Raw genomic sequence first — 862,951 nt, forward strand, 5'->3', positions numbered from 1 at the left:
GTGTTGGCTTAGGCCTTCAGCGTCACGCCACACACCTGTATTATCAACGACAAGTGCATTCTCGATACCGTAAGCGGTGTAATCCACTTCTGCTGGCTTGTTTGCGTAGATAACTTGGATGAAGTTACCGTTAACGATGATCGCTTTACGTTCTTGGTCTACAACGATGCTGCCGTTGAATTGGCCATGAACAGAGTCACGACGTAGCAAGCTTGCACGTTTTTCTAAGTCACCATCTTTACCGCCACGAACAACAATTGCACGTAAACGTAGTGGGTAACCTGGGCCACTTTTTTCGATCAATAGACGAGTCAGCAAGCGGCCAATACGACCAAAACCGTATAAGACAACATCGCGAGGTTCTGTCATCGCATCGCCTTCAAGCGATTCTAAAAGTGCAGTTTGTAGGAAATCATCCAACCCGTGTGTGTCTTCGCGATCTTGCCAGAATGTATGAGCAAGGCGACCAACATCGATACGACATGGAGACAAGTCCATAGAGAGAAGGTGTTGAATGATTGGTTGAGTCTGTTCTGCTGTAAGCGGAGAACCTGTGTAACGTTTTGCGATGCGGTGAGCTTTGATGATGTCGATAGTTGTCGCGTTAACCAGTGTTTTACCGAACAGGATAACTTCAACGCCTTTTTGGCGGTACAACTGACCTAAAGTAGGAGCGATTGATTCAGCAATAGTTTGACTAGTTTGCCAGTCTAGGAGGTGCTTTTCGGGACTCATCTTTACTCGGGACCTTTCACGTTAATTTCTGCAATCATAGCGAGTGTAGGGTAGCCATGAGTGCATGGGGGAGTTGAGCTATCTAAGCTTTTGTGGTCTTTAACGCCACTTAAAATGCGCTTGATATGCCTTGTGTAACTTATAATTTTGTGTGACAGGATTGTAAGGTACGACGGGTTATTCTGCTAGGAAAAATAAATGCAGATAAAATATCTGAAACTTGGCTTTATATTAGTCATAAATCAAGCTTTTAGTGTCAATAAAGGCTATTGACTTTAACAATCTGTAGTGCTTAATTTTCGCCAAAAAATACTGAACTCAAAATATGATATGTAATAAAGGTTATAGTGTCATTAAAGATGTGATCAATGAAGCAAGTTACACGTAAATGGTAAACAACAGATAAGCAAATCGACCGTTTTTCTGTTCGACCTTGGCACAAGTTAAGATAGAGTGCGAAAAGTGCGTGACGCAAACAATTAGATCTCACAAATTTCACCTAATTGTCGACTTTATTAATGTCTAGAGTCGTTACTCGCTGCCTTGTAGGACCGATAAGCTTTCTTTTTCACTTGTTATGCGAGTGATAATAACTCGTCAATATTGTTTCACTTCACTTGTTTGTACCTCTCTTGAGTACACCTCACCGACTCAAATACATACCTCCCACACTTAAAGCACCGAAAGTGATGCCAGTTAATATAAATGTCTATTCTGGGCTCAGAGTATTGTCAGTTCATATCCAATTTGATCAATAACCTCTGTTAATGTCCTATCCTTAACGTGGGCTAGGTAAAATTACTTTCAGGAAGGGAGTCATTACAAAAATGATAAACATGCCAATTAGATGGCGTCTTATTTTTCTTTCCTCGGTTTCTGTAATCATTATGTTTGGTTTTGCAGTCAATGAAGTGCTAAAGAACGATAAGAAGATGAACTACCTTGAAACAACACGTATAAAGTTTGAAGCGATTCAATCTTTCAATACTATTTCAAGAAATGCCTATCGATGGTTGGTTCTGTCTAATGACTCTCCTGAAAAAGGTCAGCTGCTTTTAAAGTTGCAATCAGAACTGGATAGGCTCACTCAGTATGAGATAAGACTTCAACAGTTCGATACTAACTGGAGTGTAGAACCACAGTTAGTCGAACTTAAAAAAGTTTTGATGAGCCTTGCTCAAACGACAGAAAGTACCGACAACACACAGCTCACAGAACGTGCCTTCGATTTGTTAAAAGCCGTGTTGATGGAGCTGTCTGAATATCAAATGATCTTAGTGGATGAAGATATCGGCGAAGCTGATGCGATGTTTGTCCATCTTACTAATTACGTGTTCTGGACTCAGAGGGAAGCATGGCTAAGCTACAGCCTGTATCGCTCCCCTGAATTGAAGAATCAGTATCTACTGAGCTATGTTGGTGCTTTGGAAAGGCAGCAACAGTTGTTGGATTCGTTTTTTCGATCGGGCAGTCGCTCTACAGAGATTAGAACACTGCTAAACGCTTTCTCCAAAGATGAACTTCAAGACAGCTTCACATCTCGAATCCTCAAAGGGGACTTCTCGTCACCCGAAATCTATGAATATTTGAAAGGCTTAGAACTAAAAAAACGAGCTATTTCACAAGCGATTGGTGCTTATACCAAGCAATTACAATCTGATCTGACAAAGAACATCGCCTCACAAAAACGCCAAATCTTGATCATAACATTATTGATTCTGGTCGCTTCAGGCGCTCTTTTATGGCTCGGTATCGCTACCTCTCTGCGTTTAAATCGAAACCTATCAACGATCCTAAAAGGGGTGTCTGGATGCGCAGATAGTTATGGCAAGCCCAAGGTGATTCACATTCAAGGGAACGATGAGCTTGCTGAATTCACTGATACTTTAAATAGAGTGATGGAACGTAATTATCATCACAACAAAGAGTTAATAAAAGCCAAAGAAGACGCAATTTCGGCCAATAAAGCCAAAAGTGCCTTTCTAGCGAACATGTCCCATGAAATACGTACTCCGCTCAATGGGATTATCGGTATGGCCGAGGTTTTATCTCAGAGCCAACTGAGTGCTAATCAACAAGAAGTCTTGCGCGATATAGAGTCGTCATCCCATTCCTTGCTGGTTCTGCTGAATGACATTCTCGACCTTTCTAAAATAGAGTCGGGTAATTTGATGCTGTCGCCACATAATGCCGATCTTCGAGAAGCTGTTTATGACTCGGTGAGTGTGATTTTGTCGAAAGCGATGAGCAAAGATATCGAACTCGATATTAATATTGACCCACAAACTCCGCCACAGCTCTTCTTTGATGAATATCGTGTTAGGCAGGTGCTCACCAACTTGTTATCGAATGCGATTAAGTTTACGTCTAAAGGCTCAATCACCACTGATATTGCTTATACGCCTATGTCGCTAGGTCGAGGAAAGCTTGATTGCAGTGTGACTGACACCGGTATCGGTATTGAACCCGAGAAACTAGAATCGATCTTCGAACCTTTCACACAAGAAGATGGCAGTATTACTCGACAGTTTGGAGGTACAGGTTTAGGACTCGCTATCTGTCGCCAGCTTGTTGATTTGATGGGGGGATATATCAGCGCGCAATCGGTGAAAGGCGAGAGCTCCACGTTCTCGTTTTGTTTGTACGTCGACATTATAGAAAGCCATGTTCAAACTTTTGAGAACCTAAGCCATGCAACGATAGTCTCAAATTCTTTCAGCTATTTAGATCAGTTAGTCAAAGAGTGTGAGCGTTTTAGCATTCGAGCGCAGGTGGTTCCATCGTTCTCAGAGTTAGATGCGAGTATCACTGAGAGTGATTTAATACTTTATTGCCACACGTTACATCACTCTATGGATAAAGATCTTGCTGCGCTCAAGGAGCTCTATCCTCTTTCTCGTGTGATCGTATGCCAACATCATCTATTTAAAGCGAACTTGATCACGGAGCCTGTTCATTCCACGCACACTTTCCCCTTCTTAGGTAAACGATTTTTAAATAGCCTATTGTCGCTCGACATTGGTGAAGAAGAGGTTGAGCAACTGGAGTCTGAAACGGAAGAGGTTCGGTCGTTGAATCGACGTATATTGATTGTCGAAGATAACTTGATGAACCAAAAGATAGCGAGCTTCTTTCTTGAGAAAGCGGGTTATGAATATCTGATTGCCAGCAATGGCCAAGAAGCGGTCGATGTGATCACTCAAGGCGCTCAGTTTGATGCGATTCTAATGGACTGTATGATGCCTGTAATGGATGGCATTACCGCCACTAGAGCCATCCGAGATTGGGAAACAGAGCAGGGCGTTACGCCGTTACCGATCATTGCACTGACGGCCAGCGTGTTGGACGAGGACATTAAAGGTTGCTTTGAAGCGGGTATGAATGCTTACTTGCCTAAACCTTATAAATCCGACCAACTGTATGATATTTTCAGTAGCTTAGATATCGTATAAGCCAACTTACACCTCTTTGATGAAGTCGTTGAGCGTGCTTCAATGCTCCGAGGTGCGTGGAATTTGATGTGTACTGTTAGTAGCTGCTGTTCTATTCCTATCTAACTTCTAGTCCAAGATTATATTGAGCAAGACAGCGTCCGACATAGCTTATCTTTAATAAGGCAGCTACCAATATGGTGCTGATGTGTGCAACGATTTGGATTGGCAGTGAAAAATGATCGGCCATAGGATAAGCCACTATGATGCTGAGGAGCATAACCAGAGCGGTTATTGCTAAACTGAAATTTGAAACAGAAAGTAGAGTCTGAAAGCGTTGAGTCATGTTCTTCATGTTGTATTCCTATTAATAATTATGCTGACCAGTTATTAATAGCAATTAGCGTTCCAGTTTTATTTAATGTTATTTGACAATGATTTAATAAGTTTGCCGTAAGTTTTTAGTCAAAAAGACACGGGTATAGTAAGGGTTAAATTGACTCTTTAGTGTCTTAAGGTGCTTACCATTGTCTAAAGCCACATGTGTCGATATGGAATCGCACGCCAGCGTATAAGCCCAATCCTACGTTATGTTGTTGTTCAAACTCGGCATGAACTTTTTTAAGTTTAACGTGCAGGTCTTCTCGATAAATACCGTTGGCAAGAACCAGGTCTAAGGCACAAAATTCTAGGTGCTTACTTCGCAGTGCACCGCCAGCTTGCTGATTGTAGAGCTTTGAACGCTCTCCGGAAACAGGAACAACAACACCGATTTCAGGCTCGATGTACTGCTGAATGTATTCCAAGATGTTGATCATATTAGGCACGTGTTTCTTATTGGGAAGGGTAAACAAGGTCGTGTTGCTCATTGCCCAATCCTCTTACTTTGTATTCTGAGTGATTCAGCAGCAACCAGCCTCGAAATGCCGACTGAGTCGGAACCTTGTAGCCATGAACGTCCACCACGAGGTCGTCGTAGGTAATTTCAGTTTCTTCGGTGTACAGTCTTTCAAATTCTTCTGGATAGGGTTGAGTTATTGATAGCGCTAAAGTAATCAGAATACTTGCGTACATAGGTCACTCCATTGCTTACGTTCACCTAGTTAGTTAGTTAGTTTTACAGTTGCTCAGTTTTACGTTTGCTTAAGTGTAGACGCTAGAATTTGGGCATAAAAAAGCACATGTAACTAAAAGTTAGATTGGAAACTTAGAAAACTCAGTTCTGGTAACGCCTCTAAGCCGATAATCTAACTTTTATCTAAATTATCTAAGTTTTTGCTCATTTTCGCACTGGAATTAAGATGGATAACAACGAAAAGTTAGATGAGAGGGGAGTTAGAAAAAATCTAAGTTTTTAAGCTTAGCATTAAACCGTAGGTGTGCTGCGTGCCAATAATCGATACAAAGCGAATCCATACATCGTAACTCAGAATTGGACAAAAATGCGTTTGAGAAAATCGAACATTAGCAAAGCATGGATAACTTTTTATAAGGCAAACTTGTCAATTAGTCCGCCTTCGTAAAGTGCGCACTTTGTCTGCTTATTTTCAATGGTGCACATCTTATCAATACAGTACAACCTCTTGTATTTAGTGGTTTTATCTGTGAAGTATCGCGAAATGAGTAGGAATTACATTTTTCGAGAATTGGAATGCCAAATGACCAAGGAAGAGGTCGCGAAACTGTGTTTTAAAAGTGTGAGAACAGTCACGGGTTGGGATGAAGGGAAACCAATACCACCAGAGTGTAAAAGACTCATGCGTATGGCTAAGGGGCGGGAACTAAGTATTAGTGAAGATTGGAATCAATTCAAAATGTTGTACGACCGGATGGAGCTGCCTACAGGGCAAGTCGTGAGTCCACAACAGATTTTAGCTGGGATTGACCTGTTAGATATTCAATCTGAGTTAGAGATAAAGGCTTCGACACACCTACTTGGAATAGCTAGTCCTCATTTTTGGTCATATCAAGGAGAAAGAAGCCGAACCTTCATCGAGAAGGCTCGGATTTTTTAATAGTTAGCCAGTTTACTTAAATGTAGGAAAGGAAGGTAAGCCACACCATGATGCGATTTTATTATATTTATCTACCAAATCGGAGGCTATTTCATACCCTTGTTGTACAGAGTCTAAAGCTTTACTAATTGTGCTATTTGAATCTGAAATCTTATCAATAAAGCGTGAAAACTTACTCATGGAAGAAGATGCTTTGACAACTTCTGGATCTTGTTCTGATTGGATGCTTAGAAGTGAACTTGTCAAGTCAGAAATAGGAAGAGCTGTGTCATCGTCTTTTGGCAGTATGTCTCTTAACTCTTCAAGACAACCGATACTAGACGAGATATCAGCATTCACAGTAACGGCCATGTTGTTTTGGATGCAAGGGTTAACTTGGACACTTATATTATGTGTATCTTTTTTAAGTCCTTGTCCAACTAGTTGTAACAAAGTTGATACCTGTTGTTCAGAAGTTTTAAGCTGATCCTTTTGGAAAGCAATAAAGTCTTGTTGTGACTCTATACGGAACTTAGCGGCTCTGATTTCATTTCTAAGATCTAAAATAAGCTTATCGTTTTGGGTAAACTTGGAAGCGTTTTCTTGACCAGACATAATTTGCTGATATTCATGCAATGCCTTTTCAATGATTTCAGAGCTACCATCTTCAGACTGTACAACCATTCTAACGTTTAACCCCTTCTGTTCGATTTTAACAGTAGCATCTTGCTCAGGGTAATTTTCATTCAGGTATGTTGAGAAAAAATTAAGAATTCCTACACCTGCTTGATGATATTCAGCAGGAAATTCAATACTTTGATTTATAACTGTATTTTTTTCTGTGCTGCTGTAGTGTTTGTCTTGAACTAGTTCTTCTACGTGTCTTTCCAACAACGTTTCTTGACGCGAGTAACCTAGAATCAAGAAAGGCACACCTAAACTTAAAGGCGAGAGCATTTCAAGTTGATCTTTATAATACTCAAATGTGGCCATGTGGCTGAAAGTACGCCTTTGCTCATAGTCTTCTTGTGAACCTACCATCGGTACGACTAAAATTGGAATTTTAGTTATACCATTTCTAACGCCGATAGTTGCATGTGTAAAAAGCCACCTTGTTAGAAATTCAGGTGTATTAAAAGTAATTTGAGCAGAAAGTCCACCGTTTAAAGCTCCAAGGTTTCTTATTGGTAATCTTTTACCAGACGGGGAATATGTTACTTGTTGGTTAATGCTCCAGCCTTCATCATAAAATACTTTTTCCCATAGTGCTCTTTGACTATTGCGTGTCCCTTCGTCCTCTTGAATTACTGCATCACCCCTCAAAAATCTTTCAAGCCCTCGCTCTAGAGATTTAAATTCTTCTGAGTAAGAATTTTGAACTTCAGACCAAGCTCCCATGAAACTTAATACGTTTTGAATCAAAACTAGACTTCCTTTTATGATGGTTTAAAAAGAATTCTACTAAAAAACTTTAAGGAATAACAACTACTTATAATGAAACGCGATTGTTAAAAAAAAGAATGAAAATAAATCGGCATATATTAAGAGGTAATGTATATTGCGGAAGTAGTTCAGGAGCAAGCGAGAGCTAATAGTTAGGTCGAATTTACCCCCGTGATACAACACGGGGATTCACAACGAACAGCATTAGAAGAATGGATAACTTTTAGTAGGGCAAAAGCACATTAACAGTATGTGAATGAGTATTTACTCTGGCCGATAATGGGGCAAAGACGAGTTAGCGACCTCTTCAGCCCTTCTGTTCAGCCCTTCTGACCTGTTCAGCCCCTCTTTTTAAACTTAAGCCTTGATGTTCTTCACATTAGTAGACTGCTTTCTTGTTGATGTCTTGTAGCGGTGCAACTCCCACGTTAACTGAGCCACGGACGTTGCCATTACTTTCATTTCATCTCTAAACTGGTCATTCTCGGCTCTTAGGCGTTTATTTGACTCTTCCAAATCATCATATCTTTCCTTATCAACCTGCTTCTTCTTTTTGGATTCCCCTTTCTTAGCCACGACGGGGTTAGGGTGGTAGCGAGCCTTTTCTGCCTGAACCATTTCCAAGATAGTAGGGTGATTCTTGCATGACCCGTTTGCCACGCCTGCCCTTTTTTCGACTGCATAGGGGCTCACCTTCTTGCCTTCCTTTTTCAGTGCTTCGAAGGCATTAATCAGCTTGGTTTTTACGTTTGCCATTACAACGCTCCTAATTCAAATCGTTCAAACTCGATGTTATGATCACGCATCACTTTCTCGGCAGCACGGATGTCTGTTAACTCACGAGCGAGCGTGTTCTGGTTGTAGAACCCCATGTCTTTCATTTGCTGTAATCTTCCTGCAATTCGTCTGTGACGCTCTTGCCAACGCTGCGCCTCTTCCTGATTAATGTTTAAATTTTCACAGTCACGACCAACACAACTTGATGGCTCAAACAAGTGCTCCATTTTGCACTTAAAACCAGCAAAGCATCTGCCATAACCTGTCGATTTATTTGCCCCTTTTGTTTTCTTGGCAAGCTCTTCAAATCGCTCTTCGGTCATTACGTTAGGGTCACCCTCAAACGCTTTCATAAACCCACCTGACTGTTCTTCAGGGTGGTCTATCATGTCCCGCAGATAGGTTTTATGGCTTTCCATTTCTGCGTCTTCAACCGCCTTCTTGATGTTGGCGGGATTCTCGATTCCAAGCAACGTTAAGACCTCAGCATGACTGGCATAAATAGCGGTCATTGATAGGCTAATGTGTTTGAACTGATGCTTCAAAGCCGCCAGCGACACTAAACCATTTCCGACCAGAAAATGGGCAAAGGTACGTCTCAGTGAGTGAGTCGAAAAGTGCCAATAAAACGTGCCATCCTCCCGCTCTTTAATAGGGTTATATTGAGCAGGTACGACAGGGTTTAGCAAGCCATACACCTCATCCATTTCATCGGGGTCATAGGTAATATCAAGGTGCTTTGAGTAGCCAGTAATGCTATGTCCAAGGTTTGTTGTATTTAGCACCACATCGTTTAGCTGACGTTTGATGATATCACTAACCCCATGCTTACCATCGAATCTAAATCGTGGTGAACAGTGAATGTCACCTTTATTGGATCGATAGTCATTATTTAGTACTGTTAAAACCTCTAGCGCCTTTTCACAGATAGGGGCGCACGCCCATGCATCCTCTCTAGGTAATGTCTCTAACTTACGAGTCCAAGAACGCAGTGTGCATAGCTTGATACCGTCAAGGTCAACTTCTTTGTAAGAGGTCGAGTCTATTTGTGTTAACTCACTGATTCGCATGCCCGTAAAGGCAGAAAGCGTCATAAAACAAGCACCTTCTATCGCCCTGAATTCATCACAGGCTTGGCGCTCGGTAATCCCATACTTTTGAGCATAAGCTTTTACATCGGTAAGGTTTTCCAGTTTTTCATGTGCAGCGGTGACATCTTCTATCAAGCGCCCCATCAGTTGCTCATAAATAACAGGAATAACCGTCGGGTAATGCCCTTTACCAGCGCTTGAATACTGCTTGGCGATTTGTTTGAGGCTTTTTCCTTCTTGAATACCGAGTGAAAAGTGACGCTGCTCTGGGAAGTGTTTGTTGAGTTGCCTAAGGACGCTTAGTGCTTCTAATCGAAGTTTTACCGTCTTTTCACTGTGCTTTTTCTGTTCATGAAGCAATTGACAAAAAACCAACTCATTACTGAGTAGAGAGAAGGAGTCAATGGAAGTGTCTTTAAATACTCTCAGGGCATAGTTTGACTTAACCGCTATCTCCCGACACTGACTAAATTTACGAAAAATGCCCCCATCCATGTGAAGCAGGTTACCTTTTGCTCCCCAAATCAAAAAATAGAGTCGCTGCTTGAGTTCAATAAGCAGATTGGGGTTGTGCTTTTTTGGGTGAAAACTAATTTGGTAGTTCGATTTCGTGTCGTTCGTGAGATTAAAAAATGCATTAAAATCCCAAACATCATCACCGAAATAGGAAACTGGGTTGCCTTCTTTATCCACGCTCACTACTGCGTCGTCACTAGGCATGGGAAACGGGTTCGATGCTAGCGGTAGAGCATACTTTTCAAACTTATTGAAATCATGACTGATACTGTACATGGTTTACCCCCTGAATATGTCCATAACGGAGTTTTCATCCCACAGAGGGTGGCACTCTCGCTCTAATTGCTTCATCGCAGCTTTGAGGTGAGCCTTTTTAAACCGTGCTTTGAGCTTATTTAGGTTCGCCTTCACTTCACCAAAGTTCGTGATGAAGTGCTCTACGTTTTGGTGCACCAACATGGCTTCATTCAGTCGCTTCTCAAAGGACAGCAGTCGCCATATGTCATGTGGGTCATCCACGATGCCAAAATTCGAGCAGCCAAAGCATTTCACGACGAAGCCGCAACCTAGCTGGGATTTTTCTTCATCCGAAAGGACACCACTTCTGTCTACGGTTTTCTGGAATTCCTTTTTTTGAGGAGTGTCGGCACCCTTACAAAAACCACCGTTCTGATTCTCAGCCACGCGGTGCTCAGTATCGGCTTCCTTTAAGGCTTCCCATTTCTCATGCGAAATCACCTCACCAATCGCTTCTTTGGCTTGTGCCACCGCGACAACCGTTCCCCCATCGGGATTTTCACCCAAGTTGTGCAAAGCCGTTAGGCCAAGTGCTAATTGGTTTCTGGCTTCGCCTTTAGTGACTTTGCCATACTTGGCGTTGTCATAAGTATCAGATGCATTGCGGGTGTTTTGTGCCGCCTTGCTTCGCCCTAGCTTATGCTCTGCGTACTGCTTAATGGATGATTTCAATAGTTCACAGTTCAAGCGAAAATCAGGGTTCTTTTCTATTAAAGCTTGGATGCGCTTGGAGTGTTTAACCAGATAATCTTGAGCATAGATATTGAGGTTATTTACGGTTGGAACATCACCATTCATCTTTCGGAATAGATAATGCTTATCCAAACCCAGAAAAGTAGAATGCGCCTTAGATAACGCAAGGTGTTCTTCAAAAAAACGCTTACAGGAGGCTCTAGGCGTGAATGAGCGAAGTTCAACCGTGTTTCCGCGAGTCTTAAATCCCTCAATGCTGATGCGACCTGCTCCTGACTTCTGGCACACCCATTCATCTTCTAAAAACATACTTAAGGTTTCTGTTTGCCCTGTTCCGAGATAGTAGATGGTCAGCAACACCGCATTGTAAACCAACCTATCAAACGCTAACTTTCTTTGATACTCAGATAGTGACTCATCCTGATAGCGCTCTAACAGCGCTCTGCGGTCAGCGAGCAAGGCGAAGGCAATAGAGCGCAACTGCTTTGAGTTGTAGTTGTCAGAATCTAAAGACGCTGAATTCGTATCAAGGTTTCTGGCTGCTTTAGGGATTGTTCCGAAGCCAAACTTTTTGCAGATTGAATTTAGGTTTGAACCTAGCCAGCCAAGATATTTCGGTTTGATAGACTTACCATACAACCCCTTACCTGTACTTGCCATTGAAAGGTAAGTCGCATGGATGTACTGAATACATGTTTCAGTAGAAAACTGAACTTTGGTTTTTCGTTTTCCGCTTTGGGCATTGAATGCATGACGAATAATTTGTCGGACATTACGGAATTGCTCCACCTTTGATGCTTCGCGCCACCCTGACTGCTGGAACTTGGAAATCAGCAAGCGAATATGCTCATCCGTGGCATACGCCTTTAGCTCCGCAAAGTCACACGTTGAGTTGTAACCATTACTGTTCTTCCAAGTATATTTCCACTTGGTAATTGCCGTCAGTGTGTTGTCGGTGACCATCTCCGTGGTCGGTGTAGAGCGATAAGCACGAGCGTTTTCTTTGGGTTCGGTATCCATTACATCAGTCACGATAGCGTTTCATCCTCTAGCAAGTTCATGGTTATCTCGGGGATTTGGTTCTTTTCAGGATTGCCCTCGTAATGCTTGAGGTACAGCATGGTGGTTTCTAAATCTTTATGACCCATTTCGTCCTTTAGCATTTTCAGCGCTTGCATCATCGACAACTCTTTAATTTGAGCCAACGACTCAAGCTTATAAGCGCCAAACGTTGCCCTGCAATCATGCTCTTTATGCTTAAAGTGAGGATTACTGTTCTCTTGTATCGCAGCGCGTAACTTAGCCCACAATGAGTTGAGACTCTTAGTGGTGAACGGTTCTCCATCCTTATTGATAAAAGCGGGAGGGTTCATATCACCCGTATTCATGAAGTACAACTGTTGCCGCTTTTTATATCGCTCACTTTCATGGTACTCATTAAGTGACTTCATCAACCAAACAGGCATAGAGACTTGTCGGTTGATATCATATTTGGTTTTGCAGTCGTGGTCAGGCCCAATCCAGATGCCCGTTAGTGTCTTCCCTTTGAAGCCCTTGGGAATAGCAAAGTGTTTAGGCTTAATGTCTGTGACCTCTATAGCGCGAAGCCCTACAGAAAGCGCCACACTAATCATTAAACGAAATTCTTTAGACAGCCCATTGCAACGCCAATTGTCCCTCACATGCTGTAGGTCAAGGTCATTCAATGGCTGTAGATTGGTTTCTCTGGTTGCGCTTCGGATTGAGCAGTCCGTCAAGGTCTGCCCGTACTTGGTAGTGCCCGTCACTTCAAACGGCAATTGAGAAATGTACCCATGGCGGTAACAAAACAGATAGAAGCGCCTCGCAATTGACAGAGCTGAAACGGCAGTGCTTCGACTCAAGTTACCTTTTCTATCTCACCTTCTAAATAAGCTCGATAAAGGAAAATTGGGTAGCGCTGTAATCGCTCTTCGTGGTCGTCCCATTTTAGATTGTTGGCATCCAAGTATCGGTAATACCTCAACAGATGAAAGCACGTTGGCTTAACGTCCTTCGCCCCCTCTACGATACGACGACTTAAGATGTAAGCATTGGGCTCAAACACTGGCTTACCTTCGCTGGTAAACAGCATGAGAACACCTTTGAATGACATTGGCTTATCAACGGTAAACAATTCCTGAGTGTCTTCGTATGACACCGAATTTTCAGCGCCAAAGGAGATGGCAATCTCTTTAGTTACCTCAACGTCACCGATGTTAATGTATTCCGCTGTCTCTATGAGGTGATAGAAGTGCTCCATACCTGACTTTATCTCAATCAATCAAATCTAATTATAAGTATTACTTGCAATCTAATTTTGTCAATGTATATTTATATCTAGTGTTAATCTAATTATAACTATTGGAATTCTAAGTCGAATGAAAAAAAGCCCCGAAATGGTAAGCATGTCGGGGCTTAAATTAAGAATATCGTTTGTTTTATAGCGATGAGATTATTTTATAGAGATTAACTCAACATCAAAAATCAGTGTCGCTGCTGGTGGGATAGGACCTGAACCGCCTTTACCGTAAGCCAATGTGCTTGGGATATAAAGACGAACTTTTTGACCTTCAACCATGTAAGTTAAGCCTTCTTGCCAGCCTTTGATTACTTGCTTAAGAGCAAATGAAATCGGCTCGCCACGTTCAACAGAGCTATCGAATACCGTGCCATCAAGTAAAGTGCCGTGGTAGTGAACCGTCACTTTGCTGTTCTTTGTTGGGTGTTCTGTACCAGTGCCCTCTTCAAGAACTAGGTATTGAAGACCACTTTCAGTCGTTACAACCCCTTCTTTAGTACCGTTCTCGATAAGGAACTGTTGGCCTTGCTCGAAGTTTTCCTCACCAGACTTATGATTCATCCAAGTACGGTAGATCATGAAACCAGCCAAGATGAAGACAATGACCGGGATGATAAATTTAGACATAGTAAAACCTATTTATTGTTGATTCTTTATAAAGAAAAGCCGTTACGGCTGAGTCAAAAGGTAGTTGATTGTTTTCGCGATACCTTGAACATCTTGGTGGCCTGCAGTTAGGACTTGGTACTTACCATTGATGATAAAAGTCGGTACTGAGTTGATTTGGCCTTTTACAGAGATCTCTTCTGCATTTTTAATAAAGTCAAAAAGTGCAACTTGTTGTTCTTTGTTCAGTTTGTATGGGCTAACCAGACCGCGAGAAGTGAACGCTGTTTCTAGAGCTTGTTGACGTTGTTCAGGAGTCGCTTCTGCACCCATTTGAACCGCACCGAATAGATCATCCATGAAAGCGTGGTCAGGCGTTGCGTTAAGCTGTATCACTGCTGTGTAGTAGATCATCGCGCTGATTTGAGCGCTTTCGTTGAAAGTCACATGAACTTTGCCAATCTTTTGGTCAGTCAGTGATTCAATCTCTGGAATTGCACTTTCCATTTGACGGCAGTGGCCACAATTAAGAGAGAAGATTTCAGTGATCGGAGACAAATTAAATTCAGTCAGAGCCGCTGGAAGTGCTTCGTATTGAACACCTTGTTGTGGCTCATCCGTATCACTACAGCCCGCGATAATAAGCACGGCTGCGATTGCTGTAATGAATTTAGTAAATGGTTTAAACATAATGTTTGCTCTAGCGTTGAGAAGTCGTGAGATTCTAACTATTTAGTAAGAATTGGAAAACAATTATAAGGTAAATAAATGCAAACAGTTCGAACTAGCGGGTGATGACAGGCTAGTTGACGGTTAACTGTGATCAAAGACACTTTTTTAGGTTGTACTTTTTTTTCGCCTAAAGTTTTTCTCTCGGTGCCGATATAGACATTAGTGAATGGTTTATCTGTATGAGTGGTTGGTGAAGTAATGAGATATTTAGCAATAATGTTAAGCATAGCTTTGGCTGGGTGTGAAGCCACGTCACCTACTGATTTACTTGGCGGTGACATGCTAGAGACAGCGCCACAAACCGATTACGACCTTATGCACCCAGAATGGGGCGTGGTTCAGACTACACATGTAGCGAGCAATCGTGGCTATTCAATACAGAGCAATACTCGTCAGCAAACAACCATTACCACCAATTACGGTCGTGGCGTTTCAACCAATGATCCGTTAGAAGTTTTCCTAAGACAAAACCGTATCGATTTTGAAGTTTTACCGGGTAACCATGTGATGGTTAAGCTTGAGCAACATGTGAACTTTAAAACAGGATCTGCATCCCCGGAACCAGCTTATAATCAATGGTTAGATACGTTGGGCAGCTATCTTTCTCAGCGCCAAGATATCGATGTTGTGATTGAAGGCCATACCGACAATACAGGTTCTGATCAAATCAATGATCCTCTATCAGAGCAGCGTGCAAAAGAAGTGAAAGCTCGATTAGAGAGTAACTATGTATCTAGACGCTCTATCTATACTCGAGGTTTCGGTGAATACGTTCCGGCTTGTAACAATGCTTCAGCCCAAGGTAAAGCATGTAACCGTCGGGTTGAATTGATGCTGATTGTCGCTAAATAACAGCTAATGTCCATGTTCTCGTTCAAAAGAAAGTAAAAGCAGATAGAGCAAACTGGTATAGATAGCAGACATAAAAAATCCCTCACATAAGAGGGATTTTTTGTATCTGACTTTCGCTGAGCTATATCAGCATCAGTTTATGCGAATTGCTTTTCTAGGTAAGTTACGATGTCTGAAGACTCGTACATCCATTCAGTTTTGCCGTCTTTTTCAATGCGTAGGCAAGGCACTTTCACACGACCGCCGCCCGCTTCAAGCTCTGCACGGTGTTGTTCGTTGTTCTTTGCATCACGAAGTTCAAACTGAACTGATTGACGTTTCATTGCGCGGCGCACTTTTACACAAAATGGGCACGCTTCGAATTGGTACAACGTGTGCGTTTTTGCTTGCTCATTCACTTGGCTTTGTTCTTCTTGAGAACGTTTGACACCACGAGGGCTAAAAACAAAATTCAATAGCAAAATGACGCGACCTAAGAACCAACGGATAAACTTCATAACTCTCTCTACATATTTAAAATTAGCGTTACAATTTGCAGCATTATATACACAAGTCTTGTCAGATGCTCGCAACAAACCGCTAATATCTATTTTGTCCGTTCGATCGTGTGAGACTTCGCCACATTTAACCCTAAACGTTTTGATAGACGGGTTAGGTTTGCACGGTCTGTTTTCAGAATACGTCCTGCTTGTGCCCAGTTAAAATTCGCATTTTCTAACACTTCTGTGATTATCGTACGCTGGAAATCGTCCGTTGCACCACGTAACCCTGCAGTCAGGTCAATGGTAGGGGTTGATAACGGCGTGGTTTTCACTTGTGTCGTTGCGATAGGCTGATCTTGGTCGAGAGGACCACAATCTTCTTTAGTAATCGTCACGAGGTTTTTGTTGGTGCTACGAGCCAGTGCTTTGAGTGCTGAACGGCTGATTACATGTTCAAGCTCACGCACGTTACCTGGCCAGCCATAACGGTTCAGGAATACAAGCACATCAGAACGGAACTTAACTTGGTTGATACCTAGCTTACGGCGAGCCTGTTCAAGGAAGAAACCCGCTAGCAAGCTGATGTCGTCATCACGATCTTTAAGCGCAGGAACCGCGATAGGGTAAACACTGAGTCGGTGATACAAGTCGGCTCTAAATCGACCACCTTCGACTTCTTGTTTTAAATCTCGGTTGGTCGCAGCCAATACACGAACATCAATGGTTTGAATGTTGTCTTGACCTACTGGCTGGATTTCGTTGTTCTGCAGTGCACGTAGCAGCTTGCTTTGCGCCGCTAAAGGCAGTTCACCAATTTCATCTAGGAATAGGGTGCCGCCGTCAGCTAAAGCAAATTTACCAAGGCGATTTTTATCTGCACCAGTAAATGCACCACGAACGTGACCAAATAGTTCACTTTCGACTAAGTTTTCAGGAATCGCCGCGCAGTTAACATACACAAGCGGGTTGCGCTTACGTTGTGATTGATGATGCAGAGTACGAGCCACTAACTCTTTACCTACACCGGTATCACCATGAATCAGAATATTGAACTCTGAAGGCGCGACAATCGCAATGTCATTCTTAAGCGCAACCATAGTATCGCTTTTACCAATCAGTTCGCCGCCATCGCGTTCCCACGCCTCTACGTTTAACTCTTCTAACAGCTGTTTTGATTGTTTTGCTTGATGCTCTAATTGCGAGAACGTCAGTGCCATCTGCATGGTTGAAGCCGCAATGGCTGCCAGTACTTCGAGATTACGGGCAGGGATATTCGCAAAGACATCAGGCTTTAGGCTGTCTAATGTCAGGATCCCCAGTAACTTCTCACCAAATAACAGTGGAAGACCCATACAAGCGTGCATCGGTAGATCGCCGTCGTGGTCAATAAGCAAACCATCGAAAGGATCGGGTAGGGAACTGTCAGCATCAAAACGAACAGGGGAACGAGACGCGCAGATCTCTTCAAAACGTGGGTGTTCTGAAATGATAAAGCGTCGACCGAATGTATCTCGGCTGAGCCCTTGCATTGCGATAGGTACTAGCGTGTCGCCTTGAAGGTTTAAAAGCGCGACACAATCACACGTGATGGTTTTGCGAATAGCATCGATTAAGCGATTGAAACGGTCTTGATCGTTCACACCACTAGCGAGACCGATGGTCATTTCCATAAGGGTGGATGCGGAGATGTCTTGCATAAAAAACTCTAACTGTGTGTGTTTATCTACATAATAGAGTCTTATTGACTTAAAAAAAAGGTCATTTTAACATTTTTATAAGATGGATTTTGAAAAGAAAACCAGTAATGACGGGGATTGATAAAGTTGGCATTGATTGTGCAAAAGAGACAGAGAAGCCCAATTATAGCGCTGATTAAACAGACTATTCTTGATCTCAATCAATCAGGTGGCATTAATCAGGTTTCGCGATTTTTTGAAATAAAAACGAGTCTAAATACCTCAGTTTCTAAAAATAACTAAGGTTTCAGAAAATCGATAAGTCATTCTTAATTTTTAGTAGTCAAAATGACATACAGGTCATAAGGCTCAGTGTTCGGAGTAAATTCATGCTTAACAATGCACATATCGAAATCATCAAATCTACTATCCCTCTACTTGAGAGCGCAGGCCCAGCTTTAACTCAGCACTTTTATCAACGTATGTTCACGCATAACCCTGAGTTAAAAGATATCTTCAATATGACTCACCAAAGAACAGGTCGCCAAGGTGTAGCACTGTTTGAAGCTATCGCGGCTTATGCAAAAAACATCGAGAACCTAGCGGCGCTAACCTCAGCGGTTGAGCGTATCGCACAGAAACACACAAGCTTTAATATCCAACCAGAGCATTACCAAATCGTTGGTCTTCACCTGATTGAAACGCTACGTGAATTAGCGACCGATGCGTTTACGCCAGAAGTAGAAGAAGCATGGACAGCGGCTTATCTGTTCTTAGCGCAAGTATTCATCGACCGTGAAGCAGAACTTTACCTACAGCGCAAGCAAGCTGTTGGTGGCTGGGAAGCGGCACGTACGTTTGTTATCGCAAACAAGATTGAAGAGTCAGCACTGGTTACTAGCTTCATCCTAGAGCCAAAAGATGGCGGTGAAGTTCTGGATTACACTCCAGGTCAATACATCGGTATTGAAGTGAAACCTGAAGGCGCACAATACAGTGAAATTCGTCAATACTCACTGTCAGACAAGCCGAACGGCAAATACTACCGCATCTCTGTGAAACGTGAGGGCCAAGGTCAAGAAACGCAAGGTGTTGTTTCTAACCACATGCACAATGCCGTTGCTATCGGCGATGAAGTTAGCCTATACGCACCGGCAGGTGACTTTATGTACCAAGAACGCAGCAAGCCAGTAACGCTTATCTCTGCGGGTGTAGGTGTAACGCCAATGCAGTCTATGCTGGAGTTCTTGAACAACGAGCAGAAAAACGAACCTGTACTTTACCTTCACGCTTGTGAAAACGTAGGCCAACACTCTTTCACGACTCGTGTAAAAGACATTGTTGCCGACAAAGGTTGGTCAGCGAAAACGTGGTACATGAACAAAGACGAGTCTGCATGTGAGAACACACATGAAGGTCAAATGGATCTAGCGTCTATCTCTGATACTAACGGTTTTGAAGAGAGCGACTTCTACATCTGTGGTCCTGTTGGCTTTATGAAGAACATCGTAGAGCAGTTAGACGCACTTAAAGTAGATCGTTCACGCGTACATTACGAAGTATTTGGCCCACACGCTGACTTCTAAGAATCGTACTCGCCTGATCGATTAACCACCTTGCCTATTCAAAGGTCTCACATTGTGAGGCCTTTTTTCGTTTGGTTTATCCAGCGAGCGATAATTAGATATTAGAGTAGGGAGTAATCAAGGTAAGATCTCCAGGCGTTCGACTTAAGAACGCTTAAACTTTTTGGACATGTAATCAGAATCAAAAAACTCAGGCCAGTACATTTTTACATAGCCGCCAGCGACCCAAATGACCAAGATAGTCGCGATGGTCAACTCGAAGAAGCCAAACTTGTGTAGCCAGTACCATTGTGGGTATTCAGCACCGATGGGAAGGTAACCGCAGCAATTGAAGGTTGGAACTTTAACCGCATCAATCGGATGTAACACAGGTAAATCAGCAGGGTCATAGTGATGGCGATACCCGCTAAAGCACCCGTCAGGATCGGGTCTGGATTATCAAAGTTGACCAAGTAAGCAGCCAAAGACAAGTTAACTGGCGCTGCCATGATAGCCAATGTTGGTCTTGCTCTTCGAGGTAAACTCCCTTCAAAAACCAAACGGCACAGCACTACGGGAAGCATAAAGAAATAGATGCCAATACACGTGGCTGCGAGTGTTTCTGAAAAGACCGTGTGTCCAAACTGTGTGCCTGCTAATGAGCTACTGATTAAGCCTACCGGATAGAGAAACCAGCTCGGAACAATGTTCGACATTTTGAAATTGATGATCTGAAAACCGAAGAACAACACCATCATACTAAAATGCAACAATAACGCGCAGAACCAAATTGGGTAGGCGATTATTGGCGATATCTCAGCGAGATAGTCACACAGAATCAATAACGCCATGCTCATCGGCGCCATTAAGCTTCCGCTTAGTGGATGGCGAATATCATTGATGAAGGTATTAAAGCTGGTGAGATAACGAAGTAAAACGGGCAATAATAACAGCGCACCCAAAGCAGCCAGGTAAGGGCGAATGATCTCACCAACCCCTGGGAGGTATAATGCCCAAGCTTGTCCTAGTCCAATTACACCAAGTGCTAAAGACGCCTGAGAGGGCGGCACATTTTTTACTTGGGTTAATCTTCTCCAGTTCAACGACTTGCTCCAGCTTAGTTATTTATAGCATGTGGATGCTTATAGAATATCAGTGAGTAATAGAATTTTTGCCCTAGTTAGAGCGTGTAGCTATGCCATCAATAGATGTTGAGAGTGTTCAACTAATTTTGAGTGGATGATAGCAAGTTTAACGAGTGCTTTTTTGATTTTGATGTGGAATCGGGACATTAAGCACGTTGAATGTGTGCTTTGTTTTATAAGTCATTTGTAATTAATGCACTTCCTCTTGCTGAGGGAGGTCCTGTTGTCTTAACTTCTCGTTTTTAAGTGTACGGTTCAATAGTTGGCTGTAAATTGGCTGACCACCAAGCATCTGCGCAATGATCACTGCACCCAAGCAAGTGATGATCAACGGTAGGATAAGATAATAGTTATTGGTCATTTCGATAACCAGTAAAATACCTGTAATCGGCGCACGCACGGTTGCAGCGAATAAGGCACCCATACCCGCAATCGCAAACATACCCGGTTCAATATTCAATTCAGGAAAGAATACCGCAGCAATAAGTCCAAACGCGTAACCAAAGAGCGTGCCGAGTGCGAGCATCGGTGCAAAGATACCACCGGGAGCACCAGACCCAAAACAAAGCAGAGTAGTCAGAACGCGCCCTAGGAAGATCAATAACAATACGTTTGTGCTGTAACTGCCATTAGTGATATTGGGGATAATACCAATACCACCGCCAGTCAATTCGGGAATATAAAGAAGTAACAGGCCAAAGCAGCCACCGAGCAAGGTCCCTGTGATTAAGTAGCGTTTACGGTCGTTCTTGTGGATCGCCACAAACATGTCTTGGGAGAGTGTAATCAACTTATTGAAAATCACACCAAAGAGCCCAAATAACACACCTAACAATAGGAACAACCAAAGCGCATCCAGTTCAGGTGGCTGGTATTGCGGCATGGTGATAACAGCAGACTGGCCGTTGATCGAACGAAAAACAATGTTGGCTGATACAGCGGAAATGATGACGGCTTTGATTGAAATTAACGAGTAGCGAAATTGTGGTCTCATTTCTTCAACGACAAACATGATCCCAGCGAGTGGTGCGTTGAATGCAGCCGCTAAGCCACCAGCAGCACCTGAGGCAAGCAATGAGTGTCGAGTATCATCATCTTTTACTCTAAAGATGTCAGTCACCATGCGACCGATACTGCCACCCATTTGAACGGTTGGCCCTTCACGGCCTAACACCATACCTGAGCCTAAAGCCCCCATACCACCAAAGAATTTTACTGGTAACACTCTCCACCATCGAACAGGACGCATGCCGTCCATTGCGCCTTCGATTTCAGGAATCCCTGATCCGGCCGCTTCTGGAGCAAAGCGATGCACGAGAAAGTAACCGATAAAGGCAAATGCAGCACTGATAAGAAAGGCCGCAAGCCAAAGGGGTAAGTGGCTACCGATTTCATCTTTCAGCCAATCGGTACGAGTTTCTGTGATGAAATGAACCGCGACTTCGAAATAGGTGCCAACAACGCCAGCAAGCACACCAACGATGCATGAAAGAAAGAGAACTGAAGCTGGGGTCTTATCTCTTGAGAGAAATTGATTAATAGCATCCCTTGACATTTTGGCTAATAGGGACTGCTTCATTTTCTCTCTTCTGGTCATTGAGATAAGGTTCCTGAATGGGTTGAGATGGGACTTCAGTAAATTATACGCTTCCTCTGCATATCCTATAGCAGCAAAGATGCAAAGTTGAATTTCATTTATGGAATATACGTGTTACATAAATGGAATCTATGGGCAATAGTGGAATCACCGTCACAATTTTGATCGATTCTCAGATGGCACCTTGAATATCCCCAAAAATGAACCATAGTTAAATAGTAAAGCAACATAACAAACCGCAAGGAGACGTGAGGTTTTACACACAATTTGGATGGATTCAGATACAAAGTTTTAGTTTCTCGTTAATTGTTCAGGTCGATATTTAAGGCTTCCTGATTCGCGAACTCACGATTGAGTAACGAGATTGAGGCGTACTTCAAGTACGCCTTTAATTCGTCAGGAGCATTCATTTTTCTTCGTTCTCCTCTTTCTAGTGACACTCATACAACTTCTGACTTAGATCATTCTCCGTATAAACAAGCGATTGGGGTCAATTTCTCCGTGATTGTGTATATACTCGTTGAAAAAGGAGAACTGATATGAACAAAAAAGTTCCTACAAACATAATTACGGGTTTTCTAGGTGTCGGTAAGACAACCGCTATTTTGAACCTTCTAAAAAATAAACCTGAGAATGAAAATTGGGCTGTTCTGGTTAATGAGTTCGGTGAAATCGGCATTGATGGCGCCTTAATGACAGACCAAGGCGCTTTAATTAAAGAAGTTCCGGGTGGCTGCATGTGCTGCACTGCTGGTGTTCCCATGTCAGTAGGTATTAATGCCTTGCTGCGTCAGAAGCCGGATCGCTTATTGATTGAGCCAACAGGTCTTGGTCATCCAAAGCAGGTTATTGCGACGCTGACTTCAGAGCAATACACACCCTATGTGGACTTAAAAGCGACGTTAGGCTTGGTTGATCCAAGAAATCTGTCGATTGAAAAATACACCTCTAATCAGAATTTTAATGATCAGCTAGACAGTGCTGATGTAATCTTGGGTACTAAAGTAGATTTGGTTCATTCTGAAGATATCGACGTATTCAATGATTGGGTGACCGATCAAACACCTGCCAAAGTGTCCCATAAGCTAATTCACGATGGTGAAGTGCCATTGGAAGTGTTGGACATTGAAAGGGTACATGGCAGTGCTTCGTCTCATATTGAATCGCACCATCATGATCACGCTGAACAAGAACCTCAATTCCAACTTCCTCCGGGAGAAGCTTTTATCCGCAAAGAGAACAAAGGTCAGGGCTACTTTAGCTGTGGCTGGTTGTTTGGCGCTGAACACAAGTTTGATTTCGATGCACTGTTCTCAATGTTGTCAGATCTGACGGCTGAGCGTGTAAAAGCAGTGGTAAACACCGATCAAGGTTGCTACGCGTTTAACGTGGCGAATCAAGTGGTGTCAGTGAATGAAATTTCCCTTGATGGCTTCGAATCTCGACTGGAAGTGATCGACTCGCAGTTAATGCCTTGGGGCGATCTCGAGCAGATTCTACTCAAGCTGTGTGGTATTAAATAACCCTGTTTTGGCTATTTGAACCTATGATCTTGGTGTTTACTTCGTTGAAGGCGCGGTAAACACTAGATTAAATGAGAAAGTTTGCGTTATATCACGATAAATGTGAGATAAATCACTCTAATTACTTTATAGTGCTCGGCTAAAATAAGAACATAGGCTGTCTGCTTAAGGAACCCGTAACAATGTCATTTTCCTCTCAAGGTTTGGCTCCTGAATTAGTCAAAGCGTTGACTGAATGTGGTTATGAGAAACTCACACCAATTCAACAAAAAGCGATTCCAATGGCTCGTAAAGGCCATGATATTTTTGCTACTGCCCAAACCGGTACGGGTAAAACAGCGGCATTCTCATTGCCTGTTATCCAACACCTTTTGAACAGCGGTAAAAAGGCGTCTAGAGGAACGGCTCGCGGCCTTATTCTTGCTCCGACTCGTGAGCTCGCTGCGCAGATCGCTCAAAACATCAAAGACTACGTTAAATATACTGAACTAAGCGTTTCAGCGGTTTACGGTGGTAACAAGATGTCTTCACAAGTTCGTCAATTAGAACTGGGTGTAGATATTTTGGTTGCAACACCAGGCCGTTTAGAAGAGCACTTAGAAGCGGGTAACGTGTCTATTGCTAACCTAGAATTCCTAGTATTCGATGAAGCTGACCGTATCCTTGATATGGGCTTCATCAATGCTGTTCGCAAGATCATGTTAGATGTGGAAACCTCTCCACAAATCATGATGTTCTCAGCGACAACATCAACTCAGTTAAACCAACTGTCTGTAGATATTCTGCGTAAACCAAAACGTATTAGTGTTGAGCGTGAAAACTCAACGGCTGCTACGGTAGGCCACGTGGTGTACCCAGTGGATCAAGAGCGTAAAACAGAGCTACTTTCTGAGCTGATCGGTCGTAAAAACTGGCGTCAGGTTCTTGTGTTCGTGAACTACAAAGAAACAGCGAATGATGTAGTTAAAGAGCTTAAATTAGACGGTATTAAAGCGGTACTTTGTCACGGTGATAAAGCACAAAGTGCTCGTCGTCGTGCATTGGATGACTTCAAAGAAGGTAGAGCTCGTGTGATGGTAGCAACTGATGTTGCAGCTCGTGGTCTTGATATCGAAGATTTACCACACGTAATTAACTACGACATGCCTTTCCTTGCGGAAGATTATGTTCACCGCATTGGCCGTACTGGTCGTGCTGGTAAACAAGGTCACGCAATTTCTTTCGTTAACCGCGAAGAAGAGCTGACTGTTGTTCAAGTTGAAAAACTGATTCAACAACGTATTCGTCGTATTGAGCAGCCGGGTTACGAGCCGAAGAAACGTGACGCTTACATCGAGAAGCTAAACACTAAATCGGCTTACAAAAACCGTCAGGGTCGTAAGAACAACGCAAACGAAGAAAAACCAGATCAAGCAAGCGCTGAGCGTCGTTTAACTATGATGAAGCGAATTCAAAACCGTCGTAAGTAATTACGATCGGTGATCGAAAAGAGCCACTGTGATGTGGCTCTTTTTGGTTGTGCTGTTTGTGTTTAGGGTTCAATACTATTTTGTCTCAACATAAACTCGTGGTAATAAGATGAGTCGGTATAAGAATTCGTCACTATAAAGCGTGGTCACTGCATAGCTTGGTTCTTACAAAGCTTAGTTCTTACAAAGTTAAGCTACGATACAGCTTCGCTCAATAACCGCTGTAGAAACAACGCATCAAATAAAAATAAGTCGATAGGGTAATAATATGGATAGCGCGCTGCTTTGGGCTTTTATTCCAACGTTCTTCTTTGTGTCAATCACGCCCGGTATGTGTATGACCTTGGCTTTGACGTTGGGTATGAGTATTGGCTATAAGCGAACATTATGGATGATGGTTGGTGAACTTGCGGGTGTGGCTGTTGTGTCAGTTGCCGCTGTATTGGGCATTGCATCAATCATGCTTAATTACCCGTGGTTGTTTACTGGGTTTAAATTTATTGGCGCCGGTTACTTGTTCTACTTGGGTGTTCAAATGTGGCGTTCAAGAGGAAAGCTAGCGATCAGTACCGATAAACAAGCAACCAAAGTCAGTAATGATTGGGATTTGGTGGTGCAAGGCTTCGTAACGGCAATCGCGAATCCTAAAGGGTGGGCATTTATGGTTTCGTTACTGCCCCCATTCATCAATAGCAATGTCGACTTAGCGCCTCAGTTGTTGATTCTTGTGTCTATCATCCTTGTTTCTGAGTTTGTTTGTATGACTTTGTACGCGACAGGCGGCAAGAGCTTAAAACATATGCTCGGCAAGGCAGACAATGTTAAGTTGATGAACCGTATTGCTGGTACTTTGATGATGGGTGTTGGTGTATGGTTGTTCGTGAGTTAACTGTGATAACGGTATTGCGATCAACGATAACGGTTAGAGATCCCCGCTTCAGTCGTTCCTCCTTCTCGAGAGTGACGAGAGCTTGGGATGACGATCTCTTTTAATGACGATAAGTTTTGAAGGCTCGGATTCTTACTCAAACCGAATATTGAATTGAATATAAAAAGAGCGATAGGGAATTTAACCTTATCGCTCTTTTTCGTTTTAACGTCTTTAGATTGAGCCGCTTTTAATTACTATCGATATCAAAGAGCCCAGCTTTAGAGCTCTGTTTAAACCGCGATTTCACCACCGTCTTCACGACGAATCACAACCGTAGATGATCTTGGGCGAACACTTCCTTGAGTTTGCGTAGTTGCGTCACTTGAAGAAGGCCAGTTTGCAGGGTGTTGAATATTCACAAACAATGATTTGTAATCAGGACTAATGGTAAAACCTGTTACTTCACATCCGTTTGGACCAACAAAGAAACGCTTAAGTTGTGCTTGGTTGTTGGCATCAATCACCGCACTGTTGCCTTTGCCATCTGTTAATTGAGATGGAACCACTGCCAGCATTTGGTCATTGGTGTAGCCAGTGACTTCGTCCGCGCCGTTATCCGTCTGAATCCATAAAATTCCACGAGCATCAAACGCTAATCCATCCGGGCTAGCAAACTGGTTCATGTCTGTTAATCCAGAGCGGTTGATAGAAGTATCTTCTACTGCTGGTGAGCCAAATACAAAGATATCCCAATCGAATTCGCCTGCTGTTTTGCCTTCATCCCAACGGATAACATGGCCAAACTTGTTATTCATGCGAGGGTTAGCTGAGTTTGCTTCTTTACGTTTGTTGTTATTCGTCAGCGTTAGGTAGGCTGTACCTGTCATTGGGTCAACTGAGCACCATTCCGGACGATCCATTGGTGTTGCACCAACAAGGTCGGCTGCGCCAGCCGTATTGATGATAAGTGCTGCTTGAGAATCAAACGAGTCGCCAAGTTTGCCGCCGTTCGTTGTAGAGCTGCTAAGTGTTAGCGGTAACCACGTACCAGAACCGTCATCGTTGAACTTCGCTACATACAGCGTGCCTTTATCCATGTATTTGTCACCGGCACTTAGGCGATTGCTTGGTTGAGCATCACGTGCGTCCCATTTCACTTCAGAAACGAATTTGTATAGGTATTCAAAACGAGAGTCGTGACCAGAATAGAATACGATTGGCTCGCCTTCAGTAAGTTTGCCAAACGTACAACCTTCATGACGGAAACAACCCAGTGCAGAACGTTTCTTCGCGCGAGAGTTTGCGGTGTATGGGTCGATTTCAACGATATAGCCGTGACCGTGTGCTTCGTTACGGTAATCATCCATTGCTGATTCGCCTGCTGGTGTCACATCAAAGCGTACGAACTCGTCTAGTCGTTCTTGTTGGTTGCCAGAAAGCGTGTCCCAACCGTAGCGTGTTTTATCCGTTGCGATGCCAATACGCTCTTGAGCTGGTGTCGTTGTGCCTTTATTGACAAAGTAGCCTGGCCAGTTCTCTTCACAAGTTAGGTAGGTGCCCCAAGGCGTGTAGCCGTTACCACAGTTATTCAGTGTGCCACGTGCTTGGCTGCCATCTTGTGAGAATTTGGTTTTGGTGAACTCACTATGGGCAACAGGTCCAGAAAGATCCATCACGGTAGCGCCCGTATAACGACGGTTTAGTGGATCGTTATCGACCATTACCCATTGATTGTCTTCAAGCTTGATGCGAACCACACTTACACCGTGTGCGTTGATTTCTTTACGCACTTCATCAATGCTAGGGCGAGCGCCTTCATTGTATGTTGGGCCATTGGTGTGCAGTGCTTTTTGGTCGATGTATTCGTGGTTGATAACCAACAAGCCATCATTGCTGTTGCCGTCTAATGGGAAGAAGTGCATGCCATCGTGGTGCATACCAAGCGCGTTGGCTTGGTCTTGTGTGTTGTTTGTTCCGTCTTTTAGCCAGGCATTGCCTTGCTTGTTAAGCGGAGTGCCCCAAGGAACCAGTACTTGTGCCGTGTAGCCTTTCGGTACGACTACGTTGTCTGTTAATGAACCTTTAACTGATTCGAATGCCAACGTAGCAGCGCTTTTTTGTGCTCCGTTTGATGATGCTGTTGCAGCGTGAGCTGTGCTATGACCCGCTAAGCCGAACGCTCCGAACGCCGTCATTGCACTGATACCTAAACCGCCTTTCAAAACGTTTCTTCTGGATAGGTTAGCGTCGAGTACTTCTTCGAATGGTTTGTTTTTACTCTTATTGAAACGAGTGCTATCAAATGTTTCCTTGCTCATCTGTACTGCTTCCTATTGGCTGTAATTATTATGGGTTATTCATGACTAGCTCGGTTATTAATCGATTAGTTAATAAACTGGTTCAATGTGTGCGCTATCCTGAAGTAGTTAAGTGACAGATTTTTATAGATTCGATTAAGGTTTTGTTTCTGTAGCACGATTTTTGCGATTAAGCGTGATGAGCAATACAAAACTCTTGGGAAATGAAGAGGAACTGTGCATAAGTGTTTTATTAAACGTAGAGAGAGACAGTTATGAAATTAGATAGAATCGAAAACAAAAATCGCCGCCTTCGCAAGAAATTATACCTAGGTGAATTCGCGATTCTGGGTTTTGAAGTAAGCTGCAAGACATCGATTACTGATTTTGACCAATACGATGTGTTCATTGATGAGTTCATCGACTTCATCGATAGCATCGGTCTGTGCTTTGGTGGTGGTGGCCTTGAGTTGTTTGAAGGTTTCCTATGCTCTATTGAGCGTTACCGTTCAGTAACAGAAGCAGAGCAACTGCAAGTTGCACAATGGCTTGAAGCTCGCGCTGAAGTAAGTAAAGTTGAAGTTAGCGAACTTATTGACGCAAACTACGCATTCTAAATTGATGTTGTGCTGTTAGCTCAACGTAGAGGCCTGTTACGGCTTTTAAAATGAGCAACAATATGCCAGAACAAAGGCCGAATCGGTATATCGATTCGGCCTTTTTGCGTTTGTTTCGTCCCATTTTTCTTCACACTCTGTTCTTTTATAGCTTCACAGGAAGTTAGTGAAGCTATGGTTATTCGAAGACTTAGCAGAAGGCGGAAGCAACTCTCAGCTGCTCGCTTTTAAACTTGTTAGATAATGCGTTGAGGCACAAACCTAGTGGGGCGATGGTGTCTTTGAGTGTTGGTTTAGAGTCGGATGTAAAACGAGTCAAGGTCGTGATCCATAATGAGATTGAGCAGGAAGCGCCAAATGGGTCATTGGGTATCGGGACCAAAATCGCTCAGTCGATACTAATGTTGCATTAGAGTATGTTAGAGACGAAGGCAGAGAACTCATTTCAGCAAAGCTTCTATGTGCCGTCGATATAGCGTTACTTGTCTTTGTATAGCTTTTGCGTCTTTCAGCTTAGGTTATAGACGAGTTGTTCACTAAGGCGCGAGCAACTCGTTGAGAAGCTTTTAAGTTGAAGAGGCTTTAAGCGTCTTTGTTTCCTTCTTCGTTGTCTTCATTCACTTTCGCGTAAAAATGAAGAAGCTCTATCAGCTCTTTTACCCAACCAAATGCTTCTGTCGGTGCGTTTACCAAAGTCTTCTCTACTTTCTTACAATGAGTCTCAAGGTCGATAGCTTGCTCAAGGTTGAACGACATCGCGTAGAAGTGCCAAAGCAATAGACGTGTCATGCGTTCGATGTTTTGTTGTGAGTTATCTGACTCACTAAATGCTAGGTTCACTTCACTCAGTGCGATTGCAGTCATTCGTAGCATAGCGTCAAACTTCGCTGATTGCATGCGCTCTTCACTGATGACTTCTTCCTGCTCAAAAGTAAACAACTCTGTCATCGCATCTTCAGAGACAAGACGATGGATCATTCTTAAACTAAATTCTTCTAGTTCTTCACGAGGCATGGTGTTTAAGCAAGTTAAAGTGTAATCGCGTTGCATAGCGTTCTCTTGGATGAGCAAAAAGGTCGTACAGTTTAATGGAGAAGTGAGCTCAGAAAAAGCAGATTCTAGTGAGTGCGGATCTAGAAGGGCGATTAACTGACGCTTTCAATCAATTGAGCTTTGTTTGCCTGAGCTCAAGCGGAATGAACTCATAAAGGGTTCATTTCGCTAAGTGAAGCGTGTTAAGCCCTTTTGTGAGTCGGTGGTCGGTACTGCATGGACTGATCGTCTTTCATAAAGATGTTGCTTGCCACCAAACTGCCTATACAAATCGAACCTAGTGCAACCCAAGTTACGGTGTCCGGTATTTCGTTAAACAGTGGAATAGCCAACAATGTCGCGATGGCCGGAGTCGCACTACCGAATGCAGCTGAACGCTCAGCCCCTAAGGTGTTAACCGCATAAAGGTAAGTGAACGCCGCTACTAAACCAGCACCAACGCCTTGTATCGCTGAGTGTATTGAAAGCTCCGCTATTGGCCATTGCGCTATTGGCGTGACCATAAGGTGGCTAGGTAATGTTCCTGTTAAGATCAATAATAGTAATAACAGGGTCGATGATAAGGAAATAAACCCTGCACTGACTAGCGCGTTAAGGTTGGCGACACGAGCCGAAATGGTAAAGGTTGCCCACATTAAACTCGCACACAGGAATAGCAGGTGGCCTTTTGTGTATTCAAAGTTGAAATCACTTAGGCTACTCCCTAAGAACAGTAAGATCCCCAATAGGACTAAGCTGAGCCCGGCAATACGGTGTAGACTGAGCGGTTGTTTGAATAAAAGTACCGCAATACCCGTCACAAAGAGAGGCAACGTGCCCGGTACGAGCGCACTACCATGTGAAACGGGTACAAAGTGCATCGCCGTGCCGGTGACTAATAAATAGGGGAGGCCACTGCCAGCAAACATGCCAGCAAGGTAGCGCTTGGGCACTGAAGAGATAGCATCGCGGGCTTTCCAGAGTAAAGGAAATAGAACTAAGGCAGGAATGAGAAATCGGGTGAGTGCAATATCAGCGGGTGTCAGAGCTGAATTTGCGCCCCCTTTTAGTGAGAGAAAAAAGCTTGCCCAGATGAGCAGAGTAATCACGATAGATAGGTAGCCAAGATTCATAGTAAACAAGGACAATGGATGGTGCTTAATTATGAATTAAGAGTTGTGCCACAAGTTGGCAAGTTTTGACCTTATTTGAGCTTGGCTTGATGATTTTTGCTAATATTTATTGGAATGTTAACTCATTCTACTCAATTTGATTTTCTCATAAACTAAGGTTTCGCGTTTCTATGGACAGAATTGACAGACATCTACTCGAATTGCTGCAAAAAGACGGCAGATTGACGACCGCCGAATTAGCGGACGAAGTGGGTTTATCACCTTCTCCGTGTGCACGACGAATTAAAAGGCTGGAAGAAAAAGGGATCATCGACGGCTATCGCGTCAGTCTATCGCGAGAACAAGTCGGAATTGCCATGAGTGTCTTCGTTGAGGTGAGTCTAAATAATCACCAAGAAGTGTCGATCGATAAATTTGAGGGTGCTATCGTCGAAATGGAAGAAGTGATCAGCTGCCACGTGGTATCTGGCGCTTATGATTATCTGTTAGAAGTGGTCAGCCCAAATCTTATGGCCTATGAAGCGTTTACAAGAAAGCTGCAACGGCTCTCTAACGTAAAGGACATACATACCCATCTCGCGATCAGACAAGTGAAAGGTAATGCACCATTGCCTGTCTATGTTGACTAAGATTGACTGTTCTAAATAAGCTCGATTAAGCTGAAAGGGGGGCGATTACAAATTAAGGTTGATCAGTGAGCTGAAAAAGAAAAGATCTACTGCTGATAAAAGTCACAAAAACTAGACTAGGCTCGACGGCTTAAGATAGCAGACATAAAAAAGGAGCACCTTGTGAAAGGTACTCCGTATGTGTAGGTGCAAAATCAGTGATATTTAAAGTTGGAGATTGAACAATCTCCGGTTTTAACATTAATTCTGAATGAAAAAGCATGTGAATGGTAATCCACACCATCATTCCAAATTGTCTCTCCAAATATCTTACATAGCTCAAGCTCACTTACTGAACCGAACTCTTCCATGTGTTTAGCAACAGATAAAAGTTTACCTCTTATCTCTGCAGTCCCTTCCGTGTTACTCAAGCAGTTGAAAGCCATAGTCTTTTGCATATTACCTAGCCAAAATATTTCTTGTTATTAAGTTATATGAATAATCATGATAACAATTTTCTGGCGTTTGTAAATCTATTTTGTGATGAATATCTCACATATTTGCTTGCATTGGTCGGAAAGTGAACTTTATTGTTGATGGTTAGCACATTAGTTTACAGGCTATTGATAAAGATTTGATTAGCGGTTTTTTCTGGATATTTTTACAGGACAATGGTCCGTTATGACGAGAAATCCGGTCGATGAGCAGAGAAAGTCGAGTGTGGGTTTCAGTTTGAAGCATCGTTTATTGGTGCTTTTGCATGGCGTACTTCATCTATCATATTGGCTTCTTTACGATACTTTGACGACAGCCGACGGAATTTATTTCTGAGTGTATGAAGATCTTTCGAGAGCGATTGTGAACTTGTTACGTGTAACTGTGCGCTTTCAGATTGGCGCGGTAGCTTTGCCTTAGCACAGTGCTGAGCAACAGCTTGCCATGAGCGAGTGAGAAACTGAGCTCCCTGTAGTTCGCTAGAGATGACGTATACCTGTTTTAACAAAACTTTAGAGACATCAAAAGCGGTACTCATATGACTATTGAGCTGCACATTAAACCTTTCTTCATACTTCATACTTCATACTTCGCCCAAAGCCCAAAGCCCAAAGCCCAAAGCCCAAAGCTCAATGATCTGTGTTTCGTTGAAGTGTTTAGATAGCAGTGTTTGTGATTTATAGGTTGAGAGAACTTGGTTGAATCCTTTGGTGTATTGGTTGTAGCGACCTTCAAATACGAGTTGGCGATCCAACAGTGTTTGCCAGTTTTCACGATCGCAATGGCTTGCGACCGCGACATTGGCAATTAAAGGTAGACTCGTAATGATAACCTTTACCCAAAAAACGCATGACTTTCCTCTACTTACCGTGCTCTCTATAGAGAGTATAGATGAGTGGAAGCATGAGTTGATGTACACTTGAAGTAACCCTAAAACGGAAGAGCTGGTGGATTTGATGAAAAAAGCGCTGATCGCTTTACTTGTATTGTTAATATTGGGCGGAGGAGGAGCGGCGTACTACTTCTTTATTATGAAAAAAGACTCACTACCAGCAGAGAAAACCGAAGAGTCCGTTGAAGAAGTTGTTCAGACTGAAGATGATTTAAAACCGATCATGGAGCTTAAACCAGAACCAGAACAGACAGAGTTTTACGTTCAGGATAGAAAGCTTGAAGTGGTAGAACAACCAGAAGTTGATGGCTTAATAACCGATTACCTCTACAAAGGTGAAAAAGTCGAAGTACTTGAAAAGCAAGGTGAGTGGGCTCGTATCTCAGATTACATCGTTCTAAAAGAAGGCGGACCACAGACAGCTGAATGGGTTTCGATGTCTGGCTTATCCAATGATGGAGTGATTATTTCTGAGAAAGAAAGCATAGAGATATTGGATTCATATCTGGTTAAATCCGACGATCTTAAGATCCATAAAGAGAAGTTTCGCAATACGGTTGCCCAGCTGATCTCTGATGGTGAATGTGACCCAAGTGACTTTGAGGAGTTAGGTGGTTGGGTGAAATCGGTTAAGTACAGTGACCGAGATGCCTATTTCATTTATTGCGGCGGGTTATCGATTGAAAATAAAATTTATTTAGATGTAAATACAAATGAAATATTTACTAATTAGGATTTACTTCGCCATTAATATCAGATTTATTAATAGTGATTAGCCTTTCTATTTATTGATTTAGACGGCTTTGTTGCTTAATTCAGAGAGAAGGCATGCCTGCCCCATTGTGCTTAATTCTTAATCGATATACTGTGTTTCAGGCATACCAAGCCCTGTAAGCTTATTCAGGGCTTTAATCATAGCGTAAGTCTCGCCAACTTGAGCGTTGTAGTTCCTCAGGCTTAATTTCCCACCTAGCAGCTGTTTTACTCGGTACATCGCGGTCTCTGATAGAGAGCGCTTATGATAGCCATACCGCTCTTTCCAATACTTATTTGAGCCATATAACTTCTGGCAACCCACGGCGAGATTTCGGGGGTGACCACGCTCCCAGAAGGCAGCCCCTTCTCTTGGTGGGATGAGCGGAACAGCTCGCTTGATCCGTATGGCATCATGGCAATTCCTTGTGTCATAAGCGCCATCACCTGATATCTCAATGATTTTCCGACGTGTCTGATTGAGTAAGTTGGGGAGCACTTCGGCATCGGTTACGTTAGATAAGCTCAGCTCTGCTGCGACTATTTCGTGGGTGCTTGTATCTACTGCGATGTGCAGCTTACGCCAGACTCTTCGCTTCCCATCAGTTCCATGCTTCTTGACCTTCCATTCACCTTCGCCATAAACCTTGAGACCAGTGGCATCAATGGCTAGGTGTTGTATCGCACCTCTGGTTTTAGTTTTAAATGAAACCTCAACATCCTTAGATCGACGACTTATACAGGTGTAGTGTGGGCAAACCAGAGGGATGTTAGCCAGCTTAAAGACGGAGTCTAGAAAACCTTGCAGCGCTCTCAATGGCATAGAGAAAACGCGTTTCACCATCAGAGCGGTAGTAATGGCTAAGTCGCTGAATCGGCGAGGTCTACCACGCTTGCCTTGTTTGTTTTGCTTCCACTCGGCTAACGTCTCCTCATCAATCCAAAAGGTCAGAGAGCCACGGTTGATTAAGGCTTTATTATACTGCTTCCAGTTAGTTGTTTTGTAACGAGGTTTAGGCATGAGACTACGACGATTGATGGGTGTATCCGATCAGATCGTAGCTTCCTGATTTAGTTCCATCGATTTAAGCAACAAGGCCGATTTAGACTGAAAGCCCACTCTCTTGAGAGTGGGCTTTTTTATTTGTGCGCCGAGCATGGCGTTGATCTAGGAGGTGAAAGTCCTCTACGGGCTCAGTCGAGCGAGAACCGTTAGCCTATGCAAGGGTGTTCACCGTGAGGTGAAATCTGAAGGAAGCAAATGGCAAAACTTGGTTGTGACGAACAGAAATCTGATAGTAGGCCATTACAACTTGGGCAACCTAGCCATAGATAGAATAGTCCAATGCCTCGACGGGAAGTGTGTAGTGGTAAATCAGGCACAGCCAAGGGAAAGAACAACGCCTTACCTCGGGAGATCTTATTGTTTGTCTCAATAGAGACTAATACAGCAGTGATGTTGTGTGATGGACAATAAGAAGTCAGCAGAAGGCATAGTACTTTGAGAATGTACAACTCAAAGGAAGGCCTGAACTGAATATATCAAGAAGCAGTCACTAGACACTCAATCATGTGGAGTCATAGCAAGATGAAACTCATCTCTACGTCCCAAAGGGCAATACCGCAAGTAAAGCTCATGGATACGAAGAATGACAAGCATGGTCGGCGTAGACAGGAGGGCGAGTCTTGGTGACCTCAACTTCGTTGATGGAGCAAATTTGCTCTTCAACCAATTTGAATCAAGCTCTTAGACGCGTGAAGAAGAACAAAGGGTGTGCAGGAGTCGACAAGCTCGACATCAACGCCACTATCTCAAGACTTCGACAGGCATCAAACGGGCAAGAGCTTCGCCAGATTCTTCTGGATGGAAGCTATCAACCTCAATCTGTTCTTGGTGTAGAAATCCCCAAAGCTAGTGGTGGCGTAAGGCAATTAGGTATCCCAACAGTCCTTGATAGGGTAGTCCAATAGGCAATCACATCAGTGCTGTCATGTATCTATGAGCCGAAGTTCTCCGACAATAGTTACGGGTTTAGACCCAACCGCAGTGCGCACCATGCATTGGCGGCCGCCAGTCGCTACATCCGAGAGGGTCGAGGTTATGTAGTAGATATAGACCTAGCAAAATACTTCGATACAGTGAATCACGATAGGCTAATGCACAGGCTGTCACAAGATATTGCTGATAAACGCGTGTTAAAGCTAATTAGGTCATACCTACAGGTAGGCATAATGCGACATGGACTAGTTGAGCAGAGACAACGAGGCACACCCCAGGGTGGGCCATTATCTCCGCTACTATCAAATATTGTATTAGATGAACTGGATAAAGAGTTAGAGCGTAGAGGGCATAAGTTCTGTCGATATGCAGATGACTGCCAAATCTACGTGCGTAGTGAGGAAGCCGCTCATCGAGTCAAAGAGTCGATAACGGAGTTCTTGGAGCAGAAACTAAAGCTGACGGTAAACCGTAAGAAAAGTGCAGCAACGAGAGTGACAAAGCGAACTTACCTAAGCCATCGCTTCCAGATAGACGGAACAATCGGGATATCGAAGACGGCACAAGCTCAAATGAAGAAGCGAGTACGTCAGATAACGAAGCGAAATCGAGGACGAGAGTTACAGGTGATAATCACGGAGTTAACTCAATATCTAAGAGGATGGCAACACTACTTCAAGCTTACTGTTCGTAAAAGTGCAATGCAGCGCTTAGATGAATGGATACGGCGTAGGCTAAGGTGCTACCGACTAAAGCAGCGCAAACGCAGACACAGCATAGCGACATGGTTACAGCGACAAGGTGTAACGGAGCGTAATGCGTGGAAGCTAGCGATGTCAGATAAGGGTTGGTGGCATCTAGCTTTAACGCCACAGGTTAATCACGCCATGCCAATAAAATGGTTCGAGGGGTTGGGGCTGTACTCATTAAGAGATGGGTACGAGTCACTGAAAGTATATTCGGAACCGCCGTATGCGACCCACGCTTGTACGGTGGTGTGAGAGGACGGAGGCTGCGAGGCCTCCTCCTACTCGATTCCATTCACTTTCATTCATCTGGTCATAATGTTAGATCCGACATTCCGCACCTCATTTAGGAATAAATTGCTTCATATAGCTTACCTAGCAATTGAAGCAATCTCCTCTGATGGTCTTGAATGCCGGTGATAAACCATTGTTCGCCGAACTCAAGTGTATCGACCCCTTCAAATTTTAAAAACACCCAGCGAGCAGTTGGCTTAGATGTGGTTTTGTTCTTAACCATGCTTGGAAAAAATTCTTCAGTAACAGCCAACTCTTCACGTATCTTATGCTCGAGTCCAGCATAAACTATTAGGCTTAAGGTCATTATCATGAGTAAAGCTTCGATGCGTTGTGGTTTTTTTAAGAAGATAGATGATGTTAAAAACTCAGGGCTTTTAAGGAAGCGAAAACCTCGCTCGACTTTCTGTTGTGACTTGTAGTGTTCCAGTAACGCAGCCATATCGAGATCGGTACTTTCAGTATCATTGGTCGCAAGAATGAACATACCAACTTTAAGCTTCGCGAGTTTTACTTTTTCTAAATCAGTGAACGGATTTGCTTCAATTTTGTAGTGGTATCCAGTTGGAACCTCATCTTTTTTAGGGCGCCCTCGGCCAGCAAACTCGGGCACTTGCCGTATCTCACTTTGCTCGAAACTCAACAGTTGGCATTGACTCTGAAATTCACTCATAGCCTTTTGTGCATCAGTCGCACAGGCAAATTGTTTCTTAGCTAATTGAGCTAGAGATTTAAGCTCTTTGGTCAGATTTTTATCCAAATTTTTATAAAAAGTGGCTTCTTCTCGCTTTGTCGCTTGCTCGCTGTTCACTAACAACCATCGCTGCTTCACGTTGCCATAATCAGATTCAATCCAGTGCCCCGAATAACCATTACCGATAGGCTCTAATTGCGCTGGCGATAATGCCAGTAGAGCTTGTTTGGCCATTTTAATGGTCATTGGGACGCGTGTAATGAACTTCTGCTTTTGTTCATCAAGTGAGCAAATACTGTCTGACGTGTATAAAGCTGCATCAGCAATAAAGTAACGACTATTTTGCGCGGCTTTAAGACAGTGAATATGGCGCTTAGTGACCTCTGCAAATGCTTTTGCATCGTTCGTGTTTCCACTGAGAGCCTGCATATAAACAGGGAGCCCTGCTTGATTTTCACAAATTAATTCAAGGACAACCTGATTCAATTCAGGTCGGTGATCTCGACTATAACCTTTGACGAGTTGAATAGAATTAATGTCATCCTCTGCTGATTGAGCATATTCACCATCAACATGGAAACTCGTTATATCAAGGTGGACAGACTCTGTCTTGAGGCCCAATTTTTCAACGGTATGCTCTGCAATAACTTGATATAAAATAGATACATCAGCTTCAAATAAAGCATCTAATGTGCGCCCAAGAACATCATCAGTTAAGTGGTACGCTTCTATGTTTTTAGCAAGCAGCTTTGATATTGGCTTTGTCTCGAAAAAGTCAGAAAACATATGCAATGTTCGACTATGGAAGCCCAAACCGTTCAAAATCATGGCTAGAACGGCATCACCGTGTGAGACATTATGCTCTGAATACTTAGGAATTATGCGGTCGATAAGCCCGGGTAAATCAATCTCATGACAGAATGCAGCGATTAATCCAAGATGATCTAAGCGTTTTATGACAGGTTGAGGAGCAGACATCGCAAGTTACCGGCAAATAAAAGTAATAGATCAAAACGGGGGATCTGCGTCAAGTCTCAACTGCAATCATTATTGATAAATGATCGTGGGATCACACTAATTAAAATCTAGAATTGGCTGCGGAATGACGGTTAGATAATGTGAATTTAATATTTACTTATATTGAAATTTATATAGAAACACCTCGATAGATTTATTAATAGGAAATAGAAATCTCGATATTATTCCTACGATCAATTGTTTACTTTCCCAATATTGCATTCTCATTGAAACACGTTAAGTAGTGTCATTTTATGTAAAGTAAACAAAGGCTTATCGACTTGGTGATATAATTAATGCTTAATAAAGTCTTTGGATATCAGTAGTTTGTTGGATTTCACATAAGCGTAACATTTCATAGGTTTTGGGATGTAAGTCAGATTTTTAGCCATAACATGCAAATATTTTTTATTTGTAATAATACTTTTTTATTTTAGATGTAATCTTTAATTAAGAAAAACGTAAAGTTTAATTATCGACTAAGACATTATCTTATTAACACCATTGTTATTTAATTGCTTGTAAGGGATGGAACCATTAATGAAAAAGCTTGCTTTAATTACAGGATCAAAAGGCGGTATCGGCTCAGCAATTTCTTCTAAATTAGTCGCGGATGGCTATCGTGTTATCGCGACCTATTTTACTGGAAATTATCAGTGCGCACTGGATTGGTTTAACGAAAAACAATTTACTGAAGAGCAAGTGCGATTGTTTGAATTAGATGTCACCAACACCTCTGAATGTGCGCAGAGCTTGAGCAAGTTGTTAGAAGAAGAAGGCACAGTGGATGTTTTGGTCAACAACGCAGGTATTACACGTGATAGCGTCTTCAAAAAGATGAATGCCGAAGCTTGGAAAGAGGTGATTGAGACTAACCTCAATAGCCTTTTCAATATGACACAGCCTCTTTTTGCACCGATGTGTGAAAAGGGTAACTGCCGAGTCATCAATATTTCGTCAGTGAACGGTCTTAAAGGTCAGTTCGGACAGACCAACTATTCCGCAGCAAAGGCTGGAATGATTGGTTTTTCAAAAGCACTGGCTGCTGAAGGTGCAAGAAGTGGTGTGACAGTAAATGTGGTCGCCCCTGGCTATACTGGCACGCCTATGGTTGAGCAAATGAAGCCTGAAGTCCTTGATTCGATTAAAAACCAAATCCCAATGAAACGTTTAGCGACGCCTGTAGAAATTGCAGACGCAGTAGGCTTTTTAGCAAGTGAATCTGGCGCGTACATTACAGGCGAAACACTGTCTGTGAATGGCGGCTTGTACATGCACTAATAAGTGAAACTTAAGGGGATTGGATGATGGAAAAGGTATTTATTGTTGCTGCAAAGCGCACACCTATTGGTGCATTTACTGGGTCATTAAAAAGCATCACAGCCGGTGAGTTAGCGGGCGTCGCGATTAAAGGGGCGCTGGAGTCTGCAGATGTTCCATTAAACGTGATTGATGAAGTAATTGTTGGGAACGTGATTTCTGCGGGACAAGGAATGGGTGTTGCCCGTCAAGCTTCTCTCTACGCAGGCCTTGCTGAAGAAGTCCCGGCTTATGGCGTCAAGCTTCTCTCTACGCAGGCCTTGCTGAAGAAGTCCCGGCTTATGGCGTCAACATGATCTGCGGCAGCGGTATGAAATCGGTTATGGATGCTGTGGCTCACATCAAAGCAAAAGATGCTGAAGTCGTTATTGCTGCGGGTGTTGAGGTGATGTCTCAGATTCCTTTTATTGTGCCACCGAGTATTCGCAACGGGCACAAGATGGGTGACATCTTAATGAAGGACTTGCTGGTGAGTGATGGGTTAACAGACGCGTTCAATCATTATCACATGGGCATGACGGCTGAAAACATCGCTAACGCTTTGAATATTTCGCGTCTCGCACAAGATAACTACGCGTTAGAAAGCCAGCAGAAAGCGGTAGCCGCAATCGAAGCGGGCAAATTCAAAGGACAAATCGTCCCTGTCGAAATTAAACAGCGCAAACAAACGCTGACATTTGATACGGATGAATACCCTAAGCCTGATGCGACGTTTGATGGCTTGCAAAAGCTCCGTCCGGCATTCAACCGAGAAGGAACTGTTACCGCTGGAAATGCGTCAGGCATCAATGATGGCGCAAGTGCCATTATTTTAGCGTCTGAATCTGCGGTTGTGAAATATGGCTTGACGCCACTGGTAGAGCTAAGTAGCTACGCACAATCTGGTTTAGACCCAAAGGTCATGGGATTAGGTCCAGTAGAAGCGGTATCTAAAGCGTTAGACAAAGCGGATTTAACTTTAGAAGAAGTCGAGTTGTTTGAGTTGAATGAAGCCTTCGCTGCACAGGCGTTAGGCGTAATGTACCAGTTGTCTGAACAACATGATCTTCCGCTTGAAGCGTTCAAATCTAAAATTAATGTCAACGGTGGCGCTATCGCACTTGGTCACCCTCTAGGGGCATCAGGTAACCGAATTATTGTTTCACTCATCCACGAAATGATCGAGCAACATACCAATTATGGTGTTGCTTCACTTTGTGTGGGCGGGGGAATGGGAACTGCTGTTTTGCTTAAAGGTATTGAGGGTTAGAACTCGACATGCCGTAGGCGAGCCAAATTAGTTTTTAAGCTATTTATTTTTTAACTACTTCTTTATTAAGCTATTTCTTCACTAACTATGTATTCACCAGGAGTTACTTATGTACACGGATATTTTCAAAACAATTACTGACCAGACTGAAAAGCAATTTGAACCGTACTTAAAGTTCAACAAGTTGGTTGCAAAGAACGTTCAAACAATGACCGAACTACAAATGAATGCGCTACAGACTTATACCGACATGGGTCTTGCACAAATGAAAGCAGTCAGTGAAATCAAAGATGTAAACAGCCTAACTGCATTCAACAGCCAGCAGCTAGCAGCGCTAACTCAGCTGTCTCAACAGATGATGAGTGACAGCTCAAAAATGCAAGCTGCTGCAAAAGAGTTCAAAGAAGATGTTGAAACACTAACAACTGAAAACTTGAAAACAGTTACACCTGCATAAAACTAGTCGCCATCGAGCTAGTACAGTTTGGCCTGAGCGGCTTGGTGGCGATTTTCCGATTATTGGAGTCATGTTATGTTTCAACACTTCTTTTCGGACTACCTTGTTAAGCTTCAACAAACGAACCAGCAATGGTGGGAAAATTTTGAAAAAAACAAGGAAGCCGTGCAATCTCCCCTTAATCAAGCGATGCAAGAACTGAATTTTGATGACGCATCAAAAATCTTCGAGCAAGCCGCAAACCAACCAGCCGTTCTACTTCAGCTGCAATCCCAATGGTGGGAACAGCAACTGAAAATCTGGCAAAACGCAGCACTGATGGGTAACACTGAAAGCATTATCACTGAAGATCGTGGTGACAAGCGTTTTATCGATGATGCATGGAAGAACGACCCTTTCTATAGCTTCATCAAGCAATCTTACTTGTTGTTTAGTAAAAGCTATATCGATACCATTAACTCGATTGAAGGCATTGACGAGAAAACCAAAGAGCGTGTAGCGTTCTTTTCACGTCAGGCTATCAATGCCATGTCCCCAAGCAATTTTATCGCGACTAACCCGGAGTTGATGAAGCTGACTCTGGAGAGAAATGGTGAGAACCTTCTTGATGGGTTAGAGCAGTTGCAAGCGGACGTGGAAGCGAGCGCTGACATCCTTAAAATCCGCATGACTAGGGCGTGTTGATCTTTGCTGTACATTCCGTGTTCAACAATACATCGGTAGCCACATTAACATGAATGCCAGTGATAACATGTTGGCATAATTCCTTTCTAGCTTGTCATATCTACTTGAAATAGCTCGATAATGCTTAATTCTCCCAAAGGCATTTTCGACCAAGTGACGATACTTGTATAGACACCAATCCATACTGTCTTTGTCTATATCTTGTCCGTAATTGCGTTTAGCAATTACTGTTTCTCCGCCACGTTCCTTAACAAAAGTACGGAAAGGTTCGCTGTCATATCCTTTATCACAAACGATGGTATTAACTTCATCGAGTTGCTCAACTAAGCTTTCGGCATGCACTATATCGTGGCGTTGTCCCTCTGATAAATCAAAGCAAATCGGCAGGCCACCACTATCTACAGCTAAGTGAATTTTGGTTGAGTTGCCCCCGCGACTTTTTCCTATTTGCTCTGAACTTTCAGTAGCTGCACCTGTACTATGCTGATGCGCTCTAACTATAGAGCCATCAAGAAATACCCATTCAAAGTCAGCCATGCTAGATAAGCTTATGAAAAGATTATCTAAAATCCCTTTCTTTGACCAAAGATTAAATCGTCTGTAAACGGTACTCCACTCTCCGAACTCAGAGGGTAGATCTCGCCAAGGAATACCTGTTCTCATTCGATAAAGTATTCCTTCAAATGTCATTCGATGTTCAGTTTTATCGTAAATACGACCTGTACTTTTCATAACTTGGAGTAGCAGTTCCCAGCGAATATCAGTTAGCATTGTTCTTGGCATGGTATTGGTTATGGTTTTACTTTTGGCGAAGCAAATTATAACTCTTTACCATGCTGTTCAAAAAACACTCACGAAAGATCAACACGCCCTAATAACAACGCATTCCGACTGGGTGTGGATGTCGCGAATACAGAAGGTGATGTCGTCTTTCAAAATGATTTGTTTGAACTGATTCAGTACCACCCAAAGACACCACAAGTTAATGCGACACCATTGTTGATCGTTCCGCCGTTTATCAATAAGTACTACATTCTCGACCTCCGTGAAAAAAATTCGATGGTGCGTTGGCTACTTGACCAAGGGCACAGCGTATTTATGATGTCTTGGCGCAATCCGGGTGAGGCGCAGAAAGACCAAGAATTCGGTGACTATGTCACGGAAGGTGTCGTTAAGGCGGTTACCGCTATTGAAGACATTACCGGTAAAGAACAAATCAATGCCGCAGGTTATTGTATTGGCGGTACGGTACTCGCTTCTACGGTGGCTTACTATGCGGCTAAGCGCATGAAAAAACGTATAAAAACGGCGACCTTCTTTACCACGTTATTAGATTTCTCTCAGCCGGGTGAGGTTGGGGCGTACATCAATGAGACGATAATCGACGCGATTGAGAAACAGAACGACGCAAAAGGCTACATGGATGGTCGATCGTTGAGCGTGACGTTCAGTTTACTTCGAGAGAACAGCTTGTACTGGAACTACTACATTGATAACTACCTCAAAGGGAGTAGCCCGATGGAGTTCGACCTATTGTACTGGAACAGTGATAGCACTAACGTGGTGGCTAAATGTCATAACTTCTTGCTGCGCGAGCTCTATCTTGAAAACAAACTGGTTCAAGATAAAGGCGTGAAAATAGGTGGTGTTTGGATTGATTTGAATAAGATCAAAATACCAAGCTACTTTATCTCAGCCAAAGAAGACCATATTGCTTTGTGGCAAGGGACTTACCGTGGTGCATTAAACACAGGTGGCAACAAAACGTTTGTTTTAGGCGAGTCGGGTCATATCGCAGGTATTGTTAACCATCCAGAGAAAAAGAAATACGGCTACTGGTTGAACGACAACCTAGACGACTCTGCTGACGAATGGCTAAATAACGCAAGCCATAATGAAGGGTCATGGTGGACACATTGGGATCAATGGTTACAAGGCTTTGAAGCTGACGAGAAAATCGAACCTTTCAATCAAGGTTCAGAGCTTCACCCTGTGATTGGCAAGGCGCCGGGTAACTATGTAAAACAGGTGCTGCCGATTGTTGATAAAGCAGTTGTCGATAAAGAGATCGTCGATCCAGACGCTTCGAAAAACCAAGCGTAACGTTTTTCCTCTTACTTAACAGTAGAAATACCTTAACAATAGAATTACGAAGCTCCAGGCAATAAGAAAGCCACTGAGTTCAGTGGCTTTCTAGTATCAACTCATCTCAAAAATGATTGGCATAAATTGAAGTGATTTCGACTCTTAATCGATTTCTTTGTCTTTACCCATAGATAAAATCCAAAGAGATACGGCTGCAACACCTACAAAGCCACCAAGAATGATAACTGGCATAGCACTGTAACCTAGGATGTGCCAAATTACGCTTTCTAAAGTACTCATTCAATTGCTCCTTATTGCCAGCCTTCAACACCGTGCATGTCTGGTAGTTTATGTGCGATACCTTTGTGGCAATCTACACATGTTTTTTCACCAGAAGCTAGAGCCGTTGAGTGTTGTTTCGCACTACGAGGGCTCTGCTCTGAGAAGTCCATGTAATCGAACTGGTGACAGTTACGACACTCAAGTGAGTCATTGCCTTTCATCCGTTTCCACTCACGTTCAGCAAGGTGAGCACGACGTGCTTTGAACTTTTCTTCAGTATCGATGGTTTTTGCAATAAAGTGCGCGTACAACTCTTTAGATGCCTGAACCTTACGAACAATTTTATCTGTCCACTCGTGAGGTACGTGACAATCTGAACAGATAGCACGAACGCCTGAGCGGTTAGAATAGTGAATTGTTTCTTGGATTTCAGCAACAATAGGAGCGTGACAACCAGAACAGAACTCTTCCGTGTTGGTTGCTTGCATGCCTGTGTTAAATGCACCCCAGAACAAGAGACCGCCTGCGAATCCCAAGAAAAGTACAACGCCTACCGCTGCTTTACTTGGTGTCGCGAGTCTTTTCCAAAACGCTTTAAGTAATTTTATCATATATAGCCTCTCTTACCGTCTGGCTACGATTAACGCAGTGAATCTACAGGTTTGAACTCGTTCTCAACTAGTGGCTTAGCATTCGCTTGAGGTACGTGACACTGTAGACAGAAATAACGACGAGGTGAAACGTCTGCAAGTACCGCATCTTCACGGTTCATGTAGTGAGTCACGCTCACTTTAGTCGCACCCATTTCTTTTGCGTTTTTCCAGCTGTGACAAGAAAGACATTTGTTCGCGTTAAGAGAAACTTCATAGTTACGAATAGTATGAGGCACTAGAGGTGGTTGGTATACGTAGTCACTCTCGAGTACTTGGTCTCGAGGGAATTTTTTGAAGTCATCTGCTGCGCGAGTTGCTTCAAGTTCACTTGCACCACGTAGAGATTCTACGCCACCAATGCCGCCTGGGTTATCCAGTTCAGCTTGAACTGCACCAGCTAGCAAAAGACCAGCTGATAGTAGGGCAGTAATCAGTTTTTTCATGTTAATTTCTCCGCCTAAAGGCTAATTCTTTGAGAGGACTACTTTTTTCAAACTTTATAGAAAACAGTAGCCCAATATCAAATACATAAGAATTCGTTTCTAAAATACTAATGTGTCAGTAATTCAGACGCTTAAGCTACCTTAGTGATCTTTACTGGACACTTTTTGTAGTCCGTCTGTTTAGACAGAGGATCCGTTGCATCCAAGATCAACTTGTTGATCAGAATTCTTGCATCAAAGAAGGGCACGAATACCAAGCCTTGTGGTGGACGGTTACGGCCGCGAGTTTCAACACGAACACGAACTTCACCACGCTTGTTCTCAATAAGAACTTCGTCACCACGGCGAAGACCGCGAGCTTTAGCATCAGCAGGGTGGATGTAACAAAGTGCATCCGGTACTGCTTTGTAAAGTTCGGGTACACGACGAGTCATAGTCCCTGTGTGCCAGTGCTCAAGAACACGACCTGTACATAGCCACATATCGTATTCATCGTTTGGTACTTCAGGTGGCGCTTCGTACGGAGCATTGATGATCAGTGCCTTACCGTCTGGCTTGCCATAGAAGTCCCAATCAGAACCTTTCTTAGCGTATGGATCTGACCCTTCTTTAAAGCGCCATAGTGTTTCTTTACTGTCAACAACAGGCCAACGTAGACCACGAACTTGGTGGTAGCGATCGTATGGTGCTAAATCGTGACCGTGGCCGCGGCCAAAGCTTGCGTATTCTTCGAAAAGGCCTTTTTGAACGTAGAAGCCTTGAGCTTGTGCATCGTCATTAAGTTCTTGAGCTTCAGATAGCGGAAATGCATCAACGTTACCGTTTTTGTACAGTACATCGTACATCGTTTTACCACGATGCTCCGGTGCTTTAGCTAGAAGCTCTTCGCCCCAAACTTCTTCGACAGTGAAGCGTTTAGAGAACTCCATAATTTGCCATAGGTCAGACTTCGCATTACCTACGGTTTTAACTTGTTGATACCATGCTTGTGTACGACGTTCAGCGTTGCCGTAAGCACCTTCTTTTTCGATCCACATTGCTGTTGGAAGGATAAGGTCAGCTGCTTGAGCTGTTGCTGTTGGGTAAGGGTCAGAACATACAATGAAGTTGTCTGGGTTGCGGTAACCTGGAAGACGTTCAGTGTTGATGTTTGGACCCGCTTGCATGTTGTTGTTACACATTACCCAGTACGCATTGATCTTGCCGTCTTTAAGCATACGGTCTTGAACAACTGCGTGAGCCCCCGGTTTCGCTGGGATAGTGCCTTCTGGAAGTTTCCAGATGTCTTCTGCAATCTTACGGTGTTTAGGGTTAGCAACCACCATATCTGCCGGTAGACGGTGAGAGAACGTACCAACTTCACGAGCTGTACCACACGCAGATGGTTGGCCAGTTAGTGAGAATGGACTGTTACCTGGAGTAGAAATCTTACCTGTAAGAAGGTGAATGTTATACACAAGGCTGTTCATCCATACACCACGAGTATGTTGGTTCATACCCATAGTCCAAAGTGACATTACTTTGATGTTTGGATCTGCGTATTGCTTAGCCAGCTTGATAAGGTCATCTTGAGAGACACCTGACATTTCAGATGCTTTTTCAACCGTGTATTCAGCAACAGAAGCTTTGTAGTTCTCGAAGCTAATATCCGTCATTTTGCCGGAGTTAGGGTTCGCAGCGGCTTGCTGTAGTGGATCGTCGTCACGAAGGCCATAACCGATGTCTGTCGTTGCTTGCTTGAAGTTCGTGTGTTTGTTCACGAAATCCCAGTTAACCGCATCGTTTTGAATGATGTAGTTAGCAATGAAGTTAGCAATCGCTAGATCTGATTGAGGTTCGAAGATGTAACCCGTGTCTGCAAGCTCAAAAGAACGGTGGTAGTAAGTAGACAGTACGTTTACTTTAACGTGTGGGTGGCTTAGACGACGGTCTGTAATACGAGTCCATAGTACTGGGTGCATTTCTGCCATGTTTGAGCCCCACAGAACGAATGCGTCTGCGTGTTCAAAATCATCGTAACAACCCATAGGCTCATCGATACCGAAAGTACGCATGAATGCGCCTACCGCAGAAGCCATACAGTGACGAGCGTTAGGATCGATGTTGTTTGAACGGAAGCCGGCTTTCATCAGTTTAACGGCTGCGTAGCCTTCCATTACAGTCCACTGGCCTGAACCGAACATACCAACGCCTGTTGGACCGTTCTTCTTCAGAGCCGCTTTCCATTTCTCAGCCATTACGTCGAAAGCTTGGTCCCAAGATACTGGTGTAAAATCACCATCTTTGTGGAACTCGCCGTCTTTCATACGAAGAAGAGGCTGTTCAAGACGGTCTCGGCCGTACATAATTTTTGAAAGGAAGTAGCCTTTGATACAGTTAAGGCCTTTGTTTACAGGTGCTTCTGGGTCGCCTTGAGTCGCAACCACTTTACCGTTTTGAGTACCAACTAGTACCGAACAGCCCGTACCACAAAAACGACAAGGCGCTTTATCCCACGTGATTTTTGTTTGATCAGAGCTAGCAATCAGATTGGTTGCTGTTGCTGGCAGAGTTACACCTGCAACGGCTGCCGCTGATGCAGCCGCGTTTGCTTTCACAAACGCACGTCTTGTCATTTTCATACTTCACCCTCAAGTTGAGAATTTTTGCTTCCAGTTTCTAAATCCGTTTCGTCTAGCTCAGTCTCGATTTGGTGATAAACTAAAGCTGTCCCTAAAACGTTCTTAATGTTATTTATTGCTTCGATGGTGTCCGTTACAAAACCTTGGTTTTCGGTTTCTAGGACCACGATGATTTTGCCTTCAGGACTGTCCCCGTAGATCTCTGCATTATCAAATTTTTCGATTTCTGCTTTGATCTCGACCAGATGTTCTGGGCTCACATGCACGACTAAACTTGATATATGCACTTCATTTAGTGCCATAAATTGCTCTCGTTATTTTTGTTTTATGAATTACTCACAAGAATCGCTGAAGTAGGGCAAGCGGCTACGCATGCTCCACAACCGTTACACTCATTTAACTCGATTTTTGGCAAAGCCACACTGCCTGCTCTAAGTTGGAATTGAATGGCCATAGGTTCACACATGTCACCACAGCTTCGGCACTCAACATTTTGTTGCGCTAAACACTTACCCGAAATACGTGCTCTTGCTTGCCAAGGCTCTCCTTGCTTTGGCTTGAAAATGGGTTCAGGGCAAACATCTGCACATTGATAGCAGAACGTACATTCATCGATAGAAAAATCGACGGTAGGAAATCCACCATCGCCTACAATGATTATCTTGGTCTCACAACTCTCGACGCATTTACCGCAGCGCGTGCAGTCATCTGTAAAGCTCTCTAGGTTGTTAATCCAAGGCAAACGAATCTGGCTTGAATCAACTTTACTTCTAGAAAATAGACGGCGTTTTGATAGATCTACCACTAGATACCTCTAGATGTTGCTAATATGTTGTAATTGTGGGGCACTATTCTATTAATATCTTGTCATTAACCCTCACAAATAGTGTAGTTTTAGAAATGATTGTATAAATACCCCCTAAGGGCTAATTAGGGGCATATATTGTCTTAGATCAATAAATCACAAAGCGAGTGATCACATATTGAATGGAGCTATGATTTTCGACGTGTGACAATACGATCTTACGGGTTACTCATTTATCAATAGGAAGACTCTTTTGCTTATAAAACCGATTTCATCTGTCACCAGTACAATAGCAAAGTCGTTGCTGTCTATATTGCTGTTATCGGTTGCTACAACTGGGTTTGCCATCTTTACTTTAGCGTCGAGTTTGAATGATGCAGAAGCAATAAACGTGGCCGGTTCTATGCGTATGCAGAGTTATCGTTTGGCGCATGATATTCAAATAGAATCAGTCGATTATGACGCGCACATTTATGAATTTGAAAAGTCTCTGTATTCGCCCTCTATGACTGAACTCGTCAGTTGGGAAGTTCCGACAGATATTACAGAAGATTACTATCTAATCATTGGCCGTTGGCATGAACTTAAGCGAGTGTTGAATAGCGAGGATCGCCAACATTATTTAGTGTTGGTTGAAAATTTTGTAAATGAAATCGACCACTTCGTTTTCAAACTTCAGGAATTTTCAGAGAATAAGCTGATTAAATTGGCGTGGGCTGGTGGTATTGGTTTAGGTGGCATTCTCGTCATATCTCTTTTTGTTGTTCACTTTGTACGTAAACAAGTTGTTAAACCTCTCCATGCGTTAGTTGGTGCGAGTCAGAGGATAAAAAATAGCGACTTCAAAGTTGAATTAAAGGTTACCAGTAACAATGAGCTGGGTATTTTGACTAAAACCTTCAACTCAATGGCCAAAGATTTGGGTGTGCTTTATCGAAACCTTGAAGATGTCGTTGATGCCAAGACGATTGAATTGCAAAACGCTAACCAATCACTTCAAGCGCTGTACTACTCTTCACAAGAGCTCACGGTAACGCGGATTGCACCTGATAACTTTCGGGCGATTCTACAGCACTTAGTCAGCCTAGAAGGGATAGAGTCACTAAGGTTAGAGGTTGTTGATAACTCCGGTCGTTCATTAATTATGGATGAAGGTTACGACTCGAACTTAGATTATGAAAAGTTTGAGATGAAGTTGGATGATAATGAACTCATTTTGGGTTACCTGTATTGCTCATATCATCATGGACACTCAACAAAAACGTTAATAGAGAGCTTTATTCAACTGTTATCGAGAGCAATCTATTATAATCGCGCGCAAAAGAAAGCTGAGCAGCTTATTATTATGGAAGAGCGTGCGACAATTGCCCGAGAGCTGCATGATTCATTGGCTCAGTCACTTTCGTATCTGAAAATCCAAGTGACTTTATTGAAGCGTGTGATTGGTAAATTACCAGAGCAAAAACATCGCGAACAATCAGAGCAAATTGCTTCAGAGATAGGTAACGGCTTGGCCGATGCTTATACTCAGTTAAGAGAGTTGCTCACTACATTTAGGTTATCCATTAAAGAGGGTAACTTCGGAGATGCATTGAGCACTATGCTCGAGCAACTCAGTGAAAGAACGGATGCCAAGATTAACTTAACCAATAATCTGTCATCGATTGAGATCGATGCACACAGCCAAGTTCACTTGCTTCAATTGATTCGTGAAGCAACAATAAACGCAATAAAACACGCCAGTGCCGACTTGATAGATGTATGCTGTATCGACGAAGATGGTGAAGTATTAGTCGTGATCAAAGATAATGGAGATGGCTTTGACCCTGGTAGTTCGAGAATGAACCACTATGGGATGAGCATTATGCAGGAGCGTGCGGCAAGACTGAATGGCGACTTAACGATTGAAGCGGCTCAAGGCGAAGGCTGTACAGTCATATTGAAATATAAAAGTTTGAAGGAAGTTAAAGTTGACTATTTGTAAAGTAATGCTGGTTGATGATCATCCACTGATGCGCCGAGGTATAAGCCAATTACTGAGCTTTGAAGATGAATTCGAAGTGATTGCCGAAGCGAGTAATGGCACTGAAGCGGTCGCCCTTGCTCACGAAGAAGAACCTGATTTGATCCTTCTAGATCTTAATATGAAAGGGATGTCTGGCTTAGATACCCTAAAAGCACTTCGTACCGATGGTTCAAACGCTAACATTGTTATCTTAACCGTATCGGATAGCCCAGCAGACATCGAAGCTATCGTAAAAGCGGGCGCTGATGGTTACTTGTTGAAAGACACCGAACCCGACGAACTTATTGAATTGCTTAAGCAAGCACACGGCGGCGATAAAGCCTACAGCAGTGTCGTTTCTCGTTACCTAAACGACGCAGACAGTCGTAATGACATTTTTGACCAACTGACGGAACGCGAAACTCAGATCCTTCAAGAAGTTGCGAAAGGGTACAGGAACAAGCAAATTGCTGATCATCTGTTTATCTCTGAATCGACAGTTAAGGTACATATGAAAAGCTTACTGAAGAAACTACAAGTGCCTTCGCGTACGGCGGCAACGGTTCTGTACCTAGAACGCTATGGTGATATGAAGTAGGGCTTGTTCTTTTGAAATAAAACTATTTCAAGCCGTACTGTTAGTTGTAAATGTTAGGGGCAAATACGTGAGCTTTTAACGATAGTTTCTTGTGATAACTTTTAATTTAGCATCTAAATAGCCCCTAATGATTTTGAACATATGACATTAAAAAGGCGCTGAACTTATTAAGTTCAGCGCTTTTTTGTTAGGGCATTTTATATCTCAATTATCATGTCTGCTTTACTGACAATTAAGCCGCCATTGGAACCAATACAAGCGTACCGAAGATAACTGTGATAAGACCACAGATTACAGGGACAGAAGTACGTTTTACTACTTCAAATGGGCTGATTTTACCCATACCAGAAGTCGCTACAATTACACCTGATACTGGCGAGATGGTACGACCTAGGTTCGATGCTTGAAGCATTGGGATGATTAGGAATGCTGGGTTCAAGCCCATTTTCGCTGCCAGTGAAGGAGCGAGTTCTACGAATGCATAGAATGGTGCGTTACCAGAACCTGTCGCGATAGCAGCCGCAACCGTTAAACCCGTCAGGAGAAGCATCAGAGCGATACCGCCTGCGCCTGCCGATTCAGCAAGACCGATTAGGTTATCAATCGCACCGATAGACATTAGACCCTGAGCAAATACGCCCGCCGCAACCAACAGCATTACCACGCCTTTGAATGCTTCTGCCATGCCTTGGTAGCAAGAGTCTAGATCTTCTAGCGTCTTTTCGCCGTCGAACTTCTTCACAACGTAATCGATGATAGCACCAACGAAGATAGAGCCCACTACGATGGTGTAGATATCAAGTGAAAGGCCTGGAATCGTACGGCCGTTAAATAGGAACACACCGATGATAGGTAGGAATGGCAGTGCAGCGTAGAAAGCGGGAGCCGTTGTTTCAATGTCAGAGACATCTACTTTTTCCATTGGTGTGTTTTCTTTTTTATCCAGATACTTGTTCCAGAAGAAAGCGGCTGCAGCCATTACGATGATTGCACAAATAGAAACAGGAAGTACCGTTTGAACGGCAAACACATCAAGAGACATTCCTGATTTTTCAGCTGCAATAACCACGTCACCAGATGTTGGTGAAAGGATGATTGCTGCAGGTGAAGCACAAACCGCGACAGCAGCCGGGCGAGAAATACCCATTGCCGTCATCATCGGGAATAGGGTCGCCATCAATAGAACACCAAGGCCTGTTGCAGAACTTACTGCTAGAGACATTAGACACGCTACGATGTAAGCCGCCACAAGAAGTACATAAGGAGACTTGATCGCTGCAAGTGGTTTAGAAAATTGCTTTACTACTACGTTGTTCGCACCGATGTGAGTCATGTATGAAGCGAAACCACACAGAAGCATGATTTGCATACCTAGGCCGCCCCCGCGGTATTGAAGCATGTACTTAACGAATTCTAGTGAGTCGGTAACCATGTTACCTGTTGAAGCTACCTTAGCCGGTAAAACTGTGTGACCAATCAGGCCAGTAATAAGAAGTAGGGCAAGGCCAGCAGTTAATAATACCCCCGCTGCTTTATAGCCTTTCACAATGAAGTAACCAACAGCGATAGTAATCACTAATCCGATCAAGAGCTCTAACATAGAAATATCCACAAAGTTTAAAAAAATATAAGAAAGTGTTTCAGAGTATGACAATGAATGTACAGAAAACTGCAGTGTGGCACGAGGCATAGTTGAGGTTGATATGATCTAAGACAAACATTTTTTACGATGTTAATTGTGGTTGTAAATCATGCATAACTACTGTTGTTTAGATGTTAATAAACCAATCATATTGTTCGCTAGAATATAGCTTGGGTCACTTTTTGTGCGAGGTGCATATCAAGGGTTTGATTTATAAATTTATGATTTTTCTAGCTTAGTGGAGTAAACCAAATAAAAAGGGCTGTTTCTTACATTCTAGGTGGGTGCTTTACCTTAGAGGAGAGTGTTTTTTGGTTCTGTCGCAAATTTTGATAAAGACGTGGCAGAGCTATTCTCCAGGCGCAATTACCCTGCGAGTGCATAAAATTGCTCGTAGCCAGTTTCTCCAACTACCTCTACCTGACCACGCTTCAACATCATCCATGCGCCACAAACCAGATACCCGCTTCTTTTTGATTCTGGCTTTATGTTCCAGAATCGGTGCAAATTTGATGCCCCAGCGGTTAATGGTAGCGTGATCCACATTTACACCACGCTCTCTCTGGATTTCTTCAATCTCGCGATAACTAATTGTGTAAGCGAGGTAATAGCGAACGGTTTCGAGAATAACTTATGAGGGAAAGTGGCAGCCTTTAAACATTAGAATTTGGGTGTTGAGTCGGAATTGGGCAAACTTTAACCTATAAAACCGAACTTTGCGACAAAACCTTAAAAAACCCTCATAGCAATATGAGGGCTTCTTAGATCTCAATTGATTGGCTTAGTTACTGAAGTCCGCTTTCACCCAGACCATACGGTGATCTGAAGAGACATCCTTTCCGTTACCATAGTCGCCAATGCGAGTGTCGTTGAACAGCTTACGTCCTTCTTCATATGAAGCAGCCCAATACACACCAGAATCAACAATGTTTAATGAAGCTGACGGCAGAGCGTAATCAACAGCAAGCCCAAACGTCGAAGTGATACGGTTTGGTTGTGGGTGAGGTGATGAATTATCTACCCCATGTTCAGCGGCACCATAACTAGTAGGGTATAGACTGCCGCTGGTGACTTCTTGGTTAACTAATGAGTCGTTATGCAAGACTTGCATCACCGAGCTAATTCCATCGCCATCAACTGGATCTAGGTTTTGGTCACCCATTATAACAAAGTGCTTGCCTTGTTCTAGGCCGCCCATTTTTCCAGAGTCATCATAGAAGAACGACTTGTTCTGAATGTATTGGTGCCAGAAGTCGACCTCTGCTGCGTTTTGTTTGATGTTTTTACCTAAATCAAAAGCGGGTGGAGTAGGGTGTGACATGAGTAAGTGTACGGTTTCTTTACCATCTTTAGTAGGAATGAGGATTGGTGCATCAACGTGGTTCTTTGAAGATAAACGAACTTCTGCCCATTCTTCTGCCTTGTACCACTCATCGCCGCAAAACATACCCGTTGGGAACTTACTAGCATCGTCGCAAACAGTGATTGTTGGAATAGTGGCACCTTCAAGATCTTTCCATTTGAACTCTTGGAATGTACGCGTGTTAGCGGTGTCGATTTCGTATTTAGACATTAGAGCAAACGCGTACTGACCATGATAAAAACCGAAGCCCCAAGCGTCACCGGGAAGTGTTCCAAAATCACTGTCCTTGTCTAAATCAAAACCAAATTCGTTCAGCAAACCTGTATTGGTCGAGTAACTTTCAAAAAATGGGTATGAGATTGGATCTAGGTTCGCGTCTCCACCTGCACCTTCAATACTTTGAGCGACAGAAAGATAATTTTTCTGGAAGCCTTCGAGCGCTGATTTATCAGTACCTGTTCCGTCGTTGTTAAACTCAGCCATCATAAGCACATCAGGACGATTCTTTTGAATCACGGCTGCGACGTTGCGGATCTGAATAACTTTCGCTGCTGTTTCTTTGTCAACGGCACTGATTGTATTATCCAGATAATCGGACACCAACGTTGCTTGAGCGCTTGGTTCAATCTGCATTTCCGTTACAAGGTCTTGGAAGGTGGCACGATCAAAAGATAAGTTATAAGTCGCGATCTTTACTTCTTCAGGTTGAACGTAATCTGTGTCACTGCTGCAACCAATCAAGAGTGCAGAAGAGATGGCGAAAGCGATAGATGTTTTTAACAATTTCATAAAATGGATCCGCTAATTGCTGAAAGGAATTTTGGACGCGCATGTTATGAGATGGATAGCATTCTGTAAGTGATATTTGTCACATGTAAGGTTCTAGAGTGACACCTTGTTGCATTGAAAATGTGATATTTGGAACTAGTGTCTGTAATTAGAATAAAGACCTAAAATTCAGAAATTTAATTAGAATTGTGAATTAAAAAAGCCCTCATAGCAATATGAGGGCTTTCGCATAAAAAGCGAGCTGCTTTGTTATTTGGGTGTCAAGTGTATTGCTCTACCTTAAGCGTATTGTTCCACTGTCATTGCCCAATTTTTCTTCTGCTGTTCAAAATTCATTTTGATTTGCTGATAACGAACTTTTAGTACTGAGTGTTCGTACTTCTTCACAACGTCTTCACGTTTACTTTCAAGTTGCTGTTTTTTGACTTCGTAGTATTCGTTCATGTTTGATACTAGAGAATCGAACTCTTGTTGAAGCTTGTCAGCGATTTGCTGCTTGTCGGCACGGTGCTGGATTTTCTGCTGAGTGCGTTTCAGTAGCATTGTCGCTTCGGCTTTTTCAATACGAGCTTGGGGGGGGTTCTTAAGCTTACTTGCTAGGCCCATCAATGAAGCACTCTTAATCAGCCATTTCGTTGGATCGTATTGCCACCAGTAAATGCCATTACGGTAGTCGTTCTCAAAGATGTGGTGGAAGTTGTGGTAGCCTTCTCCAAAAGTGAGTACTGCTAACACACCGTTATCACGCGCTGTGTTTTTGTCAGTGAAAGGTTGGCTACCCCAGATATGCGCAAGAGAATTAATAAAGAAGGTTGTGTGGTGGTTAAGTACCAAACGAACCGCACCTACGATTAACAACATACCGATCACATCGCCGTAAATCACGCCTAATGCGATAGGAACACCAATGTTCATGAGTAGCGCGAGCAGAACGTAGTGCTTGTGCTGCCACATCACAATCTTGTCTTTCTTCAGGTCGCGGCAGTTCTCGTAATCAGCATACATTGCTGCGTTGTAATTACGTATCATCCAACCAATGTGTGAATACCAGAAGCCACGTTTGGCTGAGTATGGGTCTTTGTCGTTGTTGTCGACATGCTTGTGATGCACACGGTGGTCAGAAGACCAGTGCAGCGCGCTGTTCTGGAGGGCAAATGCACCGCCCAAAGCAAACAGAAACCTTAGGCTTGAATGTGCTTCAAACGCTTTATGAGACCATAAGCGGTGATAACCTGTTGTGATAGACAGATTACAAAAAGTAAAACAGATCGCTAGCCATATCCAGTGCTCCATACCATAGCCAAAAAAGTAGCCATATACGGGAGCCGCAACAACAGCAAGCAGCATACTAGAAGAAAATACAAAAATATTGAGCCAGATTAATGGTGGCTTTTTTGTTGATGGTTTGTCAGCACTATTCATTAGCAAATTTCCATTGGGCTTGCATCTGTTCGCTAGAATATCAGCGTACACGTGTAAGTCAATATTGAAAGTGTAAACGTGTATTAGTATGTTTTGCTTAAATATTGTATAAAGGTAGGGTGAAATGTAGTGGCAAGTCATAAATGGAAGTACTAAGGGCTAATAAATGGAAATTAAGGTAGCTGAATATAAAGATTATGAGCGGATTGCCCAATTACACGCGGATAGCTGGAAGCTATATTACCGTGGCATTCTTGCTGATGATTACTTAGAAAATGATGTCTTGGAGGACAGATCTGTTATTTGGCAGACTCGTTTGATTAATCCTCCTTTTAACCAACATGTTTTATTGCTTGAAGAGGGTGGTTTACTGGTTGGTTTTGTCTGCGCGTTTGGTAATCACAACTTTGAACGTGGTACGTTCATTGATGCGTTACACGTAGACAATAATTACCGCGGTCGTGGCGTAGGCAAACGTCTTCTGTCTGAGTTATCGAAGTGGTTACAGCAATATTATTCGGATTCAGGGCTGTACCTAGAGGTGATGTCTGAGAACCACCAAGCCATTGCGTTTTATCAAGCGATTGGTGGCAAAGAAGAACTAGAGCAAGTTTGGAACGCACCATGTGGGAGCCAAGTGAACGAGAAGGTGATTTCTTGGGGTTCTCCAGATGAGCTTGAAAAAAAAACGGCGTGTGTTGTGTATTCTTAACCCGTATTTAAACATGCCTTATTTTTAACGAACTAACGTTAATTTAAGCGCGGTTAGAACGAATAAAGCCCCAGACTGAATAGGTCTGGGGCTTTCTCATTTTTAGGGCGTTATTGGGTTTCTACTCCGACCAAGAAATGCAGTTTCTTCCCTTCTTCTTCGACGAATAGAGAGCTTGATCGGCATCGTTGATGAGTTGTTCAACCGACCCTAAGGCTTGAGTCACATGCTTGACGCCAATAGATACTGTGACTTCAAATCGAAGCTGGGCTGGACAAATCAATAAGTCGTTTGCAAGCTGCTCAATGCTTACCTCACTTTCATTCTGAATAATAATCAAAAACTCTTCACCTCCGTATCTAAAGCAGGTGCTGTGTTCTGGCAACGCGTTTTGGATTGCCTCGGCTAATTCTTTTATGACTGTATCACCGGTCTGATGTCCGAAGGTGTCATTGATTGATTTAAAGTGGTCTACATCGATCATGATAGCGGTCATCGATAGCTGGCGGTCAATGTTCGGTTCAATAACTTGATGCAGATACAGTCGGTTATAGCACCCGGTGAGTGCATCTTGATAAGAGAGAGCTTCAAACAGGTTAGATTGCTTACGTAGCTGGATGGCTTGCTTACGAAGCTGTTCGGATTGATTAAAGCGTTTATGTACTTCGAAATTTCGTCTTAAACAAGAGGCTGCAATAAGAATATAAGCTGAAGCGTATACGGAAATCGTTTCCATTTCGTGACTAGGCTCTGCTGCGTATAGTGATGGTGCTAAGCCGACGAGATAGCATAAGAAAATAATGGTCAGTGCGCTTAAACTATATCGAGCGGACATTCTAGAAAATGTCCCCACATAGATCATCACTAGGATGATGCCACCTTGATAATCCAAGTTCCCAAAATCAATGGCAATACGACCAACATAGATGAGAAATAGGGCACTGATGACGAGAAGGCAAGCTTCGAGCTGTTGTAAGTGGTTAGGTTTATGTTTAATACAGTAAGCTGCAACGAATATCATGATGACGAAAAGTACCATTCTCAACACTACCGGGAAAATGCATTGCGCACCGAAATTGATGTAATCGGAGATAATGAAAGTAAAGAATATGGTTATAGGTACGTAGATGAATTTTACGTACGGTAGATAGATTTCATTGTCGAAATAAGTCTTAAATCGTTGGTTTTGAAATCCGGGGTATGAACGCATTGGAGGTAAATCGCTACTGTGTCACAATAATTTGGAGCAAGTATGTCTACGTCGATACTGGTTGTAAATGCGAGTTTTTATTTATGTGACAATATGTTAGTTCTATCATCATAGGTGTGCAGTTTTTATGCTCACGCTCTAACTTTTCGTGGTTAGAGCGTGAATATCTTATAATTTCAAAGACGTTAGCGCTTGTTTTTCAAGTAACGTTTACGACGCTCTTCTTTCTTCTTAATCTGCTGTTCAGCTTTCAATACCGCCGCTTCTTCAACTTCGACTAGCTCTTTAGTAATCATCTCTGGTAGCTCTAGCGTTATTTTACCTAAAGTACCGTTGCGAAGCTCATGAAGAAGGATTTCAGAACATTTGTGGATGTCTATATGACCGCCTGCACGAAGTGCACCGCGCTTACGGCCAATGGCTTCCATCAATTCGATGTCAGACTCTGGCAGCTCTTCAATTTGGTAGCGTTCTTTCAACAGGTGAGGGTACTGCTTAGCTAAGTACTCGACTGTGTAGAATGCTACTTCGTCGTATTCCATTGCTGTATCTTTCACCGCGCCGGTAGCGGCTAGGCGGAAACCACTGTGTGGGTTTTCTACTTTAGGCCAAAGGATCCCAGGCGTGTCTGAAAGGATCACGCCGTTTTGCAGATTGATACGTTGTTGACGACGAGTTACCGCAGGTTGGTTACCCGTTACCGCAATCGTACGTCCAGCCAAGCAGTTGATGATGGTCGATTTACCCACGTTAGGGATACCCATGATCATCGTTCGAATGTTCTTACCCATCTGTTCACGGTGCGGCGCTAATTTACGTACTAGCTCCATAACGTGGTTAACTTCTTCTTTAGCGCAGGTGGTAATTGCAATCGCTTTAACGCCTTGCTCTTTCTCGAGGTGCTCAATCCAACGCTCAGTGAGCTCAGGATCCGCAAGGTCGCGCTTGTTCAGTACTTTTACACAAGGCTTATCGCCGCGCAGTGAAGAGATCATTGGGTTTTCACTACTGAACGGGATACGAGCGTCCAGTACTTCAATGATCACATCAACCTGTGGGATAACTTCTTCGATTTCTTTGCGGGCTTTATGCATGTGGCCTGGAAACCATTGTATTGTATTATTAACCATTTGAAATTCCTAGTTTTTATTTTGTGATAGCTCGCAGTGGTATACATGGGGGTATACATTGTATACCCTTTCAACTTGAAGATGCAGGTATCAGTACCTGAAAATTATCTGTAATTCTGGATACAAGTGAGCCTGCAACTTCTGGTAACGCCACATCGAAAAACTTTTTGATAGCAGAGGTGAATGCTGTTTTGGAGGGAAAATAGACATTGTTCCTCACATGCTCATTCATTACTTTCCAAAGCCGCTCTATTGGATTTAAGTTTGGGCTGTATGGGGGTAAGTAATGAAGCTCTATATTGAGTACTTTTGCCGCATTCCTAACCATTTCTGACCGATGGTAGGCTGCACCATCAAGCACAATATGCACGGTTTGCTCTAGTGGATAATGCTCTTTCTTGAGTTTCCAAAAGAAGCGAACAATACTCTCGCTATCTATCGTTTCATAAGTATCTGTGATCGTTGCGCTGATGTTTTTCAATGACAGAGCACCGATTAGATTCACTCGAGTGCGGCTACCTGTCGTTTCAATTAGCTTATCCTGTCCCTTACGGATCCAGCCACAGCTAAGTTTTGTTGATTGAGTTGTATGAACGGCGTCCATGAAAAGTACAGGCGCATCCTTGGGCTTAAGTACCTCGTTGTAATACTCGATAAATGCTTGCTGCTCTTCAGGCTTTAGTTTATGTGGTACACCTTTGGGCTTTTTGTATGCAAAACCGTGGTGATGTAACCACTTATTAATCCCAGAAACGGTGTAGCTCACACCGAATTCAGCTTCGACGTAAGTAACGATTTGACGCGTATGAAAATAGGTTTTCTCAGTCAAATGCTCGATGAGCTGCATCGTCTGAGTATCAGAAAGTAGACTCTGGCTCCCGCCATTCTCAGGTTTAAGTTTTTCAGATAGAGCATAATCACTAAGATGACGAGCAACTGTAGATTCATGGATACGAAGGGCTTGAGAGATCATAGGCGGGCTCCAACTTTCGGAAGCTAGCAAGACCGCTTTTATACGGTCGCATACTCGACGATCACGCTCAGTATTGTGCATCTGTTCGAGTTGTTGTTTTTGCTCAGGAGTTAGTACCATTTTCATGGTGAGTAGCATGATCCTGATTTCATTGAAAATCAAGCATCTTCAATGATCACGGGTATAATTACATTGAAAAGTAAGAAGTTTGCGAGTTTCCATTGGAGTACCAAACTGAAAATGATAATGAGCGGAGTATAAACCAATGCGTGAAGTAGAAAAAGAATGAATAAAAATATAACTGTTTGATCACGAGGAGCTATGAGGTGTTGTTGCACTTTATGCATAGTTGTCCACGTAACCTGTTTATTCCATTTTGAGATTGTAAGGTGGCTACACCCAAATCTGAAGCTTCACGAGAAACAATGTGACTATACTAATGGCTGATTTGGGCTATCTATTTTGGAAAATGCCCGTTGTTTGAATCGAAACACTTTGCCTAAGAAAACAGCCTGTATGCTTAGTCTATCGTAAGCGTCTTTAAATCGACTCATTCAATCCTTTTAATAAACGTCGTAACCTTTAACTTTTATCGTTAAAGGTACTCGAAAATGCCTCAGCATAGATCTCAGCAAGATTGGCTTCGCCTTGTTCAGAAGTATTACAATAGTGAGCAGTCTGCCGCTCAGTTTTGTTTAGAGCACAATCTTCATCCAAAAACATTTGATAACAACCGTCGCAAACTACACCACTTAGTCAACCTGCCTAAAAAACGAGAAGATTCACTTTCTGAATTCGTTGTTGTTGAAAAAATAGCCATACTAAATACCAAAACCGAGCAACTGCCTCCCTCTACGTTACCTACGGAATTACGCCTTGAAGCGGGAGCATGCTCTCTTCATGTACCTCGTGATGTAGCACCTCAGTGGCTCGGTCTTCTATTGAAGGAGCTTGCTGTTGTATGAAAATGTTCCCTGATATCTCTGTTATCTATCTCCACAAGGCGCCCGTCGATTTTAGAAAGGGCGTTAACGGCTTGAGCTTTATTGTTGAACAGAATATGAACCTTAATCCCTTCTCCGAAGCGCTATTCGTCTTCTGTAATCGCACGCGGGATAAGCTTAAAGTTCTCTACTGGCAGCGTAATGGCTTTTGCCTCTGGCAAAAGCGACTCGAAAAAGACAAGTTCGCTTGGCCAAGAAAAATGCCAGGGAAAACCCTCTCACTAACGGAAGAGCAGTGGCATTGGTTGCTTGATGGGCTCGATATTGAAAAAATGAAACCCCATCAAACATTGAATTACCAAAGTCTTAATTAAATTAAAAAATATTAGCGGATAAGGAACTTTCGCGGCTCTCTGCGATCTTCCTTATATGCCAAATACAAATAAAGAAGATGAGCTAGCGCTCTTACGTTCAAAAGTGACTGAGCTTGAATCTACGGTACTCACACTTCGCCAATCTCTAAGCGAGAGCGAATTAACCATCCAATCGCTGGTTGAAAAACTCAACCTAGCGCGGCGTAAGCGCTTTGGTAGCAGTAGTGAAACCCTGCCCCCTCAGGACTTAGAGTTCAATGAGGCGGAGACTCATGCCGATACGACAGGTGAAGAGGAAGCACCCGATAATCCGAATGATGACGCTTCGGAAGCGGAAAACACTTCATCCGAGACAAAACGTCGTGGTCGCCCAAAGCTTCCTGAAGACCTGCCACGAGAGCGAGTCGTGGTGGACAGTAAGCGTCTTTAAATCGACTCATTCAATCCTTTTAATAAACGTCGTAACCTTTAACTTTTATCGTTAAAGGTACTCGAAAATGTCTCAGCATAGATCTCAGCAAGAATGGCTACGCCTTGTTCAGAAGTATTATAATAGTGAGCAGTCTGCCGCTCAGTTTTGTTTAGAGCACAATCTTCATCCAAAAACATTTGATAACAACCGTCGCAAACTACACCACTTAGTCAACCTGCCTAAAAAACGAGAAGATTCACTTTCTGAATTCGTTGTTGTTGAAAAAATAGCCATACTAAATACCAAAACCGAGCAACTGCCTCCCTCTACGTTACCTACGGAATTAAGCCTTGAAGCGGGAGCATGCTCTCTTCATGTACCTCGTGATGTAGCACCTCAGTGGCTCGGTCTTCTATTGAAGGAGCTTGCTGTTGTATGAAAATGTTCCCTGATATCTCTGTTATCTATCTCCACAAGGCGCCCGTCGATTTTAGAAAGGGCATTAACGGCTTGAGCTTTATTGTTGAACAGAATATGAACCTTAATCCCTTCTCCGAAGCGCTATTCGTCTTCTGTAATCGCACGCGGGATAAGCTCAAAGTTCTCTACTGGCAGCGTAATGGCTTTTGCCTCTGGCAAAAGCGACTCGAAAAAGACAAGTTCGCTTGGCCAAGAAAAATGCCAGGGAAAACCCTCTCATTAACGGAAGAGCAGTGGCATTGGTTGCTTGATGGGCTCGATATTGAAAAAATGAAACCCCATCAAACATTGAATTACCAAAGTCTTAATTAAATTAAAAAATATTAGCGGATAAGGAACTTTCGCGGCTCTCTGCGATCTTCCTTATATGCCAAATACAAATAAAGAAGATGAGCTAGCGCTCTTACGTTCAAAAGTGACTGAGCTTGAATCTACGGTACTCACACTTCGCCAATCTCTAAGCGAGAGCGAATTAACCATCCAATCGCTGGTTGAAAAACTCAACCTAGCGCGGCGTAAACGCTTTGGTAGCACTAGTGAAACCCTGCCCCCTCAGGACTTAGAGTTCAATGAGGCGGAGACTCATGCCGATACGACAGGTGAAGAGGAAGCACCCGATAATCCGAATGATGACGCTTCGGAAGCGGAAAACACTTCATCCGAGACAAAACGTCGTGGTCGCCCAAAGCTTCCTGAAGACCTGCCACGAGAGCGAGTCGTGGTGGACATACCAGAATCAGAAAAAACCTGCTCGTGTTGTCAGTCGATACTCTGCAGGATGGGGCAAAGCACCAGTGAAAAACTGGTGTATATCCCGGCCAAGTTGTATGTCGAAGTCACTGAAAGACCCAAATACGTCTGTCGTCAATGTGACGCGTTAGGAGAGAAGGGTGTTGTTGCAATGGCTCCACCGCCAGCATCGATTATCCCGAAAAGCATCGCGACTCCCTCTTTGCTTGCGCAAATTATCACGAACAAATACCACTACGCCCTGCCTCTCTATCGTCAAGAATCGCTGTTCAGACAATATGGGCTAGCGCTCAGCCGAAAAACGATGAGTCAATGGATACTGCGTTGCGCCGATAAGGTAGAGCCGTTAATCGCCTTACTGAAAGAAACCCTCCTTGCACAAGATGTTCTGTTCGCGGACGAGACCACGTTGACCGTGCTCGATGACGAAAGAAAGAAAAGTTACATCTGGTTGTATGGGTGTGGTCCAGACCGGGGCGGTAATGCGCAATCTCCCGGTATCGTCTTGTTCGACTACCAGGAAGGGAGTCGGGGGCACCACTGCCCTGAATCGTACCTGTCAAACTACACTGGATACCTTCATGTTGATGGGTATAAAGCGTATGAAAAGACAGAAGCGAAGTTGGTGGGTTGCTGGGCTCATGCAAGACGTAAGTTCATAGAGGCAGAGCAGAGCCAACCAAAAGGCAAGCATGGAAAAGGGGGTAAAATCCAGTGGGCAGTGAGTTGGTTCCAAAAGCTCTATCGTGTTGAACAAGCACTCAAAGATAAGACGAGGGAAGAGCGATATGTTACCCGCCAGTCAAAGACTCAGTCTCTGCTCAATGAATTCAAGGCGTGGTTAGATAAATCGGTCACTCAGGTGCCCCCTAAAAGTAAATTGGGTGAGGCGATTAGCTACAGTCTCAATCAATGGTCGAAGCTAGTAAGAGTTATCGATGATGGCCGGTTAAGCATGGATAATAACCGAGCGGAACGTTCAGTACGTCCGTTCACGGTAGGACGGAACAACTGGTTGTTCTCAAAGACTCATAATGGAGCCCGCGCCAGTGCAGTGTTGTACAGTCTTATCGAAACCGCGAAGGCTAACGACTGTGAGCCGTATGAGTACCTCGAATACGTGTTACGAGAAATCCCGAAACTGAAGAGTGAGGATGACCATGGTCATCTTCTACCTTGGAACATGCCAAAGACGGAATAGTCCGCCCCTACAGAATACCGCTCAGAATGACAGATACCGCCTTAGTTGGCGGTATCTGCGTAGATATTAGAAAGTCAATGAGTCGGTTCGTAGACGCTTACAGTCTATCTGATTTGAGATTTGTTGCACTTATGGATCCTATACTGCTCGAATCGTCAATTTTTTACCAGAAAAGTCATGAATCTGATTGCTTTAGCATGTGTCAAAGAGATTATCCGAGTATGTTCAATTCCGTTCCAAGTCGTCTAAATAGGTAAGGTAAATAATAATATGCTTCCCTCTGGATCTTACCTGGTTACAAATAGAAATAAGTCTAATGTGCACTATAATTACAGGACGGGCTTAGATACTGAGGGCTCCCCACAACTAGCATAGAAGAATCATGTAGATGGCATGAAAAAGTAGGCAGATTCATTTTGATCGGCGATCATAGCATCAACTGAAAAGACATGACCCGACGAGCTCCATGAACCTATCCACCATCCTGAATACTTTTTTCTTAATGTCAGTGTTCTCCGCTATCAAAGATAAGAGACGTATCACAGCCGCTCTTGACTGTATCAATGCACTTAACGAGAAAGACACATTAACCTTGACCGGGCTTGGTCGAGGGATGAAAAATACCAAAACTAAGGTTAAGCACTGTATTAACAGGGTCTATCGCCTGCTAGGTAACCCACATCTACATCGTGAGCGTACCGGTGTTTATGCCTACATAACCGACTTCCTACTCAAAAATGTAAAGCACCCTATCATTATCGTTGATTGGTCACCGGTGAATCACGTGGACAAGCAAATCCTAAGAGCAACGATTCCCATTGGAGGCCGAGCCTTTACACTGTATGAAGAAGTTCACCCAGAGTGCAAACTTGGCTCGTTAGCTGTTCACAAAGCCTTCATTCGACGTTTAGCCACTATGGCTCCCAAAGGGGTTATTCCCATCGTCACCACTGATGCTGGGTTTAAAGTGCCTTGGTTCAAGCCTATTGAACAACAAGGCTGGTATTGGCTAGGTCGCGTACGAGGCAACAGCAAGCCTGGGGTAAATGACCGCTGGTGCAGTGCAGATGAACTCTTTGTTCAAGCGCAATATAAGCCCCAGCATTTGGGAACAGCAGAGTTAACTAAGCAGCATCAATACCCTTGTCAGGTATGTCTCTACAGAAAGAAGTCCAAGGGGCGTAAAGCTAAAAACTGGAGTGGTTCTCCCCAGAGAAATACGGTGAGCTTATCCCATGCCAAAGATGAAAGAGAGCCATGGTTGCTCGTCTCTAATCTGCCGGGAGAAACCTGGTTTGCAGAGCGTGTCGTAGCCCTATATACCCAACGGATGTCGATTGAAGAGGGCTTTCGGGATACTAAAAATGAACGTTATGGGTTGGCTCTTAACTTCAGTGGTAGTAAATGTCACAAGCGTATTGAGATCTTATTGATGATAGGCATGTTGACTCAATTTGCTTTGTTGATAGTAGGTAAAGTCGTTTATATCAAAGGTTACTACAAGGATTTTCAAGCAAATACCATTCGAACACGCCGGGTACTTTCCTAATTTTTTCTCGGTAAAGAGTTGATAGGAAGAGAAGCTTACTCATTTAGCGTGAAGGATCTGGCCTTAGCCGTAGGAGGCCTCAAAGCGATAAGTGCGGCAGAGTTCCGGTGAAAAGATGTGGGGATCCCTCAGGGTTTAATTGCACGTTCAGCACGATTATTATCGATAGATAAATGACCGTCATCGATATAGCGGATAAGTTTCGCCCATTGGCCGAGCGTGTATTTTATCGCCTTGCCCAGCGAGCTAGACGCTAGCACTTGTTGAGTCGTCATCCACTCGTACAGCTCATCCAGTATCGGCTTGGCATGCAGTTGACGTTCTGCTTTTCGTGTTTCGACAGTCGCACCTCTTAAGCGCGATTCTATCCCATAGAGCTTCTGGATTTTGGCTAGCGCTTTATCTGCTTTGCCTGACTTACCTTTACCTTGAAGCTTCTTAGCATCCATGAACTTACGCCGTGCATGTGCCAAGCAACCAACATTGGTTACGTGATGAAGACCATCATAGGCACCATAGCCATCGGTTTGCAGATAACCACTGTAATCCCCCAAGAAGGCAACAGGGCATGCCCTCGCGCGACTGTTTTGATAGTCGTACAAGGCGATATTCTTCACATTCGGCAGTGCAGCGTCGGGCAAGTCTGCGCCCGAGCAGTAGAGCCACATATAACACTGTTTATATTCTTTGAGGGCATTGAGCGGCTTCACATTCCACTTCGTTGAAGAGGTCACCTTGAGATTCATCGTAAGGCTTTAACGCCTCGGAGCGTTTCGCGAACTGACGGTCAAAGGCCAGATTGAGCTGTTCGAGTAAGGATTGACGTTCTTGTTGCGATTGAGACTCCTTCCGCTCCTGAGAGAGCAGAAGGGCTTTCACCATCGCTTGTAGCTTGGCAATATCTCGACTTTCTGGGTTGATATCTGGCGTCTTTTTCATGGCATTTATTATACTAAAATCATGCCATTTACGCTTGGTAGATAAGGCTTTATTATCGATTAAGTCATTGTAAAATCGTTTATTTGAACGGGTTTATGGCCGATAATCGTGAAGCCAGAAAGCAGTCTATCAAGCTCGAATTGAGTCAGGGTAAACACTTCATTTTGCTCTTTTGTAGGCCATTTATACTTGGCTTTTTGAACCGGCGACGGTGTCGCCTGAGCGGCCTGCGGCCTGCGGCCTACGGCCTGCGGCCTACGGCCTACGGCCGAAAACAAAGAGACTCAACCGACTAGGGTGATTTACATGGATCGTTTATCCTATAGGTCATGCATCCGAATAAGCCCATCAAACAACTCTTCAATGCCAACGATACTTGGCTGAACTACCTCAATAAGTACCGAGAAACCCTCCGAACCGTCGTCATTGAAAACGTCACCAAGATGCTCGCTTGCAGTACCGCTGCTTTTGGCTCTAAAGAGTATCGATGCACTCATGCTGACTGCACCCATCACAAATACATTCACCAGACGTGTAAATCTCGCTTTTGCAGCAGTTGTGGCATAAAAGCCACAGAGCGGTGGATACGAAAGCAACAACATGCCTTTCCTGAGTGTGAGTATCAACACGTTACGTTGACGCTTCCTCACACGCTGTGGCCCATCTTTCGGGATAATCGTTTTCTTCTCAATCATCTCTTTAGCTGCGCAGCCAAAATCTTCTTAGGATGGGCAAAGCAACTCGATATCGATATTGGCGTGTTCTGTGCACTTCATACCTACGGCAGAAAGCTGAATTGGAATGTGCACATCCATTTGTCTGTCACCCGTGGGGGTTTATGTAAGAAGACTGGTCTATGGAAGCCGATTTTCTTTAAAGCTAAGACCACTGAGAAGTGTTGGCGCGGTGCCATCACTCAACTTCTCAGCTCCAATTACTCAGAGTTAGACTTGAGTGGAGAGGACTGCCCTTTCATTCGTAATGAGCAAGATTGGTCCCGATTTTTAACCAGCCAATATTGCCGTCGATGGAAGCTGCACTTTGCAAAGAAAACAGCCAACGTGACGCCAACCATGACTTACCTGGGTCGATACCTAAAACGGCCACCGATATCGGCGTCGCGTTTACGACATAACTTCCAGGGAGGCTTGGTGACGTTTGATTACCTCAACCATAGGAATGGTCGAACGGAATCCCTCATTTTGAGTCCAGAAGCTCTGATAGAGCGCATGATTGAGCATATTCCAGATAAGCACTTCAAAATGATTCGATACTTCGGTTTTCTATCAAATCGACGTCGTGGTGAGATGCTCCCTAAGGTCTACGGTGCCTTGGGTGTCGCACCTAAAGACGCACCTGAAATGCCCGGTTACGCAGCTATGCTGAAAGGGTATGTGAAGGTTGATCCGTTTGAGTGCATTCTTTGTGGGCACCGTTTAACGTTTCTTCGCTTTAGGGCTGGGGAGCCGCTGTCAGAGCTGGTCCACCATGCTCTGGTTCAAGCCCAAATCAGGTCAATTTAGGCGTTTCACAGGATGGGTGTATCTGAAATAGCGAAAACAGCATGAAAGTGTTCAACAAACATCCGTGTTTAGATTGTAGAGCAGAAGTTAGGTCTGTCCGGGACTCATTCTGACGTGAGTTATGCCGCGATTGTTCAGGTCAGGAAACATTGAGATTCCTTACCTGAACGGTGTTTATACCAAAGCGCAAAGCCAGTTTTATCCCAGTACAGCACTTTGATTTTGTAGCGCTGTTTATTGGTCAACAGGAACAGTGCGCCGCTTCCCAAGGGTAAAACGGTGTCACTTTCGATAATCACCGCGAGGCCATTGATGGACTTTCTAAAATCGACACTCTCACGATACAGATAAATCTCTGGTGCGCTGAGCATATGTTTCACGACAAGGATCCAATGAGTTCTCCCAGGCAGGCAGCGGGCGTGCCTTGAGGAATGCTCAACTCCACATCATTGATGAGAAGTGCCATGTTAGCGGTGGCTATTTGAGCTTGATATTTCGTTGTCTTTTCGACGACCTCAGCCCGTACAAAGCCTTGAGAGACATCTGATTTTTTGAGTTGCTGGCGCTTAGCATAAAACGTCGAGGGATTAAGTTCATTAAACTTACAAAATGGGTCATGAATCCAACCTGTTGATTAATGGTAGTACTCTCGTTTAATAAAGGTGCCGATAACCTTATCGTGCATCTCTTCCGACTTCGAAAATCCAATCGTTTTTCGAACTAAACGTTTAAGGCGAGATCTTAGTGTGAGGTTGGTTCTTTCTATTCTTTGTGTGTATCGTTTACCAATGATGTGCTTCTCTATCGGTATATTGGCACTGTACACACCATAATCGTCTGTGCAGTAAAATGGGATAGTGAATTTTGATAATAAGCGTTGCAGCTCCTTAAAGGCATCGGTATCCCTTTTCCCAAAAGCATGAGCAATCACACGTTTATATCGAGGTTCCCATGCGTACCAAAGCCAACGTTGATTTCTCTTCTTATCAACAAAAGACCATTGCTCGTCCACTTCGTATATCAGCTCAATATTGGCAAGATCAAAAGGTATCGTTGTGACTTGTTTAGGTGTGAGATTTTTTTAAAGTGCGTAGTACAGTGTTATATCCCACCTTTAATACAAGAGCTGTTTCTCTAACACCAGAGCTATTCATAGCCATATCAACGATTTGTTCTTTAACCTCTGGTTTGTAGGCTTCATAAGCATAGTCGAGTTGAAATGAACGTTTGCAATCAAGGCAACGAAATCGCTGAAAGCCACAAGCCCCGATGCAATGTTTCCGTACAGACTCAGTTTGATTACAAAAACAGCAGTTTACTTGGGATGATAGCCATTGAAATACCTCTAAAAAGTTAAGGAAGATTCTATCATGTAATCAACGGGTTGGAGTCATTACCCCATTTATGAACTGTCGCATGACCAACATTAAGTTTGTTAGCCACTCTTCGCAGGGTGTAGTTGTATGGTGGGAGTAACCAGATAAGGCCTTGTTCTTTGGTTTCTAGGTCAATTGAGGGTTTAGGCATATTTGTCTCCAAAATGAATTAAATTCTAAGGCGAAAACTATGCTGACACAGGGGGGAATGGCTGTTCGGAATGCTCCGAAATACGTAAAAAGTCGAAATCAGGCAGAAAAATTGATTCAGATCACAATTTTCATTGAAAGTATCTTGGATAAAAGCATGTGAGTTGTGTGAAATTATCAATAAAATTAATTACTCCAACAAGGTTAGTGAGCTATAAAGAAAATCCATATGAATTAGTGGAGAGCTATAAAACAAATAAATCAGATAAAGTATATATCTTCTGGAATCTATTTTTATTGGTAGAGACTCCAATCTGATGGTAAGCGCTCCATAAACCCCCGCATTCTAATCGCCTAGCGCGAAGAATAAGATAAAGTCTCCAACCATAAGTCATTAACCTTGGCTCCCTGACCTTTTGGAATGATAAACATGCAATTATCGAGTGGGTACAAGCATACCTAAAAAGCATGCGGAACGGGTGAATCTATTTTTAATCTTAGTTAAGCAACAAAGCTAATATAAAGATGCACCTAAATGCGTATTAGTGCATATTGAAGTCTGGTCTTGTTAATAAAGTTCATAATTTTGTTAATGACCTTAATAGAAAGATTGAAATGTATATTCTAAGAGCTTTTGAGATGTACTGGTCGGAGTTGTAAAATAATTCAGAATAAATGTAAATACGTCTAGTCAAAGGGTTTTAAGAGATCATAATGATTGAATATTTACCAAAAATACTAGTTTTGATATTTCACACTTTGGTTTTGAAAATATTATTGGGTATTAATTTAGTATATTCAGATGAATTAGTTACTAAACAGCTTCTCAAAATAGAAGCGACTATTGTGGCTTCGACTTGCTTTGTTTACATTGAAAGTAACCAAGGGTCAGGGATTATTGATTTCGGTGAATACGATAAATATCACTCAAGCAAAAACATTGTTGAGCGTTTCAAAGTGAAAATTTATGAGCCGGGTGCAAGCTTGCCTGGCTGTAGTGCCTTTAAGGCTGGTACTGACAATGTAACGTTGGGTTTTGGTAATAAAGGACAGTTAGATGAGAACGGTGTAGTAACGAAAGGCGCTGGTGATAAGATAAGAATACAAATAAACTCTGAAGATAACAGCTTTTCAAACAATTCTCACTTTATATCGTCTAAAAATAATAAATATATATATCCAAGAAAGTTCGCTGAGCTAGGGTCTTTCAAATTTAGAGCTAAGTTAGATGGATTAGAGGATTCGACTCTTGGTGAATTTAAAGGAAGCTTGTCACTGATAGTGGTGTATAAATGAAATTTCACTATATTATTGTTCTTTTCTTGATTTTTAATCCAAAAACGTTGGCAGATGAATTCGATTTTAGTTTTTTAAATGGTACTAATCAAGAAAATGCATATTTGATAGAAAACTTGTCAAAAAATATAATACCTGGTTCTTACGTTTTAGACGTTAACCTTAACAATAAATATATAGGTAGACGCAAAATAACTATTGATGAAAATGATAAAGATGACATATGCTTCGAAGATGATTGGTTACAAAGCATAAACTTTGAAATTAATGATGTTTTTTATAGAGGTGTATTAAATATAGATGATTATTGTTTTTATCTAAATAAAGAGTTAAATACAACTGTGGATTTTGATTATACTACGCAATCAATTAACTTTATCATACCACAATTAGGATTTGGAAAAGAAGACAAAGAACAGTCAAGTTGGGATAATGGTGTCGGAGCATTGAGATTAAACTATAACGTGAATGCTTTTGCTAGTGAAACAAGCACAGATATATACAGTATTCTTGATTTGAAAGGTAATATTTCTGACTGGGTATTAAGTGGTTCAGCCTCGTTATCTAATGGAGATTTCTATCCTTCAATTGGTTCTGCTGCGCGACCTATTAAGTCTTTAGAGTCAGACTTAATTGTAGGTAAAATGTTTACTAATAGTGATATATTAAATGGTTTTGGTTTGACTGGATTAGGATTAAGAAAAAATACAGCCCAAAGCGGATTTGATTACGGGTATAAACCTATATTCTCTGGTACTGCTAATTCACAAGCCCTTGTTTCGATAATTCAAAATGGTGTCCTCATCCACTCCGAAGTTGTTTCACCTGGTCCATTTGAAATAAAAAATGTAAGTCTCTTAAGTAGTGGGGACGTTTCACTTGTGGTTAAGGAAAAAGACGGAAAAGAAACAACTAGAAACATACCATTAACAATTTCCGCTACAATGATTAATCCTGGAGATTATGATTTTGATTTGTACTCAGGAGTAAGAGATGAAGGAGATGGTCAAGGATTAGAAGGTGTTTTCCTCAGTGGAAGTTATGGATACGGTTTTGAAGGTCTCACATTAAAAGGAAGTACAATCCTACATAGAAACTATTTCGGTTTAGGGTTCGGTTTTTATAAACAACTAGGACATTTTGGTAATATTGATATAGAATCTTCATACAGTTATTCGAATAATTCCTTAAACAAATCCGAAGAAGGAACAAGCCTTTCACTTACTTACGAGAAAGCTTTTAATGCACATAGGAGGTTTGTTTTTTCATCAGATCATTATTTATCAGATAGGTATATAGATTTCTCTTCTTTTCTTATTTAGAAAATAATACATTGAATAGTTCATTGAATAGGTCTAAGAACCAGTATAGATTTAATTTAAGCGATAAGGTGACTGATAGTGTTTACGCAAGTTTGACCTACAATTATACTGATTACTGGAACAGCTCAGACTATAATAGTAGTTTAGGTGTATCATTAGGTACTTCATATAAAAGTGTCAATATTAATTTTAACGTAAATGCAAATAAATCGATGTTTATTGATGATATAACATCTTCCATTTCATTTTCTTTACCATTAGGTAAAAGTAGCAATGTCTATACTAGTTTTAGTGCAAGTGAAGATGACGATTACTTCAACTATAGTACTGGTTTTTCATCATACATAAATAAAGATCTTAGCTACTCTGCTTCTTTAAGTGGTAAGTCCGATAATAGTGATAATTATGCATCATTAGAAGCTAATTATGATCATGAACTTTTCAATCTGTCAGGTCATATTTCTAGTAATGAAGATAATAATACTGGTTCGGCTTCGATAAGTGGGTCTGCAATATTTGTTCCTTCGAAGGGTGACTTTATATTGTCTAGGCATGTTAATGGAACAATTGCTATTGCTAGTGTGAATGATATTCCTGGTGTCAAATTATCTCGTATTAATGCAATGACTAATTCTGATGGAAAAGCAATAATTCCGATGTCAAGTTATAGATTAAATCGTTTGGATATTGATACTTCCACCCTCCCATTGGATATCGAAGTAATTAATTCTAGTCAGGAAGTTATCCCTAAAGATGATGCTGTCGTCTACATTGAATTTGATTATTTTAAAGTAAGAAGATATATATTCCAAATTTTAAAGGAAGATGGAGATTACGTAAGTTCCGGGTCGTGGGCTGTGTCGAAAGATGAAAAGCCCCTAGGTTTTGTTTCTGCTCATGGTGTTTTATTAATAAATACATCTGAAAAATTAGATGAATTTTTCATAAATGATTGCCATATCACATCTGATATTATTAAACATAGCGAGAAAATACAAAAGGTTGTTTGCAATGAATAAATATTCTTTTTTAATAGCTTCTATTTTAATCATTTTTAGTTTCAGTTCTCATGCTTCTCTAGTTTTAGATTCGACTAGATACATATTTAATCAAGATGAAGAATCAATCTCAGCTTTGATTGTTAATGAATCTACTGATGACTTTGGAGCTCAAATATGGGTTGATAACATATCATCTACTGATTCGAGTCCTTCTTTTATTTCAAGCCCTTCTTTCTTTAAAATTAAAGGTAAATCTCGCCAGGTAGTCAGAATTATTAATATTTCCGATGAAATCAGTGACCAGGAAGAAACCGTGTTTTGGTTAAATTTACAAGAAATACCTAAGAAAAAAAAGGGTTCAGGTATATCTTTAGCAATTAAAACTAAAGTTAAACTAATATATAGACCAAAATCGATAAGAGATGGCAGAGTTAATGCTGAGTCAGAATTGTCAATTCAACATTTACCTGGCTCAAAAATATTAGTTAATGAAACTCCATATGTATTTGCTATTGGTAATTTGTATGATGAAAACGATGAGATTGTAACACTTAATCAAGAATCTACTAAAAAATTAAGTTTATTTTTACCGGGCGATTTTGTAGATATTACGGGTTTAAATATTAAACATTTAAATGCAATTGATGACTTAGGCGGCGTTGAGAAGTATGAATTGGCTGATGGAGAATAGCATGTTGTTTTTAATCCGTTTCATTGGCATGTTTTTTCTGCTCTTTAGTGGGTTTGTTTTTTCTTCTGTGCACTCTGTTAATAATAATATTAATATTGGCCATGTTAATGGTACTTTTAGTAATGGTCATCTACTTATAAAGGCTAATGTTAGTGCATCGTCTATCTTTTATTTTTCAGATGTTAATGGTATTAATAAAATTAATGTTCTGAAAGTAGTTGATTCAAAGTTCTTAGATAAATCTGATGGTACACTAACTATAAGAGGTACACATACCCAAGGTAATGGTGTCAATCTTCAATCTACCGTGAAAATAGAAACCTTTATTAATAATCTTAAAGTTAATTTAGTACATGAATCTTCTGGTAATGATATTTACATTTATTTACCTGATTATTACAAAAGTATTGAGTTGAAAGTTGCTGAACCTATTGAAATCATATTACCCACAAACTATAGAGGAGATTTAAAGGTAAATTTTAATGTTGATGGTTGGAAAATTTAGATTAATTTTATGTACAGGGAATTATAATGAAAAAATATAAATATTTGATTGCTATGAAATTTGTAATATTATGTGGTTTGCCAAGTACAGCTAGCGCTTTTACCGAGGTGTCTAATGGGTCAATTGGCGATTTACTTATTAGTGGCACCTTTGTTAAATCTGATCCAACTTGGCAGTGGCAGATTCCTTCTGGTGCTTCATCTCTTGCTAGTCTTACTGCTAATAGTTTAGATGGTGTTTATAACACTACAACAAATCAAACTACGTATAACTTACTTAGTTCCGATGTTGAATTTCTACAAGGCCACATGATTTCAGCATCACGAACTGGAGGTACTGGGTTAACACCTTCTATAACGTTTGGAGGTATGTCGCTCAATGAAGATAATTCAGAAACATTAACGGCACCAACTCAGACTCCATCTTCTGGGGCTCAAGTTGTAATAGGTTTTAATAAGGATGTAGGTGTTGTAAGGACTATTTCCGGTAATTCCTTCGCAACTGGTAATTCTGCTAGGGCCTATCCCTTATGGCAAGAGTTAATAACTGATACTACTCCTTGGAGTACAATAGGAACAAGTGCAAATACGACTTCTCTTCCTATTTCTGATTTGTTTACTCAATTGGCCGATAGTACGGCTTCTAATGTTCAAGCTTCATATGGGTTAAGTGCAACAAGTGTTCAATTAGTCGCCAATGCTGGCACTGATGTTAGTACTTGGTCAGTACCACTATCCATTGTGATTCAAGTTAACTAGAATCTTTCGCTCTTTCGTCTTTTTAAAAAAGGATTTAAACATGAACAAGTATCTTTTTGGCTTAGCCTCTGCTTCTATCTTGGCAGTATCATCTAGCTCTTATGCTTTCACTCCGACGCCTTCTACAGGTGGTTCGGTTGATATTGGCAACGTAACTTTCGCTGGTACTATTATCAACAATAGTCCAGCATGGGAATGGCGAATCCTCCCAAACACATCCTCTTTACAAGGCATTGTTGTAAATGAGTTGAGTGGAACTTCTGATGGTGCAAATAATACGGTATATACTTTGGTAAATTCGCAACTAGATTTACTCGAAGGAAGAATGAAATCGGCTGCAGCTAATGGTGGGGCTGGTTTGACTCCAAGTTTAACTTTTAATAGCCAAGATATTGATAATGTAAATAATAGTCAAACGTATACTGTAAACACCAATCTTGCCGGTGTTACCCTTGTTATTGACGTTGATAAGCATATGTCTGTCCTTTATGAACAGACTGGTACAGGTCATTTCAAAAGGGGTAATGATGCTAAAGCTATAACTTTTGCTGATTCATTGATTGATGCTACCACTCAAACTTCAACCTGGGGGGGGTGGTCTCAAATTAATTCAAATAGAAATTTGACAGAATTAAATGGCTACATAACAGACTCTTCATTAGCAGATGTTCGAGGAACTTATGGTTTAACTACTTCTAACATTACGTTAGTCGTACCAGACTCCACATCCTTTACTTCATCTAGTACTGCATGGAGTGCTTCAATTCCAATTGCGGTTACAGTGAATTAATAAATTTGGCTTATCAAGTTACTACTACTTTTAGTAGTAGTAACTTAATTTTATTTCCTTTTAAAGAATGCAGTTTACAAAACCACCGCTTGTTTTTTCTATCATTCGGGAATTACATAGCTACTACTCGAGATTGCAGTTATTTTGACTATGCCTTTTTTACTAATCTGTTCTTTTTAAGGTCCCATTAAATGAAAAAATTTTTGTTATGTTTAACTGCTTATTATCTCTTTCAAATAAGCCCAACTTTTAGCTCCACATTCAGTTTGAATAATGATATTGTTTTTAAGGGTTCAGTTGTTAACTCTCGTGCTCAGTGGGATTGGAATGTTAACAGTGAGCTTCGTAGTGTCTTTTCTAATCTTACTGCCGATCATTTGTCTGAAGTAAAAAATGGAAGTAATAAAGTTTTTAGCTACAATAATTCAAGAGTAAACAACATAGAGTTTATTAATGGAGTAACTCCATTTCCTATAACTTTTGGAAGTTCCGGATTGCTACCTGTCTTATCCATTGTGGATATGTATGGTAAATCCATAGTATTAAATAATGATTTAGAATCCGAAAAAATTAAGGTTCCAGTTTTAGGTTTTTCAAGAAGTGGATATGAAATTAACGGCATCTTGTCATTTTCAATTTTGTCAGGAAAAGCCATTGCCTACCAAAGATATAAATCTGATGATTGGTATTTTGAATATAATAATAATTTCCTCGGTTCTACTGCATTATCTATGATTCTTAATCAGTTAAGTAGCGACAACAACTCTACCCCTTCAAATGCCTTCATACATGAAGCAGGTTATAATGTCTTTAATTTCGCTCAAAGCAATAAAAAGGACATAAAATCCTTTATGGGAGCGTATTCATCTTCTATTGTTAATGTTAATACTATTTGGGGAACGACTCCACACACCTGGAGTTCATCTGTCACAATTCAAGTGAATTATAAATGATTTTAATAAAGTGTGGTTTTTTAAAATGAAAATTTATGTAATAATTTTTTCTTTTGTTTTCTCAATAAGAGCTTTATCCCAAGAGCAAAACACTCAAAGTGCTTATTGGTTAGGCGCTGGGCTTGGTTATGGAGGATTAGAATCAAACAGTAGTCACTTTACTGATAGTGCTAACATAGGTTATAAATTGGAGGCTGGATATAAATACAATAATTACTTTTCAGTATACGCGAGTTATGATTATTTTAATTACCCAGAACCCTTAAATATCTTTTCTACTGGCCTTATGGGTTTTGAGAATTTTTCAGATGATATTTCTATTTTCGGTAAAGCAGGCGTTTCATATTTACCTGATACGTCTCATTCTAACGGATTGTCTGGTTTAATTGGTGCGGGGATTAAACTACAATTAAATAGTTCTACATCTGCGGTTATAGGATATGACTTTGTCAATAACATTTCTAAAAATAATCTTGACTTTTCAGATAATGATTTTATCTATTTTGGTTTTAATTATGAGTTTAATAATTCTAAAACTTATGACTATATAGAAGAAAATGATAAAAAATCCATTAGTATTCTAGATGAAAGTCCTTCTAGTCTAGATGAAAGTTCTTCATACACAGAAAAACCTATTTTAAAAGAAGAAAAAAATGATATCGGCATTTACTTTGCCAAGTTCGGTGAAATTTATTTCAACTTTGACTCTACATTGGTTGTTGATACAATTCCACTAATTGAATATTTCTCATCTTTAGATTTTGCAGCAATAAACCATGTATCTATATATGGACACACTGACAAAATTGGCTCAAAAGAATACAACCAAATTTTGTCTGAAAATAGAGCGTTATCAGTTTTAAATATTCTAGTGAAAATAGGTATACCTAAATCAAATATTAGTTATTATGGGTTGGGTTCAAATCTCCCTGCAGAAAAGCATGGTACTACTAGTAATGCTTTAGATCGTCGTGTAGAAATATCAATTGAATTTAATCGTATCGATTAAATTTCTTTGGGCCTTTATACGAGTTTAGATTAGAAGTGTTATATAGACAGAACCTTAAGCATTAAGCTCAGCGTAAATTCCGTCTTACGTAATGTTTTCTTTAGACTTCCTCTGCGCGGACTTTTGAGCGTTCCTTGATATATAACTGGTAGCCCATTCGATTTTATTGCTGATTTCTGACCATGCGCCGTGACTGATGCATCCAAATATTGGTAACAGCCAGACATCGTAAGTGTTCACCAAGCCCTATTGACATAAAAAGTGTGACCTTACGCAATTGATCCCACTTTGGGTCTTGAGTGATCATTCAGGGAAGCCATTATGGTTTCATGACTAGAAAAATAATCACCTAAATACCAAGAAGCACCACCTGAAGTCTCAGATTTGAATGAGGCTAAGGTGCTTATTGATGAGTTGTGGGAACAGTTGCGCCACCTTACCGATAAACAAGCAACTAACTCCAAAAACTCATCGAAACCACCTTCGTCTGACAACCCTAAGGACAAGCATGAGCGAAAAAAGCTGAAAGCTCTGGTAGTCGCAATTCGAGAGGAGCTAAACAAGGCCACACAGGGCATCAACGAAAGCTCTCACCGTTAAAAAAAACGGATGTCATCATTGGCTGTTTCCCTGAAACTTGTCCTTGTTGCGCTCAATCTGACATTGAGGTCCAAGGTGGGCTATACTATCGCCATCAGGTCTTCGATATTCCAAAACCCACTGTCGATATCACCGAATACCGTTTATTTTCAGGTCAATGTCGGCACTGCAAAGAAACAGTGAAAGCTCAAAAACCTGATAATGTCTCACAAGGTATCATCGGTCCTAATCTATTAAGCTACATTGGCGTGCTTGCGGGTCAATATCATCTCAACGTTCGAAAAATCCAATCACTGCTCAAAGAACAGCTTGGCACAACCTTTTCGGTCGGTGCGATTAGCGAAGCGCAAACCAAAGTCGCTTCAATGTTGACTCCATTGCATCAAGCGATAAAACAAGCGTTAAAGAAAGCTCCTTTGGTTCATGCCGACGAAACCTCTCACCGTAAGCGTAAGCGTCTTTAAATCGACTCATTCAATCCTTTTAATAAACGTCGTAACCTTTAACTTTTATCGTTAAAGGTACTCGAAAATGTCTCAGCATAGATCTCAGCAAGAATGGCTACGCCTTGTTCAGAAGTATTATAATAGTGAGCAGTCTGCCGCTCAGTTTTGTTTAGAGCACAATCTTCATCCAAAAACATTTGATAACAACCGTCGCAAACTACACCACTTAGTCAACCTGCCTAAAAAACGAGAAGATTCACTTTCTGAATTCGTTGTTGTTGAAAAAATAGCCATACTAAATACCAAAACCGAGCAACTGCCTCCCTCTACGTTACCTACGGAATTACGCCTTGAAGCGGGAGCATGCTCTCTTCATGTACCTCGTGATGTAGCACCTCAGTGGCTCGGTCTTCTATTGAAGGAGCTTGCTGTTGTATGAAAATGTTCCCTGATATCTCTGTTATCTATCTCCACAAGGCGCCCGTCGATTTTAGAAAGGGCATTAACGGCTTGAGCTTTATTGTTGAACAGAATATGAACCTTAATCCCTTCTCCGAAGCGCTATTCGTCTTCTGTAATCGCACGCGGGATAAGCTCAAAGTTCTCTACTGGCAGCGTAATGGCTTTTGCCTCTGGCAAAAGCGACTCGAAAAAGACAAGTTCGCTTGGCCAAGAAAAATGCCAGGGAAAACCCTCTCATTAACGGAAGAGCAGTGGCATTGGTTGCTTGATGGGCTCGATATTGAAAAAATGAAACCCCATCAAACATTGAATTACCAAAGTCTTAATTAAATTAAAAAATATTAGCGGATAAGGAACTTTCGCGGCTCTCTGCGATCTTCCTTATATGCCAAATACAAATAAAGAAGATGAGCTAGCGCTCTTACGTTCAAAAGTGACTGAGCTTGAATCGTAAGTGTTCACCAAGCCCTATTGACATAAAAAGTGTGACCTTACGCAATTGATCCCACTTTGGTTCTTGAGTAATCATTCAGGGAAGCCATTATGGTTTCATGACTAGAAAAAAATCACCTAAATACCAAGAAGCACCACCTGAAGTCTCAGATTTGAATGAGGCTAAGGTGCTTATTGATGAGTTGTGGGAACAGTTGCGCCACCTTACCGATAAACAAGCAACTAACTCCAAAAACTCATCGAAACCACCTTCGTCTGACAACCCTAAGGACAAGCATGAGCGAAAAAAGCTGAAAGCTCTGGTGGTCGCAATTCGAGAGGAGCTAAACAAGGCCACACAGGGCATCAACGAAAGCTCTCACCGTTAAAAAAAACGGATGTCATCATTGACTGTTTCCCTGAAACTTGTCCTTGTTGCGCTCAATCTGACATTGAGGTCCAAGGTGGGCCATACTATCGCCATCAGGTCTTCGATATTCCAAAACCCACTGTCGATATCACCGAATACCGTTTATTTTCAGGTCAATGTCGGCACTGCAAAGAAACAGTGAAAGCTCAAAAACCTGATAATGTCTCACAAGGTATCATCGGTCCTAATCTATTAAGCTACATTGGCGTGCTTGCGGGTCAATATCATCTCAGCGTTCGAAAAATCCAATCACTGCTCAAAGAACAGCTTGGCACAACCTTTTCGGTCGGTGCGATTAGCGAAGCGCAAACCAAAGTCGCTTCAATGTTGACTCCATTGCATCAAGCGATAAAACAAGCGTTAAAGAAAGCCCCTTTGGTTCATGCCGACGAAACCTCTCACCATAGGAATGATGAGCAAAGCCTTCGTTGGTGTTGGTTAGTGGCCAGTGATGACCTTGTGTATGAACAAATACTCTATTCACGCTCAACCTCCTCAGCGAAAAAGGTCATCGATGAAGACTATGCAGGCATTGTGGTTAGCGACCAGTGCCCAAGCTATAACTGGATAGCCGCAGACCGTCATCAGTTATGTTGGGCACATGTGAAGCGCAATCTTCAGCAAATGGCGGATTATAGTGGCGGTGGCCACACCGCTTATATTAGCAAACATCTTTGTTTGCTGACGAACGCCATTTTCCGTACTCGGCATCGTTATGAGCAAGGTGAATTGGGTTATTCGCTGTACTTGCGGCGAATGCACAGGCTACAAAAATCGTTCGATCATTGGTTGAGCAAAGGGACAGGTGTGATGGTCAAGCGGTATCGAGGGCCATGCAAGTTACTGCTCAAACATAGAGAGAGCTTGTGGGTTTTCCTCAAGAAAACGTCGATCCCCTTAACCAACAATGAAGCTGAGCGATGTATTAGAGGCTTTGTCATCCAAAGGAAAATTAGTTTCGGAACGACCTCAGATGCAGGCGATAAATTCCGTAGTCGTATCCACACACTCATCGAAACTTGCAAAAAGCGCGGCTTATCAGCAATGTCAGTTCTGAGTGAAATCATCACGTCAGTCGTTGAGAAGAAACCGTACCCGAACGTTTTTGATCTATAAACTGCACATGCTTCTTCAGGCATGGTAAGTCAAGATACCTCGGTGAACGTGTATGGACACCCCCTCTTTTGCAAGTAAAAAATCAATAAAAATGAAGGTATAACTGCCCACGTGTATTCGGTTTTTTTATGATGCTTCATTGATACATCTAACCATAATGGTGTTATCCGCACATCAGCTCCCAATCGCTTACACGAGCTATTAACTCTTCGTTCACTAAGGGTTTTTTCCAATGTTGGTCTTACCTATTTTTTCATCATTTTTTACTCAGCAATTATTGGGGTTTTGCTCCTTACGGATTGACTGTTTAACTCTTACTTTTTAGGCCGCTGCTAATGAAACATCATACTTTGCATTTCTTGCAACTAAGGCCCAGGAAATCCTAGCAATCTTGTTTGCTAAGGCAATAATGGCGACATTAGCGTGCTTCGTCTGGCTTAGTTTCTTTATCCATAAACTAAGAGGATCAGCTTTATCATTCACATGTCTAAAAGCTGCTCTCGCACCATGAACTAATAGCTTTCTTAGGTAACCATTTCCTCTTTTACTTGTACCCAATAACCGGTCTCGACCACCAGTGCTATGTTGGCGCGGAACTAAGCCCAATGAAGCTGCAAAGTCACGCCCTTTCTTGAAGGCTAACCCATCTCCGAGGTCAATAAGTAACGCAGTAAAAACTAATGGTCCAACTCCTGTAATTTCCATTAACCGCTGTCCGGCTGGATTATTGTTAAGGCTGATCCTAATCTTATTAGGGCGTGTTGATCTTTGCTGTACATTCCGTGTTCAACAATACATCGGTAGCCACATTAACATGAATGCCAGTGATAACATGCTGGCATAATTCCTTTCTAGCTTGTCATATCTACTTGAAATAGCTCGATAATGCTTAATTCTCCCAAAGGCATTTTCGACCAAGTGACGATACTTGTATAGACACCAATCCATACTGTCTTTGTCTATATCTTGTCCGTAATTGCGTTTAGCAATTACTGTTTCTCCGCCACGTTCCTTAACAAAAGTACGGAAAGGTTCGCTGTCATATCCTTTATCACAAACGATGGTATTAACTTCATCGAGTTGCTCAACTAAGCTTTCGGCATGCACTATATCGTGGCGTTGTCCCTCTGATAAATCAAAGCAAATCGGCAGGCCACCACTATCTACAGCTAAGTGAATTTTGGTTGAGTTGCCCCCGCGACTTTTTCCTATTTGCTCTGAACTTTCAGTAGCTGCACCTGTACTATGCTGATGCGCTCTAACTATAGAGCCATCAAGAAATACCCATTCAAAGTCAGCCATGCTAGATAAGCTTTTGAAAAGATTATCTAAAATCCCTTTCTTTGACCAAAGATTAAATCGTCTGTAAACGGTACTCCACTCTCCGAACTCAGAGGGTAGATCTCGCCAAGGAATACCTGTTCTCATTCGATAAAGTATTCCTTCAAATGTCATTCGATGTTCAGTTTTATCGTAAATACGACCTGTACTTTTCATAACTTGGAGTAGCAGTTCCCAGCGAATATCAGTTAGCATGGTATTGGCATGGTATTGGTTATGGTTTTACTTTTGGCGAAGCAAATTATAACTCTTTACCATGCTGTTCAAAAAACACTCACGAAAGATCAACACGCCCTAGTTATGCTATCAATACTTTCATCTAGTAGGGTCAAGTCGTCATACATCATTTGCAACAACTCCCTGAACAAAGGGGTCAATGAATTTTCTGCATCCTCTAACCATACAGGTATGTACTTTTTAAAGTGATGGATACCGACAGGAGCAAAGATCCCATATTCGGCAGTTAACCCCCTTATTTGATTGGCCTTTGACGTTCTTTGAGAGATTAATTCTTCACGAATTCGATGCATTGCTTGTATACCCGTGATCATTGAAGATGCTTGATTTTCAATGAAATCAGGATCATGCTACTCACCATGAAAATGGTACTAACTCCTGAGCAAAAACAACAACTCGAACAGATGCACAATACTGAGCGTGATCGTCGAGTATGCGACCGTATAAAAGCGGTCTTGCTAGCTTCCGAAGGTTGGAGCCCGCCTATGATCTCTCAAGCCCTTCGTATCCATGAATCTACAGTTGCTCGTCATCTTAGTGATTATGCTCTATCTGAAAAACTTAAACCTGAGAATGGCGGGAGCCAGAGTCTACTTTCTGATACTCAGACGATGCAGCTCATCGAGCATTTGACTGAGAAAACCTATTTTCATACGCGTCAAATCGTTACTTACGTCGAAGCTGAATTCGGTGTGAGCTACACCGTTTCTGGGATTAATAAGTGGTTACATCACCACGGTTTTGCATACAAAAAGCCCAAAGGTGTACCACATAAACTAAAGCCTGAAGAGCAGCAAGCATTTATCGAGTATTACAACGAGGTACTTAAGCCCAAGGATGCGCCTGTACTTTTCATGGACGCCGTTCATCCAACTCAATCAACAAAACTTAGCTGTGGCTGGATCCGTAAGGGACAGGATAAGCTAATTGAAACGACAGGTAGCCGCACTCGAGTGAATCTAATCGGTGCTCTGTCATTGAAAAACATCAGCGCAACGATCACAGATACTTATGAAACGATAGATAGCGAGAGTATTGTTCGCTTCTTTTGGAAACTCAAGAAAGAGCATTATCCACTAGAGCAAACCGTGCATATTGTGCTTGATGGTGCAGCCTACCATCGGTCAGAAATGTTTAGGAATGCGGCAAAAGTACTCAATATAGAGCTTCATTACTTACCCCCATACAGCCCAAACTTAAATCCAATAGAGCGGCTTTGGAAAGTAATGAATGAGCATGTGAGGAACAATGTCTATTTTCCCTCCAAAACAGCATTCACCTCTGCTATCAAAAAGTTTTTCGATGTGACGTTACCAGAAGTTGCAGGCTCACTTGTATCCAGAATTACAGATAATTTTCAGGTACTGATACCTGCATCTTCAAGTTGAAAGGGTATAGATCTTGCTGTTCGACGGTCTTAACCGAGACGAATCTCATATTGGGCCTACTTATCGTCTCACAAATAGCTTCGGCATCCACTTTGTCATTTTTATTAGTTTTAACAAAAGGCTTAACAAATTGAGCTGCAACAAGCTTTACGTCATATCCAAGTTTAATAAGCTCTCTTGCCCAATGATGAGCAGAGCCACAAGCCTCCATACCAATAGTTGCTGCTTGGGGAGTGCGTTTAACAATGGCCTTAATCCAATTGTTTCTATTGTATTTTCCTTGCCAAACCGTCTTTTCATTTTCATCAACAGCATGGATATGAAATACGTTATTTGCTAAGTCGACGCCAACTCTAATAATCTTTGTCATGTGAACCTCTCATCCTAGTTAGCCGCTAAATATTTAAAATGTAGCATTATTGGGGTGAGGGTGTGTCCATACCATTGCTTACCTCTTTACTACCAAGAAGTAGAGAGCCAATCGGCGCGCCTAAGCCTTTTGATAAACAGATCGTCATGGAATCGAAGTGTTGTGCGATCTCTTTAATGTGAACATCTAGTGCTACTGCCGCATTGTATACGCGCGCGCCGTCGAGGTGCAATTTCAGGCCGTGTTGGTTTACGAACTCACGATCTTCTGCCAAGTACGACATTGGCAGTACTTTACCATTAATGGTGTTTTCTAAGCTCAGAAGCTTGGTGCGAGCGAAATGGCTGTCGTCAGGTTTAATTGCAGCAGCAAGCTTTTTAAATTCTAACGAGCCGTCCGGGTTGTTTTCAATTGGCTGAGGTTGAATAGAACCAAGTACAGCCGCGCCGCCAGCTTCGTACTTGTAGTTGTGCGCTTGTTGGCCACAAAGGTATTCGTCGCCACGCTCACAGTGTGCCATTAAACCAAGTAGGTTAGCTTGCGTGCCAGAAGACGTGAACATAGCGGCTTCAAAGCCTGTCTCATTCGCTGCCCATTGCTCTAGTTCGTTTACGGTTGGGTCATCGCCATAAACATCATCACCCACTTCTGCGTTTGCCATTGCATCACGCATAGCTTGTGAGGGTTTAGTAACGGTATCAGAACGAAAGTCCATGTTTATCTCCTAGAGTACTTTAGGTCGTCATATAAGTGGCTATAGATAGCCACATAGTTGGGCTTTACTTAAACAAGCGATAGTTTTGGTATCGGTAATTTGATCGTGTCGTATTTTGTCGTGCAGTTCATCTAAGCTCAGTTCGATCACTTCTATGACTTCATCTTCATCGCATTCAAAGCGGGTAGTGAGGCTAAGCTCTTTTGCGACGAACAGATGCTGAATCTCATCACAGAATCCAGCTAAAGGGGTAACTTGCCCTAAGCTTTGAAAAGAAGTTGCACTGTAACCTGTTTCTTCTTCCAACTCTCGCTGGGCACATTGAAGAGGTGTCTCACCAATTTCCATGGTGCCAGCCGGTAATTCTAAAAGCCATTTTTTAAGAGAAGGTCGAAACTGGTTAATAACGATAATTTTTCCAGACGCAGTAATAGGAAGAATAACGGCCGCGCCAGGGTGGTATATGGTTGTGTGTTTTACTACGACATTCGTAGGGAGTGTCACGCTCTCTTCTACGAGAGAGATACTTTTCCATTGATGGATAACTTTATTCATGCAGTCTGGTCACATTCCTTACCAATTTGTCGTATAACTGAAGACGTGTCCCACCATAACGTCTATGGTGTCGAAAATAAAAGAAAAATTCCGTTTAGTGATAGGTTTCGTTTTACACCGTTCGTGATGCGACTCTCAAATTTGAAATCTATGATTACGCCAAAATTACAGTCGTAACCATCTGATATAAAGGCAACTCAATAATAAAATACACTTGTAACAAAGTGCTAACAAATGTATAAAAACATATCTACACTCTCAACTGTTCATAGATTTTCGGAGTAACGCATGACCCCCTCTATTTCCTCACATGCTGACAAGGCGCTACTCTCTGAAAGAATCAACAAATTAGCGCATGCACTCTCAGATGGCGTTTACGAAAGAGAAGATACCATTAAGCTTTGTTTACTGGCGGCTCTTGCCGGTGAAAGTGTGTTTCTACTAGGCCCTCCAGGTATCGCAAAAAGCCTTATTGCTAAACGCCTCATTCAGGCGTTTGACAACAGCAGCTATTTCGAATACTTGATGACGCGCTTCTCCACTCCAGAAGAAGTGTTCGGTCCGCTAAGTATCCAAGAATTAAAAGATAACGGTCGTTATGTAAGATTAACTGAGGGCTATCTACCAACAGCGCAAGTCGTATTCCTTGACGAGATCTGGAAAGCCGGTCCTGCAATCTTGAATACGCTGCTGACTGTCGTTAATGAAAAGACATTTAAAAATGGCGCGGACATAGAACGTGTTCCTATGCGTCTATTGGTTTCTGCATCTAACGAACTTCCAGACGAAGATAGCGGCTTAGAAGCACTTTATGACCGTATGTTGGTTCGCGTGTTTGTAAACCGTATTCAGAACAAACAAAATTTCAAATCAATGCTGACGACTGGCACATTTCAAGAAGCGGTGATCCCTAAAGGCTTGGCAATCACTGATATCGAATACCATCAATGGCAAAAAGAGCTCGACAAGTTAGAGCTAACGGATAACTCGTTTAACAAATTGTTTGAACTCAAGACCATGCTTGAAGAGACAGTTAAGAATCAGGGCTCATCAGCTGAGTCTGAATTGTATGTATCAGACAGACGCTGGAAGAAAGCGGTCAAGCTATTGAAAGCGAGTGCATTCTTCAGTGGTCGTGATAGCGTGAATCCGTTGGATATTATGCTTCTGCAAGATTGCTTATGGCATAGCCCAGAATCGCGCGATGTAGTTCGTAGTGTCGTCAAAGACTTTGCATTAAACCGAGCGTTTGATCAGCAAGAGTCTAAATCCCAAATCGAAATGTCACGTGAAGAGCTCGCAGAGATTCAAGATGATGTTGAATCGACGCTATCTGTATCGCTCTCTATGGAATCAACCAGTGGCTTGTTGCGCAAAGATGTTTACCAGAATGATATCAAGAACGCGAAAATGTACAGCGTGGGCAGTGCATACAATCTCGTTAAACTGGTTATGTTGCAAAGTAATATGTCGGTTTCTGAATCTGAGAAAGGCGATAGCCGTTGGGTATACGTAGCCAAAGACGATTTTGACCGAGCACTTAAAGAAGGCCACGGTGATATTTACGGTTATGTAAACGAAAACAAAAACCTATGTCGTTTAAAACTGGATTTGGACGCATCGAACCAATTAGTGATTAAAGATATCGCGAATCGCTCTGTATTGGTGAGTGTGGTGACTACGGATGGCTTAGACCAAGAATTGTATAACAAATGGTTGAGTGGTGCTGAGAGAGCCTTAGAGCAGCTGACCGAAGCGGAATTCAAGTTAAAAAGAGTTCGTACTGAATTCCATGATGCGTTGCCTCATAACTATATTGATCCTGATTTACCAAAGGCGATGGAAGCAAGTTTGCAGGCTGTAACGCAAGATCTTGAAACCACGAAAGTGAAAAGCAGCAAGATCGCGCAGCGCATTAAATTCATGAGTCAGTACTTCGAGTAAGGGCAGAGCATATGTTAGGAGCAGACGGCTTAAACCTCGCTTTGATGGTGGCAGATTCCGGAATCATTGATACAGCGATGAATGATCTCATTGCTCGTTCTCAAGTCATGATGGCTGCTGAGAACAAAGGTGTGAAAACGTCGGTTAAAAACCACTTGGTTAAGTGGCGCGGTAAAGTGAAAAAACGTGTTACAAAGGTGTGTGAAACAGACCGATTCCAAGAAGAAATTGCATTGTACCAAGAGGTTATTTACTGGGATGAGGCCCAGTTTTTTGATGAGATTGACAGCGTCATCAAAAAATTGGAGTGGCACTCAGCGTTCTACCTACAAGCAAGACGTTTGATGGAAAATAACAAAGGCGTTTATAACGCGATGTTTCCACACTACTTTTGCGATCAATGGTATCAATCACTATCAGAAGCGATCAAACAAGCTCAAGTAACCGAACTTGAAACAAGTAAAGAAAAAGTCTTAGCTGATCTTTATCAACGCATGGAAACCATGAAAAACATGGATAAAGTGACAGAGTCTGGTGATGAAGGCAGTGTAGGGCGGTTGTGGGACATGGCTTCGGCTAAGTTGAGCAAGACCGACTTAACAGTAATGAAGCGCCATGCTGAATTCCTGAACAAGCACAAAGGCCTCCAAGAGATCGCAGAGAAACTAGGTCGTATGGCTGGCTTAGAAGATGATCCTTCTCTGCACAAAGCCCCTGTAGAAGAACTGCAGATGGTTGAAGAGAAGAGCGATGAAGCAGTCGATGATATTGTCGGGATTCATGAAAGTGATGACCTCAACAAGATGCTGCCGAACGAGACTATGTTCTTAGCGTACCCAGAGCTTGAGGTTATCTTCTACAAACACTTGGCCGATAAGCGCTTACTTAGCTATCGTTCGCAAGGTAAATCTCGAACGCTACGTAAAGTCAAAGCTCAGAAACCAGACAGCAAATCAGTGGACATTGAAAAAGGTCCATTTATCGTTTGTGTTGATGCGTCGGGTTCAATGAGTGGTTTCCCAGAACAGTCGGCAAAAGCGATGGCTTACGCCTTGATGCAAATTGCTCTAGCTGAAGAACGCGACTGTTATGTGATTTTGTTCTCTTCAGAACACATTACTTATGAATTGACTCGTCAAGACGGTCTACGTGAAGCTAGTGACTTCCTAAGTTACTCATTCCACGGCGGGACAGATCTTGAGCCTGTCCTAATGAAGTCAATTGATTTGATGATGGGCGACAAGTACAAGAACGCAGATTTGATCGTGCTTTCTGACTTTATCGCTCCAAAGCAGTCTGATGAAATGATTGCTCAAGTTGAGAAACTTAAAACAAACAAAAACCGTTTCCATGCGGTTAGTCTTTCTAAGTATGGTAACCCTCAACTTATGACCATGTTTGATCACTGTTGGTCGTATCATCCAAGCCTCGTTGGCCGCCTTATGAAAAAGTGGTAGTGCGTAAAGTTCCTAATTGAATTGAGTTTGCTGCATGCTTTTTGAATGAAAAGATCGAACATGCAGCAATTTGATTTAAATGTCAGCAAACAGAATCTAAATTCACATTTTTGTTTGACTATCTTCACTCAATCCGTAAAGTAGGCACCCGAACACCGCGGGGCTAACGTCTAGTCGGTTCTACGTGTTTAAAAATGGCGCCTTGGCAGAGTGGCTATGCAGCGGATTGCAAATCCGTGGACCTCGGTTCGACTCCGGGAGGCGCCTCCATCATTCAGAAGAAACCAGTCCTTGTGGCTGGTTTTTTCGTTTCTGGCTTCTTCATAAGCTTCCTACGTACCCATTTCAATGCTTATCAAAGAAATCTTTGTTACGGATATATTTGCTCATTAAGTGGTAAGAGAAAGGTCTTATCAACCAGCTAAAGATAGAGCGACCAAGGCGGATTAATGTAGGTGTGTTTTCATATATCCTACCATTATAGAGCCAAAGCACTTTCCCTACATGCCAATACAATAGGGGCACGGGTGGCATGAAGGTGACAATATCGATGTCGCAACAGATACGGTAGGTTTTCTTGCTCAAACGGTAGTTCTTTTTAAAACTCCAATCACCAATTGCAGGTTGTCCAAACGTAACGATTCGTTTGATGCAACCTGGATACTTGTGGTCCAGATAATCAGCAAATACACAACCTATAGCGCCTCTAGAAGAGTGCCCGGTGATAGAAATCCTTTTTCCTTGTTCTAACAATGGTATGAGAGTGGCCTCTAAGCGTTCGATAACGGTTTGCCCAAGCTTGTCTTCGTTACGACTTGGTTGGCTTTCTTGGAACATAAGATGATAGAAACCAGCATGAACACGGTAGTTCAGCCCAATCCTTTTACAGCTTCTGGTCCATAGTGCAAAAGTGAGTAGCCAGTCAGAAACGCTGTGTGACCCCTTGATAACCACGACGATTTCATCTTTGTCGCTGCTCCATAAGACTCGAATCATGGTTTTTCCCAACTGATTCTTTATGATGCGCTGTCCATTCGGATCAAAACCGTAACGAGTTTGTTTAAAGACTCTAGGGTAGGCGAGGTTACAGAGCACGGCGTAGCGTTCATATTGGTATCGTTTTAGTGGCTTCACGTTGTCATTTCGTAATAGTCGTTACTTAAAACTCTAGCCTTTGAATGTGAAAAGCACATGAAAACGAGGAAGTGTTTCTCTCATTCAATGGAATCAACGGTATTTAGGGAATCTTGAAATTAGATTTCGGCTTAGAATTTCCTGTTAAAACTCAAAATCTACGTATAAGAACCGTACAAGCTGCACTAAATTCATTCATTTGAGTTCGATAATTAATCACTTGAATTGAAAGATAAAATTTACTGTTGACGAATTTTTTCTATCCGTTAAAGTACACCTCGTTCTCACGGCTTAGGTCGCTGAGAGATGGTGTTTTACTCTTCAGTAATCAGCATCGCATCATTGCGTTGCCCTGGTGGTGGAATTGGTAGACACAAGGGATTTAAAATCCCTCGGCGTTCGCGCTGTGCCGGTTCAAGTCCGGCCCGGGGCACCATCTATCTAGTTTCTACTGTAAGTAGAGTGTGAACAAAGAGTGGTTCTCTTTAAACACTTCAATATATTTATATGTTGATAAAGGCGCCTTGGCAGAGTGGCTATGCAGCGGATTGCAAATCCGTGGACCTCGGTTCGACTCCGGGAGGCGCCTCCATTCTCTTTCTTATTTAATTAATGAGAAATTAAAAGAATGAAATTGCGATACTAGCTCAGTTGGTAGAGCGCAACCTTGCCAAGGTTGAGGTCATCGGTTCGAACCCGATGTATCGCTCCAAATTTTGTAATGTTGATTCATTTTGACATTAAGATGGTGTTTTACTTTTCAGTAATCGGCATCGCAATAAAGAATTGCGTGCCCTGGTGGTGGAATTGGTAGACACAAGGGATTTAAAATCCCTCGGCGTTCGCGCTGTGCCGGTTCAAGTCCGGCCCGGGGCACCATCTATTTAATTGTTATCTTTTGTTTGGTAACGCTCAAAAGAGTTTTTCTCTTTAAACACTATTGATGGCGCCTTGGCAGAGTGGCTATGCAGCGGATTGCAAATCCGTGGACCTCGGTTCGACTCCGGGAGGCGCCTCCATTATTCAACGTTGAAAGGCCAGCAGAAATGCTGGCCTTTTTATTATCTGAAATTCCATACCCTCACGATTCCTCGAAACTACTGACGTTTACTGTCTGCTATCGACATTTTAAGCTCCTAAGCTCCTAATTGGTCTAATTGGTCTAATTGGTCTAATTGGTCTAATTGGTCTAATGGTTTTGTTACTCTCTTAGCTGTTTAAATACTCTGTATGCGTGGATCGGAGTAGGGACTGGTTTTGAGACAAAACCTAAATCAAACCTTTCAATTTAGGAGTCTGCCAAACGTACTGTTAATCGGGTGTGTTGCTTGTGAACAAAATAGACGGTTCGACGAGTATGCCGACTGAGGTTTTAGACATTAAGTTCTTCACATTTATACATAGTTACTCATGATCCTGTAACGCTCTCATGAGTTCTTACACTTCCCATGTCTTTAAATGAAAATGATTGTCATTTACTTACGTTGTTGCTAACCTATTGTGAAAGTTTACAACCTACTTCCTAATGCCTAATGCCTAATGCCTAATACCTAATGCGTTGAAGTGTATATAAAACCCCGCTAAACCCTACCAAAACAGCGCCTATTCGTTTGCTTTGACTGATAATTAAGCAGATCTACCTCTTTTGTTCTACCCCTTTTGGGTAGTTCTATTTCGTAATTGATTTACATCATATTTTCATTTTCTTTCATAATTCATTATTCGTGTAGTTAAGAAATATATAACCTTCAGGAATTCTTATGAGCAAGATGAAGCTAGTCGTAATCGGTAACGGGATGGTAGGCCATCGCTATATCGAAGATTTAGTCGAGAAGACAGATGTTGCTAACATGGACATCACGGTGTTCTGTGAAGAGCCTCGCGTAGCCTATGACCGTGTACACCTTTCTTCTTATTTTTCACACCATACTGCGGACGAACTTTCTTTAGTTAAAGAAGGCTTCTACGAGAAACACGGCATCAACATGCTGATCGGCGAACGTGCAATTAACGTTAACCGTGAGAAAAAGACTGTTTACTCAAGCACAGGTCGTGAAATTCAATACGATAAGCTTGTTCTTGCAACCGGTTCTTTCCCATTCGTTCCGCCAATCAAAGGTCACGAAGGTAAAGACTGTTTCGTTTACCGCACAATCGAAGACTTGAAAGCGATTGAAGCAACCGCTAAGAACTCAAAGTCTGGTGTTGTTGTTGGTGGTGGTCTACTTGGCCTTGAAGCGGCAGGTGCACTGAAAGCACTTGGCGTAACCACACATGTTGTTGAGTTCGCTCCTAAGCTAATGGCTGAGCAACTTGACCAAGCGGGCGGTAACCAACTTCGTCAAAAAATCGAACGTATGGGCGTAAACGTTCATACAAGCAAAAACACGCTAGAAATTGCTCCTGAAGGCACTGAAGCTCGTAACGTGATGCGTTTTGCAGACGGAACAGAGCTCGAAACAGATTTCATCGTATTCTCTGCTGGTATTCGCCCACAAGACAAACTTGCTCGTCAAATGGGCCTAGGTATTGCACCTCGTGGCGGTATCGAGATTAATGATTACTGTCAAACGACAGACAAAGATGTTTACGCAATCGGTGAGTGTGCGTCTTGGAACCAAACTTTCTACGGCCTTGTCGCTCCTGGTTACAAAATGGCGACCGTTGCTGTTGACCACGTTGTTGGTAACGAAAGCACATTTGAAGGTGCGGACATGTCAGCAAAGCTGAAGCTTCTTGGCGTGAAAGTAGGTTCTATCGGTGATGCAAACGGTCGTACACCGGGTTGTAAGAGCTATGTTTATCAAAACGAAGAGTCTGAAGTCTACAAACGCATCATCGTTTCTGAAGATAACAAGAAGTTGCTTGGCGCTGTAATGGTCGGTGACACATCTGATTATGGCGATCTTCTACAGCTAATGCTGAACGAAATCGAGCTACCAGAACACCCAGATGCATTGATTCTTCCTGCTCACGCGGGTGCAGAGAAGCCAACACTTGGCGCGGATTCTTTACCAGAAACTGCCGTTATCTGTTCTTGTTTCGATGTAACGAAAGGCAAGATCGCTCAAGCGGTTGCTGAAGGTCACCACACCATTGGTGATATCAAAGCAGTCACTGGTGCAGGCACAGGTTGTGGTGGTTGTATCCCTCTTGTGACGTCAGTGCTAAACGCTGAACTTGCTAAAGCGGGTGTAGAAGTGAAGAACGACGTTTGTGAGCACTTTGCTTACTCTCGCCAAGAGCTTTTCCACCTAATCCGCATCGAAGAAATCAAAACATTCGATGAGCTACTAGAGAAGTACGGTAAAGGCTACGGCTGTGAAATCTGTAAGCCTCTAGCGGGTTCTATTCTTGCTTCTTGCTGGGGTGAACACATCCTTAAGCCTGAGCTAGTGAAACTGCACGATACTAACGATAACTTCCTTGGCAACATCCAAAAAGACGGTACTTATTCAGTTATCCCTCGTATGGCAGGTGGTGAAGTAACCCCTCAAGCACTTAGCGTTCTTGCGGACGTAGCGGCTGAATACAACCTGTACACGAAGATCACTGGAGCACAACGTATCGGTCTGTTCGGTGCTCAAAAAGATGACTTACCAGCAATCTGGAAGAAGCTAATCGCTGCAGGCTACGAAACTGGCCAAGCTTACGCAAAAGCACTTCGTATGGCTAAGACATGTGTTGGTTCAACTTGGTGTCGTTACGGCGTTCAAGATTCTGTTGGCCTAGGCGTAATGATCGAGAACCGTTACAAAGGCATCCGTACTCCTCATAAGATGAAGTTTGGCGTGTCTGGTTGTACTCGTGAGTGTGCTGAAGCTCAAGGTAAAGATTTAGGTATTATCGCAACTGACGCGGGTTGGAACATGTATGTATGTGGCAACGGTGGTATGAAACCTCGTCACGCAGACCTACTGGCAAGCGACCTAGACCAAGAAACGCTAATCAAATACATCGACCGTTTCATGATGTTCTACATTCGCACGGCAGCTCCACTACAACGTACTTCGGTATGGATGGACAACCTAGAAGGTGGTGTTGATTACCTACGTGAAGTGATTGTTGATAACAAACTTGGCATCAACGACCAGCTTGAAGCTGACGTGGCTGGCCTAGTGGGTAACTTCGCTTGTGAGTGGACTGACACTATCAACGACGAAGCTCAACTTAAGCGCTTCTCACACTTCATCAATGCTGATGACCGTGATGAAAACGTTGTGTTTGTTGATGATGGCCGTGAACAACACCGCCCAGCAATATTTACAGAAAAACACCCAGAAGCGAAAGGCGACATCCTTCACGTTGAACTGGTTTAATTGGGAGACGACATCATGGCATTTACCAAAGTTTGTAAGATCGAAGATATTATTCCAGGTACCGGTGTTTGTGCATTGGTTGGTGGTGAGCAAGTTGCTATTTTCCGCCCAACTAAAGCCGAAGAAGTGTTCGCTATTAGTAATACTGACCCGTTTTTCCAATCAAACGTTTTATCTCGCGGTTTAACGGTTGAGCACAAAGGTGAGCTTTGGGTGGCGAGTCCACTTAAGAAGCAACGCTTTAACCTAGCAACAGGTGTGTGCATGGAAGACGAGAACTTCAGCGTGAAAGCGTATAAAGCTCGTATTACCAAAGGTGCTGTTGAAATCTCAGCATAGTCGAATACGCAACAAGATTTGATAGTTCAAGGGTTCTAGTTCCCGACATTGCCTTAGCTTGGTAACTAGAGCCTTTTCCTATCCGATTTTAACTTTTGATTTTTAATTTTAACTTTTGAAGGACAACCTTATGTCTCCTGATTTTAAACCAGCTGAATTCGTTCAAACGATGATCGATGTGGGTGAAGCGAAAACGAAAACGAGTGCTCGTGATCTTCTGATTCGAAGCACAATGGCAGGCATCATTCTTTCTCTTGCTGTAGTTGTGGCAATCACGACTATCGTGCAAACAGGCATTGGTATTGTTGGCGCTCTTGTGTTTCCAGTGGGCTTCGTCATTCTAAGCGTATTGGGCTATGACCTAGTAACGGGCGTATTTGGCCTTGCTCCTTTAGCGAAATTCGATAACCGCCCTGGTGTGACTTGGGGTCGTGTTCTACGTTGTTGGGGTATTGTTGGCCTTGGTAACCTCATCGGTTCTCTAATCGTTGCGGTACTGGTTGCTATCTCATTAACGGGTAACTTCTCTTTAGATCCAAACGCAGTAGCACAAAAGTTCATTGCGGTTTCTACAGCTCGTAGCTTAGGTTTTGAAAACATGGGTATGGACGGATGGATCACGTGTTTCGTACGCGGTATCTTCTGTAACCTAATGGTATGTTTAGGTGTGATTGGTAACATGACAGCACGCACTGTGTCTGGTCGTGTAGCAATGATGTGGTTCCCAATCTTCATCTTCTTCGCACTAGTATTTGAGCACACAGTAGTAAACATGTTCCTATTCCCACTGGGTATAATTCTAGGCGCTGATTTCGGTATCGCGACATGGTTGAACTTCAACCTTATCCCTACAATCCTAGGTAACATCGTAGGTGGTTTCTTCTTAGCATGTGTTCCTTTGTTCCTAACACACGCTAGAACCGCTCCTTCTCTAGGTGCTAAGTAATCCTGAATACGGTGAAGCGTAATTTAGTATGAGATTAAGAGCCCCAACAACATGTTTGGGGCTTTTTTAGTTCGAACGCCTTAAACATCATCAATGCCTTGATTGGTATCAAATACCTGCAATAGATTGTTTTGTTATAATTACTTCTATCTTCGTTAGTATTTAGACTGAATATTTAATTCAACACCTGATAGTCTAAGGGTTAAGGACTTGGATAAGTCATCATGAATACAGTGACTTATCACATAGATTGAAGCTTGAGATAAAACAAGCAAACCTTCGGAGCACAGCATGTCAGAAGTATCGTCATTGAATGTTAAAGAAGTAACCAAAGGATTGGTTTCATTAGTAGGCGCGGGCCCTGGAGACCCAGACTTACTTACCCTAAAAGCAGCACGTGTTATTCAACAGGCTGATGTGGTCGTTTATGACCGCTTAGTATCTAAAGATATTTTGGCAATGGCTAACTCCGATGCAGAAATGCTGTATGTGGGGAAAAAGCTTGACCATCACTGTGTACCACAAGACCAGATCAACCAACTGCTCGTGGCTAAAGCGCAAGAAAATAAGCATGTTGTTCGTCTTAAAGGCGGTGACTCATTTATCTTTGGCCGTGGTGGCGAAGAGTGTGAAACTCTCGCTGAAAATGGTGTGAAGTTTGAAGTGGTACCCGGCATCACTGCAGCTGCGGGTGCGACGGCTTATGCGGGCATTCCGCTAACACATAGAGATCACGCACAAAGCGTTCAATTTATTACTGGCCATCTTAAGAAAGATGGTGAAGATATTGATTGGTGTTCGCTTGCTCAGCACAACCACACGATTGTGTTCTACATGGGCTTGAAAGAAAGTCCAAACATTCAGAAAAACTTGCTTGATAACGGTATGAGAGCAGACATGCCCGTTGCGATTATCGAAAATGGCACTCGCCAAGAACAGAAAGTGTTTCGTGGGGGAGTGAGTGATTTAGCGAACCTTGCGAGTGTCGCAAAAAGCCCGGCGCTTATTGTGGTCGGTAGCGTTGCTCAGTTACATGAGAAGCTTGCTTGGTTTAACAAGCAAGCTTAATTGACTAATTTACAAGTTAAGTGTGTTAAGCGACCGCTTAGCTGACTAAGAATCAAATACTGCAGCGGCTACTTTGTCGCTGCATTTCTTTTTGGCGCATCGGCATCTCATCAATGATGTTGGTGATAAGGGTCCAATCAGTCTTCCCATTCCACCGGTGCTTTTCTTTTCCGTCTTTACCTATCAAAACAGCAGTATGTGAGCCTTTTGGTATTCCATAGCTGTCGGTTACCGCCTCTAAGTTAAATTCTTCTTCAAGCCAAGTAGGGACTGTGTAGCCGCTTTCCGCGATAACTATGATAACCACGTCTCGTTCATCCAATTGACAGTTATTGATCAACACTTCATTGAGAAACTCTTTGACCGCAGAATCTTCCTTCGGTGCAAAATAGATCACACTGCGGTGAGGTAAGGCCTTGGAGTGAGAGTAGGCTGGGTAAGCGTGTAACGAGTTGATTGATAAAATCATAAACATAACCGCGCTTGTTAATAGAGTTTTCAATGGTTTGGGCATTGCTTTGGTTATCTCTGAATAGAAAAAGGCGAATAGTGAGCCATTAGTGTTGCTCCCAACGTATGATCTGATTATTTGTCGGTACTGCATGTTCCACCTTCCTTGATAAACTCAAACAAGCTCTGAGTTAAGCGAATAACAACTACGTTAAGCTAATAGTAGCGACGTTAAGCCAATAGTAGCGACGTTAAGCCAATAGTAGCGACGTTAAGCCAAAAATAGTTACGTTAAGCATAGCTAATGAGTTCATTTTTATTAAAGAAAGCGGCTCGCATTTTAGAGTTGAATAGAATAGGGTATACGGAAAATCTAAAGGTATGAAATTATGGAAAACATAGCAATTTTGGTCGACGTTCAGAACGTTTACTATACAACGCGTGACAAATACCGTTCTAACTTTGACTATAACCAGTTTTGGTATGTTGCCACGGAAGGGCGTAACGTGGTTGAAGCCAATGCTTACGCGATCTCTAGTCAAGATCCTAAACAACGTCAATTCCACCACATCCTTCGTGGTGTAGGCTTTAACGTGAAGTTAAAACCGTTTATTCAGCGTCGAGATGGAAGCGCAAAAGGGGATTGGGATGTCGGCATCGCGTTAGATGCGATAGAACTTGCTGAGACAGTTGATACCATTGTTTTAGTTTCTGGTGACGGTGATTTCGAAATCCTTGTTGAGCGAATCAAAGAACGATTTCGTAAGCCAGTTGAAGTATATGGTGTGCCGGGTCTTACTGCTCAAAGTCTTATTGATTCTGCGTCAAAATTCGTAGCGATAGAAAAAGATTTCTTATTATAGAATAAATCTGAGATTTTATAATTGAAATTAACAATAACGATAATTAAAATGTAAACCATTCTTATTTGTTGGTTTGTGTGATGTCGCGTGTTTTAGTTGTTGATGATGATATTCAGTTGTGTGAATTGTTGGGCGAAGTTTTAGAAAATGAAGGGTATCACGTAGATACCGTTCATTGTGGTGAGTCAGCGCTTGAGTTCATTCAGTCTAACCCTGTCGATTTAGTATTACTTGATGTAATGCTACCTAACTTAAGCGGTATTCAAGTTGCTAGACGAATTTGTCAGCGCTTTGCTACCCCCATCCTTATGCTAACCGCTCTTAACGACGATGCCTCGATGCTCGACGGATATCAAGCGGGGGCTGATCAATACATCGCCAAACCTTTCAATGTTCCTGAACTGCTGACTCGTATCAAGGTGATCTTGCGCCGAGTTGGCTTCGAACGTCAAAGACAGTCTTTAGCTTCATCTAATCATGGTTTGTGCGAACAGCTTTCTCGTTTACCACTAACCGGCACTGAGAAAGATCTGCTTGATTACTTGGTCAAAAACGACGGGATTGTTGTATCAAAATCTGATCTACAAATCCATGTGCTTAAGAAAGAGCTTTGTCCTTTCGATCGTAATTTAGATATGCATATCAGTAATATAAGACGAAAGCTTGTTCAGGCTGGCTTGTCGAAGCAACATATCAAAACGGTTCGAGGTAAAGGGTACAGTTACCTAGAGTCGGTAGGGGTATGAGTAAACAATTGTTGCGTTACCCTGATTTTATTACCAAGCGTAAGGATGGCTTAACATTCCAACTTTTCTCATATTTGACCATTATCCTTGTCAGTATCTTTATTTTTCAAGCCGTTGCAGAGAAGGCTCTGATGAAGGCTCTATTGAAAGTCCCTGATTCTGTTAAGCAAGAAATGTTAGATCTCGCTTATCAAGCCAACGTGTTAATCGGGGATGGAGACATGGATGAATTGGCTGATTGGGCCAATGCTCAGCATTATTATTTGTTTGTTTTGGACAGTGATAGCCATCCGCTGACACATCGACAAATGCATCCTCACTTTAAGTTCAAGTTACGTTTTTTAAGAACGTTAGATCATCAATTGGATGCCGTTGTGAATCGGCCGATCTTTGGTATACCTCTAGAAAGTGGTAATAGCTTGGTCATTCAATTACCGCATCGGTTCCATCCTGCAAATTCCTTTGGCTTGTATACGTCTTTAATGAAGGTGTTCATTGCATTCGTCATTTTGTCGTTGTTCTCTTTGATTATGGCTCGTAGGCTGCAACAACCTTTGGATCGTTTACGAGAGGCGAGTCGGCGTTTGGCGGAAGGTGACTTTTCAGTGCAAGTCGTCACCGAACTAAAATCAAACACCCGAGAGTTCAATGAACTCGCGGTGGATTTTGATCATATGACACTTGAGATTAAATCACTGGCAGAGAAGCAGCGTCGCTTGATTCGTGATGTGTCCCATGAGCTGCGAACGCCATTGGCAAGGCAAAACCTCGCCTTGCATCTTTTACGCAGCAAAGTCGATGATAAGAGTATTGTCTTGCTTGAGCGAATGGAAAGCGAAACCGAAGAGATGAATAAACTGGTCGGGGAAATCCTTGAATTCAGCCGCCTCGAAACGTCTCGTTATCACTCAAAGCTGAGCTTGATGCACCTTGAGCATTACTGTTCGATGCTCATCGCGCAGATGCAAAACGACTTAAAGCCGAATCAAACCTTAGTGGGCGATTTAGAGACGCCTACATCAATGGTTCATATTGATGAGAGGTTGCTTTTTAGAGTCATTGGTAATTTAGTCAGTAACGCAATTAAATACGCAGGTGAGAATGCTCATGTTGTCATGACTACTTACGAATTGTTAACAGACAAACGTTACAGTGTCATATCTGTAGAGGATGATGGTGATGGCATTCCTGATAACAAGATTGCAGTTATATTCGACCCGTTTACTCGCATAGAGTCAGCGCGCGATAAACAGTCTGGTGGCTACGGGCTAGGTCTTGCGATTGTTAAAGAAGCGATGGGTGTGATGAATGGGCACGTTACTGCTGAGAATAGAGTTGGTGGGGGGCTTAGAGTGAACCTTATGTTCCCAATCGCCGATTAGCTTTCCGTTGTTATCTGTCGTGCGCTATAGTTTACTATAACTTAGAAACATTGCTTAGAAATATAGCTCGATAAAAAACGCCACTGCAGATGCAGTGGCGTTTTTGTTTATACGCTTTTCATTATCAGCTAAGGCATAGCCATTAATTACGCCTTAGCTTGAAGATAAGAGCTAGATTATACCTGTTGGCGTGCTAGCTTAACTTCTTCTTCTTTCTCACCAGCTGCTGGGTCATTGAAGCGAGACTCATCAAGAGAACCTTCAGACTTTGCAACGATAATAGTTACGGCACTATCACCTGTGATGTTTACAGCGGTACGTATCATATCAAGAAGGCGGTCAACACCCATGATTAGAGCAATACCTTCAAGCGGTAGACCAACTTGGTTCAATACCATCGCTAGCATAACAAGACCAACACCAGGAACACCTGCAGTACCAACAGACGCTAATGTCGCTGTTAGGATAACCATTAGATAATCACCCATAGTTAGGTCGATGTTGTAAGCTTGTGCGATAAACGCTGTCGCTACACCTTGCATGATAGCAGTGCCGTCCATGTTCACCGTTGCACCTAGTGGTACTGTGAACGAAGCGACTTTGTTGTCTACACCCATGCGATTTTTAGCCGTTTCCATTGTCACTGGAATCGTTGCATTTGAAGAGGCCGTTGAAAACGCAAACATGATCGCATCTTCCATCTTACGTAGGAACGTAATCGGGCTTAAACCTGTGAAACCTTTAAGCATTGCACTGTAAGTAACCAGACCGTGTAACAGTAGGGTACCCGCAAGTACTAAGAAGTATTCAGCTAGGTTCCAAATTGCACCTAAGCCAAGGCCAGAGAACAGCTTCGCCATTAAGAAGAACACACCGTAAGGCGCAAGGTTCATCAGAAGAGCAACAAGCTTCATGATCACTTCGTTTAGATCAGAGAAAACTGTAGCGATACGTTCACCTGGTTTACCCGCTGCACTGATTGCGATACCAAACAACACTGCAAAAACGATAACTTGTAACGTTTTACCCTCAGCCATCGCCTGGATAGGGTTGGTTGGGAACATGTCGATGATTACTTGGCCCAAAGAAGGGGCATCAGCTGATTTGAAAGAGCTCGCTGCAGTAAGATCCGCACCAGCTCCAGGTTGGAACAGGTTACCGATAGTAAGTGCTAAAGTGATAGCAACGGCTGTAGTACCAATATATAGCGCAAGCGTTTTGCCACCCATACGGCCAAGAGTTGATAAATCTTTAAGAGAGCTTGTACCGCACACTAGTGAAACGAAGACTAGAGGTACAACAAGCATTTTTAAACTGGCGACAAAAATCTGCCCGCCTACTTCAAAGAGTCCATTAACGATGTAGTTGTTAACAAATCCGCTGTCTGAAAAAAGGGATTGAATGGCAAATCCCGTTAATATGCCCACGACCATACCGAGGATAACTCGACCAGTAAGAGACATAGGTTTCTTGGTATTCATTTAGAACACTCCTTATTATTTATAACTTTGATACCTTTTCAAAGTGAGCGGGAGATTAGCAGTCGGTTGTTCAATTCTAAAAACAAAAAATGAGTTTGAAATTATAGATGTGATCAAAATCACTGATGATTGAGTAAATTAAACAAATACAAACAAAACAATTCACCATTTATTTACATTTATCGAGGGGATTATACATAAATTAGTCGTTTCAAAGGTAGTAAATAAGATAAGACAGTTTTCTTATCGATCCTCTCTTCTTAAATTGACCGAACCAATATTGCAGTTTCAAAAAATTTGACTCATATAGCCACTTTTTGACGTAAATACGCGTTCAATGCCTGTATTGAAATGGCTTTAATGAATTTCAAGAAACGACCTGTCGGTAGGCCTTTACAAAACTTTACGAATGCAAAGAATGTAAATTTAATGCAAATGGTAATGGTTATCACTTATATTCTCTCCCGAAATAATTCAGTGGTACCGGAAACGGTTCAACGAGCACATCGAATAAATAACAAAGTGCTCGTCTAAAAGAATAAAAACGGAGTAAAGGACATGTTTTCAAAGAGCCCATTGGCTTTAGTGATCGGCGCAGTATTAGCTTCACCAGCAGTATTGGCAGAAACAGTAAAAACAGACGAGCACATGGTTGTTGAAGGTCGTGACTACGGTTACAAAGCCGACACGAACACAACAGCAATGCGAATGGAGGCAACTCAATTAGAGACTCCGGGACAAGTTTCAGTAATCGATGAGCAAATCATCGATGAACAGCGTGCTAGCACGTTAGGTGAAGTTCTAAAGAACGACGCATCTATCTCTGCTGGTTCTAAATCTACAAACCGTGAGCGTTTTAACCTACGTGGTTTCCCTTTAGACAGTGGCAATGGATATTTGCGTGATGGGGTACAGCATTGGTCTCATTACCGCCAACCAGTTGAAGTATTAGAGCGAGTTGAGGTAGTTAAAGGCCCTGCTGGTCTTCTTTATGGAGAATCAGCACCGGGTGGTTTAGTCAACATGGTGTCGAAAAAACCAACCTATGAAACGCAAGTATCTGTTAGCCAAGATATCGGTTCTGACAATTATACGCGTACTGTTGCATATGTGAGTGGCTCACTAAATGAAGATCAAACATTGCGAGCACGAGCAATCGTATCGCAAGAAAATCAAGACTCTTACCGCACACGCTTTGATGGCACAGATGTAGAAACCGACCGTTTTGTTGGTGGCCTATTCGTTGATTACGATATCAATGAAGATGTGATGCTTTCTATGCACTACGATCGCACTCAAGAACTGGGTGATTTAGATAATGGCTCGAAGATCGATACTGCGACAGGCAAAGCGATCAATCCGGATACGGTCAATGACCAGCGTTTTGCTCAAACAGATAATGACGTTGCGAATTACGGTGCTTCAATTGCTGCAAACCTAAATGAAACATGGTCAGTGAAAACAGGTATTGCTCGTCAATTCTACGAACGCCGTCGTACAGAGTCAGATAACGTTCTAGATAGTGGAGGCTACAAGGTGTCGGATCGTCATGATGAGTGGACATTTGACACCGCGTATGTTGATTTTACGGGGGATTTCGATGCACTAGGTGTGAACCACCGTCTGTTAGTTGGTGCCAACGGTTTACATTATGATTACAAACAATTGTACTACTCAGGCTTGGCTTGCCAATCAGATCCCGTTGCATGTGAAAATGGCTTTGATATGCCATCAGATATTCACTACAACATGGATACTTCAGGTTTATCGCATTCAGAAAGTCAGCACTACGGTTTTTATGTTCAAGACTTAGTGACTTTGACTGAACAATGGCAAGTACTTGCAGGAGCTCGAGTTGCTTACGATAAAACTAAGAGTAGCAAAGGGGTAGAAGCTAGTTATAACAACATTCTTCCTAAAGCAGGTTTGATTTATTCACCAGCGTCTAATGGTTCTATTTACGCAGTTTACTCTGAAAGTTTCGAACCTGTTGGCGAAATCACAAATAAAGATGACGTGAACTTTGGTCAGTCTCAAGATGCTAAGAAGGGCACGCTTTACGAGCTTGGCTCTAAGTGGGAACTGTTCGATGAACGCTTGTTTGTTTCTGGTGCGCTATTCCAAATCACGCAATCAAATATGCAAGTGACGGAAGATCTTGATCCTGCAACTAACAACGGCAAAAAAACACGCACCACTCAGGTTGGTGAGCAAGTTCACACGGGTGTCGAATTGGCTGCGACTGGTTACGTGACAGAGGCATTCTCTTTGAGTGCATCAACCATGTTCTTGGATGCTGAATACCAAAATGACCCTGCACTTGAAGGTAAAACTCCTGCAGACGTTCCTGAGTTTACTGCAAGCATTTGGTCTACTTATGCGTTTAACAACGGTACTGATGTAAACCTAGGTGTTTATCACGTAGGCGAGCGTTACACTGAAAGTGCGAACACGTTTAAGAAAGATGCTTACACTCGTGTAGACATGGGTGTGGCACATACATTCAAGTATGACGAAAACCTAGATTTTGTTGCTCGTATCAATGTAGAAAACCTATTTGATAAAGACTACCTAGAGGGTGGTAGCACGCGTGGTGTCGTAGTTGGCGAAGGCCGCAACTACATGGCAACACTACAGGTAAAATACTAATTTGTTAGCAGGGTACTATTACTAGCATAAATACTAAGGGGAAAGTTCGGCTTTCCCCTTTCGTGATTCTGCTATTTAGTAAAATATCCCTAGTAATGCGAGTGACTTTTAATGATAATGAGACTGCTTATCAATAAAATTCATTTGACCTTCTTCTTATAGTAAATGACTACAATTATGAATCTTTTAAAAACTAGCCTAGCGCTTGCGATCAGTTTGGTTGCAACCTCTTCGATGGCAAACAGCTTGGATCAAGCTCAATCAATTCAAAACAAGACCAATAACGCGTCGGCTTCGAGCCAAAAGGTTATTGATAAAAGCTCACAAACAACTTTGATGCTGCAAGCTGAGATTGAGCGTCTGCAAGAAGAAGTGAAGAATCTAGAAATCTATCACGATCATCTTGCTGCATTAGTTGAGAGCCAAAACCAAGAAGCTCAAAGTATTGAAGGGCAGATCGACGAAATCAAATACACCCGTCAAGGTGTTGTACCTTTGATGTATCAGATGATTGATGGCCTGCAACAGCTGGTAGAAAAAGACGTGCCGATTAAGAAAGAGCAGCGTCTGGAGAGAGTTGAAAAGCTTCAAGCCATGATGACTCGTGCGGATGTAAGTGATGCTGAAAAGTACCGTCGTATCCTAGAAGCATACCAAATCGAAATGGACTATGGCATTAAGCTAGGTGCTTACCAGGGGCGTGTTGCACTGAGCAGCGACAGAACGATTGAAGCTGACGTTTTACATCTAGGTCGCATCTCTTTAGTTGCTCGAAACCTAAACGGTAGCCAATACTGGTCGTGGAATCTAACACAAAACCAATGGCAAGAGCTAGATTCTTCGATGAAATCGGAGCTAGATAAAGCCTACGACATTGCAAGCCAACAAGCAGCACCAAGCCTAATTACTTTACCTGTTTCTCTAACTGTTGCGGAGGTTAAGTAATGAACTTAAAACCATTAGCAGCATTGCTTTGCATTACATCACTTTCATTTTCTGCTTTCTCAGCTTCTGATACGACTGCTCAGTTAGTAGATAAAGCAAAATCACATAATCGTACTCAAGCTTCCCACAATGTTGTCCGTGAAGCGGATTTCAAGAAGACAGAACAAGAACTGAAAGCGATCAAGGCACAGCTTGAAGCGAAGCGTATTTCAATTCAAGGCGCTACAGACGTTCTGACTCAGACTTTCAGTGATAACGAAAACACACTCGCTCGTTTAGAAGAGAAGTTGCGTTTAGAAACAGGTAGCCTTGGTGAGCTATTTGGCGTCGTTCGTCAGAACGCAAAAGAATTGGGAGCAGAGCTTAGCTCAACAGTAAACAGTGTTGATCGTGCTGAGCATACCGCAACTGTTGATCAAATTATCGATGCTAAATCCCTGCCATCAATGCCACAACTTTCTGGTTTGTGGATGAGCATGGTTGAGCAGATTCAAGCGAGCTCTGAGCTTAGCAAATCTCAAATTGAATTCATTAATGGTGAAGGCAATACAAACAAGGTTGACGCTTACCGCCTAGGTTCAATTGGCTTAGTGACAGAGCAAGGTTACGTTAGCTGGAACACTCAGCGTGAAGACGCAATCGCATACCTCAAGCAACCAGAAAATGGTCCAACGCTAGCATCACTTTCTGCACTGGCAAATGGTGAAGTGGCTAATGTCGTTGTCGATCCTTCACGTGGATTCATGTTGGAGCAATTGGCGCTAACACCTAGCCTAACTGATCGTCTTCAAGCGGGTGGTGTGGTTGGTAAAGTGATTCTTGGTCTACTGGCTATTGGCTTAATTATCGCATTGGTTCGTGGCGTGTCTCTAGCGATTACTCGTCAGAAAATTCGCGCACAACTTAAGAACCCAGAACAACCGGGTAATAACCCGCTTGGTCGTGTTCTTGCAGTTTACAACAAAGAGCAAAGTCAAACGGTTGAAGCTTTAGAGCTACGTCTATTAGAAGCGGTTGTTGATGAACAGATTCACTTAGAGAAAGGTTTATCTATGCTAAAACTTCTAGCAGCACTCGCGCCAATGCTTGGTTTGCTGGGCACCGTAACCGGCATGATAGAAACATTCCAAGTGATCACACAATTTGGTAATGGTGACCCTAAAGTCATGGCTGGTGGTATTTCGATGGCGCTTGTAACAACGGTACTTGGCCTAGTTGCTGCAATGCCACTGTTATTAGCACACAACATCCTTAGCACTCAGTCAGAGAACATTCGCAATATTCTTGAGAAGCAGGGTATTGGCCTTGTTGCTGAACAGGCAGAAAAGACAGTTGAATCAAAAGCTGTTGTTCCACCAGTGGGGACTGCTGCGTAATGGATATTTTGTCGGGTTCTCTATTACCAGCGAGTTGGTTAACGAGTGACTGGCTGCTGTCTTTATCAAGCTTTATGGAGCAGGGCGGTTTCGTCCTGTGGTGGCTAGCGGCTGTTGTCCTAGTGTATTGGGTGCTTGTGGTAGAACGCGTGCTTTATCTTGCGTTTTACTTTCCAAAACAACGCCAAGCTTGGGTTACAAAGTGGCATGAAAGAGAAGATCACTCTTCTTGGCATGCCAAAGCCATTCGTGAAGGTTGGTTAGGACAAGCGAGTATCTTACTTAACCAAAACTTGAATTTTATTAAGCTGTTAGTCGCTATTTGTCCGATGTTAGGCTTGCTCGGTACCGTTACCGGTATGATCTCTGTTTTTGATGTCATGGCGACTCAAGGTAGCAGCGACCCTAAATTGATGGCTTCAGGCATATCTCTAGCAACACTGCCAACCATGGCTGGTATGGTTGCTGCTTTAGCGGGTATGTTTGTTCATGCACGCTTAGCGAAAGTGTGTAACCGCTTAGAATTGAAATTAGAAAAATCTTTAAGGAGTCAACGATGAGACTCGGTCGACGTCATTCTAAAAACGAAGAGGCTCAAATAGACCTTACTTCGATGCTTGATATCGTATTTATCATGCTTATTTTCTTTATTGTGACCAGTTCATTTGTTCGTGAATCAGGGGTTGAAGTGAATCGCCCTCAAGCGTCTAATGTTGTTAGCCAAAAAGATGCGGGCATCTTTGTTGCGATTACTTCTGCGAATGACATCTTCATCGATAAACGTGTTGTTGATGTTGAACGTGTTCAAGCGACGTTAGAGCATTTATTGCTAGAACAACCTGATGCTTCTTTGGTCATTCAAGCGGATGAACACGCTTATAACGGAACCGTTGTAAAAGTGATGGACGCCGCGAAAGGTGCGGGTATTAAAAACATTGCGCTTGCTGCTGAAAAGCGATGAACTTGGAGGATCTTCATAAATGATTCGCCTATTTTTTGCTTTACCATTAGCGGGTGCATTGGGTTTAGCGCTGTTTTCTTTTATGGCTTGGATGGTTGATAATGGCCACCAACGTTCACCAGACAACAGTGAGACGTTAAGTTTCAACATGGTGATGGTTGAACAAGAACAACAAGTCCAGAGAAGACAACGTGCAGTTCCTGAACAGCCAGAAATGCCAGAGCCGCCACCAGAAGCGCAAACGTCTCAGTCACAAGCTGAAGTCACGCCTCTGAATTCGATGTCCTCATTGCCTTCATTGGATTTGAATACATCGGTTGATGGCCTCGCGATTAACGCGCCGACATTTTCGGACTTTGGATCAAACCAACAGGCAATGCCTTTGTATCGAGTTGAACCTCGTTATCCAGCAAAAGCGCTTAAGCGTGGTGTTGAAGGGTATGTCATTATGTCTTTTACCATCGATGAAACAGGACGCCCTGTTGATATCCAAGTCACTGACGCGCGCCCACGTCGTATGTTTGAACGTGAAGCGATGAGAGCACTTAAAAAATGGAAATACCAACCGAAAGTCGTCAATGGAAAAGCGATAGCTCAGGTTGGTCAAACCGTGAAACTAGAGTTTAAGTTGGCAAAATAATGAAACAGATATGGATATTAGTGGGCTTGTTGTTAATGCCCCTTACAACACAAGCAAAAGAGCTAACTCAATATACTGCTATTCGTGTTCAAAAGGCGCATAAGCTTGCTCAAGATGAACAAGTTAAACAGGCGATTGACGTACTTGCAGGCTTAGAGCTTTCTAAAGGCTACGACAAAGCGTATGTAGCGCGCATGCTTGGCGTGTTTTACTGGCAAGATGGTAAAACCGACACGGCAATTAAGCAGCTTACTTATGCGGTCGACAGTAATTTATTGGTGGATGAACAGGCTTGGATAACGAAACGCATGCTTGCAGATCTATTATTAAACGATCAGCAGTTTAAAAACGCGCTTCCACATTACTATGAGTTAGTAAAAACAGCACCAGAGGCTGAAAAGAAAGACGTGCTTTGGATGCGAATTGCACAAGCGGAATACCAAATCGAGAACTGGTCAAAAGTACTAGTAGCCATTGGTAATCGTGACAAGTTTAATTCAAAACCAGAGTTGTCTCCTCTATCGCTAAAACTGGGTGCACAACTACAGTTAAAGGAGTGGAAGCAATCTATTCCAACACTGGAAAGCCTTATCGAACTTCAACCAGAAAAAGACAACTGGTGGCGTCAACTTGTGGGTATTCAGTTAAGACTAGAACGTAACCGCGATGCATTGAACACGTTAGCGTTAGCGGATCTACAAGGTGTTGAACTGAAAAACTCAGACCGCAGACTACTGGCTCAGCTGTATGCTAAACGTGGTATTCCAGAGCGTGCAGCACAAGAGATTAGCAAGTTAGATAATGCGAGCAGCGACGTTCAACTTCTTGCGGAGCAAGCAACTTACTGGCAGCTAGCGAAAGAGTGGGACAATGCGATTGAAGTGTGGACGTTAGCGTCTAATAAGGACACTCAATATCATTGGAATGTGGCTCAGTTACTGGTTCAGCAAGGTTACTACGATCGTGCTCTAGTTGTTTTGGACAAAGTGAAAGACAAGAACAAGCAAGCCGACGTTGCTTTAGCGAAAGTACGCTCTTGGTACAAGCTAAAGAATCTTGATAACGCGCTTGCTCAAGCAAAACGTGCAAACAACATTGAACCTTCTTCTGAAGCAAAAGGTTGGATTAAATATCTTACTCAGCTACGAACAGTCAGCGATAACGGAAACGTCTAACGGCTGATAGTCAGAAACAGAAGAAACAAACAAAGCAACAAAGCATAAAAAGGGTGCCATTTGATCGTTCAAATGACACCCTTTTTAATTTTGTTCAGTAATTCAGTCTGTTAGAGTTGGTCTAGTTTTACTCGTCGGATTGATCGATTACGGATCGCACATCGTCCCACTTGGCGTAGCACTTTGAATCACATCGCTGGTGTCAGCGATCCAGTTAATGGTGCAGTCGCGATAAGGGTTCTTAAAGGCATGCAAAGTATAACCATTATCTAATGGTTTCTTCGTTTCAGCGCAGGCATAGTGTCTAGATGCCCAAAAACTAACAGGGCGTGAGCGTTCGGTGAGATAGCGCTCTTGTACATCGGTTATGTCTGAGCCGATATACTTTTGGATATGTTCTTCCGTGCTGGCCATCTGGCTACTGCAGGCTGTTGCTAGCGCAGCAAAAGCCAAAACAACAATAATACGCATGTCAAAATCCCTTTAAGCTTGTTTGCTCTCTTGTCGTCGGTTGTAGAGATTACTTTTTGGTAAACCGTATCCACCGACGAATCCATTGTTTGTTGAGGCTCATCAAAGTGATCCAATCAATGAATAGTCTCAACTTTCATTCCTTAAGGCTATAACTTCTACCTTAAACCAACCTCAATCGAGCATGTTGAGACTGAGAATTTTTGAGGTTTGAACCTGTTATCAACAAGGTCAAATACAACTTATTAATTGCCTCCAGTACAAGTAAGTAAGAATATGCAAGCAGTTTGATTGCTTCCTTTGAAATGCTATGTAAATTTCCATACGCCGCTCGGCAAACGTAAACAATGTAAATTGAATGCCAATACGAATGATTATCAACTAAATTGTCGCTATAAAAATAATAGGTATTGGTTTGTATGTCGTTAAAAAGTAGGGCGGTTCAATCATGGGCTCGTCGGCTTCATGTTTATATTTCAATGGCGCTTCTGTTCGTTGTTCTTTTTTTCTCCGTGACAGGTATCACCCTTAATCGACCAGAGTTATTTGAATCAACTCAACCCAATATCCAACGATCTACGTTTACGCTTCCTACAAGTTTATTTTCAATCCAAGACGGGCGATTAAAAGCCGATGAAATGGCCTTTGAAATGTTTCTTTTTGAAGAAGCCAACCTATCGGGCGTTCCTTCAGGTTTAGACATCTACGCAGAGATTGAAGACGGTGAGTTGCTCATCGGTGAGGTGTCTATGGATTTCAAAGGACCTGGCTACAGCGCCTCTGTGTTCGTCGACGTGACGTCTGAAATAGTGGAAGTCGAAACCACCAATTACGGCGTTATCGCACTATTGAACGACTTACACAAAGGCCGTAACAGCGGTGAAGTTTGGAAGTGGTTCATCGATATCACTGCGCTACTGATGATCTTCTTTGTACTTACTGGCGTGTGCTTACTGTTACCGAAGAAAAAGACGCTGAATACCTCCATCAAATGGACTGTGTTTGGGTCTGCAATCTCACTTATTATCTATTTTTTCGCCGTGCCTTAGCGCTTGATTCGATTGATGAATCGGATTGAAGAACGAACTAAAGGTTAAACGGATTTCAAAGGTTGTTAAACATGAAAAAAATGAACTGGAGCAAGGCGCTTCTTGCTTTATCTCTTTTGCCGAGTCTTGCTATGGCACAAGCGATCCCTGATACGGCAAAACTTGATGTGAACTTTAAACTTCCAAAGATTGATACCTCTATGTACGCGCGTCCTTATGTGGCGGTGTGGGTAGAGAACAGCGAACGAAAGTCGGTGAAAACCATTGAGCTTTGGGTTGGTAAAGATGAATGGCTTAAAGATTTACGTAGCTGGTGGAGAAAGGTTGGACGTTATGATCGTGAATTGGTTGATGCAGTGACGTCTGCAACGCGCCCTGCTGGCCAGTACCGCTTTGTATGGGATGGTAAGAGCGATGATGGCCAGACTCTAGAGCAGGGCGAGTACACGGTTCATATCGAAGTTGTTCGCGAACACGGTGGCCGTAATTACCTTCGTCAAAAAGTATCACTAACGGATACAAATGCTTCATATGAGCTAAAGGCGACGGAAGAGACGGGTGCAATCACTCTGAGCTACATCGCTAAATAGTAAGCACGAATAGCAAAACAAACTGAACAGAATAGACAGTCGTCATCGTAGGCTCAGATTGAGCGACACGGCTAAAAATTATAAATAATGGAATTGAACATGATGAAACAGACAAAAATTAAAGCACTTGCATTAGCGGGTGTTATGGCATTTGGCTTAGCGGCAACGACAACAGCGCAAGCTCACCCGCGTTGGATCCTGCCTTCTCACTTTACCGTGTCTAAAGAAGGTGGTGATTGGCTAACGTTCGACGTGACTGCGTCTCACGGTACGTTCGTTTTCGATAAGCCAGCAGGCAGCGAAAACGCTCATGTCATCATGCCAGACGGTCGCAGCGAGCGTCCTAACTTTGTTATTCGCGGTAAACGTCGTTCAATCTTTGATTTCTATTTCGAAGAAGAAGGTACGCACAAAGTGGCGATCAACAATGAGCCTTCTTACTACACGCAATACAAAGCAGGTCGTCGTGACACAGTGAAATGGGTTAAAGCAAACAAAGCAGAACGTGATTCAGTTCTGCCTGAAAAGTCGCGTGACGTGGTAACACAAATAAGCTTCACTCGTGCAGAAAGCTACATCACAGTGGGTAAACCATCGGATTCAGTCTTCAAAATTGAAGGCAAACTACTTGAAATGAAGCCAGTAACGCACCCTTCAGACATTATTGAAGGCGAACCAGTGACATTCCAGTTTTTCTACAACGGTGAAATCCAGAAAGATGTAAAAGCGGAGATCACTCGTGAAGGTACGCTTTACCGCAACCACCAAGAGCAAATTGATGTTGTGAGTGACGAGAATGGTGAAATTACCTTCACTCCAAACGTAGCGGGTCGTTACGTAATGAAAGCGAACTACAAAGGTGAGTTGATTGACAACCCACTGGCAGATAAAGCAAGCGCGAACGTTCACTTAACGTTCGAAGCACTGCTTCAATAATCTGTTATGTCAGGGTTACAACCCTGATTAAGAACCAAAATCTCAAGGGCTCATTTGAGCCCTTTATCGCTCAGTATACTACTGAGAATTTGCACTGTGGCTAGGGTACGAATCATGACAATAAAAACAAAACTTAACGCTTTAATGACTCCATGCTTGGCTTTAGGATTTGGTTTCGCTGCATTACCTGCGCAAGCACACTTTCCACTGATGAGCTGCTGGTTTGAAGGCAAAACTGTAGCTTGTGAAGCGGGTTACTCTGATGGCAGTAAAGCGATTGATTACGCGGTTGAGATGTACGATTACGACGACAACTTAATTGCAAAAGAGGTGACAGATAAACGTTCTATCGTTGAATTCCCAAATCCTGACACTGAGTTCTATCTTGTATTTGATTCAGGACATGAGTTTCCTGTTGAAGTCGACGTTGTAGAGATCAGCGAGAAATGATGATTCAAGGCGTACGTGCTGACACGGGTGGCAGAGAAGGCAAATGGGTAGGGCTGATCATTGTATTCATCCTGAGCTTTGCCACGGTCACTATCCCATTTCATCAGGCAGAATCCCACATGAAAGCGGTACTTGAACATCAAATTCTGGTGACCGATGTTGAGCAAGAAAACTTGGCAATGTTGTCAGAGCTACGTTTAGCACATGAAGAAATTCGTGACCTGCGTATGGACTCTGACGGCGAATGGCCAAGTGTTGCATCACTTAAAGATGAATGGGTCGCTCCTTTTGTTGAAGACCAGAGCTGGAAGCGTAAAGGTTCTCATGCTTGGGTTTTGGACGAGCGTGGTTATTACTTTTCTGCACCAAGTGAACAAGCTACATCAAGTGAATATGCTGCACAAAGCGAGTATGGCTTTGCTGATTCCTTTATTTTAAACGCGAACAGCGTTTCTCCTGAAATCTGGATTTTCTTCGGTGGTGTAGTGAAACAGCCCGCTACTTTTGACCAGCATACGCTTGAGTCTGCGGGCTGGAAAATGGTCGTGAATGAATCAGAAATTGAACAGCATCATAAAGATGCTCACTAATAATAAGAGAATTACTATGCGAATTATGACTCTGTTCATGTCGTTATTGGCGGTGTTAATGACACCCAATGCACTGGCAAAAGAATACAAGATCGATAGCGATAAGCTAACGATTGGTATCACGCTTCAACCTTACTACAGCTACGTAAAAGCTGTGGTGGGTGACAAAGTGAACATTCTTCCATTGGTTGATGCTGGGTTTAATCCTCATAACTACTTACCGCAACCCAATGATTTAAAAAGATTGAGCCAGATGGATGCGATCGTGGTAAACGGTATTGGTCACGATGACTTCGCGCTTAAAGTGATTTCAGCCGCGCAACGCGATGACTTAGTGGTTATCGAAGCAAACAAAGAAGTACCTCTACTTCCCGCGTTAGGCCAGTCTGTTGGTCAAGGTGCCGTTAACCCGCATACGTTTGTTGGCCTTTCTACAACGATTCAAAAGGTTTACACCATCGCGAGCGAAGTCTCTAAGCTCGACCCAGATAACGCGGCGTTTTATCGTAAGAACGCTCGTAAATACGCCAAGCAATTTCGCTTTATGAAGCGTGATGCGATGTTGTCACTTGGCGAACTCGATACGTCAGGTATGAAGGTCGCGACGACCCATAATGCGTATGGTTACATCCTTCAAGAGTTTGGTGTGGATGTCGCGGCAGTAATCGAGCCGGCACACGGTGTAGAACCAAGTGCTAGCCAACTGCAAGAGACGATCGAAAAGATCCGCGCATCGGGTATTGATGTTCTGTTTTACGAGCTAAACATGCCAAACCGTTTTGTTGACACGATTGAAGCGGAAACAGGCGTTCAGCTTTACCGCTTTTCTCACATGACGCACGGTGAATATGAAGACGATAAAGTCGAAGTTGAGATGAAGAAGAATCTACAAACGTTAATCGAAGCAATGAAATTTGCAGCGACTAACCAAGCTAAAAGCGGGAACGCGTAATGCTAGGTCCCTCAATTTCGATTAATAAACTCGGCCTGCAATACGATAATAACGTGATTCTTGACGATATCTCATTAGAACTTAAAGCAGGTGAGTGCCATGTGATCATGGGGCCAAACGGCGGGGGCAAAACATCTTTGCTGCGCTCTGTACTTGGTTTGACGCCTTTCTCTGGGCAAATCAATATTCATTGGCCAGAAAAGCCAAGTATTGGTTACGTTCCTCAAAAAGCGACATTCGAGTCGAGCTTACCTCTGACGGTAATGGATTTCGTGTTGCTTAACCAAACACGAATTCCGCTATTTTGGCGTCGTAAATCTAAGCAATTGGATCTTGCATTAGCGCAACTGGATCGTGTGGGTATGGCGACTCGTAGCGATCGTCGTATGGGGCAGTTATCGGGCGGTGAGCAACAACGTGTATTGTTTGCTCAAGCCTTATTGGATAACCCCAGCTTACTGGTGTTGGACGAACCGACCACTGGTATGGATGAACAGGGCGTTCGTTATCTTGAATCTCTCATTCGTGAATGTGTTGATGAAGGCCGTACGATTCTTGCCGTTCACCATGATGTAACCGCAGTGCGTCGCCTTGAAGCCAATGTACATGTTGTGAATCGATTCTTGGTGGATAGTGGTCCACATGAACAAGTACTGCATCCGAGTAAAATTGAAAGTTTATTTCAGCATTACAGCAGTGGTGCAGCGATAGCTAAATCGAAGGAGGTTGCGTAATGGAATGGTTACGACAACTTGCCGTAAGTGGCGTTGAAGCGGGTTGGTTATCTGACAGCTTCATGTATGCGTTCATGGTGAATGCACTGGTTGCTGCATTGTTACTGGGCCCGTTACTAGGTGGCCTTGGTACTTTGGTGATTGCAAAGCGTCTGGCTTTCTTCTCTGAGGCAGTTGGCCACGCAGCGTTAACCGGTATCGCTATTGGTGTTCTGCTTGGTGAACCACCAGAAAACCCAATCATCGGGCTGTTTAGTTTCTGTATGATCTTCGCTTTGCTTCTTCACTTTGTAAGAAATAGAACCAATGTGCCATACGATACCTTAGTCGGCGTTTTCCTTGCACTTGCGTTAGCGGTGGGCGCGGCATTGCTGATGTACGTAGCTCGTAAGATCAATATCCATATGCTTGAGAACGTGTTATTTGGATCGATCCTCACGGTAACAGACCAAGACTTAGCGATTCTCGCAGGTAGCTGCGCGATCATCATTTTACTTTTGATACCGACGTTCAACCGCATTCTTTTGACTTGTATCAGCCCTGATATTGCCAAGGTGCGTGGCTATAACACCAGCTTCTACGACTACTTGTTTGTCATGATGATCACCTTGGTGACGATTGCAGCGGTGAAAATCGTGGGTGCGGTTCTGGTTGGCGCGTTATTGCTGATCCCAGGTGCTACGGCTCGATTGCTGACTAAGCGCATGGGCAGCTTTGTTTTACTGTCTGCGTTACTGGCAACCATCGCATGTTTGGTCGGAACGGTATTACCTATGGAGCTAAAACTCCCAGTGCCATCAGGCGCTTCAATCATCATCGTCTCTGCAACGTTTTTCCTAGCGGCAACGCTATACCGAATTTTAAGAAAGGCATAATCATGACTTCTTTAATGAACCGTATTTCAAGTTCACTAAAAGCAACTGCTCAAGTGAGTGTAGTCAGCAGCATGTTGTTTGGCGGCTCAATGGTGCCTCTCAACGTAAATGCAGAGGATATCCTTACCAGTACGCCAGTGACTTACGCACTAGCGACAGAATTGACCAAAGGCACCGACATTACGACTGAATACCTACCACCAAAACGGTACGGTATTGATCGCCTGCCTAACTGGTTTGGTACTAAGGGCGCAAGTAAGGTGCTTAAGTCAGGTGAAAAGGCGACCGTTGCGTTAACGCTGTCATCCATCTGGCTAGCTGATCCTACATTTGTATACGCAAGGCAGGGCAACATCCGTTTGGTTGAAGTTGATGCCGCTCAAGCGATTACTCCACGCGCACAAGGTGTTGCAGCGTTGACGTTATCGAGTGGTGATGTGTCTAAGTACGCGTGGTTAAACCCGACAAACTTAACGCGTATGGCGGCAATTGTGGCTGCCGACTTTAGGTTATTGTGGCCAGAGCAAGCAGAAACGATTGATAGCAACCTACAACGCGTAATGCTTAATGTTCGTGAATTGATTAACAAGCAACAAGCGGTGTTATTAGATAACGACGTAGATTCAGTATTGTTGCTTTCAGAAAGTTTGGAAGATTTCGTATCTGGTAGCCAACTGTTTGTTGAAGGCCGCATGTTCAAAGCAGAACTTGAATGGACAGAACAGGATAAAGCGAAGCTAAAAGCGATGTTTTCAGAAGACGATACATTGTGGTTAGTGACTGCGAAAAAGCCTACGACTTTGATTAAGTCACTGGTACCTAATGAGCGAATTCTTGTTGTTGACTCGGTAGACCGTTGGGGAAGAGCAGGGATTAACGAAAAAGCGCCATTTTCTCGCTGGGAAGTTGAGCCTTTCAAAGGTTAAGTGGCTAAAACAGGTTAGCAAATAAACCACTCGTTGAAAAAATACGATTAAAAAAGCAGCCAATTTAGGCTGCTTTTTTCTTGCCGGTTCGTAATCCGCAAGATGACTAAAGAACAAAACGCTTATTCAGCAGTTTTTTGTTTCTTCAGCTTCTAAAGCTAAGTCTACTGTACCTTCTACTTGTTTTTGAGCGGCTTTCGCTTGCTCTTCAGCTTCCATTTTTGCGCGGTCAGCTTTAGAGATGTAGCGAGGTTTGTTGCTACCATGCAGTTTAGAATTCGCCTGTTTCTGTCTTTTCTTTAGAATTTGATTGATTTTTTTCTTACGGTTCATTGCTGCATAGCCTTGTATTTAGTTTATGCGGTGGAGAATAATCATTTTAGATCTAGAACTCAATATTTACATGGTATTCAGCAAGGAAAATATCACTATGCAGGCAGTCGAGACCGCACGTTTATGATTAAGAATGGGCACACCTCAAGATGCGGCGTTTATCCAGAGATTATATAGCTCAGAAGATTTCCTGCGTTACATCGAAGACAAGGAAATAACAGATACTGACAAGGCTGTTGAATACATCGAAAACAACATTCTCAAAATGCATCAAGAGAAAGGTGTGTGCTTATTGATCGTTAACCCCCGACGTATCAAAGACACATCAAAAAGGGCGCTTTCTTCAGGCGAATAACCTTTAGTGAAGAGGCCCTAAATGACAATGCAACTCGTTGATTCTGTCTCGTTGACTAAGATTCGCTGACTGTGATTGGGCTACTCGCCAGCAATCTGTAGAGGAGAGCGCTTTAGGCTTGCGATTAACATATAAATCGTTGTCGCTAGCAGGGACGCAAACAGGTAAGTAAATAGTCCTGCTTGTGAATCCATAAAGCTATCCGCAACCAATGGACCTGCGACTGAACCCACGCTGTAACACAACAACATAACCTGAGTCACCGACACTAGGTAGTTCGGGTCTAAGTTACGACAACCCAAATTAATCGCAATCGGGTAAAGCGCAAACGTCGCCATGCCTAACACAAACAAGCTCATACCAAGAACGTAAAAATCATGGTTGATAGTGAGAACGCCAATGCTTGCAACCCCTAGTAGGCAGAATAGAGCCATTAATAACACTTGTCCTATGTGGTGAGATAACCATGTCACCATCGGTTGAACAGCCATACCACCCATGATGACTAACGCCATCAAACCACCAATATCTTGGTGTGCAATGTTGCGTTGAGCCAGTTCTACAGGCATCAAGCCATAAATCGAACCAAGAGTTAGCCCTGAAACAATGCAACCAATCAGAGCGCTATGACTTAGCTTGCTGATTTGCTTTAGTGATAGAGACTGCGCATCGTGAATTTTTGGTGCAGTCGCTTGCCCGTACATCAATACAATGATTGCCCCAAACAGCAAGGTGAACATTGCGATGAAAGGCACGCCACCTGTAATTCCAAGGTATCCAATGCCAAGTTGACCAACGGCAGAGCCGCCGTATAGCGAGCACATGTAAACCCCTAGACGTTTCGCACGCTGAGATTCATCGCCGCTCATTAGCCAAGACTCTACAATTACAAAGATCCCAGCAACAGAGACACCTGCCACGAAACGAGCCAACAGCCAAACGTATTGATGTGGTGCCAACGGTAATAAAAGGATCGTAGCGATAAAAATGGTCAGTGCGATAACGAACGCGTCTCTGTGACCAACACGCTTGATTGCACGCTCAATCAATAACGTACCCGCTAAAAGACCTGCATAAAAGGCACTAGCCAACCAACTCGATAGGTTACTGTCTAAGCCATACTCAGACAGCATTAATGGTAATGAACTCATTAAGTAGCCTGAAGCGATCGCGTAAAAAGACAATGCAATAACAGGAACAGTTATGCGAGTTGTTGGTTGGATGTTGTCCAATGCAGGAGCCTCTAAATAGTGAAAGAAACGATGAATTTTCCGCGACTATGGGGGAGAAACTGAATTGGGTAAAACGAATAAAAATGGTCGTGAAGATAAAAGAAATTTATCGCCAATCTAAACTAAAAGACCATTGCGATATTTTTCGATTTGGCAACATTTTATGCGGTTTAAAATCCGTTAAACCCTTGTTCATCGTCTATTTAAATTAGAAAGCGAACGGGTGTTAACTGGCACCACTGGAATTTCATTTGATGTGCTATTTAGTGTTAGACGACTTCTTTACGGTATTGCCTTGGCGAACTGCCACTCCACTTACGAAACGCATGTCGAAAGTTAGCGCTGTCAGAAAAACCGACGCGTTCGGATATCTCTTCAATGCTCATTTGAGTTGAAGAAAGATAGTGTCGAGAAAGGTGAAAACGAACATGATCAAGAATTTTCTGATAACTCGTATCAACCGCTTTGAGGTGCCGGCGCAGTGTTCGAGAAGACATCCCCAATTCTGACGAGATAGATTCTATGGAAGGGTAACATCCAGGTCTTTCGATCAACATCTGAGAGACTTTTTCTTTTAGGCTGGTGGGAGTACTAACCTTCGCCAACATATCATCACACGATTTCAAGCACATCTGCAGCGTGATGGTATTGGCGGTCGGAAGAGGTGAATACAAGCTTGTTGCGTCGAACTGCCATTCAAGACGATCACTGTTGAATTCGACCGGACAACGGAAAATCTCTGTGTAGAGTTCGCCATATTCAGGCTTGGGATAAGGGAAGCGGATCACTTGTGAGGGGAAGGGTTGTTGCAGCACTTCTTCACACAGGCTTTGAATCGCGGTGAACCAGTATTCACAGCAAAAAGGCAGCAGCGAATCTAAATCGATAAGTTGTTCTGCGCGAAAGTGCCCCACGTTGTCTTCAACAGACATGGTTTTTCTTAGTACTGGGCCTGCAAGCTGTAGATATTTAAATCCAATCAACAAGGCATCCAATAGTGTTTCACTGCTGAACACCGCATACCCCAGAACACCGAAATCACTGAAACGTGCTTGTTGACCGACTCTGAGCCCGAGACCTTCTTCGTTGGTATTTTCTAGCGCATTACTAAACACCGCCAACTTTTGCGCCAAGGTAATGTGCGTGTCTGGCGTGTTGAGTTGAAGATCATCGATGTTACTGCCTTCAAGCAGTTCTTTGATGCTGAGAGCGGGCGACATGTAACGATAAAGCAATTGAAGATCAAGAATACCGAATGCTTGCATATCGGGTTCATAGACTGCGGTGTATTCCATAGGATGCCTCTTGTTGAATATTGCCATCTTAACCGAACTCTTAACATTTACGCTTGTCGCCTGCTCTCACTTTCCCAAGGTTGTTTAAACTTTTGTTTTATGTGTGCAAGGTTTTACAAGGCCTGATAGAGCTGTGTCCGAATATCACCGGTTTTTGTCTTTTTAAAACCTGTTCGAAATGCTATCAAAATGTTGTAATTTAACAAGTTGCACATTGGGTCGTACCCGTCACTTTGCGAATTAACTCGCTGCATTGTGTTCGTCAACCTTTGTGTGGTCACCTTATTAAAAGTAAAGGCATCCAAGGTAACTTAGTCGCCATGGATGAATTGGGCGAAGTCTGCATCAAGAATCCAAGTGTCATGAAAGGTTACTATCGTTGTGCTTAATGAACATACACAATGTGATAGCACAATGCTGGTATCTTGGTGTCGTGAGCAATTGGCGGGTTACAAATATCCTCGTAAAGTGTTTATTCGTAAAGCGCTACCAATGACGGCAACAGGCAAGATTTTGAAGAGAGAGTTACACCCACTCGAACTAGCGGAGACAACCCATGGATAGTTATGATTTTATTATTGTTGGCGGTGGTTCTTCAGGTTGTGTCATGGCTTCGCGGCTGTCTGAGGACCCGAATATCACGGTTTGTTTACTAGAGGCGGGTGGTAAAGACAGCAGCCCATTGATTCATACTCCGGTTGGCATAGTGGCAATGATGCCAACCAAACTCAATAATTGGGCTTTTGAAACCGTTGAACAACCGGGTTTGAATGGCCGTAAAGGTTACCAACCGAGAGGTAAGACACTGGGCGGTTCCAGCTCTATTAATGCCATGATGTATGCTCGTGGGCACCGTTACGACTACGACACATGGGAAAGCTTGGGTAACACTGGGTGGAATTATGAAGCGTGTCTGTCTTATTTTAAGAAAGCAGAAAATAACGAGGTTCACCAAGATGAGTATCACGGCCAAGGTGGTCCCTTGAATGTGGCGAACCTTCGATCGCCAAGTCCGATGTTGGAACGTTACTTAACGGCGTGTGAGTCGATAGGGGTTCCTCGTAATGAAGACATCAACGGTGCGGCACAATTCGGGGCGATGCCGACTCAGGTGACTCAAATTAATGGCGAACGATGCAGTGCTGCCAAGGCTTATTTAACGCCAAACCTGTCGCGTTCAAATCTAACCGTGGTGACTAAAGCAACTACGTATAAGGTCTTGTTTGAAGGCAAGAAGGCGATTGGTGTCGAGTATGGTTCTAACGGCAAGCGTTATCAGATCCAATGCAACAAAGAAGTGATTCTATCCGCTGGCGCCTTTGGTTCCCCCCAATTGCTGTTAATGTCGGGTGTGGGCGCTAAAGCTGAACTAGAGAGGCATGACATCGAACAGGTTCATGAATTGCCTGGAGTGGGTAAGAACCTTCAAGACCATATCGACTTAGTCCATTCGTACAAATGCAGTGAAAAGCGTGAAACTTTCGGTATCTCGCTGCAAATGGCCTTGGAAATGACAGAAGCTTTACCGCTATGGCACAAAGAACGCCGCGGCAAGATGAGCAGTAATTTTGCAGAAGGGATAGGCTTTCTTTGTTCAGAAGATCATATCGCGGTGCCGGATCTAGAGTTTGTATTTGTGGTTGCCGTGGTTGATGACCATGCCCGAAAAATACACACTAGTCATGGGTTTACCTCTCATGTCACCTTGCTACGACCGAAAAGTATAGGTACCGTGACACTCAATAGCAGTGATCCCTATGATCCGCCTAAGATCGATCCTGCGTTTTTCAGTCATCCTGAAGACATGGACGTGATGATTAAAGGTTGGAAGAAGCAGTATCAAATGCTAGAAAGCGCGGCGTTTGATGATATCCGTGGCAATGCTTTTTATCCGGTCGATGCCAATGATGACAAGGCTATTGAGCAAGATATTCGAAATCGTGCGGATACTCAGTATCATCCAGTCGGAACCTGCAAAATGGGAACCGTTGATGATTCTCTGGCCGTGGTAGATAACGATCTTAAAGTCTATGGATTGGATAACTTAAGAGTCATTGATGCTTCTGTGATGCCAACATTAGTGGGGGCTAATACCAATGCGCCAACCATTATGATTGCCGAAAAAATCGCAGATCAGATCAAAGAACAGTATGGGTTTAGTAAGCAATAAACCAATGAACATGCAGAAGACGAGATGGTTGTATAATTAAAGAAACAGAGGTAACTGATTGTTTTACTGTAGGTTAGGGAGTCTTATTTTGGTAAGGCTCTCTAACCTATTTTTTGTACGCTTCCTTAAAGCATAAGCTAAATTAAAAGCGATATAAACACGGAGCTATTTGGTCAGAGCTTGATTAAGCCAACGATCAAATTCGCCTTTTGGTAACGCACCGTTAATCGTATCGACACGTTTGCCAGCTTTAAACACCATCACCGTTGGAATACTTCTGATTTGGTACATCGCGGCAAGTTGTTGCTGAGCTTCAGTATCAATCTTAACGAATCGAACATCTCCCGAACGATCTTTTGCGACGTCGCTGAACACTGGCGCAAAGCCAACACACGGGTTGCACCATGTCGCCCAGAAATCGACAACCACAGGCTGTGAACTGTTCAAGATAGATTGGAAATTAAGTGACGTTCCCTCAATAGGAGCGCCATCGAGTAATGCTGTTTTGCATTTGCCGCAGGTTGGGCTTTCTGAAATTCTTTCTGAAGGAACTCGGTTTACGCCATTACAAGAAGGGCAACGTGTGTTGAATGTAGACATAACTTTCTCTTTTTATTGTAACTCCGTGTCTAACGCGATTTACGAATCACGCACGGAGCGCTTATACTGTTTAAAACTAGAATACGATACTTAAATAAAAACAAACAATAAACAGGTAAATGATGACAAAATTTTACGCCGAAATTACTGGCTGGGGAAAGTGTCTGCCACCAGCCGTGCTGTCCAATGATGATCTAAGCACTTTCATTGATACGTCTGACGAGTGGATTCGAACTCGAACTGGTATCGAAAACCGTCGTATCAGTCATGTAAATACCTCTGAACTTTCGACTGTCGCAGCAAAACATGCAATGGCGTGTGCTGGCCTAACTGCTGAAGATATCGATCTTGTTATCATCGCGACGTGCAGCCCAGACTCACTTATCCCAAACACCGCATCTAAGGTTCAACAGAATCTAGGCATTAAGAGTGCAGCGGCTTTCGACCTTAATGCGGCATGTACTGGCTTCATTTACGGTGTTGAAACGGCGACTCGACTGATTCAAGCGGGTAACTACCGCAACGCTATCGTTGTGGGCGCAGAACGCTTGTCATTCTTCATTGATTGGACCAAGCGTGATACCGCGGTTCTTTTCGGTGATGGCGCTGGCGCTGTGGTTCTATCTCGGACCGAAGAACAAGTTGGCTTACAAGAAGCTCAGATCGGTTGTGACGCCGAAGGCCGCGATATTCTAGCGGTACCAAAATTCGGTACATCTATGGACCGCTTTGCTGCTGATAACGGTTATTGGGACTTTGATTTCGTTGGTAAAGAGATCTTTAAACGTGCAGTGAAAGGTATGGGCGCAGCGGCACACACAGTATTGAGCCGTACAGGTATCTCAACCGACAACATTGACGTTGTGATTCCGCATCAAGCGAACATCCGAATCATTCAAACTCTTTGTGATATGGCGGGTATCGATCGCGATAAAGCGTTTGTTAACATCCAAAATTACGGCAACACATCCGCTGCGACTGTACCAATTGCATTGTGTGAATCGCTAGAGCAAGGTTTCGTTAAGCCTAACGACAACATTCTTGTAGCGGCATTTGGTGCGGGTCTAACGTGGGGCGCTGGCCACATTAAATGGGGTAGCCGTGTTGAACCGCTAGGTCAATCAGATGCTAAGCTTCCAGAAGCCGACAAGTCGGCTTTAGAGCTTTTAGAAAGAGCCATTTTACACTGTAAAACACACCCGAATTCAGCGAGCGAATAACGCTGATGGGTGCAGTAGCCAAAGTACGTCTTATGACGAAAGCCGACCTTGATGAGGCGGCTTTAATTCACCAAGCTACGTTTGTTCGACAACAGCACTGTAGAGGCTAGTTACAATGTAACTCAAATGCTGCACCGCGTTTTCTTAACTTTGTTGCGGAGAGTGAAGGTGAGATCGTGGGTTACATCATCTGGGTTCAGAAAAGCGGGTTTAGACCTGAAGCTGTTTTAGAACTAGAGCAACTTGCCGTGTTACCAGGTGCGCGGGGGCAGGATGGGGTAAACGCTGATTCTAGATTCCCTACCGCAGGTAAATCAGCATTTGGCGAGCCAAGGCTCAACACTAAAGCATGTTTTAGTGACCACCAGAGCAGACAACTTTGCACAAAAGCTGTACCAATAGACATTGGGTGCAGAGGTCGAAACTACGATTTCAAACCTGTACTCTGCTGACGAAGTGCTTATTATAGCTCGCAATGTGGGCGAGCGAATCTGATCGCTGAGCTCTTAAAACCAATTATAATCAGCGGTACAAACCGACCATCATCGATAAACGTTTAATTAGGGACTAATCTAGTCCCTTTTGTTATTTCTTAGGAAGTGTTTTGAAGAAAGTTTTAGCAATTGGCTACGTCTGGCCAGAACCGAATTCATCGGCGGCTGGCAGCCATATGATGTCACTTTTACGATTGTTCAAGAGACAAGGTTGGTCAGTTGAATTTGCAACGCCAGCTCAAGAAACCGAGCATATGATCGATCTCTCTGAAGAGGGCATCACGAGCCAATCTATACAGTTAAATTGCGATAGCTTTGACCAGTATATCGAAGAGCTGCAACCCGATGTCGTAATGTTTGACCGTTTCATGATGGAAGAGCAGTTTGGTTGGCGTGTTGAGAAAGTATGCCCGAATGCCTTTAAGTTACTGGATACGGAAGACTTACAGTTCCTACGTAATGCTCGACACGAAGCTGTTAAGAAAGAGACAGAACTGACAAAAGCGCATTTGTACAGTGACTTGGCTAAACGTGAAATTGCCGCGATTCTACGCTGTGATCTTTCGTTGATCATTTCTAGCCATGAGATGGAATTACTTCATTCTGAGTTCAATATTGATCCAAAATTGCTTCATCACTTGCCGTTCATGGTTGATCTCAATACTCTACCTGAAAGCACGAAAAGCTATGAAGAACGTAAGCATTTCATGACAATAGGCAACTTTAGACACGCACCGAACTGGGATGCAGTGCTTCAGTTACAAAAGATTTGGCCGAAGATTCGCAAGCAGTTACCTGACGCTGAACTTCATATTTACGGATCTTACCCGCCGCCGAAAGCAACGGCTTTGCACAACCCTAAAACCGGTTTCCATATTAAAGGTTGGGCGAAAGACGCTCAAGAAGTGATGGAGCAAGCTCGTGTGTGTGTTGCACCTCTACGATTTGGCGCGGGCATTAAAGGTAAATTGCTTGATGCGATGAAGTTACAAACTCCGAACGTCACCAGTGAAATCGGCAGCGAAGGTATGTTGCCGCAAGGTGAACTGCAATGGCCGGGCGCGGTTGCTGATGATATCGACGAATTTGTTGAAGCTGCGGTTGCCCTCTATAAAGACGAAGAGGAGTGGCTTAAGGCACAAAGCCAATGTCATTCAATCCTTGAAGCGCACTACGAGCAGAATAAACTAGGCGACACATTGATTGAGCGATTGATTGCGTTAGAGTCGGCTCTTGAATCTCATCGACTGGATAACTTCTTTGGTTCAATGCTCAGACACCATAGCATGGCGAGCACCAAATATATGTCTCAGTGGATAGCTGAAAAGAACAAGACTAAGTAACAGACATACAGCTCGAATTAAATCATAAGCCCTTAGGTTAACGCCTAAGGGCTTTTTTCATGACGGAAGCTTGTTAATTCCAGATTTACAAAACGACACATACTCGCACCACATTAGCATTAGCTAATTTACATTTATTAGTAAACTTTAATTTATAGGTTGTTATGAGCTTGTGATGTTTGTGGATGGGAGAGGTCTGTGCTTAGTTTGATTCCTTGGGATGCTTTTTTCGGTGGCATGTTGTTAGGCGTGTCGGCCATTGTTTTAATGTTGGGGATTGGTCGAGTAGCTGGCATTAGCGGCATTGTCAGCCGATTATTGCCAATTGGCACGAGCAACAAAGAACGTAAAGATGCGGATACAGCCAACACCGAAAAACACTGGCGCATCGCATTTGCTGTGGGAATGTGGCTAGCGGGTCGTACGAACAAAACCTGTTAGTAGCAAGCTTATAGCTGATTACAATGGCTTTGACGTTATTCGTTCTGAGCTGACCAAATAGAGAGGTTGACTCGCTTTCAGCAAGAAAGCCAGTCAGCCTCTTTCTATATCTATTGTTTCTATTATTTGCCGTTATCTACAATCTGCTGTTGTCTAAAATCTATTATTTAATAGTCGTTGAAACTGGGCAGTGATCACTGAGTTTGTAGTCCAGCACATCTTGCGTTTCAAATACCTTTTGCTTCGCAGCAGAGGCATCCAAGGACTTGCTCACCACAATATGATCAATCACTGAACGAAACTGATGTGTACGGTGATTGTTGCGGTTTGAGCGCACCTTACAATCTGCTCGAGTTTTTCGTGTTGCTAACTGAGCATCGGTATTTTGCGTCATGTCTTTCCACATCCAATCTCTTGAATAGGAGAGGTTATGGTTAAAGTCGCCCAGTATCGCGTAATCTTCACCTTTACGTTCTCTTTGCTGTATCCACTTATTCAATTGTTGAGCTTGGTCTTTGAGCCTTGAACAGTCGCGGTTAGACTTATACGCGCCGCTGCAACCCGCCTTTAAATGCACTGACAACATATGAATTGGTTTTGTATCCGCTTCTACAACCATATAGCTTGCAAACCTAAGCTTGCTGTTAGCACTCGTTTCTAGAGGAAAGTCAGCGTAGTCAGTGAGAGCGATTCCTTTACGAACCGCGAAGCCCGTATATTGGTTCACTTCTTTGAATTGTCGGTGACTGTTTTTGGGCAATGAACGATCAGACATCAAGATCTCATATTGGTCACCAGCGATGCGTTGAATGGCATTTATGTCATCGACTTCTTGAAAAGCAACCACACCCGCATCTAAGGATTGGAAATACTGTTCGAGTTTATCGAAATCCGCTTGATCACGTTGGGCAGAAAACTTATTCACAGCCACATTGGTTGATAACCATTCGATATTCCAACTGGATATGGTCAAAGGTTCAGCAAATGCGTGGCTACTGAGTAAGTAACTTAGCATTACCCACTTTTGAAGTCGTTTCATTCCAAATATCCCTAATTTTGTCGTCCAATATAGTTGAGCCGTTATCCTACAACACTTACCGAAAATTCAACTCTTTTTAGCAGTTTTTTTATTGTTACATTGTTTCTTTTCGACTTGAGAACTCACGTAATAATATTAGATTTATCTTGTTCAGTGTGCGCGTTTTGTTGATCCAAATCAATACTCAAAATTGGTGGTTCTCGTTAAATACGCCACAATATCTAGTGTTAGTTAAACGATAAATCGCTCTATATAGTGTGTTTATGGATAAGTCTGTGAATGCCTCAAGAGTAAGGAGAAGTAGTGAAATCAATCGTAATCAAGCGTGATGGCTCAAGAGCTCCATTCAGTAGAGATCGCATCCAAGCTGCAGTGGAAGCAGCATCAGACAAAGCCGATAAGGAAATGGCTATTTATGCTCTGAATGTGGCATTGGCAGTTGATTTGAAGCTCGAAGACTACGATGAAGTTCATATCTCTGAAATTCAAATCATGGTCGAGAACGAGCTAATGCAGGGACCTTATAAGTCTCTTGCTCGTGCCTACATTGAATATAGTCATGACCGCGACATCGCACGTGAAAAGCAAAGTACTTTAACGCGTGAAATCGAAGGCCTGATCGAAGAAAGCAATGTTGATCTGATCAATGAGAATGCCAACAAAGATGGCAAAGTTATCCCAACTCAGCGTGATTTGCTGGCGGGTATCGTGGCTAAACACTATGCAAAGACTCACATTTTGCCGCGTGACATCGTACAGGCTCACGAGTGTGGTGACATTCACTATCACGATCTAGACTACGCACCGTTCTTCCCGATGTTTAACTGTATGCTTATCGATCTTAAAGGCATGTTAACGCATGGCTTTAAGATGGGTAACGCAGAAATCGACACACCTAAGTCTATTTCTACGGCAACAGCGGTAACGGCGCAGATCATCGCACAAGTGGCGAGCCACATTTACGGCGGTACAACGATTAACCGTATCGATGAGGTTCTAGAACCTTACGTAATGGCGAGCTACGAGAAGCATTTATCATTAGCGAAAGAGTGGGATATTCATAGCCCCGAAGTTTTTGCTATCTCTCGTACAGAGAAAGAGTGTTACGACGCGTTCCAATCTCTGGAGTACGAAGTAAACACGCTGCACACAGCTAATGGTCAAACACCATTCGTGACGTTTGGTTTTGGTCTAGGTGAAAGCTGGGGTTCAAAACTTATCCAGCAATCTATCTTGAAAAACCGGATTGCAGGTTTGGGTAAGAACCGTAAAACAGCCGTGTTCCCTAAACTGGTGTTTGCAATCAAAGATGGTTTGAACCACCAGAAGCAAGATCCGAACTACGACATCAAGCAACTAGCGCTTGAGTGTGCGTCTAAGCGTATGTACCCAGACATTCTTAACTACGACAAAGTAGTAGAAGTGACAGGGTCATTCAAAACGCCTATGGGCTGCCGTAGCTTCTTGAATACATACAAAGAAAATAGTGAGTTGATTCATGAAGGTCGTAACAACTTAGGTGTTGTTAGCCTGAACTTGCCACGTATCGCGATTAACGCGAAGCAAGATATGGCTAAGTTCTACGAACTGCTTGATGAAAAACTCAAGCTTGCTCGTCGTGCTCTAGAGACTCGTATCTCTCGTCTAGAAAACGTGAAAGCGCGTGTTGCTCCAATTCTATACATGGAAGGTGCATGTGGCGTTCGCTTGAAAGCTGACGACTCAATCGCTGACATCTTCAAGAACGGCCGTGCTTCTGTGTCTCTCGGTTACATTGGTATCCACGAAGCGATGACAGCTCTTTACGGTACCGACGTTCACTTGTACGACGATGGCGAAATGCGTACAAAAGCGCTTGAGCTGGTGGAGTACATGAAGCGTGAAGTGGAATTTTGGACGAAAGAGACAGGTTACGCGTTCAGCTTATACGGCACACCAAGTGAAAACCTATGTAGTCGTTTCTGCAGCATCGATACCAAAGAGTTTGGTGTGATTGATGGTGTAACGGACCGCGGTTACTACACCAATAGCTTCCACTTAGATGTAGAGAAGAAAGTGAACCCATACGATAAGATCGATTTCGAGATGCCTTATCCTGAAATCTCTAGCGGTGGCTTTATCTGTTACGGTGAATTCCCGAACATGCAGAAGAACATTGAAGCACTAGAAAACGTATGGGACTACAGCTACACACGCGTACCTTACTACGGCACCAACACGCCAATTGATGAGTGTTACGAGTGTGGTTACAACGGTGAGTTTGATTGTACAAGTAAGGGTTTTACCTGTCCAAAGTGTGGCAACCACGACTCAACGAAAGTATCGGTAACACGCCGTGTTTGTGGTTACCTTGGTAGCCCAGATGCACGACCATTTAACTTCGGTAAGCAAGAAGAAGTTAAACGCCGCGTGAAGCACCTTTAATCTAACAAAGCATCTTAGTTAAGGTTTGCGATCTTTAGCTAGTTCACTTAGAAGAGCTACGTTTCAAGAAATAAGATTGGTATCGGCGTTATGTCGATACCAACTCATTTGTTTCACTTCTCGCTACTTTTCGAGTTAAACCATTAAGCCATCACGAGTTTTCAATATTGCCTTATGAACTATCATCAATATCACCCGATCGACGTTGTAAATGGCCCAGGAACACGCTGTACCTTGTTTGTGTCGGGTTGCGTACACCAGTGTCGCGGGTGTTATAACCAGTCGACGCAAAGGTTGGACACTGGGCATTTGTTTACTCGAGAACTGCAAGACCATATTATCGCTGATCTCAATGATCCGCGAATCAAGCGTCGTGGCTTATCGCTTTCTGGTGGCGACCCAATGCATCCTGCGAACGTGTCTGAAGTCCTTAAGCTCGTTCAGCGTGTAAAAGTAGAATGTGAAGGCAAAGACATCTGGATGTGGACAGGTTACGAACTTGATGAGCTTGATGAAAAGCAGAAGCAAGTGCTTGAATACGTAGATACCTTGATTGACGGTCGCTTTGAGCAAGATAAATCGGATCCAATGTTAGACTGGCGTGGTAGTTCAAACCAAATCATCCATCGATTTACTGACTTATAGATTGAGTAACTTATTAAGCGCTGTCCTGATTCAGGACTCTCGTAAATAGGAACACACTCTCAAACACAAAAAAAGCTTCATTATTAGCATAATGCTACAAACCAGCTCTGAGGTGTGAATCTATCGCCCGTTCATAAATTTCAGTTTAGCGCCTATTTAAATAGGAATCTGTTCATGTTCCTCTATTAGGTTGTTTACGCATTTCTTGGATTGAATTCTTTTATTAGTTAGAACGATTTTGGCCAGTTCTTTCAGCAACACAATAAAGTAGGCGAGGGGAATTCCAATTTTTCACTGACCAAGTAGGTCGATAAATAGTTTGTAGTTGATGTCTTGTGTAACTGGCCATTAACTATTCGAAATTTAAACTATATCTAGGCTTAAAATGACCAATCTCTGATTACTTATGGTAACTAAGCTCTTCTATTAAAAAATGTTTCTGATTTTAGTACGAAAATGTTAACGTGAAATCCATTACTTGAATTTCAAAGGGCTGTGACTTTCATGTTTTCACATCTACCAAAACCAACTTTAGATCCAATTTTATCTCTTTCTGTCGCTTACCGCGGCGATCCTCGTACTGACAAAGTCGATTTAGGCATTGGCGTTTACAAAAACGACCAAGGCGAAACACCTATCATGAAAGCCGTTTCTATGGCTCAAGATATTGTTGTCGATACTCAGAAAACCAAAGCTTACGTTGGCCTAGCTGGCTGTGAAGAGTTTAACCAGAGCATGGTTGATCTGCTGCTTAAAGGGACTTCTGCTATGGGTCGTGTAGCCGCGATTCAAACACCGGGTGCAAGTGGTGCACTTCGTATGTTGGGCGACTTAATGAAAGTTTCTCAACCAGACACTACGGTTTGGATTTCAAACCCAAGCTACGTTAACCATAAACCGGTGATGGAAGCGGCAGGCTTAAAAGTTCGATATTACAATTACTTCAGTCCTGAAACGAAGCAAGTTGATGTTGCAAGAATGATGGAAGACCTATCAACAGCGGGTCCATCAGATGTGGTACTACTTCACGGTTGCTGCCATAACCCGACGGGTGCTGATATCAATTTTGAAGCGTGGCAGGAAATTACTAAGTTATCGCAAAAGAATGGTTTCTTACCGTTCGTTGATATTGCCTACCAAGGCTTTGGCGATGGCCTAAAAGAAGACGCGAAAGGTCTTCAACACATGGCTAACAACGTTGAAGAAATGCTGATCACAACATCTTGCTCGAAGAACTTCGGTTTGTATCGTGAAAGAACGGGTGCAGCGATCGTTATCGGAAAGAACAGCGAACACGTTGGCAACGCAAGAGGTAAGCTTCTTACTCTGGCTCGTTCAACTTATACTATGCCGCCTGATCACGGTGCTGCTTTGGTTAAAACAATTCTTCAGAATCAAGAACTAACAAAGATTTGGAAGCAAGAGTTGAGTGAAATGCAGCAACGTTTGTTAAATCTGCGCCAAAGTTTGTGTGATGAATTGCGAAATACTTATAACACGTCACAATTTGACTTCATTGAAAGCCATAAAGGTATGTTTAGTGTACTAGGCTTTAAAGAAACTCAAATGAATCAACTACGTGAAGAATATGGAGTCTATGGTGTTGGTGATGGACGCATCAATATTGCAGGCCTTTCCGAATCTCATATTCCTTACGTAGCAAAGGCGATAGCCAACGTATCAAAATAAAAGGTGACTGAATGTACAATTGGAAAGCAATTATAACCCTGATGTTAAGTGGTGGCCTGTTTGCTTGTTCGACGACGACTCAAGTTCCTGTCGAACCAGAGCAAAAGCCTTATGTTGTTGATGATTCTTCGAAGGGTGAGACTGAAGCCACGGAAGGCGAGAAAGCAACGGAACCTACAGAAAAGCCTGAAGAAGTAAAACCAGTAGAGCCTGCGGAACCTGAGGTAAAACCTGCACCTGTTGAAAAGCCAGTAGAGAAGGCTAGAAAAACAAGTGATGGTAAATTGATCCTTGGTGAAGAAGAATGGGTGTTTGTTCCTGGTCTTAAAGAAGCATTTAAAGCTCGAGTCGATACCGGTGCGACGACGTCATCAATCAGTGCTGTCGATATTGTCGATTTCGAACGTGACGGCAAAGATTGGGTTAAATTTAAGATTGAACATGATGGCATCACAACGGAAGAGGTGAGCTTACCTGTAGAACGTTGGGTGAAGATCAAACAATCAAGTGCTGAAGGCACACAACGACGCGCAGTTGTTGTCGCTTCAATTCAAATCGGCGATCTAAAAGACAAGGCTGAGTTTACGTTAGCAGACCGAACGCATCTTTCTTTCCCACTTCTTTTGGGTAGGAGCTTCTTTAGAGATGTTGCTGTAGTAGATGTAAGCCAAAAGTACGTTCAAAAGAAAATTACTAAATAGCTGTTCAACTTGTCATCTCCTCTTAAAGGCTTTTAGTCTTGGAGAGAGAAAGCTTTAAAGCGGTCAGCTTAGAACGTTTTTAGTATCGATAAATAGAATCCCTGTCAGTTCAATTGGCGGGGATTTTTCTATTTACACGTTAATAACGTATGAAAAGCATCTAAATGGTCTATGTTTACCATTCGTTTACTGTTTAGCCTCGACAATGTGATCGAGATCTCTATATAATCCGCGCTTCGATTTTTGTTTAATCCATACTTTCGTACTTCTTATTTAGGTTATTGAAATAGTCTAATAATTATCTGTCAGTACACGCTTAGGAATTAATTCTTTGATATCTACCGCGAACATCACAATGCAATTTGGCGCAGAGCCGCTGTTTGAAAACATCTCTGCTAAATTTGGTAATGGCAACCGCTACGGTTTGATCGGCGCTAATGGTTGCGGCAAATCAACGTTTATGAAAATCCTAAGTGGCGCATTAACGCCAAGCTCGGGTAACGTTTCTATCACTCCAGGAGAAAAACTGGGTGTTTTGAGCCAAGATCAGTTCGCATTCGAACAGTACAGTGTTATCGACGTTGTGATCATGGGCGACAGAAAACTCTGGGAAGTAAAACAAGAACGTGACCGTATTTATTCTTTGCCAGAAATGAGCGAAGACGATGGCATGAAAGTCGCTGAGCTTGAAAGCGAATTCGCGGAAATGGATGGCTACACAGCAGAAAGCCGCGCAGGTGACATTCTGATCCAAGCGGGTATCGAAGAAGAGTTTCACTTCGGCCTGATGCAACAAGTTGCTCCGGGTTGGAAACTGCGTGTGCTATTGGCACAGGCACTGTTCGCAAACCCAGATATCCTGCTTCTTGATGAACCAACCAACAACTTGGACATTCACACAATTAACTGGCTTGCTGAAGAGTTAAACCAGCGTAAATGTACAATGATCATCATTTCGCACGATAGACACTTCCTGAACTCTGTGTGTACGCACATGGCGGATATCGACTACGGCGAACTTCGTGTTTACCCAGGTAACTACGAGTACTTCCTAGAAGCGTCAGGTTTGATTCGTGACCAACTTCTAGCGAGCAATGCTAAGAAAGCGGCTGAGATCAGCGAACTGCAAGATTTCGTAAACCGTTTTGGTGCGAACGCATCTAAAGCGAAACAAGCAAGTTCTCGTGCTAAGAAAATGGACAAGATCACGCTTGATGAAGTGAAATCTTCGAGCCGTATGAGCCCATCAATTGATTTTGGTGAAGGCAAGAAACTACACCGTCAAGCACTTGAACTTAAAGAGCTTGGTCACGGCTTCGATGGCGAAACATTGTTTGCCGGTGGCAACTTGCTGCTTGAAGCCGGTACACGTCTTGCTGTTATCGGTGAGAACGGTGTGGGCAAAACTACGCTGCTACGTTGCCTAGTTCAAGAGCTAGAGCAAAACGAAGGCATCGTTAAATGGTCTGAAAACGCATCTGTAGGCTACTGCCCGCAAGACAGCACAACAGACTTCGACAATGATTTGAGCATCTTCGATTGGATCTCACAATGGCGTACGGCGAAGCACGATGACCTAATGGTACGTGGCATTTTGGGCCGTCTATTGTTTACTGCTGATGATGCAAACAAGAAAGCACGTAACTGTTCTGGTGGTGAGAAAAACCGTCTGTTATTCGGCAAGCTAATGATGCAAGACATCAACGTACTTGTTATGGACGAACCAACGAACCACATGGACATGGAAGCGATCCAAGCTCTAAACGATGCGCTGAAGGTTTACACTGGCACGCTTATCTTCGTAAGCCATGACCGTGAGTTTGTTTCTTCACTAGCTAACCACATCATTGATGTGAAAGATCAACAGCTAGTAAGTTTCCAAGGTACTTATGAAGAGTACTTAGACCACCAGAAAAAGATGCTGATGGCTAACTTATAAGTAAGTCGCTGGCTTAGAGCGTGAACGACTTAAAGCCAGCGAAACTAATAACCAAAAAAGCCCCGAACATTTATGTGTTCGGGGTTTTTCTATTTAACTCATGTCACTATTTATTACTCAGTAACCAAACCTAGATTAGAAACCGAATCGAGCCGACATTAAGATTTGGTGGCCGTAAGTGCCGTTGTTTCTCATATCAAGGCCAACAGAAAGTTGATCCGTAGAGTGGAAACGTGCACCAACACCAACAATTGAATGCGTGTCGTCGTTGTCGATTAGCTGTCCAAAGCGGGCGTTAACTTCCACATTTGCCATTAACCAAGCTCCCAAGCCAATATTGACTTCAGTTTTGATGTGGTTGTCGTCATTACGTTCAATGTTGTGCAGTAGCATTTGACCCGTAACGTCAGCAAATTGACTAATTGGACCGTTAAACCCCATACCTACAGCCGCATCCCAATCGCTTTCAAATCCAGAATCGATACGTGCAACGATGTGTGAGTTCTGGGTGAACATTGTCGTGACTTCACCACCGAAAGTACTAGGGCTCGTACCCATGCGCAGCTCGAATGTGTTGTAGTTAAAGTTGTTTGCAGACGCAGAGAATGAACACAGTGCAGCTAACCCCAGAAGGACAGTCTTGTTTGTGCGACCTAGCATGGTGACTCCATATAAATTGTATTTTTCGGCAGTATATACAAAAAAGCTTGCAATATGCAGGCCAGTTTATTGAAGCTCGTTATTTAAAGCGAGATGTTTGAGATTCAAAGCTTACAAAACTTGGATATGGTCTACTTCGATCTCTGGTGTCTTGCCACCTTCGTACTCACCGAAGATAGGTACTTTAGTATCCGCAGTGAGCGGTTGTGCTAAGTGGATGTCGTCATCTAGCTCAATTTGAATTTCGCGCTGTCCGTCTGAGAAGATAAATGTGTCATTTTTAAGCTGACGAACAATCTTGCCGTCTACAATCGCGTCCTGCTCTGAGAACATGCTTGTGTCTGCAAGTAGTGCTGCTACAGAAACGGTTTCAATTGGTCCTGTGTAGGCGATAGGGCTCTCGTACTTGCTGTTGTTGGCGTGATTGGAGTTATTGTTGTTGTGGTCACCAGCCATTGCGAAAGTAGGAGCAAGAATAATAGTGGTTGCGATAGCTAATACAGTTTTTTTCATGATGAATCCCTTAATGTTGTTTTTAGTAGAAACGTTGTTCTTAATTTGAAACGTTTCTTTTCATTGATATGCTTATTTTGTTTGTAAGCTTTGTTTCGATGGGGCTATTAAACAACACTAGGGTTGAATCCAGAGTGAGTAAGGTATTCATTTTCCATTCATTTTATTGAGCATCTACTCGGCAATGACGTTAAGATGGAGGCAGAAAAATATTGCCCACAGCTAAAAATTAAATATTAAGAAATTAGAATATGAAGGATTGAATTACAGATGCGAGCACCATTAAGCGCCCTTATGGTTCAAGGGACAACGTCAGATGCCGGAAAAAGTGTTTTGGTGGCAGGTTTATGCCGTGTATTGACCAGAAAAGGGATCAAAGTGGCACCCTTTAAGCCACAAAACATGGCTTTAAATAGTGCTGTGACAAAAGATGGTGGCGAAATTGGTCGCGCGCAAGCGGTTCAGGCGCAAGCTTGTAATATCGAACCTTCCGTTCACATGAACCCTGTATTGTTGAAACCGAACTCAGACACGGGCGCTCAAGTCATCCTTCAAGGCCGAGCTATTAGTAATATGGAAGCGACTGGCTATCACGATTATAAAAAAGTCGCGATGAATACTGTGATCGATTCATTCGACCGACTTTCTGCTGAATATGGAAGTGTTATGATCGAAGGTGCGGGTAGTCCAGCTGAAATCAACCTACGTGAAAATGACATCGCTAACATGGGATTTGCTGAGAAAGCGGACATCCCTGTGATTATCGTGGCTGATATCGACCGTGGCGGCGTGTTTGCGCACCTCTACGGCACGTTGGCTCTGTTATCTGAATCTGAACAAGCTCGCGTAAAAGGTTTTGTGATTAATCGCTTTAGAGGCGATATCGCGCTGCTTCAATCTGGCCTTGATTGGCTAGAAGAGAAAACCGGCAAGCCAGTGATTGGTGTGTTGCCATACCTGCATGGTTTCAACCTTGAAGCGGAAGATGCCATTACTTCAGCCCAAGAGTCTGACGGAGAAGCTAAACTTAAAGTCGTGGTGCCAGTGCTAACCCGAATCAGCAACCATACGGACTTCGACGCGTTAAGACTTAATCCTTCCATTGATTTACGTTATGTCGGTAAAGGTGAACGTGTAAACAATGCAGATTTGATTATCTTGCCGGGTACAAAATCGGTAAGAGCAGATTTGGATTACCTAAAACAACAAGGCTGGGATAAAGATATTCAGCGTCATTTACGCTTGGGCGGCAAAGTGATGGGTATTTGTGGTGGTTACCAGATGCTAGGAAATATCATCCACGACCCAGATGGCGTTGAAGGTGAGCCAGGAAGCAGCGAAGGGTTAGGATATCTCGATACTGAAACGATGCTAACACAACAGAAAACCTTAACAAACGTGCGCGGCACCATGACACTTGATGGCAAAACAGCACAAGTAAAAGGGTATGAGATCCACGTAGGTAGGACTGATGTCAAAGAAATAGCATTACCGGTTCAGTTAGAATCAGGCAGCCATGATGGTGCTGTGAATCAAGGCAACTCGATTTTTGGTACTTACCTGCATGGAGTATTCGATAACAGTGATGCGTTATCGCTTATTTGCGAATGGGCAGGAGCCAATGATGTAACCGCGATTGACCACGAACAATTGAAAGAGTTGGGTATTAACCGAATCGCCGATGCCATCGAAGAGCACTTAAATCTTGATCTGCTTTGGCCTGAGCTTAACGCCTAGATTTGAACTGGAAATATCGGTTAAGAAATCAAACGAACAACAGATAAGTGAGAACAATGAAAAAGCTAGTCACCCTTGTCACCTTGGCGTTAACGACTTCGTTGAGTTCGACTCATCTTTTGGCGGCAGAAAAGCTACGAGTTTATGCCGCTTCGTCTATGACTAACGCGGTAAATTTGTTGATAGAAGAATTTGAGAATGCACATTCGGTCGATATTGTTCCCGTTTATGCCAGCACATCGTCATTGGTAAGACAGATTGAAAGAGGGGCACCTGCGGACATTTTTATTTCAGCAAATGAAAAGTGGATGACGCATTTAGTCGACCGAAAATACGTATCTAGTGACAATGTCACAAACTTGTGTAAAAACGAACTTGTGTTGATTTCCCCGAAAGAGACGTCGGTATCATTGGATATCTCAAAGGGAGACCAGTGGTCTAAATTACTGACTAATGAAAGACTTGCCGTAGGCAATACGATGTCGGTGCCAGCAGGTATCTACGCTAAGGAAGCGTTAGAATCTCTGGATGTTTGGGATAATGTGAACACTCGATTGGCACCAAGTAATAATGTTCGTATGGCATTGGCCTTGGTGGAACGTAGTGAAGCGAAGCTCGGCATTGTCTACAAAACCGATGCGTTATTATCGAAAGAAGTGGATGTCGTCGCGACGTTTCCTTCAAATCTCCATACACCAATACGTTACCCTGTAGCTAAATTGAACGACAAATCAACCACGAATGACTTCTATACTTTTCTAAACGATAAAAAGGCAAAGGACATTCTAAACAATTTTGGTTTTGAAGCGCATTAAATGATGTTTTTATCTGAGTACGAATACCAAGCCTTAATGCTAAGTTTAAAAGTTGCTGGGTTTGCCATCTTATGGCTTATTCCTATCGGCATTGGCTTAGCTTGGCTTCTGGCTAAGAAACAGTTTGTTGGCAAAAGCATAGTCGAGAGCATTGTGCACCTGCCTTTGGTGCTGCCTCCTGTGGTCATTGGTTATTTGTTGCTGGTGATGATGGGTAGACAAGGCGTTATTGGCTCATGGCTTAATGACGTGTTTGGTGTCGTATTCAGCTTTAGCTGGAAGGGCGCGGCTCTTGCGTGTGTTGTTGTCGCGTTACCATTGATGGTTCGCTCCATCCGCCTGAGCTTAGAAACTGTTGATAGTAAACTTGAAGAAGCCGCTGCCACATTAGGCGCCTCACCGATTCGTGTGTTCTTCACTATTACATTACCTCTTATGATCCCTGGGATCATTACTGGTACCATGCTTTCATTCGCACGAAGCTTGGGTGAGTTTGGCGCGACAATCAGCTTCGTTTCCAATATTCCCGGTGAAACTCAAACCATCCCACTGGCCATGTATACCTTTATTGAATCCCCTGGCGCTGAAATGGAAGCGGCACGTTTGTGTGTCATTTCAATTGTTATAGCGCTGGGTTCATTAATGCTTTCTGAATGGCTTAATAAGAAGTCAGCGCAGCGACTAGGAGGCAATGCATGAGTGCTTTGATCCTCCAATACCAGCAACAGTTGGGTGAAACCTTTTTTGATATCGATTTAGAACTCCCTAGCAGCGGCATTACTGCGATTTTTGGTCGTTCTGGTGCGGGAAAAACATCCCTCATCAATGCGATTAGTGGCCTTAAACAGCCAGACAAAGGCTTGATCAGCGTATCGGGAACCACCTTGTTCGACAGTGATAAGGGCATTAACTTGCCGATTCACAAACGCAATGTCGGCTATGTGTTTCAAGAATCGCGATTGTTTCCGCACATGAAGGTTTCAGGCAATCTTAAATATGGCATCAAAGACTTCGATAAAACGCATTTCGATCAGATTGTCTCCTTATTATCTCTCGGTCTATTGCTAGACCGTTACCCAGCACGTTTGTCGGGTGGTGAGAAGCAACGTGTGGCGATTGGACGTGCTTTATTGTCTAAGCCAAGCATTTTGCTGATGGACGAGCCTTTAGCCTCTCTCGATTTGCCTCGTAAGCGTGAAGTGATGCCGTTTTTGGAGAACTTATCTGAAACCGTTCAGATTCCGATCATTTACGTGACGCACAGCCTTAACGAGATTCTACGCTTGGCCAATCACCTTGTGATCATCGAGCAAGGTAAAGTCATTTCGTCGGATGTTACAGAAGAAGTGTGGGCTTCAAGAGCAATGCAGCCGTGGCAATCATTCTCAGAACAAAGTTCATTGTTTGAGGGAACGTTGGCTGAGCATAATGATGATTACGCGTTATCCCGTCTGAAGCTTGGTAAATCGACATCGTTATGGGTTCAGAAGGTGTCGAGCGACATTGGGGCTGCGGTAAGGTTACAAGTTAGGGCAAGTGATGTCTCTATCACGCTAGAACAGCCGCCAGGCACTTCGATACGTAATATCCTTCCTGTGACCATTAAAAGCGTAGAGACGCGCCAGCAAGGCTCAAATAAGCAGAGTGTTGCGGTAGAACTGGAGCTAGAACCCAGTTGTTACTTGTGGGCGACCATAACCTTGTGGGCGTTGGACGAACTTAATCTAGAAATTGGCCAACGTGTTTATGCGCAGATCAAAGGTGTGAGTGTTGCTCAACGAGACATCGCGGTGACACATTAGATCTGACAAGGTCAGCTTTTCGATATTGTCGTGATGTTGTCGGTTCTAGGCACTGAAAATACGATCTTGATTCTATGAGTGGAGACACCGTCATTTTTATACGGCATAACTGCCAGTTTTGAGCTACATGATATAAATGCAAAGTCATATATGTGTGCAACGACTAAGCGCAACGACATATCGACGATTAAACAGGTAAGTGGCGAATAGAAAAAGCAACAGGCACAGAAAAGCCGCATGTTTGAAGTAACATACGGCTTAATCATTAAGTTTTCGTTAAGTACTCAACCTAAATTTAGGTGAGATGAATGGCTTATCGGATGAAAACTTCTTTAAAATCACGCTTCAAAATAGCATCACGGCGTGCTTTCTTGATTTGCTTAGCCATATCTTTTACACAGTTATGTAAAATTTGGTCAAGCAGCTGAGCTCGGTACTCTTCTTTTTCTTCATCAGACATGCCTTCTGGAAGTTTAAGAGTAGGGAACTCTTCCATCATGTTTACGCCAGCAAAAGCTTGGCTAACAGAGATTAGAGCGTGGAATTGCTCAAAGTTGTCCAAAACATTTTGTGCGCTTGCTGGAAGGCTACTCCAAGTTTCACGCACAGCTTCTTCAGACACCTCATGAATAGAAGTAACCATGTTGTGCATCTCTTTAGGCACTTCATCAAATTCGATAACTTGGCGAAGCTCTGGTGAGATAGTGGTTAAATCGATTTCTTGTACTTCGTTGTTTGTAGCGTCTGACATAGTATTTCTCTTTAAAAAGAAACAATGCTAAAAAGATCTGTAAAAAAGTCAATATAATATAGAGATTAGGGCATGAATTAAGCCCAAAATTGAGCTACTTTCAATATTCAACGCTAGATAAAGGTGATGTGATGATAGAAAAGGGATCTTCGATGCGCATATTGCTGGTTGATGATGTTCAACTAGACAGGATGCAGCTTGCTATTCGACTTAAGCAATTGGGACACATTGTGGAAGCGGTAGGTAGCGGTAAGGAAGCTCTAAACATCTATTCTGATTTTGATCCTGAACTCGTATTACTTGATATCAGCATGCCAGATATGGATGGTTTTGATGTCGCTAACGAGGTTCGTATACAATTCCCCGAATGGGTTCCCATCATATTTCTGAGTGGTCATGAAGAACCTGAAATGATCGCGAAAGCGATTGATGCAGGTGGTGATGATTACCTAATCAAACCGGTTAACAAAGTTGTGCTGAATTCAAAACTGATCGCGATGCAGCGTATTGCTCACATGAGGCGAGAGTTAAAACAGAGCACAGCGAAACTTGAAGAATTGAACATACTCCTGCAACAGCAAGCCAATGAAGATGGCTTAACAAAATTGTATAACCGTCGATATATGGATACTAAGCTTGAAGAGAGCATTGCGTGGCACGGACGACGTAATATACCGATGACAGTGATACTTCTAGATGTAGACTTTTTTAAGCCTTACAACGATAATTACGGACATATTCAAGGGGATAAGTGCCTACAAGGGCTTGCCAGTACCTTGAAACAGTTGTTTGTTCGAGCTGGAGAGTTTGTTGGCCGTTATGGCGGTGAAGAGTTTGTTTTGGTCTTAAGTGACACGGACAGCACCGCGGCTAAGTTACATGCGACTCGAATAAAAGAAGCATTGCATGAGATGAACTATGCCCACGATCACTCAAGCGTATCAGATAGAGTGACAGCGTCACAAGGCGTACTATCATTCGTGCCTGAAGGCGGTGAGTCGATCGCTTCTATTTATGAAAAGGTCGACCAAGCACTTTACCAAGCAAAACAAAGCGGCAGAAATATCTTTATACTGCGCAATATTTTGGAGCTTACAGGCTAGTTGGCGAGCTCTTCTGGATATTTGAATTTATACTTCTATTAGCGTTTGAGCTTGGAAGTACTTTATGTGATAAGAGAAATGCCACATTCAAAGTCATTTTCTATGGCTAATACATGTTGGACACTGATTGTCCCTGTATTCTACTTTGCGGTTCCTACCAATGTTCAAGCGAACCAGTTGTCTGATCTTTTCCGTAAGGATATAGAGCAGAACTTTGCAACCAGTGTACTTCTTAACGACACTGATGTTTTTACATTCGGTATCAATAACTTTGACCCTAATAAAGTGTTTCGTTTAGACAATGAAGACATTGGTTCGAATGATTCGGTGAGCCGTCGACAAAACATAACCTCGCTTAGCCTTCCTTATACATTTGAGCTACCCGCTTATATCGAAGATAACCATCAAGAGGTGACGCTGCGCTTATCAGCATTACGCACTGAGAAAGACGTTCAATACGCATCAGAAACTGTGTCTGATTTTGAGAAAGAGACCGTCATTTCGGGTTATGTTGAGTTTGCGAATGTCTCACAATTGGACGAGTACTGGAGTTTCCATTCGGCGATTGGTAACCATATTTCTTATTATCGCAACGACTTTGAATACCGTGCAGATCTACTAAAGCCTGTAGCTGAACAACTCAATGGTGTTTACCTTAACACTGACGCTTGGGCTTACATCATAGAGCCCAAGATTAAACTCATTTATGAAGATAGGAATGACTGGGGAAAATACAAACTCAGTACCAGTTGGCACTATTTTAATGGCATCGGATGGGGGGAAGCCAACAATGGTAATATTGGTCACCCTGAAGGCTGGTATATCGCCAACGAGGCAAAGATCTTTTACGATCTTGTACGTTGGGATAAGAACATCACGTCTATGTATTCAAGTATCAGACGTATTGATATTGGAGGCGATACTGTTGCTCCTATGGGGGCAACTTCGTATTACGAGGGTAGTGTAGGTTGGCTACTTAACCCGAATCTTTTTAATGATTGGGTCGATAATGTGGGTATCGGGTTTACGATCAATTATGGCAGCAGCTTGAAGGGCGGGAGCTTGGTTATCTTCTTTAACCAAGACTAAGCTTCAATCAAAACAGAGCTTCTACTTGGATATAAGCTTTCTTCTAATGACTTGTTTTTCGCTATAGCGGCTACAGCTTTTACCAAGATATAACGCTTCTTCCAGAGGCTCGTTTGTCGCTACAGCGATTAAGTTCCTAACCACAGCACTTAACACAGCCCTTAAAGCTTCTAGCTATATCCCCTAACTGTTAAGGCACAGTTTATTTCGCCCAGTTTCTTTCGCTTTGTAAAGTGCATTATCGGCAAGCTTCAACACTTCTTCGGGCTGTTTGGTTGTTGTGCTGTCAGATAGGCCAATACTCACCGTGACATTGACTACTTTAGTCGGTTTGCCATTCTTGCCGCGCTTTTGCATGCCTACTTCATGGTCATCAGGGCGGTCGTGAGTATTACGAATGATCATATTGTAATTCTGGATCTCAGAAATTAGAACTTGAAGGTGCTCTTTGGCTTGCTCAGTGTTCTTACCTTTGAAAATGATCGTGAACTCTTCACCACCATAACGATAAGCTTTCGCGCCACCTGTAGTTTCTCTTAATATACGCGCTACTAGCTTTAACACATCGTCGCCAATGTCATGGCCATAGGTATCATTGAATTTTTTGAAGTGATCGATATCAACCATGGCCATCGAATACTTGCGGCCTAGGTGCTTCATATCGACTTCTAACGCATGTCTGCCAGGGATGTTAGTCAGCTGGTCATTAAACGCCATATCGTGGCTAGCGGACATTACATAGACGATAATCAATATGCCTGATAAAGAGAACATGGTGCTTGAGATGTATTGGATATCAAAGAATATGAAGGTACTCGAAGACAATAAAATCGCGCTGTAAACAACGACATCGATAGAGCGGTTATAGACCAAAACCAAAATCGACGTTAGGCCCAGTAAACAAAGGCTATAGAGCACCAGAATAAAAGGCAGTTTAGAAAAATCTCTAACGGTAAAGAGAATGCCTTCACTCCATGATTCAAAACCTCCGGCATGGAAGTGAGAAACAATAAGTTGCGCCCAGATCATGAATAGCACCACTACCAAGGCGTAAAGGAACATGGACTTTGAGTTAACCCCGTTATCAGGGAAGGCATATACCAATAAGCAAGTAACCGGTACTAAAGCGGCCAGCAGAGACAGCTCCAATAATGTAGTTCCAGTGTTTAATGGGGTTTGTAAGCGGATTTGGATGATCAAATAGGCAACGAGCATGATGAGAGACACCATAGCCATACGACCTTGCTTGAATGTGTGGCACAGCAAAACGGCAACGCTCAATAAAATATACGGAAGGTTGCTAGCAAACCCTAAGTTTGAATCCGTCACGAGAATGACGTTGTTCATACCTACGAGTAACATTGCTAATAGAATTAAGGGAAAGCAAAGTCGAAACATGCTCGACGTTACAAAAGAAGATGCCATTTATGTGGTGAGCCTAAGTGTACTGATGATCTTATAATTTAATTTTATACGTAGGATACGGTTAAACAAGCGATTGCCAAGGTTTTTGCGTAAATCAGAGCAAAAACATAGTCATAGGTCGCTATTGGTGCAACCCTTTTATATGTATTTGAGTTGCTATTAACTGTAGAACGGACTACATAGTATATATGAAAAATTAATTAGTCGTTATAGTTAGTTAACGTGCAGTTAGTAAATCTGTAGTAATGAGTAGGGTATAGTAAGGTAACAATATTTAGGTCGTTGCTAATTAGGCTAGAACACTATCTGTCGTGATAGCTACAAATGGAGGTGTAGTATGCAAATCAGTGTGGATGTACACAATTATATGGAAACGCTTGTTGGTCATGTACTGGCTACCGAGGAATATGTGTCGAGTTATACAAGCGAGCAGCTTGCCGATCTCGCTTGCCTTGCGTTGGGCCAGCTGAAACCTATCTATATCCGTTTTGATATTGATTTTCTTTCGGCATTACCGGAAGACAAATTAGTGCTCTATAAAAGAAATAGTGAGATCGCACTCAAAAATGCAGAAAGCATGATTATTGAGGAACGAAGACGTGATCGAACGGACAATGTGCCCGTTATATTTAGTCAACACAATTTTGACGATGACGTAGAATTGCAATGGTATGAAAAGCCATTGTTGAACACTAAACAGTCGTGATAGTTTAGAGTCAGTACGGTCATATAAGGAGTAAAAAAACGTGGGATTCTTTTCTAGATTATTTGGTGGCAAAGAAAAAACCGAACAAAAAGTAGAGATTGAGCCAGTGGAATACAAAGGCTTCAATATCTATCAAGACGCCATTGCAGAATCTGGTCAGTACCGTGTGGCTGGTCGTATCGAGAAAGAAATCGACGGTGAAATTAAAACTCATCGTTTTATTCGTTCTGATGTTGTTTCAAACAAACAAGACGCCGATGAATTGATGCTGAAAAAATCGCAAATGTTCATTGACCAAATGGACGACAATATATTTAGCTAACCAATTAGGGTTAGAGTTGATGTTGGTCATAATTTAGAGAGCTTTCAGTGTATATGCTGAAAGCTCTTTTTAGTTTTAGGGATAAAGAACAGCTAGTAGGTTGTTACTAAAAGGATTACTGGCAGGTGGTTTGACCTCTTTATTCGAGAGGGCCGTCATTTATCTAAATTAAGTGCTCAAAATCCATCCAAATCGTTATAAGTAATAACTTTTCCTGTTCTTTGAACAAAACGCTTGAAGTATTAGTTGTCGTTAGATACAAACGAATAAGTCATTGTGCCAATAGTCAAGGAATCGCTATGCAAATTGGTGTACCAAGAGAAACACTCGCAGGTGAAACGCGAGTCGCTGCATCGCCGAAATCGGTAGAACAGCTTCTAAAATTAGGATTTAAAGTTTGTGTTGAATCACAAGCAGGTGCGTTAGCAAGTTTTGATGATACAGCTTATGAACAAGCTGGAGCAAAAGTTGTAACCGCAGATGAAGCTTGGAAATCCGATATTATCTTTAAAGTTAACGCTCCCATCGTTGACAAGTCTAGAAATGAAATCGAGTTACTTAAAGATGGCGCAACACTGGTCAGCTTTATTTGGCCTGCCCAAAACCCAGAATTAATGGAACAGCTTTCTAGCCGTAATATTTATGTGATGGCAATGGACTCGGTACCACGTATTTCTAGAGCTCAAGCTTTGGATGCACTGAGCTCTATGGCAAACATTGCGGGTTACCGTGCTGTTGTTGAAGCCGCTCATGAGTTTGGTCGTTTCTTTACGGGTCAAATTACTGCTGCAGGTAAGGTTCCACCAGCGAAAGTATTGGTTGCTGGTGCGGGTGTTGCTGGCCTTGCGGCTATCGGCGCTGCGGGTAGCTTAGGTGCGATTGTTCGTTCATTCGATGTTCGTCCTGAAGTAAAAGAGCAAGTCGAGTCAATGGGCGCTGAATTCTTGGAAGTCGATTTCAAAGAAGATACAAGCGCTGGTGATGGCTACGCAAAAGAGATGTCTGACGCGTTTAACAAGAAAGCAGAAGAGCTTTACGCGGCTCAAGCGAAAGACGTTGATATCATCATTACAACGGCACTGATCCCAGGTCGTCCTGCACCTAAGCTAATTACAAAAGAAATGGTTGATAGCATGAGCGCGGGTAGCGTGATTGTTGACCTCGCAGCGGCCAATGGTGGTAACTGTGAATATACCGTTGCTGATAAAGTGATCACGACAGCTAATGGTGTCAAAGTTGTGGGTTACACCGACATGGTAGGTCGCTTGCCGACTCAGTCGTCTCAACTGTACGCCACTAACTTGGTTAACTTGCTGAAACTGCTTTGCAAAGAGAAAGACGGCAATATCGATATCGACTTTGAAGATGTTGTGATTCGTGGTGTTACTGTGGTTAAAGCGGGCGAAGTCACTTGGCCTGCTCCACCAATTCAAGTTTCAGCGCAACCTCAACAAGCGAAACCTCAAGCTGTTAAGCCACAACCAAAAGTTCAAGAGCCTGTTTCCCCGGTTAAGAAAGCGGCGAGTATGGCAGTGGCGGTTGGTGCCTTTGCTTGGATTGCTTCGGTTGCACCTGCTGCGTTCTTATCTCACTTTACCGTTTTTGTTCTCGCTTGTGTGGTGGGTTATTACGTAGTTTGGAATGTGAGTCATTCTCTGCATACGCCTTTGATGTCAGTAACAAACGCAATTTCAGGGATCATTGTTGTGGGCGCGTTGTTGCAAATAGGACAAGGAAGAGGTGTTGTCACGTTCTTATCATTTATTGCCGTATTAATTGCAAGTATCAATATCTTTGGTGGCTTTACAGTGACCAAACGTATGCTTGAAATGTTCCGTAAAGACTAAGGAGTAGTAGATGTCTGAAGGATTAGTACAAGCAGCTTATATCATAGCTGCAGTATTCTTTATTATGAGCTTAGCCGGACTATCGAAACAGGAATCTGCTCGCGCAGGTAACTATTACGGTATCACTGGTATGGCAATCGCATTGATCGCAACGATCTTTGGTCCTCACTCTGCAGGTATTGTATGGATCATCATTGCTATGGTGATCGGTGGTGGTATTGGTATCCACTACGCGAAGAAAGTAGAAATGACAGAAATGCCTGAGCTGGTGGCAATTTTGCACAGCTTCGTAGGTATGGCTGCGGTACTTGTTGGTTACAACAGCTACATTGACGCACCAGAAGCGGCAACGCACGCAGAACACGTTATCCATCTTGTTGAAGTTTTCCTTGGCGTGTTTATTGGTGCGGTTACGTTCACAGGCTCTATTGTTGCGTTTGGTAAGCTTCGTGGCACGATTTCATCGTCTGCATTGAACATCCCTCATAAGCACAAGTGGAACCTAGCGGCTATCGTTGCTTCTACATTGCTAATGGTTATCTTCGTTAAAGCGGATGGCAGCATGTTTGCTCTTATGCTGATGACACTTATCGCATTTGCTTTCGGTTACCACTTGGTGGCATCGATTGGTGGTGCAGATATGCCAGTGGTTGTATCGATGCTGAACTCGTATTCTGGTTGGGCAGCAGCGGCAGCAGGTTTCATGCTTGCAAACGACCTGTTGATCGTAACCGGTGCATTGGTAGGTTCGTCGGGTGCGATTCTGTCTTACATCATGTGTAAGGCAATGAACCGCTCGTTCATTAGCGTTATTGCTGGTGGATTTGGCCAAGAAGTGGTTGTGTCTGATGGTGATGAAGAGCAGGGTGAACACCGCGAAACATCAGCTGAAGATGTAGCTGACATGTTGAAAAACTCTAAGTCAGTCATCATCACTCCAGGGTACGGCATGGCAGTAGCTCAAGCTCAATATCCAGTGCATGAAATCACTGAGAAGCTAAGAGCCCAAGGTATTAACGTTCGATTTGGTATCCACCCAGTTGCAGGTCGGTTACCGGGTCACATGAACGTACTGCTTGCTGAAGCGAAAGTACCTTATGATGTCGTTCTTGAAATGGACGAAATAAATGATGACTTTAATGAGACAGATACTGTATTGGTTATTGGTGCGAACGACACCGTAAACCCTGCAGCATTGGAAGATCCAAACAGCCCAATCGCTGGTATGCCTGTGCTTGAAGTTTGGAACGCTCAAAATGTTATCGTGTTCAAACGTTCTATGAATACAGGTTATGCCGGCGTGCAAAACCCGTTGTTCTTCAAAGACAATACTCAGATGCTGTTCGGTGATGCGAAAAAAAGCTGCTTAAGTATCTTAGAACATTTATAAACAGCAATTATTCTGCAGTAAAACTAAGGAGCTCATATGAGCTCCTTTTTTTGAATCTAACGTATGATGCTGTTTGATTTTTAGAGGTTGATGTGCGCGTAGGTGCGTTTGATACCTTAACTTTTAGAAGCGGGCATTGTACGGAAAAATACCTCAGTGAAGCGACCAGTTAAAGCTAGCAATCGTTACCACTTTAAATACACACCACTTTTCATGCGGTTAAAAATTTATCTTTGGTAACGAATGGTATATATTTGTCTGTCCTATGAGAATTTGCGTTGGTTTGTGATCATCAAAAGAACATTTACTCTTCTTATCGCTACGTTATCTGTGTCTGCAAACGCGCTTGCTGACTCTTTACCTGAGCGTATCGATAATTTCACCAAACTCTTTGATCATGAAACCGCAATCGAATCTTATGATATTCGATTGTTGCAGGCTGACTATCCAACACGTTTGATCATGCCGTCTTCAATGCTGCCACAAACAGCAGAGTACCCATTAAAAGACATTCAACGCCTCTACCAGCTATCTAAGACGTGTAGCGGAAAATTACCACTTAGCCCTTTAATCACTGAGCCTTTAGTGTTTACTCGCGCAATGTGTAAAGGCACTAAGCTTTCTGATCGTTGGTTTAGTCGTAGCGGCCTTATTCACCCGGGTGGTGGTTCTTATGCGGCGCGATACGTAGAGAAGTATCCTGACAAGTTCGACTCTTTGAAACGTTTTATGCATATTCAAGAACGCCCAAACGCCGACCATGATGAACTGTTATCTCGCTTACAGGATATGGACAGTGAAGCGATTACGGCACTGTTGGCTGGTGCGAGCATGTTTGTCGAACGTGACGAAATGTGGGTTAAACGCGGCGACAGATACTATTTATACAAAGAAACGGTTTGGTCTGAAAATGCTACATTAGCGGGTTTATCGCTCAGTTTATCTTCAGAAGGCAACAGTTGTTTCGTTCAACGCGGTAACGTGTGTTGGGAGATAGAAGATCACTCAGAACTTCTGCAAGTCGCGATGTACATACTGGTGTTTGCCAATATCATGCTTGTGGTGGGTTGGGCGATATACCGTTGGAACAGTAAGAAACAAGAGATGAAGAGCCGCATGCTGGTTCTTCAAATCCTAACGCACGAATTAAGAACGCCGATTGCAAGTTTGTCATTGACGGTTGAAGGGTTCAGACGCGAGTTCGAACACTTACCAGAATCGGTATATGATGAGTTTCGTCGGCTGTGTGAAGATACTCGCCGCTTAAGACAGTTAGCAGAAGCAAGTAAAGACTATTTGCAATCAGACAACCAACCGCTCGCAACAGAGTGGGTACCAAGTGTCGAAGAGTGGCTTCAATATAAAGTTGAAGAAGAACTTGCACCGGGTATTGAACTCCGTATAAACAAAGACATTGCTGCAAAAATAAACGTATATTGGTTAGGAACGTGCATCGACAATCTGATCAGAAACGCCGTTAAATACGGTGTCGCACCAGTGATATTAGAACTGAATACTTCTGACAAGAAGCTGACATTCAAAGTTATAGATAATGGAGACTTGTCCTGCAAAGATTGGGGACAATTAAGAAAGCCATTCGTAAGTAAGAGTGGGCTCGGTTTAGGTCTGACGATAGTGGAATCTATGGTCGGAAAAATGGGCGGTTACATGACGCTTATTGGCCCCCCAACAACATTTATTTTGGAGATACCTTGTGAAACAGACATTGCTTCTCGTTGAAGATGATAAAAATTTAGCTGACGGTTTATTAGTTAGCCTTGAGCAAGCTGGATATGAATGTTTGCATGCAGAACTGATCTCTGAAGTTGAAGGCTACTGGGAACAAGCGGACCTAGTGATTCTAGACCGTCAACTTCCTGATGGTGACTCAGTAGATTCACTTCCTGGTTGGAAGAAAAAGAAAGACATCCCAGTTATTTTGTTAACGGCTCTCGTAACAGTAAAAGACAAAGTTGCGGGCCTAGACTCAGGTGCAAACGACTACCTAACTAAGCCTTTCGCAGAAGCTGAATTGTTTGCTCGAATCCGTGCGCAGTTACGTCTGCCAGACGCTGAAGAGCAAGATGCATCAAAAGTGATTGCTCAGAACCTTGTTATTGACAAAGCGACACGTGAAGTGTTTTTCAATGAACTCGAAGTCACGTTGACGCGCACTGAGTTCGACCTACTGCTATTTTTGGCAAGCAATCTTGGCCGTGTTTTCACACGTGATGAGCTGCTTGACCATGTATGGGGTTATAACCATTTCCCAACAACACGCACGGTAGATACGCACGTTCTGCAATTAAGACAGAAACTGGCGGGTCTAGAAATCGAAACACTGCGTGGCGTTGGTTACAAGATGAAAGCGTAATGAAAAAAACCTTACTTCCACTATTACTTTTGTCTTGCGTGGTGAATAACGCGCAAGCAGCAGATTGGTTTAAGAGTAACGATACTCTTACTCAAGTTCATAAACACCTGTTGAATAATGACTTACCTCAGATGTTTGATTCACTAGTGGAAGTTTGGCAAATCAACTCTTCTCAATCACGAGAAGACCACCTCAATGAGCTGTTCGATCAAGCATTGAACAAAGATTGTGGTAAAACCCTCACCAGAAATACCCTCCCAGATTGGATCAGTTCAGTCGTCGTTAAAAGACACATCATTCAAAGCCCTGGCCGAGATACTTTTCGCGTATCGATTGATGTTGAATCCGAAAACAACATTCAAGATATTACCTTCGAGAGGTGGGTCGATAAGATCGTTTCATCGGACAGTGAACTAACCAAAGACAGTGAAGTGGTAAACAACGCATCGGTGAGCCTATACCGCAAGCGTTACAATTTAGCATCTCAACTTGAGTCAGGCCTGTATCGTTTAAGTGTGAAAAGCGATGGCGGTAATTCATGGAGTACTTGGATTATTCTTGGTGACGTTACTTTTCGTCAGCAAGTTCGCTGGGCATCTAAAGACACCTGGAGAATCGACAAAAAAGAGCTTCTTAACCCATATTGTCCGTTACCAAAGTTAGACGTTGGTCTGTTCGATTACATCGATGAACACTACGATCAGGTGTGGGGCAAAAGCTACGAGTCAGATTATCCCACCAGTTTGAGTGCTGAGGAAGTTCCTAATGATCGCTACGTTTTGGCCGTTTCGATGATACATTCGCGCTGGCAAGGTGACATAGCGATAGAACAAGCACAAACTATCAGTAAAACTTATGATATTTCTAGCGATGAAGAGTTAAAGTAATTTAAAATTGTGCCGTTAACTATGTAAGGGATCTAACAAAGATAAACGGCATGAAAAAAACGACTAAACTACTCGCAACGTCAATTGCATTCGCCAGTCTTCCTCTTTCAGCAGCAAACTACGCCATTGAAGCGCGTGGTGATGCGATGGGTGGTGTTGGTGTTGTTTCTGCAAACTTCTTAACCGCTCCATTCTATAACCCAGCATTGGTTGCTATTTATCGTCGTAACGATGATATGGGAATGATCACGCCAAGTTTTGGTGGTAGCTATAACGACCCTAACGACATGAAGTCAAACATCGATGCAGTGCTTGATGCTTCAGGCAGTGATATTACAGATGGATTGAAGAAACTTAATGGTAATCAAGCTAACTTTGACTTAGGTGGTGTCGTAGCTTTTGCACTGCCTAATCAATTTGTCGCAGCGAATATATTTGGCAAAGCGTACACTGAAAGTTTTATAACACCAAATGTGTATACGGCAGGAAGTGACGCGGATAATTTGCAGCGTTCGTCAGTAGAAGCGGTTTCAATTGGGGTCGCTGAAGTTGGTATATCCTTAGCGAAGTATCAAACTTTCATGGGGCAGCACTTATCATTTGGCATCTCACCAAAACTCCAGCGTATCTACACGTACAATTATGTTGCGTCGGTAAACGACTATGATTTATCTGACGTACGTGAAAATGGTGGTGGTGACACGACGTTTAACGTTGATGCTGGCGCACTGTGGTTTTTTGGCCCGTTTAGAGTTGGATTCGCAGCGACTAACTTAATCTCTCGAGACATCGAGACAAAAGACTCTACAAAACAAATCGTTCCCGGACATTCAGTTGGGGGCCAATACGCCTACAAATTGGAGCCTGTTTACACTGTAGGGGCGGGTATCGTTTCTGACTACTTTACATTGAGTGTTGATTATGATTTGAATGAAGCTGAGAAGTTTACTTCGTTTGATGATAACGAACAGATGATTCGTATTGGTACCGAAGTCGATCTTCTACGTCAGCTTAAGTTAAGGGGAGGGTACTACAAGAACCTGGCTTACTCTGATTCAGAAGGAACAGTCACAGCCGGTATTGGTATTTCGCCACTCAACTTGTTCCAGTTAGATCTAAGTGCTAACTACACGAACGAAAATGCAATGGGCGCTTCAATCAATTTCCTTGCTAGTTACTAACAGTCCTTATATAGTTCTGCTCCTAAATAAAGGAGCAGAGCATGCTAAACGACTTACCAACCCTTTCTCACGAAGAACAACAGAAAGCTGTTGAACGAATTCAAGAAATGATGACTCAGGGCATCAGCACAGCACAAGCTATCAAAATCGTTGCTGAGCAAATTCGTGAAGAAATGAGTAATAAAGAAGAGTAGGGCATCAGCCCTTCTTTTTTAACACCTTAGCGCACTATAACTAAATATATTGCCCTCCAGTATATTATTTCGTACATATCCACGCTTTACTTAACCTAAATTCCGACCTAACTAAAACCATTAAATTGCGATTATTCAGTAATTTACAGTGGAGTAATCCACTTTATAGGCTTATCTCGGTTTCCACTTGTAACTAAATTACAGAAAGATCTGAAAGTAAAAAAATTGCCACTTTAGGTGTCAGTATTTATGTCACCTTGTCTAAGTGGTTCAATATATAGCGTTTTTTAAGGATAGTGACGTTGTGACTTCTATTTTTAGCGGATACGAGTGCGTGAATGTTCAGAAGCAGACAAATGAGGATTTCATCTAAAAACAGTAACAGTGCGAGATAAGTGACGACGGTAATGTTCAAAACCGGTATCGCGAGTAACTTACCACCGCATAGAGCAAGCTTTACTCGCCAAATATGTGAACTTAAGAACAAGTGCTTAGGAAGCATAGAGGCGCAGGAAGAGATGTTTATAGAGCGATTCAGAATGATACGTATCAACATGCGCGAATGCCATTGATGACGTTATTACAGGTTGTGTTGTTACTGGTGATGAGAGTGCGCTTAGAGGTGTCCGTGTCTATAAGAACTCTGATAAGACAACAAAGCTTTGCTGATGACATTACCGTTGAAAACAATGCTCGAGATCTTAAGTGAATGATACCTAGCAAGCTTGTTCGCTCCAAGCCAGAGACCAACAGAAACCGCGTTTCTAATGTCTACCGAGCTGCTAGTAATAGGTTGGTTGTCATGTTCAATCCACCAAAAAAGGGACGTTGAAGTATTTTAAATCTTATCTGGTAACGAGAAGTCTAAGCGATTGAACTTGTTCGACATAGCATCGCCTTTCACGCTGTAATTCTTGTCGTAATTACGAATGTAGAAGCGAAACCTTGGGTCTTCCTGGCCTTGGTAATCCATATTAATGGTGACCGAATCGAACGTGGAGAGATCGATCCCTTTACCTTGTGTCGACATAACGAATTTAATTTCACAGAAGGGTAAGCTATAGGTTCGCTAAAGGTCACACTGTAACAAAACCGAAAGGAATATGTTGAGTTTGCGGAATGTTTTGTCGCTCATGATGTTAACCCGTACACGTGACCCGAATTCAATGCGGAATACCTTAGAGTTCGCACAGTCGGAGATTAGAGCACTAGCATTGATAAAATTGCTATACCCAAAATTGATCCAGAATTGACGGTTATATAGGAAATCGAACTATTAGACCAAATTCAAGTGTAAAAATTAAACGCAGCCCTTGATTCTGAATGCTATTTGCTCAATAAGTGCGGTTTTTACGAGGGTAATAATTTAACTGTATATTTATGCAGTTAAATTTGAAGTGGCTCGGTTTGTTGTAATTAACAAACTCGCGTCGTTCAGGCGTGAATAAGGTGGCAGGGTCAAAGTGTATCTTAAATCCATTCCAACGATGATCTAAGGTCAAGTAACCGCGAGCGTGATTGTTTGTGAGTTGCGGTAAAGTGACTTAACCGACTCGAACATGTCTGTTCATGACATAACGTAGTTCTGATGAACACAGAGTAATCGAATAATCTAACCAACAAGTACAAACTTAGAGCGAGCTGTATGTTGGGTTTAAAAACTCAGCATGGAAACTTACAGACTAGCTCGTGTGAGAAACTTAACTGGCTTTGTGGATAATTCAAAACAGAATTCAACGTATGCAGCCAACAAGAAACACGGTTGCGTGTGTGAAATCTGAAAAAGAAACGACAGCAATGCCCACAAGGTTTACATACAGCGCGGTGAATAATGAGTACAAGAAGATGTAAGTCAGACAGAACAAATGTTCTCGTTGATCGGCTTGTGTAAACGAATCATGTAGATGTTGGCCACACGTATAATTATTGAGTTAAAAGAGCGTTTAGAGAAGGCTTGTGAACTCAATATGCTTGAGGCGCCAGTTGTATTAAGGGTTTAAGCGGAAACGATGATAAGAATATCTCTAGAAAATAATAACATTACTACATTAGGCTCACAACAAGACTGCGCATTATGGCTTCTTATGTAAAATTTGTTGCACTAATGTTTAAATAATCAGTACAACCCAAATAGAGCAGTGATAGGTTTCTCACAAATGTAAATATTTATATATATGAAGCTCTTATGTTGATTGCGACTGAACTAGGGCGTGTTGATCTTTCGTGAGTGTTTTTTGAACAGCATGGTAAAGAGTTATAATTTGCTTCGCCAAAAGTAAAACCATAACCAATACCATGCCAAGAACAATGCTAACTGATATTCGCTGGGAACTGCTACTCCAAGTTATGAAAAGTACAGGTCGTATTTACGATAAAACTGAACATCGAATGACATTTGAAGGAATACTTTATCGAATGAGAACAGGTATTCCTTGGCGAGATCTACCCTCTGAGTTCGGAGAGTGGAGTACCGTTTACAGACGATTTAATCTTTGGTCAAAGAAAGGGATTTTAGATAATCTTTTCAAAAGCTTATCTAGCATGGCTGACTTTGAATGGGTATTTCTTGATGGCTCTATAGTTAGAGCGCATCAGCATAGTACAGGTGCAGCTACTGAAAGTTCAGAGCAAATAGGAAAAAGTCGCGGGGGCAACTCAACCAAAATTCACTTAGCTGTAGATAGTGGTGGCCTGCCGATTTGCTTTGATTTATCAGAGGGACAACGCCACGATATAGTGCATGCCGAAAGCTTAGTTGAGCAACTCGATGAAGTTAATACCATCGTTTGTGATAAAGGATATGACAGCGAACCTTTCCGTAATTTTGTTAAGGAACGTGGCGGAGAAACAGTAATTGCTAAACGCAATTACGGACAAGATATAGACAAAGACAGTATGGATTGGTGTCTATACAAGTATCGTCACTTGGTCGAAAATGCCTTTGGGAGAATTAAGCATTATCGAGCTATTTCAAGTAGATATGACAAGCTAGAAAGGAATTATGCCAGCATGTTATCACTGGCATTCATGTTAATGTGGCTACCGATGTATTGTTGAACACGGAATGTACAGCAAAGATCAACACGCCCTAGTAGAAAAATATGATTTTCGTCCATTTATAAAAAATGAGACTTAGATCACATGAAAAAGAAGATAAAAGAAGAGCTATTCAATAACGGGCTGTACATCAATCAGGTTAACGATCTGCTGTTATGGCATTTTGAAGGACGTGACGAAGCAGCTGCCTATTTTGGTGTAACGCCTCAAACCGTTAAAAACTGGCAGAGTCGGGGCAATTGGCCTTTGTCGGTTATTCGACTGCTTTTGATAATGCACCGTGGGTACCTACCGACTACAAAGTCATGGCGAGGGTTTAAAGTTCGTGGTGATATTCTTTACACTCCTGGAGGGCGTGAGTTATCAGCGTATGACCTCATGGAGCTAGATATCAAGATGAGTTTTGAAACGGCATCTAATGTTGTTCAATTTAGACGAAAAAAAAAGAGACGGTTTAAGCTTAAGCAGCAAGAGATTAAACGCACCGTTAAAAATAAAGCTCGTAGAAACGAGCTTTATAATTGATCGATAAACTTGCTTAGGTTTGGGATCTTATTGCCTTTAGGATCTGGTAGCTTACTTGCATCATAGTCTGTGAAGTTTCGTTTACGCTTAGTACTGGCATAGACGCCGAGAGAGCTAAGCAATAGAACCGGTATAACCACTAGATAATAACGTTTCATGATCTGTTTTCTAATCTCGTTACACGCTCGTCCATCTTTTCGAGCATAACTCGTAGCCATTTCACATCAGTTTTTAATGTCATACCTACACCGATTCCAGAGAAAAGCGAACTAAGCGCAAACACTAATATAGTTTGATACTCCATTAGTCCCACTCTTTGCGAAAGGCTTCCCATAGTCCCATGGCTAGCGGTACAACCGTACCAATTAAGCCGCCATATTGAACACCTGCATCTGTAACCGTTGCTGTTAGAAACTCTGGGTTACCTGTGGCTAGGGCAATACCTGCACCGACTAAGGCAATGCCTTTTTTTGTGGATGGTTGGTCAAGGTCGATGCAAAGGTTCTCTTTTAAAAACGTTTTCATAGTAGTTTTTTTCCTTTTAAAAACTTAATGGTGTAGGCGGCGAGAACGCCACCCACAACGGTAATTGCTATTTTCTTGTAGTCTTCTTTGGTCATGCCATGGCAACTCCTTCACGCGCCATGCTTAAACCGTAATAGTTACCGACTTCCTTACGACTCATCGCATGTAAGAGCTTTGCCAGCTGTTCGTTGTTGTTAACATCGACAACCTGATTGCGCCCGATGCCTGTCCACTCACTAACGTGTTTGATATACAGCTCGGTATCGTTCTCAATTGACGGTGCGAAACGGTTGATAATTTCACTCAAGGTTCGAAAACCTTGTCGTGAGTAGCTGCGAAGAACACGCGCCCCCGCTCGAAACCCATAAACAGGGTGCTTGAACTCTTCGAAGCTTTTATCGAGGTCGAGCAGGTGCTCACCGTCCCACTGAGTACGATCACCTTTGGACTCACGAATGTTTAGTGGGTTGTTGTTACGCACACCACGCGGCAGAGTTTTTCTATATGTCATGTAGGCTAGCCCCCCAATTATGCAGACGCTTGCGGCAATGATGGTTTTTGAGGCCATACCACATCCTTAAGCGTTTTATAGGTTTGAGTAATATCGCGTAGTTGTTGGCGATACTGGCGAAATGGTGTGATTTCAACTTCACTGTCCAATGCAAGATTGACCAAGTGATCAGCCTCAACCAATAAAGGAGCTCGATGCTCTCGAATGGCAATTAACTCTTGAGCACTTTCATGCTCGGTTAATATGCTGTCGGCTTCCAACTCTGTTAAACCAAGTTCAATAAGAATTGCTTTATCCGCAGGAACGTTAATTAGGGTTTCTGAATTAACCGTTAATTGTTTAATCATGCTTTCACCTCTGGCTTGTTGTAGCCGATGTAAGTTGTTGAGTGTTTGTTTGCTCGGTCGCCAGTCTCTGCAGAAGCTAATGGCATTGTTTTCGCTACCCACTTAACGTTAGTGTTTGAGGCTCCGCTGCTCGCTATAACATCACCGTCATTCAACAAAGAAAATTGGATTGGCTTGTTTGAGATAATTTGATATTTCAACTTACCTCCACGTAACATAAAGCCGGAGTCAATCTTAGCCACATACCCCAAGCCCGCTTTGTTATAGGCAGTATCGGGACCTGAAGGATCTAACTTTTCGGCTTGGCAATAAGCTTGAAAACCCACAGCCGCTACGCATTGACGATAGCGTTGATAATTCACGACTGTTCGAAGGTAGTTTGCGTTCCCGTCCCATGCATAAGTTTGACCACGTAAAGCAACTAAAACACCCGCTACATGGCTCGTATCAAAGTCACTTTCATCTGATGCGCCTTTGCGGTTCCAAGCGTAATTACGATAAATCTGAATCTCAGTTTCACCGTTTTTGTCCATACGGAAACTAACAGGGTAAAAAGTATCCTTGTCGCCGTTCACCGTAATTTCAGTGACGTAGCGCCCTTGGCCACCTAGCGCTTGAATATCAACACCTTGCTTAACTCGTGCGAGTTCAGCATCAAGTTGTTGCAACTTACCGCGACCAAGTGAATCAACATCCGAAACAACTTTTGCTCCATCAGTCGTAATCACTTGCTTCAACGTATCAAACTGCGTTTGCATCGTTCGAATAGCACCGCCCTTGATGCTATCTAGTAGGTTTCGGGCTTCGTTCACCAATTGCCCGATTGCCGTAAAGTCACTCATTGAGTTCTTTCTCCATTTCTTCCGCTACGTGCTGTAGGCGAGGGAGCGTATTCGCTGCCACACTGTCGGCCAGTTCGTGAACGTCATTATCTGAGTTGAAAGCATGGCGTTGTATCGATACAACGGCCGCACTTAATGCCACCTGATTGCTGTAGATGCCTTGCATCATTAGCAGGGCGTCTACTTGTTCAGGCTGTAAGTTTTTAAGATGTTCCGTGAGTGGATCGCATTTCACGACCACTCGACGGGGCATAAGGTGGCTCATCGATGAACCTCCATCATTGCCAGTTTTAAAGGTGTGTTGCTGTTGTTATACGCCCAAAGCTCACCACCACCTGTAACGGTCATTCCTGCAGGAGCTTTTCTGTCTCCCATAATCGGTAAACCCACAACAGCGGAAACGTTGCTATCACCAAGCATTGCTTCTACTTCCGTATCGCTAATGTTTTGGATAATGGCTTCTAGTCGTGTGACTGAAGCATTGAACAAGCGTTTCTTTTGGTTTGGGTTAATCACCAAGTGATCACGACTAATGAAGCGTTGCGCCGTTTCTGGTCGAGTGGTCACGACTGAACGTATTTCACTGACGGCCAATGATTGGGCGAACTTCACTAGTGCAGGTGGTGTGGTTTTTAGATCGCGCTTTGTTAGCTGATACACCACGCGAATCGATGAAGCGTGAGGGTTGATAATCTCAAGCTCTTTAAAGCTAGCGATATCTAACGTGTCTCCCGCATCGACTCGGATTTTCTCGCCGTTATCACTGCGAACGTAAAGGTACTCTTGTGACTCACGAACAATGAGCCATTTATCAGAGCCGACACCAAAACGTTTTTCTTCGTTTGCCTTAAGGGTTAGCTGTTTCATCTCGCCCCCTTAGCGGCCATAGTGACCAGACCTAATCCAACCACTACCGCGAAAGCAATAGCGACTTTTGACATTTCTCCGGCACTGCCTGTTTGAGAGCGTGAGGCGGTATTTTCTGCCATGGCTAAAGCAGCTCGGGCGTTTTCTCCCGACTGCGTAGCCATCGCTTTAATGGCGGACGTTGTTTCTGCGCTGTTCTGTCGCATGTTGTCCATTGCCTTTTTGCTAACATCGCCATTTTCTTTCATGGAATCACGACCAAAATCTAACGCTTTAGCGAGTGATTCTTGTCCAGAGTTCAATGCCGACTTTAGCGACTCTTGATTCGATTTAAGCGCCTCTTTACTGACACTCTCATTGGATCTAAGCGCTTCTTTGCTCACGCTTTCGTTTGACTTGAGCGCATCGCGCCCAAAATCCAGAGACTTATCAACGGCTCGCTCATTAGCTTTTAGTGCGTCAGAGCCAAGCTTTGATGCTTCTCTCATAGCGGCACTGTTGCTGTTCATGGCATTTTTTGCGATTTCTGATGCGGCTCTTACTGAGCCGTGGTCAGTCATCGAAATATTGCCAACGTTGCCATTGATGCCAGAGAGAACGATCCCAAGGTTATCCCCGCTAATCGCACTGGTGCCGCTTGTATTTGTTGTGTTGGTTGTGTTCGCACTTGAACTTCTACCGCCGCCACCCATTAGCATTTCTCCAATGTCAGCGTAAGGGTAGAGTCATGCTCCGTTTTGCCTGTGACAGCAAACCCAAACGATTTAAGAACACGCGCCATACCTGCACGAACCGTATGATATTTAATGGCTTTATAACCTTGAGATTTCACCGCCTCAATAATGTATGGAGCGGCTTTGATTAATCCCTTACCAGTCATGGCCAATATCAAATACTCGTTGTCGCTGTTCACTAAGCCAACGAAGCGAACAGACACACCATTACCCGTTAAGTGGTAAAAGCTCGCTTGCTTGTTGTTCACGGATTCACAGCAAAATTCGTATTCAGCTTTCGCACAGTGCACACCATTAAACGCAGGTTTAATCAGTGAAAACTGTGCTTTGATGTCTGCGCGGGTTGGTTTCATTAAGATAAATTTCATCGTTTAAACGCCACCCACGCAATCACTGCTGCCAATAGAACCATTGGCAAGTTTTGAGCAAGGTTTTGTCCCGCACTGCCACCAAAATTGATAGAGCCGTTACGAACACCACCAATAGAGTTAGTACCCGTAGCTTCACTTGGTCCCGCAGCACCGCCACCTGCACTGATAGGCATTGAGCCGCCCGCGCTTAAACCGCCGCCGATACCCGGTATCATTTGCCCCCCTTAATGACTCGATAAGCCACATAACAGCCGCCACCTACAGCGGCGACTTTTAATAGTTTCGTAGCACTTGAGCCTGACCAAAATCCCGCGCCAAACCCAAGACCACCCGCAATAAGGGGAAGCACCACAATTAATGGCATACCTTCTCCTTATCTCGTTGCGACAACAACGATCACCGTTAGCAGCAAGGCGACACCGACACCGCCGCCCACATACAACAACGTTTTGTCGTTGTCTTGTGGTCTGTGTGACCCTGTCACTGCGTTGCCGTTGTTATCTTTGATTGGCTGTTGCGGTTGTTGGGTGGTCGCTGCGTTTTTTGAGTGGTCGCTTGTGGTGGCGGTTTTGATAATGCTTCCAAAACCTTCACCCACGTCGTCCAACATGCCGGAACCGAAATTCCCTAAATCTTCTAAAAAAGACAAACGCTTCTCCTTACACTAAGTCAGGGCGAACGACTTCTACCGATTCAACGATGATAGGAATTGAACCGACAGGCTGTTTGGTCTTCACCGTAAATTTCAGCTCTGAGCTATGTGCGGTTGGAAACAGCTCATCGATGTAGAAACCGCGCATGATTGGATCGAAGTGGAAACAGTCAGCTTGCCAGAAACGGCGGTTACGCTTGGCGCGCATTTCTTCAAGAGCTTTTGAAGAATCAAACACCTTCACAAAATCACGGTGAATTTGAAGCGCGTGAATTTCGCCGCTCATAAAGTGCATGCGGCGTACTAACTGCAACGGACCCGAAATCAATTCGAGAAATTCGTTTTCAGTCGATGACGCTTGCATGGTTTGCTTTTTGATTTTTGGCACAAGTACACGAACGGCCTGACGAGCTGACACGGTCGCCCATGCTTGTAACTGGATAGAGGGGGCGTTTTCTTGGCTAGTTGCTGCAACTTCGACTTCGAGTGTTATGTTATCGCCCGATTCAGTCACAAGGCCTGTGTAGCGAACACCGTTTTTAGTTTTTGCACTAATATCAGCAAGCGGAATTGTGAAAAAGCCTTCGGTTTGCGCTAGGCCTTTGTAAGCTTCTAGTGCCTTAATCAGCTCACCATCGAGCACGATAATTTCATCCGCGTTCAATGTGATAGTGATGCGTTTTAGCTGCGCGGCACTGAGATTCGTTTCAAGGAAAATCTCTTCGTAAGTAGGGCCGATAGGTAGGGTAAGCGTTGCTTTCTCACCGTAGCCTGTACCTGTGAATGAGTTAAGTTTGGTTGGAGTCGACATAGTATCTAACTCCCTTAACCAATTGTGTCTTCGACAGCGTCAACGTTGTTTGACGCCCAGACCATACCCGCTGCAACGATTGCCGCGATACCTGCAATGATGCCAATGTTTTTTGCATTCAATTTCATTCTTAGATTTGCTCCAATAAAAAACCGTCCGGTAGTGGACGGTCTTATTGGTACTGCTTTATGTGCCTTCGATGCCTAATGGTTATGTACCTTAGATATGCATTAAGTGTGATTTATTTCACATTTACCAACGGATGCGGCCTTTTTCAACGACCACGCCGTATTGCTTGAAGTAGTCAAATTTGACTAATTTTGACTGTTCATTGGCACATATTCCGGTGAGGTCTTCTAAGTATCGACGGCTCTTGGGCGTCTTCGTTAGCATGATGTAGCCATATTCACAGTTATCGATGATGGTCTTTGGTACTTCTTGGCCACGTTGGAATAGGTTGATGGTGTGAATGTTGTAAGAGCGACCAAGGCGAAGCAGCTTGCCATGGTAACCCGTTGCTTTACCTGAGCTTGTCGAGTTCTCCGCGACTTCTTCACAAATGACCTTGAGCGGCTTCTTGTGCTTCCCATCGCCACAACTCCACACTACACGGCAAAACAGATCGAAGTCTTTAGCACAAGGCTCTGAGGGGCGATAAGCTATCTTAAAGCCTTGCTTGGTTTCTCGTCCGGCCATTAACGCACTGGCGAACGTGCGTAATTTGCCATAAACACGAATCTTTCGGCCTACGATAAGGCCGTCATATTCACGTTTTGGATCGTAAATGGCGACTTGGTCAGTCGATGAGATAAGCAGTTTTTTGGCTAAGGACGATTTACCCGAACCCGACATGCCGACAATGTAGGCATGGTGGTTATCAAGTGCGTTGTTATTGTTGATTGGTTCCATATCTAACCCTAAAAAAAAAGACCGCCCGAAAGTGGGCGGCCTTAGTGTTACTGCTTTATGTGCCTTAGATGCCTAACACCAAGCGGGTTAGATATGTATTAAGTGTGATTTGTATCACTTAAAGGCTTAATGAGCGGTGTGTTGCTCTTTTTCTTTCTGCGCTTCGTTAGCTGCATCGATGGCCGCTTGCTTATCGGCTTTTTTCAGGCTGCGGTGCTGAAGATAGAGCGAAGCGGTGATGCTGAGAGCCACCATACCCAAGGAAATCTCTTCCTTGTATTTCACCGCCCAGGGTGGAGGCGCAACGTTGTATTTTAAAATCACCGGTGCTGCGGCTTTTGCCAATGCGTGGGCGTTGTCTTCACCAATCTCTAGACGTTCATCGAGCATTTCTTTTACAGCGAAGTCAGCCATGCCAACACCGACAAGAACGGTTTCTTGTGTTGCTTCTAGCGCAAGCTGTTGAGCGTTTACCGCTTCGGCTTTTTCATCTGCTTTGTCTAACGCGGCTTGCGGGTCGAACTCATTTTCTAGTTCTTCTAGGAACTCGCTTTTGTCTTGCTCTGTGTGCGTTTCAATTTCTTCAGCATCGATGACAGGTTGATCGAGTTCTGGTGTGTTTTGTTTTTTCATGGGTAGGGTGTCCTTATACAGCTCGTAAAACAGTGACGGCTTTACCAAGGGTTAAGCCAATGAATGCACCGATGCCAGCGCAAAATAAAGTTGATACGCCTTTTGGCTCTGTATCACTCTTAGGGGGTTCGGTTAGGGCTTCCTGCAGAACTTCGAGTTCTTCGGTTTGCTCAACGGGGGCAGGGTTCAATTCCTCTAAAGGCTTGTGCTGCTTTAGATAGTCTTGAGTATTGGCATTGCTGCGCTGCTCCGTACACTTACAAACGTGACAACGTCCCTTTAGGTAGGCCGAACGTTTACCGCTGCACTGGCTGACTTCCATCGCTTCATTGCAATTAGGGGCGGTGCATTTCACATAACCTAGAATCATTGTTCTTCTCCTTGAATCTGCTTGAGCTGTTCGCGTAGTTCATCGATTTGTTGCTGTAGGTTTTCGAGCGCGGCCACTTTGCTGTCGAAGATATCGCGGGCAGCTTCGAAGTTTGTGATCGCGTATTCCTTTACGGTACCGACCAATTTAAGAGGGGATATTTTCGGCCAATCTGGAGACGCGTCCTCGAGAACGCGGCGCGATTCTTTGATGCCGTTTATGATTTGGGTGAACTGTTTTTTGAGGCTCATAGGACAATGGCCTCGCTAACTAAGCCAAGCTTTAGCAGGACATTAGCAGGCACTTGCGCCTGTCCCGTTTCCCAACGCGAAAAGGTAGCTTGAGTGATTTCAAGGTTGTTTTGAGAAATGAAGTCTTTCTGTTGTAGGCCAGAACGTAAACGTGCATCACGTATCAGTTTAGCCGTAATAGGGTACTTATATTTGGATGGTTCCATAGCTCGTTGCCTTAACTGACGTTAAAAGAAACAAGCCGGAGGTTTTACGAACGATTGATATTATACATGGTTCTTATGGGTAGGGTACTTGTTTTATATGTCTTAGTGGTAATGTTAACCCCTCGGTTTTGGGTTATGGCTGATGGTCATTGAGTCATTTTTCTGTGATAATTTAGTTGCTTATAAGGGTGTGGTAACCAACTAGATTGCTAAAAAACGCACCCATCGAATATTAATAACGCTGAGCATAAACTGGGATAGGTGTATACAAAAATGGCTAAAGAATGGGTAGATGTAGTAGATACTGCGGTAAAAATAGGGTTTGGTTCTTTGATTACCGGATGCTTTACGTATCTAGGTATTAAATTTGCACATAAATCGGACAAAAAGAAGTTCATGCTTGAGCATAAAGTTAAACTAATTGAAGAGATATCTGAGCAAGCAGATGCATATTTTATTGCATGGATATCGGTGGTCTCGAAAATTGCAGGTATCACTAAAACGCTGCAGTATGATATTGAAATGGTTGAGCTAACGTCCAGTCAAATTAGATCAATTAAAGCTAAAGATAATATTCTAGTAGAACAATGGTCGTCGAAGGAATCCATCAAATCTAAATTACGTTTGCTTAATGCTAACCCTGCAGGAATAGCGTTTGTAGACTGTTCTAACCTAGAAGGTGAACTTAGGGATATCCTCTTTTTTCAAAAGAAGTATCCAAATTATAATGAAATTTGTGCGTATAAAGAACGAGTATCTTCTGCACAACGTAAATTTCATAAAGCCATAGCGAAAACATACGAAGACCTTTCTGCTTAACAAAGCGATAAGGTTCACAAGTCAATTTTGTAGGTTTTTTTGTTTGTGTTTAATGACAGGTGACGTTCTTGTCGCTATTGGAAAGGAATAGTTAAAATGTTGAATAGAGATAAAGAGTTGTGGTCAGTCTCAGAGATTAAATGTGCCTACGTTCAAGATTTCGCACAAACCATAGAGTTAGTAAACCAAACAAAAGGTGCGAAATTATGGAAGGAGTATTCTGATTTTCTTACTTATGTTGAACTTCTCGAATCTTGTTTAAACGATGTTTTAGAACATATTAAGATATTTGGTGAAGAGACAAAAATAGATGACTTTTGGTACCCGACTTATGATGCCAAACGAAAAGTTAGAGAATTAGAAATACGTAAAGCAATATTTAGTGCCTCTTCTGCAGTGATGGGGGTGGTTGGTAACTTTAGAAAATTATCAACACAATTCCCAGTACCTGATACAAACAAAAAACGTCTTGAAATTATTGGCGAGGATGGTTTACATGAATTTCTTCAAGAACTACGTAATGAGATCAGTCATGTTAAGCTTGCAGAGGCTAGCTGGGTATTAAAAAGAGATTTTGTTAATAAAACACGTAACGTACATTTCTACTTTCATCAAGAAGATATTCAAGGATTTAGCGATTGGAATCTGGCAGCTCGCGAATATTTCAAGAAAAACAATGCTAAAGTTGATGTATATAATACCTACAGTGATTATCTAGGACGTGTTCAAGCTTATTATGCTTGGTTCAAGGAAGCATTTGCTAGTGAGTATGAGCCAATGATTTCCTCACACCATACGAACGTTTCTTCGTTGCAAGGTGTAGAAAACTATTTCCGCTGGAACATGATTGAAGCAAAGACTCATAGCAGAGATGCACTTTTTGAACTGCTTCCGAAATACCTCTCTATCTCTGAACTTGCTGAACTAGATAAATCAAAAGATGACTGTTCTCAACAAGCTGAAATCATACTTAATTCAATAAACACTAATAATTCCTTTACTCCTGAACTGATTGAGAAAATCAAAATGAAGGTAGAAAGTAGTTGTTAAGCTTTTTTGCTTGAGCAAGTTGATACTCTGTTTAAGCTTCTGAGTGATACTAAATACATAAAGGCCACATCTCGTGATGTGGCCTTTATTTTATCCGTTCTAAAATCTAGCCTTTTCCACCTGCTAGAATCATCGCGTAGCGATAGGCTCTTAGAATCACGTCCATCCTATCCCAATCTGTAGAGTTACCATTCTTTCGTTGTGTTTCGTCCACAGGCGCACAAGGCCGCAAGTCGCTTGCGACTAAGAAAGGCCGCTTCATTAACTTATCCCCGAGTTTCGAGGGGGTAAAAGCATTAATACCATTACTATCCTTAATATCATGGTTCTAGTCGAAGACTATGCGGGCTAAGTAAATAGAGTAGGGAATGGTAGTAAGAACTAGGAGTAGTTTAGATCCATATATACGCGACTTTTGCACAAGCCAAACGAGATCGAGAAAATGCCAACCTCAAGCGATTGAAAAACAACCTACTTGTGGATAAGTTAGAGTGAAATAAATGGTGAGAACGGCCATAATGAGCCAATTTAAGATAGGAATTGCGTTGATAGATCGCAAATAACGCCAGTTAAGGCGCATAGAAAAGAGTTTAGGCTATTGTGGTATTGGGATTGGTTTCTTAGCTTCTGCCGCTTCTTTGCGGCGTCTGCGTAGCAGTGTAATTGGGGTTTGAATGTATTTCACTGGACGGCCAATGCGGTTAGCAAAGGTTTTAAGCCAACGTTTAGACGCGGTCTTGGCTTCTTTGTACTGTTCAAAGATACCGATATCGTGAAAATATGCGTCTGTTACTCGTTTAATAGACGCTAGGCCGCGCCATTTTTGCAGGTTGTCTTTGCCTGTGTAGGTTTCTCTAGGTTGTTTGGATGTGATCCAACCTTTGTTAAACGCGAACTTGACGCACTGTTTAACACGCCAGATAGGGAAATCGCAGATATCAGCAATGTAACCCCAAGAACGCAAAGCAAAGCCGTCCTTTGTTGCGACGCCAATCTTATTTGAGCTTAGGCACATTTCGTTTACTAAGGCTTTCATTACGATCGCAATATCACGAGCAAAGCTCTTACGAACGCCACGGCCATTAGCTGTAAGGAAAGCTATAGAACTAGATGGACATTTAACAATCTTATCCAAAACAGAGCGATTGAGAGCCGCCAGTGGGCGGTCTTTACGCTGTTTTTTGGTTAAGTCGTACATACTCATGTGAGTTAGTCCGTACCAAGCATTTTTGTTAGGCGGAAAAGTTCGTTCAAAGCGCCACGGTAATAATTAGCCGATGCTTCTTTGGTATGCGAGGTTAAAGACGGGTTTGCTTGGTATTCGTCACTGTGTTTCTGTAACACTTCCATGCGGTCTTTGATTATATCGACAGGGGTTTTACGTTGATTTGACATGGTGTTGATCCTTTTTTAATAAGTCTGGTCAATACTTAAAGCCTTGGAACATCACTCATTTTTCAGACAGCCCCCATAAAAGCTTCGAATCAATTAGGGGGCTTAAAGGATGTTCGCAAAGTCTCCCGACTTGACGAAGTGTATTAAAGTTCATTTCAACTTTGCTGTACATACTAACGGTACAGTGACGGTATGGATTATCCTTGTCCGAGGAGGTGAAAAAATGATAACAACCTTAGATTTATTAAACCGTTTATGTGAATTAAAACAGGTACATAGCACTAGAGAAGTTGCAAAAGTACTAGGGATTGGACACACAACGGTACAAAATTGGCGAAATGGCACGACAATGAGTGACGATCTAGCATGTGAAATAGCAGAAATGTTGGGATTAGACGTAGACCTTACTTTGTTAGCCATCCTAGCCGAAAGGTCTAAGAATCAACGTACAATTGAAGTAATTGAACGAGTGATTGAAGACAAAAAAACAGCATAATTTGATAGGCAAAAAGTAAGGGTATCTGATTGATTTAATTAAGAAAGATGCCTTTATTTTTTGCCTATCCCACTGCGTATTATGTACGTTATGTTAAATTTGTTTTGGTATTAATAAGGCAGGTGTCTTTGTGTGATGCCCTGCCTTTATTCGGTGTCGATATTGTCTGATTTATACTGTATATTTAACCATAATGACTATTTACCATAAAATACCTAATATACAGTGATAATAATCTTCGATTTTAACCTTGGTATTAGGTAGAAGAGATTAACCGCCTGAGAATTTAACTTTATAGCCTTTCTTTTCAAGGTGCGCTTTTATCTTGTCACGCGCGTCGCCTTGAATCTCGATGTTGCCATCTTTTACTGAGCCGCCGCAGCCGCACACTTTTTTAAGTTCTGCAGCCATTAGTTTTAATGGAGCGTCATCTAGGTCTAAGCCCGTTACGACAGAAACGCCTTTGCCTTTGCGGCCTTTGGTTTCTTTTTGGATTCGAACAATACCATCGCTTTTAGGACGTTGGACTTTCTCTTCTTCAGGTGTGATACGACCTGTCTCTGTTGAATATACTAGGCTCATAATTTACTTCTTTTGTTGCTCTGCTTTTTGTTTTGCGAGTAAGTAAGCTTCTATATGACGCTGGATTGCAATCTTGCCGCCTTTAATTAAGCGACCGTTAAACATGCAATACCAAGCGTTAGGCTCACCGGTGTCATTCTTGATCTGATAGCCATTGAAGTTTTCAGTTAGACCATCAGTTCCTCTCGACTTATTTAATGCAGTGAACTCTTTAGGGTCAATAATAGACGCGGTGTCAATCCACCAATCAATACTCTTCTTCACAGCAGCTAGGTTGCCCTGAATAACATTGTTTTTTAACTTTGCACGCCAAATGGTGTTATTCGCATCCATCGTTTGTAGATGGACGCTACGGTAAATTGAATTAGCCATATCTATTGATCATCTTTTTGTTTTCACAGTATTAATCATAAGTATACTTTTTATGATATCAAGCATAACATGACAAAAAAACCTGTTAAGGTACGGTAATTTGAGAAAAAAAATCCCTATTTTGTCTGACTCTATGACAATTAATTCATTTGTCGAAAAATTAAACAGCAATGCGTCAGTTGAAATTATAGATGAGTTAACAGGATACCAATACTCTCGCAACTCACTGTTGGGAATCTACTGTGATTGGAATCGCTACCACGCGTTCTGTACTAAAAAACGCATTAATACTCTTCCTGCCTCTGTAACGGCAATTCGTCGTTTCTTAGAGACTGAATCCAATAACAGAAAATACGCATCGTTGAAACGTTACACTGCAACACTTAGTTTGTTGCACACTGTGCTTGGTTTCGCTAACCCTATCAAGCATCGGCAAGTTCGCTTTACCCTACTCCACTTACAAGCTCAAATGGCCGGTGATGCTAAGCAAACCAGTGCAATGACATCGAAACACCTGACTGAATTGAACACGCTGCTTTTACATGATAAAGCAAACTTAATAGAGATTCGCGATATCGCTATTTATAATGTGATGTTCGAGTGTGCTTTAAAGCGTTCAGAACTAAAGTTGTTATCGACCAGTGATGTTGAGAGTACCGACAGTGATTATCAGATAACGATTAAAGATTCTGTGTATCAGCTTTCACAAGTCGCGAGTGTTGCACTCGAGCGTTGGCTTGCATTTACTGGAACACAAGATGATTTACCGGTCTTTCGCGCGATAGATAAGCATGAAAACATCGGACTTAAAACTTTGGACGATTCTTCTATCTATCGGATCTTGCGCAGAGCGAGTGATTTACTACAGCTAGCAGAAAATCATCACTTTTCTGGCAATTCCATTCGTGTTGGCGCAGCACAAGAGTTGTCGAAACAAGGTCTTAAGGTAAGAGAGATTCAGGACTTTGGTCGTTGGCTCAGCCCTGCGATGCCAGCTCAATACGTTGGCAATTTTGATAATGCAGAGCGTGAAAAAATGAAGTTTAAGGCGATTCTTCCCTGGCAGTAACTACAAGTTTTAAAAACCTGTTTTAGAAATTAGGCTTTTAATAACGGCTAGATTAAAAACAATAATGCCTTGGCAAAAAGCACAAGGCATTAGTTTGTCAGCGTCTCGTTGTTGGGTTCAGCTTTATAACGAGTGATTAGATGAGCTAAGCAAGGCTTGTTCTAACGCAGTTCTCTAAGAACTGACTAAATTTAGGCCCATCATTTTCGACCATTTTAGGGAACATAGAAATCGGCGTCATACCCGGGAACGTATTCACTTCGTTCAGATAGATCTCATTATCTTGTGTTAAGAAGAAGTCGATACGCGATAAGTGACGAAGCTTCATTTGAGAGAAAACTTTACGCGCGCTGTCTGCAATCAATTCACGTTGTTCGTCAGTTAGGTTACTTGCTTCCACTTCAGTCATTGAGTGGCTATCTGCACTGTATTTCTCTTCATAAGAATAGAATGCGCCATTCGGTGCAATCACCTCGCCCGGCTTACTGATATAAAGCTTACCATCAAGTTCATACGCAGCAACTTCCAGTTCTCTTGGAACGACTGACTTCTCGACAAGTACTTGATCTGAGAAGGTAAACGCTTTATTGATCGCTTCGCTTAGATCTTCTACTTGGTTTACTTGATAACAGCCAACAGAAGAACCTTGACGAGCCGCTTTCACAAATACTTTACCCCAATTTTCAAAGGCTTGAGTTGCTTGTGAGTGAGTTTGATCTGTGTTGTCTGATAGAAACAGGTACGGTGTGTTTGGAATGCCCAGTGCGTCATACCAAAGCTTCGACGTGATCTTGTTGAAGCTGTTGTTACTTGCTTCAGAACCACAACCTAGATACGGAATTTTCGCCAGTTCAAACAGTGACTGGATGTCACCCGTTTCGCCTGGGAAGCCGTGAATACAAGGCACAATGAAATCTACTTTTGAGTCGAGTTCATCGCCACGTAAAGCTTGATTGTTGATATCGAGATAAACCAATTCACCTGAATCAAGACACCAGCCTTCGTTTTTAATCTCAACTCTTACAACGTTAAAATCTGCAACGTTATTGAGTTGTTCAAAAAGGTAATTGGCCGAAACTAAAGACACTTCATGCTCTGAAGATCCACCGCCGCAAAGTAGAAGGATGTTTGTGGTGTTCATGGGTAAATTCGGTCCTTGAAACTAGGAATACTGACTTCAATGATAAACAAAAGTCGAAATAGGTACAGTGTTTTGAACGTTAAATTTGTGTCCGAAAGAACGAGCGATTAACTATTAAACAAAACGGTTCGTCTTAAAAAAAAGAAGGAGCCTTTGCTCCCTCTTTATGAATTAAAACTTAGTTCAACTTGTTAAGCGTTGGGTATTCAGAGTTTTTGATGTCATCAATGCTCTTAACGAACGGCTTCAAGTTTTGAAAAGTGGTCGGCAGAGTTGAAATCGCCTTTTTAGCTTCTAAGCGTGTCGCGTAATCACCGTAAAGGACGGTGAACCACTTAGTGCCGTTAACCATTTTGTAGTTTTCCCAAACTGGTTGAGAAGTCGTTGGTAGCATTTTCACGAAAGAATCGACTTTAGTTTGGCTACCAACAGCAACAACTTGAACTGTGTAACCAAAACGCTGGTTCATGTCTTGCTGTTTCTTGGTTGGGCCTGTTACTACTGCAACGGGTTTAGCCCTAGTCGTTTGAGTCACTTTCTGTTCAACAGGTTGAGTCTTGATAACGTTGACGACATTTTCTTCAACAACGCCTGTTTTCTCAGATTGAGATATAACTGGAGCTTCAACTTTGGCAGTTTTGTACTCTTCTTGATAGCTATCTGAAGTTACATTAGTCACGTAGTCGTCAGATACACATGCAGCCAAGAGCAGTGGCAAAGTCGCAATTGCAAATTTTTTCATGGAAAGCTCTATATCCTTAATAATAATTACTATAAATCATGCCGATACGTCGGTTTAGAATCAAGTTAACTCTGAGATTATACACCAATAGTAGGTGACCTATTTCACAAACTTTATGCAGTGTTTGCTTATTCATCTGAATTCGGTGAATTTGCCATCAACCTGTGAATCGAAAGTAAGTTACGATTAACTTACGTGCATTGCTAGGATATGTCTATGAATCATCTTGATCCTCTCCTTAAACCCCGCTCGATCGCTGTTGTTGGTGCTTCTCAACGAGAAACTCGAGCGGGATATATCGTTATGAACAATTTGTTGCATGGGGATTTTAAAGGTGCAGTGATGCCGGTTACGCCGAAATACGATTCAGTGGCCGGTGTACTTTCTTATAAGAACATTTTGTCGTTACCTATCGTTCCAGATCTTGCGATTTTGTGTACCAACGCGATACGCAATGTTGCCATCATTGAAGAGTTGGCCGAGAAAGGGATTGCGTCAGTGATCGTGCTCTCTTCCGACATGCACCGGCACAGCGATAACGGAGAAACGTTTGATTCAAGATGCCTAGCCATTGCCAAAAAACATAACATCCGAGTGCTTGGCCCAAATAGCTTGGGGATTATCGTCCCTTGGCTTAATTTGAACGCGTCTTTCTCTCCTGTAACGGCACTACCTGGCAAAATCGCGTTTGTTTCTCAGTCTGCGGCTGTTTGTACCACGATCCTTGATTGGGCTAACGACAAAGAGATAGGCTTCTCTGCTTTTATCTCGATAGGTAATGGCAGTGACATCGAGTTTTCAGAGCTATTGGATTATTTGAGTACTGATTCGCACACTGAAGCCATCTTGCTTTATGTCGATAGTATTAGTGATGCGAGGCGTTTTATTTCTGCGGCACGTGCGGCTTCCCGTAACAGACGAATTTTGGTGTTAAAAGGCGGTCGAACGGCCAAAGGCAGAGCTGCAGCCATGGCACACACAGGTGGAGCCGACACACTAGATATTATTTATGACTCAGCAATTCGACGTAGCGGCATGCTCCGAGTTAAGAACTTGCATGAACTGTTTGCCGCGGTAGAAACGCTGACTCATTCGGTGCCACTACGTGGTGAACGTCTCGCTATCGTCACCAATGGCGGTGGCCCTGCAATTATGGCTGTGGATACTCTGTTTGACCGTGGTGGCAAGCTTGCTGAACTATCCGAGCATACTCTAGATAAGCTAAGTGATGTATTGCCGTCGAGTTGGTCGCACAGCAACCCTATCGACATTGTGGATGATGCGGGCGATCAGCGCTACATTGATACCATTAACACGCTGCTTGATGGGGATGAAGCCGATGCCATTCTGATCATGCACAGTCCTTCTGCTATCGCACATTCAGCCCAAACGGCTGAGCGAATTATTGAAGCGATTAAGAAGCACCCTCGCTATAAACGATTCAATATATTAACCAATTGGTCTGGTGAGCTGACTGCAAGGCCAGCAAGAAAGCTATTTACGGAAGCGGGTATTCCAACCTATCGAACACCGGAAAGTTCTGTGGTCGCATTCATGCACTTGGTCGAGTACAGACGTAACCAACGCCAGCTAATGGAAACACCAACGACGGCTGAAAAAGTTCACATTAAAGACTTGGCCGATGCGAAAAATTGGATAGAGCGCCAACTACTGGATAAAGACACAGTTAGTCTTGATACTCATCAAAACAGCCAGTTTTTCAAACACTTCAACTTAGATGTTCTGCCAACTTGGATCGCTTCTGACCCAAGTGAGGCGGTACATATTGCTGAAACGATTGGTTATCCCGTTGCGGTAAAGCTCCGTTCTCCAGACATCGCGCATAAATCAGATGTACAAGGTGTGATGCTCAATCTGAGAAACAGTAGTGAAGTGGCGAATGCAGCTCAAGCGATTCTCGATCGATCTCAGCTGTCGTTCCCTACCGCGCATATTCATGGGCTGTTGATTCAAGGAATGGCTAAGCTTGCAGGCGGACAAGAGTTACGCGTGAAAGTCACAACCGATGAAACCTTTGGTCCTATCATTTTACTTGGCCAAGGGGGTTCTGAGTGGGACGAATCTATTGATGCTGCAGCCGCCTTTCCACCACTGAATATGACTCTAGCTCGTTACTTGATTATTCGAGCGATAAAGAGTGGTAAGATTCGCCTACAAAAATTGCCTAACCCGATCGACATTGAAGGGCTATCTGAGTTGCTGGTTCGTATCTCTCAAATGGTAGTCGATTGCCCTGAAATACACGATTTGGATATCCATCCAGTATTGGCCAATGGTGACAAGTTCACGATATTAGACGCGGATATTATCTTGAAAGCTTATGAGGGAGACCCGCAAGAAAGGCTCGCGATTCGCCCATACCCAGTCGAACTGGAAGAAACGATAGAATTAAAAGATGGGACTGAGGTACTGCTGCGACCTATCCTTCCGGAAGATGAGCCGCTTCACGCTGACTTTATTAACCGAGTCTCTAAGGAGGATCTGTATAAGCGTTTCTTTAGTGATGTCGGTGAATTCAATCATGAGGCATTGGCGAATTTTACTCAGATTGATTTCGATAGAGAGATTGCTTTTGTGGTCGTTCGTAAGGAACAAGGTCTGCCTGCTATCATCGGTGTTTCAAGAGCACTGATTAACCCTGAGAACACGGATGCAGAGTTTGCGATACTGATACGGTCTGATCTGAAAGGTGTTGGCTTAGGTCGCATACTGATGACTAAGGTTATCGATTACTGTCGTGCTAAACAGATCAAGCAGATGTCGGGAATGACGATGCCAACGAATAGAGGGATGCTGACACTAGCTCAAAAGCTTGGTTTTAAGCTAGACATCAGTTTTGAAGATGGTACTGCTGATATGGTTTTACCGTTATTTGAGTGACCATGTCTTTTTAAGATGTTGAATACACCAAGATTTGGCGTCGCCCATTTTGTTGCGTCGCCAAGCCATCACAATATCGATAGGTTGTGGTTCTGTTCCCGAAATCTGCTGTAGAACGCCAATTTCGATCAATGGTTTCGCTATAACACTCGGTAATGTACCAATCCCTAATCCCGTCGTCAGAGCTTCTACTTTTGCTGTGAAGCTCGTGACCGTTAAACGTGGTTGTTTCTCTAGAATATTACGACTTAAAGCGGGTTGATCGCGCGCTGTATCCGCAATTGCGATCACCCTGTAACTTTCTCTCACCTTTTGGTCGAACTCACCCGAACGTTTGTGAACGTAGTGGTTTGATGCCGCAACCCATACCATTTCCATTTTGCCAATTACGTCACTTTTTATGTCGTTCGGTATTGTATCGAGCTTAGGGCATACCAATAAATCGGTACGGTCATCTGTTAGAGATTCCCAACAACCCGCTAAGATTTCTTCTTGTAAACGAACACGTGTTTTGCTGATTTTCCCGAGTTCGTCGACTAACGGGAAGAAATTGGCAATCGGAATGATGCCATCAAAGGCAATGGTTAAATCTAGCTCCCAGCCATTAGCAAGAATACTCGCATCGTTAACGAGTTGTTCAGTGGCACCAAGAATGATTCTACCTTGCTCTAATATTAACTGCCCCGCTTCCGTGAAATTTGCACGGTGGCCTGAGCGATCAAAAATCATGATATCTAAGTCTTGTTCTAACTTCTGGATTTGATAACTCAATGAAGAAGGCGCTCGGTCCAGTTCATTCGCTGCAGCGGCGAAACTCCCACGACGATCAATGGCATCTAGTATATGTAGTGCTTCAAGTGTTATTGGGCTATGCATCAGTATCCAACTCTATAAATGAGATATTTGTCACAAAAATGGAAGCATTCATCAGCTAAATGGAACGTTTAAAGCTTTTAAAATACAACGGGTTATACGGTTAAAACAGGTTTAAACTGACGAAATCGAAAATAAGCTCAAATACAAATAATAGTAATTATCATTTAGATCCAATATTATCTTTCGCAAATCAAGATAAGACTATGGAATTAAGGTAACTATCAGATGTATAAGCAATCCCTACTCTCTGCTTCAATCGTTTTAGCGCTTTCATCAACCTCAGCCTTTGCTGAAGATTATGCCCTATTTGACGAGGTTGTTGTATCGGCCTCCCGTTCTGAACAACAATTAGAAGATGTTGCAGGTTCAGTTTCTGTTGTCACGGCAGAAGATATCGACAAAAATATGACTTCTGATATCAAAAGCGTTTTTGACTATACGCCAGGCGTTTCAGTTGAAAGTGATTCACGACATGGCGCTCAGAGCATAAAAATCCGTGGCTTAGATGGTAACCGCGTAAACATTATTGTAGATGGTGTGGTTCAACCTCAAGCTTACGATTCAGGCAGTAGTTTCGTCCAGGGTACGCGTTTGAAAACTGATCCTGAAATGATTAAGTCTGTTGAAGTCGTTAAAGGGTCTGCATCGAGCCTATACGGTTCTGATGGTATTGCAGGTATTGTCGCATTTGAAACTAAAGACCCTGAAGATTTTCTAGGTGAAGGCGATGATTTTGGCGGCCAAGTAAAGTTAGGTTACTCATCAAAAGATAAACAGTTTTCTGAAAATTTCGTTTTAGCTAATCGCAACGGTGATGTTGAGTCTATGCTCGCTTACACTCGTAGAGACGGAGGTCAACTTGAAAACTTCGGTAGTACAGATGAAGATACCGATTACTCAAATGATAATGTTCTCGGGAAATTGAATATTACTTTAAACGAGAACCACAAAATTGGTTTTACTGGCGAGTACAATAACTCGGTAACAGAGAGCTATTTAGGTGATACTGGCATGCGATTCGGTATGGGCAGAAACGACATTACAGGAATGACTGCTTCTTATCTTGGAACGGTCGCTTGGGATAAAAATGTCAGCGATGATACAGATAAAACCTATCGAGTTGGTTTCAACCACGAATGGCTATTAGATACCTTACTCGTAGATCAAGTAGACTGGTCTGTAAATTTCCTATCAAATGAAGTAACAGCCAAAACTATTCGTAATGGTTCGGTTTCAAGCTGGATGCCAATGGATAGCATTTGTAGGGCTCCTAGAATGTGTACCGAGCCAACTAACCAGGATCAAGTTGATGAGATCAAAGACTACCTTTATAAAGAAGAAACTATTTCATTTGATGCTCAGCTAGATAAGTTTGCGATGCTTGGTGGAGTAGAACACTACTTTATATACGGCGTTTCGTTTAGCTCTAAGGATATAGAGAACACTAATGCGACAATTGATAATATTAGTGGTTCAACAAGTTACACTTTCTATCAACCGAATGCTACAGAAACTAAATTTGGTCTATTTGTTCAAGACACGTTTACTATCGGTGCTTTAACTATAACTCCGGGAATTCGTTACGACTCATTTGAAACTGATCCTGATACCAATACTACAGGTATTCCTGATCTAACATTCGATAAGCATAGTAGCGATGCGTTGACTGGTCGTCTTGGCGCAATATACTCTCTTAACAATGAAATGAATATCTATGGTCAAGTAAGCCAAGGCTTCAGAGCGCCATCATTCAAGGAATTGTTTTATGCTTATGAGGGTGGCTCATATGCAACACTACCAAACCCAGATCTAGAAGCAGAAGAAAGTATCACATACGAGACGGGGATTCGTTATACGAATGACTACTCTAAGAGCTCATTTGGTATCTTCTACAGTGATTACGACAACTTTATTGATAGCCAAACGACTTACAACAATACAGAACTTCCAGACGGTGAAACTAAAAATGTTAACATTGCTAAAGCAACCATTAAAGGTTTTGAAGTTTCAAATACTCTATTGTTAGATGAGTTAATCAGTGCTCCGAAAGGTATGAGTACTAACTTGGTTGCTGCATATACCGAAGGTGAAGATGGTGACGGAAAAGCACTAAATAGTGTTAACCCTTGGAACGCTGTTGTAGCACTCAACTATGATGCACCTAGTGCTAATTGGGGTACCAGCTTAAAAGTTAACTATACTGCTAAGAAATCTTCAAGTGACATCAACTTCGATGAAGTTGCAGATCAAGCAGGATTACCAAGTGCTACTGTTGTTGATTTAACGGTGTACATCGTACCAATGAAAGACCTGACAATTCGTGGCGGTATCTTCAATATTACAAACGAAGAATACTACAGCTGGAATGATGTTCGCGGAAACACAGAGCTTGACCGCGATGAAACGCAAGCTGAGCGTAATTACTCTATTACGGCTAAGTACGAATTCTAATTCGTTACAAGTCTGAACTGCAAAAACTAAAAAGCCAGCTATCAGCTGGCTTTTTCAATTTCACTAAAAGTTGTATAAAAAAGGAATAAAGTGAAATTACGTCTTACTTCTCTGCCATTTCTTTCTTAACCATTACTGCAGAAGCAATGATGAAAGTGATGATTAGGCCTAGTTCCATGATTAACTCCAAAGAAAATTAACATTAAACAGATAATTCGCGAGCATAGTAACACAACGAATACAGAATGATACTTTTTAACCACTAAATTACTTTTTATTCGATTTAGATCAAAAAAGATGCCCTAAAGCATCTTTTTGTACATTAACTATCCATGAAGCGACTAGATCAACCAGGGAAACCATCAGGGTTTATTGACTGCCAGCGCCACGTATCTTCAGTCATATCAGTCAGTGTGCGTGTCGCATTCCAGCCCAACTCTTTCTGCGCTTTAGCCGGATCAGCCCAACATTCTGCTATGTCACCTGCTCGTCGCTCAACAAGTTTATAAGGGATCTCCTTACCACTTGCTTGTTCAAAAGCCTTGACCATATCTAAAACACTAGAGCCGTTACCCGTACCAAGGTTGTAGATGTGAAGACCATCTTTGCGCCCTACTTTCTCAAGTGCTGCAATATGACCGTCAGATAGATCCATTACATGGATGTAATCACGTACCCCAGTGCCGTCTTTTGTTGGGTAATCGCTACCAAATACTGATAAGAATTCACGGCGGCCTACGGCTACTTGAGATACGAATGGCATTAGGTTATTTGGAATACCTTGTGGATCTTCACCTAGTTCACCACTTGGGTGTGAACCTACCGGATTAAAGTAACGCAGCAGTGTAATGCTCCAATCTGGATTCGCTTGTTGAAAATCCGTTAGACACTCTTCAACCATAAGTTTGCTACGACCATAAGGGTTCGTCGCACTCGTTGGGAAATCTTCAGTAATTGGAACACTTGCTGGATCGCCGTATACGGTTGCTGACGAACTAAAAACCAGTGTTTTAACACCAGCTTCGCGCATTGCATCAACAAGAACTAGCGAACCATTTACATTGTTGTCGTAGTATTCAAGAGGTTTAGCAACGGATTCACCAACCGCCTTCAAACCAGCAAAGTGGATAACAGCTTCAATGTTATGTTGCTTCATGGTTTCAATCAGCAGTGCTTTATTACGAATGTCGCCTTCAATAAAATCAGGACGAACGCCAGACACTTTCTCGATACGTTCTAATACGCTCGGTTTGCTGTTATACAAGTTATCAAAAAGAACAGGCGTCATGCTTGCATTGATCATTTGGATACTTGTGTGACTGCCGATGTAGCCCATACCACCTGTAACTAAAACATTCATGTTTAGCAGACCTTTTAATTAAAAATACTCAACCTATCACCTATGATACAACAACTTAACGCGAGCTAAAAGAGATCCGTACTGTTGATTTTATTAATGCCTCGCGGATACGATACCATCTAAGAACTTATAAATATTTGGCACCAAAACTTTGAAATAAATCACAGTTTAATTCTGTCATTTATACGAACGTCAGTAAGAACTTAAACGTAAAGGATTGAAAGCAAGTGACAATGAAGATTTTGCTTAATTGCGACATGGGAGAAAGTTTCGGCAATTGGAAGATGGGCGATGATGAATCGGTCATGGAATGGGTCGACATGGCGAATATTGCCTGTGGGTTTCACGCCTCTGACCCTCATGTGATGTCTAAAACCATTAAGCTTGCCGAGCACTACCATACTCAAATAGGGGCTCATCCTGGCTATCAAGATCTTATTGGCTTTGGGCGACGTTCAATCCCTCACACTATGAACGAGATCAGCGAACTAGTTTGCTATCAAGTGGGCGCACTGCAAGCCCTGTGTCGTTATCACCATACAACGGTTGGGTATGTGAAGCCTCATGGTGCCCTTTATAACGATATGATGGCAAATACCGATGTGTTTAACGCAGTCGCTCAAGCGGTTGCTGAGTTCAACATCCCTTTAATGATCCTCTCTTCCTGTGATAACCAACAGTATTTAGACATCGCTGATGATCATGATTTGCCTCTACTCTTTGAAGCGTTCGCAGACAGAGCTTATTTAAACAGTGGACAGCTAGCGCCGAGAACGTTAAAAGGTTCAGTTTATGTCAATCAAGATGATATCTATAACCAAGTCATGCAGATCGTCAATTACGGATCAGTCACAACGCTCGAAGGTGAACGACTCCCTATTGAAGCCGACACGATTTGTGTCCATGGCGATAATCCACAATCGATCGCATTGATTAAAAAAATTAGACAAGACCTCAACGCTTTTAATTAATACTGCGAAAGCTATAAAGCTATAAAGCTATAAAGCTATAAAGCTATAAAGCTACAAAGCTATAAAGCTATAAGCCTGTAAGTTTCAAAGCGGTTACTTAAAAATAAAGCGATAAGATAAAAGCACAAAACAAGAAAACATGGCCAACCACCAAAGCTCATTATGCTGTGCTTGGCACGAATGGTACTTTAAAGCGTATTTCTTCGTATCAGTATGGAAGCGAAATGAAGATGAACAAGATTGAATTCAATATCGACCCTGTCGCAGAGTGCAGTGTTCTAGTTACATTGAAGCTGGCTTGCTTCTCAAACGTCACGCAAAATGTAGCGCACAGTTCAAGTGCAGATGATTCTCGATACATGGCTCACTTTTCTGAAGCCATTCGAGAAAATTTCGCGTCAGTATTAATGAACGTGACACCGGCTTACCACACAATATTGGTGGATTACCTTCCTTACCGAATATCTGAACAACAATTGGTTAAACAACTTAACACCCTACTCACTCAATCCTTATCGACACTTGCAAAAAAACATTCCCAATCAAATGTTGTTGAACTGCCCGCCTATTATTCTAAAGAGACCGCACTCGATTTAGAACGATACCAAGACAAAGGGCTATCGTTAGATTCTGTTATTGCTTATCACACCTCGCGAACATATCACGTTAGTGCAATTGGCTTTATTCCTGGCTTTGCCTTTATGTCTGATGTGCCTGATGAACTGGTATTGCCACGCCATGCAACTCCGCGTTTAAGTGTGCCTAAAGGCAGTATTGCTATTGCAGGTTCAAAAACGGCTGTTTATCCATCTGACTCACCGGGTGGATGGAATATTATAGGTAACTGCCCTCTATCTCTGTTCGACTATGGCCAATTAACCAGTGCAGACATAGCCTTGCAAGGTCTCTCATTATTGAATGTTGGCGATAGCGTGCAATTTAAAGCCATCACTAAAAAAGAGTTCATTGAACTAGGAGGCGTGCTTAATGGTTAAGCCAACACTTACAGTACTTAAGCCGGGTCCAATGAGTTTGATTCAAGATTTTGGACGATTTGGTGTCGCACACCTCGGTTTAACACAAGGAGGCCCAGTGGATGATTACTCTTACAGTTGGGCTAATCACCTATTACAAAATCCCGTAAACTTAGCCGCGTTAGAAGTTACCCTAGGACAATGCGCTTTCAAGATCGATCACGATTGTGAAATGTCGATATGTGGCGGAGACTTGCAGGCGGCTTTAGATGGCCAGAAGCTTGATAACTGGAGTACTTTTCAAGCTCGAACTGGGCAGGTTTTATCCTTTGGATTACCGAAGAATGGCCTTCGAGCCTACTTAGCGATTAAGGGAGGATTCGATGTTCCCGTGACTCTAAATAGTCGTTCTACGGTTACACGAGAAAAGATTGGCGGTCTTACCCAAAACGGTGAACCTTGCCAACAAGATCAGAAGATAGCATTCTCGACACATCCTCTCACTCAACCTTTCAAGCCCGTGAGTGTCACGTTCAGATACAAGCCGAACTATAACCTGCCTCTGAATTTACGCATTATTGAAGGTTATCAATGCAATCTGTTTTCCGAATCTGCGAAGGAAACGCTCTATCGCTCCTATTATCGTGTTGACCAGAATTCGAACCGTATGGGTTATCGACTCAGTGGCGAGCCTGTCGCTTCTCCTGATGTTTCTTTGTTATCTGAGGGAATTGCACTTGGGGCAATTCAAATCCCACAAGACGGGCAACCTATCGTGCTATTGAACGACCGACAAACCATTGGTGGATATCCGAAGATTGGTTGTATCGCTCGAATTGACTTACCGAGGTTAGCTCAAGCAAAACCGGGGCATGAAATATCGTTTAGTAAAGGCGATCGCTTGGGCTTACAAGACGTTTGGTGTCAATGGGCGCAGTTTTTCGGTTATTGATACTTTTGCTCTCGATGAATAACACTCGATTAATGGCAAAAAATTAGATGTTTAAATTGAAAAATCCAGCTTACTGTTTGCAGCAAGCTGGATTTTGTATTTGGTTATCATGGTTTAAGGTCAAGATATAAGGTTCTAAGAGAATTAGACCCGATTTAGCCGTGATCTTGCCCTGATACCTTCGCAAGCGCATCTGGATAACCGCGCTCTTGAGTTAATCCTATCGCTCTGTTTTCAATATCATTTAGATTAAGTGACATTGTCACTGAGTGCGCATCTTCAATCGATATTGACTCAGTTATATCAAACCATTGTTCAGCAACCTTTTGTGCCGCTTCTAACGTGGAAGACGCTTTGACGACTTCAAGTCGAGCATAGCGCTCACCGCAGAAAGACACGTCTGAAGCTCTCAAGCTTGGGTCCGTTCCCGGAATTTGCTGCGCGCCGAAAAGCGGCTTGCCGCCAACTTCTGCAGAAGTAAAGCTTGGAATGAACTGAGACATATGAGTGATCGCCGCTCGCGTTCTCAATTCAAGTTGCTCTTCGCTCCAACCGGATACGATTTTTTTAAGAAGCTTAGAAGGTAACTGAGGTTGCGATGAATCCGTTGAAGATGAAACCAATCCGCCCTCAAATAGCGTAATCCCCTCTGTCATGCCATGAAGCTGGAACACACCATCAGCATACGGCGTTAATTGCGCCATGCCTTGCGGAGTACCTCTTGGGCCATGAAAGATAACTTCTGGCCACTCTTCCTTGCATTCTTGTGAATATGGCCACTCAGTAACGTAGGCGGCTTTAAACTCAACCAGTCTTTGTTGCTTAGATCCAACAAAGTCATCGACAATGCCGGTCTCGAAACCACTCGCATTAATCAAGTAATCTGCCGTCAGGTTACGGCTTTGATTTTCGCGGTCTGTGTAAGTTAAAGACCAGCCTTCATGAGTCGATTCAACAGACTGTAAGCGGCTATTGGTTAACACAGTGCAATTCGATTGTTTATCAAGGGACAACTGAGCTGTCGCGGACAATCGGAATACACTCCATCCATACTCTTGAACCATCGCAACGGGGTATTTGAGCGTGTCCAAATCAGTGTGTTTAGCAAAAGGAATACACCAATCATCGAGTGATGTAGGCTTCAGAGGCTGCGTTTTTTCAGAAAGCGCTAACAAATCCTCTTTGTTATACAGCTTGTAATACTCTTCCGGATCGCCAAGCACTTGATTGCTTTTATCTTGTTTAACAAGATCCGCATACGCTTGTTTGATGAGCTTGAGGCGAGGAAGTAAATCCGTCGGCTCGCCGCCATCACTATGTGGCACAGCGATGATTGTTGGTCGAATATTGATCGTGTGAGGGAATAGTCGGACAGTATCAATCGACTGCGTGAGCAATTGGAGACACTGCTCTACAGAAATATCTCGATACAAATTGCCGCCAGCGTGCAAGTGGCAAATGGGTGGCCCATTAACCAAACTTGGCCCTTTTTCCAAGATAATGACCTTAAAACCCAGCTCACTAAAATGAATAGCGCTTGTGGTTCCGGCAATACCGCCGCCAACAATGGCAATAGAAGGTTGATTTGTATCCGTTTTGTTGTGGTTCATCGTGTTCTGTAGAATTAGATTAACTGCCTCTATTCTACTTTTGTTCGGCGATGAATTAAATCACATTTTTATCAAGGTCTTAGCATTCTGCTTATTAATGTCAATGTAAAAAACAAAAATAATCTCTTGACTTAATAACTCTAGATTGAGGTTTGAAGGTTATTCTAACAGTCAGATTTGTCCTAAGTGACGCCACATAAAGGCTGTCTCAATACTCGTAAAACCCCGACGTTAACTTATCCCTAAAGTTATCCACCGTTTTTGTGGATAACTGTTGATAACGTTCTTGCTAAGTTGCGCAAACCCTTTATTTACAGGGACTAACCGATGTTCATAAAATCGGCGATATTGGACAATGAGTTTTAATTAATGCTGAGAAAGGTCCATTTTAAGGTGAGATATGTCTTGTGAGTCACACGAGTTGGTTAAATAAAAAGCGACCTATCGCGAGTGACCTAAAGATGTAAATAGGTATTCGCGGCTAGACCGCTTTAAAAAGTGTGGGTGACGTACGTTAGTCACCCAACTTTACTTAACTAATATCGTTTTAGTGACTATCCAAAATCTTTGTTTACTGGCGCCAACAAACGTTTAATCAAACTGCTGACCACCGCTGCTAAGGTCATGAAAGTCAGCACAGGCAAAACAATCCATAACATTGGGTGAAGTGATGGTTCTAATTCGAAGCCAAAGTTCATCACGCCAGCGACACTGAGTTCTGAACCTAAAGCTGCAATCGAGCCCGCCACCAGTGCCATCAATCCATATTCACACCAAATGGTATTGAGAATACGTTTCTTACTCGCCCCTAAGGTTCGATATAAACGAATCTCTTGCTGTCTCTGAGATAAACTCAATCTTAGCAGTGTGAAGATTAACAACAGCCCCGCGACCACGCCAAGTGCCGCAAGCACGGTTATTGACCAAACGATTTGTTTAAGCAGCTCTTGTATCTTGCTGCCCATCTTACGAATGTCCATCAAACTCACAGTCGGGTGATTTCGAGATAGCTCGTTAAGCATTTGGTTGTGCTGCTCTTCTAACCTGAAGCTTACCAACCAAGTAGAAGGAATCGCACTCAATACATCCGGTGTAAAGATGAAGTAGAAGTTTGGCTTCATTTCACGCCACTCTACCTTCCTGATGCTATTCACGTTAGCCACAACGCTCTGACTGTTTATCGTGAAAGTGAGTTCGTCACCAATCTCCAAGCCTAGCTGTTCAGCCACTTCAGATTCGACGGATACACCTTTCTCTTGAGTCCAAGCACCTTTAAGCACTTCGTTATAGACTGGTAGAGCATCTCCCCACGTAAAGTTAATCTCTCGGCTTAGTGCATCTGTCCCTGCTGATGTATCACTGTACTCGTTCGCTTCGACTCCGTTTATTGTGGTTAAGCGGCCACGAATAATTGGGAACGCCTGAGTACGCTCTACATTGTTGGCATCAATGGTCACGAGATATTCGTCTTTCTCATAGCTCGCGATGTTCAATGCAAACGCATTTGGCGCGTTTTCAGGTAAGGTTTGTTGCCAATCCGACAATAAATCGCTTCTCACTAGCCAAATAATCGATAGCAGCATCAAAGACAACGCTAAAGACCCGAACTGAATACCGGTAGCAAAAGGTGTGCGATTGATTCGACTCAACGCCAAACGCATCGAGGTTGATGTCGGTAATTTGCCAAACAAGCGTAAAACCACATTACTCACGACCGCCAATACTAAGAACAGACAAGCGATCCCGGCTAAGACAATCCACACCAACAAGTTGTCGCCGTACATCAACATCATTGGAATAACAGGCACAAGCAACAACAAGTATTTCTTATGGCTTTCACGTAATTGGTGGTTTGATTGAATAACGCTGATAGCTGATGTGTTGACCAAACCTATTAGTGGGATACCTAACGCGGGCACACCAATCAAGATGCTTGATACGATAGCCAGTATTGCAGGCTCAGCGCCATAACTCGGAAGCGGTGTAGGCAATAAGTCTCCAAGTGGAATTCGCAATAAAAACTCTAAGCCAATACCAATGGCAATACCCAGTACAGCACCAATAACGACTAACAGAGATAGCTGTACAGAGAGCCATTTAATGATCCACTGTTTACTCGCACCTAAGCTTTTAAGCATCGCGATGGTTTTTCGACGACTCGCCACATAATGTTGGCAAGTCAGTACTAAAGTGGTCGCGGCCATGATCACTACGATGGCTACCGTTAGTGATAAGTATTGAGTGGTGCTTTCGAACATCTCATTGGTACGACTGGCTGAGTCTTGTGTGCGCCAACGATCACTTGGTGTCAGTTCGATACTGTCTTGTGCGGTTTTGAGTTTCGATTCATCGCCATTTAAAAACAGTCTAAAACTAACGCGGCTGCCTGGTTGGATAGCGCCTGTCGCCTCAACATCGTTATTGTGAATCAGAACAGCAGGCATTTGTTGGAAAGGGTTGAAGCTCAAGCCCGGTTCTTGCGCGATGCGCCCTGTGATTGTTAAATTTGCATTACCTATCGTGACATTGTCACCTATCTCAACTTCTAACTGAGCGAATATACGCTCATCAAGCCAAAGTTCACCCGGTTCAACATGATTGCTTGCCGCATTATCCGCGCCTTCCAGTATCATTTCACCGCGTAAAGGGTAATTGCTTTCTACAGCTTTAACGGTAACCAACTGCATCGAATTATCACTGAATGCCATGGTTGAGAAACGAGTCAGCTGAGAGCTTTCTAACTGTTCAACCTGAGTCAGGTCTAATAAAGGTTGTGGGATTGGGTTTGCCGATACAAATACACTGTCGGCGGTTAACGCATCTTTGCCCTGCTTTACGATCACTTGTTCCATACGCTCAGCCAAAGCTGAAAGCGCGAACACACAAGCAATAATGAGCGTTAGAGCGATGGATACCGGCCATAGCTGACCATGTCGAATCTCTTCGATGCTCCATGAAAACAGTCGTTTGTTCAGTCCGTGTGATGAATTCAATTTACACTTCCTCTATGTGACCGACATGCATTTTCAAGGTTCGTTGGCAACGCTGTGCGAGTTTAGGGTCATGCGTGACGAGAACAAGCGTGGTGCCGTGCGATGAATTGAGTTCAAACAACAACTCGACGATTTTCGCTGCGGTTTGTTGGTCTAGGTTGCCCGTAGGTTCATCGGCAAACAAAATTTTAGGCTTAATCATAAACGCACGAGCCAATGCGACCCTTTGTTGTTCGCCACCTGACAGTTGACATGGCAAGTGATCAAGCCTGTCTTTCAAGCCCACTGATTCAAGCAGAGCCGTCGCGCGTTCGATGTCTTCGTCTTCACCTTTCAACAAACAAGGTAGCGTGACGTTTTGCAGTGCAGAAAGGCTTGGAATTAATAAGAAACTTTGGAAAACAAACCCAACGGATTCACTGCGGATTTTGGCTCTCGCTTCATCATCCAGTTGCGATAGAGGTTGGCCTAACAAACTGATTTCGCCAGAAGTTGGCACATCGAGCCCTGCAAGCAGTGTCATTAAAGTGGATTTACCAGCACCTGAAGTACCGACAATCGCAACCGTTTCACCCTCACGAATATCGATATCAACATGCTCTAAGATTGTTAAATGTTCTTGATTAGTAGACACTGTCTTGGAAACAGCTTCTGCTTTTATGATGGATGTATGCATGACTCGACTAATTTCCTTTCTATTTTTTATTTTATTTTCAACCGCTTCGTTAGCTCAAAGCTCTAATTCAGATCAAGTTTTCAAGTTATTGGTACTTGGCGATAGCTTGAGTGCGGGTTACAACATGGATATCAAGCAAAGCTGGCCAAGTTTGTTGCCAGACGCATTAGAAAAACATGATAAAACCGTGAACGTGGTCAACGGCAGTATTTCTGGTGACACAACGGGCAATGGCTTAGCGCGTTTACCGCAACTGCTTGAAGAACACGCACCAGACACCGTTCTTATTGAACTTGGCGCGAATGATGGACTGCGTGGCTTCCCACCTAAGCTGATGTCTGCGAATCTGGATCAGATCATCGAGCAAGTAAAAGCTGCGGGCGCGAAACCTATTATGATGCAGATTAAAATCCCACCGAACTACGGCAAACGTTACAACGAACAATTCGAGTACGTTTTTATATCGCTGTCTGATCAACAAGATGTGCCACTTTTGCCCTTTTTCCTTGAGCATATCATCCTCAAACCTGAGTGGATGATGAACGATGGACTGCATCCAAAACCAGAAGCTCAACCTTGGATCGCTGAATTCGTCGCCGAAGAATTATATCAGTATCTTTAGGTTTTAATGGTCTAGCTCAATAAATTTTACACAGCTTTACGTTAGCCTGAGTGCATATCACCGCTAACTGTGAGGTTATTTATGCTGATCGAACCTATTATCAAGGGTGTGGTAGCCAAAAGCGCTCACCCTATTGGCTGTAAAGAAGCCGTCAAACAACAGATCAAATTTGTTAAGAGTACGCCGCAAATCAAAGATGGCCCTAAACGAGCCCTGATCATCGGCGCATCCTCCGGCTTCGGCCTTGCCGCTCGTATCGCCCTTACCTTTGGCGGTGCAAAAGCTGACACTATCGGCGTCTCATTCGAGTGCGGTCCTAACGAAAAATCCTTAGGTACTGCTGGTTGGTACAACAACATCTACTTTAGAAAAGAAGCCGAACGAGAGCAGCGCACTGCGATCAACATCGTTGGCGATGCTTTTTCACAAGAAACACGCTCGCAAGTTGTCGAAGCCATCGAAACTTACTTCGAAGGTGAAGTGGATTTGATTATCTACAGCTTAGCCGCTGGTGTAAGACCGAAACCAGATTCCGAAGAATTCTGGCGCTCTGCGATCAAGCCAATCGGTGAAAGCGTCACTGGCGCGACTATATCTCTTGAGCACGATCATTGGGTAACCAACACGCTGGAAGCAGCAACCGAAGAAGAAGCCGAAAGCACACTCAAAGTTATGGGTGGCGAGGGCTGGGAAAACTGGATAGACGAGCTAATCAACGCTGAATCCATTGCCCCAGGCTGTAAAACCATCGCATTTTCTTACGTAGGTCCAGAAGTGACGCATCCTATCTACTTAGATGGCACTTTGGGTCGCGCTAAGATCGACCTTCATCAAACAAGCCATGCGCTAAATCTCGAACTAGCCAACTTTGGTGGTAATGCTTATGCGACCGTGTGTAAGGCACTAGTGACCAAAGCCAGCGTATTCATTCCCGGTTTAAGCCCTTACTTACTCGCTCTTTATAAAGTGATGAAAGAAAAAGAGACTCATGAGGGCTGTATTCAACAAATGCAGCGTTTATTCAGCAGCAAGCTATATGGCCAATCAAAAGTGCCACTTGATGGTGAGCGTTTGATACGAATGGATGATTGGGAGTTAGCCACTGAAACCCAAGCTCATGTGACTGAGTTACTTGAAGCGATGGACGAAAACAACTTCCAATCAATCGGCGACTATCAAGGTTTTAAAGAAGAGTTTTTACAGTTGAACGGGTTTTCTCAACCATCGATAGACTATAAACAGAAACTTAACACTCAAGATTTTATAAAGTTAAAGCCTTAATCGAAACTTATCTCATTACTGAGACTCGGATTCACATTTAAAAACCTCTGCAAAATTTCGGAGGTTTTTTTCTGCAACTTTTCTTATACTCAATTAGGGTAATATTCACAGTCTATTTGGTTTCATCATAATTAACACAGGATGTGTTGATGCATTAAGCATAATTGACACGGAGTCATATGAAGAAAATTAAAACTCTAGATTTAAACATCCCAGACGACATGAAGTCAGGTTGGCAGAGCATTGTCGACTTGCTGGCTCAGATCACTCAGGTTCCAGCCGCGCTTATCATGCGTGTCCATAGTAACTCCATCGAAGTTTTTTCAACCAGCTCTAGCGAAAATAACCCCTATGCCCAAGGCGACTCCGAAATATTAGGCAATGGGTTGTACTGCGAAAGTGTCATGGAATCTCAGCAACATCTCATTGTTCCTAACGCCTTGGCTGATCCCAAATGGGAAGATAATCCTGATATCAAACTTGGTTTGGTTTCTTATTGTGGTATTCCGCTACTTTGGCCGAATGGCGAACTGTTCGGTACGATATGCATCTTAGATTCTAAAGAAAACCACTACACGCCAACCTATATCAAGTTACTCGAAAGTTTTCGTACTTCAATCGAATCTCAACTCAAGACTTTGTTTCAGCACGCGAAACTGACTCAGATGAATAAAGAGTTGAAAAACCGCGTTTACACTCGAACTAAAGATCTCGCGAGCCTAAACTACTCACTCAACCAAGAGATTGATAAACGCAAAGCAGCCGAACAAAAAATTAACTTCCAGAAGAATCACGATCTTGGTACCGGCTTTTTGAATCGTAACGCTTTTGAATCTCGCTTAAACCAAAGGTTGTCTACACAGAATAGACTGACCGATTGTTCATACGCTGTCATTCATATCGGCTTTACCAATGGTCGACGCATCCAAGCACGATATGGTTATAACGCATTAGATCAAGTACTGGTTGAATACCGCCAGCGAATCGAAAGCATCTCCGATGTTGAAGTTTTCACGGCGCGCCCTACTTCTGTTGACCTCGTATTGGCGTTCAGTGTTAAAGATTTACAACATCGCCTAGAAGAACTCTGCAAGAGTTTGGTTAATGTCGGCCATTCTGAGTTCGACATAGATAATGACAAGGTCCATTTGCATGCTTTCATCGGCATCGCGATAACTGACAACGAAGATGATGCAGAAAGCATTCTCCAGAAATCATCAGAAGCCATGCTCGCCTGTAAAGACTCGGGGCAAAAGTATGCTTATTACTCTCAGTCACATACTGAAGAGCAAAGTCACCTGAATAAGATCGAAGGTTATTTATTACACGCAGTTCGAAATGACGACTTGATGCTCTATTTCCAACCGAAAGTCTGCCCGCTCACTCATCGCTGGGTTGGCGCAGAAGCGCTGCTACGGTGGAGGCACCCTGTTCTTGGCGATATCTCTAATGAAACCTTGATTCACATGGCGGAACAGAATGGTTTGATTTTCGAGGTTGGCAGTTTTGCGTTACGTAACGCGATTGAAAAAGCCAAAGAGTGGTCGCAATACGTCGATGACTTCAAAATGGCAGTTAATGTGTCTGCCGTTCAACTCAAGAACGTACATTTTGCCGAGCAGGTTATTCACCTCTTAGAAACTTATCACCTTGAACCGCACTTTTTAGAACTCGAAGTCACTGAAAGCGGCCTGATCGCTGATGAAGTGGTTGCTAAGAACACCTTGGAATCTCTGCATGACATCGGTGTTACATTGTCACTTGACGATTTCGGTACGGGCTATGCCTCATTCAGTTACCTCAAGAAGTTCCCATTTGACGCAATCAAGATAGATAAGAGTTTTATCGACCAAATGTTGAACTCAAGCGAAGACAAAGAGATTGTTCGTTCTATTGTTCAAATTGCTAAAAAACTCGGCTTAAAAGTCACCATCGAAGGTATTGAGTCAGAAGTTCAGGAGCAATTCATCGTCGAAGAAGGCTGCGATATTGGACAAGGCTACCTCTACGGTAAGCCGATGCCCGGGCAAGAATTCGAACACAGCTTAGTCAATCAAAACTATTTGGGGTCAACTCGTTACGCTTAAAGCGAAAAAGAGCAGTTTGTTTTGGATTTAGGTCTACTTTCTCTTTACTCTAAAGGTGGTGATTTTTATAATCGCCGCCTTTCTGTTTTTATCTTCCCTTTATATAGGCATTCCTCGTTATGGATCAGTTGACTGCAAAGCTTAAAAAGCTCGAAAAACAAAACTTCCGCGCATATCAACAAATTAAAGGTCAATACGACTTTGCTGATTTCGAATTACACATCGACCACGTTCAAGGTGACCCGTACGCATCTTCTTCACGTTTTCGCGCAACACGCGCTTGGTCGTTAACAGGGTTAGGTTGGCTGAAAGAAAAGTCTTACGAATACCAAGTAGCAGCTCGTGATTTTATTGCACGTAGCTTCTCTGAATTTGCTAAGCAAGAAGCGACGGTGTCCATCGCACTAACGGGTCAAACTGTTTTGGATAACACATCAGTGGTTTTCACCGAGCACGGTATCGAAATCCGTTTTCGTATCGACCTACCTGCTGATGGCCGCAGTATTCTTGCAAAGAAAGCAATCAACATCATTACGTTCTATTTACCTAAGTTTATTCGTCGCGCAACGCTTGAACGCGAACTTAACATTGAAGCGATGATTAAGCATTGTGAAGCTGTTGAAGACCAAGATGCGTTACGCGCTCAATTGGAAGAAAACAACCTAGCGGCATTCGTAGCAAATGGCAGTGTATTACCTCGTATCGCAGGTAACTGTGATTTACCGATGAAAGGCGCGGTTCCTTTCCTAGCACCAGAGTCTTTGAGTGTTACCTTAAACACACCAAACCAAGGTGATGTAACCGGTTTAGGCATTCCTAAAGGTATTACACTGATCGTTGGTGGTGGTTTCCATGGTAAATCTACACTATTGAACGCCGTTGAACGTTCTATCTACAACCATATTCCAGGTGACGGCCGTGAAGGCATCGTGACCGCAACTGATACGATGAAGATCCGCGCAGAAGATGGTCGATGTGTACATAACTTGAATCTTTCAAACTACATCAACCATTTACCGATGCAGAAAGACACGTCTGATTTCAGCACACAAGATGCATCTGGTTCCACTTCGCAAGCGGCTTGGCTACAAGAATCTATTGAAGCGGGTGTACAAACACTCCTTATCGATGAAGATACGTCAGCGACTAACTTCATGATTCGTGACGAACGTATGCAAGCGCTAGTGTCAAAAGGGGCTGAGCCAATCACTCCGCTTGTTGACCGTATTGGTCAACTTCGTGAAGAGATGGGTATCTCAACTATCGTGGTAATGGGTGGTTCTGGCGATTACTTAGATGTGGCTGACACTGTAATTCAAATGCACGACTACCAGGCAGTAAATGTAACTGAAAAAGCACAAGAAGTGATCGCTCAACACCCTACTCAGCGAACTAACGAATGTGAGACAGCATTAGAAGCGTTTGTTCCTCGCTCGTTAAACCGTGCTGCACTGATGAACATTCTTACTGACGGTAAATTTCGAGTTAACGCGAAAGGCAAAGAGTCACTGCGTTTTGGTAAGGAGTTCGCGGACCTCTCTGCATTAGAGCAGTTAGAGTCAACATCAGAAGTGAACGCGATTGGTTGGGCTTGGTTCCAGTTTGCACAAACTCCAGGTTGGTCAAACAACCCTGCTAAAGAGTTTAGCGCTATCTTAAGCGATGAGTGGCACGTGAACATGCCAAACTACGGTGACTTGGCGAAACCAAGAGTATTGGATGTAATGGCAGCACTAAACCGAATGCGTAAATCTCAGTTCAAATCTTCGAACTCGACTAATATCTCGCGTTAAGTTAACCTTATCTGTATTACGGCTCTCATCTATGAAGGCCGTTTTTTTTGCTTGAAACTACCTCGAGCTTGTTTTCTCGATACACGTTTTCGCATACAAATAAGTCAATGTCCTGATTCTTTATTAAGAGATTAGCAACACGTTGAATGCAGAGCGTGCTTATATTTGCCATACGTTGATTTATCTCTGAAATACCAAGAATCATGACACAGCTTTTACAAAACCCTAGTGATATTCGGATAAAGTCGCGACACTACAAATGTAACTAAATGTAAAAGTCTGAGGTTTTGATGAGCTACAAACGCGTAAAAATGCGTGATCATAAAAGTGAAGTAAACCTGTTTCGAAATCGAGTCATCGTCGCGTTCGTAGGGATCCTGATCTTCACCCTCGTTTTAATTGGAAACCTATACAGACTGCAAGTACAAGATTTCAAAAGTTACCAAACTCGATCTGATGGCAACCGAATTAAAGTACTCCCTATCGCGCCAACGCGTGGGTTGATCTATGACCGCAATGGCGTGTTACTCGCTGAAAACCAACTTATCTTTGATTTAATCATGATCCCTGAGAAAGCGGATGACGTTGATAGCATGCTCAGCAAGCTCAATAAGTTTATCCCTCTCGATGATGAACAAATAGAGCGTTTCAAAAAACGTTATCACAATACACGTCGTTTTAAGCCCGTGACCATTTTGGAAGATCTGAACGAAGAAGAGATCGCTAAGTTTTCTGTTCAACAGTACCAATTCCCAGGTTTATCCATCGATACCAACCTCAAACGTTTTTACCCAAGTGGTGAAATACTTACCCACGTCTTAGGGTATGTGGCTCATATCAACGACAGTGACTTGAGAAAGCTTGATGAACAAGGGAAAGAATCGAATTATCAAGCAACAACGGTTATCGGTAAGCTTGGTGTAGAACGATATTATGAAGACATACTTCATGGCACAAAAGGCTATCAAGAAGTTGAGGTAAACAGTCGCGGTCGTATCGTCAGAACCATTAAATATGTACCGCCTGTTGCAGGTAAAGACATTGTCCTGAACATCGACATTGAGCTGCAAAAATATGTATTTGACCAACTCGGCAACCGAACTGGCAGTGCCGTGATTCTCAACCCTAAAGATAACAGTGTATTAGCAATGGCATCGAGCCCTAGCTATGACCCAAATCTGTTCGTGGACGGTATTTCGAGTAAAAACTATCAGACATTATTGAATGATCCTGCCCACCCATTGGTGAATCGAACAACCTTAGGCGTCTACCCACCCGCTTCGACCGTCAAACCATTTATGGCCGTTGCTGGTTTACAAGAACATGTTATCTCTAAACACACCATTCGTGATGATCATGGTTCATGGCAGATTCCTGGTTCTAAATCCAACTCGAAAGCGTGGCGAGATTGGAAACGTTGGGGGCACGGGCCTGTCGATGTTACACAAGCAATTGAAGAATCAGTGGATTCATTCTTCTATCAAACGGCCTTTGATTTAGGTATCGACCGCATTTCAACGTGGATGAACCGTTTTGGTTTTGGTAAACCGACAGGCATCGATATCTACGAAGAAAGCAACGCCAACATGCCAACTCGTGATTGGAAAATGATGCGCTATCGCACGCCATGGTATCAAGGTGACACCGTGCCGATTGGTATCGGACAAGGCTATTGGACTTCAACTCCATTGCAACTCGCTAAAGCAACGTCTGTATTGGTGAATCACGGTAAGGTAATGCCTCCCCACATTCTAAGAGCGACTTTAGAACATGGGGAAGGTTTCGATACGCAAACGCTCGTTGAGCCCAAACAGATGACATCGATTGAAGAAGTGCCCGATGAGATTTGGGATGTACCAATCAATGCGATGAGACTGGTCAATAACGGGAGCCGAGGCAGTGGTCGAAGAGCCTTCAAAGGCGCAGACTATGTAAGTGGTGGTAAATCTGGTACGGCACAAGTATTCGACTTAGCGAAGGATCAAGTTTACAACTCGAAGAAGTTAGCACGTCACCTACTCGACCACGCGCTTTATACCGCGTTTGCACCTTATGATAATCCTGAATACGTTGCGACAGTGGTTATTGAGCACGGTAATGGTGGTTCAAAAGTTGGTGCTCCTTACATGCGTAAGGTATTGGATTACGCATTTGAGCATAAAAGCGGAGTGAGTAAAGACAACTCATAGCTTATTGCTTATTGCTTATTAGTAACGATAAACACGAAGCCCTACTAATCACATGTGGGGCTTCCTTATTTCTTCTGAGATCTTAGTAAATCAAGTGAGCTAAGCTTGAGAATTGTTATCTACGCAACACATGCCATGCCTCGCACAATGTCTGAAACTTAGCTGTGTTGCCTTCATCCCTATCGGGATGCCAACGTAGCGCAAGGCGTCGCCATCTTTTGCGAATTTCTTGCTGAGTCGCATCTAATGGCAACTCAAACAAACTGAGTGCATGGCTTCTGTCCATGTCCGTTTCACTGCCACCGACAAACTTCTTGTATCGAGTCCAAAACTCATTCAACAGCCTTTTGACTTCGCCCTCATCCGCCTCATAGTTGAGCCAGTTGATGTAGTAGTCACGTAATGGATCTTGGAGGTTGATAGAATGAATACTGCCATGATAACGGCCGCTCATCAATTCAATGTCCATGGCTTGAACCTGCAACCAACTGTCTGGATACAAGGTCTCTTGCAATTGATAGAGCGCGTTCATGATTAAGAAGTTTTTCTTAAATAGCTCTTTTTCAGGTACGGGATCTAACACAGGCACCAAACCCAGATCATTAAGGTGTGCGGCCAAGGTATGCACTTTCCATCCACTTGGCTTTTGCTTGAGCACTTCCATAATTGGCCAAAGTAACGGATTTTCCATGTGTGTTTGGAAGTTAGGGCTAATATCCTGATGACTTGGTGATTCTGAGTTGTCTAACATAATAAAGTGGGCTCGTTACCATATGCATTTGAGTGTCTTATTAATTGAAAGCGATTTACGCCAGTTTGTCGAGTTTCAAATCAAATAAAAATCAATCCGTTGCACCCGATAAACAAAAAGCCAGCATTACGCTGGCCTTCAAGAATATACAGTTAACTGATATAAGCTTTAACTGATTAGATAACGCCAAGCTCTCTTAGACGCTCCATTAGGTATTCATTTGCCGTGTACTTATCAGACAGAACCACTTCTGGTTTCGGGTGCAAGAATAGAGGCAAAGAAATACGTGATTTCTCTTGGCGAGCACCTGATGGATTGATTACGCGGTGAGTCGTTGATGGGAAGTAACCACCAGACGCTTCTTGCAGCATGTCACCGATATTGATGATCATGTTACCGAAGTCACATGGCACATCAATCCACTCGTCATTCTGAGCTTTCACTTGAAGGCCAGGCTCATTAGCCGCAGGCAGAACAGTCAGTAGGTTAATGTCTTCATGAGCTGCAGCACGGATCGCACCTGGTTCTTCATCACCTTGCATTGGTGGGTAGTGAAGAACGCGAAGCAGTGTTTGTTCGCTGCCATTAATCATTTCGGAAAGCGCGATTGAGAACTTATCTTGTACTTCTTTTGGCGCATGCGCTTCAACCCAACCTAATAGCTCTTGAGCAAAAGCATTAGCACGTTGGTAGTAATCTAGAATCTGTTCTTTTAACTGTTCAGGCATCTGACCCCAAGGGTAGACGTGAAAGTACTCTTTGATGTCTTTTACAGTATGACCCTTAGCAACTTCAGACACTGAAGGTGGAAAATATCCATCTTGTGTTTCAACATTGAAGTGGAAGTTCTCTTTCTCTTCAGAAATAAAGAATTGGTACCAGTTCTCGTAAATTGACTCAACAAGCTCTTTCGGGATTGGGTGATTCTTAAGAACACCAAAACCCGTTTCACGTAGAGAGCGAACAAATTGTTCTGCTGCGTCGTCAGCAAGGTAATCGACAGTTTCCAGTTTCATGACTTTTCTTTTTTGTTATGTAGTGATGCAACGATTTTAAGGATCGCTTTGTTGTAAATCAAACTTTTGTGAAACTCTCGCAACCGTTTGTCTAGATACTGGGCGATAACGCCAGTTTTCAACAAATATGGTGATTAGAGCACAATTGAACGCTGTTCATTATTGTGTAACTATACATGAAACTAATACAGGATCTGATGATGACAATTACGCCACTTGCTCAAAATAGACCTCTACTCTCACTAACTGCTGTCTATCTTGTTATCTTTCTCTTTTCAGCCTTTGTTCCGTCTTCAAGAGCCGTTTGGATCGCTGAAATTGTCCCTGCTCTCGGTATTCTTGTCTGGGATATGGTGGTTCTCTACCAAGCTTACCTTTTCTAAGACTGCTTACGTTCTGATGTTTATTTGGTTGGTTCTGCATACGATCGGGGCAAAATACACCTTTGCCGAAGTGCCTTTTGATTGGTTCAATAGTCTGATTAGATCTGAGCGCAATAACTTTGACCGTGTCGCGCATTTCTCTATTGGTCTTTATGCCTACCCACTCGCGGAGTATTTGATTCGTAAGAAACAGGCTCAACCAGTGTTGGCTTGTTTCTTTGCTCTATTTGCCATCATGAGTGTGGCAGCAGGTTATGAGATTATTGAGTGGTGGTACGCGGAGGTTGCAGGTGGTGATGCAGGTATCGCATTCTTGGGCTCACAAGGTGATATTTGGGACGCGCAGAAAGACATGCTTTGCGATACAAGTGGAGCGATAGTCTCCTTGTTACTTCTCAAGCTTCAAGGGCAAGTCAGGGTTCATTGATACTAGCCATTTGGTTTTAACTTCATTGCCAGATTTGAAATGCCACAACACATGCATTATGTGCTGTGGCATTTTTTTCATCATGAACTTTTATTTTATAGCTACCGTTTACTTCATCATCACTTTGCCACCGATGAACTTATACGCTGGTGTACCTCGAACTAAAGTATCTCGTGCGAATTCGATACCACACTCAGGGCATACGCATGGCTCTGTCGTGAAATCTTCGACTATTCGTTCTTTAAAGCACTTTACAAGCGCACCTTTGCCGCCTTTTCGATACTTGAAAAGTTGTGCCTTACATTTAGCGCAGAATATCTGAACCGTTTTGGTCGGTTGTTTCTTGTTAGGTTTAGCCATAATAGTTAATGATTAACTTCGTTTCTCAAGTTTAGGGGCGAAAAGAACCAAGCTTATCCCAAGTAAAATGACAGTCGATGAGATAATAAATTGCATGGTGACAGGTTCAGATAGCAACAAAACGCCGCCAAGTGTCGCGATAACTGGAACAGAAAGCTGTGCAATGGATGCGATGACGGTATTCAGCTTTTTCACGACGTTATACCACAAGCTATAACCAATACCAGAAGCTACTGAGCCCGACAGTACTGCATAAATCAAACCTTGTTCAGTGATGGATATTTGCAATGCCACGCTGGGAATAACCGCTAACAGGCTTAATAACACAAAGAGCGCTAACGAGCTAAATCCAAAGTTGGCAGTCGTAGATTGCAACGCGTTTGTAAATTTTTTACCCGCCAATGTATAAATGCCCCACCCAATTCCAGCCAGAGCCATCAATATGATGGAGGTTATATCTGGCGAACTTGTCGAATCCGTCGGCATGAGTAAGTAAATGAGCCCAGAAACTGACAACAAACAACCACACCACTCTAACAATGACACTCTGTTGCCAGCTAGCAGGTGTGCGGCAATCATAGTGAATTGAACCGCGACAAACAGGACCAAAGCACCAAGCCCTGCCCCTAGCGTTAAATAGGCAAACGAGAAACCGAACATATAAACGAGTAACGCCACTATGGCGGTTAAATCAAACTGAGAACGAACCTTGCTATACATCGGTGTGTTGTTGACCGCTTTATCTTGTTTGCGTTTGGCGTTTGAAGATAAGGTTAATAAAATCAACAGGGTAAGCACACCCGATAAGATACGCACTATCGAGAAACTTAAAGGATCAATCGTTTGATCCATCAAAGCCCAACGACACAATACAGAATTGGCAGCAAATGCCACCAGCGTAATGAATGTGATAATCACGGTTTGCATTGCGTTATCCGAATCAAGTTATCTCTGATTTTAGTCAACGTTAGGTTTAACCCAAACTTGGCTAAAGTCGAACCAACCGAGTGCATTACACTTAGCGTTCTGCAGCGTACCGCATTGGTCTTTGTTTACGCCTAGCCAGCAGTGGAACATCGGGATCAACTGATTGCTTTGCACAAGTTGTTTACCGAGTTGTCTTGCTGGGAATTGCTCAAACTCGCCCGAGCGCCAACGATCAATCATGTGACACCATTGGTCAAAGTCTTCTGCCGGGCTAGATTCATCGAGAAAGCTGTAATCCATTAACCAACCGGCCAGCGCATCATCTCTATTATTGGCTATCCCCATTGGGTTAATCCAAATATCAACATTGTCGGCATGCGGAGGATCGGTTTCGTAACCGAAAAGCTCGACATCAACATTGTATTGCTTCAACACGGTGACGATGGCTTTAGCAAGTGTTGGAAACATTGGATGCTGACATTGATACGCCAATCTCACACTTGGTTTAGCGCTTGCTGGTGGACAAACGGGTGTTTTTAACTTGATGTCATACCAACCGGGTTTGATTCCGTAAGCATGCAGCACACCCAAGTCGATAACCGTTTCTTTTGGAATATGCACGAACAGATCTGAAGCATTCAAAGCATTCGATAGGAACTCTGCCCATGCTGGATCTTGTGCGATGCCCTTCTTTCTATTCAGTAATAAATACGTACAGCCTGGGTCAAGTTCAACTTCATCGCTGTCACCACGGTCTGCCATTATGGGTTTAGAAAGACTTGGATAAACCATTGATGAATAGGCCTCATCGACCACCCAAACTTCAACGCGATCAATCAACGGCCTAAAACCAAAATATCCGTTAAAAGCCCTTAGCACCAGTTGCTTCTCATCATTCTTTTCAATGCGGTAAGGGCCTGTACCAATCGGTCGAATATCGTAGTCTTCACCACGTAAAATCATCGGTAAGGTCACCTTAGCAACCGATTCAGTGAGTGCGAGTGGGAAGTACTTATCTGGACGCGTTAGAAAGACATCAACCACGCAATTAGCCGGTGATGAGACATCTTTAATATGAGAGAACATATTGAGTGGCTCGAGCAAAAGAAGCGTGTCCATAACGTGACTTGTTAACAGTGGTTCTCCGTTATGAAAACGAACGCCCGGCCTCAAGAAAAATCGCCATTGGCAGTCGTTAATCTTTTGCCATGAATGTGCGAGATCAGGCTGAAGCTGATCGTTCTCATCGAGGCGCGTTAGCCCACTGAACACCTGACACGTGATGTGTTGTTCAGAGCGTCGCATCGATTTAGTTGGGTTGAGCATGGAAAGTGGACGGTAGTAAGGCAAACGAATCACTTGTTCACCTTCTTGATACTGTACGCCCAAATAATTTTGAATCACTTGAGTAAGCTTGGCGGCATTGTGGTCAAGTACCGACAGCGCTTGCCCAATTTTACCTTCTTCTAAGTAGCGCCGTGCTAGGTTTTCGCTTACATCACAGCGATTCTGCTTAAAGATAAGCTGAGACAACTTACCTCGCCCCGCTGCAGGTAACCACTCTACCCAGCCCTCTTCTTCGAGTTTGTTAAGCACCATTCTGGCATTACGACGGGTACAACAGAGCACATCTGTTATGTCGTCGAGCTGAACATCAGAATCTTTACCATCGAAGAATTCAAACAGGGTTTCAAATTGAACGCGAAGTCTTGGGCTACTCATAAAGAGGAAAACTTATTCAAAGGATATTGAATTCAGTTTCCCTATTTTACGAGTCAAAATCAATCGAACTTATGTTTTTTTAAGAAGAGACTATAAATATGAGTCGGTTTAGCGGCCTTAACGGGAAGCGAAAGGCTTGAATAAACCCTGTTATAGCGAGTAATTACATCACATCGCAGCCAATTTCAGTGGCGATATCACGGAGCTGTTGTTCATTGTCTAATTTAATCGACCATTTACATTCTGAACCGTTGGCAGAAATAACGTTTGCCCCTTTTCCGATAAGCTGAATCGCATCAACTTGCGCTTGCAATGTAACTCTATGTTCACCGTCCAAACGAACAACCAACTCATGTGCCGTTGCAATGACTTTTCCACTTTTAAACGTTATGACCATGGATTTCTCGCACTAAAATAAACAGTTTGTATAGAGGTTAATAAGCTAAGGGTAGATTGATTCCTGCCCCTAGCCTTTGTTATCGAATCAGCGTTTGTGCTTCTTTACTGCAATGGTTAAACGGCTTGTGCAGACTAAGCGTTGACGCTCATCAGTGATGTTTATCTGCCATACTTGGGTAGACACGCCAAGGTGAATAGGCTCGGCAGTGCCAATAACATGCCCTTCACGCATCGAGCGAACGTGGTTTGCGTTAATATCCAGACCAACGCAATAGTAGCCTTCTGGTACACAGAAATTAGCCGCCAATGAGCCAAGCGTTTCAGCTAAAACTACCGATGCGCCGCCATGAAGCATGCCCAGCGGTTGGTGCGTAAAATGACAAACCGGCATGGTTGCCACCAAGGAATTATCGTTGACCTCAGTGTAAACAATGTTGAGGTGCTCAATTAAGGTATTTTTTGAGGTCGCGTTGAAGGTATCTAGGTCAACGGGCTTTTTCCAAATACTCATGTGGGTTCCTTAATTATTGACTTTGTTAGTGCATGAACAGCTTTAGTAACGCTAATGGTGACCTTTAAGATAACTATGTTCCTAAAAATAGCCATGTTCTTAAAGGTAGCTATGTTCTTAAAAACAATAGTTATCTTACAGCTATTAGTTATTACGCAAGTTGATGTTAACATGCATAAAAACCGAATACACAGAGGATATTGTATGACATCATGGACGAAGTTTACCTCGCTTCTCACACTAGCAGGCCTGACCGCATGTAGCGCTTCCCCGACAGGAAGAAACCAATTACTGCTTTTTTCAGATCAAGATATGTCTCAGCTTGGAGCACAATCTTTTGAGCAAATGAAGAAAGAACAGCCAATCAGTAAAGATGCAAAAACCAACGCTTATGTTCAGTGCGTAGCGAACAGTATTACTCAACACATCCCTAAGCAAGGCTTTAGTGATTGGGAAGTCGTTGTTTTTGATAGCGACCAAGTGAATGCGTTTGCCCTACCTGGTGGAAAAATTGGTGTATATACTGGTTTACTCAATGTTGCAGTTAATCAAGACCAACTCGCAACGGTTATCGGACACGAAGTGGCTCACGTTCTCGCTGACCACAGTAATGAGCGTCTATCTCAGTCTCAAATCGCTAATACTGGCCTATCTATTACTAGCGTCGCGTTAGGCGCATCAGAATACAAACAGTATCAGGGCATGACGATGGCTGCGTTAGGCTTAGGTGTTCAATACGGTGTTGTTCTACCTTATGGTCGAACTCAAGAATCTGAAGCTGATATCATTGGCTTAGAGTACATGGCTAAAGCAGGGTTCGATCCAAACCAAAGTGTTGATTTATGGAAGAATATGTCGAAAGCATCAGGTGGCAATCAACCTCCCGAATTACTTTCTACGCACCCTTCCCACAATACGCGTATTAAAGATCTCCAAGCGAAAATAAAAACGTTACCTCAATCTGGAACATCAAGGCCAAATTGCAAAGCGTAACTTTAATGCTAGATTAAATTTAGAGCCTCAAATACAAAAACGCCCTATCCATATTGGTTAGGGCGTTTTTAGTACATCAAGCTAATAAGTTATTCAGATAGCGTTAACTATTGGGTTATGTACCTAAAATTTGTAACGGTAGGCTGAGTAACTGATCGCCAGTTGATGCAAAGTACCAGATAACGCCGATTAAACTACTCACTAAGCCCACATACCAAAGGAATGATACGACTTGGCCATATTTGTCTAATGGCAATAAATGACTATGGTGACGCCCCTTCCATTCAAATAGGATTTCAACGCTACCCATGATCAATAAGAAACCAAATAAGGTTAAGTTCAACTGATAACTCAGCACGACACCAGCAACCGCTGCTGCCACACAAAGCACAATACCAAGCTCGCTGTTCATTGAAAAACTGATACTTTTCAACACATGCCCGCCATCGAGAGGCAAAATCGGCAGTAGGTTGAACAAGTTTAACAAGGCGTTAAATACCGCAAGCCCGGCAAAAAACATCTCACCAGTTGCCCAGTACAACACCATAAATATCAACGACAATATCAAGCCAAACAATGGCCCCATGATCGAGATCACCACATCTTGCCATCGCGTATTGATCTTTTCGTCGGATAACGCCAAGCCACCTAAGAATGGAATTAAATAGATGCCTTTAGTCTTCATGCCAAAGTATTTCATTGCTCTGATATGGCCATATTCATGAAACATCAGACAAGCGATTAAGGCCAAAGCGAACTGAATTGAAAAGAGCCATGAATAAGCAGCTAAACTCGCAGAGGCAAGTACCACCTTAATTAGCTTGGCACTCTTGAGGGCTTTCATACCCAGCGACACTAACCCAATCAAGCTAAAACGTTTCTCAGGCTTAGGTGCTACAACGGGCGTTTGTTGTTCGATATCTTTGGTATTGCGATTGCCTTCGGTGATGATTTGGCCATTAACAGACGCTTTGTATGTCATCTCAAACGGTTGCCATTGAACCAACGCCTCAACGTGACACTGCAACGTTTCTTCGCCAGATCGGAGCGTAAAAGTATGCGTTCTCGCATCATCTTGATCTGTCGTTGCATCCAACTGAGAGACCAACGTGTTATCCCAAAATAACTGTTGCCACCCTGCCATTGACCCCTCCAAACGAAGCGGTTTACCAAGAAACTCTATCGCGAGTAATTCCAAACTAAAATTCCAATTTAATGACTTTCTAAATGAACCAACATTATGCCGATTTAGCAATTAGCGGTAAACATAAACAAAGTTGTTACATATTGAGCAGTTGAACACTATTTGTGCCAATGAGATTTACAATCATTCTGGTCACACCTCCAACCACCAATAAACCATTGATTGTAGATATATTATTAGTGTTAAAGTCCCGCCCCTTTAATATATAACTTCACAAAATAACAACTCATTCTTTGACTTTATGTGAAATATAAATTTAACATGTCGTTTACATTGAAGCTTAAAAACCAACAATGCTCAGTGTGTTTTCAACAATAAGAATGAGATTTGATGCCCTAGGAGGGTCACGGATGAAAACAATACAACGCTCTCTCGTTTCGCTTTCTGTGCTATTTGCATGTAATTCACTTGCGGCTGGTTTCCAAGTTGCTGAGCATTCTGCCTCAGGTCTTGGTCGCGCATTTTCAGGTGAAGGTGCCGTAGCCGATAACGCGAGTGTACTAGCGAGAAACCCCGCCGCAATGACCCTATTTGATACAGCCCAATTTTCAGGCGCGGTTTCTATCGTTGATCCAGAGGTGAATGTTTATGACAAAACTAATGACCAACAATCAAATGATGTAGCCCCTCTTCAAGTTGTACCTGCTGCTTACTACATTAGTCCAATCAATGATAACTGGGCTTGGGGTATTGGCATGTTTACTAATTACGGCGTTGCAACAGACTACCCTGACGATATTTATGTTGGCGATGTTGCTGGTGATACTTCGCTGCTATCTGTCAATTTAAACCCGAACATTGCTTACCGCCTAAATGATAGCTTGAGCTTTGGTGCTGGAGTAAATGTAGTTTACGCGGAAGCTGAGCTAACTCGACATGAAGGTGGGATTGGCGACATTAGTGGTAACCCATATTCTACCAAGCTGGTCAGCATGACAGGTGAAACCTTTGCATTTGGCTGGAATGTTGGCGCTCTCTATGAATACAACTAAAATAACCGCTTCTCTGTCGCTTATCGTTCCAGCGTAGATTTGGACTTTGATGAAGGTAAATTTAATGATTATGGAAACGGCATAGTCCAAGGTTCTAGCAACACTACAACCGGTCGCCTGAAAATCAGTTTACCTTCAATTTTCGAAATTTCAGCTTTTCATCAAATTAGCGACAACTGGGCAGTCCATTATGGTTGGCAAAGAACTGATTGGAGTACGTTCCAAGAGTTGAAAGCAACTAGTCCCGATTGTAATGACGGCACTCCTGGGCAATGTTTTTATAAATCTGAAAAATATGATGATAACGACCGCTACTCCTTAGGTGCTACTTACCAACTCAACAATGACTGGACACTACGAGCTGGTATTGCATATGACGAGCAGGCTGGCGAAGCAACACTAAGTATTCCTGATAGTGACCGTTTTTGGTATAGCGCAGGCTTGACTTACGCCTTAACCCCAAACCTCACGATGGATGCAGCATTTGCGATAGTTCAAAGCGACTCTGGCTCATTTACCGAAGAAAACAAAGTTCCTGGCGATCCTGAACTTGAGTTTGATGCAGAAGGAATTGCTTATATTTCAGCAATTCAAGTCAATTATACATTCAACTAATTAGGTAATACGCACAATGAATAGATTATTTAAGGTTTCACTTCTGACTGCTGCTATAACTTTAGTTGGCTGTGGTGATAACACTGAAAGCTCAGGCACATTAGGCACATCAAAGTACGAACAGTATATTCAGGACTCTCTAACACAATCAACGAACATTAAGTTTAATTTAAGCGGTTCTAACGCGACAGTTCCTTTACCTAGTTTTGCCTTAATGGACACATCTGATGGTACATTAGGTTTGCCGACGAGTGGCGATGATGCGCTGACCAATCCATTAGCTGCGATGAACACGATGGATGGTTGGTCAACTTCTATGCCGATCATTATGGATTTCGAAGGCGCAGGTTTAGCCGATGGCTACCCGGCAAGTGGTGTTTATCTCCTAAAATTAAGCGGTTCTCTGACGTCAACCACCCCACCAACTATCACTCAAGTACTAACACAAGGAACTGACTTTAACGTTCTTTCTAGTGCATCTACAGATACTTTTACACTTGTATTTGGCGACTCTTTAGACGCTTCAAGTGAATATGTATTAGCGCTATCGAATGAGTTAACAGACGTTAATGGTGATCCGGTTGGCATGTCATCAAGCTATGCTGCACTAAAATCAATGACCACCACCTACACTGAGGGTAGCTTGGCGCAAGCGCAACAAGTCACACGTGGCGTGGAACAAATTTTTGCAGGAGCAAATGAAGCAGGCGCGATTACTCTTGATACCGAAGACATCATTTACTCAACTTGGTTTACGACTCAATCTGTCGGTGACACGCTATTCGCGACTAAAGGCGCTACGGCAACAGGATTGGCAGAGACAAACCTAAATGGTGTATGGAAAGGTAGCGCGAACCCTAACGCTGTCGATCTTACGGCGGCTTACACAATGCAATTCGGGTCTACAGAACTCTTCACTACAGCATTAGCAAACGATACAGACTTTGACAAATATGTTGCAGGCGCCGACACGTCATCTATCGCTACTCTAAAGGGTGCGATTAACGGACTATACGGTGCCACTGACAACGTTGATGTTACTCAGGGTTTTGTTCAGTTACCTTATTACCTAGAAACCAGTACTAGCGAATGGAATTCTCAACCATTCGAATCAGGTATGCCTAGCTTAGCTAAAGTATCAAATGCCTTAAGTGATGCTAACGAGCAAGCTAACATGGCTGCTCAATTAGTTGCTGCTGGTGTCGATACTAGTGTGTTAGCGACTGACCAAACAGAACAGCTAAAACTTGTTGGCCTAAACCTTACTCTAGCAGATGGCTCACCGCTTGATAGCAAAAGAGTTATAACGAAATACTCTCCAGTTCCCCAGGTAAAATCATTAGAATCTGTAGAGTTTTTGTTATTTACACCTAATGGTGCAGATCCTACTGATGTGGTTATTTACCAACACGGTATAACCTCTGCTAAAGAAAATGCTTATGCGTTCGCTTACAACTTGGCAAGAGCTGGCGTTGCTGTTATCGCAATTGACTTACCAATACATGGTACGCGCAGTCTAGATGATATTCGTTCAGCAAACGCAGACGTGTTGGCTTATTTAAATCTCGCTAACCTACCCGTAGCCCGCGATAATGTACGCCAAAGTTCATTGGATGTAATGGGCTTAAGAGCTTCGTTAAGTGCTTCTTTGCAAGCTGGTTTACTTGCTGGTTCGCCCTTGAAAGCATTTGCAGGATCACAGGTTAAGTTCTTGGGGCATTCATTAGGCGGTATTGTTGGAACAACTGCTGTCGCTGCTTCAAATCGCTCGCTGGGAATCACAAGTGCCGACGCTTTATATAGCTTCAGTGCTGCAGCTATTGAAAACTCTGGCGGACAAATATCTAACCTTTTGTTGGGTTCACCGTTCTTTGGCCCACAAGTTAAGCATAACGTAGCCCTCGGTGCTTCTACCGAATACGCAAGTTTCGCTAGTGCTAACTGTACAGGTTTAACAGATCAAGTTTGTTACAACACGTTTGAAAGTAATGCAACTGCGGCACAAAAAGCAACAATGACGGCCGCGTTTCAACAGTTCGCTTATGCGGCACAGACCGTGTTAGACACTATTGATCCATACACTAATGCTGAGTGCAAGGTGACGAAACGGTACCAAACACCGTTGCGGATGCCCCTTTTGCAGGTACAACACCACTTGCTACAAAGCTTGGCTTAACCGTTGTAGATGCAAGCAATACAACACCAAACGGAACCAACGACTTTGTTAAGTTTGGCAAAGAGGCTGATCACAGTACATTTGTGGCTCCGCAAGATGACACTACGCCTCTACCATTGGATTTAAACCATCACGTTAGTATGCAGACGCAAGCTGTAGACTTCTTAATAGATAATGCTTTAACAGCAGCGTCTATTAATGGCTCTGTCTTGGAATAAGACTTACCCTTCTATCCACACCAAATGCCAGCCTAACCGCTGGCATTTTTTTATCTGCTATTTGTAACCAAAGCCTAGTTAACCGTTTGCATAGAACCGTAAAACACAAATGGTTGATCTCAGGTAAAATTAATCAAGACAGAATACCGTACGACCTCTTTCTTTATTGTAAATAAAGTGGATAATAGCCCCGTAATTTAATACCTAATAAATGTGAGTCCATTATGTCTTCTGAAGCTACGATGCTAGAACGCTGCCAATCTAAATGTGAACTATGTGGTTCTGATTCTTCTCTTACTGCATACGCAGTGCCGCCACACAGCCACGTAACAGTGGATCACGGCATCATGGTATGTGACAAATGTCTTGGTGAGATTGACGATCCTAAAGATATCAACCACTGGCGTTGTCTAAGCGACAGCATGTGGAGTCAAGAAGCGCCAGTTCAAGTAACGGCATGGCGTCAACTTACTCGTCTGAACTCTGAAAGCTGGGCTCAAGACGCGCTAGACATAATGTATCTTGAAGAAGAAACGTCAGTTTGGGCACAAATCGGCATGTCTGCTGATGACAAACCGTTTGATGTAAACGGCGTTGAGTTGAAGAAAGGTGACGACGTAACAGTCATTAAAGACCTACCTGTAAAAGGTACTAACCAAGTAATTAAGCAAGGTACTGTTATCCGTGGTATCAGCGTTGGTGACGATCCTAAGCTTGTTTCAGGTAAAACAAACGGCGGTCAATCAATGTACGTAATCGCTGAATTCTGCCGTAAGAAGTAATCTTACTGCAAGAAAGTGATCGAGAACGAAAAGGCGCTGATTAGCGCCTTTTTTAATATCTCAAGTTATTAAAACTTAAAGCTATCAATAAGATGCTTTCGATAGTTCTTGATGACCGACACTAAAGATCCTTTTATCCCACTGATTTGCTTTGAATGTGGACACCACAAAGCAAAACCAAACTTGAAACCTTCTTCCATTTGTTCGGAATAAATAGGTTCTATCAAATATTTTGAAAATTCATAGTCAGTAAAAAAAGCCTTAGGCAGCAACGACCACCCTATCCCCGCTTCAAGCATTTTAATAATCAGTGCAAGCTGATCTATTTCTTCGTAATCAGAACTCACAATAATCTTTTCTGACATACCTTCTTCAATCAAAGACCTCAATACAAACTGCTTAGAATTGCGGAGTGCCACAAGAACTTCATCTTTGCTTAAGGTAGATAGCTCTCCGCCTTTTTGCGCAAATGGGAAGAATTCGAAATGCCCTAGAAAAGTGGCATCTAAACTGTGCATCGCACAGCTATCATGAACATTTACCAGACCAAAATGATAATCGCCAGTCTGCAGACCTACTTTAATTTCATTCTTATTCCTGACGAGGAAATTTACTCGCATCATCGGAAAATCCAGCTTTAACTGCTTACGAATATCCACCAGTACACGTTGTGGAATCACACTAGAGTAAGCAATCGTAATGTTTTCTAATCCACCATAGGACAGACTCAACGCCACTTTGTCAAAAGTTCTAGCTTGTTCAATCGTCTGTTTCGCGTAGTGATACAGAAGGTGCCCGTCGTCAGTCGGCTCGACAGAGCGACCGACTCTTTCAAAAAGATTGACTGCGAGATGATCTTCCAAGTTAGTAATAACTTGTCCAATAGTCGTTCTATGCTTGTTGAGCTTTACTGCTGCTTTACTAAATGACAGTTGCTCATAAACGGTCACAAATGCGAGAAGTTGTTCAATACTAAAATTCATTCGATTGCACTGGCTTTTTAATTATCTCTTTAAGCTATCACGAAATAGGCTATTTTCACTTTTTGAAGACAACAAAAACAAATCAGATCGGCTACATGAGCGTAATTTGTCTAATTTCCAATCATTATTCATCTATACAAACCATATTCGTCCTATTTTTGATGGATTCGATCCTCTATAAGCGATTATCCAAATTGTACCAACTGCTTTATCGTTCTGCCTATCAGAACGAATAGAGAACTACACCATGAACACAATGCCGCATGAACTCGTATGGGGTGAAATCTATTTCCCACCGTTGTTACTGGTTATCGCGCTCGCTTATATGTTGACGATTTTAACTGGTTCATTAGCAACCAAGTTCGGACTGCACAAACATGTCGCCTTTCCTGCATTAGCAGAACTAAGTCTAATTGTGATTTTTACTGGCGTGATCGACCAACTCAGTTCTATCTTATAAGGCCTTATCCTTGATAAAACGTTATCTCATCACATTACTACTATTCGTTACCGCAGGCTCTGTGGTTTATAGCTATTACCAATCTAACACAAGTAACCCTTGGACGAGAGACGGACAAGTCAGTGCCTACATAGTATCTATAACTCCTCGTGTTACCGGGCAAGTCATCAAAATTCATGTGGATGACAACTCTCAAGTGTCTAAAGGCGATCTACTTTTTGAGATCGACCCTAGTATTTATAAAGCGAATTACAACAAAGCATTAGCGACACAAAAACAAGCGCTCGCTCTACTTGCGAAAGCAAAAAATGAAGAGCAACGTGCAGCGAACCTTGAGAAGAGAACCCCTGGTGCCGTTCCCGTTCTAACGTTGAACAACTTAAGCAATGCTGTTGAAACCTCATCAGCGAATGTTCAACTAGCTAAAGCCAATGTTGAAGAAGCACATTTAAGCCTCGAATTCACCAAGGTATATGCGCCTACCAACGGATACATTACTAATTTTAACTTACGTATCGGGTCTCAAGTGGTTGCCAACTCACCTGTGGTTGCCTTGATCGATGAAGATAGCTTTTGGATTGAAGGTTATTTTAAAGAAACCGACCTCGTTGGAGTTAACCCACAGGACAAAGCGTTTGTCACACTCATGATGCACAACATCCTGTTGAAGGGTCACATCAAAAGTATTGGATTTGGTATTGCTAAACAAGATGGCAGCACTGGTAATAACCTCCTACCTAACGTGAACCCAAACTTTCAATGGATTCGTCTTGCTCAGCGTATTCCGATTAAAGTGAAGTTAGATAATGTGCCTGAAGACCTACAACTTCGTGTTGGGATGACAGCTTCGATCAAAATAATCAAATAGTTGGATTGTCTTATGTTCAATGCATCAACCAAAGAAGCGATTAAAGCGGCGCTTTCAATCGTTATCGCGATCTGCCTTGCACTTTGGTTTCAATGGGAAAAACCTTATTGGGCTGCAATAGCGGTTGCCGTAATGGCATTGAACGAGAGTTTTGCTCATTCAATCCATAAAGGCTATAACCGCTTAATGGGTACCCTATTAGGAACGGGTTATGCCTTTTTCTTGATCGCGATGTTTTCACAAGATCGTTTTTTGTTCCTAACTTTTTTTACCTTGTTCCTCGGAACATGCATCTTCATGTCGAGTGATGAAAAGTATGGGTACATCTTTTCGATAGGATTCGCTGTGTGTTCCATCATCGCGTGTATGGGTGGTTTCGATAGTCAGGTGACGTTCTATTTTGCGGTATTACGGATACAAGAAACTCTGCTCGGCGTGATCACTTTCTCTATTGTGTATCGCTTAATTTGGCCCGTAAGCACGGAACAAAACTTTGTCCAACGCTTTGAGGCAAGCAGAGAGGCATTGTTAATCGCAATGCGTAACACCGACCGCTTGGATATAGAAGCCTTAGAATCAAACACCGCGAATATTGATAAGCTCTACCAACTGCTAGATTTACCATTAAACGGCTGTTATCACCTTAAAGAGAATATTCAAGACTGGCGTTTAAGAATCCATGAAATGGTTCATATTCAGACTCGACTGCTTGAACTCGCTTATGATGAGCTTGAACAACCTATTGATTGGGCAATTCTAGTTGAAAACATGGAAAAAATAGAGTTAATCGCACCGCAGCAATCATTGATTGGTAATGTGTTGAATGTGTTCGGTAAGAAGCAAGGAGGTTCTTGGCACCAAGAACATCGCACCTTTGTTCAACATCTTAATGAGGATGGTAGCAAAGTCTTACAAGGTGTCTCGATGTTCATAACGTCGCTATTGGTTTGGATTTATCTACCTGTACCAGGTGGCTTTATCTTTCCAATGCTTGCTGGTGTGTTTTCTTCCATACTGCCGACAATGCCACCAAGTGTTACCAAAGATGCTTTTTTCGGGGTGATTGGCACTGGCACCATTATTTTGCTTCAATACGTCTTTGTTATGCCAATGATGAGTGAGCTGTGGCAACTCGCACTATTTTATTTCATGAATAGCGTGGTTATATGGAAGGTGTTCGCAACACCTAAGCTTATGATTCATAAAATACTTGGTATTAATCTACTCGTCGTGCTTACTTCTGGCGCTCTTAACCTAACGCCGATATATCAGATTGAAACACCATTGCTTATGTTGACCACGCTCCTGATTGTCTTGATGATCGCCAAACTATTTACAGACCTCTTTAGAGTAAAGAGCAGCGCTTAACCTAGGCGCTAACAAGCTCTCTGGAGGCCAAACGACAGACACAAAAAAGGCGCAATTAAGCACCTTTAAAAAGGCTATTTTTACCGATTCAATATCAGTTATTTCCCAACCAAACATCTTGGGTTTTAGGCGCTTTCTTCTTTTTCTTTTTACCCGTGCCAGCCGGTGGCGCAACGGGTTTCAATGCAGCAACAAGTTCAGCGGTTGCTTCTTCATCCACTTCAAAGCCTTCAAGTTGCTCACGCTCAAGACGAATTTTGTTCTTCTTCTCGATGATTGTGAAGTGATGATAATCTTCGTGATCGATCAGAGATAACGCTAAACCAACCTCACCCGCACGGCCACTTCGGCCAATACGGTGCATGTAGTCTGAAGGGCTACGCGGTAAATCAAAGTTGATTACCACTGGAAGCTTTTCGATATCCAGACCACGTGCCGCGATGTCTGTCGCGATCAGAACGTCGATCTCGCCAGATTTGAAATCTTCAAGGATACGAGTACGTGAACCCTGCCCTTTATCACCGTGGAATACTTCCGCAATAATACCGCGCTTGTAAAGCTTGTCTGCCAAGTGCTCACAACTGTTCTTCGCATTAACGAAGATCAAAGCTTGTCGCCATTCATGTTGCTGAATCAGGTGCGCTAACAAAGCTGTCTTGCGTCCTTTCTCAACTTCAAATACACGCTGCACTAATGTGCTTGCATTAGCACTTTGAAGTTGAACTTCAATTGGATCGTTCAGTAGTTCGTGAGTGAGCGTTTTAACTTGCTCAGGGAATGTCGCTGAGAACAACAGAGTTTGCTTCTTGCTCGGCAATAGCTTCAAAATCGCATCGAGCTCTTCGGTAAAGCCAAGGCTCAACATACGGTCTGCTTCATCAAGCACTAGCGTTTTAACTTTATCAAGCTTGATAGCGTTGCTAGAGATCAGATCCAGTAAACGCCCCGGGGTTGCCACCAAAATGTCTGTGCCGCCACGCAGCGCTTGCATCTGAGTATTAACAGACACACCACCAAATACACAAACGGTTTTAATTGCACCATTGAAATGTACTGCGTAAGACTTAACGCTATCGGCCACTTGCTTAGCAAGCTCACGTGTAGGAACCAAGATAAGGCCAGAAACATAGTTACCTTTGCCCGAACGACGGTCTAAAGGTGCACCTTCATGGATCTGCTGTAACAGTGGAAGAGCAAATGCTGCGGTTTTACCTGAACCTGTATTTGCGCCTGCAATTAGGTCGCGTCCTGCTAACACACTTGGAATAACTTGCGCCTGGATAGGCGTTGGCTGTTGGTATTCAAGTTCGGTTAGACGAGCCATCAAAGGAGAAATTAAGCCAAGATCGGAGAAGTTGGTTGGTGCTGTGGTGTTAGTCATTAATTGCAGGAACTCAAAGCTAAAATAATAGCGCGCTATATTAACGTATTTCAGCAGTATTACGTAACTAAATCGCCCTTTATCCCTTGTTTCAGTGGTTAAGACCCACCAAAACAAGCAAGAGATGAACGAATCGGTGTTAGAAGTGTTCTAATCGTCGTCTGAGCTTCATCTCAATGTTGTTTATCTTATTGGATTCTCACTTGTGTAACACTGTTGCTCTTGCAGAACGGTCATCCTGACAATTTAATTCAACCACCCCGCTACCGTTTGTTCCGGCGCATACGAGTTATGCTCGGTTAACCACACGGCTACGGCATCTGGCGTGGCCACTAATGGATCAAAATCGACATTGAATTGCCATTTGGATTTACCACGCTGGTAACCATCATAAACCACCACAAAATCATGTTCGAGCTTCTTACCTCTGTTTTCGCCCGCTTTAACGCTAGTGACTTCATTCATCGCCAATAAGGCAATATGAGCCACATAATCCCCTTTGCCTTCGTAACTGACACTGAACGTATCGCCTTTATGATTCACCGTTAGCTTAGGGTTACTTTGTTGTTGGAGCGAAGGGAGATTTCTATCGAGCCAGTTAAAGTAACCGCGCCACTCTTTTCCATCGACGATAAAGCCTGGAGTGTAAACGCCACTTGTGACTCCATAAGCTTTGTACAAGCGTTGCTTTTGACTGAATGCCTTACTGGCGAACTTGTCTCCCCAACCTAGGTAATCCCAGTATTCAACGTGATAAGCGAGCGGAATGACTTGTGTCCAGAGTTTTGGATGATCTTCAAAAGTGCTGAAGTACTCATCAGCAGGTGGACAACTCGAACAACCTTCAGAGGTGAAAAGTTCGATAACCTGCGCAGGCTGACCTTCATTACTCCAGGTTTGTGCAATCGACGCAGAGGAATAAAAGCCGACCGGTAAAGCAAGTAAACAAAGTCTAATCAATGGTGAGCTGAATTTGGCGTGTGACATACCGTGATCCTTGTACGAAGCGAATTTACTGGCGCTCAAATACAGACCGTAATGTCTAGATTTTTCTTTCAGATACTGGGTTTATTTCAGATGCCGGGGTTATTTCAAATACACAGCTTATTTCAGATACAAAAACGCCAGCTTCAGAAGCTGGCGTTTTTTTAAAATTCTCTCTTTTACATGTTAACGCTAAGATTAACGGTTGATACCGATATCGCGTTGCATGTGACCAGATAGGTCGCTTGCGTAGTAACTACGTGGAGAGTTGTCTACGAAAAGAATATCGAAAATGTGTGCAATCAATCCTTTGAAGTTAACCGAGTAGGTCTTCTTATCCATAGAGTTAGGAACAGCGATAGTATTCATTTGCATTGCTTGAGCCATGATTGCCTCTCTATAAATTTGTTTATGTGGTTCGTTCTGATGACAAGAATAATAGGTGATCTTTTTCAGGTTAAAAAATGACTAAAATTAGACATTCGAATTAGTTTTTCTAATAAAACAAACCATTAACACCCCAAAAGAATATATATGCACAAAGGGTGGGTATAAATTCAAAATGATGCAAATATCATGCATTTAGTACAAATAACCCACAAAATAAAGTGGCCAATGTCACAGAAATTTTACATAAATAAATTTTCCACTTCATCGGCCACGTATTCCTTATCGAGTTTTCGATAAGTTATATTTGTTTCAATTTACTTGTTCAATGTCTAGCTTCTTTGCATAAATCGACGCTATAACCGCAATCGTCATGGTAGAAATCAGCACCGCTAACGACCAATACGTTGGGATAGCCCATTCACTGTCGACCAGTAACATTTTCACACCGATGAAGACCATGATGAACGCTAATGCTGGCTTCAAGTAGATGAACTTATCCATCATGCCTTGCAGCACAAAGTACAGAGAGCGAAGGCCAAGTAGCGCAAATACGTTTGCAGCAAGTACCAAGAACGGTTCTTGTGTCACGGCAAAGATAGCTGGGATAGAATCCAGTGCAAACATCACGTCCATGACGGCAATCGCACCAATCACCAACATCATTGGAGTAAACGTCCATTTAACGCCCTGTTTAACCATTAACGCAGGACCATGGAAGTCCTCGGTGACAGGCATAATTTTACGAAGTAGCTTCTCAGGTAGTGTGTTAACACTCTCTTCTTCACCCTTACCTAACGCCAGTTTGATACCAGTACCAATCAAGAACGCCGCAAACACGTAAAGCACCCAGTGGTATTCAGCCAACAGCTGAGCACCTAATGCGATCATAATTGCACGAAGCACCAATGCACCGATTACCCCCCAAAGAAGCGCACGCGGTCTTAGATGCTCTGGAACTTGGTATTGAGCAAAGATCATCGCGAATACAAACAGGTTGTCTACGCTCAATGATTTTTCTAACAAGTAACCGGTAATGAATGACACCATTGCTTTTTGCGCGGTGTAATCACTATTTGGAGCATAGATGTCCCAAAATAGGCAAATTGAACCTGCAAACAAGAACGCGAGTACGAACCAGAACACGCTCCAAATTGCCGCTTTTTTAATGGTTACGCTGCCACCACGAGTTTGATAGATATCAATAGAGACGAGAATTACTGTCAGCAGGAAAAAGCCCACATAAGTCGTCATGATTGGCGATGAAAAAAAGGATTCACTATTGGTAGATAATAGAGATTGAGTTGAGTTCATTATTCCTCCGGGCGGAAGAATTGTACAAAGACCTTCCGCAAACAAAGCATATCAAGCTCCATTACGGATCTTGACTGTGATTGCGTTGGTCTCGTTGAAGTGAAATATGGGATTTCACCTTTACATACCGGATAGACTCTGGCCTAACGAGATGACGATATGTAAACTTGCGCTAACTACTCCCCAAACGGGGTGAATAATATTCCCCTATTTATGTTTCGTCTAGATAAATTTGTTCTAAAAAAAAAAGGAGCAAAAGCCCCTTTTTCTATTACCGCTGTTTTATCAAAATGATACACATTGATTCTAAGAATACCACTCACGAGTTCACACTAGGTGAATGCTCATTGGTATTTGAAACGAATGATATTCACCTATAAACCAGTCGTGGGTACCAAGTACACTAACGCAGACCAAACAGACACCCAGCCTACGACGGCTAACGCATCTAACCAATCTTTCCTATCCATATTTTGCCTCCACAGGAAGTCACCTGTACAACAAAGCATAAACAGTGCCAATTTTATAAATAAGTCAAAGAGTACAAATGGTACGGACGATTATCGAAAACATCCCATGCAATTCAATGGTTCACTGTATCGGAGTGATTCAGGGTGATCTTGCAAGAACGTAATAAAACAGTCAGCCATTGAGTCAGTTGTAACAACCCCATCACCGATCATATCTAAAACAGCGTTATAACCTTCTTTGCCTTTCATGGTGTAGGCCGATGACGCTCCTCGGTAAATTCGGTCGCGAGACACTGGCTCCCAACCGGATGCTTCAGAGTGTATTTCTAGATGATGAATACGATGCCCTAAGGGCGCGTCTTTGTGGTAACAAAATCTCAAGTTATGGGTATAAGGAAAGCTGCCAGAACCCGTACCTACGACACCATTATCCAATGCGTTATTAATTGCGCCTTCTAACATGCCTGCGATCGTCTCACCTTTTACCTCATACACACCAATAGGTACGGCAAACGGTAGTAATTTTCCGGCAATATCGGCAACCGAAACATCGCCGCTATCAAGTGAGTTTCGCACACCACCAGAATTATGGATGGCAAATTCTACGCCATGTCCCTTCTTGTTCATCAAGTAATGAAACGACTGAGCAACCAAAGGCGCTAGTTGGCTTGGTCCTTTCTCATCAGGAATACGCACATGACGCAGTTTTGTGTCAGCATGGGCAATAACTTGTTGCTGAAGCTTTCGAACTCTCGGCTGATATTTATCCGTCAAAATGCTCTGCAGTTCAGGATCTTTTTTACATACCGCGATGTTCTGATGATTATTCAAAAACTCACACGCCATATTGTGAGTATCATCTTGCCCCACTTCACTCAATTTGGCGTCTATAAACAGTCGGCGCCCTAAGAGCAGTTCATTCTTGCCATTAAAGTGAGTAACTTTGCCTTCAGAGTTGAATTCGATTTCACAGTGTCCGAGGCTCATTGCGTGGAAGCCTGCTTGCACTACATAGGTGTCACCGACTTTTACGCCGTAGTCATCATCTTTTACTAGGCCAATATCAGAGAAATCACCTTGCAAGCGATGACTGTGTCCACCAACAATCACACCAATACCAGATACATTGGCCGCCAGTTCTAAATCAGCCTCGTAACCAAGGTGGCTGAGTAACACAATCTTGTTAATACCAGCTTGATGGATCTGCTCTATCGTGGCTTTTGCCGTTTCTAGCGCATTTTCAAATGGTGTATCAATATCTGGATTCGCAATACCCGCCATCTTATCGATACTTAAGCCAAATATGGCGACTTTCTCACCATCAAACTCTTTCTTTATAAAAGAAGCACTGAGTGTTTCAGTTAAGTAAGGCTTAACAATATCGTTGTCCGCTAGGGTATGAGTTTTATTGATATCCTCATTCGACAAATTCCAGTTACCCGCCAACAGTGGGAATTTGATTCTTTTAGCGAAAATGGCGACCGGCTCATTGCCCATATCTAACTCATGATTGCCAAGGGTCATGGCATCAATATTTAGGGCATTCAACAAATCGGCGTTGGCTTTTCCCTTGAATAGAGAAAAGTACAACGTGCCTTGAAAACAGTCTCCAGCGTGCAGGAACAAGGTTCCGATCTGTTGACGCTTAGCATCTTGTTCTAATTGTTTAAAGCGCGTTGAGATTCGAGCAAAACCACCAGCACTGACATAAGGATCAATGATGTGGTTGTTCATTTTAAGTGATAGCTGTAAAGAGGTTGGTTCAAAGTATGAGTGGGTGTCGTTGATGTGTGCCAACACTATTTTTGTTGGCTTATTCTTTTTAGTCATATTTTCTTCTCTCTTTGTCCCTTCATACTAGGTTGAGAATCATGACAGAATCGTGAATTTTATGAAACTACACTGCAAAAAAATACTCAAGATAGATTAAAAATCTCGTTTTGCTCCGTATAAATAAAGAGTGGGTTTTGTGACAAATGCGCATGCCGGACAACAAATTTTCGATTATGATTAAAGATATCTGTTAGCTTTCAAACAATTAGCAGAGCCTTCCGTTAGGAGTAAGCCTATGCAACTAGAAAGAATCGAGATTTCTGGCTTTCGAGGTATCAAGCGTATGTCACTCGCGTTTGACGAGCTAACCACGCTGATTGGTGAAAATACTTGGGGTAAGTCTTCTTTACTTGATGCTTTGTCCGTCGTTCTCCCCTCAGACGGTGTCCCATATCACTTCGAAATGACTGATTTTCATGTCGATTATTCTGTTTCACATCCACAGTCTCAACATCTTCAAATTGTTCTCGCATTAAAAGCCAACGACAAGAGCGAACTCAACGCAGGTCGTTACCGCAAACTCAAACCTATTTGGGTCCAAGATGAGTTTGGTACCTACCGTATCTATTACAGAATCAGTGCGACGTTAAAGCAATATGAAACGACAACCCACTACGCCTTTCTAGGAATCGATGGCAACCCTTTAAAACTTCATCACTCTGAAAAGCTCGCTCAGGAGTTAATGACGTTACACCCTGTGATTCGTTTGCGAGATGCAAGGCACTTTGATCGTCCTTTCAACAGTAAAACAATCAATCAGAATGCCGTTGTTAATGGTGGTTCTAGTGGAAACGCTAACGTCATCTCCAATGGGAATGGCAACGGTAATCACGCTAGCAATGGCAACGCTGCTAACTCTAGTGGAAACGGTAACGGCAATGGAAATGGGCGTCAGGCAAGAATAGAAAAACGCATTGATAATACCTGTCGTCGTTTAATGGCAATACCAGGACACGTAAACAAAGGCGAGATGCGCAGTAGCCTTGATTCAATGCAAAGCCTGATAGAACACTACTTTTCTTTCAAGAGTAATTCTCGTCGTAACCCAAGAAAACAAAGGGATGGCCTACTTTATTCGGCGGGTGCCAATGATCAGAGCATTCATCAACTTGTTGAAGAGACCAAGAACAAACAAACTCGTCTGTTGTTCATGGGTTTACTTAACGCATACTTGCAAGCCAAAGGGCCGACTGACTTAAGACGATGTGCCCGCCCTCTTTTAATCCTTGAAGATCCAGAAGGTCGTTTACACCCAACGCACCTAGCTAGGGCTTGGAGTTTGATGCAGAAATTACCCATGCAGAAAATTCTCACCACCAACAGTGGCGAGTTACTCGCGGCTGTGCCACTTCAATCCATTCGTCGCTTGGTTCGACAATCAGATAAAACCATCGCTAATCAACTCAACATGAATCACTTCAGCAAGGATGAGCTGAGACGAATCGGATTCCACATTCGATTCCATCGTTCTGGGGCGTTGTTTGCTCGTTGTTGGTTATTGGTAGAAGGTGAAACCGAAGTCTGGTTGTTTAATGAATTAGCCAACCAATGCGGTTATAACCTTGCAGCGGAAGGTGTGCAGATCATTGAGTTCGCTCAATCTGGGCTTAAAGCATTGATAAAAGTTGCACAAGAGTTTGGCATCGATTGGCACGTGGTGACTGACGGAGACGCTGCTGGTAAGAAGTATGCTGCGACAGTGATGTCTAAATTAGGCAAAGATCAAGAGAGGCATCGCCTTACCGAGCTGCCTGATAAAGACATCGAGCATTACTTGTATATGAACGGCTTCGAAAACTTTTTCCGCGACATGGTTAAAATCCCTTACGATCACCCTATTCCAGCGAAAAAAGTTGTGGCTAAGGTTCTTAAGAAACACGCAAAACCCGACCTTGCACTCGCGATCGTTTCTCACTGCGAGAATCAGGGACAAGAATGTATTCCGCTGCTATTAAGATGGACGTTAAAACGTGTCATTACCATGGCAAACGGGAACACCTAAGCGCTTTAATTAATTGATAGCTGCTATTGGTTCTTCTGCAGATAAATGTTCAACCGATTACCTTAACCAAAAACCAAAAAAAGGCACACCAAGTGGTGTGCCTGTATAAATCGATATACAAATTAATTGGGGGTTATCTTGCAAGAGTTCACAGTGACTAAACTAGCGGCAGGTTAACGAATTAAGCCTTCGCTTGCTTAGCGTGTTGTTCAACCGCTTCCGAAGATTGGGTCGATTTTTCGTGAAGCCATAGCCCCGTTGCTTTCATCAAGTATCCGAATACACCACCAAGCAGTAAAGATGGTACGACAAGTTGCCAATCGCCACCTGCCGCAAACGTCGCACAACAGCCAATGAAGGTTCCTGGGATATAACCTAGCCACGCTTGTTTCGCTTGAATACACATGAAGAAAGCCACAATAGCAGTAATCACATAGCCTAGAATCTCTAACCCTGCGAAGGTTGAACTTTCGATAATCACCATTGCCCAGAATACGCCCGTCATGTTGGTCAGTAAGCTGCCTGCTAGACCTTTGACACCAACGGTTGGCGAAGCAAAATAACTGGTGCAACCAAGGAAACCGGCCCATGACAGTAAACCGAAAGAGATAGCTATCCATCCCCATAGACCTGACAAAATACCTGTTGTTAATGAAATCGCGACTAATGTACTCATACTATTTCTAAAGCCTAATTACGCAATTCATCGCAACCGGATTTAGCCTCACTTAAAATCAAGTAAGCATATTATGGGAAGAACGCCTTCTTTTAGGTGATTTTGGTCACATTAATAATGTACGCAAATGTGTATTTATCACTGGATAGTGATGGGAGTCACCCATACAACATAATTAGTTATTATTATTTTATCAAATCTGTCTTACAGAACCGACCGTTTGCCTTTCATCATCCGCTTACCTTCTCGCTTAATACACTCAGCAAGCGGGTTTTCTGCCATATCAGCACGCCAAATAAACGAAAGCGTGCGTTCCATTTCAAGCTCAGGAACATTCAAGGTAACAAGTTGACCTGATTCAACAAACTGTTCGACATCGAGATACGGTAGACACGTTAAATATGGGCCGCTTGCAACCAAACTTCTTAAAACAGGAACGTGTTCATACTCTCGCCAAACATCAAGATCACCAATTAAATGATGAATGGAGCTATCAAAAACTTTGCGCGTACCCGAGCCATGTTCGCGCAACACCCACTTCGCTTGCTCTAACTGAGCCAAACTCACACGTTCACGCTTGGCAAAGGGGTGATGAGCGGATGCAACAACCGTTAAATGGTCTGTACACCACACTTCTTGATGAACCCGACTGTCGTCACAACGACCCTCGATAACGCCTAGGTCATATTTGTAATCTAATACGCCATCAATGACTGCATCGGTACTTTGCACGCCTAGCGAGATTCGCATCTCAGGAAAGTCGTTATCAGTAATACTGATGAGGTCTGGAACCAGGTGTTCTGCTGGGGTTTGGCTAGCGCCGAGCTTGAGCTCTCCACTTAGTAAATGCTGCTCGTAGAAGCCCATCTCAATTTGCTGCGCATCTTGCAGTAAGCGCTTTGCTTTTGGCCTTAACCACATGCCCCAATGCGTGAGGGCCATTTGCTTTCCTTGCCTTTCAAACAAAGGCCTGCCGAGCATTTTTTCCAACTGTGCAAGAGACATACTTGTCGCTGACTGAGTCAACGCCAACTTGTCTGCCGCCTGACTAACACTCCCAGAATCTGCGACTGCATCAAATACCGCGAGTTGCTTTAATGAATAACGCAAAATTCATCCTTAATTATTTTAATAACTTATGTCCTGCTACTCGTTTTTTGTTAAGCCGATGGGTAATTAATTTCATTCTACCCGTAACTAAATCTATATCAATAATTCTTATGTGGTTTCTAAAGATTATCAATTTTACCTCTACCACTCACCCCCCTAATCTGGAATGGCAGGACACAAACGAGCCCTGCAAAACATTACGGATTAACCATTACGGATTAACCAAGTCACTAACACTAAGAATGACACATGACGGATTGTTCAAGGGGGAGATATGGCAACCAGCACTTCTGAAAATCAGCAACTGTTCTCGCCAACAGAAATGATGGCGGAAGCCGAGAAGTTTGCATTAAGCAAAGCAAATAAAACCAGCAGCATGACATTAAGTTTGGCAATCATGGCTGGCGCATTCATCGGACTTGCTTTTCTATTCTACATCACGGTAACCACAGGTAGCGCTGATGCTGGATGGGGGTTGAGTCGCTTAGCCGGTGGCCTAGCATTCAGCATGGGGTTAATCCTGATTGTGATTTGCGGCGGCGAGCTGTTTACCAGTTCAGTGTTATCAAGCATCTCATGGGCTAACAAGCAGATTACCTTCACCAAGATGCTGTCCATCTGGGGCAAGGTTTACGTCGGTAATTTCATCGGTGCCATGTTCCTTTTAGCCTTAGTAAGCGCAGCAGGCTTATATCAATTAGATGGTGGCCAATGGGGGGTAAACGCTCTGAACATTGCTCAACACAAGCTACATCACAGCCTTGTTCAAGCTTTTGCTTTGGGTGTGCTTTGTAACTTATTAGTATGTTTAGCAATTTGGTTAACGTTCAGCTCTGCTAACGCAATGACCAAAGCAATGATGACCGTGTTACCGGTTGCAATGTTCGTTAGCTCAGGCTTTGAACACTGTGTGGCGAATATGTTCATGGTTCCACTAGGCATCACGATTCAAGCATTCGCACCAGAGAGTTTTTGGATGCAAATTGGCGCGACACCAGCCCAGTACGCAGACCTAAACGTCATGAAATTTGTCACCGCAAACTTAATACTAGTGACAATCGGCAACATCGTCGGTGGTTCGGTATTGGTCGGCTTAGCCAATTGGATCATCTACCGTCGCCCACAGCTTAAAGCAGCAAAAATTACTGCAATCACACAAGCAACAGAAATTACGTCAGTTAAGGAAATCACTATGAATACAGCAACGACTATCAAGCAAATCTTAAACACTCAACCAATTACACTTAGAGTAGAAATGCCTACATCAGTGGCAATTGATTCACTTTTAGACTCTCAACTTGTTAGCGCCCCTGTTTGCGATGTTGAAGGTCGTCTTGTTGGTATCTTCTCAGTTCACGACGTAATGGTTGACCTTTGGTGCCAAGACTATATTCCGACTAAAGGCCAGAAAGTGGTAGACCTAATGAGCCGTGACGTAGTCGCTATCTCTGCTAGCGATAAACTGGTTGATGTTGCTGAATTCCTATGTATCGACAAAGAGCAACTTTACCCTACTACAAGCATGGGCTACGCAACTCGCCTGACTTCTCTTTCTCTAGAAGAGCGTGCAAAAGCGATGAAAGTAAGCCAGCCACACATGCTTCCAGTATTAGAAAATGGCGTAATGGTCGGTGTGTTGACTCGTACAGAGGTCATGCAAGCACTGCGCCCTATCTACGGAGATCGCCTAAACGTGGTTCCACAAGCTGAACTGGAAACAGCTTAACTGACTGGTTTTACTAGGAAGTGGTTAGCTAACTAGGACAAGGTTGAACAATTAGGGATTAGTTGTTTGCCTCGAAAATCAGTCATGGCAACGTTGACTGGCTAAAGTAAATGGTGGCTTAAAACACAACTAAAGGTTTGACACAAAACAGATCTAAACGCGTTACCATTTACCATAATGAAAAGGCGCAAAGTGAATACTTTGCGCCTTTCTCTTTTTCTAACTGTTGCTTGCTAGGTATCGATTCAACTTTTGGTGTTACATAAAAGATTGATACCAGCCAGCAATCATCAATAGCTAGATTACTTCTTTACACCTTCAACGTGTAGATCCATGTCTACGTAGCTTGAAGCGCCCATGACTGGAATGTTGAAGTCAGCAAGTTCTAAACGAGTTGTACCAACGAAACCAGCACGCTCACCACCCCATGGGTCTTGACCAGCACCGATGAATTCAGCTTCGATAACGATTGGCTTAATTACACCGTGAAGTTTAAGATCTCCCATAACTTCAAGTTTGCCATCGCCTTTATCAACCACTTTCGTACTGTTGAATGTAGCGTCTGAGAACTTACCAGCGTCAATGAAGTCAGAGCTACGAATGTGCTTATCACGCTCAGCGTGGTTCGAGTCAAGACTCGTCGTATCAACAACAACGTTTACTTTTGATGCCTCAACATTGTTTGCGTCATAAGAGAAGTCACCAGAAAATGTGTTCAAACGACCTTGGATAAAGCTGTAACCTAGGTGGCTAACTTTAAAGTTAACTGATGCGTGTGCACCTTTTGTATCAATCACGTAATCAGCAGCGTTAGCAGCGAAAGGCATTGCCATAACGAATGCTAATCCTGTAGCGATAATTGACTTTTTCATTTTGAAGCTCCTATCATTTTTCGTAGCGTATCGTCTTTGTCGATAACGTGGTGTTTTATCGCCGCTAAGGCGTGCACTGATACCATAATGATCAGTAGCCAGGCAGCATAGTAGTGAACCGTTCCTGCAAGATCAGATTGGTTTGCAAATAGTTCGCCCATACCAGGCACGGTGAACCAATTAAAAACATCGACCCCACGGCCATCTGATGTAGAAATCAAATAACCAGAAATAAATAAAACCGCTAAGTTAAGGTACATAAAGCCATGAGCAATTTTCGCAGCTACAACTTCGTAAGCCTTACCTTCCAATTTCGGTGACGCGGTAACTAACTTCAAAACCAAGCGAACGACAGTAACAACAGCCAAAAGAATACCTACTGATCGGTGGTAGTCTGGTGCTGTTTTGTACCACTCGCTGTAATATGAAAGGTCAACCATCCACAGGCCAACGCCAAATAAACCAAAAATTGTTAGCGCTGAAATCCAATGCATCGCTCTTGCTAAAGGGTTGTAATTTCTAACGTTGTTTTCCATACATCTATTCCGAAAGTTAACAAGTCGTGTAGTTTTCAAAGCGTACCCTACACCAAGTTTCTGTAACATAGTATTTACCAAGCTTTACATTGGTAACATCATTTCAAATTAAACGACTTATTCAAAATTTTTGAATAAGTCTGAGCACAACTTTAGATTTCAACGATTTGTTCAATCTCATACAGTTCATCTGAGATATCCATCATCTTCCGTTCCATGACCTTTTGTGCGTCTTCTATACCCTTGTTGTAGTAAACCGCACCAAACTTTTTGCTGATGAAGTCAACCAAGAATTCAGCGTCGAACTGACCAAGTTCCACATCAAGTTCATCCTGAAGGTACTTCTGAAGCGTATGAGTAAGTTCAGAGTTTTGTTTCGAATCTAATTGAATGGTCATGAAAGCTTCCAAATAAAGAGTAAGTAGATCAATTGTGATTTGCTGACTAGACTATAATCATGGTAACTAGCTAGAATTCCTCATAATTTAGAATACAGACCATTGAAGTGCCAGTGCTATCCATAAAATCACTCAGCAATGGCTAATTTTGATAGAGGGATCAAGAACTCGCACTTTGAAGATAGGTAACGGCACCACAATTACCGTACTATTGCTCTTCAATAAGATAGTAACCGTGTATAAGGGACTTCATTGTTATTAGATCTCGTGATTAAAAGCGTTAATCAGTTCCAAGACGATTGCCTAAAGCTTTGTGAACGCCACTACCCTACGGTACACAATCAAGGAATCAGTGAGCACCATATAGGTAAAGCTTTTGCCCGCCGAATGGAGCACACCTTCATTAGCTTTAATCATGCAAGTATCATCAATCCACTTGAAATGCTCTCCTCTGGTGAAAACCCTCGACAGTTCCGAATCTCCTCTGAAATCGGCACCGTTTGGATGATCAGTCATCATATGGTGAGCGCAGGTAAAACTTGTCGTAAAAAGTTGATGCTAGACATTCATAATTGGCAACAAGAGTATGGGTTTGCCATTCAGCCTACTGACGTTTTGATCATTGTTTCTGACCATTGGATTACCCGAAGTAAAAACAGCGGTGAACTTTTACATTGGTGGATGGGAGATCTCCCGGATGAGATGACCGAATACAGCCAACAAGGCATCACTCTAAGAGAGAGTGATTCTCAATTCGCTACTGATTTAAATAATAATTTTAGTATAAGTCCATGTTTTATTAAATTCGGTCACCCGTTAAAACGGTCAGGGAATCAACAGTTGGTTCGTAAATACCTGCAACTTTATGCGGTACTTCAATGGCAGTAAGAATACGGGTCAATTTTTTCATTCAATATTGAAAGTAAATTATTAGACCTTCATCCCAATATTTATAAAAGACAACTCATCCCCTGTTCATTAATTATTCGAACTTACTGTTTTAATTATTAATAGCCAATCGACTCACTGTCTCGATTTTGAGAAATAGATATCATTTCTATGTAACTCGCTTAGTATCTCCATTTTGTAACTTTGACATTCCCCCACAACCTAAACCTTTAACCCTACTTTCCTCTGGTGTATCGCCGTTCTAGCCTTATATTGGTTGGAGTTAATATGAGAGATGTTACTCAGGCATTAAGTTCAGAGCAACCATCAAACGCAGTCAATGATAAGTAAATTTAATGATTAATGTCATTTATCATGCTGATTTTTCGTTAATTATATTCATTTAAATATTGACCTTACAAATGAATTTTTATTATTTGACAATTTACTTACACCTGTCAATATTGTGACAGCCATGACTTATATTTCGTCATTGAGTAAATATCTTTGTTAGCGACTATGATTTTATCAGACAGAAGTGAATTTATTAGCTGTATATCTGTGGATGCCGATATGCAGTTTATTGCGAAATACCAAGACCTAACACTTAGAAGTGTCTATCAACCTATATTTGACAGTTCAATGACTCAGGTAGGCGTTGAGGCTTTGGTGCGTATTTCGAATAGCAAAGGAGATATTGTTCGTCCTGATCACTTTTTCCATTCTGACGACACGTTGTGTAGCGATAAGATCAATGTAGAGAGGCTGAGTCGCGCTATCCATATCCGTAACTTCGCACAATCGAACATTCGCCATTTACACCTTTTCCTAAACGTTCTTCCAAATGTTGGTGAGTTGTTTGCCGCAGAAAAAGTCAGTGACAGCTTGTTGGCTAAACGCCTTCATGAACTTAACTTATCATGCGAACAAATCGTAATGGAGCTGGTAGAACTGAATGCAGAAAGTGAAGAGCGCTTGAAGGATGCCGCTCACTCTCTTGCAGAAAACGGCTTTCAAATTGCTGTTGATGATTTCGGAACACAAGCATCAACAGAACAGCGAGTGCGTCATATTAATCCTCATATCATCAAGATAGATCGCTCTGTGATGTTGGATTTTGAACAAGGCGACACAAGTGAAATGGTGTTGGTTCTCGATCTTGCTGATCAAATTGGTGCTAAGACCGTAATTGAAGGTATCGAAACCGAACAACAGCTCGCAGCAATGCAAAGCTTAGGCTTCGATATGTATCAAGGCTATCACTTAGCGATGCCAAAGCCGATTGAGTTAGATCTCCGCCTCGCAATCTAAACTTTTCCCTATTCTTCCTGAAGCCGCTGACCTTTGGTTATCAGTTAATAGTTAGCGTGTTTTTTAAAGCCAATCTCATAGACCAAATCATACCCATAAAAAAGCCCAGTCAAAATTGACTGGGCTGGCTTAAAAGAATCTGTTTTATATCATTCCCTAATAACCCGCAGTGGACGGTTTGATTCTATATAGAATAGCGAACATCACTGGTACTACTATTAGCGTTAGTACTGTAGCAAAACCTAAGCCTGCCATGATGGTAATCGCCATCGAGCCGAAAAATGCATCGAATACCAAAGGAATCATACCCAAGATGGTCGTCAATGCTGCCATAGATACCGGTCGTACACGACTAATCGCACTGTCGACAACCGCTAAATATGGGTCTTTACCTGTTGAAAGTTCAGTGTTGATCTGATCAAGCAGCACGATTCCATTCTTCAGAATCATTCCGCTTAGACTTAGCAAGCCCAAGAACGCCGTGAAACTGAATGGCATATTAGTCCCTAGCAGACCAATCGAAACACCAATGATAGAGAGTGGTACCGTAAACCAAATCACAAGTGGCTTACGCAGCGAGTTAAACAGAAGCATAGTGATGATAAACATCAGCAAGTAACCCATTGGCAGTGAACCAAATAGAGATTCTTGTGCATCTTTTGAGCTTTCATATTCGCCGCCCCAACTGATGCTGTAACCTTCAGGCAGATCCAATGCTTCTATCTTTGGTTTAACACGAGCAAATAAGCTCGCTGGCGTTTCATCACCCAATACGTCGTGGTCAGCCAGCACGGTTAACGTACGCTTTCTATCGCGACGTTGAATCAGAGGTTCAGACCATTGAAGCTCTACACCATCAATCACTTGCTCAACTGGAATGTAAGTTTGTAACGATGGGCTCCAAATCTTCACATTGTTCAGTGATTCAAAGTCAAAACGCTCTTCTTCAGGTAAACGCGCAACGATAGGTAACATATGAGTACCATCACGCAGTAAGCCGATGTTGTAGCCGCCAAACGCCATTTGTAACGTCTCAGACAAATCAGTTTTTGATATGCCAAGGCGACGTGCCTTTGATTCGTTAAACAATGGCACTAGTTCTTTAGTACGTTCACGCCAGTCGTGACGAACATTTCGTGAGCCTGGGTCGGCAAGTAAGACGTCTTCGACTTCAACTGCAATACTACGCAATACTTGAGGGTCAGCACCGATAATACGCGCTTCTATCTTTGAAGCTGGTGACGGACCAAATTCAATCAGTTTGAACTGGAACGTTGGTTGCTCAAATTCGTTCGCTAAGTCTTTGTCCAACTCAGCTAGAACCTTAAACATGGTGTCACGGTCAGTGGTTCTTATTTGTAACTGGCTGTACGCTTCGTAGCTTTTCTCTGGTTGGTATGTCAGAGCGAAACGTTGCATGCCCTGCCCAACCGTTGTTGTTACAAAATCTACGTCGTTTTCTTGACGAATGTAGCTCTCAACCTTTTCTGTCTGCTTGATCGTTTCACGTACATCCGTGCCTTCTGGCATCCACATGTCTACGTAAAACATCGGAGTATTTGATGGCGGGAAGAACTGCTGCTTCACCTTACCAAAACCAACCACAGACACCGCTAGCAAAACGATCATGCTGACGACAGTTAACCATCTAAAACGCAATGCAAATTTCAGAGATGCACCGAATACAACGAACAGAATACCTTTGTATGGGTCTTCGTTCTGATCGACTTTGTCTTCTTCTTTAAGCAACATTTCAGCAAGGAATGGCGTTAGTGTTAGCGCCGTTACCCAACTCAAGAATAACGAGAAACACAGTACCCAGAACAATGAACCCATGAACTCGCCCGTTGCATCTTTCGATAATCCGATAGGTGCAAAAGCGGTAATAGCAATAATGGTCGCGCCCAATAGTGGCCATTGCGTTTGTGTCACGATGTCTTTTGCCGCTTGAAGCTTGGTCTTACCTTTCTTCAAGCCAACTAGAATACCTTCAACGACAACAATCGCGTTGTCCACCAGCATACCGAGCGCGATGATCAAAGCACCCAGTGAGATACGGTGCAGTTCTACATCGTTGTAGTCCATCAATATGAAGGTACCAAATACCGTCAATAGAAGAACCAAACCGATAATCAAACCACTGCGTAAGCCCATTGCGAACAGCAATACAATGATAACGATAGCTACCGCTTCAACTAGGCTGATTAAGAAGTCAGCCACTGATTTATCTACTTCTTGCGCCTGGTTGTAAAAGTAGTTCAGCTCTACACCGGCAGGCTTAATGCTTTCTAAACGTTCCAGTTCGGCATCTAACGCGTTACCAATTTCGACGACGTTTACGCCTGAAGAGAACGCAATACCTAGGTTAATTGCTGGCTTGCCATTATAAGTTAATACATTGCCCGGTTTTTCTTGGATACCGCGAGTGATCTCAGCGACATCTTTCAAACGAATCAGGTTGCCAGTGTCACGACCATGAATGATCAGGTTTTCTAGCTCTTCAACTGTGCTCAGCTTACCGTTAGGTTTGATCGTTAGGCTTTGGCCATTCAACATTACCTCGCCTGCCGATACGACACTGTTTTGTTGTGCTAACAGTGACGTTACCATCGACATATCTAGGTTCAGCGCCGCTAAACGCTCAAGTGACATCTCAACAAACAGTTGTTCTTGTTGGTCACCCGCGATACTTACTTTGCCGACACCGTCGACCAATTCTATTTCACGCGTTAGATAATCAGCATACTGCTTTAGCTCGACATAATCGTAGCCATCACCGGTCAGCATGATCATCACACCAAATACGTCCCCAAAATCATCAATGATCTGAACTGAGTTAACACCACTTGGTAGCGTTGGCTGTAGATCATTAATCTTACGGCGCATTTCATCCCAGATTTGTGGTAGCTCGTCTGGACCATAATCCATCTTCATGCTGACCATAATTTGAGACATGCCATTCGACGAGGTCGAAGTGATCTTGTCGATATAAGGGAGCTGTCTTATCTCTTTCTCAAGGGGATAAGTCAGTTCCTCCTCAACTTCCATTGACGTAGCGCCAGGATAAGTTGAAATAATCATTGCATCTTTAATGGTAAAAGCTGGGTCTTCTAAACGGGATAGATTACCAAAAGACGTCACACCGCCAATGGCCAAAATGACTAGAAACAGCCAGCTGATTACTTTGTTTTTTATTGAATATTCTGCGATGTTCATTCTGCTTTTCCTGACAATTGGATTCCGTCACGGAGTTTTCTTAGATTCGAGTTTACGAGTAGCTCACCTTGTTCAACGCCATGAGCGATAAGTGCACCTTGGCCGCTGATCTTATCGACTTCCACTTCGCTTTTGAAAGCTTGGCCGTCTTCCATCTTCCACACGTAAAACTGGTTCGCTTCAGCGCCCGCTTGTAGTGTCGTCATGGGCAACTGGTAACCTTGAAAATCACTCAAACCGGCTTTCGCCATATCCACATTTACCGTAACGCTCGTACCAGGCAGAATTTCGTTTTCTGGTTGCAGCATTTGCATCCAAAACTCGTAAGTGCGAGATTGCGGGTGCAGTTCACTGGTGTGCTCTAAATACGTCAGAGGGTATTTTCCAGAGTGACCGCCAAAGGTTGCGTCAGGTCGATAGCTGTTCGAACGCATGTCTGAGCTGATAGACGCTAAGAGCGAATCTGATACTTGAATTCGCACATACACCTTGTCGTTCTGGTACACACTGAGTAACGTTTCGCCCGAAGTGGTGTTTTCGAAACGTTGCTTATCGACGGTTGAAACCGTGCCAGAAAATGGTGCTAAAAGCTCTGTGTAACTCAGCTTACGCTTTGCCGCAGCCAAATTAGCCGATGCCAGTTTATAGTTAGCGGTCAGTTGATCGTGTTCCGATTGCGACAACATCTTGCTGTCAAACATCTCAGAACCACGCGCCAGTTGCTTACTCGCTAATTTGAATTGAGATTTAGCGTCTGTCAGATCTTGCAGGTATGTCGCGTTGTCTAAGGTCGCCAGTAGCTGGCCTTTTTCTACGTTGTCACCAGCTTCAACCAATACTTGTTGAATCTCACCAGCAAGCTTAAATGCCAATGGTGTTAGTTCCGCTGGCATCACCTGACCATTAAAACTTCGGTTTTGTTCGGTCAGTGGCGCACCTACTTCAAAGGTTGAAACCAAAAGTGAAGGTTGCTCACGGTGGTCGGTTCCATTTTTACAAGCTTGAAGCAATAACGCAGATACAACTACAACTGATAATTTCGAAAGGTTCATTAAATACCGCCCTCACGTAACCAAGCTTTTACTTGTTGCCCATCAGATAACGCATCGACACCCGCTTCTACGATCAGGTCGCCAGAAGACAAGCCATCAATAACCTTGCCTTGTTCATCAAGGGTAACTTGTACTTTAGAAATCAATTGAGACTCTGGGTTGTAGCGCCATAGTTCACCTTGGTCTGCTTCTTTGCTTAACCAAGCTGAATCAACAATGCCAATACCGTAGTACGATCTGTTTTTCTGAACTTCAACTTGTGCCGTCATACCAGAAAGCAGATTAATACCTTTAGGTTTCTCGATAGACACAACCGCTTGATAGCTGTTGGTGTCTTCGTCTGGTTGCGTTGAGATCTCTTTAAAACGCGTTGGGATACGAATACCGCGATGGCTATCCATCACAACCCACATGTTTGAGTTGGTTAGGTCTTGAATAGAACGGTCTTCAAGCTTTGATACCGGAATAGAGAAAGTCACATCCATCTCGCTGTGATTCAAAAGATTAAGAACCGGCTGCTTTTCAGCGATTAACTGATATTGCTTACCAAACACCATAGCTACCACGCCATCGAATGGAGCAACTAATGTGGTGTAACCAAAGTTTGTTTGTGCTTGGTCCAACTCAACTTCAGCGGCAGTAAAGGTGTTTACGGCTTGGTCGTAGTAATCCGTGCTTACAAGCTTCTTTGAGTACAGCTCAGACGCTTGCTTGTATTGGCTGTTCGCCAGGTCAAATTTTGCTTGTGCCGCATCAACCGCAATACGGTAGTCCGTTGCATCTAGCACAGCGAGTACTTGGCCTTTCTTTACCTCTTGTCCCATACGAACAGAGAACGTTTCAATATCTCCGCCCACTTGGAAAGAAAGCGCAGCACGGTCGGTCGCATCCACTTTTGCGATAAAGCTATCAAGCTCGATATCCGTCTGCTGAGGGATCTCAAACAGCTTTACAGGCTTAACAACTTGAACCGTTTCTTCTGACTGAACCTTGTTACATCCGGTCATAGAGCCTGCGAGTAATAGTGCAGCAAACGCCACTCCTATCTGCTTACCCGTCTTAGCTTGAATAGACAAATTGGACTGCATGATGCATCTCCATTTAATTATTATTATTTATTACACAGGTGGGCAGTATATTTAATATTAAGGAATTCTCAAGCTTTACTTTCCACATGTGCAGTATTTTTTATTTTAAGGAAAACAGTGTAGAATGTGGTAATTAGGTAAATGTGTGAAAAGAAGATGACAGAAAAGAAACAAGGTAGAAGAAGCGCAAAAGACGCCGAAGAGACTCGATTTTTGATCATGAGTGTTGCTGCGGATATGTTCTGTGAGCATGGTTATGATAGCGTTTCGCTGCGAAATATCAGCGAAAAAGCAAGCGTCTCGCATAGTCTTATCCGCCATCACTTTGGTAGCAAAGAAAAGATCTGGCATGCCATAAGTGATTGTTTACATAAATATTTTCAGTCTTATATTGCTAAGATAGTGGAAGAGTTACCAAAAGGCATTGCACCAAACATTACTATCTATTTATTTAGTATGCGTCTCTTTAGCAACATGATTCACACACGCAAACCGATGCAACTTATCACCGACTCTGTTCGCCAAAAAGACAACTTGGTCGATTACTTTATCGACAATGTTGGTGATATCGAAGAAGAAATTAATAGGTTGGCAGAAGAATATAACGATGCGAACCCAGATAACTTGATCAACATTTATGAAATTAAATGGCAAATGATCATGTATGCGCATGGAGCGGTATGCCTAACCCCTTTCATGGAAAGCACGTGGAATGAGGGTGACATGCAATCGACGCCTGAAGAAGCATTGTTAAAACATTGGCAATTGTTCAACAAGCAAATGATCAGTACGTTCAATATCAGTGAAGAATGGGTCTTGAATCCAAGCTCGATTGAAGAGCTGATTTACGAAGTCCCTTGCGTGTGGAAGTGCAATAAAGAACACCATTAATCGAATGCTCTTGTCTGACTTGATCGTCAATTAATTTACTTGATATAAAAACGCACCGTTACAGAACTAACTGTAACGGTGCGTTTTTATATGTGTAGATCTTTAATCGAGTGCTTTAGGTCAGCTTATTAGCGACGTGCTTTACCACGGTTTTGATGGATTTTAAGCTTGGCTTTCATCTTACGTTTCTCCGATGAACGACTCTTACTGCGGCCACCGCGATCAGGTGCCACATCTTTTTCAAGGCTTGGTTCAAAACCCTCTAGCCACTCTTGAGGCAAGCGCGTATCCAGCAATCGTTCAATGTCACCCAGTAGGTAAGCTTCGTCCTGACTCATCAAAGAAATGGCTAAACCGCTGTTGCCTGCGCGGCCTGTACGACCAATTCGGTGAACGTAATCTTCGGCTTTGAATGGCATATCGTAATTCACAACTTGTTCTAGTTGCTGAATATCGATACCACGAGCTGCCACGTCAGTCGCAATCAACGCGCGTACCTTACCTGATTTGAAATCATCCAGTGCCTTTTGGCGCGCACCTTGGCTCTTATCACCATTGATTGACGCCGCTTTAATGCCATCAAGCTTAAGCTCTTTAACTAGAGCATCCGTGCCCTGTTTTGTTTTAGTGAATACCAACACTTGTTGCCAGTTCTTTGAACCGATCAGGTAAGCCAGTAGCTCACTCTTACGTGATTTATCGACGGGATAAACCATCTGGGTAACCGTGTCCGCGGTGCTGTTTTTAGGCGTCACTTGAATTTCACTTGGCGACTGCATCATACGATGCGCAAGCGCTTTTATTTTATTATCGAAGGTCGCAGAGAAGAACAGAGTCTGACGTACTTCATTCATGCGTGAAAGAATGCGTTTAATATCAGGCATGAAACCCATGTCCAACATGCGATCCGCTTCATCAAGCACCAACACTTCAGTGTGGCTCAGCATGATGTTCTTAGTGAACATGTGGTCAATAAGACGACCAGGCGTTGCCACTAAGATATCTGCGCCGCCACGTAGGTTATCAGTTTGAACCTTCATGCTAACGCCGCCGTAAGTGACAACCACTTTAATGTCGGTACCTTTTGCGTAGCTGGTTACGTTATCAAACACTTGCTGCGCTAGTTCGCGTGTTGGCACTAATACAAGTGCACGAACGAGCTTCGGGTTTGGAATAACGTTGTCTTTAGTCTCGATTAATCTTTGAATAATCGGCAAACCAAATGCTGCCGTTTTACCCGTACCCGTTTGCGCACCAGCCAATACATCTTTGCCTTCTAGCACCAATGGAATCGCTTGCTCTTGAACACTGGTTGGAGCCGTAAAGTTAAGCTCGGTGAGTGTTGTAAGCAGTTGGTCAGACAATCCAAGTTGGTTAAAAGGTTTAGTAGGTTCAGACATAGTATGATGCTCAAAGATTAAATAGGCGCGGATTGTAGCAAACCTGCATTACGCTGTTTACCTTTCCTTTTGATTTTTCGTCAATTGAAGCGCACTAAACAGGTTTGCTTCTTCTAAAACACTTGGATATAACTCATTAAAGTGACACTGCAACTTATCATAGTGACGTTCTAGGTCGTCATAACAGTTTTTGAGCATACCTAGCTTAGGCCTTCTTATCGCCATTCGTTGTAATACCAACTCAATGTAAGACATGTCTTGATAGCTTTCCAACCACCGCTGTTCTACCATCTTTTGATGAATAGTAATGAAGTTCTCAGGCCAGTGTGACTCTTGATGTTCGAAAATCTGCTGATGACTATCTGAACAAAATTGCTCCAACGATTGTGTCGAGAACTGCCCCCAATGATTGACTAAGCAGTGATCCCAGAATACATCGAGAGCAATAGGAGCAAAACGCTTTGTTTGATCTGAAAAGAGAGATTTTGCATTACGGGATGCATCATGACGATCGGTATAACTATCGACAAATCGATGAAGTCTTATCCCGCTAGAAAGCGAATCTGAATAGTGTTTATTAGGGTCACCATTAATAAAGTCACCTAACAGATTACCGGCTAAGTTACTGTTGCAATGTTGGGCGATGTGTAGGTGTGCGAGAAAGTTCATTGAACCTCATTAAAGTATCGAGAACTAAGTAACATGGTAAACGTACTCGTTTAACTTCGCGAACTTTAATGAGGATAGTTTTGATATGAGGTGTGAGCGAATGAGATTTGCTCAGTTTAAGAATTGCCTAATTTGAGAACGTTGAACTACAGAAACCTTTAGTTCAGATACAACTTAGTTCGAAGACTTAAAAAGTTCTTCTGCTAATTGTTTAACTGTTTGTTCATAGTCAGATAAATCAATGCCAATTTCCATAGCATCTAACAACTCAAGACTTTCGTCATTATAAGATTGGTCACTCATAGTGCCCCCTCTATTCCTTGATGTGGACATAATGTCCTGTTAACTAGTGCACCATCTTGGACTTATATTATGTCACTTTGATGAACGCACTCTACTCTACCCATTCCATATTTATAGCTTGAAGCTACTCGCGATCATTAACGCTTGTTTACGTCAAAGGGGTATACGCGAACGACATATGTACTGCCACCTTACACCAAGTACAACAAATTACTCTACAAATTTTGAAGCCGATCATGGTAAAACGTTTGCTTAGGCATTTTCGATGCATTGAGCACTCGCCAGTGTAACGATTAATTTACAGTGGTTATTTTTAATTACATTAGAGATTGCATTTGGAATAAAACTCAATCAGAATACTTAAAAATCGAGATATTCTTTGGGTTTATGAACTTAATCTAGAAGAATTACAATAAAAACACACCCTTACGTAAAGAATTATATACAATGAATAAATCAAAGGTTTTTGGTAGTACTTTGATCATTGCAGGCACCACTATTGGTGCAGGCATGCTCGCTCTTCCACTTGCGTCTGCAGGTATTGGCTTCACAACTTCGCTTTTCTTAATGTTATGTCTTTGGGCATTGATGACTTTTACCGCTTTATTAATGGTAGAGCTTCATCAATTCGCAGAATCGCACGCTACCCTAAACACTTTAGCTCAAACAATTTTAGGGACCAAAGGAAAGTGGATTGCGAGCTTCGCCGTTATGTTTCTGTTTTACGCTTTATGTGCTGCCTACATTGCGGGCGGCGGTGCTCAATTCAACCAACGTATTTCTGATATTGCTGGTATTGAACTCAACGGCCAAATCACAACCCTTCTATTTACTCTGTTAGTTGCTGGCGTTGTGACGATTGGTACACACAGTGTTGATAAGGTTAACCGTGTTTTGTTTGGCTTAAAGCTAATCGCGATGGTTCTAGTACTTAGCTTTCTGGCACCTAACATTACTTCTCAGTACCTAATGAGCATGCCTTTACAACAAGGCCTGATTGTTGCGGCTATTCCGGTTGTATTCACCTCTTTTGGTTTCCACGGCAGCATCCCTTCGATTGTTCGATACCTTGATGGCGATGTTCGCTCTCTGCGTAAGGTCATGATTATTGGATCCGCACTGCCTTTGGTCATCTATGTTTTCTGGCAGAGCGTGACTTTAGGTGTGATTAGCCAAGAGCAGCTATTATCGGACACAAGCCTGGGCGCACTGTTAATCTCACTGTCACAGACCGTTCATCAATCTAACCTTAGCGTCATCGTTGGTGTGTTTGCCGATCTTGCACTTCTCACCTCATTTATTGGCGTGAGCTTGGGCCTATTCGAATTCATGGGCGATTCATTGAGCAATAAGCTAGGCAGCGCTAAGCGTGTCAAAACGGCATTGATAACTTTCGTTCCACCACTTGGCTTTGCTTTATTCTATCCACAAGGCTTTATCATGGCACTGGGTTACGCAGCAATCGCACTAGCAGTACTTGCAATCTTGTTACCGACAGTGATGGTTTACAAAGTTCGTTACACTGATTTCGCCGTTGATGGCCAAAATACTCAAGAGACTTACCAAGTATTAGGTGGAAGCAAAGCGTTGTTTTTAGCGGGTAGCGTTGGCGTGTTTATCATTGCAATTCAATTCCTTATTTCAGTAGGTTTACTACCTTCTTTAGGCTAGTAAACCTTTATAAGCTAAAAATACTTGATTGAGATCTCATGAACGATATATTGATATCATTAATTTTCATAATTAATTGATCATAATCACATTTTTATTGAAGTCGGTTATTTAGAGTCCACGGTAAAGGATTTACCGTGGAGTTTTTATGAAAGAAGTACAATTTCGAACGATAGACAAACTGTTTATTAAAATGTCTATCAACGACAAGTTTTGGGTCATTTTCTTAATCTTTTTTGCCGCTGTGGCAAGCCTAGCTGGACTTAGCTACGTCAATAAAATGGAACAAATTGACGCGAGTGCAAAACAACAGGTTGAGTATCAACTCAAAGGCATTTTATCTGCATCAGATTCCCCTGCCTCTGTTCGTCTTGTTAGCCAACAAACTCGTCCTCAAGAAACCATCATTTCTAACAATGGCGCGGTTACCGCAACGGCTATTGCACAAGACGGCAACTACTACTCTCTTACCGTTTCAAATAACGATACACATAACCAAAAGCAGCAAGCACTGTACACTTTCTTACTCAGTCTTTTGTGGTGTGTGCCTTTTGGTCTTTTCTGTTACTGGGTTGCGACCTTCCTAGGTGGTGCGTTATGGGTTCTTTACTCAACCACTCAGAAGATTGGTGACGGTGACTTAACCTCACGCCTTGGCTTCCACCCTGGCCGTGATGAGTTTGGTACGATTGGTTGCGCGCTTGACCGTTCAATGGACACGCTAAGTGAGCTAGTGAATAACGTAAACCACAGTGCCGTGACACTCAGTGAAACGTCGGCTTCTTTAGAAACAGAGATGAAGCGCAGCGAAACACAAATCATGAGCCAAAACGCGTCTCTTGACTCTGTTGCAACCGCGATGGACCAAATGACGGCATCAGCTAACGAAGTGTCGAATATCTCTGCACGTTCAACTGAACAAACAGAACAAGATGCACAGCAGGTCAACGATAGCCACTCGAAGGTTCAACAAGCAATTTCAGAGATCAGCACTCTTTCTTCTCTGATAGAGCAAACCTCATCTTCAGTTACCAGCTTAAATGTGAACACCAGCCAAATTAATGAAGTGATCACGACGATCAACGCTATCTCAGAGCAAACCAACCTACTTGCCCTGAATGCTGCGATTGAAGCGGCTCGTGCGGGTGAACAAGGTCGTGGCTTCGCAGTTGTTGCGGATGAAGTACGAACGCTGGCAAGCAGAACACAGTCAGCTACCGTTGAAATCCAAGCGATGATTGAGCGCCTGCAACAAGAAAGCCAAAACATCGCTAAAATCACAGAACAAACAGTTGATCAAGCGCAAACCAGTAGCCAACTGATTTCAAATATCGGTGATGACGTGAACTCTATTGCGGATTCAGCTCAAGCGCTTATGGACATGAGTATCCAGATTGCTACATCGGCCGATGAGCAAAGTAATGTAGCTAACACGATTGCAGCAGAACTTAACGATATCCGTAGCCAATCTGATGTGATTAAAGATGTAGCTCAAAACTCTTCAAATGGCGTCTCTAAGCTAACTGAAGCGTCAGTTTCACTATCTAAAACTTTGGCTAGATACCGAACTTAAGGCTCGAGGCTATAACGTTCAAAGCTATAACGTTCAAAGCCAACGCTAAAGTGGCTTCCAGTTAACGTGAAGAGAAAACAAACTAGAAGGACTCGCAATGAGTCCTTTTTTATTGGTGACCGTTAATAACAACTTCCATTAATAACAACCTCCACTAATTACTACAGTAAATGCATGGTCTTTAAGGATGAGATTATCATTACCATGAAGCAAGTCGCAAAGGAGAGATTATGAAGGGGCAAAACTGTCTAATAATCGAGCTTAGGAGTAATCTAGTTAAACGGGTCTTATTTTCGCTTACCCTCTTGCTGCAGGTGACATAATGAATAATAAAGAAGCACCAAACAACGAAGACATCACATGCCCTCTATGCCAACACGACGAATATCTGCTCTCAGAAAGCGGAGAGAAGTTTACGTGCGCATCTTGCGGTTTCCACACTAAACAATTTAGTAAAATAGTCAGCCTTCAAATAGGCACTACCCCACCAAAACTCCAGAGTTCGGTATACCGTTCGTTGAGCAATGCTTGCCATTAATCCAAACTGAAATTTCTTCCAAACTGTAAATATCCTGAGCCGCTAGCTCTGCTATGTCGGCTTCTGGATCATCATTCAATGAATCTTCAATCGCTGGTCGTAATCTAAAAGATTGAATCCCAGCACGAACTCCAGCTTCAATACCCTTCACCGTGTCGTCAACATAAATACATTCGTTTGGTAAAAACCCCATGTTAATTGCGGTATACATAATCAGGTCAGGCTCCGGCTTCCAACTATTTGCATCAAAAGCCGAAAACACTTTCCCTTTGAAGTCGTCGAACATACCCGTAATCGCTAATGATGATTCGACTCTCGATTTAGGAGCATTTGAAGCGATACAAAACTCGATGTCTTGTCGTTTGAGAAATTCAATCAACTCAATCGCACCATCCATAGGCTTCAAATGACGTTCAAAAAGCGCTTCAAGTTCTGTGCGATAGATAGGTTCAAGCGTATCAACGGATATCGACATTCCAAGGCGTTCTTGAGTATCCATCAAGATATCAGCCAGCTTTCCACCTTGAAAGTGGGCATAGCAGTCATTAACGTTTAGCTCCGCCCCAAAGCCGGTGAATACATTCACCAAGGCTTGGCAACAAAGCTTTTCGCTATCGATGAGTGTTCCATCACAATCGAAAATTACACATTTAGTCTGTTCTAATCGCATAGATCTCTCTCACTCGCATTGAATTCAAGTTTTATCCTATAGTGTTCTTGCAATGTGCGGGATGATTGAGATAACAGTTTACAGATACAGGCTTATTTCTCTTCGCGAAATATGGGCTTAATCACCTTACGGCTCGAAATAAGCAATTTGTTTTATACTAAATTAACCCCAAATCTGCAAAACCAAATACTGCAAGGTTTGCATAAACGACTTAATTTCAGTGGAAAATATACATTGCCACGTCCTAGTCGGTTTAGGGTGAATTGATAAAGAAACCAAGACTTGTAGACCATTCAGATAGAGCGAGAGTTAGCTAACAACCGACTCTTCTACTACCTTAATTTCAATCGAAGGTACAGACGCATATTCTACAGTTCCAGTATCGGGATACGAATCTCGGATAGCGACAAACTCGGGCAGGTGTTTCAGTAGCAGTTTGGTTAGCTGGGGATCAAATCGGTAGCCACACTCTCTCTCGAACTCGATCAATTAGAAAGCTTATGGACTCAAGAAAGTTTGCAGCGTTATCATCAGTAACAATGACACCATCCAGGTCATAACCCGAATACTTAGTTTCACAGTAATTGACTAGAGAGTCGTAATATTCTGAATTGTTGATACGCTTGGTATCTAGATACTCAATAGAAAGTTTAACTTCGACTTGAGATTGACTTAACGCGCTATCTATTCCCTTTTGTAAATCGGTGGTCCATTGATAGGAAGGTCCATAGGAGTGGATAACTAAGATGTGCTGATATCCCAGTTGCTAGCGTAAGTCGCTGTAGAAAAAGCGCTAACACACAATACAGCGATTGGTATCAATAGCGTATACATACAAGACCCTTTTAAAAGAAGGAGTACTGTACGAAGATTAACGCTTTCTCAAAGGCTCTTTAGCTTTCCAGCCATACTTTACAGCTAGAAGCTTGATCTTGTGCCAAAAATTCGTGTAACTGTTTAGCAAACCCAATGCAGTCTTGATCATGCTGGTTTACAACATCTGAGATCAGCAGTGAATCGTCAGTCGCTGTAACAATCGCACTCGCTACCACATCACCGTTCTCGGTACCTACAAATAGCTCGTGCTCATCCGACAGTATTATCTGGCTTAAGAACTCCAAAATATGCGCTCTTTCGGTTTCATCTTGATACGCGCTGGCTTGGTTAAGTGAAAAAAGTACCGTCAGTTTATGGAAATCGACTTTATGCAGTTCATCAATTTGGGAAGGAATTTGATCTTGAGCGAGGAGTTGGTAATTCTTGGATGGGAGTCTGCTTTGATAAAGTTCTCGACCTAGCAAGCTCTCCTTTGCGGGATAAGCGATGTCGAGTTGGCTAAACAACCATTGGTTTTTCTTATGTGCGCTTTCAGGTATTTCGTTATTCATTCTTTTAGTACCTAAGATTAGTAACCCCAAATATCACAGTTATTTGGAAGACATATGGTCGGCGTAGGTGCCGAGCTACATGCAGAAAGGATACAGAGCATGACCAAGGCCAACAAGTACTTTAAATGCTTCATATTTTTCATTCTCCAACAACATCCTTTAAGAACTCGGTGAAAAGCTCTACACTCGTATTCAAGCTTTCAATATTCCTATAGTAAACAGAACTATATAAATAAAAAGGACTTCTTATGAAAAAAGCCTTAATAGCAGTTGGTATCATGACATTGTTGGCTGGCTGCACAGACAACGAGGTTGGTGACGTCTCTCTTGGATTCTTCACAATGAAAGATATCAAGATGTCTTCTTTAGATGACGATAAGATCGCGGGTGTGACTTGCCATATCGCGTCTATCGAAGCAAACCTTAGCTTCTCGGATCCAAGTGATAGCTCTATCTCTTGTCGCCAAACAGGTGAAATAACATCTGAAATGATTGCTCTAATAGATAAGAGTAAATCAGGTGAAGTGGTATTTAAGAAATCGAAAAGTATCTTTTTCAAAACAATGAAAGTTCGCCGCATCTACGACGCAGAGAATCAATCATTGCTCTACTTGTCTTACACCACTAAAGAAACCGAAGGTAGCTTCAAACACAGCCTTTCTACTGTTCCTCTATGGGGTACAAAGGCTTACGTTGATCCTGCTACATTAACTCCTACGGAATAACGAGCTTGAATCACCTGTACAGACATTGTGCAGGTGATTCAAAATGTAATAAAAATGAAAGATAAAGAGACAAAATGTGATATCATGCGACAAAATTTTTTCACTGTATTTTTCATATGAAGTTTCCTGGACAGCGTAAATCTAAGCACTATTTTCCAACTCACGCCCGTGATCCGTTGGTCAACCAAATTCAACAAACGCCAAAGTTGCATCGCGCGACTATTGTCGGCGTAGGTCAAACTATTGTTGATATCGAAGCCCGTGTTGACAACGCGTTCCTTGAAAAATACGAACTAAGTAAAGGTCACTCGCTTGTACTGGAAGAAAGTAAAGCCGATGCCCTGTACGAAGAACTAGTTGAACGTGGTTTGATTACGCATCAATATCCCGGCGATACCATTGGTAACACGCTACACAACTACTCTGTTCTCGCAGACAGCAAATCGGTTCTGCTTGGCGTTATGTCTAAGAAAATCGAAGTGGGTTCGTTTGGTTACCGCTACCTTTGCCGTACCTCTTCTCGAATGAACTTAAACCACCTACAAACAGTTGATGGTCCAATTGGTCGTTGTTACACGCTAATTACCGAAGATGGCGAACGTACGTTTGCGATCAACGAAGGACAGATGAATCAACTGCTTCCTGAAAGTATTCCTGAGCAAATTTTCGAAAAAGCATCTGCATTGGTTGTATCATCATACCTAATGCGCGGCAAACCAGAAGATCCAATGCCAAAAGCGGTACAAAAAGCGATTGAATACGCGAAAGCTCACAATGTGCCTGTTGTACTGACGCTTGGTACTAAATACGTGATCGAAGGTAATGCAGAATGGTGGCAAGAATACCTAAAAGAGAACGTCACCATCGTCGCGATGAACGAAGACGAAGGTGAAGCACTAACCGGTGAAAAAGATCCATTACTCGCTGCAAATAAAGCGCTTGAGTGGGTTGACCTTGTTTTATGTACCGCTGGCCCTATTGGCCTGTACATGGCAGGTTACACGGACGAATTAGCGAAACGTGAAACCACACTGCCGCTGTTACCAGGTAACATTCCTGAGTTTAACAAGTTTGAATTTAGTCGTGCTATGCGTAAGCAAGATTGTGTAAACCCAGTAAAAGTATACTCTCACATTGGCCCTTACCTAGGTGGTCCACTTGAGATTAAGAACACCAATGGCGCAGGCGACGGTGCACTTTCTGCACTACTACACGATATGGCAGCGAACAGCTACCACCACGTGAATGTGCCAAACTCAGAGAAACACGAACACGCTTGTCTAACGTACTCGTCACTGTCTCAAATTTGTAAGTATGCCAACCGTGTAAGCTACGAGGTATTGACCCAACACTCACCTCGCCTTTCTCGTGCCCTACCGGAACGTGAAGATAGCTTAGAAGAAACATACTGGGATCGCTAATCGACCCTATTAGGTTGTCGACTAGTTGAGGTTAGCGCCTAGTTAGATAACCCATTCTCGAAGGGCTGCTATATGCAGCCCTTTTTTGTCTTCGTTGTTTATGCAAACACAATTAGAGGTAATCAAATCGAATATTTTGTTTGTTTAAGGTTTAATCTCGCGCAATGACTCTTTAGATCTGTTATCTTCCAGCATATAATTCGTGTGTTTTGCCTTTACTTGGCAAATTTATGCAGCACTATCGCCACGCAAAAGTTTACGTTCCACCCTTCGGTTCTGATATAAGGATCAAATATGTTATCTGATATTGATATTTGTCGCTCTACTCCCCTTAAAAACATCAGTGGGGTTGCTGAACAAGCAGGCCTGAATCAAGATGAACATCAACCGCTAGGACTCCATAAGTCTAAAGTTTCTTTAAGCTCCCTTGAACGCCTGTCTGGGCAACAAGATGGCAAATTGATCGTTGTGACTGCTATTACACCTACGCCACTCGGTGAAGGTAAAACAGTCACCACAATTGGCCTTGCACAAGGTCTCTCTAAAATTAACCAATCTGCGATGGCGTGTATTCGTCAGCCTTCTATGGGTCCGGTATTTGGTGTCAAAGGCGGCGCTGCTGGCGGTGGTTATTCTCAAGTTGCGCCAATGGAGCAGTTAAATCTCCACCTAACTGGCGACATTCATGCAGTGACAGCGGCTCATAACCTCGCCTCTGCCGCTATTGACGCTCGCTTGTATCATGAGCAACGTGAAGGGTTAGAAGCCTTTGAAGCACGCTCTGGCTTAAAGGCGTTAGATATAGACCCAAGCAGAATCGTTTGGCGACGCGTGCTTGACCATAATGATCGTGCACTGCGCATGATCACTGTCGGTAAGAACGAGGCAGATAAAACAATCAACGGTTTTGAACGCGAAGATTGCTTTGATATCTCGGCCGCCTCAGAACTCATGGCCATTCTTGCGCTGGCTGACGACCTTCAAGACCTGCGCAAGCGTATTGGTCGCGTAGTACTCGCTTATAACCACCAAGGTACGCCATTAACCGCAGATGACTTCAACGTTGCAGGCGCAATGACAGTAACAATGAAGGATTCAATTGAACCAACATTAATGCAAACACTTGAAGGTGTGCCAACTTTGATTCACGCAGGCCCGTTCGCAAACATCGCACATGGTAACTCTTCAATTATTGCCGATAAAATTGCTCTCAAACTGAGTGATTTTGTGGTGACTGAAGGCGGTTTCGGCTCAGATATGGGTTTTGAGAAAGCGTGTAACATCAAGGTTAAAGCATCGAATAAGAAACCCGATTGCGCGGTGATAGTCACAACATTACGCGGCTTAAAAGCCAATTCAGGTTTATACGACTTGAGACCGGGGGCAGCATTACCAGAATCAATCTTCAATGATGACCAAGACGCCCTTATCGCTGGCTTTGAGAATCTGAAATGGCACATCAACAATGTTAAGCAATACCAAGTGCCAGCCGTTATCGCCATCAACCAATTCCCACAAGACTCGATTCAAGAGTTAAACACATTAAAACAACTGATCACCGACTTTGATCCTAATGTGACCGTTGAAATCAGCGAAGCTTTTAGTAAAGGCGGCCAAGGTGCGACATTGTTAGCTCAAGCCGTGGTCAATGCTTGTGAAAGCGAGAGCGACTTTAAGCCACTTTATGAGTCGGAGCAGAGCTTAGAAGAAAAGTTAATGGCAGTCGCTGAGGTCGGTTACGGTGCAGCAAGTATTTCGCTATCACCTTTAGCCAAGAAACAACTCGCTGAATTCAATCAACATGGATACAGCAAACTGTCGGTATGTTTAGCAAAGACACCGCTATCAATCTCGACAGAAGCACAAGTTAAGGGTGCTCCTACCCAGTTTGATGTACCAGTTAGAGAACTGAAGCTTTGTGCCGGAGCGGGTTTCATCTACGCTTTGTGTGGCAATGTAATGGCCATGCCCGGCTTACCGGATAAACCAGCATTCATGTCGTTAGATATTGATAATAATGGCAATATCATCGGCCTAAGCTAGATACCCTTAGCTAGGTAAACTGCAAAAAATCACGATTAAACTGAATCGTATATAGAGCAGCGACCCATGTTGAGCAATGATTTTGTAACGAAGTGATTGCTCAAAAATCAATCTTAAATGCAAAATGTTGCACTAAAATTGTAGTTATATGCAAGCCCAATATCAAGTTCTGGGTAAAGATCACATTAAGAACCCCATAAAATATATAGTATTGCGCTGATTCTTTGAGGACAGTGATGAATACGAGTATAAAAAAACTAGTCAGCCAATTTCTATGTACCATTTTTGCCCTAGGACTAGTCCCTGCTCTCTATATTAACTCTGAATTTGATCGGATAGACGCTCAGCATACGCTAAATATTAAGCAATCAAGTCAAAACCAAATCGAATACAGCTTCCACGAGCTTTCTGTCATCATGGATCAGATATCTAACTCAGTTCCCTCCATAGCAAAGTCACAAACCCTTCTTCGTGCCATTGAAGAACCCTCAACGATTCACAAAGAAACGCTGCAAGACTTATGGGTGATGCTTGCTCGCGGACAAAAATATTACTCACAGCTTCGTTATCTCGATATTCAAGGAAATGAAGTGTTCCGCATCAACTACAAAGACAACCAAGCCACAGTCGTTGCAGACAAGGAACTACAAAACAAATCAGCGCGCAGTTACTTTGACACTCTTCAAAAATTAGAAATTGGACAAGTTAGTTCAAATGGTATCGATCTAGAAGTCAAAAACGGTGAAATAGTTCAACCGTTAATTCCGGCCCTTCGTATCATGACCCCTGTAACATCTAAAAATCACATCATTGGTTACTTTATTGCAAACCTCAATATGCTTGAGATTTACGATCGCCTGCATTATCAAATCGGAACATCTTCTGCGGTACCGGTATTTCTGAATAAAACCGGTCATGTCATCATGGGCCCCGACCCAGAAAAATCATTTGGTCATGTTCTTGAGTCTCGTGCTGACATCACTTACGCCAAGCGCTATCCAGAATTATGGGAAGCAATTAAAGACAACACTTCCTCTAGCTATTTTGATGGCGAAAACTGGTATTTCCACTCGGATATCAGCCCTAAGATAGATCAGTTTGAAGGGCCTATTTATATGGTTCTTCACGTTAAAAACCATCAGTTTAGTAACCAGTCTCAACAAGAACATCACGCTATCATCGTACAGATCATTACCTTAACGATACTGATATCGATGATTTCTGCTGGGTTTGTGCTGTGGAATAGAAACCACAAGAAGAACAGCATCGATAGCCAATTGGCTAAAGCTGCGATGAATGGCATGTCAGCCTTGGTAATTACTGACCGAAATAATCGAATCATCAAGGTAAACCAAGAGTTTACTCGCGTGAGTGGTTACGATTTGGAAGATGTAAAAGGGCGTCAACTTTCGATGTTTGCCTCCGGTCGCTATAATCAAGAATTCTACATAAAGATGTCGAGCATTATTACCAAAACTGGAGTATGGGAAGGCGAAGTAGTAAATCGCCGTAAAGACGGCTCTCTGATCACTGAACTACTGCGAATTCAAACGATTAAAGACTCAAAAGGTGTGATTCAGTTTTATGTCGCATCATTTGTCGATATCAGTAAACACAAGGAGCTTGAGAACAAACTTAGAAACCTAAGCGAGAAAGATGCGCTAGCAGATTGTTGGAACCGGCGTAAATTTGATCTTGAGCTCAAGAATGAATGTTCGCGTATTAATCGCTACCCTACTCGAGAAGACTCATGTTTAGCGATCTTAGATATTGACTATTTCAAACTTATCAACGATAGGTTTGGTCATGATTATGGCGATCGCGTTATTCAAACAGTTTCTAAAGTATTACAGCGTGAGTGTCGTGAAACCGACTTTATAGCTCGTATTGGTGGAGAAGAGTTTGGCTTAATCCTGCCTCACACAACAATCGAAGAAGCCCAAGGCGTGCTAAACAGGCTTCGAGTTAATATAAGCCTTGAACTAGATAGCATCGTCACAGTAAGTGTTGGTATTACTAACCTAACCGGCGACTCTGGTCTTAATTACAAGTGTGCCGATTTAGCGCTATACGAAGCAAAAGCAGCTGGACGTAACAACGTATGTTTACTACCAGATACTGAGATGACTGAACTTGCCGAGACCCAGCCCTTAGACTAAAGAGGACACGAGATTTAAAGGCATGTTCTCTTTTTAGAACACGACTCACTCCTCTAACTCTTGCTTCCAAATCCAAATTCAATCTTGTAGCGCGTCATGTCAGTCAACGTACCGTCCATATCAAAGATTAATCCTTCATACGCCGTTAAATCTATTTTCATCACTACTACCACTCTTTAAGAAAGTTACTGATACCATAACCAATATTCAGTATCATGACTCCATATTACCGTTCAAAATGGAAGTTTATGTTACAAATATCTAACTCTGTTTCGATTCAAGACTGGGAACTTCAGTTAACCGCGATCAGAGCACAAGGAGCCGGAGGCCAAAACGTCAATAAAGTATCGAGCGCGATACATTTACGTTTTGACATCAAACACTCCACCCTACCTGATTTCTATAAAGAAAAACTCCTCGCACACAAAGATAGCCGCATCACTAAAGATGGCGTGATTATCATTAAGGCGCAGCAGTATAGAACTCAAGAACAAAACCGTGATGATGCATTGGTGCGTTTGAAAGAACTGATATTGGAAGCAACAAAGGTTCAAAAAGTAAGACGAGCAACTAAGCCGACACGTGGCTCTCAGAAAAGACGTTTAGAAGGAAAGAAACAAAGAGGTACCACCAAACAACTGCGCGGAAGAGTAGAATAATTGTTTCCGCCCCCCCAGTGAACACGTCACTCATGAAACAACCGTTGTAACTTATTTGTTTTAATAAAAGACGAAACCTATTTGACCCAAACGCTATGGCTGTTTTTTGACTGATAAAATCAGTTTGATCAACAACATTCTCTCTTCACTGGTCAGTAAACGACTGACCGCTGCAACATCTTCCGCCGTGGCTTGCGTTGCACCAACAATATCTAGCACGACATCCAAATCCGTCAATTTTAAGGTTCTTGTGATAGAACGATACTGAGACACTTTGATGTCAGCTTCCCCTCGCTCAATACGTTGATAGGTTTTTAAACTCATTCCGGCACTTGAGGCTAACTTCTCTTGCGACAAATTGGCTTGCTTCCTACGCTCAATCAGCGCCATAACGATGGGCTCCTGTGACATGAGTTTCTCCTAACTAGACAGTTATGACCTAATTTTAGCAAGAAGCAGACCATATTGACTCGTAACGGTTTACATACGCCATCAAAGGCATATTATGCGATTATAAAAAAACGTTACGTTTCATAAACTTTCATACTTTGATCGGTCGTGAACGTGCAGGCTAGTAAACTTGATTACTCAAGTGTTGGGAAATAATAAAAATTGCAAATTGCGAAGAACAAAGACGTCAAATTGGAAATTGCGAATCGTTATACATTGGCATTTCCTTGCATAAAGCACGCTTTAGAATCAGAGAATACCCGCAGTCAAATTATCGCGATACAGCATAGGCTACTCACCTACAAAGAAGTGTTGTTGCACGGGAACATGTTAGAAGATAAGGAATTAAAACGAGCTTTTTCTGCATTGAGCCTATGCGAAAAAGGTGTCACGCAAGGTGGAATCAAAAGCATCAATGATGCAATAAAAGAGATGGATGAGATTCTAGAAAGGTACAGCCGAAAAGCGGTTGTAAAACTAAGCAGCTAAGCAACTAAGCAACTAAGCGGGTAAATGACTAAACAGATAAACCTGCAGAGATAAAAAAGTCGACGCTATCGTTAGATAAAGCGTCGACTTGTTCAAAACATTGCAGTTCTAACGTAACACGGCTTTTCTAAGACCCGCGAACAACATCAGCATACTTAGCAAACCAAATGAAACACTACCACCATTGCTACCAGAGCCAGATGATGTACGTGCATTCACATAAGCTGTTCGCTTAGCATCAGTAGAAACAAACTTAGCGGTTTCAGTTCCAGCAATAACACTGTCTATCCAAGCTTCATAGTCATAAATTTCAGTGAATACTGACGTTACTCTTGAGTTACCACCACACGTTTCAGGACCAAAGCTGGTGATCCCTACTTGTCTGTAAATAGAACCATCCTTCCAGTAAACCGGACCGCCAGAGTCACCTTGACAAGTGCCCCCGTATAAGCCAAAAGCTTCTACACCTCCAACAAAACAAATTTGATTCTCTGTTAACTCATCACCAGCAGCGAATACCGTTTTACAAGTCGCATTATCTACATAATTGAGGCTTGCTTTTTGTAGTAAAGTGGTTCCGTCAAAACCAGTGCGTGTATCACCATGACCCACAGCGGTAAATACCTCTGAAAAACGACGATAACCATCCGAACTCGGGCGTTTTACAATATCGTTAATTGAATCGATATTCACTGCGCTTTCTAGCTTAAGAATGGCAACATCGTTACGGAGTAGATCACTCAACGTATTTGAATAGTCACTGCGATAATAAACTTCTGAAACTCGCGCTTTTTGAATGTTACCGTTAGGGAATTGAGACGTATCTTCGAGCTGTGGAACTACAGTAGTAAACAACTGCCCTTCTTCATTGCCGTAAATACAGTGCGCTGCCGTCAGAATATGAGTCGGGTTTAAAATGGTCGCGCCACAATATGGCCCGGTTGAATAGACGCCATCGTAATCAATACGGTCGATGAACAAGCTCGCCATTGAAGGAAATTCAGTCACTGAAGCGTCACTACCGTTCACGATATAAGGTGTTACGCTCGCGTCAGAAATACTTACGACCGAGTTTTCTGTCGCCATAACAGTTGATGTATAGATTAATGGCGCTAAAAGCCCAAGAACGGTCTTACGAACCGGATTCATTATATGGTTCTCATTCATAGATAACGCCTTGTAACCCCTACTACTTATTTAAAAAATGGATGAATCGCCACCATAACACGTACTAATCATCATTAAGTAAGTATTTGTAACGATATGGCCACATCTCTCATTTTATAAACGAATTTATAAACAACTTACCTTGGCTCATCATCCCAAGTTTTATACGTTTGCGAAAAACAAAAAAGCCTACCGTTAAACCTCTCGATACAGAGAAGCAAACAAGAGGCTTTTGGTTAAGCTTGGTGGTTTCTCTTAAAACAGATTAGCCACGGTAGTAACGTTGAGGTACGAATGGCATTTTTTCTACTGTCATTGGTAGCTTCTTGCCACGAACGTCAGCGAAAACTTCCGTGCCAATTGCTGCTAGGTCTGTACGAACGTACGCCATAGAAACAGGCTTGCCAGCGTTAGGGCCCGCTGTACCACTTGTTACTACACCAATCTTGTTGTCTTCAGCATCGAACAGCTCAGCGCCTTCACGTACTGGCGCTTTAGTTTGGCCCACTAGACCAACACGCTTACGTTGAACATCTTTCGTTGCGATTTGCTCAAGGATGATATCAGCGCCAGGGAAGCCGCCAGCACGTTCACCGTCAGTACGACGAACTTTTTGAATACCCCATAGAAGGCTAGCTTCTACTGGAGTAGTTGTTGTATCTAGATCGTGACCGTATAGACATAGACCACACTCAAGACGAAGTGAGTCACGAGCACCAAGGCCGATCCACTCTACTTCTGCTTCTGATGTTAGCTTACGAGCAAGCGCTTCAGCGTGATCGTTCGGTACTGAAATTTCATAGCCATCTTCACCCGTGTAACCACTGCGGCTCACGATGCATTCAACGCCGTCGATATCAGCTTTTTGAACGTCCATGAACAGCATGTCAGCAACGCTTGGTTGGAAACGAGCTAAAACTTCAGACGCTTTAGGGCCTTGAAGTGCTAATAGAGCGCGATCATCAATCACTTCCATTTCTACGTCTGCAGGAAGATGCGCAGTTAGATGGTCGATATCTTGTGTCTTACATGCTGCGTTCACAACAACAAATAAGTGATCGCCTAGGTTAGCAACCATCAGGTCATCCATAATGCCGCCCTGCTCGTTAGTAAAGAACGCATAGCGCTGCTTACCAGAAGGAAGGTCAATAATATCTACAGGAACCAAAGATTCTAGGACAGCAGCCGCGTTCGCACCATGAAGACGAAGTTGCCCCATGTGAGAAACATCAAAAAGACCGGCAGCATCACGAGTATGTAAGTGCTCTTTTTTAACACCTAGTGGATACTGAACTGGCATATCGTAGCCAGCGAAAGGAACCATTTTTGCACCCTCTTCAACGTGAAGTGCATGCAGTGGTGTTGTTAGTAGGTCTTGATTAGCGTGTTCTTGAGTCATTTTCTTCTCCATGAAGCGTTGCAGGCTTTCCAAATCGAGTCTGCCGCTTATATCTCTATTTAGAGTCGCTTCTAACGATAAGTCTCACCATTAGTCACTTCAGCGTATTCGCGTTAGTCACCTTGACGTCTTAACTTTAGAAACAGTAGATAGTAAAAAGTGTTGTCTTTATATAGGCTTATATAGTTAGCTTAATAAACTAGGTTAGCTGTACAAAAGCTCTACAAGTCACTTTCTAAGAATTCACTTCAGTAAACTTCAATCAACATGAGTAAACCGTGTTCACTATAATAAACAAGCCTGCGTCAGTTTTACACCCTTAACAATAGTCAAACAGCTCAAAATGTGACATTTAACAATTTAAAAACAATTATTCCGTACATACAAAAACGCGACATTGATGATTATCACATCAATATCGCGTCTATTATCTGAAGTTCGAAACAAATGCAAACGTTTGCATTCACTATAAGAAATTCTAGTATTGTTAATTTATTTTGCAGTCACCCACAAAATGAGCGCGTCTTCTGCGCTGGTCGAGATAAGCATATGCCCCATATTGGCATCATAATACATGCTATCACCTTCGCTCATCGGTACGGGTTCGTAAAATTCTGAGTAGAACATCACATCACCAGAAATGATCATTAAGAACTCTTCACCATCATGGCGAACCCAATCATTATACTCTTCAAAAGTACGAGCTCGCACGCGGCTCTTAAACGGCATCATCTTCTTATTAGATAGCTCTGTGGCAAGCAGTTCATGCTCGTAAGTCGGTGTCGGGTGTGGCTTTCCTTGCCCCGCCTTGGTTAAGTCACGACGTCCTGTTGCAACTTTTTTCCTTGGTGGTTCAAAGAGTTGAGGCATATCAATTTGCAAACCCATCGCTAATTTTTGCATAGCCTGAAAGGTTGGCGAGATTTGTTCGTTCTCAATTTTGCTGAGCGTAGAACGCGCCAAGCCTGTTCTTTGGCTTGCTTCTTCTAGCGTAATCCCAAGCTTGCCGCGGATATCTTTAATGCGCTGGCCAAGCCTAAGTGGTTCAATATTCTGGTCTAACGTTTCCTTTGCCAACGTTAAAGATGGGTACTCATCATAAATGTCTTCTGACATAGGTCCCTCATGAATTTCTTGCTTCCTGTCTATTACTTTCATTGTTGCATGAAGCGCTTTGTTGATTAAAGAGCAGACAGAGAAATAAAGCGTGCTCCCCGTAGCAAAACAAGAAAAGTTGTTTCCTATTGGAAATTTTTGTTGAAAATTGATTTTATCGGAGCTATGTTAACGACTTGTTAGATGAAGAGATGCTACTTCAGCTTGTAACAAATGATAAATTTAACATTTGCAAGAGCTGTTTTTTACCCGAACTTTTGGGAAACAATTCGTGCTGCATTGACCCTACAACGATCGCTTAGACGCTGTAAGAGTATATTTATAACGCAATTCACGCTTATCTATACCTATATAACGCAAACGACACCGATGCAGAAATCAACGTAAGACCTAATGGACTATAAAAACAATCACCATTAGCTTAATGAAAGGTCTCGACAATGAACGCTTACCAAAACCATAGCTTAGACAGTTTTTTCACTACGAACCTATCTGGAACAGACGATGCAGTATTTGCTGGCATCCAAGCAGAGAACACTCGTCAAAATGAACAAATCGAACTTATTGCTTCTGAGAACATCGTTTCTAAAGCAGTGATGCAAGCTCAAGGCACTTGCCTAACAAACAAATACGCTGAAGGCTACCCAGGCCGCCGTTACTACGGTGGTTGTGAACATGTAGATATAGTTGAAGCGATTGCGATTGAACGTGCGAAGCAACTGTTCAAATGCGAATACGTAAACGTACAGCCTCACTCAGGCGCTCAAGCAAATGGCGCAGTTAAACTTGCCCTACTTCAACCTGGCGATACTATCCTAGGCATGTCTCTAGATGCAGGTGGCCACCTTACACACGGCGCACGTCCTGCAATGTCTGGTAAGTGGTTCAACGCTGTTCAATATGGAGTAGACCGCGAAACTCTAGAAATCGATTACGAAGCGGTTCGCGCTTTAGCGATCGAAAGCCAACCTAAAATGATTATTGCTGGTGGTAGTGCTATCCCACGCGTTATTGATTTCGCTAAATTCCGTGAAATCGCTGACGAAGTTGGCGCTATCCTAATGGTAGATATGGCACACATCGCGGGTCTTATCGCGACAGGTGCCCACCCTAGCCCACTACCACACGCACACGTTGTGACAACAACAACGCACAAAACACTTCGTGGCCCACGCGGCGGTATGATTCTTACGAACCATGAAGACATCAACAAAAAGATCAATTCTGCAGTGTTCCCTGGCCTTCAAGGCGGCCCACTAATGCATGTTATCGCGGCCAAAGCAGTGGCGTTTGGCGAAGCACTTGGCCCAGAATTTAATACTTATATTGATTCGGTGATCGACAACGCAAAAGTTCTTGCTGAAGTGTTGCAAACTCGCGGTTGTGACATTGTGACTGGCGGAACAGACACGCACCTAATGTTGGTTGACCTTCGTCCTAAGGGTTTGAAAGGTAACGTAACTGAAGAAGCATTAGAGCGTGCAGGGATCACATGTAACAAAAATGGCATACCATTCGACACAGAGAAGCCTATGATTACTTCGGGTATTCGTTTAGGTACGCCAGCTGGAACCAGTCGTGGTTTTGGCACTGAAGAATTCAAACTTATCGGTGAATGGATCGGCGATGTACTTGATGGCTTAGTTGAAAGCCCTGAAGGAAACGCTGAAGTTGAGCAACGTGTTCGCAAGCAAGTTAAAGAGCTTTGCAAACGCTTCCCTCTTTATCGTTAAACCGTTTTTAAGATTTAAATTAAAACCTCATAAATTTTTGGAGAATAAGCAATGGACAATACACTAAAGTTTGCAGACAGCCACGAGTGGATAAAAGACAACGGTGACGGTACTGTGACTATCGGTATTTCTGAGCACGCTCAAGAGATGCTAGGTGACGTTGTGTTTGTTGACCTGCCTGACACTGACGACGAAATTGAAGCTGGCGAAAGCTTCTCTCTAGTCGAGTCGGTGAAAGCTGCTTCTGATATCTACGCACCAATCTCTGGCGAAATCGTAGAAATCAACGAAGAATTAGAAGATAGCCCAGAGCTAATCAACGAAGAACCTTATGAAGGTGGCTGGATTGTTAAAGTGAAGATGTCTGATGCGTCTGAACTAAACAATCTTAAAGATGCGGAAGAATACCTAAGCTCTATCGAAGAAGACTAATAGGTTCCTCATTACGATAAAGCTGCTCTTTAGAGCAGCTTAATTTTAGGGGCTAGCTCACGGCTCCAAAGAGAAAGTAGAACATATCATGACTGAATTACTTCAAAGCCAATTACTAAAAGACTTGGGTACTCAAAACGAGTTTGTTGCTCGTCATAACGGCCCAAATAAAGCAGACCAGCAGAAAATGCTCGATGCGATCAACGCGACTAGCTTAGACGCACTGATCGACGAAACGGTTCCTGCACAAATCCGTCTTGAAAAACCAATGACACTTGCTGCGCCGCTGAGCGAAATTGACATGCTGACCTCTCTTAAAGAGATCGCTAACCTAAACCAAGTGAAACGTACTTTCATTGGCCAAGGCTACTACAACACATTCACTCCAAACGTTATCCTACGTAACGTTTTAGAGAACCCAGGCTGGTACACAGCTTACACACCATACCAACCAGAGATTTCTCAAGGTCGTCTTGAATCTCTACTAAATTACCAACAAATGGTAATGGACCTAACCGGTATGGAAATCGCGAACGCATCCCTTCTTGATGAAGCGACAGCGGCTGGCGAAGCTATGACACTATGTAAGCGTGCTGGCAAAAGCAAGAGCAAAGTATTCTTCGTTGCTGACGATGTTCACCCTCAAACACTAGAAGTTGTTAAAACTCGTGCTGAGTACATCGGTTTTGAAGTAATGGTTGGTGCTCTTGAAACACTTCTAGAACAAGACGTATTTGGTGCGCTTCTTCAATACCCGAGTACAACGGGTGAAGTTCGCGACTTAACAGACATCATTGCGAAAGCTCAAGCAAACAAAACACTGGTTACAGTTGCTACTGACCTACTTGCTTCTGCTCTACTTAAGCCTGCGGGCGAAATGGGCGCAGACGTAGTAATCGGTTCAGCACAACGTTTCGGCGTTCCTATGGGTTACGGTGGCCCACACGCTGCATTTATGGGTACTCGTGAAAAACATAAACGTACAATGCCAGGTCGTGTAATCGGTGTATCTATCGATACTCACGGTAACCAAGCGCTACGTATGGCAATGCAAACTCGTGAGCAACACATCCGCCGCGAGAAAGCGACATCGAACATCTGTACAGCTCAAGCACTTCTAGCAAACATGGCGTCTTTCTACGCGGTTTACCACGGTGCAGAAGGACTACGTACTATTGCTCGTCGTACACACCACATGACAGCTATCCTAGCGGCTGGCCTGACTAAATCGGGTTACGAGCTAACAAACAATAGCTTCTTTGATACCATCACGATCAACTCTGAAGAAAAGACAGATGCACTGTACGCGAAAGCGCAAGCAGCAGACATCAACCTTCGTTTACTTCAAGGCAAAGAGGTTAAAGGTAAGATCGGTATCAGCTTAGATGAAACTACAACGATCGACGACGTGAACGCACTTTTCGCAATCTTCGACGTGAAAGAAGACGTTCAAGCACTATCTTCTGACATTGCATCAAATGAGTTTGCAGCAATTCCAGAAAACTGCCGTCGTGAATCAGAGTTCCTAACTCACCCAGTATTCAATACGCACCACAGCGAAACGCAAATGATGCGTTACCTAAAACAGCTAGAGAACAAAGACTTCTCACTAACGCACGGCATGATCCCACTGGGCAGCTGTACGATGAAGCTGAACGCTGCTGCTGAGATGATCCCAGTAACATGGCCTGAGTTTGGTTCAATTCACCCATTCGCACCTCTTGATCAAGCAGCGGGTTACACAGCGCTAGCGAAAGATCTTAAAGAGAAGCTATGTGAAATCACCGGTTACGACGATTTCTCACTACAGCCTAACTCTGGTGCATCTGGCGAATATGCGGGTCTAATCGCGATTCAACGTTACCACGCAAGCCGCGGTGAAGCTCACCGTAACGTTTGTCTGATTCCAAGCTCTGCGCACGGTACTAACCCTGCAACAGCATCAATGGTTTCAATGAAGGTAGTGGTTGTTAAGTGTGATGAAGATGGCAACATCGACATGACAGACCTAGCAGCGAAAATCGAGAAGCACAAAGAAAACCTATCAAGCATCATGATCACTTACCCTTCTACGCACGGCGTATACGAAGAGCAAGTGAAAGAAGTGTGTGAACAAGTTCACGCAGCGGGCGGTCAGGTTTACCTAGACGGCGCGAACATGAACGCTCAAGTAGGCCTAACTTCACCTGGCTTCATCGGTTCAGACGTATCTCACTTGAACCTACACAAAACATTCTGTATCCCACACGGTGGTGGCGGTCCGGGTATGGGTCCTATCGGTGTTAAATCGCACCTAGCACCTTTCCTACCAGGTCACATCGAAAATGGTGTACAAGGTTCTGACTACGCGGTATCAGCAGCAGACTTAGGCAGTGCTTCAATCCTGCCTATCTCTTGGGCTTACATCGCAATGATGGGCGAACCTGGCCTAACAGACGCGACTAAAGTTGCGATTCTGAACGCAAACTATGTGATGGAAAAACTACGTCCTCACTACCCTGTTCTTTACCGTGGCACTAACGGCCGCGTAGCTCACGAATGTATTATCGATGTTCGTCCGCTTAAAGAAGACACAGGCATCAGCGAAGAGGATATTGCTAAGCGTTTAATGGACTTCGGTTTCCACGCGCCTACGATGTCTTTCCCAGTAGCAGGCACACTAATGGTAGAGCCAACTGAATCAGAAGATTTAGAAGAGCTAGACCGTTTCTGTGAAGCGATGATCGCAATCCGTCACGAAATTGCAGCAGTGAAAGCGGGTGAATGGCCACTAGACAATAACCCTCTAGTGAACGCTCCGCACACACAAGTTGACCTAGCTGGCGCAGAATGGGATCGCCCTTACTCTCGTGAACTTGGTTGTTTCCCATCAAAAGCAACGAAGAACTCGAAGTACTGGCCTACTGTTAACCGTGTAGACAACGTGTACGGCGACCGTAACCTAATCTGTTCTTGCCCAAGCATCGATAACTACGAAGATTAATTCGTAGCGGCGCTAAGTAGCAAAACATAACAAAAGGCGAACCAAACGGTTCGCCTTTTGTTTTCTGAAATTCAAGGTCAACAAATGCATTGACCTTACCTTAAGGGAAAGGTTTAAGATGAAATGAATCCAACGATGAATTAGGAAACGATGATGGTATGTTGTAACAAAGCACCAAAGGGTGGCGCACCTCTTGGCCTACTTCTAAAAGTCACGCTTGGGATTGGTCTTTTTGTGGCTCTGCTGGCGTTGTGGCAGTAGGAGTTATTTGGAACCAGCCCTAGACAATAACTGATCCGCACCAGAAATTTTAGACACTGAATTAGGTGAGTACAATCACTAACGAGGTGAACAATAACAACGAAGAAAACACGGATCAAACATACTCCTGAATTCAAAGCTGAAACGCCAGAGCTTAGTCGCGAAAGCCGCCCGTAAAGTTCAAATGTACGACAGACAGTAAACATAGACTTCCTGTTGCCCCGAACTTGCTTGAGCAAGACTTTAATGCGACAGCACCGAACCAAAAATGGGCTGGAGATATTACCTATCTAGCGACAAGCAAAGGTTGGATGTATTTAGCGGTTGTTATCGACTTGTACTCATGGCAAGTCGTTGGCTGGTCAATGAGCACCAGAATGACCACGACTCTGGTCTGTGATGCGCTATCAATGGCATTGTTCCGTAGAGGCATGACCGAAGGGGTGATTATCCATAGTGATAGAAGCAGTCAATATTGTTCAAAAGACTACAAAGACTTAATCTCAGCCCATAACCTAAAACAAAATATGAGTAGGAAGGGAAATTACTGGGATAATGCCTGTGTTGAAAGCTTTTTCCACTCAATGAAAGTAGAAGCCATCCAATACGAGCCGATAATGACGCGAGAAGAGATGCGCCAAGCGCTTTTTTATTGAATTTCTATAAATCAGTTGATGTGTTCGGTTTAACACTCATCGTTAACTACTTGAACTGTACATACACAACCATCAGCTGGGCATGTATCTCCACTTGTTCTACCACCAAAAGAATCATAGAGAACGTAACAACCGGATGGAAGGTCGTCTATTATCGCGCCGCCAAGATCTCCAGTGGTAAACGGGTATTCATAACCAACCACTGTATACCTATTAGCAAAGTCAGACGTTAAGCTGTCATCATCTGAGAAGGTAAGGAAATCGAGCATATTCAATTTATCCCCTGATTCCCCTCGGCTTTCAGGGCAAAGCGTTCCCCAGTCGACCTCAACTCGGCCGATACCAAAATCGATCACATAGTTGCTCTGATCACCTGGGTTTGTTGCGTCTGGGTTAAGCCCAACAATAATGGCTTTAGAAGTCACCTGTGTGATCACGCCTTCCATCGCACCAGCAACACCTTCAAGTACCGCTTTTCTTGCCGACTCTTGAATATTGAGGAACCTCGGGGCTGCTGTAACGGCCAATACTCCGAGTATCACGATCACAATGATTAATTCCATTAAAGTAAATCCGTTTTTCTTCATAACACCCACATCAACTGACAACTACAGATACAACTACTGAATGAATTATCAATAACTATACATCGTGATGAGATGCGGAACATCTTATGTGTCGCGTCAGAGCTGCTGTTTAGTCGATTTTTAGACCTTACGCATGCGCTATTAAAAGTAAGCGCCTTGCTGCGATTGTCTTCTTTGACTAAATGGTTCTACATGGCCAGATTGTCACGATATTACACTGCAGGTGCATATTTCTTTACTGTTGTTCACCATTGGAGTATCTGCGTCGGGATATCGCAAAAAAAATAGCGCTCATGTATGACATAAGCGCTATTAAATAACTGGATATTCGACATACCTCTTAATGAGGTGTGCTGAGAAGTCTAGATTTTAAATGAACCGACATAACGATCGAGTACTTGTGATAACTCCGCCAATTGCTTGCTTGATTGCTCTAACTTCTCACTTGCGGTCAAACCATTTTTGACTGAGCTATTGACCGTATCCATATTCATATTGATCTCATTCGCTACCGCTGACTGCTGTTCCGTTGCCGTCGCGACTTGAGTGTTAATATCAAGAATAGCCAAAACTTGTGTAGATATTTTTTCCAAAGCTTGGCGAGCTATTTGAGTTTCTGCCGTGCCCTCTTCAATTAAACTCTTACTATTACTCATCGAGCTAACAGCATTCTTAGCTTCGGTTTGAAGTTGATTAATCATAGTGTCAATTTCATCGGTTGATTGTGCTGTTTTTGTCGCAAGGTTACGAACTTCATCAGCAACGACAGCAAAGCCTCGGCCAGCCTCACCAGCACGCGCAGCTTCAATTGCAGCATTAAGCGCCAGTAAATTCGTTTGCTCAGAGATACCTCTAATAACATCAAGAATAGTACCGATCGACTGGGTATTATCAGCAAGGCTAACAATGATGTCAGAAGCACTATTCATCTCGGCTTCAAGGTTCGAGATTGAGGTCGTGGTCTTCTCAATCGTCTTATGACCTTCTTGAGTTTCACTCGCCGCCATGTTTGCCGCGCTTGCAGCACCAGCCGCGCTAGATGCAATTTCATTAACCGTGGCAATCATTTCATTCATAGACGTAACGACCAACATGGTTTGTTCGTTCTGTTCTTGCCCTCTTTGCAATGCTTGCTGCGACTGTTCACGAAGCCCAATGGCTGTGCTATTTAATTCGACACCAGTCTTCACTGTTTGCATAATTATCTCGTGCACCTTGCCAACGAACACATTGAAAGCCGATGAGATTTGAGCGACTTCGTCATTCCCTTTAATTGGCAAACGTACTGATAGATCACCATCGCCTTCAGAAATATCATGCAATGTATTTTTCAATACCAATAGAGGTTGCATCAGTTTGCTAAGAAGAAGTGATAGAACAACGAGACAAACAACAAAAATGAAAACCATTGAAGCGAGCTGGTAGCTAATAATGCCATTCGTTGCTTGGCTAACCTCTGTGATAGGAATACCGATATCAAAAGTACCGTACAGCTCACCATTGACATAGATAGGTGCCATGATGTCAAACACCCACACTTGTTGAACATCAGCGTACCATTTTGAATACTGTTGGACGCCTTGGGTTGCGCCTTTAACGGTATAGCTATCTTCATAAACTTTATTCAGTTTATTTTTGTCGCTGTGAGCAATAGCACTTACGTTACTATCAATAACAATGGCATAAGTGACATCAGATCGCTGTTTCAGCTCACCCACCAGCTTTTGTAAATCTTGAACTGGATTGTCCGAATTCTCTAAGATATACCCCGCATTTCCAGCCAAGAATTCAGCTTGAACTTGCGATTTGTTCAATATTATCTCATCAATTTTTTGGCTTGAAATGAAATAAGTTGACGCCATACTCGCAGCGACGGCAATGCCAAACATAATAAAAACGGCAAATAGGATTGTTTTCTTCATTTAGGTTGTCTCGACGCAAGTTTGTTAAAAGTTCTCTAAAGGTTTCAAAAACTGAAACCAAAGCTCACACGTTTTATCTCGTGTTAGAGCTCGCCTCTATTTCTTTATCTGTCAAAGTCTCGATAACTTTAGCTAAATCATACAAGAGACGCATGTGAATCACGATTTCTTAACCTATAGACGAATTCAACACAGAACCTACACTTGGAAATCTGATTAATAAGTAAAGTCGTGGCTTAATCATTACATTTGAATAAAGAGTCGATTTCGCGTATTGAACCAGAGAACTGGCATATTGTGGAATGTTAAGGCTTGGCGTAAACCGTTTACCTAGGAGTGCTTAATATTCTCGCTTCTAGTTGGTGCAATAACACAAAAAAGGCGAACCATTCGGTTCGCCTTTCTGCATGAAGAATCGTGCTTATCGATTTATCGCCAAATATGAGCCAGCCGCAATCATTATTCCACCAGCACTTTGATTTAATCTTTTATGTGCGCGTGGCGTTTTCAGTAAATTTGCCATTCTGCCCGCGCCCATTGCAATGAGCATTAAACCAGACATCAGAGCAACAGCCGCTAAGACAGAAACCAATAGGATATCTTGCGACTGCAAAACCGTCAGGTCAATGAACGTCGGCAAAAATGAAATATAGAACAGAATCACTTTCGGATTTGATGCTGAAATCAAAAATCCTTGCGCGAAACTGGCGAGTTCTGATTTCTGACTTTGTTTGGCTGCGAGCTCCGCTGAACCTTGCACTTCAGGTAGAGTCTTAAACATCTTGTAGCCCAAGTAAATCAGATAAGCGGCACCAACGTAGCGAATCACCTCAAAAGCAAACGACCAGTTCTCAGCAATCGTCGCGAGGCCAAAACAGGCAAGCGCAAGATAAATAAGATCACTGCATATCATTCCTAACGAAAGAGTAATGCACTTTCGCCAACCGTTAACCATGCCACGAGCTAAAATGGCAAATACGCCAGGCCCCGGAGTAATACCAAATATAAACATGGCAATAAAGAATGTAACTGCGCCTTCTAGTGACATCTACCGTCCCTCAAATATCATTCAACATTATAAATTTCGAACGTATCATGGACCCCCGATTCGCGTAAAGAACGTTTTTGTCTAAGAGCATTTTTAACTAAGAACGATTCACACGACTCATGTTTTGAATAAGTGTCGCACATAACTTCCTCACTAAGCATGCCCGCAAAGCTAAAAGCTAAACCCAACGTGTTTTTCGTTAAGACATAACAAGGCAAACCTAGTGGCTCGCCTTTACAAAATATTGACTACAAATCAACGCAACGAGATTAGTTCGCTATTGGTGACAACAACTCTGGGTTTACAACTATGTTTCTCACACCATGTGCGTGATCTTCATTGAAGTCATTGCCTTCACACCAATTGCCAAGCGTTGCGATGTTTACTTTCGCTACTTGTGGACGAACACTCCATGTTACTTGGAAAGGCGAACCTTGCTCATTGTAACCTGGGCCCGTTGTAGAGCCTGCGTATTGAATCGCTGAGCCAGTATCTTGTGGAATGTTTGGTGCTTGATGCAAACCGTTGACTTTAGAATGCTTAGCCAAGGCTTCGAAGTCTAGAGCCTTGTCATCATTCACTAACACATAAACTTGGGTTTCAACACGCAGTTGCGGATTGGTAATCGCATCGTTGAAACAAGCACCAAGGGTTTCACCCGGTTCAACTTGAGCGGTTGAGTACACGTAATGCACCTCAATGGTGTCGCCCGAATGCAAAAAACCATGATCGCTCGGACAAACCTCACCCTCAAATGGTTTGAGCTCAGCAGAACTCAGCTTGCCTGTGTATTTAAAGCCACTCTGGAAACCTTTACCATCACCGTTACCAACGTATTGAGTAAACTCACCACCTTTGTGCTCTGCGTTCTTATGGAAGTGAATATTACACAAGTTCATGGCGGTTGAATCTGGCGCATCGGAAAACAGACGAGCGTTAGTTCCCACTAAAGAACCCAAATCACGAGGAGCTTGCGGGCCGAAACCTTTGCCTTGTGTGTTTTCAGACAGGTTCGCTCTTTGTTCGGCGATAACACTGTCAGCTACAAACTCGTGGCTCGCATCAGATGCGCTCGCTTGAGCCGCCAACATGGCCATCGCGACGCTTAAAAATACACTCTTATTCTTCATATCTCTTCCCTAGAATATTATAACAAAACCTAAATACCGGATTTCACGGCAAACATACTACTATGCTCACAAGTGAATATAAGGCATTGTCTTTGTAAGATTAGATTTCACTGCTTACTTTGGGAAGAGTATTAAAAACTTTGATGCATATAACAAGTCAAACACGGCGAGTCCATTCCAGAACGAACAAATGCCTACTTTGCTGACTGTCTCTTGACTCAAACCGACAAACTAGCGAACAACAGTTATAACCAGAACTATACCCAGAACTAATAGTAAGTTTCAGATATAAAAAAGACGAATCACTTGGCTCGCCTTGTTTAATGATTCGATGTTCTTAGTTCAAGCTATTCGTTCAACCATTGCCTGTGGCAAATATACCAAAGGTCAGAATGTTCAAGGCATCTGTTACTCCCTCGAGCGATTTGATGACTTTCTTAGTCGGCTCGTTGTTGAGCAATAGGTAACTTCCAAGTCCTTTCTCATTGTCGGTCTCAACTTCATCTTCGGTCACTTTTCTGGCGGTTACTTGAGATGAGTGCACTTCAGACTCTTCGGAAGCTTCTGAAACAGTTTCTGATTCTGCTTTAACGTTGGCACTAGTCTCTTTAACTAAATCAGCACTTGTCTCATCAGTTGAGTCAGCAATAACGTTTAGGTTCGCATCATCTTCGATAGTGTTTGACAGAGCGTCTTCGTTGCTCAGTGTCTTCTCGTCGATTTGCTCATTACTCGTTGTTGAGCAAGCGGTTAAGAAAAACAGACTAATGATTAATGTGACTAGGTTTCGCACCATGACGATAAGACTCGACTTAATAAAACACCGTTCGATTTTAATTTATTTGTCTTGCTACATCCAGTCCCAAGTGGCTTAAGATCGAGATTGATTGAATCTAAAGATAAAGTGGAAATGAAGTTTGACGCTAGAGCCTAGCAGTTAGAAACCTCTATCAGATTACCATCAGGATCTCGAACATAAACAGAGGCAATTTTACCCGTAGCACCGGTTCGCTGTACTGGTCCCTCTTCTATCTCTATTCCGTTCGTTTTGATATGTTCGATTACCTCAATTATTGGTGTATTGGTAATAAAGCAAAGGTCAGCACTCCCCGCTTGCACACGTTCAGCCTTTGGTTCGAACTCATTCCCTTGCTGGTGAAGGTTTATCTTTTGATTACCAAATGACAACGCCAAGCGACCTTCTCCGAACTGGATGGGCTTCATGCCTAACACGCGCTGATAAAAATCCATCGTCACGGTTAAGTCTTTAACGGTTAACACTAAGTGATCCAAATGACTGATTTCCAATTTAATCATCCTTGTTTCGTCTTTACTGAATATTGCATGCTTAATGCTTAATGCTTAATAAGACTAGGCCACATACTCTAATGTTGGACGTGCTAACACAAGATCAGCATACATCTTTAGCTCTCACTTTGAACGAATAAGGGAGCGCAAACTGCACTCCCTTCTCATCGGTTTTAGCTAACTTAAATCACTTTAAGTCGCTCTAGCTAGTAACAAGCACCTTCAAATACCCAGTACCAATAATTGTTGAACGGGTCAGCTCCCCAGTTATCCGCAGACGCTGAGAATCGGTTGCCATAATATTGAATTGCTGTGCCTGCTGGATAATAGTAATTTTGATTCCACTCTTGAAGGTTATCGCAAAAGCCTTGTGGCTCAGGTTCTGGTTTAGGTTTAGGTTTAGGCTCAGGTTCTGGTTTAGGCTCAGGCTGAGGTAATTCAAACTCTGCGCTAACAGCAACGTAAGCATCCGTTGAATTTTGAGCACCGTCCACCAGCACGAAGATATCCTCACCTTGCAGGCCACCAAAACCGCAATACTCATTGTTATCTGAGTTGGTAGAAGAGCAATCGTAGTCGCTTAGTGACGCAGGTCGGCCGATAGCAACATACAAGTCAACGTTACCGTAACCATGGTAAGACTGAATCCAAGCATCACTTCCAGGTACATTCTTTAGAACGAACTCTTGCTGGTCATCACCACCACTCACAATTGGCGTTGGCACGTTTATCTCTAGCTCCACAACTCCAGGTGTTGGAGTTGGTGGATGAGGGTTCGGATTTGGCTGACCAGAACCACAGTTCTGTACATCAATACCTACTTCGTTAAACGCAGATTTCACTGCAGAAGTCTCATAGCCTAGCTTTTCAGCGGCTTTGCACACCCCATTGGCACCTTGTTGAAAATCTGAGTTTGGTGTCCAGTAAAGTTGGTTCGCGGTAGCGTAAGCCTTAAACGCTTTTTTAATACCCCAACTGTTGCTCGTGGCCAGATGGTAGAACGCTTTATTAAAGATCCCCGAACTATGGTGAACATCAATGCCATTGTAATACTGGTTGATGTGACCGATAGACATTCCATCTTGACTCGGGTTAATGAAGTAACGCATCGCATCACTATGCTTCATCACATGCTCGCCCATCTTCCAATTAAAAGTGCCATGCACATATTCACTTAACGCTGCGGCAGCTACATCAGAGAAAGATTCATTCATTCCGCCCGACATACCACGATACTCAAGGTTTGAGTTTTGCTCAGTAAAGCCATGACTGACCTCATGAGCAATCACGTCCCACGTCGCCAATGGATACATGGATTGGTTACCATCACCAAACGTCATTTGGCGACCATCCCAGAATGCATTGCCATAGTTCGAACCGTAGTGAACACGCATAGTAAGCTTTTGCTGAATAGGACGTGTGTTCAACCAATCTTGATACATGTCGAACACACGTTGGCCAAAGTAGTGTGCGTCGTTCATTGGCGCATACGCACCGTTAACTGCGCGATAATTATTGACGTTCTTACCGTAATTTCCGTTGCAGCTAAATTGATGGATTTTCCCTGAACCTTGTTGGTTGTTCATGTTCATGGTAACTACGTTTTGGCTGTCCATCTGGCAATACGAATTGACTTGGAATCCGCCAAACTGCGTGTTCGAGCCAAAGTAATAACGGCCACTTTTCTGGTTTCCGCCCGGTCCTTCTGCCTCAATGAAAGCAATCCCTTCCCATCGGTCCAGTAACTCACCCGATTTAGCATCAACAAGCGTAATCGGCCTTGAGGGTGCCATTCCTAGAGTCTGCAAGAAATCGACCTGATAAATCAGGCGGGCTTGTTGCTGTTCATCAAGCCAAATAAATAGCTCAGTGTTAGGGTCACGAATAGTCGCTGCGGCAACCCCTTTGTGCTGTGACTTCGCAATATCAATAGCTTGCTTTGCACTAATCATCGGCAGTGTCGAACCAATATCTAACTCAATACCCGTTAATACTTGGCCATCAACCGCTTTCGAAATGCCCTTCTGGGAAAGATCAACCACTACCGATTGACCGTAAACCGGGATCCCGTAGTGAAGTTGTGTTTTACGTAGGAGTGTTGTTGTACCTGTGTTCACTCGACTTGCATCTTGGTAGGCAAGTGGTTGGCTTACAGCGGTAAAACCCTGTGTTGTTTGATTAAGTACTGTAGATAAATCGACTTGCGAGTAGTCGACAACATTGGCAGCTTGAGAAGTAAACGCTATCGGACATAGCATTAGTAAATGTGCACCACGCATACATCACCTTTCTAATTATGTTTTATTAATTCACCAACAAGATGAATTAGTATCTTAACGATAGATATTACACATAAAAAAGCTAACTCAGTTGCATATGTGAGATTAATTCAAAACATAATTAATGATGTCTTTCGAACTGAGATATATCGCAAAAATTTATTTAAAATCTTATGGTTAGCTAAATTCTGAAGTGTTATTTCTATAAATAGGAAGTGATACGTCGCACAGTAACAAGCATTGAAACCAATCCAAAGAAGTCATTTGAACAATAGCCTCTTTAGTGGTTTCAACACTGGTCAGATAATCGATAGCGAGATTAGATCACTATCGGGTACTCGTCTGATGAATAAGTGAATGATGGAAGGTGAATAGATGAAGAAACTTACAAGATATTCAGGCCAAATAGTTCTTTAACATCAAACAACACGGTTTCTGTTCTTTCTCTCGATAGCTGCGTGCCTTGGCGCAAGATATCGATGAGTTGCGCTTTGTCGTCCAACAATTCGGCTCTGCGTGCTCTTATCGGGCGAATCATCTCTTGTAGACACTCTTCCAATACCTTCTTAGTTTGGCCATCCCCTAACCCTCCTCTGCGGTAGTGATCTTTTAGTTTATTGACGTAGTGAGCGTCAGTATGGAAAGCATCAAGATAGGTAAATACGATGTTCCCTTCTACTTGGCCCGGATCTTCGATTCGTAGATGATTTGGGTCGGTATACATGGATTTGACTGCGGTACGAATCTCTTTCTCTGTCGCACCAAGGTTAATCGCGCTCCCCATCGATTTAGACATCTTGCTTTTTCCATCGGTGCTAGGAAGACGAGAGGCATTGCTCAGTAGAGGTTTACACTCATTTAAAATTGGCTTACCCGCGAGTGAGTTAACTTTTCTCACTATCTCGTTGGTCTGCTCTAGCATTGGCAATTGGTCGTCACCCACTGGAATCAAAGTCGCGTTAAAGGCTGTGATATCAGCGGCTTGTGAAATGGGATAAGTTAGAAAACCAGCTGGAATTGAGCGACCAAACTCCTTGTTTTGAATCTCACTTTTAACGGTTGGATTGCGTTCCAAACGAGCAATAGAAACAAGGTTGCCGTAGAACATGGTGAGTTCAGCGAGTGCTGGTAATTGTGATTGAAGGCAGATTGTGGTTTTTGTTGGGTCGATACCTACCGCTAGATAATCAGCCACCACGTTGAGAATGTTAGACGAAACCTTGCCAGGGTTATGGGCATTGTCGGTAAGGCCCTGCATGTCGGCAACCAATATCGTTTGGTCGTGAATATGCTGCAACGAAGTACGCTGCTGAAGTGAGCCAACATAGTGACCCAGATGTAAAGGGCCCGTAGCTCGATCGCCAGTCAGAATGATTTCTGGTTTGTTCGCGTTTTGAGGTGTTTTCATGGGATATCTCCAAGTAATAAAAACTACTGGAGATAAAAAGAGACGACATTCTTAACTACCTTCCAGCAGCTAAAGAATATGAGTATTCCGTGCTGCTCTATTGAGAGCACCACCAAAAGAAAATTGAAGTTGAAACAGAATTAAATTTCATGGTTAGAACCTATCAACAATACAGACGAGCGACAACTGTTATTTACGCACATTAACAAAATAGGTTTTAAGATTAACAGGTTATAGGTTTAATCTTTAACGGAAAACAGTTCAATGATTCGGTCACACATAGCTTGGTTGACTGTGAAGTGGGTGTTGAGGAACGATAGTTGGGAAAGTGCCGATTCAGCCGTGCGCTCGTAACCTAGGGTAAAGGTTGGTAGTAATTGAGCAAACTTAGGAAAGCGCACTTCTAGCCTTATATCCGACATAAACTCATCGACAAATTCAGGCTCAGAATGTTCAATTTGATCCACAAGATCGATCAAACGATCAAACAATCAAGCGCGTAAGATTGAACGAACCAGCTCCCAGATAGCCTTTCGCCTCGGTTATAGCGAGACATACCCACGTAAAGGTTGGTGAGCGCCCTCTCCTACGATCCACTCTTGAGAATTAGGTTGGTTGCAGCTTTTGCTGGTGGCACATAACACTGAGTATCAAAGTCGGCTTCCTGCTAAACAATTCGCCCTTTAGAAAACGGAATATGTACTAATTCATGTGGTTCAAATACCGCAAAGTCGCCGAACACGCCGTCAGCATAGAGCACCTTATAGCCGTCGACCGTATTTCTTACCGCGTAGTCGATTGGGTGGATATCAGATAACCAATGCAAACTGTCTAAGAAGTACTGCTTGTGTCCCACCTGCACTATCACGAAAAAATCGACATCTGAATACTGATCCAGTCGTTCCGTTGCAATACCGACTGAACCTAACCCCAATAAAGCATGAGCTTTACCGGACGATTTTAAAGACTCGCCAATAGCATCTAAATGTTGTAAGAGTTTTTGTGGTGTATTTGGCTGTAGCGTTTCTTTTTTATTCAGTTGAAACGTTTTATCGGCTTGCATCGTTATATCCCTATCAAGTTGAATGCCACTCAACCTAACTGATAGTTAGAACACCTATGACGCCCAATTTATAAAATATGTGTTTTAAGTAACGATCTGCGTAACTTATTGCTTAATTTAAACTCATAAATCACCAACCAGTGCCTGTCTTTCTATCCGATTTACACCGATGACTTGGCCAAGTACGCTGCCATTTCATGTTCTGGAACCATGCCACCGCCAGTCGCCCAAACAAGATGTGTTGCATTGGCTAACGTTGAATCATCGATGTCTAACCTTGCCAAATACTCACTGTTGTGTTCAACATGAATAGCACCCGGCATACCCGCCAGCGCAGAAGGCTCTAACTGAATACCTTCGGCTTGATTCAATTCACTTAGCAACTGATACATGCGTTCATCGGTTAACGTGTAATAGCCATCTAATATGCGTTCCATCGCGCGACCAACAAAACCGGAAGCGCGACCAACGGCTAGGCCATCTGCGGCAGTTAAATTATCAATACCCAGATCTTGCACTGCAACTTCATCATGCAAACCAGTGTGAACACCCAACAACATACAAGGCGAATGGGTCGGCTCAGCAAAAATACAGTGTACATGATCGCCAAAGGCCATCTTTAAACCAAATGCCACACCACCAGGGCCGCCGCCTACACCACAAGGCAAGTACACGAACAATGGGTGTTCTTGGTCGACTATAATCTGCTGTTGCTCAAATTGTTGTTTAAGTCTCTCTCCCGCCACAGAATAACCGAGGAACAAGGTTTGAGAGTTCTCATCATCAATGAAGAAACAACGCGGGTCTTGCTCAGCTTCTTTACGACCTTGTTCTACAGCTACACCATAATCTTGCTCATACTCAACCACATTGACACCATGCTCACGCAGTTTGTTCTTCTTCCACGCTCTCGCATCAGCAGACATGTGAACCGACACTGTAAAGCCTAACTTGGCGCTCATGATGCCGATGGACATACCTAGGTTACCTGTAGAACCTACGGCAATACTGTATTGTTTGAAGAAGTCACGAAACTCGGGCTCTAGCAGTTTGCTGTAATCATCGCTCTCACTCAGTAATCCAGCTTCAAACGCTAATTTCTCGGCGTGGGTTAACACTTCATAAATGCCGCCACGTGCTTTAATTGAACCAGAAATCGGCAAATGGCTATCTTTTTTCATCATCAAGCGTCCTTTTATCGACGACTGATAATGAAGCTCCAGTGCTGATTTCATCGCTGGGATATCAATAAGCTCAGACTCAATAATGCCATTAGTGACTTGGGTTTCAGAAAATGCCTTCGCCAGATAAGGCGCAAACCTTTGTAATCGCTGGCTTGCATCGTGAATGTCTTTTTCGCCCAAACCCACATAAGGTAAACCCTGCTCTAGCATTGTGATATTTGGGTTAAACCAACTCACCTCTTCCAGCGCTACAAGTTGTTTCAGCAGCGGAAAGTTGCTGGTGAGCTTATCTATATTTAATTCACTTTTTGAGCTCAATTCAGTCATGGATTACCTTCTCTGGTATAAAGCAATATTCGCTGATATACAGCAATTTGCGCTCGTTCAATCACTCGGTGTTGTGCCTATTAAAGCGGTATTTGTGTAATCATTCAATGACCTGTAGGCTAGCGCTCCTTCAAATAAGCACGCAGTGGCATAATAATTAAGACTTTGCGACTCTATCACTCGAAACTGTCTTGATGTATTCACTCGGCGACAAACCAAACTTGCCCTTGAAACGTTGGCTAAAACGCCCCTCTGATTGATAACCACAAGACTGAGCCAGCATTGCAACGTTCTGTTGGCCATTCTGCATCAGAAAAAGTGCGTGACTTAAGCGCACTTCCGCCAGCACCTCGCGGTATTGCATGCCTTCAAGTTTTAACTTACGGATAAGCGTGGCGCGGCTCATAGCAAAACGTTCGGCTACCGATTCCAACGAATGCTTATCGTCCGGTGAATGCGAAAGGTAGTGACTAAGCTTTTGGCTAAACGAAACGTTTGAGCTTATAAATAGTCGATGCAGCACGCCCTTCTCCGCTAATTGCTGATACAAACCCTGTAACCAAAACTGTTGGGTTTGCTCACTTATGCTCTGACGATCAAACGTAAACAACGCATTGAGCGAATCTTGCAAACAACGGTCAGCTTCAACGGTGGGTAAGACCAGTTCATTTGCTCGCTCTTCACTTAAATCGAGCATGGCTTGCGTAGGTTGGAAATGAAAACTGAATACGCGCGAAAGGAAACGTCCTTTGTGAGGCATGTTCTCGAAACTCAATGATGCCGATGCTTCACACAACAGCAGCTCAGAGTGAGAAAGCTCTGCTGCTGACTCTTTCCAAAACAGGCGCTTACTGCCTGTGATTATTTGAATAATACTAGGGGATAGAATCCTCACATTGCGCAGCTTCTGTAACTGCTCGGCACGAAAGACTGTCACTTGATATTGATGATTCATCTCATCCCCCTATCTGTTTTTTGTATTTCTTGTACTTATTGTTCGTCTGATACTGATTGCTTGATTAGCAAACTAACGAGTGTAAGTCGTTGTCAGCTTCGCTTTGTCTAGCGCCATGCTATTCAAGGTGAAACCCACAACAGCAGATGGTGTATTTTCGTCTAAGTTAAGCTTATCGGTTGGTAATGCCCAAACGGTGAACTGATAGCGGTGCATGCCATCATTTTCTGGAGGACAGGCGCCACCAAAACCGACTGTTCCGTAATCGATGCGCCCTTCTTTACCGCCTAGCTTTGTAATATCAGCCGCACGAGGAAGTTCATTTACACTTGCTGGGATATCAAACGCCACCCAATGCCAAAAGCCGCTTTCAGTTGGTGCATCTGGGTCGTAAGCCGTAATTGCAAAGCTCTTGGTGCCTTTTGGCGCGTCTTTCCACATCAACTGAGGTGACAAGTTATCGCCATCACAGCCCCAGCTTGAATATTCAAACTTCTTCGCCATTGGGTGACCTTCTTGAATATCATTACTGGTTAATTCGAATGCCTGAGCCGAGCCCGCTGTTAAGATGCTAATTGCCAATACTGATTTAATGAGTGCTTTCATGATTGTTCCTCTGATTAAGTTTGAACTCAGTATAGTGAGTTGCTCAGGCTTAAAAGTGACAATAAGTACACAATTGTCTAATTAAACTCAAATAAATGATACTTACTGAAATTCATCGTCCTTATGCAAGTACATAGTTCTAGCTGTCTGTATTATTTATCTTGCATGCTAATCACAGTTTTAAACAAAAGTGCACTTGTTGACATTCAGGTTACAAAACTTGACCAAAACACTTTAGACTCACCCAACCAACTTTTAACGAGAATGACTGGATGCGCAGGCTGACATTAGCTCTTTGTTTGACCCTTTGGCTCCCTACGCTAGCCAATGCCCAAAGTTTGCAAGACAAGTGGCAAACCCTGTATCAACTCAGTTGGCAATCATCTCCTATCTCAGTTTCTCAGCAAGAGTTAACCCAATACCCGAAAGCGCTTCTTCAAGAAAGCAGTCGTTACCCGGACTTCAACAAGTTCAGTTGGGACGACATCTCAGAGTTAGCCTCGGTAAAAGACAACTGCCAAGCGATTGAAAGCACCAACCCTTCTTTGAACGATGCCATCGAATTCGAACTCGCTTTGTGTCAGGAACAACCGTTGGATTCAATCTGGTTTGCGGGACACTCAAAACGACACCCTGCTGGTGGCAGTTTTGCTGATCGTTATGTTGCTCATTACCCAGAGAACAGTGACCAAGTCCATTCGTTTTTGAGTATCAGTAATCCTCTGCACCCGTTGTTTACCAAGCTCGAAAGCTTAACCGCAGACGGAAAAGAGGCATTGCTCAATGGATACCGAGCTTGGCAACAAGGTGATGTACTTTGGTTAAGTGGCGAGCAAGGCTGGAAAGCGATTCCATCAGAAGTTTGGCAGCCTATTGCCGAGCAACAACAAGTGACCTTGTCGGGTGAAAACTGTTCTTTTCGTTACAGTAACCTATGTCTGAGCGAGTCGAGCAACGACAGGCTTGTCATGAAACTTGTGACTCTCACATTACTTTTAACGCTCTTTTCCGTGCTAAGTAGAGCCTTATATCTGCGAAGAAAAGAACGTAAAGAGAAACAGTTTGTGTTGCAGCTTCTCACACATGAACTGCGCACACCGATCACTAGCCTTGGCTTAACCGTCGAAATGTTCAGAAATCGCTACGATGAATTTCCCGATGATACCCAAGGCGCAGTTTGGCGCTTAATCTCAGACTATCAAAGGCTCTCTCAGCTTACTCAAAACAGTAAAGTGTATCTAAGTGCCGATCAGTCCGAGCCTTTATTGAAGCAGAACGCATCATTAGAAGAGTGGCTCGACCATGTTTGCGAAAAGCACAATATTGCTTATCAATGTGAAGCAAGAGATGTTGAACTTAACCTGCCTTATTACTGGCTAACCATTTGCCTTGATAATTTGATCAAGAATGCCAAGCAGCACGGGCAAGGTAAGGTTTTAGTCAAGGTCACCCTTGCCGATAAGCTGAGTATAGAGGTACAAGATGAGGGTCACTTCCCCTCTTTGATACAACGACTTATTTCAAGAACAACACCGTGCGCCAATCACAAACAAGATAACATGGGCATTGGCCTAACTATTGTCGAGCACTTGATGAAACAAGCGAATGGCCGTCTCATCATTCACCGTAATCCAACCCGATGTATTTTGGAAATCGCTTATGAACACCCTACTGCTGATTGAAGACGACCAACTGCTAGGACAAGGGCTTGTCAGTTTCTTTGAGTCCAATGGTTATCAATGCCTTTGGGTGCAAGACGCTCAGAGTGTCAGTAAGTTGTGGTTACGCGCCGATCTCGTGGTACTTGATCGACAACTTGAAGACGGCGACAGCTTACGAAATTTGCCAAATTGGTTACTGCTCAAAGCCCTGCCTGTGATTGTGTTAACCGCAAAAGTGGAAGTTCAACAACGCGTAGAAGGGCTAATGGCTGGCGCTAAAGATTACGTAACTAAGCCTTTCTCGAACGAGGAATTGCTGGCTCGAGTGATCACACAACTTCGCCCGTTAGGTGTTAGCCACTTGCATTACGCCAATATTCAAATCAACTTGTCCGAGAGAATCGCTTATTTGGATGACAACCCTATCGCGCTCAAGCCGAAAGAGTTTCAGCTATTGGTTTTGTTTGTTCAAAACCAAGGGCGCGTGTTCCACCGAGATGAGTTATTAAATAAAATCTGGGGATATCAAGCATTCCCAAGTACACGAACCGTTGATAACCACATACTGCGTTTACGTCAAAAGCTACCAACGCTGAATCTAGAAACGCATCGTGGAGTTGGTTATCGTTTGGCTGGGGAATCACAATGAAAGTAAGTTCATTAACAGCACTGCTCTGCACATTGCCCTTTGCGTGTCATGCAGCTTGGTTCACCAATACGCCATTGCAACACACCTATCAATCACTGCTCGATGATCAACCGCAAGTGGCATGGCAAGAACTGCAAATCGCGCTTGATCAGGCGGAGCTAGATAGTCAACTTTGGTTACCCGTAAAACAAGAAATCCTGAGTCGAACTCAATGCGGAAACACTCTTGAACAAAGTGCTACGCCCAACAACCACATCCAAGTCAGCTTTATCAAACGCCACGGTCTATCGTCACAAGGCTATCAGATCAAAGTGTCTGCGGAGCAACTCAGCGAAGCGTCAGAAGATCAAACGCAACGTATCTCTCTGGTTTCGCCTAATGGAAAAGTGGTTATCGAAGGACAGCTCAATGTCGATGTCCAATATCAAAAGATCGAAACCAGCGAGATGTTCCTCAAGCCTGAATCGGGTGTTTATCAGTTAATAATAGGATCAAACAACTACCCTATTGTTGTCGCTTTGGACGATAACAAGCGGTGGCTAGCACTCGAAAGTAAACTCAACGACCCGCATATTGTGGTAACACCGCCCGAGATAATCGACAACTGCCCAGACACCAATGTCAGTTGGCAGTGGTTTGATGAAAACTACGATATGTTAGGTTTCAAGGTGCCAATCAAAACAACGCAAGTATCTGTTCCTACAGAAAGCCCGGCCGGAACGAAAGCTAAACACTTAAGTGCATCGGTTGAAATGTTTGAATACCAAGGCGCAATTGAAGTCCAATACGTGCAACGTGTCTCGGTGCCTTTTTAAGTTAATCTTGCATAAGAAAGCATTAAACACCCAATGAAAAGAATAGAGACATATAGGTGACAAAGCACTAACACGACTTAGGTGTAATAACCGTACTTACTCTTTACGGAATCTAGATATGCTCAATGTTCGTCATCAACTTAATTTTACGTCTTTCGCCATCGCTGCTCTCTTCAGCACTTGTGCGTTCTCGGCAAACGCACAAAACAGCCAGATAACTCTAACGAATACCAACAACAGCGACACAGTATCGATTTCAACACAAACATTAGCGATAGATTGGAATGACTTAAGCGTTAATAGCGCTGCTCTGACCGTTGATCGTCAGCCTCAAAAAGTCACTCACCTAATCACAGACTCTAAAACCAAGGCTTCTTGGACGCTAGTGCCAAGTGGAGTCCATGTTGAAGCTGAACTTAAGCAAGGTGATCTTCTTGTCCAATTCACCTTACCTTCAAACACACACGTAAAGCGAAACCAACCCATTGAACTTGCTTGGTTTGACCTTGCAGAACAACAAACTCAAACCCTATTCCTGCCTTTTAGCGAAGGCATGCGTGTACCTACCAACAATAAGCCATGGGCCAATTACCTAGTCGACAATCATTCAGGAAGTAACACCACTCAAGACTTAAAGATGCCGTTTTGGACTGTACAACAAAATGATCAATTCATCAGTTATCAGATGATTAACCCAACCAACAACCAATTGCTTTTTTCTGATGCGTTCTCCGATAAAAAGACCAAGATTGATATGAGCGCTTCACATCAATTTACCACGCTGAATCAATCACAGCCTTTTACGGTTCGTATAACAATTGGAGACTCTTGGTTAGACGGCGCCAAACAATACCGCGATTGGCGTATTGATCATGGTCTCTCTGAATCGCTTGTCGAAAAGCAAAAGCGTAATTCAAATGTGAGTAAACTAATTGGCGCAAGCCAGGTTTATCTGTTTGGTAAAGACCCGTTGAGCATCGAAGATGTGAGCGACTGGTGGGGATTAAAAGCTTGGTACCTAGAAGACTCTCAACTAAACATTTCAAGTGAAGCGAAGCGAGAGTTATCAACTCTATCCAAGGGTAAAGATTGGCTTAGCCAATATCACAAACAGCTGTTGTTGGACTCTATCAACCGATCATTACAAGGCTTGTACCCTGTTGCAACGCCAACACTTGCTGATAACTCAATTAAAGCTCAACACACTGCAGCTCAACATAAGAAGAACTGGTTGATTAAACACGCCTCTTCTTATCTCAATACACCTGAGACTTGGGGGCAAGCCTTATCATCAGATATGGTCAACAATCTGAACAAAGCAGGATTAAATAAGCTTTGGTTGGGCTTCGATAACTGGATGCCAGCATTCTATCAACCCAATGCCGTCGAACTGGCTAAAAAGTCCGGTTATCTGGTCGGCACCTACGATTCCTACAACACTGCAATACCCGCCAGTTTGAACGACAACTGGTTAACAGCTCAACTGCCGAAGCCCATTCGCGAGACTTGCTCGATTGAGTTAGCCGATGGCAGCATGAAAAAAGGATTCCGAGGAAACGGTTTTTACTTGAATCCGAATTGCCATTTAGATTACGTAAAGCAGCGCACTCTCGACATCATGCGCTTTGGTCACTTCAATAGCCTGTTCCTAGATGTTGATGCGACAGCAATGGCCCGTGAAGATTATCGGGACAACACCAGTGAGACGCATATGCTTTCTGCCTTCAATAACCGCATGCAGTGGTTAAGCGAGCAACCAGATTTGGTGCTTGGTTCTGAAGATGGGAATAGCTTGACAACAAAAGGCATCGCCTTTGCACATGGCTTAGAAACGGTTGGTTTTGGTTGGACAGACAAAGACATGAAAGAAAACCGTAAGTCGCCTTATTACTTGGGCCGTTGGTATCCTGATCATAAGCCTGATTTCTTCTTTAAGCCTGCAGAGGTTAAAGAGCCCTACAAGTCATTGCTGTTTTCACCTCAATACCGAATTCCGCTATACCAAGCCGTATTCCATGACGAAGTGATTAACACCCACCACTGGCATTCAGACAGCTTAAAATTCACCAATGTAAAAGCCAATCGCGATTTAACGGCCATGCTTTACAACACGCCAGCGATGGTTCATTTAACAAGAGATGAAGCGTTATCGAACTCAAGCCCAAGGCTTAAGGCATTGAAGCATTATCAAGATGGATTTGAGCCAATACACGAACAACTATGGGACAAAACGCTGGTTGACTTCATATGGCTGGATAAGAGCGGCAAGGTTCAACAAACCGTATTCAATGACGGTAGCAAGATCATCGCAAACTTCTCTGACCAAACGTTTCACCAAAACGGTGTCGATGTTGCGGCAACGTCTATCACAGCCGTATTAAGTAATGGACAAGTTGTAGAGTGGGAACCAGAGCTCAATTGATCGAACTCTTATTGTTTCGCTAGTGAGTTCTTCAGTTCTTCAGTTCTTCAGTTCTTTAACTTTCTATTTCGGACTAAAGAACTGAATACTTGTGTCGCGACTTGAGAGTAGTTAGACAAAAAGCTACTCATGTTTGCGGCTTTGAAATGCCGTGAGTAGATAATCAATGAATACCTTTTTGCGCTTGGGCATCAGTTGTCTGTCTGCATACACCAAGCTTACCGTGACTTGTGGCATGTCGTATTCAGGCAGTAAGTGCACCAATCGGCCAGTTCTGAAATGATCTCTACAGATAAATTCAGGCAGTACAGCAAGCCCTAGCCCGTCAACACACGCAGTAAGGCATGCCGTAATGGTATTCACCTTGAGTTGGCTTGGAAGCTCTATCAGCTCAGATTCACCATCATCAAGCTGTAACTTCCATTTAGGCAAACGCGCCGCTTTATTCGAGACCTCGATCATTCGAAATGGGGGTTTGAGGTCCTTCGGTGTTTTGATTTCACCAAATTGTTCTAAATACTCTGGGCTCGCGGCCAATACACGCCCAGAGGTCGTTAAATAACGAGAGACCAAGCTAGAATCGACCAACTCACCAATCTGCGCGTAAAGGTCGATGCCTTCACCAATAATGTCGACTTCACGGTTAGTCAGTTCCAAGTTCATCGTTACGTTCGGATGTTCAAGCAGAAAGCTGTGAATATACTTCGCCAGTACTTGGTGCCCCAACTCAACAGGAAGCACAACGTTTAGAGGGCCTCGAATCAGGTCTTGGTTAGCTGAAACTTCTAATTCAGCTTGGTTCATGATCTCGTGCATTTGCATGCTCGATTGATAAAAGCGCTCACCTTCCGGTGTTAACACCAAACTTCGTGTCGAACGAGTGATCAACCTCACACCTAAGTGCTGTTCTAGCTCAGCAAGTTTTCGGCTTACGGTCGACTTGGTCATATTCAACGCTTCAGCGGCATGTGTGAAACTGCCACAATCAACGACTTGTGTAAAAATAGTGACTGCATTTAAGTCCATCCGACCTCTCCAAAACTCTCATTAGTAAGATTTTTGCAACAGTGTTTCTCTTTTTTCCTATCTTATCAATCAATGAGATTCATTTACAATTCGTTACATCTAAATGAAATCAAAATGAGAAAAAGAAATGACAGATATCAATAAAGCTTCGCAACCAGTAAGCACAAAAAAACGTAAAAAAGCACCGCTTATTGCTACTGCGATCATGCTGTCATTGGGGTTAGCTGGCGCTGGATATTGGTATGGCTATGGCCAGTACTTCGAATCGACCGATAATGCCTACCTACAAGGCGACATCACCAATATTAGTCCAAAAGTGTCTGGCTACATTGTTAAGTCTTACGTCAGTGATAACCAGTCGGTTAAAGAAGGCGATTTATTGGTTCAAATTGATGATCGTGATTACCAGTCCGCACTTGCACAAGCTCACGCCCATTTAACAGTAGTCGAATCAAGCGTACGCAACCTTGTCGCACAACAAACGTTACAACGTAGCCAAATTAACCAAGCCGAAAGCCGTGTCGATTCAGCACAAGCCGAATACGAGCGTGCTATTCAGCAAGTCATTCGCTCTCGTAGCCTATTGAAACGTAACTATGCTTCGCAAGATGAAGTCGACAGCATGGTCGCACAACAAAAAGTCACCCAAGCAGAACTCGAAGAAGCAAAAGCAAACCTCGTCGCAAGTAACGATCAATTGATCGTAATTGCCAGCGAAATCGAACAAGCAAAGGCCTCAGTGACCGAAGCTCAGGCGCAAGAACAACAAGCGCAGCTTAATCTGGATTACACCAAAGTATACGCGCCAACAGACGGCGTGATTGGCAAGCGAAGTGTCCGTGAAGGTTTACTGATTCAAGCAGGCGCCCCACTAATGAGCTTGGTGCCAAACAACCAAGTGTGGATTGAAGCCAACTTCAAAGAGACACAACTAAGCGGCATTCACAAAGGTCAGACTGTTGAAGTGGAATTGGACGCTTTCCCAGGCCAACCACTTGAAGGCGTGGTAGACAGCTTCTCTCCTGCGACTGGCGCCAAGTTTGCTCTGCTACCGCCAGAAAACGCGACAGGTAACTTCACTAAAATCGTTCAACGTGTGCCTGTGAAAATTACTATCTCAGACCAGCAAGAGTTGAAAGGTCGATTGCTTCCTGGTTTATCTGTGGTAGCGACCATCGATAAACGAGGCTAGACCATGAGTAACGCTGGTGTTGTCACCCACACTAATGATGATGGCGAGGTTTCAAGACGTCATTGCATCGCCCTATTTGGCGGTTTGATTGGCGCGTTTATGGCGATTTTGGATATTCAGATCACCAACTCGTCTCTCAAAGATATTCAAGGCGCACTATCTGCAACCTTAGATGAAAGCTCGTGGATCTCTACGTCATACCTGGTCGCAGAGATGATTGCTATCCCACTCAGCGGTTGGCTTTCTAAAGCGCTCGGTAAACGCCGTTATATAACTTGGACGACGGCCATTTTCACCATTTCCTCTCTGTTATGTTCGTTCTCGTGGAATATGACCTCGATGATCATATTCCGCGCCATGCAAGGCTTTAGTGGTGGTGCATTAATCCCACTCGCCTTCTCGCTGGTTATACAACTGTTACCCATAAATAAACGAGCAGTCGGCATGGCACTGTTTGGTGTAACCGCGACCTTTGCTCCATCTATCGGCCCTACCTTTGGTGGTTGGCTGACGGAGAACTTCTCGTGGCACTATATTTTCTACATCAATATCCCGCCCGCTCTGCTCGTGATCACCATGATCCGGTATGGCTTGGACGATGAAAAACTCGACCTTGGTACGCTGAAAAAAGCCGACTGGTTCGGCATCGCAACTATGGCGCTCGGATTAGGTTGTTTGGAAGTGGTGTTAGAAGAAGGTAACCGCGAAGAGTGGTTCAGCTCGAGCTTTATAGTGGGCCTGAGTATTGTGTCTGCAGTGAGTTTGGTTTACTTCGTGATAAACGAGCTACAACATAAAAAGCCACTGGTGAATTTGCGGCTATTGCGGGATGCGCAGTTTGCGATGTCTTGTATCGCCTATCTGATCTTGGGGATGGCGTTGCTCGGCTCTATCTATGTATTACCTCTGTATTTAACGCAAATCCAGCAATACAACGCGATGGAGATTGGCGAAGTCCTGATGTGGATGGGTTTCCCACAATTGCTGATATTCCCAATCGTGCCCAAGCTGACGCAAATCATTAAGCCTAAATACTTGGTGACCTTTGGTTTCGCGATGTTCGGGTTAAGTTGTTACGTAAACACCCACATGACCATTGATTTTGGTGGCCAGCAGTTGATTTTGTCTATGGTTCTGCGTGCTATTGGTAGCCCATTTATTATGGTTCCGCTGTCTTTGGTTGCTATGAAGAACATCAGCAAAATGGATACCCCTGACGCTTCGACCTTAACCAACGTAATGCGTAACTTAGGCGGCGCGTTCAGTATTGCGATTATCGCTACGCTACTGGATAACAAAACCCGTGAGCATCTAGCACACATCAAAGAGTCACTGCCTTCTGTCAGTCATTTAGGTTGGCAAACCCTCAAAGATCAGCAAGCTTTCTTTATCCAATCTGGCAGTGATGCCGCGACTGCGATGCAACAAGCGCAAACAAGCCTACTTGGTACCATGCAACGTGACGCTACTATTATGGCTTACAACGATGTGTTCTTAATGATGACGGCATTCTTAGCGTTAGCCGCTGTATTAATTCTGAATATGCGCGATTAGAGCTAGAGACTGCTGCTAGGCGTTACTATCGAGAGTAACGCACAGAGTTCATAGCAGAATATCGAAGAAAACTTGAATAACAAAAACAGAGGCAAGCTTAACGGCTTGCCTCTTTTTGATTGATATAACCTGCATATACCCTTTCAACTTGAAGATGCAGGTATCAGTACCTGAAAATTATCTGTAATTCTGGATACAAGTGAGCCTGCAACTTCTGGTAACGTCACATCGAAAAACTTTTTGATAGCAGAGGTGAATGCTGTTTTGGAGGGAAAATAGACATTGTTCCTCACATGCTCATTCATTACTTTCCAAAGCCGCTCTATTGGATTTAAGTTTGGGCTGTATGAGGGTAAGTAATGAAGCTCTATATTGAGTACTTTTGCCGCATTCCTAACCATTTCTGACCGATGGTAGGCTGCACCATCAAGCACAATATGCACGGTTTGCTCTAGTGGATAATGCTCTTTCTTGAGTTTCCAAAAGAAGCGAACAATACTCTCGCTATCTATCGTTTCATAAGTATCTGTGATCGTTGCGCTGATGTTTTTCAATGACAGAGCACCGATTAGATTCACTCGAGTGCGGCTACCTGTCGTTTCAATTAGCTTATCCTGTCCCTTACGGATCCAGCCACAGCTAAGTTTTGTTGATTGAGTTGGATGAACGGCGTCCATGAAAAGTACAGGCGCATCCTTGGGCTTAAGTACCTCGTTGTAATACTCGATAAATGCTTGCTGCTCTTCAGGCTTTAGTTTATGTGGTACACCTTTGGGCTTTTTGTATGCAAAACCGTGGTGATGTAACCACTTATTAATCCCAGAAACGGTGTAGCTCACACCGAATTCAGCTTCGACGTAAGTAACGATTTGACGCGTATGAAAATAGGTTTTCTCAGTCAAATGCTCGATGAGCTGCATCGTCTGAGTATCAGAAAGTAGACTCTGGCTCCCGCCATTCTCAGGTTTAAGTTTTTCAGATAGAGCATAATCACTAAGATGACGAGCAACTGTAGATTCATGGATACGAAGGGCTTGAGAGATCATAGGCGGGCTCCAACTTTCGGAAGCTAGCAAGACAGCTTTTATACGGTCGCATACTCGACGATCACGCTCAGTATTGTGCATCTGTTCGAGTTGTTGTTTTTGCTCAGGAGTTAGTACCATTTTCATGGTGAGTAGCATGATCCTGATTTCATTGAAAATCAAGCATTTTCAATGATCACGGGTATAACCACATAAGATTTAGGAGAAAATAGAAAATGTAAACTAGGTTTAATAAATGTTGTCGAATACTCTTTAATTACCAATAGTTTATTGATTATTTACGGCTTTGTTGCTTAATTCAGAGAGAAGGCATGCCTGCCCCATTGTGCTTAATTCTTAATCGATATACTGTGTTTCAGGCATACCAAGCCCTGTAAGCTTATTCAGGGCTTTAATCATAGCGTAAGTCTCGCCAACTTGAGCGTTGTAGTTCCTCAGGCTTAATTTCCCACCTAGCAGCTGTTTTACTCGGTACATCGCGGTCTCTGATAGAGAGCGCTTATGATAGCCATACCGCTCTTTCCAATACTTATTTGAGCCATATAACTTCTGGCAACCCACGGCGAGATTTCGGGGGTGACCACGCTCCCAGAAGGCAGCCCCTTCTCTTGGTGGGATGAGCGGAACAGCTCGCTTGATCCGTATGGCATCATGGCAATTCCTTGTGTCATAAGCGCCATCACCTGATATCTCAATGATTTTCCGACGTGTCTGATTAAGTAAGTTGGGGAGCACTTCGGCATCGGTTACGTTAGATAAGCTCAGCTCTGCTGCGACTATTTCGTGGGTGCTTGTATCTACTGCGATGTGCAGCTTACGCCAGACTCTTCGCTTCCCATCAGTTCCATGCTTCTTGACCTTCCATTCACCTTCGCCATAAACCTTGAGACCAGTGGCATCAATGGCTAGGTGTTGTATCGCACCTCTGGTTTTAGTTTTAAATGAAACCTCAACATCCTTAGATCGACGACTTATACAGGTGTAGTGTGGGCAAACCAGAGGGATGTTAGCCAGCTTAAAGACGGAGTCTAGAAAACCTTGCAGCGCTCTCAATGGCATAGAGAAAACGCGTTTCACCATCAGAGCGGTAGTAATGGCTAAGTCGCTGAATCGGCGAGGTCTACCACGCTTGCCTTGTTTGTTTTGCTTCCACTCGGCTAACGTCTCCTCATCAATCCAAAAAGTCAGAGAGCCACGGTTGATTAAGGCTTTATTATACTGCTTCCAGTTAGTTGTTTTGTAACGAGGTTTAGGCATGAGACTACGACGATTGATGGGTGTATCCGATCAGATCGTAGCTTCCTGATTTAGTTCCATCGATTTAAGCAACAAGGCCATTATTTACATGTGAGCTAGGCACCTTGACAATGTCAACCTAGCACCTAAATTAAAAATAACATTTGGTATTGATGAAAATGGATTTGACCTTACCACCAGACCTACGGGTTTTGATTGTCGACGACTCTAAAAGTGCAACGATACTCATCAAGCAACAATTGGCGAGCCTAGGCATTGCGCATGACTGCATTTTTATTGCAACGGATTATCGACAAGCCATTAAAGCGGTCGAGACGCACTCTTTTCATGTACTCCTCATCGATTACCACTTAGAGCAATCCTTTACGGGGTTTGAACTTTTAGGGATCCTATATCGAAATAGACTTATCGATCATACGGTAGCGACGATTTTGCTCTCTGGAGACATGCGTCAAGAAACCGTATTAACCGCCCTCTCTGGCGAGGCGCACCATTTCATTTCTAAGCCGATTCACACTCAGTCGTTAGGTAAGAAAATCCAAAACGCGGTGTTCGAGTCGCAGCAAATTGACCAACTAAACCGTCTGTACCCGATTAACACTCCTGAGTTGCTTAAACAGGCGTTAGACATCCCGAATAACCAAGTGAATGTTCAGTTCGAGGCAACACTCATTGAGCATTTAATTGCGGGTCAAAAATGGAACTTGCTGTCGAATGTTATCACTAACTCGAAAACAAAAATGCACCCAACCAAGTTAGTAGCTGAGGCATTGATTTTAGATAGCTTAGGTAAACCGAATCTGGCGATAGAGAAACTTCACAATTACTTGATTGTTCAGCCATTGTCATTGAACGTGATTGATTGTTTAAGCTGCATCTATGAAAAACATAAGATGCTGCTGCCTGCGCTTAAGCTTGCGATCAGAGCATTTGAAATGACACCAAGCATCAGCCATCGCGCGATAAGAGCGATCGACTTAGCGGAGAATGTCGACAATACGCACATGCTGATTAAGCTTGGGGAAATGTACGCGACCCACATTTCATCCGCCGACATTGATTTGATTCATTCCATTGGTACGCACTATGACTCTCTAAAAGCGACCTACCAACGCGAAACTCAAACACAGAACAAACGTATGTTGCTTGAGCACGCCAATCAATTTACTGAGTTGGTTAATTTAAAGCTGCCTGCGAAACTGCAACAACAAGTGCTAGCAAGCCTTGCTCTGTTTCAATGCAGTATATTACTGATAGAAAACAGCCCATCGGTTGCCCATAAAAAAGTGATACGAGCAACCAAGCTTTTATCGAATCATTTTTTCAACCAACCCACTTCGCTGCTCGCTCAATTGCTGCCTTTGCTCAATCATTTTGGTGAATACTCTTTATATCACCTTGTGGCTGAATGCCTAAAATCTCGTGGTGAGAAAGTACAAGATCAACTGACGTCAAACACGGCCGATCCTTCGACTTGCATCAATATCGGGAATTCGGGATCGATTCAAGAATTGAAAGATTATATTCACAGCTATCCTTATTCAGTCGCCGCTAAACTTGACTATCTATATGCCGTCAATAACGCTCACACAGAAACAAACCTTGGCGACGAATACATAGAAGAACTGACTCAACTAGAACTTCCACCAAGATGGAACCAATGGATCAGTGACTCATCACGCAACGGTTTTTCTACTAAGCCGCCCAATCCATTTTCAACATGCAGCCGACAGGAGTCCACATGCTAGATTTTGATGCTTTAAACGCTTACTTAGATAACGACAGAGACGTAATTTTCGCTGTGTTATCAACCTACCAAGAAGATCACGGAAATTCGTTACAAGAAATAGAAGAACTAGTACAACAGCAAGACTGGGACAAGCTTCATTTTACTGTGCATACTTTGAAAGGAATATTGGCTAGCTTTGGCGAAGAGACAGCAACGGTCGCTCTAGAGAATGTAGAACGAACCACATTCAATAAACTAGCGCCTCAGGCTGACGATCTCTCCGTCATATACAGCGAAATGAAAATCATCAATCAACAAATCGATGAATTACTCAGCACTTATTAGTGCTGACCCGTCTTGATATGAGTTAACACTAAATGTAAAAAACCAGTCAATCATTACTACGACGAATACCCAACTTGGGTATCTCGTTGGAACGAAAAAGCCATTGCAACTCAATACTCTAAGCAGAGATGGGAACTGTCGTTACCGCGTGACCAGTGCACCCTGCAAGAACACAACATGGACCACAAGGTTAAGCTCGGTGATTTCCAGCGCACCATCCCTCACCTTTATGGCCCTGAAAGCCTAGAAACAGAAGACTACTTGATTCGACTTGATTCGACAATGGCTAAGCTTCTTAAAACCGTCGATAATCAAGTCGGGCTAGAAACACATTAATTATGCTGTCTGCCGACCACGGTGTCCCTGAATCTTCACCTGCTGTAATGCACTTGGCTTCAATCAAACTCAGTACTTCAACAAAGACACACTACTATCGAGTGGCGTAGAGAAAAGACTGAAGGACGATTTTGGTTTAACCAAAGACGCAATTCGGCTGTATGCCCAACCCTAAATCTACCTGAACCACGATTTGATTGCAGAGAAGAGACAGATTAAACAAGCCTAGTTCTGACCCGAGTAACGAAATGCTTCTTTAGTTAACTGATTCAACTCTTCATCATTCATCTTGTTGTGCACAACAGTAATTCGCCCCAAATAGATAAGTGGTACTTCGGCTTCCCTCTCTTCTATATGAAATTTAATGGCTTCCGCCGTCGCAACCCCAAGGTCATCACTCATTCTCATTGGAGTCGCATCCAACTCGTCTGAACGAATCTTTTCGATCTCTTTCGCCGTTCCGCCCCAACCCGTCACATATATTTCAGAAAGCATATCGGCTTTACCTAACGCATCAACAGCCCCCATCGTCATCGCTGTGTTTGCATTGTGAATCATCGTCACTTCAGGGAAATTACCGAGAACCAATCGAACCCCATCAGCCCCACCAATTTTTTGATATTGCCCAAAGTGCTCATAGACGGTTAACCAATCGCCTTTCTCTTCTACACAATTGATGAAACCTTGTGAGCGCTGCGTGTCGGTGATTCCTGGGATCCCGCGATTCGCAGAGAATTCGACCTCATTACCTAACTCTTCTAACACATGTTGGCATAGCACTTTCGCACCCATCGCACTAGAGAAATCGAACCAACTGTCTGGTTGATGTACCCATTGCTCGTTCGGTGTATGAAACGCCCAAATAAAGGTTTTGAATTCTGTCGAAGCCGATAACTTTTGAATGTTCTCAGCTTGTATTCCGAGTTCAGAAGGACCAAAAATCACGAAGTCATACGGTGCCTCAGAGCTCAAGACTTGATCCGTATATTGTGTTTGTAAAGAGTGTTCAATCTGTCTCGATGTGAACTCTTGGATCTCAAATGGAAGTTCGAGGGCAATGAGTCGCTCCTTCAATGCCGTGTAATTTCTTATCCAAAAGTCAGAAATATCTGCACTTGGATAAATTAGAGCAATTCTCACCGTTTTTTCAAATGGCGCAGTAGCCAAAGAGATCGGCTCTCCACTTACAGTCTCTTGAAATTTATCCAGTTTTATAGAGTCAGCGTCAGACCTTATGCCATCAGCGTTCACGAACCAAGGAACAGCAAAACAGGCGGTTAGTAGGGTTGGAAAAACATTTTTATAAATTTGACCCATCATAACTGTTACCAAATGTTTGAATGTTTATTAACATTATTATAAATATATAACGATGATGATTAAAAGCACTTTATACAATCCATGAATAAGACGATAAAATTTGCGAGTTTGTTGCTCGCTACCACCTGCTACTCAACCAGTTTTGCGGGCAATCCAGAAGACGATTTCTTCCAATACGCTGAAGAAAAAGTCATGCAAGCGATTTCCAGTCAACGAACTTGGGGAGGACCAACCGATGGTCCGGCTGTGCTTCACGAGAAGAGCATTATTTTTGTCGCCTCAGACTTACGTAACGGCGGTGTTTATGGTGTTGGGAAAGGCATATCTGAAGCCATTTCTAAGATCAATTGGCACCTTCGTTTTATCGACGGTTTAGGTTCTGAAGTCCGCCAAGGTGCGGCGATCAGAAAAGCGCTCGGCTTTGAGCCTGACGCCATTGTTCTCGGCGGGATCGATGCTATCCGACACAAAGACATTTTAAAACAAGCCGAAGAGCTCGGGGTTGTGGTCATTGGTTGGCATGCGACTGAATTGGTGAGTGGAAACCCTGAGATTGGCTTATACACGAACATAACAACCGATCCTTTGGCTGTAGCCGAAGTTGCTGCACTGCTCGCGATTGTAAACTCTAATGGTCGAGCCAAAACCGTCGTATTCACCGACCCTAATTATGAAATAGCGATGATCAAAGCACACGCGATGGTCAACACGATTAAACGTTGCAAAACGTGCGATGTCCTTGAACTGAACTACCTACCGTTAGATAAAATAGCGGAGCAAATGCCCGCGACATTAAAAATACTCGAGAAGAAGTACGACGAAAAAATCACGCACATTTTAGCCATCAACGACTTGTACATTGATTATGCGATCCCGTCTTTGGAAGCCAACCTCGATGAGTATCGACTAATACCACAAAATATCTCAGCGGGTGACGGTAGCAAAGCCGCATACAAACGAATTAATAGTGGCCAATTCCAACTTGCTACTGTACCAGAGCCTCTTTATTTACAAGGTTGGCAAATTGTCGACGAACTCAATAGAGCCTTCAACAAAATGCCGCCTAGCGGTTACTCTGCTCCTGTTCACCTAGTCACGCCAGGCAATGTTGAAGAGCTTATAAGTCATGAAGACAAAGGCATCTACGATCCTAAAAACGGCTATCGCGAAGCGTATCTGAGAATTTGGAAGCCACAATGAAATTAAATCAGATAAACATCACTCAACGACTCATTATTTCGAATCTTCTATCGTTATTCATTGTGAGTCTCGCTGTTATCATGGTGATTCGATCGCTCTATTACGTAGAATCTACACTTAAAACTAAAACGTCCACGCACGTTTCAGAGTTGATAGTGAACTCCGAAATCAGCCGTCGAGTTTTCACTTTAACGTCAAGAGTGAAATTACTCGAACAGACCTTCTTATTCAGTGAAACCACACTGTCGGAAGAAGCATTTAACGTTGATTTCCAACTTCAAAGGTTAAGGGATTTGTCGACCAATGAAGGTTTTTCGCAAAAAATTGATGCCTTTATTAACAATTTCCACCGATTTTTAGGCAGCTCACTGGCACTGAATAGGATCTTTAAACAAACCAATAAGATTGATGCAACCTTGGCCGAACAACTCGACCAGCTCGAATTCGCTATCGCCGACAGCAAACTTAGACACCTAGATAAACCTGACTTCATCCGTTACAACAACGAGTTAGATCTCATCAACATGTTACGTGAATCTTTTCTTACTTCAGGAAAAATGGTCGGTGACATTCACAGTCGCATCACTCCAGAAACAGAAAAAGTGCTGCTTATTGAGGTCGAGAAAGAACTCGATATATTCTTACTTCATCTAGAGAACGTTGATATCGAAACCCCTGCCGTTATCGCAGAGAAAAAGCGCATCAGCAGAACGGTAATGCGATACAACGCCGCATTAAAACGAATTAGAGCCAATTTAGAACAGCGTTGGTTGGTAATGGCCTCTCTTTTAGAAGCACAGAGTGACTTGTTAGAAATGGTGAAAAACACAGAGTCCCGAGTCCAAAACCAAGCTTTAGAATTAACCGACCAGCTAGAAAAAGAAATTGGTCTATCAAGATTCAACGCCATCCTTATTAGCCTCTCCGCATTTGTGTTATCGATGTTATTGGTAAGCCACGTGGTCAGATATCATATTAGACAACCGCTTAATGCGCTAAAACATGGCTTTGACCGCCTAGAGTCTGGGAGCCTCAAAGAACCAATCAACTTGGGCAGAAGCGATGAATGGTCTCACTTAGAAAAGGCCTATAATGACATGGCCTCACGACTTTCAGAGGCGTATTTAGAACTCACCGAAGAGAAGAAAAATTTCGATTTCTTAGCTCACCATGATCCACTTACCAGTTTGGCCAATCGCCTTTTGGCGACGAAAAAATTGGACGAAGAGATCAGAAGATCGAGCCAAAACCATGAGTCTTTCTTATTGCTTTACCTCGACATTGATGAATTTAAGACCATTAACGACTCGCTGGGGCACGCGCCGGGTGACAACCTTTTGGTCAATGTATCTGACATCCTAAGAAACCTAGTTGGAGACAAAGGCTTTGTCGCTCGAATGGGAGGCGACGAGTTCATGGTTGTATTTTCAAACATTGGGTTAGAAGAAGGCGAACCGATCGCAGATCGTTTAAATCAAGCACTGCGGAAGCCCTACTACATCGGTGACAATTCTATCTTCGTATCAGCCAGTATTGGCGTGTGTGAATACCCTACTCATGGTGTGGACGGCGAAACCTTGATTAGAAACTCAGATACCGCCATGTATCACGCCAAACGCAATGGTAGAGACCAGTACCGTATCTATGCTGACAAAATGACACATGAGGTTAATGACTTAATTGAAACCAACATGGGGCTTCATCAAGCTATTGCAAATGACGAACTGGAAGTATTCTTCCAACCCAAAGTCGACTTAGGTTCTCAAGAAATCATCGGAGCCGAGGCTCTTATTCGTTGGCGTCACCCAAAACTCGGATTGCTTCCACCTATCGATTTTCTTGAAGTCGCAGAGAAAAGCGACCTTATTATCGACATCGATAAATGGGTGTTTAAAAAAGTGGCGAACTTGATCACTGAATGGCAACACTCAGGTATCGACCTACAGGGTGTGATTTTCTCTATCAACTTCTCAGCACGAATGTTCTATATGACTGACCTCGCGGAACAGTTGCAAGTGATACTCGATGAAACAGATTGTCAGCCCCATCAACTGCTTCTTGAAATCACAGAAAGAGACATGATGCGAGATTTCCAAACCTGCTCAAGAACCATTGAGGTACTGCACTCGAAGGGCTATAAGATTGCGATTGATGACTTTGGTACCGGCTATTCTTCGCTGTCGGTTTTGAAGAACCTTTCTGCTGATTGCGTCAAACTAGACCGTAGTTTTATTGAAGACATCAACTCATCTAAAGTCGATTACGAAATTACCTGTGCAGTGTTAAAACTCGCACAAATACTTGATTTTTCAGTAATAGCAGAAGGCCTGGAAACCCAAAATCATGTTGAGACATTACGTCAGATAGGTTGTAAATACGCTCAAGGCTATTTCTTTTCGCGACCTTTACCGATTGATGATTGGGTGTCTTACTTCTTGATCCACTCAGAACAGAGGCCAAAAGAGGCATAAAGGAGCTTAGTTGCATAAATGACTACATTGGGTAAGTAACCTTACCGCAAAGATTGCTTGCCTTACTCCTGAGGTATTTGCTTTCTTTATACGTAGAATCGCGCGAATACTGCCAATAGCTGTGTCCTCCCGGGCTAACTTGTAATTACACGCCGAATACACAAACTCCACCAGCAACCTAAGATAACAAGAAATAAGGCATCGAAATAACTAGGCTAGCGATAACGCATACAACCTTATAGCTTGCGTGAATAAGCACCAATTACGCTTTCAAGATCTGCCCTTGCGTTAAGTTTCGGTGAATTTTACCAAATCGAGACAAGGCAACTTGAAATACTTCGTTCTGCATGAGATTGTAAAAATATCTCTCTAAAATAACTGTATGATTATGAAAACATTACAATCCATTGCGCTGCTTTCCACAATTATCGTAGCACCACACGTGTTAGCTGACGTGACAATTGAAGTTCCATCTAGCGTAGATGTCTTAGCGGTTAATGAAGCTAAGCCAGATCTTGACGGTAGTCTTTTCTCTTCTCACAAAACGCTAACCGTTCCAGACGGTCAAAACCAAATCGTATTCCAATATCAGCTGGCTTTTGATAAAGGTAACGAGCGTGAGTTTGTTGATAGCGACGTTATTATTGCAACGTTTAACGCTACTGACACCGCATTGACGTTTGATATGCCTAAATACCGCAATACCGCAGAAGCGAAGAAAAGTTTCGAAAACCTAGATTGGAACTTGGTTGATGAAGACCAAAATGCAATCAGTGTTAAACAAGACAAGCTAGTGAAAGATGGGATGCAGATTGGTCGCAAGTTCCCTCAAGAAGCGAAAGAGTACAACAAGAAAGGCGGCATTGCAGCGCTGGCTATGGGTACAGCAGCGGCCGTTGTTCAACCAGTAACGTTACCAGCAAAGATCGACGCAAACGCGGCGAATACTGCTGGAGAAATGCTTTATTTTTGGTACGACAAAGCTGACGCTGAGACCAAACAAAAATTCAAAGATTACGTGAACAAGTAGATCGATTTATCGCTCGTTAAAACTAAAAAATCTGGCACATCGGGGCCAGATTTTTTGTGTCTAATTTTATGGATAAGCTTCTGTAAATCAGTTTTTATGAATAACATTATCCGCTTTGCTACGATACAGAGCTCAATCGGAATTTCACTAACCCTTTACTCAGTAACATAGTAAAGACCGATTTAGCTCGATATCAAAGGTAGTCAGGTCTAATTCTCGACATCAGCAACATATCAATGTACTTCCCACTTTTGAACGTGCTCAGCCTTTTGGTGCCTTCTAGTTCAAAACCCACACCTTTATATAAAGCAATCGCACCGTAATTATCGGCATGAACCTCTAACTCAAGGCGAACAAGGTTTAGCCAGTTATCGGCTTGATTAATCGCTTCTTGCATTAATGCCTTACCGACCCCTTTACCATGCATATCCGGATTAATCGCTATCGCAAGTCCCGCACAATGTCTGTCTCTTACCTTAGTGGTCATGAATAAAGTAATGTGGCCCACGACTTTTCCAGACACTTCAGCGACTAAAGTGAAATGGTCTGAATGTCCAAACAATCGCTCCACTTGATCAGAACTAAGGAAAGGCTTTTGTGAAGTATTCTTTAATACTGACGAGTGTCGATAAATATCAAAAATATCTTGGTTGTCGGTGGATTCAAGATACCTAATTTGTATTTCCAAAGCGCTTCCTTATTATCTACGTAAACTCTTTTTCATAATACGGATAGCAACGAACACCTACAACCTTAAAGCTTATAAGCGCTCGAAAAAATTAAACAGATAATAAAGCTCTGCCAAATCTGGGGGGTTAAATAACGCTTCGTGATGTTTAAATCTTAGAATTTATAGTCAACACCAACGCTCGCCAATACTTGCTCTGAGTTATAGAAATCGATATTGGAATCAATCGTTCTTAAACCCAGTAAGGTGATAAACGACCAATCTTTATAGCCCATCAAACCGCCAAACTCGTAGGCTAAGAAGACACCGTATTCATTCTCTTCACGAGTTTTTCCGTAAATCGGATTCGCTTCATCGTACTGACGATCATTAGCATCTAGCGTGGCAACGAAGCCATGGCGACCGATTTTCTTAGCGTAATTTAATTCTAGTCCGTAGCTATCAAAGCTGAGAGCTCCTCCGTCTGCGTCTGAATTGAAATACACCATAGATGGAACGAACACGCCAGCTTGGTTAGGTAAGATAAAGGGGTACCCTACTTTGGCGTACACATAGGTTCTTTCACGATCTAACATCGCGACCTCTTCGTCAGTCAAACCTAATAAACTTTGGTTTCCTGACAGTTCGTCATCAACGTCAGATTGACCAATCGCGAAATCCGTTCGAAAACCCGTTCCAACAATGTTAGTGAGTTGCAATCGCCCAACATTACCTTTCACATCGGTTTCGTTTCGATTAACACCAACGGCATAAGGATCAGACCAAGCTTTACCAGAAATAAGTGTCGGTAACACAGAGAAGTCTAAAATTGTGCCACCAGTAAATTGATATTTGTACCCTATCTCAAAAGCAATGGTACCTGTCGCAATATCCTCTCGAGTGGTACCAGCATAAACTTGGTGGGTCAGGGATTCACCAAAAGTGTATTGAACGGTTCCGAGAAAGCCAAGCAGCCCTTGCTTCTCAATGCTCCCTTCTTCCATATTGCTCGCTTGATTCGAATCTTGTTCGGTACTCAAATTACTACTATCCGAGTAAAAACCGGCCAAAACACTGAAGTTGCCGCTGAAGCCTTCACTTGGAGCAAGACCGCTATAAGACGGCATTGAAGCAAATGCCGAAAGTATAACTGGTAAGACTAACCTCATATTCACATCCACTATTTGAATAATTACCCGTTAAATATAAGTACAAAGGTGGAATCATAACAAGTATTTAACCATGAAAATTCATTCGCCCAGTAACTTTGACTATTGAAGTAAGCGACTTGAGACTACGATAAGTTGATCTATCGCTTTTGAGCTTTCGTAACATATCCCGGAAATAACAGACAAACTCAAAGGACTACAATATGTTTAATCATTTAGGTAAGACTCTGTCAGTACTAGTTGTAACACTGCTTTTCACGGCTTTTTCTCATGCCAATCATCACGGTATGAAGAAAGATATAGTTGATGTAGCCGTTGAAAACGGCTCTTTCACAACCTTCGTCGCAGCGGTAAAAGCGGCAGGCTAAGTGGATACTCTGAAAGGCGAAGGTCCTTTCACCGTATTTGCGCCGACTGATGAGGCTTTCGCTGCCTTGCCAGAGGGAACGATAGACATGCTGTTGAAGCCAGAGAATAAAGACAAGTTAGTCGCAATACTGACTTATCATGTGGTACCAGGAAAAATCATGGCTGCAGAGGTTATGAAGTTGAGTAGCGCAGTAACGGTGCAAGGAGAGGCTGTGATGATGAGAGTAGATGGCGGCAACGTAATGATTAATAAAGCGAAGGTAGTGATACCAAATGTGGAAGCGAGAAACGGTGTAATCCACGTCATTGATGCGGTTTTATTGCCGAAACAATAGGGTTATTAGAAAGATATTCTCACAAAATCGAAAATTCGTTAAGGGTGTAACATGTTCACACCCTTTTCATTTTTATACCCAGTAAATATCGGTATCAAATACACAATGTTTGCTAATTGGTTCTAGTTAAACTCTGTTTGTAGTTAGACAAGCAAGCGTCCATTACAAACGCCAAAGCTTCAATTCCAACTTGGAATCCTCAAAAAGGATGATTAATACTTCTTTGTTTATCACTTATTCCGTAACTTTCTCCATCACGTAATTCGTCAGCTCCACACCACGTATTTCAACTTCCTGTTCATTGACGACCGTGAAGCCAAGGTGCTCATAGAAAGGTCTAGCGGTAATGCTCACCTCTGAAAAATATCGAGAGACACCACGAATTCGACCAATCTCGAATACATGTTCCATCAAAGCTCTTCCGATGCCTTTACCTTGATATTCATGATGGCAGAAGAAATGATCAATCAAACCACTCGGTTGAAGATCTGTATAACCAACAACGCGACCGTCTAACTCAGCCACAAAAGGTTGTATCCGATGCATACATTTTTGCCAAAGCTCAGAGTCAAAATCACTTGGCGCCCAAGCCTCAACTTGTTCTTGGGAATAGTCACGAACGTTAATGTTACGAACGGTATAAAAGTAGATCTCCCATAGCGCTTTACTATCACTAGTTTGGTAATTTCGGATTCTAACCACGACACACCCCTTTCATGTCTTGTTGATTGTCCATCTTACTGTTTACTAAAGATGTTAACGATAAAACACAGCTAGCCAAATAATCACGGCGTCTTTGTCCTTACCAAGCTCGAGATAAGAACACCTGCAAAAAACAAGCATGTTACGATTTTCTTCCTTTCCTTAAATTGGAATGACAACAAATCGAAACAAATAGCGATAGCGACGAGTACTTGAGACAGATAAAAGGCAGACACCATTATTCCTTAACTTGTGACCTAGCAGATTTAAATTATGACGTTGCTGTTCTAAATAACGACATTGCTGTTTTAAGAATGGCATAGAAGTTTAGACTATTAAGGTACCACTAATTACCGTGGTTGCAGACCCTGTCAGTTTTATACGGCCGTTTGGCAATAACTCTGTCGATACATACCCACCGCGACTCGACGCTTGGTAAGCATTGAAATGCGCTTTGTTCAGTTTCTCCGACCAATACTGTGTGAGAGCGCAATGCGCTGAACCCGTAACGGGATCTTCGTTAACACCCACCCACGGCGCAAAATAACGCGAAACAAAATCAAGCTCAGAGTTCGACGACAATGCCGTCACAACGACACCTCGACCTTTAATACCCTTCAAGGCATCAAAATTTGGCGCTAGATCCAGTAGAACCTGCTCGCTGGCCACTTCAATAAACTGCTTGGTATCGAACTCATTGAATGACACCACTTGGTTTTCATGCAGCCCTAAATATTCCAGCAACTCTTTATTGGCATCCAACCCAAGATCAAGCACTGTACTTGGGAAATCGAGCTCGATTGTCGAGTCACAGACTGTGGCAGATAGCTCACCCGAAAGTGTATCAAACGTCACTACCTCATCCACATTAACTAACCCTTTTTCCTTCATCACATGTGCTGTTGCCAACGTACCGTGACCACATAATTTGACTTCAACTTCTGGTGTGAACCATTTCAACGTCATCGTATTGAGGTCTAAGAATGCAGTTTCTGATACTGCCATCTCTTCAGCGATTGAAAGCATTAATGACTCATCCAACAGCTCTTTGGAGATACAGACTCCCGCAGGGTTTCCTTTAAACGCTTGTGTTGTAAACGAGTCCACTTGATATATATCTAAAACCACAACGGTTCCTAATTCTGAAACAGATAATCTTGGCTGCCACAATTCGGGCAAATGCTCAGTACTACAAGAAGTTAGACGTAACTTAGCCGAAATCTTACATAACGATCAGAAAAAAGGGAAATACAGATAATAAGAACAATAGGTTTCTAGGATTTAGAATTCCCGATAGAAAACCAGTCATGAATTCTTTTACGAAAGTAGTTTGACTTGAAATATCTAAATCTGACACATAAATGCGGCTTTGTTGCGTAATTCAGGCGAGAAACCAAACCGCCTAAAGTTGAGTGACTTTTATACAACACACTGAGTTTCAGGCATACCAAGCACTGTAAGTTTATTCAGCGCTTTGATCATAGCGTAAGTCTCGCCAAGCTGAGCATTGTAATTTCTTAGGCTCAGTTGCCCTCCTAGCAATTGTTTAACTCAATACATCGCTGTTTCTGAGAGTGAACGTTTGTGATATCCATACCGCTCTTTCCAATACTTATTAGAGCCGTATAACTTCTGACAACCCACGGCGAGATTTCGAGGGTGACCACGCTCCCAGAAGGCTGCCCCCTCTCTTGGGGGAATAAGCGCATCGGCTCGTTTAATCTTAATAGCAGCGTAGCACGCTCTCGTGTCGTAAGCGCCATCACCAGACACCTCAAGGATGCTCGTTTGGCTTTAGTTAAAGTAACTCGATTTTTTACAACATTGTTAATGCATGAAACTGCACCACTTCACATTTTAAGCTCACCAAACTAAAGTGGTTCTTTTACACTGATTAGTAATCCCCACTCCGTTTAAATACGTAATGACCATCAAAAAGTTGAAAAGAAAGGTGGACATTTACTAGCGACATTCGATGACACAGCATAATCTTTATACAAACGTGAACTACTTTTCAGCGGCTGTTGCTCTTACCTTAGGTGACGCAAACACAGACATTCAGCACTGAGTAAATCTCTAAATAAAGCCACCCACGTCAAAACAAAGGGAATCGATGATGAGTAAATTAAACCCAATGTTAGCGCTATATCCCGTTTTAACCGCATTAATTCTTTTTCCTGTGTCTGCTGAAATTAGTCTAGAACAGTTTGAATTAGGAAAACAAAAAGCCAAGGTGTGCATGACTTGTCATGGCGCTGACGGAATCTCAACACAAGAACCCTACCCCAACCTCCGAGGTCAAAAAATGGGATACCTAATCTCGTCTTTAAAAGATTATCAAACGAGAGAAAGAACCAGCGGGTTGGCCGTGCTCATGCAACAACAAGCGGACACGCTTTCGGACCAAGACATTCAAGACATCTCTTATTTCTATTCTCAGTTAGGCAGCGACTCTCAATTAAGTCACGAATCAAAAACAAGTAACGACTAAAAACAAACAGCAATTCAAAACTGCAGGCAAGGAGCCTCGTTATGGAACAAGTGACAACGCAGCACAGCATTAAGGTCGTGAGATACTTTATTATCGCCTCTTTAATTTGGGCTATTGTAGGTATGATCATCGGCGTGATCCTCGCCGCTCAGTTGTATTGGCCTGTACTCAATTTCGATTCTCAATATTTCCAATTTGGACGTCTTCGTCCACTGCACACCTCAGGCGTTATTTACGGGTTTGTAGTCAATATTTTAATGGGGACGTCACTCTACATTGCCCAACGAACGGGTCATTGTGGATTGTTCAATAAAAGTTTGTCATGGATGGTCTTTTGGGGATGGCAACTTATTCTGTTACTTGCGGTCGTCTCCTTACCCGCGGGTTACACCAGCTCAAAAGAGTATGCGGAACTTGAATGGCCAATCGACTTAATGATTGTGTTGGTTTGGGTGCTCTATGCTGTCTTGTTCTTCGGCACCCTTGCCAAGCGAAAAGTGAGCCATATCTTCGTGGCCAACTGGTTCTTTGCAGCGTTCATTATCGTTGTTGCCATGATTTTCATTGTGAACAATCTCGCGATGCCAGTCTCTGCAATGAAGTCTTACTCTGTATTCGCAGGCGCTCAAGATGCGATTGTTCAATGGTGGTGGGGACATAATGCCGTCGGCTTCTTACTGACCGCTGGTGTGATTGGTATGAACTACTATTTCATACCCAAAGCGGCAGATCGACCTATCTATTCTTACCGTTTGTCTGTCATCCACTTTTGGGGCTTGGTCGGCTTTTACACATGGGCTGGAACGCACCACTTAGTTTATTCTTCCGTTCCAATCTGGATTCAAAACATCGGAATCGTGATGTCGTTGATATTGTGGCTCCCTTCCTGGGCCGGTGCTTTCAATAGCGCAATGACCCTGCTTCAAAACAAAGAAAAGCTGAAGTCCGACTACATTCTTTTATTCTTTTTCTCAGCGATTCTTTACTACTGCTTGGCGACATTCGAAGGCCCGCTACTCGCTATTCGCTGGTTCAACATGGTGGCGCACAATACCGAATGGATAATCGGTCACGTACATTCCGCAGCACTAGGATGGGTTGGGATGTCAGGGATTGCGGTTTTTTACTACTTCATTCCGCGCTTGTGGGGCCAAACCGAACTCTGGTCAAGACGGCTCATCAAATGGCACTTCTGGCTTGCTCATGCTGGCGTGGCGATTTATGCGATTGCACTTTGGGTCGCTGGTATCGGTGAAGGTTATATGTGGCTCGCTCAAAATGAAAATGGCGAACTGATTTACAGCTTTGTCGAAGCGATGGACTTCAAAGCACCTTGGTTGTTCTTACGATTCTTTGGCGGTGCGTTGTTTGTTCTAGGTTTATTCTTTATGGCATTCAATTTGTTTAAAACCGTTCGAATGCCAGCAACACTTGATACTAAACGCGCTCATACCGAAGGAGGCTTAAATGATGAGTAAAGACTTTACACATTCAATCGTCATTTTAATTGTGACCACCGTTGTCGTCGCCTCCTTCTCTTTGTTGGTTTGGGTAGTGCCAACCATTGTCCGTGGGGATGATATCGCCAAAGGCAGCTTAGCGATGCCGCTCACACCTCTTGAGTTAGCAGGACGAGACATCTACATCAGTGAAGGCTGTCATGTGTGTCATACACAAATGGTTCGCCCTCTAGAACCGGAAGTAAAACGTAACGGTCGTCCGAACAAAGAAGCAGATGACATCTATGAGTTTCCCAACTTGTGGGGATCTAAACGTACGGGGCCGGACCTAACTAACTTAGGAAGAAAGTATTCTGACCAGTGGCATGCTATTCATCTAATTGATCCTCGAAAAGTCGTACCCACATCGATCATGCCCGCCTACCCTTGGTTATTTGAACAGACAATATCAGGCGACGATATAAGTGACAAGATGGAAACCCTCCGCATACTCGGCGTGCCTTACACTGACCAAGAAATTGGTGACGCTCGATTACAAGTAAGAGGTAAAACCAAAGGTGAAGCTCTGATCCGTTATCTACAAAGCCTTGGTAAAGATACGTCACAGGAGGTATCACAATGAGTACATTTTGGAATCTATGGGCGGTAGTTTTAACCTTAATTTTCTTCGTTCTTATGGTGTCCGTTGTCGTTAAATACTGGCGTAGCAATCACCGAGCCGATCAAGACCACACCCTTGGCACTTTTGATGGGATTGAAGAAAAAGATGCGCCACCGCCGAAACTACTCTTTGTCAGCTATGCCATTGCCTTCTTGATGTCTGCAGGCTATTTAGTGCTCTACCCTGGACTAGGGGAATGGGAAGGATTAGTCGATTGGCAGCAAAGCGATGATAAACTCAGTTCACCCAGCACAACGTTAAACGAGCAATTCTCACAAACAACCGAGACCACCCTCGAAGGACTGTCTGGCATACCTGAAATAGTGAATAGCGGACAGATCTTGTTCCAAACTCACTGTGCAGCTTGTCATCGTGACAACGCTCAAGGTCAAAAACACTTCCCTAACCTTATTGACCAAGAATGGCTATATGGCGGCAGTGATGAAGCGATCATTCACTCGATCGCCAAAGGGCGAAACGGTGCAATGCCAGGTTGGAGTGAGATAATGCGCCCAGACGAAGTGGCGAAGGTTTCTTACTACTTAGCCTCACTTAATCAACGTCATACCGATGTGCCAGAGGTAAAAGTTAAAGTCGGCAAAGAGCTGTTTGTAAAATACTGTTCATCTTGTCATGCCGATGGTTCTATCGCTAATCCCGCGTTTGGCGTCCCTGATCTTTCAGATGATATCTGGCTGCACGGAGGGAGTATCGAAGAGATACAACACACCATCAACAAAGGCTTGAACAACCTCATGCCTGCGTTTGATAAACAGCTTACGGAGAACGAGATACTCGCACTGGGTGCTTACATTCGACATGCGGGTTCAGAGCAGCAGCAAAGACTCGCGAACCTAGAAGCTCAGTCCGTTGAACGTGGTGAATACCTCGCTTATGCCGGTGACTGCGTTGCGTGTCATAGTGCCGAAGGTGGCGAACCTTTTGCTGGCGGGCTGCCTTTTGTAACCCCTTTTGGTACCGTCTATTCAACTAATATTACGCCACACACAACGGAAGGTATTGGTACCTACGACTTTGAAGACTTCCGAGCCGCGTTGGTTGCCGGCAAGGGTAAGAGCGGCTATCTATACCCAGCAATGCCCTACACCTCATATCAATACCTAACCGATCAAGACATGGTGGATTTATGGGAATACATGCAGTCGATTACCGCTGTACCTCGTCGCAATGACGACAACAGCATGATGTTCCCATCGAACATCCGATTAGGTCTGCTTGGTTGGAACATCGTCTTTATGGATACCGACCCGATCGACTACCAAGTGCCTGAAGAGCTTAAAACGGAAGTCGAAAACGTCGATAAATGGCAGCAAGGGAAATACTGGGTGGCTGGCCTTGGCCACTGTTCTGAGTGCCACACGCCACGAAACATTGCCCAAGCGCTGATACCCGAACGTATTTTCCAAGGCAACTTAATTGATGGTTGGAACGCGCCCGATATCACGGCCAATGAACTGTATGTCGATGGTTGGGATGAAGCGACACTCACCGACTTCTTACACACAGGTCACTCAGACAAAGGGACTGCTTTTGCGGGCATGGTAGACGTAGTGAAAAACAGTCTAAGTTTGATGACTCGTGAAGATATCGAGTCGATGTCCTACTACCTACTCAGTGGTGATATCAACAACACCATCAGCAGTGACGCCGTTCCATTGCAGCCTAAAGGGTTTGATGAAGACTCTTACGCGACTGACATTTATGCCACTTACCGCCAAACGTGTGGAGCCTGTCATGGTGACGATGGTAAGGGGCGAGACCCAATCGCACCGACATTGTTGAACAACGGCATCATCATGCACAGCGACCCATTCAACACCATCGCGGTAACCGTGCGCGGCCTACAACCCACCTATCTCGATAAAGACAGAAACTTCATGCCAATGGCAAGTTTTGAAGATGTCCTATCGGATCAAAGATTGGCTGAGTTGATCACCTTCGTGCGATTGCATCTTGGAGATAGAGAAGAGCCCGTAACGGCAGAGCACGTACGAGAGGTAAGAGAAACGCTTGAAGCTGCAGGTTACGCAGGTGGGTTACACACCACACCTGAAATGTACGAAAGTCGAGATAAAAACATTAACATTCGTTAGTCGACAAACCGACCATGCAGGAGGCCAAATTCAGGCCTCCTGCTTGCTTTTTAATAGAGCGGTTTTTAATAGAACGCTCTCCAATACAACTCTGTTTGAGTACATCCGAGTTTGATACAACGGTGTTTTTGATATTCTGATTACACCCAATCCCGACACGTTACTAACCAAACGTTTTAACTAACTGATTACATAATAAAGTCAATTCACACATAATGAGATCGATATCCCAGAACAAAGATGTGTCTAAGTGCATAATCTTCATTATTTTATAAAAATGTACTAAGTGACCGTCTATGGATACAACAACTCTCATCTACGATACATTGGAAGGGTTATCGAGCGCAGAGCCCCAACAGCACGCTCAAATTCGCCAAAATCTATACAACCAATTAGATTTATCATTTGAGAAGCAGTTAGCCTTGTATTCAAATGTCCTAGGGCCAGCCAGTGCAGGCCGTTTAACAGACCTTGAAAGTGCAGTCGTTTCTGCATGTAAGATTGTTGGTTTGAAAAAATAACCCGCCTTGGTACTGGGTATTTCTTTCTAGGAACCAAAAATTAAAACGCTGCGAATTCGCGGCGTTTTTTGTTTTTCTACAACAAGGGCTTTCCCACAACAAAAATTTTCATACAACAAAGACTTTCATACATAAACTCAACTCTTAACTCCTACCCTAGCTTCTAGCAGGCAAACCGTATTGATAACGGTTCGCGATAAGTCCAATTCTCTCTGTTTTTCAAGTTACACGCATTCTCATTTGGTTAATCTTATGTTCCATTTTTAACAGGTGTGCAACCTCAACAATGGCGCTAATGTTAGTAGCACGTTAACCACACATCGGATGGAAGAATCATGAGAGTACTTATTGAATATACACAAACAGGCAAATACCGTGATCATGCGTGGGAAGCACTAACTATTCGTTCGAAAGGCGAAATTCAAGCTGTGACTCCCTCTTACGCGGCTCAACTTATCGAACAGAACCGCGCCAGCTTATCTACTACTGAGAATCAAGATATCGTCATCCAACCTTAATGAATTTAGGAACTATCCCTCCCGGTTCTTAAACTCTCTGCTTTACTCGCAAGCTATCAATACGATACTGAGTAAAATAGAGTTTGATGAATCGAGTAGGAGGAGGCCTCGCAGCCTCCGTCCTCTCACACCACCGTACAAGCGTGGGTCGCATACGGCGGTTCCGAATATACTTTCAGTGACTCGTACCCATCTCTTAATGAGTACAGCCCCAACCCCTCGAACCATTTTATTGGCATGGCGTGATTAACCTGTGGCGTTAAAGCTAGATGCCACCAACCCTTATCTGACATCGCTAGCTTCCACGCATTACGCTCCGTTACACCTTGTCGCTGTAACCATGTCGCTATGCTGTGTCTGCGTTTGCGCTGCTTTAGTCGGTAGCACCTTAGTCTACGCCGTATCCATTCATCTAAGCGCTGCATTGCACTTTTACGAACAGTAAGCTTGAAGTAGTGTTGCCATCCTCTTAGATATTGAGTTAACTCCGTGATTATCACCTGTAACTCTCGTCCTCGATTTCGCTTCGTTATCTGACGTACTCGCTTCTTCATTTGAGCTTGTGCCGTCTTCGATATCCCGATTGTTCCGTCTATCTGGAAGCGATGGCTTAGGTAAGTTCGCTTTGTCACTCTCGTTGCTGCACTTTTCTTACGGTTTACCGTCAGCTTTAGTTTCTGCTCCAAGAACTCCGTTATCGACTCTTTGACTCGATGAGCGGCTTCCTCACTACGCACGTAGATTTGGCAGTCATCTGCATATCGACAGAACTTATGCCCTCTACGCTCTAACTCTTTATCCAGTTCATCTAATACAATATTTGATAGTAGCGGAGATAATGGCCCACCCTGGGGTGTGCCTCGTTGTCTCTGCTCAACTAGTCCATGTCGCATTATGCCTACCTGTAGGTATGACCTAATTAGCTTTAACACGCGTTTATCAGCAATATCTTGTGACAGCCTGTGCATTAGCCTATCGTGATTCACTGTATCGAAGTATTTTGCTAGGTCTATATCTACTACATAACCTCGACCCTCTCGGATGTAGCGACTGGCGGCCGCCAATGCATGGTGCGCACTGCGGTTGGGTCTAAACCCGTAACTATTGTCGGAGAACTTCGGCTCATAGATACATGACAGCACTGATGTGATTGCCTGTTGGACTACCCTATCAAGGACTGTTGGGATACCTAATTGCCTTACGCCACCACTAGCTTTGGGGATTTCTACACCAAGAACAGATTGAGGTTGATAGCTTCCATCCAGAAGAATCTGGCGAAGCTCTTGCCCGTTTGATGCCTGTCGAAGTCTTGAGATAGTGGCGTTGATGTCGAGCTTGTCGACTCCTGCACACCCTTTGTTCTTCTTCACGCGTCTAAGAGCTTGATTCAAATTGGTTGAAGAGCAAATTTGCTCCATCAACGAAGTTGAGGTCACCAAGACTCGCCCTCCTGTCTACGCCGACCATGCTTGTCATTCTTCGTATCCATGAGCTTTACTTGCGGTATTGCCCTTTGGGACGTAGAGATGAGTTTCATCTTGCTATGACTCCACATGATTGAGTGTCTAGTGACTGCTTCTTGATATATTCAGTTCAGGCCTTCCTTTGAGTTGTACATTCTCAAAGTACTATGCCTTCTGCTGACTTCTTATTGTCCATCACACAACATCACTGCTGTATTAGTCTCTATTGAGACAAACAATAAGATCTCCCGAGGTAAGGCGTTGTTCTTTCCCTTGGCTGTGCCTGATTTACCACTACACACTTCCCGTCGAGGCATTGGACTATTCTATCTATGGCTAGGTTGCCCAAGTTGTAATGGCCTACTATCAGATTTCTGTTCGTCACAACCAAGTTTTGCCATTTGCTTCCTTCAGATTTCACCTCACGGTGAACACCCTTGCATAGGCTAACGGTTCTCGCTCGACTGAGCCCGTAGAGGACTTTCACCTCCTAGATCAACGCCATGCTCGGCGCACCATAAAAAAAACGCTGCACGGATGCAGCGTTTTCTTGTTTCTAGCGTATCTGATTTCTAACGTAGATAGCTTTTAACGTAGACTTAGATAGCCTCTAACGTACATAACTCTTAACGTAGAAGCTTCTAATGTGGACAGCTCTTAACGTAAACAGCTTCTAAAGTAAACCGTCTAATTATTTTGGCAGGTTTTCTAACGCTTCAACCATCGTGATTAATTTATCGACAATTCTTTCGCCATCAACTCGCAAGCCATTGTGTTCATACTCGTTGGTGATCCACGCTTTTGAATTTGGAATATTCGCCAGTGTTTCACGGCTGTAATCCAGTTCTACGTACATGTCGTCAGCGTAAACTGCACATGCCATTGGAACGGTATTCTTGCTTAGCTGTTCTGCATTATACAACTTGCCCCAATCCGATTTTTCAGCCAACAAATTCGCCGCTTCACGCAATGGCTTCAGCGTTTCTAGTTGATCGAACATCCACGGGTACACCATTTCTCCAGTAAACCAGAACTCGCTACCTGATTGGTAGTTAAAGTGTGGGTATTGTTCACGAACTCTGTGAGCCGACCATTTTGACGCAGTGCCTTGGCAGTAAATCGATTCATGCAAAATCGCGTAAATTGGGTTGGTTAAGTAGCCCTGCTCTTGTTGCATTTGATTAAGGAAGCTGTAGCTCAACTGCTTGTTACCGTTCACTTCAACAAACGCATTTTCTAGCGTGAAGTACATAGGAAGGTTTGCTTCGCCGCCACCAAGATTAATGCCTATGAGCTGGAACTGCTCAACTGTGAACACCTGACCATTTGGCAGTCTCACATCGTTGTTGAGCAGGTAATCAGAGATCTCACGACACATAGATTGTGCTTGCGGGAACTGAGCAAAGAAAGCTCTGTTTTTGTCTTCTACATGCTTGTAAGTCGCACGATAAACATCATCAGCTGCACGCTCAATAGACGGAATACCACCCGTTACATAACAGCGCTGTAGACTTTGTGGGAACAATGACAAATAGCTCAAGGTGCAGAAGCCACCAAAGCTTTGGCCAATCGTCGACCATTGCTTAACACCGAATTGCTCACGAATCGCTTCGGCGTCTCGAACAATGTTATCTGCTCTGAAATGCGTTAAATATTCGACTTGTTGCTCTGGCGATAAGTGCGCCAAAGTTCCATGGCTAATAACCGTGCTGTTGCCTGTACCACGTTGGTCAAGAAGCAGAACACGATAGTTTTGTAATGCACGCTTTAGCCAACCTGATTGACCGCTAACACGTGGAGAAGGAAAACCTGGGCCGCCCTGAAAGTAGATCAGCCATGGCAATTCTTGCTCATCTTTTGCGAGATCCACTAGTTCACGTGCGAAGACTTGGATCTGTTGTCCATCTTTGGCTTGGTAATCGAGTGGCAACTCAAAAGAGTGCTGACGATACAGGGTGGTTCCATCAATAAAGATAGCTTGCACGCTTCATTCCTTTTTATCTGATTCTAAAGTTATCGTACGAATAAAAATGGCGCCATTTGGCACCTTAGTTAGCAAGATACGCATAGTAGATTGTAAATGAAACCGTTTGTTTAACATGAATGTGAGCGTGCTTGGTTTAATTAACCCTCAACGGGTAACAACATGTTTCAAAACAGTCAGTTAGAAAGGGGTTATCCCGCTAAAAATCAAAAGAATGAGGTGAAGCAAACCACAGAAGGGAGGCAAATAAAAAGAGCTTAACGAGGTGAGGGTACGTTAAGCTCTTTGGTTTTATCTGTGTTGATAAACTAACTGGCTTATTTGCCGCTAATCTATCGAACCTATGCGTTCTATCAAATTTAGCGAATCTAGTGATTACGAAGGTGTTAATTCACCTGCACCTTGAGTCGAACGTTGGCTACTTTCGACCAGGATAGCCGTCGCGGTCTCTTTCAACGCGCCCCACTCTCCATCATCAACTTCAATGCCATCATTCCACGCTTTCTCTTGAGTTTTAAAAAGCGCTTCCGATTCAATATGTGTTTGGTAGCCATCTGACAAACGTTCGATATCGAAATCCTGGACGGAAAGTTCGATGGTCATATTGTGGATATGTTCGTCCGATGCCAGTGGCAAATCTGATAAAAACAGTTCTGGAGCAACGCAACCACGGTTAAGAACATACAAAGTGCTCTTAGGGTTAGAACCATTGTCCCAACGTGCGGTACACGCGATGCCTTTCGCAGCCAGTTTCACAAGCTCGCTATACGCTAACCAACGGTTGTGGCAGTTGTTTAGCTCAATTTTCAGCGTCTTCTTACCAACCATTTTTTCAATCGAATAGTCCATAATCACAGGAAGATGACAGGCTAAGCTCGCCTTGTGCAGGTCAACTTCAACCGTATTGTCGCTGCTCACTTGAATGTCTACAGGGCAATCGTCTTCAAGACCCATAAAGTTGCTCGCATTGTTAAAATGACGAACTCCATCCAAACCGACCATTTGTAAATCTACCACCATGTTCGCTATTACATCGGCTTCACCACATGTACGACGCATCCCCAGAAAGGCTTTATTGACGGCCGCTACCAGTTCATTGTGAGAAACGATCATAACGATTTACCTCCATGTTGAGCGTTGATATGTGTAGTCGCTTTTTGTGAGTCAGCAAGCTCCGCTTCACTTGGTAATATTGGGAATACCCATTCGTCCTGATGAATCTCATCAAGCAATGGCGCACCTTGGAAAAACGTCACTCGTACCCAGCGATCTGAGCGAGGATCAAACTTAGTCGCACCAAACATCGCTAGCTTACAACGCAGCAAGTGCATTGGTGGCGAATCTTGATGCAGCACATTCATTTGAATGTCGCCCATCGCTTTGTTACCCAGCGTCCACACACGTCGCGCGATTGCACGATGCTGCGGTTGTTTAACAAGGAATTCAGCCAATGATAGTTCTGGCGCGAATTGCAATAAAGCATGGTACAAACGGTAAGCTTGACGGCCGATATCCAACGGCAATTCACGATCTTCACCCTGCTCTTCGCCTCGAACTCCGAGCCTTGGTTCTTCTTTGTCTTGAGAGCGATACCAGAACCAGTAGTTGTTTTCTGCTTTAGTAAAGTCGGTCGTGATCGCCCAACGGTACTTTTCTTCGAGTACAACCAACAGATCTTGAATCTTTTTGCCGCTAGGAAGCGACAATGTTTGGCTGCAATTCATTTGCTCTTGATGGGCGTCCACTAATTCTGGGTACAATTCCATCAAGCATGAGATAAGGATTTCTTGGGCTTCCATACTCATTTGCTTAGACTGATCGACTAACTGCGACCATGTATCACAATGGCTGACAGACGTTTCTAGTGATTGCTCTGTTGCTTTCAAATCATCAACAGCGGCTTTGTTCAGCTCTTGCTGTGTTTCATTGATGGTAACGACTTGTTCTAAATGACAAATCGCTTTTTTAACTAATGTACGTAGTGGCTCGATCAACGCCGTATCAGACTGACTCGCTAACACTTCAGCCAATGCATGTTCACGGGTTGTCATCCACTGATCGACAATACTTGGGTGGTTAATAAGGTATGGCGCCATGCCTAAACCTGTCGCGTTACCAACGCCTAGGTAGCGTTGTAATCCACGGTGCAAAGCAATCGCTTGTTCGCCGCCTTGTTGTTCTGCTAGGTAATGAACCCAATCTAAACTGAACTCACGCAGCATATAAACTGCACACATTTGTGCACTGAACGACTGATTAAAGTCTTCATTTTTTTCTAAAATTTTGAAGTCAGCAATGCCAAATTTGCCATTACCATAAACTGCAGTGGTTCTTAGGATGTAACCCACTTCAGCCAATTCTTTAGGCGTTGGTTGAACACCTTTAGCCAAGTGACTAACGATATGTTCAAACACACGTACACTTTTATTGGCACGCGCTAAAACAAGCACATTGTTAGGGTTACGGCCTGCTTCTTGAAGCGGTACATTCGCACGAAGTCTTTCAAGTAGGGTGACATCAACATCACCAAGAACAAGCGCAAACGTTACGTCCCACTTTTCAGCAATTACACGGTCATTTCGTTCGTCGTCTGCAATTTCATCGCAAAAAACAACCAAATGATAAACATGGTTTGGCGTCGCTAGCTTATAGATAACATGACCAAAACCCTGAGCGCATAATTGCCACTCATGCTTCGTCACTTTCCATTCTTGCTGCGCCATTTTACGAATCAGAGTTCTTACGAAGCTGATGCGTGTTTGGTGCATAGCACCTAGCCTTTCCGGTGCCATGACGACTGTTGCGTCACGTAATGCTGATTCAGTGTAGGTAGAACGATGTGCATCCATTTTGCTCACCACCTTATAGTTATAGGATTTTGCTAGCCATTCAGAACCGATCGTTGCCATCATTTGAAGCATTCGTTGTTAAAGTATGCTGGTTAGCTTTCACGTTGTGCGGGGCAAGCGAGCTCGCCCCTTATTATTTGTCCTGACCAGATCGATCGACCTAAGTACTTTGCCGTCCGGTGTATCTTCACCAGTACGGGTTTACTGTCCCTTTCGGAATTTTTGCATCAGCCTTCTTTCAAAGACTGATTTGTTGTTATTTAATCAATTTCTTACAGTCTCTTGTTTTACAGAGATCTTGTCTTACAGAGCCCTTTTCTTTAAAAAATCTGTTCTTTAAAAACCCTGCTCTTTCGCCATCTTGATTGCGATTTGAGGCGCATTCCAGAGCGATGGTAGTAAGATTAAGGACACTGGTACCGCTGTAATAACAATGAACGATTGCAGCGCAGAAATACCGCCTGAACCTAGGGAAATCAGAATTAACGCTGTTACCCCCATCATCACACCCCAGAAAGTACGAATAATTGCATTAGGTTCTGTCTCACCACTGATAACCACACTGATGGTGTAAGTCATCGAGTCACCCGTCGTTACGATGAAGATCGTGGTTAAGATCAAGAACAAAATAGAAATTAGCATTGGCATAGGTAGCTGCTGAGTTACCGCCAGTAACGCACCTGGTAAATTGAAGCCTTCGAACGCTTTACTTACGCTACCTGGTTCTGCGATTTCGAACGCAAGACCTGAACCACCAACAATCGTGAACCAGAAGCAAGTTACAAACGGTGCGATAAGGCTAATGGTTGATACCAATTGGCGAATACTACGGCCGCGTGAAATACGAGCGATGAAGATTGCCATCATTGGGCCGTAACCTAGGAACCAACCCCAGAAGAACACTGTCCACCAGCTTAACCAACCTTCGTCGCCACGGTATGTTGCCATTGGGATAAAGTTGTCAATCATGCTGCCTACACCTTGGATGTAGCCATTGAAGATGAAGTTCGTTGGACCAAAGATAAGGATATAAACCATCAATACCATTGCTAAAATTACGTTGTAACGGCTTAGCATTTGCATTCCGCGGTTAAGACCACTTAATGCTGACAACGTGTAAAGCACGATAGCGAACAAGATGATGATTAGCTGTGTTGTGAAGCCATCTGGAATACCAAACAGTTCATTCAGAGCGTAGCTGACTTGCAGGCCTAAGAAACCAATCGGGCCGATAGTACCCGCGGCTACAGCGACAATACAACATGCATCAATCAGTGCGCCTGTATGGCCTTTGAGTGCTCTTTCGCCCAAAACTGGGTAAAGCAAAATACGAGGTTTAAGAGGCAAGCCTTTGTCGTAGTGAAGGTGCATAACCACGATAGACGTTAAGCTGCCCACAATTGCCCATGCTAGGAAACCCCAGTGCATGAATGATTGTGATAACGCATTCACCGCACCTTGTTGTGCCTTTTCTTGTGCGCCATACAAGGGTGGTGGGTTAACGTAGTGTGCAATAGGCTCTGCTGCCGCCCAAAATACACCGCCGCCCGCAAGTAGCGTACAGAAGATGATAGCCATCCAACGGAAGCCATCCATTTCAGGTTTCGCAATGCCGCCTAGGATAACCTTGCCTGTTCGCCCTGCCGCCAGGCCAAGACTAATAAGAAAAGTCAGAAGAAGAAGCATTTGCCAATAAGGGCCGAACACTTTTACAGACCATGCAAAGCCCATGTTTACTAGGGTAGAGAGTAGCTCCCCATCAAACAACGCAAGCGTTACGAACAGAGCGATAAAACCGCCGCTGTACCAAAGTGCTGGGTTGGTTAGTCCTAACTTGTCTGAAGTAGATTCAGACTGAGGTTTTTTGTTTGCTGTGTTTGCTTGACCCGCATTTACGTTTGAAGATTTCACGCTATTGGTTAAATCAGACATACTCTGACTCCAGAGGTTTCTTTGCAGCCGTCATTTTCATGATGACTACAAGAGGTGTATTTAACACCTGCCCTATTGTTTTTTGTGTTGGCAGGCTAATCCATGTTTGGGTTACCGCGTTGCGAAATAGACCGTTGTTCCTTTTGAATAGTGAAATTGGTTAAAACAGCACTTCTAAATGAACGTTAATTAGAAGGCTGCTAATTCGATGATTACTAGTGAGAAAGCGATCAAACCTTGCTTTGAGGCTCTAGGCCATCTTTCAAGAAGTTAAACCAGTTTTCTCCCAAGACTTGCCCAGCTTCAGACTCACTGAAACCATGACGCATCAATCCGTTATAAATATTTTCCATACCCGCACTACCACAGAACCAAGGTAACGCATCTGGCCAACCTGAGTTGTTCGCAGAGCCTTCACCGTAGTCCATTGCTTTAGACCAACGACCATTTCTCATCCATTCAAGAACGGCTTGAGGTTGGTTTAAGCATAGATCACTACCAATACCTAGGTGTTCTACGCCAACCATGTCAGCGGTAGTCGCAACCATTTGGCAGAAATCTTCCAACGTACATTGGCTGCCATTTGGTAGATGGAATGGGTATAAGCTGAATCCGATTAAGCCACCGCGTGCGGTTAGGGCTTTAATCACATCGTTTGATTTGTTTCTTAGTGCATCATGAGCGAACGTCGGGTTCGCATGGCTAATACAAATAGGACGAGAAGACAGGTCAATCGCCTCAAGCGTTGAATGCTCGGCACTGTGAGACATATCAATGATCATGCCCACTCGATTCATCTCTTCGATCGCTTGCTTACCAAAGCGAGTAATACCGGTGTCGTTCTTTTCGTAGCAACCTGTCGCTAATAAGCTTTGGTTGTTGTACGTCAGTTGCATGATCAAAAGACCTTGCTGACGCATCACTTCAATAAGACCAATCTCATCATCGATTGGAGAACAGTTTTGAGCACCTAGAAAAATGCCGACTTTGCCTGTCGCTTTTGCAGTTTCAACATCATCCATTGAATGAATCGGCATGATAATGTCTGCATTCTGCTCGAATCTTAAGTTCCACTCTGCAAAGCGAGATAAGGTTTCACGAGCTGTCTCGTGGTAAACCGCGGTAGCGTGAACTGCTGTAATGCCGCTTGCCTTTAGTGTTTGGAAATATTCTCTGTTCCAATTGCAGTATTGCAATCCATCTATAACAATCCGTTGCTGGTACATAACCACTCCTATTGAAAGCTCAGTGTTCTAGCTCGGTTTTGAAAACACGCTCAAATAACATGTTTTCAAAAATGGGTTAAATCACTTATCTCAGTTCATTTGTTGCTTTGGTTTAGATGTTGACCTGACTCTATGAATCAGGCCAATTCGATAGCTGGATAGTTGAAGTCTGTTTAGCTAATGACTCCAACTATCTCGTTCTAATTAATAGACATCTAAATAACAGAAATCTGATTAGTAAGGGCGCTGGTAAGCTGTCTTCACGACTGTGTAGAACTCTTTCGCGTATTGACCTTGCTCACGAGGACCGAAGCTAGACTCTTTACGACCACCAAACGGTACGTGGTAATCTGTACCTGCTGTTGGTAGGTTCACCATCACACAACCTGTTTGCGCTTGTTGCTTGAACATTGCGCTAGTACGTAGGCTCTGAGTAATGATGCCGCCCGTTAGACCAAAGCGAGTATCGTTGGTTGTCGCGATAGCTTCTTCTAGGTCAGCGACTCTAATCACGCTTGCCATTGGTGCAAACACTTCTTCTTGGTTCACTTCCCAATCGTTCTTAGTGTTCAAGAACAGCGTTGGAGACATGTAGAAACCTTCGTGTTTCATGCTTAGGCGTTCGCCACCAAATGCTAATTCACCGCCGCTTTGACGTGCTTTCTCAACCCAACCTAGGTTTGCTTCAAGTTGGTTGCCGTCAACAACAGGACCCATGAACACGCCGTCTTCTAGCGCGTGACCCACTTTCAGTTCGCTCATGCGTTTGATTAGCGCTTCAACGTATTGGTCGTGAATGCCATCCATAACCACTAGACGAGAAGATGCTGTACATTTTTGACCCGCACCAGAGAACGAACCTGCGATAGTCGCGTCAACAGCTGTTTGGATATCAGCATCATCAGCAACAACAAGTGCGTTCTTACTGCCCATTTCTAATTGACAACGAACGAAGTTTGGCGCTGTAGCAGCCGCAACCTTACGACCCGTATCAACAGAACCAGTAAAGCTCACACCGTTCACTTCTTTAGAGTTGATCAGTGCATCACCTACTTTCGAACCGCTACCTAGAACAAGGTTGAACGTGCCTGCTGGCATGCCTTGGCGGTGGATAATCTCAGTTAGCGCAACCGCACTTGCTGGTGTTAGGTTTGCTGGTTTCCAGATAACGCTGTTACCGAAAGCCAAAGCTGGAGCGATTTTCCAAGCTGCTGTTGCAGTCGGGAAGTTCCAAGGAGAAATGATGCCGATAACACCGACCGCTTCACGAGTCACTTCTACAGAAACGCCAGGGCGTACTGATTCTGCGTTGTCGCCAATTTGACGAAGCACTTCAGCCGCAAAGTACTGGAAGAACTGACCTGCACGGTAAATCTCCCCGCGACCCTCAGCAAAAGGCTTACCTTCTTCACGAGAAAGCAACGAACCCAGCTCATCACAACGTGCAATCAGCTCATCACCAATTGCTTGAAGTATTGCTTGCTTACGTTCAATCGGCGTTTTTTCCCACTCTGGTTGAGCGTGCTTTGCCGCTGAAATCGCCTGTTGAACTTGGTCAGAACTTGCTTGTGCGAAGTTACCGATGTTTTCAGAAATATCTGATGGGTTAATGTTCGCAACGGTACTTACACCCGCTTGCCATTCGCCCCCAATGTAAAGTGCGTTTTCTGCTTGAACATTCTGTAATTGAGTCATCATTCTGTCCTTGTAACGGTTAGGTTGCGGTTGAGTCTGGCAACCATCTGGTTAATTAATAAACTGTTAATATTCAGGTGATTAATAGCTAAAATAAGATGTTTATTTTGTTTCTAAAGTGAACCAAGTCGCTTGTATCAATAAACCACTTCAATTTAAAAGAGTTTTGATCCGCAAATAGCTTTAGTTCACAGTCTGATTATTCAGGTTGAGACGCCGATGCATAAACCACGAACTCGACCAGCATCTCTTCTCTTGCTAACCCTGTAACAACGACCGCAGCACGGTTTGGATAAGGTGCATTAAAGTATTCCCCGTATACGCTATTTACCGTTTTTAGATATTCACGGTCTGTCACGTAAATCAGAACTTGCAGCACTGAATCCATAGATTCGCCTGCACACTCCAATGTATGAACAAGGTTGTTAAAAGTCTGACGCGTTTGCGCTTCAATACCGCCCTCTACTACTGCGCCAGTTTCATCAATTGGAATCTGCGCTGTGTATAGAGTGCCGTTATTAACGATTGCCCACTCTAGTGGTGCTTTTGAAGCAAAAAGCTCGGTTTTTACTGGGTGTTTTTTAGTTTGTGCGTTCACGATTCCATCCAACTTTGTAACAACTATGTTTCAATATGGTTAAATACTGAACCTTGACGGCTGATAAATCTAACGGTAAATTTTGTGCATTTGATAAATAAAACCTATCACCTTTAAAAAAGTAAGGTATAGCAAGGGCTAAAGAAGGATCAGTGCCATGAGTATTAAGCTACAACAGTTAAAACATTTTGTTTTAGTGGTCGAAGAAGGCGGATTTCGAGCAGCATCTCACCGCGCAAATCGCTCGCAAGCGGCACTTTCTACGTCGATAAAAGAGCTAGAAAAAATACTTGGTCAGCCACTGTTTGAAACAGGCAACAAATCAACCCTGACACCTTTCGGGGAAATATGCCTTCCAAAAATCATTCAATTCCTGAATGTTTACAAAACATTAGACAATGACCTACGCGCAGCCGCGGCAGGACAACAAGGAAGAGTTCGAATAGCAAGCGTGCCATCAGTAGCGGCAAAATTAATCCCTAGTGTTTTAGGGGCCTTTTGTGAACAGTACCCGAATGTTGAGGTAAGCTTGATTGATGATAACGCGGCGGGTGTAGAAGCGAGATTATTGTCTGGAGAGGTGGACGTTGCCCTCGGAAATAGCTCTCATTTAGAAGAAGAGAGTATCGATTTCACGCCTTTACTCTCCGATCCTATCGGAGTGGTCTGCCTCAAAGACAACCCTATCGCCTCTCAAAAAGAGGGAATCGAATGGCAAACTTTGTTAAAACAACCCTTCATTCGCAACGGTACTTGTACCCTACTTGACCCAACACCCGCACGAATGCTCAGCGACCAAGCTTTGTATTCAGTAGAAAACATTACTTCGTTGTTTTCGGTGCTAGAGCTCGGGATAGGCGTGACCACTCTACCTAAACTGGCTTTCCCAACCAATAAAACCCGCTTGGTGTGGATTCCATTGATTGATCCGCCTTTACAACGCCAAATCGGTATTTTCAGGTTAGCTGACCGTACGATTTCGCCACAAGCACAAGCTTTCTATGACTTATGTATTCAATATCTGAGCTATGAAGAGTAATAAAACAATCTAGCTTGAGTAAATGGCAGCACTTTACTGCCATTTAAACCACCAAAGCTCAGCATCTATTCTCCGTACTATGCTTTACCACACGCCCCATTTTTTACACACTATCGTGACCTTAGCCCCTAGAACATCAACGGGAAGGGGCTAAATTTTTACTCAAATGTTCCTCTGAGATACATCGTTTGCCGTTAAAACTCGCACTTGGGTACGTAAATAGTGACAAATCGGCAGCGATGTAAAAAAATAATCGCTTGATGATAAGGAGTGAAGTACGGTTAATCCACTAGAAAAACGAGACCTTCCATTATTACCTAAAACAAGCTTAACCTCTCAGAAAATCACACTTCATAATTCCGCTTGTAAGTGAGCCTAAGTCTTTGAATAGTGGCAATTGATAAGATAGTAATTTGATAATTTTTCTCGCTGAATCTTTCTAAAAACCCCCTTCTTTTACTAAGGATAAAGCATCTTAAATATTCATGAATAAAGTAATAAAACTATTACTTTCATAAATGAAAAACACTCATTTCAAAAATGGAATTATTGATGTCGATATTTGTCGTTTTGATCACATAATTTTAGGCGTAGTTTATATTTTGTCGAAACGATAGCGAATTAGTTTATATCGTTTAATTTCGTCAGGAGATATAAAGCCAGAAAGATTATTTCTTTGTTAACAAGTAAAGGTTTATTAACAAGTTAAATTGCTATTAACAAGTAAGTACTAGTAACAAAACATATTCAAACTGTGTTTTATATTAACTTACACTGTTAAATATAGGGTTTTATTATGAGGCTTAATGGGATAAGTAGTGACATCCTTGTTGCTGCTAAAAGAGTTGTTCTCTGCCAAATAGTATTAGCCGTCGGTGTAGTTTTATATGAAGTGTTTTTTGGTAATAAAGTAGATATGGAGTCTTCAGCTTTGGGTGTCGTAATCGCGATGTTACCACCGCTATTTGGTTTTATATATGCAAGCCTTAAGGTGCACAAGAATCCTAATTATAGTTTACGTGACTTAATGCAAATGAGTCGTGTCGTGAAAATAACCTATACGTTCTTAATGTTTATCTTAGCATTCCAATTTTTAAAATTGGATAACCCGGTAATATTATACGCGTACATTTTCACAATGATTGGGTACTTCTTAACACCATTTATTACTGCCTCTACAAGATCGGAGTACGTGTAGTATGGATCAAGTCACTACCGCTCACGAATACATAGAGCATCACTTAACCTTCTTAACTACAGGTGATGGTTTCTGGGCATTCAACATTGACTCAATGTTGGTATCTTGGATTACGGGCTTACTGTTCATTGGAGCTTTTCGATATGTAGTGACCAAGGGCACCAGCGGTGTTCCAGGTCGTTTCCAATGTTTTATCGAGCTTATCTTTGATTTCGTTAACAACCTAGTCAAAGAGATTTTTCAAGCGGAGGATAAATTAATAGGACCACTGGCATTAACCACTTTTGTTTGGGTGTTGTTAATGAATGCAGTCGACCTATTACCAATTGATTTAATACCAGGGTTAACTCGTGCAATAGGTTTAAACCACTTTAGAGATCTACCGACGGCGGATGTAAATGTTCCAATGTCAATGGCACTCGGTGTGTTTATTCTACTGTTAGCGTATACGTTTAAGAATAAAGGTTTGAAAGGCTTTATCAAAGAGCTTACTACTCAGCCATTTGATAAGGGCGGGATCGAACTTTAGTTATTGAAAATAAATAACTTTATTTTCAATTGGAACTTTTCCTGATAGTCACGATCAGATCATGAAATAAAAAATATGAGAAACTCGCATGATTATCATTGAACAGCTAAAAAAAGTGAAAGATACCCGTTCGCACATCAACCAAGTCTACCCTGTTATAGAAGTCGCTTTTGTTGTCATAACAGCCATGCTTTGTGGTCAAAACAAGTGGACGGATATCAAGGATTTTGGTGAAGGAAATATCGACTGGTTACGTGAGTATTTCCCCTACGAAAATGGCCTTCCTACTCGTCATAATATTGCAGCAATTATGAGGACTATTGTTCCTGAAACACTCTTAGAAGCTATGGTGGGCTGGGTTAATTTGCATAGAGAGAGGCATGCTCAACCTATCATCAGTGTTGACGGGAAGGTACTAAAAGGTGCTAAAGCAAACAAACAAGATAACCCCCTTTATATGGTCTCGGCATTCGATGTTGATGAAGGTTTGACCCTCACACATCAACCCTGTAAAGGCAAAGGGACGGAGCTAACAGCGATAAGAAACCTGTTAGATACTTTAGATATAAAAGGATGTCTATTAACGGCTGATGCCCTGCATTGTCAGGTTGAAACTCTGAATAAAGTGGTTGATAAAGGTGGCGATTTCTTAGTGCAAGTCAAACTGAATCAGCCCAGTTTGCTTGCAGAAGTGGATGCACAATTCCAAGACTATTGGTCTTTGCCTGAAGATAAACAAGAGTCATACATCACCGAAGATAAAGGGCATGGCAGAAAAGAGGTTCGTGAGGTTTACGTTCTCCCAGCAGCCTTCAGTGAAGCACTCAGAGAAAAGTGGTCTGTCGTTAAAAGTGTTGTTGCAGTGGTGAGAGATAGAAGTGTCAAAGGGAAAGGAAGTTATGAAACATCGTATTATATTTGCACAGATCACTTGTCGTTAGAGTTAGCCTTACAAGCGACCAGAAAACACTGGCACATCGAGAACCAGCAGCACTGGGCGTTGGACGTTATTTTCAAAGAAGATGAACAATGTATTTATGCTGGAGATTCAGCACTAAATATGGCTTGTTGCAGACGTTTTGTTCAGAACTTGTTTAGAAAATCCGAAGGGAACTTGTCAGTACCCAGGAAGATGAATAAAGCGGTATGGGACAAAGATTACAGAGCTTCGGTTTTGTTTACATCAAATTAACAAAGTACATTCGTGCCCTTGCCATTTGATAACCCTCTTTTATATCCTGTTAACTTAGTTCTTGAATTAATAACATTAATTTCAAAGCCAATATCACTAGGCTTACGATTATTCGGAAATATGTATGCAGGCGAGATGATATTCATCCTTATTGCATTAATGCCATGGTGGATGCAATGGGCACTGAGTGTTCCATGGGCCTTATTCCACATATTAATCGTATTCTTACAAGCATTTATATTTATGGTACTGACCGTTGTTTATTTAGCAATGGCAACAGAAGAACACCACTAATTAATAACTAAAAAATTAACTAACACATTATTTATCGGAGATACAAATGGATATCGTAAGCGCAGTTTTATATGTAGCAGGTGCATTACTGATCGGTTTAGGTGCAGCGGGTGCAGCATCTGGTATTGGTAACTTAGCAGGTAAATACCTTGAAGGTGTTGCTCGTCAACCAGACCTTACTCCAATGCTTCGTACTCAATTCTTCATCATGATGGGTCTTGTGGATGCTGTACCGATGATCGGTGTTGGTATCGGTCTATACATCATCTTTGCCGTGGCTTAATTAAAAGCTTTGAAAAGATCGATTTGTAAATATTCAAGATTTAGTGAGGAAGGTATGAATTTAAATGCCAGCATGTTTGGTCAAGCAATCTCATTCGTGATTTTTGTTTGGCTATGCATGAAATATGTATGGCCCCCTCTCACCGCGATGTTAGACGAGCGCCAAAAAGAAATCGCTGATGGTTTACGCCACTCAGAGAATGCAGTGAAAGAGCTAGAACTAGCAAAATCAAATGGCACACAACTCGTCGCAGATGCGAAAAAAAATGTGACCGAACTGATTGAGCAAGGCAAAAAACGCCGCAACGAAATCATCACCTTAGCTCACCAAGAAGGCGAGCAAGAAAAGGCACGCATCTTAGAGCAAGGTAGAGCTGAACTAGAAGGCGAACGTCAAAAGTTACGCCGTGAACTTCAGGCAGATATGGCAGACGCTGTTATTCAAAGTGCACAGAAATTGATCAGAAAGAACCTAGATTCTGAAACGAACCGAGCGTTAGTTGATCAAATGATAAGCGAACTCTAAACGGAGGCAATATGTCAGATTACACCAATATTGCTCATCCCTACGCTAAAGCATCGTTCGACTTTGCTTTAGGTGAAAACAAGTTACAAGAGTGGCACTCAATGCTGTCCATTCTTGTGACGGTAGCGGAAGAAGAAACGATCGCTAAACAGATTTCATCAGCAGAAGGTGTTCACACACAGCAATCTGAAGAACTGGTCAATCTCATCATTCACGTTTGCCAAGGACTTGTTGATGACCACGTCATTAATCTCATCAAAGTCTTGGCTGAGAATGGCCGTCTTGCAGTGATCAGAGACTTGTTTAACTTGTTCAGCGACTTAAAGGACGAACATGAACGTGTAATCCCTGTCACTGTCACCAGTTCAGAATTGCTTACACAAGATCAAGTTACATCACTCACTGCTGCACTTGAGAAGAAATTAGAGCGTCAGGTTGAAATGGAACAGGTTATTGATGACTCGCTGGTTGGCGGGATTGTAATCAAGGCGGGTGAAACCGTCATCGATGGTTCTTTGGACACATCAATTAACCGATTAGCCCATCAACTTCACGCGAGATAGGTAACAATTATGCAATTAAATTCAAATGAAATCAGCGACCTGATTAAAGATCGCATATCGAAATTTAATGTGAGCACCGAAGCTCGCAACGAAGGCACCATAGTCTCGGTTCGTGACGGCATCATTACCATTAACGGCCTTGCGGATGTCATGCAGGGTGAGATGATCGAGCTTCCAGGTGGCAAATACGCTCTTGCTCTTAACCTTGACACGCACTCAGTCGGTGCCGTGGTTATGGGCCCTACACTGACCTATCTGAAGGTATGAAAGTGAAAGGGACAGGTCGTATCTTGGAAGTTCCTGTCGGTAACGGACTTCTTGGCCGTGTCGTGAACACACTAGGCGAACCTATTGATGGCAAAGGCCCAGTGAGTTGTGACCGACTCGACCCTGTAGAAGTGATTGCACCCGGCGTAATCGAGCGTAAGTCCGTCGATCAACCAATTCAAACCGGTTATAAAGCCGTTGATACCATGGTGCCTATCGGTCGTGGTCAACGTGAACTGATCATCGGTGACCGTCAGACGGGTAAAACCGCGTTAGCTATCGATGCGATCATCAATCAAAAAGATTCTGGCATCAAATGTGTGTACGTGGCGATTGGCCAAAAAGCCTCCACTATCGCAAACGTTGTTCGTAAACTGGAAGACCACGATGCGCTTAAAAATACCATCGTTGTCGTAGCATCAGCATCAGAATCAGCCGCGCTTCAATACCTTGCTCCTTATGCGGGTTGCACCATGGGTGAATACTTCCGTGACCGCGGTGAAGATGCACTGTTCATCTATGATGACCTATCAAAACAAGCCGTCGCTTACCGTCAAATCTCATTGCTACTTAAGCGCCCACCGGGTCGTGAAGCCTTCCCTGGCGACGTATTCTACCTCCACTCACGTCTACTAGAACGTGCAGCAAGAGTAAATGCGGAATACGTAGAGAAGTTCACCAACGGTGAAGTGAAAGGCCAAATTGGTTCATTAACCGCGCTTCCTATCATTGAAACTCAAGCGGGTGACGTATCGGCGTTTGTACCAACCAACGTAATCTCCATCACCGACGGTCAGGTTTTCCTACAAACCCAACTATTCAACTCAGGTCTACGCCCTGCTGTTGACCCAGGTATCTCGGTATCTCGTGTGGGTGGTGCAGCACAATGCAAGATCATCAAGAAACTGTCTGGTGGTATCCGTACATCGTTAGCTCAATACCGAGAGTTAGCCGCATTTGCTCAGTTCTCTTCTGACTTAGACGACATGACGCGTAAGCAGCTTGACCATGGTGAGCGTGTAACCGAACTGATGAAGCAAAAGCAATACTCGCCAATGTCTGTCGCTGAGCAAGCAACGGTTATCTACGCAGCAGAAAAAGGCTATTTGGCTGACGTAGAGTTGAACAAAATTGCGCGTTTTGAAGAAGAATTGATTGCTTACGCGAAAGGTCAAAACCCAGAGTTGTTCGACACCATCAACGCTAATGGTGACTACAACGATGAAATTGATGGCGCTCTTGCAAAGCTTCTCGGTGACTTTGTAGCGTTAAAAGCTTGGTAAACGCTCCGGTTTGTTGGCTGGAAATAAAAACAAATTAGGAGCAGATAATGGCAAACACTAAAGAAATTCGCACCAAGATAGGCAGTGTTAGTAACACTCAGAAAATCACCAGTGCAATGGAGATGGTTGCGGCAAGTAAGATGCGTAAGGTTCAAGACAATATGACGCTAACACGTCCATATGCCGAGAACATGCGCAAAGTTATCTCTCATGTCGCATCAGGGTCGCTAGAATACCAGCACCCCTACCTTCAACAGCGTGAACCAAAACGCGTTGCTTACATCATTATTTCGTCCGATCGAGGCTTATGTGGTGGCTTGAACTCGAACTTGTTCAAGAAAGTGTTAGAAGAAATGGAGATGTGGCGTACCAAAGGCGTTGAGGTAGAAACGACTTTAATTGGTTCAAAAGCTATCTCATTTTTCCAACGCAGCGGCAATGTTATCGCGCAAACGTCAGGCCTTGGTGACGCGCCTAAATTAGAAGACATCTTAGGTACGGTTAACGCGATGCTAGGGCATTACGACGACGAAAAAATCGACAGTTTGTATCTCGTGTATAACCAGTTCATCAACACCATGGTTCAAGAACCAACGACCTTGCAGTTGCTTCCCCACCCTTCAGATTCTGAGGCCGATGGAGACGCGAAAAAAGCACGCCGTTGGGACTACATCTATGAACAAGCACCAAGAGACATCCTCTCTGAGCTGTTACATCGATACATTGAATCGCAAGTGTATCAAGGCATCGTAGAGAGCATTGCCTGTGAGCAAGCAGCTCGAATGGTGGCCATGAAAGCGGCGACCGATAACGCAGGCCAACTCATCGATGATTTGCAGTTGGTATACAACAAAGCGCGACAGGCTGCCATTACCCAAGAACTGAGTGAAATAGTCTCAGGTGCTCAAGCTGTCTAAGGGCAGAAAAGAGTGGGTTCAGAATAGAATTTGAGGATTTAGAGATGAGTGTTGGAAAAATAGTTAAAGTTATCGGCGCGGTGGTAGACGTCGAGTTCAGCGGCGGCAACAGCCCACGCGTTTATGATGCATTGAAAGTGACTAGCGAGGAAACAAGCGCTCTCGTATTGGAAGTTCAGCAACAACTGGGTGGCAGCATCGTTCGTTGTATTGCAATGGGTACGTCAGATGGCTTGCGCCGCGGCCTAACTGTTGAAAACACAGGTTCTCCAATCACGGTTCCTGTGGGCGAAGAAACCTTAGGCCGTATCATGAACGTTCTTGGTCAGCCTATCGATGAATGTGGTGAAATCGGTCAAAAAGAAAGCTACGAAATTCACCGTGAAGCCCCCTCTTATGAAGAACAAGCAAACAGCACTGAACTTCTTGAGACCGGCGTTAAAGTTATCGACCTTATTTGTCCGTTCGCAAAGGGCGGTAAAATCGGTCTGTTCGGTGGTGCTGGCGTAGGTAAAACCGTCAACATGATGGAGCTTATCAACAACATCGCAAAAGCCCACTCAGGTCTCTCTGTATTTACCGGTGTTGGTGAGCGTACTCGTGAAGGTAACGACTTCTACTACGAGATGAAAGAAGCGGGTGTACTAGACAAAGTAGCCATGGTTTACGGCCAAATGAACGAGCCACCGGGAAACCGTCTACGTGTAGCATTGACTGGCCTGACTATGGCTGAACGCTTCCGTGATGAAGGTCGTGACGTACTGCTGTTCATTGATAACATCTACCGTTACACACTTGCGGGAACAGAAGTATCAGCACTGCTGGGCCGTATGCCTTCAGCAGTAGGTTACCAACCAACACTCGCTGAAGAGATGGGTGTGCTTCAAGAGCGTATCACTTCGACTAGACAAGGCTCTATCACGTCTATCCAAGCGGTATACGTACCTGCGGATGACTTGACCGATCCATCACCAGCAACAACCTTTGCTCACTTAGATGCGACCGTTGTACTGTCTCGTAATATCGCGGCATTAGGCCTCTACCCTGCAATCGACCCATTGGATTCAACATCTCGCCAATTGGACCCGCTTGTGGTTGGTCAAGAGCACTACGACATTGCACAAAAAGTCCAAACAACGCTGCAACGCTACAAAGAGCTAAAAGACATCATCGCGATTCTTGGTATGGATGAGCTATCGACTGAAGACAAACAGACGGTATCTCGCGCTCGTAAGATTGAACGTTTCTTAACTCAGCCTTACCACGTAGCCGAAGTGTTTACCGGTCAGAAAGGTGTATTTGTACCGCTAAGCGAAACACTAAGAGGCTTTAAAGGCCTGTTAGGCGGCGAATATGACGATATCCCAGAGCAAGCATTCTTGTACTGTGGTTCTATCGACGAAGTGCTTAACAAAGCAAAATCACTCTAAGAGGCAGGTGCACCATGGCTATCGGAATTACAGATAATACATTTCAACTTAATATTGTAAGTGCGGAAGGTACGCTGTTTTCAGGTCCAGCGTATGCCCTAGCCGTTTCTGGCGCTGATGGTGAGCTGGGGATTCGCCCCGGTCACTCCCCGCTTCTCAGTAAGATCAAGCCGGGCGTAACAGTGTTTGTCACAGACCCTAAATCAGAAGGGCAAGTGCTTTATGTCTCTGGTGGGATGCTGGAAGTTCAGCCGGATGTGGTAACGGTGTTAGCCGATACTGCCTTGCACGGCCAAGATATTGACCGCGCTCGCGCAGAAGAAGCGAAATATGCAGCTCTAGAAAATATCAATAAGGGCAATGTAGACATTAACTTTGCACAAGCTCAGCTAGAATTAGCGAAAGCCGTTGCTCAGCTTCGAGCATCAGAACTGACGTCTTCTCGCACTCGCCACTGAGAATAGAACTTAGATTTTTGTTGATTCTAAATGCAGAAAGGCTCACTAAATAGTGAGCCTTTTGATATCTGCTTAACGCAAACCGAGTTCTAACGTTGATTAACGTCTTAAAAGAATAATGTTAGAAGAATTCAATCGAATTACGGCCGCTTTTATCGTCACGTGTTGGCTTAGGCGTATCCGCTTTCTTTTTCAGTTTGTTTTCGTTCTTCTTCTCTTTTTTCTCTTTCTTTGGTTCAGCCGTTGCGCTTAGCATTTCTGCTTTGCTTTTCTTAGATTCTTTCTTCTTAGAATCCTTTTTAGACTGACCTTTCTTCGCCTTGTTATCTTTTTTAGGCGCATCTTTCTTTTTCGGCTTTTCTGATTCTTCTTGTACTGGCTGATCACACACCACTACATAGTACTCTTGGTTGAATTCAAAGAAGTCGCCATCGTACATTTTACGACGTTTACGAGTTTCCAGCTCACCATTTACCGCTACGTAGCCTTCAGAGATAATGTGTTTAGCTTCACCGCCACCACTCACTAGGTTAGCGATTTTAAACACTTTATAGAGCTCAATTGGCTGTGATGAAACATCGATACCAATTGCTTCAATCTCAATCTCTTCACCTTCTTCGCCCAGCTCTTGGCCTTCGTAATCAGCGTCTGCGTAATGTTCTTGGTCCATGGTGACCTCTACCTAAATATGTACTTCTGGAATATTGGGCGCAGTGTAATCGTAAAACAACTAAATGACCATGTTGAATTTAGAGCTCAAGTCTTGGAAAGGACAGTGCAAAACACGCACCATCCAAATAACTTTCACCCACTGTCACCTGTGCGTGGTGTCGGTCACAGACTTGTTTGACAATTGCTAGCCCTAAACCATGCCCAGTTTTTCCCTTGTTTCTCGCTGCATTAGCACTATAAAAAGGATCAAATAAATATGGCCAATGCTCAGTTTCAACCCCTTTGCCGTCATCATGAACTTCAATAACAAATTCGTTGTCGGTGTACCACAGCTCAATCACTATCTTGGTATCAGCAAACTTAAACGCATTCCTTACGATGTTATCCACTGCCCTATTGAATAATTTTAGATCAACATTGGATGAAGCCGGGACTTTTAATGGCACCTTAATGAGGTCAAGTTTTGTCTCTTTTTCCCAAATACTACAACGTTCACTTAACCACTGATTGGCATCAATAGGTTGCCTTAATAACTCAAAGCCCCCTCTTTCCAATCGAGCATAATACAATAGCTCATCAACCATGTCTTCCATTTCATCCGTATCAGCAAGAATACGGGCTATCGCTTTAGATTGTTGCGGAGTTGGTGCTAAGTCGCTCAACAACTCAGCCTGCCACTGAATTCGGAATATAGGCGTCCTTAGCTCGTGAGCAACAGCATTAGTCAAAGACTTATTACTATTGATTAAGTCTCTTATCTTGTCTGCCATGACATTAAAGCTGCGGTTCAACGTACCCAATTTTATACTGTTTTTCTCAGATGCTCGCTCTAATAGATCACCATTAGAAAAAGCCACTGTCGCCATTTCAAGGTTGTTTAATCGTCGCTTTATTCTCCAAACCAAAAACAAGCCGCTCAACGCAAAACCAGTGATAGCAAAAACCCAAATAAGCCGGTTTTCAAATTTGATTTGCTTCCTCAGATAAGAATTTTTGTTCTTAGATAACTCATATAAATCATCACTTCCAACTAACCTTAACCACAGGAAGTATTCGTCATGGTAGTAAACATTTCGGCCTTGCTGCTGAAACGCTTTTCTCACTAGTTCTGGAGCGTTATCAAAAGGTATGATTCGCAGGTTCTGCCGAGTCTTATCCGCATAACTTTTTAATAGATTCTGCGTTTCAAGCAAACCTTTTTCACGGAAAACCACATCAATTAATTCTTGATAAGCTTCTGCTTCATGGTCTCGTAATATGTATTCGTAGTCAGTGCTTAACTTGTAAACAATAAAAGCATAGGAATATATACTCACTAAGAAGATGACTGTCAGCCCCGCTAGGTATTCAAAATAGATACGTCGCATATTATTTATTCAGCTACCGTTACCAACGTTCTGGTACGAACAAGTAGCCTTTACCTCTTACAGTGATGATCTTTTTAGGTGGGACAGTTATGTCATTAAGCTTTTTACGTAAGATTACGATTTTATTGTCGATAAAGCGGTCAATGCCATCGTAATCAATACCTCTCAACTGTTGAGTCAGAAAATTTCGTGATAAAACTTGCTCCGGAGAAGAAGCTAACAACCAAAGTAATTCAAATTCACTATCCGCTATCGATATCTCTTGTCCAATATGCGTACAAGCTTTAGTAGCACGATTTAAACTTAATTTACCAAAAACCAACTCATTCTTACTCACATCAGCACTTACAGAACTTTCAGAGCTACGACGTAAAAGCATCCTAACTCTCGCCAGTAACACTCTTTGACGAATGGGTTTACTAATAAAGTCATCGGCACCGGTTTCTAAAGCGGCTACATGATCGAAATCATCATCGCTCGCGGTAAGAATCAATATCTTCCCATTAAACTGACTTCGCACTTGTCGACATATAGTCAGTCCATCAACTTCCGGCAACATGAGATCAAGTAGAACAATGTCGGGCTGAATAGTTAAAATTCTCTCACACGCTAATGCCCCATCAGAAATAGTGACTACTTCAAAAGATTGGCTTTCAAAGTACTCCTGTAACATCTCTCTTAAGATAGGATCGTCTTCTACGATCACGAGTTTCGGGTTGGTCATAAATCCTTCTCACCATTCCTTTGCTACCTTGCGAACCGCCTCTTTATTTCGAAATTCAGCACATTCTTATTACATAGCTTCTATTTATAAAAATAATAAAAATAACAAAAATATCTATATAACATATAAATATAAGGTAATGCAGCTAAAAATAGACCAAAAGCTCTTAATTTTAGACTCAAAAAAACCGGTCACCTTAGTAAGGTAACCGGTTCAATTTATGGATTTAATTAAACATTTGTTGTCTAGTCATCATAAACAGGGAACTGTTCAAATGCGCGACGATAATTCACGTACTCATTAGAGCTCCATAACCTCAATTCTTCTGGGTCATAGTTGTACACTTCTTTATGAGCCGCATTTGTGGAACTGGTGTTGTTATCCGCAATCTGATTACCAAAGATTTGTGCTAAATCGAATATACGTTCGTGCTCTTCATCTTCGAAGTTACCAATCGAGCTATTTTTTACCTTATCTAAGTTGGATTGAGGGTTACACTTACGTTTCATGTGATCTTCAGTGGACTCTCCATCTACTTTAAATCGTAAACATGTCTTACCATCTACTTCATATTTTTCAAACTGATTATTGAATATAAACCAACTTGTAGTATCTCGAAGAGCAACAAGCGCCTCTTTATCACCGACCGCAATAATACGAGCTTCATTGTGATCACGTGCATTCTTAAACACAGACAGCGCGTTACGGACTCGGTAAGGCAAACCGTTTAATTTTTCTACGCGAGCTTGCTGCTCTTCTGTATATAAGGCGCGTGAAGCTAAAGCATTTGCAAGTGTATTGCGTGAACTCAACGAGTAATTTGTCCCTTTCCAAGTAAAGTTAATCCCATCTTCGTCAGCAAAACTACTATTCGCATAGTTGATGTGGATAGAGTCGCTAAACCCAGATACAGAGTCACTCAATCCATACTCATTTGCTCGATTGTATTTGTTTAAGTTCTTCAGAAGCGTACCGAAATACGGCACCTTAGTATCTTGTCTAGCTCCATCAGTCCAATACACAAATGCTTCATTACCGCCCATTGAGAAATAGCGCTTCATTGGCCATAGGTATGACGGCACAGCTTCGATTGTTTTCGTCAGGCTTGGTTGATAACGTAAAACCGTTTCAACGTAGTCTCCGTTACCATCGACGAAGATCGCTTGACGCGCTTCTGGTCGTCCCGCTAAATCAGACAAGTGCGTATATAGTTTTGTGATCTTATCTGATAGGTCCACCAGAGCCAAACTAGAGTTCTCTGTAGAGATGTATGGTGAATCACGACGAACCAGCATTTGTGCAGCAAGCAATTTGTCAGGCCATACGCCAAGCAAATCCATAGAGTTAGACGCGGTTTGATATGGGTTATTCGCCTTCAAACTTGCCCAAATATGACCATCACGAGTCTCTGAACGCATGACAACTTCGTTACTTTGATTTTTCAACGTTTGAACAAGTTCTTCGTCAAAACAACTTGTTGGAACATCACGGTTTGGCGACATACCCGTTTGGTAGGTTAGCCATAAGTCTGACAAGGTTGCAAAACGATAGCGGTTAGGAACCCCATCGATACCACTCAATTCCTCCAACTCACAGACTTTATCCGGAGCTGTTAGCACATCTAAGAAGAAGTCAGCAGCGAGGTTGGCAGCATTATAAGTATCACAGATAGGGCGAAGTCCTGGCGACATGTTGTCCAGTGGTACTGGATTTCCACGCCAATTTAAACAGTTATTCTCAGCAATTTCTTCAAATACCTGTCCTTTGTTATTGGTTGTGTCTGCACCGATGTAACGTGCAAATACAAAATCAATTTCACCGACGTTTTCAACAATGTCACGGATCTTCTGAAACTCATTCATACGCATCCAGAAGTACTCATACTGATTGTATTGAGTAAACCAATCTCGACCGTTTCTGCGGTTGGCCGTTTCGTAGCTATCGTAGTAACGTTGGATACGGAACTCTGTAATTTCAGTGAGTGACGTACCTTCATCAAAGCGATCACAGTTTAAGCTAGTGTAGGTGTGTTCGTCGGTACAGAAACGGTAACTCGCCAGCTCTGGAATATCGTCAGTACCCGCATTCGCACGCAAGTGTGCAATTACGCCAGTAGGATACGCATTGTAATCCTCTGTCATCTCACGATCGTACTCAGCTAGAGAGTAAGTTTTACGAAGTTGTGCACCCGTTTTGTCATGAACAGAATCACCAATAAATTCATTGGTTTCAATTTCACGAGCATAAGCAAACTTTAGCGCAGCTTTATCATATTTACCGAACACAAGTAGTTCATCGAAAATGGAAGCACCGTAGTCCATAATAGAGCTGTACGCGGCTGGTTTTGCTTGGTGGCCTAATGTACTGCGCGCTAACTCTTCTTCTGTGTAAAAATGAGCTTTGTCTGTCGAACCCATGAAGTTATGGCGTAAACCTAAGTTGTGGCCTAATTCATGAATCAAAGTCGACTTAAACATATGCTCAGATATCGCTTCGCTTGCAAGTTTCTGCTGGTCAAGGTTGAGGTCATTCCACGTTTTCATGGTGTTCTGCTCGTCGTCAGCAAAGAATCCACCATTGGTATAGTCAATTCCTGTGATCAAACCTTTCGCTTTAGTACTCAGCCACATTGCATCTTCGCTGTAAACATTCTGTTCAGAAAAACGCTTAAGCATATCTTGGCGCTTGTAGAAAGTTTGAAGTGCCAAGTCCTTATTGTTCACATCAAACCTATGACCAAAGTCAGCCTTTGGGGTTTGATTGACAAATTTACCTTGTCCTACAAACGCCATTTCGTCTTCTGTTACAGCAGGAACAAATTGATCTGGCCCACGATCGCTTGCGACCATGTCTGTAAAGGCATCAATGTCAGTTCGTGGCTCAGCAACTGGTGCTTCGTCACCACCTCCAGCATCAACATTCTGTGTTTCTTCAGCAACAGGTTCTAGCTTCTCAATTTCCTGACGGTTATAACGCAACGCTAAATCATTCCAATAGCGACGAGTCGTGGTACGAATCACACCAAGGTATTGATTAACGTGTGCGTGAATAATCTCCCCCGTGAGTGGGTTAGTTGCGGAAGGCCCGTAGCCCAACAAACCATTGTCTACAGGGTCTGCAATAAGATTAAACACGTTGTAACGAAGGTCACCCGGTTGAATACCTGCTCTCGCATCAGTATTAACAATTTTAATTGGAGGCACACCAGTACCTTCAAGTGACTCATTCACCTCTTTCATTGTATCGATCGTCAGCTTGCGATACGCCTCATTACCTTCGTCAAAGTAACTATCACTTAAATAGTAATCAATCGACTCTAGGTTCGGGTTGAAACGATTGATGTAAGCAAAGCGTGAACCTTGTACATCGCTCTCACCAGTGTGTGTTTTTACGGCTTTGCTGTCGTTAAAGAAGCCATAGTAAGCACTGTCTTGGCCCTGATAATAAACTGGCTCGTAGTTTGAGCTCGCTAGTTTGTCTAATCTGACTAGCGAGTAGAAAAAACGTGTCTTAAATGACAAGTTTTCTAGACCACCAAACTCATATTGGTCATCCGGATCGGCTGTATATGTACGCTCAATTTCAACGTTAAATACGCCTTCTTCCGGATTGTACTCATATGAGATAACACGTGGGTCAGCACTCTCAGTTACGTTACTCGCTGTATACCAAGTGCTGAGCGTATCTTCCGATAACGATTTAATATTTTCGTATTCAGGAACAAAGTGTGTCGCTGTTGTCCAGTCGACATTCTCATCCTGATTTATCTCTTCTTTATTGGTACATTCGCCGTAACCGTTTTCAGCGCAGCGATACTGTCTGAATTCACCTGGAATTTTCAGTACCGGTACGCGATTGATTTCATGCTCCCAACGACTAGGCTCCAGAGAATCTACTTTATCGCGATCCAATGCTTCAACATAGATACCGTTAGTTTTGTCAAAGCGTAGTTTGACAAGCTTTGGATCGCCTTGGAAAAAGCCACGCTGAGTCATTGCGTAACGTGGAGCTTCACCGGTAGACGGCATGTACATCCAAAGTGATTCCGTATCTAAAGATTGAACAGAAATCTCTTCGGTTGGTTTATCATAGGTGTCATAGGCACGATCTTCGGCCCCACACCCGCTGAGGATTGTGGCAATACTTGCTGCGATAATTGCGTGTTTAAACATAATTTACCTATATTTATAATTATATTACATTTTTATTTCTAACTATCTAAATTCAATGCGAACGGAGCAATATTAGAATTGATAGTTAACCACTGCGTAATAAGTTGTTTTCTTTAAATCAACTAAATCATTAAGAGGGTTTGAACCTCTTTCTGGATTGTAATAACTAATGCCATTAGTTAAACCAGCAGAAATAGAAATACACTTAGTTATTTGATAGCCCACTTCTTCACCATGTAATAGAGTTGGATCAAACGTGTTCCCGCTATAATCCCATGACTGTCTAGGCATTAAGAAAATGTTGAAATAAAAGTCTTCTGCAAAAACATAATCAAGAGAAAATTGGCTACTTAATTGGTATTCAATAAGCTGATTACCACCGGCGATTTTATATTCGTGAAAATTTTTTCTAAGTAATAACGTATTACTCAATGAAAGCCCTTCCATCAAATTATCGAATGGAGCACTCCACCTGACCTTCAACCTGGTTCCTAACGTTAAATCGTTCCTCCTTGACCATTTAGACGTCGGTAATATGACTCTCACCTCACCGCTCAATGATGAACCATCAGTTGGTTTGAATAGTCCATTGCGCCCCCATGAGATGGATGTATCATTCCAAAACTGTCCCCTAACCCCATATTCATCACCGTCGGACAAGTGGTAACCTGACGCCACTACTTGAAGTCGAGATTTGTCAGAAAAGGAATATCGGACAACTCCCGTTGCGGAAGCCGAACGATTTGCTAAGGACGCACTGTCTTCATATCCGTTTCGAGAATAGTCAAGACTAATGTATCCAGACCAAGGGTTTTCGTCGTTTTTGGACTCCCACTCATCTTGTAAATTATTTGCTAGGGCGAGCGAAGGCGTCACCAGCATTAAGGGCGGGATCGAACTTTAGTTATTGAAAATAAATAACTTTATTTTCAATTGGAACTTTTCCTGATAGTCACGATCAGATCATGAAATAAAAAATATGAGAAACTCGCATGATTATCATTGAACAGCTAAAAAAAGTGAAAGATACCCGTTCGCACATCAACCAAGTCTACCCTGTTATAGAAGTCGCTTTTGTTGTCATAACAGCCATGCTTTGTGGTCAAAACAAGTGGACGGATATCAAGGATTTTGGTGAAGGAAATATCGACTGGTTACGTGAGTATTTCCCCTACGAAAATGGCCTTCCTACTCGTCATAATATTGCAGCAATTATGAGGACTATTGTTCCTGAAACACTCTTAGAAGCTATGGTGGGCTGGGTTAATTTGCATAGAGAGAGGCATGCTCAACCTATCATCAGTGTTGACGGGAAGGTACTAAAAGGTGCTAAAGCAAACAAACAAGATAACCCCCTTTATATGGTCTCGGCATTCGATGTTGATGAAGGTTTGACCCTCACACATCAACCCTGTAAAGGCAAAGGGACGGAGCTAACAGCGATAAGAAACCTGTTAGATACTTTAGATATAAAAGGATGTCTATTAACGGCTGATGCCCTGCATTGTCAGGTTGAAACTCTGAATAAAGTGGTTGATAAAGGTGGCGATTTCTTAGTGCAAGTCAAACTGAATCAGCCCAGTTTGCTTGCAGAAGTGGATGCACAATTCCAAGACTATTGGTCTTTGCCTGAAGATAAACAAGAGTCATACATCACCGAAGATAAAGGGCATGGCAGAAAAGAGGTTCGTGAGGTTTACGTTCTCCCAGCAGCCTTCAGTGAAGCACTCAGAGAAAAGTGGTCTGTCGTTAAAAGTGTTGTTGCAGTGGTGAGAGATAGAAGTGTCAAAGGGAAAGGAAGTTATGAAACATCGTATTATATTTGCACAGATCACTTGTCGTTAGAGTTAGCCTTACAAGCGACCAGAAAACACTGGCACATCGAGAACCAGCAGCACTGGGCGTTGGACGTTATTTTCAAAGAAGATGAACAATGTATTTATGCTGGAGATTCAGCACTAAATATGGCTTGTTGCAGACGTTTTGTTCAGAACTTGTTTAGAAAATCCGAAGGGAACTTGTCAGTACCCAGGAAGATGAATAAAGCGGTATGGGACAAAGATTACAGAGCTTCGGTTTTGTTTACATCAAATTAACAAAGTACATTCGTGCCCTTACCAGCATTAACGCCGGCAATATAATTAGTTTATTCATATTTTCCTTCTTGTATTACACTTCCGTATTATATACATCTTCTTTTTCCAGTTTTAAGCCGGTTTAGCTAACTTCGTTGTTTTTATTTTATTCCTTTGAGATGGATGCGTGATTGGAATCGACGCCAATAAAGTTTTTGTATAATCTTCTTTTGGATTTTTATAAACATCTTCCACACTTCCAGACTCAATTATTTTACCCTTTTTCATTACAACCACATTATCTGAAATGTGCTTAACGACAGAGAGATCATGTGAAATGAAAATAATGGAAAGGTTCATCTCTTTTTGTATTTTCAACAATAGATTTAGTATCTGAGCTTGTACCGAAACATCTAATGCCGATACTGACTCATCGCAAACTAATAACTTTGGCTTTAATGCTATTGCTCTTGCTATGCCTATACGCTGCCTTTGCCCTCCTGAAAACTCATGCGGATAGCGGGTTACAGCAGAGTGAGGTAATCCGATCTTATCGAGCAGTTCTAAAACCCACTTCTTTCGTTCTTTCTTCGAACCAATGCCATGAATAATAAAAGATTCTTCGAGTATTCCACCTACTGTATGCCTCTGATTCAACGACTCTAAAGGATCCTGAAATACAATCTGCATCTCTCTACGAAGTGGACGCATTCTTTTTGTACTGTAATGGGTGATGTCTTCCCCTTCAAAAAAGATCTTTCCAGCTGATGGTTCATACAATTTGAGTAATGTTCTACCAAGCGTACTTTTCCCACAACCAGACTCTCCAACCAGACCTAACGTCTCGCCTTGCTTTAATGAAAATGAAACACCGTCAACAGCTTTGATTACATAACCTTTCTTAAATAGGTTTTTACCAGATAGAAAGTGCTGCTCAAGCCCTTCAATCCTAATCACTTCTGACATCCTCAAATCCCCTTGTATTCAGGGAATTCATTCAAATCAATTGGGTTGATTTGAATGGTTTGTTTCGGCTCGACATTGAGATCTGGAATTAAGCTTAGGAGTCTTTTTGTGTACGGATGTTTTGGGTGGTCAAAGAGCTCGAATATCTCTGCATGCTCAACAATACGTCCGTCATACATCACAGCAACTTCATCGCAAATTTCCGCGACAACACCTAGATCATGCGTGATAAAGATCACTGCCATCCCAGTCTCTTCTTGAAGCTCTCTGATTAATTCCAAAATGGATGCTTGGACCGTCACATCTAATGCGGTCGTCGGCTCATCACATATCAATATGTCAGGCTTACATGCAAGCGCTATCGCTATCATTACCCTTTGTCGCATCCCGCCAGACAGGCTATGAGGGTACTCTTTGAAACGTAGTATCGGCATTGGAATTTCAACTTTCTCAAGTAAACCAATTGCGTACTCTCTCTTTTCAGACTTGGACATCTGGCTGTGGTGCAAATCCAGAACCTCGACAATCTGCTTGCCAATTGTCTGAACAGGATTCAAGGCAGTCATAGGGTCTTGGAAAATAATTGAAATACGATTGCCACGCATCTTGTGCATCTCGTGTTCAGGCACCTCTGTAAGGTCAGTATCACGATAAATTATTTTTCCAGCCGTGACCTTTCCATAAGGCTTAGGAAGCAGTCCCATAATAGACATAGAGGTTACGCTCTTCCCACTGCCTGACTCCCCAACCAAACCCAGTGTTTGGCCAGATTTCACGTCAAAGGACACACCTTTCAGTATCTTGACGATGCCTTCATCAGTACTGAACTCTGCTTCTAAGTCGCGAACTTTTAATACAATATCTTGGTTCATTCTACGTTCACCCTTAAAGCTTATATCTGTCATCAATGATAGTGATAGGTGGATACGCCTTACCTTCTTTAGAAGCCAACTGAGTTTCTTCTTTTAGGTCTGTATCAATCCAGAAATTACTGGTATCTAAAATATTAAACATGGCGCCAGTCTTTTTCGTCATTGGGTTCTTTGGGAACTTAATCCAACGCCAGTAGGCATCTCGCGTATAGGGCACCATATAGCCAGGCACAATCACATACGCATCCTTTATTTTTCTTTGGATGTTCTGAGATAGCTGCTGTTTTCTTTCCATATCAAACTCAGAAATAAACGCCTCAATTTTTTGATCTAGCTCTGGTGAACTGAAATTTGTATGGTTATTAGTTTGAGGACGGTTGGCATTTGTCGAGTGAAAATACTCTTTGTAAGCTGGTATCTCTCCTCCGCCCATATTAAGAAATGCAAGCTGGTGCTTTTTCTCAAGAATAAATTTGAATGCAGCAGAACCATCGACAAGGTTTAAGTCGAGCTCTAAACCAGCTAACTTCGCTTGCTCTTTTAGATAGGCAATTCTTGGTGTCCAAATGTTGTAGCCATACGTAATCTTGAAACTCAAACGAACCCCATTAGCATTCATTCGGATACCATCAGAGCCGATACTATCGAATCCTGCAGATTCAAAATAACCAATGGCAAGCTCGGGTCTAAACGGTGGCGGCTCTACACCTTCCAAATCATATTTACCGTGTCCAAACCCCATAGCATGAGGTTTTCTAGAATAATCGCCTCGTAACACGTTTTTGATCATGCCGTCGAAATCAGTCGCGTACGTGATGCCTTTCCGAACATTAATGTCGTTCAGCAGTGGCATGGATGTATTGATCCATAAACCGCCAGCGCCTTGTGGCCTTTGATTAAAGCCCCAGAATTTCTGTATAAAGCCATGACTAAAAGGTTCTGAGTTGGTTTTCTCATGCCACAGTTGAGGCTGTACCATCGCAAACGTGTCTAACTTTCCTTTTTCAAAGTGCTTACGTGCAATATCACTATCACGAATCACCTTGATACGAAGCTTCTCGACGTTAAAACGATTCTTATAATATTTATTCCCGTAGCCCCACCAATTCGCGCCAACATGAGAAAACGTGATACTGCGGCCCTTGTTCACTTTCGAGATGTAATAAGGTGACGTTGTTGGCTCTGACTTAAAATTGTATTTGCGTACAAAGTTGTCATCCATTCCGTCGTTGTTCTCATCATTGATGCCAACAAAATGATGTTGTGGTCTCGGCTGCACACCATGGCTTGGCATATTGATAAGCGCCATCAACTCATCATTACTTTTTGGCTCTGCCATTGTGATACTGATGGTGTAATCATCGAACTTTTTCACTGTCTCGATGCTGTTACGGAAAAAATCGTTATACCAAGGGTCGATAATGTCTCTCGAGCGATAATAAGTAAGCATAAACAAATAATCATCAGCAGTTACCGGCAATCCGTCCGACCACTTAGCATCAGGATTCAATTTGAAATAGACCGTCTTGTGATCGTCTCCAAATGCCCATTCATTCGCCAATTGCGGAATCCAATTATCAGTATTTGGATGTCGCTGTGCCAATTTAGGCGTGCCATCCATTAAATAGAAACGAATACCAGAATTCGCATCAGGTCCGACTGAACGTAACGTTTGTGGGAAACTAGCCATAAAGCTACGCAAAGTACCACCACGCTTAGCCTCTTCAGAAGCAAAAACGGGATCATCCCAATTACTTTGCCATTCCAAGTTATTTGGTGTTTGCTGTGCTTGAGCTAGAAAACTCAACAACAAAGCGAATAGTCCGTATCTGTACATCATCACTTCCTGGTGCCTATCTATAAACTGTATATTTTTTTGGATCAAAGGCCGTTCTTATGGCTTCACCAATGAATGTAACCATGACCAAAACACTCACAATTGCCGTCACAACAGAGCCAACAATCCATGGTGAATCGAGATTCGACTTGCCTTGTTGAAGAAGCTCTCCCCAACTAGGGGTCGGCGGAATAAGACCTAAACCTAAGTAGTCCAGTGCCGTTAATGCGGTGATGTTAGCTGCAATAGTAAAAGGCGCCAGAGTGACGATCATAACCATCGTGTTGGGTAAAATATGATTGAAGAGGATTCTTGCTGTTGATGCTCCTAGCGCCTTTGCAGCTAGCACATACTCTCGAGCAGATTCTCTGTAGGTCATCGTTCGCATGTACCAAGTAATGCCCATCCAACCAAAGGTCACATTGATCAATACAAACAACATGAATGTTGGTTGTGCTATCGAAACCAAAATCATAATCACGTAGAGGAATGGAACCATCGACCAAGTCTCAATCACTCTCTGAACAATTAGGTCAAACTTGCCACCAAAGAAACCCATCGCACAGCCAATAGTGACGCCAATACTGTATGCAATGACCATAGTTATCAGGGCAAATCCCATTGCGGTTCTAAACCCATAAACCAGTCGAGCTAAAATGTCCCTACCAATTACGTCGGTACCTAAATAGTGCTTTGAGTAAGCACTTGGAGCGTGCGGTGGGTATTCGCCGGAAAAGTCTTGTTCATACGGATTCCAAGGCACCAAAGGCAGAATCGCAAAGTCACCATTGTTTTTATCTTTAAGCGCTAATTGAAGCAGTCGATAGTTTGCTTCTCCCGAAGATTCCAAACCAAATGTCTTACCTGAGTAAACATCAGATACAATTGGAAAGTAATATTCCCCCTGATAACGCACTACCAAAGCCTTACTATTGATCAATGCTTCAGCGAAAAGAGACAGTAATAACATTACAGATAGAATAATCAGCGACCAGTATCCACGCTTTATCTGTTTGAATCGCTTGACCTGCTTTAGAGTCAACGGATTTAGTTTAATCATCATCAAGCTCCAAACTTCACTCTAGGATCAACCAATGCAACGCAGACATCAGACAAGATATTGCCAAGTAGCAATATGCAGGCGTTGATTGCGACGATACCCATAACCACTGGGTAATCTCTTTCTACAATTGATTCATAACCAAGCAGGCCTATGCCATTAATATCGAAAATGACCTCAATTAAGAAAGAGCCCGTCATGAAGAAAAGAAGAGAGTTGCCAAAGTGGCTAGCGATTGGAATTAAACTATTGCGTAGTGCGTGTTTACGAATCGCCTCTCTGAAAGGCAAACCTTTAGCGATAGCGGTACGAATGTAATCTGACGATAAGTTTTCCATCAAATTATTCTTCATGGTCATGGTTAAGGTCGCAAAGTCACCTATTAAGTAACAAAGCAAAGGTAAGACCGCATGCCACAAAATATCAGTAATTTGTTCTGAGAAAGTATTGAAGTCGTCGAAGTCATCATCAACAAAGCCCCCCATTGGGAACCACTCTAGGTGATAACTGAAAAACGTAATAAGAAGCACGCCGACCACATACCCCGGTAAGGCATAACCGACAAAAATCATGATTGATGAGGCAGAATCAAAAACGCTGCCGTGCTTCATGGCCTTAAAGTAGCCAAGCGGGATTGAGATGAAATAGCTAATAAAAAAGGTCACACCGCCGTACATAACGGAGACAGGTAGGCGCTCAAAAATCATGTCACTGACAGGTTCGTAGTAGCGAGTCGATTCCCCTAGGTCAAAATGAACCAAACGAATTAGCCACTCAATATAGGCTTCAGTAACTGGCTTATCTAACCCATAGAATTTATTAAGATCGGCTAGCTGATCTTCAGACAGAGCTGAATTTTGGCCAACGAGACTAGACGTGCCACCACCATCCCCTTGAGGCTGCATATTAGCCAGCATCCTCTCAACAGGGCCTCCAGGGACAAAACGCGTAATCGCGAATATCAAAATCGTAATACCAAGAAACGTAGGTACAACTAAAACAAAACGTTTCAATAAATATGCAATCATTCTAACTAGCCAAATTCCATTTAAAGCAATATTTCATCAATTTAATCAATAAAATAAAGTAGTCAAATGGTTACATTTACCTACATTAGCTTACAGTTTCATTGAATTTGGACTCGTTTACTCTGCACCTTTTAATATTAATAATCAGTATCTTAAATTGGCTATCAGAAAGAAATTTAGAATTAAAAAATGTGGGTAGTCTATATTTGTAACTTAGAAAATGAACCGCTTAGACAATTCAAACATGTTTGTAAGCTGCATTGATGCAGCGTCAAATCGAAATCAAATACAAAAAATCGCCACTGTGAAACAGAAGCGATTTATTATTCAAATGAGAGAGGAGCTAATCGGTGAATAATGTACTTAGCTACACACCACCGACATTAGAAAGGCTAACAAGTTGCTTAGTGTATTCATGTTGCGGGTTACCAAACAAAGTCTCTGTATTGCCCTTCTCTATCACCTCACCCGCTTTCATTACTATGGTGTAGTGACACAAGGATTTCACGACATTCAAATCATGGCTGATGAATAGATAGGTCAGACCGTACTTCTCTTGAAGTGATTTCAGTAAGTCTAAAACTTGTGCTTGAACAGTTCTATCTAACGAAGACGTAGGCTCATCGAGCAAGATAAACTCTGGCTTAAGAATCAAAGCACGCGCAATCGCAATACGCTGTCTTTGACCGCCAGAAAACTCATTCGGGTAACGGTGACGAGTTTCAGGGGCTAGGTCTACCTCTTTCATTACGTCACAGATGCGTTGATCGAGTTCAGTGTCAACCAATGGTTGATGAACCAATAAGCCCTCACCAATCACTTGAGCGACTGACATTCTTGGGTTTAACGCAGAAAATGGGTCTTGAAAGACCACTTGCATACGGCTTCGAAACGGCAACATCTGTTGTCGGTTTAAGCCTTGAATTTGTTCGTCTGCGTAGGTAATTGAACCCTCACTCTCCACCAGCTTCAATATAGCCATACCAGTTGTAGACTTGCCCGAACCACTCTCTCCTACCAAACCAATTGAGTGCCCCTTTTTCAAGCTGAATTCCATATCGGTGACAGCTTTAACATGAGAAATCGTACGCTTGAACAAACCGCCCGTAATGGGGAACCAAACACGCAACTGGTCAACCTTAAGCAGAGGTTTACTTTCCGGTGATACGGGGACAGGCAAGCCTTTCGGATCTGAGTTAACAAGCTTTTGAGTGTAAGGATGAGACGGTGCATTAAAGAGTGTTTGGCAGTCGTTACTTTCCACTAGGCGTCCGTCTTTCATTACCGCCACTCTGTCTGCAATTTTACGAACAATACTCAAATCATGAGTGATGAAAAGCATCGCCATACCCAGCTCTTGTTGCAGGTCTTTCAGCAGGTCGAGGATCTGCGCCTGTACCGACACATCCAATGCGGTTGTGGGTTCATCCGCAATAAGCAGCTCAGGTTCATTGATCAGTGCCATCGCTATCATCACACGCTGACGTTCGCCACCAGATAGCTCATGTGGATACGCTGAAATCTTTTGTTCGGGGTAGCGAATACCCACCTTTGAAAGCCACTCAATCGCCAAGGCTTGAGCTTTATTGGTTCGCATACCTCGATGAATAGAAAGAGTTTCAACCAGCTGCTTACCGACTCGATGGAGTGGGTTCAAAGAAACCATAGGCTCTTGGAAGATCATGCCGATACGACCGCCACGAATCCCACGCAGTTGTCTTTCAGAACAACTCAGAATATCGGTGCCAGAGAAATTGATCTTACCGTTTAAGTAATGAGATGAGCCTTTTGGTAACAGCTTTAAAATCGAGTTAGCCGTAACCGATTTACCGGAGCCACTCTCACCTACCAGCGCGAGTGTTTCACCTTTGTATATTTCTAAAGAGACATCTTGCGTCACTTGTTCTATCGAATCTTTTCGCCCGAAACCGACAGACAATTTATCTATGGTCAGAACTAGAGGTGCATTAGAAGCCTCAGCTGTTGACCCTGAAGTAGGAGCTGTATTTGAAGTCATAACCTATCCTTACTTCTGTTGATGTGGGTCGAAGGCATCACGCACAGCTTCACCAACGAAGACCAGTAACGTAAGCATTAGTGAAAGTACGACGAAAGCAGAAATGCCAAGCCAAGGCGCTTGCAAGTTCGCTTTACCTTGCGCCAACAGTTCACCTAACGAAGGCGAGCCCGCAGGCAAACCAAAGCCTAGGAAATCTAATGAGGTTAACGTGGTGACCGATCCAGAAAGAATGAACGGCATCATGGTTAATGAAGCAACCATCGCGTTGGGTAGCATATGGCGAAGCATAATACGTTTATCATCAACACCCATGGCTTGCGCGGCTCTTACATAATCAAAGTTTCGACAGCGTAAGAATTCTGCTCGCACGATGCCAACTAAACTCATCCAACTGAACAGCACCATAATCCCAAGCAACCACCAGAAGTTAGGTTCGATAAAACTGGAAAGGATAATCAGCAAGAACAGAGTCGGCATGCCAGACCAGACTTCAATGAATCGTTGCCCAAACAAGTCCACCCAACCACCGTAATAACCTTGCGTCGCCCCGACTACGACGCCGACCACGCTCGATACAATCGTCAGAATAAAACCAAATAGAACCGAAATACGAAACCCATAAATGATGCGAGCTAGCACATCGCGCCCTTTATCATCGGTTCCTAGCCAGTTGACTGAATCTGGCTTCGATGGCACCGCACCTGAAATATCGAAGTTTATCGTGTCGTAGCTAAACGGAATGATTGGCCACACGATGTAACCGCTGTCTTCGATGAGCTCAATAACATACGGATCTTTGTAGTCGGCTTCAGTTTCAAACTCGCCACCAAATTCTGTCTCAGCGTACTCATTGATAACAGGTACAAACCACTGATTATCATAAGAAACCAAGAGTGGTTTATCGTTGGCAATGATCTCAGCGAACAGGCTCAAGCCAAACAAGATGGTAAATATCCAAAGGGAGATAAAACCACGCTTGTTTGCTTTAAAACGTAACCAACGAGCTTCAGCTAAAGGGTTGTTAAACATTTATTATCAATACCTTGTTATTCGTTCGCCATTAACGCGCTTCAAAATCAATTCGAGGATCAACCCAGGTATACGTCAGGTCGGAGATAATGCTCAGCACCAAGCCAAGCAAGGTCATGATATAGAGAGAGCTGAACACCACTGGGTAATCTCGCTGAATGGTCGATTCAAAACCAAGTAGACCGATGCCTTCGAGTGAAAACATCACTTCAATCAGCATAGAACCCGTGAAGAAAATACTAATAAATGCGCTTGGGAAACCGGCAATAATGATCAACATGGCGTTACGGAAAACGTGCTTGTAGAGAATACTGCTCTCGTCCAAGCCTTTCGCTCGCGCGGTCACCACATATTGCTTATTGATTTCATCAAGGAAGGAGTTTTTGGTCAGCATGCTGAGCGTTGCAAAACCGCCGATGACCATCGCGAAAATAGGCAACGCTATGTGCCAGAAGTAGTCGCCAATTTGCTGATACCAGTTAAGCTGATCGAAGTTACTCGACACTAGTCCGCGCAATGGGAACCAACTGAAGTAGTTACCGCTCGCGAACAAAATAATCAGGATAATCGCAAACAAGAAGCCCGGAACGGCATAGCCGACAATCACCACCGCACTCGACCAAATATCAAAGCGAGAGCCGTGATGTATCGCCTTCATAATGCCTAAAGGTATCGAAATCACATAGATGATTAACGTACTCCACAACCCTAAGGAAATGGAGACAGGTAAACGCTCGATAATTAAATCAATAACGTTACCTCCCTTGAACAGGCTTTCGCCAAAGTTAAAGGTTGCGTAGTTTTTCAACATATCGAAGTAGCGAACGTGAATCGGCTTATCAAAACCGAACTGCTTTTTGATCTCTTCAACCACTTCAGGATCAAGTCCGCGCGAGCCTTTATAGCCACTGGCAGAAGCTTGGTCACTTTCGCTTAAATCAACTTCTTGTCCACCACCAGAAAAGCGCTCCATGATTCCAGAGTTATGCCCTTCTAACTGAGCAACGGCTTGTTCCACCGGGCCACCAGGGGCGATCTGAATGATGAAAAAGTTGATGGTAATGATCGCCCACAACGTGGGGATCACCAACAGTAAACGCCGAAATATATACGCGGCCATGCTAACTAACTCCTAGCGACGTTTTTCAGGAAGCAATGCCGCCTTCTCTTCTGAAATCCACCATGTATCGATACCTAAATCGTATTTAGGCAATACATCTGGACGCTCAAACTTGTCCCACATCGCGACGCGGTACTCGCCAACGTGCCATTGCGGGATGTTGTAGAAATTCCACTGCAATACACGGTCAAGTGAACGACCTAGTGTAAGAAGCTTTTCAGGATGCTGTTGGTTACGCGCAATTTCTTCTGTTAACGCGTCAACCACCGGATCCATTACACCTGCAGTATTGTAAGTAGAATCAATGTAGTTAGAGTTCCAAACGATCATTAAGTTCGGGCTAGGATAAGGGTTTGCCGAAAACGATGAAGACACCATGTCGAAATCGCGGTCACGAAGACGCTTGATGTACTGAGTGGTATCGATGGTACGGATCTTCATTTCGATACCCATACGCTTGAGGTTCTTTTGAACAGGCGTTGCGATACGTTCCGTTGTTGGGCTGTAAATCAACAACTCAAACGACATCGGCTTGCCAGTCTTTTTGTTGGTCATCACTTTGTCTTTCAGTACCCAACCTGCTTCTTTTAAAAGCTTGAAAGCAGTACGCATCTGGCTACGAATACGGCCACTGCCATCGGTCACTGATGGCTGGAATTCTTCAGTAAAAACTCTAGGAGGGATTTGGTCTTTGTACTGAGACAGCAATTCAACTTCGTCTACGCTTGGTAAGCCTTTCGCTTCATAATCTGTGTTTTGGAAATAACTACGAGTGCGCTTGTACTGACCATAAAACATGTTCTTGTTCATCCACTCAAAGTCCATCGCGTAGGTTAACGCTTCACGAACTTTAGGATCAGAGAACACAGGAGATTGAATATTGAAGACAAAACCTTGAGTCGTCTCTGGCTTCTCATGGTTGATCTCTTCTTTAATGATGTAGCCTTTGTCGAAGTTTGCGCCCGTGTAAGAGTTGGCCCAGAACTTAGCCGAGTTCTCAGTTCGAAGATCGAACTCCCCTGCTTTAAAGGCTTCCAGCATTACGGTGTCATCACGATAGTAATCGTATTGTACTTGCTTGAAGTTGTTGCGACCCACGTTAACTGGCAGATCCACAGCCCAGTAATTTTCATCTAAACCGTAGGTCACGCTTTGACCCGATTTATAACTGATGATCTTATAAGGGCCACTGCCCACAGGCGGTTCACTAAGCGGCTCAGACAGTTTTCTATCTTTCCAGAAATGTTTTGGTAATACACGAGTACTTTGGGCAAAGCTAAACAGCTTCTCGCGGTTTGGCTTGTTCATCTCAATGCGAACAACCGAATCAGAAACAGCCGTTACTGATTCAATTTCTTTGTAATACACGCGATATTGAGGCACACCTTCTTTTGAAAACTTATCAAAGGTGAAGGCCACATCATGCGCGGTGATTGGTTTGCCATCTTGGAATTTAGCATCAGGGTTGATATCGATTTCCATCCAAGAGAAGTCACTTGCGTAACGAATTTTGGAAGCGATCAATGGATAGTACGCATCAATCTCGTCACTCGGAGAAAACATCAAGGTATCGTAAATCTCACCCGTGTAACTTGCAGCAACGCCGCGGGAACCGAATCGATTAAAGCTATCGTAAGTACCTATGCTGCTATAAGTCACTTTGCCTATTTTTGGCGCATCAGGATTAACGTAATCGAAATGAGTGAAATCGACAGGATATTTTGCTTCACCAAAACCGACCAGTTGCGTGGTTTCAATAACGGTGACAGCGGGAGTTGATTCGGTATCAGAGGCGTGTGTAACAGAGGGATATAGAGCAATAAGCGGCAGCATAACTGCACATGACTTCAAATTAGACCTGAAAAATTGAGCGCGCTGCGAGGCTTTGCTTCGGAAATCTGTTCCCATTTGACTCTCCCTTCAAATGTTATGAATTCGATATTCAAGTTGATTAATCGGCTTTGAATGCATGCCGTTAAAACAAGTATAGGTTCAAATCTAACATCATGTAATAACTAATAAAACCATCAGCACTCCATCTCTGACGGTTTATTTACAAATTACTCGGTTCGGTCTAAAGAAATAGAACGCGCTAGTACCGAAGCAGGGGCAATGACTAGCGCGAAGTATAGTGAAGTGGGTATTAACTATTGAACACGGTAATCATCAAAGATAAGTTCACCAATCTCATTTATCACAGTGTCACGCTCTGGAATGGTTAACTCGGTTTCCGTGAGAGAGATACTGATGATCAACGGAGCGCGAGTTTCACTCCACACGATAGCCGTGATAGCGCGTGAGCCATAAGCGCCAGCCCCTGATCTGTCAGCAATATTCCAACCATCAGGCAGGATCGAACGAATCATCCCATCAGAGACTTTGTTATCCTTCATCCAAGTCTTAAGCTGAGCTTTAGAAGCTTCTGATAGCACGTTGCCATACACCAAGTCATTCAACGTTTTCACCATAGTGTTTGGTGTTGTGGTGTCACGAACATCACCCGGACGAGCATGGTTCAAATCGGGTTCGATATGATTAAGGCGTGTTTTGTTGTCTCCCGTGGAACGCAAAAACTCTGTTAACCCGTTAGGCCCATCAATACCAGCTAACACTATATTAGCGGCCGTGTTATCGCTCATTTCCATGGTTGCGGTACATGCGTCTTTCAGCGAGATATCTTTGCCTACAAATTCTTTAGTAATCGGAGACCAAGCAATAAGCTTATTGGACTCAACCCTAGCCTTTGACTCTAAATCTAACCCTTCATTTTCAGAATCATAGAGAAGATTCGCGCAAGCTAAGGTTTTGAAAGTGCTCATCATTGGAAAGCGTTCGTCTCCCTTATAACTCCACATTTCGTTAGTCGCGGTATCATAAACTGCAACACCAATACGAGCAGATACACGGGATTCGACTTTCTCAATAGATTGAGAGTCCAGAGTATGGCTAAGTGCCAATGTAGAAACGAATGAGCTCATCAATATAAGCGAGAACGAGGTGTACTTTTTCATTTTTAAACCATTGATGGCCAATAATTTGGCATAGATAAAAGATTAAGCGCGACACAGAAAGTGCAACGAGTAAGATTGCTTAGACAGAAAGACAAGAGCCCAAGCTAAAGCAAGTAAAAATAACTGATTAAACCCGCACAATGTATCCATAATTTAGATATCCTTAAAGAAGTGATTTCAATAGGATTCAACCTTGAACAAACCAAACCAAATAACATTCTCAACGTTCAACCTTTTGAACTACCTCGAACCACCGAATGCTTATTATGATTTTGAGAACATCTACAGCTTCGAGGAATGGCAGAAGAAACAACATTGGATGGCTGAAGCGATTGGGTCATTAGATTGTGATGTGATTGGCTTCCAAGAGATATTTAGCCCGCAGTCTTTAGAGCAGTTAATGAATGATCTGGGTTATCCGTACTTTGCGGTAGTAGACTGCCCGCATATTGAAGATGATTACTTGTATACCTCGCCTGTTGTGGGTATCGCCTCTCGCTACCCGATTGAAAAAGTGCAGCCGGTTAAACCACATTCTGAGTTGCTTTCCGCTTTCAAACTTAGCGAAAAGTTTTCATTCAACCGAACACCTGTACACGCCACGATTACGTTACCCCACTTAGGTTCAACCGATTGTTATGTTATACACTTCAAATCTCAGCGAGCAACCGAGCCCAAAGGTCCCACTCTAGATAACGCTGATAGATCTAAAGTCTCTCAAACTTCAGATAGCCAAAAGCCGAAAAGTGACACCTTGGTTAAGCTTCATCAGGAGCAACTTGGGTCTTGGTTATCTAGCGTTCAACGCGGTCTAGAAGCTCAGATGCTGCATCAATACATTACCCATCAACGTCACCAGACTGATCAGCCCGTCGTGTTAATGGGTGACTTCAACAAACCCCTGTTTCATGATGAGTTCAAAGGGCTTCTCAGCTATTCATTGAATCGTGATGAAGCGAGCAAACATTGGCTATCGCATTTTCGACTAAAAGACAGTTGGGATCTGTACCACCAGCTTCACGAAGAAGATTTGCTTGAACAACGCAAACCAACCCACTATTACGGTGCTTCTGGCTCGGTCTTGGATTACATCTTGATGTCGAGCGAGTTTGATTGTCAGAACTCATCAAGCTTGATGGAGATCTCTCGCTACACAGTGTTAGACCATCACCTCATCAATCCAAGCTTTGAACACGACCAATTCAGTACTGACCATGCTATCATTTCTGTCACCGCTCATATCCGTGAAGCCTAGCGATTCGATGACATTAGAATCTCGAGATTCACTAAAGATGAACATTAAAAAAGCCGCAGTTCAAAACTGCGCCTTTCCACTTTAGCTAACCAACGCCCCATGAAGAAACCGATTTACCGTTTAGCAAAGAGTGAAACTTAAAAGTTATACATTGCGCCTAGGTGGAACGAATCGATCACGAGATCTTTATCATTTTCAAAAGCTGAATCGCTGTCAATTACAAATGCATCCGCTTCATAACCTAACCTAAAGCTGACGTTTTTAGCCTGTTTAGGTGTGTACTCCACTCCGAAACCATAGCGAATACCCTCACCACTATCGTCATCAAGCACTGGCAACGACTGGTCTAAATCACTTGTCGACAAACCGAGATGCCAAAAGGGCGAATTCCATTATCAAACGTGTAACCTAGATTAGCACTTTTCGAAAATGCAGTTGGACCAAGTGTACCACCATTCCAAATAAGACAACCACAACGTAATGAACCAGACCATAGACCTCAACGGCTTAATCATTGATATCGATTCTCGAACTATTACTAATCCACAGGGTAACAAAATCACTTTACGCCCTCACCTTTTGGCAGTGCTCTGTTTATTGTTAGAAAATACAGGAAAACCCATTTCGAAAGGACACATTGTTGATACCTGCTGGGACGGACAACTCTCATCTCCTCACGTTCTCGCCGACGTCGTCTATACCCTACGTAACGTCTTTGCTCGTTTGAGAGCCCCAAACATACAGATAATTACCATCAACAAGTTTGGCTACGCGTTATCGGTTGAATCCACTTAAGTGGCTAGAAACTGGGGATTAGGGGCTGCCATTGTCAGGCTAAACGGTGTGAATAACGCATCGTAAACATCCCCTCTTTACATCCAGCTCGATACCCCCTAAAACATCTTATATTCGCCAGTTTCATTCGTGTTTATGCAACTAATTGAGTTGACTAAGATCACCAAAAAACACACCATCGAAACGTTTCGATGGCTTTTTCTTGAGTTGTTCTCAATCCATTAAACGTTATTTTTCAATAGGTCGTGATATGAAAAAAAGTACTCTAATTAATTCTGAACTCTCTTACTTAGTGGCGACTCTTGGCCACACAGATGAAATCACGATTTGTGACGCGGGCTTACCGATTCCAGACCACGTAACTCGTATTGATCTTGCTTTGACTCATGGTGTTCCAAGCTTTCAGCAAACGGTAAAAACCATGTTGGATGAATCTCAAATTGAAGGTGTTGTGATTGCAGAAGAGTTTGCGAAAGTAAGCCCAGACCACCACGCTGCGCTGATTGATTTGATCAAGACAGAAGAAGCGCGTTGCGGCAAATCGCTTTCGATTACTTACATCACTCATGAAGAATTCAAAGAGCGCACACATGAAAGCCGCGCGGTTATCCGTACTGGTGAATGCACACCTTACGCGAATGTTATTTTCCAAGCTGGCGTAACGTTTTAGCTCAAGCGAAACGCAACGACAGTCCAGTGTCATCACTGAACCAAAAACAATACATATACAGAACAATCAAATACAACTGGCCCCGAGTAAAGGAACCGACATGACTCAAGCCATTTTAGAACTTAGCTCAATTGAGAAAGCCTTCCCTGGTGTGAAAGCACTGGATAAGGCGAGCCTCAACGTTTACCCAGGACGCGTAATGGCGTTAATGGGCGAAAACGGTGCAGGTAAATCAACGCTCATGAAAGTGCTTACCGGCATTTACCACTTGGATGGCGGCACTATCGCCTACCAAGGTAAGCCAGCAGCATTTAAAGGGCCTCGTGATTCACAACAAGCCGGCATTAGTATCATTCACCAAGAATTGAATCTAATTCCAGAGCTAACCATCGCCGAGAATATCTTCTTAGGTCGTGAAATCACAGGGACTATGGGTCGTATTCTTTGGAACGAAATGTACCAAGAAGCGGACAAGCTACTTAAACGTCTTAATGTAAAACACAGTTCGAAAACACTTTTAGGTCAGTTAAGCCTTGGTGAGCAACAAATGGTAGAGATCGCGAAAGCCCTATCGTTTGAATCTAAGGTCATCATCATGGATGAACCAACGGACGCACTAACCGATACCGAAACTGAGTCGCTATTTAAGGTGATTAACGAGCTGCGTTCTGAAGGCTGCGGCATTGTTTACATCTCTCACCGCTTGAAAGAGATCTTCGAGATTTGTGATGACATCACCGTACTTCGTGACGGTAAATTCATTGGCCAGTGTGAAGTAAAAGACACCGATGAAGATGGCCTAATCGAAATGATGGTTGGCCGTAAGCTGAACGAGCAATATCCACGTATAGGCCAAAGCCACGGTGAAACCTGCCTTGAAGTGATTGGTCTGACGGGTTCTGGCATTCACGATGTGAGCTTTACTCTAAAACGCGGCGAAATCCTGGGTGTATCGGGCTTGATGGGTGCAGGTCGTACCGAACTGATGAAAGTGATTTACGGCGCCCTTCCGAGTGAGCGTGGCGTCATCAACTTAGAAAACAAAACCATTAACCCTGTTAGTCCAAAAGATGGCCTTGCCAATGGCATTGCATACATCTCTGAAGACCGTAAAGGCGATGGCCTGGTTCTAGGGCTTTCAGTAAAAGAAAACATGTCTTTATGTTCACTGGATCTACTGACTAAGAAAGGTCAAATCCAACATAAAGATGAAGTGATGGCGGTTGATGACTTCATCAAACTGTTCAACATCAAGACCCCGACTCGCGAGCAAATTATTGGCAACCTTTCTGGCGGTAACCAACAGAAAGTGGCTATCGCTAAAGGCTTGATGACCAAACCAAAAGTACTGATTCTCGACGAGCCCACTCGTGGTGTCGATGTTGGTGCTAAGAAAGAGATTTACCAACTCATAAATAAATTTAAAGCTGACGGCATGAGCATTATTTTAGTCTCATCTGAAATGCCAGAAGTGTTAGGAATGAGTGACCGCATCATGGTGATGCATGAAGGCCGTGTAAGCGGTGAATTTGATGCTAAAGAAGCAAACCAAGAATTATTACTGGCGTGTGCGGTCGGTAAAAAGATTAACGAGGACGCAGCATGAGTACTAAAACCATGAGCAAAACAACTGAAGCTCCAAAGAAAAAACCGTTAATCAGCAAAGAGTGGCTGATTGATCAAAAGTCATTGATTGCTTTGATCTTCCTGATTGTTGTCGTTTCTTTCTTAAACCCGAACTTCTTTACTGTCGACAACATCCTGAACATTCTGCGCCAAACCTCGGTTAACGCAATCGTCGCTGTGGGTATGACGCTGGTTATCTTAACCGCAGGTATCGACTTGAGTGTCGGTTCTGTACTTGCACTTTGTGGCGCGTTCGCTGCCAGCATGATTGGTCTAGAGATCCCTGTGATGATCGCAGTGCCAACCGCTCTAGTAGCAGGTGCAGCATTGGGTGCTATCAGTGGTGTGATTATCGCCAAGGGTAAGGTTCAAGCCTTCATCGCAACGCTTGTAACCATGACTCTATTACGCGGCGTAACCATGGTTTACACGGATGGTCGTCCTATCTCAACCGGCTTCACTGACACAGCAGACGCATTCGCTTGGTTCGGTACAGGCTACGCAATGGGTATCCCAGTTCCTGTATGGATCATGGTCGTGGTGTTCGCGGCGGTATGGTACCTACTTAACCACACTCGCTTTGGTCGCTACGTTTATGCTCTTGGTGGCAACGAATCAGCAACTCGCCTATCAGGCATTGATGTAGACAAAGTAAAAATCGGCGTTTATGCAATCTGTGGTCTGCTAGCAGCGGTTGCAGGCATCATCGTGGCATCTCGCTTATCATCAGCTCAACCTACCGCAGGTATGGGTTATGAATTAGACGCCATCGCAGCCGTAGTTCTTGGTGGCACAAGCTTAGCCGGCGGTCGTGGCCGCATCATGGGCACATTGATTGGTGCTCTGATTATCGGCTTCCTAAACAACGCCCTAAACCTATTAGACGTATCTTCTTACTACCAGATGATTGCAAAAGCAGTGGTTATTCTTCTGGCGGTATTGGTCGACAACAAAAACAAATAAAACCTATTCACACTCTAGGTTAATACAAGCAACACACTAGCTTAATAAAAGTAACAGTTTGTTTTACCTTAAAATATTAGAATCTATAAATAATGTAACTACGAGTTAGGACTCACCTCCTAGCTCACCCTACACAAAGGACTTACACCATGAAAAAATTAGCGACTCTTATTTCTTCTGCTCTTCTTTCTACTACTGTATCTGTGTCTGCACAGGCGCAAGATACAATGGCAATCGTTCTGTCTACATTGAACAACCCATTCTTCGTGACCATGAAAGATGGCGCAGAAGCGAAAGCGGAAGAGCTAGGCTACAAGCTTATCGTTCTTGATTCTCAAAACGACCCAAGCAAAGAGCTTTCGAACATTGAAGATCTAACCATTCGTGGTGTTAAAGCAATCCTGATTAACCCAACGGATTCAGACGCTGTGTCTAACGCTATTCGTATTGCTAACCGCTCAGACATTCCAGTATTAACGCTAGACCGTGGTGCAAGCCGTGGTGACGTAGTGAGCCACATTGCTTCTAATAACGTAATCGGCGGTGAAATGGCGGGTCACTACATCATGGAAAAAGTGGGCGAGAAAGCGAAAGTAATCCATCTTGAAGGTATCGCTGGTACTTCAGCAGCTCGTGAACGTGGTGAAGGCTTCATGAACGCAGTAAACGGCAGCGACCTTGAGCTTCTTGCAAGCCAACCTGCTGATTTCGACCGTACTAAAGGTCTGAACGTAATGGAAAACTTGCTTGCTGCAAACCCAGACGTACAAGCGGTATTCGCTCAGAACGATGAAATGGCACTAGGTGCACTTCGCGCAGTTCAAGCTTCAGGTAAAGACGTAATGATCGTTGGCTTTGACGGTACTGAGGACGGCATCGCAGCGGTTAACCGTGGCCTACTTGGCGCAACGGTTGCACAACAACCTGACCTAATCGGTTCTCTAGGTGTTGAAATGGCAGACAAAGTACTGAAAGGCGAAACAGTAGACGAGTACGTACCAGTACCTCTAAAAATCATCGCTAAGTAATCATTATTCTTAACTAGGAATAACCATTATTTAACTAAGAATAGTACTTGGGTGGGGTCCGCTATACCCCACCTTTCTTAACGCATTATCTCATTAGCTCGCTGGCTCAAGACAAAAAGCAAAAACGACAGTGCATCGCTGTTTCTCATACCGCCGTCTAGCGAGGCGAGCAATTTACGTAATGAGAAAGACCCATGCATTTTCAAATACGATATATCATAAGGCTCGTATCATGACTCAACTGATTGTTTTAGGTAGCGTTAACGCTGACCACGTACTGCAAGTTCCTTCGTTCCCTCGTCCGGGTGAAACCTTGATTGGCGGTAACTATCAGGTCATCCCTGGCGGCAAAGGCGCAAACCAAGCAGTTGCGGCTGCGCGATTAAACGCAGATATCGGCTTTATCGCCTGTGTCGGTGACGACCCATTTGGCATCAACATTCGTCAAGATTTCGCCAAAGATGGCATCAACATCGACGGCGTGATCGTTGCAGACAACACGCCGACAGGCATTGCGATGATCCAAGTATCCGCAACGGGCGAAAACAGCATTTGTCTTTCTGCTGAAGCCAACAACAAGCTGACTTGCGACCAAATCGAACCGCACCTAGAGAAGATTCGCGGTGCTAAATACCTGCTGACTCAGCTTGAAACACCGATTGAAGGCATTGAATACGCAGCAAAAATAGCAAAAGAGAGTGGCACTCAAGTGATTCTTAACCCAGCTCCGGCTCGTTCTTTGTCAGATTCACTGCTTGCTTGTGTTGATATGATTACACCTAACGAAACCGAAGCTGAAGTACTGACAGGCATTACCGTGACTGACAGCGCATCCGCTCATCAGGCAGCTTTGGCTCTGCACACGAAAGGCATCGAGACTGTGATGATCACACTTGGCGCTAAAGGCGTTTGGGTAAGTAAAAACAATAAAGGCGAGCTAATCGCAGGTTTCCGAGTTGAAGCGACAGACACAACCGCAGCGGGTGATACCTTCAACGGTGCATTGGTGACAGGCTTACTTGAAGACATGCCACTTGAGCGCGCGATTAAGTTTACTCATGCCGCGGCAGCTATTTCAGTGACTCGCTTTGGCGCACAAACCTCCATTCCAAGCCGTGCTGAAACCGATGCGTTTTTATCAGAGCAATTATCGGCTTAGCTTGATACCTATTTAAAGGCTTAACTCCTGAGCTAAGCCGTAGTTAACGGATGTAAGCCTTCTAAATAACAAGCATAAGCCCCTGTTTTCGGGCAAAATATCGCGCAACGTGGCATGTTACTCCCACAAGGATTTTTTATGGCAACAATGAAAGACGTCGCTCGGCTAGCAAAGGTTTCAACTTCAACCGTTAGCCATGTGATCAACAAGTCACGTTTTGTCAGTGAAGAGATAGCTGAGCGTGTTAACAGTGCAGCTAAAGAACTCAACTACGCACCGTCTGCATTGGCGCGTAGCTTAAAAATGAAGCAAACCAAAACCTTAGGCATGCTAGTTACTACCTCAACTAACCCATTCTTTGGTGAGGTTGTAAAAGGTGTTGAACGTCGTTGCTACGAAAAAGGTTATAACCTTATCTTGTGTAACACCGAAGGCGACAGCGAGCGCATGAAGTCATCTATCGATACTTTGCTACAAAAGCGTGTCGATGGCCTAATGCTGATGTGTTCAACCCTTGAAGGCGAGCACATTGACGTATTTGAACGCTACCCAGAACTACCTATCGTTGTGATGGACTGGGGCCCAATGTTGTTCGCCAGCGACAAGATCCAAGATAACTCTCATCAAGGCGGCTACATGGCAACCAAGCACTTGATCGATAACGGTCATGTTCAAATTGGTTGTATCACGGGCCCACTTCACCGCAATCAAGCCTCTTCTCGTTATCAAGGCTTCAAGCAAGCAATAGAAGAAGCGAATCTAGAGATCAACCCTAAGTGGATTGTTGAATCAAACTTCGAATGCGATGGCGGTTTTGACTCTTACCAAACTTTAAAAGCGCGTGGTGAAATGCCATCAGCACTGTTTATTAGCAATGACATGATGGCAATGGGTGTGATTCACGCTGCGGCTCAAGATGGCACATCGATTCCAAACGATCTTTCGATAATTGGCTACGATGACATCCACTTATCGAAGTACATGACCCCAGCTTTGAGCACTATCCACCAGCCAAAGCACCGTTTAGGTAAAGCAGCCGTTGATACACTTTTGAGTCGACTACAAACGCCAGACGCCTACCCACAGGTCGTCGAGTTAGAGCCGACCTTAATAGAGCGAAGCAGCGTAAAAGCAGTTTAACCCACAGATCCCCTACTCCAGAACAAAGAGCTAGCTTATCCAGTTGGCTTTTTTCTTTAGCTTTTAGCCTTTAGCGTTAAGTTTTAAATTTTAGCTCGTTAGCCATTAATAAGTGTCGTCCATCAAACTGTACCCTCCGTCCTTCTAACAGGCAAAACCTACCCATTTTTATTCCATCACCTGAGGCTCTAGCAACACAGGTGGTGTGCTGTCCATGTAAGTTAAGAAGTTTTCCCACACTTCATGTGTGCGTTGCTTGGTTAACTTAGTCTTACAAGAGAGCGCCATCAGCCCACGAATAGAGCCGTCACGCCATTGGGTGTACACAGAGTCACAATGCGCTGTCATATAGGCTTGCCAACTCTCCTGCGCGCCCTTGATGGCATCGACTAATTCCACATCCTTGACATTGTGTTCAAAGCTGGCAGCTAAATACTTATCAAGTTCTAGCTGTGATGATTCCAGCTCAAGCGCGGCGCAGTGATTTATCTCTAGCGTGTTCATCGCATTGTCGCAATCGACCACATCGTCAGATGCAGATGCAGATGCAGATGCAGATGCAGATGCAAACCAAGGTATACACACTATTAATGCAAACGATAAAACCTTTTTCATTATTGTTCTCCCTAATTCAAAAGTACGCGTATGCGCCCTATTAATGCCAAACCTTACGAATCTTAACAACATTAGACGCCAATTGTTGATAACTACGTTTAGGGTTATGTCCAAAGCAGACGAGGCGTTGCTGTATTAGACAAGAATAAGAGCGCATATGTAGGAGCGATCATCAAATAGGCAATGAACACACGCACCAACATCCAAGTTATATTTTTTATCATTACACTCAAACCCACCCAATTGTGTTATTTCAAAAACTGTAGGTCTCAATTTGATACGAAAATCCCGAAAAGATTCCGGCTCATCAAAACCTCAAAAGTACTGAAACAACAAACGACGCACTTAACCTTGAAAGTATTTGTAACACTATGAATTTTATAGTAAAACTATAAAAAATGTGATTTCGGTTCACAACACATGCTTACATTCACAATAATTATTATTTCTCTTGATAACTAATCGTTAAGTTTATAAATTAAATCGACTGCTCATACACTCGGTAACGCTTCTCCAATTATGGATATCAAGTACCAACATTTTGCCAAGACCACATTCTACTTTGCCATCTCTTTCGTTTTGTCGATGGCATTGCTCATCCCCTTTACACCATCTCATTATCAAGCGTTAACCGAAGAGTCTTCACTGTTAGTTGAAACCAGACTTCAAGAGCTCCAAGCTCGATTTGGCAGCTTTCTCTCAAAGATCACGCCCGACCTTTCTTGTGATGCCATCGTAACTGAGCTTCGTCAAAATGTATTCCATGCCGATTGGGTAAAAGAAGCTGCTGTATTCAATAAACACAATCGCTTTTACTGCTCCACCACTAAGGGAGAGGTGTCGTTTCGCCTGTATAGCACCATCCGACAAAGGCTGAATAACGATCCTAACTTTGCCACCCTATCTTACTCGAGTGCAGCAATCACTAAAGTACAATCCATCATGCTGATTTTCTCGGACAAAGAGCAAGCAGGGGTAAGCCTAATGATCCCCCCCACTTCATCTATGACCTTGTTGAATCGAAACTAAGCCGTCACGGAATAAGCTCTAAAGTTGAAGTAATTAAAAGAGACATCCACCCTACCGACCCCGGTTCTTATCTTTCAGAAGTGCGGATACTGTCAGAGACTTACCCCCTCGCCATTACTTCCTACATCGGGCACCAGTACTACATACACTTCCTCATGAACTTCTCGTGGTTTGGGTTTCTTATGGCGGGGATCACCACCATTTTTGTTCTCTCCGCGAAGCATAAAAAACAGAGCCAACGTAGTTTAGAATATTCCCTCTCTAGCGCACTGAAGAATAAGCACCTACAGGTTCACATGCAGCCTATTGTCGACCAAAAGAGCACCCAGATTGTAGGCTGTGAATCGCTCCTGAGGTGGAATGATCCAGTTGAAGGCAATGTGTCGCCCGCCATCTTTATTCCACTAGCAGAAAGCTTAGGTTTGATAGAAGAGCTGACGTACTTTGTGCTACGCAAAGTATTGAAAACCATCAAAATCAATCAAGACCTTTTCGAAGACAAATACATCAGCGTCAACATCAGCCGAAACGTCGTGTCCAATAGTAACTTCGCCCACAAAGTATCAGGTATCTTTAAAAGAAACCCAGAGATTCTAAAACAGGTGGTGTTTGAAGTAACCGAAGATGGCGAGTGCTCAGACGCGGATATGACCAAGATAAAAGAGAACCTAACCAAGCTGGCGAACATGGGCGTTAAAGTTGCGATTGATGACTTTGGTACTGGCTACTCAGGGTTAGATTTCGTAAGAAAATTTCCGTTCAGTATTCTCAAAATTGATCGTGTCTTCGTACAAAACATTTCAGACGAGTCCAGCTTTGGTGTCCCTTTGCTAGAGTCCATGCTGCAACTGTCCCGCACTTTAGGCATGCAGGTTATCGTTGAAGGCGTAGAATATGAATCGCAAGTGAAAGTCTTGTCTAAATTAGGCGTCGACTATATCCAAGGCTTCTATTTCTATAAGCCGATGCCAATCAAGCTCATCATCAGCCTTCTAAGGCAGCAACAGCACATAGCAGCGACTCATGAGTATCATATATCGCCAACCTAACAGATGAATGTAAACCGATTCGGGGGCGCCGTTACTGGCGCCCTATAAAATGACATTCATAAAACCAACACTTGGCACTGGTGTTGAGTATGAATTGTTGGAGCGCCAAGTGTTAAGCATCAGGTCCATTTTGGTGATTTTCCGTGCGTTCAGCGAGCACTTCTTTGATTGCGAACATCCCATCCAACGCAGCAGGAAAACCAGCGTAAACAGACATCTGAGTGATCACCTCTTTGAGATCTTCCTCACTGCAACCCACATTAAGCGCCGCATTCAAATGCACTTTAAGTTGTGGGGCGCAGTTGCCTAGTGCGGTTAACGCTGCCACCGTCGCAATCTCGCGAGATTTCAAATCCAAGCCTTTGCGCGCATAGATATCACCAAAAGGATACTCGATGGTGTATTTGGCTAAATCGGGGCTAATATCTTGCAAGGTTTCGATAACATTTTGCCCTACCACTCGATTCCCCGTTGCACTGTCAGCAAGCCATTACCTTAATTCACAGACTCGAGAGTCGCGGTGAATTGACTTTACACCAAATACGCCTAAAAACTGTTTTTTGAAGTGTGCTGCGAACCACTGTGAGCCTTCGATACCACTGCTCAACCGATCTCCGATATAAACTCGCACACTTTCAAGATCGACTACACTCTTCTCCCAGGGCATATGTTTTACTACTGAAAAATATATGGACTTTATATCAACCTACCAAAGTACATTCTACTATGTTGAAAATACTAATTATATATCCGTCATTCCGCAGCCAATTCTAGATTTTAATCCGACATTCCGCACCTCATTTAGGAATAAATTGCTTCATATAGCTTACCTAGCAATTGAAGCAATCTCCTCTGATGGTCTTGAATGCCGGTGATAAACCATTGTTCGCCGAACTCAAGTGTATCGACCCCTTCAAATTTTAAAAACACCCAGCGAGCAGTTGGCTTAGATGTGGTTTTGTTCTTAACCATGCTTGGAAAAAATTCTTCAGTAACAGCCAACTCTTCACGTATCTTATGCTCGAGTCCAGCATAAACCATTAGGCTTAAGGTCATTATCATGAGTAAAGCTTCGATGCGTTGTGGTTTTTTTAAGAAGATAGATGATGTTAAAAACTCAGGGCTTTTAAGGAAGCGAAAACCTCGCTCGACTTTCTGTTGTGACTTGTAGTGTTCCAGTAACGCAGCCATATCGAGATCGGTACTTTCAGTATCATTGGTCGCAAGAATGAACATACCAACTTTAAGCTTCGCGAGTTTTACTTTTTCTAAATCAGTGAACGGATTTGCTTCAATTTTGTAGTGGTATCCAGTTGGAACCTCATCTTTTTTAGGGCGCCCTCGGCCAGCAAACTCGGGCACTTGCCGTATCTCACTTTGCTCGAAACTCAACAGTTGGCATTGACTCTGAAATTCATTCATAGCCTTTTGTGCATCAGTCGCACAGGCAAATTGTTTCTTAGCTAATTGAGCTAGAGATTTAAGCTCTTTGGTCAGATTTTTATCCAAATTTTTATAAAAAGTGGCTTCTTCTCGCTTTGTCGCTTGCTCGCTGTTCACTAACAACCATCGCTGCTTCACGTTGCCATAATCAGATTCAATCCAGTGCCCCGAATAACCATTACCGATAGGCTCTAATTGCGCTGGCGATAATGCCAGTAGAGCTTGTTTGGCCATTTTAATGGTCATTGGGACGCGTGTAATGAACTTCTGCTTTTGTTCATCAAGTGAGCAAATACTGTCTGACGTGTATAAAGCTGCATCAGCAATAAAGTAACGACTATTTTGCGCGGCTTTAAGACAGTGAATATGGCGCTTAGTGACCTCTGCAAATGCTTTTGCATCGTTCGTGTTTCCACTGAGAGCCTGCATATAAACAGGGAGCCCTGCTTGATTTTCACAAATTAATTCAAGGACAACCTGATTCAATTTAGGTCGGTGATCTCGACTATAACCTTTGACGAGTTGAATAGAATTAATGTCATCCTCTGCTGATTGAGCATATTCACCATCAACATGGAAACTCGTTATATCAAGGTGGACAGACTCTGTCTTGAGGCCCAATTTTTCAACGGTATGCTCTGCAATAACTTGATATAAAATAGATACATCAGCTTCAAATAAAGCATCTAATGTGCGCCCAAGAACATCATCAGTTAAGTGGTGCGCTTCTATGTTTTTAGCAAGCAGCTTTGATATTGGCTTTGTCTCGAAAAAGTCAGAAAACATATGCAATGTTCGACTATGGAAGCCCAAACCGTTCAAAATCATGGCTAGAACGGCATCACCGTGTGAGACATTATGCTCTGAATACTTAGGAATTATGCGGTCGATGAGCCCGGGTAAATCAATCTCATGACAGAATGCAGCGATTAATCCAAGATGATCTAAGCGTTTTATGACAGGTTGAGGAGCAGACATCGCAAGTTACCGGCAAATAAAAGTAATAGATCAAAACGGGGGATCTGCGTCAAGTCTCAACTGCAATCATTATTGATAAATGATCGTGGGATCACACTAATTAAAATCTAGAATTGGCTGCGGAATGACGGATATATTTCACTTTAAAGAATATTTATTTGTAAATTAATTTTATTAACTTAATAATCAGTTAGTTTAATAATCAAAACTATCAGTAAGTAAAAATATTCTTTAATTTACATCAGGCACCAAGCTAAATAATTTTTATATGCTAATTTTATAATATAAAAATTAAGATATTCTGGTTCTAATTTTATATAAAAGCTTTGTTGTGCGTTGGTAAATTTTTGGTTAGGGGATAAATCCATGATAATTAAAGAAATGAAAAACGTATCGATTGCTATTAGAGTTTGGTCGATTCTCGCTTTTTTTTCAATCGCTTTACTCGCAAATACCATTTTAAATATAGACAGCTCACGCCAACATGTACGTGAGAGCTACCAAAAAGGGGTAAAAACTCTAGTTCAAAGCGCCGTTAGCGTTATTAGGCATTATGAGAGTCAGAGTGCAATAGGAAAATTAAGTGAAGAGGAAGCACGGACGCGCGCATTAGAAACCATCTCAAATATGCGATTTGATGGTGGAAATTATATCTTTGTAGGTGATCGAGAAGGAAAGCAAATAGCAACAGGTGTCCCCTCTCTTTTAGGGAAAAATATTATGGACCTACAAGATAGTAAGGGAAAATATTTTGTCAGAGAGATGTATAGCATTGCGAAAAGTGGTGGTGGATTCATTGATTATCATTGGAAAAACCCAAACAAACAGACGCTAGAGCCAAAAACAAGTTATGCAATAATGTTGGAGCCTTGGGGATGGATGGTTGGTTCAGGTGTAAATATGGTGGCCTTGCAAGCGACGACTCACCAAGCCGAGATGACATCGATAGGTTATGCAATAGGTATTTTAGCTGTTCTCTCACTGATCGTTAGTTACTTCATCAAAACCATCACTCTCCCATTAAATCGTACTTTGTCTGCGATGAAAGCACTATCAAAAGGCGAAGGCGATCTAACGCAACGTATACCCGAAGAAGGGAGCAAAGAACTGATTTTCTTGGCTCGTTATTTCAATCAATTTGTAGAATCTATTCAATCAATGATGCTCGGGATTCAGGGTATTGGAACTCAAGTATCAGCGTCGGCAACTCAACTAACTGGTTCGGTACACCAAATAGATAATAGCCTTAACCAGCAAAGAAACGACGTGGATATGCTTGCAACAGCCATGACAGAAATGCTTGCTACCGTTGAGGAAGTTGCTGGGCGAACAGTTGAAGCAAACGAAGCAAGTCGATTTGCAGCGCTGGAGACACAGAAGAGCTCATCAATTATTCAAAATAATGTGATAGAAGCAAACGAAATGGCTGAAGTCATTACCTCTGCAGGACAAGCTGTCCAGAATTTGGCGCTTGATGCCAAAAATGTTGATACGGTTCTAGAAGTTATTCGAGGAGTCGCAGAGCAGACAAACCTCTTAGCACTTAACGCTGCAATTGAGGCTGCTAGGGCCGGTGATCATGGCCGGGGCTTTGCTGTGGTAGCAGATGAAGTAAGAACCCTGTCTCAACGTACCGAGGAGTCCACACTTGAGATTCAAAATATTATAGAAAAGTTGCAAGTTGGCGCTGAAAATGTCGTTACAGTGATGCATCAAGGGGTTGATAAAGCGAATAAAGCCTCAAAGCTATCCGCGCAAGCAGGATACAAGATTGATGAGAGTAACAAGCAAGTTAATAAGATCGAAGGCATGGCGCAACACATTGCAACTGCAGCTGAAGAGCAAACACTCACCGTGAACGAAATTAACCGTAACGTAACTAGCTTAAGTGATATGGCGACTTTAGTATCTAGTGAGTCTACCGAAATGGCCAATTCGAGCCGTGAACTTAGAGGTATCTCGGAAAACCTCATGTGTACGATTAACCGATTCAAACTTGCATGATGCAAGAATCTGGTTTAAAAAGCGGAAACTTCCTCCATGTAAAAATGAATAGCAGTAGCGCACGCAGCTACTGCTAGAACTGATTTATTCCATTGGTTACAAAGAGAGCCGCAACAGGAAAATCAGTCTAAACACGAACATAAACCCCTTTTTTCAAACACCGCATTCCTTTAAGTTCTAGAGCATGGGAGTTATCACAGATAAAAACATGCCCTCCAGGTATGAGGATGTCATGAGCATACTTACGGACAATATCTTGATACTCATTGGTTAGTGATGCGATAACAATCGCATCTAATCTACTATTGTACTGATCAAAATTAACGTGGTCGTAGTTATTAAATGTGATTTTGTTTTCTATTTTTCGATTGATTGAAAAGTGGCTATTCTTCATTTTCACTTTGTTAGACTCTAGATACTCAGCTAATCCCCCCGGGTGTTACTAAATAACCTTTCTTTGAAGCTCCCTTTACAGTTAATTTTTCTAAAAAATTGTTGTCAACTAAAGACACCTGGTTTCAGATAACAAGTGCGACAAAAACCAGATACGATCATCTCTGGCTTTTGTTCGTAATAAGAATGTAACATTGCCAATGAAAAACTATCATAGTATTGACCTGTATCTAAACAACAAATAAGTAAATCACTCCCTCTTATCTGCCTTTCGATCACAAGCTCACTGTAGTCTCTATATAATTCAGAGTTATAGAAAAAGTTGTCAGTTACCATATTAAAACCTTGAGGTTGTGTTTTAGTCGATTTAAAACAGAGGCGAGTTAGCTAATGGGATAAATTTTCTCCACAAGCGATAAATTCATACAAAAAAACAAGGTTATGCCCGATTTCAGATAATAAGTGCGACATTCATGGAAAGGTGTAGAAGAGGAAGCCAACTGCTGAAAGTGGTACGCTCTTCTCGCCAAAGAAACAAGCAGTACTACCATGAATTATCAGCAGTTGACCGAGGGCAGAAGATACCAGATTTCTGCTCTTTTGGAACGGGGGATTTCGGTTTCTGAAATAGCTAAAACTGTTCAGTGCCATCGCTCTACGGTATATCGTGAGCTTAAACGCGGCAGTAGAAGCAGTCATTATTGCCCAAGCGAAGCTCAGGTATTCTCAATCAAAAAACGCACATCAGCTCGTAAATACAGAATACCTCAGGAGCGTGTTGATTTTATCCGTCTCCTTTTGGAATCGGATTGGAGTCCAGAGCAGATTTCCAGTGTATTAACGAGAGTCGGTGCCGCTGTCAGCCATGAGTGGATCTACCGATTTGTTGCGCAGGATAAACGCTTGGGAGGCAAGTTATATCGCCACTTGAGGCAAGGTCACAAGCGGTATCGTCGCGGTAGAAAAGAGAAAGCGCCAGCGATCAAGAATGCTGTTTCTATCGATGATAGGCCAAGCATCGTTGACAGTAAGGAGCGATTGGGTGATTGGGAAATCGACACCGTATTAGGCAAACATGGCACTGGTGCTATGGTGACAATTTTAGAGCGTAAAACACGATTTTACGTGGTCAAGAAAGTGCCATCGAAGTCAGCAGATGATGTCACCAAAGCCACCATCGAGCTACTCATGCCTTATAAGGAACATGTCCATACCATCACGGCAGATAACGGGAGAGAGTTTGCAGGCCACGAAACCATCGCAAAGGCGTTGGAGGCTGATGTGTACTTTGCCCACCCTTATAGTTCTTGGGAGCGTGGAGCCAATGAGAATGCTAACGGGCTTTTAAGGCAATATGTGAAGAAAGGAACCGACTTAACAACGGTAACAGACAGCGATATTGAATTCGCTGTATCACGGATAAATTATCGACCGAAAAAGTGTTTAGACTTCAAGCAACCAGCGATTGTCTTTAAAGAAATGGTATTGGCTGCTTGATATTGGAGAGTGTCGCACTTCGGAGTTGAATTCGGGTGTAGTAAGTCTGAATATGCGACTCCAACTTCACCAGTCACAAAGTTAACGGACTTTGCTATATCTTATTGAAAGTGTTCAAGTAATAATTGCAATAAGCAATCTTTAAATAACACATCAATCAATAAACCCTTAGAGTTAGAACTGAAATTATTATATAAGTATAGAACCTACTAATGATCAAATCTGAATATAGAACATTCATATTAAATGCGATGTAAGGCCATGGTTTTCATCTATATTAATTTATTTTTTAAATTTGTCCACGCTCTTTACTTTTTCCTGCAATGAGTTCAAGTAATGGAAAGCATGTATCCAAATCAAGGGGGCAAGTTGTGCTAACGTGATGTATGGAATCCACTCCCTCCTTTGCCAAGCTAGACTTAGGAGAATGAGATAAATACGAGGGTTCCAATATGTTGAGCAATAATATTATCGCTATCGACCTAGCTAAAAATGTTCTACAAGTCTGTCATATCAGTGTTCATGGTGAGATGCTGTCCAATAAACCTTTAAGTCGACAGAAAATGAAAGAGTTTCTTGCCAAGGCTAAGCCTTCCATTGTCGCGATGGAAGGGTGTTGCGGATGTCATTATTGGGGTCAGTTAGCTGAAAAGTTTGGACACGAAGTGCGGATTATCAATCCGAAGAAAGTGAAAGGCTACCTAGAAGGACATAAAACTGATCATAATGATGCCCTTGCTATCGCTAATGCTGCTATCCAAATTGGTATCAAGTACAGCCGTCCAAAGTCATTGGAACAACAAGCTATGCATTCTTTAGAAACTAGTCGTAGATTCTTATCTCGTAGTGTTGCTTCCCTAGCTCTTCACATTAGAGGGACAATTTTGGGCTACGGGATAGCAAACCCTAGAGGTGAAAAAGGCTTAAAAGCGTCGGTTCAAACCGTGCTTGATGGAGATACACCAATACCTTCTAATGTCGTATCCGTTCTGTCGATGCTGTGGGAGCAATATCAAGAACTTAAAGCAAAACTTATCGCATTCGAAAAAGAGAAAAATGCTTTAACCCGTCAGATAGAACCGTGCCAACGATTAATGGGCATTGAAGGTGTTGGTGAAACAACTGCTGCGATGCTCTATACAACTCTTGGTGATGGAAAGCAGTTCAAGAATGGAAGACAAGCTTCAGCATTTGTTGGTCTTACACCTAAACAGCACAGTTCAGGTGGCAAAGTTTTTATGATTGGGATCGATAAATGCGGTGGTGTGAAGGAGCTACGCTCGCTTCTTTATCTTGGCGCAATGTCTTACGTTGGACGACTACCCGAAAAACCGAAGACTCGGAAGGATGCTTGGTTGAGGAGCATCATAGATCGTATCGGCTTCAAGAAGGCCTGTATTGCACTGGCTAACAAAGTGGTACGTACTGCGTGGGCAATGCTTCGGTATGAGACTGAATATAAACCAGTATTACTCACTAATTAATCATTAACAAATTTTTAAATTTTACAAAATGATGATGCATAAAAGGTAAGACCAACCTACTGAGAACCTGGCCATTCTGTCATGCTGTAAAAAGCTGCTAACGCGATAAGGACAGTAGGTGCGCAAAACATCAAAGGCTAGAGGGTAGCTCCTTCAATAAGAAGCCGAATATACGACCGCATCTTAACTTTTATTGCCAAAATCACTTTGTAAATACGTGGATTCCATATATACTTTGGGCATGTGATTTGAGGTTTTATGGATCGCTATTCACCGCTTTTGGCTGAACCACTTTTATCACAAGATGAACCTAGGGCTCTGAATGATTGGGGAGCAAACAACGGAAGGCATAAGCGCCTTCCGTTGTTCAAGTAAAGTACAAGATAAGATGGGTACTACTTGCTTACGCCGATCATGTCGTTAAAGTAGTCCACTTGCTCTGCCATGCTCAAACTTTGGCTGTTTGAACCCAACGTCCACATAAAGAAGCCACCGTAACCGTTATCTCTCTGCCATTTAGCACGGTCTAGGTTGTTCTGGCGTGTTTCAACAAAGTTACCACCGGGTGCCCACTGACTGTTGATCGTATTACCTAAAACAATCTTCGACTTGTCTCCAATGTACTCAGCATAGTTTGCCATCGCGACTTCGTATAAAAAGTTTCGACCCGCGTCGTATGTCATCACGTTAAAGAAATCAAAGTCGTTCTTGGTCGCTTTCAACAGATCAACCACTTCACCGTGGTGAGATGAACGGCCAGACTCTTCAATGTAAGAGCAGTTTTCAAACACGCTCGCATCCATACATTCAACTGGATCCGCGCCTACGTGGTAAGTCGTCAGAGACAGAGCCTTCGTATTACCCACTTTCTCACGGATAAGTTTGATCAAAGCCGTCAAGTCTTGGTTCTCTTTGTCTGTGATTCGTGCCGCTTTCTCAAAGTCAAAGTCCAGGCCATCAATGTGCACGTAACCCGCTAATTGGTACTTGCTGTAATCACAGCTACCGTCTGAATTTGTTGCAAGACACTCACCTTCCACCTCTTCAGGTTTTAGGTTCTTTTTGTACACAGGGAATGGCGTATGCACCAAATCAACTAACCCGTTCGCAACCGATTCACGGCTTTCAGGCGTACTGATCGCCGACCAAATGCTTTCGTAAGTTTGACCACCAAACGCAACCATCATGGTGGCATTTTCATTGTCATGCTTGAGCGTTGACCATGCTAGGTACTGTGTTGGCATCCAGTCCGGGTTGTAATTCGGTGGTGTTAGCATGCCATCAGAGATCGTGATGTTACCACTTGCGTCCCACTTACCAAATGACAATAGGTAGCCATCACCTTCTGAGTTGAACAACTCTTGGTAGTCATTTAAACCCCAAGACGTTAGGTAACTGATAGAGCGGTCAGGTTTATCGACTAAGCCGCCACCGCCTGTGCTCTCTTTGACCGTAATGTTAGATGTTGCAGAGGTTTGCTCTTGGTTGGACGTATTCACCGCTTTTGCCGTGACAGCATATATACCCTGCTGAGCACCTAGCCATTCATATTCATAAGGTGCTTCCGTGTCTTTAAACAGCTCGTTACCATTTGCGATGAAACTAACCGATGAAATATCGCCTTCGTAGCTCTTCGCGTCTGCTTTGATCGAAATCGCACGACCTTCGAAGTAGCTTGAACCGTCGACAGGAGATGCTAGAGAAACAACCAAGTCTTTATCAGTAATCGCTAAAGAAATTGGCGCCGCCTCCGCACTCGCACCTTGGTCATCGTAGGCAACAACCGTCAATGTGTATTGGCCTTCAACTTGGGCAGGTACCGTGATGGTGTAGGTATCTCCTTGTGAAGGCGTGTTTGATGTCGCAACCACTTGACCATTCAATTGAACATCAACGCGGGCAACTTCAGTATCATCCGATGCATCGACAACCACGTCGAATGCTTGATTAGGCGCGATCTTCTGTCCATCTTGCGGTGATTGAACGTCCACCACTGGCACAGGGTTCGGATCACACTCACCAACGTCATTCCATGCATCTTTCCACGCATCTGGATAACTTGGATGACCTGTTCCTGGAGTCCATACTGGATTACCACACCAACCCGCTACCGTACATGAGTAGATATTGCCAATGTTAGTAACTTCATCACCGACTTTATAGGCCACACCATCTTCGTACTGAGGTATGCCACCACAACTTGTGCTTGTATCTGTCACCGTGATGATTAAGTTCTTACTAGAGACATGTTGCTCGTCATCTTTTGCTTCCGCACGAAGCGCAGTAGAGCCTGCCGTTTGCGTTGTCCAGTCACAAGAGAAATCTTGCGTCGTTTTCGCATCAAGAGAACACACTTCTGTATCGTCAGCGAAGAACTTAACCGTCGCTAAGTCGTCATCTACATCCGTCACATGCGCTGAAATTGTGATGCTGTCACCTTTTTGGTGAGAAGAGCCTGCGTCTGGCGAGATAAACTCAATTACAGGTGGATTTGGCGACGTCGATTCTGACTCTACCATTACTTGAACTGCTTTCTCTATCAGTTTGTCACCATTGTAGGTGAACGCCATTACAGTGATCGACGCTGTACCAACTTCTGTTGGAAGCCAAGCTTGCTGGTATTCTGTTGTGCCTTCTACAACGTTTTGCTCGCCCAATTTGGTACTGTTTGCCCAGAATTCGAGTTTGCTTGCCCCCTCACCTTCGACACCCGTAATGATGTCAACATTCGTACCAGTGTAAACCACTGAGTTTTGAGCAGGCGCTAAAATATCCAGTGAAAATTCTGGTGGAGGAACAACTTCGCCATCCACTTTCACCACAACAGAATTCTCAAACGCATTCAGATCATTCAGTTCGCCACCGAAAGAGAGAGTCAATGCCGCAGATTCACCTGAGGCCAGTTCACTATCAAGCCAAGAGCCTTCTGGGAACGACAATGTCACTGCGTTCAATACTCCATCAGCTTGCGTCGTATGAGAGATCTCCCATGATGGGTAAGAAAGATGGTTCGACGCCCAGCTGATTTCTTTAATCGCAACTGGCAATAAAAATTCGATCACGGCTTCACGCATTTCTGCGCTATCTGAGCCCGTGTTTGTGATATCTAGCTTATAGGTGCTCCAGTATTCACTTTCTGACTGAGCTACCGCATCAGTACTGAACTCACTAGCCATGGCTTGTGAAATTGGATTCAACAATAAGCCAGAGCAAAGCATTGTTAGCCCTAACGCGCGATATCCAATAGAGTGAATCTGTTTAGCACTGCCCTTTCTTAGATACATACTTGATTCCTTAGTTTTATATTAATTATTTTAATTCTGTAATAAACCTGCAATTGGAAGTTCATCCACTCCCTTGCAAGCCCAATTAATTTACACAAAAAATTAACCAAGGGTAAAATTAACTTTTACTTATTTAATAAATATCAAAATTTATTTAATTATGAGATAAAACCCTAAATTTCGGAAAATATATTTATGTAAGGATCCATTAAATCTCACTTAAAGGATAGGCTAAATTAGGTTGAGCTAATTAACAAATAGGAAATGATTAAATAAATCTGGATAAGAAAATGCCTTAGCGCCTAGTTGGAAAATAAAGAAGAAAAAATAAAAGTCACTACTTAACAGCAACTTAAAATAAATCAGCTCATCTCAAAACATCTCTAAAAAGAATAACTCTCATGCTTACCATGAAACCTATTCCGCTAAAAAAGTCCATAGGTCATTAACTCCCATCTCAATACCAGCTTTAACATGAAGTTAAAATTTTAAAAACAGTAACATTCCCAAGTTAGATTTTATTTTTATTTTGAATTAAAGTCACAATTTATTCACGAGATAGATTAATGCTAAAAATATAAAATTTAGAGTATTAAATCTATTAATAAATAAATCATTAAAAACCGAACGTCACGTCTGTGTATTTTATTTTTGTTCTGTATTTATTTTATCCAACTATTAAAAAGGCAAGCCGAAACCCGCCTCTTAAAGCGTACTGCACTCTTCGTATTGCGCGACCACGACACTTATAAGGGCACGAATGTACTTTGTTAATTTGATGTAAACAAAACCGAAGCTCTGTAATCTTTGTCCCATACCGCTTTATTCATCTTCCTGGGTACTGACAAGTTCCCTTCGGATTTTCTAAACAAGTTCTGAACAAAACGTCTGCAACAAGCCATATTTAGTGCTGAATCTCCAGCATAAATACATTGTTCATCTTCTTTGAAAATAACGTCCAACGCCCAGTGCTGCTGGTTCTCGATGTGCCAGTGTTTTCTGGTCGCTTGTAAGGCTAACTCTAACGACAAGTGATCTGTGCAAATATAATACGATGTTTCATAACTTCCTTTCCCTTTGACACTTCTATCTCTCACCACTGCAACAACACTTTTAACGACAGACCACTTTTCTCTGAGTGCTTCACTGAAGGCTGCTGGGAGAACGTAAACCTCACGAACCTCTTTTCTGCCATGCCCTTTATCTTCGGTGATGTATGACTCTTGTTTATCTTCAGGCAAAGACCAATAGTCTTGGAATTGTGCATCCACTTCTGCAAGCAAACTGGGCTGATTCAGTTTGACTTGCACTAAGAAATCGCCACCTTTATCAACCACTTTATTCAGAGTTTCAACCTGACAATGCAGGGCATCAGCCGTTAATAGACATCCTTTTATATCTAAAGTATCTAACAGGTTTCTTATCGCTGTTAGCTCCGTCCCTTTGCCTTTACAGGGTTGATGTGTGAGGGTCAAACCTTCATCAACATCGAATGCCGAGACCATATAAAGGGGGTTATCTTGTTTGTTTGCTTTAGCACCTTTTAGTACCTTCCCGTCAACACTGATGATAGGTTGAGCATGCCTCTCTCTATGCAAATTAACCCAGCCCACCATAGCTTCTAAGAGTGTTTCAGGAACAATAGTCCTCATAATTGCTGCAATATTATGACGAGTAGGAAGGCCATTTTCGTAGGGGAAATACTCACGTAACCAGTCGATATTTCCTTCACCAAAATCCTTGATATCCGTCCACTTGTTTTGACCACAAAGCATGGCTGTTATGACAACAAAAGCGACTTCTATAACAGGGTAGACTTGGTTGATGTGCGAACGGGTATCTTTCACTTTTTTTAGCTGTTCAATGATAATCATGCGAGTTTCTCATATTTTTTATTTCATGATCTGATCGTGACTATCAGGAAAAGTTCCAATTGAAAATAAAGTTATTTATTTTCAATAACTAAAGTTCGATCCCGCCCTTGGGGATTGGTTAATCGTTAGTAAAACGTTTACAACTATTAATAAGTAGTCTGGTTTTGTTCTTAATTTATATTGGAATGATTTATGCTGAATAAAAAAATAAAAATAAATAAGACACTAGCTGTATTGATTGCAGCTATAAGCTTTCATTCATTTGGTTCTGATACATTAAAAGAACCATTGGTATACTCGCATAACAGTAAAGAGCTCACTTGGGTTAATTGTCCCGACTTTTTACCTTGTCAGATAGCGTCCCTAAATGGTGAGTTGGGAGGTAACAATAACGATGTCTTTATTAAATTCCCGAGCTTAGCCGAAGTTCCTTTCCATACACATACTTCCACTGAACATATGACTCTGCTCGAGGGCGAGTTCCACACTACTTATAAAGGGTTCGAAAGAGTGGTGCTGAAAAAAGGTGATTACGCGTTTGGACCTGCAGATCTTGCTCATGATGGCTACTGTGCAAGCAAAGAAGACTGCGTCATGTTTGTTGCATATGAGACACCTATTGATACTATCCCAATACCTAACAAATAGGTGGCGTTTATGTTTACAGTGATGATGCCAAACAACCAAAGCCCTCTCATCTCTGCTGAGGAAGCGGCAAAGAAATTGAACGATCAAAGTACAAAGATCTTTGATGTTAGAGGACGCTGGGGGGAAGATGTTCAGTGTTCTCGTCAAGCTTTTTTAAGTGAACATATTACGGGTGCTCGTTTTCTGGATTGGACGAAAACCTTTGTAAATACTGATTTACCAATAGCCTTAGCTCCAGTGGCCGAGATTGAGCAAGCGCAAGCTGATTTTGCAGCACTAGGTATTAACCAAGACGATCTTGTCATTCTCTATGACGATTACTTTCATATGTTCGCTGGTCGAATATGGTGGGCGATGCGGTATTGGGGGTTTCGCAACGTTAGGGTGCTTGATGGCGGTTTGAAGCGTTGGAAATCTCTTGCTTTACCGACCTCAAACAATCTCAATAGTGCAAGGGTGGGCAATTACGTCGTAAAAAAGGAACAGAGTTGGATAGCTCTTTTCGATGATGTTCTTAATCGAAGTGATAATACTGTTTTGTTGGATGCTCGACGAAGTGAGAACTTCTCCACTTCGGGTGTGAGCCATATTCCAGGTGCAATTAACGTCCCATTCGCAACGTTGCTGGATAGTGATACTGGTATGTTTAAGGCTCCAGAGGAAATAAAGCAGGTTATTGATGTTGCAATAAATGGCCAAGATATTGACCACGTTATATCTTCGTGCGGATCAGGCTATGCTGGCACTATTTTATTGATTGCTCTGCAATTGATAGGAATAAATTCAACACTCTATGATGGATCATACGCTGAATGGCAAGCATTATAGTTTCCAAGTAATAGGTGAGATAGTCCTACATATCTATTTGTCCTGAGCCTTACAGAAAGAGCTGCACTGTGACATTGGTTTACTCTTCTCAGTGCTCCCCTCAAAGAGCTAAGTGAGGGGACACTCTTAGGCGACAGTAATAACTGTCGCCTTTCTAATATCTTGTTACTCAGTTAAAGATTATTCCCAATCTAGGATTACTTTGCCTGACATACCAGAGCGCATCATGTCGAAGCCTTTTTGGAAGTCGTCCACTTTGTAGTGGTGAGTAATGATTGGTGTTAGATCTAGGCCAGACTGGATTAATGAAGCCATCTTGTACCAAGTTTCGAACATCTCACGACCGTAGATACCTTTGATAACCAAGCCTTTAAAGATTACTTGGTTCCAGTCTACTGCCATGTCTGATGGTGGAATACCTAGCAGAGAGATCTTACCGCCGTGGTTCATGTTAGTCAGCATGCTGTTGAACGCAGATGGGTTACCAGACATTTCTAGACCTACATCGAAGCCCTCAGTCATGCCAAGATCAGCCATTACGTCTTCAAGCTTCTCTTCCATTACGTTTACTGCGCGAGTGACACCCATTTGACGAGCAAGATCTAGGCGGTATTCGTTTACATCTGTGATTACAACGTGACGAGCACCAACGTGCTTAGCAACAGCAGCAGCCATGATACCGATTGGACCAGCACCAGTGATTAGCACGTCTTCGCCTACTAGGTCGAAAGAAAGCGCTGTGTGTACTGCGTTACCAAACGGGTCAAAGATTGATGCTAGATCGTCAGAGATTTCTGCAGGGATCTTAAATGCGTTGAACGCAGGAATCACAAGGAACTCAGAGAACGCACCAGTGCGGTTAACGCCAACACCTGTTGTGTTACGACAAAGGTGAGTACGGCCGCCACGACAGTTACGACAGTGACCACATGTGATGTGACCTTCGCCAGATACACGGTCGCCGATTTCAAAACCACGAACTTCTTGGCCGATGCCAACAACTTCACCCACGTATTCGTGACCTACTACCATAGGTACTGGGATTGTGTTTTGTGACCACTCATCCCAGTTGTAGATATGTACGTCTGTACCACAAATTGCAGTTTTCTTAATACGGATAAGAAGATCATTATGACCCATTTCAGGTTTTTCAACCTCGGTCATCCAGATGCCTTCTTCAGGCTTAAGCTTAGAAAGTGCTTTAATTTTCATAATGTTATCCAGTTCATCTCGCCTAACTGTAAGACGAGAATCAAAAATCTATATGTTCTATTGAGTGTTGTTCTATCTAATCAAAGGATGCATAAAGTACCCTCTTTAAAATTAGATGATAGCCATGTCTTTACCAACTTGGATGAACGCATCGATTGCGCGATCCAGTTGCTCACGAGAGTGTGCAGCAGACATTTGCGTACGGATACGAGCTTGGCCTTTTGGTACGACCGGGAAAGAGAAACCTACCACGTAGATGCCTTTCTCTAGTGCACGCTCTGCGAATTCAGCCGCTACTTTTGCATCACCAAGCATGATTGGGATGATAGCGTGATCAGCACCACCCATAGTGAAACCAGCTTCTTCCATGCGAGTACGGAAGTGAGCAGAGTTTTCCCATAGTTGAGTACGTAGGTCGCCAGATTCCGCTAGAAGATCGAGAACACGGATAGATGCAGATACGATTGCAGGCGCAACAGAGTTAGAGAATAGGTATGGACGAGAACGCTGACGTAACCAGTCGATCACTTCTTTCTTACCAGAAGTGTAACCGCCTGAAGCGCCACCCATTGCTTTACCAAGCGTACCTGTGATGATGTCAATACGGTCAACAACGTTATGGAACTCGTGAGTACCCGCGCCGTTTTCACCCATGAAGCCAACTGCGTGAGAGTCATCGACCATCACTAGTGCACCGTACTTATCAGCAAGGTCACAGATAGCAGGAAGGTTAGCGACTACGCCGTCCATTGAGAATACACCGTCAGTTACGATAAGCGTGTGACGAGCGCCCGCTTCTTTAGCTGCGATAAGTTGTTGCTCTAGCTCTTCCATGTTGTTGTTCGAGTAACGAAAGCGCATTGCTTTACATAGACGAACACCATCAATGATAGATGCATGGTTTAGAGCATCAGAAATGATTGCGTCTTCTTTGCCTAGGATCGTTTCGAATAGTCCCGCGTTTGCATCAAAACAAGATGTGTATAGGATTGTGTCTTCTTTACCAAGGAACGTAGATAGCTTTTGCTCTAGTTCTTTATGGGAGTCTTGAGTACCACAGATGAAACGCACTGAAGCCATACCAAAACCGTGTTGATCCATACCGCCTTTAGCAGCTTCGATAAGATCAGGGTGGTTAGCAAGACCTAAGTAATTGTTTGCACAGAAGTTTAGTACTTCTTCACCAGTCGAGATAGAAACCGCTGCTTTTTGAGCAGAAGTGATAATGCGCTCAGACTTGTAAAGACCTTCTTCTTTAACTTCTTCGATTTGAGTTTGAATCTGTTGGTAAAATGCAGAAGACATTGTCTATTCCTTCCTAATTATTATTCAGCAGCGTCGCGCGCTGCATTATGTAGGGGATGTAAACGATTTCAATTCGATCATTTACACTGTAAAACTTATACCCCATTCTAGTTGAACATCTCCTTCTCGATTATCCCTTTAGTTGGAAAAACATTAATGAATCACAGGCACTAATAATAATTCATCCCAGCGACAAAGTGCACATGAACGCCCCTCTCTTGTTCTTTTTAACGTCAAATTCCGTTCCTGTCTAATTAAGAAAGTTCTTTGGAATACCTCATTCAAAAGAAGGCCGTTAACGTTAGAACTCAGTGAAGCCGACCTGTGGGATGAGGAGCCCCGCGAACAGAATTAACGCTATAAAGCGCTTAGCATTAAAATATCGATAAACGATTTTGGTGTGGGCTACTCATGCATGAATAAGGTGGTGAAGACACCGTCACACATCAATTCGTGCTGGTATGATGTTAAAATGTTAAACTGGCATGATAAAATTCTGTGCATCGAATTTGTGTAGACGGCGCTATATCCTCTTTTACCGACAGATAAAACGGTGATAATTATTACGTCACCCTCAATTTTCTATACTAGTTGGATCCAGACTGTCGTAGCTTAATTTTGTATAATTTATTGGCTCATTTTTGTTAATACAGTAACTGCTTCGCCATAATCACTTGAAGCTACTCTCATTGGTTTAACTTTAAACTCGGTAATACTTGCTGCAACATCGGCTAAAATTCTAGTAGTCATGACGGTCTTTAAATAGGTTGATTATAGCGGTTCAACAAAGCAATCAACACAATTTATTACATTCACCATTGTAGGTTTATCTTTGATTTGGATGTTTAAGGCAGTAAAATTCAGCCAAGTCGCCGTAGTAATAAACATGTTATTGCGGCTTTATACTACTGGGAGAAATTTATGATTGTAGTCGCAAGGTTTTCTTTTCCTCATGAAGCACATATTGCAAAAGCAAATCTAGAAAGTGCTGGTATCGAAAGTTTTATTGCAGATGAGCATACAGTAAATACGCAATGGCTATACTCAAATGCTATTGGAGGTGTCCGCTTAATGGTTTTAGAAGAAAATTTAGAGGAAGCGACCGAAATTCTCACTAGTGATTTTTCTGAAAGCCTTAAAAGCCACTCTCAAGAAGTAAGAGGGAAGCCAGACATTTGCCCTAACTGCGGAAGTGATAACTTAATTGCCCATACAAAAGGTAAACGGCCAGCGTTTCTAGTTTTCATATTATTAAGCTTCCCCTTGTTTTTCTACAAACAGGGTTATAAGTGCAATCAGTGTGGCGAGTTCAGCGAAAAACTTTGAGTCATGGCATAGCCAACATTCAACCCCGAATGTTGAGCAAGCCCTATATTTATCAGTTGCTAAGTTAGGGAATTCGCTGACACACTTTCGTCCAAAGCCTTTACCGACTGAATTTTTACCCATGGCACTTTCCAAATCGAAAGAACCATTTCCCCAGGCTCACTGTATCAAATTTGAGTAATAGGCTCTCTTTCGACGGTATCTTCTGTGTGCTCTGCTAGCCAGTATAACCAAATCATCACTATGCATAAGAAAAAACAGAGAGCGAACAACCAATTGGCGCTAATCATCTCGATAACAACACCACCAACTAAAGGAGCGATTGCAAAGCCGAGCGAATAGAGTGCGGCGACACCAAAGTAAGAGCCTCGAAGATTCCGCGGCGCCATTCTGTCGATTTGGACATTTAAGGTTGGAAAAGCAATAACTTCTCCTACACTCAATACAAAACAGGCGACGACCCAACCTAATGGCCAATCACTTGGACTAAACAAAAAGCCAATTTGTGCAACCGCCATCAATAGCATGCCGATGCGAGTTCTTACGAATAACGGCACATGCTCTAACCATTTCAGCATTGGAAACTGGAATACGATGATGGTTAGCGTATTGACCAGAACCAGACCAGCAATCAACTGAGCAGAATCGTCTATAGAAGATTTCACGATCACTTGTGGAATAGAGGACTCTACCTGCGCATAGACAAACATCATGATGAAGTTCGCTACCATTAGTTTTACAAAGATATTATCTTTACGGATGACATTAAGCGCCGATCTAAAATTAGGTAACAATGAAGGATCTGGCTTGTTAAACGTTCCCTTTCTTTCGATACCTAGTAATAACCAAAAACCATAAACAAGATAAGTAGCACCCGCGACAAAAAATAGATTTTGTGGGTGGCTAAGTGCCAGAGTAATACCGACGAGAGGGCCTAGCGCACCACCTAGATTAAGTAGAAAGTAACGGATATTTAGAGCCAATTCTCGGTCTTTCAAATCATCAAGGTTATCTCCTATCACCGCCTTTGCTGGTGCTTCTATCATAGGGCGCATTAAGCCAGTCATCATGATCAATACATAAAACTGCCAAACCTCGCTTGCTAAGGCGATGCCCGTGTAAGAGACCGCGGCAATCCAACTACCGAACACCATCACCCATTTACGGCCTAACTTGTCAGAAAGGTAGCCTGAGTAAAGTCCCGTTCCTGCACCAATGGTCGCAGAGGCCGCTAGCATTGTACCGACTTCAATGGCAGATGCTCCAAAGTCCTCATAGAGAAATACGATCAGAAAAGGCCATGCCATAAAGTAGCTTGTCCGAGCGAGTAACGTTCCAGTAAGCACTGTCCATACCGAGAAATTGGAACGTTTTACACGCTGCTTTTGAAACAAGCTTTCTGAACTATCCATAGACAAACCCTATTTAAATAACTGATTTAAATCATATTATTCAGCCACTATATAAAGTAAGTAGAATAGATACAAGGTATTCAACAAAGCTTTGTAAATTATGGCACCTCCATACCTATTTTATATTCGCATATGCTCACAGCCTGCATACCATCAATGGAGTACAGTCTAGAACATGTAGATGATTAAGGTAATAAAGCAGCCTCTAGTCAAAGATAAGCGCTAAGCCGAGTAATGTTGCCCTTTACGATCAGACAATACCTTCCCGTCTTTGATAGTCACAATTCGCTTAGTTCGTTCAGCAAGCGAATTATCGTGCGTAACGATAATCAATGTTCTGCCCTCAGCATGAAGCTGATTAAACAAAGCCTCTATCTCAGCGCCAGACTTGGAATCCAGCGCCCCTGTTGGCTCGTCAGCTAATATAATCTGAGGGTCATTAACCAAGGCTCTAGCAATAGCGACTCGCTGTTTCTGACCACCAGACAGCTGATTCGGTTTATGGTCAAGTCTATCGCCTAACCCTACTTGTTCAAGTAAGGCCGCCGCACGCTTACGACGTTCTTTAGCTTTGATCCCAGAATACACGAGAGGTAGAGCAACATTGTCCAATGCAGAAGCATACTCAAGTAAATTAAAACTCTGGAATACAAAACCAATTTTTTGATTCCGAATACCAGCAAGATCATTAGCACTCAACGCAGCAACATTTTTCCCATCCAGTTGATACTCACCTTCCGTCGGCTTATCAAGGCAACCAAGCATATTCATCAGCGTTGATTTACCGGATCCTGACGGGCCTAAAATAGACAAAAACTCTCCCTTCTCAATCGAGAGATCGACACCGTCTAGTGCACGTATTTCAGTATCACCGCTTGAGTAGTGTTTACCGATATTTGAGAGTTCCACTAAGAATTTGTTAGACATGGTTTCTCCGCTGTCTTTGATCTCATCATTCACTTTGTAGTGCCTCCATCGGAGTCACTTTCGCCGCACGATTAGCCGGAAGCCAAGCCGAAGCGACACCAATAACCACCAACGTTAAAATAACAATGGTGACAACCAAGCATGAAAGCTCAGGAACAGGTTTACCAAGACGCTCATAAAACATATTTCCTTCAAGCTCCAACGAGCGAATAACAGCAATCAGTGTATAAGTGATTACTAAGCCCAATAAACCGCCCATCATCATGGTCATCAATGACTGAACCAGATAATGCATGCGAATCATCCTTGGAGTAGCACCAACCGCCATTCTCACGCCAATATCTCTTGTGGAACGTTTCACCGTTGCATACATCACGTTAGCAATACCTATGCCCGCTACTGCCAAAGTGATAAAACCAATCACACCAAGGAACCCCTGAAGACCAATTAAGAATTGCTGCATCGTTTTTTGTTTGAGAAACATATCCTCAACCTGAACGACCTGCTCATCACTGACACTAGCACCATGTTTGCGCGCAATAACCTGACGAATCGTATCTGCAAGTTTGACTCTGTCGACACCATGATGAGGTTGAACGTTGATGCCACTGATATCACCGTTGATGTTAAAACGCTGCCATGTAGAGAAAGGGACAAAGCTCGAATAATTGATGCTATCTCCCTGTTCGATCTTGGCACTGTTCTTCTCTAGTACACCAATCACCGTAAACTCTTGGCTACCAATTTTTACTGTTTTCCCCACGGGATTGACCTCTAATTTGACAGTAGCAAACCAGCTAAAGCTTTCATTAGGGTTAAACAAATCGGCAGCTAAAAGGTAACCCAACACGATGACTTTGCGTTGTTGCTTTTGATCTAGAGGATTAAACCAACGCCCTCCAGGACGTGTCTTGAGATTCGTCACCGACTGAAATTCAGTCGTTACGGCTAACGCTTTTTTCCAAGACCCCCGTTCTCCGACAGTAAGTGATTCATCCCACAAGGCTGTCGGCACCGCAGCTTTGATGTTAGGCAGAGCCTCTACAACTTTCGTATCTCCTACTGTTAGAGTCAGCGACTTGCCCTGATGAAAAGATCCATAATCAACCGTAGCCATCCCCCCAGATAGATAAATTAAATTACCATTGCCATTTTGTGCCGTTTTAAGCACGCCTTGCCTAATGCCTTCTCCCACTGATAGCATCGCTGAAATACACAAGGTTGCCCACGCAACAGCCAGAATCGTGAGCCCAAGTCGTAGCTTTTCTGCAGACATTTCCTGAAAGATTTGTCTCATCGGTAATAGCATGATTAAGCCCTCGCACTGAGTGCATCAACAGGAGTTAGACGAGACGCCCGTTTTGCAGGAAAGTAAGAGGCTAAGAACGCCAGAATCAGTGTCACCGTTAACGCCATTACAATCGAGCTGAACGTGATAACAGGTGATCCAATCCATTCTGGTAACGCCATCGAGCCAAGCAAATAAACCGTACCAAAGGACGCCATTAATCCCATGATGGCTCCTAAGGTAACTAAAATAAGCCCCTCAATAATAAACTGAGACATGATGGAACCCTGTGTTGCACCAATCGCTAGCCGAACGCCAATTTCCCGAGTTCTTTCCGTAACAGAGAGAAACATGATATTAGCCACACCCAAAGCGCCAACCGCCATAGTCATAGCGCCACTGGTCGTCAGGAATATTTGAATACCACGAAAGATACCAGTAATCACGTCTCCACCCTCACTAAAGTCGGGCAGATAGACCGCATCTTTATCAGTAGGATCAAAATGCATCTGTTTAGCAAAAAAATTGACAATGTTACGTCTGAACGATCCGGAATCCATGGCTTCGACAGGTTTTAATAGCAGTTGCCATGGCTTATCTTTCCAGAGGTCAAAGTAAGTAGTTGTGGGCACAAATACTCGTCGACTCTCACCGAAAGAGATCCCTCCTTCATTATCAACCATCACACCTATTACGTAGAATGGAATACCGTTGATCTTAATATGATCGCCAATGTCGACTCCGCCCATTTGGGCAATTCGATCACCCAATACAACCACCCGAGTGTGGTTTTCCATATCCTTCACCGAAATATTTCGTGAGCCAGGCTGCAACTTATTTTGTGAGATAGGAAAATAAGAGGGAGCAACACCACTCACCATACTGCCAATATTATGCCCTTGAGTGTTCGTCACGCTGGTATCCCATTTAAGGTAAACAGCAGACGCCTCTTTAACAAAGCCAGCCTGCTGGATCAGCTCAATTTTATCTTGTTCAAGGTTTATTTCGCGCCTTGAGGGCAAGCCCTGCCAAGGTTTACTCGTACTAGAGGGAAACACAACCTGAGTGTCATTGACCAAAAATGAGAAAGACTTCGTTTGATAACGATAGAAGCCTTCCCCTAACGCCATTAAAACAACAACAGACAGTACGCCCCATGAAATTGCAATAATAGCCAAAGCACTTTTCATCCGATGCGCCAACAACGTTTGCCAAGTCTGAAGAAAAAGATTAACCATGGTGTAGCGCCTGAGATATCAGCGCCATCGCTTCATCATCTAATTTACCGGTTGTCTGTAGTAGGCCTATTCTCTGACGCCAATAATCATATAAGTTGGTCTGTAGAAGGAACCTTGAATCAAATAAGCTGTTATGTGCATTAATAACATCCGAGGCTTCCAGGAAACCCGCGTCGTATAACTTTTCTTTGCTACTCAACACCTCTGTGCGAGACGCTACAACATCATGCGCCATTAACACTCGTTCCCAGTTGAGTTTCACTTGAGTAAAGTTCTGATCAATTCGCTTCTTGATGTCTATTTCAACCTTTCGTAAATCCTGCTTAGCCGTCAACAAGTTAAGCGAAGTTTGGTCCACTTTGGCGCGTGTTGAACCATTTAAATCAATAGGAACACTAAGAGTTAAACCCGCGTTGAATTCACCGTTGTCCAACCGATCACTGTCGTTATAGCCCACTTGCCCTTTAACTGTCGGGTAATAACCCCCTTGGGCAGACTTTTTGTCTAGTTCACGCACTTCAACGTCTTTTATGGCAACAAGTAATTCAGGGCTATTATTTCTCGCTAGCTCAAGCCACTGCTGCTGAGAAGCCACCAGCATAGGAGGCTCAACCAAGTTCTCAGTACGAATTTGATCTACCGAATCAGGAGCTTGGTTTATCAGCGCTTCCAGCTCTGACTTTTTACTTTCTAACTCTGCCTTTGCTCGCAGAATATTGGCTTTATCAGACAATTGATTAGCACGCATCTCTTCCACATCAATCGATTTCACTTTGCCTGCTAGATAGCGTTTTTCGAAGATTTTCAGCAGCTTGCTACCTTCCTCTAACTTACTGTTAGTGAGCTGTAAGTTACCTTGAGCGCTGCCTATATCGAGATAAACCAAAAGTAACTTAGCCGCCAAATCATTATGTGCTTGAGCCAATTCCAGCTGAGATTTCAGATAATCTGATTGTGCTTTATCTAATTCAGACCAAAGACTACTGTCCCAAATAACCTGAGATAGCTCTGCACCATAACGATTTGAACTACTGCGGTCTTCGCTCCAGTCTGCTGAAGCGCTCGCGCTTAAAGCGGGTAATAAAGAACTGCGACTTAAATCCACCGAACTCTCACCGCGTTGAACACCAATTCGGGCTTTCTCGTAATCAGGATCCGTCTGTTTGGCTTGCTGCCATGCTTGTTCAATAGAAATGGCATATGAAGGGCAACTAAGCACAGTTGCTAATAGCAAACTGCCTACACTCAGCAGGGGCGATTTACGAGGTGACAGAGGTTTGTCTAATCGCTGTGAACAACTAAACAGCGCTGGCTTAACCATGTGATGCCCCCATCATACTGTTATCGATGACGGTTTCGTCTAATTCCACACCTTCGATGACTTCAACATTGATGCCATCTGATAGGCCCAGTTTTACCGCTTGTTTGTGGAAGCCTTGTTCTGAGCTGTCTAGAATTAATACGTTAGGGCTTTCGTCTTCAAATTGCAGTGCGCGCTCTGGTAGAGTGAGTACATTTTCTGATTTGACTAGAATTATCCGAGCAGATGATGAGAACCCTGAACGTAACCGGACGTCTTGAGGTATTTTGAGCTCGCCAACTTCGACTTCAAAACCGTTATCGAAACTTTTGCCCGAACTACTATCAGCTGTCGAGTTAAGACTTTCAGACTGAATCGCAATCTTAGACAGTACTCCTTCGATTTCGATACTTGGATAAGGTGCAACGGTCAGTGTTACTGGCATCCCAGGAGTAAGTTGCGCAGCATCATGCTCACTAACACTGCCCTTAAAAATCAGGCTGTTCATATCGGCCAATGACATCATTTCTGTTGCCGCTTGACTCGATTCAGTAGAAATAATCGGTTCTCCTACCTCGACTTTTTGATTCAACACCGTACCGTCTATCGGAGCGTAAATGGTTGAGGTTAGGCGAGAGTTCCCAATTGTCGACTCTCCGCTTTGAATCAATTCGAGGTTCTGACGTTTTTGCATAACGTCAGCCTGTGCTGATTTAACATTGGAACGTGCAGTCACATATTCGTCGTAGTTATTAGGAATGATTTCTTGTTCGACCAAACTCTGCAGATTAGTGAGTTGTTGTTTTGCTGACTCAATGGCCGCCTCACTTCGCATCAATTCGGTCGAGGCATCGGTCAGCGCTTTCGGGGTAGGGTTAGGGCGAACCTTAATAAGCGGCTGACCTTGCGTTACGTACTCACCAACACCGGCATAGATTTCCCCAACGATCCCGTCGATTTGAGATTTGATAGACACCGAGTGAGCGGGAACGATATACCCCACCGCAACTGCCTGCTTTTCGATCGTTCCCGTAGCAACCGTCAGGGTTGGAAAGGCTTCAGGAGGCGTTGAAGTTTGAAAATAGAAAGACGCACCTCCACCTAGCAGCGTAGCACATGCTACAGACACTAACCCACGTTTAGTCATAATTGATTCCAGCTCATTATTTTATATTTGTGAGCCCTATGACTACCGTGGATATGCGAAGTTCATAAATAGTATAAAATTTTATAATGCATAGCGTTAAAGGAAAATTAAACGACAGACTTTCTACGCCTCCTTTTAGCCTTATCATGACCATTTAAGTAGAAAGTTGTCTCCGTTTAACGCACTTTAAATCTCGTAGGCCCAGCACTCTTGTTGTATGTCGAGTAGCTCCGACTTACCGCTCTCTAGCTGATAGAGGTGGAATTGGCTTAAAGGGGGCGAATACACGTGCAACGTAATGAGCGGCTCATCGCCAGCTTGTAGATTCGATATCTGATGGATATCATTATCTTTACTGACGGTCACACTACCCTCTTGGAAATGGGTCGACCGAGACGCAAAAATATGACCATTAGCCGCCGTTTCAAACAAGGTTTCCGTTGCTTGCCCGTGTAAAACTTTTACGCCACAAGACGTATTCAAATGATCGTGTATTTTACTTCTTTGCCCATTTAGCCAACTCAAAATTAAAACTTCGCAGTGGTCATTCTTGAAAAGTCTTTGTCGGCAGTATGTTTCTTTATCAAAACTAGCCAGCGACTTGATCTCTTCTTTACTCAGCTCGATGTTATCCAATATGAACCGAATAGAGGCCAGAGACATAGGTTTATTCGCCAGCTGTATTTGGTCCATAAACTCTTGGAAATTAAGCTCATAATCGTTATTAATTAACGCGGCTAACGCGGGAGATTGCGTTGGGGTGATATCAGTACGTTGCAAAATACTTACCTCTGACTATGTTTTGCTCTTCCGAACTCGAAGTTAAAAGTTCTCTTGGAACGATGAAATATAGCTGATTCAATTCAGCACAAGTTGGGAAGATACTAACACCGTTTAAATTAAATTTAACAAGTAACCACAAGTATTTACGTTAATATAACAAAAGCATCTAACAACCAATTTGAAGCAACGGAATAGCCATATTGACTTGAGATCTTAATAACTGAGTAATATAAAATAGGAACAACAGAAGAACGGCTTCCATCACGGTTACTATTACGCGTATCAATTAATGAAATTGATTCACAAATCAGAAGAGATCAATCACAATCAAGGTTATGGCCACTGTTGAAATTAGTCTAACTGGATACTTATGATTAACCCAAAACTCATCGCCCTACTTCCCGATCTCGCCTCGTTTATCTTAGTTGTGAATGAAGGTAGCTTTACCGCCGCAGCAAAGCAGCTAAGCGTTACACCTTCAGCGTTGAGTAAATTGATCACACGTCTAGAAAAAGCACTCTCAGTAAAGCTGTTTGAACGTACCACTCGTACATTGATCATCACGCAAGCAGGCCAGTTGGTATACGACCAAAGCGTGGTCATGATTAATGCGGCGCAACAAGCGGTTGAGCTTTCTACCTCTGACCATACTGAACCTGCAGGCTCTATAACGGTAGCGGCGCCAGAAGCCTTCTTGAACTCGGTTCTACAGCCTTTCGTTGTACCATTCTTAAACCTGTACCCTGAGATCCAACTTAAGTTAAGAGCAGCAGATGGCGACATCGACATATTGCGCCAAGGCATCGACATTGCGTTTCGCCTTACCGACAAGCCCGATGAAAGTTTGGTGTTAAAAGAGCTAGGCAAGACGAATCTTGTACTTTGTGCAAGCCCTGGCTATTTAGAAGCCAAAGGAATTCCTCACCACCCTACCGAGCTTTCTGAGCACGACTGCTTATACCTTGCAGAAACAGATAAAGACCACATTTGGGACTTCCTTAAAGATGATGAGTTTTACACAGTACCCGTCAGCGGACGTTACGCTGTGAACCACTCACAGATGCGATTGAAAGGCGTTAAAGAAGGGCTTGGCGTAGGTATTTTCCATGATTTCGTAATTCAAGATGCATTGGCTGAAGGTTCTGTAGTTCAAGTATTGGAAGATTGGACCATCAAGAGTAATTACCATGGCGCTATCGCGATGCAGTTTGCTCAAACCAAGTACATGCCCGCTCGATTGCGTGTATTCATTGATTACGCGATGAAACACTTGGGTGACAAACTGGCAGGAGAAATAAACTGATGCTGAAAGGAATCGCCCATCTGATTAATGAAACGGACTTTCTCAAGTCGAGAAAGTCCATTTGCATGTCAATTAACTCAATGCCGTCTTGAATTTCTGAACGCGTGAAAACAGTAACCAATCCAATAGCATTGCAGTCACAATCGTTGCACCCGCGAGTGGAAACAATATCGAAATAACAACCACCGTCACTAAGCCTGCTTTCCATAAGCCTGCATCACCAAACTTCGGTGGCGTTCCCAATTTTCTTTGGCCTGAAGGTCTGCGCATCCACCACATTACTCCACCAGTTACCGACACCACAATGAATGCCAGACAAAACAACGCATTTAGAAGCTTGTTGATGATGCTGATGTCACCTTGGTGCAGAGAAATACCAACGGCTAAGGTTTTGGCGAATAAATTGTAATCTTGCCACGTCACCTCTCCAAGAATGAGCCCTGAATATTGGTCGAGGTGAGTTGTGCGATCTTGGGTTGGGTCGATAATGTCACCGCCCATAGTATTCGCGGCCACAGTGTAAACGCCCGTTTCTGAGCGCGGGAAATTGATTTTATATTGCGTAAAACCAAGAGATTGAGCTTTTGCTATCACATCATCAATAGAGAAATTACTCGCAGATAATACATGCTGAGAATGATCCTCCCCCATCTTAGAATGATCATGAGCTTCAGACGCTTCTTCTACTTGGTGGACGTGTTCTGCTGGCTTATCTTGAGACAAAGGCAGTGGAGTTTGCTCTAGGTTCCAAGGCATTTCCTCTTCAGACCCGTGATTTAAAGAAGCATGCGTTTCGTTAGACAGAGGAATGTCATCCCACATTTGAGCAGGAAAAGTACTCCATGCTTGTACTAGCTTACCTCCCCAAAAACCTGTCCATGATAATCCCGATAGAATAAATAACAGAAGAATAAATGATAGTGTTCCACCGATGTTCGCATGCAGATCACGCGTTAAAACACGCGTTCCTGAACCAAATCGAAGCTTAAGAAAACCAGCGCGGCTCGCGTTATCTCTCGGTAACCATAAGTAAATACCACTTATGAGTAACAGAATAGACAAGCTTATTGCGACTTCAATTAGGTAATCCCCCCAATCACCAATCAACAAAGTGCCGTGAATGTCATTCGCCAGTTGATACAGGCTATCGCTGCGGGGGATTTCTCCTACCACTTCGCCAGTGTACTGATTCACCGTGGCAAAAACGGAAGTGCCATCCTCAAGTGATACAGAAAATCGGTTCACAAAATCAGGGACTTTGCTAGGTACAAACTGTGTCACCGTACTTTGTGGGTATTGATTTTGTACGGCAGCTAATTGTTGCGACACCTTGATCGGTTCGCCTGATGCAACAATCTCAATCGCATCGTGATGGAAAACGAGTTCGATTTCATCATCAAACAGCATCACCAAGCCTGTAATGCTTAGTACTAACATAAACGGAATAACGAATAGCCCAGCATAGAAGTGCCAGCGCCAAGTTAGGAAGTAGAGGGTTTTATTGCGGTCTTTGCTTTTTATATTGGTTTTCGAACCGGTTGTTGCACTGCTTGTAGATTGCGAATTAGCTTGTGATTTCGCAGTATCTTGAGATTCATTTCTCAACATTATTATTTCCTTTGACACACGCAAACACACCTTCTGAAAAACCAGAAAGTCATCTGAGCATGGTTAACTTTACTTAATACTTTATTTTTTAATTATTTTAGTGGGTTAGATTAAGCAAGATCAAAGGGGGGGGGGGCCACGTGGAGCTTGCCTCGTGTAGCGTTCGCTTAGAGCCAAAAAAGCGTAGCTGTCTGAGGCAATAGAACTCAGTCGAGTTGTCAGTAGTGTAGTTGGAAGTTCGTCTTGGTGAAACGTGGAAAAATGGCTAAAGGGACACGGCTTTCCTTTTTGAGTATTGGGCTCGCCTTCTTCAATTTGAACCAGCTCAAAGCCGTTGACCGTACATAACGACGCCCATACTCCGCACTATTACCATGAGCATTGATAACAGGCATTAATGTCACTAGCACCCAGCTTAATGCAGTAGCAAGTAACATGGAGAAATTGAACGAAGTTCGGCGCATATTCCTAATCTTTATAAATTCCCCTTATTATGGGGCACTTGTTATATAGGTAAACGTAAAGATTAACATCAGGTTAAAAAATTGAAGCTAACGCACACTCTTTTTAGTTAAAAACTGGTGACAACCAAAGAGCCAAAAGAATGTTACGCATCTATTAGCAGTAAAATGTCTAGAAATAGCAGTAAACTGTTTAGAAAAAAGACAATAAAAAACGCCGCCTCACATCTTCCTCTAAAGAGGGTAATGTAAGACAGCGTTTTACAAATCGAATCTTGAGGCTTTGCTCTTTGTTACGTATCTAGCAAACTCAATTGATTAGCAAATTAACCGAAGATCTTGCTCCAAATGCTTGGATTACGCTTCTCGTGATACTCTTCACGAAGGCCATCGATAGTACGAAGCTCTTGCTGTGCAGATTCAAATTCACCTTGGTCTAGCTTCTCCTCAATGCTATCAATCGATGCACTGATCTTTTTGAAACCTTCCATGAAGTGTTCTTCTTTCTCAATCGGGTAAACACCCGTTTTGAGCTCAGCAACTAGCGTGTCGATACGTACGATAGGCTTTTGCATCTCTTCAATGTTTTGAGCTTCTGCCGCTTGTTTGAACGCAAGCTTCATTTCTTGCATGTTTTTCTTAAGATCAACATTAGCAAAAGCGTTGCCAGACAATAGCGAAGCAGCGATTAAGCCAGATAAAAGGATTGAACGAGTTTTCATTGTTTCTCCAGGTAAAGCGATGTCTTTGAAGATAGCGCCATCGTTATTGTGGCACTTCGACTTTATTATCTTCGGTTAGTGTATAGAAAAATCCGCCGGGCACAAAAATTGATTGTGTCGAAATGCAAACTGGCTAACTAATCAATTGCTAGAAAGTAAAAATACCGGGCAGTTCATTACTCAAATACCGAAAACTCGGTGATAGGTTGGCGACCACGCAATGCCAAAAAGGCCAAGAATTGCTTTGGCGAATGGGTAACAACTTTGCTCGAATCTACGCCCACCTCATCAAGTAATGAAGACAAAATGAGGGATTCCGTCTGACCATTCCTATGATTAAGATAATCAAATGTCACTAATCCTCCTTGGAAATCATGTCGTAACCTAGACGCCGATATCGGTGGCCGCTTTAGGTATCGACCCATGTAGGTCATGGTGGGGGTCACATTGGCTGTTTTCTTTGCAAAGTGCAGCTTCCATCGACGGCAATATTGGCTGGTTAAAAATCGGGACCAATCTTGCTCATTGCGAATAAAAGGGCAGTTTTCTCCACTTAAGTCTAACTCTGCGTAATGGGAACTGAGAAGTTGAGTGATGGCACCTCGCCAACACTTCTCAGTGGTCTTAGCTTTAAGACAGCGAAGGCTTGGTGAGTTAAAGAAAAGTTACGTTGGGTAAGAGAAGCGAAAACGACTCAAGCCGCTCGTTGGCGCCTGACTAATTTCATCAAGTTTACACTTGACGAAATAGGAAGTTCAGAAGCTTTAGATCCCGTAAGAAAAGCTCTAGCCACCTTAGAAAAGCACTCGGAGAGAATACTTCAACGCTGGACTTCGACCTATACTAATGCGCGAATGGAAGGTCTGAACAGTTTATTTCAAGCCGCGAGGTCGAGGGCTCGAGGCTATAGAAATACAGCCACTTTCATCACCATGATCTACATGATAGCGAGCCCTGCCGCTGAAATATTGAAATCCACTTGAAACGTCGAAGAGCCAAAAATAGTGAGTAAGTCGCTTTTAACCAAAAAAAACCAGTTGCATATAAGTTCGTACTAAATGTCATTATGGTAAATCAGCACTTCATCTTCAATCCATCGATGCAGCATTTGACCAAACTTAAGCGACACATCCACATCTGGAAATTTCGTCTGCAACGGTGCGCCGAGGTCATTGATGTTAACGCCTGCTTGAATCATCGAGATTGCTGCAGATTCCAATGGCGAAATGCTTCGGAAATGGGGAGAGTGCCCTTTTCGCCAGATCAGTACATCAACAGCTTGAGGTAATAGCGCAACTGTTGGCGGTGTTTCTTCTTTGTCGATGGCATGCCAGATATCAAGGGTATTACATGTATGTGTGGTTAAGGATAGGGTCGGCACTGCACACAATTGGATGTTTTCCGGATCTGCAGCAGCCTTTACCTGAAGTGTTTCCATTGTCAGTACTTCACCGTCTTCACCGTCAAACGCTCTTCTGAGCGTCCAATCCAGTTCCACCAACTCTGCGACTTCAAGACCATCGGGAAGCTGCTTTGCAATAAACTCTGCAAATAAGTGTCCGTAGTAGCCAATATTGGTGTAAGTCGATGGATGAACTTGCACGTAGTCAACAGCCAATTGGTTAAACCAATCATCGCCCAAGTAAACCGCGGTATGTTCAAAATTGTCACGCAAAACATCGATAAGTCGGATGCGATAGGCGTTATAGTAAATGGCCAAGCGATCTTTTGATGGAAGGCTGCCTTTCCTCTCTTTTACCCAGTCAGCATCACTATACTGCTGGCTTAGCACGATGGTTTGAAAGCTGTCCTGAAGGGCTTGAAGACTCATGTTGCACCCTCCGTGTTCAAAACATCTCCAGCGATTTTTCGGGCAATATCCAGCTCATCCAGCAGTTCAGCCAAAGGCGGGACATTATCGTCTCGTTCAATCATGGTCGGCACATTGCCATGGCGGGTTAGTGCGTATTCATACAAATCCCACACATCTGCACAAACCGGGTGATCATGGGTATCAATCAGGTGGTCTCCGTTGTTTTGGTGTCCGGCGAGGTGGTACTGGCAGACGTGATTTTTGGTTACACCATCAATAAACTCAAACGCGGAAAACCCATGGTTGAAGGCACTGACATAAATGTTGTTGATATCCAATAGAAGCTGGCAGCCCGTCGCATTACAAATTTCTGTTAGAAATTCCCATTCAGTCATTTCCGAATCTTTAAATTCGACATAACTGGAGACATTTTCCACCACCAATGGACGCTTCAGAACATCTTGGGCGTGATGAATATTTCTTGCCACCACATCCAGCGCTTCTTGTGTAAACGGCAAGGGCATTAAATCGTGAAGTTTGCGTCCGTGGACACCACTCCAACAGAGGTGATCAGACACCCACATAGGTTCGATTCGTAGTTCGAGCGCTTTGAGGCGTTTGAGATAGTCTTCATCCAGACCATTAACCGAACCAATCGACATAGAAACACCATGCATGGTCATTGGATAGTCAGCACGGATAAGGTCTAGTATGGCCAATGGCTTACCACCATTGACCATAAAATTGTCAGAAATGACTTCCAGCCAATCGACAGGTTGTCGTGCATTCAGAAAATCGTTGTAATGCTGAGTACGTAAGCCCAGTCCAAAGCTAGAAGTCATTTCATTCACTCCAAGTAATCAATTAAATATCAGAGATCACACCACCTTGATCAAGGCAATCTTTCGCTTTCATCCCTTTAAAGCCATGACCGCCACATGCGTTTTGACCTTTGCACTGGTGCTCAGCGGTTTTGCAGTCTGACTGACCTTTACAAGAGTGGATGCCGTAGCAGTGCACTTTATCGCCAGCACCAATTGCAGCGCCTTTGCTGCCTGCTGGTGATTCTGCAGCAAACGCGCTCGCGCTCATTGCTACTGCCAGTGCTACTGATGCGAAAGTAGCGCTCTTTTTAATATTATTCATTGTTTTGTTCTCCGGTATTTGTAGGTTGGGTAACCGACAAATTGTCCATTCATGGGTGTTCGGTTACCTTGAGGTTAAGACGCATGTCTAACTCCCTCAAACAGACCCGTGCATTTTCATAAATATTTCGTAGATGAAAAATATCCGCGCTTAACTAAAGGCTAACCTCATGTTTTATAATTATTAAAAAGTTTGAAAAAAATTAAATATGAACGTCAATTTACGGGCGTATGGGGTAACTGGTCAACTCCGCATGGAGTTGTAACAGTAAGTACCCCGTGCATGCACGTGGGTATCTCCAAGCTCATTAGATAACTCTTCAGTGTATTGCTTCCAATTGGTTGTTTTGCAAACTAGTTTAGGCATGGGGTTACGAGAGATAGTTGAACCGGCGACGGTGTCGCCTGAGCGGCCTACGGCCGAAAACAAAGAGACTCAACCTACTAGGGTGCTTTACATGGATCGTTTATCCTATAGGTCATGCATCCGAATAAGCCCATCAAACAACTCTTCAATGCCAACGATACTTGGCTGAACTACCTCAATAAGTACCGAGAAACCCTCCGAACCGTCGTCATTGAAAACGTCACCAAGATGCTCGCTTGCAGTACCGCTGCTTTTGGCTCTAAAGAGTATCGATGCACTCATGCTGACTGCACCCATCACAAATACATTCACCAGACGTGTAAATCTCGCTTTTGCAGCAGTTGTGGCATAAAAGCCACAGAGCGGTGGATACGAAAGCAACAACATGTCTTTCCTGAGTGTGAGTATCAACACGTTACGTTGACGCTACCACACACGTTGTGGCCCATCTTTCGGGATAATCGTTTTCTTCTCAATCATCTCTTTAGCTGTGCAGCCAAAATCTTCTTAGGATGGGCAAAGCAACTCGATATCGATATTGGCGTGTTCTGTGCACTTCATACCTACGGCAGAAAGCTGAATTGGAATGTGCACATCCATTTGTCTGTCACCCGTGGGGGTTTATGTAAGAAGACTGGTCTATGGAAGCCGATTTTCTTTAAAGCTAAGACCACTGAGAAGTGTTGGCGAGGTGCCATCACTCAACTTCTCAGTTCCCATTACGCAGAGTTAGACTTAAGTGGAGAAAACTGCCCTTTTATTCGCAATGAGCAAGATTGGTCCCGATTTTTAACCAGCCAATATTGCCGTCGATGGAAGCTGCACTTTGCAAAGAAAACAGCCAACGTGACCCCCACCATGACTTACCTGGGTCGATACCTAAAACGGCCACCGATATCGGCGTCGCGTTTACGACATAACTTCCAGGGAGGCTTGGTGACGTTTGATTACCTCAACCATAGGAATGGTCGAACGGAATCCCTCATTTTGAGTCCAGAAGCTCTGATAGAGCGCATGATTGAGCATATTCCAGATAAGCACTTCAAAATGATTCGATACTTCGGTTTTCTATCAAACCGACGTCGTGGTGAGATGCTCCCTAAGGTCTACGGTGCCTTGGGTGTCGCTCCTAAAGACGCACCTGAAATGCCCGGTTACGCAGCTATGCTGAAAGGGTATGTGAAGGTTGATCCGTTTGAGTGCATTCTTTGTGGGCACCGTTTAACGTTTCTTCGCTTTAGGGCTGGGGAGCCGCTGTCAGAGCTGGTCCACCATGCTCTGGTTCAAGCCCAAATCAGGTCAATTTAGGCGTTTCACAGGATGGGTGTATCTGAAATAGCGAAAACAGCATGAAAGTGTTCAACAAACATCCGTGTTTAGATTGTAGAGCAGAAGTTAGATCAATCAGCGACTCATTCTGACGTGAGTTATGCCGCGATCGTTCAGGTCAGGAAACATTGAGATTCCTTACCTTGAACTCTGAGCTAAACTCAAACTGCGACCAATCCCCTGCCATCATAACGACACCAACAAAGGTAATCGCTAAACAAGCGATAGTCGTTGTATGAATCTTAGTTCCAAACATTAACTTTTCTAACAATGGAATAAACAGTGGACCCGTGCTGAATAACACCACACCTTCAACCAACGTTAAGGTTTGTAGTGAAGTAAGAAAACACCACTGACATACCACCATAAAAATCGCACGCATCACCAAAGGCTTCCACATATCAAGTGAAGGTTTCGTGATCTTGTGAAACATCAAGAATAGGAATAAAAACAGATTGGGTAAGAAAAAACGAACAAAACTCAATAACGAAATGGGCATCGTTTCAGATAAACACTTGGCCATCAAACCACTTAAAGACAAACTGAACGTCGACAACAACATGAAAGTCGTTGCCTTGGTAATATCAGACATAATTATCACCTCCTATGACACCTATTTTAGAAGCGTGACTTGATGAAAAATAGCGAGTAATATTAACCATAACTGTAAGGAAAACTTACCAATGAAGAAACTCGTCCCGCTTAAATCCGTTTACGCTTTCATTGCTGTTGCTGAAACCGGCAGCATGACCGACGCAGCTCGAGTATTGTATGTCAGTCATTCTGCAGTAAGCCAAGCCATCAAATCACTAGAGCAACTGGTTAATAAACCGCTATTCCAACGTGTAGGCCGTCGTGTTGTGCTCAATGCCGCAGGTAAGCGATATTATCGTAAAGTCGCGCCAGCATTAGAACAAGTGATAGAAGCCACCGAAGAACTGGCTAGAACGCCTAACGATCATCGAATTACTCTCAACATGGTCAACTCACTCGCGATGCACTGGTGGATCCCTCGAGTGCCCGACTTCCAAGCCTTTGCTCCTTCTCTTGATATCCGTATTTCCACGTTAACCGGCCCTTTTGATATCGAGCAGGAAGGTGTCGATATTGCCCTTGTCCATGGCAAACCGAACGAGTGGGACAAATATTACAGCGAAAAGCTCGGTGACGATGATCTGGTCTTGGTGTGCAGCCCTGCACTATTAAAAAAACAAATGGGGTTAAGCGTTGAACAACTTGTGAAACAAAACCCAACCATTGGAGCCTTTAACCCAAGACGACAACATGACTGGCAAGTGTGGTGCGATCACTACCAAATACCAATGCCGACGTTCCACAGTAACTTGACGTTCGATGTCTCCATTCAGGCTGTGCAAGCTGCCATTCGTTCGCTTGGTGTATTAGTCACTCACCGCTTGTTTGTAAAAGATGACATAAGCCATGGCATGTTGGTCGAAATTAGTGAACCAGTGGCTAACCCCCATCAAGATTTCTACTTCGTTTGTCCAAAAAACAAATTAAAACAAGAAAGTGTGCTAAAACTGAGAATATGGTTGAGGCATGAATTCACACGCTCAGAGACAAAGCTCAGCGAGTAACCAATCATTTAGTAACAACTCATCTAGCAACCAATCATCTAACTTACTGAGGCCACTATGATTATTACCACCACACAATCTGTCGAAGGTAAACGCATTGTCGACTACAAAGGGGTTATTGCCGGAGAAGCCATTCTAGGGGTTAACGTTTTCAAAGATATGTTCTCAGGTATTCGAGATTTCGTCGGTGGACGTTCTGGCACCTATGAAAAGGAACTGGAGAAAGCACGTAACTACGCATTCAAAGAGCTTGAACAGAAAGCCATTGAAGCAGGTGCAAACGCGGTGGTTGGCGTCGATATTGATTACGAAGTATTAGGAACGGGTAATGGCATGTTGATGGTTTCAGCCAGTGGCACAGCAGTTGTCGTCGCTTAATCCAATTTGCAATTATCTATAAACACTTATTCCAACCTTCGGCCTTTCATCACTGAAGGGTTGGAATTAATATAAGCTGAGACTGAATTTGATTTAACTCGTTGTGCCATGTTGCTCAGAGATAATATCATCAAAAGACGCAATTCGAGCAAGGAACGCCCGCTTGTCTTTCGGCAATATAGAACTTGCCAAAGGTAGGTCAGCCTTCATCGAGTCAACCGCTTTTCCACGTACTAAAACTTCAAAATGTAGGTGAGGCCCCGTTATACGGCCGGTTGCACCAGATAGCGCTATCTTCTGACCTCGCTTAACCTGTTGCCCTTTCTTGACCAAGAAGCGGCTCAGATGCAAATAACGAGTTGTATAAACACTGTTATGTTCAATCACCAGATACTTTCCTGCGTAAGGGTGGTCACGAAGCGCCACAACTCTTCCGTCTCCGGTTGAATAAATCGGCGAACCCACGGGTGTCGCGAAATCAGTGCCATTATGTGGTGATATACGTCCAGTCACTGGGTGCTTGCGAAACGGATTGAATGGCGAAGTAATTCTGCGGAATTGTTTATCTATCGGGTATCGATTGAAAGCTTGCTCAAGGCTATTGCTTCTCGGTCATAGAAACGTCCATCCGGAGCAAGAAAAGCCGCCACTTCCCTATTTCGTAACTTGACGGAGACCCCTTGTACTTCAGTCTTACCCGTTAAGTGATTTTCCGTGTATTGCTCTTTAACCAACACATTAAAGCTGTCACCAGCTCTGAACTCTTTGGAGAAGTTGATTTTATCTTTCAGCGTCCGAGTGATATTCGCTATCTGTGCAGTAGTCAGACCCGCTCGATGAGCCGACATCGAAAAACTTCCTGTCACCGCACCTGCGTACAGTTTTTCTTTCCATTCCCCAAGGGTTTCTATGAATTGATAACTGAACGTGCCGTGATCGTTTTTTGTATAAACAGCCTGTTCAACCAAGCTTTCGTGGAAGATCAATTCGACTAACTGCTTCGTTTCACTGTCCAAAAGCAGTTCTAGGTGATCACCTGGTTTGATGGTATCTAATTTTAAGGACTCAAGATACGCTTCCAACACCTTTTGAACGGTCCCATAAGGCAGTTGCCATGATGAAAATACGTTACTAAGCGTATCGCCAACCTTTACGAAGTAATGGATTTTAATCAGTGAACTTGGCTTAACGTGTGGTTCAACGCTTTCCTCATCAGAGATCTGAGAGTTTTGATAAGATGTTATTTGAATTGAAATATCTTTTGCAGGCTCAGGTTGAAAAAAGAGCAAAGCGGCAAGTAAAAATGCGCTGATCGCAGTAATGATCAGGCCAGTGCGAAGGAACTTCATAAAAATACTTAACAGTTATAACAATGAATCTTTCAGATGTTATAACATAACAAAAAGTTCAATAGAATAAGCAAAATGTAAGAAACCGTTCCGTAAAAATGATGAAAAGTATGGTGAGCGCGCGAAGCTCACCATGTCATCAAACAACTATTCTACACACAGAGCTTCAAAGCGATCTAAACCTCTCAGCATCTCAAAGTCAGTCTCTTCTGCCAAAAGTTCTCTCATTGAGCCACTGGCTTCAATAGAGCGCTCTAAGTCATCTATGGCCTGACCTTCTGCACCTAATCTTGCGTAGGCACAAGCACGTTGGTACAAAGCGTGTGCATTCTGGTCATCCACTTCTAATACACGATTACATAAGCTCATTGCCCAATGGTATTCTTGCATGTCCATTGCCGCATCGGCTTTATAAGTTAGCGCTTCCAAATCACCGGGACGGACTTTTAAGATTTCATCGTAAATCTCAATTTTCTGCTCAGCGGTCTGCGCGTTTTGTGCTCTTAGCCATAAGTTGTGAATCTCATTGATGATCTCAATCTCTCGGTTATTTTCCGAGATGATTCGAGTTTTCCTTTTAAGATCCCTTTCAAGTACATTAAATTTCTTTTCGTACTCTTGCGCGATAGAGTTCAATCGCTGGTCAGCCATCTCTTTGGTTGTATGCTTAAGTTCTTTTAATGATTGCCACCCGACCAATGCAATAAGTGAAGCGACGCCCGCAATGATGTAGAAGAAATAAGTCACCGTAACATTGGCGTAATTCAACGACTTATCTGCGACGGTGAGTTCACGATCGGTCATTTGAATCGTTAAACGTCTTTCGAGATCTTGTTGCTCCATGCGCAACTGCTTCAACTCATCCAAGATATAACGTTCCATCAATGGTCTATCCAAATACTCTTGATCTGAGTACTTAACCTCTTCGTTTGCAAAACTCATGGTCGTGAACATTGAAATAGCTGCAATCAATAAGATTCGAAGCATTATACATTCCTTATATATTTAGCTTTAAACTAACTGTATCTCGTTATAGGCATACAAGCTAGGAAGTCGGCAAGTTTGCCTTGTCTGTATTGGAATTAACACTCTAAAACACCATTGATAATTATAAAACACCTGAAGCAACATCATTAATTTATAATTAAGGAGAATACGGCGCATTACTGTTCGATATAATTAATTCGCGATGAAAATATACTAAAAGCTAGTTTTGGCATCTATTTGAAAAATATTGTTATAACGATCAGAACGAGGTTAATTTGAATAATCCACGATACGATTTACTAAGCCGTGTGCTGCACTGGGTGATGGCTTCTGTGATCATCTATGCAACTATCGCAGGGTATGTGATGCACTTTGTCACCGGAAATCCAGAGCTATTTTCTTTCCTGTCAGTGCTTAACATATCGCTGGCTACTCTCACTACTCCTTTGTTGGCGATACGATATGTATGGAGTCATTTTAGAACCTCGCCGTCCATGCCTTCATCTGTGGCCGCTGGTCAAATATGCATTGCCAAGCTCGCTCATTCATTCATGTATCTCGTTATGTTCATGGTTTTCAGCACCGGTTATTTAATGCTTAAAGAGCCCTATTCATTATTTTGGCTGACAACCGTCGACAACCTAATAACCGACCCCGCAATCAACAGCTTCTTTTTCTATTTACATCGTGCCAGTTGTATTGCCCTTGTTTTTTTGATCTTCTTGCATATTAGTGCCGCGCTCAAACATCACTTCGTTTCTAAGAATTACGTGTTAAAGATGATGATCTAGATCTACATAATTTAAAATTTTGAGCACAAAAAAAAAGCCACAGCGTGTAAGCTATGGCTTTATTCAATCTATTTAAGTGCTCAGTTCTTTTGAGTATCGAGCATCACTTGCCAATATTCACATTTGGCTAAGAACTCTTTTAAATAGAGCTCTGGATTTTCTAGTTTTTCGCCGCCTTTTACATCAGCGCCAGTCACTCGCCAAAAGCTACGGGTAACGAGATTACGATGATAAATAAAATTGCTGATTTCATTTTTTTGCAAAGGAAGTTGTTCACCAAACCTTTGCACGTACAAACTCAACGTTGAGTCTTGCTCACTTGGCTTCTCTCTTAGAAAGGTATCCAAGTCCAAACCTAGTTGATGTTGCACTTCCTTTGGTAGTGCTTTAGCTAACTTAGAGATAACACTGAACAGAGCCAACTCAACTTTTTGAGACGCTAATAACGATGCACCTAAAAGCGCATGTTCATTGGAAATATGTTGCTCTGTTGATGAAACGGTCGCTGTTGTCGCTGTTGTCACTGTGTTAACCTCAAATAATCATAACGGGCGTTACTGAACTCGGTTCTTTTCGCTGAACTTAGAGTATGACGAGAAAGAGCTCGGTATGGCTTAGACGCTTTTACTGGGCTGAATAGAGTCTTGCAACCAGCAGAGTTTTGCAGCTAAGCAGAATCTTTTAGCAGAACGCGCTCAGCATCAATAATGGTGAAGCCCGATGCGTCTTCATTCTTCTCGACTTGCACTAAACCTTTAAAACCAGTTTGCGACAACTTCTTCGCAAGCTGATCCGGTGCTGTTTCAAACACAACGTTCATAAAAGGCAAAGATTCAGTATCAACAAAACCATGCTCGTTAAACAGCTCCATTGCTTGAGATAAATGGTCTGAGTCGGTTAATTCAATAATTTCTACCACTTCTTCCAACAACATCTTCGATTCCATATTCGCCAGAAAGTGACTGACACAAGCAGGTTCGTCTTACTCGTATACATCCCGATGTCCTAAGACACCCTTTTAGTAGTAAGGAGATCATAACATATTAATATTCGTAAAATATATTTTATTTTCCCTAAGCCACTGGAAATACAAGAAAAGCATAGAAGCTGATTAAGCATAAACCGTATCCATTCGACTTGTCGAAGCGGTAGCCCTGACTTGAGTAGGTCAGGCTACCGTCACTTGGGAATCACTCTTTTCGACAATCGATTCTTGTAACAAACCGGCATAAATACCATGGTGTGCGACCAATTGTTGATGGTTACCTTGTTCGACAATTTCACCCTTTTCCAACACCAAAATCGTGTCTGAGTGGCGAACAGTACTCAGACGGTGCGCAATCGCAATCACGGTTTTATCCTTGAAAAGGCGTTGCATCGCTTTTTGAATGAGATCTTCTGTGATTGAATCTACCGAGCTAGTTGCTTCATCAAGCATCATCAGTTGCCCGCCTTGTGCGACCGCTCTAGCAAACGAAATGAGCTGCGTTTGCCCCACAGACAGGTTGGAGCCGTTCTTTTCTAAATGGAAGTCATAGCTTTGTGGCAGTTGTTCAATGAACTTATCGGCGTAAACATAGCGTGCTGCTTGTTCAACCTCTGCTCTTGTAAGATGTTCCTTACCCAAAGCAATATTGAACTGAATCGTCTCTTCAAATAAGTGCACATCTTGCATCATCATTGAGAACAAATGAGCAGAGTCTTCGCTTGAGATCTGAGACAGCTCTACTCCATTCAACAAAATGCTGCCTTCGTAATCTTGATAGGTTTTAGAGATCAGACGAAGAATCGTCGACTTACCTGACCCCGTTGAACCGACAAGTGCGATTTGATGCCCTTTTCCCAGCATAAAAGAGACATTCTTTAGAACATATGGAGAATCGTCTTTGTAGCGGAAACTCACATTTTTGAACTCAAGACTGACAAACTTTTCGAGCTGGTTTTTGACTTGATGAGATAGCAATAAGTTGCGCCCTTCTTCTTCCGTAGGCTCAACAAACAACTCTTCAATATGATCAAAGGCTGCAAATGAACTTTGAATAGAGGCAATCTGAGAAGTAAAGTCACGAATTGGCACAAACACCTTTTCGAGCGTGTTGATGAATGCGATCAGCACACCCAATGTCAACGCGCCTTCGATGACTTGCTCCGAACCGTACCAAATCATAATCGCGATGGTGATTGAAGTGATACCCGAGATAAACGAGAACAAAATCGCATCGTATTTATTAATCTTCTTTTGCGCTCGCAAAAACTCATCTGTGTAGCCTTGGTATCGTTGCTCGACTTGTTCCTCGGCGCGATACATCTGAACGGTTTTCATGCCAAATAAGACTTCTTGTAGGAAGCCAATACCACGAGCCAGTGTTGAGCGAGTAATCTTGTACATCACACGTAGACGATTACGCACATAGACCGTCAAGTACATCACGGGAGGCATGATAATCAGCACAATTAAAGTCAACTGCCAGTCAATAAAGAGCATCATGATAAGCAGAGCAATGGTGTTGATGCTGTCTTTAACCAATCCAACGACAGATTGAATAAACGTCTCGCCGATGGTTTCTAGATCGCTGGTCAGGCGTGAAAGAATCACACCAATCGGTGTATTATCGAAATAGCTACGAGGCAGTTTAAGCACACGCTCAAACAACACCGATCGCATGTCTGTGATGGTGTATTGGCCTGTTTTTCGCAGATTATACGAATAAGTGGTGTCGACCACATAACTGACAATCAAGACCAGAACTAAGTAGAATACATACTCAAGTAACCCGTCCATATCCCCTTGGCTCAAATGCACGTCGATCACTTGAATGATCAGCCAAGGAAACAGCAAGCTTGTAACAACCGATAGCGGAAGCATGGCAATGCCCAAAATTGCCGAGCGTTTGTATTTCTTAGCAAACTTAAAAAAGTGCTTTAGATACTTAACATCAACACCTTTTAACATGCTGCTGCCTCCGTTTCATTCTGTTGTAGTTGCCAAGTATCGTAGTAGTAAGCACAGGTTTTTAATAAGGTGTCATGGTCACCTTTCGCGATCACTTTCCCTTCATTTAGAACAATGATTTCGTCCATGTATTCAAGGGCATTAACACGATGCGATACCACCAGTACTGATTGATTTTTCAAACGATTAAATAGACCTTCTAAGATCTTTCTTTCCGTTTCATAGTCGACCGCTGACAGAACGTTATCCATGATGATTAAATCTGTAGGCTCCAATAAAGCACGCGCAATACTTAGGCGTTGCTTCTGGCCACCCGATAACATGATCCCTTTTTCACCGACTAAGGTTTGATCACCGTTTTCAAAATGAGTAACGTCATTAGCAAGTTGGCTCAACTCAAGAACTTCATCAACCTGACTCTTTGCGAGATCGGTATCTAAGCTACCAAAACGAATGTTGTCTTCAACCGTTGCTGAAAACAGATAAGGGTCTTGAGTGACCGTTTTAACATAACGACGTAGATCACTGCGGGAGAAACTTGTTACGTCTGTTTCACCGAGAAAAACTGTTCCTTCTGGTACGTCCAAGTGATGGTTTAAGCAGTTCACTAATGTCGTTTTACCTGAGCCAATTCCTCCTAATACACCAATTTTCTTACCTGCTGGAATATCAAAACTGATGTTATCGAGAATGAGTCGCTCCTCGCCTTCGTATTGGAAACTCAGGTTACGCACGGAAAACGCCTTTCCCTTGAGGGGTTCAACGTCTAATTCAGACAACTTCGCTTCATCCAGTTCTGGAACTTGCGCATTGAGAATTGTTTGTGCACTTTGAATGCCTACCATGCCGCGCTGATAAATAGTCGCGATTCTGCCTAGCTGCATTAATGGCATTGCGAGCAAAACGGAGTACGTCAGGAAAGCGGTTATTTCGCCTAAAGTAAGCTCTTGCCTCATTAGCATAAAGCCACCAAGTCCCAGAATGATGATTTTCATTAAGTCGTTGGCATAATCGAGAACAGGCATGAAGAACACCTGAATGCGTGTGATTTTAAGGCGACATTCAAGCAGTAGCTGATTGAGCTTTTCGGTTTCGGCCTTCACCCAAGGTGACATCTGCTGACTCTTAATCAAATCAATCCCTGATAGGTAACTCATCAACTGAGCAGACAGGTTCTGTAAACGCTTCATATGTTCTAAATGCAGCGTCTTCATCCGTTTAAAACCAACACGGAAAATCACAAATGCGATTGAGATAGGAATAATCGAATACATCGTAAGCTCTGGCGATATCCGCCACATATAGAGCGGTGTTAATGACAGTGCTAACAATGAATTAAAGAACTGCAGAAAGCCCACACCAAACAGCAAACGAATGCCACTGAGGTCATTATTGATGATGGAGATCAGTCTGCCTGACGCAAACCTTTGGTGAAAGCTGTTAGGTAAACGGTTTAACTTTTGGAGAAGTGTCGTCTTAAGAGCCGCCTCTGTAATCCGTCCAGGATTAAGCGCATAGATACGAGACAATATACGCACCACAACCATGGCGACCGACATACCAACCACAATCCAAACATAGGTTTGAAGCTGCTGATGGCCACTTGAGGAGGCATCATCAATCAGATCTATCGCCAATTGGATATAGCGTGGTATTTCAACTTGAAGCCAATTTACGAGAAAAATGAAAACTATCGCCAACAAATAAGAAGTGCGATTCATACGTAAATAGTGGGCAATAAACTGTCTTTTATTCATGGAATTCTTTCTTTGAGGACGGGTTCGCGGCTGTACCATGGATTCATCAGGAAGTTTGGTACATTCTCAGGTTTAAAGGTACACCAAAAAGATATAGTTGACAATATCAACCACATTCAATTTTTCGTCAATACTATTCATATTTTGCATTGCAGAAACAACTTTGCCGCCATATTGGCGGCAAAGATATTATCGGTTCGAGTATAAAGCGTTAGCTAACACCCATACTACGGTTACAGAATGACGTCCAATCGATCGTTTACTATGCTATATGAGCTTCTCACCTCATTACCTAATGCTGATGGGTACCATACTTCGATCCAGACTTTATCAACATGGTTTGGCAACAATAGCGTTGTTGAAAAGTCAGTATCTTCATTGATAGGCATTCTTAACACTTGCGATGTGTAATCGACAACGTCGCCATCAAACTCAGTGTACAAACTCATAAAGCCCCTCGAACTTTGTGAACTCGCGATATCGACCGTCACAGCCACTTCCCTCTCTGTCGAGAAATCAAAGCCTTCCGGTATGGTCAGCTCGACCGAACTCAACACTTGTGCCGCAGGTGCGACGCTAGACGTCACTGTATTATTGCCACCACCGCCGCCGCCACAAGCAGCAAGGAAGACAAGAGTGACACTACTTAGCGTTAGTTTAGTTAATTTCATAAATCCTCCTTAATTAATCTTCAGTAGACCAAGTTTTGTCTGAGTTAGGGTTTAAGTACCATGTCGATTTAGAAGAACCGCCAGTGGTAGCCCACTCTGCAAAATCTGGGAACGCTTCACTGATGTCTATATACTCTGATGGGTGATTCCAAGGAGATGAAATTAAGATACCCCAAGGCATATTCTGCGTAGTTCGGTAGTATTTTCCACTATCAGGATCTGAATCATCTTGTGCCACACCGTAAAAGTCACTGACTAAAGTACCACGTGAAGTTGGTGGCAGATCCGCAGTGTGAATTTCAAGATCTTTACCTGGTGAGCCTGTAAAGCTAGAGCCATGGTAATACCCTTCACCCGGACCAAAGATGAATGGGTCGAAACCATTCAACGGAAGAAGCGAACTGACTGTTGGCTGATCGTCATCATTAAACGGTAGCGAAATACTGAACGTCATTTGATCAGACTCAAGCGATGGGTTGCAAGATGGATTGGTACGGTGGAACATACACTCATCGTTAATTGGGATGTCATTTTTCAAGTTCAATGAAGCGACAACAACAAGATCACCACCTGGAGATGCAACGTCTTTATCTTGACCCGTAAACGGTGAGATATTTACGCGAGTTGTGCCGTTTTTCTGCACTCGCGCGGTCTGCAAGTCAACATCCGCCTCGTCGAATCCACTCAGTTTCCAGCCTAAGCCATTACCATAAGAGGCACCGTAAGCCATTATGCTACCGCTGATATCCATACGCAGCACAGCGTCGTCTTTACTTAGAATTGTGGTTCGGTAATAAACAACGACATCGTTTAAATCGAAGTCACCAGCTTCAGGCCAGTTATCTTCGAATGCCGCTGTATAGTAGTTAGAGTATTGAATGGTAGTACCAGGATCAGTTACGTTAAACAAGTAATCCTCGACTTCCCCGTCACCAACGTAACCATCACTTGGAATGTTAGGGCTGCTTGCTAAACGGAATCGTGTTTGCACGTTACCAACACTGGCATCATCAGCTACTCGAATTGGAACGACTTGTCCCCCTTCAACGACAGAATGGTTCTTCAAGATTTGTTCATCATCATCGAAAGTACCACTCAAGTCCCAGTCAGCCCAAGCTTGTAGGTAACCATTACCCACTACATTTACGTTGATTAAACTATCCAACCCAATTTCTAGGTTAGTAAGTAGCGTAATACCGTCATCATCATTTCCGTCAACATCCAAGTCATCGCCATTTGATAAGGCTCCTGGTTGTCCATCAGAGTCAGCATCGATACTAGCCCCTAAATAGAGTGTTGAAGAAACAGCATGCTCAGCACCATTACTGGCTTGTAATGTGCCATAACTATCTGGCGCATCACCGAAATCAGAATCATCAGAGCTCTCGATCGGATTGTCAAAACCACTTAAATCCCAGTTGCCATCAAACGCAGAAAAGATTGGGTTAGGGAAACTACCCCCAGTAGTCACTGTTTCAAACTGGAGCGTGACAATAGAAGTATTTTTATAGGTGAATTTAACCGCACCTGAAGTATCGGTTTCAGAGTAGTTAGTACCTGGGCCTGTAAATAGAACAGAATCGCCATCGGCACTCTCTTCAGCAGTCAAACTCGCGCTCGCACTACCTAACTGATAACTATAAAAACCCTCACTTTTAAATACACGAACTTGCTCTGACTGAACGGGCTCACCATCGATGTCATAGCCAATCATTTCAAATTCAGGGATAGTATAAGGCACCGAGAACGTACCTGAGAGGCCGTCCGTACCATCAAAAAATTCGAAAGTATATATTAGCCCAGCAGAACCTGCTGAATTGGTTTGATAAAGAAAACCGATATCACCGGAAGGTTGTGTTGCGCCAACTTTATAGTTCGGGGCATGAAACATAAACGTCGCATCACCAAACACACTGCTCGATACCTTGGCATCGATTATTTTCCCATTCTGTGTGCCAACATTGAGAAAGTGCATGGTGGAGCCGTTATAGGTTGGTCCCGCCCAGCTGCTACTGCCGTTCGTTGATTCTATATGGTTTGAAAAATCCAAATCCACTATGGTTGCGTGGACTGGGAGACTGACTATTGCGCCAATGAGATAAATAATTTGCTTGTATTTCATAGTTAACCTCGACTTCTTCTTCGCTTAGGCGATTTCCTTGAAAAGTACGTAAACCCTGAACGGCAAAGCTAAATAAACGTCTACCTAAAATCTGATGCGACGAGACAAAAGATGTCTACTTCTATTATTTTGGTGCCGATAAAGCGAGCTGCGTAATCAATGTAGCAAGAGGGAGGCCAAGTTTCCGTTGAAGCAAAAAATGAACTAAGGTAATGAGACTAAAGGTAAATTTAGCAATTTTGATTTTAAAGCTAGAGTTCGCGATCGACATATTCAAAACAAGAATCAAATTGCACAAATATTCCGTCAATTTAAAAACCACCGACTTTTAACCAAGATTTATACCGATATAGGGGAATCAAAAGGCGAGCGCTACACTCACTTTCAAACAAAGCGATTGGTGCCAGATACAAAAATCGCCTAAAAGCACAGGACTCTTAGACGGTTAATAATTAGCAAGTTTAAATAATAGAAGCTTGATAAGGAGAACGTTATTGCTGCTTACAGCATCTCTTTGACAATCAAGTGTAGAAGGTGGGTTTCACGTTCAATGCTCATGCCCTTTTTAGCACTCTCAGCCAAGGTTTTTTCGTTATGAGCGATCGCTTCATGGATATTCACCCAAACCGGTTTCATCCCATTTTTCACTTCATAATCTTCGTAATCCGTTTCACCAAGCTCACGGTCGATTTTGCAGGAGTAGCAGTAAGAGATCATGTGCATCATATCCGCATCATCCTTATACCAAGGACGGAACTCTTCAAAAATTCCGAATGGCTTGATGCTGTGAATGTTCTTTGCGCCAGTCTCTTCTTCCAGCTCACGAACCATACCGGCAATAACATCTTCACCTTCGTCCAAGCCACCACCAGGAATGGTGTAGTCGTGATAACGCTCTGTATAAAGCATCAAAATGTCTTCGCCATCTAACACAATCGCACGTGCAGCATTGCGCTTATATACCGTCTTATTGTCTAGGTGATCGATATCAGGGTGAATAGTGGTTTTTAAGTGTCTCATGATTCTGACTGCTCAACTGAAATTTGGCGGCATCATATCATAATCATCAATAGATTCGATGTGCACAATCGCTGACAAGAAAGGTTACCCGCTCATTTTCATTGTTGCTCACTCATCATTATCGAATGGTGATCGAACCACAATAACCATCAAACCAACACGCCTCAGACAAGAATACACCTGTCATAGCAACAAGTAGCGTAGCTTGATCCAACACTCAAAAAGCAGCTAAACATAGAGAAATATCAACCTATTTCAATATCTTGACCAAATTAACACACCCTTTTCAGAAATCTAAAATATACTCATTTCATAGAGCTTCTAATTGGGTTCTTTAGAACTTAACGCATTTATTTGTAGAGTTATAACCTAGGAGATACACATGAAGAAAATTGGTTTGATGGCTGTATTTGCCGTTGTATTAGGCGGTTGTGCGAACGACTATGCAGAATATAGTGAAGGCCAACGAGTTTCAGTTGCTAACCCAGCCGCGGTTTACTGTGTTCAACAAGAAGGCGAATTAGACACTGTGACTGAAAACAATCAACGCACAACTTACTGTGTATTCGATGACGGTGAGCGCATTGAACAGTGGGAGTACTACCGCAATAACCACGAGCAAGAAACTGAAAAGTAATCACTTCAACTGCGAGTTTCCAACCTCGCCGCGGTAAAACCTCACCCCAAAAATTCTATTAAATTACGTAAACTGTCTGCCTTAAGGCAGCGGTTTACCGTATACACACCAATTGAACACCGTTTTATTTATGACATTACTCTGACATTAGTGAGCTTCTGCCCGATAGAATGCCAGCCTGTTACAAAATATTACAAGCTGAATTGAAATGAAAAGCCAATCTAAAACGAAAGAACAAACTCACATGTCACTTGAACTCCCAGAGTTCACACTCTCACAATCAACCTCTGAAGTTATCTTTAAGCGCTGCCAGACTGCATTGGTCGTTTTAGCGATCAGCATTGTCGCAAACCTTGCACTTCGAATTGATTTTGTATTGTTGAATGGCAATGTTGGTGAGATCTCAGTGACCGAGATGCTGCAACAACTATTGCTTATCGTGACATCTGCATCTTTCGCTTATTTAGCAAAAGAGAAAAGTGAAGTTAAGCATGCAGCTCTTCTCATCAGTGCATTTTTCGCAGTTTTGTTCATTCGTGAAATGGATTTTTGGTTCGACAAAATCGTACATGGAGCATGGGTTGTCCCTGCTCTATTGGTTGCAGGTAGTGCCATTTTCTACGCAATAAAGAATGGTAAGCGCACCATTGACCAGCTTGCGCTGATCCTTGCGTCTCCGCACATGAACCTTCTGGTTACTGGCGTAGTGTTGCTATTGGTGTTCTCTCGCCTGTTTGGCATGGGAAGTTTTTGGCACAATGTTATGGGTGATGATTACGTTCGCGTGGTTAAAAATATCGCCGAAGAAGGCATCGAGCTACTCGCTTATTGTTTGATTGCTTTTGCCAGTTTAAAGACGGTTCATGGCATCACGAAAAAGAAATAACCGTTTATCGCCACCAGCGCTGAGTCTTATCCTGCTCTGGGTCTAAATATCGGTTCAATAAAGTTAGGTTTGTGTCTAGCAGTGCTAGATACTCCCTGACTTTTTTAATATCTGTACCTGCAGGAGTTTGTTGAATACAGCTTGCTAAAACAGGTTGCAAGGTAGCTATGATGCCAAACTGAGATGACTTTTTTAGAAGGCACTCCACTTTTGCCAAAACATCCAATGCTAGCCTTTCGGGTTCTCGCCTTACGGACTCTAAATCACATTTAAACGAACCAGCTACAACTCCTTCAAGATAGATGCGATAGGTCGTCAGTACATCCATCAACAGAAACAATTGCCCTTGCGTACTTTGATGAGGGTATGGCACCGAAACATGAGCCTCTAGCTGACGATCTATTTGCAACTCCACCCCAAGAGCAGAACACTTCTCGATTAGAACCTTAAGCAAACCTTGCTCGTCCATCAACATCTGAATCTCAAAAATACGTTGCAAGTGATAGTCATTCGAAACGAAAGTCACTTTGACACTCTGCCCGCGAGCAAACAGCCCGCTTTTTATCATTTCTGAAGCCAAATTCTGAATATTCTCGATCGTATTTGTCGAATGCTGCTCTAGTAAGATCGCGCCTAACACAAACGGTGCTTCACGTTGGCTTTCCAGCTTTCGAAAATACTGGTGCATTGCATCTGCTTCAGAGAGAGCTTGGCCTTTTGTCACCCCACCACAAAATGCAACCGCAGTTTGCTGATTCGACTCATCTACCAAAAGCTTCGCCAGATACTCAACTAAAGCATCAACTCGACTGCTCCCTTCATCAGTCAATTTATTCCCATTAAGTCGCTTACCCAGCACAATAAAGAGGTGATTAATGCTCATTTTATGTTCAAGTCTCGTTTTAGTGATGAGATAGAGTGAATTATGTATACAATATCCAGTAACAAAAGTATTTTTAAATTCTCATAGGTTGCTCGCAATAATGCTCACTATTGATAGCAACACCGTATGTCATGCAGGAATAGACGTGACGCTTAAAAGCGAACATAACACGCTCTTGTATTTCATTGCTCTACGCTTGTTAACACAAGTTTCAATAAAAGAGACGTTTCAAGCAAAGAACAAGCTCGACTAAAAATGTTTCATGAAAATTGAAACGAACAAAATACAAATTTTACACAGAGTTCGTACATCGAACCGCCTTCACAGGAAGTTACTATGCTGTCTATTTTTGACATTTACAAAATCGGGGTCGGGCCTTCCAGCTCCCACACCAATGGACCAATGATCGCTGGGTTTAATTTTACCCAAAAGATTGAATCGGTACTTAATCAAGTTACCCGTATTCAAATCGATTTATACGGTTCACTGTCACTAACAGGTATCGGTCACCACACCGACCGTGCAACCCTATTAGGCCTGCTTGGCAATCGCCCTGATACGATAAAAATAGCCAGCGCTAATTTGGCAATGCGTAAAGCAATTGAAGATAAATCTTTAATGGTTAGTGGCAAACACGACATTCATTTCGATGTAGAAAGCGACCTACTCTTCCACAAAACCAATCTTCCACTTCATGAAAACGGCATGACTATTTCTGCGTTTGACGCAAGCGGTAGCCTTTTGGATATGGAAACTTACTACTCCATTGGTGGTGGCTTTATCGCGACAGCTGATGAAATGCAAAACGGCAAGTCAGAGTCAGAAACACAAGTTGAATTCCCTTTTACTTCTGCTGATCAATTGCTTGAGTTGTCTGAACAACAAGGACTTAGCCTTGGAGGCTTAATTCTGCGCAACGAAGTCTCATTCCAAGGTATGGATGTGATTGACCAGAAAGCCGACCAAATCTGGAAGGTGATGTCTCTTTGTATGCAACGTGGCTTCGATACCGAAGGTATCCTTGATGGCGGATTAGAAGTGACACGTCGAGCGCCTGCTCTGCTGAAAAAGCTTGAGGCGAATGCCTCGATTGAAAACGATCCAATGGAGATCATGGATTGGATTAACCTGTTTGCCTTTGCTGTAAGTGAAGAGAATGCAGCAGGTGGCCAGGTTGTAACATCTCCAACTAACGGTGCTGCTGGCGTTATTCCTGCGGTATTAATGTACTACCATCGTTTCATCAAAGAGTTAGACACTAAGCAGTTGAAAGACTTCTTGGCAGTTTCTGGCGCAATCGGCATCCTTTACAAAACCAATGCTTCGATTTCGGGTGCTGAAGTAGGTTGTCAGGGTGAAGTTGGCGTATCTTCTTCAATGGCAGCGGCAGGCTTAACAGCCCTTCGAGGCGGTAGTAATGAGCAAATCTGTATTGCTGCTGAAATCGCAATGGAACACTCACTAGGCATGACATGCGATCCAATCGGCGGACTTGTTCAGGTACCGTGTATTGAACGTAACGCTATGGGTGCAATGAAAGCCATCAACGCATCACGTATGGCGCTGAAACGCACCAGTAAGTGTCTTATCTCGTTAGACAAGGTTATCGCAACCATGTACCAAACAGGTAAAGACATGAACAAGAAATACCGCGAAACGTCTTTAGGTGGTCTAGCGGTGATTCACATGGCACCACCTTGTGAGTAGTTGAGATGCGATGAAGTGAGTAGTGAAATGCTACAAATAGTTGAAGTGCAATAAAGCGAAGCTATTCGACTAAAAGAAGCCCTCACTCAGACCGCATTATTGTAAACTTAGTTTTCAATATCAAAACAAAGCCAGCTGCCAAGCTGGCTTTTTTAATGGCCAAAACCCAACGGCCAATTGAAAGTGATACTCACTTGAAAAAATTTACAAGATGACCCTCGCTAACTTTCCCTTTATTTGTTCATTACTTAGCCAAAAATGAAAATGGTTGAATTTCACACAGACATGCATCCACTAGCAAAATCTAACATTGCAAAATTCATTCATGAGAGATATCAATGGACTCATAAGAAAAGGTATATCGAGCAAAGTCAGGTTTGGGATACATGTTTCATTTTATGTATTGCTATTAATGATATTATAATTGGGTAATTACACTACATATCAATACAAATGTGAGAATAAAATAATGTGGAATAGATTAAACAAATCAATGATGTTCTGCCAAATGATGTTCGGACTTTCGTTCTATGGCGTCATGGTGATCTTGACTCGTTTCTTCCTTGAAGATCTGAACTACAATGAAGCCGACACCATGATGGTTGTTGGTGCTTTCTCTGCAATCGGACCGCTATTTGCTATCGCAGGTGGCTTTATCGCCGACAAATTTTTAGGCGCATACCGATCTTTGACCATTGCCTTTTTAGGCTTCGCAAGTGGTTATGTTTTACTGGTACTCGGTGCAGCAGCAACCAATGTACCGATGGCATTATGTGGTATCGCTTTAGCAAGTTATGCACGTGGTTTGATGTCCCCTTCTTACCCAAGTCTTTACAAACGCACGTTTAAAACTCAAGAAGATTTTGAAAACTGCTACCCTATCAACTACTCAGTAAACAACATTGGTGCGTTACTAGGCCAATATTTGTTCCCAATGCTAGTGCTTGTTGTTGGTTTCCACGGTGGTTTCCTTCTTTCAGCGGTTCTAGCAGGTGCTGCACTTCTAATGATGATCTTTGTTCGCAAAGGCCTTGTCGAAGCAAGTGCTGAAATCGACCAACAACCAGTGAGCACGAAAAACTGGGCGGCGTTCCTTGGTCTTTCTGCAGCAATGATTGGTTTGGTATTCTTCATGTTCTCTAACATGGATATTGGCCAAAACATCGTTTACGCAATTGGTGGTGCAGCGATCGTCTACTTTGTCTCTTTGATGCTGAAATCGAAGAAGCCAGACATGCTGAAAATGGGCACTATCTTAATCATCACATTCTTAACCACATGTTTCTTCGTGTACTACGGTCAGATGATGACATCGATGACAATGGTAGCGATCAACACAATGCGTGGTGACCTATTTGGCTTCATCCCTGTTGCTCCAGAAGCTTCAATGGCAATGAACCCACTATGGTGCATGGTCGCTGGCCCAATCATCGCGGCTATCTTCTCTAATCTAGAAAAGAAAAACATCAACTTCTCTACTGCTACCAAAGTGGGTTTCTCGTTCATTCTAACGGCTATCGCTTTCGGTATCCTTACGATGGCAGTAACCACAGTTGGTGATGACGTTCTGATTCGTCCAGAAGTGTTCCTAGCTATCCACTTCTTCCTAGCGTTTGGTGAGGTGATTGTTGGTTCTATGGTTGTGGCGTTCATTCTGTCTGTGGCACCTAAGCACATCGAGAACTTCTCAGTAAGCTTATTCTATATTGCAATCGCACTATCAGGTATTGTTGGCGCGGTATTCTCAACGTCTATTGCACTAGAGAAAGGTCAACAAATCACGCAAGAGATCGTACAAACGGTTTACGGCGATTACTTCCAAATGCTTACCGTTTTAGCAGTAGTAATGGTGGGTATCGCAATGGCTGCATCGTTCATTATTCGTAAGATGCTAGAAGCAGCGAAAGCGGCTGAAGAAACGATTGAACTAGAGTAAGCAAACAGCTAATTCTGCTCACGTTAACCCGCTCTAATACATCAAGCTCTTTAGTTTTCTAAAGGGCTTTTTTATTGAGGTTGTTGCCAATATAGATCAGAGCATTCAAGTTACGTTGCGCCTGTGTAAATAAAAGTAAATGATAACTATTAGTATTGAGTGTTTTCTAGTTCAGGATTATGATGTGGAAATCAAAATCTAAGAGAGCCCTATATGAGCAAGCCTAGCCCTATCACATTAACCGTTACTCAAACCTCAACCATTACTCCAAACATGCAACGTCTAAGGCTTAGCGGTGAGGGATTAAGTAAGTACCCAACAGAATGTGCTGGCGGCTACATCAAGCTTTTATTTTCGCCACTAGGCACAACCGATTTAAGCCAACTGAACGAAGGTGAGCGTCCAACCATGCGCACCTACACCATTCGACAATACAACCCTGTAGAAAAGTGGATTGAGGTAGATTTCGTTCGTCACATCACCACAGACTTACAATGTGGCTTTACCGCACGCTGGGCAATGAACGCAGAAATAGGTGACACGATTTCCGTTGCTGGTCCAGGTTTGATTCAAGGGCTAAATCTTGAGTCTGACTGGTTCTTCTTAGTTGCAGACATGACGTCACTGCCTGCGCTTTCTGCAAAAGTGAAAACACTTCCAGAGCACGCGACAGGTCACGCTGTTATTCAGATTAATTCAGCAGCAGATAAGCAAATACTTGAAGTACCTCAAGGGATCAAGGTCAATTGGTTAATTGAAGATGAAACCTCAGAAATACTTTCACAAACGGTTCGCAATTTAGAATGGTTAGACGGTCAGGTTTCGATTTGGACAGCCTGTGAATTTGAAAGCATGCGCGAGCTAAGACAATACTTCCGCAACGAGAAAGAGGTCGCGAAAGAGAATATCTACATCAGCAGCTACTGGAAACGTGGCGTCACTGAAGATGGTCACAAAGTGTTGAAACAACAGGATGCTCAGGCCTTAGCTAGCTAAAGATCGTTGCTACAAAAGCCTCGATGCTAATTGTTAGACAAGCCTTGATGCTAAAAGTATAGAAAGACAAATTGAAAATGCCCTTAACGAAGTTCATCTCGTTAAGGGCGTTTTTATTGAATTCAATCAAAGAAGCGTCATACCGAGTTAAATACTCTCACCTACTTCAATCTCGTAGCCAAGATCGAGCTTCGCCACCCATTCTTTGTTGCCTTTTAAACGCGCCACAATTTGCTCTGCCGCGACTTTACCTATTTGCTCCCTAGGTGTTAGCACAGTTGCTAAACGAGGCGTCATCGCCACTGTAATGTCGTGTCCGTGGAAACCTGCTATCGCCATCTGTTCTGGAACTTGAATACCACGACGTACACATTCGTAGAAGGCACCAATCGCCAAGTCATCATTAGTGCAGAAAATGCCATTCACTTGTGGGTGTTTCTCAAGTAGCTCACCAATCAGTTTTGCACCGAGAGTAAACGAGGAAGCGTCTTCCGTTTGCAGTGTTACTGGCGTTTTGTTGGCTTCTTGCATCGCATGTTCATAGCCTGCCATTTTCAAGCGAGTACGCTCATCCATACGAGCCGCTAAGTAAGCAATATCGGTTCGTCCTCTGTCGAGCATGGTTTTGGTCATCGCTCTAGCCGCTTCGAAGTTATCAAAGCCGACGGCTTGTTCAATTCTTGGCGATACAGAGTCCATAATCTCAATCACGGGGATTGAAGCGGTCTGCAGCATTTTTCGAGATCTATCTGTATGGACATTCTCAGACAGAATAATCGCATCAACATTGTACGAGAGCAGCGAAGCAATGCTTTGTTCTTCCAGTTCAGCGCTATAACCATAGTGAGCAATCATGGTTTGATAACCCGCAGGTGCGGTGACTTGCTCGATACCACGGATAACCTCAGCAAAAACTTGGTTGGTTAACGACGGAACCAGTACGCCAATAGCATTACTCTTGGCATTGGAAAGGATGTCTGGTGCACGGTTAGGGATATACCCCAGTTCATCGACTGCAGCGTTGATCTTGTCTCGTACTGCTTCTGATACTTGAGAAGAATCTCTCAGACAGCGACTGACGGTCATTTTAGTGACACCAACTAGGTTGGCAACATCTTGTAATGTGGGACGTTTTTTCTTATTCGACATAATTAATAGTTATTATTTTTGGTTATGTTACTGGTAACAGTGTATCCAACTGACTTGGAATTTGAAGCCTTATCTAACAAAAGGTTGATACCGCGACAAGAACATAAAAACAGATATATTTAATGCTTCTTACTGTTCAAACAATAACGCCCTCATTGCGAGGGCGTTATACATCATTTAAGCGTTAACTTTTACTTCAGTTCTTGGAGACTGACTCCAAGTTACATGGAATTTTTCAGCCTCATCTCTATCGACTCGCGAATAAGTATGAGAGCCAAAATAGTCACGTTGCGCTTGCAATAGATTCGCTGGTAACACTTCACAACGCAGAGAATCAAAGTAGCTTAATGCTGAACTGATTCCCGGCATCGGCACACCATACAAAGCCGAGTTAGCAACTGCGATACGCCAAGCAAGCTCACGCTCTTCCACTTGTTTGATGAAAGCCTCATCAAACAACAGGTTCGCTAACTCACTATTTTGTTGGTAAGCCGACGTGATACTTTGCAAGAAAGCAGCACGGATAATACAACCCGCGCGCCAGATCTTAGCAATTTGTGTGAAATCGAGATTCCAGCCTTTTTTGTCGGACGCCGTTTTTAGTAAATCAAAACCTTGCGCGTAAACAGACAACTTGGCGCAATATAGAGCATCGTGAAGCTCAGAAATAACCTCTGTTTTATCCAACTGGCTGGCATCGGCAACATTGCCTTTAAGAAGCTTGCTGCCTTGAGCGCGTTGAGATTTTTGACCGCTCATCGCACGTGCATAAACCGCCTGTGCAATGGTTGGGGTTGGACACCCTTCTTGCAGGCTGTTAACTGCTGTCCACAATCCCGTGCCTTTTTGTCCCGCTTTATCAAGCACAACATCAACAAATGGCTTGCCCGTCACCACATCTTCTTGCTGAAGAATGTCGGCACTGATTTCCATCAAGTAGCTATTGAGAACACCGTTATTCCACTGTTCAAAGACTTGACCAATCTCTTGAGCTGGCATTTCCAGAACATCACGCATGAAATGATACACTTCGCAGATGAGCTGCATATCGGCATACTCAATACCATTGTGAACCATCTTAACGTAATGCCCTGTACCCGAAGGTCCAACATAAGCAGCACATGCTTCACCCGCTTCAAACTGGGCAACAGGTAAACCGTTCGCATCCACTTTTGCAGCAATCGCTTCCCACATCGGCTTCACATACTGCCAAGCTGATTGGTCGCCACTGGCCATGAGCGCAGGGCCAACACGGGCACCCTCTTCACCACCAGAAACCGCAGTACTGAAAAAACGAAGCTTACCTTTGTAGCTCACTTCACGCGCCTCGGTATCTGTCCATAAGCTGTTACCTGTATCGATAACAATGTCGTCGCTCTCCAAACCTGCATCAAGCAAACTATTCACGACGATATCGACAGGTTTTCCTGCAGGAACCGACAAAGCGATGACACGCGGTTTCGCTAATCCTTGCAACACATGTTCAAGGCTAGTGCCTTTAGTGAACTGACCTTTACCAGTAAACGATTCATTAAGCTGCTTCGCTTCTGAACTGGCGCGATCAATGTTGTCTGTATTCAAATCAAAGCCAGCAACGTTAAAGCCGTTATCAAGTAGGTTGAGCACTAAGCTTTTGCCCATCACTCCTAAACCAATCATCGCGATGTCATTTTTTATCTGAGTCATGGTTTAGCCTATCTGCTTAATTTGTTTGAGTGCGCTTGCAACCACGAGCTCAACATCTTGTGAGATATCAACAAACAGCGCCTCACTCTCATTGGGTTCAACCAAGGTCGCGAATTGGCTTTTCAACATTTCTTGACCATTAAAGTAATGGTTTTCGCGTGCTTTGTGGCGATTCCAAATCGTATCGAAACTACCCTGAAGGTACACAATCACCAAGTCTTCATTGTTCTCACGCAGAATGTCGCGATATTGAGTTTTCAATGCAGAGCAGGCGATCACAGCACTTGGTTGTTCGATATATTGCTTATTCAGTGTTTCCAGCCATCCTTGACGATCATCGTCTGTCAGTGGAATACCTTGACGCATCTTCTCTACATTGCTTTGGGGATGGAAGTCATCCCCATCAAAAAACTGAAGCGTTAATGCTTCTGCGACACGGCTACCAATTAGGCTCTTTCCGCATCCAGATACGCCCATCACGAGTATTTTTTTGCTTTTCATAAGGCAAGCCTTCCCTAAGCCCCAACCAAAACTGGGGCTGACAATCGAATCTAATAGTTAAACTTGTGTTGCTGCTGATCGGCTCCTAAACGCTAAAACCGCTCAGGAACCTTCGCTGTTATTGCCACCAAAGCGCAAGCTGAGGGAAGATAATAACCAGTGCCAGAACCAGTACTTGAAGTGCAATGAACGGCACTAATGAAGAGAATATCTCACCCAAACTGATGTCTTTTGGTGCTACCGATTTTAGGTAGAAAGCCGCAGGACCAAACGGTGGCGATAAGAACGACACCTGCATGTTTAGACAGAACACAACACCGAACCAAACGGGGTCGAAGCCAAGGCCAGTGATGATTGGTACGAAGATTGGCATTGTTAGAAGTGCTACACCGACCCAGTCAAGGAACATGCCTAGAACCAGTAAGATAGCCATCATGATTAGTAGCGTTACTGTCGCGTTACCGCCACTGAGCGCAAGGATGGTTTCTTCAACAAAATCAATACCGCCCATTAGATTATAGATACCAACCAATGCACTTGCACCGATACCAATCCACATGATCATGCCGCAGGTACGCATGGTTGCGATGGCACTCTCTTTCAACATGCTGAAGTTCAGCTCACCACGGATCAGCGCACTGATCATGATGCCGACCACACCTAAAGCAGAAGCTTCTGTTACTGAAGCGATACCGGTGTAGATACTGCCCAACACCGTTGCTACAGAGAGCAGTGGGAAGAACAGAGCCTTGAAGTAACTAGGCTGATTTGCAATGTCTTCTTCTGTCTCATCATCACTTGGAATTGGCGCAAGAGAAGGGTTCAGCTTACAGCGAATCAATACGTAGCCGATGTAACAGCCCGCAAGGATAAACGCAGGCAAGAAAGACGCTTTGAACAGGTCGCCAATCGATACGCTGGCTGTCATGCCGTAAATGATAAGTACGATACTTGGTGGAAGCATGGTTCCAAGTGCGCCACCCGCACAAGTTGTACCGATAGCAAGCTTACGGTCATAACCCAAGCGAAGCATTTGTGGCAGTGCAAGAATACCTAGTAGTACCGTTTCACCACCGATAACGCCCGACATAGAAGCCAATAACACGGCTACCAATAACGTCTGTACTGCAACGCCACCACGAACCTTGCGGCCAACGGATTTCATTGCATCAAAAAGGTCACGCGCGATACCCGAACGGTCTAATAAAGCCGCCATCAATACGAACATGGGAACGGCGAGGAATACATAACCAGAAGCAAAGCTGTAAGTTCGGCTTGCAATCAAAGGCAATGCATCTGGACCAAACCAACACAGGGTGAAGAAAATCGCAACGAAGCCTGTTACGAAGGCCAGCTGCATACCAGTGAGTAGCAAGCCAATCATCATAACCAGCATGAGCAAACTGCCCCATGCGATACCAATAGAAGATAAATCAAACATCGTCATTCTTCCTTAGACCCATCAACTCTTGGATTAGGTGCAATACAAACTGGACAACAAGAACACACAAAACGACAAAGATCAGGCCTTTCAACAACGCAGGATAAGGCGCGTTTAACACTGAGCCAGATGTCTCAAGACGGAATTCACCCCAAGGTGCAAACCACGCTTCTTCCGCAGTAAAGTAAGCCGCGTAAGCCAGCATGCCTGCAAAGGCCAAACCAACAATGTGGTGAACAAGATTAAGATACTTACGTGTTTGGTTGGACACCGAATCGTAGATAAGAACAACACGTACATGTTTATCAGCTGCGAAAGCGTAGATGCCGCCAATAATGAAAAGGGAACCACCAATAAATGAAGCTGTCTCGTGTACCCACGTGGTTGGGGCATCAAATGCATAACGCATCACAACTTCATAAAATGAAATCAATACAGTGAAGATGAACAGCCAGCTAACAAAATTACTGATTTTTATAATGAAACGATCAAGCGCATTTTTGGGCTTTTCGTCGTTTTCAGCTGGAGCGTGAGAGGTTTTATCTGTCATGACCAAAATTTCCTGGGAGAGTAAGGGAGAGCAATACCCTCCCCCGTCAGTAAACTAAGTTTGAATTACAGTAAACCGTTTTCTTCTAGGAACACAGTCACTGAAGTGTAAACTTTTCCTGCATTATCAGAACGCTCTGCAAATACTTTCCATTGACCCTTCGCGATTTCACGGAACTTCTTACGCTCTTCTTGAGACCAGTCATGGATAGTGATTTCCGGGTTCGCTTGAGCTTCTTTAAGCGCAGCTTGATCAGCCATTTTCAGCTGAGTTGTCATGTCATAAGAGAAATCACGAACCGACGTTTGTAGAATCGTTTGTAGGTCAGCAGGCATCTTGTCCCACTTCTTCTGAGATACAGAGATATCGATAAGAGGCAGTGAGTGGAAGCCCGGTTGAACTGGGTGAGTAGCGATATCGTTCATGCCCGCTTTTTGGTTTGTTGAAAATACCGTGTAGTCCGCAGCATCGATTACGCCTTTGCTTAAACCAGTAAACACTTCAGAACCCGGCAGGTTTACTGGAGTAGCACCCGCGGCTGCAAATACTTGTTGTACTAGGCCTTCAGGTGCACGCAGTTTAAGACCTTTAAGATCCGCTACACCGTCGATTGGCTTTTTAGAAATGAATGATTCAACGCCGGTTGTTGAAGCACCAACGAAATGAACACCGTAAGGCTTGTACAGCTCAGTCATTAGCTCATTACCACCGCCGTAGTTCATGTACTGAAGCAGTTGTGTTGTGTCTGACCATGCACCAACCATGTTACCGATAAGGCCGAATGCTGGATCTTTACCAGAGAAGTAACCCGTTGCTGTGATGTGACCATCTAGGATACCCATTTTGATCGCGCCTAGCGTTTCAGTGTGCTTTACCACAGCGCCAACAGGAAGAAGATCGATATCGATACGTCCGTTAGACATCGTCTCTACGCGCTCAGCCCACTTCTGCTGAACTTTGAAGTTCAAATCACCAGATGGGTCTGAAGATTGAATCTTAAGTTTAAAGTCTGCAGCCATTGCTGAAGTAGCAAATAGACCAGTGAGGGAAGCAGCAATCAGCGTTTTAGTCAGAGCTTTCATTTGGGTATCCTTATGAGTTTCACAGAGTCCGGTTTGTTGTTATATGTTACCGGTAACGTTAAGGTGGATGTTACCGGTAACTTTACAACCTTGTCTATGAGAAGGATCACATCTTTAACATTAGTAAAACGTTTGCTATCAATAAGAAAAATGTGACTGAAAAGTCACATTATAGGTTGGAGGTGTGTTTAAATTTCCTTTAAGTCAGTGAGATAACTAAACCAGCAATAATAAAAACGACGCCTACACAGCGAGTCATGTGCCACTTTTCCTTTAAAAAGTAGATCCCCATCACTACACCGAAGATGATGCTTACTTGCCTAAGTGCCACAACCAAGCTGACGTTTTCTGTCATGGTCATTGCAAACAACACTAGGCCATAGGTCGATGCCATCATGATGCCTGCAACAGTGGATTTCTTACGTAGTATCCATGCGTTGGTAAACTCGATTCTTTGGTTGGTCACCAATAACCAAATACTCAGCGGAATCACGATCGCCCAGAACTGAATACCTAAATAGAAAACTGCTGTGTGCTTATTGGTAATGGTGGGTGTGCTTAGAGGCTCCAATAACAGAAGCGCTTCTTTATCAATAATGGAGTAACCCGTGGTACCAATAGCGGCGATTAATGCCCACAACACGCCAAGGTTCAGGTAAGCCTTGAGCCTCAGTTCAGAGAACTGTTTAAGCGGCACAAACAAACAACCCAATGTGATCAGTGCAAAACCCATCCACTGATTCGGCGACAGTTCATAGCCAATCAATACGGTACCTAAGCCAACCATTAACACCGGCAGTGCTCGTGCCATTGGGTAAATCACACCGATATCAGCTTGTTTATAGGCAGCACCCAACCCAATCAAATAAACGATTTGGCAAATCCCACTCAAGAGAACCAATTGCCAAAATGGAAGTGAGATATTTGATAACCCTACACTGTGAACATACCAAATCAAATATGGCGTCAATATCGCTGCGGCCGCAACCCCAGAGGCTAAGAAGAAAGACGAGCCCGATCCTTGATTAGATTTACCTAGAACATTCCAACCCGCATGCAGCAGAGCTGAAATGATTACGATGATGATGGCAGAGAATTCCATTTCATTCCTAAATTATTGATGAATTAGCACAACGGCTGACAACAGGTGATAAAAAAGGCCTCCGAATAAGAGACCTTTGAGCGTTTCAATTGGGCAACCCTGCATAATTGCAGGTAAGCCAACGTTATAACGTATGACTAACGCTCTAGCTGCGCGATTGACTCAATACTGATCGCGTCGTGACGCCAATATTCAATATCGCAGTCAATCAAATCACCGTTTTGATTGTAGTTAACACGCTCGACAACCATCGCCGGCGAGCCAGAAGTCGCACGCAGGGCTTGCGCCGTTTCGCCCAGTAAAGACGTTGTGCTTACTCGGTAACGGATCTTCTGATAAACCACACCAAAGTGCTCGCGGTAGATGTCAGTCAATGATTTAGACAAATCATAATCAAGCAAGTTAGGAAACAGCTCAGGTCGAATGTAGTTCGTCACATACACGACTGGCCTGTCTTCAAGGTAACGAACTCTGTCTACTCGATAAACATCCGAAAAAGGTTGAAGCTCAAGAAGCCTAGTTGCTTCCTTGGTTGCTAACATACCTTTTGCCGCGACCAACTCTGTTTTCGGCTTACGATTCTGTGACAAAGCCATGTTGGTGAAGTTTAGCGTTTGCGTCGGATCATAACGAAGCGGATCCGGTGAGATAAACCAACCACGTCGATCTTCTCGATAAATGCGCCCTTCAGCTTCAAGTGAAGACAAAGCTTCGCGCAACGTAACTCGTGTCGTATCAAACGATTCAGCCAGCTTACGTTCTGCAGGCAGCTTCTGTCGTGGCGTTAACATCCCCGACTCTATCTGCTCTACGATGACGTCTTTAATTTTTACGTACTGCACTTAATTTCCTTTCATTCTTGTTCTTGTCGTCGGCCATTCCTTGGCCAACTGCAATATAAATTGGTTCGCTAGCGTTTACGCCAAGCTTGGGTGCGTTTCTCGAATAACTTATTGATTAACATATGAATCAACTTCGCACTCGCCGCAGATATCATGATCATCACCGCCATGGCGGCCGCTGCACCGGTCTGCCCCGCATCGTCCATGTTCAATACTGAAACTGACGCAGGTATCGTATCGGTAGAATACAAGAATACTACCGCAGATGTCGTGGTAAGTGCATTAATAAACAGGTATGTCGCAATATCTAAAATCGCAGGCAGACAAACGGGCACCGTCACCTTAAAGAACAACTTGTACTGCGGTAGGTTAACTGAGGCCGCGGTTGCTTCAATTTCGTCAGGTAACTGTTTCAGCGCAGTTAACGCCGTCATATGGCCTACTGTGTAGTAATGAACCACGGTATTGATAACCAGAAACGCCATCGTGCCATACAAGAAGTTAAGTGGGTTACTCAAGTCATTAAAGTAGAAGATATACCCCAAACCCAACACCATACCCGGAACCGCCATCGGCACAACACTGAGCATCTGCATTGCCTGACGAACACGACCAAATGCTCTGCCTTTCTCAATGCAGTACGCACCTAAGAAAATCAATACGGTACCGATAATGGCAGTCCAAGCACCGAGCGTTAGAGAGTTGAAGAACGGTGTCCAACCGTAGGTACTCATCTCCGCGAAATTGTAGTTATTTAACGTGAGCACTTTGTTCCATGGCCAGAAGGTAACCATTGAACCGTATATCGCCATGCCCAACACGATAGCGACAGCAGCCGAGATGATGGTGCAATAAAGGAAACACAATCCATCACGCATCGTATTGGGCTCTGGTTGGTACGCGACAGATCGAGTGTCAAACAAGCTCTTCTGTTTCTTTTGGACCCAGCGGTCCACGGTAAACGCGAGTAATGCAGGCAATAGCAGCAAAATACTGGTCACTGCACCCATCGAGAAATTCTGTTGCCCTACCACTTGTTTAAAGGTGTCAGTCGATAGAACGTTGTAGCTGCCACCAATCACCTTTGGTACACCAAAGTCACAAACCACCAGCGTAAACACCACGATCAGAGTGCTGATCAAGCCATACTTTGCTGCAGGTAACGTCACCATGAAAAAGGTTTTGAACGATGAAGTATTGAGTGCGCGTGCCGCCTCATAAAGACGCGCATCGGACGTTATGAGTGAAGTAGTTAGAATCATCAAGGCATGTGGAAAGGTCCAGAATATCAAGCCGAGTGAGATACCAATCAAGCCGTATACCGAGTTGCCACCTAACACTTCTTTGGCGATACCTTGGTTACCAAATAAGAAGATCAGACTGATCGCAGGAAGCAACGACGGAGCTAGAATCGGCGCTGAGCCCAACACCTGAAAAAGCCCCTTGAAAGGCATGCATGAACGAGTCAACGCATAGGCATAACCAAACGCTAATGCGCCAACGACAACCGTTACCAACAGACCCAAAGTAAAGGTGTTACCTACTGATTGCCAAAGGCTTTGAGAAGAAAAGTAGGTGGCGAAGTTTTGTAAGCCTACAAAATCGCCATCTGCATTCTGAACGCTTTTCTTCAACATTGCCCAAAGTGGCATCAAGATGAATAGCGTCATGACTACGGACAAAAATGCCAAAAGCCCAAATAGAATTACGTTGTCTTTACTTAAGCGAGCAACGAAAGGTTGCATTCGTCGTTGAAAAAGCAGCTTAGATTGCATCATTTGAGTCGATTCCATGATTGTTACGCAGCCTCGTCTTTCATCGCTTGTAAGCTTTCAGAGGGATAAGCTCTCAGGCCTTCTTCATCAAACGCTACGTAACGAATATCGCTGCGACGCAGTTTCAATCGATTGAACTCTTTGACTGACACATCAACGATGATCTCTTTCGCCGTTGAATCATGTTGTAATTCGCACTCAACTCGATAGAAAGCCCCTAGGAACTCACTCGATACAATTCTGACTGGCAAAGACTCGTTAAAACGATCAACAAACTGAATTTGTTCTGGACGCACCGCGATATCAAAACGATCGCCATGCTTTGGGGTCATGTTATCTAGAACTGACAACGGTAACATCGACTCTGCAATGCGCATTTTGCCTTTCGCAGCAACAGAAGCTTGAATGAAGTTCATGCTACCAACGAATTCAGCCACAAAGCGGCTGACTGGGTTTTGGTAGATTTCTTGCGGAGCACCCACTTGTTCGATAACACCATGATTCATGACCACAATGCGGTCAGCCATGGTTAAGGCTTCATCTTGATCGTGCGTCACCATGATGGTGGTGATGCCCAACTTACGCTGCAATTGACAGATCTCATCACGCAGATGTGTTCTTACCTTCGCATCAAGAGCAGAGAGCGGCTCATCGAGGAGTAGCAAACCTGGAGACAAAGCCAGGGCAAGAGCGAGAGCCACACGTTGTTGTTGCCCACCAGACAGTTGATTCGGATATTTCTGGCCAGATGTTGGTAAGCCAATGGTTTCTAACCAAGACTCTACCGCTTCCAGAGCTTCTTTGGTCGACATCCCTTGGTTCTTCAAACCAATCGCGATGTTCTCTTCTACCGTCAGATTAGGAAACAGAGCATAAGATTGGAATACGATGCCAAAATCGCGCTTCTCAGGAGGTAGGAACGTCGTATCCGTTCCATTTTGCTCAATCGAGCCTGAGGTCGGCAAATCCAGTCCTGCAATCGCACGTAGTAGTGTCGTTTTGCCACAGCCAGATGGGCCAAGGAAACAGACGAACTCACCTTTATCGATCGATAGAGAGATGTCTTTTAACGCTGTAAATTGGCCAAATTGCTTTACAACGTTTTCAATATTCAAATAAGTTTGGTTGCTCATACTACAGCACTCTTTAAATGGTATATACCAAACTTAAACTTTGAATATTGCAGTTGAGTGACAAATTTATAGAAGCTAAGTGACAGTTATATTGCAGAAATAAAATTCATTCTAGCGGAGGATAACGCGAGTTAAACATGTTCGAATATTCAATAAGTTACAGTAAAGGGGTTGCCGTTCGAGAAATATTTAACAATAAAGGGTATTCGACGATGAAAGCCAAGTACTTTTCACCGCCTAATATCAATGGTTGTTTGTGGTTATACCTATTACTTCTACCAATACTGAAATCAGTACACCGCACACCATGGAACAGAATCCGAACGAGTGCTTAAGCATTCATGTGGATTAACTAAGTGAGGGCGGCCAGCCAATTCATAGTGTGGTAAGTCGTTGATTGAGTCGCAACCTTGCTGTTGACTAAATGCGCTATGGTAATCCTTAGCCCACTCTTTTAAGCCAACGTACTTCCCATATGGATGGTTAGGCAGACCTAAAATCTTAGTTGTATATTGACCAGACTCTTCCGTTAATTCAATACCGACAGCATTTAGAATATTGAGCCTTTTCGCCACGCATGCAGGAACGAATGAAACAACGGCAGATAAGATGACCATCGGCTGATCTTGTGTTTTTGACGACCAACTCTCACGCATAACTTGAGGGAAGATCTTGCTCAGAACTTTACGATCAATGCACTCTTCTAATAAAGCACACACCTCTTGGTGTGTTTTATTGTTGAGTGGGCGAGTAACAAATGTAAGATAAGCCTCTTCATTAAGAATCCCTTGAACATATAACGTCATTAAGCGACGTTCTTCGTTCAAAAAACTAGGATCATTAACCAAGCCTTTCTCAACCAAAAATTCGTTCCAAATCATGGCACTGTTACCATCCATGAGTGCTTCTTCTAGATCCAATACATACAGAGGGGTCGTCACATCAATTCTCACTTCAAATCAAATTTCACTTCGAGCTCAGCTTTTTCTTAAAAACCAACCTTGTTTCAAACCTATTCTGACTTCCAAAATTACCGTTACTTCCAAACTACTGTTACTTCCAAAACGACTTAGACTTAACTGGCAATGAGCAATCTAAACCAAATATTTACTTCACCTTGTCGGCTTTACCTGCCGCACCCGCGAGCTTTGCCAATTGTTTATCCAGCCACAATGGCGTGTTACCAGAATCTTCCGCGTTCTCTTTTCTGCGTACCGCATCGCGAACCATCATGGCGCCCACCCAACGGAATGGCTCTGACGGGAAATGACCAAGCGGTCCTTTGGTTAGTTCGCAGCAGCTCCAAGCGTTGTCAGTTCCAAGTACCATAGACGATAAAACCTTCCCGCCCATACGAGTTTGTGCAACACCATTGCCTGAGTAACCGAGCCCATAATAGATATTGTTCTGGCCTTTTAGATTACCGAAAAATGGTAATCCTGTTACTGAACGATCCGATCCCCCCGACCAGTTGTAATCAAATTCATTCTGCTCAAGCTTTGGGAAGAGTTTTTGGAAGGATTGATTCAGAATCGGCAGATAGTTTGTCTTTTGGTTAAACATGCTTTCAACTTGATTAGCAAACGAGAATTTATTGCCACCTTTACCCAGCATCAATCGTCCATCTTGGGTGTCTCGGTAGTAGTGGACAAAGATACGTGAATCCACCACTGCCGCTCCTTTCTCAGGACCAAATTGCTGGAGCTTTTCAGGGATGGGCTTAGTGACGACCATGTCTGATGAAACAACCACAATACTACGTTTAAACTCTTTAAAGTGATCGAGCATCCATGCGTTGAGCGCCAAAATCACTTTATCGGTAAATACAGATCCACCCTTGGTTTGGATTCGAGCTGGGGCTCCATAATCAAGCGAAGTCATCTCTGTGTTCTCGTGAATCTCAACACCTAATTCAATGGCAACTCGACGTAAACCTCTCGCCAATAATGCTGGCTGCACACTACCTGCGGCTTCTGAGTAATAACCTTCAATATGACGCTCTGATCCCGCTTTATCAGACAAAGACTCGTCGCACTTCTTCCAACTATTAATGCCCTGCTTAACCAACTCATTCACAACAGGTTGCATACCACCTTTTTGTGCTTCATTGGTTGCCGTGTAATACGTCCCGCTGCGGTACAAATGTGCGTCTATGTTGTGCTCATTACAGAAAGCTTCGATCTCGTAAATGACCTTTTCCGATTCTTTAACTAGCCATTTTGCTTGATCTTTTCCGTAGAGCTTTTTCAACGTTGGATACTTAGTCGACCACGTCAGCATACAACCACCGTTCGCACCAGAAGCACCACTGCCACACAAGCCTTTTTCAATCACCACAACATGTTTTTGAGGTTGCTGTTGTTTAATTAAAATTGCCGTCCATAACCCTGTGTAACCACCGCCGACAATCGCAATGTCGCAGTTGATGTCTTTTTGAAGTGGGTTGGCTGATTCTAACCCTGCGTTGATGCTGCCAAATTCTTTTTCTAGTGCTTGCTTGAACCAATATGAGTAGTGTTTTGTCATTTGTTGTACCTTACCTAAGACTTAAAGGCGTAAAACTAAAAAAGGAAGACCGAAGCCTTCCTTTACTGATTACTAACTTCTAACGAACTAAATTGTTAATTGAATGAGTAGTTCGATAGATTAAGATTTTGGCTCTGATTTAGCGTCGAACTTCTCAGACCATGTTTTCAATACGTCTGCACGCTCGCTGCCCATGCGTGCAAAGTCCATTTTTGCCATGTTCTTTTCAACATTAGGGAAGTTATCAATTATTGCCGTCACCTCTTGGTGGCCAACAACTGGGTACATTTCGATGTAGAGTTCATTTGCTGCTTTAGAGATAGACCAGTCAACAACGCGCTGCGCAGCATCCGAAGGCTTAACAAGACCAACCGCTTCAGATTCCCAACCAATACCCTCAGGTGTAATCACAGATAGCGGTGCACCTTGAGTTTTAAGCTTAGCGCCGCGGCTTGCCATCGAGATACCGATAGCAACTTCACCCATGCCCGCTTGAACACACGGCTTAGAACCAGAGTGCGTGTAGTGAGCGATGTTTTGGTCTAGCTTCTGCATGTAGTTCCAACCTTGGTCTTCACCCATGTTTTGTAACCAAGCCGAAACCTGCATGTAACCCGTACCAGAAGACGCTGGGTTTGGCATCGCAATGTAGCCTTTGTAAATCGGCTTAGTGAGATCTTCCCAAGATTTAGGTGCTGGTAGGTTAAGTTGTTTTGCTACCGCTTCGTTGAAACAAACCGCATTGAAAAATGCATCATTGCCATACCAAGCTTGTGTCGATTGCGGGTCGTTGAGGTTTGCACGCAGCGCCTCCACACCTTGAGTAGTGTAAGGCTTAAGAATGCCCTCTTCTTTGAGCAAAGCCATTGAAGAACCCGCAAGGCCCCACACCACTTCTGCACGAGGGTTGTTTTTCTCAGCCAACAATTTTGCCGTCATGATTCCTGTTGAATCACGAACCCATTTGATGTTGATGTCTGGGTTTTCGCTTTCAAAAGCATTTTTGTATTTCGCTAAGATGTCGGTTTCAAAAGCGGTGTAAACCGTCACTTCCTGTGCCGCATAAGCGTTACCAGCTAATAGAGTGACTAATGCTGCAAGTGATCCTTTCATAAAACGGTTTTTCATCATTTTCTCCAGTCAGGCCCGATGCCAAAGTTAGAAATTTGAAGTCCCATCAAGAGATGGCTATATCCATAAATTCATTTATGTTGTTGGCACAAATCCGAATTGGTATGTACCAGATTTCAATTGTTAAGTTAACTAGCTTTTATGACGGTTAAATGAACAAAAAATGGCAGTTTAAAGATCGGTTAATTTCTCAGGGCAAGGGATTAATTTTTATATGAAGCTTTTGTGAAAATGGTATTTGGGCTATTTACGACGGTTTAAATTGGTTGTTAAAGTAATTACACAAATTGGTATAGTCCAATAAAAATCGCGAGAAATTGAACATGAGAAACGATTACTTATTACTGACACCGGGCCCACTATCGACTTCTGAAACCGTTCGCCAAGCGATGCTTAAAGATTGGTGTACTTGGGATGATGAATACAACAAAGACATTGTTGAAGTGATTCGTAGCAAGCTTGTGAATTTAGCGACTAAACAAGCGGGATACACGAGCGTATTAATGCAAGGTAGCGGCACTGCTTCAGTTGAAGCAACAATCGGTAGCGTTATCTCTAGGGCGTGTTGATCTTTGCTGTACATTCCGTGTTCAACAATACATCGGTAGCCACATTAACATGAATGCCAGTGATAACATGCTGGCATAATTCCTTTCTAGCTTGTCATATCTACTTGAAATAGCTCGATAATGCTTAATTCTCCCAAAGGCATTTTCGACCAAGTGACGATACTTGTATAGACACCAATCCATACTGTCTTTGTCTATATCTTGTCCGTAATTGCGTTTAGCAATTACTGTTTCTCCGCCACGTTCCTTAACAAAAGTACCGAAAAGTTCGCTGTCATATCCTTTATCACAAACGATGGTATTAACTTCATCGAGTTGCTCAACTAAGCTTTCGGCATGCACTATATCGTGGCGTTGTCCCTCTGATAAATCAAAGCAAATCGGCAGGCCACCACTATCTACAGCTAAGTGAATTTTGGTTGAGTTGCCCCCGCGACTTTTTCCTATTTGCTCTGAACTTTCAGTAGCTGCACCTGTACTATGCTGATGCGCTCTAACTATAGAGCCATCAAGAAATACCCATTCAAAGTCAGCCATGCTAGATAAGCTTTTGAAAAGATTATCTAAAATCCCTTTCTTTGACCAAAGATTAAATCGTCTGTAAACGGTACTCCACTCTCCGAACTTAGAGGGTAGATCTCGCCAAGGAATACCTGTTCTCATTCGATAAAGTATTCCTTCAAATGTCATTCGATGTTCAGTTTTATCGTAAATACGACCTGTACTTTTCATAACTTGGAGTAGCAGTTCCCAGCGAATATCAGTTAGCATTGTTCTTGGCATTGTTCTTGGCATGGTATTGGTTATGGTTTTACTTTTGGCGAAGCAAATTATAACTCTTTACCATGCTGTTCAAAAAACACTCACGAAAGATCAACACGCCCTAACAGCGGTAAGCTTCTTGTTGTCGATAACGGTGCGTACGGCGCTCGTATTGCTCAAATCGCAAAATATTTAAACATTCCATACCATGTCGTTTCTCCTGGTGAAACATCACAGCCTGACTTGAACGAAATGGAAACGACATTGGCCATGGATTCAGACATCACTCATGTTGCGATTGTGCATTGTGAGACCACCACTGGCATGCTGAATCCAATTGATGCCATTGCTAAATTGGCAAAACTTCACAACAAGACTGTCATTCTTGATGCAATGTCGAGCTTTGGTGGCATCCCTATGGATATTGCAGACTTAGGTATCGATTACATGATCAGCTCAGCTAACAAGTGCATCCAAGGTGTGCCTGGCTTCGGCTTTGTCATTGCTAAGCAATCGGAACTGGAAAAGTGTCAAGGCCAAGCTCGCTCACTAAGCCTCGACCTGTTTGACCAATGGCACTGCATGGAAATTAATCATGGTAAATGGCGCTTCACCTCCCCGACTCACACGGTGCGTGCTTTCTACCAAGCTCTGCTTGAGCTTGAACAAGAAGGCGGCATTGAAGCTCGTCATGATCGTTATCAAACCAACCAAACCACGTTAGTTGCTGGCATGCGCTCTCTAGGGTTTGAGCCTCAGTTAAATGATGACCTTCATTCACCTATCATCACCTCTTTCTACTCTCCAACACACAGCGATTACCAATTTAAAGAGTTCTATGGTCGCTTGAAAGAACAAGGTTTTGTGATTTACCCGGGCAAAGTTTCAAACGCAGACTGCTTCCGAATCGGTAACATTGGCGAAGTGTATCCGTCAGACATTGAAGCCCTCATTGGCGCAGTAAAAAACGCTATGTACTGGGACATCAAATAATGACGACGACCAATCAAGAGCCAATTCTAAAGGCCACACACTTTCGAAGCGAAGGCGATGTGAACACCACGCCAGCACGCGAAAAATGGAACGAATCGCTAAACGATGATGCGACTCAAGCAATGTTAAAGCGTGACTCTGACGTGTTTCTTCATCAAGCCATGTCAACACCTTGCCTAGACACACTTGAAGCCGCAGAAGGCATTTACATTCAGGATGCGACGGGCAAAAAATATATGGACTTTCATGGTAATAATGCCCATCAACTAGGTTATGGCCACCCGCACATCATCAATAAAGTGACTCAGCAAATGGCCTCATTGCCGTTTTCACCACGTCGCTTTACCAATGACACAGCCGTGCAATGCGCTGAAAAGCTAACACAGATCTGCGGTGGTGATTTAAATCGCGTGCTGTTTGCACCGGGTGGCACCTCTGTGATTGGTATGGCACTCAAGTTAGCTCGACATGTCACCAACAACTTCAAAGTTGTTTCATTGTGGGATTCATTCCATGGCGCGTCATTGGATGCTATCTCTGTCGGCGGCGAAGCTTGTTTCCGCGAAGGCATGGGCCCGTTAATGGCTGGCGTAGAACGTATCCCACCGGCAGTCTCGTATCGTGGTGCTTTCCCCCTTAATGACTCTTTATCGCGTCGCGGGCAAAACTCAGGCGGTGAAAGTGAGACCTCATATGATGTTCACTATGCCGATTACCTTGAGTACGTGATTGAAAAAGAGGGTGGTATTGGAGCCTTCATTGCAGAAGCTGTGCGTAACACCGATGTTCAAGTACCAAGCAAAGCTTACTGGAAGCGAATCCGGGAGATCTGTGATAAGCACAATGTCATGCTAATCATTGATGATATTCCAAATGGTATCGGTCGTAGCGGCGAGTGGTTTACTCACCAAGCATTTGATGTCGAACCTGACATCCTATGTATTGGTAAAGGTTTTGGCGGTGGCTTGGTGCCAATTGCCGCCATGGTCACCAAAAATAAATACAATACGGCAGCAAAAGTATCGCTTGGGCATTACACCCATGAGAAAAGCCCAATTGGCTGCGCAGCTGCACTGGCAACCATGGAAGTGATTGAGCAAGAGAATTTGCTTGAAAGAGTACAAGCGGACAGTGCATTCATGCGTGAGCAACTACTTAAAATGAAAAAGAAATACCCAGTCATTGGCGACGTTCGCGGTATCGGGCTGCTTTGGGGCGTTGAGTTGGTCACCGACCATATCACCAAAACCCGAGCGTTCGACGAAGCGGAAGCCGTACTTTATCAGTGTCTGAACGATGGCCTGAGCTTTAAGGTGTCGCAAGGAAATGTGATTCAGTTAAGCCCACCATTGATCATCAGCCGTAGCGAGCTAGAAGCCGCTTTGGCTGTCTTCGAAAATGCGATAGCAGAAGTCTGTAAAGACTTTGAATACCTTTAAAACAACATTAAATCAATAACCTAAAATATCATTCGTCCCTCCCGTGCTTTTAAATGGGAGTGGCAAGAAAGGACACCACTATGAACACAACATCACCTATCCAAGCGGTTATCTTTGACTGGGCCGGCACTATCGTTGATTTTGGATCGTTTGCTCCAACCAGCATCTTCGTTGAAGCATTCAAACAAGGTTTCGACTTTGACATTGACTTAGCAGAAGCTCGTGAACCTATGGGCATCGGCAAATGGGATCACATCCAAGCAGTGGGTCGAATCCCTGCAGTTGATGCGCGTTGGAATGCTCAATTTGGGCGTTCGATGACGAGTGAAGACGTTGATGCAATCTACGCGGCATTCATGCCTCTTCAGAAAGCCAAAGTTGCCGACCACGCCGCGCCAATTTTAAACGCGATTGAAGTAGTAAATAACCTAAAAGAGAAAAGCGTAAAGATCGGTTCTTGTTCCGGTTACCCACGTGAAGTAATGGATGTTCTGATTCCTGCAGCAGCAGATTACGGCTATCGTCCAGACAATATCGTTGCAACCGATGATTTACCTCAAGGTGGTCGCCCTGCACCATTCATGGCACTTAAAAACGTGATTGATCTGGGCGTAACAAACGTTGCAGCCTGTGTAAAAGTGGATGACGCAGCCCCGGGCATTGATGAGGGTCACAACGCAGGCATGTGGACGGTAGGCCTTGTTTTATCAGGCAACGAAGCAGGATTAACTTACCAAGAATACTTAAACGCAGATAAAGCTACGCTTACAGCAGCTCGTGAAAAAGCGAGCGTTAAGCTAAACAAATCAAACCCACACTATCTAATCGACACCATCGCCGACTTGCCTGAAGTCATTGCTGATATCGAAAAGCGCTTATTGGCTGGTGAGCGTCCATAAAGACACTCACCTGTCTACTCATACAAGCCTCAGTACAAAACGAAAGCCTCGCATTACCTTTACATAAAGTGATGCGAGGTTTCTTCATTTCCAATATTTGAGACGGCATTTAATTGACAAGAACGCCTGTAAATAGCACTTTGAATATATAAATCTTAACAACTTTATTGACTCCCACAAGCAATCATACTAACAATATATTAACAGTTCCAATATATATTCGAACTGAATCAACGCCTTGATTTATTTAAATTTGCAGTGTACTTATCAGTAAGAAATTGTTTTAAAGGGCTGATTCAGATAACAATAAGAGTTAATCCAAGGATAAGATTGTGAAAAAACTCTCAAAGATTATGTGCGCCGTCATTGCAGCTTCAGGCTTTGCTGCTGCCCCGTCAATCTCTGCAACCACTTATGTTGGTGCGAAAGTCGGGATGGGGTGGCTAGACAGCGCGTGCGTTAGCGGTGAAAAGTGTAATGATGATGCTATCGGTGCAGGCATCTATTCTGGATACAGACTTAATGAGAGACTTGGTATCGAACTTAGTTCCGACTTCTTGGGTGACTACAAGACGAGCTTTTCAAAAAATGGAACAACAGCTACATTCAGTGACCCCTTGATCGCGATATCACTAACACCAATGTACCGTCTACCTATACAACAAAAGTTTGATGTCTTTTTCAAAGCAGGTCCTGCATACATTTCACACGGCGGTGAAGATGATTTTGTATTATCCGCTGGTATTGGTCTAGAAAAGCAATTATCCCCTGATTGGGCGCTTCGTCTTGAATACCAATATTTTGATGATTTCGACGACAAATTTGTACAAAACCTAAACTCAAACCTCCTATCTATAGGCATAAGTTACAGTTTTGGCACAGGTACTGCCACAGCGGCGGCAGCAGTAACTCAAGCCCCGTCTGAACCAATCACAGAGCCAGAAACTGTGGTTGTTGAAGAGGAAGCTGAGGTAGTAGTTATCAAAGCACAAACTGAGAGCTTCTCTCAAGGCACATTTGCGACTAACAGCACAGTGCTTTCTGAAGAAGGTAAAGCAGCAATACTACCAATTGTGGAGGTCTTGCAAACATACCCTCAGTCTACCGTTAATATTGTTGGTCACACCGATTCAACAGGTGCTGCTGAGTACAACATGATGATCTCTAAAAAACGTGCGGCAGCAGTAGCAGCATACATCGAAGGGCGAGGCATTAATTCAAGCCGTATTACCGCTTCTGGTGAAGGGGAAGAGAACCCTATAGCATCAAACGATACGGTTGAAGGTCGTGCGCAAAACCGTCGTGTTGAAGCAACAATTTCAAGCTTTGAGTACCAGGAAAAAGTCCAAGTTGAAGAAACTGTCGTAGAAACGGCTGAATAATAGCCCTCTACATTAGCCGAAATAAACAAGGGCGAAGTACTCGAGGTGCTCGCCCTTTTCTTTAACTGTCGCTTACTCTGAGCCGTAAGTAGAAAAGTAACGCCCTACCACCAAGCTCAAGCTCTACAATCAGAAGACTAGATAATTTCCCAGCTGTGCGTCATTTCAACACCAGTACCTAGCATTAGGCACACTGAACAGTATTTCTCTAATGAATCAGCGCATACTTTTGCAATCAACTCAGGATCAAGGTTGTCACCTGAAACTTCAAAGTGAATGTTAATCGCAGTGAAGATTTTTGGTGCGGTTTCACGACGTGTAGTTTCAAGCTTTGCGTTACAACCTGTAATGTTTTGACCAGCAGATTTCAATCCATCTACCACATCAACAGAGCTACAACCACCAGCGGCCATAAGGACCATTTCCATCGGGCTTGGTGCCGTTGCACCACCGCTGCCATCCATAACAATAGAGTGGCCTGATTGAGATTGCCCCAAGAATTTAAAACCTTCGACCCATTTAACTTCTGCTTGCATGCTGTTCCTTAGATGACAGATAACCGCCATCACTGTCTGTTATTTACTGTTAGTACCGACACCCTACTACTGGCAGCATTCATGAGCAACATTTTCTCTAACACATATTTTTTCATGAATGGTGCAATTTTTTCCATCTAAAACCTGTCTCTATTCGTACATTCAAAATCGAATGAAAAAGAACGTCAAGATGAGGTATCTATGAATAAATTATCTAAAATATTGGTATCACTCGTGGTTGCACTACCACTGATTTCGTTGTTTGTCAGCCAAACTGGTACTGCCAATACAATGGATAAAACGGCTAATTCAGGGAAAAGTGAAATCGCAACACTCGCGGGCGGTTGTTTTTGGTGTACGGAGTCTGATCTAGAGAAACTAAAAGGCGTAACAGACGTCGTCTCTGGCTATTCTGGTGGCAAGCTAGAAAACCCAACCTACAAACAAGTTTCTTCAGGCAAGTCTGGTCACATCGAAGTGATCAACGTGACCTATAACCCTGATGTTGTCAGCTATGAACAAGTTCTTGACCAATTCTTCCGACATATAGATCCAACCGATGACAAAGGGTCATTCGTAGACCGTGGTCCGCAATATAGACCTGCCATTTTCTATCATAACCAAGAGCAAAAAGACGTTGCTCAGAACTTTATAATGGAGATCGACAAGGCTCAAATCTTTGGTTCACCACTAAAAACAGAACTGATCAAATTTGAGAAGTTCTGGCCAGCAGAAGATTACCATCAAGATTATTACAAAAAGACTAAGGTTCGTTATAACTACTACCGCTACGCTTCTGGTCGTGATCAGTACCTAGATAAAGTCTTCGGTGATGATAGAAAAGAAAATCCGAAAACGATCCGTCAGATCATCGATGGTAAGCATGCAACAGCGAATGCTAAAACCTACGTTAAGCCTTCTGATGCTGAAATCAAAGCGAAGCTTACAGCACTTCAATACGATGTAACGCAAGAAGACGCGACTGAGCGCCCGTTTGACAACAAATACTGGGATAACAAGCAAGAAGGTATTTACGTTGATATCGTAACGGGTGAGCCTTTATTCTCTTCAAAAGACAAATACAAATCAGGTACAGGTTGGCCGAGCTTTACACAGCCAATTAGCGAGGCTTACGTCGTAACAACTACTGACTACAAGCTGCTTTATCCAAGAACAGAGGTTCGCAGTAAATTTGGTGACTCTCACCTCGGGCATGTCTTTAAAGATGGTCCAAAACCAACAGGTTTACGCTACTGCATGAACTCAGCCGCTATGCGATTTATCCCAGCAGATAAATTGGCTGAAGAAGGCTACGAAGAATATATAGAAATGTTCGAAGGCTAACAGCTAAGAAATTAGAGCTACACCTATAACAACAAAGCCAGCATATCGCTGGCTTTGTTATTACTGACAAAATATTATTCATTAACCAGTTAACGTTATTTAACCCGTTAACACAGTATCTTCGGGGTATTTCAACAAGGAAGGTTCTGGACGAGCTAACATGTACGCCAAAGTCAAAGGACCAATACGCCCTATTACCATCACTACAATCATGATGTATTTACCCGGTTCAGTTAAGTTTGCTGTTAACCCAGCCGTAAGTCCTACCGTTGCAAAAGCGGAAATGACCTCGAACATAACTCGTTCAAACGCGGCTTTTTCGGTAAGCATTAACAAAAACATCGCCGTCGTTAATAACGCCCCACTGACCACGATAATGGCCAATGACTTGGTGACCGCCTGCCATGTAACAGTACGTTTAAACATCACAACATGCTTTTTCTGACGTAGGAATGTCCAAGTGGCGACAAAAGCAACTGCAAAGGTCGATACCTTAATCCCCCCCCAGTTGAGGTAGAGCCAGCACCAATCAGCATCAACACAATCATCACCAATAAAGCAGGCTGCGTGTATTGAGATAAATCCACGCTATTAAAGCCAGCGGTACGAGCACTTGCTGATTGGAAAAACGCCGCGAGCCATTGACCTTGAGTTGATAACCCTTCCATAGTCGCAGAGTTGTTCCTTTCCAACAGCCAAAATAACACTGTTCCCACCAACAATAGAGTCGGGGTTGCGGTTAGCATGATCTTGGTATGTAAATGCAGATGCTGGAAGCCTTTGCGCCAATTACTCGATAAGTCACCGACCACCGTAAAGCCTAAACCACCAAAAATGAACAGAGCCGCTAAGGTAAAGATAACCAATGGGTCGTCAACAAAGCTCATCATACTATCTGAGAACAGAGCGAAACCCGCGTTGTTGAATGCTGATATCGCATGAAACAGTGCGTAAAAGCTGCCTGTTGTCCAGCCCATTTCAGGAACCCATCGGAAAGAGAGCAATACAAAGCCGATAAATTCAGCCACTAGCGCAAAGATGATGATCTTCTTTACTAGCTTACGCAGGTTAATCTTACGATCTTGCCCCAATGCTTCTTTAGCCAATGCCTGTTGCTTCAAGCTTAATCTAACCCCAAACATGTACAGAAGAACCGCAGATAAGGTCATCTGTCCTAACCCGCCCACTTGCATCAAGAACACCAGCAAGATTTTTCCGGCCAAAGTAAAGTGTTCGCCCGTATCAACGACCCCTAACCCTGTTACGCTGATTGCAGAAGTCGCAGTAAACAATGCATCTGTGAAACTGAGCCCTGTGACAGAAAAAACCGGCATAGTGAGTAAGATGGCCGAGGGAATAAGAACCGCCAAAAAGCTGGTCAGGATTATCTTAGGTTCAGAGCCTTTACGCGGCTTTTCATCTCTTGTAAGTGTGTAGAAAGTACCCTTTCGCTGAAACGAATTCATACTGTTACCCTATTACAAGTTCCCATTACCAATTACGTAGCTTTCTAGATAGGGTCTCTTTAGGCCCAGCGATGATCACCACATCTCCGATTTCTAAACTAATATCCAGCTCCGGTGCTTTAGTGAGATTAGGACCGCGCTTAAACCCAAGAACTTCGACACCAACCTCTTTGCAAAGCTTCAAATCACGAAGTTGCTTACCTAAGAGCTTTGAACCAATAACAATTTCAGTCATCGCTAGATCACTGCCAAGATCAAGAAATTCAAGAACGCGCCTATCTAGCATCTTACGTGCGACCCGAATTCCCATGTCTCGCTCCGGCATAATGATATGGTCAGCCCCAATTTTAGAAAGGATCTTGCCGTGGAACTTATCGTTCGCCTTAACCCAAACCGTTTTAGCCCCCGACTCTTTTACGACGAGAGTAGTCAATATGCTCGAGTTCACATCAGAACCAATCGAAACCATTACCATATCGTACTCGTCGAGCCTGAGCTCTTTAACCGTCTCTTCACTCGTACAGTTAGCAACAATCGCTTGTGAAACAAAAGCAGCCGCTTCTTTCACTCGCTCTTCATCAATATCGACGGCTAATACCTGCGCCCCTGATCTCTGTAGCTCTTTGCAGACAGATAGACCAAAACGCCCCAAGCCGATAACTGCATATTGTTTATCGCTCATTTGAAATCCTGTTTAGAAATTTTAATTACACGGGATAGCCAAAGCTACATTAGTTTCTATCTCAAAAAAGTTAGTTTTTCGATAATAAGGTTATACTAGTGTCATAATCGCTTGATTTATAAAGGTAGAGAACAACTCCAGTTTCTGCTAATTTCCAATTCATAATTTCTGCGGCAGCACACACAATGAATGAATTTATCACCCAAGTACAAACCTACATCAACCAGAACCATAGTGATTGGGGCAACAGCGTCCTATTCATCACTATTGCGAGCTTTTTCGCTTGGGTAGCTTGGCGAATTATCCATAATCGCCTAGAAATCTTAGTTAAAAGAACCCCATTTCATTGGGATGACCTATTATTAGAAGCCTTAAAAACGCCAGTGAGTACGCTGCTTTGGTCTTGGCCTGGTACTGTGTCTCTCGGCTTGATTCTTCAAGACCAATTTGGCAGTGAAATCAATTGGCTACGAACACTTAAGCACATTCTGATCATATGTACCTTCGTTTGGTTCACTCTGAGAATGATCACGAACTCAGAAGCTTATGTTTTAAAACAAAAGACCAGAGACGAAACCACCGTTCAGGCTATCGCGAAAGTCGCTCGCTTGTTCTTCATGGTGATGGGTGGCCTGACAATCATGCAGGCATTCGGCCTCAGCCTTTCGGGCTTGCTGACATTCGGTGGCGTGGGTGGCTTAATCGTCGGTTTGGCGGCTAAAGACTTACTGTCGAACTTCTTTGGTGGGATGATGATTTACTTCGATCGCCCTTTTAAAGTCGGAGATTGGATTCGCTCACCTGATCGTCAAATTGAAGGAACTGTTGAACGTATTGGCTGGCGCATGACCATCATTCGTACCTTTGATAAGCGCCCTTTGTACGTGCCAAATTCCGTGTTCAGTAACATTGTGGTAGAAAACCCATCAAGAATGCTGAACCGCAGAATCAATGAAACTTTTGGGCTTCGCTATCAAGATGCAAACAAACTGGCTCTGATTGTGAATGACGTAAAAGCCATGCTCGAAACGCACCCTGACATTGATGCTAAGCAGACGTTGATCGTTAACTTTGATAAGTTTGGCCCATCAACACTCAACTTCTTTATCTACACCTTCACAAAAACGGTCAATTGGGTGAGGTACCACGAAGTTAAGCAAGACGTTCTATTACAAGTGTTAGCGATTATTCATAAGCACAATGCGGATATCGCCTTCCCGACACAAACACTTAAGATCGATCCTCAAGGCTTAAACGAAGCTCAAGCTACCGTTACTTCTAATCCAGAAACTCACTAATAACCACACCGATATTGCTTATCGTTAAGTAAATTTCTTGTCCATAAGTAAATTGGTTAAAGATAAGTAAACTGGTTATCGATAAGCAAACAAGGTGAAGCGTGGTAACATGGTGCCAGTATTTTAATGCACCCAATTACCACTCTATGATTTTACCTGTCATTCTAGCTGGCGGCTCTGGTAGCCGCCTCTGGCCACTGTCTCGAGAGCTCTACCCTAAGCAGTTCCTCAACATTGCTGGCGAACAGTCAATGCTTCAACAAACCCTTCAACGCCTGCTGGGCCTTGAAGAGTACCTAAGTGATAGAAAGTGCGCTGATCCCTTAATCATTTGCAATGAAGAACATCGCTTTATTGCCGCTGAACAAGCTCGATCAGCTAACATCCAACACAGTGGTATTTTACTAGAGCCTGTCGGTCGAAACACGGCTCCCGCCATTACATTAGCGGCATTACAAGCTTTAGGTAAATCAACTCATAATGAGCAAAATAAATCAGACCCGATCTTATTAGTACTGGCTGCTGATCATCACATCGCTAACACCTCTGAATTCCAACAAGTGATCAGTCGTGGTGTTGATTACGCGAAGCAAGGCAAACTAGTAACATTCGGCATAACACCCAACGCTCCGGAAACGGGTTATGGCTATATCAAACAGGGGCAACCTCTTTCCCCTCTCATTCAAACTGATACCAATGCTAAAGAGCAGTCAGCGCATCATGCTTACGCTATTGAATGCTTCGTTGAAAAACCCGATCAAGCGACAGCAGAAGACTACATTCGCTCAGAGCAGTATTTATGGAACAGCGGTATGTTCATGTTTAGAGCATCACACTACCTTGAAGAACTTGCTGAACATAGTCCAGAGATCTTAGCAGCCTGTAAACTCGCTCTCGCAACGCAAAACACCGATCTCGACTTTATCCGTATTGACGCTGACGCGTTTAAAAACAGCCCAAGCGATTCTATTGATTATGCCGTGATGGAAAAGACCTCACACGCCGCAGTGATCCCGATGAATGTTGGCTGGAGTGATATTGGCTCATGGTCTGCTATCTGGGATGTCAGTGATAAAGATGAGCATAACAACGTCATTGAAGGTGATGTGTTAACTGTCGACTCTCAACACAACTACATTCATGCGGAAAATAAGCTGGTCGCGACGATAGGCGTCGAAAACCTCATTATTGTCGAAACTAAAGATGCAATACTGGTTGCGAGTAAAGATAAAGTTCAGGGCGTGAAGTCGATTGTTAGCCAACTGAATCAAGCAGGTCGAACTGAACACATTTACCACCGAGAAGTCTTTAGGCCTTGGGGTAAATACGATGTGATCGATCTAGGCAAGCGCGACAAAGTGAAGCGCATTACAGTCAACGCTGGCCATAGGCTTTCGCTGCAAATGCATCACCATAGAGCTGAACATTGGGTGGTAGTAGCAGGGACTGCGAAGGTAACCAACGACGACAAAACGTATCTAATCGAAGAAGATCAATCCACTTACATTCCGCTAGGTCATATTCACAGCCTAGAGAATCCAGGAGAAGTACCTCTCGAGATGATCGAAGTACAAACCGGTAGCCATTTAAGTGAAGATGATATCATTCGATATCAAGACAGCTATGGGCGAGACGTTCGAAACCAACAAGCTGATTCACCTCAAAACAACAAATCGAAATAAAGCGGCGGCAATCAAGTGAAACCAACATTAGACCTTAGCTGCTTTAAGAACAACGATATTCGCGGCATCATTGGTAAGCAAATCAATGGCCACTTTGCCTACCTGCTCGGCAAAGCATTTGGCGAATACGTTCTACCCACGACAACTGAAGCTACATTCGATGGCTTGGCTCAAGTGGTGATAGGTCGTGATAACCGAGAAACGTCCCTTTCATTACAAGAAGCCATGACCAAAGGCTTAATCGAGTCTGGGATAACCGTCATAGACCTAGGTATAACTGGTACTGAAGAGGTCTACTTTGCGACTCGCCACCTTAACGCCATTGGCGGAATCCAAATTACGGCAAGCCATAACCCAATCAATTACAACGGAATGAAATTAGTTGGTTTGGACGCTAGCCCGATAAGTAAAAACAGTGATTTAGATAAAATCAAACAACGTATTGCAGTTCTAGATCAAGAGCTGAACAACGACTTACCTATCAGTCATGTACAACTAAATAACTCGAGTAGATCGACCAGCATTCTCGCCCCTTACGTAGATCACCTACTCTCGTATATAAACTCGTCAAAGTTATCACCGATGAAGATTGTAGTTAACTCTGGCAACGGCGTTGCAGGGCATGTTATCGATATTTTAGAGAGTCGTTTCAACGAACTCAATGCTCCTATCACTCTAATCAAGGTTCATCATGATCCTGACGGAAAGTTCCCTAATGGCATTCCCAATCCGTTGATTAAAGAAAACCAAACAGCGACTCGAAATGCAATCTTAGAGTATTCTGCCGATCTAGGCATTGCCTGGGATGGTGATTTTGACCGCTGTTTTTTCTTTGACGAAAAAGGCAATTACATTGAGGGTTATTATATTGTCGGGTTGCTTGCTGAAGCGTTCTTACTAAAAGAACCAAATGCAACCGTATTACACGATATGCGTATGACATGGAACACGATTGAAGTCGCTAACAAACTTGGTGGGAAGGCTATTGCTGTCAAAGCCGGACATGCCCTCATTAAAGAGAAGATGAGAGAATTAAACGCGGTGTACGGTGGGGAAATGAGTGCGCACCATTATTTCCGTGATTTTGGGTATTGCGATTCAGGAATGATTCCTTGGCTCTTAGTGATTGAACTAATCTGTGAGACTCAACAATCTCTTCATCAATTGACCAGATCGAGTATGGATAGATTCCCCTCTTCAGGAGAGATAAACCGTAGAGTTTCAGACCCAGAACAAGTCATGACTTGTGTGTTGTCGCACTATCAAGATAACTCCGTTGAGATCGATCACACAGACGGGCTCAGCATGAATATGGGCTACTGGCGCTTCAACTTAAGAAAGTCCAATACAGAGCCGCTGATACGTCTCAACGTGGAAACCAAGCAAGATAGAGATTTGCTTTCACTTAAAGTCAACGAGTTACTGTATTTTCTAGTTTAAGAGTACAAGGCACTTTCCGTTTACAACTAAGAACCAAAAAAAAACCCTTACTCACAACTGCTAATAAGGGCTTTGAATTTTCAGTCGCTTAGTCGCTGACTGTAATTAGTCTATTTGTTGCGGCGAGCTTCAACAGCGTCTGCCAACTGGCGAAGTACTGTTTCAGTATCTTCCCAACCAATACATGCATCAGTAACAGATTGGCCGTAAGTTGCAGCTTTGCCATCAACAAGGTCTTGACGACCTTCAACAAGGTGAGATTCAATCATCACACCAAAGATAGCGTTGTCGCCGCCAGAGATTTGAGCACTAACGTCATCAGATACGTTCATTTGACGCTTAAACTGCTTAGAGCTGTTTGCGTGGCTGAAATCAATCATTACCTTTTGTGGAAGGCCTGACGCTGCTAGTTCTTCTTTAATTTTACCTACATGCTCAGCACTGTAGTTTGGCTCTTTACCGCCACGTAAAATGATATGACAGTCAGGGTTACCCATTGTTTCAATAATTGCTGAGTGTCCGTACTTAGTTACAGATAAGAAGTGGTGCGAAGCACTTGCCGAACGAATCGCGTCTGTTGCGATCTTGATGTTGCCATCAGTACCGTTCTTAAAGCCAACTGGGCAAGATAAGCCAGAAGCCAATTCACGGTGAACTTGAGATTCTGTAGTACGTGCGCCGATTGCACCCCAGCTGATTAGGTCAGCAACATATTGAGGCGTAATCATATCAAGGAATTCACTTGCCGTAGGCATTCCCATGTCAGTTAGGTCAAGCAATAGCTTACGTCCAAGACGAAGACCATCATTTAGCTTGAACGTATCGTTCATGTACGGGTCGTTGATTAGGCCTTTCCAACCAACAGTTGTACGTGGCTTTTCAAAGTAAACACGCATTACGATTTCCAGGTTATCGCCTAGTTCGTCGCGTAGTACTTTCAAACGTTTACCATACTCAAGCGCAGCTTCTGTGTCATGAATAGAACATGGGCCAACGATAACAAGTAAGCGGTCGTCGCTTTCTTCTAGAATATTGTGGATCGCTTTGCGGCTTTCAAAGGTTGTAGAAGAAGCAACTTCTGTCGCTGGAAACTTTTCTAAAACAGCAACAGGTGGTAATAACTCTTTTACTTTGTTAATTCTTACATCATCAGTCTGGAACATTGCTTACTTCTTCCTTTTTTCTATCCTTGAGCTGAATGTACGTTGTCTCACGTAACTTTCTATCAGCACTAATCTTCTTGTTCCCTGTAACTTAACTAGTAAAAACTCTAGTTTCAATCACTAATTGAAAATAAACGCAATTTTTTTTGTGTTTTATATTAAAAACACCCTGTACAAAATTATTTACGCGCTATCGATTGCGTAATTTACGACAGGTTAAGAACGGTTATACTTCAAGCTTCACCATACATGTAAATTTGCAGAACTTGAAAATAAAAAAGCTCACGTGATTAACATGATCTTTTAACTAATTACATTCTTTTCAATGGCTTGACAACGCTATCAAGACCTTCAATTTTTAATGCCAAACATAGCTTAAGTAAGTCACCTAACTCGCCAGGGGGAAAGCCTTTCTTATCAAACCACAGTAAGTATTCCTCCGGCAGATCGATCAATATACGACCAGCGTATTTACCAAATGGCATTTGCATTCTAGCAAGTTTAATCAGGTTCTCTTTCTCTAGCATTACAGGCTCTTTCTAAGCGTCATCGATATGACGTAGAGTATCACCTAGACGTTCAAACCAATAGTTGATCGCATCTTTGGCATCATCAAGCGAGTCAATCATGGCTGAAAATCTTCATAACTGGTGAATTTAGTTGCGGTTTTAATTGGGCCGCCTGCACAACCAAACAAGAAGATGCTGGTTGCAACAAGCAAGAGAAGTTTTAAAGGTGTCATAGCGCACTTCGGTTAAATTGATGAATCTAACCAGGTATGGCATACCCTATGTGAAAAGGTTGTAGAAAAAGGGGTTAAAACTCAGAGCTATCTCTAAAATTAGTCATGTTGCACAGTGTGGGCATACTCGACAATCACTTGATTACCTTCAATGTAAGCATTTTGAATCTCACCATCTACACTCATTCGGCTTTTCAAATACACCACTTTAGGCCCATTCTCTCGACCTTCTTTCAACGACGGGAAGACATTCCTTGGTTCTAAATGAAGCAAACGATAAAAGTGGCTAATGAAAGACATCGTTAATGGCGTCTCACCTCTCAACACTCTAGAGAAATCAAGCTGGTTCATTCCAAGCTTTTTTGAAAACTCCATCTGCGTAATTCGCATTCGTGATTTTTGTGACATCCAAGTTTGATACAGCGCGTCTCTATCTTGTTCTGTGAATTCCATACTGCTTCCTTTATATAACTTATACCAATCAATTGTCCGGCTTTTCATACATGGCGTGTCAGGGTTTGGTTAGTGGAAATCAAAGATTTGGTTTTGATATGCGCGCAATTGTCGTACAGAACACAACACAACAGATCAAATCATTCACAAAAACGATTAGAGCAAATACTTTCTTCATTTATATCAATAATTTATACGTTAATGAACTAAACATATAGCAAGTTAATTTGTATTAAGAATTAAAAGTTCGAGATTAGCATTCCACATTTCAATCGATTGATTCGCATTTATAAAACTGGTTGGCTACATTCCGCTTGCTTAAACGCACTTTTGGCAAACTATTTGAAAGAATAGGACGCAAAGCCACCGGTCTGTCGACAAATATTCTGTCTATGATAGCGGGGCCGCCACTTAATAGTATTTAAGTGTCAATGCATGCCCGAGTGTTCTCTTTTTTTGTCGGCCAAATACAGTAAGGACGAATAATGAAACAACTCCCTAAAAAATCACTTATCGCGCTATCACTACTTAGTGTAAGCGGTGCAAGCTTCGGTCACGGTTATGTTTCGGCATACGATAATGGCGCAGCAGAAAGCCGTGTCGCGCTATGTAAATTCCCAGCGAATGATACACAAGAGAAAAACACCAACTGTGGCGGTATCCAATACGAACCACAAAGTGTAGAAGGCCCTGAAGGCTTCCCTGAAGTCGGCCCTGCCGATGGAAAGATCGCCAGCGCGCAATCATCTTTAGCGGCAGCGCTTGACGAGCAGACGGCAGATCGCTGGGTTAAACGCCCAATCAAATCTGGTTCTCAATACTTTGAGTGGACTTTCACGGCTAACCACAAGACTCGCGACTGGAAATATTACATTACTCAACCAGACTGGAACCCAAACCAACCTTTGGCGCGCAGCTCTTTTGACTTAACGCCATTTTGCGTTGTTGAAGGCAATATGGAACAACCACCTATGCAAGTAAGCCACTTGTGTAATGTGCCAGAACGCGAAGGTTATCAAGTGATCCTTGCTGTATGGGATGTGGGTGACACTGCTGCGGCTTTCTACAACGTTATCGACGTGAAATTTGATGGCGACGGCCCTATCATTCCTGATTGGGAACAAGGTGGTCAAATCAACCCAACTCAAGACCTCAACATTGGTGACGCGGTTTACACTCGTGTCTTCGATCAATCGGGTGAGAACGCTTCATACAGCACTGAGCTCGTAATTGAGAGCAACGAGCAAGGTAAAGCGAATAACTGGTCTTACGCGCTTGCCTCTAAGATCAACAAAGAACAAACACAAATCAAAGCAGGTCAGCTGAACGACCAAGGCGATTTCGCACCCATTTACGGCACGAACCCTGTGTATCTAAAAGCAGGTTCAGGCTTTAATAGCGTTGAGATCGGTTACAAGATTGATACGCCAGAACCGGATCATGAGCTAGCAGTGACAGGCCTAGAGTCTGAATACATTATCGATGAAAGCCAGCCTACACAGCTTGATCTGACATTAGCGGCAACTGGCGATATTCAAGCAGAACTAACGGTGTACAATCATCACCGCGAAGCGCTTGCCTCTCAGAAATCTGAATTAGCAGACGGACAAGTGGAAGATGTTCAACTGACTTTATCTAAATCAGAAGCTGGTCACCACATGCTTGTGGTTGTGACGAAAGATCACCAAGGTAACTTAGTGGATCAGAACACGCTTGATTTCCACCTAATGGACGGGCAAACACCTCCACCCGCTGGCGATTACGACTTCGTATTCCCTGAGAGCATTGAGTCTTACACTGCAGGTACTAAGGTACTGAGCAGCGACGGCGGCGTTTATCAATGTAAAGAGTTCCCATACTCTGGTTACTGTGTTCAATGGGCACCAACAGCCACTCAGTACGAACCAGGTGTAGGTTCACACTGGCAAGATGCTTGGAACAAGGTGGACTAATTACTAGGCTATTACTTACTTTCTAGTAGGTAGGTTCTAGGGCGTGTTGATCTTTCGTGAGTGTTTTTTGAACAGCATGGTAAAGAGTTATAATTTGCTTCGCCAAAAGTAAAACCATAACCAATACCATGCCAAGAACAATGCTAACTGATATTCGCTGGGAACTGCTACTCCAAGTTATGAAAAGTACAGGTCGTATTTACGATAAAACTGAACATCGAATGACATTTGAAGGAATACTTTATCGAATGAGAACAGGTATTCCTTGGCGAGATCTACCCTCTGAGTTCGGAGAGTGGAGTACCGTTTACAGACGATTTAATCTTTGGTCAAAGAAAGGGATTTTAGATAATCTTTTCAAAAGCTTATCTAGCATGGCTGACTTTGAATGGGTATTTCTTGATGGCTCTATAGTTAGAGCGCATCAGCATAGTACAGGTGCAGCTACTGAAAGTTCAGAGCAAATAGGAAAAAGTCGCGGGGGCAACTCAACCAAAATTCACTTAGCTGTAGATAGTGGTGGCCTGCCGATTTGCTTTGATTTATCAGAGGGACAACGCCACGATATAGTGCATGCCGAAAGCTTAGTTGAGCAACTCGATGAAGTTAATACCATCGTTTGTGATAAAGGATATGACAGTGAACCTTTCCGAACTTTTGTTAAGGAACGTGGCGGAGAAACAGTAATTGCTAAACGCAATTACGGACAAGATATAGACAAAGACAGTATGGATTGGTGTCTATACAAGTATCGTCACTTGGTCGAAAATGCCTTTGGGAGAATTAAGAATTATCGAGCTATTTCAAGTAGATATGACAAGCTAGAAAGGAATTATGCCAGCATGTTATCACTGGCATTCATGTTAATGTGGCTACCGATGTATTGTTGAACACGGAATGTACAGCAAAGATCAACACGCCCTAGTAATCAGCAAAACAAAAACGGATGCCTAGAGCATCCGTTTTCTTATTCTGTAACAGCAGAGCATCAGTTATCAAAGTAGGTAATGATCCGCCAACAAAGCGACAAATAAAATCATAAGATGATAAATGGAGAACTTGAAGGTCTTCATCGCCATATTAGGCTCGTCACGATATTTAAGTACCCAAGCGTGATAAACAAAACCACCGTTTAGCACCAAAGAAGCACTCAAATATATCCAGCTACTCATACCGACCAACACAGGCAATATACATACGATGCTTAGCAGCAAGGTATAGAGCAGAATCGATGTTTTGGTGTAGGCAATACCATGAGTCACAGGTAACATCGGAATGTTCACCTTGGCGTATTCATCACGACGATGAATCGCTAATGCCCAGAAGTGCGGAGGCGTCCAGATAAAGATGATCATCACCAATAACCAAGCGTTTGAATGCAGTTCATTGGTGACCGCCGTCCAGCCCAATAACGGAGGCATGGCACCTGCGATCCCTGCAATTACGATGTTTTGCGGCGTAGCCCGCTTCAAGTACATGGTATAAATCACCGCATACCCTAATAAGCTCGCAAAGGTTAACCAAGCGGTCAGTTGATTAACCCACACCACTAATGTGACAAAGCCAAGTAAACCAATGCCAGCAGCAAAGCTGAATACACGCACGCTGCTCAGTTCTCCTGATGGCAATGGACGTCGGATTGTTCGAGTCATTTGTCCATCGATCTTTTTATCGATCAAATGGTTAAACGCAGCCGCTGAGCCCGCCATAAACCCTATTCCGATCATTCCAAGCAGAGTTTGCTGGAAAGGTAATCCTTTAGGCACTGCTAAACACATACCAACCAGTGCAGTCAGCAACATCAATGCCACTACCTTGGGTTTAGTCAGCGTTAAATAGACCTTCCAAGTGGCTTTGCTTGTCGAAGCCAACTCATTTTTTAGATCACTTTCACCGTTGACTGCTGTCTCTTGACTGGCAGCAATCTGTTGACTTAAAGCTGCACCTTGAAGCATCACTCCATGTTGTGTTGATATTCTAGTGACCATGATTACCTCCTTGTAATACATCGTTCTTCATCAAGCACTCACTCGTTTGACGTTGCCAAACAACAAAGTTTGTAACAACCATGGTGACAAGTAACAGAGCGGCCACCAAATTATGTAAAACGGCTACCGAGATCGGTAGGTGGAACCATACATTGCAGATCCCCAAACTAACCTGTGAAAACAACACTATCGCCAAAGTGAGAGCCAGCTTTTTTTGCGGTCCTTTTTCAAGCTTCCAAAGCTGATAAACAATCATCAATACCGTAAGTGTTGCGGCGATAGCCCCGAACCTGTGCATAACATGTATGGTTAATCTCGCGGGATATTCCAACACACCAAATTCATAGTTATCATGGCCGTGTTGAGCAAAATCGAAGGCATTCTTGAAATCTAAATAGCTTGTCCAGTTCCCTTCGCAAATAGGTAATTGTGTACACACCAAAGCGGCATAATTAGACGATGTCCATCCACCAAGTAATATCTGGCCAACCACAACGATTAATCCAAACAATGCCCAAGCTTTAAGAGATGAATGAGAAATAGACTCACTAAAGTGATGTTGGACATTGGACAGGCGACAATAGAGTAAACAGATCAGTGACAGTAGCGTGAACCCGCCCATAAGGTGTGCCATTACCACAACAGGCATCAGCTTTAAAGTAACCGTCCACATACCTAACAGGGCCTGAAAAATCACAGTGGCAGAAATAAGCAGAGGAAGTCCAACAGAGGTGATGTTCTTTTTGAGACACCAAGCAACAACAACGAAGATAAGTAACCCGAGCGAGCCAGCAAAGTAGCGATGTATCATCTCTATCCATGCTTTGTCTGCTTCGAGAGCTCGTTCTGGGAATTGGAGCTTAGCTTCACTGATTGCTGTGGCATTGGATGGTACGGCCAGATTGCCATAACATCCTGGCCAATCAGGGCAGCCAAGACCAGCATCCGACAAACGAGTATAAGCGCCAAGCACAATAACGGTGAGTGTCAGTAAAACAGTCAGCCTCATGATTACCATGAGTAATTTGGGCGCTCCATTTTGCATCGCTTATCTCCCTATCTCGAATTACTGACAACGAATCATCGCATCTTCGCTAATCCCAATATCTGTTTATTTATTTAGTCAGCATTACCACTGATTAACCCACACGCGATAATTTAAGTAATTTCCTTAAGTCGTGGATCATCCCTTGGGATTGGCTAACTAGCTGAGATTGCTGAGAAACACTCTTATACTCCATAACAAGCTGACCCAGTGGGTCGATAATCACAATCGATGCAGGAGCAAATTTACCTATCAATTTGTCTCCACCAGCGAGAAACTCTAAATCAGGCTTGTTAATGGTTCCCCTCAGAGAAACTCCCTCAGCCACAAAAACCACCGCAGTGACTCGCTCTTTGTTCTTGCCCAAAGCCAAGTAACTCTGATTAAGGTAATGTAGTTGTTGTTCACATAAGCTTTCACACTCTGTCGGAGCGATATATCCGACCAACCAACCTTCTTCAGCCACAGGCAACGTGATACCAAAATCTTGCAAGGTCACCCTTGGTTCAACGAGTTCTCCAGAATTGGTAACACCTGCTGTGTACCAATGCTGATCCAGCACGGTTTTAGCAATAATGGCGGGCAAAGCAAAAATCAGAATCAGCCCTATCAACATCAGACGACCATTCGAACGACGCTTCTGCAATAAAAGCGCCTCTTCTTCTGTTTTGCTTAAAGCTTGAGGTTTTTCCATTTTAGTCCCCTACCTTGGATGTCCCTTTAATATATCGATAACCAATTAACACCATCAAAAGCAGCAGTACCCCTGCCATTACGAACCATTGAACTGAGTAACCAAAATGCTTTTCAGATTTCATTGCCGTTGGCCGCCATAGAAACTCATAAGGCCATGAATCTAAGTTCTGCGGTTGAAAAACAAAGGGCATAACTTCTTGATTACTGTATTGAGATAGCTCTTCGATATTAAGGTTCTGAATGCGCTTAGGTATCGTTTCCTCTAGACCTAATGTTTGACTCAGAGGGTTAATCGATCGCGTGTACAAACGCCCAGATATCTTGCTTGGTAACACAATGTCACCTAATTCCGGTAACTCTCTTCTGTCATTACTTGCTGCAACAAATCCAAGATCGATCAAAATCCGTTTATCTACACCTTGCGACTGAACATTGCCCAGCATGTAAATCACATAACCAACGACACCTTGATTGATCTGATTATCTAACAAGAAGACTAAACCGCTTTGCCCTGTCAGAGTGACGTTGACCTTTCGCCCGTTCCAAATCTGACGGGTTAAGTCGACTTGAGTTTGTGTATTGCCCCGTTGCCAGTCGCTGATCACTAACTCTAAATCCTTAGGGGATTGCTGAGATCTTTCTAACAATTGCTGTTCATATTGCAGTTTCTCGTTACCTCGATCTAACTGCCAAAAACCCAACTTGATTAAAAGGCCGACTGAAACCACAGTTAACATAGCCGCAACCCAAAACCCTGTACTGCGGAATTTTTTTTCATCATGAATCAAGCGGTTTGGAGTTAGCACTATGATGTCATCAACCTTTGTCTTGTTATTTAAAGTGGTTCTCGTTGCCCTGTTGCTGGTTATTGTTTTCAATCTAATGAAAGCGCTAATACAAATCGCGTCAGGTAAGCACAATGGAAAGCGACTGAGTCACTTCTTAGGTCGCCGAGTCATGCTATCAGCCATTGTCGTGTTGTTGCTTCTGCTTGCTTTGGCTTCTGGGGTCATCACTCCTAACCCTCGCCCTTATTAATTCGACTTATACTCAAGTAATGCCTAGTTCATGTTCTCACTAGAGCACATACACAAATACGAACAACCCTAACCAAACCACATCAACAAAGTGCCAATACCAACTCCCTGCCTGAAACGCAAAATGGTCTTTAGGAGAAAAGTGGTCTTTAGCGACCCTCGCCAACAGCACAATCAAAAAAATGCTACCCAAACACACATGTAGACCGTGGAATCCCGTCAATAAGAAGAAGGTATTGCCATAAATCCCAGACTGGAGTGTTAGCCCCATCTCTTGATAAGCATGAACATACTCCTCTACTTGGAAGAATAGGAAGAATCCAGCCAGCACAATGGTGATTTCCAGCCAAACGATCAATGCCATGCGTTTATTTTGTTCGAGACTTAAATGCGCTAAATGAAGCGTCACTGAAGAGATCAACAGGATGATGGTGTTTTTAAGGGGGATACCTTGCCACGACATCGCCTCTGTTTTACCGCCATCAGGTGCCGTTGTTAAAGGCCAAATAGATTGGAACATCGGCCACAAAACTTCATGAGTCATCTCATTATTTCCTGCCCCACCAATCCATGGCACAGAAATCATCCGAGCGTAGAAAAGCGCGCCAAAGAAAGCGCCGAAGAACATGATTTCAGAGAAAATAAACCAACTCATGCCCTGTCTAAAGGAACGAGATATTTGCTCAGAATAGAGACCACTTAACGATTCTGTGATGACGTTGCTAAACCAACCAGCAAGCATATACAGCAGCACACCAAAGCCAATGAATAACACTACTTTCCCAAACACACCACCAGCAGAGTCGGTCTCCATGTGTTGCACCGTTAAGCCCGCGCCAACCGCAACAAGAAACAGAGCAATAGCCCCGACCAGAGGCCAGTGACTTTGATGTGGAACGAAATAAACTTCCTTTTTAGAACTCATCGCTCAACTCCTTATGTTGATACTGGTTCTGTAAATCCCTAGTTACTTGCGAGTGTCTCAACTTGAGCCTGACTCTTGTTCAAGCCAACATCACTCGTGATATTAAACAAGGTGTAAGAGAGAGTGAGCGTATGAATCGATTCTGGGATCTCAGGCTCAATGTAGAAGATCAGCCCCATCTCCGCGCTCTTGTGTCCATCCAGAGGCTGCTGATTAAAGCAGAAGCACTCCATTTTATTAAAATATGTCGCTCCATTTCCGGGAGACACCGATGGCACCGCTTGCCCAACTAACGAAAGACCCGATAAGTTTTTCGCTAAATAGTTCGTTTGAACCACGTCTCCAGGGTGAACCTCTAACACTCGAGTTTCAGGTATAAACTGCCATGGCATATCTGGCTTAATGTGCGACATGAACTCCACTCGAACCGTACGAGAATAATCAGGTTGCATTCCTTTAGGCTGAACCGCTGAAACCGTGTTGGTTTTACCGTTGATCCCCAAGGCTTCACACATCACGTCATACAAAGGAACCAGAGCGAAACCAAAGCCAAACATGCCAATCACGCTCAGCACCAGGTAGCCCGTCAACGTCTTTGTCGAACGTTTCGGTGATGGCTGGTTGTCGCTGTCTTGTTGGTGGTTTTTGTTATCGCTCATACTCGTTCCCCTTAATCAATTTTAGGTGGATGAGTAAAAGTGTGATGAGGCGCTGGACTTGGCACTGTCCACTCAAGGCCTTCCGCTCTGTCCCATGGTTTGCTTGGTGCAGGCTCTCCGCCTCTGACACATTTGATAGCCAACCATAGGAAAATCAATTGCGACAAGCCAAAGGCGAAACCACCAATCGATACCACTTGGTTAACGTCAGCAAACTGAATCGCGTAGTCGGGGATTCGGCGAGGCATTCCTGCTAAACCCAAAAAGTGCATAGGGAAAAAAAGTACATTGACCGATATGACTGATGTCCAGAAATGCCACAAGCTGAGTTTGTGGTCGTACATATGCCCCGTCCATTTCGGCAGCCAATAATAAGCCGCAGCCATGATAGAGAACACTGCACCCGTCACCAGCACATAGTGGAAGTGAGCCACCACAAAATAAGTGTCGTGGTATTGGAAATCAGCAGGCACTATCGCCAACATCAGCCCGGATAAACCGCCAATCGTAAACAGAACAATAAACGCGATAGCAAACAACATTGGAGTTTCGAACGTCAAAGCCCCCCGCCACATCGTCGCCACCCAGTTGAAGACTTTCACCCCAGTGGGCACCGCGATCAACATGGTGCAATACATGAAAAATAACTCTGCAAATACAGGCATTCCGGTGGTAAACATGTGGTGTGCCCACACTAAAAATGACAACAGCGCGATACTGCAAGTGGCATAAACCATCGAGTGATAACCAAACAGACGCTTACCACTGAATGCAGGAATGATCGCAGAGATAATGCCGAACGAGGGTAAAATCATGATGTACACTTCGGGGTGCCCAAAGAACCAAAATATGTGCTGGAACATCACAGGATCCCCACCACCCGCAGCATCAAAGAAACTTGTCCCAAAGTACTTGTCGGTTAATACCATAGTGACCGCGCCCGCCAAAACGGGCATGACGGCGATGAGCAAGAAAGCCGTAATCAACCAAGTCCACACGAACATAGGAAGCTTGAACCAAGTCATTCCCGGCGCGCGCATATTCACAATGGTGACGATCACGTTAATCGCCCCCATGATCGAACTGATCCCCATAATATGAATAGAGAAAACAAAAAGAGCCGTACTATCCGGACCGTAAGTTGTGGAAAGCGGCGCGTAGAATGTCCAACCAAAGTTCGGCCCACCACCTTCTGTAAACAAAGAACCAATCAAAATCAAAAACGCAAAAGGCAGGATCCAAAAACTCAGGTTATTCATACGAGGCAACGCCATATCTGGCGCGCCAATCATCATCGGGATCATCCAGTTAGCCAAACCCGTAAATGCAGGCATCACGGCACCAAATACCATAATCAAACCATGTACCGTGGTCATTTGATTAAAAAAGTCTGGCTCAACAAGCTGCAATCCTGGTTGGAATAGCTCAGCTCGGATCACCATTGCCATAGCGCCACCCGTTAAGAACATCGCAAAGCTAAACCAAAGATAAAGCGTGCCTATATCTTTATGGTTGGTTGAGTACAACCAGCGCGCCCAGCCTTTCGGTGCCGCGTGAGAGTCATGATCATCAGTGATGATATCAGTGTCACCTAAAACGCCTTCGCTTACATGACTCAACGCTTGCTCGTCAGCGGGAGCCGATTTCACAGATTTATCGATTGGTGAACTCATAACTGCTCCTTAGCATCACTTTGTGCTTCATCCGTTGAGCTTTCTGATCCGCCTGACTGTTTAACCTTGTAAGCGTTAATATCTGAAGCCTGAACAACATCACCAGTATCATTACCCCAAGCGTTTCTTTGGTACGTCACAACCGCCGCAATCTCTTTCTCTGTTAACTGGTTATCGAATGCTTGCATCGCCGTGCCTCCACGACCATAGACGATGGTATCGATATGAACACCAACATCACCAAGCGCAACTGGGCTTCCTTTGATGGCAGGAAATGCGCCAGGGATACCCTCACCGTTCACTTGGTGACAAACCGCACATCGAGTTTTATAAACATCTTCACCTAATACATTCAACTCGTCCAAAGAGAGTGACGCGTCTAATGCATCTTTCGCCGCTTGCTGTGCAGTTAATTGCAATTCTTTCTGCTCAGCTAACCATGAATCAAATTCTTGCTCTTCCATTGCATGTACCACTATCGGCATAAACCCGTGCGCCCGACCACACAACTCCGCACATTGACCCCTGTATACACCCGGTTCATCTATTTTGGTCCACGCCTCATTAATGAATCCGGGAACTCGTATCTTTCTTAACCGCAAACGCTGGCACCCACCACGAGTGGATTACATCGTCTGATGTCATCAAGAAACGAACTTTGCGATTAATCGGCAATACCAATGGCTTATCCACTTCAAGCAGGTAATGAGCGCCTTTGGTCTCTATCCCTTCAATCTCTTTATCGCTGGTTGCGAGCAAGCTAAAGAACTCAACATCCTCACCAAAATAGCTGTAATGCCATTTCCATTGTGAGCCAGTAATTTTAATTGTTAGGTCTGATTGAGAGGTGTCTTCCATCGCGATCAAGGTTTTCGTTGCCGGAATGGCCATTGCGATAAGAATAATTATGGGGATAACGGTCCAAAGGATTTCTACTTTCGTACTTTCGTGAAAATGGGCAGCAACCGCGCCCTTAGACTTTCGATGCCTAAGAATGGAATAGAACATAACGCCAAAAACAATGAACGCTATCGCGCAACAGATGTAGAAGATCAACATATGAAGTTCATACACCTGGCCGCTGATATCTGTTACCCCACGCGTCATGTTGTATTCGCTACTTGCGCTAACTACAGGGGAAAAAAAAGCCATAACAAAACTATTCAACAGCCACGCTAGCCTGACCAGTAATCTTTTCAAAAGATCTCTCCTTATCCATCCTAATTGGATACTTGCGACCTATATATCGTTGTTTATCTAACGACACTAATTGTTAATCCGACTACACATGAAAGGTTGAATCCGAAGCTACACATCACGTAGCGTTTAACCTCAACTCGCCAGTTCGTATCAAAAATCATACGAACTTATACGGTTCAAAAACGTTCAAGGTTTTAACCAAAGATTCAAATACGACGAAATTGTTGGTTTTTGTTATATTTATGTAAAAGGCTAGTTAGTGATATCCAATTGTTCAAGGTAAGTTTACTTACTAAACAGTCAATTATTTGAAGTCGCTTGACCTATAAGCCCTTCTTCTTACCTTGCCGTTGGAATTTATTTTAAATTGAGTTTTACGATTGCCTTAATAGAAATAATAATCAATATCACTTAAGTTAAGTCAACAGTAAGTCATCCCGACATTAAAAGGTTTAGTGATTATGCAAGATGCTATGAACTGGTTAGCGAGAGACCCAGATCCAAGAACTCGTGAAGAGCTTCAACATCTGATCGATAAGAAAATGCACGCCGAGCTCGAAGATCGTTTTACACAACGATTAGAATTCGGCACTGCAGGCCTGCGCGGCAAAGTAGGATGCGGCCCAAATAGAATGAACCGTTTGGTAATACAAGAAACGGCGACGGGGCTTGGTCATTACTTAATTCAACATGTCGCCAATGCAGCTATTCGTGGTGTAGTGGTAGGTTATGACGGACGTCTAGATTCTAAACAATTCGCCATCGATACCGCTTCGGTACTGACGGCCTTAGGTATTAAGGTTTATTTGACCGAAAACGTCGCAGCGACACCCATTGTTGCCTTTGGTATTGAACACTTCAACGCAGCTGCCGCTGTCGTTGTTACAGCCAGCCACAACCCACCTGAATATAATGGGTTTAAGGTCTATTGGGAGAATGGAGCTCAAATCATTCCACCACACGATGCGGGCATCGCCGATGAGATTGACGTCGCGTCAACCAAACCAATCCCACTAATCAGCCTCAGTGACGCGGAAAAGCAAGGGAACTTAGTTTGGTTAACCGAGGGTTACTACCAAACTTATCGCGCTGCAATTAATCAAAGCCCTTATGTACGTAACGACATCGATTCAGCACATACTACCGTGACCTACACGGCAATGCATGGTGTCGGTGCACAAATGGCAGAAGATCTTCTGCACGACGGTGGATTCCATAAAGTATTCAGCGTGGCGGAACAAAGAGAGCCCGATGGCCACTTCCCGACGGTCAACTTCCCCAACCCAGAAGAAAAAGGCGCGATGGATCTCGTCGTCAATCTGGCGAAAAGTGTCGATGCCGACATCGCTTGCGCCAACGATCCGGATGCAGACCGATTCGCCGTTGCCGTTAAAGCCGATGATACAGTTAGAACCGATGATGCTTCCTATAAGATGCTGACCGGTGATCAAGTCGGTGTGTTATTTGCTCATTACTTGCTTTCGAAGCCTCATATCAAAAACCAATTAGTTGGCAACAGTATTGTCTCTTCGACCTTGCTCGAAAAAGTCGCTAACTCTCATGGTGCTACCTATTTTCAAACACTGACTGGCTTCAAATGGTTAGCGAATATCGGGATGCAGCTGGAAGATGAACAGAATGAGTTCTTGTTTGCCTACGAAGAAGCACTGGGCTACACGATTGGTACTCAAGTTCGCGATAAAGACGGGCTTTCTGCACTGGTAGTATTTGCTCAACTGGTTGAAGAGTTGAAATCTCAAGGTCGGACCGTTTGGGATCTTCTTGCTCAAATTTCTTTGGAACACGGTGTCCATACCAATGCTCAACGCAGTATCGCCCTTGATCCGGATTCACCGTCGATAGGTTCAAAACTGAGATCGGCACAACCTAAAACCATTGGTGGCGTAACTGTCTCGGTAATTGAAGATCTGCAATCTTCTTTACGATACATCGTTGGTGGCGATACTGAAACCATTAACTTACCAACGAGTGACGTATTGATTTATCACTTGGAGGATGGTTCTCGAATTATCGTTCGACCGTCTGGCACAGAACCAAAAGTAAAAGTTTATTATGAGACAGTGACAAAGTTTGAGGGTTCAGAAACGTACGATGAAGCTCGTCAACGTGGAGAAGAGTATACAAATAACTTGATTGAACAACACCAGCAAGAGCTCAGTGCTTAAGGTTACAACTCAATGTGAAGCTTATAACTACTGGATAAAGTAGTCGGTTAAACATACAAACCATCAAAACAAAAACGGACGCTCATTCGCGTCCATTTTTCGTCTTATTTACAATGCAACTAACCGATGAAGGAAGATAGCATCCAAATCGCAAGCACAATGAATACAGCGCCCATCACCTTCTGTTGATAAGTTCGAAACTTTGCGTTTTCAACAAGAGACTTACCAACCGTACCCACTAAAGCAACCAACAAGAAGTTGAATGTTAAACCTAGAACATTTAGTAATAAACCGAGCATCAACATCTGCTCACCCGATGTAGCTTCAATATTGGTAGACACAAACTGAGGTAAGAACATAACGAAGAAAATCAGAGCCTTCGGATTAAGCAAGTTGCTAATCAATGCTCTTTGGTAATAGGTTTTCGCGGCAGAATTATCGCTGAGTTCTGGCGCATTGCCCTGCTCAGTTCGCAGGCAATCCCAACCCATCTTCAATAGATAAGCGCCACCCAATAAATTCAGGGCTTTTAAGGCAATAGGACTCATGGCGATCAGCGCCGATACACCCATGGCTGCCAATACCGTCAGAATAATCCCAGAGGTTGCATTTCCTAGACTTGCAAACACACCGACTTTTCGGCCATAACTCATACTAGAGCTGGCAATCAATAGCATATCTGGGCCAGGTAAAAGAAGAAGTGCGACAACGGCAGTAAGGTAGACAGGTAATATAGCTAAATCGATCATGAGTTTCAGTATTGATAAAAACGGAAGCGGATTTTATATCAATTACCAACCCCCTTCTAGATGTAATCAGTTGTCATGAGCGAATTATTTCGAATTAAATACCACTATTTATCAATGAAGCCAATTTATTAACTGCAAAAATCAGACTAACTAGCTCGCGACCCATTCGATTTCAATCAATGTAGCTTCACCGCACTTTAGACGACCAAGGAATATGTCACCTCGATGAACTTCACCAACACCCTTTGGAGTGCCCGTCATCACCACATCACCGTCTAGCAGAGTGGTATAAGACGAGAGTTCTTCCAAGACAGCCGAAGGCGAGTACAGCATTTGCTCAACATGTCCTTTCTGAACACGAACACAGTTAATAAACAACTCTAGATTCAAGTCTGCAAGGTCTAAGTTATCAGTTGGAACAAAGCGACTAAAAACGGCTGATCCATCAAACGCCTTAGCGCGCTCCCAAGGTAAGCCTTTCGATTTTAAATGGCTTTGTAGCTCTCGTTTAGTGAGATCTAACCCTAGCCCTACTGCAGAATATTGACCGTTTTCAACAATGAAGCAGATTTCAGCTTCGTAATGCAGTGCTTCTTGGTGGAATGAAGATAGAGAGGAGGTAACGCTGGTACTCGGTTTGTTGAAAACAACCATAGCGTCAGGGATAGCATTGTTGAGTTCTTCAATATGGTCCACGTAATTGCGCCCAACACATAATACTTTTGTTGGTACTGCAGTTCGCTTGGAATTCATCAACTGTTCTTGATCTACAACGCTGCTCATAGTTTATCCCTGAACTATTTTTAGGAGTTCAGAGTTTAACGCATCATAAAGATAGAATCTTTGACAAGATGGTGGCGAAGTTCAAATTTCTGATCTTGAGCTCAATTTGTTGATTTGGCTAATTTTAGACGGTTATCGATGCAAATGAGCCTTTAACACTTGAGGTGAAAAATCACTAATTTCGAACAACTCGATAAATTGAGAGCTCTAATCACAGGATTGTATTGATTGTATTTTACGTAGCACAAAACGAAAAATACCCTCTCCAATCAAAAGATCGGAGAGGGCTTAGCATGGTGTCTAGGACTGTATCCTAAAAGGTAAGTTTAAGGAGTAAACACTATGCTAAATCAGTCTGCGACTTATAGGTAGTAACGAGCACCCATTAGCCATTGGTCGTCAGCTTTTCTTTGTAAACGCCAGAACCTTGTAGATCGAATTGGTAACCAGCAAAGCCTACGAACTGAGAAGTAAAGTTGTATTCAGCTTGTAGAGCAGTTGTGCTGAATACTGTTTCGCTCTTCTTGTCGTCTTCTATCACTTCGTAGTTAACGCTTAGGTTAAGGCTGTTTGAAAGTGCGTAAGATGCTAGCAATTCAATAGCAACTGAGTCTTCAAGAATCTGGTTATTACCAGAGTTCATGTAGTTGTTCATTGCGTATACACCAGCAAGGTAAAAACCTTCAGCGCCGTCAAGTATGTTTAGAGCCCATTCACCTTTAGCGTCAGCAGTGAAACCGTTATCAAGTTCATGAGTTGCACTGAAGTTGATACGTGGAGAAACAGACTCAACACCAATATCATCACTACCTAGACGGTCATCGCTGTTTAGATCACCAACTGCAACTGAGAATGTTGTGCCGTCTTCGTTGTAAAGCTCAACTGCAACTGCCTGTGTACCAAATACTGCACCAGAAATTTCTAGCGCTAAAAGTTTCTTATTCATTATGTAACTGGGTGAGTTATTCACCAACAACCTCGTACTTACGGAGAAGTTGTTACCTGAATTTAACAAGTAGGAAAACACTAATCTATGAATATCGAAAAAGTTGCATTAAAAATAAACTCATCAGACTATCAAATAACCCACAGTGGCAAATAAACATCCTGTAACATTTAGAACCCGCTGGAAATATTTAAAGGCGTAAAATAATCCCCGTACTTCGAATTCAAAGTAGATCTTTAAGTACCCATACAAACACTGGATACAAAAAAGGGTAATCAGCCCAAGACTCATTACCCTTATAAATTACTTAACGTATTGTTTTATGGAACGGATTTATTTAAAGCACACCTCAGCCCAACGTGCCAAACCTGCCGTTACCGAACCGAAATAGTTTCCACTTACGATTGAAACATTCGGCACAGCTTGCTCTACAGCTTTACGCAGTATTGGAGAACGAGCAGAGCCTCCAGTCATATAGATAACGTCTGGCTTTTTCTGGCCTTGTAGGATTGCTTCTTTCACCAACTCAATCATTTTAGATTTCGGAGTTTCGATCGCATCCACCATCTGCTCAACTGAGATGTCGACCTCTACTAGCTCAGAAGCAACATTAATCGCAGCTCGATATTGAGCGCACTCTGCCAACGCAATTTTAGCTTCTTCCGCTCTGCGCACAATACTGTAGCCTAACGTGTCGTGATAAACCTTCATCAAGCGATCCAACTTTTGTGGCTCTGCCGCTTCTTTACGAAGTAGCTTCAAAGCTGCAAGGTTTTCTCGAGAATAAAAATTCTTCTGAGCTTCAACGTTATTGATTGCGATCGGATTCCAGAACTGGGTCAACGGCATATCGATACCAGAAATCCCTTTACTGCCGATGCCAAAAGGCGACATCAATTGTCTGAAAGCAAGATAGATGTCGAGGTCATTACCCCCGACTCGCTGGCCACTGTGTGCCAATAGGCTCTGAGTTCGATCCGCTTTACCCGACCAGGTCGGTCCCATTTCAAGTAATGAGCAATCCGTCGTACCACCACCAATATCGACAACTAAGACAGTTTGATTTTGAGTCAGTGTGCTTTCATAATCAAGTCCCGCAGCAACGGGTTCAAACTGAAACGCGATATCTTGAAAGCCAGCACGCTTCGCTGCGCGAGACAAAATATGTTCAGCTTGTCTGTTTGCTTCTTCCCCACCACGTCCATGGAAGTTGATAGGTCGACCGATAACAGCTTGTTTGATTTGCTCTTGGGTCGTAAGCTCGGCTTGATTTTTAATATTCGCCATCATGGCGCACACTAAATCTTCGAAGAAGCTCACCTGAACATCATGTAAGCCTTTAGCACCAAGGAAAGACTTCGGGGACTTAACATAATAAACGTCACGTGGGTCTTCTAAATAGAGGTTCAACGCTGCTTGACCAAATGCCATGTCTTCCGGCGCAAGATCAATACTCTCTTCACGGTTCAATGCAATCGCGCGTCGCAACACCTGCTCACCGATTGTATCACTGGGCTTGATGTTTAAGTGACGGAATAAATGCTCAGAAACACTTTCTCGAGTCGGTGCAAACACGGTTGAGGGAATATAATGACTCTTACCTTCTAACGGCAACAAGCTTGGCTCTCCATCAACCATAGCTGCAACGGAACAGTTAGCTGTTCCATAATCAAATCCAATAAACACAATATCCCCCACTCAACAAAAGGGGCGAGATGCTACATGAAAAGGCTAAAAATTACGAGGTCCTTTCTCAATTTAACTGAGTAATTTCTTAGTTTAACGGCTCTTCAAGAAGAAACAAATGTGCTACATTTCAGCACAAATGAATGACGGGTCAGATAGATGAAAACACCTTGCTTAGCGGCTTGTAAAAATAATGGTGGCATATGCAGCGGCTGCCACAGAACGATGGATGAGATTATCGGTTGGAAAGGCTTGTCTGAAATTGAAAGAGGTTCGGTGATGGATAGCCTCAGCGGTGCGACTTCAACTCATCAGTGCCCACAGTGTAATGCCCCTGCTCAGTGTGATATCAGCGCAGGAAAAGAAACCTGTTGGTGCTTTGAGCTAGAAAAACGCGATACTAGCAGTATCCCTAAAGGTGGTGTTTGTATGTGTCGCAAGTGCTTAACTGCATTGCCTATTCAATAGAGAGTAGACCTGTCTCAACATCGAGAACATAAAAGAAGCGAGATACTATTTTCTCGCTTCAGAATACGAATGTTAGCCTAGTACGTGTTTACTTTGTTTTCGCAATCAATGCCGGCTGGGAAAACTGCACACCACTCCAACCATGAACCATAAAGTTACGAATGTTTTGATGGTCGGTACTCTCAGGAAAACCTAATACATCATTGCGATAAAACTGCCCAAAACAAGCCAGTGTTTGCTCGGGAGAAAGATCTTGAGCTAAACCAAATGCAAAAATCTTACACGAGCCATTGTTCTGTCCCACAACATTTACTACATCACCATTACGAAACTCACTCTCAGAAAAGTCATAGTTCGCCTCAATCACCTGCATTGTATCTTCAAATTGAATGCTTTCTGGGGCTTGAGTCAGCGCATTGAGTAAAGTTTCCAGTTCCATTTAATATTTCTCCATCAGTACATGATTAACGACAACAGTGTATCGTGTTTTGAGGTAAGAGTAAGCGAGTTTTCGTTTTGGAAAGCCATTCACTTTTTGACTCAACTCTTACAATTACTTAAATGAAACTAATGACATACATTTATCAGGCCGTTATATTATTTGAACAGATGATTAACGTTGTTCATTGAAAAATATGCATAAAGATTAAAACTTAGAACTGTTCAGATACCTAAAACCCGGTACAAGAACAGCAGGTGTGTTGGAATTTGGCCTAGATGACTCAATTCAGATAAGCACGCTTTACATCGGACACAGACAAGATCAGTACTTGATTCCGGAGCTTTCACAAAAGCAACGGAAGCATTAACGCTAAGAAAGCTTAATAATGTCTATATCATTGTTCATGCTATTACCGATACCGAGCTTGGTCACATTGTCGCATTTAAGACTAATGTACTGGCTCATATCACCTCGCCTGCACACCTTACCTTCCCTCTTCCACCCTCAAGCTTTGCAACCAAACCCATTCGCTAGCACGAAAGATAGAAGGTACGACTGGAATGTGAAGTCACCTTTGATACCTTGTCATTGGATGCATTTTAGTGGATTTTTCTGCATCAGGCTGCGGCATCTATCTTACCCAGCAATCGGATATCGATATCGGCTGGAAGATTAAGGCCAGCTTGATCTTGAGTGAGTACTTAGATGGCGAACTTGTCTACAAGGTAGTGAGTAAAAAACGACAAGGCCAAGGTTGGTTTTTGGGAATACAGTTCCCTGAACATATAGAGATGAACGATGAATTGAGAACGTTACTGTTAGAGCAAGCTTTTACTGCAGGTTCTTTATAAAGACAAGAACACGCTATTCGACCTTGTCTTTATCACAATCTCACTTTCATCGTAATGAGAAACTCGGCTTTGCTTAGTTGGTTGATTAGTTAGCTTTATTGATTAGCTCGGTTGATCCATGTCACCTGAGTAAACGTTTTTGAAATGCACAAAAGCTTGGTGCAACGATTCCTCTTTGATCGGCTTAACAATTACATAGTTGGCTCCAGCCGCCATAAAGCTTTCTCGTGTCGATTGTTGTGCGTCAGCTGTACAGGCATAAATCGGTGTTGAGATTCCAATTTCACTTCTTAATTGCTGAGTTGTTTCTACGCCACCTAAGTTCGGCAGTTGGTTATCCATTAAGATGAGATCAAACACCTCTGCTTTCCCCAACTCTATCGCTTCTAAACCATCTTTAGCCCAAGTCACGGCCATCCCATACTTCTTACAGAAAGCTTGTGCAATAAACGCGTTCGTGTGGTTGTCTTCCACCAGCAATACTTTAAAGGAGTGGCTAAATAGCGCATGAGGATCAATGTGAGGTTGCTGCGGAGAACCTAATGATGGCTGTGAAGATAGCTCTACAGGGATCTCGATGACAAACTCAGATCCTTCACCTTTAGCGCTTCGCACTTGAATATCACCTTCTAGCATATCGACAAGGTTCTTAACGATGGTAAGTCCTAAACCGGTGCCGCCATACTCACGGGTTGTGGTCTCATCTTCCTGAACAAAAGGTTCAAAAACAGCATCAATTTTACTGCCATCAATACCAATACCGGTATCTTTAACCCGAACAATCAAGCTCGCTTGGTCTGAATTAAAAATGCTTTCAAGTTCGAAACTCACCGAAATACGTCCTTGATGAGTAAACTTAAGAGCATTGCTCAACAAGTTAAACATGATCTGATTAAGGCGCACTTGGTCGGTGCTTATTTCAATATCATTCGCCAAATGGTTATCGATACAAAAAACGACCGACTTATCTTCACACAACGGACGATAGATGCTGTCTAGCGTGTTAACGAGCTCAGCTAAGCGGAAGTTTTTCTTTTGAATATTAAACTGTCCCTGCTCTATTTTAGAAAAATCCAAAATATCGTTAAGCACCGCAAGTAGGTGTTCCGCACTATTACAAAGTACATCGACCTGGTCTCGATTGTCTTCACTCTGTACTGAGCGTTTCATTAGCTGAGAGACGCCGAGAATACCGTTTAACGGAGTTCGAATCTCGTGGCTCATCTTGGCTAAGAAATCGGCACGCACATTCGCAAGGTATTCAGCCTCTTCACGAGCACGATCGGCTTGTCGCTCTGCTTCTATTAGCTTGGTGATATCTTGCCCTTGAACCACTACACCCGTAATGCCGTGCTCTACTCGAATTGCCGACATATTCCAGCGAAACACCTTATCTCCGATTGGGACGTTAATACCCGTCAGCTTTGATCCTTGGACCACCATCTGAATATTAGGCAGCATCCGTTGCTCAAACTCCTGAGCAATCACACCATAGCTATTATCTTCATCAAACAGGGCCATTCGAGCAGCCGGATTCATCTGAATCAAATCGCCTTTGTCAGACCAAACCAATATCGGTGAATGAGCAAAGTTAAACAGGTCTTGGAATTTTTGGTTTTGTTCAGACAGCCGTTCAAAAGTATCTTCTAACGTGCAACCAATATGGTGGAATTCGAAGATGTTTGAGCCATCAAATTTGTTGTAGTCTTCGCTGCCACTTGCTGAGCGAGTAAAGTCCATTAACTTATCGAGTTCAGCCGCGACCTTTCTCTGAATCCAAGCTTTAGCGAAGAAGGATACGAGTATGATCACTACAACGACGACAATGATTGCACGCTCGTAGTTTTCTTCTAACGCAATAAAGTTAGTGTTCTTTTGCACGGCGCGGATAATGAGTGGCGTATCGACCGCATTGATCTTAATCGTCGCGATGCTCACAAAGTGACTAGGGAGTTGATCATGCTGTTTGTAATTGAGGATATCCGTGAGCGTATAACTTTCATCCCCACTGAATGTAGAGGTAACAGGCGTACCGTGCGCCTCGATAACAATGTTTTCGCAATTGCTTCCCTGTTGAATCGATTCTGCGAGGGAGAAGTTATTATCCAACACAATCGCGATATACAATTGTCCCAGAACCTCACCCGTTTCGTTATCAACGACTGGCGTGCGTCGAGCCAACAGGTGGCGATCTCCTATCTCCGTCGTCAACTTTAAAAAATGCCAATTACTGCTGAATGCGACCTCATCAGAAATATTTTCCAGATTGGTGTGATCCAAACCGTAAAACCGACCGTTACCATCGTCCCAAACGACACCATCGTGAGTCGCGACAAAGCGTAAATCTGGGGCATGATTCGGTTCACGCTGGTCAACACCAAAGAAAAAATAACTCAGCGCTTCTTCATCATTACTATCAAAGTATTGTCTCAACACCGCACTGTGCGAACTACTGTCTTGATTAATCTGTAATACCGACAAACGGTAATCAAACATGTTCTGTATCAAGCTAGAAGTCTGCTGAACCGTCCGGTTCGTTTCTTGCTTTACAATACTACTGCTGGTCTCATAATTATGAATAAGCACGCCAAGCGCCATAACCCCTATCACTAAAATAACAATACGGGTAATTAATTTGGCTAGAGTGTTTCTCGGTGTACTGGCGTAGCTTTTCTTCATTATTGACCTGAGTATCTAAATGCCCGCTGTTTGAGTTCAGAAATACGTTCGGGAGAATCTTCTTTGGTGACCAATTCAAAATCACCTGAATATACGGTAGGCACTTCTAAACCAGCCAGATCCCATTTAATGGCTTCTGCCATCGCAATGCCAGTGTCATCATTCATCCGCATCACAGTCACGTCTAGATCACCTCTTTCGATAGCTTCAAGTTCGGCAGAACCGCCTCCCCAACCATTAAGAAGAATATCTCGGCCTGATTCACGAATCGCATCTGCAGCACCTAATGCCACATCAGTTGCACATGCATAAATAAAGTCTAGGTCTTTATCTTTCTCTATGCTGATTTTCGCCGCTTGATAGCCGCTTTCTTTGTCTGACTTAGTGTAAAAGGAGGACTTGAGTGCGAAATTTGTATCGGTGTTCACTTCATGAATAAAAGTATCACCGCGAGCATCACTGATATAGCCTTCTGAGCGGTACAAAACCGAATATTGGCTGTCTGATTTACTGTTATTCTTAAAGTACTCCGCCAGCTTTAAGCCACCTGTTGCATGGTCGAACCCCACGTACATGAATGGCTGTCTGTCAGCCCACGCTCGAACTGGTGTAGTGATATTTTGCAGAATCAACTTGGTATCCGTTGACGTCAAAACATGTTCAATAAATTTACGATGACGAGTGGTATCGAGAGTAAAAATCAAGTAGTCGGTTTTGTTTTCGATAGCTTCTTGTAATGAAATACTTTGCTGGGTGATATCCGCATTAACTCGTGTAAAGACCTGATTGATCTGATAATTAATTCTCAGCCTATCGAGCCTTTTTTCGAAAGCTTCGATATTGCGAACCCAATAATCTGAGATCTGTTGTCCCGGATACACCACAGAGATTGTGATGGGTTCAACTTGGATTTTTCTTAACGGAACGGGGTAGTCTTGCACTGCCTCAACCATTTTATCGGTCAGTGCTTTTTGCTCTGGAAATTTAGAAAGGTAATCTTGGTATTCCCAGTAACCATTGAGGACATGGGTACCATGGGAGAGAGCGGACGCAGAAAATACGGCAAGTCCCAACAACATCAGTAAACGTTTCATATTTTTCTCGTTTTTATATGAGCTACTTTGGCTCATTTTTTAACCTAGCATGACACCATATCTTTGTATGGCTGAGAGATATTATGTAGGACAACGATGATAAATGATAGCGCCTAACTATAATTAGAACAGCATTCTAAATGTGCAATATGTCAATTTGGAAGAAAGATTGTAATCAGTGAGTTCTACGATGCGTTTAGGTCAATCCGAAACTAAAAAATTACACCTTACATTCAATAACTTAATCGGATTCATAAGGAAAATACAATATTGAGATTTAATCAATAACGAACATTTTAGCTATGAATTATGAGACTTCGATATATTGAATTTGATCTTCTTGCCACTCAATGATTAGTTTGAGTGATACCAGTTTTTCTTTGAGAGGCTTAGGTAATTGTTTGATCGCGTATTCGGTTTTCAATGCCTCACTTTTTGACCTAACATCAAAACTCCAAACTAGCTCAAGTGGGCCTTTGCCTTTAAGGGCTTTTGCACCTTTACCGGTTTGATGTTGTTCAAATCGGCGTTCTAAATTATTCGTTACACCGCAATAAAGTGCGTTATGACGATTGCGGATCAAGTACACCACCCAACCCGCATTTTTATCTAAGCTAGACATCTAAAGTAGTGATTCAACCATTTCTTTAAGCTCAGCAACTTCCGCTTTCAGGTTCGCGACTTCGTTTTCCAACTCTTCAAGTCTTCCGCTATTCGCGGTTGGTTGAGAAGCTCCTACAGACGCCGTTGCAAATGACTCAACATCCACTTCACCACTCAGTAAATGTTGGTAACGAGATTCACGTTTACCCGCTTCACGTGGCAGTTTAACCACTAAAGCACCCGCTTCTCTTACGGCTAATTTATCTAGCGTTGCTTCCACTTCCTTAACATCGCTGAAATTTGCAAGACGACCAGTTCTGGTGCGCAGTTCGCCAGGCGTTTGTGCGCCGCGAAGAAGCATACAACAGATGATCGCGCGCTCTTGCTCAGAAAATTGCAGATCACCAAATTCAGTATTGCAGAAGCGGTGCTGATACTTATTCACACGACTATTAAAGCTGCTTTCGTCACTCACTAAACGACGCGCTATTAATCCATCAACGGCATCTAATACTTCAGATTCAGAAAGAGAGAGTACAGGCTCACGGTTACTTTTTTGATTACATGCCGTCGTTAAGCTGTTTAATGTTAATGGATAATGATCAGGCGTGGTGACTTCTTTCTCGATCAAACAACCGATAATTCTCGCTTCAATTAGGGAAAGTACTGTGTTCATCATTATTCCTTTTTATTATTTTGATTAATCCGTCTCAACACTGAAGAATGCAGCCAATGATGACTAGTGCTCAGACAAAATAGGTACTCTTTTCTTTCGGCCTTGTTCATCAATCATTATGATTTTAGAACGATTTAGCTCTATTTCCACGACTTCAAGGTAAGTACGCTCTTTCACATACGCCTCTCGAAGCTTGCTTTGTTCTGCTAAAGATTCGGTAACACTCTCTACCAGATCATCGGTTTCTAATTGTTGTTGATTCATTTCACATTTCGTATCAATGAAGTATCTATACTGAATACTAACTTGAACTCTTAGATAAAAACAATCGCACTTAAGCGAGAATGCCGAATAATTATACAACCTTACTTTTGCTTTGATCTAAAGACTGTTACAACACCAACTGATGTGCTTTAATCAGAACCAGACAACGTATTTGACGATTAGGAAAAGGAATCTATGAGCAGCGTATTTGAAATTGTTAACCAAGCACGACGCAAGAACAAACTTAAGCGTGAACTTTTAGACAACGAAAAGAAAGTTCGTGACAACCGTAAGCGTGTCGACCTTCTTGATAACCTACTTGACTACGTCAAGCCAGAAATGACTCATGACGAAATCTTAGGCATTATCAAAAATATGAAAGCTGACTACGAAGACCGTGTTGATGACCACATCATCAAGAGCGCAGAGATATCTAAAGCTCGCCGTGACATCAGCCGTCGCATTCGTGAACTGACAGAAGAAGACAAGCAAATCCAAGGTAAGAAATAATCTAACCTCTCTAATTTACTTGTAACAATGTTAGGGCGTGTTGATCTTTGCTGTACATTCCGTGTTCAACAATACATCGGTAGCCACATTAACATGAATGCCAGTGATAACATGCTGGCATAATTCCTTTCTAGCTTGTCATATCTACTTGAAATAGCTCGATAATGCTTAATTCTCCCAAAGGCATTTTCGACCAAGTGACGATACTTGTATAGACACCAATCCATACTGTCTTTGTCTATATCTTGTCCGTAATTGCGTTTAGCAATTACTGTTTCTCCGCCACGTTCCTTAACAAAAGTACGGAAAGGTTCGCTGTCATATCCTTTATCACAAACGATGGTATTAACTTCATCGAGTTGCTCAACTAAGCTTTCGGCATGCACTATATCGTGGCGTTGTCCCTCTGATAAATCAAAGCAAATCGGCAGGCCACCACTATCTACAGCTAAGTGAATTTTGGTTGAGTTGCCCCCGCGACTTTTTCCTATTTGCTCTGAACTTTCAGTAGCTGCACCTGTACTATGCTGATGCGCTCTAACTATAGAGCCATCAAGAAATACCCATTCAAAGTCAGCCATGCTAGATAAGCTTTTGAAAAGATTATCTAAAATCCCTTTCTTTGACCAAAGATTAAATCGTCTGTAAACGGTACTCCACTCTCCGAACTCAGAGGGTAGATCTCGCCAAGGAATACCTGTTCTCATTCGATAAAGTATTCCTTCAAATGTCATTCGATGTTCAGTTTTATCGTAAATACGACCTGTACTTTTCATAACTTGGAGTAGCAGTTCCCAGCGAATATCAGTTAGCATTGTTCTTGGCATGGTATTGGTTATGGTTTTACTTTTGGCGAAGCAAATTATAACTCTTTACCATGCTGTTCAAAAAACACTCACGAAAGATCAACACGCCCTAGTAACCCACTCTTAGTAGTGGGTTTTTTTTCATTCGACTTAGAATTCCAATAGTTATAATTAGATTAACACTAGATATAAATATACATTGACAAAATTAGATTGCAAGTAATACTTATAATTAGATTTGATTGATTGAGATAAAGTCAGGTATGGAGCACTTCTATCACCTCATAGAGACAGCGGAATACATTAACATCGGTGACGTTGAGGTAACTAAAGAGATTGCCATCTCCTTTGGCGCTGAAAATTCGGTGTCATACGAAGACACTCAGGAATTGTTTACCGTTGATAAGCCAATGTCATTCAAAGGTGTTCTCATGCTGTTTACCAGCGAAGGTAAGCCAGTGTTTGAGCCCAATGCTTACATCTTAAGTCGTCGTATCGTAGAGGGGGCGAAGGACGTTAAGCCAACGTGCTTTCATCTGTTGAGGTATTACCGATACTTGGATGCCAACAATCTAAAATGGGACGACCACGAAGAGCGATTACAGCGCTACCCAATTTTCCTTTATCGAGCTTATTTAGAAGGTGAGATAGAAAAAGGTAACTTGAGTCGAAGCACTGCCGTTTCAGCTCTGTCAATTGCGAGGCGCTTCTATCTGTTTTGTTACCGCCATGGGTACATTTCTCAATTGCCGTTTGAAGTGACGGGCACTACCAAGTACGGGCAGACCTTGACGGACTGCTCAATCCGAAGCGCAACCAGAGAAACCAATCTACAGCCATTGAATGACCTTGACCTACAGCATGTGAGGGACAATTGGCGTTGCAATGGGCTGTCTAAAGAATTTCGTTTAATGATTAGTGTGGCGCTTTCTGTAGGGCTTCGCGCTATAGAGGTCACAGACATTAAGCCTAAACACTTTGCTATTCCCAAGGGCTTCAAAGGGAAGACACTAACGGGCATCTGGATTGGGCCTGACCACGACTGCAAAACCAAATATGATATCAACCGACAAGTCTCTATGCCTGTTTGGTTGATGAAGTCACTTAATGAGTACCATGAAAGTGAGCGATATAAAAAGCGGCAACAGTTGTACTTCATGAATACGGGTGATATGAACCCTCCCGCTTTTATCAATAAGGATGGAGAACCGTTCACCACTAAGAGTCTCAACTCATTGTGGGCTAAGTTACGCGCTGCGATACAAGAGAACAGTAATCCTCACTTTAAGCATAAAGAGCATGATTGCAGGGCAACGTTTGGCGCTTATAAGCTTGAGTCGTTGGCTCAAATTAAAGAGTTGTCGATGATGCAAGCGCTGAAAATGCTAAAGGACGAAATGGGTCATAAAGATTTAGAAACCACCATGCTGTACCTCAAGCATTACGAGGGCAATCCTGAAAAGAACCAAATCCCCGAGATAACCATGAACTTGCTAGAGGATGAAACGCTATCGTGACTGATGTAATGGATACCGAACCCAAAGAAAACGCTCGTGCTTATCGCTCTACACCGACCACGGAGATGGTCACCGACAACACACTGACGGCAATTACCAAGTGGAAATATACTTGGAAGAACAGTAATGGTTACAACTCAACGTGTGACTTTGCGGAGCTAAAGGCGTATGCCACGGATGAGCATATTCGCTTGCTGATTTCCAAGTTCCAGCAGTCAGGGTGGCGCGAAGCATCAAAGGTGGAGCAATTCCGTAATGTCCGACAAATTATTCGTCATGCATTCAATGCCCAAAGCGGAAAACGAAAAACCAAAGTTCAGTTTTCTACTGAAACATGTATTCAGTACATCCATGCGACTTACCTTTCAATGGCAAGTACAGGTAAGGGGTTGTATGGTAAGTCTATCAAACCGAAATATCTTGGCTGGCTAGGTTCAAACCTAAATTCAATCTGCAAAAAGTTTGGCTTCGGAACAATCCCTAAAGCAGCCAGAAACCTTGATACGAATTCAGCGTCTTTAGATTCTGACAACTACAACTCAAAGCAGTTGCGCTCTATTGCCTTCGCCTTGCTCGCTGACCGCAGAGCGCTGTTAGAGCGCTATCAGGATGAGTCACTATCTGAGTATCAAAGAAAGTTAGCGTTTGATAGGTTGGTTTACAATGCGGTGTTGCTGACCATCTACTATCTCGGAACAGGGCAAACAGAAACCTTAAGTATGTTTTTAGAAGATGAATGGGTGTGCCAGAAGTCAGGAGCAGGTCGCATCAGCATTGAGGGATTTAAGACTCGCGGAAACACGGTTGAACTTCGCTCATTCACGCCTAGAGCCTCCTGTAAGCGTTTTTTTGAAGAACACCTTGCGTTATCTAAGGCGCATTCTACTTTTCTGGGTTTGGATAAGCATTATCTATTCCGAAAGATGAATGGTGATGTTCCAACCGTAAATAACCTCAATATCTATGCTCAAGATTATCTGGTTAAACACTCCAAGCGCATCCAAGCTTTAATAGAAAAGAACCCTGATTTTCGCTTGAACTGTGAACTATTGAAATCATCCATTAAGCAGTACGCAGAGCATAAGCTAGGGCGAAGCAAGGCGGCACAAAACACCCGCAATGCATCTGATACTTATGACAACGCCAAGTATGGCAAAGTCACTAAAGGCGAAGCCAGAAACCAATTAGCACTTGGCCTAACGGCTTTGCACAACTTGGGTGAAAATCCCGATGGGGGAACGGTTGTCGCGGTGGCACAAGCCAAAGAAGCGATTGGTGAGGTGATTTCGCATGAGAAATGGGAAGCCTTAAAGGAAGCCGATACTGAGCACCGCGTGGCTGAGAATCAGAACGGTGGTTTTTGTAAGGGTGCCGACACTCCTCAAAAAAAGGAATTCCAGAAAACCGTAGACAGAAGTGGTGTCCTTTCGGATGAAGAAAAATCCCAGCTAGGTTGCGGCTTCGTCGTGAAATGCTTTGGCTGCTCGAATTTTGGCATCGTGGATGACCCACATGACATATGGCGACTGCTGTCCTTTGAGAAGCGACTGAATGAAGCCATGTTGGTGCACCAAAACGTAGAGCACTTCATCACGAACTTTGGTGAAGTGAAGGCGAACCTAAATAAGCTCAAAGCACGGTTTAAAAAGGCTCACCTCAAAGCTGCGATGAAGCAATTAGAGCGAGAGTGCCACCCTCTGTGGGATGAAAACTCCGTTATGGACATATTCAGGGGGTAAACCATGTACAGTATCAGTCATGATTTCAATAAGTTTGAAAAGTATGCTCTACCGCTAGCATCGAACCCGTTTCCCATGCCTAGTGACGACGCAGTAGTGAGCGTGGATAAAGAAGGCAACCCAGTTTCCTATTTCGGTGATGATGTTTGGGATTTTAATGCATTTTTTAATCTCACGAACGACACGAAATCGAACTACCAAATTAGTTTTCACCCAAAAAAGCACAACCCCAATCTGCTTATTGAACTCAAGCAGCGACTCTATTTTTTGATTTGGGGAGCAAAAGGTAACCTGCTTCACATGGATGGGGGCATTTTTCGTAAATTTAGTCAGTGTCGGGAGATAGCGGTTAAGTCAAACTATGCCCTGAGAGTATTTAAAGACACTTCCATTGACTCCTTCTCTCTACTCAGTAATGAGTTGGTTTTTTGTCAATTGCTTCATGAACAGAAAAAGCACAGTGAAAAGACGGTAAAACTTCGATTAGAAGCACTAAGCGTCCTTAGGCAACTCAACAAACACTTCCCAGAGCAGCGTCACTTTTCACTCGGTATTCAAGAAGGAAAAAGCCTCAAACAAATCGCCAAGCAGTATTCAAGCGCTGGTAAAGGGCATTACCCGACGGTTATTCCTGTTATTTATGAGCAACTGATGGGGCGCTTGATAGAAGATGTCACCGCTGCACATGAAAAACTGGAAAACCTTACCGATGTAAAAGCTTATGCTCAAAAGTATGGGATTACCGAGCGCCAAGCCTGTGATGAATTCAGGGCGATAGAAGGTGCTTGTTTTATGACGCTTTCTGCCTTTACGGGCATGCGAATCAGTGAGTTAACACAAATAGACTCGACCTCTTACAAAGAAGTTGACCTTGACGGTATCAAGCTATGCACACTGCGTTCTTGGACTCGTAAGTTAGAGACATTACCTAGAGAGGATGCATGGGCGTGCGCCCCTATCTGTGAAAAGGCGCTAGAGGTTTTAACAGTACTAAATAATGACTATCGATCCAATAAAGGTGACATTCACTGTTCACCACGATTTAGATTCGATGGTAAGCATGGGGTTAGTGATATCATCAAACGTCAGCTAAACGATGTGGTGCTAAATACAACAAACCTTGGACATAGCATTACTGGCTACTCAAAGCACCTTGATATTACCTATGACCCCGATGAAATGGATGAGGTGTATGGCTTGCTAAACCCTGTCGTACCTGCTCAATATAACCCTATTAAAGAGCGGGAGGATGGCACGTTTTATTGGCACTTTTCGACTCACTCACTGAGACGTACCTTTGCCCATTTTCTGGTCGGAAATGGTTTAGTGTCGCTGGCGGCTTTGAAGCATCAGTTCAAACACATTAGCCTATCAATGACCGCTATTTATGCCAGTCATGCTGAGGTCTTAACGTTGCTTGGAATCGAGAATCCCGCCAACATCAAGAAGGCGGTTGAAGACGCAGAAATGGAAAGCCATAAAACCTATCTGCGGGACATGATAGACCACCCTGAAGAACAGTCAGGTGGGTTTATGAAAGCGTTTGAGGGTGACCCTAACGTAATGACCGAAGAGCGATTTGAAGAGCTTGCCAAGAAAACAAAAGGGGCAAATAAATCGACAGGTTATGGCAGATGCTTTGCTGGTTTTAAGTGCAAAATGGAGCACTTGTTTGAGCCATCAAGTTGTGTTGGTCGTGACTGTGAAAATTTAAACATTAATCAGGAAGAGGCGCAGCGTTGGCAAGAGCGTCACAGACGAATTGCAGGAAGATTACAGCAAATGAAAGACATGGGGTTCTACAACCAGAACACGCTCGCTCGTGAGTTAACAGACATCCGTGCTGCCGAGAAAGTGATGCGTGATCATAACATCGAGTTTGAACGATTTGAATTAGGAGCGTTGTAATGGCAAACGTAAAAACCAAGCTGATTAATGCCTTCGAAGCACTGAAAAAGGAAGGCAAGAAGGTGAGCCCCTATGCAGTCGAAAAAAGGGCAGGCGTGGCAAACGGGTCATGCAAGAATCACCCTACTATCTTGGAAATGGTTCAGGCAGAAAAGGCTCGCTACCACCCTAACCCCGTCGTGGCTAAGAAAGGGGAATCCAAAAAGAAGAAGCAGGTTGATAAGGAAAGATATGATGATTTGGAAGAGTCAAATAAACGCCTAAGAGCCGAGAATGACCAGTTTAGAGATGAAATGAAAGTAATGGCAACGTCCGTGGCTCAGTTAACGTGGGAGTTGCACCGCTACAAGACATCAACAAGAAAGCAGTCTACTAATGTGAAGAACATCAAGGCTTAAGTTTAAAAAGAGGGGCTGAACAGGTCAGAAGGGCTGAACAGAAGGGCTGAACAGAAGGGCTGAAGAGGTCGCTAACTCGTCTTTGCCCGTGCGACCTGAAGTCGTATGAAGCGTTGTTCACCACGACAAGAGTGAACCATCTGTATCACCAGATGACCCTAGGTTCCTGAATAAAGCAGCGGAACCGACAATGTAACGAAACTCAGTCGTTAGCTGAGTGGGAACGGAATCGTGAGAAGATGTTCCTCCTGAGAACCACAGCTCGGGTGAGTGCTAGGGAGTCAATATGATGAATGTAATGTGAATCCATGTAAGGTGCGTTATACGATGAAGCAGCGGAAGTGGTTAATACGCTGTAGCCAAAACGGCAACGAGAGTCGGAAAGGAGTTGGGCATTGGCCTTTCGTGATCAAAGTACTCTCCGCACTAGAGTGGGCATCTAAGTTGACATTTTACGTAACATACGGAACAGGGTAAGCCTGTATCGTTCCCTATGGGAAAGCCCTTGTGGCCGATAGCGATGCGGGTAAAGGAGGTCGGAGAAAGCGAAGGCTGCATTGTAACGATGCAGATACAGACCCGTGTCTGGTCACGAAAGTGAGCCCACTTCCGACTGGTCTTTCGTTGCGAGAAAGTTTGAAGAACTTTATTTAAGGAGAAACGCAAATGATGATTTCTAAAGAGATTAGTGCCTCTCCTGACAGTGCTCAATGGCAGTCTATCGACTGGAAACCTATTGAATCGCATGTATTAAAGCTTCAGATGCGTATCGCAAAGGCAACTAGAGAAGGTAAACACGGTAAAGCGAAAGCCTTGCAGTGGATACTAACTCATTCTCGCTCAGCCAAGCTTCTTGCGGTAAGGCGAGTATCTCAAAATAAAGGTAGTAAAACGCCTGGAATAGATGGTGTCATCTGGAACACAGATGCACGCCGCATAAAAGCAGTTAATCAATTGAGTCGAAAGGCGTACAAAGCCCAACCGCTCAAGCGTATCTACATCCCTAAAAAGAACGGCAAGCTCAGACCATTAGGCATTCCATGCATGATAGACAGAGCGCAACAAGCCCTCCATCTTCTTGCATTAGAGCCTATATCGGAAACGTTTGCTGACCCTAACAGTTATGGATTTAGGCCAAATCGCAGTACTGCCGATGCAGTTGGGCAGTGTTTCAAATGTTTGGCATTAAAGAAATCAGCTAAATGGGTACTTGAAGGGGATATTAAAGCTTGTTTCGACAAGATCGGCCATCAATGGCTTCTTGATAACATCGCTATTGATAAGAGAATGTTGGAACAATGGCTAAAATCTGGCTTTATGGACAAAGGTCTGTTTTATCGCACCGATGAGGGAACACCACAAGGTGGGATAATATCACCAACCTTGATGCTAATGACTCTTGCTGGACTTGAGCAGCATATTAAGTCTACGGCCCTCAAAAAGGGTAGTAGAGCCAATTTCATTGGATACGCCGACGATTTCGTCGTCACCTGCACTTCAAAGGAAGTGTTGGAGAACGATATTAAACCGTTGATCGCTGACTTTTTAGCGGAAAGAGGATTAACATTATCCGAAGAGAAAACGCACATTACACACATCGATAACGGCTTTAACTTTCTAGGATTCAACCATAGGAAGTACAAAGGGAAATTGCTCATTAAACCGAGTAAATCTAACACATTGCTGTTCTTGAGTAATCTGCGCGAACTCATCAAAAAGCATGCAACAACCTCTGTAAACGATCTTATCAAACTGATAAATCCGAAATTAAGGGGTTGGGCTAATTATTATCGCCATTGCGTGGCTAAACAGGTATTCGGATATGTTGGTCATAAGCTATTTCTAGCATTATGGCACTGGGCAGTGAGGCGTCATCCGACAAAATCCAAAACTTGGGTGGCCCTTAAATACTTCGTCAATCGAAAAGGCCAATGGCATTTTCATGGTTGGCAGAAGGTCATGGATATGGATTGCCAGTTCAATCTCTTCCAAATAGCCAAAGTACCGATCGAGAGGCATGTAAAAATCCGAAGTGCAGCGACACCATATGACCCTCAACACCAAGAATACTTGGCTAAGAGAAAGTCAAAAAGGCAAGCTCGCAACTCTTGGAAGGAGCCTATTCTCACTGCTTTATAAGTTGCTGGGTATCAAACGATGCCTTCGTGAGGGCTTGAGCCTAGTGCAGTGAAAGTTGCACGCTGGGTTCTTAGGGGGACGGCACTTGGTAACAAGTGTCGTCTACCCGACCAAACCTTGTTAGAACAAATAATCTACTCATTTTGGGGGCGAGCGTTTTCCCTATTAAATCTAATCCGATAAATTAGGATAAGACCATGCTCAATTTGGGAGCGTATAGGTTGGAAATCGTATTGATTCGAAGCCGCCGGAGTTATACTACGGAAACTTTCGGCAACTTCTGATGTTCGCATCCTAGTCGCTAGGCAATACGGGCTTGAAATTGAACGGGAATATAATTAGCGTTACCATTGGTAGCATATAATTGCGGAAAAAATCCGTCGATAAAGCGTTATGTGTCTATGTGAGCTAGGAGTACAAATGAATATCAACTTTGATGAATTGGAGCTTGCGGTAGAGTTTGCCTCCGGCGATCCTAGTTTTGGCGCAGAGGCATATTTTGATACTGTTTCAGGAAAAATTTATTACGTGGGTGATGGTGTAGAGGAAGACCTGCCAGAAGACCTCTATTCAAACGAACAGTACTGTTGTCTGCCTAGTAAACAAGAACTTGGTTTAGGCCGATCTACAGCACTAGACTTTATTTCTACTAGATACCCTGAAGAATATGAGATCGTATCTCAGCACTTTAGTCGCAAAGGAGCATTCTCAAGGTTTCGAACGCACATTGAGCAAATCGGTGCGCTGGATCAATGGTATGAGTTCCAAAGTCTAGCAGTGCGTCAGGCTCTTAAAGATTGGTGTGACGATAACAATATCAAGTATTAGGGCTAGTACATAACAAATAAGGATTAAGCGTTGCGTAGCTAACGTTAAACCCCAAGTGTTGGACAAGCCCGAGCCTCTATATAAGTAAATTGTGCCCCATTTAGTGTTGGCGAAAGTAAAACCACTCACTCCCACATCGAGAGCTTTCCATAGATTTCCTTATGCTAAACGTGAGGTGTGTAGAAAATCCCCCCCTTTTTCGTATTTTCTCGTTCGTCATTTTGGTGGAGAAAGATGATATCCTATTAAAAACAGATGATTAAAATAGATTTTGGTGTTGCTTAGATGCGAAATAACAGCCCTAAAGGGGGAAGAAGTTGACTTCACCTCCTTTAAACACAGTTTACGCAATGAAAGATCCGTACGAAAACGATCGTACAATAATTGACTGTACGATCGTTTTCGTACATAATATTACGGACAAATATGGGATTTAATAAAGTAAAGAAAAGGGTCATTGAGTGTATTGAAAATGGTGATTACGATCATGAGGTTAGACACAATATTGATGTGAAGAATCTCTTTCAATGCGGTCAACTGACTGATGAGTTTGTTGTGGGGTTGATTAAAGCTACAAGAGGTAATGAGTATGATGTTAGTCCTCATCACCAAGCCCATACAGTGGATGTACATGTATTCAAACCATTTAAAGATGGTAAGCAATGGTATGTGAAATTCTATTTCGTTGAACCAGATGTAATGTTTATAAGCGTTCATGAAAGTGGGGTCTGAGATGAAAATTGTAAAAGAGGGTGATAAACGACAAGTAGTTTGCCCTAAATGTGGTTTGTCACATGCGACTTACGCTCTGCGTGATATAGATTTTAGCGATAACTCGGGTACAGTGAAAAATGTGCTTGCTGGCGTATGCGATAGTTGTAATGAAGTGGTTAGTATTCCTAAACAGTCAACCGCTAAAGTGAAGGCCGAATACAATAAGGTGAAAATTCCTGTTGATGTAAGAGTTCCCGCACATTACTTAGATATCCTTACCGTGGCATCTCAAATAATTGAACCAAGCTTGACAGAAAATTTTAACAAGCCACTTGTTTTGTATTATTTACACGCATTGAGTAGCGGACGTTATTCTGCTGAAAGTTTAGGCAGCTTACTTAGCGCGGATATTGCGAAAGCAAAGGCATCAAAAAGACTATCTTTAAAACTTAACCAGAACAGTTTAGATGAAATTGATAGTCTTATGAAAACACAAGGCTTGAAGAATAATACTGAAGTATTTAAATCTCTAATTCTAAAAATTAATGAGGATATTGTACAACCTAAAATTCCTCGCCACCTCAGTGAGTTAAAAAATTTGGCGGCTGCATTTTCGTAGAATGACATAACAGGCATGAACTTTTCTTTCTACTATACGGTTATACCTCTGATTTGGCTGCGTTAGCAGCCAATACCTCGAACATCAAAGCCGTCGACCTCGTTTTCCCCAATCTAAATTTATCCGAAGTAGATGCTTTAGAGCATAAGGTCTAACTGATTCCTGTCCAATTCTGAGTTACGATGTATGGATTCGCTTTGTATCGATTATTGGCACGCAGCACACCTACGGTTTAATGCTAAGCTTAAAAACTTAGATTTTTTCTAACTCCCCTCTCATCTAACTTTTCGTTGTTATCCATCTTAATTCCAGTGCGAAAATGAGCAAAAACTTAGATAATTTAGATAAAAGTTAGATTATCGGCTTAGAGGCGTTACCAGAACTGAGTTTTCTAAGTTTCCAATCTAACTTTTAGTTACATGTGCTTTTTTATGCGTAACTGTTTGTTTTAGTATTGTTTAAGTTTTGATGTTTCTAAGCAACTGGTCGTAAATGATTCAAAAACTAGGCTCAAACAAGCCAAAAACCAATCACTAGACGACTGGTCTAATTTAAATTATAGTATTACCTATGAGCGAAAAAACGAATGACACACGCCTACATGTTTTAGATGTTGGCTACCAATTAATAGTGAAAAACGGCTTTACAGGCGTTGGTTTATCGAAATTGCTTAAAGAAGCGGACGTGCCGAAAGGGTCGTTTTACCACTACTTTAAATCGAAAGAGCAATTTGGCGAGGCTCTCATCCAGCATTATTTTGAGAATTACATCAACCGTGTTGAAACCCTTTTAGTTCATGGTGAAGGCAACCATTACCAAAGAATCATCGGTTATTTCTTTCGATGGGCACAGTTTGAAAACGGCACGTGTAACGCTCATAAATGCTTAGTTGTTAAGCTCAGCGCTGAAGTCTCTGATCTTTCTGATCCTATGCGCCAAGCCTTACTTAAAGGGGCTGGAAAAGTAACCTCGACAATACAACACTGTATTGCTGGTGGTATTGAAGATGGTTCCATCAAGGTTAAAGACAGCCAACAAGCCGCTCAGAATCTATATTCAATGTGGTTGGGTGCGAGTTTGTTGAGCAAGCTAAGCCAAAGTTCACGTAGCTTAGAATCAGCGCTATCTCTTACCGAACAAGTTTTAAAGGGTAAAAGCCACTAACACGCACTGCGCCTTATTCGCTTTTACTTGCTTTAACTTAAAAGAAGTCACCCGCCCTCTTATCAATTTAATGACGGCGGGATTTTTAGACAACAAGACTAGACGACTGGTCTCATTTTAAATGAACATAAAGTAAAATTAAGGATATCCAATGACTCACGGTTGTCTCAAGGCAAGATGCATTACCGTGAGCACTTGATTGAAGGCCTAGACCAAGCACCACAAGCTTTCATAGGTCTATTAGAAGGTCAGAACTTCGGCAAGCTTGTTATCAAAACTAACGAAGCAAAATAGCTCAATTAGCTGAAACATAAAATAGGCAGAATCATGATTACTTTGCATCACCTAAACAAATCGCGTTCAAAACGTATTATCTGGCTACTGGAAGAGCTTGGTGTTGATTACCAAATCAAACCGTATCAACGAGACAGTGTAACGTTTTTGGCACCACCAGAATTGAAGTCCGTTCACCCTCTTGGCAAATCTCCGGTAATTGAGGACGATGGCGTTGTGATCAGCGAGTCTGGTGCTATCACCGAGTACCTAATTGATAAATACGGTCAAGGTAAGTTCGCACCAGTGCGCGGCACAGCTGATTATGTAGAATATTCACAGTGGCTTCACTTCGCTGAAAGCTCTGGTATTTTGCCAATGCTGCTTAAAATCTTTGTGATGAAAGACGGTTGCGAGACTAATTTCCTTGGCGGCTACGCTGACGATGAAAACCAAAAGGTCCTAACCTTTGTCAACGAAGCGCTTGAAGGTAAAACTTACCTCGTTGGCGATACTCTAACGGGTGCCGATTTCATGATGTCGTTCATCGTGGAAATCGTGGGTAACTTCGGTGCTACTGCGCTCTACCCTAACATTGCTAAATACGGTAGTCTTTTAATGAGTCACCCTGCTTACCAAAAAGCAGAGCAACTAGAGCTAGAATACTCGAACTGATCGAGTTTCAATCAAGCTCGTACGTCCTTAGGATAAGTACGAGCAACTAAATGAAGCCAAAGCCGATTTATCTTTCGCTTTGGCTTCTCATTTGCCTTCATTTCAACAACAATACCGAACTCTAACTGAACAGCCATAGAGTTTGATCTTCATGTCAGCAAACCTTGCTCAATACACACCACTGCAACTAAAAAACGACAATACGAATGTAGACTTACCTCTACCGACTCGTTTTACGTTTCCGTATTACTATACTCCGCACCCAACATGTGAGTTAGCAATGCAGCAGCTTCAACAGTCATTACTCGACTGTGGTGTGAACAAAACATCACAAGGCAACCTCTATGCCGTACTTCTTGTTCAGAATTCAACAACTCAAGAGCTAGGGTACCTTTCTGCATTTTCAGGTTTGCGGTTAGATTCTTCACTCGCCTCTCAGGTAGCAAACGTCGACTTTGTTCCTTCTGCTTTTGATGGACAACAGTTTCAGGTCCAAAATACGCAAAGCTTAATCAAGCAAGCAGCCTTGGTTGATGACATTACGAACCTAGAACAAACTCATAACCTAGATGAATTGACATCAAGCCTAAATGAACTCAAAAACGATGCGAGTAAAGCCGTTGAAGCATTTCAGATCGCAATGGCTGCCAACAAGGCTGAACGTACGCTTCTAAGAGAAAAAGCCAATCAAGAGAACGCGTTGGGGAATCTTGATTCAGCCGCTGACCTGCTTAAACAGTTAGGCAACCAAAGCAGCCAAGAGAAGCGCGACCTAAAAGCGCTCCGTGTCGAGTGGAAACAAAAGATCGCAGAACGACAGTCGCAAGTTGATGCCATCGAAAATGAACTCAAGAGCCGCAAGCAAGAATACCAAGCGATCTCAACCGAATTGGAAGCGCAACGTTTGTCTCATTATCGCTTTATCAACCAAGATCTTGAATCAAAGAGCCTGTTTGAATTGTTAGATGGCAAAGAAGCACTTGATGGCTCTGGCGACTGTTGCCTACCTAAATTACTTAATTGTGCTTTTGAACACGGGTTTAAGCCATTAGCTTTATCTGAGTTTTGGTGGGGATTGCCTCCAATAGCTGTCATCCGCCAGCACGGAAACCTTTATCCAGTTTGCCAAAGCAAAAGCTTCGAGATCCTCGACCACCAGCTGAGTGGCATCGAATTAGAAGATAACCCGCTTATAGTGAACCCTGCGGTTGGTAAATCCTTTGATATTGTCTATGAAGATGATGAGATAGTGGTAGTGAATAAACCCGAGGAGTTCTTGTCGGTTCCTGGTAAATTTATCGAAGACTCTGTTTATACGCGAATTAAAGCGCGCTACCCCGATGCAACAGGCCCTTTGATTATCCATAGGTTAGATATGTCGACGTCTGGATTGTTGATTTTGGCACTAACCGCAGAGTCCAATAAACATATCCAGAAGCAATTCATCGATAGAACCGTAGAGAAGCGCTACACCGCCCTGCTTGATGGTGAAATACACGGTGGTTCTGGCGATATTAGCTTGCCCTTGCGCGGCGACATAACAGACAGGCCAAGACAATTGGTTTGCGATGAACATGGACGTAACGCAGAAACTCATTGGGAAGCGGTCGGCAATAACAATGGCAAAACCAAGGTTCACTTATACCCTAAGACAGGCCGCACCCATCAGCTACGCGTACATTGCGCTCACCCGTCAGGCCTTGGTGTACCAATCCGCGGTGATGACCTTTATGGCTACAAACGTGAACGTCTGCATCTTCATGCAGGCTACCTTAAACTCATTCACCCAACAACAGGCAAGTGGATCGAGTTTGAAGTGCCGTCAGAGTTTTAGGTTACCCTTATCGCTCAATAGTTTTGTCTCGCTAAAACAATTCAGGGTTCTACATCTGCTTAAGATATAGAACCCTGAATTTAATCTTATGGTGTATTTATCACAGATCGATAGAGTACTTTTAGTTATTGTTTTTGATACAGCCTACGCTTAGCCCATCACATCTGTACGTTGCTCGACGCATTCGAAAGAGCCCATTTCAAACTCACGACAGATCCAAGGTCGGTTATCGTAGATCGTACACATCAGTGTTTCTCTATCAACGGCTGAACACCAGCCGTCGTCTAATCTCAGCATGGTCTCGCCGCCCCATTCGTCATAAGCAATATGCTCTTCAGGAACGCCGGTATCTGTGATGATCATAACCTCTAAACGACAACAGCATGCCTGACAATTGGCACATGTTACTTCGGGTTCGGTTACGTTCTTTATCTCTATGGTCATAAGTGACTAAACTGCTAAATTTTGCGTATAGTAATCGAAACCACTCGCTACGGCTAATAAAGAAAGCGAGAGGCACCATTTTCATACAGGCAAAAATAACAATGGACGTTGTGATTTGCTCACAACGCCCATTAAGTTTTCTCGTTTTAGCGAAATAACGACCCTATTTAAAATAGGCTCGCGAAGAACAATTTAATGTAGTCCATCAGACGTTTGAAGATGCCACCTTGCTCAACAGCCTCTAGCGCAATCAATGGTTGAGTTTGAACATCTTCGCCATCGACAGTGTAATGAACAACACCTAGAGTTTGGCCTTCTGCAATCGGCGCCTTTAACTCAGAATCCAGTTCAATCGATGCTGTTAGCTTTTTACTGTCTGACTTAGGCAGAGTGGTAAACGTGTCTTCTGCAACACCCAGCTTCAATGTATCTTTGGCACCAAACCATACCTTCTCTTCAGCCACTTGGTCGCCGCCTTGATGTGGGTTCAGTGTATCGAAGAAGCGAAAGCCATAGCTTAATAGCTGTTTACTGTCTGACTCACGGCTCTTAACGCTCGATGCGCCCATAACGACCGCGATAAGTCTCATTTCACCCTGTGTTGCCGAACTCGCCAAACTGTAGCCTGCGCCAGAGGTATAGCCCGTTTTCATGCCATCAACCGTCAAACTTCTATCACGCAGTAAGCCATTACGGTTGTGTTGTGTGATGCCGTTGTAACTGAACGAACGTTCGCTGTATAAGCCATAAACATCCGGTAAGTCACGAATAATCGCACGACCTAATAATGCAATATCGTAAGGAGTCGAATAAAGATCGTCAGCGTCTAAACCATGCGCGTTCGCAAAATGAGTGTTTTCTAGTTTCAGAGACGTAGCCCAAGAGTTCATCAAATCAACAAAGGCGTCTTGCGAACCTGCTACGTGTTCCGCAATCGCTACACTCGCATCGTTACCTGATTGAATAATCAAACCGCGGTAAAGATCCATCATCGCTACATCGGTGTTCACTTCAATGAACATCTTCGATGAGTCTGGGAATTTTTTCGCCCACGCGTTCTCACTGATTCGTACCTGATCGTCAGCAGAGATGTTGCCTCGCTTCATCTCTTGCCCAGCCACATAGCTGGTCATCAGTTTGGTCAAACTCGCTGGGTTTAACTTAGTGTGTGCGTTTTTTTCTACCAGCACATCACCAGAATTAAAATCAATTAACACATACCCTTTTGCGCCTAGGCTAGGTGGGCTTGGTACTATAGAAGGTGCTGCGATAGCTGCATTACTTACCATCGCTGCGTTACTTACAATGAATATACTTAATAGAGGGAGAGAGTATTTGGAAAACAGTTTCATTGAATCAAACCTAAGTTAACGTTTTGAGCAGTATAGACAAATGCTAGCAAAAGAAGCGCGAACTTTACGTTGCTTTACGTATTTGTACCATTCGTTACAAATAAAAAAGTATAATCTGCGATCTGACCATATTTTCAACAACTAATATTGACTCAACGAATGCATTCAACGCCCAATTCTATCGCTCAGAAATGTGTCTAAATAACATTTCAACAAAGCCAGTAATGCGCTGTTTACTCTCGCTTGGCTCTAAATCAGGTTGAATGCCAGACTGTGCTAATGCTTGCCATTGTACGACCTGAGAGTTAGGTACGAAAAAAGCAATGTACAGCGATCCTTTCTCGGCGATCTTTCCGTCACCATCATAAAATGGCACCCCCGTTGAAAGTTGAACCGCATCAAAAATCGAATTATCATTGAGCTCTGATTCTTCAGCTAGGCCGAAGCCAACCACCACATCGCTGATACCGCTTCCCTGCTCTGAGCTATATCCTCTCGCAGACAGCTGATCTTCAATCGCATTACGCACCATATCGGTCCCTGCAGTTTCATCGTATTTTTGCGAAAGGTATACCTGTTCCGATCGCGGGTGCAACGAGTATGTCTTCACCCCATCTTTCATAAACTCGAAGTCACCACTGGTCACCACACCATAGTCATGTACTGTTGGCTGCTCTTATGTTGTACCAGCGGTCAGTCCAACTGCCATTAACACCAATAGAGCGGCTTTTTTTATGCTTTTTATTGCACAAATGGAACGTTTTATCATTCGTGGCGTCCTTTCCTATATAAGAATAACTATCAATGCAACCTCCAACATAATTAGGGCGTGTTGATCTTTCGTGAGTGTTTTTTGAACAGCATGGTAAAGAGTTATAATTTGCTTCGCCAAAAGTAAAACCATAACCAATACCATGCCAAGAACAATGCTAACTGATATTCGCTGGGAACTGCTACTCCAAGTTATGAAAAGTACAGGTCGTATTTACGATAAAACTGAACATCGAATGACATTTGAAGGAATACTTTATCGAATGAGAACAGGTATTCCTTGGCGAGATCTACCCTCTGAGTTCGGAGAGTGGAGTACCGTTTACAGACGATTTAATCTTTGGTCAAAGAAAGGGATTTTAGATAATCTTTTCAAAAGCTTATCTAGCATGGCTGACTTTGAATGGGTATTTCTTGATGGCTCTATAGTTAGAGCGCATCAGCATAGTACAGGTGCAGCTACTGAAAGTTCAGAGCAAATAGGAAAAAGTCGCGGGGGCAACTCAACCAAAATTCACTTAGCTGTAGATAGTGGTGGCCTGCCGATTTGCTTTGATTTATCAGAGGGACAACGCCACGATATAGTGCATGCCGAAAGCTTAGTTGAGCAACTCGATGAAGTTAATACCATCGTTTGTGATAAAGGATATGACAGCGAACTTTTCGGTACTTTTGTTAAGGAACGTGGCGGAGAAACAGTAATTGCTAAACGCAATTACGGACAAGATATAGACAAAGACAGTATGGATTGGTGTCTATACAAGTATCGTCACTTGGTCGAAAATGCCTTTGGGAGAATTAAGCATTATCGAGCTATTTCAAGTAGATATGACAAGCTAGAAAGGAATTATGCCAGCATGTTATCACTGGCATTCATGTTAATGTGGCTACCGATGTATTGTTGAACACGGAATGTACAGCAAAGATCAACACGCCCTAGTAATTATGTTAATAGAAATATCATTAAACGTTTGCGTAATCGCTAACCTTCACTCCTGCCAGTTTTGGGGGTTTAATCATAAAAACAGAGTTGGTATAGTTTAACCAGTTAAACAAAACCAGACCATTCGGGGCACGGAGCTTCCTCAGTCATCTCATGAAGAGAAGAATTGGTACCGACAAAGTATCGGCAAATTTAAGAGGGTCACACAATGGAATTCAATATGGTTGAAATTTTAGGTTACGCTGCGTCTATTATGGTCGCAATTTCATTAACAATGAAAGATATCGTTCGTCTGCGTCTCCTTAACTTTATTGGCTGTGCTCTCTTCACAGCATACGGCATCATGATTGATGCGTGGCCAGTTGCAGCCACCAACGGCTTTATCGCTTGTGTAAACATCTACTTCCTTGCAAAAATGCAAAAGGAAAAAAAAGCGGAAGCGATGAAAGCAGCGAAAGCGTAAATTAGCGACTCGCGTTTCAAATAATTCTGAAAAAGCCCAAATAGAGCGAGCTATTTGGGCTTTTTTATATCTGTTGTTCCTATAAACACATACTACCTTCGACTTTTCAGCTTTCGGATATAACCGCTGAAAAGCACAGTAAAACCATGAATAAAAAACGCCGAACTGGATTGAGTTCGGCGTTTGAATCTACGTTAAGTGGTTTGTTTAAGGAGGTGGAACTAGAAAGCTCTCACCTCTATCAACAAATCAATACTATGAACACACTTTGGTCCAGCTACCATCACTACCCGGTTCAGAACTTGTCCACTAGTTTGCTTGGTAAATACTGCCGTTGTGAACCACTTGGTCACCTGTGTTTGCATGGCTTGGGTTACCCGCCCAATCTTTCTGAGGTAAGTCTGGGTAAACCGCTAAACCAGCTGTATCACATGTACCAGGGTTTGTGCCACCATCGCCAGGGTTACCGCCACCTGAACTGATATCACCTAATGGTAGGTCTGGTTGCTCAAAGCTAAATGCATAATCGACACAATTCACGCTTACTGCATAGTTAGCAGGGCCTGAGATTGGCAAGTAATACACCATATCTAGCTCATACACACCACCAGCTGGAAGCTCTTCCCATGTAGGCAAAGTAAACGCCACTCGGTGCATGGTTCCATCTAATCCACCGATGTTATCCGCACGAGTATGACCCGAAGCAATCACAGTTAAACCACCGCCCGATTGATCTTTCGCGTTATCAGGTGCTGACACTGGGATATCGAACTGGAACTCGGTACCGCCCGGAAGTGCTTGACCAGTGTTGTTTGTAAACGTGATCTTAGGATTAATTGGGTAGTTTTGGTCACCGACTTTGAAGCCACCAACTGAAACCGTAATATCCAACGCTTCTGTCGGGATAGCGCCAGTCGCCACTTTGTTTCCATACGGAGTCGCAGACTTAAACTTATCGTAGATAGCTTTCGTCATTGTATTACCCATATGAAACTCACCGTTACCACTATTACACGCTTGTTCGGTCGTATCGATAGACGTTCGGTTGCCGTTCGCATCGAGTACATAACAGTTATAATCCCCTGCGAGTTCCCAGAACATGATGCCGCCGATCTCTTTGTCGATAACATAGTCTGCTTTCACATCAATAGACTGTTTATCTTCCGTTGAAAGGAATACGCCCTTCTCTGCATTCCACAACCAAGGAGCAACCGCCACGCTGTCATAGTTACGCATGTAAGTGCCTGTTAAAACATCAGATGGATCGTTCACAGGATCAAGCTTGTAAGCCTCAGCATATGAGCCCCAAATACCTTTCTCTAGGTTCTTAGCGTGCCACATTGGGTTAGAACCCGCGCCCATTTCGTTGCCCTTCGGATCGGTATCGTGCCACATGTTATCGATACCAATTGCACCATGACCACAATTGTTCTTCTCTCCTTCACCCGTACCTGCTGAACATTCAGCTTGGTTTGGAAGTGCAGCTCGGCCCCAAAGACCATTTTCGCCACCGGTCACGCCTTGCCAACCACGAGTGTAATAAGGCACACCGATGTTAATACGACCTGCTGGCATAGAACCACGGAAGTAATGGTAAGCCCAATCCGTGTTCAGATAACCGATGCCACCGTAAGCCGCAGTGCCGTAAACGTTCCACTGCGCTAACTCTGAATCTTTACCTGTGTCAAACAATGCAGCGTTATGACCAACGTGATCGTTCCACGCACCGTGAAGGTCATAAGACATGATGTTTACGTAATCGAGATATTTGGTTACGTCGAATGTTTCCATACCGCGCAGCAGGTAACCAGAAGAAGGAGCCGCGATAGTTAACATGTAGTGATTGCCATCTTGCGCAGACGCCGCATCAAGCTTCTCACGCAACACTTTCATCAACACTTGGTACGAAGCCCACAAGTATTGACGACGTGGTTCCATAAAGTCTTTATCATATGGATTACCTGCGCCCGCCATTGAAGTTGGGTATTCATAATCGATATCTAGACCATCGAACTGGTATTTGCGAAGCATTTCAACCGCTGAAGTTGCGAAAGTTTCGATGCCTTGATGGTTGATAGAGCCATCAGCATTTGTCGTCATAGTGTAGAAACCACCATCAGCCACTCGGCTGCCGTCTGTCGCGAAATGACCACCGGTTTCAGCCCAACCACCAATAGAGATTAGCGTTTTAACACCGTATTTTTTCTTCGCTGTCGCTAACGCACCAAAGTGACCTTTGAAGCCTAATGTAGGATCAACTTCAACGCCCGGCCATTCTTTACCCACCGCTGCGTTTTCAGGATCGCTTACATCACCCACATTTACTTTGCCATCTGAGCCGATGCTTACGAAAGCGTAGTTAATGTGTGTAAGTTGCTCCCAAGGGCACGAATGTACTTTGTTAATTTGATGTAAACAAAACCGAAGCTCTGTAATCTTTGTCCCATACCGCTTTATTCATCTTCCTGGGTACTGACAAGTTCCCTTCGGATTTTCTAAACAAGTTCTGAACAAAACGTCTGCAACAAGCCATATTTAGTGCTGAATCTCCAGCATAAATACATTGTTCATCTTCTTTGAAAATAACGTCCAACGCCCAGTGCTGCTGGTTCTCGATGTGCCAGTGTTTTCTGGTCGCTTGTAAGGCTAACTCTAACGACAAGTGATCTGTGCAAATATAATACGATGTTTCATAACTTCCTTTCCCTTTGACACTTCTATCTCTCACCACTGCAACAACACTTTTAACGACAGACCACTTTTCTCTGAGTGCTTCACTGAAGGCTGCTGGGAGAACGTAAACCTCACGAACCTCTTTTCTGCCATGCCCTTTATCTTCGGTGATGTATGACTCTTGTTTATCTTCAGGCAAAGACCAATAGTCTTGGAATTGTGCATCCACTTCTGCAAGCAAACTGGGCTGATTCAGTTTGACTTGCACTAAGAAATCGCCACCTTTATCAACCACTTTATTCAGAGTTTCAACCTGACAATGCAGGGCATCAGCCGTTAATAGACATCCTTTTATATCTAAAGTATCTAACAGGTTTCTTATCGCTGTTAGCTCCGTCCCTTTGCCTTTACAGGGTTGATGTGTGAGGGTCAAACCTTCATCAACATCGAATGCCGAGACCATATAAAGGGGGTTATCTTGTTTGTTTGCTTTAGCACCTTTTAGTACCTTCCCGTCAACACTGATGATAGGTTGAGCATGCCTCTCTCTATGCAAATTAACCCAGCCCACCATAGCTTCTAAGAGTGTTTCAGGAACAATAGTCCTCATAATTGCTGCAATATTATGACGAGTAGGAAGGCCATTTTCGTAGGGGAAATACTCACGTAACCAGTCGATATTTCCTTCACCAAAATCCTTGATATCCGTCCACTTGTTTTGACCACAAAGCATGGCTGTTATGACAACAAAAGCGACTTCTATAACAGGGTAGACTTGGTTGATGTGCGAACGGGTATCTTTCACTTTTTTTAGCTGTTCAATGATAATCATGCGAGTTTCTCATATTTTTTATTTCATGATCTGATCGTGACTATCAGGAAAAGTTCCAATTGAAAATAAAGTTATTTATTTTCAATAACTAAAGTTCGATCCCGCCCTTCGACACTTATAGCGTTGCTAACTAACACAAAGGGCGCCGTTACTGGTGCCCTTTTCCATCGTTATACAGGTCCAGGCTGGTTAATTCGCCCCCTCTAGATATGAAGTTATGACGTATAAACACTTGCCTGATTGAGGTAACCACACCGCGACAAATTTTCATAAGACACTAAATTACCACTTAGTTCAGTGATTTATACAAGCGTTCCAACTTATCTAAAAAGCCATGTAGTTTTTCGTTCATCTCATCATAGTCATGACTCAGTAATACTTCAGGGTTCTCAACAAAACGAAAGTCCTCTGCCTTGCTAAGATCAGTATTTTCGATGAGCAGCGCTACGACTTCTTTAGTCAATTCCATATGACACTGTGTCAGTGTCTTTTCTAATTTAGAAGAATACGGATAACGTCAGGTATTGCAGCGAGTCTTATTTGCTGCGGTCACTTCTCATTTGTGACATCCTTTTTTTGAGTTCTTTCTTTAAGTTATTCAGAGCATAAGGTTTTAGTGTTTTCCATTTCTGACATTCATCACGAGTTCTGGCACAACCTACACACCAACCTTTAGGATTGGAGAAGTCACACAGATCGACACAAGGACTCTTTTGTTTTTTCATTGCTCCCACCTCAAATTTGTGCGGTTCAGGTAACCTTAGTGGCATATGAAATAGCCCCTACGAAACTCATCTCCATAGAGGCTAGACTTAGCTTAATTACAGAACACGCTTCATCTCTGCGTAAGCACCTTTCGTTCTGAGAATAACCATAACAACGTTGTCATTTCGGTTGCGAAAAAACCAACCATGGTTTCCTGCAAAAGCCGCTACCAACTCCCCTTCATCATTGGGCACTCCACGACCTTTTTCATAGCTAATAGATTTTCCATTACCATCGCCATGAGTGTCGTAGTTGACGGGGGCACCTTTCGAGGTCCATTCAAATTGGGCAACTTGACCTTTTTCCATGACCAATTTCACTTCCGCACCTTGACCAGGTTTCAGTGAAAGCATAATTTTGTCTTTCCAAACTGGCTCCACTGCAACAGCAACTTGAAGTTTTGTAGAAGCCATCTCAAGTTGTTGAGGTACTACTTCAGGTTCCACTTTAACAGGCATGCTTTGAACCGTTTTAGTGCCAGCAACGACTGCACTATTAACTTGGTCTTCTTCTGCTTCTTGGGCGAGTTGAGCCTTAATTTCACCCATTTCGGTTAATCCCAGTGCTCTGCCCATTCCTGTTGGGTCAATAGCGTACTCAGCAGGCAGAATGACTGTGATGAGCAGAACAATAGCGGTTGCTAGAGCAATAAAGGTTGAGCGAACAAGCTGCTTGATTGTCGGTAGCTCAGCACGATTTGGCATATCTGTGTTGTACATGATTGATTCCTTTTCTATTTACTGAGCGACAACGTAGCCCGTTAATTGATAACCGATAAGCATGAAACCCAAGCTCATTATAACGACATTGACTGAGTAGGCTTGACGATAAAAACTGGTATGCCGCCTCCAAAAGCCCATCACAATCAAAATGGTGCCTAGAGCAATCAATTGCCCTATTTCCACACCTATGTTGAACGCTAGTAAATTAGGAATTAATCCATCAGGAGAAATATCATATTCGATGATCTTAGACGACAACCCAAAGCCATGGCAGAACCCGAACAACAAGGTTGCGAGTTTTGTATTGGGTTGTACGCCAAACCAACTCTGAAACGCGCCTAAGTTATCCATTGCCTTGTAGACCACAGACAACCCGATGATGGCATCGATAATGTAACTGTTAATGCCGATATTGAAGTACACACCAAGCAGCATGGTAGACGAATGTCCGAGCGCAAAAAGGCTCACATACAACGCGATGTGTTTCATTTTGTAGAGAAAGAAAATCACGCCAAATAGAAACAAGATATGATCATATCCTGTTACCATGTGCTTCGCACCTAGATAAATAAACGCAATGATATTGGTGCCTGTGATTTCTTGGATATAACCTTTGTCACCCTGTGCCACGGCATGAGCAAAAACGTCAGTGCTCATCCCCATGAGTAACGCGAGAATGAGATAAAGCATCCCCTTACGAAGCGACGTCGCCATAATGATAGGCAACGTACTTACTTCGCGTAAAGAGAGTAAGTTCATAGTAACTCCATTATTTGTTGAATCTTCTTTAGCCGCTGATTGCGGCAGTTATCAAGTAAACACAACGCTCTTGGAGGACGTTCTATTTGGAAGGGTTTATGGATAGGCGTTCCGCTGACCTGCCTGCCATAGGTTGACACCATCACTCTGATAAAGACGGAATGACTCAGCGCTTTTAATATCGCACTGTCATACGTGTGATTATGATTACTCGCATCATGGTGAAAAGAATACTCATCATCGACATCATGAGAATGACTGGAGGAATGGGAGTGTGTATGGTCACTATCGAAAGTCGATATCGCCGACAAGCTATGAGAACGAAATTCACCTATCGCAGACGTCGTCGTACCTAATGCGACGATAAGTAGCATCAGCAAACTAATAGATTGTGTGAGTGCTTTAGAAACCATACACCATCGCCGACATTGAGATAGTTAATTGAGAATAAAAAAACTTGAAGTGTTATATTATAACAAGACCAAGAGTTCAACCGTCATTTGTTAAGTTATGTAAGCTGTATACCAAACTCTTTCACAATAATTGCTACGATGAAAAAGCACACGATTGAAAGCTTGTTCAACACTTGTGATTTAACGTTGGCTACGCAACATTTTATCCTTATTTGTTAGAAGTTTGCTCACCTAGTACTCCGACTTTCCCTTTTCGAGTCATGTGGAAAACAGTTTGTGTACGCACGATTAACATGACTTTTGCCATTGTCATCTATGACCACACAAACTTTAAAGTCATCCTCGACTCCCAAATGAACGAAGCCATTGCATTTATTCTACCTCATCGAAAAATTTCGACCTCAGAACTCCCTCTATTTATAACAACGGTTGATGACGTAGAGGAGGCAACAAACTTAAATTTTTTCAATACTATACCTGATCCTATCGAAGAGGTTATGGAAGAGCAGTACTGGGGAATATGGTAAAGCTAGAGCCTCATATGTTTTGAAAACATTGACCAAACAATATCTGTGACTGTATATTTATACAGTTATGGTTAGTTTGGATTTTGATAATGAATATCCTCCCTTTATCTCCAACCAGTATGTCTTGTTCACTCACATCCTGGGAGTCACCTGCAGCAGAATACGTTGAGCTCGGTGTATCGCTCGACTCAATTTTAGTGAATAACCCAAATGCAACTTACCTGGCTTATGCGAATGGTGACTCAATGGAGAATGTTGGGATCTACAGTGGGGATCTATTAGTTATTGATAGAAAACCACAGGCTCAACACCTTGATACTGTCATCGTTTCTTTAAATGGTGCATTCATGTGTAAAATTATTGACGTTCGTCAGCGCTTATTACTCTCCGCGAACTCAAACTGTGCTCCAATTCCGATTCATCCAGAAGACGCGTTTTCCATAGAGGGGGTGGTTATTCGCTCTATAAGACTTCATAAGCCCCTTCCCGAGTTCATGTAGTGTTTGCCTTAATTGACTGTAATGCAATGTATGTTGCTTGTGAGCAGGTCTTTCGTCCTGATTTACGTCAACAACCTTGCATCGTTTTATCCAACAATGACGGTGCGGTTGTGGCGGCAAATCGTTTGGCCAAAGATGCTGGTATCAAGAAGTTTGAACCTTACTTCAAACAGAAAGGTTTAATAGAACAACAGTCGATTCACGTGTTTTCCTCGAACTATGCTTTGTATGCGGACTTGTCGGCTAAGATGATGGCCACAATCACAGCTTTTGCACCAAACAGTCACATCTATTCTATCGATGAGTGCTTCCTCGACATGCGCCACTGTGACCATGTAGAAACCGATTTACGGGCTTTTGGCCAAAGAGTTAGGCAAACTGTCTGGAAAGAGTGTCGATTACCGGTATGTTTTGGTGCTGGCCATACTTTGACGTTAGCCAAAATGGCGAACCGAAGTGCCAAAGTGGATAAAAGATTACAAGGAGTCTGTATTATCGATTCTGAGCAGAAGAGGCAGCATTACTTGGCCATGCAGCCGGTGTCAGGAGTTTGGGGGATTGGCAGAAAGTTGACTAAAAGGTTGCAATGGATGGGGATACATTCGGCACTCGATTTGGCTAACTTGCCCCCAGAGCAAGCCAGACGCTCGTTTAATGTAGAAGTAGAAAGGACGTTACGAGAGCTCAACGGAGAGCCATGCAAGGTTTGGGATGAGTGCCGCGCTGATAAACAGCAAATCTTTAGCACTCGAAGCGTGGGACAGCGGATCACAACACTTGAAGAGTTAAAACAAGCATTAGCGTTCCACGTCGCGACAGTGGGCAAGAAAGCCCGCAACCAGAAAAGTGCGTGCTCGATGCTCATGGTGTTTGCTAACACGTCTCCTTATGATGCTGTACCTCAAAGCTTCAAGGAAACTTTTAAGTTTGAATATCCGACAAATGACACGACCAGGTTAACGGCGGCAGTATCGTCAATAGCTGAGCGGTTATATCGAGATGGTGTGCAATATTACAAAATCGGTGTAGGGGCCATTGGTTTGGTGTCGGATAAGCAAAGACAAATAGACTTGTTCTCTTCACCTGAGAGTCCCGCTTTAATGAAAACGCTTGATGCGCTCAATATCAAGTTCGGACGTGATGCGGTTTTTATAGCAGCCCAAGGTACAACGCAAAATTGGCAAATGAGTCGAAACTTTTTATCACCTCAATATACGACAAGGCTCAAAGATCTGCCTCAGATAATGTGTTGAGCTACCCATACCTGATTTGCGTATAGTAAGGGCAACTAACAATGTGTTACCACACCTATCATCAATTCTAAATATCTGCGGTGCTAAAACGTCTTTGGACATCTATTTGTCAGCGCTTTTGCTAAATTAGCAAACTACGAATAATCACAGGTATGGTAAATTATGTTTTCAGCAGTGAGCCTGAAGCAAGGATCGCACTGATAGGAAGCTAGGGTAAAGTGCAGAACAAGAGGATTTACGTTAAACTCGGTTTACTCACCAATCAATGCTAATCTTGCCAGTGCCTAATCTAACAAATATGAATGACCATCTATCTCCTATCAATAAGAACCAAATCCAAAAGCTTATCCGAGAAGAATTAGCGCCGACGTGGTTTGATAGTAAATCAGCGACACCTGATATGTCTTGGGTAACACCAACGGTACTTAATGTATTATTGTTCGAGTTAATAACGCACACACGCGGTAACCAATCAAAGGCGGCAAGAATTTTGGGTGTCAATAGAGGTAACTTCAGTAAAAAATTAAACCAGATTATAAGCCGAGAATTTGATAGTCATGAGGCACAGTAAGTATCACGCCTATTGGTACTCTGCGGATGGTGCAGAGCTTGCGACAACTCCTAATTTTCTCTCTATAGACTGTGGCCCACACTTACTGTTTCTCAATGATCGAATGAAATTATTCAAAAAATACGTTTAGTGAGGGTTACTTCGCCATTTTCTTCTGAGTAACTCAAATCGAACGGAGCCCTCTTAAATACATATATGCATTTATTTCCTAATCCAGCTCCTACAGGAGCTGGATCATCGTAGTCTTCAGCAGTGAACCCAGAATCTGGCAATAAATTTTCTAAAATTACTTTACAGCCTTGTAATGATTTAATGATTCTAGGATAACCAAATTTATTATAGTGGAGATTATAGATAGTGTATCCCCAGTCACCCTCACGATTTTTAGAAATGTCTGGATTTGGTTCGCCGTCAACTAACCACTTAGCATGAAATAGCGAGACGGCTGATTGAAATGCCCCTTTAAGGTTTGAATATGTTGCACTTCTGGCATCGTCTTGCACATTCATGAATCGAGGTGCTAGGCTTATCGCTAAAACCCCCATGAGGACAGTTACAATAACCAATTCAAACAGCGTAAAGCCACCCATACGTTTCATTATTGACCTTTCATAACGCTAAAAGCGATGTCTACCAATGTACAACCTGTAACATACCAAAAAGTTAGAGGAACGAGAACAAGAGTATATGTATTGCCTTAATACTTAATCCAAAATTGTTAAGCGTCATGGTTCTTCTCCGCTTACAAATCTCTTGGGATAAGACTGATCAGGATTACCCTTAGCAAGGAAAGGACATTTTCGAACTAGAAAGTGCCACGAGTAAAAAATCAACCTGAAAAGTTTTTGGACAGAACTTTGTTAGAGTATTCACGTAAATTAGAAAAATGCGGATAACTTTTAGTATCAGAAAGTCGTTTCGTGAAATGTTCAGTCTAGCTAGGGCAGATCAAGAATAGTAGGGACAAACTAATGGGACAACTGCCAATCTAAAAACAGAGTCGATGAAGTCTTGTAGCGCCCTTAAAGGTAAGGAAAATACGCGCTTGACCATGAGAGCAATTGTGATAGCTAGGTCACTAAACAATCGTGGTCTACCACATCTATTCTATTTAGGTTATTTCCACTCAGTTATTACCTCTAAGTCAATCCAAAACGTGAGTGAACCTCGGTTGCTCAAGGAGTTATTATACTTATGCCAGTTAGTGTTTTTATTCTGTGAATATAGAAAACACGGGGTTACCCGTGGGATCTTCAGCAAGGCTTCGGCATGAAATCAAAATCAGTGAATGAATGTCCCTCATCTGATCGTTAGATTCTGATTTAGTTCATTCAAAGTACGAAACAAAACTGGATGCTTGATCCCACTTTTTATAAAATCCCTTCTAATGACAAAAGCGTCACTTAATTTGATATTTTTTGGCATGTTAGTTTTTTATGACGATCTACCGTGCATCTAATCAACTTTATACTGAGTAATGTATTTATGGTGGTTATTTAATCTAATTAAACTTAAGTTACTATTAATAAATAACTTTCAGTTATACGTGCATGTTGTTTTTATATTGACCAAGGCGCATTCATGTAATAAAAGTGTAACAAATTACTAATAAATGTTACTTTTTATGTTGGAAGCAAAAGTTATTACAGGTTCACAATCTTGGTTCTCAATTGGCCGTGAAGGATGGCTCCTAGTGTTAGGTTCAGGCTTCAATAGGTTTGGGCAGTTTATGTCGTTACCGTTTCTGGCTTTATACTTATCTTCTACTTCTGAATTGTCAAATACCTATATTGGATTGATCATTGCCTGTGGCCCTCTTGCTGGCGTAATTTCTGGTTTTTATGGCGGTACTTTGTCCGACCATTTACCAAGAAAACTCGTACTCACGTTGTCAGCGTCACTTGTAACATTTGCCTATGCGTTGTTTTTCTATCTAGATTCCCCCATCTACCTCGCTTTAACAAACTTAGTATTTGGTATGGCGACGGCTGTATTTGAACCTGTTCTTATGGCGGCATGTAGAGATGAGGGAGAGAAAAAAAAGATTCAAAGAGCAATGATTCTTCGTTATACCTCAATCAATGTTTCTGCGGCTATTGCACCTCTTGTTGGTGGATATTTTGCTTCCAGTGACAATCCAAGTATGGTGTTTTTAATCGCAGGTATCATTAGTTTCGGTTTACTTTTTGCCGTCTTGCTTCTTGACATTGCCCCTCACAAATCACTCCACCAAAACGCTCCGAGTATTGTCGAAACCTTAAAGGTTGTCCTTGCCGATAAGAAGTTCACCTTTTATGTCGTGGCATTTACATTGGTGTTGTTTTCATATGCCTTCACGAGCTCTGTATTATCCTTACAACTTCTCGAGCAATTCGGCTCTTCTGAAAGTGCCAAAGGTTTACTGGAAATGTGGAAGGGTTACTGGGGCAACAACCTAAGTGGAGCTCAATTATTCACGTTGTTATTAGTAGTAAACGCTGTCAGCGTTCTTCTTTTTCAAGCCCCAATGACCTACCTACTGCGAAATGAAACGACACTTAACAAGTTGTTGAAAAGCGGTCTTTTGATGTCTGTTGGTTACGCGGCACTTATCGTACCGACAGACAGTTATCATCTATTCGTTTTTGCAATCGTCATCATATGTGCCGGTGAATCCGTTATGTTCCCTATGACAACAATTTTAACTGATGATACTGCCCCTGAGTCCAAACGAGGTAGTTACTACGGAGCCGCTGGCTTTAAGAAATTAGGCTTCGTACTCGCCCCACCTATAGGTGGATGGTTACTAGACCAATACTCTCCATCAATTCTTTGGGCAAGTGCTTGTTTTTCATCCTTGTTGGCATTAGCGATCTGTTTGTATGCCAGCAAGTTTCCAAAACCACAAAAATAACAGAAAAGGTATAAAACATTGGACACTACAACGTTAAGTATTGAGCAACACCCTAATATCTATCAGTCTCAGTTTCTGTTGAGAGATCATTATTTAAGCTTGCTGCAAACACCGGAGCATTGTTACAACGCAATGGATACGGTTGCAGATATTCAATGGCGTTACGATCTTGAAGATCAATGGATGACTACACTTGAAACTCAAATCCAAAAAGAAATTCCTTTACCTTCACAACCGAGTGAGTTTATTGAATGGCAAGCAAACCTTCAGCGTCAACATGAAGAAGCAACCAAACATTTCTATGATTTTTTGGCGGAGGATGCAACCGATGAAGAGATTGCTCAATACATCTTGCATGAGCGCTTTGTCGATGGTGTTTTCGATGATCTCTTAGCACTAGCTCAGTTGGGCGTCCAAGGTAAGCCTAAAATGGCAATCGCACATAACTATTGGGATGAGATGGGTGAAGGTAACGCAGCGTTAGTACATACGACCCTATTTGATAAAACAGTCGCATGGGCCAAAGAAGTACTGCAGGACGATGATTTGAAAGATAACGTCGAAATCCTTCAAAACAGCAACTCATTTTTCTGTATGGGCTTTCGTCGTCGTTATGCGCCACGCATCATCGGTGCTCTGTCGTTTATCGAAACGATCGCTCCTGTCCACTTCGAAAAGGTGGTAGCGGGTTGTAAGCGACTATCTGTACCGAGTGAAGTCATCTTCTATCAAGAAGCTCACATTGAGTATGATGCGGCTCACGCTCAAGAGTGGGTAGATGATGCAATTATCCCTTTGATTAATACAAGTGAAATTCTATTCAAAGAAATCTGTATTGGCGTAGCAATCCGTTATTTGATGGCGACCCAGTACGCGCACGGCTTGTACAAAGCAATTAAACAAGAACAGTAAACTCGACAAGTGGCAACAGTCATATTGCCACTTACTCATCAGAGCCCATTGACATGTCACATAAAAAAGAACTAAATCAACTACTTAAATATTCAAGTATTTCTTTGGACTTATCCAAAACGCCTTTTACGTTGCTATTCGTTTATCCAGGTATTGGAGTTGGAAAAGTATTTGAAGATCTAGCAGGGTGTACTAAACAGCTTTGCCTACTGGCAACCACACAAAAACGAGCACAAACACTTGGAATCCAGATCGCTGCGTTGTCATCGATCGATGAAATGACAGAATCATTGGACTCGGTCTACTTCCCGGTTGGCACAATTTCTCCAGACCTTATACCCGAAGACTTGCTTGTAACCAAAGGGGAACAGCACTTCTTTACACGTACTGCGTATCTAGTACACCCAGATGGACAAGTAGAGCGCTGGATAGACCCTGATGGTGCACTAATGGTTGATGATGGATTTAAAAAGGTCGAACAATCATATCTACATTTTGTTCATACCGTAACCCAAGACAGTATGGATGCACAGAACCTTAATCAGTGTAATGTTGTTGCCTTACCAACAGGTGCTGATTCCCTGAGTGTTCTGTCCTTTGATATGGCCAATAACTATATCTTAAAAAGAATGTCAGCCGTGGGTACCGATATTGAAACAGATTATATGTTTCAGTCGATTGAAAATAACAATTCGATTTTTCCTGTCATGTACGCACAAAGAGTTTTCGGTTCAGAACGTTGGATCGTGATGGAAAAGCTATCCGAATTACCGAAACGCAACGCTGGTGAACTCATAGAGCGATTAGCCAGCTTCTACCAAGCAAATCGGACAGATACCAATATCGAACTCGATTACCATCTTCACCATCGCTTCTTTCAAATACTGAACTCTGAAGGTTTTGCAAATACATTGAAGTCACTTTCGATCTCCGAGGGGCATGTCCTTGAGAAGACAGTATTAGTGAGTAACCGAAAAACGTTAACTATTGAAAATATGCTCAACGTCCTCAGTGATGCGTTACCAACATTCCAGAGCCCAATAGTGAGTCGTATACATGGTGATGTTCACTGGCCAAATGTCCTTTGCAATAAAGAAGGCGAAATCAAACTTATTGATCCAAGGCTTAACTGGGACGGATGCTTTACGATTGATGGGTACTTCGACCCAACGTATGACCTAGCAACTCTCCTCCACAGTTCAGTTTTAGAGAAATTACACCATACGGAAATTTCAAAAAATATCGATGGAACTCTTGTCGCCAGTACTTATTTGGTTGATATCATCGAAGAGTTGGAATCGGACCTATTAAATTCAACAAGCATTTTGTTACCGACACTCATTGACGACTTAACGTTTGTTCAGAAACTACGAGTGTTTTGTGCCAATGCAACCTTTGGATGGCTCAAATACAATCAAGTTGTCTCATCCAATGAAAAATGGAGCTTCTACTTTGGGCTCACGCTGTATTGGCTAGACAGAGCATTTAAAAAATAGAGGGCTTTATGAAAGAAACTGTACTGATTTTTAGTCGCAATGGGTATTCATCTCTTTTGGACGAAAACAAAGAGCTTTTTTGTGAGCTGCGCGACAAGGAGATCATCTTTGCCTTGTCTGTCCGTACGACGTCGATACCACCACCAAACGCATATAAAGAATTGTATATCATCGAAATGGTCGATAATGATGAAGTTATCGAGCAGTGGTTAGAGGAATTGAGCCTAAAGCATAGTATTAGTGCTGTGATCGCTATGGATGAACAATGTATCTACCCTGCCGCGTTGGCGCGAGCTCACTTCAAATTACAGGGTCTGCAGCCGGACGCTGCCGAGATGGTGCGGAATAAAAACACAATGAAAGAGTGGGCTCGTAAAAGCTCTGTTCGATGCCCGGATTACCTAACTTCCGAGAACCCTGAATGGATTCGAGATTTCTTCAGTAAATATACAAGTGTTGTTTGCAAACCTCTTGATGGTATGGGTTCTAAGGAAACCGCTATCATCAGTTCAATGGAAGACCTCGACAAAATCATAAATCAGTTGGTCAGCGAGAAGCGCCTGAACAAGTTCATCTTTGAAGAGTTCATACCGGCAGACATCTATCACCTAGATGGTTTGTATTCCAACAATGAGCTCGTGTTCTCGAGCCTGGGTAGTTATGTCGAGCCACCAGTATACTTTGCGGACAGTATTGGCCAAACTACACATCTTATTCATAAAGGGGAGATTTTCGATAAAGCTAACGTCGCTTTATGCGACATAATGAAGGCTTTCGAACTAGAAAGTGGGGTTTTCCACTTTGAGTTTTTTTACTACCAAGACACCGTTGTTTTCTGCGAAATTGGTTTGAGACCTGCGGGGGGCGGTATTGTTGAAGCCATAAAATATCAACTTGGCATAGATCTCAATCGTGAAATGGCTCGAATCAGCTTAGGACTGACTCCCTCTCAACCAACGAGTACGTTTGAGTATGCAAAAGTAGTTTCTTTGTTTGCGCATGACAAAGGTGAGATTGTATCGATATCATCTATTGATGATTTTGACCCGAGTGTTTATCCATTTGTGAAAATTAATCGTTGTCTCGGTGAGAAAAACAATCCACCGAGACACAACACTGACTTTGTAGCGACTTTTGCCATGGTTGATAATGAACCGAACAATCTCGAAATTAAGGCTGCACAAATCTACGATTTATTCGATTGTCAGATAGCCAGTGATTGCGGAATTGAAAATAAAGAGCTGAACCTTTCAGAGCATTAACTCTCCTAAAATTCCTGATTTATATGTATTTTGGAGGTCATTGACTGACCTCTACTTTTATGGTGCGCCGAGCATGGCGTTGATCTAGGAGGTGAAAGTCCTCTACGGGCTCAGTCGAGCGAGAACCGTTAGCCTATGCAAGGGTGTTCACCGTGAGGTGAAATCTGAAGGAAGCAAATGGCAAAACTTGGTTGTGACGAACAGAAATCTGATAGTAGGCCATTACAACTTGGGCAACCTAGCCATAGATAGAATAGTCCAATGCCTCGACGGGAAGTGTGTAGTGGTAAATCAGGCACAGCCAAGGGAAAGAACAACGCCTTACCTCGGGAGATCTTATTGTTTGTCTCAATAGAGACTAATACAGCAGTGATGTTGTGTGATGGACAATAAGAAGTCAGCAGAAGGCATAGTACTTTGAGAATGTACAACTCAAAGGAAGGCCTGAACTGAATATATCAAGAAGCAGTCACTAGACACTCAATCATGTGGAGTCATAGCAAGATGAAACTCATCTCTACGTCCCAAAGGGCAATACCGCAAGTAAAGCTCATGGATACGAAGAATGACAAGCATGGTCGGCGTAGACAGGAGGGCGAGTCTTGGTGACCTCAACTTCGTTGATGGAGCAAATTTGCTCTTCAACCAATTTGAATCAAGCTCTTAGACGCGTGAAGAAGAACAAAGGGTGTGCAGGAGTCGACAAGCTCGACATCAACGCCACTATCTCAAGACTTCGACAGGCATCAAACGGGCAAGAGCTTCGCCAGATTCTTCTGGATGGAAGCTATCAACCTCAATCTGTTCTTGGTGTAGAAATCCCCAAAGCTAGTGGTGGCGTAAGGCAATTAGGTATCCCAACAGTCCTTGATAGGGTAGTCCAACAGGCAATCACATCAGTGCTGTCATGTATCTATGAGCCGAAGTTCTCCGACAATAGTTACGGGTTTAGACCCAACCGCAGTGCGCACCATGCATTGGCGGCCGCCAGTCGCTACATCCGAGAGGGTCGAGGTTATGTAGTAGATATAGACCTAGCAAAATACTTCGATACAGTGAATCACGATAGGCTAATGCACAGGCTGTCACAAGATATTGCTGATAAACGCGTGTTAAAGCTAATTAGGTCATACCTACAGGTAGGCATAATGCGACATGGACTAGTTGAGCAGAGACAACGAGGCACACCCCAGGGTGGGCCATTATCTCCGCTACTATCAAATATTGTATTAGATGAACTGGATAAAGAGTTAGAGCGTAGAGGGCATAAGTTCTGTCGATATGCAGATGACTGCCAAATCTACGTGCGTAGTGAGGAAGCCGCTCATCGAGTCAAAGAGTCGATAACGGAGTTCTTGGAGCAGAAACTAAAGCTGACGGTAAACCGTAAGAAAAGTGCAGCAACGAGAGTGACAAAGCGAACTTACCTAAGCCATCGCTTCCAGATAGACGGAACAATCGGGATATCGAAGACGGCACAAGCTCAAATGAAGAAGCGAGTACGTCAGATAACGAAGCGAAATCGAGGACGAGAGTTACAGGTGATAATCACGGAGTTAACTCAATATCTAAGAGGATGGCAACACTACTTCAAGCTTACTGTTCGTAAAAGTGCAATGCAGCGCTTAGATGAATGGATACGGCGTAGGCTAAGGTGCTACCGACTAAAGCAGCGCAAACGCAGACACAGCATAGCGACATGGTTACAGCGACAAGGTGTAACGGAGCGTAATGCGTGGAAGCTAGCGATGTCAGATAAGGGTTGGTGGCATCTAGCTTTAACGCCACAGGTTAATCACGCCATGCCAATAAAATGGTTCGAGGGGTTGGGGCTGTACTCATTAAGAGATGGGTACGAGTCACTGAAAGTATATTCGGAACCGCCGTATGCGACCCACGCTTGTACGGTGGTGTGAGAGGACGGAGGCTGCGAGGCCTCCTCCTACTCGATTTTTGGTTTATGCCATATAAGGACGCAATCACTTGTTGCCATCATTATTCTGAGAATTCTAGCTGTGACGGTCGCCTCTACTCTTTGATATGGAATAGAGTCGAAATTGAGTGCCCATTCCACTTTTCCTGAGCTGTATGACCCTTTGCCGTTGTAGAGCAGTATTTCCATACTTTCTCCTCCTACCAATTAAAGATGGTAGGTATGGTATCTCATACTTGGTGCATTAGATAAATTTGATCAAAAAGAATTCGTGGAATTGTTCAAAATGCCAACTCTAGCAAGATTTGGGGTAGCTCTGAGTTAGTCACGATGGCTAGCTCGTGTGATCACCAAGCGATTCTGTCGTACCGTAATTATCAACCGATAAATGTCTAATGGCCTAGCCAATAGTGGTTGGCTGCGGAGAGACCACAATAAGAGACCTTCTATATGTGTTTGTCGGAAGCAATGTTTAATGACCGAAATGACAAAGCGAAGCAGATAACTTTGTTGTTCGAAAAGCATTGGCTACTCACGCAGCCAACAGGATGTAATTACCTATATTGATAGGCGGAAGTTAAGAGTGCGCTTTAACGTACTTTTTAACCTTTTTCATAGCCATTTGACGCTTAATTGGTGAAAGATAGTCAATAAACAAGTTACCCGCCAAATGATCTATTTCGTGCTGCATTACGATAGCTAGAAACTCATCACTTTCGATGGTCATTGGTTTACCTTCGCGATCTAAAGCAGACACAACAACTGAAGTAAAACGCTCTACGTCGGCATAATAGTCAGGAACTGATAAACAACCTTCTTGACCCAATGTTTTATCCGAGCCGCTAACCACTTCAGGGTTAACCAAAACTAATGGTTCATCTCGACTTTCGGAAAGGTCAATAATAACAACGGCCTCTTTACGACCAACTTGAGTTGAAGCCAAACCAATACCATTGTCAGTCGCATATAACGTTTCCAACATGTCGTCTATTAATGTTTGTACCGTGGAGAGATCTTGCACCTTTTCCGCTTTGACCTTAAGCCTTGGATCTGGTGCAGTCAGAATTTCTAAAACTGCCATATTTTCCTTCTATTCTTGGAAGCTCATAACGCTTTCTATACGTCGACTGTCCGTATTTTATGGGCCAATAATGCCTTCTTTCTTTTTAACCTTCAACAACACCAACAGATATGACGGGCGTTGTTGATCAAATCAGCTTGAGGTTTAACGACGCCATATTTGACTAATCGTTAGCTTCTAACAGGCATACCTAGACCTATAACTTTGTTTATAGCTTTGACATTCGCCATGATTTCTCCCACTTGAGCGTTGTAACATCTCAAGCTCAATTTACCGCTGGTTAAGCCTTTATATCGAGACATTGCGGTCTCAGATATTGAGCGATAGTGGTAACCAGACTCAGATTTCCACTCCGTTATTGTTCCGTTTTTAAGAGCCTCTACAGCTTCATTTCTGGGATGCCCATCTTCCCAAAGAGCCGCATTCTTTCGAGGTGGTATCAACGGAGTACAGTCCTTATTTTTCAGAGTCTCATGGCAACTTTTTGTGTCATATGCTCCATCAGCAGATACTGTATGGATCTTTCTACGTAAAGGGTTGAGTAATGTTGGCAGCACTTCGTTATCGCCAACACTTACAAGACTGACTTCTGCACTAATGGCCTCATGAGTTTCTACATAAACAGCTAAGTGCAGTTTACGCCAAGTTCTGCGTTTTTCGGCGCCGTGCTTGTTCACTTTCCATTCACCCTCGCCAAAAACTTTAAGACCAGTCGAGTCAATGGCTATATGGCGAATAGTTCCTTTGGATTTATTGCGACATTTGACCTGAACTGTCTTCGAGCGTTTGCTGATACAGGTGTAGTCAGGGGACGTCAGTGGAACATCCAATAGCTCAAAGATAGAATCAATAAAGCCTTGAAGAGCACGTAATGGCAGAGAGAAGATCCCCTTAATCATCAAGGCAGTTTCAATCGTGGTATCAGAATACTGGAAACCTCTACCACGCTTACCATGATGGGTTGTACATCGCCATGCATCTATGGCTGAATCATCTATCCAGAACGTAACCGAGCCACGCTTGCACAGAGCCTTATTGTATTTCGCCCAGTTAGTTATCTTCTTTTCCGCTTTACCCATGTCACCACCGTTCTAACCACCATAAAGGATCAGATCACAGGACTTGGAAAAGGTTCAACTGATTTAAGCAACAGCGCCGATATGACGGGGTAAATAGCCTTTGCATATAACTTTGACAACACATTGCTTCAGATAACCTTTCGTAGGGGAAAAGCTCATGAACAGGTTGTGAATGAGTAAAAGGTCTAGATTACAATGGTCGGGTAGACGACACTTGTTACCAAGTGCCGTCCCCCTAAGAACCCAGCGTGCAACTTTCACTGCACTAGGCTCAAGCCTTCACGAAGGCATCGTTTGATACCCAGCAACTTATAAAGCAGTGAGAATAGGCTCCTTCCAAGAGTTGCGAGCTTGCCTTTTTGACTTTCTCTTAGCCAAGTATTCTTGATGTTGAGGGTCATATGGTGTCGCTGCACTTCGGATTTTTACATGCCTCTCGATCGGTACTTTGGCTATTTGGAAGAGATTGAACTGGCAATCCATATCCATGACCTTCTGCCAACCATGAAAATGCCATTGGCCTTTTCGGTTGACGAAGTATTTAAGGGCCACCCAAGTTTTGGATTTTGTCGGATGACGCCTCACTGCCCAGTGCCCAGTGCCCAGTGCCATAATGCAAGAAATAGCTTATGACCAACATATCCGAATACCTGTTTAGCCACGCAATGGCGATAATAATTAGCCCAACCCCTTAATTTCGGATTTATCAGTTTGATAAGATCGTTTACAGAGGTTGTTGCATGCTTTTTGATGAGTTCGCGCAGATTACTCAAGAACAGCAATGTGTTAGATTTACTCGGTTTAATGAGCAATTTCCCTTTGTACTTCCTATGGTTGAATCCTAGAAAGTTAAAGCCGTTATCGATGTGTGTAATGTGCGTTTTCTCTTCGGATAATGTTAATCCTCTTTCCGCTAAAAAGTCAGCGATCAACGGTTTAATATCGTTCTCCAACACTTCCTTTGAAGCGCAGGTGACGACGAAATCGTCGGCGTATCCGATGAAATTGGCTCTACTACCCTTTTTGAGGGCCGTAGACTTAATATGCTGCTCAAGTCCAGCAAGAGTCATTAGCATCAAGGTTGGTGATATTATCCCACCTTGTGGTGTTCCCTCATCGGTGCGATAAAACAGACCTTTGTCCATAAAGCCAGATTTTAGCCATTGTTCCAACATTCTCTTATCAATAGCGATGTTATCAAGAAGCCATTGATGGCCGATCTTGTCGAAACAAGCTTTAATATCCCCTTCAAGTACCCATTTAGCTGATTTCTTTAATGCCAAACATTTGAAACACTGCCCAACTGCATCGGCAGTACTGCGATTTGGCCTAAATCCATAACTGTTAGGGTCAGCAAGCGTTTCCGATATAGGCTCTAATGCAAGAAGATGGAGGGCTTGTTGCGCTCTGTCTATCATGCATGGAATGCCTAATGGTCTGAGCTTGCCGTTCTTTTTAGGGATGTAGATACGCTTGAGCGGTTGGGCTTTGTACGCCTTTCGACTCAATTGATTAACTGCTTTTATGCGGCGTGCATCTGTGTTCCAGATGACACCATCTATTCCAGGCGTTTTACTACCTTTATTTTGAGATACTCGCCTTACCGCAAGAAGCTTGGCTGAGCGAGAATGAGTTAGTATCCACTGCAAGGCTTTCGCTTTACCGTGTTTACCTTCTCTAGTTGCCTTTGCGATACGCATCTGAAGCTTTAATACATGCGATTCAATAGGTTTCCAGTCGATAGACTGCCATTGAGCACTGTCAGGAGAGGCACTAATCTCTTTAGAAATCATCATTTGCGTTTCTCCTTAAATAAAGTTCTTCAAACTTTCTCGCAACGAAAGACCAGTCGGAAGTGGGCTCACTTTCGTGACCAGACACGGGTCTGTATCTGCATCGTTACAATGCAGCCTTCGCTTTCTCCGACCTCCTTTACCCGCATCGCTATAAGCCACAAGGGCTTTCCCATAGGGAACGATACAGGCTTACCCTGTTCCGTATGTTACGTAAAATGTCAACTTAGATGCCCACTCTAGTGCGGAGAGTACTTTGATCACGAAAGGCCAATGCCCAACTCCTTTCCGACTCTCGTTGCCGTTTTGGCTACAGCGTATTAACCACTTCCGCTGCTTCATCGTATGACGCACCTTACATGGATTCACATTACATTCATCATATTGACTCCCTAGCACTCACCCGAGCTGTGGTTCTCAGGAGGAACATCTTCTCACGATTCCGTTCCCACTCAGCTAACGACTGAGTTTCGTTACATTGTCGGTTCCGCTGCTTTATTCAGGAACCTAGGGTCATCTGGTGATACAGATGGTTCACTCTTGTCGTGGTGAACAACGCTTCATACGACTTAAGGTCGCACGGGCATTTTCGAGCTAGAAAGTGCCACAGGTAAAAATTCAACCTGTGAAGGTTTTGGACAAAAACGAGTTAAACTCAAAACTCTAATTCACTTAACTGATATTAGAAAAAGTATCTTGAAACCTTAAAGCTGAGAGGTTGCTACGGCGACGTTGAACAATGAGTCTTAGATCTCTAATCAGTCACGTTAGTATGGGTGAAGCCTGAAAGTGATAGACTTAGAAAGCGTATTAATAATAACCAACAAAAGTCTGGTGAGTGTGTTACCTTGGTTGTTATCCCTACCGGCTTAGTGGGGACTTCTTTTCTTTTCCGAACTCGCATCTCGGCACTCCTTAGTTGCCCTCCTAAGCCTCACCGCAGGCTTTAATTATGTCCATTTCAACTCAAAAGTTAAGAAACATCTTCAAACTCACTAGAATTGAAAATGTAGAAATCAACAACGACGTACCCCATTTTGCACCTTGGTTACCACTTGCTCAGAAAGTAAAACCTGTCATCCCTTCTGCGATTATATATTGCGAAGGTAATTTTGGTAAAATTGATGGTAAAACCGCTAATGGATTAGTGAGACATTCGTTAAGCTATCGTATTCTATCGGTTATTGATAGTGAGTCTGCTGGCTTAGATGCTGGTGAAGTTCTTGATAACAAAGCCAATGGAATACCTATCCTTGCTAATGCTGAAGAAGCTATCATTCACGCAGAAAGCATTCCTGATTACTTCATTTTTGGCATTGCGCCATCAAGCGGCTTTTTATCTGACTTAGATAAAAGCATCATTTTAAATGCCATGTCACTAGGAATGAACATCGTAAATGGCTTACATGAATTCCTAACCGATGATCCTCTATTTTTAGAAGCCAGTTTAAAGAATAACGTTCGAATATTCGATACTCGCAAACCCAAAAGTAAAGGCGATCTGAAAACGTTTAGCGGGAAAATACACAACGTTAAATGTCCGAGAATTGCTGTAATGGGGACGGATTGCGCGCTAGGAAAACGAACAACAGCAACAATATTGGCGAATGAACTGACTAAAAAAGGCCTTAACGTCGTTCTGATTGCCACTGGTCAAACAGGTATTATGCAAGGCGCACAATACTGCGTTGCACTCGATGCTGTCCCTTCACAATTTTGTGCCGGTGAGTTGGAATCTGTCATTGTACAGGCCTATGAAAAAGAAAATCCGGATCTGATAATTATTGAAGGGCAAGGAGCCTTGAGTCACCCTGCGTTTTCAACCAGCGCTTTTATCTTACGTGGCAGTTGTCCAACGGGTGTGATACTGCAACATGCCCCTAAACGTTTATATCGTAGTGATTTTCCTGATTGCCCAATGCCTTCGATTGCCTCAGAAATCAATCTTATCGAAACGTTTTCTAATACCAATGTTATTGGACTAACACTGAATCATGAAGATATGTCGTTGGATGAAACACGTTGTGCGATAGACACTTACACTACCGAATTTGGTTTACCGGTTACTGATGTCTTGTCACAGCCTGTTGAACATCTACTGCACATCGTAACGTCAGCCTTTCCTATAATAGCAAGTAAACTGGCTGAAAAAGGGTGAACTACCCTAGGTTAGACATCGATTGTGGGAAAGTTCATCATAACGCTCAGTTCCTGATTTCTCAGCTCTCACTGAAAAATATATCCGTTACGCCTGTAACAAAAGCCTTCCTCGGCCACCCTATCATCGCACAAGTTCTTATTGATGCTGGCGCAACAATGTTAGCCGATTCAAGAATCGAAAATCTTCAAAAGATGACTGAATCTGGCATTGCTATCCCTAAAATGCTGATACGTACACCCATGCTCAGTCAAGTGGCGAGCGTAATAAAATACAGTGATATGAGTTTAAACTCTGAAGTTGAAGTGATTCAGAGGCTTTCACATGCAGCGGAACAACAAAATTGCTGTCACGGTATCATTATTATGGTTGAGCTTGGCGATCTCAGAGAAGGTGTGATGCCAAATCGCGTGATTGATTTTATCCGAGAGATTATTTCTTTACCAAACATCACGATAAAAGGAATTGGTACGAATTTAGCCTGTCGGTATGGTGTCGCTCCAGATGACCAAAATATGAGTATTCTTTCTGAGCTTGCCGATGGAATTGAAGCTACATTTGGGGTCAGTCTAGAAATTATTTCAGGGGGTAATTCTGCTTCAGTTAACTGGGCTCTTCAGAGAACAGGCTTAACTCGAGTCAATAACCTTCGTATAGGAGAAGCAATTTTTTTAGGCTGTGAGCCTTTAGAGCACGAAAATATCAAAGGCTTACATACGGATGCGGTTTCTTTGACCGCTGAAGTGATTGAATCCAAGACTAAACCGACTTTGCCTTGGGGGAGTCGGGGGTTAAATGCTTTTGGTGAAAAAGAAAACCTTCAAGATAGAGGGGAGGTCTCACAAGCTATTCTAGCATTAGGCCGCCAAGATGTTTGTGTCAGCGGGCTTAAGGCTCCGAATGGGATTAAGATCATGTCTTCAACCAGTGATCATCTTGTCCTTGAATCCTCACAGAAACCACTATTTGTAGGGGAAAGAACCGGCGACGGTGTCGCCTGAGCGGCCTACGGCCGAAAACAAAGAGACTCAACCTACTAGGGTGCTTTACATGGATCGTTTATCCTATAGGTCATGCATCCGAATAAGCCCATCAAACAACTCTTCAATGCCAACGATACTTGGCTGAACTACCTCAATAAGTACCGAGAAACCCTCCGAACCGTCGTCATTGAAAACGTCACCAAGATGCTCGCTTGCAGTACCGCTGCTTTTGGCTCTAAAGAGTATCGATGCACTCATGCTGACTGCACCCATCACAAATACATTCACCAGACGTGTAAATCTCGCTTTTGCAGCAGTTGTGGCATAAAAGCCACAGAGCGGTGGATACGAAAGCAACAACATGTCTTTCCTGAGTGTGAGTATCAACACGTTACGTTGACGCTACCACACACGTTGTGGCCCATCTTTCGGGATAATCGTTTTCTTCTCAATCATCTCTTTAGCTGCGCAGCCAAAATCTTCTTAGGATGGGCAAAGCAACTCGATATCGATATTGGCGTGTTCTGTGCACTTCATACCTACGGCAGAAAGCTGAATTGGAATGTGCACATCCATTTGTCTGTCACCCGTGGGGGTTTATGTAAGAAGACTGGTCTATGGAAGCCGATTTTCTTTAAAGCTAAGACCACTGAGAAGTGTTGGCGCGGTGCCATCACTCAACTTCTCAGCTCCAATTACTCAGAGTTAGACTTGAGTGGAGAGGACTGCCCTTTCATTCGTAATGAGCAAGATTGGTCCCGATTTTTAACCAGCCAATATTGCCGTCGATGGAAGCTGCACTTTGCAAAGAAAACAGCCAACGTGACGCCAACCATGACTTACCTCGGCCGATACCTAAAACGGCCACCGATATCGGCGTCGCGTTTACGACATAACTTCCAGGGAGGCTTGGTGACGTTTGATTACCTCAACCATAGAAATGGTCGAACGGAATCCCTCATTTTGAGTCCAGAAGCTCTGATAGAACGCATGATTGAGCATATTCCAGATAAGCACTTCAAAATGATTCGATACTTCGGTTTTCTATCAAACCGACGTCGTGGTGAGATGCTCCCTAAGGTCTACGGTGCCTTGGGTGTCGCACCTAAAGACGCACCTGAAATGCCCGGTTACGCAGCTATGCTGAAAGGGTATGTGAAGGTTGACCCGTTTGAGTGCATTCTTTGTGGGCACCGTTTAACGTTTCTTCGCTTTAGGGCTGGGGAGCCGCTGTCAGAGCTGGTCCACCATGCTCTGGTTCAAGCCCAAATCAGGTCAATTTAGGCGTTTCACAGGATGGGTGTATCTGAAATAGCGAAAACAGCATGAAAGTGTTCAACAAACATCCGTGTTTAGATTGTAGAGCAGAAGTTAGGTCTGTCCGGGACTCATTCTGACGTGAGTTATGCCGCGATTGTTCAGGTCAGGAAACATTGAGATTCCTTACCTTGAACAGTAAAGTAAAACCACTACCCGATCTTGCCCAAGGCACTTCGATGAGCTTTACCCCGTGAGTTTTGCAGTGAACTCTAGGTATCTTCGCTGTGATATAGCAATGGTGCTGAAAAAAGTTGAGATGACGCCATGTTTTCTCTTTGAAGTCATGTGCAGAGCAAGCGACGCCACATTCTGGACACGAGTAAAGCACTCCACGTTCAGCCCCCACTTGTAGGTGAAGCTCATAAGGAGAATGTTCTGTATTAAGGGATTGGTCGATAAGTTTCCAGGGTGCTTGCAGCCCCAACCCGAGCATAAAAATATCAGAAGAATTCAATGTGACTGGACCTTGTATTGGAGCCTATTTAGGAGGTGCATATTTTAACCCAAATCCACACAAAACGTCGAAGAGCCTACATTCATATCCAATTGCGTTTTATTGATAGCCTTTTCAACCTTAGCTAATTCAGGATAAATGCTATTTGAAACCCCCTCGTAATCGGGGATCGCTTCCAATAAAAGAGAGTTCAGCTTGTACGCCTGCATTGCCTTTCTAACAGTCTCACGCCCTATCCCAATAAGTTTGGCCAGTTCATCAATTGTTAAGCTCTCAGCCTCACCATCTAGCTCCAATGCTTCTTTAATATAAGATGCCCCTTTTTCTCTGAGAGAATGAGGCTTCTTACTATCTGCATCGCTAATCAAACGACGAATGTCGTTGTTGCTAGCACTACCAGCTGGAAGAACCCAAATTGGGTAATCATTATTGGTTTCGATAGCACAAAAACGACGAACACTACCTTCAATGACCAAAATTTCTTTATTATCGTCTGACCATATACCAATACAATCAGTATCAATACCGTTGGCCTTGATCGACGCTAGTGTTTCCGCTACTGATGTAACATTCAAGGCTCTTTGGTTGCGAGGGTTTAAAGGATGAATATCGGTCTTAAATTGTACGTCTGTCGCGTCAATAATTCGGTGTGATGCTGAAACAACCCCACCCTCAAAGTTATAGTTTTTTGTCTTGTTTACGTTTTGTGTCGATAACTTATTGCCTTGCGAAACATGACCTAAACTAGACTTACCCAATAATTGTTTTTTGCTGACCTTTCGATCCCAGTTGTTAGTCATACTATTTCTCTTGTACTGAGATTGAGGTTATTTCGCGAATGAATTGTTTATAAACAGAGTTAATAGATGTCATTGCTTCATCATGTTTTTTAGGCGCTACGCGTTTCTCTGATTTAGCCACATCTAAGGCGGTTCGGTTAAGCTCTGCTGCAGTAGCAATTAGCTCAGAATGCACAATATAGGTCGATAGTAAACGGTCCTGAACTGTACGACTTAATTTGTCGATTACGTCTAACTCGGACGGACTTTTTTCATCATGGTTAACGATAAGCACGCGTGTCCAAAGTAGGTTCTCACCTTTAGAAGGTAATCCTTCGAAACGAGCATGCGTGGTTATTAAATAGTTGGTTGTCGCTGCAAAGTCGTATTCGCGCGGGGAAATAGGTACCAACAAACAATCTAACGCTTCATTAACCATCCAGATTAATGGTGATTCTTGCGGTGGTGTATCAATAAAAATTAAATCGTACTTCTCTTTGAGTACCGGAATAATTTCATGCGCAAAACGGCTGATAAGCTTAGTTTTATCTTCGTTACTTTGAGCTTGCCAGAATAGATCATGGAAGCGTTCATCTGTATTAAATGCTGGCATAACATCGAGGTTTGGTAGATGTGTGCTGAAGGGTACATTCAAAATGATTTCGCGATCTGTGTAACCTGCTTCAACTAGGCTTGCGTAGTCGCCAGTCCGTTCCATTTTTCCCAACGCAATATCAACCGCTGTCAGATAGATAGCTTCGTTTTCTACATTAGTAGAAATCATGCTTTGTCCTAGCGTTCAAGGTAAGGAATCTCAATGTTTCCTGACCTGAACGATCGCGGCATAACTCACGTCAGAATGAGTCGCTGATTGATCTAACTTCTGCTCTACAATCTAAACACGGATGTTTGTTGAACACTTTCATGCTGTTTTCGCTATTTCAGATACACCCATCCTGTGAAACGCCTAAATTGACCTGATTTGGGCTTGAACCAGAGCATGGTGGACCAGCTCTGACAGCGGCTCCCCAGCCCTAAAGCGAAGAAACGTTAAACGGTGCCCACAAAGAATGCACTCAAACGGATCAACCTTCACATACCCTTTCAGCATAGCTGCGTAACCGGGCATTTCAGGTGCGTCTTTAGGAGCGACACCCAAGGCACCGTAGACCTTAGGGAGCATCTCACCACGACGTCGGTTTGATAGAAAACCGAAGTATCGAATCATTTTGAAGTGCTTATCTGGAATATGCTCAATCATGCGCTCTATCAGAGCTTCTGGACTCAAAATGAGGGATTCCGTTCGACCATTCCTATGGTTGAGGTAATCAAACGTCACCAAGCCTCCCTGGAAGTTATGTCGTAAACGCGACGCCGATATCGGTGGCCGTTTTAGGTATCGACCCAGGTAAGTCATGGTGGGGGTCACGTTGGCTGTTTTCTTTACAAAGTGCAGCTTCCATCGACGGCAATATTGGCTGGTTAAAAATCGGGACCAATCTTGCTCATTGCGAATAAAAGGGCAGTTTTCTCCACTTAAGTCTAACTCTGCGTAATGGGAACTGAGAAGTTGAGTGATGGCACCTCGCCAACACTTCTCAGTGGTCTTAGCTTTAAAGAAAATCGGCTTCCATAGACCAGTCTTCTTACATAAACCCCCACGGGTGACAGACAAATGGATGTGCACATTCCAATTCAGCTTTCTGCCGTAGGTATGAAGTGCACAGAACACGCCAATATCGATATCGAGTTGCTTTGCCCATCCTAAGAAGATTTTGGCTGCACAGCTAAAGAGATGATTGAGAAGAAAACGATTATCCCGAAAGATGGGCCACAACGTGTGTGGTAGCGTCAACGTAACGTGTTGATACTCACACTCAGGAAAGACATGTTGTTGCTTTCGTATCCACCGCTCTGTGGCTTTTATGCCACAACTGCTGCAAAAGCGAGATTTACACGTCTGGTGAATGTATTTGTGATGGGTGCAGTCAGCATGAGTGCATCGATACTCTTTAGAGCCAAAAGCAGCGGTACTGCAAGCGAGCATCTTGGTGACGTTTTCAATGACGACGGTTCGGAGGGTTTCTCGGTACTTATTGAGGTAGTTCAGCCAAGTATCGTTGGCATTGAAGAGTTGTTTGATGGGCTTATTCGGATGCATGACCTATAGGATAAACGATCCATGTAAAGCACCCTAGTAGGTTGAGTCTCTTTGTTTTCGGCCGTAGGCCGCTCAGGCGACACCGTCGCCGGTTCAACTATCTCTCGTAACCCCATGCCTAAACTAGTTTGCAAAACAACCAATTGGAAGCAATACACTGAAGAGTTATCTAATGAGCTTGGAGATACCCACGTGCATGCACGGGGTACTTACTGTTACAACTCCATGCGGAGTTGACCAGTTACCCCATACGCCCGTAAATTGACGTTCATATTTAATTTTTTTCAAACTTTTTAATAATTATAAAACATGAGGTTAGCCTTTAGTTAAGCGCGGATATTTTTCATCTACGAAATATTTATGAAAATGCACGGGTCTGTTTGAGGGAGTTAGACATGCGTCTTAACCTCAAGGTAACCGAACACCCATGAATGGACAATTTGTCGGTTACCCAACCTACAAATACCGGAGAACAAAACAATGAATAATATTAAAAAGAGCGCTACTTTCGCATCAGTAGCACTGGCAGTAGCAATGAGCGCGAGCGCGTTTGCTGCAGAATCACCAGCAGGCAGCAAAGGCGCTGCAATTGGTGCTGGCGATAAAGTGCACTGCTACGGCATCCACTCTTGTAAAGGTCAGTCAGACTGCAAAACCGCTGAGCACCAGTGCAAAGGTCAAAACGCATGTGGCGGTCATGGCTTTAAAGGGATGAAAGCGAAAGATTGCCTTGATCAAGGTGGTGTGATCTCTGATATTTAATTGATTACTTGGAGTGAATGAAATGACTTCTAGCTTTGGACTGGGCTTACGTACTCAGCATTACAACGATTTTCTGAATGCACGACAACCTGTCGATTGGCTGGAAGTCATTTCTGACAATTTTATGGTCAATGGTGGTAAGCCATTGGCCATACTAGACCTTATCCGTGCTGACTATCCAATGACCATGCATGGTGTTTCTATGTCGATTGGTTCGGTTAATGGTCTGGATGAAGACTATCTCAAACGCCTCAAAGCGCTCGAACTACGAATCGAACCTATGTGGGTGTCTGATCACCTCTGTTGGAGTGGTGTCCACGGACGCAAACTTCACGATTTAATGCCCTTGCCGTTTACACAAGAAGCGCTGGATGTGGTGGCAAGAAATATTCATCACGCCCAAGATGTTCTGAAGCGTCCATTGGTGGTGGAAAATGTCTCCAGTTATGTCGAATTTAAAGATTCGGAAATGACTGAATGGGAATTTCTAACAGAAATTTGTAATGCGACGGGCTGCCAGCTTCTATTGGATATCAACAACATTTATGTCAGTGCCTTCAACCATGGGTTTTCCGCGTTTGAGTTTATTGATGGTGTAACCAAAAATCACGTCTGCCAGTACCACCTCGCCGGACACCAAAACAACGGAGACCACCTGATTGATACCCATGATCACCCGGTTTGTGCAGATGTGTGGGATTTGTATGAATACGCACTAACCCGCCATGGCAATGTGCCGACCATGATTGAACGAGACGATAATGTCCCGCCTTTGGCTGAACTGCTGGATGAGCTGGATATTGCCCGAAAAATCGCTGGAGATGTTTTGAACACGGAGGGTGCAACATGAGTCTTCAAGCCCTTCAGGACAGCTTTCAAACCATCGTGCTAAGCCAGCAGTATAGTGATGCTGACTGGGTAAAAGAGAGGAAAGGCAGCCTTCCATCAAAAGATCGCTTGGCCATTTACTATAACGCCTATCGCATCCGACTTATCGATGTTTTGCGTGACAATTTTGAACATACCGCGGTTTACTTGGGCGATGATTGGTTTAACCAATTGGCTGTTGACTACGTGCAAGTTCATCCATCGACTTACACCAATATTGGCTACTACGGACACTTATTTGCAGAGTTTATTGCAAAGCAGCTTCCCGATGGTCTTGAAGTCGCAGAGTTGGTGGAACTGGATTGGACGCTCAGAAGAGCGTTTGACGGTGAAGACGGTGAAGTACTGACAATGGAAACACTTCAGGTAAAGGCTGCTGCAGATCCGGAAAACATCCAATTGTGTGCAGTGCCGACCCTATCCTTAACCACACATACATGTAATACCCTTGATATCTGGCATGCCATCGACAAAGAAGAAACACCGCCAACAGTTGCGCTATTACCTCAAGCTGTTGATGTACTGATCTGGCGAAAAGGGCACTCTCCCCATTTCCGAAGCATTTCGCCATTGGAATCTGCAGCAATCTCGATGATTCAAGCAGGCGTTAACATCAATGACCTCGGCGCACCGTTGCAGACGAAATTTCCAGATGTGGATGTGTCGCTTAAGTTTGGTCAAATGCTGCATCGATGGATTGAAGATGAAGTGCTGATTTACCATAATGACATTTAGTACGAACTTATATGCAACTGGTTTTTTTGGTTAAAAGCGACTTACTCACTATTTTTGGCTCTTCGACGTTTCAAGTGGATTTCAATATTTCAGCGGCAGGGCTCGCTATCATGTAGATCATGGTGATGAAAGTGGCTGTATTTCTATAGCCTCGAGCCCTCGACCTCGCGGCTTGAAATAAACTGTTCAGACCTTCCATTCGCGCATTAGTATAGGTCGAAGTCCAGCGTTGAAGTATTCTCTCCGAGTGCTTTTCTAAGGTGGCTAGAGCTTTTCTTACGGGATCTAAAGCTTCTGAACTTCCTATTTCGTCAAGTGTAAACTTGATGAAATTAGTCAGGCGCCAACGAGCGGCTTGAGTCGTTTTCGCTTCTCTTACCCAACGTAACTTTTCTTTAACTCACCAAGCCTTCGCTGTCTTAAAGCTAAGACCACTGAGAAGTGTTGGCGAGGTGCCATCACTCAACTTCTCAGTTCCCATTACGCAGAGTTAGACTTAAGTGGAGAAAACTGCCCTTTTATTCGCAATGAGCAAGATTGGTCCCGATTTTTAACCAGCCAATATTGCCGTCGATGGAAGCTGCACTTTGCAAAGAAAACAGCCAATGTGACCCCCACCATGACCTACATGGGTCGATACCTAAAGCGGCCACCGATATCGGCGTCTAGGTTACGACATGATTTCCAAGGAGGATTAGTGACATTTGATTATCTTAATCATAGGAATGGTCAGACGGAATCCCTCATTTTGAGTCCAGAAGCTCTGATAGAGCGCATGATTGAGCATATTCCAGATAAGCACTTCAAAATGATTCGATACTTCGGTTTTCTATCAAACCGACGTCGTGGTGAGATGCTCCCTAAGGTCTACGGTGCCTTGGGTGTCGCACCTAAAGACGCACCTGAAATGCCCGGTTACGCAGCTATGCTGAAAGGGTATGTGAAGGTTGATCCGTTTGAGTGCATTCTTTGTGGGCACCGTTTAACGTTTCTTCGCTTTAGGGCTGGGGAGCCGCTGTCAGAGCTGGTCCACCATGCTCTGGTTCAAGCCCAAATCAGGTCAATTTAGGCGTTTCACAGGATGGGTGTATCTGAAATAGCGAAAACAGCATGAAAGTGTTCAACAAACATCCGTGTTTAGATTGTAGAGCAGAAGTTAGGTCTGTCCGGGACTCATTCTGACGTGAGTTATGCCGCGATCATTAAGGTAAGGAATCATTCAGATTCCTTACCTTAAATCACATTCAGTTTAGATTACAGTGCGCTCTTATCTTCTATGTCTTCACGTTATATCCATAAATATTTTAAGCCACCTAAATGGAGAAGAAAGGAAGAAGGAGCGCATAATGCTACGAACAACTGTAATTCTCTTCGTCAGTGTCATGCTTAACGGTTGTCAGATAAGCCCAATAAAATCTAATGGACTTGCCGATTATAGAGCGACAGTTATTTCAAGCCAACTTCCACAAGAGTTAGGCTCAATCACACTCGTAAATGCACAGTCAGAAGGCGATAGTGTCACTCTTGTTTTCGTAAAAAAGAAAACTTTGAATATGGACCGCTTAGTAGAAAAAGTCGCCGTTAGTTTTTGTGACAGCATCGAAATAAGACCACTATTAGAGAGTGGGATATCTTATCGAATCATTACCTTAGGAAAAAATGAGAAAGTAGAAAGCCTTAACGTCATTTCTCTAGCTAAGTGCTCTAATTGAATGCTTAGCAGTCGAATGGATAAAAGCCAATACGAGTTGTTCAATGTACTCAATGACACTATTTTATTGAGGTTTGACCGCCTTACGCCTTGGGAAAAAAACTTTATCACAGAGTTACACCATAAGGTCGTAACTAGACAACTCATTTCAATTAAACAAAAACAGCTTGCTTTAAAAATTTCAATGAAAGCCTATAAATCAAAGAAGAAAAACGCGCGTTCCAACGTTTAATTTAAGCTTGTGTATACCTAATCTGTTCAAGGTCCTCTAAACCTTGGACAGATTAGTAGTATTTGCACTTAACGTATTGAAAATAATCAAGTGTAGCGGTGAATGGGTAACAACTTTCAGCGTAATAGCAATTGAAACACCTAAGTATTTAGGTTCCTTTTCGATTAACACTCAGTACCTTCTGAAAGCAACAATGCATCTTCTAATTCAACCCCAAGATAGCGGATTGTATTATCTACCTTGGTATGACCAAGTAGTAGCTGCACCGCTCGGATATTTTTCGTTTTTGCGTAGACTAACGTCGCTTTTGTTCGCCTCATCGAGTGAGTGCCATACAAGTTAGGATCCAACCCCAGATTAGAAGCCCATCTCCTCACTAAGTATCGATAGTACGAATAGCTAATCGGTTGTTGCTTTCGCCTTTGGCTTGGGAAAATAAAATTGCTGTCATGTAGCGAAGCCATCAAAATCCATTTCATTAGACTCTGTTGAGTTCTTGTCGTTATCTCAAATTGAACTTCAATATCTGTTTTGCGCTGGATATGCTTAACGCGGTTAAATATCCTATCTTGCGAAGATACATCGCAAACTCTGAGAACGAGCAAATCACTTGCTCTAAGTTTGCTATCAATAGCTAAGTTGAGCAACGCAAGCTGCATCAAATTATTTTCAATTTCTAATCTGGTTCTGATCCGCCAAATTTCCTCAAGCCGAAAAGGCTTTTTGACGCCACTTCGTTTCGTTTTGTTGAAAACTACCATGATGACCTCCTTTTTAATTTGGTCATCACAATTGTAGTTGGAAGGAAATGGACACAAAAGAGCTAGCATTGTCTCTGGACTAAGTGTTTAGGAGGAAAACTACAAACGTCTTAACAAGTCGTAAACATCACACTTCCATACTAGCACAGTAACAACCCTAGATTTACATTGAACAAAAGATTACATTGGCCACATTTATTACTTGATTAGGAGTGCGAAACTAATGCTAATGAAAATGCTGAGGTTACTAAAGCAATCTATTGTTCTATTTTGGGTTATGTTGATACTAAGTTTTGTAGTTGACCATTCAGGTATTCAAAACGAAATGGCATTTACAATTTTAGGCGTATCTATTTTCATTTCAGCTGTCACAGCTTGGTTTCTACCGCTCATAATCGTACTAGTTAACAAAGAAGTTCAGAGTAAAGGAATGATACTATTCCTCTCATTAGGCCTCCCAGTATTCGGTGGAGTAATTAGTTATATGATTTTAACTAAACAAATAAGAATGATGACAACGTAAAGTCGAATTTTAAGGCGATACTAAACAAACGTGCCACTTTTCATACTTAATAAACGATTTAGTTATATGGAAAAGTAAGTGTAGTGGGCAGCTAAATCAGCCAACATTTGACATTAGATTTTGTTGGGGAAACACGCGTCCTTTAAGTTTGAACATGTTTTTTCTAAATCATATTTGGGCAGATCTGAGCTAGCTGGCACTTTTTAGAAAATGTGATCACCAAGCGATTCCGCAATTGTGCAGCAGCCTGCTGCACAAATAGGTGTTAGACAATCTGGCAACAAGCTGTTGCCCAAAAATAAATCTCATGATGGTTTCATCCGTTCTAAACACGCAATGGCACGAATGTGTTTGAGGTAAGCCTCTACAATGGCGGTTTACCTCAAACCTTATTGCGTCTTTTTAATTCGAAGCATAGCTGCCGCCAGTAAGTTCCACTTGAGCGTTCTGCGTGATACCGTCAATTGGCGGTGGCTATTGCAAACTAATCTGGCATTTAATCTAAATTAAAAATATTTTCCCATACTGAAGATACTTAATTAACTAATAACCATTTGTTAATATATTCCAGTAGTGGCTTGAAAGCTGGATTTGACCAGTCATTGTTAGCACTCGTACCTTTTCCAATATCTCCGGTATTTGAGAAACCATCTTCTAATTCTCCTGGAACTTGGTTTTTTGTAGGATCGATAATGTATTCATACAAAGAGCCAACTAAAGCCCCTGGATTTAAATCTTTCCCAAGGTGTATTGGATCGATAGTTCCCTTTGTACCTTCGCCATCATCTGGACAAGTTCCCTCCATCAAGTATCCATTACCATAATTACATTGATTATATCTAATAGATGAAGAGTCACTCAAATTCAAAAAAACCTCATATGCCTCTTTTAATTCACTTCCAGCACTTTGATTATTGTCTCCGTCTATATAGTAATCAAAGAGTTGGCCTAATTTTTGGTAAGTTATTGTTGTGGTTGTTTCATCAGCTCCACCGATATCTGTATACACTAACTCGATACCATCAATAGTGTTCGTACCACCATCTTGAACGTCAAATGCAGCCGATAATGCAAACATATCGTCGTTAGTATCAGAATCTTCACCTTCTGGAGTGTCTTCGATAATACCTATAATCAAAGTTTTTTGTTTGTATAGCTCTTTTACCTCATCAGTCACGTTGCCCAGAAAGTCTTTGACTTGTGCTTCAACTCGGCTCAACTGATCATTAGATGTATTGTTTAGGGCTAAAACATATATACCAGCTTCAAAAGCACAGTTGTGAATGTCATCATGAGTACAATTTGGTCGAGCGGTGTAAACATTTACTTCACCCGACTTAGGACTAGGACTCATAGTCATACTCATAACACTTGAAGACTTCGAGCTTTCCCCTCCACACCCTACAAGAACAATCAAACCAATAACTAAACCAAAAAATCTGAACATTTAACTTTTCCTAAAATATTAAATCACAGAAAATACATCAATTTAGTGAATATTTAAACCAATTGTATTTTTGTAATTAATACCAAACTCTACCTGTGAGTTGTATCACGCTTTTTACGAGATTATTATTGTAACGAGCGTTATCGAGCAAGTTAGCTTGAAGATCAATGATGTAAAATATGACTAGCTGTTAGCTTCCAGACAGAAACGGATAAAGTTCAACAGGTTTAGACAACAACACTCCAATGACACAAGACGGGATTCACAACTAGCACCATAAGATTGAATGTATAAATTTTAGCAGGGCAAAAGCGTATGAAAAGGATGTGAGTGAGTAAAAGATCTACGACATAATGGGGGCTTTGTTGCGTAATTAAATTTAGGGATAGAGCAACCCCGTTTCGCATATTTCTTAGCCAATACGACAAGTTTCAGGCATACCTAACCCAGTAAGCTTGTTCAACGCTTTTATCATCGCGTAAGTTTCACCTACCTGTGCATTGTAATTTCTTAAGCTCAGTTGCCCTCCTAGCAATTGTTTAACTCGATACATCGCTGTTTCTGAGAGTGAACGTTTGTGATATCCATACCGCTCTTTCCAATACTTATTAGAGCCGTATAACTTCTGACAACCCACGGCGAGATTTCGAGGGTGACCGCGCTCCCAGAAGGCCGCCCCCTCTCTTGGGGGAATAAGCGTAACGGCTCGTTTAATCTTAATAGCAGCATAGCACGCTCTCGTGTCGTAAGCGCCATCACCAGACACCTCAAGGATACTTCTGCGTGTTTTTTTCAGTAAATTCGGAAGTACTTCTCCATCTGTAACCGTTGATAAACTTAGCTCGGCGGCAATGATCTCATGAGTGCTTGTATCGACGGCAATATGCAGCTTTCGCCAGACTCTACGCTTGCCATCCGTCCCATGTTTTTTGACTTTCCATTCACCTTCGCCATAAACCTTAAGGCCAGTTGCATCAATGGCTAGGTGTTGTATCGCACCTCTCGTTTTAGTCTTAAATGAGACCTTAACTTGCTTGGCTCTACGACTGATGCAAGTGTAATGTGGGCAGCTTAATGGAATATGGGCAAGTCTAAAGATCGAGTCGATAAACCCTTGCAGCGCTCTCAGCGGCATAGAAAAACTCGCTTCACCATCATCGCTGTCGTGATAGCTAAATCACTGAACCGACGTGCCCTCCCACACTTATTTTGTTTGCTTTGCTCCCACCCGCTTATCGCCTCTTCATCAATCCAAAAGGTCAAAGAGCCACGGTTAATAAGTGATTGGTTGTATTGCTTCCAGTTGGTTGTTTTGTAACGTGGTTTAGGCATGAGGGCTACGAGAGATAGTGGACGTAGCAGATCAGATCGTAGGCTCTGGATTTAGTTCCATTGAATTACGCAACAAAGCCAAGGATAGCGACAAAACCCAACGCTGATGTGCTGAAATTCACTCGTTGGGTTTGAAGAGATAATGGTTTATAAGCCGGATTAAGCGTGCGCATTTAGGTACTTTTTAACTTTTTTCATGGCTATTTGACGCTTTAGTGGCGACAGGTAATCAATAAATAGGTTACCCGATAAATGGTCAATTTCATGCTGCATTACGATAGCGAGAAAGTCATCGCTTTCAATGGTGATCGGCTTCCCTTCTCGGTCGAGTGCAGAAACAGCCACAGACGTAAAACGCTCAACATCCGCATAATAGTCAGGCACTGATAAGCAGCCTTCTTGGCCCAAAGCTTTGTTGGAACCACTTGCGACTACCGGATTCACTAAGATTAACGGCTGGTATCGGCTCTCTGAAATATCGATAACCACCACGGCCTCTTTACGAGCGACCTGAGTGGATGCCAAACCGATGCCATTATCAGTGGCATAGAGTGTTTCTAACATATCGTCGATGAGTGTTTGTATCGTCGATACATCTTGCACCTCTTCTGCTTTCACTTTAAGCCTTGGATCTGGTGCGGTAAGAATGTCTAAAACTGCCATGCTTTCCTTTAAGTTTTCAATTTAATCATTACGTTATAACTAGAATGAACAAAATAACCCAATGTGGTTTCAGCACCGAGTATGGGCGTTCTGGCTAGTCAAAATTCTTGAAGTTTACCGGTTCCTTCAACAAGTTCACCAAAGGTAAGAACAGAGGTTCTGGCAGTTCATCTAATTCGAACCATTGCCACTGCTTACACTGATGAGGTTCCATGACTTGAGGCTCACCACGAGAACTGGTCGCGACAACATACAAGGTGATGTAGTGCTTGCCTTCTTTTTCGAATATGTCGTTGGTAAAGCCGAGTTTCTTAAACGAGCCGACCTCTAATCCTGTCTCTTCAAGCGTTTCTCGCTGCGCGCACTCTTCAATGCTTTCACCCAGTTCAAGGTTCCCGCCAGGCGTCGCCCACGTATTCGCACCATGTGAGCCAATGCGCTCGCCAAGTAGAATGCGCCCTTCTCGGAAAATGACCGCAGCCACACCTACACGTACTTGATTATTCACTCTTTACTCCTTTGAGACACATTACTCACTACTTGGTGAGGTATACCCTGTGGTTGTCGCTATCACTTCAAAACCACGTTTGGATACAATGGGTTTACTCATATCAGAAGCATCGATGGTGAGGTATTTAACCCCTCTCGAGTTGGCTTCCTCGATACGTTTGTTCAGTAGCAAACTGTAATAGCCATTACCTCGAAATGCTTCGATGGTGCTACCGCCCCAAATACCTGCAAACGGGCTGCTTCCATTAAATATGATCCACGCCGAGGTCACAGGCTGGTTGTCGACATACACGACATAGATAGACAACGAATCTGGCGCGTGCTGTTTAAGGCTAACTAAGTGGTTGTAATGCCATTCGAAATCGCCACCCCAAACTTGCTCTTGAACTTTGATCGCATCGCGAATGCCTTTGCTATCCATCACCTCGGTGATTTTGCCTTCATCAAAGGGCTCGTAGGTGGCCTTAGACAAATCCAACACCATGAATGACTCGTGCTCATCCTGCTCAAAACCATTCTTGAGCAATACTGCACTGATGTTCGTCTGTGTGTCGGTGCTGTACGTCTTCCATTCAAAACATAGGTTACGCTGCTTAAAGTACGAGAGTTGCTCTTTGACGATAGAATCTGTGAGGCTTTCATCAAAGTCGAAAAAGGAGATATAGCTACCATGACGATCGTTGGATACGAACTTAATCAGGCTGTTCTCTGTTACCTTAATACCATTGAATGAGTTAAAACGTTTTCGCTCGAATTCGTTGTACTCTTGCATTACATCCGTTGTATTCATAATTTTCTCTTGGTAGATAGCCCTATATCTCGTCTTTGCACCATACACTTCGTACGCCAACAGAGCGAAAACCGATCGATTTGCAATTTTTGCTACTGGTGCTGTTTGGCATTACGTCAGTTAAAAGTACCTTTGCCCCTAAAGCGATGGCATCTTCGATTCGAGATCTTAATAGAGCCGTTTGGCACCCCTTTGAACGATAGCTCTCTTGTGTATACGCATTGGCAAGTATTGCGTGTTCGTTGTTGATGAAACTCGTCGCCCAAGCGCACGGTTTACCCTCTATTTTCGCAACGTAACAACGGAAAATATCCGTGCAATAGAGCGCGCGTTTCTGCTGCCAAATTTGCTCTGAGCACTCTAAGCCGGATGTTTTGAGCAAAGCCAAAAACTCATCGGCATTATCTTGTGTCCATCGCTCAACCGTGACTTTGCCTACATCGCTCAATGGTTCTGCGCTTGTTTTTTTAGAACTCGGATTTTGTACATAGCCTTCTGCGGGTAACTCAAGAAACTCATGCTCAAAAGCGGGCACAAACTGATGTTTCGATAACCATGATTTCAGCTCAGTCGTTAAAGCGTTAGGCGCAATAGAAATCTCAGGTGAGATACCATCTCCAAATAGCTTAAGGTCCGCCTCTAAGCTCGCGGAGTTGCAAACGCCATCAATGAGGATCTGGTTGTCGTACTTACGTGTTTTATCGATAAAAACAGTGAAGCCATCATCTTCAATTGAAATCAGTTCACTGGCTAAATCGGTTGAAAGGGTTCGCTCGTTATTAAAATAGAAGTATGCGTCATACACATCTTTAACTGCATTAACTTGCATTGTTTTCCTTAACTTGATGGAAACGAAAGGCTCTGTAGAGCCAAAACAACACACGATTAAGTGCTGCGTGTTTTGAATGGCACAGAGCCGATACGAATACTGAGATTGTTACAGGTTTACTTTTAGCGCACCTGATGAATCCGCGACTAACTTTATTGTTCTAATCACTGCTTGCTTAGAAAGTGGACTGTATAAATGTGGGTAAAGTACCCCATCATCTTCAACCCCTACTGGCGGCTCATCTCTTAAATCTTCAGCAATCGCGCTTTTGTCGATTTCTAGAAGAAATGCTTGCGTCACTCCCACAAAGAAACAATCTACAATTTTTTGCAGTTGCTCTTCATAAGCGAGGTGGATAAAGCCTTCGTCCTTCAAGGATGCAGGTTCATAGGTTTCTGTGCTTTGGTATTCTTTGTAATCACTTTCGGTCAGTAAGTGGCATAGCATTTTTATTTATTACTTTCTTAGACTTTGAGTCTCCTTAAGCCGTTTAGTCGCCTGATTACATGGTTTATTATTAATCTCTTACATCGCCCATATGCTTAACAATACGCGCATACAGTAAGATGTTTAAACTCATCGATATTGCTACATCAACGCCTGTGGTAGCAATATCGCCATCATCAGATATCACTGAAAAGTAATAGAAAAATAACAGAATATAGAGAGGCAACATAAAAATGAGAAACCTCAAACCCACAACAAAGCTGATACCAAAGTAGCGACCTAAGAAGTCTCGCCCATTTTCTGCACCATTGGCTCTATAAGCAAAATAGGTCCCTAGAAGTACGATTGCGCTGAAACTGATTGATTCGATAACCTCCCAAATATTTGAAAAGCCATTCGCGTACCCATACATCGCGAGCGTACCTAACGCGATATATATAAATACATACCGAAAACGATCTTTCTCCGATAACTTATCGGCTTTGATGTCTGCCTTTAAGTCTCTGATGTTCAAAAAATACATACCTAGCCCTTTTACTGATAACGGTTCCGATACCGAACATTGACGCTGTTTATAACTCAACTAATTGCTACCAATAGCTCAGAAATTGACAATTAAGTTACTTAATAACAATACCTTAGAAAGCACTGGCATCATACATGACGAAAATTAGAAGTATTCCTAATAGCTCAAATTAAATGTAGGAATCGTATGAATATGTGTATTACTTATCATTTTATCCATACACACCCTGTACCTGACGGGATAGTTGATTTTAGGTTTATGTCCGCTGCGATGATGGATAAACGACGTGAGGTTCGATAGATAAAAGCTAGCGTTGCCGTGACGAATAGAAAAACGCCAACAGAGCTGTCGGCGTTTGATGATCGAGCTGGCTAGTCTTGAAAACAATGAATGAATTCACACCAAGCTCTTCGGTTTTTCTCCGAGGTGTTGAGTGAACCTTAACAGATAACCATCCGGATCTTGGAAAAGAAGCTCACGCTCCCCAGACAACTTTTCACCAATGTCATACCAAGTTTCTTTCATCTCACGAAACAGAGGCACTTTGTGAGTTTTGAGCCGTTTGACTAGAGGTTCTAAGTCACTTAATTCAATCTGAAAGTTCACACCTCGCCCCAAGGGAGCCTCAAGCTCACCAGTAATCCATCCTTCATCACTGATTTGCTCTAACATCATCTGCACATGCTCTTGTTCTAGATACACAAAATCAGGGTTTTCACGCCTTATGCGAATAGAAAAACCAAGTACATCAACATAAAAGGCAAGCGAGCGCTCAAAGTTGCTAACGGATAGTTCAGGAACCATTGGATTCCAATAATTTTCCATTCTTACTTCCTTGTATTAAGGCTCTGTTGACTGAGTTTTTTCAGAAAGCCTTGCTTAACTTCCGGCCACTCCGAGTCAATAATTGAATACACTACCGTATCTCTTACCGAGCCATCCTTTAAGATCTGATGATTACGCAAGATACCGTCGAGGTTTGCTCCAAGGCCTTCAATCGCTTTTCGAGAGACGGTATTCCCAATATGAGTGCGAAACTCGACAGCAATAGCTTCATAGTGCTCAAACAATTGCCTTAGCAAAAGGTATTTACATTCTTTATTTATCAATGTTCCCCTAGCCGAATTTGAATACCAGGTATAACCAATTAACGCTCGTCTGTTTGGCCTATCAACGCCATAGTAACGGGTAGTCCCTACGACTTGATTGGTGGTTTTCACTCGCACCGCATAAGCCATATTACCTAGTTGCATTTGAGCGATAGCATCAACAACGTATTGCTCCATTTTTTCTGGACTCGGTACATTCGCGAACCATAGCTTCCAATGCTCTCCGTCTTTCACGGCCTCGATTAGTTCAGATACATGCCCTAGATTCAACGGCTCAAGAACAACATTTTCTCCTTCAATCCGGCTTTGCTCTATCCACATAACGCTCAATTCTCCTTTAATCGTTAACACTTTGTGAGAGGTGGTTTATCGCTTTTTTTTTTGCTTTGTCCCACAGCTTAGGGAACGACAAGAGTACTTAATTTAAAACCTAGCCAGAGGCTGATTGATAGACGTTGTTTTCGATCAACGATCCGGAAAACTCAAAAGTAAGAGAGCCTATTCGACTAAAACCTAAATGCTCATAAAAGCCATTGGATTCATTTTTAACCCACGTGTACAACCAATATTGGCGACCAAACTGGTCCTCCATGCTTTTTAACAGCTTTCTGCCTACACCTTTGCCTTTAAAAAGGCCATCGACATAGAGCTTTTCAACTTCAAAACCACTGTCAGGCGTTTGATAATTCGATTCGAGATTAACCATTACATAAGGGCACGAATGTACTTTGTTAATTTGATGTAAACAAAACCGAAGCTCTGTAATCTTTGTCCCATACCGCTTTATTCATCTTCCTGGGTACTGACAAGTTCCCTTCGGATTTTCTAAACAAGTTCTGAACAAAACGTCTGCAACAAGCCATATTTAGTGCTGAATCTCCAGCATAAATACATTGTTCATCTTCTTTGAAAATAACGTCCAACGCCCAGTGCTGCTGGTTCTCGATGTGCCAGTGTTTTCTGGTCGCTTGTAAGGCTAACTCTAACGACAAGTGATCTGTGCAAATATAATACGATGTTTCATAACTTCCTTTCCCTTTGACACTTCTATCTCTCACCACTGCAACAACACTTTTAACGACAGACCACTTTTCTCTGAGTGCTTCACTGAAGGCTGCTGGGAGAACGTAAACCTCACGAACCTCTTTTCTGCCATGCCCTTTATCTTCGGTGATGTATGACTCTTGTTTATCTTCAGGCAAAGACCAATAGTCTTGGAATTGTGCATCCACTTCTGCAAGCAAACTGGGCTGATTCAGTTTGACTTGCACTAAGAAATCGCCACCTTTATCAACCACTTTATTCAGAGTTTCAACCTGACAATGCAGGGCATCAGCCGTTAATAGACATCCTTTTATATCTAAAGTATCTAACAGGTTTCTTATCGCTGTTAGCTCCGTCCCTTTGCCTTTACAGGGTTGATGTGTGAGGGTCAAACCTTCATCAACATCGAATGCCGAGACCATATAAAGGGGGTTATCTTGTTTGTTTGCTTTAGCACCTTTTAGTACCTTCCCGTCAACACTGATGATAGGTTGAGCATGCCTCTCTCTATGCAAATTAACCCAGCCCACCATAGCTTCTAAGAGTGTTTCAGGAACAATAGTCCTCATAATTGCTGCAATATTATGACGAGTAGGAAGGCCATTTTCGTAGGGGAAATACTCACGTAACCAGTCGATATTTCCTTCACCAAAATCCTTGATATCCGTCCACTTGTTTTGACCACAAAGCATGGCTGTTATGACAACAAAAGCGACTTCTATAACAGGGTAGACTTGGTTGATGTGCGAACGGGTATCTTTCACTTTTTTTAGCTGTTCAATGATAATCATGCGAGTTTCTCATATTTTTTATTTCATGATCTGATCGTGACTATCAGGAAAAGTTCCAATTGAAAATAAAGTTATTTATTTTCAATAACTAAAGTTCGATCCCGCCCTTACCATTACATAACCATGTAGAACCTCATTCTCTTCACTAACCAAAACGCGGTATTTGGTGTTATTCAGTATTTCAAGAAAATAGTCTGCCGTGAACGTAGACAGGACATAGTCTGCATATTCGGTTTTTATCCCTTCTTGAGCGTATGTATCTAGCCAGACTCTAATAGACAGTAGCGCTAATTTTGCACAGTCGTCTTTTGTCGCTTCCCTAACCATGTCCCCTCCATGACTCACGATTGGATAAAGAGTCGTTATGGGGATTTTCCCTAACACGCCCTACTAAAGGCTCCAACTGATGCTTAGCTAAGCCACTCTTTAATATAATAATTTAACCAAAAGTAAACATCATACAGGATAAAAATCAGGAGCGTTTCTGATTACTCCAAACCAAACTACTAAATAATATGAATGTGTGTGTCGCTTATCAATTTTCCACCCACTTCCTTATCTCTGTACCAATAGCTAGTTCTAAGTTTCATGAGCGTAAAAGCAGGTGAACGACGTGAGGCTCTATAGATAAAACTAGCGTTGCCGTGGCTAATGGAAAAACGCCGACAGAGCTGCCGGCGTTTGCTATGGATCTATGTTGATAAGTATCTATTTCGCCAATGTACTCAAAAACTCGGCTTCAAACTCTTCATCAGCTTCTCGAGTGAGGCATCCCACTAGCCAATCGATACTTTCATGACCAAGCTTAGTGTTCACTACAAATGCTTGCTTTACACCAAACTGATCCAGCTTGGCTGAGCCGTAGTTTTTGAATGATTTATTACCGTGGTAATGGAGTGATTTGATGGCATCAGCGTTTTGCTCTGGTAAGGCATCTAGGGTATTAGCCAACTGAATCACCAACTCCATTGGGTTCTTTGATGAAGAAATACGATACAGAAAACCGCCCTCCACTCTTTGGCGAACCCAATAATCAAATCCGCTACAATCCATTACCTTGTCACTGATCAAGGCGGCTTCACTGCGATAGCCACACGGCTCTACTACGACAGGTGTGTGTTTGAATTCTGGTTGGCCTGATGCGGCATCGGTATGAGGCAAGATCAAATCACACGGCTTGCTGTCTTTGGCGGTCGGTGCGTTCCAATGAATCGGCATGAAGACTTGCTCGCGGCGCATCTCTTTGGTCACTACTAAGCGGGCTTGGCACTCCCCTTGTGCGCTGCGCACTTTCACAACTGGATTAATAGTCGTATGGTTAAAAACATCTAACCCAAACTCGTCTAAGCCAAGCTCTGCAACCGTATCTGGATGCATTGCAACAAACGGTTCTGGGGTGTGTTCACCTAAACCTGCCGCCAAGCCTGTGCGGCTCATAGTGTGCCATTGGTCTCGGATTCGGCCTGTATTCATGATAAGTGGGAATTCAAGGCTGGTATCGGCAATGGGTTTGTCGTGCTCAACTGCTATAAACTGCGCTTTGCCAGATTCGGTAAAGAACTCGCCATTGGTGAACATGCGCTGCTCAATGATTTCTGGTTGATATTCGAGTACTGGCCATTGCTGCGGAGTGAGTTCGCCATAGCCTTTCTCATCCAGTAGCGTGAGTCCAATCAAGCACAAATCGCGTGCTTTGCCCATTTCATTGCCGAGCGCTGTCATCTCGCAATACTCTTTGAAGATCTCACCTTCATGACGGTAATCAAACTGGTCTTTGAATCCCATTTTTTGCGCAACTTCTTTTAAGATCCACCAATCGGGTTTGGCTTCGCCAGGGCTTGGTAATACGCGGCGTTGGCGTGAGATTCGACGCTCAGAGTTGGTTACGGTGCCCGACTTTTCACTCCACCCTTGCGCAGGTAATACAAAATCGGCCAAACAAGTGGTTTCAGTGTCCGCAATGCAATCTGACACGACAACAAATGGGCATTTCTCTAATGCAGTTTTGATTTTTTCGCTATCAGGCAGGCTCACAACTGGGTTAGTCGCCATAATCCACACCGCTTTTATCTTGCCTTCATTCATAGCATCAAACAGGTCGATGGCTTTTAGACCCGCATAGGTTGCTAAGTTATCCGTCTGCCAAAATTCGCTCACGGTTTGGTGTGATCGTGGATCACCAAATTCAAAGTGTGCTGCTAAGGTATTGGCTAAGCCCCCAACCTCGCGACCGCCCATAGCGTTCGGTTGCCCTGTCACCGAGAAAGGTCCCATGCCGACTTTACCAATCTTTCCGGTCGCCAAATGGCAATTGATGATGGCATTCACTTTATCGCAGCCTTGGCTAGATTGATTCACCCCCTGCGAATAGATGGTGATGACTTTCTTGTTGGATGCGAACGCACGGTAAAAGCGGTCAACCTCTTGTTCCCTTAAGCCTGTCAGTTGGCTGACGTCTTGCTCAGAATTGATGTTTGAATCAGAGTGGTAAACATACTTCTTTGCTGACTCGATCGCTTGTTCAAAGCCTTGTGTATGCTTGCTTATGTATTCTTCATCAAGTGCATCATTGTTGGCGAGATAAGAAAGCAGTCCATTAAACAAGGCAACATCAGATCCCGATTCAATGGCTAGGTGTTGGTCGGCAATTTCACAAGTGTCGGTATAACGAGGGTCGATCACCACAACCGTTAAGTTCGGGTTACTTTGCTTGGCAGCGCGTAATCGTTGAAACAACACAGGGTGACACCAAGCCAAGTTAGAGCCAGTGATCACCACTAGATCGGTATCTTCTAGATCTTCATAACAGATAGGAACCGTGTCGCTGCCAAATGCACGCTTATGCCCAACAACACTTGAGGCCATACACAGCCTGGAGTTACTGTCGATGTTGCCGCTGCCGATAAAACCTTTCATCAGTTTGTTGGCAACGTAGTAGTCTTCCGTTAACAGTTGTCCGGAGACATAAAACGCCACGGAGTCAGGGCCAAACTCTTCTATGGTTTGATTGAATCTATCTGCAACCAACTGAGTGGCTTCGTTCCAGCCAAGTGCTTGCTGTTGTTGGTTTTGAATGTGCATAGGCTGTTTAAGTCGCCCCAAAGGTGTAACGGTATCACCCAGTGCTATCCCTTTGGTGCACAGCTTTCCATAATTTGATGGGTGTTCTTTATCACCGCGTACTTCAAGTTTACCTAATGAAGTCGGCCTCGCTTCTATTCCGCAGCCAACACCACAATAAGCACATGTCGATTTTATCCAGCCACTGTTTGAATCGGTCATCCGTTTCTCACTCAATTATCCATAATTGCATTTATTCAAATAAAGCAAATAGCACGCCACTTAATACCAGCCAACAAAAGTGATAGATTTTTACTTTAAAAACAATAATTTAACAAAAAATAAAATATCAACACTGAATAGATTTCAACTTAACCAAGATAGAAACTTAATTTTTGCACCATCTTGCGGAAAGTTGCACCACAAACGCTCATTTATATGAATTCCGCAAAAAACCCGCATACCACTTTAGGGGTAATTACGTGCCACCACTAACTTTTAAGCCACTAAAAAATATGGATTAAATTTTATTTAAATGAACAAAACGCAATCTGGCATCCTCCTTGCTCCACTAGAAACCAAGACTAAGAAAAAACATTTTTGTTTTTCTTGATGATTATGAATTGAGTGGAATCTCAACCCGGTATTCATCTGCTAGCGACTAGAAATTAGAAGCTAGCAATGGCGACGCCGAGAATAAGGAATGGATTATGAGCAAGAAGAAAATCGTCGTTGTTGGTAACGGTATGGTTGGACACAAATTTATCGACAACATCCTACAATCAGGCAGCGATGAGTTTGATGTGATTACTTTCAGTGAAGAACCAAGGTTAGCCTACGACCGAGTTCAGCTTACGGCTTACTTCAAGCGCGGAAATGCTGATGACTTGGCATTAACCAGCGAAGAGTATTACCAAAGCAATGGCGTCAATTACCTTCTTAACGCAAGAGTCGCTCAATTAGATACTGAAAATAAGTGCGTTGTGACTGAGTCGGGACATACCGAGAGTTATGACACTTTGATTCTGGCGACTGGTTCATTCCCTTTTGTTCCCCCTATTCCCGGTAACGACCAAGAACACTGCCACGTTTATCGCACCATCGAAGATTTAGATGCCATTGAGCTCTCAAGTAAAGGCAGCAAATCTGGCGTGGTGATTGGTGGTGGCCTGCTTGGCTTAGAAGCCGCAAACGCAGTCAAAAACCTTGGCTTAGAAACCCATGTCGTGGAATTCGCACCTCGCCTGATGGCCGTACAGCTAGATGACGGTGGCGGTGCGCTTTTATGCAGAAAGATTGAAGACCTTGGTGTGCAAGTTCACACCGAGAAAGCGACCTCTGAAATTGTGGCGGGTGAAACGTCTCGCTACCGTATGAACTTCGCCGATGGCACACATCTAGAAACCGATATGATTGTGTTCTCTGCGGGTATTCGCCCTCAAGATGCCCTAGCTCGCAGCTCTGATATCGCCATTGGTGAACGTGGCGGCATCGTGATTGACGATCACTGCCAAACCAACATCGACAATGTGTATGCGATTGGTGAATGTGCGCTTTGGGACAACAAGATCTTCGGCTTAGTGGCACCCGGTTATTCCATGGCGAAAGTCGCGGCTTCGCATATTGTTTCCGGCGGTACTGAGAATGCTAAATTTACTGGCGCTGACATGAGTACCAAGCTCAAATTACTGGGTGTTGATGTAGCGAGTATTGGCGAAGTACACGGCCAAACCGAAGGCGCTCAATCGTATACCTATAACGATGAAATCGAACAGGTTTACAAGCGCCTGATCATATCGGCTGATGGCAAAAAGATTGTCGGTGCTGTATTGGTGGGTGAAGCAGAAGCGTATGGTTCGCTACTGCAAATCAAACAAAATGACATGCCTCTTCCTGAAAACCCATCAGTACTGATTTTACCTAACGTTGCCGATGATTCTGGATCAGCAATGGGTGTTGAAGCTCTGTCCGATAGCGCTGTGATCTGTTCATGTTTCGATGTGACCAAAGGCGATATTAAAGACGCCGTTTCAGCAGGCTGCACCACGATGGCTGCATTAAAAGAAACGACCAACGCTTCGACAGGTTGTGGCGGTTGTTCTGCCCTTGCTAAACAGGTTCTCGATAGCGAACTGATTCACTCGGGTGTCGAGGTTTCTAACGATATCTGTGAGCACTTTTCCTATTCTCGCCAAGAGCTGACTGACATCATTCGAGTCAACAAGATTAAGACCTTCGATGAGTTGTTGAATTCTCACGGAAACGGGTTGGGCTGTACCGTGTGTAAGCCAGCAGTCGGTTCAATTTTGGCTTCTTACTGGAACGATTACATCCTCGAAGATCAACACATCGAACTGCAAGACACCAATGACATCTACCTCGGCAACATGCAAAAAGACGGCACCTACTCTGTGGTTCCGCGTATTGCTGGCGGAGAAATCACACCCGACAAGTTGATCGTTTTAGGCGAAGTCGCAAAAGAGTTCGATCTATACACCAAGATCACCGGTGGTCAGCGTGTCGATTTATTTGGCGCGCAACTTAACGAACTGCCAATCATCTGGAAAAAGCTGATTGATGTTGGTTTTGAAACTGGCCATGCCTACGGTAAGTCAGTTCGTACTGTTAAGTCGTGTGTGGGTAGCACATGGTGTCGATACGGTGTCGACGACAGTGTTGGCTTAGCGATTCGACTCGAGAACCGCTACAAAGGCTTACGTTCACCCCACAAGATCAAGTTTGCGGTTTCTGGCTGTACTCGTGAATGTGCAGAAGCCCAGTCAAAAGACTTCGGCATTATCGCCACCGACAAAGGTTGGAACCTCTACATCTGTGGTAATGGCGGTATGCGCCCTCGCCATGGTGACCTTTTCGCTACCGACCTTGATGAAAGCACCCTGTTGCAATACATCGACCGCATTCTGATGTTCTACACACGTACCGCAGATCGCCTACAGCGTACATCGGTATGGATGGAAAACCTTGAAGGCGGTATTGAATACCTCAAACAAGTCGTGATTGAAGACAAGCTCAATGTTGCTGAAGAACTTGAAGCCGATATCGCCCTCAACATCGAAAAATACCAGTGTGAATGGAAAACGACCATCGAAAACCCTGAAAAGATGAAACGCTTCCAGCACTACATCAACAGCGAAGAAATGGACACTAGCCTGTCATTCATCAAAGAACGAGAGCAACGCTTTCCAAAGCCAAGTTTGAGCTCTTCTGTTGATTCACAACGCGATGAAAAGCTAGCCAACGCAGACCAAATCGAAGTCACAGAAGTTTCGTAAGCCTCATTGACGTGTGAGTGAATCAGTAACAACTAAACCCAATATCGATAGTCGACAGTGGCGCAGCCCAAGAAAACTGCTGTCGGCTATCACCCTAATTAAATTGATTATTAGTTTTATATTTTGACTAGGAGAAAGTCATGGAAAATTGGACAACCGTATGTAGCACCCGGGACTTAACCCCAAATGGTGGAATTTGCGCCAAAGTAGACGATAACCAAGTGGCTATTTTTTACTGCAAGCGCAGCGACACGCTTTATGGACTCTCTAATTACGACCCTATCGGCAAGGCGAATGTTATGTCACGTGGTATCATTGGTTCATTAAGCGGTGAGCCTTACGTAGCCTCCCCCTTATACAAGCAGCATTACCACTTAGAAACTGGCGCGTGCCTTGAACAACCCGATCTCAAGCTTGTGAAATTTAAAGTTCGCAAGCAAGGAGAGCAAGTACAGGTTCTCGCACCACTTGCTATCGCCAGTTAACTAAACGCCGACATCATCATGTAAACGCTTTATAGGCGTGAGCAATTTCGGCACAGGGCTTAGCCACATTAATGCGTTCGAATGTCGGAAGTAACGTACGAGCTAAAACCGGGTAATTTTCCAGATTTAAAGGATTTAAACCATGGATAACACAAAATTTTCGCTGCTTTCATTTACGGGTAAGATGAAAACCTTACACCTAAGTTGGATGGCCTTTTTTATCACCTTTGTTGTGTGGTTCAACTTTGCCCCACTACTGCAAATGGTAAAAACCTCGCTTGGTCTTTCTACTGAAGAGATCAAAACACTCCTGATTCTCAATGTTGCCTTAACCATTCCAGCGCGTGTCGCTATTGGTATGTTAACCGACAGATACGGCCCAAGACTGGTCTACTCTTCGCTACTCGCTGTCTGTTCAATCCCTTGTTTTATGTTTGCGTTGGCAGACTCTTTCATTCAAGCGGCAATCGCACGTTTCCTATTAGGCTTCATCGGTGCAGGCTTTGTTGTCGGTATTCGTCTTGTGTCTGAGTGGTTCCCACACAATGAACTGGGTACGGCCGAAGGTATTTATGGCGGCTGGGGTAACTTCGGTTCAGCAGCGGCAGCATTCACGCTTCCAACTCTCGCTCTAGCATTTGGTGGCGAAGATGGTTGGCGTTATGCGGTCGGTATTACTGGCCTTATGAGCTTAGCGTTCTCGTTTATCTTCTACAAAAACGTATCGGATACACCAAAAGGTTCGACTTACTTCAAGCCTGCTCAAGTAACGGCAATGGAAGTGACATCAAAGGGTGACTTTTTCTTCCTACTCATTATGAAGATCCCGATGTATGCCGCTTTAGCGCTACTGACTTGGAAGCTATCACCAACCAACATCAACATGTTGTCTGACATGGCGGTGTATTCAGTGTATGCAGGTTTAGCCGTACTTTACGTGTACGAAGTGTCGCAAGTTTGGAAGGTAAATAAGAACGTATTCAAAGAAGAAGTACCAGAAATTCACAGATACAAATTCAAGCAAGTTACTGTGTTGAACGTGTTGTATTTCGCCACATTTGGTTCTGAACTGGCTGTTGTTTCTATGCTGCCGTTGTTCTTCTCTGAAACCTTTGAATTAACGCCGGTTCTTGCGGGTATGGTTGCATCGGCTTATGCGTTTATGAACCTGATGTCTCGCCCAGGTGGCGGTTGGATTTCAGACAAATTCGGTCGTAAACCAACACTGCTTATTCTTACGATTGGTCTTGCTGTGGGTTACTTTGCAATGGGTCAAGTCGACAGCACATGGCCAGTATGGTTAGCGGTTGTGGCTGCGATGGCGTGTTCTTTCTTCGTGCAAGCAGGTGAAGGTGCGGTGTTTGCAACAGTACCTCTAATTAAACGTCGCATGACAGGTCAAATTGCCGGTATGACTGGTGCTTACGGTAACGTGGGTGCGGTGGTTTACCTAACGGTACTTTCGTTCGTAAGTTACCAAACCTTCTTCTTAGTGATTGCAGGAACAGCGGTACTTGGCTTCGTTACTCTGATGTTCATGGAAGAGCCTAACGGCCAAATTGCTGAAGTGAATGACGATGGTAGCGTGACCTTGATCAACGTCTCGAGCTAACCACTCATTGAATCGGGAGAAGCACCAAGGTTGGTATCACCGCTTTGGTGCTTCGTTCAGAGGCTCTACGTTCACTAGAGCTTTTGTTCTTCCTAGGATGTTCTCTCAAGGAAGTTAGAAGAAGACAGTTAAGAAGCAGACCAGTTATGACGATTTCATTCAGCCAAGGACAAGTCATCACGCCTGAATCCAATAATCAACTTACGCTTAAGTTTGGTGGTTATTCGAATAAAGGCGTACGTGATGAAAACCAAGACGCCATCATTGTAAAACACCCAAAGACTCGCGCTGAGCAAGAGCTAAAAGGCAGTGTTGCTTGCATTGCAGACGGCGCAAGTTGCAGTGAGCACGGCCAAAAAGCCAGCCACACCAGCGTGATGCAGTTTATTGATGACTATTACGCCACGCCACAAAGTTGGAGCATTCAACGTTCAGCTCAAAAGGTCTTAACCTCGCTCAATTCTTGGCTATTCAACACGTCTGTTTCTAATATTCATCCCGCACAACAAGTTAACCACAATGCGCTCGTTTCCACCTTTAGTAGCGTGATATTGAAATCGAACACCGCGCATATATTCCATGTGGGTGACAGTCGAATTTACCTATTAAGAGATTGTGAACTACGCCAACTGACTCGCGACCATACTCGTAAAACCATGGGGCAGAAACATTACCTGACGCGAGCCTTAGGCATGGATAGTCAGCTCAACGTTGACTATCAGACCTTGCCTATCAAGAAGAATGATTGCTTCATCCTCACATCGGATGGTGTGCATGAGTTTGTTGATGCTTCCGATCTAATAAAAGCGGCCTCGAACCAGCTTGACTTTGAGCATGCCACGCAAACCGTTTGTAATAAAGCATTGGCAAAAAACAGCAGAGACAATGTCAGTTGTTTAATGCTTGAAGTGGCTCAGATCCCTAAACCTTCCCTTATTGAGTTTCATGAAAAGCTTGCGACCCGCGTTATCCCTCCTGTACTCAAACTTGGACAGATGATCGATCAATTTCAGGTTTTCGAAGTACTCTATTCAGGAACGCGTAGTCATGTGTATCGAGTCATGCAAACTCAAACACAAACCGAGTTCGTAATTAAAGTGCCTTCTCTGCAATATCGCGATGATCCCGCAGAGCTCAAGGCCTTCTATAACGAACAATGGGCTGGGATGTTACTGAACAACAAGCGCATCATGAAGGTGTACCCGTCCGATGAGCAGTCGCGGCTTCTCTACCAAGTGTGTGAAATGGTTGAAGGCGTAACCTTGAGGCAGTGGATGTACGACAACCCTAAGCCGAATCTACCTGAAGTCCGCGCTATTCTTGAGAAGATCGTTCAAGGTATTCGTGTACTGCAACGTGCGGATATGGTGCACCGCGATCTCAAACCTGAAAACATCATGTTACTCCCAAACGGTGATATCAAACTCATCGACTTAGGAGCGGTACTCATTCGCGGAATTGAAGAGGGATTACCTTTTGAAGAGGATGCCGTGCCACTCGGAGCGGTCAACTACATTGCACCAGAGAGCATTAAACAGAATGTTGCTAACACGTGCTCGGATCTGTTCTCTGTTGGTGTCATCGGCTATGAAATGCTGTCAGGGCAACTGCCTTATCCAGAAATGACACCACGCTCTCTCCTGCAATCGCGCCATCACCAATGGCAATATCGCCCGATAACTCAACACCGTTCCGATATTCCTGCCTGGTTTGATTTGGTACTAAAGAAAGCCTGCGCTGAACACACGACCGAACGATACGATGTGCTTGGCGATTTTATCTCAGATCTATACACACCGAATTCAAAATTAGTAGCACGTAAAACCAAACAGCCACTGCTCGACCGTCACCCAATCCAGTTTTGGAAGGTACTTGCCCTACTCTTAGGCTTAGTGGCGCTTGTTGAGTTTGGAATATTGATTCAGTAACAATATCCATTACCAATTGATAAAAAAGAGCGACAAATTAAAAGTTAAATATTTCAATCACTTATTAAGGTAAAAAAGCTAAAGGCTTATCAAGACAAGAACCGGCGACGGTGTCGCCTGAGCGGCCTACGGCCGAAAACAAAGAGACTCAACCTACTAGGGTGCTTTACATGGATCGTTTATCCTATAGGTCATGCATCCGAATAAGCCCATCAAACAACTCTTCAATGCCAACGATACTTGGCTGAACTACCTCAATAAGTACCGAGAAACCCTCCGAACCGTCGTCATTGAAAACGTCACCAAGATGCTCGCTTGCAGTACCGCTGCTTTTGGCTCTAAAGAGTATCGATGCACTCATGCTGACTGCACCCATCACAAATACATTCACCAGACGTGTAAATCTCGCTTTTGCAGCAGTTGTGGCATAAAAGCCACAGAGCGGTGGATACGAAAGCAACAACATGTCTTTCCTGAGTGTGAGTATCAACACGTTACGTTGACGCTACCACACACGTTGTGGCCCATCTTTCGGGATAATCGTTTTCTTCTCAATCATCTCTTTAGCTGCGCAGCCAAAATCTTCTTAGGATGGGCAAAGCAACTCGATATCGATATTGGCGTGTTCTGTGCACTTCATACCTACGGCAGAAAGCTGAATTGGAATGTGCACATCCATTTGTCTGTCACCCGTGGGGGTTTATGTAAGAAGACTGGTCTATGGAAGCCGATTTTCTTTAAAGCTAAGACCACTGAGAAGTGTTGGCGCGGTGCCATCACTCAACTTCTCAGCTCCAATTACTCAGAGTTAGACTTGAGTGGAGAGGACTGCCCTTTCATTCGTAATGAGCAAGATTGGTCCCGATTTTTAACCAGCCAATATTGCCGTCGATGGAAGCTGCACTTTGCAAAGAAAACAGCCAACGTGACGCCAACCATGACTTACCTCGGCCGATACCTAAAACGGCCACCGATATCGGCGTCGCGTTTACGACATAACTTCCAGGGAGGCTTGGTGACGTTTGATTACCTCAACCATAGAAATGGTCGAACGGAATCCCTCATTTTGAGTCCAGAAGCTCTGATAGAACGCATGATTGAGCATATTCCAGATAAGCACTTCAAAATGATTCGATACTTCGGTTTTCTATCAAACCGACGTCGTGGTGAGATGCTCCCTAAGGTCTACGGTGCCTTGGGTGTCGCTCCTAAAGACGCACCTGAAATGCCCGGTTACGCAGCTATGCTGAAAGGGTATGTGAAGGTTGATCCGTTTGAGTGCATTCTTTGTGGGCACCGTTTAACGTTTCTTCGCTTTAGGGCTGGGGAGCCGCTGTCAGAGCTGGTCCACCATGCTCTGGTTCAAGCCCAAATCAGGTCAATTTAGGCGTTTCACAGGATGGGTGTATCTGAAATGGCGAAAACAGCATGAAAGTGTTCAACAAACATCCGTGTTTAGATTGTAGAGCAGAAGTTAGATGAGTCAGCGACTCATTCCGACGAGAGTTATGCCGCGATCGTTCAGGTCAGGAAACATTGAGATTCCTTACCTTGTACTTTAGCTTTTTTCTGTCCTATTCCGCACAATTCGCTTCTCCTTTCCTACCCTAGCCTCTAACTTGAAAATCAATTCACCACTACGTGAAAAACAATAACAACAAAGTTCACTCTCAGCCTTTTTAATAGGAACCAATGATGCTTAATAAAACAACACCACTTTTTGCTTTTGCCATTCTAACCACAGCGACAACGTTCAACGCTAACGCCGCTGCGAACTACGAACCGTTTATCGGTATTGATGTTGGTATACGTTTAAGTGGACAACTTGAATCAGAGTCCACTTATGACGGGACTAAAAGTGAGGAAGACCTTACTTCATCAATGGTATTAGGCGTCGAAGGTGGTATGACAATCAATCAAACTCACCAAATTAGTATTGGTTATGATTTACGTGGTGTCAGTATCGAAAATGTTGAAAATTACGAAAACAGCGATGTTCTTCACGTAGGCACACTATTTACTAAATACAACTACATCGTGCCTATTACACAAGAACTCGCTTGGACAGTGGGTGGCAAACTTGGTTATGAGATGTTCGACGCAGACTATGATGCAGATGACCTAAATGGAATCGTCCTTGGTGCTCAAACAGGACTCGACTACCGTTTTCATAGTTGGAGCATAGGTACAGAAGTAAACTACGTTTACCACACCAATGAACTAGAAGCTAAATGGACAGAAGACGGTAAGACCTACAAAGATACCAGAAAGGTGGGTGACGAGTGGTTATTAATGGCAAACGTGAAATACCACTTCTAACACAGATAGAATTTATTCCATTATCTCCCGGTCAGCCGGGAGGTACCGTTGGTTTTAGCTTTGCCTTTAATGAAGTAAATCTATAGCGTGCTATTGCCGAACTCGGCTTAGCATCAAATAATTCCGCTCTCTCGAAATAACATCGACTCCTTGACTATGATAAATCAATTCGTTTTTCGAGGTGCCCGACAGGAACATTGTGGTATAACTCGCGGCTTGGTAACCATCTAATACCTCAGTGGTTTGAATGGCTTCAGTATTGTAAGAAAAATCAAATTCGCCATCGAAAGATTTGATTATCTTGCCTTCCACTGAGAACAGTGCTGCGCCCTCTAAACCATCCCCTTCTATCGATATCATTGACTCTATATGGCTTCGGTACAAATCAACTTCAATTCTTTCTCTCCAAACATGCATATCATCAGAATATTGTTGTACCTCTGTAATGTACCTTCCATTTAGAAAAAGCTTTTTACTGAGCACGTAAAGTGATGCGCCATAAAAAGCAACAGAAGCGATCAGCAGAGCGATCCAAGGCTTTAAACTAGATTTTAAGCTAAGTTTTATCAAACTGGGTTCCTCAGGCTATTCATCATTGAACACCCCCTCCGTTATTTCTTGCAGAGCCTCAATTTCGAAAAAGTAGTTTTCGCTATGATGACGTTTTTTGTCATAAATAGAGAGATTGTATAGTCCCGCTTTTTTACCAATAAAATAAAAACAATCACATTCGAAGCGTTGAATCACCGCCTCTATGTCAGGCGAAATAATCATGCCTTTGCGTTTCAACAGTTCATGAGAACCAACATCCACCACCTCATAATCTTCATGTAAATAAGGCATTAAGTGAGTGTTCGTCATCCGCAAGAAATTCAAGCAAGATAAGACAATGAACACAACAGAAACTGACGCCAACAGTACCTTTGCTAGTTTAGCCGCATTGAAACGTCGAGCACCTGATGGTTTTACTTCGAGAGAGGCTTGATCGCAATACAGCATGTAACCGACACCTGCAACCGTACGTAACTCAACCGATTCAGACATAGCGATGGCAAGTCTCAGCTTTTGCACTGACTTTTGGAGAGAGGAATCCGTGACGATGGTTTCAGGCCATCCCGCTTGCTTTAGCGTCTCTTTACTCAGGACTTGGTTTGAACTGTCTAAGAATACTTTAAACAAAAGACATTCATTGTAATTCAATGCCCGTTCTACACGATCTTTTGTTATGGTCATCTTTTCGATATCGAAAACCAAATCACCACAAGAGTACTGCTTATCCACTTTGAGTTTTCCCACCAAGATATTGTCTAAATGACAGTTTATTATAGTTGAAAAGTGACGAATATACATTAGGTTAAGTGCACTGATCAGACCAAGACACATGCATTCCCCAAACTGATCCATACCACATACAACCGATAACTATCACCCATAAATGCCGATAAAAATGAGCAAGGATGAAGCAAAAACAAACAGGTAACAGGATTCAGTAGAAATAATCGAGTAGGAGGAGGCCTCGCAGCCTCCGTCCTCTCACACCACCGTACAAGCGTGGGTCGCATACGGCGGTTCCGAATATACTTTCAGTGACTCGTACCCATCTCTTAATGAGTACAGCCCCAACCCCTCGAACCATTTTATTGGCATGGCGTGATTAACCTGTGGCGTTAAAGCTAGATGCCACCAACCCTTATCTGACATCGCTAGCTTCCACGCATTACGCTCCGTTACACCTTGTCGCTGTAACCATGTCGCTATGCTGTGTCTGCGTTTGCGCTGCTTTAGTCGGTAGCACCTTAGCCTACGCCGTATCCATTCATCTAAGCGCTGCATTGCACTTTTACGAACAGGAAGCTTGAAGTAGTGTTGCCATCCTCTTAGATATTGAGTTAACTCCGTGATTATCACCTGTAACTCTCGTCCTCGATTTCGCTTCGTTATCTGACGTACTCGCTTCTTCATTTGAGCTTGTGCCGTCTTCGATATCCCGATTGTTCCGTCTATCTGGAAGCGATGGCTTAGGTAAGTTCGCTTTGTCACTCTCGTTGCTGCACTTTTCTTACGGTTTACCGTCAGCTTTAGTTTCTGCTCCAAGAACTCCGTTATCGACTCTTTGACTCGATGAGCGGCTTCCTCACTACGCACGTAGATTTGGCAGTCATCTGCATATCGACAGAACTTATGCCCTCTACGCTCTAACTCTTTATCCAGTTCATCTAATACAATATTTGATAGTAGCGGAGATAATGGCCCACCCTGGGGTGTGCCTCGTTGTCTCTGCTCAACTAGTCCATGTCGCATTATGCCTACCTGTAGGTATGACCTAATTAGCTTTAACACGCGTTTATCAGCAATATCTTGTGACAGCCTGTGCATTAGCCTATCGTGATTCACTGTATCGAAGTATTTTGCTAGGTCTATATCTACTACATAACCTCGACCCTCTCGGATGTAGCGACTGGCGGCCGCCAATGCATGGTGCGCACTGCGGTTGGGTCTAAACCCGTAACTATTGTCGGAGAACTTCGGCTCATAGATACATGACAGCACTGATGTGATTGCCTGTTGGACTACCCTATCAAGGACTGTTGGGATACCTAATTGCCTTACGCCACCACTAGCTTTGGGGATTTCTACACCAAGAACAGATTGAGGTTGATAGCTTCCATCCAGAAGAATCTGGCGAAGCTCTTGCCCGTTTGATGCCTGTCGAAGTCTTGAGATAGTGGCGTTGATGTCGAGCTTGTCGACTCCTGCACACCCTTTGTTCTTCTTCACGCGTCTAAGAGCTTGATTCAAATTGGTTGAAGAGCAAATTTGCTCCATCAACGAAGTTGAGGTCACCAAGACTCGCCCTCCTGTCTACGCCGACCATGCTTGTCATTCTTCGTATCCATGAGCTTTACTTGCGGTATTGCCCTTTGGGACGTAGAGATGAGTTTCATCTTGCTATGACTCCACATGATTGAGTGTCTAGTGACTGCTTCTTGATATATTCAGTTCAGGCCTTCCTTTGAGTTGTACATTCTCAAAGTACTATGCCTTCTGCTGACTTCTTATTGTCCATCACACAACATCACTGCTGTATTAGTCTCTATTGAGACAAACAATAAGATCTCCCGAGGTAAGGCGTTGTTCTTTCCCTTGGCTGTGCCTGATTTACCACTACACACTTCCCGTCGAGGCATTGGACTATTCTATCTATGGCTAGGTTGCCCAAGTTGTAATGGCCTACTATCAGATTTCTGTTCGTCACAACCAAGTTTTGCCATTTGCTTCCTTCAGATTTCACCTCACGGTGAACACCCTTGCATAGGCTAACGGTTCTCGCTCGACTGAGCCCGTAGAGGACTTTCACCTCCTAGATCAACGCCATGCTCGGCGCACCAAAAAAGCCTCAGTACCTTAAAAGTCACTGAGGCTCCCTTAAACTTGAATCGTCGGCGCGTTAAGTACGTCTCACTAAGCTTCTCGGCACCAATTCAATGCCCGACTGGTGACGTTTTGCTGAAGCGTTCAATGCCAAAGCAAACGCACTGTCTGCGATGACCTCAAATTGCTGCGGCAATGAGTGAACCTTAAAGGGTAAGAAATCCAATAATCGGTTATCACCGAAGGTCGCCAACTTTACTTGATTGATCAGCTCTGGCTTTTCGACCATCACATCAAGTACACCTTCTAATAAGGTATAAGACATAGTAACAATCGCATCAGGGACTGTGCCTTTAGCTATCCACTTTTCAAACACTTCTCGACCGGATTCACGATCAAAGTGCTCACCGTAGCCTACAACGGTTGGCTTATTTTCATCGAGCCCAGTTTGCTGTGTATGAGCCTTATTCGCTGCTTCAAAACCCAACTGACGCTCGCGTGAAATGTTCAGATCAGGCAGTGCACCGATTAAACCAACACTGTGAATGTTGTCATCGAGAATTGAATGCGTCAGTTCAAAGGCGGCTTCGAAGTCTTCACTGATCACGCAGGCAAAATGTTCATCGTCTAACGGACGGTCAATCGCAATCACTGGCGTCCCCGAGTTTTGCAGCTTCAAGTAAAACTCGTTAGCGTCAGGCATAGAGCTCGCCACCAGCAAAGCATCAATACGACGGCTCACCAACGCTTCCGCTACTTTACGTTCGGTTTCGGCGTCATCATCAGAACAACCAATCAGGATTTGATAGCCCACTTTACGTGAGTTCTGCTCTATCAGTTTTGCCAAGCGCGCGTAACTGCTGTTTTCAAGATCAGGAATAATCAAACCAAATGAACGGCTATTACCAGCTCGTAGCGACGAAGCAGCATGGTCTGGTCGGTAGTTATACTCTTCCACCACCGCCATGACTTTCTGCTGCGTCTTTTCGCTGATTCTGTATTTCTGCGCCTTGCCGTTGATGACATAACTGGCTGTGGTTTTCGATACACCAGCCAATTTAGCAATTTCATCAAGTGTCATATGGGTGACCTGTATTTTGTGCGTAGGATCATATAACCAATGATCTGATCCTCGGATTAGTTGAATTATATGCTGAATCGATTCAGTATAAAAGCTGAAAGGATTCAGCAAAATCTGAAAAGTGACTTCAATCATCCTTTTGAATGAATTGAGAGCCATTTGTCGTTACTAGCGAAAAGAAACAAACTAACGACACGCAGCAAAACTATTTGAAAACTAAAATCGGCTTTGCTGAATTTTTTTACACTGAATGCTGAACCGATTCAGCAAGTATAAAGCAACGAGTTGAGCTCCATGAATCTTGCTCTAGACTGAATCGTAGCGATACACAAATTCTCAAGCGATACGCTAAAGAGGCACCATGCTTAAATTATCAAAATCTGACATCACTCTTGGTCAAACGGCCGATGACAAATTCAAAGCTATCCAGAACATTGCTGGCGACCTAACCGCGAAAGGCTTAGTTGACTCGGGCTACGTTGAAGGAATGCTGAACCGTGAAAACCAGAACTCTACGTTCCTAGGTAACGGTATCGCGATTCCTCACGGCACCACGGACACTCGTGGCCTAGTAAAAGAGACAGGCGTTGCGGTACACCACTTCCCTGAAGGTATTGATTGGGCAGACGGTAACCGTGTTTACGTAGCCATTGGTATTGCAGCGAAATCTGACGAGCACTTAGGCATTCTTAAGCAACTAACGAAGGTTCTAGCGGCAGACGGTGTTGAAGAGAAATTAAAGCAAGCAAAATCAGAAGACGAAATCATCGCTCTACTGAATGGCGAAGTTCAGCTAGAGGCAGACCTAGACGCTACTTTAGTTCAGCTACTGTTCCCTGCGAGCGACATGGTTCAAATGTCTGCAGTTGCGGGCGGCCTACTTAAGAACACAGGTTGTACAGACAACGCATTCGTTGCTGACCTAGTAACAAAAACACCGACGCACCTAGGCCAAGGCCTGTGGTTGTTGGGTAGCGACAAAGGCGTAACTCGCACTGGCGTATCGTTCGTTTCAACGGCAAACCATTGTGAGTACGAAGGCACACCGGTTAAAGCATTGGTCTCATTCGCTGCTTGTAACAGCGCGCACCAATCTATTCTGGCAAACCTAATCAAAATGGTTTTCGAAGGTAAACAGCAGCAACTGTTGACTGCGGATGTAGCACAAGTGATTGGCCTTCTAAAAGGTGAAGCGGTTTCTACAGCTTCTCAAGACGACGACAACTGCGCAGTCTTCAAAATCAAAAACGCACACGGCCTACACGCTCGCCCGGGGGCAATGCTAGTCGCTGAAGCGAAGAAATTCGAATCAACTATCCGCGTTTCAAACCTAGATGGCGACGGAAAAGAAGTAAACGCGAAGAGCTTGATGAAAGTGATCGCACTTGGTGTTAAACACGGTCACCAGCTTCAGTTTGTTGCTGAAGGTGAAGATGCAGCACAAGCTCTTGAATCGATTGGTAAAGCTATCGCTTCAGGTCTTGGCGAAGGTTAAGGAATCGATATGTCTGATAAACAAATCAAAGCCGTTACCGTTACGCTTAACCCAGCACTAGACCTGACAGGTGCTATCGACGCACTAAATGTAGGTTCAGTTAGCCTAGTAAACAAAGGTTCTCTGCATGCGGCAGGCAAAGGCGTAAACGTAGCAAAAGTGCTTTCAGAGCTTGGCGCTAAAGTGACCGTAACAGGTTTCCTTGGCCGCAAGAATGAAGAAGCCTTCTGCCAACTGTTCGAACAGATGGGCGCGACTGACCGCTTCATCCGTGTTGATGGTGCGACTCGCATCAACGTGAAATTGGTAGAGAACTCAGGCCAAGTTAGCGACATCAACTTCCCAGGTGTACCTGTTGATACTGACGCTGTTAAAGCGTTTGAAGAAACCTTGCTAGAACTGGCTGAAGACCACGAATACTTCGTGATTGCAGGCAGCTTGCCACAAGGCGTATCGCCAGAGCTTTGCGCTTCTTGGGTACAACGCTTACGTGACCTAGGTAAAAAGGTGTTGTTCGACAGCAGCCGTGACGCACTAAAAGCTGGTATCAATGCACAGCCTTGGTTAATCAAACCAAACGATGAAGAGCTGTCTCAGCTGTTCAACGCCGAACTAACCACACGTGACCAATGCCAACACGCAGGCCAAGCCCTAAGTGAAAAAGGCATCGATAACATCGTGGTATCACTTGGTGCAGAAGGCGTAATGTGGCTTAACCAAGGTGAATGGTTACATGCTAAACCACCACGCATGCAAGTGGTAAGCACGGTAGGCGCAGGTGACACCTTAGTTGCTGGCCTATGTTGGGGTCACATGCAACAGATGCCAAAACCAGAACTTATTAAATTCGCAACCGCCCTATCTGCTTTAGCAGTTTCACAGGTAGGCGTGGGCATCACCAGCCAACAAGAGCTGGATTCAGTACTACAACATATCCAATTACAGTCGCTTAGTGCTCCGACTAGCCAGTTAGACACAAGCAAATAGGACAAAAGGTTTATTATGAATATTACCATTATCACAGCTTGCCCTAGTGGCGTAGCAAACAGCATCATCGCCGCAGGCTTGTTAGAGCAAGCGACAAAAGCACTGGGTTGGAACGCCGCTATTGAATGTCAATCAAGCGTGCTACCTGACTCAACCGTATCCCAAGACACTATCGACAGCAGCGACGTTGTGGTTATCGCAGCTAACACCAACGTTGATAAAGCGCGCTTTGTCGGCAAGAAAGTGTACCAAGCGGCTATCTCTGAATGCACAGCTGATGCAAAAGCATTTCTTGAGAAAGCGGTAGCAGAAGCAACAGTATTAGACGCTTCTCAAATTGAAGAATCTATCCAAGTTACTGGCACCTCTCCAAACTCTTCTACAACAGCAAGCACAGGCAGCAAAAAGATCGTAGCGATTACCGCTTGCCCGACTGGCGTTGCACATACCTTTATGGCAGCTGAAGCGCTTGAAGCAGAAGGCAAACGCCTAGGTCACCAAATCAAAGTGGAAACTCGCGGTTCTGTAGGTGCGAAGAACCAACTGACAGACCAAGAAATCGCAGACGCTGATCTGGTTATCATCGCAGCCGACATTGATGTTCCTCTGGATCGTTTTAACGGCAAAGCGCTATACAAAACAACAACAAGTCCGGCTTTGAAGAAAACAAAGCAAGAGATGGAAAAAGCATTTGCAGAAGCTAAACCATACCAACACACAGCTTCTTCAAATTCAGCGCCTTCTGACGAGAAGAAAGGCGTGTACAAGCACCTAATGACAGGTGTATCGCACATGCTTCCTGTGGTTGTTGCGGGTGGTTTGATCATCGCTCTTTCTTTCGTATTCGGTATCGAAGCGTTTAAAGAAGAAGGCACATTAGCAGCAGCATTGATGACTATTGGTGGTGGTTCTGCATTCGCATTGATGATTCCTGTTCTTGCTGGTTTCATTGCATTCTCAATTGCTGACCGTCCGGGTCTGGCTCCAGGTCTAATCGGCGGTATGCTGGCTAGCTCAACAGGCGCAGGTTTCCTAGGTGGTATTGCAGCAGGTTTCATTGCCGGTTACGCAGCGAAATTCATTGCCCATAAGGTTCAACTTCCACAATCCATGGAAGCCCTCAAGCCAATCCTGATCATTCCGTTTATCGCGAGTTTGTTCACTGGTCTTGTGATGGTTTACATCGTGGGTGGCCCGGTATCTGGCGTGATGAGCGCAATGACAACTTTCCTAAACAACATGGGAACGTCTAACGCGATTCTTCTGGGTGTGATTCTAGGCGCAATGATGTGTTTCGACCTTGGTGGCCCTGTAAACAAAGCCGCTTACACCTTTGGTGTTGGTCTACTGGCTTCGCAAACTTATGCACCAATGGCAGCAATCATGGCAGCAGGTATGGTTCCAGCTCTAGGTATGGGTCTTGCGACTTTCCTAGTGAAAGACAAGTTTGAAGCAGGCGAGCGTGAAGCAGGTAAAGCATCATTCGTTCTTGGCCTATGCTTCATCTCTGAAGGCGCAATCCCATTCGCTGCGAAAGATCCAATGCGTGTTATCCCAGCTTGTATGGCAGGTGGTGCACTAACTGGCGCACTATCAATGATGTTTGGCGCACAGCTAATGGCTCCACACGGCGGCTTGTTCGTATTACTGATTCCTGGTGCTATCTCTCCAGTACTGATGTACCTAGTGGCGATTGCAGCAGGTACGGCAGTAACAGGTTTTGGTTACGCAGCTCTGAAAAAGATGAGTAGCGATAAAGTGACAGCAGAGGCTTAACCCCCCCTACTCTGTTTAACGGCTAATCCCGTCTAACAGAGGCTCTGATAAACTGTCCCTTGGTAAAACGGCTCCTTGAAATAAAACAAAGGCTCCTCATTTGAGGAGCCTTTTTATTGGAATTAGCTAGCAAACTGAAACGCTCGGTTTGGTGTTACTTTTCTAATGTCGCTAAAACGGGTAACTGAAAAGAGAACGTTACGCCTTCGACATCATCCGTGTCGATCTGACGAATCATCTCTACCAAATAACCTTGCACATCTAACTTCAAACCTTGTTGCTCAACCGCCTTAAACAGAGCTTCTAAGGCTGTGCTGTACGCCACATCCGAAACCAGATAAACGTCGCTGCATAAGTAGTACCCTTCAGGAATGGTCATATCGTAGCGGCCTTTCGCGAATTTCCGATTTCAGCGTCGATGTCGTCCCACTTATTATTCATTTGCTTGATCGGCGTGGTGCCCATCAAATTCGTCGATTTCTGACCATAGATTTCAAACACGGTGTCCCAATCAGGATCTTCCAACTTAAGTTTTTGCATGCCGCGCTCTGGATACCAAACCAACTCTATCGGCATAGACTTAACCAGCTCTTTTTCCATCGAAGACTGCACACCTGGATGTGCCAGTTTCTGAATGAAATCCGCCGTCTCCTTAGGAGTCGCGTTATAACCCATTTCTCGAATATGTTTTGCCGTGACGCCGAGTTCACGCTTAAGCGCCTTGCCTAAAGACTGTGAAGATGAAAACCCGCAATACTGAGCTATTTCAATCACGCTCCACGGCTCATCATTGATCAACAAACCGACTGCGATTTGTAATCGAACACGACTCAGATACTGACCCGGAGTTTCGTTAAACAGCTCAGTAAACTGACGATGAAAGTGGTATGGCGAAATCGCGCTCTCGGTTGCTATCTCTTCCCAAGTACGACGCTCCCCCCACTCTTCATGCATTAAGTTAAGTGCATGACTAAAGCGTTTTTGAAGGTGCTCTGGCAAAGGTTCCACTAGCGCAATCTCAGGTACCAGCTTAAAGCCAGGCACTGAGTCATAGTCAGGCTTGCTCTGTTGCGTCATACGGTCTTTGTTCTCAGGCATAGAAGCTCTTGTCTCTGTCGACTTGATCGAATTCGATCGCTTAGCTTCACTATCGTCTTTGTCCTTTATAAAATCAATCACGAGCGCTCCAAAGTGAGTTCTTCTAATGAACCTTTTGCGCGTAACTCTTGTTCGACTAAATCTTTTTCACCTAGGTCTTTTTCATCTAATTCTATTTCAACTGGCGGCGGCTTGCGACAAAACAGACCAAGCAGCACGGGAATAAAAATCAGAGTTACCGCAGTGGCAAACAATTCACCAAACACCAAAGATACTGCCGCTGGTTTCAAGTATTGCGCCTGTTCTGCAGTTTCGCTTAGCAATGGTAACAGCCCACACACAGTGGTTATCGTGGTTAAGAAAATCGCTCTCAAACGGCTGGTGCCCGCAATGACTAACGCTTTCTGTAACGGTACGCCTTGGCGATATTCACTATTAAAGCGCGTGATCAACACTAATGAGTCGTTAATCACGATGCCTGTCATGGCCATCATGCCGAACATCGAAAGAATGCTGATGGGTAAGTCCATCAAGTAGTGACCAAAAATCGCGCCTGCAAAACCAAACGGTATCACGGCCATGATGATCATCGGTTGCCAATAGGACTTCAAAGGCACCGCCAACAAAATGTAGATCATGATGAGCGTTAGTATCATCGCTGATTTGAAGCCGTTCGACACCTCACCTATCTCTTCAAATTCGCTGCCCGCTTTTATCGTCACACTTGGAAACTGTAAGTGCAGAGATTCAATCGTATCTTCGAGTTGCTCACGTGTTTTCTCTGATGATTGCAGGTCTCGATTCTGCTTCCAATACAGGTTAATCACTTGCTCTCGGTCACGGCGGTAAACCACTTGCGGCTCTTGCTCATGACGAAACTCGGCAATATCACCCATCATCACACTTCCGCCATTAGGTAACATGATAATTGCCTGTTGTAGCTGAGCTAAGGTTCTGCGCTCCTCTCTCGGGTATTGCAGAAGCACCTTGGTCTCTTGCCCGTTTTCTAATAGGCGATGGACTTCCCTTTCACCAAACGCTTCACCTGCTAACTGAGCCAGTTTCGCTTGAGTTAACCCTAGCTGCTGACCATATTGATTCAATACTAAGCGCACTTGCGGTAAACCGTCCTGACCATCGTCGTAGACATCCGATACGCCTTTCAACGAAGCCAAGGTATCCGCAAGCTCCTCGCTAACTAGAGAAGCAAGCTCACGATCATTGGAAGAGATCGTCAAGAATGTTCCACCAGCAGGTTCCTCTGCCGCGCTGAACTTAACCGAATAAGCGCCTTCGATTTGGCCTGTATTTTCTCTCCATCGCTTCAACAATAAATTACCCGGCAGTGAGCTTAAGGACTCGTTGGTGAGCTCAGCTGTGACTTCGATTTCGCCATAGCCATCAGACCAAGCAAGCAGGTTCACAACAGGCTTTTCTTGTAATGGGTAATCTTCCATTAAACCCTTTTCTACTTGCGTTATCGCTTGCTCAACTTGCAACAAGGCTTGGCGCTGTAAAGGCAGTGGTGCGCCATCTTCCAGTTCAATAACCGCGGTGATGTAACGTCCCGGAATTTCAGGGAACAATGCACTGCGAATCGCACCGTTAGACCACATGCCATAAGCCAGTGAAATAACTGCCACAAACCCAAGCAGGGACGCGACTTTGTAGCCAAGTGCAAACTCCAATACTGGCTTGTAGATATTGAGATTAAACCACTGTAACCCGCCCTGAGCAGCATTCTGAACCTTGGCAAAGATACCTTTTGATGGCTTTTTCACAGAAAGCTGAGCCAAGTGTGACGGCAAAATAAACTTGCTTTCGATAAGCGAGAATATCAGCGCAAAGATCATCACGGCTGAAAATCCAGCCAGTACTTTGGCTAGCTCGTTATTAATCCATAACATTGGAGAAAACGCTGCGATGGTCGTGAGCACACCAAACACGGTTGCTACTGATACTGAGTTAACGCCCTGCCAAGCGGCTGTCTTTCCGTTTAGATTTGAGGATCCGTTTATATTTGATAAACCATTGATATTAGGATAATAGCCGACGTTCCCCGTCCGTTTTTCATGTATCGCTTCACCTACAACAACCGCATCATCCACCAGCACACCGAGTACCAAGATAAAGCCAAACAGAGTGATGTCGTTGATGCTGTAGTTGAACAACTGCATTGCTGCCAACGTCCCAGTCAGCGCAATTGGAATGCCCATCGCGACCCAAAAGGCGAGCCTAATCTCAAGAAAGATCCCAAGTAGAACTACGACGATCAATAAGCCTTGCCATGCGTTTTCACTTAAACGAAATAGCTGGTCTTCAATATAAGGCGCCATGTCGGCTATGGTATTTAGCCCAATATCCGACGGCAAAATCGCACGTTGTGCATCAAGCGTTTCACTGATCGCTTCACTGACTTTAAGCAGGTTGTCGGTTTGGCTAGTGCTGACCAATAAGGCGATGGCGTTAGAGCCGTTGTTACGCACGATAGAACCACTGTATTGGTAACCACGACTTAACTTGGCGATATCACCCAGCAGTATTTTTCCGTTGCTTCCTGAAATAACAACAAGCTGGTTCAACTTCTGTAGGTCATCGGCGTAACCGTCACCACGAATTACCATTCGACCTTTGTCACTGATCAGTTCACCGCTACGAGTCTCAAGCGATCGCTGCTCAACAAGCTCTGCGAGGTCTTCTAAGCTCAACCCTAACGCTTTCAGTTGGTCAGGATCGGGCTCGATAACCAGTTGAGATGTGCGAGTTCCCCAATTTGATACCTTCGAGATTCGAGGATTCTTCTTTAGCGCCTGTTCAAGTTGCTTGGCGATGGGTTGCAGTTCGTCATCGGTTCTTGGCCCAGACACCACCACAAACGCCGCTAGATTGGTAAATTCGTTTCGCACAACTTGTGGCCTGTCCGCTTGCACGGGAAAACCATTGATGGCGTTAACTTGATTGCGAATGTCATCCAGAAGATTGTCTAAATCTGTGCTGCTGGTTTTACGAACCACAACCTGAGCAATCCCAGCACTCGACTGACTAGTGATCTGCTTGATGCCCGCAATACCGCTGATTGACTCTTCGATTCTCTGCGTAACACTCTCATCGATCTGTTGTGCCGTACCGCCAGGGTAAGTAACACTGATACTGATGGAAGAGGGAGCGATTTGTGGGAACGACTCGACACGCAATTGTCCGAACGCAAGCACACCACTGAGAACAATCGCCATCATCAACAAATTGGAAGCCACAGGATTGTTAATAAACCATTTGGTCATCCAACTCATTGGTTTGACCCCTTAATCTGTGCTGCGTCAGATTTGCCAGCGAGCATGGCCTCAGAATGAACTTCATTGAATCTAGGCGCGACTTGTTTACCGATAAGCATTGAAGAAAGCGGATATTGCACCACTCGACGAGCCTTATCACTTCGATCATTGAACCGAATATCAAGCTCTTGATTGCCTTGCCCAATAAGCGTTACCGACTGTTTTCGTAGACGATCTTCTGTATCTAACGTCCACACATACCCGTCTCGCGTCATCGCGCTCAGAGGAACACTGACTACGTCACCTTGAAGACCAAGGTTAACCACAGCCTGAACCTGCTGATTAGGGAAAAGCCTTGGCTTGTGTTGGTAAGGATTTTCAACCGATAGCACTACTTGTCTTTGACGAGTCACCGAATCGACTTCCGGAGACACATAGCGCACTTTCGCGGGCCATTGGTTCCCAGAACGACTCACGACACGAATACTCGGCTTAACCAAGGCAGCTTGCACTTGTTGCCAGTGCATTTCAGAGATTGGAAGCTCGATATCAATCGAATCATTGGCAGCTAATTCAAAGGTCACTTGCCCAGTCTCCACCCACTCTCTTGGGCTAATGTGGCGCTTCATGATCACCGCATCAAAAGGCGCGGTAATCACCGAGTCTTCCAACAACTTCTGTGCACTTAGGTAAGCCTGTTTCGCTTGTTTCAGGTTGGCTTTCGCTGCAAGTAATTGAGGCTCTCTACGAGCAAAAGACGAACTCGTTTTCGGGTTCAGCATTTTTAACGCGACCGTTTGCTCATGCTTAGCTTGCTTCAATTCCAATTCTGCTTGTTTCAATGAGCTCAACGCCTGAGCCAAGTTCGCATCAACCGCACTAGTATCTAACCTTGCTAACACATCGCCTTTGTTAACCAAGTTCCCCGGCTCAACGCTTTCATCTAGCCATTTCAACTGTGCGCTACTAGATGCTTTCAACTGCACAGGCCAACGAGCAGCGGTTACACCTAATACCGTTAACGTCGATTGATACTGTGATGGTGTCACCTCTAACACTGAAACCGGGGCAAGGACGACTTCTTTCTTCACTGGCTGGGTAGCTTCAGGTTCCAATTCATCAACGACAACCAACGCGATAAAGATGGCTGCGCAACCGACTAATACAGAAAATGGCTTTTTAAATTTCATGAGGTATCTCCTTGGTAACCTGTTGAATGGAGTTGTGATTAAGGCGCTGACTGATTTCAGTGAGACGAGAAAGGGTTTGTAGCGTTATTGGTAGCATCACTGCGGTTTCAACAAACTCAAGTGAATAGGTAACGATAGAGAACACTTGCCCCGCAGTCGGCTCGATAAGCTGACTCACCATCCATAAATTGCCGATGACCGCGCCAAACAACACGATAAAAATCAGCCCATAGACAACAGCTTCGGTATCAGACAGCTTGATTTCACACTGTTTTAGGCGTTCAAAGTGCCAACGAAGTGCAGATAAACGAACACCGCTCAGCAATTTCACTTGCAGCTCTGCTTGATCGTTAAATTGGCCGTTAAGCCGAGTAAAGGTTCGGTGGAATACGCCGTAGATAACCAGCATCGACAGCCCTGCAAACAACATGCAAAGCGCCAACGAGAAGTGAAACGTTGAAAGGATAACGACCGTCGCAACTAGCTGAACTACCGCCGTCATCAAAGTAGGCAAATCATCTTCTAGAAAATCAACCAGCTCACGAGACATGGTTAGACGAGCGTCTTTGGTCGAAATAGATAAACCGCGCAGGTTACGCTCAACAAGGTTTGCTAGTTTTACGCGAATAGCACCATACACACGGGTATCGTAAAAACGACGCACGACACTGATGATCACCAGTACAAAAAGAATCAGTGCCAGCATCATCAAAGGCTGAAAGCTTTGGTTTAACGCGCCGTCTATGGCGTAACCAATAAACAGCGGCAGCAGAATAAGCATCACGTTTTCAGCCAATACCATTAACCAAGTCGCAGCGACCTTTGATGGATTAAGCCGAATAATCGTCAGCAGTGAGATGGGGTATTTGAATAACATTATTGAGCCCATAATGAATATGGCGCCAGTATTACCAATCCGACATGGAAAAAAGTGTCCCAAATTGCTGTATTAGAAATAACACGCAGCCCAAAGGGAAATGGCTACAGTAAATGGAGTGTTTGATGTATTAGCTAACTGAGGAATCGCAGAGCATAATTGAGGATCAGCAGGAAAGATTTATAATTGAAGGAGGATATTTTATTTGGAGAAGAATCTGAGAGCTACGCCCGACAGCAGTTACTTTTATTAGATACGTACTATCGGGCGAAAATTAAATTAGCTAGTCAGCGTATCTTCAAACACACCTAGCTCACGACCAAGCCAAGTCGCACGGACTGTGTGGTCTAGCGTTTCTTCACCATTGGTTACTGGGTGAATAAGCACCGACATATCGCCGCGCTCTTGCTCAAGCCACTCAACAATACCCGACTCTTTGTTTGCAAAGTGAATCTCAAACATAGGCATCTTATGTGGGCCAACCAAACGCTGTATTAGTGGGAAAGTCTCTAGCACATCTTTACGCTCTGATAGAATTTTCTGACGCAGTGTTTCTGCCTGCTCTGCAAAGCGCAGAGGGAAATAGATATGACCGTGGTACATGGCACCATCCTTTAGAATTATGATGTCGCAAGTTTATACCTAAACCGCCTTTAATAGCTAAATCTAAATATAATTGCACATAGTGAGGATCTTGCTTCGCAGTAGTGGCCGAGTAGATCTTAGCGTCAAGAGCGTGGCTATGTATCAGTGCCTTCCACTCAGGCTCACAGACGAAGATGTTCAACGCCATTGCAGGCGAGATACCATTATAGATGAGGATACAACGGCAACACCTGTTGCCATTGTCAGGTGTGAATTCCTAGAAAGCATGAGCACCATGTGCTCCAAAGGTCATTACGTATAGTAAAGTAAAACAACCAGACGGGAAAAACAGGTTAAGAACTAATTAATCAATAACTTAAGATAATTTAAATCAGAGATGTTGGTTAGAAATTGAGAACGGTTGGAGAGGATATTTGTAGAAAAACGGATTAGAGAATGGATAAAAGGAAATACAAAAACGAGCAGACTGAAAACTAGAGTTTGTCACCCGAACGAATCGAAAACAAACTCTAGTGATATGTTGTCTAGTAATGCTTTAAGTCACCAAAGGCTTAACTTTAGGTTACTAAGGGCGTAGCTTTAAAACTCGGTCAATGTCTTCCGAGGAATGGCGCTCTGGTACTTGCTCCCACTCTTCGCCAAATGATCGGTTAACTACTCGGCCTCGTTGGAAACCTTCACGTGCTTCTAATAGCTTCGCCCAGCGCACAACGTTGGTATAAGACTCAACCTGGAGGAACTCGGCTGCATCGTAAATTTTGCCAAGCACTAAGTTGCCGTACCAAGGCCAAATCGCGATATCTGCAATAGTCAGCTCTTCACCCGCAACAAAAGTGTTATTCGCTAACTGTTTGTCTAACACGTCTAGCTGGCGCTTCGCTTCCATCGCAAAGCGGTTAATTGGGTATTCTTGCTTTTCATCAGCGTAAGCGTAGAAGTGACCAAAACCGCCACCAAGGAAAGGTGCCGAACCTTGCGCCCAGAACAACCAATTAATGGTTTGTGTTCTCGCTGCCCCTTCTTTTGGTAAGAAGTGACCAAATTTTTCAGCTAAGTGCATCAAGATAGATGCCGATTCGAAAACATTCACGTCTTCAGCACCAGACTTATCAACGAGTGCTGGTATTTTGGAGTTTGGATTCACTCCAACAAAACCAGAAGAGAACTGTTCAGCTTCACCAATGTTAATCAAATACGCATCAAATTCAGCTTCTTTAACACCTGTCGCTAACAACTCTTCCAGCAAGATAGTGACTTTTTGACCGTTAGGTGTACCAAGAGAATACAATTGAAAAGCATGGTCACCAACAGGAAGCTCTTTATCAAAGCGAGCGCCAGATTTAGGACTATTGATATTTGCCCACTTGTTACCACCATCAGTATCGTTAACCCAAACTTTTGGCGGTGTGTATTGTTCTGACATGATATTTCCTTATTAATATAGGGTAGCTTTAACTGATATTAGGTCACAATCCCTTGGTTAAAACCCCTAAATACAATTTCTTTTCAAACTGTTAAGCATGGCTTATTCCAGAGAGACATAACCTGCTTTATGAGATAGCACACGTAAAAGATAAGTGCCCAATCGAACCTAAGCCACATAACGGTTAGTGCGAAACATGATTTAGTCACGACATGCCTACAGGTTAAAGAAAGCTGTGATAAAATCGGGAGATTACAATTGATAAGGATTTGGCAATGTCTTCTGATTACACTGGCTCGAGTGCAGCGTACGCTCGCCAAGAGAAAGGCTACCGTGAAAAAGCACTAGAACTGTACCCATGGGTTTGTGGTAAGTGCGCGCGTGAATTTGTTTACTCAAACCTAAGAGAGCTGACCGTTCACCACGTCGATCACGACCATACAAACAACCCTGAAGACGGAAGTAACTGGGAACTATTGTGCCTGTACTGTCACGATCATGAACACTCAAAATACACAGATCATGAACGTTACGGTGTTGATGCCAAGGCTCGTTTAGACGACCACCAATCAGCGACGCACAACCCTTTCGCCGATCTAGCGAAGTTGATGAAGAAATAAACGCTTCCTTCTTTATAAACGCGAGTCGTTCGAATAACAAGAAACCCCAGTATGTCGCCATACTGGGGTTTCTTTTATCTACCGTCATAACCAAAAATAGAAATCAGGTAGGCAGGATCAAAAAGAGCCTTCCGAAGAAAGCGCTTTTTAGAATTCTGTATTAGTACTGCAATTAAGCTGCTGCTTCCTTGCGAGACTCTTCTACCTGCTTAGCGCGCTTTTTTAGAATCAACTTATCGCGGTATGTAAACCAAACGTAAGACACAACCACTAAGAAGAACAGGTATGACAATGAGAAAATGAACGGAGATTGAATAATATCGTTCGAGATACCCCAAGAAACGCCGACAACCGTCACTGCAATTTTCGCGAAAAAGCCACACATCAATAGCATTAAAGCCAACTGTGGGAAACGCGTACTGCGGAAAGCTAACCAATAGCAACTACCTACTGCCAATGCAGCAATATAGAAGCCAAACAAGAAAGAGTGGATATGGTCAGCTGCCGCTAAACCACCAGAAATTGACATCAATAGAATTAAAAACAGTTTCATAATACTCGCCTCGCCATAAGTTGGAAACGCATCCTTTCAAATTTGGAATCTCAGTTTGCATACTATTTTCCCACTTTTCATCAACAACACAAGCCCTCTAATAGAACAAAATGTAAGCAAAGGTACTACCAAAAATCAACTTTAACAACTGGTTAACATTTTGTTTTTAATAAAACTCCGTTACTCCTTGTCTCATATGGATAAAGCGTTATTTTGGTTTATTTTGTTACACAAAATTAACCTTAGAAAATATTTAAAATAATTCGTAACTCTGTGATATCCGCACGGAATACGTGACCATGAAGAAATACTTATCGAAGAATCCCTTAAAAAATTAGCCCGACATGCTAAAAAGAACAAAATTGAAAGGTATTAAACACAATTGCAAAACCAATAAAAAACAACCCATTAACAAGTTTGAGTTTATTTACCAAAAATGGAAAAAGAGATTCCAATCACATTTTTATTGGTTATAATCCGCGCTCTTTTGCGCTACCTGTTGATAAACGCAAACTAATTTTGAAGAAATAATCACAATAACCCGTCTTTAGTTAAGTGGCTCACCACTGACCAACGACAAAACTGAGAATAAAAATGAGCAAGATTGATAAAGCATCACGTATCCTGCTAGCAGGCTTCTGTATCAACCTTTGTCTTGGCATCCTGTATGCTTGGAGTGTATTTAACAAGGCGCTAGTGACTGAAGCTGGTTGGAGTGCTGCTGAAGCATCTTCACCTTACGCTATTGCAACTATCACATTCTCTGTTTGTCTTCTTGTTGCAGGCATCCTTCAAGACCGTATGGGCCCACGTAAGATCCTTATTCTTGGTACAGCGCTTACTGGCCTAGGTATGATTGCTTCTGGTTTCGCTACGACTCCTATGATGCTAAACTTAACGTTTGGCGTGATGACAGGTGCTGGTATCGGCTTCGGTTACGCATGTCTTTCTCCATCAGCAATGAAATGGTTCCATTCTTCTAAGAAAGGTATGGTTAACGGTCTAATCGCTGCAGGCTTTGGTCTTGCTGCTATTTACCTAGCCCCCCTAACTTCTGCGTTAATCGATAGCATGGGTATCCAAACAAGCTTTATGATTCTTGGTGTTGGTGTACTTGCAATCGCAGTACCTCTAGCGGCAACGATCAACAACCCACCAGCGGATTACACGCCAGCTGAGCCTAAAATAAAAGAAGGCCAAGCTCCTAAAGCGGTTAAGAAAACTGAAGACCTAACGTGGAAAGTAATGCTGAAGACTCCTCAGTTCTACTCTCTATGGATCATGTATGCATTTGCTGCTTCTGTTGGTCTTATGATCATCGGTAACATCACTACGATTGCTAGCGTTCAAGCGAACCTACCAAACGCGGTTTACCTAGCGTCTATCCTTGCTGTATTCAACTCAGGCGGCCGTGTTGCTGCGGGTATGCTTGCAGATAAAATCGGCGGCGTGCGTACTCTACTTCTAGCGTTCATCCTTCAAGGCGCGAACATGACTCTATTCGCTACGTTCAACTCTGAATTCACGCTAATCATTGGTACGGCTATCGCTGCTGTTGGTTACGGTACGCTTCTAGCAGTATTCCCAACACTAACTGCTGAATTCTACGGCCTGAAAAACTACGGTACTAACTACGGCGTGCTTTACACGGCATGGGGCATCGGTGGTGCTATCGGCGCAGCGGTTGTTGGTTACTCAATGACGAATGGCGAAGGTTACAGCCTGGCTTACACAATCTCTGCAGCTATGATGGCAGTATGTATTGTTCTAGCAATCATCACGAAGCCTATCTCAGAAGCTAAAGTTTCTGAACTAAAAGCATCTCAAGCTTAATCGTCAGAAAAGATTGAATTTGTTACTGAAGAGCTTAATCTTAGGGTTGGGCTCTTTTTGTATCAAGCGACGAACCCATTGACGATAGAAACCACTCCTCAGCTCTCCCCTACTTATTATCTCGACAACTTCAATCGACTGATTGAACACGCTCAAACACTCTATCCCGATCTTCTGAGTGACGATGAATATCGGTGGCTGTCGGAATACAAACGTCTTTCGGTTGCAAGCCAGTGCCTAATCGTTCGTTTACTTTCTCGCAAAGGCTGCTGGTTTCGAAGTGATAAGCTCGACTATACTGAGGTTCCAGATCTGAAAAGCGCCCTGCAAGAGCTAAACGCATCGAACTTCATTACGTTAAGTCACCCAACTGAACAACATAACCTCGTAATCAGTCAGCTCGAATTAGGATTGCATCTACTGACTAAACCAGAGCTGTTCAGCGCATTCCCATCTCTTAAGAACAATAAGACAGCGAAGAAAGACGAACTCTTGGCTTTGCTCGATCACCAGCCTTTTGATCAGTTTCAAAACTTGTCGTTCGATTGTATCTACGTTGTCGAATCTGCCGTTATTGATGTCTTACTACTGCTCTTCTTTGGCAATACTTATCAAGACCTAAGCCAATTCGTTCTGAGCGACCTTGGACTCAACACCTTCGAAAACTACCCATTAAGCAAACAGCGTCGTTTCTTCATCTATAGAGAACAGATCAATCAACTGCTCCAGATACGTGATATTCAACGTCAATATTATGAGGGGAATCGTAAAGACCCTGAATATCTTGAACATCTTTTACAATCGATACCTGCAGAATCAGAACACAAGAGCATAGCTAGAAAACGATCTCGTTTGATCAACGACATCGCTCGCGATCTAGAAAGGCTCAACCAAAACGATCAAGCTGTCTTTTGGTTCAAACAATCCGTACTTAATCCGAGCAGAGAACGACTTGCACGCATCTATGACAAGCAAGACGAGCTAAACTTAATGTGTGACATCGTCACGAAAATGAAAGCAAATCCATCAGATGTATCAGAGTTTGAGGTCGCGGTTAAGCTTGAGCAAAGGTTATTACGCAGGCAGGGCCACAAAGTGCCACGCGCTTCAAAACCAAATTGTGAGCAGATAAAGTTGGAGTTTGACCTAAGCCAAACGCGAGTCGAGCTTGCGGTAAAGCAGCATTTTGAGGACCAAGGCTGGGATGTTTACTTCTCTGAGAACAGTTTTTTATGTGGGTTGTTTGGCTTAGCCTTATGGGAAGCAATTTTCGCAAACGTTGAGGGCGCATTTATCAATCGCTACCAACATCGCCCCCTGGATCTGTACCATTCAGATTTCTTAGACAAGCGAGTTGAACAAATCCAGTCTGTGTTTCAAACCCTATCCGAGCAAGGGCTAAACCAATTGCTTGATATCTACGACCAAAAACACGGTATTGCTAACCCTTTTGTTCATTGGAATCATTTTCCCAAAACGCTCATAGAACACAGCATCGATTCCATTCCCAATGCCTTAATCGTCGAGCTATTCAAAGTGATATTGAGTGATATAAAGCTATTTAGAACTGGGATGCCGGATTTGATTGCCTTCAAGGACGATGAATTTCATTGGATTGAGGTCAAAGGGCCCGGCGACAAATTGCAAGATAACCAGTGGCGATGGCTCAAAGAGTTTGAGCGATTGTCTGTTCCATTCTCGGTTTGCTACGTTAATCAGTAACGCTTGACTCGCCAGTATGACAAGTGCTTCGAAAGGTTACGTTATTCAATCCCATTAATATGTTGTCTATAAAAACGTTAGAACATGAGCATTTTCAATCATTTTCGATATAATTAGAGAAAATGCCTAATCTTTAAATACGTATGAATCTGAAAAAACTCTTCATTTTAGCTTTTGTTAGCATCTTCTCAGGTTGTGCCGTTTACGCTGGTCTTAATTTCGATGAGCTATTCGGTAAACAAGAAGTTCGTGATCGTCAGGCTCCTATTCTCTCAGCCCAAGCACAGCATTTCATCGACGAAGTAAAGCCCATTATTGATAACCGCTGCGTAGTTTGTCACGCTTGTTACGACGCGCCCTGCCAGTTAAAAATGTCTTCCGTGGAAGGTATAGACCGAGGTGCAAGCAAAGCACTCGTCTACCAAGGCACACGTTTGACGGCCTCAGCCCCTACTCGTCTATTTGAAGATGCGATAACCACACAAGAGTGGCGTGAAGCTGATTTTCATCCGGTACTCAACGAGCGAATTCAAACCCCTACCGCTAACCTCGATGCGGGTCTTGTATCTCGAATGCTAATTCAGAAAGAGAATTACCCTCTTCCCGATCAAACTCAGCTCGAAGGTTTCGATTTTTCAACCGACCGTGACCAACAATGCCCGACCATCGAAGAATATGCTCAGTATGAAAGAGACTACCCGACTTGGGGAATGCCTTATGGGATGCCTAACTTAGACAAAACTGAATACGCAACGTTGATGAGTTGGCTGGAAAATGGCTCGCTCATGAATGCCCACATCCCCCTCAATGAAAGTGAACAAGAGCTGGTCACTATTTATGAAGATCTTCTCAATAAAAGTGATCTTAAAAGTCAACTTTCAGCTCGTTACATCTATGAGCACCTGTTTTTATCGCATGTTTACTTCTCAGATCTAGAGCAACCGATACGTTTCTTTTCAATCGTTCGCTCTGCAACCCCTCCAGGCCAAGCCGTAGAACGTATCAGCACCCGTCGCCCTTACGGTGACCCAAAGGTTGACCGCGTTTACTACCGACTCATCCCCGAACAAGGCACGATTGTCGATAAAACACACATGCCATTTTCTCTCAACAAAGATCGATTGCAGAAGTGGAAGACGTGGTTTTTTGATGCAGATTATGAAGTAAAACAGCTACCTAGCTACAAGATTGATGTCGCCGCGAATCCAATGACCTCGTTTGAAGCCATACCAGTGAATTCTCGCTTTAACTTCATGTTGGATAACGCGCAGAACACCATCATGGCCTATATCAAAGGACCGGTGTGTCGTGGTCAACTTGCCTTGAACGTGATTAACGATCGTTTTTGGGTTTTCTTCATCGACCCAGATAAAGCCGATGTTCCAGAAATTAACGCCTTCTACGCAAGCCAAAAGAAAAACTTAAAGTTACCTAGTGAGCTTAAAAGTAACACAGTACCTGTGACTCACTGGGTGAGATACGCAAAGCAGCAAGCGCGATACTTAAACGCGAAATCAGACTTCACCAACCAATGGTTTGAGAGTGGAGTAAACCTAGACACGGGCATCATTTGGGATGGAGATGGCATCAACCAGAACGCTGCTCTCACCGTCTTTAGGCACTTCGATAGCGCATCTGTTGTACAAGGGTTAGTTGGCACGCAACCTAAGACTGCATGGATTCTTGATTATGCTCTTCTAGAACGTATTCATTACCTTCTCGTTGCAGGCTTCGATGTTTACGGTAACTTTGGCCACCAGCTGATGACTCGTATGTTTATGGATTTCTTGCGTCTTGAAGGTGAAAGTAACTTCTTAACCCTTCTTCCTAAAGACGTTCGTCACATCGAACACTCAAGTTGGTACCAAAACCAAAGCGCACAACTGAGCGACTACTTACAGCGAAACATTGCACCTTTTGATCAGCCTACCAGCGTGGTTTACAAAACGGCCGATCCTAAGCGTGAATTGTTGAATATGATCAAAGATAAACTCGAGCCTATTCTCGATAACCGCTTTGATATTGTCGAAACAGGTTTTGGTAGAAAGAATGAAGCACTGCTGAATCAAGTGAGTTTGATTAAAGGAGAAGGCCTACGTCATGTTCCTCAATTAGTAATGATCATGATTGAAGGGGAAAATGGCGAAGAGCAACTGTTCACCATGATTCACAATAACGCTCACAGCAACATTTCGAGCTTGTTTAATGAAGAAGGTAACCGTCATTACTCCAACGACGACTTAACGCTCGTTCGTGGCGTTGTGGGCAGCTACCCTGTGGCTTACCTGTCATTAACCGAGAGTGAGATTCCGACTCTGGTTAAAATGCTACAGAAGTTGAACACGGAAGAAGACTACCTGGCGTTACTTGATAAGTTTGCAGTACGACGCAGCTCTCCGGAATTTTGGCCGTTCAGTGACCGAGTTCATAGCTGGTATCGACAAAACCAACCGATTGAGTTCGGCCTGTTAGATTACAATCGCTTTGAGAATAGATAGTAGGCCCTAAACAGCACAATAGTGATGAACATGTCGTCACTTACTAAAATAAAACATTCGTCAGAGGCGTTTTATTCGAAGCTAGATAGTACTCACCGACGCTTTTCAAACCTGTTACTACTGACTTGTAACTTATGGTTTATGGCTTATGGCTTATGGCTTATGCGAAACATCCTTCAAACATGCTGCTTGAGTGCAATTAATGAATCTTTCGCGAGTTCAACTAAAGCCTCTGCATCTTCTCTATACTGCTGCAATGGTTCTTGGCTTGTCTCTATCACTTGGCAAGCATTGTAAAGTTGCAACAAACCTAAACTCCCCGCGGAACCTTTAAGTTTATGAGCGAGAGACTTCACTTCACGTCCATTGTCCGAATCACTCGCTTCGACCATTTCGCTTAAAGTGACGCGGCTACTCTCTTCAAACAATCCCACAATCTGCTTCATCTTGTCTAAGCCAAGAATGGACAAATCACCTTTGATGACATTGGAATCAATCAATTTCACAGGAGTCTCTCCTTCGTCTTCAGTTTGCGAAGCCTTGATGGCCAGATCAGAGACGACACTCGCCATCTGAGATGAATACAACTCGTTACCTTTATTGCGTTGAGGCTTGTTATTTTGACTGCATATAGAATCGTTAGGATCGGGCTGTTGCAGTAGTAAAGTATTGCCATCCAGCTGAGTCACAATGAGTTGAGCAAGTGCCTCTTTTTCTAACGGCTTAGGTAAAAAACCATCGAACCCAGATGCTAAATAGTTCTCAACTTCCTCATTGAACACATGAGCCGATACCGCAACCATAGGCGGCGCGTACCGCTCTGGAACATCTGATGAAACCACAACAATGTCTTTCAGTTGCTGGATTAACTCCACGCCATCGCAGTCAGGAAGGTTAATATCAACCAACGCAATGTCGAAGGCTTGCTCGCTAAAAATAGTCCGAGCTTCTTGGCCCGTTGTTGCGATAACAACCTCATGCCCTAAGTTATGTAAGAACCCTTCCGCAATAATGCAGTTAACCAGATTATCTTCAATAAGCAATACCTTGGCGCGAATACAGGTTTCAACAGCCACAACTTTGGCTTCAATTTTATCACCCACTTGCAGCGGTAAAGAGAACCAGAACTGACTGCCGTCGCCCTCTTCTGAGTAAACACCAATATCACCATTCATTGCCAACATGATGCTTTTACTGATCGCTAGGCCTAGCCCTGTGCCGCCCGTTTTATTGCGGCCACTATCGGTTTGGCTAAACGCATCGAACAGACACTTCTGTTCAGCTTCATTAATACCAACTCCGGTATCGGACACCTGAAACATGACACGATTTTCATCTTCAACATCCAAGCTTATGAAGATATCGACGGCGCCACTGTCGGTAAATTTGATGGCATTACCGACAAGATTATTCAAGATCTGGCTAATTCGAGTCACATCGCCACGCCAATAACGGTGAACATCACTTTCGATATGGAAATTAAAGTCTAGCTTCTTCTCGGCAGCTCGGCCTTCCATTAATTGATAGGTATCTTGAACCATCTGATGCAAGTCGAAGGAAGCAACACGAATCTCAAGATGCCCTGCCTCAATTTTTGAATAATCGAGTACATCATTCAGGATCGCCAGCAAGTTCTTACCACTGCGGTTAATGATATCCGCATAACCCGATTGCAAAGGATCTAACCCTGTGTCTTTGAGCAATCGTGCGGTACCTAGCACACCGTTCATTGGCGTTCTAATTTCATGGCTCATGGTTGCCAAGAAAGCAGATTTCGCACGGCTTGCTTGCTCGGCGGCACTGCGGGCTTTAGCGTGGTTCCCTACCTCAACATTCAACTTCTCATTGATGTCTTGCAACTGGTAAGTTCGCTCAGTGATCAGCTCTTCAAGGTGTTCTTTATGCTCTTCAAGTTCTCGTTTTGCTTTGGCTTCACCGATCGCGACCACTTGCAGAGCTTGCGCGGTGTTTCTCGCCGTAATAATCGCTTCACCCATGTGTGCGAGTTCATCATTACCCTTAACGGAAATATCGATATTAAGTCGCCCTTGTGCAATCGACATCAGGGCAATCGAATACTCACCTAAGCGTTTAACCACGGAGATGTAAACCACTCGCCACACAATAAACGCCACGATAATCAGGCCCACAATGGAGATAACCGATAACGACCATTGAGCCAAGTTCAAGGTTGATGTTAGATCATCAACCGCCTTTTTTGTGCTCAAGTTCGAGTCATCAACAAGCTGATTGACCGTGGTGTTGAGTTCGGAGAATAGCTGCAAAGTATTCTGCATTAAGAACTCCGACTTTTGCGTGTTTTCATACTGCTCTAGAGAGATATCAAACACGACCTTACGTCGATGTAATTCTTCAAGAAGTTGAGACATTTGAGCGGAACGAGTCGGATCTTCTACGGCTTTAACACGACGCGCCATGATTCTGAGATTCGCCTCGAATTCCGTTTGAATTTGGTGAATACGCTCAACGTTAGTTACAGTCTGAGTTTCTTCGATTTGATTGAGCATTGTAAAGGCTAACAGATGCAATTCATGCAAGCGTTCTGACAGATCAAGATCGACCTCAACCAACGCATCTAGCGCTTGATAAGCCTTGTCTGTTTCTGTGGTTTCTAACAGGTCATATATATGTGTGACATTAGCAACCGCAATGGTGGCAGTGTTCAAAACTTGTGTACGGGTTAACTGTTCGAGCTCTTCAGCAAGCAAACGCATCTCTTCTACGCGTGACGAAAGTTCTTTGGTCAGCCATAGCTTGTGCGCTCGACGGCAACCCCTAGCTCAGCCAGCGTATTGATAACGCTTTGGACATTGTTTTCAAGTTTATGCAGCAGTTGAGAGTCGAAGCTATCGGCACCTAAATCTTTGATGTGTTGAAGAAGCGACTCCAGTTGGTCAAACAGTATTATGCCTGCTTCCTTTCTTTCGGCTTCGTTTCTCGCGCTAGAGAGTGTTTGCACAGACGATATAATACGATTACTCAACTCAGAAACCTGACGAGCTTCAATCATCGCGGGTAACGCTGAGTCAACAACGTTTCTCTCTGTTTTTGCTACGAAACTGAATCCAGAAACACCAATCAATGCAGACAAAAGGACCAGTAATGCCATCACTAAAAATGAGGCCAGTAGCTTGCGTCCAATACTTGCTGTGGCTAACAACATAAACCCTTAACCTTAAAAACGTTCTTCTTTACCCATGCAGAATACGCTATATTTTGCAGTGTTTCTTATCTAAAACCAATAAAACGGCAATTCATGCTATCTAAATCCTTTACTTCTACATGTCTTCTTTCGTTACTGGCTATCATGGCTTCATCGACGTATGCCAGTGAGCCAATGAACTCAGAACAGCCTTCCGACTCTAAACCTAAGAAAGAGAAGATCTGCGCCATTTATCCACACCTTAAAGACTCATATTGGCTATCAGTCAATTACGGCATGGTCTCTGAGGCCGAAAAACAGCAGGTTGAATTAAGGGTATTAGAAGCAGGCGGATACCCAAATATTGGTAAGCAAGCCTCTCAACTTGTACTTTGTACTCAATGGGGCGCTGACGCCATTATATTAGGTACCGTATCCCCTGATGCGTATCGCGATAATCTCTCAGATTGGGTTGGGAACACACCCGTTTTCGCCACCGTAAACGAACTCGCTATAAGTAAAGAACAACAAAAAGTTCTAAAAGGGACAGTCGGTGTCGATTGGCATCAGATGGGATTTCTAGTGGGTGAATTTCTAGCTAAGCGACATCCAAAAGGTTCTGGTAAAACACTTATTGCCCTGCTACTTGGCCCTCAGTCTAGCGGAGGCACAAAACCTGTCGCTGTGGGCTTCTATGATGCAATCAAATCAAGTGATGTAGAGATTGAAATCAGCTATTGGGCCGATAACGATAAAGAGCTACAAAGAAACCTTGTACAGCAAGTGATTGAGCAGCCAGATATTCAATATATTGTTGGTAGTGCAGTCGCAATCGAAGCGGCGATTAGTGAATTAAGAGCCGCCGGAAAAACCAAAGAAATAGGTTTGATCTCAAGTTATTTGAGTCACGGAACTTATCGAGGGCTGCTGCGTAACAAGGTGTTATTTGCGCCAACAGACAAAATGGTTGAACAAGGCCGATTATCCGTTAAACAAGCCGTCAGTTATTTGCGTGATCAGCCATATGAGAAACACAGTGCACCCACTATCGAAGCGCTAACACCTGCAACGCTCAAAGATCAGATTATCGCCGACTCTTTGTCACCTTCTGAGTTTCGTCCGGTATTCAGTGTGAACCCTTAGTGCTATATTGGCTGAAGAACTCAAAACAATAAAAACGAAATAATCATTTAGGGAACATTCATGCAAAAAACAACGCGTACTATGCCAACGCATAAGAATATCGCTTTGGTCGCTCATGACCATTTCAAACCTGAGCTACTAAGATGGGTCAAAGAGAACAAAGAAAAACTACAAAAGCACTTCCTTTATGCAACGGGCACGACGGGTTCTCTACTAAGTAAAGAAACAGGCTTAGCGATTAAGAGCATGATCAGTGGCCCTATGGGCGGTGACCAACAACTGGGTGCGCTTATCTCTGAAGGCAAGATCGATATGATGATTTTCTTCTGGGATCCATTGAATGCCGTACCACACGACCCAGATGTAAAAGCACTGCTTCGTATCGCAAGTGTTTGGAACATCCCAGTGGCAACCAACCGCGCTACCGCTAACTTCTTATTTAACTCTTCACTGCTTGAAGAAGAAGTGGTCATCGAGATCCCAGACTACGAAGCGTACCTAGCTGAGCGCACTTAAGTCTTAGTTTCACCAACAGATCTGTTTGCTTTCTTAGCGGATAGGAAATCAAGCACAAAAAAGCCTGCTTAGTGAACTGACCCCCAATAGTTGGACACCAATTATTGGGGGTCTTTTTATGTCCAAAATTTTTACGCTTCACTCCACACAGCCATCTCATTGCTACTTGGTTCAAGGAAATGGAAACGTCGTCCACCGGGAAAACTAAATATTTCACGGTTAACCTGGCCACCAGCATCAATAACATCAATAACATCACGCTCAGTTTGCTCAAGATCTTGACTGTAAAACACCATCAGTGCAGCACCATTATCCGCGCTGGAGGCTAAGTCCGCCAAATAGAAACCGCCCATTAAACCTTGACCTTCGAAAGCAGAATACTCAGGCCCGTAGTCTTCAAAACGCCAAGCAAACGCTTGAATAAAAACGTTTTAGTTGCCTCAATATCGCGAGCAGGAAATTCTATGTAATTAATAGAGCCGTGCTCCATGTCAGCACCCTCTGGTTAGCTGTTTTTCAAGTTTGGTGTTCTCAAGCTTGATATTCTGAAACCTTTTTCTGGCTTATTTTTTACGAACGACCGGATAATCTGAACCGTGAAGTTCTTGTACGAAGCCTGAGCCGTCACCACTATGGGTAATCCAAACTTTCTCTTTTGCACGTGTCATTGCCACGTAGAACAAACGTCGCTCTTCAGCATAAGGGAAGACATCTGACGATTCCGTCAAAGCACCATCAATATGAAGTTGCTTCTTCTTCGCCGGGAATTGGCCTTCGTCTACACAAAGTATAATCACAAAATCCGCTTCTTTACCCTTACTGGCGTGGCAAGTCATAAATTTCAAATCGATCGAGCTGAAGATCTTTTTCCAATCCTCCAATAGTTCCGGTTTATGGTAATGATTACGACCTAACAACATAACCGACTTGTTTTGCTTTCCTTTAGCCTGCCTGTTCAACTGATCGAGGATCTTCTCAATGTCTTTGCTTGATGTACTGTAAACCGCCTTCTGTTTCTGTTGCTTAAAGCTGTTCAGTTCTTTTGATAATTGAATCGGGTTTTCTTGCACAAAGCGATTGGCAACCGCACCTAACTGATTGTTAAATCGATAAGTAGTATCGAGGTGGTGGATCGTCGAGCTTTCGAATCTGTCTTTAAAGCCGGTCGTTAAATCAACATCGGCACCCGCAAATTGATAAATAGACTGCCAGTCATCACCCACGGCAAAAATAGAAGCTTGACGCTCGGCTTTAGATTGATTACACAAGGCTTCAACCAATGCTAAACGGTCTGGTGAGATATCTTGATATTCATCGATCATGATGAACTTCCAAGGAGAGACAAACTTGCCCTTCTCAACATATTGAGTAGCACGACTGATCATGGTAGAGAAGTCGATATGATTCTCTTCTTTTAATGCTTTCTGCCACGCAGCCACACAAGGCCAACACAGTGATAATTCACTATTAAGACGCGTATAGTCTCTATTATCGATAAGCTGCTGTTGTACTTCTTTCTTTGATAGACCCGATGCATTCAACTGCTCAAGCTGTTTCTCTAGCCAACCAATCAATTTCAGATTAGAAACGTGGCTTCCGAGTTCATCATCACCAGTCAGATAAGCGATTGGCCATTTAGATAAGTGCTTTTGCCAACGTTTGAAGTTGGATGGCGTCATCCAATGTTTTTTAAGCCAATCAATGCACCACGCTTGGCGTTGATTGTCATCTAAGGCTAATGGAGAAATAACAACACGTTCGATTTCAACCTGATTTAAGATCTTCAAACCTAACTGGTGAAAAGTATTGACTTGCACCTTCTCTGCTGAAAAACCAATTTTACTGTCGAGGCGCTGTTTCATCTCTTGTGCCGCTTCACGACCGAAGGCAAGCAACAGTAACTCTTCAGCTTGTGCTTGATGGCTTTGCAACAAGTACGCGACACGAGCCGTCAAAACACTGGTTTTCCCCGAGCCAGCGCCCGCAAGAATCAAGTTATGGTCATCGTTCATCAAAACCGCATATTGCTGCGACAAATTCAACGGAGATGACTCACATTGAGCAAACAGCACTTCCCAGTTCTTTCTTTCAGTCTCTAGCCATTGTTGGTTTCTGTCAGCTTGCTTAATCTCGGTTTCAGATAACCATGGCTGCATTCTCGCGACACGTTTAGGCATACGCTGCGCGGCTTCTTCCAAAGTCATGTTCATGTTTTCTAAGCCGGAGTTGACCATGTCGACCCAGATGTTCACTTTAGAATGAGGTAGGAAAGCAGGAAGTTGTTCAAGACGCGTGAGTTCAGCCTCCCATTGAGGGACATGCTCTGCAAGCTGCTCACATTGAATGTCGTGCCAACGTTGATAAGCAGCAACCGACGCACGAGCAAATTGACGACATTGATCCCAAGGTAAACCTTGTACTAACCAACTACGCTGTTGACCATCTTGTTGATTAGCAAAGAACTGTAACGATCCCCAGAACAATCCGCGCTTTATCGCGATCTTGCCACTCCAAATAGTAAACGGAATACGTTCTTCACTGCCTACTGAAGACAACAATAGGCGTGGACCATCAAGTTCAACCTGATGATATTCATTTTGAATAAAAAACTGTGCAGTCTTGTTAGCGCTTAGCTGCATTGGAGCGTGCTCTTTAATTGGGAATATTGAATTTATATCATGATGCAATGAGAATTAATAATGTCTCTCATCTTATCGACGCTTTCATGACCACCTAAGGCCAATGATGGATAAGTATCAGATTCTTGTGCTTGATTTCTGTTAGGATTATGGTTTTAGTGTGTCAAGTGAGGGACTGTGGAATTTTCAGCCAAATTACGCCTTTATTGGGCGAATAAAACCATAAATTACAGCGTGTTAATTCTCATCACCCTTCTCGGTGTTGTGATTCCATCTTGGTATTATGAACAAAACACACTGATCACCCCATTAATTTTAGGTGTCATCGCGGGTGCACTGGCTGAAAGTGACGACAGCTTTACGGGCCGCCTAAAAGCACTCACCCTGACCTTTCTCTGTTTTGCGATCGCCGCCTTTTCTATTGAGCTACTTTTCAACACACCTTGGCTGTTCGCATTAGGACTTTTCGCATCGACTTTTTCATTCATTATGCTTGGCGCGATTGGGCCTAAATACGCGAGCATCGCATTTGGCTCTCTACTGGTCGCGATTTACACCATGCTCGGTGCACACGAGAGCATCAACTTATGGTTTCAACCACTACTGCTATTAACAGGCGCGGCTTGGTACTACTTCATGTCAATGATTTGGCAAATTGTATGGCCAATGCAACCTGTGCAGCAAAACCTTGCGACCGTGTTTGATCAAATCGGCACCTATATGAACTCTAAGGCTGTGTTGTTTTATCCGGTGTCTGACCTTATGCCGCAGCCACACCGTATTATCGAAGCTAAATTGAATGCGAGCACAGTGAATGCACTCAACATGTGTAAAGCGACTCTACTTAACCGTTCTAAACGCGGGCACATCGATGGTCCAAGCGACCGATTCTTGAATACCTATTTCATCGCACAAGACATCCATGAACGCGTGAGTTCAACCCACTACCGTTATCAAGAGCTAGCCAAACACTTCGAACGTTCTGATGTATTGTTCCGCTTTAAGTATCTTCTAGAGGCTCAGGCAACCGCGTGTAAAGAAGTCGCAAGTTCGCTTAAGGTTGGCGCAGAGTACCAACATGGCGATAAATCTGTACTAGCGCTTGATGAGTTGATGTCTTCACTTAACCATCTTCAGGAGCAGAACAAACCTGAATGGAAACCACTGCTAAGCCAATTGAATTATCTATTCAACAACCTAGCAACCGTTGAAAAGCAGCTATCGAATATCAGTAACCCTGACGCTGAGAAACTAGAAGAAGGTGTGTTAGACGATACTAACCCACATACCTTGACGGCAATGTGGCAAAAGATAAGAGCCAACCTGCACACCGACTCAATGCTGTTTCGCCACGCAATACGTATGGCCGTCACGCTGACGCTCGGTTACGGCATCATTCAAGGTTTTGATATCGAACGTGGTTATTGGATATTACTAACGACACTGTTCGTATGTCAGCCCAACTACAGTGCCACACGCCAAAAGCTGACAGCCCGTGTGATTGGCACTGTGGCTGGTTTGTTGATTGGGGTTCCACTACTGACCTTCTTTCCCTCTCAAGAGAGCCAGTTAGTCTTTATTGTGATCAGTGGCGTGATGTTCTTTGCATTCCGTATCAACAACTACGGCTTCGCAACCGGCTTTATTACCTTGCTGGTGTTGTTCTGTTTCAATCAGCTCGGCGAAGGCTATGCCGTGGTATTGCCAAGGCTAGCGGATACTTTCATTGGCTGTGCGCTTGCCGTTTTGGCTGTGATTTACATTTTACCGGACTGGCAATCGAAACGACTGCACAAGGTGATGGCAGATGCCCTTGATTCAAATAAGAATTATCTGGCTCAGATCATTGGCCAATACCGTGTAGGCAAAAAAGACACACTCAATTACCGCATTTCTCGCCGTAGTGCGCACAATAACGATGCCAACCTAACCGTCGCTATCAGTAGCATGCTGGTAGAGCCCGGTAAGTACAGAATCTCTGAAGACGAGAGCTTCCGCTTTCTTACCTTAAACCACGCTTTACTGAGCTATATCTCAGCGCTGGGGGCCCATAGAACGCGTATCGATGATGAAACGACACACAAGCTTGTGTTAGATGCGCACAGAGTAATACACGAACACCTCGATGCTCTGAACGACCAGCTTTATTCTCGTTGTGAGCACTGCGAAGTCAAAAATGCTTATGATCCTGAGCTTGATAAACGTTTAAGTGAGTGGAGAGAAGAGGACGAAAGCTCTGTAAGGATGGTCCTACAGCAGTTACATTTGATCTATCGAATGCTTCCAGAACTACACACTTTGGCCACCAAGTTTGCCGTTAAAGTGAACATCGAAAAGCCTCTCGAAAAGGCGAATTCAGATCTAGAAGATAAAATACTGTAAAAACAGAAAGATACATAATTTGAATGCATAATGATCAATAGGTGTATGTCTGTTTATTATACCAATACCTATAAGTAGGTATAATAAACTAACTGCACGCCCCGCGGGGAAAGGGTTCAGGGCATTTTTACTTTGTAGGGATTTTCTGACTTTGATTAACCAAGCGTTAACTTTGCCTGACAATCCTCGGACAAAAAACAACCAGAGAAATTTATAGTTGTCTTAGTTTCAAGAACCTTCAAACATCTTTTAATATTGATTTAATGTTGGTTGATTTCTTGCACCAGGTAGAATATGCTCAATAGAGCGTATGGATTTGAACTAAGGTCACATTATGAATACACAACAATTTGAAGCATTTAAGCAACAGATACAGCTTCTTAGCCCTCAGCAATTGAAAGCATTACAGGGTGAAATCGATGGTAATGTCGAGACAGAACAGCCTTCTCTGCTTACTGACGAAGAGTTGAACGATCTAAACGACCTGTTTAATTAGTAAACAGAAGATCACTATTTTAGTCTAAGTTCATCTTTGCACCGTAAATTACACCACTTAACCATTGCGCTCAAAATATCATCAACCTAAACTCATTTCATACGTCAATTGAAGGTTCTGACATGCCGATTTCGGGGATTCAATCAGGTTATGCCATTATTCAGCAGTCAACCAATATGGCTGAAGAAGCGGCAATTGAACTGAACCAAGCCGCTCAGCACACTCCCGAATCAAATGACTTATCCCAATCTAGCGATCTTAGCTTTAACCAAATTGAACCTGAAAAATCTCTTTCTATAAAAGACAAAGAACCCGAGCCCATTTCATCCTCAACTGATTCACTAATAAAACTGACCCAAAGTGCTAGTTACAATCGAGTTGGCGCGAGTGTAGCGGATCGTCAAAACGAAGCCATTGGTAGTATTCTCGACATCCATATCTGATCAATAGTCACACTTTGTGCTTGTTTCCTATGTCCTGAATCGGTTTGATTCAACGACTTTTGATGCTTTTTGACTCTATAAGCACACAAACTGTAACTCATTATATCTGACGCTTGTTTCTGGTTTATTACTCGGTAGAATCAGCGCAAACTATTCTTGCAGCACAAACTTTACTTCGTACTACTTATGCCAAAACTAAATCTGCATCGCCGTGACTATGTTTCTATTTTAGGAGGCGACATCTCCGCAGACGAATTAGAAAAGAAGCTCGAACCTCATTTTGAGAAACCAGTGAATAAGCTGACTCCGAGTCCTTATCTGACAGAAAAAAACCTTACACGTCGTTGGACTGCTCTCGATAATGCAGACTCGCAGCAAGAACTGCTCGACCCTCATACTCAAAGCCAGATTCAGGCTTATGAGAAAAACATAGAGCACTTTATTGGCACGGTAAAAGTCCCTGTTGGTATATCTGGCCCTTTAAGAGTCAATGGCCTGTTTGCTAAAGGCGACTACCTAGTCCCACTTGCAACCACTGAAGCGGCGCTTGTCGCGTCGTATAACCGTGGTTCAAAGCTGATCACAGCTTGTGGTGGAGCAAGTGCAATGTTGCTCAATGAAGGCGTAACACGGACGCCAGGTTTCGCATTCCAAGGGTTAGTTGAAGCAGGACAGTTTGTGGCATGGGCAGTGACCCAGTATGACCAATTTAAAACCTTAGCTGAATCAACAACGTCGCACGGCAAACTAACTGACATCAATATCAACATCGAAGGCAACCATGTTTACTTGGTGTTTGAGTTCCTGACTGGCGACGCTTCTGGTCAGAATATGGTGACTATCGCGACCAACGCGGTGTTTGAGTACATCATTGAACATACACCAGTGAAACCCGATCACGCCTTCCTAGATGGCAACTTATCGGGCGACAAAAAAGCCAATACCCAAACCTTACGCAGCGTTCGTGGTAAGAAAGTCACAGCCGAGGTCAACATCTCTGCTGAGCTTGTCGCTAAGTACCTCCACACCACACCAGAGAAGATGGTGCAGTTCGGACAAATGACCACAGTCGGTGGTGCTCTAAGTGGCACGATTGGTATTAATGCTCACTATGCGAATGCACTTGCTGCGCTCTACATTGCTTGCGGCCAGGACGCGGCATGTGTTGCTGAGTCTGCGATTGGTATGACTCGCATGGAGCTCAACAAAGAAGGCGGTTTATACACGAGCGTAACGCTGCCTAACTTGATGTTGGGGACAGTTGGTGGAGGTACAGGCCTGCCAAGTCAAAAAGCGTGTCTCGATTTATTAGGGCTACACGGCAACGGTAAATCACAAGCCTTAGCCGAAGTATGTGCAGCATTGTGTTTAGCGGGTGAGCTGTCGATTGTAGGCGCATTCTGTGCAGGTCACTTTTCGCGAGCCCATCACAAGTTAGCGCGCTAATTTCTGTTATAAAACTTTAAATCGACCGTTGTCACGCATTGAGTGAGTTGTGTATGGATTACTTACATTTATCGCGAGTGAGCCTTAAACACCTCACTGCGCTTCATATTATGCTGAACACCTACAGCGTCACACAAACCTCAGAGCAACTCTTTGTCAGCCCTTCGAGTGTGAGTAAAACATTATCGCAGCTGCGTGACATCCTTAACGACGAGCTTTTCTATCGGGACGGCATCAAGCTGATCCCGACTCCCTTTGCCCTAAAAATAGCCCCCACCGTCCACGCGATTCTTTCCAGCATGAATGGGCTACTTCACCAAAAGAGTTTTACTCCTCAAGAGTACCAAGGCAGCTTTTCACTTTCGATGCGTGAAAGTACCTTTGAGGTGTTCGCCTCGAAGATCAGCAAAATCACCACTGAACTTGCACCAAAAGCCAAGCTTAATATCTATTCGAAACAGGAGCTTGGGTTCGATGCTTTGCTCAGTGGTAAAGTCAACTTGATCTTGTTGCCCCACGATATCTCTCAGCCACCAACGGATAATAAAGAACTGGTGTGGGAAGCGATTCTTCCTGATGAAATGGTTTGTTTGATGGGCGCGCACCACCCTCTCGCTCAGCAAGAGCTAACGGTTGAAGGTTATTTAGATTACAAACACATTGGAATCTTAGATAACGAACTATCGAAGCCGTACTTTGAGCAAAACTTAGTGCAATGTCATAAGCCAAGAGATATAGCGATATCGGTAGCAGATTTTGGTGCGGCGGCAGTGCTGTGTCACCATACCCACTTCTTGTTCACTTGCTCAAAACAATGGATTGAGCATGCCAAACAAGCACAAGGTTTGGTAAGTAAACCACTTCCTTTTGATTACGGTAAAGTGGCGTATAGTTTGGTGTGGAACAAGCCAAACATGAATGACCAAGCGATCAAATGGTTGTGTGACTTGTTCTTAGAAGCTTAATAATTTTAAAGATTTAACGTTCTTAGAAGCTTGTCTGAGCGTCTAAACAATTTAGAAGCTAGGTATAAACCTCTGGCGTTTGCATTGGTCTTTGAACTATCGCGTAGAGCTTGTCGTGAAAGCTCTTCATTTGTTGCTCTGTACATTTAGGCCACTCTAGAGCTTCGCCGATCACGCCATGATGTTGAAAGGCATTAAGTCGAATCAGGACATCACTTGGCAACCCTTTCAAGTAATAGCCAACTTGCTCTATCTCGTCCTCAAGGTCACTTTTGTTCGGAATATGTAGCAATCGAACTTCATGCAACTTACCTTGTTCAGCCAAGTAATTGGTGGTTTCAAACACACGATGGTTTCCTCTGCCGACCAACCATTGGTGTGTTTCTGATTGCCATGATTTTAGGTCGATCATTGCACCATCAAGGTAAGGTAACACTTTGTCCCAACCCTGCTTTAACAACGAACCGTTACTATCAATAAAGCACGTTAAGTGTGCCAATTGCGGATCGCTTTTGATCGCTTGAAATAGCTCGATGATAAACGGCAATTGCATGGTCGCCTCACCACCTGAAACTGTGATACCACTCAGGAAGAACTGATTATGCCTCACCAGTTCAATTACATCTGATACCGTCATCGTCGTGATTTTGGGGCTCGACTTATGATCACAAATATCGATGCACTGATCGCAGTTGGTACACGCTACCGGATCCCACTTCACTTTGCCTTCAACAAGACTCAGAGCACTGCTCGGGCAGCCACTTACGCACTCTCCACAATGGTTGCAGTGGTTGATGGTATGTGGATTATGACAAGTGATGCAATCGAAATTGCACCCCTGTAGGAACAGCACCAAGCGGTTTCCTGGGCCGTCAAATCGAGTAGGAGGAGGCCTCGCAGCCTCCGTCCTCTCACACCACCGTACAAGCGTGGGTCGCATACGGCGGTTCCGAATATACTTTCAGTGACTCGTACCCATCTCTTAATGAGTACAGCCCCAACCCCTCGAACCATTTTATTGGCATGGCGTGATTAACCTGTGGCGTTAAAGCTAGATGCCACCAACCCTTATCTGACATCGCTAGCTTCCACGCATTACGCTCCGTTACACCTTGTCGCTGTAACCATGTCGCTATGCTGTGTCTGCGTTTGCGCTGCTTTAGTCGGTAGCACCTTAGTCTACGCCGTATCCATTCATCTAAGCGCTGCATTGCACTTTTACGAACAGTAAGCTTGAAGTAGTGTTGCCATCCTCTTAGATATTGAGTTAACTCCGTGATTATCACCTGTAACTCTCGTCCTCGATTTCGCTTCGTTATCTGACGTACTCGCTTCTTCATTTGAGCTTGTGCCGTCTTCGATATCCCGATTGTTCCGTCTATCTGGAAGCGATGGCTTAGGTAAGTTCGCTTTGTCACTCTCGTTGCTGCACTTTTCTTACGGTTTACCGTCAGCTTTAGTTTCTGCTCCAAGAACTCCGTTATCGACTCTTTGACTCGATGAGCGGCTTCCTCACTACGCACGTAGATTTGACAGTCATCTGCATATCGACAGAACTTATGCCCTCTACGCTCTAACTCTTTATCCAGTTCATCTAATACAATATTTGATAGTAGCGGAGATAATGGCCCACCCTGGGGTGTGCCTCGTTGTCTCTGCTCAACTAGTCCATGTCGCATTATGCCTACCTGTAGGTATGACCTAATTAGCTTTAACACGCGTTTATCAGCAATATCTTGTGACAGCCTGTGCATTAGCCTATCGTGATTCACTGTATCGAAGTATTTTGCTAGGTCTATATCTACTACATAACCTCGACCCTCTCGGATGTAGCGACTGGCGGCCGCCAATGCATGGTGCGCACTGCGGTTGGGTCTAAACCCGTAACTATTGTCGGAGAACTTCGGCTCATAGATACATGACAGCACTGATGTGATTGCCTGTTGGACTACCCTATCAAGGACTGTTGGGATACCTAATTGCCTTACGCCACCACTAGCTTTGGGGATTTCTACACCAAGAACAGATTGAGGTTGATAGCTTCCATCCAGAAGAATCTGGCGAAGCTCTTGCCCGTTTGATGCCTGTCGAAGTCTTGAGATAGTGGCGTTGATGTCGAGCTTGTCGACTCCTGCACACCCTTTGTTCTTCTTCACGCGTCTAAGAGCTTGATTCAAATTGGTTGAAGAGCAAATTTGCTCCATCAACGAAGTTGAGGTCACCAAGACTCGCCCTCCTGTCTATGCCGACCATGCTTGTCATTCTTCGTATCCATGAGCTTTACTTGCGGTATTGCCCTTTGGGACGTAGAGATGAGTTTCATCTTGCTATGACTCCACATGATTGAGTGTCTAGTGACTGCTTCTTGATATATTCAGTTCAGGCCTTCCTTTGAGTTGTACATTCTCAAAGTACTATGCCTTCTGCTGACTTCTTATTGTCCATCACACAACATCACTGCTGTATTAGTCTCTATTGAGACAAACAATAAGATCTCCCGAGGTAAGGCGTTGTTCTTTCCCTTGGCTGTGCCTGATTTACCACTACACACTTCCCGTCGAGGCATTGGACTATTCTATCTATGGCTAGGTTGCCCAAGTTGTAATGGCCTACTATCAGATTTCTGTTCGTCACAACCAAGTTTTGCCATTTGCTTCCTTCAGATTTCACCTCACGGTGAACACCCTTGCATAGGCTAACGGTTCTCGCTCGACTGAGCCCGTAGAGGACTTTCACCTCCTAGATCAACGCCATGCTCGGCGCACCACAAGAAAAGGTCAGCACACGGCTGACCTTCGCTTGTTTTTCTGTCTTATTATTATTAACCCTAGCCATTTGAGTTGTTAGATCAGAAACTTGCATAATTCACATTGTTCGTATTTGAAACACATAACGCACGCACGTTAAAGCTATTCGTATGTCGGCGACATCTCTAAGCTTACCACGCGTGGCTTACGCTCTAGAATGCCCGTATTTTTTGCAGCTTCAGCACCTAGGAAGGTAGTATTGGTGCGTGAACCTTGCTCGTCGTATTTAGCAATATCAGACAGCTTAATCATGTAACCCGTCACACGAAGCAAATCGTTCGATGCTACGTTAGCGGTGAACTCACGGTAACCCGCTTGAATAGCGCCCTTACACAGATTAAACATCGCTTCTGGATTTGATTTAACCGTTTCGTCGATAGTCAGAATGTCACTGATGCCCGATGTATAGAACTTATGATGACCTGCGGTAGCACGAACATAAGAGACGGGATCCGGTTCTGTTCCATAAGGGATGCGTACACCTGGCGTCACATCTTCATCTAAACTGATACCACCTTGAGCGTGTAACAGAGCCTTACCTTCCAGCCCATATTTCACTTCCGAGCTTTCAACAATCTCAGCCAGCTTCTCTGAAATACGATGTCCTAACTGATTTGCCGACTCATCGTGACCATAGCGCCCTGCTTTTCCTTCTTTTTCCATTAAAATGTTAACCGCCTCAGCCATGCCATAAATACCAAACATTGGCGCGAAGCGATCTTCTTCAACAAGGCCTTCTTTGGTTAAGAAACCTTCGAAGAAGTTAGACTCTTCATGTAAGAAACTGCTGCGTGCGTTCATCAATTCGATCATGATGCTGCTGTAGTTAGGTAGTACTTGCTGTAAGAAATCTACGCTGTCTTCAGATTTCACAGCCACTTGCTTCAGGTTCATACGTACTAGCGTGTTTGAACCACCCGCTAGAGGCAGAGAGTTGTAGCAACTTACGATGCCAAAACGCTTATCACCGTACGCAGCGGCATGTGCAGGATAATTAGCAATGTGCGGTTTACTGCATTCACAGATGTTGTTAGCAGCATGACGAAGCAGGTCATCAGGCGTGACTACAGGGTCATACATAAAGGTTAAGTTAGGTGCAATCTGCTTCAATTCAGCATCAACACGTAAAATGGTGCGGCATACAATGTTGTCGGTCGGGCCGATATTCACATGCATAAAGGCATCTGGCAGTGTGCGGTCCAACATAATCCAGAACAGCTTCAGCTTTTGGTATACCTGCTCATCCGTTGAATCGCCAACAAAAGGCATCAAAACATCGTCCAACTGACCTAAGTAAACCGGAATTGAAGTCACAGACGGAACGTGATGATAAAGGATGGTGAGCATGTTCAATGCTTCGTCGAAATTAGTTGCCGCGCTAAGCTCTAAATACTTGGAGCCTTGATGTAAGTATTTAGAATAATCAGGAAGCACATAGCGCGGCTTAAATGGAGCGTGACCTTCAAACATGTCACACAGCACACCTTGTTGTAAGGCTTGCTCTACTTCATTGCTTACCGGCATATACGGCAGGCTGGCTTCAGCTTCTAAGGCAAGATAGCTCGACTTCTGTTTTGGGGACAGATTGGCATCTGAAATGATATTGCTAAAGCGTTGTTGTTGCTCTGAAAGTGGTGAAGAAGTAGATGACGCAGATTGGTGGCTCATAACTAAACCCTTAGTATCTATATGGGCTTATTTTATATCTCACACTTTCATTTCCACTAGTGAAATTTGTGCAAGAGTAAATTTCCAAAATGGAAATAACCACAGAGAAACTGCCAGCTGTCGGTTTATCAATTATGGGGTTGAGGCGTAGCAAGATAGAACAAAGAATCAGACATGATTAGGGCGTGTTGATCTTTGCTGTACATTCCGTGTTCAACAATACATCGGTAGCCACATTAACATGAATGCCAGTGATAACATGCTGGCATAATTCCTTTCTAGCTTGTCATATCTACTTGAAATAGCTCGATAATGCTTAATTCTCCCAAAGGCATTTTCGACCAAGTGACGATACTTGTATAGACACCAATCCATACTGTCTTTGTCTATATCTTGTCCGTAATTGCGTTTAGCAATTACTGTTTCTCCGCCACGTTCCTTAACAAAAGTACCGAAAAGTTCGCTGTCATATCCTTTATCACAAACGATGGTATTAACTTCATCGAGTTGCTCAACTAAGCTTTCGGCATGCACTATATCGTGGCGTTGTCCCTCTGATAAATCAAAGCAAATCGGCAGGCCACCACTATCTACAGCTAAGTGAATTTTGGTTGAGTTGCCCCCGCGACTTTTTCCTATTTGCTCTGAACTTTCAGTAGCTGCACCTGTACTATGCTGATGCGCTCTAACTATAGAGCCATCAAGAAATACCCATTCAAAGTCAGCCATGCTAGATAAGCTTTTGAAAAGATTATCTAAAATCCCTTTCTTTGACCAAAGATTAAATCGTCTGTAAACGGTACTCCACTCTCCGAACTCAGAGGGTAGATCTCGCCAAGGAATACCTGTTCTCATTCGATAAAGTATTCCTTCAAATGTCATTCGATGTTCAGTTTTATCGTAAATACGACCTGTACTTTTCATAACTTGGAGTAGCAGTTCCCAGCGAATATCAGTTAGCATTGTTCTTGGCATGGTATTGGTTATGGTTTTACTTTTGGCGAAGCAAATTATAACTCTTTACCATGCTGTTCAAAAAACACTCACGAAAGATCAACACGCCCTAGAAAGTAGCTATTTAGTTATCTATTTCGTTATGAGCTATTGAGCTATTGAGCTATTAGTTTAAAACGCAAACGCGTAAAAATAGAAAACCCACATAACGGATCCAAGGTCGTTGATGTGGGTTTGGTCAATTAAGCGTGAGTACCGTTATCTGAACAACTATCTATACGCCAACTACAGGTACTTCAACTGCAGACAAATGAACTATAAATGAGGAACCACTTGTTTACGGCCTACACCCATCAGTACCTTCAAAGTACCTTGCGGGGTGTCAATTGAGAACGGTGTTGAGACTTCAACAATCGAAAAACCTGCTGCGCTCAATACATTCTGGGAGCGCTGTTCGCTGACCCCAAAATCTTCGCTGTTGTTTTCTAAGTACCAATCCCAGTGTACAAAAACCCCATCGTTTTCTAACAGGGTATAAATAAGGCTGACCGTGTCTTGTAGGTTCGGAATAAAGCCACATACCGAAGAGGTTACCACTAAGTCAAACTGATTTCTGAATGCTGGATGTTGAGCTGCAAGTCCGCGCGATAAAATATCAACGACAGGCTCTACATTAGACAGCTCTTTTTTATCTAACTCTTCAATCATCCCTTCTGAGATATCGAGAGCGATGATCTCTTTTGCAAAAGGAGATATTTTCTGGCTGAGTAATCCTGTACCACAACCAAAATCAAGGACACGGGTTCCGTTCAAATCAACGAGCTGTGTTAACTGGTCAAATGCGGACTGTGCGAATACAGCAGTAGCGGGATCGTTATCCCAATCAGGTGCGTACTCGTCCCATTGTTTCGCCATCATGGCCTCCATCTTTACTTCTTGTAGGTTCGGAACGCCCCCAGAATAAACCAAATTAGTCAATTCGTCATAGAGTTATCATGCAAAGATGGACTATTTCTAAGATAGTCAGCACAATATTAAGATAATATGCACCGCCACCCGCTCAATATGGAAATGAAATGAACCTTTCTCAAGTCCAAGCCTTTTGTTCAGTTGCTGATTTAGGGTCAGTCTCTGAAGCTGCGCGACAGCTAGAATGCAACCGAACCAAACTGAGCATGTCGATCAAAGCCTTGGAAAAAGAGTTAGATGTCGAATTGTTCGTACGAAGCGGCAACCACGTTGAACTTTCTGAAGCGGGCAAAGCGATTTACAAAGATTGCGAAGGAATGCTGGTGACGGCAGCGCGTATTAAACAAACCTGCTTACATGTTTCGGGTGAATTCAACGCCGAGATTTGGATCGCACGCGATGACTCCCTACCCGATGAAATGTGGCAAAGTTTATCTCACGCCCTAAACAACAAATACCCTTCCACTTCTTTCAACTTCGTTCTGGCTTCTAGCGGCGACTTAGCTAATCTTGTCGAAACTCAGCAAGTTGATTTTGCGTTTGGTGTTGATTACGAACGTGTCGATGATCCAAGAATTATCTACAACCCACTCGGCAAGATCCGAATGATGTCGGTATGTAAGAAAGGACATGATTTAAGTGCGATGCGAAGAGTGTCGGATGAAGTACTAAGAAATTCGATGCAAGCGACCATGGTTTATCTCAATGAAAAAGATAACCCTGAGCTTGAGCCCTTCTCTCGCCGATACATTGGTTTTTCTAGCTTCGACTTTATGTTGGATACCATTCTACGAGAAGATGCATGGGGCGTAATGCCTGAGCCATTGATACGCCATTTATTGCGTGAACAGGAACTGGCGGTGATCAAGCACACTTATGGCCTGACTCAAGAAGACTACTGTATGTTTACCGCAGCAGGTATGGCGGAACACCCAGGTATGAATTGGTTAGCGGATCAGATCAGCGATTACTTGTTTGATTTCTAAAGTGTCAGATAATGTTCTATCTCGACACCTAAAATCATCTAACAAATAGAAAGCACTCTATTTAGAAGACCATCACGTGATCCACTAAATAACGTCCGTCTTCTTCAACTAACACCATTTCTGCCACAAACTCGCCTTTCGCAATGGTATAGGCTTGCTTCCAAACAAAGGCGATGGAATCGGAGCGTCTGAATAGCGCCACTGGTTCACGTTCCGCAAAAAATCCGTTGCTGTGCTGATAATGATGACACACCTTTTCCAGATACTCAGGCGTCACAATACCCTTCATGCGCTGCGTAAAGTCTCGGCAATGCTGAGCATGGTCAACCTTGGTTGAGCCGTCCATCAAGTTGTCCATGATCGGATTAGCTATCGCCCACAACTCGCTGTCGTTGAGATCATCAAATTTCATCTTCATCCATTCCTTTTCAAGTTCAACTCAGCTCTATACTCAGGTTCAACACCAAGTTTAAGGTATAAGGTTTCAGATCGATTTCTGTAATCTTAACAGCCTGACCCTTTACACAGCTAACCTATGAGACCTTCACAACCTATGTGTTTTACTAATCATAAACCATTTGACGCCAGTTTCACATTTCCTAAAAAACAGTCATCGTCAACTTTACTGACACCTAAAGTTACCGTTAAGCAATTGAATAGTAACAACTTGAATATAAAACGGGTTACCGACATATAAACGTCATCAGATAAAGTTTGTAAAGCTAGCTCAATATTAGAACAATGAAGTTATCAAAAACATCTGGGAAATATTATGTGTGACAGGAAAAGCCAAAACGAAAACCGAGTACTATTGTTCTCAGCCCTTTTAGCATCAGGCTTCGCAATTGGCGGCTTGGTGTTGGGTCTTCTCGTTGGCTCTCTAGTCATAGTATTTGACGGTGTCTATTCTCTTATCAGCTTACTGTTAACTTTATTGTCACTAGTTGCTTCGAAATACATTAATCGCCCATCAGATAGGGAGTTCCCGTTCGGTCGAGCAATCATTGAGCCAATCGTAATCGCGATTAAAGCGATTGTGATTCTACTTGTGGTAGGTTATTCGATTTACTCTGCGATTGGTGCTCTGATGACAGGTGGTCGTGAAGTCGATGCTTCTATCGCAACTCTATTTGGTATTTTCAACGTATTGGGTTGTGGTTACGCTTGGTGGTACATCGCCAACAAGAGCAAACGTATTTCTTCAGGTTTGATCCAAGCTGAATCTAAACAGTGGCAAATGGATACACTTTTGAGTGTCGCGGTAACGGCAGGTTTCGTTGTTGCTTGGTTGGTGGCTTACTCTCCGTTTGCTGAATACGCGGTATATGCCGATCCAATGATGATGTTACTGATGTCTTTCTACTTCATCAAAGTGCCGTTCGACATGTTACATGAAGCAATGCGTGAACTGCTAATGATGTCGGCAACCAAAGATATTTGTGACGCGGTAGATAAGAATGTTGTCGCTGTGGACAAAGATGCGGATCAAGATTTGGAGTTAATGGGCGTGACCAAGGTTGGCCCAGAGCTAAGAATCAATGTTGATATTCATACCAACGACCAACAAGCGATTGCGGTCGATGATATTGAACGTACGCGCCGCCAACTTAAGCGACGCCTATCTAAGATGCCTTATGAGCTTCAATTGAACCTCAATATCGCGAGCTAAGAGCATTCTCTCTTAAGCTCAATACTCAAGACTGAACCTCTTCAGAAGCCGACGCCTTAACCGTCGGCTTTTTGTCTCTGGTTACCCACCAGCAAGCCAGTGAACCGATCGTCACCATACAAACGCCCTGCCAAAAACTCATGTTCAATGACAAACCTAGAATCATAGAAGACAGTAAGGTCGCGAAGATTGGCGTGAAATACGACATAGTGGCGAGGAAGACCATATTGCCACCCAATATCGCGGTGTTCCAAAGCGCGTAACCAGCCCCCATACAAGCCCCAGCAAGTACTAAATCAATCGCAGCGCTTGAAGTCATCACCATGCCGGTTTCGTCACTCAATGCGTATTTGATCCACAGAGTGACCGCAGTAGAGATAAAGAAAAGCACAATCGCATTCTGACCTTTGGCAACACGTTGGGTGTAATTACAATACACCGCCCAAATAATCGCGCCGAAGAATGCCATCGAATAGGTTTTTGGATTCGTCGCGATATTAGCCGCGATTTGATCGACAGAAAGCCCCTGATCGCCGCTGATACTCCAAGCCACACCAAAGAACGCCAAGACGATACTTGGATAAACCAACAAGTTGATCTTTTTATCGCTCAACAGCACCGCAAACAACACCGTTAGTGCAGGCCATAGATAGTTGATAACGGCCATTTCTAAAGCTTGATGTCGACTATTTGCCATTCCTAAAGCCAGAGCTAAGAAGATTTCGTAGCAAACGAATAAGGCACCACCGATCATCAAATACGATTTAGAGAAGCGCGACAGTTTAGGTAGACCCATAACACAAACTAACAACAGCGAGCTCACTGTATAAAGACTGGCTGCGCCACCAATTGGGCCCAGTTGTTCTGACACACTACGAGACAATGCAATTAAGCAGCTCCATAGTAAAATGGCAGCAATGCCGTAGCAGCTATGACGATGAGATTTCAGCACGCCTCTTCCTTATTTTTATTGTAATGGGGTAATCAAAGCGAGCTTAAAGCAAAGGTAGGCTTAAACACCACTATCGATAAATTGCAGTAAGTAAAAATAAGTAGCCGAGCACATAACTTTACTCGGCTATCAATCATTCACTCAAAAATCTAATAGCAATTATGCTAGTAAAAGAGCTTGCAGGTCAGTAAGAGACTTAACCTGATAATGAGGGTTAATTCCGGCTGGCGTCGCTTTCTCTTGGCTGTTCAACCAACAGGTCTCAATACCAAAATCCAAGCCACCTAAAATATCAGAATGTGGGTTATCCCCGACCATCAATACGCGCTGCTTCGATGGCAATCCAATCAGCTTATGTGCATGTTCAAAAATTTCGGCGTCTGGTTTAGCAACACCCACTTCCTCAGAAATAATCACGTGCTCAAAGTAGTCCGCCATTCCTGTTCGTTCTAAACGGATTGACTGCAGCTCTGTGAAACCATTGGTGATGATGCCCATGTTCACTTTGCCTTTTAACGACTCCATCAACTCTTTTGCACCAGGAAGCAGAGAACAGATGTCAGCCATTGCGGCTAAAAAGGCACTGTTTAGTGCTGCCGTTGTGGTCTCTAATTTTGCTGCCCAGCTTTCAAAACGCGCGTGCTTCAGTTGTGCCGCCGTAATACGGCCATCTTGGTAATCGACCCATAATGGCAAATTAACCTCTTGATAAACTAGATAATCCTGTTCGCTAAAGTCCACGCCAAAACGGGAGAACATCAGCTTCATTCCTTGAAAAGCATCAAAGTGGAACAAAGTTTCATCTGCATCAAAGAATATCCAATCGTACTTCATTTTATTTCCTATTATTCGCGCGGTTGAGCAGTGCTTGTATTTATTTTCTCGTTGCCTCAAAGGCCAGATGCGCATTCTACTATCAATTTTGTGAGCCTGAATATAGTTCTAAGAATTTATAGAAAACAAGCAACAAGTCATGATGTATCGCAAATTTTGCCACATATTAAACCAATACCATACAAGAAATACACTTAAGTACCATGAAGTACTTCTTACCGCCATCCGTCATGCTCACCCCATGCCTTGTAAAGTATAATGATGAAGAACCGGCGACGGTGTCGCCTGAGCGGCCTACGGCCGAAAACAAAGAGACTCAACCTACTAGGGTGCTTTACATGGATCGTTTATCCTATAGGTCATGCATCCGAATAAGCCCATCAAACAACTCTTCAATGCCAACGATACTTGGCTGAACTACCTCAATAAGTACCGAGAAACCCTCCGAACCGTCGTCATTGAAAACGTCACCAAGATGCTCGCTTGCAGTACCGCTGCTTTTGGCTCTAAAGAGTATCGATGCACTCATGCTGACTGCACCCATCACAAATACATTCACCAGACGTGTAAATCTCGCTTTTGCAGCAGTTGTGGCATAAAAGCCACAGAGCGGTGGATACGAAAGCAACAACATGTCTTTCCTGAGTGTGAGTATCAACACGTTACGTTGACGCTACCACACACGTTGTGGCCCATCTTTCGGGATAATCGTTTTCTTCTCAATCATCTCTTTAGCTGCGCAGCCAAAATCTTCTTAGGATGGGCAAAGCAACTCGATATCGATATTGGCGTGTTCTGTGCACTTCATACCTACGGCAGAAAGCTGAATTGGAATGTGCACATCCATTTGTCTGTCACCCGTGGGGGTTTATGTAAGAAGACTGGTCTATGGAAGCCGATTTTCTTTAAAGCTAAGACCACTGAGAAGTGTTGGCGCGGTGCCATCACTCAACTTCTCAGCTCCAATTACTCAGAGTTAGACTTGAGTGGAGAGGACTGCCCTTTCATTCGTAATGAGCAAGATTGGTCCCGATTTTTAACCAGCCAATATTGCCGTCGATGGAAGCTGCACTTTGCAAAGAAAACAGCCAACGTGACGCCAACCATGACTTACCTCGGCCGATACCTAAAACGGCCACCGATATCGGCGTCGCGTTTACGACATAACTTCCAGGGAGGCTTGGTGACGTTTGATTACCTCAACCATAGAAATGGTCGAACGGAATCCCTCATTTTGAGTCCAGAAGCTCTGATAGAACGCATGATTGAGCATATTCCAGATAAGCACTTCAAAATGATTCGATACTTCGGTTTTCTATCAAACCGACGTCGTGGTGAGATGCTCCCTAAGGTCTACGGTGCCTTGGGTGTCGCACCTAAAGACGCACCTGAAATGCCCGGTTACGCAGCTATGCTGAAAGGGTATGTGAAGGTTGACCCGTTTGAGTGCATTCTTTGTGGGCACCGTTTAACGTTTCTTCGCTTTAGGGCTGGGGAGCCGCTGTCAGAGCTGGTCCACCATGCTCTGGTTCAAGCCCAAATCAGGTCAATTTAGGCGTTTCACAGGATGGGTGTATCTGAAATAGCGAAAACAGCATGAAAGTGTTCAACAAACATCCGTGTTTAGATTGTAGAGCAGAAGTTAGGTCTGTCCGGGACTCATTCTGACGTGAGTTATGCCGCGATTGTTCAGGTCAGGAAACATTGAGATTCCTTACCTTGAACCAGAAGAGACCTCTGACGCCTTAGATACCGATGAGCCTCAAATTGAAGCTAACGATGACTCAAGTAAACCTTCGACACAAACTGAACTTGAACCGACGTTGAGTGAATAGCCTTTAGTGTTCATGGTCTTGGTCATGGTCATGGAGCGCCGTACTGTTCTTAAATTAATCAATCGTTCGCTTTCCATTACTGACAATAACCACATAAGAAAACCATAAAAACGATTGCTATATGAGCCCTATCACAACGCATAATCACAAAGTGGTAGTTCGGAATCAAAGTTGTTCCAGATCAATGGTCGACCAGTTGATTGCCGACAACATATAGGAAATTAAAAAACATAATTAACGGAGTTTTCTAATGTCTACTGCATTTTATATCCCTACAATCAACTTCATGGGTACTGGCTGTTTGAAAGATGCTGCTGATAGCATTCAGTCTCAAGGCTTCAAAAAAGGTCTGATCGTTACGGATAAGGTACTTAACCAAATTGGTGTGGTTAAACAGGTACAAGACCTACTTAGCCAACGTGGCGTAGACGCAGTTGTATTCGACGGCACTCAACCCAACCCAACCATCACGAACGTTAATGATGGTCTTGAATTACTAACTGACAACGATTGTGATTTCGTTGTTTCTCTAGGTGGAGGTTCTCCACACGATTGTGCAAAAGGTATTGCCCTAGTTGCTTCTAACGGTGGCAAGATTGCAGATTACGAAGGCGTTGATCAGTCAGAAAAACCAATGATGCCTCTAATTGCTATCAACACAACAGCAGGTACAGCTTCTGAAATGACGCGTTTCTGCATCATTACTGACGAAGCTCGTCACATTAAGATGGCTATCGTTGATAAACACACAACACCACTTATCTCAGTAAACGATCCTGAGTTGATGCTTGCTAAACCTGCATCACTAACGGCAGCAACAGGCATGGATGCCTTAACACACGCAATCGAGGCTTACGTTTCTATCGCAGCAACGCCAATCACAGACGCAGTAGCAATTAAAGCAATTGAACTTGTGCAAGCACACCTAAGAACAGCCGTAGCGCACGGCGAAGACATTGAAGCTCGTGAGCAAATGGCTTACGCACAGTTCATGGCTGGCATGGCATTCAACAACGCTTCATTGGGTTACGTTCATGCAATGGCGCATCAACTGGGTGGTTTCTACGACCTTCCACACGGTGTATGTAACGCTATCTTGCTACCACACGTTCAACGCTACAACGCACAAGTTTGCCCAGAGCGTCTACGTGACGTTGCAAAAGCGATGGGTGTGAATGTTGAAGGAATGACAGCAGAGCAAGGCGCAGAAGCGGCTATCAACGCGATTGTTCAACTCGCAAACGATGTTAATATCCCAACGGGTATCGCACAGCTTGGGGCTAAGCTAGAAGACATCCCGACTCTTTCTGACAACGCACTAAAAGACGCTTGTGGTTTCACTAATCCTAAACAAGCGACTCACGAAGAAATCTCAGCGATCTTCGAAGCAGCAATGTAATCTAGCGACAAGTAATTCGAGCTAGAAACACGCGGCTCTTGCTAAAAACAAATAGCTAACACAAACGGGCTCACCCTCCGAGCCCGTTTTTTTATCTGTCCGATACCTTTCAGATCTTTACCCTCATCACTAATCAGTAGCGACTAATCACTAGTGAGTATTTGTGAGATTTGGGCATCGTTAGATAGAAAACGAGGCACAAAAAAGCACATCATGTGATGTGCTTTTTCAGTTCAATCTAAGGCTTAAGCTGTAGCCTTAACCTTTGTCGTTTCTTACTCTTGCCGCTTCTGCTTCACGCTTGTCGACAACCGTTTTTCCGATTGGCGCCAATGAGATAACCGCTAGCTTAAGATGTTGAATCGCAAACGGAATACCAATGATAGTAATGAAACACGCTACTGCTGACGTGATGTGACCAATCGCCAACCAGATTCCAGCAAATAAGAACCAAATGATGTTACCAATCATACCAAGCGGGCTGGTACCGATGTCAGTTTCATTGGTCAATTCATCACGTGAAATCGCTTCTTGACCAAATGGGAAGAATGAGAAGTTACCCATTACAAAACACGCTCTACCCCATGGAATACCAACGATGGTGAGGAATGCGAGCAGTCCGAAGAACCACCATGCCAATCCCATAAATACGCCACCAAACAGAAACCAAATGATGTTTCCTACTGTTCTCATGTTGTCTTCTCCAAATCTTTGAACGCTGTTTATTTCATATTCCGGGTAAGGCAATACTTGTTCTAATAGGTTCATTATTATTGAGTCTTTATGAACCGCCTATGAATCGCCTACATTTTATGTGATTGATACACACCACGAAACGCCAAATCCGCATAGGGATCATCGATTTTATTTGATACCATGTTCGTAGATTTTTAGTATCACAAAGCTAAACAGCTACAACAACTCATTTAAGGCCGAACTTATGAACAACCCTGAGCAACCTAAAAAGAAAATGAAAAATTGGGTGCCAATCGTCTTCTTCGGACTTCTCAGCACGGTGCCTGTATTCATGTTTTTAGTCGACGTGTACATCAACCAATACATATGACAAGCCCCCGCCATCCTATCGGCGTAAAAATGAATACAGGAAACATGTCCTGTATTCATCTCAGTTAACTCACTTCAGCTGTAATCAATTCAACTCTTCTGCGATCAAACCAACTCTTCGTTAATAAAATCTAGAATGTCGATCAGCTCATGATCTGGCAAATTTAGTAAGTTATCCCCTACGTACCATTCAATCTTACATTGGTTTGGCAGTTCGCTGATCGCTGGGTTTCCTATCCAAACCTTATACTTCTTAGCTATATTGTCGCGCAGGATAATGCCATCCTCAAAACTCACGGGTAAATAGAGGTGAAACATGTTTACTTGGGGTTGCTGCGGGTTCACTTTGAACTGCGGGTAATCTTTTAGGATTTGATAGATTTGCTTAGTACGCTCATACAATGCTGGCATCAACTCAATCCGTTGATCAAACTGCATTGCTGCCGAAACCACGTAAGGCGTGCGATGATAAACATTTCCGCCCTGACGCTTCATCCATGCCGATGCTTTTGCTACGAAAGCCTTGTCACCTAATAGGAGTTAGCCCCCAAGTCCGTTTAATCCTTTGTACAGCGAAACATAAGCCGTATCGAACCCCTTAGCAATCTCGCTATATGGCTTTTGATAATACGCGCCGCACTCCCACAAACGAGCCCCATCCATATGCAGATGAATCGATTGTTCTTTGCAGTACTGCTTTATCGCTTCAAGTTCTTCCCACTCAGGCAGCTGACCACCAATCTCTCGCATCGGTAGTTCATACAATGCCGCGGCAATCTCATCAGGCCAAGCCTTTAAGTCGTCGACATCCCAAGTGCGGAATACATTACCAACCGGAAGTACATTGAAACGGTTCTGGAGCTGATACCCTTGGCGTTCATGGCGCATAATATGGCTGGATTCGTGCATCGCTATTAAAGGATTTCTTTTTTCTTGGCAAGCAATCTCTAACGCTGTCGGTTGATTCATGGTGCCAGTAATCACAAACACGGCGGCCTCATAGCCGAGCAAATCAGCCACTTTGTTTTCAAAACTATCAATAAAATCGCCATCACCATAGGTGTCGTGCGCCACATCATGTGTTTCGCACCATTCAGCCATTTGCGCGAAGGTTTGGGCTGGTGTTGGATCGAAGTAAGGGCGGGATCGAACTTTAGTTATTGAAAATAAATAACTTTATTTTCAATTGGAACTTTTCCTGATAGTCACGATCAGATCATGAAATAAAAAATATGAGAAACTCGCATGATTATCATTGAACAGCTAAAAAAAGTGAAAGATACCCGTTCGCACATCAACCAAGTCTACCCTGTTATAGAAGTCGCTTTTGTTGTCATAACAGCCATGCTTTGTGGTCAAAACAAGTGGACGGATATCAAGGATTTTGGTGAAGGAAATATCGACTGGTTACGTGAGTATTTCCCCTACGAAAATGGCCTTCCTACTCGTCATAATATTGCAGCAATTATGAGGACTATTGTTCCTGAAACACTCTTAGAAGCTATGGTGGGCTGGGTTAATTTGCATAGAGAGAGGCATGCTCAACCTATCATCAGTGTTGACGGGAAGGTACTAAAAGGTGCTAAAGCAAACAAACAAGATAACCCCCTTTATATGGTCTCGGCATTCGATGTTGATGAAGGTTTGACCCTCACACATCAACCCTGTAAAGGCAAAGGGACGGAGCTAACAGCGATAAGAAACCTGTTAGATACTTTAGATATAAAAGGATGTCTATTAACGGCTGATGCCCTGCATTGTCAGGTTGAAACTCTGAATAAAGTGGTTGATAAAGGTGGCGATTTCTTAGTGCAAGTCAAACTGAATCAGCCCAGTTTGCTTGCAGAAGTGGATGCACAATTCCAAGACTATTGGTCTTTGCCTGAAGATAAACAAGAGTCATACATCACCGAAGATAAAGGGCATGGCAGAAAAGAGGTTCGTGAGGTTTACGTTCTCCCAGCAGCCTTCAGTGAAGCACTCAGAGAAAAGTGGTCTGTCGTTAAAAGTGTTGTTGCAGTGGTGAGAGATAGAAGTGTCAAAGGGAAAGGAAGTTATGAAACATCGTATTATATTTGCACAGATCACTTGTCGTTAGAGTTAGCCTTACAAGCGACCAGAAAACACTGGCACATCGAGAACCAGCAGCACTGGGCGTTGGACGTTATTTTCAAAGAAGATGAACAATGTATTTATGCTGGAGATTCAGCACTAAATATGGCTTGTTGCAGACGTTTTGTTCAGAACTTGTTTAGAAAATCCGAAGGGAACTTGTCAGTACCCAGGAAGATGAATAAAGCGGTATGGGACAAAGATTACAGAGCTTCGGTTTTGTTTACATCAAATTAACAAAGTACATTCGTGCCCTTGGATCGAAGTGACCAGAAAGCAGCAAATTACATTGTTGACGCAAGTCCGTGCTCATACCTTTTCCTTTATTCATTGTCGTACTATGTAGGGTGATTAAATTATTTACGTTAGCCTTCAACGGTGACATAAAGTGCACCTCTTAGCTTTTATTATTAGCGAATAATTAGTTTTACGCAGTCGTCGGCTGTGTGTGCCGGAAATATTCAAATTGACGGATGTTTTATATAATTAAGTCCCTAAAAACACGCGCACCTAACTAGATAAGTATGGGCTAATTCGTTGTTGTTCAACCATTCTTCTATTATTGTATATCTATAACTCCAATAAATATTATTCGTTAATGGACAAAGAGAGCTATATATCGAAAATCGAGTCTTGGTGCTATTCGCCCACCCTTCTCAGCATCGCTCTGAAGCTAACAAACCCTTATTTGAGCAAGCCAAGCGTATTGAAGGCGTCACCTGTGTCGACCTTTATGCTGAATCCCCAACCTTCAAGATCAATATCGATCGTGAGCAGAAACGCCTGTTGGACCATGACATCATCATTTTTCAGTTCCCACTATATTGGTACTCAACACCGGCGATTCTTAAAGAGTGGCAAGACCTCGTCCTAGAATACGGATTTGCTTACGGCATCGACGGTAATGAACTGCAAGGTAAGAGCTTGTTATGCAGTATCACCGCTGGCGGGAAAAAAGATGCTTATCAGACTGACGGTTATAACCACTTCACCATACGTGAACTGCTTCACCCGATCGAACAAACGGCGTCTTTGTGCGGCATGAACTACTTGGCTCCATTAGCTTTATTTGGTTCACGTACTGCGTTAGAAGAAGGCCGAATTCAAGATCACGTAAATAGTTACAAATCGCTTTTAGAGGCTTTTGTTGCGGCCAAAGTCGACCTCAAAAAGGCAAGCAAGGTTGAAAAGCTAAACCATTACGTCGATGAAATGATGAGTAGAGGTTAGATCATGACAGGGTATTTTCTACAAGCATTTATCTATTTGCTCGCGGCAGTCATCGCCGTCCCTATCGCCAAGAGGTTTGGCCTAGGTTCTGTGCTTGGCTACCTGATTGCCGGTGTTGTGATTGGTCCAATTATTGGATTAGTTGGCGAAGAGACCACGACCATTCAACACTTTGCCGAATTCGGTGTGGTCATTATGTTGTTCTTAGTCGGGCTGGAACTTGAGCCGAAGATGCTTTGGGCAATGAGAAACCGCCTTATGGGACTGGGTGGCTTGCAAGTTGGAGGCACTACCGCGATTGTAATGGGGATTGCTCTGTTCTTTGGGCAACCTTTAACGATCGCGTTGACTATCGGTTTGATCTTTGCACTGTCATCTACCGCGATTGTTCTTCAAACGTTTAATGAGAAAGGGCTATCAAAGACAGAAGGCGGTAAGAATGCTTTTTCAGTCTTACTATTCCAAGATATCGCCGTCATTCCGATGTTGGCATTTATTCCCTTATTGGCTCTTCCTGAAATGGTTGCTTTGGCAGAAAGCGCAGCACAAACCGCAGCACATCACGATGAGTTAAGTTTGGTTGCAGGCTTACCAAGCTGGGCATATGGCCTTGTTATTACCGCTTCCATCGCCATCGTGGTTGTGGGAGGACGTTATCTAAGTCGCCCACTGTTCCGCTTCGTTGCAAGCTCAGGCCTACGTGAAATCTTCACCGCAACGGCGCTGATGTTGGTTATTGGTATTGCCGCGCTGATGAGCCTGGTTGGTTTGTCTCCAGCACTTGGTACATTCTTAGCGGGCGTTGTACTTGCCAACAGTGAATTCAGACACGAACTGGAATCTAACATTGACCCATTCAAAGGGCTGTTGCTTGGCCTGTTCTTCATTACGGTAGGTGCAGGTATCGATTTTGGTGTTCTGTTTAACGACTTTGGACTCATCATTGGTTTAACGCTAGGCGTAATGGCACTCAAAGCATTGGTGCTGTGCACTCTGGCGCTGATCTTTAAAATCAAAAACAGCGACCGATGGTTGTTTACGTTGAGCTTGGCGCAAGCCGGTGAATTCGGTTTTGTACTACTGAGCTTCTCAGCCCAAAACCATGTGCTGCCCTCTGATATTGTTCAAACATTATCGCTGGTTGTCGCCCTTTCAATGTTCTTAACACCTGGCCTGTTCATTTTGTTTGATAAAGTGATTCTGCCTCGCTACGAACAAAAATCTAACGACCGTGAAGAAGATACCATCGAAGAGAAAGGCACAGTCATCATTGCTGGTATTGGCCGATTCGGTCAGATCGTTAACCGCTTATTGGTATCGAATGATGTCAATACTGTGGTTCTGGATCACCAAGCCAACCAAGTAGATTTGTTACGCTCCATCAATATCAAATCTTATTTTGGTGATGCGACTCGTCATGACCTATTACACACTGCGGGAATCGAAGAAGCCGCGATGTTGGTTGTGGCTATCGACAACCAAGACTCAAGCGTTGAATTGGTGAAATACGTTAAACACACCTACCCTAAAGTGAAAATCTTAGCGCGAGCATTCGACCGTGGTCACAGCTATCGCCTAAGAGAAGCCGGTGCAGATTTTGTGGAATCAGAAACGTATCACTCGGCGCTGGAAATGGGTGCAGAAGCGTTGCGTTCTTTGGGTCATCATCCATTCTTCGTTGAACAGCAAAAATCAACGTATCAGCGTGTTGAAAGTCGTAAGTCTGAAAAGCTCTACCAAGCTTGGTCTGAAGCAGAAGAGAACCCGCGCTACGACAATAACTACCGACAAATCTTCATTCACCTTGAAGAAGCAATGAAAGAAGATATGAAAAAAGACCGTTCAGACAAGCACTCTCGATCTGAACGAGGTTGGACACCGCCACCGAAAGGCTATGCAGATGGCTTTGAGGAAGAAGAAAGCTAAGCGGGAATTCTAATAAACACTCTAAGTAACCATTCAAAAAGCGGCTCTCGGGCCGATTTTTCATTGTCTAGACACGAACAGCGTGATCGATGAAGCCAAAACACCGGACCTAAATCAGATGAACCACGAGATTTATGTGATCCAGTTATAATTTTCAATCTCAAGCTACCCGTCAAAAATGAATTCAGTTTTTACAATTATGAAACATTAGCTCATTGCATAAACCACACCTTAAACATGGCTATATATGCACTCATTTTAGCGACTCACTTGCCAACTAAAATAGAAATGACCAGTTTCAGGGGTTTGAATAACATTGCATATATCAAAACCAGCCTGTATCGCCCAATAGAACCATTCACAAAACCAATAACTTGAGCGCTTAATTCACAAATAAAAACCATTTGAATTAACATAAATGTTTCAAAAGGTATCTTTAGTTACAATTTGTAACGAATTGAAGTTATCGGTATAGTCCTGCCATCAAAAAAGTGAGACCTATGCGCTCACCTTAAAGGAGATATAATAATGATCACTAATGATGCCGTAATTATGGGCATGTTAGCTGTTATTCTTGGCGGTGTATTTATCACGGAAAGTAGCCAAAACAGCGCACTGAAAAAATTCTATTCATTCATCCCAGGCCTATTGCTCTGCTACTTTGTTCCTTCATTGTTGAACAGCTTCGGCATCATCGATGCGTCAAACTCAAAGCTATACTTCGTAGCAAGCCGCTACCTACTTCCAAGTGCATTAGTTCTTCTGATCATCTCAGCTGACCTACGCAAGATTTTTGGACTAGGTTCAAAAGCCGTCATCATGTTCCTTACCGGTACTGTCGGCATTATCATTGGTGGTCCACTGGCTATCTTGATCATTGAGCAAATCAACCCTGACCTTGTATCTGGTGACGTATGGCGTGGCCTAACAACCGTTGCAGGTTCTTGGATTGGCGGCGGTGCAAACCAAGCCGCAATGAAAGAAGTGTTCGAGGTTGATGATCAACTCTTCTCTGCAATGATTACAGTAGACGTTATCTGTGCAAACATTTGGATGGCTGTATTGCTTATCATGGCTGGCCGTCAGAAGAAGATTGATGCATGGTTAAAAGCGGATACTTCATCTATTGAAGAGCTAAAAGAGACCGTATCTAAATACCAAGAAGAGAACGCTCGCCCAACTACCACAACCGATCTAATGAAGATCACGGGGATTGCATTCGGTCTTACCGGCCTAGCTCACCTATTCAGTGACCTAATCGCACCTTGGATCTCGACTAACGCACCAGAACTCGCAAAATACAGCCTTACATCAGGTTTCTTCTGGTTAATCGTAATGGTAACAACGTTCGCGCTCATCGCTTCATGCTTCAAATCGACACGCAGCCTTGAACACAGCGGCGCGTCAAAAGTGGGCTCGGCATTCATCTACATCCTAGTTGCAACTATTGGTATGCAAATGGATGTGACAGCTATCTTAGACAACCCAGGTTACTTCTTCATTGGTATTACATGGCTAACTATCCATGCCATTCTAATGATTGTGATGGCGAAGCTTATCCGTGCACCACTGTTCTTCATGGCAGTTGGTAGCCAAGCTAACGTAGGCGGCGCAGCATCGGCTCCTATCGTAGCAGCGGCATTCCACCCTGCATTAGCTCCAGTCGGTATCCTAATGGCGGTACTTGGTTACGCACTAGGTACGTACGGTGCTTACATCTGTGGCCTAATCATGCAGGCTGCTGCGGGTTAATTGAGTTAACGTCACTCAAACTAACCATTAAACATCAAAGTCCGATATTGGTACGCCAATATCGGACTTTTTTACGCCTACAAGTATTGAAGAGTTTCATTTTTGGACTTCTCAATCTTCTTGTTCACATACGATTGAGAGACGGGATCGATTTCGTTAATTGAATCTTTGAATGCTTTGGCTAGTAACACCGCCCTCTTCTCGGAACGCCCGCGTTAATCAGTGTGTTAGATAATTTTCTAACGTCTACTCGTACCATTTGAAACACCGATAATTAAATTAAGTGCTTGAAATCTATCATAGAGAATAGATCGTATCTCACTTCAAAATGAATCGTGTTTTTTAAGTTTATTCTTAGTTTCAAACCACTTTTTATTTTGTTTTCATTAGCTTTTCTGTAGAGGAATTTTGGCTGAACTCTACCCTATTGATAATTAAAAAAGCCATCGTTCAGAGTAAGTTTGTGAATCACAATGCTTTTCAATGACACCTTTGATAGCAGCTTGCGTTGTTCCATCCTGAGGAAGGTAATATTGATGACACCATAGCTTTGTTTGATAGCTAAATCTACCCTGCTGAGTCTTCGATATACCTTGATATTCAAATGTGGCTTTGTTGTTGGCTAGTTTGGAGTTCATAGAAGCTGCTCTTGGACAGCGTTGGCATCGGTTGAATGCCGAGCACTAGCAATTTCTACTGATGGCCCATTTACATTTACAACAAAGGGATCAAGCGGCATTTATGTTGAACACTCCTATGAATTTTACTGATGCTTCTATGTGTTTGAGAACTTAGAGACCAGATACTCAATGGCCGAGCGACTTTTAAGCGGCAGAAATTTTCTGTCAGAATAAACTATCCAAGTGGAGCCTCTATTCTTCCAATAGGAAGTCAATATAGGCTCTAACTGTTTGTTTTTTAGCTCTTCAGAAAGAACAGACTTTGGAAGGTACAGCACACCGAACCCTTTCTTGCACGCATTTACCAGTGTATTAACATTATTAGCTCTTACCTGCCCTTTGACAAAAATATTGATATCTTCGCCCTCATCCTGGAAGGTCCAGCGGTTATAAGTTGTAGTAATACACCTGTGTCTTGCTAGATCACGTGGTGAGGTCGGCCTACCGAACTTATTTAAATAATCAGGGCTAGCGACCGCTGCGTATAAATGGTCAGACAGTTTTCTTGCTATTAAATTAGAGTCAGGGAGTGACCCAAACCTTATTGCGAAATCATAACCATCATCGATAAAGTCGATCACCTTTGAATTAAAGTCGATATCTAGCTCTAAATCTGGATGTTCAGAAACAAAGTCCATCAGCGCTGGTATGACGTGATTTTCTGCAAAATCGCCCCCTGCTGATATTCTGAGTGTTCCTGATAAACGGGCTTTACCTTCTGTCACGACTTCATTAGCTGTGTCTATTTGCTCTATTATTTTTTTGCAATATTCATAGTACGAGTGACCAGCGTCAGTTAGCCTTACTTTTCTTGTTGTTCGCGCCACTAGAGCGACACCAAGTCTCTCTTCAAGCTCTGAAACACGTCGACTGATTTGTGAAGTGGCTATGCCAAGGTGTCTGCCAGCAGAGCTAAAGCCTTGGGTTTCAGCTACTGCAACAATTCTGTAATACCCAAAAAAATTGACAAAATATGCTTCCTGAAAATGTCTCTAATAACGTCAGACTATCATTAATGTGACGCTGTAAAGAAATGATTTTATTGTCAGCAGTAAAAAAGTACGGTTCGTCTGATTAGGGTAATTTATTGCTTTTGCCCGTTTATAGCAGATTGTTATCAAGTGTTTTTTTCGTTTCTCAAAAGCTCTAATGCCTACTATCTCTATCTAGTTATCAGTTCCTAGCTCCGACTGTTGCACAGTAGCAAAAGTGATTTCTGAAATTTACTAATTATCAAATTCAACATTAGATAATATAGTTTAATTCAAGGTTGATTTAGTTGTTAATCATACAGTAACCGACATCTAAATCTCATTTTCTTATTAAATAACATGAGGTAATTATGGATATTAAAAATCAAGATCAAGCAGTTAAGGGTAAAGTGGGCTTTGTTGCTTAATTCAGAGAGAAGGCATGCCTGCCCCATTGTGCTTAATTCTTAATCGATATACTGTGTTTCAGGCATACCAAGCCCTGTAAGCTTATTCAGGGCTTTAATCATAGCGTAAGTCTCGCCAACTTGAGCGTTGTAGTTCCTCAGGCTTAATTTCCCACCTAGCAGCTGTTTTACTCGGTACATCGCGGTCTCTGATAGAGAGCGCTTATGATAGCCATACCGCTCTTTCCAATACTTATTTGAGCCATATAACTTCTGGCAACCCACGGCGAGATTTCGGGGGTGACCACGCTCCCAGAAGGCAGCCCCTTCTCTTGGTGGGATGAGCGGAACAGCTCGCTTGATCCGTATGGCATCATGGCAATCCCTTGTGTCATAAGCGCCATCACCTGATATCTCAATGATTTTCCGACGTGTCTGATTGAGTAAGTTGGGGAGCACTTCGGCATCGGTTACGTTAGATAAGCTCAGCTCTGCTGCGACTATTTCGTGGGTGCTTGTATCTACTGCGATGTGCAGCTTACGCCAGACTCTTCGCTTCCCATCAGTTCCATGCTTCTTGACCTTCCATTCACCTTCGCCATAAACCTTGAGACCAGTGGCATCAATGGCTAGGTGTTGTATCGCACCTCTGGTTTTAGTTTTAAATGAAACCTCAACATCCTTAGATCGACGACTTATACAGGTGTAGTGTGGGCAAACCAGAGGGATGTTAGCCAGCTTAAAGACGGAGTCTAGAAAACCTTGCAGCGCTCTCAATGGCATAGAGAAAACGCGTTTCACCATCAGAGCGGTAGTAATGGCTAAGTCGCTGAATCGGCGAGGTCTACCAAGCTTGCCTTGTTTGTTTTGCTTCCACTCGGCTAACGTCTCCTCATCAATCCAAAAGGTCAGAGAGCCACGGTTGATTAAGGCTTTATTATACTGCTTCCAGTTAGTTGTTTTGTAACGAGGTTTAGGCATGAGACTACGACGATTGATGGGTGTATCCGATCAGATCGTAGCTTCCTGATTTAGTTCCATCGATTTAAGCAACAAGGCCGGTAAAGTGAACCTCTATATTTCCGCATTGGAAAACTCAGAGTTTGCTAAAGATAATATAGAAAGATCTTTTTATTCTAGTACTAATCTACATTCTTTGGGCGAGGATGGCTCGATTCACTTTATACCTCGAGATGCTCTAGTCGAGTATGCTGTTACGAATAATGCAGAGGTGGTGGTTTCTATCCTCGGTGTTGAAGTCGTAAACGATATGGCTTTTGCAAAAGTAAAGTTAGAGCTCAGTGACTTCTACTGGGTTGACTATCTGACGCTTTTGAAAATAAAGGGGGATTGGTAAGGGCACGAATGTACTTTGTTAATTTGATGTAAACAAAACCGAAGCTCTGTAATCTTTGTCCCATACCGCTTTATTCATCTTCCTGGGTACTGACAAGTTCCCTTCGGATTTTCTAAACAAGTTCTGAACAAAACGTCTGCAACAAGCCATATTTAGTGCTGAATCTCCAGCATAAATACATTGTTCATCTTCTTTGAAAATAACGTCCAACGCCCAGTGCTGCTGGTTCTCGATGTGCCAGTGTTTTCTGGTCGCTTGTAAGGCTAACTCTAACGACAAGTGATCTGTGCAAATATAATACGATGTTTCATAACTTCCTTTCCCTTTGACACTTCTATCTCTCACCACTGCAACAACACTTTTAACGACAGACCACTTTTCTCTGAGTGCTTCACTGAAGGCTGCTGGGAGAACGTAAACCTCACGAACCTCTTTTCTGCCATGCCCTTTATCTTCGGTGATGTATGACTCTTGTTTATCTTCAGGCAAAGACCAATAGTCTTGGAATTGTGCATCCACTTCTGCAAGCAAACTGGGCTGATTCAGTTTGACTTGCACTAAGAAATCGCCACCTTTATCAACCACTTTATTCAGAGTTTCAACCTGACAATGCAGGGCATCAGCCGTTAATAGACATCCTTTTATATCTAAAGTATCTAACAGGTTTCTTATCGCTGTTAGCTCCGTCCCTTTGCCTTTACAGGGTTGATGTGTGAGGGTCAAACCTTCATCAACATCGAATGCCGAGACCATATAAAGGGGGTTATCTTGTTTGTTTGCTTTAGCACCTTTTAGTACCTTCCCGTCAACACTGATGATAGGTTGAGCATGCCTCTCTCTATGCAAATTAACCCAGCCCACCATAGCTTCTAAGAGTGTTTCAGGAACAATAGTCCTCATAATTGCTGCAATATTATGACGAGTAGGAAGGCCATTTTCGTAGGGGAAATACTCACGTAACCAGTCGATATTTCCTTCACCAAAATCCTTGATATCCGTCCACTTGTTTTGACCACAAAGCATGGCTGTTATGACAACAAAAGCGACTTCTATAACAGGGTAGACTTGGTTGATGTGCGAACGGGTATCTTTCACTTTTTTTAGCTGTTCAATGATAATCATGCGAGTTTCTCATATTTTTTATTTCATGATCTGATCGTGACTATCAGGAAAAGTTCCAATTGAAAATAAAGTTATTTATTTTCAATAACTAAAGTTCGATCCCGCCCTTAGTTGCTCCCAAGGAATATCATTTACTAAGTAAGCGGCTTGTGGATCGTCCCCTGCACGCCAGCTTGTGAAGTAACCAATCACACGACGTGGGTGATCCGTGCCCATCTTCTCACGGCCTTCATCATCGTAAATCGTACAGTAAGGTACATCGATACCTTGAGTTTGATACAAGCCATCAGGACGACAAGTACTCACTGTCGCAGCGCCATTGACTATCAAAGAAGCTAACGCTGAATCAGCCGTAGCGCCTTGGTTGTCGGTAGCTTTCGCGTAAACCGCTAAAGAGCCTGCTTGAGTGGTTATGTAATCTAACGTGTAAGGGCTTGTCGCTGCTGTACCTACAAGGGCACCAGCCACATAGAAATCAACCTTATCAACTGTGCCATCACTGTCTGCTGCTCTTGCGGTAAGCGTTACCACACCACCAACATCGACCGCAGCTGCTGAAAGCGCAACTGAAACTGTCGGTGCTTCATTTCCTGGTGTAACGGAATCGACAGAGATAGAAGCCGCACTTGTAACACTTACTGCGCCTTCATTGTCCGTTGCAACAACTGAAATCTGATGGTTACCAGACGTGGCAGCCCAAGCCGCTTCAAATGGTGCCGCTGTCACAACCGCAACCGAAGTACTATCAACAAAGAATTCTACTGAAGCAACACTGCCATCAGCGTCCAGTGCTGTTGCGCTTAATACGACGTTGTCACCCTCAACAATCACATCTGATGCCGTTGGCGCTGTTAACGAAGCCGTTGGTGCTTCATTTGGTGTCCCACCTCCTCCATTGCCGCTACACACATCTAGCTTTTTCCACTGTGCATAGTCACCTTCAAATTGTCTCGGGTTGTTGTTTTGATTCCAGTAATTTGCTGAGTACGCGCTGCCGTCATGTGTAACCTGATCACCACCGGTGTACACCGTGGCAGAATCCCACGTTTCTAACGTTGAACAATCAACAGCCGCATAACTGTTGAACGCCATCAAGCATGACGCGGTGAGAGTACTGAGTGTAAAAACCTTCTTGGCCACTCTTCCTTGGTTTAGGTGCATGTTAGCTATCCCTTAAGTTGTTGTTTCAAGATGTTTAATTTAAATGGCACTTTCTTTACCACTTAAATCTCTTCGCAAAACAACTGTAGGTAACAGCGCCAATTAAACACCTAAAATATTCAGTTTTTATAAAATGACTCGCATTAATTTGTTTATAGCATGCAATGAGTCGTCACTTATTTTGCACCAACAACTAATATTAATTTATTTCGAAAAGCTAAAAAATTTTGTCCCAAAAATCAGAAATGTGATACAGCGTTGAGAAAAAATCCGTATTAAAACTAACCAAAAAGTAGAGATTTATAGATGATTTGGGTTTCTTTTGGAAATTTGCCCACTTTTTGGTAACAAATGTGTTAGTATCTGCGGCTTTTTTGACGAACCTCACATTTCTATGCAAGTGTGGGAGAAATACATAGGCTTGAAAGAGCCAAATATAGCGAAGAAATAATGTCCAACTTGACGCAAGTCGCCAACGAAAACATCAACGCAGAATCTACTTCTATCGATTTCAACAAAGCTCAATCTTTGGGTGAAAAACTGGAACTCGGAAACCCAGTCTTTTGGCTTAGTGGCAGTTTTTTAACCCTCTTTGTCATCCTCGCTTTCACCAACACCTCCGTGTTGTCCGAACTTGTTAACATCGGCTTTAGTTACTCAACTAAGTGGTTCGGTGCTTTCTGGCAAGTCCTACTATTACTTAACTTCATTATCGGCTTAGTGCTTGCACTAGGGCGCACAGGCCAGGTTCGTTTAGGAACGCTTGCCTTCCCTGAAATGACCACCTTTAAATGGATGTCTATCGTCCTATGTACGCTGCTAGCCGGCGGTGGTGTGTTCTGGGCAGCGGCAGAGCCTATTGCTCACTTTGTTTCCGCTCCGCCTCTTTATGGCAACGCAGATCCTCAAGCGATGGCGTTCAACGCCCTATCACAATCTTTCATGCACTGGGGTTTCCTTGCATGGGCAATCTTAGGTGGTTTGTCTTCTATCGTGTTAATGCACCTGCATTACGACAAAGGCCTTCCTCTTAAGCCTCGTACTCTGCTTTACCCAGTACTTGGCGACAAAGCAATTAATAGCTGGATTGGTAACGTAGTCGACGCGTGCAGCATTGTGGCAGTAGCTGCAGGTACTATCGGTCCTATTGGTTTCCTTGGCCTACAAATTAGCTACGCTCTGAGCGAACTGTTTGGCATTTCAGACAGCTTTGCGACTCAAAGTGTTGTTATCGTATTTGCTATCGCAATGTACACGCTGTCTGCATTAAGTGGCGTAAACAAGGGCATCCAACTGGTTAGCCGTTACAACATCATCTTGTCTGTGTGCCTAATAGTCTACATCCTGCTAGTAGGCCCAACGAGCTTCATCATTGATGGCTACCTGCAGGGTATGGGCGAAATGGTCGATAACTTCATCCCTATGGCGCTTTACCGCCAAGATACAGCGTGGCTAGGTGGCTGGACTGTATTCTTCTGGGGTTGGTTCTTGGGCTATGGTCCTATGATGGCGATCTTCATTGCTCGTATCTCACGTGGCCGTACCATTCGCCAGATGATCGTTTCTATTAGCATCGTTGCACCGCTTGTAACTTGTTTCTGGTTCAGCATCGTTGGTGGTAGTGGTTTAGCGTTTGAATTAGAGAACCCAGGCGTGATTTCTAGTGCGTTCGAAGGCTTTAACCTTCCCGCGGTTCTTCTAGCAATTACAGCGCAACTGCCGTTCCCAACTCTGCTAGCGATTCTGTTCCTTATCCTGACAACCACGTTCATCGTGACGACAGGTGACTCAATGACCTACACAATCAGTGTGGTAATGACCGGCACAACAGAACCGAACGCTGCGGTACGTACCTTCTGGGGTATCATTATGGGTGCGGTAGCCATTGCTCTTATCTCAATGGGCTCTGGTGGTATCTCTGCCCTACAGTCGTTCATTGTGATTACCGCTGTTCCTGTATCGTTCATCTTGTTGCCGTGTTTATGGCACGCTCCGAAGATCGCGAAGCAGATGGCAAGAGATCAAGGCATCGCTTAATACCTAATCCGATTTAGTTTCGGGTAGCGTGTAAACAATAAAGCCACTCAAGTGATTCACCTGAGTGGCTTTGTTTTATCTGTTCGCTGTCTTATTGATTAGCTGATTAGCTGATTAGCGTTGATATCGAATAGTGCTAATTTCTAAAGATATTTCGGCTTATTGAAACTTCCCACCGGCGGCAACCATAAACGACATCTCAACCAACAGCTCTTGGTTTGCCAACTCAGCTTTTACACATGCACGGCTTGGCGCACTGCCTTCAGGGAACCACGATTCCCACACTTCATTTAGTGCATCAAAGTTAGCAAAATCTGTTAAGTAAATCGTTACTGACAATACGCGAGATTTGTCACTGTCTACCAAACTCATCATTTCTTCAGCTTGATCAAAAATTTGCTGAACCTGACTCTTAATTCCTGCCGTTGTATCTGTCTCTGGTACTTCAACAAAACTTGCGATGCCATTAAATACAGTTACATCAGACCAACGTTTGGTCGGGTTAATTCTATGAATTTTCACCGGTTATACTCTTCTTATAATTAGGGTGAACATCAGCGTAATCTAATCCAAATCGTGAATATTGAAAACAAAAATTGGAAAGCTCTACCTCTCCAGTGAGATCACCATTCTTTTATGGACGACGTACAACTCGTGCCGACACCACAATTGAAGAGTCTGTCTTTCTCTCAACTTCAAAACAACCGCCAGAACTTGAAAGCTGACGAACTGAAAGTTTATCTTTCCCTAACTTATCAAACCAATATGGAGCCAGTGAACATTGTGCCGAACCTGTTGCTAAATCCTCCGAAATACCGATTTTCGGGGCAAAATAGCGCAGAACATAACTGTCATCTGAGCTTTTGGCTGTCACCATCACTGCATGCAGATCTTTAATTTTTTTATACAGTTCAAAATCAGGAGTAAAATTCCTGACCGCTTCCTCTGAATCCAACACTAACACCAAGTCTCTTGTCGAGAATGCATCGACAACTGTCTGATTCAAAGCCAATAGATCCATTGGAGCATCGCTCAACTGAACGTAAGGTTTGCCATTCCAACTTGGCAGTTCCAATCGAGATAAGCCGTCTTTACTAGAAATCACGACCTGTCCATAGTCACTGTTTAGCGTAACCTCTTCAAACTTATACCGCTCGCTCAAATCAGTGCCAGCAGCCAAACTACCATGACCACAAAGGTTTATCTCACCATCTAAGGCAAACCAACGAATATCGAAAGCATTCCCTGATTTCACGACGAAAGCTGTGATTGGCAGTGCGAGTTGATGCGTTACTTCTAGTCACGTCGTAGAGTAAATGTAACCTATAACAAAAACTCGAACTCTTGAGACGCCTTGGTCGGCAACATCTCGATGACTTCATACTTAGCGATATTCTCTCGATGAAAGGGATCCTCGGTCAAAATAATGTCTAACTGTTCCCTGTTACTAAGTGTGGACAAAATAACACCACCAGTTCTAGGGTTCTTACGACCCGACAACTGAAAGTGCCCGAGTTCATACTGCTTGTTTAAAAACTCAACATGCTCTGGAATGAAGCGCTCTACTTTCTTCAAAGACACTTGGTATTCGAGAGAAACAATAAACATAATATTGCCTTATTTTAAGAGAGGTTAGTATTGAGAGTATCCACTTACACGGATATTGCCTTGCGGTAATAGTTGGCATTCTGTTGTTGTCCTTTGAATACTGCGTAATTTTGGACATGCTCAACTAGCTCGAAACCCGTATTTGTTAGTACTTTATTTGAACCGACATTACCTACTAATGCATAAGCATCAATATATTTTAGGGATGAGAGCTTAGACAAGTAGGTTAGCAGCTCTCTGACCGCATTAGAGGCGACACCTTTAGAACCAAAAGCTCGACCAACCCGATAGCCGAGCTCCCCGCTTTCACCATTTTTTCCGATATCACGAACGTTGATTCTTCCACAAATAACGCCGTTAGCGTCCTTAATTAGCATTGGGATCAACTCACCATTTTGGTATTCCTTAAGGAAGAGCGTAACTTGGTCGGCAACCCCTGAATCAGAATAGAAACTGTCATCCCTAGCAGGAACAAATTGATTAAACCACTCTCTATTTTCGACTTCAAATTCGAAAAGAGGACCAACATCACTTGGTTGAAGTAAGTGTATAGATATATCCATAAGTAACTCTACAAGGCTCCCTTAAAGTACTGCTTTTTTTTAAAATTTCGAACTCTCTGCGTTTCTATCTAGGTTGATGGGAGTTAACCATCGCTCAAAGTGATGGCGTGACCAAAAGCAATCCCATTACCGTCATAGAAAACAAGGCACCACTGAAAAAACTCAGTGCATGAAATGGGCGAACTTTTGATTTAACAGCCTCCCTTTCAATCGCTTCTTGGTAAGTTTTAACAGAGAGTTCCTTAACATAATTATTTTGCATAATAAGCTCCTTCTGAGTAAGTAAGAGAAGCTTAAGACTTGAAGTTAGGTTGAGGTAAAGCGAAATTTTAGATAATTGAACTATTTATTTCGCCGGACCATTTAATTTTTGTAAATGTAGGAATGGATACGATATCTAAGAGAACTAAAGTAAAGAGTGATACAGGTATAGTTCACGATCTCTACCATGAACTTTACGCATCTGCTTCTCAACAAACTTTACACCGAGCTTTCGTATAACTGACTCTGAGCGTTTGTTTTCAGACAAGTGCATCACTTTCAACTCTGTGAGCCCAAAATGAGCTTTGCTGTATTCCACTAACGCCAGTGAGGCTTCATAGGCGATACCCTGCCCCCAAAACGGAACACCAAGCCAATAACCAAGAATACCAACACCATCTTGCAAACTAGGAAAGCTAACTGCACCAACGACCTCGTCGTTAGCTTTAAGAGTTATCGCATACACCACACCTTTCCCTTCGTTGAAGAAAGATTCGTGTGTGTTAATCCAATCAGTCGCCATACTTACTTCATACGGGTGAGGAATATTAGCCGTCATATCAGCTATCACTTTCTCACCCGCAAGTTCAGCAACGCGCTGGCTATCAGTCAATCGAAATGGCCTTAAGATTAATCGTTCTGTGGTAATGTTCTGCTGCATAAACTCTCCCTCGACTAATAACTGATAACTGATAACTGATAACTGATAATACTACTCCAAAACCACCCTAAAAATATCGTTGTTCACACCACCCACATCCACTAACTCCCCAGTTTTCATATGAAGTGACGTGTTTAATTGTCGAGTTGAGCGTGGCTTTTTCGTTTCACGAATCACCAGCATATCGACCAAGTAGCCAGAGTCTTGCTTTCGTATTGAGCCCGAAAAAGTGACACTCTCAGCCCTATCGGCGAGTACTGAATTAAATGTTTTGTCTTCTAATACGCCTGCGGAGATCGATGTCTCGCCATAAAACAACGTGATACTTGTTGGGTCAGGTTGTAAAGCTTCATTGGACGCGCAGCCCGTCAGAGCTAGGCATAGCATTAAAATAATTCTAAATGGCATAAACTTATTTTTCGTTCTCTCGTTAAACGCTTTTTGTTGAAATAGCATGGCAATTATTCAAACCACTGCGTCTTTCAGCTCAGCTTTTAGTGACCTATCGTGCAAGTTATCAGCCTCTGCAGACTGGATGGTTTCAGAGATAAGTTCTTCGAAGAGATCTAATTGCCCTGCGGGGATAAGTTGATTTTGAATCGCTCTACGTTTGTTAGAATCAAATAATCGCTCAGCCACCCAGCCGATTAAGTAGACCAGAGCAAGGCACCCACCAGCTGTAGCAATGTTCCCTTCGATGACTAAAGGCAGATCTTGAACGTCTCCACCCATCGCTTCTAATGTTGGTTTTGCATGCGGATTTGTTGTTAGCCTCTTGCCTTTAAGTAAACCGAGTTCATACAACACAAAAGATCCCGCGCAAATCGAACCGATTAGCTGCTCACTCGGATCCAACTGTAATGAGCTCATGAACTCTGGCTCTTTCAACGCAGCCGGAATACCACGATAACCACTTGTGATCAGCACAACGTCTTGCTGCCCGACCTCAATAATATGACCATCGGTTTTCACGGTCATACCTAAATGTGAACGATGCTCAGGCTTGGTTCCAAGAACCTTAACCTCCCAAGAGTCCGTCGTTCTCCCTAATAAGTCATACATCAAGAAGAAGTCTACATCTGTGAAGTCATCAAATAATACGATTCCGACTTTGTACATAATACATACCCTTGTTGATTACTCTCGAAAGATGAGAAGCGTTAATAGTGAGGTGATTCATAGAAAGGTAATATTGACCACCACTCACTTGAGGTCAAACTCAATCCTCAATTATTTGTAAACCCTAGGTAACAGCAACGAAGTTAGACCATTTTCTTTCTACTTCAGGAGTCAACGCCAGTGTAAACTCGTAACCTAAGTGATTCTCACGTGTTATTTCAAACCCTAATCGCTTATGAAACTGCACCGACAGTTCATTTAGGCGTAAAACATTGCTTACTAATACCCTTGAATCGCGCGCTTTCAGTATATTTACAATGCCACGAAATAGAGCAAGAAAAGCGGCTTTACTTCTATAGTCTGGGTGTACCACAAACACAGGGACAAACCACTTGCCATCCCCTAAATCACTTAACGTCGTGTAACCAATTAGCTTATTATGTCGCCGATATTCGACAAGCAGTCCTTGTTCCATTGATTGGTTATGAGATGCTAAATACACATCTCTATCTATTGGAAAGCCTGCTTCTTTTGAAATTGACTCCAATGTCATCAAGTCCAGTTCTAAATACTCTTCCATTACTGCCACCTACCCGTACTTAAAAGGATTGCAGAACAAAGCACGCAATAAACGCCGGTAAGCCAGCAATGAATAACACCAAACCTGTTTGATAATTCATTCGGTAGTGTACTTGTTGGTCTTTAGCAAAATCGTGCCCGTCGACCATTTTGTAGACTTTGTCTGTAATAGGATCATCTAAGCGCGTTGTTTTGCTATGAACGCCTCCTTCCCACAGAAGTTTTGCCAAAATCCAAATGACGATAACGACAAAAAACAAGAAGTCGACGATTCTTGTAGTGGCAAAAAAAGGAAAAAACTGCGACAGCACAAAAACGACCATTGCAGCTATCAAATTGATTAGCAACACTTTCTTTAACAAATCGAGCAAATGAACCTCCTACAGAATCTCAGTACTTCAATAATAGGTATTTATAAAATTTAGATTTCTCGGTCAATCAAAAAGTATGCGCAAGATCGCACTATATGAAGTGCCGCATGTTTAACAACCTTTATTGCTGATAGGAAACATTACACCGCTCGTGGTGTTGTATTAAAGTGACGCTTAAATTCGCGGCTGAATTGGGATGGGCTGGAGTAGCCGACTCGACGTGCAGCGTCGTTGATTCGCAGGCCTTCTGACTGAATCAGCTCTTTGGCTTTGTTGAGCCTTACCTTCTTCAAGTACTGAAGGGGTGATTCGAAGGTGACGTTACGAAAAGCATTGTGGAAAGCAGACACACTCATATTCGCTTCGTCAGCGAGCGATTGAACAGTAATGGTTTGGTCATACTCTCCATGCACTTTAGATAATGCTTTAGCAACACGTGCGTAATGACCGTCATGATGAGCCAAATCAAACAGCACTCGCCCTTCTGAACCGGTTAAGGCACGGTAGACAATTTCGCTGACCATGGCATCACCCAATATGTTGGCTTCGATGTCGCAATGCAGCATTTTCACCAATCGAGTAAAACTTTCTAGCATTTGCTCTTCCATCGGCGTAGATTCTAAGCCGCTAGAATTCTGTCTGTGCTTATTGCAGTAGCCCTCAAGAAAGCCTTGGTCTTCTAACTTTTTTACCAAGCTGTGCAAACGTTGAGAGTCAATGTTGATAGATAAACCAAGCAATGGTTCACCATTAACAGGCAAAGCCTCACACTCCAACGGCATTGGCACACCTACTACTAGGTAATCACCAGCTGCGTAAGTCACTGGGCGTTCGCCAAGATAGATGTTCTTTTTACCTTGCCCCATCATTATGATGCCAGATTGGTAAGTAAAAGGCTGACGCGGATTGCCGCCGCTGCTTCTATATAACCACACGCCGTCAATTTCTGTTTCTCTGATCCCTTCAAGATCATCCCAACCTTTGTGTTCAACGTAAGACTGTAATAACTGCGCGAGTTCTTTCATAAGTGGCGACTTTCCATTCCAAGTGCTAAGAGTATGTAAGCTAAAGCAGAGGAAGAGTATCAACTTTGTAGAAATAGGCAATTTATTTGGAGAAACAGCCCTTCATTACCCCGAATGACTGTACTAATATGCAAATATAGAAATTGAGCAATAAACCAAAATAACAAATTTAGCTTTACACAAGGAATCTCCTATGCAATTTACTTACGTTAACCCTACTGTCATCCATTTCGGCCAAGGTCAAATCAACGCTATTAGCCAAGCAGTTGATACTTCTAAGAAAGTGCTAGTCCTCTACGGTGGCGGTTCAATCAAAAGCAACGGTGTTTACGACCAAGTTGTCGAATCTCTAAAGGATCACGCTTGGATTGAGTTCGCGGGTGTCGAAGCTAACCCAACGAAAGAGACGCTAGATAAAGCAGTCGCTCTTGTTAAAGAAGAAAACGTAGAATTCATTATCGCTGTTGGCGGTGGTTCGGTAATCGACGGTTCTAAATACGTTGCTGCAGCGGCTAAATACGACGGCGACGGTTGGGATATCCTCGCGGGCAAACACCAAGTTACTGAAGCCACTCCTATTGGTGCAGTACTGACACTTCCTGCGACAGGTTCTGAATCTAACATGGGTGCTGTAATCACTCGTAAAGAGACTCAAGAGAAACTGGCGTTCATGAACCCTGCGGTACAACCTAAGTTCGCGGTTATGGATCCAGACGTAATGAAGTCTCTTCCAGAGCGCCAATTGATCAACGGTCTAGTTGACGCATGGGTTCACGTCTGTGAGCAATACATCACAATGCCAACAGACGCGATGGTTCAAGATGGTTACGCTGAAACACTGCTGAAGAACCTACTTGTACTGGGTAAGCAATACGACGAACGTGACAACGACGCATGGCGTGCAAACCTAATGTGGACGGCAAACCAAGCGCTCAACGGCCTGATTGGTACTGGCGTTCCTCAAGATTGGGCAACACACATGATTGGCCACGAGTTCACAGCACTATGGCACGTAGACCACGCACGTTCTCTTGCGATTGTTCAACCTTCACTACTTCGTAATCAAATCGAAGCGAAGCGTGGCAAGCTAGAGCAAATGGGTCGTAACGTATTTGGCCTAGAAGCGGGTGCCGATTTAGCAGAGCGCACTATTGCTGCAATCGAAGATTTCTACCACAGCCTTGACGTTCCAACGATGTTCGACGGTTACGAAATAAACAAAGCAACTGCGATTGATAGTGTTGTCGCGCAACTTGAATCACACGGTTACCTAGAGCTTGGCGAGAACAAAGCAATCACGCCTCAGAAAACACGCGAGATTCTAGAGTCTGCGATTCAATAGCGGTCAAAATTAGAGCAAGGAAAACAAGGTTCTAAAGAAAATCACTATAATCTAAGAATTTATTCCGTGAAACTGAACCAAATTCTTTGCCCTTGCGTATATCCCCAAGCAGCGCCCAAATCAGGCGCTGCTTTTTAATTTGCCCTACAAGATGCTATTAAATTCTCATAAGTCCTTAATTTTATGTGCATTTGGATTTCTATATTGGTAAGGTAAACCTGTCTCTTTACTAGGTATGAACAACGATTTGAACAATCTCAAGGAAATGGTTAAGTTTAAGTCACTTAACAAGTGGTATGGTGATTTTCATGCCCTAAAGGATATCGATTTAAATATTGAACAGGGAGAAATAGTAGTGATTTGCGGGCCATCAGGTTCGGGTAAATCAACTTTAATCCGCTGTATCAATCAGCTAGAACCCTTCGAAAGTGGCGAGCTTTGTGTGTTAGAGCAAGTACTTCCGACCAGGTTCAGCACTCCAGGTCAAGTCGGAATGGTGTTTCAGCACTTTCATTTATTCCCCCATCTTACTGTGCTTGAGAACCTAACTCTGTCGCCGATTCGTACGCTTATAAAAAGCAAACAAGAAGCCGAGAAGATTGCAATGCACTATCTCGAACGCGTACACATTGCAGAACAAGCCAACAAATACCCTGTACAACTTTCTGGTGGCCAACAACAACGAGTGGCTATCGCACGTTCACTGTGCATGAAGCCTGAATTACTGCTTTTTGATGAACCAACTTCAGCGCTTGATCCGGAGATGATCAACGAAGTGCTCGACGTGATGGTTGAACTGGCGAGCGAAGGTATTACCATGATGTGTGTGACTCACGAAATGGGCTTTGCGAAACAAGTGGCCGACCGCGTTATCTTCATGGATGAAGGGCAAATTGTGGAATCCAATACGCCTCAAGCGCTTTTTGAAAACCCACAACATGAACGTACTCAAGCGTTCCTAAATCAGATCCTGACTTATTGATGTTGATTCGAATTATTAAGCCCGTCCTATCCGCTTTGGTACAAATTACTGTGCTCGTGGCTGCGGTTGTCTGGATCCTCGATTCTGGCGCACAAACCATGGGATACACCTGGCAATGGGAGCGCGTACCGGACTATATTACTTTCTATGAAGATGGTGAATGGTGGCCAGCAGAGCTGATTGAAGGACTACTGGTTACCATCAATATCTCTTTGATTTCTTTGGCCGCTACATTGTTCATTGGTTTAACAACAGCGCTATTGAGAAACTCAAACTCTGTAGTTGGACGCACCTTAGCAACCAGCTATGTTGAGTTGATTCGTAACACGCCGTTATTGGTACAGATTTATTTGCTCTATTTTGTATTTGGCCCCGTATTAGGGCTGGATCGCTTTAGCACTGCCGTTTTAGCCTTGGCACTTTTCCAAGGAGCTTACACCGCCGAGATATTCCGTGCCGGTTTAAATGGTATTGCGAGAGGACAATTTGAAGCGGCTCAATCCTTGGGCTTATCAAAGACCTATACTTACTGGGATGTGATTCTTCCTCAGGTGGTGCAACGCACCTTACCACCTTTGACCAATGAAGTGATCTCTCTAATTAAAAACTCTTCGATTGTGAGTGTCATGGCTATTTTCGACCTGACAACCGAAGCCAGAAACATCGTTTCTGAAACCGCGATGCCATTTGAGATCTGGTTCTCTGTGGCGATCATTTATCTTGCACTTACACTTTCACTTTCTGCCGTTGCTGCTTGGCTTGAGCATAAGCTCGGATCTAACTGGCGAACACAATAAGGATTTATCAGCATGAAGCTATTTAAAACCGCGATTACAGCCCTACTTGCGCTTGCCGTAAGTTTGCCTGCACTTGCTTCTGAAACGCCTAACCTCGATAAAATCAACGAACGTGGCTCACTGCGCGTTGGTATGTCGACATTTGTTCCTTGGGCGATGCGTAACAAACAAGGCGATCTCGTTGGCTTCGAAATCGACGTGGCGAAACGCCTTGCCGAAGATTCAGGTTGGAAAGTCGAATTTGTACCTACGGCATGGGACGGCATTATCCCTTCTCTATTATCGAAGAAGTTTGATGTGATCATCGGCGGTATGTCTATTACTGAAGCGCGAGCTAAAAGCGTGCTGTTCACTGAACCATACTCTCACTCTGGTGTTCAACTGGCTGCTAATAAAGAGCTAGCGGAAGGTTTTACTCAAATCTCTGATTTTGATTCTCGCCGTGTGAAAATTGCTGCTCGTCGTGGTGCGTTCACAGTTCAAGTGGCTCGTGAAACCTTCCCTAAAGCGAAAGTTCTACAGTTCGATGACGATGCTCAAGCATTCCAAGAAGTGTTAAACGGCAACGCGCACGCAGTTATCGCGTCTAGCCCGAAACCAGAACACGAAGCGATTAAAAACGCAGACACGCTATTTATTCCATTTGAAGAGCGTCTATCCAAAGGTAACGAAGCATTTGCAGTTCGCCTAGGTGAAACTGACAAGGCAGAATTCTTCAACGAATGGATCAAAGCACGTACTAAAGACGGTTGGTTGAAAGAGCGTTACGAGTACTGGTTCTCTACTTTAGATTGGCAAGACCAGATTGCTCAAGGTCAGTAATCTGAAGTTGAGCTCAGCTTTTAATATGAGCTAATCTGTCGAATCTAAATCAAGGCAGTGCACTGTTTGCACTGCCTTCTCATCGACGATTTAAGTAGCCTTTGTAAGTCGCTTTATTTGATTCGTTTTAGATCCAAGCAACAACCCAATAATAATTAATGTTTAAACAGGAATGACGTGAGTAGTACTAGCGCATTAACAACACCTAAGCCCAACGTTCATATAAAGCCCTGGTATCAACGCCTTACTCTCTTAGATGGTGTTTTGTTTGCCATCATTTGTGCGTTCGCAGGTTGGCTTTATTATCGTTCTTCTGTCGGTATTAACTATCAGTGGCGATGGGAAGACGCGTTCACATTAATTTTTATTCCACCTTCTCAAGGCAGTATTCCTTACTTCTTCCAAGGCTTGGTCGCAACATTGCGTTTAAGCTTATGGAGCATGGTGTTAGCGCTCTCTTTCGGCACACTTTTAGGGATAGCAAGACACTCAAAGATCGCTTTCTTCAAAACACCGGCACTGATTTTTATCCAGTTGGTTCGAAATATTCCACCATTGGTATTTGTGTTCATCTTTTACTTCTTTGTCTCTAACCAACTGATCCCTCTACTTGGCTTAGAAAGCATTTTACGTGAACACAATGGCGAAATTAACGCAGTTCAAGATTTCCTATTCGGGCCCTCAAACCTTTGGGAAAACTTAGCCTCTGGTGTTATCTGTATTGGCCTGCTCTCTTCAGCTTATATTGCTGAAGTAATTCGAGCGGGTTTAGAAAGCATTCCTAAAGGGCAATGGGAAGCAGCTGATTCACTTGGGTTGTCGGCATTCTCTAAATATCGATTTGTGGTTGGCCCTCAGGTATTAACGGCGATTACGCCACCTTTGGCAGGTCAGGCAATCTCCTTGGTTAAAGACACGTCGATTGTGTCTCTGATTTCCATCCAAGAGATGACGTTTGTTGGTACTGAGATGGCAAACTCCTCGGGGTTGATCTTCGAGATCTGGTTGATTGTAGGCTTCGTTTATTTTGCTTTGTGCTTTGCACTTTCGCGTCTGTTCAAAGTGATTGAGCAACGTTCTAGCGCCTACCTTAACCATCAGTAACACCATTAAACAAAAGTATCGGCTCGCCCGACCATTCATTGCCCTTATTAATTCGACCTGATTGGTTTAAGTTATTGACCAATCAGGACTTATCTCTTCATATTTCTTCTTAGAAACACAGCAAAATACTCGCCTAATCACTATACTTAAAAAAGTATCGAACTACGTTGATTCTTCTCAAGGACATCACTCAACATGGACAATCATAAAGAAAGAGCTTTTTACGCAGTGGTTGGCGACGGTTATATTCGCCACCGACGCCTTAATATCGCGCGCCAGCACTTAGAGCGTGGCTTAGTATCAATAACCGAAGCCGCTTATGAAGCGGGTTATCAACACCCTTCTAACTTCACTAATGCATTTAAGAAAGCGTTTGGTGTACCGCCTCATGCACTTGCTAAGCACTCAACATCAAGAACGAGTTAGCTTCTAAAGTAACAAGGATATCGGTTGTTATTTTTTAAGTTATTAAAAACCTGGAACACACTGCGACAACTCGCTCTTCAACCAAGCTACGAATGAATTAGCTGACTCATCCTGATTGCTATCTTGTGTGAGCAATATGTATTGGTAACCAGAAGGTACAAAGCCAAACGGCGCGATCAAGTTACCTCGTTTAAGATCATCGGCGATTAAAGGATAAGACCCAAGCGCCGCCCCTAAACCATCAACAGCTGCCTGAAAACAAAAGTAGAAGTGTGCAAATGTCTGGTTGGAAACTGTTTGCGACAATACCCTACTTTCAAGTGCAGTGTCTTTGGTGATAGATGTCCAATGGCTCCACGCATCTGGCCGCGTACTGCTGTGAAGCAGTTTTACATCACCTAAGTTATCTTTTACCTGTTGCCAGTAATCAGGCGAGAATACAGGGCCAACCCACTCTTCCACTAACGGCGTCTGTTTGTAATGTTCGGTTAAGTTAAAATCATCTCGGCGAATCGCCAAATCAAGACCAGTCGCGCTTAAGTTCACAGGTCCGCCCGCTGTAGACAAGCGTACATCAATGCCCGACTCGGCGTAGAACTCACCTAAACGTGGCATTAACCAACGCATGGTTAACGTTGGCTCACACGACACCTCGAGTGCATGGTTATTAAGCTGGTTGAGCTTTTGGACGCCCGTATCCAATGCCTGAAACGCTTGCTCTGTGTAACCTTTGAGTAACTCACCCTCTTTGGTCAAACACACATTTCGACCCTGCTTATAAAACAGAGCGTGAGACAGATGGTTTTCCAGAACCTTGATCTGTTTGCTCACAGCACCATGAGTAATATTGAGTTTTTCTGCCGCTTCGCTGTAGCTCGTAGAATGAGCTGCGACATGGAAAACGTGAAATGCTTTAAGATGCCTCATATGTGATTATTTCTCACAGATTAATAGAATTCATTTCGATTATAGGCAGCAAACAAAAACCATACAATGACGGCACATCAAATAAGAGAATTGGAGTATTTATGGAGTGGTTGAGCTTAGCTGTGTTGGGACTATTAATTGTTATAAGCCCCGGCGCGGATTTCGTTTTGGTTTTGAAGAACAGTGTTAATCAAGGAAGACAAGCAGGCATTTGGACAGCGTTAGGGGTCAGCCTTGCGATTTGCGTTCACATCAGTTATTCAATGCTGGGGATTAGTTACTTAATCTCACAGAATGAGCAGCTTTTCAACATCATTCGATACGCTGGTGCCGCTTACCTTATTTACCTCGGCATAAAAGGAATCCTAAGCGCAGACAGCAAAATCACACCGATGGAAGGAACGACGCTGAGCATCAGTGTTTGGCGCTACTTGGCGCAAGGCTTTTTGTGTAACGTACTCAACCCTAAAACCATGTTGTTCTTCTTGAGTATCTTCAGCCAAGTGATCTCACCCGATGCAGCGAACCAGCATGTCGCACTTGGCTATGGGCTTTACATGATTGTTCTTCACGGCTTGTGGTTCGGAATTGTCGCTATGCTTTTCACTTCAGAGACTTTGCAAAAACACTTGTTGAAAGCCAAGATGCGACTCAATCAAGCATGCGGATTTGGATTGGTGACATTCGGGACATTGCTGGCGATCAAGTCGTAAGTCGAAAACTAAAAACCTCAATGGCAGATTGTGTCGTTGAGGTTATACCTAACGCTTGGAATTACCGACGCCACATGTAAACAAACTGGTCGTTTTGCGAGGTGATTTCAAAACCAAACCTTCGATACAACTCCCCAACTCGATTACCTTGCAGGTAACACAACTCAACTGGCTTACTGATCTTATCTGCGTGTGCTAAGCAATCGGTGAGGATTTGGCTACCAATGCCTTTACCATGATATTCGGGCAGCAAAAAGAATCGGCAAAAGTAGAAGTGAGCACCTTTGTCTTGCAGCAACACACTGCCAATCACTTTGCCCTGATATTCAATGATTTCAGGCCTTTCTTCTGCCCACTCTTCGGCGTGTATGTCTCGTTGAACTTGCTCATCCCAGCCAAAAACAGCTTTGATTGGCTCAAATTCAGCCGCCTTTTTTAGCTCGAACAGAAATTCATAATCTGATGACTGAACAGGTCTTGTCGAATACTTCAAAATATCTCCATATAAATTCTATTCCCATCAACTAATCGTCTGACTAAGCACAACGCTAGGCTAAGTGCATAGTGTACTCTTGGTGCCCTGTGTACTCGTCCGCTTGTTCACTTACGATGCTAAAGCCTTGAGAAAGATAGAACTCAATGGTCGCATGATTCTCTTTATACACATTCAAAGACAAGTTCGGGCATTCAAGCTTGGCATGTTTCATGAGCTGTTTCCCAATTCCACTCCCTTGATGCTCAGGGCAGACAAAGATAGCTGCCAATATCCCTTCATAGAGTGAATAAAACCCGCGAACTTTACCATCAACTTGAAACACGTAGGTTCGTGATGCAGGAAGATATATGTCGCGCATATTACCCACTTGCGACTCCCAAAAATCAGGCGCCATAAAATTGTGTGCCTTAATGGAAGCCGTGAGCCAGATATCTAGAACCGTTTCGGTGTCGGCTGCGCTGTATTCTCTGATCATTTTGATTCTCTAACGTTTGAGTTTGACTGTATTTACCAGTCAGTATGCTCAGAAACGACCTAATAATATTGAAGATTTACGACAATAGTTCGAAATAATGGTTACTGCTTTTTCACGTATTTAGCTGTCACCAGCATTTCACCGCCAGCATCAAGCTTACAATCTAGCTGGTGATCTTTGCCTTCATTGATGCGTCGAATCACGGCTTTGGTACCAATTTTCAGCACGCTAGAGCTGCCTTTCACTTTTAAATCTTTAATGAAGGTGACTTTATCACCGGTATCTAACACTGTGCCGTTAACATCCTTTACACGCGCAGCTTCTCTTTCTAAACGCTCTTCCTCTGGGTTCCATTCATAAGCACACTCGGGGCAGATTAGGTTATTTTGGTCTGGGTAGACATATTCAGATTGGCATTGCGGACAAGGAGGTAAAGACATACGTTAATACTTCATTTAAATAGAATTTGCGTCCATCTTAATGACTCTTACTAGGCTTAGCGAGCACAAATCTACCAGATTGTCTGAAGATAAATTTAAAGTAGGAAAAGAGCAGCTCTAAAACGAACAAACACAACCATTAAGCTGTGTTTGTTGAAGAAACGAAGTTGCCTAAGCGGCCGTTGTAATCTGGTTAGATTAACGCTCTACTTTTGGCGAGTAAATCGAATATGCCGTGATTTGTCCTGCCACAATCGCGGAGAACATAAACAGCGCCGATAAACCAATGCTTGGGATCGGCAAGATAGATTGTTCAAACACCGATTGGCTGGCACTCACCAGCACACGGCTACCTGGTACCAAAATGATAATGCCTTGTACTATGTAAATAGACCCCGTGAGCTCCATTTTTTTAGCAATCCAAGTACCGTATAAAGTGATAAGAACTGTGGTTACCCAAGTGCCCACAACCCAACCACTATCAAAACCAAGATAGAACGGGCCCCACATACCCAGAACTGCCACTGGCAAGCCGAGTAAGATGTCTTTAGGGCGCGCATTGAACATCACACCGATAGACACAGAGATCAACACCAAGCCTGATATGTGCATCCACGTCGGTACCGCATTGGTATAATCGATGGAGACCGCTTGTCCCCATACCGCTTCACCAATATTGAGACCCATGATAATCCCAACAAACAACTTAATCAGCGTTAAGGCACTCTGCCCTAGTAAACTGGTACCCGAGACGAGATCGTTGAAGGCCAAACATTCTAATGCGTTAGCTATCGATAATCCGGGGACAAACAAGACGATTGACGCAATACACAACGCCCATACAGGGATTGGCAAACCGGTGCTTGCCAAAAACGCCACAAAGATACCCGTCAATAATGCTGAGATAAATTCAACCGCAATTGCGCGACGTGAATGCAGGACTTGCTGACATACCCAAACCATCAAGCCCAATAACGCAGAAAAGCCAACCGCTTCCAACGTACTGCCGACTAGCATCAAGTACGCAGGCGGAATACCCATATTAGCTAGGGCAGTAACAAATTTAGAGTAGCCGACAGGTTCTGGCACTGGCTCACTGCTCGGTTGGTTAATACGAATGATGGTATTTGCCAACAAACTCAGGTTAATTGAAGCAGGCTTTAGGCGCTTGAGAATAACGGCGTCGTTATCGTCTGGAAATTGATAGTTAATCGCCGTTGGCGTTGCTTGGATCATCACATCCACACCATGCTTTTTCGCATAGAATTGTGTGTACTTTTCAAGCTTATAGGGAGCACAGCCGCTGCGGTGAAGAGTATCACCAATTTCAACAATTTTGTTAATTCTGAACTGAGAAGGCATGGATATATTAGGCGAAACAAAATGTGCGGCAAATGTAGCAAACGACAGACGGAATGACGAGACTTTTGCGTGAATTATCAACTAAATTCGTTACTTTTTTCTGCGAACGCACAGAGACGTGTATCACTCTACTCATTTGGGATTACTTTAATGAATAATACGAATCGTTCGTAAGTTAAACCGATGCATCCACATTGTTATAAACACACTTATAAATTTGACTAAAAGCTCGATTGTGTTGACACGCTCAACCATAGAGTTTACCTAAGTAGATGAGGAAATAACATTCAATATCAGTTTATAAATCCACCCCAAAACCCCTATCAAAAAATAATAAACTAACTGCAACGTTAAACCTTGAGCTTAACGAGAGTTTAGTCACATTTTATTTACTCTTGAAACGTCAAATATGATTGAAAAACTAGCGTAGTGGTGGTTATGCGAGCACTTAGAATAAAAATGAAAGAAAAAGGTTTCGTTTTCAGTTAGATGTGGCATTATCAAACTCGTTAAGACGATGTGCGTACATCGTATAATGGCTATTACCTCAGCCTTCCAAGCTGATGATGCGGGTTCGATTCCCGCTGTACGCTCCAGTCTTATTGATTCCTCAGTCTTACTCATAAGACAGTGTGCGTGCATCGTATAATGGCTATTACCTCAGCCTTCCAAGCTGATGATGCGGGTTCGATTCCCGCTGCACGCTCCAATACTATTTAGGCTCTATTCAGCCGAAACTATCACAAAGATCAAACACTTCAACATCAATTTTATTGCCTCTATATAAACCCGTTAATTCTCTCTGTTAATTCTCTCTATTGCTTCGTATTTTTTAGCTAATGCCACAGTTCTACTTTTAGTCGTTTTCGAAATTGTTTCAATTTAATAATCTCGGTCAATATCCGAAAAAGCAGTTGTGTTAATGTGCGAGCATTAGCAACAACCCATAAATAATAAGAATGTTTAAAAGCAATGAGTAAGCGTCTTTAAATCGACTCATTCAATCCTTTTAATAAACGTCGTAACCTTTAACTTTTATCGTTAAAGGTACTCGAAAATGTCTCAGCATAGATCTCAGCAAGAATGGCTACGCCTTGTTCAGAAGTATTATAATAGTGAGCAGTCTGCCGCTCAGTTTTGTTTAGAGCACAATCTTCATCCAAAAACATTTGATAACAACCGTCGCAAACTACACCACTTAGTCAACCTGCCTAAAAAACGAGAAGATTCACTTTCTGAATTCGTTGTTGTTGAAAAAATAGCCATACTAAATACCAAAACCGAGCAACTGCCTCCCTCTACGTTACCTACGGAATTACGCCTTGAAGCGGGAGCATGCTCTCTTCATGTACCTCGTGATGTAGCACCTCAGTGGCTCGGTCTTCTATTGAAGGAGCTTGCTGTTGTATGAAAATGTTCCCTGATATCTCTGTTATCTATCTCCACAAGGCGCCCGTCGATTTTAGAAAGGGCATTAACGGCTTGAGCTTTATTGTTGAACAGAATATGAACCTTAATCCCTTCTCCGAAGCGCTATTCGTCTTCTGTAATCGCACGCGGGATAAGCTCAAAGTTCTCTACTGGCAGCGTAATGGCTTTTGCCTCTGGCAAAAGCGACTCGAAAAAGACAAGTTCGCTTGGCCAAGAAAAATGCCAGGGAAAACCCTCTCATTAACGGAAGAGCAGTGGCATTGGTTGCTTGATGGGCTCGATATTGAAAAAATGAAACCCCATCAAACATTGAATTACCAAAGTCTTAATTAAATTAAAAAATATTAGCGGATAAGGAACTTTCGCGGCTCTCTGCGATCTTCCTTATATGCCAAATACAAATAAAGAAGATGAGCTAGCGCTCTTACGTTCAAAAGTGACTGAGCTTGAATCTACGGTACTCACACTTCGCCAATCTCTAAGCGAGAGCGAATTAACCATCCAATCGCTGGTTGAAAAACTCAACCTAGCGCGGCGTAAACGCTTTGGTAGCACTAGTGAAACCCTGCCCCCTCAGGACTTAGAGTTCAATGAGGCGGAGACTCATGCCGATACGACAGGTGAAGAGGAAGCACCCGATAATCCGAATGATGACGCTTCGGAAGCGGAAAACACTTCATCCGAGACAAAACGTCGTGGTCGCCCAAAGCTTCCTGAAGACCTGCCACGAGAGCGAGTCGTGGTGGACATACCAGAATCAGAAAAAACCTGCTCGTGTTGTCAGTCGATACTCTGCAGGATGGGGCAAAGCACCAGTGAAAAACTGGTGTATATCCCGGCCAAGTTGTATGTCGAAGTCACTGAAAGACCCAAATACGTCTGTCGTCAATGTGACGCGTTAGGAGAGAAGGGTGTTGTTGCAATGGCTCCACCGCCAGCATCGATTATCCCGAAAAGCATCGCGACTCCCTCTTTGCTTGCGCAAATTATCACGAACAAATACCACTACGCCCTGCCTCTCTATCGTCAAGAATCGCTGTTCAGACAATATGGGCTAGCGCTCAGCCGAAAAACGATGAGTCAATGGATACTGCGTTGCGCCGATAAGGTAGAGCCGTTAATCGCCTTACTGAAAGAAACCCTCCTTGCACAAGATGTTCTGTTCTCGGACGAGACCACGTTGACCGTGCTCGATGACGAAAGAAAGAAAAGTTACATCTGGTTGTATGGGTGTGGTCCAGACCGGGGCGGTAATGCGCAATCTCCCGGTATCGTCTTGTTCGACTACCAGGAAGGGAGTCGGGGGCACCACTGCCCTGAATCGTACCTGTCAAACTACACTGGATACCTTCATGTTGATGGGTATAAAGCGTATGAAAAGACAGAAGCGAAGTTGGTGGGTTGCTGGGCTCATGCAAGACGTAAGTTCATAGAGGCAGAGCAGAGCCAACCAAAAGGCAAGCAAGGAAAAGGGGGTAAAATCCAGTGGGCAGTGAGTTGGTTCCAAAAGCTCTATCGTGTTGAACAAGCACTCAAAGATAAGACGAGGGAAGAGCGATATGTTACCCGCCAGTCAAAGACTCAGTCTCTGCTCAATGAATTCAAGGCGTGGTTAGATAAATCGGTCACTCAGGTGCCCCCTAAAAGTAAATTGGGTGAGGCGATTAGCTACAGTCTCAATCAATGGTCGAAGCTAGTAAGAGTTATCGATGATGGCCGGTTAAGCATGGATAATAACCGAGCGGAACGTTCAGTACGTCCGTTCACGGTAGGACGGAACAACTGGTTGTTCTCAAAGACTCATAATGGAGCCCGCGCCAGTGCAGTGTTGTACAGTCTTATCGAAACCGCGAAGGCTAACGACTGTGAGCCGTATGAGTACCTCGAATACGTGTTACGAGAAATCCCGAAACTGAAGAGTGAGGATGACCATGGTCATCTTCTACCTTGGAACATGCCAAAGACGGAATAGTCCGCCCCTACAGAATACCGCTCAGAATGACAGATACCGCCTTAGTTGGCGGTATCTGCGTAGATATTAGAAAGTCAATGAGTCGGTTCGTAGACGCTTACAGCAATGAGTTAAAAATCAACATCGAAGCAATCAATGTCGCACTGTCAAAAGTCGAAAATGCGAACAAAATTCAGCTTAATACGTTGAAGGGTTATGTGAGCAGCGAACCCAAACAGGCCGTGCTTGCGTTTCGTTCTTTGAATGAAGTGGACTCGATCGACGACAAACTTAAGAAGATCATGTCAGAGCTACCACATCTCAGTGGTGAAGCTCAGCATCTACTAGAAACATCGATCCTATTACAGTAGTGGCCAAGAAAGATAAGTCTCAACTAGTACATATGCGTGAGTTAAGACTTATCTTTAATCTTTCGGCTTTGTCGCCCTTAATTATTTAGTACCTGCCTATTTAGGTATCTAGATATCAATTCATGCCTAAAGCGTTATCGACTTCGCCATGCCCGCTTCCGCATGTCCTGGTATATTGCAGGCAAATTCTACGTTACTATCACCATGAAATTGCCAAAGTATCTGCTTCGCTTCGCCCGGCTTAACCGTGACTGTACTACCCGAGTCATGAGCGTGATTACCCATGTTTTTCATCATTTCACGGTGCTCTAACTGCTCTGTTGCAGAACCAATTGAGAATTCGTGGTCAATCTTGCCAGTGTTCATCACGACGAACTGCACCACGTCATTTGGCTCAATATCAACCTTGTTCTTAAACGTACTTCTCATGTCGTCACTCTGTAGAACATGAACGACTTTATCGGGTTTAGCGCCTTGAGCTGGCATTCCAACCTCAGTCATACCTTCCATGTCCATCATTCCATCCATATTCATCATCTTCGAATGGTCAATCTTCCCACCCTTCATCATCGAGTGGTGCACTCACTTACGCGTTCATTGGGGAAAGTAAGGTGTCTTTTTGGGATTTAGCTGCTCCAACTTGGTACTGAGCCGCAGACAAGTTCTTGTCTTGTCGGTTGCCCGTAAACAGAGGGGGGTCGACCGTTAGATAAGCGCTGACAAGATTAGAGGCAGGCTCGCCCGCCATATTGTTCGCTTGTCGATGGGCATACATCACTTCCACACCAAACTGAGGCGTGTAAGCTTACTCAGCTAGCTCTACTTGAGTTTGATTAGATGAAATAGTCGCATCTGTGATCTTAACGAGCGGATGATCCATCAACAGTCGATAGTGCTTGGTTGAATCGCGGTCAGTCGCTAATTTATTTTCTAATAACGACCAATCAATTTGGTTGGTCGCATAAAGCCTCCCCTGAGGATCAAGAGCTTGAGGCATAGCTAGACCTCAACATCGCGATGATGCTGAAAACAGTAATCCAAGTTGTTCGGAGTGTGTTTGTCATAGCTAACCTTTAAATTTATAAGGTGACTATAAAGGTTACCCTTAGGGTAAGGTCAACGATGAAGGACAAATATTTGCTGAAATTGATAATAACTGCTGCATAGATAAAGAAAAGGAACATTCAATAAGCGAGAGATGTGATTTATAAGGTTACAAATATCGGTTAATGAAAGGCTAGAAAAAACATGAGCCTGCGGCATTACACAGGCTCAGACTTGGATCTGGACTCAGCAACTACATGCGAGCCAGTTGTACTTTTCTGTCTTTGTTTACCACACAGAAGTTGCCGCGCTTGGTGCGACACTTAGAACATCTCTCACATTCTACGGGGCTGCGAATACCCTCTTTCCAGCGTTTCACTAGGTGCGGTTCAGAAAGCAGTGGACGTGAAAGCGCGAAGTATTCAATACCCGTGTTGTTTGCAATCGCTTCAATGGCATAAAAGTCGGTTAAGCCGCCTACAGTAATAACTGGGATATCGACATCTTGGCTTATCACGTGACCATATTCGTGGAAGTAGCCTTCAGCTTGAATGGTAAAGCCATCGTGTGACTCGCCAATCATGGTGTCGGCTTTACCATGAATGTTGCCAGAAACCACTATGCCATCAACGCCCACTTGTTCTAGTTTTTTACACACCAAACGAGTTTCGTCGAAAGTCACACCGCCCTCGAAAAATTCAGAGGCAGTTAACTTAACCAAGATAGGGAAATCGTCGCCGACTAGCTTGCGAGTCGCCGTGTAGATCTCAAGTAAGAATCTCATACGATTTTCTAAGCTACCACCGTATTCATCTTCACGCTGGTTGTAATAAGGGCTTAAGAACTGGTTGATCAAGTACGTATGTGCCGCATGAATTTCCACTCCATCAAAGCCTGATTTTTGTGCTCTCAATGACGCTTGAGCAAAGGCATCAACAATGTAGCCAATTTCATCTTTGGTCATCGCTTTGCCTAGTGTTTGAGTCCCTTTTTCAGGAACCTGACTCGGTGCAAAAATCACTCGTTCGCCAAGGTCATGCGTAGTTTTGGTGCCACCGTAAGCCAATTGCATCACGATTTTAGAGTCGTTGTCATGAACCAGTTGAGTCAGCTTTTTGTACTCCTCGATAAACGAGTCGTTATACATGCCCATCATGCCTGCGTTAGGCTTCTCTTCTTCAACGATATTCGCATAACCCGTGACGATCAAGCCGACCTCACCTTGAGCCAACTCTTCATAGATAGCGTAAAGTTTATCTGTCATATGGCCATCTTCTGTCGCCATATTTTCCCACGTCGCACTTCTCATGAAGCGGTTTCTCAATGTCATTGTCCCGATGCGGGTTTCTGTAAACAAAGTACTCAAGTCTAATCCTCATTAAAATCGTTTTGCGAGTTACCCATTGCTGATGGGTACTTATTCAAGCGGATAGTACAGAGAGTATGGCAGGCAAAACTTAATCTAGATTAAGAGAGCAGCACTCTCACATAAGAAAGCGACAAGAAATGGATTCAAAAGATAGGAAATAACAAAAGATATAGGGAGCAAACAAAAAGCCGTTCAGTCTCACTAAACGGCTTTACAAGTATCTAGCTAGGTAGAAATTCCTCTAACCAACGCTTTAAAAGCATTAGCCATATTTAACCGTCGGATCGATACATTGATAGACCTGGCCGATGATAGTTTTTCGAACGAGTCGCTTTAAGCGAGTTCTCAGGGTGAGGTTGATTCGTTCTATCCTTTGCGTATACCGCTTACCGATGATGTGTTTACATCTAGAGTCCCAAGCATATCAAAGCCAACGTTGATAGCCCGTAGCCCATTTAGCATGCTTTCGAACGGCAGTGCTCTGACTACAAAATCGACAATTAACCTGAATAGTTGCCATGGTTTATATTGCCAAAAGCGTAAATTCTAACATGAAAACAACAGATTGGAGTCATGATCGCAATGAGCTTAGCGCTTAACTTACTAACCGTTAACTCACCCTCTTTGAGATTTGAGTAACAAGAAAATAAAGTAACTACCACCAATTATGGAAACTAGCGTGCCTGCCGCAAGCTGCGCTGGGAACACCACCACTTGCCCTAACCAATCGGCAAACAACATAAGTGCAGCACCAATTAAAAACGACAATATGATCTGCTCTCGAACCAAGCGAGCGCCAACCATGGCCGCAATATGCGGCGCGAGTAAGCCGACAAAAGCGACAGGCCCCATGGTGGTTGTCACGACCGAACATAAAACCGCCACGATACACAGCAGAGCCACGTAAGCGATGTTGATATTCAGCCCTCTAGCACTTGCGAACTGTCGCCCAGTTGCAATTAACGTCACCCAACGACTCAACAGCAAAGCAACACTAATAGAAAGCGTTATCACAATGGCCATGATGCTTGCTGACTCGGGTTCAACACGATAGGTAGACCCTGCTAACCAGGCTAATAAGGTGTATTTCCCCTCACCTACTCGCGTTAAAGAAAATTGTACCAAGGCTTCCAATACTGCGGTAAGAGAGATGCCTGTCAGGATTAAAATCGCCGGTGCAAACTGATGCTTCTTGCCAAGGAATAGCAATAAACACAGTGCAATCGCACTGCCTAAGAAAGCAATCCAAGGGCTCAATGAGTGAATCGAATAGCCCATAAACAAGCTGCTGAAAATCAAAGCTAGAACCGCACCTGCCGACACACCAAGAATGTCTGGGCTTGCGAGCGGGTTGTAGACCAGTCTTTGTAAAATCACACCAGCCACCGCTAAACCGCCACCAGCGAATATCGCGGTTAACATTCTCGGCCAACGAATAGACCATTCAAATGCGTCTGGAATAACAAAGTAGCCCATATCAGAAGAAGGCTGTGAGAGCGTGCTTAATGCCAACAACCCGACGATCATCGTGCCCAATAAGAAGTAAGCCAAAGATGAAATAGACTTTGGTCCTTTAGGCATTGAGAAAAACAACTGATCTTGAGCAGACATTTGCTTTCTCGCAATAATGATCAACGCAGGAGCACCAATCACTGCGGTTGCCGTCCCTGTTGGAATCATGTCCAAAGACCATTGTGCCAAGAAGATCGCCAAGCTGTCGTTGACACAGAGTAATAGCGCACCTAATACACAGCTTGCGACGAGTTCAGATTTGGCCTTTAGAAAACCTAGATGCCTAGCAATGTTCGGGGCTATCAAGCCGATAAAGCTGATTACGCCCACCGAAGTAATAGACACTGAGACCAACCAAACGCCAATTGCCATTAGTACAAAGAAGGTAGTGCCGATATTAAGGCCACGCGCCGCGGCCCCTTCAGTACCGATTGAAAGTAAAGTCAAAACTCGTGGCGCCAATAAGAATATGGCAAAAATCGGCAGTAGCTTAGGCATTAACCAAAGCACTTGTTCCCAACCATTTTGTCCTAGGTCACCCGCTCCCCACACAAACAGATTTTGTGCATACTGATCGTTGAGCAGAATAATCGCCGTCGCAAATGCCCCTAGCAACAAGTTGACAGCCATGCCCGCCAATACAATTGGCAAGCCGCTCATGTTTTTGATTCCGACAATCGAAACAATCAGCCCTATCGCAAGCAGCGCACCGACCAAAGCAAACCAAACTGAATACTGAGCGACCAACATCGGCGCAACCACATTCAGAATAACCAGACCAAGCCATGCACCTGACGATGTACCTAAGGTTAGCGGCGACATCATGCGATTCTGCGTCAGTTGTTGAAACAAGCTACCGATGGTGCCAAGTGTTCCGCCAACCAAAATCGCCATCACCAAGCGAGGCAAATTGACATAGGCTAACGCCATCAACTCGAATGAATCATCGACCATTCTATTGAATGTAGCGATATCACTGATCTGTGAGACTTGTTGAAGCAACTCTCGAATAGGGCCAAATTCAGACTGCCCTAACCATAAATGAACAAGGGCAGCACAAAACAACGCAACCCCCATCATAAAACTACTGGATTTCATTACTACTCCGCTAGCGTCAGCAGCGATTGCGCCATGGCTTCAGCGTTATACAAAATCGACATGGCACCGCCGTAACTCCAACTTGCCGCTACTGGGCTAAATTGACCATTACGAACAAAAGGCATGCTCTTCCAAACCGGAGAACGGTCTAACTTGTCTTGATACGGGAAAGGTTCAAAGTAAAGCGCAATGCCACCCTTGACGTTCTTAAGCTCGGTCATACGCTTTTGACTGATGCCCCACTGGCTTGCAGGAAGATCCATCGCATTTTCAAAACCAAGCTTTTCGAGTGCGTATTGTGGAATCGAATTATCGCCGTAGATAAATACCGATGTGGTACTCGCAAAACGGAAAGAAGTCACTTTTGGCTTGTCGCCCAGGTACGCTTTGTCTAACTCAGCTTTTAGAACCGCGATACGTTCATCCATCGCAGCCAGTTTGCTATTCGCTTGCTCTTCTTTACCAAGCAATTGACCTATCTTCTTGAAGTTATCGATAGCGGCCGCCGCATTGCTGTGCTGGTCACTGTACGTTTGGTAGTAAAGCACGGGCGCAATTTCAGACAGACGCTCCTGAAGATCTTTCTGAGGAGAAGCAATAAGAATCACATCAGGGTTTAGCTTTTTCAAAGCAGAAAAATTGGGCTCAGTTCGAGTGCCAATATCCGCCACGCCTTCAGGAATCGCAGGCTGAACAACCCAATCGGTATAACCTGCAATATCGGGCACTGCGACTGGCGTAACGCCGAGTTCAATCACTTGTTCAGCAATGTCCCAGTTCAGCGCCGCGACTCTAACCGGTTGGGCTTCAAGGGTTTTAACGCCCTCACTATCTTCGACTTGATAATCCGCCATTACATTAAACGATAACGTACTCGCTAAGATGGATAACGCGAGTTTTGTATTCAAGTTCTTTGCTTTAGAAAAATGGGAAGCTACTGGTTTTAAGCTCATATCTTTGCCTACTCAATCTAAATTCTATATTTCTTCAAACGACAAAAGCAGCCCAGTAAAGGCTGCTTTCAAATTGATCACCCTAACCTAGTTAGAATTCATAGTTGACGTTGAATTCCACGGTTTGTTCTTGTCCGTACCAGCAATAGCTCTCATTCCAACACGTGTAATATTCTTCGTTCAAAATGTTATTCGCAACGAGGTTCGCTGTCGCATTCTTTAAAGAACTGCTCATTTGACCTAAATCGTAACCAAGTGATAGATCAACTAAAGTGTATGATGGAACAGTGCCTTTGTTTTTATCTGATGCATCGTTAAGTACGGTTTCACCCACATAACGTACGCCACCGCCGACTCTAAGACCATTCATGACACCGTCACGTACAAAATAGTTAGCCCAAACATTTGCAGTATGATCTGGTACGAATACAGGTGTTTGCCCAACGTTCGAAGCATCTTTATCTTCAGTAATTTCCATGTCGGTATACGTATAGTTAGCCAACAGGTCAAGATTATCAGTTACTTGCGCACGGCCTTCTAACTCAATACCTTGCGAGCGAATCTCGCCAACAGCTGTCCATGGAGTAGCTCCGTCAGGGCGAACACCTACATTTTTCTTATTAACTTGGAAGAGAGCCAACGACCCTGACAACATATTTTCGTATGAGTCATACTTAAGGCCAAACTCTACTTGCTCGCCAGTTTCAGGATCTAGGTTATTACCACTAGCATCTAGTTTTACATTAGGCTCGAAGCTGGTTGCAAAATTAGCGAATGGAGATAAGCCATTATCAAATGTGTACAAAGCACCTAAGCGGTATGAGAAATTAGTATCATCAGTATCCGTTTTACTTGGTGTACCACCAAATACTGATACTTTTGTCGTTGTTTCAACTTTGTCAAAACGACCACCAGCAATGAACACCCAATTATCAATCAGCATCTGGTCTTGGAAATAGAAACCAAGCTGACTCACTTCAATGTCGTTACTTTGATAATACGTTTTTGTAAAATCATTCGGGTTCAGCTTATCGTTATTTGGATTGTAAAGGTTGATGCTATCAACACCTGCGAAAGCGTCGTAGGCTACATCCCCCTCTGTGTTTCGATAATCCACACCAAAAAGTAAATAGTGATCTAATGAGCCAGTCGACACTAAGCCCGATAATTGGTTATCAACACTTATACCCTTAGAGTTTTCATCAGTGCTATATGCTGAGCGCTCCAACTCTCCCGTTGTCGCATCAAAATTGCCACTGGCGGTACTTTCTTGATATAAATCAGCCTGCATATATCGGAAGTTTTGTAAGAAAGCCCAGTTAGAGTTGAAGTCGTGATTAAATTTGTAACCAGTAATCAAGAAATCTCTTTCGATGGTGTTGTAGTTAACGTCACCAGCAAATGTCGACGGTGAGATTTTACCTGATTCAATCGCGGCTAATGGGAGAGTCACGTTCTGACCTAGTGCAGGATCATTCTGATAATAGAGATTGAAGTTAATAAAAGTTTTATCAGACACATACCAATCAATTGAAGGCGCAATCACGTAGCGCTCTTCCTTTACACCGTCAACTTGCGTATCTTTTTTACGACCTAGAGCGACCAAACGATAAGCTACGTTGTCATTTAATGAACCAGTTGTATCAATTGATGCTTCAACTAGGTTATCTAACCCCGTAGCTAAACCAACTTTCGTAGATTCTTCGAACTTAGGAGCTTTAGCAATGATATTAACCATACCTCCTGGTGGCATACTTCCGTAAAGAACGGACGTTGGCCCTTTAAAAATTTCTAAGCGTTCCATCGCGATTGGATCAATTTGAGGTTTTACATTCCATCCAGGAAGGATTGGTAACATCATTCCGTCATAATAATTATTTGAAGACTCAAAGCCGCGAATTTTAACCCAATCACTAAGAACCACTGCACCGCCTTTGTTCTCAGTTGAGACACCCGGAGCGTAGCGAAGAGCTTGCATCACAGACTTAACACCACGTTGTTCCATCTGTTCAATTTCGATCACGTTAAGAGTCTGCGGCGTTTCTTCTGGATCTAAAACAGTTTTCGTTGCTGTATTACGATAGGCTTTACCCATAATAGTGACAGTCTCGATATTCGAATCTGCCGCTTTAACGGTTTCTTCCGCCAATGCTTGCGCTGAAAACGCAGTGAGCAACGCTACTGCCAATGCTGAATACTTAAAACGAGTGTGAGTGGTCATGATTCCCTCGGTACCAATGCTTAATATAAATAATAATGAATCTCATTTGCATTGTATGTATCTAGAGATGGGATAATTAACAATTTGGTGCAAATTAAAAAATATCCTGGCCTAATTTTAACGAAAAACGGTCAATTTATGATTAAAAACACAATTGACCTTATTTAGAAGAAGAGATTTTGTGAGGATATGATTACGATTTAATAATAGGAACCCAGTACTCCATTTCAGCATCTAATGCATGGGCTTGATAGCCAAATGGGTACACTTCGAGCTCATAACCATCGACACCACGATAACCAGAACTCGGCAGCCAGTTAAGCACAAACCAGCTCAACGTATGTCGCAAATTTTCAATCGGCCCACAATGCTTAACCACCGCATAAGTTTGCTTAGGGATAGTCAACACCTTCAATTTATCAGAGATAATGCTTGGTAATTGCGGGATGGAAATTCCGTCGTGAAGCTCAACACCAGCCCAATAGTGGATGTTAGTGCCATCGAAACAAGACTGAGTAAGATCAACGACGCCAATAAACTGAAGTACATTATCGTTTGGAATCGTCACTTCCTGTTCCAAACGAGACCAAAGCTGAGGGACTTTCTCTGCAAAATCTTGTGTTAGTGAAAACAAACCACTGATTTCTGATGTCATACCTTTAACAAGGAAAGACTCTCTTTCATCAATTCGAACTTCCACAAAACTGAGTAACCCTTTTTCAGCGGCACTTGCGGTGTCAGACACTTGTATTGGTTTTCTCAGCCCTACCCTTTTGCCCGCTTTTCGATATTGGCTTGGGCTCGCTCCAAACATCTGCTTAAACGAACGGCTAAAGCTAATTTCGGAGTTGAACCCGAGGCCAAGCGCAATGTCGATCACACGCTCTTTACCATCTAACAAGTACTCTGCTGCTTGGCTTAACTTAAGCTCTCTCACATAGTTTGCTACAGTCAGCCCAGTTTCAGCTTGAAACACTCTTTGCAATTGCCAGCGAGACCAACAGCTTTGTTTCGCGATATCTTCTAGCGATAGTGTCGAGCTTAGGTTCGCATGAATATAAGCCAAGACACGGCTGATACGATCAAATGCTGGTGTGTTCATATTCAATCTTTCACATTCTCTATAATTGGTAGCGATACATTAGGTTCACCAATACTTTTATCATTTTAAAAGACTTTTATCACTTGAAAAAGTACAGCTTACCGACACTTTATAAATATCTAAAAACTCAAAAGCACCGAGCAGATGCTCCATTTTGTATGGTTATCCTCGACTATGTCCGTTATGATAACGCAACTGATTCTCATTTATTGATTTAAGATGCTTCCCCAACTGCACAATATTATCACTCGTCGAAAAGCCCCGTCTCTACATCAGAAAATCTTCGCTTACTCAAAAGAAGTCACCCCTTATTTGAGCGGAAGCTTTGGTGCACTTAATAGCAAGAGCATTGCGGTAACGAATGATAATAGCCATAAAGAGCTCAAACGAGTTTACGATGGCCTTGAGCAGAGCCACCCTGAAGCAGGCAAAGCGTATTGGTTAACGCGAACGTGGGATCTCGTGTGCTGGCAGCCTATCTATGTGACTTTCATTTCTATCTATGGACTTCATTCACTGCCTGATATCAAAAACATTGGTCAGTTTAGATACAAAGAGTTCATTACTGGCTATCGCTTTTCTAATGGTGATCATCAACATGGTTCACCTGAAGAGCTTATCCCACATGCTGGTGAAGCCATTCTTGCATTGACTGCATTTTATCGCAGCCAGATCAGTGAATGGACACGCATTCGCCCAGGGTTTACCAACCACTTACTGGCTGATCTACTATTAAGTAGTTTGATCAAGCTGCAACAACACGAGCCAAGCCTGACCAATGATTATATCACTGGACAAGCTAAGCTTTGGTTAGAAGCATGCCAATTACCTGAAAGTCATTTAGACAGCCTTAAGATCGATGCCCATTCAGGAATGCTAAAACTGATCAGAGTCAGCTGTTGCCTCGTTTATAAGTGTGATTCAGGAAAGTACTGTAACGATTGTCCTAGGCACCCTGACAACAAGAAAAGCGCTAAATGACACCCACTATTATAAAGACCAGTGCGACAACTTGCTTTTATTAAGCATCGCTATTGGTCTCGAGACAGGACCGACATGTTCCAGCTTTCAAACATCAACATCATTCGTGACAACCGAACCATCCTTTCTATTGAAGAGCTTGCTATTCCGTCCGATGAACTGACCGTAGTTCTTGGTCACAATGGTTCTGGTAAATCCACACTGGTAAATTTGCTATCAGGACAAATGTCTCCAGATCACGGCACCGTCGAGTTCAAAGGCACTTCCCTTTCTTCATTCAAAAGCAAAGACTTAGCCAAAAAAATTGCGTATTTGCCGCAAAAGCTTCCTGCTTCAGCAGGCTTAACCGTAGAAGAGCTGGTCCGTTTAGGGCGTTTCCCGTGGAGAGGCGCATTAGGCCGTTGGAATTCTGAAGATAAGTCGATCATCCAACAAGCAATGGAGAGAACTGGTATCGCGGAGTTTTCAAAGGTATTAGCGGATGATTTGTCTGGCGGAGAACGTCAACGAGCGTGGGTCTCTATGTTGCTAGCTCAGCAGTCACCTGTATTGATCCTCGACGAACCAACATCGGCATTAGATATCCATCACCAGTTTCAACTGATGGGGTTGCTTTCTGAACTCAACAAAAAGGAAAACGTTGGGGTGATCGTCATCTTACATGATTTGAACCTTGCTCTGCGTTACGCGACACACATTGTCGCCCTGAAAAAGGGACAGATCGCATTTGAAGGTAGTGCTGATAAGTTGCTCAATGAACAAGCTTTGTCTGTACTGTATGAATCCCCTATCCGACTGATCGATCATCCAGTTCCCGCTAACACAGCCGCGAGTGAAAAAGTTGCGGTGGTCTGCGAATAGCTCAGGCGTTTAAGCACTCCAAACCAAGTCCAAAGACCCAATACCCAATACCCAATACCCAACAATAAAAAAGGCCATTAAATCGTAAAAATTCAATGGCCTTTTTCTCAGGTTTTCGAGCTAGTTAAGCTGAGACTCTCTTGCTTCTTGGCTACTAAAACCACGTAAAATATTAAACAGAGTAATCAACGTGAACACCGTAATCACGATCGATAGATGCCATGCTTCTCCTAGCCCCAACTGAACCAGTCCCATACTCACCATGGAAGACACCACCATTTGGCCACCGCCAGACATCGCCGCCGCCGCACCCGCGTTCTTTTTATATGGCAACATCACCAAAGCCTGTGCACAAGGTAGTGCAATACCATTACCCAGTATCATCAAGAATTGACCAATCATTAGGTACAGAGGTTCAAGTGGGCAGAAGAAAAGCCACAATGCAGCCGAAATATGTAACACAGGCGTACACAGTAGTGTTTTCTTATTGCCAAATATCGGACGAATACGGTTACACAGACTGGTACCGCCAAGCATCCCTAATGCGGGAATCACTGACCACATCGCGTATTCGTCTGACGTCATACCAATCTGGTTCTGCATGATAAACGGCATCACCGACACCGTGGTGATCATCAGGCTAAAGTTAAGCCAACCAATACTCGCAAAACTCATAAAATAGCGAGAGGTTAATAATTCTTTGTATTGCGATATCATTTTCTTCGGCGAAGGAATAGCGGAGGTCTGAGTGACGGTTTCCTTAAACTTGAACGCCAATACCACCCAAGCTAATGACACATATCCAAGTAGCGATATGAACACCATGCTCCAGCCAAAATGGAAGTTAATAAAGCCTCCGATTACCGGAGCAATCAAAGGTGTAATCGACGCTACCATCGCGATGTAGGACATCGCCAAAGGCAAATCGGCTCCGCTGAATCGATCTCGTGTGGAAGCACGAGCAAGTACAGCGCAACAGCCAGTCCCTAAGCCTTGAAGAAAACGTCCCATAACCATGCTAGTAAATGAATGGCTAAAGAAGATGATCATCAACAAGCCCAGCATGGCAATCAACAAACCGGTTAACAATACCTTTTTACGCCCTAGCGCATCTGAAACGGGACCATAAATAAACTGAGAAGGACCAAAGCCTAGCAAATAGACACTCACCAAGAGCTGAGCTTGCTCTAAAGAGACATCGAAATCTTTCGCGATCCAAGGTAAAGAAGGAAACACCAAACCCATACTGAGTTGGCCAATACTGATGACCAAACACGCAAGTAGGATCGATTTAAAGTCAAATCGACGGCTCATGATGTAAAGTATCCAATAGAACAGCGGTTTTGAGATCGAGTGGTTTGAGAATGGATCGCTTGAATATCTACCTGACAACGTAAAGACAGAGAAAATAACGAAAAGGTTGGAGGGTTAGTATTCATCGAGCTCCGAAACAATCGAATAGAGGATGGCAGGGTAAACATACGTGAGCTTGTATAATCATACAATACTCGCTCGACTAAATATGTGAATAGTGACTTTTCACTGACCCTAATTATCTACTTGCCGACCGCAAGCTAAACTAACACAACGTCATGACAATCAAGGGACTTCAATGAACACTCATCATCGTATTCTTTCCTGTGCTTTGGCACTCATCGTATCAGGTCCAATTGCTTCAACCCCAGTTTTTGCATGGCAGGCAGAAAAAATCACAGACGGGCTCGAGATTCCATGGGGTCTCGCTTATGTCGATGACGATTCTATGCTTCTCACAGAAAAAGCAGGCGTCATTAAACATATTGATTTAAAGAATGGTGAACAAAGCACACTGTTCAGGCTTCCTAACGTTTGGGCGAAAGGCCAAGGTGGTTTGTTGGATATCGCGCTTTCCCCTTTTGAAGAAGATAAGTTCTATGCTACCTACAGTAAAGATGTCGACGGCGAAGGCGTAACCACACTCGCTTCTGCTTCGTACAAAGGCGATGAGGTGTCTGACTGGCAAAATGTGTTTGTGTCTAAATCAAGAACGGATACAGGTCGTCACTTTGGTAGTCGCATTACCTTTGACGAGAGTCACCTTTACTTTTCCATTGGCGACCGTGGTGACCGAGACAACGGTCAAAACACGCTCACTCATGCAGGCTCGATATTGAGATTGAATGCCGATGGAAGCCCACCTAGCGACAACCCATTCACCGATAACGACCAGGTTCTCAATGAGATTTGGAGCTTTGGTCATCGCAATCCACAAGGGCTATTTTACGACTTCCCCAGCAAAAGGCTTTGGTCTATTGAACACGGGCCACGCGGTGGTGATGAAATTAATCTAATAAAAGCTGGCGCTAACTACGGCTGGCCAGTGACCTCTCATGGTAAAGAGTATTGGGGCCCTATCAGCGTGGGAGAATCTGAAACCAAAGACGGTATTGAAGCACCTAAAAAAGCCTACGTTCCTTCAATCGCTCCGGGCAGTTTGATCGTCTACCAAGGTGACAAATACCCTGAGTTACAAGGCAAGCTGTTGGCAGGCGCACTTAAACTTACTCACATCAATATTGTGACGGTCAACGAACAAGGTGAGGCGATAAAAGAAGAGCGTATTCTTGAGGACTTAGGTGAAAGAATAAGAGACATTGAAACCTCTCCCGGCGGCGACATTTTCTTCAGCACTGACAATGGCAATCTATATCGCCTGAAGAAGTAACACGATGCGCAATCACACCGTGATATAAGGTCTGATTGCGTCAGTTTTCCCGCTATTTATCTATTTATACCTACTATTTAACGACGTTTCTACCAAACTCGCGGTTTAGAAATCTAACGTTAGAGATGGTTGTTTTAAGGGCATTGATTTGGTGATTACACGTATAAAACCAGTGCAATTACTCCAAATTTGTCATCAATTTCACCCACGTTTTTCACAAAAACGACAACAAATCACCATACTACTGTAACTCCATGATATTTAAGGAATGCAAAGTTTGACTGCCCCCAAGTTTCTGCAACCTTTCGTTATGGATTCGATTGACTATCCCTTGATTTGATTTAGACTTCACCTCGGCTAGAAAGAAAGTTCTTTGTATATAAACATTTCGTTGGATTACTAGTAACCCCGTTGTGTTGTACGCAATAGCAATAAACTTTTCCGCGCTATCAGTGCCACAATTGGCTCAAAATAAAAATTTAATTTTAGGATATCATCATGTCTAACACAGTTACTGGTACAGTAAAATGGTTCAACGAAACTAAAGGCTTCGGCTTCATTCAACAAGAAAACGGTCCAGACGTATTCGCACACTTCTCTGCAATCACAGGCGACGGTTTCAAAACTCTTGCTGAAGGCCAAAAAGTTGAGTTCGTAGTATCTCAAGGTCAAAAAGGCCCACAAGCTGATAGCATCAAAGTACTTTAATTTAGTATTTTAAAGCTTTCTAAAAATAGCCAGCCTCTGCTGGCTATTTTTTTACCCGCTATTCAGAGATTTAAGGTAATATTCCCCCTCACTATTTCTACCTAAGACATCCCCTCAATGGCTCTCAAACCGACAATCTATAAGTTTCGTATCTCTCTAACCGATATGAATCGCGACTATTACGACTCTTTTAATCTAACGGTTGCACAACACCCTTCTGAAACAGAACAGCGCATGATGGCTCGAATTATGGCTTTCTGTATCAATGCATCACCTGAACTTGAGTTCACTAAAGGGTTGTCTAGCATTGAAGAACCCGATTTATGGCAGAAGTCGTTAGATGACCAGATCCTAGACTGGATTGATGTCGGCGAACCGGATCCAGAGCGCGTGAAAAAAGCGACTCGCTTATCTAAGTCTGTACGCGTGTTCAGTTTCAACACAAAGTCGAACGTGTGGTGGGAACAAAACAAAGGCAAGTTCGGTTATCTGAAGGCTCAAATTGTCCGTCTGGATAATGCTGGTATCGAACAACTCTCTGAAATGACACAGCGCACGATGGACCTTTCTGTAATGCTATCGGGTAACTCTGCTTTCATTAATAGCGACACGCAATCTGCAGAAGTCACTTGGGAAGAGCTACAGAGTAATGACTGAGATCCAAACTCAGACTGAATCTCAGCACCAAACTAAGCTCGAAGCTTGTTTGCAGCTCGCTGGTCTCGATTCAGTGAAAGCGCTTACGACAGGCTATGAAAAAGAGTTAAAGTCATTTACTGACGAAAACCACGCCCTCTTTAAGCATGCGAGTGAGAATAAGTCTGACAACTCAGAGCGACAAACCTTACTCGGGCTTTTAACAAAAGTGCATATCGATGTGAGCTATCGCTTTGAAAGCAATAAAGAAGCCAGCGAGGCGATGCAAGGCGTTTTCGATAGCACGGTAGGCAGTGAACACGGCGACAAATTTCAAAACTCCAACGCTCAGCAATTGAAGTTAGTGACGCATTTGTGGTTGTTCATTCAAGGACGACTAGGAATGGATTACAGCCTAGCCAATGATCATGCCGCTGCGACCGCGACGTTGTTGTCTCGCCTTTCGAGAAGTACTGATGACGAGATTCGAGTCGAGTTCATGGGTAGCTTTTATGATGGCTTGAACCTCTATCAAGCCGAGAACAAACCATCAGGCTTTGTTCATCGCTTTAAGCGTTTGTTTAATCTTACTTAGACACTCTGCCAGCTGCTGTACCCAAATTTGCGCTTTATAGATCCTATAGAGCGCATCTAATTTCCGTTCTAATCAAACAACCCTTCTCGAAAAAGCAGATTCCCTACTCGCTCATTCTTCACTCTAGGGAATGACAGCATTCACAGCCATTGCAGTTAACTTCACTACAAGTACAAAAAGCCCCGCACAAAGCGAGGCTTAGAATATTTTCAACGAACTTCAATTGACAGAGGCTAAATTGCGTTCATCCAATAATTCAGCGAATTAACGCAAGCCGTGTAAGAATTCATGGCGCGTTGCTGGGTTTGATCTAAAAATACCACCCAGTGCTGTTGTCGTCGTTTCACTGGTTGCGTCCATCACACCACGCGATTTTACACAGTAGTGAACCGCATCCATGGTTACAGCAACATCATCCGTTTCTAGTAGCGTTTGTAATGCAACAAGAATTTGCTGCGTCATGCGCTCTTGAACTTGTGGACGTTGAGCAAAGAAACGAACGATTCGGTTGATCTTCGAAAGACCAATGATCTTACCTTGCGGAATGTAAGCCACTGCAGTTTTACCATCAATGGTTACTAAGTGATGCTCACATGTGCTGGTTACGGTAATGTCTTTTACTCGTACCATCTCACGAACACCCATCTTGTTTTCGATCACGGTGATTTTAGGGAAATTGGCGTAATCCAAACCAGAGAAGATCTCATCCACATACATTTTCGCAATACGTTGTGGCGTTTCTTCCAGACTGTCATCTGCAAGATCAAGTTCAAGGAGAGTTAGAATCTCACGCATATGGTGTTCGATTCTTTCCTTTTTCTCTTCTCGGCTAACCTGATTAGGACGCATTGGTGTCTCTAATCCACGGCTTGCTAGCGCATCTTTAACCAACTTCGCTGATTCGCTAAAACCTGACATTGAACTTCCTCTTTTATTGCCCCTTCTGGATGGCAGACAAGGATACTCGGAATTTTGAATAAATACACCCATATTTTAAGGGAGGTCATTATTTACGGGGGTTAAACTATGCTAAAGTGACAGCAATTTCGTTGGCAAATAGTGTTAATTTGATCATTATTGAATCACTACTACCAACCACCAAATCAAAAATAATAACGACCAAAGGATTTCAATTATGGGCTGTTGCGACGCTCCGGGCTTAATGCCAATTGAAGAAGCACTAGATAAGCTGCTATCACCAATCAAACCAATCCAAACGACTTTGCCTCTGTCTCTTGCTGAAGCATTAGGTTACGTCCTTGCTGAAGATATTCTTTCCCCTATTTTCGTACCTCCTTTTAATAACTCAGCAATGGATGGCTATGCACTGCGCTTAGCAGACCTAGAGAACGGTAAAGTACTGCCATTGGTAGGCAAATCTTTTGCAGGCCAACCGTTCGAAGGTGAATGGCCAAGCAATACTTGTATTCGCATTATGACTGGCGCAAAAATACCTGAAGGTTGTGACGCTGTCATCATGCAAGAAAATACGGTCGAAACTGACGCTGGTATTGAGATTAAACAAGACGACATCAAGCTGAACAACAATATTCGCCCTACTGGTGATGACATCAAACAAGGTGATATCATTATTAGCCATGGTGAACGTTTAACACCTCGTGATATTCCAATGATTGCTTCATTGGGTGTGAGCCACGTGACAGTGTTACACAAGCCTAAAGTCGCGTTTTTCTCTACTGGCGATGAACTAAAACCACTAGGTCAACCGCTTGAAGATGGTCAAATCTACGATAGCAACCGTTACGGCATTAAGCCGTTAATTGAAGCTTTTGGTTGTGAAGCTATTGATTTAGGCATCATCCCTGATTGCCCTGCAACGCTTAAAGAAACCTTCGAGAAAGCACAGCAAATAGCAGACGTGGTTGTGACTTCTGGCGGCGTAAGTGTTGGCGAAGCTGATTACACCAAAGACATTCTTGAAGAACTGGGGCAAATCGGTTTTTGGAAACTGGCAATCAAACCGGGTAAACCATTCGCATTCGGTGAACTCGATAACGCATGGTTCTGCGGTCTACCGGGCAACCCTGTATCGGCGATGATGACCATGTACGTGTTGGTTCAACCTATGTTGGCTAAATTGGCGGGTCACACCGCGTGGACAGCTCCGAAGTCTATTCCAGCTATCACTAAGTCTGCATTCAAAAAAGGCCCAGGTCGTACTGATTACCAGCGTGGTATCTACTCGATTGAAAACGGTCAATTTGTTGTAGAAACAACTGGTAACCAAAGCTCAGGTGCTTTCCGCTCGATGAGTTTGGCAAACTGCTTTGTGGTGCTAGAACGTGAACGTGGTCGCGTAGAAGTGGGCGAAACGGTTCAGATCCAACTCTTTAACTCGACGCTTTACTAACGAGGCTTGCTGATGGAAATACTGTCTGACGCAGAAATGCTTCGTTATAACCGCCAAATCATCCTGAAACAATTTGATTTTGAAGGCCAAGAAGCGCTGAAACAGAGCTCAATTTTGGTTTTGGGTGCTGGCGGCCTTGGCTGTGCTTCTGCCCAATACCTTGCGACTGCGGGTATTGGTAAGCTCACGCTCATCGATGATGATATTGTCGAGCTTTCTAATTTGCAGCGCCAAGTACTTCATACCGATGCGGATATTGGTAAAAAGAAGGTGGTATCTGCAGCTGAGTCGCTACAGCTATTAAACCCTCACCTGACAGTTGAAACTATCGATTATCGACTTGATGACGAGGATCTTACGAAGTTGATTGAAGCGCACTCACTTGTTCTTGATGCCAGTGACAACGTGGAAACGCGCAATCAACTCAATCGCTTGTGCTACGCATCGAAAACACCACTTGTTTCTGGTGCTGCAATTCGTATGGAAGGTCAGATTAGTGTGTTCACTTATCAAGATAAAAATGCACCGTGTTATCAATGCTTAAGCGCTCTATTCGGCGATGCAGCCCTAAGTTGTGTTGAAGCAGGTGTAATGGCGCCAGTTGTTGGCATGGTGGGTGCAGCTCAAGCTTTAGAAGCGATTAAGGTGATTGCAAAATTCGGGCAACCACAACAAGGCAAGCTTTTAATTCTCGATGCCATGTCGCACAGCTGGCATGAGATGAACTTAATGAAGATGCCTAATTGTTCAGTGTGTGGATAGACTAAATCATAGCCCCCTCTAATCGACAACCGAAGCCTCGACTAAAAGTCAGGGCTTCTAGTGCTTAACATCCGTTTCTCAAATCGCTTTATCAATTTGAAATACTCTATGAGAGATTAGTTTTATTTGAGTTCTCATTTTGAGAAAACAATAAAAACCTGAACCAATTAAAATAAAAACACTAAAAATCAAAAACTTAAAAATGGCACGCGACTTGATAAGTATCTAGACCTTCCGTGACAAGGATGTAGATATGAGAATTACAACGTTAAGTTTGCTAATAAGTGCGCCATTGGTCGCCAACGCAGCGCCATTCGATACCTGCCCGAGTAAGGCATACCTTTTTCAATCAACCCCAGTGCAAGTTTGCGGAGTAAATCTAGTCACAGGTTCAACTACCCTATTAGAAGATGACACGGGAATGGACGCTAACATTAACGGTGTCGGTTTTGATTTCCAAGATCGTTATATTTATGGCTATGACACAACTAATAAACGCTTAGTTCGACTAGGTCAAGATTTCCAAGCGGAAGTGGTCAACACAAGCGGATTGCCAACTGACCACACTTTCTATGTAGGCGACGTCTACAATCATGTTTACTACCTGTATCGCACAGGAGAAGGGTTATTCACTGTTGACCTTTCTCCTTTAGATTCCGATCCAAATGCGACCGTGACGGTGAACAAAATTGCAGGTAGCCCAGCAACTGTAAAATTAACTGATTTTGCCTTCCATCCAAGTGATGGCTCTCTTTATGGTATCGACAATAACTCTGGCGGATTGTACCAATCCAACCCAACCACAGGAGCTGAAACCTACATCGGCGATACCGGTGAGTTAGGTACGTTCGGTGCTGGCTATTTTGATGTCAATGGCTACTACTACGTATCTCGAAACCAAGACGGTAAAATTTACCGAATCAACCTATCTCCCGACAACGCTGCTAATATCGCAGCAGGTATTGTTCCAGCCGATGAATTTGTACCGAATGGCCCAATTTCTGGTCAAAATGATGGTGCTCGTTGTGCTAATGCACCTGTTATTGATGAAGACTCAAACATCGACTTCGGTGATGCTCCAGACAGCTACATAACGTTACTGGCGAGCAATGGTCCTCGACATGAGCTTGATGGCATTACCTGGCTAGGTACTGACGCGCCAGATGCTGATCTAGATGGTTACGTTACCCCACAATCAGATGAGAACGTGGGTATTGATGACGAATGGGTTAACGGTGGTATCGGCTTTGTTACGGGACTAGAAGCCGGATTAGACTCAAAAGTGGTGATTGAAGCTTCAACAACTGGTTACCTTTCGGCTTGGATCGACTGGAACCAAGACGGCAGCTTCGATGGTGCTAACGAACAAGTATTTACCGACTACCAACTGGATGCGGGTGAAAACGATCTGTTCCTTAATGTCGATATCAACGCCCTTACGGGGACGACTTGGGCTCGCTTTAGATTCAGTCAACAAACCAAGCTGAGCTATTTTGGTGGTTCGACATCTGGTGAGGTGGTCGATATTCAAGTCGATGTTCTTAATGACGGTGCCACAGCCCGTTACTTCCCAAGTGCTTCTGGTTACGCAACTTTAGCCTATGAAGATAACTGGCCTTATAAAGCTGATTACGACATGAATGATGCTGTGATTATGTATCGCATCACAGAAATCCTAAAAGACGGAAAAGTGGTTAAATCCACCATCGACGGTCGCCTAGCTGCTGTTGGCGCAACCTATAGAAACGGTTTTGCTGTTCGACTTCCGAACCTAGACCCAAGTTTAGTGAGTAGTGGTAACTCTTACATGAAACACAACGGGGTATTCACAGACCTAGATCTTGAAGAAGGGCGTAGCGAAGCAATATTTGTCATTGCAAACGACTTAACCGAGAAAACCACTACCGCTTGTAACTTCTATCGTACCAGCAATGGCTGTAAAGAAGACGAACAGTTCTCCTTCCAGGTTGGTATTACCTTAGCGGGGGATGGTGTGAGTACTGCAAGTTGGACTGATATGCCTTACGACCCGTTCATCTTCGCGACTCCAGGGTACTATCACGGTGAAAACCTTCCGATGCATCCGGGACGTAGCTGGGAGGTACACCTACCAGACCAAGCACCGACCGAGGCCTTCGACACCGTAAACCTGTTTGACTCTGGAATCGGTGTTGATGATAGCGACCCAGCAACAGGTAAATATTTCAAGACAGCAGAAAACCACCCTTGGGCTCTCATTATCAATTCAACAGAAGAGTGGAAATGGCCGCAAGAGTACGTGGATATTGTAACTGCTTACCCAGAGTTTAAGCAGTATGCAGAATCAGGAGGTGAAAATAATCAAACTTGGTATACATCACCAGCAGACAACCAATGCTACGAGCCATAAGGAGAGACGTCATGAGTATCAAAGATATACATAATCGCGAACATCATAGCGTTGAGTTGAGAAGCAACCTCTCTAAGGAAGATAATATGTCTGCACAAAGCTCTTGGAACATGAAAAGAACAATGACCGTAGTTTTAGCTACAGCTTCACTCCTACTCGCAGGTTGTGGTGGGGGCGGAGGGGGCGGAGGTGGCGGTGGCACTGCTTCTCCTTCACCATCATCACCATCTCCAGTAGCCAGCGCTGTAGCTACGCCAACCTATACGATGAATGACTTGGTGGTACCTGATGGGTTTGACTACAGCTGTGTGGAGCAGTTTGATCTCTACATCGACATCAGCAGCATTTCGACAGACCGTTCTTTTGTGACCATTTATAGCCGCTTTAGCACAAGAGCCGACTCAACCTTGAAGCCGGACTACTCCAGTAAAGTAATTGCAGGCCCATTAGACAATGGAGTATTCGCGTCTAACTTTACAGCACCAGTAAATCACGACTCACTCTTGATAGAGATCTGGTTTTACGATGGTCAACCACCACTGCAACAAGTGGTATCAAGCAGTGATTCTCAGATCGTTTGGTAATCGACGGAGACAGTTTGGTAGTCAACAGATGCAAAACGGATTCTGTATCCATCCAAAGTGAACAGCAATGCTCACTTTTTGATCGCGCAAGAATTAGCCACTCAGACTTTCTGATTGATGACATTCACTTTACTGCCAATCTGACTTATCTTTTCAAGATAACCTTCAAAGACTTACTCTCATGAAACAGATAAAAATAGGTCTATTTATCTTAATGTGTGGTGTCGGTGTACTGTTGGCTCTCACCTACTTCCCTCTGACCTCAGAGACAAGGCAACGTATTCAAGCCAAAGTGATTTCTAATACTCTCACTCAATCCCTAGACGGGCATAGGCGCTACCTCACGGTTGAAACCCAAAACAACCAAATATTTCGCGTTTCCATTCCACCAACAACAGACTGCCCTCTTGATTCTGTGGTCGCGCTTGATACATTAAACAATCAAATAACCGGACAAAGCAGTTATCAGTTCATCCACTGCCGGACTGCACCTTAGTCGTCAATACAACGAGATAAATCGATATAACAACAAGAATGGACATAATAAGAATGACTCAGCCACTCATTTCACCGCAACAACTTCAACAACGTTTGCTAGAGGAAGACAACATTGTAATCCTAGACGCCAGTATCGAATTTCAGATTCCAAGTGAGTCAGAAAAGATCAAAGGACAAATGATTCCTGGTACGATTCGTTTTGATTACGACAAAGACTTTTGTAATAAGCACACCTTGCTTCCTCATATGTTCCCGACCGAAAAACACTTCAACACACGTGCACAAGAAATTGGCATCAACCAAGACAGCACCATTGTGGTTTACGATAATTCAGGAACCTTCGCTTCCCCTCGTGCGTGGTGGATGTTCATGGCAATGGGCCACAACAACGTTTACATCTTAGATGGTGGTTTACCTGCATGGATAGAAGCCGGCTACCCTACAGATACCGACTACAAAACAGCTGTGCAACTAGGTGACTTTGAAGGCAATATTCAAGACAACTACTTTATAAATGCTCAGCAAATCCAAAGCTACTCCGATGACAACAGTGCAAACATTCTGGATGCACGTTCACAAGCTCGTTTCGATTCAGAAGTACCTGAACCACGTGAAGGCTTGCGCAGCGGCCATATTCCGAACTCCATTTGCCTACCATTTGCACAAGTCCTAAATGCAGGTAAATTGAAGCCTCAAGAAGAGTTAGTCGACATTTTCTCGACCCTAAACTTAACCCTCTCACAACCGATGTTCTTTAGCTGTGGTTCTGGTGTGACGGCTTGTATCATCTTATTGGCCGCTAAGCTGGCTGGGTATTCAGGTGAAATGGGCATTTATGATGGTTCATGGACTGAATGGGGTGCTAACGAGCAATTACCTATCGCAGTGACCAAAAAATAATTCAACTTAGCTTAATGCTACTGTTAGAATTAACTACGCATGCATAAAGAACTTACTCGTAGTGATGACTTAACGTCTCACACAGTAAGCTTTTTGTTTTGCGGTATAGCGATTTACTGACCATAAACCGTGATTAATCTTGGGCAAATCGTTATCAATGTGGTGAATACTCAAGAATCTCTGCTCGTAGTCGTTACACTTTTTAATCACTGATACTTTCATCATTGATGTTTGTATCTTTCGTTGCATGAATCACGCTGACGACCTAATAGTTTGTCGCTTGCACTCTGTTAAAAGTAGTCACCAACAAAAGGCATCTCATGGCTCTATTTAAGAAATAGTATCTGATCTCTGTACGCTTTGATCGTGCTACTGACCGTGATACTTTTCGCCGTGTTAGGCGTAACCAAGTGGCAAGCCAACAGAGATGACTTCACCCAACAACAACATATCCGTACGTCAGTTTTCACATAAGTCGTTCTCAGAACACTTATTCGCAACGCTTGAGAAATATCAGTTCTCTCCAAGCTGCTTAACGCTAGAGATCACTGAAAGCTTGTTCATTGAAGAGGTGGCTATAGTGAAGCCACTGTTCGAAGCCCTCAAAGAAAACGATATTAAGATCTCTTTGGATGATTTCGGTACTGGTTATTCATCATTGAGTATGTTGAAGGCACTGCCTATCGACGAGCTAAAGATTGATAAGAGCTTCATTGAGAGTATTGCAGTCGATCAGCAATCGCTAACCATGGTTCAAAACATTATTGCTATCGGTAAGAACTTCGGAATGGTGGTGTTGGCAGAAGGTGTCGAATCAAATGAGCACTTCTCGATTCTGAAGACATGTGGATGTGATCTGATGCAAGGCTATTACTTCTCTCGCCCTATTCCATACGATGAGCTATGTGAATATCTGACACCGACTCCGATTGAGACAGAAGAGCTGCCCGAACCAAAGGTGTAGGTAGTTGGTTATTTTATCTAGTTATCAAATAACGCGATGAATCAAAAAAAGGGAGCCCAAACTGGCTCCCTTTGTTTATACACCGCTTAACATCGCGGCCCAAACAATAAAAATACAGACAACGACAACCAAGCCCATTAGGACTTAACAGTGATCACAACTCGTCGGTTACAACCTGTTTCCTTGTTGTCTTCAACCTTACAAATTGGCGCACTTTCACCATATGCATATTCAACAATGCGACTTCCTTGATGAAGATCTTTCTTCAAGTAGCTCGCTACTTGCCCTGCTCGGCGAGATGACAGGGCTTTGTTGTAGCCTTTACTGCCTAAACTATCTGCGTGACCCTCTATATAAATCTTAGACTTATCACTCACTAAGCTAAGGTACTGACCTAATACTTGCTTATGGCTTTCATCCAATTGATACACATTAATTGGATAATTAAGTACCAAGGATTGCGTCGCTTTATCATAGAAACACACATCATCTTGAGCTCCGACTTGAATCACTTCACTTTCTCTATTGATCACCTCATTTTGAGGTTTCTCATCAAGCTCAATCAGCTTTCCAGTCACTTGTGTCGTCACAGTATGAGAAGACACCAACGTTTTCGACGTGACGTACTCGCCGACATTGCCCAAGCAGTTCGCATAGCCCAATGGAGACATTAGCATCGTAGATAAAATCACTAGGTATCTCATGTTAATCCTTTAGTTTTCCGGTTTCTTCATTAATCAAATTCAAAATGTGCTTGTATACATCTTCACCATCTTTGGCGTGATAGATATTTTTCTTACCAAAGCAATCACCAAAGCCATCGGTTTCTAACACTCTATAATTAATACCAATGACGCCCATCGTGACTTTCGTTTTCTCAGGTTCAGTTGGCGCATTACTTTGGAAACGATTTCGTTTCGCTGAAATGGTTGAGCGCAGCTTTCTACATAACCCTTGGTCCACTAGTTTTTGTAAATAGCTCTTGACGCCATCCTGACCATCGGATAACACAATAAACACTTGTTCAGGGTTAAGGTTGGTCGCGTTATTGGCTTCTTGTGCCGCAGCAATGATTCCGTTCCAAGAAGAGGTTCCTCCACCAGCTTTCAACTGAGCACTCATTAACTGGGCTCGAAAATTATCATAATCCTCAGTCAGTGGAATATCGTAAAACTTGTAGTAATCATCAAAACCATTGTTTCGCTTATAAAGTCGCTCTACTTCGTATCGACTCATTCCATACGATGGTTCGATGATCTCCTTATACAAAGTTGGTTTATCAAACATTCGTCTAACCGTTGTCGCAGGAGAGTTCCGTGCGTAGTCATAAGTGTATCTCTTTCGCCATGAAGCACGATAACCATAAGCATTCAGTCTTACTATCTCATCAGATTGTTTAACATGGTGTCGGTTGTACCCGAGCAAAGCAACTCGACTCTTTTCTTCCGTATTAAACTCTTCAATGTCATCGACGACTCGTTTAATGGTCTCTTTCACGACATCGAGCTTCATTTTTCCGTTCTTCCATGGGTTAGTCATAGAACCACTAAAGTCACCGATAAAGTAGACATCAACAGGCTGAGGGAGATACTTGCGCGTAACGGCTCGCCCACTCACCGAAAACTCAGGCTTTAAGTTCATCTCTTCATACGCGATCCAAGACGTATATTTGGCAGTCGCACTTACCACAAAGTCACTAAACGGAGCAAGTTCACCGCTGGCTTGGACGCAGCCGTCTTTGTACTCACACTTACTAGTATATACAGCAACATCAACATCATCCGTGTTGTCAATAACGTATCTATCGACTAAATAGCGTGCATACTTTACGTTCTTTTCTTCGTCCTCTTTAGGGCTCGCGATAAGTGCTAAACTGGCGACCTCTGCGGCTTCTAATAACCTTGTATGCGCTAGCATCTGTTGAGACATCTGCATCGAAAATGCCATGAAAATAACCATCATAGGCAATAGACCAACAAACAAAATACCTGCGACACCTTGGTTTTTCTTTATCGACTTCACCTTAAACCCTCGCAAATGAATAAGATGTACTTACAAGCCGAAAAACCTCTCCGTTGGCGATCCCAATCAAATTAGTTGGGATTTCATAACAAAGAGACACCTGATACATGGGTAATCGGCGGCCTCGCGATGTGATAGGAAGTATTTCTATCGCTTTTTCTTTGGTGATATCGCCCATGTCTGGAAAGTCACATCCGTGTATGCTCCCTTTGGTCAGAGTCTTTTGAACCCTTCGATAATTCACTTTCCCTCCGGATAAAGCCGTTTCTTCAAGCCTTATCTCGTCGATACGCATCCCAAATTTGGTTTTGTCAAAGTTTGGAATCATTCGTTTCATCGAAGCAGAAGCAATCACAAATGCGTTGTGTTCTGTTTTTCGACAATCACCAGCACAAATATCCATATTGGCGTTAAATAACTGCTTCCGCTCTGCGAAAATCGTGGTCATTGAATATGTAGCTCTGTCCAATTGGCCTTTCTTGTTAATCGCTAGCATGTGGTTCACTAAAACTAAGAAAATGCCAGAAGCAAAGACAAGCACCATCGCCAGTTCAACCGCAAACGATCCTTTTTGTTTAACTTGCACAACCTGCCCCTTGACCAATTTTGAAAGAGCATCTTTCATACTCTTGGATCGTAATAACTTCGCGCTTTATCGGCATATTTGGGAACCAAATAGACACAATAGGATCGTAAGTGTATTCCAAAGCGTAAACTGCAAGTGCCATGTCTTCTGGTGCATCTTTCTTATCCGGACACTTATCTGCAGAGGCATAGGTGTCCGTGCATTTAAGAAAACCTTCGAAGTCTCGGAAATAGTTCACATGAATGATGACGCTACCTTCTTTAACGACGTTACTCCATAACGCTCCACCGGCTTTATTCAACTCGTCTTTAATCATTTGCCCATAGTTAATGGATTGACGACTACTCGAGTCACCCGCTTTTTTAGTTCGCATCACCGCCGTCGTTAATGCGTGATCAGTCATACTCATGGAGAAAGTCAGAATACAGATCTCAACCCACCCAAAAACAATAGCCAGAAAAATCGGAATCCCCATCGCGACTTCAACCGTCAATGACCCCTTTTGCTTGCGTTTAAACGACCTCATAGACGGACATACCTTTTCTTGGTGTAATCAACGACAAATGCTCCCTTGATATCAATGCTATTCAGAAACGCCTTGGCTTCATCCAGATCATTGAAATCACCTATGCAGTAACGCTTCCACAAACCATGTGTATACGAATAGACAGAGCCGTAGTTTGTTTTTAGATAGTTCAGAAAGTCCGAAGGAATCGCTGTGTAAGTCGCTAACACTTGCACTCGATAAATAGGTTTTGCATTGGGTTTCAGTCTTCTAGGGTCGAGTACAGAACCATCCACACTGTGTTTAGATGTTTGAAACCCTGCAGTCGAATCCAATTTGCTGACTCGCGATGTCGGTGCTACAAAACTCCCAGAGTGAACTTGGGTACCTATAAGCTGTTGTTCCATCTTTATCGTTGACTGTGTCATGGTCTTCTTCCCTTTACTTTTAGATATTGACCTCATTAATGCAGATAGCTGTTTGTGAGCTTGCTCATCACTATTCGAATGTTTCAGAACTTCCAATGCGATATCCGGTCTCTGGGACTTAACCGAAGAGAGAATTAAGTTAGAACTCACTCTCTGGTCATTCGGATTTGAAAGATAAAGGTCATATAAAATGTCCGTCGCACCCAAATAATCAGACTGCATTATTTTAACAACAGCGATATTGTTACTAGCCTCTCTGTCTGAAGCACCTTGTTTGCGACTTTCCTCGAAATGCTCAATTGCTTCAGAAAATCGTTTTTGCTGAGCTAGTATTTTTCCGGTTAGAAGTTGGTACTCATACTCAGCTCCGCCTTCATCTCTATACTTGTCTAACTCATCTAATGCGCGCTCAAAGTTCTTTTTCTGATAGTAAATTCGAGCACTGGTTAAAATATATTCTTGATCATCAAGGTCACTGTCACTGTAGGTATTCCTATATAGCTCAGCCGATTTAATATCTTTAAGGTCTAAATACAAGTTAACAAGTTTGACTTTATATACAGGGTCGGATTGTATATTTGCCTTATAAAACTCAATGAGCTTATGCGAATCCCCCGATCCAATAAGCAATTGCTCTTTAGTATCAAGTTGGTTATTAACCGTTGTACAACCAGAAACTAGAACCATAGTAATAACGACTAATACAAATTTTCTTATCACATCAACATCCTTAAAATACCTGGGGCCGCAATGAGGACAACAATCGGAACCATAATAAAAGCGATCAATGGAATAGACATTTTTGCCCCCATCTTTCCAATCCGTTCCTCCAAGTCCATCATATTAAGCTCTCGAATATCCGTCGCTAACGTAGCCAGTACAGGGCCAACAGATGACCCAAATTGAAGACTTTGCACCATGGTCATCACAAAACTTTGAGATTCGCTGGTAGGCACAAGGTCGTAAAACTCCTCTAATGCCTTTTCCAAACCAACAAGGCGTGAGCGTTCCACTGTGACTCTGACAACATGGGCAAGGTTACTGTCTACCGCGTGAAGTTCCTTGGCCAGGTACTCCAAACTGGACTCAATTGTCATGCCGGTGTGAACACACACATTCATTAAGTCGAGTAAAAAAGGTAACCTTGAACCGATGTGCTTAATATTGGCTTTCCCCCGAGCCGACACATAGGAATCTGGCGCGATGACAAATGCCAACAAAGCCCCCAGAAGATATAACAGAGCGAATATCACCTCTGTTTCTCCTTTATAAAAGTCGAAGCCGATTAATATTAAGCAAATACTAAAAGGGATTATTTTTAATAAATAGTAAGCATCAGCAAGGAATTCATTGTAAAAACCAGCTGCGACTAACTTCCGTTTAGTTTCATGCTTATTGAAACTAAGCCGAGACAAAAAAGCCTTAAATAAATCTGTTCGTTTCTTTTCTTCGCGTGTTGAACCAATTATTTTTCGAGTTTCTATATTTGCTCTCGTGTTATCCCAAAAACGCAAGCAATACGTTGCTAGAACCATAGAGATAATAAATATGACACTCCAAACAATAGCCGTTTCAAAATCCATCAATTTACACCTCGCAAAATCAGCCAGATGCAAAAGAAACCTAATAATTCACTCACTAAAACGTAATAAAAAATAGGTTGTCCCGCTTCCTCAAACATAACAAAGCTGTAGTTCTCAGGGCTTGTAAACTTCAAGATGATAAGAAAAATCACGGGTAAACAAGCAATAATTTTTGCCGAAGCACGCGCTTCAGAGGTTAATGCATTTTTCTTTTTCTCAACAGCTCGAGAATCAAACATAAGCCGGTTAATCTTATTGATGACATCTTTGAGCTGACCACCTCGAGCCAAGTTGATTCGTATCGTTGAGGCAAAGAAAAAGTACTCTAAGTAAGGAAACGTATTGCTACTGCGTTCAAGCACGTCATCAGGGTCTTCACCAATAAGCAAACGCTCAGCCATGAACTTGAACTCGTTGCCTACTTCATTATCAAGCTGCTTACCTACATACTCGAACGCATGAATGATACTTTGGCCTGAAGAAATGGCTCCGCTCAAGATATTCAAAGCATCCGGAAAGTTGGTTTTAAAGCGATCCATCTGCCGTTGCTTTAGCTTGTTGTAAAAAACGAAGAACAAAATAGGCTCAACAATAATCAAGCAAACAACGTAATCCTGACGTAAGAAAAACTCGTTAATGGCATAAACCGCTGATGCCGACACACTAATAAATAGAATCAGCTTCAAAGACATGTTGGGCTGGAAGACCTTTATTATCTTCTTGTAACTTTTCCTAAGCCTGGCCTTATAACTCTCTTCAAACTGCTGCGAATCGATAACCGAACGAACGCCTTTTACCCCTTCGAATTCAGCCTCCATTTCAATCAAACTACGTAGTTTTTTATTTTGGCGAAAGCGATGGATAAGGAAGTAAACTAACAAAGCACTCCATGACGCGATCAGGATTAAGGTCATGTAAAGATCTCCCTTACCGCTTGTTCTAAACCAAAGAATTTTGCGCGTTCATAAATGACAGAACGAGTGGATAAGCCGGGCGTTCGGAACTCTCCTTCCATCTTGCCATCTTTAAAATCAGAGCTCGCCTCGTAACGGAAAATATCTTCCATCACCACGCTATCTCCTTCCATGCCAATGATTTCCGAAATGTACATCACCTTACGGCTGCCATCATGAAGGCGCTTTACCTGGACAATCAAGTCTACTGCACTCACGATGGTTCTACGTATTGCAGATAACGGCAGGCTAGCGGTTGCCATCATCACCATACTTTCAGTACGAGCAATCGCGTCGCGTGGCGTATTAGCGTGTAATGTCGACATAGACCCATCATGGCCGGTATTCATCGCTTGAAGCATCTCGAACGCCTCTCCTCCACGACACTCCCCCACAATAATTCTGTCAGGACGCATACGAAGAGCGTTGATCACAAGGTCACGCGCGGTGATCTCTCCCGTTCCTTCAACGCTGGCTTGTCGAGTTTCAAGCCTAACGATGTGAGGCTTTTGAAGCTGTAGCTCAGCAGCATCTTCAATGGTAACAATACGTTCCGTTTCACCAATGAACCCAGACAACGCATTCAACAATGTCGTTTTGCCTGAACCCGTACCACCAGAGATCAATATATTGCATTTACAATGGCTCGCAATGGACAAAAGCTTAGCCATCTCAACTGACATAGCACCAAACTCTGCGAGGTTCTCAAGCTTAATTTTATGCTCTTTGAACTTACGAATAGAGATAGAAGTTCCATCGATTGCAAGTGGAGGTATCACGATGTTGACACGGCTGCCATCCATCAAACGTGCATCACAAAGCGGCTTAGATTCATCGATACGACGCCCCACATTTGAAGCGATTCGCTTAGCAATAGTGTTGAGCTGTTTCTCGTTCACAAATTGAATCGGAGACTGTTCAACTTTGCCATTGATTTCAATAAATATATCCGATGGTCCGTTGATCATAATATCCGATATATCATCGTTATCGACTAAGGCCTGAAGTGGCCCTAAGCCTTTCAACTCATCGAGTAATGCTTTGACTAAGTCGACACGTTTCAATGAGCTCACTTGCAACTGCTTCTTATCAATAAGAATATTGACCGAGTCTTTAAGCTGCTCTTCTAGCTCTTGATTACTGATTTCAACAAGTGTCGCTGCGTCCAACGCATCGAAGATTTCATCCCGAAGTTGGATGTAGATTTCTTTTAATTGATTCATTTTCTAAACAAACTGAAGCGTGATTTGGTTTTAATTTTCTTGCCTGTTAACGTGGCAACCATGCTCAAAACGGCGGTCGATGACTTAGACTTAAGCAACTCATTAATCCCCTGCTGAACCACTGTCTTTTCTAATGACGGCTCATACATAAAATCAATGCTATCTTTGGCTCTGATCCGCTCTTTCGCACTTGCAAGTGTCACCATGAAATCCTTCGCGGGCCTATTCAGGTTGAAAATAACCTGGTGTTCAGATTTGCCGATCTTCTTTTTCAACGAGTTATATGAACGCAATGAAGAGACCGAAGGTTCGCAAACAATAAAGATACGGTGATACTTATCTGATAACTCCTGATCGTGCATCTCCTCGTAGCAAGATAGTGGCGCTGAATCGATAATAAAGTTATATTGATCAATCAGTTGATTGGAAAGGTTGTACAACGTAGATGCATGATCAGAAAGACAAGCGACATTCTTCTCGAGAACCAAATAATCTAGCTTCTCTTTAACACCATGCACATAGGTTCTTGCTATCGCACTGTCGATATCGATCTGATTTAAATCAATGCTGTTGTGCTTGGCTTTCAAGCCTTTTACACCAATATAAATATCGCTGTTTAGCGCTCCGGAATCATGATCCACTAGCAGTGTCTTTAGCTTCGCTTGCTCTGCTAAGGAGTGCGCTAAAACGGAACTGATGCAAGACACACCGATTCCACCTTTGGTTCCTAAAACCAATATACGTTTGGCAACGCGCGTTTTTTTTACAGCACTTTCTCCCTCTTGCGTCGTTTTAATTGCCGCAAGTAGCGCATCAAGTTCTGGGTCCCATAACACATAAGTCGCACCTAAAGCATGCACTTGATTACGCAGCTTTATAGAGTCGACGTCGCATAGGACGAGAAAAGATATATTCACGTCTAAACGAACCGAAATCTCGGAGACTTGTTCAATAACATTAGAAGCACTTCGAAGATCGAGCACAACATGGTTAAGCTTGATGTTTGATTGATTCCAAATACCATCTAAATCAATATCAGTGACTTCAAACGGTTTTGGGAATCCTTCAATCGCATATAAATCATTGATCGATTCAGTTAAAGCGCTATCGTCTGAAACGATCAGATCGGTAGCCTCAACTGTCGACTTCATTTTCGAAGATGAATTACGAAACAAGATATCCAAGTCCATAGTTATTTCGCCTTCTTAATTGGGTTAACCAAGCTGATGTTTCGGTTATGCTCAACACTACAACCAAATTGATAATCTTCGCGTTGCGAGAACACCATCACTCCACAATCACTGCTTTTAATTCGGACATATAGGCCTATAATCAAGATATTTTTCTCTTGGTCATTATCAGCAAGCTCCACTTTATATCTGTCTTTCGCAATAGACTCTGATTTGAACCTGTCTCGCAGCTTAGCGACAAACTCACTCGCATCAGGCTTATACTTAACGTAGAAAGTTGCTTTCGGCTCTCTCGTATTTAGTTCTCGGATAAAGGCCACAGAGCGAGACATTGAATCCTCACCATTCACCATATCAAATTCAAAACGCTCTTCTAATTGCTCAATCACACTAGAGTTGGATGTATCAACGTGGGTGCAAGCAGAAGCAATCAAAGCGATTAAAGTAATAACGATCCATCTCATTAATTGAACCCTCCTTGGTTTATCGTATTTTCAAGCTCCGGCTCATCGAGATCTGAGAGGTCTATTCTTAGCAAACGTTCAAGATCACTTGTGCGTCTAAAACTTGGCAACTTGACTTGCTCTTGCTCAACGGGATCAACCAGATTGACGGTAGCAACTATGATCAATTCAGTTTTAGAGCGGTTTGTGGAAGTGTGACTAAATAGCGCACCTAAGATTGGGATATCACCCAAAATTGGAATCTTAGTTAACGATTCGCGCTCTTCTGATGTGAGTAGCCCTGCGAGCACAAAACTTTGACCGTCTTTCAAGTGAACCGTTGTTTGAGCTCGTCGAGTTCGCAAAGAAGGGACTGAGATTAGACCCGTCGTCGTTTTGTTCGACTCATCAATAGAGCTGACTTCAGGGATCAAGGTTAAGCGGATGTTTTCTGTGTCAGTAACCTTGGCTACCATGGCTAACTTAACGCCGTATTCTTTGTAGGAAATAGTAATGCCGTCTTCGTCTCGTACCGCAATTGGAATCTCACCACCAGCAAGGAAACTGGCTTGTTCACCCGAAATAACAGAAAGGTTGGGTTCTGCCAATACGCGACCGATTTTGTCATCACCACTTGCAGAGATAACAGAAACAATGTCTTGAGCCGTAAAATCAAGGAGCTTATTAACAAAAGTACTTGGCTCACCGCTGTCACTGTATGTCACACCCAGTTCGGTTAGAAAAGAACTCGAAACTTCTGCAACCGTCAGCTTTACATTTATCTGTTCAGTGGTGAGAACTTTTAAATTATTAATGACTTGGTCGTAGTTGTACTGCGCCGTGTACTCCAGCTCATCTAAAGCCTCACCGTCAGCATCCCTTAGTTCATAAGCAGCGCGGCGACGATCTTTCTTCAGCATTTCTCCGACGAGTCGATTAATCTTTTGCTTGATCGCTTCACTACCGACAATACCATCCAACACAACTTGGTCTCCAACATTGGAAACCACTACGTTTTCATCAGGAAATCGCGCGATTAGCGTCTGCTTTAGTAGCCTTAAGCTTTGATTCACCACCAATTCAGCATTGTAAATTTCGTTTCCACCTCGATCATAAACAATCACTGAAGTCGTGCCCTGGCCAACGCCATAAACCACAACCTTGTTTTCATCGATAATTTTGTAGTCAGCTATTTCTTGATTCGCAACAAATACCGTTGATATCTGTCGTTTCAAATTAATCGTTTTCGCCGCGCCTTGATCCAAGTTCATTAATTCTGATGCGAGTAATGGGCATGAAAGAATACCGCACAATAGCAAGGCTATATTTTTGTTCTTTAAAGTCATGCTATTCCTTACCACGTAATTCTCTAACACCGAACTGAGTTTCTAAAAGATCACTGCTGCGAATAGATAAATAGAGATTCTCGTTTTCAGATGGAATGATATTCACATCACCGATTTTTTGAGCCATGTCGAGTTTCAATACACTGCGCATATTTAATGCAATAACTAAACTGTATTTTTTGTCTTCGGCATCTTCTGAATCAGTATCTTCGCTGCCTTTTATTACCTGCAGCACGCGAGCTCCACTAATAATCACTCGGCTAACGAGATCACCGATATCACCATACCCGTTCTCAACTAGATTCGATTTTGAAGAAGTTGTGGAAACAAAGCTCACTTTGTCACCAGGAGTAAGCGTTGCGGTTTGTACCACTCCGATACCGGTAACTTCATAAAAATAAGGTAATTCACCGTCATTTAATGACAAATACATATAATCTCGGTCTCCAGGGTTGGAGATCATATCTTGTGTCAAGTATGTGCCTTCGGAGATGTCTTCTTTAAATAGAGCGCCAGGTTCAACAATAAGATCGTCTTCTAACGTGTAGTAGGAGCCATCTAAGTCAGATATATGGACAAATTTCTTGTCATAGAAATTAGGTGTTAACGGTTGGGAACGTTTAATCGCTTTCTGAGTAACTAAAATACTGACCTTTGGTTCTTCTTTTTGCTGTACTTCCTGTGGTTCTTCATCAGCTGAAATATAGTTAACATTGATATATATCAATGTAGAAAAGATAGAAAAAGCAACAAGAAGGAGAATGATAATTCTGTTCATATTAAGCCTAAAATAGGGGCCTAAGCCCCTTAATATATGATTCTTAGTGGCTAATTATTTGCCTGTAGTAGCTGTGGTCAAGTTGGTCGTCACCTTAGTCAACGCACCAGTGATAGCATCTTTAAGTGCATCAGTTTGAAACGCGGCAAGTACTAGAGCTGACATTACAACAGCAATAATTGCATATTCCACCGCAGTAACACCGCGAATATCATCTTCGAACTTCATTTTTAGTTCAGCTAGTTTTGCTAAAGTTTGGTAGTACATAGTAATCCTCTAAAAGTATATCGACCATTGGTCTTAATGTAATTGCGAGATGAAATTTACCGGATTAAAAAAATACATCCAATTAAGAGTTGTTATGATCGCATAAAATAAACTTATTACAGATCGCATAAATTTTTATTATGTTCCTATCAAAATTTAGAATGTGGTTTGTATTGATACAGATATATATCACCTATATCATATATTTATGAATATAGATTTATCAATTTATACCACTTTAATTTTTGTAAACTTTTTGATTCTAGTATCCGTGTGTTTTTTCGATGGAAAGTATAGAAAGATACCGAACAATCTCAGTAAGACTGCTTTAATATTTAGCATTTTAGTCGCGTTGTATAATGGTTATTTACTGACTTCGATTTCCATTGCTATTTTAAGCTTCTTTGTGTTTTTTATTCTTTGGTATGTAAAGGTTATAGGCGCTGGAGATGTGAAGTTAATCGGTGCGTTAATCATTGGAATACAACCCGACTTTGTAATAATAACACTGATTTTTATAGGTTTTTTTGGTGGTGTGTTAGTTTCTATTATGTACATAATAGGAAAAACAGTAGGTTTTTATGGTTACAAAAAAGGCATTCCTTACGGAATACCTATTGCTTTGAGTTGCTTTATTTTTAGCACAATATCAATATTATCAAACTGATTACATAACATTATAATTCAATGCCGGCGTTGAAATACTACTAATTTGAAATAGCTGTTGAATCTTATCTTTAATGCCTAATATCTCCAACTCTTGCGAAATCTCATCGCTACACCAGACATACATATTCACTTTTTGACGTAATGGTATTTTTTTACAATTGTGATGGCATATCGACCATTCAGGAAATATTAGAATCGTACCGTTGGTTTCTAGTTCATTTTTTAATAACTGACATGAACTTATTTTGATCCAACTGGTCGCATGTGAGGAATCAATATTATAGTCGTTAAGAAACTCCTGAACAGAAGACTTAAGCAAAGAACTGCAGTAAACAACTCTCTGTGGGTAACATTCGTGTGGATCAAGTGAATTAGAATGTGCTATCACATAATTTACGGTTTTTAACTGATACGATTTTCCATTCTCTTGTGAAATTCTATCCATCGTGAATATTAAGTCGTAGCGAGACGAGTCCAATAGAGAAGACTTAGTAAAACTGTTTATAGACAAGTCTATATTGTTCAACATTCTAAATTCATTGATTACCCGTTCAACCATATCGAAGCAAAAAGATTCAGCAATCGCTATATTGAATTGCTCTCGTAACTCCACTTTTTCTAGATCTTCAAACAATCTTTCGCACATAGACATTGTTTGATCTGCGTAATCGAGTAATACTTTTCCGTGTTTAGTCAGTAAAAACCCTTCTTTTCGATCAAAAATACTCGCCCCAATCGTATTCTCTATCTTTTTAATATGTTGAGAAACCGCAGGCTGTGTCATAAATAGAGACTGAGCTGCAGCTGTAAAACTTTTATGTTTGGCGACGTGTGAAAATGTTCTTAAATATTTGACGTCGATAGACCTGTTGACGTTTTTCATGGTGCAAACTACCCCGATGTTGCGTTATTTTATTAATTGTTCTTATTAAAAATCAGCGTAAAAGTAACAATAGTGTCATTCAGATACAAAAAACCATTATTTATATAGTCATAAATAATGCTTATATCCATCAAAATAAAAAATAACACCACGCCCCCCTCCCCCCGCAGCAGCAACTGATTCACAAATCCTTATGTTATTTAAAAAAAACATATTTCACTTGTCATTCGTGTTCTAAAGTCCTTACACAGCACATCATCCGAGCGAATGACAATTAGCGCAATTATAACCAAAAATTATACAAACTCCACCTTAACGGTAGGTAAAATCTTCGAAATTTATGTAAAACATCGATACTTACAAGGATAAAGTTCAAAAGCGACTCAAACCGAGCACTACTCGATTTTGAGAAAAACATCACACAAATTTGAAAAAAAACACCTTTGAGTATGGCTGCTGCTGTAGGAATGCAACAGATAACTTCATTTTTGTAATTAAATTTAGAAAGAGGTAAAAAAAAGAGCTAATCAATATATAGCTCTCTTTTATCATTTTATTCTATCGCTTTACTCTTAATCGAAAGAGTAAACCGAGTATAATAATAAATGGCAATGAAAAGCTTCCTCCTGATGAATCGCTCTGAGTTATTGGCACAGAGGATTCGTTTGAAACATTTGGTAACACTTCTATTTCAAACGAACCAACCCATTCACCACCATCGGCCAATAAAACCTTATATTTAATATTGTCATATAAAGCCTGCCTGCGCTCTGTTGGCGCATTATAAACAATCTGAGCATCGATTATATTAGCTACCCCATTACGCGGGGCTTCAAGAATATTTAACGCTTTCACCTCACCGTTAATATTTGGAAACAAATTGACTTCATCACCGTATTTGACTTGTAGCGATTTCGTTTCCAACAACGATACTTTCTTTTTATGCACATCAATAGTGACCGATTGTTCGGTATATCCCCCTACGGGATCCTGCACCTTAACGCTCAATCGATACTTTTCGCCATCCAACGCATCGTTGGGTACACGTATAGTCAATGCTTTCGACTGTGTACCACTTAGTGCTAATCTAGCGCCTTCGGTCTGAGTCCAAGTAACCTGATGCTCAGCTGAATCGACATCCGTAATCGTCGTTACTTCAAATATCACTTTCTGACCAGCTATAGCACCGACCTTAATCTTATTGAGCTTAAATTGCGGAGCATCGTTCACCGGTCTGATTTCAACGTCAACAGTCGCATACTCACTTTTGTATCCAACACCATCAACAAGTCGATAGGTAAAATTATCTCGCCCAAACTGGTTAGTAGAGGGAAAATATGTACCACCTCTGATAACACCTTTAACTGGCTTACGACCTATCTCAATTGAATATGGGTGAGATCTAGGCAAGTTAAGATCATTGGCCAATAAATTGAGCATAAACGGACTGTCTTCTTCCGTATCGACAGAGTCATCTACCGCAATAGGCTTAGCTTGCGCTGGTTGTTCAAACAGTATCGCAAAAGGAAAGTTTTGGCTGAAGGCACGACTCAAGCCTCGAGTTTTATAATCAGATATGGCCCCTGAGAATTGCCTTTTCCTCTGTCCGTCACCCAAGTAAGCATCTAAAAATTGTGTTGAATATTCAGGTGTCCCGTTTTCAATTTCTAAAACCAGTAACTTGGAGCCAAGCCCAAGCTTTACAGGCTCATCGAAAACAATCTGCCCTCCACCTTGTTGTGCAACACCTCGATGCAATAAACGACCAAAGCCTTCATTAATCACAGCATTACCAAACATTGATTGAAACGGGTACTCAACCAATCGATAGAACATCGGCATAGCGACACTCGTCGCTTTAGCGTAAAAGTGTAACCCTGCGATATCCTCACGACCCTCAACAACGTCAATGGCGAACCCAAGTACGTTTGTATTTGTACTATAACGCGGATAAGTTCGGCCAAATGACGTGACCCAAGATGACTTAGTGGCCGCATTGGGGCTCACTAGCGAAAATGTTGCTTTATCAGCATCACTACTAATATTTGAGATGGTTACATCGGTACTTCTTCCCGCGGTAATGTCAGTCAAAGATGGTTTAGAATCATCAGAGAGATTCGTCACTGTCTCTCTGCCGGGAAAAACATCGCCCGAGTCACCGGATGAAAATCCACTCTCGAGTAGCCCATCGCCATCAGCCTGAAATACCTGAACCTGCATCGGACCATCACTATTGAACTGGTTATCTATATTTACCGCCGTAATGAGCAAGCCTTCGCCAAGAAGTGCTTGGTCATAATCGGTCTTGCGTCGGTTCTCAATATAAGCTCGAGGCCCAAACTGCTTTAAGTATGGGTCAAGGTGAATCACACTTTCCCCCTTAATAGTGTCAATTTGTACCTGGCCATTCTCTGAAAGAACGGTCGGCTTAAGAAAACCTGACGCCTCTTTACTCCAGGCCAGCATGTTTACTGGAGTTTGACCTGCGTACTCATCACTGGGCTTTCTTGCCCAGCTTCCGCCTCCCATCAAGCCCCAATGCCCAATTGAGCCATCATGTTTATAAGAGTAAAGATCCGGCAAACCCAACATTAAATGCCCAAGTTCGTGCGCAATTACCCCCATGGTGGACTGATGGTCGTCTTGATAATCAGCAAACAAGCAATAAGCGCTGATTCGCTTTCCGTCAATCTCAACGGTAGTGTGAGCGTACTTATGAGGCCAAATCGTTGGGGTCTTTCGTGTACCGCTAGATTTATCATTACCCGCAAAGACGAACATAACAGAGAGTTCTTGAGGCGAGATGCTATCGTCATTGTTCGAGTCATATTGAGCAAGATTAAAATCCACGTCTAGGGCTTCATACGCTTTTTCAAACACATTATTGAGTTTAGTTTGGCAATTACGCTCTGATTTGGAGTGGCAGTTTGGATGTTCAATATCTAAAGTGACATTAATGACACCGTCATTCTTTGTTCCTTCACTCTCTTTCGCCGGAACAACTTTGTAATTACCGTAGCTATTTTTTAGAAAGTAGTCTTGAACGCTCTGTTGATCGGTTCCAAAAATCGTCGACTGAAAATCATGGTCCACTTTTTCGTTTGAAAAGCTAACCTGCACCACTAATAATGGCTGCTCTATAATTTTATTTTTTAGAGCACGACTTTCATACAAACTTTGGTTCCTGACATAATTAAACCTCTTTTGGTTAGCCGCAGGTGATTCAATTAGTTCTTCAAAATATTTTGGCTCGATTTTTATATGCTTAACATTAGATTCAAAAGGTACATCTGCCTCACTTGAAGCTATCACCCCGGTGGACACTATTCTGCCGTGCTCGTCTTCATTCTTTTCATATCTTGCAAAATACCATTGACTGTCAGGGTCTTGTATATAGAGGCTGCCTGTTTGGTCTTGATACCAAAACATATGCTGAGAGCCCATTAACCGCAGTTCTTTAGAACTGCCGTCAACAAAAGTTATTATATGCCAAATTGGTGCAGGTAAAGTGGTTGCTTGTACCGTACAAACAGCTAATAACGCTGTTATGAAGGTACAAATTAGTTTTGTCCTCATTAGGATAATCCCATTAATAATTCTTTCTCAATAAGAGATAATTGATGCGTTAAATGCAACGCGATTTTATCAATGGGGATTTATGTAAACCAATTAAGTTTCTAACTAAACCTATAAATAATATTTATACCTAATCTTATATAAACTTAATTTATGACAGTATAAATAAATGGGAAGGCTGAATAACCCACCCATTTTTAATAAGAATAAAAGCGTATTAAAAAGGAAGACAACAACAAATAGTTTATTTATTAATTAATGTCATCTGCTCATCTAAGTTCAGTACCGTTAAAGCATTACTTACACTAGTCGCAATCACGTCAACCACACCTGTTCTTAGTGCACCTAACAAAGCAAGAGGCTTACTGTTCTCAGCAGCGATGGCGATTACTTCAGCGATAGGACGGAACTCTTCCAAACCTAAGCCGATGACTCGGTCACTCATTACTGTGTTTGCCGCTTTGCCGTGCACATCGAAAAAGTCATAACCCGCAAAGTCACCGACTACCCCTTGTAGTAAACGAGATTGAACGACCTCTCCCGCCGTAAACCAACCTAGGTCGACCATATAGCTATTTTCACTCATATCACCGATACCCACTAAAGCGACATCCGCCTTACGAGCTAGATCCAGTGTTTGCTTAACAGTGCTGTTCTCCATAAAAGCGGTTTTTTGTGCTTTGTTCTCTGCATAAGCAGGCGCATATAAAGTTTCTGATGAACCACCGTACTTCTTAGCTAGCTGTCTACATATATGGTCAGCATTAAACATACCGCCTCTTGGGTGAATACCGCCGATGCCGCATACAAACTTACAGTCTCGCGGTGTGATCACTCCAGTATGGTGAGCAACCGACGATACGTTTCGACCTTGGCCGACCGTCACTACCATTCCGTTTTTTAAGGTGCTCGTTAGATAGTTCGACACCAAGCCCGCAACCTGTAAACGCTGCTTATCTTCATTTGGCTGATCAAGAGCGACTAATGCACGCTTCACACCAAACCTTTCGATGAGACGCTGTTCAATTTTGGCACTGAACACAGGGTGGTATTTCACGGTGATCTCAACAATCCCTTCATCGCGGGCTTGTTTGAGCATTCGACCAACCTTTGCACGAGAGATAGAGAACTTTTTTGAGATCTCTTCTTGAGTCGCGCCATCCTGATAATAAGCAACTGCCACTTCAGTGAGGAGATCAGTGTTTTCTTCGGAAACATCTTGGATATTGTTACTCATATATCACTCAACCAATATTTAACAATTATTTTACCTACTATGCTCCTAATATAGGAGAGCTCAGTAAGTGATACATAAGCTTACACCCTGAACATATGTAACAACAAGGAACATTTACTCACTATGATAACCTTGATTTAGCTGTTGATTAATTAGACTCAATTGAGCCGCTAAACGTTTGCTTGTATACCCCATGATTACTAGAGCGAAATATATTTGACTGAAGTCACCATACAGCACTATTTACCGTTGACTTTAGGGCTAGATCGGATAAATATGGCTACATCATTTACTCATCGATCGATCAAATGTTCTGTGCAAATGTTCGTTCGGAGAAAAATTTAAATTGATGTAAGTTTGACTCACTGGTACAACCATGAGGAACTTCATTAGTTCGCTTGCAAATGCCCACACCTCTCCCATTAAAGGGGTGTTCTGCGATACATAGGATGATCAAAATGAGCAATAAATTAGAGCAACTTCGTAAACTAACAACTGTTGTAGCTGACACTGGCGATATCGAAGCTATAAGCAAGTACACTCCTGAAGATGCAACAACTAACCCATCTCTAATTCTTAAAGCTGCTCAAATTGCTGAGTACGCACCTCTAATCGATGCTTCTATCGAATACGCTAAAGCGCAAAGTGGCGACAAAGCTCAACAAGTTCAAGACACTTGTGACATGCTTAACGTCAACATCGGTAAAGAAATCCTTAATGTTGTACCTGGCCGCATCTCTACTGAAGTAGATGCTCGTCTTTCTTACGACATGGAAGGCAGCGTTGCTAAAGCTCGTCAACTTATCAAAATGTACAACGACGCTGGTATCACTAACGACCGCATCCTTATCAAACTGGCTTCTACTTGGGAAGGTATCCGTGCTGCTGAAATCCTAGAAAAAGAAGGCATCAACTGTAACCTAACGCTTCTATTCTCTTTCGCTCAAGCACGTGCTTGTGCTGAAGCTGGCGTATTCCTTATCTCTCCTTTCGTTGGTCGCATCATGGACTGGTACAAAGCGAAAGAAGGTCGCGATTTCGAAGCTTCAGAAGATCCAGGCGTAATTTCTGTTTCAGACATCTACAACTACTACAAAGAGCACGGTTACAAAACTGTTGTTATGGGCGCAAGCTTCCGTAACATCGGCGAGATCCTTGAACTTGCTGGCTGTGACCGTCTAACTATCGCTCCTCAACTTCTAGCAGACCTAGAAGCAGCTGAAGGCGACGTAGTAGAAAAGCTAATCGACTCTAACGGTACTAAAGTGCGTCCTGCTGCAATGACTCACGCTGAGTTCCTATGGGATCACAACCAAGACCCAATGGCTGTAGAGAAGCTAGCTGAAGGCATCCGCAACTTCGCAGTTGACCAAGGCAAACTAGAAGACATGATCGCAGCTAAGCTGTAATCACTCTTACCAATTTCAAATAGGGGAACGTTCAGTTCCCCTACTTTTATCAATTTGTTTATCTTAATTTTTATTCGGAAGTTTCTATGAACCGCAAACATCTAGCTAACGCTATCCGTGCTCTAAGCATGGACGGCGTACAACAAGCAAACTCTGGTCACCCGGGCGCTCCTATGGGCATGGCTGACATCGCTGAAGTACTTTGGCGCTCTCACCTAAACCACAACCCGTCAAACCCAGAGTGGGCTGACCGCGACCGTTTTATCCTGTCTAACGGCCACGGCTCAATGCTGATTTACTCTCTGCTTCACCTAGCAGGTTACGAGCTTTCAATTGAAGACCTTAAGAACTTCCGTCAACTTCACTCTAAGACTCCAGGTCATCCAGAGTACGGCTACGCACCTGGCATCGAGACGACGACGGGTCCTCTAGGTCAAGGCATCACCAACGCTGTTGGTATGGCGATGGCTGAGAAAGCTCTAGCAGCACAGTTCAACAAAGAAGGCCACGACATCGTAGACCACTACACTTATGCATTCATGGGTGATGGCTGTCTGATGGAAGGTATTTCTCACGAAGCATGTTCTCTAGCGGGTACGCTAGGTCTTGGTAAGCTGGTTGCTTTCTGGGATGACAACGGCATCTCTATCGATGGTGAAGTTGAAGGTTGGTTCTCTGACGATACGCCTAAGCGTTTTGAAGCTTACGGCTGGCACGTAATCCCAGCAGTTGATGGTCACGATGCTGACGCTATCAACACGGCTATCGAAGCAGCTAAAGCGGATCCTCGTCCGACTCTAATCTGTACTAAAACATTAATCGGCTTTGGTTCTCCAAACAAAGCAGGTACGCACGACTGTCACGGTGCACCATTAGGCGCTGACGAAATCGCAGCAACTCGTAAGCAACTAGGTTGGGAGCACGGTCCTTTTGAAATTCCGTCGGAAGTTTACTCAGAGTGGGATGCGAAAGAAGCAGGCGCAGCAAAGGAAGCAGCGTGGAACGAGAAACTTGCAGCTTATGAAGCAGCATACCCTGAGCTGGCAGCTGAATTCAAACGCCGCGTAAACGGTGATCTTCCTGCTGAATGGGAAGAGAAAGCATCGGCAATCATCGCTGATCTTCAAGCTAACCCAGCCAACATCGCATCACGTAAAGCATCTCAAAATGCACTAGAAGCATTCGGTACTATGCTACCTGAATTCATGGGCGGCTCTGCTGACCTTGCGCCTTCTAACCTGACTATGTGGTCTGGTTCCAAGTCTCTTGAAGCAAATGACTTCTCTGGTAACTACATCCACTACGGTGTACGTGAATTCGGTATGACGGCTATCATGAACGGTATCGCTCTGCACGGTGGTTTCGTACCATACGGCGCAACGTTCCTAATGTTCATGGAATACGCTCGTAACGCTATGCGTATGGCTGCTCTGATGAAAACTCAGAATATCCAAGTTTACACACACGATTCTATTGGTCTTGGCGAAGATGGTCCTACTCACCAACCGGTTGAGCAGATCGCTTCTCTACGTCTGACTCCAAACATGAGCACATGGCGTCCATGTGACCAGGTTGAATCTGCTGTTGCTTGGAAACTGGCAATCGAACGCAAAGATGGTCCTTCTGCGCTTATCTTCTCTCGTCAAAACCTTGCACAACAAGATCGTGACGCTGAGCAAGTAGCAAACATCGCTAAGGGTGGCTACATTCTGAAAGATTGTGAAGGCAAACCAGAGCTTATCCTTATCGCAACAGGTTCTGAAGTTGAGCTAGCGGTTAGTGCTGCTGCTGAACTAACAGCTGAAGGCAAGAAAGTACGCGTAGTATCTATGCCAGCAACTGACGCATTCGACAAGCAAGACGCTGAATACCGTGAGTCTGTACTTCCATCTGACGTTACAGCACGTATCGCAGTAGAAGCGGGCATCGCTGACTTCTGGTACAAGTACGTTGGTTTTGGTGGCAAGATCATCGGTATGACAACGTTCGGCGAATCTGCGCCAGCAGGCGAGCTATTCAAGATGTTCGGTTTCACTACTGAAAATGTAGTAAACACAGCAAAAGAACTTCTAGCTTAATCTGCTAATCAGTTAGCTGATTTCTAAGCACATAATAGAAAGCCCTGCTCTTTTGAGTAGGGCTTTTTTATACCTGTAAACTTTTACCGTTATAGAGATAATTAGAGCCTTTTGACGCTAAGCATGAGAAGCTCGTTAAGCTCAAAACAATGGCGGTAACAATAAGGGGACGCATGTTGATAACTCTATTATTAACGTGAAATATGGGAAGTGTAACTTAATCACAATTGAACGATGTTTTATTTTTGTTTCAAAGCTTTCCTAACCATCACTTTCACCTATGAAAAAGCCCTGCGCAATACGCAAGGCTTTCTATTAAATCTGAGTCAGATTAGCTGCGGTAGCTATTTTTCTTCGAAACGCTTCGCCAATTGATAGAATTCATTCACTTGCTCTTTGAGCTCCTTCGAATGATCTTTGACTGAATGTGTCGCCACTAGGTTTTGCTCGGCGGTCGACGCGATAGACTGCATATGAAGGTTTACGTCACTCGATAGCTGACGCTGTTTATGCGCAGAACTTTCAACCGATTGCATTAACTCGTTCATCGATTGCATTAAGGTTTCAACCTCAGACAAGCGTTCAGCACTCACTTTTGCCACATCACCACATGCGTCAGTCTGCTCTTTGTTCGCTAGAATATCTTTTTGCCAGCCTTCAATCGTTGTCAGCATGGTATCAATGCTCTCTTTGATCTGAACCGTCGCCTTAGATGTGCGACCGGATAACGCACGTACTTCATCAGCAACTACCGCAAAGCCACGTCCTTGCTCACCTGCTCTCGCCGCTTCTATCGCAGCGTTCAATGCCAACAAGTTGGTTTGTTCAGCAATGCCACCGATCTCTTCCATTATCTTGCTGACACTTTGCGCTTGGTCGCTCAGTTGATACGTCGTGTGCGTTGCTTTCTCGGCCTGCGAAGCCAAGCTTTCAAGGTTGCGGTGTGTTTGGTTAATACTCTCTTTCGCACCCGCACAAGTTTGCAGGGTAACATCGACAATCTGATGCGCTTCTTCGGTACGAGAAGAGACCTCATTCGCCGTGACTTCAACCTCTTCCGTTGCTTCACGCACTTGAAGTATGTCTTTAGTCTGTTGATCTAAGGCATCTGAAACTTGGTAAGAAGTCGCATTAAGATTGTCGGCTAAATCTTGTAACGGCTTTGCTGAATCCGTCATACGGCCTAACACCGTTCTGATTCGCGCAGACAACAGCTTCAAATGGAAATCGGCGATAGAGAACTTACTATTTCCGGAGTAGACAAGGCGACTCACACTATCGAATTTCGACTGCAATTTTTTAAGCTGCAAAGGCGTATCAATAAGCTCTTGCCTGAATAGGAGTGCCAATGCAGAAACTGGAAGCAAGCTTAGAAGCCATTGCGACACTTGCCCTACTTCGACAAGGTTTGAAATCAGTGGTGCAGCTAGCGAGCCCAATAGCACAGCATAACGAACACTGTCATTGATCTGCAGCGACCATTGACGACCAGATTTCTCAGCCTTTAATAGACCTTGGTATGCTTTATCGGCAACTTGTACCCATTCGTTTTTAGGCTTCACACGAACAGACTGGTAACCACTCACCTTGCCATTATCGTAAATTGGTGTGACATAAGCGTCGACCCAATAAAAGCCACCGGACTTCGTTTTGTTCTTTACGATTCCACGCCACGCTTTACCTTGCTTGAGGTTAACCCACATATCCGCAAACGCGGCTTTGGGCATATCAGAATGCCTCACAATATTGTGGTGTTGCCCAAGCAACTCTTGCTGACTGTATTCTGCAATACGGCAAAAAGCATCATTACTGTAAGTAATCACGCCTTTGAGATCGGTGGTTGATACAAGCTGTTCGCTTTCGTTTAAAAGAGTTTCACGTGTTAGAGAAGCTGAGCTGACGTTCATTTTTATTAACTTTTGTATTTATACGTTATAGCAGTCAAATATATACAATAAATTAAATTATGACAAAATATGAACGTCACAATTTTTGTAAATGACTGCTTTTTATACAGATATGAGCGGGTACGTCACAGAGATAACAAAACACTAGGATAATTCCAAGTTAACGGCAGTGCTGAACTTTACTGTTCGCATCGAAATTGAAGTGTGGAACTTGCGAATGTTTAAGTCTTTGCGAAGCAAACGCTCAACAAAGTTTTCATACGCTGGGATATCTTTAACCGTAACAATCAGCATGAAGTCATAACTGCCTGAGATTTGATAGCACTGAGTCACCTCTACGCTTTTCCGAATCATGATACCAATCATCATCGTGATCAAAGTTATCGAAGAGCTCGGTGGTATCCTTATTCTTAGCGAATGGTTGAGCCCGATAATGGAAAGTGTCGGGTTACTGAAAGAGCCCAAACACGGGCTCTTTTTGCCATTCTAGAACCCCACTTCATCGAACTATTGTGAAATCTGTTTTCTTGAAGCACTTTAAAATCGCGCTTATTAGCCTAATTATCGATATTTCGAGTGAAAATAATCTGAGACTGGATACTTACTAAACACTCAATTATTACATGCATTTTTTTAGTACCGACAATAAAACATTTGTTTGATTAATTATAACTCCACACCTTACATAAAGAGCTCTGAAGCATAATAACCATTTACCTAACACTGATATAAAATATTAAAACTATCAACTATTAATTCACTCAAACCCACTAAATAACTGACAATAAAGTAAATACAAAGCCTTATTTGATATTAACTCTTAATGTTGAAACCGTAACGCATAATGATTTGTAATGATTATTCGTTTGATTGGTTAATTTTATAAATATATTTTGTTACGTAATGAAAAATGATGGCTTGATATGAAAATGTCACATAAAACAATGGCTTTAATGGCTTTATCTTTTTCCTCACTGTCACAGGCTTCCACTATTGAAAATGATGAACTACTGCTCAAGTCATTGATTGAAAAAGGCGTTATCTGTCCTGGCTTAACCTACAAGGACAATCAAGAAGCTTTGCGTCTCTATCTCAACGCCAAACGAGTAAAGAGCATTCCGTTTGATTCAAAAAACACACAAGAAACGGAAAATACAAATGAGATAGCGGATACAAACAAATCTACTAACAAACGTCAGATACCTAAAACACCAAAAGAGTGTATTAAGCCGAACTCGGACAACCGTTCCGAATAAGGTAAGTTGATTCTGATATCGACATGGAAATACAAAAAAGGAAATGTAATGAAGATAATGAAGAAAACATTGTTGGCCTCAGCAATGCTTACTCTATTTAGCGCCAGTAGTTATGCTAAAACACCGATTGATTTAGGTGTTGTTAATGAAGATAAACTCATTGAAATGCTAGTAAGACAAGGCTTAGTCGATCAAGATGCAACCGATGTTGCAAAACACGATGCTCTTGACCGTTACTTGAAAAATAAGATCAATTCCGGTTTTAAAGGCGATGCGCAATTTGGCAAAAAGGCCATGGAGCTTCGCGCCAAAATTCTCAAAGCTATCGAGAAAGAGTCTGGTGTCAAAAAAGCGAGCGTATTCGCTCTAGAAGTGGGCAACAAGCGCACAGACAAAGTACTCGCGCTACTCGTCGACTTCCCTGATTTAAACTGGGATAACAACAAGCTGACCGAAGAGCACACCCAAATGCTCTACAATAGCTACAACCCAGAACATTATCAAGAGTTGCTGTTTTCAAACTCTGGCTACACAGGGCCAAACGGCGAAAACTTAATCTCGATGCGTCAATATTATCAAAGTGAGTCAGGCGACAGTTACAGTGTGGCAGGTCAGACAGCAGGTTGGTATCGCGCTTCTAAGCCAGCAGCTTTCTACGGTGGCAACTCCCCTACTACCGATAACGACCTAAATGCTCAAGAGCTCGTTCGTGAAGCACTCAATCAGCTAGCTCAAGACCCTAGCATCAACCTCGCTGATTACGATATTGAAGATCGCTACGATTACGACGGTGACGGAGACTTCCGTGAACCGGATGGTGTGATTGATCACCTAATGGTGTTCCACGCATCTGTTGGCGAAGAAGCCGGTGGTGGCGTATTAGGCCCAGATGCTATCTGGTCTCATCGATTCAACCTTGGTCGTACACATGTGCTTGAAGGTACCTCTAGCTCTCTTCCTGATCGTTTTGGTGGCCAATACGCAGCGTTCGATTACACCATTCAACCGATTGACGCCGCAGCGGGTGTATGTGCTCACGAGTATGGCCATGATTTAGGTCTGCCAGACGAATACGACACGCAATACACAGGCAAAGGTGAACCAGTATCTTACTGGTCAATCATGTCTTCGGGCAGCTGGGCTGGTCAAATTGGTGGTACACAACCAACAGCATTCAGCTCTTGGGCAAAACACTTCTTACAAAAATCGATTGGCGGTCGTTGGATTAACGATGATCAAATCTCGATTGATGACCTAGAAGACAACCCACAGGTTTATACGCTGTTCCAGACTACGGATAACAGCCGTCCGAACATGATTAAAGTAGATCTTCCAGAAAAGCAGATCGAAGGTTTAAAACCGTTTGCCGGTGAGTATTCGTTCCACTCCCAAAAAGGTGATGACCTCAAAAATAGCATGACACGCAAGTTGATGATTCCAGCCGGTGATTCAGCGCTGCTTTCGTTCAAAACTTGGTATGAGATTGAGAAAGACTACGACTTTGCCCGCGTACTCGTGAATGGACAAGCCATCGCAGGCAACATCACCTCAATGGATGACCCATACAATACAGGTCTAGTCCCTGCTATTGGTGGCGAATCTGGCGGTTGGATTGACGCTGAGTTTGACGTTTCACAATGGGTAGGCCAAGAAATAGAGCTTACGTTTGAGTACATCACCGATGGTGGCTTGGCGATGGAAGGCTTCTATCTGGATAACCTCAGTGTGATCGTTGATGGTGAAGTCACCTCAATAGACGATGGTGAAAGCAACTCCACCTTCGCCCTCAATGGCTACAAGCTGAGTAATGGATTCCACCAAGCGCAGCACTACTACCTGCTGCAATGGCGTAGCCACATGGACGTTGATGAAGGTCTAGCCAACATCAAACGCATGGGTCAACTGATCTCATTCGATCCAGGTTTGATCATTTGGTACGTAGACGAGTCACTGACTGATAACTGGGTAGGTAAACACCCAGGTGAAGGTTGGTTAGGTGTGGTCGATGCTGACCAAAATGCCATGACTTGGGAAAAATCCGGTGAAGTTGCTCAAACTCGTTACCAGGTACGTGATGCTGCGTTCTCACTCAAAGATCATACCCCAATGCGTCTTGTGAACAGCGACAATGATGTACTTGAAGATACCAGTTTGATTGGCAACGCTAGCTTCTCTGACGACCAAGATTACACGTCTCCTCAAGCACCTGATTCAGGACGTATCCTGACGGAGTTTGGCTTAGCCGTTGATATTTTGAATCAAAGTAACGACAACGAATACGGTGTGGTGCGCTTATCTAAAGTAAGCCAACATAACGTCGCCCCTACTGCGAACTTCGAGCTCAATGTTACTGGTCTGAACGTTTCTTCACGCAACTTCAGTTCCGATCAAGATGGTGAGATCACCAGTTATCTATGGGACTTTGGTAACAGCACAACAAGCAACGAAATGGCACCAACTTGGTCTTACGAGCAAGCCGGTGATTACACGGTGAGCTTGACTGTTGTCGATGACAAAGGTGCCACTGATTCGTTCAGCTCAGTGGTGAGTGTTGAATCTCCAAACGCTCTTCCAGAAGCAAGTGCGAAGCACATTCACTTGGGTCGTTGGGTAACTATGTGGTCAACAAGTTCAGACAGTGATGGTCGTATTGTTGATACCGAGTGGACACTTCCAAACGGAAAGGTGAAACGTGGTCGTACATTCACTTCTATCTTTCCTTCATACGGAGAGCACGAGGTGACACTAAAGATAATCGATGACCAAGGCGGGATTACGACTAAGACAATTTTAGTCGACCTATAAATAATCTTAGGTCTTAAACGATAGACCATCAAAATAAGTACGCGGCTCTATCACGCGTACTTACAAGCAAGCTTAAGCACTGCTGTCATCGGACATCAATCCACGACAGCAGTTTTAAGAAAACGTTATTATTTAAGCCGTAAGCAAAAGCCCTACCGATTTGGTAGGGCTTTTTATTGGTCGCAGTTCAAGATGCTTACGTTTTAATCACAATAACGGATTTGCTGAACCACCATTCTATGAACCATTACACTGGTTGCTTTTGAATGCGTGATTTACGCGCACTGAATGCAAACAATAAGATCACCGCCAAAACAAACGGTAGAACATAAATATTGAGATTTTGCCAACCCACCGTTGACTCCAACCAGCCAGACAATAACGCCGTGACGGTCACACACCCAAATACAACAAATTCATTAAACGCTTGTGCCTTGGCTTTATTTTGCGATTGATAAGACTGGCTAAACAAGCCTGTCGCAGCGATGAACATAAAGTTCCAACCCACACCAAGCACAACCAAAGCCGCCCTAAAGTGCCAAATTGATACGCCATGGATATTGATGGCAATACTCACCACAAATAACACACCGCCCGCAAGGATCATCATTCTTGATCCGAACTTCTCGATGAGAGAACCCGTAAAGAATGCAGGCACAAACATACCCAACACGTGCCACTCTATGACACCAGCGGCCTTAGTAAAATCGAATCCGCAACCAATCATCGCCAATGGCGTTGCAGTCATCAAAATGTTCATCACGGCGTAAGCAACCATGGCCGCAAACACAGCACCAATAAAGTTTGGCGCCTTAACGATCAGACTTAAAGGATCGGTTTTGGGAGCCTGACTATTAAAAGAGACCTTAGGAAACTGAATGGTTTGTAATAAGGCTAAAGCTAAGATGTTCAAGCCGATCAGCGAAGCAAAAGCACCGATGTACAAGCCATCTGCTGACCATTGTTGAGACATGATCGCTAAGTTAGGCCCGAGTACCGCCGCCAATACTCCACCAGCCATTGATATTGAAATCGCACGGTGTCTCGCATTTTCGTCACACACTTCGATAGCAGCAAAGCGATAAAGCGTACCAAAACCGATACCTATCCCGAGCAAAAATGTGGCGAAGCAAAACAGATAGAAATGTTGCTGAGATAACGCGTAAGTCGCGAGGCTTGCTCCGGTAATACCCACCACATTACCGATACTAAATCCTCGTTTTCGTCCTAACTTACCTGAAATTAAAGACGCAGGAATGGTGGCTGTCATTAAGCCCAAAAACTGTAAGGCAACGGGTAAAGTAATCATACTGACACTGGGAGCAATCTGCTTGCCTATCAAACCAATCACCGAGATCAGTAATATGTTACCCGTCATCAATAAGGCCTGACACAGTGAGAGCAGCCAAACATTTCTATTCATCTTCGTTCCTAAATATGAGTAAAGTTGGTCACTAGACCAAAAATCCAACAAAGTCGCAACACTTTGTTAAGTCTGATGAATTCAAGTAAATGACCATTCGCTTAATACTTCGAACGATATTCCACCAAAGGTGCTTTGATCTTCGTCGCTTTACGATCTGGATTTGAAATTATCATTACTTAAGATAATAATAATTTTTTGTTATTCCTAAGCTTTGTTGTTTATAGTCTTTGTTATTCATAGGCTCTGTTACTTATAAGCCTTTTATCCATGGGCGTTAGCATTTAAAGGTAAGTATGATTAATCCACTTTGGCTCAATACATTTAAGACTCTGGTTGAAGTTGGTCATTTCACCCAAACCGCAGAAAAGCTGTATATGACGCAACCAGGCGTTAGCCAACACATCAAAAAGCTTGAGCAAGCTTGTAACTGTGATTTGTTATCGAGAGAAAACAAGAGTTTCGAACTGACCGAACAAGGTCGGATTATGTATCGCTATGCGCTCAAGCTAGAAAAAGACCAAGAATACCTTTTTGAGTCACTAAGCTTTGACAACCCGTATTCAGGGCAATGTAATCTATCATGCTCAGGTTCGCTCTCTTTGCGTCTTTATCCAAAGTGTCTTGAGTTACAGCAGCAACACCGAGAGTTGAACATTCACCTCGAAGCTGCGCCGAACAAGAAGATATTGAATGACTTACTTGAAGGCACTACCGATATTGGCATTGTGAGGCACTCGCCGAACGACAGTTATTACCATAGCCAAGTCATAGGCAAAGAAGCCTTGTGTCTTATCGTCCACCACAGTCTTGCTGATTTGGAGATAACGCCACAAGTTCTGCACGAGATTGGCCTAATTGCCCATCCAGACTCCGCTCACTACCTGTCTTTGTATTTCGATTTATGCGGAGATAAACATCTGGCCAACATCAACGTGAATGAAATACCAAAATCTGGCTACATTAATCAGCTTCACCAGATATTGCTGCCAGTATCGAAAGGGCTTGGATTTACGGTTTTACCTGCTGGCGCTGTGGAGCATTTTCCAGAACGCGATAAGTTGTATGTTGTCCCGCCAAAAGTGGAAGTTGAAGAAACACTGTATTTGGTTCAGAAGCGAAACCGAAAGCTGCCACACAGATACAACACGGTAATCGAGCTAATTAAACAAAACGTCAGCAATTAGTTCGGTATAGATAGACTTAAAGCTTTTAACTAGTTCGTTATTTCACTGTAAGAACTAAAGGCTTTAATGTTGATGTGATATTTATAAAAGACAGCTACTCAGAAGCGCTAAGCCTCTCTTTGGCTCGTTCAAAGTCGTAATTATCTAACGCACTTCGAACACCTTTGAGAACAGCAGAATGTGGATACTGTGCCAGCAACTCAGTCGCGTATTGAGTTGCCTCGTTATCATAAGCAGCCAACAATGAAAGTAACTGAATGCGCTGTTCTGACGTGATACTCGGTGAGCCAGCAGTATCAGCAATACTCGCATTAGCTTGTTCAGTCCCTGTCGTATTGGCTCCTTCAGCACCAGACACATCAAAGCTGCTCTCAACCGCTTTAATCAGTTCGATTAACCCGATCTCACCTTGTTTAAGACCGTGCTCATCACACGCCTTATTGTGAGCTTTGCTTTCTAAATCACTGAGTAACTCAGCTAATCGTAATCCACCAATTGAAGCCACCATACTTTTTAAGGTATGCAAATTCCGTTCTAACGTCACCCACTCACCCTGAGTTAGGTTATCGACTATTTGCGACATAATGTCAGGGGCACTTTGGCAGAATCTATCAAGCATCTTGGCCTGCAGTTTCACGTCATGATAAGTCAATTGTTCGAACCGAGACGGCGAGAACACAGGTAGAACCATTGGATCATCGGAGCTTAGTTTCGAACGGCTAGAACTGCTGTCTTGTATCGTGTTTGAAGGTGACTCTGGTGTGACTTGGCCTTCAACCAATACCTCTGGCACGATGTATGTGGAGATCAACGACGTCACTTTATCGATAATGATCGGCTTATCCAAGAAGTCCGTTACACCCGCTTCCCTTGCTCGTTGTTTCGCATCGGCAAACACATTGGCAGACATGGCAATAATTGGCACGTCTTTATCAAACTCACGAATCAAATGTGTGGCTTCGAAACCATCCATGATCGGCATTTGCAGATCCATAAAGATCATTTCGTAATCATTACTTTGAGCTAACTCTACCGCCTCTTTACCATTCTCAGCTAAGTCAACATTCAGTTTAGAGCGAGTAAAGAATGCCAAAGCTAAGTCTTGATTCAACTCATTATCTTCAACGAGCAATACCCTTTGCCCTTTGAACTCTATCTGGTAATCCAATTGCAGCTCTTGGGCTTTAAAGTCTGCTAATTCTTCAGCGCTTGCTCTGGGTAATGTCAGTACAAAAGAGAACTCACTACCTTGGCCTAAAACACTCTCTACGCTAATTTGGCCACCCATCGCATGAACCAATTTCTGGCTAATATTGAGTCCTAATCCTGTGCCACCGAACCTACGTGTAGTTGTGCTATCTGCTTGGCTGAATGCTTCAAACAGCTTGTGTCGATTCTCATCAGAAACTCCTATGCCAGTATCGGCCACCATCACCTTCATGGTCAGGCTGTCGTCGTCTGATTCAACAAGAGCTACGGTTAACGAGACACTGCCTGTTTCCGTAAACTTAATCGCATTACCAACAAGGTTGAGTATCACTTGGAACAGTCGTAGTGGATCGCCACGCAGAGGAGTGTCTAACTTCGGATCAATCGACATCGACAGGTTGAGTTGCTTTTCAGCCGCTTTTGACTCCATAAGGTCAATCACATCTTGGAAGGTCGCTAGCGCATTGAATGGGATACTGTCGATCAACAGTTGTCCTGCTTCTATCTTAGAAAAATCGAGGATATCGTTAATAATGCTTAACAATGAATGCCCTGAACGATGCACTTTCTCGACGTAGTTTTTCGCAACCGGATTCGCTATCTCTCCAATCGCAAGATAAGACAGACCAATAATCGCGTTCATTGGCGTTCTAATTTCGTGGCTCATGTTCGCTAAAAACTCAGACTTGGCTTGGCTTGCAAGATCCGCTCTCTGTTTCTCTTCTTCAAGTTGTTCGTTAAGACGCTTCATTTCAGAGATGTCGAACGCCCAAAATAGCGTCGCTATCTCGCCATCTAGCTCAAACAAATAGTAACTGACGAGAGCGACGAAACGGGTTCCATCAGACTTTTTAAGCACCAACTCCTTATTTTCCACCTTGGCATTGAGTTTAAGCTCCTTATGTACCTCATCCCGAACGGATAAGGAGTCATGAATAGCAGCCACATCGATAGAATCAAGATCCAGACCTTCAACTCCAAACAAGCGTTTCGCAGTGTCGTTGGCATAACGAACCTTCTCTTCTAACACAACACTCGCAGCGATTGGAGAGCTATTGAGCATATTGTAGAGCTGCTCCTGAGCCTTCTTAAGCGCCTCTGTTGCATCATTGGCAATACTTATCTGCTTCGAGAGTTTTCGATTCCAGAAAACGATAAGTAACACGATCAACAAAGCAAAACCTGAAATGGTATAAACCAATTCGTAATCGATTCTTTCTATCGCTTTTGGTGCTGCCCACTTCGCCGATATCTTTCGATGTTCTTCAGCAGAAATGCTCTCAATCGCCTTATTTATAATCGAATAAAGCAAAGGTTCAGACTTGATGACATGTAAGGTGGGTGAAAGGAAAAAATCGAGTCGTCCGATAATCCCGATCTCACGGTGACCAAATGAGTCAATGAGGTAGTTGAGGACGTCGACAGTATCGATCATGCCATCTAAGGTTTTATCATCCAATCGGTTAAGTCCATCTGCCGTAGATTCTACCTCCACCCACTCAACGTTAGGGTATTTCTCAACAATCGCGTCAGTGTTTGCCGCGTTCTTCAAGATACCAATTTTCCAACCATCAGCTTCTTCAAGTACCAAGCTACTAACGTCTCTTCTCGATGCAATGGCCAAACGACTTGAAAACAAGCTTTTAGCTGCTTTGACGTTATCCCCTAACGAGCGATTTTCTTGAGCAGCAGAGACCAGATCCACCTCATGATGATCAACTAAGCTTCGAGTCTCAGACCAACTTGCCACGTCTACATGATTGATGCCTAGCCCTGTTTTTTGCTCAATAAGCGTTAAATAATCGTCAATCATCCCGATATACTCTCCGGTATTTGATACCGCCTCATAAGGGAGAGAGTCTGGATCGATACCTATCCTCACGCCTGGGTTATCTTTGATCCATTGTCTTTCTTTTGGACTTAAATTTAAAATCTCACCAATTAAATTGTTTGCTTGATACACATCTGCGATATAGCGTTCGGCCGATTCACCAAACGAATCAAACTGCTCGACCGCAGGAAAATAAACGTGGTTTCGTTCTAGCGATTTAGTATCAAAATAGAAAGTCATCGAGCCAGAATTAATCGTTCCTCCCTTGGTTCGATAATTCGCCATCTTGGTAACTGATGAAAAGTGAGAGGTGTTTTTCTTCTCTCCGTATTCATCAACTAGGTTGCCGATGTACCAAGATTTGATCGGGCGATTATTGTTATCCGCTTGTGCGGTGATCACCTGAAAAGAACTGTCCGTGTCAAAAATTTCAAACACTTCCGTCAACTCTTCAAAGCGGTCATTGACGATAAAATACGCGGATATTTGCGCGATAGTATTCGCTTTTTTAAGGACTAGGCCTAAATCACTTTGAACCTGCCTCTCGATGATTTGGTTTAAGCCATCATCTGCCTGTTTAAGCCTTTTAATCGCGGCATTAAAGCTATCTCTGATTTCTTCGCTCTTAAAATCAACATAGATCGGATACTCAGCCTTATACTCGTCATGTAACGTGAGCTCTGCCATTTCGATAAAACGAGTATTGGTGATAAACCATTCCAGTACTCTTCGTTCAACCATTAACAGGTCAACATTTTGAGCCCTAAGCTGTGAGAATGCCGATTCAAGACCTTCGTAGTCTTCGACACGATCGATGTCTAACTTGCCCTTTAGTACTTCAACAGAGTTTTTAATTGGCGAGGTTTCGTCGAACAGTAACGCCCCTAGTGACAAGTCTTTCTGGGACTGGAGTTTAAGTTTGCGGCGAGTCAGTGAAACCGGAACAAACTCAACATTAAGAACGTTATCACTTAAAAAGTGCGCATTAGGATCATCAAACTGAACACCAGAAACAAAAGCGATGGAATTGTTGTTGTCAATGGCCTTTCTAGCGGCACTAGGAGGCAGAGTGACAACGTCACCCAGCTTGTATCCCATATCATTGAGAGCGCGTTGAAGAACATCGTGCTCTAGCCCTACTGCGGTACTGTCTGGGTACATATATGGAGGGTTACCAAAGCCAAATACACCATTTAATGGCACTCGATAAGGAGAGCTGTCTAACCACTTTGAGAGAATCTGGTTCTTATTGCCCATATCGAAGGTTTCAATCTGTTTGTTGATGAGCGTCAGCAGCTCTGATTCATCGGTCCGAACCACCATCGATGCTTCTAACCTTTTCCAATGCTCCAGAAAATAATTGACCGCGAGATCATGAACACCAATCTTTTTTGCCAGATCCATGGTGGTGATGGGCTCACCGACTATGCCTTCAACATCGCCAGCCCCTAACGCACGTACTGCATCAATAACGTTATCAAAATCCACTCGTTCAATAGAGCTCAATTGGACACCAGCTCGGTCCAAGTCGATATTTTCATTAACCATCGCGATGCGGCGCTTTTGAGTTTGGTCGATATTCGTATCTATTTTGTTGTCGATGGGAACAATCACTGCGACCTGATAAGGAAGATAAGGATCACTCGCGAGAAAACGGCCACCTTCACTGGGGTCAAACCGTTGGAAAGGAAATACATCCCCTCGCCCTTCTAACAAGGCATCTTTGGCCTTAATACGTGAATTCACGCTTATAAATCGCGTATGAACACCAAATCGATTTTCAAGATCGAGTGCCCAGTCTTTGATGATCCCAGAAACCTTTCCGTCATCATCGATAAATGAGTAAGGGTAATGATCAGAAAGCGCAATAAAGGTGATGGTAGGTTTTGCTTCAAGCCACTGATTTAACTCGGTATCGGTCACTTCATCCGCATTGGCACTGCGAAGGACCAATGGCCACAACAGTAAGCCAATGACAAGGGAGACAACAAAACGATTAAGCGACAACATTAAGCGATCACTCATCTTTAAATTGCTCTTTAATCTCTAGAATATGAGGTAAGTTTTCGAACAAGAGCTCCACAATTTTAGGGTCAAAGTGTTTGCCTTTTTGCTCTTCGAACAAACTCAATGCTTCATCGACACTCCACGCTTTTTTGTAGGGTCTTTCTGCTGTTAGGGCATCAAACACATCAGCAACCGCGGCGATACGTCCCACCAAAGGAATGTCTTCTCCCGCGATCTGATTTGGGTAACCGCTGCCATCCCATTTTTCGTGATGATATTGAGCCACCTGAATCGCCATGCGCATCAGTTTGGAATCGCTCTGCCTGCCAAGTATCTCAACACCATACTCGACATGCTTCTGCATAATGGTCCACTCGTCAGCGTCCAATTTACCCGGCTTGAGTAATACGCTATCGGGAATACCAATCTTGCCAATATCGTGCATCGGAGCTGCATCACGCAAGGTTTCGGCATCTTCGTCTGTCATGCCCAAGGCTTTGGCTAATATTTCGCAATAATGGCTCATACGCATTACATGCATGCCGGTTTCATTATCTTTAAATTCTGCCGCTCGGCCTAAGATGTTCAATGTCTCTAGCTTGCCGAGATTGATCTCTTGGGTTTTCTCTTTTACCTGACTAAACAACGCGCGTTGCTGGTCATAAAGTGCGATATGGGTTTTTACACGTTGTAGAGCTATTTCAGGTGTAATTGGCTTCGTTAAATAATCAACAGCCCCCAAGGACAAGCCTTTTACTTCAGCTTCAGGGCCAATCTTCGCGGTAACGAATATAATGGGGATATGCTCAGTATTTGGCTGAGATTTTAATTGACGACACACTTCGTAGCCGTCGATGTCAGGCATCATGATATCAAGGAGAATAAGGTCTGGCTGCGGTACCATCTTGGCAACTTTAATACCAATGGTGCCATTAATCGCGACCTTTACTTGATAGGTATCTTTGAGTATTGCAGTCAACACATCCAAATTGCTTGGGGTGTCATCCACGACTAACACTGTGGGTTTACGACTCATTGATACCTCGTATAAAAATCAAACAGTTATAATCATAGTGTAGATGGCTTTTCACACCACTCAACATAAAAATGACAAATGATTATTAAAAATAAAGGATAGATCTTCGAGTGACATCAAACTAACGTTGAGCTCATATGCATTCAAGAAACTCGGCGTACAATATTTGAACAATTCACCGTTATATTCAATTTTTCACCCTTTGTGCAACTAACTTTATTTTGGTTAATCAAGCTTTCGAGCATTAAGAGGCGTTAGCAACAGATTCGGCAACCAGAAACCAAAAGAACTCCTTATACGGGAGCTCTTTTCATTTTGGCAACTAGGGGTTTAAACAGGCTAGAGACCCCGTAATCTAGCGACCAGAATAGTACATACGGATTCAAACACTATCGAACTCACGAATCTCAAATGGGATCTCATAAATCGATTCCATCACTGACTTTTCAACCACTTCCGAAATCTTACCCGACTTAACCACTTGGCCTTTTTTCATCGCGACAATGTTATCTGAGTAGCATGAAGCAAAGTTGATGTCGTGAATTACTGCTAACAAGCTGCTAGCGATGATAAGAGTACGGTGCTGATAAGAGCTGAATATCTGGCAAGCCAAGCTCACGGTGATTAAATCGAAGAAATAATCAAAAATGTTTTTAAATTTAATTAAAAATAGGCTTGTAATTTAAAAAACTAGGCGTATAGTTCTGCTACTAGCTCTACTCTATAGAGCTGTTAATGCTAAATTAAGTCCAAGTTCCACAAAGACAGTTCTCGATTCCTCGTTACACCATCTCTGCGTCAGCTTTCACCCAGATAGTCATTCAATAGCTTTTAAATTAGATCCCACTACCGTTCTATTCGTCATTTGCTTTCTTTTTAGCGAATTCAAAATAGATCGACTTATTAAATATAAATGTAATAAACACAAGGCACAGTTATGTCACGCAGAACAACAAGACAAACCCATTGGTACCAACTATCACGCGAAAAAACAGTCAATAAACTAAAAGGTAATAAATGCTCAAGATTAAAATAGACTTACACAAAGAAGAGATTTCATGGGTCACCGAAATTCGACAGCTCAATAGCGATATACTCCACCGCCACATATTGCCCAAGCTACAACATCACAGTTATCTCATCGACTTTGAATTTAATGAACGAGAAAGCATCGGAACTATCGTTTCAGGCAACGGAAACACCCTAGGACATTTCACACTCCTATAGCATTTCCCAAAGGCGACAAAAAGAAACATCACCTAGTTCCAAAGATATAAAAGATGTCACCCTCAATTCGCTCTAGCAGAACAAAATAGAGTAGAAGTAAAACTGATCAGAAACCTAGCCCTTTTTGCATTTCACACGCGGCTAACGCTAGCTAGGTTATAGTGCTTCTATTGAAACCAACTTATATCGAACTCTGAATCACCAATGACTCATTATCAGTGCATTCATGGACTAATAAGTTAACGGCATCGACCTTAACTTCTGATCCAGCGTATATAAGTGTTCTGCAGCTTGCATGTGTTGAGGGTAATCACTGAATTTCTCACGATTCTCCTCATTCATCTTACATGTCTCATCCACCAGCATTAACTTCCAATACAGCTTTGTTGTATGCAGCATCGCCAGTAAAGGTTTGAACACCTCTTTCTCATAAGCTTGAATCAACTCTTCAATCAATTCGTCACGCTCGTCTTCACTTGCGATTGAACCATTGGTTGCCGACAACACTTTTTGATACTTTAAGTTTTGTTGCAGCTTATCCATCACCGTTTGGTTTTCTTCCGCTAACTCAACAAGCTTCGACTTAATGATATTTACCCAATTCGCTTGGCTCAGTACTGTGTCATCAACACTGTTAAAGTCTTCTCGTATCTGTCGTTCAACATCTTTTTGAGCTTTCTTTAAAACCGCACGCACCTTTTGGAAAGGCAGCTGATATTCCTTACTTAGCTCGATAATCAGTTTATGAAAACCACCATTTGGAAGGTGTAAGTTTTCCTTAAACGTAGCCATTGCAGCTTCTTGCTGATCGGTAAGGTTGCTCATTCTGTTTCCTATTCTTAATAACTCACGGTGCTGAGCCCGCGATCATACCACTATTAACCATGATTTCTCGGTAACTTCATGAGTTACACCTAGCTATGTACTCAAATTATCTCAAGGCCTTCTCTTTCGACTAACTTTTAATCCATATGGCATTAAATGGTAAGTCTCTCTAGACGAATATTCGTACATTAGTCGCACAAGGTATACCGCCAGACAGGAGTCATGACTTACATATAAAAGATAACCGTGAGAATTGAAAGAACAACATGACCTATTTAGAATACCAAGAATCCAATTTACATAAGTGCGTGAGCATTGCAGCAGCAATGGTTTCAATCGCCAGTTTGCCTTTAAAGCCACAACCTTTTTATTTCGATTTTTCCGCTGGCTTGCAGTGAAGACTTATACCTATGTTATGAATTAGTCGTTATTAGCACGACTCTCCCTGAACTAGAAAAGATTCAGGCACTGAAGCTTAAGATTCTTAGCTTACCTCAAAGCGACGTTTGACTTTGAACAGCGTAAAATAGAAGAAGCTCAGCAATTGCTGGGCTTCTTTGTATGTGCTCTATTATTTGTAAATGCTCTATTGAGATTGAGCAAGCCGAATACTCACCAAGCTCGCTACCATGATGGCTAAATAGAAGCTGCCGATGATAGATTCCATAAACACAAAGAACTGAGCAATAGGCAACGTCGGTGAAATGTCTCCATAGCCAACCGTGGTCAAAGTGATGAAACTGAAGTACATCGCATTAAACAAGTTCGTTAACCAGAATTGCTCTTCTAAACCACTAAATGCATTCGGGAAGATTTCCAAAATCAACAAGTAGATAGTCGACCAAGCAAATCCCAGCAACAAGTAAATACAGATCGAACCGATAATATGATTGGGGGTCACCGTTGTCGCTTTCATCACCTGCTTTAACGCCGAGTAAATGTTTGAAAACAAAAACATAGCTAAGGCAGACAGTGTCATAATCGACAGGTTATAGCCTTCCAAAAACGAAAACACACCGGACACCGTCGCCGTTATCAGCAATATTCCATACCAAGAGCGATACAAGGCTCGCTCTTTATGAATACCAACAATTGAACTCGCCAGTGTAATTATGATGAGGAATAGTATCGTTTTCTGCCCTTGCGGATAAAACTGCTGCATCACCGCACAACCAAAAAACAACACCAACAGTGCATAAAATAAGAAGTAAAAGTTGTCGTCTTTCGAGACTGGCTTCATCTATTTCTCCTCTATCTCTGCTTAGTCTTTCTGAATTTCTTCTTGGTTTTGATCTTCTAGCCCTAGCCACGCCATCATCAACTCATAGGTCAAACTCAGAATCACAGCACCAACAAACAGACCGACAATGCCTGACATCGCCATTCCGCCCAGCGTACCCAGTAAAATAACCAACATTGGAATATGAGAACCACGGCTTAGTCGTACTGGTTTCAAGATAGCGTCACTACCACTCACCAAAATACACCATACCAAGAACAAGCTCGCCGTCAACGTCGATTCAACGCTGAACATGTAAATGATTGCAGGCAATAAAGCAAGAATCGGTGGACGTTGGATGATTGCAATGAGCAACACTGCCAGCGCCCAAAATGCAGCAGCAGGAACACCAGCGATAACCAAACCAATTGCCGACATCATGGATTGAATCACAGCCACACCAATGACACCTTGCACAACACTGCGCACGGTCGATTTAGAAAGCTGTACTAACTCTTCACCTTTGCCGTCTGTTAAACGCGCCACTAAGTGAGTCATACCTGTTTGGCATTTATCGGCATTACTCATGAACGCGCCAGCAATGGTGGTCGAGATAATAAATTGAATGAAACCACCACCCAATGAACCTAAAATAGATGCGGCTTTGCTCGCGAATATCTTGAGATCTTCCGCATACTTAATGAACACGCTTTCTATATTGGACGAAGCATGAACCAGGGCCGCATAAACTTTCTTGCCGACTAACGAGATGTCTTGCAAAGATTCTTTCGGCTTTAGCCTTTCTATGAACCTGTTGTTTAACTAGAAAACAAATGGTTAACCTCATTTGTTTTCTAGCAGCCCCCTTCACTCTGCCATTAGAGACAAAAGATCCCGCGTCGCTTGTTTGGGATCTTCAGCGTGACATATCGCAGATACCAGTGCTAACCCATGAATACCGCTCTCAACTAACTGCGGGATGTTCGATTCGTTAATTCCACCAATACCGACAATCGGTAACTTCGTTGTCTGCAACGCCATTTTAATACCGTCATAACCCCAATGTTTCTTAAGATTCGCCTTGGTCGGTGTGGCAAAAAGCGCACTGAGGCCTATGTAATCAATAGGCAGACTATCGGCTTCTTGAAGCTGTTGCTCAGTTTCAATTGATAACCCAAGAATCTTATCCGGGCCAATCAACTGACGGGCTAACTCAGCAGGCATATCTGATTGACCTAAATGCAAGCCGTCAGCATCCACAGCCAACGCAACGTCCACTCGGTCATTAATAATCAACGGCACATTAGAACCTGCCAAAATCGACTTAAGAGCTTGTGCTCGTTCAATGAAAGCTCTCACATCCCCATGTTTCTCTCTTACTTGAACCATAGTGACACCACCAGCGACCGCTTGTTCAACCACGGACTTAAGCGTTTCTAAATCTTGTTGGTCATCCGTTACTAAATAGAGCTTATAAGGGTTCATATCGAGCCTTTGGAGTCGGAGTCTAAATTAAGTTGCTACCATTTTACCGACAATTCGCATCATGTGCATGGAAGTTAATACTAAATTAGCTCAATTAAGCGCGCACCATTGAATATACAACTCATTGAAAGCATACCGAAAATCCTGAAATTTTTAACGAAAGCGTTACTTATTACACAAACTATTCACTTAAGCCTGCCCAGAATGCTGTTTTATGAAATACTTCGCTATGAAGGAATCAGGTAAATATAGGGATAGTATAGTTATGCGCCACCTTTCTATAGCGTTTAAGATCAAGCTGGGTTATGCCATCTGCTTACTCTTTTTCGTCATTTCAGGCCTTGTGAGTTACAAAGGTATCCAAACTTTGTCGAACGGCTTTAGCCAGTACAGTGAGCTCAGCCACAAGGCGACACTCTCAGGCAACATTCAAGTGCACTTTCTTCAGATGCGTTTAGCTTCTGAACGTTACTTAGAGTCATTGGATGAGCAATACGAAACGAATTATCAATCAAGCAAACTCGCGATTGATGAACTACTCAACAACTTAATCCAAACCACCACCAAAACCGATAGCTTAGCTAGCCTGCAATTAGTGCAAGACAGCGTGGCGGCGTTTGATGTGGCTTATGGGTCAATGAAACAGAGCCAGCTGCTCATAGACCAATTGGTGAATGTCGAGATGGTCAAACGAGAAACCAACGCCCTCAAAGCCGCTCAGAGCTTGTTGTATGAGTCGTACAACAACAACGATCCGAACGCGAGCTTATACGCGGGTATGTTGATGGAGAATTTCCTCGCAGCCAAGATCACTGTACTGAGTTACTCAAACAACAACGCCCTAAAAACCTATGAAGCGGGTAAAGATATCTTTGAATACGCGTTGCCAGGTATTGAAGGCGACATTGAGTCTCTTAAATCATCCCCTTATCAAAGTGAGTTGATTGAAGACTTCTCAAACCAACGTGAAGCATATGCAAAAGGCTTTGAGCAAGTTCATCAGCAGATGATTGAAAACACTCAAAGAACTGCAACGCTTGCCTCGATTGGTGACAGCTTAGCTATCGCAGTAGCCGATGCTCAAAGTATTCTAGAGCAACAGAAACAAGCATTAACGCCAGAACTTCAAGCCAGTGAAAAACGTTCGATTCAAATCATCTTCTTGCTAACGGGTGTGGCTTTGGTGATTGGCATGACGAGCGCCGTGTTGGTGACTCGTTCTATTACCAAAGGCATCGCACAGGTTAAACAGATCACCAATGAGCTTTCTCAAGGCAACTTAAATGTTGAAGTGAACATCGAGAGCAAGAACGAGATCGGGGAACTGCTCACCAACATGGAGATCACCATTGAATCTCTGCGCGATATTGTCGGCCAAGTGAACCGCTCTAGTGTGCGTATTGGTGAGATGTCGGAGTCGCTTAATCAAGTGACTAACACCAGCTCAACCAACGCGACCCAGTTGAACAGCGAGATGATCAATATCTCGTCAGCCGCCGATCAGTTGGCTTCTAGCACATCAGAAATTGCTGCAAGTGCTAACCACGCATCTCAAGTTGCAAACCAAGCCACCGAGAATGTGGCGATGGGACTCAAAGAAGTAGACAAAACACTGCACGAAATTGGCAGTGCCGATGAAAGCATGCAGGTTAGCAGCCAAAAAGTGACTGACCTACACAAAGAGTCGATGAACATTGGTGCCATTCTTGAAGTCATCAAAGGCGTTTCTGAGCAAACTAACCTGTTGGCACTGAATGCGGCTATTGAAGCTGCTCGTGCGGGTGAACAAGGTCGCGGATTTGCTGTCGTAGCCGATGAAGTAAGAACGCTCGCTAAGCGCACCCAAGATTCTGCAAGCCAGATTGATGAACTCATCACCTCACTGCAACGTGGCGCTAAAGATGCGTTAGAGTCGATCAAAGAGAGCCACAGCACGGTTTCAGATGCTTCAACTCAGGCACAGCAAGCTTCTCAGAACTTACATGTGATCAACCAACACATTCAAGATCTGAACCAAGCAAATAGCCAGATCGCAGTATCTGTCGACGAGCAAGATTGCTTAACCAAGTCGTTGGGTGAAAACGCGCAAGGTGCCAATACCATCGCGCAGAGCAACCAAGAGTCTGTAAGCAGCATTTCTGGCGCAGCGAGCGACTTAACCGAAGTTGCTCATCACTTAGAAAACCAAGTGAATCGATTTAGAACCTAGCTAACTTTAAGTCTCTGTTATTTAGAGCCTCGCTTATTGAAAACATAGCAAACACGGTTTATATAATAAGAAAGCCCCCAGCACATTCGTGTTGGGGGCTTTTTAGTGAACTAAATGCTTATAGCCAGATTGAATCTACTGAATCTTCAAACGTTGAATAAGTGTCTCTTCATCCAATTGATACAGCTCATCAAGTAAGTTCATTTGCAAGCTACCTGGGCCGCGTGAGTTCTCAGCCGCGATTTCACCAACCACACCCAATACCGCCGCAGCAGCCAAACCACTTTCATCACCAACAGCAGCAAATGCGCCCATCAATGCCGTTAAGGTACAACCCATGCCGGTTACATACGGCATCATTGGATGGCCATTGTTTAACGTAACAACGCTGTCTTTGGTGACAACGTAATCTGTCTCACCAGAAATCACCACATTAGCACCGTATTCAGCGACTAAGCATTGCGCTGCGCCTAATGCGGCATCACTGCTATCTAGCGCATCAACGCCTTTGCTCTGTGCTTGCTCGCCCGCTAACGCGATAATCTCAGACGCGTTACCACGAATGATCAACTTATCCGCTAAACGTGCAATTTCACGAGAAGTCTCGGTACGCAGCGTACTTGCGCCACAACCCACAGGGTCAAGAACCACAACCTTGTTGTTCGCGTTCGCTTGCTCAACAGCAAAACACATTCTTGGCGTCCAAACACTGTCGAGCGTGCCGATGTTGATCACCAAAGCGCCAGAGAAAGACATCATCTCTGCCAACTCTTGTTGTGAGTGCGCCATGATAGGAGAAGCGCCAATCGCCAATAATGCATTGGCCGTATTGTTCATCACGACGTAGTTGGTGATGTTCACAACCAATGGTTTTTGCTCTCGTACTGCACGCAACGATTGGATAATTTGTTCAGTTAGCATGGATAAATCCTTATTCGTGAAAGTCGCTTTTAAGCTGCGGTTGAGTCATTAAGTGCATTCAGACCTTGCTGCCAAAAAGCCACTTCCATACGCGTTGCGGTTTTAAAGATATGAACGATGTTTTGACCGCGCTCACTGTTGATATCAATTTCAGCCAGTAGCTGATTGAAATATTCCGCACCCGTAGCAACGCCAGACTGGAACTCTTCACCGCCGTAAAGCTGTAGCCAACTTGCGTATGGGTTGCCTTCTAATACGGTATCACTGCTTTCTAACAGCGCTTTTCCAATCACGGCATAACCAATTGAACACGGAGCCAATGCCGCATATAAGTCGACAAGATCACCCGTCATGCCCGCATCTAGAACGTAGCGTGTGTAAGCGACTGTGCCGAAATCTTCAGGCTCGTTTTCCAAGTCAGATTCGGTTAAACCCCACAGACCACAGTAAGTCACGTGGTGTGAAATTTCAGAATCTAATAGAGCATGAACACTTGGCAGTGCACGACGCATATCAGCCAAGGTTTTAGCTTTGTAAATCGCCAAAGCATAAGCACGAGCATACTGCTTCAAAAACAGAAAATCTTGCTTTAGGTAATGCAGAAAACACGGCTGAGCGAGAGTGCCGTTTGCCAGCATTTTAACAAAATCATGCTCAGTGTAGTCTTGCCAATCTTGCTGACAAGCTTGGATTAAGTCTTGGTATTTCATGAGATTCCTTAGTCAAAAGTCGGTACGTAATCTGCGGCTTTTGGTAGTGATTTGATGATGCCTTTGTCGAACATGAACTGCGCGTAATCGTCGTAACGCTTCATATCTACAGCTGAAGGGCGAAGTGCAAAACGAGTCAGTGTGTCGTTCCATGCACGTTGGTTAAGCTCGTTGTTCAACGTATCTGGTGAATACGCCACAAACTCACTCCACGAATCTTGCGGGTGGTTCACAATGTAAGTGGTTGCTTGCTCAAGTGCTTTGTTGAATGCTTTGATGGCTTCGTCGTCGTGTTTCTTTGCGTTCGCCACAAAGATCAACTCGTCGTAAGCTGGCACACCGTGCTCTTCTGGGAAGAACGCTTTTGCTTTAAAGCCTTCAAGCGCTAACTGGTTAGTTTCGAAGTTACGTAAGCCACCCCAGATTGCGTCTACCTTGCCCGATGCCAGTGAAGACGACAGTGCCCAACCGACATTGATGGTTTGCACATCAGTGAACTCAACGTTTTCTTGAGCCAGCATGGTGCCGATCGTCGCTTCTTCGTTACCCGCAATCGCGATACCGATCTTCTTACCTTTCAGATCCGCTAGCGAATCGTTCTTGCCGTTATCCAGCACCATTAGTGTGTTCAGTGGTGTCGCGATAAGGGTTGATGCACGAACGAGAGGCAAACCTGCTGCCACATCCATGGTTAAACTTGGTTGGTAAGTGACTGCGAGATCAACTTTACCTGCTGCAACCAATTTTGCAGGTGTGCTTGGGTCAGCTGGCTCTTGGATTTCAACCTCTAGGCCTTGGTCAGCAAAGTAGCCACGCTCTTGAGCAATCACAATTGGGCCGTGGTTCGGGTTCACAAACCAATCCAACATCAATGTCAGTTTCTTTTGTTCAGAATCCGCCAATGCATGACCTGAAACTAGCGAAGCAAGCAGTGCCACTGCACCTATCAATTTTGTATTTTTCACAGTTAACCTTTCCTTTTGAATATTATTCTTATGTGTATCTAACTTATGTTTATAAGAATCGTATTGAGCGAAGCTTTATTAAACAAAGTGTTATTGAGCGAGCCATCATTGGTTTTCCCAAGGGATGGCCTTTTTGAGTAATTTATCGGTGATGAAGTAGAGCGAGATTGACAGCACCGCCAAGATGAATAAGGCCGCAAACATCTCATCAATGATCATGCGCGCGTTGGCCTGCAGCATTAGGTAACCTAGCCCTTCACTCGAACCCACCCACTCGCCGACAACCGCGCCAATTGGAGCAATCACCACAGCAACACGAATGCCAGACGCCAGTGTTGGCAGCGCAGCAGGCAGTTGGATATAACGCAACAATTGCCATTTCGATGCACCCATGGTCTTAGCAAGATCAAGATAACCAGTCGGTGTATTTCGCAGGCCGTCGTAACAACAAGTGGTCACGGGGAAGAAGATAATGATCGCCGCCATCACCACTTTTGACGCGATGCCATAACCCAGCCACAGCATCAACACTGGCGCAATCGCAAACACAGGGATCGCTTGGCTAGCAATTAAGATAGGCAACAACCAACGTTTCAGCGGTTCGAACATCAACATCTGCAGGGCAAAAAACAGCCCCATCGACAAACCGAGCAATAGACCAAGTAAGATCTCCTGCGCAGTCACCCAAGTGTGTTTGAGTAGCACATCGTAGCGTTCAATCAGCTTTAAAAAGACTTCTGTAGGCGCTGGCAGAATGAAACTCGGCATCTCGAAGACAACCACAACTAGCTGCCATAAACCGAGAATCACAGCACTGCTGATCAGCAAACGCATAACGGGATTCATCTGACGAGGGCGTGTAGTGGTAGTCTGTACGTTAGCTGAACGCGCCACAGCTTCGCTTTGCGTTAGATCATTCATAATCACGCTCCAACTGATCTAAGATCGCTTGTTGTAACTCAGCACATTCACCGTCTAACACTCTTGGTGTCGCTGTATTAGGCACAGACAGTGACTGTGCACTCGCCGGAGTGCCTTGCAACACATACAAATTATCCGCCAAACGCACCGCTTCTTGTGGATCATGGGTAATCAACACAACGGTTTTATCTCTTAACAATTCACACGCTAAGACCTGTAACTTGTGTCTTGTTACCGCATCCAGCGCAGAGAAAGGTTCGTCCATCAGCACAACAGGTTTGTCTTGCATTAAGGTTCGAGCCAAAGCAACACGCTGGCGCATACCGCCAGACAATTGATCCGGCATAGCATCCGCGTAATCGGCCAGACCAACCGAAGTCAGTAACTCTACTGCTTGATTGGTTTGAGCTTGTTTATGAGATGCTTGGCTTTGATGCTTATCAGCGAAATTTTGGAAGCGGTGACTCAGGCACACATTGTCGATAACCGACAACCATGGTAGTAACAAATCTTGCTGCGCCATGTAAGCGATACGATCCGTTAAAGGCAGTTCATCAGACGTTGCCAATGTGCCCTGCCACTCCACCTTGTCGTCCAGCAAGCCTGCCAGATAACGCAATACTGTGGTTTTTCCGCAACCACTTCGACCCAGTAACACCGTCCACTTACCTGCGTTTAAGCTAAGCGACAACCCCGATAAGGTTGCGTGCTCGCTATCGCGGTAACGTAAGGTCGCGTTGCTGAGTTGAACGCCAACCGTATTAACGAACATTACCGTGTCCAGCGAAGAAGTGGTTTACTGGGCCATGGCCTTGACCGACTTGAAGCTCATCAGCATGAGCAATGGCGTGAGAAATGTATTGTTTACCAAGGTCGACAGCTTGCCTAAGCGTTTTGCCTTGAGCCAAGAAAGAAGCAATGGCTGAAGAGAGCGTACAACCTGTGCCATGGGTGTTTTTGGTAGGAAAACGCTTCGCGCTAATCAGAGCAGACGTGGTTGGCAGAATCAGTAGGTCGTTACTGTTTTCGTACTTCTCTAAATGACCGCCTTTTAGAAGCACCGCTTTCGCACCTAAGGCCCGTAGATCTTCAATCATGCCCTGCATTTCAGCTTCGCTTTCAGGTAAGGGCTTACCTGTAAGTGCTGCGCCTTCCGGCAAATTAGGTGTAATGATATCTGCCAGAGGAATCAGTTCTTGCTTTAGCGTAACAATGGCAGCGTTTTCTAAAAGAAGGTCACCACTGGTTGCGACCATTACAGGGTCAATCACAAGATGCTTAGGTTGGTACTGCTTAATTTTGTCAGCAACGACTTTGATGATTTGCGCATCTGCCAACATGCCGACTTTTACTGCCACGATATTGAGGTCAGTAAAAACTGCATCTAATTGGCTAGCGACATGATCAAGTGGGATGGGAAAAATGGCTGAAACGCCTTGAGTGTTCTGCGAAGTGATCGCGGTAATCACCGAACAAGCAAAACTACCGGTTGCAGACATCGCTTTAATATCAGCTTGAATGCCCGCACCACCGCCACTGTCAGAACCTGCAATGGTTAAAACAATCGGAGTATTCGTGCGAATCAAACTATCAGTAGAATGCTTTAAAACTGCGGATTTTTGAGTTAAATCTTTTGAAATAGAACTGTGTGTCATTGTCGCTCCTACTATCTTACAAGACGTAGGAGAACGAGCACCGATCGAAGGAGAAGTCGCAATAGTGTCATGAAAGGCTTTCATGAGAACAGACGTAGATCGAGTGCTTATAGTTCCCTACGCCAGTGTTAACTGAATCAGGTTCAACGGGTCTCGATTAACGATCTCAGCAAACACCAAATAAGGTATATGCCCCCCGACTATTGATAGCGATAGTAACAGCACTATCACAACTGAGATACTGATTTTGTTCAATTATAAGAATTACACATGAATAAAATTCAATTAGGCCCAACAAAACAAATACTTATAACGTTCCTTTAGATGACTTCGACTGAATAAACAAACACATCACTATCAAGAACATACCTAACCACCCAGCCAATGGAATCAACTCTCCCACAATACAGACGGCAAGTACCGCGGCGACGACAGGCTCAAGCAAGGTAATCAAGTTGGCACTGCTCGCGGTGACATGTCGCAGGCCAAAACTGAACGCGATATAGCCCATGCATTGAGGAATTAACGCCAAGTAACTCACGACCAATATATTGGAATTCGACGCGAACAAGTTACCCCCTGTAAACCACAGCGTTGGCAGTAATAGCATTGCACCTAAACCAAATATGCTGCCCATCGCTGCTTGCGATTCAATGCCTTCGTCTATCAGAGCCTTAGTCGCCCATGAATAAATGGCGTAGCACAGGCCTGCAACCAAACCTAAAGCAATGCCCAAAAGCTTCAGTTCGTTACCAGATTCACTCACCGATGACGACTCTGAAAACACCAATAACCCAATACCCACCACACCAATTGCAAAGCTCGTTAACCAGCGTTTGTTGATATTATTCTTTTTGCTGATAAGACACTCTAAGAGAGCAGAAAAGAACGGCGCAGTTGCAATAGACACGACCGTACCAATCGCGACACCAGATAACTTCATAGATGAATAGAAAGCCAATGGATAAACCGCCAAAGCCAATGCGCTCAACGCTAGCAATTTCTTGTTCAGCGAAAGCTTGTCGAGCGCGGATAGGATCTTTCGATACGCTAAGCCTGCTTGCATTAAGCCACCAACACCCATTGAAAGCGCACCAATCGCTAATGGGCTGAGATCAGGCGCAAAACTTGCGGCGGTGCCTGTCGTGCCCCATAAAATGGAAGCAAACAAGATGGCTAAAGTGCCCGTTTGGAATTCGTTAACACGATTGATGACAAGATTCATTTCTATTACCCAATTTTCAGTTCTGAAATAGATAATAGTGAAGATTGACAAAAGTTAGTTTGCCGAAAGGACGCTATTGTTGTTTCTAAAGACTGTCTTTCATTGAGCCTAGAAACGCCCTTGGAGACATCCCAAAGTGCTGAGAGAAGCGTCGACTAAATGCAGATAGGTCACTATAACCCACATTTTCTGCGACCAATTGAACGGGTAAATCGGTATGGCTTAGCAAGGCTTGCGCTTTCTCCATACGATAGCAAGTGATGTACTTAAGCGCACTGATTCCAATACAGTCTTTGAAGCGTTTCTTAAATTGAGTGGGGCTCAAACATGCTGTTTCGGCAAGCTGAGAAATAGAGAGAGGTTGGGCGTAATTATCCGCGATGAGCCTTTGTACCGCGCGAATACGAGGGTCGATACTTTTACTCACTTGTTGTTGCTCTAACAGCAGTGAAAACACATCTAAGATGGATGATTCAATGCCACTGTCCACTTGATATTCCAACTGCTTTTCAACGAACAGCAAGAAGCTCATTAAAGGTGGCGTAATAGTAAACACAGAGAGCTCATGCTCTAACAAGTGCTGCGGTAGCTCCACCATATCCGCAACAATAAACCTTGCAGCTTCATCAGCTTTAAACGCATGCGCTGTGGTGACCGGAATCACCACACATTCACCGACAGAAACTTTGCCAACATACCCAACCATTTCAATACTAATACTCCCTTGAATGGGCAGCACCAGTTGATGGTAACCATCATGGGCATGAGTATTAAATTGCTTGGTGTAAGATCGAATGCTTAAACTAGATTTCATGGGCAACGCTGACGTTAACTGGTGAGTGGAAGTAATATAGACTACGTTACATTATCAACTTCCAATAGTCACACCTTTAGCCAATCAACAGCGTACAACGAGATTATTCGATTACACGAATTTCTATAGCAAATATGCCATGAATTGGAATCATCTCTTTGTATTCGTGAAAACTATAAAGAAGCTCAACGCCCTCTTCGATTGAGTTACTCAATCTTGATAAGACATCCATCCCTTCAGCCATTAACAGAGCTTGAGGATCGGGGTAATTTCTTACATCCAGCACCTCAACAGTTAACGCATTAGGCTGAATGACATCTAACCCTACAAAAGGTGGGCCCGAAATAACTTGGAACGAAATGTGATCGCCTTTATTCAATTGATCATATTGGATAGCTTCATAACTATTATTCGTTCTGATCTCAACGCGCTTTACACCACTCTTGATTGAATCTAGCGGTCGTTGGTAAATTTCTAGGTTGTATCGATTCATAAGCCCTCTTTTTCTAATTGTTTTATTTAAACTTGTTCAATCATGACAATCACTAAGGTTAAGGTAGTGATGTGCACGCCCCTTCATTTAGCTTAGCTCACAAATTTTGATTAGCGGCCAAGATAAAAAAGGCCGTTAAGACAGCCTATTGCTGAACTTAAACGACCTTTTCATTGAATGTGAATAAACTAAGACAATATCAGCTCATTCAAACTCACTTATTTTTGAAGTTGCTCTTTAGCAGCTTCAACCTTAGAAAAATCTAGGCCAAGCTCTTCAACGGCTTCTTTGATTAGCGCAGGGTTTTGCATTACCTGACCCATCAGCATTTGAAGCTTATCTTGTGGTAAACCAAGTTGGCTGATTGTCGCCATTGCTGCAAGAGGGTTCTCGGTCAGCGTCTTGAATATCTCGCTGATCTGCTCGTCGCTGATATTGTTCTCTTTCAACATTGCTAAAATCGGATTCATTTTTTGCCTTTGAAACACTAAATTAAATAGGAGCACAGCATACCATCTAGCTGCGCTCGATTGTACTAGCAAGTGAAGCTTTGGTTTAACACGAACTGTGCTTTTCCCAAACGCAAATAATGCTTGGGCTTAGCGAGACTCTAATGGGTAAGAGCGGTAGCTCCACATACCATATGTTCTCAGTGCGTCACGATAGATGCCTAGAAGCTCACCACTGCTCGCTTTCTTAAGATCTTCTAGCGGCTTATCTGGGTAAGAAACCGTATCGAAGGTAATACCCTGTGGGCCCGTTTGCCAGCTAGCGATCTCAAACAGAGTTTGACCACGACGAACATGGCTTGCCGAGCTGATAATGGTCGCATGTTTAATATCATGACGAGCAAGCGCATAGCTACTGAACAAGGCGTTGCCTACCGTGCTGGTCGCATAGTTCTCTTCAATGATACGGTCTTTGCTTACCCCTTTTGAGATAAGCCAATCCGCCATTAACTTGCCTTCAGTCTTATGGTTCTTAGGCACGCCGCCGGTTAAGACGATCATCGCGTCAGGGTTCGCTTTCGACATTGCTAATGTTGTTTCAAGACGTTCAATCAAGATTTCATGCATAGAGCCATCAGGGTTAAGCGCGTAGCCCAAAGTAACGATGGCACCGTGGTCGCTCAACAGTCCCTTATCTGCAGATTCTTTGAGAGGTGTTTCTAACACGCGGTCAACCGTTGCAAAAATACGTTTGATGTCTTCTGCTTTACCTTCATTCAGACTTTCCAGCTTCTCCATGTGCTTATTCGATTCACTTTCATTGCCTTCAAATCTTTGCCAAACCGCAAGATATGCGCGCAAGTCGACATCGTCTGGCGCAACCGTCAATGCTTGTTCAAACAACTCAATAGCGCGCTCTGCATTCTTGTTGTAGATCTGAGCGTTCGCTGCCGAGATCAACAAGTCAGTACGATAAGGTTCTAGCTGGTACGCTTCTAACAATCGGTTAGTCACAATTTCCATGTTGCTTGGCATTTTAGCCGTGAAGCCCGCGTGAGAAATTCTTGCCGGAGATTTAAACGCCTGCAACGCATCAAGAAGTAATTGGTCGACAACTTGTCGCTTAGTCACCAACTGCGCGTAATCCGCAGAAGCCTGTACTGCGCCATCGTTAGCAGCAAAAGAATAAGGTGTTGCGCCAAAAGCGAGCATGCCACCAAGAGCGAGGACGATAATGTTCTTTTTCATGGAAAGATCCTGTGTCGTTAAGTGTTCACATCAGATTTGCTCACCAATGTAAGTCCCTAAGATTAAAAAACCGTGAACCACACCAGAATCTCCGAGGTTAATATTCATTTGTTGCATAAGGTGTGGCAACAGATCACGATTTTGAACTTACCAGTAAGCCTGCGCATCGAGATAATTTTGGTTTAAAGGAGAATTCACCGATCATTTTGGAATATCTAACTGAGGATTCCATACGCCCTATTCCACCAAAAACCACCCATCACTAATCCGAACTCCGCAAAAAACAACACGCCTAAACAGAAACTTGAAGTGATGAAAATTAAATTAACGATGTCGATAGCACTCACTTATTCTATTTTTTCATTTATATATTAATATTTTTTAGAGAAACTCTCACGAACTTCAAACTAAAAGCATTTACATACCAATAAGTGCTTTTATGTCACCAGACATATTAAGCATCCAATATTCACCATCCCTTTTAAGTGTAATAATTTCATATTGAGTAATGATTCGGTCGCCGAACTGCTCTTTTTTCTCAACCGTAATATACTTTTGACCTTGGTAATCAAAGTCATTAATTACACTGAACGAAGATAATTGAACAATATTGGATCCTTGAGCAATCTTCCGAATATTCAGGAAAGTATTCATAAAGACTTTATCATCCATAACCGCGATGTCTTCTCTAGTGCCTCCGGAACCAAAGGCAATATTCACGATATCAAGAACGTTCTGATTTCCGTTTTGAAGACCTTCCATAATGATGGATTTGAGGTCTCTAATGACATCCGTATGATAGAAACTTGCAGACTGGTTAAAACCGACCTTAGTGATGAAATCAAAATACTGCTCAACAAACTCGACAGGATCTTGAGACAAAGATAGCTCCCCTTCAACCACGACATCGACGTTTTCAATCAACGCGAACACTGAACTGTAAGGCGTAAAGTTGATACGTTTGTCAGCCAACCAATTCTTGTAAACCCATGATGATTCGTCCAGGCAATGCTGTGAAACTTCTGCCAACGGCACTCTGTCACCAATAGTGGTGTTGTGCGTTTTTTCACCTTGAGTGTTTATCGCATACGTGTAAACCAAAACACCAGATTGCGGATAGCGCGCCTCTCCATCTATCTCACTAAACGTAGTGTTGATACACACTCTATCTATGCTATTTAGCGCTATTGGCAATAAGGCACTGGCTTCAGCCCTCTGTGTCAAATACCCCTCACTAAAATCGAAATAATCAAAGCTAGGAGCTTGATACAGATTGGGTTCTTCAGTCAGTGTAGGGAGACCATGTTTTAAATTTGGACTAACCGTGTAGGTTTCACTCGCAGCGTTCGCTGATAATAATAACATTGTTAATGGTGCGATATTTTTCATTATTTACTTCCTTTATTTTTGGCGAGAATATCTTTTATCCTGATAAAAATTCAACCGTATAAACAGTAAAACAAGCAATAAAAAACCCATCTGTGATTACAATCAACTATATAAGCATAATAAAATACAATTAAAACAATAAATAAACAAAACACTATAAGTTATAATTAACTATTGATAGCAGTCACTAAAGTTACAACTGTAGATAAAAATATCTATTTATCTCTTTCGCATTCTAATTAATTTAAATTACAAAAAGGATCATCAAATAAAGTATTGATAAAAATAAAAAAAAACGATTACATTCACTTCCTGTAGTAAATAAGTAATTACACAATATTATTATTAACATCACTTTAAAATACCTTATATCTCCAAGTTATTAGTAGCTAACTGAAAATTTCACACCATAAGTGAAAGATAAAATCTATAACCTACGTGATTTCAACCTATCTTAAAGAGCCACTCCCAATGAAAAGCAAACTCGGATTATTAGCACTACTCTCGTTGAACACAGCTTCAGCCAACGACTTATTCTTATTTGAACAAGTCACCGCTTTCAAGTTAGGCGGTGAGCAACATAGCCTTACTGGAATAGAAAAGCACACGCAACAGAGAATTCGTATTGAGTGGCAACAAAGCCCTTACGAGAAGCCAGAACGTTTAGATAGGTGTATTGGAGCTTTCCAACAGGCAATGAACCAACCAGAACGTTATTACTTGCATGTTGAGCTCGCACAATCGACGTTCATAGGCTGTGAGATCGGAGTGAAGGAAAGCTTGTTAGCGAATTGAACTCAAGAAGATTAAGATCACATGGCTGGTTGTGAATTTATCGTCGGAAATGAGTACACCATTGTCGATGTATCCGCATGGGGTTGGATTGATAAAGCACCGTTCGTTTAGAACCTTACCCGTACTTGAGTAAAGAAGATGAAGACGACCTAAAGCAGAAGATGGCTTCAAGCCGTGGCGTGGGTAACTTCCGTTCTATGTTGATCAATATTCCAAACGGCAATGAGAAAGGAATTCAACTCATGCCCGTTGGCGACATTGCGACCAAAGGTGAGTACAAGAAAATTAAGAACGTCACCGCACAAGAGGTGATTCTGGCCTGCGAGATGTTCATGGACGCCGTCAATGGGGATCTCGAAGTGCCGAAAAACCTGCATTTAACCTTTAACCTCGACAACGTTGCCACGTAAACACAGTGACATTTTTTGCAATTTTGTTTTTCACTGCCATTTACGCTCAGCCCTTTACCCATAAGGGCTGAAGCACTACCAAAATGATCGTCAAAAAACACAAACGATCATTAAAAAACTGACCTAAAATACAGAAACACAAACATTTCAAGCACTTAACAAACACCAACAGATCAATACTGATCGTCATAATTTCAATTTATTGCACTCTTCGCAATTTTATTAGGTTCGCTGTGAGCGATTTTCAGCCCCTAAACTATCCCCCATTCCCCTTTATTCCTAAAGGGCTAGCGGCTTGTTAGCTTTCTATTACGGCTGCAGAATTACACTGAAATAGAATTGCGAAAAAATCAGATCGAAAACGCTGCAGGTGGGGAGGAGGAGTGCGTTTTCCGTGGGTTGGCCGTGCTTTCGGTGGGGCTGTGAGAAAGGCGCAAAAAAGCCACCATGATCGGTGGCTATCTGAGATAGTTGCATTTCAAACTTGTACTAATTTACAATTATCTCTGAGTTGAAATTGCCAAAGCTGCACCGGCACTGATAAATGTAGTTCCAAACACCTTTCCGATAATGCTCCCTGATACAAAGCTTTTAGCCCCAGATTTTAACTTTTGACTCAAAAAAGAATATGAGAGTAAACACAAAAATGAACACATCATAAGGGTAGTAACTAGTATTGAAAATTGAATAAACAAAGACTCTGAGGTATTAATGAACTGTGGAAAAAGTGCAGATGTAAATATAATAGCTTTAGGGTTTGTTAGTGAAATAAGAAGCCCTTGAGAATAAAGGCTCCAAGCACTAAATGTTTTTTGGTATGTGCTGTCGGCTGTTTTTAGTTTTACGCCATTACGCCATAATTTTACTCCCATATACAAAAGATATAACGCTCCAATTACTTTTATGATCGTAAAAGCTATTGAAGAAACAATCACTAGCGCGCTTAATCCCAATATAGAGAAAGTAGACATAATAAATAGTCCAGTCACATTACCCACCGCGGTAATAAGAGCACGTAGAGCCCCAAACTGTAGACTATGCGTTGATACTAGCAATATCGCAGGACCAGGGATTGCTGCTGCAATAACTGCAATTGAGCAAAAAGCTAACCAATTTTCATAACTCATGATATTTCCTATTAAGGGAAAGCAACGCGACACCGATGCTACCGCATACCGCCTTAACCACTAAAACCAACGCATAGTAAAAATGCCACGCGTGCCGAATCACTCTTGAACAATTTGTTATGTGCGTTGCTCCATTTCTGCTTTATAGAGTTCTGAACCTACAGCTATCTCCCATAAATATCCATCTGGATCAGAGAAATAACCTGAGAACCCGCCCCAAAACACAGGCTGCCCTTGCTTTACGATTTTCCCACCATTTGCCTCTGCCTTGTTCAGAAGACTAAGCACTTCACGAGAAGAGTCGACATTTCTAGCCAGTGTAATACCGGCAAAACCTGAACCATCTGGTTCAACACCAACATCTTTAGCTAATTCGGATTTGGGAAACAGAGCTAATTCCGGACCATCAATATCCATGAATACAATTTCGTCAGATTGATAACCTGTGCGCTCTAATCCAAGTACGGCTTCATAGAACTTTGCGGAAGACTCAATATTTGATACACCCAATGTAATGATTGATAGTTTTCTCATTTTATCTCCAAGCACATAACGCCCGCTTAAGTAGTGAACAACGCCTCAACCCAAACCTAAAGCATTGTGCTGTAAACACTAAAGTTGAAGCAGAAGCAAAAGTCCCAAGCGTTGTGAATCACTCTTAAACTGCTTGTTATATTGTTACGATAAAATTAGATGAATCGAGAGCAACAATGTCGGAAATGCTAGGGTTTTGGTCATGCAAATACTGAACTACTAAATTGTATCCTACCCAATACCCAGAATAACGCGGATATTCATCAGGTTTTGTACCCAAGAACATTTGTTCAAACGGAAAACTCGTACTTTCTAAGTGCGGTTTCATTTTTTTATACAGTGAGCGCCAATCTTCATGCTGTATATCTACAAACATTGATGATAACTCCCCACCGTTTAGAACCCCTTCAAAATGACAAGCTAACCCCTCCATTACCAAACTGTCCAGAAGCGTCACATTTTTATGTCCGTGGCTTTTTCTTAAAGCATGATTAATTTCATGTCCAAGTACAGCGGTTAGTTCTTTTTTAATAACAACTTCAATGTCATCGCGGCGAACATCCAAAAACAATTCAACTCTATGAGCACTAAGCGCAAAACCACCAATTCCAAACGGAGATACTTTTTCTTTAGAAAACGGACTAACCGTAATGTCTAAATCATGAAGCTCAATGTGGGTACCTATAGTTTCTAAAGCCATATTTATTTGTGATATCAGGAAATCCTCATACTGTGCAAGCTTCCCTGTAGCATCCAAAATGCTAGTATTAACCGTCATAAGTCTCCTTTCTATATAACGAATGATATGGATTCCCCCTACCGAGCATCTGCCACACTTATGTGGTACTTAATTGCACCGGAGGCACCATGTCTAATTATTCTTATTTCTGCGGTATCGACCTAGCCAAAAACCACTTTAGTTTTCATGCCGTAGACCAAAACGGTAAGGTCATACTTCATAAGTCAGTAACTCGCTCTAAACTGCTGACTACAATAGCAAATATGCCACTCATGCGTATAGGCGTTGAAGCGTGTGGTGGTGCACATTATTGGGCAAGAACACTCAATAAACTGGGTCACGACGCCCGTATTATGGCCGTTAAATACGTAGTTCCTTATCGAACTAAGGGAAAGAACGACTTTAATGATGCTGTTGCCATATGCGAAGCTGTTCAGCGGCCATCAACTCGCTTTGTACCCGTAAAATCCCCCGAGCAACAAGCCATCCTATCGGTACATAGAATGAGAGAGCATTGGGTTCGTGAACGCACCGCGCTTATGAATCGCATGCGTGCCCTGCTTTCTGAGTTCGGGTTGATCATTCCCGTTGGCCGATCTTCATTGATGAAACAGGTTCCCTTAATGCTCGAAGATGCAGAAAATGAACTGCCACACCTCGCAAGAACAGTCATTGTCGATGCTTATCACCACCTTGGTGAATTGAATCAACGTATCGCCGATACAGAGCAAGTCTTTGCCTCTTTTGCTAAGGTCAGCACTAATGTTCAACGAGTGATGAAAGTTCGAGGTATTGGGCCGCAAACCGCTACTGCGATACTTGCTTCGATAGGCAATGGTTCTCAATTTGATAAAAGCCGTGATTTTTCTGCATGGCTAGGCTTAGTACCAAAGCAATATTCCACAGGAGGAAAGCCTCGTTTAGGCCGGATAACCAAACACGGCGACAAATATTTGCGAACACTATTAGTTCACGGGGCAAGGACCGTGATTGCCAACCTTGGCGACAAGCAAGATAAGTTAAGTCAGTGGTGTCGAGGCGTTCTAGAGCGGAGAGGAATGAACCGAGTGATAGTGGCACTTGCCGCGAAGAACGCACGAATTATATGTTCGCTTTTACACAATCAAACAGAATATGAAAACTATGCTGCCTAAGTAAAACTTAAGCAGCATAAAGAGTTAAACCCACCGGGTCATTGCAGACGCTAATGATGGAGATAGGTTAAGACCACTTGCGGAGAGCCTGTTAATGCGGCGGACACACTAGATGTCATCTAACGAATAAGGCACCGCAGTCGCGCAAGTCATCAGGGCCACGACGTATGCGAATCGTCGATAAGTAGGCCGAATGTAGAGCGGCAGTCCAAACCCATCAACATAAGTTTAGCGGATGTTTGACAACCGGGGGAATCCATGTAGCCGCATTAAGGTGTGAGCAACGCTGCCACATAACTCAACCATACCACCATAAACACAAAACCCAACGATGGAATAATTAGTGCCAAGCGTTGAGAATCACTCTTAAATGCTTTGTTATGGGATTCTATTTGCGCCCCATGATTCTAAGTATTCTCAAGAACAGGTTAATAATATCCATGTATAGCGCTGCTGCGCTATCTACTGCGTTGTCTAATGTTTTGGGAATTTGATTTGCTCGTCCCCAGTCATAACCGATATAACCACAGAAAAGGATAACAACAGCCCAGTCTATCCATTCTTGGTGGATCCCAAGTACAAATATTTGAAAGAGCTCGACCACAAGTACAACTACTAACGCAATCGTTAATACACCAGCGATTCTTTGGAAAAATGCAGGGAAAATTGTTCCCAGTAGCATCATCATTCCAGTCACTAAACCTGTAACCTTAATCGCACTTAAAACCAAGGATGGGTCATAGCGTGATACAACCAAGTTGATGATTAATCCAAAAGGAACAACTACAAAGTTATAGCCGACAAAACTAACCAATGGGTTCGAAGATTTACTGAACAAGTAAACTCCAAAGAAGCAACTCGCAAAATAGCCAATGAAAAAGACCCAAGGATTAATAGCTGCAATTGACTCAACCGGGATATTCCCAACCATTAACCAATTTATCCAAAAGCCCCAACACAGTACCGCTCCAATCGTAAAATTATACAGCCGAGAGCTTACTTCATGCTCTCCGTTATTAGTGCGTTCAAAAACATTCGATTCCATCATTCTTCGTTTTCCTTTCCCTATTCACATAACAGCTTTATTAGACAGAAAAATTCTGCGTTTAAATACAGAATTGTTCTATCTAGTAGTATTATGTAAGACAGGATACACATTGATATGCCACATATTCAATAACTTATCTGTCGCGTATGATTCATCACTTCACAAAATACAGAATTTTTCTGCATAGCCAGGCAGCTGTGGCTCATCTAGGTAAGCACGCCCACGAGAAAAACAAAAAGACATCCTCAAACCCTGAGAGCTGTATAAATCATCACCATAATTTAGTAGTATTGGACTATCATTTCGATAGGTTCATGGTGTCATATGAGAGTAATTTGCCCAGAATGTGGCGAGAAAGCCCGCATACATAAATCAAACCGTATTTCAGCGGGTTATAGCGATTTATATTGTAGTTGTAGTGCCCCAGAATGTGGCCATTCCTTCGTAATGAACCTAGCCTTCAGCCATACTCTTAGCCCATCGGCCGAAACGACTTCTCAGTTAGCTTTTGAAATGATTAAAGCTCTTGCACCCGATCAGCGCCAAGAGCTAGTGAGATAGGCTCACTTCGCACCCACCCAACATGCTGTCCACACTATCAAAAACTTTCTTCCACCACTTTGTCGCGAATTAACGATTTCAGACAAAAAGAGCCGCTTAACAGAAATGTCCAACTTTACGGGGTCACTTCAAAAAAGCGGCTCTTGATTATCAAACTATTCGAATTCGTTCAGATTACTCTTTACCGAATACGTTGTTCTCTTGCTCTTGTACACGGATGAAAGTCGTACGCTTCGTTAGCTCTTTAAGCTTTGCTGCGCCTACGTATGTACAAGTTGAACGTACACCACCAAGGATGTCTGAAATTGTGTTGTGAACAGAACCACGGTATGGAAGTAAAACAGTTTTACCTTCGGCAGCACGGTACTTAGCAACACCACCAGAGTGCTTGTCCATCGCCGACTGTGAAGACATGCCGTAGAACTTAATAGAAACAAGTAATATTACAATAAAATCAAAAGCTTACCCTAATTTTATGTATATAAAAACAGTAACAAGTGGCGATTTATACCCATAAATAACGCTGTTTTACAATGAACGCCGCCATTTTTGCCGCCACTTTTTGAGAATGACTCAACCAACAAAAAAGCCAGCGTTGAATCCATCAACACTGGCCTTTGTTTAGTTAAACCGATGAGAGGGTTAGTCTACAAAATACGGCAGTTGTTCTTCAGTCAGAGCACTGTCTTTCGCAAAGTTATTGTGGTCTGTTACCTTGCTTACATTCCAGCTGGTTAAATCACGGCTCATGTTAGCAGCACCAGCGAACATGTACGCCATATCAGTCACATTTGATGTATCCCAATAACCTATATCTTGGTTAAAGGCTTCTGCGTCGATAAACATGTCGCCCATACGAGTCACATTTGATGTATCCCAATGACCTATATCTTGGTTAAAGGCTTTTGCGCCGGCAAACATGCTTCGTATATCAGTCACATTTGATGTATCCCATTGACCTATTTCTTGGTTAAAGGCTTTTGCGCCGGAAAACATGCTTCGCATATCAGTCACATTTGATGTATCCCATTGACCTATATCTTGGTTAAAGGCTTCTACTATGTAAAACATGTACGCCATATTAGTCACATTTGATGTATCCCATTGACCTATATCTTGGTTAAAGGCTTTTGCTCTGGTAAACATGTACGCCATATCAGTCACATTTGATGTATCCCAATAACCTATATCTTGGTTAAAGGCTTCTGCGTCGATAAACATGCCGCCCATACGAGTCACATTTGATGTATCCCAATGACCTATATCTTGGTTAAAGGCTTTTGTGCCTTGAAACATGTACGCCATATTAGTCACATTTGATGTATCCCAATAACCTATATCTTGGTTAAAGGCTTTTCCGTTTAAAAACATCTGCACCATACTAGTCACATTTGATGTATCCCAATGACCTATATCTTGGTTAAAGGCTTCTGCTATGTAAAACATGCTGCCCATATCAATCACATTTGATGTATCCCAATGACCTATATCTTGGTTAAAGGCTGCTGCACGGTTAAACATGTTCGCCATATCAATCACATTTGATGTATCCCAATGACCTATATTTTGGTTAAAGGCTTCTGCTTCGTAAAACATGCGTCGCATACTAGTCACATTTGATGTATCCCAATCGCTAATATCAGCATTAAACCTGTTACGATTTTTAAATACATATGACATGTTTGTTACTTGGGTCGTGCAAAATTCTATGTGGCCTTGCTCTAATTTATCGAGCAACGTCTCGTTTTTTATTAGGGTGTTATCCACCACAACATAGACTTGCCCGTTTTCAATCACCACTGAATTAACAGCTTGGTCAGGGCACTTTACCGAGATATCTGCAGCAAATGCGGTTTGGCTAGCGAGCGCGGCTGCGCCTACTAGAAGTGAGGTTATGGTTCTTTTCATTGTATTTTCCTAGGGTTGAATAGACGTTATTGCGTAAAAGTTGGAAGGCTATCTTCAGACAGGCCACTGCCTTTTGCGAAGTCGATATGGCGTGAGACGCGCTTGACGTCCCAGTGGGTTAAGTCTTGGTCAAAGCGCTTAGCGCCGGAGAACATACGGTCCATGTTGGTTACACGAGAGGTGTCCCAACGGCTGATGTCCTGATTGAAGTATGTGTTTTTAGCAAACAAATCACTCATGTCTGTTACGTGAGTGGTGCAGAGCTGAATGTTGCCATCCAGAAAGTTTTGCCAGTAGTCTGAATTGCGAATGAGTGCGTCATTGACGACCACAAACAATTCATCTTCTTGAACCATGACGGTTCCTGGTTTATTTGATTCGCAAGTCACCGTTTCAGGCTCACTAGCAAAGGTATGGCTACAAATCAGCAGCGCACAGGCGGAAATAATCGAACGTAAATTCATGATTAAGGTATCCGTGTCTTATAAAAAAAACCTTGATCATATAAAAAGCGACGTTTTCAATTTCACTAATGTAGGCTTTATATTAACTAAAGAAGTAGAAATGCATTCTTCTTCTCAATAATTACCCATTAGTAATGATAGTAAACATTATAAAAAAGCCGTGTTATGGGATATATCTTTACCAGCACTCAAATACTGGGGTGATTTTGGTATAAAAAAGCGCCCGTAGTGGGCGCTAGGTAGGAATATGGTACTTGTTCATCTTAGGCAACCTTGTAGCTCCCCGCCGAGCTGCCACCGGTAACTTCAACTTGAGCGTTCTGCGTGATCTCATCGACTACCGCATTCGCAATCGCTTCAGCCATCATGCCTGCCATGGCGAACTCACCATCGAGCACGAAGCCTTTGGCTTTCAGTTCCGTTTCTATCTTTTGCTTTAATGATGCTTTGCTTATTGCCATTATTACTTACCTGCATAAACGGTTTTGGATACATCGACATGCGGTTTACCCATGAAGGGGCAAATACTCGCGCCAGTGCACACCCCTTTTCCGCCATTAAACTTGATGGTGTCGGCGTCTTCGGTGATGTTTTTAGCTTTGATGGTTCTAGCGCCTTTGACGGTTTCGGTGTGATTACCATCAATTTCAGCGATTCGATTTTCTAGTACTTTGATTTGTTGAGTGAGGCATTCAAGCTTGTCGGCTTGGTCGGTCTTACGCTCGAAGTTGCCTTTATGGTCTACCAATTGATACACACCTTTTCGCTGTTGGTATCGGCTTTCACCTTCTTTGATGCCTGGTAGCTTGAATCCCAGTGGCAGCACGCAACGAACAAAGGGCTTATCCGGCTGGCCAAACATAAAACCGATCTCAACAATACTGCCGATAGCCGGTGGCTCTAGACGGCCAGCATAGTCGCCCAGACCAGGAACGGGAAGTGGTACCGCCTGCAGTGGTGATTTATCTTCATACTCCATGCCCTTTTCATCGAGCAGCTGCACATCCACCGCGTAGTGAGGGTAAAAACGATCGGATAAATCGCCCTCTTCAGGCAGTTCTGGGAGTGCCACGACCTTTCCCCAACGTGGCAAGTGCCATCGTCCTGTAAATTCAGGGAACAATCTAAAGATGATGCGTTTAATGGTGTTCACATCCATGTCAGCTTTGCCTCCGCTGCTTCAAATTCAACACCAACCAGTCGAAGGCCGTTTACCACAACACCTGGCTTGAGCTTTGGGATAGCCGGTATCTTTACCGATTTGTTGGCCGTGTGGTTGGTCATGAGTGCATTGGGTAAAGTAATTGGCTTATCTGCCCAGAATGAATCAGCCCAACTGCCGACATAAACTTGGCCATTGCCTTGCTGCTGCCAGAACAAATCATCGATGCTAAATGCCTGGGCTAGCTCATCGATGACTCGATACCCATTACCATCACTGTAGAAACAAGGAATGGCCGTTTTGCTGTACGCCTTTTCTGGTACCACAAATTGAAGCCCCGTTTTATTGGTGACCTCTCTCAGTAGCTGCATCAGTGTGGGATGGCGCAAAATGACATTGAGCGGCTTATAAAGAATGGCCGAAAGCTCACGACAAAACACTTTCGACCACCCTTTTTCTGTCGGTTGTACGCGCTCGATGTAACCCAAGAAGACTCGCGTGATGTTGTCACCCCACCCCAAATCGATAGCGATGAGTGTATTGGTCTCTGGATCACCTTCAATCAAAAGTTCTGCGCGACCAGGTGTGTTTTGACTAAAGACGATGCGATGGCTTTTTACTTTGGTTTTCTCTTTGCCCAGGTAGGCGCGGCAAAGAAACTTGTTGTTGATGGTCATGATTAACCCTCGTTTAAGCCAGTGCGTTATCCACGCTTTTCAGTACCTTCATCACACCCGTTAATTCCACTTGCGTGTCTGGCGGTACATCGTCGGTTTGTCCGGTTTCAACCGGTGTATTCACACCCTGCACTTTTTGCTGCGCTGCAGGTTTGTCCGGTTGGCGCTGTTCGACTCGCTCTGGCACCGATAGGTGTTCGACCAACTCAAACGAGACACTCCATTGACGATGAGACTCTTGCTCATCGGCGCGCACGACGCCTTGGAATTTCACCTGGCGAATTTTCAACGCCTCGGCTGTTTTGTTACTGATACGGTAGATTTGGCGCGCGTCGTTTTCTTGTGCTTCGGCCATACTGAACAAGTTAGTCAGCAACTGATTTTTGGTAAAAGGGATCACCCCTTTTACCGTCAGTATTTTACCCTTGCTGCCGGTTTCCGCTTGGTCGGTGGCCGAGGTTTGACCGGACATGTCCTGTCCGGCCAATTGCTGACGAACGCTAATCCGTAGGTTCTTTAGTGGGAGCTGAGCGCCGTTAAGAATGAGCATTTAGCTCTCACCATTAGTGTTAATCTCAACAGATAGAACGAATGATGATTGAACCTTCGAGCGAGCGACGTCCCTATTACTCACTACGTTTTCAGGTATCGCTTTTCCTGTTTCCTGTAAACGCAATACGTACCAATCCGTCTCTTGAAGATATTTTCGATAGTCATTATCAATATCAAACGGGGAGCGCTCACCACCTAACTCATCGGTTTCTTGTATAAATCCTGACATTTCATTACCTCTTGTGCTCAAATATTGGTTTATTGATAAAACCCCATTTCCCTTTAGGCAGCTTACCCACGATAACGGCGGGAAGCGCGACAAGACAACTCCCTCCGGGCTCAATGTAGATATGTGGTCCATGCGCATAAGTGGCCCCCCCGTTGCTCATATCATAACTTCGAGTTATCTCATGCCACTTTCCGTCATTAGGTACTTGATCTGAATCTTTAGAAGAAATAAACCTGACATCTCCATGCTCAACTTTAATCCAAGCTCCGTAGGTGACAGGTGTACCTCTCGGGATAGGGCCTTGATAGATTGAATAAAATTTATTGATGCTATTTGGCTCGGCATCTGGAGATGTCGATAATCTGATCACACCGAAATTTGGGGAATTATACTTTGGGATATGCCCTTTGATATCTCGCCACATAGCTTGGATTATGGGATTTTTCTCTTCTGGCTCAACGCCCGATTCTGTATTAGCCACCATTCGACATTTATGAATGGAGCTGGCTCTATTTATCCAACCATCAGGGGTTCCCTCTGAGCCTTCAACTAAGCTGTCGCCAATCTTCAATTCTTGGTTTTTAGTCAGACGATAGAATGGAAAGTCGGAATGAATATCCGCTATCAATTGCTCATATTCTTTCTCTGCTTTATCCACTCGTTTGTCGATACTAGGCTTGATTTGAGCAACATCATCAGCCAACTTTTTACTGGCTTGTGTTTGTTCAATGGAAGCATCAATCACTTTTTTTAATTGCTGCGTATATTCAGACATCTCGTTCCTCCAAACTTCTTACTTTATCAATGAGTTCCAAATTACTTCGCATCTGCGATATTCGTTCACCACTTCCTGACAAACTCGCAGAAACCAGCAACGCAATCAGTGGGTCATTTTGCTCCAAACCTCCAATCCTACGTACCAAATCCACACAGTCAGTCATCAAGTGTTTGTTCCCTTGTTCGTTCACTGCAACTCTCTCGCTCAACAAGGATAGTTGCTGAGAAGACACCATTTCTTTATGAGCCATTTCAACAATGTGAACCTGGCTCGAGACCATCCCTGAAACTAAAGCAAGCTCTAACTCTTCCATCTCATCAAGCTTGGCTTCGTAATTAAACTGCCACGTCTCTGGCGTCACGGTAATATTGGAGATGGCTTGAGCGCCGGAGAATTTCAGCAAGAAGTTACGCGTGAGGTTATTGCCCTCTTCACCGGTACGCTCTTGGCTCTTACGTTTGGATTGCACCACCATGTGATTGGCTGATATCAACACCCCTTCTTCGCTGACCAGGCCGAGCCAGTTGAATTGAAAGTTGCCCACCGTGTTATCTAAAATCAGCGAATAGACGACCTCATTGCCATTCACACAAGCGCTACGCGTCGGTGCACTGCGAAACACAATCTGACGACTCGTAGGAAGCGATTGGTCGCGTCGTGGCGGCGTCTTCGGGTCGAGGTTAGGCACATGCGCCAGCACAAACTCACGGATCACCAAGGGTTGTTTTGCTTGTTGTTTTCGAGCAATAAGTTGCTCGCCTGCAAGGGTAATGACTGCCATAACCTATCCTATTGATGCGCTGTACGTTTCATGGGTGTGACTGAACTCGGTAACCGAAACATGAGGATACGCCGCCGTTGTTACATCAAAGCTGTATCGACGGCAGGTTCTGCCATATTGGCGAACCAAGGCGTCCATTAAGCCAGGGACTTCATTCAAATCACTGTCCCGCACTTTCACGCTCACCACATCCCAAGGGTAATAGTTCAAACGCTCATCGATTTCGATATGGGGATAACCCAGCTGATCGAACATGGTTTCCCAGCCCACCTCAGAGCCGCCACCGGTTGCAAAGGCGTAAGCAAAATTCACTCGAATGCGGTAGATATGCTCGGGCTCTTTAGGCAGGCGTTCGATGTCACGTTGCCAAGCCATCAAATCAACAAATTCGATAGGGGCGACCATCGGGTCTAACTGTCTAAGCGGCCACTCCAATACGTCTTGAACTCGCGACCAATACCCAAGCAAAGCCTGTCCCAGTTTGTAGATCTCGCCCTTACCCATCCAATGCTTGAGCGTAAAGTTAGGCCGTTTCAATACTGACCTCCAAATGGCCCATTCTTGGCACTTCCATGCCATTGGTTAGGTCTGCATTATCAAATTTAATCGATTCTAATACGGAGAATTCGCCGTGCAGCTCTTGGGCTAATCTCGAAAAACTAAAGCGCGAAGAAGGCTTGGTTTTCGTGACGTTATAATCGGTGTTCTGCCTAAAGGCCGAACCAATAAAAAGCGCAATATTAGTTTCAAGCTGCGCGCTCTCTTCCATCGACAGTATTCGCCCTATCCACACTCGACATTTCACTGTGATGGTATTGCCTGGCATGGCATACACTCTTAAATCATCACCATGGCCGTGATTCCCTTCGTGATTAATGTGCGTGTTTAGATCCGCCAGCATTTGAGGCGATGGCTCCCCAGAATCCAATAGAATAAACGCATTCGCCGAACCTGGACCTCGAGGCGCGTTGTGTTTGAAGTAGACATTTTCACTGTTGATACCGGCGCGCAACATCAGCAATGAACGGTAAGCCGCATCAATGTGCCATTTCGCCACCCCACTAAATTGATTACGAATGCGCACCCTCAATTGGTCGTCACTCTCTTCATCGGCGCCCGCTTTGATTAACCAATCGGCGGTATTCACCGCACGGCTAATACCTGGAACCGCCGTGGTTAGGACATGGAAATACCCTTCGCCTAGATTAAAGGCCGCGCCTTCATGCTCGGCCTCTACCTTGCCAATCGTTGACGATTCATGCTCTTGCACTGTCGTGTCTTGGCTTAATATCACTCGGTAAACGGTGCCGTTAATGGGGTCGGTTTGTATCACCGTGCCTTTGGGTACGACAATGGCCGGCCCTTGCTTCGCGGCTCGGTGTATCACCACTTGCCCCGCCGCTTTGGTCGAGGGCTTTCGCTTCACGTTGAATTGCCACGCCCACAAGTCGAGCCATTTGTCTTTTGCCGTCGCAACGAACATATTGGGCAGCACGTACCCAACCAGAAATCGGTTCACCAGCCACACTGTTGGACCAATCACCATGGTTTCAATTAAGCGCCAGAATGGAGAATACTGAGAATCGTTGGCGATGGTGCTGCCTTGCTTTCGAGCTTCCTCTTTGAGTGTCGCTTTCCACTCTGACGCTTCGAGCGGTAACCCCGCCTTTTCAGCGAGCTCGGTAAAGTTCGGTTTCGGGATATCAGTCAAAGTTCACCTCTGTGCTTACGCTGCCAAAACGCACTGTTTCTGCAAAAATATAAATTTGCCCATCGTTCACTTCTTCGATGCGAACCGTACCAGGCACCAGGCGAACGTCTTCTTCGACCAACAGTTCGAGTTGCGTACGCGCGTCGGCTTTTTTCGCGGGACTACGTTCAGCTATCAAATGGATCGCGACATTACTTTCAATAATCGCGTGTTTAATGTCTTGTGCTATCACCGCACGATCATGAATCAACACTGGGTTACGGCCGGCATCGAGTACCACGTCACCGTTTTCAATGAGAATGTCTTGATAAAAGAACTCCGCCATTAGCCCGCTGCCATTTCTAGTTCGCTCGCCATGTCTTGTGGGCTACTCATGTAAGTGGGATAAATTGCAACACCACCGTAATTGGTTGAACTCGTTTGGTAGCTAGCAATACTCTTGGCCGCTCCACCTGGCTGGACTTGAGCTTGAGGCGCTGCGCTTTGCACTGACTTAGATTTCACTTCTAACTCATCACTTTCACTGCCAAAGCCTGGTAACCAATCAACAAGCCCTTTTAGGTTTTCCCAAATCCCCGCCAACTTATCCGTAAACCAACTAAAGACACTGCCAAAGACATTTCGCATCGAGTCGGCCATTTGTCCAATGAAGGCAAAGCCACTGGTATCAGTAAAACCACTCATTACCCATTGCCAACCTGCAGACAGAAATTGAAACAGCGTTTGAAATGGCAGCGTCAGCAGCTCTAACGCCCCTGAAATCACGGAAAACCACCCAGTATCTGCCATTTCTACTTTCAGCATTTGCCAACCAAAGACCAAGCTTTTAAATCCGTTGCTTAACGAATCCACCACCTGACCAATAAACGTAAAACCACTGGTATCAGTAAAACCACTCATCACCCATTGCCAACCTGCAGACAGGAATTGAAACAGCGTTTGAAATGGTAACGTCAGCAGCTCTAACGCCCCTGAAATCACGGTAAACCACCCAGTATCTGTCATTTCTATTTTCAGCATCTGCCAACCGAACACCAAGCTTTTAAATCCGTTGCTTAACGAATCCACCATCTGACCAACAAACGTAAAACCACTGGTATCGGTAAAGCCACTCATCACCCATTGCCAACCTGCTTTGATAAACTCAAACAGGGTTCTAAATGGCAGCGTAATTAACGCGATTGCGCCTTCTAACACTTGAAACCAGGTCGTATCACCAAACGACGTTTTCAGATCGGCCCAGTAATAAATCAGAGCCCCAACCGCTGCAATGGCGGCCACAACACCGGCAGCAATTAAGAAAATAGGGTTAGCCAGTAACGCCACCGATAGTTTCAAGAATGCCCACGTAGCGCCCATCACCCCTTTGGATAATCCCCACATCGCCACCGTGACGGTTTTGGTCACGCCTACACCTAAAGTCATCGTTGCCCAAGCCACTTTCAAAGCGCCAGATATCATGGTCAACAGGCCACCTGCAGCCACCAAGCCCAAAAGAGCTACGCCAGCAAAGCCAATGTATTTGGTGAGATTTGGGAACATCTGTGTCCATTCGATGATTTCCATCGCGCCATCAGACAAACTTGAAACCACAGGTAAAAGCGCGGGCAACAATGCTGCGCCAAAGGCCGTTCGCACCGCAAACACGCCTTGCTCTAGCCGTTCCCATTGGTCGGTCATGGCGCCAGCCATTTGTTCGGCGACATCCAAACCCTTAACTTGGCCAAGCTCAGAAATAGAGTTGGCAAGACCATCCGTGTTTTGCATCAACAGCTGGATCATGGCCGACGCTTCTTTGGTACCAAACGCTTTGCTCAGTTCAGCCGCTTCTGCCACCGAAATCGTGTCACCGTAACGGCCTTTAATTTGGTTAAGAATGTCTACAATAGGCAGCATCTGCCCTTGAGCATTAGTGAACTGCATGTTCAATGCTTCTTGGGCTTTTGCGGTACCTGCTAGGAACGAACGGTATTTTGTGCCCGCTTCGCTGCCACTCATTGTGGCTTGCAACGTACCGAGAATGGCCATTTGCTCGGTCATGCCGACACCAACAGAGGTCGCCGCGGCTCCAACCGAAGTAAACGCAGAAGACATACCAGATCCGGTTGTTTTGAACATCTGCACAGCTCTGGCCGTTTGACCACCTAGCGTGTTCACCCAATCCGCTTTGCCCATTTCATTGGCCGAGTTTTGAAAAATGCCATACATGGTCCCAACGTAATTGGTGATGGTTCCAGTATCCGCTTTCGTTACAGCCGCGAGCACACCCGACGCTCTCGTAAACTCAGACAGCTCATTACCTCCTAATCCAGCAATCGCGGATTGGATATCATAAGAAGCGGCCACAAACTCCGTGGCTGACTTGCCATAATCCACAGAGAATTTCATTGCCGTTTGAGCAAGGGTTTTGAGTTGATCATCAGCAACGCCAAGTGATTTGACTTCACCGAGCTTTCTATCCATTTCAATGGCTGGCATTAACGCTTGTTGCAGGGCAAAACCTGCGCCTACCATGCCAGCAGCACCCGAAACCATCGTTTGAGTACCTTGCTTGTAGGTATTCGTGACATCGGATATTTGGCGCTGAATGTTGCCCAGAGGTTTTGATATCTGGTCAATCAATCCAACTTGAAATCTGAGCGCTTCAGGTAACATCAACCACTCTCTTTATGCTGATTAGAATTAGGCGCCAAAGGCTTTGGCCACCCCACTTGCAGTAACGGCTTGCATGTTTTCCCAATGGTTCTTCTCTAACCAAATCGCATAGGCAAGATTTTGGTCAGTATCAGGGGCATCGGGTAACCACTTACGCCGCCACGCATACATCTTTTGCCTGTCACTGCCATCAATGGCCGCGACAAGCGCATCTATTTTTTTACGGAGATAACAAGCTTCGGCGTGTACTCTTTAAGAACCGCACCATAAATTTGCATTGCTGCACCTGCGTTCTCATTCGTCATCTCACGCAGTGCGTCTTTTGAACCTTCACTCACACAGCTCATCAAAAAGTTGTGTGCTGCCGCGCTTGCATCACCCGAAAGGATGGTATTTTGCGCTTCGTCGTATTCTGCCGGTGTTGGGTTGAATTCAAGGTCGGTTGTGCCAACGGTTAAAACAATGGATTTTGTCATGCTGCTTCTCGCTTTAGTGATTCATAAATTCGGGTGAGTCCGGTTTCAAGTTGACGCTCAAGGCGCTCAAAACCATCCTTCACTTCTTCTTTGGTGGCGTAGCTCTCCGCCACATGGGTTTTATAATCAGCAAGCTCTTTCGAAAGAGAAAACAGCTTGCTAATCAATGCACCGATCAACATCACCAACAAGGTGGCAAGGGCGACCAGCGCAGATAACCAAGTCGGGTCCATCTAGCCCCCTAGCGGTTTTAACTGTTTGCTTTTATCAGAACTCCCTTTGCTGCTACCCAACCAAAAAGCAACACCAGTACCAAAAGCACCCAGAACAGTACCCGCGATCATAATGAGCACTTGGGCGTAGCTTTCAGATGGTTCACCAAAAAACAAAGCGGTGAACATTCCAGAAACCATCAAGGCTAAAATCAGCACCAAAGCGCTAGGCATCCAATGGTCCTTATGCTCTTCCCGAGCGTGTTGGGTATCAACCAATTCAGCGCGTTTTTCTTCAAGAGCTAATCGCCCCTCTTCAATCGCTAGCCGTTTAAATTCTTGCGCGTTTTCAAGTTCTAACTTTTTGATTTCCAATAACGCATCTGGGTTATTGATGAGTGCCTGTTCAATGGCTTCTGGACTGCTGTCCACTCCAAGTGCACTAGCGACCATTCCTGCAACCGCGCTCCCTGCTGGGCCACCGATAACAGTGCCAATAAGTGGCGCTGCGCTACCAAGTAGTGATTTAATTTTGTCCCACATGATTTAATCCTTAACGATAGTGAGTTTGGCTGGTTTGCCGTTCAGCTCTGCCATCAACATTTTGAAAGCGTGACTAGAATTGACAACGGCCCATTCATTTCCGACGAAACCAAAATCGACACCGGGTGCTAAACACCCCTGCAGATCACTCGGTTTATTGGCCTTATGGATCAGCACATGAGTTCGAAGGCTTGGCCCGCTGCGAGTGACGCCTAACATTGGCTCTTCTATTGCGTAACAGTGGCCAAAGCGTGGCGATTGATGCGGCAAAAGGTCGTAAGTGCCTTCAACAATGCAAGATTCACTTGGCTTGTTGTTGAGCATTGGTCGTTCAACCACGCAACAGACTTTTGAACCATCAGGGCGATAGAGGTACGAATAGGTGCCATGCTCAAAGTAACGGCGTTTCATCAAATAGTGTTTCATCGTTTCATTCGCTCCAATTCGCTTTGGCATTGAGTGCAGTATTGGCACCCTGATATGTGTTGGCGGCGAGCTTCTGGTATTGGGTCGCCGCACTCATCGCATTCCTGTGCGCTTTCCCTCTGGTTAACGTGCTTAGCCCTTGCCAACTGGTTGGTAAGCGCCACTTCCGTGAATTGGGTTTCAAAGCCACTGGCTTGGTCAATAACATCAGACATTTCAATCCCTACTTACTGAGTAAACGTTACTGAACCAAGTCTTCGGTTTCATCAGGGCGCAAATATGGAACGCCATTGATTTTCACAAAGTCTGGACTGGTCACTTCGAACGGCAACTTATGAACTAATGCACTGCCACCATTGGAATCCGCATCGAGTAAGTCTGAGATTTTCAGACGACAACCAAAGGCTTCAATCTTCAATTCGTCTTTATCAATTTTGCCGTAGAACAAGGCATCAAAGTCCGGCATACCGCGCCAAGAGCCGGCACTTTTGGCGGCTTTGCCTAATCGGTTAAATTGCTGCGTGGTCAGTTCCATTTCACCACTGGCGGCCACATCACCATCGACATAGCCGTCAGGCACACCATTGGTTTTGTTGACGGCAGAATTGTCTTCAATCGACAGCGTGACCTTTTGCGCGGTGAGCTTGTAGTCACCCATTGAAAAGTGCATGTTCTTGCCAGAAATACGCATGCTCATGGTTAAGCCTCCGCGTCTGCAGGGTTAGAGAGATCAAGCCCAATGTTCACCACAATGTGTTTCGGGCAGTTGTGTGGCGTGACCATCAAACCAATCACGACTTTTGTTTTGCTTTGCCACGTGATGGTGACGTCTTGATCGCTTGGTGGCATGATTTCACCAGGGAACGGAATGCCACCAATCTCCGTGGTCTTCGACATATCGCGCATGTCTTTGCTGAAGTAGGTGCGATTAAGTTCGATACTCGGTGGCGTTGAATTCAGAATGCGGTCAGCAATGCGACGGATCGCTTTGATGCGAACGCGGCGATTCAGTTTGTGAACCGGACGAACGTATTCGAGATATTGATAGTCCCCGCCCTTCGCTTCCAACGTGGTCGCGTCTGTCCAATACACCCCTTCCATGTCGGCATACCATTGCGGCAATGAATAACGAGCATCGGCTAACACTGCGATGGTGCTCATTTCCAGTGGTTTACCGGCGCTATCAATAGGCATTTCACCAAGCCCCAACACGCTGCCCGTAGCTACTCGCATTGGACTGTCGGCGACGGTCACCGCTCGATCGCACAAGCGCCCACCCAATACACCGATGTTATTGCCATTGAGCATCGGCACAGGCGTCACCATATTGGCCGACACATCTTTCACTAACGCCAATAGACTGGTTTCGTATTTCGCCCAAGTTTGCTTGCTCTTATCGATGCCAGGACATGCCGCTAAGAAGAACACCCAACGGCCAAGCTTGCTGGTGAGCTCCGTCGCTTTACTTTGCATCGCTTGAAAGTCTGCTTTGTTGGTCACGATGTCCACTACACAAACCCCTTCAAACGAGTCCGTGCGATTGGCAATATCAACCGCTTCCTGCCACGTTTTACCCTCAGCGAGACCAAACACGGCGCCCGTCCAGTTCTGTTTGCCATTGAGCTGCGCCGCTTTGAGGTTAGCGCCCAGAGCGTCATCGGCTACGACATCATCAAGGTTGGTCATGTTATTCACACGCGTAACTTTGCCTTGCAGTTCAGCTTTATCGGTGCGCCCGATATAAAGCAGGTGGCGTTCAATTTCTGGGATCCCGCCTTGCCCTAAATTGAGGTTGTTTACCTCTACCTTTCCGGTTGCCATTGGTTATTTCCTCGCTTATTTTCGCTTTCTGGCCTGCTCAAAAATGGTGATGAGTTGGCGGGTGACTTCGCGTTCCTTACTGCCTAATATCTGGCGCTCTTTTAAGGGGATATCCCAAGCCGACACACTCGGTTGATTGCTCAACTCACGAATGATTTGTCCTGCTTGCCCGTGGGTTACGGTGGCCATCAACAACTTGAGTGTGGGTTTCTTCCTTCCCTTGCCACTCTTACGCGGGACCGTGTAACCCAGCTCCCTCAATTTTCTCGCTTGCCCCTTAGAGCAAGGCGCTGAATAGTTTGGTTTTCCCCACCGCTTTTGCATTTGGCGCTTGGTCATTTTTTGCTTTTGACCAAGGTGATGCATGGCGGCAATTTTTGCGGTAAGCGGGTTGCTCCAAGTTAGGTCGAGCGTGTTGGCGTTTCTCACATAGGGCGTTAACCCCTTTGCCATTCGGCGCATTACCTTGCCGCGCTTGTTACCTTTCTTCGGTGCTAAGGCTTGGCCGTGAATGTCTTTTTGTTGCTGAATGCGCTTTCGAGTCTTGGCTTTTTCCCAGCGCCCTAGGGTTTTCAATATCCAAACACGCTTTCTGGGTGGAAGCGCTAACATGGCAAGCTTTTCTTGCAAGTTGAGCACATCCCTTTGATTGACATTAACTGTCGGCTTCATTCACCAACTCCGCTTCTTCGGCGGTATAAATCTCAACGGCTTGAACTCGGTATCGAGTCCCGCGCCAAGTGATCATTCCTGCTTCATCAGGTACCAGTTCTATCGGTTCCATCAGTTCAAGTTCAATACTCACATCGGCCGCTTCGCTGCTGATCACATCCACTGATAAAGTCGGGTCTTCAAGCTCTTGCTCGTTACGCTCTTCTTCATGGTCACTGAGCCAGCAAGCAATCAGAGCCAACAAACAGCGTGGGTCTAGTAATTGGTGAGGGAATTCCTCAACCGAAATCACCGCGTTGTATTTCCAGAAACAAGCGATATACCCACCGTTCCCACGGTCTTCACCACTTGGCACTATTGAGCCGTTTTCTTGCCACGCATCAATCTTGTTATCGAGCACATTGCTATTGAGGTGACTCACGATGTAATCCGTTAAATGCTCAAGCTTGGTTTTGTTGTAAACCGTGTCGCTCATATCGAATCGATGCCATTGGCACTGCGCCCGAGCAATTGAGATACGTCTTTATTACTTTGAGCTAGGAAACGTGCCGCCTGTTGTGGCTCATCTATCGCCGCGTTATCCCCTTCTTTACGCCTGTCTTGCGTCGCAAACTCGGGTAACAATTCAGAGTGAGCTCGGCCATACACCGCACGTTTGTACAATGTGGTTTTGGCGATGCTCATTGATGGCGGAATACCATCAACCAACAAGCGATCTAACTTCTCTTGAATATTCAGCGCGGCAATCGTGATGGCCGCAGCAATAGAGCCGTTATCAAACGTATGCGGAATACGGCGTAATTGGCGAAACTCATCGGTCGATAAGCTTGGCCAACCTTCACCAGGTATGGCTTGGTCACTCGTTTTATCCACTTTCCCGCCAAAACTCATGATTCAACCTTTTTGCTACTGCAGTTAATTAGGGCGCCTCTAGCCACTGAGTCGACAGAATAAGCAGGGTGATGAATCACTTGCTCTTCCTCGTCAGTCGAGGCGCGGTGGCATAGGAGCTGTTTTAAGCTAGAGGTTGTCGCCACTCTCTAACGCTCGGATACGTTGGTCGATGTTATCGATCATGGTGCTGACACCAATCGCACTGTATTGCTCATGCGCGTTTTGAAGATGAGTTCGCGCTTTCTGTAACGTCATCACATCTCCGACAGAGGCCGCATGAGGCTTACCTTCATCGTTACGCAGTAGATACAGGCCCGCGAACTTCAACCATTTAGCCGTGGGCTTTTCGTTGATGCTCCAGTCGTCTGTGACCTTCTCAAATACAAGGGAGAAGTAAGGCTCAATCGATTGTCCTTTGTCTGCCATACGCTCTGACCAGGCCAAGACTTCATCCGCACAGAAGGTGGCAAAATCACGCTTGAATCGTTCTGGTGTATCTAGCCCGCGTTCAATAGCGATATCACACCACTTGATGGCGGTTTCTAGATCTTCGATATCAAAGAGCCAAACCACCATCTGAGTAAATAACGGGTTATCGAACTGCTCGTCACCAGCTAGGTAAGCTTCAATTGCTTCACGATATTTAGGGACCAAAACTTCACGTTTGTGGTTAACCTTTTCATCCTTACGATTGAAGGTTTTTAGTACCTTCAAATCACTTTCGAGTTCAGCTAAAAGCAGGTGAAGGCTGTTAGGATTAGCAACAAACTGTTTCTCAGGTGTCGATTGCTTTTGCTGTTTTGCCAAGGCTTCTTGGCGCAACTTCGCTAATGGACTGGCCATGTCTTCCCCTTAACCTGCGGCTGGCGCAATGACAGTGACTTCTTCAATCGCTGCAAACTTGTGGTAATTGCCCACCGCATAACCTTCCATACGTAGGTATGACGTTTCGAAGCGCTTACGGTCTTCTTCATTGCGAGACTTACGCCACTGCGTTCCTTTTTGAGTCAGGATTTGCAGGTTGCTTAAGTTCGTTACCCAAATCATGTCCGGCGGGAAAAATGGCGGTGTATACACCGTTTTACCTGCAACGGTCTTAGCCAAGCTCTGCGCGGCCTTATGCTCGGTGGGTACTTCTGCCGATTCCAATAAGCGATGCTGCTCTGCGGCTACTAAGTTACGGCCAATCAAAACCACTAAATCAGGATCGCCTTGATGCACTTCATGGATAGTGGTGTTAATCAGATCGTTAACCAGTGAATCGAGGTTTCGATATGAACCCTCGGTTGCCCCTGTCGAATCCAATTTCACCGCAGGTAAGACTTGAGCCGGTGCTTTCTCTTTTGCGAGTTGAAGCCAGCCTTTATTAACGTCTTCACCCATTGGGTTTGCTTTAGGGTCGGTATTCTCACCCGCAATGGAGATGCCGTGGAAACCAATACGCAGCTTATCTAAAGCGAAATTACGCGTGATGGCGTTGTTCATCAGCTTCATCCACTGACCTTTACCACCCGAGTTCGCCCAGATTGTCATCGTGATCCAGTTGATATGAGCGCCTGAGTCCGTTTCGGTTAGCTCGTAGGTATTGCCGCTTTGGTCAAGAGAGCCCATGAAACGACCGTCTTTCACTCGACCGGTCAGCAAACCACTGTCACCCACATCGATCACTTGACCTTTAATTTGGTCAACCGAGATATTCGAAACACGGTTTAAGAAAGAGTCGGATTCAACAATGGCTTGGCGAAGCTTGGTCTCCATCACCGGCGTGATGTTGAATTGCTTAGACGCATCTACAACGCCGCCCGCTTTTGCTACGGCTTGGCAATATTCATCTAAAAATTGAGTCGATACTGCATTGAGCATTTACACGACCTCCACAGTTGATTCGCCGCCGTTGCCCTCTTCACCTGGCTTTTGACCAGGTACTTCTTGCTTAAGCTTCGCGAACTGGGTTTCAAGGTTTTGTACTTGCTCGGCTACAGGAGCAAGCTGCTTCTCTAATTCACTAGAGAACTGCTCCAAAGAGAACGTTTGAACTTCACCTTCGGGTTTGTTTTCGGGTTCGTTAGGTGTTTGCGTTTGCAGGTTAAACTCTTGTTTGAGTTCATCCTTTAGCTCACCTTTCATAATGCCGAACTGCTCTTTCAGTGCAGCTTTGAGTTGTTCTTCGGTCACTTCTTCTTCCTCTGGTTCAGGATCAGGTTGTGGCTCTGGTTGTTCATCACCAGAATTGAAAAAGGCATTACACAAGGCAAAGAATCGGTCTGTTTTTGAGTAACACTCATCAAGGCTGATTTCTTCCAGTTGGCTGCAACTCAGCTCTGTGGTTTGACCTTCTTGTCGCGAAAACTGAAGTAATGAAACACCAGACGACGCCGGGGAATCGGTCACGGCTAATCCCATCAGGTAGCACTTTCCTTGCCCTTTATAGTCTGGGTTGGGTTCTATGGAGGTAAACAGCTTCTGCCCAAGCTTATTGGCTTCAAGTAAATATTGATTAGGTTCAAGTTTGGCAAACAAGCGCATTTTCCCATCCACTTCTTCAGCTTTTACGGCAAGCACTTTGCCCCAGTTACTTCCGTAACCTGCAAAGCGTTTGTGTTCAGGCCAAATCAAAGCGGTGTATTCACTCAAGGCGTAATTTTCTGCAATCTGCATGAGCCATTCTCGGGTGATCTTACGACCATCAACCGTCGGCCCTTCTGTTGCTACAATTTTCCAATCACTGGTTTTTGCCATTTGAGTTTTTTACCTAGTATTAATTTGTCAGTTAGGTGTTTCTGGCATTCACAATACGCCTTTGATTTACCCGTTTCAGCCACTTCAATTCCGACCAATTCGGATACAGGGCGTATCCGAACCCATCCGAATTTTGCTATGCAATTTAGGTTGTTACCTCGGCGTATGATTGGTCCATGGCATATTCTCCTGAAACACGACACGCGGCCCGTTCCCTTTATTTAAAGGCTTGGACGCCCAATGAAATCGCTTCCGAACTAGGTTTGAACAGCACCAGAATCATTTATCACTGGGCTGACAAATTTGGATGGCGTGATATGTTGCGCGAGCAAACGATTGATGAATCGATAGCGCGTAGAATTGAAACCCTGCTTGAGCTGGAAAACCCTACCAAAGGCCAGCTCGATATGCTTGATAGACTCATCAAGCACCACGTACAACTTAAAAAATTCCACGCTCAAACTCAGACAGTTGATGAAAAACACTCATCTAACACAACTGAACCTGTAGCTAAAACTAACGGTAAAAGCTCGCGTTCAAATAAGTCTGACGACAAGCAGAAAAAGAAGAAAAGTAAAAAGAAGAACAACATTGCAGAGCTGACCAAAGATAACTTCGCGACCTGGCATGAATCACTCTTTGAATATCAGCATACGATGCGTAACAACCTGCACCAGCGTACTCGTAATATTCTTAAATCTCGTCAGATTGGCGCTACCTACTACTTCAGTGGTGAAGCGTTAGAAGATGCGATTTTGACCGGCGATAATCAGCTATTCTTATCCGCGTCTCGCGCCCAAGCGGAAGTGTTCAGAAGCTACATCATTGCGATTGGTGAAGAATTCTTAGGCGTTGAGTTAACCGGTAACCCGATCATTCTCTCTAACGGCGCTGAGCTGCGCTTTCTCTCGACCAACTCCAAAACTGCGCAAAGTTATCATGGCCATGTTTATGTGGATGAGTATTTCTGGATCCCGAAATTCGATGAGTTGAACAAGCTCGCGTCAGCTATGGGCACTCATAAGAACTGGCGTAAAACCTACTTTTCGACCCCTTCCGCTAAAACGCACCAGGCTTACACATTTTGGACTGGTGACCAATGGCGCAGAGGCCGTAATACTCGCACCAACATTGAGTTCCCTACCTTTGACGAATACCGAGATGGCGGCCGACTCTGCCCAGACAAGCAATGGCGTTACGTGGTCACGATTGAGGATGCCGCAGCGGGAGGCTGTGAGCTATTTGATATTGATGAGCTACGCGACGAATACAGCAAAGACGATTTCGATAATCTGTTTATGTGTATCTTCGTCGATGGTGCCAGCTCCGTCTTCAAGTTCTCAGCCCTTGAAAAAGCCATGGTAGACATTAGTCGGTGGCAAGACTTCAAGCCCAATGACAAAGACCCGTTCGATCGCCGTGAAGTTTGGCTAGGGTACGACCCAAGCCGAACTCGAGACAATGCTTGTTTAGTTGTCGTAGCACCGCCCATTGTTGCCGTTGAAAAATTCAGAGTACTTGAAAAGCACTACTGGCGAGGGTTGAACTTTCAGTATCAGGCGCAGCAAGTCTCAAAGGTATTTGAACGTTATAACGTGAGCTATTTGGGTATCGATACCACAGGCATTGGCGCGGGCGTCTATGACTTGCTCAGTAAAAAACACCCACGAGAAACCGTGGCCATTCAATACAGCAACGAAAGTAAGAACCGATTGGTGATGAAGATGATAGATGTGGTCGAAGCCAACCGCATTCAGTTTGATGCTGAACACAAAGACATCGCCATGGCATTCATGGCCATCAAGCGAGCGACAACCAATAGCGGCAACAGCATGACCTTCAAAGCAGAGCGCAGCGAGTTAACCGGACATGCCGATGCATTTTGGGCGATTTCCCATGCCTGCATTAATGAACCGCTCGATCACTCTGAAAAACGTAAATCAACTTGGCAGATGTAAATCAATGACTGAACAGACAACAGAAATAATCACGAAAGAATCCGCTAATGATGAAAGCTTGATGTTTAGCTTTGGTGAGCCAGAAATCATGGACCGTGATTTCACCAACTACGAATACAACGAGCTTTACTACAACGAAGACGGGAACTACTGGGAACCGCCACTCGATAGAGCTGGCTTGAATAAACTGACTCGGGCTAACGCTTATCACGGTTCTATCTTAATGGCTCGCCGTAACATGATTGCGGGCCGTTACACCCAAGGTGGAATGCAGAAGCAACAAATGCAATCGGCCGTTCATGACTTCTTAGAATTTGGTGACACTGCCCTGCTTAAGCTTCGTAACTACTTTGGCAAAGTCATTGGGCTATGGCCTATCCCTACGATGTATTTACGTAAACGTAAGAACGGTGACTTCGCATTCCTAGAGCGGGATGACAAACAAAAGAGTTACAAGAAAGAAGACGTCATATTCATCAAACAATACGACCCAGTTCAGCAAGTCTACGGTGGACCGGATTACCTTGGTTGTGTCCAGTCTGCTTTGCTTAGCCAGGACTCCACCACGTTCCGTCGCCGTTACTATAAGAACGGTTTGCACATGGGTTTTATCTTCTATGCGACTGACCCAAACTTGAGTAAAGACGATGAGGAAGACCTAAAGCAGAAGATGGCTTCAAGTCGTGGTGTGGGGAACTTCCGGTCGATGTTTATCAACATTCCAAACGGCAACGAAAAAGGGATTCAACTCATACCTGTTGGCGACATTGCGACCAAAGATGAGTACGAGAAAATTAAGAACGTCACCGCCCAAGAGGTGATCACCGGCCATCGCTTCCCTGTTGAACTGGCTGCTATCATTCCAAACGGTGGTACGCGTGGTGACCCGATTAAATTTGATTACGTTTACTGTAAAAACGAAGTGATACCCGCTTGCGAAATGTTCATGGATGCCGTGAACAGCGACCCAGAAGTACCCAAACATCTCCATTTAACCTTCAATTTGGACAATGTCGCGGCCTAAGTAGCATGATGTTTTTTGCAATTACGTTTTTGACTGCAATTTACGCTCAGCCCGTTCTTCATAAGGGCTGAGAAACAACTCAAACGATCGTCACAAAACACAAACGATCATTAAAAAATCGACCTAAAACACAAAAATACATATATTTCAGATAGTTAGAAAAACCAACCAGATCAACACTGATCGTCAGAATTTCAATTCCTTTCAATTTTTTGCACTCTTCGCAATTTTATTAGGCACTCTTTAAGCCATTCTGAGCACGACTAACTTAATGCAAACCCCGTTATTCCTAAAGGGCTAGCGGCTTGTTAGCCTTCCATAGCGGCGGCAGAATTTCACTGAAATAGAATTGCGAAAAAATGAGATCGAAAACGCTTCAGGTGGGGGGGAGGAGGAGTGCGTTTTCCGTGGGTTAGGCATACTTTCGGTCGAGCTTACTGACAGGTGTAAAAAAGCCACCTTGAGCGGTGGCTATGGGAAGTTCTGAAGTTCAAGCTTGATGCTAAGTGCCTTTTTCGCAAGGCGCTAGGATTTCGAGTTCTTGGCTAGGTAAATATTTAATTTCCAAACAAGTTAACTGCCAAGTACTTTCAGTCAATTCAGCTTTGAATTCGAATAGGCCTTCACCTTGTGGACCTTCAATCTCGTACTGCATATCAGCAGAGCCGGAAACTTCATACCCTCGAATGATTCCTTGGATTAAGTCAATGTCGTAAGGCGTACCAATATTTGCGTGAAACTTATCCGAATCCTCTAGAGTACGAAGTGCTAGCTTAGTTGAACCAGACTCTTCAAATGAGCTATTCATGCTGATAGTAAAGATGACTGCAAAGAGAACACCACAAGTCAACATTATCGCAGCTGCAACGGACCACTTTCTTTGAGAGTTTTTAAACTCTTCAACACTACTCCACTGGTTATGCTTCCAAGCCCACTCATTGCCTTTGAAGCCAAGAATAAATGGCATCACAATGTTGACGAATGGTACAAAAACTAACAAAGCGCGATAGGTACGAAAGCGAATACCCCATATCCAATTGAACGCAAACGCGCCCCAATTCCAACCTTTAATCTGTTCAGGGATTTCTTTACTATTTTCCATATATTCCACTAATTCTATTCGGGCACATAACGCCAAATTAAGTAGTGAGCAACACTGCCACCTAACCTCAACCATTGTGCCGTAAACACTGAAGCTAATTCAAATCAAAAGTGCCAAGCATTGCGAATCTGCTTAAATTTATTTGTTAGGCCTCGCTTTTCAATGATGCTTCTTGCTCCGTGCGATCTTCTGTATACAACCTAAAGTAAACAACGGACATCAATATCATTAAGCTAGTCGAAATAAGCCCATACAAAATTTCGGATGCTATGTATAGTAACGTCGAAGAATCACCAACAAGACCAAATGCGAAACCTAAGAATATTTGAGAGCCGCCAATCAATGCAGTAACCATCATTAACCTACCAGCTATACCTTTCGTATCTTTCCAACTTTCGTCCAATGCCGAAAATGCAGGTTTATTGTTTAAAATCGCCTCAAAGTCTGCAAACCCATATTTAGCTGCAAAATATAAACCCGGTACGATAAGCGCTATAAACCCAACTAAAACAGCTACACCATAGAAAAAGTGTACAACTAACAACCGCCACCACTCATTCAAAGAAACCGTTTGCTCTTTAGGGTAACCGGAAGCAACAAAAGCCATAAACTTGATGAAACGAACCATTAAATAAGTGTGAATAAAACTTATTACCACAAGGTAAAAAAGGTTTCCCCAACCATAAAACAACTCTACAAAAGGGCTAAGCAGTGACGTGACAATCACATAAGGCCCGAAAAGTTTGAAAATAGATCTAACATTAGATTTGGAGAAATAAAAGCACTCCGTTAATAGTTTATTCATAGTGTTCATTCATTTATATACAATAGCCGGTAGCATATCAAATATTTATCATTTCCCAAATTGGAGAGGCTCGGGCTTGTCCAACACTTGGGATTTAACGTTGGCTACGCAACGCTTAATCCTTATTTGTTATGCATATTCCCACTTATTACCTAGAAAATCGCCCTTGGCATTCCACGCAAGGAAATTGCTTTGTAATTTAGAGAACTCCTTAAACAAACCGCCTAGCCGATTAAGATCTCTAGGTTCAAGTTGTATACAAAACTCTGATATGTGTTTGTAGGGTAAAGGAGAATTATTACAGAACCTAATTTGAAGAGCACATTGTCCTCGTGGGCTAACCATAAATGCCCTCAGACGAAAATAATGCGCAAAGTTATCCTCTTCCCTTTCCGAACCTATTTCATACAGAAAAACGTCTTTTGGATGACGAGGGAAAACCTCTAGACCTTTAGCGATTTTCAGTAGGTCAGAGGCATTATTATAGAGTTCAAATCTTGTACTCTGCATACCATTTGAAACGTCCCACAAGAGTTGCAGATGATATGGCTCTTCATAAGGAATTCTTTCTATTTTTACGTAGTATTCCATTTTTACCCTTATATGCATAACAGCTTTATTAGACACAAAAATTCGGCATTTAAATACAGAATTTATCTATCTAGTCATCTTATGTAAGACAGGGTATACATCTAACCTCAGTATGTTCAACAATTTATCTTCAGATGATGATTCATCACTTCACAAAATAAAGAATTTTTCTGCATAGCCCGACAGCTGTGGCTCATCTAGGTAAGTACGCCCACGAGAAAAACAAAAAGACATCCTCAAAACCCTGAGAACTGTATAAATCATCACCATAGTTTAGTACCATGGGACTATCATTTCGATAGGTTCATGGTGTCATATGAGAGTAATTTGCCCAGAATGTGGCGAGAAAGCCCGCATACAAAAATCAAACCGTATTTCAGCGGGTTATAGCGATTTATATTGTAGTTGTAGTGACCCAGAATGTGGCCATTCCTTCGTAATGAACCTAGCCTTTAGCCATACTCTTAGCCCATCGGCCAAAACGACTTCTCAGTTAGCTTTTGAAATGGTTAAAGCTCTTGCACCCGATCAGCGCCAAGAGCTAAAACAACAACTCTCATTCCTCTAAAGATTAAACGCTGGACTATCTTCCTTATCGACCATCTCTATTAGCTGCTTAATTGTGGCTAACTTTTCTGGCTTAAGTTCTTCTCTTTGGTCTGCAACCAATAAACTCATCAAATAAATACCTATATCAGCTCTGCTTTCACCTTCAGTGCTGAGTGCTACAGCATCTATAATGAACCCCATCGCTTGTAGGAATATGTCCTGTTGTTTTAATGACATAGCTCTACTCCAAACCAAAAGACTGTACAAATATACAGTACTTTAGTGAATATTCATACAGCGTTTTTATGAAGCGAGATTCATCCCTCATTCTGATAACGAATTTGAGCTTTATATCAACGGCCACTCATCGATTTCAGGAAAGAATGACAAATTAGGCTGTTCATATTCATAGTCGTCATCTTCTCCAGCTAAAGGTCCGGGCTGTTTTGCCTTGAAATCATCTAACCAGCTTAAATCTGGCTTGGGTTGATACTCTTCAACAAGCTGGGCTGGGCGAACCGTACCGCATGGTAGGTGCTCCGCAGGGCGGATTCTTATACTGGTTTCATCATCTATTCGAATTGAACTGCCTTGTTGCAGCGCGATTAGAGCGGAACTATCAAAGTTTGGCGGTAAACCACCACCTACTGAGTAAGGTTCCAATAATCGCTTAAGCTGATCGCTGACCTGTACTTTCTGCGGTAGCGTACAGTTATTGACAGAACTCCGAGAGGAATCAGAGATTCCAGAAAGAGCAAGATCAAAAGCCCCCGCTTCAGCGTCATCGCTATTTTCAGTTTTTGTTACTATCTGCCAGGTCTTAAGACGAGTCTTAACCAACTCACCTGCAGCAACAAAACCTTCTATTTTACGAACGTCTTCGCCATGCGCAGAAGCAAACGGCAACACTTCATAAGAGTTCGTGATCAGCAAATCCTCACGCTTAACGAACGGGCCACCCTGCCCCATGATATAGCCTTGCCAGTTACCGTGATCAGCCGCTTTCATTGTTCCTGCGACATTCACTTGGTTAGTATCAGCCCTCGCCTCATAGTTCTCAGCAATCACATCCACTAGCTCTGCATTCGTCATGACATGAACTGGTTTAAACGGACCAACTAAACGGTACATAGACATGAGGTAAATAGAAGCCAACTCTTCACGTTCTTGCTTAAAAACATATTCCATAAAGGCTTTCTTGTTTTGGCTAGCTAGTCGGCGCAGTTCACGGTAAGTGGTAACCGGTGCCCCACCAAAGAATTGAAATTGACGAATACCCCAACGGCTCTTCCATGCGTTGACGTTTTTGGCCATAGCTTGCACAGATTGCCCGGTCTCTTTCGAAACCTCTTCACCCATGGCATAGCCATCAATATTTTTAGAAATGTACTTAGCGATGTAGCCTGTTGCTGTGCCTTTTTCTGGATCGATGTACCCAAAGTCACAACGAGGCTGATAATTGAATGGGCCTTGAATAGATTGCTTCTTGGCTGCACGTTTTTCGTTACGATCGAAGAACGGGTAAAGCTCTTCTTTGTCTTCATCAACCGCATAGCGAATAAATACGTCACGTACCTTGGCCACATGCTCAGACTTAACCCAAATCAGCAAATGCCAGTGCGGAGTACCATCATGATGTGGCTCAGCAACTCGAATACCAAACCAACGAATTTCATCACGACCTAACTTGGCACGAATGCGCTGCCAAACCTTATTCAAATAGGTTTGTGCTTCACGTGGGCTCGCGCCGTTCCAGTGTGGAATGAAGCCACCTTTCTTATAGCTATTATGATATTTCGATGGTGTTGTCAGCGTTAAGAACAAACCTTGTAGGCCAAGTTCATTGCCGATATCTTCACAACCACGGCAACGAACCATTAATTCATGACGACGAATGGCAGGGTTTGACATGCTTTTCAACACCATGTCTTCCATTTCAACTTCTTCACCAGTGGCCTCTTCTCTAAGTAGCTGGCCTTGAATGAAATCCCAGTTCTTCTTTTGCTGAACTTTATGTTCTTGAATGCAATCCCATGAAGCATAAGGTGACGCCTTCGCCGACACCTGCCCCATAGCAATAGCTAAGTGCTCGCGCATAATTTTACGAATGCGCTTTAAGCGTCTAAACCACCATTTTTCACAACTCAGTTTAGAGATAGACGACATGATATTTTCAGGCGTAATCTTCTTGTCATCGCTTGGTGTTTTTACCCCAAAGCTACGTACCAAAGAAACACACTGTTTGTAGACCATAAGCGCCGCGATGTTCTCACCGTTCTCAGTTTCACATTCTATGGTCTGAGTCAGTGCCGTTTGATAGCGAATCAAGATAGACACAATTTTGAATGCCATTTCTCGAAGTTCATCTTCAACTAGCTCGGCAATGATTTTGCTTCTAACAGGTTTACGCTTTTTCTCGGCTTGGTCGAAGTCGAAACAGGCTTGCTGGCTCGCTTGTTCAAAGTTGTTTTGCTTAGGCTTGCTATCATCGTCGACAGCATCACTCAGCAAAGCAACCTTAGAAGTAGTAGGAAGTTGTTTGTATTGCTCTAGCACCAACAAAACACGCCTATGCGCGGGCACCATTTTTTCACGAATGAAAGTGTTTGCGGCAAAGCGGCCTTGCTTCTTAAAAATAGAAACATAGCGATTTACGAAATACTTAGTTAGGTAGTGTGGAAGCCCAGAAAAGTGTTCAGATAGCCATTCTCGATCTGCGGGGTTAACTTCATATAACTTGCGCTCAACAACAGAAAGGTTTTCAGGTTCACGCTCGAGCATGGATCGTGAAGACAAAACGATGTCATTAGGGATTGGAGCAACAGTCTGATCACCACCAACCCATTCAAGGAAAGCTTCATGTGATCGCTCTTGTTGCTGTTCATTAAATTCAATACTGCTGATATCAACATCTTGATACCACGAAATAAGGCGCTCACCAGAAGTTTGAACCTTCTGCAGTGAGCGCCTGTTTTTCTTGGATGCGTAAGTTGATACACTCATGCTGGGCGCAGGCCAGCTTCTTTTAATGAGGCCTGTATTCTCATGCAGCTACCTCGACAAATATCACTTCTGGTTTCTTCTTCTTTTCTTCTAACGTAGCCAGAATCTCTTTTACTTTGTCGTCATAAACACTCAAATATAGGTTTGCCCCAGCAAGGCTCCAAGCCGTTTGAACTCGGTGCTTCTTCCCAAAACCACAGAAGAAGCGATCACCAATTTTTATCGCTACTGCTTGTTTTTTCTCTTGCTTGTAAAAACTCATAAGCTGCTAAACTCCTGTGTATCCATGATCATGTGACCACCTGTATGGTTACCTTTGATAATCACTCCGCTCGAAACGTGCTGGCAGTTGAACAGCTCGCAAGCCGTATCAATCGCTGGCTCTCGTGATTCAAACTCACCCAGCAACACGTTCTTCACTTCATTGGTTTCATCATGGCGAACAACGCCGCCACCACTATTCAGGGCAACTGCTACATAACTCAGCATCAGCAAGCCTCCACAGTTGAGTAGCCGTGAATAGGCTCACATTCACGCCACCACATTTTCATAGTTGCGTTTTGGCTAGTGCTTTTGGTACAGGCAGAAACGAAGAAGAGTGCACGGATTGCGCCTAAAGCTTGAAGCTCGGCAGATAAGTCATTGGCTGTGTTGTAAACCACAACCCAGAAAACCCACCATGCCGTGATGAAGTCTTCAAGGCATAGCCCTTGTTCAGTGCCGTTCACGTTCACCAACATGGCACGAGTAGAATCCAGTTGAAGCATTTCGCCTTGGCTTGAATCAACGCTATTAAATACACGAACGAACTGCTCAATTTTGCGAGAGGTAAAGCCTTCACCACGAAGGCCGTGCTCTAAGTCTTTGCGGAAGACGGTAATGATGCTCATGCTGCCTCCTCCCCTAACTTTTTAAGTAGAGTCGATGCCTCTGTAGCAAAATAACGCGAATCTTGAATCTGTCTTTCTAGATCAGCGGTTGTGAGCCCAGCCTCTCGAACCACATCAATGCCCGCTTCCATGCAGTCGGCAGCTTCAATCAAACGGTCTCGTAAATGGCCCATCAAAATCACACTGTTTAAGTGAGATGAATTTGAAAGAGAAAGAACGCATACCTCTTTACTTAAACCAAACTTACCGCCCTGTAGTACGTGCGTAATTTCATGAACCAGGGACGCCCCCGTTTTATGACCTTCACTGTCTACTTCATGCTGTATCAAGACATCGTTGGCTTGATAGTTACGATCATTGACTCGAATTTCAGCCGTTTTACGACCTAAACGAACTTCGTTAAAAAACTCTGATTGGGTTTTTACTTCATGTAATTTCATGCTCACGCCCCCACTGCCGATAAACAAAACTGCTCGAATTGATATAACGCTTCATCGTCAAAGTGGCCTAAGTCACGGAGGCCAAGCATTTCAAGAAACAGATGGCGGTTACTCATATCTAAGTTCGCCCAATGGTGAAGCTGTGAAACTTGTTCAATCGAACCGTTGCGGTACCAGCTAGGGAATGAATGACCAAAGAACACACGAGCACGATCACCTGTCATTGCTTTTTTGATATCGGCCAAAACATCTTCTTGCGATCGGTGGGTTGCGATAGGATCTTGCTTCTTTGCGATAGCATCGAACTGAATCAGAATTTCTTGTTGCTGCTCTTGGTTAGCACTTTCAAAGCGATCAACGATTTGTTCAAACGATAGGTTAAACATATGGTTGTGGGCATTTTGATAGCTCATGCGTTCCCCTCCGCTTCTAAGACAGCTTGCGTATCAGCGGCATAGCACGTCACCATATAAAACTTGCCCCAAATTTCAGAAACGTATTGAGCTTGGAACTTCGCATCATCTAAGGCTGAATGATGAACACCTTCACGAACTAACGTTTCCTTGGGGTTGATACCTAAAATGTCACGACCCATTCTCACAATGGTTCGCACATCAAGGTCATTCCAATGAATGAAATTAGGACGAATGCGAGTCGCTTTGAAAGAGTTCATTAGGATCACATTGTCAAAGCCTGCGCCATTGCCCCATAAACAGATGTCTTTGGATTCACCTAAATCAGCTAACCACTGGTTAAACTCAAGCAAGGCATCTTTAAGTGAAGACTTTGGCGTTTCTTTTAGGAAGATTGCACGAGCTTCATCACTTTGTGATAGCCACCAAGTTACAGTCGGTGCATCAATATCACTGTAATAGGCAGCGCTATTAAGGTTTATTACCTCTTCAAACTCAGCACCTAGCTGACCATTGCTAGGGTTAAAAACGACGGCACCAATAGAAACAATCGCAGCATTGCTACCATTTCCCATTGTTTCTAGATTGAGCATTACGTGTGTTTTCATCTTCATTTCCTCAAATTTTGGATATAAAAAAACCTCCCTCTTTAAATCGAAGAGGGATAAAGGGTGTAGGCATAACGCCTAGAGGCTAGGTTTGCTTGGGTGTAACGGGGTTATGACCAGCGTGAAAGTACATCCTGCGCGTTGGCATCAATCCGGTTAATTTCACGTGAAATACGCATTTGTTCAGCGCGGCAATCACTCTTGGAAAACTGAGCTTGTAACTCTTCACGCTTTGAGCGAAGTGGCTTTAGTTGGCGCTCTCCAAGCTCTCTTCGCGTGCGCTGTAATGCTGAAAGGCCACGTTCTTTTTGCTCACGGTTCAAAGACCAACAAGGCAAATCAGGGCATGGATTTTCTAGCGGTGGTACATCTAGGTTTGAATGTTCGACTGTTGCAACTGACATACTATTTTCCTCTAACTTAAGCCGGGAATAGCTGAACCATTGGCGACCAAATCCACACTCATAGCTAAGAATGGGGAAACGCCTTTTGTGCGGCTTTCTATATCGTTGATAAGAAGCACAAGGTTACTAATGCCAGCTTGTGCTTTTTGGATAATGATGTGTTTGTTCGTGCGGCTAAGGCGATCCTTTCCCGCATGCTCTAAAGCCATACGAGACAAGTCACCAGAGTGCATTGCGTTTTCTAATGCGCGTTTAATGAAAGTTTCTTCACTCGCATCATTGGGGATTTGTGCGGTCACCACACCGAGGCCAAGCAAAAGGCTATTAAGGATGGTGAAGTTGCCACTCGCCTTGGTGATCATCACAAGTTCTACACTGGTAAGGATGTGCGGCTGCTCTGGGTTGAGCTTGTTACGCAGCATTGTGGCATTCATATCCACGGCCTTTGCTAACTTGGTCATGTTCTCCGAGTTCGCAAATGCACAACACGCTTCGTTAAATGCCTTTTGTTTAGAGCCACGGAATTCGCACATTGAGTCAATTTCGTTCATAACCAATACTCAATTGAAGACAAACGGGACGAAAACGAAGCCCCAACCAAGAACATTGAGCCATAAGGGGCAATACTCTTGGTTGGAATTAGGGAAGATAAACGCATGACGGCCTACCCCAACTTTTCCATAGCTTCACGAGTCGCCATTTCTACTAAGGCGATCATATTGATGAGAGGAGTTTCTTTACCTTTTGCTTTAGTTTTAATAGGTAAGCGGCCATCTGCTACCCAATCCATGATGGTGCGCTTAGGCATTCCAGAGAACTGAGAGTATTGGTCATACGTCATGAAAGGCGTATTTAGGACTACTTGATATGAGAGCATAGTGATATCCTGTTATGTTATTGAGTGTTTCATTTCGGACAATAGGGTCGCACCCCGCACTGTCCAGTCATCATTTGAGTGAAAATATAGTCTTCTTATGAGTGAATTACAAGAGCAAATACCACCTTTTGAATACATTGGCGGTCGAGAAGTTACAGAAAGGATGAAGGAAGTCACGAAAACGAGAGACTTCAAGTCCCTTGGAGACGCACTTGGCATTTCAAAAGGAACGATATCTACGTGGCACCAGCGAGAGTTAACTCCCTTCGAAGTGATTTTGAGACTTCATTTGAAGACTGGCGCATCAATCAAATATCTAGCTTTAGGAGAAGGCGAAGCTTTCCCTGATCAAGTAGTCCAAGAGCATACGTCTAAAAAAAATGAAGCTAAGACACTTTTTGATGTCGATTACTTCACTCTGGTTAATGGAAAGCTTGTGGGAAATGAAACGCTAGCTTTTGATAAGAGCTACTTAGACAAACTTGGAGTTCTGAATGTAATGGGCATCGAGCACGATGGGACTACATTCATTGTCGATAAAGAAGTTCACCAAGCAGTAAGCGGCACTTACCTCGTGGATATGGACGGCCTACTGTCCTTAAACGACATTCAGCGTTTACCAGGTAAGAAACTAGCCATCAGCTTTAACGGCTCGACTCTAACAGTTGAAGAAGATGAAGTGAGAGTTGTGGGTAGAGTTGCGTTGGTGATGGAGAAGAAGTGATGGCCGACAAGCATGATTTACGTTTATGGGTGTGCAATGCAATTAAACATCATGGCGGTGAAGCTCGACTAATCGAAGTCGCTCAGTACATTTGGCATACTCATGAAAAAGAACTCCGTAAGTCGGGGGATCTCTTCTATACGTGGCAATATTACATGCGTTGGGCTGCTACTCAGCTTAGGAAAAACAACATAATGAAGTCAGTTGAAGATTCACCTAGTGGCGTTTGGATTCTCAAGGACAGTTCAATACATGTCGTAAAGTATGAAGACAAGATACTAGGTAAATAGTTCTAGTCTCCTCAAACCATTGGAAACAGTTCAATATGGAAGAAAAAATAGCTAGATTTAAAGCTGATTTAAATTTAGATACGACTCATTTAGTCCAAAAATATATTACCGTTGCCGAAAGTGAAATCCTAACCAATGAGGCTCACTTTGAACTTAAGAGTGAAATAGCAACGCATTTTGGAATACACCCAAATGAAGTGATATTAGTGGGTTCAGCTAAAGTGGGTTTTAGCTTAGCTCCGGATAAAAGGTATAAAATTTTTGGCGATTCTTCTGATTTAGACATCGCTATCATCTCACCCGTATTATTTGATAAAGTCTGGCACTCTGTAGTGGATTATAAAAACACCCGAAAATATTGGCCTAAACAAAATGATTTCAAGCATCACTTTTTTGACGGCTGGATAAGGCCAGATAAACTACCTCCTTCAAATAAATTTAAGTTTTCAAATGATTGGTGGGAATACTTCACTGAACTATCTAACTCTCAGCGATTTGGAGTTCAAAGCATTAACGCTGGTTTATATCGAGAAATGAGTTTTTTAGATAAATATCAATCACTTTGTATCAACAAGTGTAAGCAAGCGGAGGCGTTTTAATGGAATCGTACACGCAAACAAGAACTATTCAGCAGCTAATGCAGGAAATTAGAGATGACATTATTTCACCACGTCCAGAATTCCAAAGAAAATTAGTCTGGTCTAACCAACATAAAAGTGCTTTTATTGATTCCGTTTTAAACAAGTATCCTTTGCCTGAAATCTTCTTAACAGAAGTTCAACTTGATACATATACAGGTGAAAGGGCTGAAATGTTAGTTGATGGACAGCAGAGACTCACTACTTTATTTGAATATGTAACGAACAATAGTGACTTAAAGCTATCAAAAGAAACTCCCGCTTTTTCTGAGCTTTCAATGGATGATAAGAAAGATTTTTTAAATCACCAAATAGTCGTCAGAATGCTTAAAACGAGCGATTTTAATACTATTAGAGAAATTTTCACTAGGATTAATTCCACTAAATACGCATTAAACGCAATGGAAATAAACCACGCTCGTTATGATGGCGTGCTAAAAAGGTTTGCTCAAAAAATCGCTGAAAACACATTTTTTGAAAAGCATCATATTTTTAGCTCTTCCGACATAAGAAGAATGAATGACTTGAGATACACCTTAGAGTTGTTGATTACTGTCATGGGAGGCTATTTCAATAGAGATGAAAAAATAGAAGAATTCCTAATCATTTATAATGATGAGTTTGGTAGAGAGCACGAATTAGAACAAAGAATTAATACAGTTTTTGATTTCATAGAAAAATGTGAATTTTCTAATGAATCTAGGGTATGGAAAAAAGCCGATTTCTTCACTGTTTTTATAGAAATAGACAGAGCTATCAATATTTCCAACTTAACCATTGACCCATATTCTGTTTCAAAAAAACTTAAGGAATTTTATTCTTACGTTGATTCAGAGCCGAGAGAGGGTTTTGTTAAAGATTATTATTTAGCAAGCTTGCAAGGAACAACAAGTCGGACAAATAGAAACACCAGAGCACAGATATTGAGACGGGTATTAGAGATAAGCAGTGTCTAGTAATGCGTTTAAAACCTATAAGTCTGCTAGTTAGAATCCGAAACTAGATCTGAGCTTCATTGAAGTTGAAAATCTATGCGTAAATAACCTTCAATCAAGGCGAGTATCTCCCACTCACTGTCAATTTGGCCCTTTGAACCATGGCAAAAATATTCTGCCAATGCTATAGTCCTTGAGCCAAATTAAAGAAGAGCAACTTAGGTTGCTCAATAAAAAAGCCACTAACGTGGCTTTTTTTGTGTCTAGTCAACCCTACTTCGTCGATACGTTATTCGCCATCGTCTTAGTGATTTCTTCAGCTAATGCTTCAATAACAGTCATACAAACAGAGTTGCCAAACTGTTTATAGATTTGCCCATGTGATACAGCATCAACAATAAAACCCTTAGGGAAGCCTTGTAAATTTGCACATTCTCTTGGTGTTAACTTCCTAGGGTTTTCACCCTCACCTTGATCAATCAAAATTTCAGAGCCATCTTTATAATATCTAGCACTAATGGTGTTAGTGTAAGCATCTTCGGCCTTAAACAGAGAGTAACCAAAACCATTACCTTTAGTTTTATGGCCTTCCTTACGCTTTTTATGACCAGCCCAAAGCTTGTCTGAAATGGTGTACTTATCTTCAAGAGCTGTAAACTCTTCTGGCTTCAAAAGAATATCACCTACTCTAGTTTTTTCCTTGCTGCCTACTGGCCAATTGAAGATATCTTCAAGTTTAACCGATTGCTCTAAACCATAGTGATCTCTATCGAAACCAATAATGAATACACGTTCACGGTTTTGAGGAATACCAAAGTCACCTGCTCGAAGTACTTTAACATCAACACAATAATTCAGATTTTGAGACAATGCATTACGAGCATCTTCACTCATAGGGACATCTTCAGGGATCTCTTGCTCGAATTCTCCTCGGAGGATTGAAAGGATCGTTTTTAACGTTTCGCCTTTATTATGCCCTTGAAGCTGCTTAACGTTTTCAAGTAGAAAAGCTTTTGGTCGTTTTTCAGCTAAAATACGCTGAATCTCGAAAAACATTGTACCGCGAGTATCACTGAAACCCTGCCTCAAGCCAGCTTGAGAGAATGCTTGGCAAGGAAAGCCACCAAGTAACACATCATGGGGCGGGATATTTTTCGAAGGAATCTGAGTTATGTCCCCATTAGGCATTTCACCGTAATTGGCAAGATATGTCTTTTGGGCAAACTTATCCCACTCAGAAGTAAATACACACTTACCACCAAGGTTTTGAAAAGGTAGACGAATGCCACCGATACCCGCAAATAAATCTATAAACTCAAATTTAGTTGGAATGTTTTCATCATGGCGAAACGGCGCATTCTCATAACTCTCACGTAATGTCTCTTCCAATTGTGAAATAGATTTTAGTTTTAGTGGAGACGGATGATGTTCGCCTTCTTCCCAACCTCTGATGGTTCTTTCGCCTGTAGAGTTCATTCCTAGCAAATTTGCGAACTCTGTTCGCCCTAAGCCAAGGTTTTCACGCGTTTTTTTGATATATTCAGCTTTCGATTCAGTCACAACAGTCATTAAATACACAACTTATCCGGTTTTAGTCCGGGCAATAATAACACTGTGTATATGGACAGGCAAATTAAAAGCAGGCTTAAAATGAGAATAAATGAATTTGTAGAGCAATGTTCGTCGCTAGAGAGCTCTATGAGCCTTTCCTATGAAGAAGTAGCGCCGTCGTTTAAGTTTTCTAATACAGGTGCGAGAGGCACAAAGTATTTTTCGATCACTCTAAAACAAGCAATTCAAGCTTTGAAAGATATTCGAGATAACCTTACTTCTTTTGAACCGTATACGCACTATGTTGAGCGTGATTGGCGTGACCTATTTCCTAGTTACTTAACCGATGACGTTTCAATCGCTATGTCGACAGTTCAGACCCTTCCATTATTTACTGTGCTAAGCAAAATCATCACAGTGGCGAATAACTTAGAAGAGTCCTACATTGAAAAAGTAATTCCTCTTAGCCAGCATAACTTAGAAACGTCTATCTCATATCTAGAGTCTCAACTGCCTGATAATAATGCGTATTTAGCAGCAATGGGAACAAACACCCTAGAGGAAAGCGACCGTGTTAAAACTGGCGTCAACAAGATTTATTATGGTGCTCCTGGAACAGGAAAAAGCTATCGAATAGACAATGAAACAAATGACGCTCATACTATTAGAACCGTTTTTCACCCCGACACACAGTACAGTGACTTTATTGGTAGTTTAAAGCCTGCGATGATTAATGGTGACATTAGCTATGACTTCAGACCAGGTAGTTTTACTAATGCTATTATCCATGCGGTAAAAAACCCTAGTGAAGAATGCACTCTTATCATTGAAGAAATTAACCGAGCAGCGGCAGCGGCAGCATTCGGAGAAATTTTTCAACTACTCGACCGTACGGTTACCAAAGAAAGTAAATACCCAATCGACATTTCAGATCCTGATTGGTTTAACTATTTAAATAATCAAACAGATAACTTTTTCTCAAATGGTAAGCTCTACATTCCTTCGAACCTGACGCTTCTGGCTACAATGAACAGCAGTGACCAAGCAGTAATGCCATTAGATACAGCTTTTAAGCGCAGATGGTTATTTGAATACCTCCCACTAGATTACGATAATGCTGCTAACGGCACTTTGCCTCTACCACTTGAGACTCCAACAGGTGACGTAGTAATCAAACTCGTCAAATGGAGAGATTTTGCTAAAACCATTAATGAAGCTTTAGCAGAAGACCATATTCCTGAAGACAAGTTATTAGGCCACCGCTTCCTCGATGATTCGGAACTGAATGAGAACGGCGCCAATGCTCTCAAAGGAAAACTATTTATGTATCTGTGGGATGACGTTCTACGTCACGGCCAGCGCGGAGCTGTCTTTGCTGAATATATCGCTGATGATCAAGGCGAAGTTGAGCTCACGACATATGGTCAGCTAATCAAAGCTTATGATGCTGAGAACAACGTTCTTAGAGACAGTATTTCCGATAAGTTGTATAGACTTACCATAGCAAACGAAGAACAAGCATAAAGGCGACCTATGAAGTTATGCTTAGCTCTACATAACGATAGAGATCCGCTTAGAACTCTCAGCAAAGAATTGCAAATTGAGTTAAAAGAAAGAGGATTGGTTACTGTAGGTGGAAAGAATGTTTCTTTCTGTGGATTAATCTATTCAGATGGAAAGCTATACGCTTTTTTACCCAGAGCAACTTCCATTGCTTTAGCCGACCGAGAAGAAAAGATTTTGCTCGCATCAGAAATGATGGCTGCTGTTCACCGATATTCAACAACGAAGAATAACCAAGTTAACGCCAATGATGAAGGCAGCGACTTCTCTGGTCTAAATCGGCTTAGCGCTGTCATATGGCTATTAAACGACTTTCGAATTAACGGGCTATTTTGTAAACGTAAACAAAGAAAGGTTGTGAATAGTGGTAAAGCTGACTGGAAAAAAACCATCAGCCGACGAACAGCATTCTTGAGTAGTAATGGTCCCATATACTTAGACATAGATAGTGAATTGAGTTACAGATTTATTGGTGATGAAATATCTAGAATACACGCTGATGTCATCGGAAAGCTCGACGACCAGTTCAGTTGGCTTATTTCCCAAAAAAAATCACATATCTCAAGTTCACTTCAATCAGTTCCTAAGCCATCAGGAAAAACACAGGCTCAAATTGCACATTTGAAAGCTCAACGTCATTCACATTACGCCACACGAGATATAGAGCTTATTAACCATTTAATCGTGTTGCTTGAAGAGATTAGAGGAAAAGATAACAACAACTTTGTTATGGGGATGAAGCATTTTCATGGCATGTGGGAGGCAATGCTCAATGAGACTTTGAGCTGGACAGTCAAAGTTAACAGTGAACTACCAATTCCAGCTTATAAGTTAAATGACGGAAGCATAGTTGAAGCACCATCGAAAGGACAAAGAACTGACATAGTACTACGAAGACCAAATACAGACCAATTCGCGGTTGCGGATGCAAAGTACTACGAAACAAGAAAAAGTACCAAGAGTGCACCTGGTTGGCCCGATCTAGTGAAACAGTTTTTTTATGCTAAAGCATTAGGTGTTTATAGCGATTCAGCGCAAGTAAGTAATGCTTTTATTTTCCCTGGTGAAAGTGGAGTAATAACGAGCGCACATATGAAAAATAGACAAACTGGCGATCTTGAAGACACTGAATACCCAGCTATCAAATGCTTATATGTTTGCCCAAGACAAGTAATTCAGCACTACATCAAAGGCAAAAAGCTCACTCAACTCAGTGAAAATTTGTTTTAAAAATCATCAAACTACCCATATAAAGCCTAGTAATAAACTAGGCTTTATTCTTATGAGACGACACTCAAAGCTACAGTTCAAAACAACCCAAACACATTATTTTTCCCATCTTCTTCAATGCCTTTGATCTGATGGTGCTTTGGCTGTCCGCCAAACAATAAAATATACAACTTCCGATCTTGATACGTCCCCACTACATAGTGGTCTTTTTGTATCACGTATTCGACAGTTTCGGCTTCCTCATCGGTGCACAGATACTTAATATCGACCAGTTTCACCCACTTCAAACCCACTACGTTCTCTGCTTCTATAAACCCGCCAAATGGCGCCGTAAAGCGATTACCTAGTTTCAAAAGCGCATCAATCCCCCCTTGGTTCTTCTTACTTACCCCAATTGGACCATCACTGTTGATTTTGAAATGACTGTAACCAGCAGTCACATGAATTGAATGATACATAGCAAAAACCTATTAACTTTCTTAGCACTTTGAGAAAGGTGTCTAACCTGTGCTTTTTGTCCGATATAAAACATTGTTCTACGTTTTAGCTCGAATTATACTGTTTTTATATACAGTTATTTTAGGCTTAATTATGTCAGTACGCAATTTGAAAGATGGCTCGACCAAACCTTGGATCTGCGAATGCTACCCAAATGGGCGAGCAGGAAAACGCGTTCGTAAGAAGTTTGCTACAAAAGGCGAAGCTAAAGCCTTTGAGCTTCACACGATGAAGGAGATTGACGATAAACCCTGGATGGGAGACAAGCCGGATAATCGCAGGCTTTCTCAACTTATTAAACTTTGGTACTCCCACTATGGTGCAACCCTTACTAAAGGCAGTGTCATTCATAGTAAGTTTCTAAGAATGGCTAACGCGATGGGCAACCCTGTAGCGACCGCTTTCGTTGCAAAAACATACTCTGAATTTAGAAGTAACCGAATGAGTGGGCAAATTAGCTTTGTTGATGCTCGCTGGCAAAAAGGGGCACCTAGTATCGCAACGCTAAATTCAGAACTCGCTCGATTTAAAGCAATGTTCAGCAAGTTAAAAGAACTTGGGGAGTGGAAAGGACCGAACCCATTGGAAGAAGTGAAGCCATTTAAAGATCACGAACGTACCATGTCTTTTCTTCATAAAGAGCACATTATTTTCTTGCTTGAACACGTGTCTAAACACAACCGAACAGATATGCAGAAAATAGTGAAGCTATGTCTCGCCACAGGGGCTCGCTGGAATGAAGCAGCTCAGATGAAAGGCTCTCAGTTAAGCAAATATAAAGTTACCTTCACCAATACCAAGACTAAGAAGAATCGCTCTGTACCCATCTCTGAAGAGCTTTATAACGAGATATACAAACCAACCTCAGGGAAGCTATTTGAAGAGTGCTATACACCTTTCTGCTACATATTGAAGAATAAACTTGGCATCACCCTGCCCTCAGGGCAAGCCTCCCATGTTTTGCGTCATTCGTTCGCAAGTCATTTCATGATGAATGGCGGCAATATTTTAGTGCTAAGGGATATTCTAGGCCACGCCGATATCAGCATGACAATGCGCTATGCCCACTTCGCACCTGATCATCTATCTGAAGCAATTATCCATAACCCTCTTTCTAACCTTTAACCTGTCGCCACAAAATTTTTTGCTCGGCTGTCGCCACTTTGTCGCCACTTGCCAAATTTCAGGTAAAAAAAGAGCCACTTTAAAGTGGCTCAATTCTTAAAATCTTAAACAAGTGTTTTAAACATTACTCTTTACCGAATACGTTGTTCTCTTGTTCTTGTACACGGATGAAAGTCGTACGCTTAGTTAGCTCTTTAAGCTTTGCTGCGCCTACGTATGTACAAGTTGAACGTACACCACCAAGGATGTCAGAAATTGTGTTGTGAACTGAACCACGGTATGGAAGTAAAACAGTTTTACCTTCCGCAGCACGGTACTTAGCAACACCACCTGAGTGCTTGTCCATAGCCGACTGTGAAGACATGCCGTAAAATTTCATGTATTGCTTACCGTCTTGTTCTACTACTTCACCGCCTGACTCAGAGTGACCTGCTAGCATGCCGCCTAGCATTACGAAGTCAGCACCGCCGCCGAACGCTTTAGATACGTCACCCGCACATGAACAACCACCGTCACCGATGATCATGCCGCCAAGGCCGTGTGCTGCGTCGCCACACTCGATGATTGCAGAAAGTTGAGGGTAACCTACGCCTGTTTTAACACGTGTAGTACAAACAGAACCAGGGCCGATACCAACCTTAACGATGTCTGCGCCAGCTAGGATTAGCTCTTCAACCATGTCACCTGTTACAACGTTACCTGCAGAGATAACTTTAGTCGGGAATTCAGCACGTACTTTCTGTACGAACTCAACAAGGTGCTCTGAGTAGCCGTTAGCGATATCGATACAGATGAATACGAACTCTTCGCTAAGCGCCATGATCTTCTTAACTTTCTCGAACTCAGCTTCAGAAGTACCCGTTGATACAAAAACGTTGTTCAGAGTTTTCTTGTCTGCTGTTTTAGCAAACTCAGCCCACCGCTCTACTGTGTAGTGCTTGTGTACTGCAGTCATAACACCGTGCTCAGCTAGAGCGGCTGCCATTTCAAAGCTTGCTACCGAATCCATGTTCGCTGCAATTACTGGAGTACCAGACCATTGACGACCGCTATGCTTGAATGTAAAATCGCGGGTTAATTCAACTTGAGAACGGCTTTTAAGGGTAGAACGCTTCGGACGGAAGAGTACATCTTTGAAACCTAACTTAAGTTCTTGTTCGATACGCATGGTGTTTTCCTTGATTCATAAAATTATGTGTCTCTCGCGAAATGCGTAGTAAAACCGTTGGCAGACGAGTTTACTTTTCTTCGGACACAAAAAAACCGGAGCGTTGGCAGACGCTCCGGTTTTCAGCATTATAGGTTGTGATTTACTAACAGCAAGTCTGATATTTCACTTTTTTTTATGCTATCCTCTCAAAGATTCCATATCTGCTACAGCCCCCTCAGCTTTACTTTCCTACTAAATTCTTACTAATTAATAACTTAGCGAACTATTCACGCAAACGCTGTCGGTTTGTTGCGCAATCGTTTTCCTCCATATTTCGCTCAATATCCCCCTCATTAAGCAATAATGTGAAGAAAGTGACTCTAAATCACATAAAAATCACACTTTTCTCCAACAAAAAAATGTCTTTTTTCTTAAATAAATTCGATTTTTTCCCAAATTTTCTTTGTTTTCGACCAAACCCGGCAATCTCATCACCTTGTCAGTTCGCCTCGATTTGAAAAAGCGCTGTGCCATGGGGTTAATTTAGAGGTCGAGATTCGCTTAGTTTCGATAATCCAAAGCTCACACTCCATCAAATCCCCTACTCAAGACTCAACTTTATAAACTGATCGCATTCAAAACACGCTGCTTTATATCTGAGTTGTTCATTCAATCGGGGTTATTCAGTAAAAAGGCTCGAACATAGTGGATTGGCTGACTTGAAAAACGGCGTGAATATGAGACATAAAAAGTGAGTAGGCTAAAAAACCTAAGAATAGAAAGCAGGCTCAAAGTCTGAAAAATAGAGCTGAAGAATAGAAAGCAAAAAAATGGCTAAGGTGATTCACCTTAGCCATTTCTATTTGATGTTTGGACTGTTGTTTCTAAGCTAGTGCTATGGAGTCATCGAATAAAGACAGGTTCTAGCCCTTATTCGACATTAACGCTTCTGCAGTCGCATCTTGAATAGACAAAAACAGCGAGGTCACTTGGCCTGTTGGTGAACGCATCGGGTTCAGCGTCACGTTCTGGTACATGAAATCAGCTTGTTGAGTTACAGGGCGAACATTGCGGCACTTAAACAGATAAGGCCTTTGTTGCCACGTAATGAAGCTGCGACAGCCTAGATCGTAGACTGGCTTAGTTTTCAGCCTAAACCACTCTTCAGGGATTTCAGGGAACAGTTCAAAGATAGACTTACCGATAGCATCATGCGATTGCTTACCGCTATGGTGCGTCATGAAGCCATTCCAAACTTGTACTTGAAAGTCACGGTTAATGACCACCAGCCCCATATCGACGTTTTGAACCATGTCCACCATCCAGTGGAACTGTTCAAATTCAGCAGGAAGATTCAACATATTAAAACTCCTCCATTAGGTAGGCCAATTTGTTATCTAGAAGAGGGAGAGACTCATCAACGAACATAAATAGAAGATCACAACGGATGGAAGTGCCATCAATGTTGTAGCTAACTTCGAACGTCATGGTCTTTTTGAACGAGCCACTGGTGTTTTCAATGACAGAATCAATCGAGATGTGTTGCCCAAGCAGAACAGGGGAGCTTTGGAAGAAACGAACTTCTGATTGTTCCCCTAACCCATTCAAGAACGAGCCAACAAGGATATTCGATACATCCATCAGCAGTTCTAACTCTTCGAGCTGTTCGCTTTCGGTTGGCACTTTCATGAGCTTTTTAAGATCGCTCACGCTGGAATCACTCAGCAAGACTAACGCCTCACCCGCAATGCCTTCTCCGCTAAAGCCTTGGCAAACACCCGACACTTGGTCGTTGTCTGCTAGGTCACGAAGTGCCATATGTAATTCACTGACTTCGAAGATGTTAACGTTCGGAAGTGGTAAGTGGACAAATACATTAAAATGACGAGCCAGTGCATCAGCTGCACGGCCTATCGCTACATTCGCCACTTCCATGTAGATATCGCGTCTGCGCAGAACCGGCAGCTCTAATGGACTAGGAATAACGAGTTGAGGCTGTTTTGGTGGCTCGACATGCTCACGTAAAATCGTTTTTAGCGCTTCTTTATCAATCGGCTTTTGCAGAAAGGCTTTCGCCCCAAGCTCCATGACTTTCTGTTGAGCTTTTGGCTGGATATCACCAGAAACGACAACCACAGGCGTTGGGTCGCCCAGTCGCTTCATCTCTTCCAAAGTGCCATAACCATCTAACTCAGGCATAGTGAGGTCGAGGAACATCAATTGGAACTTCTGTTGTGCTAGCTTTTCAAGCGCATCTAGCCCATGGACAGCAAAGGTTATATCCGCATTAAGAGAAGCAGGCAGTGAGCGCGCCATCTGCTTCCTTGCTAACGCAGAATCATCACATATAAGAACTGGGAACGACATAAATGCACCACCGACAAATTAAAGCTAATTCGGACGAGTGTAACAGAACATTATGGTATCAGGTACGGGGTGAATGGATTTATATGTAGATTATTAGTAAGAATGATGGAACAAGCAGGTAAACTATTATCTCGCATTATTCTTTATGAAAAACAATATGCTACAAAGATATACCCTTTCAACTTGAAGATGCAGGTATCAGTACCTGAAAATTATCTGTAATTCTGGATACAAGTGAGCCTGCAACTTCTGGTAACGTCACATCGAAAAACTTTTTGATAGCAGAGGTGAATGCTGTTTTGGAGGGAAAATAGACATTGTTCCTCACATGCTCATTCATTACTTTCCAAAGCCGCTCTATTGGATTTAAGTTTGGGCTGTATGAGGGTAAGTAATGAAGCTCTATATTGAGTACTTTTGCCGCATTCCTAACCATTTCTGACCGATGGTAGGCTGCACCATCAAGCACAATATGCACGGTTTGCTCTAGTGGATAATGCTCTTTCTTGAGTTTCCAAAAGAAGCGAACAATACTCTCGCTATCTATCGTTTCATAAGTATCTGTGATCGTTGCGCTGATGTTTTTCAATGACAGAGCACCGATTAGATTCACTCGAGTGCGGCTACCTGTCGTTTCAATTAGCTTATCCTGTCCCTTACGGATCCAGCCACAGCTAAGTTTTGTTGATTGAGTTGGATGAACGGCGTCCATGAAAAGTACAGGCGCATCCTTGGGCTTAAGTACCTCGTTGTAATACTCGATAAATGCTTGCTGCTCTTCAGGCTTTAGTTTATGTGGTACACCTTTGGGCTTTTTGTATGCAAAACCGTGGTGATGTAACCACTTATTAATCCCAGAAACGGTGTAGCTCACACCGAATTCAGCTTCGACGTAAGTAACGATTTGACGCGTATGAAAATAGGTTTTCTCAGTCAAATGCTCGATGAGCTGCATCGTCTGAGTATCAGAAAGTAGACTCTGGCTCCCGCCATTCTCAGGTTTAAGTTTTTCAGATAGAGCATAATCACTAAGATGACGAGCAACTGTAGATTCATGGATACGAAGGGCTTGAGAGATCATAGGCGGGCTCCAACCTTCGGAAGCTAGCAAGACAGCTTTTATACGGTCGCATACTCGACGATCACGCTCAGTATTGTGCATCTGTTCGAGTTGTTGTTTTTGCTCAGGAGTTAGTACCATTTTCATGGTGAGTAGCATGATCCTGATTTCATTGAAAATCAAGCATTTTCAATGATCACGGGTATAACAGCAACTCAATATTGTGGAGTATTAATACTATTTTATTAAATCAAAGCCCTAATAAGTCGGTTTACTAAGGCTCGGTTTAACCATGCATTTATCGCTTCTATATATCCAATGCAAGAGAGCGAATACAAGATGTCTTATACATCAGAGCAAATACAAACAAGCTAGAACTGGTATGACGGCCATAGGATCAGTAATGCGAAACGTATCACCACAGCAAACACCAATAAAGCGATGCCTAAACGGTACCATTTGTATTCGGCAATATTCATTGGGATGCGCTTGTAAAACATAGTAATCACGTCCTTCCAATCACTACTGCGTCTTCCGTATTGCATCATGCTCGTCAAAACAAACAGTGCGCCAAGCACAAGCATTCCTTTTTCAGCCCAGAACAATCCAACTTCCATTTAGGTATTCCTTGATAAAACAGTGAGCAACTCAAATCATTCTAGTCACCTTTGCGTTCGGTTTCTGTAAGACCAAGGTCTAAATGACGAAGTACGCAAATTCAGGGCTTATACCTCATTGTTGGTAATTGGTAGATCTCTGTCAGCAGTGCAACGTTTATCGTTCAAGGTTTCATGGTAAAGGCGAACATCACAATCAAATCACGTATAAGCATGATTCGACAAATCTGGTGATTGGTTGTTCTTTTGAATGACACGCATCAATTGGATGAGCAGCAGAATACCTGTCACACCTAAACCAACACCGATCCCGCCCCAGATCCCTGCTAATTCAAATTTTGGCATCAAATACCAAGCGGCAGGCAGGCCGAACGCCCAGTAGCCAATGGCTGTAATCACGGTTGGCATTGAGACAATTTTCATCCCTCTTAGCAAGTTAATCGCCAGTAGTTGCCAAGCATCAACAATAAAGCAAAGAGCAACGACCCAAATTACAGAAGCCAACAGCGACGTCATTGCGCCAGTGCCGTCGTCTAACTTGAAGATAGAAGCGATCATATCAGGCCATATGATGAACAAGGCAGACAATCCGACACTCAACACCGACACCAAGATAAAGCTTAGAGTCGAGGTTCTTTTGATTCCTTCATAGTCACCCGCGCCAAAATCGCGACCAACCAAAATAGCGGCAGCTTGCGAGAAACCGAAGTTGAAGTTCCAAGTAAAGCTTAAACATTGCAACAGTATTTGGTGCAGAGCTAACGAAGCTATACTGATCGTACCCGCCATTAAGGTGCCGCCGTATATCAAGCCATGCTCAAGTAACGCCGCCAAGCCGATAGGTAAACCCATCATTAGCAAAGGGCTCATCAACTTGATTGAATACTCTTCGGTATTTAACCAAGGGGCGAAATGTTTGAACTCGTCACGCTTGAATACCCAAACCGTGTATCCAACCATCACGATAAATGCCGCGATAGCCGTACCTAAACCCAAGCCTGTTAAGCCCATATCGAGTTGGAACGTGAGGAAGTAGCTCACAGGCACGTTCAGAATTACGGTGATCACAGACATCACCAGAATTGAGCGAACATTACCAAACGCACTGGTTAAGCCACGAAGCACCAACAAGATAAGCGAAGGCAACATCACCCATTTCAAGGCGTGTACATATTCCATGGCTAAGGTGATCACTTCTGGCGGCTGTTTTGCTGCTTCCAATACCCACGGAGCAAACCAGAAGCTGGCCATTAGGGTCACGCTGAGCACGAATGCCAGCATAGTTGCGCCTTTCACCGCCAATCTGATTTGTGTATTACCAAACTCTGGTCGTGCGACACGCTGACCATAAGCAATAGCGATCAGATTCGCGACACACCCTACCGTGCTGCTCGCAATAATGAAGATGAAGAAGTAAATAGAGGCACCTAAGCCACCAGCCGCAAGCGCTGACACGCTGATTCGCGACATCATCCAAACATCAGTAAGGACTAAAGCCATGGATATCAGCTGTGAAATGATCAAAGGGAATGCAAGAGTGAGTATTTTTTTCATGAGCGCCTCAGTTAATTTCGCCCAAAATACGATCGATGGGGCTAGCGTTCAATTGATAAATTTGCGACTCTAACATTCTAAAAACTCATGCGAACGAATTATGACCCCATATCCTAGCTTGCCATCCTCACATAATGGCTTAAAAGCCTTCGAAGCGGCAGCAAGGCTGATGAGCTTTACGTTGGCTGCCGATGAGCTCAACGTGACACAGAGTGCAATCAGCCGTCAGATCAAACAGCTTGAAGATGAGCTGAACGCATCGCTGATCATTCGTAAGCATCGAGCCATAGAATTAACGGTACAAGGTCATGATCTGTATGTGGCTTTGCGTGAAAGCTACGGCAATATCGAATCTGTGATCGCCTCTTGGAGTGAGCCAAAACAGAAACGTATTGTGATTAAAGCGACCTTGAGTTTTGCTACGCGAGTGTTGATCTCCAAGGTTCGAGAGTTGAACGAGCGTTACTCTGATTACGAGATCGTTATCGTTCCTGTGATTGAAGAGGATGAAGCGATAAACAGCAGCGAGTACGACTTGTTGATCTTCCATACTCGATTCAAAAAACGATACGACAACACGCCTGACATCACTTTCTTGCGTGAAGAGTTTATGGCGCCAGTCTGCTCCACGAGCTTAACGAATGCTGTTGGTTTGACTAAGAAAGATACCGACCTCGATTCGATCTTAACCATGCCAAGGCTTCACCCGACCTTAGATCACCATGACTGGAAAGTATGGCTGGCCGATGTCGAGTTCCCACCGAAAAAACCCGTCAGAAATACCAGTTTCTTGTCTTTGGATATGGCACTCAGTGCTTGTTTGTCGGGCGAAGGCGTCACAGTGACGGATTTACTGTTGGTTTTACAGGATCTACAACGTGGCTTCTTGTATTGTCCTAAAAACGCAAAGATCCAGAACAGTGCGTGGACTTATTTCATCCACCAACGCACTTACTCGCCTGTGATCAACGATCTCATTGATTGGCTTAAAGGAGAGACTGTAAAAGAGATCGAATTACTGAAAGCCCTATCCCATCAAAATCATTGGTCTGGTGTCATCCAAGATCATTAAGGGATCTGTGCCTAAGATCTAAAAGTCGTGATTATCGGCGCAGGACTGAACGGTTTAGCAATCGCATTATCGAATAGTCGTTCGCCTTTCTAAACATTAGGCTAGTAAAACGCGCCGTTCTCTAGACTACTCGTTTACAAAACAATAAGCCGCAGCACATGCTGCGGCTTATGCTATCTACCCGCCATTTTTCACTTTGTTGAGCAAACACTAAAGCTTAAACATACGCGCACTGCGTGGTGGTAAGTTGAAGGTATGATAGCGAGAAGTCACGGTTTCTGTCGCGCTGCTCAATGCGTCTTTGTATTGAACATTCCAGTTAAACTCATGTTGGTAAGTATCGACTGTCACGCCACGCGTTTCGCCACACTTGTTAATACCAACAACGCCTTCTTTGTCACGCTTGAACAGCAAAGTACATTGGTCGCTCGAAATCATCGTCATTGATTTGCCTTGCATCGCGTTGTGGAAGCTCAACATGTTCTTCATTGTCGAACGATTCCAAACATTGCCCCAGCGACCGTTATCCTTATCTTCAGAATCAGGAAGATCATCGCTGTAGATCAACGGCGTGCCACCGTCTTTACCAAGGATATAAGCGTAAGCGAGCTGCTCATCTTGTGGATCCATGATTTGATAACGGAAGCCGTCATTGGTTGAAATATCATGCGTGATCGCGAAGGTGATCGAGCGATTGTCATCCAATGCCTGACCGTACGCTTTTGGATCATGCAGCGGCTTCATACCGCCGCTCATTGAGAACGCAGAGCGAATCGATGCAAACAACGGGAAATCGTACGCAGAGTGATTGGTGTTGTTTAAGTATGGCGCTAAGAACGACTCATAGCCGCTGTTCCCCGCTCCACCACTGGTGACCACCTCACCAAACACATGCATGTTCGCTGTAATCTCTGACGTAAACACTTGGTCGATTTGATACTGACTCATGTGTTTCACTGCATCAATGCGGAAACCTTTGATGCCCATGTCCTTTAACGCTTCGAGGTATAAACGCTGTTGTGACACTACCCAGTTGTTTGGAGCTAGATCTGGAAGCCCCACATCACCAGCGACACCACACAAACGCCAATATTGAACATGGCCAGGATCGTTCCAATCTGAAATACAGCCTGCGGCATGGAAATCGTTAGCCGAGACAAAACCTTGCGCTAAGTTGCCAAACAGAGTTTGGTCAGCATAGTAGCTTGAACGGCTGGCATAATCGTTTAACACTTCAGTGCCTGGGTAATCCAAATCACTTCGCTTCCAGCTTTCATTCGCCATATGGTTCAGCACCACATCGGCGTAAACATCGACGCCCACAGCTTTGAGTGCAGTGATCATTGCGGCCAAATCTTGTTTATTGCCCAAAGGAGAATCAATGGTACGCAGATCTTGAGGTTGGTAACGCGCCCACCATTGGCTGCCACTGGATTTCATTGCCGGAGCAACCAGCACTTTCTTATAGCCCGCTTGAGCAATTTGATTGGCGTTGGTCGTCACATCTGAATACTTCCAATTGAAAGCATGCAGAATGGTGTCGGCATAAGTGGCTGAACTAAAAGAGCAAAGTGCGAGCGTGGATATGAGTAGGGTATTTATTGGTTTCATAGAACATATATCTCATTATAAATTCACAAGAATGATATGAGCGAGAAAGACAATTAAAACGACGGATAAATCAGAGTTGAATTAGCGTCACCTTCTGTTGATATTGATTTTATAAATTTGAGCTGTAGACGATCTTATGTGAGGAAAATAGGATGCTCGTTTAAGGGCATTTGCAACGAATGAAATGCTCAAACAAGATGTCACGTACTCACAACAGAGTGCTAAATTAAGCTTTAATCTATTGTGCGCCAAAAGAGAAATGAGAAATGAGAAATGAGAAATGAGAATTAATTGAATCAAGTTGACCAGAACAGGACAAAGACTTTGGTCGGCCCTTCTAAACTACGTTATGATTCCTTTTCCCCTCAACCAATTGATATTTTTATGCCTTCTTTCTCTTTTTCACTGATCCCTGTAGGGGTTCGGTTCATGATCCTTTCCGCTTTTGGATTCGCACTGATGTCAGCTTGTGTGAAATACATCAGCAATTACGGCATACCTGTATTTGAAATTGTTGCAGCAAGGGCTTTAGTGTCTTTGATCATCAGCTACATCGACGTTAAACGAAAAGGTATTTCTATCTGGGGCAATAACAAACCTCTGTTGTTTGTTCGTGGCGCAGTCGGTACCGCAGCGCTGATGTGTGTGTACTACGCCGTAACCACGTTACCGTTAGCTGAAGCGACCATTCTACAATACGTACACCCCGTATTTACTGCCTTGCTTGGCGTGTTATTCCTCAAAGAGCAAGTCCAGAAATCGACCATGATCTGCATTGCCTTTTGTCTTGCGGGCTTATTGGTGATGGTACAACCAAGTATGAACAGCAACGTAAGCAGAGATTTGCCGTTATTCAGTATTCTGGTGGCATTACTTGGAGCGTTTGGTAGCTCAATTGCTTATGTGATTGTCCGAAAGCTGAGCCAGACGGAAGACAGTTCTGTCATCATCTTCTACTTCCCACTGGTTGCGCTACCGATCTCCACAGCCCTTATTTGGAACGACTTTGTATGGCCAAGTCTATTCCTTACCGTGATGCTCGTGTTAGTCGGTATTTTCACTCAGATAGGCCAATACGGTTTGACCAAAGCGATGCAAACTCAAGCGGCGGGCAAAGCTTCGGCTTACTCTTATGTTCAGATTGTTTTCTCGGCACTGTTAGGCGTGTGGATCTTTGATGAGATACCATCAGTTTGGACTTATCTAGGCGGTGGCCTGATTGTCACTGGTGCACTCATTAACGTGTTTGGTAAACAACTATTAATGCCGTTCAAGACTAAGTAGATAACCGAACGAAAAAGCAGTTAGCCAGCAGACATTAAATAAATCTAAAAAGGGCATTGCGGAATATTCCACAATGCCCTTTTTGGTACTGTTTACCAGAAGACTCAATTAGCTTGTAGCATTACGCAGTTTGGGATCATCGCTCAGGTATTCAACGAACTCGATTTCAAAGCCTGCCGGATCCACAAAGTAGACGTTTTTTCGGTAAGGTTCTTCAGCGCCAGGTTTAGCAATAGGAAAACCCGCATCAATAAGGCGTTGAGTGACGCTCTCAATGTTATTGGTCACATAAGCGAAGTGCGCAAGGCCAACAGAGTGCCCAGCCAAATCTCTATTTTCACCCTCACCGTGATCGCTCAGTGCGATGTATTGGTATTCATCACCAAAATGCAGCCAGTTACGTGGCTTGCCTGACCATTCGCCTTTCCCCTCATCACGGACATACCAATGAGGGAACGCTGCTGTGTAGAAAGTCAGCATTTCAGGGATGTCTTTAACGACTAAATTCACATGTTCAAGTTGGATCATTCTTCTCTCCTTAAAGTATTCTCGTAAGCAACGTTGCACATACTAGTAGCTCAAGTTAAGTTGAGGTAAAGCATTAATTTGCATTTATTTCGAGAACGTTTTTAGAGCCTAATTTGTCGTATTTTCTGCGATACAAATCCTAAGTTTAGACGACCTAATTCAATGTGACGCCTTTGGAATACATCCTTTCCACATAGCCATGTTAAAGTCGCATGAATTGCTGTTTTGTCGGAAGCATCACTCCTAGGAACAGTTGTGAATAGAGTCCTGAAAATACCTTTTGTGATCGGAACATAGAATTAAGTCGTAAGTAATTGAATATAAGTACTTAGCGGTTTTTATCTACTAGATTGTGGGAGCAACACATGGACAACAGAATCACCATTATTGAGTTTCTCAGAGTGTTTGAGTGCATTCGCAGCACTGGCGAACAACTGGACAATAAATATCAAGTGGGCGAAATGACGGCTTGGCATGATTACGATGGTTACACCTGTTGGCTAAGCTACAAAGATGTAACCGTGACGCTGATGTTTCATGGCTCACTGAAAATTGAGTACGATAACGCTTCAAACTATTCTGAATTCATCGAACACTGTCTGGGTATGATCGCGACTGAACCTTCTCCACAAAACGCGAACAGGCTAACGGCTAACGGCTAACGGCTAACGGCTAACGGAGAAAATCATGAACAGAACGGCTTTGAAAACGCATTCATTGCTTAAGCATAGACAACCCTTCTGGGTAATATTCAGCTTGTCTTTTTTATGGTCTCAGGGAGCGGTAGCAGGAATAGATATGATTGATTTCACACAAGCGAACGAACATAAGAACTGGACAGCGACCAACGACAACGTGATGGGTGGAATCTCGAGCGGTGGGCTTGTTTATGATGGTGGTATGAATCAGTTTAAGGGCGAGCTATCGTTAGAGAATAACGGTGGCTTCAGTTCAATCAACCGCGCTATAGAGTCCCTAGGCTCTGAAATGGACAGCGTAGAACTGACGTTTGTAGGTGACGGTCGCACTTACCAATTGAGGTTCACCACTTGGACAGGCGGCCATCGAACCAACTACAAGCACAGCTTTGAGACAATCAAAGACGAGCAACTCAGGAAAGTCTTCCAACTAAAGGACTTTCAAGCAGTGTTCAGAGGTCGATCGCTCAGTGGTGCGCCAAGACTTGAAGCTCAAGACATTAAACAGATCGGCTTTTTGATTGCAGATAAACAACCTTTGCCCTTTGAGCTAAACCTCATTCAGATTCAATTCAAAGCCCCCCCTCCCCCAAAAAAATCCGAGTAAGGCTCTGAGTAAATCACAGACGAACAAAAGCCTCTGATACCTTTCTTATTCACTAGAGATATCAGGGGCTTTCTCTTCAAGCGTTCAAGCTGTTCAAAAGATCAACGCTTCAAACCGCCAGAGATCTAAATCATTAACTATTAATATTTGATGGCTGTTTTACCAATCGATGCGCTGCTTTCAATACGTTGGTGCGCCTCTTTCAGCGTATCTGAACTCAAACCAATCAGTGTTGTGGTTAGCGTAGATTTGATACGCCCCGCATCAATCAAGTTCGCCGTTTGGAACAAGATATCTTGCTGCTTCTGAATATCGTCTGTGTTGAACAGCGAACGAGTAAACATCAACTCCCAAATGAAGCCTACTGACTTACCTTGTAGCGCCGACAGGTCAATCTCGCTATCAAACTCAACAATCGAACTGATCATGCCTTGCGGTGCAATCAACTCCACCATAGATTCCCAGTGCCCTTTTGTATCAGCAACATTGAAAATGTAGTCGACATGCTGGATGCCTTGTTCGCGCACAGATTCAACCAAGTTACGGTGATTCACCACATGGTCAGCTCCCATGTCTCTTACCCACTGTTCGGTTGCAGGTCTTGACGCTGTCGCAATAACATTAAGGTTGGTTAATTGCGACGCCAATTGAATTGTGATTGAACCTACACCACCAGCGCCACCAATGATCAGAATCGATTTTTTCTCTTCAGGACGAACACGTAGGCGATCAAATAACGCTTCCCAAGCTGTGAGCGTTGCTAGCGGCATAACAGCAGCAGCTTCATCAGAAAGGCTCATTGGTGCTTTAGCCGTAATACGGTAGTCAACGGCTTGGTATTCTGCGTTAGCGCCCATGCGTGTTACGTCACCGGCATAGTAAACACGGTCGCCTAGTTCAAAATCTTCAACGTTTATACCTTTTCCGACCACTTCACCAACCGCGTCATAACCAAGTATTTTTGGTTGCTCAAGTGTTTTATCTTGAGCACTGCGAATACGAATTTTTGCGTCTGCAGGGTTGATAGACGTCGCACTCACTTTTACCAGTAAGTCATTCTCTTTTAATTCCGGCAGGCTCGTTTCAAATTCAAACAGGCTTTCTGGTTCCGTAATCGCTAGTGACTGATTAAATCCGATGGCTTTCATTGTTGATGGTAGTGACATGGTGTTTTTCCCTTAAATTAGATTGAGTTAATTTTAGAGAATTCTCGCTTTAGATAAACAGCCTACTTTTTGAATTATTATCAAATTATTTTTGATAATAAGGTGTATACACGTAAGCAAAATACTAAGATTAACCATTAGAAAATGGCTAAATTTACGGTTAACAGAACAGCCGATTCAAGGCTCAGCACAGGGGAATGAAATGCTTCTTGAAGACCTACAGGTAATTTTAAAGGTGGCGGAGTTTCGCAGTATCACCGCAGCAGCCACCAACCTAGACATGCGCACCGCTACCGCGAGCGCAGCCATCAAACGTGTTGAAGCCGCACTGGGTGCTGAACTGTTTGTAAGAACCACTCGCCATCTAAGGCTCTCTTCAGCAGGCGAGCGCTATTTACCTGAGTGCGAACAAGCCTTGAAAATATTGGAGCAAGCCAAGCTCAACATGCGCGAAGAGCTTGGTATTTTGGATGGAGAAATCCGCATCGCGCTTTCGTCTGATTTAGGGCGAAACCTCGTCATACCTTGGCTTGATGAGTTTCTACTTGAATATCCCAAGGCGACACTTCGCACTAGCATTAGCGACAGCAATATTGATTTTTATCGTGATTCTGTTGATATGGCGCTGCGTTACGGCTCCCCGACAGACGCCAGTATGTATGGTTTTAAGATTTGTGACGTGCCAAGAATATTGTGTGCTAGCCCTGGTTATTTAGCCGAAAATGACACTCCAAATCAACCTAGTGACTTATCTCAACATAACGGTTTATTTTATCAATTGCATGACATATTGCTAGATGAATGGGTGTTTAACGATGGCACTCAAGAGCATAAAGTGAAGCTAAAAGGAAATCGTGCATCGAACGATGCTGACCTAGTAAGACGCTGGTGTATTGATGGGAAAGGGATAGCGATAAAGTCTTGTTTGGATATGTCGAGCCATTTGCTTTCTGGCGAAGTGGTTAAAGTCATGCCAGAATTTAAGCCAACCCCAACCGAACTGTGGTTAGTGTGTCCAAGTCGTCAATCCATCACACCAACTGTTCGCTTGCTAAGAGATTTATTCAGAGAGAAAACCGCAGAGATCCTTTCTCAACTGAGTGAGCAAAGCATTATAGAAACTCAAAAATCTTAACGATCTAGAGATAAAAAAGGCGTTAGTGAGCTTTGAGCTACTAACGCCTTTAATCATTTGAACACCACACCCTATTGATGGACGTCTCGTCTAATACGAGTGCTTAGTTTAACTCTTCTTCAACATCACAGTCAGCACAGCACTGAAGAGCGATTTCATGTTCGAAAGTAATTGTGTCTTTACCTTCTTCCAGTAGCTCTGCGATTTCATCCGCCACTTCTTTCTCATCATCCGCTTCTATGTCGCTTGCTAGCTCTTCTTCTGAATAACCGAAGAAGTTCAGCAGTAAGTATTCACGAGCTTCATCTTTAGTACAAACCACGTTTGCTGAAAGATCTGGCGTAACCTCACCTTGTGCAAGAGTCGCTGTCAGTTGAGCAATAGCATCCTCTTTCATCGCAGGCGTTAACCAACCAAGATCAGTACTTACCGTCGTTTTTTTACAGTCGAAGCAAGGCAGTTGATGAAAGTAGTATTGAAAGCTAGTCATAGGTAATTTCTTCTTTAAATGTTGTATAGCGAGATTATGCGCGTTTTGTAGCAAAATACTATCTCAATCACAACAGGACGCTGAATAGACGCTGATTATTTGTACTGTTCTTTGCATAAGATGATGAGATTGTGCAACACAATACATGCTTGTTCGACGTAAGCGATAGCTTCAGATAAACGAACACCCCACTAAGGTTTACGTCTCGCCAATTTAGAAATAATAGCTGTAAGTAAACTTCAGTTCAGTCCCCTGCCTTTTGTGACCAAAGCTTTGTTCTGCATCATCGAAGAATTCAGTGTAGGTAGCTTTACCCCAGAGCTTACGATTATCAGCAAGCGGTCCTTGGAAAGCGAGATCAAGTTGTAGGTGGTTTATCGTCCCCACACTGCCACCGAAATCAAGCGAGCTATATTGAGGGTTTATTTGCACATGAGTGCTTGTATCGAAGGCAATATGCAGCTTTCGCCAGACTCTGCGCCAGCTATCCGTCCCGTGTTTTTTGACTTTCCATTCACCTTCGCCATAAACCTTTATGACCTGCCGGATCAGTGGCTGAGGCATCAGTGCCATTTACCCACTTTCAATACGTTGGTTTTTCAGAATCGATATTGCATTCCTAAAGTAACCAAATATTCATCATGGTCATAGAAATCAATGTTAGCGTCAGTGATGTCCCACCCACCTCTCGCAATGAAAAGTGTATTCTTCCAATCAAATGGCATCGCATATATGTATGTCGCTGACACACCGAGCTTCGTATCTTCTCGATTTTGCTCCCAAAGAGGGTTTGTGTCGTCAAATTTTTGAAGTCCAACACTGCCCGCTAGCATTGTAATGTGTCGCCCGTTTCTTAGTTGAAACTCAACTTCGGTACTAATACGCTGGCTCTTTAATGCCGAACCTGATGCATCAACATCTAGGTAATTGATCAACCACTCGATTCCCCACGACTCATTTAAGTCAGTCATGTAATTTAGTTCGACATAGCTAAGGTTCGAATTTCTATCGAGCGCTGCTAGGCTGTCTTCTTGGTCTAGCGAATACTTCCCGCGAGCAAATTCAAGAGACCAATCTGAACCCAAAACTCGGTCATAATTCAAAACAAGACCTTGCACAGCAGCGTTTGTCGTCGTTCTATCTGATTGCAATTGATAAGGGTTTTTCCAGACTTCTTTCTCCAACAATCCCGGTACCACACCAATCGCAATATTTGAGCCGTCAGTCAAATAATAACGATATCCAGCTTGCGTGTAAAAGTCGCTAGCCATTCCAACAATATCGGTTTTAAAATACACTTCATTTGACTCATCAAAACGATAGTTAAGATCCCAAAAAGGAATAACAACCGCTTCATTCTTCCTTTCTTGAGAACCCGAATAGTCAGTAATTTTAGCTTGGGACTCGGTATCCATCACCGAATTAGTACCATCTATCCCCGTAAAAAGACTGACACTACCATGAAAGCCAGCTGTTTTTTGTTCTTCTGCATAGACTGTAGAACTAACCAACACGCATCCAACCGCCAACAGCTTAAGATAACCTTTTAGTGAGAATGACTTGGTCGCCTTGTTTCTCTGTTTAGAACTCAACGAAGGCGTAAATAAAACTGGGTGAAGTAACAAGTTTGAGTGAATCATCGTGTACTATCCTTATGTGCTTAGATAGCCAGATTCTACTTAGGCTTGTGTCACAACAAAGTCACAACTCACTGATTAACTTATTTAGAAATAAATCACAGCCTTCGCTTTGTGAGATGTCACCGACAAATGATAGCGCCAGTTGGCACTCTTGCAGACAGCTGAAATGATTTCATCTCCATGACCAAAGCCTTGCCCATCGTGTTCCCTAACATCATTTCCAATCACAAGTCGCCGTCCTTTTAACTGGATGAATATATAGCTATCGGTGTAACTCATCGCATTACGGATAAGATTCGCGATAATGACCTTTGCAAAATAACTTTCTATTTCAACATCCGACAGCAAAACTTGGTCTAGTTGGATACTTCGACCAGAAAGCAAAAAGTGATGCTGCTCGATCGTTTCATTAATGATTGCCTGTAGTGACTTTTTAGGCTGAATCCCCTTTTCTTCCCGACCGAGTAACAAAAAAGTATTGATTAAGTTATCCATCTCTTTATTTGCGACTTGAACACGGCTAATTATTTGCCGTTTTTTATCATTCACTTCTGCGATTTTTAGCAAATCGGTCGCCCCTAGAATCACATTAACCGGCGTTCGTAATTCATGGCTGGCAAAGCGAGTAAACTGTTGCTCTCGCTTCAAAAAGGATTGAATCCTAGAATAGGATTGGTGGTAAGTCCGAAACAGTGCCCCAATTTCATCTTTACGCGACGAAATGGCACTATCATTAACGTTGTCAGACGGGTGTTGAATTTGATGGACCAAAAGGTCAATTGGACCGCTGAAGTAACCTGAAAGCAAGTGAGCAGCAACCAGTCCCAAAACAAACACAACGACCATCATGTACCCAACATAAGCTATCACTCCTTCGCCATAATCGACCATGTGGGGATCCAATTCAGGGAAATAGACAAAGTGAAGCCACTTTTGTTGGAACGGTGACATAAAAGTCACCGTATGAGCATCACTGAGCTCAAATTCTTCTATCCCTACGTTTGTTATACCTTCAAGAAAACTCGGTTTGTTATCGTCTTCAAATTGGTATACAGCAAGGAAATTATCTTCCGGGCTAGTCCAGTTTCCGGAGACTAACGATGTTTGTATCCATTGCTGTTGTAGCAACTTTACGCGTTGGTTAATAAAACTGTCGGCGGCAATTTCGGTAGCCGCCCACGCAATCACTCCGATCGCAATTACCACCAGTAACATCAAAGCCAACATCACAGTAAAGACTTGATGCCTAAGGTGACCAAAGTACCATTGTCTCAATGAGTTTTTCACATTAAACAACATTAAGTCGATATCCTTTGCCACGTTCTGTAACCAGTATCCCTTCTGGCAATACCTTCCTCAGACGGTATATTTGAGTGCGTAATGCACTCGTTTCTTCGGGCTCATCGCCTTTCCAGATTTCATACGCAATGTCTTGATTGCCGACAAGTTTGGGGGCTTTTTTTATGAGTAAACAAACGATACGTTTTTGAGTCGGGTCTAAAGCAAGTTTTTCATCATTAGCCGTGACAGTATCGGTACCGACATCATAAACCAAAGCGCCATATCGAAACTCTGGGCTTAAGCGGCGTTGATTTCTCGCCTCGAGTGCTTCAACTCTAGCGTGCAGCTCTTGTAACTCAAACGGCTTCACCAAGTAGTCATCCGCGCCGGCTTTGAAACCAGCTAATTTATCCTCTAGCGTATCTCTCGCGGTCAAAAAGATAATGGGTATATCAGCGTGACGACCCGCACGAATAGCACTGCAAGCCGTTAAGCCGTTCATTACTGGCATCATAATATCCAATATTATCAGATCAAATCGCGACTCATCTAACAATTGAATAGCGGCCTGCCCATTATACGCAAAGTCAATATCGTGACCAAAGAGCTCTAAATAATCACCTAAATTAGCTGCGGTTGCGTGGTTGTCTTCCGCGACAAGTATTCTCATGTAATTTCCTTTTCAATGACTACTGTATTAGCGCGAAGATTGGTGACGTAATTGTGACATTGGCAAGCGTACTGTCATCACATCAACCAAACGGAGAGTTAAAATGAAAGTATCACCAAAACTAATCAGTTTCACAGCACTATTCGCTTTTTCGTCAATCAATTATGCTCATTCGACGGACATCGCGCCCTCTGACGTTGCCCTTACACTCGCACAAGCACTCAATCCATCAGGCCAAACCCATACGTATTTAGTCACTGAATCTACGGGAAAAAGTGTAAAAGCGATCAATCTAAGTGAACATTTTGACTATTACCCGAGCGAAGCACTAAGCTTTATCGACCGATACGGCTATAGCACTTTGTCTGACGTACATTACGACCTCCCAGTCACATCCCTAGACTACAAACAACTACTCGCAGCAGGCGGGCAAGGATCTGAGCATATCGCAGCAGGCACTAACTACTTAGAGCATGGAGAAGAAGCAGATATTGACGAAGTCTTCCTATTTCCTAAGTTTTCCAAGCCAACACCAAACCACACTAAGATCCGCTACCAAAAGAATGTACTTCTGGATTACGAGGTAGAGCTGTGTATGAGGTGGGTTAAACCTATAAATAGCCCTAAACAAAGCGATGGTTATGCAGGGCTATTTGTATGTGGTGACTTTACTGACAGAGCGGAGCTGTTGCGGAAGATTGATGTCGACAACGTTACATCAGGTCATGGATTTAGTGATGCGAAAAGTGGACAATCACGCTTCCCAACCGGACCTTACATTGTGGTTCCCAAAGATTGGAACTCCTTCTTAAAGAGCGTGTCGCTAGCCACCTATGTCAATGGTGAGCAGCGCCAACAAACCGCTGCCTCTGAAATGATTCGTGAACCCAAATCTCTGATTGAAATGATTCTAGAAAAGGGTGAGCAGCCTATCTGGCGATATCAAGGTCAAGACGTCACGTTATTCGGTCAACAAGGGATTAACCCAAACCAAAATCTCGTGACAGGTACCCCAGCGGGTGTCGTTTACAACACTCCAGGATGGGGTTACAGAATATTCAAATCCATCAAGTGGTTCGTAACCTTTTCATTCTTAGATTCAGGTCCGGTAGACTATATTTTGGAGCAATACATCGAGGAAAGCTTTGATAACAAAAGTTACTTGCAAGCTGGCGATAAGGTGCAGCTCACCGGCACCTATTTGGGAAGCATAGACGTCGATATTATCAACTAGACACCCAAACTAACGACACTTTAATCTTAGTTTGCTCATTGTTTTCTGAACTCCATAAGTATACGTGCCTGATTAATTGGGCGCGTGTATCAATAAAACTTCTGGTGAAAAAATTAACACGAATACAGATAGTATTAGCAAATCTGAGGACGTGGTAGTTCACGAGCTGCCAGCGATTTAGATCGCTCTGCGCCTAATAACTTTGACCATTGTTGACATCAGAAAATTTTTTGTTGGGTATAAACCCATAAACAAGATATGAATATGCAAAAGGTATAACACATTTCTAGGCAGAAGTAAGTCACGATCAGCTAGCTGTCTAGAGGAGTCTGAAAGTGATTCCCAGACAAAAAAGCGAGCCACTTAGGCTCGCTTTTCAATTGTTTCTTATCACTTAAGCTGTTGCTTGGATTACAGAAGTTCTACCGACTGTTGAGCAATAACGAATTCTTCATTGGTTGGAATAACCATTGCTACCGCGCCAAGCATTTCTGATTTAGCGATGATGCCTTCAGCACCAAAACGAGCGGTTTCATTGTCTGCTACATCTTCAACAAAACCAAGAATCTTAAGATTGTTTAGGATCTCACGACGAATTGGTAGAGAATTCTCACCGATACCGCCTGTGAAGATGATGCCGTCTAAAGAATCTAGCGTTGCAAGGTAAGAAGCTACGTATTTCGCTACGCGGTACGTAAATACTTCAAATGCAAGCTTAGCGCCTTCATGGCCCTCTTCCATTGCTTCTAAGATGCCACGAGCGTCGCTCGTAAGACCAGACACGCCTAGGAAGCCAGACTCCTTGTTAAGAGAGTTGAAGACTTGCTCTTGTGACCAACCTTTCTTAAGTAGGTACTCGATAATACCTGGGTCTAAGTCACCACAACGTGTGCCCATCATTAGGCCAGAAAGCGGAGTGAAGCCCATTGAAGTATCAACACTGTTACCGTCTTTGATAGCACATACAGAAGCGCCGTTACCTAGGTGAACAGAGATGAAGCTAGATTCTTCAACTGGCTTGTTGACCATTTTGCTGCTTCACGGCTAACGAAGTAGTGGCTAGTACCGTGGAAGCCGTAACGACGAACACCGAAGTCTGTGTATAGCTCTTTTGCGATGGCACCGGTAAATGCACGTTGTGGCATTGTTTGGTGGAAAGCGGTATCAAACACAGCGAACTGAGGTAGAGAAGGGAAAGCTTCAATCGCAGCACGAATACCGATAGCACCTGCTGGGTTATGAAGTGGAGCTAAGTCAGATAGGCTTTCAATCTCACTTGTTACTTCTTCAGTAATACGAACAGTTTGAGTGAACTTCTCACCACCGTGAACGATACGGTGACCGATAGCCACGATATCAACCGTGAAGCCTAAGTCTTCCATCAGGCCAACCAATTTGCTAATGGCAATTTTGTGGTGGTTACCCTCACCTTGAATAGCAATTTCTGTTTTCTGACCTTGATGCTTCCAGCTCATGCGAGCATCCTCAAGACCAAAACACTCCCCTAAGCCACTTAATACTGCGTCACCAGAAACAGAATCGATGACAGCAAATTTAAGGGAAGAACTACCCGAGTTAATAACCAGAACAAACGAATTAGACATTGGATATGGATCCTGTTTCAATACGAATTTAGTGAAGTTTGCGCTTCAATTTTAGTTAAGTCTATTATTCAATAATTTTTGAATCTTTCAACTTTTGTTTTACAAAAACCATCAAATGAACACAATTAAGTTGATCTTAGTCATCAATTTATTTCTTTTGAGAGCAAAAATTAAAAAATAGTTGAATTAGATGAAGCAAATGTACTTATGAAGCTGATAGGTTTAACTAAACCACATGAAGGACAAAATCTCAGGTATTGAAAACTGATCCAAAAGCCTAGTTCATCAATTAAGCCCATAAATCCAAAAACAAGCTATCGTTCTACACTACGAGTTCAAAAAATACAGCGCGACACTTAAATATGGATCTCGTTGGTCACCAATGTCCGTTGATAGATTTTAAGAAGTTTTATCATGCCCCAGAGCTTGAAGATCTGACTTACACGGATTGAACGGTTGATCAGCTATTACTTCAAAATCTATTTTCATTTTTCATTATAGCTACGCACCTCTTTTGTTAGATAGCGATCAACCTCCATACCCCCTGACCAAAGAGCCTAAGCAACGCTTTAAGCACATGTGACTGTGGTTGCCTTGTCATACGAGGCATTATCTAATCTTAGGCTTAGGACGTGCGACAGACACGAAAAATAAAATAACAGGCACAAAAAAGCCGAGCATAATGCTCGGCTTTTAAATTCAGTGTTTAAGCTATTCGTCTATAAGCACTTGGCTTGTAAGCTTCAGCTTAAACTAAAGGCTGATTAACCTTCGCTGCGCTCTGGACGACGACCGCGGTTGCCGCCATTGCCTGCTGCTGCGCTGCCATGGCCACGTTCGCCACGGTGGTTACCACGGTGATCGCCACCACGGTTACGGTCAAAGCGACGTTCACCATCACGACCACCAGCAGAGTTACCATCACGTGCGCCGTCACGGTTGCCACGGTAGCCACCACGACCGCCATTGCCACCTTCACGGTTACCACCTTCACGGTTACCGCCTTCACGGTTACCACGGTAGCCGCCGCCATCACGACCGCCACGACCGCCGCCACGATTGCCATCACGACCGCCGCCACCACGACGAGGCTCACGGAAGTCGTTGAAATCAACAACTACAGCGCCAGCTTCTTTTTGACGAATGCGAAGTTTGCTTAGCTTACCAGCAGTTTCAGAGTTCATTGCTTTTGGCAATTGAACGTAAGTAGAACCTTGGTCTAGCTTGATAGCACCGATAGAACCTTTAGTTAGGCCTAGTTCGTTTGCTAGTGCGCCAACGATGTCTTTAACCTGAACGCCTTGCTCACGGCCAACTTGTAGTTGATACGTATCCCAATCTTGAGTATTGAAGTTACGACCACCACCGTCACGGCCATTGTCACGATCTTCACGACGCTCTTTGCGACGGTTCTTATCACGCTCAATAGCAGCGATCATTGGGTCTTCGCCAACGTAGAATAATGGGCTCTTACCTTGCTGACGCTTAAGAAGCATTGCGGCTAGTGTAGCAGCATCAACTTCTAGAGATTCTTGAAGTGTAGAGATTAAACCTGCGAAGTTTTCTAGAGCTTTGCTCTCTTTCTCAGTTTCAAGCTCAGCACCAAGTTTAGCAACACGTGCAGCAGCAACTTCGTCACGTTGTGGAAGTTGGATTTCTTCCATTTGAGACTTAGTTACACGCTCGATTGTGCGAAGCATACGGATTTGATTAGTGCGAACTAGTAGGATCGCTTTACCTTTACGTCCAGCACGGCCAGTACGGCCAATACGGTGGATGTAAGATTCAACATCGAATGGGATGTCGTAGTTAAATACGTGAGTGATACGTGGAACATCAAGACCACGTGCTACAACGTCAGTTGCAACTAGGATATCGATAACACCTTGTTTGATGTGATCAACAGTGCGCTCACGTAGAGACTGAGGAATATCACCGTGCAATGCAGCAGCTTTGAAACCACGTGCAGATAGCCAATCAGCTAGACGCTCAGTGTCTTGACGAGTACGTACGAATACGATTGACGCGTCAGTTTCTTCAGTTTCTAGAAGACGAGACATTGCTTCGTCTTTTTCTACGCCTTTAACAACCCAGTAATTCTGCGCTACTTTATCAACCGTGTGGTTAGTACCAGCAACGTCAACTCGTGCCGGGTTACGTAGGTAACGGTCAACAATAGTCTTAACCATTGGAGGCATAGTTGCAGAGAAAAGCACACGTTGTGCAGATTCTGGAGCTTGCTCAAGGATCCAAGTAACGTCATCTACAAAGCCCATTTTCAGCATTTCATCTGCTTCATCAAGAACAAATGTATGAGCTTCATCTAGGTGTAGACGGTCACGAGTTAGTAAGTCTTTAACACGACCTGGAGTACCAACAACAATGTGAGCACCGCGGCTTAGAGCACGCATTTGGTCAACAATTGAAGCACCACCGTAGATTTCAAGAACTTTAAGACCGTTGATGTCACGACCTAAGTTTTTGATTTCCGCAGCAACTTGAATAGCTAGCTCACGAGTAGGAGCCATGATGATTGCTTGTGGTTTGTGTTGGTTAAGGTTGATTTTGTTAAGTAAAGGCAGAGAGAATGCTGCTGTTTTACCAGTACCAGTCTGTGCTTTACCTAGTGCGTCACGGCCTTCAAGAAGAAGAGGAATAGCTGCTGCTTGGATTGGAGTCGGAGAAACGAAACCCATGCTATCAAGAGCTGAAAGAATGTTATCGTTAAGGGCTAATTCATTAAATTGAATTACAGATTCGGACATTGGGATCCCACTATATATAAGTAAACAAAAGGTCCCGGGAGCTCTATCAATTCCAATACTGATCCAATCAGATACTGATTCCATTCAGAGTTACGAAGCAGTAATAAAACACTTCAAGCCATTAGGGACGTCTAAGGGAGGCGGATTATTCCCTAAATGCATAAAAAAAGCCAGAAAAAATTGAAATACATCACATATTTTTCGGTTTCACATCAATACTGGCTATCATATCGTCAAAACTTGATGAATATCTCGTCACAGCACCAAACTTCGAGCAAATTGACCTAGTTAAATAAGAGGGCAATTAATTTACGCTCACTTCGCCTTTCAGTAGTAATCAAGCCTCGCAATGATTATAGTGTGCTCAATTGTCCTCGATAGATAAAAGTCAAATGTTTCAAGATAATCCTCTACTCGCTCAACTCAAACAGCAAATCCAAGAAACCCTCCCTAAAAAGGAAGGTACAATCAAAGCCACTGAAAAAGGGTTTGGTTTTCTCGAAGTCGATAACAAGACCAGTTTCTTTATCCCACCTCCATACATGAAGAAATGTGTGCACGGTGACAAAGTTATTGCCATCATTCGCACCGAGAAAGATCGCGAAGTAGCAGAGCCTGAGGAATTGATTGAACAGGGTCTTACTCGTTTTATCGCTCGAGTGAAGTTGTTTAAAGGTCGTTTGAACGTAGTTCCTGATCACCCGCAACTGAAAAAGCTGCAACTTAAAGCGAAAGCAAAGAAGGGTCTAAACCCTGAAACGCTAAAGGAAGGCGACTGGGTTGTTGCTCATATCGTTCAACACCCGTTAAAAGGTGACAACGGATTCTTGGCTCAAATCTCTGAGAAAATCACAGACGCTGACGACAAGATTGCACCTTGGTGGGTAACGCTGGCACAAAACGACTTACCAAATAGCGAACCTGAAGGTATCGATGATTGGAAGATCAATGACGACGCCGATCTTGAACGTATCGACATGACACACGTCCCTTTTGTGACCATTGATGGTGAAAGCACGAAAGATATGGATGATGCGCTTTACGCGAAGAAGAAAGAGAACGGTGATTTTGAACTGACTATCGCGATTGCAGATCCTACCGCTTACATCTCTCCAGATGATTCGATGGATAAAGTGGCTCGTGAGCGTGGTTTCACGATTTACCTGCCTGGCCGTAACATTCCAATGCTGCCTCGTGATCTGGCTGACAACTTATGTTCACTGATCGAGAACGAAGTTCGCCCTGCACTTTGCTGCACAGTAACGGTATCTAAAGATGGCGTTATCGGTGATGACATTAACTTCTTCGCTGCCAATATCAAATCTCACGCTCGTCTTGCTTACGACAATGTATCTGATTGGCTAGAAACTGGCATCTCTGAGAAGTGGCAACCGTCAGAAGAGATCGCTGCGATTGTTTCTGACCTTCATCAATTTGCTCAAGCACGTTCAGCGTGGCGTTCAGCAAATGCGGTTGTGTTCCCAGACCGCCCTGACTACCGCTTTGAGCTTAGCGAAGATAATGATGTAGTCGCTATCCACGCAGACATGCGTCGTAGTGCGAACAAGTTGGTTGAAGAGTCTATGATCAGCGCGAACATTTGTGCAGGCCGAGTATTAAAAGAAAGCTTTAACCAAGGCGTCTTTAACTGTCACTCTGGTTTTAAAGCTGAGAAATTAACAGACGTTCTAGAGCTGGTTAACCCAGAAGCAGAAACACCGTTTACAGAAGAGCAGATCGTTTCTCTGGAAGGTTTTGCTACTCTGCGTCGTTGGTTAGGTTCTTTAGACAACAGCTACTACGACAACCGTATTCGTAAATTCCAAGCGTACAGCGAGATCAGCAATGAACCTGCGCCGCACTACGCGATGGGATTAGACATTTATGCGACGTGGACATCTCCAATTCGTAAATACGGTGACATGATTAACCATCGTATGCTTAAGGCTCACATCCTTGGTAAAGCGCCAATTCAAACACCAGACGAAACAATTGGTGATGAACTTGCCCTGCACCGCCGTCACCACGGTATGGCTGAACGTAACGTTGGCGATTGGTTGTATGCTCGCACTCTAGCGAATGCTCCCGTTGAAGAAACTCGCTTCCAAGCAGAGATCTTCGACATTAACCGTGCTGGTATGCGCGTACGTTTACTTGATAACGGTGCAGCAGCGTTTATTCCGGGCTCTCTCATTCTTAATAATAAAGAAAGAATAGAGTGCAACGGTGATATGGGTACTGTATCTATCGATAAAGAAATGGTATACAAACTGGGAGACGTTTTAGAAGTAGTTCTCTCAGAAGTTAATCTGGAAAACCGTAACTTGGTAGCAAAACCTACACAAGTATTTGCGGACTTGCTTAGCGAGCCTGAAACGACAAACGAAACCGAAGCTTAAGAGCTTTAAAGGTTAAAGCTTTAAAGGTTAGAGCTTTCAAGGTCAAAAGCTTCAAAGGTTCACTTCTAAAGGCGCTAATTATTAGCGCCTTTTTTGTAAATATCTCTTGTTTAAACAATACTTAAAAAAATAATCAATAAGCAATCAGTTTACAACATCAAAGAAGCGCACTATGTCATCAATCACAGTTACTCAATTCAGAAATTTCATTCCCAGGAAACGGGAACGTTACCCCGCCTCCAAAAACGGTATTTTCATCGTTTCTAGAGGCAGTATTTCTTTCGTGCTACCTGATGGGACTGAAGCCTCATTGCAAGCCGGAGATTTTACTCTTTACAATTCAGGTCAGATTAAAGACATCACCGTTGACACTGAGAGTGGCGAATTCAGCGCAACCTGTGTAGATTTTGATTTAGCTATTTTTCAGAAATTCATTAATCAGTTTAGCGACCTAGAACCCACTCGAGTCCCAGATAAATACATTAAGTTTAATCAAACTGATACCGAAATCTGCCAATTGAAAAAGCTCATCATGTCGCTCGTTCATTCATCGACTCAGAATGACTACGCACTCACTCAATTAGGTTTAGGTTTGCTCTCTCTAATGGTGGAGCAGCACCCTGCTCTGCTAGTTATTATTGCCCGAGCGTCAAGGTTAACCGTGACGCAAAAGGTCATTCATTACATTGAACAGAACATTGAGAATAATATCTCACTCGATACCCTAGCCAACTATATGGGGATGTCACCAGCCACACTTAAACGCCGTTTATCGGCTGAAGACCTCTCCTTTTCAAATCTATTAAAGATAAAGCGAATCGCCCACGCAGCGACACAGCTCAGAACATCGAATAAATCTATTACTCAAATCGCTTATGAATCTGGATTTAAAAGCGCGGCACACTTCAGTACAGTTTTTAAAACCTATCATGGCAAGACTCCAAAAAACTTCCGCTCTTTGGCTACTCAGTCTTAGAAAGTAAAGGGGCAGGTAAAAGTATAAATCTGAAATGTGTTGATTGGAATTTACGAAAGTCGTCCGCTTTTGGTATCAAACCACCAGCGAACGCCTAAGTAAAATGGTCACGACCAGAAGTAAGATTTAGGGTCTTTTTCTATTTCAGCCAAAATAGCATCAAGATCCTTGGATTGAGGAAGGTAAGGGTAAGGTCCCCAATTGACAGAGTCGGTTTTCGCATTATCTTCAAGCGGCACCACCACCAACCAGCAAGATAACGACTCATCAAAGGTAACGCAGGCGATCTCGCTGGTATAATCACTATGAGATGAGTCGAGTAGATAATGGGCCTGAGAAAACAGCACACCACCCTCACACTCTTCAAATAGGGATTTGCCTAGCTCGACAGGTAAACTGCGATTTCGAGAAGTACAGAGCCTTTCAGCCCCAATTAAAAGCCGGTTAAGTTCTATATGAATTACGGACATAACACCCCTTCTAACTTCATAGAAATTCAATAAGTCGCTAATTTCTTTCATTAGCTTAGGACTCAACCAACATTTTAGCGAACAAGAGCAAACAAAATACCAACCTTACTCTCATATCCTCTCTTATCTGGTAAAGCAGTCCTACGTTCATGAACCAGCTCGGGTCTAATAAAGCATGAGTATAGAATTTCACAAAAGTGTCATATAACCGACCTATGATATGCGACAAATGTTATTAATTAGGAGTTGTTTATGTTACGAGTCGCGCTTGCCTCTCTTTTATCCTTAGCCCTGTCTTCTCATGCTGCTTTTGCACAAGAAACCAATATTTCGGGCTCCACTTCTGTTGCGCGAGTGATGGATGTATTAGCAGAGGAGTACAACAAGACTCATCCTGATAATTACATCGCGGTTCAGGGCATAGGCTCGACAGCTGGCATCACCATGGTGAATAAAGGTGTGGCGGATGTTGGTATGAGCTCACGCTACTTAACCGATCGTGAACAGAACGAGAAGTTGAAGGTATTCCCAATTGCCTTTGACGGCCTGGCCGTTGTCACCAACCGTTCAAACGGTGTGAATAACATCACTCGTGAACAGCTGTTCGATATCTACAAAGGTAAGGTAACCAATTGGAAACAAGTGGGTGGCGCAGATCAGCCTATCGCCGTTGTAACTCGCGAAGCGTCTTCTGGTTCACGCTATAGCTTCGAAAGCTTACTGGGTTTAACGAAAATCATTAACGACCGTCTAGTGTCTGACATCAACCCAAATAACTTAGTTGTAAGCAGCAACAGCATGGTTAAAACGATTGTTAACCACAACCCACACGCGATTGGTTTTATCTCTGTAGGTTCGATCGACCGTTCGATTAAGGCAATCACATTTGAAGGCGTAGAGCCAACCTCTAAGAATATTGCTAACCACAGCTATGAATTGGCTCGCCCATTCTTGTTGCTACACAAAACTGAATCAGTTTCTGACGAGAGCAAAGATTTCATCAAGTTCGTGAAGTCAAAGCAAGGGCAAGATCTGATCGAAGAATACGGCTACACACGTATTAAGTAGGATATGGGCTTTTGGTTATGTTAATAATGCTGTGATTTCGATTGATATGATACAAAAAAAAGAGAGAGCATTAAGCTCTCTCTTTTTGTTTGGGAATCTATAATCTTCGTTTAAGAATTATTTATCTTAAAACAAAGTATTAGAAGTGAAGTTGAATCACCGACACAATCACTGCGCCAGGGCGACGAACCCCTTCTATTTCTACGCGGATTTCGCGTTCAATCTCTAGGCCTTTCTTAATTGGCGTTACTTTTGTTAGCGTACTTTTAGCACGAACGTTACTGCCCGATTTTACAGGATATGGGAAACGTACTTGGTTAAGACCAATGTTTACAACCATCTTCGCCGTTGGGAATTGAGACTTATCAGGATCAACACTGTCAGTCAGTCTAGGAAGCAGAGACAAAGTCAAAAATCCATGTGCGATGGTTGTTTTAAACGGAGAATCTGTTTCAGCCTTAGAAGGTTCAGTATGGATCCACTGCATATCTTCAGTAACAAGGCCGAACTGGTTGATACGATCTTGACTAACATTGATCCAGTCGCCAGTATGAATAACTTCACCGATCTGCTGATTGAGCTCATCAAACACAAGCTGTGCTTCTCGCGTTAATACAAGCGGCTGTTCTATTGGCATCTCTGGTGCATCTTCATTTACAGCAGGTTTGTGGTGATCACGAACCCAAGCAAAGAAATGGCTATTTTGCGTACGATTCAGAAAGTCACCCCAGTAATCTCTAAGAGCTGGAGACATCCATTGCATAAACTCTGAGTGTTGCGAAGACACGCTATCGCCTCGGTGTTTAAATATATCAATGACTTTCATAAGAACCTCAATGCACAAAAAATTTCAATATAATTCGGTAATTTTGAAACACTTCACACTATTGTGCAAATGTTTTCGAGCATACACTCGTTAGCTGAACACTGTTATTTTTATATTAAACAAACACTTAATAATAAAACATCATTTTATTACAAAACCTAAATTAGAGTGTTAACTCCATCACATAATAAATATCTGATTATATAAACTACTTTTTTATTCACGTTCGGAATAAGAAAAAGGCTTAGCATCACACTAAGCTTTATTTTTCGTAAGGAAATGGTTTTTATAAAGAAACGATTTTTACAATAAAATCGTCCCTATGAGTAAAAAGTTTCGTTACTCATCATCGAGTGGAATCAGCTTAGTGTTACCATCGTGTGCTTTTTCACGCTTACGCTGCACAAATGCATAGAAGCCTGGAATCAAGAAGGTACCTGCCAGTAACACACATAGCAGACCGCCGACCAGGGAGATAACTAACGAGTTCTGACTCACGTGACCTGCGCCCGCTGCGAATATAAGCGGGAAGATACCTAAGATGTACGACCAAGGTGTCATGTTCACAGCACGGAAACGCAGCGTACCGACCTTCACTGCCGCATCTTCAATTGATGCGTCTTTCTCTTCACGCTCCACTTTTGCGAACTCTACAATCAAGATTGCGTTCTTCGCGGCCAAGGCTATCAAGAGAACCAAACCTATCTGCGCATAAAGGTTAAGCGACGTTCCAGTCAGGTTCAGCGCTAAGAAGGAACCTAAAGTCGCGACAGGTACCACTAAGATAATCGCTATAGGGATCGTCCAACTCTCGTACTGAGCCACCATGAACAAGTAAATTACAAATTTATCCCAAACAGCCTCTTCGCACACTTAGTAACTAGGTGTTTTGACTAACATCATGTATCTTCACACATAAGCATTCATATTTAATGACTAGGGTAATTCACATGATCTCAAAATGGGCTAAACGTTTTTATCAAATGGCTGAGCTTGTTGGTTCTTGGAGCAAAGACCCATCAACTCAAGTTGGCGCGGTGATCACCAAGCACAACCGTATCGTCTCAGTAGGTTTCAACGGCTACCCTCATGGCGTCTCTGACAGTGCTGACACTGACGACCGTGAAATGAAATACCTCAAGACACTGCATGCGGAAGAAAATGCGATCTTGTTTGCTAAACGTGATTTAGACAGCTGTGAAATTTGGGTAACCCATTTCCCTTGTCCAAACTGTGCAGCAAAAATTATCCAAACGGGTATTTCTGCGGTTCACTGCCCAGAGCAAAGTGAAGACTTCCTTTCTCGTTGGGGAGATAAGATCAAAGTTAGCCAAGACATGTTCGAACAAGCTGGCGTAAAAGTTGATTGGTTACCACTCGCTGAGCTGGATTAATCATTCACAAATAGCTAGCTCCCAAAATACAAAAAGCCGAGAGTCGATATATTCGATCTCGGCTTTCTTTTTATTCAGACTGGCTAGCTTCTAGCACAATATTCGTCACTTGGGGGAAATGCCAATGCGTAAGCTTCCATGAAGTCTTTACGAATGTCTTGCTCTAGATGAACCGCCTTTTCAGTCGGGCAGAAAATCATGAAATGCACTTCTTGCTCACCGGTAGAGCTGCTCGTGATATGAATATGAGGCTCAGAACCAGGAAGATCGACTCCGGCATGTTTCTCGATCACACCATTATAACGACGGGCAACATCGATAAACTCTTCACAATGCTCTTCAATTTTCATGATAAGATCCGGCACCATTGGGTATAGATTTACAAAGTCTTTTACCGTCACAAAAAAGTTGTGATAAACATAACGCTTCATGAAGTTGAGGTTCTTTACCGGATAAGTGAAGAACATGCTATTAGGTAGCGTGGCTGTCTTGCCTGTGAAGTGGTATTGCCCGTGATACAAATCGATCTCTTGAATCACAGTCGCCATCAAGTTGTGCTCAATCACCTCACCACTGATCTTCCCAACCTCGATCCAATCGCCAATTCGGAATGAACGAGAACTGGCACGCTGAATAGAGCCAGTGAAACAGAGAATGATCTCTTTTGAAGCCACTACTATCGCAACCGCAATAGCCGTAACAGACAGCGCAAATTCGCTGATTTCAGATTTCCACAGCACAAACAAAGTGACCATAATAATGGCAAACGTACCGTTCTTGGTGCGTGACATCCAATTACGTTGGTCTTCACTTAGAAAAGCGACATCACCACGGATTCGAGACAAAGTGATTCGTCGGATTATTAAAATAATGCAGATGATCAGTGCACTAAAAATAAACTTATGAGCGAGTAGGAAATCTATTACTTGCCACATCTTTTCCATTACTTATTCCTTATGCATTACAACAATTAAGCTTTATAACGACGAGCATTAAAACCATTAGATATGCAACGAAAAGCTGTACAATGATGAGCTATACAACAATGAGTTTTACAACGACTGACGCAGCCAAGAAACGCATGATAAAAAAGCGCTCAAAAATAGAGCGCTTTCTTTCATGCCTAAATCAGCTTAGATAAGGCTATCATTTTATCTTGGCAGAAGTAATAAATTGGCCAAAAGTTTCACACCAAATCACAACCGTATTAAATCGATTAAGATCAGTGCCTTCGGGAAGTTCAACCATAAACCGGTCAAATGTTTTCACATCTCCGACTCGAAGTAACACACTCTTGCTGTCATTGAAAGCTTGTTCGGTTTCAATGAACTTAGGCGAAAGGTAAACCTTATAATCAGGCCCAGGAGCCAGTTCACCTTCAAACGCAATCGCATTTTCAGAAACCGAGACGATGCCCTCTCCCCAATGTAAGAAATCACTGTCTTGTCGGTCTTTACTGAACTCACCCGTGTAAATAGCCTGTTGACTGATCGCTTCAACAGAACTTGAGGAAGGAAGATCAGGCTCAATCAAGATAGGCAGCGCATAAACACCCAGCCCAAAACCAACAGCACCCACGGCTAAGTGGGTGCAAAATAAAACTAACTTTTTCATCGCGTACTCCCTTATGCTTAAGAGAGTATTATTGAATACTCTCAAAAATACAAAGAGATATCGCGTTGGAAGTCGCTATTTTTGGTAGTGAGTTGCCGTACGTTGAGCCAACTCAACAATCACTTTTACCGCCTGCTCCATACCTTGAATAGTAATGAACTCATGAATACCGTGGAAGTTGTAGCCACCAGTAAAGATATTCGGACACGGTAACCCCATGAAAGATAAGCGAGCGCCGTCAGTTCCGCCTCGAATAGGTTTGATCATTGGCTCAACATCGCACTCAATCATCGCTTGCTTAGCCAACTCGATAATATGTTGATGTGGTTCAACCATCTCTTTCATGTTGAAGTAGCTGTCAGTCAACACCAACTCAACATGACCTTTATCTAAGCGTTTGTTCAGTTCATCGACTTTCTGTTGCATGAATACCTTACGCGCCTCTACGCCTTCACGCTCAAAGTCACGGATGATGTAACCCAATTCAGATCGCGCAACGCCCATTTCAGCTGATTTCAGGTGGTAAAAACCTTCATAGGCTTCTGTGCATTCAGGTGTTTCTTGCGCAGGCATCATCAACTGGAACTGTGCTGCAATGTTCATCGAGTTCACCATCTTACTTTTTGCGGTACCCGGGTGAACGTTTACGCCGTGGCAAATAACATCAGCACTTGTGGCATTAAAGTTCTCAAACTCCAACTCGCCGACTGGACCACCATCAATGGTGTACGCCCACTCAGCACCGAACTTATCAACATCAAACAGGTTCGCACCACGGCCAATTTCTTCGTCTGGCGTGAAACCAATACAAATGTCGCCGTGTTTGATGTCTGAATTCGCTTTGAGGTGGGCAATTGCACTGATGATTTCAGCGATGCCCGCTTTGTTGTCGGCCCCAAGCAGAGTCGTGCCATCGGTTATGATCAGGTCATGACCATGCAAGGCATCAAGATCTGGGTATTGGCTTGGGTTCAGGCATTCACCGCTTGCACCTAATTCTATCGTTCCACCTCGATAATCTTTAATCACCTGTGGTTTCACGTTTGCTCCTGAAGCATCATGTGCGGTATCCATATGCGCGACAAAACCAATAGCTGGCACCGGATAATCAACATTCGACGGCAGTTTCGCCATCAAATACCCATTTTCATTTAATGAAACATCAACTAGCTCTAATGCGATCAATTCTGATTTTAAGGCTTCAGCAAACGTGATTTGCCCCGGTGAACTTGGGCACTGCTGATTAGAAGGATCGGATTTAGTATCAAAAGTAACGTAATTCAGAAAACGTTCTACAAGCTTTTCCATAATTCATCTCACCATGGATTAAGTAATTGATTTACTGACCTAATTATTATGTCGATTAGCGATACATCGTTAAATTAAGACGAACACAGAGTCAGTAGCGAGGTTTTTCATCTTACGCCCCTGACCACCTATGTAATTGCTCTACATCATTATTGTGCGCAATTAGACGAGCTTCCTATACTTGAAATCAGAGGGTTTCGTCAGTTCAACATTGCATACGGATGATAAGAGATCGCTTTGTACGCATTCTACGCCCTCCATTCTCAGCCTATAAAAAGTACAAAGTGGATGATGATCACCCTTTATCCTTGGTGCAGAATCTGTCATACGTTACACGGAGACACAGTTATGACGATTAATAAATATTTCATTTTATCTCCTCAAGCCTCTGAGGAAACGCTTCAGCCAGCATTAACTGAGAAAGAAGTTCAAAGGCAGGAAGCTCTAAGACAGGCGCAATCTCAAGGTGGGTTTGACACCAACGCGACCTCGTAACTTAATCAATACTCAGAACGTATTTATAAACCCCCTAAAAAAGAGCTTTAATTCACTTCGATGTAGAGCTCTTTTTTTTCTGACCCTTTCCCCCTTCCCATACCGTTCCATTAAAGTACAAAACCATTAACACCTTGTTATCTATTACATCTTTTGTTTGTTGCTTACCAATAATCAAGCTAACTCATTCGTTGCATTGAGAAATAACTCATTAAACTTGCCCAATCCATACCTAGTCGTGTCATTTTGTGCTAATAATTCATATTCGTTTTCATTCCTCACTCGCCCTCTTTTCAAAAACTTTAATGCGAGTACCAGAGAACTTAACCACAGGAATCCCGAATTCAATGGAATATTCAAAACTAGGAAGTAGTCAAATTCCCGTTTCCCGCATCTGTCTTGGCAGCATGACTTGGGGACTGCAAAATACGCAACAACAAGCTGACCAACAGATCGAATACGCACTAAGCCAAGGTATTAACTTCATCGATACTGCAGAAATGTACGCAGTACCGCCGTCTCCAGACACCTACGGCAAAACAGAAGCGATCATTGGTAACTGGCTATCGCGCCACCCGCAACGCCGCCAAGAACTGATCATAGCGAGTAAAATTGCAGGCCCAGGCCTTCCTTGGGTTCGAGATGGAGGCTCGATAACGGGTGAAGCCGTGATCGCAGCAGTTAATGCATCATTAAAACGACTACAAACTGACTATATCGACCTATATCAACTGCATTGGCCAAATCGAACGACGCCTCACTTTGGCAAACAATTCCCAAATCAAATTCGCTTCAGTGATATCGACCGAAAGCAGCATGAAGCGGATATGTTGGAAATCCTTCAAGCGCTAGCGAGCTGCGTTAAAGCAGGAAAAATCCGTCATGTTGGTTTGTCTGATGACACTACTTGGGGTATCAACACCTATCTCAAGCTGAGCGAAAAACACGATTTGCCGCGTATTGTCTCTATTCAGAATGAATTCAGCCTACTGCACGGGAAAGACTGGCCATATTTAATTGAAAACTGCGTGCATGAAGATGTCGCTTACTTGCCTTGGTCGCCGTTAGCCGGGGGAATGCTCAGTGGAAAATACGTTGATGGAGCAAGACCGGAAGGCAGCCGCTGGACCTACATGCAGCGTAAAGGCATTTTCCGCGACACTGAATCTGCCAATGAAGCAGTAAAAGGGTATGTTGAAGTCGCAAACACTCATCGATTTACACCAAGCCAGCTTGCATTGGCATGGTGTAACCAAGTTGATGGTGTTACCTCTACCATTATTGGCGCAACCACCATGGAGCAGTTGAAAGAGAACGTGGCGGCTTTCAGTAAGCCACTCTCAGAAGAGATCCTTGCTGATATCAACACCGTGTTTAAGCGCTACCCTGTTCCATATTAAACGGTCAGTTCACATAGCCTTCTCGGTTCAGCGAGACTAAGGTAAGTAAATCTCACAAGAGCGCGCTATTTAGTGCGCTTTTCTTTTTTAAGTGGGTCGCTTTTGCTTTTTATCTGGATCACATTAAGCTATCACGCTTTTGGTTCTCCAACCTTTGCTCTATAATGCGCGGGCTTATATCTAGGATAAAAACATGATTTCAAAAAACCAATTAAAACTCCTTCGAGCTTTGGGCCAAAAGAAACAACGTAAAGCCCACGGCCTGTTTCTAGTTCAAGGTGAAAAAAACGTACTTGAGCTGTTCAATAGTGACTTAGTCGTAAAGAACGTCTTTGCTACGGCTGATTTCTTATCTGAAAATCACGCGTCACTGTTTGAGTTTGATTGTGTTGAAGCTTCACTGGATGACCTGACCAAAGCGAGTACTTTGGTGAGTAACAATGCGGCAATTGCTGTTGTTGAGATCCCAACATTTGAACTACCAAAAGCTACTGGGTTAATGATTGCACTAGATGGTGTATCTGATCCGGGCAACCTAGGTACGATTATTCGCGTGGCAGACTGGTATGGCATTAAGCATATCGTTGCGAGCAGCGATTGTGCTGACCCATACAACCCTAAAACGATCAGTGCGACCATGGGCAGCTTTGGCCGAGTACACGTAAGCCAAACAGACTTACCTGAATACTTAGAGCAAGCGAACCTGCCTGTTTACGGCGCGTTCTTAGAGGGCGAAAGTGTTCATAAGACGGAGTTTACAGCCAACGGCATTTTGCTAATGGGCAGCGAGTCTCACGGCATTCGTGAACACGCCGCTAAATACGTGACTGATAAGATTACGATTCCAGCATTCGGTGGTGCAGAGTCTCTGAATGTAGCAATGGCGACAGGTATTATTCTCGACAACATGTGTCGTCAGCATAGCTAAATCTCATAAGCTAACGAACCAGTCGACAGTGTTCAGATATTAAAAAGGCGTATTGATTAAATCAGTACGCCTTTTTATTTGAGTTCTTTTCAACAATTACTTTTCTAGCATTGCCAACTTATCAGCGACACCATTCCACTTTTCAGCTTCATCCATCGGTGCTTTGACTTCAGTTTGCACTGGCCAGATCTCGGCAAGCTCGGCATTCACTTCAATAAAGATTTTTTGATCTTCTGGCAGTTCATCTTCTTGGAAGATCGCTTGAGCGTCGCATTCAGGAACACACAAACCACAATCAATGCATTCGATTGGGTTAATTACCATGAAATTAGGGCCTTCATGGAACGCATCTGCGGGGCATACCGCCACACAGTCTGTGTATTTACATTGAATACAGTTATCGCCTACGACAAATGCCATGATGCTCTGCTCTATAAGTTAGTCAAAATTGAAGAATGGAGGATAATACTCATCCCAAGGCAAAATTCAACATCATACGACTCTAATATCGTGTCTATTTGCTCCATGTTTCCAAATTAGTATGACAGATAAATCAATTTCTCGTAAAATGCGCGCCATTGTGAGCTTACTGCTTATTTGAAACCTCGGCTTTTACACTCAGCTTTACAGGTTTAATAACCGGTCTAGCTAAGACACCTATAAAGACGAGACATCGAAATGATACGTTTAACCGAAATTAAACTCCCTCTAGACCACGAAGAATCAGCCATTCAAGACGCTATTGAAGCGAAACTTGGTATTAACTCTGATCAGGTACTTTCTTTTAATATCTTTAAACGTGGCTACGATGCTCGTAAGAAATCAAAAATCTTACTTATCTACACGCTTGATGTTCTCGTTGAAAACGAAGCTGAGTTGTTAGAGCAATTCATTAGCGACCCGCACGTAAAAGTGACTCCTGACATGGAGTACAAATTCGTGGCTAAAGCGATTGAGAACCAAACTGAGCGCCCTGTCGTTATCGGTTTTGGCCCTTGTGGTTTGTTCGCTGGCCTAGTGCTTGCTCAAATGGGCTTCAATCCAATCATCGTTGAGCGTGGCAAAGAAGTTCGTGAACGTACGAAAGATACCTTTGGTTTCTGGCGTAAGCGTACTCTGAACACTGAATCAAACGTACAGTTTGGTGAAGGTGGCGCAGGTACATTCTCTGACGGTAAGCTATACAGCCAAGTTAAAGATCCACAGCACTACGGCCGTAAGGTAATCGAAGAATTCGTAGCTGCTGGCGCACCAGAAGAAATTCTATACGTAAGTAAGCCACACATCGGTACCTTTAAACTGGTTACCATGATCGAGAAGATGCGTGCTTCTATCATTGAGCTAGGTGGCGAAATCCGTTTCAGCACTCGTGTAGACGACGTTCATATGGAAAACGATCAAATCACTGGCTTAACGCTTTCTAACGGTGAAGAGATCAAATCTCGTCACGTAGTACTGGCTGTTGGCCACAGTGCTCGTGATACGTTTGAAATGCTGTACGGACGTGGCGTTTACATGGAAGCTAAGCCTTTTTCTGTTGGTTTCCGTATCGAACATAAGCAAGCGATGATCGATGAAGCTCGCTTCGGTAAAAACGCAGGTAATCCTATCTTAGGTGCAGCGGACTACAAACTCGTTCACCACTGTAAGAATGGCCGTACTGTATACAGCTTCTGTATGTGCCCGGGTGGCACTGTGGTTGCCGCGACTTCTGAAGAAGGCCGCGTGGTAACTAACGGCATGAGCCAATACTCTCGTGCAGAACGTAACGCAAACAGTGCCATCGTTGTGGGTATAGACCCTGAACGCGATTACCCAGGTGACGCACTAGCAGGTATCCGCTTACAACGTGAATTAGAAAGTGCCGCTTATGTTCTAGGTGGCGAGAACTACGACGCCCCTGCACAGAAAATCGGTGACTTCTTGAAAGGTCGAGATCCAAGTGAAATCGGTGAAGTAAAACCATCGTTCACGCCAGGTATCCACCTAACTGATATTTCAAAAGCACTGCCTGATTTTGCTATCGAAGCGATTCGTGAAGCAATCCCAGCGTACGAGAAGAAGATCAAAGGTTTCTCTACGCCAGACGGTCTACTAACAGGTGTTGAGACTCGTACGTCTTCTCCTGTCTGCATCAAACGTGGCAAAGACTACCAAAGCATCAACCTAAGGGGCTTCTACCCTGCTGGTGAAGGCGCAGGTTACGCAGGTGGTATCCTGTCTGCTGGTATCGACGGTATTAAGGTTGCAGAAGCACTTGCACTGTCTATGGTAGAACAGAAGCAAGCTGAGAAGATAGAGCTTATTAAATAACTCTCCCGATGAAAGTGTAACTATAAGGCTTATGCCTAAATACGTTATTGTAAGTATCAAGATACATTGTTTGCTTACAGAGCTTATTTGGAGTGTCAAACCGTACACATCATGGTAAATGGTATGTGCGGTTTTATGTCTCTTTACTGGTCCCCCTTACTCAAGGGAACTGCACCGCAAATTACGTTTTTACACGAGTGTTTGTCAGAAAAAGCAGTTCTCTCCCATGTTAATTGCTTGAATTATCAATGTGAAAGCCACGTCTCCCAAAAGTACAGTTGTTATTTCGTTGTCATATCTATACGAAAGTGATCTTGTTTTTTACAAATCCTGCCCATTATTAATAAGTTCGATAAGTTTAAACTACATTCTTGATTTTTCGAGGTATTCCCATACACATCTAGCAGCATAAGAATAAAAACCACCACTTATTTTAGCCAAACAAATTTGCCTAGGATATTCAGGCGATATTGGAACAACACAAACATCAGGGTGACTTTCAGGGACAGCAAGCTCTGCTACAATGGAAATGCCTAACCCTGCCTTCTTTTAGTGCTGATAAGGCTTCATCATCATTAAACTCTAGAATGTCCACTCTGAAATCGATAAACACCCGATAGATGGCACGAGTGTACCTAAGCAGGATATGCTTGGATTCTGACGCACCAAATGAAGTAATTCTCACTAATAGTTGCAGCCATTATGCTTTCGATAAGTAGCTATGAAGCGATTTAAGATGAGGTAACGAATAGCTGCATTCTGAATACCTTAGCCATAATCTAGACTTAATCCCTAATACCGTTATAAAGCATCACTGAAGGCACAAAAGCAAAAAAAATTAAGCTGTCAATAACAATACCGACCTCTCACGGTCGGTATTTATACGTTGTCAGTGCTGGGTAGACACTACAGGTGGTTCGATACCTCTACCAAAGACTCTATCTCTGTAACCTGAGACCATATATCCATGAGAATCATTTGCTCAAATGGACGCCAACGAATTTCAGGTAATGCTAGTACATGACTAAGCTGTTCATTAATCTCTTTCCAATATTGATCTCCAAGATAGACATTCTCGGGCACCGATTGGGTTAGATAATAATGATGCGATTGTCCCTGATATAATGTCCAATTTGGAATACTATTCCCCCCATAAGAGTATGGTAATGCTTGAGTCCAGGGCTGACGAGAATAATACATGTACGATTTATCTAAAAAAGCACTAAACAAGACACCATGAGGTTGAGAAGGCCAAATGGCTTGCTTCCACGCCAAAGGTAAGAAGTTAAGTGATTGATGCTGACGTAGTTCGTATTGAAATCGAAATATAAAATCACCCAGTTTAGTCCAAGCAGTTTGGATATCTTCTTTAAACATCCCGTTTCTAATTAATTGAAACAAGTATGGCTTCGCTTGTTGTGCTGATAAGTGACTTGGGATCTTCTCGAAAATCTCAAACAACTCGGGCATGTCTTTTTTAATCACTTCCAATGAAGGGTTACCTTTATAAGGCAAAGCTGAAAGACTTACATCTTCTCTACTTTGCCACTGTTCCCAAAGATTTATATAAGGCTCATCAAGCTCAACGTTTGTCCATCCGCGCCTAACACGCTCATTGATGTAGCTGCTCAGATCGATGTTGTCCAAGGGCTCAGACAGCTTTTGTAAAAGTGGATCGGAGTCTTCATCAAAAAAGACTTCTCTGCCTTGATAAACCTGGCAAGAGTACACTCCGCAGATAAGCTCACCAGCTCCAATCAGAAAGCGTCCTGTGCGTTGCTCCTCTTCGGTGGCTCGCCTTTGTAAGATGGACAAAGAAAAGTTATCAATCGCAATTCGGCGCGCACGTTGATACAAATACAGTCGATAGCTTCGAATACTTCCGCTGTTTAAAGTGTCACGCACGAGAGTATCAATACTATTGTGCTGAATCTCGAATAGCTTTTCGCGCCATTCAACAATATGGCTCACTGCATTCTCTACAATATTTTGTTTATAAGCGAGGACCTCGCTACGGACTTTATCGATATGCGGGTATTTTCCGATACCATAGAGTTGTCCGACATTTCCCATCAACATTCGATAGCTACATGCCCTCAAATTGTTAATAGCTACGCTAGATGCAGCACCCAAATTATTAAGCTCCTCCTGAACCTCCAGCTTTTGGTTGATACAAGCTTGCTCTCCAAATTTCTGAATCACGTGCTGTGGACGGTTATACAGATCCAACATTGTGTTGGCATATTCGATATCGATTGCGGAAAACATTTTATTGATGACCTCCTGCAACTCTAATACTTTTGCACTATACGTCGCGTCGTAGTGAAGTAATTGAATAGAGGCAAGCCTCTTAGTCAATTCAATAATATGCTGTTTTAATTGTTCATGTTGATGCTCAATGGCTTCTCCAGACGCGGTGTTTAACCTTTGAAGCACGCTCTCTTGTCCATAGCTATAGTGCCCATTTTTCAGCCATTGATTAAGACGCTTTTCTGGGTTGTCTAATGTAGAAAGGTAATCATAGTATCCAATAGCAAAACCGACAAAAGGGATAGGTTCAGAGGTAACACTCAGTCGGTGTAGGTCGCTTGCAGAGTCATCCCACATTGTTCTCGTTAAATCTTCAACCCAAGGAGCGAAAAAAACAATATCTAACACGCTTGAAAAAGCCCTACCTCCATTTTTAGCTAGCTGCCAAAGAGCTTGACGCTCAGAAACACGCTCCAATTGGGTAATTCTTTTTGCACTGTTGGGCTGACTATTTTTACTATCTATGACCGCAGTAACTCCAGCCCAATGTTCAGCAAGCATGCCTTCGTCGCTTATAGGAAGCATTAGACTTGGAATTTTATCCAATGCTGCAATTTCTTTAACATCAGTCAGTTCACTCTCAAATTCATAGTCCAACCGAGCCAGCCACTCGTGCTCTTCTTCAAGTGTTTCAGAACCAAGATTACAAGTTTCCAATGCATTGGTATTCAAGCTTACGCAAAGACCAATGAACAATATTAAATTTTTGATCTTCATTATAGGCTCCAACACTTCTTTGACTTAGGTAATATAGAGTTTGCCACCAGAGTTACATTTTCTCTCTCTGCGAGCTTAGACCAGCGCAAACGGTTCGCGTATATCACACTCGGATTGGGTTGATCTGATCTCACAATCCGATTGACTAGGGCGTGTTGATCTTTGCTGTACATTCCGTGTTCAACAATACATCGGTAGCCACATTAACATGAATGCCAGTGATAACATGCTGGCATAATTCCTTTCTAGCTTGTCATATCTACTTGAAATAGCTCGATAATGCTTAATTCTCCCAAAGGCATTTTCGACCAAGTGACGATACTTGTATAGACACCAATCCATACTGTCTTTGTCTATATCTTGTCCGTAATTGCGTTTAGCAATTACTGTTTCTCCGCCACGTTCCTTAACAAAAGTACGGAAAGGTTCGCTGTCATATCCTTTATCACAAACGATGGTATTAACTTCATCGAGTTGCTCAACTAAGCTTTCGGCATGCACTATATCGTGGCGTTGTCCCTCTGATAAATCAAAGCAAATCGGCAGGCCACCACTATCTACAGCTAAGTGAATTTTGGTTGAGTTGCCCCCGCGACTTTTTCCTATTTGCTCTGAACTTTCAGTAGCTGCACCTGTACTATGCTGATGCGCTCTAACTATAGAGCCATCAAGAAATACCCATTCAAAGTCAGCCATGCTAGATAAGCTTTTGAAAAGATTATCTAAAATCCCTTTCTTTGACCAAAGATTAAATCGTCTGTAAACGGTACTCCACTCTCCGAACTCAGAGGGTAGATCTCGCCAAGGAATACCTGTTCTCATTCGATAAAGTATTCCTTCAAATGTCATTCGATGTTCAGTTTTATCGTAAATACGACCTGTACTTTTCATAACTTGGAGTAGCAGTTCCCAGCGAATATCAGTTAGCATGGTATTGGCATGGTATTGGTTATGGTTTTACTTTTGGCGAAGCAAATTATAACTCTTTACCATGCTGTTCAAAAAACACTCACGAAAGATCAACACGCCCTAATCTCATCTGCTTTTATTTGAATGACAGAGGATGGGGTATTGCCTTTTTTAATACTATCCGCGGCCTTTTGAATCGTTGCTGCTGTTAGGCGCTTTTCAACCTCTGTTAACGATGAAAAATTATCACCTTCGAGAAGAATAACTTTGCGATCCGCCTTGATGGCTAATTCAAGATCGGTACGCAATACCTTATCGAGTTTTGGGAAGCCATTTTTTCGTTCAATTAAGCTTGTGCTTATTAGTAAAAGAGATTGAGGGCTACTATGGAGTGCCTCACTTACTTTTGTCGTACTAAGTGCTGTCGAGCTCAATACTCCGGAGGTAGTTTGTTTTACGCTTTTTAACGTTATATCAGTCGGAGTTGATGAGTAATCAATCATAGAGCCCGGCCAATACATGTCACGAGCTTGATTTCCAAACTCTTTAGATAAATGGTATTCGGATACTGGCACTTCAGATTTCAAACGTTGAATATTAGTTTTAACGCGAGCGTAATCAGACTTAGATACCGATTTATTCTTTAATGCTTCTTCCCAAACATTCATCACGCTTTCTCTTATTTCGATAGACGATTGGCGTGAAGTGGTGAGTGTTTTTAACTTTGTACTCCCTTTTTGGTAGGAGAGTCCTGTCGCCTCTATCTCACGTTTCATTAAGCTAAATTCAACCACCTCTCCCTCTGTAAACTCTTCTCCATTATGAGTTGTACCAGCGACAGGAGCACGATGACGAATTCGTTGCGAACCCGTTGGTAAGCCGCCAGTTAAATAGTCACGAGCATGTATAAGCTCATGCCCGAGTGCTATAGAAGGTTCAATAATGGTTGAGTCACCTGGGATTAAAACTGCATTATCGATGTCAAAATAGATCACTGCAGGAACACCAAGCCCATTCGATTGATAATTCACAAATTCAGGGGAGGCGATTAGAGGTTCTGTGACAAACTGCTTTCCACCCCTAGGGGGCCTTATTACAACGTGAATCTTTTCTATAGTACCATCAACTAGACCTTCGGTATGGAACGCTAAAGCACGCTCTTTATTTGGCAGCGCAATCGGGGCATAGTGAGAGGCTTGATTGATAATGGCTCTCCCAGTGCGAGTCTGCTTTAAGTTTTCAAATAGAGTAGCAATTCCGAGAACGAACTCCTCCGAATGCGCTTGTACATAGATTGATCCGCACCAGAAGTTTTGGACACTGAGTTAAGTGAGTACAATTACTAACGAGGTGGACAATGACAACTAAGAAAATACGAATCAAACATGCTCCTGAATTTAAAGCCGAAGCGCTTAAGTTAGCAGAGAAAGTCGGTGTCGCTGCTGCCGCACGACAACTATCGTTACATGAATCTCAAATCTATGGATGGCGTAAAGCCGTCAAAAAAGACGCGAAAATTAGCGATAGAGAAAGAGAGCTCGCCACTGAAAATGCCAAGCTCAAACGATTATTAGCAGAGCAAGCTGAAGAGCTAGATATCGTAAAAAAGGCCGCCACCTACTTCGCGAAAAATCTAAAGTAGATTGCTATGAGTTTATGCTCGAACACCTGATGCAATATAGGATTGTCCGTATGGCTAAGGTGTTCGGGGTTTCTCGAAGTGGGTTTTATTATTGGATTGATAATCGTCATAAAGTCACTCAACGAAACGAACACCGCAAGCAGCTTGATAGCAAAGTTCGAGAAGTCTTTGATGATAAAAAGGAACGCGACGGTGCAAGGCGCATTCAAAAAGAACTTGAGGCAAATGGTAATAAGCACGATGTAAAAACAATTGCCGCGAGCATGAAACGCCAGAGCTTAGTCGCGAAGGCCGCCCGTAAGTTCAAATGTACGACAGACAGTAAGCATAGGCTTCCTGTTGCCCCGAACTTGCTTGAGCAAGACTTTAATGCGACAGCACCGAACCAAAAATGGGCTGGAGACATCACCTATCTAGCGACAAGCGAAGGCTGGATGTATTTAGCCGTTATTATCGACCTGTTCTCACGGCAAGTTGTTGGTTGGTCAATGAGCACCAGAATGACCGCAACTCTGGTCTGTGATGCACTATCAATGGCATTGTTCCGCAGAGGCATGCCAGAAGACGTGATTATCCATAGTGATAGAGGTAGCCAATATTGCTCAAAAGACTACCGAGATTTAATCGCAGCTCATAATCTAAAACAAAGCATGAGTAGGAAGGGGAATTGTTGGGATAACGCCTGTGTTGAAAGCTTTTTTCACTCAATGAAAGTAGAAGCTGTCCAATACGAGCCGATAATGACCCGAGAAGAGATGCGCCAAGCGCTTTTTGAATACATTGAAGTTGATTACAATCGAACAAGAAGGCACAGTGCTCTTGGGTATCTAAGCCCAGTTAACTTTGAAAAACAACATGTCGCTTAATGCGGTGTCCAGTCTAACTGGAGCAGATCATTATCTGAGGGGCCATACCTTTAGGCTCTAAAGTAGATCTAATGAAATCAAACAAAGGCACCACAACAGATCTCGCCTGCTCATTTCGCGAACAGTACCCCTTAACATGTTGTAAGTGTCCGCTATAAGCTTGGACTCCGGCATAGCTAACGCCATCCGCAATTTGAATCGCTTGGATAAGCTCCACTAAATCATCACCAACTTGAACACCACAGCGCTGCTGACCGCATTCCACCTCTATCATCAGCTCAACACAAATATTTGCCGCTGATGCGGCTTTGGCGATTTCTACAACATGATAATGATCGTCAATCACCTGAATAAAACGGGCGTCAGGATGAACTTGATGCAGAGTGATTAAACGCTGAATTTTCTTTTGTCCCGCAATAGGCGTGGTTATGAGAATATCCTTAATGCCACCTTGTGCCATCACGTCCGCTTCACCTAATTTGGCTACACAAATACCCTGCGCTCCCGCGTCTATTTGCATTTGTGCAACAGCAGGAATTTTGTGTGCTTTGGTATGAGGACGAAGAGCTAATCCTAAATCGTTAATTCGTCCCTGCATCAACTGAATATTAACACTCATTGCGTTAAGATCCACGATCAAGGAAGGGGTATCTAAATGACTGATATCCATAAAAGTATCCTAGCTAAAATAATAATTTCTTATGACTGTAATATGCTCGGATTATAAGGTATGAGTCACTTTGAGCAAGGTTATTTCTAGACAAATAAGTAACATAGCTCTTACTTCCGAGCTACCAATGGGCTTTAGTTTAACGCAATATGATCAGTCAGGATAATGTAAAGTAACCGTGAAAATTCCACTTTTGATTAGCTACCATGTACTTAATACCGATAAAACTAAAAAACGTATGATACTAGCGATACACAAGCAACATGGTAGAATGCCGCTATTAATCTTATCCTTGTATAAGATTGTTGAACCTTTCCATCGCTATTTAGCCAAATCATACCGAGAAACTTATGCCATTTTCCAAGCTTGGATTAAGCTCACCTATTGTAAAAGCCGTTGCAAAACAAGGCTACGAAAAGCCAACCTCTATTCAAGAAAAAGCAATTCCGATTGTACTTTCTGGTAAGAACCTTATTGCGGCAGCACAAACAGGTACAGGTAAAACTGCGAGCTTTGTTCTCCCTATCTTAGAGATGCTGAGTAAAGGTGAAACGCAACGTAAGAAACGCATCCGCACAGTGATCCTTACACCAACGCGCGAGCTGGCGGTTCAGGTTGAACAAAACATCAAGAAGTACGCGAAGTTTTTAAACCTAACGTCTTTAGCAATGTACGGTGGTGTCTCTTACCAACATCAAAAAGATCGATTGATTGAAGGTGTTGATATTCTAGTGGCAACACCAGGACGTTTGATTGACATGTATGGTCAACGCGCGGTTCACTTTGATGAAGTTGAAGTGTTAGTTCTGGATGAAGCAGACCGCATGCTAGACATGGGCTTCATCGAAGACATCAACAAGATCATAGCTCGCTTACCGCAAGGTGTGCAAAACCTGCTGTTCTCAGCAACGCTTTCTACCCCGGTTCGTGCACTAGCGAAGAGCGCGATCAGTGATGCTGAAGAGATTTCAATTGCTAAGACAGACGCATCGAAAGCGAACATTGAACAATGGTTGGTAACGGTAGATAAAGATCGTAAGTCTGCACTACTGAGCCACATGATTACTGAGGGTAACTGGGATCAAGCGCTTATCTTCATCGAAACCAAGCATGGGGCGGCTAAGCTCGTATCTCAACTTGAAAAGCGCGGCATCCAGGCTGAAGCGTTCCACAGTGGACGTAGCCAAGCGATTCGTGAAAAGATCTTAGCGGACTTTAAGAAAGGCCACCTTAAGTTCCTGGTCGCAACGGGCGTTGCTGCACGTGGTATCGATATCGATAACCTACCACGCGTTGTTAACTACGATATGCCTTTCCCAGCAGACGACTACGTTCACCGTATTGGTCGTACTGGCCGTGCTGATGCAACAGGTGAAGCGATCTCTTTCTTATCAAAAGACAACTTTAAAAACCTATGCATTATTGAAAAGCGCCTTGGTCACTTAATTGAACGCCGCCTGGTTGAAGGTTTTGAACCACGTAAAGAAGTGCCTATTTCAGTGCTGAACTTTGTTCCTAAGAAGAAAAGAGAACAGCAAGAAAAAGAAGGTAAGTAATTAGCCGAGCTTAATTTCAAGCCAAAGCGTATTGCCAGATGATGACAAAACGAAGCCAACTAAGGCTTCGTTTTGTTCTTTAAACCAGTGAGAGTTAGAGGGAAGCCAATGATCACCCCAATTGCAACACGATTAACCCGAGGTCAAGACTTAAAGCTTGAACTACAAAAGCTAGTGACCAAACATAACGTCATTTCGGGCTCTATTGCATCTTGTGTGGGGTGCGTTTCCCAACTCAATATTCGCTTGGCAAATGCAAACCACACAAAGTTTATTCAAGCGCAGTTCGAAATCGTGTCTGTCATGGCAACGTTAACGCCCAACCACCAACACGTTCATATATCTGTTGCTGATGAGAATGGCGATGTGATTGGTGGTCATTTGCTTGAAGGAACCATCATCGCTACCACCGCTGAATTGATTCTTCATCGCTACGATACCTTGACCTTCAGCAGAGAGCATGACGATTCGACAGGCTACACTGAGCTCACTATCAGTGATAACTCACAATAAGCTGGATACACCGACGGCAATACCAACGCTTATATAAAGCGATACAGATAAACAGTTATTAGGAACACCATGGCTCCACACTCCGCAGACTCCGTTATCGTTCTCGATTTCGAAACCACTGGCTTATCCCCGAATATGGGCGATCGAGCGATAGAAATTGGTGCCGTGAAACTCGTTAACGGCGAAGTGGTCGAAACCTTTCAACAACTGATGAACCCAGGATTTCGCGTGAGTGGGTTCATTGAAGGCTATACCGGAATCACTAATCGCATGTTGAGCACTGCTGCTAGCTGCGGAGAAGTGATGGATGAATTTGCAGACTTCATCCAAGACAGCCAATTAGTCGCTCATAATGCCTCATTTGATAAGCGCTTTCTTGATGCAGAGTTAGATACTATTAGTCGTGAGTACAATGGACAATTTGCATGCTCAATGCTGATTGCTCGCCGGCTAATCCAAAACGCACCAACTCATAAGCTAGGCGACCTTGTGCGTTTCAAGAATATCGACAACGACGGCACTTTCCACAGAGCGTTAGCCGATTCAGAAATGACAGCACGCTTATGGTTATTAATGATTGATGAGCTTCAAAGTGACCACGGCATTAAACAGCCGAGCTTTCAACTGATGCAGAAAATATCTAAGACCGCTAAAGGCTCTATTCCAAAGTTGCTGATGAGCAATCGCAATTAAATCCCTAAAGCTCAAAACATAGAAAGAAACAAAGGCTGATTCGTTTCACGAGGTCAGCCTTACCATATACCGATGTTATTTAGAGCCGTACTACTCCTGCAATGCTACCAACGTTGACTCAAGGCTCTCTAATTCATTCATGAAATACGACCATTGCTTGTCGTTACTTACCGCTGCGATGTCCACTAAGAACTTGGCGGATGTCTGCATATTCTTGTTGAGTTGAGATTCCAAGCCGTCTGGGTAATAAGCCTCATTGTTCAAAAGCAACTTCATAATAATCGGCTGTGAGATATGCAAGTCACTCTTCTTTTCCATAAGTAGAGTGAGATCTTGATAAGTATTATTTTGATACTCTCGCCAGCTATCATTGGTATTTGTCCATTCTTGAGACCAAGTTACAATAATCTGTCTTTGTTCTTTTGATACAGACCCTAACCATCGCTCTAAACGCTCTTCTATTCGCTTACGATATCGCTCTCTAGAATCATCATCATTCAAAGACAATCTCTCTTGGTAAAACTCTTGCTGCTTTTTTCTAAAGTTCGTTAAGAATTCGCTATCCTGCTTAGGGTTAAGTTGCATACTTAACGCATAAATGTCAGGAGAAAATTTATTAACGATAGTTCGAATGTGATTCTTTATTTGCTCACTTTGCTCAACAATAAAAGCAGAGTTCAACTCTGAACGACTCATACTTTGCAGCACTTGTAGCTGTTCAATATAAAGCGGCAGCTGAGTTTCTTTGTGCCATGCTTGAAGAGAGTCTAAACGTGCTTCTAGCTCGGGTTCTTGGCTATTAGATAGAGACAAAAAGTCTTCTATGTAACTCACCGCAAACCAACTGATGTTGTTATAAGCGAATTTAGTTCCACACCCAACAAATAGGAAACAGACCAATAGAAGTAACCAACGGCATTTTCTCATTACACCCTCTCACAGCCTATTACTAATCAGTAAACCCAAACGACAAGATAGATTTACTCTTGATCTTATAACATTAGCTATAAAAGCAAGTTCTCATAAAAATTTCAAATAAATTGAGACTTAGCCTTGCCAAATAAGCCATTTCGGCAAATGATTAAAATAAAATCTATTGTTAGCAGTGATGTTATTCGGCTTTTTTACTTATTTGAAATGCAAATTGTAAATAGTTGCATGGTTTAAATGAGTATCGAATGATCAGTATTTGGGAGGGAAGCTATGGCCGCTATTCCTGAAAATACCAGCGCGTTAGAATACGAGCTTTGCTATTTTGACGATGGGAAAGTAACTACCATGACAATAATAGCGAGCAACCGACAGGAAGCGATGACCTGGTATCTTAACGAAGGAAAACATCTGAACGACCTTTATTCGATAAGGCCCGATGAATAGAGAGCAGATTAATCGTTTATATAGAATGGGTAAATAGACCAACCCATTGAGAAATACCCTTTACTGCACCATGCTTAACATGACAGTAAAGGGCTAGAATCTCGAATTACTTCAGAATTCGGGCTCGGAATTGACGACCCTTCATTTTACCTGATTCGATCTTATTCAATGCTTTCTTAGCAACAGAACGTTCTACCGCTACATAAGCACGCATCGCGAACAAGTTGATCTTACCTACGGACTTACCATCAATACCGCCTTGGCCAGTCAACGCACCAAGAATATCGCCAGCGCGAAGTTTAGCCTTCTTGCCGCCATCAATCTGGATAGTAACCATGTTCGAGTAATATGGTTTAGCAATTGGTTTTGCTGGCATCTGAGACGGTTCGATTGGCATATCCATGTACTCATCAATTTGAGCAACACGGTGCATCTCTTTTTCGCTAAAGAAGCTGATAGCTACGCCTTTGCTTCCTGCACGTCCAGTACGACCGATGCGGTGTACGTGAACTTCAGGATCGCGAGACAACTCAAAGTTGAACACTGCATCTAGGTTATCAACATCAAGACCACGAGCAGCTACATCTGTTGCAACCAAGATAGAGATGGTTTTGTTTGAGAACTGAACCAAAGCTTGGTCACGTTCACGCTGCTCCATGTCGCCATGAAGCTCGATAACGCTGAAGCCACGGTGGCTGAGTTCGTCGTTTACGTTCTGTACTTCTTTCTTAGTGTTACAGAACACAACCGCAGATTCTGGTTGATGATGAAGAAGCAGTAGTTCCAATGCATCATCACGAGCTTCAGTCCCTTCAACTTTGTAGAAATGTTGTTGGATGCTTGAGTGGTCGTGCGTTGATTCAACCTTCACCATTTCTGGGTTACGCATGATGCGGTCTGCAACAGATTTAATTTGTTTAGGGAAAGTCGCACTAAACAATAATGTTTGGCGATCTTTCGGAGCCGCTTCAATGACAGCATCCAAAGCGTCTTGGAAGCCCATTTCTAGCATGCGATCGGCTTCATCTAACACAAGTGTGTTCAACTCAGACAGATCAATACGACCTTTCTCTAGGTGGTCAAGGATACGACCAGGAGTGCCCACAAGAATGTGTGCGCCATGCTCTAGTGAACCAATCTGTGGTCCCATTGGCATACCGCCACAAAGTGTCAGCACTTTAATATTGTGAATACCACGAGCAAGAGTACGGATCTCTTTTGCTACTTGGTCTGCAAGCTCACGAGTCGGACATAACACTAAAGACTGAACACGGAAACGCTTAACGCGTAGGTTCTGCAGCACGCCTAAACCAAAAGCAGCTGTTTTACCTGAACCCGTTTTACCCTGACCGATAACATCCTTGCCATCCAGAATAGTAGGAAGACTTAACGCTTGAATAGGCGTCATTTCAGTATAATCAAGAGAATCTAACGTATTTAGAAGCTCTGGTTTAAGGGCGATTGAAGAGAATTTTGAAGTGCTCAATGGAAATATCCAACTGGTGAAAAACAGAGTGCATTATGAGTGTTTTTAAAAAATATTCCACTTTAATCACAGTTTTGAAGAAACAGGTTAGGCGAACACAAAAAAGCCAGCTTTGTTGGCTGGCTTTTGCTTCCATACGAGTAGCTTCCTGTGGCACACCGTGGCCTTTAGATGCAACCCATACGCGATACCATTGCTCGCGAGTCAGTTCGATTTTCAGTGCATCAACGGCTGTCTTCACACGTTCAATCTTGCCTGATCCAATAATTGCAATTGGATTAGACGGTAAACGACGAACCCAAGCATAAATCACTTGGTCAATGCTGTCTGCACCCACTTCTTGGCGAATCGTTTCTAGCTCATCACGAACGCGAATTGATTGTGCGGAATCACCACTGAAAATGCTACCGCCACCAAGACAAGACCACGCCATTGGACGAATGCGGTTCATCTGCAGTTGATCCAGCGTGCCATCATGGGCAACTTCGAAGTTCAATGGGTTGATTTCAACTTGGTTAGTCACTAGAGGCTTACCTAGTCGAGATTGCAACAAGTCGAACTGACGTGGTGAAAAGTTAGAAACACCAAAGTGCTTAACTTTACCGACCTTATGCAGTTCAGCGAACGCTTCTGCTACTTCATCTGCATCCATCAGTACATCTGGGCGGTGAATCAGTAATACATCCAGTTCGGTTACACCCAAACGCTCTAGAGAATTATTTACCGATTGGTAAATATGGTGTGCGCTGGTGTCATAGTGATTGATCTTGCGATCTGGAGTGTGGTCACCACACAAGTTGATATCGCACTTAGTGACGATTTGGATATCATCACGAAGGCTTGGCTCAAGCGCTAATGCTTCACCAAACAACTTTTCACATTGGTAGTTACCGTAAATATCCGCGTGATCAACAGTTGTGATGCCAAGATCAATATGCTGCTTAAGGAAAGTCAGGCGTTGTTGCGGGGTCATACCCCATTCTGCTGTACGCCAGTATCCTTGCACCAACTCAGAAAGTTCTGGACCTTGTGGCGCTGTCGTTACTCTTGCAACCATGGGTTGTCTCCTTTATCAATACTGAACGTATCCTAAGCTCGTTTTACCGAAGGCTCAACGTATAACAAATAGCAAAGGTAAACGCTTACTAAAAATGTGAGAACCACAGAAAAACGAACACTTAAATCAATAATAGCTTGCTGTCTGCCCGTCAGCCGTTCTCCCAAAAGGCTTGTTGACTCTAATGAATTACGAAACCATCTATAAATTTGAGCAATTGAAAACGATTTAGTTCAACCGTTAAATTGTCACCATCACTCTGTAGCTGAATCCAAGGAACTAAAGAACGAGAAGAAGATGAAGAAGAACTAGGCACATTCCATAAACTCATTTGCTCATAGGAATGGTGTGGTGAGTTGATGAATTCGACGAGTTGTTTATCTACCTTGTCGTAACCAACGCCCTCATGTTTCGCTTGTTCAAGTTGAGCGACGACGTCGAACTCATCCTCTCCAATCCGAATTGAGCTAAGAGCAAAGCCATCTTGGCGAAGATATGCCTGAAGCTTTGTGTAACTTAAGTTCGAATATGGCAAGTTAAAGCGAACCACCGCTACGCTTGAGTCACCCAACTCCAGTTCAACATAAACATCCAAATCGTAATATTGAGTGAGGTCACTGCACAACAGAGTGCCTTCAACTTCGCCACAATCCATGAGCTCGATATCGTTAATATAGTTTTGAGAACTCGGTTGAATTGGGCTGCTATTGAATACCGTTCGCAACCACCAGCTTTCACTCGCTTGCGCAGAAAATGAAAGGCTATTCAGAGCCAATAACAAAGCTAAGATTAAGACAGAAAGAGTTCTCATTAATTGTGCTTATTTCACGCGACATGGAGCACCTATTATACGTGACCAATCAACAAACAACCGCTTAAGCCACACATTTTAGGCGAAAAAAAACGGGCATACATGCCCGCTAGATAAATTCTAACGCCGAATAACTTAATCCGTCACGATTACGTCACAATATTCCAATCACTTATACCCACCTTCAATAGCTGGTTCTTCAAAGGATAGCCTTACTTTATTTCGTTGAATAGCTTCTGGCAGTAAGCTAATAAAACCGTATTGGTTCAACACGGCTTGATAGCCATGTAATTTACATTCCGTGCTATGCAACATCACAAAATACATTCAATGAATATGTCATAATGTTGAAATTAAAGGTTAAATTTCAAGGAATGTCATGACTGCTACGAACTATCTCAACGAATTAAATCAAAAGTATCTTGCGACTCATAAAGCAAAAGAAGACTTCTTTTGGGATACTTACATGGGGATAAGTGACAACCATAATGGGTCAACACAAGCGCAAACTCAGTGGACCGAATTTCTTAGTGCGGCTGAACAGATAACCACTATCGAAAAGCACATTTCTGCCATTGACGAAATTCAAGACGCGGAGGAAAAAGAGAGCACATTGACTGGACTAAATGGCTGGTTAGCGACCTTTAAATCTCACGCTATTGAATCTGAGCAGTCGCAGAAGCTTAAAGCCGAACTCATAAAGTTTGAGGCTGAACTGTTTGAGAAAAAACAAAATCATGTGATGACTTACGTAAATGAAACGGGTGATGAAACAGAAGGATCACTGCCAGTTTTAGGCTCAGCCGTCAGAAGTAGTGGTAATGAAAAAGTCAGACTTTCTGCACACCAAGCACTATTAAATTTAGAACAGTGGCTGTTGACTAACGGCTTCATTGAACTTATCAAAAAGCGTAACCAATTTGCTCAATCAGTGGGCTTTAAAACCTTCTTTGATTACTCGGTGGTTAAAACCGAACAAATGACGACAGAGCAACTGTTTACGATTCTTGACGACTTCGAAAACACGTACACGCAACAGCCATCAGCAAAGTCTAGCCCATTTGGCAAAGCAGAAAGGCGAGAATGCACTTCAAGCCCATAACTTTACCTACTCTTTTGCAGGTGACGTTATGAATGATCTTGATCCTTATGTTCCATTCTCAAAGTCACTTCGACGCTGGATTGAATCTTTTGGTCGCCTAAACATCGAATACTCTCAAGCAACATTAAAATTGGACCTGCTTGATCGCAAAGGTAAGTACCCTAATGGCTTCTGCCATGGCCCTATCCCATCTTTCTACGATCAAGACAAATGGGTAGCTGCTCAAGTTAACTTCACGAGCAACGCAAAGCCCGATCAAGTTGGAAGCGGTTATGATGGCATCAATACGCTATTTCACGAGGGCGGCCACGCAGCGCATTTCGCCAACGTTAAGATGAACGCGCCTTGTTTCTCTCAGGAATTTGCACCAACTTCGATGGCTTATGCGGAAACTCAATCCATGTTCTGTGACAGCTTATTGAATGACGCCGATTGGCTTAAACAATACGCGCTTAATGCAGATGGCCAAGCTGTACCTGATGAGTTAATCAAAGCAATCATCGATAACAAACAACCTTTCAGAGCTTATCAAGAACGCAGCATTTTAGTGGTTCCATATTTCGAGCGAGCACTTTACGAATTGTCGGATGAAGATCTGACACCTGAAAAGATCACCGCTCTTGCTCGTAGCTGTGAGAAAACGATTCTTGGATTAGCTTGTAGCCCTCGCCCATTAATGGCGATCCCGCATCTGTTGTCGGATGAAGCGTCTTGCGCGTATCAAGGTTACCTGCTGGCTCATATGGCGGTGTATCAAACTCGTGCATATTTCACCGATAAGTTTGGCTACTTAACGGATAACCCAGAAATAGGCCCTTTGTTAGCTAAGCACTATTGGCACCAAGGTAATAGCGTGAATCATAATGGGACAATCGAAAGCCTGACTGGGGAAGGTTTTAATGCCAAATACCTCGCTGACGAGTGCAACTTATCGCCAGAAGAAGCTTGGGCTATTGAGGAGCAAAAAATCAAACAGCTGCCGACAAGAGAACGATCACCAGTCGCTGATTTGAATGCGAAGATATCGATCGTTGATGGGGCCACCGAGTTGGCAAATAATGATAAATCAAACCATCAGATGTGTGATGAGTTTGAACACTTTATCGTTGGGCAATACGGTCGATAGATTGTGTTTGAGCCACTGTAACAAAGATTGAGTTCAAAACTAAAACGAAAAAAGGACGATAAGTTATCGTCCTTTTTAATTTCGGCTTGCCTTTGAAGACTTTCCACTGGCCAAAATTCCACTGGCCAAAATTGTGACAAGCTTTTGCCCCTTTATTAGCTTTATCGAACAAATCAGCGCATTAAATCGTTCGAAATTTACCCAAATAAAGCTAATGTGGTGATATTGGTGGTTATGCGATAGAGATGCATTTATATGTCGGAGATGTAAGGCGCTTTGGGACATTTATCAGTCAGAGTAATCATTCTAATAATTGTGATCACTCTAATAATTGTGACATGAAGATTACCCGGGCATGCCCGGGGTACTTACCGTGACAACGCTAAAGCGTTGACCAAAATTACAAACAGCTTACGCTGTAATTTTGGAATTGGCATTCATCCACGGGTAAACCCGTGGTTTTCTGTATTCACAGAATAAAAATACTTCATAACTATGCTTTACGGTTTTATTACACTCGAATCAGCAGCATCTTGATGATCTTTTAGTAAGCACTCATCTGTCCATAGTTGCCTTAGATAACACGCAGATCATCTTTGAATAATCAATTACCCAATTTACTTTTTGCCTCTTCTACTCACACGCTCGGCGCAATCCCGTAGCTGGCGTAGCCAGTCGAAGGGTGAGCAAGCGGAATATCACAAATGCTTTTCTATGGCACTGTCACTGTAGATCTGCCTTTCTTATAGATCGATCAAGTTAAACATAGGTACTGAACTGACGCGCTACGCTTGTCGGATTTGGGTGATGGATAACTATTCGCTCGTACCTCACGAAAGTTACCCACACACAAATCTGGTGCGATCACCATCCCTATCTGGCAGGGTAGTTGTCACTGTTAAAATTTAACCAGTTTGGGCGATACAGAGTAATTGTGTCTCGTATCTCAGTAGAAAGAAGCTATATTGAAGAAGCTGTTGCCTCCCTATTCGATGTCAGTGAAAGAAGTATCGGAAGAGGAAGGAATTAGCACTGCGACCTTGTATCATTGGCGTCAGCAACTCAGACGTTCAGGAGCCGCCGTGCCAAATAGCCATACTTCATCAGAGCAGTGGTCTGCTCAAACTAAACTTGCCATTGTCGCTGAAACCTACTCAATGACAGAAAGTGAACTCAGCCAATATTGTCGTGAAAAAGGTCTTTTCCCAGAACAAATCCAAAGCTGGCGCAGCGAATGTATGCAAGGGTTTAAGTCGAGTAAAGAGCAGGAAGCTGAAGCAAAGAAGCAGACTAAAGCTGACAAACTTGAAATCAAAGAGTTGAAGAAAGATTTACGACTCAAAGAAAAAGCACTCGCTGAAACGGCCGCCCTCTTGGTGCTAAGAAAAAAGCTGAGAGCCTTTTACGGGGAAGAGCCAGAGGACGACTAACCTCAACCGATGAAAGGCAGACCATAGTGACTCTTATCCTTGAAGCGAAGCAATGCGGATGTCGTTTAGAGCCAGCTTGCCATGAAGTTCAAATCGACTTGAGAACGTATCGCCGCTGGTACCAACAAGGTGAAGTGCAAGCTGACAAAAGGACAATATGTCTCAGGCCTGAGCCTGCTAACAAGCTATCTCAACAAGAGCGTGATGCGATTATTGAGGTGTGTAACCGCTCTGAGTTCGCAAGCTTACCTCCGACTCAAATAGTCCCGACACTGCTTGATAGAGGTGAGTATATCGCCTCTGAGTCAAGTTACTATCGGATACTGAGTGCACAGGGGCAACTAAACAAACGAGGTCGTCATAGAAGTAGGCAGAAGCGTGCGAAACCAACAAGTTATACAGCTACAGACTCGAACCAAGTCTATACATGGGATATCACTTACTTACCTTCAAAAGTTCAAGGCCAACACTATTACCTGTATGTCATCGAGGATATCTACAGTCGAAAAATCGTGGGTTATGAGGTGTATGAGCATGAATGCGGTGAGCTGGCGTCACAGCTTCTGCAACGAACGATGATGCGAGAGCAGTGCTTCAATCAAGCGCTGGTTCTTCACTCAGATAATGGTGCGCCGATGAAGTCGTTGACGTTCAAAGCCAAAATGGAAGAGTTAGGTATTACCTCATCGTATAGCCGCCCAAGAGTCAGTGATGATAACCCGTATGTCGAGTCATTGTTCCGTACAGTAAAGTACATGCCTAACTGGCCAACAAAGGGCTTTGAAACTCTCGATAGTAGCCGAAGTTGGGTTGAAGCCTTCGTACGCTGGTACAACACCGAGCACAAGCACAGTAAGCTAAATTACGTTACGCCTTCAGAGCGTCACAATGGAAAAGATAAAGAGATCTTGAAGCTCCGAGCAGAGGTACTACTCGCTGCAAAAGAGCTAAATCCTGAACGCTGGCCAGGTGATATCAGAAACTGTGCGCCTGTTGGTGACGTTCACCTAAATCCAGAAAGAGAAGTTGCTTAATAAGTAAGCAAATGATGACAACTACCTTGAAAAACACCGCCATTGTTAATTAATTCTTATGTCTATTAATTCTTTTGTTTTAGTTACCTTGATATCTTGAGGGTTCCCTTTAAATAATTCTTTAGGAATCCATAACTTAAAATCTTTAGGGGGGGAGTGAAAGGTAAGTTTCTTATTGTTTTGATAGAAAATTCAGAAGGATTTTTGCTCTGCTAAGATGGCGTTTAACACTGTTTTGAGAAGAAGATCACACTGGTATTTGTCTAGGTGTGGTGGAGACTACCGAGTTAACGGCATGAATGAAGCTTAATGGAGTTATTCAGGAGGTGTATAATCTTCCCATTCGGGTTGATAAGAATCTTGTGATGTCGCTTTATGTGTTTCATTAAGCGTACGATCTACATGTGCGACTCTAGAGTTGGCAGCAGCTTGTCGAACTTGTTTTTCTTTTTTCTTTTTTCTCAAGTTACGGTTGAGTATGGCTTTGGCTTTGCTGTAGAACAGCCCAAATTTCTCAAGGACAAATTCGTACTTGTTAGCAATTTGTCGTGGTGCAGCTTCGCCCTCTACTTGAATGAACTGAGCGGTTGATATTAGACGACCTGACTTTTTGGCCTTGCTAATTAAATCTGTAACGTAATTAACGCAACGACCCATTCTTGCAGCGATCTGTTTTCGGTTTGGGAATGCACATTGATTTGAAAGGTTGTAAAAGGTAGATATAGCAATGAGTAAAGCTTTCTCATCGGCCGGAATGCTCTCGTCGCAAGCAATTACATCAGTCAACTGGTTGTGATGTTCTAGAGGCGTTAAGGTTCGATTAGGTGTTGTCATGACACATACCTTCTACACCAGACCATAAAAGTGCTTTAACACTGGTTGAGTGTGAATGATAGATGTATCTATTTTTTATAAGTTGCGGAGAGCAACTATTGGCTAATTTTTTCATGTTTGATTCCGTAAGGTTTGGGGTGTTCCGGGTGCGCATCCGAAACATGTATAAGAGTAAGGTTCAGGGCTGTGTCCTTTTTCTTCCGAGCCTTGCTTTTCTCCTTCGTCGTATCGAACTTGAAACAAAATGTTCACGATCACATCCTGAACGCTTTATTATTGAAATAAATGAAATCAACCATTATTTTTAATTGTTGTAAAAATGTTAAGGATGAGAAATGAAAATAAAACCGTGGATTCTAGTAATTATATCGTCACTATTATCAATAACCTTTAACTCTTATGCAGATTACCCTAAATTACCAACTGACATACCAAACAACAAAGGTAATAGTAGTTTTTATTATAAGCCGATTACAAATTGGTATATAAAAAATTACAATCTATCTAAATACTCTAACTACAAGGAATTATATAAAAAATATAATGGCCATTTACCATCTGGTAATGGATTAAGTATATTACAAGCTGAAGGCTCACAAACGCCATCAAACAAGGACGACATCTTATATCTGTTTAATAAACATAGCTCTAATAGCCATAGCAACACAGTTTACAGTATATTAACGGAGCTGAGCACGTACCCGATTCTTTACACGAAATACAGTACACTTTCTCCAAACCTGGATAGTTTCCACACATCAACAACTGCAGATTTACGAGAGTTTTTACATAATAATTTTTCTAGTTTTAGTAGTTATCCGGAAAAAGATGTGGATGGTAATAGCATTACACCTCCTAAACTACTAAATATTAGCAACACCAACGGAGGAAGTAGTATAGACTTATTGAATCGTTTCGATAAATTTGTTGAAGAAAATGATATGGTATCTTGTACTGCTGCTAGCAGTGGAAGTTACGGCAATGCAACCACGAGCGGAATGTCATACAATAGCATTGTTGTTGAGCAAGAGTACGTGAATCCTAATAATTATTCTGGTGCGCAATATAATGCTCATGGTTTTCCAAGGTATAAGCCAGACTTAATCGCACATCATCTAGGTGCCTCTAGCTATAGCACGCCATTTGTTTGTTCTGCTGCTGCCATTTTATTAGAAAAGGCAAAAAATGAAGAAAGATTAAAAAACGCTTATAATAGTATTGTTATTAAATCGATACTCATGGCAGGTGCTACAAGATTCAACTATAAAGCTAGTACCAATTGGACAGAGGATATAAGCGGGATTAGTCAGCCTCTATTTTATGACGGACCATGGGAGAGAGTATCTGATACGCAGCCTATTAGTAAAAAGTATGGTGCTGGCGCTCTAAATATATTGTCTTCTTATGAGATACTAAATTCCGGAGAGTATCCGTTAAACATAACTCAAAGCTCCAGAGGTTGGGCTTATGAGTCCAGTTTAAATAAAAAAACGCCTAAAAAATATCATTTTAGCCTTGATAGAAAATCGATGTTTTCATCTTTATTAACTTTCCATAGAAAAATTGATGATAATATGGAAAGTTCTTTGCCTGACTATAAAGTGTCAGTTTTTGATTCTAATGATAATTTAATGGCCATAAGTGATAACACTACATCCAATGTTGAATTGGTCGAAAAAGTTTTAGAACCAGGTGATTATTATATTGAGGTAATTTTAAAAGATGCCGATCATACCAATAAACTTTCTTATGCAATCGCATGGACCAGTAAAGAAATTTTACCACGCGTACAAGAAATAAAAACAGAAATCACTCCGAATGGTTTAAAGATCTCATGGGAAAATGATTTAGATATCGATGCAAAATATAGGTTAATAACGAGCAGTTCTCATGACTTTTCAATTAACAGACAAGATATATATTTCAACAATAACAGTACAAAAGAGTTTATCTTAGATTCACAGATTGATAAATATTACATCCAGTTAATAAGGTATCCGAGTGATGAGAATGTGGCTTTTCAATACCCTTCAGAGTCAGAAATAACCTCCACTACACAATCAAAACCAATTGTGATGTATTCAACCCCCAAAACATACCCAACATTTGGTTTTTTTGATGGGGCACAGACCACGAGAGAAGGAGCTAATAACTATTGTGAAAATTATCTTCCTGAAGAATACAATGGGTTTAATACATTGGCTTTTCTATCTCTAAACTCTTCTGATACGATAAAAAATTTCAAAAATATCTACAAATTTGACTCATCTAGGAAAGTAATTAGTTCATCGGAAACCGTCATTAAGGATTCATGGGATAGTTTAATGGATAATGGGCCAGATATAAGTTTAAAAGAAGCTTTGAAAACCTCCGGGAATAAGTTTTGGTCTCAAACGCTAGCAGACGGCTCTACTTCAAGATATTTATCAGAACCATCAAAGTCATGCAATCAGTACACAACAACAGATAGTGTAGCTAGTATTGGAACAGGAGATTTACGAAAAACGAGTTACTCACATCTTTTCGATACAAGTTGGATTGGTGGAAATTCCTATCCTAAATGTAGTACAAAGCAACATGTAATTTGTGTTGCTTATTGAGGGCGGTTTTGTTGACACGCTCAAAGCATCATTTTTGATTTGAGCGTGCATTCCGGCACGGCGTTGTTGATCAAATCAAGCAAGCAAGCAATTTATTTTAGGGATAAGGCTTGAATAAATGATATAACCGTCATTCCGCAGCCAATTCTAGATTTTAATTAGTGTGATCCCACGATCATTTATCAATAATGATTGCAGTTGAGACTTGACGCAGATCCCCCGTTTTGATCTATTACTTTTATTTGCCGGTAACTTGCGATGTCTGCTCCTCAACCTGTCATAAAACGCTTAGATCATCTTGGATTAATCGCTGCATTCTGTCATGAGATTGATTTACCCGGGCTCATCGACCGCATAATTCCTAAGTATTCAGAGCATAATGTCTCACACGGTGATGCCGTTCTAGCCATGATTTTGAACGGTTTGGGCTTCCATAGTCGAACATTGCATATGTTTTCTGACTTTTTCGAGACAAAGCCAATATCAAAGCTGCTTGCTAAAAACATAGAAGCGCACCACTTAACTGATGATGTTCTTGGGCGCACATTAGATGCTTTATTTGAAGCTGATGTATCTATTTTATATCAAGTTATTGCAGAGCATACCGTTGAAAAATTGGGCCTCAAGACAGAATCTGTCCACCTTGATATAACGAGTTTCCATGTTGATGGTGAATATGCTCAATCAGCAGAGGATGACATTAATTCTATTCAACTCGTCAAAGGTTATAGTCGAGATCACCGACCTGAATTGAATCAGGTTGTCCTTGAATTAATTTGTGAAAATCAAGCAGGGCTCCCTGTTTATATGCAGGCTCTCAGTGGAAACACGAACGATGCAAAAGCATTTGCAGAGGTCACTAAGCGCCATATTCACTGTCTTAAAGCCGCGCAAAATAGTCATTACTTTATTGCTGATGCAGCTTTATACACGTCAGACAGTATTTGCTCACTTGATGAACAAAAGCAGAAGTTCATTACACGCGTCCCAATGACCATTAAAATGGCCAAACAAGCTCTACTGGCATTATCGCCAGCGCAATTAGAGCCTATCGGTAATGGTTATTCGGGGCACTGGATTGAATCTGATTATGGCAACGTGAAGCAGCGATGGTTGTTAGTGAACAGCGAGCAAGCGACAAAGCGAGAAGAAGCCACTTTTTATAAAAATTTGGATAAAAATCTGACCAAAGAGCTTAAATCTCTAGCTCAATTAGCTAAGAAACAATTTGCCTGTGCGACTGATGCACAAAAGGCTATGAGTGAATTTCAGAGTCAATGCCAACTGTTGAGTTTCGAGCAAAGTGAGATACGGCAAGTGCCCGAGTTTGCTGGCCGAGGGCGCCCTAAAAAAGATGAGGTTCCAACTGGATACCACTACAAAATTGAAGCAAATCCGTTCACTGATTTAGAAAAAGTAAAACTCGCGAAGCTTAAAGTTGGTATGTTCATTCTTGCGACCAATGATACTGAAAGTACCGATCTCGATATGGCTGCGTTACTGGAACACTACAAGTCACAACAGAAAGTCGAGCGAGGTTTTCGCTTCCTTAAAAGCCCTGAGTTTTTAACATCATCTATCTTCTTAAAAAAACCACAACGCATCGAAGCTTTACTCATGATAATGACCTTAAGCCTAATGGTTTATGCTGGACTCGAGCATAAGATACGTGAAGAGTTGGCTGTTACTGAAGAATTTTTTCCAAGCATGGTTAAGAACAAAACCACATCTAAGCCAACTGCTCGCAGGGTGTTTTTAAAATTTGAAGGGGTCGATACACTTGAGTTCGGCGAACAATGGTTTATCACCGGCATTCAAGACCATCAGAGGAGATTGCTTCAATTGCTAGGTAAGCTATATGAAGCAATTTATTCCTAAATGAGGTGCGGAATGTCGGCTCAAGTCTAACTCTGAGTAATTGGAGCTGAGAAGTTGAGTGATGGCACCGCGCCAACACTTCTCAGTGGTCTTAGCTTTAAAGAAAATCGGCTTCCATAGACCAGTCTTCTTACATAAACCCCCACGGGTGACAGACAAATGGATGTGCACATTCCAATTCAGCTTTCTGCCGTAGGTATGAAGTGCACAGAACACGCCAATATCGATATCGAGTTGCTTTGCCCATCCTAAGAAGATTTTGGCTGCGCAGCTAAAGAGATGATTGAGAAGAAAACGATTATCCCGAAAGATGGGCCACAACGTGTGTGGTAGCGTCAACGTAACGTGTTGATACTCACACTCAGGAAAGACATGTTGTTGCTTTCGTATCCACCGCTCTGTGGCTTTTATGCCACAACTGCTGCAAAAGCGAGATTTACACGTCTGGTGAATGTATTTGTGATGGGTGCAGTCAGCATGAGTGCATCGATACTCTTTAGAGCCAAAAGCAGCGGTACTGCAAGCGAGCATCTTGGTGACGTTTTCAATGACGACGGTTCGGAGGGTTTCTCGGTACTTATTGAGGTAGTTCAGCCAAGTATCGTTGGCATTGAAGAGTTGTTTGATGGGCTTATTCGGATGCATGACCTATAGGATAAACGATCCATGTAAAGCACCCTAGTCGGTTGAGTCTCTTTGTTTTCGGCCGTAGGCCGCTCAGGCGACACCGTCGCCGGTTCATTAATTTGTGCGGTTTGGGCTTTGATTAATCCCGAACGGGCACGGTGAAGAGAGAGTAAAGCTTGTTGGTCGGGGGATTTTATTTCAACAAAACGCATGTTTGGTCGGGTAACGGCTTCACAAATAGCTTCGGCATCCGCGGCATCATTTTTATTGGTTTTTACGTAAGGCTTAACAAACTGAGGTGCCATTAACTTCACGTGGTGCCCTTGATTCGCCAATACTCTCGCCCAAAAGTGAGCCCCACTGCACGCTTCCATTCCGATAAGACAGGGCTCTTTATTGGCAAAGAATGTAAAAAGCTGGTCACGTTTAAGTTTCTTTTTCAGGATGGTTTTTCCATGTTGGTCAACGCCATGGATTTGGAATATATTTTTAGCTAAATCGATACCTACCGTTGTTACAGTCATGCTCTTTCTCCTATCTCATCGTTACCTTCATAGTAGAAGGCTGAGGGAGGGGCGACCATTCCATTATAATAGGAATAATGAACACCTGAAATGAAATTGCCTATTGCTGATATTTCTAAGGGGTTCTGTTTTGTGTGTGGGAAGTTGATCTGATTGCGTTCGTTGTTTTGGGAAGTTGCTGGCTGGGGTATCTCAATGCACCAAATAAAAATAAAGGTATGCTGCGTATTCATTATTTCGCAATCTCACCCAGCGACAGCAGGCGTCATGATGCAAAAAATGACGCCTGCTGTCACTTTTTTTCGTTAACCAGACGGGTAATTGAACATAATAGGAATAATGAACACCTCTTTTGACAAGACTCTTTAGTCTTTGAAAAAAAATGGGGGCTTCCTTTAGGTAGCTACCTTAGAGCTTTTTCGGCCGCGCTAGTCTGTGTGTTTCCCTTTATCTTCTACTTTCTCTTCTACTTTCTTTTCTGTTTGTTTTAGTTGTTGAAATGTAGCTTCAACAACTTGTTTACCAAAATCACCAAAGTGGTGATACATTGAATTCATAAAAGCTAAAGTGTTGTCTGCTGCTCCTACAAATACCCATTGGCAATCAATAAATTCACTGAAGGGTGAGCAAGCGGAATGTCACGGTGTTAAGCTAGAATGCGGTCACTGTAGCCTTACTGTGATAAGGTTTAGCCTCATTCAGTGTTAAGATTATGACATGAAAAAGACAACCCCAACCCCACACGATGCGCTCTTTAAGCAGTTTATGACTCACCCAGAAACCGCTAAAGATTTACTGGATATTCATCTACCCGTTGAGCTGCGCGAAATCTGTGATTTAACGACACTCAAGCTCGAGTCTGGCAGTTTTATCGAAGAAAACTTACGTCCTTACTATTCGGATGTGCTCTATTCTCTCAAAACCTCTCAGGGGAAAGGGTACGTATTCGCGTTAATCGAACACCAAAGCCGACCAGATAAAAATATGGCCTTTCGCTTGATGAGATATGCTATCGCCGCTATGCAGCAGCATATCGATGCTGGCCACGAACATTTACCTTTGGTTGCGTATTTCGGCTGATGTGACCCCTAGTTTCGTTTTTAATCGACCACCTTTTTAAGCCTCTCTTTTCTCTTCCTTAGTTTTACTCCAAGTGGTCGATTTAAGCCAGTTTTCTCATTGATTCCCCTCGTAACTCGATTCTATGACTTTGATGAACCAACCTATCTAAGATCGCATCAGCGATCGTCGAGTTGTCGATCATCTCGTGCCATTCTTTTACAGGTAGTTGGCTGATAATGATCGTACTGCACTCTTGGTATCTATCTTCTAGCACTTCGAGAAGATTACTTGCATGCTCTTGGCTGAGTTTTTCCATTCCCCAGTCATCGATAACCAACAGTTTTTTCTTAGACAAGCTCAGTAGTAGCTTTTGATAGCTGCCATCAAGGCGGCTACTACTCAGGTCATCAAGTAAACGATTTAGGCGATAATAACGACTTGGGCAGTGTTGCTCACACGCCTGCTCGGCGAGCGCACAAGCAACATAGGTTTTACCTGCACCTGTTGCACCTGTAATCAGGACATTCTGTCGCTTTTGTAAATAAGTGCCTGATAATAACTCTCCCATCATTGCTCTTTTTAAGCCTCGTTCTGGGCGGTAGTCCAGTTGATTACCGCTAGCGCTTAGGCGCAGCTTGGCTTGCCGTTTAAGTCGTTGGATTTTGGTTTGATCTCGGTTCACTATCTCATGATCAAGGATGAGTCCTAACCTTTCTTCAAAGCCAAGTTCAGCATAGGTCGCGGGGTGTATTCTTTGCTGTTCCAGTGCATCAGAAGCATGACTTAGGCGTAGTGATTTTAACTGTTGGATTATTGCGTCCATATTGTTTCTCCTAGTGGTAGTAGTTGGAACCACGAACATTAGTGTGTTTAAGGTTTGGTGTATCAGTGGAAGGCTGAGAGAGAGTGCCTTCACGATGGTTCTTCAATAAGTTTTTGACGAAGCCAAGGTATGGCTTCTCTGTCACTAAGGCATCTCGGCAAGCTTGTTCTAACCGTGCGTCTGAGTGCTTTTTGGCAAGACTTAGTAACCCAAAGCAACTTCTAAAGGCCAATGCTTCATGCTCTGGGCGTTTGAGCAACATCTGAGTCAGTTCACCTGTGGCTGGCCCAATAGATTTTCCCCAACGGATAAAACGCTCGGGTGTCCATGATTGGTATTGATGGTTGCTTGGCATATGCTCGTAAACGGTAGAGAGACCATATTCTTTTTGGCTTGTGCAGTGGTGAGCAACAATGCTCCCTTTGTGGTAGATACGTATTATTTGATGCGTTGCTTCAAGCTCAACTTGTTGCCCAACAAGTTGGTGCGGCACAGAGTAGAAGTGCTTTTTATATTGAATGTGATAATCAGGGGAGACGGTTGCTCGTTTAGTTTCGATATACACATATGGTTGCGATGGCAGTGGTTTTAACGCTGGACGGTCAACTTTGTTGAACAAGTCATGTCGATTGACACCAAGCTGCTTCATCTCTCGTTGGTTTAAGTCATGCATCAGCTTTCGGATAGCCAGGTTCAGCTCAGCCATTGTATAGAACACTTGGTGGCGAAGGCGCATCATTATCCAGCGCTCTACGATGAGAACTGCGTTCTCAGCTTTGGCTTTATCTTTAGGCTTGTAGGGCCTGGCTGGCATCACAGCAACGCCGTAATGTTGTGCCAGTTTTCGGTAGCTCTCATTGAGGATAGGGCTATGACGGTCTGCTTTCGTTATAGCAGATTTCAGATTATCAGGTACAAGTAGATTCGGAGCACCACCAAAGTGATTAAAGGTATTCACATGAGCCATGAGGAAGTGTTCAAGCCCTTGGCTCTCACTCGCCTCGACATAGGTGTAATTTGACGCCCCTAAAGTGGCGACAAATACCTGAGCATGTCTGCATTCTCCTGTATCTGGATTCACAACAGGGATCGTTGGGCCACAGTAGTCAATGAAGAGCTTGTCACCAGCATGGTGAAGTTGGCGCATACTGCGTTTTTGTGTCTTTAGCCAACGTCTATACAGTTCGCAGAACTGTGTATAGCCATAGGCTTTGTCTTGATGCTGATGACAATACTCTTCCCAAAGCAAAGCTTTAGTCATCCCTTTACGCTTCAATTCTAAGTAGCAGAGAGTGAAATCAGGCATCACTTTATGCTGAGAAGATGAGCGACCATCAAACAAAGCTTGGGTGACTTGATTTTCATGATGAGTCTCTTCCAGTGGCCACGTGAGGCCACTGGATTTAAATCGGGATAGATGCTGGGATACAGTGGAATGAGCAATATTGAGGCAAGCGGCGATCTGTCGATTAGAAAGATTGCACTCGTATCGGAGGCGTAATATTTCCTTAATTTTATTCATTGGCATTCTCTTTTTCGGCATGATTTATCCTTAGTGCTCTCAACATGAAAGACTCAGGTTAAACCTATTGATTTAAAAGAGAAAAGAGGTTTATTTCGGTAAATCGACCATCGATTTCGGAAACACACCGAAAAGTGGATGATTAAAACCGAAATGAGTGGTCGGTTAAAAACGGATTTGGTGGTCGATTAAAACCGAAATAGGCGGTCGGATAGCTCCGAAATATGCATTTGGTAATACCACTGCAGTTTTACCATGGCAAAGTCTCACCTTATCCCTATGAAATGAATTGGTTGAAAGGTTTTACTAACCCTGACCAGGCTAAAGCACTTTATACTCAGGATTTTCCTTTGGTCGATGTTACCGTTATGCCTGACGATGAGATAATGCAGCATCGTCGTATTGCCTTGCTTGAGCTCGTACAAAAGCACGCTCGGCATCGAGATATCATGGATTTCATTCAGCCTCTGGTCACATTGCTATTAACCGATTACACTACAGAGAAGCAAGTACAGTCATTGATGAGTTATCTACTTCAAGTAGGTGAAACAGACGATATAGAGGCGTTAATCACGTCACTGGCCTCATCAGTACCGAAACACGAGGACACACTTATGACGATTGCAGAGCAATTACGCCAACAGGGCGAATAAAGAGGCATTCAACGTGGACGCCAAGAAGGACGTCAAGAAGGCATCCAATTAGGCGAAAAAAAAGGACGTCAAGAAGCCCTAAAAGAGATGGCTCGAAAAATGGTGCTCAATGGAATGGATCAACAATCCGTTGCAGAAGTCACAGGACTGAGTAAAGACGAAATAGCACAACTTTCTCACTAGACTGCCGAATAAACAAAGCAGCCTTGCCAGCTCGACGGCGAGGCTAACTTTCGCTTCGCTCTGCCCTCATTCTTTTAACTACACGAACAACCGTTCGTGGTGACACTCCCACAAACTTAGCTGTCTCATGAATACTCATTTCTTTCAACACCCTAAGTTTATAAATTTGTTCGTGTAACTCTAAATTGGGCCTTCTACCTAGATACTTGCCCATCTCCTTAGCTTTCTCAATACCTTCCTTTTGACGTCGACGTCTATCTTCATAATCTTTGCGAGAAATCGCCGCTAGCATATCCATCATCATGTTATTGATGGCCTTAATCATCGAGCTCGTAAACTCATCCGATATTTCTGGGGCTAGTGCGATGTGACTGGTCGGAAGATCTAAACTAATGACTTTCAATTCTTTCTCGTACAGCATTTCTTTCAATTGAGACCAACTTACTTCATTTAAACGAGAAAGCCTATCTATCTGCTCAATAAGGATCACATCGCCTTTTCTTGCATCACTGAGTAATTGCAGTAATTTAGGTCTTTGCAATGATGCACCTGATTGCTGCTCAACGTACCACGTAGCAACTCGAAGCCCTCTTTGCCCTACAAAGTTTGATAAGGTTTTTTTTGCTCTTTCTGCATCCTGTTCGACAGTTGATGCTCTTAGGTAGCCAAATATGTACATAATGATGATTTAAGACTTTTAGGTTATGATCTAAGTAGGTGTGACATTAATATTATGTCATTACTAAGTTGATAGCAATTTAATGCCTATACTTTTCACCTATACCCTAATGCCTTAGCCTTAGCCTTAGCCTTAGCCTTAGCCTTAGCCTTAGCCTTAGCCTTAGCCTTAGCCTTAGCCTTAGCCTTTAGGGTACACTCGCACTCTTTTCATAAGTCAAACCATTCCGGTGAACACTTACGGCTAGATGACTAAAAAATGGGGTTATAATGTTTTTCTGTCATTAAAACAAAGATAAGGTCTCATATGGGTAATCCTGAGAAGCGAAAAAAAAGAGCTAAGTTAAAAGCAAAAGCGACAAAAGTTCAAAAAAACAAAAATACATTCCACTCCCAGTCTGGACATGCACACTTTCACGAAGAACCAATGGAAATTGATGATGACCTAATTTCTTTTTTCAAGGCGCTTCCATTGGCTAATCAAGACTATAAAGCTGTTCCCGCTTTGAAGCGCTTTGTTGAACAACAAGGAGACACACCAATTGATGGGGTTTCAGACCATGTTAGAGAATTATTTGCGTTATTTATCCACTGGTGCGAAAACACTCCAATGTATCCATTCAGTGTGATGACATTGGCTATGGATCTAGAACGTGACCCCGACTTTCATGCTGCTTTCGTTAGTCAGTAATTAGCGATCAAACATCCAAAGGTCTGTAATATTTTATGTCACTTCCATTATATATGAGGGTCTATGGCGGTCTTTAATATCCGTTACTTGGATAAAGAAAAAAACACACTCAAGTCCGAAACGGTGTATATGCGCTCTTTAGCCACAGCAAAAGCCAGTGCCACTACACACGCGACGGAAAATACGTTTAAAATAGAAATTAGTGACGTTGTCGATAAGCCTCTCGCCTTTCGCTATGCGACTGGCAAGTGGGATGAAGAAGAAAAACCAACTTTAGAGCAAGGAAAAGAGATGAACCGTAAAGAATTAGTGGATCATATTGCAGAGAAAGCCGATCTCAACAAAAAAGAGGCTGATGCCGCACTCAAAGCCATCATCGATGGCATTACCACAACACTAGCCGACGGCGACGACGTGACTTTGGTCGGCTTTGGAACATTTAAGATCACCCACCGCGCTGCTCGTGAAGGGCGCAATCCAAAGACCGGTGAAGTCATTCAAATTTCAGCATCAAAAAGTCCAACGTTTAAAGCTGGGAAAGAATTGAAAGCTCACGTGAACCCTTAAGCTTTTTTTGCTCCACAGCCATAGTCATCATGACTGTGGGGCATAACGTCCGAAACCATTGGAATTACCGCACAAAACCTAATCTGACTGATATCTTGGAAATGATTAGCCAGTGCTTTTACTAAAGTACAAGCTACAAATAATCACAGAGTGGGCACCTTAGTTTTAATTAGATAGCCTGGTCCGTAAAATCGTACTAGCAAAAAGGTTCGGGTAATGTGCAGCTCTAGTGGATATACGTTAAACTCCACCTGACCATTAATTGATAACTACCTTATGACTACCGGAAGAATCCAACCAATATGAATGACCTCCTGCCTCCTATCAACAAAATTCAATTGAAAATGCTTATCCGGGAAGAGTTAGAACCGACTTGGTTTGATAACAAATCAGCAACTCCGGACCTGTCTTGGATAACGCCAATGGTGCTTGAAGTCTTATTTACTGAATTGATAACCCATACTCGCGGTAACCAAACAAAGGCCGCTGCAATTTTAGGTATCAATAGAGGTAACTTCAGTAAAAAATTAAACGAGATCACAAATCGCGAGTTTGATATTCATACCCCTCTGTAAGTATCAAGCCAGCAGATGGTGCCGAAATATATCAACGTCCACATCCCCTGAAGCGCTCCATGGCGGCCTCCTTAGTTCTCGTGTCGAGAATCAGTGGGGGTATAATATACTCCACTTACAAAGTAGCCATCACTGGGCCCTTTTTGAAGTCAACGCACACACCCGACTATTAACTATTAACGGCGCGATAATTTTATACCTGATGCTTCTTACCTCCAGTTGAAAACAATTAACCGCACTTTGGGGGTAATTTCATTTAATACGTACCATAAATAAAAATTAACCTGCGAAGGCTTTGGACAGGTTGCGCCCAATTGTTGTGGATAACTGATTTAATGTATTATAACAGCAGAATGTTACGCGGGAATTAGACGATTAATACAAAAGGCTAAGTCAATATGGCAAATAAAATTCACTATGATATTCAGCATGTTAAAGTTAGTAGCAATAAAGAAAGCTCTCGACTGACCAACCAGTGGGAGCAGGTTCTAGAAATCTGTCGTGAGAAGTCACTAGGGGAAGTTGCGAGAGCAAGATTAGCGTTTAACCTTGTTGATTACATCACAAGTGAAGACCTGCCTTTTCGTTTACTGATCACTCGCGCACCACAAGCCATGGCCACCATAGGTGAAGAAACCCGAGTGTATAAAGAGCATCGCGTCATTAATGGCAAACAAAGCGGGATGATTTACGCCAAAAGCGAACAAATGTTGCCAAGAGAGATCAGCTATACGAATGAGTTTGTGGCAACCCGCTACGTTGATGGGATAAAAACACCACTGTCTGCAACGTCTCTCGTTGATTGTCTCAAGGCTGGAGAGGTCATAACACCACTCGATGGGATTTTGTTTCTAGGCTGTAAGCGTATCGCCAGTGACATAGCACGCCTTAAAAAAGTCGAACCAAACATGAACATCGAAATGAAGCGCATTGAAGTATCAGACAGCTTCACAGGCACGACAAGGAAGATGGCTAGTTACGTATGAATATCGAGGGGCCTGTTATTGCCTTATTGGTCGTGTTTCGTGAGTCTCAAAAATAGTTTTATTGCACCCTGCAGGTAGACATACACCAAACATAATATTGTTATAGGCGGCTTCTCACATCCTTGTAGCTGTACTCAAGGCTCTCACTTTAACCCACAGCCCGAAAAGCCGCACAAGTCATAGTGCAAAATCCAATGAACACTTCGCAAGCACCAATAACATTGAAATCACAACATTGCTGAGACGCTCACAAAAACCGCACAACTGACTGATAATTCAAAGATTAACGGTCGATAATTTCAACTCTGACACTTTGCCGTAAGATCAGAAGAATATCGGGTAAGCGGTGCCCAAGATTTTGCAAGCGCATGATCATCTTAGACTTATGACGCTCATCTTTCGCCATATCATGGCCAAAATGCACGATTTTACAAAGCCGGGCTTGTTCTGTGTGATTAAAGTTTAACGTCAACTTAAGTAACGCCTGCTCTATCTGTCGATAATTATAGGGTTTTGTTGACAGGATTCTCGCTATGACACTAAACCCTAAATGCATAGCCATCATTCTATCAAGCTCACGCTGTATATCAGAACTATCATCGATGCGGTCCTGATCATAGTAAGGGATTAAGTGAATATAAAAGTGAGCAGGTTTGAGATCGACTATCAAACGCTGGCGAACCGCCAACGACGAGGCGTTAGGATGGCGCTCTAGAATACGCTCAATACGGCGCTTTAACTGGACATCATTGTGTTGACTCATCACGCCTAAAATTAGGAAGTTACAATAAAACAATCTTGCCACACCCCATCTTGAGCTTGACCATATTTTTCGTGATATGCGTCCTATAAATGACAATCAAAAGTAACAAAAGCCTACTGACAACAAATATTTCACAAAATAAAAAATCATTATTCCTTATGCGTGACATGCCAGCTTTCGCAATAAGTTCAGGATGGGAAAGCAAGGAAGCATAACCACTGCATGACTTGGTGGCCGTAATATCTAGAGTATTTAGTCTAAGTGTTTTTTGGACATTTATCTGCCAGCGCTTTTGCTAAATTAGCAAACTACGAATAACCACAAGTATGGCAAAGTATGTTTCCAGCAGTAAGTCTGAAACAAAGATCACACTGAAAGGAAGCTAGGGTAAAGTGCAGACCAAGAAGATTTACGTTAAACTCGGTTTACTCAACAACCAATGCTAATCTTGCCAGTGCCTAATCTAACAAATATGAATGACCACCTATCTCCTATCAATAAGAACCAAATCCAAAAGCTTATCCGAGAAGAATTAGCACCGACGTGGTTTGATAGTAAATCAGCGACACCAGATATGTCTTGGGTAACACCAACGGTACTTGATGTATTATTTTCTGAGTTGATAACGCACACACGCGGTAACCAATCAAAGGCGGCAAGAATTTTGGGTGTCAACAGAGGCAACTTCAGTAAAAAATTAAACCAGATTATAAGCCGAGAATTTGATAGTCATGAGGCAAAGTAAATATCACGCCTATTGGTACTCTGCGGATGGTGCCGAGCTTGAGAAGCCGCCACTTGCCTTGAAGAGGTCCATGACGGCCTCCTTAGTTCTCGCTTCGAGAATCACTGGCGGTAATATAATTAAATTGCAGAGGAGTCACCATTGGGCTCTTTTAGAAGTCAACGAATATACCCGACTATTAGTCGCTCGATAGGTTTTAATACTGATGCCTTTCGCTTCTGCATCTGCTTAGATTTGTACGAGGCCTTGTTGCTTAAATCGATGGAACTAAATCAGGAAGCTACGATCTGATCGGATACACCCATCAATCGTCGTAGTCTCATGCCTAAACCTCGTTACAAAACAACTAACTGGAAGCAGTATAATAAAGCCTTAATCAACCGTGGCTCTCTGACTTTTTGGATTGATGAGGAGACGTTAGCCGAGTGGAAGCAAAACAAACAAGGCAAGCGTGGTAGACCTCGCCGATTCAGCGACTTAGCCATTACTACCGCTCTGATGGTGAAACGCGTTTTCTCTATGCCATTGAGAGCGCTGCAAGGTTTTCTAGACTCCGTCTTTAAGCTGGCTAACATCCCTCTGGTTTGCCCACACTACACCTGTATAAGTCGTCGATCTAAGGATGTTGAGGTTTCATTTAAAACTAAAACCAGAGGTGCGATACAACACCTAGCCATTGATGCCACTGGTCTCAAGGTTTATGGCGAAGGTGAATGGAAGGTCAAGAAGCATGGAACTGATGGGAAGCGAAGAGTCTGGCGTAAGCTGCACATCGCAGTAGATACAAGCACCCACGAAATAGTCGCAGCAGAGCTGAGCTTATCTAACGTAACCGATGCCGAAGTGCTCCCCAACTTACTTAATCAGACACGTCGGAAAATCATTGAGATATCAGGTGATGGCGCTTATGACACAAGGAATTGCCATGATGCCATACGGATCAAGCGAGCTGTTCCGCTCATCCCACCAAGAGAAGGGGCTGCCTTCTGGGAGCGTGGTCACCCCCGAAATCTCGCCGTGGGTTGCCAGAAGTTATATGGCTCAAATAAGTATTGGAAAGAGCGGTATGGCTATCATAAGCGCTCTCTATCAGAGACCGCGATGTACCGAGTAAAACAGCTGCTAGGTGGGAAATTAAGCCTGAGGAACTACAACGCTCAAGTTGGCGAGACTTACGCTATGATTAAAGCCCTGAATAAGCTTACAGGGCTTGGTATGCCTGAAACACAGTATATCGATTAAGAATTAAGCACAATGGGGCAGGCATGCCTTCTCTCTGAATTAAGCAACAAAGCCTTTGTACGACAGAATCGCTCGATCATCACAGTGCCAGAACTGGTTGGCCTGACACGATCTTGGACATTTATTTGCCAGCGCTTTTGCTAAATTAGCAAACTACGAATAATCACAAGTATGGCAAAGTATGTTTTCAGCAGTGAGTCTGAAGCAAAGTTCTCACTGATAGAAAGCTAGGGGAAAGTGCATGCCAAGAAAATTTGCGTTAAACTTGGTTTACTCAACAAACAATGCCAATCTTGCCAGTGCCTAATCTAACAAATATGAATGACCATCTATCTCCTATCAATAAGAACCAAATCCAAAAGCTTCTCCGAGAAGAATTAGCGCCGACGTGGTTTGATAGTAAATCAGAGACACCTGATATGTCTTGGGTAACACCAACGGTACTTGATGTATTATTTTCCGAGTTGATAACGCACACACGCGGTAACCAATCAAAGGCGGCAAGAATTTTGGGTGTCAACAGAGGTAACTTTAGTAAAAAATTAAACCAGATTATAAGCCGAGAATTTGATAGTCATGAGGCACAGTAAGTATCACGCCTATTGGTACTCTGCGGATGGTGCAGAGCTTGAGCAATCGCCACTTCCCTTGAAGCGCTCCATGGCGGCCTCCTTAGTTCTCGCTTCCAGAATCACTGGCGGTAATATAATTCAATTGCAGAGGAGCCACCATTGGGCTCTTTTAGAAGTCAACGAACATACTCGACTATTAGTTGCGAGATAAGCTTTACGAATGATGCCTTTAGCTTCTTCATCTGCTCAGATTTGAAACTGATTTTTGGACAGAAATCATTTTCGGAAAATCGAACATTAGCAAGCCATGAATAACAAGAGGTATGGTAAAGTTGTCGCGAAATGCTAGTGCGATGAGTGAAATCGCACTAGCAAAAAGGTGAGATTTGTACGTCTATGTAGCTCTTAAAACCGTCTTTTAGTATATTCCACTATGCCATAGCATATTGACAAAACCCTCTATGTACATATGCACCTTAGTAAAATTTTCAGTTTGCAACGAGCCCAATTGAAGGGTCTATGTTGTCTTTATATTTTTGTATATAAAATCATAAAGAACATGTTGCTGTACCTGTTGATGTATTCACATTCAATACTTGAAGTTGAGTATCTTGTATAAAGTCAAATGTAAACACACTGCCATCGGTAGCTAAGCAGGTTGTAGATAGTCCCCAATAGTAAACATCAACACTTAAATCCGCCCTACCACTAATGTCTCTAGTTGATACAAATGAAGATTCTGAGTAATCATGATCACTGTTAGGAGGAAGGTAATCAGAGACAAATGAGTCAATTTTTATTTGGACACCTACACTTGGTGACTCATTAGTAATCGACAAGCCCCAGACCGAATCAGGAATTTCATCAATAAAATCAAACTCTCTTGCTAATACAGATAGGTATTCAGAGTCAGAACTATCTTGGTACTCAGTTTTAGCACCAAGAGCCCAATAAAAGACACCTTTCATCCCTTTTCTTTTCACATAATTCGCAAACCAGGCTATATCATCAACAGATGCGATATTTTGTGGTTGTTTGTTGTTTATCATCGGGCTTACACCAAACTTAAGCTTCGATAGTGGAGCTCCTGCATTCGTATAAGATGAAATATAAGTATCAATCAGATGAGCATTCGTATAAAAACCAACCGTAAAATCGGTATACGTCATAATGAAAATATCATCGATATCTTCCATCGCTTGATTATTCCCAAAAAATTCCCCCATCCATGAATGCGCCGTCCATACTAATGATGCTGAAATCTTCAATTCAGGCTTACCACGAACATCAAAATTATCCCTTAAATAAATAACCATCTCGGATAAATTTGAAGAAAATTTCGCTTTATCTTGATTAGAATAAGCCCACCAATACTCAATATCAAGGTCAACACCATCCAAATTATTTTGGATTACCTTTTCTATTATTGCGTCATATAAATCAATTCGGTCTTGATAGCTTCCTTTGTACATAACCTTTGCAATATTTTCATCACTGCCACCACCAACAGATAATATAGATAGACCTCCGTCTTGGTGATACTTATTATTCCACCCATCCCAGTAACCATGATTCCAAGATCCTTCATCAAGAAACTCATCATTTGAAAATGAATACGGTGGTATAGAAGAATCCAACGTAGAAAATGAAAGTAGGTTTCCAGAATAAATAAAGTCAGGAGGAGTGACGCCACTCCAACTCGCCCAATAGGCCGTTACGTTATATTCACTGGAGTAATGATCCCTATAACATTGAGACTGGCTATCTATTGAACTAAGTGAGTCACACTGTTCGTGTGAAACTGCAGATGCTGAGAGCAACAAAGTCGACAATAATAATTTGTTTTTCATTAAATTAACCACTTATTTTATAAAATGGAAATACTAACTCAATTGCAATGCAACTTTGTGATTTTTATATTAAATATGTGAGTACGGTCATTAATCTGTTTAATTAATCCCGAATTAAAGTCCGAAGTACGCACGACACTTCGCCATTTAATCTGCTATGCAATTTTTTTGATATATTACAGATGGATATTTATCCTTTTCGGAAAAACGAATATTAGCAAAGCATGAATAACTACATATATGAAAAATTAATAAAACCTCTTCCCAAGAGTCGGGAAGGTGGTTGCATACAAAATAATTATATAAAAGCGAGGATCCCATAATTAAAGTAATGCAACTATTCTTATCGAGAAGCTGTCGTTAAATTACAATCGAACAAAATCTAGACTAAATGATTTTTGGACAAAAATGTTTTAGAGTGATTGCACCAAATGACGTCTTTAGCATAACTAAAATTAATACAAATTTAGGTGGCACTAACTTAACGAGTCTTTGAATGTAGAAAAAACTCTAAAACAGGGCCGCTGCGCAAATTTTATTTAGAGATGATCAGTTGACTCTCTCGACCCAACTAATGATGAACTAATATGATTAGTTCATCATTAGCAGTTTCATTTTCAAATCAACGTCAAACCTTGGCTTGTGCATATTTTTAGCGAAGAGTTGAACTCTGAGTTAATTAGATTGACAAGTAGATTAATACAGCGACGAGCCATTTCGGTCTCCACAACTAAAGTGGACCCGTGCACCATTTTATTTCTTTCTTTACGACAATCTGAAGCTTCCCTATAAGTTTCGAAATCAATTTCCTCTAATAACTCCAGCATCTCGATAATAGTACTTACTTCCATCTCATTACCATATTTTTTGCGTCTATCGGCATTAAAACGTTGTCCACCACTCCTAACTTCATAGTTGTTTTCAGGTGATGCTATGTAACCTTTCAGCCTTTTTTTAAGTAATGACTCAACCTCAAACCAAGCAATAGCTAAAGCTAAGTTATTGTTTCCTGTTTTATAATGGACAAGTGCACGACCCATGTTTGCTACGTGAGTAATGGAACCGTTCAAAAGCACTTTACAAAAAATATCGATACACAAATCAAAATGCTCTCTGAATAAACATTGACTAGAAGTTAGTGGATGAAGGGGAGCATCACGATATATTCTGGTAGCGGCTGTATTACTTGGAGAGCACGAGCCTTGAAAATCCATTTGGGCATTTAAAGTCAATACATCATCTCTAGTTATGTCATGAATACCAGCTAGGTCACTCTTAAAACAAACATTCAGGCTTGCAGTCATGAGGGCAACTTGAAAAGCGTTAATGCTATCCACATATCGGCGCCACTTTTCTCTGGATTTATCACCGTCAAAGTCTTTTGCTTCATTAGGTTGAGGGAACTCCATTTCTACTTCTTTCAGTCGAAGTCCGAATAAACCGTCTCTAGTTAGCTTAATTTCAAACTGTTCAGAGTTATAATGGAAGATGGTTTTTTTCAAATCTTTTAATTCCTGCTTACAAACAAATACACCATCCTCTAAAATACCAACTTCATCTTTATCAATTGCTACAATCTCTTCTTGTGTATAAAACCCTTTGTACATTTTAAATCTCTTATTATATCCAATTATCTACTTTAGTTGTGTTTTTATCTTAACATCAAAAACTTATAGCTGTATTGATATGAATATATAGTCAAATGAATATGCTCGAGATTGATGATTGCCACAGTCAATAACACCCGTTAGCAAATGTATGGCGAATCAACATGAACAAGATACGAATGATTAACAACGCCAAGACTGAAAGGGGCACTTTTGAGTTAGAAGGTGCCACGGGTAAAAATTCAGCCTGTGAAGGTTTTGGACAAAACCTTGCCAGCTCTTTCGCTAAATTAAAAACTATCAATAAATACAGGTATGGTAAATTTACTTGTGAAGATCTAGTGCGATGAGTAACATCGCACTAGCAAAGAAACAGAAGTTATTGGATAGAGAATAATACGGAACGTTATGAACTTAAATCCCCTAGCCACAAGTGCTCTCGTGCTCGTATCTACAACAGCAAGTGCGGTGAGTTTTATAGACCAAATCGATGGTCAATTGGACATGGGTGAATACCTAGCTGAAAATGCCTATGGCTTTTTACCCGTCCCAATTCTAATTACAGAGCCAGCGGTTGGCTACGGTGGTGGTTTTACCGGTGTCTTCCTTCATGAATCAGAAGAACAGAAAAACACACGCAAAGCACTGGCGGAGAAATCTCTTGATGGAGGCGCACAACTCTTAACACCAGCAATCACCGCAGTCGGTGGCTTTGCGACAGAAAATGGCACTTGGATGGCATTTATTGGTCATATGCGCAGCTGGAAAGAGGATTCGATACGCTACCTTGGCGGTGTGGGTTATGGCGATATCAATATGACTTTCTACCGACAGAGTTCTCCCAACTCCCTTTCACCACTCGATCCAAATGAAGGTATCGAACTTGGTTTAAAAGGCATGGGAGGGATACAAAAGCTCCAATTTAGAATCCAAGACTCACCATGGTTAGTTGGCTTATCTCAACAGTTTTTTGCCCCTAAATTGTCACTCAATAACCACCCCAAAACGCAAGAGATCCTAAACAATATTGGGAATACTTCACCGACTTCATCAGGCTTGGGTTTAATCGCTGAATACGATAGTAAAAACAGTTTTCTAAATCCAACTCAAGGCTATAACTATGTCGCTGAGTATCTATGGTTTGGTGATGGACTTGGCAGTGATTACAACTACCAAACGTTCAATCTAGAAGGGTTGAATTATTGGGAACTCAACAAGGAATGGAATCTCGCGTTGCGCGGACAATACAAATCCTTGTCGACTGATGAACGCTTTCTATCGCCTCAATACTACCCAGATATTCAGTTGAGGGGTATTGCGAGAAACCGCTATCAAGGAGAGCATACTTTTGCGGCAGAGGTGCAAGTAAGCAAACAATGGACGCCACGTTGGTCTACCGGTGTGTTTACTGGAATTGGCTATGCCGGCGACAGTGACAGCGATATGTTCGACCAAAGCTCACACTTAGCGTATGGCGTTGGTTTCCGATACCTTATCGCGAGACGTTATGGCCTTATTTCAGGGATTGATATTGCGTTTAGCGAAGAAGATACCGCACTCTACTTTCAAGTTGGAGCCGGTATCTAGCTAAATCACGATTCTATTTGGGGCTTTGCGCTCATTTCAGAAGAAAGTCCAGATTTAGCTCTCAGACCATGCCCTGCAAGGTCTAGCGAACTTATTAATACCATTATCTTTATTGCAACATTAAACGGGCGCTTTGTCCCAAAGCGCCTTACCTCTCAGCAATATAAATGCACCTTTATCGCATAGCCACCAATATCACCACATTAATTTCATTTGGGCGAATTTCAAACGATGTGATGGGTTAACATGATGGCACCTCTAAATGCACTGCGACATTGCTAATTTTAGCGTAGGAGTGGGGCGTACCATCTAATTAGCGTGTTAGCGTAGTTCCCACGAACAGATATGCAAAGTCCTTTGATGGGCTCGCATTGCTCAATTCGTCAAAAAGAAATACCAGCAAATATTGGTTCGTGGTTAGAGATTTAGTGATCTAATGGGCTTAACGCCATCTTTTATAATCGAGATTTTAGGGTGAAGTTGCAACCACAAAATGCTCTAACTTCATAATCTCAGATTGAGGGACCTCTCTACCTTTCGGCATGAAATATATAGTATTAAGATCGTCCAGCGAGGTATGTTGTTTGAGCTGAAAGTCGCTTTCGTTGAGCAGTGTTTCAATCTCTTGAGCTGAGTACAAAGACTGCCAAGGTTCTCCAAACTTAGCCGACAGTTTCATGATGTTATCTGCCCGTTTAGCTGCGTTTGGGTAACCAACCCCAAAACATTCAGACGGATTGTCCAGCAATTGCTCATCAACATAGGAAAAACAGAACACGGTACGACTATCGCCAGTTAAAATCTTAAGTTCATTTAAAGTAGCAGAAAGAGCTGGTTTAGAAATATATTGAGACACGCCTTCTAAAGTAAACAAGGTAGGCTTATTTGGTTCAAAACCAGCATTTAATAAGCGCTCACTCAACAATTGGCTGTCAAAATCGACACTCACATATTTGACATAATTAGCACTTTGAAGATGTTTAGGTAGCTTAGCTCTCTTTTGTAATTGGACGTCCGCTTGGTCAACTTCGAACACTTTTATTTTTGAAGGCAAACCCAAACGATAGGCACGTGAGTCATAACCAGCTCCAAGAATCACATATTGCTCAATATTTTCAGCCGCACTTTGATTTACAACGTCATCAATAAACCGAGTTCGCGCTATAAGGTGTTCATGAAAGCCTCTGGCAAATTTTCGAGTAAGCCACACACTGAGCTTATGACCCAGTAGTTTGATCAGCCCTGAGCCAAAAACAAAGTGTTCAGCATAAGGATCGTAAATTACGCGTCGATCGGGCTCGGCTAATGATTCAATGTATCTTTGCTTTGCCACACCCTGAGCCGTAGCGTCTTTTTTAAATATCGTATTACCCATAATAAGCTTTTACCTAAAAACACATCCTCACCACACTACCCCTATCTGAAACATCAAAATCAGACGTGGGTCAAATAACGGAATGTAAGCCAACTAATTGCTGTGTTGCTTACTCGTAGGTAAAATCGAAAGCGCCTAGTATACAGGAAAGTCAATATAAATCAGGGTGCGCATTAACCACGTTTAGAAACGAAAATCCCATCAAAAATTCGTCTAAGACAAACGTTCAACCGGCGTGTAAGCCCCCAGAAAAGTCAGATAAGTTTTCCTAAGGAAAAAGCATATTAATAGCATGTGAATGAGTAAAAGTACTAAGTGGAAACGGGGCATTTCTTAGTTACAGATTGCCGCGATGAATGTTTATACTAAGGTGCCATGAGTTACCCAGCAACTTTAAAGCTGACAAAATACAAACTAGATTCCGTTGGGTATATCTTTCGTAATAGCCATTTGAGCATAAAAACAAATGGTAAATTCTCCGCTTTGGCATGTTTTCTACAGAGCTTTTCAAACTCAACATTCTCAACATCAACTATTTCTAGTCTGCAGATTTTCCGCTCATCTTCGTGAGTAAATGCTTCAACAACCTGTCCAGGGTAATAATGGCTTTCAGATTTATCTCTAATCGTTGCAGTTTTTTTACCAGAAAGAATCTGGCGTTCTAACCTAGTGAAAAATGTCATTCTATCCAATTATTTACACCAACTCTCTCCCATATCCTCCAAGTTTACACCAGCATTAAATGAATCGGCAATAAGCTCTTTCTTTTTTAAGCTTCAATCTAACCCAATTGACTAGTGAGGGAAATAATTGGGGATATTTTCTGTGTCGCATAACTTTTAGTATGGAAAAAGTCCGTGAACAGGATATGAATGAGTGAAAGGTCTACCATGATGTATGGAATCCACTCCCTCCTTTGCCAAGCTAGACTTAGGAGAATGAGATAAATACGAGGGTTCCAATATGTTGAGCAATAATATTATCGCTATCGACCTAGCTAAAAATGTTCTACAAGTCTGTCATATCAGTGTTCATGGTGAGATGCTGTCCAATAAACCTTTAAGTCGACAGAAAATGAAAGAGTTTCTTGCCAAGGCTAAGCCTTCCATTGTCGCGATGGAAGGGTGTTGCGGATGTCATTATTGGGGTCAGTTAGCTGAAAAGTTTGGACACGAAGTGCGGATTATCAATCCGAAGAAAGTGAAAGGCTACCTAGAAGGACATAAAACTGATCATAATGATGCCCTTGCTATCGCTAATGCTGCTATCCAAATTGGTATCAAGTACAGCCGTCCAAAGTCATTGGAACAACAAGCTATGCATTCTTTAGAAACTAGTCGTAGATTCTTATCTCGTAGTGTTGTTTCCCTAGCTCTTCACATTAGAGGGACAATTTTGGGCTACGGGATAGCAAACCCTAGAGGTGAAAAAGGCTTAAAAGCGTCGGTTCAAACCGTGCTTGATGGAGATACACCAATACCTTCTAATGTCGTATCCGTTCTGTCGATGCTGTGGGAGCAATATCAAGAACTTAAAGCAAAACTTATCGCATTCGAAAAAGAGAAAAATGCTTTAACCCGTCAGATAGAACCGTGCCAACGATTAATGGGCATTGAAGGTGTTGGTGAAACAACTGCTGCGATGCTCTATACAACTCTTGGTGATGGAAAGCACTTCAAGAATGGAAGACAAGCTTCAGCATTTGTTGGTCTTACACCTAAACAGCACAGTTCAGGTGGCAAAGTTTTTATGATTGGGATCGATAAATGCGGTGGTGTGAAGGAGCTACGCTCGCTTCTTTATCTTGGCGCAATGTCTTACGTTGGACGACTACCCGAAAAACCGAAGACTCGGAAGGATGCTTGGTTGAGGAGCATCATAGATCGTATCGGCTTCAAGAAGGCCTGTATTGCACTGGCTAACAAAGTGGTACGTACTGCGTGGGCAATGCTTCGGTATGAGACTGAATATAAACCAGTATTACTCACTAATTAATCATTAACAAATTTTTAAATTTTACAAAATGATGATGCATAAAAGGTAAGACCAACCTACTGAGAACCTGGCCATTCTGTCATGCTGTAAAAAGCTGCTAACGCGATAAGGACAGTAGGTGCGCAAAACATCAAAGGCTAGAGGGTAGCTCCTTCAATAAGAAGCCGAATATACGACCGCATCTTAACTTTTATTGCCAAAATCACTTTGTAAATACGTGGATTCCATATAAATAATGGGGCAAAAATCATTTAGAGCAAAAAATCTAACTCGCTTTTGGACATTTATTTTCCAGCGCTTTCGCTAAATTAGCAAACCATGAATAACTAGAAGTATGGCAAAGCTAGTTGTGAGGAGCTAGTTCGATGAATAAGATCGCACTAGCAAAATATTGGCTTTAGGTGGGCACCAAGTGCCGTTACGTCAAATTCAAACAAAACTACACATATCTAAAGCCTGTTCTATACTCATAAGGCATCTCAATATGAGCTTTCATATGTTATCCTTGCAAAAACACCTTCGTTCTGGAGGTGTTTTTTTATCTGAATCTCGATGCGCCCTAAGTGCCGTTACGTTAAATTCAAGCAAAACTACACATACCTAAAACCTGTTCTATGCCCAGAGAGCAGCTAAAGGTGAGTTTTCATGCCTAGTCCTTACAATACCTTTAATTTCTAGAAAGCTGTGTTCTTTCTCTTGTTAAGCTGTAATCACTGCCCGCCATTCGACCAATACTATCAAGCTTATCTGAGTCGATTCGATAATTTGAAATCGCATCATCAGCGACATGAATCGCGCATACTTCTCCAACCACTAAATGCCCCGACAATGCACCTTCTCCCAAGTCAATAATACGATTGAGTTTACATTCATAAGCAACGACTGCATTTTTAATACGAGGAGGAGTGACATGAGAGCTGCCTACTTTTTCAATCTCTGCGTATTCAAATTCATCCACATCAGCACCCACATTGTGGCAAGTTTTATTCATTGCCTCTAAATCATCATAGCTAACACTGTGGATCACAAATTCTTTTTGTTCTCGAATATTTCGCAATGTGTCTTTTGGAAGTTTATCTTCATTAAACATAGGGTTAAAGCAAAGCATTGGTGGATTTGCCGACGCTACTGTGAAAAAAGAAAATGGAGCAAGATTTACTTTCCCTTCCAACGACACAGAAGAAACCCATGCAATTGGTCTGGGTGTAATCCCTCCGATTAATAACTTATACGTTTCTGTAGGGGTTAAATCGTTTGGTGAGAGTTCCATGATGGCCTTCCTTCATATTTGATAAAAATAATGTAGTGCCCAACTATAACCCCAACCTACAGATGAAACGCAACACTTGAGCAGTCAATACCTAAAAAACAGGGGGCATTTCGTGACTCCGTAACGCAGAACGCCCCCTCGATTAGGAGCCGTGCTTGTGTCTAAATCTGAGTTCGCACTAAGTGCCATTACGTTAATTCAAGGTAAGGCACACACATCTAAAGCATGAACTATACTTACAGTGCAGCAATGATTAACTTGCATAAAATTATCTAATAAAATGCCTCCGAAATCGGAGGCATTTTTGCATATACAACTAGACTTTCATCAAGTGACGCTATGGTGAAATTACTTTTTTTCTCCGCCAACCTGAACGTAATCAATACCAATAATCCGATTTATAATACCAAGTAATGATGTCGTATCTGAGTTAGTAGAATGAATTGTCTCAAGCGTAGCCCCTTCTGGAACAAGGTCTAATGCTCTTTGCTGTGTATCTCCAGGAATTTGAGCCCCTAAAATATTAAAACTTTCTGCATGTGCTACATAAGCGGTATCTGTATGTGAAATACCAGAACAGCCTGCAAGCGTCGCTATACTCAATATCAGTAGTGAATTTTTCATGTCATATCCTTACGTAGAGCCTATGAAGTATTCATTTAAACAATTAATTAATGGCAAGGTAAAGTACAAATAATGAACACCACTCAAAAATCTGGTGTTCATTATTCCTGTTATGGTAAATGTGTGAGTTTGCTATCAGAAACAGCCCTCAGACCGCCTCAAACGCTCTTAGCGAAGATTTTACACATTTGAACAAAGCGGTATGTTTCTATAACGCTTTGTAAGTTTGTGACGTTTTAAAAGCGGTTTGTAGAGCAAAAGTCATCGAGTTTCTTTGAACTAAGAACTGCACTCCGATAACAATTTTTCGTACTTTATGAGCTTTGGGTTTCAGATTAGTTATGTTTGGCCAAAACCCATCCGACCGAGAACGTGGCTTTTTTGGCGAAACTAATAATGGGGCAAAAGCGCCTTAGAGAGCTTAACTTGCAGCACTTCTAGATTAAGAGGTGCTAAACAAAAGTTTATTGAACCACTTCAGGGTTTGGCTTAGCCCTAGCTAAAAAAAGAGGCGTATAGTTGGCGGCATTGATTCCACCGTCATGCACAGTTCCTAAATCTTTGGGATCTACATCCAGCGTGGGCCATATCTTGTTATGACCAATGAAACGATCAAGGTTGAGTTTATCTAGTTCTAGGAATAGGTAGTCATCTTTTTCCCCTCGATATACGCCTGCCGCCCAATAAGCAAATCCGCTAGCTAAAATATCAGCGATTTGAATTTGGGGGTGCGCTTTTGAATCAACAAATTTCAGAGATTTTCCTTTGAGTGGAAGTTCATACTTGCGCCTATCGTAGCCGACCTCGACATTTTCTTGAGTCCAATCCATGAACAGCGCGAACATGCCTGCCTGTTTTTCGAGTGTCTGAGAGTCATCATGCATTAAGTGAAAACCTTTCGGAAAATCTTTACCCCATTGAACACATTGAGCAAATAATGCCGGAATTGATGGGTCTAACGTCGTTTTATCTACACCATGGAGAGCATCCTCAATGATCTCTTTCGTATCTAATATTTGTTGGATATCCGTTCTAAATGGAGCATGGGTTGAAGAACATTGAACTTGCTCTACGGATGAATAGAATGCTTCGATAGATTTACAGTCCTTGTTTTTAAGCATAATGATAAACGCGGACATCATTTTATCTACTTTGTCATCATCACAAAGCACGGTTAAGCAGCAGTACAACATGTTAGATAGAGCTATGTTTTGGCCATTTATGTAAAGGTCTTCACCTCTTAGATACAGCATGTGTTCAATCAACGTATCAACAATCTTAGATACGATCATAAAACGTTTGTGAAACAAGTTAATTTTTACAGTGTTTGGATTTATCAATTTAGAGCCGATTAAACGAACAATGCCATCCTGCCCCGCTTTATTTCTCTTCAACCTTTTGAAATGAAGTTCGTGTTAGCATTTGAGCCAACGAGTTCAATCAACTTCTTAGCATCATCATCGCTCAGTTGGCAGCTAGCTAGGGTAAATACAGGTTGATTATCGTCTAATAAATTTGAGCCTGTATTACCAGACTCATCTAAGTATATGTCCGGAATTGTGTTCATCTTTTGGCGTTGCTTTTCTTTTTTAACGCTTTCAAGTTTAGTGATCTTTTGTTTTTTTCTTAAACGATTTACTTTACTGTTTTACCCAAAATTTATTACTCGCTGATTAATCACGTCTCACAACTCTCTGAAATCCTTAGTGCATCCTCAATCTCGACACCAAGGTATTCAATCGTGCTTTCTAACTTAGCATGACCTAGAAGTAATTGAATAGCCCTAAGATTCTTGGTCTTAGCGTAGATCAAAGAAGCCTTGGTTCTGCGCAGTGAATGCGTGCCATATTGCGTTTTATCGAGTCCTATATCAGTAACCCAACGATTAACCATTGTGGTGTAGTAATGGTACGAGATGGGCTGCCCTTCACGTCGTGGGCTTGGAAACAGATAGTCTGTTGGTGACAACGAGTTTTGAATGATCCACTGCGACAAAGTTTGTTGAGTCTTGGGTGTGATCTCGAAATGTACTTCCTGCTGGGTCTTCTGCTGTTTGACGATTGTTCTCGACATCACACAACCACTGCGACTGACATCTTGGACTTTCAAGTTACGTAAATCACAGGATCTCAACTTGCAGTCGATGGCAAGATTAAACAATGCCAACTCAAACAAGCGCTCTTCCAATTCAAGTCGAATACGGATACGCCAAATGTCCTCTAGTTTGAAGGCTTTCTTCTGACCTACACGCTTTCCTTTATTCCAAGCTTCCATAATGTGCACCTTACTTCATAAAAATGCTCTTTAAGTAAGGCAGAAATCAAAGACAATGCTGCATCCAGTGGTATGATTGACGGAATATTTCTATAACAAGAAAACTTCCAATGAATCAAACAGAACAGCAATTTCTCAAAGATCTTGAAGGCAAGCTTTGGAACGCAGCAGACAAGCTACGCTCAACGCTAGACGCAGCGCAGTACAAACACGCAGTGTTAGGTCTAATCTTCGTTAAATACGTCTCTGATGCGTTTAAGCTGCGTCAGGATGAGATTAAAGCTGACATTGCTAACCCAGAACACGAATACTACTTGGATCCTGCTGATTACTCTGAAGAAGAGTTATCGGCAGAGATTGCTATTGAATTGGAACAGCGTGATTTCTACACAGAGAAAAACGTGTTCTGGCTACCTACGGAATCTCGTTGGCAGTTCCTGCAAGACAATGCGCCTTTAGTTATTGGTGGTGCAGAGCTTGAAATTGACGGAAAAACTAAGAAAATCACTTCTGTTGGACACCTAATTGACAATGCCTTAGAGGGCATCGAGCGTGATAACCCAAAACTGAAAGGCGTGCTTAACAAGTCATACTCTTCATTGAAGATTGACCAAGCTAAGCTGAATGAGCTTATCAACCTGATTGCGACAATTCCGTTTGTTCATGCGGATCTAAACAGTAAAGACATCCTAGGTCATGTATACGAATACATGCTTGGTCAGTTCGCACTGGCGGAAGGTAAAAAAGGTGGTCAGTTCTATACGCCAGCATCCATAGTAACGCTGATCGTAGAGATGATTGAACCGTTTGAAGGTCGTGTGTATGACCCTGCAATGGGTTCTGGCGGTTTCTTCGTTCAATCAGAGAAGTTCATTGAGCGTCATGCGAATGAGAAGAAAGTCGACGCACTAACGCAGAAACAGAAAATCTCAATCTACGGTCAAGAATATAACCATACAACGTGGCAACTAGCAGCGATGAACATGGCGATCCGTGGTCTTGATTACGACTTCGGTAAAGAGCCTGCCAGTACCTACACTAACGTGCAGCATCCAGATCTTCGTGCTGACTTCATCATGGCTAACCCTCCATTCAACATGAAAGAATGGAACACTGGTGTTGATGATAACGATCTTCGCTTCAAATAAGGCCAACCACCATCAGGTAATGCGAACTTCGCGTGGATGCAGCACATGCTTCATCACCTTGCTCCTGAAGGCTCTCAGGCGCTTCTGTTGGCAAATGGTTCTATGAGTTCAACGACCAACAACGAGGGCACTATTCGTCAGGCGTTAATCGAGAACGACTTGATTGAATGTATGGTAGCGCTTCCCGGTCAACTGTTTACCAATACACAGATCCCTGCCTGTATTTGGTTCTTAACGAAGAACAAGAACCCTCGTGTTGATAAAGCAGGACGTAAACTGCGTGGCCGTAAAGGTGAAGTGTTATTCATTGATGCGCGCAATCTTGGATTCATGAAAGATCGCGTTCTACGTGATTTTAGTTTTGATGACATTAAGAAAGTAGCAGACCTATTCCACGCTTGGAAAACGGGTGAAGAAGTTCATGGGGAGGCTTATGAAGACAAAGCAGGTTTCTGTAAATCAGCAACGCTTGAAGAAATCACCAAACATGACTTTGTATTAACTCCCGGTCGCTACGTCGGTGCGACAGAAGAAGAGGACGATGGAGTTCCTTTTGCTGAGAAGATGGCAACCTTAACCGTTAAGTTGAGCGAGCAGTTTACGGAGTCTGCAACATTAGAAGCTGAAATTAAGAAGAACCTAGCGGGGTTGGGTTATGAGCTTTGATAACCTACCTCGCGGTTGGCAGTTAATTCCTCTCGAAGATGCTATGGATGCGATTATTGACTATCGAGGGAAAACACCAAAGAAAACAGAATCAGGTATACCTCTTATCACAGCTAAAATTGTGAAGGGTGGGTATGTCCTTGAGCCTTTTGAGTTTATTGCAGAAGACAACTATGACTCATGGATGGTTCGAGGGTTACCACAAGTTGGTGATGTGGTTTTGACAACGGAAGCTCCTTTAGGGGAAACAGCACAATTAACAAGTGCTAATGTAGCACTAGCTCAGCGTATTGTGACTCTTAGAGGTAAAAAGGGCTTATTGGATAGTGACTTCCTTCTGTGTGCTCTACAGAGTGATTTCGTTCAACACCAATTAGAGTCTCGCGCATCAGGCTCTACTGTTAAAGGCATTAAACAAAGTGAGCTTAGAAAGGTTATCTTACCTATACCTCCATTGCTTGAGCAGCACAAAATATCTCAAGTTTTAAAGTCTTTAAGCAACAAGTTAGTTTGTAATACTAAAACCAACCAAACTCTCGAAGAAATGGCGCAGGCAATCTTCAAGTCATGGTTTGTTGATTTTGAGCCTGTGAAAGCCAAGATGAACGGCGAACAACCAGAAGGTATGGATGCTGCCACTGCCTCGCTATTCCCAGAAAAGCTCGTTGAGTCTGAGTTAGGTTTGATTCCTGATGGGTGGGAGCCAAAGCAACTCAAGGATATAGTTGAGCTAGCTTACGGTAAGGCTCTGAAGAAGACTGACCGTGTTGCTGGCGATGTTCCTGTGTATGGTTCGGGTGGTCTGACTGGATACCATAATCAAAGCCTCGTGGAAGGCCCCGGAATCATTGTCGGTCGTAAAGGTACAGTTGGCTCTGTGTACTGGGAACCAAAAGCATTTTACCCAATTGATACAGTATTTTACGTGAAACCCAAAGCAGGTTATTCACTGAAATATTGCCACTTAGTATTGCAAAATCTTGGGTTGAAAGACATGAACACAGATGCTGCCGTACCGGGATTAAATCGGAACAATGCATATCGTCTCGATGTGATTACGCCTAGTGAGAGTGTGCTCAAAAAGTTTGAAGAAATGATGCAGTCTTTCCAGTCAAAGGTTGATGCCAACAATGCACAAAATGCCAGCTTGGAGTCTTTGCGCGACACGCTACTTCCTAAATTGCTTTCCGGCGATAATGTGATGCCGTTTGAAAAACTGCCAAGTTCTGACATGTTTGATACACAGGTCAACTTTAATGGAAAGTACCCAGATATGCTCTGGGGCTCGGATAGGGATAATTGGAGTGTGATTTTTGAGCACAAAGTATGGTCAGAACTTGATGAAAACCAGTTATCAAATTATCGCAGCTATGCACAGAATAACTTAAAGAAACCATTCATCTTAGTGCTAATCACTGCACACACTAGTCAGCACAAGCAGAATCCTGATATCGCTTTGTGTTGGCATGAAGTAGCTGAAAAAATTTCGGCTATTGAGTCTAGGGCGTGTTGATCTTTGCTGTACATTCCGTGTTCAACAATACATCGGTAGCCACATTAACATGAATGCCAGTGATAACATGCTGGCATAATTCCTTTCTAGCTTGTCATATCTACTTGAAATAGCTCGATAATGCTTAATTCTCCCAAAGGCATTTTCGACCAAGTGACGATACTTGTATAGACACCAATCCATACTGTCTTTGTCTATATCTTGTCCGTAATTGCGTTTAGCAATTACTGTTTCTCCGCCACGTTCCTTAACAAAAGTACGGAAAGGTTCGCTGTCATATCCTTTATCACAAACGATGGTATTAACTTCATCGAGTTGCTCAACTAAGCTTTCGGCATGCACTATATCGTGGCGTTGTCCCTCTGATAAATCAAAGCAAATCGGCAGGCCACCACTATCTACAGCTAAGTGAATTTTGGTTGAGTTGCCCCCGCGACTTTTTCCTATTTGCTCTGAACTTTCAGTAGCTGCACCTGTACTATGCTGCTGCGCTCTAACTATAGAGCCATCAAGAAATACCCATTCAAAGTCAGCCATGCTAGATAAGCTTATGAAAAGATTATCTAAAATCCCTTTCTTTGACCAAAGATTAAATCGTCTGTAAACGGTACTCCACTCTCCGAACTCAGAGGGTAGATCTCGCCAAGGAATACCTGTTCTCATTCGATAAAGTATTCCTTCAAATGTCATTCGATGTTCAGTTTTATCGTAAATACGACCTGTACTTTTCATAACTTGGAGTAGCAGTTCCCAGCGAATATCAGTTAGCATTGTTCTTGGCATGGTATTGGTTATGGTTTTACTTTTGGCGAAGCAAATTATAACTCTTTACCATGCTGTTCAAAAAACACTCACGAAAGATCAACACGCCCTAGTGAACCGAAGCAAAAGTGGATAAGGGATGAGTTTATTGAGCTATTGAAAAGTAACGGCTTAATAGCTGTATCACCAGTTAATCCACTTTCAGTCAGTTATTATTTCGAAGTCAAACAATTAGAAAAACAATTGTATGATATAGCCAATCAAAACATAAATCGTGACTGGCCAATTCAAACGCTAAATAGTGGGGCTTTGTACAATCGCGCTCCATTTCAACGTAATACTCGTGGTAAGTTTGATGCTTGGGGGAGAATCGGTTTAGAGTTCAACAATGTTAGCAAAGAGTATAATGACGGCGGTTGGAATCCAGGGATATTTTGCGGTTTTCTTATTGATGGCGAAGATCATTGCTTGGGATTCTTGCTAGAAGAGCACAATGAACCTTTGGCGGTTTTGCTCATGGATATTGATGAACATCTTCATTCAAAACTGCAATCAGAGGGTTTGTTTAAACAATTTGTAGATGAGATTCGCTTGCCAAAAGGTTGGTGTTTAATCGACCGGACGTTATCGAATGAAACAATAAACAGTTGGCATCCCTTAATTATCTATCGCAAGCTTTCTGATTTTATTGGAAGTGCTTCTACAGTTGATCAACAAAGTGAGACGTTTTTTCATCAAATGGCACAACTACAACAAATTCTCTTAGATAGTTACTCGTTCAGAGCTTTCTGTAAAGAGATGCACAGACTGTACGAAGAGCAATTATGATCACTGAAGACCAACTAGAACAGCTCAGCATCGATTGGTTTACTGGCCAAGGCTACCTATACAAAAATGGCTACGATATCGCCCCCGACGGCGATTCCCCTGAGCGTGATGATTACCACGAAGTCGTGCTCAAACAGCGCTTGCTTGAGCGTTTAGAGGTATTAAACCCTGAACTGCCACAAGAAAGCTTGGACATGGTGGTGAATACAGTCAGTACACCAGACACCCCTGTGCTGATTAAAAGCAACCGAACTTTCCACAAATACCTGATTGAAGGTGTACCTGTTGAGTACACTGTGTATGAAGACGGGGAAACCAAGACTAAGCACACCCATGCACGCTTAATGGATTTTATCAATCCAGATAACAATGAGTTTCTGGTAGTGAATCAGTTCACCATTACAGGTAAAAAAGGTAACCGTCGCCCAGATGTGGTTGTGTTCATCAATGGTTTGCCCATTGCTGTTATCGAGTTGAAAAACCCTGCCGATGAACATGCGGACATTTGGCATGCTTACAACCAGCTTCAAACCTACAAAGAAGAAATTTCTGACCTATTTGTATTTAATGAAGCCTTGGTAATTAGTGACGGTGTTAACGCTAAGGTTGGCTCTTTAACAGCGAATAAAGAACGATTTTTACCGTGGAAAACGCTTTCGGGTGAAGATGATAGACCACTATTTGAATTTCATTTAGAGACAATGGTTCGTGGCTTTTTCAAGCAAGAGCTACTGCTCGATTACATTCGTTACTTTGTCTTGTTCGAAGCAGATAACGACACTGTTATCAAAAAGATAGCTGGTTATCACCAGTTCCATGCGGTGCGAGCGGCAGTCGAAGCCACAGTGCGAGCGAAACAGGCTGATGATGAGCTTCCTTTAGTTGCAGAAAACATAGGCCAGTACCAAGTTCAAGCGACAAAAGGCTTAGATAAAATTAAGCCCGGCAGTGGTAAAGCGGGAGTGGTATGGCATACGCAGGGCAGTGGTAAAAGTATTTCAATGGTTTGCTACGCCAGTAAACTGTTGCAACAGCCTGCGATGAACAACCCAACAATTGTAGTTGTGACAGATCGAAATGATCTAGATGGTCAGCTTTTTAATACCTTTGGTATGGCGCATGAAACACTTAAGCAAGTACCATCGCAAGCGGATGGTCGCGATAAGTTGCGTGAGCTGCTGCTCTCTCGTCAATCTGGCGGCATCATCTTTACCACCATTCAAAAGTTTGCCCTACTTGCAGAAGAAACAGAGCACCCAGTGCTATCAACGCGTGCCAACATCGTCGTGGTATCGGATGAAGCGCACCGCAGTCAGTACGGCAACAAATCAAAGTTAGTAGACGTTAAAGACGCTAACGGTAATGTCATCTCACAAAAGTTTGTTTATGGTTACTCCAAGTACATGCGTGATGCGTTGCCAAATGCGTCGTTCATTGGTTTTACTGGAACACCTATTGCTATGGATGACAAAGACACCCGTGGCGTATTTGGTGAGTACGTTTCTATCTACGATATCCAAGATGCAGTCGATGATGGTGCCACAGTACCAATCTACTATGAGTCTCGCTTAGCCAAGTTAGATATCAACCAAGCTGAAATTGAGCAGCTTAATGACCAAGTCGAAGATGAGATCGGTGAGTATGAAGAGACTTCAAGCCGCGAAAAAATCAAATCTCAATGGGCAACACTTGAAAAGCTTGTTGGTGCTGAACCTCGCATTCAGCAAGTTGCTCAGGATTTGGTGAATCACTTTACCACGCGTACAAAGACGTTTCCCGGCAAAGCCATGATTGTGGCGATGAGCAGAGAAATCTGTGTCGATCTCTATAATGCGATTGTTTCGATTAAACCAGAATGGCACCACGATGATCCCGCGAAAGGCGCAATCAAAATTGTGATGACAGGCAGCGCATCTGATAAAGCTAAGATGCAGCCACACATCCATGATAAGAAAACCAAGAAACTCTTTGAGGCACGATACAAAGATACTAGCGACGAGTTAAAGCTGGTGATTGTTCGTGATATGTGGCTAACAGGCTTTGATGCGCCGTGTTGTCATACCATGTATGTCGATAAGCCGATGAAAGGTCACAACTTGATGCAGGCTATTGCACGCGTAAACCGCGTTTTTAAAGATAAACCGGGCGGTCTGGTAGTTGACTATATCGGCATCGCCAATGAGCTGAAAAACGCGCTTAAAACCTACACTAATAGCCAAGGTAAAGGGCAACCAACGGTTGATACTGCGGAAGCCTTTTCTGTGCTGATGGAAAAGGTTGATATCGTTCGTGGTATGTTTGCGACCCCAGTTGACGGTAAGGTGTTTAACTATCGCCCTGACTTCGAAACCGAAGCTTTACGTTTATTACCTAAAGCGGCAAGCCACTTGTCAGGGTTGTCACATACTGATAGCAAAGGTAAAGAAGTTCGTGATGGAAAACGTCGTTTCCTTGATGTGATGGCTGCGCTAGGTAAAGCGTATTCGCTGTGCAACACCATGGATGAGACGCATGGTTACAAGAACGAAATCGCTTTCTACTCAGCAATCAAAGCAGCTTTTATAAAGCATACCAATGTTGGTAAGAAAATCGATCAAGAACAACGTAATACTGCCTTGAAGCAGATTCTTGATAATGCCGTGATTGCCGATGGTGTCGATGGTGTCGATGATATTTTCTCCATGGTTGGTTTAGATAAACCGAATATTGGTTTGCTCTCTGAAGAGTTCTTAGAAGATGTAAAGAACATGAAAGAGAAGAATCTTGCTGTCGAGTTACTTGAGAAGCTTCTGCGGGATGAAGTCAAAGCTCGAATGAAAAACGATGTCGTGCAAGAGAAAAAATACTCCGACCGTATTTTGTCAACATTGAACAAGTACCACAATCGAAGCATCGAAACAGCTCAGGTCATTGAGGAACTGATCCAATGGGCTAAGGAAATGCAAGAGGATTCCGAGCTCCTGGATAAGTTAAAGCTTTCCGTTGATGAAATCGCTTTCTACCGTGCTCTAGTAGAAAACGAGTCTTCTGTCCGTGAGCTCGGTGACGATGCTCTACGTAATTTGGCCATTGAACTAACCAAACAACTTCGTAAGTCGGCCACTGTTGACTGGCAGAAGCGGGAAAGTGTGCGCGCTCGTATGCGTAACCTAGTACGCCGACTGCTTCGTCGATGGAAATATCCACCTGATGCCGCAGAGGAAGCCATCAAGCTTGTGTTAGAGCAAGCAGAGGTTCTAGCTGACGGCTGGTATAAGTAATAACAAGGGCAAGGTGTAAACCTTGCCTTTTAAATATCTATGCATTTTTCCTTAGATTGAAAATCAGCCAGTCCCATTTTGGGGGTAAAAATAGTAATCAAAATGGAATGAAATAGAGTCATTGCACTAAGTGGTTTTTGTCCAAAGATCATTTTCAAATCTGAGCAGATGCAGAAGCTAAAGGCATCATTCGTAAAGCTTATCGCGCAACTAATAGTCGAGTATGTTCGTTGACTTCTAAAAGAGCCCAATGGTGACTCCTCTGCAATTGAATTATATTACCGCCAGTGATTCTCGAAGCGAGAACTAAGGAGGCCGCCATGGACCTCTTCAAGGCAAGTGGCGGTTTCTCAAGCTCGGCACCATCCGCAGAGTACCAATAGGCGTGATACTTACTGTGCCTCATGACTATCAAATTCTCGGCTTATAATCTGGTTTAATTTTTCTCTCGTTGAGTTTTTAACCGTTAGCAGTAGAAAGATTATCATTGATTGATGATTAGATAGGGTTTAACGTAAATCCAATGTAACAATATTGGCTTTTCAGAACTAAGATTGTCATACCTGTAATTATTTATTGCATGCTAAATTAGCAAAGTCGAACTTTGTTATGTGCAAGGTTGTAATTGACTTAACTTGAAAATTTCACTCTGAAAACTAGTGTCATTTTAGGCGTGGGGCTCTGAGCCTCTACGATGTTCAATTTAATGATAACTTTAATAGAGAGGTTTTAATGTGTCGTTGGCTAGCTTACCAGGGAGTTCCTATTTATTTGGATGAAGTTATTTATGAACCTACTAACTCACTCATCATTCAGAGTCTAGAGGCTCGAAAAGGGGCCACTCGAGTTAACGCCGATGGATTCGGTGTGGGGTGGTACACACAACGTGATACTCCCGGTCAATATCGAGAAGTGTTACCTGCATGGGGGGATGATAACCTTCGTTCTTTAACACATCATATATCTTCTCATCGATTTATGGCTCATGTCCGCTCCTCAACGGGTTCAGTTGTATCGCGTTCAAACTGTCATCCTTTTGTCTTAGACAATTGGATGTTTATGCATAATGGGCAGATCGCTGAATTCGAGAAGTTACGATTCCATCTTGAACGCTTGTTACCTGAGTCCCTTTTTAATTACCGACAGGGTACTACTGATAGTGAACTAATTTTTCTCCTTATGGTAAAGAATGGTTTGTTTAGCGATGCAGATGTAGCGATTATCGCAACTATTAAAGAAATCGAAATGGTGAAAAAGAGCAAATCTATTCTGTCACCATTTAAGGCATCTACTTGTTTGTCAGATGGTAAGCAATTTTGGGTAGTACGCTACTCTAGTGACAATGAGCCACCGACGATCTACATTAAAGCTGAAGGCTTAAACGTAAGCATTGCATCTGAACCCCTCGAAAAAAATACTGAGTGGAAACTCCTAAAACCACAAACGATCACTTGTGTCCATGGTACCAACTTGACCACAGCTCAAATACAACTAGATATCTAACCTTAATTATCAATGGTGAGCACTTCGTATGCTAATTCTCCATATCTCTAGTTATTTGTATTTGCTAATGTTCGATTTTGCGAAAATGATTTCTGTCCAAAAACGTGTTTCAGCAGGAGGAGTGCTTATCCCTAAAAGTTTCAATCTTTAATGTTAAAGTTGCGAACTTTATTGTCTGAGTTTCGATCTTAGTTGTCCGCCGACAATTCGGCGCCTGCGGTTTCAATTTTTGGTTTTTACGGTGCAGCGTTTGAGTTAGCTGGCAGCATTGCGCAACTTAATTATGCTTTAAATTCATGAGGTTATAATGACGAGATTCGAGTTTTTTCATACGATAAAAAATAAAAGGTTAGAGCAACTTTCATTGGAGGAACTTGCTTATGCTCACTTATCTGATAGTGATTTTACTGAGACGAATCATGGTTTACTAGCATCTTCATTGTCTACCGTTTTACAAGAAATCAGACATGTTAAGCGGCAAACATATGGAAGTTCTTTTTTACCATTGTCTGCCGCATTTACGGTTCTAGATCAGCTTGGATATTGTTATCAAAATGCGGAATTGCCAGAGTTTAGTAATCAGAAAGCAAGCTCAATCAAAAAGTCGCTCTACTATTTTTGTGGTTTCGGTAAAAATGATACTGACACTCAGACCTTGGTTGCTTTGCGAAATTCTTTCCTTCATACGGCTAGCGGTTTATCTAAAGCGCAATACACTAATCAACCAAATCATTTGTTTGTGTTTAACCCAGAGGCTGATGAGTTAATTACTTACCCTACTGAACTTTGGGATGGTAACTTCGCAACATTGAATAATGCACACAGCACTTTCGTTAACCAGAAAAAATTGATCGCAATGGTAGAAGAGGCTGTAGAAAATGCTCAAAGCCTACTTTACGCACGAAAGTTAGTCGTTAACTTACCAGAAGGATGTCCAGAACTCTATTGGAGGTTCCTCAAACATATCGAACAATAAATTTAACAGATAAGGATTTAGCTTTGCGTAGCCAATGCTGGCATGAGCACCTGTTACTCATCGCACTAGTTCTTCACAACAACTTTTCCATACCTGCAGTTATTCGTAATTTACTAATTTAGCAAAAGCACTGGCAAATAA

General features: G+C 43.2%; 741 protein-coding genes, 8 tRNA genes, 91 pseudogenes and 2 riboswitches (1 of these 842 cut by a window edge). Of the genes and pseudogenes, 371 read left to right on the forward strand and 469 right to left on the reverse strand.

The genetic code is table 11. The annotated features are described in order from the left end of the window. Positions 1-735 carry the 5' portion of a glyceraldehyde-3-phosphate dehydrogenase gene (locus tag ACMAZD_RS21455; RefSeq protein WP_102300378.1) on the reverse strand. 702 nt of this gene lie to the left of the window's left edge, so only the first 735 of its 1,437 coding nucleotides appear in the window; it begins with the start codon at positions 733-735; its stop codon lies beyond the left edge, outside the window. An 887-nt stretch (positions 736-1,622) separates the two neighbouring features. On the opposite strand from ACMAZD_RS21455, the gene ACMAZD_RS21460 reads away from it, so the two are divergent. After that, a complete protein-coding gene (locus ACMAZD_RS21460; RefSeq protein WP_435250528.1) occupies positions 1,623-4,187 on the forward strand; it encodes an ATP-binding protein in 2,565 nt (854 codons plus the stop codon). A 97-nt stretch (positions 4,188-4,284) separates the two neighbouring features. On the opposite strand, the gene ACMAZD_RS21465 is transcribed toward ACMAZD_RS21460, so the two are convergent. Together ACMAZD_RS21465 and ACMAZD_RS21470 are read right to left on the reverse strand one after the other, a co-directional pair. Beyond that, positions 4,285-4,521, reverse strand: coding sequence for a hypothetical protein (locus ACMAZD_RS21465; RefSeq protein ID WP_102434211.1), 237 nt, complete (start codon positions 4,519-4,521; stop codon positions 4,285-4,287). Positions 4,522-4,687: 166 nt separating this feature from the next. Beyond that, positions 4,688-5,240, reverse strand: a pseudogene (locus ACMAZD_RS21470) (D-Ala-D-Ala carboxypeptidase family metallohydrolase). 530 nt (positions 5,241-5,770) lie between these two features. Between ACMAZD_RS21470 and ACMAZD_RS21475 the strand changes: the two are divergent. Continuing rightward, positions 5,771-6,181: a regulator gene (locus ACMAZD_RS21475; RefSeq protein ID WP_435249406.1), complete on the forward strand. Its 411-nt coding sequence runs from the start codon at positions 5,771-5,773 to the stop codon at positions 6,179-6,181. 12 nt (positions 6,182-6,193) lie between these two features. Here ACMAZD_RS21475 and ACMAZD_RS21480 read toward each other — a convergent pair whose 3' ends face one another. The 8 genes from ACMAZD_RS21480 to ACMAZD_RS21515 all read right to left on the reverse strand — a co-directional run bounded on the left by ACMAZD_RS21480 (position 6,194) and on the right by ACMAZD_RS21515 (position 14,593). Then, positions 6,194-7,582, reverse strand: a complete 1,389-nt coding sequence (locus ACMAZD_RS21480) for a hypothetical protein (RefSeq protein ID WP_435249407.1) — start codon at positions 7,580-7,582, stop codon at positions 6,194-6,196. 378 nt (positions 7,583-7,960) lie between these two features. Beyond that, a complete protein-coding gene (locus tag ACMAZD_RS21485; protein ID WP_435249408.1) occupies positions 7,961-8,359 on the reverse strand; it encodes a hypothetical protein in 399 nt (132 codons plus the stop codon). Next, complete coding sequence (locus ACMAZD_RS21490; RefSeq protein WP_435249409.1) at positions 8,359-10,263, reverse strand: site-specific integrase; 1,905 nt, start codon at positions 10,261-10,263, stop codon at positions 8,359-8,361. Before ACMAZD_RS21490 ends, ACMAZD_RS21485 begins: the two co-directional genes overlap by 1 nt. 3 nt (positions 10,264-10,266) lie before the next feature. Further along, complete coding sequence (locus ACMAZD_RS21495; protein ID WP_435249410.1) at positions 10,267-12,009, reverse strand: hypothetical protein; 1,743 nt, start codon at positions 12,007-12,009, stop codon at positions 10,267-10,269. Further along, entirely contained in the window at positions 12,006-12,860 is an 855-nt protein-coding gene (locus ACMAZD_RS21500; RefSeq protein ID WP_435249411.1) for a tyrosine-type recombinase/integrase, read from the reverse strand. The genes ACMAZD_RS21495 and ACMAZD_RS21500 overlap by 4 nt, the downstream gene beginning before the upstream one ends. Next, on the reverse strand, positions 12,857-13,279 hold the full coding sequence (locus ACMAZD_RS21505) for a hypothetical protein (RefSeq protein WP_435249412.1): 423 nt from the start codon (positions 13,277-13,279) through the stop codon (positions 12,857-12,859). The genes ACMAZD_RS21500 and ACMAZD_RS21505 overlap by 4 nt, the downstream gene beginning before the upstream one ends. A gap of 171 nt (positions 13,280-13,450) precedes the next feature. Further along, a complete protein-coding gene (locus ACMAZD_RS21510; RefSeq protein ID WP_435249413.1) occupies positions 13,451-13,924 on the reverse strand; it encodes an FKBP-type peptidyl-prolyl cis-trans isomerase in 474 nt (157 codons plus the stop codon). A gap of 42 nt (positions 13,925-13,966) precedes the next feature. Next, positions 13,967-14,593 carry a thioredoxin domain-containing protein gene (locus ACMAZD_RS21515; protein ID WP_435249414.1) on the reverse strand — a complete coding sequence of 209 codons (627 nt, stop codon included), beginning with the start codon at positions 14,591-14,593 and terminating at the stop codon, positions 13,967-13,969. A 258-nt stretch (positions 14,594-14,851) separates the two neighbouring features. Here ACMAZD_RS21515 and ACMAZD_RS21520 point away from each other — a divergent pair, with 258 nt between their 5' ends. Continuing rightward, the gene (locus tag ACMAZD_RS21520) at positions 14,852-15,487 is read left to right on the forward strand and encodes an OmpA family protein (RefSeq protein WP_435249415.1); all 636 of its coding nucleotides are present in this window, start codon (positions 14,852-14,854) and stop codon (positions 15,485-15,487) included. A 137-nt stretch (positions 15,488-15,624) separates the two neighbouring features. Here the strand turns inward: ACMAZD_RS21520 and ACMAZD_RS21525 are convergent, their stop codons facing one another. Then, positions 15,625-15,984, reverse strand: coding sequence for a glutaredoxin family protein (locus ACMAZD_RS21525; RefSeq protein WP_029223355.1), 360 nt, complete (start codon positions 15,982-15,984; stop codon positions 15,625-15,627). Positions 15,985-16,073: 89 nt separating this feature from the next. Beyond that, on the reverse strand, positions 16,074-17,666 hold the full coding sequence (gene norR / locus ACMAZD_RS21530) for a nitric oxide reductase transcriptional regulator NorR (RefSeq protein ID WP_435249416.1): 1,593 nt from the start codon (positions 17,664-17,666) through the stop codon (positions 16,074-16,076). A gap of 368 nt (positions 17,667-18,034) precedes the next feature. Between norR and hmpA the strand changes: the two genes are divergently transcribed. After that, positions 18,035-19,231 carry an NO-inducible flavohemoprotein gene (hmpA, locus tag ACMAZD_RS21535; RefSeq protein ID WP_435249417.1) on the forward strand — a complete coding sequence of 399 codons (1,197 nt, stop codon included), beginning with the start codon at positions 18,035-18,037 and terminating at the stop codon, positions 19,229-19,231. Between the two features lie 144 nt (positions 19,232-19,375). Here the strand turns inward: hmpA and ACMAZD_RS21540 are convergent. Next, positions 19,376-20,280: pseudogene (locus ACMAZD_RS21540) on the reverse strand (TDT family transporter). A 265-nt stretch (positions 20,281-20,545) separates the two neighbouring features. Continuing rightward, complete coding sequence (clcA, locus tag ACMAZD_RS21545) at positions 20,546-21,952, reverse strand: H(+)/Cl(-) exchange transporter ClcA (protein WP_435249418.1); 1,407 nt, start codon at positions 21,950-21,952, stop codon at positions 20,546-20,548. A gap of 539 nt (positions 21,953-22,491) precedes the next feature. Here clcA and ACMAZD_RS21550 point away from each other — a divergent pair. From ACMAZD_RS21550 to ACMAZD_RS21560, 3 genes are all read left to right on the forward strand, one after another. Further along, a complete protein-coding gene (locus ACMAZD_RS21550) occupies positions 22,492-23,475 on the forward strand; it encodes a CobW family GTP-binding protein (protein WP_435249419.1) in 984 nt (327 codons plus the stop codon). A gap of 182 nt (positions 23,476-23,657) precedes the next feature. After that, a complete protein-coding gene (locus tag ACMAZD_RS21555) occupies positions 23,658-24,944 on the forward strand; it encodes a DEAD/DEAH box helicase (protein WP_435249420.1) in 1,287 nt (428 codons plus the stop codon). Positions 24,945-25,212: 268 nt separating this feature from the next. Continuing rightward, a complete protein-coding gene (locus tag ACMAZD_RS21560; protein WP_435249421.1) occupies positions 25,213-25,833 on the forward strand; it encodes a LysE family translocator in 621 nt (206 codons plus the stop codon). A gap of 272 nt (positions 25,834-26,105) precedes the next feature. Here ACMAZD_RS21560 and ACMAZD_RS21565 read toward each other — a convergent pair whose 3' ends face one another. Next, positions 26,106-28,133, reverse strand: a complete 2,028-nt coding sequence (locus ACMAZD_RS21565) for a PhoX family protein (RefSeq protein WP_435249422.1) — start codon at positions 28,131-28,133, stop codon at positions 26,106-26,108. 254 nt (positions 28,134-28,387) lie between these two features. Here ACMAZD_RS21565 and ACMAZD_RS21570 point away from each other — a divergent pair, with 254 nt between their 5' ends. Beyond that, positions 28,388-28,729 carry a YggL family protein gene (locus ACMAZD_RS21570; protein ID WP_435249423.1) on the forward strand — a complete coding sequence of 114 codons (342 nt, stop codon included), beginning with the start codon at positions 28,388-28,390 and terminating at the stop codon, positions 28,727-28,729. 224 nt (positions 28,730-28,953) lie between these two features. Then, positions 28,954-29,205 (forward strand): annotated as a pseudogene (locus ACMAZD_RS21575) (sensor histidine kinase); the annotation flags it as partial. A 106-nt stretch (positions 29,206-29,311) separates the two neighbouring features. On the opposite strand, the gene ACMAZD_RS21580 reads toward ACMAZD_RS21575, so the two are convergent. Next, positions 29,312-29,779: an exoribonuclease R gene (locus tag ACMAZD_RS21580; protein WP_435249424.1), complete on the reverse strand. Its 468-nt coding sequence runs from the start codon at positions 29,777-29,779 to the stop codon at positions 29,312-29,314. A 185-nt stretch (positions 29,780-29,964) separates the two neighbouring features. Next, complete coding sequence (locus ACMAZD_RS21585) at positions 29,965-30,894, reverse strand: DMT family transporter (RefSeq protein ID WP_435250529.1); 930 nt, start codon at positions 30,892-30,894, stop codon at positions 29,965-29,967. A gap of 170 nt (positions 30,895-31,064) precedes the next feature. On the opposite strand from ACMAZD_RS21585, the gene ACMAZD_RS21590 reads away from it, so the two are divergent. Then, positions 31,065-31,523 (forward strand): Lrp/AsnC family transcriptional regulator, encoded by a 459-nt coding sequence (locus ACMAZD_RS21590; protein WP_017105870.1) that lies wholly within the window; start codon positions 31,065-31,067, stop codon positions 31,521-31,523. 194 nt (positions 31,524-31,717) lie between these two features. On the opposite strand, the gene ACMAZD_RS21595 is transcribed toward ACMAZD_RS21590, so the two are convergent. Further along, positions 31,718-31,960, reverse strand: coding sequence for a hypothetical protein (locus tag ACMAZD_RS21595; protein WP_102435739.1), 243 nt, complete (start codon positions 31,958-31,960; stop codon positions 31,718-31,720). 269 nt (positions 31,961-32,229) lie between these two features. After that, positions 32,230-32,877 (reverse strand): annotated as a pseudogene (locus tag ACMAZD_RS21600) (hypothetical protein). A gap of 67 nt (positions 32,878-32,944) precedes the next feature. Here ACMAZD_RS21600 and ACMAZD_RS21605 point away from each other — a divergent pair. Continuing rightward, positions 32,945-33,622 (forward strand): hypothetical protein, encoded by a 678-nt coding sequence (locus ACMAZD_RS21605; protein WP_435249425.1) that lies wholly within the window; start codon positions 32,945-32,947, stop codon positions 33,620-33,622. A 120-nt stretch (positions 33,623-33,742) separates the two neighbouring features. On the opposite strand, the gene ACMAZD_RS21610 is transcribed toward ACMAZD_RS21605, so the two are convergent. Then, positions 33,743-34,663 (reverse strand): IS5 family transposase, encoded by a 921-nt coding sequence (locus ACMAZD_RS21610; RefSeq protein WP_435246996.1) that lies wholly within the window; start codon positions 34,661-34,663, stop codon positions 33,743-33,745. 686 nt (positions 34,664-35,349) lie between these two features. On the opposite strand from ACMAZD_RS21610, the pseudogene ltrA (ACMAZD_RS21615) reads away from it, so the two are divergent. Beyond that, a pseudogene (ltrA, locus tag ACMAZD_RS21615) lies at positions 35,350-36,642 on the forward strand (group II intron reverse transcriptase/maturase). Positions 36,643-36,733: 91 nt separating this feature from the next. Here the strand turns inward: ltrA (ACMAZD_RS21615) and ACMAZD_RS21620 are convergent. Beyond that, on the reverse strand, positions 36,734-38,353 hold the full coding sequence (locus tag ACMAZD_RS21620; RefSeq protein ID WP_435249426.1) for an IS1634 family transposase: 1,620 nt from the start codon (positions 38,351-38,353) through the stop codon (positions 36,734-36,736). A 579-nt stretch (positions 38,354-38,932) separates the two neighbouring features. Between ACMAZD_RS21620 and ACMAZD_RS21625 the strand changes: the two genes are divergently transcribed. The 4 genes and pseudogenes from ACMAZD_RS21625 to ACMAZD_RS21640 form a co-directional block, all read left to right on the forward strand. Further along, positions 38,933-39,673, forward strand: a complete 741-nt coding sequence (locus ACMAZD_RS21625; RefSeq protein WP_435249427.1) for an SDR family oxidoreductase — start codon at positions 38,933-38,935, stop codon at positions 39,671-39,673. 26 nt (positions 39,674-39,699) lie between these two features. Next, a pseudogene (locus ACMAZD_RS21630) lies at positions 39,700-40,961 on the forward strand (acetyl-CoA C-acetyltransferase). 109 nt (positions 40,962-41,070) lie between these two features. After that, positions 41,071-41,418, forward strand: coding sequence for a phasin family protein (locus tag ACMAZD_RS21635; protein ID WP_435249428.1), 348 nt, complete (start codon positions 41,071-41,073; stop codon positions 41,416-41,418). Between the two features lie 75 nt (positions 41,419-41,493). Continuing rightward, positions 41,494-42,090, forward strand: a pseudogene (locus tag ACMAZD_RS21640) (class I poly(R)-hydroxyalkanoic acid synthase); the annotation flags it as partial. A gap of 33 nt (positions 42,091-42,123) precedes the next feature. Here the strand turns inward: ACMAZD_RS21640 and ACMAZD_RS21645 are convergent. Further along, the gene (locus ACMAZD_RS21645; protein ID WP_435249429.1) at positions 42,124-42,885 is read right to left on the reverse strand and encodes an IS5 family transposase; all 762 of its coding nucleotides are present in this window, start codon (positions 42,883-42,885) and stop codon (positions 42,124-42,126) included. Positions 42,886-42,975: 90 nt separating this feature from the next. On the opposite strand from ACMAZD_RS21645, the pseudogene phaC reads away from it, so the two are divergent. Then, positions 42,976-44,205, forward strand: a pseudogene (phaC, locus tag ACMAZD_RS21650) (class I poly(R)-hydroxyalkanoic acid synthase); the annotation flags it as partial. Between the two features lie 144 nt (positions 44,206-44,349). Here the strand turns inward: phaC and ACMAZD_RS21655 are convergent. The 6 genes from ACMAZD_RS21655 to napF form a co-directional block, all read right to left on the reverse strand. Further along, positions 44,350-44,487 (reverse strand): TIGR02808 family protein, encoded by a 138-nt coding sequence (locus ACMAZD_RS21655; RefSeq protein ID WP_008219295.1) that lies wholly within the window; start codon positions 44,485-44,487, stop codon positions 44,350-44,352. 11 nt (positions 44,488-44,498) lie between these two features. Then, positions 44,499-45,080, reverse strand: a complete 582-nt coding sequence (locus tag ACMAZD_RS21660) for a NapC/NirT family cytochrome c (RefSeq protein ID WP_017105877.1) — start codon at positions 45,078-45,080, stop codon at positions 44,499-44,501. Positions 45,081-45,109: 29 nt separating this feature from the next. Beyond that, positions 45,110-45,565 (reverse strand): nitrate reductase cytochrome c-type subunit, encoded by a 456-nt coding sequence (locus ACMAZD_RS21665; protein WP_435249430.1) that lies wholly within the window; start codon positions 45,563-45,565, stop codon positions 45,110-45,112. 131 nt (positions 45,566-45,696) lie between these two features. Next, a complete protein-coding gene (napA, locus tag ACMAZD_RS21670; protein ID WP_435249431.1) occupies positions 45,697-48,186 on the reverse strand; it encodes a periplasmic nitrate reductase subunit alpha in 2,490 nt (829 codons plus the stop codon). Then, the gene (locus ACMAZD_RS21675) at positions 48,183-48,488 is read right to left on the reverse strand and encodes a chaperone NapD (RefSeq protein ID WP_435249432.1); all 306 of its coding nucleotides are present in this window, start codon (positions 48,486-48,488) and stop codon (positions 48,183-48,185) included. Before ACMAZD_RS21675 ends, napA begins: the two co-directional genes overlap by 4 nt. Positions 48,489-48,511: 23 nt before the next feature. Beyond that, entirely contained in the window at positions 48,512-48,991 is a 480-nt protein-coding gene (napF, locus tag ACMAZD_RS21680; RefSeq protein WP_435249433.1) for a ferredoxin-type protein NapF, read from the reverse strand. Between the two features lie 253 nt (positions 48,992-49,244). On the opposite strand from napF, the gene narQ reads away from it, so the two are divergent. After that, positions 49,245-50,975, forward strand: a complete 1,731-nt coding sequence (gene narQ / locus ACMAZD_RS21685) for a nitrate/nitrite two-component system sensor histidine kinase NarQ (protein ID WP_435249434.1) — start codon at positions 49,245-49,247, stop codon at positions 50,973-50,975. After that, positions 50,962-51,594, forward strand: a complete 633-nt coding sequence (locus tag ACMAZD_RS21690; RefSeq protein WP_435249435.1) for a response regulator — start codon at positions 50,962-50,964, stop codon at positions 51,592-51,594. The genes narQ and ACMAZD_RS21690 overlap by 14 nt, the downstream gene beginning before the upstream one ends. Before the next feature lie 232 nt (positions 51,595-51,826). Here ACMAZD_RS21690 and dcuC read toward each other — a convergent pair whose 3' ends face one another. From dcuC to ACMAZD_RS21705, 3 genes are all read right to left on the reverse strand, one after another. Further along, positions 51,827-53,194 carry an anaerobic C4-dicarboxylate transporter DcuC gene (gene dcuC, locus ACMAZD_RS21695; protein ID WP_435249436.1) on the reverse strand — a complete coding sequence of 456 codons (1,368 nt, stop codon included), beginning with the start codon at positions 53,192-53,194 and terminating at the stop codon, positions 51,827-51,829. Between the two features lie 823 nt (positions 53,195-54,017). Continuing rightward, on the reverse strand, positions 54,018-55,388 hold the full coding sequence (locus ACMAZD_RS21700; protein WP_435249437.1) for an endonuclease/exonuclease/phosphatase family protein: 1,371 nt from the start codon (positions 55,386-55,388) through the stop codon (positions 54,018-54,020). A 279-nt stretch (positions 55,389-55,667) separates the two neighbouring features. Beyond that, the gene (locus tag ACMAZD_RS21705) at positions 55,668-56,810 is read right to left on the reverse strand and encodes a fatty acid desaturase (RefSeq protein ID WP_435249438.1); all 1,143 of its coding nucleotides are present in this window, start codon (positions 56,808-56,810) and stop codon (positions 55,668-55,670) included. 166 nt (positions 56,811-56,976) lie between these two features. Here ACMAZD_RS21705 and ACMAZD_RS21710 point away from each other — a divergent pair, with 166 nt between their 5' ends. Then, positions 56,977-57,522, forward strand: coding sequence for a GNAT family N-acetyltransferase (locus ACMAZD_RS21710; RefSeq protein ID WP_435249439.1), 546 nt, complete (start codon positions 56,977-56,979; stop codon positions 57,520-57,522). A 121-nt stretch (positions 57,523-57,643) separates the two neighbouring features. Here the strand turns inward: ACMAZD_RS21710 and ACMAZD_RS21715 are convergent, their stop codons facing one another. The 3 genes from ACMAZD_RS21715 to ACMAZD_RS21725 form a co-directional block, all read right to left on the reverse strand. Beyond that, complete coding sequence (locus ACMAZD_RS21715; protein WP_435249440.1) at positions 57,644-58,732, reverse strand: GGDEF domain-containing protein; 1,089 nt, start codon at positions 58,730-58,732, stop codon at positions 57,644-57,646. Between the two features lie 185 nt (positions 58,733-58,917). Then, entirely contained in the window at positions 58,918-59,862 is a 945-nt protein-coding gene (ylqF, locus tag ACMAZD_RS21720) for a ribosome biogenesis GTPase YlqF (RefSeq protein WP_435249441.1), read from the reverse strand. Positions 59,863-59,932: 70 nt separating this feature from the next. Next, entirely contained in the window at positions 59,933-60,961 is a 1,029-nt protein-coding gene (locus tag ACMAZD_RS21725) for an IS630 family transposase (protein ID WP_435249442.1), read from the reverse strand. 485 nt (positions 60,962-61,446) lie between these two features. Between ACMAZD_RS21725 and tnpA (ACMAZD_RS21730) the strand changes: the two genes are divergently transcribed. The 7 genes and pseudogenes from tnpA (ACMAZD_RS21730) to ACMAZD_RS21760 all read left to right on the forward strand — a co-directional run bounded on the left by tnpA (ACMAZD_RS21730) (position 61,447) and on the right by ACMAZD_RS21760 (position 66,545). After that, positions 61,447-61,800 (forward strand): IS66 family insertion sequence element accessory protein TnpA, encoded by a 354-nt coding sequence (gene tnpA, locus ACMAZD_RS21730; protein ID WP_435249443.1) that lies wholly within the window; start codon positions 61,447-61,449, stop codon positions 61,798-61,800. Then, on the forward strand, positions 61,797-62,153 hold the full coding sequence (gene tnpB, locus ACMAZD_RS21735) for an IS66 family insertion sequence element accessory protein TnpB (protein WP_435249444.1): 357 nt from the start codon (positions 61,797-61,799) through the stop codon (positions 62,151-62,153). The genes tnpA (ACMAZD_RS21730) and tnpB (ACMAZD_RS21735) overlap by 4 nt, the downstream gene beginning before the upstream one ends. A 55-nt stretch (positions 62,154-62,208) precedes the next feature. Then, a pseudogene (locus ACMAZD_RS21740) lies at positions 62,209-62,568 on the forward strand (transposase domain-containing protein); the annotation flags it as partial. A gap of 82 nt (positions 62,569-62,650) precedes the next feature. Further along, positions 62,651-63,004, forward strand: coding sequence for an IS66 family insertion sequence element accessory protein TnpA (gene tnpA, locus ACMAZD_RS21745; RefSeq protein WP_435249445.1), 354 nt, complete (start codon positions 62,651-62,653; stop codon positions 63,002-63,004). Beyond that, positions 63,001-63,357: an IS66 family insertion sequence element accessory protein TnpB gene (gene tnpB / locus ACMAZD_RS21750; RefSeq protein WP_102481560.1), complete on the forward strand. Its 357-nt coding sequence runs from the start codon at positions 63,001-63,003 to the stop codon at positions 63,355-63,357. Before tnpA (ACMAZD_RS21745) ends, tnpB (ACMAZD_RS21750) begins: the two co-directional genes overlap by 4 nt. Before the next feature lie 55 nt (positions 63,358-63,412). Continuing rightward, on the forward strand, positions 63,413-64,996 hold the full coding sequence (tnpC, locus tag ACMAZD_RS21755) for an IS66 family transposase (protein ID WP_435248587.1): 1,584 nt from the start codon (positions 63,413-63,415) through the stop codon (positions 64,994-64,996). A 466-nt stretch (positions 64,997-65,462) separates the two neighbouring features. Then, entirely contained in the window at positions 65,463-66,545 is a 1,083-nt protein-coding gene (locus ACMAZD_RS21760) for an IS4 family transposase (RefSeq protein ID WP_435249446.1), read from the forward strand. Positions 66,546-66,676: 131 nt separating this feature from the next. Here the strand turns inward: ACMAZD_RS21760 and tnpC (ACMAZD_RS21765) are convergent. Beyond that, positions 66,677-67,484 (reverse strand): annotated as a pseudogene (gene tnpC / locus ACMAZD_RS21765) (IS66 family transposase); the annotation flags it as partial. Positions 67,485-67,813: 329 nt separating this feature from the next. On the opposite strand from tnpC (ACMAZD_RS21765), the gene ACMAZD_RS21770 reads away from it, so the two are divergent. Continuing rightward, on the forward strand, positions 67,814-69,007 hold the full coding sequence (locus ACMAZD_RS21770; protein WP_435249447.1) for an IS91 family transposase: 1,194 nt from the start codon (positions 67,814-67,816) through the stop codon (positions 69,005-69,007). A 134-nt stretch (positions 69,008-69,141) separates the two neighbouring features. Here the strand turns inward: ACMAZD_RS21770 and tnpB (ACMAZD_RS21775) are convergent, their stop codons facing one another. From tnpB (ACMAZD_RS21775) to ACMAZD_RS21790, 4 genes and pseudogenes are all read right to left on the reverse strand, one after another. Continuing rightward, complete coding sequence (gene tnpB / locus ACMAZD_RS21775) at positions 69,142-69,378, reverse strand: IS66 family insertion sequence element accessory protein TnpB (protein ID WP_435250530.1); 237 nt, start codon at positions 69,376-69,378, stop codon at positions 69,142-69,144. A 5-nt stretch (positions 69,379-69,383) separates the two neighbouring features. After that, a pseudogene (locus tag ACMAZD_RS21780) lies at positions 69,384-69,617 on the reverse strand (IS66 family insertion sequence element accessory protein TnpA); the annotation flags it as partial. Positions 69,618-69,641: 24 nt separating this feature from the next. After that, positions 69,642-70,371 (reverse strand): IS1 family transposase gene (locus tag ACMAZD_RS21785; protein WP_435250531.1). Its coding sequence is split into 2 segments (ribosomal slippage): positions 69,642-70,082 and positions 70,084-70,371, totalling 729 coding nucleotides; the frame shifts between segments, so codons are not numbered across the junction. A gap of 4 nt (positions 70,372-70,375) precedes the next feature. Continuing rightward, entirely contained in the window at positions 70,376-70,534 is a 159-nt protein-coding gene (locus ACMAZD_RS21790; protein WP_435249448.1) for a hypothetical protein, read from the reverse strand. Positions 70,535-71,247: 713 nt separating this feature from the next. Here ACMAZD_RS21790 and ACMAZD_RS21795 point away from each other — a divergent pair. The 9 genes from ACMAZD_RS21795 (at position 71,248) to ACMAZD_RS21835 (ending at position 78,858) form a co-directional block, all read left to right on the forward strand. Continuing rightward, the gene (locus ACMAZD_RS21795) at positions 71,248-71,829 is read left to right on the forward strand and encodes a fimbrial protein (protein WP_435249449.1); all 582 of its coding nucleotides are present in this window, start codon (positions 71,248-71,250) and stop codon (positions 71,827-71,829) included. Beyond that, positions 71,826-73,151 (forward strand): fimbria/pilus outer membrane usher protein, encoded by a 1,326-nt coding sequence (locus ACMAZD_RS21800; protein ID WP_435249450.1) that lies wholly within the window; start codon positions 71,826-71,828, stop codon positions 73,149-73,151. The genes ACMAZD_RS21795 and ACMAZD_RS21800 overlap by 4 nt, the downstream gene beginning before the upstream one ends. Positions 73,152-73,162: 11 nt before the next feature. Further along, positions 73,163-74,170, forward strand: coding sequence for a fimbria/pilus outer membrane usher protein (locus ACMAZD_RS21805; protein WP_435249451.1), 1,008 nt, complete (start codon positions 73,163-73,165; stop codon positions 74,168-74,170). Next, on the forward strand, positions 74,163-74,843 hold the full coding sequence (locus ACMAZD_RS21810) for a fimbria/pilus periplasmic chaperone (RefSeq protein ID WP_435249452.1): 681 nt from the start codon (positions 74,163-74,165) through the stop codon (positions 74,841-74,843). Before ACMAZD_RS21805 ends, ACMAZD_RS21810 begins: the two co-directional genes overlap by 8 nt. 1 nt (position 74,844) lies before the next feature. Beyond that, positions 74,845-75,348 carry a DUF5462 family protein gene (locus tag ACMAZD_RS21815; protein ID WP_435249453.1) on the forward strand — a complete coding sequence of 168 codons (504 nt, stop codon included), beginning with the start codon at positions 74,845-74,847 and terminating at the stop codon, positions 75,346-75,348. Between the two features lie 26 nt (positions 75,349-75,374). After that, positions 75,375-76,106: a hypothetical protein gene (locus ACMAZD_RS21820; RefSeq protein WP_435249454.1), complete on the forward strand. Its 732-nt coding sequence runs from the start codon at positions 75,375-75,377 to the stop codon at positions 76,104-76,106. Between the two features lie 40 nt (positions 76,107-76,146). Then, a complete protein-coding gene (locus ACMAZD_RS21825) occupies positions 76,147-76,896 on the forward strand; it encodes a hypothetical protein (protein WP_435249455.1) in 750 nt (249 codons plus the stop codon). Positions 76,897-77,087: 191 nt separating this feature from the next. Beyond that, positions 77,088-77,849 (forward strand): hypothetical protein, encoded by a 762-nt coding sequence (locus ACMAZD_RS21830; RefSeq protein ID WP_435249456.1) that lies wholly within the window; start codon positions 77,088-77,090, stop codon positions 77,847-77,849. A gap of 25 nt (positions 77,850-77,874) precedes the next feature. After that, positions 77,875-78,858, forward strand: a complete 984-nt coding sequence (locus tag ACMAZD_RS21835; RefSeq protein WP_435249457.1) for an OmpA family protein — start codon at positions 77,875-77,877, stop codon at positions 78,856-78,858. Positions 78,859-78,942: 84 nt separating this feature from the next. Here ACMAZD_RS21835 and ACMAZD_RS21840 read toward each other — a convergent pair. Further along, a pseudogene (locus tag ACMAZD_RS21840) lies at positions 78,943-79,086 on the reverse strand (IS4 family transposase); the annotation flags it as partial. 156 nt (positions 79,087-79,242) lie between these two features. On the opposite strand from ACMAZD_RS21840, the gene ACMAZD_RS21845 reads away from it, so the two are divergent. From ACMAZD_RS21845 to tnpC (ACMAZD_RS21865), 5 genes are all read left to right on the forward strand, one after another. After that, a complete protein-coding gene (locus ACMAZD_RS21845) occupies positions 79,243-79,458 on the forward strand; it encodes a DUF6444 domain-containing protein (protein ID WP_435249458.1) in 216 nt (71 codons plus the stop codon). 179 nt (positions 79,459-79,637) lie between these two features. After that, on the forward strand, positions 79,638-79,922 hold the full coding sequence (locus tag ACMAZD_RS21850) for an IS66 family transposase (protein ID WP_435249459.1): 285 nt from the start codon (positions 79,638-79,640) through the stop codon (positions 79,920-79,922). A 67-nt stretch (positions 79,923-79,989) separates the two neighbouring features. Beyond that, positions 79,990-80,343, forward strand: a complete 354-nt coding sequence (gene tnpA, locus ACMAZD_RS21855) for an IS66 family insertion sequence element accessory protein TnpA (RefSeq protein ID WP_435248589.1) — start codon at positions 79,990-79,992, stop codon at positions 80,341-80,343. Next, on the forward strand, positions 80,340-80,696 hold the full coding sequence (gene tnpB / locus ACMAZD_RS21860; RefSeq protein ID WP_102481560.1) for an IS66 family insertion sequence element accessory protein TnpB: 357 nt from the start codon (positions 80,340-80,342) through the stop codon (positions 80,694-80,696). Before tnpA (ACMAZD_RS21855) ends, tnpB (ACMAZD_RS21860) begins: the two co-directional genes overlap by 4 nt. A 221-nt stretch (positions 80,697-80,917) precedes the next feature. Further along, positions 80,918-82,344 (forward strand): IS66 family transposase gene (gene tnpC, locus ACMAZD_RS21865; RefSeq protein ID WP_435249460.1). Its coding sequence is split into 2 segments (ribosomal slippage): positions 80,918-81,110 and positions 81,110-82,344, totalling 1,428 coding nucleotides; the frame shifts between segments, so codons are not numbered across the junction. Between the two features lie 321 nt (positions 82,345-82,665). Here tnpC (ACMAZD_RS21865) and ACMAZD_RS21870 read toward each other — a convergent pair. Together ACMAZD_RS21870 and ACMAZD_RS21875 are read right to left on the reverse strand one after the other, a co-directional pair. Then, a complete protein-coding gene (locus ACMAZD_RS21870) occupies positions 82,666-83,049 on the reverse strand; it encodes a transposase (protein WP_435249461.1) in 384 nt (127 codons plus the stop codon). A gap of 81 nt (positions 83,050-83,130) precedes the next feature. Next, complete coding sequence (locus ACMAZD_RS21875) at positions 83,131-83,880, reverse strand: IS5 family transposase (protein ID WP_435249462.1); 750 nt, start codon at positions 83,878-83,880, stop codon at positions 83,131-83,133. Positions 83,881-84,281: 401 nt separating this feature from the next. On the opposite strand from ACMAZD_RS21875, the gene ACMAZD_RS21880 reads away from it, so the two are divergent. Beyond that, a complete protein-coding gene (locus tag ACMAZD_RS21880) occupies positions 84,282-85,310 on the forward strand; it encodes an IS630 family transposase (RefSeq protein WP_435249463.1) in 1,029 nt (342 codons plus the stop codon). A 13-nt stretch (positions 85,311-85,323) separates the two neighbouring features. Here ACMAZD_RS21880 and ACMAZD_RS21885 read toward each other — a convergent pair. The 3 genes and pseudogenes from ACMAZD_RS21885 to ACMAZD_RS21895 all read right to left on the reverse strand — a co-directional run. Then, positions 85,324-85,680 (reverse strand): annotated as a pseudogene (locus ACMAZD_RS21885) (IS110 family transposase); the annotation flags it as partial. An 82-nt stretch (positions 85,681-85,762) separates the two neighbouring features. Continuing rightward, positions 85,763-86,395, reverse strand: a pseudogene (ltaE, locus tag ACMAZD_RS21890) (low-specificity L-threonine aldolase); the annotation flags it as partial. 39 nt (positions 86,396-86,434) lie between these two features. Then, positions 86,435-86,950 carry an NUDIX hydrolase gene (locus ACMAZD_RS21895; protein ID WP_435249464.1) on the reverse strand — a complete coding sequence of 172 codons (516 nt, stop codon included), beginning with the start codon at positions 86,948-86,950 and terminating at the stop codon, positions 86,435-86,437. A 288-nt stretch (positions 86,951-87,238) separates the two neighbouring features. Between ACMAZD_RS21895 and ACMAZD_RS21900 the strand changes: the two genes are divergently transcribed. The 3 genes from ACMAZD_RS21900 to ACMAZD_RS21910 all read left to right on the forward strand — a co-directional run bounded on the left by ACMAZD_RS21900 (position 87,239) and on the right by ACMAZD_RS21910 (position 90,621). Beyond that, positions 87,239-88,894: an ATPase RavA domain-containing protein gene (locus ACMAZD_RS21900; RefSeq protein ID WP_435249465.1), complete on the forward strand. Its 1,656-nt coding sequence runs from the start codon at positions 87,239-87,241 to the stop codon at positions 88,892-88,894. Positions 88,895-88,905: 11 nt separating this feature from the next. Beyond that, complete coding sequence (viaA, locus tag ACMAZD_RS21905; RefSeq protein WP_435249466.1) at positions 88,906-90,351, forward strand: ATPase RavA stimulator ViaA; 1,446 nt, start codon at positions 88,906-88,908, stop codon at positions 90,349-90,351. A gap of 196 nt (positions 90,352-90,547) precedes the next feature. Further along, positions 90,548-90,621 (forward strand) — tRNA-Cys (locus tag ACMAZD_RS21910). A 75-nt stretch (positions 90,622-90,696) separates the two neighbouring features. On the opposite strand, the gene ACMAZD_RS21915 is transcribed toward ACMAZD_RS21910, so the two are convergent. Next, positions 90,697-91,485 (reverse strand): lipase family protein, encoded by a 789-nt coding sequence (locus tag ACMAZD_RS21915; RefSeq protein WP_435249467.1) that lies wholly within the window; start codon positions 91,483-91,485, stop codon positions 90,697-90,699. Between the two features lie 349 nt (positions 91,486-91,834). Here ACMAZD_RS21915 and ACMAZD_RS21920 point away from each other — a divergent pair. The 9 genes from ACMAZD_RS21920 (at position 91,835) to cobA (ending at position 98,157) form a co-directional block, all read left to right on the forward strand. Further along, a tRNA-Leu gene (locus tag ACMAZD_RS21920) sits at positions 91,835-91,921 on the forward strand. Positions 91,922-92,003: 82 nt separating this feature from the next. Further along, positions 92,004-92,077 (forward strand) — tRNA-Cys (locus tag ACMAZD_RS21925). A gap of 44 nt (positions 92,078-92,121) precedes the next feature. Beyond that, positions 92,122-92,197: transfer RNA gene (locus ACMAZD_RS21930), tRNA-Gly, on the forward strand. An 80-nt stretch (positions 92,198-92,277) separates the two neighbouring features. Beyond that, positions 92,278-92,364: transfer RNA gene (locus tag ACMAZD_RS21935), tRNA-Leu, on the forward strand. Positions 92,365-92,430: 66 nt separating this feature from the next. Next, positions 92,431-92,504 (forward strand) — tRNA-Cys (locus ACMAZD_RS21940). Between the two features lie 741 nt (positions 92,505-93,245). After that, positions 93,246-95,804 carry a nitrite reductase large subunit NirB gene (gene nirB, locus ACMAZD_RS21945; RefSeq protein ID WP_435249468.1) on the forward strand — a complete coding sequence of 853 codons (2,559 nt, stop codon included), beginning with the start codon at positions 93,246-93,248 and terminating at the stop codon, positions 95,802-95,804. Between the two features lie 15 nt (positions 95,805-95,819). Continuing rightward, positions 95,820-96,143 carry a nitrite reductase small subunit NirD gene (gene nirD, locus ACMAZD_RS21950; protein WP_004731122.1) on the forward strand — a complete coding sequence of 108 codons (324 nt, stop codon included), beginning with the start codon at positions 95,820-95,822 and terminating at the stop codon, positions 96,141-96,143. A 130-nt stretch (positions 96,144-96,273) separates the two neighbouring features. Continuing rightward, positions 96,274-97,089 (forward strand): formate/nitrite transporter family protein, encoded by an 816-nt coding sequence (locus ACMAZD_RS21955; protein ID WP_435249469.1) that lies wholly within the window; start codon positions 96,274-96,276, stop codon positions 97,087-97,089. 291 nt (positions 97,090-97,380) lie between these two features. Beyond that, positions 97,381-98,157: a uroporphyrinogen-III C-methyltransferase gene (gene cobA, locus ACMAZD_RS21960; RefSeq protein ID WP_435249470.1), complete on the forward strand. Its 777-nt coding sequence runs from the start codon at positions 97,381-97,383 to the stop codon at positions 98,155-98,157. Between the two features lie 52 nt (positions 98,158-98,209). Here the strand turns inward: cobA and ACMAZD_RS21965 are convergent, their stop codons facing one another. Then, positions 98,210-98,761: a DUF4174 domain-containing protein gene (locus tag ACMAZD_RS21965; RefSeq protein ID WP_435249471.1), complete on the reverse strand. Its 552-nt coding sequence runs from the start codon at positions 98,759-98,761 to the stop codon at positions 98,210-98,212. Between the two features lie 235 nt (positions 98,762-98,996). On the opposite strand from ACMAZD_RS21965, the gene ACMAZD_RS21970 reads away from it, so the two are divergent. The 3 genes from ACMAZD_RS21970 (at position 98,997) to ACMAZD_RS21980 (ending at position 101,598) form a co-directional block, all read left to right on the forward strand. Beyond that, the gene (locus ACMAZD_RS21970) at positions 98,997-99,470 is read left to right on the forward strand and encodes an NYN domain-containing protein (RefSeq protein ID WP_435249472.1); all 474 of its coding nucleotides are present in this window, start codon (positions 98,997-98,999) and stop codon (positions 99,468-99,470) included. A gap of 80 nt (positions 99,471-99,550) precedes the next feature. After that, positions 99,551-100,216, forward strand: coding sequence for a response regulator transcription factor (locus ACMAZD_RS21975; RefSeq protein ID WP_017079290.1), 666 nt, complete (start codon positions 99,551-99,553; stop codon positions 100,214-100,216). Then, the gene (locus tag ACMAZD_RS21980; RefSeq protein ID WP_435249473.1) at positions 100,213-101,598 is read left to right on the forward strand and encodes a histidine kinase sensor domain-containing protein; all 1,386 of its coding nucleotides are present in this window, start codon (positions 100,213-100,215) and stop codon (positions 101,596-101,598) included. Before ACMAZD_RS21975 ends, ACMAZD_RS21980 begins: the two co-directional genes overlap by 4 nt. A gap of 176 nt (positions 101,599-101,774) precedes the next feature. Here the strand turns inward: ACMAZD_RS21980 and ACMAZD_RS21985 are convergent, their stop codons facing one another. After that, positions 101,775-103,079, reverse strand: coding sequence for a dicarboxylate/amino acid:cation symporter (locus ACMAZD_RS21985; protein WP_435249474.1), 1,305 nt, complete (start codon positions 103,077-103,079; stop codon positions 101,775-101,777). A gap of 558 nt (positions 103,080-103,637) precedes the next feature. On the opposite strand from ACMAZD_RS21985, the gene ACMAZD_RS21990 reads away from it, so the two are divergent. The 7 genes from ACMAZD_RS21990 to ACMAZD_RS22020 all read left to right on the forward strand — a co-directional run bounded on the left by ACMAZD_RS21990 (position 103,638) and on the right by ACMAZD_RS22020 (position 110,825). Beyond that, a complete protein-coding gene (locus ACMAZD_RS21990) occupies positions 103,638-105,728 on the forward strand; it encodes a TonB-dependent siderophore receptor (RefSeq protein WP_435249475.1) in 2,091 nt (696 codons plus the stop codon). Positions 105,729-105,905: 177 nt separating this feature from the next. Next, positions 105,906-106,673: a DUF3450 domain-containing protein gene (locus ACMAZD_RS21995; protein WP_435249476.1), complete on the forward strand. Its 768-nt coding sequence runs from the start codon at positions 105,906-105,908 to the stop codon at positions 106,671-106,673. Further along, positions 106,673-108,049, forward strand: a complete 1,377-nt coding sequence (locus tag ACMAZD_RS22000) for a MotA/TolQ/ExbB proton channel family protein (RefSeq protein WP_435249477.1) — start codon at positions 106,673-106,675, stop codon at positions 108,047-108,049. The genes ACMAZD_RS21995 and ACMAZD_RS22000 overlap by 1 nt, the downstream gene beginning before the upstream one ends. Next, a complete protein-coding gene (locus tag ACMAZD_RS22005) occupies positions 108,049-108,609 on the forward strand; it encodes a MotA/TolQ/ExbB proton channel family protein (protein WP_017076001.1) in 561 nt (186 codons plus the stop codon). The genes ACMAZD_RS22000 and ACMAZD_RS22005 overlap by 1 nt, the downstream gene beginning before the upstream one ends. Next, positions 108,606-109,010 carry an ExbD/TolR family protein gene (locus tag ACMAZD_RS22010; RefSeq protein ID WP_017090379.1) on the forward strand — a complete coding sequence of 135 codons (405 nt, stop codon included), beginning with the start codon at positions 108,606-108,608 and terminating at the stop codon, positions 109,008-109,010. Before ACMAZD_RS22005 ends, ACMAZD_RS22010 begins: the two co-directional genes overlap by 4 nt. A 19-nt stretch (positions 109,011-109,029) precedes the next feature. After that, positions 109,030-109,650 carry an energy transducer TonB gene (locus ACMAZD_RS22015; RefSeq protein ID WP_435249478.1) on the forward strand — a complete coding sequence of 207 codons (621 nt, stop codon included), beginning with the start codon at positions 109,030-109,032 and terminating at the stop codon, positions 109,648-109,650. Next, positions 109,650-110,825: a tetratricopeptide repeat protein gene (locus tag ACMAZD_RS22020; RefSeq protein WP_435249479.1), complete on the forward strand. Its 1,176-nt coding sequence runs from the start codon at positions 109,650-109,652 to the stop codon at positions 110,823-110,825. Before ACMAZD_RS22015 ends, ACMAZD_RS22020 begins: the two co-directional genes overlap by 1 nt. Before the next feature lie 147 nt (positions 110,826-110,972). Here the strand turns inward: ACMAZD_RS22020 and ACMAZD_RS22025 are convergent, their stop codons facing one another. Next, on the reverse strand, positions 110,973-111,296 hold the full coding sequence (locus tag ACMAZD_RS22025; RefSeq protein ID WP_435249480.1) for a hypothetical protein: 324 nt from the start codon (positions 111,294-111,296) through the stop codon (positions 110,973-110,975). 419 nt (positions 111,297-111,715) lie between these two features. On the opposite strand from ACMAZD_RS22025, the gene ACMAZD_RS22030 reads away from it, so the two are divergent. The 9 genes from ACMAZD_RS22030 (at position 111,716) to ACMAZD_RS22070 (ending at position 118,398) form a co-directional block, all read left to right on the forward strand. Beyond that, complete coding sequence (locus ACMAZD_RS22030) at positions 111,716-112,345, forward strand: PepSY-associated TM helix domain-containing protein (protein ID WP_435249481.1); 630 nt, start codon at positions 111,716-111,718, stop codon at positions 112,343-112,345. Positions 112,346-112,416: 71 nt separating this feature from the next. Next, complete coding sequence (locus ACMAZD_RS22035; protein ID WP_435249482.1) at positions 112,417-112,935, forward strand: DUF2271 domain-containing protein; 519 nt, start codon at positions 112,417-112,419, stop codon at positions 112,933-112,935. 99 nt (positions 112,936-113,034) lie between these two features. After that, on the forward strand, positions 113,035-113,871 hold the full coding sequence (locus ACMAZD_RS22040; RefSeq protein WP_435249483.1) for a DUF4198 domain-containing protein: 837 nt from the start codon (positions 113,035-113,037) through the stop codon (positions 113,869-113,871). A 114-nt stretch (positions 113,872-113,985) separates the two neighbouring features. After that, positions 113,986-114,321: a hypothetical protein gene (locus ACMAZD_RS22045; RefSeq protein ID WP_435249484.1), complete on the forward strand. Its 336-nt coding sequence runs from the start codon at positions 113,986-113,988 to the stop codon at positions 114,319-114,321. Further along, positions 114,318-114,911 (forward strand): DUF6162 family protein, encoded by a 594-nt coding sequence (locus tag ACMAZD_RS22050; protein ID WP_435249485.1) that lies wholly within the window; start codon positions 114,318-114,320, stop codon positions 114,909-114,911. The genes ACMAZD_RS22045 and ACMAZD_RS22050 overlap by 4 nt, the downstream gene beginning before the upstream one ends. A gap of 16 nt (positions 114,912-114,927) precedes the next feature. After that, positions 114,928-115,863: a metal ABC transporter solute-binding protein, Zn/Mn family gene (locus ACMAZD_RS22055; protein ID WP_435249486.1), complete on the forward strand. Its 936-nt coding sequence runs from the start codon at positions 114,928-114,930 to the stop codon at positions 115,861-115,863. Continuing rightward, the gene (locus ACMAZD_RS22060) at positions 115,863-116,597 is read left to right on the forward strand and encodes a metal ABC transporter ATP-binding protein (RefSeq protein ID WP_435249487.1); all 735 of its coding nucleotides are present in this window, start codon (positions 115,863-115,865) and stop codon (positions 116,595-116,597) included. The genes ACMAZD_RS22055 and ACMAZD_RS22060 overlap by 1 nt, the downstream gene beginning before the upstream one ends. Further along, positions 116,597-117,472: a metal ABC transporter permease gene (locus tag ACMAZD_RS22065; protein ID WP_435249488.1), complete on the forward strand. Its 876-nt coding sequence runs from the start codon at positions 116,597-116,599 to the stop codon at positions 117,470-117,472. Before ACMAZD_RS22060 ends, ACMAZD_RS22065 begins: the two co-directional genes overlap by 1 nt. Before the next feature lie 2 nt (positions 117,473-117,474). Further along, the gene (locus tag ACMAZD_RS22070; protein ID WP_435249489.1) at positions 117,475-118,398 is read left to right on the forward strand and encodes an ABC transporter substrate-binding protein; all 924 of its coding nucleotides are present in this window, start codon (positions 117,475-117,477) and stop codon (positions 118,396-118,398) included. A gap of 126 nt (positions 118,399-118,524) precedes the next feature. On the opposite strand, the gene ACMAZD_RS22075 is transcribed toward ACMAZD_RS22070, so the two are convergent. Further along, a complete protein-coding gene (locus ACMAZD_RS22075; protein WP_435249490.1) occupies positions 118,525-118,731 on the reverse strand; it encodes a DUF2986 domain-containing protein in 207 nt (68 codons plus the stop codon). Positions 118,732-118,864: 133 nt separating this feature from the next. On the opposite strand from ACMAZD_RS22075, the pseudogene ACMAZD_RS22080 reads away from it, so the two are divergent. Beyond that, positions 118,865-119,059: pseudogene (locus ACMAZD_RS22080) on the forward strand (GNAT family N-acetyltransferase); the annotation flags it as partial. A 107-nt stretch (positions 119,060-119,166) separates the two neighbouring features. Here the strand turns inward: ACMAZD_RS22080 and ACMAZD_RS22085 are convergent. Both ACMAZD_RS22085 and ACMAZD_RS22090 read right to left on the reverse strand, forming a co-directional pair. Then, positions 119,167-120,318, reverse strand: a complete 1,152-nt coding sequence (locus ACMAZD_RS22085; RefSeq protein ID WP_435249491.1) for an MFS transporter — start codon at positions 120,316-120,318, stop codon at positions 119,167-119,169. Between the two features lie 269 nt (positions 120,319-120,587). Next, positions 120,588-121,613, reverse strand: coding sequence for an AraC family transcriptional regulator (locus tag ACMAZD_RS22090; RefSeq protein ID WP_435249492.1), 1,026 nt, complete (start codon positions 121,611-121,613; stop codon positions 120,588-120,590). A 257-nt stretch (positions 121,614-121,870) separates the two neighbouring features. On the opposite strand from ACMAZD_RS22090, the pseudogene ACMAZD_RS22095 reads away from it, so the two are divergent. Together ACMAZD_RS22095 and ACMAZD_RS22100 are read left to right on the forward strand one after the other, a co-directional pair. After that, positions 121,871-122,177 (forward strand): annotated as a pseudogene (locus ACMAZD_RS22095) (AMP-binding enzyme); the annotation flags it as partial. Continuing rightward, entirely contained in the window at positions 122,170-123,783 is a 1,614-nt protein-coding gene (locus tag ACMAZD_RS22100; protein WP_435249493.1) for a GMC family oxidoreductase, read from the forward strand. The pseudogene ACMAZD_RS22095 and the gene ACMAZD_RS22100, both read left to right, overlap by 8 nt. 165 nt (positions 123,784-123,948) lie before the next feature. Here the strand turns inward: ACMAZD_RS22100 and trxC are convergent, their stop codons facing one another. Beyond that, positions 123,949-124,383 carry a thioredoxin TrxC gene (gene trxC / locus ACMAZD_RS22105; protein ID WP_435249494.1) on the reverse strand — a complete coding sequence of 145 codons (435 nt, stop codon included), beginning with the start codon at positions 124,381-124,383 and terminating at the stop codon, positions 123,949-123,951. Positions 124,384-124,505: 122 nt separating this feature from the next. Here trxC and ACMAZD_RS22110 point away from each other — a divergent pair, with 122 nt between their 5' ends. The 4 genes and pseudogenes from ACMAZD_RS22110 to ACMAZD_RS22125 all read left to right on the forward strand — a co-directional run. Beyond that, positions 124,506-125,603: a ketoacyl-ACP synthase III gene (locus ACMAZD_RS22110; protein ID WP_435250532.1), complete on the forward strand. Its 1,098-nt coding sequence runs from the start codon at positions 124,506-124,508 to the stop codon at positions 125,601-125,603. 32 nt (positions 125,604-125,635) lie between these two features. Further along, positions 125,636-126,098, forward strand: a pseudogene (locus tag ACMAZD_RS22115) (GNAT family N-acetyltransferase). A gap of 109 nt (positions 126,099-126,207) precedes the next feature. After that, on the forward strand, positions 126,208-127,440 hold the full coding sequence (locus tag ACMAZD_RS22120) for a glycosyltransferase (RefSeq protein ID WP_435249495.1): 1,233 nt from the start codon (positions 126,208-126,210) through the stop codon (positions 127,438-127,440). 198 nt (positions 127,441-127,638) lie between these two features. Next, a pseudogene (locus ACMAZD_RS22125) lies at positions 127,639-127,860 on the forward strand (YeeE/YedE family protein); the annotation flags it as partial. 184 nt (positions 127,861-128,044) lie between these two features. On the opposite strand, the gene ACMAZD_RS22130 reads toward ACMAZD_RS22125, so the two are convergent. After that, positions 128,045-128,920: an endonuclease/exonuclease/phosphatase family protein gene (locus ACMAZD_RS22130; protein ID WP_435249496.1), complete on the reverse strand. Its 876-nt coding sequence runs from the start codon at positions 128,918-128,920 to the stop codon at positions 128,045-128,047. A gap of 303 nt (positions 128,921-129,223) precedes the next feature. Between ACMAZD_RS22130 and nrdD the strand changes: the two genes are divergently transcribed. Together nrdD and nrdG are read left to right on the forward strand one after the other, a co-directional pair. Beyond that, on the forward strand, positions 129,224-131,344 hold the full coding sequence (nrdD, locus tag ACMAZD_RS22135; RefSeq protein ID WP_435249497.1) for an anaerobic ribonucleoside-triphosphate reductase: 2,121 nt from the start codon (positions 129,224-129,226) through the stop codon (positions 131,342-131,344). A 174-nt stretch (positions 131,345-131,518) separates the two neighbouring features. Then, positions 131,519-131,989: an anaerobic ribonucleoside-triphosphate reductase-activating protein gene (gene nrdG / locus ACMAZD_RS22140; protein ID WP_435249498.1), complete on the forward strand. Its 471-nt coding sequence runs from the start codon at positions 131,519-131,521 to the stop codon at positions 131,987-131,989. 156 nt (positions 131,990-132,145) lie between these two features. Here the strand turns inward: nrdG and ACMAZD_RS22145 are convergent. Further along, positions 132,146-132,322, reverse strand: a pseudogene (locus ACMAZD_RS22145) (MATE family efflux transporter); the annotation flags it as partial. A 171-nt stretch (positions 132,323-132,493) separates the two neighbouring features. Between ACMAZD_RS22145 and ACMAZD_RS22150 the strand changes: the two are divergent. The 3 genes from ACMAZD_RS22150 (at position 132,494) to ACMAZD_RS22160 (ending at position 136,318) form a co-directional block, all read left to right on the forward strand. After that, positions 132,494-133,678: an amino acid aminotransferase gene (locus ACMAZD_RS22150; RefSeq protein WP_435249499.1), complete on the forward strand. Its 1,185-nt coding sequence runs from the start codon at positions 132,494-132,496 to the stop codon at positions 133,676-133,678. A gap of 11 nt (positions 133,679-133,689) precedes the next feature. Next, on the forward strand, positions 133,690-134,379 hold the full coding sequence (locus ACMAZD_RS22155) for an ATP-dependent zinc protease family protein (protein ID WP_435249500.1): 690 nt from the start codon (positions 133,690-133,692) through the stop codon (positions 134,377-134,379). 331 nt (positions 134,380-134,710) lie between these two features. Beyond that, on the forward strand, positions 134,711-136,318 hold the full coding sequence (locus tag ACMAZD_RS22160) for an ABC-F family ATPase (RefSeq protein ID WP_435249501.1): 1,608 nt from the start codon (positions 134,711-134,713) through the stop codon (positions 136,316-136,318). A 135-nt stretch (positions 136,319-136,453) separates the two neighbouring features. Here ACMAZD_RS22160 and ACMAZD_RS22165 read toward each other — a convergent pair whose 3' ends face one another. Both ACMAZD_RS22165 and ACMAZD_RS22170 read right to left on the reverse strand, forming a co-directional pair. Continuing rightward, a complete protein-coding gene (locus tag ACMAZD_RS22165) occupies positions 136,454-136,978 on the reverse strand; it encodes a hypothetical protein (RefSeq protein WP_435249502.1) in 525 nt (174 codons plus the stop codon). Between the two features lie 111 nt (positions 136,979-137,089). Beyond that, positions 137,090-137,491 (reverse strand): YgiW/YdeI family stress tolerance OB fold protein, encoded by a 402-nt coding sequence (locus ACMAZD_RS22170; RefSeq protein ID WP_435249503.1) that lies wholly within the window; start codon positions 137,489-137,491, stop codon positions 137,090-137,092. Positions 137,492-137,761: 270 nt separating this feature from the next. Here ACMAZD_RS22170 and ACMAZD_RS22175 point away from each other — a divergent pair, with 270 nt between their 5' ends. Genes ACMAZD_RS22175 through modC form a run of 4 tightly spaced genes read left to right on the forward strand, consistent with a single transcriptional unit; the run spans position 137,762 to position 141,845 of the window. Continuing rightward, the gene (locus ACMAZD_RS22175) at positions 137,762-139,228 is read left to right on the forward strand and encodes a cobyric acid synthase (RefSeq protein ID WP_435249504.1); all 1,467 of its coding nucleotides are present in this window, start codon (positions 137,762-137,764) and stop codon (positions 139,226-139,228) included. A gap of 56 nt (positions 139,229-139,284) precedes the next feature. Further along, a complete protein-coding gene (gene modA / locus ACMAZD_RS22180) occupies positions 139,285-140,043 on the forward strand; it encodes a molybdate ABC transporter substrate-binding protein (protein WP_435249505.1) in 759 nt (252 codons plus the stop codon). Next, positions 140,044-140,742 carry a molybdate ABC transporter permease subunit gene (gene modB, locus ACMAZD_RS22185; protein ID WP_435249506.1) on the forward strand — a complete coding sequence of 233 codons (699 nt, stop codon included), beginning with the start codon at positions 140,044-140,046 and terminating at the stop codon, positions 140,740-140,742. After that, positions 140,739-141,845: a molybdenum ABC transporter ATP-binding protein ModC gene (gene modC, locus ACMAZD_RS22190; protein WP_435249507.1), complete on the forward strand. Its 1,107-nt coding sequence runs from the start codon at positions 140,739-140,741 to the stop codon at positions 141,843-141,845. Before modB ends, modC begins: the two co-directional genes overlap by 4 nt. Before the next feature lie 313 nt (positions 141,846-142,158). Here modC and ACMAZD_RS22195 read toward each other — a convergent pair whose 3' ends face one another. After that, the gene (locus tag ACMAZD_RS22195) at positions 142,159-142,596 is read right to left on the reverse strand and encodes a DUF3069 domain-containing protein (RefSeq protein WP_004731036.1); all 438 of its coding nucleotides are present in this window, start codon (positions 142,594-142,596) and stop codon (positions 142,159-142,161) included. A 131-nt stretch (positions 142,597-142,727) separates the two neighbouring features. On the opposite strand from ACMAZD_RS22195, the gene ACMAZD_RS22200 reads away from it, so the two are divergent. Continuing rightward, positions 142,728-143,699 (forward strand): GGDEF domain-containing response regulator, encoded by a 972-nt coding sequence (locus ACMAZD_RS22200; RefSeq protein WP_435249508.1) that lies wholly within the window; start codon positions 142,728-142,730, stop codon positions 143,697-143,699. Between the two features lie 78 nt (positions 143,700-143,777). Continuing rightward, on the forward strand, positions 143,778-144,788 hold the full coding sequence (locus tag ACMAZD_RS22205; RefSeq protein ID WP_435249509.1) for a Solitary outer membrane autotransporter beta-barrel domain: 1,011 nt from the start codon (positions 143,778-143,780) through the stop codon (positions 144,786-144,788). A gap of 183 nt (positions 144,789-144,971) precedes the next feature. On the opposite strand, the gene ACMAZD_RS22210 is transcribed toward ACMAZD_RS22205, so the two are convergent. After that, the gene (locus ACMAZD_RS22210) at positions 144,972-146,213 is read right to left on the reverse strand and encodes a GGDEF domain-containing protein (protein WP_435249510.1); all 1,242 of its coding nucleotides are present in this window, start codon (positions 146,211-146,213) and stop codon (positions 144,972-144,974) included. 337 nt (positions 146,214-146,550) lie between these two features. On the opposite strand from ACMAZD_RS22210, the gene ACMAZD_RS22215 reads away from it, so the two are divergent. From ACMAZD_RS22215 to ACMAZD_RS22255, 9 genes are all read left to right on the forward strand, one after another. Continuing rightward, positions 146,551-146,919 (forward strand): late competence development ComFB family protein, encoded by a 369-nt coding sequence (locus tag ACMAZD_RS22215; protein ID WP_435249511.1) that lies wholly within the window; start codon positions 146,551-146,553, stop codon positions 146,917-146,919. Between the two features lie 40 nt (positions 146,920-146,959). Next, positions 146,960-147,241, forward strand: coding sequence for an HlyU family transcriptional regulator (locus tag ACMAZD_RS22220; protein ID WP_435249512.1), 282 nt, complete (start codon positions 146,960-146,962; stop codon positions 147,239-147,241). A 299-nt stretch (positions 147,242-147,540) separates the two neighbouring features. Continuing rightward, positions 147,541-149,088, forward strand: a complete 1,548-nt coding sequence (gene pntA / locus ACMAZD_RS22225) for a Re/Si-specific NAD(P)(+) transhydrogenase subunit alpha (protein ID WP_435249513.1) — start codon at positions 147,541-147,543, stop codon at positions 149,086-149,088. A gap of 10 nt (positions 149,089-149,098) precedes the next feature. Next, positions 149,099-150,478, forward strand: a complete 1,380-nt coding sequence (pntB, locus tag ACMAZD_RS22230) for a Re/Si-specific NAD(P)(+) transhydrogenase subunit beta (RefSeq protein ID WP_435249514.1) — start codon at positions 149,099-149,101, stop codon at positions 150,476-150,478. 243 nt (positions 150,479-150,721) lie between these two features. Then, complete coding sequence (gene vxrA / locus ACMAZD_RS22235; RefSeq protein ID WP_435249515.1) at positions 150,722-152,218, forward strand: sensor histidine kinase VxrA; 1,497 nt, start codon at positions 150,722-150,724, stop codon at positions 152,216-152,218. Next, positions 152,193-152,852: a response regulator transcription factor VxrB gene (vxrB, locus tag ACMAZD_RS22240; RefSeq protein ID WP_435249516.1), complete on the forward strand. Its 660-nt coding sequence runs from the start codon at positions 152,193-152,195 to the stop codon at positions 152,850-152,852. The genes vxrA and vxrB overlap by 26 nt, the downstream gene beginning before the upstream one ends. Further along, a complete protein-coding gene (locus ACMAZD_RS22245) occupies positions 152,852-153,739 on the forward strand; it encodes a DUF2861 family protein (RefSeq protein ID WP_435249517.1) in 888 nt (295 codons plus the stop codon). Before vxrB ends, ACMAZD_RS22245 begins: the two co-directional genes overlap by 1 nt. A gap of 50 nt (positions 153,740-153,789) precedes the next feature. Next, positions 153,790-154,920: a conjugal transfer protein TraF gene (locus ACMAZD_RS22250; RefSeq protein ID WP_435249518.1), complete on the forward strand. Its 1,131-nt coding sequence runs from the start codon at positions 153,790-153,792 to the stop codon at positions 154,918-154,920. A 41-nt stretch (positions 154,921-154,961) separates the two neighbouring features. Further along, on the forward strand, positions 154,962-155,114 hold the full coding sequence (locus ACMAZD_RS22255; protein ID WP_004731009.1) for a YoaH family protein: 153 nt from the start codon (positions 154,962-154,964) through the stop codon (positions 155,112-155,114). Positions 155,115-155,361: 247 nt separating this feature from the next. Here ACMAZD_RS22255 and ACMAZD_RS22260 read toward each other — a convergent pair whose 3' ends face one another. Then, positions 155,362-155,670, reverse strand: coding sequence for a hypothetical protein (locus tag ACMAZD_RS22260; RefSeq protein ID WP_435249519.1), 309 nt, complete (start codon positions 155,668-155,670; stop codon positions 155,362-155,364). A gap of 96 nt (positions 155,671-155,766) precedes the next feature. After that, a pseudogene (locus ACMAZD_RS22265) lies at positions 155,767-156,249 on the reverse strand (GGDEF domain-containing protein); the annotation flags it as partial. A 1,160-nt stretch (positions 156,250-157,409) separates the two neighbouring features. Here ACMAZD_RS22265 and ACMAZD_RS22270 point away from each other — a divergent pair. Together ACMAZD_RS22270 and ACMAZD_RS22275 are read left to right on the forward strand one after the other, a co-directional pair. Then, on the forward strand, positions 157,410-158,171 hold the full coding sequence (locus ACMAZD_RS22270; RefSeq protein ID WP_435247248.1) for an IS5 family transposase: 762 nt from the start codon (positions 157,410-157,412) through the stop codon (positions 158,169-158,171). An 84-nt stretch (positions 158,172-158,255) separates the two neighbouring features. Next, positions 158,256-158,696, forward strand: a complete 441-nt coding sequence (locus tag ACMAZD_RS22275; protein WP_275245580.1) for a DUF3653 domain-containing protein — start codon at positions 158,256-158,258, stop codon at positions 158,694-158,696. Here ACMAZD_RS22275 and ACMAZD_RS22280 read toward each other — a convergent pair. From ACMAZD_RS22280 to ACMAZD_RS22365, 18 genes are all read right to left on the reverse strand, one after another. Continuing rightward, the gene (locus ACMAZD_RS22280; RefSeq protein ID WP_435249520.1) at positions 158,687-158,854 is read right to left on the reverse strand and encodes a hypothetical protein; all 168 of its coding nucleotides are present in this window, start codon (positions 158,852-158,854) and stop codon (positions 158,687-158,689) included. The genes ACMAZD_RS22275 and ACMAZD_RS22280 overlap by 10 nt on opposite strands. Positions 158,855-158,999: 145 nt before the next feature. Next, on the reverse strand, positions 159,000-159,221 hold the full coding sequence (locus ACMAZD_RS22285; protein ID WP_017105004.1) for a hypothetical protein: 222 nt from the start codon (positions 159,219-159,221) through the stop codon (positions 159,000-159,002). 91 nt (positions 159,222-159,312) lie between these two features. Next, positions 159,313-159,732 carry a virion protein gene (locus tag ACMAZD_RS22290; protein ID WP_065605204.1) on the reverse strand — a complete coding sequence of 140 codons (420 nt, stop codon included), beginning with the start codon at positions 159,730-159,732 and terminating at the stop codon, positions 159,313-159,315. Positions 159,733-159,749: 17 nt separating this feature from the next. Then, on the reverse strand, positions 159,750-159,977 hold the full coding sequence (locus ACMAZD_RS22295) for a phage tail assembly chaperone (protein WP_372198236.1): 228 nt from the start codon (positions 159,975-159,977) through the stop codon (positions 159,750-159,752). 98 nt (positions 159,978-160,075) lie between these two features. Next, positions 160,076-160,921, reverse strand: coding sequence for a hypothetical protein (locus ACMAZD_RS22300; protein ID WP_435249521.1), 846 nt, complete (start codon positions 160,919-160,921; stop codon positions 160,076-160,078). After that, entirely contained in the window at positions 160,914-161,186 is a 273-nt protein-coding gene (locus tag ACMAZD_RS22305; protein WP_076670468.1) for a hypothetical protein, read from the reverse strand. Before ACMAZD_RS22305 ends, ACMAZD_RS22300 begins: the two co-directional genes overlap by 8 nt. Next, positions 161,183-161,788, reverse strand: coding sequence for a hypothetical protein (locus ACMAZD_RS22310; RefSeq protein WP_050622388.1), 606 nt, complete (start codon positions 161,786-161,788; stop codon positions 161,183-161,185). Before ACMAZD_RS22310 ends, ACMAZD_RS22305 begins: the two co-directional genes overlap by 4 nt. Continuing rightward, positions 161,785-162,480, reverse strand: a complete 696-nt coding sequence (locus tag ACMAZD_RS22315; protein WP_210499775.1) for a hypothetical protein — start codon at positions 162,478-162,480, stop codon at positions 161,785-161,787. The genes ACMAZD_RS22310 and ACMAZD_RS22315 overlap by 4 nt, the downstream gene beginning before the upstream one ends. Next, positions 162,480-162,890 (reverse strand): hypothetical protein, encoded by a 411-nt coding sequence (locus ACMAZD_RS22320; protein ID WP_435249522.1) that lies wholly within the window; start codon positions 162,888-162,890, stop codon positions 162,480-162,482. Before ACMAZD_RS22320 ends, ACMAZD_RS22315 begins: the two co-directional genes overlap by 1 nt. Beyond that, entirely contained in the window at positions 162,887-163,108 is a 222-nt protein-coding gene (locus ACMAZD_RS22325; protein ID WP_017106688.1) for a hypothetical protein, read from the reverse strand. The genes ACMAZD_RS22320 and ACMAZD_RS22325 overlap by 4 nt, the downstream gene beginning before the upstream one ends. Beyond that, positions 163,105-163,257 carry a hypothetical protein gene (locus tag ACMAZD_RS22330; protein WP_435249523.1) on the reverse strand — a complete coding sequence of 51 codons (153 nt, stop codon included), beginning with the start codon at positions 163,255-163,257 and terminating at the stop codon, positions 163,105-163,107. The genes ACMAZD_RS22325 and ACMAZD_RS22330 overlap by 4 nt, the downstream gene beginning before the upstream one ends. A gap of 9 nt (positions 163,258-163,266) precedes the next feature. After that, positions 163,267-163,542, reverse strand: coding sequence for a hypothetical protein (locus ACMAZD_RS22335; RefSeq protein WP_050622392.1), 276 nt, complete (start codon positions 163,540-163,542; stop codon positions 163,267-163,269). Between the two features lie 10 nt (positions 163,543-163,552). Beyond that, positions 163,553-164,356, reverse strand: coding sequence for a major capsid protein P2 (locus tag ACMAZD_RS22340; protein WP_050622393.1), 804 nt, complete (start codon positions 164,354-164,356; stop codon positions 163,553-163,555). Positions 164,357-164,608: 252 nt separating this feature from the next. Next, positions 164,609-165,265, reverse strand: a complete 657-nt coding sequence (locus ACMAZD_RS22345) for an ATP-binding protein (RefSeq protein ID WP_435249524.1) — start codon at positions 165,263-165,265, stop codon at positions 164,609-164,611. Positions 165,266-165,391: 126 nt separating this feature from the next. Next, positions 165,392-165,898, reverse strand: a complete 507-nt coding sequence (locus tag ACMAZD_RS22350; RefSeq protein ID WP_435249525.1) for a hypothetical protein — start codon at positions 165,896-165,898, stop codon at positions 165,392-165,394. 13 nt (positions 165,899-165,911) lie between these two features. Continuing rightward, positions 165,912-166,268, reverse strand: coding sequence for a hypothetical protein (locus ACMAZD_RS22355; RefSeq protein ID WP_102535740.1), 357 nt, complete (start codon positions 166,266-166,268; stop codon positions 165,912-165,914). Continuing rightward, entirely contained in the window at positions 166,265-166,519 is a 255-nt protein-coding gene (locus tag ACMAZD_RS22360; RefSeq protein ID WP_065607194.1) for a hypothetical protein, read from the reverse strand. The genes ACMAZD_RS22355 and ACMAZD_RS22360 overlap by 4 nt, the downstream gene beginning before the upstream one ends. Next, complete coding sequence (locus ACMAZD_RS22365; protein ID WP_004737993.1) at positions 166,516-166,725, reverse strand: transcriptional regulator; 210 nt, start codon at positions 166,723-166,725, stop codon at positions 166,516-166,518. The genes ACMAZD_RS22360 and ACMAZD_RS22365 overlap by 4 nt, the downstream gene beginning before the upstream one ends. Positions 166,726-166,998: 273 nt before the next feature. On the opposite strand from ACMAZD_RS22365, the gene ACMAZD_RS22370 reads away from it, so the two are divergent. After that, positions 166,999-167,544: a hypothetical protein gene (locus tag ACMAZD_RS22370; protein WP_372227842.1), complete on the forward strand. Its 546-nt coding sequence runs from the start codon at positions 166,999-167,001 to the stop codon at positions 167,542-167,544. A 96-nt stretch (positions 167,545-167,640) separates the two neighbouring features. Next, positions 167,641-168,594: a hypothetical protein gene (locus tag ACMAZD_RS22375; protein ID WP_435249526.1), complete on the forward strand. Its 954-nt coding sequence runs from the start codon at positions 167,641-167,643 to the stop codon at positions 168,592-168,594. Between the two features lie 595 nt (positions 168,595-169,189). Here ACMAZD_RS22375 and ACMAZD_RS22380 read toward each other — a convergent pair. Together ACMAZD_RS22380 and ACMAZD_RS22385 are read right to left on the reverse strand one after the other, a co-directional pair. Then, a complete protein-coding gene (locus ACMAZD_RS22380) occupies positions 169,190-169,798 on the reverse strand; it encodes a hypothetical protein (RefSeq protein ID WP_435249527.1) in 609 nt (202 codons plus the stop codon). Positions 169,799-169,803: 5 nt separating this feature from the next. Next, positions 169,804-169,989 (reverse strand): hypothetical protein, encoded by a 186-nt coding sequence (locus ACMAZD_RS22385; protein ID WP_108167705.1) that lies wholly within the window; start codon positions 169,987-169,989, stop codon positions 169,804-169,806. A gap of 223 nt (positions 169,990-170,212) precedes the next feature. On the opposite strand from ACMAZD_RS22385, the gene ACMAZD_RS22390 reads away from it, so the two are divergent. Further along, entirely contained in the window at positions 170,213-170,485 is a 273-nt protein-coding gene (locus tag ACMAZD_RS22390; protein ID WP_076647672.1) for a helix-turn-helix domain-containing protein, read from the forward strand. Between the two features lie 270 nt (positions 170,486-170,755). Here ACMAZD_RS22390 and yciH read toward each other — a convergent pair whose 3' ends face one another. Both yciH and ACMAZD_RS22400 read right to left on the reverse strand, forming a co-directional pair. Continuing rightward, a complete protein-coding gene (yciH, locus tag ACMAZD_RS22395) occupies positions 170,756-171,067 on the reverse strand; it encodes a stress response translation initiation inhibitor YciH (protein WP_435249528.1) in 312 nt (103 codons plus the stop codon). Between the two features lie 3 nt (positions 171,068-171,070). Further along, positions 171,071-171,439: a DUF3319 domain-containing protein gene (locus ACMAZD_RS22400; RefSeq protein WP_435249529.1), complete on the reverse strand. Its 369-nt coding sequence runs from the start codon at positions 171,437-171,439 to the stop codon at positions 171,071-171,073. Positions 171,440-171,539: 100 nt separating this feature from the next. On the opposite strand from ACMAZD_RS22400, the gene ACMAZD_RS22405 reads away from it, so the two are divergent. Continuing rightward, positions 171,540-172,508: a tyrosine-type recombinase/integrase gene (locus ACMAZD_RS22405; RefSeq protein WP_435249530.1), complete on the forward strand. Its 969-nt coding sequence runs from the start codon at positions 171,540-171,542 to the stop codon at positions 172,506-172,508. Positions 172,509-172,653: 145 nt separating this feature from the next. Here the strand turns inward: ACMAZD_RS22405 and ACMAZD_RS22410 are convergent, their stop codons facing one another. Together ACMAZD_RS22410 and ACMAZD_RS22415 are read right to left on the reverse strand one after the other, a co-directional pair. Then, positions 172,654-173,649: a D-alanine--D-alanine ligase gene (locus tag ACMAZD_RS22410; protein ID WP_435249531.1), complete on the reverse strand. Its 996-nt coding sequence runs from the start codon at positions 173,647-173,649 to the stop codon at positions 172,654-172,656. Positions 173,650-173,827: 178 nt separating this feature from the next. After that, positions 173,828-174,391 (reverse strand): SPOR domain-containing protein, encoded by a 564-nt coding sequence (locus tag ACMAZD_RS22415; RefSeq protein ID WP_435249532.1) that lies wholly within the window; start codon positions 174,389-174,391, stop codon positions 173,828-173,830. Between the two features lie 216 nt (positions 174,392-174,607). Between ACMAZD_RS22415 and ACMAZD_RS22420 the strand changes: the two genes are divergently transcribed. Next, positions 174,608-177,292, forward strand: coding sequence for a bifunctional acetate--CoA ligase family protein/GNAT family N-acetyltransferase (locus tag ACMAZD_RS22420; RefSeq protein WP_435249533.1), 2,685 nt, complete (start codon positions 174,608-174,610; stop codon positions 177,290-177,292). On the opposite strand, the gene ACMAZD_RS22425 is transcribed toward ACMAZD_RS22420, so the two are convergent. Then, positions 177,281-178,168 (reverse strand): LysR family transcriptional regulator, encoded by an 888-nt coding sequence (locus tag ACMAZD_RS22425; RefSeq protein WP_435249534.1) that lies wholly within the window; start codon positions 178,166-178,168, stop codon positions 177,281-177,283. The two genes, ACMAZD_RS22420 and ACMAZD_RS22425, sit on opposite strands and share 12 nt — an antisense overlap. A 225-nt stretch (positions 178,169-178,393) precedes the next feature. Here ACMAZD_RS22425 and ACMAZD_RS22430 point away from each other — a divergent pair, with 225 nt between their 5' ends. Next, a complete protein-coding gene (locus ACMAZD_RS22430; protein ID WP_435249535.1) occupies positions 178,394-180,619 on the forward strand; it encodes a TonB-dependent hemoglobin/transferrin/lactoferrin family receptor in 2,226 nt (741 codons plus the stop codon). Between the two features lie 346 nt (positions 180,620-180,965). On the opposite strand, the gene galE is transcribed toward ACMAZD_RS22430, so the two are convergent. Next, on the reverse strand, positions 180,966-181,979 hold the full coding sequence (galE, locus tag ACMAZD_RS22435; RefSeq protein ID WP_435249536.1) for a UDP-glucose 4-epimerase GalE: 1,014 nt from the start codon (positions 181,977-181,979) through the stop codon (positions 180,966-180,968). Positions 181,980-182,206: 227 nt separating this feature from the next. Between galE and ACMAZD_RS22440 the strand changes: the two genes are divergently transcribed. The 3 genes from ACMAZD_RS22440 to ACMAZD_RS22450 all read left to right on the forward strand — a co-directional run bounded on the left by ACMAZD_RS22440 (position 182,207) and on the right by ACMAZD_RS22450 (position 184,876). Beyond that, the gene (locus ACMAZD_RS22440) at positions 182,207-182,950 is read left to right on the forward strand and encodes a 5-oxoprolinase subunit PxpA (protein ID WP_435249537.1); all 744 of its coding nucleotides are present in this window, start codon (positions 182,207-182,209) and stop codon (positions 182,948-182,950) included. Positions 182,951-183,174: 224 nt separating this feature from the next. Further along, entirely contained in the window at positions 183,175-183,945 is a 771-nt protein-coding gene (locus ACMAZD_RS22445; protein ID WP_435249538.1) for a 5-oxoprolinase subunit B family protein, read from the forward strand. After that, positions 183,938-184,876 carry a biotin-dependent carboxyltransferase family protein gene (locus tag ACMAZD_RS22450; RefSeq protein WP_435249539.1) on the forward strand — a complete coding sequence of 313 codons (939 nt, stop codon included), beginning with the start codon at positions 183,938-183,940 and terminating at the stop codon, positions 184,874-184,876. Before ACMAZD_RS22445 ends, ACMAZD_RS22450 begins: the two co-directional genes overlap by 8 nt. Positions 184,877-185,031: 155 nt before the next feature. Here the strand turns inward: ACMAZD_RS22450 and ACMAZD_RS22455 are convergent, their stop codons facing one another. From ACMAZD_RS22455 to ACMAZD_RS22465, 3 genes are all read right to left on the reverse strand, one after another. Beyond that, positions 185,032-186,486 carry an FAD-dependent oxidoreductase gene (locus ACMAZD_RS22455; RefSeq protein WP_102269275.1) on the reverse strand — a complete coding sequence of 485 codons (1,455 nt, stop codon included), beginning with the start codon at positions 186,484-186,486 and terminating at the stop codon, positions 185,032-185,034. A gap of 554 nt (positions 186,487-187,040) precedes the next feature. Continuing rightward, on the reverse strand, positions 187,041-189,479 hold the full coding sequence (locus ACMAZD_RS22460; protein ID WP_435249540.1) for an ABC transporter permease: 2,439 nt from the start codon (positions 189,477-189,479) through the stop codon (positions 187,041-187,043). A gap of 1 nt (position 189,480) precedes the next feature. Beyond that, the gene (locus ACMAZD_RS22465) at positions 189,481-190,155 is read right to left on the reverse strand and encodes an ABC transporter ATP-binding protein (protein ID WP_435249541.1); all 675 of its coding nucleotides are present in this window, start codon (positions 190,153-190,155) and stop codon (positions 189,481-189,483) included. Here ACMAZD_RS22465 and ACMAZD_RS22470 point away from each other — a divergent pair. From ACMAZD_RS22470 to mrdA, 5 genes are all read left to right on the forward strand, one after another. Continuing rightward, on the forward strand, positions 190,154-190,777 hold the full coding sequence (locus ACMAZD_RS22470; RefSeq protein ID WP_435249542.1) for an arylesterase: 624 nt from the start codon (positions 190,154-190,156) through the stop codon (positions 190,775-190,777). The genes ACMAZD_RS22465 and ACMAZD_RS22470 overlap by 2 nt on opposite strands. Positions 190,778-190,858: 81 nt before the next feature. Continuing rightward, complete coding sequence (fabV, locus tag ACMAZD_RS22475) at positions 190,859-192,058, forward strand: enoyl-ACP reductase FabV (protein ID WP_435249543.1); 1,200 nt, start codon at positions 190,859-190,861, stop codon at positions 192,056-192,058. A gap of 179 nt (positions 192,059-192,237) precedes the next feature. After that, entirely contained in the window at positions 192,238-194,145 is a 1,908-nt protein-coding gene (locus ACMAZD_RS22480; protein ID WP_435249544.1) for a sensor domain-containing phosphodiesterase, read from the forward strand. Positions 194,146-194,264: 119 nt separating this feature from the next. After that, on the forward strand, positions 194,265-195,938 hold the full coding sequence (locus ACMAZD_RS22485; RefSeq protein ID WP_435249545.1) for a P-loop domain-containing protein: 1,674 nt from the start codon (positions 194,265-194,267) through the stop codon (positions 195,936-195,938). A gap of 290 nt (positions 195,939-196,228) precedes the next feature. Next, positions 196,229-198,127: a penicillin-binding protein 2 gene (mrdA, locus tag ACMAZD_RS22490; protein ID WP_435249546.1), complete on the forward strand. Its 1,899-nt coding sequence runs from the start codon at positions 196,229-196,231 to the stop codon at positions 198,125-198,127. 115 nt (positions 198,128-198,242) lie between these two features. Here mrdA and ACMAZD_RS22495 read toward each other — a convergent pair whose 3' ends face one another. Both ACMAZD_RS22495 and ACMAZD_RS22500 read right to left on the reverse strand, forming a co-directional pair. Then, positions 198,243-198,878: a DNA-J related domain-containing protein gene (locus ACMAZD_RS22495; RefSeq protein WP_435249547.1), complete on the reverse strand. Its 636-nt coding sequence runs from the start codon at positions 198,876-198,878 to the stop codon at positions 198,243-198,245. A 176-nt stretch (positions 198,879-199,054) separates the two neighbouring features. Then, positions 199,055-199,894, reverse strand: a complete 840-nt coding sequence (locus ACMAZD_RS22500) for an isopenicillin N synthase family dioxygenase (protein WP_435249548.1) — start codon at positions 199,892-199,894, stop codon at positions 199,055-199,057. Between the two features lie 200 nt (positions 199,895-200,094). Between ACMAZD_RS22500 and ACMAZD_RS22505 the strand changes: the two are divergent. Then, a pseudogene (locus ACMAZD_RS22505) lies at positions 200,095-200,704 on the forward strand (DUF2238 domain-containing protein). A gap of 108 nt (positions 200,705-200,812) precedes the next feature. Here ACMAZD_RS22505 and ACMAZD_RS22510 read toward each other — a convergent pair. The 5 genes from ACMAZD_RS22510 to ACMAZD_RS22530 all read right to left on the reverse strand — a co-directional run bounded on the left by ACMAZD_RS22510 (position 200,813) and on the right by ACMAZD_RS22530 (position 204,623). Further along, the gene (locus ACMAZD_RS22510) at positions 200,813-201,064 is read right to left on the reverse strand and encodes a hypothetical protein (protein ID WP_435249549.1); all 252 of its coding nucleotides are present in this window, start codon (positions 201,062-201,064) and stop codon (positions 200,813-200,815) included. Between the two features lie 12 nt (positions 201,065-201,076). After that, entirely contained in the window at positions 201,077-201,991 is a 915-nt protein-coding gene (locus ACMAZD_RS22515; RefSeq protein WP_435249550.1) for a DMT family transporter, read from the reverse strand. A 30-nt stretch (positions 201,992-202,021) separates the two neighbouring features. After that, positions 202,022-203,713 carry an SgrR family transcriptional regulator gene (locus ACMAZD_RS22520; RefSeq protein WP_435249551.1) on the reverse strand — a complete coding sequence of 564 codons (1,692 nt, stop codon included), beginning with the start codon at positions 203,711-203,713 and terminating at the stop codon, positions 202,022-202,024. A gap of 163 nt (positions 203,714-203,876) precedes the next feature. Then, positions 203,877-204,110: a DUF3389 domain-containing protein gene (locus ACMAZD_RS22525; protein ID WP_076678655.1), complete on the reverse strand. Its 234-nt coding sequence runs from the start codon at positions 204,108-204,110 to the stop codon at positions 203,877-203,879. 87 nt (positions 204,111-204,197) lie between these two features. Continuing rightward, on the reverse strand, positions 204,198-204,623 hold the full coding sequence (locus ACMAZD_RS22530; RefSeq protein WP_004730936.1) for a hotdog fold thioesterase: 426 nt from the start codon (positions 204,621-204,623) through the stop codon (positions 204,198-204,200). Between the two features lie 204 nt (positions 204,624-204,827). Here ACMAZD_RS22530 and ACMAZD_RS22535 point away from each other — a divergent pair, with 204 nt between their 5' ends. After that, positions 204,828-205,616, forward strand: a complete 789-nt coding sequence (locus tag ACMAZD_RS22535) for a M48 family metallopeptidase (RefSeq protein WP_435249552.1) — start codon at positions 204,828-204,830, stop codon at positions 205,614-205,616. Positions 205,617-205,731: 115 nt separating this feature from the next. Here ACMAZD_RS22535 and ACMAZD_RS22540 read toward each other — a convergent pair whose 3' ends face one another. After that, a complete protein-coding gene (locus ACMAZD_RS22540) occupies positions 205,732-206,814 on the reverse strand; it encodes a site-2 protease family protein (RefSeq protein WP_435249553.1) in 1,083 nt (360 codons plus the stop codon). Positions 206,815-207,170: 356 nt separating this feature from the next. Between ACMAZD_RS22540 and ACMAZD_RS22545 the strand changes: the two are divergent. The 3 genes and pseudogenes from ACMAZD_RS22545 to ACMAZD_RS22555 all read left to right on the forward strand — a co-directional run bounded on the left by ACMAZD_RS22545 (position 207,171) and on the right by ACMAZD_RS22555 (position 211,603). Further along, positions 207,171-208,427 (forward strand): annotated as a pseudogene (locus tag ACMAZD_RS22545) (outer membrane protein transport protein). 16 nt (positions 208,428-208,443) lie between these two features. Next, positions 208,444-210,821 (forward strand): annotated as a pseudogene (locus ACMAZD_RS22550) (VolA/Pla-1 family phospholipase). A gap of 224 nt (positions 210,822-211,045) precedes the next feature. Continuing rightward, the gene (locus ACMAZD_RS22555) at positions 211,046-211,603 is read left to right on the forward strand and encodes a PhnA domain-containing protein (RefSeq protein WP_435249554.1); all 558 of its coding nucleotides are present in this window, start codon (positions 211,046-211,048) and stop codon (positions 211,601-211,603) included. A gap of 68 nt (positions 211,604-211,671) precedes the next feature. Here ACMAZD_RS22555 and ACMAZD_RS22560 read toward each other — a convergent pair whose 3' ends face one another. Further along, complete coding sequence (locus ACMAZD_RS22560) at positions 211,672-212,586, reverse strand: LysR family transcriptional regulator (protein WP_435249555.1); 915 nt, start codon at positions 212,584-212,586, stop codon at positions 211,672-211,674. A 247-nt stretch (positions 212,587-212,833) separates the two neighbouring features. Here ACMAZD_RS22560 and ACMAZD_RS22565 point away from each other — a divergent pair, with 247 nt between their 5' ends. Genes ACMAZD_RS22565 through ACMAZD_RS22575 form a run of 3 tightly spaced genes read left to right on the forward strand, consistent with a single transcriptional unit; the run spans position 212,834 to position 215,282 of the window. Continuing rightward, a complete protein-coding gene (locus tag ACMAZD_RS22565; protein WP_435249556.1) occupies positions 212,834-213,046 on the forward strand; it encodes a DUF1656 domain-containing protein in 213 nt (70 codons plus the stop codon). Positions 213,047-213,056: 10 nt separating this feature from the next. Next, complete coding sequence (locus ACMAZD_RS22570; protein WP_435249557.1) at positions 213,057-213,914, forward strand: HlyD family secretion protein; 858 nt, start codon at positions 213,057-213,059, stop codon at positions 213,912-213,914. Positions 213,915-213,926: 12 nt separating this feature from the next. After that, positions 213,927-215,282 carry an FUSC family protein gene (locus ACMAZD_RS22575; RefSeq protein WP_435249558.1) on the forward strand — a complete coding sequence of 452 codons (1,356 nt, stop codon included), beginning with the start codon at positions 213,927-213,929 and terminating at the stop codon, positions 215,280-215,282. 94 nt (positions 215,283-215,376) lie between these two features. On the opposite strand, the gene ACMAZD_RS22580 is transcribed toward ACMAZD_RS22575, so the two are convergent. The 5 genes from ACMAZD_RS22580 to ACMAZD_RS22600 form a co-directional block, all read right to left on the reverse strand. Continuing rightward, positions 215,377-216,663, reverse strand: a complete 1,287-nt coding sequence (locus ACMAZD_RS22580) for a DEAD/DEAH box helicase (RefSeq protein WP_435249559.1) — start codon at positions 216,661-216,663, stop codon at positions 215,377-215,379. A 246-nt stretch (positions 216,664-216,909) separates the two neighbouring features. Beyond that, positions 216,910-217,650, reverse strand: coding sequence for a DUF1223 domain-containing protein (locus ACMAZD_RS22585; protein ID WP_435249560.1), 741 nt, complete (start codon positions 217,648-217,650; stop codon positions 216,910-216,912). Positions 217,651-217,845: 195 nt separating this feature from the next. Further along, entirely contained in the window at positions 217,846-218,034 is a 189-nt protein-coding gene (locus ACMAZD_RS22590) for a hypothetical protein (protein ID WP_010429554.1), read from the reverse strand. Positions 218,035-218,346: 312 nt separating this feature from the next. Next, complete coding sequence (locus ACMAZD_RS22595) at positions 218,347-219,348, reverse strand: TerC/Alx family metal homeostasis membrane protein (RefSeq protein ID WP_435249561.1); 1,002 nt, start codon at positions 219,346-219,348, stop codon at positions 218,347-218,349. 560 nt (positions 219,349-219,908) lie between these two features. Further along, positions 219,909-221,648, reverse strand: a complete 1,740-nt coding sequence (locus ACMAZD_RS22600; RefSeq protein WP_435249562.1) for a bifunctional metallophosphatase/5'-nucleotidase — start codon at positions 221,646-221,648, stop codon at positions 219,909-219,911. 238 nt (positions 221,649-221,886) lie between these two features. Between ACMAZD_RS22600 and ACMAZD_RS22605 the strand changes: the two genes are divergently transcribed. Continuing rightward, on the forward strand, positions 221,887-223,653 hold the full coding sequence (locus ACMAZD_RS22605; protein ID WP_435249563.1) for a DUF2813 domain-containing protein: 1,767 nt from the start codon (positions 221,887-221,889) through the stop codon (positions 223,651-223,653). Between the two features lie 181 nt (positions 223,654-223,834). On the opposite strand, the gene ACMAZD_RS22610 is transcribed toward ACMAZD_RS22605, so the two are convergent. Together ACMAZD_RS22610 and ACMAZD_RS22615 are read right to left on the reverse strand one after the other, a co-directional pair. Continuing rightward, entirely contained in the window at positions 223,835-224,329 is a 495-nt protein-coding gene (locus tag ACMAZD_RS22610; RefSeq protein WP_435249564.1) for a DUF1097 domain-containing protein, read from the reverse strand. Positions 224,330-224,533: 204 nt separating this feature from the next. Beyond that, complete coding sequence (locus tag ACMAZD_RS22615; protein WP_435249565.1) at positions 224,534-225,439, reverse strand: LysR substrate-binding domain-containing protein; 906 nt, start codon at positions 225,437-225,439, stop codon at positions 224,534-224,536. Between the two features lie 274 nt (positions 225,440-225,713). On the opposite strand from ACMAZD_RS22615, the gene focA reads away from it, so the two are divergent. Further along, on the forward strand, positions 225,714-227,165 hold the full coding sequence (focA, locus tag ACMAZD_RS22620) for a formate transporter FocA (RefSeq protein WP_435249566.1): 1,452 nt from the start codon (positions 225,714-225,716) through the stop codon (positions 227,163-227,165). A 302-nt stretch (positions 227,166-227,467) separates the two neighbouring features. Here focA and ACMAZD_RS22625 read toward each other — a convergent pair whose 3' ends face one another. The 3 genes from ACMAZD_RS22625 to ACMAZD_RS22635 form a co-directional block, all read right to left on the reverse strand. Then, positions 227,468-228,037: a YceI family protein gene (locus ACMAZD_RS22625; RefSeq protein WP_435249567.1), complete on the reverse strand. Its 570-nt coding sequence runs from the start codon at positions 228,035-228,037 to the stop codon at positions 227,468-227,470. Beyond that, positions 228,034-228,573 (reverse strand): cytochrome b, encoded by a 540-nt coding sequence (locus ACMAZD_RS22630; RefSeq protein WP_435249568.1) that lies wholly within the window; start codon positions 228,571-228,573, stop codon positions 228,034-228,036. Before ACMAZD_RS22630 ends, ACMAZD_RS22625 begins: the two co-directional genes overlap by 4 nt. A gap of 152 nt (positions 228,574-228,725) precedes the next feature. Next, a complete protein-coding gene (locus tag ACMAZD_RS22635) occupies positions 228,726-228,971 on the reverse strand; it encodes a DUF2164 domain-containing protein (RefSeq protein ID WP_435249569.1) in 246 nt (81 codons plus the stop codon). Positions 228,972-229,223: 252 nt separating this feature from the next. Between ACMAZD_RS22635 and ACMAZD_RS22640 the strand changes: the two genes are divergently transcribed. Both ACMAZD_RS22640 and ACMAZD_RS22645 read left to right on the forward strand, forming a co-directional pair. After that, positions 229,224-229,859 carry a hypothetical protein gene (locus ACMAZD_RS22640; RefSeq protein WP_435249570.1) on the forward strand — a complete coding sequence of 212 codons (636 nt, stop codon included), beginning with the start codon at positions 229,224-229,226 and terminating at the stop codon, positions 229,857-229,859. 573 nt (positions 229,860-230,432) lie between these two features. Next, on the forward strand, positions 230,433-231,170 hold the full coding sequence (locus tag ACMAZD_RS22645; RefSeq protein ID WP_435249571.1) for an EAL domain-containing protein: 738 nt from the start codon (positions 230,433-230,435) through the stop codon (positions 231,168-231,170). 156 nt (positions 231,171-231,326) lie between these two features. Here the strand turns inward: ACMAZD_RS22645 and ACMAZD_RS22650 are convergent, their stop codons facing one another. The 3 genes from ACMAZD_RS22650 to ACMAZD_RS22660 are packed head-to-tail and all read right to left on the reverse strand — an operon-like array spanning position 231,327 to position 236,526. Then, positions 231,327-234,386 (reverse strand): efflux RND transporter permease subunit, encoded by a 3,060-nt coding sequence (locus tag ACMAZD_RS22650; protein WP_435249572.1) that lies wholly within the window; start codon positions 234,384-234,386, stop codon positions 231,327-231,329. Beyond that, positions 234,383-235,438 (reverse strand): efflux RND transporter periplasmic adaptor subunit, encoded by a 1,056-nt coding sequence (locus ACMAZD_RS22655; RefSeq protein ID WP_435249573.1) that lies wholly within the window; start codon positions 235,436-235,438, stop codon positions 234,383-234,385. The genes ACMAZD_RS22650 and ACMAZD_RS22655 overlap by 4 nt, the downstream gene beginning before the upstream one ends. Next, positions 235,438-236,526, reverse strand: a complete 1,089-nt coding sequence (locus tag ACMAZD_RS22660) for an efflux RND transporter periplasmic adaptor subunit (protein WP_435249574.1) — start codon at positions 236,524-236,526, stop codon at positions 235,438-235,440. Before ACMAZD_RS22660 ends, ACMAZD_RS22655 begins: the two co-directional genes overlap by 1 nt. Positions 236,527-236,682: 156 nt before the next feature. Between ACMAZD_RS22660 and ACMAZD_RS22665 the strand changes: the two genes are divergently transcribed. Then, complete coding sequence (locus ACMAZD_RS22665; RefSeq protein WP_435249575.1) at positions 236,683-237,417, forward strand: TetR/AcrR family transcriptional regulator; 735 nt, start codon at positions 236,683-236,685, stop codon at positions 237,415-237,417. 128 nt (positions 237,418-237,545) lie between these two features. Here ACMAZD_RS22665 and ACMAZD_RS22670 read toward each other — a convergent pair whose 3' ends face one another. The 3 genes from ACMAZD_RS22670 to ACMAZD_RS22680 all read right to left on the reverse strand — a co-directional run bounded on the left by ACMAZD_RS22670 (position 237,546) and on the right by ACMAZD_RS22680 (position 239,789). Continuing rightward, the gene (locus ACMAZD_RS22670) at positions 237,546-238,817 is read right to left on the reverse strand and encodes a DEAD/DEAH box helicase (RefSeq protein WP_435249576.1); all 1,272 of its coding nucleotides are present in this window, start codon (positions 238,815-238,817) and stop codon (positions 237,546-237,548) included. Positions 238,818-238,874: 57 nt separating this feature from the next. Next, a complete protein-coding gene (locus tag ACMAZD_RS22675; RefSeq protein WP_435249577.1) occupies positions 238,875-239,486 on the reverse strand; it encodes an ACP phosphodiesterase in 612 nt (203 codons plus the stop codon). A gap of 174 nt (positions 239,487-239,660) precedes the next feature. Continuing rightward, positions 239,661-239,789: a hypothetical protein gene (locus ACMAZD_RS22680; RefSeq protein WP_017059831.1), complete on the reverse strand. Its 129-nt coding sequence runs from the start codon at positions 239,787-239,789 to the stop codon at positions 239,661-239,663. 447 nt (positions 239,790-240,236) lie between these two features. Between ACMAZD_RS22680 and ACMAZD_RS22685 the strand changes: the two genes are divergently transcribed. The 3 genes from ACMAZD_RS22685 to ACMAZD_RS22695 all read left to right on the forward strand — a co-directional run bounded on the left by ACMAZD_RS22685 (position 240,237) and on the right by ACMAZD_RS22695 (position 243,571). Continuing rightward, positions 240,237-241,460, forward strand: a complete 1,224-nt coding sequence (locus ACMAZD_RS22685; RefSeq protein WP_435249578.1) for an aromatic amino acid transport family protein — start codon at positions 240,237-240,239, stop codon at positions 241,458-241,460. A 148-nt stretch (positions 241,461-241,608) separates the two neighbouring features. After that, positions 241,609-243,033 carry a methyl-accepting chemotaxis protein gene (locus ACMAZD_RS22690; RefSeq protein ID WP_435249579.1) on the forward strand — a complete coding sequence of 475 codons (1,425 nt, stop codon included), beginning with the start codon at positions 241,609-241,611 and terminating at the stop codon, positions 243,031-243,033. 322 nt (positions 243,034-243,355) lie between these two features. Next, on the forward strand, positions 243,356-243,571 hold the full coding sequence (locus ACMAZD_RS22695) for a hypothetical protein (RefSeq protein ID WP_435249580.1): 216 nt from the start codon (positions 243,356-243,358) through the stop codon (positions 243,569-243,571). Here ACMAZD_RS22695 and ACMAZD_RS22700 read toward each other — a convergent pair. The 3 genes and pseudogenes from ACMAZD_RS22700 to ACMAZD_RS22710 all read right to left on the reverse strand — a co-directional run bounded on the left by ACMAZD_RS22700 (position 243,513) and on the right by ACMAZD_RS22710 (position 245,629). Continuing rightward, positions 243,513-244,241, reverse strand: a complete 729-nt coding sequence (locus tag ACMAZD_RS22700) for an HAD-IA family hydrolase (RefSeq protein WP_435249581.1) — start codon at positions 244,239-244,241, stop codon at positions 243,513-243,515. The two genes, ACMAZD_RS22695 and ACMAZD_RS22700, sit on opposite strands and share 59 nt — an antisense overlap. Positions 244,242-244,722: 481 nt before the next feature. Next, positions 244,723-245,075 (reverse strand): annotated as a pseudogene (locus ACMAZD_RS22705) (HD domain-containing phosphohydrolase); the annotation flags it as partial. Between the two features lie 59 nt (positions 245,076-245,134). Beyond that, a complete protein-coding gene (locus ACMAZD_RS22710) occupies positions 245,135-245,629 on the reverse strand; it encodes a hypothetical protein (RefSeq protein WP_435249582.1) in 495 nt (164 codons plus the stop codon). A 248-nt stretch (positions 245,630-245,877) separates the two neighbouring features. Between ACMAZD_RS22710 and ACMAZD_RS22715 the strand changes: the two genes are divergently transcribed. The 4 genes from ACMAZD_RS22715 (at position 245,878) to ACMAZD_RS22730 (ending at position 251,977) form a co-directional block, all read left to right on the forward strand. Continuing rightward, complete coding sequence (locus tag ACMAZD_RS22715; RefSeq protein ID WP_435249583.1) at positions 245,878-246,354, forward strand: CreA family protein; 477 nt, start codon at positions 245,878-245,880, stop codon at positions 246,352-246,354. A 116-nt stretch (positions 246,355-246,470) separates the two neighbouring features. Next, entirely contained in the window at positions 246,471-247,775 is a 1,305-nt protein-coding gene (locus ACMAZD_RS22720; protein ID WP_435249584.1) for an inosine/guanosine kinase, read from the forward strand. 294 nt (positions 247,776-248,069) lie between these two features. Beyond that, on the forward strand, positions 248,070-249,818 hold the full coding sequence (locus ACMAZD_RS22725) for a formate--tetrahydrofolate ligase (protein WP_435249585.1): 1,749 nt from the start codon (positions 248,070-248,072) through the stop codon (positions 249,816-249,818). A gap of 236 nt (positions 249,819-250,054) precedes the next feature. After that, positions 250,055-251,977 (forward strand): diguanylate cyclase, encoded by a 1,923-nt coding sequence (locus ACMAZD_RS22730; protein WP_435249586.1) that lies wholly within the window; start codon positions 250,055-250,057, stop codon positions 251,975-251,977. A 98-nt stretch (positions 251,978-252,075) separates the two neighbouring features. Here the strand turns inward: ACMAZD_RS22730 and ACMAZD_RS22735 are convergent. Next, positions 252,076-252,150, reverse strand: a pseudogene (locus ACMAZD_RS22735) (carotenoid dehydrogenase); the annotation flags it as partial. Between the two features lie 75 nt (positions 252,151-252,225). Here ACMAZD_RS22735 and arfB point away from each other — a divergent pair. Beyond that, positions 252,226-252,636: an alternative ribosome rescue aminoacyl-tRNA hydrolase ArfB gene (arfB, locus tag ACMAZD_RS22740; RefSeq protein ID WP_435249587.1), complete on the forward strand. Its 411-nt coding sequence runs from the start codon at positions 252,226-252,228 to the stop codon at positions 252,634-252,636. 93 nt (positions 252,637-252,729) lie between these two features. Here arfB and ACMAZD_RS22745 read toward each other — a convergent pair whose 3' ends face one another. Further along, complete coding sequence (locus tag ACMAZD_RS22745; RefSeq protein ID WP_435249588.1) at positions 252,730-253,047, reverse strand: helix-turn-helix transcriptional regulator; 318 nt, start codon at positions 253,045-253,047, stop codon at positions 252,730-252,732. Positions 253,048-253,248: 201 nt separating this feature from the next. Between ACMAZD_RS22745 and ACMAZD_RS22750 the strand changes: the two genes are divergently transcribed. Then, positions 253,249-253,575, forward strand: a complete 327-nt coding sequence (locus ACMAZD_RS22750; RefSeq protein ID WP_435249589.1) for a hypothetical protein — start codon at positions 253,249-253,251, stop codon at positions 253,573-253,575. Positions 253,576-253,683: 108 nt separating this feature from the next. Here the strand turns inward: ACMAZD_RS22750 and ACMAZD_RS22755 are convergent, their stop codons facing one another. The 3 genes from ACMAZD_RS22755 to ACMAZD_RS22765 form a co-directional block, all read right to left on the reverse strand. Further along, a complete protein-coding gene (locus ACMAZD_RS22755; protein WP_435249590.1) occupies positions 253,684-254,742 on the reverse strand; it encodes a S1 family peptidase in 1,059 nt (352 codons plus the stop codon). 265 nt (positions 254,743-255,007) lie between these two features. Continuing rightward, positions 255,008-256,141: a glycine cleavage system aminomethyltransferase GcvT gene (gene gcvT, locus ACMAZD_RS22760; RefSeq protein WP_435249591.1), complete on the reverse strand. Its 1,134-nt coding sequence runs from the start codon at positions 256,139-256,141 to the stop codon at positions 255,008-255,010. A 492-nt stretch (positions 256,142-256,633) separates the two neighbouring features. Beyond that, complete coding sequence (locus ACMAZD_RS22765; RefSeq protein WP_017105927.1) at positions 256,634-257,257, reverse strand: helix-turn-helix domain-containing protein; 624 nt, start codon at positions 257,255-257,257, stop codon at positions 256,634-256,636. 440 nt (positions 257,258-257,697) lie between these two features. Here ACMAZD_RS22765 and ACMAZD_RS22770 point away from each other — a divergent pair, with 440 nt between their 5' ends. The 4 genes and pseudogenes from ACMAZD_RS22770 to ACMAZD_RS22785 form a co-directional block, all read left to right on the forward strand. Next, on the forward strand, positions 257,698-258,990 hold the full coding sequence (locus ACMAZD_RS22770) for a serine hydroxymethyltransferase (protein ID WP_435249592.1): 1,293 nt from the start codon (positions 257,698-257,700) through the stop codon (positions 258,988-258,990). A gap of 51 nt (positions 258,991-259,041) precedes the next feature. Continuing rightward, a complete protein-coding gene (gcvH, locus tag ACMAZD_RS22775) occupies positions 259,042-259,422 on the forward strand; it encodes a glycine cleavage system protein GcvH (RefSeq protein ID WP_435249593.1) in 381 nt (126 codons plus the stop codon). 88 nt (positions 259,423-259,510) lie between these two features. After that, positions 259,511-262,405, forward strand: a complete 2,895-nt coding sequence (gene gcvP, locus ACMAZD_RS22780) for an aminomethyl-transferring glycine dehydrogenase (RefSeq protein WP_435249594.1) — start codon at positions 259,511-259,513, stop codon at positions 262,403-262,405. Between the two features lie 394 nt (positions 262,406-262,799). Beyond that, a pseudogene (locus ACMAZD_RS22785) lies at positions 262,800-263,316 on the forward strand (IS3 family transposase); the annotation flags it as partial. Positions 263,317-263,351: 35 nt separating this feature from the next. Here ACMAZD_RS22785 and ACMAZD_RS22790 read toward each other — a convergent pair. The 12 genes and pseudogenes from ACMAZD_RS22790 to ACMAZD_RS22845 all read right to left on the reverse strand — a co-directional run bounded on the left by ACMAZD_RS22790 (position 263,352) and on the right by ACMAZD_RS22845 (position 277,139). Beyond that, positions 263,352-263,909 carry a type II secretion system protein gene (locus ACMAZD_RS22790; protein WP_435249595.1) on the reverse strand — a complete coding sequence of 186 codons (558 nt, stop codon included), beginning with the start codon at positions 263,907-263,909 and terminating at the stop codon, positions 263,352-263,354. Positions 263,910-264,271: 362 nt separating this feature from the next. Continuing rightward, positions 264,272-265,798 (reverse strand): methyl-accepting chemotaxis protein, encoded by a 1,527-nt coding sequence (locus ACMAZD_RS22795; RefSeq protein WP_435250533.1) that lies wholly within the window; start codon positions 265,796-265,798, stop codon positions 264,272-264,274. A 454-nt stretch (positions 265,799-266,252) separates the two neighbouring features. Beyond that, entirely contained in the window at positions 266,253-266,879 is a 627-nt protein-coding gene (locus tag ACMAZD_RS22800) for a LysE family translocator (protein ID WP_435249596.1), read from the reverse strand. Positions 266,880-267,148: 269 nt separating this feature from the next. Next, positions 267,149-268,009 (reverse strand): delta-class carbonic anhydrase, encoded by an 861-nt coding sequence (locus ACMAZD_RS22805; RefSeq protein WP_435249597.1) that lies wholly within the window; start codon positions 268,007-268,009, stop codon positions 267,149-267,151. 355 nt (positions 268,010-268,364) lie between these two features. Next, on the reverse strand, positions 268,365-268,805 hold the full coding sequence (locus tag ACMAZD_RS22810; protein WP_435249598.1) for a hypothetical protein: 441 nt from the start codon (positions 268,803-268,805) through the stop codon (positions 268,365-268,367). A 134-nt stretch (positions 268,806-268,939) separates the two neighbouring features. After that, on the reverse strand, positions 268,940-269,317 hold the full coding sequence (locus ACMAZD_RS22815; protein WP_435249599.1) for a VOC family protein: 378 nt from the start codon (positions 269,315-269,317) through the stop codon (positions 268,940-268,942). 206 nt (positions 269,318-269,523) lie between these two features. Next, positions 269,524-271,596, reverse strand: coding sequence for a M4 family metallopeptidase (locus ACMAZD_RS22820; protein ID WP_435249600.1), 2,073 nt, complete (start codon positions 271,594-271,596; stop codon positions 269,524-269,526). A gap of 385 nt (positions 271,597-271,981) precedes the next feature. Then, on the reverse strand, positions 271,982-273,004 hold the full coding sequence (gene trpS, locus ACMAZD_RS22825; protein ID WP_435249601.1) for a tryptophan--tRNA ligase: 1,023 nt from the start codon (positions 273,002-273,004) through the stop codon (positions 271,982-271,984). A 239-nt stretch (positions 273,005-273,243) separates the two neighbouring features. Next, a pseudogene (locus ACMAZD_RS22830) lies at positions 273,244-274,067 on the reverse strand (hypothetical protein). A gap of 161 nt (positions 274,068-274,228) precedes the next feature. Continuing rightward, positions 274,229-275,578 (reverse strand): D-serine ammonia-lyase, encoded by a 1,350-nt coding sequence (locus ACMAZD_RS22835; protein ID WP_435249602.1) that lies wholly within the window; start codon positions 275,576-275,578, stop codon positions 274,229-274,231. Positions 275,579-275,735: 157 nt separating this feature from the next. After that, on the reverse strand, positions 275,736-276,533 hold the full coding sequence (locus ACMAZD_RS22840; protein WP_435249603.1) for a helix-turn-helix transcriptional regulator: 798 nt from the start codon (positions 276,531-276,533) through the stop codon (positions 275,736-275,738). Between the two features lie 72 nt (positions 276,534-276,605). Next, a complete protein-coding gene (locus ACMAZD_RS22845) occupies positions 276,606-277,139 on the reverse strand; it encodes a YbhB/YbcL family Raf kinase inhibitor-like protein (RefSeq protein ID WP_435249604.1) in 534 nt (177 codons plus the stop codon). A gap of 272 nt (positions 277,140-277,411) precedes the next feature. Between ACMAZD_RS22845 and ACMAZD_RS22850 the strand changes: the two genes are divergently transcribed. From ACMAZD_RS22850 to ACMAZD_RS22865, 4 genes are all read left to right on the forward strand, one after another. Continuing rightward, a complete protein-coding gene (locus tag ACMAZD_RS22850) occupies positions 277,412-278,821 on the forward strand; it encodes a DUF3404 domain-containing protein (protein WP_435249605.1) in 1,410 nt (469 codons plus the stop codon). Then, positions 278,799-279,449, forward strand: coding sequence for a response regulator transcription factor (locus ACMAZD_RS22855; RefSeq protein ID WP_435249606.1), 651 nt, complete (start codon positions 278,799-278,801; stop codon positions 279,447-279,449). Before ACMAZD_RS22850 ends, ACMAZD_RS22855 begins: the two co-directional genes overlap by 23 nt. After that, the gene (locus ACMAZD_RS22860) at positions 279,446-280,264 is read left to right on the forward strand and encodes a DUF2861 family protein (RefSeq protein WP_435249607.1); all 819 of its coding nucleotides are present in this window, start codon (positions 279,446-279,448) and stop codon (positions 280,262-280,264) included. Before ACMAZD_RS22855 ends, ACMAZD_RS22860 begins: the two co-directional genes overlap by 4 nt. A gap of 118 nt (positions 280,265-280,382) precedes the next feature. Continuing rightward, a complete protein-coding gene (locus ACMAZD_RS22865) occupies positions 280,383-282,686 on the forward strand; it encodes a glycoside hydrolase (protein WP_435249608.1) in 2,304 nt (767 codons plus the stop codon). A gap of 123 nt (positions 282,687-282,809) precedes the next feature. Here the strand turns inward: ACMAZD_RS22865 and ACMAZD_RS22870 are convergent, their stop codons facing one another. Beyond that, positions 282,810-283,712 carry a LysR family transcriptional regulator gene (locus ACMAZD_RS22870; RefSeq protein WP_435249609.1) on the reverse strand — a complete coding sequence of 301 codons (903 nt, stop codon included), beginning with the start codon at positions 283,710-283,712 and terminating at the stop codon, positions 282,810-282,812. 127 nt (positions 283,713-283,839) lie between these two features. Here ACMAZD_RS22870 and ACMAZD_RS22875 point away from each other — a divergent pair, with 127 nt between their 5' ends. Both ACMAZD_RS22875 and ACMAZD_RS22880 read left to right on the forward strand, forming a co-directional pair. Continuing rightward, positions 283,840-284,904, forward strand: coding sequence for an HlyD family secretion protein (locus ACMAZD_RS22875; RefSeq protein WP_435249610.1), 1,065 nt, complete (start codon positions 283,840-283,842; stop codon positions 284,902-284,904). 3 nt (positions 284,905-284,907) lie between these two features. Next, positions 284,908-286,458 (forward strand): DHA2 family efflux MFS transporter permease subunit, encoded by a 1,551-nt coding sequence (locus tag ACMAZD_RS22880; RefSeq protein WP_435249611.1) that lies wholly within the window; start codon positions 284,908-284,910, stop codon positions 286,456-286,458. 143 nt (positions 286,459-286,601) lie between these two features. Here ACMAZD_RS22880 and ACMAZD_RS22885 read toward each other — a convergent pair whose 3' ends face one another. Both ACMAZD_RS22885 and ACMAZD_RS22890 read right to left on the reverse strand, forming a co-directional pair. Further along, complete coding sequence (locus tag ACMAZD_RS22885) at positions 286,602-287,630, reverse strand: IS630 family transposase (RefSeq protein ID WP_435249612.1); 1,029 nt, start codon at positions 287,628-287,630, stop codon at positions 286,602-286,604. Between the two features lie 210 nt (positions 287,631-287,840). After that, a complete protein-coding gene (locus tag ACMAZD_RS22890) occupies positions 287,841-288,761 on the reverse strand; it encodes an IS5 family transposase (RefSeq protein WP_435246996.1) in 921 nt (306 codons plus the stop codon). Between the two features lie 158 nt (positions 288,762-288,919). Here ACMAZD_RS22890 and ACMAZD_RS22895 point away from each other — a divergent pair, with 158 nt between their 5' ends. The 3 genes and pseudogenes from ACMAZD_RS22895 to ACMAZD_RS22905 form a co-directional block, all read left to right on the forward strand. After that, positions 288,920-290,509 (forward strand): response regulator, encoded by a 1,590-nt coding sequence (locus ACMAZD_RS22895; protein WP_435249613.1) that lies wholly within the window; start codon positions 288,920-288,922, stop codon positions 290,507-290,509. Next, positions 290,503-290,835 carry an Hpt domain-containing protein gene (locus ACMAZD_RS22900; RefSeq protein WP_435249614.1) on the forward strand — a complete coding sequence of 111 codons (333 nt, stop codon included), beginning with the start codon at positions 290,503-290,505 and terminating at the stop codon, positions 290,833-290,835. Before ACMAZD_RS22895 ends, ACMAZD_RS22900 begins: the two co-directional genes overlap by 7 nt. A 48-nt stretch (positions 290,836-290,883) precedes the next feature. After that, a pseudogene (locus tag ACMAZD_RS22905) lies at positions 290,884-291,343 on the forward strand (alkaline phosphatase family protein); the annotation flags it as partial. A gap of 53 nt (positions 291,344-291,396) precedes the next feature. On the opposite strand, the gene ACMAZD_RS22910 reads toward ACMAZD_RS22905, so the two are convergent. After that, positions 291,397-292,491, reverse strand: a complete 1,095-nt coding sequence (locus ACMAZD_RS22910; protein WP_435249615.1) for a substrate-binding domain-containing protein — start codon at positions 292,489-292,491, stop codon at positions 291,397-291,399. An 81-nt stretch (positions 292,492-292,572) separates the two neighbouring features. Between ACMAZD_RS22910 and ACMAZD_RS22915 the strand changes: the two genes are divergently transcribed. The 3 genes from ACMAZD_RS22915 (at position 292,573) to ACMAZD_RS22925 (ending at position 297,192) form a co-directional block, all read left to right on the forward strand. Beyond that, positions 292,573-293,691, forward strand: coding sequence for a substrate-binding domain-containing protein (locus ACMAZD_RS22915; protein WP_435249616.1), 1,119 nt, complete (start codon positions 292,573-292,575; stop codon positions 293,689-293,691). After that, positions 293,688-296,162 (forward strand): putative bifunctional diguanylate cyclase/phosphodiesterase, encoded by a 2,475-nt coding sequence (locus ACMAZD_RS22920; protein WP_435249617.1) that lies wholly within the window; start codon positions 293,688-293,690, stop codon positions 296,160-296,162. The genes ACMAZD_RS22915 and ACMAZD_RS22920 overlap by 4 nt, the downstream gene beginning before the upstream one ends. Before the next feature lie 388 nt (positions 296,163-296,550). Then, a complete protein-coding gene (locus tag ACMAZD_RS22925) occupies positions 296,551-297,192 on the forward strand; it encodes a DUF2057 family protein (RefSeq protein ID WP_435249618.1) in 642 nt (213 codons plus the stop codon). Positions 297,193-297,385: 193 nt separating this feature from the next. On the opposite strand, the gene ACMAZD_RS22930 is transcribed toward ACMAZD_RS22925, so the two are convergent. Both ACMAZD_RS22930 and ACMAZD_RS22935 read right to left on the reverse strand, forming a co-directional pair. Further along, entirely contained in the window at positions 297,386-297,880 is a 495-nt protein-coding gene (locus ACMAZD_RS22930) for a GNAT family N-acetyltransferase (protein ID WP_435249619.1), read from the reverse strand. 155 nt (positions 297,881-298,035) lie between these two features. Next, positions 298,036-299,028 (reverse strand): DUF2860 family protein, encoded by a 993-nt coding sequence (locus ACMAZD_RS22935; protein WP_435249620.1) that lies wholly within the window; start codon positions 299,026-299,028, stop codon positions 298,036-298,038. A gap of 203 nt (positions 299,029-299,231) precedes the next feature. Here ACMAZD_RS22935 and ACMAZD_RS22940 point away from each other — a divergent pair. Next, a pseudogene (locus tag ACMAZD_RS22940) lies at positions 299,232-299,732 on the forward strand (fasciclin domain-containing protein). 234 nt (positions 299,733-299,966) lie between these two features. Here ACMAZD_RS22940 and ACMAZD_RS22945 read toward each other — a convergent pair. The 4 genes and pseudogenes from ACMAZD_RS22945 to ACMAZD_RS22960 form a co-directional block, all read right to left on the reverse strand. Further along, positions 299,967-300,434: a GNAT family N-acetyltransferase gene (locus tag ACMAZD_RS22945; RefSeq protein WP_435249621.1), complete on the reverse strand. Its 468-nt coding sequence runs from the start codon at positions 300,432-300,434 to the stop codon at positions 299,967-299,969. 107 nt (positions 300,435-300,541) lie between these two features. Continuing rightward, positions 300,542-300,670, reverse strand: a pseudogene (locus ACMAZD_RS22950) (YgjV family protein); the annotation flags it as partial. A 91-nt stretch (positions 300,671-300,761) separates the two neighbouring features. Further along, positions 300,762-301,562: a PhzF family phenazine biosynthesis protein gene (locus tag ACMAZD_RS22955; RefSeq protein ID WP_435249622.1), complete on the reverse strand. Its 801-nt coding sequence runs from the start codon at positions 301,560-301,562 to the stop codon at positions 300,762-300,764. A gap of 291 nt (positions 301,563-301,853) precedes the next feature. Then, positions 301,854-302,216, reverse strand: a pseudogene (locus tag ACMAZD_RS22960) (transposase); the annotation flags it as partial. 331 nt (positions 302,217-302,547) lie between these two features. On the opposite strand from ACMAZD_RS22960, the gene ACMAZD_RS22965 reads away from it, so the two are divergent. The 6 genes from ACMAZD_RS22965 (at position 302,548) to ACMAZD_RS22990 (ending at position 308,199) form a co-directional block, all read left to right on the forward strand. Beyond that, positions 302,548-302,925, forward strand: coding sequence for a c-type cytochrome (locus ACMAZD_RS22965; protein WP_435249623.1), 378 nt, complete (start codon positions 302,548-302,550; stop codon positions 302,923-302,925). Positions 302,926-302,966: 41 nt separating this feature from the next. Then, the gene (gene ccoN / locus ACMAZD_RS22970) at positions 302,967-304,403 is read left to right on the forward strand and encodes a cytochrome-c oxidase, cbb3-type subunit I (protein ID WP_435249624.1); all 1,437 of its coding nucleotides are present in this window, start codon (positions 302,967-302,969) and stop codon (positions 304,401-304,403) included. Next, on the forward strand, positions 304,393-305,007 hold the full coding sequence (locus tag ACMAZD_RS22975) for a cbb3-type cytochrome c oxidase subunit II (RefSeq protein ID WP_435249625.1): 615 nt from the start codon (positions 304,393-304,395) through the stop codon (positions 305,005-305,007). The genes ccoN and ACMAZD_RS22975 overlap by 11 nt, the downstream gene beginning before the upstream one ends. Next, on the forward strand, positions 305,004-307,160 hold the full coding sequence (locus tag ACMAZD_RS22980; RefSeq protein ID WP_435249626.1) for a c-type cytochrome: 2,157 nt from the start codon (positions 305,004-305,006) through the stop codon (positions 307,158-307,160). Before ACMAZD_RS22975 ends, ACMAZD_RS22980 begins: the two co-directional genes overlap by 4 nt. 296 nt (positions 307,161-307,456) lie before the next feature. Further along, the gene (locus ACMAZD_RS22985) at positions 307,457-307,681 is read left to right on the forward strand and encodes a PAS factor family protein (RefSeq protein WP_076670032.1); all 225 of its coding nucleotides are present in this window, start codon (positions 307,457-307,459) and stop codon (positions 307,679-307,681) included. Positions 307,682-308,016: 335 nt separating this feature from the next. After that, complete coding sequence (locus ACMAZD_RS22990) at positions 308,017-308,199, forward strand: hypothetical protein (protein WP_004730424.1); 183 nt, start codon at positions 308,017-308,019, stop codon at positions 308,197-308,199. Positions 308,200-308,324: 125 nt separating this feature from the next. Here ACMAZD_RS22990 and ltrA (ACMAZD_RS22995) read toward each other — a convergent pair whose 3' ends face one another. The 8 genes from ltrA (ACMAZD_RS22995) to ACMAZD_RS23030 all read right to left on the reverse strand — a co-directional run bounded on the left by ltrA (ACMAZD_RS22995) (position 308,325) and on the right by ACMAZD_RS23030 (position 319,946). Then, complete coding sequence (ltrA, locus tag ACMAZD_RS22995) at positions 308,325-309,617, reverse strand: group II intron reverse transcriptase/maturase (RefSeq protein ID WP_435249317.1); 1,293 nt, start codon at positions 309,615-309,617, stop codon at positions 308,325-308,327. Between the two features lie 736 nt (positions 309,618-310,353). Next, positions 310,354-311,646, reverse strand: coding sequence for an alpha/beta fold hydrolase (locus ACMAZD_RS23000; protein ID WP_435249627.1), 1,293 nt, complete (start codon positions 311,644-311,646; stop codon positions 310,354-310,356). A gap of 375 nt (positions 311,647-312,021) precedes the next feature. Then, a complete protein-coding gene (locus ACMAZD_RS23005; RefSeq protein ID WP_435249628.1) occupies positions 312,022-312,759 on the reverse strand; it encodes a DUF3726 domain-containing protein in 738 nt (245 codons plus the stop codon). Next, positions 312,756-314,558, reverse strand: coding sequence for a hypothetical protein (locus ACMAZD_RS23010; RefSeq protein ID WP_435249629.1), 1,803 nt, complete (start codon positions 314,556-314,558; stop codon positions 312,756-312,758). Before ACMAZD_RS23010 ends, ACMAZD_RS23005 begins: the two co-directional genes overlap by 4 nt. Positions 314,559-314,831: 273 nt before the next feature. Beyond that, on the reverse strand, positions 314,832-316,427 hold the full coding sequence (locus tag ACMAZD_RS23015) for a BCCT family transporter (RefSeq protein ID WP_435249630.1): 1,596 nt from the start codon (positions 316,425-316,427) through the stop codon (positions 314,832-314,834). Between the two features lie 230 nt (positions 316,428-316,657). Then, the gene (locus tag ACMAZD_RS23020) at positions 316,658-317,653 is read right to left on the reverse strand and encodes a membrane dipeptidase (RefSeq protein WP_435249631.1); all 996 of its coding nucleotides are present in this window, start codon (positions 317,651-317,653) and stop codon (positions 316,658-316,660) included. 234 nt (positions 317,654-317,887) lie between these two features. Next, positions 317,888-319,348 (reverse strand): aldehyde dehydrogenase family protein, encoded by a 1,461-nt coding sequence (locus ACMAZD_RS23025; protein WP_435250534.1) that lies wholly within the window; start codon positions 319,346-319,348, stop codon positions 317,888-317,890. Between the two features lie 199 nt (positions 319,349-319,547). Further along, entirely contained in the window at positions 319,548-319,946 is a 399-nt protein-coding gene (locus ACMAZD_RS23030) for a Rid family hydrolase (RefSeq protein ID WP_372198273.1), read from the reverse strand. Between the two features lie 157 nt (positions 319,947-320,103). Here ACMAZD_RS23030 and ACMAZD_RS23035 point away from each other — a divergent pair, with 157 nt between their 5' ends. From ACMAZD_RS23035 to ACMAZD_RS23090, 12 genes and pseudogenes are all read left to right on the forward strand, one after another. Then, positions 320,104-320,985 (forward strand): LysR substrate-binding domain-containing protein, encoded by an 882-nt coding sequence (locus ACMAZD_RS23035; RefSeq protein ID WP_435249632.1) that lies wholly within the window; start codon positions 320,104-320,106, stop codon positions 320,983-320,985. A 796-nt stretch (positions 320,986-321,781) separates the two neighbouring features. Next, entirely contained in the window at positions 321,782-322,183 is a 402-nt protein-coding gene (locus ACMAZD_RS23040) for an ATP synthase subunit I (protein WP_435249633.1), read from the forward strand. 1 nt (position 322,184) lies between these two features. Further along, positions 322,185-322,691: pseudogene (locus ACMAZD_RS23045) on the forward strand (FoF1 ATP synthase subunit A); the annotation flags it as partial. Positions 322,692-322,800: 109 nt separating this feature from the next. Further along, entirely contained in the window at positions 322,801-323,904 is a 1,104-nt protein-coding gene (locus ACMAZD_RS23050) for an ISAs1 family transposase (protein WP_435247125.1), read from the forward strand. A gap of 21 nt (positions 323,905-323,925) precedes the next feature. After that, positions 323,926-324,198, forward strand: a pseudogene (locus ACMAZD_RS23055) (F0F1 ATP synthase subunit A); the annotation flags it as partial. Positions 324,199-324,244: 46 nt separating this feature from the next. Further along, positions 324,245-324,481, forward strand: a complete 237-nt coding sequence (gene atpE / locus ACMAZD_RS23060) for a F0F1 ATP synthase subunit C (RefSeq protein ID WP_004730405.1) — start codon at positions 324,245-324,247, stop codon at positions 324,479-324,481. 54 nt (positions 324,482-324,535) lie between these two features. Further along, positions 324,536-325,006 carry a F0F1 ATP synthase subunit B gene (locus ACMAZD_RS23065; protein ID WP_435249634.1) on the forward strand — a complete coding sequence of 157 codons (471 nt, stop codon included), beginning with the start codon at positions 324,536-324,538 and terminating at the stop codon, positions 325,004-325,006. Positions 325,007-325,017: 11 nt separating this feature from the next. Further along, the gene (locus ACMAZD_RS23070; RefSeq protein WP_435249635.1) at positions 325,018-325,569 is read left to right on the forward strand and encodes a F0F1 ATP synthase subunit delta; all 552 of its coding nucleotides are present in this window, start codon (positions 325,018-325,020) and stop codon (positions 325,567-325,569) included. A 9-nt stretch (positions 325,570-325,578) separates the two neighbouring features. After that, positions 325,579-327,119, forward strand: a pseudogene (gene atpA / locus ACMAZD_RS23075) (F0F1 ATP synthase subunit alpha). A gap of 47 nt (positions 327,120-327,166) precedes the next feature. After that, positions 327,167-328,036, forward strand: a complete 870-nt coding sequence (gene atpG, locus ACMAZD_RS23080) for a F0F1 ATP synthase subunit gamma (RefSeq protein ID WP_435249636.1) — start codon at positions 327,167-327,169, stop codon at positions 328,034-328,036. 44 nt (positions 328,037-328,080) lie between these two features. Further along, a complete protein-coding gene (gene atpD, locus ACMAZD_RS23085) occupies positions 328,081-329,466 on the forward strand; it encodes a F0F1 ATP synthase subunit beta (protein WP_435249637.1) in 1,386 nt (461 codons plus the stop codon). A gap of 14 nt (positions 329,467-329,480) precedes the next feature. Then, positions 329,481-329,924, forward strand: a complete 444-nt coding sequence (locus ACMAZD_RS23090) for a F0F1 ATP synthase subunit epsilon (RefSeq protein ID WP_004730391.1) — start codon at positions 329,481-329,483, stop codon at positions 329,922-329,924. 121 nt (positions 329,925-330,045) lie between these two features. Here the strand turns inward: ACMAZD_RS23090 and ACMAZD_RS23095 are convergent, their stop codons facing one another. The 5 genes from ACMAZD_RS23095 to ACMAZD_RS23115 all read right to left on the reverse strand — a co-directional run bounded on the left by ACMAZD_RS23095 (position 330,046) and on the right by ACMAZD_RS23115 (position 337,741). Further along, entirely contained in the window at positions 330,046-330,594 is a 549-nt protein-coding gene (locus ACMAZD_RS23095) for an RNA-binding S4 domain-containing protein (protein ID WP_435249638.1), read from the reverse strand. Between the two features lie 79 nt (positions 330,595-330,673). Further along, the gene (locus tag ACMAZD_RS23100; RefSeq protein ID WP_435249639.1) at positions 330,674-331,963 is read right to left on the reverse strand and encodes an ATP-binding protein; all 1,290 of its coding nucleotides are present in this window, start codon (positions 331,961-331,963) and stop codon (positions 330,674-330,676) included. 19 nt (positions 331,964-331,982) lie between these two features. Next, the gene (locus tag ACMAZD_RS23105; RefSeq protein WP_435249640.1) at positions 331,983-332,687 is read right to left on the reverse strand and encodes a response regulator; all 705 of its coding nucleotides are present in this window, start codon (positions 332,685-332,687) and stop codon (positions 331,983-331,985) included. A gap of 245 nt (positions 332,688-332,932) precedes the next feature. Beyond that, positions 332,933-336,859, reverse strand: coding sequence for a zinc-dependent metalloprotease (locus tag ACMAZD_RS23110; RefSeq protein ID WP_435249641.1), 3,927 nt, complete (start codon positions 336,857-336,859; stop codon positions 332,933-332,935). Positions 336,860-336,931: 72 nt separating this feature from the next. Then, a complete protein-coding gene (locus ACMAZD_RS23115; protein ID WP_435249642.1) occupies positions 336,932-337,741 on the reverse strand; it encodes a hypothetical protein in 810 nt (269 codons plus the stop codon). A gap of 110 nt (positions 337,742-337,851) precedes the next feature. On the opposite strand from ACMAZD_RS23115, the gene ACMAZD_RS23120 reads away from it, so the two are divergent. Next, complete coding sequence (locus ACMAZD_RS23120) at positions 337,852-338,955, forward strand: ISAs1 family transposase (RefSeq protein ID WP_435247125.1); 1,104 nt, start codon at positions 337,852-337,854, stop codon at positions 338,953-338,955. A 111-nt stretch (positions 338,956-339,066) separates the two neighbouring features. Here the strand turns inward: ACMAZD_RS23120 and ACMAZD_RS23125 are convergent, their stop codons facing one another. The 10 genes from ACMAZD_RS23125 to bla all read right to left on the reverse strand — a co-directional run bounded on the left by ACMAZD_RS23125 (position 339,067) and on the right by bla (position 351,877). Then, positions 339,067-339,900, reverse strand: a complete 834-nt coding sequence (locus ACMAZD_RS23125) for an ABC transporter ATP-binding protein (RefSeq protein WP_435249643.1) — start codon at positions 339,898-339,900, stop codon at positions 339,067-339,069. Between the two features lie 2 nt (positions 339,901-339,902). Next, complete coding sequence (locus ACMAZD_RS23130; RefSeq protein ID WP_435249644.1) at positions 339,903-340,772, reverse strand: ABC transporter ATP-binding protein; 870 nt, start codon at positions 340,770-340,772, stop codon at positions 339,903-339,905. Between the two features lie 13 nt (positions 340,773-340,785). Continuing rightward, a complete protein-coding gene (locus ACMAZD_RS23135; RefSeq protein WP_435249645.1) occupies positions 340,786-342,609 on the reverse strand; it encodes an extracellular solute-binding protein in 1,824 nt (607 codons plus the stop codon). A 16-nt stretch (positions 342,610-342,625) separates the two neighbouring features. Then, positions 342,626-343,669, reverse strand: coding sequence for an ABC transporter permease (locus ACMAZD_RS23140; protein WP_399694627.1), 1,044 nt, complete (start codon positions 343,667-343,669; stop codon positions 342,626-342,628). Positions 343,670-343,671: 2 nt separating this feature from the next. Next, on the reverse strand, positions 343,672-344,697 hold the full coding sequence (locus tag ACMAZD_RS23145) for an ABC transporter permease subunit (protein WP_239718929.1): 1,026 nt from the start codon (positions 344,695-344,697) through the stop codon (positions 343,672-343,674). Between the two features lie 367 nt (positions 344,698-345,064). Further along, the gene (locus ACMAZD_RS23150; protein ID WP_435249646.1) at positions 345,065-346,714 is read right to left on the reverse strand and encodes an ABC transporter ATP-binding protein; all 1,650 of its coding nucleotides are present in this window, start codon (positions 346,712-346,714) and stop codon (positions 345,065-345,067) included. Between the two features lie 9 nt (positions 346,715-346,723). After that, positions 346,724-347,746 (reverse strand): ABC transporter permease, encoded by a 1,023-nt coding sequence (locus ACMAZD_RS23155; RefSeq protein ID WP_435249647.1) that lies wholly within the window; start codon positions 347,744-347,746, stop codon positions 346,724-346,726. A gap of 31 nt (positions 347,747-347,777) precedes the next feature. After that, the gene (locus ACMAZD_RS23160; RefSeq protein ID WP_435249648.1) at positions 347,778-348,866 is read right to left on the reverse strand and encodes a microcin C ABC transporter permease YejB; all 1,089 of its coding nucleotides are present in this window, start codon (positions 348,864-348,866) and stop codon (positions 347,778-347,780) included. Between the two features lie 12 nt (positions 348,867-348,878). Further along, positions 348,879-350,774, reverse strand: coding sequence for an extracellular solute-binding protein (locus ACMAZD_RS23165; protein WP_435249649.1), 1,896 nt, complete (start codon positions 350,772-350,774; stop codon positions 348,879-348,881). A 239-nt stretch (positions 350,775-351,013) separates the two neighbouring features. Further along, positions 351,014-351,877, reverse strand: a complete 864-nt coding sequence (gene bla, locus ACMAZD_RS23170; RefSeq protein ID WP_435249650.1) for a class A beta-lactamase — start codon at positions 351,875-351,877, stop codon at positions 351,014-351,016. Positions 351,878-352,070: 193 nt separating this feature from the next. On the opposite strand from bla, the gene ACMAZD_RS23175 reads away from it, so the two are divergent. Beyond that, the gene (locus ACMAZD_RS23175; protein ID WP_435249651.1) at positions 352,071-353,132 is read left to right on the forward strand and encodes an endonuclease/exonuclease/phosphatase family protein; all 1,062 of its coding nucleotides are present in this window, start codon (positions 352,071-352,073) and stop codon (positions 353,130-353,132) included. 137 nt (positions 353,133-353,269) lie between these two features. Here ACMAZD_RS23175 and ACMAZD_RS23180 read toward each other — a convergent pair whose 3' ends face one another. Continuing rightward, on the reverse strand, positions 353,270-353,497 hold the full coding sequence (locus ACMAZD_RS23180) for a hypothetical protein (RefSeq protein ID WP_435249652.1): 228 nt from the start codon (positions 353,495-353,497) through the stop codon (positions 353,270-353,272). A gap of 115 nt (positions 353,498-353,612) precedes the next feature. On the opposite strand from ACMAZD_RS23180, the gene ACMAZD_RS23185 reads away from it, so the two are divergent. From ACMAZD_RS23185 to ACMAZD_RS23215, 7 genes are all read left to right on the forward strand, one after another. Further along, complete coding sequence (locus ACMAZD_RS23185; RefSeq protein WP_435249653.1) at positions 353,613-353,927, forward strand: winged helix-turn-helix domain-containing protein; 315 nt, start codon at positions 353,613-353,615, stop codon at positions 353,925-353,927. A 250-nt stretch (positions 353,928-354,177) separates the two neighbouring features. Next, positions 354,178-354,597 (forward strand): D-ribose pyranase, encoded by a 420-nt coding sequence (gene rbsD, locus ACMAZD_RS23190; RefSeq protein WP_435249654.1) that lies wholly within the window; start codon positions 354,178-354,180, stop codon positions 354,595-354,597. A gap of 100 nt (positions 354,598-354,697) precedes the next feature. Next, positions 354,698-356,203, forward strand: a complete 1,506-nt coding sequence (gene rbsA, locus ACMAZD_RS23195; RefSeq protein WP_435249655.1) for a ribose ABC transporter ATP-binding protein RbsA — start codon at positions 354,698-354,700, stop codon at positions 356,201-356,203. After that, complete coding sequence (rbsC, locus tag ACMAZD_RS23200) at positions 356,200-357,186, forward strand: ribose ABC transporter permease (RefSeq protein WP_435249656.1); 987 nt, start codon at positions 356,200-356,202, stop codon at positions 357,184-357,186. Before rbsA ends, rbsC begins: the two co-directional genes overlap by 4 nt. Before the next feature lie 149 nt (positions 357,187-357,335). Continuing rightward, positions 357,336-358,214 (forward strand): ribose ABC transporter substrate-binding protein RbsB, encoded by an 879-nt coding sequence (rbsB, locus tag ACMAZD_RS23205; protein WP_435249657.1) that lies wholly within the window; start codon positions 357,336-357,338, stop codon positions 358,212-358,214. 232 nt (positions 358,215-358,446) lie between these two features. Continuing rightward, positions 358,447-359,373 (forward strand): ribokinase, encoded by a 927-nt coding sequence (gene rbsK, locus ACMAZD_RS23210; RefSeq protein ID WP_435249658.1) that lies wholly within the window; start codon positions 358,447-358,449, stop codon positions 359,371-359,373. A gap of 138 nt (positions 359,374-359,511) precedes the next feature. Continuing rightward, positions 359,512-360,513 carry a substrate-binding domain-containing protein gene (locus tag ACMAZD_RS23215; protein ID WP_435249659.1) on the forward strand — a complete coding sequence of 334 codons (1,002 nt, stop codon included), beginning with the start codon at positions 359,512-359,514 and terminating at the stop codon, positions 360,511-360,513. Positions 360,514-360,681: 168 nt separating this feature from the next. Here ACMAZD_RS23215 and ACMAZD_RS23220 read toward each other — a convergent pair whose 3' ends face one another. Further along, entirely contained in the window at positions 360,682-361,128 is a 447-nt protein-coding gene (locus tag ACMAZD_RS23220; protein ID WP_435249660.1) for a lysozyme inhibitor LprI family protein, read from the reverse strand. Positions 361,129-361,647: 519 nt separating this feature from the next. Between ACMAZD_RS23220 and ACMAZD_RS23225 the strand changes: the two are divergent. Continuing rightward, a pseudogene (locus ACMAZD_RS23225) lies at positions 361,648-363,206 on the forward strand (EAL domain-containing protein). 112 nt (positions 363,207-363,318) lie between these two features. Here the strand turns inward: ACMAZD_RS23225 and ACMAZD_RS23230 are convergent. After that, on the reverse strand, positions 363,319-363,666 hold the full coding sequence (locus ACMAZD_RS23230) for a carboxymuconolactone decarboxylase family protein (RefSeq protein WP_435249661.1): 348 nt from the start codon (positions 363,664-363,666) through the stop codon (positions 363,319-363,321). A gap of 341 nt (positions 363,667-364,007) precedes the next feature. After that, positions 364,008-365,627: an IS1634 family transposase gene (locus ACMAZD_RS23235; RefSeq protein WP_435249662.1), complete on the reverse strand. Its 1,620-nt coding sequence runs from the start codon at positions 365,625-365,627 to the stop codon at positions 364,008-364,010. 366 nt (positions 365,628-365,993) lie between these two features. Between ACMAZD_RS23235 and ACMAZD_RS23240 the strand changes: the two genes are divergently transcribed. The 3 genes from ACMAZD_RS23240 to ACMAZD_RS23250 all read left to right on the forward strand — a co-directional run bounded on the left by ACMAZD_RS23240 (position 365,994) and on the right by ACMAZD_RS23250 (position 371,005). Further along, the gene (locus ACMAZD_RS23240) at positions 365,994-367,631 is read left to right on the forward strand and encodes a methyl-accepting chemotaxis protein (RefSeq protein WP_435249663.1); all 1,638 of its coding nucleotides are present in this window, start codon (positions 365,994-365,996) and stop codon (positions 367,629-367,631) included. A 942-nt stretch (positions 367,632-368,573) separates the two neighbouring features. Beyond that, positions 368,574-369,521 carry an IS30 family transposase gene (locus ACMAZD_RS23245; RefSeq protein WP_435247159.1) on the forward strand — a complete coding sequence of 316 codons (948 nt, stop codon included), beginning with the start codon at positions 368,574-368,576 and terminating at the stop codon, positions 369,519-369,521. 452 nt (positions 369,522-369,973) lie between these two features. Continuing rightward, positions 369,974-371,005, forward strand: coding sequence for an IS110 family transposase (locus tag ACMAZD_RS23250; protein ID WP_435249664.1), 1,032 nt, complete (start codon positions 369,974-369,976; stop codon positions 371,003-371,005). Between the two features lie 395 nt (positions 371,006-371,400). Here the strand turns inward: ACMAZD_RS23250 and ACMAZD_RS23255 are convergent, their stop codons facing one another. Together ACMAZD_RS23255 and ACMAZD_RS23260 are read right to left on the reverse strand one after the other, a co-directional pair. Further along, positions 371,401-374,289 (reverse strand): Ig-like domain-containing protein, encoded by a 2,889-nt coding sequence (locus ACMAZD_RS23255; RefSeq protein ID WP_435249665.1) that lies wholly within the window; start codon positions 374,287-374,289, stop codon positions 371,401-371,403. A gap of 770 nt (positions 374,290-375,059) precedes the next feature. Beyond that, positions 375,060-376,163 (reverse strand): ISAs1 family transposase, encoded by a 1,104-nt coding sequence (locus ACMAZD_RS23260; RefSeq protein WP_435247125.1) that lies wholly within the window; start codon positions 376,161-376,163, stop codon positions 375,060-375,062. A gap of 192 nt (positions 376,164-376,355) precedes the next feature. On the opposite strand from ACMAZD_RS23260, the gene ACMAZD_RS23265 reads away from it, so the two are divergent. Both ACMAZD_RS23265 and ACMAZD_RS23270 read left to right on the forward strand, forming a co-directional pair. Then, on the forward strand, positions 376,356-376,811 hold the full coding sequence (locus ACMAZD_RS23265; protein ID WP_435249666.1) for a cupin domain-containing protein: 456 nt from the start codon (positions 376,356-376,358) through the stop codon (positions 376,809-376,811). A gap of 9 nt (positions 376,812-376,820) precedes the next feature. Further along, positions 376,821-377,639, forward strand: a complete 819-nt coding sequence (locus tag ACMAZD_RS23270; protein ID WP_435249667.1) for a sulfurtransferase — start codon at positions 376,821-376,823, stop codon at positions 377,637-377,639. A 180-nt stretch (positions 377,640-377,819) separates the two neighbouring features. On the opposite strand, the gene tdh is transcribed toward ACMAZD_RS23270, so the two are convergent. The 3 genes and pseudogenes from tdh to ACMAZD_RS23285 all read right to left on the reverse strand — a co-directional run. Next, entirely contained in the window at positions 377,820-378,851 is a 1,032-nt protein-coding gene (gene tdh / locus ACMAZD_RS23275; protein ID WP_004730216.1) for an L-threonine 3-dehydrogenase, read from the reverse strand. Positions 378,852-378,962: 111 nt separating this feature from the next. After that, entirely contained in the window at positions 378,963-380,156 is a 1,194-nt protein-coding gene (locus ACMAZD_RS23280) for a glycine C-acetyltransferase (RefSeq protein ID WP_435249668.1), read from the reverse strand. A gap of 639 nt (positions 380,157-380,795) precedes the next feature. Beyond that, positions 380,796-380,906, reverse strand: a pseudogene (locus ACMAZD_RS23285) (type II toxin-antitoxin system Phd/YefM family antitoxin); the annotation flags it as partial. Between the two features lie 171 nt (positions 380,907-381,077). Between ACMAZD_RS23285 and ACMAZD_RS23290 the strand changes: the two are divergent. Then, positions 381,078-381,482 carry a DUF2007 domain-containing protein gene (locus ACMAZD_RS23290; protein WP_435249669.1) on the forward strand — a complete coding sequence of 135 codons (405 nt, stop codon included), beginning with the start codon at positions 381,078-381,080 and terminating at the stop codon, positions 381,480-381,482. Positions 381,483-381,649: 167 nt separating this feature from the next. On the opposite strand, the gene ACMAZD_RS23295 is transcribed toward ACMAZD_RS23290, so the two are convergent. From ACMAZD_RS23295 to ACMAZD_RS23325, 7 genes are all read right to left on the reverse strand, one after another. Beyond that, the gene (locus ACMAZD_RS23295) at positions 381,650-382,894 is read right to left on the reverse strand and encodes an MDR family MFS transporter (protein ID WP_435249670.1); all 1,245 of its coding nucleotides are present in this window, start codon (positions 382,892-382,894) and stop codon (positions 381,650-381,652) included. Positions 382,895-383,116: 222 nt separating this feature from the next. Further along, positions 383,117-383,821: an ABC transporter ATP-binding protein gene (locus tag ACMAZD_RS23300; RefSeq protein ID WP_435249671.1), complete on the reverse strand. Its 705-nt coding sequence runs from the start codon at positions 383,819-383,821 to the stop codon at positions 383,117-383,119. Positions 383,822-383,846: 25 nt separating this feature from the next. After that, positions 383,847-385,130 carry an ABC transporter permease gene (locus ACMAZD_RS23305; RefSeq protein WP_435249672.1) on the reverse strand — a complete coding sequence of 428 codons (1,284 nt, stop codon included), beginning with the start codon at positions 385,128-385,130 and terminating at the stop codon, positions 383,847-383,849. Positions 385,131-385,132: 2 nt separating this feature from the next. Continuing rightward, on the reverse strand, positions 385,133-386,347 hold the full coding sequence (locus ACMAZD_RS23310; RefSeq protein WP_435249673.1) for an ABC transporter permease: 1,215 nt from the start codon (positions 386,345-386,347) through the stop codon (positions 385,133-385,135). Continuing rightward, the gene (locus ACMAZD_RS23315; RefSeq protein ID WP_435249674.1) at positions 386,340-387,668 is read right to left on the reverse strand and encodes a TolC family protein; all 1,329 of its coding nucleotides are present in this window, start codon (positions 387,666-387,668) and stop codon (positions 386,340-386,342) included. Before ACMAZD_RS23315 ends, ACMAZD_RS23310 begins: the two co-directional genes overlap by 8 nt. After that, complete coding sequence (locus ACMAZD_RS23320) at positions 387,661-388,794, reverse strand: efflux RND transporter periplasmic adaptor subunit (RefSeq protein ID WP_435249675.1); 1,134 nt, start codon at positions 388,792-388,794, stop codon at positions 387,661-387,663. Before ACMAZD_RS23320 ends, ACMAZD_RS23315 begins: the two co-directional genes overlap by 8 nt. 186 nt (positions 388,795-388,980) lie before the next feature. Then, the gene (locus ACMAZD_RS23325; protein WP_372302561.1) at positions 388,981-389,574 is read right to left on the reverse strand and encodes a cysteine dioxygenase family protein; all 594 of its coding nucleotides are present in this window, start codon (positions 389,572-389,574) and stop codon (positions 388,981-388,983) included. Between the two features lie 373 nt (positions 389,575-389,947). On the opposite strand from ACMAZD_RS23325, the gene ACMAZD_RS23330 reads away from it, so the two are divergent. Continuing rightward, complete coding sequence (locus tag ACMAZD_RS23330; protein ID WP_435249676.1) at positions 389,948-390,880, forward strand: LysR substrate-binding domain-containing protein; 933 nt, start codon at positions 389,948-389,950, stop codon at positions 390,878-390,880. Positions 390,881-390,952: 72 nt separating this feature from the next. On the opposite strand, the gene ACMAZD_RS23335 is transcribed toward ACMAZD_RS23330, so the two are convergent. The 4 genes and pseudogenes from ACMAZD_RS23335 to ACMAZD_RS23350 all read right to left on the reverse strand — a co-directional run. Further along, positions 390,953-392,488 carry a PepSY-associated TM helix domain-containing protein gene (locus ACMAZD_RS23335; RefSeq protein ID WP_435249677.1) on the reverse strand — a complete coding sequence of 512 codons (1,536 nt, stop codon included), beginning with the start codon at positions 392,486-392,488 and terminating at the stop codon, positions 390,953-390,955. 120 nt (positions 392,489-392,608) lie between these two features. Then, positions 392,609-392,952: pseudogene (locus ACMAZD_RS23340) on the reverse strand (hypothetical protein). 323 nt (positions 392,953-393,275) lie between these two features. Beyond that, on the reverse strand, positions 393,276-393,671 hold the full coding sequence (locus tag ACMAZD_RS23345; RefSeq protein ID WP_435249678.1) for a cytochrome b562: 396 nt from the start codon (positions 393,669-393,671) through the stop codon (positions 393,276-393,278). A 209-nt stretch (positions 393,672-393,880) separates the two neighbouring features. Next, positions 393,881-394,297, reverse strand: a pseudogene (locus ACMAZD_RS23350) (transposase); the annotation flags it as partial. A gap of 27 nt (positions 394,298-394,324) precedes the next feature. On the opposite strand from ACMAZD_RS23350, the pseudogene ACMAZD_RS23355 reads away from it, so the two are divergent. Beyond that, a pseudogene (locus tag ACMAZD_RS23355) lies at positions 394,325-394,654 on the forward strand (transposase); the annotation flags it as partial. A gap of 71 nt (positions 394,655-394,725) precedes the next feature. On the opposite strand, the gene ACMAZD_RS23360 reads toward ACMAZD_RS23355, so the two are convergent. The 3 genes from ACMAZD_RS23360 to bufA2 (ACMAZD_RS23370) are packed head-to-tail and all read right to left on the reverse strand — an operon-like array spanning position 394,726 to position 396,630. After that, complete coding sequence (locus ACMAZD_RS23360; RefSeq protein WP_435249679.1) at positions 394,726-395,502, reverse strand: HvfC/BufC family peptide modification chaperone; 777 nt, start codon at positions 395,500-395,502, stop codon at positions 394,726-394,728. Then, positions 395,499-396,326 carry an MNIO family bufferin maturase gene (gene bufB / locus ACMAZD_RS23365; RefSeq protein WP_435249680.1) on the reverse strand — a complete coding sequence of 276 codons (828 nt, stop codon included), beginning with the start codon at positions 396,324-396,326 and terminating at the stop codon, positions 395,499-395,501. Before bufB (ACMAZD_RS23365) ends, ACMAZD_RS23360 begins: the two co-directional genes overlap by 4 nt. Positions 396,327-396,348: 22 nt before the next feature. Beyond that, entirely contained in the window at positions 396,349-396,630 is a 282-nt protein-coding gene (gene bufA2, locus ACMAZD_RS23370) for a BufA2 family periplasmic bufferin-type metallophore (RefSeq protein WP_435249681.1), read from the reverse strand. Positions 396,631-397,110: 480 nt separating this feature from the next. On the opposite strand from bufA2 (ACMAZD_RS23370), the gene ACMAZD_RS23375 reads away from it, so the two are divergent. Further along, positions 397,111-398,304: an IS91 family transposase gene (locus ACMAZD_RS23375; protein WP_435247758.1), complete on the forward strand. Its 1,194-nt coding sequence runs from the start codon at positions 397,111-397,113 to the stop codon at positions 398,302-398,304. Positions 398,305-398,470: 166 nt separating this feature from the next. On the opposite strand, the pseudogene ACMAZD_RS23380 reads toward ACMAZD_RS23375, so the two are convergent. Then, positions 398,471-398,917: pseudogene (locus ACMAZD_RS23380) on the reverse strand (EamA family transporter); the annotation flags it as partial. Positions 398,918-399,008: 91 nt separating this feature from the next. Here ACMAZD_RS23380 and ACMAZD_RS23385 point away from each other — a divergent pair. Continuing rightward, positions 399,009-399,923 (forward strand): LysR substrate-binding domain-containing protein, encoded by a 915-nt coding sequence (locus ACMAZD_RS23385; protein ID WP_435249682.1) that lies wholly within the window; start codon positions 399,009-399,011, stop codon positions 399,921-399,923. 57 nt (positions 399,924-399,980) lie between these two features. Then, positions 399,981-400,301, forward strand: coding sequence for a heavy metal-binding domain-containing protein (locus ACMAZD_RS23390; protein WP_004730185.1), 321 nt, complete (start codon positions 399,981-399,983; stop codon positions 400,299-400,301). 93 nt (positions 400,302-400,394) lie between these two features. On the opposite strand, the pseudogene ACMAZD_RS23395 reads toward ACMAZD_RS23390, so the two are convergent. Both ACMAZD_RS23395 and ACMAZD_RS23400 read right to left on the reverse strand, forming a co-directional pair. Further along, a pseudogene (locus ACMAZD_RS23395) lies at positions 400,395-401,650 on the reverse strand (peptidoglycan DD-metalloendopeptidase family protein). A 147-nt stretch (positions 401,651-401,797) separates the two neighbouring features. Then, a complete protein-coding gene (locus tag ACMAZD_RS23400) occupies positions 401,798-402,637 on the reverse strand; it encodes a tetratricopeptide repeat protein (protein ID WP_435249683.1) in 840 nt (279 codons plus the stop codon). Between the two features lie 275 nt (positions 402,638-402,912). On the opposite strand from ACMAZD_RS23400, the gene ACMAZD_RS23405 reads away from it, so the two are divergent. Further along, on the forward strand, positions 402,913-403,428 hold the full coding sequence (locus ACMAZD_RS23405; protein ID WP_435249684.1) for a cytochrome b: 516 nt from the start codon (positions 402,913-402,915) through the stop codon (positions 403,426-403,428). An 80-nt stretch (positions 403,429-403,508) separates the two neighbouring features. Here ACMAZD_RS23405 and ACMAZD_RS23410 read toward each other — a convergent pair whose 3' ends face one another. The 7 genes from ACMAZD_RS23410 to ACMAZD_RS23440 form a co-directional block, all read right to left on the reverse strand. Next, the gene (locus ACMAZD_RS23410) at positions 403,509-403,952 is read right to left on the reverse strand and encodes a hypothetical protein (RefSeq protein ID WP_435249685.1); all 444 of its coding nucleotides are present in this window, start codon (positions 403,950-403,952) and stop codon (positions 403,509-403,511) included. 143 nt (positions 403,953-404,095) lie between these two features. Further along, the gene (locus tag ACMAZD_RS23415; RefSeq protein WP_435249686.1) at positions 404,096-404,362 is read right to left on the reverse strand and encodes a hypothetical protein; all 267 of its coding nucleotides are present in this window, start codon (positions 404,360-404,362) and stop codon (positions 404,096-404,098) included. Between the two features lie 234 nt (positions 404,363-404,596). Further along, positions 404,597-406,381 carry an ABC transporter ATP-binding protein gene (locus ACMAZD_RS23420; protein WP_435249687.1) on the reverse strand — a complete coding sequence of 595 codons (1,785 nt, stop codon included), beginning with the start codon at positions 406,379-406,381 and terminating at the stop codon, positions 404,597-404,599. Beyond that, entirely contained in the window at positions 406,375-408,138 is a 1,764-nt protein-coding gene (locus ACMAZD_RS23425) for an ABC transporter ATP-binding protein (protein WP_435249688.1), read from the reverse strand. Before ACMAZD_RS23425 ends, ACMAZD_RS23420 begins: the two co-directional genes overlap by 7 nt. A 233-nt stretch (positions 408,139-408,371) precedes the next feature. Beyond that, positions 408,372-408,809, reverse strand: coding sequence for a hypothetical protein (locus ACMAZD_RS23430; protein WP_435249689.1), 438 nt, complete (start codon positions 408,807-408,809; stop codon positions 408,372-408,374). Between the two features lie 13 nt (positions 408,810-408,822). After that, positions 408,823-410,931 (reverse strand): LruC domain-containing protein, encoded by a 2,109-nt coding sequence (locus ACMAZD_RS23435; RefSeq protein ID WP_435249690.1) that lies wholly within the window; start codon positions 410,929-410,931, stop codon positions 408,823-408,825. Positions 410,932-411,432: 501 nt separating this feature from the next. Then, positions 411,433-411,951, reverse strand: coding sequence for an NUDIX hydrolase (locus ACMAZD_RS23440; RefSeq protein ID WP_435249691.1), 519 nt, complete (start codon positions 411,949-411,951; stop codon positions 411,433-411,435). Positions 411,952-412,333: 382 nt separating this feature from the next. On the opposite strand from ACMAZD_RS23440, the gene ACMAZD_RS23445 reads away from it, so the two are divergent. Together ACMAZD_RS23445 and ACMAZD_RS23450 are read left to right on the forward strand one after the other, a co-directional pair. Further along, positions 412,334-412,588 (forward strand): putative hemolysin, encoded by a 255-nt coding sequence (locus ACMAZD_RS23445; protein WP_435249692.1) that lies wholly within the window; start codon positions 412,334-412,336, stop codon positions 412,586-412,588. Positions 412,589-412,796: 208 nt separating this feature from the next. Continuing rightward, positions 412,797-413,474, forward strand: a complete 678-nt coding sequence (locus ACMAZD_RS23450; protein ID WP_435249693.1) for a hypothetical protein — start codon at positions 412,797-412,799, stop codon at positions 413,472-413,474. Positions 413,475-413,478: 4 nt separating this feature from the next. Here the strand turns inward: ACMAZD_RS23450 and ACMAZD_RS23455 are convergent, their stop codons facing one another. Continuing rightward, a complete protein-coding gene (locus ACMAZD_RS23455; protein ID WP_435249694.1) occupies positions 413,479-414,357 on the reverse strand; it encodes a YdcF family protein in 879 nt (292 codons plus the stop codon). 336 nt (positions 414,358-414,693) lie between these two features. On the opposite strand from ACMAZD_RS23455, the gene ACMAZD_RS23460 reads away from it, so the two are divergent. From ACMAZD_RS23460 to ACMAZD_RS23470, 3 genes are all read left to right on the forward strand, one after another. Beyond that, positions 414,694-416,064, forward strand: a complete 1,371-nt coding sequence (locus ACMAZD_RS23460) for an L-serine ammonia-lyase (protein ID WP_435249695.1) — start codon at positions 414,694-414,696, stop codon at positions 416,062-416,064. A gap of 469 nt (positions 416,065-416,533) precedes the next feature. Then, complete coding sequence (locus ACMAZD_RS23465) at positions 416,534-418,000, forward strand: peptide MFS transporter (RefSeq protein WP_435249696.1); 1,467 nt, start codon at positions 416,534-416,536, stop codon at positions 417,998-418,000. A 213-nt stretch (positions 418,001-418,213) separates the two neighbouring features. After that, on the forward strand, positions 418,214-418,996 hold the full coding sequence (locus ACMAZD_RS23470) for a siderophore-interacting protein (protein WP_435249697.1): 783 nt from the start codon (positions 418,214-418,216) through the stop codon (positions 418,994-418,996). A 147-nt stretch (positions 418,997-419,143) separates the two neighbouring features. Here the strand turns inward: ACMAZD_RS23470 and gntR are convergent, their stop codons facing one another. From gntR to ACMAZD_RS23535, 13 genes are all read right to left on the reverse strand, one after another. Further along, positions 419,144-420,145 carry a gluconate operon transcriptional repressor GntR gene (gene gntR, locus ACMAZD_RS23475; protein WP_435249698.1) on the reverse strand — a complete coding sequence of 334 codons (1,002 nt, stop codon included), beginning with the start codon at positions 420,143-420,145 and terminating at the stop codon, positions 419,144-419,146. Positions 420,146-420,322: 177 nt separating this feature from the next. Beyond that, positions 420,323-421,831 (reverse strand): NADP-dependent phosphogluconate dehydrogenase, encoded by a 1,509-nt coding sequence (gene gndA, locus ACMAZD_RS23480; protein WP_435249699.1) that lies wholly within the window; start codon positions 421,829-421,831, stop codon positions 420,323-420,325. A 3-nt stretch (positions 421,832-421,834) separates the two neighbouring features. Then, positions 421,835-422,332 (reverse strand): gluconokinase, encoded by a 498-nt coding sequence (locus tag ACMAZD_RS23485; RefSeq protein ID WP_435249700.1) that lies wholly within the window; start codon positions 422,330-422,332, stop codon positions 421,835-421,837. A gap of 118 nt (positions 422,333-422,450) precedes the next feature. Then, a complete protein-coding gene (locus ACMAZD_RS23490; RefSeq protein WP_435249701.1) occupies positions 422,451-423,773 on the reverse strand; it encodes a TRAP transporter large permease in 1,323 nt (440 codons plus the stop codon). After that, positions 423,766-424,323 carry a TRAP transporter small permease subunit gene (locus tag ACMAZD_RS23495; protein ID WP_435249702.1) on the reverse strand — a complete coding sequence of 186 codons (558 nt, stop codon included), beginning with the start codon at positions 424,321-424,323 and terminating at the stop codon, positions 423,766-423,768. Before ACMAZD_RS23495 ends, ACMAZD_RS23490 begins: the two co-directional genes overlap by 8 nt. A 65-nt stretch (positions 424,324-424,388) precedes the next feature. Next, positions 424,389-425,405, reverse strand: coding sequence for a TRAP transporter substrate-binding protein (locus tag ACMAZD_RS23500; RefSeq protein ID WP_435249703.1), 1,017 nt, complete (start codon positions 425,403-425,405; stop codon positions 424,389-424,391). A gap of 199 nt (positions 425,406-425,604) precedes the next feature. Continuing rightward, on the reverse strand, positions 425,605-426,507 hold the full coding sequence (locus tag ACMAZD_RS23505; protein ID WP_435249704.1) for a multidrug transporter: 903 nt from the start codon (positions 426,505-426,507) through the stop codon (positions 425,605-425,607). 137 nt (positions 426,508-426,644) lie between these two features. Then, entirely contained in the window at positions 426,645-427,349 is a 705-nt protein-coding gene (gene phnR, locus ACMAZD_RS23510; RefSeq protein WP_102433816.1) for a phosphonate utilization transcriptional regulator PhnR, read from the reverse strand. Positions 427,350-427,417: 68 nt separating this feature from the next. Further along, entirely contained in the window at positions 427,418-429,127 is a 1,710-nt protein-coding gene (locus tag ACMAZD_RS23515) for a putative 2-aminoethylphosphonate ABC transporter permease subunit (RefSeq protein WP_435249705.1), read from the reverse strand. A gap of 20 nt (positions 429,128-429,147) precedes the next feature. Continuing rightward, positions 429,148-430,257 carry a putative 2-aminoethylphosphonate ABC transporter ATP-binding protein gene (locus tag ACMAZD_RS23520; protein WP_435249706.1) on the reverse strand — a complete coding sequence of 370 codons (1,110 nt, stop codon included), beginning with the start codon at positions 430,255-430,257 and terminating at the stop codon, positions 429,148-429,150. Positions 430,258-430,547: 290 nt separating this feature from the next. Then, positions 430,548-431,198 (reverse strand): haloacid dehalogenase-like hydrolase, encoded by a 651-nt coding sequence (locus ACMAZD_RS23525; protein ID WP_435249707.1) that lies wholly within the window; start codon positions 431,196-431,198, stop codon positions 430,548-430,550. Between the two features lie 166 nt (positions 431,199-431,364). Next, complete coding sequence (locus tag ACMAZD_RS23530) at positions 431,365-432,783, reverse strand: FAD-dependent oxidoreductase (RefSeq protein WP_435249708.1); 1,419 nt, start codon at positions 432,781-432,783, stop codon at positions 431,365-431,367. 120 nt (positions 432,784-432,903) lie between these two features. Next, positions 432,904-433,914, reverse strand: a complete 1,011-nt coding sequence (locus tag ACMAZD_RS23535) for a putative 2-aminoethylphosphonate ABC transporter substrate-binding protein (protein ID WP_435249709.1) — start codon at positions 433,912-433,914, stop codon at positions 432,904-432,906. Between the two features lie 323 nt (positions 433,915-434,237). Here ACMAZD_RS23535 and ACMAZD_RS23540 point away from each other — a divergent pair. Continuing rightward, positions 434,238-434,474, forward strand: a pseudogene (locus ACMAZD_RS23540) (2-aminoethylphosphonate--pyruvate transaminase); the annotation flags it as partial. A gap of 30 nt (positions 434,475-434,504) precedes the next feature. On the opposite strand, the gene ACMAZD_RS23545 reads toward ACMAZD_RS23540, so the two are convergent. Next, positions 434,505-435,266: an IS5 family transposase gene (locus ACMAZD_RS23545; protein ID WP_435250535.1), complete on the reverse strand. Its 762-nt coding sequence runs from the start codon at positions 435,264-435,266 to the stop codon at positions 434,505-434,507. Positions 435,267-435,371: 105 nt separating this feature from the next. Here ACMAZD_RS23545 and phnW point away from each other — a divergent pair. The 4 genes and pseudogenes from phnW to ACMAZD_RS23565 form a co-directional block, all read left to right on the forward strand. After that, positions 435,372-436,238 (forward strand): annotated as a pseudogene (gene phnW, locus ACMAZD_RS23550) (2-aminoethylphosphonate--pyruvate transaminase); the annotation flags it as partial. Continuing rightward, entirely contained in the window at positions 436,238-437,677 is a 1,440-nt protein-coding gene (locus ACMAZD_RS23555) for an aspartate aminotransferase family protein (RefSeq protein WP_435249710.1), read from the forward strand. The pseudogene phnW and the gene ACMAZD_RS23555, both read left to right, overlap by 1 nt. An 80-nt stretch (positions 437,678-437,757) precedes the next feature. Further along, on the forward strand, positions 437,758-438,576 hold the full coding sequence (gene phnX / locus ACMAZD_RS23560; RefSeq protein ID WP_435249711.1) for a phosphonoacetaldehyde hydrolase: 819 nt from the start codon (positions 437,758-437,760) through the stop codon (positions 438,574-438,576). A 332-nt stretch (positions 438,577-438,908) separates the two neighbouring features. Continuing rightward, positions 438,909-439,958, forward strand: a complete 1,050-nt coding sequence (locus tag ACMAZD_RS23565; protein WP_435249712.1) for an OmpA family protein — start codon at positions 438,909-438,911, stop codon at positions 439,956-439,958. A 137-nt stretch (positions 439,959-440,095) separates the two neighbouring features. Here the strand turns inward: ACMAZD_RS23565 and ACMAZD_RS23570 are convergent, their stop codons facing one another. Next, positions 440,096-440,494 carry an OsmC family protein gene (locus ACMAZD_RS23570; protein ID WP_435249713.1) on the reverse strand — a complete coding sequence of 133 codons (399 nt, stop codon included), beginning with the start codon at positions 440,492-440,494 and terminating at the stop codon, positions 440,096-440,098. Positions 440,495-440,695: 201 nt separating this feature from the next. On the opposite strand from ACMAZD_RS23570, the gene msrB reads away from it, so the two are divergent. Next, complete coding sequence (gene msrB, locus ACMAZD_RS23575; protein ID WP_435249714.1) at positions 440,696-441,838, forward strand: peptide-methionine (R)-S-oxide reductase MsrB; 1,143 nt, start codon at positions 440,696-440,698, stop codon at positions 441,836-441,838. A gap of 99 nt (positions 441,839-441,937) precedes the next feature. Here the strand turns inward: msrB and ACMAZD_RS23580 are convergent. Then, a pseudogene (locus ACMAZD_RS23580) lies at positions 441,938-443,304 on the reverse strand (TrkH family potassium uptake protein). 25 nt (positions 443,305-443,329) lie between these two features. After that, positions 443,330-443,986, reverse strand: coding sequence for a potassium channel family protein (locus tag ACMAZD_RS23585; RefSeq protein WP_435249715.1), 657 nt, complete (start codon positions 443,984-443,986; stop codon positions 443,330-443,332). A gap of 185 nt (positions 443,987-444,171) precedes the next feature. Between ACMAZD_RS23585 and ACMAZD_RS23590 the strand changes: the two genes are divergently transcribed. From ACMAZD_RS23590 to ACMAZD_RS23600, 3 genes are all read left to right on the forward strand, one after another. Continuing rightward, on the forward strand, positions 444,172-445,284 hold the full coding sequence (locus ACMAZD_RS23590; RefSeq protein ID WP_435249716.1) for a mechanosensitive ion channel family protein: 1,113 nt from the start codon (positions 444,172-444,174) through the stop codon (positions 445,282-445,284). A gap of 146 nt (positions 445,285-445,430) precedes the next feature. Further along, positions 445,431-446,966: a mannose-1-phosphate guanylyltransferase/mannose-6-phosphate isomerase gene (locus tag ACMAZD_RS23595; RefSeq protein ID WP_435250536.1), complete on the forward strand. Its 1,536-nt coding sequence runs from the start codon at positions 445,431-445,433 to the stop codon at positions 446,964-446,966. A 15-nt stretch (positions 446,967-446,981) separates the two neighbouring features. Then, positions 446,982-448,406, forward strand: coding sequence for a phosphomannomutase CpsG (locus ACMAZD_RS23600; RefSeq protein ID WP_435249717.1), 1,425 nt, complete (start codon positions 446,982-446,984; stop codon positions 448,404-448,406). Positions 448,407-448,516: 110 nt separating this feature from the next. On the opposite strand, the gene aroG is transcribed toward ACMAZD_RS23600, so the two are convergent. From aroG to ACMAZD_RS23620, 4 genes and pseudogenes are all read right to left on the reverse strand, one after another. Continuing rightward, positions 448,517-449,569: a 3-deoxy-7-phosphoheptulonate synthase AroG gene (aroG, locus tag ACMAZD_RS23605; RefSeq protein WP_435249718.1), complete on the reverse strand. Its 1,053-nt coding sequence runs from the start codon at positions 449,567-449,569 to the stop codon at positions 448,517-448,519. A gap of 311 nt (positions 449,570-449,880) precedes the next feature. Continuing rightward, positions 449,881-450,096, reverse strand: coding sequence for a DUF3820 family protein (locus tag ACMAZD_RS23610; protein WP_435249719.1), 216 nt, complete (start codon positions 450,094-450,096; stop codon positions 449,881-449,883). Positions 450,097-450,200: 104 nt separating this feature from the next. Next, positions 450,201-450,311 (reverse strand): annotated as a pseudogene (locus ACMAZD_RS23615) (DUF3313 domain-containing protein); the annotation flags it as partial. Between the two features lie 99 nt (positions 450,312-450,410). Next, positions 450,411-450,764 carry an XRE family transcriptional regulator gene (locus ACMAZD_RS23620; RefSeq protein ID WP_435249720.1) on the reverse strand — a complete coding sequence of 118 codons (354 nt, stop codon included), beginning with the start codon at positions 450,762-450,764 and terminating at the stop codon, positions 450,411-450,413. A 322-nt stretch (positions 450,765-451,086) separates the two neighbouring features. After that, a riboswitch (cyclic di-GMP riboswitch) is annotated at positions 451,087-451,176 on the forward strand. A gap of 73 nt (positions 451,177-451,249) precedes the next feature. Between ACMAZD_RS23620 and gbpA the strand changes: the two genes are divergently transcribed. Both gbpA and ACMAZD_RS23630 read left to right on the forward strand, forming a co-directional pair. Then, positions 451,250-452,716: an N-acetylglucosamine-binding protein GbpA gene (gbpA, locus tag ACMAZD_RS23625; RefSeq protein WP_435249721.1), complete on the forward strand. Its 1,467-nt coding sequence runs from the start codon at positions 451,250-451,252 to the stop codon at positions 452,714-452,716. A 128-nt stretch (positions 452,717-452,844) separates the two neighbouring features. After that, a complete protein-coding gene (locus tag ACMAZD_RS23630; protein ID WP_435247152.1) occupies positions 452,845-453,606 on the forward strand; it encodes an IS5 family transposase in 762 nt (253 codons plus the stop codon). Positions 453,607-453,711: 105 nt separating this feature from the next. Here the strand turns inward: ACMAZD_RS23630 and cyoE are convergent, their stop codons facing one another. The 4 genes from cyoE to ACMAZD_RS23650 form a co-directional block, all read right to left on the reverse strand. After that, positions 453,712-454,704, reverse strand: a complete 993-nt coding sequence (gene cyoE, locus ACMAZD_RS23635) for a heme o synthase (RefSeq protein WP_435249722.1) — start codon at positions 454,702-454,704, stop codon at positions 453,712-453,714. Continuing rightward, on the reverse strand, positions 454,694-455,749 hold the full coding sequence (locus tag ACMAZD_RS23640) for a COX15/CtaA family protein (RefSeq protein ID WP_435249723.1): 1,056 nt from the start codon (positions 455,747-455,749) through the stop codon (positions 454,694-454,696). The genes cyoE and ACMAZD_RS23640 overlap by 11 nt, the downstream gene beginning before the upstream one ends. Positions 455,750-455,843: 94 nt before the next feature. After that, positions 455,844-456,443, reverse strand: coding sequence for a hypothetical protein (locus tag ACMAZD_RS23645; protein WP_435249724.1), 600 nt, complete (start codon positions 456,441-456,443; stop codon positions 455,844-455,846). Position 456,444: 1 nt separating this feature from the next. Beyond that, a complete protein-coding gene (locus ACMAZD_RS23650) occupies positions 456,445-457,365 on the reverse strand; it encodes an SURF1 family protein (protein WP_435249725.1) in 921 nt (306 codons plus the stop codon). Between ACMAZD_RS23650 and ACMAZD_RS23655 the strand changes: the two genes are divergently transcribed. Next, positions 457,253-457,483: a DUF2909 family protein gene (locus ACMAZD_RS23655; protein ID WP_435249726.1), complete on the forward strand. Its 231-nt coding sequence runs from the start codon at positions 457,253-457,255 to the stop codon at positions 457,481-457,483. The genes ACMAZD_RS23650 and ACMAZD_RS23655 overlap by 113 nt on opposite strands. A gap of 39 nt (positions 457,484-457,522) precedes the next feature. On the opposite strand, the gene ACMAZD_RS23660 is transcribed toward ACMAZD_RS23655, so the two are convergent. The 4 genes and pseudogenes from ACMAZD_RS23660 to coxB form a co-directional block, all read right to left on the reverse strand. Beyond that, on the reverse strand, positions 457,523-458,407 hold the full coding sequence (locus tag ACMAZD_RS23660) for a cytochrome c oxidase subunit 3 (protein ID WP_435249727.1): 885 nt from the start codon (positions 458,405-458,407) through the stop codon (positions 457,523-457,525). A gap of 38 nt (positions 458,408-458,445) precedes the next feature. Next, on the reverse strand, positions 458,446-459,066 hold the full coding sequence (locus ACMAZD_RS23665) for a cytochrome c oxidase assembly protein (protein WP_435249728.1): 621 nt from the start codon (positions 459,064-459,066) through the stop codon (positions 458,446-458,448). Between the two features lie 11 nt (positions 459,067-459,077). Beyond that, entirely contained in the window at positions 459,078-460,739 is a 1,662-nt protein-coding gene (ctaD, locus tag ACMAZD_RS23670; protein WP_435249729.1) for a cytochrome c oxidase subunit I, read from the reverse strand. Next, positions 460,736-461,939 (reverse strand): annotated as a pseudogene (gene coxB / locus ACMAZD_RS23675) (cytochrome c oxidase subunit II). Before coxB ends, ctaD begins: the two are co-directional and overlap by 4 nt. Before the next feature lie 461 nt (positions 461,940-462,400). On the opposite strand from coxB, the gene ACMAZD_RS23680 reads away from it, so the two are divergent. After that, the gene (locus tag ACMAZD_RS23680) at positions 462,401-464,125 is read left to right on the forward strand and encodes a phospho-sugar mutase (protein WP_435249730.1); all 1,725 of its coding nucleotides are present in this window, start codon (positions 462,401-462,403) and stop codon (positions 464,123-464,125) included. A 119-nt stretch (positions 464,126-464,244) separates the two neighbouring features. Here ACMAZD_RS23680 and ACMAZD_RS23685 read toward each other — a convergent pair whose 3' ends face one another. The 4 genes and pseudogenes from ACMAZD_RS23685 to yegD all read right to left on the reverse strand — a co-directional run bounded on the left by ACMAZD_RS23685 (position 464,245) and on the right by yegD (position 468,289). Beyond that, a complete protein-coding gene (locus ACMAZD_RS23685; protein ID WP_017105314.1) occupies positions 464,245-464,874 on the reverse strand; it encodes a LysE family translocator in 630 nt (209 codons plus the stop codon). A 150-nt stretch (positions 464,875-465,024) separates the two neighbouring features. After that, positions 465,025-465,657, reverse strand: coding sequence for a fumarylacetoacetate hydrolase family protein (locus ACMAZD_RS23690; RefSeq protein WP_435249731.1), 633 nt, complete (start codon positions 465,655-465,657; stop codon positions 465,025-465,027). 362 nt (positions 465,658-466,019) lie between these two features. Beyond that, a pseudogene (locus ACMAZD_RS23695) lies at positions 466,020-466,603 on the reverse strand (hypothetical protein). Between the two features lie 333 nt (positions 466,604-466,936). Further along, positions 466,937-468,289 carry a molecular chaperone gene (yegD, locus tag ACMAZD_RS23700; protein WP_435249732.1) on the reverse strand — a complete coding sequence of 451 codons (1,353 nt, stop codon included), beginning with the start codon at positions 468,287-468,289 and terminating at the stop codon, positions 466,937-466,939. Positions 468,290-468,448: 159 nt separating this feature from the next. Here yegD and ACMAZD_RS23705 point away from each other — a divergent pair, with 159 nt between their 5' ends. Next, the gene (locus tag ACMAZD_RS23705; protein WP_435249733.1) at positions 468,449-468,757 is read left to right on the forward strand and encodes a DUF1289 domain-containing protein; all 309 of its coding nucleotides are present in this window, start codon (positions 468,449-468,451) and stop codon (positions 468,755-468,757) included. A gap of 88 nt (positions 468,758-468,845) precedes the next feature. On the opposite strand, the gene ACMAZD_RS23710 is transcribed toward ACMAZD_RS23705, so the two are convergent. Further along, positions 468,846-469,196, reverse strand: coding sequence for a HopJ type III effector protein (locus tag ACMAZD_RS23710; RefSeq protein WP_017105319.1), 351 nt, complete (start codon positions 469,194-469,196; stop codon positions 468,846-468,848). Between the two features lie 220 nt (positions 469,197-469,416). On the opposite strand from ACMAZD_RS23710, the pseudogene ACMAZD_RS23715 reads away from it, so the two are divergent. Further along, a pseudogene (locus ACMAZD_RS23715) lies at positions 469,417-470,050 on the forward strand (PilZ domain-containing protein). A 102-nt stretch (positions 470,051-470,152) separates the two neighbouring features. On the opposite strand, the gene luxQ reads toward ACMAZD_RS23715, so the two are convergent. The 5 genes from luxQ to ACMAZD_RS23740 all read right to left on the reverse strand — a co-directional run bounded on the left by luxQ (position 470,153) and on the right by ACMAZD_RS23740 (position 475,366). Next, a complete protein-coding gene (gene luxQ / locus ACMAZD_RS23720; protein WP_435249734.1) occupies positions 470,153-472,729 on the reverse strand; it encodes a quorum-sensing autoinducer 2 sensor kinase/phosphatase LuxQ in 2,577 nt (858 codons plus the stop codon). Next, positions 472,729-473,823: a substrate-binding domain-containing protein gene (locus ACMAZD_RS23725; protein WP_435249735.1), complete on the reverse strand. Its 1,095-nt coding sequence runs from the start codon at positions 473,821-473,823 to the stop codon at positions 472,729-472,731. Before ACMAZD_RS23725 ends, luxQ begins: the two co-directional genes overlap by 1 nt. A 307-nt stretch (positions 473,824-474,130) precedes the next feature. Then, on the reverse strand, positions 474,131-474,445 hold the full coding sequence (locus tag ACMAZD_RS23730) for a GIY-YIG nuclease family protein (RefSeq protein WP_435249736.1): 315 nt from the start codon (positions 474,443-474,445) through the stop codon (positions 474,131-474,133). Then, a complete protein-coding gene (locus ACMAZD_RS23735; RefSeq protein ID WP_435249737.1) occupies positions 474,446-475,102 on the reverse strand; it encodes a YceH family protein in 657 nt (218 codons plus the stop codon). Positions 475,103-475,165: 63 nt separating this feature from the next. Next, positions 475,166-475,366 (reverse strand): hypothetical protein, encoded by a 201-nt coding sequence (locus ACMAZD_RS23740; protein ID WP_017105325.1) that lies wholly within the window; start codon positions 475,364-475,366, stop codon positions 475,166-475,168. Positions 475,367-475,561: 195 nt separating this feature from the next. On the opposite strand from ACMAZD_RS23740, the gene ACMAZD_RS23745 reads away from it, so the two are divergent. Next, positions 475,562-475,876, forward strand: a complete 315-nt coding sequence (locus ACMAZD_RS23745; RefSeq protein WP_017105326.1) for a DUF496 family protein — start codon at positions 475,562-475,564, stop codon at positions 475,874-475,876. Positions 475,877-475,941: 65 nt separating this feature from the next. Here the strand turns inward: ACMAZD_RS23745 and ACMAZD_RS23750 are convergent, their stop codons facing one another. Next, the gene (locus ACMAZD_RS23750; protein WP_102276546.1) at positions 475,942-476,703 is read right to left on the reverse strand and encodes an IS5 family transposase; all 762 of its coding nucleotides are present in this window, start codon (positions 476,701-476,703) and stop codon (positions 475,942-475,944) included. A gap of 221 nt (positions 476,704-476,924) precedes the next feature. Between ACMAZD_RS23750 and ACMAZD_RS23755 the strand changes: the two genes are divergently transcribed. From ACMAZD_RS23755 to ACMAZD_RS23810, 12 genes and pseudogenes are all read left to right on the forward strand, one after another. Beyond that, entirely contained in the window at positions 476,925-478,199 is a 1,275-nt protein-coding gene (locus ACMAZD_RS23755; protein ID WP_435249738.1) for a tyrosine-type recombinase/integrase, read from the forward strand. Then, entirely contained in the window at positions 478,196-479,938 is a 1,743-nt protein-coding gene (locus tag ACMAZD_RS23760; protein WP_435249410.1) for a hypothetical protein, read from the forward strand. The genes ACMAZD_RS23755 and ACMAZD_RS23760 overlap by 4 nt, the downstream gene beginning before the upstream one ends. A gap of 3 nt (positions 479,939-479,941) precedes the next feature. Further along, entirely contained in the window at positions 479,942-481,846 is a 1,905-nt protein-coding gene (locus tag ACMAZD_RS23765) for a site-specific integrase (protein WP_435249409.1), read from the forward strand. Next, on the forward strand, positions 481,846-482,244 hold the full coding sequence (locus ACMAZD_RS23770) for a hypothetical protein (RefSeq protein ID WP_435249408.1): 399 nt from the start codon (positions 481,846-481,848) through the stop codon (positions 482,242-482,244). Before ACMAZD_RS23765 ends, ACMAZD_RS23770 begins: the two co-directional genes overlap by 1 nt. Before the next feature lie 666 nt (positions 482,245-482,910). Further along, entirely contained in the window at positions 482,911-484,383 is a 1,473-nt protein-coding gene (gene ltrA / locus ACMAZD_RS23775) for a group II intron reverse transcriptase/maturase (protein WP_435247824.1), read from the forward strand. Positions 484,384-484,803: 420 nt separating this feature from the next. After that, a complete protein-coding gene (locus ACMAZD_RS23780; RefSeq protein ID WP_435249739.1) occupies positions 484,804-485,211 on the forward strand; it encodes a UPF0158 family protein in 408 nt (135 codons plus the stop codon). Positions 485,212-485,637: 426 nt separating this feature from the next. Continuing rightward, positions 485,638-485,943, forward strand: coding sequence for a hypothetical protein (locus ACMAZD_RS23785; protein ID WP_435249065.1), 306 nt, complete (start codon positions 485,638-485,640; stop codon positions 485,941-485,943). 1 nt (position 485,944) lies between these two features. Then, complete coding sequence (locus tag ACMAZD_RS23790) at positions 485,945-486,544, forward strand: hypothetical protein (protein ID WP_435249064.1); 600 nt, start codon at positions 485,945-485,947, stop codon at positions 486,542-486,544. Between the two features lie 570 nt (positions 486,545-487,114). Next, positions 487,115-487,708, forward strand: coding sequence for a TetR/AcrR family transcriptional regulator (locus ACMAZD_RS23795; RefSeq protein ID WP_435249740.1), 594 nt, complete (start codon positions 487,115-487,117; stop codon positions 487,706-487,708). 162 nt (positions 487,709-487,870) lie between these two features. After that, positions 487,871-488,002, forward strand: a pseudogene (locus ACMAZD_RS23800) (NADP-dependent oxidoreductase); the annotation flags it as partial. Positions 488,003-488,035: 33 nt separating this feature from the next. Next, the gene (locus ACMAZD_RS23805) at positions 488,036-488,656 is read left to right on the forward strand and encodes a glutathione S-transferase family protein (protein ID WP_435249741.1); all 621 of its coding nucleotides are present in this window, start codon (positions 488,036-488,038) and stop codon (positions 488,654-488,656) included. Positions 488,657-488,807: 151 nt separating this feature from the next. After that, positions 488,808-490,490, forward strand: a complete 1,683-nt coding sequence (locus ACMAZD_RS23810; RefSeq protein ID WP_435249742.1) for a pseudouridine synthase — start codon at positions 488,808-488,810, stop codon at positions 490,488-490,490. Positions 490,491-490,640: 150 nt separating this feature from the next. On the opposite strand, the gene ACMAZD_RS23815 is transcribed toward ACMAZD_RS23810, so the two are convergent. The 3 genes and pseudogenes from ACMAZD_RS23815 to ACMAZD_RS23825 all read right to left on the reverse strand — a co-directional run bounded on the left by ACMAZD_RS23815 (position 490,641) and on the right by ACMAZD_RS23825 (position 493,055). Then, entirely contained in the window at positions 490,641-490,934 is a 294-nt protein-coding gene (locus ACMAZD_RS23815; RefSeq protein WP_435249743.1) for a YkgJ family cysteine cluster protein, read from the reverse strand. Between the two features lie 167 nt (positions 490,935-491,101). Beyond that, the gene (locus ACMAZD_RS23820; protein WP_435249744.1) at positions 491,102-492,286 is read right to left on the reverse strand and encodes a serine hydrolase; all 1,185 of its coding nucleotides are present in this window, start codon (positions 492,284-492,286) and stop codon (positions 491,102-491,104) included. 178 nt (positions 492,287-492,464) lie between these two features. Beyond that, a pseudogene (locus ACMAZD_RS23825) lies at positions 492,465-493,055 on the reverse strand (DUF4136 domain-containing protein). A gap of 145 nt (positions 493,056-493,200) precedes the next feature. On the opposite strand from ACMAZD_RS23825, the gene ACMAZD_RS23830 reads away from it, so the two are divergent. Together ACMAZD_RS23830 and ACMAZD_RS23835 are read left to right on the forward strand one after the other, a co-directional pair. Then, a complete protein-coding gene (locus ACMAZD_RS23830) occupies positions 493,201-493,962 on the forward strand; it encodes an IS5 family transposase (protein ID WP_435249060.1) in 762 nt (253 codons plus the stop codon). Between the two features lie 246 nt (positions 493,963-494,208). Continuing rightward, positions 494,209-494,463, forward strand: coding sequence for a YgjV family protein (locus ACMAZD_RS23835; protein WP_435249745.1), 255 nt, complete (start codon positions 494,209-494,211; stop codon positions 494,461-494,463). 309 nt (positions 494,464-494,772) lie between these two features. Here the strand turns inward: ACMAZD_RS23835 and ACMAZD_RS23840 are convergent. From ACMAZD_RS23840 to ACMAZD_RS23865, 6 genes and pseudogenes are all read right to left on the reverse strand, one after another. Next, positions 494,773-496,860, reverse strand: a pseudogene (locus ACMAZD_RS23840) (chitinase C-terminal domain-containing protein); the annotation flags it as partial. 4 nt (positions 496,861-496,864) lie between these two features. Next, on the reverse strand, positions 496,865-497,968 hold the full coding sequence (locus ACMAZD_RS23845; RefSeq protein WP_435247125.1) for an ISAs1 family transposase: 1,104 nt from the start codon (positions 497,966-497,968) through the stop codon (positions 496,865-496,867). 289 nt (positions 497,969-498,257) lie between these two features. Next, positions 498,258-498,446, reverse strand: a pseudogene (locus ACMAZD_RS23850) (glutamine amidotransferase); the annotation flags it as partial. A gap of 58 nt (positions 498,447-498,504) precedes the next feature. Beyond that, on the reverse strand, positions 498,505-498,693 hold the full coding sequence (locus ACMAZD_RS23855; protein ID WP_435249746.1) for a DUF1289 domain-containing protein: 189 nt from the start codon (positions 498,691-498,693) through the stop codon (positions 498,505-498,507). Between the two features lie 96 nt (positions 498,694-498,789). Beyond that, positions 498,790-499,452 carry a transmembrane anchor protein gene (locus ACMAZD_RS23860; protein WP_435249747.1) on the reverse strand — a complete coding sequence of 221 codons (663 nt, stop codon included), beginning with the start codon at positions 499,450-499,452 and terminating at the stop codon, positions 498,790-498,792. Between the two features lie 18 nt (positions 499,453-499,470). Next, positions 499,471-500,214, reverse strand: coding sequence for a HupE/UreJ family protein (locus ACMAZD_RS23865; protein ID WP_435249748.1), 744 nt, complete (start codon positions 500,212-500,214; stop codon positions 499,471-499,473). A gap of 203 nt (positions 500,215-500,417) precedes the next feature. Between ACMAZD_RS23865 and ACMAZD_RS23870 the strand changes: the two genes are divergently transcribed. From ACMAZD_RS23870 to ACMAZD_RS23890, 5 genes are all read left to right on the forward strand, one after another. After that, a complete protein-coding gene (locus tag ACMAZD_RS23870; protein ID WP_435249749.1) occupies positions 500,418-500,570 on the forward strand; it encodes a hypothetical protein in 153 nt (50 codons plus the stop codon). Positions 500,571-500,920: 350 nt separating this feature from the next. Continuing rightward, the gene (locus ACMAZD_RS23875) at positions 500,921-501,154 is read left to right on the forward strand and encodes a hypothetical protein (RefSeq protein ID WP_435250571.1); all 234 of its coding nucleotides are present in this window, start codon (positions 500,921-500,923) and stop codon (positions 501,152-501,154) included. 89 nt (positions 501,155-501,243) lie between these two features. Further along, positions 501,244-501,654: a LexA family protein gene (locus ACMAZD_RS23880; RefSeq protein WP_435249750.1), complete on the forward strand. Its 411-nt coding sequence runs from the start codon at positions 501,244-501,246 to the stop codon at positions 501,652-501,654. Next, a complete protein-coding gene (locus ACMAZD_RS23885; protein WP_435249751.1) occupies positions 501,654-502,907 on the forward strand; it encodes a Y-family DNA polymerase in 1,254 nt (417 codons plus the stop codon). The genes ACMAZD_RS23880 and ACMAZD_RS23885 overlap by 1 nt, the downstream gene beginning before the upstream one ends. A gap of 298 nt (positions 502,908-503,205) precedes the next feature. Continuing rightward, entirely contained in the window at positions 503,206-503,478 is a 273-nt protein-coding gene (locus ACMAZD_RS23890) for a helix-turn-helix domain-containing protein (protein WP_435247449.1), read from the forward strand. A gap of 113 nt (positions 503,479-503,591) precedes the next feature. Here the strand turns inward: ACMAZD_RS23890 and ACMAZD_RS23895 are convergent, their stop codons facing one another. Next, on the reverse strand, positions 503,592-504,077 hold the full coding sequence (locus tag ACMAZD_RS23895; protein WP_435247822.1) for a type II secretion system protein: 486 nt from the start codon (positions 504,075-504,077) through the stop codon (positions 503,592-503,594). A gap of 352 nt (positions 504,078-504,429) precedes the next feature. Next, positions 504,430-504,729, reverse strand: a pseudogene (locus ACMAZD_RS23900) (transposase); the annotation flags it as partial. 373 nt (positions 504,730-505,102) lie between these two features. Here ACMAZD_RS23900 and ACMAZD_RS23905 point away from each other — a divergent pair. The 5 genes from ACMAZD_RS23905 (at position 505,103) to ltrA (ACMAZD_RS23925) (ending at position 511,957) form a co-directional block, all read left to right on the forward strand. Continuing rightward, on the forward strand, positions 505,103-506,371 hold the full coding sequence (locus tag ACMAZD_RS23905; RefSeq protein ID WP_435249752.1) for an MFS transporter: 1,269 nt from the start codon (positions 505,103-505,105) through the stop codon (positions 506,369-506,371). 18 nt (positions 506,372-506,389) lie between these two features. Continuing rightward, positions 506,390-507,283 carry an iron-containing redox enzyme family protein gene (locus tag ACMAZD_RS23910; RefSeq protein ID WP_102281987.1) on the forward strand — a complete coding sequence of 298 codons (894 nt, stop codon included), beginning with the start codon at positions 506,390-506,392 and terminating at the stop codon, positions 507,281-507,283. 53 nt (positions 507,284-507,336) lie between these two features. Next, positions 507,337-508,779: a phosphotransferase family protein gene (locus ACMAZD_RS23915; RefSeq protein ID WP_435249753.1), complete on the forward strand. Its 1,443-nt coding sequence runs from the start codon at positions 507,337-507,339 to the stop codon at positions 508,777-508,779. 8 nt (positions 508,780-508,787) lie between these two features. Continuing rightward, the gene (locus ACMAZD_RS23920) at positions 508,788-510,041 is read left to right on the forward strand and encodes an ATP-grasp domain-containing protein (RefSeq protein ID WP_435249754.1); all 1,254 of its coding nucleotides are present in this window, start codon (positions 508,788-508,790) and stop codon (positions 510,039-510,041) included. Positions 510,042-510,664: 623 nt separating this feature from the next. Further along, entirely contained in the window at positions 510,665-511,957 is a 1,293-nt protein-coding gene (gene ltrA / locus ACMAZD_RS23925) for a group II intron reverse transcriptase/maturase (RefSeq protein ID WP_435249317.1), read from the forward strand. A gap of 594 nt (positions 511,958-512,551) precedes the next feature. Here ltrA (ACMAZD_RS23925) and def (ACMAZD_RS23930) read toward each other — a convergent pair. The 3 genes and pseudogenes from def (ACMAZD_RS23930) to ltrA (ACMAZD_RS23940) form a co-directional block, all read right to left on the reverse strand. Beyond that, entirely contained in the window at positions 512,552-513,055 is a 504-nt protein-coding gene (gene def / locus ACMAZD_RS23930; protein ID WP_435249755.1) for a peptide deformylase, read from the reverse strand. A 170-nt stretch (positions 513,056-513,225) separates the two neighbouring features. Continuing rightward, a complete protein-coding gene (locus ACMAZD_RS23935) occupies positions 513,226-514,134 on the reverse strand; it encodes an IS5 family transposase (protein ID WP_435249756.1) in 909 nt (302 codons plus the stop codon). Positions 514,135-514,443: 309 nt separating this feature from the next. Next, a pseudogene (gene ltrA / locus ACMAZD_RS23940) lies at positions 514,444-515,930 on the reverse strand (group II intron reverse transcriptase/maturase). A gap of 949 nt (positions 515,931-516,879) precedes the next feature. Between ltrA (ACMAZD_RS23940) and ACMAZD_RS23945 the strand changes: the two are divergent. The 3 genes and pseudogenes from ACMAZD_RS23945 (at position 516,880) to ACMAZD_RS23955 (ending at position 520,352) form a co-directional block, all read left to right on the forward strand. Further along, complete coding sequence (locus tag ACMAZD_RS23945) at positions 516,880-518,085, forward strand: DUF1611 domain-containing protein (protein WP_004735673.1); 1,206 nt, start codon at positions 516,880-516,882, stop codon at positions 518,083-518,085. Further along, positions 518,082-519,065 (forward strand): annotated as a pseudogene (locus tag ACMAZD_RS23950) (alanine/ornithine racemase family PLP-dependent enzyme); the annotation flags it as partial. The gene ACMAZD_RS23945 and the pseudogene ACMAZD_RS23950, both read left to right, overlap by 4 nt. 93 nt (positions 519,066-519,158) lie before the next feature. Next, entirely contained in the window at positions 519,159-520,352 is a 1,194-nt protein-coding gene (locus tag ACMAZD_RS23955) for an IS91 family transposase (protein WP_435247018.1), read from the forward strand. 163 nt (positions 520,353-520,515) lie between these two features. On the opposite strand, the pseudogene ACMAZD_RS23960 reads toward ACMAZD_RS23955, so the two are convergent. The 4 genes and pseudogenes from ACMAZD_RS23960 to ACMAZD_RS23975 all read right to left on the reverse strand — a co-directional run. Beyond that, positions 520,516-520,821 (reverse strand): annotated as a pseudogene (locus tag ACMAZD_RS23960) (transposase family protein); the annotation flags it as partial. Between the two features lie 65 nt (positions 520,822-520,886). Next, positions 520,887-521,642 (reverse strand): hypothetical protein, encoded by a 756-nt coding sequence (locus ACMAZD_RS23965; RefSeq protein WP_435249757.1) that lies wholly within the window; start codon positions 521,640-521,642, stop codon positions 520,887-520,889. 1 nt (position 521,643) lies between these two features. Then, positions 521,644-522,405, reverse strand: coding sequence for a ParA family protein (locus ACMAZD_RS23970; RefSeq protein ID WP_435249758.1), 762 nt, complete (start codon positions 522,403-522,405; stop codon positions 521,644-521,646). Positions 522,406-522,588: 183 nt separating this feature from the next. Further along, complete coding sequence (locus ACMAZD_RS23975) at positions 522,589-523,782, reverse strand: IS91 family transposase (RefSeq protein ID WP_435249759.1); 1,194 nt, start codon at positions 523,780-523,782, stop codon at positions 522,589-522,591. A gap of 480 nt (positions 523,783-524,262) precedes the next feature. On the opposite strand from ACMAZD_RS23975, the gene bufA2 (ACMAZD_RS23980) reads away from it, so the two are divergent. Genes bufA2 (ACMAZD_RS23980) through ACMAZD_RS23990 form a run of 3 tightly spaced genes read left to right on the forward strand, consistent with a single transcriptional unit; the run spans position 524,263 to position 526,167 of the window. Further along, positions 524,263-524,544 (forward strand): BufA2 family periplasmic bufferin-type metallophore, encoded by a 282-nt coding sequence (gene bufA2 / locus ACMAZD_RS23980; RefSeq protein WP_435249681.1) that lies wholly within the window; start codon positions 524,263-524,265, stop codon positions 524,542-524,544. Positions 524,545-524,566: 22 nt separating this feature from the next. After that, positions 524,567-525,394 carry an MNIO family bufferin maturase gene (gene bufB / locus ACMAZD_RS23985; RefSeq protein ID WP_435249680.1) on the forward strand — a complete coding sequence of 276 codons (828 nt, stop codon included), beginning with the start codon at positions 524,567-524,569 and terminating at the stop codon, positions 525,392-525,394. Continuing rightward, positions 525,391-526,167, forward strand: a complete 777-nt coding sequence (locus ACMAZD_RS23990) for an HvfC/BufC family peptide modification chaperone (RefSeq protein ID WP_435249679.1) — start codon at positions 525,391-525,393, stop codon at positions 526,165-526,167. The genes bufB (ACMAZD_RS23985) and ACMAZD_RS23990 overlap by 4 nt, the downstream gene beginning before the upstream one ends. Positions 526,168-526,237: 70 nt before the next feature. Here ACMAZD_RS23990 and ACMAZD_RS23995 read toward each other — a convergent pair. Further along, a pseudogene (locus tag ACMAZD_RS23995) lies at positions 526,238-526,567 on the reverse strand (transposase); the annotation flags it as partial. 27 nt (positions 526,568-526,594) lie between these two features. Here ACMAZD_RS23995 and ACMAZD_RS24000 point away from each other — a divergent pair. The 4 genes and pseudogenes from ACMAZD_RS24000 to ACMAZD_RS24015 all read left to right on the forward strand — a co-directional run. Continuing rightward, positions 526,595-527,236: pseudogene (locus ACMAZD_RS24000) on the forward strand (IS91 family transposase); the annotation flags it as partial. 168 nt (positions 527,237-527,404) lie between these two features. After that, positions 527,405-527,557 (forward strand): annotated as a pseudogene (locus ACMAZD_RS24005) (alanine/ornithine racemase family PLP-dependent enzyme); the annotation flags it as partial. Next, entirely contained in the window at positions 527,514-527,879 is a 366-nt protein-coding gene (gene gspS2 / locus ACMAZD_RS24010) for a type II secretion system pilot lipoprotein GspS-beta (protein ID WP_016792304.1), read from the forward strand. The pseudogene ACMAZD_RS24005 and the gene gspS2, both read left to right, overlap by 44 nt. Next, entirely contained in the window at positions 527,880-528,110 is a 231-nt protein-coding gene (locus tag ACMAZD_RS24015; RefSeq protein WP_004735670.1) for a hypothetical protein, read from the forward strand. A 164-nt stretch (positions 528,111-528,274) separates the two neighbouring features. On the opposite strand, the gene ACMAZD_RS24020 is transcribed toward ACMAZD_RS24015, so the two are convergent. The 15 genes and pseudogenes from ACMAZD_RS24020 to ACMAZD_RS24090 form a co-directional block, all read right to left on the reverse strand. After that, on the reverse strand, positions 528,275-528,871 hold the full coding sequence (locus ACMAZD_RS24020) for a tyrosine-type recombinase/integrase (RefSeq protein WP_016792302.1): 597 nt from the start codon (positions 528,869-528,871) through the stop codon (positions 528,275-528,277). Between the two features lie 1,058 nt (positions 528,872-529,929). After that, positions 529,930-530,841, reverse strand: a complete 912-nt coding sequence (locus ACMAZD_RS24025) for a histidine ammonia-lyase (protein ID WP_435249760.1) — start codon at positions 530,839-530,841, stop codon at positions 529,930-529,932. 412 nt (positions 530,842-531,253) lie between these two features. Beyond that, positions 531,254-532,173 (reverse strand): annotated as a pseudogene (locus ACMAZD_RS24030) (IS5 family transposase). Positions 532,174-532,332: 159 nt separating this feature from the next. Next, positions 532,333-532,836 carry a peptide deformylase gene (gene def, locus ACMAZD_RS24035; protein ID WP_435249761.1) on the reverse strand — a complete coding sequence of 168 codons (504 nt, stop codon included), beginning with the start codon at positions 532,834-532,836 and terminating at the stop codon, positions 532,333-532,335. Between the two features lie 94 nt (positions 532,837-532,930). Next, positions 532,931-533,344 (reverse strand): NUDIX hydrolase, encoded by a 414-nt coding sequence (locus ACMAZD_RS24040; RefSeq protein WP_372142555.1) that lies wholly within the window; start codon positions 533,342-533,344, stop codon positions 532,931-532,933. A 21-nt stretch (positions 533,345-533,365) separates the two neighbouring features. Beyond that, on the reverse strand, positions 533,366-534,136 hold the full coding sequence (locus ACMAZD_RS24045) for a GNAT family N-acetyltransferase (RefSeq protein WP_435249762.1): 771 nt from the start codon (positions 534,134-534,136) through the stop codon (positions 533,366-533,368). A gap of 22 nt (positions 534,137-534,158) precedes the next feature. Beyond that, a complete protein-coding gene (locus ACMAZD_RS24050; RefSeq protein ID WP_435249763.1) occupies positions 534,159-534,965 on the reverse strand; it encodes a GNAT family N-acetyltransferase in 807 nt (268 codons plus the stop codon). Between the two features lie 108 nt (positions 534,966-535,073). Further along, the gene (locus ACMAZD_RS24055) at positions 535,074-535,412 is read right to left on the reverse strand and encodes a DUF952 domain-containing protein (RefSeq protein ID WP_435249764.1); all 339 of its coding nucleotides are present in this window, start codon (positions 535,410-535,412) and stop codon (positions 535,074-535,076) included. A 70-nt stretch (positions 535,413-535,482) separates the two neighbouring features. After that, the gene (locus ACMAZD_RS24060; RefSeq protein ID WP_435249765.1) at positions 535,483-535,995 is read right to left on the reverse strand and encodes a hypothetical protein; all 513 of its coding nucleotides are present in this window, start codon (positions 535,993-535,995) and stop codon (positions 535,483-535,485) included. Positions 535,996-536,334: 339 nt separating this feature from the next. Then, positions 536,335-536,763: a bleomycin resistance protein gene (locus ACMAZD_RS24065; protein ID WP_435249766.1), complete on the reverse strand. Its 429-nt coding sequence runs from the start codon at positions 536,761-536,763 to the stop codon at positions 536,335-536,337. Between the two features lie 2 nt (positions 536,764-536,765). Next, positions 536,766-537,368 carry a GNAT family N-acetyltransferase gene (locus ACMAZD_RS24070; protein WP_435249767.1) on the reverse strand — a complete coding sequence of 201 codons (603 nt, stop codon included), beginning with the start codon at positions 537,366-537,368 and terminating at the stop codon, positions 536,766-536,768. A gap of 109 nt (positions 537,369-537,477) precedes the next feature. Further along, the gene (locus tag ACMAZD_RS24075; protein WP_435249768.1) at positions 537,478-537,753 is read right to left on the reverse strand and encodes a GNAT family N-acetyltransferase; all 276 of its coding nucleotides are present in this window, start codon (positions 537,751-537,753) and stop codon (positions 537,478-537,480) included. Positions 537,754-537,778: 25 nt separating this feature from the next. Further along, entirely contained in the window at positions 537,779-538,882 is a 1,104-nt protein-coding gene (locus tag ACMAZD_RS24080; protein ID WP_435247125.1) for an ISAs1 family transposase, read from the reverse strand. Between the two features lie 81 nt (positions 538,883-538,963). Then, entirely contained in the window at positions 538,964-539,209 is a 246-nt protein-coding gene (locus ACMAZD_RS24085) for a hypothetical protein (RefSeq protein ID WP_435249769.1), read from the reverse strand. A gap of 381 nt (positions 539,210-539,590) precedes the next feature. Further along, positions 539,591-542,179: a molybdopterin oxidoreductase family protein gene (locus tag ACMAZD_RS24090; RefSeq protein WP_435249770.1), complete on the reverse strand. Its 2,589-nt coding sequence runs from the start codon at positions 542,177-542,179 to the stop codon at positions 539,591-539,593. Between the two features lie 473 nt (positions 542,180-542,652). Here ACMAZD_RS24090 and nirB (ACMAZD_RS24095) point away from each other — a divergent pair, with 473 nt between their 5' ends. The 6 genes from nirB (ACMAZD_RS24095) (at position 542,653) to ACMAZD_RS24120 (ending at position 551,579) form a co-directional block, all read left to right on the forward strand. Further along, positions 542,653-545,235 (forward strand): nitrite reductase large subunit NirB, encoded by a 2,583-nt coding sequence (nirB, locus tag ACMAZD_RS24095; protein WP_435249771.1) that lies wholly within the window; start codon positions 542,653-542,655, stop codon positions 545,233-545,235. Positions 545,236-545,375: 140 nt separating this feature from the next. Then, positions 545,376-545,720 (forward strand): nitrite reductase small subunit NirD, encoded by a 345-nt coding sequence (nirD, locus tag ACMAZD_RS24100; RefSeq protein ID WP_435249772.1) that lies wholly within the window; start codon positions 545,376-545,378, stop codon positions 545,718-545,720. A 142-nt stretch (positions 545,721-545,862) separates the two neighbouring features. Next, a complete protein-coding gene (locus tag ACMAZD_RS24105) occupies positions 545,863-547,332 on the forward strand; it encodes a NarK family nitrate/nitrite MFS transporter (protein WP_435249773.1) in 1,470 nt (489 codons plus the stop codon). A gap of 146 nt (positions 547,333-547,478) precedes the next feature. Continuing rightward, positions 547,479-549,260, forward strand: a complete 1,782-nt coding sequence (locus ACMAZD_RS24110) for a protein kinase domain-containing protein (RefSeq protein ID WP_435249774.1) — start codon at positions 547,479-547,481, stop codon at positions 549,258-549,260. A gap of 193 nt (positions 549,261-549,453) precedes the next feature. Continuing rightward, entirely contained in the window at positions 549,454-550,647 is a 1,194-nt protein-coding gene (locus tag ACMAZD_RS24115) for an IS91 family transposase (protein ID WP_435247018.1), read from the forward strand. 308 nt (positions 550,648-550,955) lie between these two features. After that, positions 550,956-551,579, forward strand: coding sequence for a transcriptional regulator (locus tag ACMAZD_RS24120; protein ID WP_435249775.1), 624 nt, complete (start codon positions 550,956-550,958; stop codon positions 551,577-551,579). A 90-nt stretch (positions 551,580-551,669) separates the two neighbouring features. Here ACMAZD_RS24120 and ACMAZD_RS24125 read toward each other — a convergent pair whose 3' ends face one another. The 4 genes from ACMAZD_RS24125 to cra all read right to left on the reverse strand — a co-directional run bounded on the left by ACMAZD_RS24125 (position 551,670) and on the right by cra (position 556,032). Next, positions 551,670-552,149, reverse strand: a complete 480-nt coding sequence (locus tag ACMAZD_RS24125; protein ID WP_435249776.1) for a hypothetical protein — start codon at positions 552,147-552,149, stop codon at positions 551,670-551,672. Positions 552,150-552,164: 15 nt separating this feature from the next. Then, positions 552,165-552,983, reverse strand: coding sequence for a winged helix-turn-helix domain-containing protein (locus tag ACMAZD_RS24130; protein ID WP_435249777.1), 819 nt, complete (start codon positions 552,981-552,983; stop codon positions 552,165-552,167). Positions 552,984-553,112: 129 nt separating this feature from the next. Next, positions 553,113-554,405 (reverse strand): group II intron reverse transcriptase/maturase, encoded by a 1,293-nt coding sequence (gene ltrA / locus ACMAZD_RS24135; RefSeq protein WP_435249364.1) that lies wholly within the window; start codon positions 554,403-554,405, stop codon positions 553,113-553,115. Positions 554,406-555,027: 622 nt separating this feature from the next. Next, a complete protein-coding gene (gene cra / locus ACMAZD_RS24140) occupies positions 555,028-556,032 on the reverse strand; it encodes a catabolite repressor/activator (protein ID WP_435249778.1) in 1,005 nt (334 codons plus the stop codon). Positions 556,033-556,393: 361 nt separating this feature from the next. Here cra and fruB point away from each other — a divergent pair, with 361 nt between their 5' ends. Genes fruB through fruA form a run of 3 tightly spaced genes read left to right on the forward strand, consistent with a single transcriptional unit; the run spans position 556,394 to position 560,290 of the window. Then, positions 556,394-557,527, forward strand: coding sequence for a fused PTS fructose transporter subunit IIA/HPr protein (fruB, locus tag ACMAZD_RS24145; protein ID WP_435249779.1), 1,134 nt, complete (start codon positions 556,394-556,396; stop codon positions 557,525-557,527). A gap of 9 nt (positions 557,528-557,536) precedes the next feature. Then, positions 557,537-558,514, forward strand: a complete 978-nt coding sequence (pfkB, locus tag ACMAZD_RS24150; protein ID WP_435249780.1) for a 1-phosphofructokinase — start codon at positions 557,537-557,539, stop codon at positions 558,512-558,514. Between the two features lie 15 nt (positions 558,515-558,529). Next, positions 558,530-560,290 carry a PTS fructose transporter subunit IIBC gene (gene fruA / locus ACMAZD_RS24155; protein WP_435249781.1) on the forward strand — a complete coding sequence of 587 codons (1,761 nt, stop codon included), beginning with the start codon at positions 558,530-558,532 and terminating at the stop codon, positions 560,288-560,290. A gap of 154 nt (positions 560,291-560,444) precedes the next feature. On the opposite strand, the pseudogene ACMAZD_RS24160 reads toward fruA, so the two are convergent. The 7 genes and pseudogenes from ACMAZD_RS24160 to yghU form a co-directional block, all read right to left on the reverse strand. After that, a pseudogene (locus tag ACMAZD_RS24160) lies at positions 560,445-561,469 on the reverse strand (helix-turn-helix transcriptional regulator). Next, positions 561,466-564,678: an efflux RND transporter permease subunit gene (locus ACMAZD_RS24165; RefSeq protein ID WP_435249782.1), complete on the reverse strand. Its 3,213-nt coding sequence runs from the start codon at positions 564,676-564,678 to the stop codon at positions 561,466-561,468. Before ACMAZD_RS24165 ends, ACMAZD_RS24160 begins: the two are co-directional and overlap by 4 nt. Continuing rightward, complete coding sequence (locus ACMAZD_RS24170; protein WP_435249783.1) at positions 564,675-565,850, reverse strand: efflux RND transporter periplasmic adaptor subunit; 1,176 nt, start codon at positions 565,848-565,850, stop codon at positions 564,675-564,677. Before ACMAZD_RS24170 ends, ACMAZD_RS24165 begins: the two co-directional genes overlap by 4 nt. Next, positions 565,840-566,727 (reverse strand): ABC transporter six-transmembrane domain-containing protein, encoded by an 888-nt coding sequence (locus ACMAZD_RS24175; protein WP_435249784.1) that lies wholly within the window; start codon positions 566,725-566,727, stop codon positions 565,840-565,842. Before ACMAZD_RS24175 ends, ACMAZD_RS24170 begins: the two co-directional genes overlap by 11 nt. Before the next feature lie 279 nt (positions 566,728-567,006). Next, a complete protein-coding gene (locus tag ACMAZD_RS24180; protein ID WP_435249785.1) occupies positions 567,007-567,330 on the reverse strand; it encodes a DOPA 4,5-dioxygenase family protein in 324 nt (107 codons plus the stop codon). Positions 567,331-567,379: 49 nt separating this feature from the next. Then, positions 567,380-567,573, reverse strand: a pseudogene (locus ACMAZD_RS24185) (zinc ABC transporter substrate-binding protein); the annotation flags it as partial. A gap of 325 nt (positions 567,574-567,898) precedes the next feature. After that, on the reverse strand, positions 567,899-568,756 hold the full coding sequence (gene yghU / locus ACMAZD_RS24190; protein ID WP_435249786.1) for a glutathione-dependent disulfide-bond oxidoreductase: 858 nt from the start codon (positions 568,754-568,756) through the stop codon (positions 567,899-567,901). A gap of 275 nt (positions 568,757-569,031) precedes the next feature. On the opposite strand from yghU, the gene ACMAZD_RS24195 reads away from it, so the two are divergent. Beyond that, positions 569,032-569,376, forward strand: a complete 345-nt coding sequence (locus ACMAZD_RS24195) for a YajD family HNH nuclease (protein WP_435249787.1) — start codon at positions 569,032-569,034, stop codon at positions 569,374-569,376. 172 nt (positions 569,377-569,548) lie between these two features. On the opposite strand, the gene ACMAZD_RS24200 is transcribed toward ACMAZD_RS24195, so the two are convergent. Further along, on the reverse strand, positions 569,549-569,929 hold the full coding sequence (locus ACMAZD_RS24200) for a hypothetical protein (RefSeq protein ID WP_017105054.1): 381 nt from the start codon (positions 569,927-569,929) through the stop codon (positions 569,549-569,551). 594 nt (positions 569,930-570,523) lie between these two features. On the opposite strand from ACMAZD_RS24200, the gene ACMAZD_RS24205 reads away from it, so the two are divergent. The 3 genes from ACMAZD_RS24205 to ACMAZD_RS24215 all read left to right on the forward strand — a co-directional run bounded on the left by ACMAZD_RS24205 (position 570,524) and on the right by ACMAZD_RS24215 (position 575,982). After that, a complete protein-coding gene (locus ACMAZD_RS24205) occupies positions 570,524-571,762 on the forward strand; it encodes an L-lactate MFS transporter (RefSeq protein ID WP_435249788.1) in 1,239 nt (412 codons plus the stop codon). Positions 571,763-571,819: 57 nt separating this feature from the next. Continuing rightward, complete coding sequence (locus ACMAZD_RS24210; RefSeq protein ID WP_435249789.1) at positions 571,820-573,484, forward strand: VRR-NUC domain-containing protein; 1,665 nt, start codon at positions 571,820-571,822, stop codon at positions 573,482-573,484. A gap of 143 nt (positions 573,485-573,627) precedes the next feature. Then, positions 573,628-575,982: a fatty acid cis/trans isomerase gene (locus ACMAZD_RS24215; RefSeq protein ID WP_435249790.1), complete on the forward strand. Its 2,355-nt coding sequence runs from the start codon at positions 573,628-573,630 to the stop codon at positions 575,980-575,982. A gap of 176 nt (positions 575,983-576,158) precedes the next feature. On the opposite strand, the pseudogene torS reads toward ACMAZD_RS24215, so the two are convergent. Then, positions 576,159-579,166 (reverse strand): annotated as a pseudogene (gene torS / locus ACMAZD_RS24220) (TMAO reductase system sensor histidine kinase/response regulator TorS). A 93-nt stretch (positions 579,167-579,259) separates the two neighbouring features. Between torS and torT the strand changes: the two are divergent. Then, complete coding sequence (gene torT / locus ACMAZD_RS24225) at positions 579,260-580,288, forward strand: TMAO reductase system periplasmic protein TorT (protein WP_435249791.1); 1,029 nt, start codon at positions 579,260-579,262, stop codon at positions 580,286-580,288. A gap of 60 nt (positions 580,289-580,348) precedes the next feature. Continuing rightward, positions 580,349-580,804, forward strand: coding sequence for a methylglyoxal synthase (locus ACMAZD_RS24230; RefSeq protein ID WP_017105060.1), 456 nt, complete (start codon positions 580,349-580,351; stop codon positions 580,802-580,804). A 131-nt stretch (positions 580,805-580,935) separates the two neighbouring features. Here ACMAZD_RS24230 and ACMAZD_RS24235 read toward each other — a convergent pair. Together ACMAZD_RS24235 and helD are read right to left on the reverse strand one after the other, a co-directional pair. Then, positions 580,936-581,294: pseudogene (locus tag ACMAZD_RS24235) on the reverse strand (VOC family protein). A 73-nt stretch (positions 581,295-581,367) separates the two neighbouring features. Further along, complete coding sequence (gene helD / locus ACMAZD_RS24240; protein WP_435249792.1) at positions 581,368-583,443, reverse strand: DNA helicase IV; 2,076 nt, start codon at positions 583,441-583,443, stop codon at positions 581,368-581,370. 177 nt (positions 583,444-583,620) lie between these two features. On the opposite strand from helD, the gene yccS reads away from it, so the two are divergent. From yccS to ACMAZD_RS24265, 5 genes are all read left to right on the forward strand, one after another. Continuing rightward, positions 583,621-585,825: a YccS family putative transporter gene (gene yccS, locus ACMAZD_RS24245; protein WP_435249793.1), complete on the forward strand. Its 2,205-nt coding sequence runs from the start codon at positions 583,621-583,623 to the stop codon at positions 585,823-585,825. 334 nt (positions 585,826-586,159) lie between these two features. After that, positions 586,160-586,321 (forward strand): hypothetical protein, encoded by a 162-nt coding sequence (locus ACMAZD_RS24250; protein WP_435249794.1) that lies wholly within the window; start codon positions 586,160-586,162, stop codon positions 586,319-586,321. A gap of 122 nt (positions 586,322-586,443) precedes the next feature. After that, positions 586,444-586,764, forward strand: coding sequence for a hypothetical protein (locus ACMAZD_RS24255; protein WP_435249795.1), 321 nt, complete (start codon positions 586,444-586,446; stop codon positions 586,762-586,764). 186 nt (positions 586,765-586,950) lie between these two features. Continuing rightward, positions 586,951-588,210 (forward strand): hydroxymethylglutaryl-CoA reductase, encoded by a 1,260-nt coding sequence (locus tag ACMAZD_RS24260; RefSeq protein ID WP_435249796.1) that lies wholly within the window; start codon positions 586,951-586,953, stop codon positions 588,208-588,210. Between the two features lie 53 nt (positions 588,211-588,263). After that, the gene (locus tag ACMAZD_RS24265; RefSeq protein ID WP_435249797.1) at positions 588,264-589,175 is read left to right on the forward strand and encodes a LysR family transcriptional regulator; all 912 of its coding nucleotides are present in this window, start codon (positions 588,264-588,266) and stop codon (positions 589,173-589,175) included. A gap of 58 nt (positions 589,176-589,233) precedes the next feature. Here the strand turns inward: ACMAZD_RS24265 and ACMAZD_RS24270 are convergent. From ACMAZD_RS24270 to ACMAZD_RS24295, 6 genes and pseudogenes are all read right to left on the reverse strand, one after another. After that, positions 589,234-590,049: pseudogene (locus tag ACMAZD_RS24270) on the reverse strand (YjjW family glycine radical enzyme activase); the annotation flags it as partial. A 37-nt stretch (positions 590,050-590,086) separates the two neighbouring features. Next, positions 590,087-591,379 carry a group II intron reverse transcriptase/maturase gene (gene ltrA / locus ACMAZD_RS24275; protein WP_435249317.1) on the reverse strand — a complete coding sequence of 431 codons (1,293 nt, stop codon included), beginning with the start codon at positions 591,377-591,379 and terminating at the stop codon, positions 590,087-590,089. Between the two features lie 562 nt (positions 591,380-591,941). Next, positions 591,942-592,037, reverse strand: a pseudogene (locus ACMAZD_RS24280) (YjjW family glycine radical enzyme activase); the annotation flags it as partial. Positions 592,038-592,084: 47 nt separating this feature from the next. Continuing rightward, a complete protein-coding gene (locus tag ACMAZD_RS24285) occupies positions 592,085-593,650 on the reverse strand; it encodes a YjjI family glycine radical enzyme (RefSeq protein ID WP_435249798.1) in 1,566 nt (521 codons plus the stop codon). 213 nt (positions 593,651-593,863) lie between these two features. Continuing rightward, positions 593,864-594,625 (reverse strand): IS5 family transposase, encoded by a 762-nt coding sequence (locus tag ACMAZD_RS24290; protein ID WP_435249060.1) that lies wholly within the window; start codon positions 594,623-594,625, stop codon positions 593,864-593,866. Between the two features lie 294 nt (positions 594,626-594,919). After that, positions 594,920-595,519, reverse strand: coding sequence for a class I SAM-dependent DNA methyltransferase (locus ACMAZD_RS24295; RefSeq protein ID WP_435250537.1), 600 nt, complete (start codon positions 595,517-595,519; stop codon positions 594,920-594,922). Between the two features lie 161 nt (positions 595,520-595,680). Here ACMAZD_RS24295 and ACMAZD_RS24300 point away from each other — a divergent pair, with 161 nt between their 5' ends. After that, the gene (locus tag ACMAZD_RS24300; protein WP_009845583.1) at positions 595,681-596,559 is read left to right on the forward strand and encodes a LysR family transcriptional regulator; all 879 of its coding nucleotides are present in this window, start codon (positions 595,681-595,683) and stop codon (positions 596,557-596,559) included. A gap of 61 nt (positions 596,560-596,620) precedes the next feature. Here the strand turns inward: ACMAZD_RS24300 and ACMAZD_RS24305 are convergent, their stop codons facing one another. Beyond that, positions 596,621-596,971, reverse strand: coding sequence for a hypothetical protein (locus ACMAZD_RS24305; RefSeq protein ID WP_435250538.1), 351 nt, complete (start codon positions 596,969-596,971; stop codon positions 596,621-596,623). Positions 596,972-597,331: 360 nt separating this feature from the next. Here ACMAZD_RS24305 and ACMAZD_RS24310 point away from each other — a divergent pair, with 360 nt between their 5' ends. Beyond that, positions 597,332-598,228 (forward strand): cation diffusion facilitator family transporter, encoded by an 897-nt coding sequence (locus ACMAZD_RS24310; protein WP_435249799.1) that lies wholly within the window; start codon positions 597,332-597,334, stop codon positions 598,226-598,228. 25 nt (positions 598,229-598,253) lie between these two features. On the opposite strand, the gene yddG is transcribed toward ACMAZD_RS24310, so the two are convergent. Further along, the gene (yddG, locus tag ACMAZD_RS24315; protein ID WP_435249800.1) at positions 598,254-599,180 is read right to left on the reverse strand and encodes an aromatic amino acid DMT transporter YddG; all 927 of its coding nucleotides are present in this window, start codon (positions 599,178-599,180) and stop codon (positions 598,254-598,256) included. A 159-nt stretch (positions 599,181-599,339) separates the two neighbouring features. Continuing rightward, complete coding sequence (gene yjjG, locus ACMAZD_RS24320) at positions 599,340-600,014, reverse strand: pyrimidine 5'-nucleotidase (protein ID WP_435249801.1); 675 nt, start codon at positions 600,012-600,014, stop codon at positions 599,340-599,342. Positions 600,015-600,375: 361 nt separating this feature from the next. Between yjjG and ACMAZD_RS24325 the strand changes: the two genes are divergently transcribed. The 3 genes from ACMAZD_RS24325 (at position 600,376) to yiaY (ending at position 603,248) form a co-directional block, all read left to right on the forward strand. Beyond that, positions 600,376-601,569, forward strand: coding sequence for an IS91 family transposase (locus ACMAZD_RS24325; protein WP_435247018.1), 1,194 nt, complete (start codon positions 600,376-600,378; stop codon positions 601,567-601,569). A 121-nt stretch (positions 601,570-601,690) separates the two neighbouring features. Next, the gene (locus ACMAZD_RS24330) at positions 601,691-601,849 is read left to right on the forward strand and encodes a hypothetical protein (RefSeq protein ID WP_435249802.1); all 159 of its coding nucleotides are present in this window, start codon (positions 601,691-601,693) and stop codon (positions 601,847-601,849) included. 250 nt (positions 601,850-602,099) lie between these two features. Further along, entirely contained in the window at positions 602,100-603,248 is a 1,149-nt protein-coding gene (gene yiaY, locus ACMAZD_RS24335) for an L-threonine dehydrogenase (protein WP_435249803.1), read from the forward strand. A 258-nt stretch (positions 603,249-603,506) separates the two neighbouring features. Here yiaY and ACMAZD_RS24340 read toward each other — a convergent pair whose 3' ends face one another. Further along, on the reverse strand, positions 603,507-603,941 hold the full coding sequence (locus ACMAZD_RS24340) for a YccF domain-containing protein (protein ID WP_435250539.1): 435 nt from the start codon (positions 603,939-603,941) through the stop codon (positions 603,507-603,509). 477 nt (positions 603,942-604,418) lie between these two features. Next, positions 604,419-605,474, reverse strand: a pseudogene (locus tag ACMAZD_RS24345) (threonine aldolase family protein). A gap of 84 nt (positions 605,475-605,558) precedes the next feature. Here ACMAZD_RS24345 and ACMAZD_RS24350 point away from each other — a divergent pair. The 4 genes from ACMAZD_RS24350 to ACMAZD_RS24365 all read left to right on the forward strand — a co-directional run bounded on the left by ACMAZD_RS24350 (position 605,559) and on the right by ACMAZD_RS24365 (position 611,333). Then, the gene (locus tag ACMAZD_RS24350) at positions 605,559-606,662 is read left to right on the forward strand and encodes an ISAs1 family transposase (protein ID WP_435247125.1); all 1,104 of its coding nucleotides are present in this window, start codon (positions 605,559-605,561) and stop codon (positions 606,660-606,662) included. A gap of 381 nt (positions 606,663-607,043) precedes the next feature. Then, positions 607,044-607,655: an NAD(P)H-dependent oxidoreductase gene (locus ACMAZD_RS24355; protein ID WP_435250540.1), complete on the forward strand. Its 612-nt coding sequence runs from the start codon at positions 607,044-607,046 to the stop codon at positions 607,653-607,655. Between the two features lie 3 nt (positions 607,656-607,658). Beyond that, positions 607,659-609,581, forward strand: coding sequence for a monovalent cation:proton antiporter-2 (CPA2) family protein (locus tag ACMAZD_RS24360; protein ID WP_435249804.1), 1,923 nt, complete (start codon positions 607,659-607,661; stop codon positions 609,579-609,581). A 528-nt stretch (positions 609,582-610,109) separates the two neighbouring features. Next, positions 610,110-611,333: a DUF819 domain-containing protein gene (locus ACMAZD_RS24365; protein ID WP_435249805.1), complete on the forward strand. Its 1,224-nt coding sequence runs from the start codon at positions 610,110-610,112 to the stop codon at positions 611,331-611,333. A gap of 434 nt (positions 611,334-611,767) precedes the next feature. On the opposite strand, the gene ACMAZD_RS24370 is transcribed toward ACMAZD_RS24365, so the two are convergent. The 3 genes from ACMAZD_RS24370 to ACMAZD_RS24380 all read right to left on the reverse strand — a co-directional run bounded on the left by ACMAZD_RS24370 (position 611,768) and on the right by ACMAZD_RS24380 (position 614,372). Beyond that, complete coding sequence (locus ACMAZD_RS24370) at positions 611,768-611,971, reverse strand: hypothetical protein (RefSeq protein WP_435249806.1); 204 nt, start codon at positions 611,969-611,971, stop codon at positions 611,768-611,770. Positions 611,972-612,108: 137 nt separating this feature from the next. Beyond that, on the reverse strand, positions 612,109-612,957 hold the full coding sequence (locus ACMAZD_RS24375) for a LysR family transcriptional regulator (protein WP_435250541.1): 849 nt from the start codon (positions 612,955-612,957) through the stop codon (positions 612,109-612,111). A gap of 494 nt (positions 612,958-613,451) precedes the next feature. After that, on the reverse strand, positions 613,452-614,372 hold the full coding sequence (locus tag ACMAZD_RS24380; RefSeq protein WP_435249807.1) for an IS5 family transposase: 921 nt from the start codon (positions 614,370-614,372) through the stop codon (positions 613,452-613,454). A gap of 85 nt (positions 614,373-614,457) precedes the next feature. On the opposite strand from ACMAZD_RS24380, the gene ACMAZD_RS24385 reads away from it, so the two are divergent. After that, entirely contained in the window at positions 614,458-614,748 is a 291-nt protein-coding gene (locus tag ACMAZD_RS24385) for a nuclear transport factor 2 family protein (RefSeq protein ID WP_435249808.1), read from the forward strand. An 18-nt stretch (positions 614,749-614,766) separates the two neighbouring features. On the opposite strand, the gene ACMAZD_RS24390 is transcribed toward ACMAZD_RS24385, so the two are convergent. Continuing rightward, positions 614,767-615,870, reverse strand: coding sequence for an ISAs1 family transposase (locus ACMAZD_RS24390; protein WP_435247125.1), 1,104 nt, complete (start codon positions 615,868-615,870; stop codon positions 614,767-614,769). 108 nt (positions 615,871-615,978) lie between these two features. Beyond that, positions 615,979-617,031, reverse strand: a pseudogene (locus ACMAZD_RS24395) (Ig-like domain-containing protein); the annotation flags it as partial. 450 nt (positions 617,032-617,481) lie between these two features. Here ACMAZD_RS24395 and ACMAZD_RS24400 point away from each other — a divergent pair. After that, the gene (locus tag ACMAZD_RS24400) at positions 617,482-619,068 is read left to right on the forward strand and encodes a BCCT family transporter (RefSeq protein ID WP_435249809.1); all 1,587 of its coding nucleotides are present in this window, start codon (positions 617,482-617,484) and stop codon (positions 619,066-619,068) included. A gap of 159 nt (positions 619,069-619,227) precedes the next feature. On the opposite strand, the gene ACMAZD_RS24405 is transcribed toward ACMAZD_RS24400, so the two are convergent. The 11 genes from ACMAZD_RS24405 to ACMAZD_RS24455 all read right to left on the reverse strand — a co-directional run bounded on the left by ACMAZD_RS24405 (position 619,228) and on the right by ACMAZD_RS24455 (position 625,255). Beyond that, positions 619,228-619,590 (reverse strand): RidA family protein, encoded by a 363-nt coding sequence (locus tag ACMAZD_RS24405; RefSeq protein ID WP_435249810.1) that lies wholly within the window; start codon positions 619,588-619,590, stop codon positions 619,228-619,230. 112 nt (positions 619,591-619,702) lie between these two features. Further along, positions 619,703-620,344 (reverse strand): PhzF family phenazine biosynthesis protein, encoded by a 642-nt coding sequence (locus ACMAZD_RS24410; RefSeq protein ID WP_435250542.1) that lies wholly within the window; start codon positions 620,342-620,344, stop codon positions 619,703-619,705. A gap of 47 nt (positions 620,345-620,391) precedes the next feature. Beyond that, positions 620,392-620,676, reverse strand: coding sequence for a YciI family protein (locus tag ACMAZD_RS24415; RefSeq protein WP_435249811.1), 285 nt, complete (start codon positions 620,674-620,676; stop codon positions 620,392-620,394). Positions 620,677-620,720: 44 nt separating this feature from the next. After that, complete coding sequence (locus ACMAZD_RS24420) at positions 620,721-621,239, reverse strand: GNAT family N-acetyltransferase (protein ID WP_435249812.1); 519 nt, start codon at positions 621,237-621,239, stop codon at positions 620,721-620,723. Positions 621,240-621,333: 94 nt separating this feature from the next. After that, positions 621,334-621,501, reverse strand: a complete 168-nt coding sequence (locus tag ACMAZD_RS24425; RefSeq protein WP_435249813.1) for a hypothetical protein — start codon at positions 621,499-621,501, stop codon at positions 621,334-621,336. A 144-nt stretch (positions 621,502-621,645) separates the two neighbouring features. Further along, positions 621,646-622,161, reverse strand: coding sequence for a GNAT family N-acetyltransferase (locus ACMAZD_RS24430; RefSeq protein ID WP_435249814.1), 516 nt, complete (start codon positions 622,159-622,161; stop codon positions 621,646-621,648). Between the two features lie 51 nt (positions 622,162-622,212). After that, positions 622,213-622,569 (reverse strand): hypothetical protein, encoded by a 357-nt coding sequence (locus tag ACMAZD_RS24435; RefSeq protein ID WP_435249815.1) that lies wholly within the window; start codon positions 622,567-622,569, stop codon positions 622,213-622,215. Between the two features lie 57 nt (positions 622,570-622,626). Next, positions 622,627-623,280, reverse strand: coding sequence for a DJ-1/PfpI family protein (locus ACMAZD_RS24440; protein ID WP_435249816.1), 654 nt, complete (start codon positions 623,278-623,280; stop codon positions 622,627-622,629). A 124-nt stretch (positions 623,281-623,404) separates the two neighbouring features. Next, on the reverse strand, positions 623,405-623,860 hold the full coding sequence (locus ACMAZD_RS24445) for a GNAT family N-acetyltransferase (protein WP_435249817.1): 456 nt from the start codon (positions 623,858-623,860) through the stop codon (positions 623,405-623,407). 19 nt (positions 623,861-623,879) lie between these two features. Further along, entirely contained in the window at positions 623,880-624,230 is a 351-nt protein-coding gene (locus ACMAZD_RS24450; protein WP_435249818.1) for a hypothetical protein, read from the reverse strand. Between the two features lie 140 nt (positions 624,231-624,370). Further along, entirely contained in the window at positions 624,371-625,255 is an 885-nt protein-coding gene (locus ACMAZD_RS24455) for an AraC family transcriptional regulator (RefSeq protein ID WP_435249819.1), read from the reverse strand. Positions 625,256-625,448: 193 nt separating this feature from the next. Here ACMAZD_RS24455 and ACMAZD_RS24460 point away from each other — a divergent pair, with 193 nt between their 5' ends. The 6 genes and pseudogenes from ACMAZD_RS24460 to ACMAZD_RS24485 form a co-directional block, all read left to right on the forward strand. Beyond that, complete coding sequence (locus ACMAZD_RS24460; RefSeq protein WP_435249820.1) at positions 625,449-626,597, forward strand: iron-containing alcohol dehydrogenase; 1,149 nt, start codon at positions 625,449-625,451, stop codon at positions 626,595-626,597. Positions 626,598-626,832: 235 nt separating this feature from the next. After that, the gene (locus tag ACMAZD_RS24465) at positions 626,833-627,579 is read left to right on the forward strand and encodes an amino acid ABC transporter ATP-binding protein (protein WP_435249821.1); all 747 of its coding nucleotides are present in this window, start codon (positions 626,833-626,835) and stop codon (positions 627,577-627,579) included. After that, positions 627,579-628,376 (forward strand): amino acid ABC transporter permease, encoded by a 798-nt coding sequence (locus tag ACMAZD_RS24470; protein WP_435249822.1) that lies wholly within the window; start codon positions 627,579-627,581, stop codon positions 628,374-628,376. The genes ACMAZD_RS24465 and ACMAZD_RS24470 overlap by 1 nt, the downstream gene beginning before the upstream one ends. A 12-nt stretch (positions 628,377-628,388) precedes the next feature. Next, a complete protein-coding gene (locus tag ACMAZD_RS24475; protein WP_435249823.1) occupies positions 628,389-629,198 on the forward strand; it encodes a transporter substrate-binding domain-containing protein in 810 nt (269 codons plus the stop codon). Positions 629,199-629,375: 177 nt separating this feature from the next. Further along, on the forward strand, positions 629,376-630,302 hold the full coding sequence (locus ACMAZD_RS24480) for an amino acid ABC transporter permease (protein ID WP_435249824.1): 927 nt from the start codon (positions 629,376-629,378) through the stop codon (positions 630,300-630,302). 237 nt (positions 630,303-630,539) lie between these two features. Next, positions 630,540-630,728, forward strand: a pseudogene (locus tag ACMAZD_RS24485) (helix-turn-helix domain-containing protein); the annotation flags it as partial. A gap of 42 nt (positions 630,729-630,770) precedes the next feature. Here ACMAZD_RS24485 and ACMAZD_RS24490 read toward each other — a convergent pair. Next, positions 630,771-631,655, reverse strand: coding sequence for a LysR family transcriptional regulator (locus ACMAZD_RS24490; protein ID WP_435249825.1), 885 nt, complete (start codon positions 631,653-631,655; stop codon positions 630,771-630,773). Positions 631,656-631,756: 101 nt separating this feature from the next. Here ACMAZD_RS24490 and ACMAZD_RS24495 point away from each other — a divergent pair, with 101 nt between their 5' ends. After that, positions 631,757-632,368: a LysE family translocator gene (locus tag ACMAZD_RS24495; RefSeq protein ID WP_435249826.1), complete on the forward strand. Its 612-nt coding sequence runs from the start codon at positions 631,757-631,759 to the stop codon at positions 632,366-632,368. A gap of 61 nt (positions 632,369-632,429) precedes the next feature. Here ACMAZD_RS24495 and ACMAZD_RS24500 read toward each other — a convergent pair whose 3' ends face one another. From ACMAZD_RS24500 to ACMAZD_RS24515, 4 genes are all read right to left on the reverse strand, one after another. After that, a complete protein-coding gene (locus ACMAZD_RS24500) occupies positions 632,430-632,861 on the reverse strand; it encodes a GNAT family N-acetyltransferase (RefSeq protein WP_435249827.1) in 432 nt (143 codons plus the stop codon). Between the two features lie 55 nt (positions 632,862-632,916). Beyond that, complete coding sequence (locus tag ACMAZD_RS24505; RefSeq protein WP_435249828.1) at positions 632,917-633,339, reverse strand: N-acetyltransferase; 423 nt, start codon at positions 633,337-633,339, stop codon at positions 632,917-632,919. A gap of 101 nt (positions 633,340-633,440) precedes the next feature. Continuing rightward, positions 633,441-633,779, reverse strand: a complete 339-nt coding sequence (locus ACMAZD_RS24510; RefSeq protein WP_102276858.1) for a zinc ribbon domain-containing protein YjdM — start codon at positions 633,777-633,779, stop codon at positions 633,441-633,443. A gap of 198 nt (positions 633,780-633,977) precedes the next feature. Beyond that, complete coding sequence (locus ACMAZD_RS24515; protein ID WP_435250543.1) at positions 633,978-635,141, reverse strand: threonine/serine exporter family protein; 1,164 nt, start codon at positions 635,139-635,141, stop codon at positions 633,978-633,980. Positions 635,142-635,662: 521 nt separating this feature from the next. Here ACMAZD_RS24515 and ACMAZD_RS24520 point away from each other — a divergent pair. The 6 genes from ACMAZD_RS24520 (at position 635,663) to ACMAZD_RS24545 (ending at position 638,894) form a co-directional block, all read left to right on the forward strand. Beyond that, positions 635,663-635,737, forward strand: a tRNA-Gly gene (locus ACMAZD_RS24520). A gap of 38 nt (positions 635,738-635,775) precedes the next feature. Next, positions 635,776-635,850: transfer RNA gene (locus ACMAZD_RS24525), tRNA-Gly, on the forward strand. Positions 635,851-636,198: 348 nt separating this feature from the next. Further along, positions 636,199-636,552 (forward strand): IS66 family insertion sequence element accessory protein TnpA, encoded by a 354-nt coding sequence (gene tnpA / locus ACMAZD_RS24530; RefSeq protein WP_435248589.1) that lies wholly within the window; start codon positions 636,199-636,201, stop codon positions 636,550-636,552. Beyond that, the gene (gene tnpB, locus ACMAZD_RS24535) at positions 636,549-636,905 is read left to right on the forward strand and encodes an IS66 family insertion sequence element accessory protein TnpB (RefSeq protein WP_102481560.1); all 357 of its coding nucleotides are present in this window, start codon (positions 636,549-636,551) and stop codon (positions 636,903-636,905) included. The genes tnpA (ACMAZD_RS24530) and tnpB (ACMAZD_RS24535) overlap by 4 nt, the downstream gene beginning before the upstream one ends. A 55-nt stretch (positions 636,906-636,960) precedes the next feature. After that, positions 636,961-638,544, forward strand: a complete 1,584-nt coding sequence (tnpC, locus tag ACMAZD_RS24540) for an IS66 family transposase (protein WP_435249829.1) — start codon at positions 636,961-636,963, stop codon at positions 638,542-638,544. Positions 638,545-638,621: 77 nt separating this feature from the next. Then, on the forward strand, positions 638,622-638,894 hold the full coding sequence (locus tag ACMAZD_RS24545; RefSeq protein WP_435250544.1) for a hypothetical protein: 273 nt from the start codon (positions 638,622-638,624) through the stop codon (positions 638,892-638,894). Positions 638,895-639,020: 126 nt separating this feature from the next. Here the strand turns inward: ACMAZD_RS24545 and copI are convergent. From copI to ACMAZD_RS24585, 8 genes and pseudogenes are all read right to left on the reverse strand, one after another. Beyond that, a pseudogene (gene copI, locus ACMAZD_RS24550) lies at positions 639,021-639,470 on the reverse strand (copper-resistant cuproprotein CopI); the annotation flags it as partial. A 13-nt stretch (positions 639,471-639,483) separates the two neighbouring features. Continuing rightward, a pseudogene (locus tag ACMAZD_RS24555) lies at positions 639,484-639,885 on the reverse strand (TolC family protein); the annotation flags it as partial. A 306-nt stretch (positions 639,886-640,191) separates the two neighbouring features. Next, entirely contained in the window at positions 640,192-641,304 is a 1,113-nt protein-coding gene (locus ACMAZD_RS24560) for an NADH:flavin oxidoreductase (protein ID WP_435249830.1), read from the reverse strand. Between the two features lie 313 nt (positions 641,305-641,617). Beyond that, a pseudogene (locus ACMAZD_RS24565) lies at positions 641,618-641,713 on the reverse strand (IS1 family transposase); the annotation flags it as partial. Positions 641,714-641,922: 209 nt separating this feature from the next. Next, on the reverse strand, positions 641,923-643,917 hold the full coding sequence (gene fhuB, locus ACMAZD_RS24570) for a Fe(3+)-hydroxamate ABC transporter permease FhuB (RefSeq protein ID WP_435249831.1): 1,995 nt from the start codon (positions 643,915-643,917) through the stop codon (positions 641,923-641,925). A gap of 2 nt (positions 643,918-643,919) precedes the next feature. Next, entirely contained in the window at positions 643,920-644,870 is a 951-nt protein-coding gene (locus tag ACMAZD_RS24575; protein ID WP_435249832.1) for an iron-siderophore ABC transporter substrate-binding protein, read from the reverse strand. Between the two features lie 91 nt (positions 644,871-644,961). Continuing rightward, positions 644,962-647,091: a TonB-dependent siderophore receptor gene (locus ACMAZD_RS24580; RefSeq protein WP_435249833.1), complete on the reverse strand. Its 2,130-nt coding sequence runs from the start codon at positions 647,089-647,091 to the stop codon at positions 644,962-644,964. A 193-nt stretch (positions 647,092-647,284) separates the two neighbouring features. After that, complete coding sequence (locus ACMAZD_RS24585) at positions 647,285-648,193, reverse strand: AraC family transcriptional regulator (RefSeq protein WP_435249834.1); 909 nt, start codon at positions 648,191-648,193, stop codon at positions 647,285-647,287. Between the two features lie 219 nt (positions 648,194-648,412). On the opposite strand from ACMAZD_RS24585, the gene ACMAZD_RS24590 reads away from it, so the two are divergent. Both ACMAZD_RS24590 and ACMAZD_RS24595 read left to right on the forward strand, forming a co-directional pair. Next, positions 648,413-649,174, forward strand: coding sequence for a siderophore ferric iron reductase (locus ACMAZD_RS24590; RefSeq protein WP_435249835.1), 762 nt, complete (start codon positions 648,413-648,415; stop codon positions 649,172-649,174). A 75-nt stretch (positions 649,175-649,249) separates the two neighbouring features. Next, positions 649,250-650,035: an ABC transporter ATP-binding protein gene (locus tag ACMAZD_RS24595; protein ID WP_435249836.1), complete on the forward strand. Its 786-nt coding sequence runs from the start codon at positions 649,250-649,252 to the stop codon at positions 650,033-650,035. Between the two features lie 120 nt (positions 650,036-650,155). Here ACMAZD_RS24595 and ACMAZD_RS24600 read toward each other — a convergent pair whose 3' ends face one another. Then, positions 650,156-651,349: a multidrug effflux MFS transporter gene (locus ACMAZD_RS24600; RefSeq protein WP_435249837.1), complete on the reverse strand. Its 1,194-nt coding sequence runs from the start codon at positions 651,347-651,349 to the stop codon at positions 650,156-650,158. 298 nt (positions 651,350-651,647) lie between these two features. On the opposite strand from ACMAZD_RS24600, the gene ACMAZD_RS24605 reads away from it, so the two are divergent. The 4 genes from ACMAZD_RS24605 (at position 651,648) to ACMAZD_RS24620 (ending at position 654,678) form a co-directional block, all read left to right on the forward strand. Then, positions 651,648-652,739, forward strand: a complete 1,092-nt coding sequence (locus ACMAZD_RS24605) for a PQQ-dependent sugar dehydrogenase (RefSeq protein WP_435249838.1) — start codon at positions 651,648-651,650, stop codon at positions 652,737-652,739. 498 nt (positions 652,740-653,237) lie between these two features. Next, positions 653,238-653,447, forward strand: a complete 210-nt coding sequence (locus ACMAZD_RS24610; protein WP_010430417.1) for a cold-shock protein — start codon at positions 653,238-653,240, stop codon at positions 653,445-653,447. A 117-nt stretch (positions 653,448-653,564) separates the two neighbouring features. Beyond that, a complete protein-coding gene (locus ACMAZD_RS24615; RefSeq protein WP_435249839.1) occupies positions 653,565-654,104 on the forward strand; it encodes a YaeQ family protein in 540 nt (179 codons plus the stop codon). Next, on the forward strand, positions 654,097-654,678 hold the full coding sequence (locus tag ACMAZD_RS24620; RefSeq protein ID WP_435249840.1) for a hypothetical protein: 582 nt from the start codon (positions 654,097-654,099) through the stop codon (positions 654,676-654,678). The genes ACMAZD_RS24615 and ACMAZD_RS24620 overlap by 8 nt, the downstream gene beginning before the upstream one ends. 264 nt (positions 654,679-654,942) lie before the next feature. Here ACMAZD_RS24620 and folE read toward each other — a convergent pair whose 3' ends face one another. Further along, the gene (gene folE, locus ACMAZD_RS24625) at positions 654,943-655,596 is read right to left on the reverse strand and encodes a GTP cyclohydrolase I FolE (protein ID WP_435249841.1); all 654 of its coding nucleotides are present in this window, start codon (positions 655,594-655,596) and stop codon (positions 654,943-654,945) included. 217 nt (positions 655,597-655,813) lie between these two features. On the opposite strand from folE, the gene moeA reads away from it, so the two are divergent. The 7 genes and pseudogenes from moeA to ACMAZD_RS24660 form a co-directional block, all read left to right on the forward strand. Next, on the forward strand, positions 655,814-657,049 hold the full coding sequence (gene moeA / locus ACMAZD_RS24630) for a molybdopterin molybdotransferase MoeA (RefSeq protein WP_435249842.1): 1,236 nt from the start codon (positions 655,814-655,816) through the stop codon (positions 657,047-657,049). 12 nt (positions 657,050-657,061) lie between these two features. Next, positions 657,062-657,811: a molybdopterin-synthase adenylyltransferase MoeB gene (gene moeB, locus ACMAZD_RS24635; protein WP_435249843.1), complete on the forward strand. Its 750-nt coding sequence runs from the start codon at positions 657,062-657,064 to the stop codon at positions 657,809-657,811. 253 nt (positions 657,812-658,064) lie between these two features. Then, the gene (locus ACMAZD_RS24640) at positions 658,065-660,200 is read left to right on the forward strand and encodes an LruC domain-containing protein (protein WP_435249844.1); all 2,136 of its coding nucleotides are present in this window, start codon (positions 658,065-658,067) and stop codon (positions 660,198-660,200) included. 11 nt (positions 660,201-660,211) lie between these two features. Beyond that, on the forward strand, positions 660,212-660,784 hold the full coding sequence (locus tag ACMAZD_RS24645; protein ID WP_435249845.1) for a hypothetical protein: 573 nt from the start codon (positions 660,212-660,214) through the stop codon (positions 660,782-660,784). A gap of 181 nt (positions 660,785-660,965) precedes the next feature. Next, complete coding sequence (locus ACMAZD_RS24650) at positions 660,966-661,280, forward strand: hypothetical protein (protein WP_435249846.1); 315 nt, start codon at positions 660,966-660,968, stop codon at positions 661,278-661,280. Positions 661,281-661,333: 53 nt separating this feature from the next. Then, a complete protein-coding gene (locus tag ACMAZD_RS24655) occupies positions 661,334-662,182 on the forward strand; it encodes a sulfurtransferase (RefSeq protein WP_435249847.1) in 849 nt (282 codons plus the stop codon). A gap of 445 nt (positions 662,183-662,627) precedes the next feature. Continuing rightward, positions 662,628-663,146: pseudogene (locus tag ACMAZD_RS24660) on the forward strand (EAL domain-containing protein); the annotation flags it as partial. 137 nt (positions 663,147-663,283) lie between these two features. On the opposite strand, the gene ACMAZD_RS24665 reads toward ACMAZD_RS24660, so the two are convergent. Genes ACMAZD_RS24665 through ACMAZD_RS24725 form a run of 13 tightly spaced genes read right to left on the reverse strand, consistent with a single transcriptional unit; the run spans position 663,284 to position 674,470 of the window. Continuing rightward, positions 663,284-663,850 carry an OmpA family protein gene (locus tag ACMAZD_RS24665; protein ID WP_435249848.1) on the reverse strand — a complete coding sequence of 189 codons (567 nt, stop codon included), beginning with the start codon at positions 663,848-663,850 and terminating at the stop codon, positions 663,284-663,286. Position 663,851: 1 nt separating this feature from the next. Then, the gene (locus ACMAZD_RS24670; RefSeq protein WP_435249849.1) at positions 663,852-665,168 is read right to left on the reverse strand and encodes a pilus assembly protein TadG; all 1,317 of its coding nucleotides are present in this window, start codon (positions 665,166-665,168) and stop codon (positions 663,852-663,854) included. A gap of 1 nt (position 665,169) precedes the next feature. After that, complete coding sequence (gene tadF / locus ACMAZD_RS24675; protein ID WP_435250545.1) at positions 665,170-665,754, reverse strand: tight adherence pilus pseudopilin TadF; 585 nt, start codon at positions 665,752-665,754, stop codon at positions 665,170-665,172. Beyond that, positions 665,744-666,280 carry a TadE/TadG family type IV pilus assembly protein gene (locus tag ACMAZD_RS24680; RefSeq protein WP_435249850.1) on the reverse strand — a complete coding sequence of 179 codons (537 nt, stop codon included), beginning with the start codon at positions 666,278-666,280 and terminating at the stop codon, positions 665,744-665,746. Before ACMAZD_RS24680 ends, tadF begins: the two co-directional genes overlap by 11 nt. Beyond that, a complete protein-coding gene (locus ACMAZD_RS24685; RefSeq protein WP_435249851.1) occupies positions 666,277-667,407 on the reverse strand; it encodes a tetratricopeptide repeat protein in 1,131 nt (376 codons plus the stop codon). Before ACMAZD_RS24685 ends, ACMAZD_RS24680 begins: the two co-directional genes overlap by 4 nt. Next, positions 667,404-668,270, reverse strand: coding sequence for a type II secretion system F family protein (locus ACMAZD_RS24690; RefSeq protein WP_435249852.1), 867 nt, complete (start codon positions 668,268-668,270; stop codon positions 667,404-667,406). The genes ACMAZD_RS24685 and ACMAZD_RS24690 overlap by 4 nt, the downstream gene beginning before the upstream one ends. Next, positions 668,270-669,184 carry a type II secretion system F family protein gene (locus ACMAZD_RS24695; protein ID WP_435249853.1) on the reverse strand — a complete coding sequence of 305 codons (915 nt, stop codon included), beginning with the start codon at positions 669,182-669,184 and terminating at the stop codon, positions 668,270-668,272. The genes ACMAZD_RS24690 and ACMAZD_RS24695 overlap by 1 nt, the downstream gene beginning before the upstream one ends. After that, positions 669,181-670,446 (reverse strand): CpaF family protein, encoded by a 1,266-nt coding sequence (locus ACMAZD_RS24700; protein ID WP_435249854.1) that lies wholly within the window; start codon positions 670,444-670,446, stop codon positions 669,181-669,183. The genes ACMAZD_RS24695 and ACMAZD_RS24700 overlap by 4 nt, the downstream gene beginning before the upstream one ends. Beyond that, positions 670,443-671,636, reverse strand: coding sequence for an AAA family ATPase (locus ACMAZD_RS24705; RefSeq protein ID WP_435249855.1), 1,194 nt, complete (start codon positions 671,634-671,636; stop codon positions 670,443-670,445). Before ACMAZD_RS24705 ends, ACMAZD_RS24700 begins: the two co-directional genes overlap by 4 nt. Before the next feature lie 2 nt (positions 671,637-671,638). Beyond that, entirely contained in the window at positions 671,639-672,100 is a 462-nt protein-coding gene (locus tag ACMAZD_RS24710; protein ID WP_435249856.1) for an ATPase, read from the reverse strand. After that, a complete protein-coding gene (locus tag ACMAZD_RS24715) occupies positions 672,100-673,425 on the reverse strand; it encodes a type II and III secretion system protein family protein (protein WP_435249857.1) in 1,326 nt (441 codons plus the stop codon). Before ACMAZD_RS24715 ends, ACMAZD_RS24710 begins: the two co-directional genes overlap by 1 nt. Position 673,426: 1 nt before the next feature. Next, positions 673,427-674,203 carry a pilus assembly protein CpaB gene (locus ACMAZD_RS24720; protein WP_435249858.1) on the reverse strand — a complete coding sequence of 259 codons (777 nt, stop codon included), beginning with the start codon at positions 674,201-674,203 and terminating at the stop codon, positions 673,427-673,429. A gap of 54 nt (positions 674,204-674,257) precedes the next feature. After that, positions 674,258-674,470, reverse strand: coding sequence for a Flp family type IVb pilin (locus tag ACMAZD_RS24725; RefSeq protein ID WP_435249859.1), 213 nt, complete (start codon positions 674,468-674,470; stop codon positions 674,258-674,260). Positions 674,471-674,678: 208 nt separating this feature from the next. Here ACMAZD_RS24725 and ACMAZD_RS24730 point away from each other — a divergent pair, with 208 nt between their 5' ends. Then, positions 674,679-675,137 (forward strand): A24 family peptidase, encoded by a 459-nt coding sequence (locus ACMAZD_RS24730; RefSeq protein ID WP_435249860.1) that lies wholly within the window; start codon positions 674,679-674,681, stop codon positions 675,135-675,137. Here ACMAZD_RS24730 and ACMAZD_RS24735 read toward each other — a convergent pair whose 3' ends face one another. The 3 genes from ACMAZD_RS24735 to ACMAZD_RS24745 form a co-directional block, all read right to left on the reverse strand. After that, complete coding sequence (locus ACMAZD_RS24735; RefSeq protein WP_435249861.1) at positions 675,138-676,022, reverse strand: LysR family transcriptional regulator; 885 nt, start codon at positions 676,020-676,022, stop codon at positions 675,138-675,140. It abuts the gene before it with no gap. Between the two features lie 558 nt (positions 676,023-676,580). Next, positions 676,581-679,598, reverse strand: coding sequence for a M6 family metalloprotease domain-containing protein (locus ACMAZD_RS24740; RefSeq protein WP_435249862.1), 3,018 nt, complete (start codon positions 679,596-679,598; stop codon positions 676,581-676,583). A gap of 244 nt (positions 679,599-679,842) precedes the next feature. Next, positions 679,843-680,835 carry a sugar-binding transcriptional regulator gene (locus ACMAZD_RS24745; protein ID WP_435249863.1) on the reverse strand — a complete coding sequence of 331 codons (993 nt, stop codon included), beginning with the start codon at positions 680,833-680,835 and terminating at the stop codon, positions 679,843-679,845. Positions 680,836-681,293: 458 nt separating this feature from the next. On the opposite strand from ACMAZD_RS24745, the gene tal reads away from it, so the two are divergent. Together tal and tkt are read left to right on the forward strand one after the other, a co-directional pair. Continuing rightward, the gene (tal, locus tag ACMAZD_RS24750) at positions 681,294-682,244 is read left to right on the forward strand and encodes a transaldolase (protein WP_435249864.1); all 951 of its coding nucleotides are present in this window, start codon (positions 681,294-681,296) and stop codon (positions 682,242-682,244) included. An 86-nt stretch (positions 682,245-682,330) separates the two neighbouring features. Then, positions 682,331-684,322 (forward strand): transketolase, encoded by a 1,992-nt coding sequence (gene tkt, locus ACMAZD_RS24755; protein ID WP_435249865.1) that lies wholly within the window; start codon positions 682,331-682,333, stop codon positions 684,320-684,322. 344 nt (positions 684,323-684,666) lie between these two features. Here the strand turns inward: tkt and ACMAZD_RS24760 are convergent, their stop codons facing one another. Together ACMAZD_RS24760 and ACMAZD_RS24765 are read right to left on the reverse strand one after the other, a co-directional pair. Beyond that, the gene (locus tag ACMAZD_RS24760) at positions 684,667-686,229 is read right to left on the reverse strand and encodes a methyl-accepting chemotaxis protein (protein WP_435249866.1); all 1,563 of its coding nucleotides are present in this window, start codon (positions 686,227-686,229) and stop codon (positions 684,667-684,669) included. A 144-nt stretch (positions 686,230-686,373) separates the two neighbouring features. Next, positions 686,374-686,580: pseudogene (locus ACMAZD_RS24765) on the reverse strand (Lrp/AsnC ligand binding domain-containing protein); the annotation flags it as partial. A 578-nt stretch (positions 686,581-687,158) separates the two neighbouring features. On the opposite strand from ACMAZD_RS24765, the gene ACMAZD_RS24770 reads away from it, so the two are divergent. Together ACMAZD_RS24770 and ACMAZD_RS24775 are read left to right on the forward strand one after the other, a co-directional pair. After that, positions 687,159-687,485, forward strand: a complete 327-nt coding sequence (locus ACMAZD_RS24770) for a hypothetical protein (protein ID WP_435250546.1) — start codon at positions 687,159-687,161, stop codon at positions 687,483-687,485. 48 nt (positions 687,486-687,533) lie between these two features. After that, on the forward strand, positions 687,534-690,290 hold the full coding sequence (locus tag ACMAZD_RS24775) for an immune inhibitor A domain-containing protein (RefSeq protein WP_435249867.1): 2,757 nt from the start codon (positions 687,534-687,536) through the stop codon (positions 690,288-690,290). A gap of 247 nt (positions 690,291-690,537) precedes the next feature. Here the strand turns inward: ACMAZD_RS24775 and ACMAZD_RS24780 are convergent, their stop codons facing one another. Further along, positions 690,538-691,764: an MFS transporter gene (locus tag ACMAZD_RS24780; protein ID WP_435249868.1), complete on the reverse strand. Its 1,227-nt coding sequence runs from the start codon at positions 691,762-691,764 to the stop codon at positions 690,538-690,540. A gap of 245 nt (positions 691,765-692,009) precedes the next feature. On the opposite strand from ACMAZD_RS24780, the gene ACMAZD_RS24785 reads away from it, so the two are divergent. Beyond that, positions 692,010-692,900, forward strand: coding sequence for a LysR family transcriptional regulator (locus tag ACMAZD_RS24785; RefSeq protein ID WP_435249869.1), 891 nt, complete (start codon positions 692,010-692,012; stop codon positions 692,898-692,900). Positions 692,901-692,994: 94 nt separating this feature from the next. Here the strand turns inward: ACMAZD_RS24785 and ACMAZD_RS24790 are convergent, their stop codons facing one another. From ACMAZD_RS24790 to ACMAZD_RS24800, 3 genes and pseudogenes are all read right to left on the reverse strand, one after another. Continuing rightward, the gene (locus ACMAZD_RS24790) at positions 692,995-697,965 is read right to left on the reverse strand and encodes an ATP-binding protein (protein WP_435249870.1); all 4,971 of its coding nucleotides are present in this window, start codon (positions 697,963-697,965) and stop codon (positions 692,995-692,997) included. Further along, the gene (locus ACMAZD_RS24795; RefSeq protein ID WP_435249871.1) at positions 697,958-698,983 is read right to left on the reverse strand and encodes an HD domain-containing phosphohydrolase; all 1,026 of its coding nucleotides are present in this window, start codon (positions 698,981-698,983) and stop codon (positions 697,958-697,960) included. Before ACMAZD_RS24795 ends, ACMAZD_RS24790 begins: the two co-directional genes overlap by 8 nt. A gap of 382 nt (positions 698,984-699,365) precedes the next feature. Beyond that, positions 699,366-699,542, reverse strand: a pseudogene (locus tag ACMAZD_RS24800) (siderophore ABC transporter ATP-binding protein); the annotation flags it as partial. Positions 699,543-700,000: 458 nt separating this feature from the next. Here ACMAZD_RS24800 and ACMAZD_RS24805 point away from each other — a divergent pair. Continuing rightward, positions 700,001-700,210 (forward strand): hypothetical protein, encoded by a 210-nt coding sequence (locus ACMAZD_RS24805; protein ID WP_004731601.1) that lies wholly within the window; start codon positions 700,001-700,003, stop codon positions 700,208-700,210. A gap of 231 nt (positions 700,211-700,441) precedes the next feature. Here the strand turns inward: ACMAZD_RS24805 and ACMAZD_RS24810 are convergent, their stop codons facing one another. The 4 genes and pseudogenes from ACMAZD_RS24810 to thiE form a co-directional block, all read right to left on the reverse strand. Next, positions 700,442-701,035, reverse strand: coding sequence for a hypothetical protein (locus ACMAZD_RS24810; RefSeq protein ID WP_435249872.1), 594 nt, complete (start codon positions 701,033-701,035; stop codon positions 700,442-700,444). Between the two features lie 586 nt (positions 701,036-701,621). Continuing rightward, a complete protein-coding gene (locus ACMAZD_RS24815) occupies positions 701,622-702,275 on the reverse strand; it encodes a potassium channel family protein (RefSeq protein ID WP_435249873.1) in 654 nt (217 codons plus the stop codon). A gap of 21 nt (positions 702,276-702,296) precedes the next feature. Further along, a pseudogene (locus tag ACMAZD_RS24820) lies at positions 702,297-703,049 on the reverse strand (AI-2E family transporter); the annotation flags it as partial. A gap of 72 nt (positions 703,050-703,121) precedes the next feature. Then, positions 703,122-703,739 (reverse strand): thiamine phosphate synthase, encoded by a 618-nt coding sequence (gene thiE / locus ACMAZD_RS24825; protein WP_435249874.1) that lies wholly within the window; start codon positions 703,737-703,739, stop codon positions 703,122-703,124. 265 nt (positions 703,740-704,004) lie between these two features. Between thiE and ACMAZD_RS24830 the strand changes: the two genes are divergently transcribed. Then, complete coding sequence (locus ACMAZD_RS24830; RefSeq protein ID WP_435249875.1) at positions 704,005-705,948, forward strand: methyl-accepting chemotaxis protein; 1,944 nt, start codon at positions 704,005-704,007, stop codon at positions 705,946-705,948. 135 nt (positions 705,949-706,083) lie between these two features. On the opposite strand, the gene thiM is transcribed toward ACMAZD_RS24830, so the two are convergent. The 12 genes from thiM to ACMAZD_RS24890 all read right to left on the reverse strand — a co-directional run bounded on the left by thiM (position 706,084) and on the right by ACMAZD_RS24890 (position 716,738). Further along, a complete protein-coding gene (gene thiM, locus ACMAZD_RS24835) occupies positions 706,084-706,869 on the reverse strand; it encodes a hydroxyethylthiazole kinase (protein WP_435249876.1) in 786 nt (261 codons plus the stop codon). A 29-nt stretch (positions 706,870-706,898) separates the two neighbouring features. Beyond that, positions 706,899-707,579 carry a thiaminase II gene (tenA, locus tag ACMAZD_RS24840; protein WP_435249877.1) on the reverse strand — a complete coding sequence of 227 codons (681 nt, stop codon included), beginning with the start codon at positions 707,577-707,579 and terminating at the stop codon, positions 706,899-706,901. 8 nt (positions 707,580-707,587) lie between these two features. After that, positions 707,588-708,544, reverse strand: coding sequence for an ABC transporter substrate-binding protein (locus ACMAZD_RS24845; protein WP_435249878.1), 957 nt, complete (start codon positions 708,542-708,544; stop codon positions 707,588-707,590). A 105-nt stretch (positions 708,545-708,649) separates the two neighbouring features. Continuing rightward, positions 708,650-709,465 carry an ABC transporter permease gene (locus tag ACMAZD_RS24850; RefSeq protein WP_435249879.1) on the reverse strand — a complete coding sequence of 272 codons (816 nt, stop codon included), beginning with the start codon at positions 709,463-709,465 and terminating at the stop codon, positions 708,650-708,652. After that, positions 709,458-710,237 (reverse strand): ABC transporter ATP-binding protein, encoded by a 780-nt coding sequence (locus ACMAZD_RS24855; RefSeq protein WP_435249880.1) that lies wholly within the window; start codon positions 710,235-710,237, stop codon positions 709,458-709,460. Before ACMAZD_RS24855 ends, ACMAZD_RS24850 begins: the two co-directional genes overlap by 8 nt. Next, on the reverse strand, positions 710,227-711,120 hold the full coding sequence (thiD, locus tag ACMAZD_RS24860) for a bifunctional hydroxymethylpyrimidine kinase/phosphomethylpyrimidine kinase (RefSeq protein ID WP_435249881.1): 894 nt from the start codon (positions 711,118-711,120) through the stop codon (positions 710,227-710,229). The genes ACMAZD_RS24855 and thiD overlap by 11 nt, the downstream gene beginning before the upstream one ends. A 97-nt stretch (positions 711,121-711,217) precedes the next feature. Further along, a riboswitch (TPP riboswitch) is annotated at positions 711,218-711,329 on the reverse strand. A gap of 98 nt (positions 711,330-711,427) precedes the next feature. Then, entirely contained in the window at positions 711,428-712,345 is a 918-nt protein-coding gene (locus ACMAZD_RS24865) for a DMT family transporter (RefSeq protein ID WP_435249882.1), read from the reverse strand. A gap of 85 nt (positions 712,346-712,430) precedes the next feature. Further along, on the reverse strand, positions 712,431-713,159 hold the full coding sequence (locus ACMAZD_RS24870) for a helix-turn-helix domain-containing protein (RefSeq protein WP_435249883.1): 729 nt from the start codon (positions 713,157-713,159) through the stop codon (positions 712,431-712,433). 103 nt (positions 713,160-713,262) lie between these two features. Next, positions 713,263-713,652, reverse strand: coding sequence for an ASCH domain-containing protein (locus tag ACMAZD_RS24875; RefSeq protein ID WP_435249884.1), 390 nt, complete (start codon positions 713,650-713,652; stop codon positions 713,263-713,265). 218 nt (positions 713,653-713,870) lie between these two features. Next, the gene (locus ACMAZD_RS24880; RefSeq protein ID WP_009844829.1) at positions 713,871-714,122 is read right to left on the reverse strand and encodes a DUF2999 family protein; all 252 of its coding nucleotides are present in this window, start codon (positions 714,120-714,122) and stop codon (positions 713,871-713,873) included. Between the two features lie 129 nt (positions 714,123-714,251). Next, positions 714,252-715,349: an ElyC/SanA/YdcF family protein gene (locus ACMAZD_RS24885; protein ID WP_435249885.1), complete on the reverse strand. Its 1,098-nt coding sequence runs from the start codon at positions 715,347-715,349 to the stop codon at positions 714,252-714,254. A 417-nt stretch (positions 715,350-715,766) separates the two neighbouring features. After that, positions 715,767-716,738, reverse strand: coding sequence for a hypothetical protein (locus tag ACMAZD_RS24890; protein WP_435249886.1), 972 nt, complete (start codon positions 716,736-716,738; stop codon positions 715,767-715,769). Positions 716,739-717,209: 471 nt separating this feature from the next. Here ACMAZD_RS24890 and ACMAZD_RS24895 point away from each other — a divergent pair, with 471 nt between their 5' ends. From ACMAZD_RS24895 to ACMAZD_RS24905, 3 genes and pseudogenes are all read left to right on the forward strand, one after another. Continuing rightward, the gene (locus ACMAZD_RS24895) at positions 717,210-717,533 is read left to right on the forward strand and encodes a hypothetical protein (RefSeq protein WP_435249887.1); all 324 of its coding nucleotides are present in this window, start codon (positions 717,210-717,212) and stop codon (positions 717,531-717,533) included. An 18-nt stretch (positions 717,534-717,551) separates the two neighbouring features. Continuing rightward, positions 717,552-717,641 (forward strand): annotated as a pseudogene (locus ACMAZD_RS24900) (glutathione S-transferase family protein); the annotation flags it as partial. Positions 717,642-717,652: 11 nt separating this feature from the next. Continuing rightward, a pseudogene (locus ACMAZD_RS24905) lies at positions 717,653-717,943 on the forward strand (phage portal protein); the annotation flags it as partial. Positions 717,944-718,443: 500 nt separating this feature from the next. Here ACMAZD_RS24905 and ACMAZD_RS24910 read toward each other — a convergent pair. The 3 genes from ACMAZD_RS24910 to ACMAZD_RS24920 form a co-directional block, all read right to left on the reverse strand. After that, positions 718,444-719,070 (reverse strand): LysE family translocator, encoded by a 627-nt coding sequence (locus tag ACMAZD_RS24910; protein WP_435249888.1) that lies wholly within the window; start codon positions 719,068-719,070, stop codon positions 718,444-718,446. Positions 719,071-719,187: 117 nt separating this feature from the next. Further along, positions 719,188-719,604, reverse strand: a complete 417-nt coding sequence (locus tag ACMAZD_RS24915) for a VOC family protein (RefSeq protein ID WP_435249889.1) — start codon at positions 719,602-719,604, stop codon at positions 719,188-719,190. A gap of 136 nt (positions 719,605-719,740) precedes the next feature. Further along, positions 719,741-720,382, reverse strand: coding sequence for a DUF2268 domain-containing putative Zn-dependent protease (locus ACMAZD_RS24920; RefSeq protein WP_435249890.1), 642 nt, complete (start codon positions 720,380-720,382; stop codon positions 719,741-719,743). A gap of 89 nt (positions 720,383-720,471) precedes the next feature. On the opposite strand from ACMAZD_RS24920, the gene ACMAZD_RS24925 reads away from it, so the two are divergent. Further along, positions 720,472-721,497 (forward strand): IS110 family transposase, encoded by a 1,026-nt coding sequence (locus tag ACMAZD_RS24925; protein ID WP_435249891.1) that lies wholly within the window; start codon positions 720,472-720,474, stop codon positions 721,495-721,497. Positions 721,498-721,885: 388 nt separating this feature from the next. Here ACMAZD_RS24925 and ACMAZD_RS24930 read toward each other — a convergent pair whose 3' ends face one another. Further along, the gene (locus ACMAZD_RS24930; RefSeq protein WP_435249892.1) at positions 721,886-722,545 is read right to left on the reverse strand and encodes a Bax inhibitor-1 family protein; all 660 of its coding nucleotides are present in this window, start codon (positions 722,543-722,545) and stop codon (positions 721,886-721,888) included. A gap of 324 nt (positions 722,546-722,869) precedes the next feature. On the opposite strand from ACMAZD_RS24930, the gene ACMAZD_RS24935 reads away from it, so the two are divergent. Further along, positions 722,870-723,106: an ogr/Delta-like zinc finger family protein gene (locus ACMAZD_RS24935; RefSeq protein WP_435249893.1), complete on the forward strand. Its 237-nt coding sequence runs from the start codon at positions 722,870-722,872 to the stop codon at positions 723,104-723,106. Positions 723,107-723,280: 174 nt separating this feature from the next. Here ACMAZD_RS24935 and ACMAZD_RS24940 read toward each other — a convergent pair. The 28 genes and pseudogenes from ACMAZD_RS24940 to ACMAZD_RS25075 form a co-directional block, all read right to left on the reverse strand. Next, positions 723,281-723,535 (reverse strand): annotated as a pseudogene (locus ACMAZD_RS24940) (IMP dehydrogenase); the annotation flags it as partial. A 213-nt stretch (positions 723,536-723,748) separates the two neighbouring features. Next, positions 723,749-725,014 carry a BspA family leucine-rich repeat surface protein gene (locus tag ACMAZD_RS24945; protein ID WP_435249894.1) on the reverse strand — a complete coding sequence of 422 codons (1,266 nt, stop codon included), beginning with the start codon at positions 725,012-725,014 and terminating at the stop codon, positions 723,749-723,751. Positions 725,015-725,040: 26 nt separating this feature from the next. Beyond that, complete coding sequence (locus ACMAZD_RS24950; RefSeq protein ID WP_435249895.1) at positions 725,041-725,478, reverse strand: BspA family leucine-rich repeat surface protein; 438 nt, start codon at positions 725,476-725,478, stop codon at positions 725,041-725,043. Positions 725,479-725,741: 263 nt separating this feature from the next. Continuing rightward, on the reverse strand, positions 725,742-725,939 hold the full coding sequence (locus ACMAZD_RS24955; RefSeq protein ID WP_017083955.1) for a hypothetical protein: 198 nt from the start codon (positions 725,937-725,939) through the stop codon (positions 725,742-725,744). A gap of 2 nt (positions 725,940-725,941) precedes the next feature. Then, positions 725,942-726,637 carry a hypothetical protein gene (locus ACMAZD_RS24960; protein ID WP_435249896.1) on the reverse strand — a complete coding sequence of 232 codons (696 nt, stop codon included), beginning with the start codon at positions 726,635-726,637 and terminating at the stop codon, positions 725,942-725,944. Then, entirely contained in the window at positions 726,628-727,317 is a 690-nt protein-coding gene (locus ACMAZD_RS24965) for a hypothetical protein (protein WP_413443146.1), read from the reverse strand. Before ACMAZD_RS24965 ends, ACMAZD_RS24960 begins: the two co-directional genes overlap by 10 nt. A gap of 13 nt (positions 727,318-727,330) precedes the next feature. Further along, positions 727,331-727,867 (reverse strand): adenine glycosylase, encoded by a 537-nt coding sequence (locus ACMAZD_RS24970; RefSeq protein WP_372039153.1) that lies wholly within the window; start codon positions 727,865-727,867, stop codon positions 727,331-727,333. Next, on the reverse strand, positions 727,868-728,098 hold the full coding sequence (locus ACMAZD_RS24975) for a hypothetical protein (RefSeq protein ID WP_102413714.1): 231 nt from the start codon (positions 728,096-728,098) through the stop codon (positions 727,868-727,870). A 4-nt stretch (positions 728,099-728,102) separates the two neighbouring features. After that, entirely contained in the window at positions 728,103-728,873 is a 771-nt protein-coding gene (locus ACMAZD_RS24980; RefSeq protein WP_435249897.1) for a hypothetical protein, read from the reverse strand. Beyond that, the gene (locus ACMAZD_RS24985; protein WP_435249898.1) at positions 728,866-729,657 is read right to left on the reverse strand and encodes a phage tail-collar fiber domain-containing protein; all 792 of its coding nucleotides are present in this window, start codon (positions 729,655-729,657) and stop codon (positions 728,866-728,868) included. The genes ACMAZD_RS24980 and ACMAZD_RS24985 overlap by 8 nt, the downstream gene beginning before the upstream one ends. 3 nt (positions 729,658-729,660) lie before the next feature. Further along, positions 729,661-730,161, reverse strand: a complete 501-nt coding sequence (locus ACMAZD_RS24990) for a hypothetical protein (protein ID WP_016793034.1) — start codon at positions 730,159-730,161, stop codon at positions 729,661-729,663. 19 nt (positions 730,162-730,180) lie between these two features. Further along, entirely contained in the window at positions 730,181-731,368 is a 1,188-nt protein-coding gene (locus ACMAZD_RS24995; protein ID WP_372198794.1) for a baseplate J/gp47 family protein, read from the reverse strand. Then, entirely contained in the window at positions 731,361-731,693 is a 333-nt protein-coding gene (locus tag ACMAZD_RS25000) for a DUF2590 family protein (RefSeq protein WP_016788158.1), read from the reverse strand. The genes ACMAZD_RS24995 and ACMAZD_RS25000 overlap by 8 nt, the downstream gene beginning before the upstream one ends. Continuing rightward, positions 731,693-734,023, reverse strand: coding sequence for a phage tail tape measure protein (locus ACMAZD_RS25005; protein WP_435250547.1), 2,331 nt, complete (start codon positions 734,021-734,023; stop codon positions 731,693-731,695). Before ACMAZD_RS25005 ends, ACMAZD_RS25000 begins: the two co-directional genes overlap by 1 nt. Before the next feature lie 27 nt (positions 734,024-734,050). Further along, positions 734,051-734,194, reverse strand: coding sequence for a DUF6890 family protein (locus ACMAZD_RS25010; protein WP_016788155.1), 144 nt, complete (start codon positions 734,192-734,194; stop codon positions 734,051-734,053). A gap of 41 nt (positions 734,195-734,235) precedes the next feature. Next, positions 734,236-734,499 (reverse strand): putative phage tail assembly chaperone, encoded by a 264-nt coding sequence (locus tag ACMAZD_RS25015; RefSeq protein WP_016788154.1) that lies wholly within the window; start codon positions 734,497-734,499, stop codon positions 734,236-734,238. After that, positions 734,496-734,732 carry a hypothetical protein gene (locus ACMAZD_RS25020; RefSeq protein ID WP_016788153.1) on the reverse strand — a complete coding sequence of 79 codons (237 nt, stop codon included), beginning with the start codon at positions 734,730-734,732 and terminating at the stop codon, positions 734,496-734,498. Before ACMAZD_RS25020 ends, ACMAZD_RS25015 begins: the two co-directional genes overlap by 4 nt. Further along, on the reverse strand, positions 734,733-735,254 hold the full coding sequence (locus ACMAZD_RS25025) for a hypothetical protein (RefSeq protein ID WP_102277031.1): 522 nt from the start codon (positions 735,252-735,254) through the stop codon (positions 734,733-734,735). It abuts the gene before it with no gap. A gap of 3 nt (positions 735,255-735,257) precedes the next feature. Further along, positions 735,258-735,680 carry a DUF5675 family protein gene (locus ACMAZD_RS25030; protein WP_435249899.1) on the reverse strand — a complete coding sequence of 141 codons (423 nt, stop codon included), beginning with the start codon at positions 735,678-735,680 and terminating at the stop codon, positions 735,258-735,260. After that, a complete protein-coding gene (locus ACMAZD_RS25035) occupies positions 735,677-735,895 on the reverse strand; it encodes a TraR/DksA C4-type zinc finger protein (RefSeq protein WP_435249900.1) in 219 nt (72 codons plus the stop codon). The genes ACMAZD_RS25030 and ACMAZD_RS25035 overlap by 4 nt, the downstream gene beginning before the upstream one ends. Before the next feature lie 26 nt (positions 735,896-735,921). Further along, complete coding sequence (locus ACMAZD_RS25040) at positions 735,922-736,377, reverse strand: phage protein (protein WP_016788149.1); 456 nt, start codon at positions 736,375-736,377, stop codon at positions 735,922-735,924. Between the two features lie 2 nt (positions 736,378-736,379). Continuing rightward, positions 736,380-737,501 (reverse strand): DUF2586 domain-containing protein, encoded by a 1,122-nt coding sequence (locus ACMAZD_RS25045; RefSeq protein WP_435249901.1) that lies wholly within the window; start codon positions 737,499-737,501, stop codon positions 736,380-736,382. Between the two features lie 15 nt (positions 737,502-737,516). Next, a complete protein-coding gene (locus tag ACMAZD_RS25050; RefSeq protein ID WP_435249902.1) occupies positions 737,517-738,173 on the reverse strand; it encodes a virion morphogenesis protein in 657 nt (218 codons plus the stop codon). Further along, entirely contained in the window at positions 738,157-738,648 is a 492-nt protein-coding gene (locus ACMAZD_RS25055; RefSeq protein WP_016788146.1) for a phage tail protein, read from the reverse strand. Before ACMAZD_RS25055 ends, ACMAZD_RS25050 begins: the two co-directional genes overlap by 17 nt. Continuing rightward, entirely contained in the window at positions 738,645-739,064 is a 420-nt protein-coding gene (locus ACMAZD_RS25060) for a head completion/stabilization protein (RefSeq protein WP_435249903.1), read from the reverse strand. Before ACMAZD_RS25060 ends, ACMAZD_RS25055 begins: the two co-directional genes overlap by 4 nt. Before the next feature lie 129 nt (positions 739,065-739,193). Continuing rightward, complete coding sequence (gene gpM / locus ACMAZD_RS25065; protein WP_435249904.1) at positions 739,194-739,910, reverse strand: phage terminase small subunit; 717 nt, start codon at positions 739,908-739,910, stop codon at positions 739,194-739,196. Between the two features lie 9 nt (positions 739,911-739,919). Continuing rightward, positions 739,920-740,930, reverse strand: coding sequence for a phage major capsid protein, P2 family (locus tag ACMAZD_RS25070; protein WP_102416564.1), 1,011 nt, complete (start codon positions 740,928-740,930; stop codon positions 739,920-739,922). Next, complete coding sequence (locus tag ACMAZD_RS25075) at positions 740,931-741,806, reverse strand: GPO family capsid scaffolding protein (RefSeq protein WP_435249905.1); 876 nt, start codon at positions 741,804-741,806, stop codon at positions 740,931-740,933. Between the two features lie 176 nt (positions 741,807-741,982). Here ACMAZD_RS25075 and ACMAZD_RS25080 point away from each other — a divergent pair, with 176 nt between their 5' ends. Both ACMAZD_RS25080 and ACMAZD_RS25085 read left to right on the forward strand, forming a co-directional pair. Further along, positions 741,983-743,764 (forward strand): terminase large subunit domain-containing protein, encoded by a 1,782-nt coding sequence (locus tag ACMAZD_RS25080; RefSeq protein WP_435249906.1) that lies wholly within the window; start codon positions 741,983-741,985, stop codon positions 743,762-743,764. 4 nt (positions 743,765-743,768) lie between these two features. Further along, positions 743,769-744,788: a phage portal protein gene (locus ACMAZD_RS25085; RefSeq protein WP_016798816.1), complete on the forward strand. Its 1,020-nt coding sequence runs from the start codon at positions 743,769-743,771 to the stop codon at positions 744,786-744,788. A 502-nt stretch (positions 744,789-745,290) separates the two neighbouring features. On the opposite strand, the gene ACMAZD_RS25090 is transcribed toward ACMAZD_RS25085, so the two are convergent. From ACMAZD_RS25090 to ACMAZD_RS25100, 3 genes are all read right to left on the reverse strand, one after another. After that, on the reverse strand, positions 745,291-745,890 hold the full coding sequence (locus ACMAZD_RS25090) for a cytochrome c oxidase assembly factor Coa1 family protein (protein ID WP_102413638.1): 600 nt from the start codon (positions 745,888-745,890) through the stop codon (positions 745,291-745,293). A gap of 145 nt (positions 745,891-746,035) precedes the next feature. Further along, positions 746,036-746,695, reverse strand: a complete 660-nt coding sequence (locus tag ACMAZD_RS25095; protein ID WP_102381405.1) for a hypothetical protein — start codon at positions 746,693-746,695, stop codon at positions 746,036-746,038. 129 nt (positions 746,696-746,824) lie between these two features. Next, on the reverse strand, positions 746,825-747,286 hold the full coding sequence (locus tag ACMAZD_RS25100) for a hypothetical protein (protein WP_435249907.1): 462 nt from the start codon (positions 747,284-747,286) through the stop codon (positions 746,825-746,827). Between the two features lie 316 nt (positions 747,287-747,602). Here ACMAZD_RS25100 and ACMAZD_RS25105 point away from each other — a divergent pair, with 316 nt between their 5' ends. Further along, the gene (locus ACMAZD_RS25105; protein ID WP_102381403.1) at positions 747,603-747,854 is read left to right on the forward strand and encodes an ogr/Delta-like zinc finger family protein; all 252 of its coding nucleotides are present in this window, start codon (positions 747,603-747,605) and stop codon (positions 747,852-747,854) included. Here ACMAZD_RS25105 and ACMAZD_RS25110 read toward each other — a convergent pair. The 11 genes from ACMAZD_RS25110 to ACMAZD_RS25160 all read right to left on the reverse strand — a co-directional run bounded on the left by ACMAZD_RS25110 (position 747,851) and on the right by ACMAZD_RS25160 (position 754,470). After that, positions 747,851-748,072, reverse strand: a complete 222-nt coding sequence (locus tag ACMAZD_RS25110; RefSeq protein ID WP_102277044.1) for a hypothetical protein — start codon at positions 748,070-748,072, stop codon at positions 747,851-747,853. The two genes, ACMAZD_RS25105 and ACMAZD_RS25110, sit on opposite strands and share 4 nt — an antisense overlap. A gap of 111 nt (positions 748,073-748,183) precedes the next feature. After that, entirely contained in the window at positions 748,184-750,838 is a 2,655-nt protein-coding gene (locus ACMAZD_RS25115; protein ID WP_435249908.1) for a replication endonuclease, read from the reverse strand. A 40-nt stretch (positions 750,839-750,878) separates the two neighbouring features. Continuing rightward, complete coding sequence (locus tag ACMAZD_RS25120) at positions 750,879-751,100, reverse strand: hypothetical protein (protein WP_435249909.1); 222 nt, start codon at positions 751,098-751,100, stop codon at positions 750,879-750,881. Beyond that, positions 751,097-751,327, reverse strand: coding sequence for a hypothetical protein (locus ACMAZD_RS25125; protein ID WP_435249910.1), 231 nt, complete (start codon positions 751,325-751,327; stop codon positions 751,097-751,099). The genes ACMAZD_RS25120 and ACMAZD_RS25125 overlap by 4 nt, the downstream gene beginning before the upstream one ends. Further along, positions 751,327-751,728 carry a hypothetical protein gene (locus tag ACMAZD_RS25130; protein WP_435249911.1) on the reverse strand — a complete coding sequence of 134 codons (402 nt, stop codon included), beginning with the start codon at positions 751,726-751,728 and terminating at the stop codon, positions 751,327-751,329. Before ACMAZD_RS25130 ends, ACMAZD_RS25125 begins: the two co-directional genes overlap by 1 nt. Then, positions 751,725-752,168 carry a DUF3850 domain-containing protein gene (locus tag ACMAZD_RS25135; RefSeq protein ID WP_372018794.1) on the reverse strand — a complete coding sequence of 148 codons (444 nt, stop codon included), beginning with the start codon at positions 752,166-752,168 and terminating at the stop codon, positions 751,725-751,727. Before ACMAZD_RS25135 ends, ACMAZD_RS25130 begins: the two co-directional genes overlap by 4 nt. A 2-nt stretch (positions 752,169-752,170) precedes the next feature. After that, on the reverse strand, positions 752,171-752,581 hold the full coding sequence (locus tag ACMAZD_RS25140; protein ID WP_435249912.1) for a hypothetical protein: 411 nt from the start codon (positions 752,579-752,581) through the stop codon (positions 752,171-752,173). Next, positions 752,578-753,189, reverse strand: a complete 612-nt coding sequence (locus tag ACMAZD_RS25145) for a 3'-5' exonuclease (RefSeq protein ID WP_435249913.1) — start codon at positions 753,187-753,189, stop codon at positions 752,578-752,580. The genes ACMAZD_RS25140 and ACMAZD_RS25145 overlap by 4 nt, the downstream gene beginning before the upstream one ends. A 110-nt stretch (positions 753,190-753,299) precedes the next feature. Further along, on the reverse strand, positions 753,300-753,593 hold the full coding sequence (locus ACMAZD_RS25150; protein WP_435249914.1) for a hypothetical protein: 294 nt from the start codon (positions 753,591-753,593) through the stop codon (positions 753,300-753,302). 11 nt (positions 753,594-753,604) lie between these two features. Continuing rightward, the gene (locus ACMAZD_RS25155) at positions 753,605-754,144 is read right to left on the reverse strand and encodes a phage regulatory CII family protein (RefSeq protein ID WP_435249915.1); all 540 of its coding nucleotides are present in this window, start codon (positions 754,142-754,144) and stop codon (positions 753,605-753,607) included. Between the two features lie 113 nt (positions 754,145-754,257). Continuing rightward, positions 754,258-754,470: a hypothetical protein gene (locus ACMAZD_RS25160; RefSeq protein ID WP_004742462.1), complete on the reverse strand. Its 213-nt coding sequence runs from the start codon at positions 754,468-754,470 to the stop codon at positions 754,258-754,260. 97 nt (positions 754,471-754,567) lie between these two features. Between ACMAZD_RS25160 and ACMAZD_RS25165 the strand changes: the two genes are divergently transcribed. The 4 genes from ACMAZD_RS25165 to ACMAZD_RS25180 are packed head-to-tail and all read left to right on the forward strand — an operon-like array spanning position 754,568 to position 757,078. Then, positions 754,568-755,194, forward strand: coding sequence for a phage repressor protein CI (locus ACMAZD_RS25165; RefSeq protein ID WP_435249916.1), 627 nt, complete (start codon positions 754,568-754,570; stop codon positions 755,192-755,194). Continuing rightward, positions 755,194-755,484 carry a hypothetical protein gene (locus tag ACMAZD_RS25170; RefSeq protein ID WP_435249917.1) on the forward strand — a complete coding sequence of 97 codons (291 nt, stop codon included), beginning with the start codon at positions 755,194-755,196 and terminating at the stop codon, positions 755,482-755,484. The genes ACMAZD_RS25165 and ACMAZD_RS25170 overlap by 1 nt, the downstream gene beginning before the upstream one ends. Positions 755,485-755,519: 35 nt before the next feature. Next, entirely contained in the window at positions 755,520-756,083 is a 564-nt protein-coding gene (locus ACMAZD_RS25175) for a hypothetical protein (protein WP_435249918.1), read from the forward strand. Then, positions 756,083-757,078, forward strand: coding sequence for a DUF262 domain-containing protein (locus tag ACMAZD_RS25180; RefSeq protein ID WP_435249919.1), 996 nt, complete (start codon positions 756,083-756,085; stop codon positions 757,076-757,078). The genes ACMAZD_RS25175 and ACMAZD_RS25180 overlap by 1 nt, the downstream gene beginning before the upstream one ends. A 252-nt stretch (positions 757,079-757,330) precedes the next feature. Here ACMAZD_RS25180 and dcm read toward each other — a convergent pair whose 3' ends face one another. Continuing rightward, the gene (gene dcm, locus ACMAZD_RS25185) at positions 757,331-758,626 is read right to left on the reverse strand and encodes a DNA (cytosine-5-)-methyltransferase (RefSeq protein ID WP_435250548.1); all 1,296 of its coding nucleotides are present in this window, start codon (positions 758,624-758,626) and stop codon (positions 757,331-757,333) included. An 81-nt stretch (positions 758,627-758,707) separates the two neighbouring features. Between dcm and ACMAZD_RS25190 the strand changes: the two genes are divergently transcribed. Further along, positions 758,708-760,132, forward strand: a complete 1,425-nt coding sequence (locus ACMAZD_RS25190; RefSeq protein WP_435249920.1) for an AAA family ATPase — start codon at positions 758,708-758,710, stop codon at positions 760,130-760,132. A gap of 9 nt (positions 760,133-760,141) precedes the next feature. Continuing rightward, entirely contained in the window at positions 760,142-761,401 is a 1,260-nt protein-coding gene (locus ACMAZD_RS25195; protein ID WP_435249921.1) for an LlaJI family restriction endonuclease, read from the forward strand. A gap of 77 nt (positions 761,402-761,478) precedes the next feature. On the opposite strand, the gene ACMAZD_RS25200 is transcribed toward ACMAZD_RS25195, so the two are convergent. Beyond that, positions 761,479-761,859: a hypothetical protein gene (locus tag ACMAZD_RS25200; RefSeq protein ID WP_435249922.1), complete on the reverse strand. Its 381-nt coding sequence runs from the start codon at positions 761,857-761,859 to the stop codon at positions 761,479-761,481. 133 nt (positions 761,860-761,992) lie between these two features. Here ACMAZD_RS25200 and ACMAZD_RS25205 point away from each other — a divergent pair, with 133 nt between their 5' ends. Further along, a complete protein-coding gene (locus ACMAZD_RS25205; RefSeq protein ID WP_435249923.1) occupies positions 761,993-763,024 on the forward strand; it encodes a phage integrase in 1,032 nt (343 codons plus the stop codon). A gap of 124 nt (positions 763,025-763,148) precedes the next feature. Here the strand turns inward: ACMAZD_RS25205 and ACMAZD_RS25210 are convergent, their stop codons facing one another. From ACMAZD_RS25210 to ACMAZD_RS25235, 6 genes are all read right to left on the reverse strand, one after another. Next, positions 763,149-764,192: a GMP reductase gene (locus ACMAZD_RS25210; protein WP_435249924.1), complete on the reverse strand. Its 1,044-nt coding sequence runs from the start codon at positions 764,190-764,192 to the stop codon at positions 763,149-763,151. 905 nt (positions 764,193-765,097) lie between these two features. Next, positions 765,098-765,535 carry a PAS domain-containing protein gene (locus ACMAZD_RS25215; RefSeq protein ID WP_102433974.1) on the reverse strand — a complete coding sequence of 146 codons (438 nt, stop codon included), beginning with the start codon at positions 765,533-765,535 and terminating at the stop codon, positions 765,098-765,100. A gap of 1 nt (position 765,536) precedes the next feature. Next, entirely contained in the window at positions 765,537-766,541 is a 1,005-nt protein-coding gene (locus tag ACMAZD_RS25220; protein ID WP_435249925.1) for a response regulator, read from the reverse strand. Positions 766,542-766,719: 178 nt separating this feature from the next. Further along, positions 766,720-767,748 carry an IS630 family transposase gene (locus tag ACMAZD_RS25225; protein ID WP_435247117.1) on the reverse strand — a complete coding sequence of 343 codons (1,029 nt, stop codon included), beginning with the start codon at positions 767,746-767,748 and terminating at the stop codon, positions 766,720-766,722. 224 nt (positions 767,749-767,972) lie between these two features. After that, a complete protein-coding gene (locus ACMAZD_RS25230) occupies positions 767,973-768,218 on the reverse strand; it encodes a hypothetical protein (RefSeq protein ID WP_435249926.1) in 246 nt (81 codons plus the stop codon). A gap of 201 nt (positions 768,219-768,419) precedes the next feature. Then, positions 768,420-769,772, reverse strand: a complete 1,353-nt coding sequence (locus tag ACMAZD_RS25235; protein ID WP_435249927.1) for an MATE family efflux transporter — start codon at positions 769,770-769,772, stop codon at positions 768,420-768,422. A gap of 100 nt (positions 769,773-769,872) precedes the next feature. Here ACMAZD_RS25235 and ACMAZD_RS25240 point away from each other — a divergent pair, with 100 nt between their 5' ends. After that, the gene (locus ACMAZD_RS25240; RefSeq protein ID WP_435249928.1) at positions 769,873-770,844 is read left to right on the forward strand and encodes a LysR family transcriptional regulator; all 972 of its coding nucleotides are present in this window, start codon (positions 769,873-769,875) and stop codon (positions 770,842-770,844) included. A gap of 210 nt (positions 770,845-771,054) precedes the next feature. Here ACMAZD_RS25240 and ACMAZD_RS25245 read toward each other — a convergent pair whose 3' ends face one another. Next, a complete protein-coding gene (locus ACMAZD_RS25245; RefSeq protein ID WP_435249929.1) occupies positions 771,055-772,455 on the reverse strand; it encodes an alpha-amylase family protein in 1,401 nt (466 codons plus the stop codon). Positions 772,456-772,839: 384 nt separating this feature from the next. Between ACMAZD_RS25245 and ACMAZD_RS25250 the strand changes: the two genes are divergently transcribed. Beyond that, complete coding sequence (locus tag ACMAZD_RS25250; RefSeq protein ID WP_435249930.1) at positions 772,840-773,739, forward strand: DMT family transporter; 900 nt, start codon at positions 772,840-772,842, stop codon at positions 773,737-773,739. A gap of 108 nt (positions 773,740-773,847) precedes the next feature. Here ACMAZD_RS25250 and ACMAZD_RS25255 read toward each other — a convergent pair whose 3' ends face one another. Then, positions 773,848-774,267 carry a VOC family protein gene (locus ACMAZD_RS25255; RefSeq protein ID WP_435249931.1) on the reverse strand — a complete coding sequence of 140 codons (420 nt, stop codon included), beginning with the start codon at positions 774,265-774,267 and terminating at the stop codon, positions 773,848-773,850. 365 nt (positions 774,268-774,632) lie between these two features. On the opposite strand from ACMAZD_RS25255, the gene ACMAZD_RS25260 reads away from it, so the two are divergent. Next, entirely contained in the window at positions 774,633-774,929 is a 297-nt protein-coding gene (locus ACMAZD_RS25260) for a DUF3081 domain-containing protein (RefSeq protein ID WP_435249932.1), read from the forward strand. A 25-nt stretch (positions 774,930-774,954) separates the two neighbouring features. Then, positions 774,955-775,572: a CIA30 family protein gene (locus tag ACMAZD_RS25265; protein WP_435249933.1), complete on the forward strand. Its 618-nt coding sequence runs from the start codon at positions 774,955-774,957 to the stop codon at positions 775,570-775,572. 140 nt (positions 775,573-775,712) lie between these two features. Here ACMAZD_RS25265 and ACMAZD_RS25270 read toward each other — a convergent pair whose 3' ends face one another. Beyond that, positions 775,713-776,738 carry a zinc-binding alcohol dehydrogenase family protein gene (locus ACMAZD_RS25270; RefSeq protein ID WP_435249934.1) on the reverse strand — a complete coding sequence of 342 codons (1,026 nt, stop codon included), beginning with the start codon at positions 776,736-776,738 and terminating at the stop codon, positions 775,713-775,715. Positions 776,739-776,940: 202 nt separating this feature from the next. Here ACMAZD_RS25270 and ACMAZD_RS25275 point away from each other — a divergent pair, with 202 nt between their 5' ends. Continuing rightward, positions 776,941-777,873 (forward strand): LysR family transcriptional regulator, encoded by a 933-nt coding sequence (locus tag ACMAZD_RS25275; protein WP_435249935.1) that lies wholly within the window; start codon positions 776,941-776,943, stop codon positions 777,871-777,873. A 103-nt stretch (positions 777,874-777,976) separates the two neighbouring features. On the opposite strand, the gene ACMAZD_RS25280 is transcribed toward ACMAZD_RS25275, so the two are convergent. From ACMAZD_RS25280 to ACMAZD_RS25300, 5 genes and pseudogenes are all read right to left on the reverse strand, one after another. Continuing rightward, positions 777,977-778,363 carry a hypothetical protein gene (locus tag ACMAZD_RS25280; protein WP_435249936.1) on the reverse strand — a complete coding sequence of 129 codons (387 nt, stop codon included), beginning with the start codon at positions 778,361-778,363 and terminating at the stop codon, positions 777,977-777,979. 213 nt (positions 778,364-778,576) lie between these two features. Beyond that, a pseudogene (locus tag ACMAZD_RS25285) lies at positions 778,577-778,900 on the reverse strand (hypothetical protein); the annotation flags it as partial. 62 nt (positions 778,901-778,962) lie between these two features. Continuing rightward, positions 778,963-780,003 (reverse strand): DUF2860 family protein, encoded by a 1,041-nt coding sequence (locus ACMAZD_RS25290; protein WP_435249937.1) that lies wholly within the window; start codon positions 780,001-780,003, stop codon positions 778,963-778,965. Positions 780,004-780,087: 84 nt separating this feature from the next. Then, the gene (locus ACMAZD_RS25295; protein ID WP_435249938.1) at positions 780,088-781,323 is read right to left on the reverse strand and encodes a histidine kinase dimerization/phospho-acceptor domain-containing protein; all 1,236 of its coding nucleotides are present in this window, start codon (positions 781,321-781,323) and stop codon (positions 780,088-780,090) included. After that, positions 781,292-781,954, reverse strand: a complete 663-nt coding sequence (locus ACMAZD_RS25300) for a response regulator transcription factor (RefSeq protein WP_435249939.1) — start codon at positions 781,952-781,954, stop codon at positions 781,292-781,294. The genes ACMAZD_RS25295 and ACMAZD_RS25300 overlap by 32 nt, the downstream gene beginning before the upstream one ends. Positions 781,955-782,057: 103 nt before the next feature. Here ACMAZD_RS25300 and ACMAZD_RS25305 point away from each other — a divergent pair, with 103 nt between their 5' ends. Next, on the forward strand, positions 782,058-783,188 hold the full coding sequence (locus tag ACMAZD_RS25305) for a fumarylacetoacetate hydrolase family protein (protein WP_435249940.1): 1,131 nt from the start codon (positions 782,058-782,060) through the stop codon (positions 783,186-783,188). Between the two features lie 492 nt (positions 783,189-783,680). On the opposite strand, the pseudogene ACMAZD_RS25310 reads toward ACMAZD_RS25305, so the two are convergent. Together ACMAZD_RS25310 and ACMAZD_RS25315 are read right to left on the reverse strand one after the other, a co-directional pair. Next, positions 783,681-784,792 (reverse strand): annotated as a pseudogene (locus ACMAZD_RS25310) (acetate/propionate family kinase); the annotation flags it as partial. A 764-nt stretch (positions 784,793-785,556) separates the two neighbouring features. Beyond that, on the reverse strand, positions 785,557-787,641 hold the full coding sequence (locus ACMAZD_RS25315; protein ID WP_435249941.1) for a DEAD/DEAH box helicase: 2,085 nt from the start codon (positions 787,639-787,641) through the stop codon (positions 785,557-785,559). Between the two features lie 308 nt (positions 787,642-787,949). On the opposite strand from ACMAZD_RS25315, the gene rnb reads away from it, so the two are divergent. Both rnb and ACMAZD_RS25325 read left to right on the forward strand, forming a co-directional pair. Continuing rightward, positions 787,950-789,956: an exoribonuclease II gene (rnb, locus tag ACMAZD_RS25320; RefSeq protein ID WP_435249942.1), complete on the forward strand. Its 2,007-nt coding sequence runs from the start codon at positions 787,950-787,952 to the stop codon at positions 789,954-789,956. A 172-nt stretch (positions 789,957-790,128) separates the two neighbouring features. Further along, the gene (locus ACMAZD_RS25325; protein WP_435249943.1) at positions 790,129-790,932 is read left to right on the forward strand and encodes a helix-turn-helix domain-containing protein; all 804 of its coding nucleotides are present in this window, start codon (positions 790,129-790,131) and stop codon (positions 790,930-790,932) included. Positions 790,933-791,039: 107 nt separating this feature from the next. Here the strand turns inward: ACMAZD_RS25325 and ACMAZD_RS25330 are convergent, their stop codons facing one another. Continuing rightward, complete coding sequence (locus ACMAZD_RS25330) at positions 791,040-791,402, reverse strand: DUF3024 domain-containing protein (protein ID WP_435249944.1); 363 nt, start codon at positions 791,400-791,402, stop codon at positions 791,040-791,042. A gap of 252 nt (positions 791,403-791,654) precedes the next feature. On the opposite strand from ACMAZD_RS25330, the gene ACMAZD_RS25335 reads away from it, so the two are divergent. Beyond that, positions 791,655-792,470: a phosphate ABC transporter substrate-binding protein gene (locus tag ACMAZD_RS25335; RefSeq protein ID WP_435249945.1), complete on the forward strand. Its 816-nt coding sequence runs from the start codon at positions 791,655-791,657 to the stop codon at positions 792,468-792,470. 139 nt (positions 792,471-792,609) lie between these two features. Here ACMAZD_RS25335 and ACMAZD_RS25340 read toward each other — a convergent pair whose 3' ends face one another. Beyond that, positions 792,610-793,296 carry a MaoC family dehydratase gene (locus tag ACMAZD_RS25340; RefSeq protein WP_435249946.1) on the reverse strand — a complete coding sequence of 229 codons (687 nt, stop codon included), beginning with the start codon at positions 793,294-793,296 and terminating at the stop codon, positions 792,610-792,612. 339 nt (positions 793,297-793,635) lie between these two features. Then, positions 793,636-794,136: pseudogene (locus ACMAZD_RS25345) on the reverse strand (efflux RND transporter permease subunit); the annotation flags it as partial. A gap of 110 nt (positions 794,137-794,246) precedes the next feature. On the opposite strand from ACMAZD_RS25345, the gene ACMAZD_RS25350 reads away from it, so the two are divergent. Then, positions 794,247-794,690, forward strand: coding sequence for a dCMP deaminase family protein (locus ACMAZD_RS25350; protein WP_248376711.1), 444 nt, complete (start codon positions 794,247-794,249; stop codon positions 794,688-794,690). Between the two features lie 83 nt (positions 794,691-794,773). Here the strand turns inward: ACMAZD_RS25350 and ACMAZD_RS25355 are convergent, their stop codons facing one another. The 3 genes from ACMAZD_RS25355 to pepT all read right to left on the reverse strand — a co-directional run bounded on the left by ACMAZD_RS25355 (position 794,774) and on the right by pepT (position 797,612). Further along, positions 794,774-795,634, reverse strand: a complete 861-nt coding sequence (locus tag ACMAZD_RS25355; protein WP_435249947.1) for a mechanosensitive ion channel family protein — start codon at positions 795,632-795,634, stop codon at positions 794,774-794,776. 202 nt (positions 795,635-795,836) lie between these two features. Next, the gene (locus tag ACMAZD_RS25360; protein ID WP_435249948.1) at positions 795,837-796,304 is read right to left on the reverse strand and encodes a DM13 domain-containing protein; all 468 of its coding nucleotides are present in this window, start codon (positions 796,302-796,304) and stop codon (positions 795,837-795,839) included. A gap of 75 nt (positions 796,305-796,379) precedes the next feature. Continuing rightward, a complete protein-coding gene (pepT, locus tag ACMAZD_RS25365; protein ID WP_435249949.1) occupies positions 796,380-797,612 on the reverse strand; it encodes a peptidase T in 1,233 nt (410 codons plus the stop codon). A gap of 348 nt (positions 797,613-797,960) precedes the next feature. On the opposite strand from pepT, the gene ACMAZD_RS25370 reads away from it, so the two are divergent. The 3 genes from ACMAZD_RS25370 to ACMAZD_RS25380 all read left to right on the forward strand — a co-directional run bounded on the left by ACMAZD_RS25370 (position 797,961) and on the right by ACMAZD_RS25380 (position 800,435). Beyond that, positions 797,961-798,107: a hypothetical protein gene (locus ACMAZD_RS25370; RefSeq protein ID WP_004731758.1), complete on the forward strand. Its 147-nt coding sequence runs from the start codon at positions 797,961-797,963 to the stop codon at positions 798,105-798,107. 347 nt (positions 798,108-798,454) lie between these two features. Beyond that, on the forward strand, positions 798,455-799,507 hold the full coding sequence (locus tag ACMAZD_RS25375) for an aldo/keto reductase (protein ID WP_435249950.1): 1,053 nt from the start codon (positions 798,455-798,457) through the stop codon (positions 799,505-799,507). 193 nt (positions 799,508-799,700) lie between these two features. Then, positions 799,701-800,435, forward strand: coding sequence for an RNA methyltransferase (locus ACMAZD_RS25380; RefSeq protein ID WP_435249951.1), 735 nt, complete (start codon positions 799,701-799,703; stop codon positions 800,433-800,435). Positions 800,436-800,531: 96 nt separating this feature from the next. On the opposite strand, the gene fdxA is transcribed toward ACMAZD_RS25380, so the two are convergent. After that, positions 800,532-800,855 carry a ferredoxin FdxA gene (gene fdxA, locus ACMAZD_RS25385; protein ID WP_050650887.1) on the reverse strand — a complete coding sequence of 108 codons (324 nt, stop codon included), beginning with the start codon at positions 800,853-800,855 and terminating at the stop codon, positions 800,532-800,534. Positions 800,856-801,113: 258 nt separating this feature from the next. Between fdxA and ACMAZD_RS25390 the strand changes: the two genes are divergently transcribed. Beyond that, the gene (locus ACMAZD_RS25390) at positions 801,114-802,748 is read left to right on the forward strand and encodes an NAD(P)/FAD-dependent oxidoreductase (RefSeq protein ID WP_435249952.1); all 1,635 of its coding nucleotides are present in this window, start codon (positions 801,114-801,116) and stop codon (positions 802,746-802,748) included. Between the two features lie 906 nt (positions 802,749-803,654). On the opposite strand, the gene ACMAZD_RS25395 is transcribed toward ACMAZD_RS25390, so the two are convergent. The 3 genes and pseudogenes from ACMAZD_RS25395 to ACMAZD_RS25405 all read right to left on the reverse strand — a co-directional run. Continuing rightward, positions 803,655-805,775 carry a hypothetical protein gene (locus ACMAZD_RS25395; protein WP_435249953.1) on the reverse strand — a complete coding sequence of 707 codons (2,121 nt, stop codon included), beginning with the start codon at positions 805,773-805,775 and terminating at the stop codon, positions 803,655-803,657. A gap of 180 nt (positions 805,776-805,955) precedes the next feature. After that, on the reverse strand, positions 805,956-806,705 hold the full coding sequence (locus ACMAZD_RS25400) for an IS5 family transposase (protein WP_435249462.1): 750 nt from the start codon (positions 806,703-806,705) through the stop codon (positions 805,956-805,958). A 101-nt stretch (positions 806,706-806,806) separates the two neighbouring features. Beyond that, positions 806,807-807,979 (reverse strand): annotated as a pseudogene (locus tag ACMAZD_RS25405) (hypothetical protein); the annotation flags it as partial. A gap of 62 nt (positions 807,980-808,041) precedes the next feature. On the opposite strand from ACMAZD_RS25405, the gene ACMAZD_RS25410 reads away from it, so the two are divergent. After that, positions 808,042-809,192, forward strand: a protein-coding gene (locus ACMAZD_RS25410) for an IS3 family transposase (protein WP_435249954.1) whose coding sequence is annotated in 2 segments (ribosomal slippage) — positions 808,042-808,285 and positions 808,285-809,192 — 1,152 coding nt in all. Because the reading frame shifts where the segments join, the coding sequence is not laid out codon by codon here. A 13-nt stretch (positions 809,193-809,205) separates the two neighbouring features. On the opposite strand, the gene ACMAZD_RS25415 is transcribed toward ACMAZD_RS25410, so the two are convergent. Then, positions 809,206-809,862 carry an alanine racemase gene (locus ACMAZD_RS25415; RefSeq protein WP_435249955.1) on the reverse strand — a complete coding sequence of 219 codons (657 nt, stop codon included), beginning with the start codon at positions 809,860-809,862 and terminating at the stop codon, positions 809,206-809,208. 350 nt (positions 809,863-810,212) lie between these two features. Here ACMAZD_RS25415 and ACMAZD_RS25420 point away from each other — a divergent pair, with 350 nt between their 5' ends. The 3 genes from ACMAZD_RS25420 to ACMAZD_RS25430 all read left to right on the forward strand — a co-directional run bounded on the left by ACMAZD_RS25420 (position 810,213) and on the right by ACMAZD_RS25430 (position 812,624). Continuing rightward, entirely contained in the window at positions 810,213-811,418 is a 1,206-nt protein-coding gene (locus ACMAZD_RS25420) for a DEAD/DEAH box helicase (RefSeq protein WP_435249956.1), read from the forward strand. A gap of 108 nt (positions 811,419-811,526) precedes the next feature. Then, a complete protein-coding gene (locus ACMAZD_RS25425; protein ID WP_435249957.1) occupies positions 811,527-811,931 on the forward strand; it encodes a PPC domain-containing DNA-binding protein in 405 nt (134 codons plus the stop codon). A 69-nt stretch (positions 811,932-812,000) separates the two neighbouring features. Next, complete coding sequence (locus tag ACMAZD_RS25430; protein ID WP_435249958.1) at positions 812,001-812,624, forward strand: 3'-5' exonuclease; 624 nt, start codon at positions 812,001-812,003, stop codon at positions 812,622-812,624. Between the two features lie 90 nt (positions 812,625-812,714). Here the strand turns inward: ACMAZD_RS25430 and ACMAZD_RS25435 are convergent, their stop codons facing one another. Then, positions 812,715-813,551: a DUF6279 family lipoprotein gene (locus tag ACMAZD_RS25435; RefSeq protein WP_435249959.1), complete on the reverse strand. Its 837-nt coding sequence runs from the start codon at positions 813,549-813,551 to the stop codon at positions 812,715-812,717. Between the two features lie 276 nt (positions 813,552-813,827). On the opposite strand from ACMAZD_RS25435, the gene ACMAZD_RS25440 reads away from it, so the two are divergent. Next, the gene (locus ACMAZD_RS25440; protein WP_004737794.1) at positions 813,828-814,001 is read left to right on the forward strand and encodes a hypothetical protein; all 174 of its coding nucleotides are present in this window, start codon (positions 813,828-813,830) and stop codon (positions 813,999-814,001) included. 106 nt (positions 814,002-814,107) lie between these two features. Here the strand turns inward: ACMAZD_RS25440 and dbpA are convergent, their stop codons facing one another. The 4 genes and pseudogenes from dbpA to ACMAZD_RS25460 all read right to left on the reverse strand — a co-directional run. Then, positions 814,108-815,487, reverse strand: a complete 1,380-nt coding sequence (gene dbpA, locus ACMAZD_RS25445) for an ATP-dependent RNA helicase DbpA (RefSeq protein WP_435249960.1) — start codon at positions 815,485-815,487, stop codon at positions 814,108-814,110. A gap of 151 nt (positions 815,488-815,638) precedes the next feature. After that, positions 815,639-816,544 (reverse strand): annotated as a pseudogene (locus ACMAZD_RS25450) (aldo/keto reductase); the annotation flags it as partial. Between the two features lie 181 nt (positions 816,545-816,725). After that, the gene (locus ACMAZD_RS25455) at positions 816,726-817,355 is read right to left on the reverse strand and encodes a hypothetical protein (RefSeq protein WP_435249961.1); all 630 of its coding nucleotides are present in this window, start codon (positions 817,353-817,355) and stop codon (positions 816,726-816,728) included. Between the two features lie 168 nt (positions 817,356-817,523). Continuing rightward, positions 817,524-817,637, reverse strand: a pseudogene (locus ACMAZD_RS25460) (PstS family phosphate ABC transporter substrate-binding protein); the annotation flags it as partial. A gap of 97 nt (positions 817,638-817,734) precedes the next feature. Between ACMAZD_RS25460 and ACMAZD_RS25465 the strand changes: the two are divergent. Both ACMAZD_RS25465 and ACMAZD_RS25470 read left to right on the forward strand, forming a co-directional pair. After that, positions 817,735-819,583 (forward strand): annotated as a pseudogene (locus ACMAZD_RS25465) (M3 family metallopeptidase). 992 nt (positions 819,584-820,575) lie between these two features. Further along, positions 820,576-822,047 (forward strand): IS3 family transposase gene (locus tag ACMAZD_RS25470; RefSeq protein ID WP_435250549.1). Its coding sequence is split into 2 segments (ribosomal slippage): positions 820,576-820,966 and positions 820,966-822,047, totalling 1,473 coding nucleotides; the frame shifts between segments, so codons are not numbered across the junction. A 315-nt stretch (positions 822,048-822,362) separates the two neighbouring features. Here ACMAZD_RS25470 and ACMAZD_RS25475 read toward each other — a convergent pair. After that, positions 822,363-822,881, reverse strand: a complete 519-nt coding sequence (locus tag ACMAZD_RS25475) for a hypothetical protein (protein WP_435249962.1) — start codon at positions 822,879-822,881, stop codon at positions 822,363-822,365. A gap of 335 nt (positions 822,882-823,216) precedes the next feature. On the opposite strand from ACMAZD_RS25475, the gene ACMAZD_RS25480 reads away from it, so the two are divergent. Further along, positions 823,217-825,481 carry a hypothetical protein gene (locus tag ACMAZD_RS25480; protein ID WP_435249963.1) on the forward strand — a complete coding sequence of 755 codons (2,265 nt, stop codon included), beginning with the start codon at positions 823,217-823,219 and terminating at the stop codon, positions 825,479-825,481. 258 nt (positions 825,482-825,739) lie between these two features. Then, on the forward strand, positions 825,740-827,359 hold the full coding sequence (locus ACMAZD_RS25485; RefSeq protein WP_435249964.1) for an IS1634 family transposase: 1,620 nt from the start codon (positions 825,740-825,742) through the stop codon (positions 827,357-827,359). On the opposite strand, the pseudogene ACMAZD_RS25490 reads toward ACMAZD_RS25485, so the two are convergent. Beyond that, positions 827,357-828,004, reverse strand: a pseudogene (locus ACMAZD_RS25490) (IS91 family transposase); the annotation flags it as partial. The gene ACMAZD_RS25485 and the pseudogene ACMAZD_RS25490 overlap by 3 nt on opposite strands. Positions 828,005-828,096: 92 nt before the next feature. Next, positions 828,097-828,510, reverse strand: a pseudogene (locus ACMAZD_RS25495) (IS110 family transposase); the annotation flags it as partial. A gap of 717 nt (positions 828,511-829,227) precedes the next feature. Between ACMAZD_RS25495 and ACMAZD_RS25500 the strand changes: the two are divergent. Further along, positions 829,228-829,575, forward strand: a pseudogene (locus ACMAZD_RS25500) (Rpn family recombination-promoting nuclease/putative transposase); the annotation flags it as partial. A gap of 97 nt (positions 829,576-829,672) precedes the next feature. Here the strand turns inward: ACMAZD_RS25500 and istB are convergent. Next, the gene (istB, locus tag ACMAZD_RS25505; RefSeq protein ID WP_286291966.1) at positions 829,673-830,395 is read right to left on the reverse strand and encodes an IS21-like element helper ATPase IstB; all 723 of its coding nucleotides are present in this window, start codon (positions 830,393-830,395) and stop codon (positions 829,673-829,675) included. Between the two features lie 10 nt (positions 830,396-830,405). Then, positions 830,406-831,938 (reverse strand): IS21 family transposase, encoded by a 1,533-nt coding sequence (gene istA / locus ACMAZD_RS25510; RefSeq protein WP_435247818.1) that lies wholly within the window; start codon positions 831,936-831,938, stop codon positions 830,406-830,408. Between the two features lie 203 nt (positions 831,939-832,141). Between istA and ACMAZD_RS25515 the strand changes: the two genes are divergently transcribed. Next, entirely contained in the window at positions 832,142-832,570 is a 429-nt protein-coding gene (locus ACMAZD_RS25515; RefSeq protein WP_435249965.1) for an Rpn family recombination-promoting nuclease/putative transposase, read from the forward strand. A gap of 226 nt (positions 832,571-832,796) precedes the next feature. Here the strand turns inward: ACMAZD_RS25515 and ACMAZD_RS25520 are convergent, their stop codons facing one another. Continuing rightward, the gene (locus ACMAZD_RS25520; RefSeq protein WP_435249966.1) at positions 832,797-833,432 is read right to left on the reverse strand and encodes a recombinase family protein; all 636 of its coding nucleotides are present in this window, start codon (positions 833,430-833,432) and stop codon (positions 832,797-832,799) included. Between the two features lie 306 nt (positions 833,433-833,738). Between ACMAZD_RS25520 and ACMAZD_RS25525 the strand changes: the two genes are divergently transcribed. The 4 genes and pseudogenes from ACMAZD_RS25525 (at position 833,739) to ACMAZD_RS25540 (ending at position 836,250) form a co-directional block, all read left to right on the forward strand. Continuing rightward, the gene (locus ACMAZD_RS25525) at positions 833,739-834,122 is read left to right on the forward strand and encodes a hypothetical protein (protein WP_435249967.1); all 384 of its coding nucleotides are present in this window, start codon (positions 833,739-833,741) and stop codon (positions 834,120-834,122) included. A 270-nt stretch (positions 834,123-834,392) separates the two neighbouring features. Continuing rightward, positions 834,393-834,689: pseudogene (locus tag ACMAZD_RS25530) on the forward strand (HU family DNA-binding protein); the annotation flags it as partial. Positions 834,690-834,991: 302 nt separating this feature from the next. Then, entirely contained in the window at positions 834,992-835,264 is a 273-nt protein-coding gene (locus ACMAZD_RS25535) for a helix-turn-helix domain-containing protein (protein ID WP_435249968.1), read from the forward strand. Positions 835,265-835,662: 398 nt separating this feature from the next. Beyond that, complete coding sequence (locus tag ACMAZD_RS25540; RefSeq protein WP_435249969.1) at positions 835,663-836,250, forward strand: hypothetical protein; 588 nt, start codon at positions 835,663-835,665, stop codon at positions 836,248-836,250. Between the two features lie 283 nt (positions 836,251-836,533). Here ACMAZD_RS25540 and ACMAZD_RS25545 read toward each other — a convergent pair whose 3' ends face one another. Next, positions 836,534-837,055, reverse strand: coding sequence for a hypothetical protein (locus ACMAZD_RS25545; protein ID WP_435249970.1), 522 nt, complete (start codon positions 837,053-837,055; stop codon positions 836,534-836,536). A 430-nt stretch (positions 837,056-837,485) separates the two neighbouring features. Between ACMAZD_RS25545 and ACMAZD_RS25550 the strand changes: the two genes are divergently transcribed. The 3 genes from ACMAZD_RS25550 (at position 837,486) to ACMAZD_RS25560 (ending at position 839,590) form a co-directional block, all read left to right on the forward strand. Next, a complete protein-coding gene (locus tag ACMAZD_RS25550; RefSeq protein ID WP_150895868.1) occupies positions 837,486-837,758 on the forward strand; it encodes a helix-turn-helix domain-containing protein in 273 nt (90 codons plus the stop codon). A 321-nt stretch (positions 837,759-838,079) separates the two neighbouring features. After that, positions 838,080-839,000: an IS5 family transposase gene (locus ACMAZD_RS25555; protein ID WP_435246996.1), complete on the forward strand. Its 921-nt coding sequence runs from the start codon at positions 838,080-838,082 to the stop codon at positions 838,998-839,000. Positions 839,001-839,317: 317 nt separating this feature from the next. After that, positions 839,318-839,590: a helix-turn-helix domain-containing protein gene (locus tag ACMAZD_RS25560; RefSeq protein ID WP_435249063.1), complete on the forward strand. Its 273-nt coding sequence runs from the start codon at positions 839,318-839,320 to the stop codon at positions 839,588-839,590. A 530-nt stretch (positions 839,591-840,120) separates the two neighbouring features. Here the strand turns inward: ACMAZD_RS25560 and ACMAZD_RS25565 are convergent. Both ACMAZD_RS25565 and ACMAZD_RS25570 read right to left on the reverse strand, forming a co-directional pair. Beyond that, a complete protein-coding gene (locus ACMAZD_RS25565) occupies positions 840,121-841,422 on the reverse strand; it encodes a glycosyl hydrolase family 18 protein (protein WP_435249971.1) in 1,302 nt (433 codons plus the stop codon). Positions 841,423-842,039: 617 nt separating this feature from the next. Beyond that, the gene (locus ACMAZD_RS25570) at positions 842,040-843,029 is read right to left on the reverse strand and encodes a hypothetical protein (protein WP_435249972.1); all 990 of its coding nucleotides are present in this window, start codon (positions 843,027-843,029) and stop codon (positions 842,040-842,042) included. Between the two features lie 408 nt (positions 843,030-843,437). Between ACMAZD_RS25570 and ACMAZD_RS25575 the strand changes: the two genes are divergently transcribed. Further along, positions 843,438-844,616, forward strand: coding sequence for a glyceraldehyde-3-phosphate dehydrogenase (locus ACMAZD_RS25575; RefSeq protein WP_435249973.1), 1,179 nt, complete (start codon positions 843,438-843,440; stop codon positions 844,614-844,616). Between the two features lie 469 nt (positions 844,617-845,085). Here ACMAZD_RS25575 and ACMAZD_RS25580 read toward each other — a convergent pair whose 3' ends face one another. Together ACMAZD_RS25580 and yqfB are read right to left on the reverse strand one after the other, a co-directional pair. Continuing rightward, a complete protein-coding gene (locus tag ACMAZD_RS25580; RefSeq protein WP_435249974.1) occupies positions 845,086-845,991 on the reverse strand; it encodes a class I SAM-dependent methyltransferase in 906 nt (301 codons plus the stop codon). Between the two features lie 380 nt (positions 845,992-846,371). After that, positions 846,372-846,674, reverse strand: coding sequence for a N(4)-acetylcytidine aminohydrolase (gene yqfB, locus ACMAZD_RS25585; protein WP_435250550.1), 303 nt, complete (start codon positions 846,672-846,674; stop codon positions 846,372-846,374). 280 nt (positions 846,675-846,954) lie between these two features. Between yqfB and ACMAZD_RS25590 the strand changes: the two genes are divergently transcribed. Then, positions 846,955-847,986: an IS110 family transposase gene (locus ACMAZD_RS25590; protein ID WP_435247183.1), complete on the forward strand. Its 1,032-nt coding sequence runs from the start codon at positions 846,955-846,957 to the stop codon at positions 847,984-847,986. Between the two features lie 667 nt (positions 847,987-848,653). On the opposite strand, the gene ACMAZD_RS25595 is transcribed toward ACMAZD_RS25590, so the two are convergent. The 5 genes from ACMAZD_RS25595 to ACMAZD_RS25615 form a co-directional block, all read right to left on the reverse strand. After that, the gene (locus ACMAZD_RS25595) at positions 848,654-849,256 is read right to left on the reverse strand and encodes a flavin reductase family protein (protein WP_435249975.1); all 603 of its coding nucleotides are present in this window, start codon (positions 849,254-849,256) and stop codon (positions 848,654-848,656) included. A 348-nt stretch (positions 849,257-849,604) separates the two neighbouring features. Continuing rightward, positions 849,605-849,880, reverse strand: a complete 276-nt coding sequence (locus ACMAZD_RS25600; RefSeq protein WP_435249976.1) for a hypothetical protein — start codon at positions 849,878-849,880, stop codon at positions 849,605-849,607. A 464-nt stretch (positions 849,881-850,344) separates the two neighbouring features. Further along, positions 850,345-851,172, reverse strand: coding sequence for a DUF3800 domain-containing protein (locus tag ACMAZD_RS25605; protein ID WP_435249977.1), 828 nt, complete (start codon positions 851,170-851,172; stop codon positions 850,345-850,347). A 98-nt stretch (positions 851,173-851,270) separates the two neighbouring features. After that, the gene (locus tag ACMAZD_RS25610; protein WP_435249978.1) at positions 851,271-851,447 is read right to left on the reverse strand and encodes a DUF3800 domain-containing protein; all 177 of its coding nucleotides are present in this window, start codon (positions 851,445-851,447) and stop codon (positions 851,271-851,273) included. Between the two features lie 110 nt (positions 851,448-851,557). After that, complete coding sequence (locus ACMAZD_RS25615; RefSeq protein ID WP_016792310.1) at positions 851,558-852,154, reverse strand: tyrosine-type recombinase/integrase; 597 nt, start codon at positions 852,152-852,154, stop codon at positions 851,558-851,560. 110 nt (positions 852,155-852,264) lie between these two features. Between ACMAZD_RS25615 and ACMAZD_RS25620 the strand changes: the two are divergent. Further along, positions 852,265-853,968: pseudogene (locus ACMAZD_RS25620) on the forward strand (N-6 DNA methylase). Next, positions 853,958-855,481 carry a restriction endonuclease subunit S gene (locus ACMAZD_RS25625; RefSeq protein WP_435249979.1) on the forward strand — a complete coding sequence of 508 codons (1,524 nt, stop codon included), beginning with the start codon at positions 853,958-853,960 and terminating at the stop codon, positions 855,479-855,481. The pseudogene ACMAZD_RS25620 and the gene ACMAZD_RS25625 overlap by 11 nt, the downstream one beginning before the upstream one ends. Before the next feature lie 21 nt (positions 855,482-855,502). Here the strand turns inward: ACMAZD_RS25625 and ACMAZD_RS25630 are convergent, their stop codons facing one another. Continuing rightward, positions 855,503-856,264 carry an IS5 family transposase gene (locus ACMAZD_RS25630; protein ID WP_435249980.1) on the reverse strand — a complete coding sequence of 254 codons (762 nt, stop codon included), beginning with the start codon at positions 856,262-856,264 and terminating at the stop codon, positions 855,503-855,505. Between the two features lie 135 nt (positions 856,265-856,399). Between ACMAZD_RS25630 and ACMAZD_RS25635 the strand changes: the two genes are divergently transcribed. From ACMAZD_RS25635 to ACMAZD_RS25650, 4 genes are all read left to right on the forward strand, one after another. After that, entirely contained in the window at positions 856,400-857,071 is a 672-nt protein-coding gene (locus ACMAZD_RS25635) for a hypothetical protein (protein WP_435249981.1), read from the forward strand. Then, positions 857,068-860,331, forward strand: coding sequence for a type I restriction endonuclease subunit R (locus ACMAZD_RS25640; RefSeq protein ID WP_435249982.1), 3,264 nt, complete (start codon positions 857,068-857,070; stop codon positions 860,329-860,331). The genes ACMAZD_RS25635 and ACMAZD_RS25640 overlap by 4 nt, the downstream gene beginning before the upstream one ends. Positions 860,332-861,063: 732 nt before the next feature. Further along, positions 861,064-861,834, forward strand: coding sequence for a class II glutamine amidotransferase (locus ACMAZD_RS25645; RefSeq protein WP_435249983.1), 771 nt, complete (start codon positions 861,064-861,066; stop codon positions 861,832-861,834). A 307-nt stretch (positions 861,835-862,141) separates the two neighbouring features. Then, positions 862,142-862,810 (forward strand): hypothetical protein, encoded by a 669-nt coding sequence (locus ACMAZD_RS25650; RefSeq protein ID WP_435249984.1) that lies wholly within the window; start codon positions 862,142-862,144, stop codon positions 862,808-862,810. Positions 862,811-862,951: the final 141 nt, after the last annotated feature.

Source organism: Vibrio sp. nBUS_14 (assembly GCF_051201655.1).
In the GTDB taxonomy this organism is placed as follows: Bacteria; Pseudomonadota; Gammaproteobacteria; order Enterobacterales; family Vibrionaceae; genus Vibrio.

Coding starts and splice junctions, on each gene's coding strand:
- ACMAZD_RS21460 (WP_435250528.1), top strand. CDS start 1,623: ATGTTTGGTTTTGCAGTCAATGAAGTGCTAAAGAACGATAAGAAGATG.
- ACMAZD_RS21465 (WP_102434211.1), bottom strand. CDS start 4,521: ATGAAGAACATGACTCAACGCTTTCAGACTCTACTTTCTGTTTCAAAT.
- ACMAZD_RS21485 (WP_435249408.1), bottom strand. CDS start 8,359: ATGGCAAACGTAAAAACCAAGCTGATTAATGCCTTCGAAGCACTGAAA.
- ACMAZD_RS21490 (WP_435249409.1), bottom strand. CDS start 10,263: ATGTACAGTATCAGTCATGATTTCAATAAGTTTGAAAAGTATGCTCTA.
- ACMAZD_RS21510 (WP_435249413.1), bottom strand. CDS start 13,924: ATGTCTAAATTTATCATCCCGGTCATTGTCTTCATCTTGGCTGGTTTC.
- ACMAZD_RS21515 (WP_435249414.1), bottom strand. CDS start 14,593: ATGTTTAAACCATTTACTAAATTCATTACAGCAATCGCAGCCGTGCTT.
- ACMAZD_RS21520 (WP_435249415.1), top strand. CDS start 14,852: ATGTTAAGCATAGCTTTGGCTGGGTGTGAAGCCACGTCACCTACTGAT.
- ACMAZD_RS21525 (WP_029223355.1), bottom strand. CDS start 15,984: ATGAAGTTTATCCGTTGGTTCTTAGGTCGCGTCATTTTGCTATTGAAT.
- norR (WP_435249416.1), bottom strand. CDS start 17,666: ATGCAAGACATCTCCGCATCCACCCTTATGGAAATGACCATCGGTCTC.
- hmpA (WP_435249417.1), top strand. CDS start 18,035: ATGCTTAACAATGCACATATCGAAATCATCAAATCTACTATCCCTCTA.
- clcA (WP_435249418.1), bottom strand. CDS start 21,952: ATGACCAGAAGAGAGAAAATGAAGCAGTCCCTATTAGCCAAAATGTCA.
- ACMAZD_RS21550 (WP_435249419.1), top strand. CDS start 22,492: ATGAACAAAAAAGTTCCTACAAACATAATTACGGGTTTTCTAGGTGTC.
- ACMAZD_RS21555 (WP_435249420.1), top strand. CDS start 23,658: ATGTCATTTTCCTCTCAAGGTTTGGCTCCTGAATTAGTCAAAGCGTTG.
- ACMAZD_RS21560 (WP_435249421.1), top strand. CDS start 25,213: ATGGATAGCGCGCTGCTTTGGGCTTTTATTCCAACGTTCTTCTTTGTG.
- ACMAZD_RS21565 (WP_435249422.1), bottom strand. CDS start 28,133: ATGAGCAAGGAAACATTTGATAGCACTCGTTTCAATAAGAGTAAAAAC.
- ACMAZD_RS21570 (WP_435249423.1), top strand. CDS start 28,388: ATGAAATTAGATAGAATCGAAAACAAAAATCGCCGCCTTCGCAAGAAA.
- ACMAZD_RS21580 (WP_435249424.1), bottom strand. CDS start 29,779: ATGCAACGCGATTACACTTTAACTTGCTTAAACACCATGCCTCGTGAA.
- ACMAZD_RS21585 (WP_435250529.1), bottom strand. CDS start 30,894: ATGAATCTTGGCTACCTATCTATCGTGATTACTCTGCTCATCTGGGCA.
- ACMAZD_RS21590 (WP_017105870.1), top strand. CDS start 31,065: ATGGACAGAATTGACAGACATCTACTCGAATTGCTGCAAAAAGACGGC.
- ACMAZD_RS21595 (WP_102435739.1), bottom strand. CDS start 31,960: ATGCAAAAGACTATGGCTTTCAACTGCTTGAGTAACACGGAAGGGACT.
- ACMAZD_RS21610 (WP_435246996.1), bottom strand. CDS start 34,663: ATGCCTAAACCTCGTTACAAAACAACTAACTGGAAGCAGTATAATAAA.
- ACMAZD_RS21620 (WP_435249426.1), bottom strand. CDS start 38,353: ATGTCTGCTCCTCAACCTGTCATAAAACGCTTAGATCATCTTGGATTA.
- ACMAZD_RS21625 (WP_435249427.1), top strand. CDS start 38,933: ATGAAAAAGCTTGCTTTAATTACAGGATCAAAAGGCGGTATCGGCTCA.
- ACMAZD_RS21635 (WP_435249428.1), top strand. CDS start 41,071: ATGTACACGGATATTTTCAAAACAATTACTGACCAGACTGAAAAGCAA.
- ACMAZD_RS21645 (WP_435249429.1), bottom strand. CDS start 42,885: ATGCCAAGAACAATGCTAACTGATATTCGCTGGGAACTGCTACTCCAA.
- ACMAZD_RS21655 (WP_008219295.1), bottom strand. CDS start 44,487: ATGAGTACTTTAGAAAGCGTAATTTGGCACATCCTAGGTTACAGTGCT.
- ACMAZD_RS21660 (WP_017105877.1), bottom strand. CDS start 45,080: ATGATAAAATTACTTAAAGCGTTTTGGAAAAGACTCGCGACACCAAGT.
- ACMAZD_RS21665 (WP_435249430.1), bottom strand. CDS start 45,565: ATGAAAAAACTGATTACTGCCCTACTATCAGCTGGTCTTTTGCTAGCT.
- napA (WP_435249431.1), bottom strand. CDS start 48,186: ATGAAAATGACAAGACGTGCGTTTGTGAAAGCAAACGCGGCTGCATCA.
- ACMAZD_RS21675 (WP_435249432.1), bottom strand. CDS start 48,488: ATGGCACTAAATGAAGTGCATATATCAAGTTTAGTCGTGCATGTGAGC.
- dcuC (WP_435249436.1), bottom strand. CDS start 53,194: ATGTTAGAGCTCTTGATCGGATTAGTGATTACTATCGCTGTTGGTTAC.
- ACMAZD_RS21700 (WP_435249437.1), bottom strand. CDS start 55,388: ATGAAATTGTTAAAAACATCTATCGCTTTCGCCATCTCTTCTGCACTC.
- ACMAZD_RS21705 (WP_435249438.1), bottom strand. CDS start 56,810: ATGAATAGTGCTGACAAACCATCAACAAAAAAGCCACCATTAATCTGG.
- ACMAZD_RS21710 (WP_435249439.1), top strand. CDS start 56,977: ATGGAAATTAAGGTAGCTGAATATAAAGATTATGAGCGGATTGCCCAA.
- ACMAZD_RS21715 (WP_435249440.1), bottom strand. CDS start 58,732: ATGCGTTCATACCCCGGATTTCAAAACCAACGATTTAAGACTTATTTC.
- ylqF (WP_435249441.1), bottom strand. CDS start 59,862: ATGGTTAATAATACAATACAATGGTTTCCAGGCCACATGCATAAAGCC.
- ACMAZD_RS21725 (WP_435249442.1), bottom strand. CDS start 60,961: ATGAAAATGGTACTAACTCCTGAGCAAAAACAACAACTCGAACAGATG.
- tnpA (WP_435249443.1), top strand. CDS start 61,447: ATGCCTCAGCATAGATCTCAGCAAGATTGGCTTCGCCTTGTTCAGAAG.
- tnpB (WP_435249444.1), top strand. CDS start 61,797: ATGAAAATGTTCCCTGATATCTCTGTTATCTATCTCCACAAGGCGCCC.
- tnpA (WP_435249445.1), top strand. CDS start 62,651: ATGTCTCAGCATAGATCTCAGCAAGAATGGCTACGCCTTGTTCAGAAG.
- tnpB (WP_102481560.1), top strand. CDS start 63,001: ATGAAAATGTTCCCTGATATCTCTGTTATCTATCTCCACAAGGCGCCC.
- tnpC (WP_435248587.1), top strand. CDS start 63,413: ATGCCAAATACAAATAAAGAAGATGAGCTAGCGCTCTTACGTTCAAAA.
- ACMAZD_RS21760 (WP_435249446.1), top strand. CDS start 65,463: ATGAACCTATCCACCATCCTGAATACTTTTTTCTTAATGTCAGTGTTC.
- ACMAZD_RS21770 (WP_435249447.1), top strand. CDS start 67,814: ATGCATCCGAATAAGCCCATCAAACAACTCTTCAATGCCAACGATACT.
- tnpB (WP_435250530.1), bottom strand. CDS start 69,378: ATGCTCAGCGCACCAGAGATTTATCTGTATCGTGAGAGTGTCGATTTT.
- ACMAZD_RS21790 (WP_435249448.1), bottom strand. CDS start 70,534: ATGCCTAAACCCTCAATTGACCTAGAAACCAAAGAACAAGGCCTTATC.
- ACMAZD_RS21795 (WP_435249449.1), top strand. CDS start 71,248: ATGATTGAATATTTACCAAAAATACTAGTTTTGATATTTCACACTTTG.
- ACMAZD_RS21800 (WP_435249450.1), top strand. CDS start 71,826: ATGAAATTTCACTATATTATTGTTCTTTTCTTGATTTTTAATCCAAAA.
- ACMAZD_RS21810 (WP_435249452.1), top strand. CDS start 74,163: ATGAATAAATATTCTTTTTTAATAGCTTCTATTTTAATCATTTTTAGT.
- ACMAZD_RS21815 (WP_435249453.1), top strand. CDS start 74,845: ATGTTGTTTTTAATCCGTTTCATTGGCATGTTTTTTCTGCTCTTTAGT.
- ACMAZD_RS21820 (WP_435249454.1), top strand. CDS start 75,375: ATGAAAAAATATAAATATTTGATTGCTATGAAATTTGTAATATTATGT.
- ACMAZD_RS21825 (WP_435249455.1), top strand. CDS start 76,147: ATGAACAAGTATCTTTTTGGCTTAGCCTCTGCTTCTATCTTGGCAGTA.
- ACMAZD_RS21830 (WP_435249456.1), top strand. CDS start 77,088: ATGAAAAAATTTTTGTTATGTTTAACTGCTTATTATCTCTTTCAAATA.
- ACMAZD_RS21835 (WP_435249457.1), top strand. CDS start 77,875: ATGAAAATTTATGTAATAATTTTTTCTTTTGTTTTCTCAATAAGAGCT.
- tnpA (WP_435248589.1), top strand. CDS start 79,990: ATGTCTCAGCATAGATCTCAGCAAGAATGGCTACGCCTTGTTCAGAAG.
- tnpB (WP_102481560.1), top strand. CDS start 80,340: ATGAAAATGTTCCCTGATATCTCTGTTATCTATCTCCACAAGGCGCCC.
- ACMAZD_RS21870 (WP_435249461.1), bottom strand. CDS start 83,049: ATGGAAATTACAGGAGTTGGACCATTAGTTTTTACTGCGTTACTTATT.
- ACMAZD_RS21875 (WP_435249462.1), bottom strand. CDS start 83,880: ATGCTAACTGATATTCGCTGGGAACTGCTACTCCAAGTTATGAAAAGT.
- ACMAZD_RS21880 (WP_435249463.1), top strand. CDS start 84,282: ATGAAAATGGTACTAACTCCTGAGCAAAAACAACAACTCGAACAGATG.
- ACMAZD_RS21895 (WP_435249464.1), bottom strand. CDS start 86,950: ATGAATAAAGTTATCCATCAATGGAAAAGTATCTCTCTCGTAGAAGAG.
- ACMAZD_RS21900 (WP_435249465.1), top strand. CDS start 87,239: ATGACCCCCTCTATTTCCTCACATGCTGACAAGGCGCTACTCTCTGAA.
- viaA (WP_435249466.1), top strand. CDS start 88,906: ATGTTAGGAGCAGACGGCTTAAACCTCGCTTTGATGGTGGCAGATTCC.
- nirB (WP_435249468.1), top strand. CDS start 93,246: ATGAGCAAGATGAAGCTAGTCGTAATCGGTAACGGGATGGTAGGCCAT.
- nirD (WP_004731122.1), top strand. CDS start 95,820: ATGGCATTTACCAAAGTTTGTAAGATCGAAGATATTATTCCAGGTACC.
- ACMAZD_RS21955 (WP_435249469.1), top strand. CDS start 96,274: ATGTCTCCTGATTTTAAACCAGCTGAATTCGTTCAAACGATGATCGAT.
- cobA (WP_435249470.1), top strand. CDS start 97,381: ATGTCAGAAGTATCGTCATTGAATGTTAAAGAAGTAACCAAAGGATTG.
- ACMAZD_RS21965 (WP_435249471.1), bottom strand. CDS start 98,761: ATGCAGTACCGACAAATAATCAGATCATACGTTGGGAGCAACACTAAT.
- ACMAZD_RS21970 (WP_435249472.1), top strand. CDS start 98,997: ATGGAAAACATAGCAATTTTGGTCGACGTTCAGAACGTTTACTATACA.
- ACMAZD_RS21975 (WP_017079290.1), top strand. CDS start 99,551: ATGTCGCGTGTTTTAGTTGTTGATGATGATATTCAGTTGTGTGAATTG.
- ACMAZD_RS21980 (WP_435249473.1), top strand. CDS start 100,213: ATGAGTAAACAATTGTTGCGTTACCCTGATTTTATTACCAAGCGTAAG.
- ACMAZD_RS21985 (WP_435249474.1), bottom strand. CDS start 103,079: ATGAATACCAAGAAACCTATGTCTCTTACTGGTCGAGTTATCCTCGGT.
- ACMAZD_RS21990 (WP_435249475.1), top strand. CDS start 103,638: ATGTTTTCAAAGAGCCCATTGGCTTTAGTGATCGGCGCAGTATTAGCT.
- ACMAZD_RS21995 (WP_435249476.1), top strand. CDS start 105,906: ATGAATCTTTTAAAAACTAGCCTAGCGCTTGCGATCAGTTTGGTTGCA.
- ACMAZD_RS22000 (WP_435249477.1), top strand. CDS start 106,673: ATGAACTTAAAACCATTAGCAGCATTGCTTTGCATTACATCACTTTCA.
- ACMAZD_RS22005 (WP_017076001.1), top strand. CDS start 108,049: ATGGATATTTTGTCGGGTTCTCTATTACCAGCGAGTTGGTTAACGAGT.
- ACMAZD_RS22010 (WP_017090379.1), top strand. CDS start 108,606: ATGAGACTCGGTCGACGTCATTCTAAAAACGAAGAGGCTCAAATAGAC.
- ACMAZD_RS22015 (WP_435249478.1), top strand. CDS start 109,030: ATGATTCGCCTATTTTTTGCTTTACCATTAGCGGGTGCATTGGGTTTA.
- ACMAZD_RS22020 (WP_435249479.1), top strand. CDS start 109,650: ATGAAACAGATATGGATATTAGTGGGCTTGTTGTTAATGCCCCTTACA.
- ACMAZD_RS22025 (WP_435249480.1), bottom strand. CDS start 111,296: ATGCGTATTATTGTTGTTTTGGCTTTTGCTGCGCTAGCAACAGCCTGC.
- ACMAZD_RS22030 (WP_435249481.1), top strand. CDS start 111,716: ATGTCGTTAAAAAGTAGGGCGGTTCAATCATGGGCTCGTCGGCTTCAT.
- ACMAZD_RS22035 (WP_435249482.1), top strand. CDS start 112,417: ATGAAAAAAATGAACTGGAGCAAGGCGCTTCTTGCTTTATCTCTTTTG.
- ACMAZD_RS22040 (WP_435249483.1), top strand. CDS start 113,035: ATGATGAAACAGACAAAAATTAAAGCACTTGCATTAGCGGGTGTTATG.
- ACMAZD_RS22045 (WP_435249484.1), top strand. CDS start 113,986: ATGACAATAAAAACAAAACTTAACGCTTTAATGACTCCATGCTTGGCT.
- ACMAZD_RS22050 (WP_435249485.1), top strand. CDS start 114,318: ATGATGATTCAAGGCGTACGTGCTGACACGGGTGGCAGAGAAGGCAAA.
- ACMAZD_RS22055 (WP_435249486.1), top strand. CDS start 114,928: ATGCGAATTATGACTCTGTTCATGTCGTTATTGGCGGTGTTAATGACA.
- ACMAZD_RS22060 (WP_435249487.1), top strand. CDS start 115,863: ATGCTAGGTCCCTCAATTTCGATTAATAAACTCGGCCTGCAATACGAT.
- ACMAZD_RS22065 (WP_435249488.1), top strand. CDS start 116,597: ATGGAATGGTTACGACAACTTGCCGTAAGTGGCGTTGAAGCGGGTTGG.
- ACMAZD_RS22070 (WP_435249489.1), top strand. CDS start 117,475: ATGACTTCTTTAATGAACCGTATTTCAAGTTCACTAAAAGCAACTGCT.
- ACMAZD_RS22075 (WP_435249490.1), bottom strand. CDS start 118,731: ATGAACCGTAAGAAAAAAATCAATCAAATTCTAAAGAAAAGACAGAAA.
- ACMAZD_RS22090 (WP_435249492.1), bottom strand. CDS start 121,613: ATGGAATACACCGCAGTCTATGAACCCGATATGCAAGCATTCGGTATT.
- ACMAZD_RS22100 (WP_435249493.1), top strand. CDS start 122,170: ATGGATAGTTATGATTTTATTATTGTTGGCGGTGGTTCTTCAGGTTGT.
- trxC (WP_435249494.1), bottom strand. CDS start 124,383: ATGTCTACATTCAACACACGTTGCCCTTCTTGTAATGGCGTAAACCGA.
- ACMAZD_RS22110 (WP_435250532.1), top strand. CDS start 124,506: ATGACAAAATTTTACGCCGAAATTACTGGCTGGGGAAAGTGTCTGCCA.
- ACMAZD_RS22130 (WP_435249496.1), bottom strand. CDS start 128,920: ATGAAACGACTTCAAAAGTGGGTAATGCTAAGTTACTTACTCAGTAGC.
- nrdG (WP_435249498.1), top strand. CDS start 131,519: ATGAACTATCATCAATATCACCCGATCGACGTTGTAAATGGCCCAGGA.
- ACMAZD_RS22150 (WP_435249499.1), top strand. CDS start 132,494: ATGTTTTCACATCTACCAAAACCAACTTTAGATCCAATTTTATCTCTT.
- ACMAZD_RS22155 (WP_435249500.1), top strand. CDS start 133,690: ATGTACAATTGGAAAGCAATTATAACCCTGATGTTAAGTGGTGGCCTG.
- ACMAZD_RS22165 (WP_435249502.1), bottom strand. CDS start 136,978: ATGCTAGGTCGCACAAACAAGACTGTCCTTCTGGGGTTAGCTGCACTG.
- ACMAZD_RS22170 (WP_435249503.1), bottom strand. CDS start 137,491: ATGAAAAAAACTGTATTAGCTATCGCAACCACTATTATTCTTGCTCCT.
- ACMAZD_RS22175 (WP_435249504.1), top strand. CDS start 137,762: ATGCGAGCACCATTAAGCGCCCTTATGGTTCAAGGGACAACGTCAGAT.
- modA (WP_435249505.1), top strand. CDS start 139,285: ATGAAAAAGCTAGTCACCCTTGTCACCTTGGCGTTAACGACTTCGTTG.
- modB (WP_435249506.1), top strand. CDS start 140,044: ATGATGTTTTTATCTGAGTACGAATACCAAGCCTTAATGCTAAGTTTA.
- modC (WP_435249507.1), top strand. CDS start 140,739: ATGAGTGCTTTGATCCTCCAATACCAGCAACAGTTGGGTGAAACCTTT.
- ACMAZD_RS22195 (WP_004731036.1), bottom strand. CDS start 142,596: ATGTCAGACGCTACAAACAACGAAGTACAAGAAATCGATTTAACCACT.
- ACMAZD_RS22200 (WP_435249508.1), top strand. CDS start 142,728: ATGATAGAAAAGGGATCTTCGATGCGCATATTGCTGGTTGATGATGTT.
- ACMAZD_RS22205 (WP_435249509.1), top strand. CDS start 143,778: ATGCCACATTCAAAGTCATTTTCTATGGCTAATACATGTTGGACACTG.
- ACMAZD_RS22210 (WP_435249510.1), bottom strand. CDS start 146,213: ATGGCATCTTCTTTTGTAACGTCGAGCATGTTTCGACTTTGCTTTCCC.
- ACMAZD_RS22215 (WP_435249511.1), top strand. CDS start 146,551: ATGCAAATCAGTGTGGATGTACACAATTATATGGAAACGCTTGTTGGT.
- pntA (WP_435249513.1), top strand. CDS start 147,541: ATGCAAATTGGTGTACCAAGAGAAACACTCGCAGGTGAAACGCGAGTC.
- pntB (WP_435249514.1), top strand. CDS start 149,099: ATGTCTGAAGGATTAGTACAAGCAGCTTATATCATAGCTGCAGTATTC.
- vxrA (WP_435249515.1), top strand. CDS start 150,722: ATGGTATATATTTGTCTGTCCTATGAGAATTTGCGTTGGTTTGTGATC.
- ACMAZD_RS22245 (WP_435249517.1), top strand. CDS start 152,852: ATGAAAAAAACCTTACTTCCACTATTACTTTTGTCTTGCGTGGTGAAT.
- ACMAZD_RS22250 (WP_435249518.1), top strand. CDS start 153,790: ATGAAAAAAACGACTAAACTACTCGCAACGTCAATTGCATTCGCCAGT.
- ACMAZD_RS22255 (WP_004731009.1), top strand. CDS start 154,962: ATGCTAAACGACTTACCAACCCTTTCTCACGAAGAACAACAGAAAGCT.
- ACMAZD_RS22260 (WP_435249519.1), bottom strand. CDS start 155,670: ATGTTGATACGTATCATTCTGAATCGCTCTATAAACATCTCTTCCTGC.
- ACMAZD_RS22270 (WP_435247248.1), top strand. CDS start 157,410: ATGCCAAGAACAATGCTAACTGATATTCGCTGGGAACTGCTACTCCAA.
- ACMAZD_RS22275 (WP_275245580.1), top strand. CDS start 158,256: ATGAAAAAGAAGATAAAAGAAGAGCTATTCAATAACGGGCTGTACATC.
- ACMAZD_RS22280 (WP_435249520.1), bottom strand. CDS start 158,854: ATGAAACGTTATTATCTAGTGGTTATACCGGTTCTATTGCTTAGCTCT.
- ACMAZD_RS22285 (WP_017105004.1), bottom strand. CDS start 159,221: ATGAAAACGTTTTTAAAAGAGAACCTTTGCATCGACCTTGACCAACCA.
- ACMAZD_RS22290 (WP_065605204.1), bottom strand. CDS start 159,732: ATGACATATAGAAAAACTCTGCCGCGTGGTGTGCGTAACAACAACCCA.
- ACMAZD_RS22300 (WP_435249521.1), bottom strand. CDS start 160,921: ATGAGTGACTTTACGGCAATCGGGCAATTGGTGAACGAAGCCCGAAAC.
- ACMAZD_RS22305 (WP_076670468.1), bottom strand. CDS start 161,186: ATGAGCCACCTTATGCCCCGTCGAGTGGTCGTGAAATGCGATCCACTC.
- ACMAZD_RS22310 (WP_050622388.1), bottom strand. CDS start 161,788: ATGAAACAGCTAACCCTTAAGGCAAACGAAGAAAAACGTTTTGGTGTC.
- ACMAZD_RS22315 (WP_210499775.1), bottom strand. CDS start 162,480: ATGGGTGGCGGCGGTAGAAGTTCAAGTGCGAACACAACCAACACAACA.
- ACMAZD_RS22320 (WP_435249522.1), bottom strand. CDS start 162,890: ATGAAATTTATCTTAATGAAACCAACCCGCGCAGACATCAAAGCACAG.
- ACMAZD_RS22325 (WP_017106688.1), bottom strand. CDS start 163,108: ATGATACCGGGTATCGGCGGCGGTTTAAGCGCGGGCGGCTCAATGCCT.
- ACMAZD_RS22330 (WP_435249523.1), bottom strand. CDS start 163,257: ATGCCATTAATTGTGGTGCTTCCCCTTATTGCGGGTGGTCTTGGGTTT.
- ACMAZD_RS22340 (WP_050622393.1), bottom strand. CDS start 164,356: ATGTCGACTCCAACCAAACTTAACTCATTCACAGGTACAGGCTACGGT.
- ACMAZD_RS22345 (WP_435249524.1), bottom strand. CDS start 165,265: ATGGAACCAATCAACAATAACAACGCACTTGATAACCACCATGCCTAC.
- ACMAZD_RS22350 (WP_435249525.1), bottom strand. CDS start 165,898: ATGAAAAAACAAAACACACCAGAACTCGATCAACCTGTCATCGATGCT.
- ACMAZD_RS22355 (WP_102535740.1), bottom strand. CDS start 166,268: ATGATTCTAGGTTATGTGAAATGCACCGCCCCTAATTGCAATGAAGCG.
- ACMAZD_RS22360 (WP_065607194.1), bottom strand. CDS start 166,519: ATGAGCCTCAAAAAACAGTTCACCCAAATCATAAACGGCATCAAAGAA.
- ACMAZD_RS22365 (WP_004737993.1), bottom strand. CDS start 166,725: ATGGAACCATCCAAATATAAGTACCCTATTACGGCTAAACTGATACGT.
- ACMAZD_RS22370 (WP_372227842.1), top strand. CDS start 166,999: ATGGCTAAAGAATGGGTAGATGTAGTAGATACTGCGGTAAAAATAGGG.
- ACMAZD_RS22375 (WP_435249526.1), top strand. CDS start 167,641: ATGTTGAATAGAGATAAAGAGTTGTGGTCAGTCTCAGAGATTAAATGT.
- ACMAZD_RS22380 (WP_435249527.1), bottom strand. CDS start 169,798: ATGAGTATGTACGACTTAACCAAAAAACAGCGTAAAGACCGCCCACTG.
- ACMAZD_RS22385 (WP_108167705.1), bottom strand. CDS start 169,989: ATGTCAAATCAACGTAAAACCCCTGTCGATATAATCAAAGACCGCATG.
- ACMAZD_RS22390 (WP_076647672.1), top strand. CDS start 170,213: ATGATAACAACCTTAGATTTATTAAACCGTTTATGTGAATTAAAACAG.
- yciH (WP_435249528.1), bottom strand. CDS start 171,067: ATGAGCCTAGTATATTCAACAGAGACAGGTCGTATCACACCTGAAGAA.
- ACMAZD_RS22400 (WP_435249529.1), bottom strand. CDS start 171,439: ATGGCTAATTCAATTTACCGTAGCGTCCATCTACAAACGATGGATGCG.
- ACMAZD_RS22410 (WP_435249531.1), bottom strand. CDS start 173,649: ATGAACACCACAAACATCCTTCTACTTTGCGGCGGTGGATCTTCAGAG.
- ACMAZD_RS22415 (WP_435249532.1), bottom strand. CDS start 174,391: ATGAAAAAATTTGCAATTGCGACTTTGCCACTGCTCTTGGCTGCATGT.
- ACMAZD_RS22420 (WP_435249533.1), top strand. CDS start 174,608: ATGAATCATCTTGATCCTCTCCTTAAACCCCGCTCGATCGCTGTTGTT.
- ACMAZD_RS22425 (WP_435249534.1), bottom strand. CDS start 178,168: ATGCATAGCCCAATAACACTTGAAGCACTACATATACTAGATGCCATT.
- ACMAZD_RS22430 (WP_435249535.1), top strand. CDS start 178,394: ATGTATAAGCAATCCCTACTCTCTGCTTCAATCGTTTTAGCGCTTTCA.
- galE (WP_435249536.1), bottom strand. CDS start 181,979: ATGAATGTTTTAGTTACAGGTGGTATGGGCTACATCGGCAGTCACACA.
- ACMAZD_RS22445 (WP_435249538.1), top strand. CDS start 183,175: ATGAAGATGAACAAGATTGAATTCAATATCGACCCTGTCGCAGAGTGC.
- ACMAZD_RS22450 (WP_435249539.1), top strand. CDS start 183,938: ATGGTTAAGCCAACACTTACAGTACTTAAGCCGGGTCCAATGAGTTTG.
- ACMAZD_RS22455 (WP_102269275.1), bottom strand. CDS start 186,486: ATGAACCACAACAAAACGGATACAAATCAACCTTCTATTGCCATTGTT.
- ACMAZD_RS22470 (WP_435249542.1), top strand. CDS start 190,154: ATGACTCGACTAATTTCCTTTCTATTTTTTATTTTATTTTCAACCGCT.
- ACMAZD_RS22465 (WP_435249541.1), bottom strand. CDS start 190,155: ATGCATACATCCATCATAAAAGCAGAAGCTGTTTCCAAGACAGTGTCT.
- fabV (WP_435249543.1), top strand. CDS start 190,859: ATGCTGATCGAACCTATTATCAAGGGTGTGGTAGCCAAAAGCGCTCAC.
- ACMAZD_RS22480 (WP_435249544.1), top strand. CDS start 192,238: ATGAAGAAAATTAAAACTCTAGATTTAAACATCCCAGACGACATGAAG.
- ACMAZD_RS22485 (WP_435249545.1), top strand. CDS start 194,265: ATGGATCAGTTGACTGCAAAGCTTAAAAAGCTCGAAAAACAAAACTTC.
- mrdA (WP_435249546.1), top strand. CDS start 196,229: ATGAGCTACAAACGCGTAAAAATGCGTGATCATAAAAGTGAAGTAAAC.
- ACMAZD_RS22495 (WP_435249547.1), bottom strand. CDS start 198,878: ATGTTAGACAACTCAGAATCACCAAGTCATCAGGATATTAGCCCTAAC.
- ACMAZD_RS22500 (WP_435249548.1), bottom strand. CDS start 199,894: ATGAAACTGGAAACTGTCGATTACCTTGCTGACGACGCAGCAGAACAA.
- ACMAZD_RS22510 (WP_435249549.1), bottom strand. CDS start 201,064: ATGGCTAAACCTAACAAGAAACAACCGACCAAAACGGTTCAGATATTC.
- ACMAZD_RS22515 (WP_435249550.1), bottom strand. CDS start 201,991: ATGCAAACCGTGATTATCACATTCATTACGCTGGTGGCATTTGCTGCC.
- ACMAZD_RS22520 (WP_435249551.1), bottom strand. CDS start 203,713: ATGAGTAGCCCAAGACTTCGCGTTCAATTTGAAACCCTGTTTGAATTC.
- ACMAZD_RS22525 (WP_076678655.1), bottom strand. CDS start 204,110: ATGGTCATAACGTTTAAAAGTGGAAAAGTCATTGCAACGGCACATGAG.
- ACMAZD_RS22530 (WP_004730936.1), bottom strand. CDS start 204,623: ATGAGTATTTGGAAAAAGCCCGTTGACCTAGATACCTTCAACGCGACC.
- ACMAZD_RS22535 (WP_435249552.1), top strand. CDS start 204,828: ATGACATCATGGACGAAGTTTACCTCGCTTCTCACACTAGCAGGCCTG.
- ACMAZD_RS22555 (WP_435249554.1), top strand. CDS start 211,046: ATGTCTTCTGAAGCTACGATGCTAGAACGCTGCCAATCTAAATGTGAA.
- ACMAZD_RS22560 (WP_435249555.1), bottom strand. CDS start 212,586: ATGAATTTTAGTATTGAACAACTTCTCGCATTTGTGACCGTTTATGAG.
- ACMAZD_RS22565 (WP_435249556.1), top strand. CDS start 212,834: ATGAACACAATGCCGCATGAACTCGTATGGGGTGAAATCTATTTCCCA.
- ACMAZD_RS22575 (WP_435249558.1), top strand. CDS start 213,927: ATGTTCAATGCATCAACCAAAGAAGCGATTAAAGCGGCGCTTTCAATC.
- ACMAZD_RS22580 (WP_435249559.1), bottom strand. CDS start 216,663: ATGACTAACACCACAGCACCAACCAACTTCTCCGATCTTGGCTTAATT.
- ACMAZD_RS22585 (WP_435249560.1), bottom strand. CDS start 217,650: ATGTCACACGCCAAATTCAGCTCACCATTGATTAGACTTTGTTTACTT.
- ACMAZD_RS22590 (WP_010429554.1), bottom strand. CDS start 218,034: ATGGCTCAAGCAATGCAAATGAATACTATCGCTGTTCCTAACTCTATG.
- ACMAZD_RS22595 (WP_435249561.1), bottom strand. CDS start 219,348: ATGAACTCAACTCAATCTCTATTATCTACCAATAGTGAATCCTTTTTT.
- ACMAZD_RS22600 (WP_435249562.1), bottom strand. CDS start 221,648: ATGACTAAAAAGAATAAGCCAACAAAAATAGTGTTGGCACACATCAAC.
- ACMAZD_RS22605 (WP_435249563.1), top strand. CDS start 221,887: ATGCAACTAGAAAGAATCGAGATTTCTGGCTTTCGAGGTATCAAGCGT.
- ACMAZD_RS22610 (WP_435249564.1), bottom strand. CDS start 224,329: ATGAGTACATTAGTCGCGATTTCATTAACAACAGGTATTTTGTCAGGT.
- focA (WP_435249566.1), top strand. CDS start 225,714: ATGGCAACCAGCACTTCTGAAAATCAGCAACTGTTCTCGCCAACAGAA.
- ACMAZD_RS22625 (WP_435249567.1), bottom strand. CDS start 228,037: ATGAAAAAGTCAATTATCGCTACAGGATTAGCATTCGTTATGGCAATG.
- ACMAZD_RS22630 (WP_435249568.1), bottom strand. CDS start 228,573: ATGGAAAACAACGTTAGAAATTACAACCCTTTAGCAAGAGCGATGCAT.
- ACMAZD_RS22635 (WP_435249569.1), bottom strand. CDS start 228,971: ATGACCATTCAATTAGATTCGAAACAAAACTCTGAACTTACTCATACG.
- ACMAZD_RS22645 (WP_435249571.1), top strand. CDS start 230,433: ATGCAGTTTATTGCGAAATACCAAGACCTAACACTTAGAAGTGTCTAT.
- ACMAZD_RS22650 (WP_435249572.1), bottom strand. CDS start 234,386: ATGAACATCGCAGAATATTCAATAAAAAACAAAGTAATCAGCTGGCTG.
- ACMAZD_RS22655 (WP_435249573.1), bottom strand. CDS start 235,438: ATGAACCTTTCGAAATTATCAGTTGTAGTTGTATCTGCGTTATTGCTT.
- ACMAZD_RS22660 (WP_435249574.1), bottom strand. CDS start 236,526: ATGCAGTCCAATTTGTCTATTCAAGCTAAGACGGGTAAGCAGATAGGA.
- ACMAZD_RS22665 (WP_435249575.1), top strand. CDS start 236,683: ATGACAGAAAAGAAACAAGGTAGAAGAAGCGCAAAAGACGCCGAAGAG.
- ACMAZD_RS22670 (WP_435249576.1), bottom strand. CDS start 238,817: ATGTCTGAACCTACTAAACCTTTTAACCAACTTGGATTGTCTGACCAA.
- ACMAZD_RS22675 (WP_435249577.1), bottom strand. CDS start 239,486: ATGAACTTTCTCGCACACCTACACATCGCCCAACATTGCAACAGTAAC.
- ACMAZD_RS22680 (WP_017059831.1), bottom strand. CDS start 239,789: ATGAGTGACCAATCTTATAATGACGAAAGTCTTGAGTTGTTAGATGCT.
- ACMAZD_RS22685 (WP_435249578.1), top strand. CDS start 240,237: ATGAATAAATCAAAGGTTTTTGGTAGTACTTTGATCATTGCAGGCACC.
- ACMAZD_RS22690 (WP_435249579.1), top strand. CDS start 241,609: ATGAAAGAAGTACAATTTCGAACGATAGACAAACTGTTTATTAAAATG.
- ACMAZD_RS22695 (WP_435249580.1), top strand. CDS start 243,356: ATGAATAATAAAGAAGCACCAAACAACGAAGACATCACATGCCCTCTA.
- ACMAZD_RS22700 (WP_435249581.1), bottom strand. CDS start 244,241: ATGCGATTAGAACAGACTAAATGTGTAATTTTCGATTGTGATGGAACA.
- ACMAZD_RS22710 (WP_435249582.1), bottom strand. CDS start 245,629: ATGAATAACGAAATACCTGAAAGCGCACATAAGAAAAACCAATGGTTG.
- ACMAZD_RS22715 (WP_435249583.1), top strand. CDS start 245,878: ATGAAAAAAGCCTTAATAGCAGTTGGTATCATGACATTGTTGGCTGGC.
- ACMAZD_RS22720 (WP_435249584.1), top strand. CDS start 246,471: ATGAAGTTTCCTGGACAGCGTAAATCTAAGCACTATTTTCCAACTCAC.
- ACMAZD_RS22725 (WP_435249585.1), top strand. CDS start 248,070: ATGTTATCTGATATTGATATTTGTCGCTCTACTCCCCTTAAAAACATC.
- ACMAZD_RS22730 (WP_435249586.1), top strand. CDS start 250,055: ATGAATACGAGTATAAAAAAACTAGTCAGCCAATTTCTATGTACCATT.
- arfB (WP_435249587.1), top strand. CDS start 252,226: ATGTTACAAATATCTAACTCTGTTTCGATTCAAGACTGGGAACTTCAG.
- ACMAZD_RS22745 (WP_435249588.1), bottom strand. CDS start 253,047: ATGTCACAGGAGCCCATCGTTATGGCGCTGATTGAGCGTAGGAAGCAA.
- ACMAZD_RS22755 (WP_435249590.1), bottom strand. CDS start 254,742: ATGAATGAGAACCATATAATGAATCCGGTTCGTAAGACCGTTCTTGGG.
- gcvT (WP_435249591.1), bottom strand. CDS start 256,141: ATGACTCAAGAACACGCTAATCAAGACCTACTAACAACACCACTGCAT.
- ACMAZD_RS22765 (WP_017105927.1), bottom strand. CDS start 257,257: ATGTCAGAAGACATTTATGATGAGTACCCATCTTTAACGTTGGCAAAG.
- ACMAZD_RS22770 (WP_435249592.1), top strand. CDS start 257,698: ATGAACGCTTACCAAAACCATAGCTTAGACAGTTTTTTCACTACGAAC.
- gcvH (WP_435249593.1), top strand. CDS start 259,042: ATGGACAATACACTAAAGTTTGCAGACAGCCACGAGTGGATAAAAGAC.
- gcvP (WP_435249594.1), top strand. CDS start 259,511: ATGACTGAATTACTTCAAAGCCAATTACTAAAAGACTTGGGTACTCAA.
- ACMAZD_RS22790 (WP_435249595.1), bottom strand. CDS start 263,909: ATGAAGAAAAACGGATTTACTTTAATGGAATTAATCATTGTGATCGTG.
- ACMAZD_RS22795 (WP_435250533.1), bottom strand. CDS start 265,798: ATGTTTGGCATTGCCGTCGCTGCGAGTATGGCGTCAACTTATTTCATT.
- ACMAZD_RS22800 (WP_435249596.1), bottom strand. CDS start 266,879: ATGTCACTAGAAGGCGCAGTTACATTCTTTATTGCCATGTTTATATTT.
- ACMAZD_RS22805 (WP_435249597.1), bottom strand. CDS start 268,009: ATGAAGAATAAGAGTGTATTTTTAAGCGTCGCGATGGCCATGTTGGCG.
- ACMAZD_RS22810 (WP_435249598.1), bottom strand. CDS start 268,805: ATGGTGCGAAACCTAGTCACATTAATCATTAGTCTGTTTTTCTTAACC.
- ACMAZD_RS22820 (WP_435249600.1), bottom strand. CDS start 271,596: ATGCGTGGTGCACATTTACTAATGCTATGTCCGATAGCGTTTACTTCT.
- trpS (WP_435249601.1), bottom strand. CDS start 273,004: ATGAAAACACCTCAAAACGCGAACAAACCAGAAATCATTCTGACTGGC.
- ACMAZD_RS22835 (WP_435249602.1), bottom strand. CDS start 275,578: ATGACTGAATTGAGCTCAAAAAGTGAATTAAATATAGATAAGCTCACC.
- ACMAZD_RS22840 (WP_435249603.1), bottom strand. CDS start 276,533: ATGAATCATCAATATCAAGTGACAGTCTTTCGTGCCGAGCAGTTACAG.
- ACMAZD_RS22845 (WP_435249604.1), bottom strand. CDS start 277,139: ATGAAAGCACTCATTAAATCAGTATTGGCAATTAGCATCTTAACAGCG.
- ACMAZD_RS22850 (WP_435249605.1), top strand. CDS start 277,412: ATGCGCAGGCTGACATTAGCTCTTTGTTTGACCCTTTGGCTCCCTACG.
- ACMAZD_RS22855 (WP_435249606.1), top strand. CDS start 278,799: ATGAACACCCTACTGCTGATTGAAGACGACCAACTGCTAGGACAAGGG.
- ACMAZD_RS22860 (WP_435249607.1), top strand. CDS start 279,446: ATGAAAGTAAGTTCATTAACAGCACTGCTCTGCACATTGCCCTTTGCG.
- ACMAZD_RS22865 (WP_435249608.1), top strand. CDS start 280,383: ATGCTCAATGTTCGTCATCAACTTAATTTTACGTCTTTCGCCATCGCT.
- ACMAZD_RS22870 (WP_435249609.1), bottom strand. CDS start 283,712: ATGGACTTAAATGCAGTCACTATTTTTACACAAGTCGTTGATTGTGGC.
- ACMAZD_RS22875 (WP_435249610.1), top strand. CDS start 283,840: ATGACAGATATCAATAAAGCTTCGCAACCAGTAAGCACAAAAAAACGT.
- ACMAZD_RS22880 (WP_435249611.1), top strand. CDS start 284,908: ATGAGTAACGCTGGTGTTGTCACCCACACTAATGATGATGGCGAGGTT.
- ACMAZD_RS22885 (WP_435249612.1), bottom strand. CDS start 287,630: ATGAAAATGGTACTAACTCCTGAGCAAAAACAACAACTCGAACAGATG.
- ACMAZD_RS22890 (WP_435246996.1), bottom strand. CDS start 288,761: ATGCCTAAACCTCGTTACAAAACAACTAACTGGAAGCAGTATAATAAA.
- ACMAZD_RS22895 (WP_435249613.1), top strand. CDS start 288,920: ATGGATTTGACCTTACCACCAGACCTACGGGTTTTGATTGTCGACGAC.
- ACMAZD_RS22900 (WP_435249614.1), top strand. CDS start 290,503: ATGCTAGATTTTGATGCTTTAAACGCTTACTTAGATAACGACAGAGAC.
- ACMAZD_RS22910 (WP_435249615.1), bottom strand. CDS start 292,491: ATGATGGGTCAAATTTATAAAAATGTTTTTCCAACCCTACTAACCGCC.
- ACMAZD_RS22915 (WP_435249616.1), top strand. CDS start 292,573: ATGAATAAGACGATAAAATTTGCGAGTTTGTTGCTCGCTACCACCTGC.
- ACMAZD_RS22920 (WP_435249617.1), top strand. CDS start 293,688: ATGAAATTAAATCAGATAAACATCACTCAACGACTCATTATTTCGAAT.
- ACMAZD_RS22925 (WP_435249618.1), top strand. CDS start 296,551: ATGAAAACATTACAATCCATTGCGCTGCTTTCCACAATTATCGTAGCA.
- ACMAZD_RS22935 (WP_435249620.1), bottom strand. CDS start 299,028: ATGAGGTTAGTCTTACCAGTTATACTTTCGGCATTTGCTTCAATGCCG.
- ACMAZD_RS22965 (WP_435249623.1), top strand. CDS start 302,548: ATGATGAGTAAATTAAACCCAATGTTAGCGCTATATCCCGTTTTAACC.
- ccoN (WP_435249624.1), top strand. CDS start 302,967: ATGGAACAAGTGACAACGCAGCACAGCATTAAGGTCGTGAGATACTTT.
- ACMAZD_RS22975 (WP_435249625.1), top strand. CDS start 304,393: ATGATGAGTAAAGACTTTACACATTCAATCGTCATTTTAATTGTGACC.
- ACMAZD_RS22980 (WP_435249626.1), top strand. CDS start 305,004: ATGAGTACATTTTGGAATCTATGGGCGGTAGTTTTAACCTTAATTTTC.
- ACMAZD_RS22985 (WP_076670032.1), top strand. CDS start 307,457: ATGGATACAACAACTCTCATCTACGATACATTGGAAGGGTTATCGAGC.
- ACMAZD_RS22990 (WP_004730424.1), top strand. CDS start 308,017: ATGAGAGTACTTATTGAATATACACAAACAGGCAAATACCGTGATCAT.
- ltrA (WP_435249317.1), bottom strand. CDS start 309,617: ATGGAGCAAATTTGCTCTTCAACCAATTTGAATCAAGCTCTTAGACGC.
- ACMAZD_RS23005 (WP_435249628.1), bottom strand. CDS start 312,759: ATGATCGTTTCTCACAATGAACTGGTAGCGGCCGTCAATAAAGCCTTT.
- ACMAZD_RS23010 (WP_435249629.1), bottom strand. CDS start 314,558: ATGATGGCAACGATCGGTTCTGAATGGCTAGCAAAATCCTATAACTAT.
- ACMAZD_RS23015 (WP_435249630.1), bottom strand. CDS start 316,427: ATGTCTGATTTAACCAATAGCGTGAAATCTTCAAACGTAAATGCGGGT.
- ACMAZD_RS23020 (WP_435249631.1), bottom strand. CDS start 317,653: ATGTACCAGCAACGGATTGTTATAGATGGATTGCAATACTGCAATTGG.
- ACMAZD_RS23025 (WP_435250534.1), bottom strand. CDS start 319,348: ATGACTCAATTACAGAATGTTCAAGCAGAAAACGCACTTTACATTGGG.
- ACMAZD_RS23035 (WP_435249632.1), top strand. CDS start 320,104: ATGAGTATTAAGCTACAACAGTTAAAACATTTTGTTTTAGTGGTCGAA.
- ACMAZD_RS23040 (WP_435249633.1), top strand. CDS start 321,782: ATGAGGCTTAATGGGATAAGTAGTGACATCCTTGTTGCTGCTAAAAGA.
- ACMAZD_RS23050 (WP_435247125.1), top strand. CDS start 322,801: ATGATTATCATTGAACAGCTAAAAAAAGTGAAAGATACCCGTTCGCAC.
- atpE (WP_004730405.1), top strand. CDS start 324,245: ATGGATATCGTAAGCGCAGTTTTATATGTAGCAGGTGCATTACTGATC.
- ACMAZD_RS23065 (WP_435249634.1), top strand. CDS start 324,536: ATGAATTTAAATGCCAGCATGTTTGGTCAAGCAATCTCATTCGTGATT.
- ACMAZD_RS23070 (WP_435249635.1), top strand. CDS start 325,018: ATGTCAGATTACACCAATATTGCTCATCCCTACGCTAAAGCATCGTTC.
- atpG (WP_435249636.1), top strand. CDS start 327,167: ATGGCAAACACTAAAGAAATTCGCACCAAGATAGGCAGTGTTAGTAAC.
- atpD (WP_435249637.1), top strand. CDS start 328,081: ATGAGTGTTGGAAAAATAGTTAAAGTTATCGGCGCGGTGGTAGACGTC.
- ACMAZD_RS23090 (WP_004730391.1), top strand. CDS start 329,481: ATGGCTATCGGAATTACAGATAATACATTTCAACTTAATATTGTAAGT.
- ACMAZD_RS23095 (WP_435249638.1), bottom strand. CDS start 330,594: ATGGACCAAGAACATTACGCAGACGCTGATTACGAAGGCCAAGAGCTG.
- ACMAZD_RS23100 (WP_435249639.1), bottom strand. CDS start 331,963: ATGCGACGTATCTATTTTGAATACCTAGCGGGGCTGACAGTCATCTTC.
- ACMAZD_RS23105 (WP_435249640.1), bottom strand. CDS start 332,687: ATGACCAACCCGAAACTCGTGATCGTAGAAGACGATCCTATCTTAAGA.
- ACMAZD_RS23110 (WP_435249641.1), bottom strand. CDS start 336,859: ATGTTTAAACACGCAATTATCGCAGCAAGTATTGCCACAATCCTCAGC.
- ACMAZD_RS23115 (WP_435249642.1), bottom strand. CDS start 337,741: ATGCTGGTGACGCCTTCGCTCGCCCTAGCAAATAATTTACAAGATGAG.
- ACMAZD_RS23120 (WP_435247125.1), top strand. CDS start 337,852: ATGATTATCATTGAACAGCTAAAAAAAGTGAAAGATACCCGTTCGCAC.
- ACMAZD_RS23125 (WP_435249643.1), bottom strand. CDS start 339,900: ATGTCAGAAGTGATTAGGATTGAAGGGCTTGAGCAGCACTTTCTATCT.
- ACMAZD_RS23130 (WP_435249644.1), bottom strand. CDS start 340,772: ATGAACCAAGATATTGTATTAAAAGTTCGCGACTTAGAAGCAGAGTTC.
- ACMAZD_RS23135 (WP_435249645.1), bottom strand. CDS start 342,609: ATGTACAGATACGGACTATTCGCTTTGTTGTTGAGTTTTCTAGCTCAA.
- ACMAZD_RS23140 (WP_399694627.1), bottom strand. CDS start 343,669: ATGATTAAACTAAATCCGTTGACTCTAAAGCAGGTCAAGCGATTCAAA.
- ACMAZD_RS23145 (WP_239718929.1), bottom strand. CDS start 344,697: ATGATTGCATATTTATTGAAACGTTTTGTTTTAGTTGTACCTACGTTT.
- ACMAZD_RS23150 (WP_435249646.1), bottom strand. CDS start 346,714: ATGACTTCAAATACAGCTCCTACTTCAGGGTCAACAGCTGAGGCTTCT.
- ACMAZD_RS23155 (WP_435249647.1), bottom strand. CDS start 347,746: ATGTTTAACAACCCTTTAGCTGAAGCTCGTTGGTTACGTTTTAAAGCA.
- ACMAZD_RS23160 (WP_435249648.1), bottom strand. CDS start 348,866: ATGGCCGCGTATATATTTCGGCGTTTACTGTTGGTGATCCCCACGTTG.
- ACMAZD_RS23165 (WP_435249649.1), bottom strand. CDS start 350,774: ATGGGAACAGATTTCCGAAGCAAAGCCTCGCAGCGCGCTCAATTTTTC.
- bla (WP_435249650.1), bottom strand. CDS start 351,877: ATGAAAAAGTACACCTCGTTCTCGCTTATATTGATGAGCTCATTCGTT.
- ACMAZD_RS23185 (WP_435249653.1), top strand. CDS start 353,613: ATGAACCAGACCATAGACCTCAACGGCTTAATCATTGATATCGATTCT.
- rbsD (WP_435249654.1), top strand. CDS start 354,178: ATGAAAAAAAGTACTCTAATTAATTCTGAACTCTCTTACTTAGTGGCG.
- rbsA (WP_435249655.1), top strand. CDS start 354,698: ATGACTCAAGCCATTTTAGAACTTAGCTCAATTGAGAAAGCCTTCCCT.
- rbsC (WP_435249656.1), top strand. CDS start 356,200: ATGAGTACTAAAACCATGAGCAAAACAACTGAAGCTCCAAAGAAAAAA.
- rbsB (WP_435249657.1), top strand. CDS start 357,336: ATGAAAAAATTAGCGACTCTTATTTCTTCTGCTCTTCTTTCTACTACT.
- rbsK (WP_435249658.1), top strand. CDS start 358,447: ATGACTCAACTGATTGTTTTAGGTAGCGTTAACGCTGACCACGTACTG.
- ACMAZD_RS23215 (WP_435249659.1), top strand. CDS start 359,512: ATGGCAACAATGAAAGACGTCGCTCGGCTAGCAAAGGTTTCAACTTCA.
- ACMAZD_RS23220 (WP_435249660.1), bottom strand. CDS start 361,128: ATGAAAAAGGTTTTATCGTTTGCATTAATAGTGTGTATACCTTGGTTT.
- ACMAZD_RS23235 (WP_435249662.1), bottom strand. CDS start 365,627: ATGTCTGCTCCTCAACCTGTCATAAAACGCTTAGATCATCTTGGATTA.
- ACMAZD_RS23240 (WP_435249663.1), top strand. CDS start 365,994: ATGATAATTAAAGAAATGAAAAACGTATCGATTGCTATTAGAGTTTGG.
- ACMAZD_RS23245 (WP_435247159.1), top strand. CDS start 368,574: ATGAATTATCAGCAGTTGACCGAGGGCAGAAGATACCAGATTTCTGCT.
- ACMAZD_RS23250 (WP_435249664.1), top strand. CDS start 369,974: ATGTTGAGCAATAATATTATCGCTATCGACCTAGCTAAAAATGTTCTA.
- ACMAZD_RS23255 (WP_435249665.1), bottom strand. CDS start 374,289: ATGTATCTAAGAAAGGGCAGTGCTAAACAGATTCACTCTATTGGATAT.
- ACMAZD_RS23260 (WP_435247125.1), bottom strand. CDS start 376,163: ATGATTATCATTGAACAGCTAAAAAAAGTGAAAGATACCCGTTCGCAC.
- ACMAZD_RS23265 (WP_435249666.1), top strand. CDS start 376,356: ATGCTGAATAAAAAAATAAAAATAAATAAGACACTAGCTGTATTGATT.
- ACMAZD_RS23270 (WP_435249667.1), top strand. CDS start 376,821: ATGTTTACAGTGATGATGCCAAACAACCAAAGCCCTCTCATCTCTGCT.
- tdh (WP_004730216.1), bottom strand. CDS start 378,851: ATGAAAATTAAAGCACTTTCTAAGCTTAAGCCTGAAGAAGGCATCTGG.
- ACMAZD_RS23280 (WP_435249668.1), bottom strand. CDS start 380,156: ATGTCTTCTGCATTTTACCAACAGATTCAAACTCAAATCGAAGAAGTT.
- ACMAZD_RS23290 (WP_435249669.1), top strand. CDS start 381,078: ATGATTGTAGTCGCAAGGTTTTCTTTTCCTCATGAAGCACATATTGCA.
- ACMAZD_RS23295 (WP_435249670.1), bottom strand. CDS start 382,894: ATGGATAGTTCAGAAAGCTTGTTTCAAAAGCAGCGTGTAAAACGTTCC.
- ACMAZD_RS23300 (WP_435249671.1), bottom strand. CDS start 383,821: ATGTCTAACAAATTCTTAGTGGAACTCTCAAATATCGGTAAACACTAC.
- ACMAZD_RS23305 (WP_435249672.1), bottom strand. CDS start 385,130: ATGCTATTACCGATGAGACAAATCTTTCAGGAAATGTCTGCAGAAAAG.
- ACMAZD_RS23310 (WP_435249673.1), bottom strand. CDS start 386,347: ATGGTTAATCTTTTTCTTCAGACTTGGCAAACGTTGTTGGCGCATCGG.
- ACMAZD_RS23315 (WP_435249674.1), bottom strand. CDS start 387,668: ATGGTTAAGCCAGCGCTGTTTAGTTGTTCACAGCGATTAGACAAACCT.
- ACMAZD_RS23320 (WP_435249675.1), bottom strand. CDS start 388,794: ATGACTAAACGTGGGTTAGTGTCTGTAGCATGTGCTACGCTGCTAGGT.
- ACMAZD_RS23330 (WP_435249676.1), top strand. CDS start 389,948: ATGATTAACCCAAAACTCATCGCCCTACTTCCCGATCTCGCCTCGTTT.
- ACMAZD_RS23335 (WP_435249677.1), bottom strand. CDS start 392,488: ATGTTGAGAAATGAATCTCAAGATACTGCGAAATCACAAGCTAATTCG.
- ACMAZD_RS23345 (WP_435249678.1), bottom strand. CDS start 393,671: ATGAAAACTCGTTCAATCCTTTTATCTGGCTTAATCGCTGCTTCGCTA.
- ACMAZD_RS23360 (WP_435249679.1), bottom strand. CDS start 395,502: ATGAGTCTTCAAGCCCTTCAGGACAGCTTTCAAACCATCGTGCTAAGC.
- bufB (WP_435249680.1), bottom strand. CDS start 396,326: ATGACTTCTAGCTTTGGACTGGGCTTACGTACTCAGCATTACAACGAT.
- bufA2 (WP_435249681.1), bottom strand. CDS start 396,630: ATGAATAATATTAAAAAGAGCGCTACTTTCGCATCAGTAGCACTGGCA.
- ACMAZD_RS23375 (WP_435247758.1), top strand. CDS start 397,111: ATGCATCCGAATAAGCCCATCAAACAACTCTTCAATGCCAACGATACT.
- ACMAZD_RS23385 (WP_435249682.1), top strand. CDS start 399,009: ATGAAGAAACTCGTCCCGCTTAAATCCGTTTACGCTTTCATTGCTGTT.
- ACMAZD_RS23390 (WP_004730185.1), top strand. CDS start 399,981: ATGATTATTACCACCACACAATCTGTCGAAGGTAAACGCATTGTCGAC.
- ACMAZD_RS23400 (WP_435249683.1), bottom strand. CDS start 402,637: ATGCTTCGAATCTTATTGATTGCAGCTATTTCAATGTTCACGACCATG.
- ACMAZD_RS23415 (WP_435249686.1), bottom strand. CDS start 404,362: ATGTTGTTGGAAGAAGTGGTAGAAATTATTGAATTAACCGACTCAGAC.
- ACMAZD_RS23420 (WP_435249687.1), bottom strand. CDS start 406,381: ATGTTAAAAGGTGTTGATGTTAAGTATCTAAAGCACTTTTTTAAGTTT.
- ACMAZD_RS23425 (WP_435249688.1), bottom strand. CDS start 408,138: ATGAATAAAAGACAGTTTATTGCCCACTATTTACGTATGAATCGCACT.
- ACMAZD_RS23430 (WP_435249689.1), bottom strand. CDS start 408,809: ATGAAATTAACTAAACTAACGCTAAGTAGTGTCACTCTTGTCTTCCTT.
- ACMAZD_RS23435 (WP_435249690.1), bottom strand. CDS start 410,931: ATGAAATACAAGCAAATTATTTATCTCATTGGCGCAATAGTCAGTCTC.
- ACMAZD_RS23440 (WP_435249691.1), bottom strand. CDS start 411,951: ATGAGACACTTAAAAACCACTATTCACCCTGATATCGATCACCTAGAC.
- ACMAZD_RS23445 (WP_435249692.1), top strand. CDS start 412,334: ATGAAGAAAATTGGTTTGATGGCTGTATTTGCCGTTGTATTAGGCGGT.
- ACMAZD_RS23450 (WP_435249693.1), top strand. CDS start 412,797: ATGAAAAGCCAATCTAAAACGAAAGAACAAACTCACATGTCACTTGAA.
- ACMAZD_RS23455 (WP_435249694.1), bottom strand. CDS start 414,357: ATGAGCATTAATCACCTCTTTATTGTGCTGGGTAAGCGACTTAATGGG.
- ACMAZD_RS23460 (WP_435249695.1), top strand. CDS start 414,694: ATGCTGTCTATTTTTGACATTTACAAAATCGGGGTCGGGCCTTCCAGC.
- ACMAZD_RS23465 (WP_435249696.1), top strand. CDS start 416,534: ATGTGGAATAGATTAAACAAATCAATGATGTTCTGCCAAATGATGTTC.
- ACMAZD_RS23470 (WP_435249697.1), top strand. CDS start 418,214: ATGAGCAAGCCTAGCCCTATCACATTAACCGTTACTCAAACCTCAACC.
- gntR (WP_435249698.1), bottom strand. CDS start 420,145: ATGTCGAATAAGAAAAAACGTCCCACATTACAAGATGTTGCCAACCTA.
- gndA (WP_435249699.1), bottom strand. CDS start 421,831: ATGACTCAGATAAAAAATGACATCGCGATGATTGGTTTAGGAGTGATG.
- ACMAZD_RS23485 (WP_435249700.1), bottom strand. CDS start 422,332: ATGAAAAGCAAAAAAATACTCGTGATGGGCGTATCTGGATGCGGAAAG.
- ACMAZD_RS23490 (WP_435249701.1), bottom strand. CDS start 423,773: ATGTTTGATTTATCTTCTATTGGTATCGCATGGGGCAGTTTGCTCATG.
- ACMAZD_RS23495 (WP_435249702.1), bottom strand. CDS start 424,323: ATGACAGATAAAACCTCTCACGCTCCAGCTGAAAACGACGAAAAGCCC.
- ACMAZD_RS23500 (WP_435249703.1), bottom strand. CDS start 425,405: ATGAAAGCTCTGACTAAAACGCTGATTGCTGCTTCCCTCACTGGTCTA.
- ACMAZD_RS23505 (WP_435249704.1), bottom strand. CDS start 426,507: ATGGAATTCTCTGCCATCATCATCGTAATCATTTCAGCTCTGCTGCAT.
- ACMAZD_RS23515 (WP_435249705.1), bottom strand. CDS start 429,127: ATGATGCAATCTAAGCTGCTTTTTCAACGACGAATGCAACCTTTCGTT.
- ACMAZD_RS23520 (WP_435249706.1), bottom strand. CDS start 430,257: ATGAGCAACCAAACTTATTTGAATATTGAAAACGTTGTAAAGCAATTT.
- ACMAZD_RS23530 (WP_435249708.1), bottom strand. CDS start 432,783: ATGACAAAACACTACTCATATTGGTTCAAGCAAGCACTAGAAAAAGAA.
- ACMAZD_RS23535 (WP_435249709.1), bottom strand. CDS start 433,914: ATGATGAAAAACCGTTTTATGAAAGGATCACTTGCAGCATTAGTCACT.
- ACMAZD_RS23545 (WP_435250535.1), bottom strand. CDS start 435,266: ATGCCAAGAACAATGCTAACTGATATTCGCTGGGAACTGCTACTCCAA.
- ACMAZD_RS23555 (WP_435249710.1), top strand. CDS start 436,238: ATGACGACGACCAATCAAGAGCCAATTCTAAAGGCCACACACTTTCGA.
- phnX (WP_435249711.1), top strand. CDS start 437,758: ATGAACACAACATCACCTATCCAAGCGGTTATCTTTGACTGGGCCGGC.
- ACMAZD_RS23570 (WP_435249713.1), bottom strand. CDS start 440,494: ATGCAAGCAGAAGTTAAATGGGTCGAAGGTTTTAAATTCTTGGGGCAA.
- msrB (WP_435249714.1), top strand. CDS start 440,696: ATGAATAAATTATCTAAAATATTGGTATCACTCGTGGTTGCACTACCA.
- ACMAZD_RS23585 (WP_435249715.1), bottom strand. CDS start 443,986: ATGAGCGATAAACAATATGCAGTTATCGGCTTGGGGCGTTTTGGTCTA.
- ACMAZD_RS23590 (WP_435249716.1), top strand. CDS start 444,172: ATGAATGAATTTATCACCCAAGTACAAACCTACATCAACCAGAACCAT.
- ACMAZD_RS23595 (WP_435250536.1), top strand. CDS start 445,431: ATGATTTTACCTGTCATTCTAGCTGGCGGCTCTGGTAGCCGCCTCTGG.
- aroG (WP_435249718.1), bottom strand. CDS start 449,569: ATGTTCCAGACTGATGATGTAAGAATTAACAAAGTAAAAGAGTTATTA.
- ACMAZD_RS23610 (WP_435249719.1), bottom strand. CDS start 450,096: ATGCTAGAGAAAGAGAACCTGATTAAACTTGCTAGAATGCAAATGCCA.
- ACMAZD_RS23620 (WP_435249720.1), bottom strand. CDS start 450,764: ATGGAATTCACAGAACAAGATAGAGACGCGCTGTATCAAACTTGGATG.
- gbpA (WP_435249721.1), top strand. CDS start 451,250: ATGAAACAACTCCCTAAAAAATCACTTATCGCGCTATCACTACTTAGT.
- ACMAZD_RS23630 (WP_435247152.1), top strand. CDS start 452,845: ATGCCAAGAACAATGCTAACTGATATTCGCTGGGAACTGCTACTCCAA.
- cyoE (WP_435249722.1), bottom strand. CDS start 454,704: ATGGTCACTAGAATATCAACACAACATGGAGTGATGCTTCAAGGTGCA.
- ACMAZD_RS23640 (WP_435249723.1), bottom strand. CDS start 455,749: ATGCAAAATGGAGCGCCCAAATTACTCATGGTAATCATGAGGCTGACT.
- ACMAZD_RS23645 (WP_435249724.1), bottom strand. CDS start 456,443: ATGGAAAAACCTCAAGCTTTAAGCAAAACAGAAGAAGAGGCGCTTTTA.
- ACMAZD_RS23655 (WP_435249726.1), top strand. CDS start 457,253: ATGATGTCATCAACCTTTGTCTTGTTATTTAAAGTGGTTCTCGTTGCC.
- ACMAZD_RS23660 (WP_435249727.1), bottom strand. CDS start 458,407: ATGAGTTCTAAAAAGGAAGTTTATTTCGTTCCACATCAAAGTCACTGG.
- ACMAZD_RS23665 (WP_435249728.1), bottom strand. CDS start 459,066: ATGAGCGATAACAAAAACCACCAACAAGACAGCGACAACCAGCCATCA.
- ctaD (WP_435249729.1), bottom strand. CDS start 460,739: ATGAGTTCACCAATCGATAAATCTGTGAAATCGGCTCCCGCTGACGAG.
- ACMAZD_RS23680 (WP_435249730.1), top strand. CDS start 462,401: ATGCAAGATGCTATGAACTGGTTAGCGAGAGACCCAGATCCAAGAACT.
- ACMAZD_RS23685 (WP_017105314.1), bottom strand. CDS start 464,874: ATGATCGATTTAGCTATATTACCTGTCTACCTTACTGCCGTTGTCGCA.
- ACMAZD_RS23690 (WP_435249731.1), bottom strand. CDS start 465,657: ATGAGCAGCGTTGTAGATCAAGAACAGTTGATGAATTCCAAGCGAACT.
- ACMAZD_RS23705 (WP_435249733.1), top strand. CDS start 468,449: ATGAAAACACCTTGCTTAGCGGCTTGTAAAAATAATGGTGGCATATGC.
- ACMAZD_RS23710 (WP_017105319.1), bottom strand. CDS start 469,196: ATGGAACTGGAAACTTTACTCAATGCGCTGACTCAAGCCCCAGAAAGC.
- luxQ (WP_435249734.1), bottom strand. CDS start 472,729: ATGAAGAAAAGCTACGCCAGTACACCGAGAAACACTCTAGCCAAATTA.
- ACMAZD_RS23725 (WP_435249735.1), bottom strand. CDS start 473,823: ATGAAACGTTTACTGATGTTGTTGGGACTTGCCGTATTTTCTGCGTCC.
- ACMAZD_RS23730 (WP_435249736.1), bottom strand. CDS start 474,445: ATGTCTAGCTTAGATAAAAATGCGGGTTGGGTGGTGTACTTGATCCGC.
- ACMAZD_RS23735 (WP_435249737.1), bottom strand. CDS start 475,102: ATGAACACAGTACTTTCCCTAATTGAAGCGAGAATTATCGGTTGTTTG.
- ACMAZD_RS23740 (WP_017105325.1), bottom strand. CDS start 475,366: ATGAATCAACAACAATTAGAAACCGATGATCTGGTAGAGAGTGTTACC.
- ACMAZD_RS23745 (WP_017105326.1), top strand. CDS start 475,562: ATGAGCAGCGTATTTGAAATTGTTAACCAAGCACGACGCAAGAACAAA.
- ACMAZD_RS23750 (WP_102276546.1), bottom strand. CDS start 476,703: ATGCCAAGAACAATGCTAACTGATATTCGCTGGGAACTGCTACTCCAA.
- ACMAZD_RS23765 (WP_435249409.1), top strand. CDS start 479,942: ATGTACAGTATCAGTCATGATTTCAATAAGTTTGAAAAGTATGCTCTA.
- ACMAZD_RS23770 (WP_435249408.1), top strand. CDS start 481,846: ATGGCAAACGTAAAAACCAAGCTGATTAATGCCTTCGAAGCACTGAAA.
- ltrA (WP_435247824.1), top strand. CDS start 482,911: ATGATGATTTCTAAAGAGATTAGTGCCTCTCCTGACAGTGCTCAATGG.
- ACMAZD_RS23780 (WP_435249739.1), top strand. CDS start 484,804: ATGAATATCAACTTTGATGAATTGGAGCTTGCGGTAGAGTTTGCCTCC.
- ACMAZD_RS23785 (WP_435249065.1), top strand. CDS start 485,638: ATGGGATTTAATAAAGTAAAGAAAAGGGTCATTGAGTGTATTGAAAAT.
- ACMAZD_RS23790 (WP_435249064.1), top strand. CDS start 485,945: ATGAAAATTGTAAAAGAGGGTGATAAACGACAAGTAGTTTGCCCTAAA.
- ACMAZD_RS23795 (WP_435249740.1), top strand. CDS start 487,115: ATGAGCGAAAAAACGAATGACACACGCCTACATGTTTTAGATGTTGGC.
- ACMAZD_RS23805 (WP_435249741.1), top strand. CDS start 488,036: ATGATTACTTTGCATCACCTAAACAAATCGCGTTCAAAACGTATTATC.
- ACMAZD_RS23810 (WP_435249742.1), top strand. CDS start 488,808: ATGTCAGCAAACCTTGCTCAATACACACCACTGCAACTAAAAAACGAC.
- ACMAZD_RS23815 (WP_435249743.1), bottom strand. CDS start 490,934: ATGACCATAGAGATAAAGAACGTAACCGAACCCGAAGTAACATGTGCC.
- ACMAZD_RS23820 (WP_435249744.1), bottom strand. CDS start 492,286: ATGAAACTGTTTTCCAAATACTCTCTCCCTCTATTAAGTATATTCATT.
- ACMAZD_RS23830 (WP_435249060.1), top strand. CDS start 493,201: ATGCCAAGAACAATGCTAACTGATATTCGCTGGGAACTGCTACTCCAA.
- ACMAZD_RS23835 (WP_435249745.1), top strand. CDS start 494,209: ATGGAATTCAATATGGTTGAAATTTTAGGTTACGCTGCGTCTATTATG.
- ACMAZD_RS23845 (WP_435247125.1), bottom strand. CDS start 497,968: ATGATTATCATTGAACAGCTAAAAAAAGTGAAAGATACCCGTTCGCAC.
- ACMAZD_RS23855 (WP_435249746.1), bottom strand. CDS start 498,693: ATGAAAAAACAAAAGAGTCCTTGTGTCGATCTGTGTGACTTCTCCAAT.
- ACMAZD_RS23860 (WP_435249747.1), bottom strand. CDS start 499,452: ATGTACAACACAGATATGCCAAATCGTGCTGAGCTACCGACAATCAAG.
- ACMAZD_RS23865 (WP_435249748.1), bottom strand. CDS start 500,214: ATGAACTTACTCTCTTTACGCGAAGTAAGTACGTTGCCTATCATTATG.
- ACMAZD_RS23870 (WP_435249749.1), top strand. CDS start 500,418: ATGATTACTCGCATCATGGTGAAAAGAATACTCATCATCGACATCATG.
- ACMAZD_RS23875 (WP_435250571.1), top strand. CDS start 500,921: ATGACTTTTGCCATTGTCATCTATGACCACACAAACTTTAAAGTCATC.
- ACMAZD_RS23880 (WP_435249750.1), top strand. CDS start 501,244: ATGAATATCCTCCCTTTATCTCCAACCAGTATGTCTTGTTCACTCACA.
- ACMAZD_RS23890 (WP_435247449.1), top strand. CDS start 503,206: ATGAATGACCATCTATCTCCTATCAATAAGAACCAAATCCAAAAGCTT.
- ACMAZD_RS23895 (WP_435247822.1), bottom strand. CDS start 504,077: ATGAAACGTATGGGTGGCTTTACGCTGTTTGAATTGGTTATTGTAACT.
- ACMAZD_RS23905 (WP_435249752.1), top strand. CDS start 505,103: ATGTTGGAAGCAAAAGTTATTACAGGTTCACAATCTTGGTTCTCAATT.
- ACMAZD_RS23915 (WP_435249753.1), top strand. CDS start 507,337: ATGTCACATAAAAAAGAACTAAATCAACTACTTAAATATTCAAGTATT.
- ACMAZD_RS23920 (WP_435249754.1), top strand. CDS start 508,788: ATGAAAGAAACTGTACTGATTTTTAGTCGCAATGGGTATTCATCTCTT.
- ltrA (WP_435249317.1), top strand. CDS start 510,665: ATGGAGCAAATTTGCTCTTCAACCAATTTGAATCAAGCTCTTAGACGC.
- def (WP_435249755.1), bottom strand. CDS start 513,055: ATGGCAGTTTTAGAAATTCTGACTGCACCAGATCCAAGGCTTAAGGTC.
- ACMAZD_RS23935 (WP_435249756.1), bottom strand. CDS start 514,134: ATGGGTAAAGCGGAAAAGAAGATAACTAACTGGGCGAAATACAATAAG.
- ACMAZD_RS23945 (WP_004735673.1), top strand. CDS start 516,880: ATGTCCATTTCAACTCAAAAGTTAAGAAACATCTTCAAACTCACTAGA.
- ACMAZD_RS23955 (WP_435247018.1), top strand. CDS start 519,159: ATGCATCCGAATAAGCCCATCAAACAACTCTTCAATGCCAACGATACT.
- ACMAZD_RS23965 (WP_435249757.1), bottom strand. CDS start 521,642: ATGACTAACAACTGGGATCGAAAGGTCAGCAAAAAACAATTATTGGGT.
- ACMAZD_RS23970 (WP_435249758.1), bottom strand. CDS start 522,405: ATGATTTCTACTAATGTAGAAAACGAAGCTATCTATCTGACAGCGGTT.
- ACMAZD_RS23975 (WP_435249759.1), bottom strand. CDS start 523,782: ATGCATCCGAATAAGCCCATCAAACAACTCTTCAATGCCAACGATACT.
- bufA2 (WP_435249681.1), top strand. CDS start 524,263: ATGAATAATATTAAAAAGAGCGCTACTTTCGCATCAGTAGCACTGGCA.
- bufB (WP_435249680.1), top strand. CDS start 524,567: ATGACTTCTAGCTTTGGACTGGGCTTACGTACTCAGCATTACAACGAT.
- ACMAZD_RS23990 (WP_435249679.1), top strand. CDS start 525,391: ATGAGTCTTCAAGCCCTTCAGGACAGCTTTCAAACCATCGTGCTAAGC.
- gspS2 (WP_016792304.1), top strand. CDS start 527,514: ATGCTACGAACAACTGTAATTCTCTTCGTCAGTGTCATGCTTAACGGT.
- ACMAZD_RS24015 (WP_004735670.1), top strand. CDS start 527,880: ATGCTTAGCAGTCGAATGGATAAAAGCCAATACGAGTTGTTCAATGTA.
- ACMAZD_RS24020 (WP_016792302.1), bottom strand. CDS start 528,871: ATGGTAGTTTTCAACAAAACGAAACGAAGTGGCGTCAAAAAGCCTTTT.
- ACMAZD_RS24025 (WP_435249760.1), bottom strand. CDS start 530,841: ATGTTCAGATTTTTTGGTTTAGTTATTGGTTTGATTGTTCTTGTAGGG.
- def (WP_435249761.1), bottom strand. CDS start 532,836: ATGGCAGTTTTAGACATTCTTACCGCACCAGATCCAAGGCTTAAAGTG.
- ACMAZD_RS24045 (WP_435249762.1), bottom strand. CDS start 534,136: ATGAATACAACGGATGTAATGCAAGAGTACAACGAATTCGAGCGAAAA.
- ACMAZD_RS24050 (WP_435249763.1), bottom strand. CDS start 534,965: ATGCAAGTTAATGCAGTTAAAGATGTGTATGACGCATACTTCTATTTT.
- ACMAZD_RS24055 (WP_435249764.1), bottom strand. CDS start 535,412: ATGCTATGCCACTTACTGACCGAAAGTGATTACAAAGAATACCAAAGC.
- ACMAZD_RS24065 (WP_435249766.1), bottom strand. CDS start 536,763: ATGGAAAATTATTGGAATCCAATGGTTCCTGAACTATCCGTTAGCAAC.
- ACMAZD_RS24070 (WP_435249767.1), bottom strand. CDS start 537,368: ATGTGGATAGAGCAAAGCCGGATTGAAGGAGAAAATGTTGTTCTTGAG.
- ACMAZD_RS24075 (WP_435249768.1), bottom strand. CDS start 537,753: ATGGTTAATCTCGAATCGAATTATCAAACGCCTGACAGTGGTTTTGAA.
- ACMAZD_RS24080 (WP_435247125.1), bottom strand. CDS start 538,882: ATGATTATCATTGAACAGCTAAAAAAAGTGAAAGATACCCGTTCGCAC.
- ACMAZD_RS24085 (WP_435249769.1), bottom strand. CDS start 539,209: ATGGTTAGGGAAGCGACAAAAGACGACTGTGCAAAATTAGCGCTACTG.
- nirB (WP_435249771.1), top strand. CDS start 542,653: ATGAGCAAGAAGAAAATCGTCGTTGTTGGTAACGGTATGGTTGGACAC.
- nirD (WP_435249772.1), top strand. CDS start 545,376: ATGGAAAATTGGACAACCGTATGTAGCACCCGGGACTTAACCCCAAAT.
- ACMAZD_RS24105 (WP_435249773.1), top strand. CDS start 545,863: ATGGATAACACAAAATTTTCGCTGCTTTCATTTACGGGTAAGATGAAA.
- ACMAZD_RS24110 (WP_435249774.1), top strand. CDS start 547,479: ATGACGATTTCATTCAGCCAAGGACAAGTCATCACGCCTGAATCCAAT.
- ACMAZD_RS24115 (WP_435247018.1), top strand. CDS start 549,454: ATGCATCCGAATAAGCCCATCAAACAACTCTTCAATGCCAACGATACT.
- ACMAZD_RS24120 (WP_435249775.1), top strand. CDS start 550,956: ATGCTTAATAAAACAACACCACTTTTTGCTTTTGCCATTCTAACCACA.
- ACMAZD_RS24130 (WP_435249777.1), bottom strand. CDS start 552,983: ATGGATCAGTTTGGGGAATGCATGTGTCTTGGTCTGATCAGTGCACTT.
- ltrA (WP_435249364.1), bottom strand. CDS start 554,405: ATGGAGCAAATTTGCTCTTCAACCAATTTGAATCAAGCTCTTAGACGC.
- cra (WP_435249778.1), bottom strand. CDS start 556,032: ATGACACTTGATGAAATTGCTAAATTGGCTGGTGTATCGAAAACCACA.
- fruB (WP_435249779.1), top strand. CDS start 556,394: ATGCTTAAATTATCAAAATCTGACATCACTCTTGGTCAAACGGCCGAT.
- pfkB (WP_435249780.1), top strand. CDS start 557,537: ATGTCTGATAAACAAATCAAAGCCGTTACCGTTACGCTTAACCCAGCA.
- fruA (WP_435249781.1), top strand. CDS start 558,530: ATGAATATTACCATTATCACAGCTTGCCCTAGTGGCGTAGCAAACAGC.
- ACMAZD_RS24165 (WP_435249782.1), bottom strand. CDS start 564,678: ATGAGTTGGATGACCAAATGGTTTATTAACAATCCTGTGGCTTCCAAT.
- ACMAZD_RS24170 (WP_435249783.1), bottom strand. CDS start 565,850: ATGAAATTTAAAAAGCCATTTTCTGTATTAGTCGGTTGCGCAGCCATC.
- ACMAZD_RS24175 (WP_435249784.1), bottom strand. CDS start 566,727: ATGTTATTCAAATACCCCATCTCACTGCTGACGATTATTCGGCTTAAT.
- ACMAZD_RS24180 (WP_435249785.1), bottom strand. CDS start 567,330: ATGTACCACGGTCATATCTATTTCCCTCTGCGCTTTGCAGAGCAGGCA.
- yghU (WP_435249786.1), bottom strand. CDS start 568,756: ATGTCAGAACAATACACACCGCCAAAAGTTTGGGTTAACGATACTGAT.
- ACMAZD_RS24195 (WP_435249787.1), top strand. CDS start 569,032: ATGTCTTCTGATTACACTGGCTCGAGTGCAGCGTACGCTCGCCAAGAG.
- ACMAZD_RS24200 (WP_017105054.1), bottom strand. CDS start 569,929: ATGAAACTGTTTTTAATTCTATTGATGTCAATTTCTGGTGGTTTAGCG.
- ACMAZD_RS24205 (WP_435249788.1), top strand. CDS start 570,524: ATGAGCAAGATTGATAAAGCATCACGTATCCTGCTAGCAGGCTTCTGT.
- ACMAZD_RS24215 (WP_435249790.1), top strand. CDS start 573,628: ATGAATCTGAAAAAACTCTTCATTTTAGCTTTTGTTAGCATCTTCTCA.
- torT (WP_435249791.1), top strand. CDS start 579,260: ATGCTATCTAAATCCTTTACTTCTACATGTCTTCTTTCGTTACTGGCT.
- ACMAZD_RS24230 (WP_017105060.1), top strand. CDS start 580,349: ATGCAAAAAACAACGCGTACTATGCCAACGCATAAGAATATCGCTTTG.
- helD (WP_435249792.1), bottom strand. CDS start 583,443: ATGCAGCTAAGCGCTAACAAGACTGCACAGTTTTTTATTCAAAATGAA.
- ACMAZD_RS24250 (WP_435249794.1), top strand. CDS start 586,160: ATGAATACACAACAATTTGAAGCATTTAAGCAACAGATACAGCTTCTT.
- ACMAZD_RS24255 (WP_435249795.1), top strand. CDS start 586,444: ATGCCGATTTCGGGGATTCAATCAGGTTATGCCATTATTCAGCAGTCA.
- ACMAZD_RS24260 (WP_435249796.1), top strand. CDS start 586,951: ATGCCAAAACTAAATCTGCATCGCCGTGACTATGTTTCTATTTTAGGA.
- ACMAZD_RS24265 (WP_435249797.1), top strand. CDS start 588,264: ATGGATTACTTACATTTATCGCGAGTGAGCCTTAAACACCTCACTGCG.
- ltrA (WP_435249317.1), bottom strand. CDS start 591,379: ATGGAGCAAATTTGCTCTTCAACCAATTTGAATCAAGCTCTTAGACGC.
- ACMAZD_RS24285 (WP_435249798.1), bottom strand. CDS start 593,650: ATGAGCCACCAATCTGCGTCATCTACTTCTTCACCACTTTCAGAGCAA.
- ACMAZD_RS24290 (WP_435249060.1), bottom strand. CDS start 594,625: ATGCCAAGAACAATGCTAACTGATATTCGCTGGGAACTGCTACTCCAA.
- ACMAZD_RS24295 (WP_435250537.1), bottom strand. CDS start 595,519: ATGGCGAAACAATGGGACGAGTACGCACCTGATTGGGATAACGATCCC.
- ACMAZD_RS24300 (WP_009845583.1), top strand. CDS start 595,681: ATGAACCTTTCTCAAGTCCAAGCCTTTTGTTCAGTTGCTGATTTAGGG.
- ACMAZD_RS24305 (WP_435250538.1), bottom strand. CDS start 596,971: ATGAAATTTGATGATCTCAACGACAGCGAGTTGTGGGCGATAGCTAAT.
- ACMAZD_RS24310 (WP_435249799.1), top strand. CDS start 597,332: ATGTGTGACAGGAAAAGCCAAAACGAAAACCGAGTACTATTGTTCTCA.
- yjjG (WP_435249801.1), bottom strand. CDS start 600,014: ATGAAGTACGATTGGATATTCTTTGATGCAGATGAAACTTTGTTCCAC.
- ACMAZD_RS24325 (WP_435247018.1), top strand. CDS start 600,376: ATGCATCCGAATAAGCCCATCAAACAACTCTTCAATGCCAACGATACT.
- ACMAZD_RS24330 (WP_435249802.1), top strand. CDS start 601,691: ATGCCGCGATTGTTCAGGTCAGGAAACATTGAGATTCCTTACCTTGAA.
- yiaY (WP_435249803.1), top strand. CDS start 602,100: ATGTCTACTGCATTTTATATCCCTACAATCAACTTCATGGGTACTGGC.
- ACMAZD_RS24340 (WP_435250539.1), bottom strand. CDS start 603,941: ATGAGAACAGTAGGAAACATCATTTGGTTTCTGTTTGGTGGCGTATTT.
- ACMAZD_RS24350 (WP_435247125.1), top strand. CDS start 605,559: ATGATTATCATTGAACAGCTAAAAAAAGTGAAAGATACCCGTTCGCAC.
- ACMAZD_RS24360 (WP_435249804.1), top strand. CDS start 607,659: ATGACAGGGTATTTTCTACAAGCATTTATCTATTTGCTCGCGGCAGTC.
- ACMAZD_RS24365 (WP_435249805.1), top strand. CDS start 610,110: ATGATCACTAATGATGCCGTAATTATGGGCATGTTAGCTGTTATTCTT.
- ACMAZD_RS24370 (WP_435249806.1), bottom strand. CDS start 611,971: ATGAACTCCAAACTAGCCAACAACAAAGCCACATTTGAATATCAAGGT.
- ACMAZD_RS24380 (WP_435249807.1), bottom strand. CDS start 614,372: ATGCCTAAACCTCGTTACAAAACAACTAACTGGAAGCAGTATAATAAA.
- ACMAZD_RS24390 (WP_435247125.1), bottom strand. CDS start 615,870: ATGATTATCATTGAACAGCTAAAAAAAGTGAAAGATACCCGTTCGCAC.
- ACMAZD_RS24400 (WP_435249809.1), top strand. CDS start 617,482: ATGTCCAACTTGACGCAAGTCGCCAACGAAAACATCAACGCAGAATCT.
- ACMAZD_RS24415 (WP_435249811.1), bottom strand. CDS start 620,676: ATGTTTATTGTTTCTCTCGAATACCAAGTGTCTTTGAAGAAAGTAGAG.
- ACMAZD_RS24420 (WP_435249812.1), bottom strand. CDS start 621,239: ATGGATATATCTATACACTTACTTCAACCAAGTGATGTTGGTCCTCTT.
- ACMAZD_RS24425 (WP_435249813.1), bottom strand. CDS start 621,501: ATGCAAAATAATTATGTTAAGGAACTCTCTGTTAAAACTTACCAAGAA.
- ACMAZD_RS24430 (WP_435249814.1), bottom strand. CDS start 622,161: ATGCAGCAGAACATTACCACAGAACGATTAATCTTAAGGCCATTTCGA.
- ACMAZD_RS24435 (WP_435249815.1), bottom strand. CDS start 622,569: ATGCCATTTAGAATTATTTTAATGCTATGCCTAGCTCTGACGGGCTGC.
- ACMAZD_RS24440 (WP_435249816.1), bottom strand. CDS start 623,280: ATGTACAAAGTCGGAATCGTATTATTTGATGACTTCACAGATGTAGAC.
- ACMAZD_RS24445 (WP_435249817.1), bottom strand. CDS start 623,860: ATGGAAGAGTATTTAGAACTGGACTTGATGACATTGGAGTCAATTTCA.
- ACMAZD_RS24455 (WP_435249819.1), bottom strand. CDS start 625,255: ATGAAAGAACTCGCGCAGTTATTACAGTCTTACGTTGAACACAAAGGT.
- ACMAZD_RS24460 (WP_435249820.1), top strand. CDS start 625,449: ATGCAATTTACTTACGTTAACCCTACTGTCATCCATTTCGGCCAAGGT.
- ACMAZD_RS24465 (WP_435249821.1), top strand. CDS start 626,833: ATGAACAACGATTTGAACAATCTCAAGGAAATGGTTAAGTTTAAGTCA.
- ACMAZD_RS24470 (WP_435249822.1), top strand. CDS start 627,579: ATGTTGATTCGAATTATTAAGCCCGTCCTATCCGCTTTGGTACAAATT.
- ACMAZD_RS24475 (WP_435249823.1), top strand. CDS start 628,389: ATGAAGCTATTTAAAACCGCGATTACAGCCCTACTTGCGCTTGCCGTA.
- ACMAZD_RS24490 (WP_435249825.1), bottom strand. CDS start 631,655: ATGAGGCATCTTAAAGCATTTCACGTTTTCCATGTCGCAGCTCATTCT.
- ACMAZD_RS24495 (WP_435249826.1), top strand. CDS start 631,757: ATGGAGTGGTTGAGCTTAGCTGTGTTGGGACTATTAATTGTTATAAGC.
- ACMAZD_RS24505 (WP_435249828.1), bottom strand. CDS start 633,339: ATGATCAGAGAATACAGCGCAGCCGACACCGAAACGGTTCTAGATATC.
- ACMAZD_RS24510 (WP_102276858.1), bottom strand. CDS start 633,779: ATGTCTTTACCTCCTTGTCCGCAATGCCAATCTGAATATGTCTACCCA.
- ACMAZD_RS24515 (WP_435250543.1), bottom strand. CDS start 635,141: ATGCCTTCTCAGTTCAGAATTAACAAAATTGTTGAAATTGGTGATACT.
- tnpA (WP_435248589.1), top strand. CDS start 636,199: ATGTCTCAGCATAGATCTCAGCAAGAATGGCTACGCCTTGTTCAGAAG.
- tnpB (WP_102481560.1), top strand. CDS start 636,549: ATGAAAATGTTCCCTGATATCTCTGTTATCTATCTCCACAAGGCGCCC.
- tnpC (WP_435249829.1), top strand. CDS start 636,961: ATGCCAAATACAAATAAAGAAGATGAGCTAGCGCTCTTACGTTCAAAA.
- ACMAZD_RS24545 (WP_435250544.1), top strand. CDS start 638,622: ATGAGTCGGTTCGTAGACGCTTACAGCAATGAGTTAAAAATCAACATC.
- fhuB (WP_435249831.1), bottom strand. CDS start 643,917: ATGAAATCCAGTAGTTTTATGATGGGGGTTGCGTTGTTTTGTGCTGCC.
- ACMAZD_RS24575 (WP_435249832.1), bottom strand. CDS start 644,870: ATGAGCTTAAAACCAGTAGCTTCCCATTTTTCTAAAGCAAAGAACTTG.
- ACMAZD_RS24580 (WP_435249833.1), bottom strand. CDS start 647,091: ATGACCACTCACACTCGTTTTAAGTATTCAGCATTGGCAGTAGCGTTG.
- ACMAZD_RS24585 (WP_435249834.1), bottom strand. CDS start 648,193: ATGAACACACCAGCATTTGATCGTATCAGCCGTGTCTTGGCTTATATT.
- ACMAZD_RS24590 (WP_435249835.1), top strand. CDS start 648,413: ATGCTTCCCCAACTGCACAATATTATCACTCGTCGAAAAGCCCCGTCT.
- ACMAZD_RS24595 (WP_435249836.1), top strand. CDS start 649,250: ATGTTCCAGCTTTCAAACATCAACATCATTCGTGACAACCGAACCATC.
- ACMAZD_RS24600 (WP_435249837.1), bottom strand. CDS start 651,349: ATGAGCCGTCGATTTGACTTTAAATCGATCCTACTTGCGTGTTTGGTC.
- ACMAZD_RS24605 (WP_435249838.1), top strand. CDS start 651,648: ATGAACACTCATCATCGTATTCTTTCCTGTGCTTTGGCACTCATCGTA.
- ACMAZD_RS24610 (WP_010430417.1), top strand. CDS start 653,238: ATGTCTAACACAGTTACTGGTACAGTAAAATGGTTCAACGAAACTAAA.
- ACMAZD_RS24615 (WP_435249839.1), top strand. CDS start 653,565: ATGGCTCTCAAACCGACAATCTATAAGTTTCGTATCTCTCTAACCGAT.
- ACMAZD_RS24620 (WP_435249840.1), top strand. CDS start 654,097: ATGACTGAGATCCAAACTCAGACTGAATCTCAGCACCAAACTAAGCTC.
- folE (WP_435249841.1), bottom strand. CDS start 655,596: ATGTCAGGTTTTAGCGAATCAGCGAAGTTGGTTAAAGATGCGCTAGCA.
- moeA (WP_435249842.1), top strand. CDS start 655,814: ATGGGCTGTTGCGACGCTCCGGGCTTAATGCCAATTGAAGAAGCACTA.
- moeB (WP_435249843.1), top strand. CDS start 657,062: ATGGAAATACTGTCTGACGCAGAAATGCTTCGTTATAACCGCCAAATC.
- ACMAZD_RS24640 (WP_435249844.1), top strand. CDS start 658,065: ATGAGAATTACAACGTTAAGTTTGCTAATAAGTGCGCCATTGGTCGCC.
- ACMAZD_RS24645 (WP_435249845.1), top strand. CDS start 660,212: ATGAGTATCAAAGATATACATAATCGCGAACATCATAGCGTTGAGTTG.
- ACMAZD_RS24650 (WP_435249846.1), top strand. CDS start 660,966: ATGAAACAGATAAAAATAGGTCTATTTATCTTAATGTGTGGTGTCGGT.
- ACMAZD_RS24655 (WP_435249847.1), top strand. CDS start 661,334: ATGACTCAGCCACTCATTTCACCGCAACAACTTCAACAACGTTTGCTA.
- ACMAZD_RS24665 (WP_435249848.1), bottom strand. CDS start 663,850: ATGAGATACCTAGTGATTTTATCTACGATGCTAATGTCTCCATTGGGC.
- ACMAZD_RS24680 (WP_435249850.1), bottom strand. CDS start 666,280: ATGAGGTCGTTTAAACGCAAGCAAAAGGGGTCATTGACGGTTGAAGTC.
- ACMAZD_RS24690 (WP_435249852.1), bottom strand. CDS start 668,270: ATGGATTTTGAAACGGCTATTGTTTGGAGTGTCATATTTATTATCTCT.
- ACMAZD_RS24695 (WP_435249853.1), bottom strand. CDS start 669,184: ATGACCTTAATCCTGATCGCGTCATGGAGTGCTTTGTTAGTTTACTTC.
- ACMAZD_RS24700 (WP_435249854.1), bottom strand. CDS start 670,446: ATGAATCAATTAAAAGAAATCTACATCCAACTTCGGGATGAAATCTTC.
- ACMAZD_RS24705 (WP_435249855.1), bottom strand. CDS start 671,636: ATGGACTTGGATATCTTGTTTCGTAATTCATCTTCGAAAATGAAGTCG.
- ACMAZD_RS24710 (WP_435249856.1), bottom strand. CDS start 672,100: ATGAGATGGATCGTTATTACTTTAATCGCTTTGATTGCTTCTGCTTGC.
- ACMAZD_RS24715 (WP_435249857.1), bottom strand. CDS start 673,425: ATGACTTTAAAGAACAAAAATATAGCCTTGCTATTGTGCGGTATTCTT.
- ACMAZD_RS24720 (WP_435249858.1), bottom strand. CDS start 674,203: ATGAACAGAATTATCATTCTCCTTCTTGTTGCTTTTTCTATCTTTTCT.
- ACMAZD_RS24725 (WP_435249859.1), bottom strand. CDS start 674,470: ATGTACTACCAAACTTTAGCAAAACTAGCTGAACTAAAAATGAAGTTC.
- ACMAZD_RS24730 (WP_435249860.1), top strand. CDS start 674,679: ATGAATATAGATTTATCAATTTATACCACTTTAATTTTTGTAAACTTT.
- ACMAZD_RS24735 (WP_435249861.1), bottom strand. CDS start 676,022: ATGAAAAACGTCAACAGGTCTATCGACGTCAAATATTTAAGAACATTT.
- ACMAZD_RS24740 (WP_435249862.1), bottom strand. CDS start 679,598: ATGAGGACAAAACTAATTTGTACCTTCATAACAGCGTTATTAGCTGTT.
- ACMAZD_RS24745 (WP_435249863.1), bottom strand. CDS start 680,835: ATGAGTAACAATATCCAAGATGTTTCCGAAGAAAACACTGATCTCCTC.
- tal (WP_435249864.1), top strand. CDS start 681,294: ATGAGCAATAAATTAGAGCAACTTCGTAAACTAACAACTGTTGTAGCT.
- tkt (WP_435249865.1), top strand. CDS start 682,331: ATGAACCGCAAACATCTAGCTAACGCTATCCGTGCTCTAAGCATGGAC.
- ACMAZD_RS24760 (WP_435249866.1), bottom strand. CDS start 686,229: ATGAACGTCAGCTCAGCTTCTCTAACACGTGAAACTCTTTTAAACGAA.
- ACMAZD_RS24770 (WP_435250546.1), top strand. CDS start 687,159: ATGTCACATAAAACAATGGCTTTAATGGCTTTATCTTTTTCCTCACTG.
- ACMAZD_RS24775 (WP_435249867.1), top strand. CDS start 687,534: ATGAAGATAATGAAGAAAACATTGTTGGCCTCAGCAATGCTTACTCTA.
- ACMAZD_RS24785 (WP_435249869.1), top strand. CDS start 692,010: ATGATTAATCCACTTTGGCTCAATACATTTAAGACTCTGGTTGAAGTT.
- ACMAZD_RS24790 (WP_435249870.1), bottom strand. CDS start 697,965: ATGAGTGATCGCTTAATGTTGTCGCTTAATCGTTTTGTTGTCTCCCTT.
- ACMAZD_RS24795 (WP_435249871.1), bottom strand. CDS start 698,983: ATGAGTCGTAAACCCACAGTGTTAGTCGTGGATGACACCCCAAGCAAT.
- ACMAZD_RS24805 (WP_004731601.1), top strand. CDS start 700,001: ATGCTCAAGATTAAAATAGACTTACACAAAGAAGAGATTTCATGGGTC.
- ACMAZD_RS24810 (WP_435249872.1), bottom strand. CDS start 701,035: ATGAGCAACCTTACCGATCAGCAAGAAGCTGCAATGGCTACGTTTAAG.
- ACMAZD_RS24815 (WP_435249873.1), bottom strand. CDS start 702,275: ATGAAGCCAGTCTCGAAAGACGACAACTTTTACTTCTTATTTTATGCA.
- thiE (WP_435249874.1), bottom strand. CDS start 703,739: ATGAACCCTTATAAGCTCTATTTAGTAACGGATGACCAACAAGATTTA.
- ACMAZD_RS24830 (WP_435249875.1), top strand. CDS start 704,005: ATGCGCCACCTTTCTATAGCGTTTAAGATCAAGCTGGGTTATGCCATC.
- thiM (WP_435249876.1), bottom strand. CDS start 706,869: ATGCTAACTGAACAAATTATCCAATCGTTGCGTGCAGTACGAGAGCAA.
- tenA (WP_435249877.1), bottom strand. CDS start 707,579: ATGAAATACCAAGACTTAATCCAAGCTTGTCAGCAAGATTGGCAAGAC.
- ACMAZD_RS24850 (WP_435249879.1), bottom strand. CDS start 709,465: ATGAATGATCTAACGCAAAGCGAAGCTGTGGCGCGTTCAGCTAACGTA.
- ACMAZD_RS24855 (WP_435249880.1), bottom strand. CDS start 710,237: ATGTTCGTTAATACGGTTGGCGTTCAACTCAGCAACGCGACCTTACGT.
- thiD (WP_435249881.1), bottom strand. CDS start 711,120: ATGACACACAGTTCTATTTCAAAAGATTTAACTCAAAAATCCGCAGTT.
- ACMAZD_RS24865 (WP_435249882.1), bottom strand. CDS start 712,345: ATGAATCTTGTCATCAATCGTGTTAACGAATTCCAAACGGGCACTTTA.
- ACMAZD_RS24870 (WP_435249883.1), bottom strand. CDS start 713,159: ATGAAATCTAGTTTAAGCATTCGATCTTACACCAAGCAATTTAATACT.
- ACMAZD_RS24875 (WP_435249884.1), bottom strand. CDS start 713,652: ATGAATCGATACAACCTAGAAATTTACCAACGACCGCTAGATTCAATC.
- ACMAZD_RS24880 (WP_009844829.1), bottom strand. CDS start 714,122: ATGAATCCGATTTTAGCAATGTTGAAAGAGAACAATATCAGCGACGAG.
- ACMAZD_RS24885 (WP_435249885.1), bottom strand. CDS start 715,349: ATGAAAAAGAACATTATCGTCCTCGCTCTTGGTGGCATGCTCGCTTTT.
- ACMAZD_RS24890 (WP_435249886.1), bottom strand. CDS start 716,738: ATGAAAAATATCGCACCATTAACAATGTTATTATTATCAGCGAACGCT.
- ACMAZD_RS24895 (WP_435249887.1), top strand. CDS start 717,210: ATGAAAAGCAAACTCGGATTATTAGCACTACTCTCGTTGAACACAGCT.
- ACMAZD_RS24910 (WP_435249888.1), bottom strand. CDS start 719,070: ATGAGTTATGAAAATTGGTTAGCTTTTTGCTCAATTGCAGTTATTGCA.
- ACMAZD_RS24915 (WP_435249889.1), bottom strand. CDS start 719,604: ATGAGAAAACTATCAATCATTACATTGGGTGTATCAAATATTGAGTCT.
- ACMAZD_RS24920 (WP_435249890.1), bottom strand. CDS start 720,382: ATGACGGTTAATACTAGCATTTTGGATGCTACAGGGAAGCTTGCACAG.
- ACMAZD_RS24925 (WP_435249891.1), top strand. CDS start 720,472: ATGTCTAATTATTCTTATTTCTGCGGTATCGACCTAGCCAAAAACCAC.
- ACMAZD_RS24930 (WP_435249892.1), bottom strand. CDS start 722,545: ATGATGGAATCGAATGTTTTTGAACGCACTAATAACGGAGAGCATGAA.
- ACMAZD_RS24935 (WP_435249893.1), top strand. CDS start 722,870: ATGAGAGTAATTTGCCCAGAATGTGGCGAGAAAGCCCGCATACATAAA.
- ACMAZD_RS24945 (WP_435249894.1), bottom strand. CDS start 725,014: ATGAAAAGAACCATAACCTCACTTCTAGTAGGCGCAGCCGCGCTCGCT.
- ACMAZD_RS24950 (WP_435249895.1), bottom strand. CDS start 725,478: ATGAATTTACGTTCGATTATTTCCGCCTGTGCGCTGCTGATTTGTAGC.
- ACMAZD_RS24955 (WP_017083955.1), bottom strand. CDS start 725,939: ATGGCAATAAGCAAAGCATCATTAAAGCAAAAGATAGAAACGGAACTG.
- ACMAZD_RS24960 (WP_435249896.1), bottom strand. CDS start 726,637: ATGGATGTGAACACCATTAAACGCATCATCTTTAGATTGTTCCCTGAA.
- ACMAZD_RS24965 (WP_413443146.1), bottom strand. CDS start 727,317: ATGACCATCAACAACAAGTTTCTTTGCCGCGCCTACCTGGGCAAAGAG.
- ACMAZD_RS24970 (WP_372039153.1), bottom strand. CDS start 727,867: ATGCTCATTCTTAACGGCGCTCAGCTCCCACTAAAGAACCTACGGATT.
- ACMAZD_RS24975 (WP_102413714.1), bottom strand. CDS start 728,098: ATGTCAGGATTTATACAAGAAACCGATGAGTTAGGTGGTGAGCGCTCC.
- ACMAZD_RS24980 (WP_435249897.1), bottom strand. CDS start 728,873: ATGTCTGAATATACGCAGCAATTAAAAAAAGTGATTGATGCTTCCATT.
- ACMAZD_RS24985 (WP_435249898.1), bottom strand. CDS start 729,657: ATGGCAGTCATTACCCTTGCAGGCGAGCAACTTATTGCTCGAAAACAA.
- ACMAZD_RS24990 (WP_016793034.1), bottom strand. CDS start 730,161: ATGGGTAAGGGCGAGATCTACAAACTGGGACAGGCTTTGCTTGGGTAT.
- ACMAZD_RS25000 (WP_016788158.1), bottom strand. CDS start 731,693: ATGGCGGAGTTCTTTTATCAAGACATTCTCATTGAAAACGGTGACGTG.
- ACMAZD_RS25005 (WP_435250547.1), bottom strand. CDS start 734,023: ATGTTACCTGAAGCGCTCAGATTTCAAGTTGGATTGATTGACCAGATA.
- ACMAZD_RS25010 (WP_016788155.1), bottom strand. CDS start 734,194: ATGTATGCGTGGCGGCGTAAGTGGTTACCCGATGCCCCTGATACTGAC.
- ACMAZD_RS25015 (WP_016788154.1), bottom strand. CDS start 734,499: ATGACAAAATCCATTGTTTTAACCGTTGGCACAACCGACCTTGAATTC.
- ACMAZD_RS25020 (WP_016788153.1), bottom strand. CDS start 734,732: ATGGACCCGACTTGGTTATCTGCGCTGGTCGCCCTTGCCACCTTGTTG.
- ACMAZD_RS25025 (WP_102277031.1), bottom strand. CDS start 735,254: ATGTGGGACAAAATTAAATCACTACTTGGTAGCGCAGCGCCACTTATT.
- ACMAZD_RS25030 (WP_435249899.1), bottom strand. CDS start 735,680: ATGAAACACTATTTGATGAAACGCCGTTACTTTGAGCATGGCACCTAT.
- ACMAZD_RS25035 (WP_435249900.1), bottom strand. CDS start 735,895: ATGTCTGATGTTATTGACCAAGCCAGTGGCTTTGAAACCCAATTCACG.
- ACMAZD_RS25040 (WP_016788149.1), bottom strand. CDS start 736,377: ATGAGCATGCGTATTTCTGGCAAGAACATGCACTTTTCAATGGGTGAC.
- ACMAZD_RS25045 (WP_435249901.1), bottom strand. CDS start 737,501: ATGGCAACCGGAAAGGTAGAGGTAAACAACCTCAATTTAGGGCAAGGC.
- ACMAZD_RS25050 (WP_435249902.1), bottom strand. CDS start 738,173: ATGAAGCCGACAGTTAATGTCAATCAAAGGGATGTGCTCAACTTGCAA.
- ACMAZD_RS25055 (WP_016788146.1), bottom strand. CDS start 738,648: ATGAGCGACACGGTTTACAACAAAACCAAGCTTGAGCATTTAACGGAT.
- ACMAZD_RS25060 (WP_435249903.1), bottom strand. CDS start 739,064: ATGAGTTTTGGCGGGAAAGTGGATAAAACGAGTGACCAAGCCATACCT.
- gpM (WP_435249904.1), bottom strand. CDS start 739,910: ATGGCCAGTCCATTAGCGAAGTTGCGCCAAGAAGCCTTGGCAAAACAG.
- ACMAZD_RS25070 (WP_102416564.1), bottom strand. CDS start 740,930: ATGCTCAATGCAGTATCGACTCAATTTTTAGATGAATATTGCCAAGCC.
- ACMAZD_RS25075 (WP_435249905.1), bottom strand. CDS start 741,806: ATGGCAAAAACCAGTGATTGGAAAATTGTAGCAACAGAAGGGCCGACG.
- ACMAZD_RS25080 (WP_435249906.1), top strand. CDS start 741,983: ATGGCATATTCTCCTGAAACACGACACGCGGCCCGTTCCCTTTATTTA.
- ACMAZD_RS25085 (WP_016798816.1), top strand. CDS start 743,769: ATGACTGAACAGACAACAGAAATAATCACGAAAGAATCCGCTAATGAT.
- ACMAZD_RS25090 (WP_102413638.1), bottom strand. CDS start 745,890: ATGGAAAATAGTAAAGAAATCCCTGAACAGATTAAAGGTTGGAATTGG.
- ACMAZD_RS25095 (WP_102381405.1), bottom strand. CDS start 746,695: ATGAATAAACTATTAACGGAGTGCTTTTATTTCTCCAAATCTAATGTT.
- ACMAZD_RS25100 (WP_435249907.1), bottom strand. CDS start 747,286: ATGGAATACTACGTAAAAATAGAAAGAATTCCTTATGAAGAGCCATAT.
- ACMAZD_RS25105 (WP_102381403.1), top strand. CDS start 747,603: ATGAGAGTAATTTGCCCAGAATGTGGCGAGAAAGCCCGCATACAAAAA.
- ACMAZD_RS25110 (WP_102277044.1), bottom strand. CDS start 748,072: ATGTCATTAAAACAACAGGACATATTCCTACAAGCGATGGGGTTCATT.
- ACMAZD_RS25115 (WP_435249908.1), bottom strand. CDS start 750,838: ATGAGTGTATCAACTTACGCATCCAAGAAAAACAGGCGCTCACTGCAG.
- ACMAZD_RS25120 (WP_435249909.1), bottom strand. CDS start 751,100: ATGAGTTTTTACAAGCAAGAGAAAAAACAAGCAGTAGCGATAAAAATT.
- ACMAZD_RS25125 (WP_435249910.1), bottom strand. CDS start 751,327: ATGCTGAGTTATGTAGCAGTTGCCCTGAATAGTGGTGGCGGCGTTGTT.
- ACMAZD_RS25130 (WP_435249911.1), bottom strand. CDS start 751,728: ATGAGCATCATTACCGTCTTCCGCAAAGACTTAGAGCACGGCCTTCGT.
- ACMAZD_RS25135 (WP_372018794.1), bottom strand. CDS start 752,168: ATGAAATTACATGAAGTAAAAACCCAATCAGAGTTTTTTAACGAAGTT.
- ACMAZD_RS25140 (WP_435249912.1), bottom strand. CDS start 752,581: ATGAGCTATCAAAATGCCCACAACCATATGTTTAACCTATCGTTTGAA.
- ACMAZD_RS25145 (WP_435249913.1), bottom strand. CDS start 753,189: ATGAAAACACACGTAATGCTCAATCTAGAAACAATGGGAAATGGTAGC.
- ACMAZD_RS25150 (WP_435249914.1), bottom strand. CDS start 753,593: ATGTCAGTTGCAACAGTCGAACATTCAAACCTAGATGTACCACCGCTA.
- ACMAZD_RS25155 (WP_435249915.1), bottom strand. CDS start 754,144: ATGAACGAAATTGACTCAATGTGCGAATTCCGTGGCTCTAAACAAAAG.
- ACMAZD_RS25160 (WP_004742462.1), bottom strand. CDS start 754,470: ATGCTCTCATATCAAGTAGTCCTAAATACGCCTTTCATGACGTATGAC.
- ACMAZD_RS25165 (WP_435249916.1), top strand. CDS start 754,568: ATGAGTGAATTACAAGAGCAAATACCACCTTTTGAATACATTGGCGGT.
- ACMAZD_RS25170 (WP_435249917.1), top strand. CDS start 755,194: ATGGCCGACAAGCATGATTTACGTTTATGGGTGTGCAATGCAATTAAA.
- ACMAZD_RS25175 (WP_435249918.1), top strand. CDS start 755,520: ATGGAAGAAAAAATAGCTAGATTTAAAGCTGATTTAAATTTAGATACG.
- ACMAZD_RS25180 (WP_435249919.1), top strand. CDS start 756,083: ATGGAATCGTACACGCAAACAAGAACTATTCAGCAGCTAATGCAGGAA.
- dcm (WP_435250548.1), bottom strand. CDS start 758,626: ATGACTGTTGTGACTGAATCGAAAGCTGAATATATCAAAAAAACGCGT.
- ACMAZD_RS25190 (WP_435249920.1), top strand. CDS start 758,708: ATGAGAATAAATGAATTTGTAGAGCAATGTTCGTCGCTAGAGAGCTCT.
- ACMAZD_RS25195 (WP_435249921.1), top strand. CDS start 760,142: ATGAAGTTATGCTTAGCTCTACATAACGATAGAGATCCGCTTAGAACT.
- ACMAZD_RS25200 (WP_435249922.1), bottom strand. CDS start 761,859: ATGTATCATTCAATTCATGTGACTGCTGGTTACAGTCATTTCAAAATC.
- ACMAZD_RS25205 (WP_435249923.1), top strand. CDS start 761,993: ATGTCAGTACGCAATTTGAAAGATGGCTCGACCAAACCTTGGATCTGC.
- ACMAZD_RS25210 (WP_435249924.1), bottom strand. CDS start 764,192: ATGCGTATCGAACAAGAACTTAAGTTAGGTTTCAAAGATGTACTCTTC.
- ACMAZD_RS25215 (WP_102433974.1), bottom strand. CDS start 765,535: ATGTTGAATCTTCCTGCTGAATTTGAACAGTTCCACTGGATGGTGGAC.
- ACMAZD_RS25220 (WP_435249925.1), bottom strand. CDS start 766,541: ATGTCGTTCCCAGTTCTTATATGTGATGATTCTGCGTTAGCAAGGAAG.
- ACMAZD_RS25225 (WP_435247117.1), bottom strand. CDS start 767,748: ATGAAAATGGTACTAACTCCTGAGCAAAAACAACAACTCGAACAGATG.
- ACMAZD_RS25230 (WP_435249926.1), bottom strand. CDS start 768,218: ATGGAAGTTGGATTGTTCTGGGCTGAAAAAGGAATGCTTGTGCTTGGC.
- ACMAZD_RS25235 (WP_435249927.1), bottom strand. CDS start 769,772: ATGAAAAAAATACTCACTCTTGCATTCCCTTTGATCATTTCACAGCTG.
- ACMAZD_RS25240 (WP_435249928.1), top strand. CDS start 769,873: ATGACCCCATATCCTAGCTTGCCATCCTCACATAATGGCTTAAAAGCC.
- ACMAZD_RS25245 (WP_435249929.1), bottom strand. CDS start 772,455: ATGAAACCAATAAATACCCTACTCATATCCACGCTCGCACTTTGCTCT.
- ACMAZD_RS25250 (WP_435249930.1), top strand. CDS start 772,840: ATGCCTTCTTTCTCTTTTTCACTGATCCCTGTAGGGGTTCGGTTCATG.
- ACMAZD_RS25255 (WP_435249931.1), bottom strand. CDS start 774,267: ATGATCCAACTTGAACATGTGAATTTAGTCGTTAAAGACATCCCTGAA.
- ACMAZD_RS25260 (WP_435249932.1), top strand. CDS start 774,633: ATGGACAACAGAATCACCATTATTGAGTTTCTCAGAGTGTTTGAGTGC.
- ACMAZD_RS25265 (WP_435249933.1), top strand. CDS start 774,955: ATGAACAGAACGGCTTTGAAAACGCATTCATTGCTTAAGCATAGACAA.
- ACMAZD_RS25270 (WP_435249934.1), bottom strand. CDS start 776,738: ATGTCACTACCATCAACAATGAAAGCCATCGGATTTAATCAGTCACTA.
- ACMAZD_RS25275 (WP_435249935.1), top strand. CDS start 776,941: ATGCTTCTTGAAGACCTACAGGTAATTTTAAAGGTGGCGGAGTTTCGC.
- ACMAZD_RS25280 (WP_435249936.1), bottom strand. CDS start 778,363: ATGACTAGCTTTCAATACTACTTTCATCAACTGCCTTGCTTCGACTGT.
- ACMAZD_RS25290 (WP_435249937.1), bottom strand. CDS start 780,003: ATGATTCACTCAAACTTGTTACTTCACCCAGTTTTATTTACGCCTTCG.
- ACMAZD_RS25300 (WP_435249939.1), bottom strand. CDS start 781,954: ATGAGAATACTTGTCGCGGAAGACAACCACGCAACCGCAGCTAATTTA.
- ACMAZD_RS25305 (WP_435249940.1), top strand. CDS start 782,058: ATGAAAGTATCACCAAAACTAATCAGTTTCACAGCACTATTCGCTTTT.
- ACMAZD_RS25315 (WP_435249941.1), bottom strand. CDS start 787,641: ATGGAATCAGTATCTGATTGGATCAGTATTGGAATTGATAGAGCTCCC.
- rnb (WP_435249942.1), top strand. CDS start 787,950: ATGTTTCAAGATAATCCTCTACTCGCTCAACTCAAACAGCAAATCCAA.
- ACMAZD_RS25325 (WP_435249943.1), top strand. CDS start 790,129: ATGTCATCAATCACAGTTACTCAATTCAGAAATTTCATTCCCAGGAAA.
- ACMAZD_RS25330 (WP_435249944.1), bottom strand. CDS start 791,402: ATGTCCGTAATTCATATAGAACTTAACCGGCTTTTAATTGGGGCTGAA.
- ACMAZD_RS25335 (WP_435249945.1), top strand. CDS start 791,655: ATGTTACGAGTCGCGCTTGCCTCTCTTTTATCCTTAGCCCTGTCTTCT.
- ACMAZD_RS25340 (WP_435249946.1), bottom strand. CDS start 793,296: ATGAAAGTCATTGATATATTTAAACACCGAGGCGATAGCGTGTCTTCG.
- ACMAZD_RS25350 (WP_248376711.1), top strand. CDS start 794,247: ATGATCTCAAAATGGGCTAAACGTTTTTATCAAATGGCTGAGCTTGTT.
- ACMAZD_RS25355 (WP_435249947.1), bottom strand. CDS start 795,634: ATGGAAAAGATGTGGCAAGTAATAGATTTCCTACTCGCTCATAAGTTT.
- ACMAZD_RS25360 (WP_435249948.1), bottom strand. CDS start 796,304: ATGAAAAAGTTAGTTTTATTTTGCACCCACTTAGCCGTGGGTGCTGTT.
- pepT (WP_435249949.1), bottom strand. CDS start 797,612: ATGGAAAAGCTTGTAGAACGTTTTCTGAATTACGTTACTTTTGATACT.
- ACMAZD_RS25370 (WP_004731758.1), top strand. CDS start 797,961: ATGACGATTAATAAATATTTCATTTTATCTCCTCAAGCCTCTGAGGAA.
- ACMAZD_RS25375 (WP_435249950.1), top strand. CDS start 798,455: ATGGAATATTCAAAACTAGGAAGTAGTCAAATTCCCGTTTCCCGCATC.
- ACMAZD_RS25380 (WP_435249951.1), top strand. CDS start 799,701: ATGATTTCAAAAAACCAATTAAAACTCCTTCGAGCTTTGGGCCAAAAG.
- fdxA (WP_050650887.1), bottom strand. CDS start 800,855: ATGGCATTTGTCGTAGGCGATAACTGTATTCAATGTAAATACACAGAC.
- ACMAZD_RS25390 (WP_435249952.1), top strand. CDS start 801,114: ATGATACGTTTAACCGAAATTAAACTCCCTCTAGACCACGAAGAATCA.
- ACMAZD_RS25395 (WP_435249953.1), bottom strand. CDS start 805,775: ATGAAGATCAAAAATTTAATATTGTTCATTGGTCTTTGCGTAAGCTTG.
- ACMAZD_RS25400 (WP_435249462.1), bottom strand. CDS start 806,705: ATGCTAACTGATATTCGCTGGGAACTGCTACTCCAAGTTATGAAAAGT.
- ACMAZD_RS25415 (WP_435249955.1), bottom strand. CDS start 809,862: ATGGATATCAGTCATTTAGATACCCCTTCCTTGATCGTGGATCTTAAC.
- ACMAZD_RS25420 (WP_435249956.1), top strand. CDS start 810,213: ATGCCATTTTCCAAGCTTGGATTAAGCTCACCTATTGTAAAAGCCGTT.
- ACMAZD_RS25425 (WP_435249957.1), top strand. CDS start 811,527: ATGATCACCCCAATTGCAACACGATTAACCCGAGGTCAAGACTTAAAG.
- ACMAZD_RS25430 (WP_435249958.1), top strand. CDS start 812,001: ATGGCTCCACACTCCGCAGACTCCGTTATCGTTCTCGATTTCGAAACC.
- ACMAZD_RS25435 (WP_435249959.1), bottom strand. CDS start 813,551: ATGAGAAAATGCCGTTGGTTACTTCTATTGGTCTGTTTCCTATTTGTT.
- ACMAZD_RS25440 (WP_004737794.1), top strand. CDS start 813,828: ATGGCCGCTATTCCTGAAAATACCAGCGCGTTAGAATACGAGCTTTGC.
- ACMAZD_RS25455 (WP_435249961.1), bottom strand. CDS start 817,355: ATGAGAACTCTTTCTGTCTTAATCTTAGCTTTGTTATTGGCTCTGAAT.
- ACMAZD_RS25475 (WP_435249962.1), bottom strand. CDS start 822,881: ATGACAACACCTAATCGAACCTTAACGCCTCTAGAACATCACAACCAG.
- ACMAZD_RS25480 (WP_435249963.1), top strand. CDS start 823,217: ATGAAAATAAAACCGTGGATTCTAGTAATTATATCGTCACTATTATCA.
- ACMAZD_RS25485 (WP_435249964.1), top strand. CDS start 825,740: ATGTCTGCTCCTCAACCTGTCATAAAACGCTTAGATCATCTTGGATTA.
- istB (WP_286291966.1), bottom strand. CDS start 830,395: ATGGACGCAATAATCCAACAGTTAAAATCACTACGCCTAAGTCATGCT.
- istA (WP_435247818.1), bottom strand. CDS start 831,938: ATGCCGAAAAAGAGAATGCCAATGAATAAAATTAAGGAAATATTACGC.
- ACMAZD_RS25515 (WP_435249965.1), top strand. CDS start 832,142: ATGCATTTGGTAATACCACTGCAGTTTTACCATGGCAAAGTCTCACCT.
- ACMAZD_RS25520 (WP_435249966.1), bottom strand. CDS start 833,432: ATGTACATATTTGGCTACCTAAGAGCATCAACTGTCGAACAGGATGCA.
- ACMAZD_RS25525 (WP_435249967.1), top strand. CDS start 833,739: ATGGGTAATCCTGAGAAGCGAAAAAAAAGAGCTAAGTTAAAAGCAAAA.
- ACMAZD_RS25535 (WP_435249968.1), top strand. CDS start 834,992: ATGAATGACCTCCTGCCTCCTATCAACAAAATTCAATTGAAAATGCTT.
- ACMAZD_RS25540 (WP_435249969.1), top strand. CDS start 835,663: ATGGCAAATAAAATTCACTATGATATTCAGCATGTTAAAGTTAGTAGC.
- ACMAZD_RS25550 (WP_150895868.1), top strand. CDS start 837,486: ATGAATGACCACCTATCTCCTATCAATAAGAACCAAATCCAAAAGCTT.
- ACMAZD_RS25555 (WP_435246996.1), top strand. CDS start 838,080: ATGCCTAAACCTCGTTACAAAACAACTAACTGGAAGCAGTATAATAAA.
- ACMAZD_RS25560 (WP_435249063.1), top strand. CDS start 839,318: ATGAATGACCATCTATCTCCTATCAATAAGAACCAAATCCAAAAGCTT.
- ACMAZD_RS25565 (WP_435249971.1), bottom strand. CDS start 841,422: ATGAAAAACAAATTATTATTGTCGACTTTGTTGCTCTCAGCATCTGCA.
- ACMAZD_RS25570 (WP_435249972.1), bottom strand. CDS start 843,029: ATGTACAAAGGGTTTTATACACAAGAAGAGATTGTAGCAATTGATAAA.
- ACMAZD_RS25575 (WP_435249973.1), top strand. CDS start 843,438: ATGAACTTAAATCCCCTAGCCACAAGTGCTCTCGTGCTCGTATCTACA.
- ACMAZD_RS25580 (WP_435249974.1), bottom strand. CDS start 845,991: ATGGGTAATACGATATTTAAAAAAGACGCTACGGCTCAGGGTGTGGCA.
- yqfB (WP_435250550.1), bottom strand. CDS start 846,674: ATGACATTTTTCACTAGGTTAGAACGCCAGATTCTTTCTGGTAAAAAA.
- ACMAZD_RS25590 (WP_435247183.1), top strand. CDS start 846,955: ATGTTGAGCAATAATATTATCGCTATCGACCTAGCTAAAAATGTTCTA.
- ACMAZD_RS25595 (WP_435249975.1), bottom strand. CDS start 849,256: ATGGAACTCTCACCAAACGATTTAACCCCTACAGAAACGTATAAGTTA.
- ACMAZD_RS25600 (WP_435249976.1), bottom strand. CDS start 849,880: ATGAAAAATTCACTACTGATATTGAGTATAGCGACGCTTGCAGGCTGT.
- ACMAZD_RS25605 (WP_435249977.1), bottom strand. CDS start 851,172: ATGATCGTATCTAAGATTGTTGATACGTTGATTGAACACATGCTGTAT.
- ACMAZD_RS25610 (WP_435249978.1), bottom strand. CDS start 851,447: ATGAACACAATTCCGGACATATACTTAGATGAGTCTGGTAATACAGGC.
- ACMAZD_RS25615 (WP_016792310.1), bottom strand. CDS start 852,154: ATGGAAGCTTGGAATAAAGGAAAGCGTGTAGGTCAGAAGAAAGCCTTC.
- ACMAZD_RS25625 (WP_435249979.1), top strand. CDS start 853,958: ATGAGCTTTGATAACCTACCTCGCGGTTGGCAGTTAATTCCTCTCGAA.
- ACMAZD_RS25630 (WP_435249980.1), bottom strand. CDS start 856,264: ATGCCAAGAACAATGCTAACTGATATTCGCTGGGAACTGCTACTCCAA.
- ACMAZD_RS25640 (WP_435249982.1), top strand. CDS start 857,068: ATGATCACTGAAGACCAACTAGAACAGCTCAGCATCGATTGGTTTACT.
- ACMAZD_RS25645 (WP_435249983.1), top strand. CDS start 861,064: ATGTGTCGTTGGCTAGCTTACCAGGGAGTTCCTATTTATTTGGATGAA.
- ACMAZD_RS25650 (WP_435249984.1), top strand. CDS start 862,142: ATGACGAGATTCGAGTTTTTTCATACGATAAAAAATAAAAGGTTAGAG.